The sequence below is a fragment of the Ruminococcus flavefaciens AE3010 genome (assembly GCF_000526795.1).
GTDB classification, from domain to species: Bacteria; Bacillota; Clostridia; order Oscillospirales; family Ruminococcaceae; genus Ruminococcus; species Ruminococcus flavefaciens_D.
This window is the reverse complement of the sequence record NZ_JAGT01000001.1, coordinates 2,830,172-3,615,639: the sequence shown is the minus strand read 5'-3', so window position 1 is coordinate 3,615,639 and position 785,468 is coordinate 2,830,172. Positions and strand designations below refer to the sequence as shown.

Sequence of the window (785,468 nt, the reverse complement as noted above, 5' to 3'; positions counted from 1 at the left end):
GGGATTTATCATCTCCGTCACAGGCAAGGGCTATTTCGTTGCACCAAGCAACAATGAGCTCCTCCGTGAGCGTATGCTGTGCGAAATGGAGGAGGGCTTCGAGAAAAGCCGTACTTAACGGCAGAAATGCGGGACTTTCCGATGACGAGATCATCGCCGCCCTAAAAAAATTTCTGGAGGAATGATTTATGGAGAACATTCTTGAGATAAGCGGACTTAACAAGTCTTACGACAGCCTTCGCGCTGAAGGACGTCACCTTTTCCCTGCCAAAAGGGTATATCATGGGCTTCGTAGGCGAAAACGGCTCGGGCAAGACCACTACTATCCGCTCCCATACTCAATATGGCAAATATAGACAGCGGAAAGATAAGCGTCTTCGGTTCTTGACAGCGTTAAAGACACTATCACCATAAAGGAAAAGCTGGGCGTGGTGTTTTGACAGCCTTTACCTTGCAGACCACCTCACCGCTAAACAGATAGAAAAGCAGCTGAAACCCTTCTATAAGGACTGGGACAGCAAGGAATTCGCAGGCAGGCTCAGAGCCTTCGGGCTTCCCGATAACAAGCGTGTGGGAGAATTCTCAAAGGGCATGAAAATGAAATTCATGATAGCTATCGCACTGTCCCACAAGGCTGACTTCATGATACTTGACGAGCCTACCAGCGGACTTGACCCTGTTGCCCGGGATGAGCTCCTTGATATACTTGCGGAGTACATCGAGAACGAAAACAGAAGCGTCCTTTTCTCCACACATATCACATCTGATGTGGAGCGTATCGCCGACTACGTTACCATACTCCACAACGGCAGAGTGTGGGTTCACGGGAACAAAGGACGAGCTCAGCGAAAAATACGTTATCCTCAGAGGCGCCGAGGAGGACATCTCCTCTGCCCTGCGCGAAAAATGCATAGGCTTCCACGGCTACAGAAAACGGCTTCGACGCACTTCTAAGTACTGAGTATCCTCGGGCGAGGTATCCAGACGGGCCCTTGAGACCGAAAAGGCTAATATCGACGGAGATAACTGGTCTATGTTGCCAAAGGAGGACAGACATGAACGACATAATGAAAAATGATAAGGTTTGACCTTATCTCTGTCAGCAGGCTCACTGTTCCTTTATGTAGCTGTATTTGGCATTGTAAGTATCATTGCGGGCCACTGTTCAGTCTAACCTATCGGTATCCTTGTGTTGGTAAGCTTTGTAATGATAATCGCCCCCGTGCAGGGTATCAACAATTCAAGCTGCAAGAAGCTCTACGGTATACTGCCTGTCAGCAGAAGCGCCTGCTAATAAAGGCACTTTTCACGGAAATATTTGTTACTATGTTCATAGGAGAACTGCTGTCTTTTCTGTGTCTGCTAATAGTAAAGTGCTCCTCTCTGTTATGAGATACTCCCCGAAAAGCTTTTCCCATTTCGCAGAGAGATTCCCTACAATGCCCGATTACAAATTTGAAAAAATTATATTTGCTCGGCCCGCTGCGGCATTTGCTTTCATAACAATAGTTCTCTGCTATGCCCAGATGCGCTCGGAGCGTAAAGAACATGGAGACAGCCATTCGTGAGCTTATGATAATTAGTTGCTGTATTTGGCAGCCCGTCACAGCATTCATATCGGTTATGATGTACAACGGAAAAGCTCCGGCGCCTTTAAGGATATAAATTATGCCGCCAACTTCGGCAGGCCCAAATGGCTGTCCATTGCTATACTCAATGGCCAATTACCTTAGCTGCGGCCATACCTTTTCTGCACGGTCACTATTTAAAAAAGGCGTCCGCAAAAGAGCTGTAAGGAGGGACAATATGAAAAAGAAGGATGATCGGACCTTATGCGAGTGGACCTCATATCGGCAAAGGGCAGAAAACAAGGCAAGAATTCTTCGTTATGCTCCTGCTTACCGCAATGTTTGTGGTCATGGGACTGCTCACGGAAGCCATATTCATGGTATTCAGCATAGTTGTACTGGGAGTCATGCTCGTGCCGTTTATCACAATGGCAGAAAAGACTCACAATGCAGGAAAAATATTCTCAGTCATCCCCACCGACAGAAAAAGCATTGTCATTTCACGCTTTGCTCTCACAAACGGGATTATATACCGTATTTTCGGCAATTATTTTTATCCTGTACCTCATAATGGAAAAATTCAGTGAGCTTCATGGAATAACCATTTCCAAGGACGTAAGAGATGTATACGAAGTATCACACGGTTTCGGCACAGGTGTACAGATGAAGGCTCTGGAAAACTCAATGTTCTGGCTTGTTTTTTCGCTGTTACCCTTATAGTCATGGCCAGGACAGCACAGAAGATATTTCAAAAAGGGCATTTCAAGCAAGAGCAACTCCCTGCTGATAAGCTTCCTTAAAATCTTAGGCGGAATTGCTCTGTTCTATGCCATAGCCTGCTGTCATTATCTTTGATAATTCAATGTAGATATACTCAAGCCTGTACTTATAGTACTTTTTAAATATGATAATGGCGCTGGCAGCTCCCATGAACGGACTGCTGCTCAGCAGTATCGTACTTATCTTTATCGGCTTCGGCTTCACACCTCTATTTCAGCTTGTATGCTCGGTAGTGGACTATGAAAGCCCGTGAGCTTTGAGGAGGTGGATATACATGAAAGGATTTTCTGCGCAGCACTGCCGCTTTTTATTGCTGCGGCAGTGGCTTACAGTCTGCACTCAGCCATTCAGCGCTTTTGCAGAAAATGAAGACGAGCCGAAATGTCCATCGGGAATAACCGTCAGTAAAACTTATAAGCAGTCAGAAAAAAATTAAACGCACATCCCACCAATATCAAAAAACAGCAAGACTGACAGCGCCTCATGTGGAGCTTGTTTTTCCACGGGGACGAGATACTTTATACACGCTACTACGGCTGCACTAATATTGGAGGAGCACACCCCTGCCGACGAGAACAGCGTATTTGAATGGGGGAAGCATAAGCAAGACCTTTACATGGGTCCAGCATCATGCAGCTTCTGGGAACAGGAAAAGATAGACCTTGAAAGCGGATATCCGCACATATCTCCCAGATGACTTCTTCCGCCGCCTTAAAATATGACGATCCAATTACACTCATGGGACATCATGAACCACAAGGGCGGCTGGTGCGAGAAGTTCTACGACTCCACCTCAGAGGATATGGCTGAAATGCCCTCACTTGAAGAAGCTCTCAAAAATGTGGAGGCCCGCCCAGACCTACCGTCCCCGGTGAAGTAGCTTCCTACTCAAAACTGGGCTGCTTCACTTGCAGGACTTATCGTTCAGCGGGTAAGCGGCATGGACTACGTTGACTACATTCACAAGAACATCTTCGAGCCACTCGGTATGGAGCACACCGCAGTAGCTCCTAACCTTACAGATAACCCATGGGTAAGAGAGCAGCGTCTGAAAAACTATCTGCTATGATTTATCTACCCATGGCGGGTATAAAGAAAACGAAGACGGAGTAATAGAGGAAGGAATTATTGAAGAATTCAAGTCCAAGGGCACCTGCCTTTTCAACGACCAGCTCTACCCCTGCGGCTCAATAACGGGTACTATCGGCGACCTTGCCACCTTCGCACAGGCTTTGGTCAACGACGACCACCCCTGTTCAAAAATGCCAAAACTCAGGAGAAGCTCTTTCTCAGGCTCCTCATTCTACGGAAACACTGATATCCCCAGCTTCAGCTATGGCTTTGACGTCCATGAATACAACAACGTCCGCTCCTTCGGACATACAGGAGGTACCTTTGGCTGTGTTTCTAATATGGAATTCGATCCCGTATCAAAGTTCGGAGTCGTAGGTCTTTCAAACTGCGCGATGATTTTCCAAACTATTTGTGCTCATTTGTTTTCGGAAGCTTGAAGACCAAGAACTATATCGGAGAAAAACTTCGAGAAAGCAGATCTGACGCCCTACAGCGGCTACTATTTCCGACACCCGCACACATGCGGCAGGAATGGGAAGATTCATACTGTATATGGACGCATTCTCAATTGACAATATAGACGCTGTAAAGGTAGCTGACGATGTATTTCTTGAATATCATTCCGAAGATTATTATGATGATGCTATATTACGGCATAGTCGAACACTCTGACGGCAGACGGGGCTTTTTTTAACAGCTGCTCGGAATACCTTGAAATAAAGCATTACATACCCAAGCTCTGTCTCCTTGCAGGCTTTTATGCTCTGCGGCGTTGCGTCACTGTTCATACTCCTTGCAAAGCGGAAGCTAAACAAGGCACACAAGGCTGCTTCCCCTGTCCTTTGCCCATATCATCACCGCAGGACAGTTTGCAAAGATAGTATTCCCTTGCTGCAATGATATCCATTGTAGTCGTTCGTATACAGGGTGACAACGACGGTCTCACCAAGACACAGGGCATGGTCATAGGCATTACACAGCTCCTATGCCTTGGAGTCTGCGTACTTGCACTTCTTGCTGCCGCTTACTCACTCATAGCAAAAAAGAAGCTCCCCTACAAAAAAAATACGCAGCATATCATGCTTTGCGGGAAACCTTATCACCGTATCCGCAATGATATTCTTTGAGATGTACAACTTTCTGGGGCTGCTGATACAGCCAATTGAAGCATATGAACATTGCAGACAGATATAATGTGAAAGTCCTTTTTTCTCAATATTTTTTTATAATACTGACACTTGCGATTCATCTGCGGATCAGGATGTATCGCTTTCTTTTTTTCTGCCACCTGACGGTGATCATTAATTTTACATTGATCGTGTCACACTTTACAATATCATTTTGAGTATATATTATGAAAGCGGAAATGCGCATTACAACTTTTCAAATAAATGGAGGTATCAGTCATGACGGACAAGGAATACCGAATACTTTTCACCAGATCTCCGCAGGAAGCTCAGAGCAAGCTGTTTGACGAATATTTCAACTATGTTTTACACTATCGTTTTCAACAAGCTCAGAAGCTGCGCTGTCAAAGAGGATATGGAAGAATGTGTCAGCGATGTCTTTGCAGACGTATTTGAATACCTTGACAAAACATCTGTACAGAACGCTGATGTAAAAGGCTTTATCAGCACCGTGGCGATAAGAAAAGCTATCAATATGTTCCACAGCCTTAATTCAAAAAGCGGAAGGACAGTTTCACTTGAAGAAAGTGACGCAGACAGCATTTCAGACAGTACGGATATTGCCGATAACGCTGAACGCGGAGAGCTCCGCAGCACGCTTCTCCGTCTTGTGGAAGAGCTTGGAGAACCCGATTCAATCATCATCATACAAAAATACTACTACGGCATGAGTTCAAAAAGAAATAGCAGATTCTGTTTCACTTGAGCCTGCCAACGTCAGGACAAGATGCTCCCGAGCCATAAAAAAAACTGAAAGATAAGCTGAGTAATATTGGTATATCTTTAAAGGAGGCAGAACTATGACGAACAAGAAAGAAGTTGATTTCGGCATTATGGAAAACGCTGAGATAAATGAGTTGGAGTCCCTTTTCCGAAAAAGTCCCTGCAGCAGGCAATGAAGAAAAAAACCAGGATACTTGAAATGAGCAGAAGAAAGTATAATATGAGAAAAAATGGCATTGCAGCCGCTGACGAGGAATCTGTAAGCGGCTCGGAGCCTTACCGTCCCCGCACTCTCCGAAAAGTGATCTCCTCAGCCGCTGCATGTACGATCCTTGTAGGCGGTATCGCAGGCGGCGTGTATCTGATGAAGAACAAGCACACATTCAAAACCGACAGCTCTGGATCTGCTGTGACCGAGCCTGCCACTGAACCGACCACCGAAGCTGCCGATCCCAATGCCGATAAGGCATACTCAGCTGATGAAGTTGACCTTGACGAATATGACATGAGCTCAGAAAAAAGCTGTTATCGGCAGAATGCTCAATGACTTCCATTTCATGGATAAGATAAGCGGCGAAGTCATCGGCTCGGACTGCATAACATCATTCTGGTTCGATCTTGCAAATGATACAGGCTTATGGAGTGCAGAGAGCGTCAGCATCGATGTGATATCAAACGATATCATGGAAGAAAACTGGTACAGAATCGGCGATCCCGTACTTACATCAAACGGTTACCGTATGAACTACAATTATTTCTTTGAAGGCAGAACTATGTACATGAATACCGACGGTGCACTTTTTGGCGAGGAATTCCGTGGCAATCCCAACTTCCCAAAGTACTGTGACCTGAAAAACGACCGTAAATCCTTCTTTTTGGATGCCGATGATTATATCACTTACAACCGCGATAAAACAGCTCTTTCCTATGATGATTTTTATGAAAAGTATGAAGATACAAAGCAGTATTACACATTCGACGGAAGCATTGACCTTACAAGCTCGTCCTCCTGTGCATACACTGCATCTCCGATCAGTACATTGGCGAAGCTGAACACAATAGATATTTCATCTGTTGAGATCGAATACGGCAAAAAATATATGGGTAGAGAATGTCTGCTTCTGAAAGCAGATATGATGACAATTAATGGCATACCTACAGGCTTTACAGACGGCTCTTATTCAGAAAACAGCGGTTTCCCGATAGCTGAAAATGTAAGTAAGATAAAATACGCAGAAATGCTCGTAGATAAAGAAACAGGTACTATCATGAAACAGCTCTTCAAAAATGAAAACGGTGAAGCTATTTACGGAACGGGGTATTCCAAGGTAGCCTTCAACGAAAATGCAGAGCCTCTTCCTGATATAGCAATGAACCACCCTTACTGATGCATAACATGATATAGTAAAATACAGGATATAACCACCGCATGACGGTGGTTATATCTTTGAGTATACCTGTAGGACAAAATGACTTTGCTATTGAAAAATAATGTATTATGATGTATAATAAAAAATGGTGTGCAAACGTATATATATGCACCGCTGTGCCCTGAACACAGCATGATCCAATAATTTCAAGGAGGATATAATGGAAATACTGAAAGCAGAAAAACTCGTAAAATCATTCACTATAAGTGAAAAACAACGCAAAGCTCTCGGGATCACAGAAAAGAAAAAGGTCGCCGTAAACGGTATCAGCTTTACCGCAAGATCAGGCGAGGTCTTCGGACTTATCGGACCTAACGGCGCAGGCAAGACAACTACCATGCGTATGCTGGCTACACTTCTCGCTCCCGACAGCGGCGACGCGCTCTACAATGACGTCAGCGCCGTAAAGTCGCCCGAGGAGATACGCTCACAGCTGGCATTTCTCACTACTGATCTGAAACCCGACATGAAGTCCACACCCAACATCATGTTCGACTTCTTTGCAGAACTCTACCACATACCAAAGGACGCTGCGCAAAAGCGAAAAAAGCTCCTCTTTGACGAGTTCGGCATAAACAAATTCGCAGATACCACTATTGCAAAGCTCTCTCAGGGACAGAGACAAAAGGTATCGCTGGTAATATCCGTTATCCACGATCCGAAGTTCGTTATCCTTGACGAACCCACAAACGGACTGGACATCATCGCTGCCCGTGAAGTCCGCGAGTTCATACTCAACATGAAAAAAACAGGCAAGTGCGTAATAATCTCCACTCACCTTTTTGACCTTGTAGAAAAGGTCTGTGACAGAGCTGCCATGATAATGGACGGCAGGATAGTTGCGGACGATACACTGGAAAACCTCATGCAGGGACGCTCCCTTGAGGACGCTTTCTACGATATTTATACAAGCCTTAACGGCGGAAATGATGAGGTGTGACCATGAGAGATATAATTACAATCGCAAAAAAAGAGCTTAAAGCATTTTTCAGCGATAAGGCAATACTGCTCCAGATGTTCGTACTGCCATTCATTTTTGTTTTCGGTTATTGTATGCTTATGTCGTCCATATCAAACGCTCAGAGAGAATCCTCTGAGGACCTCGAAAAGCCCGTTGTTGCTTACAGCATAAACGCTCCCGAGGAATTCAGTGACGCACTTAATGAGCTGAAAATAATACCTGCTCCCGATAATGACATTGAAAAATACCAGAACCAGATCAAGAACAAGGAGACCGATCTTCTCATGGTATTCCCCGACGGCTTCAAAATGGCAGAGCCCGGCGCAGCTGATCTTTCAAATATCGACATATATTACAACTCACAGAAGAACAATTCAATGGAGCTGTATTCAAAGACCACATTTGTTTTCACAACAATGCAGCCCCGTATATTTACATTCAACGAATCAGACAATAACTACGACCTTTTTGACAGCGACGCAATGTTCAGAAAGCTCCTCGGAGGAATAATCCCTCTCATGGTATTCATGGCAGTATACCTTGTTTGTATGAACCTTGCCGCTAACTCTATCGCAGGCGACAAGGAAAAGGGCTTCCTCAACACGCTGCTCATCACGCCTATCAAGCGCGGAAGCCTTGCAATAGGAAAATCCCTTTCCATACTTGCGGTAGCCATAGCGGCAAGCTGCTCCGCATTCATAGGAATGGCGATCTCGCTGCCCAGGCTCTCAAAGGCTATGGCGATGTCAGAGGGCGTAAGCTACAGCGTTTTAGAGTATCTATTACTGTTCTGTGCCGTAGTCACAGGCTCATTCGTGCTTGTGGCATTACTGCTGATATTCTCCACTATTGCCAAGGACGTAAAGCAGGCAACAACACTTTCCCCGATACTTATATTCGTGATCATGGTACCCTCGCTGCTCAACTCCACCGAGAGCTTCTCAGAGAGCGTAGAAAAGCTTGGCAACACAAATTATTTCATCCCCGTATGGAACTCTGTAAAGCTTCTTCAGGACGTTATCAGAGTTGAATACAACATTTCCGACGCACTTATAACCTTTGCAGTAAATATAGCCGCAGCTGCCCTCGGCGTTTTCGTTGTAGGCAGACTCTTCAACAAGGAAAAGATCGTAAACGGCTGATGTATAACAGAAACACCCGACCTATCAGGTCGGGTGTTTTTTCATTCGTTTTCAAGGTATTTTACAGCCCAGTCAAGCTCATGATCCTCTTTGTCACGAAATATCCTCATAGCCGCGTCATAGTCAAGAGGTATGCGCACCTCCACAGGATCACGGCTTATGCGGTCGGCACGGGTGTCGATATCGGGCTCGTCATTTTCGTTGAGAGTAAGTCCGATAGGGTAATTCACGCTGACTATGCCGCCAGAGAGCACACAGCAGCCTCCCGTGATCTGACCGCTGCCGTTGGGATCGGTTATACCTGCCAGCGTTACATTGGGAAGTCTCGACAGACAAAGTGCTGTACTGTCCCCTGCGCTGATGCATTGACAATTTGTCAGGACCACCACTTTCAGATCAGCAAACTCCCCGTCAGAACGTATCATCTGAGTTGTCAGGCGCTTATAGCCGCCGTTTTTGCGAACTCCCAGCCCCATAGCATAAATATCCTTGTCGCTGAGCAGTGAACACAGCTCATAGCCGATAGGACCGCAGCCGCCCACATTATTGCGCATATCAACCACAAGATACTCCATTCCCTGCTCTCTCAGGTCACGTAGCCTCTCGCGGAACAGCTCCCTTGCCCACTTGCTCTTACCCGTATAAAAGCTGATATCATCACGGATACTGCTGCCCGTTGTCTCAGCGCTGAGCACAAGATATCCGCATTTATCGTCCAGCATTTTCGCACTGAAATTAGAATTGATAAGCTCCCGCATATCCTCGGGACAATGCAGGAACGCATTGAGAGCATCATCATATGTATGCTCATTTTCAAGAGCAATCAACTCTGCGGTCTGTTCTCTGCCTGTACTGTCAATGAACGATACCTTTACCGTATCTCCGCCTGTTCCCGCAAGCTCAGCCAGTATCTCTATTTCGTCGTTTGACTTTACAGGCTGACCGCAGTCCCCTATTTTTTCGGCAGCCTGCAAAACAGGCTCACCGTCCCATTTAGTTATGACCGTGCCGTCGTTTATGCCGAGCTCGTTCACCGCAGCATCAGTGCATACGGCAATGACCTCGCCGCTGTCCAGCTGCACCATGGAGAATCCGTAGTCCCGCAGCATAAATGAAGAACTGTACTTTTCAAAGTCATAATCCGCACCCACTCTTACATGGTTGTCGTGGAGCTCATTGCAGAACATCGTCACAGCATCTGCAAGCTTAGCAGGATCTTTTTCCTGCTCCGCTTCCTCCACCAGCGGCATATACTTATCCTCAAGAGCGTAAAAGTCGATATCCTTCCACTCCTTGAGGACGTAGCTCCTGTCCATTTCCCTGACCATTGCGTGAAAGGACTTGGTATAGCTTTTCCGCGTAAAATTATGTGGCTTCGTAGACGAGGTAAAGAAATATGCAGCAAAAACGACCGACAATGCTCCTGTTATGACTGACACAGCTTTGCAGCTCTTTTTCAATCCCGCACACATCGCAGGCAATAAAGCTAAAAGCGCCGTAAGGTACATTGGAGTATAACGCCGCAGAAAGCTGTCAACTCCCCAGACATATACAAAATAGTGAACTGTTGTTATCAGCAGCGGTATAAGGCACAGCTTTTTCCACAGCTTCATTTCCCTTTCGTAATGCTTCAAGCGGTGGTGAAGCACTGCCAGTATCAGCATTGTAAGCAGAACAGCCCCATACCATATTATCTGTATTTTATCGGTATTTGCCAGCATAAAGCCTAATGCTCCGAAGAATTTATCCATATCCCTGCTCCTGTCTCATATCCTTTCTGTTAAATTATATCACAGCAGTCCTCCGCTGTCAACGAATGAGCTTATCCCCTTTCAGCTTGGACAGGCTTTTTTCAGCTTATTTTAATCTTTTATCACAGTTTTGGCTGAATATCGGGACATAAAAACGAATTTTTCGTACTAAAGCTATAATATTGATACGGTTTGAGCTGCGAGTATTGCTATTTCCGAAAAAATGTGCTATAATCATCTTGAAAAAAATCGTTAAAGAAAGGATATCAAAGCTATGAATATGAACTTCAAATGCAAGCTTCCCATACCTGCCGAGGTAAAGAGCGAATATCCCGTTTCAGAAGAGCTCGCCAAGGTCATCTCCGAGAGAAACAAGCTCATCGCTGATATCATCAAGGGCGAAAATGACAGGATACTCCTTATCATCGGACCATGCTCCGCAGACAACGAGGACAGCGTTCTCGACTATATCAACCGTCTGAGAGAGGTACAGGAAAAGGTCAATGACAAAATACTCATCGTTCCCCGTATCTATACAAACAAGCCCCGTACAACAGGCAAGGGCTACAAGGGCATGCTCCACCAGCCCGACCCGAGCCAGAAGCCCGATATGTACAAGGGTATCGTTGCAATAAGAAAGACCCACCTCAGAGCTATTCAGGAAACAGGCTTCACCTGTGCTGACGAAATGCTCTACCCCGAGAACCACCGCTACGTAAACGACCTCTTGGGCTACGTAGCTGTTGGCGCACGTTCTGTTGAGAACCAGCAGCACAGACTCACAGCCAGCGGTCTCAATGTTCCTGTTGGTATGAAGAACCCCGTAAGCGGCAGCATGCCTGTTCTTATGAACTCTATCGAAGCTGCTCAGTCGGGACACACCTTCCTCTACAGAGGCTGGGAGGTAGTTACCGAGGGCAATCCTCTCGCTCACGCTATCCTCAGAGGCTACGAGAACCACCACAGCCAGAGCATGCCCAACTATCACTATGAGCATCTCCAGCTCCTCAACGAGTTCTACGAGAAAAAGGGATTCAGCAATCCTGCCTGCATTATCGACACAAACCACTGCAACTCCGGCAAGCAGTACTTAGAGCAGCCCCGTATCGTCAAGGAAGTTCTCAGCAGCCGCAAGTACAACGACAGTATCCGCAAGCTGGTTAAGGGCTTCATGATAGAGAGCTACATCGAGGACGGCAACCAGAAGGTAGAGGAGCATATCTACGGAAAGTCCATTACCGATCCGTGCATCGGCTGGGAAAAGACCGAGAAGATGATCTTCGATATCGCAGAAAGAGCATAAGCGAATACGCAAACATAAAAGCTTCGTCTTACATAAACGTAAAACGAAGCTTTTTACATTTTCATATAACTGTTTTTCCCTCGATAAGCTTTATGAACTCAGCTTTCGGAAGCGGCTTTGAGAAGTAATAGCCCTGTAAATACTCGCAGCCAAGCTCCCTGAGTATATTTATCTGCTCTTCTGTCTCAACACCCTCCATAAGAGCCTTTTTCTCCATCTTATGCACCATATCGATAGAGGTTTTCAGCAGCGTCATGCCAAGATCGCTTTTTTCGGCGTTCCAGAGTATGCTCTTGTCTATCTTTATGATATCAGCGCCAAGAGAGAACAGCGAGGTCATATTTGAATAGCCTGTTCCGTAATCGTCGATAGAGAACTGGAAGCCCTCCTGCTTCAGCTGCTCGATAACGTCGGCAAGGTGGGTATAGTCCTTTGCGGCAACGGACTCGGTTATCTCAAAGTTTATCATCTTCTTGCGTATTCCCTCCGACTCGACGACACCGCTGATATATTCAGCAAAGCCCTCCTTCATGCACTCCAGAACGGAGAGATTGACGTTTATGCAGTCCATTCCGCATTTCTGAGGGATACCCGTGAATATGAACTTGCACACCTCTTTCAGCACGAACTCGTCAATAACATCTATAATACCAAGCTGCTCGGCGATAGGAATGAACTCGTCGGGGTAAATTATTCCCATATCCTTGTCGTTCATGCGCAGAAGCGCTTCTGCACCGTGGAGGGTCTTGTCCATATTGTATGTAGGCTGATAGTAGACCTCGAAGCAGCCGTCCTCAAGACCGCGTGTGACTGTTTTTTCCACAGCCGCACGGCGTATTATCCAGTCAAGTGACTTGCCCTCGATTATACGCTCCTGCACCTGCTCGGGTATTGGGCACTCGGCTATGTAGTTGACTTCCTCTGCATTTTTCGCACCGTCGGGGACGCTGACAAGCATTATCCTTGAAGTAAGGATAATATCACTTCCGTTAACCAGCCACGGCTCATCAAATCGCCTGCTGACCTTTTCCGCAAGCGCATGGGCTTCTTCGGCGGTATGATCGTACAGTGTTACCACAAATCTTCCGTAGCCCACAGAGTAGATAAAGTAGCGCTGCACAACAGTTCCGAGATAATCCGAAACCTGCTTTATTATAAGGTCGCGGTTCATCTTTCCGAAAACAACGGTATTTGCTGTCTTATCGAAGCGTATATTGCGGAGTATGAGTATCCTTACAGGTATGCGGTTTTTAAGAGTTGCAGCAAGGTCAAGGGAGAAAGCTGCGGAATTATAAGTGTCAAGCTCAACATTCTTGCGGTCGTCCTCATTTTCAATGAAGAGCAGCACCCCCGAGAAGCCTATTGCCTCCATGAGTATCTCCACTCTCATCTGAGGCACCATGAGCTGCACACAGATACCCACCGCTGCAAGCAGAAAGCATATGGCGATAGAGCGCTTGCGTCCCTTTGACAGGATATTCCACGACCTCATGCACATGATAAAAGCGGCAGCTATCCACAGGAACGAAAAGGTATAGAGAAAGACATATTCTCCCCAGCCTCTGTGAAATATCCTGCTGTCTGTGTAATACCAGCACCAGTGAGTCAGCGGATTAAGTGCGATAGCAAGCTCGGAAATGATAACCACTGTCCACGGGATAATTATACGCAGCTTCTCCTTCAGCAGAGTCCTGCTCCCGAACCGAAAGCCTGTCCCCACGGAGCGTCCGATGACAAATGAAAGGTAGTAGTACAGCACAGGCGCTATGAGGGCATGGCTGAGAAAATACACATATTTTGCCGACCGTGTTGTCATAAAAGCAACATCAGAGCTCATGTCAAATGCTCCGATGCGTACATTTATCATCTCACAGACAGCGTTGACGGCAAGCAGCATCAGAAGCGACATATAAACGCGGTTCTGAGGCTTTCGTGTATGACCGTCCAGTATAGTGAACGTGAGATTTCCAAGACATATCAATAAAGCGGAAAGTGCCACACCAAAACAGAAATCCGTATATCTGATCATCTCTGTCCCCCCCCTTGGATAAAAATGATGTTTACAGAAAAAATGAATTGAAGTGCTTCGGCTTTAAACTATGATAAAAGCAGCATTTATAATGATTTGATACAAAAATTACGTAAACATAACATATATTTATATTATTATACCACAAAATTATGAACATATCAACATTCGGGGGAAGAATTATCCGAATATTATTATTTTAGTACCTGCAAGTACTAAAAGTCCCACATAACCAACTGTATGTGATAAAGTCAATAGTACCAAAAGGTTCTAAAACTGCTCATTCAAGAGGTGATAATGTGCATTTTCAAAGACTAAGAGACCTGCGTGAGGACATGGATATGTCCCAGACTAAAATAGCTCAGCTCCTGCACACGAGCCAGACAGTGTATTCGCGCTACGAAAGAGGATTCCAGACTATCCCCGTGGAGCATCTGCTGATACTTGCGGACTTTTACGGCGTTTCCGTGGACTATATCCTCGGCAGAACAAATATCAAGGAGCTCAGCAAGCCTAAACAGCCCTGAGCATACTTAAAAGGGGGATAAATATGAACGAAAGGAACTCTCACGCAGGACACAGGAGCCGCATGAGGCAGCGCTTTCTTGCCTCTGGACAGGACGGGCTCTTCGAGCATGAACTTCTGGAGCTGATACTGTTTTACGCCCGTCCAGTGGTGAACACCAACGGTATTGCCCATGACCTTATAAACGAATTCGGCAGCCTCAGCAAGGTGCTCTCAGCCGACGCGGAAAAGCTCCGCAGCGTAAAGGGCGTGGGCGCAGGAGGAGCCGCATTTCTGAAGCTCATAAACGACTTCGGTATCAGCTATATGCGCAGCTCACACAGCAGCGAGACTCTCACCGACTGCAAGCAGCTCTGCGACTGCCTGTCCCTGCAATTCAAGGGCATTACCGCTAAAATATGCAATATACTCTGCCTTTCAACGCGCTCCGAGCTCATGCGCACCATAACTCTGCCCATAGACGAGCTTCTCAGCGGCAGCATAACTCCCAAGGAGCTGGCAGCTATGATACTGAAAAGCGAAGCCGCCGCGTTATGCATAGGCATAAACCACGGCGAAGAGCTCCCCATACCAACAGATAACGACTACCGCATCGCCCGAATATTCGGAGAGCTGCTGTCCGCAATAGGCATAAGCTTCACCGACCTCATCATATCGGGCGGCGGCAAGTGCTTCTCAATGCGCAGCAGCGGCGCATTCACATTCTGACCATGGCTGACATAAACAAAAAGCTGCGCAGGGAGCAGCTTCTCGAAAAATATCATAAGAACGGCTTTGATGGGCTCTCGGAGCATGAGAAGCTGGAGCTCCTGCTCACATACGCTCAGGCAGACGAGCCTGCCATATCAGCGGCGGAGCTTCTCAGCGAATACGGCAGCGTAAATGCCCTTGCCGACGCGGACACCGCCCTGCTTATGAAGTCTCCCCATGTCAACGAGCAGACCGCCGTGCTTCTGCGGCTTATCCCATGTATAAGCCGTAAGCTTTACACCGAGCGCTTTACTATACGTACTCTCAGCAGCTCAAAGGCGGCAAAGGAGTTCTTTTCAAGCCATTTTATCGGAGCCGTGGGCGAAAAGCTCATAATGACGTCGGTCAGCAGCCGTTTCCGAATATACGAAACAAAGATTCTGGCATTCGGCACAGCCTCGCGGCTTACGGCTTCATACCGCGATATCGCAGGCATGGCAGTCAGGAGCGACTGCGATATATTCTTTGTGGCGCACAATCATCCGCACGGCGAAGCTTCGCCCTCGGACAGCGATGTGCTTTTCACGCGGAACGTCATAAATACCCTCTCAAAGCTGGGAGCAGTCCTCGCCGACCACATTATCGTAGGCGCCGAGGGAGCGTTCTCCATGCGTGAGAGCGGGCTTCTGCCCGAAATGGCTCCCGACGGCGTTAAGGGATATAAGTGCGGGAAATAGCGAAAAGCCGCCTGTCTGGGACAGGCGGCGGATTACTAAACCAAACATACAACTGCAATTATAACCTCAATTGTAAATGTTAGATAATCAATAACATTTATAAAAGTTAATTCCTTAGTAAACAAATCTCTTAAAAAACAAAAAGGCGTAAAAATAATACCAAGTATTTCTTCAGCAATATGCGCAAACATTATAACAAATATGTTATCTGACATAAAAGATATTCCTATTCCTTCATCTGAATACTTTGTTGAAAATGCTGATATAATAGCAATTACAAGAAATATTACAGCTGTCCAGAAAAGAATTCTTGCTGACATAGTACCTTTCATATAACAGTTAATAGCGCATAAAAAGCTATCTCATGCAGTTTTCCGATAAACGACATACTATCCCCTCACGTTTACTATTTGCCTTTGTTTTTCTTATTTTCTTTTCTAATAGTTCCAATAAGCTTATCAGCTCTTGTATCACGTCCGTTTTTATTACGAATAGTTCCAGCAGGCAAACCATGTTTCTTTTCAAACGTCCCCACTGTACAATCACTTCGGGTTTTTCTGAATGCCATTTTATCACCTCCATTTATTCTTTAGGCAGATTTGAATTATCAGTAAGTTTTGCCCTCAAAGTAAGTCCAATTATCGCTATAATAGCATCATCAATTGGACCGGGCACAGGATCCGGTGCTACAAAATAAAACAAAACAAAGATCAAAACAAGAAATTTCATAGATTCTTTCATAACGCCACGCTCCTTTTAAAAGCACTAATTCGTGTTTTTATACTCATATTATAACACATATTTTCACAATTGTCAACACAAAATTGTGCTATATGATAAAATTATCATAACACAAATTTGGGAGTTGATAAAATGAATTACGGAAGAGTCCGCGACCTGCGCGAGGACGCTGATATGACGCAGAAACAGGCTGCCGAAAAGCTTTTTCTACACCTTACACAGTACAGGCGCTACGAATGCGGCGAAAGCGAGATACCGCTTCACATAGCCATAAACATTGCAAAACTCTATAATGTGTCATTAGACTACATCGCAGGACTCACCGACGACAAGCGCGGACTTACACGCTCAGCCCTCACGGAGAACGAAACTCAGCTCATAAACGGTTTCCGCAAGCTCGACAGCATAGCACAGGGACGTGTGCTGGAAAGAGTGGAAATGCTGAAAATTTCTAAATAAAACAAAAAAGCCCGAAGTCAGCCGACTTCGGGCAATATTTATATCTGATTACTTGAGGGCAGCCATGAGAGCGTCAACTCTGTCTGTCTTTTCCCATGCAACGCCCAGATCCTCACGACCCATGTGACCGTAAGCTGCAAGCTGTCTGTACTGGGGCTTGCGGAGATCGAGCATATTGATGATAGCTGTAGGACGCAGGTCGAATACCTTTGCAACAGCCTCTGAGAGCTTCTCCTCGTCTACCTTGCCAGTGCCGAATGTATCAACAAGGATAGAGATAGGCTTTGCAACGCCGATAGCGTATGAGAGCTGAACCTCGCACTTGTCAGCAAGACCTGCTGCAACGATGTTCTTAGCGATATAACGTGAAGCATAAGCAGCACTTCTGTCGACCTTTGTCGGGTCCTTACCGCTGAAAGCTCCGCCGCCGTGACGTGAATATCCGCCGTATGTATCAACGATGATCTTACGTCCTGTAAGACCGCTGTCGCCCTGAGGTCCGCCTACTACGAAACGTCCTGTAGGATTGATGAATATCTTTGTGTTCTTGTCCATAAGGTCAGCAGGGATAACTGCCTTGATAACGTACTCCTCAATGTCCTTGCGGAGCTGCTTGAGTGAGATATCAGCAGAGTGCTGTGAAGAAACAACAACTGCGTCAACTCTTACGGGCTTGCCGTCGTCGTACTCAACTGTTACCTGTGACTTACCGTCGGGACGGAGGTAACGGAGAGTGCCGTCCTTGCGTACCTCTGTGAGCTTCAGTGAGAGCTTGTGTGCAAGTGAGATAGGAAGGGGCATGAGCTCAGGAGTTTCATTACAAGCAAAACCGAACATGATACCCTGATCGCCTGCACCGTTGGAAAGTCCGTCGGACTCGCCGTTCTCTTCTCTGTACTCGAAAGCCTCGTTAACGCCCATAGCGATGTCGGGAGACTGCTCGTCTATAGAAGTAAGGATAGCGCAGGTATGGCCGTCAAAGCCGTACTTAGCTCTGTCGTAGCCGATGTCGATGATGACCTGACGTGCTATCTTGGGGATATCTATATCAGCCGAAGTAGTGATCTCGCCCATACAGAGCACCATACCTGTTGTAACGCAGGTCTCGCAGGCAACTCTGCCCATTTTATCCTGCTCAAGGATAGCGTCGAGAACAGCGTCCGAGATCTGGTCGCAGATCTTATCGGGATGTCCCTCAGTTACTGATTCAGATGTGAAAAAGCATTTACTCATTAAAATGACCTCCTGAAAAAATAAAAAATGACTTCTCATCCGAAGAGAAGTCATAGTTACCTAATGTCCTCATCTTTCGGATAAACCGCAGGAATTAGCACCTTCGACTCATTACGTTCGGGTTGCTGCGGCTTCACAGGTCCTGTACCTCCGCCGCTCTTGATAAGGTTACGTGAGTTATTATACACTATTGTCGGAAATTTGTCAATAGGATATTTCCCTGATGCAACAAATTTTTTTCCGCAAAACAAATGAGCCTCCGTTTAAGGAAGCTCATCTGCCATGATATAGGGATTATTGGGGATTTAATAATTTAATGTTGGGGTAAACATTAAACTACCATGAAAATCAGCTTCGGGATCTTCTCCCTCAGCAACTATATTATAGCATATTTTTATGTATTTTGTGTGAAAAACTTTAATCAGCAGTATAGAAAATTTTCAACATCAGACCTGTTAGCATAGTTTGTATTGCACAATACATCTTTTCTGAATCCACCTGTTTTATACCTGTCGTACAGAATTGTAACCGAATTAGTCCCAGTTATTACATATTGTGTCGAATCCAACCTTATGACAGGTTCAAAGGAACGGAAATCATTTCTTCACATCGCTTATCTTGAACCAGAACGTCGAGCCCTTGCCAAGTGTACTGCGCACGCCGTAGTCATAGTTGTGCATTTTCAGCACAGCCTTGACGATAGAAAGACCCAGACCTGTACCCACTACCTCGCGCTTATGGTTCTCGGAGCGGTAATACTTATCGAAGATAAGCTTGATCTTGTCCTCCTCGATACCGTCGCCCGTATCCTCCACCTCAACAATGACGCCGCTGTCGGTGTTGATCTGGCGGACGAATACCTGCTTGTCCTTGCCAGTGTAGTTTATGGCATTATTAATAAGGTTGTAGATGACCTGCTCGATCTTAATGGAATCGCAGTACACAGTGCGCTCCTCGTCGGGAGTAAAATGTATCTGGTAGCCGTTTTTCTCGGACAGTCCCTTGAAGCGGTCCATTATCTCGCTGAGCTTAGCACTTATACCGAATTCCGTAGGATTCAGCTTCTGCTTGCCGCTCTCCAGCTTTGAGAGATCAAGCATATCATTTACAAGAAGTGCCAGACGGTCGGTCTCGCTGATGATAATTTCAAGGTGCTCGTTGCGCTTAACTGGATTGTCTCCCGAAAGGTCCCGTATCATTTCCGCATAGGCTTTCAGCATTGTCAGCGGAGTTCTCAGGTCATGGGACACATTTGCGATAAGGTCTCTCTGCATGGTGTCCACCTTGGATAGCTCCTTTTCCGCATATGTAAGGGTATCCGCCAGCTTTTTAGCCTCAAGGTAGCCTCTTCCGTCGAACTTGGTGTTGAAATCGCCCTTTGCCAGTATCTCCGCAGACTTTGTTATCCTGTCGATAGGTGCGGATATCCTCTTTGCAAGGTAAAGGGAAATTATAAACGCAAGTATAATAAGTATCACGGTTATGGTCATGAGCTGACGCTTAATTATCATTACGGTAGCTTCTACGGGTACGATAGTCGCATTTATAAGCAAATAGCCGTCAGGCTCGGACATGCTGCCCAGTTTACAGCCATATACCAGCATATCGCTCCCGCTTCTCGGGTGCTTCATCTTTAATTTGATAATGCCGTCGTCAGCTTCGTCTATCCCGTTCAGCAGCCACAGAACGCTGCCGCCCTTGTCGTGTATGATGCACTCGCCCATTACATGCTTCTTCATTACCTCGCGCCCGTACTTGTCCAGTATTTCCACGCAAAGATCCTCGGAATCGCCTGTTTCGTAAACTATATTATATAGCTTTTCTTTTATTTCGTCATCGGACGTTATCTTCATAGCATTATCATAATGCTTTTCCTTGTCGCAGCTGCTGTAGACCTCGGCTATGGACTCCATGCTTTTTGCCGCGGAGTGTATCCTCATACGCTCATAGAATTTTTCAAAGAAGAATATCTGGAACACCCATATAAGGGCAAATACTGCTACGGTAAAGATGACGAAGTACAGCCATACAGTGAATTTAAGCGGTATCCTGCTCTCTGCCCTTTTGAAATGCTTAATCGGCTTCAAACTTGTATCCCATTCCTCTCAGTGTAACGATGAATTTACGGTACTCTCCGAGGCTGTTGCGGAGCATTTTTATGTGGGTATCAACTGTTCGGTCATCGCCGAAGAAGTCGTAGCCCCATACCTCTTCAAGGAGCTTGTCTCTTGAAAGGGCGATATTCTTGTTCTTTACAAGATAAAAGAGCAGGTCGTACTCCTTTGGAGTCATGGAAGCCTTCTGACCGTTTACGTAGACCTCACGTCCCGCAATGTCAACTTCAAGTCCCTCAAAGGAGAATTTGTCGGGGAGCACAGTCTCTTCCTGACGGGTATTTCTCTTGAGGACCACCTTTACTCTCGCCATGAGCTCCTTTGGTGAGAACGGCTTTACAACATAGTCATCAACGCCTATCTCAAAGCCGAAGAGCTTGTCGTACTCCTCGCCTCTTGCGGACAGCATGATAACAGGGATATTCTTGGTCTTATGTATCTCCTTGCAGGCAGAATAGCCGTCAAGTCTGGGCATCATAACATCCATGATGATAAGGTCGTAATCATTATCATGGCAGAGCGTTACAGCTTCCATGCCGTTCTCGGCTTCTGTTACCTCATAGCCCTCAAATTCAGCATATTCACGCACTACCTTTCTTATGTTCACCTCGTCGTCAACAATTAAAATATGTGCCATATTTCTACCTCCGCGTATTTGTATTTAACCAATATGTCTAAAACATACAACGAACAGCTTTTCGCTGTCTTACGTTTATATTATAACATTATATCAGATAAAAGTGTAGACTACGTGAAATATTTATGTGAATTTCCGTCATTTTTATCAAATTTGTTAGAGTCCGTAAATTTGTAATTGACATTTTCAGTAATTTTTGCTATAATGTACTTGGATAATTGTAAATGAAGGGAGGCGGTGCCTATGAATAACAAGAAACACCCCACCACAAAAAGCAACACACGTACCAGAAGCTTCAATCCGCTCGCAGCCGCACTCATAATCGTCATTGCCAGTGCAATTGTTATAGGCTACTGCATTAATTGCCCCGAAAACGCCAGGATGGCACTTATCATTTACGTATGCACAATGGTATGCGCAACTCTTATTCTCGCGATCTCGGGCTGGATATATAAGAACAGGAAGACCTCTGTTGACGAAAAGGAGATCATCAAGATAACCGAAAACCTCAACACGGAAATGATAATCTGGTCGGACGACTTTGAATATGTATATATCAACAAGAAGCTTCGCGACCTGCTGGGCATAACCGCGGATTACTCGGACAAAAAGGAGGGCGTCTGGACAGCCTTCGGCATAAACACTCCCGACCCCACTGCTCTCAACAAGATAGTCGACAGTAACTCCTACGAGTCAACGTTCCGCAATCCAAGCGGCGCATTCGTTTCTATCGCATGGAGCACTTCACAGGTCAAGAGATACAGAAGACGCTCAGTCTACCTGAGTACAGGCTTCAACCTCACAGAGCTGAAAAAAATGCGAGTAAATCTCGCCAATGCCAACGATTTCTTCCACTCGGCTATGGAGCTTGCAGAAATAGGTCTCGTTATGAGCACCGACAAGAAGGTGTTCCGTGTATCACCTGAAATGGTCAATATGCTGGGACTAAAGAGCGGTACCGTCAATATCAACGAATACCGCGCTCTGATACACCCCAACGACAGGATACAGTTTGACGGAGCTGTCCGCAGCCGCGACATCTCCGACATCAAGAATATCGAGATAAGGCTCAGGACTGCCGACGGGGCTTACCGCTGGTTCTCACACCGCTTCAAGTCAATTACGGGTACAGGCAACAGCCTGCCCCTTTTCGGCGGAGCTGTTCTCGATGTGACCGAGGAGCACGAAAAGGATATCCTCATCGAGCGTCTTGCGTACATGGACGAGGTAACGGAGATAGCCAACCGCAACAAGCTTGTGGTAACAGGACAGGAGATATACGACTCCTGCAAGGTACTGGACTATTCATTCTGGATAATCGTTCTCGACATTGACCGCTTCCATATCATAAATGATACCTGCGGCTATTCAAACGGTAACTACATTCTGAAAAATTTTGCTCATATACTGTATAAATTCGTTACTCCCGGTGGTCTTGCAGCCAGAATAAGCGGCGATAACTTCGCACTTCTGCTGAGAGACTACGGCGACGACGAAATGCCCACAAGAACTGTGAAGTCCATACAGGACGAGTTCGCAAAGCTTGCAGTTGACGAGCTGGCTTCCATAAGCCTTACCTGCTCGGCAGGCTACTCCAAAATGCCCGAGGACGGCAGATCCTTCCTTGAGGTAATGGAGCATGCTGAGTTCGCGCTCAAATCCAACGACAGCAATCAGGGCAGCATCTGCGGCTATGAACCCAGTATGCACGACTCCATCATAGGCGATACCGAGCTTGAAAAGGCTCTTGCACTTGCTATCGACAACAACGAGCTCCAGCTCTACTATCAGCCTAAGATAGACCTTGCATCAGGCAGGATAATGGGCGTTGAAGCGCTTATCCGCTGGATAAAGCCCGACGGCACCATAGTTACTCCCGATGCATTCGTGCCTATCGCAGAGAGCTCTCACCTTATCGGAAAGATAAGCGAGTTCGTACTGAACGAGGGCTGCCGCCAGAACAAGCTCTGGCAGAAAATGGGCTATCCGCCTATAGTTATGTCCATAAACTTCGCGTCATCTGACTTCTATCAGACCGACCTTAAAGACAAGGTCTACGAAGCCCTTGCACGTTCGGCTCTGCCGCCTCAGTGGCTGGAGGTCGAGCTCACCGAGACTCTTGCGCTGAAGGACATAGACTTTGCGGTCGACCAGATGAACCGTCTCCGCGAGCTTGGCGTAAAGCTTGCCATGGACGACTTCGGCACAGGCTATTCCTCACTGAAATATCTCCAGATACTCCCAATTACTCTGCTGAAGCTGGACCGATCATTCATTATCGATATCGAGCACGAAAAGATCTCATTCGAGATAGTTTCAGCCGTAATACGCATAGCAAAATCCAAAGGCATAGAAACTATCGCAGAGGGCATCGAAAACAAGGAACAGGAGTCTATCCTGCGCATGGCAGGCTGTGACTACGGACAGGGCTATCTCTACGGAAAGCCCATGCCCCCCGAGAAAATACAGGATTTCTTTGAGCAGAACGTAAGGCGTGAGATCAATACCAAGAGATAACACTTTGTACTAATATAGCAGACCATACGATCAGGAGAGTTTGCTATTTGCCTGTCCGCAGGCAATTGTGCGGGCATAAAAACATTTTAACGGTCACGGAGGTCATCATTATGAAAAGACGTATCGGAATTCTCACAAGCGGCGGCGACTGCCCGGGTCTCAACGCTACTATACGCGGCGTGGCAAAGGCTTGCTATGAGCGCTTCGGCGAGGACAATGTTGAGATAGTAGGCATCTCCAACGGCTACTACGGACTTATCAACAATCTCTGCAAGGAGATGTCCCCCTCCTCATTCTCAGGCATACTCACACAGGGCGGAACGATCTTCGGAACAAAGCGTCAGCCCTTCAAGATGATGCAGGTCATCGGTGAGGACAACATAGACAAGGTCAAGAATATGAAGGAGACCTACAAGAAGCAGAAGCTGGACTGTCTCCTCACTCTCGGCGGAAACGGTACTCACAAGACCTCAAAGCTCCTGTCTGACGAGGGTCTGAACGTTATTGGACTTCCAAAGACTATCGACAACGATATCTACGGTACAGACGTTACATTCGGCTTCCATACCGCAGTTGACATTGCCACTGATGTCCTTGACAGACTTCATACCACTGCCGCAAGCCACTCACGAGTACTTCTCTGCGAGATAATGGGCAATAAGGCAGGCTGGCTCACACTTAACGCAGGTATCGCAGGCGGTGCGGACGTTATCATTATCCCCGAGATACCCTACGATATCGACAAGATATGCGACGCAGTAATGGCAAGAAGTGCAAGCGGCAAGACATTCTCAATAGTCGCAGTTGCTGAGGGCGCATTCGATATCAACGAGGCTCAGATGAAGAAAAAGGAGCGTGCAAAGAAGCGTGCAGAGGCAGGCATACTCACAGCCACAAACCGCATTGCAGCTCAGATACAGCATAATACAGGCCTTGAAGCCCGTGTATGCGTTCCCGGACATATGCTCAGAGGCGGCGCACCGAGCGCTTATGACCGCGTACTCTCCACACAGTTCGGAGTACACGCAGCCTACCTCATAGCCAAGGAGCGCTACGGCAGAACAGTAGCTAAAATAGGCAATAAGATCACCTCCAACAAGCTGGAGGACATAGCAGGAAAGACAAAATTCGTCGATACAGAGAATCATCTGGTCATCGCAGCACGCGATATCGGCGTATCTTTCGGCGATTGACCCACATTCGGCAGTCCGCGGACAGTACCAGCAGACTGCCGTTTTTGCCCTGTTTTTAGTATACAAGTAGTAATATATACATTTAAAAATACTAATATTAAAAATCGATATATCACTTGTGCGTTCCCTGTTTTTCGCATTATAACAGCGTTTATGAACTGATTAAATCATAAATATTTGGAATTTTTTGAAAAAAGCTATTCCCAAAGCTGTCAGAATGTGCTATAATAATTATATATCTGTTCAGGAGGTATTATAATGTCAGAATTGGAACTTTACAGCCTTTGGTGTGAAAACGCCAAGGAGGATCCCGACTTAAAGACTGAGCTCGAGGGAATCAAGGGCGACAGCGAAGCGATAAACGACAGATTTTACCGTGATCTCGAATTCGGAACGGGCGGTCTGAGAGGCGTTATCGGCGCTGGAACCAATCGAATGAATATATACACTGTAAGACGCGCTACACAGGGCTTTGCGGACTACCTCAACCAGGAGTACAAGAACCCAAGCGTGGCTATCTCATATGACAGCCGTATCAAGAGCGACGTGTTCTCAAAGGCTGCCGCAGAGGTACTGGCAGCAAACGGCATCAAGGTACATATCTATAAGCAGCTTATGCCTACACCATGCCTTTCATGGGCTGTCCGCGCACTGAAGTGCCAGGGCGGTATCATGGTTACAGCAAGCCATAACCCTGCCAAGTACAACGGCTACAAGGTCTACGGTGAGGACGGCTGCCAGATCACTCTCAGAGGTGCAGAGATAATCCTTGAGAAGATCAACTCACTTGATATATTCAGCGGCGTAAAGCATTCCGATTTCAGCGAAGAGCTGAAAAAAGGCAATATCTCATATATCGATGACAGCGTTATCGAGGAATTCTACAAGAGAGTCCTTGCAGAGGGCATCAACACAGACCTCTGCGCTTCAAGCGGACTCAAAGTCGTATACACTCCTCTCAACGGCACAGGCAACAAGCCCGTCCGCGAGATATTAAAACGTATCGGCATCACAGATGTTACTGTAGTAAAAGAGCAGGAAGAGCCCGACGGCAACTTCACTACCTGCCCATATCCGAATCCCGAGATACGCGAGGCATTACAGGTAGGTCTCAGCTACTGCGATAAAGTAAAGCCAGACCTTCTCCTTGCTACCGATCCCGACTGCGACCGTGTAGGTATAGCAGTTCCCGACGGACAGGGCGGCTACGCTCTCTTCTCAGGCAATGAGGTAGGAGCTATGCTCCTTGAGTATATCTGCTCACAGCGCAAGGCAAAGGGCACAATGCCAAAGAACCCTATTACTGTAAAGACTATCGTTACTACCGATATAGTAAACCTCATCGCCAAGGAATACGGCGTAGAGGTAATAGACGTTCTCACAGGCTTCAAGTTCATCGGCGAGCAGATCGGCTTCCTTGAAGCTAAGGGTGAGGAGAACCGCTATGTATTCGGCTTTGAAGAGAGCTATGGCTACCTCTCGGGCGGCTACGTAAGAGACAAGGACGCAGTTGACGCTTCAATGCTTATCTGCGAAATGGCTGCATACTACCGCACACAGGGCATTACTCTCATGCAGGCTCGCGAGAATATGTACAAGAAGTACGGAATGTTCCTCCAGACACTCTACAGCTTTGAGTTCGAGGGTGAGAGCGGCATGAAGCACATGGAAGATATCATGACAGGTCTCCGAAACGATCACCCGACCGCTATCGGCGGCTTAAAGGTAGAGCGCTTCGAGGACTACAAGGCAAGCATCTCCAAGAATATCGCTACAGGCGAGGTCAAGGAGCTTACACTTCCAAAGTCCAACGTTCTCGCATTCTACCTTGAAGGCGGCTGCAAGGCTATCGTTCGTCCTTCGGGTACAGAGCCCAAGATCAAGACATATATCACTGCAAAGGCTCCTACAAAGGCAGAAGCCGAGGCTATCGAGCAGAAGATATACGCAGACTTTACACAGAGCATGAAATAAGAAATAAGGCGAACTTCGGTTCGCCTTTTTCGCAGAAAGGCACAGGATATGACAAAAGACGAAATAAAAGCTCTTATAGACCGTTCCCTCTTTGCTTCTTTGGGCTATACCGACGAAAACGGCAGACAGAATATCCGCCGCGTTTTCTGTGTATGGCACAAGGGCTTAGGCAAGCACCTCATCTCCACCAATACAAGCTCCTCACACGTTCAAAGCCTGCTGAAAAACGGCAGCGCCTGCCTTTACTTCGCCGACGATACCACATTTGAAGCTGTCTGTCTCTGCGGAAAGGCAAATATCAGCTTTGACAGAAAGTATAAGGAGCTCCTCTGGAACGAGGGCGACGAGAAGTACTACTCCAAGGGCATTGACGACGAGGACTACTGCATAATAGAGTTCATCGCCGAAAGCGGCAGATACTACCGCTTTGACGGCAAAGCCGATATCACAGCCCATGATATATCGACCTTCGACGAGAAATGTGTGCTTGAAAACGGATTCTCAAAAACTCACAGCTAAATACAAAACAGGAGAAACAAAATGACAAAAAACAAAACCGCTCCTCTTACCTTTCTTATAGGAGCTATCCTCGGAGCAATTGTCTTTATCCAGTTTTTTGGCTTAAAGACAATTGATCCCACCGGCACTGACTGGATATACAACAATATGGGCGATGTCACTCAGCATCACTTAGGCTGGGTGTATTTCAGAAATACCCCGTGGACATTCCCCATAGGTCTTACAGACGGCATATCCTCGGGAAGCATGGTATCATGCATGTACACCGATTCCCTGCCGCTGTTTGCAGTTTTCTTCAAGCTCCTCTCCCCCCTGCTCCCTGATACCTTCCAGTATTTCGGACTATGGGGCGTGATATGCTTCGCACTTAACGGCGGCTTCGGAGCCTTACTTCTCAGACGCGTAAAAGACAACCTGTTTTTCACATCTGTGGGCTCCATATTCTATTCGGGCTTCTTCCCGTCCATACAGCGCATCCCTCAGCACAATACCCTGGGAGCCATATGGCTGGTAATGGCGGCGCTGATACTCACTCTTGACTACAAGCGCCAGTACAAGCACAAATTCACCCCCGTTGTACTGTGGACAGTCTTATGTTCACTTGCCGCATTGATACACATATATTTCCTGCCCATGATATATATGGTCATGCTGGGATATATGATACTCCTTGTATACATCGGCAAGAAAAAGCGTCTTGCTGCCTGCACCTTTGCTTCCTCCACATTCTTCACCGTGATCACCATGTGGATCATAGGCGCATTCTACGGCAACGGCAGCTATGTTGACGGCGGATTCGGCGCATTCTCCGCAAATCTCAATACATTCTTCAACAGCATGGGACATTCAAAGTATATCCGTATGCTGAGCACCACCAGAGATCAGGGCGAGGGCTACGGCTATCTCGGAATGGGCATGCTGGTATGCTGCTTTCTCGGTATTATCATAGCCCTGAGCCGTCTGGAGCGCAGAGAGGGCAAGGCGCTAAAGAATATCAGGGAATACTACAAAAGTCACCGCGTACAGATAAACGCTTTCCTCATAGTATTCATTATCAGCTTTATGTGGGCTGTCAGCACCACCGTTGTTGTTAACCAGACCGTCCTCATAGATATAAAGCTTCCACGTCCCATACTTGGAGTATTCTCCATATTCCGCGCATCGGGTAGATTCATATGGCTGCCCTGCATCATGGTCATGACCACTGCCCTGTGGCTGGTAACTAAGCTGGACAAACATTCGGCAGCTGCCGCAGTAGCTATATGCGCATGGCTCAACTACATGGATCTGCGCAACTACCACGACGAAATGCACAAGCAGTACGCTGAAACTCCTGCATATGTCTCGGAGATCGACCCTGTGGAATGGGAAAAGGCTTCGGAGGGCATCAATGAGATAATCTACCTGCCCCTGCCCGATACCTACAAGACCTATATGCAGCTCTATTTTACCACTGCACAGCTTGCCTCCGAAAAGAATATAAAGCTCAGCAGCTTCTACCTTGCACGTTCCGATTACGGCGTTCTTGCTGAATATGCCGATGAGCAGTATAAGCTCCTCACATCGGGAAAAGGCAGAAATGACGCCCTGTATGTATTCTTCACGGAAGATGACATACCCAAGGACACAAGCGGCATGACATTCTATAAACTGGGAGAATACACTGCTGTAAGAGTTAAAAAATAAAATAAAGTCAAAAAGGGCTTGACACACACGGCACAGTGTGATATAATATATTACTGTAATGTATATTCGGCACTACTGTCTAAAGGAACTGATGGGCTGCACGATCTACAAATTAATATAAAGGAGTGAAAATCGTGAAAGAGGGAATCCATCCTGAGTTCAAGAAGACCACAATTACCTGCCACTGCGGTAACGTGATCGAGACTATGTCTACAAAGGAAAACATCAAGGTTGAAATCTGCTCAAAGTGCCATCCTTTCTATACCGGTAAGCAGAAGCTTGTTGATACAGGCGGACGTGTTGACAGATTCAAGAAGCGTTTCAATATGGACAAGTAATCCACAAGCCCCGTCAATGACGGGGCTTTTCGTACATAGGTAAGTATTATGAACTATCTGACAATTTCCGAAAATGCCAAGGCTTCGTTCATAGAAAAACGCTCGGAGTTCATCGGCTATATCTCCCCTGTTAAGACAAACGACGAGGCGGTAGCCTTTATAAATTCCATAAAAGCCGAGCACCGCAAGGCCAAGCACAACGTTTACGCATATATTCTCCGCGAGGACAATATTTCCCGATATTCAGACGACGGAGAACCACAGGGCACTGCGGGAGTTCCCGTACTGGACGTGCTGAAAAAACGCGGTCTCACCGATGTATGCGTGGTAGTTACAAGATATTTCGGCGGCATACTTCTCGGCGGCGGCGGACTTGTGAGAGCCTATTCCCATGCAGCTTCACTTGCCTGCGATGCAGCTCACATCATGGATATGTGCCTGTGTCACCGTCTGAAAATAACCGCAGACTACGGTATGTACGGCAAGATCTCCTATCTTCTGCCCAATTACGAGACTATCACCGTTAATTCCGACTTTGGAAGCGATGTAGTTCTGGAAATACTGGCGCTGTCGGAAAAGCTTGAAACTCTCACAAAGGAGCTCACCGAGGTCACCAACGGAACTGCCGAAATTGTGGATATGGGAGAGCTTTTTGAGGATTTCTCCTCTGTGAAAAAAATTTCACAATAAAAATAAAGGGTTTTTTGTCCCGTTTTAGTATAAGTATTATGTAGGCATTTTTCAGCGGAATATTATCCGCTAAATTTTTTCTGCAGCAAGGGGGATATTTGTATGACAGTACGCGAACAGATCGAGATAAGCGAAGCAGGTATGCTCAGCAAATACGCCTGCGCCAGCGTAGACGAGGTCGGCACCAAGCGTGAACGCTATGAGGACAAGTGCCCCTACCGCACCGAGTTCCAGCGAGACCGCGACCGTATTCTCCACTGCAACTCATTCCGCAGACTAAAGCGTAAGACTCAGGTCTTTCTGTCCCCTGTGGGAGACCACTACAGAACACGGCTTACACATACCCTTGAGGTATCACAGATAGCAAGAACTATTTCCAGAGGTATGCGCCTTAACGAGGACCTCACTGAGGCTATAGCTCTCGGACACGACTTAGGACACTCCCCTTTCGGTCACTGCGGTGAGCGCACTCTCAACGAGATATGCCCTCACGGCTTCAAGCACTACGAGCAGAGCGTGCGCGTGGTGGAAGTCCTTGAAAAAAAGGGCAAGGGGCTCAACCTTACCCACGCCGTAAGAAACGGCATACTCTGCCACACAAACATGGTGGCTGATACCAAAGAGGGCAATATTGTCCGACTTGCGGACACTATCGCCTACATAAACCACGATATCGAGGACTCTATCCGCGCAGGCATACTCTCACCAAACGACCTGCCGAGAAGCTGCGTTATAGCCCTCGGAAATACCAAGACCAAGAGAATAACTACTCTCATAGCCTCCGTTATCGGGCACGGAGCTGTGGATATAGATTTTGCGCCCGATATACGAAAGGCTCACGACGAGCTCAAGCGCTTCATGTTCGAGAAGGTCTACACCAATCCCTCTGCCAAGCAGGAGGAGGGCAAGGCTGAACAGCTGGTGCGCAAGCTCTACGCTTACTTCATCGAGCACACGGACAAGCTCCCCGAGGAATACCGCAATATAATCAAAATTGCCGACCCCGACAGAGCCGTCTGCGACTACATATCGGGAATGAGCGACGAGTACGCCGTTGACCTTTACACCGAGCTTTTCGTGCCGAAATTCTGGAAGTGAGGTAGGATATGCCTCAGAACGACGAATTTCTCTATAATCTGCGAAATGCCAACCCTATCGAGACAGTCATGGGCGGCTACGTCAACGTCATAAGACGAGGGCGCAACTACGTCTGCTCATGCCCTTTTCATTCGGAAAAGACGCCCTCCTGCACCATTTTCACCGATACACAGAACTTCTACTGCTTCGGCTGCGGCGCAGGCGGCGACGTTATCACCTTCATAATGAAGATCGAGAACCTGACCTTCCCCGAGGCTGTCAAGCTTTTAGCCCAGAGGGCAGGCATGGAAGTCCCTGCCTACGGCAGCAAGGACAGCGGCTACGCAAAGCGCAAGACCCGTATCTATGAGATGAACCGCATTGCCGCCAATTACTACTTCACCAACCTTTTCAAGGGCAAGGACAAGACAGGGCTGCAATATTTCGCAAACCGCAAGCTAACTCCACAGACCATAAAGAAGTACGGTCTCGGCTACGCTTCCGACTCATGGAACGAGCTGACAGACCTGCTGCGCTCAAAGGGCTACTCCGACGAGGAAATGGCTGATGCATGGCTTGCAGGCATGAAAAACGGACGCACCTTCGATATGTTCCGCAAAAGGGTCATGTTCCCAATCGTTGACCTGCGGGGCAATATAATAGGCTTCGGCGGACGAGTCCTTGACGACTCCCAGCCAAAATACCTGAACACGGGCAAAACTCCCGTATTCGACAAGGGCTCTAACCTGTTCTCCATGAACTTCGCAAAGAACTCCAACGCCAAGCGTCTGATACTCTGTGAGGGATATATGGACGTTATAGCCGTCAATCAGGCAGGCTTCGAGAACGTGGTCGCCACCCTCGGAACTGCTATAACTCCCGATCAGGCGCGGCTCATAAGCCACTACGCCGAGGAAGTAATAGTCGCCTACGACAGCGACGGCGCAGGACAAAAGGCTACACAAAAGGCTATCAACCACTTTGCAGACGTTGGTCTTCGCACCAAGATACTCCACATGGAGGGCGCAAAGGATCCCGACGAGTACATCAAGAAGTTCGGCAGAGACCGCTTCCGTATGCTCATTGACAGCTCCAACGACGCCAACGATTTCATGCTGGATAAGTGTGAGGACGGTCTTGACCTGACCACTGAGATAGGTCGTGTGGAGCTCCTCAAACGCACAGCAAAGGTACTTGCAGGCATAGAATCGCCCCTTGAACGGGAGGTGTACATCTCCAGAACGTCCAAGAAGTGCGATATTCCCGTACAGGTGCTTAAAACTCACATTGACACCATGCTGCAAAAGAACAGCAAGAGTGCCAAGAAGAACGAGTGGCGCGCCATTAAGGCGCAGACCTCGTACATACGCGACGATATCAACCCCGACGCAGTTTCAAACAAGAGAGAAGCCCGCGCCGAGGAGACTATAATCAGCTACCTGCTCACCCGCCCTCAGGAATATGAGGACGTTCAGCAGCTGGCGCCCCCCGAGTGCTTCGTGACCGCATTCAATAAAAAGGTCTACAGAGCGCTTCTGGAGCGAATGAAAAATTCCGACAAATTCTCCCTTTCACTTCTCTCCGATGAATTTTCCACGGAGGAAATGGGAAGAATAAGCGGAATAGCAGCTAAAAAGCGCGAAGTCGCCGTAACACGTGACGTTGTCGCAGACTGTGCGCAGGTACTGAAAAGCAGCACACCCAAGGCAGAGGGAGAGCTCAGCAACGACGAGCTGCTGAAGCTTTTCCGCTCCAAAAACAAATAGGAGGATATAAAATATGGAAAAAAAGAACACCATCGAAGCCCTTATTGAACAGGGCAAGACTAACGGAAAGCTCACCACAAAGGAGATAACCGACGCTCTGGAGGAGCTTGACTTTGACGTCGACCAGATAAATACCTTCTATGACAACTGCGAAAACCTCAATATCGAGATCGTCGAGGATATGAACCTTGACGCCGACCTGAAGATTGGTCTCGATTCAAATATGACAGACGACCTTGAAATGGCTCTCTCCACAGAGGGTATCGCCATTGATGACCCTGTAAAGATCTACCTCAAGGAGATCGGTCGTGTACCGCTCCTTACAACAGAGGAAGAGATCGAGCTTGCTCAGAGAATGGCAAAGGGCGACCCCTACGCAAAGAAGAGACTGTCCGAAGCAAATCTCCGTCTCGTTGTTTCTATCGCCAAGAAGTACGTGGGCAGAGGCATGCAGTTCCTGGACCTCATTCAGGAGGGAAATCTTGGTCTTATCAAGGCCGTTGAAAAGTTCGACTACACCAAGGGCTTCAAGTTCTCCACATACGCAACATGGTGGATAAGACAGGCTATAACCCGTGCTATTGCCGATCAGGCAAGAACTATCCGTATCCCCGTTCATATGGTAGAGACTATCACCAAGGTAAAGAAGGTCTCCAGCCAGCTTCTCCATGAGAACGGTCATGACCCGAGCCCCGAGGAGATAGCAGACAAGCTCAATATGCCTGTGGACAAGGTTCGTGAGATCATGCGTGTGGCTCAGGACCCTGTATCCCTTGAAACTCCTATCGGTGAGGAGGAGGACAGCCACCTCGGCGACTTTATCCCCGATGATGACGCTCCCGCACCTGCTGAGGCAGCTTCACATACTCTTCTCAAAGAGCAGCTCAACGAGGTGCTTGCTACACTTACAGACCGCGAGGCTAAGGTATTGAAGCTCCGCTTCGGTCTTGAAGACGGCAAGTCCCGTACCCTCGAAGAGGTCGGACAGCGCTTTGACGTAACCCGTGAGCGTATCCGCCAGATAGAGGCAAAGGCGCTGAGAAAGCTCCGTCACCCAAGCAGAAGCAAAAAGGTCAAGGACTTCCTTGACTGATACATATATCAGTATTTCCGAAAGCCGCCTGAAATGGCGGCTTTTTTGTGCTCAATAACGCAGAAAATTTACATTATTGTTTTCACCGCGAGTCTTGCTATTTTAAAAAATATGTGGTATAATAAAAGAGTATAAAATGTACGTTATCACGGTCGCCTGTTCACCGTCAGAAGTCAGGCACGCTGCGGAAATATCCTTTGTATCCGCAAGCAAAAAGGAGTGAGTATGAGTATTTTTGATTTTAGCCAGACTCCGCCCGTGTTAAGCCATGATTGGCAGGTATTCCAGCAGTTTGTCGGTAATATTGGTGCGTTTACATACATCGCAAAGGACAAGGCTGCATATCTTGATTCATCCGCCTGTCATATGCTCGGCTGCCCGAGTGAAAAGATCAACGAATTCGAGTTCTTCAATCTTCTTGAAAAGATCTCAAAATGCCCTTTAGAGGGGCAGAAGCATATTTACAAGTTTACTGACGGAAATACAACTCGTTATATAAAAATGAACATCTATGAGAGCAGCGACGAATGGCTGGGCTTTATTCAGGACTTCACCCGCCAGATCACAGAGCTCAGCGACAAAAAAGCCTTTGTGGAGTACGATCCCATTACAAGACTGCCCTCATTCCCGTCGTTCTCACAGAAAATAAAGCAGATACTCACCGATATACAGCACGGCTGCCTTGCCACTATCTACATAAACGGCATAGACAAGCTGGGCTCATATCTAACTGTTGACAACACCAACAGCTGTATCACATCAGTTGCGGAAGCGCTGAAAGGCTTTGCCAGCGATACTCTCATAATCGGCTCAAAATCCAACTATGAGATATGCGTTTTCTTCTGCGACAGCGACAAGATGAGCATATACAATATCCTCAACAGCATGGACGAGGCTGTGCAGAACTGTATCCTCACTGACGATTTCGGCGAGATAATCGACATCTCCGACAAGAGCAGGATAAGTCTGTCCATAGGCTGCGCTTCCTATCCCGAGGAAGCCTCGGACTTCAATATGCTGGTGAATTATTCGGAATTTGCTCTCTTTGAAGCCAAGACCGCAAAACGAGCCGTTATCAACTGGTTCTCGGAGGAAAACTACGTCCACGAAAAGGACTCCTACCGCAATGCACAGACCTTTTCACGTATCGTGCAGGAGAATCTCCTCACCTATCACCTACAGCCTATCGTTGAGACCCAGAAGGGCGAGATAGTGGGCTATGAGGCTCTCATGAGAACCATCGGCGATATAAAGATGACTCCCAATCAGATACTGAAAATAGCTGCCGCTCAGAATGACCTGTATGCTATCGAGAAGCTGACCTTCTTCAACACCATGAAGCTCCTCAGCGATAATCAGCAGGTATTTGAAAACCGCAAGCTCTTTATAAACTGCCTTTCAAACAATCTCCTCAGCGACGAGGACTTCAACGAGCTGTACCTTACATACGGCGAGCTCCTTGAAAAGACAGTCATCGAGATAGTGGAGGAATCTGCGGCTACAGCCGAGAGCATAGAGCTGCTCAAAAAGCGCTGCGGCTTCGCACATACCACGCTTGCTATCGACGACTACGGCACAGGCTATTCCAACTCGTCCAATCTGCTGCACTATTCACCGGATTACATCAAGATAGACCGTTCACTCATAAGCGATATCCAGAACGATCTGAAAAAGCAGCAGCTGGTAACATCTGTTATCGAGTTCTGCCACGAGAATCAGCTCAAATCCCTTGCTGAGGGCGTTGAGACAGTGCAGGAGCTGAAAACCGTTATCCGTCTCGGAGTTGACCTTGTGCAGGGCTATTACACATCGAAGCCAAAGCCCCTGCTCCTCAACAGCATTTCCGCAGATATAAAGGACGAGATAATCAAGACCAATCTCGAAACACGTCCCGGCGGCGTAAAGAAGATATACGCAGCCCAGAACGACACGGAGATCGATCTGCTGAAGCTGGCGCTGGAAAAATACACCGATATCCACGTTTATCAGAGCAAGCTCACTATAGTCGGCGATCCCGACAAGCCCGTGAAGATGAATATCTCCATCATGGACAATCACAGCTGCGAGCTGACCCTGAAGAACTGCAACATCATAAGCGGCAACAGCAAGCCAACTATCACCGTGGGCGAGTACGCACGCCTGGAGCTCAATGTTGTCAAGACCAACAAGCTGAGCTACTCGGGCATCTATGTACCTATGGGCTCCCAGTTCGTACTGGGCGGCAAGGGCGACCTGACTATCGACTGCTATGCCTCTGAGGGAATCGGTATCGGCAACGACTACGACCACGGCTACGGCGATATAATCATTGATTTCAGCGGAAATCTGGAGATAATCTCCAACAGCGTCGAGTCCATGTGCATAGGCGGCGGCCATAACGATGACGACTCGGATATCGACCTGCGCTCGGGCAATATAAAGATATTCATGTACTCACATAACGGTCTTGCTGTCGGCAGCTTCAACGGCGACGCCAATATCGACATCGGCGAGGACTGCAAGCTGGATATCACTATCTCGGGTATCAAGGTAACAGGTATCGGAAGCTGCAAGGGCATTGCTACCATAAGCTCGGGAGCTGACATCACCATGTCCTGCACAGGCGCTCAGGCAGTAGGCATCGGCGTTCTCGAAGACGGCGAGGGCAGCATCTACATCAAGCAGGGCAAGATCAATATGAAAATGCGTTCCGCCAAGCACTCCTGTATCGGTGCTATGAAAGGCAGTGTGAACACTAAGATAAAGAATGCAGAGATTACTATTGACTCCGAGGGCGACGAGGTAACAGGCATCGGCGACGCAGCAGGTGCTGGAAATCTCACTATCATCGACTCAAAGGTGTCCATGACTGTCAACGCAGGAAATCCAAAGGATATCGGCACAAACAGCGGCGATGTCCAGATACAGAACTCCACCGTAAGCTCACTTGTAAACAACAAGCGCATAACTTACGCAAGCAATTAAGAATTATTTCCCCGCCTTTACGGCGGGGATACATATGATAAAGTATATGATTAAGAAAGGTAAGAAATAAATATGAAACTTGGTATGGTCGGTCTGCCCAACGTGGGCAAAAGCACACTTTTCAACGCACTCACAAACGCAGGTGCAGAATCTGCAAACTACCCGTTCTGTACTATCGAAAAGAACGTAGGTATAGTATCAGTTCCCGATGAGAGACTGGACAAGCTGGCAGAAATGTACGAGCCTGATAAGTTCACTCCCGCAACTCTGGAATTCGTTGATATCGCAGGTCTGGTAAAGGGAGCTTCAAAGGGCGAGGGTCTCGGAAACAAGTTCCTTGCGGATATTCGTGAGGTGGACGCTATCGTTCACGTTGTACGCTGCTTTGAGGACCCCAACATCATTCACGTTGACGGAAGCATAAATCCTCTCCGCGACATCGAAACTATCAATCTGGAGCTCATATTCTCCGATATCGAAATGGTTGAAAGACGTATCGACCGCGCTAAAAAGGCTGCAAAGGGCGATAAAAAGTACCTTGCGGAGGCTGAGTTCCTTGAAAGATTAAAGGCTCACCTTGAAAACGGCAAGTCCGCAAGAGGCTTTGACTTCACAGACGAGGAGCGCGAGCTCATTAAGTCAACTCCCCTGCTGTCCGCAAAGCCCGTTATCTATGCGGCTAACCTCAGCGAGGACGACTTCACAAACAATATAGACACAAATGAGAATTACAAGGCTGTATGCGCTCTTGCAGCTGAGGAGCACTCCGCTGTGCTTCCTATCTGCGCACAGATAGAGGCTGAGATATCGGATATGGGCGACGAGGACAAGGCAATGTTCCTCAGTGAGCTTGGTCTGGAAGTATCAGGTCTCAATCGTATCATCAAGGAGGGCTATGCGCTTCTGGGACTTATCTCCTACCTCACAGCAGGCAAGCAGGAGGTCCGCGCATGGACTATCACCAAGGGCACTAAGGCTCCCCAGGCAGCAGGTAAGATACATACCGACTTTGAAAAGGGCTTTATCCGTGCCGAGGTCATCTCCTACGACGACCTTATGGCTTGCGGAAGCATGGCTGCCGCAAAGGAAAAGGGACTTGTCCGCCTTGAGGGCAAGGAGTACGTTATGCAGGACGGAGATATAGTTCTGTTCAGATTCAATGTCTGATATGAAAGAACGTATCGAACGCATAAAAGCGATACAAGACAACTGGATGAAGTCTGAATTTGCTTCTCCTGCATCTGATTCCCAGATAGAGACTTTTGAAAAGGCTGCCAATGTCGTTATTCCCGAGTCTTACAAGGACTTTCTGAGGCTGTCAAACGGCGCTGTGTTATTCGGCGGTGACTGTGAATTATTCAGCGTCGATCTGAATGATTAATTCAGAATAAACTTTGATTATTCAGATGGCAGTGTCCCTGATGAATTGCTGATACTTGGCTACTATAATTCAAAACATATATGCTTTGATAAAAGATATGATTCCTTTATTTTCTATGAATATGAAAATTATGATGATATAAAAGAAGAATGTCTGGCGTTTTCTGATTTTTATGAGGTAATGGATTACATTATCGACATAGCAGTTTCATGACCTACGGAGAAACAATAAATGATAGAGCAGATTTTTGATAAAGACGCAAAAAGGACAATAGCACGAAAAGTCCTTGAAGCACTCAGGGAATGGTTCGAGGTTGACGAGAGCCGCGAACAGTATATCCGCGAAAGTGCTGACCAGATATTTATCGCAGCTAAAGAGAATGACGAATACGTGGGCTTCCTGTGTCTGAAAGAAACAGGAAATGCTACCGTTGAACTGGCTGTAATGGGTGTGCTGAAGGACTATCACCGCAGCGGAATCGGTCGGCAGCTCTTTGAGAATGCTAAGGCTATCGCTGTTGAAAAAGGCTATTCCTTCATGCAGGTTAAAACAGTTCAGATGGGCAAATACGAGGACTACGACAAGACCAATATGTTCTATATAAGCTGCGGCTTCAAGGAATTCGAGGTATTCCCCACACTCTGGGACGAGGATAACCCCTGCCAGATATATGTTATGGCATTAAAATAAATCAAGGGCATAGGTGAAATTTTGCCATATAACTTTACAAATCCTTGTTAATAAAAAGCATATTTATATTACGATAAGTAATTAAACTAATTAGTGAGGTATTATTATGGCTGATTTTTTATCAAATTCTTTCACTTTAATTATATGTATAATAATAATCCTACCTATACTGCCTTTAATAATAAGTTTATTACGTGATATTTTTCAAAAAAATACCAATGTCGATAATACTACACCCTCTACGTATGAAAATATAAATGAGCCTGAACATATACACGTATACATAAATGGCAAATGCACAAAATGTGGTAAAACTGATCCAACTCACAAACATTCTTACTATAATTATAGATGTACCGTTTGTGATCAAATTGATCCTTCACATAAACATAGTTACCAAAACGGAAGATGTAAAATATGTAATATTAGATGCAAGCATATTTATAAAGACGGAAAATGTACTATTTGCAATATCGAATGTATGCATATAAAGTATGTGGATTCAAAGTGTACTATTTGTGGGATTATTGATCCTGATCATAGGCATAACTTTATAAATGGAGTATGCTCTATATGTAATATGCAATGCAAACATATATATAAGAATGACAAATGCCTTATATGTGGTAAAAACTGTGACGACTATGATGATAATAATGTTTTTGAAAAAGAATACAAGAACCAAAGGGTAATTCATAGATTTGATCTGAATGATGAAATGGATAAACCTGTTTTGAAGTGTCCTGGCTTAAATTGCAGTAATTGCAACAGGACTAAATGCCTTAATGAAAAATAAAACTATTCTATTGTTATACAATAGACATGGGGGTATATAAATGAGCTTTTCTCCTAAAGAGATACTGAAATTCGTTGAAGAGAACGACGTAAAATTTATAAGACTTACTTTCTGTGATATGTTCGGCAATCTCAAAAACGTGGCTATCATGCCAAACGAGCTGCCGAGAGCATTTGAGTACGGCATACCTTTCGATGCTTCATGCATCGCCGAGGGCTGCTCCGATCTGCTCCTTGTGCCCGATATATCAACGCTTTCCGTTCTCCCGTGGAGACCTAAGTCGGGACGCGTTGTCCGCTTCTTCTGCTCGCTGAAAAACACCGACGGAAGCGACTACGTGGGCGATATGCGTACCGAGCTCACCAGCTACATCAATCAGCTACGACTGGACGGATATTCCTGCGAAATGGGCACAAAGTGCGAGTTTTACCTCTTTGAGCTTGACGAGCGGGGCGAGCCTACAAAGATACCCCACGACAAGGGCGGCTATCTTGACGTTGCTCCCCTTGACAAGTGCGAGAACGCAAGACGTGAGATATGTCTCTCCCTGGAGGAAATGGGCATGAGCCCGAAGAGCTCCTGCCACAAGCACGGTCCCGCACAGAACGAGATAGAGTTCCGCGAGAGCGAGCCAATAACCGCTGCCGACAATATGGTACATTACAAGACCGTAGTTAAGTCCATTGCCGCACAGAACGGTCTTTTCGCATCGTTCATGCCGAAGCCGCTCCCCGACGAGCACGGAAGCGCTCTCAGCATATCCATAAGCGTGAAAAAGGGCGGCGAGAACATCATCGGCAATGATACCGAGAATATGCCCTTTGAGGGCAAGTGCTTCATATCGGGTATTCTTGGCAGAATGAGGGAGATAACCGCTTTTCTCAACAGCACCACAAACTCCTACAAGCGCTTCGGCATAGGCTTTGCGCCTAAATACATCAACTGGTCGTCGGAAAACTGCGCTCAGCTTATCCGCGTACCAAAACCCGTGGGAATAACTCCCCGTATCGAGCTGCGTTCCGCAGACGCCTGCTGTAACCCTTATATCACCTTCAAGCTCATTCTTGCCGCAGGTATAGAGGGTATCCGCGCAGGCGACTCCTCACTTTTCGAGAGTGCAATGCACAGCGGCGAAAACTGCGACCTGTTCCAGAAGCTCCCCTCAACTCTTGAGGAGGCTGCCGCTATCGCAAAGGAAAGCGACTTCGTAAAGCGTACTCTTTCTCCCGAGATAAGGAGCAGCATTTTCGCTCAGCTGGACAGACAGCTCCGCGACTATGAGCTTGCAGCAGACAAGGATAAATTTGAGGAAGAGTCCTATTTCAAATTCGTGTGAGGTAATCAATGGACAGAGCGCTCATTGTATCAGCAAGAGCTGAGATATCGGAGCTTGCCGAGCAGCTCCTGCGCATAGAGGGCTGCGGCAGGACAGCAGTAGCCGTAAGCGGAAGCGAAGCCCGCAGACTTGTCAAAAACGAAAGCGAGCCCGAGCTGGTCATAATAAACACTCCCCTGCCCGACGAATTCGGACAGGAGCTTGCGGAAATGATAGCCGAGACTACCTCGGCAGGCATAATACTCATATGCGGCGGCGACGTTGCCGACGAAGTGGCAGACCGTGTTTCAGACAGCGGTATAAACGTCATTTCCAGACCGTATACCCGTGAGATATTACAGCGTACTATCAGGCTCGTCCTCTCGGCTCGTGCCCGTATGGCAGGCGTAAAAAAGGAAAGCGCGGATATACTCAGCCGTATCGAGGAGATGCGCACTATCAACCGCGCCAAGACCACTCTTATGAAGTATCTGAAGTTCACAGAGCCACAGGCTCATAAATACATCGAAAAACAGGCAATGAACAACCGCCAGACCCGTCTTGAGGTGGCGCAGCGTATCCTTGCCCAGTATGAATGATATACCATGAAGATAGAACATATTGCAATGTACGTCCGCGACCTTGAAGCCGCAAGAGCCTTCTTTTTGAAGTATCTGGGAGCTTCTTCTAACAGCGGCTACCATAACAAGACTACCGATTTCCGCTCATATTTCCTCAGCTTTGACGGCGGTGCAAGACTGGAGATAATGACACGTCCTCAGCTTGCGGACTCCGACAATGCTATTGCTCGAATGGGCTTTGTCCACATTGCGTTCAGTCTCGGCAGCAGGGAAAAAGTAGATGAGCTGACCGCGCGTCTGAAAGCTGACGGATACGAGGTGCTCAGCGGTCCGAGAACTACGGGTGACGGCTATTATGAGAGCTGTATCGTGGGTATAGAGGGCAATCAGATAGAGCTTACAGTATAAAACATCATGCCATAATACTTCTCCCCAGGAAGCATTATGGCATTTTTATTTACACATGGACTTTTGTGTGCTATAATGCATATTAAGATTTTACCATTTAACACATATCTTGCCTGATCGGAGAAAAAAATGAAACTATCAATGCGGCATAACAGATTTTACAGCGGACTTTTAGGCGTTCTTTTGCTTGTCTGCGGCACAGCGGCATGCGGAAATAATCCAGCTGCGCCAAGCAGTTCGGAAGATACTGCTGCACAAAGCAGCTCAGAAAATACTGCTTCAACAAGCAGTACGGAAACGACTGCCGAAAGCGCTGTTACTACTCAGCCCGAAACCGAGGAATATGACCCAAATGTCCTGTCAAAGGAAGAAGTAAGGGCGATATTTGCGGAAGATCCCGAAGACAAACACGCTACTTACTATCCCTGTCCCCCACAAGCAGTCAGGAGTTTAACTGGACAAGCTGCTATTTATTAGATCCGCAGGGCTTAAAAGACGAGATTTCAGAGCTGAAATGGGTCAAAGCAGAAAAAAAGATTTACAATAAAAATATTACAGGCGAGTTCAAATGCGACTGTAAAAAAAGAATAACACATACTACAGGCGAGGGAATATACAAACGCAAAGAGTCATCGTTTGATCTTTTTTCCAAGAACGAAAAATCAGTATATACGATACTTGACAAGGAAACAGGCGAAGAAAAAACAGATAAACTTAATGACAAATTTTTATATTTTTCATATAATGCACCCGGCTTTGAATATTTCTCCGTTTATCAGGATCTGAGATATGATCTTAACAAAGCCTCATTTACTGCTTACAATAATTCATATGACGAAAAGAAGTGTTCCTTTAAAAGCAGCAAGGTAAAAGACGGTACAAAGTATAAATACAGCATCACTTATAAATTAGGCAATGTAGGGGAGTATACCATATACTACACAGTTGTGCTGAATGAAAACGGGAATCTGCTCTCATATGAAAAATCCTATTCAGACGGACGGAATTTTTTATATAAGCTTGATGATTATGAATTCGATTCCAAGGACTTTGAAATGGAGGATTTTACTTCAAATTATGAGTACCTGACTGCCTCAAACGAAAGGTAAGCTGACCGAATTATCATAATTTACAGCAAAAGCGCGGGAGAATTGAACTCCCGCGCTTTTCTTAATGTAATAGCCTGAATACAATATCCGAGAACCGCTGCTTTGAGCGTACCCACGGCACAGCTGCGTGTGTAAGCGCAGCAAAAAGGAAACACCCCGCCCATTATTACGGACGGGGGTGTGAAGTTATACAGCTATAGATTTGCTCACGTGGTTGAGCGAATGTCTTATCTTCTGCCATTCCTTATTGTCGAACTCACCGCTTATCACAAATTCATAGACCCTGTCATCGTGAATGACCTTTACTGTGGAAAGGTCGCTGCAGCCTGCAAAGGCATGCTGACCGATCTCCTGTAAAGTAGAGGGAATGGTGAGATCAGCAAGGCGATGGCATCCACGGAATGCATACCAACCAAGCCTGATAGTGCTTTCAGGAAGATTGATAGATCTGAGGTTCTCGCAGCCGCTGAACGCTGTATCCGAAATGACCTGCACTGTCTCGGGTACCAGTATCCTCACAAGATTCGTACAGCCACTGAAAGCGCCCTCATCGATAATTCCGACATTATCGGGAATGAAGATCTCGGTAACGCCTTTTTCGTCTTTGTACTTTTTAAGTACACCTCTTCTGATCTTGTAATTCATTCAGTTTTCTCCTTATCGAAAAACATCGATACAATCCCCAGAGCCCCACATTGGCTCAACCATAGTATAACATAAAACTACCAAAATGTCAATCAGGAGCAAAATATATAGTTTATATTCAGATACTTGCACAAAAAGTCACATGCCATTTTGAATGAGCTGTGAATTTCACTGCCGAATTTAAGTTACTCGATTGATTTAAGTGATTCAGCCATATTTATGCGCTCCAGTTTGAACACCATGAACAGGTCAACGATGAAATTGAACAGGAATGTGAGCAGTGCGCTCCAAAGAAAGCTTTTCGGCAATATACGGACGCTGAAGTCCACAAGGTCCACCCGTATCTGAGCCATAACAAAGGCATGGAGCAGTACTCCCGCACCAAGTCCGACTACAGTGCCAAAGGCTGTAAGAGCGAGATTCTCGCGGAGCACATAAGCCGAGGTCTCATGCCTGAAAAAGCCCAGAACCTTGATAGTGGCTATCTCGCGGACACGCTCGGTTATGTTTATGTTTGTAAGGCTGTAAAGTACGATAAAGGCAAGTCCTGCGGCGCATATGATAACAATGAGCACGATATAGTCAAGGCTGCTCATCATCTTGCCCAGTCTTTCCTTTAAGTCGTCAAATATCATTACTGCGGTGATATTGCCGTTTTTGGACAGTGCAGCAGTAGTCTTGTAGTTGTCCGCTCCCTCCTTGAAGTTGAGAAAAGCGTAGTTCACGGACACGGGCTCTCCAAGCTGCTGCTCCATGGTGCTTTTGCTCAGAAATACCACATTATAAACGTGGTTCTCGAAAACACCCGTTACCTTTACGTTAAGCTCACGCATATTCTCGTCGCGGAGCTTCATCATGCTGCCCTTTTTTATACCGTAGCGCTCGGCAATGCTGTGGCTGACTATGGCTTCTCCCTCAGCAGGAGGAGCTAATTTTTCGCCCTTTACGCTGTGCAGGTCGAAATACTTTTCCATGCCGTCAAAGGAATCCGCAGCATTCACGGTAACGCTTTTGACCTTTTTCCCGTAGAGCAGGTCCCACGCTCCCGTGTAAAGCAGAGTGTAGTTCTGAGTATTCTCGCTGAGAACGTCTGCAAGCCCCTCGGGGAACTCTGTCCCGATATTTCTCAGGTTAGCCGAGGCGTCAGCCACCTGTATCTCGTCGTACTGCATATCCGCAAAGCCTGCAATAGAATCCTTTATGCCGAAGCCCGTAACGAGCAGGGCTGTACAGCCGCCGATACCAAGTATCATCATAAAAAGGCGCTTTTTGTAGCGGAATATGTTGCGTATGGATACCTTGTGCAGGAATTTCAGCCTTTTCCACACCGGAGTAACGTATTCAAGAAGAACGCGCTTGCCTGCCTTGGGAGCTTTTGGTCTCATAAGGCTTGCTGCTGTTTCGGAGAGCTCCACGCGGCAGCTGAACCATGTAACTCCAACAGAGCATATCAGCGATACCGCCAGTGCAATGAGGGCAAGCCTGCTGTCAAACATATAGTCTATAGGCAGTTCAAGATACATGAGGGTATAGGTCTTCCAGATAATCTTGGGGAAGATATATGTGCCAAGACTGTAGCCCAGCACGCAGCCTATCATAGCTGCCAGTCCCGAATAAAATATGAACTTGCCCATAACAGTGCCCTCGGAGTAGCCCAGCGCCTTTAAAACGCCGATCTGTGTACGCTGCTCCTCGACCATTCGGCTCATGATAGTCATACACACAAGAGCTGCCACAAGGATAAAGAATATTGGGAAAACACGAGCGACCTGCGCGACTATATCAGAATCGCTCTCAAAGCAGGCGTAGCCGATATTGGCATTGCGGTCAAGGACGTAAATATCGGGCTTTTTCAGCGCTGCAAGGTCGTTCTCGCCCTTTTTGAGCTCCGCCTCAGCGTCGGATATCTGCTTGTCGAAGTCAGCCTTGGAGCTCTCATAGTCCGCCAGACCCTTTTCGTAATCCGCATAAGCAGCGTTGTACTGCTCCATACCTGCGGAATACTGCTGAGGAGCTACGTCCCGTATCTGTTCAAGCTGTGCAAGCTGCTCGTCAAGCTGAGCCTTGCCGCTGTCAAGGTCGGTCTTAGCCTTATCAAGCTTCTCCTGACCGTCGGCGCGGTTCTTTTCAAGCTCTTCCCTGCCGTCGCTGAGCTTGTCCTCAGCTTCACTGTAAAGCCTGTCAAAGCGGATATCAGTACGTTCACGGGCAAAGCCCTCCCACTGCTTGTCCCTGCCGTCCATAAATGTGTCGTACTCGTCGGAGTATATCTCATAGTCCTGATCGAAGCGCACATAGACCTCGGTATAGACCTCAAGGTCGAAAGCCTCCTTGGGAAGATAGACAAATGCGGATACCTCGCCGTTTCCCACGGAGGTAGTTCCGCGCTCGAAATTGATATACATAGACGAATCCGCAGAACCAACTATGGTAAATGTATGGCTTTTCAGTGCGTTTTTCACGGTGTCGGAATTATCCTCGGCAAGAGCGATAGTGCCGCCGATAGTGAATTTTCCGTCCTCGATTATGCACTCGTTCTCATTCTGCGGCATTCTTCCTGCGGTCAGGCGTATACCGTTTATATTGTCGGTAAGGGAATGAGCTCTCAGAACATATTCGCTGGAGCCTGCCGTCAGTATATCAAGGGTATATGAGCCCTCTGCATAGCGTACCTCGGGACGGCTCCTGAAGTCGTCAACGTCGTCCTCTTCCCAGCCTATGGACGAGAGCAGCCTGTAGTCGTAAAGCTGATTGTCGTCAAGGAACTTGTCCACCGTTTTCACCATAGCGGGAGTAACTATCCTTACCCCCGTAAAGAAGCCCACTCCCAGAGCTATGATAGCCATTATTGCAAAAAATCTTCCGAACGTGCCCCGTATCTCACGGAGTGTGTTCTTTCTTACAGCAGAACCCATGGCGTCACCATTCGATGTCGGCAATATCCACGATATTGTCGTTCATTCGCACGCTTGAAATGGTACCGCTGCTGACGGTTATGATACGGTCAGCCATAGGCGTGAGAGCCTGATTGTGGGTGATGACCACTACCGTCATGCCGTTCTTTCGGCAGGTATCCTGCAGGAGCTGCAAAACCTGCTTTCCTGTGGCATAATCCAGAGCACCCGTAGGCTCATCGCACAGGAGAAGCTTTGGATTTTTGGCAAGGGCTCTGGCGATAGCAACTCGCTGCTGTTCGCCGCCCGACAGCTGCGCAGGGAAATTCTTTGTACGCTCGGCAAGTCCCACCTGTTCGAGTATCTTAGCTGCGTCAAGTGGCTCGCGGCATATCTGTGAAGCAAGCTCCACGTTTTCAAGGGCGGTCAGGTTCTGCACAAGATTGTAGAACTGGAACACAAAGCCCACATCATAGCGCCTGTAGGCGGTCAGCTTCTTCTTGCTGAGGGCGGATATCTCCATACCGTCAAGAAAAACGCTGCCCTCGGTGAGAGTGTCCATACCTCCAAGTATATTGAGGATTGTGGTCTTTCCCGCACCCGAAGCTCCAACAATAACGCAGAACTCCCCTTTATTTATCTCAAAGTTTACGTCGTTAAGGGCGTGTACCTCTATCTCGCCCGTCTTATAGGTCTTTTTCACATTTTTAAACTCAACGTAAGCGCTCATAGTTTTCCTTTCTCAAAGCTTGTATTTATTGCAGTATCGCAGCATTGAAGCCGTGCAGGGACGCCTGCGTCCGACGGTTTCGCTGCCGAATACAAAGTGTTCATTTTTTATAATGCGCGAAACCGTCAGGCGGAGCGGAGCTCCGCCTCTGCACGGCGACGGCACTGCAATTTTGATTATAGCATATAAATCCCCAAATAGCAACAAGCACAGCAAAAAAACTATATCATCAATTTATCTCAGTGCCTAAAAGCAGTACAGGCACCTTGCTTATAACATAAAACCAAATAGAACAGCTGCCACGGCAGCAAACTATGCTATAGGCTGAGAGCGTCATAATTGACATAACATATTGTGCATAATATATATTATTTATGCTGTATTAGAAAAATTATATCATATAATTCTCAATTATTGCGGTTTTTTATTTACTTTTTCCAAATGTTGCGGTATAATATATATAGGATTTGTATCCGCGGACGGAAATTTAAAATAAAGGAGAATTGGGAAATGAAAATTTTACGCAAGATATGTTCGGCTGCTGCGGCAATCGCAGTCCTGACATCTATGACTTCTGCTCTGCCTGCATTTGAAGCGAGTGCAGCAACTAACATCAGCCTTTCCCCTTACGACGTTTACGACATAAACGGCGGTAAGTTCGAAGGCTGGGGCACATCTCTGTGCTGGTGGGCGAACCGTGTAGGCTATTCGGACACCCTCGCTCAGAAAGCAGCAGACACATTTTACGGTGACGACGGTCTCCGTCTGAACATCGCACGATTCAATATAGGCGGAGGAGACGATCCTACTCACGACCACATAACCCGTACCGACTCCAATATGCCGGGCTATACCAAGTACAACAACGGCGCAGTCACCTACGACTGGAACGCTGACGCCAATCAGCGAAACGTGCTCCGCAAATGTATCGAAGCCGCAGGCGACGACATGATAGTGGAGATGTTCTCAAACTCTCCGCCCTACTACATGACGCAGAGCGGCTGCAGCTCAGGAAATAAGAACTCGGGAAAGAATAATCTCCGCGACGATAAATATACAGATTTTGCGGAGTACCTCGCGGAAGTAACTGCCCACTACGAAAACGACTGGGGCATTCACGTTCAGAGTATCACTCCCATGAACGAGCCCTACACCAACTACTGGGGCGCATACAGCGCAAAACAGGAGGGCTGCCACTTCGACCAGGGCGCTTCAATGGACAAGATATATCAGGAGCTTGCAAAATCCCTCAAAAAACGCAATCTCAACGATATCATCATCAGCGCCAACGACGAGTCTATCATCGACACTCAGATAAGCTCTTGGAACAAGATGTCCGATACCACAAAGGCTCTTATCGGACGTATCGACACACATACATACGGCGGAAGTCAGCGTACACAGCTGAAAAATACTGCCATTAACGCAGGCAGGAATCTCTGGATGAGCGAGGTGGACGGCAACGGCACAGCAGGTCAGAATGCAGGTGCTATGGCTCCCGGACTCTGGCTTTCGGAGCGTATCACCACTGACTGCAACGGACTTAATTCGTCAGCGTGGATACTCTGGCAGGTAATCGACAAGCACGTAAGCTCAACGGGCTACAACGGCAAAAAGGACTCGGGCATGGTGGACATGACCAAGGGCTTCTGGGGAACCGCTGTTGCAGACCACGACAAGAACGAGATAGTTCTCTCCAAGAAGTACTACTGCTTCGGTCAGTACACAAGATATATCCGTCCCGGTATGACAATGCTGAAAACCTCGGGAAATACGCTGGCTGCATTTGACGAGAAAAACGGACAGCTGGTTATCGTATCATATAATACATCAGCTAACAAGTCGGATATGGTCTATGACCTTTCACAGTTCAGCCAGTGCGGTACAAGCGCAAAGGTGATACGCACAAGCAGCTCAGAAAACTGGGCTGACGCAGGTACTATAGACATCAGCGGCGGAGCCCTCAAGACTTCCCTTGCAGGCAATTCCGTTACAACTTTCATAATCGACGGAGTCAAGGGCGGAACAACTCTCACCGATAAAATCGACATCACATCGGGCATGATAAGCGGCTCGGACTCATGGAAGAGTGACGCTTCAACAGGCTACGCCAAAGCTTTCGACGGCAGCACAGGCACCTACTTCGACGGCGTTGCAGACGGCTGGGTACAGGTAGACTTAGGCGAGCTCTACGACCTGTCCGCTATCGGCTATGCTCCAAGAGGCGGCTATGAATACCGCATGATAGACGGAATGTTCAAGGCTTCCGCAGACGGCACCAACTGGACTACACTTTATACCGTAAAAGGCAAACCATCTTCGGGTATGCACTTTGTAACTGCTCTTTCAGGGGATACGACAGTAAGGTATATACGGTATGAGGTGCCCACAGGTGCTCCGAAGAACAGCGACAATCCCGACAGCGCGTACTGCGCGAACATAGCGGAGATAGCTCTCTACGGAACCAAGGCTTCCCAGAGCACACGTCCAAAGTACGACAAGCTGGTACCTGTTTCCGCTGAGGGAAGCAAGTCATGGAAGGACACAGCTTCCGTGAGCTACGAAAAGGCTTACGACGGCGATCTGGGCACATACTTCGACGGTCTTGAGGGCGGCTACGTACAGCTTGATCTCGGCAGCGTATGCAGTATCGGCAATATCGGCTTCTGTCCCCGTGAGGGCTATGAGTACCGAATGATAGACGGCTTCATAAGCGTATCCACTGACGGTCAGAACTGGACAAAGATCTACACCGTTGAGAACAAGCCTGCTTACAAGATGAACTACACCGAGGAATTTGAGAACCTCAAAGCCCGCTATGTGCGCTATGAAGTCCCTACGGGAGCTTCCACAAGTCCTCTCAGCAAGGACGACGTTTACCTCTGCAATATTGCGGAGATAGCGGTATTCGGCTCACAGGGCGCAGACGTAACAGGCGATGTGAACGGCGACGGCTCGGTTGCTGTGGCAGACCTTGTAATGCTGCAGAAGTACATTCTCGGCGCAGGAAAGCTGACAGCTCCCGACAATGCAGATGTCAACGGCGACGGCAATATCGACGTATTTGACCTTGTGACACTGAGAAAGCTGCTCATAAAGAGCGCATAAACAAACGAAAGCCCACTCATAACGAGTGGGCTTTTTTTATAGTATTATTAGAATATGAAAGGGATTCCAAAGGGTTCACAACCCTTTTGTCAGGTCAAGGGCTGACAGCCCTTGCAGGGTTCGGGGCGGCGCCCCAAAAATACGTAAGGCGCCTCGCAAGGATGAATTTCAAAAACAGTCCAGTGGACTGTTTTTGAAAGAGGGTGACTCCCCACGGGGTGGGGAGATGTCGCAACGCGACAGAGGGGACGGACCCAATTAGGGGGCCTTGCAAGTGAAGGCGTCCCTTAACTGGCGGATAATATCCGCCCCTACATCGGGACGTCGAGGACGCCGTCTCCTACAGATCATATCAGCGGGACGCCGGGGGCGGCGTTCCCTACAAAAAAGCTCCCGAGAGCAATACGCTCTCGGGAGCTTTTTTTCATCATGTTGCAGCAAGCTTGCCGTTTGCGTCAAGGTCGATATCAATGACGTCACCTGCTGCCAGATTACCGCCTATGATGCGCTTTGCCGCCAAAGTCTCCACATTGCGCTGTATGAACCTTCTCAGCGGTCTTGCACCGAAATTGGGATCATAACCGCAGTCAACGATATAGTTCTTAGCCGCTTCGCTTACATTTATGCGGATATGCTTGTCGTCAAGACGCTTCTGTAAATCAGCCAGCATAAGATCAACTATCTTGATTATCTCAGTCTTAGCCAGCGGCTTGTAGAAGATAATCTCGTCAAGACGGTTGAGGAACTCAGGTCTGAACTGTGTTTTCAGCAGTCCCTCCACCTGTGCGCGGGCTTCGTCGGTTATCTCGCCGTTTTCGTCAATACCATCAAGGATATACGGCGAACCCAGGTTTGATGTGAGTATGATTATAGTGTTCTTGAAGTCCACTGTTCTGCCCTGTGAATCGGTGATACGACCGTCGTCAAGGACTTGCAGCAGTATATTGAACACATCAGGGTGTGCCTTTTCGATCTCGTCAAAGAGTACAACTGAGTACGGCTTTCTGCGTACTGCTTCTGTGAGCTGACCGCCCTCGTCGTAGCCAACATATCCGGGAGGAGCTCCGATAAGACGGCTTACGCTGAATTTCTCCATGTATTCGCTCATGTCGATACGGATAATATTGCGCTCGTCATCGAAAAGTATCTCCGAGAGAGCCTTTGCAAGTTCTGTTTTACCAACACCTGTAGGTCCGAGGAATAGGAAAGAGCCGATAGGTCTGTCGGGTGCCTGTATGCCTGCACGTGAACGGAGTATAGCCTCGCTGACCTTGGTTACAGCCTCGTCCTGACCTATAACTCTCTTGTGGAGCAGTCCTTCCAGACCCAGTATCTTCTCCTTTTCGCCCTCCATGAGCTTTGAAACGGGGATACCTGTCCAGCGGCATACAATCTTGGCAATTTCGTCCTCAGTGACCTTGTCACGGAGCAGTCTGCCGTTTTCAACATCGTGCTCTGCCTGCTTTTCAAGCTCCTCCAGCTCTTTTTGCAGCTGCGGCAGCTTGCCGTATTTAAGCTCGGCAGCCTTGTTCAGGTCGTACTCGCGCTCTGCCTTTTCTATTTCGCCGCCTGTACGCTCTATCTCCTCACGGAGCTTCTGCACAGCGGATATGTCGTTCTTTTCGTTCTCCCACTTAGCTTTCATGCCCTTGAACTTCTCGCGGAGCTCCGCAAGCTCCTTCTGAATTTCTTCAAGGTGCTCCTGTGAGATATTGTCGCTCTCCTTTTTAAGGGCAGCTTCTTCAATTTCAAGCTGAACTATCTTACGGGAGATAACGTCCAGCTCAGTTGGCATGGAGTCCATTTCTGTACGGATAGTTGCGCAGGCTTCGTCTATGAGGTCGATAGCCTTGTCGGGGAGGAAACGATCCGTGATGTACCTGTTTGACAGCACAGCCGCAGATATAAGGGCATTGTCGCTTATCTTAACGCCGTGGAATACCTCGTAGCGCTCTTTCAGGCCACGGAGTATTGATATAGTGTCCTCAACGCTTGGCTCGTCCACCATAACAGGCTGAAAACGTCTTTCAAGAGCGGGGTCTTTCTCGATATACTGGCGGTACTCGTTGAGGGTCGTAGCGCCGATGCAGTGGAGCTCGCCCCTTGCCAGCATTGGCTTTAAGAGGTTGCCTGCGTCCATAGCGCCGTCAGTCTTGCCTGCACCAACAATAGTATGCAGCTCATCAATAAAGAGAAGTATCTGACCGTTGCTGTTCTTTATCTCATTGAGGACAGCTTTCAGACGCTCCTCGAACTCGCCGCGGTACTTGGCTCCTGCCACGAGAGCTCCCATATCAAGGGAGAATACCTTGCGGTCTTTAAGGCTGTCGGGAACGTCTCCCGCCACGATACGAAGGGCAAGTCCCTCTGCAATGGCAGTTTTTCCGACGCCCGGCTCACCAATGAGGACAGGGTTGTTTTTCGTTTTTCTTGAGAGGATACGGATAACGTTTCGTATCTCGCTGTCACGTCCGATAACAGGGTCAAGCTTGTTCCTGCGGGCAAGTCCCACAAGCTCCTGACCGTACTTTGTGAGGACATCGTAGGTGTCCTCGGGATTTTCCGTGGTAACTCTGGTGCTTCCTCTGACGGACATAAGAGCTCCGAGAAAGGAATCCTTAGTGATATTAAAGGTGCCGAGAAGCTGCGAAACGTCCCTGTCCTTGCTGTCGATAAGGGCAAGCATAAGGTGCTCCACGGAAACGTACTCGTCCTTCATATTTGAAGCGATACCCTCAGCATTTGTGAGCACGCGGTCACACTCCGCAGAGATACCGATATTGCTGCTTCTGCCGCTTCCAGTTACCTTGGGAAGTCCGTTTATCTTCTTCTCAACCTCGCTGTCGAAGATATCCTCGTCTATGTTCATTTTTTTCAGAAGCTGGGGTATAAGACCGTTCTCCTGCCGAACAAGTCCCGCAAGGAGATGTATGGGCTCGATAACGGAATTTGACTGCATAACAGCAATGCTCTGAGCCTTTCTTACGGCATCAATGGACTTCTGAGTTAATTTTTCAGCATTCATATTTATTCTCCTTTCAAATTTTACTTTGAGACTTTCCTTTTATACTAAATAATGTACTTTTCAAGCAAAGCGCGGTAATTCTTCTCCAATAGGGGCGCATTGTCTCCGAACTCTGCAGGCGCTGCAAAATAGGTCTTTACCGCACGGTCAAGGTCCTTGATGTACTCGCCTATGGCCGCCCCTACCTGTTCCTCACTGAGAATACGGGTGTTTATAAGCTTTCGTGAGAAGCTTCCCTCACCTATCTCGCAGCTGTAGCTGTCCACGCCCAGCCTTGACAGGTAGGCTTTTTCCAGCTTTGCCCTGTAGGCGAAGAAGCTGTGGAACATATCTATGAGCGCCGTGCTCTGGGTGCGTATATTCACTCGGAGCGTTCCGAGATACTCCGCGGGAGCACGTTCAAGCTCCACCTTATAATTTATAGTAGGACGATACTTGTATTCCAGAGCCGTCCGCACTGTCATAAGCGACGGTGAGCGCTGCTCCTGTACGCGGAAGCTGCTGCTGACCAGCTCAGCCACCTGTTCAAATATCTCCCTCATGCGCATTTCGGGAGTAACGCAGGACAGATGCTCTGCAAGTATCTGGTTTATGAGGTTTGAGCGGCTTGTCCCCAGTCGGTACGCCTGCTTATCCACGGCTTTTATGACATCGTCCATGAGGACGAGGCTGTAAACGCTTTTTTTCACGGGCACATCACTTCCCTTCTGTTGTTATATAGATAATAGCACAGATTATAGAATTTGTCAAGCAGATTATATAATCTTTCACGCAAATTTCACAGAGTAAAAAAAGTCCGCTCACGAAGAGCGGAGAATTCGACCCAAACGATTTTCATCGCTTAGCACTGTAGGTCGAGCCATAGATTAATAAGTTAAAAAAAGTTATTGAGAATAGAAAACATGAAAAAATTACAAATGAAAGGGGTTAGTTTTATTACTTGACAAAACTATTTCTATGGCGTGCAAGTGAACTAATACACAATATCAAGCACATGAGAGGGGAGGGTACTTGATATCGAATACCAATAATCTTCATTTGCTGATATTATTATATTGCAAATCTGCGTAGTTTACAATAAACAAAAGTACCCCAAAATATAATTTAGTGTACTTTTGCTCTTTTTTTATATATTTTTGCAGTTAATTTTTTATTAATATGTTTTATGATTATACATATTTATATTTAATATATAAAATAACTTTTTTTACTTCAAGGAGAAGGAATTCTCTTTGCCCGAAACCGTGAATTCCCTGCTTTCACCGTTTACGGAAATACCAAAGCTGCTGCCGCTTGACACCTCAGGAGAAAGCATCATTACACAGCGGAAATCATTGTGAGGATTCATAGTTATCACGCTGTTTCCGTTAAGGAAGAGCTCCACAGAGCTTCCTGCCCCCACTGTCTCACCGATATCGGCTACTATGTAAGGAATATCAGTGTGTGTCGGTACTGACACCTTATTGCCTGCGGCATAGAGATATCCGCCTGTGTAGCTGAATGTGCTTCCCGAATAGAGAGAGCTCTTCTCCTCCTTTGTGCCGCCCGAAACGACCGTGTAGCCGCCGTTTATATTGATAGTCCCCTTGGACTTGATACCGTTTGTACCGCCCTTGACGTTAAGACTGCCGTCATTTATGGTAACATCATCGTTAGCAATGATGCCCGACTTTCTTGAATCGATATTGTATGTACCACTCTCAATGATAACATCATCGTCCGCGTTTATGCCGTGGGAAGCTGTAGCTGTGATATTCAGCTCGCCGTTGCCCTTGAGCCTTATGGTATCATTTGAGAATATGGTACCTGTATCCTGTACGCCCTTTTTCTCCACGTCGCTGCTGACGTAGTTCACAGAGCCATCCTTAGGCTTTATGGTACAGCGCTTGGCTTCCTCTATGAATATAGCAGGAGCCCCCGAATTAGTGATATTTACGCCGTTGAGAACTACAGTTACCTTCTCCTCGGAAGCACCTGTGTTTACACGTATCTGACCGTTGTCAACACTGCCTGTAAAGAGATAGTCTCCTCCTGAAGTTATTGTAACAACAGAGCCGCTGACAGTTACACCGCTGCCGTTTACCTTTGGTGAACCGCCGAGGGTGATCTCTGCGGTGTATTCCTTTGCCTCTTCGCCTGAGCCTCCCTCATTTCCCGAACCGCCCTGTGGGGAGTTATTATTGGAGGAGCTGCCGCCTGAGGAATTGCTGCTTTTTGCGGTAGTAGTCGTATCAGACTTCTTCTCCCCTGCCTTTGTGGTGGTAGTAGTCTTGCTGTCGGACTTTCCGTCAGCCTTGGTTGTAGTAGTCTTGCTGTCGGACTTTCCGTCAGCCTTGGTTGTAGTAGTCTTGTCATCGTCATCTTTTTTGTCAGTGTCAGACGAATCCGACTTCTTGGGATCATCATTCTTTGTCGTAGTCTCGTCAGCTTCAGTTACGGCACTGTCAGTCACGTCCGAGGACGTCATCTCGTCCTTTCCGCATGAATAGCCGCTGAACATCATCATTACCGCAGCCGCAGCTGCCCAGAGTCTTGCATACTTCATAATTTTTTCTCCTTTTCCCCTTATAGAGCTTCGCTCTCCTATATAAAATTTGCCAGACTCAATAAGCGTATTATTAAGTCTGGCAAACGTTGGAGAGGATTTTCTATAGTATTGATCTATCAGTTTTCATAGATCTTGTCATCATACTTGAAGAAGACAAGATTGATAGTCATGTTGCCGTTGAGGGCACGAAGCTCGTCAACGAATTTCTTCTGGTCGATGTTATCAAGAACATCAACGCTGTAGATGAGCTCGAAAAGTGTACCGAAGTTGGTTGTCTTAACTCTTCTGAGCTTGTGGAATGTTGTATATCTTGCAAGTACAGGCTCGAAAACGCCCTGATAGTCCAGATTCTCGGGGATAGCTATCTTGAGAGTCATGTGTCTCTTCTTGCAGCCGCCGAAATCTGTCTCGCTGAGTACGAAAAGGATAGCAGCGAGTGCCATGAAGAATATAAGTGCAAATCCGATATATCCGACTCCGCAGACAACACCGATTCCCATCGCGAAGAAGATATAAGCCATATCCTTAGGATCGCCTGCAACGCTTCGGAATCTTACAAGAGTAAGTGTACCCGCAAGAGTAAGAGCACCTGCAGTGGTATTTATAATGAGAAGTATAGCCGCAACTATAGTAGGAAGCATTATCATTGTAAGAACATAACTCTGTGAGTAGCCTTCCTTCCTGTGTGTGACCATATAGATAAGACTTATAAGAAATCCTATCACTATCGCAGCGCCTACGCAGAGGAAGAACTCTCCGGGCTTAATAGTGCTGAGTGCCAATGTGCTGCTGTTGATAACAGAGTCAGACTCATAGTACTTTGAAAGTACATTTCCAAAAAAACCGTGTTCAAACATAAATTAAACGCTCCTGTTCATCAAAATATTATTATTTACCATAGAGATACCCGATATGTAAATACGTCTGCGACCACCGGTCTGCTGAGCGTCCTCAAGCTGACTCTTTACAAAATTCTGGTATGCTCTGCCGTACTTTGAGAAACTTGTCTTGTAGATCTGAAGCTCCGAAAGCTTCTTAACAAGCCAATCAGGAATCGCATTTGAGACCTTGACTTCCATAAGTCTCTGGTCAGCGCCTATTATGTAATTGCCGTAGCTTTCGTAGTTGAGACCGAGGTCATAGCGGCGCTCGGTGATCTTTCTGTCAAAGGTAAGGCGGAAATCGTGATCATCCTTACCGAAGAATGCTTCTCTCTGATAGCTGATGTACTGCTTTGGAGCTATCGGGTAGTTGTCAAGGAACACATCGAGCTCTCTGAAGACCTGCTCTGTGATATACTTAGTGAACTCAGGCTTTGAGCGGTCCTTAAAATATGCATCGGACTCCTCAAGAGTCATGGAAACTCTTCTCTTTGTAACGATGCCGCCGATCTTCTTCTTGATCTCAAGGAAGACCGTATCGTCAGGTGCAGCAGGTGAATAGTAGCTGCGAAGTCTTATCTTTTCCTTATAGTAAGGCTTGGAGAGTGACTCTCTGATGAGGTAATCGTCGGGTGTATCGTAGTAAATATTGTAAATGCCGTATTCCTTGCCGCCAATACAGAACTTATCAGGATTCATGTATTCATTGATGACCTCCATAAGTCCGTGATACTGATCCATATTAAGGAGGAACTTGATCTCTTTACGAGCGAATGTATTAATAGCCATAATCGCTTCCGCAGCAGCGCCTAACTGCCCGGAGTCTCACACTCCTTTCGTATCGTTTGATTACATTATAGTAGTCTTTTCTTAAAATAGTCTTAATTTTCCTTAGAAATAACCATTTTTGAAATCATCACTAAATCAAATGTTTAAACTTCTTAAAAAGGCTATATTACGTTGTTTTACTGCTTAGTAGTGTAACTATCTCAAAAAAATATGCACAAAATCGAGTGTGGAATGATCATGAATTTTCGTTCACTTGTCTATCACAGAACATTTTAATGTTACAGAAATATTAATTTTCCATTAAAAAAGCTTAAATTGCGCAATAATTGAATAGTGCAAGCAATAATTGGGGATAATCCGCTGATTATCCCTGTTTTCTGTATCTGGTAGGAGTAACTCCCACCATCTTTTTGAACTGGCGCATGAAATGCTCCTCATTATCATAGCCGCACATTGCAGCTACCTGCGAAACAGTACAGCCCGTCTCGCTGAGTATTTCCTTTGCCTTTTCTATCTTGCCGCTTATGACATCGGCGATGCATGAAACGCCGAAGGTCTCGCGGTAGAGGTGCTGGAAATATGAGCGTGACATATTCACATATGCCGCCATTGCGTCCACATTCCACTTCATCTGCGGATTGCGGTATATCTTCTCGCGCAGCTCCACCAACAGCCCGTAATGCGGCTCGGCAGCCTGCACAGGCGCTTCCCTGTTCACCGTGGTCTCTCCCACCTTTACAAGAAGTATGCGCATGAGGCTGTCCAGCATTTTGAGTCTTCTCGACTCAAGCGAATAGAACTCATTGGCAACATTTCTTATAAGCTGGGAAACAAACTCCGTATCCACAGCGCTCAGAGGGCGGTTGTACATAAGATCCAGCGAATCCATAAACTCCTGCTCGTCCTCAGCGTCGAAGCATACCCAGTCGCATACGAGAGGGCTCTCCTCGGCGGAGTACACCACAGGGTATCTTCCGTCCAGTACAATAAGTGTGTCAGCAGGCGTCCTCATAGTCAGCCCGTTAATGTCAAATCTACAGCGGCTGTGCATAAGAAGCAGCATATACTCCTTAGCTGCGGCTCTGCGGAATACAGAGCTGCTGTCATAAATAGAATTACAGCCTATACAGCGAATGTTCACAGTATCAACTCCCCGTCGTCTATAAACCGCCACTCTATATCTTTCCAGTACTCTCCCGCGTAATCAATGCCTACACGCGGAGCAGTCTTTATTCTGGGGCGGTATCCGTCGTCCTCGAACCATATTTCCTCATTGTCTTTGAGATAAATGCCGTTAAAGCTTCCGTCGATCTTCAGATTTTTTGTCAGTTTGGCAGGTCCGTTATATTTTTTCCCTGCCCGAATAAGTAATCCCTGCGGCTGGTCATTTTCGCCTGTAATGACATTCATCAGCCAGTGCATACCGTAACACAGGTATACATAGATAACACCGCTCTCTCCGTAGAGGAGCTCGGTGCGTTTTGTTCTGCCCTTTGCCGCGTGGCAGCCCTTGTCCTCCTCGCCTCTGTAGGCTTCGGTCTCTGCGATGCGCTCGCGGAGCTCTGTGCCGTCGGAAAGCTTATGGACAAGTATCTTTCCCACAAGGTCGGGAGCTGCCTCCAGCACGTCCCTGTGGAAGAATTCCGCGTCAAGCCGCCTGTTCATATCACACCCTCAGTTTTTGTTCAAGCTCAGTGTCAGGCTTGACAAAAATGGTCTTGTAGTTTGTGAATATGACTTTGCCGGGCTTAGCGCCAGTGGGTTTCTTTACGTACCTTGCAAGGCAATGATCCACGGGCACAAGTCCCGAATCTCTGCCTCTGCTGTTCACAGCCGCTATGACAGCCGCCTCTTCTATGGTTTTTTCAGGCGGCGTCTCGCCGTTTGTGAGTATCAGCACGTGAGAACCCGTAATGAGCTGAGTATGAAGCCATATATCTGTTTTTTCGGCAAATTTCAGACTCAGCTGGTCGTTCTGCTTGTTGTTCCTGCCCACCAGTATGGAATAGCCGTCGCTTGACTTGTACTCCATAGGCGGAAGTGCCTTGGGCGGTTTAGCCTTGCCGCCTGCATAGCGGACATAGCCCTGTTCTTTAAGCTCTAAGCGAAGCTGAATGATATCGTTCTCGGAGGAAGCTCTTGTCAGCGCATCGAATACGCTTTCAAGGTATTGCAGCTCCTCTTCGCCCTTTTGTATCTGCTCTGTCAGCTTTTCCTCTGCGGTAACGGACTTCTTGTACTCGCTGTAGTAGTGCTGCGCATTCTGTGCAGGAGTCTTTCTCACGTCCAGAGAAATAGTCACCTGCGGACAGGCTTCATCGTAGAAGTTCTCCACCACAGCCACACTGTCGCCTTTCTGAATACGGTACATATTAGCCGAGATAAGGTCTCCGCAGAGCTTTGCGTGCTCCTTGTCGGCACAGGCTGCCAGCTCGTCCCGCTGTGCAGCAATACGTCTTGAAGTACGGTCTGTGAGATTCATCAGCAGCTTGAACAGGTCGTTGGCACGCTGTTTTGTACGTGCTGCGCGGTCACGCTCGGAGTAGAAATAGTCCAGAAGCTCCGAAGCGCTGCCAAGCTCCTTTGTGTACATGAGAGTACCGAACTGGGACAGTCTTATAAAAGAGAAGTCTTTAAGCTGCCCCTCCTTGTCACTGACCGCCGAGAAACAACACTCACTGCTCTCCAGCTGCTGACGTGTGCGTTTAACAGCAAAGAGAAGTCTGTCCAGCTGGTCACCGCTTATGGTATCGCTCTCGATGTGGACTCCTCTGCCTGCAAAAAACGCCCATTCTCTTGCAAGTATAGGAGATATTCCCTCGAAAATGCGTATCAGAGCCTTTGAGAGCTCCTTTGGCTCGGTGCCCTGCAGTCTTGAAACTATGTCCTCGGGCTCAGCTATCAGGAAATTCAGTCTGTCGTCACGGGGCGGAAGTGTGTACTTCATGCCCGGGAGCACCAGTCGCTCACGGGACATATCCTCGTCAACACGCTTGATGCTGTCGATGACCTTGCCTTCGCTGCTGATAATGATAAGGTTCGAGCAGCGTCCCATTATCTCGCAGGCAAGAGTTATGGTCACTATATCGCCCAGCTCATTGACGCATTCAAAGTCCAGAAAGAGTATACGCTCCAGACCGTCCTGCCTTATGTCTATGAGCTTTCCGCTGCCAAGTCTTTTTCGCAGCAGCATGCAGAACATAGGCGGCGTCTGAGGGTTATCCACACTGTTTTCGGTAATGTGAACTCTCGCACTGCCTGCATTTGCCGAGATATAAAGCTTTTTGCTGCCGCCTCTGGTGCGTATGGAGATGATGACCTCCTCACGGGAGGGCTGATGTATCTTCTCAACGCGTCCGCCTATGAGCGGCATAAGCTCGCTTTTAACGGCATACAAGAAAGCTCCGTCCAGAGCCATAGAATCATTCCTTTACACAAAAATAAACGCAGGAGCCGCTTAAAGGCTGCTGCGTTCTTAGCTCCGCCAAAAAGCTTTACATAAAATATAATTAATCTGATGCGCAGATCCGTTAGCCTATAAAGGAACTGCGCTCCCACGAACAGTGTTCGCAGGAATAACCGCCTTACAGCGGTTATTGTCTACACATTAATTATAGCTTTTTGCGAGTACTTTTGCTAATCAAAATTTGCGGTATACAAGGAGCTCAAAATCAGCTGTTGTGGTGAGCTGTCCCAGTGCAGCCAGCCGCTCCTGCTGTTCCCTGCCCGTCCTGTAATAATAAGGTGTCATTGAGAAGAGGGCGTCGATGTCCTCCTGCTGTTCAAGCTTCATCTCATAGGTAATGCGCTTCCTGTCAACAAGCCCGAAGCCCTCTAACTCATAGGGCTTCACCTCGTTTTTATAGGGAGTGTCATATATAGCTTTTTTAAGCTCCCACAGGTGATTTTCTGATGGTATCACCATTATCATTATACCATTTTTGCGCAGTACTCTTTGGAACTCCTCGCCGCAGTAGGGTGCAAAAAGCGTTACCAGCATGTCGCAGGAGCCCTCCGAAACAGGGATGTGGAACACGCTTGCCACCGCAAGCTCTGCGGACTTGCAGCGCTTTGCCGAGTACTCCACAGCAGTCTTGGAAATATCTATGCCGTACACCTCGGCAGCCTTGTTTTCACTTTGAAGCTTACCAATTATTGCGGTGGTATAATAGCCCTCTCCGCAGCCCGCGTCAAGAATTGTATTACCTTTTATGTTGGCGCTGACCGCTTCGCACAGAGCATCACACAGCGGAGAGTAGTAGCCCTTGTCAAGAAAGCTTCTCCTCGCCTGCACCATGAGCTTGTTGTCGCCGTGAACAGTCTTGCCCATATGCTTCGACAGCAGCAGGTTCACATAGCCGCTCTTTGCCCTGTCAAAGCTGTGACGTTTAGGACAGATGTATGTATTTCCCGTTATATCCAGCTTTTCGCCGCAAACAGGACAGGTGAATATACTCATGGTCCCACCTCAGACATATTCGCAGGGGTCGACTGAGCACTCAGCTATCTCGATATCAAGCTGTGGGAATCTCTCTTCCAGCACACGGCGGAGCTCCCACAGCACAATGTTCTCGGTGTGGAAGTGACCGCAGTCAAGGAGTGCCATGCCGCGGTTATTGGCGTCTATCCAGACGTCGTGCTTCACGTCGCCCGTGATAAGAGCGTCGCAGCCCTTTTCAGCCGCAAGTCCCAGCATAGAGCCGCCCGAACCCGAGCAGAACGCTATCCTTGATATTTCCATATCGGTGCAGTGCGAAGTTCTTACCACGCCGCAGCCGAGTATTCCCTTGCAAAGCTCTGCAAGAGCTTTTCCTGAGATGCTGTCTTTCAGCTCTATTATCCAGCCCAGCCCCTTCTCGCCGCCGAGCTCCTCAAAGGGTACAGGCTCGCCTGCAAGCTCCAGCTTCTCACCGAGCTTACGCAGTATAACACCGTTTGTGCCGCCATTGGCTATATCAAGATTCGTATGGAGACAGATAGCACCTATGCAGTCCGCAATGAGCCTGTAAACAGGGTCGTTTTTCATAATGCGCTTTCGGGGCTCAAATATGACAGGGTGGTGGGAAACCACAAGGTCTGCCTGTTTTTTTATGGCTTCATCAACCACTTCGTTTGTTATGTCAAGCGCCAGAAGTATCCTTCTGCATTCGTCAATGGGGCACTCAACCAGATATCCCGAATTGTCCCATTTCTCCTGTAAACCGAAAGGATACAGACTGTCGAGGTATTCCGCAATATGGTTTACGTTTTCGCTTACTACGCCGTTTTTCAGCTTCGCCGCAAGAGCTTCATAGTGCTGAGCTTCCGCCGCTTTGCCTGCTTTTTTAAGGCTTTCGCTGACTTTTGAGCAGCGCTCGGCTTCACGGCTGTAGTACTTCTGTGTCAGAGCCTCTTCATCGTCCAGATATCCCATTATGCTCTCCGCTTCCGTAAGGTCGCAGAGATAATTGGGGTCGTAATCAGCTGTCATAATGTTGTACAGCTTGTCCCCCTCCTCCACGATCAGATCATTTTTAAGGGCGAATCCGCAATCGTACATTCCCTTTCTCAGCACCTCGGGCTTGGTCATGGGCTGCAGTATCCACTTCACACCCTCGGCAGCTCTGCCGTCTCTGCTGACTCTTGCCATTATTTCAAGGATAGTCTCTCCGCCCATACCTGCAATAACGATATCGGTCACGCCTGTCAGGTCAACAGCGTCCAGACCGTCGGAGAGCACAAGATCCACCTTATCCTGTATGCCGTATTTTTCCACGGTATTCCTTGCAGCTTCAAGGGGTCCCTCCTTCACGTCGGAGGCTATTACCCTGCTGCATTTCCCGCTGTTTATGAGCTCCGCTGCCAGATAGGCGTGGTCGGTGCCCACATCGGCAGCAGCACCCTCTCCGCTTACAAGCTCTGCAATTTTTTTAAGTCTGTTATCAAGCATTATTGTACCTCATTCATTAAAATAGCGCACCGCCCCGCAGTACGCATAAACAAAACCAAGCACAGCCGTTTCCGACTGTGCTTTCGGTCTCATTAATTATGCCTCGTTCATCTTGGCAAAGCAATCGCTGCAATATACAGCTCTACCTTCCTTTGGCTCAAAAGGAACCTTTGCTTCGCCGCCGCATGAAGCGCAAACTGCTGTGTACATTACGCGCTCAGCCTTGCCTGCGTTCTTTCTTGCATCACGACATGATTTGCATCTCTGGGGCTCGTTAACGAAGCCTTTCTCTGCGTAAAATTCCTGTTCGCCTGCGGAGAAAATAAACTCGTTTCCGCACTCCTTGCAAACTAATGTCTTGTCTTCGTACATAGTACAATACCTCGCTTAATTATTTTCGACCACGGTTGGATTTACACCCACATCTTTGTAAAACAACGCTCTTCTGGGTTGAGCTACACGGTCATATTTCAATTTGTATCATGCATGAGCGCACGTATTTTCCGTCTTGCACGCTGCATTGCATTATCAACAGATTTCTCTGTCATCTCAAGCTTTTCAGCGGCGTCCCTGTAGCTCATTCCCTGAACGCAGAGAGTAAGCACATTGAGCTCCGTAAGAGAAAGCACCGAGCATATGTCCTTCCACAGCTCGGAAAAGAATTCCTTGTAAAAATAAATGCTCTCGGGAGTTTCCTCATCTGACAGCACATCGGCGGCTTCTTCGTCGTCTACTCTTTCGGCAAAGGAAAGGTCTCTGACCGATTTCTTAGACACGGTCCTCATACGGTTGTCGATACATACCTCGGCAAAGGTTGAGAACTTCACGCCTTTTCTGGGATCGAAGGCTTCGATAGCTTTCAGCAGGCTTATCATACCCTCTTGATACAGGTCATCGCTGTCGGTCTCTGAGTTTGCATAAATTTCCGATTTAATAAAAATAAGCTTAGAAAAGCGTGAGATGAGGACAGCTGAAGCTGATTTATCGGTCTTACCCAGTACAGCCAGCTCTTCATCCGGTTTGCTGTTCAATTCATTCAAATTGAAATCCAAATCAAGCAAGTTATCCACCCAACAATCTGCATTTCCCATACAATTCGATATTATACCCGCCCCTCGGGAAATACCCGAGGGGAACAGGTACGAATGATTATTGTTTATTCTGAATCCTTAGCAGCCTCTTCCTCGGCAGCCTTGAGGAGCTCAGCCATATCAAAATTAAAGTTTGCGCTCTTATTTCCCTGAGGAGGCTTGTTCTGCTGATTCTGGTTATTGTTCAGGTTATTGTTGTTCTGTGGCTTGTTGTTCTGATTATTGTTGTTGAAGCTGTTATTGTTATTAGTGTTATTGTTCTTATTGAAGTTGCCTACGCCTGCAAAGGGATCGGGAGTCTTTATCTCGGCAGCAGCCTTTGCGTAGCCCTCAGCGTCAGCCTTAGGAGCCTTTGAAGGTGTGAACTCAGCCTTCGGAGGATCCATCTTCTTTACAGCGGGCTCATTCTTGTGAACATCGATAGCCTTGCGAGCTTCGCCGATGATGTTCTGAGCATCGTTCATTCTGCCTGAGCACTGGTTTGTAAGGTTATTGAGAACAGAAGCGATATCTGTGAACTTGCTGTTGATGCTCTCGATCTCTGTAAGGAGCATCTCACGAACTGTCTTGGACATTTCGTTTACCTTATCAGCGTGAGCGTTAGCCTCGTTTACAGTATTGCGAGCCTGATCGTTAGCTTCCTTGATGCATGTCTCAGCAGCACGGTTAGCGTTTGCAACAGCCTTTTCAGCCTCTGCATTAGCGTCCTTGACTACCTGAGCAGCCTTATCGTTAGCTTCCTTGGTAACCTTAGCAGCGTTGTCGTTTGCTTCCTTAGTAACAAGTGCAGCCTTTTCGTCAGCTTCCCTGGTTACCTGAGCAGCCTTGTCGTTTGCTTCCTTGGTAACAGCCTCTGCCTCCTGCTTAGCCTTGTTCTGGATCTGAACAACGTTCTTCTGAGCCTCTGTGAAGAGTGCACCCATATCGAATGTAGGAGCTGCGTTCTCCTTGAGGTCTGTGATCTCATCGTTGAGCTTGGAGATCTCGTTATTCTTTTCAGCAACTTCCTTGGTCTTAGCTTCGAGCTTAGCATTGATGTCAGCTATCTGCTTTGTCTTGAGAGCAAGCTCCTCGGATATCTTAGCGATCTCCTGCTTAGCCTTTGCAAGCTCTGCGTCAGCAGCTCCGCCTGCAGCAGGTGCAGCAGCGCCCTGTGCAGCCTTCTGCTCTGCAGCTCTGAGTCTGTTTCTGAGATCCTCGATCTCTTTCTTGGCAGCTTCAAGTGCAGCAGTTGTCTGTGCATTAGCCTGCGGATTAGCAGCGCCCTGTGCAGCCTTCTGCTCAGCAGCCTTGAGCTGTTCCTTGAGTGTATCTATTTCCTTCTTAGCAGCCTCTAAAGCAGCAGTAGCCTGTGCATTTCCTGCACCGCCGCCCTGTGCCTTGAGCTGTGTGATAGTCTTCTGGAGCTCTTCATTTTCCTTCTTAGCAGCTCTGAGAGCGTTGTTGGAGGTATTGAGCTTCTCCTGAAGGTTCTCAACTTGATTTTTATACTTAGCTATCTCCTCGGGGTCAGCAGAAGAACTGCTTTCCTTAGACGCTTTAAGCTCGTCCTCAAGGGCAACTATCTTAGAATTAAGCTCATCGAGGTATGTAATAACGTCCTCTTTAATAAATCCCTTCTGACCGATCTTGGTTTCTCTTAATACGGTTGGTGTTGGTTCGCTCATGGTACTCTCCATTCCCCTCGGTGGGACCGAGGTAAAAAATTAAGGAATAAGAACCCATACTCAGCTCCTATGAAGGCATGTTTTAGTGATATTGCATATAAAAAAGCCTTCACAGTCCATGAATACAGGTTCTGATGATTTTGCCTTACATAAATTATATCATATTAATTATATTATTTCAACTATTGAAATGTAGAAAATTTGGATTGATTTTAGTGCAATTTACTATAAAAACGCAACAAAATATACTATGTGTTAAATTTAAAGTCAACTCCTTTAGCTTAATACGTAAATATAAATTAAATAGTTACAAATTGTAAACATAAAAGCATAACGAAATACACATTTGTACATTTTCACAAAAAAGTCCAAGGATCTCAAAGCATCCTCGGAATGCAAACAAAAAAAGCGGTCCATATCGGACCGCTTTATTTTTCTATTAGTTGCCCAGCATCTTGAAGATGTCGTCAAGATCGTAATCCTGATTTGAAGCCGCAGGCTTAGGTGCGCTTGGTGCACCGAAACCAAGACCGTCGATAAGAGGATTGTCGATCGGGATTATCTCGTCCTCCGGATTCTCAACAGAAGCTCCCTCAACTGCTGCATCGTTAGCAGCGTCCATATCGTCGAAGCCTGCTGCGATAACTGTGATAGTCATCTCGTCCTGCATGTCTTCCTTGAATGCTGTACCGAAGATGAACTCAACACCGTCAGCAGCTGTATCTGTGATCATCTTTGTAGCTGCATCAACATCGGAAGAAAGAATATCCTCTGACATTGCGATATTGATAAGGAGTCTCTTAGCACCCGAGATAGATGTTTCGAGAAGCGGGCTGGAGATAACAGCGTTTGCAGCATCTCTTGCCTTGTCCTTGCCTGTACCGTGACCGATAGCCATGTGAGCATAGCCTGCGTTTCTCATGATAGTTGAAACGTCTGCGAAGTCGAGGTTTATGTAACCCTCTTCAACGATAAGATCGGAAATGCTCTTTACACCTGTCTTGAGCACGTCGTCAGAGAGTGCAAAGGACTGGAGCATTGTAAGGGGCTTATCGAGACCAACGAGAAGTCTCTCGTTAGGGATAACGATAAGAGAATCAACATACTTTCTGAGCTCTGCGATACCTCTTTCAGCCTGTGCCATTTTCTGCTCTCTCTCGAAGAGGAAGGGCTTTGTAACGACAGCAACTGTAAGGATATCCATTTCCTTGGCGATCTTAGCAACTACAGGAGCAGCTCCTGTTCCTGTACCGCCGCCCATACCAGCAGTGATAAAGATCATATCAGCACCCTTGAGGTGAGTCTCAATCTCGTCGCGGTTCTCCTCAGCGCTGCGCTGACCGATCTCAGGCTTGTTGCCTGCGCCTCTGCCCTTTGTGAGCTTAGCACCGATCGGTATCCTTGTAGTAGCCTTGGACTTGTTGAGTGCCTTGGCATCTGTGTTTATTGCGATATATTCTATATTACTTACACCCGAATCCACCATGCAGTTAACAGCGTTTCCGCCGCCGCCGCCGACACCGATGACCTTTATATTAACATCGGGTTCGAGTGTTTCCTCATAATTGAAATCTGACATTTGAACTCCTCCTACTATTTAATTATCCTTAATTTATCAAATTTATATATTAACCTATAAATACACTTTATATTTTAGCATAATGCCATGATTTTTTCAAGTCCTAAAAAAACATTTTTTATTTTCAGCGAAATAAACAATAACGAGCAGTAAATATCCGTCATTTTCTACACATCGTTAATCAATTCACCACTGATTTTCCGAATTATTGTCATAATTGGCAGTTCCGCCGCTGTTGTCGGACCACTGTGTAGTCGTGTCTGTCCAGCTGTTGTCGCCGCTCCACTGGTTATCGTCGGCATTCCACTGGCTGTTGTCTGCGCTCCACTGGTTATCCTGCTGATCCCAGCTGTTATCGTCCCAGTTGCTTCCGCTGTCATAGCCGCCGTTGTCAGTCCACTGCTGAGCGGCTGTAGTGGGCTCGGTGGTATTCCTGTTGTTGTTGAACTCATTGAGCATCTCTTCCTGCTTGGGATCGTGCTCGCTCTGTATGATGGGATAGCCGTATTCATCGGTCATAGGCTCTGTTGTAGGCTCAGCCTCTCCCGGGACTATAACAGGTCCGTCGCTGGTCCTGAAGCTGCACTGCTTCGTGCCGATCATGGTCAGATAGCCCTTTTTGCCCTTGACCGTCTCATCATTCATTACGGTTTCTGCAAGATTCAGCTTATACTCAACATCGTTCCAGTTGCCCATTTTGAATATCATGCCGTTTTTATAGTTCACTATGATAGCGTGCTCGTCACTCATATCCACAGTCATGATGCCGTTGTCCTCCTTGGCAGCCATACTGCTTATGAGCTCAAAAAAAGCATCGTTCTTGTGTTCGTTTTCCGAGGAAGCAGGCTTTCCGGGAGTATGATCCGCAGGGTCAAAGCCGTATATAATAGGAAGTCCGTCGGTGATGAAGCCGTTATCAGCCAGTATCTTTCCCTTTTTGCTCACAAGGAGAGTGCCGTCGCCGTAATTCACATTGAAAGCAGGTATGCACTTGGTTACGGTTATATCCAGTGAGGACGGGAAGTCTCTGTCCACCTTGGCAGTCTCCACATAGAGAAGCTTGTCGAGGATGCGCTGCTCGCTCTTGGCACAGTCAAGTCTCAGAAGATTGTCTCCCTTTTTTATGCCCGAAGCCTCAACTATCTCCTCGGCAGAATACATATCCGACTGACCTGCCACACGTATCTCGTTTATATTAAAGAGAAAGGTATAGCTTATGGTTATACCCGCGGTCAGCACCAGCAGAAGCACTACAAGTCCGTAAACATTCATCATGCGTTTACGGCGTCTGATACGCTTGCGGCTGTTCTGCCTATCGACATTTGTTTTTTCGACGTCTTTCATATTCTCTCCTGATCCTTCCGCCTCAGACGCGGCGCATATCTCCGCCGAGAAGTCTTACGGCTTCTTCCATTTTTTCATACCCTCTGTCAATGTGGCAGATACGGCTTATCTCTGAGCTGCCCTCCGCACAGAGAGCCGCTATGACCATAGCTGCACCGCCCCGCAGGTCCGTAGCCTCCACATTGGCACCGTGAAGCCCTTCCCTGCCCTTTATTACAGCGACCTTGCCAAGCACCTGTATATCCGCTCCCATTTTCACAAGAGCGTCGGTGTGACGGTAACGACAATCGAAGATATTCTCCTCGAAAACGCTGGTCCCGTCGGCAACACAAAGCGCAGCCATTAGCACAGCCTGTGCGTCAGTGGGAAATCCCGGATGAGGCATGGTCCTTATCCTGTCTCTGACGGCTTTCAGCCGCGAACCGCTGCGAAGATATATTTTCTTTTCAGATGTATAAATACCGCACCCCGTCTGTTCAAGCACCGTAAAAAAGGGCTCTGTCTCGGGAACACAGGCATTAGTAAGTATAAGCTCGCCCTTTGTGGCAGCCACCATTGAAAGGTATGTGGCAGCAACTATCCTGTCGGGCATAATTGTATATTCACAGCCGTGAAGCTGTTTTTTTCCGTGGATAATGATACTGCTTTCTCCGTCGCCGACGATATCCGCACCGCAGCTTCGCAGAAAGCCGCAGAGGTCGCATATCTCGGGCTCGCGGGCGGCATTGTTTATGACAGTCTCGCCGTCTGCCGTCACCGCGCAGAGAATGATATTTTCAGTAGCTCCCACCGACGGGAAAGCAAGGGATATCTTAGCCCCCTTTGCTCTGCCTGCGGAAGCCCTGCAGACTATGCTGCCGCCGCTTTCGCGGATATCCACTCCCATTTTCCTGAGAGCGGCAAGGTGCATATCTATGGGACGCGGTCCAAGCTCGCAGCCTCCGGGGACGCTGACTGTACATTCGCCTGCTCTTCCCAGCATGGCTCCCATAAAGATTATAGAGGAACGCATCTCACGCATAAGCTCCTCGGATATTTCGGTACTGCCGAGAATATTGGAGTTTATGACTGCGGTATTTCCCTCAAAGCTGCATTTGCAGCCCACGCAGTTGAGTATCCTTGCGGCTGCGTAAACGTCGGTGAGCTTGGGACAGCTGTGCAGCGTACAATCGCCGCAGCACAGGAGCGCCGCCGCCATTATTGGCAGGGAGCTGTTTTTGCTGCCCTGTAAGGCGAGCTCACCGCAAAGGCGTCTGCCGCCTGTTATTACAAATTTCTGCATCATACCACCTCACAGCATTTTTATGTATTGTATGCCTGAGGTGGAAAGTATGTTACTTAGCGCCTAAATTGTGCGCTTCAAGAAATCTTATAAATGTATCCGACATCTCATCGGGGATAAATGCGTACATCATATGACCTTTATCGGACAGGTGAACCTCTCCGCCGCATTTTTCTGCGTAGTCGATACCCACCTGTCTCCATGAGACCTTTTTTGTCATGGTCTTCATATCGCTTATGTAAAAGCAGCACGGACATTTCAGTATCCCCGTGTTTTCTGCTTTCTGCGCATTTTCCGTCATGTTCAGGGCTTCGTCGGTAAATTCGGGGTTAGCGATGTTTTTATAAAACATTTCCCTGTACATCTTCTTTTCTTCGCCGCTCAGCTCACTGCCGTCAAGAAGTCCCGAAACATTTTCAAGTTTGTTTCTGAAAAGCTTCGTCAGAAATCCGCCTTTTGCCACTTTTTGCAGCAGCTTCTGCTGCTTTTTTACCATGCCGCAGCGTTTTTCCTCGCTTACTTCCTTAGCCTGCAATACAGCCATAGTTGGGATACCCATATCCATACTTAGAACAGCCTTTATCTCATCAGGATAGCTATTCGCCCAGTAAACAGCCTCAAATCCCGAATAGGAATGAGCTGCAAGAACATAGGGCGGCTCGATGCCTGCCTTACGGAGCGCTTCTCTGTCCTCGGAAACGAGATTTTCAATAGTTCTGGGAGTTTTCGCATGGTCACTGAAGCCATACCCTGCTTTTTCAATTACGGCTATACGGTACTTTACGGACATTCTCCTGTATACAGGCTTGTATTCAAGCACAGGGCAGGTCACGCCGTTGCCTGCCATAAATACTATGGTAACATCGCCGCTGCCCTCACTGTACACATTGAGCTTTGTGCCGTTTACTTCGACTTTTTCACCTGTGTTCATTTCTTACTCTTTTCAATTAGCTTATCTATGACAGCAAGTATCCTGTCGTTTGTATCTGTAAGGTGGAGCTTCGCCGCACTTTCTGACATGGACTTTACCTTTACCGAGTCGCCGTAGAGCTTTTCTATCTCGGCTATCATCTTCTCGTTGGTGACGTCCTTCTGCTCGATGACCACTGCCGCACCTGCATTGCCCAACACCATTGCATTGTGGTACTGGTGATTTCCCGCAACTATAGGCGACGGGATAAGTATTGAAGCTTTTCCTGCGGCTTCAAGCTCCGCAAGTGTAGAAGCTCCCGAGCGGCAGATAACAAGGTCTGCTGCTGCGAGACAAACGTCCATATCGTTTATGTACTCCGTAATTCGGAGCCTGTCGGATTTGAGAGGTATACCTGCGGCTTTCATAGCCTGTGGGAAGGTCTCCTTACCCATGCCGCCGTAGCCGTGGATATGATTTATGGCAAGCTTCTTGCCTGTGTGCCATTTGATGACCTCGGTCATGGTGTCATTGATACAGCCTGCACCGAGACTGCCGCCGAATGAAAGTATAGTGAAGCTGTCGTCGAAGCCCAGCTTCTTACGTGCCTCCTCGCGGCTCATGGTATTTATATTGCTTCTTACGGGAAGTCCCGTAACGCTGTGCTCGAACTTGCTCTCGTCCATGAATTTGAGAGCTTCCTTGACGGTGAGCATAACGTAGTCCACCTCTTTTGAGAGGAGCTTGTTTGTCACGCCCGGGTAGGCATTCTGCTCATGGATAGCAGTGGGTATGCCCATTCTTGCGGCTTTTCTGATAACAGGACCTGCCGCATAGCCGCCTGTACCGATAGCGATATCGGGCTTGAAGCCCTCTATGATCTGCTTTGCTCTCTTTCCCGAGGTAACAAGATAGGCAAGAGCCTTGGCGTTCCTGCCGATATTTTCAAGGGATATCTTTCTCTGGAAGCCTGCCACCTTGATGGTTTCAAGCTTATACCCTGCCTTGGGGACAAGCTTTGACTCCATACCCTTTGGAGTGCCTGCAAAGAGGAACTCCGCATCGGGATACTTGCTCTTGATGATATCAGCAATGGCAAGACCCGGATTTATATGACCGCCTGTGCCTCCGCAGGCAATGAGAACTCTCATACTTATGCTCCTTTTGGCTCGGCTTTACTTCTGCTCTGAGCCGTTTTCTTTGTCTTTTTCTGCTTGGGCTTTTCGTCGGGATAGTACCTGTGCTGTGATATATTCAGCATGATACCCATTTCCGCAAGCTGCATTATAAGCGCCGTACCGCCGTAGCTGAAAAAGGGCAGACTGATACCTGTATTGGGTATGAGGTTGCTTACAACGGCGAGGTTAAGGACTGTCTGTATGCCTATCTGAGTGGTGATACCGACTGCTATGAGCATACCGAAGCGGTCCTTGCAGCGTACTGCTATAGAATAGCCCTCTATAACAAGAAGGAAAAAAACAATGATTATGGCAAGAGCTCCCACGAAGCCGAGCTCCTCACAGACAATGGGGAAAACGAAGTCGTTCTTCGTCTCGGGGAGGTAGAGGTACTTCTGACGGGAGTTACCCAGTCCCAGACCGAAAAGTCCGCCGGAACCGATAGCGATAAGGGAGTTGGCTGTCTGCCATGTATCTCCAAGCTTGTCGGCAAAGGGATTCTGCCATGATTTTATACGTACAGCAACATAACTGCCGGGCACCTGTGCCTGCCATGAGATATAGGCTATAGCCAGACCAAGCGCAGCTGCACCAAGACCAATGAAGTGCTTCCTGTTCACACCGCCGCAGAGTATCATTGCAACGGCAATAGTGCCGAGGAGTATGATACCCGAAATGTGCTTTTCAAGTCCGATGAGCAGCACGTACAGTCCGAGTATCATGGCATATTTGATTATACCTGTCTTAAAGGTGTTCATCTTGTCCCCGTCACGCTCCATGCTGTAGGCAAAGAAGATGATGAGTGCCAGCTTCGCCACCTCCGAGGGCTGGAGATTTATAGGTCCGATGTCTATCCAGCGTCGTGCGCCCATGGTACCGCCCTCATCGTTACCGATAAGAAGAACGGCTACCAGAAGTACCGCACCCAGAATATACATCAGACTTGCTATATTCAGTTTTTTAAGTATGGGGAGCTTTAAGTTCTTGAAGTTATGGTAATCCATCTTCATAAAAAAAATCATAGCGATAAAGCCGATAACAGCATTTTTCGCCTGATTTTTCGCATAATACAGACCGTCGCCGCCGTGCTCGCTGTATGCCCACGCATAGCTTGCAGAGGACATCATTACGATGCCGACTACAAGAAGTATCATAACATAAGCGAAGAACGAAAGGCTCAGGTCACCGCGCTTGCCGCCTGAAAAGGGATTATACTTGGCAAAGCGATTTTTTGTCTGTGAATTGCTTGACGCCATTTTTTCTCCTTAAATATATGGATTTAGAAAACTAACAGTGTAATTATGCCCAGAACTCCGAAAATAATGCCGCAGAGCGAAAAAGTTATGACTATCTTGTACTCGCTGAAGCCGCTCATCTCGAAGTGGTGGTGGATAGGAGTCATCTTGAATATACGCCTGCCCTCTCCGTACTTTTTCTTTGTGTACTTGAAGTAGCTTACCTGTAAAACAACGGAAAGCGCCTCGATGATGTACACAAGTGCAACGAGAAGAAGCAGCAGGTGCTTGTGGAGTATAAGTCCCACGCCTGTAACGGCTGCACCCAGAAACATTGAGCCTGTATCGCCCATGAAGCACTTTGCGGGGTTAAGGTTCCAAAGGAGGAATCCGAGACAGCCGCCTGCAAGCGCCATTGTGAAGCAGGTCATCTCATTCTGTCTGAGTATTGAGCAGCATACGGTGAATATAAGCATAGCCACAAATGTTACCGAGCCGCAGAGACCGTCTACTCCGTCTGTGAGGTTTACCGCATTTGTCAGGTAAATTATCACAGCCATCATTAATATATAATAGAATATTCCCAGTGAGGGGCTTCTCCAGAAGCCGAGGTCGATGCGTGTCGCACCGTCGCCGAAGAAGTGTACAGCAGCAAGAAAGCCTACGGATACCACAAGCTGTATGGCTATCTTCTGCATGGGAGAAAGTCCGTCGTTGTTCTTTCTGGCAACCTTGGTATAGTCGTCGATAAAACCGATAACGCCGAATGCAGCTGAGAAAAGCACCACGCTCAGCAGCAGATAAAAGGGCTTGAAGCTCGCCTTATCCGTTGCATCGAGACCTGTTTTCCACCTGTATATCCAGTAGCTCGCAATGGCAGTTATGACTGTGGATATAATGAACATGAAACCGCCCATGGTGGGAGTTCCCTGCTTTTTGGCGTGCCACTTGGGTCCGTCCTCAGTCTTTATCGGCTGACCGAATTTGATCTTATGGAGAAAGGGCACAAGAAATATGCCCGAAACTCCTGCAATAACGAATGATAAAAGTGCAGTTACAAGATTTATTACCCAGAAAGACATTTAAAATAACAACTCCAGTTTTATTTATTCAGAAGCTTTAAGCCTTCGGCGACTATCTCACGCTCGTCGAAGTGTATGTGCTCCATGCCCGCAAGTATCTGATAATCCTCATGTCCCTTGCCGGCAAGTACTATTATATCACCTTTCTCAGCAATTTTCAAGGCATGAAAAATCGCTTCTTTTCTGTCAACTACAACATCATAGTTCACATCTGCGCCCTCAAGACCTGCAAGGATATCCTTGATAATAGCCTCGGGCTCTTCATTTCGGGGATTATCAGAGGTAACTATTAGCTTATCGGCATATTTTGCCGCAGCCTTAGCCATTTTCGGGCGTTTTGCCGCATCTCGGTTGCCTCCGCAGCCGAAAAGGCAGATAAGGTCGTTTTCCGTGTATTCCTTAACGCTTTTGAGGATATTCTCCACAGCGTCGGGAGTATGTGCGTAATCGCAGATAACTGTGAAATCCAGACCTGTGGGAATGACCTCGCAGCGTCCCTTGACACCGTTATATTCCTCAACAGCAGGGATTATGTTCTCGATAGTGAGCCCTGCCTCGAGACAGGCAGCAATAGCTGCCGTAATATTCGATACATTGAACTGTCCCGGCATTCTTGACTTGATAAGGTGCGATTTATCGCCGTTGCAGAACCAGAAGCTGGAGCCTGTTGCCTTTATCTTTATGCCGTCGGCATAGAAGTCCGCATTTTCCTTTACGCTGAAGCTGAGTCTCTTGCAGCTCACCTCGCCGAAAAGTCTCCTGCCGTAGTCGTCGTCCGCATTGATAACAGCGCAGTCGCATATATCAAAGAGCATTTTCTTTGCCTGATAGTAATCCTCCATATCCTTGTGGTAGTCCAGATGATCCTGAGTGAGGTTCGTGAACACAGCCACATCGAAATGTGAAGAGCCTATCCTGTACTGACACAGACCGAAGGAGGAGACCTCCATGACAACATACTCACAGCCCGCATCTGCCATCTTTGCCAGCAGCCCCATGAAATCATACGCCATCGGAGTAGTGTTGTCGGTGTGGAGTATCTCATCTCCTATTTCGTTCTGTATCGTACCCACGAGCCCTGTTTTGTGCCCGTTCTTCATAAGGATATGCTTTATAACGTTGGTAATGGTAGTTTTACCGTTAGTACCCGTAACGCCGATAAGCTTCATTTTGCGCTCGGGGTGCCCGAACCATGCAGAGCATATCTGTCCGTAGAGCTTTCGTGAGTTATCGGTGATTATCTGTCTGTCTCCCAGACCCAGATCACGCTCACAGACTACAGCCGCCGCGCCCTTTTCAAGCATTTCCTTAGCCGCCGTGTGTCCGTCGAAGCTGCCGCCCTTAACGCAGACAAAGAGGCTTCCCTCGGTGACCTTGCGTGTGTCGTCGGTAACAGAGCTTATTTCGGTATCGCCGATAGCAGTAACAGCGTTGTTTTCAATAAGTTCGCATAATTTCATTGTGTCTGCCTCCTGTCCTTCTCTTGTTCAATAATTATTTTTATCTGTTTTATCTTTTTTGCCTTGAATAATACAGTTTTCTGAGGTATGTATGTACTCAGTCGCTTATCTCATTCACCATGAATTCAAGCTCTATGGTAGTACCTCTCGGCACCATTTTGCCCTCCTGTATGGACTGGCTGTTTACCGTAGCGCCTTCACGCTCGATAGAAGCGCCCTTCGATGTATAGTTCAGACCGCTGTCATTGATGATCTGATTTGCAACGCTTGGGCTGCAGCCGTAGAGATAGGGCACCATTACAAGTGTATCCGCGTAATTCACCTTTTCTGTGTACAGGTATACACAGCCGTCCTTGGCAATGGATTTTCCTGTCATGGGAGACTGGTCAACGACCTCGATGCCGTTGCCTATCTTCTCATATCTTACGCCCATACCGTCAAGAGTCTTTATAGCGTCATCTATGCTTGCGCCCTTGAGGAGTGGCACCTTTATGTCAAGGTTTTTGAGCTCCTGCTCGTTGTACTCGGGGCTCTTGCCAAGATACGGGAGCACCTCTGTGAGAATATCTCTTGCAGTAGGCACCGCGCACTTGCTTCCGTAGTAGCCGTCGTTCTCTTTATCAGGCATATCAGCCATTACAAAGAGTATGAGCTCGGGATCGTCCGCAGGTGTAAAGCACACATAGGAAGCGCCGTATTCCTGAATGGCGTCGTTTTCCTTCTCCTTGATGGACTCATAGCGTGAAGTCTCGCTGAGTCGCTGAGAGGTACCCGACTTGCCGCCGATAGCGTAGCCCTTGATGTTAACGTTTCCCGCACCGTTGCCTGTTACGACCTGATACAGTGCATTTCTCATCTTAGCCGAGGTATCCTCGGATATTACCTGACGTCTTACAGTTCTCTCGTTTTTGAGAACTACATTTCCGTCACCGTCAACTACCTTATCAACCACATAGGGCTGGAGCAGATAGCCGCCGTTTATGGAAGCACAGCAGGCGGTTATCATCTCCATGGGAGTGATAGTTTCGCACTGTCCGAATGAGCTTACGGCAAGATCAACAAGCTCCATCTCTTCGAGGGTCTTGTTATTGCCGCTTACCTCAGCGGGAAGATCGATGCCTGTAGGCTCTCTGAAGCCGAATGCATCGAAGTAATAGCAGAATTTCTCATCGCCCAGCTTCATACCGATATCCATGAAAGCAGGGTTGCAGGAATTTGTGAGAGCCTCCTGGAAGGACTGCATTCCGTGACCCGGAGCTCTTTTCCAGCATTCGATATTGGCTATATGACCGGTTATCTTTTTATAGCCCTCGCAGTAGAAGCTGTCATGCTCTATGTCAATAACGTTTTCTTCAATTGCCGCCGAGCTGGTTATGACCTTGTATACAGAACCGGGCTCGTAGGTCTCGGTTATGCACTTGTTCTTCCACATTCGCTCTCTTGCTTCGGGAGTATAGTCCTTGAAGTCCTTACCCGTGGGCTCGGTGATATTCTTTTCAGCGAATATCTTTTCAAATATAGTCTGATCCGATACCTTGAAGGGCTCGTTGAGATCAAAGCTGGGGTATGTCGCCATACCGTATACAGCGCCTGTCTTCGGATCCATAAGGATAGCGCAGGCACGGTTCTTGACTTTATGATCCTGCACCATTTTCTGGAGATTCTTTTCAAGTATGTACTGTATCTCTCTGTCTATGGTGAGATACACATCGTCGCCCTCCTTAGCCTCATAGGTCTTGGAGTACTTATAAGGGAGAGCGTTTCCGTTGGAGTCCACAGCCGAGATAGTTCTGCCGTCAACTCCCGAGAGATATTCGTTGTAAGAGGACTCGATACCGTAGGAGATATTGCCTGTAGTAAATCCGATAACGGAAGCGGCAAGGTCCTTCTGAGGATAATAGCGCTTGGTGTCCTCCTCATTTCTTACCGAGACAAAGCCATACTCGTTGAAAAAATCGTCGATCTCGTCTGCAATGGGCTTCTCTACCTGTTCCTGCAAAACGATATACTGGCTGTCCTGCTCGATGGCTTGCAGGACCTCTTCTGCTGTGATACCGAGCTTGATCGCAAGGAAATTCACCGCATCTGTCTTGAATTCGTCAATTGAAGCAGGAAGCTGTTTCTTGTCAACTCCGTTTTCATCAAGAGCAGGAGTATATGTACCGTTGGCAATATCAAGAGCACGCTTTTTTATAAGCTTATCAAGGGTTTCAAGGTCCTCCTTGAAGCTCTTTGGGTCAATGAATATCTTGTATACGGTAGCACTTTTGGCAAGAGCAACGCCCTTTGAGTCGTATATAGAGCCTCTGTGAGCGGATATGCTTACTGAGCCGAAGTGCTGATCGTTAGCCATATTCTGGTATTTCTTGTTGTTTAATACTGATATCTTAAAGAAATTGCCTGCTACAGCCGCAAAAAGCACACTGAAAGCGGCAGTCATCACTATTTTCGATCTGAACCTCATTGCATTTGAGGGATTTGGATTTATCACTGAAATCTTCCTTTCCGTGATCTATAATAAAAAAGGCAGGGTTGTCATGTGCCCCGCCTCTGAACATCTTATTTATCTTTTCAGGATGTCCTTTTGTTTTGATACGACGAAGGATTTATCGCTATTCAAGCGTGGACTGCCGTCCCCGGGCACTATTTCGCCCAGAGCCCGGGAACTGCACATCCGGTATTCCGATCACCCGCTGTATCTCCGTGTTCTACATATAACCTCGGCATTTATATATTTTTTCGTTGCCGATAGTGTTCATTAATTATACGGGCAGCCCTTTTGTTATATATATATTGGTACTACCCTCTGAAATATTCCACGCATTTATCGAAAAAGGACTTTATTTTCGCTATAATGCCTTTTTCCTGCTCCGGAATAGTAACGACGTCGCCTGTCTGAATCTGGATATATTTTATCTGTGTGGAATCGATCTTCTCCATTCCAAGCGACTTGGCATATTCTTCTATGCTCTTAGCCGACATTTTTCCGTCAAGTTCAGACTGGAGTCTTACGTTTTCGGCTGCGGCGCTATCAAGCTTCTCCTGAAGAGTGGAAACCTTATTGTAGGCTGTATTCCGCTTATCAAGTGAATAGATGACCGAGCCGAGCAGCGCGGCAGCCATCAGCGATACAATAATTATCTTGAATACCGAACCGCTTCGGGCTTCGGTCTTGCTCATTTGTATCTCGGGCTTATGCTCAGAGTCATTCTGCATAGCGTCACCTGTTTCGGTCGTCTCGTCCGAATCGGCATCGTCATAGCTTTCGTCCATATAATAGCGTACAGTGTTTTCAGCCATTGCTTTCCGCACTCCTTTCTATTATTCTGAGCTTTGCGCTTCTGCTTCTGTTGTTTCTTTCGAGTTCCTGTTCCTTAGCCTCTAATGGCTTTCTGTTTACAAGTTTTCCCTGCGGCTTGTGTCCGCATACACACTGGGGGAAATCCGGTGGACATATACATCCCCTGCACCATTCCGCAAATTTCTGTTTAACGAGTCTGTCCTCAAGGGAATGGAAAGTAATAACTGCAAGGCGTCCGCCTGCCCTCAGACTGTAGAACGCGTCCTCGAGACCTTTTTCAAGGTGCTCAAATTCTCCGTTGACTGCTATTCTTATTGCCTGAAAGGTCTTTTTGCACGGGTTCTTTTCGCGTCTCGCTTTCTGAGGAACGCTTTCTCTTATGATATCTGCAAGCTGCATAGTAGTCATTATTGGCGAGCTTTCTCTTGCACGGATAATATTTGAAGCTATTCTTCTGGAGAACTTTTCTTCTCCGTACTCAAAGATTATCCTTGCCAGTTCCTGCTCGGAATAAGTATTGACCACATCGGCTGCACTCATTCCCTCCTTGCTCATTCTCATATCAAGAGGAGCGTCGGAGTGATATGAGAAGCCTCTGCTTCCCTCATCGAGCTGAAATGACGAAACGCCAAGGTCCATAAGGATACCATCGGCATAGTCTATATCAAGTTCATTGAGGACCGCTCTTATCTCGGAATAGTTCCTGTGAACTACCGTCGCATTTTTGTAGACTGAGAGGCGCTCTGTCGCAGCTGCGACTGCGTCGGGGTCTCTGTCAAGAGCGATGAGCCTTCCATTTTCATTCAAACGTGAGGCAATTGCAGAGGAGTGACCTGCACCGCCTGCGGTACCGTCAACATAGATACCGTCGGGACGAATGTTTAGTCCATCGATACATTCCTCAAGCATAACAGGTATATGGCTGAATTCCATCAAACAAAACTCTCCTTATTCCGATATTGATCGGCAACAAAGATAAAAACGTCTGTATCAGATAACAAGACCTGCAAGAATGTCGTTGATCTTGTCCTGAGTGATACTGTTGTTGACTTCCTCCCACTTGGACTTATTCCAGATCTCAGCTCTTTTATCAGCGCCGATAACTACGACTTCGTCAGTAATACCTGCGTGGTCTCTGAGCTGCTGTGTGATAAAGATACGTCCCTGCTTATCGGGGATCTGCTTATCAGCACCTGCGAGGAGCTTACGTCTTGCGAGAGCTCCGTCACGTCCCGGGATATTGCCAAGCACATCACAGTATGCCTGAAATGCTTCCGGCGAGTAAACGGCGATATAGGAGTCATCATGTCCCTGGCAAAGGTAGAATTCGGGTCCGAGTATCTCTCGGAGCTTGGTCGGGAAGCTCATACGGCCTTTCTGATCTATACTTGGGTAGTAGGTACCGCATAACAGATCTGCCATAGAACTTCGCCTCACTTTCTTTCTAACCTTTAGGATTGATTCACCCTAATTTGGAAAATTTCACATCCAATCACCTTTTTTCACCCTAAACATATTTTACCATTATTCAGTGTGAAAATCAATATGGAGTTTCCGACAATATTATCCCCAAAAATCGGCGATTTTTTGTGGATTTTGTTTAATGTTTAACCATTGGTTAGAAAGAAACGAAACAAACGTTTTTATCTTTGTTAAATTTTTTACGTTGTTTTCACCTTTTATCACCTTTTGGGATCATTTTCAGGTTTTTTTCACCTCTCGGCTTCACCTTTCATCACCCAAAAGGAGAAATAAGCCTTCGGATATAATGAGACTGTGTCCCACACATCCAAAGACTTATTCCTTTTGTTCCATGTATCCTTTGGCTTTGAGCCATATCAATCATATGTATATTTCAGATTGAATTTTGATGATTTAAGTCCCATCATCATTGAGAACGGATAACCCTTAGCGGTTGTCTGTCCGTCTATGTTTACAGAGATGACGTAGCCTGTCTCCTCTGAGTAAACGGGCTGTATCCAGTTTGCGGGATCGTCCGAAAGAGTGATGTGGTAAGCTGTTTCAAGCTTTTTCTTCACTGCCTCGGCAGTCATATATGTAACTGTTCCCCAGTGCGGGTCGTAAGCGGCATCATAGTCGCTGGGCACGCTTCTGAGGTACGGATAATCCGCATAGAATACGTCACGGCAGTTTGCCGAGCAGCCGCCGCTTGAAGCGGAGAATACTGTCAGCGCGTAACTGTTGTCGTAGTAAAGTGCCTCGCCCAGTACTTCCTGACAAGCGTCAATGACTACCTGGGGCGGGTCAGCCTTACCTCTCAGGTCCTTTGAATCGTCGCCGTTATACTTTATATAAGTATAAACCGCAACTGCCTGAGCCTTGATAGCTTCGTAAGAGAAGCTTCCGCCGACCTCACGGTTGACTATCTCAGATACGACCTTGAGGGTATCGCCAGCAGGCTCATGAGCTATGGTAAGCTCCTCCTCGTCAGTCATTCCTGTATTCATAAGCTCTGTTCCGGGGTAATAGTGGAACAGGATATCCTGATATGTCCAGCCTGCGCAGCTTGCATAGAAGTTTGCGCCGTTCTGGCTCATACCGACGCCGTGTCCCCAGCCGTAGGTAACGAATGCGAATTCGCCGGGCTTGGCTTCCACATCCGGATCCGACTGTGACTGCGGTATATCACCTACCGACGCGCCGGAGGTCTTGAGCTCCACCGCTGTAGGTGCTATGCTGCGGCTCTTTGCCGCATTCTTTGATAAAGTAGGCGTTGCTTTTTTCAACGCGCTCTTTTTCTTTGCAATCTCTTCCTCACGAGCCTTACGCTCTTCTTCCGAAAGTCCTGCATATGGATCAACAGCTTCGCCCACCTTCGCCATTTCAGGCGTTGCGAGCTCATAGCTTATAAGAGTGAGGCTGGAATCATAATCGCTGACATCAGCTTTCTCCCAATCCTCTGGCATCTTTGACTCTTCCTCCGCACTTTCCGAAGCTTTCTCGGAAGTGTTTTCGGTTTCCGCAGCTGTTTCGCTTACCTCCGCAGTGGTTTCCGCAGCCGCAGTTTCCTCGGCTGAAGTTGAGCTGTCCGCGGTGTTCATGCTAACAGTTGCCGAGAGCACAAGTACTCCCGAAGCCACAGCTGCCGCTCGTTTAAGCATTGTCTGTACCTTCATAACGCTCTCCTTTATTGAAAAAATATAAGAGTTCGCTTACTGCTGGGGCTGTTCCTCAGCAGCCTGTTCGGCTTCCTGCTTTTTTGCCTGTAACCAGGCTTCAGTACGCTGGATAGAATTTGTATCCCCTGCGACCTCGCCGTCCCTGAGTCTTCTTCCCACTACGAGGAAGCGTGAATTATCCACGTCCGAATAGCAGGTAGACAGGGTAATGAGCTTGTCGCCGTACTTTACATCGACTCCCGTGTCATAGAGCCAGCGGCTCTTGCACTTGTCGATATAGAAATTGAAATCTTCTTCCGAAGAAAGGTCTTCCATATCCCAGTAGTGGAAGTCCGTTTCGTCATAGGTTCCGCTTGTAACAAGGATAGCGAAAATAACGTAATCGTAATCCTTGTAATTGGAGCTGACATGTATGAACGGATTATTCCAGTAGAAATCGGGATTCAGTCTGTACTCTCTTGTGCAGCCCAGCATCTCGCCGTTCCACCACGCATGACCGTATATGACCTGATTGGTGGACTGTTCGCTTTCAATGCTGCCGAAATTATCACGGTAGTCAAGGAACAGGCTGCCCTTTTCGTCGTACTGTCTGTAAAGATCGTTATCCAGATAAAAGAAGTTGGGGTAGTAATCCCTGCCGCCGTAAAAAGCCTGATCCGAATGTATCTCACCCGGATCCCTGACGATAGGGTAATCGATCTGGAGACCGTCTACCTTTATCCAGCCGATGACGTCCTTATTGACGTGCAGCAGCGACTTTGCCCTGTCTGTCATACCGAGCTGTGACGGTACGAATCCGTACTTTTCGGCAAGATCATCGGGAAGCTCCTTGGTAGTTACTTCCACAGGAACTGTAGTTTCGATCACATCGCTGTATATGGGGACTGCTTTTTTGTCCTTGTTTATCATTACAGCCAGCACACCAAGTCCCAATGCCGCCGCGCAGGTAGCACAGGCGGTGATTATCTTTGCAGGTTTGTTCATTGCTTCTTATTCGCCTCCGTCGGTCCGTACGGCTCAAATGGAGCGTTGGGATCATACCTTTCGTCCGAATGGTTCTCATAATAGAAATTCGGCCACTTTATATTGGGGTTGCGCACGCTGTCCTGAGTTCCCTCTATCGGGTCCTCGCCGTCGCGCACACGTCTTGCCATTATTATGATACGGCCTCTGTCTTCATCTGCGAGAGTAGTATTGCAGGTCGAAAGGGTGAGAAGCGGATCGCCGTACTTAACGTCAACATTGTTAAGGCGGATAGTTCTTCTCTTGGCTTCATTGACAAAGTTGTAGAAGTCATCTTCATTGTCAAAGTCAAGCTTGTTCCAGCACTCGAACTTGGTATCCGTTTCGTCCTTGGAGTCAATAATAAAGAATGCGAATATCTTATATTTGTAGTTTTCGTAATTTGATCTGAGATCTATTACAGGGTGAAGTCCGTAATAATCGTCTCTCCAGTTATAATACTTGAGACAGCCAAACATCTGGTCGTCGTACATATTATGACCGTATATGACAAGGTTATCCGAGTTCTTGCACTTTAAGTAACCGTCCTCGCCGACCTCGTCGAAATGGTTTCTGTAATCAAGGAAAAGCTCTCCTGCTATGTTTTCAGTCAGGTCAAACTTCCTGTTCAGATATTTTTCATTGTCCTCTGCCTGCATGACAGGGTTATTTATAGGGGTATTGGGAACAGAGATGACGCCGACGATATCGTGGTTCTGCTCCCAGAGCTTGCGTGCACCCGGCAGCATATCGAGATATCTGACACGGTCATCGGCAGGCTCCTCTTCCTTGGGAGCTTCCTGATCTCCGTATACCTCATAAATTTCCATAAGGTTCTTTGTCTTGCGCTTGCTTGTCCACAGGTCATAGTAGTAGTCACCCACTATGTATCCGCAGACAACGATAGCCACAACAGAACCCAGGAAAACGATTTTTCTTATGCGCTCACCGAGCCTGTCTCCCTTTTTGGGAAACAGGTCCAGCAAACGCTGTTTAAATGATTTCTTCTTTTTTTTCTTCTTCTTTTTGGAAGGCTTCTTCACTTCCTCAGAGGTCGTCTCCGCAGCCGCCCGAATAATTGGCTCAGGAGCTTTGTCCTCATGTACAGCTCTGTGTACAGGGCGAATCGGCTCTTCCTTTGGTTCGGCAGTATGGCTCACAGGAGTAAAGACCATGGTCTCATCGTCCTTCTCCTCAATCACACTTTCAGCCTCTGCCGCATGTGCATACGCTGTGCTTATTGACTGCGTCTGGGTTTCAGCCTCTGCCTCCGCCTCGGTAAAGTCCTCCGTATATCCCGTGATATCACCGCTGACCTCTGTGAAGTCCTCGGCTACTTCCTCCGCCAGCTCCTGGAGTTCCTCATGTGCGGGAGTTTCCAGTGCAGGGAGTATATCAGAGATATCGGGAGAAGCATTTTCCTTAGCCTTTGCGTCAGCTTCCGCCTTATCGGCAGCAATTCTTTCTGCGTCTGCCTTTTCTCTTGCTATTGCCTTGTCGAGCTCTTCAAGTATATCCGCCGCTGTTGCATTGCGTTTTTCCTTGACCTTTGCAATGCGGTCGGCTATGCTCTCCGAGCGTTCGCTTTCTGATTTATTTTCATAAGTCATCGGAGCGACTTCCGCTTCACTGCGGATAGACCTTCTGATAGCCTTTATCTTCTCAGCTCTGCGCTGAGCTTCTGAGCTTCCGTCGGTTATTTTTTCGCTCATCAGTCTTTACTCGCCTCCATCAGTATTTTTTCAATCGTGCCAAACGCATAAGCAGCCGCACATCGTCTGATATTCGTTCTGCTCATATCGCTCAGCTTCCAAAGCTCGGGCAGCCTTACAAACTGACTGCCGCAAATATCGAAACCGATATACACCGTTCCCACAGGAGTCTCTGCAGTTCCGCCCGATGGACCTGCAATGCCCGTTATGGAAACGCACACATCTGCTCCCGAGCGTATTTTAAGTCCCTTGACCATGCTCAGTGCTGTTTCCTCGCTCACCACGCCGTGATCCTGTATGACCTCGGTGGGGACACCCAGAAACTCTGTCTTTATCCGCTGAGAATATGTGCATATCCCAAGCTCAAAGACCGCAGACGCGCCCGATACTGATGTTATAAGCTCCGAAAGAAGTCCTCCCGTACAGCTCTCCGCTGTAGCTATGGTAAACCTCTTCCGTTCTAATAATTTTACAACATTTTCAACGGTCTTGTCAAGTTTTTCGGTGTCACATTCAGAAAATTTACTGCTTACCACTAAATCCCCACCCTTTCTTTAGTCCACATTTCACAAAAATAAAGTGATTGATTTGTAAAAAACTTAAAAAATCATTCACCAAAATTAAAGGTTTTCATCTCGGTATTTTCAACAGCCTTCTGTATGAGGGGTTCAAAGTCGAAGCTGTTCTGTGCTTTTTCGATGTCAGCAAGCTGAGGTCTTACCTTTGGGTGACGTGGGGTAAATACTGTACAGCAGTCCTCGTAGGGCTGTACGGATATATCAAATGTGTCTATTTTACGTGCGATCTCAATTATCTCGGTCTTGTCCATGCCGACGCAGGGACGGAACACGGGTATGCGGCATACTGCGGCTGTGCATACCATAGCCGCCATTGTCTGGCTTGCCACCTGTCCCACGCTCTCGCCTGTGATAAGGGCAAGGCAGTTGTCCTTTGCGGCAATGCGCTGAGCTATCTCCATCATGAGTCTTCTCATTATAATAGTAAAGAACTCCTCTGGGCAGTGGTCCTTGATAGCCTCCTGCAACTCTGTGAACGGCACGCAGTAGAAAGCGATACCGCCGCAGTAGTCAGTCAGCTTCCGGCAGAGCTCCTCGACCTTGAGCTGTGCGCGGTCTGAGGTGTAGGGAGGGCTCACATAGTGGATAGCGGCGATGTGGATACCGCGCTTTGCCATCATATAGCCTGCAACAGGGCTGTCTATACCGCCTGAGAGGAGAAGCATAGCCTTGCCGCTGCTTCCCACGGGAAGTCCGCCTGCTCCCTTGATATTCTCTGCGTGAACGAATGCGTTCTCGTCGCGTATCTCAACAGTAACAGTTACCTCGGGGTTCTTGACGTCAACAGAAAGGTGCGGGAACTTCTCCAGCAGCTTTCCGCCCAGCTCCATGCAGATCTCGGGAGACTTCATGGGGAATGCCTTGTCCGAGCGCTTTGCGTTGACCTTGAAGGTCTTTGCGCAGCTCAGTACATCTTCAAGGTACTCATAGCTCTTATTGCAGATGTCCTCGAAGTCCTTTTCGCATACGCAGGCACGGCAGTATGTGGCGATACCGAAAATCTTGCCCACTCTGTCAGCCACCTCGTTAAGGTCGATGTCCTCGTCAAGAGGAGTTATGTATGTTGTGGACTGAGCGCTGGTCATCTGAAAGTGACCGAGAGGCTTCAGTCTGCGCTTTATGTTCTTTATGAGCATATCCTCAAAGGTCTTTTTATTGAGACCTTTCAGTGCCATTTCACCGTATTTTACAAGTATTAACTCTTTCATTCAAATTCTCCTATACTATTATAAATAATATTATCTTCTTACTTATTTTGGGCAAATTCCCGAAGAGCAAAGCACATATTCCAATAAAAAATCTGCCCAATGATCCATGTTACGGCATAAAAAATCCGACACGCAGATAATTTAGGTGACTTTCCCTCTTTTTTTGCTTTTTTGATCCTCGCACTTGCCGACGCATAGTAACAAGCTATCCATATCAGCGTCCAAATTACCGAAAAAGCAATAAGACCAAACCAATCCATAAATTCAGCCTCTTACCTTTTCCATGCCCTCGCTGAGAGCCTCGCAGAACATATCAAGCTCCGCTTCTATAGTCTCAGCAGTCATGCTTATGCGAAGAGCACTGTCCGCACGCTTGTCCCTTATGCCGAACTGCCCCAGAACTCCGCTCTGCTGTCCCTTTGAACAAGCCGAGCCGCTTGACACGTATATACCCTTGCTTTCAAGGAAGTGGAGCATTATCTCCGAGCGCTTGCCAACTGCCGAGATATTCACCACATATGGTGAGCCGTCCTCAGGAGAATTTACCGTAACGTTCTCCATATCCCTCAGCTTGCTCAGCAGATACGCTTTAAGCCCGCTGACCTTATCCCAGCGCTCCGAAACAGTGGGAGAAAGCTTCTTTACCGCAGCTCCGAAAGCCGCTATCATGGGAACGCTCTCAGTACCCGAGCGTATGCCCTTTTCCTGCTTACCGCCTGTAACTACGGGCAGCACACGTACTCCCTTTTTGATGTAAAGAGCTCCAACACCCTTGCCGCCGTGTATCTTGTGACCGCTGAGGGAGATAAGGTCTGCGCAGAGTGTGCCTGCCTTTATGGGAAGCTTCATGTAAGCCTGCACGCAGTCCGTATGGGTGATTATGTGGGGATAACGGCGTTTCACAGCCGAAAAGGTCTCCTTGACGGGGAGTATGTAGCCTGTCTCATTGTTGACGTACATCATGCTGATAAGGCAGGTGCTGTCATCGCAGGCATTTACGAAGTCCGCTGCATAATAGCGCCCGTCCTCACGGGGAGAAACTCTCACCACCTCAAATCCCTTTTTTTCAAGGTCAGCGGCAGTCTCCTCAACGGAGGCGTGTTCCACTGCGGATATTACTATCTTCTTATTTTTTCTTCCGTAAGCCGCAGAAGCTCCGCGGAGAGCGAGGTTGTTGCTCTCGGTAGCTCCCGAGGTGAAGTATATACAGTCCCTGTCCCCGCCGATGCTGTCGGCAATGGCTTTTCTTGCGCCGTCCACCACAAGCTGTGCGTTTAGTCCTGCTCTGTGGAGGGAGGAGGGATTTCCGTAATTCTCGGTCATGGCTGCCACAGCCGCCTCAACTGCTTCTGGGCAGGGCTTTGTTGTCGCCGCGTTATCAAGGTAAACTTCCATTTTATGTTCCCTTCGTTTGTTGATTTAGTAACGTAACTTATATTATAACATATAATTACAGAAATAGCAACACTCGCGGACGTAAACTGCCGCATTTTCAATTCTTTAACGCGAACACGGCGGCGCGGGCTCCGCGCTTATAACATATTTTATAAGATAAAGCAACCGCACGGAAATAGAAAATATATTCGATTTTTGTTGCTTTTTTCCTGACGGTGTGCTATAATGAATTTGTATATCTAATTTTACGGAGGAAAATACAGTGAAAAAGAGCTGCGGCAATATATGCTCTTACAAGGAAAAATACCTGTCTGCGTTCCTCATAGGCTTCTTCACCCTGCTGGTGACCACACTGCCGATGATGCTGACCGAACGCGGATATTTCATATACTTCGGCGATTTCAATGCACAGCAGATACCATTCTACAGTCTTGCAAATGACACTGTACGCAGCGGCAGCTTCGGCTGGAACTGGTTTACCGATCTGGGCTCGGACTTCATGACGTCCTATTCGTTCTACCTCTTCGGAAGCCCCTTTTTCTGGCTGTCCACCCTGCTCCCGCGGGGACTGGTGCTCTATTCCCTGCCCTTTCTGCTGGCTATAAAGCACGGTATGGCTTCCCTGACAGCCTACGTCTATATACGAAGATTCGTCCGCGGCAAGAACGCCGCTCTCACAGGAGCTCTGCTCTACGCATTTTCGGGCTTTCAGGTCTACAATATATTCTTCAATCACTTTCAGGACGTTACCGCTTTTTTCCCTCTTATGCTCATCGCTATGGAGGAGAACATCAACTGCCGGCGCAAGGGCGTTTTCGCACTTTCAGTTGCGCTCATGGCATGCATAAACTACTATTTCTTTGCAGGTCAGGCGGTATTTCTAGTGCTGTACTATCTATTCAGAATGAGGTGTGCGGACTTCCACACATCATGGAAAAAGTTCTTTCTGCTCATTCTCGAAGCGATCATCGGTACGCTTATGGCAGCCTTTATCATACTGCCCTCGGCTATGGCGCTCATGGGAAACTACAGGATAAGCGAGCACGCCTACGGTGCGGATATGGTCGCTTATAATGATAAGACCCTTATCCCGAGAATAATCCAGAGCTTCTTTATGCCGTCGGATCCGCCCGCATATCCCAATCTGCTCAAATCAGACTTTGAAAAATGGGCTTCTATCGGCGGATATCTGCCACTTTTCTCCATGGTGGGAGTTCTCACTTTCCTGCGTATGCACAAGAAGCACTGGGCGGCAAGGCTTCTCGCATGCTGCGGCATATTCGCAGTTATCCCCGTTCTGAACAGTCTTTTTCAGGCTGCTAATTCCTACTACTACGCACGGTGGTTCTACATGCCCATACTCATTATGGCTATGATGACAGCTCATACCCTTGACGACGAGAACTGCGACTGCAAGTTCGGACTGCGGTTCTGCGCCGTTATGCTGGCAGCACTGGCAGTTATAGGAGTTTTCCCCGCAAAGCCCGAGGACGGCAAAAAGGCAAGGCTCTTCTCAATGCCCGATGACCCGCTGTACTTCTGGCTGACCATATGCGTGGCAGTGGTATTCCTCATATGTACGTTTTTCGTGCTCCGCCGAAAGAAAAAAGGCACTCTCAGCACAAGATTCATGGTGTTCGCCACAGCTGCCGCTTCCGTTATATGTATCCTGACCACCTCACTCTACGGAGCAAACACCATAGGCGACGCCCGCAAATACATCAGCTCCGCCATTGAGGGCGGCGACGGCGTCTGCGAACAGGTCACAAGCGATAATTTCTTCCGCATAGATATTTCCGAGGACTGCGACAACTACCCCATGATATGGGGACTGCCAACAATGAGGGCTTTCCAGAGCGTTGTATGCACCTCTATCATGGATTTTTACAGCTTCATCGGTATACAGCGCGACGTGGCTTCACGTCCCGAGCTGAGCAACTACCCTCTCCGCGGACTTTTCTCCGTGAAGTACTACTACAAGGAAAAGACCGAGGGGTGCAGCTATGATGAACTGGTGTCATCAAGCATGGACAGCTCCTCTGCCTCATCTGCGTCCTCAAAGAATTCGGCTAAGGACGATGAGGACACCAGCAGGGTCATAATTCCCGACGAGCTTCCGAACTTCAAGTATATCGGCGAAAACGAACACTTTGAGATATACGAGAACGAGCTGTTCATACCTATGGGCTTCGGCTACGACAAATACGTGAAGAAGTCCGACGCCGAAAACAAGTCAAAGCTCCAGCGCCAGAACGTCATGCTGAAAGCACTTGTGCTCAGCGACGAGCAGGCTGAAAAATACAGTGATATCCTCACGGAGTACGATATGGGAAATGCTTCAACATTATCGCGGAATACCTACTCTGTATTCTGCAATGAGAAGCGCAAGTGCTGCTCAAAGAGCTTCACCTTTGATTCCCATGGCTTCACCTCGGTCATCGACCTTGCAAAGCCTCAGCTGGTATTTTTCAGCGTACCCTACAGTGAGGGCTGGACAGCCACAGTGAACGGCGCTCCTGCCGATGTTGAGCGTGTGGACGAGGGCTTCATGGCTGTAAGAGCCGACTCAGGCGAGAACATTATCGTTTTCAGCTACGAAACGCCCTACCTGCGCATAGGTATAATAATAAGCCTTTGTGCCGCAGCTGTACTTGCGGTATATGTGCTTCTGCCGGGACGTAAGCGCAAGGGCGATATCATTGATATAAAGCATTACTACGATTACACATCATGTGAAAAAATAAAGGCAGCTCAGGACTACTGCGACAGCCTTTTCAAAAAGGAGAGAAAATAATGCATTTACAGGAAAAAACCATCACAAGCGACTCAATATATGAGGGACCTATCTTCACTATAACTCACGACACAGCGGAGCTTGAAAACGGCAAGACCGCTGTCCGCGACGTTCTCCACCACCACGGCGGAGTATGCGTCATACCTATAACAGAGAACAACGAGATATTTCTCGTAAAGCAGTTCCGCTATCCGTTCCAGACAGTTACCCGCGAAGTTCCCGCAGGAAAGCTTGAAAAGGGCGAGGACCACGCTGTTTGCGGCAGACGTGAGCTCCTTGAGGAAACAGGCTATACCTGCTCGGAGTACGTATATCTGGGCGAAATGCTGCCAACTCCCGCATACAACAGCGAGGTAACATACATGTACCTTGCAAAGGGACTTACATTCAGCAGCCAGAACCTTGACCCCGACGAATTCCTCGACGTGGAACGTATCCCACTTGCAGAGGCTGTAAAACAGGTCATGGACGGCACTATACGCGACGGAAAAACTCAGGTGACTATCCTCAAAGCCGCACGTATCCTCGGCATATAAAAAAAGACCTGCCTTTCGGCAGGTCGCGGAAATCTTCTGTTTTATTCGTCAGCTCCGGCAGTAGCATTCTCTGCTTCCTCGGTTTCCATGACAGCAAGCTGTCTCTCATAAGTGTCGAGGATAGTCTCCTCAAAGAGCTTCCTTGCTGATGGTGAAATGGGGTGAACGATATCGCGGAAAACTCCGTTTTCGTCCTTGCGGCTGGGCATTGCCACGAAAAGTCTTTCGTCGCCCTGAACCACCTTGATGTCATGGACTGCAAGCAATTCGTCGATAGTAAGTGATACTACCGCGCGAAGCCTGCCCTCGGACATGATCTTCCTGATCTTTACATCTGTAATTTCCATAAGCTATTCTCCTTGTTTGTATTATCTTTATGTTCGATAAAAATGTCGGAATTGAACGTCAATAAGTTTATTGTTATGACAATAAACTCGAACTGTAAGTAAACCTATAAACTATTATAACTCGTTTTTTGTAAAAATGCAAGCTGTTTTGCAACTTTAAAGGCAGGAATTAAATATTTATATGTGTATATGCGATAAAAATCGCATACTCTATCCTCAGCGTCAACATTCGGAAGCCCTTTCGCTCCCGTCAGTATATCATTTATTTAAGAAAGGTGATCATTTTGGATATCAATATCTTAAACGGCAAAAAGCACATTCACTTCATCGGCATAGGCGGCTCGGGCATGTACCCCCTCGCTCAGATACTCCACTCTCAGGGCTACTACCTGACAGGCTCGGACAACAACGAGACTGAAACTCTCGACGCAGTAAGAAAAATGGGTATCCCCGTTTTCATCGGTCAGAGAGCTGAAAATATCGAGGGCGCAGACCTTATCGTACACACTGCCGCTATCATGGCTGACAATCCTGAGCTTGTTGCTGCAAGAGCCAGCGGAGTTCCCGTCCTTGAACGTGCAGACCTTCTCGGTATCGTTACCAGCTGGTACGACAACGCTATCTGCGTTTCGGGCACTCACGGCAAGACCTCCACTACCTCAATGATCACTCAGATACTCTTTACCGCAGGCGTTGACCTGTCCGCATATATCGGCGGAAAGCTCCCCTGCATAGGCGGAAGCGGCGTTGCAGGCAAAAGCGATATAATGGTATGCGAGTCCTGCGAATTTGAGGATCACTTCCTTAAATTCTTCCCCGATATATCCGTTATTCTCAATATCGACGCCGATCACCTTGACTACTTCGGTACACTTGAAAATATCATCAAGTCCTTCCATAAATTCAATGAGAACACCTCAAAGTGCATTATCGTCAACGGCTCTGACGCAAACTCCATGAAGTCACTGGAAGGCATCACAGGCAAGGAGATAATCACCTTCGGCAGGGACAGCTCCTGCGACTACTACCCCGAGAACGTAAAGCACGAGAACGGTCTCCTTACCACATATGACGCTATGTACAAGGGCGAGAAGCTTGGAACCATAACTCTCCATGTGGCAGGCATACACAACGTGCTCAATTCACTGGCTGCCGTTGCTGCTGCACGTTACGTTGGCGTGGACTTCAAGTTCATTCAGAAAGGGCTGGAGGACTTCCGCGGAGCTAAGCGCCGCTTCGAGAAGCTGGGCTTTGAAAAGGGCATAACCGTCGTGGACGACTACGCTCACCACCCCACAGAGCTTGAAGCTACTCTCAACGCGGCTATGGAAATGAACTTCAAACATGTATGGGCTGTGTTCCAGCCATTCACATTCTCCCGTACAAAGCTGCTGCTGGACGACTTTGCAAGAGTATTACAGATACCCGACCACGCTGTTCTCACTGATATCATGGGAAGCCGCGAAAAGAACACCTACGGTATCTTCACACGCCACCTTGCCGAGAAGATACCCGACTGTATCTGGTTCCCACAGGACGAGTCCGCAGAGTGGACGGACGAGCGCAAGTACGCTAACTTTGAGCAGATATGCGACTATATCTGCGAGAACGCACAGGAGGGCGACCTGGTTATCACTCTCGGCTGCGGTGACGCCTACAAAATAGCAAAAATGGTACTGAAAAAGCTTTCGGAGGAGAAATAATATGCTCAAGGATAAGGAAATAGCAGTATTCAACTATATAAAATCCCGTCTCAGCGACGGTATGTCTCCCTCTGTCAGGGAGATTATGGACGCTATGGGCTTCAAGTCCACGTCCACTGCTCACCGCTACATAGAAACTCTCGTCCGCGAGGGACTTATCGAGAAAACAGGCAACCTCAACCGCACCCTGCGTCTGCCAAACAGCGGCACTACATCAGTTCCCGTAATGGGTACAGTTACCGCAGGACAGCCTATCACAGCCGTTGAGGACATCACAGGCTACATCGGCTTTGAAGCCCCGGGCATTGACCCTCAGGAGCTCTTTGCCCTGAAAATACGCGGCGAGAGCATGATAGACGCAGGTATCCTTGACGGGGATATTGTCATCGTCAAGCGTGTGAACTACGCTGAAAACGGCGATATAGTCGTTGCTTTCATTGACCGCGAGGAGGCTACCGTAAAGCGCTTCTTCAAGGAAAAGGGACACTACCGTCTCCAGCCCGAGAATCCCACTATGGAGCCTATCATCGTGGACGAGGTGGAAGTCCTCGGCAAGGTCATCGGCTTGAAACGCTACTATTGAGCCATTAGCCTTTAGCCGTTAGCTTGTAGGGGCGGATAATATCCGCCCGTAAATAACAGACATTGCTGAGATAAATCGGAATTTATCAAGCTATCTGCTAAAGAAAGGATGAGGCAGTGACTATGATTGAGATTTCCTATCTACAGATGTTTATTTTTATAACTCTCATTTGGATAATTGTGCGATTCATAATTGCGATCAGATTCAAGAAGTTTTCGGTAAAACGAGAACTACAGATGCTTCTTGTATACATATGTCTTGTAGTTATTGCAAGATTTGTATACTTCCCGTTACATTTTGTTGATGGAAAAATAGGTACACTAACGATTGGATTTTCAGAGACACCGTCTGACATGATAAGTTTAATCCCGTTCTTTTTTCTCTTTGACAGATATGATGGATGGCTTATCAATATTATAGGGAACATAGCAATGTTTATACCAGTAGGAATAGTATGGCCTATCTGTTTTCGCAAGCTTGATAATATCAAAAAAACAGTGTTCGCAGGGATTTGTTTTATTATCTTTATTGAGCTGTCCCAACTGCTATGTCCCGAAAGGCATACAGATATTGATGACATAATATTAAATACGAGCGGTGTTATGATTGGGGCGTGTGTCATATTTGCTATACGAAAAGCCACAAATTCTGATTTATCTCAGCAACAATAACTCTCAACTCGCAACTCTTGGGACGTCGAGGCGGCGTTCCCTACACCTCGGGCGGATAATCTCCCAACAGGAGCCGCGACCCTCTGTCAGCTTTGCTGACATCTCCCTGTACTACAGGGAGTCACCGCCCCTACACTGATCACCGGCAACTAACCACTAAAAATAAATATTTTTCAAAAAACACTTCCCTTTTTGCGAAAAATAGTGTATAATGTAAGTTGGTTCAAAATATACCACGGAAAGGACGATACAAATGCTTAATGAAGTAAAAGTAATCATCTGCGGTAAGGAGTACAAGATCAAGACCGCAGAAGCTCCTAACTACGTTTTTGCTCTTGCAAGAGCACTTGAGACCAAGATCAATGAGATCACCGCAGCAAGCGGCTCTTCGCCATATGCTGCTTCCATAATGGTGTCGCTGGCTCTCCTCGACGACCTCAACAAGGCTAACCAGCGCCTTGATAATATCCGCGACCAGACAAAGGAGTACGTTGACGAGGCTGGCAGGACACGCATCGAGCGCGACGCTGCTCAGAAGGAGATTGAGGTGCTCAAATCCAAGATAATCCAGCTTGAGAATATGGTCAAGCTCAAGCAGCTCAGCGACAGCATTTAATGAATCAAACCGAGATACTTGCTCCAGCAGGCAGCATGGAAACTCTCCGTGCGGCTCTCAGAGCAGGCGCACAGGCTGTATACATAGGCGGAAAGCGCTTTTCGGCGCGAAGCAGTGCCGCTAACTTCTCTATCGAGGAGATAGATGAGGCTGCTAAACTATGCCATAAATACGGCGCTAAACTGGACTTAGCCGTGAATACAATAATCTCAGACGATGAGGCACAGGACTTCTGCGAGTACATAAAGGCTGCCGCAAAATGCGGTGTTGACGCCTTTATAGTGCAGGACTGGGGCTGTGCGGAGCTTATACGCCGCTGTGTTCCCGACGCTGTGCTCCACGGCTCTACCCAGATGTCAGTGCATACTGCCGCAGGTGCTGCTATGCTCAAAGGTCTGGGCTACGCAAGAGTTGTTCCCGCCCGTGAGCTTGACAGGGAGACTATTTCCCATATCTGCGGTGTGGGTATAGAAACAGAGATCTTTGTACACGGTGCGCTGTGTATGTCCGTTTCGGGACAGTGCTATATGTCGGCGATGATAGGCTCGCGCTCCGCTAACCGCGGCGGCTGCGGACAGGCTTGCAGACTGCCCTTTTCTGCTGTTGGCAATAAGGAAAAGGCTGCATTATCGCTGAAAGACCTTTCCCTGCTCCCCTATGCACGGGAGCTTGCGGACATGGGCGTTGACTCCTTCAAAATTGAGGGACGCATGAAGCGCCCCGAGTATGTGGCTTCCGCAGTACATGAGCTGAAAGCTGCTCTTGAGGGCGAATCTCCCGATATGAAGCTCCTACGCGGCGTATTCTCCCGCGGTGGCTTTACAGACGGCTATTTCACGGAAAAAAGGCAGGATATGTTCGGAGTCCGTGAAAAGGACGACGTTATCTCCGCCCATGAGCTTATCCCGAAGATACATGAGCTCTACCGCTTCGAGGGCAAGGCATATACAGTCGATTTTCACGCTGTCATAAAAGAGGGACAGCCTGTGGTCATAACCGCTGTATGCGGCGGTGTTTCGGCTTCTGCTCAGGGAGCTATCCCCGAAAAGGCGCTTAACCGCCCCACTGACTGTGACACTCTCGCCAAGCAGCTCTCAAAGCTTGGGGATACGGTGTTCAGCTTCGGAAAGCTGACCGCTGATATGGACGATGGACTTATTGTCCCCGCAGGAAAGCTCAACGAGCTCCGCAGAACTGTTACCGAAAAGCTCACGGAGCTGATTATCAAAAAGAATACCCCGAAATATACTATTTCCGACTATGTTCCAAAGCTTGCGGCAGCGGCACTCTCTGAAAAAGAGAAGCTGCCCCTGAGGACCTACTGCCGTACCCGTCAGCAGGCGCTTGTCGCTGGGGATATGTCGGAGTTCATAATAGTGCCCGAAAATATCATCAATGAGGAAATGCTCGGCAGCGTGGATAGTGACAAGATAATCATCGCGCCGCCACGCTTCATGACTGACGAGGACGGGCTGAAAGACAGACTGACACAGCTGAAAACCATGGGAATAAGCAGGCTTTACTGCCACACTCCCGACTGTATCGCTATTGGAAAGGAGCTGGGATTCAAGCTCCACGGCAGCTTTACTCTCAATGTTTTCAACTCCTTCAGTGCGGAATATCTCCGCGGTCTCGGACTTGAGGACTGCATTTTCTCGGTGGAGGCTACTCTCCCGCAGATATCCGCTGTTCGTACCGAACTGCCGCTGGGAGCTGTAGTTTACGGCAGACTTCCCCTTATGCTCACAAGGAACTGCCCAATAAAAAATGAAGTAGGCTGCGGAAAATGTACAAAAAAGCTCATTGACCGCACAGGCAGAGAGCTCCCCGTTGTCTGTACAAAGGACTACGCAGAGGTGCTCAACGCAGATAAGCTCTGCATGACCGACAGGTCTGACGAGCTTCGCAATATAAGCTTCGGCGTCGTTTATCTTTCGGACGAGACCGACGACGAGATACGCGCCGCACTCAGCGGACGCAAGCCGCAGGGAACTATCACCCGCGGACTATACTACAGAGGTATACAATAATGAAACTTACCTTCAAAAAGCTTGACCCAAAGGCTGTTATCCCATCTCGGGCAACAAGCGGCAGTGCAGGTCTTGACCTTTGCGCCTGTCTGGACGCTCCCGTGACTATCGAAGCAGGAGAGATAAAAATGATCCCCCTCGGTATCACCGCAGAGCCCGACCGTGAGGACATTGCCCTGCTTATCTACCCGCGCTCGGGACTTTCGTCAAAATACGGCGTTTCCCTTGCAAACTGCGTGGGCGTGGTGGACAGCGACTACCGCGGAGCATGGTTCGTGCCCCTCATAAACCACGGGAAAGAGCCATTTACAGTCGAGCACGGTATGCGTATCGCTCAGCTGATACCAACAAGTATATTGATGCCTGAGATCGAAGTCAGCGACCAGCTCTCGGAAACAGAGCGCGGTGCAGGCGGCTTCGGCTCGTCAGGCATTTGAATATGAATAACAAAAGAATGGAGATATTATTATGAAAAAGACACTCTACTTTTTGCTTCTTCTCATCTGCGCCTGTGTTCTCGGCGGAGTCCTCGGCAATGTTGCCTCAGGCTCATTCGCATGGCTGGGCTATTCAAGAAGCTTCGCACTCAACCTTGACAAGTTCATCGACACCGATATCCTTGTACTCACATTCGGCGTATCAATGAGCATCAGCGTTGCACAGGTCATCTTCATAGCTATAGCTATCTATGCTTATATCAAAACTGCTCCAAAGGTAGTCCCGGATAAATAATCGCTGTTTATCGTCCTTTTCGACAGTTTTTTATCACCTCGTCCCGCTTATGTTTCCGTATTACACTAAAAACGGCGAATTCGGGGATTTACAGACAAAAAAATCTTGTACATATTTCCCGTTGGTGATATAATATACTTTGAATGTAAATAAGTGTATTAAAGAAATAATGCAAAAGATTAAGGAGCTGCAAAATGTTTACAAAAGATATTGGCATTGATCTCGGCACTGCTAATACCCTCGTATATATGAGGGGAAAGGGTATAATAATAAGAGAGCCCTCAGTAGTTGCAGTAAATACCAGAACAGATAAATGCCGCTATGTAGGTAAAGAGGCAAAGGACGTCATCGGTCGTACCCCGGGCTCTATAGTTGCCGTAAGACCGCTGAAGGACGGCGTTATAGCCGATTTTGACATTGCCACCACAATGCTTCAGGAATTCATAAGAAAAGCTCTGAAGGGTACTTTTCTTACCAAGGCAAATGTCATTATATGCATACCGTCGGGCGTTACTGCCGTTGAAAGACGTGCTGTACGCGAATCCTGCAAAAAGGCAGGCGCAAACAACGTCCTCATTATAGAAGAGCCTATGGCTGCCGCTATCGGCGCAGGTCTCCCCACAAACGATCCCGCAGGCAGCATGATAGTTGACATCGGCGGCGGTACCAGTGAAGTAGCCGTTATATCTATGGGCGGCATCGTTGCTTCACGCTCGGTAAGATGTGCAGGCGACGAATTCGACGCTGCTATCATCAATTATATCAAGAAAAAGTACAACCTCCTTATAGGAGAGCGCACTGCCGAAAATATCAAGCTTGATATCGGCTCTGCTTTCCCAAGCGAAAAGGAGGAGTCTCAGGAGATAAAGGGAAGAAATCTTCTCAACGGTCTCCCCGAGAATATAACCGTTACCTCTGCGGAGATACGCGACGCTCTCGTTGAGCCTCTTTCAAGAGTAATCGACGCCATAAAGTCCACTCTTGAGGAAACTCCTCCCGAGCTTTCCGCAGACATCATCGACCACGGCATAACTCTTGCAGGCGGCGGCGCTCTGCTCCGCGGTCTTGACAAGCTCATAAACCGCGAAACAGGTATGCCTGTGTATATCGCGGAATATCCCCTCGACTGCGTTGCCGAGGGCACGGGCAAGATACTGGAGAATATCAGCGATTATCAGGACGCTCTCACTGAAAACGTCAAGTACTATTAAGGAGAGGCTCCATGCGTGATTTTTTGAAAAGCACCAGATTTAAGGTCATGCTCGGGCTTCTTGCGTTTCTTGTGGGCATGATGATATATGCCGTCACAAGAGGCGGCTATTCCGTTTCGGGAGCTTCTTTCATCAATACACTGACAAAGCCATTCCGCGCAGCCTCCAACAGCATTAGCCGTAAAATGGAGCATACCGTGGATAAGCTTGCCAATGCGGATAAGTACCTTGAAGAAAACGAAAGGCTCAAAAAGCAGATAGGCGAACTCAATGCCCAGCTCACCGAATACGACGCCATAAAGGCAGAAGTGGAGGAGCTCCGCAAGTTCGTTTCCATAAAGGAAGAGCATGAGGACTATATGCTCTCTCAGCCCTGCAAGGTACTGGGCTATGTGACCAACGACCCCTTCAAGTCCTTCACTATCGACAAGGGCTCCAAGGACGGCATACTTGTGAACTGTCCCGTTGTTACCTCCGAGGGACTCGTGGGTATCACAGTTGAGGTCTCCGACCACGTATCCACCGTGAGGACCATACTCTCCCCCGACCTTTCCGTAGCCGCTGTGGCTTCCTCGTCAAATGCCGATCAGGGCATAATCGAGGGAAATGTGCTCTCCTCCGAGAGCGGACAGACCAAGCTCATTCACGTCCCCAAGAAGAACAAGCTCAAACGGGGCGACCTTATGATAACCGCAGGAAACAGCGGTCTCTTCCCAAAGGATTACCCCATAGGCACTATCCTCGAAATAGGCTTTGATTCAAACGGCCTCTCCGTATGTGCCGATATACAGCCATGTGTGGACGTTAACCGTCTTACCTCTGTCATCGTTATCACCGATTTCAGCGGCAAGAAGGAGGACGACGATAATGAGGATTAGAACTACCCGTGAGCAGCATATCCTGCGCTTCAAGACCACTCTGCGCTGGATACTGTACTATCTGCTCATTTTTGTAAGCTTCATCATCATGACCTCGGGTACTCTGTATAAGCCCATAATACTCGTTCCCCTGAGTATAGGCATTGCCGTCAACAACAATATGTACGGCTCGGCTGTCACGGGAGCTGTATGCGGCTTTCTTACCGACATATGCTGCGGAAAGCTCTTCGGCTACAACGCCGTGGTGCTCACATTCTTCTGTATCGTTGCAAATCTGCTCTTTGAACTCTATCTAAAGGACAGATTCATCAATTACATGATAATCACTACCGCAGTGTCATACATACAGTGCTGGCTGGACTATAAATTCTACTACCAGATATGGGAGTACGAAAACGTGGGACGCATCTTTGTGAGAGTTTCGCTGAGAGTCTGGGTATACACTGTAATATCAGCGGTCTTTGTGTATCTTGTGCTGAAGCTTGTGAACCGCTTCCTCATGCCGAGGGAACATCTCACTATCGAAGAAGCCATAAACACCAATATTCAGTCAGAAAACAGACAATGACCTTACCGACCGCACCCGAAAAGTGCGGTCATAATATTAAAGGAGGCAGTCTTTTTGAAAGGATTTGCAGAAAACCTGAAATCTATCATTATCATTCTGCTGGTAGTGCTTTTAGCTCTGCTCAGCTCGTTAAGACTTATGAAGATACAGGTAGTCGGCGATAAGGATATAGGCACTCCGCAGCTCTATGAGCCCGGTACCCTCACATACAAAAAGGGCATCAAGGCTACCCGCGGAGAAATAATCGACTACGACGACAACGTTATCGTCACCAATGATTCACGTACAGACCTTGTGCTCCAGATGGCTTTCTTCCCCACTGACTTGCAGGAGGGAAACAAAGCTCTGCTGGGCATATACAGAGAGCTTGAAAAGCACGGGTACAAATTCAAGGAGAGTATCCCCGTATCGTTCAGCAAGCCCTACAGCTTCATATCAAACGATACCTCTGAGCTCATCTCCGACCTTAACCTCAATGTGTACGCTACTGCTGAAAACTGCATAGACAAGCTCATCTCGGACTATGAGATAGACGAGAAGTATACCGACGAGGAAAAGCGTATCATCGCAGGTATGCGCTATCAGATGATAGACAAGGACTTCTCATACAGCAATGACCTGCTCCTTGCAAAGGGCGTTGACGAGCAGACCGTCATCGACATGAAGGAGCTTGGCAACTTCTACCGCGGCATCGAGGCTGTTGACGCCTCAGAAAGAAAAATAGTCCGCGGCGATATACTCCCCCATGAGATAGGCACGGTAGGTCCTATATATGCGGAGGAGTACGACGAGCTGAAATCCAAGGGCTACAGCTACAACGACATCCTCGGAAAAAGCGGTATCGAAGCCGCTATGGAAACTCCCCTCCGCGGTGTCAACGGTGAGGAGCAGATAGCCGTCAAGGACGGCGTTGTCCGCGACGTAAAGACTATCACCGAGGCTACCTCGGGCGAAACTGTTAAGCTCACCGTCAACGGCGCTTACCAGATAAAGCTCCAGAATATACTCGACAACTTCCTCAACTACACCTTCCCCGGAATAAATCCAAACCCAGGTGTGCTAAAGGGAAACTGCGGCGCTATATGCGTTCTTGATGCTAAAACAGGCGCTGTAAAGGGTATGGCTACAGCCCCCACCTATAACCTCAAGGACTACGTTGAGAACTACGAATACTTCCTTGAAGCAAAGGATACTCCCCTTGTAAACCGCTGCTCATACGGTCTTTACAGACCGGGCTCCACATTCAAGACCATTACCGCTACGGCAGGTCTCAACGAGGGCGTTGTAACAGGCGGCACTCCCCTTGTCTGCAACATGGGCTACGAATTCTACGGCACGCATTACTCCTGTACGGGACTTCACGGCAATATCACCGTAAGACACGCTATCGAGGTATCATGTAACTCATACTTCTATGAGCTGTCCCGTATGCTGGGTATCGACAAGATAACCGAGTACTCCAAGATGTACGGTCTGGGCTCTCATACAGGCATCGAAACAGGCGACGCAGAGGGATACCTCTGTAACCCCGAGACCTTCAAGGAGCACGGTCAGGAATGGTATATCGGTTATGTTATACAGGCAGGTATCGGTAACCAGGACTGCGGCATGACTCCCCTGCAAATGGCGGTAGTTGCCAATACTATCGGCAACCGCGGCGTAAGATACCAGCCCTACCTTGTTGACAGCTACTACTCCTACGGCTCGGGAAGCCTTATCAAAAAGACCGAGCCCGTTATCGCAAACAAGATAGAGATAAAAACTCCCGACCTCTACGACTATATCGTAGGCGGTATGATAGACGCTTCAAGAAATATGCCTGCCAGATACTCTCTCAGCGACCTTGGCTTTGATGTGGCTATCAAGACAGGTACTCCTCAGACAGGACGCAACCTTAACGAGCAGAACTCCTTCTTCATCGGCTTTGCTCCCGCAAATGACCCCGAGATAGCCTTTGCAGGCGTTATCGAGAGCGGTGAATACTCCAAATATATGATACGCGACCTTATACTCGCTTATCAGGAGTGCTACGGACTTAACGGCGTTAAGCCCACCAAGCAGAAGCTCCCCGAGGAATACCGCCCCGAGCTCACCACAACAGCTACAACAACAACGACCACAACAACTACTACTGTATCCACAGTGACAATGGCAGAGAACGTCACAGAGCCATATACCGAGCCAGTAACAGAAGCTCCCTATGAGCCGTGGACTCAGCCCACAGAGCCGTGGACGGATTATTCTGCCGTAATACCCACAGAGCCTGCTACTCCCCCGTTTGACCCCAATGCATACGCTACGGAGCCGCAGCAGGAGCCTGTGACATACTGAATATTTAAAGGGACATAAAAATGTCCCTTTATTTTTTGCAGACTCTCCTGCACTGATAATTGAAAAAAATGTATATTTTCCGTTTGCCTGTCAATAATATGGTCGGAGGTGTTAGTGTTGAAAAAAAACGAACTGACCGACAAGCATTACGGAAAAGGCTCTAAAGGCTTTTATGCAGCTCTCGGCATAAGTGCCGTCATGGTAGCTGCCGCCTGCCTTTTCGCCCATAAGCAGGGTGACGCTATACCCAATGTCAAAACATCTGCCGTCAAAACTCCCATAGCTGCGGAGACTCCCGTGGGCAGGCGCGTCACCGACATACCAAAGGCAACTTCCCCCGCCTACAGCATAACCTCGGCTATCGTGACAGCTCCGCCCATTATGGAGACTATCCCTGCCGCGGAGATAACCGTTGACGCTCCATTCGAGGTGGCGGACAGCTTCACGGAAAAGGTACAGCCTGCGGCGGCTGCAAAGGGACTGGACAACGCCTGCGCTCCGCTGAGCGATATATCGGGTGTAATTGAGCCCTTCAGCAGCGGTGAGCTTGTGAAAAACGCCACCACAGGCACATGGCAGACCCATAACGGCACGGATATCGCAGCTGAGGTCGGGAGCGACGTCATGGCAGTTGAAAATGGAGAGATTTCCTCTGTGACCAACGATCCCCTGTGGGGCGTGACAGTAGTCCTCGACCACAAAAACGGCTTCTTCACCAGATACTGCGGTCTTGGAGCCGACCTCGCCGTACAGCAGGGCGATACAGTAAGCCGCGGAGATATCATCGGAGCTGTAGGACAGACTGCCGATATCGAAAGCGCGGAAGCTCCTCATCTGCATATAGAGATAACTCACAACGGAGCCTTTGTCGATCCAATGACAGTTTTCAAATGATATTATACTCTGACAACACTTCCGATCAGCTGCGGAAGTGTTTTTTTGCGCGGAGCCGCGCCGCCTTTATGGCGGCTGAGATAATAATCACGGTAAATTATTTCCGTTAGTGTTGCTATTTTCCCTCTTTTATGATATAATATAGTATATATATTTGTTTACGGTTTCTATTTTTCTTGTAAAGGAGACTTAAAATGGCTATTACAGAAGCAGTTGAAAATTACCTTGAAACTATACTTATCCTCTCACAGAAACAGCCCGATGTCCATGCTATAGATATCTGCTCTTATCTGGGATATTCCCGTCCTACTGTGTCTATAATACTTAAAAAGATGAAGGACGAGGGACTTGTCACAGTTGACGACGATAACCACATTCGTCTCACCGACGCAGGCAGACATGTTGCAGAACGCATCTACGACAGACATAATGTTCTCACCGAGCTGTTCATTCTTCTCGGCGTAAGCCGCGATGTTGCTTCCGAGGACGCCTGCAAGGTGGAGCACGACATATCCGACGAGACCTTTGCTATGCTCAAATCACATTACAGAAAGCTTTCAGAGAAAAAATAATACAGAAGCTACGGAGATGAACTATGGGTAAATATGAAGAATACCGAGAGAAATACCCCTCTTTCGTATATAAAGCATATCATGTGAATGAAACAAAAAACACTGTTGAGATCGGCTACGAGTTTTCCATTACGGATCTGGCGGAGTTCCGCCCCAGCTGGAGCTTCCGCAAGCCCGAGAACTTCTCCGTAAAGGGAGATCTCACCTTTGAGAGACTTGCTTTCTCACTGGGTATGGCTGAGGCTGTAAGCTACTGGAAAGCCACCTGCTCTCCCCAGTTCCGCGCAGAGTGCGGCGAGCTAAATGAGGAGCAGAAGCAATGGTGGAAGAAGCTGTGGTTCATGGGACTGGGCGAGCTCTTTTTCGTAAACGGCATATCAGCCGATCCCGATACCTTTGTGAATATAGTTTCGGCAGGCAGCTACAACAGCTCCCTAACGGAGACAGCACGTCAGCCAAGAGGCTGTCTTGTGCCTATAGGCGGCGGAAAGGACTCGGCACTTACGCTGGAGACACTGGTAAAATCAGGCATGAAGTGCCTGTGCTACTCCATAAACAAGCGCCGTTCCATAACCGAGACCGTCAGAAAGGCAGGTCTTGACGACGATGCCCTTATCATAGCTCAGCGCCACTTTGACCGCTCGCTGGTGGCTCTCAACGACAAGGGCTTTATCAACGGCCATACGCCCTTTTCGGCTATAGTTGCTTTCTCAGCAGAGATAACAGCCTACCTCAACGAGCTGAAATACATCGTTCTCTCCAACGAATCCAGTGCCAATGAGAGCACTGTTGTCGGTCAGGACGTCAATCATCAGTACTCCAAGAGCTTCGAGTTTGAGCAGGACTTCCATGATTATGAGGAGAAATACCTCCGCACGGGTCAGTACTATTTCAGCTTCCTGCGCCCTCTTGCAGAGTTCCAGATAGCAAAGATGTTCGTATCCCACCGCAAGTATCTTCCCGTATTCAGGAGCTGTAACCTGGGCAGCAAGGTATCTCCCGATATATGGTGCGGCGAATGCCCCAAGTGCCTGTTCGTGTGCCTGATACTCTCCCCATTCCTCACTATGGAGGAGCTCATAAAGATATTCGGCAGGGATATGCTCAATGACAGCAAAATGATGGAGTACTTCATCGAGCTCATAGGACAGTCCGAGCACAAGCCATTTGAGTGCGTGGGCAGTATCGACGAAGTGAATCTGGCTGTATCTCTGGCTATAAGAAGGCTTGAGCAGAACGGTGAGGAGCTCCCTCTCCTGTTCAGAGAATACAAGGAACGCGGACTTTACTATCCCGAATCTATCGACGCCCTCAACAATGAGTGCTGCAGCTCGTTCAACGAGCAGAATCTGCTTCCCGACGAATTCAAAGCCATACTCAGAAAAGAAATGGAGAACCTTTTATGATGTCATTCGGTGAATATTTAAAAACATACACTGAAAACAAGACTGTATGCATTCTCGGCTTCGGCAGAGAGGGCAAGTCCACATATAAAATGCTGCAAAAGTACTGCTCGCCAAAGGCTGTAGCCATTGCTGACCTCAATCCCGTTGACCGTAAAGCAAACGAGCTTCCCGAAAATGTTGAGCTTATCTGCGGAAAGGACTATCAGGACTGCCTTGACCGATTCGATATGGTGTTCAAGAGTCCCGGCATCGTTCTTGAAAAGCCCGCTTCTGAGCTGAAATGCATGATAACCTGCGAAACTCAGGTGTTCTTTGAGTGCTTCCGCGAGCAGATTATCGGTATCACGGGTACAAAGGGCAAAAGCACAGTCACTTCCCTTATTTACCATGTTCTCAGCGAAAGCGGCGTGGACTGCCGTATCGCAGGCAATATCGGTATCCCTGTTTTCGATATCGCCGACGACATGAAAGAGGAGACTATCGTGGTCTGCGAGCTCTCCTGCCACCAGCTTGAATATATGACCGTATCTCCCAAATACGCTGTATTCCTCAATCTCTACGAGGAGCACCTGGACCACTACGGCACTATGGAGAACTACTACAACGCCAAGAAGAACATTTACCTCCACCAGCAGGAGAACGATGTTCTGCTGATAAATTCGGATATCGCTCCCGGTGAGCCTATCTCATGGAACACTTATACTATCTCGGATAAGGACTGCGACGCCGACGTTTATGTCAGCAATGGCACGGTGCACTGCGTCGAGCCCTACGTTATCCCCACCGATAAGGTAAAGCTCCTGGGCGTTCACAACCACTACAACATCGCTGTGGCTTACTATATCACCACCCTCTTCATTCGTGAGGAGGACTTCACAAAGGCGCTGTGTACATTCTCTCCGCTGGCTCACAGACTGGAATATGTGGACACGGTACGGGGTATACGCTGGTATGACGACTCTATCTCAACCGCCTGCGCTACGGCTATTTCAGCTGTGCAGAGCGTTCCCGATGCAGGTACTGTCCTCATCGGCGGTATGGACAGAGGTATAGACTATGCTCCCCTTGTTGACTTCCTTGCAGGCTTCGATATCCGCGTCATATGCATGGAAGCTTCGGGCAAGAGGGTCTACGATATGATACTTGCCAGTGACGGCTTCAAGAAAAAGGAGCGCGTTCACTACGCTGACCACCTTGAAGGAGCTGTCAAGCTTGCTGCGGACATAACTCCCGAGGGTATGAGCTGCGTTATGTCCCCTGCGGCAGCAAGCTACGGTATCTTCAAGAACTTTGAGGAGCGCGGCGACGCCTTCAAGAAGCTGGTTGCCGAGCTTAGAACTAAGAACTAAGAGCTAAGAACTAAGTAGGGGCGGATACTATCCGCCCTTTTCAATAACTGCACAACTTCCTTTTTCAGCATTTATCCAACTATACTATTACTAATAACATCGGAGGTACTATTTATGTTTAAAAATGCAGGAGAAAAAATAAAGATCACAGCAAAAGCACTTTTCTGGGTCATAGCTGTGTTCGGCACCATCAATGGCATTTATATCGCTTCTCAATCAAATGCATATGGTTTATTGATGATACCCATTGCAATAGTTTCGGCTTGGGTCACAAGCTTAGTGTTGTACGCCTTTGGAGACCTGTGTGAGAATATTGATCTGCTGCGTTCAAATATGTACACAGTAACCACCGTGATGGAAAAACGCTTTCCTGACTTGGCTGAGGAAGACCCAGGTGATAAAGCTGATGACGACACTGACAACAAAGAAACAAATCCTATTGAAGAATAATGATCAATTTACGGGCGGATAATATCCGCCCCTACGTTTTGTTTCATGTTAGTTGTATTGTAAGGCGCGGAACGGCGAGGGCGCCGTTCCCTACACTACTCACTCGCGGGACGTCGAGGACGCCGTCCCCTACAGTGTGTCATTTGAAATTCATTCATAAGATGCGGGCGGCGGGACGCCGCCACTACAAGCTGACGGCTAAGGGCTCGCGGGCGGATAAAATCCGCCCGCTCTGGGCTTTTATTGCTAAATTTTAAGGAAACTCTTGCAATTCACAGCAAGCTATGATATAATATTAACGATGGGGTCAAGATCCCCGTAAATGAATTCTCAGGAGGAATTATTTTTATGTTAACTTCAGCTACAGAAATGCTCCAGAAAGCAAGAGCAGGCAAATACGCAGTAGGTCAGTTCAATATCAACAACCTTGAGTGGACTAAGGCTATCCTTCAGACAGCTCAGGAGTGCAATTCTCCTGTTATCCTCGGTGTTTCTGAGGGCGCAGGCAAGTATATGTGCGGTTTCGAGACTGTTGCAGCTATGGTTGCAGCTATGGACAAGTCTCTCGGCATCACAGTTCCTGTTGCACTTCACCTCGACCACGGCTCATACGGTGCTTGCTACAAGTGCATCAAGGCCGGTTTCACATCTATTATGTTTGACGGTTCACACTTCCCCATCGACGAGAACGTTGCTAAGACAACTGAGCTCGTAAACGCTGCTCACAATCTTGGTCTCTCAATCGAGGCTGAAGTAGGCGCTATCGGCGGTGAAGAGGACGGCGTTATCGGTAAGGGCGAGTGCGCTGATCCTGCTGAGTGCAAGATGATCGCTGATCTCGGCGTTGACTTCCTTGCAGCAGGTATCGGTAACATCCACGGCGTATATCCTGCAAACTGGGAAGGTCTCAGCTTTGAGACTCTCGAGGCTATCAACAAGACTGTTGGCGATATGCCTCTCGTTCTCCACGGCGGTACAGGTATCCCTGATGATATGATCACAAAGGCTATCTCTCTCGGCGTTGCTAAGATCAACGTAAATACTGAGTGCCAGCTCGTATTTGCTGAGGCAACAAGAGGCTACGTTGAAGCAGGTAAGGACAAGCAGGGCAAGGGCTTCGACCCAAGAAAGCTTCTCGCTCCCGGTGTTGATGCTATCAAGGCTAAGGTCAAGGAGAAGATGGAGCTCTTCGGAAGCGTAAACAAGGCTTGATCTAAAGAGGAATACTATTATGTCATGGGGTAGATTTGAACAAAATTACGTTTACAACTACGATATAAACGCCTGCCTCGACGCTGTTATGCGTACAGGTGCGCAGTTAAAGCTTAACGTCAAAGCCGCAGACAGAAATGCCTACAGAGTTATTTTCAGCAACGGCATATCACTGACTACATGGGGCGAAAAGATACATATCGCTCTGGGTGTGCTCCCTGACGGCAGAACAGGCATCAATATTGCAAGTGTTTCAAATCTTGGCACGGAAATTACCGCAAAGTCAAGAAACCAGAAAAACGTGTATAAATTCATAGAGACCCTGAATACATTTCTCCCACAAAGATAAAAAAATTGCCCGAGGATTCATTTCCTTGGGCTTTTTATTTTTGTGCAGAAGTCCTTGAGTTCATTCATATGCGGCTCAAGGGCTTCTTTGTATTCAATGGAGCACAGTCCGAGACTGCCGCAGCACTCTATTTCAAGATGTCCGTAGAAATGCTCGATGCTGCCGATGATACGCTGACACTCCCCCATGCTTGGACCTGTCCGCAAAGCTATGGCGTAGCCTTTCTTGCCGCTGCTCAGGCTGGCGTGAGGCTCATGAGTATTGCACCATGGAGTGCACCTGTCGATGAAGGCTTTGAACTGCCCCGGGATATCCGCCCAGTATGAGGGCGCAACACAGACAATAACGTCTGCCCGTTCAAACTCGTCCATAATAAGGTCTATATCGTCATGCTGAACACATTTTGCAGTGGCATGGCAGCTTCGACAGCCCCTGCAAAAGCTGAAATTATAGTCGTCAATGCAGACAGACTTCACAGTAAAGCTATCCGAAAGCTGCTCAGCTACAATGTGAACTATCTCCGCAGTAGCGCCGTTTCTCACGGGACTGCAATTTACCACAAGCACATTCATATCAAAACCTCCGATGTAATAATAAGCACCATTATAGCACATCAGGCAGGTCATGTCAAGTACTAAATCAGTGGGTGTCGGCGAAAGTCGTATGAGGTCTCGAAGCTGTCCCAGTCCTCACGGCAGATGTCCGTATTCTCTTTTATTAGGAGCTCATATTCCTCGGTATCGTGGGGAAATTCAGGCACAGGCAGGCGTGCAAGATCACCCGGGTTCATGTTCATGGTGGGGTTCAGAACTCTCGCAAACGCCTCGGCAGCCTTGCTGTTCAACAGCCCCAGAAGCAGTGTGAGCAGCCGCTCGTCCTGCGGAAATGCGCTTGTGCCTGCAACGTTGAACATGAAGTTTTCGTCGAAATACCGTACCGAAAGGGCGCCGCTGGTTATCTGGGACCAGCTTACCGACGGACGAAAATTATAGGCAAGTCCCTGTGGGCGGGAGCGAAGCTTCCCCTTTTCGTCGCGGAAGCTTTTTATCTCGGCGCCGTCGTTCTCCCAGTTGATGACGAACTCACGGTTGCCGTACCACTTGCGGTAGTCGCCGCCCTTGTTGAGCAGGTACCACTTACGCTTATGGCTGACCGAAAATACTGTTTTGTCAGCTGAAACTTCATACCACCGCCGCAGGAATCGGTCATTATCTCCCGTTATCACTCCCTCACGCACAGGCACCAGCTCTCCGAGAGTTACACCGTCAAACGCCTGAAACATAGCCTCTCCCAGCCAGTACGCCACAGGAGCAGAGGGTATTCTGCCAAAATCAGCCGCGGAGGCTCTATATAGGTAGGAGCAGTTCTTGTCTGCAAGCGCTTCCCTTACCTTTTGCCTCTGATAGTCCATATCTCCCTTAAAATCGGTAAGCCTGATATAGACTCCCTTTTCTTTTTCTTGTCCGCGCTGCATTGTAAAGGCGCACAGAGGTACTGTGGCGTCCTCAAAGGCGGAGTACTCAAAATGTATCAGGGTTTGAAGATCACACTCACTGTAGATGCGCCGTCTCAGCTTTTCATAGGACTGAAGAAACAGCCACGTAGTTGGCGTAAGGAAGCCAAGATAGCCGTTATCGTCCGCCATGTCCAGACACCGTGCCACAAACACTGAAAACAGGTCAGCGCTGTAATCTGCAAAGCGCTCCAGCACAAATCCCGATAATTCTGTGTTCATAGCTGCTTTGCCAAGATAGGGAGGATTTGTAACAATAATGGTATACTTCTTCTCTAAAAGCTGACCGATTTTTGCTGTCCTTGGTTCTGCCGCATCAAGCTCAGAACCATTTATAAGTGATCCTGCAACTTCGTTGACTCCCGAAAAATCATAGACCTGCGGCTTAACAAGGGCGCCGTATTTTGCGGCTTTCAGCCGCAGGGCGGTCTCCGCCGCAGCACAGGCGCGTTCATCAAGCTCCAAACCGTACAGATTATGGCGGAGTATCTTCTCCGCTGCAATATGGTCCGAAAAGCCAAGACTGCGGTAAAACTCCATGAACATATCAAAAGCATAGAGCAGCACATTTCCGCTGCCCATACATGGGTCGATAAATGTTATCTCCTCGGGAGCAATATCCTGCGTGCCTGCCTTTATTTCAGCAAATTCAAGCTCTCCTTTATCAAGCTTGAAGCCATGCTCGCGGAGATATCTGCCGAGGGTGTTCTGCACCATGTACTTAACCACCCACCATGGGGTGAAGAGCTGAGTTGCTGCCGCAATTTTGTCCGAATCAAGACGTTTGCTCCGCTTCAAGCCCACCGCTATCTCACTTCTGTAGGGCTCGTTGAAGTACTGGTGCATACGTCCGAGAATATCAGGCTCACTCCATATCTCACGCGGCAGCCCTCGGAGCGCCCCTGCAGTTCCGCCCTCAGCGAAAAGCTGCGGCGGAACGGGCAGCTCGGCATGGAGACTGAATATACCGCCATATCTTGCCGCGAGCTGCCTGCACTTTTCCTTGAAAAGTGCGCAGGGGCGCTCCGAGGGCTTTGACACCATATCTGCAATGCTGTCATAGTCGGCAGCAAACGCTGCACACAGCCGCATAAAGCCGAAGTACGCCGTTTCCTCGTCGTTGTCGGCAAGCAGCAGCTCTCGCTGTCTTGCGGCATATTTTTTCAGCTGTGAATTCTCCAAATCCTCACCCCACAATTTCCAAAGGCGGACATACGTCCGCCCTTAGCTATTCAATATGAAGTCTTACGTAGACGGCTTCAAAAAACTCGCTGCCGTCAAACCGCGAATACTGACCTGTATGCTCAATTACAAAGCCGCATTTTTCAAGAACTCTGCCCGAAGCACCGTTATCCTTGGCATAAAATGCCGTAAAATCATGTACTCCAAGTTCCCTGCGAGCCCAGTCAAGAAGTCCGCGAACAGCTTCTGTGGCATAGCCATTGCGCCAGAAGCTGCGGTTTATATTGTACCCTATCTCGTGGGCATTGTCCTCCTCGGACCATTCAAGAGTGATATCGCCGATGACTTTGCCGTTCTCTTTCAGCTCTATAGCATACTTGTCATTATCCGCTATCCATTCCTCTAACCTCTGCCGAACCTCCCCGACGCTTTCATCGCAGGGGTAAGGCATGAATTTGTTCACCTCCGCATCGGAGCGCCATTCAAAAACGTCCTCAGCGTCGGTCAGCAAAAATGGTCGGATAATCAGTCTTTTAGTATCTATCACAGTGTTGCAAGCTTTGCGTACTGAGCCTTCAGTGCAGGATAGATCTCCCTGTAGAGCTGGTAGTACTTCTCATACTCTGGAACGTTCTCAGCCTTTGGAGCCTGTACCTTGTCGGTCTTGATGATAGCGCCGCAAGCCTCGGATACACTGCTGTAGATGCCAGCGCCTACGCTTGCAAGGATAGCAACGCCAAGTGCGGGACCTTCCTTGGAAGCAACAGTCTTAACGTTGCAGTTGTAGAGGTCAGCAAGCATGCTTCTCCAAAGCGGTGAAGAACCGCCGCCGCCGCAAGCCATCATGTCGCTTACGTTTACGTTCATCTCACGGAATACCTCAACGCAGTCGCGGAGAGAATATGTAACGCCCTCCATAACAGCGCGGAGCATATCCTTTCTGGTGTGGATAGCCGAAAGTCCGAAGAATACGCCTCTTGCATCAGGGTCAAGGTGAGGAGTTCTCTCGCCCATGAGGTATGGGAGATAGAGAAGTCTGTTTGCGCCTACGGGAACAGTCTCAGCCTGCTTGTCCATGAGGTAGTACTCGTCAACGCCCATGAGCTTTGCAGTTTCCTTCTCAGTCATGCAGAAGTTGTCTCTGAACCACTTCAATGAAAGACCTGCGCCCTGTGTAACGCCCATTACGTGCCATGTATTCGGAACAGCAGCACAGCAGGTGTGAACTCTGCCCTTCTTGTCGATAGAAATATTAGATGTGTGAGCGAATACAACGCCCGATGTACCGATAGTTGTGAAAGCCTTGCCGTCCTCAACAACGCCTGTACCAACAGCAGCTGCTGCGTTGTCGCCTGCGCCGCCCACAACGATAGTACCCTCGCAGAGACCAAGTGTCTCAGCCATTTTCTTTGTGAGAGTACCTGTTACCTCACAGCTCTCGTGAACCTTGCCCAGCCAGCTCTTGTCTATCTCAAATGCGCTGAGGAGCTCGTCAGACCACTTGCGGTTTGGAACATCAAGGAGCTGCATACCCGAAGCGTCGGATACCTCTGTTGCGTACTCGCCTGTGAGGATAAGTCTCAGGTAGTCCTTGGGAAGCAGGATATGAGCAACCTTTGAGTATACGTCAGGCTCGTTGTTCTTGACCCAGAGTATCTTTGCAGCTGTCCAGCCTGTAAGTGCAGGGTTAGCTGTTATCTCAACAAGCTTGTCTCTGCCCACGATGCGGTTCATTTCCTCTACCTCGGCAGCTGTTCTCTGGTCGCACCAGATGATAGAACGGCGAAGCACGTTGTTGTCCTTGTCCAGCATTACCAGACCGTGCATCTGTCCCGAGATACCGATACCCTTTACGTCCTCTTTCTTGACGCCGCTCTTAGCCATTACAGCCTTGATAGTCTCTATCATTGCATTTGCCCAGTCAGCGGGCTCCTGCTCTGCATAGCCGTTCTTGGGCTGATACATTGGATATTCGATTGTTTTTGAAGCGATAACGCTCCCCTTTTCGTCAAAAAGAACTGTCTTTGTACCGCTTGTACCACAGTCCACGCCTATTAAATATGCCATAATTTACAACTCCTTTTTATTATATTGCAGGTTCCTTACCTGTAATTGTTATTCTGTATTTTTATAATATCTTAATTCAGCAATTTTTGCAAGACCTTTTTTGCTCATTTTTTTACATACTGCGCTTCTTTTGCGGACTTGTGCATATCAATATAAAAAGAACGGCACTGAGAGCTATCAATATACGAATGACCGCTCACAGCGCCCTTATATCATTTTCAGTTCAGAAGATCAAGTGACAGACGTCTTGAATCAACGTCGTAGTAGTCCTCAAGCTCCGCAACATAGTAGCGGAACACCACCTTATTATCGGAAGTGACTATTTCCTCAGTAGCCTCTGCGTCCTCCTTGTCCTTATCCTCTTCGGGAACTACCATTTGTGAAGCGGAAAGGATCATTACATCACCGCTGTCAGACACTCCCAGATCAGCAAGCTGTGCGTCCGTAAGAGTATTCAGCAGAACTGTATGGCTCTTTGCGACCTTGAAGTAGGTTATGCCCGTAGGCGGGTCAACGTTCAGGCTGTTATAGAGCTTCAGTGCCTTGGGCTTAATCTCGTCAAAGTATATTCTTGCTCCGGGCTCGCTGCCGTTCTTCTCAACGACCGAAGGATCGGGATCAAGGATATAGTATCTGCCGTCGGGCTCCTTGCCGATGCCGAAGAAGTCCAGCTGTTCGGGAGTAAGGGTGTCTATCGGAACAGGATCAACGTCTGACGCTGTAAGGCCTAAAGCAAACTTACGGCTTGCAGAGAGAGTTGTGAGCATGAGCTTATTATCATAGGTATAGCCCAGAGCTTTCAGCTCTGCGTCTGTCAGTGTCACCTCTATCTCATCGGATATGGAATTGAGATAATCGGTTATCTCCTGTCTTGTCTTGGTATCCCACTTTATCTCTACCTTGCTCTGAACAGGACGCTCCATGTATACTACGTGCTCCTGATTTTTCAGGGTGAATACTGCGAAATCGTTCTTAACATCGGCGTAGTTGGGCTCCACGTAAACAGCTGTGCTTCCGTTGGAGGTGTCCTCGGTATTGACTACCCTGTAGCGGTATGTACCCGAGGGAGAAACGCCCGTTTCTACCACCTGTTCCTTAACTGCCGATACGAAGAACGTAGTGAACAGGAAGTAGCCAAGTGCTCCGAATATATACAAAAGGAGTATTATAGTCGCAAGAGCTGTCTTTACGCCCTCTCCTGCGCCCGAGAGCAGAAGTATGACGATACCCACTACTATTATCGGTATTATAAGTCCCCACTCGCCGAAATACAGCAGTACAACGGGCAGCATGGCGGGAAGAATGATAAAGCTGGCTATTCGCGTCAGTATCTGACGGCGTGTATAGAGCATGACTATCAACGCTGCGAGGGATACTCCCGAAACCGCAAGGCATGTGGAAACGCGGTCATTTATCTGCATATCGTAGAATATTGAAAAATAGCAGAGCCTGCATACAAACAGCATATAGACGATGCTGAGCAAGGCTACTACTCGCTTTGTCCAGACATTTGCAAAAAATTTACTCATTGTTGCCTCCGAAATATGATCTATATATAAAGTGTGCAAAAGTCGCACACAGTATATTATAGCATTTCCATTCCGATTTTACAAGGTTTTTTTGAAATTTTTTCCGAAAAAACTTATGCTTTACAAAAGTCCGCAAAAAATGTATAATATTATAGTAAAGCAAGATCTGAAAGGATAGTAAAAATGGCAAAAAAACTCCCAAAGCTCAACAGGATACAGATACTGTTCCTGATACTCACACTGGCGCTGATGTGTACGATCTTTTGTCTTTCAAATGAGAACAGAAACGAATCAGGTCAGACAAGCAGCTTCCTCACAACGCTGGCTATGAAGATATTCCACAGCAATTACAAAAACGAGTTCCCTGAGATACAGCAGGAATTATGGGAAAAGACTGAATTCATAGTGAGGAAGATCGCACATTTCACCATTTATTCTGCTCTTGGCTTCTGCGCGTCGCTCACCGTGGGAAAGCGCAGGCTCTTTACGCTGAAAAGTCTGGGCGTTATTATCTTCGGCTTTTGTTATGCCATGTCCGACGAGATCCACCAGAGCTTCGTCCCGGGGCGCTCCTGCGAGTTCAGAGATATGATGATAGATACCTGCGGAGTCACTTGTGGTATAGTAATATCGCTGGCACTTATTGGCATAATAGCTCATATCGTCCGCAAGCGGTCGAATAAGCAGAGAGTAGTGAGTAGAAAGTAGTAAGGACGCCCATTGGGCGTCCGTTTTTTTTCTGGCGGATAGTATCCGTCCCTACAAGCTAACGGCTAATGGCTAACGACTCGGACTGCCAAAGGCAGCCCCTACAGTGCATTCATGATATTTATTGCGCTATTGACGGGGCGATGTGGGCATCCCCCCTACTACTCTCTACTTTCTACTCTCTGCTCACTAATAACTAAGAAGCCCGTAAGAAGCTAAGCTTCTTACGGGCTTTGATTTACTGCATACCGCCTCTTACATAGAAGTTATCCTGTATGATAAGAGCACAGCCGCCAAGGAAATTGTTCTTTCCGTCAAGTCTGCTGAGTACTACTCTGTCAGCGATCTCCTCGCTTACAAGGCGTATCATCTCACGCTTGCAGTAGTCGAACTGCTTCTCGTTGAGCTTGAAATTATGCAGAACTATCTTCTTTGCGAAGTGGCTTATAGCCAGATTGTTTATGAGCACTGTGTACTTGGCGATGATATCGTCAACTACGTTCTTAACTGCCTCCTCACCTCTCATAAGAGCCATGAATACATTATCTGTGTTGATAGCATTCTTGTCGCCCTCTGTGAGCTCGTAGAGCACAGGTGTCTTGTCCTTGGAATATATCTCGTAGAAGGCATTGAGCATAGCTGTTCTTGAGAGCTCAGCCTTTACGGAGCCGTTGGGATAGCCCTCATAGGACTTTCCGTTAGGACAAACGATGTATCTCTCGATAGTGGAGGTATAGGATACATAATCGGCAGAAAGCTCATTCTTGTTGATGATAGCAAGATTTACCTGATTGCCGTTATGGATAAATGCCTGATTGGTCTGATAGCCGTTAAGGGTCCTGAAATCATTGCTTGCAAGCGCCATAAGTCCAATGGCATTTCCGCAGTGTATCTCAAAATTAAGTCCGCCCGACAGCTTATCTATGAAGTTTGTAAAATCAAGGATTCCGTCCTTATAGAATATTTTCAGCTTGCCCCACATTGAAGGCACAACGCCAACGCCCAGACCCAGTATCTTATCCTTGGTAAGTGCGCTGTTCTCAACCATTTCATTGCTGGTCTTGATGATATAGTTGATGATATCCTTGCTGGTAGTTCTGTCGTCGATCACCATGCTTGCCTTGTCGAGAACTTCGGAATTGAGGTTCGTAAGACCGATGCTTACTTCCTTTTCATCAACTGTTGCACCAAGAGCAAAACGGCTGTTTACGTTGATATCGATGAGAATTTTTCTTCTGCCTTTCTGGAGCTTTTCGGTATTTACAGGAGCCTCACCTATCTCAACGAGAACGCCCTCTTCAATCATTTCGTTTGTGATTATAGTAACAGCTGCTCTTGTTATCTCGAGAGCACTTGCCACATCAACACGGGAAATAGGGCCTGATTCTCTGATGACTCTGAGTATCTGCATCCTGTTGCGTCTTTTCAGGTCAAGTTTACTGATTCCTCTTTTTTCCATACAACAACAACTCCATTTCTTCAAAATTTCAGTGTTTGGAACGAAGTCCACTATGTACAAACTGCATATCCCCGCAGGTATTTTGGGCGTTGAAATTTATTATAACTGCCCGTATAATTTTTTCTTTTTATTGTAAAGTCAATCTCTTTTAACGTAATTATATTATAACACACTATTATTAAATTTCAAACATTTTAGGGCAAAATTTTATAAAATCAGCGTTTTTGCCAAAGTACTTATAGTATTTTTGTTAAATATTCCGTAGCTTTAACTACAAGGGGTAAAGTGACAACAGAGAGTATAGTTCCTGCCGTAAAAATCTCGGAAGCGTACACAGAATTTCGTCCGTATCTGATGCTGAGGAGGGTACACATTGCCGCAGGAGGAGCTGCCGATGCGATGAGGATAGTCATGCGCACCTTTTCGTCTATGCCGCCCATAAGCACCAGCGGGACCGCTATAAGCACGGGTATCACCAGCAGCTTCAGCAGACATACGTAGTATATCCTGAAGTTTTTCAGCATTTTCGGGATATTTGTGCCTGCTATGGTGACTCCCGATACTATCATCGCCATAGGGGTATTTATCTCCTTGATGAAGCCGAGTGAGTCCGCTAATACCACAGGCAGCTTTATTTGCAGGAAAAAGGTCACAAGTCCGAGGAGTATGGCTATGATAGTCGGCGAATAGAACACCTTTACCACCTGCCTGAAGTCCTTTTTGCCCGATATAAGGATAACTCCGTGAGTCCAGACTATCAGGTTGAACACAGTTATAAAGGCTGTCAGGTAGAAAACGCCCTCCTCATGGTAGATGGCGTCCACAAGTGGGATACCCATGAATCCGCAGTTGGAATACACTGATGAAAACCGCTCTATCTCCGTTTCCCTGCCCTGCTTTTTCCGAACCAAGCCGTAGGACAGCAGTATCACCGCTCCAAGGACTGCAGCAGATATAACAAAGGTCAGCAGCAGATTTTTCACCAGCTCCACGCGGTATTCCGTCTGATAGGACATGAATATTACAGCAGGATTCACCACCTGCAACACGAATTTCGACAGGTCCTTGTTGGAAGCCTCGCTTATAAGCTTTGTTTTGGCACATATTACGCCCGCTCCGATAAGAATGAGCATTATCACCGTTTTATACAATATTGTTGATGCCATTATCTCTCTCCGCTTTCAAAATGCATGATCTCTCGGCTGCTGCCATTGCAGTAACCAAATCATTTTACCATATATCGCGGAAATAGTCAATAAAAAATCCGAAGCCTTTTACTTCGGATTTTCAGTAATATTATCCAAGAGCATCTGCACCCATAGGGATTATCTTCCGCCCCTCGCCTTTTACATTTACAACGCATACCGTTATCTTTTCGTGCTTATAGTCGCCGTACTCGTCCTTTTTCTTTGTCCTGAACCTTACCTCAGTACCCCTTGACACCTTGATCTCAGGACTCTCTGCGCCGTACTTTTCGGCTATTTTCTCAAGATAATCCTCAGCATTTCTGAGATCGACGTTCTTGAGCTTTTTTTCTCTCAGGATCTTATCGAACTTCGGAACGGTCTCCTTTTTCTCCATATCCTTGATCATATCCTTGATCATGTCATTGTATGCGTCCACCTTGTCGTCGTACTTATCCATGTCCTTCAGCGCCTTTATAGCTTCATCAGGCATAGTGAGGGAGTAGAATTCCTTTCCGCCCTTTTTGTTTGAAGCTGCCTTGACGTACTTTTTGACGGTGCCCTTAGTGCCAAAGCCTGCAAGATTCAATCCAAGTATCAGACCGATAATAAAGAACACCAGAAAGACGATAAGAGCAAATCCGCGCTTTAAGCCATTATTTGCAGTCTTTTCAGTGACTGTGCAGTCACACTTTTTAAAAAGCGGTACCTTTTTGCCGCAGTTCTTACAATATGACATTATATGACCTCCAAAACATAATACAATACACTCATTTTAGCACATAAATGTCTTTTAGTCAACAAAAAAAGATCCGAAGCATTTCTGCTTCGGATCCTGATCATCAATCAAAAAGATCGCTGAAATCGATAGTGTCGTCGCTCTTGCTCTTGAAGAAGCTTGAGCCCAGTATGCTGCGCAGCAGGCTTGAAGATGATGATATGCTGTCTGCGGGTGCAGGGATGACCTTCCAGCCGTCGCCCTTTACCTTGACAACGCAGATGGTATCCTTGTCGTGCTGTACATCGCCGTCCTCGTCCTTGCTTCTTGTCTTGACCTTGAGCTCATAGCCCTGAGTGATCTTTATATCGTCATCGTCTGCGTCAAACAATTCGCAGATGCTCTCAAAGTAGTCCTCTGCCTTGTTGATCTCGGACTTCTTCATCTTTTCCTTGCGTGTGATCTTCTCAAACTTAGGCACAGTAGCCTTTCCGTCCAGATCGTCTATAAGATCTTCGATCTTGTCGTTGTAGTCATCTACAAGATCATCAAACTCATCCTCGTCCTTGAGCTCCTTGATAGCAGCCTTCGGAAGCATGAGTGAATAGAAGGTCTTTCCGCCATTCTTACTATAAGTATTATTGATGTATTTCTTTGCTGTGCCCTTTGCACCGCCGCCAAGTGAACATACGCAAACGATAAGCAAAAGAAGAAGAGCGGCACATGCACATGCTGCTACGTAAACAAGGCTCTTGTTCTTCTTTACGTTCTCGGGCAGCTTTTCATTGATGCTGTTTGTGATACCCTCTACCTTCTTGGCGATGTCAGCTCCGCTGAGCTGCTTGAAGCCGCCGCTTGCCTGCTGTGCTGCATTTTCAGCGCCCTGCTGAACGTTCTGTGCAGCCTCTGCTGCGTCGCTTCTTGCTTCGTTAACGACCTGCTCAGCCTTCTGCTCAGCCTTTTCAACTGTCTCGGAAGCCTTCTCTTCCACCTTTTCTACAGCCTTTGCTGCTTCTTCCTTGACTGTTTCAACAGCATTTGCAGCCTCTTCCTTTACAGTCTCAGCTGCATTCTCAGTCTTTTCGGCAGTCTCGGCAGCTTTCTTGGATGCTTCGCAGTCACAGGCTCCGCCATCAGGGAGCTGCTTTCCGCAGAATTTACAAAATGCCATAAAAAAACCTCCATAACAAATAATATTACAGATAATATTTTAACACATATTTCCTTTTTATGTCAAGCAAAACTATTGATTTTAGTCTAATATGCACATTTTTCAGCGGTTTGCATAAAAAACGTCACTGACGAAAAAGCTCTATTGCACTTCATCAGACGGCTATAAAAATCGGCAGAGGGAAGTCCCCTCCGCCGAGATCGCAGTATAAAATTACCGAGCCCATAATTCAGGCTCGGTAATCCATTTTTCGTTAATGAAAGCTGACTAAGCTCTGCCGCATGATGTATTATTTTGCCCTTACTCCCGGGACTTCCGTAGCCTTATGACAGGCTGAGTCGCCCTGCTCTGCAAGACTTACCTGAAAAGCATTTATGGTCATAATAAGCTCAGAACCATAGCGGGCGTCCTTATAATCGCGGATAACTCTGTCATAAGCACCGCTGCGTCTGAGGAGGTCGGCTACAAGGAGCTTTATATCCGCATTGTCCTTGAACGCTGCGCCGTGGGTATCGTATATCCTGACGGCTGCTCTGCGGCACTCCACAGCTCTTTCACCGTCGCCCTCGTCGTCGCATGCCCATGCGGCGTACATACAGCTTTTGAGGGCTTCCTCAAACTCCTTGTTCTTCTCGCAGGCAAGGGACTTCTTCATGAACCTGCCTGCAAGGTCGTCCCCCGACTTGTTGTAATTGTCGCTGTCAAGGTACTCCTTAGTGAACTTCACGGGTATTGCTATGGAAGAATTGCAGTATCCGCAGTTGGGGCATTTGCTTACCCAGTACTTTATGCCCGAGCGCACAGGCTCGTCAGGTCTCATGTCAAGGTCGGGAGCTCCTGTGGGTCTCTCCTGCTCGGCTATGACCTCATGGACAGATGTCTCGCCGCATACTGCGCACTTGAACTCTTTTTCCTCAGTTCTGAATATCATTGTCTACTCCTTATTTCTGCTTTATACGGAAGCTGCTGTTGTGGAGCTGTGATGCGTCAAAGCCCTTGGGCTTGCGCTCCTCGCGCTTTCTGTTGTTATTGTTTGGTCTGCGCTCGGACCTCTGCTGCTTCTTCTCTTCCTCGTCGTTAAGGCGCATTGTAAGGGATATACGGTTTCTCTTCAGGTCAACGTCAAGAACTCTTACCTTTACGACCTCACCCACCTTTACGGCTTCGAGAGGGTGCTTGATGTATTTGCTGCATATCTGGGAGATATGAACAAGTCCGTCCTCGTGAACACCGATATCAACGAAGCAGCCGAAGTCGATGATGTTGCGGACTGTACCCACAAGCTCCATGCCCGGCTTCAAGTCCTTTATCTCCATAACGTCACCGCTTCTGAGAAGAGGTGCGGGGAGCTCGTCACGGAGGTCGCGTCCCGGCTTTTTAAGCTCGCCGATGATGTCGGTGAGAGTGGGAACGCCTATGCCGAGAGACTTGCTTATGTTCTCCAGACCTATGCTGTCTGCCTTTTCGGTGATGCCCTCAGCTCCGCTGCCTGCAATATCGGCAATGGTGAAGCCGCACTCACTGAGAAGTGAGGAAGCTGCCTCATAGCTCTCGGGGTGAACTGCTGTATTGTCAAGAGGATTCTTGCCGTCACGGACTCTCAGGAAGCCTGCGCACTGCTCGAAAGCCTTTTTGCCCAGCTTCGGCACCTTGAGAAGCTCCTTGCGGTCGTTGAATCTGCCGTTTTCCTCACGATAGGTAACGATATTCTTTGCAACTGTGGCGTTTATGCCTGCGATATATGAGAGAAGTGAATGTGATGCTGTATTAAGGTCAACACCGACAGAGTTAACACAGTCCTCAACAACGCCGCCCAGAGCTTCACTCATACGTGCCTGAGGCATATCATGCTGATACTGTCCAACGCCGATAGCCTTGGGGTCTATCTTTACAAGCTCTGCAAGGGGATCCTGCAAACGGCGCGCAATGGAGATAGCTCCTCTGATAGATACGTCGTACTCGGGGAACTCCTCTGCTGCAACCTTTGAAGCCGAGTATACGGAAGCTCCTGCTTCGCTGACTACCATGTAGCTTACGTCCTGGGGCACTTCCTTGGTAATCTCGGCAGCAAAGCTCTCAGTCTCACGGGAAGCTGTGCCGTTTCCGATAGATATTACATTTACGTTGTATTTCTGGATAAACTCCTTGACCTTGCGCTTTGCAGCTTCAACTGCTCCTGCAGAGCCAACGGGGTAAATGATAGCTGTGTCAAGCACCTTGCCTGTGCCGTCGATAACAGCAGTCTTGCAGCCGTGTGCGTATCCGGGGTCAAGTCCGAGGATAACGCTGCTTTTGAGCGGGGGCTGGAGAAGCATCTGGCGGAGATTTGCTGCGAATACCTTTATGGACTCCTCAGCAGCCTTTGCGCTCATCTCGGAGCGTATCTCACGCTCGATAGAGGGGAATATAAGTCTCTTGTAGCTGTCAGCCGCAGCTGCTCTCACAAGCTCGCCGCAGGCATTGTTAGCCTTGATGTACTTGCCGAAGATAACGTCTGTAGCCATGGTCTCGTCGAGAGTTACAGCCACTTTGAGGAAGCCCTCCTTCTCGCCTCTGTCAAGGGCGAGAACACGGTGGTTGGCAACCTTTGGGATAGCCTCTGAGTACTCATAGTAGTTCATGTATACGCTCTCAGCCTCGGGGTCTGAAGCCTTGGATACAAGCTCGCCCTTTTCGCCTGCAAGGGTACGGAGCTTCTTTCTGATATCCGCGTCGTCGGAGATATCCTCCGCGATGATATCCATAGCGCCCTGCAATGCAGTCTGAGCGTCGGTGATCTTTTTCTCCTCGTCGATGAAAGCCTCTGCTTCCTTTTCGGGGTCTGTGGAGTTCTCCTGAGCCATGAGCATGACTGCAAGGGGCTCGAGACCGTTCTCACGGGCAATGCTTGCACGGGTACGGCGCTTTGGCTTGAAGGGACGGTAGATGTCCTCTACCTCAACGAGAGTAACAGCGGCGCTGATAGCAGCCTCTATCTCGGGAGTCATCTTCTCCTGCTCTGTAATAGCGGCAGTTACCTCCTCCTTGCGCTTTTCAAGGTTGCGGAGATACATGAGCCTGTCGTAGAGCTCACGGAGTATCTGGTCGTCGAGGGAGCCTGTGAGCTCCTTACGGTAACGGGCGATAAAAGGGATAGTCTTGTCGTCGTCGATAAGAGCTACGGTATTATCCACCTGTTCCTGTTTAAGTCCGAATTCTTTTGCAAGTTCCTTGTTGATATCCATAGTATTTCCTTTCATTAAACGATACAGAGAGCGTAGACTATGCCGCGCTCCCGTTCGCTGTATATAATGTAATTATTCCTCAGTTTCGGCTGTTTCTGCCGCTGTTTCAGCCGCTGCGGGCTCGGCAGGCATTTCCTCCGCACGTTTGTCGTTCCAGCGGTCGAGCCACGAAAACAGGGTCTTGGCAATGTCCTTATATACGTTTACGGAGCCCTTTTCCATGAGAACGTCATGGCGCATGCCCTCGAAAAGTCGGTGGGATATGCTCTCATAGCCCAGCTTTTCCAGCTTTTTCACGGAGCGCATGAAGCGCTTCTCCGAGACCATAGCCGAGTCCTCCTTGCCCGAAACGAATCTTATGGGCAGTGAGGGCTGAGTCACCTTCCAGCCCCGTCCCGATTCGGACTGCCTTACCAGCCATACAAGCTCCATATAGCCGTTGAGGGTGAGCTTGAAGTTGCACAGCGGATCCTCGTTGTACGCAAGAACTGTGTCCTCGTCGCTGCAACGCCATGAGTTTATGGGAGACTCGAAGAATTTTCCAAAGCTGTCGTCTATAGTTTCGAATATCTTCTCGCTTCTGAAACGGCTGCCGGGGCGCTTTGAAGCCACAGAGCTTATTGCCCTTGCCCCGGGCGAGAACGGACAGTGGCATATAGTACCGAGAAGAACAAGTCCGTTTATATCGCCGTCGTGTTCTTTCAGGAAGCACCTTGCGCCTGCTGCTCCCAGACCGCTTGCCGCCATAAATATGGGCACATTTGGATAAGCAGCTCTTATCTTTGCGTTGAGCTGAGCTATATCGCTTATGAAGCCCTCTCCGCCCTTTCTGAACATATAGCCAAGGTCGTCGGGCTCAACGATACTTTTTCCGTGTCCGCGGTTATCGTGGATAACGGTGATGAAGCCCTGCTCCGCAAGATAATCCATAAACGGGTAGTACCGTTCCTTGTGCTCGTTCATGCCGTGAACTATCTGTACAATGCCGTTAATGTCGCCCGAGGGCACTGCCAGCACAGCCGAGATCACAAGCTCGTCAAAATCAGAAGCAAATTGGAATTCCTTCAGATCAGCATTAAGCATAAAGTTCCTCCTGTCAAAATATCGGGGAAATATCAAGTGTAATATTTATTATAGCATATTTTCAAGTAAAATGCAAATGAGCAGTTTTTACAGCTAGCGGCTAAAGGCTAACGGCGAACAGCTTTACCGCTCTGTCCTGCCAACTCATAGCTCATATCAAGGAGAGACATTACCTGAGCATCGTCCACGGAGCCGTCCAGCAGCACTGATACCCAGTTCTCCTTATTCATGTGATAAGCGGGAACTATCCCTTTCATCGCAAGCAGCGAGCCCGTCATCAGCGGACTGCACTTTATATTGACGATATCGTATATTACGCCCTTTTCACGTCCTATTTTCGAGCCGTCCACCAGCATTATCACCGCGAACCACTTCTCATTGTCCCTGCGGCGGAGCACTCCGTGCTGAGGTGTCCTTTCCCACAGATACTCTGGCTGAGCTCCGTAGCGCTCGGCGGCGTACTCAAACAGCTTTTCACGCATGGTCTTTGGTGCCATATCAGCTCTCCGCGTCCTGTCTGCGCATCTCATCGCGGAGACACTTGTAGCAGGCGTTGCATATCTCGCAGTCCTTTTCCGCACGGTGAGCTCCCGTTATGGAAATGCCGTAGTGGTCGGCAACGGAGGTCTGCTTGCGGTCGGGCATAAGGGGGAGCACCTTCCGCGCAAAGCGCAGCACGTCCACAAAATCGTTTTCAAGGTAGATACCGTGACAGCGCAGCAGATTATCGTAAAGGAAATTGATATCGAAGTTTACGTTGTAGCCCATGAGCATATCGTTTCCCGCGAATTTATAGAACTCCATTACAGCTTGGGAAATATCAGGTGCGTCAGCCACCATTTCATTGGTTATGCCCGTAAGCTCGGTGATAAAGGGACTTATAGCCCTGTCGGGCTTGATAAGCGTGGTGAAAACGTCTGATTTCTCGCCGTTTCTGTAGCGTACAGCCGCTATTTCGATTATCTCGCACTCCTCGGGGGAAAGTCCCGTAGTTTCAATATCCACCACACAGTAGTCCTCGGGAAAGGCTATCCTGCTCTTGCCCTTTCTGCGTATCGTGCTGCTCATTGTAAGCTCCTTTCCGAAAAACTCATATCCAGTACATTATAATATATACAGTGAAAAATGTCAAATCAGAGGGCGATAATACTATCAGTATTGATTTGTGCTTTGACAGCTTTTGCTCAGTATACAACATAAACAATGACCCCTTAGTTTCATTGTGAAATTAGCTTATTTTTTATTTAATTTGCATATAATTATTGATTTTATACAATAAAAAGTGTATAATATAATCGTGGAAGTATTATCCTTTTCGTTCACATTCTATACTGAAAGGAGTATCTCTATGAAAAAGATCATATCCATTGCTGCGGCAATGGCGACTGTCCTGAGCAGTACCGCTGTATCCGCAGGAGCAATGTTTGAAAATATCCCGTCTACACGAATATGGGATGAGGAATTCGAGATCTTCGACGCCATGGACAGCGGCTCTGCCGTGACCGATATCGACGGAGACGGCAGCTTCACCCTCACGGACTGCTATACACTGTACGGCTATACACACGGATTTGAAACCGATAAGTCTTTTGCAGCTTACGCCGATTCGGCAGCCGACTACAACGGCAGCGGTACTGTTGATGAAAAGGACGCTGAGCACCTTATCAGGTACTATATCGTCAATAACCGCCTGTCCCGCAGCACTACCAAGCTTGCATACTACAGCAGCGTCAACAAGCTGTATTCCTCAAATGCAGGCGGCAGCGGAGCTCTGTCGGGCTACTCCTACGACCTGTCTCACGCCAGGGCATTCACAGATGAGCTCCTGCGTCAGACGGATTACCTCATGGCAGGCTACCCCGTTTTCCTCGATATGCTTGAAAGCGGTGAGGTGAATTACGATATCGACGGCGACGGCAAGGTGTTCTTCGACGATGTAAACTACATGTGGGTATACAACAAAAACAAGAACAACTGCCAGTACATGGACTTTACCATGGCAGAAGCCGCATATCCTCCGGGGAATGCCTACTATCCCTGCCAGCTGATATACGAACAGCTCCACGACGACTTGGGCATGACGTGGATATGGGAGTACGCTCTTATGTACTGCTTCGAGAATTACGAGGTCAAGCCCGAATACTTCACCAATGAGTATTACGAGAACATCTTCCCGGGCTCGGGAAAGTACAAATTCGGACAGTACGCTCAGCAGTGCTATGAGGAATGGCTCAACAAGAACGAGTACCTGAGCTTCAACGGTGCCCTCTTCAACAGGCAGTACCTCAGATTTGTAAAGGAAAAGGAAGACGATGCGTCGTATCTCCCCGACACCAACGGTGACGGAGTCCTCGATATCTGCGACACCTTCAATATATGCATCTATCTGGAGGACCTCCATTCGGGAGCAGATGCCGAGACTACAGTACTTCCCGAAGATGTATGGACATTCTTTGCGGAGGACTGCGACATCAACGAAAACGGTCTCAGCGGAGACGCCCACGACCTCAGTATACTTGACCTCTTCATCATCGACAGAATGGAAGATGAGGAGCTAATGGATATGTACGACAACTACAGCGAAAAGCTGAAGACCTACATCGGCAGGCTTTCAAATGAAAGAGGTATACCTGCCGTGAAGTACAGTCCCGAGAAGTACTCCTCTCCCGTTGCTCTCAGCAATGATATCGAGCGCACAGGCGATTCAAATGCAGACGGCAGCAGGGATATGGCTGATGTGGTATTCATAATGCAGGCAATGGCCAATCCCAACAAGTATAAGCTGTCCGCTATCGGAAGATTCAACGCCGATATCCACGATACAGGCGACGGAATAACACTCATGGACGCACAGGCTATGCAGAACAGACTGCTTGGAATAGAATAAAGCCTTTTCAGGGGAATAAAAACAGCCCGAAAGCTCAAAGCTTTCGGGCTTGTTTCTTTTATTAAGAACTAATGGCTGTTAATCAGCCTTTCCGAAGAACTTGTCCTCCAGCATAAGGCACCAGCAGTGATACACGGGCAGATGGAGCTCCTGTATCATGTAGGTCTCCGACGAGGGAACTCTTACAGCTACGTCTGCCACCTGTGCAAGCTCGCCGCCCTTTTCTCCTGTAAGTCCTATGACCTTTATGCCGAGAGCTCTTGCAACTACTGTTGCGGACATGACGTTGCGGCTGTTTCCCGATGTGGATATACCGAGGAACACATCGCCCTCTCTTCCGAAGCCGTAGAGCTGCTGAGCAAATACTCCCAGACCGTCCACGTCGTTGATATAGGCTGTGGTAAGGGCTTCGTGGGCTACCAGCGGTATCGCCATAAGTCCGCGCTCAAGGTTCTCCGCAAGATTCTTACCGCGGACAGGGTCTACGCTTTTCAGCTTTTCAGCGAACTCCGCAGGAACTGTACGGGCTATCTTGAAGCGCTTCATGAGCTCGCCCGCGATGTGCTCGCTGTCGGCAGCTGAACCGCCGTTTCCTGCTATCATCAGCTTACCGTCGCGGAGATAGCACTCCTCCATGACAAGATAAGCCTTAATGATATCCTCTCTGCACTTTTCAAGCACAGGATATCTCTCGATCAAAAAATCAACGTGTTTTTCAAGCCGAGGCTCTAACATTAATATTCCCCTTTTCTTACTGCTTCATTATGAGCTTTACCGCTTCGCTTAAAGTATCAGCGGTAATGTCCTGTCCGAAGCTTTCGTTTCCTATGAGGGCAGTCCTGCACCCTGCCGCTTTTCCTGCAAGGATATCGTTCTCGCCGTCGCCTATCATCCATGACTGTGACAGGTCTATGTTGAAGTCCTCGGCGGCTTTGAAGAGCATTCCTGCCTTGGGCTTGCGGCATTCGCAGTCGAATTTAAGCTCGGGCACCTCTCCCTCATAGCCCTTGTGAGGGTGGTGAGGACAGAAGTATATGCCGTCAAGGTAGGCTCCCTCATGACCGAGGAGAGTCTCCATTTTGTTGTGTATCTCGGCAAGTTCATCGAATGTGACCTCGCCTCTTGCGATAACGGGCTGATTTGTGGCAACTATGGCAAGGCAGCCCGATGCGTTTATGAGCTTAACAGACTCTGCCGCATCGTCTGCAAGCTCGAATTCGTCTATATTGCGCAGAAATCCCACATATTTATTGAGTGTGCCGTCCCTGTCGAGGAAAATGGCTCTCTGCCTGCTGCGGAGATTTTTCGCCTGAACTACGCCGTTTGCAAAATCTGCGCACACCGCCTCGTATCTGTCGGGAGTTCCCATGTCCTTTACGTATTCGGGACTGTCGTAGCAGAACATCTTTCCCGTACCGCAAAGAGGCTTCAGTATCTGTCGGTCAAGATCGACCTTTACAGTTTTACCGTCACGCTCAGCACCTATGATATCAGCATCGATCCCGCACATATCAAGTGCTTTAGGCGATATTACGTGAAGTCCTGCATTGACTCTGTTCCTGTACCACTGAGGACGGTCGTCCTCCTTGGCAAGCCATTTCTCCACCGTGCCGTCACTGCCTGCAATGAGCAGACCGCTGTCGTAGGGGTGGCTGTTGGGATGAGTGAACAGTGTGACCAGTCCGCCCTTTTGCCTGTGGTAGTCCACAAAGCGGTTGAAGTCGATATCGAATACCGCGTCTGCATTGAGCAGCAGAAAGTCCTCGGTGAGCTTGTCACGGAGCTTAAAAAGGGCACCCGCATTGCCAAGGGGCTGCTCCTCAACGAAATACTCGATATTTACGCCGAGACGGCTGCCGTCACCGAAATAGTCCATTATCTGCTCTGACATATGAGACACGGTCAGTATCATATCGGTGAAGCCCTGCTCCCTGAGACAGCATATCTCCCTTTCAAGGACGGGGACGCCCTCTATTTTTATCATTGGCTTTGGTATGTCGGAAGCCACAGAGGATATCCTCGTGCCCTTTCCGCCTGCCATTATAACTGTTTTCATCTTACTCCTCTTCCTTTGGCACGTATATCTCGGGAGTATAGTGTATCACCTGTGTACCGCCGTTTTCAAACTCAAATGGAATGTACATAAGGTCTTTCATAGCCTTTCTGACGCTCTCCTGCTTTTCGGGCTGAACGTAGAACACAAGGAATCCGCCGCCGCCTGCTCCGAGAAGCTTTCCGCCGAGAGCTCCCGCGTCAAGACCTTTCTGATATAGGGCGTCTATGCTGTTGGTGCTGACTGCTGCGCCCACCTGTCTTTTCAGTCTCCATGTGTGGTCAAGAAGCCTGCCGAACTCGTCAAGGTCAATAGTCTTATCCGTGAGAACACGCTCCGCATCGTCCACAAGGCTGTACATTTCCTTGAGCTGAGCCTTTTTCCCAGCCGCATCCAGCTTGTTTGCCTGCTGCACCTCAGCAGAGAAACGGGTAAAGCCCGTGAAGAACATCATCAGGTTATTGTTTAGCTGATGCTTTCTCTCAGGACTTATGATAACAGGGAGCACCTCAAAGCCGTCGTCACTAAAGTTTATGCGGTTGAAACCGCCGTATGAAGCCGCTATCTGATCCTGCCAGCCCCCTGCCTCATTGCAGAGCACTCTTTCAAGGTGGATAGCCTCCTCGGCAAGGCGCTTCTTGTCGGCGTATTTGCCCTTTAATGCGTAGAATGCGTTCAGCAGACCTACCGCAAATGAGGAGCTTGTGCCAAGTCCCGAGCGGGCAGGCAGATCAGCCTCGTAGGTAAGCCTTATCTCATGCATATCCAGCATTTTCATGGCATTGCGGATAAGGGGGTGCATTATATCTTCAACATTGTTCACGCGCTCCGTCTTTGAGTAGGAAAGCTCCGTGGTATAGTCGAAAAATCGGGGCAGATGTCTCACATTCACATAGCAGTACTTGTCAAAGGTGGTTGACAGGACTGCTCCGCCGTTTTCGCTGAAAAAGCTTTCCATATCAGTTCCGCCGCCGAAAAACGACATACGGAACGGTGTTTTTGTAATTATCATGTATGTTTTCTCCTTTAATTGACCATATATGAGCCTGTCATATAATCAGAGTGCAGAGGCTCATACAGACTTATTATATACTATTTTCAAGCACATTGTCAATATTTACAGCCCATAGGGCAGCGAAAAGCCCCGAAACGGCACAATATATGCCGTTTCGGGACAGCTTTACAGTATTTATTCCATATCCGACTCTCTGCCTATGAGCTTCTCGATCATAAAAACATAGATGATACAGCCTATGCAGGCACCCATGGTGTTGTGGATGATATCGTCCACCTCGAACAGTCCCCTGCCCGTGTAATACTGAGAAAACTCAATGAACAGCGAGAACACAAGACCTGCCGCGGCAGCCGCCTTTATATTTCCGAATCTGTCGGACATTATGGGCAGAAGAAATCCCAGGGGCAGCAGCATTATGAGGTTGCCGCCTATCTGTCCCGACCAGTAGCTGTAATCGCCGCTTTGCAGCATGGTACTAAGCTCCCACATAGGTCTCAGCACATGGCGGCGCATACCTGCGGTCCTGTCGATAAGAGTAATGCTGAGAACACAGTACACATATATGAGAATTGCGAACAGGCACAGCCCCTTGATGACAAGTTCTCTGCGGCTGAGCCCTTTTATTTTGTTTATAAGTTTTAACATCGTTGCTCAGCCCCCCGCTTTCGTAATTTATAAGTAGTATACCACATTTTATGAAAAAAAGCAAGGAAAGATCACCTTTTGATTTGTTAATTATATGTAAACATATGCAGGTTTAGTATTGAAATAATCAGACTTCTATGTTATAATTAAACAAAAATATTTTGATATCAACATAAAGTTTTATTATCATATTATTGATCCCAATCAAAGGAGCTGAAGATATGAGAACGAATGACAAGTCTCCTATATCATTTGCAAGCCTTGCTCTTGCCCTTGCCAACGATTATCTCAGCATCTATGTCATAGATGCCGAGACCGACAGCTATGTGGAATATTCTCCCAACGGAGCCGATAAGGAGCTCATACAGGTATCCAGCGGCGAAAGATTCTTTGAGGACGTCCCGCAGAACGTGCGCGAGCTGGTCTGGGAGGAGGATCAGGAGTTTTTCCTCAACGCCTTCAAGAAAAGCACTTTCACACAGGCTCTTGAAAACGGGCGCTCGTTTTCTCTGACCTACCGACTTGATTTCAACGGTGAGCCGCGGTATTATTTCCTGAAGTCCATACGCTCCGACGACCGCAGCATCATCATCGGCGTCCGCGATATACATGAGGAAAAGATCAAGGAGCTGGAAGCTGAAAAGAACAGCATCGCCTACTCCGAGATAGCCAAGTCACTGGCAAGCCTTTTCGAGATAATCTATCATATAGATATTGAAACAAGCGCATATACGGAGTACAGTTCCAGTGAGATATTCTCTAAGCTGGGCTTCGGCAGAAACGGTGATGACTTCTTCTCACGTGCAATAGCAGACACAAAGCGAGTGCTCCACCCTGATGACCGCGAAAGGATAATCCACGAGCTGGAGCGGGATACTCTGTTAGATAATCTCCATAAGACGGGTACTGTCTCACTGACATACAGACAGCTTGTAGACGACGAATACCAGTACATGAACCTGCTTGCTTTCATACAGAGCTCCGACAAGGAGCACCTCGTTGTGGGCGTCCGCAATATCGACGCGGAAAAGAAGCGTGAATCCGAAAGCCGTACATTCAGCGACATCTCTCTGGCTCTGGCAAAGCGCTACGAGGTAATTTACCATGTCAATATCGTTACCAACGAGTATGCCGAGTACAGTGCAAGCGACAAGTATACCCGCCTGAAAGTAGGTACTACGGGAGAGGACTTCTTCGCAGAGACGCAGGAGAACATGAAGCGGGATATCTACCCTGATGATCTTCCCATGATGGCTCTTTCCATGAAAAAGGAAAACCTGCTGAACAATCTCTCCACATACGGAAAGGTCATGCTCACCTACAGGCTCATACTTGACGGCATACCGCAGTATGTAGCCCTGTACGCTGTACGTCCCCAGGAGGACTCCGAGCATATCATCGTTGCCGTGGCAAATATCGACGCCGTAAAGCGCATGGAGCTGGACTATAACGACGCTCTTGACAGAGCAAAGAACGCCGCTGCTATGGCTACCCGTGACGAGCTCACAGGCGTAAAGAATAAGCGTGCATACGTTCAGGCAGAGGCTGAGCTGGACGATCTTATCTCAAAAAACGAACAGTTTGATTTTGCCATAGTTGTATGCGATCTGAACGGTCTTAAACTGGTAAACGATACACAGGGTCACAAGGCAGGAGATGAATATATAAAGGATTCCTGCTCCATAATATGCAATATCTTCAAGCGCAGTCCGGTTTTTCGCATCGGCGGCGATGAATTCGCTGTTATACTGAAAGGCTGGGACTACGTCAGACGCCAATATCTCCTGAAGGAGCTGTATGAGCTCCTTGAAGAGAATAAACATAACGGAATGGTGGTTATGGCGGCAGGAATGTCCGAGTACGAGCCAGATACGGATATGCGTGTACAGGACGTTTTTGAACGCGCCGACAATCTTATGTACGATAATAAAAAGCAATGCAAGGTCATGCGTGAAAGCTGATACGAAAATACTTGATCATTCTTAAACGAGAGGCGGTGAGGCTGTGAGAAATATTTTTTCTGTTATATTTGCTGTGCTCATTATTGCGCTGATGATATGTACCTACATTGCAAGGCGTACTCAGAAGCCAATGGGCAGGACAGTAGCACTGTTTGAAGCAGCCTTTATCCCCCCTGTTCTGGGAAATCTGCTCATTATTAGCTCAGTCAGCAGAACTGTGTCATTCATTGGCTGTTATCTGTTTTTCCTCGGCTTCGATATGGTAATGTTCGCACTCATCAATTTTACCATGAAGTACTGCAAGGGCGTAGGAAAAGGTCAGAAGCCGCCTAAGTTCATATATGCACTGCTTGTCATAGACGCGGTACAGCTGCTGCTCAATCCCCTCTTCGGTCACGCCTTCAAGCTTGAAAGGATAATGGTCGATGGTATGGATTACTACCGCTTTATCCCGCTTATCGGACAGAGCTTCCACCGCATAGTGGACTACGGCATTTTCGGGGCAGTTCTTCTCATATTCATTCTGGCGATCAAAAACACTCCCCGTATCTATTCCGAAAAGTACCTGATAATACTGCTCTCTCTCATAGGTGAGGGCATATGGCAGACATTCTACATCATGTCCAGAACTCCTATAGACACTTCAATGCTGGGCTTCGGAGTTTTAGGCATACTCTTTTTCTACTTCTCACTGTACTACAGACCGATGAAGCTTCTCGACCGCATGCTTTCGGGCCTCGTCTCGGAAATATCAGACGCGGTATTCATGTTCGACGCCTCGGGAAGCTGTATATGGGCAAACAAGAACGGCTATGCCCTTGTAGGTAATGATACTTTAAAGCTTGATGATATAACAGACAAGCTCAAAGCAATGTTCGGAAATCCCGATTCCTATGTAGAATCAGGCAGCAATCAGCGCGTCATAGGCAGCGGTCTCGATGCAAGATACTATACCCTCGAGGAACGCCGTGCCATTGACAATCAGAAGCTTTCCGGAACATACCTGATAGTACGCGATAATACCGAGGAACAGCAGAGACTGAAGCGTGAGATGTATGACGCCACTCACGATCTTATGACGGGGCTCTATACCCGCGAATACCTGTATCAGCGCATTTACGAGACTATGTCCGCAAATCCCGACACAGAATACTACATAATCTACGTTGACGTGAAGAACTTCAAGGTGGTCAATGAGATCTTCGGAACAAAATTCGGCGACGATGCTATAATGTACATAGCCAACTGGATACGCAAAAACGTCACTGCTTACTGCTGCTACGGCAGACTTGCAGGTGACACCTTCGGCGTTTGTATGCCCAAATCCCAGTTCAACGCCGAGTTTCTCGAGGACAAGCTCTCCCACTTCACCATAAAGAGCGAGCTTGCCGAGAACGGCTATCATCTGCTGATACACCTTGGCGTTTACGCCACAGATACGGACGATACCAAAGACATATCAGTGATGTTCGACCGCGCACACCTTGCACTGTCAAATATCCGCGACGAATACAACACCCATATCGCTTACTACGATAACGAGATACGCGAAAAGCTCCTGTGGAACCAGGAGATATCCTCACAGGTCTACAACGCTATATCAACAGATCAGCTCCGCCCATATCTCCAGCCCATAGCTGACAAATCGGGCAGGATAGTGGGTGCCGAGGCGCTGGTAAGGTGGATACACCCCGACAAGGGCTTCCTCTCGCCTATCTCCTTTATCCCTGTTTTCGAGAAAAACGGCATGATAGTGGAGGTAGACAAGCATATGTGGCGCTGCGCCTGCGAGATACTTTCACGCTGGCAGAAAGAAAACATCGACCTTTTCATCTCGGTGAACATCTCCCCCAAGGACTTCTACTTCGTAGATGTTGTGGCTGAGATAAAGAAGCTGGTGGAGGAATACAGTCTGGAGCCGTCAAAGCTCCGCATCGAGATAACCGAAACAGTCATGATGAACGACGCCGAGAACCGCATGAAGCTTCTGGACGAATTCAGGAAATCAGGCTTCATCGTTGAGATGGACGACTTCGGAAGCGGCTATTCATCGCTGAATATGCTGAAGGACATGCCTGTTGACGTGGTAAAGATAGACATGAAATTCCTGGGCAAGACCAGTGAAAAGCAAAAGGCAAGGACCATCGTCAAGAATATCATCAACCTCACAAAGGAGCTGGGCATAATCTCACTGACAGAGGGCGTTGAGACTCAGGAACAGTACGAAGTACTTGAGCAGATGGGCTGCAACCTGTTCCAGGGTTACTACTTCGCAAAGCCCATGCCAGTCAGCGACTTTGAGGACTTTTACGATAAGCTTGCCGATAACAGAACAAAATAAACATATCCGATACGGGCTGCCTCGGCAGCCCGTTTTCCACAGTAATATCATTATTTTGCATAAAAATGCAGAATTTTACATTTTATCTATTGCTTTTCATTCCATTTTAGTGTATAGTATAATTGTATAATAATGTAAATATGCACTTTTTATTTCATTCTTTCAATACATCATGAATATTTCCGAAAAATATAGGGGGAATATTAATTGAAAAGCAAAAATGATAAAAAAAATATCCAGAAAACTCTGGACAGTCTCCTTTCGGCTCAGAAGCATTCCAAGGTCGGGTTTGCTGCGCTGCTTCTGCTTTATATAGTCGTTTCTATAATTGCACGTCATATATCTCTCAAAGCCGACCTGCCGCCCATAATGCTGTCAGGACATGCTATCCCATGGGGCACATTTACGGGAGCTCTGACGTCGCTGGCAAATATCTGTATAATCATGCTGGTGGTATTTTTCGGGAAGCCCGGATTCTTCACTTCCCTGTTCATACTGCTGCTCCAGTTTCCGCTGGTGCTGTCGGCTATCATAAAGCATCACGCATTCACCAATATCCCGGGTGTTTTCGGCAATATCCTCATAATCATCGCCATTATCATCATCTACTTCAAGAACACCAAGGTGAACGAATACCAGACGCGAATGCGCGATCAGGCTGTTACGGACAGACTTACGGGACTTCCCAACAGATTCGCCTGCTCCGAGCTTATCAACGAGCTCATCAGGCGGGGCGAGAAGTTTGCTCTTGTCCATGCGGATATCAACGGCTTCAAGGGCTTCAACAGCACCATGGGCTACGAAACAGGCAATCAGGTGCTCATTGAGATAGCCCAGCGCTTCAAGAATATTGCCGATACGGGAAGCTCGGGCACTCTTGACTTCGCTGCCCGCATCAGCGGTGATGAATTTGTCCTTATTATCCGCGGTTACCACTCCAAGACCGAGATAGCAAAGACCATCTCCAAATACGATTCCGCACTGGCTGACCGCCTGACTATCGACGGCTGCGATCTGTTCATAACAGCAAGCTTCGGATATGCGGAATACCCCTCTGACGCAAAGAGCGCAGACTCACTGTTCTCCTATGCGGACGCTGCCATGAACGAGGTAAAGCGCCTGAAGAACAGCAACCATATCATGCATTTCACTCCCGAGCTGCTCAGTATCGACCGTATCATCGAGATAGAGAGCAAGATCAGGGACGCTCTTGAAAAAGATACTATCTTCTTCTATCTGCAGCCACAGTTCAATATGTCCCATAAGCTCCGCGGCTTTGAGGCTCTGGCACGTATGAGGGACGCCGACGGCGAGATGATCTACCCGTCAGATTTCATTCCCGTTGCCGAAAAGGTGGGTCTTATCGACAAGGTTGACGGCGCTGTTTTCAGAAAAGCCGCCAATTTCTTCGGCGAGCTCCGCAAAAAGACCGGCACGGATATCATACTCAGCATGAACGCTTCCGTGAGGCATCTGATGAAAAACGACTTCATCAGCGAGGTCTGTGATATACTGCAAAAAAGCGGTCTCCCCGCCGAGCAGCTGGAGATCGAGATTACCGAGTCCATTATGATCGATTCGCCCGAAAAAGCCATCCAGTGCATAAAGGAACTGCGCAGCATGGGCGTAAAACTGGCTATCGACGACTTCGGCACAGGCTATTCGTCTCTGAGCTACCTGAGCAGCTTCCCCGCTAATCTGCTGAAAATAGACAAATCCTTTATCGACAAGATAAATTCGGGTACCTCCTCAAAGCAGTACGTTGAGGGTATCATTTCCCTCGGACATATCATCGGCTTTGAGGTCATCTCCGAGGGAGTCGAAGATCCCGAACAGCTGGAAGCACTCAATGATATCGGCTGTGACTTCATTCAGGGCTACATATGGGGACGCCCCATGCTTCCCGAGGACGCAGAGGATTTAGTAATGGCAGAACTGAACGCTTAAAAAACAAATGCGCCTGAACAGCTTTACTCAGACACGTAAAATAAAGCTGTTCAGGCATTTTTTGTCAATAAGCTTGTGTTTTTACAGAATTTACAATTTTCCTCTTGAAATATAGTCCAAAAAATAGTATAATATTTATAACTATAGAATTCATATGTTTATTACGACAGATTGGAGGTAGCTGTAAATGAATAATGAGCTTGAGCTTAGATTCTATCATTTGTATTCACAGCTTTCTTCTCTGACACAGACCGTCACCCAGAAACCTGCTACCGAGCAGATAGAAGCAATCCTTAATGAAATAGCAGCAATGTTTCGCCTTTCAAAAGGCGTTACCCGTTTTTTCCGCAGTCCCGCAGATGAACAGCTGGACCGCGGCGAAATCATGTGCAGCTATGACACGGGCAAGGAGGGCAAGCCTGTACATACGGTGCGCTTCGTAACAAGGCTCATGTCCATAACTACTATGACCGTTTATATGTCAGAGGACGAAGAGCCCCTGACAGATGACGAGATGTTCAAGGTAGACCTTACCATGAGGACTGCCGTAGCCTTTATAAGCCGAAACCGTCTCCAGTACATAGCTGAAGAGCTGGCTTTCTTCGATGATATGGGCTTCCGCAATATCCGCAGCTTCTTCAAGTACATGATGTGGGGAAATACTCCCGGCAAATTCAACGGCAAGGCTGCCTTAAACTACAATCTCCGCCACTTCTCCCTCATCAATGAGAAATTCGGCAGAAAATGCGGCGATACAGCCCTTACCAACCACTACAGATATATCGAGAACCTCATAGGCGAGAACGGCATGGTGGCACGTCTCGGCGGAGACGCTTTTGTGTGCATATGCGACCAGCGGGATCTCCCCGATCTTCTGGACTACCTCAATGAAGCCATCGTCGTCATAGACGATGAGGGCAGGACTGCAAGGCTTTCATCATATGCAGGCGTATTCTATATCCCCGACGGATACGAGATAAGAGTTCCCAATGATATTATGGGAAAGATAATGCACGCATATCAGATAGCAAGAGCCAATAAACAGGGAAATATCGTGTTTTTCTCGGAAACGCTCATGTCGGACAAGGAGCGTTCAAGCCGTATCCTCAATATGTTTCCAATAGCTCTCAGCAAAAACGAATTTAAGGTGTTCTACCAGCCCAAGGTCAACATCGTCACAGGAGAGATATGCGGCGCAGAGGCGCTCTGCCGCTGGTTCCACAAGGGTCAGATAATGCCGCCCATCGAGTTTATCCCCGTCCTTGAGGAGACAAGCGAGATATGCAAGCTGGATTTCTATATGCTCACCCGCGTCTGCGAGCATATCCGCAAGTGGATGGACGAGGGCAGGAATGTTGTCCGCGTGTCAGTAAACCTTTCAAGGCGTCATATGACAAATCCCGAGCTTCTTGAAACTATCATCGGCATCATAGACAAGTACCGGATCCCACATGAGTACATAGAGATAGAGCTTACAGAGACCACCACCGACGTTGAGTTCAGAGATCTCCGCCGTGTTGTTGAAGGACTTCAGCAGCAGAAGATATGCACATCTGTTGACGACTTCGGCATGGGCTACTCCTCACTTAACCTCATCAGAGTCGTTCCGTGGAACGTTCTTAAAGTTGACAAGATCTTCCTGCCTCTGGACGGTGAGTCCACAGAGAGCACAAGAAGCGTCATGTTCAAGTATGTTGTGGCAATGGCAAAGGAGCTGGGTCTCGAATGTATCGTGGAGGGCGTTGAAACTCCCGCACAGCTTGAGCTTCTCCGCAGCAACAACTGCGAGCTGGCACAGGGCTATCTCTTCGACAAGCCCCTGCCTCTGGATGAATTTGAAAAAAGACTGGACGCAAAAAAATATCCTATATGATCTGCCTCAGATACGGCAGTACATAGTATACAGACTGACAAAGGTCACGGGAACAAAAACTCCCGCGGCCTTGTTTTTTTATATCTGCTCAGCTGCTGAGCATACGTAAAAAAATGCATAAACACGGCATATTATTAATGTCAAGAATTAAAACATCACACAAATTTCAGGAAAAACATTCCATTTTTCGGGTAAATATTATATAATGTATATTGGTATAAAACCACAAATATTACAGGACGGTGGAAAATCGATGAAGAAAAAAGCAACAAGATTTCTGGCTTCACTTACAGCCGCAGCAGCTATAAGCGCTGTGTGCTGCACTCCCCTTGCAAATATGGGAGTAAGTCTTCCAATAAATGTAATGGAAGCAAGTGCTGCCGACACTCTCGTAAGCGGCGATTATCAGTACTGCACAGATGATAAAGGCGCTGTTATCAAGAAATACACAGGAACCGCAGCAGAGGTCAAAGTCCCTGCCGAGCTGGACGGAAACAAGGTATATGCCATCAGTGAGTATGCTTTTCAGAAGAACGACAGCATAATCTCCGTAACATTCCCCGACAGCCTCAAAAAGATCGGAGACAGTGCTTTCAACAGCTGCAAGGCTCTTAAAAGCGTTACCTTCAACGAGGGACTCGAATCAATGGGAAGCTACGCTTTCTCGGGCACAGCCCTTACAGAAGTTAGTCTCCCCACGACCCTCACCGATACAGTTTATCCGTTCAACGGCTGCGGTATCACCAAGGCTTCCTTTGAAGAGGGAACTGTAAGGGTACCGAACTGGATATTCAGAAACTGCTCCAAGCTGACAGATGTAACTCTGCCCGAAACAGTCACAAATATCGGAAGCTATGCTTTCAACGGCTGTTCTTCGCTTAAAGAGTTCACATTCCATGAGGGTCTCACCACTCTCGGAAACTATTCTTTCTCGGGCACAGCCCTTACAGAGGTAAGTCTCCCCACAACTCTCAGCGATACCGTTTACCCTTTCAACGGCTGCGGTATTACAAAGGCTTCTTTCGCGGAGGGCACCGAAAAGGTACCGAGCTGGATATTCAGGAACTGCCCCAAGCTGACAGACGTAACTCTGCCCAAGACAGTCACAAATATAGGAAGCCACGCTTTCAACAGCTGCTCGTCACTTAAAGAGTTCACATTCCATGAGGGTCTCACCACTCTCGGAAACTACGCTTTCTCTGGCACAGCTCTCACAGAAGTAGCTCTCCCTACCACTCTTAATGACGCTGTATACCCCTTCAACGGCTGCGGCATTACAAAGGCTTCTTTTGCGGAGGGCGCCGTAAAAGTACCTACATGGATATTCAAGAACTGCAACAGCCTTACTGATGTAACTCTGCCAAAGACTATAAAGAACATCGGTATCCACGCTTTCAATGACTGTAAGTCACTGGAAAAGATAAGCTTCAGCGAGGGACTTGAAACTATCGGCAGCAACGCCTTTTCGGGTACAGCCATCACCGAGATAACTCTCCCCTCGACTTTGAAGACAGCAAGCTTTGCTTTCACAGGCTGCAAGCTGGAAAAGGTAACATTTACCAACGGAATAACGGCTATCCCGTCCAACGCCCTCACAAACTGCAGCATGCTCAAAGAAGTCGTACTGCCCGACTCATTAAAGGCGATAAACTCATCTGCATTTGAAAACTGCACAAGTCTCACTTCGATCGAGCTGCCATCATCTGTCGAAAAGCTTGAGGGCTCCTGCTTCAAGAACTCGGGTATCACCGGCATTGTTATCCCCGACAGCGTAAAGAACCTCTCATCAAGTATTTTTTCAAACTGCAAAAATCTGAAAACCGTTACTTTAGGTTCTGGAATATCGACTATCTACACAAGTACCTTTTCAAACTGTACTTCACTTGAAAAGGTAACTTTTACCTCTCCCAAGCTCAAACTGCTTGCAAATGCTTTTCTGAACTGCCGCAGTCTCAAAGAGGTGGACTACTCAAATACAGACCTCACCTTTGACAGGCTTTCATTTTCAAAATGCTACGCCCTGAAGGATATGGACCTGATATACCTTGACCGTCCGACATCCACCATGACTATCACAACCGAGAATACTGCTGTAAGCGGTATCGTTGATCTCACAGTGGACTTTGAAGCTCTCTCGGGACACTACAACGAGGACAGCAGCTTTACCATTGCCCTTACGGTCCCCGACGGCGTGACACTTATCCCCGATTCGTTCAAAACAGCGGACGGTCCTGTTTCAGCTGAGGAAGCCGAAACGAAAAAGATCACTTTCTCGGCACCAAAGGGCAAACTCACATTCTCTGCTATGGCGACCGAGTCAGGTACATTTGATATTGACGCAGACCTTATTTTCAAGAACGAAAGGGTCGAAAGAGTTGAGCCGATACACTCAGTAAGATTCACAGCAGATGTGCTCAGTCTTTCCGTTCCGAGTACAACAAACAGCACTAAGATAACCGTAAACGGTACAGGTCCCAAGGGAAAAGCCATTGAGGTATACCTCGATGACAAGCTCATCGGAAGTCCTGTTGCCGACGCTGTAACAGGCAGATACACCTTACCGGCAGAGCTGCCTGACGGAGCAGACGGTTCAAAGTATGTGCTCAAAGCAAAGTTCAGCGATACAGTTACCTCAGACTTCACTGTTTTATACTCAAAGGAGCAGCCTGCCGTAAACAGCATAAAGCTTGGCATCAACGGCAAGGACGCCGATACGGACATTACCGATGTATTCACCATGTGCAAATCTCCTGTAATGTACTATATCCCCAGCAAAGCCGTAACATTCACAGCTGATATAAGCAACAGCGACCTTGTTGAAAAGGTCTGCTTCACAAGCACAAAGCAGGATAAGACCGCAATGCTTGAAGCTGAATACAACAAGGACACAGGCTTATGGACAGCTAAGGGCTATTTCGACAACAGCAAGAGCTATACTCCGGGCGAACTCAACGTTGTTGTGGTGACAAAGTCCGAATATGAGAAAATACAGGCTGCCAAGGCTGAGGTCGACTTTACCAAGGGATACTTCTCACGTTCGGGAAATATCAGATTCACTCTTGCACCCACAGGTCGCGTATATGAGGGAGCTCCGTCTAACGCTGTCAGCGGCGCTGAGATGACTCTTTACCATATGGGTGAGGACGGCAAGGCTGCCGCATGGGACAGCAAGAACTCTGACCAGCAGAATCCGCTCTATACAGATGATCTCGGAGCTTACACATGGGATATCCCCGAGGGCAACTGGAAGATCCTCTGCAAGGCTGAGGGCTATGACGTTATGGAGAGTGAATGGATAACATTCCCCTCCTCGGAAACCAGCATCGACTTCTCGCTCGTCAGCAGCGGAGCTCCAAAGATTACGGATATTTCCTACAACGGAACTGATATAGTCCTCAAGTTCAGCAAGTATATGCTCCCCGATACTATCAACCTGATTACAGTATCCCTCGACTCGGGCAATGACATCAAGATAATACCTGTTCTCCACGAGACAAACGAAGATGTCACCGATACCTTCTATATGAGCGGTGACTTTAATGCAGATACCGACGTCAAAGTCGAAGTCAGAAACGGCTGTTTAAGCTATGCAGGCACTGAAGCCGAGCCCACAAGCAAGTCAGTGCATATAGATGCCGCCGCAACGACTACCACCACCACATCTTCAACTACCACCACTACTCACCTTACTGCCACGACTACTGCAAATCCAGCTACTACATCAACTACTACACAGCCCGCAACTACCTCGACTACCACAAAACCTGTATCTACTTCAACTACCACAAAACCTGCAACTACCTCGACTACCACAAAGCCCGCAACTACCTCGACTACCACAAAACCTGTATCTACTTCAACTACCACAAATCCCGCAACTACCTCGACTACCACAAAGCCCGCAACTACCTCGACTACCACAAAACCTGTTACCACTTCAACTACTACAAATCCTGCAACTACCTCGACTACCACAAAGCCAGTAACTACTTCAACTTCCACGACCTCTGCTGTAACTACTTCAACTACTACAAAGCCCGTAACTACTTCAACTACTACAAAGCCTGTTACCACTTCAACTACTACAAATCCTGCAACTACCTCGACTACCACAAAGCCAGTAACTACTTCAACTTCCACGACCTCTGCTGTAACTACTACAACTGTTACAACGACTGCACCAATAACCACCACAACACAGCCGCCTGAGCCAAAGAAAACATTCGGCGATTACAACGGCGACGGAGCTGTAAATGCTGTTGATGCCTCCTACATACTTGCTGCTTATGCTGAGAACTCCACTAACCACAAGGAAGCAACTGCCGAGCAGATAAAGCTGGGAGACATAAACAAGGACGGCAAAATGAACGCCGTAGACGCTTCGTATATCCTTTCATACTATGCATACTGGTCTACCAAGGAGAAAATAAGCTTAGAGGAATACCTCGGCAAAGCTCTCTGATATGAGCATATTTTATCCCCGAACTTCAACAGTTCGGGGATTTTTTCTCGGAAAGCGCTTAAAATATGCAAACCCATGTTTGTCAAAAGTAGTCAATACGCTGAATTTTCTGATGTTACCGATTTGTAGTTGAAATGGCTACGTGATTGTGCTATATTATAACAGGTCAGGCAACAGGCTCTGACCGCTCAGATATACCTATCACAGGAGAGATAAACATGAAAAGAAAAATGATAGCTGCACTGGCTTTTACTATGCTTCTCTGCGGCTGCGGGGAAACTTCTGACGAGCAGAAGGCTGATACAGTTTCCGAAAAGACTACCACAGCCGTTACCACATCAGCTGAAAGCACCACTACCGAAACGGCTTCCGCCGAGCCTGCGACAACAACTGCTTCAGCTGCAAATACAGAAGATGAAAATGCAGCAGCTACAACTGTAACTGCCACTTACGAGGATACATCCGTTACAGTCATCGAAAGCCTGACAGACGCTGTATACAATGACCTCTTCGCAGGCTATTACCTTGATGAGAACAGCAGTGCTGCCCTTTCAATAGACTGCACAAACGATAAGCTCTATAAGATAAGCGTTTCGCGCAAAATATCTGACACTGAGACCGAGGAGTGGTACTTCACAGGCGAATTCAACGGCAGACAGGTGCTTAGCTATGATAGCTGCATCAAGAGCCTGATGACTGTGGCTGAGGACGGCTCTGTTTCAAGCGAGCAGGAATACTCCGACGGCACAGGCTATGTCCGTATATCGGAAGAGGGCACCAAAACAGGTCTCGTCTGGTCTGACGACAAGGAGGACGCAGGCAGCAGCTTCTTGTTTATCAAACAGTAATATATGCATATGACCGCCTTTGGCGGTCTTTATGTTTCGTTAACATTGACTTTATTCACGGAATATGTTACAATGTATTTGATTTATTTCGCTTTTATCAAAGCATGACATTTTATCTCGGCAAATTCTCCATTTGAACAAGATAGATACGATAAGGAGAAGTTATTATGGGAATGATGGATTTTCTAAAAGTCAGCAAAGGTATCGCAAACAATATCCACTTCGTCAGCAAAAGTCTCGGCGAGGGCACTTACTCGGGGCATGTGGATTCGTCAAGGAAGCCCAACGGCCATGGAGTGTTCGTCAACAGCCTTGATATAGAATATGAGGGCGAATGGGCTAAGGGCAGGCTCTGCGGCTTCGGCAAGAAATACGCCAAGGGCTACTATGATTTCGTCCGCGGCGGCGACGATGACGAGGCAAGCAAATCCCTTGTTTATGCGGGAAATTTCTGGAATGACAAGTTTCACGGCAAGGGCAAGGAATACAGTCAGACAGGCAAGATAATCTACGACGGCGACTGGCTTGAGGGCTGGAAGTGCGGCGAAGGCATAGAATACTACGAAAACGGCAGGGAAAAGTTCAGAGGTACATGGAACAGAAGCAGATACCACGGAAAAGGAGTCTTTCTCTGCAAGAACGGCAGTATAATCGAGGGTGAATGGATAGACGGCAGACTTGAGGGAGAAGCTACCCTCACCGACCGCGACAACTGCGTATACAAGCGCACCTACAAGGAGGGCGACATGATAAGCGAAAAGCTTATCAGCGGAACTCCCAAGCCATCTCCCGACGCCACAAGAACACTGAAATTCGATACGGGCATTTACAAGGGCGAGGTAGACTTTACGGGCAAAATGCACGGCAAGGGCGTATTCACCTACACCAACGGCAATAAGTACGAGGGTCACTTCAAGGAGGGCGTCAAGGACGGCAGCGGTGTTTTCACATGGGCTAACGGCGACGTTTACGACGGTGAATTTGAAAACGACCTGCGCAACGGCTACGGTGTGTACACCAGCCAGAACGGCAACAAGTACGACGGCGAGTGGAAGGACAACCTGAAAAACGGCCACGGCATTTTCTATTACAGCAGCGGCGACCGCTTCGAGGGAGAATTCCTCGGCAGCTTAAAGAACGGTCACGGCGTGTTCTACTCCAAAAGCGGCGACGTTTTCGAGGGCGAATGGCTGAACGATATGCGCTGCGGAACCGGCATTGTCACTCTTGCCGACGGACGCAGGGTGCGTCAGAAATGGGATAACGAAAAGCTCATAAGCGAGGAGCTTATCTGATCCTCCCGAATATGTATAAAAAGACCGTCCTTCGGGGCGGTCTTAACTATGAAAACATGGAGATAAAAATGAAAAACAATGACTTCACAAGCGGTGCCATACTTCCTAAGCTGCTGAAATTCATGCTGCCTGTTCTGCTGGCAATGTTTTTGCAGGCGATGTACGGCGCGGTAGACTTGCTGGTGGTGGGACAGTTCGGCACAACCGCCGATGTTTCGGCAGTATCAACAGGCTCCCAGATAATAATGACTCTCACCAATATACTGGTTAGCTTCTCAATGGGCATAACAGTTGCCGTGGGACAGCGTATCGGTCAGAAGCGTCCCGACGAAGCCGCACAGACCATAGGCACGGGACTTATTATCTTCGGCATTATCGGCGCTGCTCTGACGCTCATATGCTTTGCAGGCTCTGTTCACCTTGCACGGATAATGCAGGCTCCCAAATCAGCCTTTTATCTTACCTCCAACTACATAAAGATATGCGGCGGCGGATTTCTCGTTATCACGGCATATAACCTGCTTGGCAGCATATTCCGCGGACTGGGCGACTCAAAAACTCCCCTCATCGCAGTGGGTATCGCCTGTCTGTTCAATATAATCGGCGACCTTTTATTCGTTGCGGTCTTCCACCTTGGAGCTTCGGGAGCAGCTCTTGCCACAGTCATGGCGCAGCTTATCAGCGTTGTCATATCATTTATTATGATACGCCGCGCAAAGCTGCCCTTTGAGTTCCACAGAAGCAATATGAAGCTGAAAAAGAATTATGCCGCCATTATCCTGCGTATAGGAACTCCAATTGGCTTGCAGGACTTCCTTGTGGGACTGTCCTTCCTTATCATCATGGCTATCGTGAACCGTCTCGGCGTTACTGCTTCCGCAGGCGTGGGAGTTGCTGAAAAGGTATGCGTGTTCATAATGCTGGTACCGCTGGCGTTCATGCAGTCCATGACTGCCTTTGTGGCTCAGAACTACGGCGCAGGACAGCTGCAAAGAGCACAGAAGGCTCTCAAAACAGGCATTGCGGTATCCTTTGCCTTTGGCGTTGCAATGTTCCTGCTGACCTTCTTCCGCGGCGATCTGCTGGCGGGAGTATTCTCAAACGACGCAGACACCGTGAAAGCAGCGTGGGACTACCTTAAAGCCTACGCCATAGACTGTCTGAACACCTGCTTCCTGTTCTGCTTCATCGGCTATTACAACGGCATTGAAAAGACCAAATTCGTCATGCTCCAGGGCATATGCGGAGCCTTCCTCGTAAGGATTCCCGTTGCATTCCTTATGCAGAAAATAGGCGGCGGCTCCCTGTTCCTCATAGGAATGTCCATTCCCTGCTCCACAGTATTGCAGATAATCATGTGCTTTGCCGCTTATTATTACTTCAATAAAAAATACAGTCAGGACAATGTACAGACAAGAAACGAGGTGTGATATGAAATTTTATTTGCCAACAAAAATATACAGCGAAAACAACTGCGTACAGGATCACGGTTCCGAGCTTGCGGCTCTCGGCTCTCACGCGCTTATCGTCACAGGAAGAAGCTCCTCAAAGGCTAACGGTGCTCTCGATGACGTTATAACAGCATTGAAACAGCACCTCACCGCATATACGATCTTCGATGAGGTGGAAGAAAATCCCTCCGTGGAAACAGTAATGGCTGCAAGAGAGCTCGGCGTCAGCCGCAATGCGGACTTCGTTATCGGTATTGGCGGCGGTTCTGCACTGGACGCTGCAAAGGCGGCTGCACTGATGATAAAGAACTCTGACTCCTCATGGGATCTGATGTATATGCTCCAACCTGAATCAGCACTTCCTGTTGCCGCTGTTCCCACAACCTGCGGCACAGGCTCGGAGGTAACGGGAGTTGCCGTCCTCACCCGACACGACCTCAAGACCAAGGTCTCAATGAAGCACAAGGTGTTCCCTGCTATTGCCCTTATCGACGGAAAATACCTTATGACAGCTCCCCGAAAGATAATCGTCAATACCGCCGTGGACGCCCTTGCACATCTTATCGAGAGCGGTGCCAATAATATCAGAGATACATACTGCGATATGAGCATCTTTGCAGGCCTCAGAGAATGGGCAGAATGCCGTCCTTACATCGATGGGAATGAAGAGCTTGACGTAAATGCTGCTCAAAAGCTGATGAACGCCTCAACTCTTGCAGGTATTTCCATTGCTCAGACAGGTACCACTATCCCCCATGCCCTAAGCTATATGCTCACTTATGAAGCAGGTATCCCTCACGGCGCAGCTGTGGGAGCATTCCAGAGCAGATACCTGAAATATACGGATCTGAAAAGACAAGCCGCCATACTCGGCGCTCTTGGCTTCAGGAACACAGAGGAGCTGGGCGAATACATAGCGGAGCTTGCTCCTGTATACGTACCGCGTGAGCTTCTGGAAAGGTCAGCCAAGGCGGTCCTGAGCAATAAAGCAAAGATAGCACAGTGTCCGTATCCAATCGACGAAAGCGTTATGGAAGACATCATAAGCCTCTGAATCGTCAAAGCTCCCCTGAGTGAGCAGACTCAGCCATAGATAAGAATTGTATAATACTGCAAATCCTCAACAACCTTCCCCATAATGTTTTGTCTGAATTCGGGATTTTGAAGCGGATAACAGCCTTAACCCTTGACAAATAAGTTAGTATGTACTAAAATTATATACGGAATGAGGGAGTAGCAAGCTCTTTTGAGTAACAAGCCAACATACCGACCTTAGGGTCTGGCTTGTTTTAATTTGCGAGACTCATGTGTAACTTTTACGGCAAATTATAGCCTGAAGCTATGCATGGAGTCTGATAATGCGACTTTTACGGACATAGCTTCTGGCTGTGTCCGTTTTGTTTTTGCCGAAAAGCTATATCCGTATTAAAAAAAGAGAGGTATCTGAATATGAGCGAAGCAGAGAAAAAATTCTTAGAGGTACACGGCCTGAAAAAGAGCTTCGGAAGCGGCGATACAAAGCAGGACGTACTTCGGGGACTGGACCTTACGGTCAGCAAGGGTGAGTTCTGTGTGCTGCTGGGACCGTCGGGCTCGGGCAAATCCACACTTCTGAACATACTCGGCGGCATTGACAGCGCAGACGAGGGAGAGATACTCATAAACGGCGACAAGCTGGAGGACATGAACGAGAAAAATCTCACACGCTACCGCCGCAAGCATCTGGGATATGTGTTCCAGTCCTACAACCTTATACCCAATCTAAATGTCAAGGAGAACATCGAATCAGGGGCATATCTTTCGGATGACCCGCTGGATATTGACGAGCTGCTGAAAATACTCGGCCTGTTTGACCACCGCTATAAGCTGCCGAATCAGCTTTCGGGCGGTCAGCAGCAGCGTGTGTCCATAGGACGCGCCATAGTCAAGAATCCCGATATCCTGCTCTGTGACGAGCCGACGGGAGCACTTGATTACACCACATCGAAAGAGATATTGCAGCTCATCGAGGAGGTCAATCAGAAGTACGGGAATACAGTCATTATGGTCACCCACAACGAGGCTATCAAGCGCATGGCAGACCATGTGATAAAGCTCCGCGACGGCAAGATACGTCACGACGACCGCAACACTGAGAAGATCACAGCCGCAGAGCTGGAATGGTAAGGGGGGCGGCATAATGCAGAACATCAAGTCAGGAAAGCGCCCGAAAAATCCCCTGCGCAGACGTGTGCTGCGTGATCTGTTCCGCGACTGGAAGCGCTATCTCATGATATTTGCGATGCTTGTGGTGACTATCGGCTTTGTGTCGGGAATGTACGTAGCCAACCACAGCATGATGACCTCGCTGGAGGGCAATGCGGAAAAGTTTCACCGCGAGGACGGACACTTTGAGCTGTCCCGTATAGCTGAGCCCGAGATAATATCGGCTATCGAAAGCGGTGAGAAGGCTGATATGAAAAGCATCTTCCGTGACCGCGCATACAAGGAAGCAGAGCCCGAGATAGAAAAAGCGGTGCGTGAAGCTATCCCCGAAGAAATATGGGATTCCGATATATATAAAAATGCGCTGAGCGAAGCCGAGGATAAAGCCCACAAGGAAATTGACGACAAGATCGACGATGAATATACAGACATTGCAGAGCGCTATGAGCTGGATCAGACCTTTGACCCTGTGCCTGTGAATGTTTACGAACTGTTCTTCAAGAATACCGATGAGTGCATCATCAAAAACGCAGGATACAGCGGAAAAATTCGTGTTTACAGTGAAAGGAACGAGGTCGATCTGTATGATATCCTATCAGGCAGAGCTCCGCAGAATGAGAATGAGATAGTCATTGACCGCATGCACGCTGACAACGCCGAAATAAAGCTCGGCGACATGATAAAAGCAGACGGCGCTGAATTTGAAGTGGTGGGACTTGTGTCCTTTACGGATTATATCACGCTGTACGAGAACAACAACGATACCATGTTCGACGCCCTGACCTTTGACGTGGGCATGGTGACAGATGAGGGCTTTGAACGCATAAGCGCTCCCCTCCACGCAAATTATGCCTTTACATATAAAAACGCTCCCTCCGACCTGTACGAAGAAAAAACGCTGTCGGATCACTTCCTGAAAGCGCTTATCACACAGACCGCCGTTTCTGAAAACGAGGTGGAGATCAGGGACTACGTGCCTGCCTACGCAAATCACGCAATCACCTTCGCTGCGGAGGATATGGGCTCGGATATGTCCATGGGCGGAGTGCTGCTGTATGTCCTTACAGTAGTTCTGGCGTTTATTTTCGCAGTCAGCATAAGCAGTATGCTCGAAAAGGAAGCCTCCGTCATAGGCACTCTCCGTGCATCGGGATATACCAAGGGCGAACTGCTGCGATACTATATGAGTGCACCGCTGGTGGTGGTGATACTTGCTGCCATAGTCGGAAATCTTCTGGGATACACCCTGTTCAAGAACGTGGTGGTGGATATGTATTACAACTCATACAGTCTCCCCACGTATGAGACTCTCTGGACTCCCGAGGCATTTATCCGCACTACCGCAATACCCTTTGTGCTGATGCTGATAATCAATTTTATCGTCATAGTTCGCATGCTGAGGCTCTCTCCCCTGCGTTTCCTGAGACACGACCTGAAACGCACACGCCGCAGCAAAGCCATACGCCTGCCCCGCTGGAGCTTTTTCCGACGCTTCCGTCTTCGTGTGCTGCTCCAGAATATCCCCAATTACCTTATGCTGTTTGTGGGTGTAACCTTTGTCATGCTGCTGCTTTCCATGGCAGTGGGCATGCCCTCCACTCTCGAATACTATCAGGAGAAGATGCCCGACATGATGTTTGCAAAGGAACAGGTCATTCTGACCGACTGCAAGGACGAGGACGGCAATGACATCATTACGGATACAGAGGGTGCAGAGCCCTTTTCCATCGGCGCACTGGAGTACAGGACCGACAAATACAACGAGGAGATCTCCGTTTTCGGCATTGTTGAAAACAGCTCATATGTAGATATTGCCCCCACGAAAAATGCCGACAGCATGTGGATATCAACTGCTTTTGCAGACAAGTATCACCTCAATACGGGCGACAGCTTTACCATGCATGAGAAATACGAAAACAAGCAGTATACATGGACAGTCGCAGGAATTTACGGATATGATGCAGCTCTTGCCGTGTTCATGCCAAATGACAGGTTCAATCAGGTGTTTGAGCGTGACGCGGACTCATTCAGCGGTTATCTTTCCGACAAAACGATCACCGACATTCCCGAAAAGCAGATCGTCAAGCGCATCACCTCAGACGACATGATAAAGATCGCCAATCAGCTCGATCACTCAATGGGCAGCTATATGGTCTATTTCCAGTACGTCTGCATGATCATTGCGGCAATTATCCTGTATCTGCTCACAAAGATCATCATCGAAAAGAACGAGCGCCCTATTGCAATGGTGAAGATACTGGGCTATGAGGACGGCGAGATCGCAAGGCTGTATCTCATATCAACTGCGTTCATTGTCATAGTTACGGAGCTTGCAGGGATCGTACTGGGCTATCTGGCAATGAAGATAATGTGGGAGATAATGCTGCAGACTCTCGGCGGATATTTCGCATTCATAATGAAGCCAAGCGGCTTTGTCAAGGAGTTTGTGCTTGTTACAGCTGCATATCTTGTCATAACAGTGCTGGATTTCATACGCATACGCAGGATACCAAAGGTGCTTGCACTTAAAAATGCAGAATAAAAAAAGAGCCATAAACGGCTCTTTTTTTTCAGTATCAAGTTGTCTGTTCCACAATGCCGGTTACAAGCTTTTCGGCATCATCTGCGGACATGGGACGTCCCCAGATATAGCCCTGAACATAATCGCAGCCAATACTGCGGAGCGCATCAAGCTGCGCGTCTTCCTCAACACCCTCTGAGATAACGTCAAGTCCCATAATATGCCCCATGGAGATTATGGCGGCAACATACTGCTTTGACGACTCGTTCACATTTATCTTGTCAATAAAGGACTTGTCTATTTTCAGGAGATTTGCAGGTATCCTGTTAAGGTAGCTGAGTGAGGAATATCCTGTACCGAAATCGTCTATGGCAAATTTGACGCCCATAGCTCTCAGCTCATTTATGCACTGCAGCGCCTTGTCTGCCGAATCTATCAGGATAGACTCTGTGATCTCGATCTCAAACTGCTCGGGAGCAATACCGCTGCTTTCAATAAGTGAGCGCATCTCTTCAACAAAATCATTTTTCATCAGATGTCTTGCCGAAACATTGAGGCTAAGGGTAAGGTCAAGCCCTGTTTTTTGATGAGACGGCTGAAAAAAGCAGTTGCTTTTTTGAAGACCGTACTGTCCACCTTGTCAATAAGACCTACCTTTTCCGCAATAGGTATAAAGTCAGCGGGAGAAACGAAGTTCCCCTCGGGATCCTTCATACGGGCAAGGGCTTCAAAGCCGCGGAGCTTATGCTCCATATCATACTGAGGCTGGAGATTGAAGTATATGGTATCCTTTTTCAGAGCCTTTCTCACTATGTTCTCGATCTCCAGCTTATGCTCGTTTTTGAGGAGATTGGGTGTAAATTTCAGGATATGATCGCTGCTCCTTGCCTTTTTTATCTCATTCATCGCCAGATTGGCATAGGATATAAGTGAATCTCCCGTGGCTGCGTCCGCTGGAAACTCGGCATATCCGAAGCTTGCCGTTATGTACAGGTCGCAGCCGTCCACAGTAAGACTGTCCGCAAGTACGTCCACATATGACGCAATAATGCTCCTGAACTCCTCATCGGTTTCGTAGCCGTAGATGATAAGCAAAAACTCATCGCCGTTTATACGTGTGATATAAGCCTTTGAGCCTGAGCACTGACCGTCGGAAACAGCCCTCCAGCGCCTTGCTATCTCAATAAGCACCTGATTTCCCGCCTTGAAGCCAAGAGCATCGTTTACACTCTTGAAGTTGTTGAGGTCGATGGATACAGCTGTAAACTTCTCATTGCGCTTAATGAGATCGGCAAGATAATCAGAGCTTGCAAAACGGTTGGGCAGCTTTGTCAGTGCGTCGGTATAGCTCATGTACCTGAGATGTTCGATCATTTTGTAGCTGTAGAGCTCGGACGCAAGGATAAACGATGTAAGCTCAAGGGTCTCCTTAATGGTAAGGGCTTTGTCATCGCTGAAATTTATCGCCCACATAAAGCCCAGCAGCTCGTCCTTGAACTCCAGCGGAAAGAGCACGATAGTCTTGCCGCCTGCACTTGTAATGGAATCATGCCATATGGGATTGCGCTCCTTTATCAGTTCCATATCCTGCTCGTTCTTTACTATAAGGCAGTTGCTTCCGCCTATGGTATCCAGCCACGAATAGGCAATATCGTAAAAAGCGTCGTCCACATATTTATCCATGGGAAGAAGCTTCGTATCCTTGGAAAAAGCCTCACAAAGCACCGAGCATTTGCGTTTTTCGGTATCCATAAGCAGGATACAGCAGTGCTCCGAATCACAAAGGTCGCGGACGTCCGCGCAGACCTCCTTCATGGCTTCCTTAAAGTCATCGGGATTCTGGAGCTTGATACAGGTCTCGAGAACATACGACGCTATGTCAGCCGACACCGTGGAAAGCCTTTTGGCATCAGCCTTCAGGGTGACCTCGACTATATACAGACAGTAGCATAAATTATCCTTTTCATGGGACAGCGGTATGAACGACATATTGAACCACACATCAAATCTTGCGGGCTCTGCTTTCGCTCACTGTGCAAACCTTACAAGCGTAAGCTTCAACGAGGGATTTGAATATCTCGGCAGCTATGCATTCTCAGGCACAGGCATTACTGAGGTAACTCTCCCAACAACTCTTAGAGAAGCTGTTTATCCCTTTGAGAACAGCAGTGTTGAAAAGGCATCCTTTGCAGACGGCGCAAAGAATATACCAAGCTGGCTGTTCAACAAGTGTTCAACTGAAAACTGAACTTGCTGAGCTCTCTGATCAGCTTGACACTGTAAGTTTACAGGAGAAGTACGTGCTTGACTTCATTGAAAAGGCGAAGGCTAACATCGAACTGAAAGAGGTTACTCCCGAACTTCTCAGGGCTTTCATATCTCGCATTGAAGTCTATGAGAAGCCTGAGAAATATTCGCGGACTTGCGGTAACACCATACTGATACGCTACACCTTCCAGACAATTCATGAGCCTGCGCCGATTCTAAAGCCGTCCGAAAACAAGACATTTGCACAGGCAGCTTGCTAAAATAAAGAAACCCGAGGACGTTAAGAACGGTACGCATAAAGAAGTTTTACGCCATAGTATTTCTGATGTAAGGTCAGAAGTACTATGGCGTTTCTATTGACAGTACAGAGATGATGTGCTATAATTGTTACTGACAAAAATCGGAATTTACAGGAGAAATGAACATGAAAGTGAAATCAAAGAAGAAAATCATAATATGCTGTTGTATTTCTTTGATACTGCTGGTGTTGCTGGCGGCTGTCTGTTTTTTTCAATTTACGGATTTAGGCTATCGAATGTCAGTTCCGTACCGCAGTTCCTTTGAAAAAGCAGCAGATCATATCTATGTGAATAAAAACTATTCCGGTAATATCAAAGATGCGATTCTGCTCACGGAAGAAGCATTGGAACGGGACAGAGCATTTTTCGGAGAATTACAATGCACCGAAACAAATACAACGATCATAATTATCTGCGATGATGATAAGCTCCTTTCAAAGCTCGGCGGAGATCATGATACGAAAACCTCAATATTTGATCCGAAGAAAAACTACATTTCTGTTTCAGATGAATACCTTAATATTGACATTTTAGCACATGAACTCACTCATGCGGAGCTGCATACCCGCCTGAATACAAATACTCTGAAAGGGATTCCCACATGGTTTGATGAGGGACTTGCCACGCAAAATGATTATCGTGAGCAATATGGGCTGGATGCATGGATTGAACAGACTGATAACGGAAAAAAACGCGCTACCTCTTGAAGATATGGATACAGGTCCTGAATTCTATGCAGGAACGGTTTAGGACAGGCGTTTCCGTTATCTGAATGCGAAACATGAAGTCAGCGAATGGATGGAGATTCATGGTCAGAAAGGATTGCTTGAATTACTGGATAAGCTGAACAACGGCGAGGAGTTTGATACCGCTTATTTCAAATAAATTCTGATTTAGCTTAGCAACATAAATATGCACAATGCCCCTGAGTGCTTTGTAACACTCAGGGGCAAAACTTCTGTATAGGTATCTGTCTTATGCCCTCGGGTTACATATGAATTTAATAAAGTTCCGTTAAGGATAGCACGCAATCTGAGGGCGTTTTTTATACTGTTTTTTCATTCGCTGTCTGTACGCTTCTGTCTGCGTCTGTCCTTTTCGGGGTGCGTCATGTAGTATTCCTGCTTGTCCCTGTACATACGCCCGTCAGCCGTATGCATCGCCTGTCGGATATCATATTCACCTGTGACATGGACAGCACCAACTGCAAAGCTCACATCAGGCGTACTGTCGGCAAGTGTACGGAGCTGTTTCACCTGCTGAGCCAGTTCCTCCTCGGAAACATCAGGACAGAAGATAAAGAACTCATCGCCGCCTGCACGGTATATCTCATAGTCGCCGAAAGCAAGCTTCAGAAGAGCCGCTGCTCTCATCAGCAGCTTGTCGCCTGCATCATGTCCCTCATCATCATTAACAGTTTTCAGTCCGTTCAGATCAGCCAGAACTACTCCCATTTCCTTTGGCTTATCTGACGTATCGGATACAAGCTTATCAACACGTTCATTCATTGAATTGCGGTTGAACAGCTGTGTCAGTCCGTCGATAGTACTTTTCAGTTCAAGCTGTGAGACCAGATGATGATTGCGGATTACAGCCGCAAGCAGGAACGATGACAGCTCCAGTATCTTTTTGATGTGCATCATTTTTGACGAGTCATAATTGGCAGCCCATATAAAGCCTACCAGAGTCTGCTTGAATCGTATCTCATAAAGGACGATATTCCTTATCTGATGCTTGCAGAGAGAGCTGTACCACACAGGGTCGCGCTCCCTAATGATATCAAGGTCTTCAAGGAGAAGGCAATCGCTCATAGCAAGGATATTCTCCCAGCGCATAGCTACTTCAAAAGGAGTACACTGCATCTCGTCGGCAAGATACTCCAGTGCCTTGTCCTGAACGCCGTCACTGTTTATAAAGGCACATTTCTGAGTGATCATATTGACGGGATATATAGAACATAATTCCGCACTGCATACACTCTGTATCTCAGCAGCAGCTGCTGCCATTGCCTGATAAAAATCCTGCACTTCATGAAGCTTTATGCTCAGATTTGTGACCGCATCCGCAACATCGGCAGAATGCTGTAACAAGGACTCGGTCTCGAGGTCGTCGGCATATTCGAGTATGTAGAGACAGTAAACGGTTTTGGTACCGTTCTCTGCGGGAGCTTCGTCAGGATTTGCGATTGGGATATAAAAGCCCTTGAGCCAGTAGCCTCGGGCGTTCACATATGAATACAGCGACTTTCTTTCACTTCCGCTCCTGTAAAGGAAGCTTTCAAAATTCAGATCCATCCAGTAATTGCGGTAAGGGATACCGGGATAGAATTCAGGCGTATCGGGACGAAAGTGAAGCATACCTTCGTTTTGTTTATTTACACCCATGAGCCTTATCTCGCTGAAGCTTCCGTCAGGGAGAATATCAAAGGAATATAAGCTTGCAAGTCCGTCTACCCCTTCAAGCCAAGATCGAAGATCCATAAGAATACCTCCTTTTATGTAAAATGATCGGGCATTGATATATGCCGATACAATATTGCATAGATAATCCACTTTATACTATAATATAATTTTACTACATTTGCACAGCTTATTCAACAAAAATTATAAAAATTCACAAAATCTTATTAAATTATCAGCATTTCATACAAAGAACAAAAGCGTAATTTGTACGTTAAGACAATCGGAGCTCACAACTGTACCCTTTTGTCAAACGGAAAAAATTTGGCAGTTTTGCGAAAATATGATAAAATATAGTAAATGCGTCCTCAGCACACGCAGATATGCAGAGGCGAAAAATTTTTTCTCATTTCTTGCAGCACTTTCCGCACCTGATGCGAATGTTGTTTATGAAAGGTCGATCTTATCACACAGATCAAAGGGGGAATGAACATGACAAGCAGCGAGCTGAGAACGCTTTACAGCACCTCGGTATCAGACTGCCACAGGGCTCTGATAAAGGAATACGGCAGATACGTTTATTCTATCATTTTCAATAAGCTCCGGCTCTGCGGTACTAAAGAAGATATCGAGGAGTGTTTCAGCGACGTTTTTGCCGATATATTCATAAAGCTTGACGAAGATAAGCTGTTAGAGACCGATATAAAAGCTCTGATAGGCACAGTTGCAAAGCGAACAGCCATTGACAGATTCAGAAGGCTTTGTGCAGCTCAGAAGCACATTGAAAATACAGATGAGAATGACATGGCGCTTATCCCCGCGGATATAAGCGTTGAAGCTCACGCTGAAAGTTCGGAACTCCGCAGGCTGCTTATCAGTAAGATCAAAGAGCTTGGCGAGCCCGATTCCACTATTCTCATACAGAAATACTATTATAACCGAAAATCGGAGGAAATAGCAAAAAATGTTTCCATGACAGCCTCATCGGTGAGATCGAGATGTACGAGAGCTATGGAAAAGCTCCGCACAAAGCTTGCCGAGATAGGTATTACAGAGTAAAGGGGGAAGCAGCTGTGAAAGAGAGAAATATATTGGATATTCTCGGAAATGCAGAGGAGGATACTATGGAATTCCTTACCGAAAAATGTCCCGAGATAACAGACGCAGAGCTTGACGCGCTCATTGATGCAACAGAAAAGAAATATAAAACGAAAAAGAAAGCTAAAGACGGAACTGAGAAAGATAACAATATAAATATGACAGAAAATGAGGTCAGCGGAGTCGAGCACAGCAGACGTCCTGCATGGCTCGCTCCTCTGCTGACAGCGGCTTCAATAGTTCTTACGGCAGGAGTCGTGCTGGGCAGCGTCATGCTCCTGAACAGGCACGGTCACAACGGCGGCGGCATCGAGCAGCCTGCGGTAACTGCGACCACCACTTCCGTAACTGCTGCGGTTTCAACAATTGCAACATCTGCGGGTACAGCAACAGGTACTGCCGCGATGAGCACTGCCACCACTCAGACTGTGACCGCTGCGGAAACCACTGCCGAGACTACAGTGTACACGACTGTACCCTTTGTAGCTCCTGCGGCTGAGAAGCTTTACGTGGATAACGAGCTTGGCAGTATAGCTCTTGAATTATTCAAGAAAGATGATGAGGTCCGCTATTATCCAATGGGAGGAGGTATTGAATGCGATATTCATGACGGCATCAAATTTGCAGCCGATCCCGAGCTTGACATATGGTGCTTTGATTACAGCGTTGAGGGCGACAGTTATCCTGCTGTACACGATATAGCATATTACTGCCATGTTACCGACAGCAAATTCAGCAGTCTGGAAGAGATAAAGAACTATGCAAGACGCACTATGTCAGAAAACCGATATGAACAGTTCTTTGGCGGCAAAATGGCAAAGGATATCGACGATCTGGAATATATGGATACTATAGATAAGGAGCATACAAAATTCTGGATAGAATACAGAGGAAAGCTATATGAGCTCGCCTATGTAGGAGGCTGGGGAAAACTTCCGTCCGTATTTTCGGATTTTTATCCCGTTATTATTGCAGATAAGACAGATACATCGTATACTGCTTATATACCTTTGTGGTATATTCAGGTCGAAGATATCAATAACTGCATTTGTGTAGAATTAAAGCTTATCCTTGATCCCGAGTTCAACGACTGGAGAGTGGATAATGTGGAGCAATTCGACGGCAAACACTATGAAGAGCTTTATAATATGCTGAAAGGCTGACAAAAGCTCTATGTCGGGAAAAACATCATCAAAGACAGCGGGGCTCACTGAGCCCCGTTTGTCATTTTAAAGCTGCACTTGATTATATCGTAAAAGTATAGTATAATTACTTCATAACGAAAATGGAGGATAAATATGAGCATACTTAATGTTGAACACGTTACCCACGGATTTGGTGCGAGGCAGATACTTAACGACGCCTCTTTCCGCCTGCTGAAAGGTGAACACGTGGGACTTGTGGGCGCCAACGGAGAGGGCAAATCCACGTTCCTGAATATAATCATGGGCAAGCTCCAGCCCGATGAGGGAAAGATAGAATGGTGCAGGCATATCACCGTAGGTTATCTGGATCAGTACAGCACCCTTGCAAAGGGAAAGACTATCCGTGACGTTCTGCGCGAGGCTTTTGATCACCTCAGCGAGCTTGAAGCTGAAATGCTCTCCCTTTATGACAAGATGTCCGACTGCTCCGATGAGGAGATGAACGAGCTCATGGAGGAGGTCGGCGAGATACAGGGGATACTGGATTACAGCGGCTATTATACTATCGACGCGAAAATATCCGAATACGCCAACGGTCTCGGACTTAACGAGATAGGTCTTGACAGGGACGTTGCGGAGCTTTCGGGGGGGCAGAGAGCAAAGGTGCTTCTTGCAAAGGTACTGCTGGAAAATCCCATGATACTCATTCTCGATGAGCCTACCAATTTCCTTGACGAGAACCACATCAGGTGGCTGACCAATTTCCTGCAGAACTACGAAAATGCGTTCATTCTTGTATCTCACGATGTACCCTTCATGAACAGCGTCATAAACGTGGTGTATCACGTTGAGAATGCCGTTATGACGCGATATACAGGCGATTACGACAACTTCGTCCGCATGTATGAGCTGAAAAAGAAACAGATCGAACAGGCTTACGAAAAGCAGCAGAAGGAGATCGCAGACCTTGAGGACTTCATCGCCCGCAACAAGGCTCGCGTTGCCACCACCAACATGGCTAAATCTCGCCAGAAGAAGCTGGACAAAATGGACAAGATAACTCTTATGCGCGAAAAGCCCAAGCCCACATTCTCGTTCCGCAAGGCGCGTACTCCGGGACGTGTGGTCATCGACTGCAAGGACGTTGTTCTCGGCTATGACGAGCCCCTTACAAAGCCCATATCAATAAAGGTGGAGAACGGTCAGAAAATAGCTATCCGCGGTGTGAACGGCATAGGCAAGTCCACTCTTCTGAAAACCCTTCTGAAGATAATACCGCCTATATCGGGCTATGTTGAGCACGATCAGTTCGTTGAATACGGCTATTTCGAGCAGGAGGAGGAAAGCACCTCCAAGACCGCTCTCGACGTAATATGGGAGGAATATCCCTCCATGACAAATGCGGAGGTGCGTGCGGCACTTGCTCAGTGCGGACTGACTACCGAGCATATCACCTCACAGATGCGAGTGCTCTCGGGCGGCGAGAATGCAAAGGTGAGGATATGCCGCATAATGCTGCGTGAGGTCAATCTGCTTGTACTCGACGAGCCCACCAATCACCTTGACGTTGACGCTAAGGAGTCCCTGAAAAAAGCCATAAAGGACTACAAGGGAACGGTTCTTATCGTCAGCCACGAACCCGAGTTCTATATGGACATTGCCGATAACATCTGGAATATCGAGGAATGGTCCACAAAGATAATCTGACAGGAACAGCTTTGCAGTTGCTGAGCTCCACAGGGCAGCCTTTAATAGGCTGCCTTTTTATTATACAAAACCAAAGTATAAAAGCAACATATTTACTGTTTTTTATTAATTCATTAACGAATTGTAAAATTTGCGGCTCCCTCTTGTATTATCATGGTCGATAATATATAATATCCTTATCATGATATAAGGAGGTATCACTATGATGATCAAAAAAATCTTAGCCGCAGTGTCAGCTGTGGCAATTATGGGGACTTCCGCGGCTTATAACGGGGTTCAGTTCAGCTTATTCCGTTCTTATGCCGCAGGAACAGAGGAACAGGTCACAGAAGGGGGCGTGATGATCTCTGTTATCGCGCCCGGCTGCAAGCTTCCCGAGGGGTTGAACGCAAAGCTTGTGGAAGTCAGAGGCGAGGAAAAGACAGTTTTATCCGAGTGGGACCCTGCATCAACAGATATACAGACCATTTCCAAGCTGAGCCTGAGCGACGATGTCAGCTATAAGCTTATCATCGGGAATATCCCGAAGAATTACTACCTGCCCGAGGAGACAGATATTATCCTTGAAAACAGCGAGCATACCGACAAAATAGTAATATGCGGCTTTGATATTTCAACGTATCCGGGGACAGGTTCAAGCTTCGTAAAAACAAAGGAACCTCAGTTTACAAGACGCCTTTTAAGCTTTGGAAGCAATTCCAAATCTCTGTCAAGTGCCTTTGACAAGGACCTCATAGAGGAAGCGTATATAAAAGACGACAAGGGCTTCAGGTACATAAATGCCTTTTCAGACTCCAAATCTTCACTGGTGCTGCCTGACGGCCATTATACCGCTTACGTAAAGCCCGCCAACGGCTACCGCTTTGTGAAGCATAATTCCGAAGGTGAATTAGCTGTTATCAGCCTTTCTTCTATGACGTCTGACTGGTACGCCGATCATGCAGCAGATTATTTCGATCACGATTTTTCCAAGGGAATAGGATTCAATGTAAAGGACGGCGAGTCAGACAGAAGAACCGAGTTCTACATTGAGAAGGTTCCTACTGCCGAAAACAGCTGCTCCGCAGCCATATCCGTCATTGACGAGGACACGGGAAAGCCTCTTGAGGGCTGCGTTATCAGACTGAAGGACGATTCCCTTTCATCTCCGTCCTTAACATGGATAACAGGAGAGCAGCCAATGGAATTCGACGATCTCCGCAGCCTTGACAAGACCTATGAGGTAGATGTGAAATATCTCCCCGCCTACTATAAATCCGAAACAGATCATTCCCTCAGCTTCTCCGAATTCGGAGAGCATAAGGATATTGTCATAAAGGCAAAGCGCACTGTGTCCGAGGAGGAAGCGGCAAAGCTGAAAAAGGCAGAGCTTCCCAAGGAAGACCCTGTGCCCGTTGACAGTAAGCACTGCGCCGTTACCATAGCAGCCTATGACCTTAACACATTCCTGCCGCCCAAAAAGCTTACGGCACTTCTCATAAAGCGTGCAAATGACGAAAGCAAGACCAAGACCGAGCTTGCAAGCTGGAATGTCGGCGAAGAGCCCGTAAAGACATTCACTGATATAGAATTCGATCCCAATGCAACATATTATTTGAGCTTCCCCATGGAAATGAATTCCTACAATAATGACGGCAGTATAGAGCTTGACTTCAAAAAGGGCGGCGACACAGATAAAATAGCTGTCCCTCTTTATGAGTCATATATGTACGGCAATGTTGACGCTGACTGCTGTATCTGCACTCAGAAGGACAGCGCCACAAGCTACGGAAGCGTATACAACTACAGCAGCAAGGACTTCCCTCTTGCATCTTACGGCATCTATGACGATAACGGCTACAGATACTGCTACGCTTCGGGATTGGCATCATATCAGCTGGGCTTAGGAGCCCTGCCCGACGGCGAGTATACTTTCAGGGTAACTCCCAAAGACGGCTACAGGATACTTCAAAAGGGCAGCGAGTACATGTGCGTTTCATCACTGCGCGAAAAATTCTCGCTTGAAGCCCTTGAACAAAACTACGAAAAGAGCGTTAACGGTATCAGGTTCAAGGTAGAGAACGGCTTGCTCAAAGAAAAGGTCATTATCCTTATTGAAGAAGCTCCCACTGCGGAGACAGCCTGCTCTGCCAATATATCAGTAGTTGACGAAGCAAGCGGAGAACCCGTAAACGATGTAAAGCTCAAATTTGTGTGCTCCAAAAACAGCAGCTACTCCTATTCGTGGAACACCACCGACGTACCCGTTATGAAGTACGATAATCTTCTGTATCTCAACAGCAAGTACAAGGTATCTGTAAAAGGCGCTCCCGAGGGCTATGAATACTCCGACCAGAGCTATGAGTTCTCATTCACGGAATACGGACAGAATGAAGACCTTGTTATAAAGCTGAAAAAGAACGATCCCCTCGGAGATGTGAACAGCGACGGCAGGATAAATGCTGTGGACGCTTCTACAGTCCTCACATATTACGCAAACGTCTCCACCAACAAGGAGGGCGGCTTTACCGATGCACAGGTAAAGGCTGCGGATATAGATAAGAATGACACCATCAACGCAGTCGATGCCTCCCATATCCTTTCGTACTACGCATATACTTCCACCGCAAAGGAAGATATCATGCCCATAGAGGACTACCTTAAAAATTATTAAAATCAAAGGACGGTGCAAAGCCGTCCTTTGATAATTGTGTATTTGTAATATCCGAGGATGAACTCCTCGGAGAACATAATACAGAGCTATCATGTCTGTATTTCAACTGCCAGGGCTATTGTTACCCTAAGTAGTCTCTGATATTAAAGCTTTCTTCCGTGCGCTGTTCCTCATCTATTATTCCGGGGACAAGCTCGGTAACATAGGTCTCTCCTGAGATCGGATCGATATAATAGCGTATTTGTGCGGCAGTATAAGATCTGAACAGAACAACTATTTCATTGGCATCATTCACGGAAGCATTCCAATAGATAGTGTATTCATCCGAATCCACCATGTTTTTCAGATTGGGATTTTTAGTGAAGCAATAGTTTTTTACAGCCTCCAGTGCCTGCGCCTCTGTAACAGCATCTGAGCTGCCCTCACTCTGATCGGCTGATGTGACATCTGTTTTATCCGACTGAGGAGCTTCTGTCTTTTCAGGCAGAGCAGTCTCGGTCTGAGTTGTTTCAGCTTCTGTTTTATCATCAGCAGTCGTCGCTGCTGCCAAAGCGCTCCCCGATACTTCCGAAGCAGTTGTTACAGCAGCAGAAGAGCTGTTGTTCCTGTTGTCATTTTTGGACTCTGAGCTGTCTTTTCCGCAGCCGGTCAGTGTGCATACAGCAAGCATAAAAGCCAGTGTTAATTTCAATGTTGATCTTTTCATTTTTTAGTTCCTTTCCGAAATAGCTTAACGGCTGATAATACTGTTTCAGCCTCTATATATCTAAACGTTCAAAGTAACACAACTGTGACAGATATTCAAAAAAATCTTTCACGGAGTTAAATCTGAATTTACAGCGGAGGACCTTATCACCACAGCAATAGCAGTGCAAAGGGAAATTATGACGGCTTCGATCTGCCTATTGCTGTTTTTGTAATTATGTGGTATAATACTAAAAAATGACTTTGGAGGAATAGTATGAAACTCAATCCGAAATTCTTGACACACGAAACTAAGGGTGAGCATATCACCGTATCAACAACAGGAACAGACTTCAACGGTCTCATTAGGAGCAATCCCACAGCCGCTTTTATTATTGAAGCTCTGAAAACAGATACTACCGAAAGCGCTATCGTTGACAAGCTCCTTGCAAAGTACGATGTAGACCGTACCACAGCCGAAAAGGACGTTGCCGATATCATTGGCAAGCTCCGCGATATTGGAGCTGTGATAAATGAATAATACAGCAAAAGACGTCATATACCTCCTCGCCTGTGCCGTGAACGGTATTTCTCCCGATAAGGAGAGAGTCCTGGCTATGGACATGGAGAAGCTCTATGAGTTCTGCAAGTGGCATACTCTCAGAGCTGCAGTGCATACAGCCTTAAAGTCGGCAGGCGTGACCGATCATGAATTTGAACAGGCATACAATAAGGCTGTCCGCAAGAATATCATGCTGGACGTGGAGCGAACAGCGATATCAGAGGAACTTGAGAAGAACGGCATATGGTATATGCCGCTGAAAGGCTCCATACTGAAAGACCTCTATCCCGAAAACGGTATGCGCGAAATGGCGGATAATGACGTCCTCTATGACAGCACAAAGCAGCAGAAGGTCAAGGAGCTCATGCTCAGTATGGGCTATACTGCGGAGAGTGTCGGCAAGCATCACCATGATACATATATGAAGCCGCCTGTGCTGAACTTTGAACTTCACACTGTTCTGTTCGGAGCTAATATTGAGCATCTGCACGACTATTACCGTGAACCTCAAAGGCTCATGATACAGGATGAGGGTAAGAAGTTCGGCTATCATATGTCTGACGAGGACTTCTACGTGTATGTGACCGCCCATGAATACAAGCATTTTTCAAGCGGCGGTACAGGCATAAGGAACCTGCTCGACTGCTATGTTTATGTGAAAAGCAAGGGTGATTCCCTTGACTGGAAGTACATCACAGAGCAGTGCAGACAGATGAAGATAGATGATTTCGAGAGTTCCCGCCGTGCGCTTGCCATTAAGGTGTTTTTATCTTCAGAGCTGCCCGTCCTTAACGACGCAGAGCAGGCTCTGCTGGAGGAATACATTAAGTACGGAACATATGGCACTGTTGAAAACCATATGGCTCATTTTGCGCCTCACAGATCGAAAACGAAGAATATACTGCGCAATATGTTCCCGTCAATGAACTACATGAAGACTTCCGTCAAGTTTGTCGGCAAATGCCCTTTCCTCTATCCGTTAGGCGTGGTATACCGCTGGGGACGTGTACTTCTGATACGCCGTAAGTATCTCTCTACAATTTTGAAAGTGATGAAGAAAAATGCCAAAGAGAAAGTATAAGATAGCCGATAAGGTCATTGAGGTAAGCTCCATACATGAGCTTGTCCACGAATACTGCAAGGAATACATAACTGATGAAGCTCCCGATTTTTCGGTAACTATAACTCCCGAAGATATTGCTTTGGAGAAGCAGAAGTCCGACTCTGAGTATGCTTATGAGGGACTTCCGCTGCCGAACTTCTCTGATGAGCTCCTTGAAGAAACGGCGGTATACCGCAAGATAGCAGAGATAATGCCCGACTATGATACGTTCGTATTTCACGGTTCTGTTATCGCAGTTGACGGTGAGGGCTACCTGTTCACAGCAAAAAGCGGCACGGGAAAGTCCACGCATACAAGGCTTTGGCGCGAGTATTTCGGCGAAAGAGCTGTTATGGTCAATGACGATAAGCCAATGCTGAAAGTGACCGAGAATGGAGTTATTGCCTACGGTACGCCATATAACGGCAAGCACGGCTTAGGCACAAATATAGCCGTTCCGCTGAAAGCAATATGTATCCTGACAAGAGCTGCCGAAAATCATATCGAACCTATCACAAGAGAGCAAGCCTATTCTATGCTATTGCAGCAGTCATATCGTCCTGCAAACGGCGAAAAACTGATGAAAACGCTCGACCTTGCGGACAGAATGGCTGAGGGCGTGAAACTATATAGGCTCGGCTGTAATATGGATATTGAAGCGGCGAAGGTCGCATTTGAGGGTATGCAATGACTAAATTTGAAGATATTATCGAGCGTGACGGACGGCTGATCTATACCAATGTGGGTGACAGTATGCGTCCGCTGATACGGCAGGACAAGGACTTGATGATCATAGAAAAGCCGCAGGGACGGCTGAAAAAGTACGACGTTCCGCTTTATAAAAGGGATAGCGGTCAGTATGTGCTTCACCGTATACTAAAAGTCCGCGATAATGATTATGTTATCTGCGGCGATAACCGTTACTGCAAAGAGTACGGAATAACGGACAAGCATATTATCGGCGTACTGACGGCAGTTGTCCGTGACGGCAAGGAAGTTCTCATAACAGACTGTAAGTACCGTATTTACGTTCACCTGTGGTGCGACCTCTTCCCCATAAGAGCCTTCATACTGCGAATAAAAACGATACCAAAACGGCTGAAAAGAAAACTGAAACGATGAAGAATAATGCAATAAAATGGCTATACGCCGTACCTGAAAAGAAAAAGCTGTACATACTTGCTCTGATGATAGTACAGGCTCTGCACGGAGCAAGCGGTGTGCTGTATGCCTTGCTGTTGCGGAATATCGTGGATAACGCGACTGCACACGACAGAAGCGGCTTCTGGTTTTATGTGCTGCTAACGGTTTTGCTTGTACTTTCGCAGATAGGAATGAGAGCTATAATTCGCTGGCTGAACGAGTTATCGAGAGCGACTTTCGAGAACATCTTCAAGGCTCGGCTCATGCGGAATATCCTGCGTAAAGATTTTGCAAGCGTGAACGCCGTCCATTCGGGCGAATGGCTCAACAGGCTGACAAATGATACAGTCGTAGTTGCCGAAAGCTATGTGGACATACTTCCCGGACTGGTGGGAATGGTGGTAAAGCTGATAAGTGCGGTCATTATGATGATCGTCCTTGACTGGCGGTTCGCCTGCGTACTGCTCCCCTGCGGCGTTCTGCTGATACTGCTGACCTATGCCTTCCGCAAGGTGCTGAAAAAGCTCCATAAGAACGTGCAGGAGCGCGACGGTAAGCTCCGTATATTCCTGCAGGAGCACATCGGCAGCATGATGATAATTCGCTCCTTTGCAGCAGAACAGCAAACGGAAGATGAAGCCGTTACCAAAATGCATGCGCATAAGAGTTCCCGAATGAAGAGAAACCGCTTCTCCAACTTCTGTAACATCGGCTTCGGTATTGCTATGAACGGAATGTACCTGTTCGGCGTGTGCTACTGCGGATATGGGATACTGCTCGGTACTATCTCCTATGGTACGCTGACCGCTATCACACAGCTCATATCGCAGATACAAGCTCCGTTTGCCAATATCACGGGCTATCTGCCGAGATTTTATGCTATGACCGCAAGTGCTGAGCGCCTTATGGAGATTGAAAGCTTCTCTGATGACTGCGAAAAAACTGCACTTGACATTGATACAGTCAAGGCATATTATTCCGATAAGCTGGGAGCTTTCGGCTTGAAAAATGCCGATTTCACCTATTATCCTGCAGTTGACAGCATCAAGGACTTGTCAAAAGATGATCAGCCCATAGTGCTGAAAAACATCAGTATTGAAATAAAAAAAGGCGAATATGTGGCGTTTACAGGTCACAGCGGCTGCGGAAAATCGACGGTTTTGAAACTGTTGATGAGCATTTATAAGCTGGACAGCGGAGAGCGCTATCTGACCGATACAGACGGTGAAAAGCCGTTATCCGCAGAATGGCACAGGCTGTTCGCCTACGTTCCGCAGGGCAATCAGCTCATGAGCGGAACGATACGCGATGTGGTATGCTTTGCGGATAAAAGCGGACTGCATGATGAAGAGCGCATTAATAATGCCCTGAAAATAGCCTGTGCTTATGAGTTCGTAAGCGAGCTTGAAAGCGGCATTGATACTCTCCTCGGTGAGCGCGGAACAGGTCTCTCCGAGGGACAGATGCAGCGTATCGCAATAGCAAGGGCGATATTCAGTGATAGCCCGATACTGCTCCTTGATGAAGCCACGTCTGCACTTGACGAGCATACGGAAAAACTGCTGCTGCAAAATCTACGGAGTATGACGGATAAAACGGTAGTCATTGTCACGCATCGTCCTGCGGCACTGGAGATATGCGACAGGGTCATTGACTTCACAGACTTGCAGAGTAACAATTGATATATAAAGACTCGGGACGGCTGCACGCCGTCCTTTTTTGCTGTGGTATCATAATATAAAAAAACAGCAGATGTTCCCTAAAGATACATCTGCTGTTCTGTTTCACAGTCTGTTACAGGTCTTTATCCGACAGCTTCGGACAGACCTGCATAGCATTAATAATCGTTTGTTTCAGGAGTACCTGATGCAGGACTTGTTGTGATAACGTCCTCGTTGTCAAATTTGATTATCTCCATTTCGGGAGCTGTATACTTTTCCTTCATTTTTCTATCTCCTTTCAATTGCCTGCGTAATCTGTTGCAGCAATAAAGTATTCATAAAGCGCATTAGCCATTGCTACGTCCTTTTTGGGAGCGCCCTCCTTGCTCAGTACACGGTAAGCCCATGCCATAGGAGTAAATAAGTAATCAGTACCCTGATAGTTTACATTGAATGTAGTACCGAGCTGTGTAGGCTTAATACCCGGGATCTCAAAGCAGTACTTTCCGTTTGACCCCTGGAATACCTCAATTACAGAAAACGGTGAGATCACAAGCTTATTGTTTTCGTCATATGTCCACATATCATATGCAGCTATATTGTGGTGTGTATCCTCATACTTAGCTGTATACAGACGAACAGCAAGCTTTGAGTTCAGAACCAGTGAGATACTTGCTACACTTGAATCGAACATCGGTGCATACTTGCTGAAGCTGAATTTGCCGAAAGAAACTGTTGCATTGACGATATCATCAGTGTGATCCTTTACAGCAGGGATATCACCTTTTCCAAAATATGCGGAAGCAGCCTGTCCGTACTGCTTTGCTGCATCTACAAGAGCCTTGAACTTTGCATCTGATGATGTGTCAACAGTATCAAGGTAATCATTTGCTGAGAATGAAAGAGTATCAACAGGTGTTTCACTGCCGCCGTAATAGAGCTCGGCTGTGATAACGCTGTCCATATTGTTAGCAGCAACATTTGCTGTTGCGCAGTATACGTCCTGTCCGTTGATATTTCTGACATAGAGGCTCTGTGTGCCTTCATCTTCGCAGTTGCCCGATATCTTTACCTTGATATCAGCAGCATTGCCCTCATTGATCGTATCAACGATGAAGTTAAGACCGATACCGTCGCTGAGAGTGAGATTCTTTCCGCAGAACTTGGGAGCAGAAAGTCCGATAATGAAAGGATCATTCTGTGTGCCCTTGCCGCCTGTTATATAGAAGCCCTCAGCATCAGCTTCAGGATCTTCACGGGTAATATAAAAGCCGTTATGTACTTCCGTAAACATAGTCTCGCCTGTTTTCCATACATACTGGTTATATTTGTCAGAGCTCTCATATTCTGTTATTTTAAGATCACTGTCGATCTTTACAACAGGATAACCCGAATGAGGATCATCATCGATCTTGAACCATGTATCGCCTGTTACAGCGATAGTATCGCCTTCTCTGTAGAATGTACCCAGTGCAGGTGTCTTTGCTTCTGCAGGTGTCTTTTCTTCTTCTGCTGCATTAGCAACGATAGCACTGCCTGACTTGAAAAAGCCTCCTGCGTTTACAGGCAGTGCACCTGCTGCAAGAGCCATTGACATTATGAGTGCCGCTGTTTTCTTCAAACCATGCTGTTTTTTCATTGTTATGTCCTCCTGATCATTTTAACATAGAATCTAATTAAAAGCAGTTGCGTTTTCTGCTAATAAACGTAATAACATTGTCAATACTGCAATTATTGCATATCGGTATCAAAAAACCAAAATAAAAGGCGTTACAGGCTCAGTTACTGCATTACGTTTTGAGATTGAATATCAGATCTATGAGAAAATAATTTACGGAGTGTATTTATTTAGCCAATAACAACCCTAAGTATTCCAAATTATATCACAGAAAAATCTAAATGTCAATACTTAATTTGTCTTTTCTCAAATTATTTATAAAAAACAGCAATATTTGGAGCTGAAAGAGCAATAAATAGGAAAAACCGCATTCCACATGCAAAAATATCCCGTCCTGAAAAACGTCTGTCCGCAATGCATAATCAAACCAGACACGGAAATACTAACCTCACAAAATCACTATGATTTTTGGAGGTTTTATTATGAAAGCAACAGGCATTGTCAGACGTATCGATGACCTCGGACGTGTGGTCATTCCCAAGGAGATACGCCGCACCATGCGCATACGTGAGGGCGACCCCCTCGAAATATACACAAACAGCGACGGCGAGGTCATATTCAAGAAGTATTCCGCAGTCAGCGAAATGAGCGAGAACGCTGTCTATGTAGCTGATATCATGCATAAGATAGCAGGCTGTCCCGTTATCATATTCGATAAGGACCATGTGGTAGCCTCTGCGGGAGTTCCCCGCAAGGAGTTTGCCGAGCGCCGTGTCACAGTTCAGCTTGAAGAGCTCATGGAGAACCGCGGGCAGTTCTTCTGTCCCGACGGCAGCACAAACAACTTCTTCCCTGCGGAGGGCGTGGACAGAACAGCCATAGCAGCCCTGCCTATCATTACAGCAGGCGATGTTTCGGGAGCTGTAGCCTTTCTCACAAGCGAGAAGTGCACAGAGGTCACAGACCTGCAAAAGAGCCTGATAAACGCCGCCGCCCAGTTCCTTGCCCGTCAGATAGAGGGGTAAAAAAACTCCCACGCTTGTGGGAGTTTTTTTAATTCGGAATGCGGAATTAGAAATTCGGAATTGTAGGGGCGGCGTTCCGCCGCCCGTTGACAGAAAATAAATGAACATTGCCACATATATTTATCCGTGATAATTGCATTAAGACTTGCGGGCGCCCAAAGGGCGCCCCTACAAATAATTTCGGCATAATTGCATTGTCAGGCATACACGGGCGGATAATATCCGCCCCTACAAGCTAACGGCTAAAGGCTAACGGCTTGGGCGAACACAGTTCGCCCCACTTGACAACAGTCCGAACTTATGCTATGATATAAGGGCAAAGACCGTGAACGAATAAAACCTGTGCAGTGCCTGATACAGAGAGTTCCCGTATGGTGTGAGGGAATGAGGGCGCACAGTGACCTACATTCGGGAGTTGCCGCATTGAAACCAAGTAAATGCGGACGGGTATGCCCGTTACAGCTTGACGAGTTCCGCATAAACGGATAAATCGGGGTGGTACCGCGAGTAACTTCGCCCCCGAACAGTAAGACGCTGTTCGGGGGCTTTTATATTTTCCATGCAAGGGGGAAGAATATGAAAAGAGTCATTGCCTATCTCAGCCTTTCCGCGGCTGTGTTCCTTATATCGCTGATGTTTATGCACATCGGCTTCACAAGCCCTGCCAATAACGAGGCGGACTCCCCTTTCATACGAATGATAATATGCACCCTGCTGTGCATAGTGATAATCGGCTTCTCCACACGGTATGTACACCTTATAACTGGACTTGCGGGACTGGACAGCGCTCACCTGAATCTGGGCTTTACTATAGCCATTCTCCTTGCCCTGTTCGTGGAGTTCGTCAGCTTCGGCAATACTACTCTGGAGCCCTACTACGAAGCCCTCGCTGACAGATACAAGGGCGATACAGGCGAGTACTTCTACAGATACTGCAAATACGTTTTCATGGGCGGACAGGCTCTCATTGCAGTCCGCACATTCATACACTCGGCATTTCTTGGTCTCATAAAGACCATTATCAAGCACTGTGACTGATCTTCAAAAGGAGTTTTTATGACCGATAAGATAATTATCAAGGGCGCAAGAGCCAACAACCTAAAGAATATCAATCTGGAGCTCCCCCGTGACCGACTTATCGTCATGACGGGACTTTCGGGCTCGGGCAAGTCCTCACTTGCCTTCGATACCATTTACGCCGACGGTCAGCGCCGCTACGTGGAGAGCCTTTCCTCCTACGCGAGAATGTTTCTCGGACAAATGGAAAAGCCCGATGTGGACAGCATTGAGGGACTTTCCCCTGCTATCTCCATTGACCAGAAGACCACCTCCAAGAACCCCCGTTCCACCGTGGGAACTGTCACCGAGATATACGACTATCTCCGTCTGCTCTACGCAAGGATAGGCGTTCCCCACTGTCCTGTCTGCGGCAGGGTCATCTCCCAGCAGACCATTGACCAGATGGTGGATACCCTTATGGAGCTTCCCGCGGGCACTAAATTACAGCTTCTTGCTCCCATAGTCCGCAACAGAAAGGGACAGTACGCAAAGGAGCTTGAAAGCGCAAGAAAATCGGGCTTTGTCCGTGCAAGAGTTGACGGCATCATGTACGAGCTCAGCGAGGAGATAAAGCTTGACAAGAACAAGAAGCACAACATCGAGATAATCGTTGACCGTATAGTCATAAAAGAGGGCATCGAGTCCCGAATCACCGACAGCCTTGAAACTGTGTTCAATCTCTCGGGGGGACTTGCCATTGCGGACGTCATTGACGGTGAGGAGATTCTTTTCTCCCAGAATTACGCCTGTCCCGAGCACAATATCAGCATCGGGGAGCTTGAACCAGTCATGTTCTCGTTCAATAACCCCGTGGGAGCCTGCCCCAAGTGTACGGGTCTGGGTGTGTTCAGGCACATCGACCCCGATCTCATTATCCCCAACAAAGACCTGTCTATCGAGGAGGGAGCCATAAACGCCTCGGGCTGGAACAGCCTCGACGAGACATCTATCGCTATGATGTACTACCGCGCTATCTCAAAGAAGTACGGCGTGCCCATTGATGTTCCCGTAAGCAAACTGAAAAAGGAACAGCTTGACCTTTTCCTCTACGGCACAGGCGACGAGACCTTGGAGCTGAAACGTCCTGCTTCACTGGGGGGCGGAAGCTACAACTCCCCATTTGAGGGCGTGGTCAATAACCTTGAACGCCGCTACAGGGAGACTTCAAGCGAGTGGTCAAAGAACGAGATAGAGGAGTATATGAGCGAGGTGGAGTGCCCCGTCTGCAAGGGCAAGCGTCTCCGCGACGAGTACCTTGCCGTAACCGTTGGTGACAAGAACATCAGCGACCTCACAGACCTTTCCGTAAAGGACGGGCTGAAATTCTTCGGCGGCTTGAAGCTCTCGGAGCATGACAGCTTCGTGGGTGAGCGCATAATCAAGGAGATAAATGAGCGCCTGGGCTTCCTGAGAAGCGTGGGACTTGAATACCTTACCCTGTCCCGTGCGGCAGGAACTCTCTCAGGCGGCGAAAGCCAGCGCATACGCCTTGCCACACAGATAGGCTCCTCACTGGTGGGAGTTCTCTATATCCTTGACGAGCCAAGCATAGGACTTCATCAGCGTGACAACGACAAGCTCATAGCTACCCTGAAAAGGCTCCGCGATTTAGGCAATACGCTCATAGTGGTGGAGCACGACGACGATACAATGCTTGCCGCTGATTACATCGTGGACATCGGCCCCGGTGCAGGTATCCACGGCGGCGAGGTAGTTTTCGCAGGCACAGTGGACAAGCTCCTCAAATGCAAGACCTCCATAACAGGTCAGTACCTCAGCGGCAAAAAGAAAATAGAGATACCAAAGAAGCGCCGAAGCGGCAATGGCAAATTCCTCACAGTCCGCGGAGCTTCCGAGCATAATCTGCAAAATATAGACGTTTCCATTCCCCTCGGGGAGCTTGTATGCGTTACGGGAGTGTCGGGCTCTGGCAAGTCCTCGCTGGTGAACGAGATAATCTACAAGCATCTTGCGGCAAAGCTTAACCGCGCAAAGACAAGGTGGGGACAGTTCACCGAGATGGAGGGGCTTGAAAATCTGGACAAGGTCATCTGCATAGACCAGTCCCCTATAGGACGCACTCCACGTTCAAACCCTGCGACTTATACGGGCGTATTCGGCGATATACGCGAGCTCTTCGCAAAAACTCCCGACGCAAAGGCTCACGGCTATTCAAGCGGACGGTTCTCCTTCAACGTAAAGGGCGGACGCTGCGAAGCCTGCGAGGGCGACGGCATAATCAAGATAGAGATGCACTTCCTGCCAGATATCTACGTGCCCTGCGAGGTCTGCAAGGGTAAGCGCTATAACCGCGAAACTCTGGATATCCACTACAAGGGCAAGTCCATTTACGACGTCCTTGAAATGACCGTGGACGAGGGCGTGGAGTTCTTCGAGCATATCCCCAAGATAGCCAAGAAGCTGAAAACCTTACAGGAGGTGGGGCTGGGCTACATCAAGATAGGTCAGCCTGCAACAACGCTCTCGGGCGGCGAGGCTCAGCGAGTGAAGCTGTCCACGGAGCTGTCAAAGCGCTCCACGGGCAATACTATTTATATATTAGACGAGCCCACAACGGGTCTCCATACAGCCGATGTACACAAGCTCATTGACGTGCTGCAAAGGCTGACAGACCAAGGAAATACAGTTCTCGTCATCGAGCACAACCTCAACGTCATCAAGGTCGCCGACCACATCATAGACTTAGGTCCCGAGGGCGGCGACGGCGGAGGAACTGTGGTGGCACAGGGTACTCCCGAGGAAGTGGCTCAGTGCGAAAAGTCCTACACGGGACAGTACCTGAAACCGTACCTCAAGTAAACCAGAAGCACCGAAAGGTCGTGATATACATGAAAACGCCCGACGTTTTCATTGCTTATCAATACAGCGTTCACTGAACGCCGATACAAGTTTAATAATGATAAATTATAAAGGAGAAATAAATTATGACTACTTTTGAAGAACTCAAGCGCAGAGGACTCCTCGCGCAGCTAACAGACGAAAAGGAAATTGAGGAGCTTGTCAACGCAGGCAAGGCTACCTTCTACATCGGCTTTGACCCAACTGCCGATTCACTCCACGTTGGTCACTTCATGGCACTCTGCCTTATGAAGCGTCTCCAGATGGCAGGCAACAAGCCTATCGTACTCATCGGCGGCGGTACAGCCATGATAGGCGACCCCTCGGGCAAGACCGACATGCGCAAGATGATGACTCCCGAGACTATCCAGCACAACGTTGACTGCTTCAAGAAGCAGATGAGCCGCTTCATCGACTTCTCCGAGGACAAGGCTATCGTAGTCAACAATGCTGACTGGCTCATGAACCTGAACTACATAGAGGTGCTCCGCGAAGTAGGCGCTCATTTCAGTGTAAACCGCATGCTCACAGCCGAGTGCTACAAGCAGAGACTTGAGCGCGGACTCTCATTCCTTGAATTCAACTACATGATAATGCAGAGCTACGACTTCTACCAGCTCTTCCGGAAGTACGGCTGCAATATGCAGTTCGGCGGCGACGACCAGTGGAGCAACATGCTGGGCGGTACTGAGCTCATCAGAAGAAAGCTTGGCAAGGACGCTTACGCTATGACTATCACTCTGCTCCTCAACTCAGAGGGCAAGAAAATGGGCAAGACCGAAAAGGGCGCAGTATGGCTCGACCCCGAGAAGACCTCACCTTACGACTTCTTCCAGTACTGGAGAAACGTGGACGACGCAGACGTTATCAAGTGCCTGAAAATGCTCACATTCGTTCCCGTTGAGCAGATAGAGGAAATGGAAAAGACCATGGAGGGTGCTCAGTTCAACGCTGCCAAGGAGCTTCTTGCTTACGAGCTCACAAAGCTTGTCCACGGCGAGGAAGAGGCTGAAAAGGCTAAGGCAGCTGCAAAGGCACTCTTCGGCGGCAGCGGCTCAAACGAGAATATGCCTGTGGCTGAGATAGACTCCGCAGACCTTACAGACGGCGCTATCGGACTTCTCACACTTCTGGTAAAGGCTGAGCTGGCTCCCTCAGTGTCCGAGGCACGACGTCTTGTACAGCAGGGCGGCATCACAGTCAACGACGAAAAGAAGACCGACCCCAAGGAAATGATAGTCCTCAGTGGAGAGACGATCGTCCGCAAGGGAAAGAAAGCATTCAAGAAAATTGTTATAAAATAAGTGCTTTTTACGACAAGTATAAATTAATCAAAAAAAATAATTATTTAGATATTTTTTCTTTACGAAACTATTGACAAACTAAAAAAAACAACGTATAATATAGGAAAATCTTAGTTTTCTTCATCATGATAAAGGGGGGCTTTTTTATGAAAAGAAACAGAAAACAAGGTTTTACCTTGATAGAGCTTATAGTTGTTATCGCCATCATCGGCGTACTGTCAGCTATACTCATTCCGTCCATCATCGGATATGTTAAGAAGTCCAAGCGCACCGCCGATATATCCACGGCACATACCATTTATGAGGGTGTACTTGCAGTTCTGGCAGACGATGAGGACATTCAGGACGCTTTTATAAAGAATAATACCAATAAGGGTCAGGTAACTATTTCAAGTGCAGGTTCAAACACCACCTATGATCTCTATGTGGTATGTTCCAAGGACGGTGCCGCAAATGCAGGCGGAAACCATGCTGTATGGTCAAACGGAAGCGCTGACGCCCTGCCGTTTGAAGACGCTCTTAACAATCTGATGGGTTCCGGAAAGTGTCCTGTAAAATACACTAAGTCTGATAAGGGAAAACCACTCAACCGCTGGTTTATCTGTACTCGCAACAACGGTATTGAGGACGCTGAGATCTGGGTAGGAAACGGAAGCAACGATACTCCTATGTACAGACTCTGGCCCAATACACAAAGCGATTATAATTAACGACCGACGTAAGACCAAAGATATTAACTAAGATTTTGAGCCCTGCTGAAAAGGCAGGGCTCTATTTATTGTTCAGTGGTTAGTAGGGGCGGATATTATCCGCCCGTCAATTCATAATGCATAATTATTGTGGGCGAGTAAAACAAGCGTCAACGTGGCAAGGCGGCGCGGGCTCCGCGCTGTAGGTGCTACTTTTGGCAGTACGCTGGCGACAATGAAATGAACATTGCAGCATATATCCGCCCGTGATAATTGCATTATGTCTTGCGGACGCCCAAAGGGCGCCCCTACACTCTCAACTCTCAATTCTAAACTCTCAACTTTTTAATTTTGGGGACTTGAAATTTGACGAGGATTGGTATATAATAAATTATTATAGTGTTAACGGGAGGAAGAAAAAATGAGTTTCAAAATTGGATTTGACAACGAAAAATACCTTAAAATGCAGTCTGAGCATATCAGGCAGCGTATCGCAGAGTTCGGCGACAAGCTCTATCTGGAGTTCGGTGGAAAGCTGTTTGACGACTTTCACGCTTCGAGAGTGCTCCCGGGATTCAAGCCCGACAGTAAGCTCCAGATGTTATTGCAGCTCAAGGACGAGGCGGAGATAGTAATTGTCATCAATTCCGACGATATCGAGAAGAACAAGGTAAGAGGCGACCTTGGCATCACATATGACGTGGACGTTATCCGTCTGCTCAATGTCTTCACCAAGATAGGTCTCTATGTCAGCAGCGTTGTCCTCACAAGATACGACAATCAGCCCACAGCCGACGCTTTCCAGAAGCGCCTTGAAGCTCTCGGCGTAAAGGTCTACCACCACTACAGCATAAAGGGCTATCCTTCCAACCTTAAATACATCATCAGCGATGAGGGCTACGGCAAGAACGACTACATCGAGACCTCACGCAAGCTCGTTGTCATTACCGCTCCGGGACCCGGAAGCGGCAAAATGGCTACCTGCCTCTCGCAGCTCTACCATGAGCACAAGAGGGGACTTAACGCAGGCTACGCCAAGTTCGAGACCTTTCCCATATGGAACCTTGCTCTCCGTCACCCCGTTAATATCGCCTATGAGGCTGCTACTTCCGACCTCAACGACGTTAATATGATAGACCCCTTCCACCTTGAAGCCTACGGCAAGACTACCGTTAACTACAACCGTGATGTGGAGATATTCCCCGTGCTCAACGCTATGTTCGAGACTATTCTCGGCGAATCTCCCTACAAGTCTCCTACGGATATGGGCGTTAATATGGCAGGCAACTGCATAATCGACGACGAGGCAGTCTGTGAGGCTGCAAAGCAGGAGATAATCCGCCGCTACTACACAGGCATGTGCGAGTACAGAAAGGGCCTTATCTCAGAAGACGAGGTAATGAAGCTGGAGCTCCTCATGAAGCAGGCAAGCGTTACAGTTGAGGACAGAAAGGTAGTATCCGCAGCTCTCGCAAAGGAAAAGGCTACTGAGGGACCTGCCGCTGCTATGGAGCTTCCCGACGGAACTGTCATCACAGGACGCACATCGAATCTTCTGGGCGCAGTATCGGCTCTGCTGCTGAATGCGCTGAAGCACTTTGCAGATATCGACGACGATATACTGCTCATGTCTCCTCACGTTATCGAGCCTATCATGGCGCTTAAAGTAAATCACCTTGGCAACAGCAACCCGAGAATGCATACGGACGAAACTCTCATCGCTCTGTCTATCTGTGCAAACACCGACGAGAACGCCAAAAAGGCTATGGAGCAGATATCCAAGCTCCGCGGCTGCGAGGTCCATTCTACAGTTATCCTCTCGGCAGTTGACGAGCGTATCTTCAAGAGACTGGGCATCAATCTCACCTGCGAGCCTAAGTACGAGGCATAGTAGTGATTAGTTATTAGTGCATAGTGATTAGTAGTGGGCGCACAATGTGCGCCCTTTTCTTGTGTTGAAATTTACATGATTATCAGGCATACAAGTGCGGTCGGGGACGCCCGTCCATACAGAACAAAAAGGCTCCTCAGATGAGGAGCTCTTTTCATTGATAGTTGTAAAAGGCAATAAACTTCTCAGAGCTGTATCCGCAGTCCGAAAAGCGCTTTTTTGCCTCATCGGCTGAGACCGCGTCGCGGATAAGTCCCGCAAGCTTTGAATATGTATGCTTTTCGGTGTCTTTAAGCTCGGAAACATCACCGCTTATCAACATCATATTAAAGTTCATTTTCAGGTCCGCAAGACCGTCTGCTGCTATGTATTCTCCGAAATGTGACCGGATATAGTAATAATCAACGCCGTCGCTGCTGCATATGAGCATTACCTGAGACGGTACGTAGGAATCGCAGCCTGTATAGGCTCCGCCCTCAAAATCGCTGATCTTGTGCTTTTCCTTGAACACCTTTACTCTGGTGATATTATCGGGATAATTTGTCTGTTCGCAGTAATTCACCAGATACTTCTCGCCGAGCCCGTTGCTCAGCTCGTAGGTGTACGTAGGATAGTCCTGCAGCCCGCAGCTGAACAGGAACAGTGCCATAAACGGCATTATCAGCAGCAGTGCCTTTCTGAGCTTCAAGCCGTATCCCCCCTGTTTACGCATTAATATATGCTTTTCGCGGACGTCCGCTATTCCCCTTATGCAGTCGGAACGCCTGCTTTCCGCAGTTTTTACCACAGACAAAGCGTGCTGAAATCGTTTATGGTAGTCAGCATATTGAAGATAAAATAAAACGACATTATCAGGACCATACCGATACCGTACTTTATCAGTATGATAAAAACCATATTCATGGGCTTTACGCCGCCCACGGACTTTATGCGGGTGCTTCCCGCTCCGTTATGCTTCAGCTTTTTCACAGACCGCATGGCGAACCTGAAATACAGCCAGTTGGCAAAGAGACAGCACAGAGCCCTCACGCCCATATCGGCTATCATAAAGACATCGTTCATGGTCTTGATAAGATTCTTGTTATCATTTATGAACAGTGCTATATCACTGGGATACTCCTCGATATACATAAGCAGATTTGCGGGAAGATTGAAGATTATCCCAAGAATGGCAGCAAGTATCGCCCAGCCCCACATCTTCCTGTTTGCGAAGAACAGCGACGGGAAGATAAGACTGAACAGATTGAATGAGGGTCTTGCTCCGCTCTCCTTCATCTGCTTGAACTTAGGCACGTAATATATAGTGCTGGGACCTATGAAATCGGAAACGTCCTTTAAAGACGCTCCGCCCATATCCTCATCGGGATCGTAGCCGAGATATTTCAGAGGATCGAAAAGTTCCTCCTGAGTGTATGATGAAAAAGGGTCATGGTGCTGTTCGCCGCTCCCGCCTGCTTTCTCAAAGGGATCGCTGGTAGCCTCGGCAAGGTCGCTGCCGCAGCGCTGGCACTTCTCGTCCGTAGCTCTGTTGGGAAATCTGCATATGGGGCAAACCTTGTACATCTTTTCCTGATGCACACTGCGTTTCCACTTCTCTCCTGTCCCGTGAAGAGCGATATTCGCGCAATGGTTCTCTATTTTATAGCATTCTCTGTGATGAGGCGTGCCGCATTCGGGACACACAACTATATCGTCATCAGCAGTAAAGCTCTTGCTGCAAACGGGACATATCTCTCCGATATAATCCATTTCTAAGCCCCCTTTATTGGAATTACAAATCTTAAATTATATTATACCACTTTTCCACTGTAAAAATCAAGCTTTTTCTGTAATATAAAACACCGAGCCGCAAAAATTCAAAAAAATTCAAAAATACTATGGTAATTTATTCTCATCTGTGATATAATAAATTATATGTGCAGAACTGTCAAAAGTACCTGCAGCAGTATTATGATCGGAGAACAAGTTTTATGATATATAAAAGGTCAGAGCTTGGCGAGGGTATCGGATTTACGTCCATAGTTGACGAAAAATTCAAATCTGACGTGCTTGTGGTATATTTCCTTACCGAGTCAGACGAAAAGACTGCCGCTCTCAATAATCTCGGCACAGGTGTACTTGCGGTATCAAACAGAAAATACCCCACCTATGCTTCACTGAGCGAAAAGCTCTCTGAGCTCTACGGCGCGGGAGTTGGCTCTATCGCCAAGAAAAAGGGCGACGCACAGGTGCTGGGACTCAGCGCCTCATGGCTGGACGACAAATACGCTATCGACGGAGAGGATATCAGCGGTGAAATGGTGTCTGTGGTACACGACTGCCTGTTTGCTCCCAATATTGCCGACGGAGCATTTGACGCCGAATCCTTTGCAATGGTAAAGAAAGACCTTCTTGACAATATAAGCGCAGAGTTCAACCAGAAGCGCGGCTACGCCTTTACAAGAGCCGTTCAGACAGCCTACCGCGGCGAGCCTGCGGCAATAATGGAATACGGCTCACGGGAAGCAGTTCTCTCCTCTACCGCTGAGGAAGCCTATCAGGCGTATCAGGAGCTGCTGAGGACAGCCAAAATAGAGATATATCTCGTCTCACCTCAGGAGGACAGCAAGTTCGCGGATATGTTCCGTGAGAGCTTCGCAAAGCTTGAAAGAGCTCCCAAGGAGGTCAGCATACGCAACCACAGCCCTTTGAAAGCTCAGGTGGAGACAGTTTCCGAGGAATACGACGTGAACCAGTGCAAGGCTGTGCTGAACTTCAAGACCGATTCCGACGACAAGTACGCCCTGAAAATGGTCAGCATCATACTGGGAGAGCTCCCCTTTTCAAAGCTCTTCCTCAATGTGCGCGAAAAGCTTAGCCTGTGCTATTACTGCACCAGCCGCTCTGTGTCCATTAAGGGCTCATTCTTCATCGACTGCGGCGTAGAGAAGAAAAACATAGAAAAGGCAAAGGCTGAGATACTGGCTCAGCTTGAAGAGATAAAGAAGGGCAATATCTCCGAAATGGAGATACAGGGTACCCTTATGGCGCTTGACAACGCCATATTGCAGGTGGGCGACACTCCTGCCTCTTATATCAACTGGTATGCGGACTGCTTCTTCGACAACGACTACTACACCCCCGAGGAACACTACCGCAGATACTGCGATGTGACCAAGGAAAGAATGGTGGAAGCCGCAAAGTCGCTGAAGCTTGACAGCATCTACCTCATGCTCAACAAGGAGGTACAGGAATAATGGAAAAGGAGATCCTTACCGGCGCCCGTACAGGCGACAGCTGTATCCGCGTAAAGCACAGCAGCGGACTTGATATCTACATCTGCGAAATGCCCGGATTCAGTGGTATCGAAGCCCTCTTCGGCACAAAGTACGGCTCTGTGAACACCATGTTCAAGATAGCCGCCGACAGCGAATATACCACTGTTCCCGAGGGTATCGCCCATTTTCTGGAGCACAAGCTCTTTGAGAACGAGGACTGCGGAGTTTTCCAGCTCTACGCAAAAACAGGCGCTTCATGCAACGCCTATACCTCCTTCGACAAGACCTGCTACCTGTTCAACTGCTCGCGGAACTATGAGGAGAATCTGGAAATACTGCTGGATTTCGTCCAGAAGCCATACTTCACAAAGGAAAATGTGGACAAGGAAATGGGCATCATCGGTCAGGAGATACAAATGACCAACGATAACCCAGAATGGCGGGTATTCTTCAATATGCTCAGGGCTATGTACCACGCCCACCCAGTAAAGACCGACATCGCAGGCACTGTGGAGAGCATAGCAAAGATAGACGCAGACCTGCTGTACAAGTGCTACGATACATTCTATAATCTCAATAACATGGTGCTTTCCATTGCGGGAAACATCAGTGCGGACAAGGTCCTGGAGATATGCGACAAGCACCTGAAGCCCTGCAGCGACAAGGGGCTTGAATCCGTATTCCCACCCGAGCCTGCCGAAATTGTCGAGCCCGAGGTACATGAGGTACAGCCCATAGGCACTTCTATCTTCCACCTGGGCTACAAGTGCGCTCCCAAAAGCGGCACCGACCGTCTGAAAGCCGTTTCTGCGGCTTCAATAGTCTCGTCACTGCTCACCGACCCTGCACTTCCCATGTGCAAGCGCCTGCTGAAAGACGAGATAATCAATTCCACCTTCAACTGCGAGGTATTCTACGGCGACGGCTACTTCACCCTGATATTCTCGGGAGAAGCCGACAGCCCCCGGCTTATCCGCGAGGCTGTATTTGCCGAGATAGACCGCCTTATCGCCGACGGCATTAATGAAAAGGACTTCCAGCGCGTAAAGAAGTCTGCCTACGGCGCTATGGTGCGGGAGCTCAACAACGTTGAGGCTGTTGCAAGCCTTATGCTCAACGCTTATATGGAGGGTGTCTCGCCATATGACTCCATAAGCATAATGTCAGAGCTCACCTGCGGAGATGTAATTGAATTTATGCGCACAGAGCTGCGCCGTGACAGATGCGTTCTGTCCGTAATAGAAACGGAGGCTTAATCAATGTCCACAGAAACACTTTTAGAACCACACGAAATACAATTCCCCCACCTTGGCTGGAAATTCAGCATCGATCCTACTGCATTCTCTCTATTCGGCTTTGATATACAGTGGTACGGAATAATCATCACTCTCGGTCTTATCCTTGCACTTATCTACGTTCTTCCCAGAATGAAACGCTTCGGTCTTGACTCCGACAGGGCTATCGACGCCGTTATAGGCGGAGTTATCGGCGGTATCATAGGTGCTCGTATATACTACGTGCTCATGCGCTGGGACGAGTATAAGGGTGACTGGAAGTCCATAATCAACACCCGTCAGGGCGGTCTTGCAATTTACGGCGGTATCATAGGAGCCCTTTTAGTGGGACTGCTCATATGCAAGATACGCAAGGTCAAAAAGCTCCCCATGCTGGATATCACCGCACTGGGCTTGCTCATAGGTCAGGGCATAGGACGCTGGGGCAACTTCTTCAATCAGGAAGCCTTCGGCACTAACACCGATTCATTCCTGGGCATGACAGGCGGCACTATACAGCGCACTATCAGCGACGGTATGCAGATGGGCGGAGACATGTACAACAACGGTCTCAATATGCTGTGGGAAAAGCCCGTACACCCCTGCTTCTTCTATGAATCCGTATGGTGTCTGCTGGGCTTTGTCATACTGGCATTCTGGTCAAAGCGCAGAAAGTACGACGGTCAGATATTCCTCATGTACCTTGCATGGTACGGCGCCGAGCGCTTCATCGTTGAGGGGCTCCGCACAGACAGCCTAATGCTGGGCAATATCCGCATCTCACAGGCTCTGTCAGCAGTTATCTTCGTAGCTTCCGTGATACTCCAGATAGTGCTCTTCTCCAAAAAGAAGCGCGACCCCGAGTGTATGCCCCTGTACGTTAATACAGAGGAATCACACCACCTCATCGAAGAGTCACGCCGCAAGAAAATGGGTATCTCCCATGAGGACGCCAAGATAGACGGCATTGACGACGACGAGCTGGATATACTTAACGATGATGACGATGATTTCGACGAGTCTGAGCTTGACGCTCTCAGCGACGATGACGACGACGACTTCGATGACGACGATGATGATGAAGCTCCCGCAAAGCCTGCGGAGGCTTCTGAAAATAAAGATGATGACACAGAGGACGAAAAGTCCGATGAAAACAAGGAGGATAAATAACCATGGCACAGCTAATCGACGGAAAAGCAGTTTCAGCAGCAGTAAAAAATGAGGTAGCAGAGGAAACAGCAAAGCTCAGGGAAGAAAAAGGACTCAAGGTAGGTCTTGCAGTTGTTATCGTAGGCAACAATCCCGCTTCAAGAGTATACGTAAACAACAAGAAAAAAGCCTGCGAGGCTGTAGGCTTCCAGTCATATGAGTACGCTCTCGACGAGTCCACAACTCAGGAGCAGCTCCTCGACCTCGTTAATGTACTCAACCGCGACGACAGAGTAAACGGCATACTGGTACAGCTCCCGCTGCCAAAGCATATTGACGAAAAGGCAGTTATCAACGCTATCTCTCCCGACAAGGATGTTGACGCATTCCACCCTATCAACGTGGGCAAGATAATGATAGGCGAATACTCATTCCTGCCCTGTACTCCGGCAGGCGTTATGCGCCTTATCGAGAGCACAGGCACAGATATCACAGGCAAGCAATGCGTAGTTATCGGCAGAAGCAATATCGTGGGCAAGCCTCAGGCTATGCTGCTTCTCCAAAAGAACGGCACAGTTACTATCTGCCACTCCAAGACCAAGAACCTCAAGGAAGTATGCCTCGGCGCTGATATCCTCGTTGTTGCCATTGGTAAGGCTAACTTCGTAACAGGCGACATGATAAAGGAGGGCGCTGTTGTTATCGACGTAGGCATGAACCGCCTCGACAACGGCAAGCTCTGCGGTGACGTTGAGTTCGAGTCCGCCGAGAAGAAGGCTTCATTCATCACTCCCGTCCCCGGCGGCGTAGGTCCTATGACTATCGCTATGCTCATGAAGAACACCCTCACAGCTGCTAAACAGCAGGCGGGGATTGAATGAGCCGTTAACCATTAGCCGTTAACTTGTAGGGGCTGCCTTTGGCAGTCCGCAAGTCTCAAAAAGACCTCAAATGACCATTTGTAGGGGACGGCGTCCTCGACGTCCCGTTAATTACGTTGCAAATAACGTGAAATCATTGTAGGGGCGGATATTATCCGCCCGAAAAATAAAAGCGCAGCAGGTATTATCCTTGCTGCGCTGTATTTTTATTATGTCATGGAGTCCATGTCATATTCACACCAATAATTGTCCAATCATTTTTGTTATCAAAGCTAAAAACGATGCTTCTTTCCTCGTCGGTGAAAACAGTTGATGTTTCTGTATAATTAAATATATTTTCAGATTCTTTGAAAGTCGGTTCGCCGCTGTTTGCGACCAGTTCATCAGCTGTAAGATTATAAGGGAAAGAAAATTCAAAATTATTACTATAAGCCCCTTTTTCTTTATCAGTTTCGTTTTCACCATAGTTTACGTAACAAAGAACACAATCTTTCATAGGGGTTCCTTCCTCTTTAAGATTGCAGAAATACAAATCTACTCCTCCAAACAATACTTTTCCACTTATATTATATTTAATTGCACAGCCAGCCACGTGCGGATCACCGTAAAAGCTTTCTTTCCACACCTTATCGTAATTGTCCTTTGGTTCTAAGCCTGCGTCAAGGAAATCCTGTAATGTAGATACGCCGAGCGTCATCAAATGACCGTTATACTTAAAACTCATGTTATTAAAGTCAACGTATTTGTCGCTGAGCTCTTTTGGAACAGCCGCCTCTGTTGCTGCTTCTGTGGTTATTTCTTCCGCTGCTTCTGTGGTTATTTCTTCCGCTGCTTCTGTTGTTACTTCGGCTGATTTTGTTGCTTCTGTCGCCTTTTCCGAAGTCTTTTCGCTTGTTTTAGCCTCGCCGCAGGCTGTAAGTCCCAGCATTGCCACGACTGCTGCTGCGATAAACTGTTTTTTCATGTAAATTTCTCCTTTTTCGCCTGTTATCAGGCTTTATTCATTGTCAATTATAGCACCGACCGCAGAAGCCGTCAACAAAAAAAAAAATTAACCATTAAATCATGCGTTTGATTAAATTTCAGAAATATCAACAGCAATATATTAGTTATAACGCTCACCGTATGTTGCTGTACGTCAATTATTGCGGCGCAGAGCCTTTGACCTATGCAACACATAAAAATGATCCAATTTGTAGGGGAGCCCGAGGGCGGGCTCTCCTACAAGCTAACGGCTCGGGAGAGCACTGTTCGCACCTACTAACCACTAATCACTAATAACTGATAACTAAAAAGCGGCAGTTTACTGCAAATTGCTACATTATTCCAAAGGTATTGACATTTAATTGACAAACGTGTAAAATAGTAATGTATGAGTTTTTATAACGCTATTTTCCGCAGATTATTCAGACAGCTCATATCTGCGTTTTTATAATAAATGAATTAATTAAAGGGTGGTATATTTGGTATTCAGCAGCCTGAAATTTATTTTCATATTCCTGCCTGTTTTTATGATAGCTTATTCGCTGCCGGCCATTGGTCTGAAAGACGATCCCAAAACAGCGACACAGTACAGAAACTTCGTTATATTCGCGGGAAGTGTGCTTTTCTACAGCTTCGGCGTAAAAAAGCCCGTATATATCCTGCTGTTCCTGCTGACCGTTATGCTGAACTTCATAGTCGCGCAGTTCATCGAAAACAGCCGCTACCTGAGAAAGCTGTGGCTCACATTCGGTGTCCTGTTCAACTTCTGGTGGCTTATCTTCTTCAAGTACTGGTCATTCGGCACTGAGAACATCAATCACTTCTTCCATCAGAGCTTTACCGTAAAGGATATAATCCTCCCCATAGGTATAAGCTTTTATACATTCCAGAACGTCTCCTACATCATTGACGTTTACCGCAAAAAGGCAAAAGCCGAGAAGAACCTCGTCAATTACGGCGCTTACATAAGCATGTTCCCCCAGCTCATTGCAGGTCCTATCGTTACCTTCGACCACGTTGCAAAGGAGCTCAGAAGCCGCACACACACCATTCAGAAGGTGGAGGACGGTCTCAAGACCTTCACTATCGGTCTGGGCTACAAGGTTCTCATTGCCAATCAGATAGGCGGACTCTGGAGCGATATTTCCGCCATAGGCTATGAGAGCATATCCTCAAAGCTTGCGTGGCTGGGTATATTCGCTTACTCATTCCAGCTCTATTTCGACTTCTGCGGCTATTCCCTCATGGCAATAGGTCTCGGCAGGATAATGGGCTTTGAGCTCCCGAGAAACTTCGATCATCCCTATATGTCACTGACAATGACCGAGTTCTGGCGCCGCTGGCACATGACTCTGGGCTCATGGTTCAAGGACTACATCTATATCCCTCTGGGCGGCAACCGCAAGGGTGACGGACGCATGGTGTTCAATATGCTGATTGTCTGGCTCTTCACAGGTCTGTGGCACGGCGCAAGCTGGAACTTCGTACTGTGGGGACTGGTGCTCTTCCTTATCATCATGTCCGAAAAGTTCTGGACAGGCAAGGTGCTGAACAAGGTCAAGCCTCTCGGTCACCTGTATATGCTCCTGATAATACCGCTGACATGGCTGCTGTTCGCCATTACGGACTTCCATGAGCTGGGTATATACTTCAAGAGACTTATCCCGTTCCTGCCCCAGAAGACCTACGCGGTAATGGAGAACGACTATGTGGAATACTGGACTAAATACTGGAAATACTTCGCACTGGGCCTCCTTTTCTCCACAAGGATACCCGAGTTCATCTACAAGAAAATGAAAAATTCCATTATCACAGCCCTCGCTCTCTTAGCAGTATTCTGGATGGCTGTATACTGTATGGTCAAGGGTCTGGACGACCCGTTCATGTATTTCAGATTTTAAGGAGAAGATAAAGTGAACAAGTTCAAACAATTCGTATACACGCTGCTGCTGCTTTTCACATGCTTTGTGGCTTCGCCCTATATTTACAAGCAGATATGGAAGAGCAGCAAGGTGGTAGACTCCCCCAAGGCTTCCGCAAAGGAGACTGACACCGAAGCTCAGCAGACAGAAGAAAAGGCAACTGACGCTCCTGCGGACAGTACCACAGAGCCTCAGCCCACATCAGAGGGCGAAACAGCTGCTCCTGTTGAGGACGAGCCTACAGAGCCCACTACCTCACCTGTTGACTGGGTACAGAGCGACGCTTCATACTTCAATGACGCCCTGTTCATAGGCGATTCCCGTACAGTGGGCATACGTGATTACGGTACTCTGAAAAACGCCCAGTACTACTGCGATAAGGGTCTTTCATCATATCAGATAGACAAATCCTACGTTGACGGCAAGACCATATGGGACTTCCTCAGCGGTAAGAAGTTCGGCAAGATATACGTTATGCTGGGCATAAACGAGGTTGGCAACGACATAGAGTACACCACCTCCGCTTACAGGAAGCTCATTGACGGTCTCCGCGAAAAACAGCCCGACGCTATCATATACCTTGAGGGCAACCTCCATGTTGCCACATACGCTCAGACCTCTGCTATCACAAATGAGCGCATAGATATTCTCAACAGCAATATACAGGGGCTTGCAGACAACAAAAAAGACCTTCTATATCAATGTTAACGGCATCTTCGACGACGGCACGGGAGCTCTCCCTGCCGAGGACACCAGCGACGGCATTCACGTTTATGCAAAGCATTACGCTACATGGTGCGACTGGCTCTGTCAAAACACCGTTGCACCTGCTGCCCCGGCAGCAACAGAGGCTGCCAAGGCAGATACTACAGAATCTGCCACATATACCTCTGAGCCTGCAACAACGGCTCGTCCCCAGAACGAAAGCTTCTCAAATCAGTGATATCCATACCGAAAGGAGTAAAACATGGCAGAACTAAAAGTAGGATATAAAGGCAAAACTGTATATAATTCAACATTTACCATTCTGGAATTCCTCGGCGGCGGCGGACAGGGAAATGTCTACAGAGTCGAGTGCGGCGGCAAGGAAATGGCGCTGAAATGGTATCACAAGTCCACTATCGACAAAATGAAGAATCCCCAGGAATTCTACGAAAACCTGAAAGCCAACATAAAAAAGGGTGCTCCCACTGCCGCTTTTCTCTGGCCTGAGGAGCTCTCCAACTGGATAGACGGCAGCTTCGGCTATATCATGCCCCTCCGTCCCAATGGCTATGAGGAGCTGACACGCTTCCTGCTGTGGGACCCCAAGACACGCCGCATGAAGGCAAGCTTCGCCAATATCACAGCACGCTGCAATGCCGCTATCAATATCATTGAGGGCTTCCGCGCTCTCCACAATGACGGCTACAGCTATCAGGACCTGAACAACGGCAACTTTTTCATAAATCCTCAGAACGGCGATGTGCTCATCTGCGACAACGACAATGTTTCCGAGCGCGGTGTTAACTTCGGCATAGCAGGCAAACAGCGCTATATGGCTCCCGAGGTTGTTCTCGGCGGAGCTCCCGACAAGCGCTCAGACCGCTTCTCGCTGGCAGTTATCCTCTTCCGTATGCTGTTCATCGAGCACCCGCTGGAGGGCAAGTACTCCACTCCCCCATGCATGACGCCTGAGCTGGAGAAGAAGTTCTACGGCACCGACCCTGTATTTGTTCTCGACCCCGAGGACGACCGCAATGCCGCAAACAATCAGCTCAACACCAACACTCTCCGCTTCTGGAAGATTTATCCCGACTATATCCGCGACCTCTTCGTGCAGTCCTTCGGAAAGAGCTCCGTTAAGCCGCCCTATGACCGAGTTATCGAGCTCACATGGCTCGACGCCTTTGTAAAGCTGAGAAGCGAGACTGTTCCCTGCCCTCACTGCGGCAAGGAGACATTCATCGCTCCCAAATACTCCGTGAACTGTATGTACTGCGGCGGTCAGCTCACCTGCACCGAGAGCATCAAATTCAAGCGCTTTGAGCTGCCCTCATTCGGCGGAGCTAAGCTCTACGAGGGCATGACAGGCGATACCGACGGGGACTTCCACAAGGTCATCGGCGAGGTAGTCCGCAACAAGAAGGACCCCAGCAAGCATGCCCTGCGCAATCTTACCAACGACACATGGAGCGTAAAGCTCCCCGACAATACGGTCAAGACCGTAGACCCCAACGGCATTATGCCAATAAACAAGGGCTTTGTCCTCACTATCGGCAGAAGCGAGGGTACTGTAGAATAAACAAAAAACCGAAACAGGTCTACTGTTTCGGTTTTTTTGTAGGGGACGCCGCCCTCGGCGTCCCGCGTCTTTCCGTTAAATTTGTCGGGCTGATGCGGGCATCAGCCCCCTACGATTTATGATACATTTCACTACTCCAATGATAATGAGTATGGGAGCTGCTATTATCAGCAGCAAGCCCGCTTTTTCGATTATACTCATATCCTTGAAGATGCTTTCAGAGATGAATATCGCAGTGGGAGCGTCTGCGCCGCCGATAATGCCTATGCTTTCGGTTTTATAAGAAGTGAGCATACTTATTATCCCACATATCACACGTATATTAACGAGCAGTCCAACTGCAAGGAATATGACACCCATTAATAAAAAAATATTTCCTTTATTCTTCTTCATTATTTATTGTGTGTTTTGATATAAATTCTCATGATAGCCTTTGTCTATCAACGCTTTCTTTATTATGTCTAAGTTTCCATTTGTCCTTACAACTGTATACCCAACTGTTAATAATGCATTATTAACAAAGCTATCTCGTTCTTTTCTATCTTCTTTATTATGACTATTATCGTCGAGTTCCAAAAGCATAATAACTTTCATATTATCGACAATTGCAAAATCAATGTGTTTTGATTTAATTTTACCGAAATACTTCATAAATTCTTTTCCCGCTTTATTTGTATCAACCTCAATTAAATCTGCAAGCCTTATCTTTGCAAGTATTTGTAAATTTAAAGGAGCAATAATTTCTTTTAGATTATTGTAAAAATAGTATTCATTTTTTGTGAGTATATATTTTTTCTTGTATGGAAAAAAATTATCTGGTGTTTCCTCATCATTTTGCATATCCTCTTTTTTTTGAATTTCCTCATTGTTTTTTGTTTTTTCAATTTCTTCCTGTTTTTTTACTGGAGTATCAAATGTCTTTGGTCGTCTCGAAAGTATTAAAACAATTATTCCTATGATAATTACTGTTAAAAGTGTTTTATCCATTTTGGTATCCCCCTTTTATAAAAAATATCTAATGGATTATCATCTTATTAATATCTATATTATTCTTCTTCCTCGTCTTCTTCATCGTCATCGTCGGTGGGAAGAACTTCGATTATTACCTTTTCAACGTTCTGCTCATTGACCTCGGCAGCCGTTATGCGGAAGATACCGCTCTCGGCAGTCTCGCCTGCTTCGGGGATATGCTCCATAACATCAGTCACCCAACCGCCTACAGAGGTATAGTCCGTGGTTATCATGTCCTCGTCAAGGTCAAGCATTTCCAGCATATCGCTTATGCTCATATCGCCTGCCACCTCGTATTTATCGGGAGCAAGCATCATTATATTGGTCTCGATCTCGTCGTCCTCGTCGTATATCTCGCCAACCAGCTCCTCGATGATATCCTCAAGGGTAACGATACCCTTAGTGCCGCCGTACTGGTCGATGACTACGGCAAGATGTACCTTTGAGCGCTGCATATCCCGCATAGCCTCGCTTATGAGCTTGGTATCGGCAATGTGGGGTACCTCCTGTATTATGGAGTTCACATCGGTACCGCCCTCAACAAGCATTTTGAAGAAGGCTTTATTTGTAATGATTCCCACGATATTGTCAAGACTCTTCTCATAGACGGGCAGACGGGAGTACATCTCGGTGCTGAAAAGCTCCTTTATCTCGTCGATAGTAGAGCCAAGCTCAACGCCTATGACCTTTACACGGGGGATAAGTATCTCGTTTATGGTTATCTCATCAAATTCAAGAGCACTTTTCACAAGCTCGCTCTCCTGCTCCTCGATAACGCCCTGCTCCTCTATCTCGTCTATCATGTATTTCAGCTCGTCTTCGGTCACGCTGGGAGCTTCATCGCCCTTGGATACAAGGGACGAAAGCTTGTTGAGCAGCCACACAAATGGCTTGAACACCGCAACGAGAAACGACAGGGGCGCTGCAAATGCAAGTGCCAGTTTCTCGGCGTTTTTCTTGGCGTAGGACTTTGGGAGCACCTCGCAGAATATGAGCACCAGCACTGTTATCACTATCGTTGAAAGCGCAGGACCCTTAGCGCCCACAAGCTTGATGAATATAAGAGTGCTTACAGATGAAGTTGCTATATTGACGATATTATTGCCGATAAGAACTGCCGTGAGCACCTCATCAAAGCGGTTTGCAAGTCTGAGAGCCTTTTTGGCTTTTTTGCTGCCCTGAGCTTCATAATTTTTCAGACGGAGCTTGTTCACGCTTGAATAGGCGGTCTCGGTACCCGAAAACAGTGCTGAAAACACCATCATGGCAATGACAAGAACTATCTTCCATATATCTGAACTGTCCATAGAATTCCTTTCCTTAATATATATAATGTTTTTATTATATCATATATGTGGGAATAATGCAAGTAGTTATTAGTGAGTAGTGAGTAGAAAGTAGTGTAGGGGCGGATATTATCCGCCCGCGCCTGATAATGCAATCAACATGATACGCTTTGTAGGGGCTGGCGTCCTCGACAGCCCGTGTTCATATCATCAAAGTTTACGGGCGGCGAAACGGCGCCCCTACAATTTATTACGCATTACGAATTACGCATTACGCATTGAAATGGCTTTTCAGTTTCAACACATAAGCTCCCGAATTGTGATAGAATTTACACATAAAATTCTCAAAAACATTACATTTGCCGCAAATTAATATCACAAAGGGTGAATATAATATAATCACAGGCTGAGGGAGGACCTCAGATAAAGAAATAAATGTAAAGGAACGTGGAACATATGAGTGATTACAATTACAATTATAATAATCAGCAGGACCCCAACAATAACAACAACGGGGCAAATTATACAGGCTTCAGCACAGACAGCACTGAGGCTCCCAAGAAGCAGAAGAAGCACACAGTTCTGAAGACTGCCGCTTTCATTATGGCTATGGCATTGGTCTCAGCAGGCTCTATCGGTGCATACCGCTACTTCGCAGGTGAAAGCTTTACAGGCGGCTCACTCGTTGAGGAGCTTGAAGACGACGCTGAAAGCTCAACCAAGGAAGCTACAAAGAAGCTCCTCGCTTCAAAGGCTGTAAGCCTTATCAAGACAGAAGATGTGGGCGGCAATGTTCTCTCCAATGAGGAGATCGTTGAAAAGGTGCTCCCCTCTGTAGTCGGGATCGAGTCCTCATTTACCACTGAGCAGACTATCGGCAATGATTTCAGCGACTTCGAGGACTTCTTTGACTTCGGCTTTGGTTTCGGAAACGGCTTCGGCGGCGGCAGCGGCAGAAACAGCGAGCCTGTTACCAGAGAATACAAGGGCACAGGTACAGGCGTTATCATATCGGACAACGGCTACATCGTAACAAACGCTCACGTTATCTACGACAGCGAGTACGGCGGCGGCGAGGCTTCAAGCGTTTCTGTAGTTCTTGACAACGACAAGACATATGACGCTGAGGTGATCGGCTACGATACAGACTGCGACCTTGCAGTCCTCAAAATTGACGAAACAGGTCTCACAGCTGCCGAATTCGGCAACAGCGACGAGCTGAAACTGGGCGAATCCGTTATCGCTATCGGAAATCCTCTGGGCTTTGAGCTCATGGACACCGTTACAGGCGGTATGATCTCGGGTCTTAACAGAAATATCACCATCAACAACAAGGCTATGAACCTTATCCAGACCGATGCCGCTATCAACTCAGGCAACTCGGGCGGTCCCCTTATCAACAAATACGGTCAGGTCATCGGTATAAACTCTTCAAAGATGTCATCATCTTATTCTTCATCGGGAGCTTCCATTGAGGGTATCGGCTTCGCTATCCCCTCAAACGAGACAGCTTCTATCATTGACGACCTTATGAAGTACGGCTACGTTACAGGCAAGCCCCAGCTTGGTATCAGCGCTCAGAACGTATCTGAGGCAACAGCAAAGATGTACGACTGGCCTGTTGGTATCTACATCTATTCCGTAAACAAGGACAGTGCTGCTGAAAAGGCAGGTCTCAGAAAGGGCGATATCATCGTTAAGGTAGACGATAAGAAGGTCACCACGTCTGATGAACTGGTTGCACAGCTGAATACTCATTCTGCAGGCGATGAGATCGAGATCACATTCGTAAGAGACGAAGAGGAAAAGTCTGTCAAGGTAACTCTCGACGAAAAGGTAGTTGAGGAGCAGTCAAAGGAAGAAGAGACCACAAAGAGCAAGCCTAAGAAGGACAGCAAGGCTGAGGAAGAAAACGACGAACAGGACGACGCTGAGGAAGAAATCGACGAACAGGACGACGCTAAGGAAGAAGAGGACGAGAAGCAGTCCGCTAAGAAGTCCAAGGCAGACAAGGCTGAAAAAGCCGAAAAGAACGACAAGGCTGACAAGTCCGACGAGTCTGAGGGCGAGGAATAAGCCAGCTCAACAACAAAAATCACTTTCATTACTCCTTCATATAAAATAATAACGGCAAAAAGCTCCCCGATATGGGGAGCTTTGCTGTTTTGTCATATTAGTGAGTAGAAAATAGAATTGCAGGGACGACCATTGGTCGTCCCTGTTGTAATTGACATTTGTGTTTGCGGACGCGCAATGCGCGTCCCTACACATGGATTCATCATATTTGCATCGTTACCTGCGGGCGGCGGAACGCTGCCCCTACAATGTATTCATTTTATTTATTGCGTAATTGGCGGGACGTCGAGGACGCCGTCCCCTACAAAAAATGAGGGCGCACAATGTGCGCCCTTAAAATTACTTTCTGAATGCTGCGATAGACTGCTCTATTTTTGCCATTTTCTCCTCAGCCTTTGCAAGCTTTGCCTTTTCAGCATCTATGAGCTGTGCTGGAGCCTTTGCGATAAAGCCCTGATTATTAAGCTTTCCGCTGAGGAAGTCTATATCCTTCTGAACCTTTGCTTTTTCCTTTTCGAGACGTGCTATCTCCTTTTCCTTGTCAACAAGCTCGTCCATAGGAATGAAGATACGTGCGGAATCTGTAACTGCATTGGCAGAATCGGGGATATCGAACTTGTCCCCTGTCTCAACTGCGGAAGCGGAAGCAAGCTTCTCAAAGAATACTGCGCAGGAATTGAAGAGCTCCTTGTCGGCTGTCTCGATAAAGAGCTTAGCCTTTACCGACGGAGGTACGTTCATTTCTGTACGTGTATTTCTTACAGCCTTGATAGCTGAGATTATCTTCTCGAATGCCTTCTCCTCGGCTGTGAAGTCGATAGAAGCGTCGTATGTGGGATAAGTCTCAAGGATGATCATGGACTTCTCGTTATTGAGTACCTGCCATATCTCCTCAGTGATGAACGGCATGAATGGGTGGAGGAGCTTCAGCATGCCCTGCATAGCCCATACAAGAACTGCCTGAGCCTTTGCCATTGTTTCGCCGCCTGCCTGTATACGGGGCTTTGTGAGCTCGATATACCAGTCGCAGAATACGTCCCAGATAAAGTCGTATATCTTCTGTGAAGCAACGCCAAGCTCGTACTTGTCCAGATTCTCGCCAACTTCCTTAGCAAGCTGATTGAACTTGTTTACCAGCCACTTGTCCTCTAATTCAAGCTCTGTGGGAAGTCCTTTGAACTCAAAGCCCTCGGGGAGATTCATCATGATGAAACGTGAAGCGTTCCAGAGCTTGTTTGCGAAGTTACGGGCAGCCTTTACCTTGTCGTCGATATAACGCATATCGTTTCCGGGTGAGTTACCTGTAGCAAGCATGAAGCGGAGAGCGTCAGCGCCGTACTCGTTGATGACTTCAAGGGGGTCGATGCCGTTGCCCAGAGACTTGGACATCTTGCGTCCCTGTGCGTCACGTACAAGTCCGTGGATAAGAACTGTATCGAAAGGTACCTTGCCCATGTTCTCCAGACCGCTGAACATCATTCTGATTACCCAGAAGAAGATGATATCATAGCCTGTTACAAGGGTATTTGTGGGGTAGAAGTACTTTAAGTCCTCTGTGTTCTCAGGCCAGCCCAGTGTTGAGAAAGGCCAGAGTGCAGAGCTGAACCATGTATCGAGAGTATCGGGGTCCTGTCTCATGGGCTTGCCGCACTTAGGACAAACTGCGCTGCTCTCCTTGGTTACCACCATTTCGCCGCAGGCGTCGCAGTAGAATGCAGGTATCTGATGTCCCCACCAGATCTGACGGGAGATGCACCAGTCCTTGATGTTTTCAAGCCAGTGGAAGTATATCTTGTCGAAACGCTCGGGTACGAACTTTGTATCGCCGTTCTTAACAGCAGCAATTGCAGGCTCTGCAAGGGGCTTCATCTTAACGAACCACTGTGTTGATACCTTTGGCTCAACTGTAGTGCCGCAGCGGTAGCAGGTACCTACGTTATGGCTGTAGTCCTCTATCTTAACGAGAGCGCCCTCAGCTTCAAGGTCTTCAACTATCTTCTTGCGAGCCTCGTAGCGGTCCATGCCTGCGTATGCAGGGTAATCGTCAACGATAGTGGCGTCGTCGTTCATTACATTGATAACGGGAAGATTATGGCGGAGACCTACCTCGAAGTCGTTAGGGTCGTGCGCAGGAGTGATCTTAACTACGCCTGTACCGAAGTCCATTTCAACGTAATCGTCAGCAACTATCGGTATCTCTCTGTGAACGAGCGGAAGTATTACTGTCTTGCCAACAAGGTCTGTGTAGCGCTCGTCCTTTGGATTTACTGCAACAGCTGTATCGCCGAGAAGTGTCTCTGGACGTGTGGTAGCAAGCTCAAGATAGCCGTCACTGTCCTTTATCTTATAGCGAAGGTGCCAGAAATGACCTGCCTGATCCTCATAAGTTACCTCAGCGTCTGAAAGTGAGGTGCGGCACTTGGGGCACCAGTTGATTATACGCTCGCCTCTGTAGATAAGGCCTTTTTCGTAGTACTTTATAAATACTTCCTTTACAGCCTTTGAGCAGCCCTCGTCCATAGTAAAGCGCTCGCGTGACCAGTCGCAGGAAGAGCCCAGCTTTTTCAGCTGCTCAACGATACGTCCGCCGTACTGCTTTTTCCACTCCCATGCACGCTTCATGAAGCCCTCTCTGCCCAGGTCTTCCTTGGTAACGCCTTCCTTGCGCATAGCCTCAACTATCTTAGCCTCAGTTGCGATAGCTGCGTGGTCTGTACCCGGGAGCCACAGTGCGCTGTAGCCGCTCATACGCTTCCAGCGGATAAGGATATCCTGTAATGTCTCATCGAGGGCGTGTCCCATGTGGAGCTGTCCTGTGATGTTCGGAGGTGGGATAACTATAGTGTAGGGCGTTTTCTTCGGGTCAGCCTCTGCACGGAAGCAGCCCTTGTCGTTCCATGCGGCATAGATACGGTCCTCGAAGTCCTTTGGATCGTAAGCCTTTGCAAGTTCCTTTGCCATCGTGATCAATTCTCCTTTAGAAATCATTTTTTCGATCATGAGTTGAGAGTTGAAAGTGGAGAGTTGAAAGTTATTGTATCTGCTTACGCAGATCTATTTAAATACTCCGTCTTTGACGGTACCATAACTCTCAATTCTCAACTCTGAACTCTCAACTTACAATAAATAAAAAAGTCCGCCAAAGCCGTCTATTCGGCTCAGGGCGAACTAATGTCCGTGTTACCACCTGAATTCGGGAGCTTTCTCCCGCACTCTGCGAGGTCACAAAACCTCCTCCCCTGTAACGTGAGGAACACGCCGCATACTACTGAGCCTAAGCCGTTGGCACGCGAAGCTCCGAAGCTACTTCCGCAGGTCCGTCATACTGCCTTTCACCGTGCGGCAGCTCTCTGAAAATCGGGGATCCTGAGTACTCCTCTTCATCATCGCCTTTGATACTTTATTATTATACATGATAAATCCGCATTTGTCAAGCCCCCAAAAACCTTTAGCCATGAGCCTTTAGCCGTTAGCTTGTAGGGGCTGCCTTTGGCAGCCCGCAAGCCACAATGAGATCAGCGCGGGCGGATAGATCCGCCCCTACTTAGTTCTTAGCTCTTAGTTCTTAACTGCTAAAGGCTTAAAAATGCCCGTAAAAAAAATCGAATTTCCCCTTGCGTTTCGTCCCAAACTATGATATAATGTATGTATCTATGTTTGAAAGGATTTGAAACTATGATAATACTTGACGAACTCAGAGTCGAAATGACAGGCTACCGCAAGGAAATGGCGGAGCTTGCAGACGTTCTGAATATAGAAAACGCCAAAAAGCGCGTTGAGGAGCTTGGCGAGGAAACTGCAAAGGAGGGCTTCTGGGACGACCTTGAAAACTCACAGAAGGTCCTGAAAGAGCAGAAGGCTCTTGAAAGAAAGATCGAACACTACAACAAGCTCAATGCAAACCTCGAGGATATCATCACTCTTATCGAGCTCTCTATCGAGGCTGACGACGAGAGCGACATCGAGGAGATAAAAAAGGAGTCCGACGCTTTCAAGACCAAGCTTGAGGACGAAAAGCTGGCTACTCTCCTTACAGGCGAGTACGACAACTCAAACGCTATCCTCACATTCCACGCAGGTGCAGGCGGCACAGAGGCTCAGGACTGGGCAGAGATGCTCTACCGTATGTACAACCGCTGGGCTGAGCGCCACGAGTTCAAGGTGGAGCTCCTTGACTACCTTGACGGCGATGAAGCAGGCATGAAGTCCGCTTCTATCCTCATTGAGGGCGAAAACGCATACGGCTATATGAAGTCCGAGTCAGGCGTTCACAGACTTGTCCGCGTATCTCCATTTGACGCACAGGGACGCAGACACACATCATTTGCAGCTCTTGAAGTTATGCCCGAACTTGACGACTCTATCGAAGTTGATATCCGTCCCGAGGACATCGAAATGGAAGTTTACCGTTCAAGCGGTGCAGGCGGTCAGAAGGTAAACAAGACCAGCTCCGCTGTACGTCTTATCCATAAGCCCACAGGTATCGTTGTTTCCTGTCAGACTCAGCGAAGCCAGTACCAGAACAAGGACTACGCCATGAAGATGCTCCGTTCAAAGCTCATTGAGATCAAGGAGCGCGAGCACCTTGAAAAGATCGAGGATATCAAGGGCGTTCAGAACCAGATCGCATGGGGCTCACAGATACGTTCTTATGTATTCATGCCCTATACTCTCGTTAAGGACACACGTACAGGCTTTGAAAACGGCAATATACAGGCTGTTATGGACGGTGACATAGACGGCTTCATAAATGCATACCTGAAGTCGCTCTCACACGGAACACTGGAAAAGTAAGCTGACGGCTTTGCTGATACTTTTAGGGGATATATATGAAAAAGTTTCTGAAGGTCTTTTCCGTTATTGCAGTCATCGCAGTCGCTTTGGCCTGCTCCACATATTTCTTTCTGCCATCGGTCTTCTATGGCTACGTCTATCCGTTCAGCCGTATAAAGGGAAACATAACGCTTATTATAGACGGCAGGGACGTGCCCCTCTCAGACTGTGAGATCATCTGCGAACACAGTCAGGAATCCGAACATGTTCGTGTGAAAGGGAACAGTATAAAAAGCCGCGCAGGCAAGTACGGCGGATACAACTACACGCTCCAATACGAAGATACAGAAGTACGTTTCTATGTCTATCAGGCGAATTGCTGGAACTGCGCCGATTTTGACCTGAACTTCAATGTTCTTACATCAAAGAATGTGGTGACCTGCACAGGCACCTGCACATACCTGAGCGAAAACGGCTACGCTCCTGCCTCCCACAAAACACATAGTATCGACCAGACCGCCACTCTTGACTACAAAGAGAGTCCATATGGATTCTGTATTTTATCGGTATAAATATTTAAGGGACAGATACACTGCGTTCTGTCCCTTTTTATTGTCACTGCAGACGACACCACAACTCTCAACTCAGAACACACTTGTAAGAAGCGGCGTTTCGCCGCTTTTCAGCATTTCAAGCATATCGCGGAGCTCTGCAAGCTCCGCCGCCATTTCGTCCTCCTCGTTCTCCGCAAGGTGAACTATCCGCGAGCACAGGCGGTCTATCTCAATGAGCCTGTCGTATTTCAGCAGCACGGAGGCTCCCTCACGGAAGCTCTCCCAGTCAGCGTTAAGCTCCCGAGCCATATGGGTAACGCTCTCGGTATCGCCCATTTCCGCAAGCTCATGTATCAGGTCTACCTCTGAAAGCATGGCGTTACAGCGGCGGTTCACCCAAAAGCTTGAAAATATGCTTATCCCTATAAGCAGCAGCAGAATGGCTGCGCTTATCTTAACTCTTGTCATTTTTATCACCTATAGTCAGTATTTTCGGCGGTGTTCCCTGCTTATCGGCTATATAGCAGCTCCCGCTGCTGTCGGCAGTCATAATGAACACGTCATCTGCCGCAATACCGCAGCCTTTCAGCACTGTCTCCACACAGCTCCTGCTGAGCTTCAAGGACTCCATAGCCTGCGGAATGAACCTGCCGTCGGATATTATAAGCACGGGCGGGTCGCTGCACTCCGCCGAGAGCTTCAAATCGCGCCTTGTGGGATTATCCAGCAGCTGCTTCTTCATTACGGAAACGCTGCCCGTGGTCTCCACTATAGCGCACTGCACCTCGCTCAGGTCAAATATCTCCTGTCCTCTCAGCGCCATGAGCAGGTCGTCCACCGAGAAGCGCAGCTCCCGCATAATATCACGCTCTATACAGCCGTTTCGTATGATTATCTTGGGACTTCCCGATATGAGCCGCCTGAGCTTTGGAAAGCGCAGATTTATCCACGACACCATGACCTCAAAGCAGACCAGCGCAAGTATGGGCGTGACACCCACTATTACGGGGATATTCACGTCCTCGATCGGCAGAGTGGCGATATTTGAGACAAGTATGGTTATGACAAGCTCAGAGGGCTGGAGCTCTCCGAGCTGCCGCTTGCCCATAAGTCTCACGGCAAATATGACCAGAACGTAGAGTATAATGGAACGTATAAGTATAACACACATAAAAACAGCTCCTTTGCAGCTATTGTGCCGCAAAGGAGCATTTATATACATTATTTCATCAATAGCATTGGTCAGTCCGCAAAACGGCTGTTGTACTCCTGATAAGCCTTGACTATGATATCCGCGCAGAGCTCATCCCCAAGCTCGGCACTGTTAAGGCAAAGGGAATACTGTTCCTTGTCCTGCCAGCCCTTTCCTGTATTCACATTATAAAAAGTCTCGCGGCGCTTATCTGCCTTTTTCAGTACAGACTCAGCCTTGTTTTCTTCAACGCCGTATTCCTTTATGGCTCGCTTGATGCGGTAATCGTGGTCCGCATAGATATAGACGCTGAAGCAGCCCTTGTCCTCTAAGATATAGTTGCCGCATCTGCCAACAAGCACGAAGCTCTTTTCACTGTCTGCTATCTCATTTATGATACGGCTCTCCATGATGAAGACCTTATCTGAGAGAGGGAGATTCTCCTCCATAGTTCTTGCGGGATTAGCCGAAAGCAGCAGCGAATAAAGGAAGCTGGTAGGAACGTTTTCCTCGGCGCTTTCAAGATTTTTCATGGCAATACCGCATCTCTCGGCTGTCATTTTCAGTATCTGACGATTATAGCAGTTGATACCAAGCTTTTCAGCAACAAGATTACCGATGACGCTTCCGCCGCTTCCGTATTGTCGTTCAATTGTTATGATAGTTTTTTTCATCGGTGTTTCCTCCAAATACATAAAATATTATTTAAACTTTGATAAAACAAGCACAATAATATTATATCACATTTTGCACATATTTCAAGCAATAGCGGAATAACAATTGTCTAAAAACGATATTTCTATGTTTTCAACAATTTGACTCAGCCTGATTTGTGCATTATATTATACAAATCCGGCAGGGCAATAAAAAAATCTCCCGCTGATAAGTCAACGGGAGATCGTATTACTTTACTGTTTGAACTGTGTCAGTCTGAGATCAAACGCAGCCCTGAGCCTTCATAGCCTCAGCAACCTTGAGGAAGCCTGCAATGTTAGCGCCTGCCATGTAGTTGCCAGCCATGCCGTACTCCTTAGCAGCCTCATCGCAAGCCTTGAAGATAGACTTCATGATGCCGTGGAGCTTCTCGTCAACCTCTTCAAATGTCCAGCTGAGTCTCTCGCTGTTCTGGCTCATTTCGAGACCTGATGTAGCAACACCGCCTGCGTTTGCAGCCTTAGCAGGACCATAGAGAACGCCGTTTGAAAGGTATGTCTCGATAGCCTCAGGAGTTGAAGGCATGTTAGCGCCTTCAGCTACAGCGTAACCGCCGTTAGCAACGATAGCCTTAGCACCGTCACCGTTGATCTCGTTCTGTGTAGCGCAAGGAAGTGCGATGTCAAGCTTGATATCACCTGCGTTGCACTTGAGTGTCCAAACGCTGCCCTCGTGATACTCAGCATTCTTGTGTGAAGATCTGCCAACATATTCCTTGATACGTCCGCGCTCAACCTCCTTGATCTGCTTAACGAGATCAAGATCGATTCCGTCGGGATCGTAGATATAACCGTTAGAGTCTGAAACTGTAACTACCTTAGCGCCGTACTGAGTAGCCTTCTCTGTAGCGTAGATAGCAACGTTACCTGAACCTGAGATAACAACTGTCTGACCCTTGAAGCTCTTGCCGTTAGCAGCGAGCATCTCGTTTGTGAAGTAGCAGAGACCGTAGCCTGTTGCCTCTGTTCTTGCGAGTGAACCGCCGTATGTAAGGCCCTTACCTGTGAGAACGCCAACGAACTCGTTGCGGATCCTCTTGTACTGACCGAACATGAAGCCGATCTCTCTTGCGCCTGTTCCGATATCACCTGCAGGAACGTCGCAGTCAGCGCCGATGTGCTTGCAGAGCTCTGTCATGAAGCTCTGGCAGAAACGCATGATCTCTCCGTCGCTCTTGCCCTTGGGGTCGAAGTCGGAACCGCCCTTACCGCCGCCCATAGGCAGTGTTGTAAGGCTGTTCTTGAATACCTGCTCGAAACCGAGGAACTTGATGATTCCGAGATATACTGATGGGTGAAGTCTGATACCGCCCTTGTAAGGTCCGATAGCAGAGTTGAACTGGATTCTGAAGCCTCTGTTTACCTGTACCTTGCCGTTGTCGTCAACCCAAGGAACACGGAACATGATCTGTCTCTCAGGCTCAACGATTCTATCGAAAACGCCTGCATCGATAAGGTCCTGTCTCTTCTCAGCAACGGGCTGGAGAGTCTCAAGAACCTCTGTAACAGCCTGGATAAACTCAGGCTCGCCGGGATTTCTCTTCTTAACTGTTTCTAAAAGATCGATAAGATACTGATTTTTTAACGCCATTGTTAAAAAACCTCCTTTACAAAATTCTGCGTCACGCGCAGTTCACGATTAATTATAGCACTACATTCTGCATTTTGCAATACCCTAAAGCGTTGAAATTTTATTTTTTCTTTAATTTGTGCCTGCTGCACAAATCAGGCAGTCGCTTTTTATCTATATTTTCCATATTTTTGTAGGACTTCATAATTATTCTGTACTGCTTTTGTGAGATATGGTTTACTGTTAAGAACTTAGAACTTAGAGCTAAGAGCTAAGAATTCGGGCAATATAACCGTACAAAATCAAATAACCTTGTGTAGAGGCGCCGTTTCGGCGCCCGTTGGCAGCGATAAAATGAACATTGTCACATATATTTTTCATGATAATTGTATTGTCAGTCATACACTGACGGCGGAACGGCGGGGCGTCGTTCCCTACAAACTAATGTCTAACGGCTGACGGGAGCCCGAGGGCGGGCTCCCCTACAGGCTAACGGCTCGGGCGGATAATATCCGCCCCTACTCACTGATATCGTCAGTTATAGACTGAGTCTATAACATATAATAGCTTCTTTTTATTAGATTTCTACATTTTCTGTATTGATTTTATCAGGAAAATAAGATATAATATATTATACTGCAAAATCAATTTGTCAGGAGGGGATCTAATGCTAAAGGCAATATGCTCCTCGAAGGAGCTCACCGCCAACAGCTACTACGACTGCGTAAAAGATATAATCGGCTGTGAACAGGTGCAGGAGCTCAGGTCTATCACCCACCATATATCCACAACGAGATTCCAGCACTGTGTGAACGTTTCCTACTATACTTATGTGGTATGCAGGAAATTCAGGCTAAACGCCCGTTCCGCCGCAAGAGCAGGACTTCTCCACGACCTCTTCTACTACGACCGCAAGGAGTACAACGCAGAAAAGCAGAAAGGTCAGGCTTCCCACAGCGAGAACCACGCTATGCTCGCCTGCGCAAATGCCAGAGAGATAACAAAGATCTCGGGGCTTGAAAGAGACATGATCGAAAAGCATATGTGGCCCGTGACCAGACCCATGCCGAAATACAAAGAAACATACATAATCACAATTATCGACAAATACTGTGCCCTGCTGGAATTCTGTGTGCCGAAGGTTCAGCGCATAATCCGCAGAAAAGTGCAGTAATATATATAACGGAGGTATCCTACAATGAAGATCGAAACCAAATGCCTGCACGCAGGCTACACACCAAAGAATACTGAGCCAAGAGTTGTCCCCATCGTCCAGAGCACTACTTACGTTTACGACTCAACAGACGATGTTGCCGCAGTATTCGATGATCCCACCAAGAGCCTTATATATTCGCGCTTTGAGAACCCCACAGTCATGGCTGTCGAGGACAAGATAGCCGCACTTGAGGGCGGTATCGGCGCTATGTGTACCTCCAGCGGTCAGGCAGCTTCCCTGCTCTCCCTGCTCAACATCTTAAAGGCAGGCGACAGCTTCATTTCAGCTGCTACTATCTACGGCGGTACAGTCAATCTTTTCGCTTACACGCTGAAAAAGCTCGGAATCGAATGTATTTTTGTTGACGCAGACGCTCCCGAATCGGAGATAAGAGCTGCTTTCAAGCCTAACACAAAGGCAGTTTTCGGCGAAACTCTCGCTAATCCCGCACTCACTGTATTCGATATCGAGAAGTTCGCCAAGATAGCTCACGAAAACGGCGTTCCACTCATCATCGACAACACCTTCCCCACCCCTATCCTTTGCAGACCTTTCGAGTTCGGCGCGGATATCGTTATCCACTCCACAACAAAGTACATGGACGGTCATGCGGTTCAGGGCGGCGGAGTTATCGTTGATTCAGGCAACTTCGACTGGACAAACGGCAAGTTCCCAGAGTTCACAGAGCCCGACGAGAGCTACCACGGAACTATATACACAAAGACCTACGGCAAGGCTGCTTACATAATCAAGGCAAGAATGCAGCTCATGAGAGACTTCGGCTGCTATCCTTCCGCACAGTCCGCATTCTACCTCAATCTCGGTCTGGAGACTCTCCATATCCGTATGAAGGAGTACTGCGCAAATGCTATGAAGGTAGCTGAATACCTCGAAGCAAACGAGCACGTTGAGTCCGTAAACTACCCCGGTCTTGCAAGCAACAAGTACCACGAGCTTGCAAAGAAGTACCTCCCCGACGGTACAAGCGGCGTTATCTCATTCATCATCAAGGGCGGCAGGAACACAGCTGTCAAGTTCATGGATTCGCTGAAGCTTGCTTCCAACGAGGTTCACGTTGCCGATATCCGTACATGTGTACTTCACCCCGCAAGCGCTACTCACCGTCAGCTCTCTGATGAACAGCTCATCGCAGCAGGCATCAACGGCGGTCTCGTAAGACTCTCCGTAGGACTCGAAAATGTTGAGGATATCCTCGACGACCTCAAACAGGCATTTGCAGCTCTCGATTAAGCACTACATCCCAGCACTGTACCTACAATTATACATTCAACGAGCCACAAAAAGAGGTAATAATCATGAGAACTATAATAGTATATTCATCACAGACAGGCTTCACTAAAAAATACGCAGAATGGCTGGCAGAAAAGCTGGGCGCCGAGATAATGACATTCAAGGACGCTCACAAAAAGGACGATAAGTACTTCGACCAATATGACGCCATAATCTATGGCGGCTGGGTCGCTGTTGAAAAGATACACAAGGCTGACTGGTTCACCAGCAGGATAGACAAATGGCACGGCAAAAAGCTTGCCATGTTCTGCGTAGGCGCAAGCCCTGCGAGATATTCGGGAGTTGACAATCTCCTGAATAAGTCCCTTACCGACGAGCAGAAAAAGTTCGCAAAGGTATTCTACTGCGAGGGCGGGCTCAATTACGAAAAGATGTCCCTCAGCTCAAAAATGCTCATGAAGACCTTTGCTGCAATGCTCAACGGCAAAAAAGACAAGACACCCGATGAGATCGCAATGGCAGAGCACGTTTCAAAGTCAGGCGACTACACCGACAAGAAGTTCATCGAGCCCATAGCGGCTTACATAACACAGTAACAAAAAATCCCACACCTTTACGGTGTGGGATTTTTATTCAGTCTTTTCTGAAAAGCTCTCTGAGAACCATTGCTCCGCCTGCGGCAGTCAAGCCGAACATTACAATGAATGTAAATGCGCTGGAGCTGATCCAGTGGAGATGTGTGGTCATCATTACACTGAGCAGAACTATTATGATGCCTATTGAAAGCACTACCCAGCCGAATATCTTCTTCTCCATGAGGAATAACATTCCTATACCTATGATTATCGGCAGCATTATAAGTCCGTTGGGAAGTCCGAAGCCGCCTATCCTGAAAAACGAGCCGCCGTAGCCCCATGAGCTGGTGACCTCGATATTCTGGAATATCATAAACAGTCCGCCGCCCAGAAGAAGAAGTCCTATGAAGAATGACAGCAGTCTGTTTCCCTCGCTCTTGTTTGAAGCACGGGCGCTGTCCCTTGTTTCAAGGAGCTCCTTGTACATTCTATCAAGCTCTTTGTCTTTGTTGTTTTTTGGCATAATACCGCCCCCCTATATCAATATTACGAATTTATTATACATTAAACAGCAGTAATTGTCAAGTATATCACCCCAAATATCATCTCATTTTCATTTTTTCAAAATACCCCTTGACAAACCATAAAACATGGTATATAATAAATCGAAAATGATTATCAAATTCAAATATGAGAGGTTGTTCAAATGTTTTCCGTACGCAGACTTTTTTCGATTACAATCACCGCAGCTCTTGCGGCTTTTATATTCACAGGCTGCGCAGACAGCAATGCTGCCAGAAAGGACGGCAAGCTCAGTATAGTCTGCACCACTTTCTCGGAGTACGACTGGACAAAGAATATAATAGGCGATACCGACAGCGCTGAGATAACATATCTCCTCGGCAGCGGTATAGACCTCCACAACTATCAGCCCACTGCACAGGATATACTGACCATTTCCAACTGCGACCTGCTCATGTACGTAGGCGGCGAGTCCGAGAGCTGGGTCACCGATACTCTTCAGGACGCCCGGAATAAGGATATGAAGATACTCAGGCTCTTCGACGTTCTCGGTCAGAGCGTCAAGGAAGAGGAGCTGAAGGAGGGCATGGAGCCCGAGGAAGAGGAAGAAGAGGGCGAAGAGGAAGGTCCCGAGTACGACGAGCACGTATGGCTGTCAGTAAAGAATGCAGAGGTCATCTGCAGGGCTATCTGCGACTCACTCTGTGAGAAAGACCCCGACAATGCGGCTAAGTACCGCGCTAATCTGGATTCCTACGAGGCAGAGCTGAAAGCTCTCGATACGGGCTTTGCTGAAATGGCTGCTGCTGCTAAAACAAGGACAGTGCTTTTCGGGGACAGATTCCCCTTCCGCTATCTGGTTGACGACTACGGCATCGACTATTACGCAGCATTCGTGGGCTGCTCAGCAGAAACTGCCGCAAGCTTCGAGACTATCGCAAAGCTTTCCGAAAAGGTGAACGAGCTCGGCCTTGATACAGTTTTCATCATCGAAAACTCAGACGATTCCATTGCAAAGTCCATAATCGCCAATTCAAAGAAAAAGGACATATCGATCGAAAAGCTCAATTCGCTCCAGTCCGTAACAGCAAAGGACATAAACAGCGGAGCCGCATATATTTCCCTTATGAACGAAAATCTTGAAACTTTGAAGAGGGTGCTTGATAAATGAGTGCACTGCTTAAATGCGAGAATGTCTCTCTCGGCTATGAGGGCGACGTTATCGCCAAAAATCTGAACTTCACCGTCAGCAGCGGCGATTACCTATGTATCGTCGGTGAGAACGGCTCGGGAAAGAGCACGCTGATAAAGGCTCTTCTCGGACTGAAGCCTCCCGTCAGCGGCAGCATCGAGCTCTGCGGCGGCATGGGCAAAAATGAGATAGGATACCTTCCGCAGCAGACTATGGTGCAGAGGGACTTCCCCGCCTCCGTGCGCGAGATAGTCCTCTCAGGCTGTATGAACCGCTGCGGACTTCGTCCGTTTTACAGCAAAGAGGAAAAAAAGCTTGCCCACGACATGATGCGCAGGCTTGAGATAGAGCCCCTCACCAAGCGCTGCTACAGGGAGCTCTCGGGCGGTCAGCAGCAGCGTGTGCTCCTTGCAAGAGCCCTCTGCGCCGCAAGGAAGATGATACTCCTTGACGAGCCCGTAACAGGTCTCGACCCAAAGGCTACCAACGAGATGTACGAGCTCATAGCGGGTCTCAACAAAAAGGACAACATAACCGTTATCATGGTCTCACACGATATGAACGCCGCTGTGAGATATGCGTCACATATACTCCATATCGGCGGAAAACAGCTGTTCTTCGGCACGAAAGAGGACTACATGACCAGCAAGATAGGTCAGGCTTTCCTCTCTGTTATGGGAGGTGAGGAGGATGAGTGATATGTTCTCGGAGCTTGGCAGATACTTCGCAATGCCCACCGTGCGGTATGCTCTTATAGTGGGACTTCTTATCGCACTGTGCTCCTCGCTTTTGGGCGTAACACTGGTAATGAAGCGCTTCTCATTCATCGGCGACGGACTCTCACACGTAGCCTTCGGCGCTATGGCTGTAGCTACTATTACGGGAGTCACAAACAATATGCTCATCATCATGCCCGTTACTGTATGCTCTGCGGTGCTCCTGCTGAGAACCGGCAGCAATACCAAGATAAAGGGCGACGCCGCTATCGCCATGATATCCGTGGGAGCTCTGGCACTGGGCTATATGCTCATGAACATTGCCGCTCAGAGCGGCAGCGGACGCACCTCGGGCAATGTCACCGCCGATGTGTGCAGTACCCTCTTCGGCTCAACGGCAATACTTACCCTGACTCTTTCAGATGTGTGGATATGCGTGGGAATGTCGGTAATAGTTATCGCAGTGTTCCTCATATTCTACAATAAGATATTCGCCGTCACCTTTGACGAGAGCTTCGCAAAGGCTACGGGCATACGCTCGGACCTTTACAATCTGCTCATCGCAGTTGTCATAGCCATGATAATCGTCATTGCTATGAACTTCGTGGGCTCACTGCTCATATCCGCGCTGATAATCTTCCCTGCACTGTCGGCCATGCGCGTTTTCAAGAGCTTCCGCAGCGTTATCATCTGCTCGGTGATAATATCTGTGCTCTGCGCATTCTTCGGCATCATAATCTCCATACTTGCAGGTACTCCTGTGGGCTCTACTATCGTTTCGGCAGATATAATCGTATTTTTCATATTCTGTCTCACTTCATTCATATTAAGGAGAGGAAAATAAATGAAAAAAATTGCAGTAGCCGTTATTTTATGCTTATGCACAGCCCTTTTCTTCGGCTGCGGCAATAGTCAGCAGAGCTCGGGCAGCAGCTCCGAGAGCACGAAAAACAGCTCCTCGGACGAGTTTGACATCGACCTTACAAAAATGAGCAGTACCATGGTCTACAGCACTGTTTACAGCATGATGATGGCTCCCGACGACTATGTGGGAAAGACCGTCAAGGTAACAGGCAACTTCAACGAGTATAAGGACGAATCCACCGGCAAGACCTATTATTCGGTGCTCATCTCCGACGCCACCGCCTGCTGTCAGCAGGGAATGGAATTCGATATGGGCAGCGGCTACAGCGACTATCCTCCCGAAAACGCCCTTATTACCGTTACGGGTACATTTGAGACCTACATGGAGGGAAAGGCAAAATACTGCCAGCTTGCAAAAGCTACCCTCAAACGTGAATGAGCAAAAAGCACAAAACACTTCCCCTTTGTGGAAGTGTTTTTTTTGCCAAAATTTCCTTACATCTTGACAAGCTGTTCCAAAATGTGCTATCATTAAATTTGTACAGTCTAATGTATTAATATAAATAAAGAGGAGGTTGCGCTATGGAAACCATTAACGAGATCGCAGCACGTATCCGTGAGCTGCGTGAGGTGTGCGACTACACACAGGAAAAGCTTGCAGAGGAGCTTGGTCTATCAGTCCAGCAGTATGCAGGCTATGAAGAAAACGGTGACTTTCCTATAAGCGTCATCTATGAGATTGCAAACAAATTCGGAGTCGATTTCAATGAGCTCGTCACAGGCGAACCCAGCCGTATCGACACTTTCCAGGTCGTCCGCCGCGGTAAGGGCAGAAGCATAAGCCGCTATCCCGGCTACCGCTTCAAGGATCTCGCTTTCCGCTATGCCGATAAGGTGATGCAGCCGCTTCTTGTTACACTTGAACCCTCAGACGAGCCCGCAAAGCTGGTCAGCCACTCGGGACAGGAGTTCAACCTTGTGCTCAAGGGCAGTATAGCTGTTACATTTGAAGATCAGGAGATAATCCTCAACGAGGGCGATTCCATATACTTCAACCCCACATATCTCCACGGACAGCGCTGCGTAGGTGACAGCAAGGCAAGATTCCTCACAATGATCGCTGAATAAAAGCCGCTTTTGGGCAAATAAAAAGGAGTTCTTATAATCATGCTTTTAGACCGATATCTTCCCCGTATAGAGTTTGACTCATATGAGGATTTCAAGGAAAATTACCGTGTAAACGTTCCCGAGGATTTCAACTTCGGCTGGGACATCGTTGACGAATGGGCAAAGCAGGAGCCCGAGAAAAAGGCTCTTGTATGGCTCAGTCACGACAAGCAGGAGAAAACGTTCACATTTACCGATATTTCTAAGCTTTCAAACAAGACCTGCCACTATTTCCGCAGTCTGGGTCTCAAAAAGGGCGATGTAGTACTTCTCATACTCCGCCGCCGCTGGGAGTACTGGGTAATAGCTACCGCTCTTCACAAGCTGGGCATTATACTTATCCCCGGAAACCTGCTTTTCACCACACATGATATCGCTTACCGCGGCAATATGGCTGAGATATCCGCTATCATTGCCTGCGACGACGAATACATACGCGGACAGATAGACGCAGCTGCTCCCGAGATAAAGACTCTCCGCAAGAAGATAGCAGTTGCAGAGCCCCGCGAGGGCTGGGACTACTTCGAGGACGAGATCGCAAAGTATCCCGATACCTTTGAGCGTCCCACAGGTGCAGAGGCTACAAAGGCTACCGACACCATGCTCATATACTTCACATCGGGCTCAACAGGTATGCCCAAGATGGTATGTCATAACTTCGCACACCCATTAGGTCACATAGTTACCGCTAAATACTGGCATCAGGTACAGGAGAACAAGCTCCACATGTCCATATCCGACTCAGGCTGGGCTAAGTTCGGCTGGGGCAAGATATACGGACAGTGGATATGCGGCGCTATCCAGTTTGCATACGACTTCACAGGCAGATTCAACGCCAAGGATATCCTTGAGGTAATCAGCCACTACAAACTGACCACATTCTGCGCTCCGCCTACAATGTACAGATTCATGCTTCAGGAGGATATGACCAAGTACGACCTCTCCTCCATACAGAACTTCTGCAACGCAGGCGAGCCCCTCAACCCCGAGGTATTCAACCGTATCTACGAGCTCACAGGCAAGAAGATGCGCGAGGGCTTCGGTCAGACAGAGGGTACAGTACTTATTGCAAACTTCCCGTGGATAGACCCTAAGCCCGGCTCAACAGGAAAGCCTTCACCTCTTTACAATATCCACCTCCTCCGCGCTGACGGCTCAGAGGCTGATGACGGTGAAGAGGGCAGCATCATGGTATGCGGCATAGACAAGGAACACCCAACAGGTCTGTTCTGCGGCTATTACAAGAACCCCGAGCTGACAGAGGCAGTTCTCGGCGGCAAGAATTACGACACAGGCGACGTTGCATGGCGCGATTCCAAGGGCTATTACTGGTTCGTAGGAAGAAACGACGACGTTATCAAGTGCTCGGGCTACCGTATAGGACCATTCGAGGTAGAGAGCGCTCTCCTCACCCACCCTGCCGTAGTTGAGTCCGCTATCACAGGCGCTCCCGACCCCATAAGAGGTCAGGTAGTAAAGGCTACAGTAGTTCTTGCTGAGGGCTATACTCCCTCGCCAGAGCTCACAAAGGAGCTTCAGGATCACGTTAAGCGTGAAACTGCTCCCTACAAGTATCCCCGTGTTATCGAGTACGTCAAGGAGCTTCCGAAAACTCTCGGCGGCAAGATAAAGCGTGCCCAGATACGTCATCAGGACGAGGAAAACTCAGCAAAATAATCAGAAATCTATCACAGCCATAAAGAAGCCCCCGCATCTTTATGGCTTTTTCTGAATCAATGCAGTGAGTAGAAAGTAGAGAGTAGTTTGTAGGGGCGAACAGCGTTCGCCCGCCAATAATCCGTAAAAATTCAAATGACACATTGTAGGGACGCGCATTGCGCGTCCGCAAATATACTTCCTAAAGCACAACACGGACGACCAATGGCCGTCCCTACAAGCTAGCGGCTAAGGGCTAATGGCTAACGGCTGAAATTTTTTCAGCAGATACCCCGTTCTCATAACATTTTGTGCGTATACTATTATTACATTGGGGGTGGCACATATGAATTCTGATGCGCATCAAATCATATCCCAGGTCTATAAGGCTAAAAAAGACAGCCACGCGGCAGATGAGCTCATCGAAGCTTATATGCCATTTATCAAGTCCGAAACAGCCAAATTTCTCAACCGTCCGCCAGATAAGAGCGATGACGAGCTGAGTATAGCTATGTTCGCTTTTTACGAATCTATCCGCAACTATTCCAAGCTCCGCGGTTCCTTCCTCAAATTTGCAGCCTTGCAGATAAAGAACCGCCTGATAGATAACTATAGAAAAGAAAGAAGAAATAAGGGACAGATATCACTGGACGTTTCCGACGACGACAAGCCGGACCTGAAAGATACAATACGCGACGAACACGATAAGTACCAAGAAAACGAACTAAGAGAAGCAACACAACAGGAAATCAACGAGCTTTCAGCTCAGATGCAGGACTTCGGTGTTTCAATGACCGACGTTGCGGAGAATTCTCCCAGACAGCGCCGTACTCTTGAAATATGCCAGAAGGCTGTTCAGTATGCAAGAAACAATCCCGAAATACTGGAGGACTTTCTCAGAACAAAGCGCGTTCCGCTGGCAAAGATTGCCGACGGCGCAAATGTGGAGAGAAAGTCTCTTGAAAGACACAGACGCTATCTTGTGGCGGTGCTTCTCATATGCACAAACGGCTACGAGATAATGCGCGGTCACATAATGCAGGTACTAAAAGGTGGTGAAAACAAATGAAATATATGGTCATGGAATGTCACGAGGGCTATGCAGTCCTTATGGACGAGGAATCACGCTTCGTACAGGCGGCAAACCTCCGCTACAAGGTGGGACAGACTGTCACAGATCCCGTTCTGATGAACGCCGAGACAGAAGCCCGCAGCAGGATAAGCATGCATATTTCTAAATTTGTTGCAGCCGCTGCCTGTCTCACTGTAGCAGTGTCCGCAGGAGCTTTCTATTACTCGGGCAATTACAAGGCTCACTCCACCGTACTTATCTCGTCAGAGGCTAATGTACGAATGGAGCTCAACAAAAAGGGCAAGGTGCTCAGCATCAGCACCGATAATGCCGAGAGCGACGAAATACTTACAAACTACGACGGCAAAGGCAAGGATATGCTCACCGCCGCAAACGATATCATTGATATCGAAAAGGACAAAGGCTATATAGAAAGCGGAGACACCGTTGATATCTATATCAAGGCAGATAATTCCGCTGATTACTACTCCTATAAATCAGACCTCATCACGGGTATCCCCGATGTAAAGGTCAAGGTACAGGAGCTTGACGGCAGCAAGCCTCATGAAAAGGAAGCTCCCGAGCCTCCAAAGGCTGATCCCGCAAAGGATACCCAAAAGCCCGATCCGCCAAAGCCTCCTCAGGACACAGCAGCTCCCGAGCCGCCAAAGCCTGCGGAAGCCGATCAGCCCGCACCTGCAGCTCCGCCTGCGGCAAACAATAACACGGCTCCACAGGTAACTCCCGCAGCTCCGCCTGCACCTCCTGCACAGCCAAATGCTCCCGAGCCGCCTAAGCCTGATGAGGGCGCAGCAGCTCCCAAGCCTGACGAAAAGGCAGAACCGCCTAAGCCCGATGAGGGTGTTGCAGCTCCGCCTGCACCTGCCGCTCCGGAAGAAAAGCTCAAACAGGAAAAGGCAGCTTTAGATGCGATCAAATTCTCAGATATAACACCATACAAAGCTCTTGCTCCTCTTCCCGAGCCCCCTGCTCCCGAAGAGGATAAGAATACAGGACCTGCTCGCGAAGCACTGAACGAAGCAGAAAAAGTCCCTACCCCTCCACTTCCTGTTCCCCTTCCCAAACCTCAAGAAAAATAGAAAGCATGAGATCCTTCATAGAACCGTCTGACCTCACATTCCTCTTTAACGGTCGTTCAGACGGGGAAAGAGCACTGCACAGCACAAGCAGTGCTCTTTTTATTTGTCCCGAAAATACAGTATTTTCCGAAGCAAAAAAATTTTTTTGAAAAAATTTTCAGCATACCCCGCTTTTTTATTTCATGCTCCGTAAACTGTTAACATAAGGCGAACAAGTAAAAAGGTTCGCACTAAGTCAAATGCTCCATTCGGAGTAAAATAAAAGGACGCTTCCGTCCGTAAAAAAGGAGTAATTACAATGAGAAGCAAAAAGCGCATTTTTGCTGCACTGGCTGCAATGTCAATGATGGCATCAGCAGGAAGCTTCAACGCTTTCGCAGCAGAAACAACAGAAGAAGCAGCTACAACAGCTGCAGCAGTTGAAGAAGAAGTAACAGAAGCAGAAGAGTCTGAGGCTCCTGTACTCGAAGATGGCGAGAAGCCTGAGCCGCCTGTAGCTCCCGCTGAGCTTGAAGACGGTGAGAAGCCTGAGCCACCCGCTCCTCCTGTTATCCTTGATGTTACAGATCTTATCGACCAGATTCGTACATTTATCGAGGACAACAACATCGAGATCCTCAACGATACGATCATCGAGAACTGGGATCTTATCGAGAAGGTTGACGTTCACTTCCACGAGAACGAGAAGCCCACAGCTCCCGTTGTTGAGGCTGAGGACGCTGAGGCTGTAACAGAGGCTGAGGCTGAGGAAGTTAAGGACGATGCTGAGAAGCCTGCAAAGCCTCTCGGACCTGTTCACCTCGAGCTCACAGATCTCTTCATGCAGTTCAAGGATTCTATTGATATAAGCAAGATCGATTTCATCGACGATGCTACTAAGGAAAAGATCATGAAAGCTAAGGACGTTCACGCTGACGTACACTTCCAGCACGTTAAGCCTGAGGCTCCTGTAGCTCCCGTTATCGACGAGAACGCTGAGAAGCCGGAGCCGCCTGCACCTCCTGTAGCTCCTGAGGACGGCGAGAAGCCAGAGCCACCTGCACCTCCTGTAGCTCCTGAGGACGGCGAGAAGCCAGTTCCTCCTACACCTCCTACACCTCCTGTTGCTCCTGAGGCTCCTAAGGGACCTGCTGAGCACGAGAAGCCACTTGGACCTAAGGAGAGAGAGGCTCTCAAGGCTGCTGAGGCTGCTGCAGCTGAGGCAACAACAGAGGCTGCTACAGAAGCAGCTGCTGAAACAGTTGAGGAATGATCAGTCTCTGACTGTTCAACATAAACTTGTCTTTGCCTGAAAAGGTATTCCCCAAAAAGACAGGTCACTTCGATCCAATCCCAATCCCCTTTATCCTCTTTTACCCTTGTATCTGCACGCTCGGTAAAAGTGCGGATAACAATGATGTAAGGAAAGCGCCGCAAAGCACATTTTTGCGGCGCTCTTTTTCGAGCTGAGCCAGCTCGACCGCTTGCCACGTTGACGCTTGTAAACTCGCTCACTCTTAACAACGCCGATAATCGTACTTCGCTTACGGCACTAACATCAAAATAACCATTGTAGGGCCGCCTTTGGCGGCCCGTCTTAATTTCATAGAAACCTGCGGACGCCCAAAGGCAGCCCCTACAGAATGCCATTTGTAGTTTTACGGTTATTGGCGGGGCGGCGGGACGCCGTCCTCTACACTTCGGGCGGATAATATCCGCCCCTACTACTCTCTACTTTCTACTCACTAAACTGCGCAAATCTTGCTGTTTTTCTCTCATTGGTTGATTTTAAGCAGAATCTGTGTTATAATACAATTATAATTTCTGCGCAGTGCGCTTTTAGGAGGATGACCATGAAGGTAAGATTTCACCTGCCTGATTTTGCAAGAATGTTCAAATTCAACGTTGTATTTCTCACTATGCTGGAAAACAGTCCCGAGCTCTTCCGCGAGGGCGTTGAGATAGCTTCGATATACGGCGTGTTCCCACCGTCCTTATGGAACGGCGGACGTGTAGTCCACGGTATGTGCCAGAAGGACTTCGTAAAGGGCGTTACAGGCTACTTCAACAAAAAGGGCATACCCCTCCGCTTTACCTTTACCAATCCTATGATAGAGAAAAAGCACCTCAGCGACGAGTTCTGCAACATGGTAATGCATATAGCCGACAACGGCTTGAACGAGTGCATAGTCATGTCCCCCGTTCTTGAGGACTACATACGCAAGACCTACCCAAACTATAAGCTGACAAGCTCCACCTGCAAGCGCATAACAGATCCCGATACTCTCTACAGCGAGGTGGAAAAGGACTACCACATAGTTGTGCTGGACTACGACCTCAACAATAAATTCGATGTTCTCGAAAAGATACCCAACAAGGACAAGTGCGAGATACTGGTGAATGCCTGCTGCAATCCTGTCTGTCCCAACCGTTCGCTCCACTATCAGATGATAGGTCTGGAGCAGATAGCCTACGCAAATCACGTAAGGAAGTACCCGAATGCGCCATTTGATTCTGCAAAGTTCGCAGCTTCTCACCCCGAGGCAAAGGCTGTATTCGAGTGCAAGTGCGAGCACAGGAGCCTTTTCGACGTAAAGGGGCTTGCAAATCATATTACTCCCGACGATATCTGGAACAAGTACGTGCCTATGGGCTTCAGCCAGTTCAAGATAGAGGGACGCACATTCGATATGTTCAACCTTATGGAGCACTACCTCTACTACATGGTAAAGCCCGAATGTATCGACAAGGCTCGTCTCATATTCCTGAGAAATCTCAGCCTCAACGGAGCTATAATAGTTCCCGATCAGGCTGTATAATAACATTTACGCTCTCCACTCGGAGAGCGTTTTTTGTAAAAAGAAAAAAATATTTGAAATATGTGAGAAATCCCACTGAAAAATGGTACTAATAAATTGAAAGGGATAAAAAGACCGCCTTGCATAGTAAAAAGGAGTTGATATTATGAAAAAAGCTAAAAGAATAATCGCCGCTTTGATGTCGGCGGTAATGACCGCAGCGCTGTCCGTAAGTCTCACAGCAAATGCTATTCTTACCATTACACCTGAGGAACAGTTCGCAGAATTACTTGAGGGCAACGGCTATCCTTATTCAAAGGTAGAAGACCCAAGCGCAATTGAAGTTCAGGAATATTCAATAAGATCAGGCAGTGTCTACTATGTAAACGAATTGGGCAGAGTAATAGCAGTAAAACATATAGCACCTTATATCGTTATTTCGGTGTTTGGCACAGAAGGCGAGTCAAAGGTATATGAAGCAGTAAAAACTATCTGTCCCGAAGCCCAAGCTGTATGTACTTCAAACCTCAATAATATTAACCAAGTAAAGAATATCCATGTCATAAAGAATACAGGCGAGGCTATACCTTTAGAAAAGGCTCAGGAATTATATGCCGCTGTCAAAGATGATATTATCGGTTTCGATTACCACGAGGCATATTACACAATGGGCTATCCTCAGTACAGCTGGAGAGAAGGCGCTAACGGCAAAAGGCGTCAGCATTTTACAACATATAGGAGAGTCAATGATAAAAAAGCTGAAATACAGGCAGCTATCGACGAAAACGATCTCCCCTGTCACATAGAAGAAATTGATGACGAGACTTTAGCTGTTGTTATGGATACAGAAATGACATTCCTCGAAGAAATTGCTGTGGCAAGCAAAATAACCAATGCTGCAGGAGTAAAATGTATGTGGTGTATGGCAGAATCAGCTGACGTACAGATGACAGGTTCGGAAATAGACCTGTATGGCTCCGTATCAGGCGACGCAAACTGCGACAAGCAGACGGATATGTCAGATGTAGTACTCATCATGCAGTCTCTGGCAAATCCCGATAAGTATAAGCTCTCGGCACAGGGCTGCTACAACGCCGACATGAACGGCGACGGCATAACAGTGGGCGACGCTCAGGCGATACAGAACCAGCTCCTCGGCATAAACTGAATATACAGCAAAAAGCTCCGCAGAAGCGGAGCTTTTATCTTTCTGTTCATATTTTGCAGATCATCTCAGAGCTCTTATCATATCCGAATAATCTGCTCCGTTGTTTTTCTGCTGAGCCACGTCTATGAGCTTCATGGACACAGCCTTGTACATGCTCTTGTCGGTATCACTTTCCATGCATTCGATATGCTTTCTTATAGTACCCACGTCGTTGCGCTCCACGGGACCTGACAATGCTTCCACAGGACCTACTGCAAGGATACGCTTGATATGGCTCATGACCAGAGGCTGAAAAGCTTTCAGCGCTTCCGTCTGTGAGAAGCCGCACTTCTCCATAAGCGAAAGGCTCTCTGCTGCAAGTGCACAGACAAGATTGCTTGAAATAGCACAGGCTGCATTGTACTGCGCCTTATTTTCGCTTGAGATCATCTTGGTACCGTTGCCCATTTTGCGCAGCAGTTCGTCCCAGACGCCGATAAACTCGTCGCTGCCCTCAATGCAGAAAAACGCCTTGCCCAGCTCCTTGAAGGAGTCATACTTACTGCTTATTGGGAAAAGCGGGTGTATTGAGAAGCCGCTGGCGCCGTATCTTGCAATATCGGGAAAAGCATCGGAAACGGACATAGCTCCGCTGCAATGGCATATCTGCTTGCCGCTTATGCCAAAAGCCTTTACCTGATCGTACACCTCTTTTATGGCGTCGTCAGGCACCGTAAGGAAAATGACATCACTGTCAGTCACGAGCTCTGCCATACTGTCGTAAGCACGGCTCTTCGTAAATCTTGCAGCCTCAGTCGCAGACTGCAGCACTCTGCTGAAGTATCCTGTGATAAAGATACCGTTCTCAGCAAAGTACCTGCCGAGGGAAAAGCCTACTTTCCCTGCACCTATAAATCCAATTTTCATTTTAATATCCTCCTGTAACCCCAAATTTGGTTACCTTTTCTACATTATATCACAGCCTTTTGAAATATACAAGCACTTTTTGAATATTTTTGGCATTATTTTGATATAAAAAACTGAGAAAAACATCTTTTATTCATAAAGCAAAATATTCTCATAGCAAAATCCTTGCTTTTTACCCATTGAGGTGTACAAAACGAATATATATTGTGACTTTAGCATTACATTAATATTAACAAGCCGAGAACAAAGCGTTGCTTTTATTTTTGAAATATGTTATCATGGTCACAGTTCTTCTTTCTTTTGCGAGTATACACTACAGAGCGTGACAAATGCATTTGAAAGCTTCATCAGCAATTCATCATAAACGGAGGGATACAATGACCGACCAGCAGGCAAGGGAGCTCCTGAAAAGCTCTCCGCAAAAAGCTCACAGGCTTATTTTCGACGAATACTACAATTACGTCTACACAATAGTTTTCAATCGTCTGAGAAGCTCGGCTTCGCGGGAGGATATTGACGAATGCGTCAGCGATGTTTTCAGCGACGTATTCCTGCACTACAGCACCGATAATAAGTACAGCGGTGATATCAAAGGCTTTATAGCCGCTATAGCAAGGAACAGGGCTGTGGATATGTTCCGCAGGATACGTGCAAGGTCGGTGGATACGGTCCCTATGGACGGCGAGGAGGCTGTACAGCTGTCCTCTCCTGAAAATGTCAGCGAGCTTGCCGAAAAAGCCGAGACCTGCCACGCGCTTCTTGACGCGGTGAAGTCTCTCGGCGAGCCCGACAGCTCCATAATAATGCAGAAATATTATTACGGAAGAAAATCCGCAGAAATTGCCGATACAGTAGGCATTAAGCCCGAAGCGGTGAGGAAAAGGCTCAGCCGCGCTATGGATAAGCTGAGAAAGATACTTACGGATATCGGCGAGGGAAGGTGATGTTATGAACGAAAAAAACGAATTCGATATTCTCGAAAACACCGATCAGAGCGTCATAGACAGACTTTCAGCGGAATTTCCGCCAAGTGACGCAGAAGAAAAAGAAAAGGTGTTCAGAATGAGCGAAAGAAAATTCAATATTGCAAATACCCCATCAGTAAAATTCACAGAGACCGACGAGCAGACCGTAAGCGGTGTTGACGTCTACAGGCGCCCCATGTGGAAAAAATGCCTCAGTACTGCCGCAGCCGCAGCTATACTCATAGGCGGTGCAGCAGGCGGTATCAAGACATACAGGCATTTCACCAATGCGCCCGCAGTTACAGAAGAGCCGCAGTTGGAGCGCAAAATTGCTCCCTTCGGAGATCTTTCCGAGCTTGACTATAAGCTGTGCGACTTTGATGCAGATACCATGCAAAAGGTCATCATCAGGGATACTCCCGAAGAATACAGCTATTTTGAGCTGTTCAGCGGCTCTGACATAGCATTGGAAAAGCGTGAGAAGCTTGCCGAGTTCTTCAACAATTACGATTACGGCGAATCACTTACAGAAGCAGAGCAGCTGCAGGCAGTTATAAACAAATCGCTGAAAGATATTGATGAAGAAAATGAAGCTGTCAGCGAAGACTCTGTTTCAAGCGATACAGATCACTTTATAAGTGACACAGCGGAAGTACCTGTTATACCCGAGAATTCCGATAACACAGCCGATGATGGCGTCCCCTATTTCATTTATAACAGCGGCAGCGAGGTCAGAGCAGTAAAGATATACGATGTGGGAGAGTTCGGCGTACTCAATTATACCCATTTCAGCTACTCCGAAGATAACGGCGAACTTGTTATGACCGACGATGAAATTTCCACCGACGCATGGAAGATAGACTACGACCTGTTCAAGTCAACTATAACCTATATACTTGGCAGTGAAGAAGATAAAACAGAACCTGCACCTGAGGACAGCGTAAAATTCCCCGTTGACTTCACTGCACACGATTTCTTTACCTACGATCCCGACTCAAAAACCGATATTGAGGTCAAAATCGGCAAGTCCTCAGATGAAGGCGGCGACGGTGAGATCGGCTTCTGGTTTAAGACCGGTAATATTATTCCCCTTGAAAAGCGTCAGCAGCTTAATGATCTCTTCAACAGCTATGACTGGGAGGAAGTCGAAGAACACAACGAAACGCCCGATTTCCTGTATACCAATGAAAGATTCGGCTTATACAACTTATCGGACAATAATTTTACATGGTGCTTATTTGACAGAGACAACAATACTCTGACTATCTCAAGCTTTGAGATAGAGCTTGAATCTGACGATCATTACGCCACAACAGATGACCCTAACGCAATTGAAAGATATATCACTTACAAATGCACCGACGATTCACTTACGGAAGAGGATGTGACCAAAGCATATAAAATAGACTACGACCTCTTAAAGAGTAAGATAGCCGAGATACTGGGGGACAGCTTCAACAAACCCGCTGCTGATGTCTGGAGCTTCTTCAGTCAGAACTGGTATATGAAGACAAGTGAAAGTACCGAAAGCAAGGAACTCTCAGATATAGACGATCAGTATCTCTATGATACGCTGAGAAGCTGTAAATGGACGCTCGACTCCGTTGACTCGGAAAAAATATCCACGGAAGAAGAAGCAATAAAGCTGTACGAGGACTCTCCTATCCCCGCCGACAGCTCTGACTATATCATTCTTTCATGTAATTGTCTCGATGTTTACCACTATGTGATATGCATTGATTCAACACCCGAAAAAACAATTATCCGCTGCAATAAATACTGTAAAATGGACTCAGACATTCTGGGCTATGAATATCAAAATAGTATATACACCTATTCCTGTGACGACACATCATTAGTCCGCAAAATAAAAGAATACTCAGGCAGCTGATGCCGCAGCCGCTCTCCCAACGGAGGGCGGCTTTCTTTTGCCTTGACAAATCCCGTTTTTAGCGATATACTATACTCCGAAACGGATTTAAGGATTATTTAATAATTCCCATGCTAATATATAATCACAGAAAGCGAGGGATCAATATGTATCTGAGAATACTGAAAAAAGACCTTAAACGAAAAAAGACCATGAACATCATACTTCTGCTGTTCGTGATACTTGCCACCATGTTCGCGGCAAGCAGCGTAAACAACATCATCACCGTCATGGGCGGTCTCGATTATTTCTTCGAGAAAGCCAATATTACCGAACACTTTATTATCACTTCCTTGGGTAATGACGGCACAGAGACAGAGGAATTTCTTACAAAGAACTCCAACGTCAAGGAATACCGCAGAGAGGAGCTGATGTTCCTAAATGACAAGGCTCTTACGCAAAACGGCAAAAAGCTTGCGGAAATAGGCAACAGCATTATCGTCCTTGACATTGAAAACGCTCAGCTCAATTACTTTGACAAGGACAACGAGGTAATAACAGACGTCCCCGAGGGACAGGTCTACTTCACGGGAAGTCTCGTTACGAAATCAGATATTGAGATAGGTGACAAAGTTAAGGCAAAGATCGAGGATACCGAGCTCACATTTACTTATGCGGGATTAGGCAAGGACGCCTTCCTCGGCTCGGAAATGTTCAACAATCCACGTATGATAATAAGCCATGCAGACTATGAAAAATTCATGGCTGACGAAAAGGCTGCGAAAAACGATATATCCGTTATCTTCTACATCAACGGCTATGACAGTAAAACTCTTGAATCCGACCTTTCAGACGCTCCAAACACTATTTTCAATAAGCCCCTTAGTCTTATAAGGACAAGCTATTTCATGAACAGCCTCGTAGCAGCGCTCCTCCTCATAGTAAGCGTATGTCTCATACTTGTTTCATTCGTTGTACTGAGATTTACCATAAGCTTCACTATCAACGAGGAATTCCGCGAGATAGGCGTCATGAAGGCTCTGGGACTGAAAAACAGCTCCGTCCGCGGACTTTACCTTGTGAAATATCTTGGTATCTCGATCATCGGAGCAGTTATCGGCTTTATCCTCAGTATCCCTTTCGGAAATGCCCTTTTAAAGTCTGTAAGCGAAAATATGGTGCTTGGAAACGACAATATGATACTGATAAATGTACTGTGCAGCATATCCGTAGTCCTCATCATCATGCTCTTCTGCCATAGATGTACACGCAGGATAAAGAAGCTCTCCCCCATCGACGCAGTAAGAAGCGGTCAGACAGGTGAGAGATTCAAGAAAAAAGGGCTTATGCATCTCGGAAAAAGCAAGCTGGGTGCAACAGGCTTCCTTGCATTCAATGATATTTTCAGCAGTCCCAGGCAGTTCGGCATTATGACAGTTATCTTCTCGGTATGTCTGCTGCTTATAATAAGCCTTGCAAATACAGCAAACACACTTTCCAGTGAAAAACTCCTTCCCCTGTTATGCGCTACAAAGAGCGACGCCTACATCACAGATGTTGATATGATAACCAAGGTAGAGACAGGCGAAGAGACCTACAAGGAAGTAAACGCAGATATTGAGAAAAAGCTGGCTGAAAACGGTATGTCGGGCAAGGTATACTCTGAGGCTCTGCTGTTCCCCACAATTGAAGCAAACGGCAAAAAGGCTTCGCCTATATTCAATTACTGCAGGGACACAAAGGCTTCGGATTATACCTACAGCGAGGGCTATGCACCGAAATACGCAAACGAAGTAGCTCTCACCATACAGGTCGCTGAAAAGCTTGGGGTAGGCGTTGGCGACAAGGTAAAGCTCACTCTCGGAAACAAGACCGATTATTACATAGTTTCGGCACTTTTCCAGAGCATGATGCAGATGGGCGAATCGGGAAGATTTAGTGAAGCAACTGACATACCAGATGAGCTTATAAAACAGGTAATGGGATTTCAGATAGATTTCGATGACTCTCCCGAGCAGTCTGTTATTGAGGAGCGTATCGAAAAAATGAAAGACATCTTCAACACCAAGCACGTTGAGGACACCGACGGCTATGTAATGACTTGTATCGGTGAAGGCATAAAGGACACTATCAACGGCGTAAAGCTTATGGTGCTGCTCATCACGGCAGTGATAGTCATTATGATATCAGTACTTATGGAGCGCTCGTTCATATCAAAGGAAAAGTCTGAGATAGCCCTGATGAAGGCTATGGGCTTCAAGACAGGCTCAGTCATCGCTCAGCACACTCTGCGCTTTGCAATAGTTGCGGTCATAGCTTCCGTAATAGCCATTGCACTTGGCACACCTTTCACAAAGCTCTGCATCGATCCCGTTTTCGGCATCACAGGTGCTATCAACGGCGTTGACTACAACATCAAGCCCATTGAGGTATGCGTTATATACCCAATAGTAGTTATAGCCGCTACAGTGCTGGGAGCAGCACTTACAGCTCTCTACATGAAAAAGATAAAGGCTTCCGACACAGCCGATATAGGATAAAGGAGAATGGATATGAGTACAAATACAATTCTTGAGGTAAATGACCTCTGCAAGACATATATCATAAACAAAAGACAGAACAACGTGCTCCGCAACGTGAACTTCAGAGTGAACGAGGGAGAAATGGTAGCCATCATGGGTCCCTCGGGCTCAGGCAAGTCAACTCTGCTGTATACAGTCTCGGGCATGGACAAAATGACCGCAGGCGATGTGAAGTTCTGCGGAAAGGAGCTCTCAAAGCTCAAGGAAAACGAGCTTGCAAAAATGCGACTTGACGATATGGGCTTTATCTTCCAGCAGATGTACATGATGAAGAATCTGTCCGTACTGGACAATATCATACTCCCCGCTGTCAAATCAGACAAGGTAAAGGAGTCAAGAAGCGAGACAATGAAGCGGGGTCAGGACCTTATGCGCAAGCTGGGTATCATCGACATTTCCGACAACGATATCAACGAGGTGTCAGGGGGACAGCTCCAGCGTGCATGCATTTGCAGAAGCATGATAAACAAGCCCCGTATGATATTCGCCGACGAGCCCACAGGCGCTCTCAACCGCACCTCCTCTGACGAGGTAATGGAGGAGCTCACAAAGCTCAACGACGAGGGCACAACAGTTATGCTGGTAACTCACGACGCAAAGGTAGCCGCAAAATGCTCCCGCGTACTCTTTATAGTTGACGGAAATATAAATGGAGAGTATAATATTAACAGAAAGCTTCCCCTCCGCGACCGCGAACGCGGACTGAATAACTGGCTTCTGGAAATGGGTTGGTAATATGACTGATATACTTATCGTTGAAGATAACGCGGAGCTCAGAGGACTCCTCTGTGATTTTCTCCGCTCTGAAAGCTATACGGTAAGCGTTGCCGAAACTGCTGAAAAAGCCTTGTCCCTGTATGAAAAATACGGGGCAAGGCTTGTCCTGCTTGATATAAACCTGCCCGGGCTTGACGGCTTTGCGGTATGCAAAAGGATACGTGAGCAGGACAATATCCCTATCATTATCCTTACCGCAAGAGTTGACAAGGAGGACAAGCTCAACGGCATACTCCTCGGAGCTGACGACTACATAGAAAAGCCCTACGACATAGATATCCTCATTGCCAAGATAAAGGGCATATTCAAGCGCAGGCTTGCTCTTGACGTCCTCACCGACGGCGATATCACACTGAACTTAGCTGAAGAGACCGTATCCAAAAACAGAGAGCCCGTCGCCATAACCGCAAAGGAGTTCGAGCTGCTCCGTCTCCTTATCGAAAACAAGGGGCAGACTTTAGGCAAGGACTTCATATTCAACAGGATATGGGGCTCTGACAGCGAGTCCGAGCAGCAGACCCTCACGGTGCATATCAAATGGCTGAGACAAAAAATAGAGGACGACCCGAAAAATCCCGCAAGGATACTGACCGTGTGGGGCAAGGGCTACCGCTGGGAGAGCTGATATGCAGAGATTCGACAAGCTTATCGCAGGGATAATAATAGCCATGGCTGCTGTTATCGTCGCCTTGAACCTGATAATGACGAAAGCTCCCGAACAGACTCAGCCCCTTTACAAGGTGGAGCTGAACCGTATCGAGCATGAGCTGGCTGACGGAAAAAAGGTCACCGCAGCCGACTATCCAAATATACTCGGCATTTACGAATACGACGGCAGCGAGGACTTCTGGCTCAGCGGCAATGAGTACGTCATACGCAGCATTAACGGTACTTCATACCGTATAGAATACAGTGACCTCAAAGTGGTAAACAACTCAGCGCTGCCCATAGCAGTCAACGTCTGTACAATAGGGCTCTGCCTTTTCCTTATAGGCGTGCTGCTTTATATCCGCCGCAATATCGTAAAGCCCTTCACCAAGGTCAGCGACCTGCCCTATGAGCTTGCAAAGGGTAAGCTGGCAGCTCCCGTAAAGGAGAACAAGGGCAAGTACTTCGGTAAGCTCACATGGGGACTTGATATGCTCAGAGAGGAGCTTGAACAGGCACGGCAGAAAGACCTTGAACGCGCCAAAAAGGAAAAAACTCTCCTGCTGTCCCTGTCCCATGATATAAAAACTCCACTGTCGGCGGTGAAGCTCTACTCAAAGGCACTGTCCAAAGGGCTGTACCCCGATGCGGGAAAACAGCGTGAAGCCGCCGAAAGTATCAACTCCAAGGCCGACGAGATAGAGGGCTATGTGGCAGAGATGATAGGCGAGCTCAACAGCGACGTCCTCACATTTGAGTTCAACAACACCGACTTCTATCTTTCAGACGTTATCGGTAATATCTCCGACTACTACAGGGACAAGCTCTCGGTGCTGAAGACTGAATTCACCGTTGAAGAATACAGCAACTGCCTTTTATCGGGAGACCCCGACCGTCTTGAAGAGGTGCTCCAGAATATCATCGAAAACGCCATAAAGTACGGCGACGGCAGGAGCATCTCCATAAGCTTCTCCGACGAGGAGAACTGCCGCCTTATAACCGTTTCAAACAGCGGCTGCACCCTTGCGGATACGGAGCTTCCACATATATTCGACAGCTTCTGGCGGGGCTCCAATACAGGCTCTCAGCAGGGCAGCGGTCTGGGACTTTATATCTGCCGTAAGCTTATGAACGGCATGAACGGCGATATATTCGCAGATACAGAAAACGGCTTCATGAAAGTGACTGCCGTATGTCCAAAGCTATAAAAATAATGGCTGCCACAGGCAGCCATTTATATTTACAACTGTTCCGAATAATACTCATGGACAAGGCTTCTGAGTCCTAAGCGCTGTATATCCTCATACCTGACATTGAAGCGCTGCTTGGTGCGTTTGCCGCTGACAAGATACCGCACGCAGTCCTGTGCATAATGGTCTATGACTTTCAGGCTTACGTCCGTGTTTATCACGGAGAAAAACCACTTGCTCCACGTAAGGTCGCTGTCCTCCGTACACTCAAAAAGCTTCCTGTTGAAGACACGTATGAAAGCCGCCGCAGCCTTTTCGCCGCCCATTTCGTTTCTCTGCTTCCAGCGCTGCAGGGCACGGGTCTTGCGGCGCATTTTCTGCTTCATCTTCTCCACGGAAGCAGGAGCGATGTCGATAGTACCGCCCTTGAATACGAAGCCGAGAAATGTCCAGCCCTCATGGGGAGCGCCGAAGCACTCCTTGTCGGGATTCAGGGACAAGCCCTGCTCAGCAAGAAAGCTGCGGATATGCTCTGCATATCCCATGCACTCCTCTTTTGTAGGGGCAAACAGTATGATATCGTCGGAATATCTTCCGTATGGGATATTTCTCTCGGCGAACCGGCTGTCCAGCACACGGAGGTAGAGGTTCGCGTAAAATGCCGACAGCGGAGTGCCTGCCATTATGCCCTTTTCCTCGGTGATGACCTTATCAGCCTCAAGCACATGGGGCTCTGTGAGCAGGCTGCTTAAAAACTCATACAGCCTGCTGTCGTCTGCCAGAGCTTCTTGCAGCATGGGCAGGAGCTTCTCAACGGGAACTGAATTGAAGTAGTTGCTTATATCCGCCTTGTAGGAGTACATCTCGCTGATACGTGGAGTCCCCGTCAGACGGCGAACTGCGTCCTTTGCTGTCCTGTTGGGACGGAATGAGTAAAGCCCTGCGCTGAAAAGCCCGTCGTATTTCCTCAGCAGCAGATAGGTCAGCAGCTTCATCACCATATTTTCGGCCTGCGGATAGGTGTAAACAACACGCTTTTTTGTCGTGTCCAGCTTGCTTATGACCGAGCGCCGCGGCAGCGGAAAGTCTTTCCCGCTGTATATAGCTTCACATACCGGTATATACCCGCCGCTGTCGATAAAGCTGCGGAGCTCTCGGCAGAAAGCGAAGCTGCCGGTAAGCGACGCCTTGTATTTATAAAAGCTCTCCCAGCAGTCACGCTGCGAGAGCCTGTCAAGCATTGACATATCCCCCACCCTTTCAAAAAGAAAAACAGAAAGAGAAAACGTTAAAGCCAAGAAAATTCTTGGAAGTACCAGACCGTACACAGCTCGGCTGCCTGCGAAGCCCTATGCTGAGCTGTGCCTGATCCGCCGCAGGCGCATGGCGTTCTCTTTCTGTTTTTTCAGTTTTATCAGCCCTCAAGGGCTTTTCTTGTACGCTGCTTGACGTACTCTCTGGTGTTCCACCAGCCCTCATAATCGTAGTAATAACGCAGATACGGGATACCCTGCTTTGCACAGTCGCTGCGGAGCTTGTATGCGGAGCTCTTCCTTGACAGGAGCTCTACCATAAGCGCCGTTCTGCCGCTGTCCGTGAAAGTGAATACGGTAGTCCTTCCGCCGTTTGTCTGCTCAAAGCTTATACTGTAGGACGGGAACTCACGTTCAAATACGTCATTGAAATACTCGATATACGAGCCGTTGTAGTTATACTGGTTTTCCTCATGGGGCATAAAGGGTCCCCACGAAAAGCCCGATGGGCCGATCTCAGTCTCGGGTTCAGGCTGAGCAGCAGCTTCTGCCGCATCATAGGTGGTCTCGGCAGTTTCTTTTTCGCTCTCATGCAGATTTACAGATTCCTGCTTGATGGCATTGGCTACGTCCTTGATAAGCCCGCCCAGCTCTGAATTTTCGCCGAGAAGCTTTGAAAACAATCCCATATTCTAACCTCCCGTGCAGATCAGCCTCTGCTTGCACGCTCACGCTGCATCATGCGTCTCTGACGCTCCTGCTCTGCAAGCTGAGCCTGTCTCTCCTCCGAGCGTCTGAGCTGCTCGCTGAAGTACAGGTCGTCTGTCTGTTTTTTCTTCTTCGTAATAACAAAAGTAAGTGCAGTGATGACAATTACAGCTGCAATGACAGCAATAATAAGTGGAAGTGGCATCGGTATCCCTCCTTTGCTTAAAAACTTTTCAAAATTAACGCTAATTTAATTTTAACACAAGAGCGGATACGGTTCAATCTGCAATTATGCCGAAATTGAACGCCTGTCCTTGTCTGTTTTGCACAAAAAGAAGCTATATTGCCAAAAAGCTCCTCTTACGAGGAGCTTTTTATTATTTTCTCTTTCTGTCGGGGAACAGTGCATAATAGCGTTCCTTGTCCTTGTACATACGCTCGTCGGCAGCACGCATGGCTTTGCGTATGTCGCCCTCTCCGCTGTCGAAGTAGCAGCCAAGTGCAAAGCTGATATTCTCGGGATCCTCAGAATCTCTCCGCAGCTTTTCCACACGGGCTTCAAGGTCGGATTCTTCTGCCTCGCAGTCGATTATCATGAACTCGTCTCCGCCTGCACGGTATATCTCGCCGTCATAGAACACGTCCTCAAGGACGGCAGCCGCTGCTTTCAGAAGCCTGTCCCCTGCTCCGTGTCCCTCGTTGTCGTTCTTCTGCTTCAGACCGTTGAGGTCTGCAAATATAATACCGAAGGTCTCGGGCTTTTTATCGCTGCTCCGTACGAACCAGTCAACGCGGTTATTCATGGCATTACGGTTATAGACTCCCGTGAGCATATCCACAGTGCCCATTATCCTGAGCCTGTCCACAAGCTGATAATTGGCTATTTCGGAGGCTATCAGATGTGTGGTGAGCTCAAGCACCTCTTTTATGTTGGTGGCGTTCTCGGTATTGAAGTTAACTGCCCATATATAGCCCAGTATCTCGTCATTATACTCCAGCGGGAACAGGACGAGACTGTCAACATCGGCTTTTTTAAGAGAAGTATGCCAAAGAGGATTGCGCTCCTTCAGCACGTTCATGTCGCTTTCATTCTTTATGATAAGGCAGGTGCTGCCTGCAATAGTGCCCTGCCATGTATCCACAACATCGAAGAAGTCGTCAAAATCATTGGCGATATGCTCCTCCATAGGTATTATATCAAGCTCGGGAGCAATACTCTGACAGAGCACGGAGCATTTTCTCTCCTTATAGTCCGTAAGCAGGATACAGCAGCGGTCAGCGCTGCATATCTCACGTATATCCGAGAGCACCTCGTCCATAGTATTGGCGAAATCCTTTGCGCCTTTCAGCTTTAGACTGGTCTTTAACACCGCAGATGATATATCCGCCGAGATATTTGACATGCGCTCGCTGTTCTTCTCCATGGTGAACTCCTGAGTGTATGTGCAGTAGCCCACATTGGGGTCAGGTGACGCAAGGGGCATCATATACATATCTATCCAGAAGCTGTACCTCTCGGGGTGTATATAGGTATGGAAAGGCTTCTTCATTAAGGCGCAGCTGTAGATAGCCGCTTCAAAGTTCAGATCCTTGGGAATATAGTTTTCATAAGGAGAATTCGGTACGAACTTGTTATTCAGCATCTGATTTGAAGAAACATTGTCAGGATTCTCTATAGAATCAACATACGCCTTATTGCCTGCCACAAGGCGAATATTGCCATAACTGCCGTCCGAGAACTTTTCCACGGATATTACACATGTCATTGGTTCGATATGATCCACAAATTCCTGATAATCCATAATTTCTCCTTTCAGCCGAACAGGCAGTTTTTTAGGTGCAAGGATACTCTATTGATATCCTATACTAATTATATCACATAAGTTTTTATATGTCCAGTTAAATTTATGTGAATATTGCAAAAGCTACTTGCCGAGCACTCCACGTCCCTTGCTCTTGAAAAGCTTCATCATCTCATTGGTAAGGCTGTGGTCGTAGGGCTGGAGCACTATCTCCTCCCTGCCGAGCCATTCTGCGTATTTCAGCTCGTTTTCGTCCATATGTATGGTACTGTCACCGTCAGCCTCACAGAAAAAGCCTGCAAGGATATTGGCGGCAATGCCCCACGGCTGAGACTTGTAATAGCGGATATTCTTTACTTTTATGCCTGTTTCCTCCATGACCTCACGGGAGACCGTTGCTTCAAAGGACTCTCCTATCTCCGTAAAGCCTGCCACCAGCGCATTGTGGGCAAAGCCTGTTCTGTAGCGGGTTATGAGCAGCTTATCGCCGCTGACCACTCCCACTATCACCGCAGGGTCAATCCTCGGGTAGAACTTTTTGCCGCATTTCGGGCAGACCATGGCTCTCTCGCTGCTGTCGTGACTATTTTCCGCGCCGCAGCGTCCGCAGAAACGGCTGCCGATATACCACTCCGCAAGATGATGTGCAGTAACTGCCGCAAACAGATACTTCTGCGGCTGCGGGTCGGTGCTGCGTATCTTCCTGATACTGCCGAATGTGTACTTTTCGGGGAGCTCAGGACCTTCACCGCTGTCTGTCAGCAGCAGAAAGAAGGCTTCTCCCTCCACCTCAAAAAGATATATCAGCTTTTCCGCATACGTCTCGGGGAGCTCCCTAACCTGCGGAAAGGCAATGGCATTGTTTTCAACACTGCACGCCATTTCGCCTTCCCTGTATACTATTACCCTGTCGGAAGCCGCAGGCTCCCTGCGCAGCGCAAATTCGTTCCTGAAAACGTTTTCTCCTATATCCTGTATCATATGGTACCTCTTTTCCTGTTATATTCTATTATACTAACATATATTGCCGCAAAAATCAATGCCAAATGCTTAATATCCGACAACAGGCTTTGCCGCAGTATGCTTCTCGTTAAATATGTACTTTAATCTAAAAAGAATTTTCAAACTATCTGTGCAAAACTTCAAAATTCACTTGAATTAGCTGTTGATTTATGTTATAATGTATTTAATAATAGGGGAATCCATACGTAAAATGGAGAGATTGTTATGACTAATGAAAGAGCTTTTGAATTTTATAGATTGTTTGAAGAGCTGATAAGCAACATGACCAAGGGTGCAGTCTACAACGAAGACGAAATAATAGCGTCTGTTGCCAAGCTATGCGTATTCTTCAAACTGACTAAGGTCACATCGGAGTTTTACCTCAATGGAGATGACGAGAAAAAAGGCATCGGCGATATCAAGGTAGGCTATGATAACGGCAAAAAAGGCGTATTGTACCGAACCGAGCGTGTAGTTGCAAAGTCAGCGGTAGTCATCAATACATCTGCTTACAGAGAGCCCGATGAAGATCCTCTTGACACCGAAGAAGAAGAAAAGCTCAGTACGGCAATGAGAGCTGTCCTCAGCTTTATCAGCCGTCACAGAATGGAAGGCGTAGTCGAGAAATTCATATTCTTTGACAATGTGGGCTATCCAAACGTCCGTTCATTCATGCGGTATATCGAGATGCTCAATAAAAAGAACGCTCTTGGCGGCAATGCAGCCGTATATTTCAATCTCCGCCATCTGACCCTCATTAACCGCGATATTGGCAGAGAAGCAGGAGATGTGGCTATTTACAACTTTATCAGGATACTAAAGGAGATCGTCGGCGAAAAGGGCATTATATGCCGAATAGGCGGAGATAATTTCACAGGTATCTTCGATGACTGTCTCCTTGACGAGATCTTAAGTGTTCTCAAAGGTACTCCTGTCATTTATGATAACAGTACGGGCAAGCGCATCCTGCTGTCAGCCAGCGTAGGCGTTTTCCGCATACCTAACGGTTTCAGATGCGACGCCCCGGGCGATATTATGGACAGAATACTTCCCGCCTGTCAGACTGCAAAGCTGGGCGGCAAGGACAGCATTATTTTCTTTGATGACAAAATGGAAGTCGGCAGAGAAAAGCGCATGCATATCCAGAAGCTCTTCCCACAGGCGCTGAAACGCAAGGAATTCAAGGTATTCTATCAGCCCAAGATCGATATCGCCACAGGCAAGCTGGTGGGTGCAGAGGCTCTTTGCCGCTGGATAAAGGACGGCAGTATCGTTCCGCCCTTAGATTTCATACCAATACTGGAGCAGAATACCGACATCTGTCAGCTGGACTTCTATATGCTGGAGACAGTGTGCAGTGATATACGCCGCTGGCTGGACGAGGGCAGCAATGTTGTGCGTATCTCTGTTAACTTCTCACGAAAGCACATGATGGACATTGACCTCCTCGAACACATTATCGGGATCATAAACAATTACAATGTACCTCATGAATATATCGAAATAGAGCTTACGGAAACCACCACCGACGTGGAGTTCCGTGACTTGAAGCGTGTAGTAAGCGGTCTTAAAAAGGAGGGCATATTCACCTCTATCGACGATTTCGGAATGGGCTTCTCTTCACTCAATCTTCTCAGAGACATTCCGTGGAGCGTCCTGAAGGTAGACAAGAGCTTCCTCCCTGTTGACGACGATACGAGCACCACAAGAGCTGTGACCTTCAAGCACGTTGTTGCCATGGCAAATGACCTGGGTCTTGAATGTGTTGCAGAGGGTGTCGAGACCCAGAATCAGGTCAAGGTGCTCAGGGATAACCGATGTATGTACGCTCAGGGCTTCCTGTTCGACAAGCCGCTCCCACTGGAGGATTTTGAAGAGCGATTAAGAAACGGTCATTACGATGTAGAGGCTTAAACATAAAAAAGCGGAGCTTATTGCTCCGCTTTTCTTATGCCGACGCAGGTCGGCTTTTTTCTTTTTATTATAAGGAAAACTATAAACACTGCCATTATCAGAAAGCACAGTATCTGGTTCAGGGACACGAGCTTGCCGATATGGGACTCTCGCGTAAAATCAAGAAGTCCTTTTGCTGCCGCAGAAGCTATGAAGACCATATTCACAGCATATCTGCTGCCCTTTGCGAACATCAGCATGCCTGCTGCAAATATCAGGAAGAATACCACTGTCTCGGAGAGCTGAACAGGAAAAACGCTGCCTGTCTCAGTTACCTTGCCTGTATATTCCACGCAGAACGGTCCGCTGTAGGGTACGCCGTGACAGCAGCCCGCCAGAAAACAGCCCACCTTGGATACGCTGTACATCAGCGGCAGTACCAGCGTGCAGTTCTCAAACATTACCACCGACTTCTCCCTGTCGCCGATTATCAGCGCAAGAGTGAGCACACTGCCGTACATGCCTGCAAGTCCGCCCATAGACGATAAGCCGAACTCCTTGCCTCCTGACGCTGCGTAGGTGAGCAGAAGTCCGAAAAACAGGCTCATGAATGGCGAGAGCAGCGCAACAAAGCCTGCTGTTCTCTTTTCAATGCCCCGCTTTGTATTCATTATGTACTGCATAGCTATGCCAAGTGCGCAGGACAGAACTATCATTACCACATAGGGCGGTATGAGCTTATAGCTCGTATCTATATGTATAGTCACGCTTCATCAGCTCCTTATCATCAGCCGGGGATACTATGACAGCAGGATTCGCAGTCGTTCATCATCTGGTTGCATATAATGGCAATAAGCACCATGACCGCTATAGTAAGAAGTATCACCAGTATGGACAGAACTATATAAACTATGCAGAGTACCTTTCCGAACTGGCTGTACGGATACTTCACCCTTACAATTATCATCAGGATAATAGCCGCTATGAAGAAAGCTCCGCCCACAAGCACAGTCGCCAGCAGCGTGGCAGGCACTGCGGAAGCCATAAGTCCTATGGACACAAAACAAAGTACATTTGCCGTATTGTCCCCGTAATACTTCTGATTATAGGGTGAAGCCGCATTAAAATTCATAATGTACCCTGCATTTGCATCATTGATGGCAACATCTCCGAACTGTGCAGAGTATGATATAAAATTGTACTCCGCCATATTCACAGGTCTGAACCAGCGCCCCTCCTTGTTCCTCCTGAAGCCCCGCTTCATAAGGGTATCATCGTCGGTATCAGCAGGCGCAAAGAGTACGGGATCGCCTTTATAGCCTTCAAATGTACAGTTTCTGACTTCATAAAAATGAACTACCATATATCTCACTCCCCTTAGAGTTTAATTCCGTGATTATATTATATGACATTTTCCGACTGATTTCAAGATGACATTTATAACTTTTCGGGTGACAATTGTCACTGAAATAAAAAACAGACAGCCATAAGCTGTCTGTTTCCCAAGTGATCATTATGATTATTATGAAAGCTTGCTGATTATATTGAGCAGATATCTCTGTATTTCAAGAGCGTCTGCTGTTGTCATGCCGTTGCCTCTTTCGCTGACATCTGCATTTACAGTGCCCTGCTCGGTGATACGGTGCTCGTCGGTACCGTTGATATCGAACTTGTTCGGATTTGCAAGAGCCTGCATGATGAGGACTACGTCTGACATATCAACTGCGCCGTCGCAGTTTGCATCGCCTGCAAGAGTTACGGTCTTGTCAGACTGAGTTGTAGTCGTTGTGCTCTCTGTAGTCACAGCTGTTGTAGTAGAAGTTGCTGTTGTCTCGGAAGATGTAGCTGTGCTTGTTGCAGTTGTGGTAGTATCAGTTGCAGTTGTAGTTGTAGTAGTTGTTGTTGTAGAAGTTGTGGTAGTTGTTGTCACATCGGGCTGTGAGCTCTCTGTCTTTTCTGTGAGAGAAAGGAGATATGTAAGAGGAGAATTCCAGTAGATAGTTATCTCGTTTGTGGAATAGCTCTCGGAGTTGTCAACGTAGCGCTTTGCGCTGGGCTGATCCTGACAGTAAGCCTTTGCTGCGCTGTCCTCAAGGCTCTGGTCAACACCGCCGACCAGCATGCCCTTCATAGCCTTGCCCGCTGCCATTGACGGACGGTGGTGCGGGTGCTCGGGAGATACTGTGCCGTAGCCTGTTACGAAGCAGGTAGCCACAGGGTTTGTGCCCAGGAGGTAGTCAAGCTGTGCGTTTGCGCCGTCGGTATAGCTGCTGTCGCCTGTGAGCTTGCTTGCAAGTGCCATGATTATGCCTTTGTTTGCGATAGTCATGTTGCTGCCCCAGTCGTACTTTGTGATAGCAACGCCGTAAGGTGATGACTTGGATGTGCTGAGAAGGCTCTTTGCCTGTGATGTTACAGCGTCGGCAGCCTTCTGATATGCTGTAGAGCTCTTGTCTGCGTTCTTCATGGTAAGGAGGGCAATATTGCCGTAGTCTCCCACAACAGACCAGTCAAGACCTGTCTTTACGGAGCTGACAGCGCTAAGATACTTCTCGTCCCCTGTTGCGCGGTACATCTGAGCAGCAGCCCAGTAGCGCTCATCGGAGTCGTCCTTGGTGAAGTCAGCGTAATCGCCTGTAACGATGTCCTCGGGATTTACGAGAACGTAATTTTTGTTCTTTTCAAGCCATGCCCATGACTTCTCTGCTGCGTCCATGCACTTCTTGGCGAAGTCCTTGTCGTACTTCTCGTAGAACTCGGCTGCGAGAGCCATTGAAGCACAGAAATCAGCTGTAGCTGTGGAGCTAACGGGAGTTACGAAGAGCTCTCCTGTCTCCTTGGTAGGAGCTACATATCCGGGGAAGGTCTTGCAGGAGACCTTGTGGTAAGCGCCGCCGTCAGCAGCCTGCATCTTCATCATCCATTCAAGCTCGAAGCGAGCCTCGTCCAGTATATCGGGAGTACCGTTGCCGCTCTCGGGGATACCGATGTTGTCGCCGAAGAGCTCGGGAGCTGTATCGTAAGCGTAGATAAGGTCTGCAACAGCCTTTGCAGCGGGAACTACGTATCTGCCGTAGTCGCCTGCGTCGTGCCAGCCGCCGCTTACATCTATCTTTTCGTTTGTGCCGTAGATTGTTGCCATTGATGTGTGGCATGCATCGTGACCGAAGTCCTTGTCCTCTACCTTGACGCCGCAGCGCTGTAAATAAAGCATTCTAACGCTGTCGTCGATGAGGTTTGAGTAGACCTTGTCGCCTATCTCGAATGTATAGGAGTTGTCCAGACCCTCGCAGGTGATGTAGTACTTGCCTGCTTCCTTTACGGAGCTGAAATCGCCTGTCCAGTTCGTCTCGTCTGCGCTCTTGTTGTCGGTCTTGTTTTCAAGCTTGCCTGTGTAAACAGCTTCCTTTGTGGCAGCGTTCACTACCTTGAACTCTGTCTGGCTTGTAACATCGCGGAATACAGCTACCTTTCTACTGTCAGGTCTGTAGCCCACCTGATCGATGTTTATAGACGGAGCATAGGGACGGCTGGAAGCGTAGTCCACCTTGCTGTCGTCAACAAGTTCAAGTGATACGTTATCGATATATATAGTATGCTCGGGAAGAGCCCCCTCGTACTTCTCCTGTATACCGCAGTTGAATACAAGCTTAGCCATGATATCTGTATCGTCTTCCATGGTGAACTCATAATCAACCGACTGAGGTGTGGAGGTGAGCTTTAAGCCCTTCCATGTGTATGCTCTGTAGTCACCGCCGTTCATCTGTATCATGCCCTCGATAAAACGGTCTGTGGAACATGAAATGTCGTACTTCAAGCGGTAAACGCCGTTCTTGTAGAGCGGTACAACGTCGTAGTATACCTGTACGGCGTAGTTTACCTCGCCCACATTTGATACTGTAAGAGCAAGCTGGCCATTCTTTGTGCCGAGAGAGCACTTTCCGCCGCTCTCCTTGTAGGTGCCCCAGCCCGAAACGCCCGACTCAAATGTGGAATTGCTTATAAGATTTCCCGCAGCCATAGCAGGTGCGCTGACAGCAGGTGCGGATGCTGCCATAACGGTGCAGGCTGCAAGAACAGCCGCACAGCGCTTGATAGAATTTTTCTTCATGATATGATTCCCTCTCATTTTGTGTTGACGCCGAATAACATAATGTGCTGACGATAACGATCATTACAGTGCAGATACGGCATTGAAATGCCGTTATATGATCATTATATGCCGCTATATTATGCGGTTTCGGCTTTGCGGTTTCTTTTTTACAACTATATTTTAGCAGAACGTACAGAAGTATGCAATAACATTTCGCGCTTGTTATATAACGTTTTGTGCAAATATGAGCAGTACCGTTTCAGCAGCCTTTGCATGCCCTGTATTTCACATCAGCAACTGCTGCTGATCGTCCGCAGAACGCTTCACCGAAATCTTTTCAATAAAACGCCGTACATTGTCGAAAAATTAATATATATTGACGATTGACGTCATTATTATTATTTGATATAATATTAAAGGATTTAAAAATCCGTATTTATGGAGGTATGAGAAATGAAGAAAAGCATTATGAAAGCAATGGCTGTTCTGCCACTTGCCGCTGTTCTGGTAAGCTGCGGAAGAGCTACCATCGACCCTAACGATTACCTTGAAGTAAAGTACGACGGTCTGGATACCGCTGCAAGAGCAAGCTTCACAGTTGACTATGAGCAGATGGTAAAGGACAATCTCAAGGCATTCGGCATCAAGGACGAGGACGACGATCACGATATCGAAAGAGCCGCATCAAAGCTCCAGAAGTACCTCGGCGGTGAACTTGACAAGACCAAACAGCTCTCAAACGGCGATACCATTACATTTGAGTGGGACGACGACAAGGTGGAGAAGCTTGAAAAGAAATACAAGATCAAGCTCAAGGTCGAGGATAAGTCAATTATCGTAAAAGATCTTGAAGAAGCTAAGGAGTTCGACCCGTTTGAGTACATAACTCTTGAATATTCGGGTGTAGGTCCCGATGCATACGCTAAGATAAAGGTGGACAGCGACTTCCCTGTAAGCTATAATTACTTCAAGGTGACTCCGTCATCAGGTCTCAGCAACGGAGACAAGGTAAAGGTAACATTCGGAAGCAGCAGCAGTGACACTGATTACATCAAGGAAGAGTGCTTTGAGGAGGGCTACCTGCCGACTTTATTTGAAAAGGAATTCAAGGTAGACGGCGTTCAGTCCTACATCTCAAAGATAGACGACGTGGAGAAGGCTTCCTACGACAGAATGGACAAGTACGCACGCAGCGAGTTCGACAAGCTCGTTAAGACATGGGAGAAGAAAAAGCTCCAGGATATCGAGCTGGTAGGCGTTAACCTCTACACTCCAAAGGATAAGAACGCTTACTGGGGCAAGAACGCGCTCTGCTTTGTATATAAGGTAACTACCAACAAGCCCGAGGGCTTCAAGGACGACAAGGAAGAGGAAAAGGCTACTGAGGCAGCTACCGAGGCTGAAACAGAGGCCGCTACAGAAGCAGCTGCCGAGGCTGAGACTACCGCTGCAAAGGCAGAGGAAGCTGCCAAGGCTGAGGACGCAAAGACAACAACTACCACAGCAAAGGACGACAAGAAGTCCGAGACTACAACAACTACCGCAAAGGCTGACGACAAGAAGGACGACAAAAAGACTGACAAGGATACCTATGAGTACTACTACTTCACTTCTTTCGTAAACGTTCTTACTCCCGATAACAAGGATAAGGATTATCCTGCAAGCAATGTCCAGAAGCCCGAGTACTTCAATTTCTTCGGAGTTTCAGGCGACGCATTCGTTAAGGGCAACGTTCTCTTCGAGGGCTTTGAGACTCTCGACGACCTCAACAAGGCTATGGAGAGCAAGTATCCAAGCAGCAAGTGCGAGACAAATATAAAGAAGAAATAAACTGTAAAAGCTCCGTCTATACGGAGCTTTTTTGTTCAAAATGCAGAACTTAGCGTTTTTGCGGTGTTCTTATTGACAGCCGATTTGATGATATGTTAGAATTGATTTGAGTAAACTAACAAATGGATAAAGGTGAGATCATGTCAACGTTAAGAGAAGCTAAGATCGGTCAGACCGTCAAGGTCGTTAAGCTGGGCGGCGACGGAGCGCTCCGTCAGCATTTTCTGGATATGGGTATAATCCCCGAAACAGAACTGACCCTTGTTAAATACGCCCCTATGGGCGACCCTTTGGAGCTGAGGCTCCACGGCTATGAGCTTACGCTGCGGCTTGCAGACGCAGAGCAGATCGTAGTGACCGCAGTGGACAGCAAAAGCGACGTCAGCGTCAAAAAGAATGAGAAGAAAAAGATAGCCCACCCGGGCCTCGGTGAGGGCGGCAAGTTCCACGCCAAGGGAGACGGCGATCCCCTCCCAGAGGGTACGAAGCTGAGATTCGCTCTTGTAGGCAATCAGAACTGCGGAAAGACTACCCTGTTCAACAGGCTCACAGGCTCAAAGCAGCACGTTGGAAACTTCCCCGGTGTTACCGTGGACAGAAAGGACGGAGCTATCAAGGAGCACCCCGACACCATAATCACAGACCTTCCCGGTATCTACTCAATGTCGCCATACACAAGCGAGGAGATCGTTTCCAGAAATTTCGTCCTCGAAGAAAAGCCCCACGCTATAATCAATATCGTTGACGTTACAAATATCGAGCGAAATCTCTACCTCACCATGCAGCTCATCGAAATGAATATCCCCATGGTCGTTGCCCTGAATATGATGGACGAGCTTTCCTCAAACGGCGGCGGTATCGACGTAAACCGCATGGAGCACCTCCTCGGCGTTCCTGTAGTTCCTATTTCGGCTGCTAAAAATGAGGGTATCGAGGAGCTTGTGGAGCACGCCGTTCACGTTGCCAAGTATCAGGAGCGCCCCGTGGAGACAGACTTCTGCGGAAAAACCAAGAACGGCGGTGCAGTTCACCGCTGTATTCACGGTATATGCCACCTCATAGAGGACCACGTAGAAACAGCGGGACTGCCGCTGCGCTTTGCAGCCTGCAAGGTAATCGAGAACGACAGCCTTATCATTTCTCAGCTTTCCCTTGACAAGAACGAGGAGGAAATGCTTGACCACATCGTTATGCAGCTTGAAAAGGAGCGGGGTCTGGACAGAAGTGCGGCTATTGCCGATATGCGTTTCTCGTTCATACAGAAGCTGGTCGAGGAAGCCGTCACAAAGCCTACGGAGAGCAAGGAGCATATCCGCAGCCGCCGCATTGACAGCGTTCTCACTGGAAAATACACGGCTATCCCCGCCTTTGTCCTTATCATGGGTCTGGTCTTCTGGCTCACCTTCAACGTCATAGGCGCATGGATGCAGGGACTTATGGAAAGCGGCATAGACAAACTCACAGAGGTCACGGACAAGGCTCTCATACACGCTCACGTAAATGATACTATCCACAGCCTTATCATTGACGGCATATTCGCAGGTGTGGGAAGCGTTCTCAGCTTCCTGCCCATAATCGTAACCCTGTTCTTCTTCCTGTCAATGCTTGAAGACAGCGGCTACATCGCAAGAGTTGCGTTCTTCATGGACAAGCTCCTGCGTAAGATAGGTCTTTCGGGACGAAGCATAGTGCCTATGCTCATAGGCTTCGGCTGCTCGGTACCTGCGGTCATGGCAACAAGAACTCTCCCCAGTGAGCGTGACCGAAAGATGACCATACTCCTGACGCCGTTCATGAGCTGTACCGCGAAGCTTCCCATTTATGCATTCTTCGTAAACGCTTTCTTCCCGAAAAAAGGCGGTCTCATAATGGTGGGACTGTATCTTCTCGGTATAATAATAGGCATACTTGCCGCATATTTCTACAAAACTTTCCTTTTCCGCGGCGAAGCTGTCCCCTTTGTTATGGAGCTTCCAAATTACCGTCTCCCGGGAGCAAGAAATGTAGCTCAGCTCCTGTGGGAAAAGGCAAAGGACTTCTTACAGAGAGCATTTACGGTTATACTTATCGCCACCATATGCGTATGGTTCCTGCAAAACTTCGACCTGAAGCTGAATATCGTCAGCGACGCTGAGGACAGTATCCTTGCCAAGATAGCAAGCCTGTTCACTCCCGTAATGAAGCCCGTAGGGCTGGGAGACTGGCGTGTGATAGTTTCTCTGGTAAGCGGCTTCATGGCTAAGGAGAGCGTGGTATCCACTCTGGAGATACTCTACAGCAGCGGCGTATCAGCTTCCATGTCATCACTTTCTGCTGCTTCCCTGCTGGTATTCTCACTGCTGTATACACCCTGCGTTGCAGCAATAGCCGCAGTCAAAAGAGAGCTGGGCAAAAAATGGGCGCTTACAGTAGTGGTATGGCAGTGCGTTATCGCATGGGCTGCCGCACTTATAGTCAGACTTATATGTATTGCGTTAGGAGTGGGCTGATGAATACAATAGATATTATCCTTATTGCAGTTATAGCAGCCGCATTCATTGCCGCTGTGGCAGTCTGCATACGGAACAAGAAACAGGGCAAGGGCTGCGGGGGCTGCTGCGGAGACTGCTCAGCCTGCTGCAGGGATATGCAGCAAAAATAAAATGAAAGCAAGCGTAATATTTACGGGAGCGCTTCTTGCTGCGGCTGTACTCACGGGCTGTTCCGACAACAACAGCTATGAGGTCAGCTCCGCGGAAACGACTGCCATAATAACCACAGAAGCAACAACCGCCGTGGAGACTACGGCAGCTCCCACAACAGAAGCAGTAACAGAGCCGACGACCGTATCAGAATCGCTGCTGAGCTCAGCTGAGGATATAGGGCTCCGCGACGTTGACGGAAACGGGCAGAATTATGAATTCACATACGACGAAAGGCAGTTCAGTGCTCTCTATGAGCCTGACAACTGGCACATCAACGACTCATATCTTATCGAGGACAGAGCCGACCTTTTCATAATATGTCAGGCGCTCATTGATGTTCACCCTGTTCACAGCGCCGATATGACGGGCTGGCGGACTGCAGAGGATATGGCTCACGAATGGGAGAAGCACAATCAGGCGTATTACCTGCTGCCTGACAGCTCCGAGTGGAAGAGCAGCGCCAAGAACGTTGACCTCGACTCAAAGGACGAGGGCAAAAGCGCCTTTGACCTTTTCATGGACAGGATAAGAGAATAAAAGCGAGGGCGTGGTAAAACCACGCCCTTTAAAAATTACGAAATAACTTGCTGAACATATGAACGGGATTCCAAAGGGACTGTGTTCCTTTGGCAGAGTCCAGAGGCGGCGCCTCTGGTCGCTGTTCACAGCTTTCAGAGAACAGCGAAATATTCCGAAGGCGCTCCGCAAGGGTGAATTAAAAAAACAGTCCAGTGGACTGTTTTTTTAAGAGGGACGCCCTGCAAGAGAGGGCGTCCCTTAATGGGACGTCGAGGACGCCGTCCCCTACATATTGTGTTTTTACGGGACGCCGAGAGCGGCGTCCCCTACACAATTGCATTGATACATCATCATAATTTTGTAACACGTCATACACGGGCGGCGGAACGCCGCCCCTACACATGTTTTTGTCATAACCGAATTGTCAGGCATACACGGGCGCTCGAAAAGCGCCCCTACAGAGCTAACGGCTAATGGCTAAGGGCTAACAGCTTTCGGGCGGATAATATCCGCCCCTACTACTCTCTACTTTCTACTCACTACTAACTACTCACTGATCAAGGTCTGTTATCCATGAGCTGCTCAAAGGTTATGCCGTACTTATAGGCTATCTCATGGGCATAGCTCTTGCCGTCGGGAGCCTTGTAGCTTATCTTGTAGGACCGCTTGCCGCCCTCGTTTTCCATGACAACGCTGACAGCCTTGCATATTGCTCCCTCTGCCTTGCTGAATTTGTCCGTATCCTCGGCAAGCTCGTGCATATGGGTATTGAAGAACGTCCTCGCTCCTATACAGCACAGATACCTCAGAACGTCCTCGGCTATATACACGGACTCGCTGTGGCTGGTAGTTGCAAAGGACTCATTGAACAGCAGCAGACTGCTGCCTGTTGCCACTTTGCATATCTCGTTGAATCGCTCCGCTTCCTCCCCAAGACGTCCCAGAGACACGGTGCGCTCCTCCTCAACCGGGAAATGAGTGTATATGCCGTCACAGATACGTATCCTTGCAGAAGCGGCAGGCACAAAAACTCCGCTCTGATACAGGAAAAATGCCAGTCCCACGCCCTGAGTGAATATGGTCTTTCCGCCTCGGTTGGGACCTGTGAGTATATTGACCGTCTTTTCCCTCGTGAATTCAAGGTCGTTGCAGACTATCTCCTCTTCAACAGTTCCGTTTCCGCGGCAAATGGCAAGCTTCACGTTGTAGAAGTCCCTGAGTACAGTATCACCGTCAGAGCTCTCTCCCATGCAGCAGGGTACTCCCGAGGCTGTAAGCTGCTTTTCAAGCTCGATGAAGCGGAGATAAAACAGCAGCTCGTCCGCAAGTCCTGCAAGAGCATAGCCGCTCACGTCAACATATTTGTGGAGGACGCGCCTGAGCTTTGCAGTCGTAGAGGGCAGCATGCGCTCGATAATGCTGTTGAGGTTGTTCATAAGAGGATTCGCAGAGGGCTGTCTTGCAGCTCCGCGGTATTTCCTCTCAAACTTATTGAGACTTTCGTTCATATTGTCCTCCGGCATTTCCATTGAAAAAGCCATAAGGTCCTCGTCGTTCACATGATCCTTCCTGTGGTATTTCAGGAAGCGCTTCAGCATGCTCTGCTCCTCGAACCAGAACCTGTTGAGAGCGATTATGCCTGTCTCGGCAGGGTAGAAATTCTCATCAAGGTTCACGCCGATAGTTATGCTCCTCACATGGCGGACGTCCTCGCTTATCAGTTCGATATCCTTTGCAAGCTCCTCAAAGCCGCTGTTATTGTAGATATCCCCCACGAATGCCGCGAATTTCTTCATTCCCTCCGAGGTGAACTCCCGCCCCTCAATGGCATTATTCAGTTCAATGACGGAGCTGATATAATTCTCAAGATATTTCAGCTTTGAGATGAGCTCCCAGATAGTCGCGCCCTTTTCCAAGCGCTTCTGACCGTCCTGAGTAAAAAAGCGCATACCCTCAAATATATCGTAAAGCTTTTCGCAGAGCTCCGTATCGTCTCTGAGCTCCCTGTAGACCTCCCTGCGGTATCTGATCGTCTTCTCATCTGTGGGCATATCAAGAAGTAGCCTGCTTATGACCTGCTTCTCAGTGGAATTGCGCGAAATGCTTTCAACAATGAAATCTACGGACAGGTCGTTGGCTGTATCATCGCTGAGCCTGTGATAGCTGCCGCTTTTATCGGGAGCAAGAAGGCTGAATCCGCTTAGTTCGTTAGCTGTATGCTCGGACATGATCTTCTCCTTTCGTTTTACTTATAACGCAACAAATTATATCTCAAATTATAACATAAAAACAATATTTTTGCAAGTTTTGCCTAATAACTAAGCAAAAACTTACTTGTAAGAGCTGTCCGTTTATGGTATAATTATCATGACATTAAAACTGTTTCGCAAAACTATACTATCTATACGGGAGGTAAACAATGGATAATTTCAACTTTTACAGTCCTACCGAATTTGTTTTCGGCAGAGACAGGGAAAACGAATGTGGAGAATACGTGAAAAAATACGGCGGAAGCAAGGTGCTTCTCCACTACGGCGGCGGCTCAGCCGAAAGGTCGGGGCTTCTGGGCAGAGTAAGAGATTCTCTTAACAGGAGCGGCGTTAGCTTCGTTGAGCTGGGCGGCGTTCAGCCCAATCCAAGGGATACTCTGGTATACAAGGGCATCGACCTCTGCCGCAGCGAGGGTGTGGACTTCATACTCGCAGTAGGCGGCGGCTCGTCTATCGACTCAGCCAAGGCTATTGCCGCAGGTGTGCCCTATGACGGCGATTTCTGGGACTTCTACAGCGGCAGTCATATCGAAAAGGCTCTGCCCGTAGGCGTTGTCCTCACTATCGCAGCCGCAGGCAGCGAGGGCTCGGGAGACTCCGTTATAACCAAAGAGGACGGCATGCTGAAAAGAGGTGCAGGCTCTGACGCACTGAGACCAAGATTCTCCGTGCTCAATCCCGCACTCACACAGACTCTTCCTGCATATCAGACAGCCTGCGGTGCTACGGACATCATGGCGCACGTTTTTGAAAGATACTTCACCAACACCAAGGAAGTGGAGATAACCGACCGTCTCTGCGAGGCTGTGCTGCTGACAATGGTCAAGGAAACTCCCCGTGTTATCGCAGCCCCCGATAACTATGAGGCAAGAGCCAATATAATGTGGGCAGGAATGGTGGCTCACAATAATATCGTCGGCGTGGGACGTCAGCAGGACTGGAACAGCCACGGCATCGAGCATGAGCTCTCCGCGCTGTATGACTGCGCTCACGGTGCTGGTCTTGCAGTTATCATGCCATCGTGGATGGAGTTCGTATACAAGCACAATGTTATGCGCTTCTGTCAGATGGCGACAAGAGTATTTGGCTGTCAGATGGATTACGAAAATCCCGAAGCAACTGCTCTCGAGGGTATACGCCGTTTCAGAAGCTTCCTCCACAGTATCGGTATGCCTATAAACTTTGCAGAGCTGGGCGCTAAGGAAGAGGATATCCCTGCTCTCGTTGATAAGTTCGGTATCGGCAGCGGCAGAACAGGCGGCTTTGTGGCACTGTCCGCTGAGGACGTCACCGAGATATATAAGATAGCCGCAAGGGCAAGTCTCTGAGGTAGCTGCTATGAAAATACTATTCATAGGCGGAACGGGCACTATCAGCATGGCGATAACACGTCTCCTTGCTCAGCAGGGACATGAGCTCTGGCTGCTGAACCGCGGAAACAGGAACTCCGACCTGCCTGAAAATGTCCGTACTATCATCGCCGATATCTCTGACGAGGAGGAGACCGCAAAGAAACTGGAGGGTATGTCCTTTGACTGCGTCGGCGAGTTCATAGGCTTCGTGCCGTCGCAGCTGGAGCGGGACTTCCGCCTGTTCAGCGGCAAGACCAAGCAGTTCATATACATCAGCTCCGCTTCTGCATATCAGAAGCCACCGACAGGCTATGTCATAACCGAGGATACTCCCCTTGACAATCCCTACTGGGAGTACTCCCGCAACAAAAAAGCCTGCGAGGAATACCTCATGGAGCGTTACAAAAAAGACGGCTTCCCTGTTACTATTGTTCGTCCAAGTCATACCTACGACGAGAGAAGCGTACCGCTCGGAGTTCACGGCAAGGGCGGCAGCTGGCAGGTGGTCAAGCGCATAAAGGAGGGCAAGCCCGTCATTATCCACGGCGACGGAAGCTCCCTGTGGACTATCACCCACAACAGCGACTTCGCAAAGGCTTATGTGGGACTTATTGGCAATCCCAAGGCTATCGGCGAGGCATTCCACATAACCTCCGACGAAAGCGTCAGCTGGAACGAGATATACAAGGCTATCGCAGACGCTCTCGGTACCGAGCTGAAGCCCTGCTATGTTTCGTCACGCACTCTTGCGGATATGAGCGATTATGACTTCGTGGGAAGTCTTATCGGCGACAAGGCTAATTCCGTGGTGTTCGACAACTCCAAGGTAAAGGCGCTGGTGCCTGATTTCAAGGCAGAGGTCTCCGTAAAAGAGGGTATCCGCCGCACTGTGGAGTACATACTAGCTCACCCCGAATATCAGAATGACGACGAGGAGTTCGACCTGTGGTGCGACAAGGTCATTGCCGCTGTAGAAAAAATGGAAAAGGATTTCTGATAAAAAATATAAGGCTGCATAACACCCTGTTATGCAGCCTTTTCTCATTCATCCCAGTCATCTTTCTGATGCTTGGGCTTGCGCTTGTACACCTTTTTGCTTTCGGGAACCACCTTTGTGACAGGGTCTATGCCGTTCCAGTCACGGCGCTTTTCGCCGTTTATCTTCTTCTGTTCCTTTTTGCTCATTTTGTCGTATGGCACGAATTTATCCATTGTTATCTCTCCTTTCACACGATATGACCAGCAGCTGTTCAGTCTCGCCATATATGGTCTCATAGTCCCCCATGGAGACAAAGCCGAATTTCTCATACAGCCCCTTTTCGCCGCTCATGATGTATACCTTGTTATATCCGATGCTTTTGGCATATCCAAGGGCTGCTTCTATCAGCTTCTGCGATATTCTTTTGCCGCGGTGAGCTTCGTCAACGAATACAAATCCTATCAGCGGCGTATACGGATATTTCGGCAAAAGCTGGTCCTTTTCGGTGAGTGTGCAGAATCCTACAGGGCTTCCGTCCTCAAAGGCTGCAAAGACCCGCTCCCGGTCCGCAAAGGCGTCACCGCCCATGAGCCTTGCAAGCTCTTTTCCTGCCCTCCATGAGCAGTTTTCCGCAAACTCCGCCGCAGCTTCCCATTTCTCATGTTCAGCTGTCATTATACTTATTTCCATTTTTTTCCTTTCCGCCTGCAACAAAAAAGCGCTCCCGCAGAACGCAGGAGCGCATAATATCCACCGTTATTCAAAATGCTCGGTAAAGCTTTATACGGCTGTGCAGGCAAACTCCATGCTTTGTTTATTCGTTTTTTCCATTGAACTGTAATATGCTTTTTTCATTGAGTTCACCTTCCTTCCGGTTAATATGTGCCTATTATACATTGATTTTTTTCATTTGTCAAGCACTTTTTTGATTCAAATGTAAAAACTCATCAGACTGCTCATATAATATTTTATCTGAAATAGCGTCATTTTTTTCCACAATGTGTGTATAATCAGAAGCATATCACCGAAGTAAAAAAACGCCCTTGACAAATTAAAAATTGTAATGTATAATGTTTTCATATTAACTGAAAGGAAGGTGAACTTCATGAGAACAACTTATACACGACCTTATCACAGATCATATTACAACAAAATATCACATAGCAAGGAGTTTGCCTGCATAGCCGTATAAGAGCTTTTTTCAGCATTATATAACGGTGTACGTTCTGCACTCCTGCATTCGGTAGGAGTGCTTTTTTTATTGCAGGCAAAAAGAAAAGGGAGGTAAATATGTCAGCTATTATCGAGATCAAAAATGTCAGCAAGGAGTTCAAAGTGCTCAATCGGCGAGAGGGACTCAAGGGCAGTCTGAAAGATCTGTTTTCGCGGGACTACAAGACTGTACGCGCTGTTGACAATATATCAATGAACATTCAGCAGGGCGAGATCGTGGGATATCTCGGTCCTAACGGCGCCGGAAAATCCACTACTATCAAAATGATGACAGGCGTTCTGGAACCCACATCGGGAGAGATACTTGTAGGCGGCAATGTCCCCTATAAAAACCGAACCAAAAACGCTCAGGAAATAGGCGTAGTATTCGGTCAGCGCTCACAGCTGTGGTGGGCTCTGCCCCTTGTGGAGTCCTTCAAGATACTTAAAGATATCTACCAGATACCCGACGAGAAGTACGAGAGCATAATAAAGCTTTACCGCTCACTGGTGGACATCGAGCCCCTGCTCCACAAGCCTGTCCGTCAGATGTCTCTGGGACAGCGTACTCTCAGCGATATCCTCGCAGCATTTCTCCACGACCCTAAGATAGTCTTCCTTGACGAGCCTACTATCGGTCTTGATGTTGCCATGAAATCAAGGATTCGTACTCTTATCCACGCTCTCAACAAGGAGAGGAACACAACTGTTATCCTGACCACTCACGATATGGGCGACGTTGACGCGCTCTGCAAGAGGATAGTCATTATCGACAAGGGCAAGATGCTCTACGACAACGATATCGAGCACCTCAAGGGCTTTTTCGGCTCATACCGCACATTGAAGCTGCGTATGGACGGTGACCTGAAAGAGCAGGCAAAGCTGGTGCAAAAGGAGCTGCCTGAGTTTTCCGTATCAGCCGACGATGAGTGGATATCAGTTCTCGTTGACGAGGAAAAAGCCAAGATCATGGACGTTCTCGGCAAGCTCCAGCACTCCTATAACATAAAGGATATGCAGCTTGAAGAAATATCCACCGAGGAGGTCATCAAGAAGATATACGAGGAGGGTGTGCAATGAAGCTGAAAAAATATCTCACTCTCACTCGTGCAGGAATTATTGAGGCATTGCAGTTCCGACTGTCATTCGTGGTAATGGTCATCGGCAATATGCTTTACCTCATAGTGGTGTACTTTCTCTGGAAAGCCATATACGCTTCCGCAGGAACAGACGTGGTAAACGGCATGACCTTTACTGACACCCTCATATACCTTGTACTGGCAACTGCACTGTTCAATTTTATGGAGATGTATACCGTCTGGGAGATAGGACGAAATATCCAGTCAGGCAAGATAGTCCTTGACCTGCTGAAGCCAATGGAGTACCGAAAGTACCTGTTCTGGTCGTACTCGGGCTCATTCGTCACACAGTTCTTCCTGACGTTCCTGCCCACATTCATAGCCGTGGCTGTCGTTACTCACGGAGCCATACCAATGGGCATAAATCTGCTGTACTTCGTTATTTCCGTAGTTATGGCGGTATCCATCAACTACAGCATAGACTTCATCGTGGGTACTATATGTCTCTACACCGAGTCGATATGGGGCATAAACATCATGAAGCAGGTGGTAGTACTCCTGCTTTCGGGTGCGACAATTCCTATTGCATTCTTCCCCGATACCCTCAGAACTGTGGTGAGCTACCTGCCCTTCCAGTCAATATACAACGCACCGCTGTCACTTCTGCTGAACGGTTCTCCCGATGCCGAGACTGTTATCAAAGCTCTCGGAACTCAGCTCATATGGTGCATAGTAATGATGACCATCAGCAAGGTGTTCTGGAAAACGTCCCTGCGGCAGATAACTGTGAACGGAGGCTGATGACATATGAAAAGAAAAGGTTTAGGCTTCTACGCCAAGATATACTGCAAGATACTTGCTCAGGACCTGAAAAGCAAAATGAGCTACCGCGCAGACTTCATCATCTCCACTATCGGAATGATATGCACCAATATCGCAGGCTTTATCAGCTTCTGGATACTGTTCAGGAATTTCCCGTCAATTAACGGCTGGGGCTACTACGAGATGCTGTTCCTTTACGGCTTCTCGCTGATATCCCTTACTCCCGTACAGTGCTTCTTCGACAACAACTGGAGCCTCCGACAGAACGTTTACACAGGCGATTTCATAAAATACTGCTTCCGCCCAATCAATACTTTCTTCTATTATCAGTCGGAGGTATTCGACATAAAGGGTCTGGGACAGCTGGCATTCGGTCTGGTGATGCTTATCTATTCATGGGTAAAGATAGGTCTGGGCTTCACACCGCTCATGCTGTTGAAAACCATAGTGTTCCTTATAACGGCTTCACTTATAATGATAGCCCTGCAAAACGCTGCTGCAGCTACCTGCTTCTGGATACAGAACTCATTCTATGTTCTCGACCTTGCGTTCCGCTTCAAGGATTACGCAAAATATCCTATCACCATATTCAGTCCCGTATTCAGATTCATCTTCACATTCCTCATGCCTATCGCATTTATCGCATACTACCCCAGTCTTGTGATACTGCGTCCCGACAAGGTACCCATACTGTCATGGCTCTCACCTGTTATCGGCATCGCATTCTTCTGGCTCAGCTACAGGATATGGATGCACGGTGCAAAGAATTACAGCGGCACAGGTTCATAAACATCAAAACGGATATCCGTCATCAGGTACGGGTATCCGTTTTCGTTTATATAGGTGGTTTTCCTTGACATTTCATATAAGCAGTGATATAATAAGGTGTCAAATTTTTCAGACATAAAGGAGAGATCATATGAAGGATCAAAGCGTTAAAAAGAAAAAGAAATGGCCAAAGGTGCTGCTGATAATATTTCTGCTGATAGCAGCTCTTGCAGGCTTCGTCGCATTCAATGCTTCACAGAACATGAAGGTGATGAACTCGACATACAACTCAGGCATGAAAACTCTGTCTGACTGTGCAGGGATAGCTCCTGTTGATGCAGGGGAATTCTCACAGATAAAGATGTACGGATTTATGAAGTTCGATGTTTCGCAGTACGAAATAAATGACACGGGAAATCTTTCGGTCATGAAGGTGAATATGGGCTTCATGCAGATGATATCATTCGTTATCACGCCCTACGATAAGAATATGCCGCTGATGTCCATGGATTTCATGTATATCATGGGCAAGCGCAAGGCTTATGTGGAATTCTACGACCTTGCTGCCGACAAGACTTCTGACGATTATATCAGCGTCCTCGACAAGATCAGAGAGTTTGAAAGAAAGTACAGCAGCCTTGAAGATATATCCACCGATCCCGCATGGTACGACGACCTGATGACAATTGCCCTCCACAAGGCAGGCAAGCGTCCCGACGACGATGAGCAGATAGAGGAAATGTTCTGCGACGCTATACGCTGCTATATGGAAAAAGCAAATGAGCTTGATAAGCTCTCCGACGAGGAAAAGGCTGTAAAGCGCGAGATCACTCAGAAGTACTCCGACAACCTTATCTCAAAGGGCGGAGTTTCCACAGACGTGTTCAAAAAGGCTCTGGGCGAGGACAAGACAAAGGAATTCTTTGACAAGGTATTCTTCGGAACAGAAAGCTATAAATAACTAAAAGCCACAAAAAAAGAATGTCGAATAAAGGTTTATGATAACTTATAAGGCTGCGTAACTGAAGTTACGCAGCCTTTTTCTTTTTACGCTGAAAGCAATGATAAGAGCTCGCAGCAGATGCTGACTGTATATTAATCACGGTGCATACATCTGCCCTGTATGCTTCATTTGCCAAGGGGACAGTTTTTCACAGCACAGCCGTTTTCAAGTCTGACGATATGGTCGCAGCATGAAAGGATAAATTCATTATCGTGGGTAACAACAATGGCTGTCCTGCCCATATCCTTCAGCTTTTTCAGCTGATCTGCCACCTGCTCCATATGGGCAAGGTCGAGCCCGCTTGTAGGTTCGTCCAGAATGATAACAGGCTTGCTTGATGCGATACCAGATGCTATGGCAGTGCGCTGCTTCTGTCCTCCCGAAAGTGCCATAGGGTGCCTATCGGCGTACTCCGCAAGGTCAAGCTGCAGAAGTATTTCATCAGCCCTCTTTCTCTTCTGCTCATCGGTAAGGGACTTGTCCGTCATACTCAGAATTACCTCTTCGTGGACGCTCTCCGTAAAAAGCTGGTGGTTCACGTCCTGCATTATCATATAGCAGGTATGCAGGCGGTCTTTTGCTTTCAGCCTTTTGCCGCTGAGTTTCATGACGCCCTTGCACCTGCGTTCAAGTCCGCATATATTTCTTATAAGTGTGCTTTTGCCTGCACCGTTCTGACCTGTTATCGCAATGATACTATTCATCGGCAATTCCAGCCGCTGTATATTGATACCGTGTTTGCCGTCCTTATAGGTAAAAATAAAATCTTCAAGTATCAGCACATCGCCCTGCGCAGCTGCATTATCCTCAGAATACCCTATATCGGGGAGAGTCATCGGACGTATGCCCATTCTTTCCGTATCGGCATTTGTGAGTTTTTTTATCTTTTCGGAAGCCAGTTCCTTTATGATCTTTCCGTTTTCAAGTATCACCATTCTGTCTGCCAGCTCACGCAGAAAATACAGCCGATGCTCGGCTATCACTATGGTTTTGCCCTGTGATTTCCAAGCTGCAATGATGTCTCGCAGCTCGTCGATAGCCTCAAGGTCGAGGTTCGATGTAGGCTCATCAAGCACGATCAGCTCAGGCTGCATTGCTGAAACCCCCGCACAGGCGATCTTCTGCTTTTCGCCGCCTGACAGATTGAATATACTGCGGTTTTGCAATTTTTCAATGCGCATATCTGTGACAGTATTTTCTATGCGCTTTTGTATTTCTGTTTCGGAAAGTCCCATGTTCTCACAGCCGAATGCAATTTCCGCTGTCGTGTCCACACAGAAGAACTGACTGCGGGGATTCTGGAATACACTGCCGACTGTGCCTGCAAGGTCTTCTATTGACGTATCACGGATATTTCTGCCGAGTACTGTGATGTCCCCCTGCAAATCACCTTCATAATAATGAGGGATAAGTCCGTTCAGCAAACGGGTTATCGTGGTCTTTCCGCAGCCCGATGCGCCGCAGAGCAGTACACATTCGCCCTTTTTGATTTTCATATTCAGACTATGCAATGCACCCTCATCAGAGTTCCCGTAGCGGAATGAAACATTATTCAGTTCAGCCGCAAATTCTTTCATTTTATCACTCCGATCATTCCGAGGACCCACAGCACATAAAGTGAAGCTGCAAGAAAAATTACCGCCGTATCCTGTAAATAGAATCCTATCTTACATATATTTGTGCGTTTCACGCTGACTCCAAGACCTCTTGTAAGAGCTGCCGCTGAAAGCTCACTGCCGATATTGACCGAGCATACCATTAAGGGAACGAGCCTGTATTCAAAGAGCTTTCCTGCATTATTGCCGCCGATACGGATATCCCGCATTTTCATGGCAGTATTGATCGCAGCAAATTCCTCCAGAACTGTCGGGAAGAAACGGAACATGACCGAAAGCGGTATGGTCATCTGCTGCGGAACGTGCATACGGTGCATTGCGGCTATGAATTCACTTACCGTCGTGGAGGAGAGCATATATGCTCCCATAATAAGCGACGGCATAAGACGAACAAAGATCATACAGCAAAGTCCCAGGATACTGAGTGCGGCACCTGTCAGGTTTGGTATCAGCAGAAGCTCGGCAGCCTTTAAAACAGCATAGAGCAAACCAAACAGAACTGCCTTTTTCCATTGCTTCGCTGTGAAAAGCAAAACTATCGGCAGCATACTTATTATGATCGTCCCGATCTGAACTGCCTGTATATCGCTGCCTGTTCCCCCAAGTGCAAAAACTACCAGTGTCAGCATAAGGGCAAGCTTCGTTCGCGGGTCAAGTACAAGTCCTCTGTTTTCAATATCAGCTGTAAACATCAGAGCCTCCAAGAAGCCGCTTCACGTCGGCTTTCCACAAATGTACGGTAGATGCCGTCCTGTGTCATAAGCGAATCGTGGGTACCCTGCTGTGCGATCCTGCCGTTTTCGATAACAAGTATCTGATCGGCATGACGGACGGTTTTAAGTCTGTGTGCTATCATAATAATAGTCTTTTCCTTTGTGAGGGCTTCAATGGCTTTCATCAGCTCCGCTTCGTTTTCGGGATCCACATTTGCTGTTGCCTCGTCAAGAACGATCACAGGTGAGTCATTCATAATTGCACGGGCTATGGAAATACGCTGTTTCTCACCGCCCGAAAGACTTGCACCGCCCTCACCGATGACTGTATCATAACCGTCGGGCAGCTGCATGATAAAATCATGACAGCAAGCCTTTTTCGCAGCTTCAATGACCTTTTCCATAGGTGCATCGGGCTGACCGAACCGAATGTTATTTGCTATGGTATCCGCAAACAGGTACACGCTCTGGAACACGAAGCTGAAATTCCGCATAAGTGAATCCATGCTGTATTCGCGGACACCTCTGCCGTCAAGAGTGACCTTTCCCTCGTCAACGTCCCAGAAACGGGAGATAAGAGAGGTCAGCGTGGTCTTTCCGCCCCCTGAGGGTCCTACAAGGGCAGTTGTTGTGTGTTCGGGAATACTCAGCGAAATGCCGTCGATTATTCTTTTCTGCTCATAGGCAAAGCTGATATTTTCAGCCGAGATATCGCAGTGCTCGGGAACGATATCCTCTCCCGAAATATCCATTTGCGGTGTACTGAAAACATCCTGTGCCTGCCCCACGCAAACATCTACCGTTCTGAGCAGCGCCGAATACTTGCCCGCATTGTCAAGCTGTGCATATATCAGGTATGAGCTGATTATCATGATTATGAATGTTACGGGACACATCCATGTCGGCATAAGCTTTGTCACGGTGTCGATATAGTCCTGACCGTAATTCTGACGGCTCGACCAGTATGTATCAGCTGCAAAGAACAGCGGCAGGAAGTTCGCTGCCACCCACAGACTGAATACTCCATTTGTGATAACCGCCTTTGCCGCACTTTTATAATTGCCGCTTTTGTATACAAGCTCCGCAAGCAGTCCGCTGAAAACCGACACAACAAGGGGCGGCCAGCTCATACCTGTGAGCAGCATCATAATTCCCATGATGATGCTCATTATCCAGATCATGCCGAATTTTTTGACTCTGGTCAGAAACAGCATGAACGGTATCCCCGCGATCATGGGGACCAGAACTGCCAGTAATGGCAGGAATATCGGTATCATTCCGAGCATCGCAATGATAAACACAATAACAAAATAAATAGCCGAAAAAATACCGATGTTGATGAGATCTTTGCCTTTCATAATAGCCTCCATTAGGTTAGATTATACTAACCACGATTCAAAATAATAAGTTCCTTTTCGGAACCGTTTTGTATTATATCATAAAAGCGAAGCGTTATGATATAATCGTCCGATTGCAGGGAGCAAATCTCTGATTTGCGTATCTGCAAGGACATTAAAATAAAATTTGATGAATGCAGCGCATTCATTATATCATATATTCAAGCGGATTTCTACTCCGTTTTGTTCTGAGTGCTCCATTATGGATTTTATTTTCATTATTGACAGACCAAGCGAAAAGAATCGCCTGCCTTACGCTTATATATGAAAACAGCCCGATACTCGATAATAGGTATCGGACTGTTCTATCCGGCGATGCCGCCTTATCATCTTACCTCAAAGCTGTAGTCTCCGTGAACGGGAACTCTTTCCGATTCAATGCGCTCAACGCTGCCCCACGAGTGGTTTTCAAGGGCTTCCACAAGGTCGGAGATATCACGCTCTGTTCCCTCGGCTTCCATTTCCACGGAGCCGTCGTCCAGATTGCGCACCCAGCCGCTGAGTCCCAGCCGCCTTGCGGTATTCTTTGCCTTCCAGCGGAAGCCTACGCCCTGCACATAGCCGTAAAATACAATATGTCTGCGTACCCTGTCCATGCTATTTCTCCTTTTTCTTTCTGATCAACAGCGCCAGTCCCACAACTGCAAGGAGGGCGATACCTGCTATGATGCCGGCTATAGCTATCCTGCCCTCAGATGAGAGCTTTCTGTCCCCGTACTCCGTTGTGGTATAGGTGAAGCCCGTACTGCGGAACGCCGCGTCCACGTCCTTGGCTATGAGCTCATGTCCCTGCGCATTGGGGTGAATGTCAAAAGCGGCAATATTGGTGAGGCTGCCCGCCCTGCCCTTGAAATCAGCCGCAACGTCTATGACCTTGTAGCCGCAGGAGGAATTCTCCGTGATCATCTCGTTTAGCCTGCCTATCTTTTCACTTGAAAACTCCGTGACGCGCTTGAATTTTGTGTAGTACTCCAGCGGGTCGTAAAGGGTCTGTATGTATATAGTGCCCTCGGTTCTTCCAGACAGCTCCGCAACTATGGTCTTTATATTCAACTCAAACTGTTCGAGAGCCTTGTTTGCGTCCCCGTCTATGCTTAGCAAAAGAGCTGCCGCACTGAAAAAGTCTATATTCCCCGAATCAAACGAGCCGCTTTCGCTTATGCCCATGCTGCCCAACAGGTCAAGCATTATGCCGAGCAGGTCGTTTCCGCCGATAGACACCACTATTGCGTCGCAGTCCGCAAGGTCGCCGTCCAGCTCGCCGCTGCGGAGCTGCTCTATCAGGTCGTTTGAGGTAGCTCCCGAGACCGCCTTGTTCACCATGGTATGACCGCATTTGCCGCGGAGCTCCTCCGCGTATTCATCTTTCAGTATATTGGAGTAGGAACGGCAGTGATAATTATCCGTATCGGTGTAGCCCTCAAGTCCGTAGCCTGCCGCAATGGAGTCGCCGAGAAACAGCATTTTCGGCGGTACTTCTGTACTGTATACGACTTCTTTAGCGGTCTTTTCCGTCATTGAACATGAAACAAGGCTCACCGATAATATAGCAGCAGATACTGCCGCAGCGATTCTTCTGAACATAGGCGCTCCTTTCGGTCAGTTTTTTCTTAAATGAATGCTTGCTTTCATTATATCATAGATACTATTGTTTTTCAAGAATCAATAGTATCAAATACGTCCGCTAAGCGGACACATTCATTCTCAATTCTACATTCTCAATTTCAAAAATTGACTCTCATATCATAATATGCTAAAATAGTTATAATAAAGTCTAAGGCAGGTGATGATATGCTATACTATATGTTCAATAAACCACAGGGCTGCGTGACCGCACGCACAGATGCTGTGCACAGAACGGTCATGGACTTCTTTCCGCCTGAGCTTGCAGCAAAGCTCCACCCTGTCGGCAGACTGGACAAGGACACCTGCGGACTGCTGATACTCACCGACGACGGCGACCTCGATTTCAAAATAATGCAGCCCGACAGGCATATCAGCAAGACCTACTTTTTCTATGCTATCGGCACTATGACCGAGGAGAAGAAGCAGCTCCTTGAAAAAGGTATACCTATGGCAGGCTTCACCACAAAGGACGCTGTATTCCGTTTCGGCAGGGAGTACCGTATCGGTGAGCTTGAAGACTTCATGCCCCAAGAGCGCCGTGAGCGCTATATGAAAAATCCCCGCGGAGCTGCGTTTTCCGCTTCTATCACAATATGCGAGGGCAAGAAGCATCAGGTCAAGCGCATGCTTGAAGCCGCAGGCTGCCGAATATTCTACCTGCGCCGCGACAGGATAGGAGCGCTGTCCCTCGACAGCAGTCTCCCTCAGGGAGAATACCGTCCCCTGACCGCCGAGGAGCTGCTCCTGCTTCAAGTTGACACGTCAGACAGAATATGATAATATTATACTGTTAAAGTTTGATTAAGGAGAAGTCTCTGTGATACTATTAACTGCTCAGAATATTTCTAAAACCTATATGGAACGCAAGGTGCTGGACGACGTTTCGTTCTTTCTCAACGAGGGCGATAAAGTCGGCATTATCGGCATAAACGGCACGGGTAAGTCCACACTGCTGAAAATACTTGCAGGAGCTGAGGAAGCCGACGGCGGCGACATAATCAGGACTAACGGCATAAGGATATCCTACCTTCCACAGATACCGGAATTCGGCGACAGCGGCAGCGTTCTTGAACAGGTGCTGCTGCATCTGCCTAAGGACCTGCGTCAGGCTAAGGAGTACGAAGCAAAGTCCATACTTGAAAAGCTTGGCATCTCCGACCAGCAGCGTGATATAAGCACTCTTTCGGGCGGCGAGAAGCGCCGTGCAGGCATAGCTGCCGCACTGATACAGCCCAGTGATGTTCTCCTGCTGGACGAGCCCACCAACCATATCGACAACGAGACCGCACAGCTCCTTGAAGACCTGCTCATGAAATACCGCGGAGCTATCGTCATGGTGACTCACGACCGATACTTCCTCAACAAGATATGCAGCAAGATAGTTGAGATAGACCGCGGCAAGCTCTACACCTGTGAGGGCAGCTACAGCGACTACCTCATGCAGAAAGCACAGCGCGAAGCCGACGAGGCTGCTGCCGAGCGAAAGAACCGCAGCCTTTACCGCCGTGAGCTTGAATGGATAAGCCGCGGTGCAAGAGCAAGAGGCACAAAGTCCAAGGACAGGATAGAGCGCTTTGAGGCGCTGAAAAACCGAGAGGTACCTGTGGCAGCGGAAAAGGTGCAGCTTCAGTCCGTGTCCACAAGACTTGGCAGGAAGACCATAGAGATAGAGAATATCAGCAAGTCCATTGACGGAAAGCCACTTATTACGGATTTCTCATACATAATCTCCCGAGACGCAAGGATAGGCATCGTGGGACGAAACGGCGAGGGCAAGAGCACATTCCTGAAAATGCTCCACGGCGATATTGCTCCCGATTCGGGAAACATCATCATCGGCGACACAGTCAATATCGGCTATTTTTCTCAGAAATGTGAGTCCATGGACCCGTCAGTCCGCGTCATCGAATACATCAGAGAGACCGCTGACATCGTCCGTACTCCCGACGGAACAGTTACCGCCTCACAGATGCTGGAACGCTTCCTGTTCAACTCAGAGCTCCAGTGGAACCGCATTGAAAAGCTGTCGGGCGGCGAGCGCAAAAGGCTGTACCTGCTGAAAATACTTATGACTGCGCCAAACATTCTCCTGCTGGACGAGCCTACCAATGACCTTGATATAACCACCCTGACTATACTTGAGGACTATCTTGAAAGCTTCAGCGGAGCTGTGATAGCAGTCTCCCACGACAGATACTTCCTTGACAAGACCGCGAACGAGATATTCGAGTTCAGAAACGGAGTCTGCACAAGATTCAACGGCAATTACTCCGACTATGCGGAGAAAGCAAAGGAAATGTACGCAGACGATGCTCCCAAGCCCAAAAAGGAAAACGCCAAAAAGGAGCGAGTTTTCACAGGCAAGAAGAAGCTGCGGTTCTCATTCAAGGAGCAGCGTGAGTTCGACACTATCGACGACGATATCGCATCCCTTGAAGAGCAGATAGCCGCTGCCGAAAAGGACATCGCAGCCAACTCCTCTGACTACGTAAAGCTGCAGGAGCTTTCAGACAAAAAAGAAGCGCTTGAAAATGAGCTGGCTGAAAAAATGGATCGCTGGGTGTACCTCAACGACTTAGCCGAGCGCATAGAGCGCGGAGAAACAGAATGACAGCAGCCCGAAAACATTATACTGTTTTCGGGGGTATTAAAATGGATATTTTCAAAAAGACCGCAGCTGCTTTTACAGCTGCCGCAGTTTTAGCGGTTGGCTCTGCCATGCCTGCTGCAGCTGCAACTACAGGCGACCTTAACAGCGACGGCGTTATCGACTCATTCGACCTTGTACTGTGCCGAAAGAACCTGATAACCATGTTTTCGGGCGGACAGGCTGATATGCTGGGCGATATCGACGGAAACGGCTCCATACAGATAAATGACCTTGTGCTCCTGCAAAGGTATGTGCTGGGCTCAGTAAAGGAGCTGCCGCAGACTACTGCAACAACGGTCACAACTACGACAGCTACCACAACTACTTCCGCACCCATAGTCACCACAACAACTGTTTCCCAGAACGGTGACAGCTACATAAAAAAAATGGCAGCGGATATACATACTCATGAGGAGCCCTCTGTCACTGAGAAAAAGGGCGGCGTGAACTACGGAACCATTGAGAAAAAGACCTACTTCTCCAAGGACGCTCAGCGCGAGAAGAACCTCAATATCCTGCTGCCGCCCGGGTACGACACCGGTCAGAAATATCCTGTGATGTATGTTTTCCACGGCATTTTCGGCTCTGAGGACTCCATGACAGACGACAGCATGAAGATACAGACCATGCTGGGCAATCTTATCGCTTCGGGAGAGGCTGAGAAAATGATAATCGTGTTCCCGCAGATGTTCACCACAAAGGAGGATATCTTCCCCGCATTCACAAACGAGTCCTCACGGGCTTACGACGCTATTCGTGAGGACCTTGAAAACAGCATAATGCCTTTCATGGAGGAGAACTACTCCATCAAGACAGGCAGGGAGAATACCGCTGTAACAGGCTTCTCAATGGGTGGCAGAGAGGCTCTCTATGTGGGAGTCACAAGACCTCAGCTCTACGGGTATGTTGGCGGAGTATGCCCTGCTCCGGGAATATTCCCCACTGTTGACGGCAATATGACCCATGAGGGCTGTATGTCGCCCGACGAGTTCTGCTTCGGTTCAGCTCCAAGCCCTTATGTTCTGATGATAACCTGCACCAGATTTGACGGAACAGTGGGTGACGCTCCCGAAAGCTACCATAACGCACTCACTCAGAACGGTGTGGGGCACATCTGGCATGAGCTCACCGACGGCGACCACGGAGCTATTTCAGTAAGAGCTCATATGTACAATTTCCTCAGATACGCATTCAAGGCATAATAAAAAGAGAAACCGCTCGCTGACGCGAGCGGTATTTTTTATTCGGTTTTGCCCTTGTCGAGGAATGATAATTCCTTGAGATCAACATGTCCCCATACCTGCTCTGCACTGAATTTACATCTGATCTCGCTTGGCTTGTAATCTTCCAGGCCATAATATTTCAGTATCTCTGCGAAGTACACTTCCCCTTCAAAGCTGCATGCGCCGTCGCATACAATGCTGTTTTCCTTGGGATACAGCCAGTAAACAGGATCAAACAGCTCGCTGTCCATATTTGCCTTATCGACGTAATACTCTTTGCCGCCGATAGTCACGCACTCCATATCATCGGAGTTTGCCAGCCACCTGAGCCTTTCATTATCATCTGCACCGTCTGTAAAGAACACATTGACAGGTCTGCCGTCTTTTCTGAACTCTGCCATTATGCTGACAGTAAGATGGCTGGATTTATATATTATCGACTTGGGATCAATTACTGCCTCGCCCGAATACTTGACGCTCAGCTGGTCATAGTCATCAAGTCCCTGTGAAATTAATGCCTCATAAAGGTCGACATTGTTCCATTCTGCCATAAATGTACCGTTTTCACGGAGCGCTGTCTTTATAGTATCGGCGTTTTCTCCGGAAGCGGTTATGGTATAGTACTGATCATTTTCTTCCTTATGGAAATCTCCCATATAGAATTCCGTCCTGAGCTCGGGCTCGGGGATAGCATCAGCCTGACCGAGGACAAAACGGCTGAGAAGCACCAGATCGCTTATATCCAGCTTGCAGTCGCCGTTGATGTCGTGGACAGCGTCGATGGAGAAGTCTCCCGCATCAATGAGCTCTCTCCTCAGAGCTATCACGTCAAACATGTCTGCGACCTTATCACGGTTTATATCACCGCGTATGATCGCGTTTTCCGAGTTGAGGAAATCATTGTACTCCCCTTTATCATAGATGTACAGATCGTCAACGTAGAAGTCCACAGGCTCAAGCGCCGATATTTCAACATAATATCTTGTAAATCTGTCCAAGTTGACAGGGAAAGGTATAAGCTCCATAGAAGCCCAGTGGTCGGGAGCAACTGTCTTGCTGTACTTTGAATACTCATATTCATTGCCGTCCTGCGGGGCGCGGACGATCTTGAAGGTAAATTTCACATCATCGTCCGAATCATGGTACAGTCTGACTCCGCCCAGCATGTCCTTGCCCTTGAAGTCATAGGGATCTATCTCATAGACAAATGTGCGCTGATCATTATTCTCGGCTGAGATGAGCATTGAGCGCTCACCGCAGAAGGAGTGGTCGGTACTGTAGGAAGCCTGACATTTTTCATCTGCTGCCCCGACCTTTTCGTTATCAGTTTCAAAGTCTATAAATACCGTTCTTCCCTCTTCGTCAGGTTCAAGGGGATCATGCTTTTCATTTGCGAATTTCGGACCGTAATTGGTCTGTTCTGTGATCTCCTTGGTGATGTCAAGGGATTTCAGATCAACACTTCCGCTGCTTCTGTAGCTTTCGGCGCTGAATACGATATCATACAGATATCCCAGCTCAAGACCTGCCTCTGATCATGCCTTAAAATGATCGGCAACATTGACAGTATTTTTGATATTGCAGGTGCCGTCAATCTTTTCGGCTTGATTATCTCTTGCAACACTGTAATAAATATACCTGATCGGGGTGCCGTCACCAAAACAGCTCATCTGAGATATGATGCTCCTGTAAATGTCATACGTAACGCCGTTTGATTCAAATGAGCCGTAATCCTTACCATCATATCCGTTCCCCTGAGGGCGCCAGCTTCCCCAGCTGTCTACTATATAAAACTCCGCCATGAAGTCAGGTTTTTCCATCCAGCCGTAAACACTGCAGAAATTGTTCTGACCCATATAGTCGATATCCGCATCATATGTCACATTGTACTCTTTAAGCTGTGACGCAAATGTCTTATTTCTTTCAAAGGACTCACCCTTCATAGCTAAGGTGTTCTCAATATTTTTCCAGCTGGCGGAAAAGCCGTTGTTCTCGGTATTTTCGTAATTGATCTCTCCGACGCAATTCTGCTGCCATACCTCGTAATAGTAACCGTCTACATTTCCTTTTTCCTGAAAATCAGCAGCATATACCGTTGATGCGGAAATGACCGACGGCAGGTTCACTGCTCCCAGCAGGCAGAGTCCCGCTGTCAGAGCCGATGCTGCTCTTGCAAACAATTTTGGCATAATAATTCCTCCTCACTGAAAAAACAAATCAAATACGGATATAGCATATCCTGCCCTTATGCTATCATTTTTACAGGGCAATGTCAAAGTATTTCTTGCGATTTTTTGCACGGGACCGATTATTATCTGACATCATAGTAAAACCTGTCCGCAGCCTTTCTGTCTTTGCCTGTGAAGATAGCCTTTGTCAGCTTTCTGTTCTTCAGCAGATACCAGTCCCCGAACTCGTCAAATTTACGGCTTGAGGTTATGACGCGGGACTTTCTCAGGGTGCCGTATTTCTTTCCGCAGGTATCTCCCAGGGCTTTCAGGCGCCTTGCAAAGTCCATATCCTCAAGGCTCACAAGGCTCTCGTCGAAGCCGCCGATCCTGTCGAAATCCTTTCGCATGCACCAGAACATTGTTCCCGAAAGCATACCGCCGCTCTTTATCATCACAGGAATGAGATTCAGCGCCACATATGCTGATGAGACCGCAATGCCAAGGGACATGCGGTCAAACTTGGGCATGGCTCCGCCGCCGATATATCTGCCCGAGCCAAGCATGGACTTTATCTCTGCAAGTGAGCAGGGAGACATACGGCTGTCCGCATCGATAGTGACGATCATCCTGCCGCCGGAAGCTCTTACCCCTGCATTTCTGATACTGCTTATACACCTGTCGCTGTTATCGACAACAATTGCTCCGTAATGCCTTGCAATGGCGGCAGTCCTGTCGGTACAGCGGTTTGCAACCACCACTGTCTCCACCTTATCGGGGACTTTTTCCGCCGCACGTTTTATGGAGCGCAGGCACTTCCCTATGTATTTTTCCTCGTTATGCGCAGGTATTATGACCGAAAAAAGCGTACCCATATTATCCCTCCGTTTATATCATTCGCCAAGCTTTTCCAGCGTTTCGCTGAGTATCTCTTTTCTCAGCGACGTGAGCCACTGTGAAAACTCCACCGTATCGAATGCGTAGACCTTATTCAGCTCGCGCTCGTTCTCCGACCACGTATCGATGGGCGATTCGTTATGCTGTATCAGCGCTTCAAGCTTATCAAGCGCCTTGTACAGCTTTGCTTCCGCTGTTTTCTGCTCGTTCATCTCTCTGAACAGGGACGTTAACCTCTCCGAGATACCGTCAGGGAGAGAGCTCAGCCACTCACCGAGGAGCTCATCTTCCCTGCTGCGGTCTGCGTCTGTCTTGTCAAAGGTGGGGATATCTCCCGTGAAGCACTCCCCCAAGTCATGTATCACGCACATTTCCATGACCCTGTCCATATCCGTCCGGGGAAATTCCTCTTTCAGCAGCAAAGCCATAAGCGCCATTCGCCAGCTGTGCTCCGCTACGCTCTCAGTTCTTCTCTTTGATGTGGTGCAGTGCCGCAGCGTGTCCTTTAATCGCTCTGCCACATGAAGTATATCAAGATAATCCTTAGCGTTCATGCAATGCCTCCTGTTTTTATGCTTATTATAGCATAATATTAAACAAAAATCAATCAATAAGCTGCGTAAACTCCAGGTATACGATAGAAATGCAGGTCATACGAAGAAATATACAAATAGTATAAATAAGCAAAAAGCGACAAAAACGTATAACATAATAGCAAAAAAATACTTGTTTACAACATACGAAATGCTATAATAAAAGCATAAAGATATATATTTGGGGGGACTGCTAATATCGTTCTTAATTTTATTTTTTTCCCGCTGCGGTGAAAGTCTGCGGCAATCTCAAAGGAGTGATGTTTTTAGTGAAAACGTCCAAAATCAAAAAGGTCATCGACTGCGCCGTTTCTGCACTGATGATCGCTTCAAGCATCCCGACAGCCGCAATTGCTGCCGACCAGCAGACAAGAGGCAACATTGGCGGCTACGACTACGAGATGTGGAATCAGAACGGACAGGGTCAGGCTTCGATGAACCCGTCAGCAGGTTCTTTCACCTGCTCATGGAGCAACATTGAGAACTTCCTTGCACGTATGGGCAAAAACTACGACAGTCAGAAGGTCAATTACAAAACGCTGGGAGAAATCACCCTCACATACGATGTTGAATACACACCAAGAGGCAACTCCTATATGTGCGTTTACGGCTGGACAAGAAACCCTCTCATGGAATACTACATCGTTGAAGGCTGGGGCGACTGGCGTCCACCCGGAGACGGTGCTGAAAGAAAGGGCACAGTGACCCTCAACGGAAACACATACGACATCGCAAAGACAATGCGTTACAACCAGCCCTCCCTGGACGGCACAGCTACTTTCCCTCAGTACTGGAGCATTCGTCAGACAAGCGGTTCACGTAACAATACCCAGAACAATATGACGGGCACTATCAGTGTATCCCAACACTTTGACGCATGGTCTAAGGCAGGTCTCGATATGTCAGGTACTCTCTATGAAGTTTCCCTTAACATAGAGGGCTACAGATCAAACGGTTCTGCAAATGTAAAGAAAGTTACCGTTACTACAGGCGGCGATCCCGTACCTGATACAGGTAATACAGGCAATACCAACACTAATGTTGGTGACAACGGCGAACAGCAGGGCGGTTTCGACATGAGCCAGTTCGGCGGTCAGCAGGGCGGCTTCGACTGGAGCCAGTTCGGCGGACAGCAGGGAGGCTTTGATATGAGCCAGTTCGGCGGACAGCAGGGCGGCTTCGACTGGAGCCAGTTCGGCGGACAGCAGGGAGGCTTTGATATGAGCCAGTTCGGCGGACAGCAGGGCGGCTTCGATATGAGCCAGTTTGGCGGACAGCAGGGCGGCTTCGACTGGAGCCAGTTCCAGGGCGGCGGCGATAACGGCAACAATAATAATAACAACAATAATAATACAAATAACAACGAAAATACTCAGCAGCAGACAAACAACGGCGGCGCTGCACAGACAAATAAAGTCATAAAGATAATGCCCGCAGGCGACTCTATCACCAACGGTGACGGCGAGCAGGGCGGCTACAGAAAGTACCTCTACGACGCTCTCACCAAGAAGGGCTACAAGATAGACATGGTCGGTCCTAACGGTAAGGACAATGCTTCTGCCAACGGTATCTCATACGACGATAACCACGCAGGCTTCAGCGGCTACCAGATCAAGGAAGTTCCAAGCTGGGGACAGCAGCAGGGCGGCAAGGGCAGCTTATACAACGAGCTCAAGAACAATAATGCCGTAAAGAAAGCAAATCCCGATATCATACTCCTTATGATCGGTACAAACGATCTTACAGCTAACCGTTCCATGGACGCCTGTGCATCAGATCTCCGCGCTATGCTGGACTATATGCTGGCAGATATGCCCTCTGACGGCGTTATCTTCCTCTGCACAGTTCCAGAGCATACAGCTTACGGCGGAAATACCCAGAAGATAGGCAACTACAACAATACTGTAAAGAGCGTTGCCGAGGAGTACGCAAGCAAGGGCAAGAACGTTAAGTTTGCCGATGTTCACGGCTGTCTCGACGGCATGAACGATATCAGCGGCGACCAGCTCCACCCCAACGGCGGCGGCTACAAGAAGATAGGAAACTTCTTTGCTGATACAATCGACAGCTACCTCAAGGCTTCAGCTCCCGAGATCACAACAACTACTACGACAACAACAACTACTACAACCACTACTACAACTGCTGCAACAACTACTACAACTGCTGCCACCACAACAACTGCAACAACTACCGAGCCCACAGTAACAACATCTATCGGCGGCGGCGGTCAGGATACACCTGCCCTCACAGTAACAAAGGCAGGCGACGCAAACTGCGACGGCTTACTTGATATGTCGGATATAGTTCTTGTAATGCAGGCTCTTGCCAATCCGAACAGATACGGTGTAGGCGGCACAAGCGAAAACGCTATCACAAGACAGGGCGAGGTCAACGCAGACGTTGACAAGGCTTCTGAGGGACTCACACCAAGCGACGCATTAACTATCCAGAAGTTCCTGCTTGGACTTATAAAAAGCTTTTAAGACATAATTTACCATTTACCGAAACAGAGCCATGACGAGATGTCATGGCTCTGCTTCTTTTTATTCTGTTCGCTCCAGCAATTCCGTCAGCGCCCTCTCAAACTCCGCATCCTGCTGGGCAGTACGCTTGGAAAGTCCCTTTGTGCGTCCGCCGCTTCGGCGTATTTTTGCGGAGACTGCGCGGAATTCAAGGAGTCCCGAGATGTTCTCTTCGGTATAGCGCCTGCCGTCCTGATTCAGTACGACTGCCCGCTTGCTGAGGCACATAGCCGCAAGTCCGTAGTCCTGAGTTATGGCGATATCGCCCTCACTCACAAGGTTAACAAGGCGGAAATCAGCGCTGTCAGCGCCCTTGTCCACTATAATGGTCTCTGCGCCCTCGCGGTGTATGGAATGAGCTGTATCGCATATTATGGTACATTCTATGCCGTGCCTGACTGCCGCACGAACTGCGGCATCAACGACGGGACAGCCGTCGGCGTCTATAAATATCCTCATATCTGTCTGTTATGAACTCCTTATCAGTTTTCGGTATCAGTCAAAGAAAAAGCTCCTTAGCTATAAGGAGCTTTATGTATATCACTTGGACGATGAAGCGGAAAGCTTTTCAAGGAAAAGTATATCGTTGCGGTTGGCAGCTTTGCCCTCTGCAAGTGCAGCGACCTTTGCAGCAGTGATACCGCCTGCTCTTTTCACAAGAGCTTCCAGTCCCCTGAGAGACTCGCCTGTTTTTACCATGTTGTCTACAAGGAGCACACGCTTGCCTTTCAGTGCTTCAAGATCATCATCGCTGAGATAGAATCTCTGCTCTGTGCCTGTATTGGAAGCAGCTTCATTATTATCGTTCATGTAATGCTTTGCATATCTTCTTGCAACAATATAATTCTTGCGGCTCTGCTTGGACATCTCATACGCAAGAGGTATGCCCTTTGATTCCACAGTAAGAATAATATCGAAAGCGGGAGACTTATAAAGAAGTCTGCTCGCGCTTTCCTCAGTTGCCTCAACATTGCCGAAGCGGACAAATACCGATGCGTCGTTCTTAACGATATTGGTATAGTTCTCGGCATTTCTCTGTAGTCCCTCAAACTTCAGATTGAAGAACTCTGTCTTATCTGCATTCTTTATAGCAAGATTATTTCTGCGTATCGCCTTTGTGTCTCTCATTGGCTTTGGCTCCTGAACCAGGAACTCATAGCCGTTCTCCTCAACGAGAGCCTTGATATCGTACTCCATTTTCAGCGGGATACCAAGCTCCAGACACTTGTCGATGATATCCTTTATCCATTCAAACTCTATGGGCTGAACATCGGCACCGATCTCGCTGCCAACAACTACCCATGTATTGTCCTTGCCGAAGGTCTTTACAAGCTCGTCCAGATGAACAGGCTCGATGTATTCAAGGACAGGCTGGTATACGACACAGGCAGTAATGCGGTGAGCCTTTGTTTTTTCGATGAGCTGCGGGATACGGTCGGTGCAGTCGTTCTTATCTACTGTGCAGGAGATAACCACGTTCTTCAGGTCTGTATCCACAGGGATAGTGCTCAGGTCTATGCCGTTGGGACGCTTGGTAACGAGCTGGAAGGTATCACAGCACTTGCCGCTTCTGCGCTTCACTCCATTGGCAGCGATTATCTGTTCAAGGATATTTGCCTGCCACTCGGGCTTCCAGCAGCCGAAATCCGACATATAAGTCAGGAACCAGTCGATAGGATTGTCGCTCTCAATGTTGAACAGCTCAGGTATGCTGTTGCCGTCGGCGTCCTTTGTTATCTTGTAGGGACCGCGGAAAACAGGCTTTCTGTAGCTGTCTGTGATAGCGAAATGCTCTACCACCTTCCTGCTGAAGCAGTAAGAACAGTTTATGGGGCAGCCCACAACAGGGCTGTACACCTTGGTATTAAGGTGTGTATCATGGTTGATGTCATTGAGGACACGCTTGAGTGCAATAAGGTGTCCGTCATAGTAAGCGCGTACCCTCTGTATCTGATTGAGGATAGCAGCACTGAGATCTTTATACTCTTCAAGTTCCTCTCTCACCGGGTATATCTCTACACGCATCTTGTTGTAGTCATACCCCTTGAAGTTGATATAAAAGATGTTCATAAGCCTGTTTATTACCTCAGGCTTTTCTATCATTGTAATAATGCCCGCAGACGGAGCATCTGTGTAATAATCTTCTATTCTCAGCATAAAACACCTTGCCTTTCACATTCTTCTTTTTCTTTTTTCACATTATGTCTGATGACGGCTTATGAAATACAAGTGTTTCTGCTTTTATTTTTGTAATTATATCTGAAACTATTGAAAAATCCACTTTAAGCCCCCCGTTTGATCTGATCTTCTTTCAGTTCTCTTTTATACTTATAGTAAGTATTGTTAGAAAGTCCGATCAGCTTCATACACTCTTTGTCAGAGAGTGCTCCCTCAAAATCCTTGCTCAGCTTTATTATAAGTGGTTTGACAGCCTTGCTTTTTTTGGTCTCGTGAACAGTCCCCTTTACAGTACCGATCTGTTTGCCGTTTATGCGTGCAGTTTCGATCCCCTCACTGGTACGCTGGCTCAGATCCCTGACTTCCTTTTCCGACTGTTCAAAGGCTTTGTAAATATCCTGCTCGATCTTATTCATAATGAAATGATCGACAGCTGTCATAACTCCCTTTAGAAGGTTATTTGTTGCCTCATCTTCCGATGAAACAGAGAGACAAATAACACCGTTCATAGCCTCTCGGTAGGACTCGGTGTCAATATGCCGCTCATTCAGGAAAACGAGCTTTATGTTTTTGTAAACGAGCTCCTTATACAAGGCGAAGCTCTCACCGGCGTTTCTGCTCATTCTGCTGATGCTGGAAAAGACTATGACATCGTTTTCTTTAAGCTTTTGCAGAAGCCTGTCCCATTGGGGACGCTTCACAGATGTTCCCGAATAAGCCTCCTCAACAATGACTGCTTCCGGGAATGCCGCCTTAATATTTCGTTTCTGTCTCTCGATCGACTGCCTCTTGGTGCTTATGCTACAGTATCCATATACCATAATTTTACCTTTCCTCGAGTGGCGGTGCAACAAGAAATACCACGATTCTTCAATATTTCTGACGTAATTGGTTACATAACAAATAGTAATTTTATGCTTATCGATGTAAAAACTTACAGGAGCATATGAGCTCCGAACTATATCATTCGATAATAGATATAAGTATTATACCATAATTCAACAAAAAAGTCAACGATTTTGATAGAATCTGCGATACGTTATTTTTAATATAAAACACTCCATAATCAGGCGTATAATCATACACATTTTATAATTATTTTTTCACAGATCATTTACAATCCACAGTAAAAATGCTATAATATGTGTGCAGAACTCATTTTGCCCAAAGGCAAAACAATATCCCTTTCACAGATAATCAGGAGATAAAAATGAAGATCGTAATCGCTATAGATTCCTTCAAGGGCAGCCTTTCCTCCATGGAGGCAGGAAATGCCGCAGCAGAGGGAATAAAACGCGTTTTTTCCGACGCAGATACTGTTGTAAGTCCTGTCGCAGACGGCGGCGAGGGCACTGTTGAAGCCCTTGTATCGGGACTTAACGGACACTTTATCGAGGCTGAGGTCACCGATCCCCGCGGAAAGCCTATCAAGGCAAGCTACGGCATACTTCCCGACAATACTGCTGTCATCGAAATGGCTGCCGCTTCGGGACTTACTATGCGTACTTTCTATATAGACGCTCCCATGTATAACACTTCCTACGGTACAGGCGAGCTTATACTTGACGCCGTCAAGCGCGGCTGCCGAAACTTTATCATCGGTATAGGCGGAAGCGCCACCAACGACGGGGGTATCGGCTGCCTGCAGGCTCTCGGCTTTGGTATGCTGGACAAAAACGGACAGCAGGTGGAATACGGTGCAAGGGGGCTTTCGCAGCTCGTCAGCATCACCGATAACAATGTCCCGCCTGAGCTCAGACAGTGCCGTTTTAACGTCGCCTGTGACGTTACCAACCCGCTCTGCGGCGATAATGGGTGCAGCGCAGTATTTGCTCCTCAAAAGGGAGCCTGCGGAACGTCCACAGTTATTATGGATATATGGATGCGCGAATATGCCGAGCTGACAAAAAGCTATAATTCAGCCGCTTCTCCCGATACGGCAGGTGCGGGAGCAGCAGGCGGCATGGGCTTTGCCCTGATGTATTACCTGAACGCCGAGCTCCAGTCGGGAGCAGACCTTATCACGAGACAGACAAGGCTGGAGGAATACATACAGACCGCAGATATGGTCATTACAGGCGAGGGCTGTCTCGACAGCCAGACCGCTATGGGAAAAGCTCCCTCAGCAATTGCAAGGACAGCCAAGAAATACGGCAAGCCCGTTATTGCATTCTGCGGCTCGGTGCGCAAGGGTGCGGAGCTGTGCAACACCAGCGGCATCGACGCTTACTTCCCTGTGCTGCGCAGCGTTTGTACACTTGAGCAAGCTATGGACAAGTCCGCTGCATGCAAGAACCTTGCCGACACTGCGGAACAGGTTTTCAGAGCAATAAAGCTGTTCAAATAAGGCATAAATATCAATGGCGGTATTCCCCATACGGGAACACCGCCATTTTCATTTTCGGTTTTCAGCATTATCACATCAGGTAAAGATGAGCGCTCCGCTGCTCTCCATCATTCCGAGGAGGAAATACCGCGCTTCCTCGCGGAGCTCGGGCTTAGCCATGTAATACATATAGGTCTCCACCTTATTCAGTGTGCTGGCAGTCCTGCCCTCTATCTTGAACTGCTCAAAGCCCATGGGAACGTACTTCTCCCATATAGCCTCGGGAGAGATATGTGTTTTCAGTTCCTTGATATCGAAGATGCTGCGCTTGGAATAGGGACAGGCTGTGAAATGGTTGGGGTCGTATTTTTCAAGGTCAAATGGCACGTTGGGGTACTTCTTTATGTGATTGCAGAAGGCTATCTGCTGTCGGCTGATGTCCTTGTAGTGCTGTAATCTGCCCTTACATTCGGGCTGACAGCAGGCGTTCACAAGGAGCTCTATATCCTTTTTCCGCGGAAGCGTTTCAAGGATATCGAACTTATTGTTCAGGTCGTAATCCGCAACCACAACATGATAATCCTTTTCAAGCTCTGCAAGGAGAGCTTCCTTTGAGTCAAGGCGCTTGCAGGTGGAGCTGGTCAGCTTGTACTGCGGATACTCCCTGCGGATATAGTCCTCCAGTATGGATGACGCAACTATCACCTCGTTCATGCCGCTGCCTGCAAGGTGGAGCATCATGTTGCAGCGCTCATCGCTGAGATGCTTCTTTTCAAGCATTATATTCGTAAATGTAAAACGCAGTGGGATACCGCGGTCATTGAACTCCTTTATGACCGCCTTCATGTAGTTCTTATCGGTATTGCCGCCCTGAGACCTGCCGCCGTTCCAGAGACAGGGCGGAAAGACTCCGTATACGGAAGCTATCTCAACGCCCTCGCGGAAGAAGTCGGGACGGTTTTTAAGCATTTCCGCAAAGAGCAGATTGAGCTTGAAGCTCCCCGAAAAATCGGGAAGATGAAAACGTACTCTCATAATTATTCTCCTATTGTAATATCCGAAGCAAATTGATATATACATTATATCATTAAAAAGCGAAAATAGCAACAGACGCAGAAAAAAACTGCCGAAACCGATTCCTTGACAAAATCGGAGATATATAGTATCATTTTTCTGAAAAACGTGACACTCGGGCGTCCTCTCTTGAATGTTTACAGTGAAAGCACGTTTTCCATGGAACACTTTCAGAAAGGAGGAGATCTATGACGGGCAAGGAATACTCAAAACTATATCAGGAATCCCGTGACAAAGCCTACGACGCGATCTTTGAAGAATACTGCAATTACGTTTATGCTATAGTTTACAACAGACTACGGGGAGTTGCTTCACGGGAGGATATAGAGGAATGTGTAAGTGATATCTTTGCAGATGTTTTCTTCGGATATTCTCCGCAGTCAGCTGTCAAAGAGGATATGAAAGGCTATATAGGCACAGTCGCAAAGCGCCGCGCCATAAACGCTTTTCACAGCCTTACCGCAAGGCAGAAGCATTTTTCGGAGAATAACGAGGACGAGCTTATCAGTATAAGCTCTGATAAGGATATCGAAGCCGATTCCGACAGGACAGAGACCAGAAGCGTTTTGCTGAGCAAGATAAACGAGCTGGGCGAACCCGATTCAACGATCATACTCCAGAAATACTATTACGACCGCTCCTCGGCAGAGATAGCAGAAATGCTCTCCATGAAAGCCTCAGCCGTTAGAATGAGGGCGGCAAGAGCCCTTGAAAAGCTGAGAAAACAACTTGCAAAAAACGGTATCACACTGTAAGGAGATGAGTAATATGAAAGAAATGCGTGGTTTTGATATGCTGGATAATGCAGACGACAGAACAGTTGACCTCCTTTCCGAGGTACCTGTTCTCACGAAAGAAGAAAAAGAGAGGATGCTGGCTATGAGTAAGAAAAAGCTGGACAAAATGAACAGAGAAAGCAATATAAACATAATCAGTGACGAATTTGAAGTAAGCGGCGTTGAGCGCTACAAGCGCCCGAAATGGCGCATATTCACTACGGCAGCAGCCTGCCTGCTCCTTGTGGGCGGAATCGGCGGTACTGTTTTCGCCATGAGCAGAAACAGCGGCGCTCCATCACAGCAGCTTGCCGAGGTGGATGATACTACCGCAGAGCCATGGACGGAGCAGGACCTGCTAACCACAGAGGCACTGCCCGAGGTCAGTGATGAGGAACGGGATATTGCAAAGCAGCTCCTTGCCGATCTGGAAACACTGGACACCCTTGCAAGCGGGATACCTGTTGGTTTTGATTTCAAGACCACCGAGCCCTGTGCCATCATTATAGACGATGACAATGACACAAGCTACAAGCAGATAGAGGGCATTGACTCCCTTGACGGCATAAGAGAGCTTATGGATTCCACCCTTGCAGAGCCTGTTATCCTTGAATATGAGTATAAGCTCTTTGACGGAGACAGACCTGTGTTTATCGAAAAGGACGGCAATATCCTCTTCACCGATAAGCATACAGATCACCGCTTCTATTTTGAGGGTGAGCCTGAGGTCACAAAAAGCGATGACGGCAGCGGACTTGTCATAGATACCGATAACAGAAGCGACAAGGGCAGAGAGCACGTTACCTTCAAGGCAGTCAATGTGGACGGCAAGTACAAGATAAACAACTATTCCACATCTATGGGCTATGCAGCCTCAGACGAAAACCTCAACGAGGAAGCCGATCCTATGGCTATTGCATATCAGGCAAAAATAGCTCTCAATGATGTGTTTAAAGTTTGCGCTCGCATTGATGTCGAAGTTGACCCAAACGACTGTATGGCTGACGAATCTCTTGAAAACATCTTTGATGCAGATGATGAAAACGCTCAGGAGCTCTTTGATGATTGGAAAACATACTATGTGGATTATTACAGAGTTACAGACTCACGTTTCAGTTCAATGGACGATGTAGTTGACTATGTCTCAGACCGAGTATGCGGAAAATTCAAAGAGGCTATGATAAACGACATAAAGGGCGGCTACTGTACAAAAGGAGATCAGCTCTACTGCCTGCAAAATGGCACTATCGACGACATTAAGCCCTTTGACTTCACCTCAAAGACTGAGATAGCCGACAAAACAGACTCGTCAATGACTGTTGAGACCTCCTTTATTGTAAACGGCGAAGAAGCTCCATTCTATATAGACCTTTATCTCGTTGAAGGCAAGTGGAAGATAGCAGATTACCGCTTCTGACATTATAACACAAAAAGCTTCCGAAAGTATCATCTTTCGGAAGCTTTTTTATTATTCATGCTGTTTCAGAGGGGATCAGTCCTCTTTTCTGCGTGCCATAAGCATTGCGGCTCCGCCTGCTGCTATAAGTACAACTGCGCAGGCAACGGCTGTTTTAGCCGAGTTGTTACCTGTCTGTGGGAGATCTCCGCTGTTTACAGTTGTTGTGCTGTCTGATACAGAAGTTGTTGATGAAGCTGCTGTAGTTGATGTGCTTGCTGCTGATGTAGTGGTCGTTGTAGTATTTGAAGTTGTAGTTGTAGTAGTTGTTGTGGTGGTAGTTGTAGTTGTTGAAGATGCAGGATCGTTCTCGGTCTTCTTGCCGTAGAACTCACTGAAAAGCGCACTGAGTCTGCTGAAATTGTAGACCTCGGAGAAGTCCTTTGTACCGTCAGCATTTAACTTTACAAGATCATAATCAGGCTTTATGCCTGCGTCAATGGAATTGCCGTCCTTGTCAGCAAACTTGAGACCTGACGAGATAGTGAAGAACATACCGTCAGCTGTTGCACGGTGGCTTATTGCACAAGTACCGCCGCCGCTCTTTTCACCTACAAGCATTATGCCTGTATCCTTTGCCAGTGACGGCATAAGGTTAGCACACGAGAATGAAGCATTGGAAGTGATAAGTCCGAATCTGAGATCGGTACTGAAAGCCTTGTCCTTATCGTCATAGGCTTTGTCAAGGTTCTTGTCGGCAGTATATTTTATCTTGTAAGCAGGAGAGCTTGGTCCCATGTAGACAGTTACACTGTCAAGGTCATTTATAAGGCTCATCATATACTCTGCAACACCAAGTGAACCGCCGGGATTCGTACCGAGATCGATAACAAAATTCTTTATTGCAGGATCGGCATCTGCCTTTGAAACACAGGTATAGAATTCGGAGATAAGATCCTGGGGCAGCTCTCCGTTATGGTAATAATATGCATTCCATTTGTCGGAAGCATCTTCAAACATTTCAAAAGAGAATACAGCAGTATCGCCCTTTGAGAAATAAGTGGATTTTGTATACTTTTCAACTGTATCCGCTGTTTTTTTCATTTCTTCTCTTGCTGCCTCAGCACACTTCGAGCTCATATCATCGTTGGCATATTCTGCCTCCCATCTCATGGCGTCCTCGGGCAGACCCACTTCATTCAGCTTCTCCACAACTTTAGCAGTGAATTCGGTTTTAGGCTGTAACATTATCTCTGTGAAGAAGGTATGTCCGCCGTCCCATAAATAATCGTTCAGAAGCTCAAAACCTGCACAGTATTCATATACATCCTCGGAAAGGAGCAGCTCCCTTATTTTCCTTGTACCGTCACTGGCATTTGAGAGCATTGCGTCAAAGCCGCTCTCGGCAAGAAGATCGTTGTACTTGAATCTTCCCGGATAGCCGTAGTTATAGTCGATAGCAAAGCATAATTCATTGTAATTGTACTCTGCAAGATCCTTTGGACGTCCGTTTTTGTACTTCTCGGTGAAATTCGCAATATGCTGCGGAGTATATATAACTGCACTTCTTGAATAGCCAGACATGAGATGACCGCAGAAATAAAGCTCGTCATCAACGATCTCAGCCTCATTGAAAGAATACTCATAGAAATCGCACAGGGTCTGTACAGGCCACCATATATCATTGTCACCGCTGCGGAGGTCTATTTTATAATCCGCAAGCTCAAAAGTCATCTCTTTGTTCTCGTCCTCTTCATCAGAAGAAGCGTTCAGTGCGATGTGTTCTGTCTCCGTGATATATGTAAATATTTCAGAGCTTTCACTTTCCACCGCATATTGAGGTGCAAGGAATCTTGCCATATCATCTGACGATACGGTATCCTTGGTCACGTCGATAGTACCAGTAGCGCCTACAGGCACCTTTACTTCATAAGTCCCGTCGTTCTTATCGGTTATCACAAGCTCCTGATCAAGCCAGCAGCTGTAATAGTCTGAGAGCTTTATGTAGGGGACATTGGGCATATCATTGTAGTATCGGCATTCGAGTTCCCTGAGATCTTCGTCCGAATATAGATGTGCTGTTATTTTTCCTGTTGTGAAGTCACTTGCTTCTTCCGCAAAGGCGTTCATTGCTGTGAATGCGCCTGAGCTTATAAGTACGGAAAGTGCAGATAGTCCTGCGATCGTTTTTTTTGTGTTCATTATCATTCTCCTTGATAGTTTTTTAACAGCCCTCTGCTTAAAAACAAAGCTGCTTCTTTTTATAAAGCCGCTTTCATTCAAAGCTGAACAGCTGCCTTTTCATTATATCATATAATCAATAAAATATCAAGCTCCGCGGAAAACTTATCTTTTTTTGCTTCACAACAAAAAAGCAGCCGTTTTTCACCGTCTGCTTTACTGTGTATATTTTGCCTCTTCGGGCTTTTTTCTTCCGTGGAATATTTCTTTCTGAATATAAAGCTGCTCATCTGCCTGCGCTATAAGCTGTGTCGCGGTCACTGCTCCCGAGCGGCACTCCGCAGAGCCCGTACATACCGATATGGTCGGCACAAGATCGGCACATCTTGCCCTCATCGTGTTGACCTCATTCTGTATAGCCTCCTGCACCTGTGCTTCGTCATTGGTTATCAGCACGAATTCATCGCCGCCATACCTTGCGCAGAAGCCGTGTAGCCTGTCCGAAACATTGTGAAGAGCGTCCGCCACAAGCTGGAGCGTCCTGTCGCCAACAATATGACCGAATTTATCATTGACCTGCTTGAAGTCGTTGACATCTATCATATATATCCTGAATGGCTTATCCTCGGAGGCATTGTGTATCATGTCCTGTAAGAATATCTCCATGCGTCTGCGGTTGTTGAGCCCTGTGAGAGCATCGGAGTATATCTCACTGTTCTGTATCTCAAGAAATGCATAGTGTATGGGCAGGAATATTCCCAGTGAAACGATCGGCGTAAGGGGCAGCATGCCCTCAAGTATCGCTGTTGCCGACGGTATTATGATAAACAGCAGGGGCAGCCTGTATTCCTTTCTGACCTTGACCTGCTTGTTTTTGAAGCTCTGTGCAAAGGAGTATATGCCGCTGCCGAAAAGCTGTAAAAAGGTAAAGAGGATATGGACGATGTACCCGTCAGCGAACTGAAAAATGCCTTTTTCATCAATATAGAAATAAAAGCCTGTAAAAACAGATATTATGACGAGCAGAGCGTCAGCAGCCGCCACAGCATAATGTATCCACATCAGCAGCTTCATGTTCTTCGATTTATTCTGGTCAATACGGTAAATAACGAATATGCACCAGCCCAGCGTCAGAAGCGTTACTGCCACCAGTCCCACAGCATTTGCCGCCTTATTGAGAGCGTCGTTGAATGGTATAAGTCCGCCCTGTCCCAGCGCCCAGAATACGTCACTTAAAAGGTATATTATGAAAAACATTGCCATTCCTCTGAAATGGCGCATCTGGAGCTGTGTACCAACGTTTTTGTTGGCTTTGATGATAATGCCTATGGAAAATAAAATGCAGAATATCTCGGTTATTGCATATGAAATATAAAGCGCAGAATTCTCCATACGATCACCTTCTTCATATAAATCCCTGAAATATTTTATACACGGTGTCTATGAATATATGATAGCATATATTTTTTCGCAGTTATTGCATTTTTTGTAAATTGTTTTCAGCTCCCCGCATCTTTGTAACATCACACAATTAAGAGGGCTGCACTTTGTAGGAAACATCAATGGGAAGAATATAAAAAGCAGTTCGGAACGAACTGCTTTTTTACGTTATTTTATGGTTCCCGCCTTGTATGCGTCAAGGAGCTGCCGCAGATCGGCGATCTTGTCAAGTATCTCCTCGCCCTTGTCCGTATCGGAGATATTCGCACGGCGATCAAGCTTCTCCACAAGATGTATTGTGGGAGTGTTACCGCTCTCCCCTGCCACAAAGGGCTTGTGCTCGGCAAGATTGAGACTGTGGGAGTCGTATATGAGGGTATAGCCCGCAATACCTGTTGTGGACTGATAAGCCTTGGAGATGCCGCCGTCGATGACAAATAGCTTGCCCCCTGCCTTTACAGGGCTTTCGCCGTTCTTGATCTTAACGGGAACATGTCCGTTTATGATATGTCCCTTTTGCGGGTCAAGTCCGAACTGCTCCAGCAGCGACATACAGACCTCAGCGCTTTCCGAGAATGTATAGTAGGAGTTGTAGTTCTCGGTATGCAGGGAGTTGTCAGCAAGAAGCCCCCGCTCAAAGAACGCCATTTTGTCCTTGCCGTAAAGGGGCGACTTAGGTCCGCACCAGAGATACCACATGAAGTCTCCTGCGTATTCCTTTTCCGCACCGCTTCCGAAATATGCCTGATTTACCAGCTCTCCCAGCTTGTCCAGAAGCGCCTTTCCCGAATACTGCTTACCGCCGATATTCACGCTCTGGAGCTGTCCGCTTTCGTCCATGGGGATACAGCCGTGGAACAGCAGATTATTGTTGCAGGTCTTGTACATGGCTCCCTTTGCGTATATGAAGCGGATATGCCTTTGCAGCTTTTCACTGTGTCTGAAAGATGCCTTCAGCACATTCATAAGCTCTGCCTCGCCCTCCGAGAGAGTGAGGGGCGACTTGGGATCCACTGTGGGGAAGCTCCTGTCAAGGAGCTCATGCTCCCTGCCTTCTATGGTCACAGTACCCTTTGCAAAATCCGTTCTGCCAAAGATATCGCGGTCTGTCATTTCCCACTCGGGGTGCTTGGCTATGAGCTGTCCCTCCAGCTTCATCTGTATAACGGTTATTGCCTTGTGCATTTTAGCGGCAAGCTTCAGGTCAACAGGGTCGTAGATATTGTCGTCGAGAGCATTGGGCATATAGAGACTGCAATCGTCATTCTCGTAGGTCTCTGCGGCAAATACCGCAAGTGCGCGGAGATTGAGTCCGTAGCCGTCCTCAAGGACGTCAAAATTATTGTATCTCATGGCTATGCGGATAACATTGGCTATGAGAGCAGGATTACCTGCGGCAGCTCCCATCCATGAGATATCGTGGTTGCCCCACTGTATATCAACGTCGTGCATTTTCATAAGCTCGTCCATTATAACATCGGCACGGGGACCTCTGTCGAAGATATCACCTATGATATGAAGTCTGTCTATGCAGACCGACTGTATGAGCTTGCACAGGGATATGATGAAGGTCTCCGCAATGCCTGTGCTGATTATGGCGCTGATTATCTCATCATAGTAGTAGTCTTTGTTTACGTCGTCGGTGACGTTGAGGAGCTCGTCCAGTATGTACACCATATCCTCGGGGATACGCTTGCGTATGCGTGAGCGTGTGTACTTGGCGGATACAGTCTCACATACAAGTATAAGGCGGTAGATGCTGAGCCTCTTCCACTCGTCGGAAAGCTCCCCGCTGTTGGTGAGCCGCGCTATCTCCTTTTCGGGGTAGTATATGAGCTCCGCAAGCTTTTCGCGGTCAGCCGCGGAAACGGTCTTGCCGAGGACAAGGTCTGTCTTTATCTTTATCATACCCGAAGCGCTCCTGAGCATATGCAGAAAGGCTTCATACTCCCCGTGGATATCGCTGAAAAAGTATTCCGTGCCCTTGGGAAGGCTTCGTATCGCCGAAAGGTTGATTATCTCACTTGCGGCGCTCTCTATGGTAGGGTACTCCTTTGCAAGAAGTCTGAGGTATTTTATATCCATATCATCACTCCGTTCAGAGCTGTTTGCAGCCCATGGAAATATATTACTATTATAACAAAAAAAATCACAAATAGCAAGAAGTACATATATAAACCATAGCAGCCGTTTTTGCAGGCAGACCACTTGACTTTTTATCCGTTATGATATAAAATATATGCATTATACTATGATGCAGGGGGGGGAACAGGATCATGCCACATTCATCCGGAGGAGGCTCTCATGGAGGCGGCTCTCACGGAGGACACCACGGAGGCAGTCATTACAGCGGTTACCGCAGCAATTCATACAGTCACCGAAGTGCAACAAGCCGCCGCAGGACCTCTTATCACACGCGCAGATATGTCTATTACCACAGGAATACACCGAATTATGTTTACGCAGGCTCTGATTTCAAGCCCGGATTCACTGTGTTCAAGGTGCTTTTTATTATTATTATCCTTGCCGCAGGCTTTTTCCTGCTGAGAAGGGCTATACCTCACGTACCTAAGTACAGCGATCACAAAATTGTTATAAAGGACGAGGTAAACGTTATCGGCAATAAAGATGACATCATGCCCGAGCTGGAAGCGTTCCAGAAAAAAACGGGGATAACTCCGTCGATAATTACTATACCGAACGAGAAATGGATGAGCGGCTATGCCTCACTTGAGGATTACGCCTATGACAGGTACCTTTCAGAATTCAGCGACGAAATGCACTGGCTCATCGTTTATTCGCAGCCCGATATAAAGCAGAGCAAGCGCATGTACTGGTACTGGGAGGGCATGCAGGGAGATAATACCGACAATGTACTTACTTCGTCATACACAAAGCATTTCAACAGTCTCTTTCAGGCATATTTAAGCGATAACGAAAGCTTCGACACCTCAGTTGCAAGGTCTTTCAATTATCTCACTAATAATATTTCAATGGCACCTGATCCTGTTGATCTTATCGCACCTATACTTCTGTTTCTGTTTGCCGTGATATTGCTTATCCGTATGACGTACCATGCTGTCAAGTACAGAAAGATCGCTCCTGCTCCGCCGGGATCCGATACGGACGAATATACAAGCATCTTACAGGACGGCAATGAAAGCTTTCCTGCCTATGATCCAAATAAATACTTGAATACCTACAGCGGCGGCGCAGCAGATTCCATGCCGTCCTTGGACGGTCTTGCTCCGACAGCAGACACCAGCAATTCGGAACGATTGGTGAACTGTCAGTACTGCGGCTGTTCATTTACAGCAAAGCAAGACAGATGTCCTTTCTGCAACGCAAAACGTTAATATATACAGTTCAAAGGCGGGTATGATACCCGCCTTTTTTACTGCACGGGGTTCTTTTGGGCGGCACACTTCAGTCATATTGCACACATCAACAGTTGCACCGCGCCATCTAATTGTATTATCTTACAATTCGTTGCTTTATGTATTGACATATCTGTTTTAACTGTGTATACTGTGTATATACAGTAAAGACTGCATGAACAGTTCTGCTTCAAGAGGTGATGTTTTGAATATATTCATTGATAATAAAAACGGCGCTCCCATTTATGACCAGATCTACAATCAGATAAAAAGCAGTATCATAAACGGAGAGCTTAAAGAAAACGATCCGCTGCCGTCCATACGAAATCTTGCAAAGGACCTGCGCATAAGCGTGATAACTACAAAACGAGCGTATGACGAGCTGGAACGGGAGGGCTTCATATACACGCTGCCTGCCAAGGGCTGCTTTGTAGCTCCGAAGAACACCGAGCTCCTGCGTGAGGAGAACCTCAAAAGGATAGAGGAGCTCCTGACGGAAGTCCGACAGCGCGCTGCCTCATGCAGCCTTTCCACAGACGATATAATCGATATGTACAAATACCTCAGCGAAAACTAAAGGAGATGTTTTTATGAACGCTTTAAGCATCAATAATCTTACAAAAAAATACAACGGCTTTACACTTGACAATGTTTCGTTTTCACTTCCCCAGGGCTGTATCCTCGGACTCATCGGTGAGAACGGCGCAGGAAAAAGTACAACTATACGTTCTATCCTCGGTTCCATAAAGTACGACGGCAGCATAGAAGTCCTCGGGCAGCCTATCTCCGCGGAGCTGAAAAACCGCATCGGCGTAGTTCTTGATGAGGTGGGATTCCCCGATAAGCTCAACGCCTACGACATCAACAAGATAATGAAGAATATGTTCACCAACTGGGACGAAAAGGTATACCGTGAATATATAAGCAAGTTCAGCCTGCCCGAGAACAAGGCTTTCTCGGATTTCTCAAAAGGCATGAAAATGAAGCTTGGCATCGCAGTTGCCCTTTCGCATCACGCTGAACTGCTCATACTCGACGAGCCCACAAGCGGACTTGATCCCCTTGTAAGAGACGAGATAATCGATATTCTCAATGACTTTACCCGTGAGGAGAACCACTCAATACTTATCTCGTCACATATCGTGAGCGACCTTGAAAAGCTCTGCGACTATATCGCCTTTATGCACAAGGGCAAGCTTATGCTATGCGAAGAAAAGGACAATCTGCTTGAGCAGTATGTATTTATCAATACCACCGAAGAACAGCTTGCAGAGCTGGACGAAAACGCTGTCAAGGGCAAACGCTCCAACAAATGGAGCACAGAGGCTATCGTTGACAAAAACATGATACCTGCTTCTTTCACTACAAAACCCGTTTCAATAGAGGATCTGTTCGTATTTATGGCTAAGGAGGAAAACTAAAATGATGAAAGGTTTAATTACAAAGGAAATCATTGTACTAATAAAGAACAACAAAATGCAGTTTTTATGCCTGCTCATGTTTGTGGTGCTGGGAGTATTCATGAAGAGCCCCGCATATATCATGTTCATACCCTTCCTTTTCCCCATGCTGGTAAAGCAGGGACTTACCGTTGACGAAATGAGCAAGTGGGACAAATACTCAGAATGCTTCCCCGTTGACAGAAAGAAGATCGTTTCTTCAAAGTATATAGTTGTGCTTTTTGCAGCTGTGATATCATCAGTAATGGCACTGGCATCATTTCTTCTCATAAACATCATAAACAAGGATAAGGTACTGAGCCTTAATGATATAACTGTATATCTTACTGCGGCATCTTCAATTTCCATTATTCTCCCTGCATTTATGTATCCCTTTGATTTCAAATACGGCACAGCCAAGGGCAGAATCGTTTATTTTATTCTGACAGGTATTGCCGTTGCAGGTTTATCTTCAGCATTTATGGGAGCTGATATTGCCTCATACGTATCTAAGCTGACTCAGCCCATACTTATTGCAGCTATCTTTGCAGCTGCTCTGATACTGTTCACGGTGTCATGGTTCATTTCCGCAAAGATCTACGAAACAAGAGAGATATGACCTGCGGCTCCCTGTTCCGAAAAGGACAGGGAGCTTTTTTATGCCCCCCTGCTCCGCCAATAAACAGCAATATCCGCTTCACACTATCAAATCTCAACAATTATTAGCTTGCTTTGTTACAATATATGATGTAAAATTATTATAATGGGTAATTATATCATGTTTTTTTATTTTTTCTTTAGGGGTGTTTTTATGACATTCAGGATATTTAAACGCACTGTATCCGCGGCAGCTGCCGCCATGTGCTTTATGGCTGCTGTACCCGCTGTACCGCTCAGTGCAAGTGCCGAATCACACAAGCTCATTTCCTATGAGGGCTATGACTATGAATACTGGGCGGACTCTGATGAAAGCACGGTCACCTTTGATATTGATAAAAAAGGCGGCTTTGATGCCTCATGGAATGCATACGGAAACTGCTTCATGTCAAAGGGTCTCATAGAGCAGGCGCCTGCTTCCAATAACTACAAGATAGACTATGACCTGTCCATAAACTTCGGACCTGTGCAGAATGCGACGGCAGAAAACGCCTGCACATATGTATGCGCTTACGGCTTTTTGAAGCAGCCTACGGCGGAGTTCTTCTTTACGGACTACGATTCGGACATTTCACGCTATGAGAATACCGAATACTTTACCCCGATGGGCAGCGTCGACATTGACGGCAAGACCTATGATCTATACAGCCAGAAAGTAAGCATGCATACTATCAACGGCGCTGTTTCATACACCAGATATTTCAGTGTACGCAGGGGCGGAGAGATGAAAGACCGCTACGAGCTGGGTCAGAGCTGGGGCTCCGAGACCGAGTACAGCGACTATTCGGGTGAGATAGATATTGGTGCACAATTCGACGCTCTTGAAAAGCTGGGCGAAAAAATAGGCGACCTTGACAGGGTATCCCTCAATGTGGAGTCCTACAGAAGCAGCGGAGAGGTCAAGCTCAAAAGCTGTGACTTTACGGAATATACTCCCGCCAATAGCGGTATACAGACAAAGGGCACCTTTGAAAAGAACGGCGGCACCTATACCTACACATCATCGTGCAGACCCAGCAAGGTGGATATGAAGATCAATACCGTCACCGACGACAAGGAATTCGACTACAAATGGCAGGGCGGCTCAAACACTATCACCAAGACGTTTTTCAACGAGCCTGTAAAGATCGGAGCCAATGACCTCATACTTTTCAAGGAGGACTACTCTTTTGAACTGAACGGAGATGACAGCTCCGACAACAGCTTCAGCGGTATCCTCGAAATGGAGCTGAACGACTCCCAGAAACTCTGTCTCGTCGATACGGGAACGGATATCAGTCAGGAGAAGATCAGTTCATATTACAAGGAAAAGGGTATAGTTCCCACAGTGAAAAATACAGCATCCCCTGCTCAGACAATAACTCTTTCGGGAGCATTATACGACACCGAAAAACAGGTAATGAGCGTTTATCCCTTCACCTATATGTTTAAGGACGGAAATAAGGAATACACTGACTACTGGTTGACGATCTATCCCAATGATATTTATTCATACAATGAAAACAAGCGCGAATTCAGCGGAAACAAGATACTCCCAGACCACTCCTACCGCAGCTATAATATCATTAAGATAGCAGATCTGCTGAAAGACCTGAGGGAGTACGGACTTGATGCAGATACCGTATATTCAGCTTCTTATACTTTAAGCTCCGAGAACTACAGCGGTTCACTTTCAGTAAATGCGCTGAAACTGGATATTTCCCGCTTCAACAGCGGCGGATATGATTTTTCTCCCGAATACTACGGTGAAAATAACTTTGACATAGACAGCAATAAAAACGGTCTGTTTGATTTCAGCTGGAACAACACAAAGTACGGAGCTTGTACTGCTATGGCAGAAAAGCACTTTGACGGCAGCGGTCTTGACCTTTCAAAGGTAAAGAGCATTGTTGCTGATTACAGCGTAACTGTGGATTCGGTGCAGGTATACGGGGTCAAAAACGATAATACAGCTGTTTATTTACGCGGAAAGCTCCCCCTGTCAGACGGTGCAAGAAGCGAATTCTATATCGACCTTGCATACCTCGGAAACAACGCTGACCTTAAAAAGCAGGTCAAGCTTATCCCGTCCGCATTTTCGCTCAAGGATAACGACAAAGAATATGAGCTTTACTTCAACCCAAATGATTATCCCAGCGGCTTCTGCGTTTCGGGATTTGTCAGCGATATAAATGAACTTGTTCATCAGTACTGGAGCCTTGAACACGAGCCTCCTGTAAACGGTGAAGCCCCCGCATCATTCAGCGGCTCTGTAGACATCACCAAGCATATCGCCAAATACAAAGCAACAGGAGACCGTGATGCCTTCGGTATTATCAGCGACCTTGCTTTATGCGCTGAGGCTTACCGCTCTGTGGGTACTGTTTCGGTCGACAAGTTCGATATAACCGTTACTTACAACGACGGAACTGTTATGAAGTATACTCCCAGCGGAGCCGCAGCTCCTGAAAAAGATTTTCTGAAGGGCGATATAAACGGCGACGATGTATTCAGTATATCAGACGTGGTAACACTTCAGCAGTGGCTTATCGGCTCACGCAATGTATGGGTGAAAAATCTTGAAGCCGCCGATCTCAACAGCGACGGCAGCATCGATATATTCGATCTCTGCGAGATGAGAAAGGCTGTGCTCCAAAAGATCACATTTCCTGTTGCCGTATCTATCAACGTAAGAGGCGGATACGCAGGAGTAGACAGAGAATGGAAGGTCTATCGGGAAGACGATAAGTTCATTCTGTATTTCAAGAATATAAAAAACAGCACGGACGCGCCCTTTACGGCAGAGATCACCGAAGAGGAATACCGTCAGATCATGTCTCAGGACTACGAAGTGAATATCGCTCCGCCTTTGGTTATGGACGGCTTCTACTATGATTCCGTTATCACCTATAAGGACGGCACGGAAAAAAAACACACAGTCAGATATGTCCGAGGCAGTCTGGATAATGGATAAGCTGCTGTCGAAATATAAATACAACGAAAATCTATAAAGTCAGATTGAAATTTTTCAAAAAGGTCTTGACAAACCGATCTTCATGTGATATAATCTGAACATAAGCTATGAGGAAGCCAAGCAGAGAATTGCCAATGTCTTCAGAGAGCCGACGGTGGGTGTGAGTCGGTGTTATGCAATGCTATGTATCCCTTCTGAGCCGGAGTGCTGAAAGTTATCAGTAAGCGTTCCCGTGATTCTGCGTTAATGAATAGGACTTGCTGGAGTCTGAAGTGGTGTTACGCAATAGCGGCACAATTTGAGTGGTACCGCGGGTGATCAAGTAATGATAACTCGTCTCAAAGAACATCTTTGAGACGAGTTTTTTGTTTTTACGGCATATTAAAGGAGCATCGGCACGTTCCAGCAGCAGCCGCTCTCCCCAATCTACTATATCTGAAAAGGAGCGATTATTATGAGCGAAATGACAAATCTACAGAACGCAGAAGTTAAGATCAAAGAGGTCGCTGAGCGTATTATCCGCCTGCGTGAAGATCTGGGCATATCCGCAGAGGAAATGGCTGCTGTGACCGACAATACCGTCGAGGACTACAAGAAGCTTGAAGCAGGCGAGCTTGACTTCAGCTTTACATTCATCTATAAGTGCGCAAACAGATTCAACGTTGAGATCACCGATCTCATGGAAGGAAGCAGCCCTGAGCTCAGCGGCTACACCGTTACAAGAAAGGGCGAGGGAGTGCCTATCGTCCGCAGAAAGGGCTTTGCCTACAACCGCCTTGCTTCCAAGTTCAAGAACAAGACTGTGGAGCCTTTCCACGTTGTTATCCCCTACTCAGAGGAAGCTCTCTCCGAGCCCATGCATATGGCAAGCCATGCAGGTCAGGAAATGGATATCGTTCTCAAGGGCACACTTCGTATGACAGTAGGCTCCCACACAGAGATACTCCATGAGGGCGACTGTATCTACTACGACAGCTCCATGCCCCATGACGAGATCGCTCTCGGCGGCGAGGACTGCGAGATATACGCATTTGTAATGGCTCCCCACGGCACATCGGGCATGTCCGAATACAAGGAGCACGTTGCAGAGCATCACCTCACAAATGTTGACAAGGCAGGTCTGCTCCACCCCGTTGCAGAAAAGTTCGTAAAGTGCGAGACCAATGAGGAGGGCATACTCAGCGCCGTTCACTTTGAAAATCAGGATAAGTTCAACTTTGCTTACGATATCGTTGACGCTATGGCTGAGAAATGCCCCGACAAGACCGCTATGATCTATGTTGACGTCAACAAGCAGGAGCGCCGCTTCACATTCAAGGATATCAAGAAGTACTCCTGCCAGGCTGCCAATTACTTCAAGTCACTGGGCATCAAGAAGGGCGACCGCGTAATGCTGGTTCTGAAGCGCCACTACCAGTTCTGGTTCTCTATCATCGCTCTCCACCGCATCGGAGCTCTTGTTATCCCTGCTTCAAATATGCTCAAGGAGCACGACTTTGAGTACCGCTTCAACTCCGCAGAGGTATCCGCTATCGTCTGCTCGGCTGACGGCGAGATCACTAATGAAGTTGATAAGGCATGCGCTGTTACAAACACAATAAAGACCAAGATCATCGTAAACGGTCAGCGTGAGGGCTGGCATGACTTCAATGAGGAGCTCCCCGCATACAGCACTCATTTCGAGCGCACAGCCGAGACTCCCTGCGGCACAGACCCCATGCTCATCTTCTTCAGCTCGGGTACATCGGGCAATCCCAAGCTTGTCCTTCACAGCTATCAGTACCCTCTCGGTCACTACGTAACTGCACGCTACTGGCAGAACGCAGACCCTAACGGTCTCCACTTCACTATCTCAGATACAGGCTGGGGCAAGGCTCTCTGGGGCAAGCTCTACGGTCAGTGGATGTGCGAGGCAGCCGTATTCGTATACGACTTCGACCGTTTCCACGCAGACAGCATACTTCCTATGTTCAAGAAGTACAATATCACATCCTTCTGCGCACCTCCTACAATGTACCGCTTCTTCATCAAGGAGGATCTTGCTAAGTACGACCTTTCATCACTGAAATATGCCTGCATCGCAGGTGAAGCCCTCAACCCCGAGGTGTTCCACCAGTTCTACAAGGCAACAGGCATCAAGCTCATGGAGGGCTTCGGTCAGACCGAGACTACCCTTTCTATCGCAAACGTTGTGGGTATGGAGCCCAAGCCCGGAAGCATGGGCAAGCCCAATCCACAGTATGACGTTCAGGTGCTTCTCCCAGACGGTACTCCCGCAGGCGTGGGTGAAACAGGCGAGATATGCATAAAGCTCAAGGAAGAGGGCGTTCCCGGACTTGCACTGTGCTACTACGGCGACGAGGAGAATACTGCCGAGACATGGCGCGAGGGCTACTACCACACAGGCGATACCGCTTGGGTGGACGAGGACGGCTACTTCTGGTACGTTGGCCGTGTTGACGACGTTATCAAGTCCTCGGGATACCGTATCGGACCATTCGAGATCGAAAGCGTTCTCATGGAGCTGCCATATGTGCTTGAATGTGCGGTAACAGGCGTTCCCGACGAGATAAGAGGTCAGGTTGTAAAGGCAACTATCGTTCTCACAAAGGATAAGGAGCCGTCTGAATCCCTTGTACATGAGATAAAGGACTACGTAAAGGAGCGTACAGCACCTTACAAGTACCCCCGTGTAGTCGAGTTCGTTCCCGAGCTGCCAAAGACAGTGGGAAGCGGCAAGATAAGACGTGCTGCAATCCGTGAAATGGATAAGGCTAAGTATCAGAAATGATAATATATGGTATACAAAAGCCCCGTTCTCAATATGAGAGCGGGGCTTTATTTTAATAAAGAATTTGCACATAACATCATATACGTTCAGTTATTTGGGCGAGGATACAAAATAAAGTTGTATTGTGACATCTTTAGATTTCGCAAGTAATGAATGCTGCCTGATAGGTGCAATTATACAAAATAATTATTAAATCATGGCAATTACATTGACTTCTGCTCCATGCATTGTTATAATTTTCTTGGCAGGATCATTACACGCTCTTATTATTAATAAGAAAGACAACACCAAAAAGGAGGTCTTTGAAATGTGGAAAAATGAACACACAAAAATCAAAAAAAGAGTTTTGTCTGCACTTGCTGCTTCTGCCGTAGCAGGCAGTCAGGTACTCGCTGCAATGCCGCTTAACACCATCGCAGCAGAAGCTGACGCTCAGACTGAGCTCTCAACAAGCGTCGAAGGCACAGCGTCAGTTAATTACGGTGACGTAAACGGTGACGGAAACATTAACGCTGTTGATGCAAATTATGTACTCATGTATGTAACAGAAGGCGATGATTCTTCTTTCGACCATGACGCAGCAGACGTTGACCTTGACGGAAATCTGACTCTTCGTGACTACGAAATAATTTTAAGGCACTATGCAGAGTCAGTATCAAATCTAAAGGTTGAAACATACAAGCTGCCATACAAGGGCGAGATCGACAAATACCCATTTCCCAATCCTGCAAATTACGAGGTAATCAATGAGAGCATGACATGGGAGGAGGCTGAGGCTTACTGCGAAAGCAAAGGCGGTCACCTTGCTGTTATCACCTCTGATTATGAACAGTATCAGATCGCGGCTCTTATCCGTGCTCAGTCCGAGATCAAGAATAATTACTGGATCGGTCTGAAAAAGGACGATAACGGTGAATTCGGCTGGGTGACCGGTGAAGAATTCGAGTACGAAAACTGGAACAAAAATCAGCCCGACAATTATTATAATGACAACAGGGCTGCCATTTCTGCAAATCCCGAGCTGGGATTCTTCAAAAATGGCTGGCATGATATCAATGAAAGCGGCAATACCAAGGAATCCAATTCTGCTGCAAGTTACTACGGCACAGAAAACTTCGGCTTTATCCTTGAAAAGGACGGCAAGACCGTTAACTCAGCAGCAGCTACTACCACTGCAACATCAACAACTACAACAACCTCTACAACTGCCACTACAACTACTACAGCTGCTTCAAAGATAATCGAAGAAGAAGTCCAGGCCGGTCCTGCGGCAGGTCAGAAATACGATACACAGGGACTTGACCCCACACAGGCAACTGTAAAGCCTACACTTTCACTCAGCGCATTAAGAGTTCCCGTCAGTGAAGCTACAAAGAAGCCTATTAAGGTAGAGCTCAAGGTCTCGGGCGCTGATGGAAAGTATGCTCCCACAGGTATCCACGTTCAGTGGGATTCAAGACTTTCACTGGTGGAGAATAACGATGAACTCGTTGAATTCGGCGATGCAGCCAAGTCTTTATCACAGGAATACGAGAGAAACGGCTCCAACGGCTTGTTTGTTGCTACAGCATGCGCTACAGACAAAGGTAAAGACGGCACATTCATTACATTTGAACTGAACGTTCCTTCTGATACAAAGCCGGGAGACTTCTTCCCCATTGAGATAGCTTATAAAGAGAAGGATATCGCTAAGGACCTGTTTACAAATGCTGACAAGACTCCCGAAGGACAGCTCATGGAAGCATGGGTATTCACTCACGGTATCAAGCAGGGCTATATCAAGATCGTTGATGATGATTCAGCTGTAACTACTACAACTACTGCTGCTCCTACTACTACAACCACATCAACAACTTCTACCACAACTACATCAACTTCTACTACAACTACTACCACAGCAACTACCACCACAACTACTACAACTACACTCGGTCCGCTTCCCGACATCAGAAAGTACGAAGTCATCAAGGAGACCATGTCATGGGCTGATGCTGAGGCTTACTGCAGAAGCGTAAACGGACATCTGGCTGTGATCACTTCACCCGAGGAACAGGCTCAGATAAACAACGTTATCAAAGATGCTAACGCAGGCGAATGCTGGATAGGCGGTACCCGCGATGAAAACGGCGAATTCTGCTGGCTCAACGGCGAACCTATCAGATACTCCAACTGGAACAGCGGTGAGCCAAATAACCTTGGCGGTCATGAGAACTGCATACACACATACAGCTCAGGCACATGGAATGACCTTCCCGAGGGCTACAGCAAGTGGTTCATCTGCGAGTGGGAGAACGTTTCCGACAAGCCCGCTGATCTGGATACCTCAAAGCCCACCCGTCTCAATATCGACGGTGAGCTCAAGGTAACTCCTATGACAAAGCAGGAGGTCATCGACGCAGGCATCGATATCTCAGGCGACGACAACTTCAACAGCTTCAAGTACACTATCGAGGCTGATTTCGACGCAGCAGGCGTTGTTATCGACAAGGTAGTTTCCTACAATGTAGGAGGCACTCCTGTACGTGATCATGTAGTTATCAATGTTGCAGGCAACGCAGGAGTTGTTATCAACTCAAACACACCTACATACGTTCCCGGACTTGGCGCTTATGTTGTACGCACCGAGACAGTTGAGGAAGAGATGTACATGATCATTTACGGCAAGTGCAAATGGCTCAAGGAATTCTATGATGTACAGCTCATCGTCGTAAATAACGACACTCAGACACTTTCCGACTGTACAGCTACACTTAATATCCCCGAGGGGCTTACACTCTGCAAGGGCGATGAGACACAGGAATTCGGCGACCTCAAGCCAAAGGAAGTAAAGACTGCCGACTGGTATCTCCGCGGTGACAAGGAGGGCGACTACGACCTCACAGCAGTATTCAGCGGTCAGAACAGAGGCGAGCAGTTCGATTATGAGTTCAAGTCAAAGGATACTCTCCACGTTTATTCAGCATCAGCACTGAAAATGATCGTTGAGCTCCCGAGATATTCATACTACAACGAGATGTATCCAATAAAGATCAAGCTTGAAAACGTTTCAGACAAGCCTATTTACGACCTTGAAAACATTATCACAAGGATCGAGCAGGGCTCAGACGCTACACTTTACCGTTCATACAGAAACGGCGAGTTCAAGCCTATAGCTGACAAGCATATGGACATTTTCAGCAAGGACGACGTAACAAGCATAAGCGTTGAGGAGCTTGCTCCCGGCGAATCAGCTGTTATCGAGCTGAATGTAAAGGATCTCTGGAAGTCTGTATACGAGCAGTACATCGGAAGAGAGGGCAGAAACGCACACACATACAATACTCTTTTAGCCTCTTCAAGAAACCCCGACCTCATCGGCTATTACTGGTTCAACAGTATTTATGAAGCTGCTCTCGGCGAACTCCCTGTAGAGCATATCCTTAAATGCGTATCAGTAAACTTCGCAGGCTCTGAAATGACAGTTCCCTACGAAATAAAGATCATTGAGAACGGTACAGCATCAACAGGCGGTCTGCACGTTTTAGCCACAAATTCAGCATACACAACTCTCCGTCAGGCATTCTTCAAGGACAAGACAGATCCCCGCGCAACATATACCTACTACAGAAACAACTTTATCATAACACCTTACCAGCAGCTCCTTAATGGAGGAAGCCATCACGCAGGCACATATTACACAAACTACGGTGAATACCTTGACAACGTACTTGGACGCCACAGCGGCCATGCATTATACATTCCGTGTGATACATTATTCACAGTATCACCATCACCTGAGGTAACAGCAACAGTCTATGTTGAGGAGATCGACGGTTCAAGAAGACAGCCTGCTCCTTCCGAGACAGCCGAGGCTGCAAAGGCAGACAGCAAGGCATTCGAGCTTGTTGAAATGGACGGCGTTGAGCCTGACGCAGACGGCAAGATCACTGTAACAGGTGAGACAGTATTCAGACTTACTTCCAAGGAAGCAGGCAGAAGCGCTATTATCCACGTTGAGTATTCCGACGGCACAAAGGAAGAGCAGAAGGTAGTCAGCGTTGAGGAGCATGAGTGCAGCTCTACAGGCGGATTCGTACTTGTTGACGCTCCTAAGGGCGGTCAGACAGGTCTGGCTATAAAGGTATGCGATATCTGCGGCAGTGTAGTTAACAGCATCAACATCAACGCTCAGGCAACAGCAATGCTCAGCAACGGCAAGACCTATGCAGACATGAGAGTTGCAGTTGAGGACGCAGTAAAGGCAGGCGAAAAGACCGAGCTTTCACTCTTCGGCAATATCACAGTTGCAGCAGACATCACTATCCCCGATTATGTTGACGTGCTTATCGCTCCCGATACAGTAATTACTGTAAAGGACGGCTTCAAGCTCGTTGCAAAGGGCACAGTAAAGGATTTCAGCGGCTTTGATTACGATCTCAGCGGCAACGGTCCTATAGTTACAACAACTACTACAACCACTACCACAACTACTACAACTACAACCACTACTACAACATCTGCTTCAACATCAGCTTCAACAACTCCTGCATCACCCGCTTCAACAACTACAACATCAAGCAGCACAAACGGAGACTCTTCAATGCCTAAGACAGGTTATCCTGTATCATTCAGCATGTTAGCAGGTCTCGCTGCTCTTATGACAGCTGCAGGTGCGGCACTGGTTATCAGAAACAAAAAAGAAAATGAATAATTAACAACAATGAGCGCCGCTTTCTGCGGCGCTCACGTTTAGGAACGATGGTATGAAAAGAAAGATCCTGAGAATTATCGGTATAATAATGATAGTATGCGGAATTGGCATATTACTGCTGTTCGGATACCGAAAAGTGAGCAGAGAGCTTTATCTCCGCAAATTACTGAAAGAGAACATCAATTTTGAGATCCCCTGCCTTGATATAAAGGTCCCTGTCCTTGAGGGAACGGACCAGAAGTCCCTGCAGGTATCCGCAGGCCACTTTGAAAACACGGGTGCACCCGGCAAGGGCAATTACTGTATTGCAGGTCACAACAGCACCATATATGCCGAGATATTCAACGACCTCGACAAGATAAAAACAGGTGATGAGATGTATCTCGTCGATAACGACAAGGATCATACCAGATACAAATACGTTGTTACAGAATACAGGATAGTCGAATCCGACGAAGTATGGGTACTGAACGATTTCGGCGATGACAGATTAACTGTCATATCCTGTACCGATGACGGCAAGCAGAGACAGGTCGTTGTCGGAACATACCAGAAGCAATAAAAAAGCTGCGGCTCACCATGATGAGCCGCTTTTTTCAGCTTATGATTCAGTTCTTATCGCCCTTGATGAGGAGCTTTCTGAGCTCTACCACATCAAAGATGTCCACAGCGCCGTCTCCGTTCATATCAGAAGTTTCCCTGCTTATGACGGAAGTGCTCTTTTTGCCGAGGATAAAGCTGCTGAGAGTAACAAGGTCGGCAGTATTCACAGCTCCGTCGCCGTTGCTGTCACCAACTGCTGCGGCAGCTGCCTTGCCTGTGAAGATATATGTGTTCTTGCCGCTGTTGGCGATAACTGCGAATTCACCGCTTCCGCTGACAGTCACATCGGGAGCCTTTTTGTTTGCCCAGCCGCCGTTTCGCAGTCTCATATCCGCAGTTATACCGCTGAACTTTTCACCGAGAGTCAGAGTTTTGAGACTATCGCATCTTGCTAACATATAGCTGTTTCCCTTTGAAGCAGAGTTATCGAAGCTGCTGATGTCAATGATCTCCGCCGAAGTACAGGCACTGAACATAGCTCCCATGCTCTCCACCTTTGAGGTATTGAAATGAGAAAGGTCGATGGTTTTCAGATTCTCACAGTTGCAGAACATAGAATACATATCGGTAACGTTTGAAGTGTCGAAGCTGCTGATATCAAGGTTTGCAAGCCTCTTGCAGGTGCAGAACATTGCGTTCATGCTCTTTACCTTTGAAGTATCAAAGTTACCGAGACAGAGGCTTGTTATCTCATGGTCGTTATAGAACATAGAGCTCATATCCTCTACCTTTGAGGTATCAAAGCTGCTAAGGTCAACAGAGGTGATAGCGGAGCTTCTTGCCAGCATGTAGCTCATGTCGGTAACATTTGAGGTATCGAAATTTCTCAGGTCAAGGTCAAAGAAGCTCCAGCAGCCGTCCAGCATATGAGACATATTGGTAACGCTTGAGGTATTTAGCTTCTCAACGCATGAAGCGTCAAGCTTTGTGCAGTATTCAAACATGCTGCTCATATCCGTTGCCTTTGAGGTGTCGATATTATCCATTTTGATAGTACTTACCAGCTCACAGCCCTTGAACATGGCACTCATATTTGTGGGAGCGCCCGTGGCCTTGGACAGGTCTATGGACAGGCAGGCTTTATAGAGCTTGAACAGCTCGCTGCAGTCATCGGGAAGCACAGTCCCCTCCTCCGCATTGACATAGAGTATGGATTTTTTGAAAATAAGTCCGCTTATCTGTTCTCTGTCCACCTTTCCGCGGAGAGTAAGAGTTCTTGAAGTAGTATCAAAGGTATAGCACAGCTTATCCTCGGGAGTTTTGTTATAGGTATAGGTATTTACGCCTGTGTTTTTGATAACGGCAAATTCTCCGTCGCCGCTGACCTTTACATCGGGAGCTTTTTCGTTTACCCAGCCGAAATTCAAAAGTCCCATGGCTGCTGTTATGTCTCCCGATCTTTCTCCCAGCTTTATGGAGCTGATACTGTAGCAGTCCTCAAAAGCATATCCCTTGTAGGCAGCATTTGAAAGATCAAGACCGCTGAGGTCAAGAGTCTCGAGAGCACCGCACTGAGAAAACATAGCGTCAATGCTTTTCAGGCTCTTGGTGTCTATACTGCCGAACTTTACGGTTTTAAGGGACGAGCATTTCAGGAACATAGCCTTCATGGTCTCCACACTGCTTGTGTCAAAGCCTGATATATCCAGGGTTTCAATAGAAGAACAGCCGCTGAACATATAGGACATATTCGTAACATTGCTTGTATCAAAATTACCCAAGTCAAGCTCTGTAAGGGACTCACAGCCCGAGAACATTGACTGTACCACCTTTAAGTTTGAAGTATCAGCCTTTGAGAAGTCCATTTTCTTACACTTCTTGCAGAAATAGAACATGTTGTTGCAGTTTTCGGGGAATACCGCGTCCTCAGCCGCAACAATGCTGACCACCTTTGAGACATATTTGAAGCCTCTTACCTCCGCACTGGTAAACTCGCCGTGGAGAGTGAGGACTCCTGTTTCTGCGTCGTACACAAGGTGCTCCTGACTGTCGGAGGCTGTACCCGATACCTTTGTTGTGGCAGTCGCAGCGGTGGTTTTGGCTGTAGTTGCTGCTATTGTAGTCTTAGCAGTTGTTGCTGCTGTAGTTGTAACAGCTGCTGTCTTTGTCGTGGACGCAGTCTGTGCAGCCGCCGCAGTAGTTGTGGTCACTGCTTCTGCCGCAGCTGTGTCAAATGCAGGCACTGTGCTGCATATCATTGAAAAAGCTGCCAATACGGCTGTTATCTTACTTGATATCATACATCATCCTCCAATTATTACAGATCAAATATATGTTTATTATATCACACTATAAAACAGATTTCTATAAAAAAATTGTGAATTTATATACTGTGCTTCACAGGGAGCGTTCACATGAGCGAAAAAACATTTACAAGCCTGCTGAAAAATGCTATAATTGATATGGAATAAAAATGCAGACCTGATACTTTGATCTCAATTTGCGAACGGAGGATAACAGCATGGATACAGATATGAACAGAATTTCCGACCTGAATATTTACCTGACAAGAATGCAGCGCTCGATACTGGATAAGATGTTCTTCATGGACAAGGTCTTTGAGCCCTTTAAGTATGTCCTTGATTTCGGCTGCGCAAACGGCGAGCTCATCAAAGCTATGAAGCCCATGTTCCCTGATTACGAGTATGCAGGCTATGACATAAGCCGCGAGATGATAGAAGCCGCACGCCAAAATGTTCCCGACTCAAAATTCTACGACGACTGGGACAGGATAGATATCCCCTTTGAGGACAGCCTTATCAACATTTCAAGCACCATACATGAGGTCTACTCCTACTGTGACGAAAAGGACATAGACATATTCTGGGACAGAGTTTTCGGCAGCGGTTTCAAGTATGTCACTATACGTGATATGTCATATGCTCAGGCAGATGATATCCCTGTAAGACAGGAACAGCTCCGAGTCATAAGAAACAGCAGCTGCGCAGAATGGCTGGAGAGCTTTGAGCAGGTCTGGGGCAGGGTCGAAACTCAGCGTCAGCTTGTACATTTCCTGCTGAAATATAAATACACACAGAACTGGGACAGAGAAGTGCACGAAAACTACTTCCCTTTTTTCACCGAGGAACTCATAAAAAGAATCCCCGATTCCTACATACCTGTGTACAAGGACGTGTTCACACTTCCCTATACTTCATGGCAGATACGAAAGGATTTCGGCTTTGAGCTCAAAGACCATACTCATATCAAGCTTATACTCGAAAGGAAAGACTGACGAGAAGCTGTTTATGTATAAAACGAATCCAAAAAAGCAAGCGCAGCTCAGTGAGCTGCGCTTAATGCTTATATGAGCTGCCATCATAGCCGAATGGCATTATTATTTATATCCGTCAGGATTGTTCTTCTGCCAGTTCCATGAGTCGCGGCACATGTCCTCAAGTGTCTTCTCAGTCTTCCAGCCGAGGACTTTCAGAGCCTTATCAGCGTTTGCATAGCACTCTGCAAGGTCACCTGCACGTCTTGGTCCGTAAACATGGTTTACCTTTATGCCGTTTACCTTCTCAAAGGTGTCAACGATCTCTGTTACGCTGTAGGGTGTTCCTGTACCGAGATTGAATATCTCAACGCAATTGTTAGCAAGGATATAGTCAATAGCCTTTACGTGTCCCTTGGCAAGGTCTACAACGTGAATGTAGTCACGGGTGCAGGTACCGTCAGCAGTCGGATAGTCGTTGCCAAAAATAGTCAGGCACTCGCGCTTGCCAACTGCCACCTGTGATACATAAGGCATAAGATTGTTTGGGATACCCTGAGGGTCCTCGCCTATCATTCCGCTTTCATGAGCTCCGATAGGATTGAAGTAACGGAGAAGTATTACAGAGAGCTCCTTATCAGCCTTTGCTGCGTCCTCAAATATCTGCTCCATCATGGACTTGGTCCAGCCGTATGGATTTGTGCAGGCTCCACGGGGCATCGTCTCAAAATACGGAACAGGATTAGCTTCTCCGTATACAGTTGCCGAGGAACTGAAAATGATGTTCTTAACGCCGAACTGCTCCATTGTCTCGAGCAGAGCCAGTGTTGTGTCAATGTTGTTGCGGTAGTACATTACAGGCTTCTGTACGGATTCGCCGACAGCTTTGAGTCCTGCGAAGTGAATGACCGCATCGATCCTGTTCTCCTTGAAGACCTCTGCAAGCTTTGCATTATCCTTGATGTCAAGCTCATAAAGCTTAACGGACTTGCCTGTTATCTTCTCAACGCGCTTAATAGACTCAGGGCTGCTGTTTGAGTAGTTGTCCGCAACTACTACATCATAGCCTGCATTTAAAAGCTCAACTGCTGTGTGGGAGCCGATGTAGCCTGCTCCGCCTGCGAGTAAAATTGCTGCCATTTAAACATCTCCTGTTAATAGTATTATTATAAATACAGCCTCTGAAAAGAGGCTGTGATAAATCAGAATTTAAAAGTGTTTTCCAGTGTCTCCCACTTCTTATCCTTATCAGAAAGATTGAGGGGGGTACCATCTTCAAGTGTATATCCCTCGCTGTCGGCAGAGCCCTTGTACTCACCAACAAGCTCAGGCCACTTTATACCGATAGCAGGATCGTTCCACGCAAGACCGCCTTCATCATTTGCATGATAGAAGTCGTCACACTTGTAGCAGAACTCTGCCACATCAGTAAGCACAAGGAAACCATGTGCAAAGCCCTTAGGGATAAGGAACTGCTTCTTGTTCTCCTCTGTGAGCTCTACACCGTACCACTTTCCGTAAGTAGCACTTCCGCTTCTGAGGTCAACTGCTACGTCGAATACTCTTCCCTTGATAGCACGAACAAGCTTTGTCTGCGGGAACTGCTTCTGGAAATGAAGTCCGCGAAGAACTCCCTTTGTCGAGCAGGACTGGTTGTCCTGTACGAATACGATATTTATGCCTGCTTCTTCCATGTCGCGCTGGCTGTATGTCTCCATGAAATAGCCGCGGTTATCACCGTGAACTGCGGGAGTAATTACGCAAAGTCCCTCGATGCCGCCGACATTTTTCTCTACTGTTATCTGTCCCATATTACTGAATCTCCTTTAAATATCTTGATAATGCGTCCTGCCATGTAGGAAGCGGCTTGAAACCGTTTTGGACGAGCTTTGACTTATCAAGTCTGCTGTTGAAAGGTCTTGCAGCCTTGGAAAGTCCGTACTCGGCAGTTGTGACAGGTGTTACCTTTGTAGACATTCCTGCCTGCTTGTATATCTCAACTGTAAAGTCGTACCATGAGATATAGCCGCCCTCATTTGTAGCATGATAGTAGCCGTACTTCTCAGTCTCCGCCATATCAACAAGAAGTCTTGCAAGGTCGAACGTATAAGTCGGAGTTCCTATCTGGTCCGAAACTACGCGAACCTCGTCGTGAGTCTTGCCTACATTTATCATAGTCTTTATGAAGTTCTTGCCGTTCACTCCGAATACCCATGCGATACGTACAATGAAGTACTTGTCGAGAGTATTGGATACTGCAAGCTCGCCGTCAAGCTTTGACTGTCCGTAAACATTCTGGGGAGCATAGTCCTTGCAGTCAGGCTGCCAAGGCTCAGTTCCCTGACCGTTGAAAATATAGTCAGTGGAAATATATATCATCTTGCAGTCAAGCTTTTTGCAGACGCTTGCGATATTCTGAGTTCCGTCAACATTGATAGCCTTTACCTTGGTCTGATTCTCCTCGTCCTCGGCAGCATCAACAGCAGTCCAAGCTGCACAGTGGATAACCACATCGGGCTTTACCTCCGAGATAGTCTTTTCAACTGCGTTTGCATCGGTTATATCCAGCTTGATATACTCGCAATCAGCGGCAGTCTCATCAAGAATATCGCTTCCTATCGCAGTATATCCGCGTTTCTTCAGTTCATTGACAACATCGTAGCCGAGCTGTCCGCCCACACCTGTAACGAATGCTTTCATGTCTCTTTAACACCTCTTTTTTTCAACTTTGCGATCATGACCTTTAAATAGCTCATTACTATTTCTTCTCTCAACACGATCAATGATACAGCATATGACAAGCCTCCTGCTGCAACCTGAATTATCAGCTTGATCCAGCCAGTTTCCAATAACTCACAAGCCCAAAGTGCAGCGCTCATTACTATGCCCGCAGCAATGATCCTGATAATAGTTGGGATAACATTTTCCAGCTTGAAATACTTTTTGCCTAAACATATATATATTACCATAACAACAACTTCACTTGTAAGCGATGCTATTGTTGCACCATATTCATACAGTTGAGGTATCAATATCCAGTTGCCGATCAGATTTACCAATGCACCGATACCAACGCTTATCAGCATCTTCTTCTCATTGCCGGTCACCAGTAATACTCTTGAGCCTAACAAATAGCCAATGGGAGAAACTAAAAGAAGACCGACAAAAAGCTTCAGGATATATGATGAAACGATATACTCACTGCCATACAGCTTTACCATAAGAAAATCTGCTGTAAAGAAAGTACCGATTATCATTGGAACAGCAAAAAGGAAGATCAGCTTGAATCCCTTTGAGATCAGCCTGTTGAACTCGGATATTTTGTTTTCCTTATAATAAGCCGAAATACGCGGTATCAATACGATGGTAAATGTATTAACGACCTGAAGAAGCATTAATTCTACAGCATGTCCATACTTATAAAATGTAATACTGTCTTTTTTACATACAAAATTCATCATCGTAATATCCATTAATGAATATATCTCAATAGCAAGATTTACTGCTACTAAGTAAATGATGGAGCTCATATGTCTTTTTAAATTCAGACCACTTACACTGAATTTAACATATTTCTTTGTACACAGCATATTGACTATGTAGTTTCCTGCTGTTCCGACAACTGTTACTAAAGCAAACCAGAGATAGTCATTTTTTGATCTTACAAATATAACAAGGAAAACAAATGATATTATCTTAAAGATCAGATTACGTATAGAAATAAACTGAAAATCTTCCATGCCTTCAAAGAGCCATGAAATATTGAAAAAGTTTAATGCTATTGAAATTCCTGTTATTAAATATAAAACCAGGTTTTCCCGATATGTTGGTACAATTAGTATTAATCCGACATAGACCAACAGAAAAATCGTAGTCGAAATGGAATTAATTACAAATAATTCAGAATAGACCTTACTTCGCTCATCTTTATTATTTCTATACTTGGCAATTTCTCTTATACCATATGTAGGTATTCCAAGAAATGAAAAAATAACAAAATAGTTCGCTAAGTTTTGCGCAGCTGCAACTGTACCTATTGTATCAGGCAGCAATACATGCGTAACGTATATTCCTGTAATTAACGGAAATGCAAGATTAAGCACCTGATACATCAGGTAAAATAAACCGCCTTTTGAGAGCGATTTAGTCTTTTCACTCATAGATACACCTGTTTTTATAAAATAATATTAGACCTCTGCACGATTGCCGTACATTTTCTCATAGTAGTTCTGGTACTCGCCGCTGATGATAGTCTCCCACCACTCGCGGTTTTCAAGATACCACTTGATAGTCTTCTTGATGCCGTCCTCGAACTTTGTCTCGGGCAGCCAGCCGAGTTCGTTGTGGATCTTTGTAGGATCGATAGCATAGCGCATATCATGTCCCTTTCTGTCCTCAACGTGTGTGATAAGGCTCTCGGGCTTGCCGAGCTCCTTGCAGATAAGCTTAACGATGTCGATGTTCTTCATCTCGTTGTGACCGCCAACGTTGTAGACCTCACCTACTCTGCCCTTATGGATAATAAGGTCGATAGCACGGCAGTGATCCTCAACATAGAGCCAGTCTCTTACGTTAAGTCCTTCACCGTATACAGGGAGAGGCTTGTCTGCGAGAGCGTTAGCTATCATGAGAGGAATGAGCTTCTCGGGGAAGTGATAAGGACCATAGTTATTTGAACAACGTGAAATTGTTACAGGAAGTCCGTATGTGCGATTGTATGCCATTACGAGCAGATCTGCTCCTGCCTTTGATGAGCTGTAGGGACTGCTTGTATGGATAGGTGTAGTCTCTGTAAAGAAAAGGTCGGGACGATCAAGAGGAAGATCTCCGTAAACCTCGTCTGTGGATACCTGATGATATCTCTGGATACCGTACTTGCGGCAAGCGTCCATAAGGACCTGTGTGCCGAGGATATTGGTCTGGAGGAATATCTCGGGGTTCTCGATAGAGCGGTCAACGTGTGACTCTGCTGCGAAGTTTACTACGATATCAGGCTTCTCTTCCTCGAAGAGCTTGTAGATAGCCTCTCTGTCGCAGATATCTATCTTCACGAAACGGAAGTTAGGATTCTTCATAACAGGCTCCAGTGTTGAGAGATTGCCTGCATATGTAAGCTTGTCCAGACATACGATACGGTAGTCAGGATATGTTTCAAGCATGTGGAATACGAAATTTGAGCCTATGAAGCCGGCTCCGCCTGTAACAAAAATTGTCATTATCTTTTCTCCTTAATACTTTATTTTACCTTCTGCAACTTTTTTAAGATGAGCACCGTAAGGCGACTTGCCATACTTTTCAGCAGACTTCATAAGTCCTGCATTGTCGATCCAGCCATTGATAAATGCTATCTCCTCGGGAGCCGAGATCTCAATTCCCTGACGATTCTGAACCATCTGTACGAAGTTTGTAGCTTCTGCAAGGCTGTCCATCGTACCTGTGTCGAGCCAAGCAAAACCGCGTCCGAGAAGCTGAACATCGAGGAGATTATCATGGAGATACATCTCATTGAGGGTCGTGATCTCAAGCTCTCCACGAGCAGAGGGCTTTACCTGATTTGCACGAGCACTTACGCCTGCGGGATAGAAGTAAAGACCTGTTACTGCATAATTGCTCTTTGGATTTGCAGGCTTCTCTTCAATTGAGAGAGCGTGTCCGTCTTTGTCGAAATCAACTACTCCAAAGCGCTCGGGATCGGGAACATAATAGCCGAATACTGTTGCACGGGCATTCTCTTCTGCATTCTTCTTGGCGTCACGAAGGATAGTACCGAATCCGTTGCCGTAGAAGATATTGTCGCCGAGAACCATTGCACAAGCGTCATCGCCAATGAACTCTTCACCAAGAATGAATGCCTGAGCAAGTCCGTCAGGACTGGGCTGTACCTTGTAGCTTAGGTTGATACCGTACTGAGAACCGTCTCCGAGAAGTCTCTCAAAATTAGGAAGGTCAGTAGGTGTTGAGATAATAAGAATATCCTTGATGCCTGCCAGCATTAGTGTTGACAGAGGATAGTATACCATTGGCTTGTCATATACAGGAAGCAGCTGCTTCGATGTTACCATTGTCAATGGGTAAAGTCTTGTGCCGGAGCCTCCGGCAAGAATTATACCTTTCATCGCACTAACTCCTTATTTCTTCATTTTATTCTTTAATTCTGTGGTCGAAACACCTTTTGTATATGGGAGATATTCAATTTTTGCACCAACAGTCTCAAACTGCTTTTCAGTTCTTAAGTAACGCTCTGAGCCTTTCCAGTCATCTCCTGAGAATAAAACATCAAAGTGGAAACGCTCATAAGCAAGCATCTTATCATCTGTGGTTGCAATATCAACAAGCTCTGCTTTATCCACACATTTTAAAGCATTCAAAATTCTGACACGATCGGTATCCGGGATCATAGGCTCCTTATTCTTTATATCATGAACATAATCATCATCACAGACGCCGACTATGAGAATATCGCACATCTCTTTACATCTTTCAAGAAGATTCAAATGTCCGACATGGAATAAATCAAAGACACCGCAGGTATAACCTACGTGATATTTTTTTTCACTCATAAAAAACACCTCTTTTAAAAATTTAGTTTACTTTTCTATAAGCAGAATAATCATGATGCGGAACTCTCTTATCTTCCGGAGGAAGCTTCATATAATCGCCGTAAGCCATTCTGAGTATGGAATCATAGTTTTTGGGGATCCATACCTCTGTATCTTCAAATGGCGCACGAATCGCCTCGTCGAAATCTTCCTTTTTAAAAATATCTCTGATCCAGCAAGGGGTTCCTATATACTCACTCTCTTCCCAAGAAAAGCGCTTATGCTTATTGAATCTGTTTATAAAGAATTGTTTACCGACCAAACGCGCGAACTATTCCACAAATTTCTTGTAATCTTTTGCCTTTATAGCATGATACTTCCTTATCATCTAAAATAATTAATCAGAAATATTATTTTCAAGATTATCTCTAACTTGAATTCGATAATTATGATATGGGTGACGATCTTCTTCTTTTGGCAGCTGCATATAATCTCCATAACCTTTTTTTAGCATATAATCATATGCTGCCGGAATATTAAACTCATAATCCTCAAATTTATGGCGAACTGTCTTTAATCCCTGTAATTTACTTTTATCATATTGCCATATTTTTGATGCCCATAACACAACTCCGATATATTTGTCATCTTCAGAAGTATTATTTAAAATATACTTTTCAATTCTTTTATCGATTTCATTTTTATAGTCTTTTTTATATTTAATATGCATAAGACAATGCATTGTTTTTCTAACCAATGTCCGAATGAATGAGACTTTAGATATTGTATTAACATACCAATCAAATTCACGATTCATTTGGCGACATTTTTTAAAAAGTCTTTCTGCATCTTCTCTATTATTGCCAAAATTATCCAGTGGATAAATATCAATAAATACTCCTATGTCAAAGCCTTTTTCATAATTATCTATTACAGTATACTGATATTTCATATCAGAAAATCTTGGGATTCCATAGTAATAGTTCTCGGTATTACGTCTGTTATGCAATTTTAAAGGATAAAGTTCCTTTTTATGCTTCTCAGCATATGCAATGAATCTGTTAAAATCTTTTCTTGGCATCATAACATCAATATCATCATCCCAAGGAATAAAGCCATTATGACGTATCGCGCCAATCAAGGTACCATATGCCAAAAAATACTTAAAACCATTCTTCTGGCATATTTCATCAAATCTTTTCAACACGGTCAAAGACAATGCTTGAATATCCTTTAAATCTTTTATTTCCTTACCCATTCCTTTTTACCGAATAAATCGGCGCTCCTTTCATAATCTAATAATAAAAATGTCAATTTAACAAATAAAGCTATAAAAATTTGTTGATGTTATTATATCAGTAATTTTAAACAGATTTAGTTCTAATTTCGCCACGTACTCTCTTTTTATAATCTTTATATCCCATTTTCATGTATTTAATACGTTCCTTTCTGTCATTCAGAAAAAGTAAATGAAGTAGTGAACGTAAAGTTAAAATCAAATGAAAACGAATTCGATATTTTGTCGGGATATAATCTTTTTCAAGAAGATACTGACAATCTCTTATCTGATAATATTCCCTAAACGGTTTTCCAATACGCAGAGAAAAAAACAACAATTTCTTTTCGCCTTCACCTAATGAATGTTCAAGGACTACAGCTTTAGTCATAACACACTTATAATTGTATTTCATTAACCTCCAGCATAAATCCCAGTCTGCCATATCAAGGAATATCTCTTCATTCCAAAAACCTATTTTCTTAAGTATTCCATATGTAGTCAACATAGAAGATGTAATTATACTGCTGACAATCATATCCTCATTATTCAAATCATTTTTTATTTTTGGAATTTCAACTGTATTATTACTGGTGTTATAATATACGGGGCCTATGCAGCCAACATTAACCCCCTTGGATCTTACATAATTGAACTTATCAATTAAACATTTAACATGATTAGGCTTTATCTTTGAGTCCTGATCAAAAAACAGAACAAAATCGTCTTCATTCCATTCGTATTTTTTTTCTTTAAGCACTTTATTAAAAGCCATTGATAATCCTAAATTTTTCAAATTTGCAATATATTTAACATTAGATAATGAACCAATTAATTCACTATTATTTTTATTAGAGTTATCAACAAGAATAGTTAAATCCGATTGTTCAGAAACACGTCTTACATTTTCAATTACTGTTTCCCCGGGATTGAATAAAGTTATAATTGAAATAATTCTCATTTATTAGCAACCCTTTCCATACAAAATATTGTGAATAAGATATGATGCTTTATTACTGTTAGTCATATTCATAATCAAGACAATAGCCATCATTTCAGTAGTATCAAAACAATATGGATTCCAGAAAGTGTATGTAAGATAAATCAAAAACAGTATCAAGCATTCTTTTCTTTTTTTATTAAATCGCAGGAACATACATAAAAAAAACAATACAATTCCAACTAATCCAATTTGAAAAAAAACATACAGCGTTTGTAATTCAAAATAAATATCGCCCGTATAATCTCTAAATTTTCCAACATAATCTACGCTGCTGCCTAAACCATTTCCAATAATCCAGTTTCCAGAAATCAGCGCTTGCATCTGCTCGATTCTGATTGCATTTGATTCACCTGATTTTAATGAGATCTGGTTTCTGACATAATAAGCAACAAAGAAAACAGCAAATGGTAAAGCCGCCACTATCAAGCATTTAGTATACTGAAGCCATTTTCTTTTACTATTACTTTTAAACAGCTTGTACATGATATACAAGCCGAAAAATAATATTCCTAAATAAAAGGCAAAATTTCCTGCCAATAATATACCTGCCAGCAAAATGGCGCTCATTACTTTCGAGTAGCTCTCATTGCTATTTAAACAACTTAACATAAAAGCTATCGGTAATATTCCATTACCCTGTATCTGGATCTTAGGAATACCAGATGCAACATATACATCGCCAAATCCGCTTTCAATAAAATGAAACCGCATATTCCAATAGCTTCCTATTCCAAAATGATAGGCCATTACAATCTTAACAGCTAAATATATTATAAAAAAAGACTTCATACATGCAATTATCAAAAAAATTCTCTGAAAGCTTTTCTTGTCTTTCATTTCTATCAATGAAAAAAGTGGAATCATAGAAATTATCAAAGTAAATCGAATAATTTTTGCTAATGCAACGCCATGTGTCATTGAAATAACTATAGAAAACAAAATATATATCATCAAAAGAACAAATACCGCATCTATCTTTTGAATTTTTAAGTTCCTGTTAACAATACTTAACATCATAAATAAACCTAACAAAGGAACAATCAATGAAGCCAAAAAAGAAAATGGAACTTGAAAGAAATAGGTTATCAATGCTAAAGCCCAAACAACAAGCATAATTCTTTCAATTTTTATACGAATAATAACCGATTCCTCCTTTTGTAATGATTAAAAGGTAAGATAGCCTTTATTCTCTTGCCTAAAACGCTTACAAATATTTAGTCATTTTCTTAAAAACTTTTTGTTAATAATTTTCGTAATACCTGTAGGAGTAATAAAAAGAGCAAGCTGTCCAAAAGTAACATATAACAAATCAATTAATCCACAGTATCCTTTTCGATAGAAACCAAACATAATCTGAATATATTCCGAACAATTCCGCCAAGTTTTTCTTCGTTTCAAATTATCTTCATTTGACCTGTAAAGCAATAATGCCTCATTTAGATTGATAGCTTTACACCCGTTATTTACCATCCTGATGAACAAATCCAGGTCTTCTTTTCTTCCCGACGTCTGATAACCTTTCAAGCGTAAAAGATCAGATTTTCTGTACATTACTGTAGGATGATTAAAAGGGCTTCTGCGTCTTGCAAATCTGATTATGCCATCATTATCAGTCGGAACAATTCTGGATGAAACAACATTATCAGGATTATCTATAAATTCGTCAATCTGAGTTCCTACTATGGATAATTCCGGATCCGCCTTAAAAGCTTCAAGTTGCTTTTCGCATCTTTCCGGAAGTGATATATCATCAGAATCCATTCTTGCGATCAATTCATTTCTGCTTGCTTTTATTCCGACGTTAAGAGCATGCCCCAATCCTCCGTTCTTTTTCAGCTTAATAATATTAAAAATTCCTGTATTTTGATTTAAATACCTATTTATAACTTCATTAAGCTCATTGGTAAGCGGGCCGTCTTCAACAATAATAAATTCATCCGGTTTAATAGTCTGACATAATATGCTCTTTATACTTAAATCCAGATATTCAGGTTTTTCTTTATAATATACGGACATCAAGACACTATACTTTTCCATTTACTTCTCCGTCCTCACAATACTTTCTCTAAGACTATATATCTGATAATTCTCTTTATAAGAACTCATATTCTTATCATAAGCCAGATTACCAAAAGCCTTGTTGACCACACCTGTAAAATGGCTCATAATTTTAAGAGCCCAGGTGAATCCTTTTATAAGCACAATGTTTTTATCATGTGCTTTTGCTATTCCCTTTACAAGTGTACTTGTGTTGGAATACTGCGGATTCTGCGGCCAGAATGTACCTGTTTCCTCATTTTCTATCATTAATCTTACAAACTCCATAAGATTACCGATATACAGCATTGAACGGCAATTCTTAACATAAGGGAATACAGGAAGCTTCTGAGCGAACTTAGCCATTACGGGATAATTTCCCTTACTGTCTTTACCATAGATCATAGGAGGTCTGAGGATAACGACCTTGAAGCTGTCATCTTCAAGCTTCTTTATACCGTTTTCTGCCTGCACCTTACTATCTCCATAACAGTTTGCAGGCTTTACCGGCGTATCCTTTGTTATCATTTTCATCTTTCCGATAGGAGCACTGTCACCGTAAACGATCGCGCTGCTCATAAAGATAAACTGCTTAACGCCGGCTTCTTTAGCCTTTTTTGCTGTTTCAACAGTAAGATCGGTATTAACACTGTAATAGAGCTTAGCTTTTTCTTCACTTATCTTTCCCGAATCAGAATGTGCAATACCTGCAACATGATAAACGACATCATACTCGGAAAAATCCTTATCTCTCCATGTACCGTCTATCATATCGACTGTATCAACAGCATACTTATCAGGCCATTTTTTTAAGTATTCTTCAAAGGAAGTTCCTATATAACTTCCAGCACCCGTTATAAGAATCCTCTTCATTATTCAGATACCTTATCCTTGTTTTTTTTCATTTCGCCCGTACCGCCCTCAACAACGCCGTCGTGTTTAAGAACGGAAGTAATAGTGCCAAAGAAGCACTTCATATCAAATGCAAATGCAGCAAGTCCGCCTTTATTGAGCTTCTTTGTATAAAGGCCGTCAAGCTTTGCCTTATCTTCAATCTCAATAGCATCGCGGCCATTGATCTGAGCCCAGCCTGTAAGTCCGGGCTTAACATCATTCGCACCGTACTTATCACGTTCAGCAATGAGATCATCCTGATTCCAGAGAGCAGGACGGGGACCTATGATCGACATCTTGCCTGAAAAGATATTGAATATCTGAGGAAGCTCGTCAAGGCTATACTTACGCAGGAAGCCGCCCACTTTGGTTATGTACTGCTCCGGATTTGAAAGCAAATGTGTAGGCATATCATGAGGTGTACTCATTTTCATACTGCGGAATTTATAAAGCTTAAAATTCTTTTTATGAAGCCCGACTCTTTTTTGTGTAAAGAAGATCGGACCCGGATCATCTATAAAAATAAGGACCGAAAGGATCAGCATCGGAATTGCAAGAACAATAATCCCTATACCTGAAAGCATGAAATCGATAAATCTCTTGATACATTTGTTATACACGTTAATACTCTCCTTATATCTATCAATTTGAGTCAGCGACCTGTCCGTATTCGACTTTTGTATAATCCTTGATCACTGCATTTGACCTGACTGTTGCATGGCAATCAATGTGGCAGCTTTTGCCTACGATAGAATTATGGTTTACTACAGCACCTGCTGAAATAAAACAGCATTCATTTATAGTAGCCCTGGCATTCACTACTGCCATAGCTTCAATTATACTGCCTGCACTGATCACTGCCGACTTGCTGACATATGCAAGAGGACTAATGACCGTAGCGATGGAATAACCGGCATTTTGCAGTTTTTTTGTCAATTCAAGGCGAAACGGCGAATCTCCGATAGCAACGATCGCATACTTATACTCATCAACAAATTCTTCGTACTGTGAGATCTTTCCGATAGATATTGGATTTTTATCATCAAGGAAATCTATCTGCTCAAAGCAGTTCATGGATTCTGCGGTCTCTTTTGTTACCATTCCATATTGTCCTGCTCCGATAATAAGCAATTTCTTATCAAAAGAACCCCTCGTCAACTAATTCTCCTCCTGTCATCCAAGCATTTGATACACATTTTTCTTTCTTTAACAAATAACGTCCTATAAGACATTTTCAAGCTCATGTTATAAGGCAGATATTTCTTTTTCTGTGCCATAAAAGCATGAGCGATATATCACATTATTGACTGCTATAAAAGTCTTTTGTTTAAAATTATAAAAATAAATGTTTTCTACAATATATAGTCATAGCAGTACACGATATAATTATACAATCAGACTAAAAAAAAAGCAAGTGTAAAAAATGGTATAAATACTTAAAGCAGATTATTTTGGCATTTTTCACAAAATTATGCCACCTTTTGCTGTTAAAGTAGCATATAAAAATATACATTATGGAAATTGCATTGTGGTATTTATTTTTTGTATATCCCGTAATAAACAAGTCATATTTACATAAACTCCTCTATCTTACGCCATAAGCAAAATATTACCATATAACATTTTACAAATGGTATATAATCGGTGATCCAACTGCTCATTTTAGTTTTTTCACTTGCTTGAAAAGTGTTATCTTCTTTTGTTAGCCGACGTTTATTTCATAATAATTATACAAGCAGCTTTTATAATCATTCTTTTATTGTAATGGGAATCAATAAAAATCACATTAAGCTATTGACGATAAGCTGTTTTAGTGATATAATGAACATTACGGCGTGTTATGCCATAATTTAAGGACTGAACAATAAAACGGAGGGTAAAATGGCTAAAAATAACGAACGTAACCTTAATGTTACGATCAAGAATCAGGATGATAATAAAGACGAAGTTATTATTTCTATTTCTGCAATAATGAAAAAACTCAAAAAATTCCTTGCAGTATGGATAGTAATTGCTGTTATTGCAGGTCTGCTTACATTCTGCTATTCAGCATATAAAACTTTTTCAACTCAATATCCTACCAAGGCACTGGTAAGCTTTACATACTCGGGAATTGAAAAGGGACTTGACCCCAAAGGACAAGATTTCGAGATCGAAAGTATGAAGAATCCCAAAGTCATTGAAAAGGCTCTTACAGAAATGGGACTTGATCTGAGCAGGATCGAAGGTATCAGATCCAGTCTGAGCTTTGATTATAAGATACCACAGGAAGCTTACGATCAGCTCACAGCTTATCAGAGCGTATTGGATAAAGCCACAAGCGGAAGCATTTCCGCTGCACAGGCAATGCTTGACACAAAATACTATCCCTCACAGTTTACTGTAAAATTCGATCTGGCTCAGGCAGGCTTTGACAGACAGACAGGCGTTGATTTCCTCAACACTCTGCTCAGATGCTACGGCGAATACTTCTATGAGGAGTATGGCTACAATAAGCCACTCGGTACAGCCGTGAACGCTCTTGAATACGAAAGCTATGATTACGCTCAGCAGGTAGATCTTTTCAGAAGTTCACTGAGAATCGTAAGAAATTACCTTGCCGATCTTAACAAAGACGATAACACATCTTTCCGTTCAAGCGTTACAGGTTACACATTCAACGACTTATCTGATTACGCAAAAACTATAACAAGTATTGATCTTGACAGAATATCCTCATATATCTCTGTAAACAATGTAACCAAGGATAAGGATTCAGCCCTTGCTTACTACAATTACATGATCGAAAACCTCAACCGTGATAAGAGCGAGTATTCAGAGCGCCTTGCAGCTCTCGATGCTTCCATCACAAAATATCAGAAGGATACTATCCAGGTATTCGGAAACGGTACCAAGGATACAAATCCCGAATCCACACTTCATTCCGAGCAGTACGACTTACTGTTCCAGCAGAAAGTAACTGTTGAAGCAAGTCTTGCACAGGCAAAGCAGGATATAAACTTCTATACTTCCAGACGCGATGCCCTTCAAAACAACAAGAACAGTTCAAAGGCTAACGTTGAAAAGGTAGAGGCTGACATTGCAGAGCTCAGCAAGAAAGTCAAGAACCTTGTTGATCTTACTGAAAAGACTGCAAGCGACTACTACGAGAACGTTCAGTTCGCAAACGCTTACAATATCCTTGTTCCCGCAACAAGATCAGAAAGTGCAAGTCTTGGTCAGGCTGCAAGTGCTTCAACAAAGACTATCGTTATTGTTGAGCTTCTTATATTTGTTATCTATTTTGCTGTTGCATTTATCAGCTCGCTCATTTCCGAGAACAGCAAGAAGACTGCAAAGGCTGCTGCTGACGATGATGATGGCGATTCCGAGGACGTTGACCTTGAAGAGTTAGTTGACATACTCGAAGATGAAGCTGAGAAAGCTGAAAACACCAAGAAGAAAAACTAAAATTACAGGGACTGCCGACGGCAGTCCCTTATTTTTTTATATTCAGAGGTGCATATCAGTTTATGCGCCTCAGCTTGAATACAGACCTAATAAGCCTGTTATCTCCCTTTCGATGTCTATGGCTTCCTGCTCGTTCTGAGTATCATGGGGAATAACGACCATGATCTTTTCAGTGTCCCATTCAAGATCATTATCTCTCAGGAATTTCTTGGCTTTGCCCTTGAACTTCTCACTCTTGGCAAAACAGATATCTGTACGATAATAATCCGTTATCTTGGTCTTTCCTGCTACAAGAGCATAGGAAGCATCGTTTTGCTTATAGAATTTGATGTATGCAAAATACCTGAGTCCGCTGTCTTTCAGAGCAGTTGTGAACTCCATGCGTCTGCTCCAGCGTTTAGCTCCCATTTTGAACCTTGTATCGAACATTTCAGTCTTATACCCGCAGCAGCCAAGAATAAATTCTGTATCTTCCACTGTCAGTCTGCGTTCTTTTCTTGTGTTTGTAATAAGATCATAAAAACGATTTTTCATATAATAAAGCCGCTCCTGTTTGTGTATTTTGGTTTTATCGGCTGTTGCTTTGTATCTCGGCGAGCAGCTTTGAAATATGCTCCCCTACGTTTTCGATCGTGCTGTGGCTTCCGTGAACTCTGATGACCTGCTCCGACAGCTTTTCGCAGTTTGGATAGTTGTCGGGAAGAACAGTATCACCGTCACTGCACAGAGTATAAGCCAACTCATTCTTATCATGAACAGACATGACACGGTACTGCTCCGAAAAATCCGCAGGTATTCCCGAAGCGGCTATAAGCTCCAGCTCATGGGGAAAATGGCAGGGATTTGTGAGTATGCAGGGACGCTTGAACTTCCTGCTGAGCTTATCCGCATACCAGCCGCCCAGACTCTGTCCCACGAATGCAAAATCATCGGCATCGACGTATGCAGAAAGCTGCTCAAGGAGCTCCGACGGTGATATCTCCATGTATTTAAGCTGCGGAGATATTATATCCTCGGGCGAGATCAGCCCCCGCAGCGCCTTGTAATTCTTGTTATCGGCTTCGCCCATGAAGCCGTGCAGATTCAGTATCTTCATATCAATTCCCCCTGTATTCCAAAAATCCTTTCGGCAAGAAACTCCGCCGCAACTGCCGGACGATCTGTCATAGGATCACCTGCTCTTTTTAATGCTATACAAATTATAGCATAATGAAAAGCTATTTACAATACCCAAAGAAAAGGACGGCTTACGCCGTCCTTTACGTTAGTTGGTACTGTTTGCAGCCACTGACGCAGCAACGATAGCAGCCGTCATTGCAGCCTCCTGTGCTGCGATAACAGCAAGTGCAGAAGCAGATACAGCTGCCTGAGCGTTATCGTTATCCTCATACAGGTCAGCTGCCAGCATAGCAGCGTGCATAAGTCTTGTCTTCTTGTCAAGGCTCAGTGCGCCGTAGCCTTTCTGACCGCTGAGCATTTCGTCTATTTCGATAACAGTGTCAATAAGCTCCTTTTCGTCGGCTTCGATAACGGATATAGCCGCAAGCATGGGAAGCTCATAGTGCTTGCCGTATTTTCTTCCTGCTGCAGCGAACATATCGAACATTCCGAACAGTCTGCCCACCTTTGCCTCGGGAGTTCCGTCCGTCATTGCAAGTATATGGGATACTGTCTGAACAGCGTTCTTGTCTGAGAACTTCTTTTTCAGCAGGTCATAGCACTTCTCGGCATCATCAATGAGCTGAGCGTCGCTCTTTTCCGAAAATGCCATAAAGCCTGCCATTACGTTGTCCTCACTTGAAGTGAGTATAGGGTGCTCTTTCTTCATCATATCGTAGAGAGCACGTCCTCTTGCGGCTATCCTGTCAGCCTCCTCTGCTGTGGTCCTCTCGGCAAGGAGAGTTGCAAGCAGAGCAAGATACTCGGATCTCCTGAAGTGGTTTTTGAGTATGCCGTACATAGCCATTACCTTTTCAAACTGAGCCTCAGGGTCAGCAGCCACACAGAGCTTAGCTGTAAAGGGTGCTATTACAACGCCCTTGAGATAGGACGCAAAGCCTGCATTCTTCTTGATGATCTTCTTGCACTCTGCAAGCTTGTCCCCGTCAGCCTTAACATCTGCGGCGCAGAATATATTTGCTGCAACGGGATAGATGTATGAGCTTTCAAACTTGAAAGTCTTCTTGATAGTGTCTCTGTTCTCGATAAAGTCCATTGTGAGCTGTTTTGTATTCTCTTTCATTGTAAAAACTCCTTTTGTGTTATTAGTAAGCTGTTTGCTTCTGTGATCATAGTATATCATATAACAGTGCTGTTGTCCGTCTTTTAATATTACCGTATATTACAATTCTGAAATATTTATCCCGTCAGAGCTCACCGGAACTTCTTCCCTGCGCTTCTGGCGGCAGCTACGCTGTCCCCCACCTTTCTGTAGCATTTTGTGGCTGTGTCATATATAACAAGTCCCGCCTTGCTGTAGTCCACCTTGCCGTCGGTGAGCACATTCTCGTCGGCTTTAAGTCCCACTACCTCTGCGACTACTCTGGTCTCGCCGAACTCCTCCTGTATATCTATTACCCTGCACTCGATAGTTACAGGCAGCTGATCTATGACAGGAGCGTTGACCTTGTCGGACTTTGTAACGGTAAATCCGCACTTTTCCAGCTTGTTCTCCTCATTGTTTCCCGATACGATGCCCACATAGTCGCAGGCTTCTATCTGCTCTGCCGCAGCATAAGCCACTGTGAACTCTCTGCTGCGTTTGATATTTTCAGTGGTCTTGTGGGAAGCTGAAAGGCTCAGGGATATCTGGCTCATACCCACCTGACCGCCCCATGCTGCATTCATGGCATTGGGAGTGCCGTTTGCGTTGTACGTACCGATGATAAGCACAGGAAGGGGTGCGAAAAAGCCTTTTTCAAATGATAATTTCATAGTATATTACCTCCGAAGCAGTATTTTGTATTTATATATATCAATTATACATCACATGAGCAGAAAAAGCAACAGCAGGATCACTTATGCCGAGAGAAATATGTTCACAGAAAGTTTACGATTTCAGCCGCACATCATGCCCGCCTTATCCGTTAATATGTATAAGGAAATTTATTCCGAAAAAAGCATTTTCTGTCTTGCTTTTACAAAAAAAATCATTATATAATGAAAGCAAACAGCAAATGCTGTAAATTCTGAGAGGGCGGGTGACATTATATGTTAAAGAAACTGGCAGCTGCCGTTATAGCAGCTTCAACAGCAATCATTCCTTTTTCCGCAGATAACGTGAACGTTTTTTCACCAACGAATGTATACGCGGAAGAAAAAGGCGCAGCAGTATCGCTTCCCGAATGGGTACCAACAGACCCTGAGTCTGCACTTGAATTCCGAAATACATACGGAGCTGTGCATATCCAGAATGGTCTGATCTGCATCGTTTATCCAAATCGTGCAGAAAAAGGAAAAAGCAGCGACACTTATGGCTATGAACTGCGTACTGATGGGAACAGCAGACAGATATTAAAGCATGACATTTACCTGAGCGATAATACCGAGACCTGTTTTGAAGTGTTCGTATATCAGCCCCAGGTACAGGGCGACCTCACACTGAAGCTTGTTGATCCTCATGTACAGGTGAAGCCATCGGAAAAGGAAACAGGTGACAACTGGGAACCTCCCACCGTTGCAGAATACACATTTACCGTCGATAAGGAGCTCAATATCACCGAGACCGATATCTACAGCTGGCTGCCTGACTGCGAAAAGGAATACTGGGATTATGCAGAGAAAAACTCCCATTTATCCGTAAAGGATAATTATGTTGTGTTCTGCCTGTCTCATAACGCAGGCACTGCCTATGACTGGACTCAGAAAGATAAGGGGACGGAATGCTTCAAGCTTGAAACCACAAGCAGCTGTACTCCCCTGACTTCTGTTCCTCTTGACGGCGGGCAGGTCAACACTATCTATGTATACAAGGCTGTCAAGGACGGCTATGACAAGATTTCTTACTATTTCGGAGAAGTTTTTTCCGATGATTACGAAGATAAAAAGCCTCTTGTTGCTGACTGCGCAGTTATAAACGGCGGACAGAACATACTGCTTTCGGGAGATATGCGTGTCACCCTTGCCGACTATGACACAGGGGAGCTCCTAACCCTTGAAGACGGTGCAATGCCCACCATATGGACAGATATAAGCCAAAGCACTCCCGACGGCGAGGTATTCCTTAATATGCAGCCAAGCGGCTTCAAACAGAATCCTGCTGTTGTACGTTTAGGCAGCTTCTTTGAGGGCTACAATTTCTCATTCGGATTAAGCAGCAGCGACCTGCCTTTGGGATATTCCCTGCCCGATACAGAAGACGGAAAAGCAGGCTTCCACAACGGAACTATCGTCCCCGAGGACTATATGACCGTAAAAAAATACGATAATGGCACCGCTGACGTTGTGTTCAGGCTGAAAAAGAACAGCAACTCCAAGAAATCAACCAAGATAACCTTTTACGACGCAGATACAGGAGAGCTGACAGACATTCCCGAGGACAATACATACCTTCTGAAATGCACCTCAGGAACACCTTCCACAAGCGAGATATTTGATATCAGTTCTAACCCCTGCACATTGAAGTCGGCTTATGTATACGAAAAGTCATGCAGCTATTCTTTCCACACAGACAGCAGATCAGGCGGGTATGACTCCCTTACGTTTGAAGTAATATCCGAAAGCTCAAACAGCGTTGAACTAGCTTGCAGAATGAAGTGGAATCCCAGCGGTGACGCCAACGGGGACGGTTCTGTCAGTGTGGCAGATATTGTCACCATGCAGAAGTGGCTGCTGGGTTCAGCCTCAGTGAAGCTCTCTGACTTGAAAGCTGTGGACTTCTGCCGCGACAACAAACTCGACATATTTGACCTTGTCCTTATGAGAAAGGCACTTCTGAGATCAATAAATCTGCCTGTTGAGGTCAGCATCCAAGAATCAGGCGGCGTTGTAGGAGCAATGCTCATATATAAAGTGTACAGTGAAGGCGAAAATTATTTTCTGTCTTATCAGGATCTGACATATGATCAGGAACCTAAGTCTAAAAGCATCCAGATTTCGGAACAGGAATATCGTGAGATCATGTCTGAAGCTTATAACAACTACCTTGAAGTTGAAACAGCACCACCCAGACCAAGTGAAATAGATTTCAAGGTGACACTTAACAATGCAGACGGCTCTCAGAAACAGGCATCCTCTGACAGATTTCCAAGTGTACTAACAAAGCTGAGAGAGATGCTGGATAAAGGCAATAATAGTTCTTATGTCGAGCCCGATGAGCTTTTTGAGTTCGGCACTCCATTCTTTGTTAAGGAGAACAGTCTGAAGCTTTATTCAGGGCCTGATGAAAGCTATGAAGTCCTCGCTACCATTCCTGCGGATACGCGTCTTATCGAAAAAGGCACTCAGGACAACAACAATGATTGGCTGTTTACGGAATACAACGGTCAATATGGCTGGATAAAGGTATTCACAGATGACGGCAAAACCTCAACGATCTATTTTGAACTTGTTGCAAAAAAGCCTGTGATCTACCTCTATCCCGAAGAGGAGACCGATGTCCATGTGGAGCTGGAGCTCACAGAAGCCGACCTATCAACGACATATCCGAGGTATAACAACGGCTGGAACGTTACAGCTTCTCCCGACGGCTCACTTCTCAACAAGGCTGACGGTACACATCACAAGTACCTGTTCTGGGACGCTGTGAACTGCCGTACAAGATTCGACTTCACTCAGGGCTTCTGCGTTGCAGGAAAAGACACCGAGAGCTTCCTAAAGGAAAAGCTCACATATATGGGACTTACCGAGGAAGAAATGAATGAGTTCATCGTGTACTGGCTGCCGCTGATGGAGCATAATGCGTATAATCTCATTTCGTTCCAGGGCGATGTGTATACAGATTCCGCAAAGCTTAACATCACTCCGAACCCTGACAGCCTGCTCCGCGTATTCATGGCATATGTTCCACTTGAAGAAGCCGTGGATATCCAGCCGCAGCAGCTTGAGACCTTTGAGAGAAAGGGCTTCACAGTCGTTGAATGGGGCGGCAGCGAGATCAAAGCACAAAGCATTTCCAAAAGCTGAATACATTAAAAAATCCGCTCGTATGAGCGGATTTTTATTATGAGCCGTTGATAATGCTGCATCTTCTTCGCACCTCGGCTGTCAGGGCGTCAAAGTATATCTGCGGCTCGACCGCGTTGTATGCAGTATTGTACTCCTCCCACGACTTCTCGAAATCATTGCTCATTACCAGAAGCGGCATATAGTTGAGCTTTATTTCGTTGATCTTCTTTGAGACCTTGCCATACTCTGTTGCATCGGTGGCGGCTCCCTCAAATGACCACATAGGATACCATGCAGGGTTCTCCGCGGGAGTATTCAGGAAGTCTCTGTATGTCTGCTTGCCGTAAGCGTCAAAGCACTTCTTGATCGAAGGTGCCAGATGATCGTGGAATATATTAGGCTGGTTTTCGGCTGTGTACGCATTGACTCCGTCGGGAGCCATTCCGCCGTAATGAGGCATATAGCTGTACATGCACTTATGCTTGAGGGAATAGTCATCGTCGCGCCAGTTGTTGTACTGCTCCTCGGTCTGGTCAAAATATCCGTCATCATTGATGAAATAGTCTACGCCCTCAACTCCCCAGAAACGGAGATTTAGTATCTCGGGTTCGATGAGCTTGCTCATGAACTCCACTGCGCCGTCGGGGTCGGAACAGCTTACGCTTACTCCCACGCCTGTTGAAGCGTTGAATGCAGGATTGTCACGGTAATGCTCCACTGTATCTTCATCGATAGTGATACCTATGGGGATATACGTACACTCTGCGGGCAGCTGACGCTCCGAGCTTCCGAAGTTCCAGTGCTGATCTACCATGCCAAGAACTCTGCCTGTTGCCAGCTTATCATAGTATGCGGCGTCGTCCATAACAAAGCACTCCTGATCTATAATGCCCTTGTGATACTCCTCATTCAGCTTCTTGAACCACTTCTTTGCTGTAGGCAGAAGATTGTAGTCCTTTGCTTCAAGGGTGTCGGGATCAACGTAACAGCAGCCGTCGTTGGGATAGCCGTCAAGGAACATGGGCGGATTGTCCAGAGCAAACATACGGACCTCTGTAGCCTCTATCTCATAGCCTATATACGGCTCTCCGTTCTCGTCAACAGGATTGGCAGCAATATAATCCTCAATAAGGTCAAAGTAGTCATCAAGAGTTTTCAGCTCTGGGTAATTTGCCCACTCGAGGACCTTTACCTGTATCCAGAACGCCTCGCCGTCATGGACGTTGCCTGTGACCTGCTGATTGACAGCTGAAAACAGCGGTATAAAATAAATATGACCGTCCTCAGCACGTAAGGTATCCCACTGAGCGTCTGAATAAAGCGCTTTCAGATTTGGGTACTTGTCCCAGTAATTGTCAAGAGGGATAAAAGCCTTCTGCCTGATAAGGCGCTGACAGTTGGGCCCGTCAGGGGAAATAAAATCAGGATACTTTCCCGATATCATCATGTCGCTGATTATCTTGTCGATATCAGCCTGATCCCGGAGCCACTCCTCGTAAAGTATGTATCCTGTTTTCTCGGCTATGATCTGTCTGATCTCGTTGTCCTCTTCAAGGTTTGTACTCTTTCGTGCGCAGTAAAAGCCTGTGAACTTCTGTATCTCCTGCCCCTTGTTTTTCTTTCCCGGCAATGAACAGCCCACAGAGGATAACAGCATTGCTGCTGCGGATATTGCTGAGAGCAGCTGCTTTTTTTTCATACTTCTTTCCTCCCCCGTTTTAAGGTGAATTTCTAACAGCATTATTTTTATTAATTCATGGTATATTCTGTATCCCCGTTACTATACTCTCATAATGTTCTGAACGCTCTCGACTTTTCGGGAGTGTTCACTGCGTTTTTTCACTTATTTATTACATTCATGATGTATAATTAGGTGCAGGATTGGGGTAAACACGGTATGCAGGGCCGTTTTCAGCCTTATAACCGTCCCCTGCCCATATCTCTACCTGAGACGGATCATCAAGACGATAACATATGAGCCAGCGTACCAGCGGCAGGCTTCCGCCGTCCTCGCGCTTGGTGTAAGGCATTTTCACCTGGAAATCATTGCCTTTCTGCACTCCAAGTTTCATATCAAGGTCAGCACACATTTCCTTTACGAATCTCTCATATCTCTTGTCTGAGTAGTTCCATGTTACGAAAACATGAGTAATATCTCTTGGATTGCTCCAGTTGCTTCCTGTCTCGTGGTTATGACCGTCAACTCGTGCAACTACAGTGAAACGATAATTGCCTTCCTGAGCAAGAGGGCGCTTCAGGTTTGTTATTTTTTCGGAATAGGTACTTGATACGCCGTTGTATTCGGTAGTAGTGTTCAGAACACAGCCGTCAGAAGTTGATTCATAAGCTGTCCATGTGCTCTGAGGAGTATAAAACGACTCAAAAGCATCTTCGTCTTCAAGTGCAAGCATTGCTGACATATATATAGTTCTTGCATTTGCGACTGTAGCCTTTTTCCTTGCAAGGTTTATATAACCATATGCGGAAGGCAGCAGCATAGCTCCAAGTATTCCGATTATTGCAAGAACTACTATCAGTTCTATCAGGGTAAAGCCTTTTTTTCTCATCATACTTGTCACCGCCTTTATGAAATAATGAGCCTATTACTTCTTGGTTATATAATACCACAAAATTCAACAAATTTGATGTACAATTTATAAACATCGTACCAAAATAGCCTGATTTTGTAGTCTTGAACAATTATTCGCATTACCAATTGTATATATTTGCTATTGAGAAGAAGCACATTATATACAGTTTGAAATAAGATTTCTCCTATAAAAATAATGTATAATATGCTCCCATGACCGGCTTTGTCTTTTCGGCAGCCACCTTGTCAATGCGCGAACCGCATTTCTGTATTACAGAAATAAATTATTGATTTTTCGATAATTTTATATTGACAAATAATATTTCGTTTGGTATAATGAAGCCCCTTGAATGGCTGTTCATCTTATTCCTTTACACATTTGACACTCACCCCGAAAACCGTATTGCCGTTCAGTATTCTGACTATAAGAAAAAGATGTAGAAGCGTTTGCTCCTACATCTTTTATTTATGTATTGACTTTTTGCCAAAAACGCAGAGCATACAGCGCCGTCAGCGGACTATCGCAATGTATCCATGCTTCTCCGCGCATTGCAGCTTGGACATCGCGTGAACTTGGACGAGTATGTGATGCCGCAGTATGGACATTCGATCTTTTCATTGAATGAGCCTTTCTGCTCCATTTGCTTTGCAGTTTTAAACAGGTCCTCCATATCGTTTTTATCCATGCGTTTGGTCGGAGTCTGACTGTAAGGCTGAGAATAGCTGCTTTTTCCGTAGTCGTATGCGATAGGCTGGTTCGCAGGAGCTGTGCCCGAATAAGTCTGTGTGCCGGAAGTTTCGGGCGCAGGGACTGCATTTCTGTATTTTATCAGGTTAAGTCCCAGCGTGAAATATGCGTGGAAGCTGATAAAACCAAGGATGAAGATGGCAGTGAAAAGATCCTCCACGTTTATCGAACGTGAAAAATTATCGGTAAGATCCCGAAAAGCCATCTCTGCGGAAATTCCAAAGTTATTGCCTTCACACAGTAGGGACTGCAGTTTTGAATTGAACCTGCTTGTATTTTCAGTAGTCAGAACAGGATCGGTATAATCCCCCTGCATTCCCTCCCAGTACCAGTCGTTGAAGATCGGATCAGGCTCGGCAGGCTCCGAATAAACTATCAGCCAGTGCATCTCGTCACTGAATTCCTGAAGATACCTGTCATAGGCATAGCGCTCAAGATCATAATAATTATCGCTCCATGTCTCGTTATGTACCGTTACTACCGAGGGAGCTATACCTGTCTTGTCCATAAAAAGCTTCAGCTCCTTATAGAGCGTGTCCCTGTTGTTTATGACCCCCGCTTCGTCTTCAATGATAATGCTGTGGTCGTAATTCTTCGGAAGTATATGCAGAGCATCCTTCAGCATCATAAAGGCAAAGAACAGGAACGGCAGGTACACGACCGCTAACAGCAGTCTCAGCGGCTTGAACTTGGGATCAAATTTATTGTCGGCATAGAAGTAGCGCTGCTGACCGTGTCTGTTGTGGTAGGAAAAACGTCTTGCGCCTGCAAAGTGCGACCTGCTTATCCTCGGACCGCTTGCACCTCCATGACCTCCATGGCCTCCGTGACCTCCGTGTGAACCCCCTCCGTGGGAGCCTCCCCCAGATGAATGCGGCATATTATCCCCCCATATATCAAAATATTATTGATATTATATACCAAGGAAACGCTTTTGTCAATATACTAAGTATTAACAAAATTCATATCATGAAAAAAAGTCGTGCAGCAGAAAAAGGGCAATAAGGCAAGTCTTATTGCCCTTTTATTATAAAATTCGGTCAGCATAGGTTCAGAAGCCTTTTCTGAACTGTCAGAGCGTCCATATTGGTAATGCCGTCATTGGTATTGTTTACGTCAGCATTGAATTCGCCTCTTATGGACAGACCGTACTTATTTGGATTGCAGAGGGACTGCATTATCAGGACTACGTCGCCCATATTCACTTCACCGTCAGCTGTAGCGTCGCCTGTTCTGTAGGGAGCTGCTTTCGGAGCCTTCGGCTCCTGATTATTAGCCTTATCCATATCAAACAGAAGATCGCCCAGTGATACTATGTAATCGTAGTATACTCCGTATGGCATATCGCGGAAGAAGCCCGAATCACGGTCGTAATATCTCCAGTCTCTGTTCTCGAACTGAGTGTAAAGCTCTGATGCAAAGAATTCATTGTACAGGTCAAAATCAACGCTGCCGTACTTGGAGATGTATATTCCCGCAAACAGAACATCATAATCATCGCAGGCAATGCCGTTTTCGTTGCAGTCAAGGGCATAGATGGCGTTTCCGTCGGGCTTCCAGTCGGGTCTGTTCATGTTCTCATTGTATCTGCCGTTATTTGCTCTGGAGAACATCATCGGATCATACCATCTCTTTACAACATTTACGATCTGGTCTATATTGTACTCCTTGACAGTGATGACCCTGTAGCAGGCTGAAAGAATCTCCATATCCATGTCATCGAGCTTGCCGTCATCGTTCATATCAGGTGCAGAGATCCTGCCCTCCTGAACAGCCTTTTCGTAATCGGGATAGGTAGCTGCCATATAATTCTGGTTATTGCTGTGCCAGCTGAGTATATCGCAGTAGTCCTCATACTTTACAAGACCTGCTTCGATAGCGTCAACTCTTGCCTCGCCCATATAGTCATACTCATACTTCTCTCTTGAGAAGAACTCACCCTTTGAATTGGTAAAGGTTTCATCATGTCCCGAAATACAAGCCACGCACTCTCTGAAGCGTATATCATCAAGATATTTTTCATCGGCATTTGAGATGAGGTACTCATAGCATTTATCGGGATCGAGCCATTCCTCGGTGAAATCATAGTTGTTTATGATCTCCTTGGTGACAATGACTGAGCCTGCGTCGAAATCATGACCGATGTATCTGTGCTCTCTGAAATACTGAGCGCAGTTTTTCAGTGTGGACTCCTTCATGGGGAAATCCTGATAGAACATATCGGAAGACATGCAGAAGCCAATATCCTCGGACACCGTTCCAAGTATGGAATCAAGTCTGTGTTCTATCGCCCAGCCTCTGTTCTGTGGATCAACGCCGTATTTCTCAGCGAATTCATCTCTTATGTCAAAGTCAAGGTTCCATACAACATAACCTACCAGATATTCATCGAATACCCAGTAATCAAGGCAGTCCTTGTAATCCACAACGCCGTCCTCATTGAAGTCGAGGCTGATGTTATTCTCGCGGTCATATTTTACGGCATAATCGTATTTTAAATTCGGCTGCGGCTTACTTGCGCACCAATCAATAAAGCGCCATGATTCATCTGATACCCTGCCGTTCTCGTCCTTATACTTATAAGCATCGAAATCCTCGGGAATGATACCGTTATTGAGCAGATAATAATTGTATATGGTGTCCATCTCAGGACTTACTGCAGCATATGCGTCACGGGCATCAAATATATCGAATTTTCCGTCGCCGTTAAAGTCGGGATCAAGCTCGCCAGATTCGATCTGGGAGTAATGATTTAAATTGGAATACATATAATCCTCTTTCGCATCAAAGCGAACTATAGGCGAAGCATTTGCAATTATAGGATTTGCCATTGTTGAAGACGCTGCCAAAGCAATTAAAAACTTCCTCATAGTAATGTTCCTTTCATAAAAAGCATTCGGTTCATCGTGGTCCACATCAATATCAGTTGTAACGATCTTATCAGGCTTTTGTGTGAAAGCTGAGGTGCCCGCCCAAGTCGTCTGCTGTGCAGAAACAGAAACTGTGGTCTGAGTACTTAGGGGAGATGTTGTTTTTTTTCGCAGAAACAGCCGTGACGGTATCACTGCTTGGCTGTGTGCCCGCAGCTATACTGCTGACTGTGGGAGCTGAGGTGACTTCAAGCTGTTCGCTGCTGACTGATGTGGGTTCATCGAACTCATTTGTCGGCTTTGAACGTTCGGGAGCAAATTTCCATGCGCCTATGCCTGCTGTGACCGCAGCACAAAGGCACACAGCAGAAAGCGCTGTCCTTTTTACAATGCGCATCTTTGCTTTTTTCAGAGCGATCTTCTCATCTCTTCGTCTGAGCAGATCACGAGTGATCTCATCCCATTCCCGCATACTCTATCCCCTCCTTTTCCAGCTCATCACGGAGAGCTTTTTTTGCCTGATATAGTAAATTTGTCATCTGCCGGCTGCTCTTATGCATTATAGACGCTGCTTCCGAATTGCTGAAGCCCTCGATATATGTAAGGCATATCGCCTGACTGTACTGGCTCCGCAGTTTTTTCAGCGCCCTGTGTATCATCAGCTTCTGTTCCTCTTTAATATAGTTTTCCTCGATATCCTGCCCCGAAGCGAGCTCTGAGCACTCGTCAAGGGAGGTATCTCCTTTTTTCTTCATGCGCCTTAGATAGTCTATAGCAAGATTCCTTCCTATTGAGTACACCCATGTCTTAAAGGAGCTTTTCCCGGAGTATTTCGGCTTTTTGTAAGCCAGCTTGAAAAAGGTCTCCTCCATGAGCTCCTCGGCATCATGTATATTATTGGTAAAACTATTCAGATAGATGGTGAGACCGTCCTTGTATTCACGGACAATGTCTCCCAGCGCTGAATCATCTCCGGCAAGATAACGGCTGTAGCTACTTGCACCATTATCCATTGAACGGCTCCTTTCCGGAAAGACTATAGCAAACGTCAAAATTCTTTAGCGTTTGCTATCTGCCGATACGCACGCAGCAAACTTTAAGCTTGCGTATGTACGAGACACTATTAATAATTGCCTTTCACTTATTAGACGAGTTTTTATAAGCAAATGTCTTAGAATATCAGAAAATTTTCTTTGTTTTTATTATACCACGCACCGTTTTTCCTTTCAACTTTATTGCAAGCTGTTTTTAGCCCGTTCTGACTTGATGAATTGGAAGGATTATGGTATAATAAAAAGACACGAAAATGAGCGAGATATGATTCTTCAGGAGGCGTTTTATGAAAGACTTTCCGCTATTTATGAAAAACCAATTGAACCATATTGATAGTAGTCAGCAAAACACACCTGATATTGACGGATATTATTATGAAGGAAAAGATGGCAGTCAGATTTGCTTCTGGACTTATTATTCAGATAGAGAATCCAAAGAAAACATACATGAATTTGATGAATATGTGTTCTGTGTGTCAGGTGAATATGTAGAGATATTTAATGACGAAGAGCATATTCTTCATTCAGGCGATGAATTATTGATTCCGAAAGGTACTCCGCATCACGGTCGGGTTACTAAGGGAACGCGTACTATTCACGCCTTTGGAGGAAAGAGAATAATTTAAATTAACTGATTTTATGTATAGAAATCGGCTCGAAATCCTTAGTAGTAAAACACCCTGTGTTTACTACCATTTTTACTACTAACGATGTCCGCAATTTGCTAAAACTTGCCGCGTTTTGTAGTTTTCGCCCCGTTCTGCCAAATTGGCAGTAGGAAAAATAAGCCGCGATTTACCGCGCAAAATACGGCAATACTGAGCAAATCAGAGAGGAAAAAAACGTATGATAAAAGTTATGTTTGTTTGCCACGGCAATATCTGCCGCTCGCCAATGGCTGAATTTGTAATGAAAAAGCTGGTATCAGACGCAGGCTATGCCGACGAGTTTTACATTGCTTCCAGCGCCACCAGCACGGAGGAGCTGGGCAATCCCGTGTATCCGCCTGCACGCTCCGAGCTTGCAAAGCACGGTATCGGCTGTAGCGGCAAGACTGCTGTCCAGCTGAGGAAGTCCGATTACGAAAAGTACGACTATTTCATCGGAACGGACACTGCCAATATCCGCAATATGAACCGCATTTTCGGCAGCGACAAGGACGGGAAGATATACAAGCTCCTCACCTTTGCAGGTCGGGGCGACGACGTTTCCGACCCGTGGTACAGCCGTGATTTTGGCAAAGCCTACGCCGACATTGAGGAGGGCTGCAAGGGACTTCTCAATTACCTTATGGAGCAATTATGACGGAAACAGTGATAATTGACAACGGCTTCACGCTCGCAGGCTTCACCTCAGGCAATGAAGGCATATGGTCGAGAAACGCGCCTCTTGATCCGCCCACAAGCGACTACGTGCGCCTGAGCGAAAAGCTTGGGATACAGCTGTCACGCTTTCTCCGTCCATATCAGGCAGGCGGTGACAGGGTGGAAACAGTCACCTCGGAACAGGTCGGCTCGGGAGTTATAAAGGACAGCGACTTCAAAAAGGTTGACGGACTTGTCACTGCTGAAAAAGGCATTGTCCTGAGCATTATCGCTGCCGACTGCGTACCTGTATATCTTATTGATAACAGGGCGGAGGTCGCGGGACTTCTTCACTGCGGTCGGAAGTCTGCGGCAGGAGTTCTCCTACATAACGCAATAGAGCGTATGAAAGAGCTTGGGGCAGTACCGTCCGAAATACAGGTAACGATAGGTCCGCATATCTGCGCGGACTGCTATGAAGTCGGCGAGGAAGTCCGTGCTGAGTACGCCAAAGCCTTTGCTCCAAAGGAGCTTGAAAGCATATTTGAGCTGCAAGGTGAAAGTCTGCATCTCAGCCTGCGGTCGGCTATACGCCTGAAAGCGGCAGCAGAGGGAATAAGCTCCCAAAACATAACTGCTATTAACTGCTGCACCTGCTGCCATAAGGAATATTATTCCTACAGGCGCGGCGACAGAGGAAAGCAGAATCTTGCGTATATTATGATGAAGTCACTGTAAAAGTTAAGAAAAACCAATGGTTTGATGCCGTATTATTATAAGATAGTTTACTGTGTATAGTTTTCGTTTTCTTCAAAAGTGTTTGAACTGTGAAGAAAGCACTTGCAAGACCACATCATTTATTCACAAAGCTTTTATGAATGTGAAAAAAGCAACACTTAAATTCCCATAATATTCTATATTAACTGCATATTTATTTCACACAGAGGAAATATAATATAATCACAGCAGCGGGAAAGGCTCCCGAAAGAAAGCGAAAATAAACATCCCGAAAGGAATAGTGAATATTATGAGAAACGAGTACAAATACACAGTAAACGGCAGAAACGAAAACAATGAGACAAACGGCACGGATAACAAGTACAGTGAATACACCTGTTTTTCAACAGACAGCAATGTGTCCAATAAAATAAAAAGACGCATGAGTGCTAAGATAGCAGCGTCGATCATGGCAATGGTCCTTGTATCAGGAGGTTCAATCGGTATCTACCATTACGAATTCGGAACAGACAACGGCATATCAACAGTTGATATCGATACATCAGAATCAGCTGAAACAGCTTCCGAAACTTCTGTTACAGCCAAGAACGTGAGCTATATCGCTCCCGCAGACTCTAACAGCGGCGAGCTTACCACAGAGGAAGTAGTTGAAAAGGTGCTCCCCTCAGTTGTCGGTATCGAGTCCACATTCACAATGACCTCACAGAGCAGCGGCGGCGGTTACTTTAACTTCGGCGGATTCGGTCAGGCTCAGCAGCCTCAGACCTCTTCGGCAACTGCTACAGGCACAGGCGTTGTCATAACAACTGACGGCTATATAGTAACAAATGCCCATGTTATCTATGATACAGAGTATAATGCAGGTCTGGCAAACAACATATCAGTCATCGTAAATGAAGAGGACCGCTATGATGCAGAGGTCATCGGATATGACACAGACTATGACCTTGCAGTACTTAAAATAAACGCCAAGGATCTTGTTGCAGCCGAATTCGGCAACAGCGATGAGCTCAGCCTCGGTCAGAACGTTATCGCAATAGGCAATCCTCTCGGTTTCGACCTTATGAACACTGTAACAAGCGGTATCGTATCGGGACTTAACCGCCAGATCACCATAAACGAAAAGTCAATGACTCTTATCCAGACTGACGCAGCCATAAACTCAGGCAACTCAGGCGGACCTCTCATCAACAAGTACGGTCAGGTGATAGGTATCAACTCCTCAAAGATGTCAGCATCATATTCCGAGGCAAGCATTGAGGGAATCGGCTTTGCTATCCCTTCAAACGAAGCGTCAAGGATAGTTGAGGATATAATGGAATACGGCTACGTAACAGGCAAGCCGCAGCTGGGTATCAGCTGTCAGGATATTACCGAGAATATCTCAAGAATGTATGATATCCCTGTGGGCGTATACGTTACAGCAGTAGCAGAAGACAGCGCAGCTGAAAAAGCAGGCTTACAGGCGGGCGATATCATTACCAAGATCAATGACGAGGACGTTGCCTCATTTGAAGAGCTTACCGCTAAGAAGAATGAGCATAAGGCTGGCGAGACTATCGAGCTCACCTATGTCAGAAACGGCGCAGAAGACAAGGTCACAGTAACACTTGACGAGGCTGCAGCCCCACAGAATTAAGTTTACCTCACCCCTCTCTATATATAATGCCGCAGACTTGTGCTGCGGCATTTTTGTTTAACCTTGTTCGTTTTTCCAAAGCAGTTCATACTGCCGCATCAAGCGTTCTTTCGCCTGCTCACGCAGCTTCTCGGGACCGAGTATCTCTATGACAGGTCCGAAGCTGAGCAGCATTATGAGCACCTCTGTCTCGTCCTGTTCGTCGTACCAAAGCTCAACGGTATATTGCCCTGTTTCAAGGTCGCGGACAGTATGCTTCTCGTAGGGAGCAAATTCCAGCATGAAGCGCTCCACGCCGTTTCTCTCGTTAGTCACCCTTATGACCGCAGGAGTGCTGCACTTTCGGCTGCTGAAATAATCGTCCATAGACACAGGAGTACGGAACACTCGCCCCGTATCGGTTATCGTATCTATCCTGCCGATATTTATAAGACCGCTGTTCTTTATCTTATCATTGCCGAGCCGATAGCAGTACGCTCGGAACTTTCCGTTCTTGGGCGAAAACTCAATTTTAAGCATTACAAACCTGCCGCTGACATGCTTTCCGTGAGCTGATGTGAAAGATATATCCACTATTTTACGCTTCTTCACAGCGTCAAGAGCTGTACGGAAAATTGCGATATATTTCTCGTCGGAATAGTCGTCATGGTCTGCATGTCTGTCCGTGAGCCTGAAATGCTCATGACGGTACAGGGGCTTTACATCTGCAAGCTCCTCCATTAAGCCCTCTATGACATCGTCCTCAAGGAAAAGCCTTATCCTCGGGTCGGAGAGCTTGGCTTTCAGCCACATTTTTTGCAGCTTTGTCAGCACCTTCACAGGTGATTTTTTTGTTATGCGCCTGAGCATATTATCGACGCCCCGTCTGAATAGTCCACAGTCCTCTCCGCTGGGTATGAGCTTCTGAGGCAGGAACAGCACAGAATCGCGGAAGCCATCACGCATTACAATTTCACGGACTGTCTTTTCGTCCGTGACCTCATTTTCAAGAAGCCTCGCAGCTATACGGAAATATGTGCCATATATCTCACTGAATATGTTCATCTTCAATACCTCCGTACATTCGGTACATTCTGCGGATATCGCTGTAGAAACGCCTGCGTATCTTCTCTGTTCCGCCCTCTATGGAAACTATCCGCCCGATAAAGGTCTTTGCCCAGTGCATCAGCTCGTTGGGGTCAAATACATCGGCAGTCAGAGTATAGAGCCCCTCCCCTGTCTTTTCAAGAACGGCACAGCGCTTCTCACGCTCTAAACGGTCTATGATGAAGCTTTCGTTCCTCTCGTCAACAGTAAAGGTTATCTTAATGGCGCTTACTGCGCCCACTTCATGACGGTCTCCGAATGAAACTCCGAAGCAGCGCTGTATATTCACGTCATAGCGCTCTCTGAGCCTGTCATAGTCAGCGCAGACGGACTCCCTCTTTATCTGTTTTATCCTGTCAAGCCTGAAAGTGACGAACCTGCGCCGTCTCGGCACATATGCCGCTATATAGCGCCTGCCCGTCTGCACGGAAACGAGTATCTGCATGGGGATTATCTCCTCTTCGGAAAACTCGTCGTCTTTCTTCCATGAGAATTTCTTCACAGTGATACTGCACTTATCATCGATAGCCGCCAGTATATCGGGGACGAGTATGTCCTCAAGGGAGTGTATCATGTAATTATGCTTTATGTGGAACAGGTCATTTTTGATGCCGACAGCTTTCATTATGCTGTTGCCGATAACTCCCAGATCGGGAGCTTCCGAAAAGAACTTCAAAGCGTCATCAAGTCCCCTGTACATCTTTATGAGATCATCTGCACATAAAGCGGCAAGGGAGTAATACATGGTCTTGCCCTGCTTTTCGGCTGCAACTATCCCCTCATCGGTATATTCCTTTAGCTTGTTTCTCACAGTCTGGTCATCAAACAGCTGCTCGTATTCGCTGTTCAGAGTATCGGTCAGCTCCCTGAGAGTGCGGCTCCTGCCGTCCTGCAATATATCAATAAGAAGAAAATGCAGCTTTATATCGTTATCGGTGAAGCTCTTGGAGTAATATGCGTTATACAGCGGATTTTCGGAAATATGACCGCTGTCAACGGAAATGGATACATGACGTCCCTTTGCAGAATCATCATAGCGCATATAGTCCTGCATCCAGCTCTCTACACGCCTCTTCTCGTCGTCGTAGGTGCGGACGCTCTTTTTGTCGAAATCGCTTCTGACCTTGCAGCCGTAAATGAAGAAATCACGAACATATTCTCTTGTTTTATCGAAATTCTTTATAAGCTCCGAAAAACCTGCCATTTGAGCCACTCCCCTTTCCTTATTTATATATTAACAGAAAAATATGTCATTTTCAAGTGACGAAGGAGTGTGCGCAGATTTTTTTATATGATTATTTCCAATTCCTGTGGTATACTAAAGTCAAGCTAAAGGAAAGAGAAGTGAAGAAAATGTTCGTACATTACAACAAGAACGAAAATATGCTCCCCATAAAGATATGGCAGACAGATATGGAAGCTGTCGGCGAGAAGTGTATCGAACAGGCGGAGCACCTTGCGAAGTTACCATTCGCACACAAGTGGATAGCACTAATGCCCGATACTCATGCAGGAAAGGGTATGCCCATAGGCGGAGTCATCGCCTGCGAGGACGTTGTTATCCCAAATGCGGTAGGAGTTGATATAGGCTGCGGCATGGCTTATGTCCAGACCGATATCCCCGTATCGCTTCTCCGTGAAACAGTAACAGGCAGCGGCAACCTTGTGCAGACTATCTGCGGCGATATCCTGAGAAATATCCCCACAGGCTTCGCGCATTACAAGACAGCTCAGGCATCTGAGGTACTCGACCGTGCAAAGGCTGAAATGGGACAGTACGAGGCTGACAAGGAGCTTATCCCTCAGATAGAGGAGGGCTACTTTCAGGCAGGTACTCTCGGCGGCGGAAACCACTTCATCGAGCTCCAGCAGGACGATGACGGAATGTGCGGTATCATGCTCCATTCGGGCAGCCGTCACTTCGGCAATATCGTGGGACAGTACTTCAATAAGATAGCTCACGGGCTCAACGACAAGTGGTTCTCACAGGTGCCCAATGAATGGAATTTACCGTTCCTGCCTGTGGATACAGACGAGGGCAAGCGCTATCTTGCGTGGATGCAGCTCTGTATGGATTTCGCCTATGAGAACCGTGCTATCATGCTCGGCAAGATAAAGGATATATTCACAAAGCACATTGAGAAGCACACAGGCATAGCTCCTGTATTCTCGGATGAGATAAACTGCCACCACAACTATGCAGCCCTTGAAAATCACTTTGGCAAGAATGTATGGGTACACAGAAAGGGTGCTATCCGTGCAGGCGAGGGTGAAATGGGCATTATCCCGGGCGCTATGGGCTCCTACAGCTACATAGTACGCGGCAAGGGCGATCCCGACAGCTTCATGTCATCTTCTCACGGCGCAGGCAGAGCTTACTCAAGAACCGCAGCAAAGGACACATTCTCCGTAGAGTCCGTAATGGTAGACCTGAAGGAAAAGAATGTAGTTCTTGCCAAGAACAATAAGAATGATGTAGCTGAGGAAGCTCGCTTTGCATACAAGGACATCAACGATGTAATGGCTAATCAGCAGGATCTTACAGAGCCTGTGAAGAAGCTCTTCACCGTCGGAGTAGTAAAGGGTTAATTTATTTCGCCGCCTCCAGCAATATTGGCAGTTCGTTCAGAACGGGTTCGACTCCCACGGCGACGAGTTTTAAGACAGCGCGGAGCCCGCGCCGCCTTCCACGTTGGGGCTCGTAAACTCGCTCACTATCATCAAAAATGCAGCTTGCATTTCGCTTACAGCACTTTTTTAAGACACTTACAGCAGATTTTTAATGAAAATGGATTATTCATACGGTGTCTTGATATTATATTTTTATTGATCAAAGGCACAAACAGCAATCATCATTATCCTGTCACGATAACAAAGTGCCTTGCATTTCATTAAGGTGCATACAGCAGAACTCATGACTATGCTGTTAACGTAGTATCATAAAAGCACCTTGTTAAGACGCACACAGCAATTCGTTTGGAATTTTATGAATTGATAAATTGTAATACGGCGTCTTGTATTCAAAATCTTAATATCGGCTCTGACAGCATTATTGTCTTAACGCAGGAGGCTGCCCCTACGGAGGTAAGCACTGTGACACAAAAAGAGCCGCGGCGCGGAGCCCGCGCTGGCAAGCCACGTTGACGCTTGCTCCGCGCGCTAACAATTATTTGAAGACTTAGTCTGCTTTCTCTCATTGCAACAGCAGAAAAGTACTCAGAAGCAATAAGTCAGCAACAGCATAAGGAATTGGTCATTACAGGTTCAAATCCTGTCCTGCGGAAACGTATGGTAAAAAACGCTGTCTTGAAACTACCGTTTGATTTTACTTTCCGTAAGCGAAAGCAGACTTTGGAGCAAACAAGACGTGAGCGAGCTTGCGAGCGTCAACGTGGACACCCGCGGGGGTTCCCCGCTGAAAGGAGAGAGAAACTATGCTTAACTACTTAAAGAACGAGTCCAACATGACATATACCGAAAACGGCGGTACTGCTTACCGTTCAACCGAGTCATTCTGCCTTGATATGTTCTTCAAGGCAGGTGCGATGAGAAATTTCACAGCCCAGGAGATAGCTGACGTGGTAACACGCGCTTACGCCGAGGATCCCGACAAGACCATGAAGATAATCTTCTTCGCCCGTGACGCAAGAGGCGGTCTGGGTGAGAGACGTTTCTTCCGCTGTGCAGTTTCCGCACTGGTAAAGACAGCTCCCAAGGCTGTTGAGAAGAATATCCCTCTGTTCGCTGAGTACGGCCGTTTCGACGACCTGTGCGTACTTCTGGATACTCCTCTGGAGAACGCAGCAGCCAAGGAGATAAAGTCTCAGCTGGATAAGGATATGGCAGCTATGAATGCAAAGGGGCAGGCTTCCCTGCTTGCAAAGTGGCTGCCCTCAGTCAATGCGTCCTCAAAGGATACACGAAACAAGGGCAGACGTATGGCAGCACTGCTTGGCATGACCGAGCCTGCATACAGACGTACTCTGTCCGCTCTGAGAGCATACACAGACATACTGGAGAACCGTCTCCGCGAGCGTGACTACACATTCGACTATGAGGTACAGCCCTCATGCGCTATGTTCAAGTACCGCCGCGCTTTTATCAGAAATGATAATGAGCGTTATACGGGCTACCTGAATAACGTACACAACGGCACAGCAAAGCTCAATGCCGACAGACTGTTCCCCTACGACATAGTGAGAGCCGCACTGACAGGCAATATATCGGCAGCAGAGAGAAAGTCACTGGACGCCGCATGGAAGTCCCTGCCCGACCTGACAGCTTCAAGACGTGAGAATGCTATAGCTGTTATAGACGGCTCAGGCTCTATGACCTGCGGCTGCGGAGGAATACGTCCTATAGACGCAGCGCTGTCTCTGGGAATATACTTCGCAGAGCACAATAGAGGCGAGTTTGCGAACCACTTCATCACTTTCTCCGAGAAGCCCCGTCTCGTAGAGATAAAGGGCAAGGACATAGTGGAGAAGGTTCGTTACTGCGACACCTTCAACGAGGTGGCAAATACAAACCTTGAGGCTGTGTTCATGCTGATACTCCGTACAGCTGTAAAGAACAAGGTCTCAGCAGCAGATATGCCCTCGAAGCTCTACATAATCTCGGATATGCAGTTCGACTACTGCGTTGTGGGCGGCAATGACGATGTACTGTTCAAGGCAATGAGAAAGCTCTACAACCAGTACGGCTACGACCTGCCTGAGATAGTATTCTGGAACGTAAATGCAAGATGTGACGCGATGCCTGTAACACGCTCCGAAACAGGAGCTGCACTGGTATCGGGCTACACACCATCAGTATTCGATATGGTCATGGGCGGTGAAATATCCCCCGAGGCTGTAATGGATAAGATACTTGCATCCAAGAGATATGCGCCTATAACGGCGGCGTAAGAATGATATTTGCCCCACCCGATATCGGGTGGGGCTGATTTTATTTCATCTCAGGCACCTTGCCAATAAGCTCCAATTATGCATTCGCACCTCAAAGGCATTTACAATACCGGGCAAAAATGATATAATATGGAAAGAACGAAAATACTGTGAACTATATTTTTAAGTGAGGTAACAGCAATGCAGTCATACAGAATAACCGCTGATGAAGCCCAAAACAGGCTCATCGCAGGCAATAAGATATACATAAGCTCCAGGGAACTCACCAGCGATGTCTCGTCTGAGAATCTGCTGCGATTCAGTCAGAACGGTCAGCAGCCCTATGCCATAATCATTGCATGTTCAGATTCGAGAGTTGTTCCCGAGCTCATATTCTCCGCAGGGATAGGCGACCTTTTCGTTATCAGAGTTGCGGGAAACGTTATCGATTCCCACCAGCTTGGCAGCATCGAGTACGCGGCGGAGCACCTCGGCACTGGACTCATCGTTGTCCTCGGTCACGACCACTGCGGCGCTGTTGACGCTGCCATGAACCACGAACCCGACGGCTATATCAAGTACATCACGGACGAGATAGTGAAAGCTATCGGCGATGAAAAGGACGAGGTCAGGGCTTGCTGTCTCAACGTGAAGCACAGCTGCCAGATCATTGAACACAGCCTGCAGATACAAAAGGACGAGCGTGAATACGGACTTAAAGTCCTCGGTGCGATCTATCACCTTGAAAGCGGAGAGGTGGAGTTTCTATGAAAATGAGGATACCCGAAAGCTGCGCAGAATGTCTGTACGAACGCCAGAAGAATAAAACGAATAACGCAGAGTATCTCGCTGAGATAAAAAGGCTTCTCGATAACCGAAAAGAAACCGATACAAGTCCGTATATGGTATATCTTTTCAACAAGGTACACCTGAAATACTTCGGTGAAAGCGCTGATTACAGCGCCATAAAGAAGCAGTACAATGATCTTGTGCTGTCTATGGAGGACCGTCTTCGCCGCGAGATAAATTCCGCCGAAGACCCTCTTGCAAAGGCAATGATAATGTCGCGTATAGGCAATTATATCGACTTCGGAGCTATGAACAGCATTGACAGTGACGAGTTCCTTGGGCTGTTCAGCAATACAAAAATGCGCAAAGATGACGTCAGAACTTACGAAGCATTTCTCCGAGAGTGCAGAAATGCCAAAACATTCCTTCTGATATGTGACAACTGCGGAGAAATAGTCCTTGACAAGCTCATGCTTGAGCAGCTCAAAAAGAGATTTCCGCAGCTTACTGTTACGGCTATGGTGCGCGGCGGAGACGTTCTTAACGACGCAGCTGCCGAAGACGCCCGATATGTGGGGCTTGATGCTGTTGCCGAGATAGTTTCCAACGGCACAGCCATCGCAGGAACTATCTGTGAAATGCTGCCCGACAATGCCAAAAAAGTCCTTGATGATTCCGACGTGATACTCGCCAAAGGTCAGGGCAATTATGAATCCATGTCTGGACAGGGCAGGCATATATTCTATGAATTTCTCTGCAAGTGCGAGCTTTTCACCACACGTTTCAATGTCCCCAAGCTTACAGGAATGTTCATTGAAGAAAACTAAGAAAAAGGCAGCCAAGGGCGCTTCCGTTAGCGGAAAAACACCAAACCAAACCGAATAGGAATAAAGCCGATACATTACGTATCGGCTTTAATTATAATACCAATATTTATAATTATCTTTAAATATAAATCCGATAATTATCGTATTACATTGGCGGATTATGCGCACTATGAAAAATCCCGCAATGGCATTGTCATCATATATTCCCAGTATTTCGATTTTATCAGCCGTATCGGAAGCATACATATCATCAAGGGAATTCCTTTCACATTCGGGAAATGCCTCTTCATTTATGGCGTCTGCTGTCAGTTTATCCTCTGAGTTTTGCGGAAGTAATTTCAGCTGCATTTTTATTCTACTCATTCATTGCAACACATCATTCAGCCAACGATTTTCTGTCTTTGGAGCTCAGCTTCATAACAGCAGGCCATATCACGATAATGAAAGACATCATTATGAAGTTCCTGATAAATGCTCCCCGGTGTATACCGAATACGGCTTCCAGAGGAGAACCGCCGAATGTTATTATCAGCATGACCATAACAGCTCCGACACCACCAAGAACAGCTGTTTTCAGGGATAGTGACGGACTGTACCTCACCCATTTTTTCTCGGCATACCTTGAAAAGCAAAGTGCAGTAAACCTGCCTATACACCCGAATCCGTCCTTCATCATTATATCAGGATCAGCGATAAGCTCTCCGTTCACCATATCCCTCGGGTACGGCTTTACGAATATATATATCAGTGCCAATATTCCAAAAGCTATTCCGCCTACCAAAAACATGTCTTCCTTTTCCGTATGGCAGGACAGGTACTCAAACAGCTTTGACATACCGAATACAACAGCAGCTCCGAGCAGTATAGCTGCGAGAACATCCTGCGGAGTATGTACGCCCAGATAGTTTCTGGAAAAAGCAGTGAGAAATATCATGAACAGACAAACGAACGATATCCATCTATGCTTTTTCGGTGACCTCAGAGCTAAACACCCGTAAATGGAGGCTGCATTTGAAGTATGACCGCTGGGGAATGAATAGCCCGTTGCCGATCTCACTGCATTTTCGGCAGGAATGATACGGCTGTCCCTTATCCACGGCCGATAGACGCAGGCAGTCAGTTTTATGACAACAGTAAGCACTGAACTCAACGCATATGATGAAAGTGCATACAGTCCCACGCGCTTATCCGTACACCAGTATATGAAAGCAGGTATAACGATCAGAAATGAAATAGCAAATAATGATACGAGCTCCATAAACGGCGTCAGTACATCATTTATCCTTTCTCTGAAACGCTGCAGCATCAACAGATAATCAATATCCATTTGCATTGCTCCTTAGTTTTATATGCTTATGCAGCGATCCCACGGCTTCGGATCATTTAATATCAATAACGACCCAGTCGTGATCTTCATGCAGATACTCACTGTTACAGTAGGGACAAGCTTTTACTCTGTGGGCGTCAAAGCTTGCGCCGCATGAGGGACAGTTCACGGCAGAGAAAGAGAAGCCGAGCTCAGTGGGGTTCTTGATACGCTTCCTCACATGAATTCTGTACTTGTCCGACTTGCTTTTGACTTTTCCGTCTTTGTAATGGAGACAATCCAGAAACAGCGTGACCTTTGCATCGCATACCATGTTTTTTATTTTGCAGCTGTTTATGCTGAAATTGTAAAGCTGCGCTTCAATGATATCGGCTGCCCTTTCGGGACACTGACATTTGCAGCAGGCAAGCTCCGAGGCATCTTTGCTGTAAACAGCCATTCTGAACAGTGATATCATCTTATCGCGGAAGTATTCCGACGAAAACTCGGGATCGTAACATTTTATCGTATATGCACGAAGCACCGTAGGGAGCGCATGTCCTCCGCCACGAAGCCCCTTGCCGATGAGTCCGAAGGTCTCAAACAGCTTTTTGAACACAAAGATAATGCCGCCGAGCATAGCTCCGCCAAAGACTCCTGCAAAGAGAGCAATGAAGATATTCATGATCATACTGGGAGTCTGCCCTGAGAACAGGTTGATAATTATCTCTGCTATTGTGATCGGTATGGCGCACGCCGCTATCAGGATCGTCAGATCACGTTTGTTTTTGAGCCTTGTCCTTTCGGTGTTATAGCGTTCATTGATCATATAGTTCATGACCTTCGGATACAGCTCGCTCATAATGAATTTCGTACCGCAGAATTTACAGCCGTCCTGCAGCATACCGATAGTTGAAGGCGCACCGCATTTGGGACAGCATAGTGCCATATTGTCACTTGGGTTAGCTCCGTCCTTCAGCTCCTGTATCATGGCAAACAGACTTATATCGGAAGTGTTTTTGCTCAGCTGCTCCTGCGAGCTGCCAACGCTTCTTGTCATATCCATATATCCGCCCATTACGGTGTTTTTAAATATCCTGTCGCTTAAAGAAACGCCCGAGACATTCCTCGAACCTGTATTCCGGAGCTCGTACTTCAAATCAAGTCCGAGGGATTGCAGCTTCTGTTTTTGCAGCTCTAAAACAAAGCGCAGATCCTGACTTGCAAGTTCGGGAATTTCCCCTCCGTTATACCAGTTTGACATCTGCCTTACAAATGTTTTGTACGCCTCCCTGAGATCAGAGTGCTCTGTGTTATTATTGCCCATTTCGTTCATATGTCATTCCCCTTTTCGATAAACAGGCTGAGTGCCTGCTGTTGCTTCTCTATTATATCACTCAAACGCAAAAAACACAATATCATTTCAGAAAGATAAATTTATGCCCCACATGATGATATTAAAGGGCTTGGGTATAAGATGCTTGGATATAACGCAAACAACAGCAAATCTGTATCAGTAATATCAGCTCTTATTTATAGCTTCCTTTCTGCGTATGTACCTTGCGATACTTGTTATGAGCAGGAAAATTATCAGCACATCAAGCAGCAGACACATTACTACCGCTGACTGACCGCCCCATGTCCATACCTGCCGATAGCCGAATCCGGGATAGCCCAGTGCTGCACCTAAGACATACGGTATCATAATCGACACGCATAGAAAAATGAACAGCGGGATTATTCTTGCATATAATAAATGCCTTTCTTTTTTGGCTGTACTTGTTTTTGCGGCAAGTCTCTTTTTTTGTGTCAGGAACATAACAGCAGTAAAGAGGATGATCCCAACTATTATAAGGGATAATACAGACGCAATGATATCAATTATGAACATATCACATCGCACAATATCTATATATCTCCTGTTACCGGTAAGCTCCCTGTAGCAGCTGTTCATTGCATACCATTGAGTATTTGCAGTTGAATTACAATCGGTAAAAACAGCTGTTCCTCTATTTGGGTCTATTATTACCTGAGCCTTAAAGGTCGGATTCCAGCCTCCGTGTTCAAGCACTCCGCCGTCGGTGATATACCATCCGTTGAAATAGCTGCAGTCATCTGCGTCACACCTTATCCCGTCCTTGGGGTAATGGGCTTCGATTATTTCGTGAGATGCAGCAATTGCCTTTTCCAGCTTTTCTGGAAGTTCGGCTTGTCCCATCTGTGCTTTCAGCCACAGAGCCATATCCGAAGCAGTCGTTACTGCAAAGCCTTCTCCCTCGATACCTTTCGCATGGGGAGCATTGTAGGCTTTAGGTCTGCCCCAGAAATAAATATACCCCTGTGCAACAGGCAGGTCATATCCGCTGTGAGTCATGCCTATGGGCTGCATTATCTCCTTTACAACATATTCATCAAAGGGCATACCGCTGACAGTTTCGGTAAGATATGCAAGAATACAGTAACCAAGATTACAGTATTCAAATTTTTCACCGGGTGCAGATACGAGTTCAAGATCTTCGGCAATACGTGCGATTTTCTCTTCGTCCGCGTCTGCTTCTGAGGGATACTTTGCCATGGTTGCCGCATTAGGGATACCTGAGCAATGATTCAGGAGCTGCCATATCTTTATATCCGCATCACGTCCGTTGTATGTAACATGCCACCATGGAATGTAGTCGGAAATACTGTCCTCTATGGAGAGCTTTCCTTCCTCCTGTAAAAGCAGGACGGACAGCGCAGTGAAAGCTTTTGAACATGAACCTATATGTACGGGAGTATCTTCCGTCATCGGCGTTTCTTCTTTTATATCTGCATATCCCCAATTCTTAAAGCCCACATCTGAACCTTTTACTGCCGCAACTGCAAGTCCAGGAGTTTTGTCGAGCTCCATGGACTGTTCAACATAATCGTTCCACACAGGAGCATTCAAGACCGAATCCACGTCCGCAGCATAAGCTGTAAATGGTATTAAAACTACTATTGTCAATACTGTCATGATTATCATTGCCAATAACTTTTTCATAGTCCCCACCTTATGTAAATAATATGTATTTATTATACACCCTGCACGCTTCAAAATCAACTGCTGACAGGCATAGCACAAAAAAGATATCCGCCTGCGGGCGGATATCTATATACATGATCATTTTTATGAGCCTTTATTTATCATGATATTGAATGAGGGCATCAGCCGTTAATCATTTACTATTTTTATACTCAGCCAGTGCCTTTTTACTTTAGAGCTGTATTTCAGTTCATAATCAGGAATACCCTTTGCAAGCGCATTTTGTATTTCTCTGATCTCTTTTGAAATGCTTTCATTATCTGCATACCAGCCTAAAAGAGTTGTGGGCTCTCCCGAAGCAGGATTACCTCCGCTGCTAACTCCCATCAAAAAATATTTAGGTGAGCCTGCACCGCCTTTCATTTTTTGTGAAGAACATACTTTACAGCAGGTAGCGATAACATTTTCATTAGGAGAGGTTATTATTATATTTCCTGTCACATTATCATTTTCCGATCGTTTCTCCTGTAAATTTTCGTTTCCCATAAGGCTGTCAAGAGATATATTCAGCTTGTCGGATAATAACAACAGCTTTTCAACCTCGGGATAGCCTGCTCCCTGCTCCCATTTTGATACAGCCTGTCTGCTCACATCAAGCAATTCAGCCAGATCCTCCTGAGATAGTTTTCTGTCTTTTCTGATCTGTTTTAATTGTTCTGCAAAATTCATATGCATACCTCACTTTCGGTTTTTTCTATTCTATCACAGGTCATCCTAAAAAATCTACCAACCTGGATTTGCATTTGCGCAACTTGAAGTAGCATTTTGTAAAATGGCGATCTGAAGCGGATTTATCCCATGCCGTTACAATGATGGCAGCGATTCATCATCTTTTATCCGAAGTCTTTTTGAAGTATCCATGATCCCGCCTCCTATGTAATGAATTATAACATACTATCCGATTTATTGCAACAACGCTTTTCCAATATGAATATGTAATCCTAAAAATAGAGCAGCTGATGTTGTCTTTACCCATGTATTGAAACTTATATTTATAATCATTATATAAAGAACATTTCTCTGTGCAGTAACAATTCTTGAATCATAACGTCAACGGTAGATCAATAATCGACACCAGAAGTCTTTTAGTCTACCTTAAGGATGATCTTAAAACAGGCGGCGGCAAATATGTCGCCAGCCTGGGCATTATCACAGACAACTATCAGGATTCACACTTATATATCTGTGTATCGCAATGTATTAGTAATATAATTTAATATTAAATTCAAAAGTTACATTCTCTGGTTACAAAACTGCTCCCTGTGTTTATTACACAGGGAGCTCTTTCATTTATATATAATATTAATTCACACGAAGCAAATTAATCAATATATTTAATATGGCAATCATAGTCCTTTAATTCTTTAACACTGAAATTAATTCATTATGATCAGATACTACTTCAACGCCGCTTCCAAACGAAACGTAGGTCTGTGCTTTTCAATGTACAAATAATTGAGTGCTTAACTATGATTTAATTAAGAAAAGCAAGATCAGATTCATCGACTGGTTCGATAATATAGTCCTCTTCGTTTTCGACACATACACGTTTAACACAGTCATTAAGTGCAGCTTGTTTGAATTCTTCCTTTGACATAGGTAGTTGTTTTGCATCATCTTCTAAAGCTATATCGGTAATTATGAATGTATAATGCGCGGAACCATAATTTTTTTCTTTAATGTCACTCTTCATCCATATACCTGTTTCATAATCAATCATAATTGTAAATTCACACGTGCATATATCAAAATTTTCTTCTTCCTCAGAAATACTTTCATATGGGATCTTAATATCTGATGTTCCGTTTATAACTGCACATTTTCTTCCAAGATACTCTTCAAAACCTGTAATATCCCAGTTATCAAGATTTTCAAGGAGATTCTTTCCATCAACTTTAAAATCACAGATTTTAAAGTTCAGTTCTTCATTTTGGAAGGTATAGAATTCTTTTTTGTTGCCTAATTCATTGGTATCAGGCTCGCTAATCCCAGCCGCATCATTATAATGGAAATATTCGATATAATTACTATTGTACACTACACTGCCATCGCCACGATAATATCCGCCATTTACTTTTCGTATTGCTGTATCCTGAGTATTATCGACGTAAACTTCGTTGTTTTCCTCCATATGATAACCGGTTTCATAATAAGATCGATATTCATAAGAATATGATATTTTATCGAAATTTTTTGTATTGCCGTTTTCACATATTGAGAATATCAGCTCCTTGGTTACATCAGACTGATCAATACTCTGTTCAGCATTGGTTTCATCGATTACACTATTCGCCGTAATTTCATTGTCATTTATGGTAGTTGTTTCTTCGGTTATTTCAGTAGATGTTTCTTCAGATACTTCAGATGACGGCATTGTACTTTTGTTATTTTTAAGCATAATTGCGCTGCCACTGATAGCTCCGCCTACAAGAGCTATACTCATCACAGCCGCAGGGATTTTCTTCCACAGATGACGGCGTGTGTATCTTTCAACGCCGCTTACTTCATCGGTGAATACATTGTCATTACTGTTCATTCGTTCTTTGACTTTTTCGTACATTTTATCCTTCTGGCTTTGTTCTGCCTGAGGATATTCTGAAGACAGTCTTTCCAGAGTCTTTTCATCAGGATTCCTTAGCATATTTATTATTCTCCTTTTGTCTTTCATACTTATTCACTCCTATCAACAAAAGTCTGCGAGGACCTTTTTTAGTTTTTTCATTGCACGGCTTATTCTGGCACGTACCGCAGTTGACGAAAGCCCCACTATCTTTGCTATCTCTGACGACTTTCTGTCGTAGAAGTATTTTTGTATTATGATTATGGAGTCAGGTTCGCCGAGTGCCTTTATTGCGTTAATTAAAGCTTCGGAAACATTATTATTTTCAGCAGTCTGCTCTACATCCGTGCCGGAAACGAGCTCACCGAAATCATCGCTGTCAATGGAAATGGTATTGTTGGATTTCCTGTTTGATTTTCTTAGCATATTTATGGAATTTCTTTTGGCAACCGTTCCTATATAAGCTTTTAGTGAGCCGCTTTTGTCAGGATCATAGTTCAGCATAATATCTGCAAATGTGTCGATGACACATTCTTCTATATCACTCATGGATACATTTCCGCGAAGAATACGCAATGTGATCGCATATACATAGTTGTAGTAATGATCAAATAAAGCACGATGGCCATCATCAGGCGAATGCTTAAGCTTGTCATTTACTTCGCTTTCGCTCATTCCTTAACTCCTTTCATATTAATTTGAGACTGTTCAGCATGATAGTTTTTCATACCGGCATTCTCCAAACAGATCTGCTTTCACTTAATACATACAATTCAAGTACTGATATTGTGACACGGTTTTAAATATTTTTTATCAGCGAGAACTTCACGTCAGAATCACGGATACTATGCTGACCTACACATACATAAGATTTTTCGTAAAAGAAGAAAACTTGGAGGAGTAAGATAAGTGTTAGCTAATTCATGCCTCAAAATCATTTATATATAAAGAAGTTCTCTGTAAGATTGTACACATGTCACGCACTCAAATAAAAAAGGGCAGCATATAAAAGCCGTCCTTTTCTATCCGTTAGTAATATTTGCAGCTTTTGACGCAGCAACAATTTCAATTTCTTTTCCAAAAGAGCTGTCGTTATTCATTGACATAACGTCTTTTGACGTTGAATAGAACAGTTCATCGCCGAAAAAGCAGACATTATTTGATTCTTTAAGAATATATGGTGTCCTTACAACTGAATAATCCCTTTTTGCGCTGCATGAAACAAAAGATAAAGCCACAGTAATAATAAATGAAAACAAAAATCCTTTTTTTGTCACTTATATCACTCCTTAGAATATGTAATATTCAGAACAGATCCAGCATGCTGTCGAGATAGATCTCTTCACGGACATTAAGCTGATATTCCGGCTTTGTGAGATAATAAAGCAGAAATTCGAGATTGACAGCACTTCCCAGCCCTCTGCCTTCTATTTTGAAATTAGAAAAACCGAGGGGCAGATAGGTGCTTATTATGTCGTCTGTACTGATAAATCCGGGATTTTTCATTGCCTTTGAAAAACGGTATCCGTCTTTGCCATCAGGTGCGGTACAGATATGCTCGGGACAGTTCTCTCCGAGATTTTTCAGGCTGACATTTTCATAGCACGCTTTTCTGTCTTTACAGTAAAACGAGCAGCATTCATTGCACAGAAATTCGACTTTATCTTTCTGGATCTGCGAGAGAGTATCAAGTTTACTGAACATCTTATTCAGCCTGAAATCAGGAACAACATATTTAAAATCACTTCGTTCTGTTTCCTTTAAAAACTGATCAAATTCAGTCTGGACCTTTGTAGTCGAGGAAACAAAATAAAGACTGGGATAATTATTTTTTATATGTTCAAGCAGAAGATCCGAGTAGATTATCACACCGTTCTGTACACCGTTGCTTTCTGCGAAAATCTCACATAGGGCATTGCATTTCCTGTCGGTGAGATGTTCGGGTTTTAAAAGCGAATTGCTGAAAGTAAGCCTTGAAGAAAGACCGTATTCATTCATAAGTGCGAGTACATCTTCAGCTTCACATTCGCCGAATCCGACACGCCCGCCGCTCCAGATACAGTCGGCAGGAGCACCATAGACAGATGCTATTTCGCACCAGTCGTAGAAATATTCCCTATGCTCTTGGTACAGCGGCAGAAACACACTATACAGGTCATAGAACTCAAACAGCCCCGGAAGATGAAAATAAGCTTTATCAGTCATTATTTTTCTTCACGCACTTATTCATGGTTTCATTAGCTTCTTCATCCCAGACCGTTCTCTCGGGACCGAGTGTGCCATACATCGTGTTCTCAAAAGAGTATATACTATTGCCTGTTTTGATAAGTCTCTCGTTGTCGACATCATCACTGAATGTACCGAGACGGGCATAAATATCCTGAGTGATCTCATAATCATACTGCTCACGCCCCTCACGGCTGGTGTACATTATTTCCGCAAAGTATCGCTTCGTATCATTATCATAGTAAGCTGTCCAGTTATTGCCTTGTTTTTTGTTTTTCATATTTTCTCCCCCTAAACGTAAACTATTATTTGGTATAAACCCTGTCACAAATATACTTCACAGGTACTTCGTCGGTACCTCATTAGCGTTAATACAGCTCGTCCAAAGTGAGAAGTCGAACTTCTCCACGCTTTTCGCACTCCAGAAGCTCCTTAGTGAAACCGCCGAGTGAGAAAATATAGTAATGGTATTTGCTGCCTTTACCGAATACAGAGGCATAGTGCTTAATGAGTTCCAGCTCGTCAACGCCGATCTTTTCATTGCGATATTTGCAGGAACCAATGATATATTCATTATTATCAGCTGATTTGCCGACTATATCTATCTGCACTTCTTTACGAGCAGTTTTATCCGAGCCCCACCACTGACCAATATCTGATAATGTTATCGGCAGGTCATCGGCATAATAAAGCAAGTATTCCTTGCATATCTCCTCAAAGGTAAGTCCCATATGCTCATGCAAATGTTCCTTTACCGCTTTATCATATACCTTTATAATTCTGCCTGATGTGATAGCAGTCATATTCCGAGGTATAAAACGATACCAGAATCTGAAAAATTGGTCTTTGATCGCATAAATCGTTTTTCTTCCTGGCTTTTCAGTAAGAGGTGTTCCTTTCTGAAGTATGCCAAGATCAAGTAATACCTGAATATACTTAGCGCATTTACTGCTTTCGATACCTACTTTTGTAGATATATCGTTTGAACGTGAAGCTCCGCCTGCTATTGCGGTAATAATTGAATTATACAAGGCAGGCTCACGGAGTTCCTGTTTCAGCAGGTTCTCAGGCTCTTCAAACAGATATGCAGAAGTGTCGAATAAGTTCTCAATTAAAGCAGTATCAATATCATTCTTGACCGCAAGTTTGTTGATATAGTGAGGGATACCACCTGTTATACCGTATACGAGTGAAAGCTGTTCAGGTTTAAGCTTTGGAAGAAAAGCTGCGATCTCACGGTATTTAAGTGCTTCTATTTTGAACTGAGCTGTTCTTCTGCCATATAGCGGGCTTTCATATCCAAGCACCTGATACTCCATGAAGCTCATGGAAGAGCCGCAGAGGATAAGGAATAGCTGACTGTTCTGCCAAACATGGTCGATGATATGCTGAAGTCGTGAAGATATGGACTTCTCAGCTTTGGCAAGATATGGATATTCGTCTATTACGAATATGAGACGGTTTTGTTTTGAAAGTTCGGTTATCTCCTGAAAAGCTGCGTCATAGCTGGGATATATCGGAGCGTCACCGCCGGCAAGATCAGGATTCTTATATTCATATATAGCTCTTGACAGATTTTCAAGGTTTTCCTGAGAAGTAGCATTAAGGGCTGAAAAGAATATAACCGGCTTGTTTTTGCAGAATTCTTTTATCAATGCGGTCTTTCCAACTCGTCTTCTACCGTAGATAACAACGCATTCAAACTTGTTGTCATCATAGCGGTTATTCAGTTTACCAAGTTCATTTTCACGACAATAAAACATAAGAGCCTCCAATTAAGTGAATTATGAGTTAGTAACTTACGAGTATATTATATATCATTCACGCTAAAATGTCAAGTATTATCTGAGGACATATTCCAATACAAGGTCTAACGATGCGTTTTCCGCCATTCAGCAGCTTCCTCTTTTGAGAAAACGCCGTCATTCGAATAATATTCAGTCATATCCTCAAGTCGTATGCAGCCTAGCTGACCGCCGGAATTAGGGAAACCGCAGCCGCAGTCTATATCAAGCATCCTCTTACCGTGAAATATATGCATCGTTTTATGAAACTGCAGTGTCGGAGTATGACCGAATATGACGTTTTTTCTCGCAGGCATCTGGGAAAATGGCGTCAAACGGTGCCATACCATAAACTCTTTCAGGTGATAGAGCCTCATATTTTCGGTTTCATAAAGCTCCTGTGGCGCAGCATGTACCAATATGAATTTTCGCCTATTAACAGTTATCTCCAATTGTAAAGGAAGTGTCTCCAGATAGCAAAGCAGCTCTTCCTGCTCCTTTTCTGTAAGTTTGAAAAACTTATCAAAAGTTATTAGGCTTCTGTTATTCCTCTACACATATTTATAGTGCATGTTTTCGGGATACCGCAGGGCATTCACCATCATATACTCATGATTTCCCAGCAGCAATGTACAATTTTCCATTGCACGTATCTGCTGCAGCAGTTCAATGCCATAATCTCCGCGATCTTTAACATCTCCGAGGAGAGTTGCTTGGACTTCCGTGGAAAAATGTCCACTTCGATTTCAACGGAACAAGCTACATCAAAATTGATCAGACTATCTCACGTATCAGAAACCCTGATAAAAGTAGTCCTCAAAAAACGCTCCTTATATTCAGCACTCCCAAGACAAGCTATTCTGTCAGGACGATACCTCTGCTGCCTGAGATAGCTCAAAAGCTTTATGCTCAGGAAAATTCTGTATTGCTATACCCATTGCAAGTGCAAAGGCAGTTCCTGCGGTTATGTCTGCCGAGCCCGAAAGATAGCCTGCATATATAGCTCCCACAGCCATTCCCTCAGGAATATTGTGAAGCGTTACTGCAAGTACAAGCATCGCTGTTTTTGAAAGCTTGCCTGAGCTTATGTCGGCTTTGGCAGCATTGTTGTTTAATCGCGGAATGATATGGTCAAGCAGCATAAGGAACAATATTCCGCCCCAGAATCCTGCCACAACAGGAATGAACGACAATCTCCCCATTTGCTCTGATTGTTCTATGGCCGGAATAATGAGGCTCCATACTGATGCCGCCACCATTACACCGCCTGCAAAGCCAAGAAGGGCTCGCTGTACTCCCCTTCCCAGCTCATGCTTCGTAAAAAACACACAGGCAGCACCTAATGCTGTACCAATAAACGGGACAAGTATCCCTATAACTGCATTTCTTATCATGTATATGTTTCCTTTCCCACCAATTGCAGTAAAACCGGCTGTAAAACAACCACCTGTTTCATAGTATTGCATTGATATGAAAAAGGTTCATGGACATAATATCGCAGCTGCGCTGTTGTCTGCTCTGCTCTGACTTTTTTGCACACTAAGCCGTCGTAAACGGCGGATCATGAGATTTTCAGAAATTATTTTTTTAAATTCAGAAATTTATGTCACATTTCATTTTTTCGCTCCGATTAGTATTTATGAACGTTCAATTTAGTTTTGAAACCTATACATATAAAGGAGTAACAATTATGAAAAAGTCAATTATTATCACACTTGCAGTCACACTTTGCGCACTCACATCATGCGGAAAGGACAATGTCTCTTTCCCCGAAGCTGCTACTTCACCAGCCGATAAACCAAACGCAGTAGCTATTTCTGCAGAAATAACAACAGAACTCACCTCTGCTAAACCGTCAGAAACTACTGTCACAAGTGTAACAAATGATACCACTATTGTCTCTGCTGAGACAAATAACAAAGAAGCTCAGGTAACAGACACAAATACTGCTCAGCTTGAAAACGAAACTGCTGAGAATAATGCATTTTCCGCAGGAATATCCAACGGAAACGTCTATACCTCAGAATTTGCAGGCATAAAGATTACTATACCCGAAAATGTTCATTTCCTGAACAGTGACGATCTTAATACTCACTATATCATGCCCACAAGATTCATGAGCGAAGCAGAAAAAGAGACCTACTTCACAGGCACACTGGACGCTTCTGCCTGCTATGGCGAGGATATGGAAAATGTAAAGTATGTCGATGTATGGTTCTTTAACACAAAACTCAGATACCCAGATGCCCCCGATATTACCGCAGCAGAATTCATGCAGCGCAATGAGCTGAGCTTCTCGCCTGATATTGAGGCAACTGATATAAGTGCTCCCGAAACTGTTGAACTCTGCGGCAAGAGCTACATCAAAGCAAGCTACACCGTTTTTGATCAGAATCACATAAACTATGTCAGAAGAATTAATGATGATTACATAATGTCGATCAGAGTATCAGGCTTTACCCCTGAAGATTTTGAAAGCAGACTTGAAGCTGCAAACTGATAACTTCAGTTTTTTACAACACTCCAAATAACTGCAATAAATACTGTAAAAGCAAATAAAACAAGCTCACATAAAATATGAAGGCGGCTCTAAAGCCGCCTTCATTCTATTTCACTAAATTATTTTATTCTGGTGAGCCTGCCTTTTTTTTACTATAAATACCCTGTCGGAAATTTCCATAAGTGCCTTGTCATTATAGGAATCGGTGTAGAAGCATTCTATTCGGTTATCCCCATATAATGCCTTATACCCTTTGACCTTGTTTTCACCGAAATTGAGATATCTGACCTTCATTTTTTCAGAGTCTATCCTGCTGCTGATAATATGGTCAGTGTTGATAATACCGCGTATCCCGTTTATCAGAAAATCAGGTCCGGCAGTAATAATAACATCATCATGACTGATTTTTGCAAGCATTTTTCTGTCCAGCTTATGACTGTTTTTCTCCCAGAATCCCTCTACTGCATCATATATCTCATTTTTATCACGAAGGACATTTCTCATAAAGTCATTGATAGCGCGGACCATTTTCTCTTTCCTGACAATGCAAAGCTTGTACTTTATGAGATTTATGAATATCTTAGGCAGATACAATATGATCCTCCTGTTATTTTTTATCATAAACAAAGCAAGGTCTACCGCACTCTCTCCGTGATATAGTGTGTTATCAAAATCAAATACCTTCAAGTTTACCTCCACGTGTGGATAAAGAATTTGCGCTCCAGCGAACGAAGTTCTGAGCAATGGCCGCCATAAGGCGATTAGAACAAATATATTATAGCACACATATTCCTATTTGCCAATATGTTTTTTAATTCAGCCTGTCAGATTATGTTGATCAAATACATTATCTTCTTAATTGATATTATCCACCCAATGTGTATTAATTAAATTAAGTGCACTGATAGCCAGTCTTTTTTCAGAAGCTACGAGCAGTTAAGAAATAAATATAACTATACCCAATCTGACCCGAAAATGATATTGTTAGCACGATTTGAATATGGATTTTTTGTTACGAATCCAGCTCGTGCAGTAACAATTTTGATATATTTTTGCATATAACATCAATATATTACCTTTTTATCACCAATTATTGCTGTTTGTTGACCAAAATTTGCTCTTTTGTTCACAAACTCTTTACAATTCGCGGTTGATTAGTGTATATTGTTGTCAAAGGCGATTCACAATTATGTTATATTTTGTATAATAAAATTATGCATTCTGCCTTGATAGAAACAAAAGGCGGGGAAACAAAAAGCACACATTCATTTAATTAATTTTATTTGGGAGGTACTTATGAAAAAGCACTTTATTGTCGGGGAAACAATAAAACGTTTTCTCAGAATCGGCACATCTCTTGCACTTTCGATTTCTACACTAAGCCTGCTTCCCTCTGCACCGAGGCAGAGTTCAGCAGCCGACACCATCAAGATCATGCCTCTGGGCGATTCTATCACATACGGTATGGCTGACGAGGGCGGCTACAGAAAGTATCTCAGCTACTTTCTGCAGCAAAAGGGCTACACAAATGTTGATCTCGTAGGACCTGAGGGAAAGGACAGCGCTTCCTTCAATTACAACGGTCAGAGTGTCAAGTACGACGACAATCACGCAGGATACAGCGGCTATACCATAACCAACCTGCCGGGCGGCTGGTTCGGTCAGCTCAACGGTATCCTTGAGACAATGCAGGGCGGAGATTATATAAAAAAGTACTCTCCCGATATAATACTTCTTCAGATAGGTACAAACGATGTTTCAAACGGTCATCTTGACGGCTCAGAGGAACGTCTGCACAAGCTTCTTGACTATCTGAGAGAAAATATGCCATCAAACGGAAAGGTTTTCCTTACTACTATCCCAGACCTGGGCAATTCAGGCTGGGGCGGCAATTCAAACGGCGATATTGCAAAATACAATGAGCTCATAAAAAAGGTTGCAAATGACTACAGCAGCAAAAACGTTATTTACGCCGATATCCACAGCGTAATAGATGCTTCAAAGGACCTTGCGGACGGAGTTCACCCCAACGCAGGCGGCTATGAGAAGATGGGAAAATACTGGCTCGAACAGATCGAGGGCTATTTAAAAGCCTCTGATGATCAGCAGCAGACACAGCCAACTCAGCCTGCAACACAGGGTAACAGCAGTCCAGAGTTTATTTACGGAGACCTCGACGGCGATAAGATGATATCTTCCTTTGATGAAGTTATCATGCGAAAGGGACTCATAAACGGCTTCCAGGATAATAACATAAAGAAAGCCGCTGACATAGATCAGAATGGCAAGGCAGAGGTAGCAGACCTTGTTCAGCTCCGGAGCTTTATAATCGGTAAGATAAAAGAGTTCACCGTGGCCGAAAAAACTGTCACAGAAAAGCCTGTTTTTGAAAAGAGCTACAACTTCCCTGCTGTAAATCAGCTGAAGAGCTCAAAGGATATTCCCGATCCTTTCATATTTATGGACGGTTCAAAGGTAGAATCCACCGACGACTGGTGGAAGCGTCAGAGCGAGATCAGCTGTATGTATGAGTATTATATGTACGGCAAATGGATAGACGGCTCCGATGATGAAACTACCTACAGCATTAGCGGCAACAGCATGACTGTCAATGTAAAGCGCAAGAGCACAGGCAAGACAGCTTCATTCAAGGCAGTTATAAATCTTCCTAAGAATGTCCGCCATGAGGGCGGAGCTCCTGTTATCCTTGGTATGCACAAGGGTATTTCTGAAAGCACCGCTACTTCAAACGGCTATGCTGTTATAACCTACGACAGTGACGGAATGTTCAGCGCTCCGGGAACTGCACAGGATAACAACCAGCACAAGGGTGCTTTCTATGATCTCTATCCTTACGGTAACAGCTGGGATCAGCAGACAGGCGATCTTATGGCATGGTCATGGGGAATCAGCAGAATACTCGACGCTCTTTACAATGGAGCAGCAAAGGAGCTGAACATCAATCCTGACAGCTCTATCGTTACAGGAGTTTCAAGATACGGCAAGGCAGCTTCTGTATGCGGAGCATTCGATACACGTATCAAGATGTGTGCTCCCTCATGCTCGGGTGCAGGCGGTCTGGCACTGTATCGCTACAGCTCAGTGGGAAAGACCTATGACTTCTCCAGCAAGGGCGGTTCTTCATCTTATACATATAAGGAAAACGAGCCTCTCGGAAGCCTACAGGCTTCGGGCGAGCAGGGTTGGTTCAACGGAAGATTCATGGAGTTCAAAAACGCCGAGCAGTTCCCGATGGATCAGCATATGCTGGGCTCTCTCTGCTGTGATCCTGACAGGTATCTGTTTATAATCGGCTCATGCGAAAGCGAGGACTGGGTAAATGCTCCGTCAGTATGGATGGCTTACCTCGGTATGAAGCACGTGTGGGATTATGTTGGGCTCAGCGATCATCTTGCTATAAATATCCATAAATCAGGTCACGCAGTCATAGCAGAAGACGTCGAGAAAATGGTACAGTATTTCGACTATCATGTATACGGAATACAGCCGAAAATGAACCTTGAAGAGCTTCAGACCTCTGTATTTGCTCTTCCAAAGAATAAAGACTCATTTGCAGATACATTTGCTTCAAAGTGGCTTTACTGATCCATACACATCAATAGCTGATGTTATAATTCTTTTCCGATGTTGATCTGTGCAGTGCATCTGCACATAGCACTGCACAGATTGATATAATTTCTAAAATAAATTGTAAGGGACAAATCAGAACAGAAAAAACGTATTTTAGCATTACAACAAGGCAGTCCGTTGGATTGCCTTATTCTATGCATATATTCTTCCAAGAAAGGTATTGACACATTGCAGAAATTATGATAATCTGTTATTACTGAATTGCTGTGTAACAGGAGGTCAATTATGAAAAATAGACTTTTGACTCGCATTATATCATTAATAACAAGTCTTGCACTGGTCTTATCGCTTTATTATTGCTTTCCCGACAGCATCATAAAAGCAAATTCAACAGATCTCACCGAAGCAGAAAGTGTCGCTGATACGTCTGATACGATATCAGATAATCCCTTTGACAAACAGGACGACATGGAAGTCCCCTACGACAGAACTCGCTGGGTACAGCCGAAGGATTGGAATACTCCGAAGATAAATCCCAGGGATTATGATGGCGGCATTATGCTCTATTTCGATAAGATAGGACTCGACCCCGAATATGCAAAGGGCAAGGTCCAGCGAGTTTATTTCAGTATTACAGGCGCAACGGAACCGGTCAGCTACATCAAGTTCCACGTTTTTTATGACACTCGTCTGACTGTCAAAGAAAACTCAGCAGGTAAGTTCATAACACCAGGCAAAGGATTAAACGGCTTCACTACAGGCTCGGCAAAGATCGAAGACGGACAGCTGGCATTCTATGCATATGCCGAGGATACTCTGCTGAATCACAGCTGTTTATTCACCATTGATTTTATAGTTCCCGAAAATGCTGAGCAGGGTGAAGTCTATCCCATAGGCTTGGCGTATACAGACGACGGCATAGTAGCTGATACCTTTATAAACAGTCATAAGGACGAGGCAGGAAAACTTCAGATGACCTATGTATTCACTAAGGGTATATACAACGGCTACATCAGAATACTCGGCGAGAAAAAAACTACGACAACAACGACAACCACTACAACTACTGTCACAACAAAGGCTAACCCTGATGAAACTACTGAGTATAAGCTTGGCGACGTAAACGATGACGGTATGGTAAATGCTGTTGACGCTTCTGAGGTCCTGACATACTACGCCATGACCTCCACCAATAAGAACGGCGACCTCGATGCGAATCAGAAGCTTGCCGCAGACGTTGACCGCAACGGCAGTATCAATGCTGTGGACGCTTCAAATATTCTGTCCTATTATGCCTATACCTCAACTGAAAAGGAAGGAATAATATCTATGGAAGAATTTATGGAAAAACAGGCTCATAATTCTCCATAGGAACAGATGTAATATTGAGAAGACGCTCACACACTGGAGTCAATCCCAAATTCTGTGTAAACGGCAAATAGTGCAATAAAAGAGTATATGATGAGACCGATTGTTGACACAGTCGGTCTTATCTGCATATTAGCACATGATTATTTTAATATAAAAAACAACTCAATCACGGCTCAGAATACTGCAGAATTTGAAAAACACTGCTCTGAACTTAACAAGCAATATATGGAAAAGAAATCAGAATATGATAAACTCCTTGCTCAAAAGAATTCACGCCTCAACAAAATAAAGGAACTCAAACAATTCGTAAACGAACTTAGTAAATCAGATACCCCATTGACTGAATTCAATGATGACCTTTGGCGAAACATGATTGAAAAAGTTACAATATATCAGGATAAAAAAATGATGTTCCGCTTTTTAGACGGAACAGACATTGAAGTTAAATAAAATATTAGTTTTCATTGCAGGCCTCCATTACTTCAAAGTAATGGAGGCTTTTTTAGGTTGCATTATCAAATTCAATGACGGAGCTTTATGTCATGACACGTTATCTCCGTCCAGACTTACTTGAAGATTGTGGCTGTGCTCGCTTCGATGATTGGGCTGCTACATTCGGAATGATAAAGACACAAAACAAGAAAACAGCAACAGGAGAACTCAAATTAAAGACTTGTTTTGCAGGCTTTGAGTCTATCCTAAAATTTGTGTAAACCTCTGAAGTAGTGTATAATAGAAGAGACACTACTTCGGAGGTTTTAATTATGAGCAGAAGACGAAGAAATGAAACAGAAGAGCAGCGTGCAAGAAGAGAGCTGATAAGCGATTTTCTGTCGGCAGCGAATATCCAGAGCATGGATGATATTCAGGAACTGTTCAAGGAAGCACTTGCTGGATTTATGGAAGGGAGCCTTGAATCAGAGCTTGATTCTGAGCTCGGTTACGAGCCGTATGACGTTAAGAACAAGGAAACTGATAATAGCCGTAACGGTCACAGCAAGAAGACTCTTCGCACCAGTGTGGGCAAGGTGGATATCGAAGTGCCTCGTGACAGAAACGGCGAATTTGAACCAAAGATACTGCCTAAGAATCAGACAAGCATATCTCAGGATATGGAGAACAAGATAATTTCCATGTACGCCAAGGGTATGTCCACGTCCGATATCGAAGATCATATCCGTGATATTTACGGTCTGGAAATATCCGATACTACCGTCAGCCGTATCACAGATAAAGTGCTCCCTGTAGCCAAAGAATGGCAGCAGAGACCGCTTGAAAACGTATACGCAGTTGTATTTCTCGACGCTATACACTATCATGTCCGCAGCGAGGGACAGATCATCAAGAAGGCTGTATACATAGCCATAGGTGTTAATATGGACGGCAGGAAGGACGTTCTCGGTATGTGGGTAGGTGAAAATGAGAGCGCCAAGTTCTGGGCAGGCGTACTTAATAGCCTGCGTAACAGAGGCGTTGATGATATTCTTATCGCCTGCACCGATAACCTGACAGGCTTCTCTCAGGCCATAGAGGCTGTATTTCCGAAAACTGATATCCAGAACTGCATAATTCATCAGCTCAGAAATTCGAGCAAATATGTCTCTTACAAGGATATCAAGGCTCTTATGGCAGATCTGAAAAAGGTCTATACTGCAGTTGACGAGGAAGCTGCTCTGGATGCTCTTGATTCCTTTGCAGCTGCCTGGGACAGCAAATATCCAAAGATCTCAAAGTCCTGGTATGAAAACTGGCCTAATCTCAGTACATATTTCAAGTTCCCTCAGGAACTCAGAAAGCTGATCTATACGACCAACACCATAGAAGGGTTCAACCGTCAGCTGAAGAAAGTGACTAAGGCCAAGTCCGTATTTCCGACAGATGACAGCCTTTTCAAGATGCTGTATCTGGCTATGAAGGACATCACAAAAAAATGGACAGGCCGCCGTCAGGACTGGAGCCAGATCTATGCTCAGCTTGTGATCTATTACGGCGACAGGATCCCGGAATAACACTTTTATCTTGACAATCAAATAATCATGTGCTAATATGCAGATAAGACCGAATGCTTTCACAATCGGTCTCATCATACACCATTCTATTGCACTATTTTGCGTTTACACAGAATTTGGGATTGACTCCAGGCTTTACCCAAAATCAAGTTACAATTCAATTTTGGTCATCGTTTCATCAATCAATAAAGGATCATGTGTCACCATTATAACAGTTTTTCCGTTTTTTACGAAAGATTTCAATATTTCTATCACATGTATTGCATTCTCACGGTCAAGAGAACCTGTTGGTTCATCAGCAAGAATAACATCACACTTTTTCATCATTAAACGAGCAAGTGCAACTCTTTGTTGCTCTCCGCCTGACAAAGAATAAACTTTTTGTTTTTCTTTTCCTGCCATCCCCACTTTTTTCAATGCTTCTTCCATTGAAATATCACTTCTGGCATTATTACGAACCATATTAAGATTCTTTTCAATACTCTTCCTTTCTACAAGAGCAAAATTTTGGAAAAGAAACCCTACTGTTTTTAAAAAGTAATCCTTCATTTTTTTTTGATTTGTAACGCAAAAATTTGAAACAACAATCTTCCCTTTGTCAACAGGCTCTATTCCACCTATCATATTTAACAAAGTAGTTTTTCCACAGCCAGACGCTCCTGTAATAACTACGAATTCATTATCCTTTACCTCAAGAGAAAAATCCTCAAAAATTATATGCCCTTCAATAGATTTATAAATATTTTCTATTTTTATCATAATGCACCACCCTTCAAGATATTTGAGATTTTTTTTCTTTCGATCTTAAATATAAACCAATAAATAATAATGCAATTAATAAAAAAAGTAATAAATGGACAAAGAAAAATAACATACTTCATATTTAAAATGACATTATTTATAATAATAGCAATTATCAGTTCAATTGCAAACACAATAGATGCACCTATAAAATGCTTTTTATTTTTTTGTATTATTGTATATCCAAGCGTTTTTTTAATAGCAAGTTCTACTGAATTCACCTTATAATCAAGTTCGAGAGCAGTTTTCAAAACAGATATATATAATATAAAAACAAGTATAGTCATAGCAATTGATGTTACAAAAAAATATACTTGAACATAAAAATCGTTTTTAAACTTATCAAATGCATTTGTAATTTTCAGTTCAAAAGGATACTCATCTGTTATTTTGGCTATAACATCCTTGTCTTTAATATCAAATATCATGCCAGTTTGTAAAAAAACATGATTAATATTAAGCTTATCAACATTTTTCTTTTTGAAGGTATCAGATGCAACCAAAATAATTGCATTGTCGTAAAACTTTATTTTCTTATTGTCCGAAGAAAAGCTCATTATAGCTTTTCCACTTTTATATTTTATAATCTGTAAATTTGAATCATCAGGCAAATATCCTTCATATGAATTGAAATAACCAAGCAATAATTCAGAAATGCTTTCTAACTCCTTTGTATCATAAGAATCTGGAAACATAATTGAAACATCATTTTTATCCACATCTATATTTTTAGCTTCTGGAATATTACTTTTTAAATAATCAATAGCACGATTATTACAATATATTGCATTAAGTTTTCCTTTGTAGTCGACTATTTGTGCTTCAAGATCATTTATGCATATTGTACTGAGCGAATTTTCATATTCTTTAAAAAAAATTTTTATATGAATCCAAAATATACTTATTAGCTTTATCGTTGCCAGCAAATATTTTATTCTCATAATATGGATCAACTACAAAATTAATAAAACAATAATTTTTGTGATCACGGAAAAATTCTATCGTCGGATAATATTGACTTATATTTGATGCTGTTAAGACAGAATAAAAAACTGTCAAAAAACATACAAATGCCGTTGCATTACCAAATACAAACATTATCTTCAAGATAAAAGAAGATAACTGATGTCCATATAACATTTCTTTTGGTTCAATATGCAATATATGAATATTTATAATCCATATAGCTATAATAAAAAACACAAAAATATAATATACTTTCCTGTTCCCTTTAGGAATCTGAGTGAATTTTGTCTGAAAAAATATACACATAAATATAATAAAAGAAAAAATGGCCGTATCTTTTAACGAACAAATCACATAATGATATATCGATGAATCACCATTCAAAACCCTGATTGCAATTTCTTTTTTTTCAAATGAGGCATCTATATAACAATATATTAACATAATAATGCAAGCGACTAAAAATATTATGTAAATAATAATATCCTCTATACCAACAGAATCAGGCATATATATAATAGAGATATCATATTCATCTTGAGCATCTTTTATAAAACTTCTGCAGTTCTCATCCTTTCCTATAACAAATCCTTCATGCACACGCAATTTCAATTTTGAATTAAGATCAATCGTTTTTAATACACTGCTTTTTAAATATATTTTATTGCCAAGTATATCGCGAAGTATCCCCTTATTGAGTCCAAGATGTTCTTTCAATATTTTTTCTTTATTATCAACATTCATATAAAAAGTATACTTTGTTTTATTTACAGAAAGAGAATCCATGTCCATAAAATAAATCAATACATTATGTTCATCTGCAAGCTTACCTAATTTTGTAAAATTAACGTTTTTCTGAATTTTCCAACATGAACCTATTTTGGCCATGAAGTCTGTTTGGAAAATTACCAATGCTTATTATAACAAGAAAAATAGTAGATATGCCAAAAAGAATAAATGCCGTTATATATTTTGATACTTTCATTTTACAATCTCCAAAAAAGGGGGTATCATATGATACCCCCTTTTATTATTACCAATAAATATTTCCCCAGAATTTAACAGGGCAACCATTACCTATTTCCATATAATCTGTACGTGCATTTCTTACCCAGTTTGTCGCATATCTTGTTTCACTATAATATGTCGATCCATATGTATCATTTACAAAGCCATCCATATAAAAACCGGTATATCCGTTATAAGTACCAGTCCACTCTTGTGCACTTTCATCGCCCCACATTTCCGGATTATAGCAACAAATAAGCTGTGCAACCTGTGTACCATTTTTGTAAAGTGGGTACTTAGCGTAACTTTCGCCCCAACCGCCATTGTTATAAAAATAATTATGAGCGTTTGAAAAAGTTTTATTTGCGTAATTACGATTATTATGATAGTTATCATTATAATCATAATATGCAGAAGTTGATGCTACAGAACTACCACATATAGTAAGTATAGTTGCAGAAATTAAAGAAATAATTTTTTTGTTCATCATTAAATCTCCTTGTAAATTTTTTTGAATATCTAATAAAACACCTGTGCACAAAATGTTTAATTACATTACAAATTCAGTAGTATGAATAATGCAGAATATTACTAATATTATTAAAAATCAAATTGTTCTTTCATAAGATCGATTATCTCTAATACTTCAGGAAGGGAATCATTATATAAAGCTATTTCTTTCTTGCTATAATTGTCCATGTTTTGTAATTTGCCATTAATATCCAATTCAAAATATGCGCTTTCAGCATATTTTTCATCGTTTGGCATAGGTTGTATATCACATATTATTTTTTGGGCTTTTCCAGACATAGAAATAGGCATAATGATTGAAAAAATAAATTTTGATCCTGAGATTGGAGTGGGAATTATTTCTTTCTCACCATCATCGTTTATAACAAAATTATTCTCATCAAAATTTATTCCCGAAGTATATGAACAAACACAATGAAAATTACCATACCATGGAACAGAGAAAGTAAATTGTCTGTATTTTTCATCATCAGGAGTGCTATAATATGTATGCCTTGATTTACTGTCTTTATCAATCTTCAATCCTACAACATCTGTGGGAATATGTGGCTTCCATACAATATGATAGCAGAAAAGCCATACGCTTGAAAACAGCAAAAAAAACGCAGTTATAATCGAAAGTAGTATAATAAATATTTTTTTCTTATTCATCGTATTCTCCAAGCAACTGCTCATTAATTGTTATGTTTATATTATACCATTCAAAAATTGCTATGTCAATTATTTGCATTATTCGCCTAACATTTGCATTATTTGCTTTATTCCTTCCGCCTAATCCGTCACTTAAAGTATTTTCTGCTACCATACACATGGGCGAAATTAAAAACGGTACCCCTAATATTCATCTCGACTTTCTTACTGTGACTAAGAGTAGCCGCAGTCTGACTGTAAAGGTCAGTATGGACGGAGCTATGAAAAAGCTCGAATATGAACGTAAAGCAAAGGTTAAAGACAGAGAAAATGATAGTTATAAGGGAACGCCTTACCGGAAATGGTTATCACAGCAGCGTGAACGTGTAGAATCCTTGCTAATGTTGCTGCAATAAGATGTTTTGTGATTATTCTCATAATAATATCCTACTGAATATATAATATTTTTTATATCATCCATCATGCTGATTGTCAATATAATTGTGCAATTCAGTTTTACTTTTTACTAATTGAAGCAACAAATTACAACTATTTTTCTATGCTACAACGAAGTGAACATTATAAAAAGAGCCTACCACAAAGGTAAGCTCTATAATATTATTTCGTAAGCTTCTGATACATCTTCATTAATGCAGCGACAATCTCATTTTCGGGCATATCTTTATCGAAGCCGTAAGCTTCCATTACTGCCTTATCATTAGCCTTGTGAGCTTTGCGTAATTCAATAGGCATAGTCAGCTCATCGTAGAGGTCAGCAAGTGAACTAACTAACTGCTCAATATCAGGACTGTATATGCCGACACCAAAACCGCAGCTGCACGGACTTAGAACCGCACTTTAACGGTTACAAAACCGCACTCTGCCGTTGACTGCCCACGGACAATGCCCAACAGAAAAGGAGCCCGCCTGAAATCAGACAGGCTCACTGTTAGATCTGATTAGATTTCCGGATATTCAATGTCATTTTTAACAAGAATATCTTTGAGTTTATCGATGTAAACCTGCAGACGCTGTATCTCTATCCAGTTTCCATGACATAGATTATCCGCTTCTTCCAGTTCATGACGGGTAAGCTTGTAATCCTCCCATTTCAGGCACTTATGATCCTGGCTGAAAGCACAAAAATCATCCATCACGGCTCAGCTCCTTCCGGAAGTCCATGGCGTTTTCTCATGGAGACTTCACCATCGATCATAATATCATAAGCGTTGTTGACTATTCTGTCAATTATCGCATCTGAAATTGGACTGTCATTCTCAGGATCAGAATTAATACGGTCATACCATCCTTCGGAGTGGTACTGTGTACAGAAGATCATCGATTTTTCAATTCTCGCTTCAATGATCTCCAATAGATTGAAAGCGTCATTCGGTGTCAGCTTGCGTATCAGCCATTCGTCAAGGATAAGCAGATCAACTTTCTTGTATGCCTTGATGACTTTTCTAAACTCATTGTTCGCTCTTGCAATCGTAAGCTCATCAAGAAGATCGGGCAGCCTTATGTAGCGCACAGTTTTGAACTTGCGACAGGCGGCATTTCCAAGAGCACAGGCGATGTATGTCTTGCCGTTTCCTGATGCACCTTTCAGAATGATATGTCTGCCTTCGTCAACATAGTTGCAGGTTGAAAGACGTAGCATTCTGCCCTTGTCAAGGTGCCTGTCTTCGATATACTCAATACCTTCAATAGTTGCATTTGCGTCTGAGAAATGAGCATTCCTGATGTATCGGATCAGCTTGTTGTTCTGTCTGCGATTCCATTCTGCGTCAACCAGAAGCGTTAATCTGTCTTCAAATCCAAGCTGTTTGTAGTTTTCAGCATCTTCGGTCTGACGCTCTAACTCAGATGCCAGGGCGTTCATTTTCATTGCTCTCAAACGTTCTATCGTGCTGTTGATCATTTGCTCTCACCGCCCTTCTTCCAATAGGCGGCGCCTCTGGTAATACCGTATTTATTACTGTCATCACTTGCCACAGCAGGCTTGTTCGGCTCGCTGCTGTTTTTCAGTAGTGTGGTTATTGTGCGTATTGAGGGTGTAGATGAGAATGTCAGCATACGTTCACATGCATCTTCAAGCTTTTTCTTTCCGTAGCGCTTACTGAGCTTTGTGAGACTCACACAAGCTTTGTAGCCCTGTTCGGGAACACCACCGGAAATCAGGAAATACTTTACGACTTTCTCTGTTGATCCACCAACATTTTCTGCCCACCTCCTGAACTCATCAGAATTGTAATTCAGATACTCTCGATGGTTATCAGGCATATGCTCGGGTTTAACAATGGGCTGAATGCTGTAGTTTTCAAGGCGCTTATGCGACGTAATACGGCTGCCCTTGAAGTATATTTCAACAAGCTCCTTTGTCAGCCTTATTTGCACCTGTTCACCGATGAGGTCAAATGGTACAGAATACTTGTTGAGACCGTCGCTTATGAGATAATCGTTTCCGACAGTCTGCTGTTTCCACACAGACGGCTCATATGGACACTTGGGCAGTGGCAGCATAAACTCCTTTTCTTCGGAAATATATGCTTCTCTGCGGCTGCCGGGGCGCTTCTGAAATGGCTTGGTGTTGATTACTTCAAGTCCTTCGGCAACAGCATCTCTTACCTCAGCAAATGAGAAGAACTTTCGCTCACGCAAAGCAGCAGTTATCCATGTTGTCGAAAAGTTCACAGAGCGTTCTACCAGTCCTTTATCCTGCGGCTTACGCACACGTGCCGGAACTATAGCTGTCCCATAATACTCAGCAAGCTCACGATAACTCTCGTTCAATTGAGTTGTCCAATGCGAAAAATCCATTACAGATTATAGGAAATCACTATATACTATTCAAGCATAAGTGCCAGGAAACAGGTAAGAAAATGAGCTTTGATATTGGTGTTTAGCGAGAAAATGTAACTGCCTATATTACGTCATTTCAAGAATAAAGGCGAACTAAGTTTAAGTTGGTGCGCCATGCCTGCGTCAATTATCACAATGGTTGTTTCCTTTCACATTTGCAGGAACAGATGTTGACTGTTGTTTTTTTGTATGTTATAATTCTGATAAAGGAAAAGAGACGTTTTTTCATGTGTAACTAGTAATTTAGTTGAATAATAATTATGTTAGCCTTTTATCTTTCATAACTTATAAATTTAAGTAACAGGGAGGGTTTCATATGCATAAAAAAGCAAGTAAGCTTGCCGTAGTGATCATGTCGCTGGCTATGGTAGCGTCATCAACAGTTTCAGCAGCTGAGCCGATGAACGAAAGAGCTGTCTCCGTTATCGGTGAGAGCACATTTGAGAAAAAGTCTCTGCCTTGGCGTACCTGTGCGGCATACCCTGCAAAGCAGGCCTTTGATCTTGATGACGGAGCTTTTCACATTACTATATATATGCCTCAGGGCGCTGACCATGAAAAGTGGGATCTTCAGTTCAAACATAAAAATCTGAATTTCAAAGCAGGTCATGAGTATAGGGTAAGCTTTAAAGCTAAGAGCAACAGGAATGGTCTTGAACTTTGCTCACAGATCGGCGACAGCCGGAACGGCAATGTATATTTCACGCTTGACGGTCAGACAAAAGATATGCACATGGGACCTCATATGGGCGGGGAATGGTCTGGGGCTGCCGTAAAGCTCTCGAATGAATGGCAGACATTTGAAGGAATATTCAAGCCTACAGAGGATCTCGAAGGTGTCGAATGGGCATTTGATTACGCACAAGGTACCCATTATCAGGGCAATGCGAGCAGCGGAGACGAGATATGGTTTGATGATATAGTAGTGGAATGTCTTACCTGTGAGGAGTCTGATGACCCTGTCTGTGAATGGAGCTGCCCGGAAGGTCTGGGTTATGTGATTCCAAGAAGTGATGTACGCCTTAATCAGGTGGGCTATTATCCCGATTCGGTTAAGGTTGCAACTTATGAAACGGATTCCGACAAGGGAGCTATGGATTTCAGAGTGCTCAACGAAAAGGGCGAAGAGGTCTATAAAGGCGGGACAAAGCCTGTAGGCATGGACGATGAAGCCGGCTTGGGTTACTTCCATAAGCTTGATTTTTCGGCTGTTAAAAAGCCGGGTAGATACACAATTGTCATCGATGATGAGGGAAATGTTTATACCGATCCGTATACCGGCGAGGTTTATAAGCAGTATATAAGTCATGAATTTACGGTCGGAGATAAGATTTACAGTGACATATTCAGAGATGCGATGAATTTCTTCTATTTGCAGCATTCTGATATTGATCTAGACGAGAAAAAGATCGTTTCCGAGCCTTCTGAAGAGAACAGAGCTAAGCTGGCACATGAAGCTTTTCATGCAAAGGACGAGGCATATGTCAGTTCAGACTGGAACGTGATCACAGAAAAAAAGATCTTTAAGGACGCTGCCGGCGGTTGGTATACCGACGATAATTGCAGTAAAAATGTTATTGCAGGAGCAAATGCAGTATGGCTTTTGCAGAATATGTATGAGCTTTCCTATAAGAACGGATATAAAGCAGCAAACGGGAATTTGGCAGATATTCTTGATGAAGCAAGATACGAGCTCGAATTTATGCTTAATATGGTGGTTGATCCCGAAAAGGACAGCATATGGGGCGAGGATTTTGCCGACATGGTATATCACGGAGTTAGATATACGAATAGCTATAATCCCGTTGATCTGGGACTCATTACTGATAAAGAAAAGTTGAAAAGGGTAGTTAATCCTCCGACTTATGCTGCAACATTTGATATGATAGCGTGTGCGGCACAGGCTGCGCGTCTCTGGGAGAAAAAAGATCCCGATTTTGCTGCTGAGTGTCTGAAACAGGCGGAAGCATCATGGAACGCAGTAAAGAGACATGAAAAAGAGTGGACAAATAGGTCCATAAGAGATAAAAACTTTGCTTCGCATCTGGGCATTGATTGCTTTGATTTTTATGATCATGACCTTGGTGATTTCAATTTAAGTGATGAGGCATACTGGGCTGCCTGCGAGCTTTTTGCGACTACAGGCGATAAGGAGTATTATGATTATCTTACTTCTTTCAACTCCGACCTGAGCCTTACAGAATGCATCCCCGATTCCTGTGATGTTATATTCATGCCATATCCTGAAGACAGCTTCAAGGCGTTCTGCGAGACCAATACATACGATTTCGGGACATTATCACTGTATCTGAGCGATAAGATATCAGAACAGGACAGAAAGCTGATAAACGTAAATATCGGTAAAGCAGCCGATAATTTCGTGGCTGCCGCTGCAAATGATGTAAAGGATAACATATACGCCAATGCTATGGATACACCATACAGAAAGGTATCATGTGGTTTCGGATTGGATGAGTACACTTACCCTGCGGACAGATGGGATACTTATGAATTCGGCTCGAACTCCTCAATTGTCAATAATGCTGTAATTATGGCATATGCCTATGAGGCGACAGGCGATGTGAAGTACAAGGAATACGCAGGTTATGCGCTTGATTATATTTTCGGCAGGAATGGTCTCGGTATATCATATGTAACAGGTTACGGCACATATCATACCAATAAGCCGAGCAGCAGTTTCTGGCTGAATGAGGTAGACAGCAGATTTCCCACAGCTCCGAATGGTATAATGGTAGGCGGGCCTACCGGATTAGCAGGAAGTCCTGATGGTATAAGTGACAGCTTCGTCAAGGGTATTGGTTTGAAGATAGGCGAGGTGCCCGATCAGCAGCTATATGCAGATTCAGCCGAAGCGTGGACATGCAATTCAGTCACACCTCAGTGGCAGGCAGCGCTTGCGTGGATGCTTTCGTTCTTTGAGAATAATATGGGCAATGATGACGAAGTTCCAACTACGACCACCGCAGCTTCAACAACAACCACGATTACAACTACAACAACTTCTGAGTCCAATGTGATAATGGCGGGCGATACGAACTGCGATGGACAGGTCGATATGGCAGACGCAGTACTTATCATGCAGGCTCTTGCAAATCCCAATAAATACGGATTAAACGGTACAGCCGGGAATCACATTACCGAACAGGGCAAACTCAACGGTGATATGAACGGTGACGGACTGACAGTAGGCGACGCACTGGCGATACAGTATAGACTGCTTGGCATCAAGGAAGAAAAAAGTGAAGCTAAGACTGAATTGAGCGATATCGTATCAATTAAGACCAAATATAATCCTGTAATGAGCGACTGGTCGGGACTTGGCATACTGCTTGAAATTGCTTCTCCCGGATATCCTGTTACACTGACAGCTAATGCCGGTTACTTTGCAGACTGTTATCTCAACAGTGACAGTGAAGCTGTTATTTTTTCCGGAAATACCTGCGATGTAAAAAACGGCGGCTATGTATTATGGTCGCCCAATGATGAGTGTTATCAGAACGACTGTTATATCGAGATATTGGTTGAGGGAGCAGATGGTGACAAGTCTGTTCAGCTTGGAAAAATATACATTTATGAGACAGCAGGACTTGGTTTTACTGCTACGCTTGAAAAGGGAGCACTTTGATCTGTATAATAATGAAAAAGGAGGACTTCGGTCCTCCTTTCAGCTTGCCCATGAAGGGCGGTAATCATATTAGGAAATTTCTTAATTCTTTTTAATGAATTCTTCCATTGACATAGGAGTTTCTTTTGTAGTCGATACATATGCGTAGTACGAAAGAATATTGGAAGCGTCTACGGCATTAATTAATCCATCATGATTAACATCTGCTGCAAGCTTCTGCTCCTCATCATATCCGCCATCCTGATTTGTTGAGATCATAGCATAATATGCAAGAACTGATGAAGCATCAACAGCATTGATCTGTTTATCATTGTTCACATCTCCAAGCTGAGCTAATGTTTTGAATGTATAGTTATACTTCTGAGCATATTTCTCAGCCGTAGAACCTTTATATCCCTTAATTACTCCACTGAACTTATCGTTTTCATTGGTAAAGGTATTGGCTCTGTCATATATTTTTGCGTCAGGATTCAGGATAAACACCTCAGAAAGAGCAGTACACTTGATAAAAGCCTGCATACCGATACTCTCCACTGAGCTTGGTATAGTTACAGATTTCAATTGCTCACACCCATTGAATGCATTATGACCTATCTCGGTCACGGTTTCGGGAATGGTCAGCGAGGTTATCTCTGAACAGCCCCATGCTGCCTGATCGCATATTTTATTCACGGTCGATGGGATAACAACGTCTCCCGAAAGCTTATAGAACACATTAATGAGCAAACCGTTTATTATTACGAACGGAGTATCAATGCTTCTCTGAGCTTCAAACCATGGCGTCCCAGAAAACGCTAGTGCACTTATATTCGTCACGGATGCGGGTATAGTAACATTGCTAAGCTTTTTACAGCTCGAAAAAGCACTCGTACCAATATTGGTTACTCCGTTCGGAATGACTACTGATTCAAGAGATTTGCAGCTCGAAAACGAATATGCGCTAATAGTCTTCAGCGTATCCGGAAGCGATAATGAGGTAAAGTTATTGCAGTTATCAAACATACCCATACCTATACTTGTAACTCCATTGCCGATAATAACATTCTTTATCTCGTCACTGTATTCCTTCCATGGACACGGATTTGAATCTAAATCTTCATTCATATCTCCTGTACCGCTTACGGTCAGAGTACCGCTGCTGTCAAGCTTCCATGTTAAATTCTTTCCGCAAGTTCCGCTGTCAACTACTGATGCTGCCTCTGCTGATAAGACAGCAGGCGCACCAACCGGACTAATGGCTATTCCAAATGGAATCACAGCACATAGCAGAGTTGCTATTATTCTTTTACATTGCATGATATACCCCCTATTCAACATCCAAGAATTTCTCTATAACGACCATAATCTCTTCAAGACGCTTACCACCGATACCTTTGATTTTTCTCAGTTCTGTCTCAAGAGCCGGAAGATCTATTGTTTTGCCCTGTTCACCGAGCAGCTCATCTCCGTAATGGAGAATGAACTTCGTAAACTCCTCTCGGTTCATTTTCTTGATTTTTCGGTAAGTGTCCCCGTCGATGATCTCTTTCTGTCCCATATATAGCTCCTTTTTCGTTTCTTGTAACATATTATACCATATCACCGATGCAATGTAAATATGTAAAACAGAAATGCTCAATTAGCGGTATTCTATATATGTAACCTTGACTTTGGGCTACTGTGCAGTGTATAATATGGATGGTAAGCAGGTTGCTACGATAATCAAAGTTTATGGGGGTAGATTAGCAATGACGTGTCCATATTGCAATAATGAGATGGAACAGGGAATCATCCAGAGTCCTCATGAGTTGTCCTGGAAAAGAGGAACCAAAAGACCAGTACTGGGGAGGGCGGAATTTCACGAAGGATCGGTTGTCCTTTCCAAACTATCATTTATGAAAGGCTCTGCTGTAGTGGCATACCTATGCCGGGAATGTAAAAAAGTGATTATTGATTATTCCGATGAGAAAGCCGACTTAAATCAACGATAAATTCTGATTTAGCTTAGTTCCGTGATAGATCAAAGCTTATGAAAAATGATACAGAGCCCCCCTGCAAGCGTGGGGACTTCGTTTTGGTAATTTCATATTGTGAGACAATGGCTCATTGAAAACAAGTCACATCAATAGTCGTATGCAATGAAGGTTGCTTATAATAATCTTCACACGGTGACTTAAGGAATAGAATAGAATAGAATAGAAAAAGGGCGCCGGACAACCGGCGCTCCTTTCATAAATCATTATTTCACTTGAACATAGCCTCATATTCATCTACTGGCTTGATGCCGCTGATACAGATAATACAAATCAGCTTGTCATCGAGTCTTCTTGCGTAGTTGTACATGACTTGGGATTCCCCTTCATCATCATGAAACCTTTGTGTAGAACGTACATACTCTTCTCCGCCCAGCTTGACTATTTTTCTGTCATCAAAGGTAACACTGGCATCCGGCATATCTTCCATAGAGCGTATTGTAAGATCATCATCAGCATCCAGATATTCATCGGCGGTGCAGTCATGGTGATCAGGCATACCAAGTTCCGTATTCACGAATCCGATACTGATATAATCTGTATCTCCCTGTTTACCGAATTCTTTCATAAAATCTGCATCCCACAATGTTGCCTCAATACGCTTCTGATCTTCATCAGTCATATAATCAGGTGTTGACATTGTGTAATCCTCTGCAGACTCTTTTGTGAGACCATCAGGAATGCTTATCTTAAGATTGGCATATTCGTTTGTGTAAATACTATCCTTATAGAGACCTCTCGTGTAGTTCGTTCCGTCCATGATTGCGTCCTTATCAATAACTCTAGCCTCGTCAGCAAGTGACTCTGGTCCCTTGCGTGGCTTGAAGTTTTCACCATAGCTTTCACCATATCCACGCTTGAGGAAGCATTTATCTGTTCCTATCTGATCAAGCGAACCATACCAGTCGGATGGAAGCTTTCCTGTAAAATCAACGCAACCGCAGAGCACATCTGAGACACCCTTGCCCTCTGAACCTAGGAGATAACACATAACAACGCTGTCCCAACCTTCGTAGTCCTTTTCGTCAAGGATAACGTTTCTACCTGCAATTATGCAGGTAACTGTGGGTTTACCAAGCTTCTTAGCTTCTTTTATAGCGTCAGCATTTCCTTTAAGTCCCAATGAGCCACAAAGCTCTAAATCCTCGGTATCGCCGTTCCACTCGGCGTAAGCCTGCTCACCTACGCAGAGGAGAACTACATCTGCATCAGCAGCCTTATTGTCATCGGTTATGACTTCTATTCCATAATCCTCTGCATATCTCTCAAAGGCTTCAAGTATCGTAGTTACACCGGGAACTTCCTTTGTGCTTGCACCGTTCCAGTCCAGAGTCCAACCACCACATTGTACCTGTCCGTTGTCTGAAGCAGGGCCTGTGATGTATATCTTTGTTCCTTCCTTGAATGGGAGTACCTCTTTATCGTTTTTAAGAAGGACAAGGCTTTTTTCTACCAGTTGCTCAGCAACGGCTCTGTATTTAAGTGAGCCTGTTTCCTGCTGTTCTGTCTTAATGTTTTCAAGCAGCGGATCGTCAAACAGTCCTGCATCCTTCTTAACCTTGATTATACGTGTAACAGCGTCATCAACACGCTCCTGACTTATATCCCCGCTTTCAACTGCATCGATGATGATATCCTGTGCCTCCTCAAAGCGGTCAGTCTCCATGAGCATATCAATACCAGCGTTAACGCTTTTTATCACCTGCTCCTCGTAGGATGAACCTGAGATATTTCCAACAGAACCCCAGTCGCTTACTATGAAGCCCTCAAATCCCATCTCGTCTTTGAGTTTCATGATATACTCTTTGTTTTCGTGCATCTTAACGCCGTTAAGGGAGGAATGACTTATCATGATCGTCTGCACTCCGGCATCTATCTGCGCTTGGTATACCTTCAGAAGCTCCTCTATCTCATCATCAGAAAGCTGAGCGTCGCCGCGGTCAATAAGCATATCTATATCGCCATGCTCACCGGTTCCGTATACAACGTTGCCATCAGCAAAGAAGTGCTTGGAGCATGCAACTAGGCCACCGTCAATCAGTCCCTTTGTGTAGGCTGTACTGAGCTTTGTAATGGTTTCAAGATCAGAACCGTAAGATTCGTATGTACGTCCCCAACGCGGATCAACAGACTGTGCAACACAGGGTGAGAAGTTCCAAAGCATATGGCATAGCTTTGCTTCGTCAGCTGTTATAAGTCCCACCTGATAGGCAAGAGCCTCGTCGTTAGCTGCGCCCTGTCCGATATTATGTGGGAAGTATACTGCATCTCTGCAATAATTAACGCCGTGAACGTCGTCCTGTCCATAGATGTAAGGTATACCGGATTCTGATTCGATAGCTGCCTTCTGGAATCCGTCAACAGTCTCCCGCCATTCAGCAGCACCGATACTGCCCATGGTCGAAAGGATACTGCCATAGTCGTTTTTCTTCATATCTTTTACTGATACATTGTAAACGGCAGGCTGTACCATCTGAGCAGTCTTCTGCTCAAGTGTCATCTCAGCGACTATTTCCTCCGGAGACATGGAAGAGTACTGTTGATATTTGTATACCTCTCCATTCTCATCAGTTGCTGATTCTAATGCAGGTTTGCTGTTTTCGGGCTTTTCAGAGCAGGCTGTCACAGATGCCAGCATAGCCAGGGAAATGATTAATGCAATCGATTTTTTCATTGTGTGCCCCCTTTCAGGATATTGGTAGTGGTGTTGAACGTTCATTTGCGCATACGATAATGCGTTATAGGTATTTCTTATAGTACCATACTTTTGTACCAAATGCAAGGATTGTTTCTGTATTGTAATCAGATATGAACTGGGCTGTAATATGTCAATATACAATAAGGTAACTAATGAACCGCCCTTACGGGCGGCATAGCTTTACGATATTTTTTGTAAAACATATTACAATATGATAATATAGAGCGATAGCGACCTGTATACTCATGGACTCACTTGAGGAGATATTAGGTATTCATGTATGTAACAATGTTGTGTTGTGTATGGATTGGTCTGGTCTAGGTTGGGTTGGATTGTTCACTCCACTCTGTACCATTCGACGTCACTAAACCTGCATCATCACTGCATATACTTCATCAAACCTTCTTTGTGTTCCCTACGAAGTATCTACACTTTCCCACGGACTGTTCCTGTACATTTGATCATTCACACAACTACAGGGATCATTCCGATTTGTCTATACTCTCCTTGATTGGCCATTGATTAAATTAAATATATCGTTTTATCCACCTGTGTATCACTTTTTTAAGTTGACATTACGGTTGAAAAAATATTACAATATTTACAGTTCCATAAATTACGGGGATATTATTTATGGAATGAATAAACAGATTTGGAGGAATTACTTAATGAGTATTCAAAGCAAACTCAAAACTGCTGTTTCGGCAGTTATGGCGGGAGCAATGCTGATAGGCACAGCGTCCTCTTTCCCGTCGCCTGCACCTATGGTAGCTGACGCTGCCAGCGCGTGCAACATCAACACCAACAAAGAATATCAGACTATCCGCGGCTTCGGCGGCATGAACCACCCTGAGTGGCAGAGCTACAACGCTCAGAACGGAGCCCCCGGAGATATGACGGAAGCTCAGGTCCAGACAGCCTTCGGAAACGGCGATAATGAGCTTGGTCTTACAATTCTTCGTATTTTTGTCAGCGATGACAAGAATGCATGGAAGAACGCTATTCCAACAGCTCAGAGAGCTCAGAAGCTCGGCGCTACAGTATTTGCTACACCTTGGAATCCGCCAGCTTCAATGAGAACAAACGGCACAGGCGGTCCTACAGGCGGTCAGTACGTCCTCAAACAGGGTGCAGAAGCTCAGTACGCTCAGCACCTCAATGACTTCATCAAGTACTGCAACAATCAAGGCGTTCAGCTCAATTCTATCTCTGTTCAGAACGAGCCTGACTGGTCAGGCGAGTGGACTGCATGGAGTGCAGACCGTGCGGCAAACTTCATTGCTAACTACGGCAAGTCCGTTACAGCAGGCACAACAACAAAGCTCATGTCCCCTGAGAGCTTCAGCTACAATAAGAGCTTCTACAACGCTATCCTGAACAACTCAAAGGCTATGGCAAACTGCGATATGTTCGGCACTCATTTCTACGGAACACAGCGCAACGCTATGGACTTCCCTGCCCTTGAAAACTGCGGCAAGGAAATATGGATGACCGAGGTTTACGTTCCAAACAGCGATAACAACTCCGCAGACCGCTGGCCTGAGGGCGTAAAGGTAGCTGAGAATATCCACAATGCTCTCGTTGTTGGTAATATGAACGCTTACGTTTGGTGGTATATCCGCCGTCAGTACAGCCCGATGTGGGATACTGGTAAGATATCCAAGCGTGGTTACGCTATGGCACAGTTCTCCAAGTGGGTACGTCCGGGAGATGTCCGTATCGACGCTACAGAGCAGCCTGACAGCAATATCCTGATTTCTGCATACAAGCACAGCGACACACAGGCAACAGTAGTTGCTATCAATAAGGGCAGCAATGCTCCTGTACAGCAGTTCAACTTCAGCGGAAGGACAATTACAGACGTAACACGTTACAGAACATCTGCTAATGAGAATATTACAAAGACTTCAAGCCCTGATTTCAGCGGCTCATCATTCAGCGCACAGCTTCCTGCAAACAGCGTTTCCACATTCGTTGTAAGTCTCGTAAGCGACGGCAAGGGCTTTGAGGGCGGCAAGGATCCCGTACCACCGGAGCCGATAGAGCCCGATTCAAACGGTTACTACTACCACGATACATTCGAAAATGACAATGGCAGCTGGGAAGGCAGAGGCGGAGCTTCTGTAAATACCGGCGGAACAGCATACAAGGGCAGCAAGGCGCTGACAGTAGCTGACAGAGGCAGTGCATGGCACGGTGCAGCAAAGACACTTGATTCGCTCACATTCAAGGGTGGAAACGAGTACAGCTTCAGCGTAGTGGCAAAGGGCTCAGGCAACATGATGCTGTCACTTGAGTACAAGGATTCATCAGGCGAGACAGCTTACGCACATATCGCTGACGGAGTTTCCAACGGCGAGTATGTACAGCTTGCAAACACAAACTACAAGCTTCCCGAGGGCTCGGGCTATATCCTCTACGTTGAGACAGAAGAAGGCACAAGCGATTTCAGCATCGACGAGGTCGTAGTCGCTAAGGCAGGCGTAAAGGTCGACGGACCTGCCGCTGTAACAACAACGACGACAACAACAGCGCCTGTTACAACTGCACCTCCTGTAACACTTGACCCCAAGGCTTCATTCGAGGCAAAGGTCTCCAAGTGGGGTGACGCCAACAACGACAGCGAGGTCGATATGAGCGACGTTGTTCTTATCATGCAGTCACTTGCTAACCCCAACAAGTTCGTTCTCAAGGAACCCGGTCTTTACAATGCAGACGTTTATGAAGCAGGCAGCGGTATCACTTCAAACGACGCACTTTCGATCCAGAAGTACCTGTTGAACACTATCTCAAAGCTTCCCGAAAGCTGGTCGGACAATCTCCCTGTCGTAACTGTTACACAGCCAACAACTCAGGCAACAACAACTACTACCACAACTACAACTGCAAAACCTGTCCAGCAGATCGATTTTTCTGCAATGGCGCAGAAATTCGGCAGCGTGAACCCTGCAAAATCATATAAGAACGACAACGAGCACAATCCGCTGATATCTCAGTATTTCGGCGCTGACCCCGGTGTTATGGAATACAACGGCAGAGTATATATCTACATGACAGATGACCACCTGCTCTATAACAACGGTCAGGTAACAAAGGAGACCTACAGCACTATCAATTGCCTGCGCTGCATCTCCTCAGATGACCTCGTAAACTGGACAGACCACGGTCTTATCAATGTTGCAGGTCAGAACGGTATTGCAAAATGGGCAGGCAACTCATGGGCTCCTACAGCCTGCCACAAGAAGATCAACGGCAAGGAGAAGTTCTTCCTCTACTTTGCAAACAACGCAAACGGCATCGGCGTGCTGACTTCCGACAGTCCTATCGGTCCCTGGTCCGATCCTAACGGCCGTGCAATGATAGACCGCAAGACCAACGGCGTCACAAATGTTCCGTGGGTATTCGATCCTGCGGTACTCGTTGACGATGACGGCAAGGGCTATCTCTACTTCGGCGGCGGTACAGACAATCTGCCGAAGGATCATCCGAAATCTGCCCGCTGCGTCGCTCTCAGCGATAATATGACCTCCATCGTCGGTACACCAGCTGTCATTGACGCACCTTATATGTTTGAGGACAGCGGTATCCACAAGTACAACGGCAAATATTACTACAGCTACTGCACCAACTGGAGCACAGGCGGCAACCAGTACGGTCTTACGACTGCCGCTATCGACTACATGGTCAGCGACAGTCCTCTCGGACCATTCACCCATAAAGGCGAGGTGTTCAAGAACATCGGCAACTTCTTCGGTACAACAGGAAACAACCACCACACTATCATGGAGTTCAAGGGACAGTGGTACCTCTTCTACCATGCACAGTATCTCCAGGACGTTATGAATCTGAAGGATATGGGCTACAGAAGCACCCACATCGACAAGATCACCATGAATTCCGACGGAACTATGCAGCAGGTCAAGGGTACAAAGACAGGCGTTTCACAGATCAAGTCATTTGATCCGTATACAACTTCACGTGCTGCTACATTTTCTCATCAGGGCGGTATCACTATAAGCGGCAGCGGTAATTCCACTGTAAATGCAGAAAAAGGCAGTTGGTATCGTGTATCTAAGGCAGACTGCGGAAACGGTGCTGCAAGCCTGACGATAAAGGTTTCTTCCAAGAACGGCTGTATCGTAAAGGTATGCAAGGGCAGCGCTTCCGGTACTGCTGTTGCATATGCAGAGATACCCGCAGGAAACTCTATGCAGGAAATAACTGTTCCTGTTCAGGGACTCAGCGGCGAACAGGACCTCTGTTTCGTATTCAACAATTCAGCTTCAATTGACAGCTGGAAGCTCAACAAATAAAAAATCGCGCCTGCGGCATTAACCGCGATACTCATATAGAAACTTATAGCTAATTATGGGGGAAACCTTTCTGGAGAAAGGCTTTCCCCCATACCCCTTTCCAAAGACTTTTTTAGCTGATTTTTTCTCATATAGGGCTCGCCCAAAATAAAAAAAGCCTGTAATAAACCAGAGCGAGCCCTATATGAGAAAAAATAAAACTGAAAGTTTTAGGGAGAGAGTTTGAGAGTGACTCCCCGCAGTGCGGGGAGATGTCACGCAGTGACAGAGGGGACGTCCTCCGTCAGAGGGTCCCTTTTTCAAAAGGGGTTCTCTCAATATTAAGCATAAAACTTCTATATGGGTATCATGGTTATGCTACAGGCATATTTATTGTCTTTTGCTCTCAGTTTTACATTATCTTAATTTTAGCATTGGGAACGTCCCGCGAATACAGACAACTCCTTGTGATAGCAGTCTGAGTGTTATTTTGTTAATCAGGCGAGATCAATCATAAAGCTTTACCGTTTTAAGGAAATCCTTGATAAGCTCTTTATAACCAATGCTTGTACTGTATTCACAGAACTGTCGTCATATCTCCGACACTGGCATACGAAAGTATATGTTGCTTTAGGTATACAATTGACACACTCATCTTGATGTGATATACTTGATTTCGGGTGATTATATTTGAATAAAAAACTTGATCTGTTCCTAACGTTTATGAAAATAGGAGCATTTACATTCGGCGGCGGTTACGCAATGATACCGCTTATACAGCGTGAGGTCTGTACAAACAAAAAGTGGATGGAAGAAAAGGATATACTTGAGATAGTTGCCATTGCGGAGTCCACTCCGGGACCTATCGCAATAAACGCTGCAACTTTTGTCGGCTACCGTACAGCAGGCTTTATCGGAGCCTGCCTTGCAACTCTCGGAGTAGTCCTGCCGTCTTTCCTGATAATCTCTCTGATATCACTGGTGCTTCATCATTTTCAGGAATTCAGAGCTGTGAAATACGCATTCATGGGCATTAGAGCCGCTGTTCTTGCATTGATACTGAAAGCGCTGTGGTCGATGTTCAAAACCGCTAAAAAGGGCGCATTTGCGTATTTCATTATGGCTGCGACATTTTTTCTGACCGCCTTTGCAAAGATAGATGCAGTATTCGTTCTTATAGGCTGTGCAGTTTTCGGCATTATATGGTCGGCTATACGCAGAAAGGAGCAAGCGCATGATACTCCTTAAACTTTTTCTATCGTTCTTTAAAATAGGCGCTTTTACTTTCGGCGGAGGCTATGCAATGATAGCCATGATACAAGCCGAAGCAGAGCATCAGGGGTGGCTCACAAAGGAAGAGTTAGTTGACTTTGTAGCAATGAATGAGAGTACTCCGGGACCGCTGGCTGTGAATATGGCAACATTTGTCGGCAGCAGAACAAGCGGAGTCCTCGGAGGGATATGTGCAACTCTCGGTGTTGTTCTGCCGTCATTTATAATAATACTTATTGTTGCCAAATGCTATGAAAAGTTCAAAAGCAGCAAGGCTGTCAACGGAGCAATGAGCGGATTGAAGCCTGCTGTCATCGGAATGATAGCAACTGCTTTTTCTTTTATCTATCATACTTGATGATATGTTTTATTATAATATCAACACCGCCTTGAGAACTCAACTTCTTGCCGAGTTCAGTCGCTTTTCTTCGCAGCATCTCAGAAGCTATAACTTTATCAGCCTTACTGCGAATGATATCAGCTTTGAACTGCCTGTGCGAAATAATGATACCTGCTTTGTTTTTCGCAATCGAAACCGCATTGTATCTTCGTTCAAAGACCTTACCTGGAACTATCATCTGCGAAACTCCGTGAAGCATACCATCGACTACACTGTTCTGACCGCCGTGGTTTATATACAAAACTGCTTCGTCAAGAAGCTCATTGAAGTCCCAGCGTGGAGCTATATGAATATTGCCTTTATTCTTCGCTTTCAGATACTTTGAAGCTATATATACTTCATACTCAGAATCGATGAAAGCCTTACTTATCTCTTTCTCAGTCATTGATGCGGAAACTGTTCCGTTCCCCATATATACGACTATCTTGTTCCTGAGATGTTCAGATGTACTTACCTTTTTCAGCGCCCCACAGAAAGCAACGTTTTCTTTTTTTATCGGTTCAAGCTCATGTATACTCGGACAAAAGCCCTCATCAGCCCAGTCAAAGAGCTCCAGTACAGAATTGACCTGCGGCAGACCTTTCTCCTGCAAATACCTGTTCACGCCCCTTGCAAGCTTCGGAGCATTGGCATATTCAGGCTGAGTAGGATAGCTGACCGTTGTAAACAGCTTCTTCTTTTCAAGCTTAGCTGCTATTATAGCAGGTATACTGAATTCAGAATAAACTATATCAGGTTTGAAATTCCTTATGGCTCCGCGAACACTTGCAATGCTTTTCACAAGATAACTGTAAACTGAATTTCCCGTAAACCAGAGAACTTCATCAAAACTCTTTACTGTTTTTCTTGAAGTTATCCCGAATTTCTGCGCTACAGGGAACACCTTTGAAGCAATAATTTCTGGCATTCCAAACGGAGAAGGAACGTCAAGGAAATAATTCTTTATTCCGTTGATTTCTGAATAATTTACATCTTTTGCTATACAGGTCGCAGCATCTATACCTGCCGCAGCTGCACTTTCAGCAAGCAGCCTGCATCGCGAGAACGGTCCTGATGTTTCTGCCATAGCTGCCATTGGTACTATAAGTAGTCTCATAATTTTACTCTTTCTTCACTTATGTTCTTTTCCGATAAGCTTTATTATCTCAGCTTTATCTGCATCAGGATATAGCTTCTGTACTCGCTCCACTATACGTTTCCAGGACTCATGAGGTGATTCATTGTATGCTGAAGTAACCGCATCATATCCCCATACAGCTTCGGGCGGCAGCAAAACCGATACAGCCATTCCGTACTCTGAGCCTTTCTTGTTTCTGCGCCTGTGGAAGTCTGCTGTAACGAGATATGTTTTCATCATAAGGTCTGTCGTGATACCTTGAAAGTTCTTCTCGCCACCTTTTCCGAAGCCTGCCAGCTGTTTAAGCTCAGTTGACAGTATCTGCTTATCTGTCCAGATAATATCGCCGTCGCTGTCTGTCTCTGTAAGAACGTCCATTATAAGCTTCTCACGGCGATTGACCTTACTATCCTCCCATGCGGAGTCAAAGTCGTAGCCATCACGCCTGTAATTTGCAAAATACGGCAGCCATTCCATACTTATGAAACCAGCCTTCTTATCGAAGAACTTACCATATGCGACTACATGTCCTGCCGCTATTATTTCACGCCATTCCCACGGATCCTGCTCCCTGTTACCAGTCCACCAGTAGTCAGGTGAAACGTGCTCTTCTACAGAGAAACCTTTGACTCCATTTCCGAAAAGCGGCAGAAACCCAACCTCATTTATCCAATTCACAAGCTCTTTCGGACTACGTATCCTGTATGGATCGTCCCACGCAAGTCCGTGTATTATCCATTCACCGTTCTCTACTATCATAACCTGCTCCTGCTTTTTTCTTTATTATATCATACCTAAAAGGCATTTACAACTCATCTGAAAAATGTTATAATTGAAACATTAGCTACATGACAAGTCATTGTTTTTTAATTAGATCCCAAGGAGGATTTCTCATGAATTACTTTTCTAATGTTATATCACGTATTGCCGCTGCTGTGACAGCCTTTGTTTTAATTGCAGTATCAGCATCCTGTGCAGATAATAACGGAAGAAATATCAAGCTCAAAAGCCAGCCGCACTACATGAGCCATGCCAAGGATTACAAAGAGTTATATAAAATATTAAAAGAATCTGCTAAAAAGCAGGAGTTCGAACGTATAAGAACTACAACAGATGATGACGATGATGATATAGACATTGTATACGAAGCCGAATACTCAGATTTATCATATGAGGAAGATGAAGGATATGAAGAATACAGTTATATATCTGGCGCCAGCTACGATTCACCAAGGGGTGTCCCTTTCACTGACGGCATACTTCCATTGAATCCCGCTAAAAAGACAGATCCGGGTAACAACTATCAGGAAAATGATGTTTACAGTTACGATAGAATCAAAACAAACGGTAAACACATCTACTATCTGAATAATTACTATGATGAAAAGAATAAAAATCATCCCTTTCTGCGCGTGATCGACGTTGAAGACGGAAAATTTCTCGGATATAGAGAAGTAGACTTAAAAAAGGATATCTGCTATGATGATGACAATAAAAATATCGATGCTTGGCAAATGTTCATATACAATAATATGATAGCTGTAATTGGTTCAGTCTCTATTGGAAATTCTTACATTAATGATGAACACTTCTCTTTTGTTGCTTTTTATACCACCGATGATACTCCCAAGCTGATAGATGTATACAAACAGGCCGGATATAGCGGCTATCCAAGAATAACTACCGATGGACATATGATCATTCCGACACAATATTCAAGCAAGAAATTCACTGACATTAAAAGTAGTAAGGACATCGTGAACTATATCCCGTGCTATGGTCTTAATGATGATTACTCCCCTGTCCACCCGGAGGATATACTTCTTCCGGAAGAGATAACCGCAAGCGACGAATTAGAGTATTGGATCATTGGCAGCATTGACCTAAACACGGCAGGCGCACCGAAAATATGTGATATTAAAGCTCTTGCAGGCTGTTCATGGTGTGATTACATTTCCGAAGAAAACATCTATGCCAAATCATACAGCTGGGATAAAGGCGGTAAAACAGATCTGACGCGCATATCCTTCAAAAACGGCATTATTTCACCTTCAGCTGGCTGCACCATAGACGGCTCAATAAATAACTCAGACTTCTTTTACGAAAAAAAACGGATATTTATGTATTGCAGCAAACTATAAGGAGTTCGAAGAGACCTTCCACAAATACAGCGACAATGAAGAGATAAACGAATATTCATACGACAGGGTAGTAGGAAGCGGCGACAATGGTTACTACACCTATAAAGCAAAAAATGAATCCGCCAGATTCCATATTCTCGACATGGATATGAACATAGTCGGAAGCATTGACAATATTGAAAATGAGGAAAGCGTATATAACGTAGATTTCTTTGATGATATAGCTTTAGTCTATCCTTCATACAGGCAGGATAAGATCTATGCAATTGACCTTAGTTCTCCGGAAAAACCTTCTGTGCTTGACAATTATAGAATCAAAGGCTACAGCTCATATATGCAGTCATGGGACGAAAACTCAATAATTTGTCTCGGTGAAAGTATAAACGAAGACAATTACGTTATAGGTGTAAGGATTACATTGTTCGACAGCTCTGATCCAAATGAACTAAAAGTTGCAGATATATGCAAATGGGATGACAAGAGAGTTGACGCTTCGACCTGGGATCCGAATAAAGAAAACCCGGAGGAGATCTACTCATCTTCTTTCTTCTCTCCTCTTATTATAGCTCCCGAAAAGAACATCATATGCATACCTCTTAATCATAAATACTATCTTTCCACTAAAAACTGTGTCTCTTTTAAATCCGAAGTGAATGAATATGTATTTTATGGAGTTGAAAACGGCAAATTAGTACTGAAAGGCGAAATGAAGTCACCCGATGAAAAAACGATGGACTTAAGGAATAATTCCAGATATGACTTTGCCTTATATATCGGCGATTATATCTATATGCTCTCTACACAAAAAATAATTGCCGCAGATATAAACACGATAGATATAACAGACGAACTCAATTTCTGATATAAACACCAAGCCCCACAAATGTGGGGCTTTCAATTCATTTTCTGTACAGTTTAAGTATATGGTCAGGGAATATTGAACTGAGATACTCTGTAAATCGTTCAAAGCCCTCTTTATCAAAAACAAGTTCGGAGCAGGCTATGGTAAATTCAGTGTCTAAATATAGTATTCGTAATTCTCACACTTCTTGTTTGAATTATCTTTTTTAAGAAAAAAACGGACAATTGGACACACTAAGAAATATAACCATTCATAAGGCACAAAAAGCACCTGTCTGTTTGGACAAGTGCTTTATGAGTATTCTGTTAGACATCCTTTTTGTCATTATACATTTAGAAACGATTCACTGCTTTTTCAAGGGAATACAGATATAGCTGACTGTATCGGCAGGATTCTTTGCCGGCGGCATATACACCTCGGCAGAGTAATTCCCGGCAAGCTCGTAGCCTTTCAGCGACGGGAGCCATTCCGACCATATCTGCGTGTTCACTTTCTGCAAAGCCTCCGGAAGCGTACCCTTGCAGACGAACTCCGCCCACAGGCTTGCCGGTATCGTGTAAGTCTCACACTCCTCCGGAATGTCTTTCCACGGCTCATAAAGATCGGCTATCCAGTAGTCGAAATCCTTTCCGCAGACATCAAGGCAGAATCCGAACATACCTTTCAGTCCCTTCATGTCATTAGCCCACTCGTTCCAGAACTTCGGTACCTCCTGATAGCTCGTGTCGGCATTGAACCTTCTTTTAATTCCCACGATAGTAAACGATGCCTTTTCCACGATTTTGTAATCCAACATATTTCCGCCCTCCAATGATATTTTAATATGCAGCGGAGCAAATGAACGTAACTGTGCTCCCGACTCTCTTGCCTGTGTCGGAGTAATACCGTGAAAGCGCTGAAATGCTTTCGCAAAACTGTCAGGTGAATCATAGCCGTACTTTGCAGCAATATCAATCACCTTATGTTCAGAGCAAGATAATTCCTGTGCTGCCGTCGTCATACGGCGGGCACGGATGTATTCTCCGACTGTCATACCGCACAGAGCACCAAATATACGCTGATAGTAGAATGAAGATAAGCTCGCCTTCTTTGCGATTTCTTCGATATTCAGTTCCTCTGGCAGATTTTGCTCAATGTAATCAATGGACTCTTGAAATCCTTCGATCCAGCCTTCCATTACAATCACTTCCTTCCGTTGCAATTTCAGTATATCATATCAAGCAGCTTTTGTCCCGACTTTTTCTGCTCTCTTTGTCAGGTGTCTCCTGTAACGCTCGCCCTTCACGGGCGAGTATTTTCGGATTGAACGCAATCAGCCGTTAATCATTTACTATTTTAATACTCAACCAGTGCCTTTTCACTTTAGCACTATATTTCAATTCATAAGCAGGAATACCGTTTGCAAGAGCATTTTGTATTTCTCTGATTTCTTTTGAAATGCTATCTTTATCTGCATATGTGTGATAGATGGACGATAATAAGGAAGAGGCAAAGTAACAAGAAGCTCCTTCTCCACAAAGACAGATACCCATATAGAAGTTTTGCTCCTGAGTGTTACAAAACGCTCAGGGGCATTGTGTTTTTTATGTTGCTAAGATAAATCAAAATTTACCGCTGGTTGAAATCAGAATTTTCGTCCGAATATTCTATAATTACTTTCTTGCATTCTCTACAGAGGAAAGCTGTAACAGCAGCCCCCTTCAGAAAGGATAGTTCTGAAAGAATCACAGAACCTTCATGAAACTGTGCCCGACCCAAGAGCGGTCTTTTGTCGCCTTTCTTCCATGAGATCTCCTGCGGGCTTTGAATAAATCCCAATTCCATTTCTTTTTTACAATATGGGCATTTCATATGGATCCTCCTCTGCAAATTCCAATTTATAATAGTAACTTATGTACTATTCATATTATACACTGCACTGTCTCCCAAAGTCAAGAATACATATTGAACGAAGAAGTCCCCTCACGGGTAATGTCATTAAGCTAAGGAAAAGTAAAATAATCACAGGAATCAAAGATCCTGTGATTATTTTTTATGTATATAATGTAAATTTTTGCAAAAAGGTATTGACAAAAAGCCAAAAATGTGCGGCGCAGCTAATCAGATATACACATCTGATTGGAGGTTTTACCGTGCAAAAATACTGTAATATCGTCAAAAACAAGCTTAATACTCTTATCAGCAACATGGAGAAAAATAACTCTGATTTCGTAGTTGATCCTAAGAGAGATTTTGTTCGTAAAAGTGAGCTATCTTTCTCAAAAACATTGAGATTCATTCTCGGAATGGGCAGCCAGACACTTGGCAAGGAGCTTGTAGAATTCTATGATTATGATTCAAAAATGGTATCTGTGTCTGCTATCGTTCAGAGAAGAGCTAAAATACTTCCTGCTGCTTTTCAGTATCTGTTCCATAAATTCAATGAAACATTTTCTCAAACCAATTTCTTTCACGGCTACAGGCTTTATGCTGTGGACGGTTCTGATATACATATTCCTACTGATCCTGATGATAAGGATACTTTTTATCGTGCAAATAATGATGTAAAAGGCTATAACCTCATGCATCTGAATGCTTTGTATGACATTATGAACCGTAGATATATCGATGCTGTATTACAGGACAGTCGCAATGAAAATGAGCATTCTGCTCTCATAAGTATGCTTGAAAATATCGGACATGAGTCCATTATCGTTGCGGATAGAGGATATGAATCCTACAACACGATCGCTCATCTTGAAAATAACGGCTTGAAATATGTGATGCGCATCAAGACAAGCGGTGGAATTGCTCATAAATTCAACATTCCCCATAATGAGGAAGCTGATTTTGCTGCAAATATTATTATTACAAGAAGACAAACTAATGAAGTTAAGGCTAATCCTGAACTTTATCGTTATCTTCCGCACTCTTCAAATTTCGACTTCCTTCCGAAAGAATCGAAAGATACATATCCTCTTAAATTCAGGATAATAAGGCTCAAGATATCTGAAGATAACTATGAAACCATTGTTACCAATCTCTGTGATGATGAGTTCTCTGCCGAAGATATAAAGATGATATACAAAATGCGCTGGGGGATCGAGACTTCATTCAGAGAACTGAAGTACCAGGTTGGTCTTATTGCTTTCCATTCAAAGAAAAAGGACTGCGTGATACAGGAAATCTTTGCAAGTCTTATCATGTATAACTTATCTATGCTGATTACCGAAAATATCACCATAGATGACGATAAGCATAATGATTACCGCTATAAAATCAATTATGCTTTTGCTATACATATCTGCATCAAATTCTTTCGCTCTGCACACGCAAATCCTTTTCTTTTGGAAGAGCTGATAGCAAGAAACAAGTGCCCTGTCAGACCTGATCGTATTGCTGATAGGAAAACTCGATATCATTCTGCTATTCCCTTCAACTACAGACTATCATAATTCTTCGATTATGTCAATCTTTTTTCAGGCAGATCTCGGATCTGTCTTTTCGTCATGCATTTTTTGCGAATGTAACAGCAGGAGTATGTCTGGTCATATTCCAAACATACTCCTGTTCTTTTTCGTATTTGATTAGCTTAATGACATTACCCTCACGGGGACTCTCTGTATCATTTTTCATTAGTTTGGGTTTTATCATGGAAATATCATACATTGAAGCTTAGAATTGCCTGTTTATTGCGGACAAATCTACATAGAAATACAACACACAAGTTTTATCGTTAAATATTAATCATGGCATTCGTAAATTAGAATTTTAATGAAAACGTATTGATTTTTCGGTAAATGTATAGTATTATTAAGGTGACAAAGTGTACGTGCAAATAATTACGAAAAAGGTGAGAAGCAAGAATATTAATGCCTTCAAATACTTAAGAGACCAACAACACCTTTCATTCCATAAAAACGAGGAGTTGATATTATGAAAAAGAAAGTTTTAGTAGCTTTTATTGCTGCTGTGAGCTGTGTAGGAACATTCCCTGTTTCAAGTATTCCGCTTACAAGTATAGCTGAGAAAGCTACTGTAGAACAGTCAGTAGAAACTGAAAGTCCGCTTAAAGATTATGCAGACACCATAAATGAATACCTACGTTCAAACAGCGTTTTAGGCTATGCGTATATTCAGGATTTTGATGCCACTGAAAAACTGCTTATTACTTATGTCAGTGACTTAGAAAAAATAAAAGCTTATATCACCGACTTAGGCATTGATGAAAACATAGTTCTTTATTCACAGAGCCATGATGATTATTCAGTTTCGAAATTATCAGGTAAAATTGTATCACTACCTGACAAGCTAGAATACAAGATTGGTGAACAAATAGACTTGACTGGCATAAGAATAGAAGCAGCAAAGGGGAATGAAAAAGCTGTTGTTTATACATATCCGGATGTGGCTTTTGATTATCAGTCCAACATACCTAAACCTGCGACACTCCTTCTCTCCACTGATTTTCGCAGTGATAAGACCGGTACTTATACAGTTAAGGCCATAGACATGGATAACGTAAGGTTTGATGTTAATGTCGTTGATGATTCTATACTGCCAGACGCAACAGTAACTATTCCTAGAACAATGGCTCCCGAGACTGAAACAGCTGTTGATTCATCCGCATCTGACGCCAAATTTGACGAAGACGAGTTCTTTGTAGTAGTAGGTACTTACAAAGGATCAACACAGCTCAGGTCTCTCAAACGCAGATCTGACGGTTCATATGCGGCTGAAAAGATAGTATGGGAAGCTGCTCCACAGGGACTCAGTTACGGCGATGTTCTAACGGCTGAGGGAAAGGTCATTATGGAGCAGGTCAGACCAGCGTCCGATCCTGTCTACGCTATGGCTTATTACTACAAACTCGACGACTCAGCCAAGCTTACAAAGGTTGGCAGTTGCGCTCAGCTTATGGAGAAAAAAGACCTTACTGTCGAAAGAGTAACTTATGACGGCTCGGCGCACTGGAGCATTGATTATACGGATGAGAACGGAGAAAAATACTATTACGGTCTAAGCACATATGGTTCCTCCCTGGGCGTTAACCCTACCGGCGGCAAGGAAGGAGATATTTATACCTTTGCTGCGATTGACGGAAATATAGTAGTTCCGCTTGCAAAAAAAGACGTTGAAAGCGATATCAATAAAGAGCCTGAATACAAGATAGTCAAGCTTCCCGACAAGGTGGAATACAAGCTTGGCGAAACGATAGATCTTACTGGTCTGGAAATAGAAGTTACAAAAGCTAATGAAGAGCCTGTGGTCTATACATATCCTGATATTGCTTTTGCGCATGATTCCACTACTCCAAAACCTGCAACAGTTCTTCTCTTTTCTGATGATTTCCGCAGTGATAAGGCGGGAACTTATAAAGTAGAGGTAGTTGGCGCGGATGACGTAAGCTTTGATGTTAAGGTCGTTGATGATTCATCAATTAAGGATCTTGAGGAAGGTAAAACGATGACGCTTGATGATGTCATTGAACTTTCAAAAAAGGGCGATGATCTGACGTGGTCGGACTTCGAGCCATATAAGGCTCTTGACGCAAGTACCTGTATCCGCAACTGGCAATACGAACTAGGAAACGGCTACATACTTGATGTTGGTGGTCAGCCTGATGAAAAGCCGGATTTTATCCTTTTAGGGTATTACAGCTTCCAGAACTGTGATGTTAGAAAAGAAAATGTTCCGGGATTTATAGATTATATTACGGAAACATATATTTTCGTAAAGGGCGACGCGAACTTCGACCGACATGTGGATATGTCCGATGCTGTGCTTGTTATGCAGGCTCTGGCAAATCCAAATAAGTACGGCTTAAACGGTACAGACGAGAAGCACCTCACTGAGCAGGGCTTGGCAAATGCCGACATAGACGGCAATGGTCTTACCGTTGCGGACGCACTGGCAATACAGAGAAAGCTGCTGCATCTGAGTGGTATTGATGAATATCCCATAGGCGGAAAGACCTTTGTATATGAAAAAGAGGGCTTTGGAAGTGACTTCATTATCAATTTTTATGCAGGCGGAGCCTACGAATACTATGAGGGTGTTTTAAGCAGCTACATAGGTGCAGGAAGATGGGAAATAAAAGATGATACTGTTGTAATGACAGAAAATATTTCCAAAAAAGTCAATCATCTGAAAATAAATGGCAACGACCTTGTCTACATTGCAGACGGATCGGATAATTTTTACTATCTCAAAGTAAATGACGGCGAGAAATTTTCAGTACAGCCCTCGTTGACACAGATTGAAAAAATAAAGCAATAGCTGTCCGACTTCTTTAATGAAGAAAAGGTTGACTATACAGTTATCCCAAAAGATAAAATCAATAATCTCTATAATTCGCACTATATTGCTATATACCATTACTTGTTGCGCTAAGTTAACATCACCTTTTAAAAGGCATTCAAAAGGATTTGTTTTATTTTTTTATTAAGGTACATTTGGTGTACATTTCGAATTTTAGACATATAATCAAAAAATATAACTGCTCGCAAGATGATACAAAATCAGTCTTGCGAGCAGTTCTTTATTCTCAATCTAAGCCTATATTTAGGTAAAATTAAAAGGCACTATATTTTGCAATATAGTGCCAATTCTTTGTGCATCATTGACGGAAATATTGATATACGATAAATCGCTATTTCTCGCAATTTGTGTAAATATCACTTCTCCTAAATGCGTATAAAACCTGTCTATTACTTCATTATTGTAACATATTTCGATTAATTTGTCAATAGAAAAATAGAAATTATGCTTTCAGCTCTATGTATTACTTATTTGACGCTATGAGATTGGATGTGTACTATGTTTACTTGAAACTCCCCGAAGTGATTTGACAGTATTGGTGATAAATTAAAGTTTCGGAAGATTATCTAATTCGTATGACGGAATACATAACACATACTCCGAATTTACAGTGCGTATGACAGAATATGAATATGGTATCAAGTAGTGATCCAATATAAAACTACCTATAAAAGGTATCAGAGAAAAAAGGCTGCTTTTCTTCTTAACTCCGGCTTTGGAATACGATGACGGAGGTACGCTACGTATCCAATGGCGAATTTTAGCCTTGTTATCCGACTCTGTCCATGGGCTCATAAGTGAGTATGGTATCCTTACTGTTCCGGTAACATCAACAAAATATAAAGCCTCATTGTCAGTGTAAGTGAGGTACATACCATTCGTAAACGGATGATCCTTTTTCCGGTAGAAATCATCCTGTAATGGCTTTGGAAATAACAGTTCTATTTCGTCACTGTCATCGGGAATATTCATTTCGGATACAGCCTTTGTACACATTTCTTCTGAACGTCGCTTTACAGACGGCCTACTGATCCATATCGCGCATATTGCCCAGATAAGCGGAAATCCGAATATTGTAAGCAATCCGAATAACAGGATTAAGCCTGAATTCCAACCTGCAAGATCGCCACCGATCCAAAGAATTGCCATGAAGACGACAAAGGCAATAGCGATCCACTTTGTATTTTTTTCTATCTTTTCGATCTTCTGATTATGTCTTGTGATTTGTTCAAAAAGCTCTGAATTTGGACGGCACACAATTAGTTCATCAGAGTCGAATACATTTTTCAACATAATGAGGTTTCCTCCAGTAAATCTAAGTATAAATCTGACATTAAGGAATTAGTCTTTTGCTTTTTCAGGAATTCTTATGATTTTTGAAAAAACCATAATTGAAGTTAATAAAAACCCTGCGACGAATCCAAATGTATGTGTCAGAAACGAACTCTGGTTATCGTTTGCAAGAATGAAAAAAATCAAAACTCCCCATAGATCCGGTCTGAACCACTTTAATCTGAATATATCAGGGAACCTCAAACAACATACAAAGAATGCAGCTATCAGAGCAAATATTCCACCCGATGAACCACCGCCGTAATCTGGAGCTCCGGAATGAACTATCAGTGAGAATGGAATTTCAGCAAGAGCTCCGCCTAAAACAAAAATAATAAGCGTTTTTATTTTTCCTATAAACGGACTCAGTAACGAACCTACACATATCAGAGCGACAGAATTGAAGAAAATATGAGAAAAGTTATAATGGTAAAAAATGCAAGTGATGAAGTATACTGTGAAGTGCCGTTCTGCCATAAGGTCGAAAATAATGGTACATATACTATCTGGAACGGTGTTATTGATCTGCTCTATAAGAAAGACGGTAAATGGCGAATAGTAGATTATAAGACCAATGCTGAAGCTGGAGGACTTGATTACAAGTATTCTGACCAACTTAATGCTTATAAAAACGCATTCTTATCCATGACAGGTGAAAGTGCTGAAGCATACATCTATCATATCGATATTTAAAGAAGACTGGACAGTTCATTTTGTCTTTTTATCAATTTTGGAATACCAAGAATATTGATTTTTATAAGTATAATTAAATTTGGAAAAAGACATTTCTGCTCTAAGACTTTGAAAAGTAATACAACCAAATTTTATTGTAGGTTTGACTAATTAGTATTGCTTCAAATTAGTCAATACTGCCTAAATATGTTTCTAAAAAAGAATTATAAACAAGAAATATTGTGAGGAGGTATATGTTATGACAGTTTTTGAAGAAAAATTGAGAGCATGTGATCCGAATTGGCAAGAAAAAGTATATAATGCTCTTGGAATTATCGTATCATGTGATAAGTATGGATTGGATTTTTACTCTCCATGTTGTAGTAGATGGAACGATACTTTTGCTGATACGGAAATTAATGAAAACTCCATAAAAACCATTGATGATTTGATAGCAGAGATAGCTGCATCAAATGGATTTAAAAATGTCTTAGAAGAAATGAATATTGGATGCTTTACCAAAAACGAATTGTTTACAAACCTGATTTATAATTTTCAGATTCCAACAGTAAAAGCTTCTCATGAAAAGTTCGGTAATGATTCAGAACACATCCACTTTTATAGCATTGAATATTTTAATACGCATGAATTCGGTAATAATAATTCTCCTATTATTGTTGTCTTTTTTGCTTTTGTGGAATGCGATGAGTCTTACATTGAAATCGAACTTCCCATTTCCATGTCATTACATGAAACCCTCGAATATATAAAGAAAGAAATTGATGAAACCATAGAAAGTTGTAATTTAAATATTGTCACTAAGTTGGAAGAAAAAAAAGTATGTATTCCGAGATCTTACGATGAATTATTAAACTTCTTAAAGTTGATTAATAAATGGTCATTATGTTGGAAGGATGAATTACCAGAATAAAATCATTTTCCATACTGATTATTTGCAAAAGAATAAATCATAAAAAACAACTGTTAGATTCGTCATACAGGAATGAACATGAGGCGGAATTTATTCTTTATGATGCCTCGGAAAGAAATATTAAAAAGCAGTTCAGCGGAGGCAAGCTTCCACTTATAAAGGAACTCAGAGCTGAACAAAAAAGGCTCAAGGCTGAAGTTGAGAAACTAAAAAATGAGATTCGTAATGAGGCCCCACAACTTGAAGAACTTAAGAATATGAGGCGTAATATAGAAATATTCCTTAATAAAGATATTCGACAAAATCAGAAAAAGATATATGAATTGGAATAAAATAATATGGGTAATAGATGTATAACTAGTTCACATACTATTCTCATTAAAAGTCATTTGTTAGCATACGTGTTTGGCAGAAGCTCAGCTCCGCCATACTTTTTTACTCCGCCCACTGCTTTTTTATTATAGTCCAGAATAGAATCAGATTAAGTGATAAATATAAAAAACCGAAAATATTTCGGGATAAAGCAAAAAGACTAAGCCGAAGCTTAGTCTTTTTTTGTTTCCGTCCCCGTGAGGGGTGTGAGTTGCAACTGAAAAAGAAGGTAAGAATAAAAGAAGTGCATATGTTTCCGTCCCCGTGAGGGGTGTGAGTTGCAACGCCATACTGCGCCATAGGGGGACGTACTGCCGTGAGTTTCCGTCCCCGTGAGGGGTATGAGTTGCAACCATAACAAATCCTCATCGTATATGAGGTAGAAGGGTTTCCGTCCCCGTGAGGGGGGTGAGTTGCAACACGGCAAGACAATTCATCTCGAAACTAAAAGAGAGTTTCCGTCCCCGTGAGGGGTGTGAGTTGCGCTACAGGTTCGCACCTTTATGATAGCACATTTAAATAAAAATGTCAAGCGATTTGCAAATAATTTGTTTGATACGTCTTTGCAGGCAGTTGTTGCGGTCAGGAGCTCCTGCCTGCGTTTTGAGCTCCTGACCATGCGGAATGTGTCGGATCACTTGTGCTTTTTCCAGATGTCCTTTACTGTGTCAACGGGGATATTGTACTTTGCTGATGCTTTCCTGAATGCTTCTGATTCTGTTTTGCCTAAAAGGATAAGATTAAGTATAAAGAATACGACCTCGAGTGCTATAGTTACAAGGATAAGAGAAGTTGATGTTGTTGGGTAAGGATAAGGATTAGGATATATAATTCTATTTGCCATAAGAATTCCTCCTTGAAAAAATGAGTGTGTTACCAACTTGCGTATGTTTGGCAGGAGCCCGCAAACCTCCTTCCTGACGAGCTCCTGTAAAAGTTTGTCTTGTACTTGTTTTCCTTACTTGTTGTCGTTGGATGAATTGATTATGTCTATTGCTGTCTCGATGATCTTAACTGTTGCTGAAAGGATCTTAACCAGTATGTTCTTATTCATGTGAATTCCTCCTTAAAGGTGACAGAGGGGATTAGTGAGCAGTGCAGGAGCTTTGTCCCCCTCTTTTACTGTGAGCTCCTACACTGCTGAATCTTGGTGGTGTCGTATCAGGTGGTGTTTCTTACTTTTTCACGGCCTTAATGAGTTTGACTGTAGCTTCTGCGATGGTTCCGACTGTTGTGATGACCGTGATTATTGCTTTAACATTCATGTGAATTCCTCCTTAGAAATGAGAGTGTGTTTACCGACTTGCGTATGCAGGACGGGAGCTCTTTGACCTCCTTTCGGACGAGCTCCCTGCCCTTCTGTTATATAATAGATTTGGTAAACAACGAATTAAGTGATATCTCAAAATTATTTCTTATAACGTGCTTCGTATATTTCCGAGTCGAATGTAAGTTTGCTGATTCCGTCTGAGAATGGAGTGTCTGCGCAGTTTATAACACGAACATAGTTTGAATTTTTAGTATCGTCTACAAGGTATCCGCCTGCGTCTATCATGATGTATGTGCCATTGAGGTTGCTTTCGCATACGATCTCCATACCTGCGTCTGTGTTGTAGAGTACCTTTTCTGAGATAGTGTTGATTCCGAAAGCTGAGAGATTTCTTGTTATGTATTCTGTGTATTCTTCGTCTGTAACTGTTATATCCTTGTTGCTGAAGCGGTCGTTTTCAAACGGGGACATTCTGAGTATTTTCCAGCGGTCAACGGGGAGATCGTGCTTTCTGATAAGTTCGCCCGGGGTTTCGTCTTTATTGATAGCTGATACAACAGTGTTTACCTTGATTTTTATGCTGGGATTGTATTTCTTTATAAGTGTGAATATTTCCTTTATCCTGTCAAGATCGAGAACTCTGCCATTTGTGTCACAACGTCCGATTTTTCTAAGCGTATCCGGGAAGAAGCTGTCTAATGAGAAACCGATAGTAGTAAAAAGTGATACGTTATTCTTTATCCATTCTTCGTCTATACATGAGCCGTTTGTTATGACGCTGCATTTACAGCCGAGGCTGTTTGCGTATTCTGCGAGAGAAGTCAGATGAGGGTAAAGGAGCGGTTCGCCGCCTGCGAAATTAAAAGAAGTTACCATGCCTGATGCTACTGCGTTATCTATTATGTTTATCCATGTTTCAGGTGTGAGTACATTATGTTTGTCAAAGTGTGCGAAACAATGGCGGCATCTGTAATTGCAGGCTTCGATAAGGTGAAGATTAACTTTAAGCTTTTTCATAATACTACCTCCTTGCAGGTGTCGGGTGTTTGTACGTTCACTATATAATAGACCGGTCAGAAGTGAAATTAAGTGATAAATAAAAAAATCCCGAAAAAAATTTTTCGGGATAAAGAAAAAAGACTAAGCCGAAGCTTAGTCTTTTTGTTTTGTTCCGTCCCCGTGAGGGGTGTGAGTTGCAACTTGGTAGTATCGCAGTTATAGGTTGTTCAATCGGTGCGTTTCCGTCCCCGTGAGGGGTGTGAGTTGCACCATAGGTTTGCACCTTTATGATAGCACATTCAAACATAAATGTCAAGCTTTTATCCAAAAAACCGTTTCATTTGTCCCCAAACCAGCTTTTTCAATCAGTCACCAGAGGACGACGGCGAGCTGGAATGCTGTCGATAAGTCTGTCATACAGCGCCTTGATGTTGTATTTATGCTCTGCCGAATAATATACGGGCTTGTTTATCCACACTCCTGTTGCTTCGTGAATCCTTTCTCTGATCGAATCTGCCTTTGCTTCAAGGAATTGCCTGAGTTCTTCATCGGGAGTATTGCTGTATTCGTTCCAGTGTCTGCCCTTCATTGCCATATCTGCCTGATTTATTGCAACTATAATGCGCTCCTTCTGGAAATTAGGGATAATGATATTATTGATAAGCTTAAACACTGTTCCCATATCCCTGACCGTACCGTCTATCAGTATAAGAACTATATCAATAAATCCGTATTTGTGACCGTTCAGACTGTAGGTTTTATAGAGCATATCAACAAGTTTTCTTGAGTGTTCTTCGTCTCTTTTCACTCCGTCGCCCAGCCCAGGAGTATCCCATAATCTTACATGATCGTTCAGAGAATAATCGTCTATCTCCATTGTTTCGGGGTCAGTTCCTGTTCCGACTTTAGCCGAGCTGCCGTTGAGGATAGCGTTCAATGTAGTAGATTTGCCTGCGCCTGTTGCACCTACCACCAGTATATCAAGTGGTCTGAAGCCTGCAATGTTTAGTCTTGTCTCGATGTCGTCTTTTCTGTAATTCTTAAGGTTTGTCATATTACTTCACTCCTTTCTGTGCTCCGCCCCCGAAAGAACGGAGCACATTTATTATTTGTCAATATTAAGAAAACAGACCTCTGAAAATACTTACAACAACTCCTACTGCACCGCCAACAACTGTTCCTACTACTCTGCCTGCTACTCTGCCTACTGTTCCGAAATTACTGCCTATATCCTCGCCTATATTACCGCCTGTCTCTGCAAATTCCGATATTGTTTCCATGTAGCTGTTTTTGATTTCCTTTGAATAGTCCCTGAGCTCGTCGTTATCCTTCCATACATTCGGATCCTTGTTGATATTGTCGCAGTAAGCAAGTCTTTTTTCCTTTGGAGTCATTTTGAGTATGTAACTGTAAAGCTTGGAAAGGTTATAGGGGTTCTGCTTTGACGTTCCGTCTGTGTATCCTGCACTGTAATATATAGGTTCGACTTTGACTCCTGTTGCTGCGTATATACGGTTTTTGATGGATTCTGCTTTGGCGTCAAGGAATGCGGTGAGTTCTGCGTTTGGTCTGTTGCTTTCCGTTTCCCAGTTTCTGCCCTTCATCGCCATGTCTGCCTGATTGATTGCCACAAGTATTCTGCCTTCTCTGTTTTGGCCAAGGTTCGGGATTATAACATTATTGATAAGTTCATATGAAGTTCCGAGGTCTCTGCTGCTGCCGTCGAGTATTACAAGTACAAGGTCAATGAGTGCGTTTCCGTTTTCGTCTTTTTCGGTAAGCTTTTTTATGATGTTTTTTGCGTGTTTGTTGTCTGCTTCCTTGCCGTCTCCGAGTCCCGGGCTGTCCCACAGTATCATATTGCCTAAAGAATATTTTTCGATTTCCATGGTTTCGGGGTCTACGCCTATTCCAACTTTAGCCACCTCCTCTCCGAACATTGCGTTTATTGTTGAACTTTTGCCGCTGCCCGTACCGCCTGTAATGAGTATATTGAGTTTTTCGTTTCTGAGTTTGGTAAGTGCCAGCATAAGTTTTGCCTTGGTTTCTTCGTTAAGGGCTTCGCTGTTGATGATCTCCTCGATCTCACTGTAAATATTCTTTTCCATTCTTTTTTACCTCCTGTTTTTCACTTGTTGTTATTCTCGTCTGATGCCTGGATAATGGTTATTGCTGCCTCGATAAGGGTTATTGCCGCTGAGATAATGCCGATGATAACTTTTTTATTCATTTTTATATCCTCCTTTTTCATGCGGGCTTGTTGTTGTCGTCGGATGTGTTGATTATGTCTATTGCTGTCTCGATGATCTTAACTGTTGCTGAAAGGATCTTAACCAGTATGTTCTTGTTCATGTAAATTCCTCCTTAAAGGTCGCAGGTTGATATATGTGTGCGGCATGGGAGCTCTTTGACCTCCTTTCTGTGAGCTCCGTGCCTTTCTGTTATATAATAGACTGTAATTGCATTGGATTAAGTGATAAGCGAAAAAATTTTTTCGGAGCATTTTTCATGTGTTTCATGCCCTTCTGTTATATAATAGATCGGAGAAATAAAGAATTAAGTGATAAATAAAAAATTCCCAAAAAAAATTTCGGGATAAAGAAAAAAGACTAAGCCGAAGCTTAGTCTTTTTTTGTTTCCGTCCCCGTGAGGGGTATGAGTTGCAACTTATATTTTTGGAGGGATATGCTATGTGCCAATCGTTTCCGTCCCCGTGAGGGGTATGAGTTGCAACTTTATATTTTTATCTGAGAAACATACTCTATAGTGAGTTTCCGTCCCCGTGAGGGGTATGAGTTGCAACTTCAAAAAGATCGAACCAATGCCGTTATGGACTGAGTTTCCGTCCCCGTGAGGGGTGTGAGTTGCAACTTCATTCCTTTTACGTAGAAAACATCGGTACGAACGTTTCCGTCCCCGTGAGGGGTGTAAGTTGCAACACCAAGAAATTACTGCTTTTGTACAAAACAGTTCATTATCTTACTGTTGCATTAATAATTCAAGCTCAAAAATCGCATTTTTGTTCATAGCTTATTCATAAACAGCCGTTTTTGAGGTGCGAACCTCCTTTTTTTGAGGTTGTTTTGCAACTCACTTTTCATAGGTTCGCACTATTATAATATCATGTTTTTGATAAAATGTCAAGTGATTTTGTGAAATGTGTACACTTAACTTGATTTTTAGCAAAGGATATGCTAAAATCATAATATACTTAAAAAAGTGAGGGATAGATTTGCTTTGTAAAATAATACTGCCATTTGAAAGTCAGAAGGGCCTACGTTATAACTTTTATGCTTCATCACTTATGCAGGGGATAATGATGGAGACTATCCCTGCGTTTTATGCCAAAAAAATGCACAGCCTTTCGCTCCGCCCTTACAGTCAGTATTCATGCTGTCTGAACGGACAAAACGTATGGACTGTTTCAACTCTCAGCCGCGAAGCTTACGATAATATCATTACTCCTCTTCTTTCACTCAAAAGCGCTTGCGTAAAGCATAAAGACGATATTATCACGTTTGGCTGTGCTGATACTGAGATATTGTCATATCAGCAGTTGCTGTCTGAAAACGCCGTCTCCTCAGACGCAAGCGATATACTGACACTGGAGTTTACCACTCCCACCGCCTTTAAAAGCAACGGCAGCTATATCATACTTCCCACCCTCAGACTGATATTTCAGAGCCTCGCAAAACGCTTTGACGCCTTTTTCGGCATTGATGATAATAACTATGATGACCTTTTCAATGATATAGACAAATACATTAAAGTTACTGATTATGAGCTGTCAAGTGCTTCATTCTCACTTGAGGGCGTGAAGATTCCCTCCTTCAAGGGCAGTATTACCATGCGTGTAAAAGCTCCGACTGAGTTCAGGAGCTATATCCGTATGCTTTGCCGCTTTTCTGAATTCTCGGGCATAGGTATCAAAACTGCGATAGGAATGGGAAGCGTTCGTTATCATAGCATATAAAGAGTCAGACCTGATCGGCATTCGCCTTTCAGGTCTGTTTTTTATTATCACTTTTTTTGTGATGAGCGTTTTTTATTGCCTTGGTAGCTGTTGCAGATCAGCGTTTGATCTTCATCTGTAAGTTTCGGCAGCTTATCAATATATTTGAGAGGTTCTCCGATTTTTTTCAGCGTTGGCCGATTATTAGCAAACCACTTGAATACTCCATTGCCATCAGTACTATATGGATAGCTTATGTATTTGCCGTTTACAGTATTGATATTCGTGACTTTCAATACATTATCCACATTTGTCTGATTTTCAAATACGTTTTGCAGGTCGGGATTGATAATATCGGTCATGTCCTTTTCGATGTATTCGGGATATTCAAACTTCCTGACAGTTATCCTGTCACAAACTATCTTTGCTGAGCCAAGACCAAGCGGCTTTCCGTGACCTATCTTGTGGCACTGCTTTGAATCGCTCCTGTTATCGCCGAGAGTAAGGGTAAACGCCAGCTTTCTGAGTTGCTCCCCGGTAATTTTGTCAAAATAGACCGTGAAACGAAATTCGCTACCTTTCTTGACAAGCTGGACTTTACGTTTTAAATTCTCCTTAACTACGGCGTCTTTACATATCGGGTGCGATGCAATATACCGATTGTGCCAGTAGTATTTTCTTCCGGCTATTTCAACTCCCGGAGTATCGGCTGTATAACTTTTATCTTTACCTTTATACTTGAGATAGAACTCAAACGAAGAAAGTCTCGGTGCGCCAAGAATGTCAAGGATATAGCTTTCATCAAGGCAGTCGGGAGTAACGCAAACCGCATCGCCGAACCTCACCCTTGACGACAGCGCAAAGCCGTCATCGTTTACTGTTCCGAAAAGAGCGCAGGCGTCGCAAATATTATTAATATCGGCGCATTTTTCAAGGCGTTTATTTCTGAGCAAGTCTATCGGCTTGTTATAAAAAACCGCTCTTGACATCTGCGACGGTGCAAAATAGTAATGCCCGTCTAAATAGCAATACCATACGGGTAGCATCGCTTTTTCATTTCTTTGTATTTCCTCAAATTGGTTGTTATATGCTACCAGTTTTTGAAGCTTATCCTTATCCTTTTCTAATGCTTTTAAGCTTTTTTTGATGTTTACTTCAAATCTATTTATGTAATAAGGGCGTATGTTTATTCCTGTGTCGCTAACCTTTTCAAATACACTGTCAAGGTTTTGCCTCCCTTGCGACAGAATACGATTGACCTTGTGGACATAGCCTTTTTTCTCAGAATCGGGGGAATTCACATCTCTGAAATAAAATATCTCTTCATGTACTTTTTTATTATTGTCCTGTGCTTCATCATTTTTTTTCTTTTCGGAGGTATAAGAATTGAATGTGACCAGCGTTCCCTCAGGGATATTCCTGACCCATTTATTTGACTCATCCTTATATCTTTTGGCTTCATAGAGTACATACTTGCCATTCTCCATGCAAAGCAGTCCGCACTTATTCTTGTTGAGCCTTGAACTGAAATAATCTTCATCAGTATCATTAGTCGACGAAAAACAGGAATCCGTAAGAGCTTCGTACAAGCTTCTGATAGTTCCTCTCAGGCTGCTTCCGGGTATAACTGGTTTGCCGTTGACGTTGAAAAAATCAAATAATCCTTCAGACACCTCGTCGCATAATGCTATCTGTGAACGAGTAAACAGCGTGCATTCAATCTTTCCGCTGATAAGATCGGCGCTGCTGTTATAGTACTCGCGGAGACTCTTCTTATTGCCGTCGTTGACTGGGATAAAAGTATATGGATTAATAAAGCCGCCCATTATTCGTCCCCCTTTTCAAGATAACGCACGCACCTAAAATCAGTTATCTGAGCTATATTCTGCTCATCATATGAAACATAGTTGCGTATCTGTATTCTTTCTGCATTTTCGACAGGAAGCTGGTATTTTCCGCCGCCTGTAGAAATATAACTTGTCCCGTATGATAAGCCGGGGTTAATATCAAGATAGTGTTCTTGAGGAAAATAGTCCTTTTTTTCGACGAGTCCTGAATCTTCAATATATCTGAAGCTGAATGCATCTGCAATGGTTGGTCTCATTATCTTGAGCTCAGACTGTAAATTGAATATACGTGCTTCAAGCAGATGCTCGGTGTCTTCAATATCACGCTGTTCACAGCAGATGAACCTGTCGGTATACAAAAGTATCATGCTTCCGCCAGTGATCAACCTTCCAACCAGACTGTTTATATCTGATACAGCACCACACTCTTTAACATAGGTTTTAAAACTGTTACTCACTGACTTCATCTCCCATCATTCCGGATAAATCACACTTTTCAAGTGCTTCTGTAACATCTCTTCCATTGAGTTTCATTTCGGTTATTTCAAATATACCCCGTCCGACAGATGCCAGTCCGCCTATTGAAAGATATCCGTTGCTAAGATCGCATAATACAGCGGCAATTATTATCCTGCATTTTTCGGTTTCTTCTACGTCTTTCAGAAGTGTAATATCAAGATCACAGCAACTGTCATAACAGGTTATTTCGCTGTACAGCGCACCGTCCTTAACGCCGGCAGAAAAACGGTCGATAGCGTTTCGTGTTATCATTTTGGATATTCCGTTTTTTAATCTGCTCTCTGAAAAATATATTCTTGATTTCTGCTGTTCGTTATTTTCGGTATCTACGAAGCCAAACAGCTTGTCCGTAAGAACAGGATCAGCTGAAAGCTCCTTGAAACGGCTTCGGAACGCACCAGCCCAGCTTGTGCCGGGAATAACAGGAACGCCGTCATTTGTGGAAAGCTGAGTATAGTCCGCAGAGGATATATCTTTGACCGTATATGAACGGATGGATATCGCACCCTTCTGCTTTAGTTTCAATGATATGGTATCTGCAAAATCTGTTACGGAGAATTCCTTCAGTTTCGGGGTTATTTCAGAATAGCATTCTTCATTTCCCTGATTAAACTGATCGAAGTCAAGCCATCTTTTTCGGTCCTGAGGAAGCGTGAATTCTGATATTCCGAGCCATGAGATGCTGATCTGACCGTATCCTCTTGATGTCTTTGATCCTATCCTGAGTACGCCGCAATCAAAAGCCGCAAGCGTTTTTATTATGTCTGATTTTTCCTTTTCGGAAGCGTTAAGGAGCTCAATAAGAGCGGAAAATTCTGCATTTGTCTCTACAGCTTCCATATCGAATTTCGCACCATCTACTGCTATCTTGTTATATGGCATTTCATTTTCCAGGAGCTCAGAAGGCAGTTTGCTACTCAGAGCTACTCCGTCTCTGAATGTAATGAAATGATCTGATCCTAAAACCGCATCATAGAAACGTATTCTGCTTGAAATTGCTTTGCCGTCAGAGCTATTTCCGATAGTTCCCCAGAAACTGTCATCAAGATTACCGTATGCAGCAAGAAAATGGCGTATGGCACCGGCTAAAGCAGTAGCAGGGATAACCGGATCATCAGCGCTGTCAAGTATAACGTCACTGTCGGTTACTGAATCATTGCCCGATCCGATAGCAAGAGGAGATGCAAGGCTGAATTTAAGTTTGAGGTATGTTATTGCATTTCCCATTATCATTCTCCTCTCTTTGCATATTTTATAAGTCTGAGTATGAGCAGAAGATACTCTGGCCAACTGTCTCCGCTGTATTCCTCAGCTCCGGCTTTGACAACTATTTCTTTGAAGTTATCAATTTTACCTGAGTTGACTACTTTTAGCAGTTCCTCGTAACTGTCTGACTGTTTAACGATCATCATCCACCTGCCGACCTGTGAAGGAGTAACCTCCTTCTTTGAATAAAGGCCGATGTTATTCTCAACAAATCTTATCGCTTTCATTCTTATGGATTCTGACTTCTTATTTTTTTCTATCAGCTCTGTCAGGCTTCCTGAATTGCTGCTTTCTGAAAGCTCAGAGGAAATACTGCTGCATGAGCGCTTTCTGAATCTGTCAGCGGCAATTATCATCACCTTTCCGAAGCCTTCGTTTTGCTTTGCTCCGATATACATTACTTCCGAAAGAGACATCTCTTTTTCAGCCTTGAATACTAAAGTTGATCCAGCAGCTATCGCTCTTGCGTTGGGCTTTTTCAGATTCCACATAGTATTGTATCCGGCGATAGTTCTGTATCGTAGAGCCGAACACTTTCTTTTGCAGTCTTTATCAAGCTTTAAGCTCTCTAAACCTAGAGACTTTTTGAAAGCATCAACAGAGATATTGTATCCGCCTTCTCCATCAGGTAGAAGAATATCAGAAGCTGCGATAACAATAAACGTTTTGTCGGGATTGATCACAAACTCATTGCGCTTTGCCTCATTCAGGCTTATATCATGGAGCGAGCATGATGAATACTGAGCGGACTTGCTTCTTCCGATATGAATACTGCCGGAAACCAGCAAAGGATATAGTTTATGAATGAATTCAGCTTTTCCGCTTATCGAACCTCGGAAATATTGATCTGAACAAAGGCATGTCTGCGTATAAAGCGTACCTTCTTTGCCTGTACTGTGATGATAAATCGTTTCTGTAAGCGGAGAAACAACGCTCAGATCAGTGCTGCAATATCCTTTTTTGAGAGGTTTTATGATTCGTTCCTCTTCATTCCCTGATTCGAGAATATTGAAATAACCGCTCTCACCTTTAATTTTGCCGACAATAGTCGGAACAGGAAAGTATTCAGTACCAGCGCGGTCTGAGATAATGAGATTAGAAAAACGAACATTATTTTTAAGGAATATCTCCTCAAATTCACTGTCAGCCGGATACAATTTCAGATACTCTCCGGCGAGGAAACCAAGCATTGCTGTTCCCAGAATATGATCTGAGGTCTCATCAGAGGTCTGTCCAGGGATCATCAGATTTGAATCGAGACGAAGCGTATATCTTATCTCCAATTCATCTTTGGATACGCTTTCAAAAGCTGTTGCAGCTTTCCCAGTTCCATGAACATATTCGCATTTAACCGCACCATATCCTCGGTTACGTTTATATCCGATATTTCTTAGTGCCTTGCAAATATCAGAAAACTCTGGCTCATAATCCTTGTTAATCTCTACATTAGCACAGAATACAAGTTCGTTGCCGTCGAAAGGAGAATAATGCTTGATAACTCTTGTAAAACGAAGAGAATTGTATTTTGCGGTATCATTTTCAATCGCTGTTGATGCGCGTATATAAGTGAAAAGCCCAAGAACATTTTCTGAATCAAGGCACTTTGCTTCAGCATGTAGTTCCTCAATGTCAGGCAATCTTGCATCTGATATAAACAAAGAACCGCGGTTAGAGGAGCCACTTTTACCGAATATCTCATCTATATAAGGAGAACCAATAAGTTCGGCAGCAGCTCGCAGGCAGCCCTTCAGCCTTCTGCCTCCTATATATGGGAAACCATACTTATCATAGCATACATCTGTATCTATAATTGAAGAAAAACCGTCGCCGCTTGCTGAACAAAGATCTGATTTCAAGGTGATAAAGATTTTGCCCAATTCATTCACCTTCCTTCATAAACCAAAGATCGTATACAATAGAAATATCATAAAGCATTTTCATAATTTCACTTCCGCCGTTGATAATAGTCTTTTTGAACTCCTCTGATTTCTGACGAGAAGCGATACGTTTGAGTTCTTCCTGATAGTATGAATTACCTTCTGTCATTGCACGACTAAGCTCCTTAAGATTGGAACGATCAAGCTTCATTTCTTCTTCTGCAATACGAATTCCAAGCTGTTGGAACTCTTTCCACGAAGTCGAGTACTCATATGGACGATTTGTATAAGCGGCTTCCTGACGTTCACGAATAGCATCGAGAGAATTGATAATTCCAGAATGGCAATAGTGAAAATCAATAAAGTTCTTGTTTTGCGATTGTTCCTTATGGGCTTTTCTCTTTCCGCTTTCACAGCATTGCTCTGCTATCTCATAAACATCAGAAAAAGGAGCGTGGCTATGGAAAATAGCTACTCCCGCACAGGCGGTATTTTCGCCGCTCTGTTTCAGCGTATCAAAATATGTTTCAAGAATGAGTGGAACAGCTCTTGCGTTGCAAACGAGCGTTATCTCATCTCCGCCACTGATAATGGGACGATATAGAAATCTGTTCCTAATAGGGCTTTCTATATTCTCTTTATATTTTGAATAGAGCTTGTTTTGGATAGCGTTTATCGGCGATATAACGAAATCCTCGTTGGTCTTCTTTGAGAATTCTCTGAGCGCGTTAATACCTGAGGCATAAGAATCGGCGCCACGAGTCATATTCTTGAGCTTTTCGCCCATACTGTTGCCGTCGATATAGATAATGGCAAGAAGGCTTTCATTACCTTTATCAACCATTTTATCAAATTCGGTCTCGATCACAGCTTCGGTTTCAATCGCTTTTTTGCTAGTATCATAAAGCTCTTCATATTTTTTCATTTTAAGTTTACTTTCGGCAGTATACTGATTTTCACCTTTTTTACAAATGATAGGCTGATGTGTCAGACGGTCTGTAAGAGTGAACGGTAGTACATTGCAAGCTGAGTAATAAGAGCCAAGATTTTTTTTGATAGAGTTTTCAATATACAAGTTTTCCCTGTCTTTAACAAAACTGTATTTATCGTCTATTTTTTCAATTTTAACGGCAGATGCGACAAGACCGACAGAATAGGTAGATTTAAGAACGTGAAGCGACAAAGCTTTGTTCACATCTTGATGTTTTTTTTCGTCTCGGAAAATAACGCAGAGATTGCCCCCGCCCTCGTATACTATCTCGCCGTCGCATCCGGAGTTTCGGAAATACTCAAAATAATCGTCGGGCGCGATCATATTCTCCCAATCGTAGTTAAATTTGAATCCGTGCTCCGTTGACCTGAAAAAGCTCTTGAACAGATCAGTAAGCAGAGCAGAAGCTCCTGCTATTTCCTTAACTTTGTTCGTGCGATAGATATATTCCTGCTTGCTGCGGCAGTCATATAGTGCTAAGACTTCACTCATGTATGTTCACCTCTTTGACATATTATATTAAGTCATTACTTTACTTGATATCACTCATTATCCAACTCAACTGCTTTTTATAAAAACCTTTTTGCTGTGAGACAGCTTCCTTTGATACTGGCTTTTTCTTTTTATCAAGTCCGCTGCGAAATCTGTATTCACTTATGACTTTTTCTTCGCACGGAACTTTCAGTTCTTTATCATTACCGGAATAGTTCTCGAAAACGTCTGAATACTTTTTGTATCTTAATGAGAGTATATCCTCCAATTTATCATATTTAGAATAAGATATGAATTTGACGTAGTTTTTGTCGGAGCATTCATAGGTCTCACTCTTGTTAAAATACTTCGTATGTCCTGATTCTGATATAAGCGTTATAATATCCTCGGTAAAAAAGATTCTGTAATAACTTAATCTTTTTTCATTTGCGGCTTTACCTATATTGTGCTTATAGAAATTTATGATAACAGACGGCAACCGAGTACGGACAATGTACATAATCTCAAAATTGGCATAAGAGTCATCAGTATCTTCGTAATTATCTGTATCAAAGCCTTTTATATCATCTCCAAATTCTTCTCTTTTCTTCCATTTTTTTTCGTTTCCTTCATTTGTGACTTCTTCTGAATTATAAGTTTTTTTCTCTTGAGAGGCTTTGGCGTTTATTTTTTTGTATTGCTTTTTGAATTTATTCTTCAAATAGAAATCCATGTAGGTGCAGCAATATGCTACGAAGTCTTTATTCTTTTCAAAATCATATTTCAGGACATACTCCATAAAGAAATCTGAAAGTTCGTCATCACCATGGTTTAGTTTATCTTGGGACGCATTCAGCTGTTTGCAAAGTTTTTTGTGCAATACTGTGGGCGCATACAGAAAATTGTACAGCTGAACCATATAGTTTTTTTCGAGATTCTTATCACCGACTTTTTTTGCTTCAGAGTATTTCCTTGCAATTTCGTTTATCTCATCTTCTGATAAATTCCTGTTCTTTTCATCATTAATCATAACTAATCCTCCCAATTAAGAAAGGCTTTTATTTTCTTTTCCGGATCGCTGACCTTGTTATCAGCCAGTATTTTTACGATCTCATTGAGATAGATCAGGGAAGTTATATCGTAAATTATTGGAATTTTCTTAACGAAATCGTATTCTCCGTAAACCATGCAGCCTATTGTGACATCATTGTGGATAGTGTAACCATAATTGATGGCCATAGTAAGCACCTGATTCATAACTTTTGTTCCGTAGGTTATATCACAGAAAAGCATATCGTTATCATTTGTAAAAGATATAAGCTCGGAAAAGATTTTGAACTGGATTTCAAGACTGCTGTTAAACGGTACGTCTATAGTCCGCTCAACTATTTTCAGATTTTTCTCTTCAGAAATACAATCTATTTCTTTTTTCATGGGAACATAATTTATTTTAGCATTTTCGTGATTGCAGAAAATATTGATTAACTCTATCTCCTCGCCATTCTCAGTATAGGCGTTTATGGTTGGAATAATGGGAAATCTTGTTTCCTTGTCATATCCGAGACTGGGATTGTTAGCCGGAGTATAGATCACAGATTTTAGATAATCGGGATTCTGGAAAGGTGTAACACAAATAAATTTTTTCATACAAATTCTCCTTTTAATATGTGATTTTTATTATAAGGTCTACGGCTTTTCGTAAAAAAGGCTCTATTTCCGTGACAGATAGTTCAGCAGAGACATTATATCCCATCCCTCTGAAGTATTCATCATATTCATCTGTTACGTGTCTTTCCTCGCTTGCATGGTTTAAAGCATTCCTGACGTATCGCTTGACATAAATAAGATGCCTTAGTAACTCTTTAATGTAATTGTAGTCGATTTCAGAGCTAAATGAATACATATCCTTGTTCTCGCTCAAAACACGTTCCAGATGTTCAACCACGTTTATATCTGCGGCAGTCCATACTCTTGGGGCATAAGGCGTGAATTCTCCTTGTAACAAGCGTATATACTCTTTCTCTTTTAGCAGTACATTGACAAATGCTTCAGTGGTGGTAGCCATAATCTCAAAGATATCAGTGTCCGCAAAATCCCGCAGCTTGGTATTCTGCTTTTTACTCTCAATATCATCCACTGTTCGCCTGACATTTGGTTCTGAGAATATAGCATTCTTAACACGGATCAGGTTTAAGATTCCTCTTCGTTCGTCCTGAGTCAGCTGATTCTTTATACTCAGGTCGTTTATGTTATTTACAGTGCATATTTCACGATAAACAGTAGAATTATCCCTTTTCAATCTTAAAAGCAGATTTCCAACAGGGTATTGCGAAAAAGTTATACTGCTTGTAAGTCTCAATAATCCGTTATAAAGTAAATTGTAGTATATATCAAAATTCTTTTGAAAAGAGCCCGTGTTAATATTTTTAGGATCATATGACAGCACTTTCGTGCTAAATAGATATTCCGGCATCTTTTCAACATAAATTGTAACAGCTTGTTGTATCAGGCGGTTATCAAGACACCATTTCACAACGTCTGGATACTCAATCTTATTATTACAGCCGAATTTATTCCTTATTTTCTCCGAAAGACTTTTCAGCAGTATCACATCTTTGGAATCGGTATGGAGTTCTGAAAGCTCATTTAACCGATCATTAAGTGTTTTCAGAACAGTATCAAGTTTAGAAGTGCGGCAAAGAGAGATCTCATCGGAAAAGCTGTTCATTGCAGCTATAGTCTGTTTAACCACTTCGTTATCCTGATTGGCGAAGTAACTTTCAAGTTCACGGGAATTACCCATTATTGAGAAGGTGTTTACTGCATTGATAAGATCGAACATTCTGTAAGTATCGGTTATGTCGATGATTTTTCTTTCATCATGAAATTTGGCATAGATTGCTTTTGTAAGTCCGATACCTGCATATTCAAGGAATCTTACAACTGCCATGAGAAGATAGCTTGAGTTTCTGAAACCTCCCGTCGTATCTATCAGAACCTTGTCGTTTTCATTTACATGGCTGATTATCGCATCAATAGTTTTTTCAAGTTCGGTTTCGGAAGTATCGATCGGGATCATTTCAGGTCTGGAAGAGGATATTTCATCAGCATAAGCCCTGACTGCCTCTTCAAAAAGGGTATATGCTGAATTAGCTTCCGCCGTTCTGACTGCTATGATGATATCAGCTTTTTCTCTCTTATTGTTCAGGTATGACATAAGGTATTTTATCGGAGCTTCATTGGTATATTTTCCTGTAAATTCTCCTATGTCAGACGTATACGAATTGATTTGAGGTTCTTTTTGAGGGAGTGCGCTTATGTTTGTAATAATAATATTTCTCATAGTTCACAGCCTTTCTGTTTCGAGTTCGCATTTTTTTATAAGCTGCCAGTAAAGATGCTTGTAAACATATTCGTTTTCGTATTTGCCTGTTGCGCCGTTGATGATACGTCTGTCGGTCTTTACACGTCCTGAGACAGGCTGGATTATATCGGCAGCCGTATTTCTTTTGAGCAAGGCAATGAGATCAATGGGCAGTACTACGGCATAAACATCAACGTCATATTCAAGCAGCGGAGTAATATCGTTAAGTGTCTCGTCATGCTGGATAAGTTCAACAGCGCCGTATATCCTTTCAAGGTCTGCTTTTTGTTCAGAAGTCATCGAATGGCGTGATACCCATAATATCTTTTTTATAATTATCCCTCCGATCATTTATTATTTTACCATATTTAACATTAATTGTCAATATAATACATATATTTTGTTATATTTGCCTATGTGCTTCCTCCTTTCACTATATAATAGACTGGTCAGGAGTAAAATTAAGTGATAAATAAAAAAATCCCCAAAAATTTTCGGGATAAAGAAAAAAGACTAAGCCGAAGCTTAGTCTTTTTGTTTTGTTCAGTCCCCATGAGGGGGGGAGTTGCAACATTTTAATATCGCACCAAATCCGTATTTCGAGATGTTTCCGTCCCCGTTAGGGGTGTGAGTTGCAACATCATACATTCCAACGATATTTGATGGAGATTCGCACGGGTTTCCGTCCCCGTTAGGGGTGTGAGTTGCAACTGCAAGAAATTACTGTTTTTGTACAAAGCAGTTCATTATCTTACTGTTGCATTAATAATTCAAGCTCAAAAACCGCAGTTTTGTTCACGGTTTGTTCATAAACAGTCGTTTTTGAGGTGCGAACCTCCTTTTTTTAATGCCGTTTTGCAGCTCACTTTTCATAGGTTCGCACCTTTATGATATCACATATTCACAAAAATGTCAAGCGGTTTGCAGAGAAATTGTTCGATTTAATATAGAGATGCCGCATTCTTTTTCGATATAGCTTATATTGGCAGGAAGTCTTTTTATTACATTCATTATTGCCTGATCGCGATGTGCCTTTTTGTAGCTGAGTGCCTCGTCAAGTATCAATCCGTCTTTATAGTGCATGAATGTGCTTTTGCGGTATTTCTGACTGAAGAGATATATGCTTTCCTTACCTGTTTTTACATAGAAGTCTATCATGCCCCTGGTATTGCTGTCACAGCAGAAGATCACGCTTTTTTTCATGTTTTTACCTCCGTTTGCAGGCGATAGTTTCGGACAGGAGCTCATGCCTGCGTTATTTGAGCTCCTGTCCATGCTGAGTGTGTCATCTTACTTGTGGTTTTTCCAGATGTCCTTGACTTTGCTGACGGGGATATTGTGCTTTACTGATGCTGTCCTGATTGCTTCTGTTTCTGATTTGCCTGAAAGTATAAGGTTTAAGATGTAAATTACGACTTTGATGACAAATATAACAGCGTTGGATGAGGACTTGGATGAATCAGGCTTCTCGGTGGTGGTTGAAACTAACTTGCTCATGGCATTTCCTCCTTAAAGGTTGTAGGTTGATGTATGTGTGCGGCAGAGAGCTTTTAAGCATCCTTTCGGGTGAGCTCCGTGCCCTTCTGTTATATAATAGAACGGAAAAACACAGAATTAAGTGATAAATAAAAAAATCCCGAAAAAATTTTTCGGGATAAAGAAAAAAGACTAAGCCGAAGCTTAGTCTTTTTGTTTTGTTCAGTCCCCGTGAGGGGTGTGAGTTGCAACATTATGAAAATCTGGAAATGGAACGTAGGACTCAAGGGGTTTCCGTCCCCGTGAGGGGTGTGAGTTGCAACTACACAACAGAGGATGCTCTTACAGACTGGAGACTTGTTTCCGTCCCCGTGAGGGGTGTGAGTTGCAACGAAGAAATGTCTTTAGACGAGTTTGCAGCAATAAAAATGTTTCCGTCCCCGTGAGGGGTGTGAGTTGCAACAGGGACAACCTGAGCAGCGTCTTCAATCCCGTCGTTGATGTTTCCGTCCCCGTGAGGGGTGTGAGTTGCAACCAACTATACGAGTCATAGCAACTGTTGTATTACCACCCGTGTTTCCGTCCCCGTGAGGGGTGTGAGTTGCAACTTCAGGAGCAAGAAAACTTGCCAAAACTGAAGAGCGAAGTTTCCGTCCCCGTGAGGGGTGTGAGTTGCAACGGGTAGAAAGGAAAAGTTTATGAAAATCACAATGGAAAAGTTTCCGTCCCCGTGAGGGGTGTGAGTTGCAACTAGCCAATATAAATGATACAGTAATGGCTTCCGATGAAGTTTCCGTCCCCGTGAGGGGTGTGAGTTGCAACTGCAAGAAATTACTGCTTTTGTGCAAAACAGTTCATTATCTTACTGTTGCATTAATAAATTCAAGCTCAAAAATCGCAGTCTTGTTCACAACTTATTCATAAACAGCCGCTTTTGAGGTGCGAACCTCCTTTTTTTAATGCCATTTTGCAGCTCACTTTTCATAGGTTCGCACCTTTATGATAGCATATATTCACAAAATTGTCAAGTGGTTTGCTAATAATTTGTCCAATTTATCTTTCGCAGGCGGTTGCTATGGTCAGGAGCTCCTGCCTGCGTTTTTGAGCTCCTGACCATGTAAATCGTGTTGAGAAGATTATTTTATAATAATTTGCAGTATGATTTCGATGATTTTTTCTACAAGAGATGATGGGCCAGGCAGCTGGGGATTTGGGACCATGATTGATGTTTTCATTTGAATTCCTCCTTTTTAATAGCCGTGAAGTTGCACACGAATGTAAGAGTCAGAGCTCTTTGCCTCCCTTTCGGGTGAGCTCTATCCCCTTCTGTTATTTAATAGAACGAGAAAACACAGAATTAAGTGATAAATAAAAAATCCCGAAAATTTTTTCGGGACTTTTATAATTAATTTTTTGGAAGGAACCAATTGCAATTATCTGATGTACCTGAATTCCCATACTTTCATAAATAGATTCTGTGCCCTTTTTCTGCCGCCATTATTAAATTGAAGCATAGTCTTGAATTCAGCCAGAAGATAAAACTCCAGTTCGTTCAACGTCAGCTCTTTAGCCTCGGAAAAATACGGAACGTTTTTGATCTGTTTCTCGACTACGGGCAGTCCGTTTTCTCCGACATGCGCAACGTAATATGCAGCAGGCCAGTCTCTGATAAGAAGCATATAGTCTTTGTACTTTGCTTCACATTCGATAGCATCAAATATTCTGAACCAATTCTTATTGATGGACATAGCAGCCAGAACAGCGTGAAATATGGGGCAAGTGCCTGATATATGCCTGAACGTGATAGTTTTCTCCTGTTTGTTAACGATGAGCTGACCGTGACACTTCTGATCGCCCATATACTCATACTCATCAGGATCATACGGTGCGACCTCAAAGTCGCTGACAATAATGTTTCTGCCTGTGATTGCGTTTTTGTTATCCATAAAACTTCTCCTATCTCCCTCTGTAATGTGAGGGTACAGCTGTACGGAATGATATTCCTTATTTCCGATACTTATGATAAGCAGCATCTCTTTGCGCTCCGCAGACCTGAGTGGAAAAGTCTCAGATATAACAAAAAGCGGCTGCCTGAGTCGAATGGACATAGTACGCCCCTAAAAAACGTACCAATATTCATTCAAACTCAGACAGCCACTCCCTTCATTTTATGTTAACAACATTCTATCATACAGTAACGAAGAAGTCAAGCCTTTGAAAATATAATCCATTTTTAACACAGGCAGCTAAATATCTCAAAAATACTATTTATAAAATATGCAGGACATGCTCCCCTCATATCACCATCATATACAAATTAATCCTCAAAATATTAATCATATAAAAAGTCGAAATCATCGGCATCATTACTTTAATCATCATATGAGCAGAATAACGGTATGTATGCAGATATACTGTCTGAGCTTAGATCAGATGATCGCTGATACGAGGCTTTATGTATTCGGCTATATTCCGTTGTTTTCTGCTTTTTATCGGAATACATTTCTTTTAGTTTTGCATCACTTTCCGCATTCTTAACAAATTATTATTCGTGTGACAGTCCGTGTGATTTTCTTAGAAATACTTGTGTTTTTACTACCTTTCTGAGTGCAAATATGGAATTTATAAATGCAATCAGAATACAAGAAAACCGCTTGAAATCGGGGTTTTCTCGAATTCAAGCGGTTTATAATTTGGTTGCGGCGGCTGGATTTGAACCAACGACCTTCGGGTTATTAGCTATACTCTGAGTATATTATAGAATATCATTAAATGCCATCCAGTCCAAATATAGCTATTTTTGTCACTATACGATACGTAATATCACTTGGTAAAACATCAAAATTGATGTATAAATTGATGTACAGCTATTAAATTCAGCGCATTTTCTCATCACTCTATACCAAGTATATTAAAGCATGAATAGTATACCATAAAGCCATCCAAAATGCAAGTATAAAATCAATCAACACATCAGGGCGTAACGCCCTGATGTATTTATATTAATTGCCATCTTCCACACATTCAAGATATATCTTAGCTTTAAAACTGCCCCTCTTTTCAGCCTTTTTTTTACGAGTAGTTTCAAGTTCAGATACAGACCATCCCCTTGCTTCGGTAATAGCGTATATAACTTCGATCATATCTGCAAGCTCCTCAATACTCTTGTCTGCCTGATATTCGGCAAATTCCTCATTCAGCTTGCTTTCAAGTTCTAAATAAAACTCTTCATCGGAAAGAATATGCGTTACAGGCTTTTTGCCTGCCCGTTCTATTATATCTGGTATCTTATCGCGAACAAGTTTATTGTGTACAATCATATTTTTACTCCTTTAAACTATTTTGTTTTTTCTTCCATTTTCGGTATTCTTCCTTCATACATATACCACATGGACGATATCCAGCAGCGATAGCGGTTTCTTCATCGGCAAAAAACACCCTATATTTAACATATTCTCCTTTGGTAATATGTCTAAGAGCAGATGGACAATCAAGTCTGCCATATATCTTCAATTTTCTATGTCCACCAATTGTTCCTGGGCTATCAGCAGAATATTCTTTTCCATCTACACCTATTAATTTATAATGCTTCATATTTGTATCAATTAAAATAGTCCTCATCTATCTTATAGATTGATATTTGTTCAGTAACTGTTGCTCCAGCTCCATAGACAAGCATTAAATCTGTCAGCTTGTCCCCATCAATCAATATTATGTTTTTTGAAGAGCTGCTCGCCTTTTTAATTGCGCTGTCAGTAAAGGAAGATGTTGTAATAAATACTCCCTTATTACGTTCGCCAATCGCACCAATTCTTTTTCGTTTTATGTAAATGAAAATGGGAAATATATAAAATGCTATGACCTATCAAATGTATCAGAAGAGGAGCTTTCTGTTTCATTTGAGAAGATTAATACAACTATATCAATAGAACGCAAAAAGATAAAAAATGAGCTTTGGTCAAATATGACCATGGTAGTATCAAAGGAAGGTAAGATGCACGTAGATTATGATTATACAAACCTGTCTGAAGGTACTTATCAGTTTAAAAAGAATTGGAAGAAAAAATACTTAATTTAACATACTTTAACGCTACATAAAAAGCGTAGAAGATAAGTTTACAATATCACTTTATGAGGCTGTAGCCGCTCCGGATTAAGTTAACTATCCCTCTAAATATAAATTCCGCAGCTTATGCTGCGGCGTTTTTTTGCACCTATCTCATTCTAATCTATTGAAGCAAGTAAAAAGAAAGTACCGCCGTTGGGCGGTACAGCTTACATCTAATATCAAAATAGTATATTATAATAATACCTATTATTGTTTATTATCACATATATGGATATTTTCCTTTTTAAGGAAATAACGATATGCAAGATAAGATACTACCGTATCAAAAGCATTTCCAAATCCGAACATCAGAGCAATACCAATACAATGTATCATGGCTATGAACCAGTTAAAGCTACCAGTGCAACTATGACAGCGGTTGATGAATTGCTAGCAAAATATGGAAACACGCCTATGTCAGAAGTGGAAAGAATAATGCCCGTCCTCACTCCTGATTTTATTGATAAGATGAATAGAATACTACCATATTTGGTCATTCCTGAAACAGGAGCCAAATCCATTGAACAATATAGAGACATAGTACATGAAATCATAGCGGATATCGGTGCTATTGCACATTGTGACGCTCATGACGATTTTTGGTATAATACTGGAAGATTCTCAGACGAGGAAATATTAGACGAAGTATTAAAAGAATTTATACGCAATCCAATATACACAGCCTTAAAGGATAAAACCAAAATAGAATCAGCTGTAGAATACACATTAAACAACGTTGCATATGACAATGAATGTCCATTCTGCCAAAAAGCTAACGATGAATAAATAACCAAGACAGCATACAATGAACTGGAGAAGGAAAAATACTATACAGAGTCTTTTGGGCTCAGATGATGTTCAAATAACTCAAAAAAATACAAACTGAAAGGCAGCCTGTGGCTAATGTCATTAAGCTAAGGAAAAGTAAAATAATCACAGGAATCAAAGATCCTGTGATTATTTTTTATGTATATAATGTAAATTTTTGCAAAAAGGTATTGACAAAAAGCCAAAAATGTGCGGCGCAGCTAATCAGATATACACATCTGATTGGAGGTTTTACCGTGCAAAAATACTGTAATATCGTCAAAAACAAGCTTAATACTCTTATCAGCAACATGGAGAAAAATAACTCTGATTTCGTAGTTGATCCTAAGAGAGATTTTGTTCGTAAAAGTGAGCTATCTTTCTCAAAAACATTGAGATTCATTCTCGGAATGGGCAGCCAGACACTTGGCAAGGAGCTTGTAGAATTCTATGATTATGATTCAAAAATGGTATCTGTGTCTGCTATCGTTCAGAGAAGAGCTAAAATACTTCCTGCTGCTTTTCAGTATCTGTTCCATAAATTCAATGAAACATTTTCTCAAACCAATTTCTTTCACGGCTACAGGCTTTATGCTGTGGACGGTTCTGATATACATATTCCTACTGATCCTGATGATAAGGATACTTTTTATCGTGCAAATAATGATGTAAAAGGCTATAACCTCATGCATCTGAATGCTTTGTATGACATTATGAACCGTAGATATATCGATGCTGTATTACAGGACAGTCGCAATGAAAATGAGCATTCTGCTCTCATAAGTATGCTTGAAAATATCGGACATGAGTCCATTATCGTTGCGGATAGAGGATATGAATCCTACAACACGATCGCTCATCTTGAAAATAACGGCTTGAAATATGTGATGCGCATCAAGACAAGCGGTGGAATTGCTCATAAATTCAACATTCCCCATAATGAGGAAGCTGATTTTGCTGCAAATATTATTATTACAAGAAGACAAACTAATGAAGTTAAGGCTAATCCTGAACTTTATCGTTATCTTCCGCACTCTTCAAATTTCGACTTCCTTCCGAAAGAATCGAAAGATACATATCCTCTTAAATTCAGGATAATAAGGCTCAAGATATCTGAAGATAACTATGAAACCATTGTTACCAATCTCTGTGATGATGAGTTCTCTGCCGAAGATATAAAGATGATATACAAAATGCGCTGGGGGATCGAGACTTCATTCAGAGAACTGAAGTACCAGGTTGGTCTTATTGCTTTCCATTCAAAGAAAAAGGACTGCGTGATACAGGAAATCTTTGCAAGTCTTATCATGTATAACTTATCTATGCTGATTACCGAAAATATCACCATAGATGACGATAAGCATAATGATTACCGCTATAAAATCAATTATGCTTTTGCTATACATATCTGCATCAAATTCTTTCGCTCTGCACACGCAAATCCTTTTCTTTTGGAAGAGCTGATAGCAAGAAACAAGTGCCCTGTCAGACCTGATCGTATTGCTGATAGGAAAACTCGATATCATTCTGCTATTCCCTTCAACTACAGACTATCATAATTCTTCGATTATGTCAATCTTTTTTCAGGCAGATCTCGGATCTGTCTTTTCGTCATGCATTTTTTGCGAATGTAACAGCAGGAGTATGTCTGGTCATATTCCAAACATACTCCTGTTCTTTTTCGTATTTGATTAGCTTAATGACATTAAGCCTGTGGCTGCCTCATTTTTTTTATATTTTATTATTAATTACAAATATCATATTTCTACATATATCTTGCAAAATCGAGTGCCTATATGATATAATATAAGTATATTTTAATTAAGTACTAAGTGCCAGCGAAAAATATGCAACGGGAGAAAGTAAACTTATGAAGATAGATATAATAATAGATATATTATGTGGCTACGGTTCAGAAAAGGGATTTGATTCTGTAATCTCTAAAGTTCGCGAATTATCTCAAAAAAGGATACTAAAAGAACACATCGATGAACTAATAAGAAAAGAACTATCTGTTTTTGAAAATACAGGTAAAAATGGCGAATATGACTTCCAAGGGCTAATTGATCTTTTAAAAGAATTCGACAATGAAAGTTTCATCGAATCATATATATACGCATATTTTGAACATGATAGTCTTGAAAACAAAAAAGAGCTTATTCGCAAGGAATGTATACGCGACACGAATGCTAATACGCAAGAATCAGAGGAAAGTGTAAGGCGTATCATCGATAGATGTTTTAGTATAGTTGAAACCAACATTGAGTCCCTTTTATCAAAAGAGCAAAGAATTCAAGTTGGCATATTAATAAAAGCGTATAAAGAAGTGTCAAATCAAAATGCTGACAGCATAAAAAAAGAATTACAAGATTTGAAAAATGAACTTAATGAGTCATTTGCCTCATTAGCTTCTCCTACTATACAACCTGAATGTGATTCACCCAATAACGATAATCAAGCCTACCTAGATGCTTTTTCAAATCCTCTTTTCCTTGAAGATGAAGAGAAAGACAAGAATGTCATATCGCTCGCTGATATGTATATCTCGCCAAGCATAAAAAATAATGATGTAAAAGCTTCTGATTGTATCATCAAATGGTATAGAGATTCAAAGACAAAACCTTGTATGCTGTTATATGGTAATGCAGGTGTGGGAAAATCCAGCTTTGTATCTAAAATTCTTGCAGATGCTAACGGAGGAAACGAAAAAATCAAAGTAGAATTTAATATCGATAGCAGCAAAGTTATGGCTGTTGCTCTGCGAAATCACACTGGTAAGATAAATAACCAACTAAAACCAGAAGAAATTCTAAAAACGCTGTTTAACTGTGACGACGTTATGAAACTACAGGACAAGCTTATCATCCTAGACGGGCTTGACGAGCTTTGTGTGTTGAAGCGTGGGTTTGAGGGAAAAAAATTTATAGAAAAACTCTCGAAACTCGAATATGGTTTTCATGTGCTTGTAACATCGCGTGAATCTGAAGGTTATTTTACAGAACCGGATGATAAAGCAGGATTAAAAACAGAGCGTTTAGTCTGGGAAGAAAAACAGATAAAAAACTGGCTCGATCTTTACAAAGCAAAGAAGCCGGATAAAGAGAATTGGTGCGATAATTTTTTTAAAAAGTTCAGTTCACTTGAAGATGACGATGAACGACGTGAAGTTTTTGCCGTACCTATAATACTGTATATCTGCGGCACAAGCGAAACCGATATTGAAGATCATAACAGTATTGGTTCAATCTATCGAGATGCGTTCACTAAAATACTTCTGAGAAAGCATTTAAGAGGTCAATCTAATATATCCGAATTTAAAGAAGCAGACAAAGAAGCAAATTTGACAGCATGGCAGTTCGCCAAAGAGCTTGCGTATCAGATGTTTTTGCTTACTACACTTGATCTTGTTGATGACAATATTTCAAACGACTGGCGAGCTATCGGTTTTCGCAATGCAAAAAAACGTACTAAGGATATTCTCAAAGAAGAATATAAAATCGAAACACCAAATCTTGAATTGAAAAGAGAACTTGCCGTTTGCCCCTTTGCAAAGGAAAATGAAAAAGGCGGCATAACATTCGCACACAAGACCGTATATGAGTATTTTACGGCGGTCAAGCTTTATGAAGATTATTTTGCAAAGTTCACCAAAGATTATTTTGAAAATCATCAAAAGGAAGCACCATCAGAGGTTATAAAAGCCTCCATCGAAGCATTCCGCTATAAGGCAATCCCTGAGGCTGTTTTCCGTTTCCTATATACAATGGACTATGCTACTTTTAATGGAGTTTCCGAAAAAACTACTCAAAGCTTTGATTCTGAAGGTTTTATACTGGGATATATTGAAGGTATGAAGCAGCATTTGTTTGCAAAAATCGGAATAGAACCTGCTATTGAAGAATACATATATCCTCCACAAATCCATAATCCCAATTGTAAGGGATTTGACAATCCATGGATGCTGAATTCACTAAATGTGCAAATTAGCCGCTCATATGCCAATTTAACTTGGTTCTTGACAGGACACGGCTTTACGAACAATCAGAATGCACTCGAAAGTGTGGAAGTCGGAAAATTATTGAGTAGTGCAGATAATCCTGCAAATTTCCACAAGTGGAAATTTACTTCTGCGAATTTATTTGAAGCGGAATTAACTGGTTCAAACATGAGAAGCGTGCATTTAGATAATACTAATCTGGAAGGAGCTAAATTATTACATACTAATCTTTCCCATTCATCAATTAAAAACTCTAATTTTATAAATGCAGATCTAATGGACGCACGACTAAATTATGCTACAATTGCTAATTCAGATTTTAGAGGTGCAAATTTACATAACGCAAATCTGTATTACACTTCTTTCGAAGGTTCTTGTTTTTTCTATGCTTCATTATCAGGAACTGATTTAATTGCTACTAATTTAAGTACAGTTGAATACTTGGAAGATGCTGATCTCACAGATGCAAGATATTGCTCGCAAATGTTCTTCACCACATTATTCCCCCACGATTTTGATCCTAAAGAACATGGTATGACAGAGATTGATATAGACGATTATCCCATTTAAGATAAATAAAACATTTTACCGCAGCCATAAGGCTGAGGTATTTGGCTAATTTACGTTGCTTTTTAAGAATTGTTAACCAAGGTTAACAAAGGATTCTATAATACTGAAAAACACACCTTGATATTAGGCGGTAGAATAGGGAAAAAATAACACAATTGATGTATAATTGATGTATAAAACCATTTTTTGACATATAATCAAAAAATAAAACTGCTCACAAGATGATACAAAATCAATCCTACGAGCAGTTCTTTATAATCAATATAAGCCTATATTCAGGCAAAATTAAAAGGCACTATATTTTGCAATATAGTGCCAAAAGTCTGGTTGCGGCGGCTGGATTTGAACCAACGACCTTCGGGTTATGAGCAGCTCTATTGAAACTGCCAAAACAACGTAATATCAATAAAAAGTATCACTCATAAACCGCATTCGCCGACGAGGTGACGACGTAGCAACCGACGAATACATTTTTAGGGAGTCAATCCCAAATTCTGTGTAAACGCAAAATAGTGCAATAGAATGGTGTATGATGAGACCGATTGTGAAAGCATTCGGTCTTATCTGCATATTAGCACATGATTATTTGATTGTCAAGATAAAAGTGTTATTCCGGGATCCTGTCGCCGTAATAGATCACAAGCTGAGCATAGATCTGGCTCCAGTCCTGACGGCGGCCTGTCCATTTTTTTGTGATGTCCTTCATAGCCAGATACAGCATCTTGAAAAGGCTGTCATCTGTCGGAAATACGGACTTGGCCTTAGTCACTTTCTTCAGCTGACGGTTGAACCCTTCTATGGTGTTGGTCGTATAGATCAGCTTTCTGAGTTCCTGAGGGAACTTGAAATATGTACTGAGATTAGGCCAGTTTTCATACCAGGACTTTGAGATCTTTGGATATTTGCTGTCCCAGGCAGCTGCAAAGGAATCAAGAGCATCCAGAGCAGCTTCCTCGTCAACTGCAGTATAGACCTTTTTCAGATCTGCCATAAGAGCCTTGATATCCTTGTAAGAGACATATTTGCTCGAATTTCTGAGCTGATGAATTATGCAGTTCTGGATATCAGTTTTCGGAAATACAGCCTCTATGGCCTGAGAGAAGCCTGTCAGGTTATCGGTGCAGGCGATAAGAATATCATCAACGCCTCTGTTACGCAGGCTATTAAGTACGCCTGCCCAGAACTTGGCGCTCTCATTTTCACCTACCCACATACCGAGAACGTCCTTCCTGCCGTCCATATTAACACCTATGGCTATGTATACAGCCTTCTTGATGATCTGTCCCTCGCTGCGGACATGATAGTGTATAGCGTCGAGAAATACAACTGCGTATACGTTTTCAAGCGGTCTCTGCTGCCATTCTTTGGCTACAGGGAGCACTTTATCTGTGATACGGCTGACGGTAGTATCGGATATTTCCAGACCGTAAATATCACGGATATGATCTTCGATATCGGACGTGGACATACCCTTGGCGTACATGGAAATTATCTTGTTCTCCATATCCTGAGATATGCTTGTCTGATTCTTAGGCAGTATCTTTGGTTCAAATTCGCCGTTTCTGTCACGAGGCACTTCGATATCCACCTTGCCCACACTGGTGCGAAGAGTCTTCTTGCTGTGACCGTTACGGCTATTATCAGTTTCCTTGTTCTTAACGTCATACGGCTCGTAACCGAGCTCAGAATCAAGCTCTGATTCAAGGCTCCCTTCCATAAATCCAGCAAGTGCTTCCTTGAACAGTTCCTGAATATCATCCATGCTCTGGATATTCGCTGCCGACAGAAAATCGCTTATCAGCTCTCTTCTTGCACGCTGCTCTTCTGTTTCATTTCTTCGTCTTCTGCTCATAATTAAAACCTCCGAAGTAGTGTCTCTTCTATTATACACTACTTCAGAGGTTTACACAAATTTTAGGATAGACTCTTTTTAGGAAAGATTCTTCACAAAAAAAGCTCTGTTAAGTGTGATATTAGTGGTATGCATTTTACAAATCCTTTTCACCTTTTTGAGTGATAAAGGTGATGTGCTTTTACAATAATACTCCTTTGGATTTTTTTGATGGCATCGGTGATATTTTTAAAGATTTATATGTCGACAATTTCGACGGAAACGTCGGTATTGTCGACATTTTTTATTTTGCAGTGATTATCTTTCTTTTTTATCATCAAGATTTGAGATTATAGCATTACTCAGCAACCTTTTTAAAGCTTTTATTTCTTTAGGTGGCATCATACAGAAGTTCAGTCTCATTCCGTTACATTGCTCATTTAGATAGCAGGAGTCACAAATAATATAATCAACATTCTGAACAGCAAGTTCTTTATCTGAGGGCAATCGATATGATTCTATTTTCTTAATATTTGTAGGTTTTTTCAATCCGTATTCCAACAATTTGCCATTTCCTTTTTTTATGTACCTGTAAACATCTGCTTCAAAACAAACACAATCACCAACATTATAATTTTCAAAACCTTCTTTGGGAATCCATACATGATCTTCTTTTCCGTCAAAAAAAGAGCAATCATCTAAGTACATTCCTGTGACAAATATTCTTTTAAAACAGATAAACTTATCGTTTAATTTTTCGATACATCCTTTAAACTCACTCGGGGAATTAAGGTAACAACTAAGAAAAGATTTTCTTTTACTATGATTCTGAAACTGTATATGAAGGTATTCGTCGTATGACATATTCTCGGTACCTTCAACTTTTTTCATATCATCAGGTGAGAAATAAATAACACCATCTTCACAGTAAAAAACTGTATCCTGCTTATAATGCTTAGCAATTACATTTTTTATATATTCTTTATCTTCTTTATAATACTTCAAATATTTGCTCAGCCAGGATGACGCAAATTGTTTTAGGCTCTTTTCTTTTTCCTTTTCCTCAGATTCTATCCTTCTTTTTTCTGCTACCTTTTGTTTTTCGATATATTTGATCTCGCTCTCAGCAATAAGAGGTTTTAGATATTCTTTATTCTCATAATCGTACTTACCGGAAATAAGATTCTTTTTAAACCGTTTTAGTGCATTTCTTATCATCTCAGGAGACAAATACTTCGCTTCTCTTATCGCACAGTGATAAAAACACCCAATACTATTAAGCTTTCCACCAAAAAGTATAGTTTTTTCCCAAGGGCAGCGATAATGCTCCTTTTTTATGTAATATCCATGAGATATCAGTCCTTTTTCAAACTCAGGATAAATATCAGGATTACCACACCCTTCAAAGTCATCAGTCCAGAACCCAGATACACCATTATCAGCATGCTCAATCATTACATCCACAAAATTTAATGTTTCTTCAATTTGTTTTTTCTTATCCATAGTTTAAACCTCCATTAATAAGTGCTGTGTTAACAGCCTGACATATTAATACAAAGAAAAAACATATCAGAAATTAAATTTCATTATTGATACTACTATTATAGCACATGGATTCAAAAAGTCAACATAATCTTAGTTTTATTATAATTAGAGAAATTTAAAATACCAATACCACTATTAATACAAGTCAGTATTTTATAAGCTCATTAAAAGCTGAAATCGCATATCTGTCGGTCATACCAGAAATGAAATCTATAATAGCTTGCACATATACTATTTCATTTCCTATATCATAGTATATTTTATTATTGATATGTCTGGTGTATCTTTTCTGATCTTTACTTCTTATCATCTCTAAATGAATATACTGATTTATATGATTCAGAAAATCCCCTACAATTGTTGGATAAGTCTTTTTCAGCTTATACAAATTTTCAATAGTTTTCTCCTTACTGTAAGCATTAAACAGTACATCAAATATACTTCTTATTATCAATGCTGTATAGTTTCTGTATACTTCAAAACGCTTATTTAGATAGATGTATTTGTAGTTAAAGTCCTTGATTTCTTTAAGCATTTTATTATGCTGTTCACTTAACCGAATACCACATTCAGGTGAACTATTCTCACATATACTTATTATGAAATTATGCATTATTACAGTTGTATTAATAACCTTTTCATTGTACTTTTTAGAAATATTAGCGAGTTTTAAGAGTTCCTTTCGACTTAAGAACTTCATTCGAATTGCATCCTCGATGTCTCTTCCAAGATAAGCTATCTTATCAGCAATTTTAACCACACATCCTTCCCATGTGTACGCTTGATACTGACCTGGACTTTTAAAATCTGTCAGATCAATAGTTTCTTCTCTCGGAAAAATACCGTTTTCATCCACTTCGCCACAGTGTGAGATTATTCCATCTCTTACAGCATATGTAAGGTTAAGATTTCTTGAGCAATAATTATTATCTTCCAAAAGTTCTATATCATCTACCATATGAAGTCCGTTCTGTTCATGCCAGAATTTTCCTAAAGAGAATTGTTTCCTAATATTTGTAAGTTCAACCTCTCCTTCGTGCCCAAACGGGGCATGACCTAAATCATGCCCCATAGCAATTGCGCGGGTTAACTCTGTATTCAGCCCTAAATATGATGCTATCGTTGAGCTAACCGATTCAACATGCTGAACATGCTCCATTCTTGTACAGATATGATCGTTGTCTATATTGAAGAAAACCTGTGTTTTATGTTTAAGTCTTCTATAAGCAAGAGAGTGAAGTATACGCGTGTAATCTCTCTCATATTCAGTACGAATATCATTTTCTCTTTGATATAGTTCCTGTTGACGTTCAATATGCTTATCCCAGTTTGGATTACCTGGATAAGAAGCAATGCCTTTAAATTTTCCTTCAATCATATGCTATTCACTCCTCTTCATTGAGATTACTTATTCGAATGATTCTTATTATTGCTTATAAGTGTTTGAATAAACTCATCAGTATTAGTCAAAGATTGGAATTCTGCTTTGCCAATCATAATGTTTATCAACTCATACAGAGATATAATATAGAAAAAATAGTCAACAGAATTTATAACTGTAAATTCTTTGTATAATTCAATTATACCGTGCATAAAGTTATTTCTTATTTTTTTATACTCATCAACAAATAAAGCGGTATACTTAGTTTTGGAAAAATAATCATCTATCAGTTCGTCAGGTACTTTCCCTTTTATATCTATGCCAAAATAATTAAACAATTGATTCAATTGAGATGCAATCCAATTTGAATCAATTTCCTTTCCAGAATTATCTTTAAAGAGCATATTAATTGCTGCACATATTTTTAAAATTCGTTCATTAGAATAGATCTCATTGTTTATACAATACAGAATTTCTAATGCTTTTAATATTTTATTTCCGTATTCACAGTCCTGAGAATAAAAGCTATCCATTTTTGAATCAATTACTTTTATACTACTTGAAAATAAATCAGTCTGGTCATCGTTGTTAAAACAGAGTGTCTTCGAAATGTCAGAATAGTTATTTAGTAATCTTTCAGTTTTGTAGATAACAAGCCCTTCATCTAATTCGTGTTTACCAATATTACTAATAACTATTCTTCTGCTATAATCGCATCTATTCTTCGAATTATAAAATGCAAGGTATAAAGCGCCGATACTTTGCTTAGTCAATTGTAATGCTATCGAATAATTATCACAGGCACTTTCCCATTTTTCTGAAACATCTACAATCGTTTTAGCTATGCATGATATATGAGATGTCATTAATTGAGGAAAGTTAATTGTCTCTTTAAGCATTGAAACTGGAATTATTTCACATTTACCTATTTTTAACGGTTGTGAAATATCTATGCCCGTTAAAGGAAAGTAAAACTCTCTATCTTGCGAAGGATTATGAGCATATAAATATCTTTTTTTCGGTAGATAGAACGGAAACATACAAACAATCTCCTTTTATGTATAGTTTTAAGTAAGGATCAGTTTCTTCACTTCATCGCAGTTTAAATTGTCCCACCTATTACAGCAAATTAACGTTAAGATACCACTTGTAATAACTATCATCTTCAAACTCTCTTTCAAAAATAACAGTCTTCAAATCATTTCTATCATAAAACTTCATAACCTAACTCTGACGTAATAAAATCAGTCTTAGAATTAAAAAGATACTGTTTTGAGATTTCTCGCAATAACGAAGCTGAATGTGGAAATTCAAAATCAATATCCTCAGCTACACTATTTATAGTATCATATATTCTTTTCTGATCAGATCCGTCTTCAACTGTTCTAACAAGATTCAACGAATCATATCCCAAAACAAACCCTGTATCAATATTTCTATTACTATGGTTATCTATATATTTGAAAATAGTATTATTCTTTGTAGTAACGCCTTCATCTAACGCTCTTGACAGTATTTTTCCAATCAGCTCATAGGCTAAAGATTTGCAATCATCATTAACGTTATCAATTATAAACTGAATGAATGATCTTAAATCCTCATAGCTATCAAACGCGCATACAGGTAATTCATAGTATCTTTCGAATTCATAATCTTCAAAATACTCGTCTGATCTTTCATTAATAATTTGACATATATTCTCTGGATAATCGTAGTAGTATTTCTTTACACATTCAAATATTCTATTATTATAATTATACTTTGATAACCTAAGGCATATGATCGCATATTCTACAGAATAAAAAGAATAATTATCCAGTTCAGTAAAAAACTTTTTTATCAAATCTTGTTCTTCTAAAACAAGTTTTCCATTATTCTTATTCAATTCAATTATCGCAGATAGTATATTGAAAATAGTATCCTTGTTTTCAATTGCATTTCTTCTTTCAACACATATATAATACCATAACAATCCTTCAGGATTATATTTCATTAACTGCTCAAATTCATAATCAGAATAATCTCTCATAACCTTACCTGACCAATAAAATGATTCTAACTCTTCATCTTCTAATAATAAAGCTATTTCTTTATTATGCATATTTGATAAGATTGTTTTTTTCACTTTCTTAGACAATCCTTTTATTTTGCTATATGCTATTTGTGGCTCAATATTATCAAGAAATCCGCTTAACAAACAGTATTTTTCATTCTCAATTGCACTTCGAATTACAATTTCATAGCTATTCTTATAATTTGATTCTGCTATAAGATTCCCCCATATAGGTTCATTTGCCATTAGCTGAATCGCTGTATTTATCCTTTCTCCTTTATCTTTAGGATACATTGTATTTAAGGCAGTAATTCTATATTTGTAGTTATACTCTTCTCTTTCACGGTATTTAATATCATCATTCAGATATGGCGACTCAAGTATGGGACAATCATAATGATGCTCGTAGTACAAATACATCTTATCTTCATCCCATTTTCTTCTTTCGCTTTCTTCAATAAACTCTTCGTATAGTTTAATATAATCAGCATACTCATTTTTTTTGAGTTTTCTAAACATATATATTTTGTATCTGATGGCATAGAGTATTTTTAATTTATCAATAAATTCATATTCAGCATTTATAACTTCATTAAGAATCATCTGTATTGCCTCAATTGGGAAATAAAAAGAGCAACTTATAGTTTTTATAATATAATCAATATCCTTCTTTACTACTATTTTTCTTACTAAAGCTGAAGAAATCGCATGAACGGCTTCGTAATACTCTTTAATATTTATATCCTGTGTTTGTACTTTTGGGCTTCCAATTCTTATATGTCTAATCGAGTCTCTCTTTTTTAAAAGCTCAAAGGCTAACTCAATCCCAATGTTCTCGTCTTCAAGATACTTTAAAGTTAGTCTTTTCTTTTCGCTCAAGGTAAGATAGCCTTCATTATTCAGCAGCCAAAGCGCATCTAAAAGTGATTCCATAGGCTTACTGTTCCAAAAGTAATCAGTCTTTATCTTACATAGTTCAAACAAAAGGTTGCACGCCCTTATTCGACATTTTTTTGATGATACAAGAATATTTATAGCACTTAAAATATGAATATAATTACTTCCGTATCCAGTATAGCTGAAAATCCTTTTAATGTGGCTATTCTCAGATTTATAATCTTCCTCAAGTATATTCAAAACTAATTCTGGTTCCGCCTCAGCATATATCCTTAAAAACGATAACAATTCATCTGTATCCCAGATTTTTTTAAGAATACTATCAATGTAACCTTTAAGCGTATCACTATCTGAATAAGAATATGAATAATACAGGTAATTTAGCGATATGTTATAAATATACTTTTTCGCACTATACTTCATTTGAAATTCGTCATTATCCTTACCAGAACAGATATCTGTAATTTTTAACAAGATCTCTGTAAGTTTCTTTATTTCATTACCATAAACATCAGGCGATAACACATTCCATGTTTCTTCATAACTCACAATAGAATATATATTTTCAATTTTTTTGATTGGTGAATCGTCAAGCTTATAAAAATCGCCATATTTTGAAAGAATCCTCTCAAATTTTTCACCACTTAACAGTTCACATAAGTGTTTATCTACTTCGCTTCTAATATCGATATTTCTTAGAAATAATAATGGATAAAGGAGTTTTACATCTATATCGCTGCTCCATTTCGGAGCATATTGATTGCTTAATCCTGGAATTTTTCTAACAAGAGCAAATAATTCACCATGTGTATGATAATAATAATCTTCTAACTCATTTTCATTAATCTTCATATCTTTCAGGGCAGAAAGATACTCTTTTATCTTTAAAGGCGCTAATAATACATCTGGTTCAATACTTGTTGCCATGTTATTATAGCACATAATAGTTTTATTGCCTTCGATAAAACTCTCAATCTCCATAGGCTTTAAAAGAATAATCTTATTTTTACAAACTTCGCTCACTTTCTTATAGGAATTAACATCATTAACAACAATCACGCTATTTTTCAGATCATCTGATGCCATTATACTTGCAAGACAAAATCCAAATGAATCCATACTGGTTTTACTTTTCACTTTAATAATCTCGTTCTCACATAGAAGCTGATAAAAATCTCTCTTTTTATTATCTCTGCCATTTGTAAACAGGCTTTTAGAAAATGGAGGTTCTGTTTTTCTGGAAAATATTTCCCATGCCTTACTTACTGTAGTAAAATCTAAGCTTTCTCCTTCATATAATTTCTCAAAAAGCCAAGCTAATACTGTTGGACTTTTATTGATCCATTCACATAATACTATTGCATCATAGACTTTTACTTCTTTCCAATCATTCTTATCTGCTTTCCATTGCGTAATGGAGCACTTTTGATTATCAAATGCCCATATTTTAGGTATAACTGCGTAGTAATTAGTCTCTTTTTTGTCAAGTCCTAAAGAATTCTTTGTACGTTTCTCATAGTCAGAATTAACTTTGGATAAAGAATCACCGACGTTTCCAAATTCCCAAATACTTTTCCCAGCGTTAACATATAAAGAACCTTGCTTACATTCGACTATTCCATCAAACCCAGGAGTCCAAATATCATCGCATCCAGGAATCCTTATATATGACAAATCCGATACACTATCGATTATAAGTCTCTTAACCAATTCAGGAAGTAATCCCTGAAACTTTCGTTTTTGTTCAACGCTCAAACTTTCTAATTTGCTTGCTGTTATTACTTCCATCATTCTTCTCCCAAAATAGTATTTATAAATTAGTTTCCCTATATACTGCTATACAAAATAATTATAAGCACTCAATCTAATAACTTGGTCATCGTTAACTTGACTACTAATTGCTTATACAAATCTCTTTGCTCATATTATATATCATATTCAAATCAATTTCAATACTCCGAAAGAAATATCGCCAATTTTTGCAACGCACCATCTATGTTAAATATAATATATTAATCATATCATTTAAAATGTCCTTGCTTTTTCATATACAACAGCGTATAATATATATATGATTATAGTCATTTATTCACATAGATGATGTTATTTAATAATATCAAACTATAATACAATATCTAAATAGTAGATGGGAGAAAAAAATGATAGACAAGATCAAAAAAATCTTAGAAGAACACGTTGGAAAAAAGAACGCAATATCATCCGCTAAAATTGCTGACATTATCGGTGTTTCTGAAGACGATACTCATGTTTTTACACGTGATTTATTGTTACAAGCAGCTGAAACATATGGATTACCTTTAGCCGCCAGCAATCGAGGATATTATTTAATATCCAATGATACTGAATATGAAGAGTATATGACTTCGTTAGACAAGCGCATTGAAGGGATTAATAAAAGGAAAGATATAATCACCCAAAACTATAAGGGAGATAAAAAATGATTATTAATATAAAGAACGAAGAGCTCTTAGCGTTAAATGGAGCTGACTCTCCTGAATTTCCAAAATATACTTCTCAGTTAATAAACTGGGCAAATCAAAACGCCCAGGGTACTCGTCCTAAAGTTGTAGGTAAATTATCCGACCTATTTCCAGAGTTTGAAAACGGAACCGACGAAGTAACAATTGAAAAATGGGAAGAATGGTATTTATCAAAATATCCTAATGCTGTAAATGATGCCACCGATAAGATTTGGAAACAAATTGAAAACCTCAAGAATGCCATAGTACTTATTGATAAAGATATGGTAAAGAATTGGGTGGAGGATTTGGTTATCACCAAAACGTACAACGGGTTATACTTCCAACAAGCAATTCTTGAACGACTTTCCACAATACTTGGACTTCCTTATCGTCTTGCAACGGCAGAAGAAGAATCTAAAGGTATAGATGGATTTGTCGGAGATACTGCCTATTCTGTAAAGCCAGATACTTTTAAATCAACAAATGCACGTAGTATATCTGATGACATAAATGTGAAAATGATCTATTATACCAAAAAGAAAACAGAGTCTATCCTAAAATTTGTGTAAACCTCTGAAGTAGTGTATAATAGAAGAGACACTACTTCGGAGGTTTTAATTATGAGCAGAAGACGAAGAAATGAAACAGAAGAGCAGCGTGCAAGAAGAGAGCTGATAAGCGATTTTCTGTCGGCAGCGAATATCCAGAGCATGGATGATATTCAGGAACTGTTCAAGGAAGCACTTGCTGGATTTATGGAAGGGAGCCTTGAATCAGAGCTTGATTCTGAGCTCGGTTACGAGCCGTATGACGTTAAGAACAAGGAAACTGATAATAGCCGTAACGGTCACAGCAAGAAGACTCTTCGCACCAGTGTGGGCAAGGTGGATATCGAAGTGCCTCGTGACAGAAACGGCGAATTTGAACCAAAGATACTGCCTAAGAATCAGACAAGCATATCTCAGGATATGGAGAACAAGATAATTTCCATGTACGCCAAGGGTATGTCCACGTCCGATATCGAAGATCATATCCGTGATATTTACGGTCTGGAAATATCCGATACTACCGTCAGCCGTATCACAGATAAAGTGCTCCCTGTAGCCAAAGAATGGCAGCAGAGACCGCTTGAAAACGTATACGCAGTTGTATTTCTCGACGCTATACACTATCATGTCCGCAGCGAGGGACAGATCATCAAGAAGGCTGTATACATAGCCATAGGTGTTAATATGGACGGCAGGAAGGACGTTCTCGGTATGTGGGTAGGTGAAAATGAGAGCGCCAAGTTCTGGGCAGGCGTACTTAATAGCCTGCGTAACAGAGGCGTTGATGATATTCTTATCGCCTGCACCGATAACCTGACAGGCTTCTCTCAGGCCATAGAGGCTGTATTTCCGAAAACTGATATCCAGAACTGCATAATTCATCAGCTCAGAAATTCGAGCAAATATGTCTCTTACAAGGATATCAAGGCTCTTATGGCAGATCTGAAAAAGGTCTATACTGCAGTTGACGAGGAAGCTGCTCTGGATGCTCTTGATTCCTTTGCAGCTGCCTGGGACAGCAAATATCCAAAGATCTCAAAGTCCTGGTATGAAAACTGGCCTAATCTCAGTACATATTTCAAGTTCCCTCAGGAACTCAGAAAGCTGATCTATACGACCAACACCATAGAAGGGTTCAACCGTCAGCTGAAGAAAGTGACTAAGGCCAAGTCCGTATTTCCGACAGATGACAGCCTTTTCAAGATGCTGTATCTGGCTATGAAGGACATCACAAAAAAATGGACAGGCCGCCGTCAGGACTGGAGCCAGATCTATGCTCAGCTTGTGATCTATTACGGCGACAGGATCCCGGAATAACACTTTTATCTTGACAATCAAATAATCATGTGCTAATATGCAGATAAGACCGAATGCTTTCACAATCGGTCTCATCATACACCATTCTATTGCACTATTTTGCGTTTACACAGAATTTGGGATTGACTCAGAAAACAGGTATTACAGTCGAAATTGAAGAATAAAAGTGGACTGCTATTCTATACGAGTAGCAGTCCATTCTTATTATATGTATTCACAAGTAACTAAATCATCGCTATATACCAGATTTGAAACAGTTGAAATGTATATTGCGGTTTCTTGTTTTGTTTTAACTGGGAATCTATGTAACTCATTATGATAACACTTCTCTTTCTTTTCTTCAGGAAGAGAAGCAATAAAACTCAAGTGTGCCGAAATACGGTTATTTATGATCTTGTTAAGCTCGGTTGCAGAAATATTCAACCTTTCACGAGCCATTTTTGCGATCTCCTCGTCAATTTCTACACCTATGCTATTTCGGTGAGCAGCCATGCAAGCAAGATTAGTTGTACCAAGACCGCAAAACGGATCTAAAACTGTATCGTTTTCAGCAGAGTACATATTGACAAGTCTATATGGTATTTCAAAAGGAAAAGAAGCATTTCTGTTCCGAGCAGTTGAACTGTTCAAAACTTGTGAAGTTCCTTTTACTTCCCAAAGATCAGAGAACCAAACATTTCGTTCTTCCCAAAAGTAAGCACTTTTTTGTCTGTACTCCTTTTCTTTACCCTTAAAAGTGCGTTTTCCACCTTTACGGAATATCAAAATATATTCGTGTTCGTAAGTTACATATGCACCTGCAGGATACATTCCAGACCCCATAAATTTATTAGGTGAGTTAGATGGCTTTCTCCACAGAATATCGGGCATAACACTGTATCCAAGTGAAGAAAAGAATTCTATGATTTTTGAATGATTGGAGTAAAGCTGGAATTCTCCGCCTAAAGTTCTTGTAGCATCACCTATATTAATACATATAAAACCGTGATCGGCAAGTACCCTGTCACACTCTTTCCATGTTTCATTTAAAAGAGCGTGCATCTTAAGAAAAGAAGAATATCCATTACCTTCTTCAAAATCCTTTTTGATTGTACTGTCCTGACTAATAAACAAGTCATCCCACATTTCAATCATAGGATACGGAGGAGATGTAACTATCAAATTCACACTTCCACTGTCTATAAAATCCAACCTATTACTATTTGAGGTAATTATCTGGTGTTTAGTCATTATTATCACCTATCACTATATTATTACTATTTTATTATACTGTAAAGAACGCAAGGTGTCAACAGTCTATATTATTATTAAATAATTTATATTCCCATTAATCAATACGATATGATTAATGGGAATATCCTTTAAGCCGATGGTTTCTCAAACAAAGCTTCATCCAGTTTCTCAGCAGCTTCCTTCTCAACTTTTTTCAGTACATGGCTGTAGATATCCATAGTGACCTGATAACTTGAGTGTCCTAAACGCTCCTGTGCAACTTTCGGAGAAATGCCTAAAGATAGCATAATTGTAGCGTTAATATGACGCAGATCATGGAATCTCAGATGCTTTAAACCCTGAGTTTCAAGGAAACGGCGGAACTTTTGTGTAAAGGAGTCGCTTTTGTATGGAGAACCATCCTTCTGGCATATAATATAGTCATTACCATTAGCTTTTCTTTCTGCCTTGGTATCCTTTAGCAGAGCAAGAAGCGTAGCAGGTATCTGTATAGACCTCTTACCACTCTGAGTCTTTGGAGCTTTTGTGATTCTCTCGTTATTCACAGTAACAAGGTTCTCTTCAACTGAGAGATAGCCATTTTCAAAGTCAATATGCTTCCATTTCAGAGCAAGCAGTTCGCCACGGCGCAGTCCTATACATATCTCTATCATAAGCGGAAGATACATACTTGTACCTTTAGCGCAGTCCAACATATGCTCAACCTCCTCTATACTGTATACATCAGGATGAAATCTTTCAAGCTTCGGCATAGTAATATTGTCGCAAGGATTCTTAGGTATTAGCTCCAACATTACTGCCTTCTTCATAGCTGCTGATAAATTCAGGAATATATTCTTTATAGTCTTCGGAGCCATCGGGTTACCAGTAAGTGGAGACTTCTTCTGCAAAGAGAATACCCACTTCTGAACATCAATGTTCTTAACCTGCTGCAAATACATATCACCAAATACCGGAATAATATAGTTCTCAGTCTGGACAACATAATGCTGAACAGTAGTAGGAGAAAGCTGATCTTTAATATACAGTTCAATCCATTGATGAATAAAATCCTTTACGGTAATTTTACTATCCTTGGTAAAGGTACGATTTTCAAGCTCGTTAATGAAGTTATGCATAGCTTTCTCAGCTTCCTTCTTACTGCCTTTAACCGTCCTGTAAAAGCGCTTGCGTTTTCCTGTAGAGTACCCTGCTTCTTCCTCTGCTACTATCTGATATGTAGTAATACCAGACTTTGCTTCTCTCTTTCTTAAATGTGCTGTAAATGGCATAATATAGCCTCCTTTATAATAATCTATAACATAATGTTCGGCGTGCCATTATAAAAAAATTCGGGAACAAAATTTACTGTTCCCGAATCATTTTTTCATCAGTATTCCTCAGCTAAAAGCATGGTGGCGATGTGCTTATCCTCGTCCTCAAAGTAATCATCAATAACATAAATTTTGGCAGTTATTGGTCTTTCGACGACGGTAAGAACGTAGGTTTTGTCATACTCAGGCTGCTCAGAATAATGATGTATCACCTGCATACTGTTTTCTATTTTCAAATCAAAGACCTGGAAATAATCTTTAGGAGCAGGCATATTTGTGACAGCCTCCCAGATGAACAATTGCAGCTCTGTAGGAATGCTTTCATGTACGCCTCTGGTCATATACTTGTCTCCTTCAAACATCACAGACACCTCTTTTCTATAGCAGCCTTTGCATCGTCACTATAAGGTATGTATATATCCTCACTGTAGCCGTCGGAAGCCGCCCATACTGTATGAATCCATATTGCATTATCAAGTAATATTTCTTCAAAGAATTCAAGATACTTTTCGTTAAAGTAATCATATTCACTCTCAGAAAGAAGTCTTACAGAAAACACATCACTAAAATCACCAAGACTATATTCTTTGATAATATTAGTAACTTTCTCTGTAAGATAATCTTTAAGATTTGTCGATATTTCAATGTTTTTAAGTGCATCCAATGAATCTATCCTGACCATTTTACCTCCTCCTTTTAAACAGTGCGAGAATATCCATTGCACATGAAACGCCTCTTAGAAACAGATCAATTGCAGCATTCATATAGTTCTCGCTCTCCCATTATAGTATTCAAGTGCTATTGCAACTCCTCCGACAACAAGTGTCATAATAAGTCCTGCAACAAAGTATTCCATAATATTTTCCTCCTTTATTTTAACGCTGATACAGCGTCTTGATCTCTTCCATAGCCTGTTCAAACAGGTCATGATCCATTAACATTTCTTCGACTTCATCACTGCTGTAACCAAACTCAAAGAGTAATTCAACATCTTCTCCGTCTACGCCATAGCATCCGCAAATCATGAGAAGATCATTCTCATACTCCTTGTCAGTTTTTTCAATGCCGTACAAATCATACCAATCATAAAGACGATAACTGCCGAAGTTGTAATGTAGCTGAATATGCTCAAAGGTACTTACAGAAAGCTTGCCGTCGCTGTCGATGCGGATAATGTCACCGTCATTAACCGGCACTTCCTCACATACTCCTGCAAACTTTACAGCTTTCATAGCGGCGTTGAGTATCGCTGTTGTTGACGCATATACATACAGTCCGTACTCAGGGAAGTGAAGCAGTGTTATTGGATTATCGCCCTTGACGAGAAAAAGAGTGTTATCGTCCCGAAGTATCGTAAAGACAAAGCTGCCTGTTACTGACTCTGCCATAGCTTTTATGCTGTTACAGTCAACGATGTTTTCCTTTTCGAGAAGCTGAACGGCGATATATGTATCTGTCTCAATCTTTGTTTCCGGCAAGGCTCTTTCCCTGCGAAGCTCCCTGTCGTTATACAGAACGCCGTTATGAGCAAGTGCAAATGTGTGGTCAGTCGTTGTACCCTCAAAAGGATGATTGTTGTAGTTATTCTTTTCGCTGCCCTGTGTGGTGAATCTCGTATGACCTATGACTGCCGTTGTGTCCTTCGGAAAGTACAGTTTGACCTTATGTGCAGGCTTGGCTTTCTTGAATGTAACAATGTTTCCGTTGTTGACATAGCTTATACCTGTTGCATCCATCCCTCTGCTTTCTGCTGCTACCGACAATGCCCTGAGAAGTCTTTTCAGAGTGCCTGCTGATACTTTCTTTCCGTAGTCCAAAAATCCGAAAATTGCACACATTTCACTCAGTCTCCTTTCCAATAACCTCAAAGCTGTCTGCATCAGGACAGATACCGAGACTTCTTCCATTGTCCCATTTCATATGCAGTGTTCCCATATCGTCAACGTAAGCAACTGTTCCAGTCATTCCATCAGGCACGGGAGAATATGGATCGTCCATATGTATCAGGCGGATTTGTGTACCGACAGGGTAAGCCTTCTTGTAGTATTCAACTTTGTTCATATCACATATCCTCCTCTGCATTAACTTCATCATTGATGTACAGTCTACGCTCTTTAAGGTACTGTATCAGTTCGGGATATGTAATGTTACTTACAAGTTCCGACCATGACAGTTCTTCTAACTCGACTTGGGACATAGAAAGAGCCACATCACAGATCGTATCGACAAACTGTAATGTGGCTATAAATGTGTTGTATTTTAATGTACCTCTGAATAGGCGAAACTCAATTGTACTGTAATTGCAAAGGTTGACTGCGCTGTATCTGCCGTGATCGCTGCACTTAGCCTTTTTCAGAATCTCCTGTCCTGTCTTTTCGTAGCCGTATCTTGCCGACCAACGATTCATGTTGTAGGAGCTGCGGCGTGAGAATGTGAATATCTCATTCCAGTGCTTTTCAATCAAGAACAGTATCTTTCCGATGACTTCTTCCTGCTCAGACTGATTATCTCCGAAAGCGTTTCTGTTAACGTGTATATGCAGACCGCAGGTAGATGTCTGGTGTGAACGATAGCCCATTTTGATAGCTTCATGCATAACAGACTCCCAGTCCATATCATTCATATGATATTCAAGAGTCATAGGATGCGACACTATCTCAAAGCCGTCGTCAAGGCTTCCATCGCTCTTGATATATATATGCCCATGTCTTGTGTTTGCAGTTTCCTTGATAGTCTCAGCATTATTGTCGTCTTTACCGCCGCAGTCAACTTCAAGCTCTACTCCAAGATAGCGTTTACCGTCACCATAGAATATAGGCTCAGGCTTATAGCTGTACTCTTCTATCTCGTCATTGAATTCATCGTAACAACTATCACAGTAAGGATAGTCACCATGCCAATTTGTGTTATTGTCGTGAATGATTCTTCCACAGCATTCACAGCGGTGATAGTGATCATCATAACAAGTTGGACAAAGGGTAATATCATCGTCCTGCACTGTATCGGATATCCAGATAGTTTCATCACAGTGGTCGCAGGTAGTACAATGCTCGTCCACGCATTCCTGACATAGAAACTGATCATCTACCCATGTACCATCCTCCTCTTTGATCTCTCGTCCGCAAATGTCGCAGACTCTTACATTTTCTTCCATTTCAAAACCTCCAGTATATGTAATTTTCAATAAAGCAGGAAGTCGCTCTATCAGAATAATAATACATATCTGAAAGTTACGATTGGTACGGCTACATTTTTTACGACAATAATAGCGACGATATTGACGACAGTAAATTCCTAATTCCAAATTGATTTTTCAACATCGTCGCAATCATCAGTAATAACACTAAAAATTATAGCATTAATTTCTTCTTTGACAATAAATCTTGCAATATTTTTGACGTCATTTTTTCTAAAATTACCGTCGTTACTGTCGTCGCATCTGAAATCATTAGGTTGAATATACGAAAAATCTGGCGACAGTAATTCAAATTTACCGTCGTATCACCGACGATATCGACGGTATTCCATATTGTGTCACAAAAAAACCGGAACTTCCATAATCAGGAAGTTCCGGTTCTTTTCGCAGTATGCCTTCAGAAAAATTAACCCATCAATTCAATTAGCACAGAAATTCATACTGCAGATTCAATCGTCAGCAAGCAACTCCTCAAGCGTAGGTGAAGAAAGTTTTTCAACCTCCTTGGTTAGTTTAATATACCTATCACTTCCTCTGCCTCTCTCAAATGATATACCAGCTGCCGTTAAACTTGTGTACATAGAGTTCAATTTCCTTGATAGCGTATTTGATGTAAACTTGCCTATATACAGACGTTTACTCTCTGCAAAAGCTTGAAGTTCCTTAAGTAGCTCCTCAGCTCCACTACACCAGTATCCGCTATTTGAATTAAGGAATCGTTTAATCAATACTACAAAATCGTCTAATTCTGCACGATCACTAAGCATTTCGTTAGTGCTGTGCATATACTGGGATAGGAACTCATTATAATTCTGTCCCATAGCCTTGATCATTGCAGCACCATATACTGCGAAATCAGCCATTCGAGGCAATTCATCTATTGTATCAATCATTTCATCGACGTAAGACAAGCCGATCTTTATAGTATTTAAGATGGATCCCAATAGTTTCGGCTTTATTAATTCGAAATTATTCCATACTTGCTTATCTGTTAGGCGATGTCTTATGCGCTCAAGGTAGATAGTATTGCATCTCTCCGCCAGATCAGTCTTTTTAACAATATCATTATCAATTCCGTTGAGGATCACGTTTGTATGTAGTGAGACTTCAACTAGGTCATTATCTGTAAAAAGGCGACGTTTTGTAGCCACACCACCTGTAACTGCAATACATAATATGTCTGAAAAAGAATTTGAGATTTCCGCTATATTGTCATATGCTATGAGGTATCCGCTTGAGAGAGAAGCATACAAATCCGACTCTTTCTCCGGCATACTCATAACATCTGTGTGAGTTGGATCTACAAGCGATTTGATTTTCTTAGCTGTTGTACTCTTGCTTGTTCCTTGACCACCGGATAGCAAAAGGATAGGACTATTTACATTAGGCATGTATAAAGTACAGAGATGTGCCAAGAAGCATAGTAGATATTCATCACTTATATTAAAGCACTGCTTTACCAAATCCGGTAGTGCTGATGCAGGCGATGTAAGGTCAGGTACGGTCTGATCTACATAATTCTCACCGTAATAGAACAGAACGTCTTCACCATTATATTTTTCAATCTTCTCTGTGGAAATTGAAATAATATTTTCTCTGCTAATAGCATAGTATAGGTTTTTATCCCTATATGCTATACGACGTGAAACAGGTCTACGGATAGAGTATTTACCGTAGTTGCTTCTAAAGTTGCCTTTAAGTGTTGTAACAGCAGTATTTGAGATAATTAGGCCTTGCTGCTGAGCCTTTTGAATAATAAGGTTATCAAAGTCCATACCATCGAAAGCGAGGACTTCCTTTGTCTTATTATTTAGAACGTATTTTCTGTTGTCGTTGGAGAGGATTAAGCTTATCTCACTTGCTACACTATTGTAGATTTTTATCTTATCGTTCTCGCCGAGTATAAGGGGTAACTGCTCAATTAACGGATATTTAGCAAGCATATCATGAATTGTATGTCCGCTACAGCTATTATGAAAGCAGTGGAATGCCGTCTTACCACTTGACTCCCAGAAAACAGCGGAGCAATAACTGTTATCATGCTCAGCAAAAGGACAATCTTCAAGCTCATACTTGTAAATGGTCTTTCCGTCATTTTCAAATTCGGACTCTCTGTATACGAGGTCATAGCTATCGAGCCATGCCTTAACATCAACTATCATTGCTGTCTTCTGCTGCTCGGCAGCCTCTCTTGCCTTTATAGCCTTCTTAGACTCTTTTTTAGGTGCAAGTTCATCAATTACAGCCTGGAATTGTTCAGCAGATACTTCTCCTACTTCGTTAGGTACGCTTAGTAACTCACTCATACGATACGGACGCTCCGGTGTATTCTCACCCTTGCAAGAAGGACAGCCTATCAGCTTCGTGATACGAGCTGGATTACATACCGATGTATCAATCTCAGCGTCGACGGTGCTATATTTCTTGCTAAGTGCCTTTAGGAAGCGACTTATCAACTGCTTATGCTCTGTATCAGCAGGCATATCGATTTTATAATATATAGCACGTCCATTGCCTGTGAATGCGTAAACTGGCTTAGGGAAACCTTTGCCGCTAAGATACTTCATGACCTGTTCAGCGACTGCCTCAGCGTGCGACATTTCTTCATCTGTTGCCTGCGTTCCAGAAGGATGGTTAGGATCAGTATCAATGTACAGCCACTGATAATGATCAATATCTGCATCCTTAACACAGCTCTTGTTTGGAATTACCTTGCCGTAGTTGTGAAGGCACTGAGCATCCTGCTGAACCGCCTGTAACGTCATATATAACGGTGACTTATCCAATCCCTTAGCTGCCAATCCGCTAAAAGCAGCATCAAGACCTTCCGGCGTGTTCATTACGCATACACGCCAGCTTGGATCACCTGACTTCGGAAGGCTTCTTATCTCAAATAAGTTTCCCTTTGGAATCATAGCAGCAACAAACTTACGTACCTCTTCCCAGTTACAGGTGAGTTCTACAGGAACAGGCATTGCTACCTGTTCCTCCATGTTACTTGCTGCAAGAGCAGCATTTAACTCAGCCATTGATACTCCCGAAAGAGCGTCCATCTCATAATTATTAAATTCATTCATTTTCTTTTTCCTCCTGTGTAATATCTGATTTGTTATAGCCAGCAAAATCAACAGCATTTGCTACGATTTTTTCTGAATACTGCATATTGCCGTTCTTGTCCTTGTAGTGGTTGTTAATAAGGGTGCCGTTGATCATTATGAGTTGACCAACTTTGAAGTTTTTACCGATGAATTCTGCGGTATTGCCGAAAGCAGTCACGCTGAAAGTGTCTGTCGTTGCTTCTCCGCCGCAATAGCGGTTGTTTACAACAGTGAAGTTAATAACTTTTGAGCCCGTACTTAATTCAGTAATTGCGTTCATAGCAACTATACGGACCAGAGCATTTATTATTATCATATATATTTCCTTTCCCTCTCATCTTACTTGCAGTACTGCAGACTTTGCAAGCAAGATGAGAGAATTAATTATTATTATCGTATCGGTACCGAAGAGTTGTCTTTCAACTCTACATAGATTCTACCATATTAAACTGCATAAAAAAATGGTATTTGAAAACAATTCAAATACCTGTTAGCATAAAAAACAAAAAGCCGGAATTCTTTTCAGAATTCCGGAAAAATAATATCATCCTTTGTCATCATCTTTATTCTCAAAAGAGTATGAAAAACAAGACTTTTTTACATATTCATATAGACCATCCAGGTACTTCTCACCGCAAGATCTCTTTATGCTCTTGTAAACATTTTCGCCTTTATCATTTAATTCATCAAAACATTTTAAAATTATCTTAAAAATATCTGCTTTTTCATTAAATAAATCCCTATATATTTTTTCACGAACAAACTTCTTCATAGTAATCGTTGCATCTATTATCTTTTTAGAAAAATCATTAACCATATCACGATATAAACAAATCATAGTATGAACATCAACTTCATTTGTTCCTTTCGGAATGTCAATAGGTCTCAACGCATCAAATATATCATCTGCTTGACTTCTATCGTTTCTTTCTGTAATATGTTCCTTTAGAAAGCCATTTACCAATTCTGAAACATCGTCAATGAGTTCTTCTTGTTGCGCTTTTATGTTTGCATACATAACAAGTTCATTGAATTTGTCGGAGTTATAATCATAGCAATAATTTGTAAATGAATTTACATTATAATTATCATGATCTACTTCTTTGTACACAGAAGATAGCTTTCTAATTTTTTTTTCAACATTCACGATATAGTAATCATCAGACAAGTCAAGATTGCTATAACAGTATTTTGCTGATAATATAAGTATTCTTGAGACATCACTTGCTTTATCTAAAAAAGCCAGCAATTGATTTCCGGTTATATCTTTGAATTCACCATTCATCACCTTCATAGGAAACGAGTCTTTCGTTCTCGGCGGAAATAGAAAGTACGCAATTAATATCGCAGCCGTATCTAATTGGTAACATTTTTTTCCATTAAGCGTTATACAAATACTATCGTTACTTAAGCCTATCGATTTTAAAAATCTTTTCTTTTTCTTGTTAACATTTGTTATATGATCAGAAAAACCAGCAGAGTCGCCTTGAGTTGTAATATTGCTACAGAGGGATATTATTATTTTATTTAGCATTGAATTGCTGATATATATATCTTCAATCTTAATATGGAGTTTTGAATTAATTTCATTTATCATGTATACTTTTCTGCCATTAATATCTATATCTAATCTCTTTATTGGCACTTCGTCTTCATCAACTATTTGTGTGTTTTTAACTTTGTCTTCAACTAATTCAACTATACATGTCCTACCTAACAATTTTTCCAGATCAGGTTCCAGCTTGCCAATTTCGTTATATTGAAATGCTCCAGAACCGATAATAAAATCTCGAAACTCGTTTATACCTTTGGTATGATCACGTCGCTCAAATGTGATTATATCCTTTATAAATTCATCATCCTTTTCAATAAGTACCTCTATGATCACTGAATATGAATAATCAAAACATTGAGATTCAGCTTTTATAAACCTTTTCCTTCTAGTAATTACATCTGAAATGACACCCACATATTCTTTAGCTTTTTTTTCTTTTCCAATGTTCTCTTCGCCTTCTTTTGAAGAAGCTGCTTTGTTTTCATCCATATTTTTCCTCTCCTTTTTGGGAAGCTTATTTTCGATTCAATAAGTGAAAATCATCTTATTCAGTCCAATAATGTCTAAATATATCACACTTTTTTATGTTGATCTATTAGGTCAAATGGTTCTATTACTACATATAATTATAGCTTTCCTAAAAAGAATAGTCAATTCTAAAAAAGCAATATAGAAATTTTATAATAGTTCATCACTTTTACCACAACTCAAAGAAAGATTACTTTACACAAAATATGCCATTCCCCCCACCGCAATGAATCACCGTCGTCAATGTCGTCGGCAGGAAGACTCCTTCCACAAGTCGATATTACACATAGAAAAAGAAAAAGCATACCACAAATGCCACCATATAAATTGATGACTGTGATATGCTTCATTTTTTTGATTTCAGTTTGTTTACCGAGGAAACAAGATCTTTTGTCTGTTTTGTGGAAAAGCGGCTTCAAACTATTAACCTAAGTAAACAGAATTGGTAAGGAATCTTAGGGTTCTGCACCCAAAAACTTTCTGACGACAGCAAAAAAATCTTGGCATTCTGTTCTTTTCTCGAAAAATAGCCAAATATCCAAGTCGAATCTGACGACTTACCGACGACGTATAGCAGCAAAACTATACTTGCCGACGGATTCGCCGACGAACAACCGCCAATGTGAACCTAAAGATTTCCGTGTGACAAAATGAGTGATTTTTGGCTATATACAAATAAATAACCCCAATGCTCAAGCAAGCATTGGGGTGTTTTCTGGTTGCGGCGGCTGGATTTGAACCAACGACCTTCGGGTTATGAGCCCGACGAGCTACCTAGCTGCTCCACACCGCGATATATAGTATCACATCATCTGCGACTATATTATTATATCACAGCCAGTCACAAAAGTCAACCAAAGCTGATATATTTTTTTGTTTTAACAATACCGCTGGTCACATCATAAAAGATGTCAGATATCCAGCGCCATTTCTATGCATTTCCAGTGCTCGCCAAGAACATCAAAGAATTCATCAGCACCTGCGCATTCCATAAATCCTGCTGCCTTATAGCAATTCATCGCGGCAGTATTATTCTCAAATACTCCGAGCGAAACTCGTTTTACACGCAGAACATTCGCAGCATACTCCTTTGCAAGTCCCAGCATTTCCCTGCCTATGCCCTGTCCGCGAAGGGAACTGTCAACGATAACAAATCCAAACCTCGCCTCTGCTTTCGTGCTGTCGGTATAGCAAATTATCATATGTCCGACCACACTTCCCGAATCATCGGCAGCAGAAAACGGAAAGAAAAGCCCCGTTTTTTCGCAGTTGTCATAGTGAACAGCAAGCTCATCGGGAGTTATGGGATAGTCCTCGAATCGATCGGCGCTCCACATTCTGAACTCTCTTTCGTTTTTTATCCAGCTGAGGATAGCAGATCCGTCAGCTGCTTCAAATTTTCTCAGTATCATGGACTCCTCCTCACAGCCATTGGATAAACGCAGTTTTATCGCTGCTGTTATAGCCTGCTTTTTCGTAAAAATCAAGAACTCCACTGTCCTTTGAGCCTGTCATCAGCATCATTTTATAGCAGTTCTCTTTCCGCGCCAGCTCACGAGCGTAATCAAGGCAAGCAGTAGCCAGCCCATTTCTACGATACTTAGCAGACGTGACCACATTCTCGATAAAGGCATAAGGACGCTGTCCGCGGGTAAGATTGGGGATTATTACGCAGACACATGAAGCCGCTATGCGTCCGTCCACCTCGGCAACTATGATATGGTGATCTTTATCCGAGACTATTCGCTCCCATATGGACATTACCCTATCGTCCTTTTCGGGGAACAGATTGTCGTGGAGCTCCATATACAGGCGCATGAGTCCCTCGAAATCCTTATCTGTTATCTCACGTACAACCGTCCCCGCATCAAGCTCTTTCATCATAAACACATCAGCCTTTTCATTGTCGTTGTATCTTTCAATTGGTCTGAACCCCAGATTTTCATATAATCTCAGGGCTTTTTCATAAGTCGATACTGTATCAAGAACCATTTTCTCAAAGCCCTTCTCCCTTGCGAAGCTCATGGCAGTTTCCGCAAGTCTGCGTCCCAGCCCCTGTCCTTGGTACTCCCTGTACAGGTACATGCATTTGAGCTCACAGACCTTATCGCCGAGCTTTTTCACTGCCGCAGTCCCGATTATCCTGTTATCGTCCAGCAGGCACCAGAAGCCCATAAAATTCTGCTTTATATCTGCATAAGCAGAGTGCCTGCCACCCAGCTCGAAGCTCTTCCCCGACTCTGGGAAAACCTCAGTCAGGAAACGGACTGCCGCTTCCTGCATATCAGCACTGAATTCTTTTATAACTATCATAGCTAATTCCTTACTGCATTATATTGTAAGGGCGGATAATATCCGCCCCTGTATTACTGTTTTTCAGCTATTGATCACGATCTCTCATGTACTCGACTACCATGCGTTTAAGCACACAAAGGTCAAATGTATCCAGCCTGTCGTCCTCAACTACATTGCCCAGCTGCCAGTCTGTAAGGTCGTCCGAAGCTCCGATCACCCATCTCTGGAGCATTACCACGTCTGCCACATTGAGATCACCGTCGCCGTTCACATCACCCGGCAGGATATCGTTGTACACCTTATACGTGAGCAAGCCGCTGTTCACAGGTACCTCAGCCTTGGTATCCCTTGAATTGTAGAGGTATTTAAACTCCTTGGTATTGCCGAGGTATGAGCGGTCAACATAAACTATCTGCTCAAAATTGCCCACAACAAACATGAGCTTGCTGCTTCCCGAATCATTCAGCCAGAACTCAGTAATAGAAAGACCGCTTCCGCCGTTGTAGTCGGGATATTTGCAGATATCCATGACCTTTTTCATAATTTCTCTAAAGCTTCCGCATTCTTCAATGATATTCTCGGCTTCTTCAAGAGTTATCCTGGGTGTATCAGCATCAAGCTCCCCCAGCAGTACCTTCTCCTGTCGGGTGTACTCACCCACCATTCTTTCGCCCTTTTCTCTGAGCTTCTGAAGCTCCTTTTCGTTATCGGTCACAGCAGTAGTTGTAGTAACAGCAGTCGCTTCCGCAGGCAATGTCCCCGTATACTCCTCAGTCACGGAGCTCTCCTCAGTCTCCACAGCACCTGCATTCACAGTCACAGCGGCGAAGCTGAGTCCCAGTCCTGCGCACAATGCCGCAGCAATAACAGTTTTGATATTTTTCATAGTAACACTCCTTTCGTATATGACAGGGATATCCCTTTTCTATATACACATACGGAGCTCATACCCAAAGTGTTGCAATGATCAAAATACAAGATACTCTATGACCGAATTTGACATGAGAAAGCCCTTTGGCGTCAGCCATATCCTCTCACCGTCTGTTTCTGCGTAACCGTCATTTATAAGGGGCGGCAGCTTCCTCAGTATATCCGCCTTATGCTCCTCTACATCATCAAGGAGCAGTCCCTCTTTCAGCCTTAAACGGAGCATTGAGAACTCCTCAAAGCCGCAGGGAGCTTCGTCAGTAACAGTGACCTGCTGAACATCATCTGCAATAAATGCCGCGATATCACGCTCCACTGCAAAGCGCTTCCCCTCATAGCAGGAGTGGGCCGCAGGTCCTATACCGAGGTAGTCCATGCACTTCCAGTAGCGGCAGTTATGCCTGCTCTCAAAGCCCTTTTTTGCGAAGTTTGACACCTCATACTGCATGAAGCCCCGCTTCTCCAGAAGCTCCACCATTCCAAGATACAGCTCCGCAGTATCGTCCTCGTCGGGGAGCCTGTCCCGTATCTCCGCACAATCAAAGGGAGTGCCGTTCTCGGTGTTGAGGATATAGGCGGAGATATGCTGTATTGGCAGAGCAGCCAGCTTCTCTGCGGAATACCGCATACTTTCTGTTTTCTGGTCGGGCAGAGCTATCATAAGGTCGCAGGAGATATTCTCAAAGCCTGCTTCTGCCGCTTCAAGCACAGCCTGCTCCGCACGTCGGGCAGTATGAAGCCGCCCCAGCATTTTCAGCTCCTCGTCTATCATGGACTGAACCCCTATGGACAGGCGGTTCACGCCTATACTGCGGAGCTCTTTCAGCTTCACGGCGTTAAGGGTGCAGGGATTGGCTTCAAGAGTTATCTCCGCATTGCTGTCAAGGTCAAAGCAGCTTCGTATCTCTGAGATGATACTGCCTGTCTGCTCTGCAGTAAGCAGCGACGGAGTACCGCCGCCGAAATATACCGTATCAACAGTCCGCGCCGTATCGCTGTAATGGCGTATATTACGCAGAACAGCCGCGGTGTAGTCCACGGCTGCCGAGCTTGACCAGTTCACGGAATAGAAATCGCAGTAATCGCACTTCCTGCCGCAGAACGGTACATGTATATAGATACCCAGTGTATTCATGAGTTTAAATCAATACGGATAGAGGGCATCATCTTGAAGAAAAACGCATTTGCTATCATCGGAACGATAAACATTGAAAGTATAAGTCCTATTACCATAGGAGCTTCGTGGAAAAACATCCACTCGGTGTCAATACCGTGAACAAAGATATATACTACAAAAATAAATGCTATAAGGCAGTATATGGCGCTGAATATGGTAGCACCCTTTCCGTTTACGCAGAGCTTTCCGCACTTGGGACAGGGCTTGCCCTTGGACTTCATAGTTCCCGACATCGCCTTGCTTATTGGGTTGAAGCTCTTTTCTCCGCAGTGCGGACACTTATATATACTCATATTATTCCTTTCCTTCCTCGTTATCAGCCTGCACCTGCACAGGTTCAAGCTCCTTTGCAAGCTTTGCCATTGGCACCTCTCCCGCAAGACGTGGAGTAAGTCCCAGACGTACTGCTTTCTTTTTCTTTCTGCGGTGTCTGAAAACACTGAGGAAGTCCTCGGGGTGGAGAACTATCAGCGTCAGCAGCATTATGGCAAGGGCAGCCAGAAGCTTTGTCTTTTCATCGTCTCCTGCCGCAAGTCCGAAAATAAGTATGACCGCAGCAGATACGCAGAAGCTTGTACGCGACTTCTCCCGGAGCCTTATCCTTACTGCGCGGAAAACACGTCCCGCATCTGTATTTTTCGGCACAAAGGGCTCGGCGCCCACTGTTATTATGCTTGCAAGGCAGACTGCCGCAAGCACTGTGAGAATGATATAATTTATCATAGTATTCTCCTGTTCTCAGCTGTCAAGCTTCAGAACGCTCATGAACGCCTCCTGAGGAACCTCTACAGTACCCAGCTGGCGCATACGCTTCTTACCTTCCTTCTGCTTTTCAAGCAGCTTCTTCTTACGTGAGATATCACCGCCGTAGCACTTTGCAAGAACGTCCTTGCGCATTGCCTTGACAGTCTCACGGGCAATTATCTTTCCTCCGATAGCCGCCTGTATCGGTACCTCAAACATCTGGCGCGGAATGTTATCCTTGAGCTTTTCGGCTATCTTACGGGCTCTGCCGTAAGCCTTGTCCGTATGGATAATAAAGCTGAGAGCGTCCACCACGTCGCCGTTGAGGAGTATATCCAGCTTAACAAGCTTGCTGGGAACGTAGCCCAGCATCTCATAATCGAATGAAGCATAGCCCTTTGTACGGGATTTCAGTACGTCGAAGAAGTCGTACACTATCTCGTTCAGCGGCAGCTCATAGTGGAGCTCCACACGGGTATCGTCAAGGTACTTCATATCCTTGAATACTCCGCGTCTGTCCTGACAAAGCTCCATGATATTGCCAACGTACTCCGATGGCGAAAGGATACTTGCCTTTACCATAGGCTCCTCTGCCACCTGTATGAGAGCAGGGTCGGGGTAGTTGGTAGGATTGTCGATATACTGCACCTCGCCGTTGGTAAGTGTTACCTTATAAATAACAGAGGGCGCGGTGGTTATGAGGTCAAGATTGTATTCGCGTTCAAGACGCTCCTGAATTATCTCCATGTGGAGAAGTCCAAGGAATCCGCAGCGGAATCCGAAGCCTAAAGCGATAGAGGTCTCCGGCTCAAATGACAGTGAAGCGTCGTTGAGCTGAAGCTTTTCAAGGGCGTCGCGGAGGTCGCCGTACTTGGCTCCGTCAGCAGGATAGATACCCGAGAAAACCATTGGGTTTACCTTGCGGTATCCGGGGAGGGGCTCGTCGCAGGGGTCATCGTCATTAGTGACGGTATCGCCCACCTGAGTATCGCCGATGCTCTTGATAGAAGCGGCAATGTAGCCTACCTCGCCTGCTTCAAGGCTGCCGTTGTTCACAAGGTTGGAAGCGTCCATGAAGCCTGCCTCAACAACGTTGAAAACAGCTCCCGTAGCCATAAGGCGGATATTGTCCCCTACCTTGACCTTGCCCTCTTTTACGCGGACGTATATGATAACGCCCTTGTAGGAGTCATAATAGCTGTCGAAGATAAGGGCTTTAAGGGGCTTCTCCGTATCGCCCTTGGGTGCAGGGATATCGGTGACTATCCTTTCGAGGACTTCCTCGATGTTTGTACCCATTTTCGCAGAGATACGGGGGGCGTCCATAGCGGGGATACCGATGACGCTTTCCACCTCGTTGCAGACTCTCTCGGGGTCTGCCGAGGGCAGGTCTATCTTGTTGACAACGGGAACTACTTCAAGGTCGTGCTCGATAGCAAGATAGGTGTTTGCAAGGGTCTGTGCCTCTATTCCCTGTGAAGCGTCCACCACAAGGATAGCTCCCTCACAGGCTGCAAGAGAACGTGATACCTCATAGTTGAAGTCAACGTGACCCGGAGTATCAATGAGGTTGAAGATGTAGTCCTCGCCGTCCTGAGCGGTATATTTCAGACGTACCGCACGGGCTTTTATGGTTATGCCGCGCTCACGCTCGATGTCCATATTATCGAGGAGCTGATCCTCCATGTCGCGGATAGCAACAGTCTCGGTCTTTTCGAGGATACGGTCGGCAAGTGTGGACTTGCCGTGATCTATATGCGCAATGATACAGAAATTTCTGATCTTATCGTTAGCCAATGTTTTACCTCTTTTCAAAACATAATTACTCATGATAATTATAGCAGAAAAAGCATAGCTTGTAAAGAGTTTTTTACGGCAAAAAAACGAACTCCCTGTGCTGCCGCAGAGAGTCCGTACTATTACCAGCAAAGGTCATATAAGGGCTGGAACTGATATGCGTCCTCCAGATCAAAGACATAGCAGATATTGCCGTCTGCAATACCCATATACGCCATATCCTCCGAAAACAGCAGTCTTGACGGTATATCGCCTCCGCCGTTTATCTTAACGGCAAAGAGGAACGAATCCATTGTGAAATCATCGGGAGTATCCGCTTCTTTCAGAGTATGGCTCGCAAGATAGTCCCAGACTATCTGTTTGCAGTTGTCATCGAGCTCGGTACCCCATTTAAGGTTGCTGTCTCCGCCCTCATTGCTTTTAAGGAAGATTATATCCCCTGTACTTCCGCCGCTGAGTATTTTATCAAAATATTCCTGAGATGTAGCACGGGGCGGCTCTGTTGGCGGAGCAGTTGTCACCTGCACAGTTGTAGTAGTCTCGGCAGTGGTAGTAACTGTTGTGGTCGTCGTTGTCGAAGTCGTTGTTGCTTCGGCAGTTGTAGTCACAGTTTCAGCAGCTGTTGTGGGCTCAGAGACCTCTGAGCTCTTCTTATCGCCCTTTTCGGCGCAGGCAGTAAGAGCTGCCGCGCAGAGCAATGCTATAAATATCCTATGTTTCATATAAAATCCTTCTTTCATTTTATGGGACAAGGTCATACAGGAATTGAAGCTCCTCGGGAGCTGCTGTTTTATACGTATAAAAGTGCCCGCTCGTACCTTGCCTTATGGCAAAATATTGTTTGTCATAAGAGAAGATGATTTCAAGACAGTCCCCGAGATGAGGTGTATGTCCGCTTTCGAGCCACTCCTTTTTATCCGTCATGGGAAGCCATATCAGGCTTTTTTCGGGTGTCTTGTCATGAGGCAGACCACAATCCCACAAATAATGGACTTCATTATAGTCCACTTCTTCAAATTCATGACCGATAAAATAATCATAAAGCATTTGCTTGTGCTCGTCTGTCAGCTCACCTTCAAGCGTATCATAAAACGGAGAGTTTGAAGAATTTCTTTCTTCCTCGGTAGTACTGTCATAAGTGCGTCCGTTGTAGTATTCAAGGGTATTAAATTCAAACTCATCAAACATATGTGTGGTGATTTGTCCAAGCTCAGGTCCAATTTTTTTGTCAGCCGAATTTACCGTTGTGGTCGTTGTAACTGTAGTTGCAGTTGTTGCAGTGGTAGTTTTAGCAGTTGTTGTTGTCGCCTTGACAGCTGTTGTTACAGCTTCTGTAGTTACAATAGTCGTTATCTCGGTTGTCGGTTCTGTTTCGTGAGCGTTGTCGGTTTTCTTCTCTGCACAGGCAGTAAGAGCTGCGGCACAAAGTATAGCGAGAAGCAGTGTTTTTTTCATAATATCGCCTTTCAGTAAGATTTTTTATAAAAATTATTATACCAGAAACGCCGCAGTTTGTAAAGAGTTTTTTAAACACGCCGAAAATAAAAAAGCACTTCTGCAAAACAGAAGTGCTTTTAATTTGATCATACTCTTAATTATACGTATTTTAATGCTGTAATTGTTTCTACGCCGGCATATCCATCAACCTTCAGTCCATACCAAGCCTGGAACTGTCTGATTGCCTTTTCAGTATTCGGACCATAATAGCCGTCAACTGTGATTGCAGGGAAAGCATACTTCTGAACATAATAGCTCTGAGAAGCTCTTGCCTTCATATACTTATCCTGGATCCAAAGTACATCTTCATACCTTGTCCACTGGTCATTGTTTTTGCAATAATAAGATCTGCCATTATTTAAGTTATAAACATTAGGTGTCTTATATGCTGCTGATGCTGTGATAGAATTGCTGCTGAAGAATGTGCCCTTATCTGCAATTGATGATGCAAGAGGAAGTGCACACATTACTGCTGCTGATGCAACAACAAATGTTCTTTTAATAATATTCATTAGTAAAACCTCTTTTTTGATAATTGTTTGATTATTTTTAACTGATTATTTTTAACATATCTTGTAAAATTTAGTGCACCAATTTACAGTGTTATTATAACACAGCTGTTGCCGCTTGTCAAGTGTTTTTTTGAAATTGCATAAAAAAATGAGCATAAATCAACAAGAATGTACAAAAATCGGCACGGTAAAGACCGTGCCGATAATATCATCTGTTCAGCCTGTTATGAAACAGGACCCAGATCAGTCACCTTTCCGAGGAGGAAGAGCTGTATCTGTAAAGCGTCCTCTGTAGTAACACTGCCGTTTCTCTTTATAACGGAAGCATTCAGAAGTCCATTGCTTGTTATATGGTTCTTGTCAGTACCGCTGAGACCGTACTTATTCGGGTTCGCAAGGCTCTGCATTATAAGTACCACGTCCGACATATCAACGCTGCCGTCGTCGTTAGCGTCGCCCCATACTGTATTGTCCTTAGTACCGGGGACAAGTGGGTAAGTTGTTGTGACTGTAGTCGTTGTCTCCTGCTTCGGAGCTGTAGTTGTTGCAGTAGTTGTTGTAGTGGTATCCTTCTTCGGAGCAGTAGTGGTCGCAGTAGTAGTTGTAGTTGTAACGTCCTTTGTGGTCGTTGTAGTAGTTGTTACCTTTGTAGTTGTAGCTGTTGTAGTTCTTGGTGTAGGATTGGTATTACCCGAATAGTAATCGCTGAGTGAGATACCGTTGCCTGCCTGTCCCAGCGGGATAGAGTGGTCGAGACCGATGAACTTGCCGCCGTCTGTCTGCCAGAGTGAAGGCTTTACGAATTCGTACTTCTCCTCGTCCCACTTGCCGAAGTCGTCGTATACAAGTCCGCCTGTATCGCCCGAGTTCTCATTGAAGCACCAGAAGGTATGGTTGATGTGCTTGTCGATCATATAGTCGCGGAGCTCCTGCATCCAGTGCTTGTTCTCGCCTGTAGGATCGTGCTCCTTGTCGATGAAGCCGCCCCACTCGCCAATGAGAAGCGGATACTTCTGCTCCTCAACCAGATAAGCCCATGTATCGTACCAGTAATCATCAAGGAGAGACTGGCGGTCAAAGGTCTTGGAGTCGTCGTCCATATAGAACCAGCTCTGCTTCCATACCAGCGGACCGTAATCGTGAGGTGAGTAAACTATCTGCTTGTTGTACTCGCCGATATCAACGGGGTGATCCTTTACGCCGCGGAGGTTTCCGCCCCACCATGCGCCGAATATCAGTGAAGGCTCGTCGTAATGAGCGTAGTCAACAGCAGGAGTGTTCCAGTCTGCGCCCTTTTCAAAGTCAGGGTAGCACTCTGTACCCTCGATCATGATAAGCAGATTGGGGTTGTGCTTGAGACAAGCCATTGCGCCCTTTTCTGCTGCATACTTCCAGTTGTTAGCGTCCTTGGAGTCGTCCCACTTTGCAAATGTACCCTCCTCGGGCTTGCCGTGGGGCTCGTTCTTCAGGTCGATAGCGATGATGGTATCATCGTCCTTGTAATACTCGGTGAACCATTCAAGAGCCTCCAGCCAGTCGTCCTCCGAGAAGTTGTCATCGTACCAGAGCGGCTTCTGATGGCCCATTGAAGCTGAGGTAGCGCTGTGAATGTCGATCATGATCTTCATACCGTTTTCCTTGCACCACTCAACAGCCTTGTTCCAGATGTCGAAGCTGTACATAAGAGTGTACTGACCTTCGCCGCTTACGCCGCCCTCAAGAGTCAGCTCTGGGTTCTCGTAAGCGTTGACCATCATGTTGACCTCGCCAACGCCATTGCCCTTATCCGAGCCCTTATTCTTCCACTGGAGAATGATCTGTGTGGACATAGGCACACGGAGAAGATTGAAGCCGTGGTCTGCGATCTGGTTGAGCATGCTGTGCATATTCTTGGACCATACGCCGTCGAATACCTGACGTCCTGCATTGTAGCCGAACCAGTTTACGCCTGTGAGCCATACCTCTTTGCCGTCCTTGTCAACGATCTGTGCTTTATCGTTAACGTGGAGCCAGTCATCGTGGCAGTCGTCGGCAGCAGCCACCGCAGTGCTTTTTTCGGGCAGCGGCTCTGAAGCAGGCACGAGCACTACTGCCGCAGCTGAAACAGCGGCGAGCAGCTTTTTGAAAAATGATGTTGCCATAGTGTTTTTCCCTCTCTTTTCTCAAAAATATTGGTAAGTCCATTATAATCCTTTTTTTCGGAAATGTCAACGATATTTGCCTGTTTCCGCATTTTTTGATCTTTAAAATATCATTTCACGATAGAGGGAAAAAGTAAAAACCAAAAGCAGACTTCGCCCCATGTCCAAAAGCTGATATTTCCGAATATGCACAATCTTAAAGTTGATATTTCACAGTTTTTGTTGATTCACCTTGCATTTTTTGTTATCTTATGCTATAATTTTATCCAAGGGGCTGTTTTAGTTACAGATAAAGCAGTAAACAAAAGGAGGACTTTCTATGAAAACAAAAAAAATCATCTCAGCACTTTCAGCAGCAGCTGTTCTGGTATCGGCTATGCCCGCTGCAGCTCATGTCACGGCAGACAGCGTTGATCCCTCTGCCTTTGATTCATGGCAGGCAGCCTACAAGCATCTGCTCGAAGACGGCTTTGCCGTTAATCCCGACTTTGATTTCGGCAGCAAGGAGGGGCTTGAATCAAAATTTGAGCTCTACGACGTGGACAAGGACGGCACTCCCGAGCTTTTCATGTCAAAGGGCGGTATCCGCCCCGACACCTGTCTGGTGTACAGCTTCTTCAACAATAAGCTCTCAGACCCGCTGGAGGTGGGCACCTACGGCAATGCCTTCTGCGATCCAAACGCACACTATGTAGTTCACTATGATACCCACATGGGCGACCTGAGTCTTGCATACTACAAGCTGGATAAGGGCGTATTCACACTGGAAAGGTCATTCTTCTCCAACTTTCTAAATGAAGATGCCACACCACACTTCTATAAAATGGACGGAAAAGAGGTCTCGGAGACGGAATTCACCTCAGAAAAGGAAAAATACGACCACTTTGAGCTCCTCGCTCACGGCAGAGCCAACGGCATATCCAATGTCAATGACATAACCGAGGCCATAAACAGATATATCACCCCTGTCTACGGAACATGGCAGGAGGCTTACAGTGCGCAGCTGCGCTCCCTTGAAAGCACAGGCAAATACAGCTTCAACCTCAAGGAAGACGGTTCAAGATATGAGCTTTACGACGTTGACGGCAACGGTGTCCCCGAGCTGTTCGTATCCCAGAGCGACGCCCGTCCCTACGGCTGTAAGATATTCACATACAACGGCTCCTGCAATGAGATACTTGAAACAGGCGCTTACGGTTATGTGGATATAGCTGAGGGAGCTCCCTATATCGTTTACTACGACACCCATATGGGCTATACCTATGAAAAGTACTACCGCTTTGACGGAACCGGCGCCACCCTTGAAAACACCTTTGAAGACAACTCTGCCAACTCCGATATCGAGGAGGTCTACTACAAGGTCAACGATATTGAAGTCTCAAAGGAGACCTATGAGCTTGCCCATGAGCAGTACAGCGGCTTCAAGCTGAAGATACTCGGCAGAAAAACCGCTGTCAACGGGCTTACCTATTCGGATATGGGAGCTGTTTACAGATACGCCATGGATCACTATACACTGACAGGCGTTGAGAAGGATACCAAAACTCTGCATATCCCCGACGAGATAAACGATCTTCCCGTGACCACCATAGGCGTGGAAGCTCTCAGGGACTGCGGCCTTGAAGAGATCACATTCGGCAAGAATATCACAACAGTTGCTGCCGACGCATTCAGAGGAGCAAAAAGCCTTAAAACCGTGGACATCGGTCCAAGTCTGCAAACCATAGGCAGCAAGGCGTTCATAAACTGCCCGTCTCTAACCTCCTTTATCTCCCCCAATAACACTGCATCATTATTCTGCAATGACGGCATAATCTACAGTGATTTCATGGGAACTCTCGTTAAGTACCCCACAGGCAAGACTGACAAGAAGGTCGTTATCAGCAAGAATGTTGACACCGTATTGGCACAAGCCTTTGCATACAACGAAAACATCGAGGAGATAGTATTCCCCGAAAATGTTGACTGCATCTACAACGGCGCGGCAGCACTCTGTCCCAGCCTAAAGTCCGTTACTATCCTTGATCCCGAAGCCATTATCGACAATCCTGCTTATTTCGGCTCGTCATACACCATCTCCAACAGCTTTGACGGCACGACTCAGGAATACGTCTACAGCGGAGTCATCAAGGGCTACAAGGGCTCAACTGCCGAGGCGTATGCCGCAAAGTACCATCTGCAATTCGAGGCTCTCAGCGACGAACCGGGTCTGCCCACGGGAGATGTTGACAACAACGGCGCAGTAAACGCAGTCGATGCATCAATGATACTCGCCGAGTACGCTCTTGTATCCACCAACAAGGCTCCGCAGTTCAATGCAGCTCAGACCAAGGCTGGCGACATTGACAAGAACGGCGCGGTAAACGCTGTTGACGCATCAATGGTGCTCACCTACTATGCTTATAAAGCTACAAATCCCGACAGCGACCTCTCTCTGGACGAAATGCTGAGAATGGCGCTGTAATTACTATCTCAGAAGCTCCTCCCTCATATAGGTGAGGAGCTTTTTTTCGCGCCGTGAAACCTGTACCTGCGTCATTCCAAGAGCTCTTGCGGTCTTTGACTGGGTGAGCCCCTTGAAATAGCGGAGCTCCAGCAGCGCTCGGTCGTTGGAGTCAAGCTGCGCCATTATCTGCCGCAGGGCGAGAAGGTCTGTTATGCTCTCGTCGGGAGACTCCGTGGGGATATCTGTCTGTCCCTCGTCATCATCTCCCGAGGTAAGCGACAGCAGGGGCTGACTTACGCAAAGTGCCTCGGAAACGTCGGCTTCGCTCTCTCCCGAGAGCAGGGACAGCTCAGCAATAGTAGGCTCTCTCATCTCACGCTGTCGGAAGTCCTCGCACAGCCTTTGCAGACGCATGGACAGCTCTTTCAGGCTGCGGCTCACTCTTATAGCTCCCCCGTCGCGGAAAAGCCGCTTAATCTCACCAAGTATGACAGGCACGGCGTAAGTGGAAAACTTCACTCCCCTGCCGCTGTCAAAGGCTTTCACGGCTTTGAGGAGCCCGATACAGCCTGCGGAGTAAAGGTCGTCGTACTCGATGCCCCGCCCGCGGAAACGGTTGGCGCAGAGATGCACCAGTCCCAGATTATCCTCTGCGGCAGGCTTCTTTACCTCAGTTTCCATGAGCAGAGAGCCTCTTTCTCATGGTAACGGTAGTGCCCTTGTCGGGAGCGCTTTTCACCTTCAGCTTGTCCATAAAGGACTGCATAACGGAAAAGCCCAGACCCGAGCGCTCCTCCTCGGGAGCCGTAGTGAACAACGGCTCCATAGCCTGCTCCACGTCGGCAATTCCGCAGCCCTTGTCCTTGACACGTATGTATATGACCCTGTCGGGCAGCAGTCTCACCGTCAGCTCGATATTGCCCTTTTTGTGCCTGTAGCCGTGTACCACGGCATTGGTGACAGCCTCGGATACCGCCGTGCGTATGTCGGACAGCTCCTCCACGGTGGGGTCAGCCTGTATGAGAAATGAGGACACCACCGCTCTTGCCGCCCCCTCGTTCACCGACAGGGACGGCATTGTGAATTTTATCTCGTTGAGTATTTCCATTTTTCTTCTCCTTTATCTTATTTTGACGATGCGCTCCATACCTGCCAGCCGCAGTACACGCCTGATATAGGGCTGTGGGTTCAGCACCTCCAGCCTGCCGCCGCACTCCTTCATAAGCTTGCTCCTGCCCATTATGAGCCCGATGCCCGAGCTGTCCATAAAGGTTATGCCGCCGAGGTCTATTGCCAGCTCGCGGGGCTGCACCGTAACTATAAAGCGGTCTATCTCTGCGCGGAGCTCTTTGGCGTTATGGTGGTCAATTTCACCGCTGAGCCTTGCAACAGCCGCTCCGTTGTCGTTTTTTATGTCTATTTTCATTGCTTTGCCTCCTTTTTGCTGCCACTGACAGCCTTTTCATGGAATATTATACCACTGACATGAGTAATATATTGTCGAAACAGCCCGTTTGCTTAAAATTTCCATTGCGCTTTTCAATTCTAAATTCAAAAAAATATTGAAAAGTTCATATATTAATGATATAATTAATTATATACAGAACATTTCGCAGCAGCATAGGAGGAGTTTATTATGAATTTTGACAGCACAGAACAGTGGAAAAGCAAAATAAAGCGCGTTATCATCTCAGAGGAGCAGATACGCGAAGAAATAAAAAAAGCGGGAGCCATGATAAACTCCATATACGACGGCTCTCCCATACTGCTGGTCAGCATACTCAAAGGCTCCTTTGTGTTCATGGCTGATATATGCCGTGAAGTGACGGTCCCATGTGAGATAGCATTCATGGCGGCAAAGAGCTACTTCGAGGGTACGGTGTCCACAGGTCACGTTGAGATAACCATGGACCTCAAGCACGACATCAGCAAGTATCACATAGTCATAATCGAGGACATCATCGACACTGGACGCACACTCAATGAGATAATCAAGATACTCAACGTCCGCAATCCCCTGTCCCTGAGAGTGATAACCCTCCTCGACAAGCCCGACCGCCGCGTGGTAGACCTTAAAGCGGACTACTCACTGTTCACCATACCCGACTACTTCGTTATCGGCTATGGCCTGGACTACGGCGAGTTCTACCGCAATCTGCCTTACATAGCGGAATTTGAAGAGTGAGGCGGGGCAGATGCTTGAAAAGCTGTTCAAACTTAAAGAGCGCGGCACCAACACCAAGACTGAGATAGCCGCAGGTATAACCACATTTATGACAATGGCGTATATCCTCGCCGTAAACCCCAACGTCCTGTCAAAGACAGGCATGGACCCCACAGCGGTGCTCCTTGCCACATGTATCGCTTCGTTCATAGGAACTGTGTGCATGGCTTTCATGGCAAATCTGCCCTTTGCTCTTTCGGCAGGCATGGGACTCAACGCCTACATGGCGTACACGGTCTGCGGTAATCTGGGCTATCCGTGGCAGGTGGCTCTCCTTGCGGTGTTCATCGAGGGTATCATATTTATCGTCCTGTCTCTCACCAAAGTCAGAGAAGCCATATTCGACGCCATACCCCTTTCGCTGAAACGGGCGGTATCCGTGGGTATCGGTCTGTTCATCGCATTCATCGGACTCCAGAACTCAGGTCTTGCAGTTGACTCCGCAACTCTTGTACAGCTGAGGGACTTCCGCGAGGATTTCCATACCGCAGGCATATGCGCACTCCTTGCACTTATAGGACTGCTCATCATGTCCGTGCTTTACATCAAAAGAGTAAAGGGCGCTATCCTCATAGGCATAATAGCCACATGGATACTGGGCATCATCTGCGAGGTCACGGGAATATATACTCCCGCCCCTGAGCTTGAAGCATTCTCACTTATCCCCTCATTCACCATGACCGACTTCACAAAGCTGGGCGACACATTCGGACAGTGCTTCAGCGTGGACTTCGACGCTGTGGGAATATTCAACTTCATCGTTGTTATATTCTCATTCCTCTTCGTTGACCTCTTCGACACACTTGGCACTCTCATAGGCGTCAGCACAAAGGCAGGGCTCCTCGACAAAGAGGGCAAACTTCCTGCAATACGTCCCGCCCTCATGGCAGATGCCGTGGCTACTACCGCAGGCGCTGTGCTCGGTACATCTACCACCACCACCTTTGTTGAGTCCTCCGCAGGCGTTGCAGCAGGCGGAAGAACAGGTCTCACAGCCCTGACTACGGCTGTACTGTTCCTGCTGTCAATGTTCCTTGCACCTATATTCATTGCTATACCCGCATTTGCAACAGCCCCAGCCCTTATTCTGGTAGGCTTCCTCATGTTCTGCACGGTATCGGAGATAAAAGTTGACGAGAAAAACTACGCCTCGGCTATCCCCGCTTACCTCTGCGTCATAGCAATGCCGCTGTTCTACAGCATATCCGAGGGTATCGCCATCGGCGTTATCTCCTACGTGGTGATAAATCTCATCTGCGGCAAGCGCAGGGAGATAAATCCTATCATGTATGTACTCGCAGTACTCTTTGTACTCAAATATATTTTCCTGTGATCCTCGGCGCCATGCGCCATAAGCAAATACTATCTTAGGGGGAGTTTTATGATCCTTTACTATTCAGCTACGGGCAACACAAAGTTCATTGCCACGGAGCTTGCAAAAAAACTTGACGACCAGTGTATAGACCTTCTTGGCAGGATAAGAAAAAACGACTATTCGGAGCTCCACTCCGACAAGCCGTTCATCGTCTGTGCACCTGTTTATATGAGCGAAATGCCGCGGTTCGTATACGACTATCTGAAAAACACAAGCTTCACAGGCAGCAGAGCTGTATACTTCATCGCCGACAACGCAGGCTATGCAGGCATAACCGCATGGCAGGCAAAAAAGCTTTTCAAGAAAAAGGATATGGAGTTCATGGGCTGCGCAGAGCCTGTAATGCCCAATAACTACTATATCAGCCATTACAAGGGACAGACAGACGACGAGATAAAGGATCGTCTGTTCAAAGCCTTTGACAAGATCGACGAGATATCCAACAGCATACAGAACTGCGAAAAGCTCAAGACAAGACATGTACTCCTTGTCGAGAAGCTCATAACACTTCCTATCAACTCCTACTTCTGCAAGCACAAGATAAACGCCAAGGACTTTTCCGTTCTTGACAAGTGCATAGGCTGCGGAAAATGTGAGGAGGTCTGTCCCCTCAGCAACATCACTCTCAGAGAGGATAAGCCCTCATGGGGAGACAGCTGCTCACACTGCATGGCGTGCATAGGCAACTGCCCCACCAACGCCATAGAGTACGGCACAGTCACCCGTGAAAAGGGCAAGTACAACTTCGAGGAATACAGGCATTTCCTCAATGAGATAAGATAAAGCTTCGGGGCTGCACAGCAGCCCCATTCCCATGAAAAGGAGAAAATATGGCAAAACAATTCTGGAAGGGCAGCACTCTGCTGGCTCCCGTACCTGCCGCCCTTGTCACATGCGGCACCATTGAGCAGCCCAACGTGCTCACTATCGGCTGGACAGGCATAGTCTGCACCCGTCCGCCCATGACATACATATCCGTTCGCCCCGAGCGCTACTCCCACGACATCATCAAGGCATCGGGAGAGTTCGTCATAAACCTTACCACCTCGGCTATGTGCCGCGAGACTGACTTCTGCGGCGTAAAAAGCGGAAAGAACACGGACAAGTTCAGCGCCTGCGGCTTCCATACAGTGCCCGCGCAAAAGGTAGCTCCGCCCCTTATCGAGGAGTGTCCCCTGAGCCTTGAGTGTAGGGTAGTGGACGAAAAGCTTCTCGGCTCCCACACCATGTTCCTTGCGGAGATAGTCGGCATAGACGCCGACGAGAAGTACATCGACAGCAAGGGCAAGCTGAATCTCCAGCAGTGCGGGCTCATGGCTTTCGCCCACGGAGAGTACTTCACCCTCGGCAGAAAGCTGGGCGATTTCGGCTTCTCTGTCCGAAAAAAGAAAAAGCACAGACCCAAGCAGGGCTCACGATGAGATATCCTCGATATACTGCCGAAGAGTGCTCTCAGAAGTAAAATATATCCCCTCCGCAAGCTGCGCCCTGTCGCAGTCCGACAGCAGAGCCGTGTCGATGTCTATGAGCAGATAGGGCTTATCCTCGCCGCTGCGGAAAACCACTGCACGTCCGCCGCTTTCCCTTACCGTGAAAAGCGGCGTTTCTTCATGCTCTGTGGCAGCTGCCGCAAGCCGCGTCTCCAGCTTTTTCCTGCGGACAGCCTGACCCAGCGTACAGACCGTAAGAAAGCCCGATACAGTCACCGCCGCTATGAGGGTAAAATAGATTTTTTTTGCGTTTTTCAGCGTCATTTTATCACTCCCTTGCCGAAATATCCGTAAATATTATCGCCCGATTTTTCTATATTATACAAATCGCCGATTTTTTCGGAAAAGTCTTAACATTTCACGCTCAAAGTGATATAATATATGATGTATATTTATACGTAAAAATATATTTGAAAGGAGCTTACCGCTAAAAAAGCGGTCCATTCTGACAAAATGAACGATAAAAAAAGAAAGGCTTCCGCACAGCTCGTCCCTGCCGACGACGAACTGCGCAGAAATCCGCCCAAGAAGAAAAAGAAAAAAACACAGTAAAGGCTTTATCATCTTCAAAAAGATAATGACCGTCATCGCTACCACACTTCTTTCGCTGCTTCTGGTCATAATCATCACGGGTACTATCGTAAGTACCGCGCTGACCGTTTACGTCCTCAACTTCATGGACGACGCCACCAGCGTGACCCTTCAGCAGCTTGAATCGGGAAGCGATACCTACTTCTACCACGAGATAATGAACGATGAAGGCGAGTCTGAGCTCAAAGTCATGCACCGTGTACAGAACGACTTCCAGCGTATCCCTGTCAGCATAGACAAGATACCTCAGCATGTCCGCAACTGCTTCGTTTATACCGAGGACGAGCGTTTCTACGTACACGACGGTGTTGACTACAAGCGTACATTCTCCGCTTTCCTCAACATGTTCCTGCACTTCTATGATACCAAGCAGGGTGGTTCCACTATCACTCAGCAGCTTATCAAGAACCTGTCAGGCGACGACAGACAAACTCCCCAGCGTAAGATACGTGAGATCTTCGCAGCTATGCAGCTGGAAAAGAGCTACTCCAAGGACGAGATACTGGAGGAGTACCTGAACTATATCGCTTTCGGCGGCGCTTATAACGGTATCCAGCTCGCTTCCCTCAAATACTTCGGCAAGGACGTGGACAAGCTCACTGTCCCCGAGGCAGCTGTACTTGCAGCTATCCCCAAGAGCCCTGAGGATTACGGTCCCTTTGCTTACTACCATCAGGACGACGACCTCACCAAGCCCCTTGTCAGTGACGGACGCGCAAACAACAAGCCCCGTCAGGAATACGTTCTCTATAAGCTTTACGAGAACGGTGCTATAACCTACGATGAGTATCAGGAGTACATCAAGACTCCCCTTATATACACAGACGATCCCGAGTACCTTGCAGCTCACCCCGAGCTCACTGCCGAGGAAGAGATCGAAAAGCAGAAGCAGAACACATGGATACTTGACGCAGCTTACTTCGAGGCTATGCGCATAATCCAGGAGAAGTACAACCTTGTTGACGAGTGGGACGCTCTCGAAAAGATCAACAAGGGCGGCTTCAAGATCTATACTACCTACGATGAAAAGATGCAGGAGTACGTTGAAAACAGGCTCCTTGACATCAATAATATGGTCGGCGAATCCTATGTCAAAAAATGGGCTGATATAGACGGCGACGGACAGGCTGAGGAATACCTCCCACATATCGCATTCGTGGCTATGAACTACGACGGCGAGATACTCTGCGCCGTAGGCGATATCGGACCAAAGGTAGGTTCACTTGGTACAAACTATGCTGTCCGCGACAAGAGACAGATCGGTTCTACTGTAAAGCCTATCACAGCATACGGCTACGGTATCGAGTCAGGTCAGGTACACTGGGGCTCCACCATATACGATTCAAAGCTTCCCACAACTGAGATCACAGGTGATAACGGACAGCCATGGCCTAACAACTACGAGGGCTCAGGCGGTAACGGTCAGCCTCTCAAGCTGTACTATGCACTCCAGCAGTCATACAATACTGCCCCCGCACAGCTCATTTATAAATTCGGTCTGGAAGAAGTATTCAAGTTCTCCACTGAAAAGCTGGGAGTAGACTTCCGTGCATACGATAAGAACTACTCTCCTATGACACTGGGAGCTCTTGACGTTGGTATCACCCTTGAAAATCTTGTAAACGCATATATCCCATACGGCAATCAGGGCATCTACAACGAGGCTCACATCATCACAAGGATAGAGGACAGCAGCCAGCAGATAATCTATGAGAACAACGGCAACCCGAGACAAGCTGTATCAGACGAGACTGCATGGGTAATGAACAGACTTCTCAAAAACGTTATCGACAACGGTACAGGTACTGCCGCCAAGCTTTACAATAAGGAAGTATGCGGTAAGACAGGTACTACTCAGGACTGGCACGACGAAGTATTCGTCGGACTTACTCCCGATTTTGTCAGCGGTATGACCATGGGTTATAAGTACAATAACGATAACCTCTACCTTAAAGGAATCGTATCCGCTCAGATATGGAAAAATATCATCGGTGACTACATTACTACAGAGTATGCCGATACGTCTCCTTACTTTGAGAAGGTAAGCTCCGTTATCGAAGCTCCTATGTGTTCATCTACAGGCGGCATCGCAGGACCTAACTGCGGCAGAGGCGTAACAGGCTACTGGAAGTCGGAGACTACAGAAGACTACTCACCTCCGTACTGTAACGGTGCTCACGGCGGTTCATCTTCATCTACACAGACAACAACACAGGCTTCCGATAACTCGGGCGCAGCTGGCGGCGGTGCAGCAGCAGGCGGCGGTAATGTAAGCGGCGGCGGTACAGCAGGCGGCGGCGACGTAAGCGGCGGCGGTGCAGCAGGCGGCGGCGATGTAAGCGGCGGCGGTGCAGCAGGCGGCGGTGACGTAAGCGGCGGCGGTGATGCAGGCGCAGGCGGCGGCGACGCAGGTATAGCTGCAGGCGGAGCCCTCGAATACTAATATCAGGTGATAATTTGAGCAGTAATATAAGATTATGCTGTCCATGCCACTTTGGTCTGGAAAGCGTACTGAAATACGAAATACAAAAAATAGGCGGCACTGACCTTAAAGTCAGCGACGGTAAGATAAGCTTCACGGGCGACGAGAATATTCTCGCCCGTGCTAATCTTTGCCTGTCCACAGCCGAGAGAGTACTTATCGAGCTCATCGAGTTCAGGGCTACTACCTTTGAGGAGCTCTTTCAGGGCGTAAGAGCCGTGGAGCTGGAACGCTATATAGCTCCCACAGACGCATTCCCCGTCAAGGGCTCGTCGCTCAACTCGGCACTCCACAGCGTTCCCGACTGTCAGTCCATAATCAAAAAGGCTGCGGTGGAACGCCTTAAATCCAAGTACAACATAAACTGGTTCGACGAGACAGGTCCCACAGTACAGATAAAGTTCAATATCCTCAAGGACGTTGTTTCCCTTTACCTTGACACCAGCGGCGTTGGGCTCCACAAGCGCGGCTACAGGCGCAATTCCAATGCAGCTCCTATCAAGGAGACCCTTGCGGCAGGAATAGTCGATCTCGCAAGAGTTCGTCCCGATACAGTTGTATGCGACCCATTCTGCGGAAGCGGTACTCTCCTTATCGAAGCTGCTCTGAAAGCGCTGAAAATAGCTCCGGGTATCAACAGGCGCTTTGCCGCCGAGAAATGGAGCTCATTTGACTCCCGTATCTGGCAGGAGGAGCGCAAAAGAGCTATCGACAGCGTTGACCGCAGCGCTGAGTTTCACGGCATAGGCGCTGATATCGACGACGCAGCCGTTGCACTGACGCTGGATAATGCTCACAAGGCAGGGATAAAGTCCAGACTCACTATTGAACAGGCGGATATAACCAAGTTCGTCCAGCCCGAAAATTCTATCGTTATCTGCAATCCTCCCTACGGCGAGAGACTTCTTGAGCTGAGAGAGGCTGAGGACATCTACCGCAAAATGGGCAGAGTTCTCGGAAAGGGCGGCAGCAGACAGAGCTACATCATCTCCCCCCATGAGGAGTTTGAGAAGTTCTTCGGTGCAGAAGCCCACAAACGCAGAAAGCTCTACAACGGCATGATAAAATGCCAGCTGTATATGTATTTCTGATAAGTTAAGCAGCAATAAACCAACAAAGGGATTCCAAAGGGTTCACAACCCTTTGGTCAGGTCAAGGGTTACTCCCCACAGGGTGGGGAGATGTCGCAATGCGACAGAGGGGACGGACCCGATTAGGGGGACAGCCCTTGCAGGGTTCGGGGCAGCGCCCCGAATTCGTCAGGCGCTCCGCAAGGGTGAATTTCAAAAACAGTCCGGTGGACTGTTTTTGAAAGAGGGACGCCCTGCAAGGGAGGGCGTCCCTGATAAAACATAAAACAAAAGCTCCGTTTATGCGGAGCTTTAAATTTAGGTGATAATATGAGATATACTTTGAAAAGGCGGATCCTGCACCTTTTCTTTCCTACACGATGTCCCGTCTGCGGCGAACTCATAGGCGCTATGGAGCGCTTCTGCGCGGAATGTACAGCCAAGCTCGGCGTTTACAGCGGCAGCTTCAAAATAGACGGCGCAGACAGCTTCACGGCTGCTTTCAACTACAACGAGAACGTCAAGCCTGCCGTATTCCTGCTGAAAAACGGAACGGACGGCAATGCCTCCTATGCACTGGGCGGAGCTCTTGCAGACAGGCTCAAAGCCGACGGTATCACCTCAAAGGTCGATGTGATAATACCTGCTCCCATGCATAAAAAGGATATACTCAGGCGCGGCTTCAATCAGTCAGTGCTTATCGCCAGTGAAGTCGGCAGGGTCCTCGGACTGCCTGTTGATACAAAGTCCGTGGTGAAGTCCCGTCACACTCACTCCCAAAAGGAGCTGAGCCGCGTGAGCAGAGCCGTCAACCTGAAAAGCGCCTTTACAGCTTCACCCGAAATCAAGGGGAAGAATGTGCTGCTCATTGACGATATCTGCACAACAGGCAGCACTCTCCGCGAGATAACCGCGGCACTGAAACAGGCAGGAGCAGCTTCTGTACACTGTGCATGCTGCTGCAAAACTCTGTCACGCAAATACGAATCAGAAATATGAAATACCCCTATAAAGGGAAATGCGCCGCAGTATTTGGGATACTGTGGCGCTTTTTGAGAAAAGGATCAGAATGATCCGGAAGCCGGCTTATAGCAATACTTTCTTTGCCGTAAGACGGCATTTCTCATATTGCCCCGTTATTGGATAGCAGTACCGCCTGACAGCGTACCGCCGTATGCAGCGAGCTGTGTCTGGTCAAGCTGCTGGAAGTATGTCGAACCGCTGAGAGTTCCGCCTGTGTAGAAGGAAGCTCCCGATGTATTTGTGCCGCCTGCTTTAAGAACGCTGACAGCCTTGTCCACGATGAAGGAAACTATTACCTTTCCGTCGCTGCCTACAAGTGAAAGTCTTGTATTAGCGCTTACGTTTGAGCTCTTGGATACGGAAGCAGTCATTTCGCTGCCGCCCATGCTCATACCGCCTGACGGACAATCGGATACCCATACGCCGCCCTTTACTATGATAGAGCTGCCGCCGTCACCGCAGTCAAACGGTTCATTGCCGTTTGAGATGATGTAGCCGCCGTTTATCTCGATGTTACCGTTGGAGTCGTAACCGTCATGGTCGCCGTTAGTCGCATTGACTATTGCTAAGCCGCCGTTGAACTGGAGGAGATAGTTTCCTGAGTTGCCGCCGCCGAAGCCGCCGCCTCCGAAACCGCCGCCGCCCTGTCCCCAAGGCATACCTGTGTTACCCATACCCGAACCGTCGCTGCCGCCTGCTGCATTGTAGCCGTCGTCAGTGGAGTCCACGATAACAGAACCGCTGTTCTGGTAAATTTTCTGTGCTTCGATACCCTCATAGCACTTCTCTACAGCGATAACGATATCATCGTAGCTGCCGCTGTCCTTAGTGCCTATGGTGAGGTCGTGGTCTGCGTGAGCACCGTCATCAGCTGAAGCGAGCTTTATCTCGCCGCCGATGAGCTGCATGCTGCCGCCGCAGTGGATACAGTCGTCGGAGGCGTCGATATTGATACTGCCGCCGTTGATAGTGATGTCACCTACGCTCTGCCATGTAGTGCCTGCCTCGTCATAAAGACCTACTGCCTTTATGCCCTTTGCGGATATGTCGGTCTTGTTGGAGTTTCCGTCCATCATGCCGCCCATTCCGCCTCCGCCGCCGGGTCTGCCGCCGCCACCGGGATTGAAACCGCCGTTACCGCCCTGAGTATTGCCCGAGCCTGTATAGGAGCTTCCCTGGAAGGTCTTGATAGTCAGGTCTCCGCCGTTCATGGTGAAGAACTGCTCGGCTGAGATGCCGTCTGCGTAGGAGTCAATATTTATAGTACCGCCGTTGATAGTAACAAGTCCAACCTGCTTTGCTGTTGAAGAAACATCAGTAGATGTAGCCTTGATACCGTCGCCTGCTTTTGTTTTTACTGTTACGGAGAGATTTGCGTATTGATCCTCTGCTCCGTCTGTTGGCTCATTGCCGATAGTAACGCTGTCCTTACCGCGGATACCGTCGTCAGCAGCGTTTACTACCAGTGTGCCGTTGTAGATCTTGATATCGTCCTTGCCTACGATAGCGTCAGCAGCGTTGCCGTTTACGGTAAGCTTGCCCTTGCCCTTGAACTTTATATCGTCCTTGGAGTAGATAGCTCCCGTATCATTATCAGCGTTGGTGTACTCAGTACCGTCAGAGATAGTATTCTCTGTGCCGTTCTTGGAAACGATAACTACCTCGTCAGCGATAGACGCTACGTATATAGGAGAAGTTTTTGTATTTGTAAGGCTCATGCCGCTGAGGTCAAGCTCAACGACGCCGTCGGGATAAGCAGTCTTGTCAACGTCGATGACGATCTGTCCGCCTGTCATCTCGCCGGTTACTGTAAAAACACCGGGCTGAGAGATAGTACATACGTTGTTCTCAATCTTAGCTTCGGAAGAAGCATTTGTGGTCATGCCTGCGTCTGAAAGAGTAATGGTAAGACCGTCTGTAGTTACAGCAGGATCAGGAGTTACAGGATCGGTAGTTGTACTGCCGCTGCTTACTCCTGCGGGATCAACATTATTGAATACAGTTACAAGGCTGAGCTGGAACTGTGTCTGCTTGCCGTCTGTATGAGTTACCGCATTGCCTGTTGCAAGGTTCTTGAAGCCGCATGACTTAGCTCCGTTGATGGACTTGTCACTGATAAGAACATACTTGAACTTCTTGGTGAACTTAACATCGAGGCTGTCAGTAACTATGGAATTATCCTTCTTCCATGTACCGTCCTTTTCATTTGAGGGATCATCAATACAATTGAGAAGTGCTGTGGTCTGTGTAGTACCGCCCATAAGCTTCTCATCGGCCTGATTATCGGTCGCAGTAGCAATTACTGTACCGCCGGTGATGTTGATGCCTGTAACTGCGGTAAGTCCGCGGTCACCGCCTGCAATGAGTCTGCCGTCGCTGATGTCGATAGAGGTCTCAGCCTGTACAGCGTCATTGCCGGCCTTTATCCTGGTAATACCGCCTGCAAAAGCAACAGCGTCCTTGCTGGACTTGATACCGTCGCCTGTAGCGTCTATATCGAGTGTACCGTCCTTTACGGTAACGGACTGCTTAGCCTTGATACCGTCGGTCTTGGTCTCGGAATTGTTGGTAGTAATATTTATAGTACCGCCGTTTACCTTGATGTCATTGTTACAGGAAACAGCGTCCTGAGTGTTGGCGGTGATATTGAGGATACCGTCGCCCTTTTCGCCGCCCTTGATAGTAAGGTCGTCCTTGGCTTCGATAACCGCAGCCTTGGCGAAATCGCCTGCATAAGCAGTATCGCCGTCTGTGATGGTATTCTCTGTACCGTCAACTATATTGATAGATGTGTTCTCTGCATTTGTAACAAGAATTGCAGGAGCACTCTTGCCTGTGATATTTGCTCCGTTGAGGAATATCTTCACAGTCTCTGCGTCAGCAGCCTCGTCAGCGATATTTACGTTGATCTGACCGTCGTCAAGAGTACCGTCGATATAAAACTCACCTGAATGAGTGATAGTAACAGTAGTCCCCTCTACTGTTGCATTTTCGCCCTCAACTGTGATAGATGTGTTCTTGAGGTGGATCTTTGTTGCTTCAGAAACAGGAGGCGCGTCGGTCTGTCCGCTGCTGAGCTCGCCCTTGCCGAGAAGGTAAAGCTGTATAGCGAGAGCGTCATCGGTGGAAACTCCATCAGCCTTGCCGTTGCAGTCTGCGTTTTTCCAGCCCTGCTCCGTGAAAGCGCTTTTGTCTGTTCCGCCCATACCGTACTTGTTTGGGTTTGCCAGTGCCTGCATGATAAGAACTACGTCGGACATATCTACTGCGCCGTCGCAGTTTGCATCGCCTACTACCGCCTTTGCAGCTTCATCAGCTGTCTCGGCAGCAAAGCTCATAACAGGCATTGCAGCCGCAGCAACGCAGGCTGCCGAAAGCCCTGCAAAGAGCTTCTTGAAGCCGTTGTTTCTCATAAATTATCAAACTCCTTAATTTTAATATCACCTTATTTTTCATAACCAACCCAATACAATTTATCATCTGAGTTCATTATATCGGCACCACCTTAAAATAATCTTAAATTACCCTTAATTTTTCTTTAAGATCAACATTTTGTACCTGATAAGGTCACATAAATTATAACAAATATTATAACAGGCTTCAATCTTTTGAAGTGAATTTATAAAATATTCAAACAATTCTCGTAATACCGCTGTTATCTCAGCTTTATGTCAAAGCGCTCCAGCCAGTAGTTCAGCTGAATGAAAAAGGCTATAGTCTGCGGCAGATTCATGAGCTGACCGTACCACTGTACCTGCTCCTCATGGCGCAGGAGCTTTTCAAGCTCCTCACGCTTCACCAGCTGTGTGAGCCGCTCCCCGCCCTCGTCCAGTATGGTTCGGAGCTTCGCCGTAACCCCCTCAAGGAATGCGGGATTGTGAGTTTTCGGGTAGGGGCTTTTCCTGCGCCACAGCACCTTATCGGGGAGCCATTCCCTCATAGCTTCGCGGAGCAGTCCCTTTTCCCTGCCCATGTAGTCCTTATACTCCCACGACACATTATAGAGATACTCCGCAATGCGGTAGTCGCAGAATGGCACGCGGACTTCAAGTCCACTGTACATGGACATTCTGTCCTTGCGGTCAAGGAGGGTCTGCATGAACCACTTGAAGTTCAGCTCCGTCATCTCACGCATACGGGCTTCGAGCGGACTGTCGCTGCTGAGCTTTTCGGCGCTGTCGGCAGTATTTCTGTAGGCGGAGTAAACATAGTCCTCGGCGTTTATCCTCGCTGTGTAATCGTCACAGAGGAAACGCCTGCGGTAGGCAGTGCTCTGCGCCCACGGGAAGCCGTCTGTCATGCGGATATCCTTATCCCTGTACCAGGGATACCCCCCGAATATCTCGTCGGCACACTCTCCCGAAAGAGCTACCGTGCCGTATTTCTTTATCTCGCGGCAGAACAGCAGCAGAGATGCGTCCACGTCCGCCATTCCCGGAAGCCCCCTTGCTTCCGTGGCTTCGTCAAGAGCCGCAATGAGCTCGGGAGTATCAACCACCGTCCAATGGTGGTCTGTACCCAGATACTCCACCATACAGGTGATGTACTCAGGGTCGCTGTTTGGCTGAAAACGGCTCTTCTGAAAGTACTTGTCGTTGTCGCGGTAGTCCACGGAAAAGGTGCTGAGCTGTCTGCCCTGCTTTTTCAGCTCCGACGCCGCCACAGAGGATATGAGGCTGGAATCAAGTCCGCCCGACAGGAATGTACACACAGGCACATCGGACACAAGCTGCCGCCTTATGGCGTCGAGGACGAGTTCGCGGACGTGCTCGGCGGTCTGCTCAAAGCTCTCGTTGAGCTCATATGCTTTCAGCCGCCAGTATTCGTGGAGCTTCAAGCCCTCTGCCGAGTAATAGCCGCACCATGCGGGACGGACTTCCTCAACGCCGCGTATTACTCCGCAGCCCATAGTCCGCCCGGGCGCCATGAGAAGAAGCTCAGCCGCACCGCGCTCGTCTACCTCATGAGGAACGTCGGGGTGTTCCAGAAGGGCTGGGAGCTCCGAAGCGAAAATGAGCTTTTTCCCCGTATCATAGTAAAACAGTGGCTTCACGCCTATCCTGTCACGGGCAAGAAATACGCGATGCTCCTGCTCGTCATAGACCGCAAAGGCGAAAATGCCGTTGAAGCGCTCCGCGCAGGAGCTCCCCCATTTTATGTAGCTTTTCAGCACCACCTCAGTATCGGAATGGGTATCAAAATCAAATTCGCCTGCCAGCTCGCCGCGGAGCTCCTCAGTGTTATATAGCTCCCCATTATATATAATAGTGTATCTCCCGAAGCTCATGGGCTGCCGACCGCCGTCAATGTCAATGACCGCAAGACGGGTATGGATAAGGGCAGCCTCACGGCTCAGGAACACGCCCCGCTGGTCGGGCCCCCGCCGCAGCAGAGCACGCTGCATATTCTCGTAAATTTTCATGTCCTCGCGCATATCTTCAATAAAGCTTATAGCTCCTGCAATTCCGCACATGATCCTCTCCACCGCTTTTCAGCATACGGCACGCTGGGATAAATCATAATTCAGCTTTGCTGAATTATGATTTGAGTGAGTAGTGAGTAGGAAGTAGAGAGTAGTATGGGGCTATGCACACATCGCCCCGTTTCGGCTGCACTGCATAATACTACTTACTACTCTCTACTCTCTACTCACTAATAATATGAAAAAGACCTCTGATGTGTGTCAGAGGTCTGAAAAATATTAAAGTCTGTCAAATATCGGAACTGCAATTCTACTCACTACTCACTAACTATGCTTGTGAAGTCCCGATTTTATGCCGTCGATTATGGTATTACGCGCTTTTATGGCTTCTTCCTTTGTCAAAGGCGGCGTGTCTCCCAGAGGATACTCCAGCCCTAACTCCGCGTACTTTGGCTTTGCCATGTCGTGATAGGGCAGAACGTCCAGTGCTTTCAGATTGGTCAGTGTGGAGAGGTATTCCCCCAGAGCAAAGAGCTCCTCGTACTTGTCCGTGATGTTCGGAACTACCACATGGCGTATCCACACGGGTATGCCAAGGTCGCGGATATGCTCAGCAAAGGCAAGTATATTGCGGTTTCCCATGCCTGTCAGCTCCTTGTGGCAGTCATTGTCGATGTGCTTTATGTCAAGCATTACAAGGTCGGTGTATTTCAGCACCTCGTCTATCTTATCATGACTTTCGGGAGAGTAAACTCCCGCCGATGTATCAAGGCAGGTATGCACGCCCTTTTCCTTGGCAAGGCGGAACAGCTCCGCAAGAAACTCGGGCTGTGCCAGCGGCTCGCCGCCCGTAGCGGTTATGCCACCCGACCTCAGGAACTCCTTATAGGAGTCGTACTCCTTCATAAGGTCCTCGGCAGTACGCTCAGTACCGCCCGAAAAGTCCCATGTATCGGGGTTGTGGCAGTATTTGCACCTCATGGGGCAGCCCTGAAAAAACACCACGAACCTTACTCCCGGGCCGTCCACCGTCCCGAAGCTCTCTGTGGAATGTATGCGTCCTTTCATTTTCTGCACCTCTGTTCTGCGTATTTCAGCAGCTCGTCCCTGCTGTTGGGGAGCTGCTCTTCAATTACAAGCCCCAGCATTTCCTTCTGTATCTCGCCTATCTCAGCGCCTTTAAGTCCAAGCTGTACAAGCTCAGAGCCCGTAACAGCAAGTCCGCGAATGCTTCTGCACTCGTCATTTGCGATCACCTCACGCCCAAGCTCCTTCAGCCTGTCGAACAGGCTGATCTCCTCAAGGACGAACTCGTTTTTCGCGGAATTATCACATTTTTTCATCTCCATGAGCTCAAAGAAGAGCTCGTCGCCTATCCTGAACATCATTTTCTTCACGTCAGCTTTACTGCGGAGCTTCTTGCTGTGATTGGCTATAAGCGCCGTAGTATAGGCAATTGTCTTGTTATCATAGTGGAGCCGCTTCATTATAGCCGCTGCCATTTCCGCGCCCACGCGGTCGTGCTGCTTGAAGTGCCCCCTGCCCGTCTCGTCAAGCTTCATGCAGGCAGGCTTGCCGATATCATGGTAAAGTAGCGCCCTGCGGAGCTTCATATTCTCCTTGGGAGCAGTCCCCAAAGCGCGGACAGTGTGCTCCCAGACGCTGTACCTGTGGTAGGGAGAGCGCTGATCAAGCCCGATACTCGACTCAAATTCGGGGATAACAGCCGTAATGACGTCGCTGTACTCCAGAAGCACATTTACAGCATTCTCGCCGCAGATAAGCTTGTCCAGCTCGTCGCGGACACGCTCACGGGAGATATCCGCCAGCTGCTCCCTCATGCCGTGAACAGCGTCGGCAGTAGCCTTATCTACGGCAAATCCAAGCTGTGACGAAAAGCGGACAGCTCTCAGTATGCGGAGGGCGTCCTCGGAGAAGCGTTCCTGCGGGACCCCCACACAGCGGATAATGCCTGCGTCCATGTCGGCTCTGCCGCCGAACGGATCGACAATATTGCCGTGCCTGTCCATAGCCACGGCATTCACCGTAAAATCGCGGCGTCCAAGGTCGTCGGCTATATCAGCGGTGAACCGCACCTCGTCTGGACGGCGGTGGTCGGTGTACTCCCCGTCGATGCGGTATGTAGTTATCTCAAAGGACTCGCCGCCGCACAAAACAGTCACCGTGCCGTGCTTTATGCCCGTGGGAATGACCTTGTAGCCGCTGAATACCGCTAACATCTGCTCGGGCAGGGCATTGGTGGTAATGTCGACGTCATTGCAGAGTCTGCCCAGTATGCTGTCGCGGACGCAGCCGCCCACCATATATGCTTCAAAGCCGTGATCTTCAAGCTCTGTCAGTATTTTTTCCGTATTAGCACCTATTGTCAAGGCAGCCTCTCCTTTCATAAATTCCAATTTACGTTTGTAGGGGACGCCGCCCTCCCCTACAAATGGGTTCATGTTATTTATTGTGTAAGGCGCGGGACGTCGAGGACGCCGTCCCCTACTTTCTACTCACTACTTTCTGAACTCAAAATTTAGCAAAGCTAAATTTTGAGTTCGTATCCGCCTACAGGGCGTATGGTCAGCACATAGCAGCTCCCCGCGCCGAATATTCGCTCCATTTTCGCGGCATAATCCGCTGCAAGATAAGTCGGCACGAACGCCTGTATGGTTCCTGCAAAGCCGCCGCCATGAACTCTCACCGCGCCGTTTCCGCCGAGGAACCGCTTGCTCAGCATTATCGCCAGCGGTATCTGCTGGGACTGGGGAGCTTTGTTTGAATACAGATTTTGCAGCAGCTCCGCCGAGGACGTCCCCGACTCGTTCACTAATTGGAAAAAGCGCTCAGTATCGCCGTCCGCAAGAGCCTCAGCTTCTTCGGCAGCCCTTGTGTTCTCAGCAAAGAAATGGGCCGCACGCAGCAGCTCCCTGTCGGTACAGCTTTCACGAAGCTGTGGCAGCTTCTCATAAAATTCATCTTCATCTGCTTCACGTAGGAACTCACAGCCAAGAGCCTTGGCGACCTGCTTCATCTCGGAAGCTACCGCGCTGTACTCATCGGAGAGGTCGGCGTGACTGCCCTTTGTATCGGTAATGCAGACCGAGTAGCCTGCACGTTCAAAGTCAAAGTCCACATTGGTTATCTGCGGCTCATGGGGATCGGCAAAATCTATGGCGACGAAGCCTCCTGCGGCGCAGACCGTCTGATCCATAAGTCCGCTGGCCTTGCCGAAGTAGACGTTTTCCGCGAACTGGCTTATCTTGGCAAGCTCCGCCGCTTCGGTCTGTCCGCCGTTGTACTGCTCATTTATAATAGTGGCGATAAGTATCTCAAACGCCGCCGATGAGGAAAGACCGCTGCCGCTGAGGACATCCGAGGTCATATAGGCGTCAAAGCCGCCTGTCTCCACGCCCATTTCCGTGAATTTTTCAGCAATGCCGCGGATAAGCGCCGACGAAGTCCCTTTTTCGGCTTCAACAGGAGCAAGCTCGGAAAGCTCAACCTCGAACTGCGGATAGCCCTCGGAGGTCACACGGATAACGCCCTCCTCATGGAAAGCGACTATTGCTATCATATCAAGGCTCACAGCCGCCGCAAGCACGCAGCCGTGCTGGTGGTCGGTGTGGTTGCCGCCAATCTCAGTCCGTCCCGAAGCCGAGTAAACGTGTATATCGCCGCACTCGGGGTGAAGCCGCGAAAAGCTCTCCGCAGCACTGAGATAACGTGCTCTTGCACGAAGCACAGCCTTTTCCCCTGCACCGTAGAGCATATGGAGCTGTTCATCGAATGCTCCGTTTGATATTCCGTTTATAAGGTCATATAAATTCATACAGACAGCTCCTTTTTAAGTATGATTTAAGGCAGTCATATATGCCCTTGATACACATATCAATTGCACTTTCTTCTATTATACACCAACTCAGCGGCACAATCTACATTTTTATATTAATTTTAAGCTGTAGAATAACGCGCGGCATAATAGTGCATTTTCACGAATTTACTTAAATATTGCAATACCTATTGACTTAATTGCAACTCCACGCTATAATTTAATTAATCCATAGTTTGGGATTAATTAAAGGAGTTTGTTATGGCGGATATTAAAATCATTGGAACAGACCTGCCCTCCATTCCGTGGCAGGATAAGCCGCAAGGCTGTACATCTCCCCTCTGGAGATACACCGCGAACCCCATAATAGGCAGAAATCCACTGCCCGATGTGGCAAGGATATTCAACAGCGCAGTCATGCCCTACGACGGCGGATATATAGGCGTATTCCGCGGAGAACAGCGCAACGGTATCCCTCACATCTATCTTGGCAGGAGCAAGGACGCTCTGCACTGGGAGTTCGACAAAGAGAAGATACCCTTCACCGATAAAAGCGGCAAGCCCTTCATGCCGCCCTATGCCTACGACCCGAGGCTTGTAAAGGTGGACGATACATATTACATCATGTGGTGTCAGGACGCATACGGACCCACTATCGGCATTGCAAAAACTGCTGATTTCAAGCGCTTTGAGCGCGTCGAGAACCCCTATCTCCCATATAACAGGAACGCCGTGCTTTTCCCTCGTAAGATAAACGGCAATTTCGTTATGCTGTCGCGCCCCTGCGACAACGGTCACACTGCTTTCGGCGACATCTTCCTCTCGGAAAGTCCCGATATGGAGTTCTGGGGACGTCACCGCCATGTCATGGGACGTTCAGGGAACTGGTGGGAAAGCCTTAAAATAGGGGGCGGAGCAGCTCCGATCGAGACCGATAAGGGCTGGCTCATATTCTATCATGGCGTGGTGAATACCTGCAACGGCTATGTTTACAGCATAGGCGGAGCTATACTTGATATAGACGAGCCCTCAAAGGTGCTCCACCGCTGCGAGAATTACCTGCTCACTCCCGAGGAGGAATACGAAGAGCGGGGCTTTGTACCCAATGTCTGCTTCCCCTGTGCAGCCCTTACCGACGCAAATACAGGACGCATTGCATTATACTACGGCTGCGCGGACAGCTATGTGGGTGTAGCTTTCACTACAGCAATCGAGGTGTACGACTACATTATCGCCCACGACAAGCTTCAGCCCGAGGACGATTCCCTCGGCATAAGATAATGTGCTTTTCGAGCCTTTGGACATGATCCGTCCAAAGGCTCGCTGTTTTATCAATAATAATAGTCAGGGTCTCTTCTGTTGATGTGGACTATCCAGAAAATAACTGTCAGCACCACCGCACAGATAACGGTATACAGTAAAACGCCGCCGATATAGCTGAAATGTACGACGCATACCATAGCGCCGCCGTCTATGCTCTCCACATGCTTTGAAGTAACAGAGCCAAAGCCGTAGCTTCTCTTTGTCCAATAATGCTCGCCCTGTGAGAAATCAGCCTTTTTCATAAGCTCTCTGGCTGTCTTTGTGACCTTGAGCTCGCCCTTATAAGCATCATTCATTTTCTTGTACAGGCAGACAGAAGAATTGCGCCTGTCGTCCTCTTTTTCTGTTTCTTCGTAGATGTAGTAATCCGAGCCCTTTATGATCTCCCCGTCACAGGGAAATTCAAGGTGCAGGAGCTCGCTTCCCGCAGAGTCAAGCACTGTCAGCTCCGCAGGGTGGACTATGTAGCTTTCATCGACGGAAAAGGCGTCCAGCCTTACTGTCTCGCCAATACATTTTCCGAGACAGTCATAAAGCTCCTTGGCGCCGTCAAGCTTACAGAATTCATTGATATCGATAACGCCCTCTGCATTTTTGATATATTCCGAAGTTGTGCCGCCGACGTCCTTGTAGGCAACGGCAAAGATGCCCTCGGAAAGAGGCGTTGTGCCGTTCTCGTCAAAAAATATCTTTTTCTCCTCTATGATCTGATTGGAAAATAAAAAATTACCTCTGAAGTTCAGATCAGTGTAAAGACGGCTGTCACTGAGTATAGTACGAATGGCAAGCCTTGCAAGTCCGTTGGTTTTTCCCGAATTGCCGCTTTCGTCCTTATGAGGACGTATCATTTCGGTACTGCGCTGTGAATACCCGATCACCGAGCCCTCCATAAGCTTTACAGCGGTCATCTGAGTCAAAGCAGCTCCTGCTGCGTTTATTATGACTTCCAGCACCAGCATAATGGCAAGCCAGAGCACGATCCTTTTTACTTTATTCATGGTATACTCCCTTCTGTAAATCCCTTACATCACATAGCTGATTATATATTATTTTTACACAAAAGTCAAGCCGACGCCGCGGCTGCTCCGAAAGCGCAAAAAATGGCCGATCCGATTTTGGACTTGGTTTTTGCTTCGTCAAATTTACTAAGGGGTATTCCGTCAAATTGATGAAATACCCACAATTTCATTGTAATTGTGCACAATAAACGGTGTTAAAAATTGTCCGCAATATACTATCCTTGCGAATTTCACTGTGCTATTCTTCATTTCCGCAAAAAATACTTGCAGTTTTTTGTGAAATATGATAAAATATAGTGATACTTGAAAATGACAATAAAAAATAAAGTGTACTATATATAAAGGAGAAACATATGGCAAAGATCAAAGCGGCTGTGATCTTCGGCGGCACTGCCCGGGAACACGCCCTTTCACTGGCCTCTGCCGCAGAGGTCATAAAGAACATACCACGAGACACCTATGAGGTCATCTGCATCGGCATCACCCGCAAGGGACGCTGGCTGTTCTTCCCCGGCTCGCCCGAGGAGATAGCTGACGGAACATGGGAACAGAATACCGACTGCACCTCGGCTTTCATTTCGCCCGATCCTCTCCACAGAGGCATCATAACCATTGAAAACGGCGAGACCTCAGTTAAAAGGATAGACGTCGTGCTCCCCATACTCATGGGCAAAAAGGGCGGCGACGGTACTATACAGGGACTTCTTGACCTGTCGGGCATACCCTACGTCGGCAGCGGCGTGCTCGCCTGCGGTTCATGCATGGATAAGTCCCATACACACATGATAATGGACGATCACAACATAAAGACTCCCGAATGGGCGCTCATCACTCAGCGTGAGCTGAGCGAGCTGGACAAGAAATGCACCGAGATCGCCGATAGGTTCGGCTGCGATCTGGTGGTAAAGCCTGCAAAGAGCGGCAGCAATCAGGGCATCAGCTTCGTAAAGGACATGGAGGGCTTTCTGACCGCTGTCAAGGTGGCTTTTTCCAACGACAACAAGGTCATAGTCGAAAAATACGTACATGCACGCAAGCTTGAAGTGGCAGTTATCGGCTACGATAACCTCATATGCTCACCTGTGGGAGAGATAATCGCCTCCGATAAAATATATGACCCAAGCGACTTCAACGTAAGCTCGGGCGACGATCTCACTATCCCTGCCAATATAACTCCCGAGACTGCAAAAAAGGCAAAGGAGATAGCAACTACAGCCTTCAAGGCTCTGGGCTGCAAGGGCATGGCAAGAGTTGACCTCTTCCTCACCGATGACGGAGAGCTGCTCCTGAACAAGATCGGCACTATGCCCGGACTTAAAAGCACCAGCGTTTTCCCGAAGCTTATGGAACAGCTGGGCTACGACCATGAGGACCTCATAGACATGCTCCTCGAGCAGGCTGTGGAGAACTCGGACAGAAATTACTGAGAAAGACACTAAGGAGATAACTTTGAAAAATAACGTATTGATCTCTCTTACGAGCATACAGTGGCAGGAGAACGAAAAGAGCGAGACCGAGCTGCTCACCAAGGCAAGCCTCACCCGCGAGAACGGCTGGGACATAATCTCCTATGAGGACACCTCGGCTACAGGCTTTGAGGGCTCCGTCACTACTATAAAGGTGGACGACAGCAAGAATGCTTCGATCACCCGTGAGGGAACAGCAAATTCAGTGCTCTCGCTGGAGATAGGACGCAAGCACTTCTGCCAGTACGGTACTCCCTACGGCAATTTGCAGATAGGCGTCTACACCCACGCTATAGAGAACACTCTTGCCGAAAATGGCAGGCTGTATATGAAATATACCCTTGATCTTAATTCCTCGTATCTTTCAGATAACGAGATAATCATGACAGTACAGGCTCAGAACTGAGCCCGAAAGAAAGGATAGATAAAATGTCAGACCTTATCAATTCCGCTTCCCTCCGTCTCCGTGAGATAATCATGGACGCTCTGGGAGTTCTGGTATCAGAGGAAGCTATCCCCGCAGTTCCCCTGCCCAGCTTCAACATCGAGATACCTGCGGACAAATCCCACGGCGATTTTGCTGCGAATACTGCAATGGTATGCGCAAAGGCACTGAAAATGCCACCCCGCAAGATAGCAGAGCTCATATGCGAGAAGCTCAGCCTTGAGGGCACTATCTTCGAAAAGGCAGAGGTGGCTGGTCCAGGATTCCTCAATTTCTTCCTTGGAAGAAGCTGGTTCTCAGACGTAGTCCGCAGCGTTCTTGAAGAGGGCGGCGACTACGGAAAGACCGAGCTTGGCAAGGGCAAGAAGGTCCTCGTTGAGTTCGTTTCCGCCAACCCCACAGGTCCTATGCATATCGGTAATGCAAGAGGCGGCGCTATCGGCGACTGTCTCGCAAGCGTGCTCCAGTGGGCAGGCTATCACGCAGAGCGCGAGTTCTACGTAAACGACGCAGGCAACCAGATAGAGAAGTTCGGCAAATCACTTGAGCTCAGATACTTACAGCTCTGCTCACCAAAGGGTCAGGAGCTCATTGCTCAGTACAAGGACGACACCGACAAGCTCTGCTCCGTAATATATGAGGGCAGCGGCGAGGGCGGAGAGTTCCAGATGCCCGAGGACGTTTACCTCGGTACAGACATCATCGAGCACGCCAAGAACTTCTACGATATAAACGGCAAGGCTATGGAGAGCGTATCCGAGGAGGAACGCCGCAAGGCTCTCGTTGACTACGCGCTTCCTATTAATATAGCAGGTCTGGAACGCGACCTTAAAAAGTACCGTATCGTTTACGATAACTGGTTCAGAGAGAGCACAGTCCACGAAAAGAACGAGACAAAGCTGGTCGTTGACAAGCTCATGGAAGCAGGTAAGGCTTACGAGCAGGACGGTGCGATATGGTTCAAGGCTACGGAATACGGAATGGACAAGGACTTCGTATTAAAGAGAAGCAACGGTCTTTACACATATATCGTTCCCGATATCGCTTACCACTACAACAAGCTGGTAACACGAGGCTTCGACAAGGCTATAAACGTCCTCGGCGCAGACCACCACGGATACGTACCGAGACTTAAAGCCGCTCTCAACGCTCTCGGCGTTGACGAGACAAAGCTTGATGTAGTTCTCATGCAGATGGTAAGACTTGTCCGCAACGGCGAGACAGTAAAGCTCTCAAAGAGAAGCGGCAAGGCTATCACGCTGGTAACTCTCCTTGATGAGATACCAATAGACGCCGCAAGATTCTTCTTCAATCTCCGTGAGGCTAATTCACAGTTTGAGTTCGACCTCGGTCTGGCAATCGAAAAGACCTCACAGAACCCTGTGTACTATGTTCAGTACGCACACGCAAGAATTTGCAGTATGCTCAGAACTCTGGCAGACGAGGGCATAAATGTTCCCGAATCAGCAGACTTTGACCTGCTTTCTGACCCTAGAGAGATAGAGCTTATCCGCCACCTTGCTTCGCTTCCCCGCGAGATAGATATGGCGGCTAAGGCCTACGATCCCGCAAAGATCACAAAGTACGCTATCGACCTTGCTACTCTGTTCCACCGCTTCTACGACGCATGCAGCGTAAAGAACGCAGAGACTCAGCAGCTCAGGGACGCACGTATCCTCCTCAGCGTTGCAGTACGTCAGGTACTGAGAAATACACTGGAGATACTCAATATTGACCGTCCAGAGAAGATGTAAAAATTACAGCTTGGTTACAAAGAAGCAACTGCCCTTTGGCAGTATTTAACAAAAATCAACATATAATTAAGTCATGTTTGTGAGCCTTCAGACGAATGTTAACACTTTGTTAACAAATTAGAGCCAAAAATGTGTTACAATTTGTAATATGTTGAGGAGTAAAATGCTCCCCGACTCTCCTTGAAGGTCCGCTCAAAATAAGATCTTATTAAGAGAAAGGATGTAAATCATGTCCAACAGATTATTTCAGGGTTTAGTTCATCAGATGCGCGATTCTATCGACGCTACTATCGGTGTTGTTGACGAGACAGCTACGATCATTGCCTGCAGCGACCTTACTCGCGTGGGAACAACTAATGAGTTCGTATCTCTGGACCTCAGCGATTCACACGATATCTTTATCCGCGACGGCTTCACATACAAGCCCTTCGGTTCAAGAGTAAAGCCCGACTACGCTGTTTTCGTTGAAGGCGTAGACGACGCTGCTGCTAAATATGCAAGCATTCTTGCTATCGCACTTTCAAATATCAAGCAGTACTACGATGAGAAGTATGACAGAAACAACTTCATCAAGAATGTTATCCTCGATAACGTTCTCCCAGGAGACATCGTTATCAAGGCAAGAGAGCTCCACTTCAATGCCGAGATCAGCCGTGCTGTATTCCTTATCAGAATAATCTCAGCTAACGACATCTCTGCATATGATGTAATACAGAACCTCTTCCCTGACAAGAACAAGGACTTTGTCTTCAATATAACCGAGACTGATATCGTTCTCGTCAAGGAGCTCAAGAGCGCTGTTGACTCAAAGGACCTCGAAAAGCTGGCTCGCTCTATCGCTGATACACTCAGCAGCGAGTTCTATACAAGAGTAAACGTTGGTATCGGTACAGCCGTTGTCGGCGTTAAAGATCTTGCACGTTCATTCAAGGAAGCTCAGATGGCTCTTGAGGTCGGCAAGGTATTCGATACAGACAAGGTGATCGTTAGCTACGACAACCTTGGTATCGCTCGTCTTATCTACCACCTTCCCACAACTCTCTGCGAGACATTCCTCCACGAGGTATTCAAGGTGGGCAGCATCGAGTCTCTCGACCACGAAACACTCTTTACTATCCAGAAGTTCTTCGAGAACAACCTCAACGTTTCAGAAACATCAAGAAAGCTCTTCGTACACAGAAATACTCTCGTATACAGACTCGAAAAGATCAAGAAGCTCACAGGTCTCGATCTCCGCGAGTTCGATCACGCTATCATATTCAAGATCGCTCTCATGGTAAAGAAGTACCTGTCCGCTAATCCTGTAAAGTTCTGATCATTTATCAAGGGGTATATGAGGACTTTTTGAGGGCGGTTCTCCGCCCTTGACAGATTAAGGTAGGTGTAACCCATTGGTAGAACTTAAAAACGTATCCGTGACCTACTCCAGCGGCGTTGACGCTTTGAACAACGTCAGTCTGAAGATAAACGACGGCGACTTCGCTTTCGTTGTAGGTTCATCAGGTGCGGGAAAAAGTACTATGATAAAACTGCTTCTGAAGGAGATAGACGCTACCAGCGGTGTAGTTACCGTAAACGGCTATAACCTCAACAAGCTCAAAAAACGCAAGATACCTGAATTCCGCCGTACTCTCGGCTTCGTATTTCAGGATTTCCGCTTGATACCGTCAATGACAGTCTATGAGAACATCGCTTTCGTTCTCAGAGTTATCGACGCTCCCATCAAGTACATACGCAAGAGAGTCCCATACGTTATCAGTCTTGTAGGACTCCATGCAAAGACAAATTCTTACCCCGACGAGCTGTCGGGCGGTGAAAAGCAGCGTGTGGCTATTGCCCGTGCGCTGGTAAACGACCCCCAGCTCATAATCGCCGACGAGCCTACGGGTAATATCGACCCGGAGCTCTCCTACGAGATAGTTGAGCTCCTCAAGGGCATAAACGATCAGGGTACTACCATACTCATGGTAACTCATGAGCATGATCTTGTCCGTCACTTCGGCGGACGTATCATCAATATCACCGAGGGCGAAATAGTCTTCGATGAGGTCATCACAGGTACGGGTGACGAGCTTATACCCGATATTGACAGCGAGATAACTCCCGAGGCTATGGCTGTCGCTATCAGCGAAGCCGAGGCTGCCGAGGATACAGAGTCCGCGGATATGGTCAATACCGAGGAGGCTATCGACCTCCCTATCGAAAATATGACCGCCGATGATATAATATCAGCTATAGGCGGTATCCCCGATGCTGCCCCAAAGGCTGAAAAGGAAGATATGCAGAAGCTGGCAGACAATATCGACGTCGATCTGTCGCCAAAGCCCAAATCAGCCGAGCCAACTCCCCAGGAGATGCTCGCCGCACTCACAGAAAAGACTGAAGGGGGTGCGGAATGAAATTAAGCGGTATCAGATACCTCGCCGATCAGGGCGTGGAGAATATCTGGAAAAATAAAATGATGGCATTCGCTACCTTCTGCGTTCTGCTCATATCACTTCTCCTTGTTGGAATAGCAGGTCTGTTCTATATCAACCTCAATTCCATGATAAAGGGTCTGGGAAGCCAGAACGAGGTAGTCGTCCTAATGAACGTGGGCACTACCGAGGAACAGAACTCCGCAGCCGAGGCTGCTATAAAGGAGCTCCCCAATATCGACAAGGTGGAATTCATTTCCAAGGAGGACGCCCTTGCAAGACAGAAGGCAAGCCTCCCCAATGCTGAGAAAATTTTCGACGAGTATATCGGCAGCGACGCAAGCTTTATGCCTGACGGCTTCAGCGTTACCGTCAAGAACACCGATAAGATAACAGAGACTACACAGGAGATAAGCGCTATCGCAAATATCCAGAGCGCTTCTGCTTCACCCCAGGTCGCTGAGTTTCTCAGAGAGCTCAGAAAGGTGGTCTCTATAATCGCAGGCGCTATAATCATAGCTCTTGCCGTCGTTTCAATGATAATCATCTCCAATACCACAAAGGCAAGCGTTTTTGCACGCCGTGAGGAGATACAGATCATGAAGTACGTCGGCGCTACAAACGCCTTTATCAGACTCCCCTTCTTCGTTGAGGGTATGGTTACGGGCTTCTTCGCAGGCGCAGGTGCTTACTTCATAACATGGGCTATATACAGTTCAGCCTATAACATGATAAAGGAACAGGGAATGCTGATGAACACCTTCGGTGTGAGCAGTCTTATCCCATTCGATAAGATACAGTTCTACGTTATCATCGCATACCTTGTTTCAGGTGCTCTCATCGGCGCTCTCGGAAGCGTTGTCAGCACAAGAAAACATATCGACGTTTAATTACCGAAAATATGAAATCCAATTACGAAAGGAGTGTGCATTCGGACAGCAAACACCTGTCCGTTTAGCAGCTTATTATGGAAAAGCTACATATGTTTAAGAAGGTCATCTCATTTGTAACAGGAGCAGCTCTTTCACTTGCTCTTGTATCCTATTATCCATCTGCTACAGGCAAAAACAGTGCATCAGCAATGACTATCGCCGAGATGCAGGAGGAAATAAAAGCAAATAAAGAGACTATCAGTGAGCTCCAGTCTCAGCTGGACGCCCTTGCAGGCAATAAGGCTGAGGAGCAGAAGTATCAGGACACTCTCAACGAGCAGATAGCCGTTATCCAGGAGAATATCACTCTCCTTAATGCTCAGATAGAAAGCCTGAACTCAGATATCGACACAGCCAAGAACAATATCGCAGATCTCGACCAGTCCATCATCGACCAGCAGAACGAGATCGATGCAAATATAGAGCTCTTCAAGCAGCGCCTCTGCGCTATGTACGTTACAGGAAACGACAACCTTGCTACTGTTGTAGTAGGCACATCAAGCTTCTACGATATGCTTTCAAGAGTTGAAATGGTAAACCGCATCGCTTCCTACGACGAGCAGCTCATAAACGATATCCTTGCCGACATCGACAAAATGGAGACCTCCAAAAAGGAACTTGAAACAGAAAAGCTCAACCTCCAGATGAAAGTTGAAGAACAGGAAAAGCGTAAGGAAGAAAAGGATTCCGAGCTTGCTGTCCTAAACGACCAGTACTCAAAGACTCAGGCTGAGATAGCACGTATAGCTCAGGAAGAGGCTTATACCTCAGACCAGCTGGCAGAGCTGGAAGCTATGAACGCTGAATTCGACGCCGAGATATCCGCTGAGATAGCCCGTCAGGCAGCAGCTGCACAGGCAGCTTATGAGGCTGAACAGGCAAGACTCGCAGCAGAAAGAGCAGCAGCCGCTCAGGCATCAGCTCAGAGCAGCGGTTCATCATATACCGTTGATTATCAGCAGCCTGCTTATATCCCCGCACCTTCTGCTTCGGGATTTGCATGGCCTGCACCGGGATTCTGCTACATCTCAAGCTACTACGGACCCAGATGGGGTTCATTCCACGGCGGTATCGACGTCGGTGACGCAGGTATCCACGGCGGCGCAGCTTGTGCTTCAAAGTCGGGTACTGTTATCGCTGTATGCAACTCATGCACACATGACTACGCCAAGAACGGAAGCTGCGGCTGCGGCGGCGGCTACGGCAACTACGTCATAATCTCCCACGACGGCACATATTCTACCGTATACGGTCATCTTGCTTCGGCAGCCGTATCTGTAGGTCAGTACGTAAATCAGGGCGAGGTAATCGGCTATATCGGCTCTACAGGCTGGTCAACAGGCGCTCACCTCCACTTTGAGGTACGTGTCAACGGAAACCGTGTAGACCCGCTTGGCTACGTTAGTCCGTAAAATATAATATCAACGATTCTGGGCAGTTCTATCAACTGCCCGAATTTTTGTCAGAAAGCGATGATAATATGAATAAGAAAATCAGTCTCGGTCTGGCGCTGAGCCTTATCGCTATCGCTTCTGCGGTAACGTTTATACTGACTTCCTTTTTCTCGCTGCAAAGCTTCAACACCAAGGTAGTTGACGTAAACGAAAAGGCAAAGAAGTACAACTCGCTCCAGAGCCTCGACTCATACGTCCGCGAGAACTTCCTCGGCAATATCGACGAGAACAAGCTCAGCGACGGTATCCTCAAAGGCTATATCTCGGGACTTGACGATAAGTACTCAAAGTTTCTCTCCGAGGAGGAGTACCTTGAAGAGCAGAGTGAGGACGAGGGACAGCTTGTGGGTCTCGGTCTTACGCTCGATGCCGACGAGAGCGGCTATATCCGCATCGCCAATATAATGAGCGAGTCACCCGTACAGGAGGCAGGTCTCCGCGTAGGTGATATAATCACTATCATCGACGGCGTTGACGTACTGAATGCAGGCTTTGACGAATCCGTAGAGGCCATGCGCGGCATAGAGGGCTCGGAAATAAAGCTCACTGTCCGAAGAGACGGCATCGACAAGGACTATACCTTTACCCGCCGCTCTATGGAGGTCACTACCGTCAGCGGAAAAATGCTCAGCGAGACTATCGGTTATATTGAAATATCGAACTTCAAGAAGAATACTCCCCAGCAGTTCGTGGAAACTCTTGAAAGACTTACCTCAAACGGCGCAAAGGCAATAATATTCGACGTCCGCAACAACAGCGGCGGCATGGTGGATATGCTTTCGGACTGCCTTGACCCGCTTCTTCCCGAGGGTGTTATCGCTACTGCCGAATACAAGGACGGTCACAGCGAGACTCTCATTTACTCCGACGATACAAAGCTTGATATCCCAATGGCTGTTCTGGTAAACAAGAACACAGCCAGTGCGGCGGAGCTCTTTGCGGCTTCACTCCGCGATTTCGGCGGAGCAAAGCTTGTGGGCGAAAAGACCTACGGCAAGGGCGTTATGCAGAAGACCACCGAGTTTGGCAACAACGGCGCGGTAGTTCTCACCGTTGCAAAATACAGAACGACCGTGTCGGAATGCTATGACGGCGTGGGACTTGTCCCCGATGTGGCTGCCGAAAACGACGAAAATGCCGACTTTGATATGCAGCTTCAGGCTGCTGTCGATACCATAAGCCAAGAAATACTTTATTAATGCATAATTGCAGGGGCGTCCTTCGGGGCGTCCTTTTCAGTTGAGAGTTGAGAATGTAGGTGCGGATATTATCCGCACGCCAATAAACGTAAAACCATAAATTCTACACTGTAGAGGACGATGCCTACATCGCCCCGTGTGTTTCCGTTAAATTTGTCGGGCTGATGTGGGTGACTCCCTGTAGTACAGGGAGATGTCCGAAGGACAGAGGGTACGGGTGCCTGTTAGGCATCAGCCCCTACAGATGGTCATTTGATTTTTAACGTGTCACACGGGCGTACACTGTGCGCCCCTACTACTTTCTACTCTCTACTCACTACATTCTACTCACTGGCGGAACGCCCTTGGCGTTCCGCGGGGCTTGACTTTTTCGGCGTAATATAGTATAATATTATGTAATGCTATTTATTATCAAATATAAAGGAGTGCATTGATATGGCTACAAAGAAGATGTCCAGAGAAAGCTACGAAAAGCTCGTCGCTGAGCTCGATGACCTCAAGATCAATAAACGTAAGGAAGTCGCTGAAAGACTTAAAGTTGCCCGTTCCTACGGAGACCTCTCCGAGAACGCCGAGTACGATGAGGCTAAAAACGAACAGGCTATCCTCGAAGCTCACATTCAGGAACTCCAGTATACTATCGACAACGCTGAGATCGTTGACGACGAGAGCATTTCCGTTGACGAGATCGGTATGAGCTCCAAGATAACCATCAAGCGCGTTGACACAGGCAAGATCGAGACCTTCACTATCGTTGGTACAAACCACGCTAATGTCCGCGAGGGTCTTATCTCTGACGAATCACCTATCGGCAAGGCTGCTATGAAAAAGAGAGTGGGCGATATCTTCATCGTTGAAGCTCCCGCAGGCGAGCTCAAGTTCGAGGTCGTAGAGATCTCAAAGTAACAGCGAAAGGACGCATAAAATGAGCGAAAATCAGGTAAATTCACCTGTTCAGGCCGAGGAAGAGCCTGCTCAGGATATAAATGTATTAAAGAAGGACAGACTCGACAAGCTGGCTGACCTCCGCGAGCTGGGTCACGACCCCTTTGTTATCACCAAGTTCGATGTAACAGGTCACGCTGCCGACTACAAGAAGGAGTATGAGGCTAAGGAAGCCGAGATACTTGCTGCTGTCGGCGATGACGAGGAGAAGAAGAATGCCGAGCTTGAAAAGCTCAATGAGAATATTATCCGTATCGCAGGCCGTATCATGAGCTGGAGAGATATGGGTAAGGCTAACTTCATCGATGTCCGCGACAAGACCGACCGTATACAGGTATACGTTCGTTCAAACGACGTTGGCGCAGACCTGTTCAAGGAATTCAAGAAGAAATGGGATATCGGCGATATCATCGGCGTTGAGGGCTATGTGTTCAGAACACGCAAGGGCGAGATATCTATCCACGCAAAGAATATCACCCTTCTTACAAAGTCTCTGCTCCCTCTCCCCGAGAAGTGGCACGGACTGAAGGACACAGATACAAGATACCGTCAGCGCTATCTCGACCTGGTTATCAATCCCGAGGTAAAAGACACATTCATCAAGCGCTCAATGATAATCTCATCTATCAGACGCTACCTTGATAATCAGGGCTTCATGGAAGTTGAGACACCTATGCTTGTCTCCAACGCAGGCGGCGCAGCTGCAAGACCATTCGAGACACACTACAATGCTCTCGATGAAGATGTTAAGCTCCGTATCAGCCTTGAGCTCTACTTAAAGAGACTTATCGTAGGCGGTCTTGAGAGAGTTTACGAAATAGGCAGAGTTTTCAGAAACGAGGGCGTTGACACCCGTCACAACCCCGAGTTCACACTTATGGAGCTCTATCAGGCATATACAGACTACTATGGCATGATGGACCTTACCGAGAATATGTTCCGTCACGTTGCTCAGGAGGTTTGCGGTACAACCTGCGTTCCCTACGGCGAGCACATGATCGACCTTGGCAAGCCTTTCGAGCGCCTTACAATGATAAACGCTGTAAAGAAGTACTCAGGCGTTGACTTCAACGAGATAAAGACTCTTGAAGAAGCACGCAAGATAGCTGACGAAAAGGGCGTAGAGTACGAAGACCGCCACAAGCGCGGCGATATCCTCAACCTCTTCTTTGAGGCTTATGTTGAGGAGCACCTCATTCAGCCTACATTCATCATGGATCACCCCATTGAGATATCACCTCTCACAAAGAAAAAGCCCGATGCTCCCGAGTATGTTGAGCGTTTCGAGCTGTTCATCACAGGTCGTGAGATGTGCAACGCTTACTCCGAGCTGAACGATCCTATCGACCAGCGTGAGCGCTTCAAGGCTCAGGAAGAGGCTCTCAGTCAGGGCGACGAGGAAGCAAACCGCACAGATGAGGACTTCCTCAATGCACTTGAAATTGGTATGCCTCCTACGGGCGGTATCGGCTACGGCATTGACCGTCTGGTAATGCTGCTCACAAACAGCCCGTCTATCAGAGATGTACTTCTCTTCCCCACACTTAAAAGTCTTGACAAGTAATCCCTTTCATTCCGCAAAGGAGCAATGATATGAAAAAATTACACCCTGTTGCCGCAGCATGGCTCTCTGTTTTGATAATGATGATCGGAGTTGGCATCGGAATGCTCGGAATGGCACTATTAAACCATAAGGTGCTGAGTGTTCTGGCTGCTATTCTGGGCATTGCCGTCTTTATAGCAGGTGTTGTTTTCAACCTCATAAAGGTGCGCTGTCCTCACTGCGATACTTACCTTGGCAGGACATCAGGTCCCAAATGCCCTTTCTGCGGAAATGATCTGAACAAGTAAAAACACATTCGGGCGGCTCATGCCGCCCGTTATCGTAAGGAACATACTATGAAAGAAAAAGATAATAGCAATGAAAATACTGCTCCCGAAAAAGACGAAAAGATCGAGATCAATAAAAGCGTGTTCAAGGTAAACAAGGAGCTCCGCAAGCAGCGCGAGGAAGAGCAGGCTAAAAAAGAGCAGGAGATCGCCGAGAAGTACGCACAGCGCGAAAAAGAGAAGAAAGAAGCCTATGAGAAGAAGCTCCACGACGAAAGAATAGAGCTCATGCGCCTAAAGCAGGGCGTACTCGATGAATCGGAAGCCACTATCCACGAGGAAAAGGAAGAGGAAGTACAGCTGAGCTTCGGCAAAAAGATAGCCAACTTCTTCTATCACAACAAGTGGTGGGTAGGTCTGGGCGTGTTCTTCATTGCTCTGGGCGGATACCTTGTGTACGATCTGCTGTCAAAGCCCAATCCCGATATGGTCATACTCATGATCTGCGATAACAATCCCGTGGGTACTTCCACATTCCTTGAGGAGTACTTCGAGGAGTACGCCGAGGACTCCAACGGCAACGGCAAGGTGCTTGTGAATGTGTACTATATCCCCTACGGCGACGACGATTACCAGAACTACGTAAACGGCGTACAGACCAAGATAACCACATTCCTGAACAATGCTGACGGCGTAATGGTCATCGGAAACAAGAAGACTGTGGACGATCTGCTCCCTGCCGAGGAGAGCTTCGTTGACCTGAGCAGCATCTATCCCGACGATCCACATGTGGACGGTTACTTCTACTACATCAAGGATACGAAGTTTGCCGAGCATATCGGCGTAACTCCCGACTCAATAACCGAGGATATGTTCTTTGCACTGCGCAAGCCCAAGGACGTTCTCAACGACAGCAAGGAGAAAATGCAGGAGACCTACGATAAGGACTTCCCCACATTTGACCGTGTAGTAAAGGCATTGTCCAGTGAAGAATAACTGTAGGGACGACCATTGGTCGTCCGCTCAATTCATAATTTATAATGCATAATTCATAATTATTGTGTCCGCTTGCGCGGACAAATTATAAATGACAATGTGTAGGGGCTGCCTTTGGCAGCCCGTCTTTATTTCATAGAAAACTGCGGACGCCCAAAGGGCGCCCCTACATTCTCAATTCTCCATTCTCAATTGGCGGACGCGCAATACGCGTCCCTACAATATTCTTTATCATAAATAACAAGAAAAGGCTTCACATATAATGATGTGAAGCCTTTGATATTTGTCTTATTGATCAGACACCGTACTTAGCTGTAGCAACGGGAACACCAGGGCCCATTGTTGAAGTAACTGTGCAGCTCTTGAGGTAAGTACCCTTAGCAGCAGCAGGCTTTGCCTTAACAACAGCTTCCATAAGTGTGTTGAAGTTCTCTTCAAGCTTTGCAGCGCCGAAAGAAGCCTTTCCGATAGGACAGTGAATGATATTTGTCTTGTCGAGACGATACTCGATCTTACCAGCCTTAGCCTCTGTAACAGCCTTTGCAACATCGGGTGTTACTGTACCGGCCTTGGGGTTTGGCATAAGACCACGAGGTCCGAGGACCTTACCGAGACGACCAACGAGACCCATCATATCAGGTGAAGCGATAACTACGTCGAAGTCCATCCAGTTTTCCTTCATGATCTTGTCAACGAGATCCTGACCGCCAACGAACTCTGCGCCAGCGCCCTGAGCAGCCTCGTACTTGTCTTCCTTACAGAATACGCATACTCTTACAGTCTTACCTGTACCGTTAGGAAGTACAACTGCACCTCTAACCTGCTGGTCAGCGTGTCTTGAGTCAACGCCGAGACGGATGTGAGCCTCTATTGTCTCATCAAACTTAGCCTTTGCGTTCTTGCAAACGAGGTCAAGAGCCTCTGTGGAATCATACTGCTTAGCATAATCAACAGCCTTTGCGCTGTCAACATATTTTTTGCCGTGTTTCATTATATTTCCTCCTATTTAAGTGGTAATACCGAGAAGCTTATAGCTTACCCGATTAGCGGAATCTTCCTCCCACCAATAGAACTCTGAACGGGGATATCCCCACTTCATCATTCATTAAATTGATTAGTCAACAACTACAACGCCCATTGAACGAGCTGTACCAGCGATCATGCTCATAGCTGCCTCGATAGAACCTGCATTGAGATCCTGCATCTTAGTCTCAGCTATCTTCTTGACCTGCTCCTTAGTGATGTTTGCGACCTTTGTCTTATTGGGGACTCCCGAACCGCTGTTGATGTTACAAGCCTTCTTGATAAGAACTGCTGCGGGTGGAGTCTTTGTGATGAACGAGAATGAACGGTCTGCGTAAACAGTAATAACAACAGGGATGATCATACCGATGTCGTTCTTTGTTCTCTCGTTGAATTCCTTTGTGAATGCCATGATATTAACACCGTGCTGACCGAGTGCCGGACCAACAGGTGGTGCAGGAGTAGCCTTTCCTGCTGCGATCTGAAGCTTAATGTAGCCAACTACTTTCTGTGCCATGTAATTCGCACCTCCATAAATGTGGTAAATGGCGAGGCAAGAATTATTTTACCTCTCCCACTGAATCCATACTGCGGATTCTTTTTGACCTGAATTAGTCCTCCACCTTAACTACCTGATTGATAGGCAGAGTTGTGGGGGTTTCACGACCGAACATTGAGACAAGAAGGTCTACGGTGCGGTCGTCGATATTGATGTTCTGAACAACGCCGATAAATCCGTCCATAGCAGTACCCGAGATGCGCACGCTGTCGCCGACTTTGAAGTTGACGGTAACGGTTGCGACTTCGAGACCGAAGAGCTTCTGGACTTCCTCTTCCGAAAGCGGAGTAGGCTCTGAAGCAGGACCTACGAAGCCTGTACAGCCTCTGGTATTTCTAACGACGTACCATGAATCGTCGTTCATGATCATCTTGACGAGAACGTAGCCTGGATAGGTCTTACGCTCTACTTCTTTGGTTTTGCCGTCTGTGATCTCAGTAGCCTTTTCGGTAGGAACTCTTACCTCTTGGATAAGTTCATGAAGCTTGCGGTTTTCTACGACCTTTTCAATATTCTGAGCTACCTTATTCTCATAGCCCGAATATGTGTGTATAACGTACCACTTAGCTGCTTCTGACATAATATTCCTCCTAATAAGAATTAACCTGCGTTATAGATGAGACGCAGTAAACCGAGAAATCCCTGATCGATCAGTCCAACAAGGATAGCTGAGCCGACGATAACGCCGAGAACGACTGATGTATTGTTGATAACTGTCTTTTTGGTTGGCCAAACCACTTTTTTGAATTCTACTTTGAGGTCCTTGAACCACTTGCGGATCTTTCCGCCTTCTTTTTTCTCGGACTTCTTTTCCGAAGTTGTATTCTTAGCCATAAAAATACTCCTTCCGATTACTTTGTTTCCTTGTGAAGAGTATGCTTTCTGCAGAATTTACAATGCTTCATCATTTCAATTCTGTCCGGGTCATTCTTCTTGTTTTTCTTGGAAACATAGTTGCGCTGCTTGCACTCTGTACAAGCTAAAGTAACCTTTACTCTCATATCGGCACCTCCTGAATTAGTACTTCCTTTGTTACCAAAGGTAGGTTGTTTGCCTCCCTCGCACGGGGACAAAAAAATAAACCCCCAACGAGGTACTAATATTATAACACATATAAATGGGAATGTCAAGCCTTTTTTTGAAGTTTTTAGCAGGGGCGGATATTATCCGCCCCTGCTGTTATCCATTAGCTTGTAGGGGACGGTTACTCCCTACAGTGTAGGGAGATGTCCGAAGGACAGAGTGTCGCGGCTTCTGTTGGAAGTCCTCGACGTCCCGCGCCTTACAATGAAATGAACATGAACGTATTGTAGGGGCGCACATTGTGCGCCCGTGTATCCCGTTAAAAATCAAATGTCTCCTGTGTAGGGGCGGCGGAACGCCGCCCCTACAATTATGAATTATGCATTATGAATTATGAATTAAATCCGCGCTGTTGACATTCCCCGCCCTACATATTATAATATATATAACAATAGCCAAAGGAGCTGATAGTATGTCCCATGATATCAAGGTCTCGGTAATAGTCCCCGCCCATAACGAGGAAAAGTACGTTGTCCGCTGCATTGACTCCGTAAAGGCGGCAGCTGCCCGTGTGAGATGCGGCGTTGAGGTTATCATAGTCTGCAACAGATGCACCGACCGCACTGCAGAGCTTGCAGAAGCTCACGGGGCTCGCGTAGTCACCGACGAGAGCCGTTGTATCGCTAAAGTCCGCAACGCAGGCATAAAAGCTGCCCGCGGCAAGGTCATAATGACTATTGACTGCGACAACCGCATGACTGAGGGTACTATCCGCGAGGTGCTGGGCATGCTGAACAGCGGAGAATATATCGGCGGCGGAGCTCCCCTGCGCTTTGAGCGCTGCTCCTTCCCCTTATGGCTCAACGATATGATGTGCAGGGCAGGCTTTAAGCTCACAGGGCTGTACTGCGGTATATTCTGGGCTGAGAAGTCCACATTCGACGCTATAGGCGGCTTTGCCGACAAAAAGGCAGGCGAAGACATAGCAACTGCTAAGAATATGCGTGCCTACGGCAAAAAGCATGGCAAGCAATACGGCTGTCTCCGCAGGAACTATCTTATCAACTCCACGCGGAAATACGACGATATGGGAGACTGGCTGTATTTCAAGCTCATATTCAAAAACGCAGGCGCTATGATAAAGGCTGCTCTCGGCGACCGCACCGACTACGACAAGCTCATGGACGAGCTCTTTTACGACTATAACGGCTGATAAGGCGTTTAGCTGTAATTCTTGGCGACACGGTAGTCCACAGAGCCTGTGAACGGGTCGTAGATTATATCCTCATTGTCCTTTTTGGCAACGATGTATGAGCTCTTGTAAAACAGCGGTATGAAGCCGTACTGCTCAAGGAGAGCCCTCTCCGCAGCGGCATAGCTGTCCACAAGCTTATTCACTGACGGGCACTGCATTATGCTCTCAGTGCTTTTCAAGCCGCCCTCAGCGCTTTTCAGGCACTCGTTTTCGCCGAACTCATCAAATACTGCAAGTCCGCTGTTGAAATCGGCTTTCAGCGGATACAGTGCGATACTGTAATCGCCGTTTTCTATCCTCTCATTGAACTCCTTGGAGGTAAGGTCCTCGATACCTATATAAATACCGAGGATATCCTGCCAGCTCTGTGAGAACAGGTGCAGGTATCTCGAATCAACGGTACCGGAGTCAACTATAATTTTTACACTTTCCACGGAGCTGATCTTCAGCTCCTCTTTTGCTTTTGCAAGGGACTCCACAGCCTTTTCCCTGTCGAACATATCGAACTGCTTATCGGAAGCAAGGTCGCGGTAGCTTCTTCCGAGAATATCCACAGCAGGCGGTATGACGCCATAAGCTACCTGCAAGTCGCTGTCAAGCTCCCCTTTCAGGGACCCCCTGTCAGCCGCATAGGCTACAGCCTTGCAGAGCTCCTTATTTGAATAGAGCTTATCCTTTGGATTGAAGATAAGTCCGAGGGTAGTGGCTTTTTGTCCGATAATGCTGTACTTCTTGGGATTGTAGCCGCCCACCTTCATGGCAGTGAAGCATTCCGCCTCGTCCTCCTTGAAAGCCTGCTTTACTCCTGCCTCATTGTCCTGTATGGAGAAGCTGACAAAGGTCGGCAGCACCTCGTAGTCGTCGCGCTCGTTGGCGGTATTCTTTCGCATATAGAGTATATTGTTATTTCCGTAGGGGTCGTAGAACCACTGGCGGACATAAAAGGGCCCGTTGGACATTACAGACCTGTCGTCGAGACCGTATCTGCCCTTGGTGGAGATGAAGAACTCCTCATTGCAGGGAAAAGCCGCAGGCGTGGTAAGAAGTCCGAGAAACTCCGCGCAGGGGTATTCAAGGGTTATCTGAAGCTTATAGTCGTCCAGCGCTTCCACACCCAGAGCCGTTGTGGCATAGCCGCCCTCGGAAACGCGCTGGCTGTTCTTGATGCACTTAAAATCCGCTGCATAGGGAGAATGCATCTTCGGGTCGAGGAGTCTCCTGAACGCAAAAACGTAATCATTGGCAGTAACAGGGAACTTCTCATCGTCGTCGATGGCGTCATCTTCGTTTGTATCAAAAAACCAATAGTTATCGTCTCTCAGGTCAAAGGTATAAACGCAGCCGTCCTCTGACACGGAATATTCCTTTGCATTGCAGCATACGATACTTCCGCTGCTGTCTTTCACAACAAGGCCGCTGTACAGGTTTTTTATCACCGTAGCCGATGATGGGTCGCCTGCGAACTGTGGGTCGAGGCTCTGGGGATTGCTTGCCAGTGCAGCACCGTACATATGTCCCGCACCGCTTCCGCGCTTATCCTCATCATTGCCGCCGCAGGCTGTTATTCCGCCTACAGCAATAGCCGCGCAGGCAGTAAGTGCCAATATCTTTCTCTTTTTCACATTCTTCTCCAATCTTTCCATAAACCATAATTTTGCGCATAAGCGCAAAGATGAGAGTTGAGAATTGAGAGTTGAAAGTTGCGGTATCGCCTTCGGCGATATCATTTAAATAATGTGAGCGCAACGAACACATTATCTCTCAACTCTAAACTAAATCAAAATAGTCCCCCGATAACGGGGGACATTTTTGCTTTAATTCATGCTGACTGCTACTATAAATCCGTCAATGTTGTTTCCCGAAACAGTATATGTCTTGTTCGAGGGAACAGGAACCTCTGTATCTCCTGTGGAATTTGCAGGAGCATAGTACATCTGATAAAGCTTCTTATCGACCGTCACCTCAAGCGGGCTATCCTTAGTATGCTCCTTGATCTTGTCGATATACTCCTCAAGGCAGAGAGAATTCTGCTTCATATACATAGCATGAGGAACTCCCACGTATCTGTATGTATAATCTCTTGCACGCTCGTGGGTGTAGTTCTCCTTACCCTCGGGGAAGCGGATCACGAAGCCGTACTCTGCGGCATGCTCGTCGATATAGCTGTAAACGCCTGTAGGCGAATAGTAACCCGAGCTTGAACCGTCTGACGGTACGATAGCAAGATCCAGAGATCTGCCTGTATGGTAATCGGAACAGCCGCCCTGGAACTGGGAATTGCCGCTGTAGTAAGCGTCATTCTGCTCGTCCATTGTACGGTAGCCGCCGATAACATAGATATCGGAATTCTTATTCTCGTTGTAGAAAGCCTGCATAAGAGCCTTGAGCTGATCAAGAGTCTCCTTATGGAGAGATGTTACCATATCGCGTGTATGGAAAACCGAGTCGTCGATATTTCCGTAAAGCACGGTCTCCTCCACATCTCCCTCCGCGAATTTATATTCGTGGTCGGAGTTTACAAGCAGAAGATTGCCTGTATTAATATCAGCTGCCTTATGTACTTCTGTAGTATACTGTGATTCGGACGGCTTCTGACCGTCGGTAGAACCTGTGATTATCGATCTTGTCTCATTGCTTGACTCGAGGTTATCCACAATTGATGACTGCTGAGTGTTATCAACGTTTGTTGTCTGTGCCTGTGTAGCGGAGTTTTTGTTCTTTCCCTTGCTTGAGCAGCTCTTAACGCATGACGAAAGCACAACGATAAGTACTACCAGAACAAGGATAACCGCAACAAGTCTGTCGTATCTTACTTTATATCTCTTTGATACCCTGTCTCTTTTGCGGTTTCTTCGCTTATCTCCGTTAGTCATAAAACGAAATCGCTCCTTAAAGAATATTCGGTTTTATCGGCAGTGCACGATGACTGCCTGTGATGTATATATGTTGCACATAACAGTGCGGAAGAAGTCATATTTCTCTTACATTGAGTATTATATCACAATTTTTTGTACTTGTAAAGTGTTTTTTTTATTTTTTGCACTAATTTTTTATAGAAAAATGCAACATAGTGCACGAAGCAGCTCCGAATGTCCACAAAAAGCCGTGGTCAATCCTCATTTTTCGCCCTTCTTCTGTACTCGGTAGGGGTGCAGCCCTTATGCTGTTTGAACTGCCGCATAAAATAGGACTCATTGTCATAGCCGCAGGTCTCGGATATGGCAGTTACCGAAAGGTCGGTGTTTTTCAGCAGCTCAGACGCATGGATAAGGCGGCTCTCGATTATGTCCTGCTTAAAGGAAACGCCGAAGGCTTCAAGATATATGCGGTGGAAATAGGTCCTGCTTATCTGAAGATCCTCGCAGGTCTCCTCAACAGACCAGTCGGCAGTAGGATCCTCATATATCGCTTCACGGACCTTTCTCAGGTCGGCGTAACGGGGGATCTTCTCTTTGGGGTCGATTTCGGGAGCATCGGTGATATCGCTCAGAGCGATGAATATGATACGCATGGAGAGCTCCATAAATTCGCTGAAATGTCTTCCGCGGTGCATGGACTGTGACTTCATGGAGCGCAGAGCGCTTGCGATAACAAAGTCGTCCTCCAACTCCACGGGTATATCCTGAGTAAGGTTCATGGAGCTGATGTACTGCCTGTCCGCGGCAGAGGTCTTGAAGCTGACGATATCATAGCGCATGGACTTGCCATTCAAAGGGCGGAAGCTCTGCTTGTAGCCGCTGGTGAGCAGTGCCGCCGACGGCTTTGAGGTCTGCTTCCACGCTCCCCCGTCCATATATGCAACGGGACTTCTGAAAAACAGCAGCACGGGGTCGGCGCCCATTTCGCCTCCAAGGGCGGTATTGCGCCTGCAATTGAGCAATATGCGGTTTATCTTCACAGTGCCTCCCCCTCTCTGCTTCAATACAAATCAAAGGGAATATCTATCAGGATATTCCCTCTTTTATCATTCTGCGCTTTCTGCCATACGTACAGCTTTCATCATGATAGCACATTCAAGGCGCTTCTTTTCCAGCTGACATGATATATTATGAGCAGTTCTTATATCGCCCATATACTGATAATTATTTGCATTGCAGCCGCCGCTGCAATAGAACTTAGCCCAGCACTCGCGGCAGTCGGGCTTTGAGTAAACGTGGGCCTTGGCGAAGTCAGCTTTCATCTCCTGATCGAAAGTACCCTCGTCTATGTTGCCCATTTTGTACTCGTCGATGCCTACGAACTGGTGACACGGGAAGATATCACCGTCGGGAGTTATAGCCACATAGTCGTTTCCGCAGCCGCAGCCTCTCAGGCGCTTGATAGCGCAGGGACCCTGATCAAGGTCAAGCATGAAGTGGAAGAAGTTGAACTTCTTACCCTTCTTCTCGTTTTCGAGAAGTCTCTGTGCAAGCTTTTCGTACTCCGCAAAAACTGTGGGCAGGTCTTTCTCGGTGAGTGCGTAAACGTCGTCGTCTCCCACAACGGGCTCAACGGATATCTGGTCGAAGCCTGCCTCGTTAAGAGCGAATACGTCGTTGGAGAAGTCAAGGTTCTTGTTAGTGAATGTACCTCTTACATAGTATTCCTTATCGCCTCTGCCTGCAACAAGCTTCTTGTACTTGGGCATGATGATGTCATAGCAGCCCTGTCCGTTGGGAAGAACGCGGAAGTAGTCGTTTACTTCCTTGCGTCCGTCGATAGAGAGGACAACGTTCGACATCTCGCGGTTTATGAAGTCTATCTTCTCATCGTCAAGGAGAAGTCCGTTTGTGGTGATAGTGAAGCGGAACTTCTTGTTGTACTCTTTTTCACGGCTTCTTGCGTACTCCACCACCTGCTTCACAACATTGAAGTTCATAAGGGGCTCGCCGCCGAAGAAGTCAAGCTCCAGATTGGGACGGTCGCCCGAATTTTCCAGCAGGAAGTCGATAGCATGCTTTCCTGTCTCAAAGGACATAAGCTTTCTGCCCTTGCCGAAGTCGCCTGTGGAAGCAAAGCAGTACTTGCATCTGAGTTGGCAGTCATGGGCGATATTAAGGCACATAGCCTTAACTGGAGAAGCTACGGAGTACTGAGCGTACTTCTCGTAATCGTCCTCGGAGAAAAGTATCTTATCGTTATAAAGCTCAACTATCTCGCTGTAGCACTCGCGGATATCCTCGGGAGCGTAGGACTTTGACAGCTTGTCCACCACGCTCTGAGGACATTCATCCTCGAATGGAGGCTCAACATTGTCGAGCAGGTCGTATGTGAGCTCGTCCACCAGATGAACTCCGCCGCTGTTTACATCAAGGACTATATTCAGTCCGTTAAGCTTATATTTATGTATCATTTCAGGTACCTCTATTCAAAAAATATGAGGCAGCATTTGCATACTGCCCCGACTTATCTTAGCCTTTAGCTTATCTCTCGCACTTCTGGTTTGCAACTGTGCAAGAAGTCTTGCAAGCAGACTGGCATGAAGCCTGACACTTGCCGCAGCCGCCCTTCTTAGCGGACTCTTTGAGATTAGCCTTATTGATAGTCTTGATATGTTTCATTTTTATGACCTCCATAGGTTTTAACGGTATTCACCGCAGAATACTTTATAATATTATACCATACATCGGTACACAATGCAATAGTAATTTCAAATAATTTATTCTTTTACCGATATCACTCTTCAGGTAAGAAGATACTGTCGTAAACAAAATTGTAGATATCGATATATGTGTTCGATGTGTAGTGGAGACCGTCAGTTGTGCCGTAGCCGTTCCACATAAGGTAGGTATATGAATCGAGGAATGTTATCCTGCTGTCCAGTCCGTCACGCATTGCATTGTTGAATGCTTCTATCCTGCTGTTGAGGTAGCTGTATCCGCAGTCACACGGATTTACCGACAGGAAGATGACCTTGTTGTTGTCAAGGAACTCATCGGGCAGACTGTTGTAAAGTCTGAGGTAAGCGCCGCTGTCAAGATCGTTGACTCCGAGATTGATGATAACTGTCTTGTTGCGTATCTGGCATATCTGGTCATAGTTGTTCCTAAAGAGACCGATACCCGCACCGACTTTGGCTACGTTATCAATGGCTACATATCGCGAGAGTCCCACTGTACGTGAATCTCCCACCCAGAACCACTCTTCGTACTCGCTGTCGATACGCGGAAGAGTATACTCGAAATCTGATGCTTCTACTGCCTGCTGTACCTCAGTAGGCTGAGACTGAGGAGCTTCGCCCGTATTCTGAGCTGTTTCTCCAACTGTTTTTCTCTGCTCGAGACCGTTTTGTTCAAGGAAGTCAGAAAAAATTGCTTTTTCATCACTTACCAATGCCCATGCATAATAAGAAAGTATCATGGAAGCATCGGTAGCATCAAGCTTTCCGTCACCGTTGACGTCGCCTGCTGATTCCTCATACGAATAAAGTGGACTTTCATGTCCGGAAGAAACTGACGCATATGCATCAAGAACGCAGGAAGCGTCCAATGAGTCGACCAAACCGTCGCAGTTCACGTCGCCGATCATAAACAGACCTGCTTCTCCGTGAGCGGTAAGACCTGCTGTATTCACAGCAAGCACCGCAGCTGCGGTAAGGCTCATAAGCGTTTTTCTTGTCATAGATTTACTCCTTTTCACTGGTCAAGCTCAATCAGAAGCTCGAAATCCGCATCGATCCTCTGTTTAAGCTCTTCGATCTCGGCGCATTTACGATTCATAAGCTCGTAATCGCTGTAGACCTCTTCTCTGCCGATCTCCTCGGTGAGGGAGTCTATCTGTGCCTGCAGATCGTCGATTTCCTTTTCAAGGCGTCTCATTTCGTTTTTTCTCGCAGCGTCAGCACTTCTCTGCTGCTTACTGCGATACGTCTTTGCAGATCTTTCCTTGGCTGCTTCCGCAGCCTTCTGCATTTTTTCGGCTTCGAGAGCTTTTCTCTCCGCCGCCTGCTCCTCGCGGAGCACATCGAGATACTTATTGAAGCCATAGTTATGAAGTCTATAGCTTCCGTCGGTGAGCTCGATAAGTCTGTCAGCGATCTTGCTTAAAAGGTAGCGGTCATGGCTGACAAATACGACCGTACCCGTATATTCAGCCAACGCCTCCTCGATAGCCTCTTTTGAGCTGAGGTCGAGATGGTTGGTAGGCTCGTCGAGAATAAGTACGTTGCCGTGCTCCTGCATCATTATAGCGAAGCAGAGCTTGGCGCGTTCGCCGCCGCTGATGACTCCTGTCTCCTTGAACACGTTCTCGCCTACAAGGCGGACCTGTGCAAGCAGGCTGCGGACCTCCAAGTCCGACAGCAGCGGGTAGCGGCTGTGGAGCTCCTCCATAACTGTGAGCTCTTTATTAAGGTTGGTGCTCTCCTGCTCAAAGTAGGAGATCTTTATATTGCTGTTCCAGCGGACAATGCCTTTATGCGGGAGCTGCTCCTGTATTATGCGAAGCAGCGTGGATTTGCCGATGCCGTTATCGCCGATGATACCGACTTTTTCGCCTCTGCGGACTTCAAAATCAAGAGTATCCACAAGGGTTTTACGTGCTGTACCCTCTCCTACGGAGATGTCCACGCCCTTGACCTTGAGCACGTCTATAGGCGGCTCAACGGCGTATGTGAAGCGTATCTTCGCGTGTTTTGTATCGTGGACGGGACGTTCCACACGTTCTATCTTTTCAAGCTGTTTTCTTCGGCTCTGAGCCATTTTCGTAGTGGACGCACGGACGAGGTTCTTGGCAACGTATTCCTCCATATGAGCTATCTGCTTCTGCTGTATCTCATATTCCTTTTCGCGGCGTGCGTCGTTTTCCTCGCGCTGACGGACAAAGGCGGTATAGTTGCCTCTGTAGCGGGTAAGGACTCCCCTCTCTATCTCGCAGATAGAGGTGCAGAGCCTGTCGAGGAAGTATCGGTCATGGGACACTATGAGCACCGCGCCCTTGTAGGAGCGGAGGTAGTCCTCAAGCCACATTATCGTCTTGAAATCAAGGTGGTTGGTAGGCTCGTCCAGAATGAGCAGATTGGGCTCTTCAAGAAGGAGCCTTGCAATGCAGAGACGGGTCTTTTCGCCGCCGCTGAAGCCGGACACGGTACGCTCCAGCTCCTCGCCCGAGAAGCCCATACCGTTCAGTACCATGCGTATCTTCACATCGGTGTTGTAGCCGTCGTTGGCTTCCACCCATGAGGAGAGCTGCTGGTACTCGTCCGCAGCGGAATTATCGCCCATTTCTATTTCAAGCTCTATTTCGCGCAGTCTGTCGATAGCGCGGTGGATAGGAGCAAATACGCTTCTCATCTCGCCGATGACGGTATTCTCGGTATTGAGTCCGCCCATCTGCTCGAGATAGCCCACCGTGGTCTTGGCAGCCATAGAAATGACGCCGTCCTTTTCAGTGAAGCGGTCGGGCTCCACAGAGCCTGTGAGTATTTTCAGAAGCGTGGACTTACCGCAGCCGTTGTTGCCAACAAGGCCGATCTTGTCGCTCTCGTCAATGGAGAGGGACACGTTTTTCAGCACCTGATTTCCGTTATAGAACTTGTTTACATTCGTTAAGCTTGCAAGCATTGTGAATTTCCTTTTTATAGATGATATGCACAAGCAAAGCTTTTCATTCTTGTGCATACTGCAAATACAAATGCAGCTGTACCGTTGATATTCAACAGATAACCCAGCATACATATACTAACATGATACCATTTTTAGGCTGAAATGTCAATGGTTACGGTAAATATAATTGACATGGCTATTTTTCGGAGTTTTATGCAAATTACATCAAAAACAGCTGTTTTTCGGACATTTCCGCCTGAAATAGAAAAAGTCTCCCGAGAGGAGACCTTTTCTGAGGATTAAAAGATATAAAGGATTGAGGGTATTAAGTTTGTCCTGTATTCGGCTTCAAAAGCCGAGAATCATCGCAGCGGAGCGCCTATTCTCCGAAGCGGATATAATAACCCCTGAAAGGCATAATCAGCGTCCTGTTTATACCTTCTCATATATTATACATTATTTATTTACAAATACAATGAAAAATACTATCCTTTTAAGAAGATTATTTGAAAGAACAACTATAATTATATAAAATCATCTTGCAATTAGCGCTGATTTATGATACAATAGTACATATAAAACATAATTTTGCTTCACAAAATTATGCTTTGAGCCGTTAGCCTGTAGGACTGCCTTTGGCAGCCCTTGATAATCCAATTATAAATATGCGGACGCCCAAAGGGCGCCCCTACAAAAGCTAAAGGCTAAGGGCTAATGGCTAAAGGCTTCAAACGAAAGGAGAGACATTATGAGCCGCAGGATACTTATCGGCGTCGTTATCGCCGACTGCCATATAGACTTCCAGAGCGAGATACTGCGCGGCATAATAACGCAGGCTTTCAAGAGCAACTGCGACATCGCCGTAATATCCCCACTCCATGACTTCTCCGTCCGCTCCGTACACAAGGACGCGGAAAAGTCTATCCTCGACCTTATCCTCTCCGACAGCATCGACGGTATCATCTACGACAGGAACACCTTCCATGACGAGGATATCTGCCACCATATAGACAACCTCTGCAAGCGCTCGGAAAAGCCCGTCATGCTCCTTGACTACAACGACCATAAGAGCTTCGAGACCACTTCCGTGGACGACCGCGAAGCCTTTGAGACTATAACAGACCACCTCATCAACGTTCACGGCTTCAAAAAAATATACTGCCTTACGGGGCCCAAGAACACATTCAGCGGCGAGGAGCGTCTTGCAGGCTACAGGAGCTCCATGAAAAAGCACGGCATCACCATAGATAAGGACTGGTGCGAGTACGGCGATTTCTGGACGGAGGCTCCAAAGCGCTACGCAAAGCGCATATTCAGCGGTGAGCTTGAAGCTCCCGAGGCTATCGTATGCGGCAACGACGTAATGGCAATAACTCTCACCAAGCTGTTCATGGACGCAGGTATCAGAGTCCCCGAGGACATCGCCATAACAGGCTACGACGCCTCCATTGAGGGCTACCAGTCCTCACCGTCTATCACAAGCTACAGCCGTCCCAATTTCCAGCTGGGTGCGGAAGCCCTCAGGCGGCTCTACCGCATAATCACGGGAAAGATAACAAGCAAGGTGCCCAATGAGAACGGCGAGCTCCGTCTCGGCGAGAGCTGCGGCTGCGCGGAAAATCCGGGACTTCGCCACAGCATACTGCGTAATATAAGCATAAACAGCCGCTTCGAGTCACAGCTCCTCTACGGCGATATGCTCTTCGATATAACCAATGCGGATAATATCCATACCTTTGTCGACAGGCTGGATAATTACACCTACTTCCTGCATAAAATGAGAAGGGTGAGGATATGTCTCACCAAGAGCTACGTTGACGCCACCGTGGACAAAAACGCCGAGGAGCTCACCTTCCGCACAGGCGACCGTATGAAAGTCGTCCTTGCGAAATCGGCTATATGGCGTGAATCTGAGCAGGACACCTTTTTCAGCTCGTCGGATATACTCCCCGATTACAGCGAGGAGCGCAGCTATCCCTCCGCATTTTTCATCTCTCCTCTACACTACAATAACAACTTCTTCGGCTACTGCGCCGTTTCATTCGGTAAGGAGCCCCGCTCATTCAGCTCCCTGTACATGAAATGGATAAACTACGTGAACGTAGCCCTTGAACAGGTGCGCATAAAGGCTATAATGAACCGCACTATCCTCAACACCAGCAAGGCTCTACTATACGACCATATAACGGGACTTCTCAACAGAAGCGGCATCGAGCAGGAGTTCGGCACAAAGCTGTCGGCTGCTTCGGGCAACCGCTTCATCGAGTGCATGACCTTTGAGCTGGGCGGACTGAAAAAAGCCTACTACCAAAGCGGCGAGGAAAAGTCCAACAGCATTATGGCTGCCTTTGCAAAGAAGCTCCGCTCCTGCATACACGGACGGGAGATATGCGGCGCATGGGCTTCACAGACCCTATGCGTCATAAGTCCCGAAAGCGGCAGAGCTCCTGCCATATACGAGCAGCTCTGCGGCAAGATAAAAGAGACGCAGTTCAGCAGCGAGGAAAACTGCAATATCGACTTTACCGTAGGCGTTTTCAGCCTTGAGCTCAGCAGCTCCTCAGACCTGTCGGAAGCCATGTACAAGGCAACGGTGAACCGCGTATACACCTACACCATTTCCGAGCCCACCTCAAATCCACAGTTCGAGAAGCTCTGCCTGCTCCGCAACAGGATAATGAAAAATCCCGAGCTGCCGTGGAAGATAAGCGAAATAGCGGAAAGCCTCTACCTCAGCAAGAGCTACCTGCAAAAGATATACAAGTCCTACTTCGGCAGGAGCATTATCGAGGAAATGATACAGTTCCGCATAGACAACGCAAAAACTCTGCTGGCTCAGACGGATATGACCGTTACGGAAATATCCCGCGAGTGCGGCTACTCATCGTATAACTACTTCGTCCGTCAGTTCAGAATGTGCGAGGGCTGCTCGCCGTCGGACTACCGCGACGAACAGAAAAGAAAGGCTGTTGAACATGAAAACTGAAACAAAAGCGGAAGTAATTCTCATGAAATGCCCCGAAGTACAGAAGATATACGGAGTCAGAGTCGAGGAATGGCAGGGAGACTGGTTCAGAACATGGGCTTTTCCCGTAGACGTAAAAAAAGCCTCTCACGAGGGCTTCGATAAAAATAAAATAAAGGGCAATCTCTACCCTGCCAATGAGTACAACGGCTGTCCCTACTGCAAATCGGTGCAGTTCGTCCAGTGCAGCCGCTGCGGCAAGCTGAGCTGCTGGAACAACGAGGAGCGTATCACCTGCGGCTGGTGCGGTCTCACAGGCGATGTTTCGGTGACAGAGGACGAAATAAACGTCAAGGGCGGAGATTACTGAATCATTCTGTTGTTATGTTATTTAAGGGAGCGCCTTCACTTGCAAGGCGGCACTAATCGTGCCCGTCCCCTCTGTCGCTGCGCGACATCTCCCCACACCGTGGGGAGTAACCCTTGACCTGACCAAAGGAACACAGTCCCTTTGGAATCCCTTTATTATAATCAATTTTTCTTAAGATTATATACTTTTTTCAAGGAGGCTATCCTCAATGAACAGAGATAAGGTCATTGTCAGAACCAGTCTCATAGGTATTCTGGCAAATATATTCTTAGCATCATTCAAAGCAGCTGTCGGCATACTCAGCTCGTCTATCGCTATCATACTGGATGCCGTCAACAATCTCAGCGACGTCATGTCATCGGTAATAACCATTATCGGCACTAAGCTGGCGCGAAAGCGTCCCGACAAGAAGCACCCCTACGGCTACGGCAGAGTTGAGAACCTCAGTACCACCCTCATAGCGGTAATAGTCCTCTACGCAGGCGTTACCTCCCTTGTGGAGTCCATAAAGAAGATAATCCACCCGCCTGTCCCCGACTATTCCGCAGCTGCCATAATCATCGTGGCTTCGGCAGTCATCGTAAAGATACTTCTGGGACTATACGTCCGCAAAAAGGGCGAGAGCGTAAAGTCCGACTCCCTTATAGCTTCGGGCAAGGACGCCCTGCTGGACTCGGTCATCTCGGCAGCTACTCTCCTTGCGGCGATAATATACCTCGTATTCAATATCCGTACCGAAGCATGGCTTGGTGCGGTAATATCCCTTGTTATCATCAAATCAGGTCTGGAGATACTTGGCGAAAGCCTTTCAAATATCATCGGCAAGCGCATCAGCAGTGAGCTTTCCAAGGAGATAAAGGCTACCGTCACTTCCTTCCCCGAGGTAGAGGGCGCATACGACCTGATTCTCCACAGCTACGGTCCCGACCTGCTTATAGGCTCGGTGCATATAGAAGTCCACGATACCATGTCAGTTGCAGAGCTCGACAAGCTTGAGCACCGCATTACGGAAAAGGTGTTCGTAGAGCATCAGGCAATTCTTGCAGGCATAAGCGTTTACGCCGTAAATACTCAGAACGACCACGCTTCACAGGTATACAGCGATATCCGCAGGAACGTTATGTCCCATGAGTATGTATTGCAGATACACGGCTTCTACCTTGACGATAAGCGCATGACCATTCACTTTGATATTATCATAGACTTCGCCGCTCCCGACAGCAAGGAGCTCTATGAGCATATCCTCACCGAAACTCAGGCGGCTTACCCCGATTACAACGTAAGCATTACCCTTGATACCGATATCAGTGACTGATTAATAGTGAGTAGTTAGCAGAAAGTAGATAGTAGTGTAGGGGCGGCGTTTCGCCGCCCACTTCATATTTCACATTTGTAGGGACGACCATTGGTCGTCCGTTTTTATATCTACCCATAAATACTCCCATAAATGTGTAGGGGCTGCCTTTGGCAGTCCGCACTTGTTTGTATTATTAAGGGGCGCCCTCTCTTGCAGGGTCCCCTAATCGGGTCCGTCCCCTCTGTCGCACTGCGACATCTCCCCACCACGTGAGGAGTCACCCTCTCCCGAAAACAATTCACTGGATTGTTTTCGGGATTCACCCTTGCGGAACGCCTTCGGAATATTTCGCTGTTCTCTGAAAACTGGGAACAGCGACCAGAGGTGACTCCCCATAAAATGGGGAGATGTCAGCGAAGCTGACAGAGGGGACGGGCTGGTTAAGCCTGCCTCTGGACTCCGCCAAAGGAACACAGTCCCTTTGGAATCCCGTTCATATACTCAACAAGTATATTTAATGCAGCCGCTACTACTTTCTACTCTCTACTTTCTACTCTCTGAAAAAGGTCAGGCAATGCCTGACCTTTTCTTATTTCACCTCTGCAATTGTAACGCCGTCCTCGCCCTCGCCGAACAGTCCAAGCCTGTATGACTTTATGGACGGGTGGTGCTTCAGACGGTTCTGGACAGCTTGTCTCAGAAGTCCCGTACCCTTGCCGTGTATGATAGTCACGGTGGAGATATTGGACATTACTGCCTGATCTATGAATGCGTCAAGCTGTACCAGTCCGTCGTCGCAGGTGCAGCCGCGTATATCAAGCTCCATTTTGCCTCTGCGCTCAGCCTTTACGCCCACCTTGTTCATCTTGCGGTTTGGACGTATGGACTTATTGCCCACTGTGACCTTTTCGGGCTCTTCAAGGCGCAGACGGGATATGTTCATCTTGGTCTTCATAACGCCCATCTGCACGAATACGAAGTCACTGCCGTCGGGCTCGCCTGAGATTATGCCCTTGCGCTGCAGGTCCACAACGTATACCGTATCGCCGCGGCGGAGCTTTCTCGGCAGCACGTAGCCCTCATTTGGGTCGCGCTTCTCCACAGGATTTGCCGTGTCGTACATCTTATTGAAGCTCTGCTTCGTTCTGGACTTCATGCCCGAAACATTTGCGCTGAAATCCTTCTTGTCCTTTTCTTTGCGGAGCTTGTCCAGCTCATCAAGGAGCTCGTTGGACTCCGCCTTTGTCTGCTCGATTATGGTCATAGCGCGGAGCCTTGCCTTTTCAAGCTCATCAGCCTTTGCAGCTTCAAGAGCCTCACGCTCCTTGCGGATAGTCTCCTCGTGCTGAGCAGTTTCGGCTCTCAGACGGGATATCTCCTCTTTCTGCTTTTCAAGCTCCATGCGTGTGGCTTCAAGCTTGCCGATGACCTCTTCAAGACGGGTGTTGGCTTCGCTTACTCTTGATCGTGCGTCCGCGATTATATCCGACGGCATGCCGAGGCTCTCGGATATAGCGAAAGCATTGGACTTACCGGGCGAGCCCACGATAAGCTTATACGTTGGGCGGAGAGTCTCTATATCGAACTCGCAGGAGGCGTTTTCCACTCCCTCGCTGTCAATGGCGAACACTTTCAGTTCCTGATAATGAGTTGTCACCATTACCTTTGCGCCGCTCTCCATAAGTCGGCGGATAATAGATATTGCCAGTGCCGCACCCTCAACAGGGTCTGTGCCCGAGCCCAGCTCGTCAAGGAGAACAAGTGACTGCTGGTCGGCAGTTTTCAGTATCTCGATGACCTTGTTTGTATGGGACGAGAATGTGGACAGGTTCTGCTCAATGCTCTGGCTGTCGCCGATGTCTGCAAGGATATGGTCGTACACGGAAATTCTGCTGCCGTCTGCAACGGGTATAAGAAGTCCGCACATAGTCATAGCCGCAAGAAGTCCCGCAGTTTTAAGGGATACAGTCTTACCGCCTGTGTTGGGACCTGTGATTATCAGCGCCTGATAGTCCTCGCCAAGGCTTATCTCCACGGGAACAGCCTTGTTCCTGTCGATAAGGGGGTGACGAGCCTTTTTCAGATGCATGGTGCCGTCGTCGGTTATCTCGGGCAGGGAGCAGTTAAGCTTCGCAGCCAGATTTGACTTGGCAAAGTACAGGTTCAGCTCGGTGCACACCTTGTAGTTCTCCGCAAGTATGTCAGCGTAGTCGCCGCAGTCGCGGCAGAGCTGACGGACAATGCGCTCTATCTCCTCCTGCTCCTTGGCTTCAAGGAGACGGATATCGTTATTGGCTTCGACTATCGCCATAGGCTCGATGAATATGGTCTGACCTGTGGCTGAGGTATCGTGTATAAGACCGCTGACCTGTCCGCGGTACTCCGATTTTACTGGGAGAACGAAGCGTCCGTCACGGATAGTGACATTTGCTTCCTGCAGATACTGCTGAGTGGTCTTGTTCTTTATCATCTTGTCCAGCGTCTCGCGGAGCTGCATACCTGCGCGGTTTATCTTGCGTCGTATTGCAGCCAGCTCGGGACTTGCAGCGTCGGCTATCTCATTTTCGGAGATTATTGAGCGCTCCAGCTTCTCCAGCAGCCAGTCGTTTGGCTGCAATCTTGAAAACAGATAGCTCAGCTCAGTCTCCATGTTCTCGCAGTGGGCGTACCAGTCTGCAAGAGCCTTTATCTGGCGGAGCATAGCCCCGATGTCCATAAGGTCGCGGAGTGATATGACAGCTCCCTGCTTTGCTCTTGCAGCTACGGAGCTTATATCCTTGAAATTGCTGAAGGGCGGAGTGCCGAACTGCACCGACAGCGAAAGAGCCTGTGAAGTTTTAAGACATTCGTAGCGTACCCTCTCCAGGTCGTTGTCGGGACGGACTGCCAAAGCCATGCGGCGGGTCTCCTCATTTGAGGTGAGCTCCGCAAGCATCTCCAGTATTTTGTCCAGTTCCAGTGTTTTTAAGTATTTATCCATATATTATCCTTTACTTGAAAAATGCGCCTCTGCCGTTCTGGGCTATTTTCTTGAAGGCTGTCTTCATAACAGCCTGCTGCTCGGGTCTGAGGTTGGAAATAGCCTTTATTATGGACGGGTAGGACTTTAGCTTTGCGATCTCCTTGAGAGTTTCCTTATCGGGAGCGCGGAGTATCTCGAAGAGAGCGTCCGCGAATATCTGACGCTCGGTGTCGCTGAGGTCCTCCAGCATGCCTGAGATAGCTCTGTTTATGACGTCTCCTGACTTTTTCAGCCTTTCGGCGAGCAGGAAACGATTGCGTTTGAGCTCCCAGTTATAGGCATAATGCTGCTTGATACCGATAGCGGAGTTCTTGACTATGGTGGGGTCGGAGCCGCTGCCCAGCAACATTCCCACGATAGAAGCCTCGGGTATGAAGCTCCTTATTCTCGGCAGCATTTCCTTGTATATTTCAGAATTCAGCACCTCATCGCGGAATCCGGGACCGTCGAATGAGTATATATTCGTTATGCGTCTGCGGATAGGCTCGTCGCAGAAAAGAGAGCTGTATATAGCGGAATTTCCGCCCTTTGAGTGTCCGCCCAGCCTTATGGGACATTCCCCGTCGGCAAAGGCATTGTTGAGATAGCTGATAGCTCTCTCCTGCCCCGAGGTCATCTGCATATAGCTGAGAGTGAAGTCCTCTTTCCAGCCGATGACCGAGCCGTCAGTACCGCGGAAAGCGATGAAGCCGCTGCCGTCACCCAGTCTGTAGGTCAGGGCTGCGAACTGCATATCCTCTGCGTGCTGCTTCTCACTGACGTAGCCTCTCAGCATAGTGCCGCGAAAGCGCCGTGATTCAGCCAGTTTTCTGAACAGCAGGTTGTCCTGTTCAAAGGTAAGTATAGTCGATTTAGGGTCAATGAGGTCGGGTCTGTATCGGCGGAAAGCGTCGGGAATAGAGACCTCCTCATCGAAGCTGTCGGAAACTGCGCCGTCGAGATTTACGTAGCACAGCTGAGACAGGATAAGTCCGTCTATTTCATTGAATGGATCGGCAGAAAACGGGACATCGCCGCGCCAGTCAAGATAATCAAGAATATTTGCCAGAATACCATCCCCCGTCTGAAAATAGGCAGCGCTGACATTGCGCTTGCCTTTTATTATAGCACGAATTTTTAAACTTTTCAAGTGGGAGCACATTGTTTTCCTTTTGCGAAAGCAGAGTTGACTTTTAAGAATAATTACAACGTGGAATGGGATTCCAAAGGGAGTATACTCCCTTTGGCAGAGTGACTCCCCATAAGATGGGGAGATGTCGCGTAGCGACAGAGGGGACGGGCACGATTAGTGCCGCCTTGCAAGTGAAGGCGTCCCCTTGTATGAATACCGTATATATTCGCCTGCGGAGTTACCTCCGCACGCATAGTTATAAAAAATAAGAAGCGGTGCCGAAACACCGCTTCATTATTATTCAAGTAATTAATTACTTAGTAGGATCCAGTGAAGAAACCTTCTTGAGGAGGTACTCCTGGATACGGAGAGCATCGCCAGCTGTTACGCCGTCACCGTGCTCAGCAACGTCAGCATTAGCAAGACCCTTAGCTGTGATAGCCTTGGAATCTGAACCATTGAGGCCATACTTGTTGGGGTTAGCAAGGCTCTGCATGATAAGTACAACGTCAGACATATCTACGTCCTTATCGCAGTTAGCATCGCCCCAAACGTCAGCCTTTTCACCGCTGCCGCTTACAGTTGTAGTTGTTGTTGGGTTAGGAGTTGTTGCAGTTGTAGTAGTTGTTGTGCCGGGATCAGGTGTAGATGAAGGATCAACATATGTGTACTTCTCGTCCTTATCCTGGAGGAACTCAACGATCCAAGCAAGAGGAGCATTCCAGTTGATTGTAACCTCGTTTGTAGACCAAGCCTCGATTGAGTCAACGAAGCATCTCTGTGACGGGTTGTCATCAGCACCGGGAACGAATCCGAGAGCACGAACGTATGGATCCTGGAGACCTGCGTTAGGACCGCCTGAGAGAACTCCGTCAGGAGCCATAGGCAGAGTCTTATCGAGCTCGTAAGACCAATATCTGTGGTGAGGATTCTTTTCCTTGTATGTACCGTAACCTGTTACATATGAGAATGAAAGCGGGTTACAGCCGAGGAGGTAGTTCATACCTGTAAGAACACCGTTCATGTACTTAGCATCGCCTGTTACATCGTAAGCGTAAGACATAGCCATGAGGTTGTTGATAACCATTGAGTTTGAACCCCACTCATAGCCCTTGATGATGATATCAGGTGAGAGGTTGTTCTCGTCAGTGTATCCGGGTCCGTCATACTTGTATGGGATACCGTAGCCCTGTGACTCTTCCTCTGCGATATATGCATCAGCAGTATCAGTGAGTGACTTGATCAGTGTATCCTTCTGAGTATCTGTGAGATACTGGTTGTTAAGGAGAAGTGAGATAGAACCAGCTGAAGCTGTATTACCCCAGTTAAGAACTGAGAATGTACCTGTCTGGTTCTCACCACCTGTGATTCTCTCAGGAATCTTGAAAGCGTTTGTATATTCGGAAAGCTTGCTGAGGTATGTATCAGCGTCGCCGTCCTCGAGAGCCTTACAAGATGTGAAGATCTCGCAAGCTGCCCAGTACATATCGTCCTTTACTTCGTTATCACCGTAAGGACCACCGCCCTTAGCCTGGTTGAACGGAGCATAGAGAGAAGTCTTGTTCTTCTCTTCATCCTTTGCAGCCTCATACCAGTTCTTTTCAGCTGCAGCATAAGCGTCCTTAGCTTCCTGGAGATAGAAATCAGCCTTAGAAGCATCGTATGGCTTGATAAGTCTTGCCATCTGAGCTGCACAAGCAGAGTAGTTCAGTGTAGCAGCAAGCGTTGGAGGCTTAACGATACGCTCTGTATTCCAGCCCTTGTCACCGTTCTCGAGCTTCTCGCCTGAGTAGTCCCAAGGTCTTGTAGCAAGTCCTGTCCACTTGTGGTCGTGGAGCTTGTGGTAAACCATGCCTGCGCACTTGCTGCCCCATGTAGGCTCGGACTTGTCAACCTTCATAGCTGTCATGAACTCGAGCTCGTAGAGACACTCGTCGATGATATCAGGGATCTTCTTTGAATCGCCGCTCTCAGGGATATTAACTGTGCCTGAACCGTCAGCGAACTTATCCTTTGCATTGCTGTTGAATGTAGCTCTCTCATACATGTTAAGGAGAGTCCATACTGAGATACCGCCGTTAACAACGTACTTACCGTGGTCACCTGCGTCGTACCAGCCCTTGTTAGCTGTGATCTTGGATGAAGCGTATGTGCTTGTAGCTTCGTCGTTGCTGAGGTACTCATTGTGCCACTCAGTCTGAACGTAAGCTGTATCAGTCTTATGACCACCCTCATGAGCAAGAGTCTTCTTATCGCCTGAAGTGATGTACTTCTCTTCGATATCGAGACCTGAACGGTTCTGATAGAAGTAGTTCAGAGCGTTCTTGAGCATATCGTGTGACTTATCTGTGTAGATATCGTCGCCGATATTGAATTCCATAGATCTCCAGTCCTCGCCCTTGATGCGGAGGTAGTATCTGCCTGGCTTGTTAGCCTTTGAGAAATCGATCTTGCAGACAGTATCAGCTGAATCAGCATCCTTCTTAGCTGTTGTTGTCTCGCCTGTCTCAACTACGTCGCCTGACTTAGCGTCAACGAGCTCCCAAGTGTAAGAACCTGAAAGGTTGATAGTTGTAGCGCCGTAGAGGATATCACCCTTGTTATCACCGAGTGTAGCCACCTTAGCGAAGTCTGTGAAATAACCAACCTGGTTTACAGAAATAAAGTTAACTGTCTTGCCGCCCTTCTTGAGGTTCTCATCAGTATTAGCACTGTAGTCACGGTTTGTTGCGCCGTAGCCCTCGTTAGGATCAGCATTGCAGCAGCCCTCGCCGGGTGCCTTGTCACCACAGGTTACACAGTCGATCACGAGGTCATCGAACCAGATCTCGTCGCCTTCCTTAGCATTACCCTGATACTTAGTACCCTTTGCATAGTGGAAGCACCACTCACAAGCCTCGAGGTCCTGAGTAGGCTTGAATGTACCCTCGAATGTCTGCCAGTCTGTTGTGAGCTTAACAGCAGCCTGTGGCCACTGACCGCCCATATCAGGTCCCATGTGCATATCCTTTGAACCGCCGTCGAGTTCAAAATACTCTTCTGTACCGGCGATATTACCGATCTTTGAGCAAAGCTCCATACCGTCTCTGCTGCCCTTTACCTTCATGCTTACCTTATACTCGTGGCCAGCCTTGAAGTTAAGGTTTCTGTGTCTAACCTGAAGATCCCACTTTTCCTTATCTGCGCCCTCTGGAACGAGAACCTTGACGTGGAATGCGCCGTCCTCAAGATTAAAGTCCTGCTTAGCAGGTGATGATTCACAAGTGTGCCAAGGCAGAGCCTTGTGAGTGAATTCGCTCTCACCAACGACCAGACCGGCTGATGCATTCATAGGAGCTACCATTGTAGCAGCAGTAGGAATGATCATAGCCATGGACATAACGCTGGCAATTAACTTCTTTGCATTCTTGTGCATTTGAATACCCTCCCTGAAAATTTTGAATATAACTTATAACGCAGTGTCAGTGCAAACGCTGCGGTTATATCGTGAATTTCGCGGAAAACAGAGCCTCCGAAAGGAGATTGCACCGACCTCTGTTTACCAATCATATTATATTATATCGCAAAAAAAAAGTAAATAGTTTTCTGGAATTTCGTTTATTTCCCTAATGGGATTGTGAAAATTTTGTGTACAATGCCAAAAAGGTAAAAGAAAAAAGAGGGAAGCAAGTCCCTCTTATTTCTTAATTATGAATTTGTTAATCGTTTTCTGAAAATCCGTTTTTCAGCTAAAAATAAGCTTACTTCTTGTAGCTCTCGGGGAGCTCGGTGATAGCCTTGAGGAGATATTTCTGTATGGACTGAGCGTCGGAAGAAGTGATGCCCGAGCCGTTCTCGTAAACGTCTCCGTTTGCTGCACCGATCTCGGTGAGGTGGTGGCTGTCAGAACCGTTAAGACCGAACTTGTTGGGATTTGCCAGTGACTGCATGATAAGAACTATATCAGACATATCCACGCCGTTATCGCAGTTAGCGTCGCCCCACTTTGTGACCTTGTCGCCGCCTACAGGCTTAGTTACTGTAGTTGTAGCGGAAGTCGGCTGAGGAGATGTCGTGTTTGTTGCAGAAGTTGTTGCGCTGCTTGTTGAACTGCTTGTTGTGGTTGTGGCTGTTGTTGTAGTGGTTGTTGTGGGCTTTGGAGGTGTTGTTGTGGTCGTTCCTGTACTTGGCTCACTACTCGCACTTTTTGTGCAGGGCTTGGCTACGAACTTAGTGCCGTCAGGCTCCTCGCCCCATGCGATCTCGCCGTCAACATACATAGGCATATGCTCATTGAGCGAATTTGACTTCTTCAGGTCTGTTGCCTTATCGAGTCCGCCGAGATATGACCAGTCGTTTGAAGTATCCCATGCACCTGCTGTGGACTTGCCGTCTACTGCGTCGGGGATAGAGATCCTGAACTGTACCTCGTCTCTGTGCTCGCTCTGACCTGTAGGCTGGATAGCTCTGCCGTCGTCGAACTTGATGCTTGCATAGTATGTATTGCCTGTAGGATCACCCTCGTACTTGTAAGGACCCGAAACAGTTGCGTGTCCCTGTCCGCTCTCGTACTGCTGTGACTTGCCCTCTACCTTGATATCGTCTACAGAGAGACCGTTCTCGATCACTTCTGATACATCGAAGAAGTATCTGTACTCAACGTCCTTTGCAACTCTTGCAGGCCAAGCTGTGTGGTTCATAGCCCATGCCTTTATCTCGGTATAAGTAGTACCTGCTGTACCGTTTACAACAGCTGCTACCTCCCACTCAGCCCACTTGGGCATCTCAGCAGGCGGGAAGTCTGCAAGAGGAGTTCCGCCGTAATCGTCTATCATAGCGCAGAGACAAGCTGTGTAGCCTGCATTGTAGTCGATAGCTACCTCTGTGTACTGGTAGTCAGCTACCTTGTAGTCGCCGTAGTTTCCCTTGCTGTCAGGACCGCCGATAAGTGCGCCGTAAAGAGTATGAGCATACTCAGTCTGCCAGCCCTCGTCGCCGCCTGACTTCTGACCAAGATCATTCCAGTGGTCATCGTGAACACCGGAAGTTGTTCTGTGGTGGATAGCTGTAGGGCTCTTCTCGCCCATACCGAGAACATAGCTGAGTCCCATTTCGTTGTCGCCGAAGCAGTAGTTCATCTGTGAGTCGCCCCATGTGTCGAACTTGCTCTCGTTTGCAGAGCCCTTGAATATAGTATCAGAGCCTAGCTTTGCGAGGAACGCAGTTGTTGTTGCATGACGGAGGCAGCCCCACTGGAACAGCCATGAAAGTCCCTTAGGTGTTATGGACTGGAGCTTCTTCTCGTCCTCGCCCATCCAGTATTTGATATGGCGAGCGCAGTGGTCGATCCACTCCTGATCCTGTGTTATCTGAGCATAGAGGAACGCAGCGCCCTGTGAAGTATCGTCCCAGCAGAGACCCCATGTATACTTTCTTGCAGTAGACTGCTCCTCAAGTGGGAAGTTGGGGATATAGTCCTTTTCGACCTTGTCAAGATAAGTCTTGTCGCCTGTAGCCTTGTAGAGCCACAGAGCTGCGAACATACAGTCATCTATCCATGATTCTGTCTTGTACATTCCGCTCATGCCGCCGATGTCCTTGCAGGCTCTGATCTTGTCAGCTCCCTCAAAGAGATCCTTTGCGTGCTTGAGATACTGGGCAGCCTTGTCAGGATCGCTGTCCTTGAATATGATATAGCCCTCTGCAAGTGCTGCTGATGCAAGACCTGCTACGGAAGCATTCTTGATAACATCATAAGGACGCTCCCAGTCGCCGTTGTTGAGATGATGCTTGCGGAGATATACCTCAGCGCTGCACCAGATGTTATGGTCGGTAGAGCCGCCTGTGAAGTCGCCGATAGTTCCTACTACGCTTCCGCCGCCCTTGTCGCAGCCCATAACGTAGTCAAGTCCCCACTGGAGGTTCTGACGGTAGAGCTCGTCAAGACCTGCATTTTTAACAGCGTCCTGATACTCGATGTAGCCCCAGCCCAGCATAGAAGCTGAATAAGCATTGGTAAGGCAGAACTTGAAGTGGTCGCCTGCGTCGAACCAGCCGCCGGGAACAGCATCTGTCTCTTTGCCGTCCTCGTCCACCATTGAGTCTGCACGCCACGGTACCATGTTCCACTCAGGGAGCTTGCCTGACTGCTGTACTTCATAGAAGAACATTGACTTCTGGAGAGCTTCGCCATAGTTGTATTTTGAAGCTGCGTTTGCGGTTGACACAGCGTCCTGCTGACCTGCCTTGGGAGCGTATGAAAGCATACCCACAGACATTGCCAGTGCAGAAACTGCTGCCGTTAATTTTTTGATTATCATTTTTAATACCCCTCTCGTATTAAATATTTTTCAGATGCGGTATCGCTCCGCACCTATACAACTTAAATATACAATAAAACCGCGGATTTGTCAAGCCAAAAACTACATTTTTCACAATAAGTCAGCCTTTAGCCGTTAGCCTTTAGCCATTAGCTGTTGTAGGGGCGCCGTTTCGGCGCCCGTGTGTCCCGTACCCGTTATATATGTCAGAACAATGTGCAGGGGGGGCGATGCCTACATCTCCCCGTTCAGGTTCCAATTCATTTGCAGGACGGTCGAGGACGCCCGCCCCTACAGTGGGTTCATGTTAATATCAATGTAAGGCGCAGGCTGCCAAAGGCAGCCCCTACACATTGTTTCAGCATAATTGCATTGTAAGGCGCGGGACGTCGAGGACTTCCAACAGAAGCCGCGACCCTCTGTCCTTCGGACATCTCCCTACACTGTAGGGAGTAACCGTCCCCTACAAGCTAATGGATAACAGCTCGGGCGGATAATATCCGCCCCTACAAACCGCTTGACTTTTAAAAAGCAAAAGTATATAATAATAATGTATACGCTCATGAAGCCTGCACAAAATAGCTTCGGAGGTGTATGCATTGACAGACAAAAACAAAAATGCCGATTCTCCTGCCGAGGAGCTGCTTGAGGAAGCCGAGCTCGCCCGTGAAAACGGTCGGACAGTCTCAAAAAACTCCAAGCACCTTATCCACTGTCTCTCCGTCATCGGACAGATAGAGGGACACTATGTCCTGGCAGAGCAGAACAAGACCACTAAATATGAGCATATTATCCCCGCTCTCGTGGCTATCGAGCAGGACAGGAGCGTGGAGGGACTTCTCATCATCCTCAACACCGTAGGCGGCGACGTGGAGGCGGGACTTGCCCTCGCAGAGCTTATCTCGGGCATGAAAACTCCCACCGTATCGCTGGTCGTGGGCGGCGGACACTCCATAGGAGTCCCACTTGCCGTCAGCGCAAAGCGCTCGTTCATAGTCCCCACGGCTTCCATGACTATCCACCCAGTCCGCATGAACGGCACCGTTCTCGGAGTGCCCCAGACTCTCTCTTATTTCGACAAGATGCAGGACAGGATAGTGAGGTTCGTCACGAAAAACAGCAATATCACGGAGGAGAACTTCCGCACCCTGCTGATGAACACTGAGGAGCTGGTCCTCGACGTGGGAAGCGTTGTTGAGGGAGAAAAGGCAGTAGAGCTTGGACTAATCGACAGTCTCGGAAGTCTCGGCGACGCAATGGACTGTCTTTACGATATGATCGAAAATACAGAGAAAAGATACGCGGACTGAGCCGCGCTGTGCCGATATATCGGCGCAGATACATACAGAACAAAACGGAGGCAAATATGGCAGAAGCAAAGAAAACCACAAAGGGAGCTCCAAAGAAAAAGGCAGAAGCTCCCAAAAGAGAGCCTGTCAAGAGCAATACCAAGACGGCTCCCCAGAATGAAAACAACCAGCTGTGGTCAATACTCCTTTTCGCACTGGGAGTACTTACAGCGCTCATGGTGCTTGTCAAGGGCACAAAGGGCTGGTTGGCTCTGCACAATCTTTTACTTGGAACATTCGGTATAGCGGCGTTTCTCATACCCGTCATACTCATATACACAGCCGTGAAGCTTGGCACGGAGCAGACCAAGAAAGACCTCAGCGGCAGGAACGTGTGGTGCATCGCCATGATATTCCTTGCCAGCGCCGCATTCCAGATATTTGTTGTAGGACGTATCCCCGGCGGCACTATGGGCGGTCACTTCAAGTACCTCTATGAGGACGGCGCAAAGCTGAAAAGCGGCGGCGTGGCAAGTCTGCTGTTTGCAGGTCCTCTGCTGAAATTCTTCGGCAAGCTTGGCGCAAGGCTCATATCACTGGTGCTGTTCTTTGTATTCGGTATGCTCCTTTCGGGGCGGGGACTTGTGGACTTCCTCAAGCTCCTTGCAACTCCCTTTGTATTCATCGGCAAATGCTTCAACGGCATACAGAATATGTTCATAGGCGGCGATTTCGTGGACGCCTTTGAGGACGACGACAACGACGACGACAAGGAAAAGCGCGACTTTGACGCTGACCTTGAAGCCATAAACATTGCAAATTCACGGAAGTCATCTCAGAAGCCCTCCGAGAAAAAGGCTCAGAACAAAAAGGCTGTGGAGGCGCTCCCCGACGACTTTTTCCTTGATATCCCCCTGCCTACCGACCACCTCATCGTTCACGACAGCGCTGAGCCCGAGGACGACGGCAGCTCCATAGACGTGGATATAACAGAGCCCGCAGCTGCTCCTGCACCTACTCTTCCGCCTTTGAAGAAGGTAAAGGCTCCGCAGGTCGTACCCGAGGAAGCTCCCGAGGAGGAAAAGGCTGCGCCTGACGAGGGACTTGAACAGCTTATCAGCAAGGCAGCCGACAAGAAGCCTGCTCCCGACGAGGAGGAGTTCATTGAGGAGGAAGAGCCCGAGGAGGAAAAGCCCGTTTACATACTCCCGCCTATCGATATCCTTACACGTCCCGAGGTCCGCTCAAACCGTGCGGAAGCCGTTGAGGAAATGCGCGAAAAGGCTGAGGTCATCAAGAACACCCTCAAGAGCTTCGGCGTTGAGGTCAAGATAAAGGACATCTTCCGCGGACCGTCTATCACACGTTACGAGATACAGCCGGGCCCCGGTATCAAGGTCTCAAAGATAAAGGGACTTGAAGACGATATCGCTCTCAGCCTTGCAGCTCAGGGCGTCCGTATAGAAGCTCCCGTCCCCGGAAAGGCGGCTGTTGGTATCGAGATACCCAACACCACCAAGGACATGGTAACTCTCCGCGAGATAATCTCCTCACCCGAGTTCAGGGATTCAAAGAGCAAGCTCACATTTGCCGTGGGCAAGGACATCACGGGAAATATCATTCTCGGCGATATCGCAAAAATGCCCCACGTTATCATCGCAGGTACAACGGGTTCGGGTAAATCCGTCTGCACCCGTTCTATTATAATGAGTATCCTATACAATGCAACTCCCGACGAGGTAAAGCTCATACTCATCGACCCCAAGATAGTTGAATTCAAAATATTCGAGAATATCCCCCACCTGCTCATACCTATCGTTACAGACTGTAAACGTGCCGCAGGCGCTCTGTGCTGGGCGGTCAACGAAATGATGCGCCGCTACAACATCTTCGCAGAGGCAGGCGCCAACGACTTGAAGTCCTACAACGAGCTGGCTGAGGTAGACGGCGACCTTGCAAAAATGCCCCAGGTAGTCATCTTCATCGACGAGCTTGCAGATATGATGCTTGTTGCGGGAAAGGAAGTGGAGGACTTCATCTGCCGTCTGGCACAAATGGGACGTGCCGCAGGCATGCACCTTGTAGTCGCTACACAGCGTCCTACTACAGACGTTATCACAGGTCTTATCAAGGCCAATATCCCAAGCCGTATCGCTCTCTCGGTAAAGTCGCAGGTCGACTCCCGTACTATCATCGATATGGCAGGAGCCGACAAGCTCCTCGGAAACGGCGATATGCTGTATATGCCCATAGGCGCAGGAAAGCCTGTCCGTGTGCAGGGCTGCTTCTCGTCAAATGACGATATCGCAGAGACAGTCCGCTACATCAAGGCTCAGGCTGAGGTATCCTACGATCCAAGTATCACCGGTGCTGTCGAAGGCTACTCCCCACAGTCCCAGGGCGGCTCGGGAGCTGCTGACAGCGGAGCTGCAGCGGGCGGCGGAAGCGACGAGGATATTGTGGAGGCTGCTATCAAGGTGGCAGTGGACGCAGGACAGCTCTCCACCTCAATGCTCCAGAGAAAGCTGAAGCTGGGCTACGCAAGGGCTGCACGCATCATGGACGAGCTTGAAGAGCGGGGCGTTATCGGACAGAGCGAGGGTGCAAAGCCCCGAAAGGTGCTCATGTCGAAAATGCAGTACGACGAGTGGAGACTTCGCAGAATGGACGAATGACCTCAGCAATACAAACCATATACTTTTGGAGGTATCTATGAAGCTTAAAAGGCTTATATCCGCGGCAGCTGCCGCAGCTCTCACCGCAGGAGCACTTCCTGCTCCCACGGGAACAATGGCAGAAAACAAGGCTGCTGTAAGCGGGTATACTATTTATAAAGAGAACAGAGTCGGCGCCCCTGCTGTGACTACCACAAAGGCGGCAGCTGCCACCACGGCTGCAAAGACTTCTGTGACCACAACAAAGACAACGACTGCCCCAAAGACCACTTCAGCGACTAAGGCGGCAACGACCACCGCAAAGACTACTACCACCACATCGACTGCCACAACTACGACTACTACATATAAGCCTGCGGTTCAGGGACAGCCTGTTTTTCATATCACAAACACCGAGGTCTGCCAGACCGAGGCAAGGAACAAGCAGCAGTCTGTGTCCCTTATAGTTGACGGCGCAAACGGTCTGTACAGCGACACGGTCATATATGTCTACTACGACAGCCGCATGACAGCAGGAGAAGCCCTTCCCGGAAAGGCGATAGAAAAGCTTTCAACAGGTCAGGCTATGGGCGACACCAAGGACTTCATGGTGCTCACCACGGCAGGCAGTGCTGACCTTGGCGCCGACGGCGTCATGTGGGAGCTGAGCTTCACTCTCCCCTCAGACTGCAAGGCAGGCGACATTTTTGACGTCAGCGTAGGTACTTCAAAGTACGGCAAGATACAGCCCCTGTTCACGAACTTCGCCTACGACGCCAAGGGCGACGCCCTGACGAAGTACATATTCACAAACGGTCTCGACACAGGCGGTATAACCGTAATCGATGATCCGCCCTACAAGCTTGGCGACCTTAACAATGACCAATACGTAAACGCCGTTGACGCCTCCGCAGTTCTCACGGAGTACGCTTCCGTGTCCAGCGGCAAAGCCACTACATTCACTGACGAGCGCCAGACCTTAGCGGCAGACGCGGATAAAAACGGCTACATAAACGCTGTTGACGCATCGTATATACTTGCATATTACGCCTATATCTCAACTACCTCGGGCAGCAGCGAAAACTTCGAGGACTACATGGCAAAGACTGTAAAATAAGGACTATACCTATTATAAAGGAGTTATATCTATGAAAACAGTAAATATCGCGATAGACGGACCTGCAGGTGCAGGCAAGAGCACTATCGCAAAAATGGTGTCCAAGGAGCTTGGCTACATCTATGTTGACACAGGAGCTCTCTACCGCACTATCGCTCTCTATATCACAGAGAACAACATCGCAGACGGGGATATCGAAGCTTCGCTCCCCGACGCCGATGTTCAGCTCAGGTTCATCGACGGCGCTCAGCGCGTTTTCCTTGGCGACAGAGACGTTTCCGACCTTATAAGAACTCCCGAGATATCAATGGCGGCTTCACGCACTTCGGCTATTCCTGCCGTAAGAGCATATCTCTTCGAGACTCAGCAGAAAATAGCCCGTGAGAATAACGTCCTCATGGACGGACGCGATATCGGCACAGTTGTGCTCCCCAACGCAGACGTGAAGATATTCCTGACAGCTTCCGCTGAGGAGAGAGCAAACCGCCGCTACAAGGAGCTGGCTGAAAAGCCCAACTGCCCCACATATCAGGAGATACTCGACGATATCATCAAGCGCGACTATCAGGATATGCACCGCGAGACAGCTCCGCTGAAACAGGCTGAGGACGCAGTCCTTGTGGACACAACAAAGCTGAACTTAGAGGAGTCCGCAGCTGCTATCGTAAAGGTCATCAAGGATAAGATAGGATAATGGACATATCCTACAGACAAGCTGACCGCGATAATATACCTGCCATTGAAGAGCTTTTCACGGCAATGCTGCAAAGCGTGAACAGCAGTGACGAAGCAGAGGGCTACGAGGCAGGCTATCTCGACAAGTTCTTTTCGGGCAGCAACGATATTATCTATACCGCTGTGGTTTATGGCAGAGTTATCGGCTATATTTCCGTTGAAGCCTACCCCGACCATGTCTATCTCGATGACCTGTCGGTGTCCGAAGAATACCGCGGCTGTGGCGTAGGCACAAGGCTAATAGAGCTTGCCGAAAAACACGGCACTGCCATTTCTGCAAAGCTTTCAGTGCTTCACGTTGAAAAATCCAACGAAAAAGCCTACAGGCTTTACTCAAGACTGGGCTACAACGTTTCTGCCGAAGAGGGCAGCCGTTACAGAATGGCAAAGCAATTACAGAGGTGAAACAATATGTATTACATAGTTAAGTTTCTGGTCCGTTTATACTTCCGCATAATGTACAAGCTGCGCTATGAGGGCAGGGACAATATCCCAAAGGATACAACTGTCATATACGCCTGCAATCATCGCTCCTACGCAGACCCTCCCCTGCTCGGCACGGGAGCAAGAGGCAAATTCGCCTTTATGGCTAAGGAGGAGCTCTTTCAGAACAAGCTCTTTGCGTGGCTCATTCGCTCTCTCGGAGCTTTCCCCGTTGCCCGCGGCAAGGGCGATACGGGAGTTATAGATACTGCCGTTGAAAGGCTCAATAACGGCAGGAGCCTTATGATATTCCCCGAGGGTACACGCTCCAAGGACGGCAAGGTGGGCAAAAAGGGACACACGGGTGCTGCTCTTATCTCAGCACGCTCGGGCAAGCCCATTATCCCCGTTGGCATATGCTACGGAGAAAAGCTGAAATTCCGCACTCCTCTCACCGTAAAATACGGCAATCCCATTGACCCTGCGGAGTACTGCGAGATATGCGATGCTCCCAATCCACGTCAGCTTGTAAAGCTCAAGAACCGCTATATGGCTGATATAAAGTTCCTCGTTGAGGGCGAGCAGACAGCTGCCGACGACGAGAAAAAGGAGGAAGCTTCTGATGAATAAGGTCACTGTGGCAAAGTCCGCAGGCTTCTGCTTCGGCGTTGACAGAGCCGTGAAAATGGTCTACGGCGAGCTTGAAAAGAACACTAATGTGGCAACGCTGGGTCCTATTATCCACAATCAGGACGTGGTAAACGACATGCAGGCAAAGGGCGCAAGGATAATCGATTCCGTTGACGAGCTGAAGCCCGACGAGACCGTAGTTATCCGCTCCCACGGCGTAGGCAGGGAGATATACGAGCAGATAAAGGCAAAGGGCAACCGTATGCTGGACGCCACATGTCCTTTCGTGTCCCGTATCCATAAAATAGTAGCAGAAAAAACTGCCGAGGGATACTTTATCCTTATCGCAGGAGACCGTAACCACCCCGAAGTGCAGGGTATAGTTGGTCATTGTGACGAAAATTACCTCGTTTTTAAGGACAACTTTGAGCTAAAAGCCTTTTTTGAAAAAAATTATAAAAATTTGCGAAAAAAGCTTGCAATTGTGGCGCAAACGACGTATAATATAGTAGTATGGGGTGAGTGTTTAAACGTGATCCCGAAGGACGATCCCGACATCGTCATATATGATACCATATGCAATGCTACAGATACGCGTCAGTCAGACGCAGCCGAGCTTGCAAAAAACTCTGACATAATGCTTGTGGTCGGCGGCAGACACAGTTCAAATACTGTCAAGCTTTATGAGGTCTGCAGCCGCTATTGTAAAACGTATCATATCGAAAATTCGGACGAGCTTCGGACCTTAAAGCTTCCAAATGCCGAGAAGATCGGCATCACCGCAGGCGCTTCGACCCCCGCCTATATAATCAAGGAGGTACAAACCAAAATGGCAGAAAATGAAATTCTTGCAGCTAATCAGAATGAGGATATCGACTTCGCACAGATGATCGATGAATCATTCAAAAAAATACATACAGGAGAGAAAGTTAAAGGCATTGTTATGGCCGTAAACAATACAGAGGTAATCGTTGACCTCGGTACAAAGCATACAGGCTATGTAGCTCTTGATGATCTTACAGACGATCCTTCAAAGAAGCCTTCTGACATCGTCAGCGTTGGCGACGAGATCGATCTTGTTGTAATTAAGGTAAACGACGCAGAGGGTACAGCTACTCTCTCAAAGAGAAAGGTGGACGAGCAGGCAGGTTACGAGAAGATCGTAAAGGCTCAGCAGGAAGGCACAGTTCTCGAGGGCGTTGTTCAGAGCGTAGTAAATAAGGGCGTTACACTTACAGTTCTTGGCGTAAGAGTATTTATCCCTGCTTCACTCACAGGTCTCCCAAGAGGCGCAGAGCTCGACCAGCTCCTCAAGAAGAAGGTAGAGTTCATCGTTATCGAGGTTTCCGAGGGCGGCAGAAAGAGAGCTGTTGGTTCTATCAAGGCTGTTCAGAACGCTAAGAAGGAAGAAGCTAAGGCTAAGTTCTGGGAGACAGCTGAGGTAGGCAAGACATACACAGGTAAGGTCAAGTCACTCACAAGCTTCGGTGCATTCGTTGATCTCGGCGGCATCGACGGCATGGTTCATATCTCAGAGCTCTCATGGAAGAGGATCAAGCACCCAAGTGAAGTTGTAAACGTTGGCGATACTCTTGAAGTATACATCAAGGACCTCGACAGAGAGGCAAACAGGATCTCTCTCGGCTTCAAGAAGGCTGAGGACAATCCTTGGGAGATCTTCAAGTCACAGTATCAGGTAGGCGACGTAGTTAAGGCTACTATCGTTTCTATCACAAGCTTCGGCGCATTCGCTCAGATCATCGACGGCGTTGACGGTCTTATCCACATCTCACAGATCGCTGACCAGAAGGTCGAAAATGTCAAGGACGTTCTTAACGTAGGCGACGTAGTTGATGTTAAGATCATTGATATCGACGAAGAGTCAAAGAGAATCAGCATCTCTATGCGTGCTCTCCTTGAGAATGCAGAGGACGACGCTGAAGAAGCTCCTGTTGAGGACGCTGAATAATCAGTAAAATTTTAAGGGCTATGCAAATGCATAGCCCTTTTTGTGTAATATAAAGCATAATTTATTAAAGGGACGCCTTCACTTGCAAGGCGTCCCCTCTTGTAAAACAGTCCCTTTGGAATCCATTTCATGGGGGAAGCCACTTTTCCGAGAAGCTAAAAGCCCGAGTTTTAAACTCGGGCTTTATTATTTAGTCTATCGGAAGTGTTGTTATAAGGTGGAGCAGATAGCGCTGTATCGCAAGGGCGTCATTGGAGGTGATTCCGTTTCTGCCCTCAACATCGCCGTTTGCGGAGCCCTGCTCTGTAAGATGATTTGCATCTGTGCCTTCAAGTCCGTATTTGTTGGGATTTGCCAGCGACTGCATTATCAGAACTATATCCGACATATCAACATTACCGTCGCAGTTTGCGTCGCCTGCCTTTCCCTGTGCAGGAGGCTGAGTTGTGGTAGTCGTAGTCTCTGTTACGGTAGTTGTAGTCGTTGTGGTGGTGGTAGTTGTAGTTGTAGTGGTCGTTGTAGTTGTTGTAACCACGGGAGTCTCCTTGACGAATGCGATGTAGTTCATACATGCACCGCTCATGCCGTTTGTACCGAGGGTAAGAGTCTCCCCTGCCTTTATCTCCTTGGCGTATACATCGAAAGGCCTTACAGCTTCGCTGTCGTTGACCTCGACTATCTCGCCGTTCTTGTTGAAGCTGCCCAGCCATGAGGGTATAGATGTTACTCTCTCGTCCATGCAGACAAATACCGTGATATCCTTTGCAGCTGTGAGAACTGCAAGGTCAGAGTCTGTATTCTTGGAGTTGCAGGCTGTGATTATCTGCTCGCCGCCGCTTATGCTGCTTGGTACGGAAGCGATGACGTGTTCACGGTCACCGAATGCCTTGTCGCCAACTGAGAATGTCTCAGCGATAGACCACTGTGCACCGTAGCTTGCGTCCTTGACCTCAAACTTGGAGATAAGCTTGCTCTTTAATGCAGGCTCGTCGATAACGACTGTACCGCTGCCGTCGGTAACTGTTCCTGCGTTGTATGCCTTGTTCTGCATTCTGCCTGCATAAGCCATTACCTCTGCCTTTGCAGCGTCTGCGGACTGAACCTTATAGCTGCTGTATATCTTGGAGGAATCGGTATCAAAATTGTCGTAGCCGTCGCCGCCGCTCTTCAGATTGTTGATGTAAGCCTTATCGTTTCGAGAGTTCACTATCTGATAAGCCAGACCGCTGCCCATATTGCAGCTTACGAACTTGTCACCGTAGGACTTGATAGTTCCCGAATATGGGTCACTGCCCATATTTACAGCGTCAAGAGGAAGATTTGAATTCTCAAAGTAGTTATTCTCTGAGAATATCTTTGAATTGTGTGAAGCAGCTATTGCATACTGCTTGTTGTTGTAGAAGTAGTTATTGTAGCTGTGGATGTGTGCAACTCTTGCACGGGGGTTACGGGACTCGGTATTGTTGAACCAGTTGTGGTGGTAGGTTATCCAGTCCTGCTCGTGGCTTGTGCCGCCGCCTACAAGAGAGGTCTTGTGAGCGTCCTTGATAACGTTATATGAAACAGTTACGTTTTCAGACCACTTGATATCGAGAGAGCCGTCGCCGTCTGCCTTGTCGTCATCAACTATGCCGTTGCCTGCATAAGCGTTGTAGCCCTTTTCGATAGTGTTGTTGTGTACCCATATGTGGTAGGACTTGGAAGAGCTTCCGCCCGACATTGAGATACCGTCGTCGGGGTACTGTCCCAGCCAGAGGTTTCTTACCTCGCAGTATGTGGAGTGCTTCATATCAAAGCCCCACTTATTGAGGTTGCAGTCATATCCGATACCCTCTACGGTAACGTTCTTGCCGCCGTTCATGTAGAGCATATTGGAGCCGTCGTTCTGCTGACCGTCGTTAGCCTTTGCTCCCGAGGGAACGTCGATAGTGCCGATAAGTCGGAAGCAGACATTGCTGGGACCTGCATTGAAGATATTGTAGAGACCTGTCTTGCCGCCCCATGTTACAGTATCCTTGGTGGAGTTTGTAACATAGATGACTGTAACGCCCGATTTCAGCGTACCGTCATTATTGTAAGCTCCCACTGCCTCTGCTGCGTTCCAGTGAGCATAGCCGCTGCGGTCAAAGGACATAGTCTTGATATTGCAGCTTGCAGAGCCGTTGGAGCCCTGGACTACGATGTTATACTCTGTATCGCCTTTAAGTCCCGGGATATCAACTCTTGTGCTTCTTATGAGCTGTGAGTCAACAGCTGTATAAGATGAGCTTCCTGCGGGAGCATAGCTTACCTTGACATTGGAGCCCAGCTTTGAGCCGTCCCACTCAACGAAGGCTTCCTCATACCAGCCGCCGCAGGTCTTGATAGCTCCCTCAATATTTGAGGAGGGCCGGTCGTTATTGCCGCTGCTTGTATTGCCCTCGCCGTTGAGGAATGAGGGAGTCCAGTTGTTCATATAGCTGGAGATATTGATGCTTGCAGCGTCGTTGTCGGATACGATATGACCCTTTCTCTGAGAAAGGTCAACGCGCTGACCGTTTGCAAGCTTAGTGCCGTTCTCCTTGAAGCCGTCAACGCTCTCGGGCTGTACGCCGCTCATGGAAGTCCAGCCTGCTGCTGTTATCATATTTCCGTTCTGGAGAGTAGTATTCACAAAGAGCACCTTTGCGGTCTGTCCCCATGGTCTGCCCAGATAGCCTGCTGTTACTGTGAGACCGCTGTTTGCAGTTACCTTACAGTCCTTGAAGAGATATCCTGTATAAGGACTTCCCTGTTCTCTTGCTGCTGTAATGTAGCCGCCCACTGAACCGCTGCTGTAGCCCTTCCAGCGGAGCTCGCAGCTGTCGAATACAGCGTTGCTGCCGCCGAAGATATAGTCTGTCTGACCCTCGATAAGGCAGTTCTTGTAGTACTGAGGTGAGCCGCCTGTGTAGAGAGTATCCTGACTTGACAGGAACTGGCAGTTGAGGAACTCCGCATACCCTGTGTCAACGGAGAGAGCTGCCGCACGCTCGGTATAAGCCTTGGACTTTACGTCAACGCCGTTGGTACGCTGCACCTTTAAGGTCTCGTTGGTACACTCAACGCCGTCCGCAAGCTCCTCCTGTGTGAGGTAGCGGTTGAAGGAATTCTCAAAGACGATGTTCTTAGCCTTGAAGTTGGTAGCCTTTGGCCAGAGCTGCACTGTAGCGTCCCAGCGGTAGTTGGACACGTTCTTGCCGCTCTTTGAGTTGGCAAGATTTGCGTCGTAATAGCCCTTGGAGTTGGCGCTGTAGTACTTATAGCCTATGCCGTAGTACCATGTGAGGATAGCGTCGCCCTTCTGGGGCTCGTCGTTTACAAAGGTAATGTAGGGCGTCTGGACGATGACCTGCTGACGGTATGTACCGGGAGCTATGTGTATCGTCACACGGTTTGCCTCAGATGAGGGATTGAGGCTTGCAGCCTTGTCAACAGCCGCCTGTACTGTTGAGAAGTTGTTGTTTTTGCCTGAGTATCCTACGTACAGGTCTGTACCTGCCGCATGAACGCTGACGGGCGGTACTGCCGCAAACGCAGCCAGCATCATAACAATGGATACTGCAAATGCAAAAAGCTGCAAAGCCAGCTTTCTTGACTTTGTGATCATAATTTTTACTCCTTTTCTAACGATGACCTCCGCTGCCTAAAGCGGAGCTGTCACAAATCGGCGTTTATTCGGAGCTTCCACAGGGAAATCGAAGCTTCGGAATATACACCTATACATCATAATTATAGCACAGGTAGTAACAGTTGTAAATAAAATCATAAAAAGTTAAATCAGCTTTGTTGATTTGTACAATATCTTCTTCCGCTATTTGGCAGTTTTACACGTAAAAAAGGCTGTAAATCGGTAAATAAAGCTCCTGTATAGGGACGTCGAGGACGCCGTCCCCTACAAAAGCTGCTGCCGAAACAGCAAAATGTAGGAGCTGGCGTCCTCGACAGCCCGTTTTATATTGTAATTACTTAGCTCTTAGTCCTAAGATCTTAGTTCTCAATCAAAAGGCTTATCTACTATGAGCAGTTCCTCTTTTTCAACCAGCTCTCTGCCCTCAAAGCCAAGCCTGATTATGTATGGCATATAGTTGATGATGCGCAGAAAGCCCTCAACGCCGAAGCTGTTGTCGAAGTAGTGGAGTATGGTACTCAGAGCCGTTCCGTGAGTTCCCACCATTACGTTCTCGCCATTGTGCTTGTCAAGGATATCATTCAGCGCCGCCATATTTCTGTCCATTACGGACTGCAGGCACTCGCCGTCAGGCTCACAGAAGCTCAGGTCAGCCCAGCGTCTGCGGAACATTTCCTTGTTATTGCTGTCCTTGCCGCTGATACGCTCATGAAGACGGTCATCGATATCGATCTTCAGCCCGTGGTCGTCGGCAGTCTCCTTTATGGTATCGTAGCTGCGCTTGTATGGACTTGAAATAGCATAGTCAAGATGTATGTTCTTCATTGTGCGGACTACCTCTGCAGTATCCCTCTCACCCTCGGGAGTAAGGGGGCGCAGGGCTGCGTCCCTGCATGTATAATCAGGCAGCGCATGGCGCACAAAGTAAATATTCGTCATCACAGTCTCTCCTTGAAGTCGTCGTAGCCGAAGCTGCGCAGAGTCTCGAAGCTGCCGTCCTTTTTGAGGAGCAGTATCTCAGGCAGGGGCATACCGTTGAAGGTATTGTTCTTCACCATTGAGTATATCGCCATATCGCCGAATACCAGCCTGTCCCCGATGCGGAGCGGCTCGTCGAAGGAATACTCACCTATGACGTCACCTGCAAGGCAGGTCTGGGAGCCGAGGCGGTAGCTGTACTTCTTTTCGCCCTTTTCTCCCGAGCCCACAAGAGGCGGACGGTAGGGCATTTCCAGTACATCAGGCATATGACAGGCAGCCGAGGTATCGAGGATAGCTATGGGCATATCGTTTTCCGTAAGGTCAAGGACCTCTGTCACCAGCCAGCCTGCATTCAGAGCAATAGCCTCTCCCGGTTCGAGAAAGACCTCCAGCCCGTACTTCTCCTGCATATGGCGTATACAGCGTTCAAGCCGCGGTATATCGTAGTCCTCGCGGGTTATATGGTGACCGCCGCCAAAGTTTATCCACTCCATTTTCGGCAGTATGTCCCCGAATTTTTCCTCAATTGCGTCAAGGGTAGTCTCCAGATCGTCGGAGTTCTGCTCGCATAGAGTATGGAAGTGAAGTCCCGTAACGCCTGCAAGGTCGTCAGCGCGAAAGCTCTTCCGTGTGATACCCAGTCTCGACTTCGGGGAGCACGGGTCGTATATCTCATGTCCCTCCTGAGTAGAATGTTCGGGATTTATGCGCAGTCCTATCTTCTTACCTGCCGCAAGCACACGGTCACGGTACCTGTCAAGCTGAGAGAATGAGTTGAAGATGATATGTCCGCAGTAAGATATTATCTCGTCTATCTCGCTTTCGCGGTAAGCTGCGGAAAAAACGTGGTTTTCCTTTCCCATTTCCTCAAAGCCAAGCCTTGCCTCGAAAAGTCCGCTGCAAGCCGTACCCGCAAGGTACACCCCTATCATTGGATAGAGGTGATAGCAGGAAAACGCTTTCTGTGCAAGGAGTATCTTCGCGCCTGTTCTCTCTGAAACGCCGCGAAGTATCTCCAGATTACGGATAAGCGCCGGCTCGTCCACTATGTAGCAGGGAGTCGGCACTTTCTTTGGGTCAAAGTTATATTTCATCATTTCTGGATAAAGTCATTCATGGTGATCTTTACTCTTGGAGAGCCGTTCTCGTCGGGGTCGATCATCTCCACCTTCTCCATTCTGATAGGAGTTTTCGGTACTGCCATTTCGCCCATTGAGTTGAGATCGCGGTCTACCTTCATGAAGTCGTCAACTACCTCCATGCCCTCGGTAACGTTTGCAAATGCAGCATACTGTCCGTCAAGTGAGGAAGCGTAATTGCCTGTGTAGCAGATAAAGAACTGGCTTGAAGCACTGTCATAATCCATGCTGCGAGCCATTGAAACTACGCCGCGCTGATGTGAAATGGGGTTGTCAACGCCGTTTGCAGCAAATTCTCCCTTGATAGTATCAGGGCTGCCGCCTGTGCCGTCGCCGCTGGGGTCTCCGCCCTGAGCCATGAACTCGTCAACTACACGGTGGAATGTAAGACCGTTGTAGAAGCCCTCGTTTACCAGCTTTTCAAAGTTCTCGCAGGTGATAGGAGCCTCGTTGGGGTGAAGCGTAAGAATGATAGTATTTCCCGACTGGTTTGAATTTGTAGTGGGAGGAGTATCATTTACGTCCGAGGTCTGTAAGCTCTTTCCGCAGCCTGTGAGCATAAGCATTGTTGTTGCAGCAGCAACTGCCATTATCCTTTTGATGTTCTTGAAACCTGACATTTCTATTCTATTCTCCTTTTTTTAAGCTGACGTCGATAAACATCAGCCTTTTTACTGTATTTAAGATCAATCGACCAGTGTTGGGTCAAAGTCCTCTTCCCATGGGAGTCCCCACTTGTTGAGAGCTTCCATGAACGGATCGGGATCGAACTCCTCTATGTTGTAAACGCCTGCCTTCTTCCATGTGCCTGTCATTATCATCATAGCACCTATCATAGCAGGAACGCCTGTGGTGTAGGAGATAGCCTGTGAGCCCACTTCCTTGTAGCACTCCTGATGATCGCAGATATTGTAGAGGTAGTAGTTCTTGTCCTTGCCGTCCTTCTTTCCGCGGAAGATACAGCCGATATTGGTCTTGCCCACTGTTCTCGGACCCAGTGAAGCAGGGTCGGGCAGTACAGCCTTGAGGAACTGGAGAGGTACTATCTCCTTGCCCTCGTACATGATAGGCTCGATAGAGGTCATGCCAACGTTTTCGAGACACTTGAGATGTGTGAGGTAGCTCTGACCGAATGTCATGAAGAAGCGGATACGCTTGATGCCCTTGATATTGAGAGCGAGGGATTCAAGCTCCTCGTGGTGGAGGAGGTACATATCCTTTTCGCCTACGCCCTTGAAGTTGTAAACTCGCTTTATCTCCATAGGCTCTGTCTCTACCCACTTGCCGTCTTCGATATAGCTTCCCTTGGCGGAAACCTCGCGGATATTTATCTCGGGGTTGAAGTTTGTAGCAAAGGGATAGCCGTGGTCGCCGCCGTTGCAGTCGAGAATGTCGATATAGTTTATCTCGTCGAACTCATGCTTCATAGCGTAAGCGGAGAATACTCCCGTAACGCCCGGGTCGAAGCCGCTTCCGAGAAGAGCTGTGATGCCTGCCTGTTCAAATCTCTCGCGGTAAGCCCACTGCCACTTGTACTCGAACTTTGCAGTATCAAGGGGCTCATAGTTTGCTGTGTCAACATAGTGAGTCTTTGTAGCGAGACAAGCGTCCATGATAGTGAGGTCCTGATAAGGGAGGGCAAGGTTCAGCACAACATCGGGCTTGTAGCTGTTGATAAGAGCAACCAGCTCATCAACGTTGTCAGCGTTTACCTGTGCAGTCTCGATAACAGTCTTTGTTGTGGGCTGGAGCTTTTCCTTCAGCGCGTCGCACTTTGACTTGGTGCGGCTTGCAATCATAATGCCCTCAAATACCTCGCTGTTCTGGCAGCACTTGTGGATAGCTACGGACGCAACGCCGCCGCAGCCGATGATCATACATTTTCCCATTTTTATTACTCCTTTGCGTTTATTTTCTTATTTTAAGTTTCATAGGTGTAAAGTGAGACTTTTCCACCTCAAATCCCATCTGCTTGTAGAGCTGATAGCCGTCCTCTGAGGCTTTGAGCTCTATATAGTCAAGCTCCATTACCTTTGCGTCGGATATGAGAAGCTCCATGAGAGCAGTAGCTATGCCCTGTCGGCGGTGGCTCGCCTCGGTGTAAACGTTCAGCACAGTGCCCACACGTCCGTTGGGGAAGTTGGGATTCGGGGGAAGCTCCCTGACTGCAAGAAAAGCCGAGCCGATCATCTTACCGCCGTCCTCGGCAAGATATGCGAACAGGTCGCAGTTGAGGTGATCCGAGTAATACCGCGGAAGCTTGGCTTTTATCTGGGCTGCCTGTGCAGTGGTCATATCAGGAAAGTCCTCGCGGAGATACTTCATGCGTATCTCGGCAAGTCCCGAAACGTTCTGTGCTCTGAATATATTCATGTCATATCCTGCCTTTCATATTGCGTTATCCTCTGTAGTCGTCGTTCGGATCGCTGTATTCATGCTGAGCCGAGCTGTCACTGTTACAGCTGCTCTGAGCTCTGCTTTTTCGCAGTGCTATGATAATTATGGCTGCAATAACAACGGCAAGGATAATGGGTACGATGAGCATTACCGCAAACATAGCGGAAAAGCCGCGCTGCACCTTATTGAATGAATTCCTGAAGCTCAGCTGCGGATCATACATCATGCCGGGGCGGTCAGCGGAGATCTGCACCTCTGCCCTGTCACCCACCTCATATTTCTTTTCGCTGGAGCTTACGCCGCCTGTAACACTGTACTTTTTGCCGTTGTACTCATATTCATACACAGGGGTATACATCTTTACCTTGCCGCCGTTGCCGTCATCACTGTCGGGATCGGTCTTAACAAGGACCTCGGTGATCTCAGCAGTCACCGTAACGTTATAAGATGATATATCAGTATTTACTGCGCTGTTAAAAAGATCTCTTGCTGCCATGAACGGCAGTACTCCAATAAAGCAGAAGCCTACAAGCACAACTGCAATAACGCAGCATACTGCGATGATAATTGCCCTGCTGTTCTTATTGCCGTTTGTCTGTCCGTTGTCCATATTCTCACCACGTATCGAAAAAGCCTTATTATGTTTTGGGTATATAGGTGTATCGAATTTGCATTACGAAAGAGCAAGAAGCATCTCTCTGATTATCTTGCAGGCAACTGCTGTAGATACTCCGCTCTGGTCGTAAACGGGGCTCAGCTCGTTGACGTCGCAGCCTACTATATTGAGCCTGCTGCAAACCAGTGTCACAGCCTTTCTCAGTTCATCGAATGTGACTCCGCCAGCCTCGGGAGTGCCCGTGCCGGGGAATATTGAGGGGTCGAGAACGTCAAGGTCAAGGGTGAAATAGACGTTTCTGCCCCTGAGCTTTTCAACCACATCTTCAAGACCGTCAAAGCTGAATTTATGCATTTCCGTGTGCTCGTCTGCGAAGTAAAACTCCTCGCGGTCTCCGCTGCGGATACCAAACTGGAAGATATGACCGTCTCCCACAAGCTCATGGCAGCGCCTTAATACGCAGGCGTGGGACAGCTTCTGTCCGAGATAGTCGTCGCGGAGGTCTGCGTGAGCGTCAAAGTGAACGATACAAAGGTCGTCGTACTTAGCGTTCACAGCCTTGACCGTTCCGAGGGTGACAAGGTGCTCGCCGCCTATCATAAAGGGCAGCTTGCCATCGGCAAGTATCATATCCGCACGGGAAATGATATCAGCTATGGCGCTTTCGGTGCTTCCGAACGGGAGCTCCAAGTCTCCGCTGTCAAAATAGCTGTAGTCTGTCATGTCCTTGTTCTGGTAAGGACTGTATGTCTCGATACCGAAGCTCTCATTGCGGATAGCCGAGGGAGCAAATCTTGTTCCCGGGCGAAAGCTTGTGGTACCGTCGAAGCCTGCGCCGAAAAGGACTATCTTTGCGTCCTCATATTCGCTGTCGCAGGCGATGAATGTCTGTATATTCTTATTCAACATCTCTGAGAAGCTCCTCTACATAGCATGGGAGGGCGAAAGCTCCCGTATGAAGTCTTGGGTTGTAGTAGCGGGTCTTTATACCAAGCATGCTCCATTTTGTGCCGTTATAGTCATTGGTGGGGTGGTACTTCTTGGAAGCAAAGCCGAAGAGCCAGTGTCCCGAAGGATAGGTGGGGATATGAGCCTGATAGACCTTGCTTATGGGGAAGCTCTCTACTATACGCTTGTGGGAGCGCTGCATGGCTGCGGCGTCCTCGTCATAGAACGGGCTCTCATGCTGATTGACCATGATGCCGTCGTCACGGAGCGCCTTGAAGCAGCTTCCGTAGAACTCCTTGGTAAAGAGTCCCTCACCCGGACCGAATGGGTCGGTGGAATCGACGATGATAACGTCATACTGATCTGTGCAGCGGCGAATGAACTTTACGCCGTCCTCGTAGTATACATGGACTCTCGGGTCGTCAAAGCGGCAGGCAGTAGTGGGAAGATACTTCTTGCATACCTCAACTACCAGCTCGTCTATCTCAACGAGGTCAATGCTCTCAACAGAGGCGTAGCGTGTGAGCTCGCGGACAACGCCGCCGTCGCCTGCGCCGATAACAAGTATATTTTTAGGGTTCGGGTGGACTGCCATAGGCACATGAGTTATCATCTCATGGTATATGAACTCGTCCTTCTCTGTCAGCATCATATAGCCGTCAAGAGTAAGGAAGCGCCCGAACTCCTTTGAGTCGAAAACGTCGATACGCTGGAACTCGCTGTTGCCGCTGTAGAGCTGATGATCGACTTTTATTGAAAATTTAACGTTGGGAGTGTGTCTCTCCGTGAACCATAATTCCATACTATACCTCCGTTCAAATTGTGAAGCTTTTAGCCTTTAGCCCTTAGTCATTAGGGAGCGGCTTCGCCGCTTGCAGGGGCGAACATTGTTCGCCAGCACGCTTAATATACGGGCGCACACTGTGCGCCCCTACAATAAGCTAACGGCTCAGATCATATTTTGCTGCGCAAAATTATGATCAGTCAACAGGCGGCTTTCCTGCGGGTGGGTTCACGCCTGCAAGCTTCATTGAAAGCTTGAGATAAATAGGTGTAACAATAAGTATGATGACATATGCAACGATAAGGCTGATGATGAGAGACTTCACGAACATCAAACCGAAAGGCGGCAGCTGTGCGTGACCGTTGCTCATCTTCATTGCCATTTTGCGGGCAAGAATTATCATTGCAAGTGTAATAACAGGTGTGTAGATAAGGTCAGATACAAGTGCAGATACAAGCTTGGCAGGGAGACTGTGTTCCTTGAGCTTCAGAGCACTGACAGCTCCGCCCTCAAGCTTCCTCATGGGAACTATGATTCCGATAAGGATACTGATAACGGTGCTTACTGCAAAGCTGATGAGAAAGGGCATAAGCTGAAAGCCCTCACCCGATGTGAGATTGCCTGTAAGCGACAGGCAGAAGCTCATGGTAACTCCCATAAGTAAGCTCATAATGATTCCGACTTTTTTCATATTCTTTTTCCTTCCTTAAAACACAATAATCTATATAAAACGTCCGCCGCCGAAGCAGCTCTGCGTTTCATATCATTTACATGTCGAGGACGTTGAGTCTCTCGATATTTATATCCTCGGTGCCTGTCATCTGACAGCCCTTTTCCTTGGCGTACCTGATGTACTCGATTATCTCGGGAGTGATAAGCTCTCCCGGAGCAAGTATCGGTATACCGGGAGGATAGCACATAACGAACTCGCTGCAAACATGTCCTGCCGACTCTTCAAGAGGCAGGGAGCGCTTTGCCGCATAGAACGCCTTTCGGGGAGTTTCCGCAATAACGGGACTGATATACTCCTGAGTGAGCATGTGGGCGCTGCTTTTTCCGAAGCGGCGCTTTATCTCCGCAAGAGCACTGATAAGGCGCTCGATATCCCGCTTTCTGTCGCCTACGGAGATGTAGGCAAGGACGTTTCCGATATCACCGAATTCTATCTGTATGTCGTACTCGTCGCGGAGAAGGTCATAGACCTCGATGCCTGCAAGTCCGATAGGCAGAGTGTAGATGCTCAGCTTTGAAACGTCAAAGTCAAAGATACTGTCGCCGTTTATGAGCTCCTTTGAATAGGCGTAATAGCCGCCTATCTCGTTTATCTCGGAGCGTGCGTACTCAGCCATTTCAACTGTCTGTGCAAATATCTCCCTGCCGCCGAGAGCAAGTCTCTTTCGGGAGATATCCAGACTTGAAAGCAGCAGATACGAAGCGCTGGTGGTCTGGGTGAGATTTATTACCTGACGCATATAGTCGGCGTTAACGTTCTTTCCGAGAAGCAGGAAAGAGCTCTGTGTGAGGCTTCCTCCCGACTTGTGCATACTTACGGAGGCGCAGTCCGCACCTGCCGCCATAGCGGTCACGGGGAAGCTGTCACCGAAGTAGAAGTGAGTGCCGTGAGCCTCGTCAACGAGCACCAGCATACCGTGAGCATGAGCAAGCTCCGTTATCCTTTTCAGGTCTGAGCATATGCCGTAGTATGTGGGATTATTTACCATTATAGCCTTGGCGTCGGGATTCTCGCGGATAGCCTGCTCCACCTGTGAAACAGACATACCCAGTGCAATACCCAGCTGGTGATTGACATCGGGATTTACATAAACGGGAACTGCTCCCGTAAGGATAATTGCGTTGATAGCACTTCTGTGTACATTTCGGGGCATGATTATCTTGTCGCCCTCCTTGCAGGCGTACATTATCATGCTCTGCACCGCAGAGGTAGTTCCGCCCACCATGAAGAAGGCGTTTGCCGCGCCGAAGGCTTCTGCCGCCAGCATTTCCGCGTCCTTTATAACGGATACGGGGTGGCAGAGATTGTCCAGGGGCTTCATGGAGTTGACGTCCACGTTCATGCAGTCCTCGCCGAGAAACTCGGTGAGCTCCATATTTCCTCTTCCGCGCTTGTGTCCGGGGACATCAAAGGGCACTACTCTCATGCGTCGGAATTTTCTCAGCGCCTCGTATATGGGCGCATTTGTCTGGGAAAGCTCAGCCATTTCCGAACACGTTCCTTCCGCTGAAAATTTCTATCATCTCCCGCTGGAGCGCGTCTGTTATCTCAAGTCTGCGCCTTGGCGGAAGCTCGTTCACATCTGTATTGAACAGGTAATTCTGAAGGTCAAGCTCCTTTATGAGCATTTTTGTGTGGAACATATTCGCCTGATAGACGTTTATATCCACAGCGTCGTATTTATCAAGTATCTTGGAGTCGATATAGTTCTGGATAGAGGTGATATTGTGGTCGATGAAAAGCTTTTCGCCGTCAAGATTGCGGGTAAAGCCTCTTACTCTGTAGTCCATGGTGATGATATCCGAATCGAAGCTTCCTATGAGGTAATCAAGAGCTGTCAGCGGAGTTATCTTGCCGCAGGTAGCAACGTCGATATCCACGCGGAATGTGGCTATAGAGGTATCGGGGTGGAATTCGGGATAGGTATGGACTGTAACGTGGCTCTTGTCAAGGTGAGCAATAGTCTCGCTGCCGCCTGCGGGTATCATCGTATCGTCGGCGATAAGGAAGGTAGCGGAAGCGCCCTGAGGATCGTAGTCCTGACGGGAAACACTGAGCACCTGTGCTCCTATCATCTCGGTAAGATGAGTCATGATATCCGTTATACGCTCGGAGTTGTACTGCTCGTCAACATAGGCGATATACTCCTGCTGTGAGCGTGCAGTCTTGGCATAACAGACGTCATATATATTAAAGCTCAAGGACTTCGTCAGATTATTGAATCCGTAAAGTTTCAGTTTATTCTCCATAATACCACACCTTCAAACAAAAAATGCACACAAAAGACCTTATCAGCCATTGTGTGCATGAAATATTATGCGGTAAACGCAGAAACTTCATTAACGGTTTCAGAGTCTATACAAGCAAGTACTACCTTTTACTACTCTTATTGACCTTTCACAAGCTGATGAGAACTTATAAAAACTTTATCGACGCGCAGTCGAATCAATAAGGCAACAGAAAGTTGCCAGCCGATATTTCGGCATTCGGCATTTGACCCGGCTGTCCGTATGGCCTCGACTCCGAAAGGAGTGGTCAATAGTCTTGCGCTGAAACCGAAGCTTCTTTTGCAATTCAGTTTATTTTATCATATTTCAGCGTTTTTGTCAATAGCAATACGCCATTTTAAGTGAATTGAAAATTGAGAATTGAGAATTGAAAATGAATGTGTCCGCTTCGCGGACATATTTAAAAATTGCAGCATAAGCGATACAATAATTCTCCATTCTCAATTCTACATTCTCAATTCAAAAAATGAAGCTGCCATATTCAGTCAGCCTCCCTTAACAGAAAAAGTGGGTCACCGAGCCTGAAAGTACGGACTCGATATTTTATGCCACGATTTCGCCAGAGGGGGCTCCCCTCATACAGCAGCCTCAGTCCTCGCGGAACTTTTTGCGCTTCACTTTGTTTTCGTACATCAGGGTATCGGCTATTTTTAGATACTTGTCAAGGGGCTCGTTCTCATCGGGCACCTCGCAGAAGCAGCCGAGGCTGACTCCCACATTGTAGCCTTTTTTCGCTGATGCATTGTATCTTGTCAGGTAGTCGTAGATGTACCTGTAGTGCTTTTCTATCTTTTCGGGAGTATAGTCTCCGCAGCCGATAATGGCAAACTCGTCGCCGCCTGTACGTGCGCAGACCTCATTCATCTCACAGGACATATTCAGAGCATTCGCCACAGCTGTAATGGCGTTGTCGCCCTCGATATGACCGTAGTTATCGTTTATCATCTTCAGCCTGTCAAGGTCGGCAATGATGATGAAGAGCTGCTTTTTCTCCTGACACGCCTTGCGGAAGATACCCTCCGCCATACGGTTGAAGCCGTGGCGGTTGTAGATACCTGTAAGGGTATCACGTATAGAGCTCATAAACGTGCGCTGATTCATGCTGAGCAGCTTTGTGCGCACACGGAGGAACTCCAGAGCAACGCTGATATTCTTGTTCCACTGAGCGAAAACATTGCTTGCCGCACAGCGTATATCTCTGAATTTGAATATGGAATAGCCGAAGCATCTGTCCATAAAGTGAACGGGCAGCAGGAAGAACATGGACGGTTCTTCGCAGTACTCGCTGATAAAATGGGGCAGGATATCGTTTGAACGGAAGCTTCTGCTGCCGAAATCGGTCTTTTTCGTGGTATATACCATTCTCGCTTCCATTATGGAAGCATAGCCCTCGCGGACATAATCCTCCTCATCGCCCTCGATGTTGTCCCAGTTTTTGTTGAGACAGAGCATATATGTATCAAGTCCGTTGACAGCGTAAACAAAGCCGTTTACCTTGTGGAGAAGTCCGTCAAGATTATCCTCTTCCATAAGGCTTTCCAGCATGCCGCTCTTGTTGTAGTAGCTCTCGTATCTCTCCACACGGTTGTGGTACTCCTCACGGGTATCAACGCTGTGCTTTGTAGCGCTTCCGCAGCCGCAGGAGCGTGCAAACAGGAGCTTGCCGTGTTCAAGAGTTTCCACAGGCTCTTCGCTTATGCCGCTTATCTTCTCATGGAGTATACAGATAGCCCTTGCGCCCATTCTTTCATTTTCGGGCAGCACTGTGGATATGGACGGGATATTCATAACGGCGTCGTTAGTGCCGTCATAGCCTGATATCCTTATATCCTCGGGGATATTGAAGCCGCCCTTGACAAGAGCGTTGGCAAGATATCTTGCCATGGTGTCGTTGGCGCAGACAACAGCGTCGGGGACTTCTCTCCTGCCGTCTATAAAATCCTTTGCAAGCCTCTGTGAGACTATCTTCCAGAAGTCGCCGTAGACTATATCGCCGTCACGTATTTCCAGACCGTGCTTCTCCATGGACTGCCTGTAGCCCTTCAGTCTCGTTTCCGCAGGTCTGCTTCCCTCTGGACCTGTAAGGCACATGATACGGCTGCAGCCGTGTACGTCGATGAAGTGGTCTGTCATCTGCTCGAAAAGCTGTATATCATCGGCGTAAATGCTTTCGCAGAAATCAAATTCATAGTCGAGAGCCACAACGGGTATCCCCCACTTTGAAAAGACCTTCACGAACTTGTCTATGAGGTTCTGGCTGGCGAGATTTCCCGCCATGAGCACAACGCCGTCTATAATGTTCTTTTTTACGAGGGTGAAGATATTCTCCTCGCCCTGCTGTATGAGGTTGCCGCTGTCCAGATTGAAAGCCATGAGGAAGGTTATAACATCATAGCCCAGCACCTTGCACTGCTCGGAAATGCCTACAAATATACGGTTCATGTAGTCATTGAACACATCAGCAGCTATTACAGCTATAGTTTTTCTCTTCTTCACAGTGCACACCTCCCCATCAGAGCATACTTTAACATTATAATTATACAGCAAAAGTCAGAATTTTGCAACAGTTTTTTCTATATTTCCACTAAATATCATATTGTGATGCTTTTTCAGAGAAGTGATTTGTAAAAATCCAGCGTCCCGAAGCTCCTTTCAAGATGTGTCAGCGCATAGGACTCCGCCAGTGCTGACAGTCTCTGCTGAGCGCTCTCGGACACGCGGAAGCTGAAAAGCCTGCCCATATCCGCAAGGACAATATGGCGCACCGCACTGAGCACAGGCAGCTTTATCTTCATAAAGTCATCGGTGCTCTCGCTGTCAAAACAGTCGGCGCAGAAAAAGCCTCCGTCACGGATACAAAAAAAGAGCTCCTCGGGCTCAAAAACGCCGCAGCCTCTGCAAGCCACGATATCGGGCATATAGCCTGTCTCGGACATGAGCCGCAGCTCGAACACCGCTTTCAGGAAGCTCTCGTCCCTTTCGCCGTTTTCAAGGTAATGGAGACAGTTCAGCATGAGCCGCAGGATATCCCCGTTCTGAGTCTCGGGTCTTATGCAGAAGCGGAGCACCTCCGCAAAATAAGAGGCAAGGGATATCTTTGTCAGCGAATCGCGCAGCCCGTAAAAAATATGTATCGGTTCCGCACTGTTGAGGTACAGATAGCTGCCCCTCTTGTCTATGCAGAACCGAGAGTATGCCAGAAGCTGAGTGGAGCTCCCCGATTTTCCGTTTATTTTCCTTGCGCCTTTTACGGAAACCTCAAGAACGCCGCTCTCTTTGGTCAGTATATCGATGAATTTGTCCTGTTCACCAACAGAACGCTCTTTAAGGACGATGCCTTCAACAGTTGTCATTATCTTTTTCCCTGTTAGCCGAATAGCGCAGATAGTCCTCTATGCTGCCGCTTTCGGTGAATTTATCCCATAGTATATCTTCGTTCAAAACAGACCCTCCGCAAAAAAATGAGAATGGAGAATGAATGTATCGCTGACGCGATATTTTTTTCTGTCCGCAAAGCGGACTCTTTAATTCTCAATTCTCAATTCATCATATACTATTTTTGTCAGAAGGTCTGTGATTATTTGCGGTAATTATTTCTCGGACAGTCCGAAGCTCCTGATGAGGTTCTCCCTGTTGCGCCAATCCTCCTTGACCTTTACCCAGCATTTGAGGTTGACCTTTATCTGGAAGAAGTCCTCCAGCTCCATTCTTGCGGCGGTGGAAGCCTTTTTCAGCATAGCTCCTCCCTTGCCGATGATTATGCCCTTGTGGGACTCCTTTTCGCAGTAGATAACGGCGGATATGTCAAGGATATCCTTGTCGTCGCGCTCGCTCATCTGCTCTACGCCAACAGCTATACCATGTGGTACTTCATCGCTGAGGAGCATAAGGAGCTTCTCGCGTATCATCTCTGCCGCCAGTACCTTTTCGGGCTGGTCGGTTATCATATCCTCGGGGAAGAAGTGAACGGACTCCTCCGCCAGAGCGATTATCTCGTCAATAACTATATCAACGCCGCTGTTTTCGGTGACGCTGACAGGAACTACCGCCTGAAACTTCACCTTCGATGTGAGCTCCGCGATAACGGGAGCAAGCTCGTCCTTGCTCTTCAGCAGGTCTATCTTGTTAAGCACAAGGATAACGGGCATTTTCGAGCTGTTCATGGACTTCAGCAGGTTCAGCTCCTGCTCGTTTATCTTCTTGGTACAGTCCATGACAAAAACTACCGCGTCGATGTCGCTTACGGACTCCTTAACGGTATTGAGCATATGCTCGCTGAGCTTGTTCACGGGCTTGTGAAGTCCCGGAGTATCGAAGAACACCAGCTGGACGTCGTCTATATTGCGGATACCCGTGATACGGGTACGTGTAGTCTGGGGCTTATTGCTGACGGAGGCTATCTTCTCGCCCACGATAGCGTTGAGGAGAGAGGATTTTCCCGCATTTGTACGTCCTGCAATGGTAACGAAAGCGGTCCTCGGCATCAGTTGTTTTCTCCGTTCACGATGAAAGTAGCGTCTCTGGAGATACCAAGCTTTTCAAGGACAGACTCTTCCTTTTCGCGCATGATACGCTGGTCGAGCTGGCTCTTTTCGTGGTCGTAGCCAAGCAGGTGGAGCATTGAATGTACAGTAAGGAAGCCCACCTCTCTCTCCAGTGAATGACCGAAGTTCTGAGCCTGCTTTACGGCAGTCTCCAGTGAGATAACAACGTCACCCAGCTGAACAGCGCCTGTCTCGGGATTGATCTCGGTAGTGCCGTCCTCGCTTGTGAGCGGGAATGAGAGAACGTCTGTAACTGCGTCCTTGTTTCTGTATATCTTATTGAGATTCTTTATCTCGCTGTTGCTTACGAATGAAACGCTTACCTCAGCGTCCTTTCCGAATCCCTCTGTAGTAAGTACTGCCTGACAGCATCTTCTGATAAGAAGTCTGATACCTACAGGGACCTTCACCTCTGTCTGATTGTTCTTAACATAAACCTTTAATTTAGCCATTTTAATTCTTTCTCCCTTCATTGTATTTTTCATAAGCCTTGATAATGTCCTGTACCAGTCTGTGTCGTACAACGTCTTTCTCGGTAAAGCGGTGTATCTCGATATCATCTATGCCTCTGAGGACTTTAATGGCTTCAACAAGTCCCGATTTTTTGGTATCGGGCAGGTCGATCTGCGTGATATCGCCTGTGATGACCATTCTGCTCTCATTTCCCAGACGGGTGAGGAACATCTTGATCTGCTCGGAGGTGGTATTCTGAGCCTCATCGAGGATAATGAACGCCTCGTCGAGGGTGCGTCCGCGCATATAAGCCAGCGGAGCTACCTCGATTATCCCCTTTTCCATGTACCGTGCGAAGCTCTCGGCTCCGAACATATCGAAAAGCGCATCGTAGAGCGGACGAAGATAGGGATCCACCTTATCCTGAAGATCTCCGGGCAGGAAGCCCAGCTTCTCACCTGCTTCAACGGCAGGACGGGTAAGGATTATCTTCTTTATCTTGTGCTCGCGGAAGGCTTTTACAGCCATAGCCACTGCAAGATAGGTCTTGCCTGTGCCTGCAGGTCCTATTCCCAGTACTATGGTATTGTTTTTTATTGCGTCGGTATAGCGTTTCTGACCGACGGTGCGCGGACGGAGTATCTTTCCCGAAGCGGTGACGCATATGCCGTCGCCGCCGAGCTCTTTAAGCTCCTGCTCAACGCCGTCTGCCACCATGGAGGTGACATAGCGTACAGTCTGCTCATTGACAGAGTTGCCGTCCCCTGCCATTTTCATAAGAGCCCTCAGCGCCTTTTCAGCGCCCTCGGTATCGCCGTCGCCGATTATTTTAATGCCCCCGTCCCTGCTTACGACGGTGACATTGAAATCCTTCTGGATACTGCTGACATTGCCGTCGAGCTGACCGAATAAAGCGGAAAGCTGTTCGGGGCTGTCAGCGGGTACAAATTTTTCCGACATTGAATCTATTCTCCAATCTGCTGTTCGGGAAATGCTCCTGCTTTGGCAAGAGCCGCATTGGAGTAGCGATGGTCATCGGATACTTCCTTTATGACCCTGATCTTATCGGGGAAAGCTATAGTCTGATCGGGCGAAGCCAGCTCAAGCTCCATGATAGCCAGCTTATCCGAAAAGGGATACTTATCCATTTCAAAAAGCTGACCTCGGTAATCGAAGCAGTAGCGGACCTTTTCCACAGGCGGACAGTCGCTGCGGTGTTCATCAAGTAGCTGACGGTATTTCTCGCCGCTTATCTCAAACTCGTTTTCCTCTCTTGTGACAGGAGTAAGAAATATCTTCTCCGTGTAGGTATATTTCACACTGCCGTTCTCGTCCACAGACCTGACCCTACGCTGAGAGCCGTTGCTGCCGCTGACAAGATAGGTCTGAACAATGGCTATCCTGCGCTTTACATCCAGCAGTGAAACATCAGGGAATTCAACGAGGAATTTCCTCTCGATCTCATAATTCTTTCCCATAAAAGCACTCCAAAACGATGAATTTTTCGCTGAGATCTTTCAACATTTTTATTATACAACTTTTTTTGAATAATGTCAACAAAATTTTCAGCATATTCTGTCTAATATGCTAAGTTTTACAAGATTATCACATTTCTGCCACACAGGGCTTCACATATTGCTCAGCATAATGGCGAACGGATCGAAGAAGTCACTTTCCCTCTCCGCCGACGGAGCTTCCGTCAAAACGCTGATCTTGCCGTCGGGAAGCGGAATTTCAACTGTGAGCTCACTGTCGGAAAGCTTTGCGGAAGCACCTATCCGCTCAGCAAAACCCATACAGACTTCACGGTAATATGAATCAAAAACGTCGGGCTGTCCCGCACGGGCTTCGTCCACAAATGTCCTCAAAGCCCTCACTGAAATGTTTAAAGTTTTCAACTTTTCTCCGCAGGACACCTCAAAGGCGTTCTTTCCGCCCTCACCCCCTGCCGTCAGTCTCCTCACAAATCCCAGCAGCAAAAAGCGCAGGAGCTCCCTGTCGGTCCGTATATATGAAACAGAGGTCTCTACCACCCTGACGGTGCACCTGCCCCCCGAAGCCGCTTCACAGCCTGCGGCAAAATCTCTCAGGAAGGTGTCCGTCCTCACGGTGCTCATGTCCTCGTCGGTGAGCTTCTCAGCCGCCAGTGCCTTGCTGAGCTCGGCGCTCCGCATAAGCTCGCAGCACATCTGCATAATGCCGTCAATAAGCTGTTTATCGTGCTTTGAGCCCTTTTTGTCCGCAGACTCCCGCAGTATCTCGCAGGCTGCGGAGATACCCGTCACCGAGCGCCTTATGACGTTATCCGTGCAGTTTATATAATCCAGCGCAAAAGGATCACCGAAGAATTTCCCGAACCCTTTTTTCTCGTCCATGACCTCTCCTTTCTCTCTGCCGAGAGGCAAAGATATTATGTTATGTATATTCTTACATATATTATACAACATTTTCATCAAAAAAGGAATAGCAAACAGGCTTATTATATGCAGTAAAATGCTGACAAAATTTTTCGTTTCAACAGCTGCGTATTTATTCAATATGTACTTTTACAAAAAAATCTGTTATTTTTTTGTCGAACCTCTTGAAAAAATTTCCGAGTTGGAGTATAATTAAACCATACAAATTTTTAGGAGGTATATCCAATGTCAGTTAAAGTTGCTATTAACGGTTTCGGCCGTATCGGTCGTCTTGCATTCAGACAGATGTTTGATGCTCCAGGTTATGAGGTAGTTGCTATCAACGACCTTACAAAGCCTTCAATGCTCGCTCAGCTTCTCAAGTATGATACAGCTCAGGGCGGTTACTGCGGAAAGATCGGTGAGAATCTTCACACTGTTTCTGCAGACGATGAGAAGGGCACAATCACTGTAGACGGCAAGACACTTACAATCTATGCAAAGGCTAACGCTGCAGAGCTCCCTTGGGGCGAGATCGGCGTTGACGTAGTTCTCGAGTGCACAGGTTTCTACTGCTCAAAGGACAAGTCACAGGCTCATATCGATGCAGGTGCTAAGAAGGTTGTTATCTCTGCTCCTGCAGGCAACGATCTTCCTACAATCGTTTACAGCGTAAACGAGAAGACTCTCACAAAGGATGACAAGATCATCTCAGCTGCTTCATGCACAACAAACTGCCTCGCTCCTATGGCTAAGGCTCTTAACGATTATGCTCCTATCCAGAGCGGTATCATGAGCACAATCCACGCTTACACAGGCGATCAGATGATCCTTGACGGTCCTCACAGAAAGGGCGACTTCAGAAGAGCAAGAGCAGGTGCTGCAAACATCGTTCCTAACAGCACAGGTGCTGCTAAGGCAATTGGTCTTGTAATTCCTGAGCTCAACGGCAAGCTCATCGGTTCTGCACAGAGAGTTCCTGTTCCAACAGGTTCTACAACAATCCTTACAGCTGTTGTTAAGGGCAGCAACGTAACTAAGGAAGGCATCAACGCTGCTATGAAGGCTGCTGCTTCCGAGTCATTTGGTTACAACGAGGATCAGATCGTTTCTTCTGACGTTATCGGCATGAGATTCGGTTCACTCTTCGATGCTACACAGACAATGGTTGCTGAGATCGGTGACGGTCTCTACGAGGTACAGGTTGTATCTTGGTACGACAACGAGAATTCTTACACATCACAGATGGTAAGAACAATCAAGTACTTTGCAGAGCTCGGCTAATATCTGAAACTAATGCAATATCAAGGGCGTTCATAATGAACGCCCTTTTTGTTATGCTCTTATGATTGACATTACAGCGCCGAAACGTTATAATTATTATAAATCATAATTTACGTTTGTAGGGGCGGTGACTCCCTGTACTACAGGGAGATGTCAGCGTAGCTGACAGAGGGTCGCGGCTCCTGTTGGGAGATTATCCGCCCGAAATGTGGTGGACGGCGTCTCGACGTCCCGTTTGGTAGGGACGTTTTCCGAAAAACATTAAGGGACGCCCTCTCTTGCAGGGCCCCCTAATCGGGTCCGTCCCCTCTGTCGCGCTGCGACATCTCCCCACCCCGTGGGGAGTCACCCTCTCCCGAAAACAATTCACTGGATTGTTTTCGGGATTCACCCTTGCGGTGACTCCCTATAGTATAGGGAGATGCCCGAAGGGCAGAGGGTCGTCGCTCCTGTTAGGAGCGCCTTCGTAAAGTTTCGCTGTTCTTTAAAAGCTGGGAACAGCGACCAGAGGCGCTGCCTTTGGAATCCCGTTCATATCCTCAGGAAGTTATTACGTTAAATTTTGATTTATTAAAGGGGGCTAAAAATGCAGAATAAATGGAACAAGGCTGCCGCAGAGATGAAACGGCTCGCGGACAGCTACACGGCAGACAAGCTTCTGCCGCCTACAGAGATACATCAGGAAATACTCCTGCGCGCACTGAAGCTCCTCGGCGAAGTCTCTCCCGACGCAGAAGCACTCATACGTCCGAACTTGGAGATAATGCTCCCCTACACCGTAATAGCCGACGAAAAAGGCGACCGCGAAAACGGCGCAGGCAGGCATTACTACTGCGGCTGCTCCACAAGAGGCATTATGCAGAAGCCAGTCCGCGGCTATCTGAAAAACGGCAAGGACCTCTTCGCAAAGAGCGCCCGAACCATGTTCGAGGAGGACTACACCATGGCGCTGACAATGCACTGCGGCGGCTTCGTAAAAGAGGGCGCGGTGTATCTTGCCCGTGCCGTCCATATGCTGTCGGATATGTGCTGTCTCCCACACGCGGCGAAAATGACTTATTTTTCAAGCAAGCGCAGTATCCACATAAGCTATGAGGAGCTCGCACGTGCCATGTATCCCGAGTTTATCCCCCAGCAGCACATCAGATACGAGCAGCTCCGCCGCTTTGCCAAGCGAAGCAGCTTCTCATCGGCTCTCAATCTCAATGCTGCGGCTATTTGCAGGGAGATACCTGAGCTATTCACCGATCCCGAAGCAGAGATAACCCGCCGCATTTACGATACGGAAGCCGCAGTCGCAGCGCTGCTCTACCGCTTTTACCGCGACACAAGGGTGGACGCTCTCCACGGTCACTACGCCGCCGACGGTATGATATGCAGTCCCTTTGCGGACTTCCCGCCACTTGAAATAAAGATAACCGAGCAGGGTATCACCTTTGAGCTTGAGGGCACTCCCGTAAATACCCGTATAGGCAGCGTTTTCCGCGCCGCTCACCGCCGTGACGGACACTTCACTCTCACGCCTGTGGACTGTACAAGCGGACTTGTGCTGTCGAAAAAGAGCAGCAAGCTTGTGAGCTTCGACCCCCGCGACAGAGAGCAGATGTTTACTATACTATAAATAAAAGCAGCCCATAAGGCTGCTTTTTCATATTCACTATATCGACCATAGGGCGCTTCAAAGCTCGTCCATGCTGCCCGAGGAGGTCTTCTGCCTTTCCTCCATTTTCCGAGCATATGGGTCCTTTGTATCCCGCTGAGCCTTGTTCGTGTCGTACTCTTTCAGCTTAGGCTCAAACTGCGGAAAGCCGTCCTGCTGTTCGAGCCACCTGTATTTCTTTATATTCATAAAGTTTCTGGCAGCAAACCACCCGAATACGCCTATCTCCAAAATTCCCAAGAGCGAAATACCATCAGAAAAGAACAGAGCTGATATCTCCGCAAAGAGAAGCACTCCTGCTGCTATGGCAAGAGCTGAATCCTTCCTGTATACGCTGAGAAAGCCGACCACCGAAGCAGCCAGCCCAAGCACTGCGGTCAGGAGCGCTGCCTTGTTAAACGTTAGTACAAACGCCACCAGCATCCACAGCGACATAGCTACATTCGCCGCAAATACTATAAGTATCTCTGTGTCTTCTTTTTTTATCTTTTTCATCTGCGTTCTTTTCTGCTTATATTCCTCTTCAAAGTCCACGATATGAGCCTCCCATGTTATTTTGTTGAATAAATAATATCATTTTACCGCCCGTTTGTCAACACGCCGCCGTTTTTTTATTGTCTGCTTTTCCTCTTATTTCTTAGCTCTCAGCTCTTAGTTCTCGGTTCTGTTACTGAATTTCACGAAAACTCTTGACTATTTCCGCATTTTAGTTTATTATAATAGAGTATGACTTTTGGCTCGGCACTCCCTCTCGGAGTCATTTTGAGCCCCGAAAGGTGCTGCTGACTGTATGAATACCTTAAAACGAAAGATCCTGTGCTCTATAGTGGGAACTTCACTCCTTGCAGCTACAGCGCTGAGCAGTATGGTTGTCTCAAAAGCTGAAGTAAACAGGAATAAATATCCCGTTTTCGGAGTTGACGTCTCCAACTATCAGGGCGACATCAACTGGCAGGAGCTTGAAGCACAGAACGTTTCCTTCGCCTTTATAAAGGCTACCGAGGGCAGCGGTCACACCGACGAGTCCGTAAGGCGCAACCTTGACAGAGCCGCAGGCACGGGCATAAAGGTGTCGGCGTATCACTTTTTCAGCTTCGACAGCGCAGGCGAAACTCAGGCTGACAACTTCATTGCTGCCGTGAGCAGGGACGAGATAGATATGCCGCCTGTAGTGGACATCGAGTACTACGGCGACAAGCGAAAGAACAAGCCCTCACAGGCAGAGGCCGAAAGCATACTGAGACCGCTTCTCAGCCGACTTGAAGCCTATTACGGCGTCAAGCCCATAATATACACAACTCTCCCCGTCTATTTCCGATACGTAAAGGGCAGCTTCTCCGACTATCCCCTGTGGATAAGAAGCGTCACCTTCGAGCCCGACCTTATGGACTGGAAATTCTGGCAGTACAGCGACAAGGGTACTCTCACAGGCTACGACGGCGACGAGGAGCACATCGACCTGAATGTGTACAACGGCTCGGAAGAGGATTTTGAAAGAGAATTTTCAAAAAGCACCAAAAAAGCGGATAATACCGCTGTTTCTACAAGAAAGGCAGCAACGTGAGACCATTTTTTCTGAAAGCACCTATCAAGGATTATATATGGGGCGGTACAAAGCTCCGCACCCTTTTCGGCAAGGAAAGCGACTATGAACGCCTCGCCGAGAGCTGGGAGCTGAGCTGTCACCCCGACGGCGAGTGTACAATATGCGGCGGCGAGTTCGACGGCATGAAGCTCAGCGGCTTCATAAGTCAGCACCCCGAGGCTGTGGGTACAGGCTTTAAAAGCGGCGACAGATTCCCCGTGCTGGTAAAGCTCATCGACGCAGAAAAGGACCTGTCCGTGCAGGTACACCCCGACAACGATTACGCACGCAAACATGAAAACGACAGCGGCAAGACCGAGATGTGGTACGTTATCTCCGCAGAGCTTGGCTCGGAGCTTATCTACGGCTTCAGGGAAGAGCTCACCAAGGAGGAGTTCCGCAGAGCTGTCGAGGATAACTCCCTCATGGACAAGGTGAACCGCGTCCCCGTCCGTCAGGGCGACGTTTTCTTCATAAAGCCCGGAACGCTCCACGCTATCGGCAAGGGAATAATCATAGCCGAGATACAGCAGAGCTCCAATGTCACCTACCGTGTATATGACTACGGCAGGCTTGGTACTGACGGCAAGCCCCGTCAGCTCCACATTGAAAAGGCTCTGGACGTTACGGATACAAAGCCTGCTCCGCCGAAAAGTCCCGTATACGGTCTGGAGCTTGACGGCGTTGTGACTCAGCTTCTTGCGGACTGCGAGTACTTCAACGTCAACCGCCACAGAATAATCAAGGAACTGGAGCTGTTCGCAGACAAGAGCTCCTTTGCACACGTCCTGATGATAGGCGGAAGCGGCGGCGAGCTTACCGCCGATAATTACACTTTACCACTCACTATGGGCTCAAGCGTATTTGTTCCAGCAGGAACAGGCGCATTTGCTATAAAAGGAAATTGTGATATCATCGTCACAACTATAAATAAGGAGGATATACTATGAAATATTATGTAGGAATCGACCTCGGCGGCACTAACATCGTTGCAGGTGTCGTTGACGAGGAATACAACATCATCGCAAAGGCAAGCACAAAGACCAACTGTCCCCGTCCCGAAAAGGAGATCGCAGACGATATGGCAAGAATGGCTCTTGAGGCTGTAAAGAATGCAAACCTCACTATCGACCAGATCGAGTGGATAGGCGTAGGTACTCCCGGTATCGCAAACAGCGAGACAGGTATCATCGAGTACTCAAACAATCTGGGCTTCAAGAACACTCCCATGGTTAAGTACATACAGGAGACTATCGACAAGCCCGTATTCATCGAGAACGACGCTAACGCTGCTGCTTACGGCGAGTTCGTTGCAGGTGCTGCAAAGGGCGCAACAAACGCTGTATGCATCACTCTCGGTACAGGCGTCGGCGGCGGAATCATCATCGACGGCAAGATCTACTCAGGCTCCAACTTTGCAGGTGCTGAGATCGGCCACACAGTTATCGAGGTTGACGGTGCTCAGTGCTCATGCGGCAGAAAGGGCTGCTTCGAGGCTTATTCCTCAGCTACAGGTCTTATCCGCATGACAAAGGAAGCTATCGCAGAGCACCCTGACTGCATCATGGCTCAGTCCGAAAAGGAAAAGGGCAAGGTAACAGCTCGTACATCATTCGACTGCATGAGAGCAGGCGACAAGTACGCAAAGGCTGTAGTTGACAAGTACATCAAGTACCTTGCAGCAGGTATCACAAACACTATCAATATCTTCCAGCCCGATATCCTCTGTATCGGCGGCGGCGTATGCAACGAGGGCGATCCTCTTCTCCTCCCCATGAAGGAGCTTGTTGCAAAGGAAGTATATACACGCAACTCACCCAAGAACACTGAGATCGTTATTGCAAAGCTTGGCAACGACGCAGGCATCATCGGTGCTGCATTCCTCGGCAAGGCTAAGTAAGAGAACTAAGAGCTAAGAGCTAAGAACTAAGTAGGGGCGGATATTATCCGCCTGCTAAATACGAAGTAAGCAACATGAACCTATGTAGGGGGGCGATGCCCACATCGCCCCGAATAATTTGCGCTATTTAACTGGCTGATGTGGACATCAGCCCCTACACATATTAATGATACGAAACCCCAAAAGCCCGAAAGCATTAAGCTTTCGGGCTTTAGCGTTTTTATTTGACGGGCGGATAATATCCGCCCCTACAAGCTAAAGGCTAATGGCTCGGGACGTCGAGGACGCCGTCCCCTACAAAGTTTTCGTGATTTGCGGGGCGCACACTGTGCGCCCCTACTACTCTCTACTTTCTACTCTCTTTTATTTAGCCATGTTGCGGTACTGATTGGGTGTTACGCCTACCGTTGCAAGGAACTGGCGCAGGAAATACTTGCTGTCCACATAGCCGCACTGCTCCGCTATCTCAGCCATACTCAGGGGTGTCACCGTCAGGCAGTAGGTAGCCTTTGCCATTCGTGCGTTTATGCAGTCCTTATGTATGCTGACGCCGAAGCACTTCTTGTATACCTCGCGGAGATGTCCTGCACTGTATGGGTATAGCTTCTGGAGCTTCTCCGACTCAAAGCTGTCCTGTGGGTTGCTGTAGATATAGCTGCGTATGCTGAGCATATCGTCGTAGTGGGGACGCATACGCATCTCCATTTTCTCACGCTGGCGCTCCGCAAGTATATCTGAGCATATGCCCGTTATGCGTGTATAGGACTTCTCGGTGCATTTTACCGCCGCACATACAAACGAATCAAGTCCGTACTGATCAATGTACACGCCGTGCTGGAGCATTATGGAGTTGAGTCTGTTTTCAAGGAGCTCCTTATCGTTCTCGCCGCTGATTATGCAGGCGAAGGTATTATCGTTGACCCTGCCGCAGATATCGTTGCTGCCGCAGAACTGCTTCACAGCCTCGGCTGCGTCCATGATAGCGGGTATCTTGCCGCTGAGCTCATAGAAGCCCGCATTGGAGATACCGATACGCATCATCACAAGGCAGTGCTCCTGATTGTCAAAGTCTATGGTATGGTATGCCTTTCTCATGCCTGTCTCGTTGTACATTCCTGTGAGAGTGTCGCGCAGGTCTGAGAGGTTCTGGCACTGTGTAAGGTACTGGATATCGTTCTTCATTCGCAGGAACTCAAGTCCGTTCGACACCGATTTCAGCCAGTTTCTGTAGATATCGTCATAGGTATCGGGGTCATGGAATTTGAGTATCAGGTGACCAAAAAGGCGGTCATTGAAAAACAGCGGATTGAAGTAATACACCGCAGGCTCATAATTCTGAGCAAGAAGTGCAGAAAAATTGTACTTCTGCATATCAAAGGGAGTCTTGTCGTCCCAATCCACCATACACTGGCATGAGAGTATGTCGCTGAGCTCCGCGTCGGTGTCATACCAGTTCTTGTAGAGACACAGGTAAAAGCTCTGTATGCCGCGGACCTGCCAGTGGAACTGACCGCATATGTCCACGAACTCGTTGAGAGTACGGCACTCCGTCAGCTTCTGGTCGAGAGGATTGAAAAGGTTCCAGTTGTCGTATTCCCTTTTCTGTCTCGCGTTTTTCAGCTCTGTGGTGTATATTTTGCGGTCGATGCCGCAGGTACAGCTGCTGCCGCATATGAGCTCGCCCTGGGGCGGAGCAAAGAGGAATTCCCTCTTTTTTATGCGGCTGTAGACCATATTGGCAGCGTCCTCGCCTATGGTCTCGCGGTTGCGCTTATAAGTGGTCAGCAGCGGTGTATGCATAAAGCGGTCGCCTATGTACTCATAGCCCACCACCGTAACGTCCTCGGGTATCTTTATGCCCAGCTCGTCGAACTTGTCGATAAGTCCGTAAGCCATATAGTCGTTGGCACAGATGATAGCCTGAGGCAGCTTCAGCTCGCCGTTGTGATAGCGCTCGGCAAGCTCCTCACCCGAATTCATCCAGTAGTTTCCGAAGTGGACACGGCTCTCGTCGAACTCTATGCCGTGCTTTTCAAGGGACTTCCTGTAGCCGTTCACGCGGAGGCTGGAAGCCTTGATGAAGTCATAGCCCGTGAGGATATCTATTTCCGTAAAGCCGTGCTTATCCACAAGATGATCGGTAATATCTTCAAGATCGTTCTCGTCGCTGGTATTGATAAAGGTACAGTTGGGGAGATCAAGCTCCGGGATATAAGTACCAACCACCACGATAGGTATATTCTTGCGTGAGATAAGATCTGCAATGAGCTTTTTCAGGTCCTCATTTACAAAGGATTCCGAAAGCAGTATCAAACCGTCGATCTCGTCGGAAAGGATAAGGTCATATATCCTGTTTTCGCAGAAAAGCTCTTTTTCCTTGACGTTGGGATTATAATTGTTGGAAAAGACGATAGTGTCAACTCCGATACACTGATCGAATCTTGCTATTCCCTTGATGACCTGTCTTTGTTCGATACTGTTGGCTTCACCAGCCACAATACCGAAGATCATTCTTTTTTTTCTTACCAATGTTCCCACCCCGTTTGTTTTTGTCAGGGACGCACAAATATTACAGGTAGATTTTGTGCGGTATTTCCTTTACTTTCATAACAAAATAATGTATAATTTCAGATATGGAGCAACATTTATCATAAACATTACCGTTAATTGAAATAAGGAAGAAAAACTTTGTAATAAAGCCATTAGCCGTTAGCCGAAAGAGTTCGCTTGCGCTCACAACATTTAAATTATTCGCCGAAGGCGATACATTGGCTAATAGCTAAGGGCTAAAGGCTAAAGGCTGAATTCTACGATAAGTGAGAATAAAGGTGATACTTCCCTAATTCAATCATTATTATACATGATTTATTAAGAAATGTCAATGAAGTTTTCTGCGTTTTTTCCACCAAAAGCGCATTTTTGTGGGTTGAAAATTTATATATCGTCATACTGTACAATCGAGTACAGTATTTTTTGTGCAAAGAGTAAATTCTGTAGCTCCCTTGCAGCAAATCGCACCTGCTGCAACACTTATGTTATGAATTCGAATTCAAAGGAGGGATTCGCATGAACGACTTTTCTAATGACGTCGATCTCGCCCGACAGGGCAACACCGAAGCTTTCGCAAGACTCTACTCCACTGTATACGAGGATCTCTACCATATCGCACTATACAGCCTGCGAAGCTCCCATGACGCTGCCGATGCGGTAAGCGATACTGTTCTGGACGCTTTTTGCTCAATTAAGAAGCTCCGCAGTCCCGAAAGCTTCAAAAGCTGGATCATGTCTATCCTCGCTGCTAAGATAAAACGTAAACAGCGCTCGTATTTCGAGCCTGCCGACGAGCTCAGCGATGACTCTCCCCTTTCGGAGGGCTTCAGTTTCGAGTCGGTGGAGCTCCGCGACGCTGTGGACAAGCTGGACGACGAATCAAGGCTGCTGCTTTCCATGTCCGTGCTGGGCGGCTATACCAGTGAAGAAATATCGCAGATGTGCGGTATCAGATCGGGTACGGTGCGCTCAAAGCTGACGCGCATAAAGCAGAAGCTGCGCCTTGAACTGACTCCCGAATTATGATCGTGAAAGGAGAATCAACATGAATAACGATGATAAGCTCAGAGAGCAGATGAAGTCAGAGCCCGTTCCCGAAAGGCTGAAGCCTGAGAATATAAAAATAATGCTTGATAATGAAGCACCCAAGAAAAAGAGAAGCGGCATCTCCATGGCAGGACGTGTTGCAGCTGCTGCGGCTGCTTGTACTGTTATCGGCGGAACTGCCGCATATACAATGAACAACAGAAATTTTGATAAAAGTACGACAAGCTATAAGGAACCTCTTTATGAGAATACCGCTGCCGACACAGTTCCTGCCGCAGAGCCCACAGCAACCAAGCAGACAAACTATATGAGCGGCGCAAAGGACTACGAACAGGTATACACCATGTTCAAGGCAGCCGCAGGCAAATACAAGGAAGAGATAAAAAAAGAAAAACGCAATCTTGTCAAGACAGAGGAAACTGTATCGGGTATCGAAGAGTACGATATGGGTGACGCTGCTGCCGAAAGCTTTGACGAAAGCTATCTGGGCAGCGGCAAGGGCGGCGGACTTGATACCTATACCAATGAGCCCGAGGTGCCAATTATTGACGGTCAGCTCCCCACAGAGCCTGATACCGAGCCTGTGACCGAGCCCACGACGGAAGCTTCTACAGAGGACTCCACCGAGTCGACTACAGAGCCCACCACTGAGACGCCCTCCACAGAGAAAGATCCCGAGCACTCCGAGACCTACTATCAGGAACAGGACGTTCTCGAAGCCGATATCGTCAAGACCGACGGCAAGCGCATCTATTACGTTTGCATGACCAAGAACGATAAGCCCGTTCTGCAAACAGCCGATGTAAAGGACGGAAAGTTCACAGGTAACTCCACTGTATATATATCAGACGCTGTTTTAGAGGACGATGAGGACTCATATGTCAACGTCAGCGATATGTATGTCTACAATGATATGATAGTCATTCTCGGAAGATATTCCAAATACACAGATTATTATACCGACTACACATTCGTCGCATTCTATACCACAGGTGATGACCCCGAACTGATAGATGTATACAAGCAGACAGGCTACTATAACGACGTAAGGATATCTCCCGAGGGCTATATGCTCCTTACATCGACCTATTCAAGCTGCGGGTTCGACGAGCTCGACGGCAGCGACGATATAGAGCGTTATATCCCATGCTTCGGACTCACTAAGGAGTACGGCGCTGTTGCAGCAGAGGATATACTCCTCCCCAATGAATTCGACACATCGAACTGGCTCAGCTATACTGTTGTGGGCAGCATCGACCTCAGCAAAACAGGCGCTCCCGCAGTCCGCGATATAAAGACTATGGCAGGCTATTCGGGAAGCATTTACTGCTCAGCAGATAATCTCTATATAGCTTCCTACAACTGGAACGTCACAACGGCCAACACAAATATCACACGTATCTCCGTCAAGGGCGGCAATATCGAGCCGCAGGCAGGCTGCACCATAAACGGACACGTAAACGATCAGTTCTCAATGAGCGAGTATAACGGCTACCTGCGCGTGGCTGCCTCCTACACCGAGTACAAGGAGATCTTCCACGAATACTCAGGCGATGAAGGCTTCATCGACGGCTTGTGGAACAGGATAAAGGGAGAAGAAAACGGCTATTACACCTACGAGACCGTAACGAAAGACAACAGAGTTTACGTCCTCGACATGGATCTGAATATGGTGGGCAGCATAGACGGTCTCGGCATCGACGAAGAGGTCAAGTCCGCAAGCTTCAGCGGAAATATGGCTTACATCGTAACATTCCGCCAGACAGACCCGCTGTACGCAGTAGACCTCAGCGATCCGACAAATCCTGTAGTCCTTGACGAGCTCAAGCTGAACGGCTTCAGCACATATATGCAGTCATGGAACGAAAACCTGCTCCTCGGCTTCGGCGAGAACGCTGATGACAACGGCAGGGTAACAGGCATTAAGCTGACGCTGTTCGATAACTCCGATCCCAACGATCTCAAGGTGGCAGACTCCTATACATGGGATATGTCTCAGTATGATGATGACTTCTGGTCAGACCCGTCAGGTCAGACCTATGAATATATCAGCTCGGTTGCTGTATGGGAAAGAAAGGCTCTGCTCATAGCTCCCGAAAAGAACCTCATAGGAGTGCCCCTGAGCCGCGATAAGACTCAGTACGGCGAGGATTACTACGACTGTGAGAACTCTATAACATACCAGTATGTGTTCTTCAGCGTTGAGGACGGAAAGCTTGTGGAAAAAGGCATTATCGATAACACAGTAGACCTCAATGAAGGCTATTATAACAGAAGCTTCTTCAACAGAGCTATATATATAGGCGACTATGTATATGCCCTTTCAGCAAGAAAGATCGTCGCAGCCTCTATCGACACCCTTGAAATTTCAGATGAATTAGAATTCTGACAAAAAAGCTCCCGCGGAATGACCGTGGGAGCTGATCTTATTTCATATGGACAAAGGGTATCAACGCAAACATCATCGGGAAAAGGAAGGTACAGCCGAAAAGGAATATCATCGACGCTGCGCCAAGGATAATATAGAGCTTGCCGCTTTTTGGGTGTCCGCCCGATATGTTTATGACGCCGAGTATTATACCTAAAAGAGGTATCATAAGAGATATGACAATAAACATCGCCTGAGGCTCATCGGGTCCCTGTACGCAAAAGCCCTGCCTGTTCTGAGGATAGCCGTTATTATAGCTGCTGTTTCTTGCAGGGTGGTCTATGTAGGAATCGCAGTACGGGCATTTTTCTTCGTTTTCGGATATTGAAGCTCCGCAGTGTTTACAGGTCATAATATCTCCCCCTTTATCTCATGAATATATATGTTGTGTAGCCTGCATAGATCGCAAGCATAAGTCCGCCGTGCCAGCGTACAAGCTTCTTTTTAGGTGCACACAGCAGAAGCACGAACAGGCTCATGGCAATGAGGACTGCCGTATCTATGGTGTTCTGCACCGTAAAGGCAATTGGCGAGATAGTCGCCGCTATTCCCAGAACGAACAGGATATTGAATATGTTTGAGCCGACTACGTTTCCCAGAGCCATGTCAACCTCGCCCTTGCGAGCTGCAACGATAGATGTAACAAGCTCGGGGAGGCTGGTTCCGAGAGCCACGATAGTCATGCCGATAAGGTTGTCCGACATGCCGAAAGCCCGTGCGATATCAGAAGCGCCCTCAACTACCATTTTGCCGCCCACAGCTATGGCAGCTCCGCCGCCGACTATGCACAGCAGGCACTTCCACACAGGCATTATCTTGTATTCGTCCTCTTCCGTAAGCTCTCCCTTATCGCGGGCTTTTTTTGCTGAGCTTATCATCATGTAAAGGAAGAACACAAACAGCGCAAGGAGCACAGCTCCGCCCCACCGCATGACCGTGCCCGTAAATGCCCCAAGTCCGAGGAGAACTCCTGCCGCCAGAACAGAAAAGGGCAGGTCCTTTTTTATGGTGTCCTTTCCAACCGCCATTGGACAAAGCAGGGCACAGACTCCGCATACCACCATAAGGTTGAATATATTGGAGCCTACAGCGTTGCTTATGGCAAGGTCGTTCTTGCCCAGTACCGAGGCGCTTACGCTGACTGAGGTCTCGGGCAGACTGGTACCCATGGCAACTATGGTCATTCCTATGATAAGAGCAGGCACCTTCAGCCTCTTGGCAACAGCCGAGCTTCCGTCAACAAAAAAGTCCGCGCCCTTGATAAGAAGCACAAATCCGCCTACCAGCAAAATATACTTGAGCATTTATCCATTCTCTCCCATTCAGTCTGCAATTATAAGTTCTTTTGAACCCGTTACAAGTTCTATAGCCTTTTGACTGCATATATTATTATAACACATATCTGCGGAAATAGCAAGTATCTGCACAAAAAAATCTTTTAAACGGGCAAAGACACTCTGACCAAAAAATATCTCTTTTTTCGTCAAATTCCAACAACTTCCCCAAAATTTCATTTAAGCCTAAAAAAAACAATAATTGTATTGAATTGGAGCCTTATTTGTGCTATAATTCGGAATGGTGTATTTTTACCTATTTAATAGGTGATTTAATTCTGCGGTGCAATATCCGCAAATTTGGAGGTTTTTATGTCAGCAGCACAGATCTTTGCCGTCATTATCTTCGTGGGAATGTTCATAATGATAGTTCTCGACAAGATAGAGAGGCACTACGTCACACTCGGCAGCGGTATCCTCACCCTTGCCGTTGTATTCGGTATCTGTATGCACAGCGGAAGTGCAATAATGGATACCCTCGCAATAAAGAGCTTCGCTACCAAGGATTTCTGGTATCAGGTCACTGAGAGCGAAAGCAAGGGCATCAACTGGGCAACTATCATCTTCATCGCAGGCATGATGGTAATGGTGGAAGGCATGGCTAAGGCAGGCTTCTTCCGCTGGCTCTGCATGAAGATAGCCTATCTGGTAAAATGCAAAACAATACCTATCTTCATCACATTCATGATAATGGCAGCAGTTCTCTCAATGTTCATTGACAGTATCACCGTTATCATGTTCCTTGCAGCAGTTACCATAGAATTATCCTCACTGCTCAAATTCAATCCCGTACCTATGATACTCTCGGAGATATTCTGCGCCAACTTAGGCGGCTCGGCAACAATGTGCGGAGATCCGCCCAACATCATCATCGGTACTTCGCTGGGCTTCTCCTTCTTCGACTTCCTCACAAACACGGGTCTCTGCGCAGGCATATCACTGGCAGTTTCCGTTGTGTTCCTGTACTTTGCTTTCCGCAAGGAGTTCACAGACACCAAGGAAAAGGTGGATATGAGCAAGTTCCCCAAGCCCTCAGAGGCTATCACCAACAAGAAGGACTTCATCATCAGCAGTATCATCTTCGGACTTGCAGTTCTTCTCCTTGTTACTCACGCTACAACACATCTCACCGTAGCCACTATCGGTCTCTTCATTGCAGCTATTACCCTTATCGCCTTTGGCAAGCACGCAATGGAGCTTATCAAAAAGTTGGACTACAAGACTCTCCTCTTCTTCATCGGTCTGTTCGTAGTGGTAAGCGGACTTGAAGAAACAGGCATACTCAAGCTTATCGCCAACTTCATCGGCGATATCAGCGGCGGCAACGTAATGCTCATGCTGGCTATCATACTCTGGGTATCCGCTATCGCCAGCGCATTCGTGGACAATATCCCATTTGCAGCTACAATGGTACCTATTATCCAGAGCCTTGCAGAGACCTCGGGCGTACCGATCTCAACTCTCGCATGGGGACTTGCTATGGGTACAGATATCGGCGGCAGCGCTACTCCTATCGGAGCTTCCGCAAACGTTGTGGGAACCTCCGTTGCACAGAAAAACGGCTATCCTATCGGCTGGGGCAGATACTGCAAGAAGCTGGCTCCTGCCACAGTAATAGTTCTTGCGATATCAACAGTCTATTTATTTGTTCGTTATTTATAATTCAATAAGGGGGAATATATATGTCACAGGTAATCATTTCAGTAGGTCGTGAGTTTGGAAGCGGCGGCAAGGCTATTGCCGAGCAGCTTGCAAAGCGCTTTAATATCCCGATATACGACCGCCATCTCATCACCGAGATCGCAGACAAAACAGGTCTTACTCCCGATGAGATCGAGAAGTACAACGAAAAGCCAAAGAATTCTTTCCTTTCACGCAGAGTAAACGGCTACAGCAACTCCATTGAGGACAATATCGCCGAAATGCAGTTCACATTCCTCAGAGAAAAGGCAGCCAGCGGCGAGTCCTTCGTTGTAGTGGGACGCTGCTCGGAGACAAAGCTCCGCGATTTCAAGTGCCTTGTGTCACTGTTCATACTGGGTGATATGAGCGAGAAGATCAAGCGCGTCATGAACGTCTACAACCTCACAGAGGACAAGGCTAAGGCGTTCATCGACAAGAAGGACCGCAAGAGAAAGCGCTACCACAACTATCACTGCGACGGTCACTGGGGCGACTCACGTCTTTACGACCTGAGCATAAACAGCTCACGTCTTGGACTTGACAAAACAGTTGACCTGCTTGAAGAGTATATCAAGTCCAGAATGGGTGAGGACTTATAAGCACTTAACCATTATAGCAAGGACGCCCGTTGGGCGTCCTTTTTATTTGCATTAATGTATCTCTTTTAGGGACGCCGTTTCGGCGCCCGTCCAATTACACATAGACTTTAAGTGACCAACTGTAGGGAACGGCGCCCCCGCCGTTCCGCAAAACATGTTACGTAACAAATGGAACGCCGAGGGCGGCGTTCCCTACACATAGTTTCGACATAATCGGACTGTGACCCGCGGGCGGCGAAACGCCGCCCCTACAATAATCGTCCGCGCATGCAGACACATTAATTATGCATTATGAATTACGCATTAAAAAAGCTGCACAGATGTGCAGCTTTTTTCGTTATGATTTACTTTTCTGTCGGATAAAGGCTGTCTATCTTCTTGAGGAGATATTCCTGTATCCTGAGAGCGTCATTTGCTGTTATTCCCTCGCTGGAGCGGTCTACGTCGCCTAAATTCCAGCCTGTCTCTGTGATATGGCTCTTTTCTGTGCCTTCAAGTCCGTACTTGTTGGGATTTGCAAGCGCCTGCATGATAAGCACAACGTCACTCATGTCAACTGTCTTATCATCGTTTGCATCGCCCCATACGGGTTCAAGTGCGCCGCCCATGAGGTAGTGTACTTCGCAGCTGTCTATGGTGTAGGGCTGGTCGATAGCCTTTTCTGTAGCAGCGTTCCATACATTTGACCACCATACCTGGACCTCACAGCTTGTGAATGTATCGGGCATTTCTTTAAGGTCAACATGGACTGTGAGCTTGCCGTCCTTGTCGGCATTGCCCTTCCACTCTATGTTCTGCCAGTCGTCAGCTGTTGTACCGAAGCCGACAGCACCGCCGATAGAAGCATTAGGTGCGCCTGTAAGGTCTATCTGCATCTCCTTGCCAACTGCAAGCTTTGGCTTCTCGGGGATAGTTACAGTCTTCTTCTGGATAGCGAACTTATAAGCAGTTGTAGTTGTGGTAGCATTTGGGTCTGCTGTAGTAGTCGCTGTAGTTGTGGAGGTAGTTGTCTTTGAAGGATCGGGAGGAGTTACGCCGTTCTTCTTGTAGAGGTCCTTGGGAAGCTCGTCAAGAGTTATGCAGTACTCGCTCTGATACATTGCGATAGTATCTTCCTTGGTGTTGAATGTGGGATTTGACAGGAAGTCTGTAGTGTCAGAGCCGCCGTCATACCATGTACAGAAGTACAGCCAGCCTGCCTTTTCCTCCTGAAGCTTATCGGGAGTCGAGAAGCTGTCGTTCTCTGCCATTGATACCATCTTTGCACTGTCGTACTTCTCCATGATACCGTAGAATGTGGACGAGAACGGGCTGTCGTTGTGGTAGTATCTTGCGCTGCCTGTTGTCCAGTCGGTGCAGCTGTACTTATCGTAGCCGATTATGTCAACATAAGCGTCGCCCGGGTACCAGTCCTTGGAAGTACCGAAGTTGTAGCTGTTCCACTCCCAGATAAGGTTGTGGCAGTTCAGCTCGTTGGTAAGAGTCTCATAGGTGTATATCCAAAGCTTCTTATATGCTGCGGAGCCCTCTCTGCCCCACCAGAACCATGAGCCTGTCTCACCGCCGCCGCCCTCGGCTTCGTGGAGAGGTCTCCAGATAACTGGGATACCCTCGGCTTCAAGCTTGTTGAACTCCTTGGCGAGAGTTTTGAGAGTTGAGAGGTAGTATTCGTTTTCCTTTGTGCCTGCCGTAGCAGCCTTTGAGGGTGAAAAATCAGTGTCCTTAGCGGTATATGTAGACTGTGCCCAGTCCATTTTTGTGCCTATCTTATAGCTTGCGAAATCCTTTGGCACGTTGATGTGGTAGGAAGCGGTAGCGATACCGCCCTTGTTCTTTACCCAGTCGATGATGCGGTCTGTTGAGCCGTCGTCACTGCCGTAGAGAGGACAGCAGAAGTTGCCGTAGTCAAAGCCGCGGATAGCAGGATAGTGACCTGTAGTGTCCTTGAGGTACTTGAACTCTGTTTCAAGTCCGTGAGGACCGCCGCTGTATATCTCCTGCTGACCTGAGATTATATGCTTGCCGTAGTTCTCAGCAAGGTAAGCCATAAGGCTCTGTGTCTCAACTGTTGCCAGCTGGTCACAGGGAGTTGTCTGCTTTGCTTCTATCTTGGCGCCTGACATAGGCTCGGCTGTGAGGTAGTCGAACTGTGACCAGCCCCATGACTTCTCGATAACAATGGTGTTCTCGCCTGCTTTGAGAGGGATAGCAGTGAGCTCCACGGGCTGATACTCAGTGCCCTGAGGGATACCGATAGCGCCCTGTGAGGAGCCGTTTACAGTAAGATTCTGCTGCTTATCGGTACCTATACCGAAAGCATAGAATGTGAGCTTGTAGGGACCGCCCTCCTCAACGGTGAGCTTTACGGTGATAGTTCCGTCCTCTGTCATTTTGAGGACAGAGCCGCCGCTGGCAGATGAGTCCTTTTCCACTGTGATAGTCCCTGTTATCTCAGCGTCCTCGAACTCAAACTTTATGGGCTCATCAGCAGCAGTCACAAAGGCTGTGCTGCAGAGCGCACTGTTCAGCAGCATTGCTGCAGACATGAGCGCTGCGCCCGATTTTTTGAAAAGTTTCATTCCCATGTTTAATATCCTCCTGTTTTGATATTTTTTGCACTTTAATTATACCATTATTTCAGTAAAAATCAAGAACAGGAACAAATTGTTTAAATCCCCGTAAAAATTTTCGTATACCCGCACAATCGGGGATAATCCTATTTGTCATTTAGTTCAAATTTAACTTAAATCTTGCTTAAATTATACTTTAGTTAAATCAAAGCAAAATCGCCTTGCATTTTCTCACATTCTGTTGACATTTTCGCTAAAAAGGTGTATAATTTCATTATAGTTTCATCAACTTTGTCTATGAGGAGAGTGAGTAAATGACCGAATATCTTACAAACTACATGAAATACATTCAGGAGCGCCTTGAAAAATGCCAAAGCGAACAGGAGCTCAGCGAGATAATGGCTGAGCATAAAGACAAGATCGCCTTTATGCAGCATGAAAGGATAGTCCATTTTCTGGTGACTATGCTGTTCGCATTCATTCTGACTGTATTCTTCGCTGTACTCATCTTCAACGTCAATCTTGCAGTTCTCTCCCTTGTGACAATAGTTCTTGTGCTTCTGCTGTTCTACATCAAGCACTACTACTTCCTCGAAAACACGGTGCAGAAGATGTACAAGGTCTACGACAGTATCCTTGAAAAACAGAAAAAACTGAAGGAGACTGCCAAATGACGAAAAAAGAGATAGCAAAATTAGCCGTTGAGGAGCTTGAAAAGCTCTACCCCGACGCGACCTGCTCACTGAACTATTCAAAGCCTTATGAGCTTATGTTTGCGGCGCGGCTGGCTGCCCAGTGTACCGACGCCCGCGTGAATATAGTCACGGAGACGCTTTTCAAGAAATACCCTACCCTTGAAGCCTTTGCAAATGCCGAAATCTCCGAGCTTGAACAGGACGTGAAGCCCTGCGGCTTCTACAGGAACAAGGCAAAGAGCCTCAAGGAAATGGCTTCGCAGCTCATAAACGACTTCGGCGGAGAGGTGCCCGACACTATGGAGGAGCTTCTCACCCTGTCGGGTATCGGCAGAAAGACCGCAAACCTTATGCTTGGGGACGTTTTCGGTAAGCCTGCCATGGTGACCGATACCCACTGCATACGCATAACAGGGAGATTGGGACTGACTAAAAATAAAGAGCCTGCAAAGGTGGAAAAGGATCTTGTGAAGCTGATCCCCCCCGAGGTATCCTCGGACTTCTGCCACAGAACAGTGGAATTCGGACGGGATATATGTAATGCCCGAAAGCCGCGGTGTGAGGAATGTCCGCTGAATTATTTCTGCAAATACTACAATGATAAATCATAATTTACGTTTGTAGGGGCGGATATTATCCGCCCGAAATGTAGGGGACGGCGTCTCGACGTCCCGTTTGGTAGGGACGTTTTCCGAAAAACATTAAGGGACGCCCTCTCTTGCAGGGCGTCCCTCTCCCGAAAACAATTCACTGGATTGTTTTCGGGATTCACCCTTGCGGAGCGCCTTCGTAAAGTTTCGCTGTTCTTTAAAAGCTGGGAACAGCGACCAGAGGCGCTGCCTCTGGACTCTGCCAAAGGAACACAGTCCCTTTGGAATCCCGTTCATATCCTCAGGAAGTTATTACGTTAAATTATGATTTACGAAAGGAGTTATAATAAATGTTATTCAATTTCAAGCTTAGTACTCCCGCTGAGGGACTTGTCGATATCACACGCGAGGTAACAGAAGCCGTTAAGGAAAGCGGCGTTCTCGAGGGCATATGCATCATATACTGCCCACACACCACAGCCGCTATCACCATTAACGAAAACGCCGACCCCGATGTGCAGACCGACTTCATCAAGGGTATGGATAAATTCTTCCCCGACCTTCAGAGCTTTAGGCACGCTGAGGGCAACTCCGACGCTCATATCAAGTCCTCTGCCGTAGGCGCAAGCGAGACCGTTATCATCACAGGCGGAAAGCTCCTGCTCGGCACATGGCAGGATATCTACTTCTGCGAATTTGACGGTCCGAGAACAAGAAAATTCTTCGTAAAGGTCATGGGGGACTGAGCTATGGACAATATAGAAAAGCTGGCAAAAATCGTTGACGAGTCCAAAAACATCGTTTTTTTCGGCGGCGCAGGAGTCTCCACGGAAAGCGGTATCCCCGATTTCCGCAGCGTTGACGGTCTCTACAGTCAGCAGTGGGACTACCCTCCCGAGACTATCCTCAGCCACACGTTCTTTATGAAAAAGACCGAGGAGTTCTACCGCTTCTACAGGGCGAAGATGCTCTGCCTTGACGCAAAGCCCAATGCGGCTCATATCAAGCTTGCCGAGCTTGAAAAAGAGGGCAAGCTCACCGCCGTTGTAACTCAGAACATAGACGGTCTGCATCAGGCAGCAGGCAGCAAAACTGTCTATGAGCTCCACGGCAGCGTTCTGCGCAATTACTGCACAAAATGCGGTAAATTCCACGATGTTCACTTTATCATGGACTCTGAGGGAGTTCCAAAATGCGAATGCGGCGGCGTTGTCAAGCCCGATGTTGTCCTCTATGAGGAGTCCCTTGACGACAACACCGTAAACGGAGCAGTCCGCTCCATAAGCAGCGCCGATACCCTCATAATCGGCGGTACCTCCCTTAATGTATATCCTGCCGCCGGACTGATACGCTACTTCCGCGGCAATAACCTCGTTATAATCAATATGTCTCCCACTCAGATGGACAGCAATGCAGACCTGCTCATCTGCGACAGGATAGGAGATGTTTTCTCGCATATTTAGGAGGATATCCCATGAAACGACTTACAGCAGCCGCTTTATCAGCGATATTGCTTGCAGGCTGCGGTTCGGGAAAAACAGTCAGCGCCGATGAACGGTCAGCTGCTGCTCCCATGCCAAAAGCCGCAGACCTGTCATCTTCCAGAGGAAGCGCCGATCCAAGCTCCGCCGAAAGCCGTATCATTTATCGTGAAAGACTATACAATACCGATTCCAGTACAAAATCCAACCTCATAGTCCAGTCGGACGGGACGGTCTGGTGTGGCTTCTATTCAAAGGAAGAGGGCACTATCGACCGCTTTAACCGCCTGTGGACAAGCGAAACGGACTATGAGAATTTCTTTGAGCTTGACGACGACAGATGGCTGAAAGCCATTCTCACCGAGACAAAGGACGACGATTTCCTGCTGTTCAAGGACACCGAAGGCTTTGAAGCTCTCAGCGGTGAAAGTCTTGAAAAGCTTAACAGCCTCGTTGAAAGCTCCGACCCTTTCAGTGCCTGCAATGTCAAAACAGCCTCAGAAGCTGAGGCTGCGCCTGCGGTCTTGGAGACTGAGTACAGCTTTGTAGACCTCATATGCAGCGGCGAGATATACCGCGTTTATGAGTACACCCAAAGCACCGAGAAGATCGTTCAGGACGACAGCGCTTCGGAAGCTGTGGAGCTCGTTCACAGCTGCGCGTTTTACAACGAATGGAAAGAGCTGTGCAGAGAAAAGCTGGTATAAACATATAAAGCCCGAAAGCGAAATGCTTTCGGGCTTTGTTAATTAATATCGTCTTTCTACAAATCGGGCGGATAATATCCGCCCCTACAATAGTTTCATGTTATTTTTTATGAAAGGCATACACGGGCTGATGTGGGCATAAGCCCCTACATTTTGTCATTTAGAGTTCGTGTGTAATTTGACGGGCGCCGAAACGGCGCCCCTACAAGCTAACGGCTAATGGCTAACGGCTTATAATAAGCCGTTCTCTTTCTTGAAGTCGATGAACTCCTCATATGTTCCCTGTCTGTCAAGACAGCCGTCGGGAGTTATCTCGATTATACGATTAGCTGTGGTCTGCATTATCTCATGATCGTGAGAAGCAAGAAGCACTACGCCCTTGAAGTTGATAAGGCTGTTGTTTACAGCGGTTATGCTTTCAAGGTCGAGGTGGTTGGTAGGACGGTCAAGCACCAGCACGTTTGAGCCGAAAAGCATCATGCGTGAGAACATGCATCTCACCTTTTCGCCTCCCGAGAGAACGTTGACAGGCTTGTACACGTCGTCTCCCGAGAAGAGCATACGTCCCAGAAAACCTCGGAGATAGGTCTCGGTCTCGTCCTTTACGGAGTACTGGCGTATCCAGTCAAGTATGGACAGCTCGCAGCCGTTGAAGTACTCGGAGTTATCCACGGGCATATAAGATGTGGTAACAGATACGCCCCACTTGAAGCTTCCCGAGTCGGGCTGCTCCTCCTCCATGAGTATCTTGAACAGCATGGTGATAGCCTGCTCGCTCTCGCCCACGAAAGCCACTTTATCTGTTCTGCCGAGGGTGAAGCTTACGTTGTTGAGCAGCTTCACGCCGTCAACGGTCTTGGTAAGTCCCTCCACCTGCAATATGTCCTTGCCCAGCTCTCTGTCCATATCGAAGCCGATGAACGGATATCTTCTGCTGGACGCAGGGAGCTCCTCAACGGTGAGCTTTTCAATGAGCTTACGGCGTGAGGTAGCCTGATTGGACTTTGATTTATTAGCGGAGAATCGGGCGATGAAGTCTTTCAGCTCCTTTATTTTCTCCTCGTTCTTCTTGTTCTGCTGCTTTATCATGCGCTGTATGAGCTGGCTGGACTCGTACCAGAACTCATAGTTGCCGACGTACATCTTTATCTTGTTGTAGTCGATATCAACGATGTGGGTGCAGACGTTATTGAGAAAGTGACGGTCATGGGATACCACGATGACAGTACCGAAGTACTCTGAGAGGAACTCCTCCAGCCAGCGCACAGCGTCGATATCAAGGTGGTTGGTAGGCTCGTCAAGGAGTATGATGTCGGGATTGCCGAAAAGAGCCTGTGCAAGGAGCACCTTTACCTTTTCGTTACCCGAAAGTCCTGCCATCTGCGAGTAGAGTATATCCTCGGAGAGACCAAGCCCCTGTATGAGCTTTGAAGCGTCTGACTCTGCCTCCCAGCCGTTGAGCTCTGCGAATTCGCCCTCCAGCTCAGAAGCCTTGACGCCATCCTCCTCGGAGAAGTCCTCCTTGGCGTAGAGGGCGTCCTTTTCCTGCATTATCTCGTAAAGACGGGCATTGCCCATAATAACTGTATCGAGGACTGTGTATTCGTCGTATGCGAAGTGGTCCTGTTTGAGGACGCTGAGGCGCTCCTCCTTTGGCATAGTCACCTCGCCCGATGCAGGTTCAAGCTCGCCGCAGAGAACGCGGAGGAATGTGGACTTGCCTGCTCCGTTGGCGCCGATAACGCCGTAGCAGTTGCCGTTTGTGAATTTAAGGTTTACGTTTTTGAAAAGTGTTGAGCCGCCGAACTGCACGCTCACATTACTTACTGTTATCATATTTTCTCCCTTCGTAAATCATAATTTAACGTAATAACTTCCTGAGGATATGAACGGGATTCCAAAGGGACTGTGTTCCTTTGGCAGAGTGACTCCCCATAAGATGGGGAGATGTCGCGTAGCGACAGAGGGGACGTACCAGTAAGGTCAGAGGCAGCGCCTCTGGTCGCTGTTCCCAGCTTTTAAAGAACAGCGAAACTTTACGAAGGCGCTCCTAACAGGAGCGACGACCCTCTGCCCTTCGGGCATCTCCCTATACTATAGGGAGTCACCGCAAGGGTGAATCCCGAAAACAATCCAGTGAATTGTTTTCGGGAGAGGGTGACTCCCCACGGGGTGGGGAGATGTCGCAGCGCGACAGAGGGGACGGACCCGATTAGGGGGCCCTGCAAGAGAGGGCGTCCCTTAATGTTTTTCGGAAAACGTCCCTACCAAACGGGATGTCGAGACGCCGTCCCCTACATTTCGGGCGGATAATATCCGCCCCTACAAACGTAAATTTGGATTTACCGCACAACAGTTTACATTATATCATATTTCCGCAAGGTTGTAAAGACAAAAAAATCCCGACACCGAAGAACACTGAAACTTCGGTATCGGTTCAATGAGGATGATTTTCAAAAAGCCCTCGCAGGCTTACAGATATGCATCTCTGCTATCTGCATGAGAATTGGAACTTCAAGGACCATTCTCTGTGTATTATATTATCACTTAAAGCATACAATAACAACTCATTTTTCGCAGATTAGGTGGACAAAACGAAGTTATTTGCACATTCTGATACAAATCCCCTCAAACAGTGCCAAAAAAAGCCATAGGGAAGCGTTTTGCTCCCTATGGCTTTTTGATATATCAAGCTTTCTTTGATTCTATTTCTTTCTCTATAGCCTCAGCTCTCTTCAGAGCTGTATCGATGTGGTCGCAGAAGTTCTTCCTGCCCACCTTTTCAACAAAGCCTGCCTTCTTCATTACCTTCATGGGCTGCTCGTTGACGTGGGAGAATACCACCTTTACGTTGTGGCGCTCGCAGCGCTTTACGATACGCATGAGAGCTTCAACGCCTGTAGCGTCGATAGCAGGTACATTTCTCATTCTTATACAGAGCACGTCTATATCCTTGTCACTGAGAACGTACTTGTACTTATCTGTAGCCGCAAAGAACATAGGTCCGTTTATCTCGAATACACGGGTATTCTTCGGTATCTTCTTGAGGAGGATATTGTCGGGGTCGGTGTCCTCGTCGTCCACATCTACCCATGCATGAGCCTCGGTAACGTCTGCCATACGCTTCATGAAGAGAAGTGCAGCCATTACCATACCTACACCGATAGCAACAACAAGGTCGAATACCACTGTGAGTATGAGCGTTACGAAAAGAACTGCGATATCGCTCTTGGGAGCTGTCTTTACAGTGTTTCTGATGTTTCTCCAGCCGCACATATTATAAGCTACGATGAAGAGTATAGCTGCGATAGTTGGCATTGGGATAAGCGAAGCATAGGGCATGAGGAGCACCAGTATAACTACCAGAACTACAGAATGTACCATGCCTGCGATAGGTGTACGTCCGCCGTTCTTTACGTTGGCAGCAGTACGTGCGATAGCGCCTGTAGCAGGGATACCGCCGAAGAATGCAGAACCGATGTTTGCTGCGCCCTGTGCAACAAGCTCCATGTTTGAGCGGTGCTTTGAACCTACCATACCGTCTGCAACAACGCAGGACAGCAGGGACTCAACAGCTGCAAGGACTGCGATAGTGAATGCGTTAGGTATAAGAGTTCTTACCCTTGCGAATGTTACCTCGGGCACTGTGAGCTTTGGAAGTGAGTTGGATATCTGATAAAGGTCGCCGATAGTGTTTACCTTCATGCCGCTGAGCTTTACGATAGCGGAACAGACTATGACCGCAATGAGCGAAGCAGGTATTTTTTCCAGCTTCTTTGGCCAGAGTATGAGTATTGCCAGAGCGATAAGACCGATAATCAGCGCCTGCCAGTTGATAGTATCGATGCAGGTCACTATCTCCTTGACCTTGTCAACGGTCTCGATAGGCTTGTTCTTGAATGTGAGCCCGAGGAAGTCCTTGACCTGTCCGAGAAGAATGGTCACGGCGATACCGAATGTAAAGCCTGTGGTGATAGTTCCGGGTATGTACTTGATGAGAGCTCCGAAGCGGCAGAAGCCCATGACGATGAGTATGATACCTGCCATTATAGCGGATATGGCAAGTCCGTCCATGCCCTCGACCGCAACTATGCCCGCGACTGTAGTTGCAAAGGCTGCCGTAGGACCTGCTATCTGCACGCGGCTTCCGCCCAAGAATGAAACGATAAAGCCTGCGATGATAGCGGTGTAAAGACCCTGCTCGGGACCTACTCCCGAAGCAAGAGCCAGCGCAATGGACAGGGGCAGCGCTATGATAGCGACGATTATACCCGAAATAATGTCCTTTACGAATTGCTCCTTGGTGTAGTTCTTCATTACCGAGAAAAGCTTTGGTTTGAGCTTTTCCTCCGTTGGTTTTAACGCTTTTTCAGCCATTTTTCTAACCTCTTTTTCCATAATCTCTATGTAAAGACACGCAACGATAACTATTATACTACTAAAAATAGCGGTTTTCAAGAGATTTCAAACAGGGAGAAAAATTTTGTCGGTTTATATATATTCCTGTCTGCAATGGAGAAATGATTGAGCAGAATTTAGTAATATATACACAAAAGCGACAGGTCAGTTTTGTGCATTGCTACAAAGCTGAAAAATATTTTTTTATTTTCAACGTTTTTCCATTGAATTTCAGCCCTTATATAGAAAGGGCTCAATATTGTTATCGGGCGGATAATCTCCCAACAGGAGCCGCGACCCTCTGTCCTGCGGACATCTCCCTGTACCACAGGGAGTCACCGCCCCTACAGCAAAACAGCTCCCCTTGCGGAGAGCTGTTTCAACTATATCATGAAAAGCTTACTTTTGTTCTTTTACTATTGCCTTGCTGCCGAGGAATGTCAGCAGGAAGTATCCGCCGTATATCAGCACTATGATAGCTGCGGTGAAGAGTACGGGCTTGATGTAATCTCCTACTATCAGCAGATCAAGACCGTATCTGCCAAGTCTCATGCCCACGTAGGCGTGGAGACAAGCCAGCAGCAGCGGCAGCAGGAAGAATATTCCCGACTGGCTGAATATGGACTTTGATATGTCTTTTTCCTCTGCACCGAGCTTGCGGAGCATGGTGTATCTGGGCATACTGTCAGCACTTTCTGAGAGCTCCTTGAGAGCAAGTATAGCGCCGCAGGATACGAGGAAGATAAAGCCGATGTAAAGTCCCAGGAATGTAACGATAGCGCCTATGCCTATGGCTGCGTTTGCAGCTTCTATCCTTGATGCCGAACCATTCATAGAAGAGCCTTCCTTATTCCAGCGCATTACATTTGTCCATTTATCCTTGACTATTTTCTCGGTTTCTTCGATACCATTTTTGTCGGAAGCCTTGTAGTTGCCTGCAAAATAATCCCAGCCGCGTCCCTCTTCGGATACAGCATCATCGGGTACTATGAAAACGCCTCCGTTGAGCGGCTGTATATTGGGTTCAAGGAAAGAAACGATACATTTTTTTGAATGAGGCTTTAATGTATTGCCGAAAATGGTTATCTCGGGCTCATCTTTAAGGAGCCAATCATATGCCTCTGGCATTCCCGACGCATTTGCAGATATGGCATATTCACCCTCTGCAAGGTCTATCTGCTTAAAGCCGTAGAGCTTCATCAGAGCATTGTAATCGCTGAGCTTTACAATAGTCTCGTCAAAGTCTATGGAAGCAAAGAGTGTCTTGTTCTCGTTTCTGAATTCCTCTTCCTTATCGCCTATGAAGCTGTAAAGTGTAAATCCTTCAGAATTATAATCGTGAAAGTGTACGTATTCTCCGAATTCGTCATATATGCTCTCGCCCTGCTCTGCATATACCTCGTCTATATCGCCGCCCATGTAGAGATATGGCTTTTCGGGGTCTTTTGCATCAAGGGCATAATGACCGTAAAAATCAACAGGGAAATTTTCCCTTACACTGTTATTCATGGAATTCCTGATAGTGAATGCGGTTGAAAGAGTGCATATAGTCACGAAGAGCATGAGACAGATAACTGTCATGGAAGCAACAGTGGTATTTACCTTGCTGCTGAGCTGACGGAATGTGAAGCTGTTGAGACCGTGGTGGTAAAGTCCTTTTGCGGACATCATAACTCTCAGGAGCATTCCTGCTACTGACCAGAAGATGAAGAATGTAGAAACACAGCCCACAAGTATAGCCAAGCCTAATATTCTGAGGCTTATATTCTCTGCATTCCAGCCCACTGAGTAGTATGCCCAGCCAAGAGCTGCTGCGGAGATAAGGAATACTATCACGCAGAGCCATGGATTCTTCATGGTTATCTTCTCGGAGCGTCTGCCCGAGTTCATAAGTGTGATAAGACGGCATTTACTGATAACAAAGCCGCTTCTCAGCATTACAACTAAATACATAATGCCGAAGTAAAGGATAGTTTTTGTGATAGCCGAGCCTGATACGGTGAATTTATAGTCGTTCATGTCGGCTTCAAAGAGGTTTGCAACAACGGCGCTCATGACCTGTGAAAGTCCTACGCCTATGAGAAGTCCCACAAAAAGGGAGCCGATACCGATGATGATAGTCTCACAGAGGAGAATTGCGGATATTTTCCACTTGCTCATGCCAAGCATCATGTACAGTGCGAACTCCTTGTTGCGGCGCTTCATAAGGAAGCGGCTGGCGTATACGATAAGAAGTCCGAGAACTACTGCAATGAATACGCTTACGGCGGAAATAGCTGTGGTGAGTATCTTTATCATCTCGCGCTTATCCTCGCTGACTTTGAGGAAAGCCGACTGAGTCTCTATGGAATTGAACACGTAGAATACCGCAACTCCCAGTACAAGGGTAAAGAAGTACACAGCGTAGTCCTTTATGCTTTTGCGGATATTGCTGAGGGATATCTTAAAGAGCATCGCTGACGTCACCTCCAAGCAGTGTAACTACATTGATTATCTTGTCGAAGAACTGCTTGCGGCTGTCTCCGCCGCGGTTTATCTCGTTGAACACCTTGCCGTCCTTGATGAAGAGAACTCTTGAAGCATAGCTTGCGGTAAAGGAGTCGTGTGTTACCATTATTATAGTAGCATCATGCTCATGATTGAGGTAGTTGAAGCGTTCAAGGAGCATCTTTGCGGACTTTGAGTCCAGTGCTCCCGTTGGCTCGTCGGCAAGGACAAGCTTAGGAGAAGTAACGATAGCTCTTGCGGAAGCCACTCTCTGCTTCTGTCCGCCCGACATCTCATAGGGGTACTTGTTAAGGACCTCAGTAATGCCAAGCTGCTCGGCTACGGTCTTTACTGCCTTGTCGATATCCTTTGCGGAGCGCTTCTGAATGGAAAGCGCAAGGGCGATGTTCTCGTAGGCTGTCAGTGTGTCCATAAGGTTGAAGTCCTGAAAGATGAAGCCAAGCTTGTCGCGGCGGAACTTGTTCAGCTCCTTGCCCTTGAGCTTTGTGATGTCCTGATCCTCAAGCATGATGTGACCTGCGGTAACGCGGTCGATAGTGGATATGCAGTTGAGAAGCGTGGTCTTGCCGCTTCCCGAAGCTCCCATGATAGCGGTGAACTCGCCCTTCTCCACATTGAAGGAGATATCGTCAACTGCCTTTGTAAGGCTTGAACGGCTTCCGTAATATTTTTCAACGTTCTGTAATCTGAGTAATGACATAATTTTATCTCCTTATAATGTATCAATTGTGTTCTTGTGTTTTCTTACATACCAGTTGCAGAGGTGGAAAACTGCAAATGTGCTCCAGAAAAGAGCTTCTACAACGCTTCTGCGCGGATCATAGGCTGCTCTTACAACAAATATCTCATATAATTCCGCAGTACCGAATACGACCATTAAAATGCTGCTGATATGGTAGAGAATCCTGATAATTTTTGAAGTATGCTTTTTCATAAGATCATTTCCTTTCGGTGTCTTTATTTTCGGGAGCCTTTCTCCCTTTCCATGATCTTATTATACTACGCCTTAACATTACAGTCGTGTTTTTAACATTACGCAACCTTACATTTTTGTAATGTTGGCAAATGCAGGGGGCGATGCCTGCATCGCCCCTATTTTTTCAGATATTCACGAAGCCTTTCAAGCTCGTTTTTTGCGTCGTTATAGCCCATATTGTAAACATGTCCCAGCTTTTCCATGTCGCCCTCAAGACGGCTGACACTGACGGCTTCCGACGGAGTGATAAGGAATATCCGTCCCTCGGCGGCAAGCCTTTCAAGCTCGTCGCACTGGCGGTTGTAGTCCTCGCTGCTGTTTATGAGAGTCCTTGCAAACTGCGGATAATTACGGTACACCACGTTCTCTGCACGGAGCTTCCTTTCGCTGACAGGCTTGCGGAACTCCGCATATCTGGTCTTGATAACGATTATCTTCTCAAAGCCCTTGTCAATGGCGAACTGATAGGGTATCTTGCAGCTGCACCCACCGTCATGGTAGGGCTTGCCGTTTATGATGACAGGCTTTGATACAAAGGGCATGGAAGCCGAAGCGCGTACTGCGCGGAGCGGCGGTATACCCGAGTTTTTCTCCAGATACTCGGGCTTTCCCGTTTTAAGATTTGTGACCACAGCGTAGAACTGCCTTGACTTGTCCATGAAGCGCTTCTTGTCAAGTGGCGGCACCTTTGCCATATCTCCGAACACAAAATCAAAGCCGATAATGCCCTTGTTGCGGCGGAGCGCCTTGGGTCCCACGTAGCGGCTGTCGTGACGGTAACGGAGATTTATCCTGCCCGAGCGTCCTATCTGTCCCGAGACGTAGTTGACGCCGTTGAGAGCTCCTGCGGAAACACCCACGGTACAGCGCATATTTATATCCTCTTCCATGAGAGCGTCGAGGACTCCCGAGGTATAGACACCGCGGAAGGCTCCGCCCTCAAGAACCATACAGCCCTCTGTGATATTATCTGAAGCGCGTCCCCTCGGAAGCGTTTCTATGCCCGAATACACCTGCATTTTCTTCATAGATATTTCTCTCCATTATATAATAATTTGCTGAAACCATTAATGGGATTCCAAAGGGACAGTGTTCCTTTGGCGGAGTCCAGAGGCAGGCTTAACCAGCCCGTCCCCTACATTTCGGGCGGATAATCTCCCAACAGGAGCCGCGACCCTCTGTCAGCTACGCTGACATCTCCCTGTACTACAGGGAGTCACCGCCCCTACAAAGGGCTAACGGCTAATGGCTAATAGCTAATGGCTCAAATCAAAATTAAGCTTCGCTTAATTTTGATTCAGATACTCGCTTGCAAGATAAAGCGAGCCGCATATTACTGCCACGCCGTTGTTCTCACAGGCAAGTGCTTTTGCCTTTTCCGCGCACTCCGCAAGGGTACCGAACTCCGCTTCCGTGCGGAACGAAGCTATATCCGCGATAGTCTCCGCAGACACCGCATTGGGTGCAAATCCGTCCACCGCAAAGAGCTTGTCCGACAACCCCGATATGGTCTTTACGCAGTCCACATAGTCCTTGGAGTCCACCATGCCCATGACTGTGTATATCTTCTTCCCTCTCGTGCTGAGATACATGAGCATAAGGGACAGCATATTCACTCCCGAGGGATTGTGTCCGCCGTCCACGATAACAGGAGGCTCCCCGTCTATGTACTGCACTCTCGCCTTGACCTGTGTGGTCTCCACAGCCTCTATTATAGCACCGTCACTTACGGAGAAGCCCTTTGTGCGGAGATAAATGCAGGCGGTTATGGCAGTCTGTGCGTTGTACTTCTGGTGTATACCTGCCATTGCAGGAGTGAGCTTTATGCCCCTGTATATGAACGGCGAGAAAAGTCCGCCGTCTGCCGCCGGCTTGCAGTCCTCAAGGGGTATGAGCTCCGCGCCGACTCTTTCCGCAGTCTCGCGGACGAGCTCCTTAACGCTGTCGGGGTTGTCCTCGGAGAGAACAACCGCAGAGCCGCTCTTGATTATGCCTGCCTTGTGTGAAGCTATCTCCTCCACTGTATCACCGAGAAGCACCGTGTGGTCGAGAGATATGGAGGTTATCACAGAAAGCAGGGGCGGCGGTATCACGTTTGTGGAGTCCAGTGTTCCGCCTATGCCCGTTTCAAGCACAACGATGTCGCAATTCTCGCGCTCAAACCACAGCATAGCTATCGCCATTGTTATCTCGAACTGGGAATAAGCCCTGTCGTCCACACGCTCCTTTACGAACTGCGCTATATCACAGAGGGACTTCTCGTCTATCTCGTCGTCGTTTATGCGTATTCTGTCGGTGTAGCGCAGAACGAAGGGCGAGGTGAACTTTCCCGTCTTGTAGCCCGAGAGCTGCAATGCTCTGCCGATATATTCAAGGGTAGAGCCCTTACCGTTGGTGCCTGCGATATGGACGAATTTAAGCCGCTCCTGCGGGTCGCCCACACGCTTCATAAGCTCCCTTGCGCGGGAGAGGTCGGTTATACGTCCTCCCGATTTGGTATAGGAGTTTATAAAGCTCATACATTCTTCGATGTTCATGGTGTCTCCTTAAAAAAGTAATACTATTCTAAAAATGGGATTCCAAAGGGAGTATATTCCCTTTGGCAGAGTGACTCCCCATAAGATGGGGAGATGTCAGCAAAAGCTGACAGAGGTGACGTACCGGTAAGGTCAGAGGCAGCGCCTCTGGCGGGTTTGGGCAGAGCCCAAAAAACGCAAGGCGCTTCGCAAAGTTTGAATTCAAAAACAGTCCAGTGGACTGTTTTTGAAGAGGGAACGCCTTGCAAGTGAAGGCGTTCCCTAATATTTTAATACACCCCTGCCTGCTTTTCGGCCTTGGCAACGGCTTCTTCGAGAGTCATGCCCGTGAACTCCTGTGCCGAGAAGATACGTCCGCATTTCTTGTCGTCGATGAAAGCTCCCACCAGTATTCCCGGGAGAGCGCTCTCGGGAGAATTGGGAGCCTTGGGTCCGCCGAGATCAGTCCTGCACCAACCGGGGTCCGTAAGACTGAGCGTAACGTCAGTTCCCTCATAGTTCTTGCCGAGATCGCGCGTCACCTTATTGAGGGCTGCCTTTGCTGCGGAGTAGCCTGCCTGCTCGGGTTCAAGATCGATACCGCTGGTGGTATTGACTATGCGTCCGAAGCCACGCTCCTTCATCTGCGGAAGAAAATGATAGCATATCATCATAGGAGCTGTAGTATTTATCTTAAAGCTTATGTCGTAATCCGATGCGGGAGTTGTCAGATATTCTGTTCTGTATGCTATCTGGAGTCCTGCGTTGTTGAGGATAATGTCGAGCTTTGTGCCCTTTTCGTCAATAGTGCGGCACATTCTGTCTACCTGTTCCATGTCTGAGAGCTCTGCTGTCACAATGTAAGCGTCAACGCCCAGTGCCTTTACTTCGCTGAGGACCTTTGCACAGTGCTCCTCTGTTCTGCTGTGGAGAACGAGGTTGCAGCCCTGCTTAGCCATGAATATGGCTGAAAGGTATCCCAGTCCGCGGCTCGCACCTGTAATGAGCGCCCATTTGCCTTTTACGTTTACCATGTTTTCTTCCTCCTATATTTATACATGTATATATGCAATTCTCCCGCCGTGGGACGGGAGAATAAACATCAGTATTCATAGTCGATACAAGCTCTGTCTGTCTTTACGCTGCCGATGAACTTGCCGAACTCAAGGTGTGCAGGGTGAACCTGATACGCGTTAAGGTCGTCGATAGTCTCAAAATCGCAGAGAAGTGAGATAGTGTAGTTGCTCTCGGGAGCGTCCTTGGAGTTGATGACTACCTCGCCTTTTTTCAGCTCCTTGACATTTGCGATAACGTTGTCGAAGCGCTTCTGAGCTTCGAGAGCGTTTTCGTACTCGCTCCTGCCGTCAGCTTCTTTAAGTTTGAACATTACGATATGCTTTATCATAAAATTACCTGCTTTCCTGTAAGTTATTAGTTTCAAAGCTCAAAAATCTTGGCTTTGAAAGTTTTCTTTCCATCGTAGCTCGAATACTCGCCATAGCCCACAAAGTGCAGTCCGCACTTTTCAATCACATGAGCAGAGGCTGTATTCTCCACGGCGCACTCAGACCTGAGACGGATATCTCCGTACTTGCTGCGGACATATTCTATCATAGCCCTTGAAGCCTCTGTAGCATAGCCCTGTCCCCAGCAGTCATAGCAGAGATTGTAGCCGAACTCCCAGAAGCCGTCCTCAAGCAGTCTTATACCGCCTGAGCCTATGAGCTTATTATCACTTTTTCGGACAAAGCCGAAAACATTCTCAGAGGGCTTGATACTTCTCAGCCACTCTTTTGTGGTCTCCACGCTCTCGTGGGTGGAGTATATCATATATTTCGCCACACGCTCGTCCCCTGTCCACTCAAAGGCGGCTTCCGCATCGTCAACAGTCAGCGGACGAAGTATAAGGCGGTCAGTCGTTATCGTCGTCATCATCATTTACAGGAGCTGTCACTTTTTCAAGGGGCTCCTTTCTCTCAAAGAGAATAAGGGGAATAAGAAGAATTGCAGCTGCAAATATCAGGCTTCTTATACCTTCGTATTTTATGGTGGGGTTCACATAATTCAGATAATCAAGTAAACCACCGTCAGCAGGAATACTCTGAACTTTATCAGTATAAAAATCAAAGAATATATCGGATACCGCAGCGGCAAGAGCTCCTGCCCAGCCTATAACAGCATTGCTGTCGCTCTTTTCCTGCAATTCGTAAATAAGACACGTCATCATGACAAGCTCCGCGTAGTAAATGTTATGTATCCTGAAAGCCAACGCTCCAAGAGCCATGATACCTGTCATTATATAAGCATAAATGATAAGTGATTTTCGGCTTTTCCATTTTATCTTTCCGAACATCGCAAGAAAAAGTATCACGCCTGCTGCTATGACGAGAAGGAACAGAAATGTTCCGAACAGATACTCTAAAAGAAGTGATGGGCTATAGCTGTATGCTCTGATACAGCTGCCTATATTTTTCAGATAGCGGAAATTATTGTCCGTGCAGAAATTTGCTGCAAGGGAGGTTATCACCAGCAGTTTCGCCCATGTTCGGTAGTATTTACGTGTTATTATGACAATTGCGAGAGCAACTGAAGCCAAAAGCATAGGAAATGCTAATTTAAGTATCGACCTTATTATTTCTGCGTCATGATAAGAGAAAATCTGTGATAATAATAAAGCAGGTCTTATCATGAGTAATGCCGTGATTATTTCAAGTATTCTTGTGCGTTTTTTTACTGTCATGTTATTTACCTATTCTTTCGACCTTCATAAGATTCGTAGTACCCGATACACCGAGAGGTACGCCTGCGGTGATAGCCACAAGGTCGCCGTCCTCAACAAGTCTGTGAGACTCGGCAGCTTCAACTGCTGCGGCAAAGAGGTCGTCGGTGTTGGTCTTTTCATCTATTATAAATGGTATAACGCCCCAGCTCATATTCATCTGGCGGCAAACCACCTCGCTCATGGTGCAGCTGATAATAGGACAGCTGGGACGGTACTTGGAGATAAGTCTCGCTGTCTGTCCGCCCAGAGATACGGTGATGATAGCCTTTGCGTTAAGGTCGTGTGCGGTAGTAACAGTAGCGTGAGCGATAGCCTCGGCAACACTGCCGTTCTGCTCGGAGCTTCTTGACGCAAAGCGAGCCTTGTAGTTGATGTTGTTCTCGGTGGTCTCGGCAATGAGAGCCATAGTCTTTACAGCTTCAACAGGGAAAGCACCTGCGGCAGTCTCGCCTGAGAGCATGATAGCGCTTGTGCCGTCGTAGAGAGCATTTGCAACGTCGGTTATCTCCGCACGGGTAGGACGGGGGTTGGTTATCATGGACTCCAGCATCTGTGTTGCGGTTATTACCTGCTTGCCTGCGTTGTAGCCATTTTTGATAAGGGACTTCTGTATAGCGGGTATCTGCTCGAATGGTATCTCAACGCCCATATCTCCGCGGGCTACCATAATACCGTCGGCAGCTTCAAGTATCTCGTCGATGTTCTCAACGCCGTCGGTGTTCTCTATCTTTGCGATAATTCTGACATCGAACCAGCCGAGACTCTGGGTGAACTTTCTCAGGTAGTTGATATCCGCAGCTGTGCGGACAAAGCTTGCAGCAATGAAGTCAAAGCCCATTTTCGAGCCGAATTCAAGGTCGTCCATGTCCCTTTCGCTGAGGTATGGCATGGAGAGCTTTACTCCGGGGACGTTGATGCCCTTGTTGTTGGAGAGAATACCGCCGTGAACTACGCGGCAGACTATCTCGTTGGTAGTCACCTTTTCCGCAAGAAGCTCGATAACGCCGTCATTTATAAGTATCCTTGTGCCCATGCTGACATCACGGGGCAGCTTCTTAAAGCTTATGCTTCCCACCTTGTCGTCGCAGAGCACGTCCTCGGTCGTGAGGGTATATGTATCGCCGTCGTGTATCTCAACGGGCTTGTCGTCCACGAATTTTCCCAGTCTTATCTCGGGGCCCTTGGTGTCAAGAAGCGTGGCAACAGGCAGGTCAAGCTCCTTTCTGAGCCTTTCGATAACACGGAAGCGCTTCTCGTGGGTCTCGTAATCTCCGTGGGAGAAGTTGAAGCGTGCAACGTTCATGCCAGCCAGCATGAGCTCGCGCATGATGTTTTCGTCGTCAGTTGCAGGACCTATGGTACATACTATCTTAGTCTTTCTCATTGTATTTTTCCTCTTTTCCTAAAGAGCTTATCAGAGCTTTTTAAGCTTTGCGTAGTTTGCCATTATCTTCTTTGTACCTACCTTGTCAAAGGCTATCTCCAGCATTGAATCGTTTGCCATAGGCTTTACCGATACGATAACGCCCTCGCCGAATATGCTGTGAGATACTTTTTCACCTGCCGTATACGCAACAGCCTCCTTTGGAGCAGCCCCTGCAGTCTTTTTGCTTCTTGCAAGCTGCTGCTGCAATGTTGCAGAGCGCACCTCGGTAACAGACTTATCGTTCTCTTCAAGCTGCTGCTTCATGGCTGCGGCATTGTCGTGCTTCTCCACAAGCTCGCTGCCTATCTCCTTCATAAAGCGTGATGTGACATTGTGCTGGGTCTGTCCGAAGAGCATGCGCTGTCTTGCATTGGTGAGGTAAAGGCGCTTCTTTGCACGGGTTATGGCAACGTATGCAAGTCGTCTTTCCTCCTCCATGTCGTCCTCGCTGTCGAATGAGCGGGCGCTGGGGAAGATGCCGTCGTCCATGCCGATAACGAAGATATTCTCGTATTCCAGTCCCTTTGCTGAGTGGACAGTCATGAGAGTTACCTTGTCGCCGCTGCCGTCGTCGCGGTCAGCCTCGGTATAGAGGGCAACTTCTTCAAGGAAGCCGCTGAGTGAGGGCTCCTCTGCCTGCTCCATGTACTGTACCATGGAGGTGCGGAGCTCCTGTACGTTCTCTATTTTGGTATCTGCATTTTCAAGAGTTTTAAGGCTGTCCAGATAGCCTGTCTTGTCGAGGAGCACATCGAGGAATTCGTCCAGCGGGAGCTCCTCAGACTTCTCGGTAAGGAATTCAAACATCTGATATGCATTTTTCAGGGCTGTTACCTTCTTGGACAGCGGAGCGTACTCGTCGCAGTTTTTCAGCACGTCAAAAGGCGATATTTTAAGGTCGCGGCTGATGTCCTCGATTACAGTCAGGGTAGAATCGCCGATACCGCGCTTTGGCTCGTTGATTATGCGTCTGAAGCGGAGCATATCATTGTGGTTGTTTATAAAGCTGAGATAAGAGGTAACGTCCTTTATCTCCTTACGGTCGTAGAATCGCATGCCGCCGTAAACTCTGTAGGGTATGCCGCATTTTACCAGCATACGCTCAATGGAGTTGGACTGTGCGTTCATTCTGTAGAGCACGGCGCTGTCGGAGTAGCGCCCTGTCTCCTTGTACTTTTCAAGTATGGTATCTGCTACGAATTTAGCCTCGTCGGTCTCGTCCACCGCCTTGTACCAGTAGACCTTGTCGCCCTTTTCACCCGAAGTCCACAGAGTCTTTGGCTTGCGGCTGTTATTGTTGCTGATAACGGAGTTTGCCGCGTCGAGTATAGTCTGTGTGGAGCGGTAATTCTGCTCAAGGCGTATTACCTTTGCGCCCTCGAACTGCTCCTCAAAGCCGAGGATATTCTCGATATTGGCGCCGCGGAACTTATATATGCTCTGGTCGTCGTCGCCTACAACACAGAGGTTCTTGTGTCCCTCCGAAAGCAGGGATACCAGTCTGAACTGCACATGGTTGGTGTCCTGATACTCGTCCACCATGATGTACTTAAAGCGCTGTCTGTACTTCTCCAGCACCTCGGGGAACTGCTCGAAGAGCTCCACTGTCAGCACAAGTATATCGTCGAAATCAAGGGCATTTGCAGCTCTCATGCGTTCCTGATAGAGGGCATAGAGCTTAGCCACCATTTTCTTGCGGTAGTCCTGACCTGCGTCGGCGCGGAGCTCAGCAGGTGTTATCATCTTGTCCTTTGCAAAGCTTATATCGCTGAGGACAGCCTTAGGCGCAAGCTGCTTCTCTGAAATGTCAAGCTCGCCCATTACGTTCTTTATCATACGCTGACTGTCGTCGGAATCATATATGGTAAAATCACGACCATATCCGAGAGCCTCTATCTCGCTTCTGAGTATCCTTACGCAGGCTGAATGGAAGGTGGAGGCGTGTATATTCATAGCCTCATCGCCCAGCATAGCCGCAAGTCTCTCCTTGAGCTCTCCTGCCGCCTTGTTTGTAAATGTTATAGCCAGTATGTTCCACGGACGTATGGGGTCAACGGCAACGGTATCCCTGAGAGTATCGAAATCGTCGGTCTTACCCTCTGCATAGTCCTTCAGAAAGGCGATATCCTCGGCACTTCCCTCACGGGTGGTGTCAAAGTAGGCGTTTCCGAAATTTATCATGTTAGCAATGCGGTTTACGATAACAGTGGTCTTTCCGCTTCCTGCTCCCGCAAGCACGAGCACAGGACCGTTCACCGTAAATACAGCTTCCTGCTGCATCTCGTTCATACGGCTGAAATATCTTTTAAGTGCCGCCTGTTTTGCCGAATCATAATTTTTAATATCCATAACACGATCTCCATTTATGCTGATTTAAAAGTATACCCCTGATATACTTTAATGTTTCAAACTCTATAATATCAATAAGTATATTAATATCTGCTCAATGACCGCCTGTCTGCGGTTATTGTATACATATTATATTATATCACATTTGTCAATACTTGAAAAGACCTGATGTGAAATTTTTTCATTTTTTATTCATTTCTGCAAGAAAGCTGTAAGAATGTCAATAATTTGTAAGAAAATGAAACCCGATATTAAAAAAATATACTTCAAATCGTCTTTAAAATGGCATTTTTCTGTTGTTGTAATCGGCTCGTTTCCGAGCTATAATAAGAGCATAGAAAAGAGCTGCGGAAGTCACCGCAGAACGTACAAAATATTGTCCCCAGGGACATCAGGGAGGTTTATTTATGAATACCAGGCTATCAAGATACGCAGCAATGGCTGCCGCTTGTACAGTAATGATGAGTGCATTTTGCAGCTGCGGAGACGGCACAGCAAACAGCTTCAACGGCGGTACTTACAAGAAAGACGAGCACGCAAACAACAATTCAATAGTTGACTATGCAGAGTCTCCCGCATATGATGACAGTGCATGCTACGGCATCGACTCATACAGCTATGAGAGCCCCACCCGTCCGTCACGCAACGAAAGCTACAAGGAATACACAGAAGCAGGCTTCAAGGATCCGAAATATGAGCCTCTCTCAACATTCTCGGTGGATGTGGACACAGCTTCTTATTCAAATGTACGCAGACTTATCGAGGACGGCAATTATGTCCCCGAGGACGCTGTCCGCGCAGAGGAATTCATCAACTACTTTGATTACAATTATCCCGATCCCGAAGAGGGACGCACCTTCGGCGACTACGTTGAGCTTGCAGACTGTCCGTGGAACCCCGAAAACAAGCTCATGATGATCGGTATACAGGGAAAGCGTCTCCCCAAGGCTGAGACTCCCTCCTCAAATATCGTTTTCCTTATAGATTCATCAGGCTCTATGGATTCCTACGACAAGCTTCCTCTGGTGCAGACAGCCTTCTCGATGCTGGCTGAACAGCTTACAGAAAACGACCGCATATCCATAGTTACCTACGCCGGCAGCGCTGATACCCGTATAGAAGGCGCAAGCGGCAGAGACAAGGACGATATCCTCGAAGCTCTCTACTCCATTACCGCTTCGGGCGGCACAAACGGCGAGGGCGGCATAAATAAGGCTTACAAGCTGGCTGAAAAATACTTCATCGAGGGCGGGAACAACCGCGTTATCCTCGCTACAGACGGCGACCTCAACATCGGTGCAAGCTCCGAGGACGAGCTGGTAAAGCTTATCAAGTCCAAGCGCGATAAGGGCATATATCTGTCAGTTTTGGGCTTCGGCACAGGCAATTACAAGGACGACAGGCTGGAGGCTGTGGCTGATAACGGCAACGGCAATTACAGCTATATCGACTCCGTTGACGAGGCTCACAGAGTTCTCGTACAGGAAATGGAAGGCACCCTCTATACAATTGCTAAGGACGTTAAGATACAGGTGGAGTTCAATCCCTCACAGATCAAGAGCTACAGACTTATCGGCTACGATAACAGGCTCATGAATGCCGAGGACTTCTACGATACCACAAAGGACGCAGGCGAAGTGGGCGCAGGTCACAGCGTTACAGCTCTCTATGAGGTCGAGCTGACTCAGACAGGCGATACCTACCGCGGCGTTCAGCTGGAATTCGGCTCAGAGCATACAACAGAGCCTGCTGACGATAACGGCAGAAGCGAGCTCTGCAAGCTCTCAGTTACATACAAACCCGCAGACGATGACAATGACATCTATGAGTCCCAGCTCTTTGGCATGGAAAAATATAACGCTGAGCCCTCCGAGTCCATAAGACTTGCCTCAGCTGCTGCCGAGTTCGCAATGCTTCTCAGAAATTCCGAATATATGGGCGATTCAAGCTATGAATATGTTGCCAGAACAGCAGCCTCCCTGTCATACGGCGAAAAGACAGACAAGCTGGCTTCTCTCGCAAAACAGGCTGAGAGACTTTATAATTAAGGTAGTTCAAAAGAAAGATTGAAAAATGTGATAACTATGCAGAAGCCCTCTGATCGCACAGGGGGCTTCTGCACGCACGATTTATAGTTAAATGATAAATTTTTATATTTCCTATTGACATCAGTCGTTATCAGTGATATAATAATAAAGCTGAATAATTCAGTCCACATATTGGGGTGTCGCCAAGTGGTAAGGCAGCGGACTCTGACTCCGTTATTTCGAGGGTTCAAATCCTTCCACCCCAACCAAAGCAGTAATAAGCTGCACAGTAATGTGCAGCTTATTCTATTATCTGCAATATCTTGGGATTTGACAGCTGTTGTTTGTCCTCGAATAGGTGTCACCGAGCTGTTATGGTACTGTCCATCTATTCGCTTTCTACACTTTATATGGCTCGTGATACTTTTTGCGTTGTTACTTGTAGCAACGGTTGAAAAGAATACTGCCTTGTCTTGACAAACTCAAGAGTTTATTTAGTTCTACTAAACAGGCTCACATCATGGCTCATTAATGTAAAGTGTGAAAAAAGCATATTAAACTGCTACTAACTATATGCTTATCTTCGCTTCAAATCTATATATTTAATTGTCAAGTTACCAGTCACGAGGTAATATATAAAAACAAACCTTTCAGTTCGATGCTGGAAACATACACTGAAAGGCTTGACAATACTATATTCAACGTGATATAATTATACACGCAAAATAGCCATCTTGCTAAGTCAGTAGATGCTCGAACATCTGTCTGATTATCGGGAGTGTCAGAACGCCAATTCTGATGCTCCCTGCGAGGTGCTTTTTAATATATTACTGAAATTATTATATCATATTTAGATGTGAGTGTCAATAGGTTTATATAAAAATTTTTAATCCCGATTTTATCCGTAAAATCGGGATTTTCTTTTTGAAGTGTCTAAATAAATAGTTCCTATTTATTCATATTATTTTAATTGACAATAATAAAACTCTATGTTATAATTTATTATAAGAAATTGTATAAATTACACTTAATTAAATGTAAATAACGGCACAATTTATACATGATGTATGTGTTTAAGATTGGTTTTATACAGATAGTGTTGCAATTCAAGGGGGAATTAAAATGAAACGAAACATTTTAATATTTACATTGTTAACTGTTACTATTCTTTTTTTTACAGGCTGTCAAAATGCTAAAGGAAGTTCTGATAAAGTTACAACTTCACAGAACTTAGCTGAAAGTAATCAAAGTATAACGCTTGAAAAAACAAGTACAATCCAGAAATATACGCCTCCAGTTTCATATTATGAGATGAATGGAGAAGCTTCTTTTTCTATTTCTGATGAATATAAAACCGATAAACTCAGTTATGGTGATAATACACTTGGTTCTTTTTACATAGTTGGTGGAGAGGATAGCCTATCGAAGAATAATGGCTATAGCGTATATTCTTCTTCAAACGATATTAAGCTCACATATAACTATGAAAATACTTATCATACAAAAAATGAAGATAATTGGAATTTAGTTAAATCAGGCGAGGATAAAGTGGCAGGAGTTACATTAAAAAATGATGTTGATTACGGTGCTATTATAGTTCAGTGTTCAAGTAACGGAAATGATAACTGGAAAACACTGTCCAAAAAGACTAACACATTTGATAATAAAACAGATAGAACTAAATTATTAGAGTTCTATACTATTAGCGAACAAAATGCACGCGAAGAAAAATATTATCGTATTATCGTATGCTATGAAATGAAACGCCGAACTAAAGAACACTGGTATGGAGATACATTTAAAACTATCCGATGTGTTGAATTATATCAGTTTTATTTGAGTTATAGTTCTAACCCTGTATCGCTGTTAGATATATACAGTGGTGCAGATGTTTCAAATAGCAAAAGTGTTAAAGATGGTTTTATTATAGATAAAGGTGGTTCTGAATTTAGTGTTTCTTTAAGAAAAGGAAGTCAACAACCTTATGAAGTTCAAGATAGAACTACTGTTTGCGATCCCGGTGAATATACAGTTTTAATCAACTCAAAAACGAATAATAGTTATCAGTATAATATTACAATAACAGGCGGACTTGATGTATGTTCAGTTAATCCACTTTTATATGAAGGCGGCAAGAAAGGCGAATACAAAGAGAAAGGAACTGTTACTGAAAATAGTTCATTCGGAGATACAAGCTTGACAAAAATAAAACTTTGCCAAAACTACGGAAAACGTATAAAAAATAAAAAAGTTGGCGATGTTGATAAATATGGTTTTGTAAGTGATTCGGTTGGTATTCTCCTTTCACTTAATAAACCAAGCAATAGTAATTATAAGTTTTATGCAGACGATTATGGAAAAAAAGACAAACAGAAAGTTAATGGTGTTTATGTTGGCACAGTTAATACGGGAGCTTTAATAATACAAAAATCTCCGAATGGAAGTGATTGGGAAACAATTGATCAAGGCGCATATACAAATGGAATATATACTACTAATTATGCCAATTACTATGCCGATAAGGGCGATATTTTGATTTATACTCCAGATGGACAGGAACTAATAAATGGATTATACCTCAAGATCACCTTTGCATATAATCTGGAAAACACTAAAACAGAAGATAGAACCAGATGTATAGAAGTGTATAATATGTACCTTTGCAGCAATAATTTAGATGCAATCACATTCAATAACCTCTCAGCAGAAGAAACAATAAGAAAAATGATAGGTGACGACGAAGAAGTTGATGCAGCAATATATAAAAATACTGAGACTCTGCTGACAGGATCAGAAACAGTTACTGGCTTTAAGATTAATACTTCACTTAATCCAACAGTAAAATATACTGTAAAGAGGAATGGTCAAGAAATTGATTCATCTGGTGATACATTCCAATCACCGGGAAAGTATGAAATAACTTTAAAAAGCGTGTTTGATGATAAAAGAGAGGTAACTATATTTGTAGATAATCAAACTTCTGAGCAAGCATTAAAAACATACTTCAAAAATGGATTTTTGGATGGAAAACGTATATTTTCTGAAGGACAATATCCTGTTTATGAAGGCGGATTGACAAAATATCAGATTTCAGAATTGGACAGTAAATACCCTTCATTAAGTGGTACTATCAAAAACAAAACAACAGGAAATGAAATTACTGTTAACTCTTCTTATTCTGAAAGAAGCGGAGTAATTAAAGAAGCTGGACATTATATAGCTGAATTATCAACAAGACCAAAAGATAAAGCTTCTGATTTTCCGGGGGATTATCGTATATTCACTTTTGAATTTGAAGTTATTCAGGAAGGCACAGCCCCAGGTCCGGTTTATAATCAAAATAAATTAAACGACTATTCTATCACAAATATTAGTGATTCATACCCAATGTATTATGGTTTGACGTATCCGAGTGCTTCTAAAGGAAAAATAACATTAGCTTTCTCTTCAAAAGAAGCCGCTAAAGAATATGCATATAATTACGAAAAAGGGACTGTTGAAGAACAAAGCGATGGAACATTTACCTATAATGGTTCTTTTATTCCAGCAAAAAAAGACAAGTACAATGATACATGGGGGTTGACACAGGCAACCAATTATTTTGCAGAACAATTAGTACAAACAGGGTATTTTGATTTATCAGATCAATCTAATTACATTACATTGTCTGAAGATGATCTCAAAAAAAATAATAACCTTCGCGCCTTAGAACTTGATAGAAGTATAACTATATTTGCTGATGGCGAGAAAGAAAAACTTTGTTCTAATGATGTCCTTCCTATTTTAAGTCCCAAGCCTTATTCTTACCTGTCACTTGAAGAAAAAGATAAGGTTGAATCAGGATATTATGATTTTAAATTTGTAAAAGATAAATACGAATGCGATTCATCACATGTTGTAATAACTGATATAAACGGTACTGAATACAATATTGAATATGGAAAAGGTGTTGGAAAACAGTTACAGGATTATAATTGTCCGAGTGGCAAAGTCACAATTCACGAAAAGAATATTTATGATGATGAAACCTCATACGAAGCTGTTTTCATTGCCGAAGGCGATAATACTGCATCAATTACAATAATGTGCTATCAAGATGGAAAGCAAATCAAAAAGACACTTAATCATGATAATGCCGACGAAAATATTGAAGTGCAAGCTTTTGAAATTGAAGAATTGACAGATGATTTAGATCCGTTTTCATTAGTATCAGTTTCAGCTAATACAGATAACGGTACGAATTGGCAAAAATACTACGTTGCCGATCAGGATTCATTGGGTTCTTTTACAGACAATGGCAAGTATGAAATAAAGGTAGTAAACCGCCTTGGATACGCTTTTTCGTTTTATGTTAATGTTAGTGGTTCAACTTATGCTACACTGTCGTTTACTGGAGAAAACGCAGATGATACTCCATCTATATTTACTTCATACGGAACGAAAAATGTCGAATTACCCAAACTTATAAAGTATGGATATGAACTTGTTGGCTTTAGTGATGATGATAATATTCTTTATTCCAATAAAATAGATGAAATACAGTTTTGTGGAACCAAGGTATTGGAAGCTGAGTGGAAAGCCAAGGAGTTTCAATTAACACTTCTTGATGATAACGGAAAAGAAATCGATAAAAAGACCATCAAATTTGGAGAGAAAACAGAACTTAATGAGCCTCAAAAAGACGATGGTAAAGAATTTGATTATTGGAGCTGTGATGGAGAAAAAATAAAGGATCTTAGCTTTACATTAGACAAAGAGGCAGATATTACTCTGGTTGCAAATTATAAAAAGCAAATACTGCCTACAAACGACATTGACAATAAACCCGATGAAGTTGATAAAACTGATAAAAGATCCGCTAAACCATTCTTTATTATTATTTTAATATCTTCACTGTCGTTTGGATGTATTGTTCTTACGAAACGGTATAAAAATAAAGCCAAAGATGATGATGAAGAAAATTAGTAGAAAAGGAGTGATTATAATGAATGAAATAAAACGAATAATCGCTTTATTGACATCATTTGCCTTATTCATTCCATTCTTAACAAGTTGTTCTAAAAAGGATTCCTCAAAATCAGTTATTGAAAAAGAAACTTCTGTTGTTACAACAAAAGAAATTGCCGAAGCTATAACAGAGAGCATCCATGAGCAAACAAATGATTATACCCTTACGCCAGTTACTATTTCGTATAATTGGGAAGACTATGCAGGAAACCTTGATGCTTTTGTTTATGGTTTATTAATGAATGAATATGAGTTGTACTACACTGTTTTTAATGCAGCATTAGAATTGCCCGACGGTTCACTTATTTATGGAATCGGATATACTGAATTTGATGATTATTTTGAAGATGATGAAAAAACAGGTTATTTTCCAGCCGGATTTATCTCTTTAATTGGTGAGCCGGAGATTCCTGATGAATTGGTTGAAACAGGTCTCAAAATAATCGACCTTGATTATGAAAAATCTGATTATGCTTTTGTATATGCATATGAACCATCAGGACATATGGAACACTGCGTAGTATGGGGACAGTATTTAAAGTACGGAATAACTGATAAAGGTCAAATTACATATGAAGCAAGTAAATATGAACGTGGAAAGTGCGATGAGTCACTCGGAGCTTTGTATTCATATGACGAAAGTAGATATGTATTTGATCCTGATGTAGGTGATTTCACTCCTATAAACGGTGTTTCATTAAGTGAGGAAATTGATTTTGATGCTCTTGAAGAAGAAATAAATCGCATATTAGAAACACAAGATATGAACTTTTCTCAAGAAGGGATAGAATCATCAGTATATTTTGCCCATGAAGCATTAAATCAATATCTTCTGTCAATTCAGGATGAAACCTTTATGGGATATAAAGTTTCTGAGCTTCTTAGTATTTCTCAAGAACTAAATCCTATGGAGTGTATTCGAATCACACCGAATGGAATCGTAACAGTAGATGTAACAAAGGATATTCCTCAAAAACCTGACGCACTAACAAAATGGTTAGTTGGTATAACATGTGGTATTACAATTGTTGCATGTGTAGCCGCTGATCTCTTTATTCCTGCATTGGTGCCAGTTACAGGCGCTATATCTGGTGCAGCAATTGAGGTGTTCATTCAGGTCGTAATAGATAATCAGACGGTAGATAATATTAACTGGAAGAAAGTTGCTATAGTATCAGCTGAAAGTGCATTATTAGCATGGGCTTGTCCTGCTTTGGGCGCTGGTGCTGCAAAAGGCATGGTAAAAATACTTGGAGATACAGCAAAAACAAAATTAATTGCAAATATTACAGGATTAGCAACAAAAGTTATATCAAGTTCTTTAGTTGCCGGAACATCCAGTGCTTCAATGGCAATGATTGATGGAAAAACTTCTGAAGAGGTATTTGATGCTTTTAAAACAGGTGCAATAATTGGCGCCAGCTTTGCGATTGGTACAGAAGCTTTAGGACAGACAATTAAAAGAATTGGACCTAAAGCAGCTCAAGCGCTTCAAAAAGTTACTCCTAATAAATGGCTGAATAAAATAAGAACACTTACAGAAAAAACAACAGCTTTTATTGCAGATCACCAAATACACTTAAAAAACACCACCCTTGAAGAAATTCTTGCACCTAAATCTGTATTTCAAGCTACAAACAGTGCATTAAATGAAATACGAATTGATAAAATCGAACGTTCGATTATCTCAGAGCTACCGTCAGATGCTAATAAAAACTTTATAAAGCTTGATTCTAATGGAAATATCATTTCAAAATATGAATTAAAGCAAAATGGTGGTAGCTGTATTATCAAACTATCAGATGGATGTGATCCAGAATTAAAAAGAGCTTTTGCCGATTGGGGAATAAGCGAATTACCTGTCAATGAATACTCAGTTGACTTCACAGGTGTTTGCTCATATGAATTCACTCCAATAGATGGTATATCATCAAACAGAGAAAAAAATATGAATAATTACTACGAACAATTGGCTAATGATTGGAATAGTAACCCAGATTTAATACCTTCAAAAATAAGAGAAGTATTGTCTGATGATCAAATTAGTAACTTAAATGCTACTAATGTTAAGAAAGCGCTTTCAACCGCAAAATTGACGCCGCATGAAGGAACAGATGGGAAAGTATATCTTGTTGATTCTTTTATTCATAGCAAAGTTAGCCATTCTGGAGGTGTATCTTGGGCAAAATCAGTAGCAATGCTTGAAGTATTACCTTCAAAGATTAAAGAATTATCACAATCTTCGATAATAGAGGTTAAGGGAACTTTATTACCTAAAGTCTCATAAAAAAAACGGAAAGGATATTTGTCCTTTCCGTTTTTAGTTAATCTATTCAATACCAAGAGCCTTTATTACAGCATCTTCTGGACTATTATAAAATGAAACTTGAAATTTAGAAAAGAGCTCCATTGGAACATTAGGAATATCAACAGCACTACTCATTGGAATGAGAATTCTTTTGGCACCTGCATCAAAAGCAACTTGTAAGGTTGAAGCAAGTTCTTCTATTTTTGCAATAGTACTTCCAATGCTCATAGAACCAAGAATACAAAGCTGTGGCATTACGCTTTTATCTAATGCAACGCTACAATATGATATTAACATCGCCAAAGATAAGCTACTATTCAATCCAATACCTTGAATATCCTGTACATGAGTCAAATAGTCTTTTGTTTCTAATGAAATCGACGCACTTATTTGTTTAGCATTTGCTTTAAAATAATTTTGAGCAGTTTTAACTGATTCTTTAGTTTCTTTTGCGGTTTGAAGTCCTGTAACATCAAATTTTCCAGAACCATTTGTAATAGTTGATTCTATTTTTATTAGTCCCATCATACCATTTGCTCCATTACAAACGGTATATACGTGTCCCGGTTTGCCAATTCCTTCTGGAATAAGTGAGCCTGCACCTTGTTCCAAAACAGGAACTGATATTTCCTCCATATCGGAATTGCGGATATAACTAAATTGAACATCATAGAACTCCATTCCACCAATTTTCTTTAACTGCTCTTTAACTCTTCTTCGACCTTCAATTGCATAGCGAAGAATTTCTTCAATTTCCTCCTCTGTATACTTTGAATTGGGATAAATTAGCTTTGTTAAACCAGATACTATCTTCCTTACAGCTATAGTATCCCTTTGATTTAAACACCTTCCCAATTTGAAGTATTTATCAAAAGCATCAGTTTGTGGAATCTTACGCATTTCTCTGAAGAATTCCGCAAGGTAATCGGAAATAAATCCATAATTATCAGTGAAGAATTCAGGACGCATTTTAGGTATTTCCCAGCCTGGAATATAACAGTGCATACGATCAAAAAAAGCACTATCAATCATAGCTGAAGGAAAAGGATCAAATAAATGAGATGTTTTTAAAAGGTAATCAACACTTTGATTAATATTTCCAACGAATACCATTGATGCATTAGCCTGTATAGCATCCTTTCCTCTTGCAAACGAACCAGAAGCCATGTAATCCTTCATTATTTGCACGCCGTCTTTATCCTTAAAGTTAATGCCGGCAACCTCGTCAAAAGCAACAACATCCCATATTCCAACAAGCCCAACCTGTTTTCTACTCATATTATAGAATAGATTTGCGACTGTTGTCTGTCCTCCAGAAACAAGAATTGAATTAGGTGATAATTCTTTATAAATATGGGATTTTCCTGTTCCTCTCGGTCCGAGTTCACATATATTAACATTATTTTCTACAAGCGGTATCAATCTTGCAAGTAAATGCCACTTTGTCCTATATTCAAACTGTGTTGGCTCCATACCACATGAACGAAGTAAAAAGTCAATCCATTCGTCTTTAGAAAAACTTTCTCTTGCTTCAATGATCTCATTTTTATCAAGATTTGGCATTTGAATTGGCGTTATATCACTGATAACAAACGGACTCTTATTCTTTTCATCTTCATCATAAAAGTAAACCAAATCAACAATGCACCAAATGCCACCAGCAAGTAATTTCTCATAATCTCGAATATATTTTGGATGAACATATACATTTTTTATACCAAGAAATAAGAATTCAGCTTCGTATTGGTCACTACGTTCATTAAGATGTACGCTTATTTTATCTATTACGGTATGACTACCTTTTTCTTTTATTTTAGATTTCACTTGTTCAGCTTCATCAGGGCGAACATAATTATCATAGAGAATGTTCTTTACCTGTTCTATTCCATTTTCTATTTCTTCTGCATCATCTGAGGTACAATAGTTTCCAAGTAAGTATTCAAGAACATAAGTTGGGACATTAGCACTACCTTTTATTTTTTTTGTCGCTCCTTTTGGAACAACACGACCTGAAAAAACTTGAAATACCTTTTCATCTAAGCTATCCATTAAATGCAATTCCTTTCATTATAGGATTTTTAAATTAAGAATATCTATGATGAAGTTTTCCCTTTGAATATACTCGTCTGGTTTATCAGCATTTTTTAGTATTAGATAATACCTTTGATTTCGATCAAAAGGAATGTTCATCAGGTTAAATCGTATTTTTGTTACTCTCTGTGTTATATCTTCACTATCAGAGGCAGCAGCAAACTTATATTCGCCTGAAACTTTATTACCCTCTTCATCCACAAGATAAGTTTCACAGGTTATTGCTTGCTTTCTGTCTTGAACGCGTTCATATTGCTCAAATTCAAGCACAAAACTTCTATTTGTGATTTTTCTTGTAATACTTTTTAACCGAACTCCTACAGGAGTAACATCTTCTTTAGAATTAGCGGAACTTAATGCACCAATATGTATTATTGGAACAATAGTTTCTTGTAGTGATGCGCCGCCATGAAAGTATTGATATCCCGAACCAGGTGCCTTAAACACGTCATAACCGAAAGGAAGTATTACTTGATAATCTTCGTTATTAAGGTTATCTAAAGGGAATTGCAAAGTATATGAAATCGATAAGTTAGGATCTTTACTTATTACATAACGTCTGTTAGTTTCAGTAGAATGTAATGAAAAAATATCACTATATTTATTATTTTCGCTAACAGAGTTACGGCGATATATAAAACCGTGATCTGCAGTTATATAATAATTGGAGATCTGTAAACCGCTATAAAGCTTTTTTATAAGTTTCAGAATATCATCAATAGCACGAGGGACTACAGAAAATACGTTGTTTTCATCTGATTCACCTGTATTATCAATAACATTATGATATACATACACAAGGGATTTATCACTCATATAGCTTCGAAGCTTGTCTCTTTCCTTTGTCATGTTTAATAAATCATCAAATCGTATTGCTGCATATGATGAATCATACGATTTTAATACTGCATCTCTTGCAACTACAGAATTGGTGGGGTTGTTATCTACAAAGACATCATTATTAATATATTGTATTTCTTTATGAGGCAAAAAAGCTGCCATACCAAAGCGAGTTTCAGATGGAAGAGGAGAAATAGCATAATTTAATTCATCTGTTCCTTTAAGACTGTTGTCTGTCCGGATCTTATCAAGCAATTCCTTTGCAATTTCATATCTTAAACCATCTGATATAATAACAAAACATTTTTTGTAGTTATTACGTTGTAACTTCTGGTAAAAATCAAATGTACTATCTACTCCAGAAAAGCTCCAAGTGCTTTGGTCGTTTAACGCTTGGCTATATTCTTTTCCAAGTACATCAAGATACTTAGTCTGATAGAATAATTCAATTCTATCCATTAATCCTTCCATTTCAATAGTTGGATTGTCAATTTCCGTAAAGCTTGTACATGCCCTACGATAATAAGAATCAATAAGATAATAGTTTTCTGTATAGTTTTGAATATAAAAAACAGAGGATAATCCTTTTTCAATTGGTATATCAAGCTGACGGAATAGATTAATCGAGATTGAAAGGAAATCGTACTCTGCTTTATGAATAGAATACCAATGAGAGTTAATGCGCTTTTTAATAATACTCTCAAAATTATCATAATCTAAACTACCGTTGTACAAACTTTCAGCGATTTTCTTAATTATATGAATATCAATGCACTCGAAGATATCAGCAGTTTCAACACATGAAATGTCTCTTGGGATTAATAAGGATTCAATTTTCAAATCAACTGCAAGACTTAGTTGCAAATCATAAAATCGTTTATCAATCTTAAGTTTGTCTATGAAAAAGCGAGCATCATTTTTTCCTTTTTTACCTATTAAATATTGAGAATAAAAGGATGAAGGTTCACCAAAATCGGCTTTTTGTCCAATAAGAGCTGTAAACATAAACCGTTTTATAAGAACTTCTATTCTCTGATCGCCCTCATAATTGAAGTGTGTAGCAATGATATCCCAGAGCTTATCTTCAAACCCGAACCTAATAATATCCTTATATTTTGAACCAGAGTCAAATACCAACTCTGTAAGAATATCTTCTATTGAAGGAGAATGAGCCTTAACAATTACACTCATCATTGCAATACATAGTTCTTCTGGAGTGAGTTTATCTGTAATATCAACGTAATTTGAAAGCCTTTTCTGACGATCTTCAGCATCAAAAAATTTAATATGAGCTTCTATGACATGGCGTAGATCCGTATTACTTAAATTAAGTCGCCGCATCGTCAATGCCACGGTATCAGCATAGTATTCTTCGCTATAAAGAAGAATATCTAAAAGCCAATTATCATTATCAGCTGGCTTTTCATAAGGAAAATAGAGAAGAAAATTTGATGTACAATCGTCTTTTTCTATCATCTTTTTAACTGCAAATTCATTATTTTCGCATATTATTAAACGACAGAAGTCAAATTTATCTGCTATAATATCGTCTTTAAAAGCAACTGGAGCATCATACCAAAAAATAATATGTCTGCCAAAGTCTGCATGAGAAGAAAAAATCTTTTCTATTTCTTTTCTTGCTTCGTTATAGTCTATACTTGCCATAAATTGTCCTCATTTCAACGGAATAAGAAGGTCTTTTCTAACCTTTGTACCGTTATCTGTTGTTATCTCAATATTCTGGAATTTTTCATAATTAACCTTTACTCCGTCATCAAGGTCAATAGAAATATATTTATTAGCCATATAATCAAGTATCTGACCATATTCAAGAGCTTCGTTGTATCTTGCTGCTAATATCTGACGTTTCTTTTCAAGAGCTATTTTATCTTTACCAGAAGCAGTAGTCAATGCAACAAGAGTTTCATCAAGCTCATTTTTCAAACGAGTGGAATCAGGCAGATAATACATAGTATTAGTTCTTGCAAGTGTATCCTCGTTGTATCGATGCATATAAATTAAGCATTTGAATCCACCTTCCGAACCGCTCGACATCATCCAATATATAGGGCATTTTTTGTAATGTTTTAGATGATCGGTATAGAAATCATTATTTAGATATCGGTTAAGCGTTTCTTCAGCACTTTCAGTATTCTTTTTACCAAGTGCTTGTGCAATATATTCCATATTGGTGCGATAACAATCTTCCCCGAAGATTTGCTTTACAAGGTTGCAAATCTGAGCTGTTAAACCAATTTCCATGCCTACAAACGGGTAGATAGGCACTATACCATCATCATCAGGAATGTAACTCTTATATCTGCTGTCATCCCATTCACCACCGGCATAAGCAATACCTTCGTAATCGAGAGAATATCTTCCCATTATTATACCAACAAGGTAGGAAATAAAGCTTTTCATATCATCTTGGAGATTAGCTGAATAGACGGTTACATCTTTATCGATTACTTCTGGTGTTAATTCTTCTTGTAAGCCATAAATACCAATAAAAATACGGTTTAGCTCTTCCTCATTTGCTTTGAGCTTGTTAAAGCGATCATTACATTCGCCTTGCCAAAGCATATAGCAGAGCTCCAAAGGGCAACACACTTCAATATGCTCATTATAATAGTGCATCATTGTTGCACCAATGGAAGTGGCATCCCATAATTCCTTAGACCACTTAACAAATGGATGTTCTTTAAAGTCCCAACTCATTTCAAAGTTATCCCAATCTATTTTGCAAATATCTATGTTTTCTGCAACAAGACAATCAATATCATTCTTGTATTTATTTGAATACATTAATGGTAATGCCATGATATTTCCAACTAAATAATGCATAGTAGAGTTAACATTCAAATATAATTGAGCAACACATGAATTTAAAAAACCAAGAACATAATATTCATTATCTTCCTTAATAAAATATGTTGGTGCTTCAACATTGAAAAGGAACCCCAAAGGTAAATACCTTGCTCCAAAAACATTTGATGTTGTATGTGACCATGTTAATCCCTCTATAAAAAACAAGTCATCATTTCCCATTGCATTTAATCTACATCCACTACAGTTTCTAATTTCGTAACCGTCATTTTCCCAATTAACTACATAGTCAAAATTTCCATACCATTTCCGATATTTACCGCCTTTAATCTGTGGAACCCATTTTTTGTGTGAACTTAGGTAATCTTGTTTACTTTTCATTTTAAAGGCTATTTTTTCATATGATACTTCTTGCCAAAATTTCAAATATAAATCATTATTACCAGTTTGTAGTCCACTTTTAGCTTTACCTATTTCTCCTAACGGTTTAAAATCATATGCTTTATAAAATGATTCACTGCCCCAGTAAACAATTGGAACTCCAGGAATTCTAAAGAAGTTTTCTTGTTTGATAAAATAACGATTATTCAAATTAAAAAATTCTTTTTCTTTTTCTCTACGTCGTGAATAACAATAATCTACCAGCTTAATAGCAATAACTCTTTTTAATGGAGTGGCTTTTTTTTAATACCCATGAAACAATAGGATTATGTCCAACTTTTCCATCAAATAGTTCTGTTCCATAATCTACAATAGATTCTATTTGATAGTTCATTATAATATATTTTCTAAGCTTTTCAAAACTTGAAAGCGAAAACCACGAGGATGTTGTAATAAAAGCAATATAGCCATTTTGAGCAGAAAGACTATCAACACAATGTCTAAACATCACCATTGATAAATCTGATTTTTCATCATTAAAGTGTTTTTTTGTATAATCAGCTAATGTAGCATTGAATCTATTGCTCCCAAGATATGGAGGATTAGTACATATAACTTCATATTTCTGTGTCAGAATTTGATATAACTTGTAATAATGCTTTTCATGCTCGTCATCGAAATCAATTGTCGGCACATAGCTTTCTAAATAATCTTCCAAGCCTTCTTGAGCAGTTATTTTAATTATGGAACCATAAGTATCAGCGTTTTTAAATTGCTCAATCAGTGATTGAATAGGTTTGTCAAGGAAGTTAACATTTTCAATATGTAAATTCTGAAAATGAGAAAGATTTAGTGATAATTCTTCATTTTCAAGTGTACGAAGAAAACGCTTGTCATATTTCTGAGCTCGCATTATAACAGCAAAACAAGCAAGCTGATATGCTCTTTTATCAATGTCAAGACCATATAGGTTATTAATTATAATCGAGCGAACAGCATCTTTGTCGGAATATCCGCAAAAACGATATATCTGCATGAAGACATCAAAAGCATAAACAAGTATATGTCCACTTCCCATACATGGATCGATAAACTTAACTTCTTCAATGCTCATACTATGAGTTTTTTCTTGTTTTGATGTTGTATCCTCAAGATAGTATCTCCAATTTGATTTGGTATCAAAATCAGGTAACATTTGTGATAATAGTTTACCGAGAGAATTCTCAACCATATATTTTACAGACCAATCAGGAGTATAAATAGTGGTAGCCGCAGGAATAAGTTCTTTTGGTATTTTTTCTTTTGAAAGCTTGCCATTATAAACAAGCTTATTCTGTTCAGTATTATAATACTGATACAGCCAACCAATTACCTCAACATCATCAAGGAAGTTTTCTTCTGGTATCTCAAGAAGTTTGGTAAGTACAGATTCACCTGTAATAAGCGTATTGGGTAATAAAAGCTCATAAGCATCGGTATTTTCTGAAAACAGCATAGGGATAGTTTTACTGAGAACCTGACACTGTTTTAAAAGAACATGGCGGAAAAGTTCCTCTATTCTGTTATCACTTTTGAGCTTGTCACAATAATCCATGTCGAGTGAGAGATCAAACTTAACAAGGTTAAGGTTCTTCAGTATTTCTGGTTCAACACTATTATTCGGATTTGAAAGAATACGAAATCCATGAGAAAGGTAGCCGTGTAATTCCATAAAACGTAAAGCAATTAGTCTGTTGAACCATGTATACGCCGTTTCACTGATTACAGTACTGTATCCATCGGTTTCTACCATTCTTACAACGGATTTTCTTTTGTTAGCAAAATCCAATGTATAAGAGGTCTGATCACCGTCTATAGTTGCAATATCTCCACTGATATGCATTTTTTTAATATCAGTGTCACTATGTATTCCAATTTTGTTTAATGAAACCTCAACTTGTTGTTCAAGATTCTTTTTTGCCCATATAGCATAGGATTCCAACATCTTCTTGTCCATTTTTATTCTCCTTAATCAAGATTAAGCTCCTCGTTATCCTTTAAGGCATCAAGCAGACTATTTCGGATTGCTGCAACTACTTTCTCAACATCATCACTTGTGGTTATTGTTTTGTTTGCAACAGGAATACAGTTAATAATGCGAATTCTCTTGGAGCGTACAGTTGGTTTATCTTCATTTATAGTAATAGCTATGAAGTTACGGAAACTATTAAGTGAATTATCACTTGAAGTAATAAAAGCATCCATATTTGTTGTGTCTTCATTAAGAGCATCTAACCATGAATTATACTGCTTAAAAATAGCATCAGCTTTATCTTTAATTTTGTCTTTGCTGCCCTCAGGTATGTCTTTTTCTAATACTTCATTAAGCTCATTTGTTACAGAAATTTGGTCATTTTCAAGTCGTTCCTTTACGGAGTTCAGCTTCTCTTTAATTATTTTTTGTTTAATCTCGTTAGCTTGGAAAACATAAGATGAAAGTTGATTCATTTCTGAAAAAGGAAGATCCATAGCAAGAATATTGCTTATCTTATCAACTACATCACCAAATTCAGTTAAATCTGATAATAAAGCATTTTTGCTATACCACTCAACTATTGCCTGAGCATCCCTATAATTTTTCTGTTGACTGCTTCCATTTTTATAGAATGTTTCAAGTTGTTCTAAAATAGATGCATGTTTCTCCAAGTTATCTTGCTTGGCTATTATGGTATTAAAAATAGCCGATGCATCACGGTTACGAAGTATTTCGCTAAATTCATTGTATATTTCAGCACTAATAGTTGAGCCAGCATATGAATTGCCATATTTTTTCTTTAGATCTTCTATAAATGCTTTTTTCCTTTCAAAAAATCCAATGACACCATTTTTTAGCTTATCCTCATCTAAAGGAAGGTTTTCTGTATATACATCGCTCATGATTCTTTTTACTTGATATAGTACTTCCTCAGCAATTTTTTCTTTTTGCGTAATAACCATTGTGTCCAAGCCAACTTTATGAGATAAATCAGCTTTGAATTTGCCATCGGTATCATCGACATAATTATCATGTATATATATTTGGATTAAATTGTATTTCCACAAATAACCGATAATACCAATGATGTCAGTATCACGCCATCCATAGGGCTGTTTTGTAAACTTATCAACAATAGTTTTTACGGTTGTAGTTTTTATAAGCCTCTTATCATCTTTTATTAATTCGAATATTTCAAGATATGCTTGATAATTTGCATCATTAGTTATATCAACTTCTATTAAATCCGTTTTTTCTTCATTTAACATAATAGCAATTGATTTTTGATCTGGAAAATAATAATTTACAAGAGGCAATTTATAATACTGTTGCTTAATTAGTTCTTTCAATGCATCATTGATTCGTTCTTTCCCATCTTTTTGTTTAATATCAAGAACATTGCCACATAAATATATTGGAGCAGTTCTTAACGATTCTCTTATCAAATCTTCAGCACGTTTTCTTCTTTCGGATATTTCGGATGTTTTCTTACTCATTATTTCAGTCATAGCTACAGACATTGCTGAACTATTATTGCGTTTAAAAGTTTCGATTTTATTAGCGTGAATTAATTCTTCAATAAACAAACCATTTGTAAGATCAATAACTATTGTATTATTAATTGAATCTGTACAAAAATCAGTTTCAGATTTAGGCTTGGAGAAAAAAGAAAATACTTTAATGGTAAGACCTTCTTTACTTGAACCTCCATGTAATTCATTGTCTACATACCTATTTAATGAAAAATCATATTTCCCATCATATCTATATTTATTATTATCAAATATACGGTCAAATATTATTTCGTGAATGGTTCTCTGTATTTCTCCTTCGTTATATGAAGCTTTAATTATCTGTTTATTCACATCTTGTTCCGCATTAGTCAGGAAGTCATATTCATCTCCATTTTTTTGGATAAGAGTTTCTTCTTCTAATCTAATTAAAGCCTCCTGGATTTTAGTTTTTAAATCAGCTTTAATATCATTAATGTTTTCAACCATCATAGAAGCAAGACGATCTACTGTTTTAGGCATTTCCTTGACGTGTTTAATCATAAACAGCAGTCTAAGCACGCGCAATGAAAAAGAATCTAATCCAGCTCGGCGTTCTGCATTTGCAAACACAGTTTTTATGTCATAGTCAATAAATTCTTCTATTGTCGAATAAAAGCTATCAAAAGGAATAAGAACACTTGTATCTTTGTCAGCATATTCTTTACATGAATTCTGAAAGGCACTGAGTAAAGATCTTTCATTCTGTGATAAATGCTTACCCTCACTCATTCCATTTTCTCTAATTGCTTCAAATACTTTCTGTAATAGTTCAAACTGATATGAAACGAAAGGATACACCATACGAAATTGTGCTGCATCCGAATAACCTGTCCAAGTAGGTTTTGTTGGAAAATTAATGAGTTGTCCTAATTTGCTTTGATATGTCTCATAAAGCGATTCAAGAGGAGTATATGCAGTTTTCTTTTTTTCAAGAATACGCCTTTTGATTACCTCATCAGCATTTGCACCGCTAAGTAGAAGGCGTGTATCAAATCTGCCTTGAATTTTGGAAAAATCATGCTGCTTCTCTTTAGTGCTATCAAGCATTGCTTTTAGTTCTTGTTGAGATGTAACAACAACCCAAGTTTTACCATGACAATATTTTCCAAGATCTTCAACACATGTTTGCAAATCTAACATGAGTTGTGTATTGTCACCAATAAACTGTCCAACTTCGTCCATCAAGAATATAACTCTTGTTTTCTCTTTAATACAGTAGTTATTAACTATTTCAGCAAAATCCTCAGGAGAGGTTGTGTAATTATTAATTTGATCGTCTATATACTTCTTAGCACTTTCTTCTGTCATATTTCTTACATCCACAAGTGCTTTTATAATGCTATCACGATGTAAAAGAGCTTTACCACGCGTTGTTTTCCAATCTCGAGAAGAAAGCTTCTCAAATTTATTAATAAAACTAATAAGTGTTCCTTCAGAATCTAATGATCTTTCAAGATCAGCAACCCAAGGGTTAGAGCCACAGTAACCAATTGCGCCATTAAAAGCGCGTAACATAATATCTGTAATAGCCGTATTTTTGTTCTTAGCATTAGAATTAGCTTTGCTGGGAATAGTAAATATTACAACTTTATTCTTAATATTTGAACTTTTGTCAATATCGGCAAGAATCATTTTATCGTCTATCTTATCTTCAAAATACTTATATGGTAATTTATTAGCGATTTCTTTGTTTTCAAGTATATATCCTAATATTTTCAAGAAATGCGATTTACCAGAGCCAAAGAAGCCAGTAATCCATACACCCATTTTTCCTGTAGGAGTTGATATAGATTCACGGTATTTGCGAAAAAAGACTCTAAAACACTTTGTGATTTCATCGGTACATACATATTCCTCAAGTTCTTGTAACTTTTGTTCCTCGGTTTCGTTTCCTATAGTAACTACGCCTTCAATAGAACGCTCAATATCTTTTTCAAATAGATCTCTAATTATCATATGTCTTTTCTCCTTTCAACCAACGGAAATGCTCTGTAATAATTATCATCATCTAATCTTTCGAAAAGACTTAGTGTCATTTGATGTTTTATTTCATATCTTCCGGGATACATCATTACAACAGGATTATTCTTAAAAATACTTTGAAGATTATTAAGAAGTATATGGCTTCTAATAATAGGAAAAGCTTTTCCAACTCCAGTTATAAGAACTATTGATTTTCCGTCATCCACAGTTGTGCCTTTGAAATAATTTAACAGATCATTATCGTCTTCCTCAACTGAAATGAGAGGTTGAAAGATTTCTTTTAGTAATAACTCCTTTGAGTAGTCTTTCTCCATGTTAAGAATATCATCCATATATCCGTTATCGTTAATAATATTCAAAATCATTTCAAACAAGTCAAATTCAATTATGGCAGAGTTCCTTGATTTTATTTTTTTTATTTCTTGTCTGACAATCAACTCGTCTTTGGGATCGTAATCGAATATATAGAATTTAAAGTCGTTTGCAGTTCCAAACTGAGTCAATGCATCTACACTTATCATTCTATCTTCTAATACTACAAATCTTTCATTTAAACTTCTTTCAGTCATAATGAACTACCTCCGAGAGTTGCTTCCAAAAATGCAGCGTCACCAATAGAACAAATATGTTCAGCAATGTCTGGGTGAATAATCATTTTCTTAGTTTCTATTCTGCGACCTTCACGAATACCCATTCCTGATTCTACAAGGATATTTCTATAACCTTTAATTAGGCATTCTATGGTGTGTTGTCCCCATTTTGCAACATCACAGTTGCTTTCTTTTTTTCCTTGAACAAAAGAATCAAAATCATCGGGGGACAAATAGTTCCTTTCAGAAACTAATGATTCACGGTACTTTTCAAACAAGAATTCAAAAAATAGTAAATCAGTCTTAGAAATTGCATATACAAGTATAAATTTTGAAGTGGTAATATCTCCATTACAGAGATAATCCAGAAGGATATTATCCAAAGAACATAGTCTTTTATATGCTACATTTATAACTTCTCTACGTCGTTGTTCTGAATCAATCGAAACAGCATTGTTTATAAAGCATTCTAAATTAATTTCCTTCCAGGATTTACCTTCAAGCATCATTTTCGCTATTATCCTGGATACAGCATATTTAAAAGGCGTTTTCTTTATGGCAGAAGTGTATTTTTTCATATTCATCATTATACCTCTATCTTGAAAATAATAATAATTATATTATACCATAAAAAACTAAAATTCGCAACAAAAGCGTTCCTTTTGACATGCAAAAACGCAAGCCAAGATATTGTGCACTATGCACAATATCTAAGCTTAATATTGCAATATATCATATAAATCAAAGCTGATCACTTTTTTTAGAATTGCATGATGGACACAAGACTTGTCCATTCTCAATTTTGGTTTCTCCGCCCTTACTCCATGGTATTATATGATCTGCCTCCCAGTTATTCCATTCACAATGGGTACCACATATTTTACATATACCGTTTCCTCGTCTATAGATTACTTGACGTTGCGCTTCGTCAAAGTTTCTTTTAGGATCCTTTTGCGGAAGATTAGGAACTGTGGCTAATAAGTTTTCCTTTAAGAAATTATGCCTATATACTAATGAATCTTCTGCATCGGATGAATGCGATACACGTTCATGATATAACACAAGGCGTGTATCCTGATCTTCTGGAGCTTTCTGTTCATCTTCATTTCTTGTAGCTTCAAAATCAATGAACCATTTGGCTATATCTGCTTCTCGTCCTGCTATATTATAATTAGGCATTAAATCCATAATTAGTAGAAACAGTGAGATGACACTGTATCTTTTCAGTTCAGGCGATTCAGCAGGAAACATTTTATTTAGATAATCTAAAATACGAATTATTTTTTTTGCATCGGCAGATTGAGAATCAAAATTCTTGTATTTTTCATACATTCCATTGAGATCCTTGTCTTTTATATTACAAATTCGCTTACTTAAAGCCAGATGAGTCATTTGTGCAGCAATTAAATCATATGTAAATCTTGTATTTTTGAACTGAACTTTAGTAAAGAATTCATGCTTAGTTAATTCTCTTATAAAATCTCTCATTCGACCAGGCATAGCATTTCTTTTTTCTTGAGCTTTGAGTGTGGTTCCATTTTGTAATCTAAGGAACATCTCTCTTATTTCATCCTCGTCCTTATTATCTAAAATAACAAAGTCAAGACTATATCCGTCAATAATATCTGATATTTCTATATCAAGCTCAGAGTATTTTTTGTTTGCAATATCAATTCCTTTTATTGGTTCAGCGTCTTTTGGAAGAGAAAACTCGTTATCGTAAAACGACCAAATTGCACGTATTCTCTGCTGACCATCAATGACATCATATTTATCCTCTCCTTTTGCATGCAAATATATTTTTGGAATATCATAATCCCTAAGAATTGAGTCTATTAGTAATTGTTTCTGTGCTTTTGTCCAAACAGCTGGTCGCTGGTAATCAGGATTAGTATCTATTTTATTTCTCTTTTTTGAAAGAGTATATAATGCCCATGTTGCTTTTTTTAACATATGTGATTCCTCCTGCGATATTCTACTACTCTGTGTCAGATTTTTCATCTAAGCTATCTTTTAGCTTCATTCTTTGGTTTTGTGTTATGGTTTTTATTACTTTTTCTCTTCGGACATTCCTATCTCGAAGGAACTGTTAAACTTGTTCATACTCTTCATGGCAATTTTCATGGCATGAACAGCTTCTTCTGTGTTTTTGATTTCTTCTTTCATGCGCTTTTTCTCATCTTTATCAGCAACATCTGCTTTAAGTCGCAGTTCTACAAGATCTTTTTCAATATCCGCTATGTTGCGCACATATTGTTCATATACACTGTTTGAATACTCAATATCATGCTCATCATTGAGAAAAATCTCCCGAACAGATACCATAAGTTTGGCTGATTGGAGAATAGTTCCTTTTTTACCCATAACACTGACGGCTCCTATAGTACCTCCAACTCCAGCACCAACACCTAAACCGAGCAATGTACCACCGCCAACTATTGCCATTGTTCCACCTAACATTCCAGCACCACCAGCAGCAATTGCTCCACCGCCAATGTAAGCAAGACAGGCGCTTGTCAATGCAGCTCCGCTAAGACCGGCGAAGTTGGAACCTACCAAAGCGACAGCAATCGGACCTGCAAACATCCCTGCAGTTGCAACAAATGAAACAGTAATCACAGCAGCTATTGATACAGTTTTTAATGCGCTCTTCAGAACTTCATTTAGTTCACGAATGATTTTATTGTAGCTCTTGCGTAAGCGTTTTATATATCCTGTCTTATAATAGTTTTCAGAAAAGAAGGTATCAAGGAATTTATCTCCATTGGATTCACTATAACCAACAAGTGGTATATTGAGTTCCTTATACTTTTTGCTCGGAACTTCGTCACCCTTCTTATCTTTTTCAGTACTGAGAGGGAAATATGGTTCAAAAAGCATAGCTTCGAGAAGTACCAATCTGAACCAAGTCCCTTCAGGACTGTTTTCTTTAACTTTACTAATAAGTTCATCCTTGCTATACCAATGTAGTTCAGCACCTTCGATGCCGGTAAAATCTGCAAAACCGATACTCATATAATGTTTCCATTCTTCGAGCCAATCGGATTTAAGGTTTCGCTTTGTTGAAGAAGCATTAATATCATTAATGGTTTTGTACATTTCAAGGTTATAGAGGATTTCTGTTTGTTCCAATGTCAAACCAAACTTTTCAATATCCATACCTTCACCTAACCTTTTATAGATGTTATTGTCAGTCTGAGAATAAGTATTTCGCTGTATATCCTCATACATCTGCTTAATTTTCTTGACATCACGAATTTTTAGGAAATTAATCATTTCACTTCCAATAGCAATTGCAAATCTCCCTATTCCAATATAATTAACAGAAACAAAGTATTTCTGGGAAATCACGGCTTCAGCAATATCAACTGTAGTGAAAACTCCAGTTGCAACGGTCAACATTCTTGTCAGTGTAGGATTATCATATGGCTTGACTTTGTCAAAATCGATTTTGATAAGATCAGTAATGGAAGAAGCGTTTATATTTTTTATCTCAATAGCCAGTCGTCTTATAAAATAGAATGCTCTGACAAGGCTTTCGTTTGCAATTACAGGAAGAGCTTGCTTTCCTAATTCAATTGCAGCTCCTAATTCTCCTCTAAAATCAAACCAGAGGTCAGTTCCCTTGATTATCTTTCCATTCTCATCATGCTGAGCAAGGAGTGTACCGTTAAACAGCTTTGAAAGGAATAATGATAAGCGTGTATCTCCAACTTTTATATTCTTAAACACTGGCAACGCAGATAATTCCTTTGCCAATGACAGTATCGGTCCAGGTATACCTGTTCCACCTGATAATCCTGCAGTGCTGCTTGAACCAGCAATATCGCTAACAAGATGGAAAAACCATACTATAGTTCCTTTAATTATTTTGTCTGGAATGTTTTTACCAATGAACTTTTTGCTATTATCTGGAACTTTGAAAGTTTTAAAATTACCGTTAGTATCTGTTCCAAATGAGTATCCTGTAAACTGTGTAAGCAAAGAAAAAATTAAGCCGACAATTGTTGGATGATGTGCGAAATCACGCAGATGATGTTGAAGTCCGCCACCCAATTTAGAAGTATTACCGTCACTTGCAAGGGGAAACTTCTTCTCTAAAAATGAAACAGCTTCTTTTAGATTATCGCCCTTATATCCAAAAAGGTTCGCAGTCTTGGTAACAAATCCACTTATTTTTTCGTCTGCTATGTTGCGCCCTGAAGCCAGATTAAAATCGCCAACCCATAATATATCAAGCATTCCACAAATTACACCCGATGAAGCTGCAACAATATAATCAAGTAAATCTGCATGACTTGATAACAAATCAATCTCAGCATCAAGATCGTAAATTGCTTTCTCAAAGTCAGTATTTGCAATTATTTCGACATTTGGGACTACCTCTATCTTGAGTTTATCATCAAATAACAGACTCATATTATTCCCCCCCATTATATAAATAAAATACTTTCATATGTTTGGTGATAGACATTCTATTACATGTATATTTTTATACATTATAATTATATATCATTTATAGAGGTTTAACAATTATTGCTATTTAGAATTCATACTTCTGAAATAATTTTAGACGTAATAGCCAAATAAGCGTATGATCAATTAGTGAAACTCACAACGCAGTGTGAATAAAAATGGCTCTCCAATGGAGAGCCTGAATAAGATATATTGATATTATTACTCTGGAATTATATTATTGTCTATGACATCAATAAAAATTAAATCATTTTCATCAATGTCAAGAGCAATACCTTTCCAATACTCTTTTTTGCGATTACGCCTATCTATTATCTCTTTCCTTATCAATCGGGATTCTTTTATAATCATAACAATTGCATAGACTAATATCATATATATGACTATTAAAATAATACTGGCACTTATACGTTTTTGTAAAATAGTAGTTTTATCATTAAACGCGAAAATAAAGCAAAACACATTATAAATTTTGCTTATTGCTGGAATATGACCAAAAAGATACTCTTTTTTATTTAATAGAATATTTAGAGTAACATAAGGAAGAATAGATATAGCATAAAAAATCATTGTATAAATTGCTTTTTCTCTATCTCTTACTTGTTCAAAAAAAGGCTCGTCAAATGTAACTTTATCTTTATATTGCTTTTGTTCTAAATGCTGCTTAATATTGAGTTTTGTTCTATACCATCGAGGATTAAATGAAAGATTTATATAAACAACATTGAAAAAGAAACCTAATATGACAGTATTCATTACCGAATTATCAAAAATTGAATATGATAAAATAAGTGCAGTTACCAATAGTACAGCTTTCCATTCCTTTAAACAAGAAATTATGGCATATACCCCTATTACAAGTATGGATAATATCGCAAATAACTTTGGGAATAATAATACGCCAATTAGCCAAATAATAAGAGCTGTGATAAATGCACGTTTTTTTCTTAATCTAAGTTTTGGATGTTTCATGATACAATTATACTCCTTTAATACTATATTCCTAACTTCTTTACTATTTGATAGAATCGATTACGTTTAATATCAAGTTTTTTCATAGTTGCAACCGCGGTCTGTTCACCGTTGCGCCACTTCTTACACTCAGCTCTGAACTTATCTTCATTGAAAGGAATAGGTTTACGTCCTTTGTATTTTCCTTGCTGCTTCGCAATAGCGATTCCCTCACGCTGCCTTTGCAAGATAGTTTCTCTTTCAAGCTCTGCCAGAGCTGCAAAGATTGTAAGCATAAATCTTCCTTGCGGAGTTTCGGTATCTACGCTTTCCTTCAGGCTTATAAGACCAACACCTTTATCGGTCAGCTCCTGAACGATCTGCAACATATCTCTTGTACTTCTCGCAAGTCGGGAGAAGTCTGATACAACAACCACATCACCCTCACGAACATAATTAAGCATAGCTTGCAGTTGAGGTCGATTTGTGTCTTTACCGCTCATTTTATCAATGAAAACTTTCTTTATTTTGTCAGTATAACCTTCAAAGGAATGAAGCTGCCGTGCTTCATTTTGTTCTTCAGTTGAAACACGGGCATAACCAATATATGTTTTATCCATATAGTAAAACTCCTTTCTGTCCTGATAGAGCATACCCTAACAGGAATGCAATAGAGTGTCCTATTAAGATGTACTTCCTTATTTATAAACGTCCTAAAATAACAGACCACCTTAAAAGGACTATTTTTCTTATTATACCACAAGATAATAGCCAAAGCAACTGCTTTGGCGTAAACGCCAACCAATATATAGACCATCGATAATGAAAGCAGCCAATATCACAAACGATATTGGCTGTTAACTTTTTAGGCATGGAAGAGTGCGCTTACACTCTTCCTTTATCCTGAATCATTATTATCCTGTAAGAGCAGATATCAAGTATGGAATGTGGATCTCTATAGATAGGAATACATATATGAAAAACGGCTCCGAGCGTGCAACTCGGAGCCGTTTTTTTCTCAGAAGTTATCGATCACATCGGTTATCTTCCATTTTCCATCTTCCTTAACAACTTCGACCACTACTGTATCCTCAGCACCGTAATCGTTGTTTTTTATCTTTATAGAGTAACCGTTGCCGTTATCAACTACAACAGGATCCTCATCCTCAAATGAATATCTGCCGCCAATAGGACGATATTCGATGTAAAGCTCTCCGTTAACATCTATGCACTTAGGATGCTCTGTTCCGAAGAGGAAACCATATTCGTTATCAAGGAATTGTTCTGTCATATGTATCCTGAGATAATTGCGAACATCATCTGTTGTTTTATAATAACCATCAATGGACTTATGATATACTGTTCCATCATCAGTTTTGTATTCAGCATTCATATCTGTATTCACACCGGTGCCGCACATAAGACGATCGGCAAAAGCAAGTGTATCTCTTATATCTTTCGCTTCGGGAACATTCGGAGGGAAGTCTTTACCGGAAATGTTTCTGCAGAAAGTCATACCGCCCTCATCTTCAGAGTATATCTCATTAAAAGGCTTTTCAGGGCAAACAAATCCCGTCCATAATGTATTATCAGGCTCATAGAATGAATACCAGTAAGTTTTACTGCCGTCAGGATGTTCCTCAGCATCTATTTTTATAGTACCAAAACGTGTGCCGCCATATATGTATTTTAAAGAGAAAGAACCGTCATCATTGACTGTCAGGATATTGCCTGTATCATTCTGCACCCATTCTCCGACAAGATCGCTTACCGAATAATCCGATCCCGAGACATCATCTGATGATGTTGCCTGAGCAGTTGTTGTTTCTGAGCTTCCAGCATTAGCAGTTACTGTTGTTGAAGTGCTTTCTGAAGTAGTGGTTGCAGCGGTGTTGTTCTTCTTGTCGCTATTTTGCTGATCTGAATTGGTCTTTCCACAGCTTGCCAGAGTACATACTGCAAGCATAAAAGTCAAAGCGATTTTTAATTTCATTCTTTTCATTATCTATAATTCCTTTCTGATATAGCTTTGCCGTAAAAATATTATATCATGTTACGTTAAATAAATCAACTGCGATACAATATTCGTTTTATACAGCCTTTCATAAACTAAGAGTTACGCAAAAGAACGGTTCAATATGAACCGCTCTTCTTTTTATATGAAAAATCCTCCATGTGCCGATACTTTGCCTTTCGGATGTAAGCGCAGCACTTTTTCGTGCCATTTCTTGTATGTGCACTACCGACTTTGCTGTGGGAATCTAATTATCCCTTAAAACAACAAAAAACACTGATGAACATTACATCCCCAAAAATTGTTATGATTTTGACGGTTCAAGAGTATTTACTCTGTGAAGCAGGAATTCCTGAATCAATAATGCATCGTTTGATGTTAGGCCTTTACTTGCTATATCTACATCACCATTTGTTTGCCCCTGTACTGTTATAGCATTAGGAGCTGTACCGCCAAGTCCGTACTTATTCGGATGTTCTTCTTTATCGAAACAATTGACTGTTAATCCAATTATTTCAGACTCTCTTAACCCTGTTAAAAGCGCAAATACAAATATATCCCTCTTTTCGTGATATTTAATCCTTTCAAAGAATTTTATAATTTGTGCATCCGTTAAGGGAGTAGGTGGTGTCCTTTCGATATTAGGTAACACAGTTCCCTGAGCAGCATTAAATGGCACGCATCCCTGTGTAACTGCTACACTTAACGCTTTATGTAAAACACCATGAATGTTTTTTATTGTTTTGGCATTTAACGGCTCTGGTATCTGATAGCCTATAATTAAACTATTGATAAATAACTGTACATCATCGGCTGTCAGATCTTCAAGCCTCATATCTTTAAAAACTCGCTTAAAATGGTTGTTTATTACGTATTCATATGAACTACGTGTTGAGTCCTTTAAATTGTTGGCTCTCGTTGACAACCAGTATTCACACCACTCAATTAATGTCGTCTTCATGGGTTCATATCTGGGAATATTGCTGATGCTTCGCATATACTCCAGTACATCTTGCTCTTTATTTGCCTTCTTTTTCATAGCGTACCTCCAAAATCTCATTTATTCGGGGAATACCCCTTGAAAATTATAGCATATAATAAAAAAGCCTGATATTGACTAAACACTTAAAGTTTCAGCAAATATCAGACTTTTTCAAAAAAGTACTTGATTTAATTTGGTGAATATGATATAATTAAATCATATATTATTAGGCGTTTTAAACAATAATTTTGGCTGGGATCGTTTGAAGAGGGGGTGGCTACCCTCCCTTCAAATCCTTCCACCCCAACTCATATTAAAAGCTCACGCAGTTGCGTGAGCTTTTTGTTTACATTAGGCTGCAAACGCCCCGAAGCAAGACTTCGGGGCGCTGTTTTTATATAGTCTTCAGCTGCTTCAACAGCTCGTATATAAGTTCCTTTTTGGCAAGTCCCTCTGAAAAAGCCGTGGCACCGCCGCAGGCTGTTCCCAGCTTCAATGCGTAGTCAAGGTCATTCTCGGCAGAGCCTGCCACAAAGCCTGCCAGCATGGAATCACCTGCTCCAACGGAATTCTTTACCGTACCCATACAGGCTCCGCACTTTATGAGCCTCCCGTTTTCCGAAAGGAGTATAGCTCCGCTGCCCGCCATGGACACCAGAACATTACGAGCTCCCATAGCCTGTAATTTCACGGCATATTCCACAACTCCGTCATATGTTGAGATGTTGACGCCGAATATCTCTCCCAGCTCGTGGTCGTTGGGCTTTATGAGAAAAGGCTTGTACTTCAGCACGTTAAGCAGAAGCTCCCCTGCCGCATCGACTACCGTGCGTATATCGCGGTCGGACAGCATTTCAAGTATCCTTTCATACACATTTGACGGCAGACTGTTTGGGATACTTCCTGCAAGTATGAGGGTATCGCCGTCTCTGAGCTTATTCAGCTTTTTGAAGAGCTCCTCAAGAGCTTCGTCATCTATGTGAGGACCCTGCCCGTTGATCTCTGTCTCCTCAGCAGCCCTTATCTTTACATTTATACGGGAGTTGCCCGATTTGAGCCTTACGAAGTCCGCATCTATTCCCATTGCTTCAACGCCCTGCTCGATAGCCTCTCCCGTGAAGCCCGCCGTAAAGCCCAGCGCCTTTGAGCGCACTCCAAGCTCCGCAAGCACAACAGATACGTTTATGCCCTTGCCGCCGTAGAATATCTTCTCCGAATCGGAGCGGTTCACGCTGCCGAGGGCAAGCTCCTGCATCTGCACAACATAGTCTATTGCAGGATTGAATGTTACAGTATATATCATGTTCATCTACCCCTTGTTCTGAGATATGGCAAAAGAAAAAGCGTTTACTCATGGTAAACGCTTCCTTGGTGCGAGTAATGGGACTTGAACCCATACGTCTCTCGACACACGCCCCTCAAACGTGCCTGTCTGCCTATTCCAGCACACTCGCATTGCAGTGTTTCGTGACTGCTTTAATATTATATCAGAAAAAACATGGCTTGTCAAGCGTTTTTTCAAAAAAAATTTCAGATTTTTTAGTTAACATAAAAAATAATATTTCGCAGTATTGACTTTCACTCCTCTTTGGTGTATAATATTATCTGTTGATGCTGATGTGGCACAGTCGGTAGCGCAACGCCTTGGTAAGGCGTAGGTCGTCGGTTCAAGTCCGATCATCAGCTCCACGCAAACAGCGTGAAATAGGCGTTTCTTCTATGTGAGGAAACGCCTATTATTTTAATTAAATGCAAAAATGTCATTAATCTGTCATTGTTACTATAAGAAGCCATGAGAAGATGTCACAGAATACAGCACATAACAAAAGATAAATATTTTATGTTCAGACAATGACTATACTCAAAAATAACCTCCACTAATTGTGGAGGTTATTCTAGTTAGTTATTTATTTAATCCTTAGACTCTAAACTAAATGCCGTTTTATTCATAATCATATTTTGCTGTTATAATAAGCTCTTATTTCGTTTATCAGAGTAGTAGCTTAACATAAAAACAAACATAGCTGTATTCAAACATTTGCTACCCAACCTGAATAATTATCCCAGCTTCCGTTTGGGGCATCTACTGAAATAATATGATACCATATATAACCATTTTCAGTAACAGACTGATCATATGTTACAACACTGCTTTTAGCAAGTGCACCTATCTGAGTTCCTGAAATACTTGCACTATTACGAACCTTTGCGCCATTTGAAGATTTAATTATATATATTGAGGAATCGCCTGAATATTTATATATGATCTGCACACATACTGCACGAGTTGCTATATCATTTGGAGCAAGCTTATTATTGCCTTTACCTGATAATATGCCCTGTGAAATAGCCCATATCATTGGAGTAAGTGCCCAACTGCTCACATTTTTTCTGTCATCGAATTTATCCAAAGCATTGCTTGGAGCATTGAACGGACGCTTCTTAAATTTCATCTCATAGTTATACAGCATGGTTACAAACTGTTCCCTTGTGATTTTATCGCCAACGCCGAATTCACTTCCGTATCCATTGGCGATTCCCCAATGATAAGCGCGCATTATAGGTGTTGTATACCATTTATATTTTTCAACATCAGTATAGCAATTATCATAAATATTATAATACTTTTATGGATCATCTGTCATGTTAAAAAGGACTGTGATAAACCGCTCTCTGGTCAATTCATTATTTGGACTAAAAGTATTTGCAGAAATTCCAGTCATAATTTATTACATTGCTTCGACTTATACAGGTTTAAGGCATTACCAATAATATTGAATATACTAAATAAAAGAAAAACATAAATGTTTTTATTTGATGCCAAAATAGCCGATTATATACTCCTGAAATTCTGTTGTATCCCACTAGTCTTAGTCGTGAAACTCAAACCGTCCCTTTACATAGCTTTTTCCATTTCCAGTATTACCAATCCCGTGATATTTGGGGTCAGAATTGAAATATGCATTTATGCCAATTGAATACAAAAATATAAAAACAGCCGCACAGCGAATCAGAACAATTATAGTCTGAAGTTACTATGCGGATTGAAAATAATATCAAACTTGGAAATAATAATACTTTTACTCATCATTATTTCTCTTCTTTATCATTAATCCTATAATTAGGAGCAAGATACCACTTGCAGATAGTATTATAACAGCCATCCAAGGCTGACCTGTCTGTGCAAGAGGTGGAAGAGAAGTAACGGATGTCTGCGGAACAGTCATAGTTGTTTTTGCTGAAGTATTAATCAGATACGTTGTCGAAAAGTCGATAGAAGTAGCAGTTGTTATATCTGTTACGATTGACGAAGTTTCTATGGAAGTATAGCAGTTTTTTATAATATACTGTGTGCTATTGAAATCGATCAGGACAGTATAGTTTACAGGGATATTACGTTCAACAACATACCATTTGTTTGAATTATCAAGGTCTGTCCAGTGATGCTCCCATTCATTATCTGTATTCAGTATTACAGTATCATAAAGCTCACCGTTTTTGAAAAGATCAACGGTTACATTGGGTGGATATGCAACACTTTCGGAAGTATCATTTATCCATACCTTTCTGACTGTATATGACATTTGTTCACTGCTGAGAGCGGCGTACTTGAATTTTGGAAAAGCGTCGTAGCTAAATGATACATCGCTGTCTCTTACTTCAAGAATAAGAGAAGAAGCAACATAGCAGGTGTAATCTATTTTCAGGTTTTTACCGACAGCAAGGTATACGCCTCTGCTTAAACTGTCGAAAGACAGCTCACCTGCTCCGTCGGTCACACCGCTCATTACGGGTGATATATCATCGGCAACTGCGTAGCTTTCAAGAGTTTTTGCTATCTGTTCAACATTTTCTTCAGACAGATCTGACATATCGACTGGATAATCTGAAAAGGCTCCACTAAGAACGATTTTATCAATATGACGTTCACCGATTCTGTAAAGATTCCATTCCATCCCTGTAAGTATTATGTCATCATTATGACATATCAGCTTTATTGAATGAAGCTGCTCGCTTTCGCCGATACATTGATTTGGAATGCAAAAAGCGAAACAAAGAAGCAATGACATTATAACTGTCCCCAAATGTGAAAATACGCTTTTTTTGATTAACATCAGATCACCTCTTTTATAGGCATGGGGTATCATTATGATATATACATAATGTATATAAAAACAACTGTAATACAAACGCTTAATTATATAGCACTCTTTTTGATAATTTACTTAATTTTATAGAGACGATAGGCAGAAACTTTCATACATTCATTATACTTTCAAAATAAGCTGCAAATCAATCAGATAATATTAATAATCATTAAATAAGCAGAATTTCAGCGATAAGTACAATCAAATTCACTGTGCTTTGGTAAAAGCTTACAACTCGTATGGATTTGTATTCAGTAATAAGTCGATAGAATCCTTATGGTAAAAAATGTCATGTATATTGGAATTTGTATATTATAGTCGTTTGTTACGTTGTTGATTTTGACAAACTCCAGCACATTCTATTAGCTGATTTCAACAAATATTTTTTCTCATATGTTAATAATATATTAGAATTGTTGACATTGTTTTAAAACAAATGGTATAATACAGATGTTAAACATGTAATGAAATGCTATATTTAATGGAGTAACTAATTATGACTGATAAGGAATTCAAACATTTAAAAAGAAGCGATCTGATATATATAATATATGAATATCAGAAGAAACAAGAGGAGCTTCTGAAAGAAAATGAAGCTCTCATCCAAAAGCTTAAAGATAAAGAATATAAAATGAGCAATGCAGGTTCTCTTGCAGAGATTTCGGCTAAGCTCAACGGACTTTTTGAAGCTGCACAGCAGACCGCCGATGACTACATAAACCAACTTGAGGGTACTTCACTGGAAGAGGCAAAAAAGAAAGCTGATGCCATTATAAGGGAAGCTGAGGAAAAGGCAAAGCAGATCATTTCCGAAGCAAAGAAAAGCTCCGTAAACAATGATAATAAATATTAAGGGAACGATTATTATGCGGGCAAAGATAAAAATAACAGAGTCTATGCCATCTGTTGAGCAGGTGGAGAACGAACTGAAAAATATAAGATACAGAAAAAAATTTAGGAGCACGCTTTTCAGCACAGTATCTATTCTTATTGTTGTTGCAGCATTTGCAGTGCTTGTATCAACTTTATTTTTTCCTGTTGTACAGGTTGCGGGAAGCAGCATGGAGCCGACTTTAAAAGAGGGGGATGTCCTCATACTGATAAAGTCGGATAATGTATCGTATGGTCAGATGTGCTGCGTTTCGTGGCAAAACAAGTCTCTTCTTAAACGCGTTGTCGGACTTTCAGGGGATGTAATAGACATGGACAGCGACGGAAATGTCTATGTCAACGGAGAGCTTCTTGATGAACCATATGTGGAAAAAAAGGAGCTCGGAAGATGTGAGATCGAATTTCCGTATCAGGTACCCGAGGACAAGATATTCATACTCGGCGATCAGCGCGAATCTTCTGTGGACAGCAGAAGCTCCGCCATAGGCTGTATTGGAAAGGATCAGATTGTCGGCAAGGTACTCTTTAAGGTTTGGACCAAAGAATAATTCAGAAAGGGGACGCTGAAATAGATGAAAAACTATTTCGACAGTTTTTATGAGTTAATTCATAAAAACAATGTTAAGCGACGGCGAATGGTATCGTTGCTGCTTGTGCTATCAGTATTCGTTTCTACAGGCGTCCTCTGGGAACTGCGTGATACAGTAATCACCATGGTAAATGAGCCCATCTGTGGCATTGAGGAGCATGAGCACAGCGACGAATGCTATGAAAGAGTCCTTGTTTGTGGACTTGAAGAAAACGCTGAGCATATTCATACGGATGATTGTTATGAAAAGGTGCTTGTATGCGGTCATGATGAGCATTTGCACACAACTCTCTGCTATACCGATGAGGAACTCACTGAAGAGGCATCAGAACCTGAGGATAATGTTGTCAGACTTAATTCCGAGGAATTAGCTGAAAGTGAAGAAACAGACTCCGAAGAAATGCTGCTTTCCGAATTTAGTGATGACAGTATGAACCTTATGCTTGACAACGATTCATTTAAAGCGCTGGAGGGCGAGACGCTTGATCCTGCAAATCCGGTACCTCTGACAAATACCATAGATAATATCGCAAAAGGTATCAAGTTCACGCTGTTCGATTACGGTGATGCCGATCTTGAAGCAGCGCAGAACAATTATAATATATCATGGGATTCAAAAAACAACCAATGGGTACATAATAACGTCAAAAAGGTAGGAATAAACACTGGAAGAGATTCTGGCTCAGATATCATGTTCTTTGCTTATGGTACACCTGCTTTTACAGGAACCTTAAGAGATGATGATGATACTAATAATCCACAGAATGTATATACAAGAGTTGATCCTGATAAGAATAACTATTCTGGTGATTACAATACTTTTGGAACGACGTACCCTTCTCCTATGTCCGGAAACAGACCTGTTCAGGGCATAGTCAATGATACACTTGATGCTAATGGTTATCCCACGATAAAAGGTTCAAATAACAGTCTTGCATACTTATTCAGCCCGACTGTTACAGATTCTGATAAGGCGTATAAGTCTGTTTACACAGATGTCAACCATCTTCTGCAGCAGGACACACAGGGACATCTTTATTATAACAGTAACATGAACTATGCTTACTATAATAAGGACACCCATGATTTTACTGTTTATGATCGAACATTTGATATCGTAAACGGAAATCACCATTTAGGTACTGACATAGACGTTACTACCGGCGAGACCTATGCAAGCGCCGTGGAGGGTGGAGACCAGAATTCAAAACTTGGTGACAAGGATCCGGGATTTAAAATAGGATTCTTCCCTTTCGATGATTATGATTACAGCAAAAAGGATCCTAATTTTGATACAAAATCCGGCGGTACTTATAATCACCACTTCGGCATGACTATGGAAGCCACATTTATCAATCCGGAGCCTACATCCGCAAACGGTATATCAAATGATCCTGTTGTATTCAAGTACAGCGGTGATGATGATATGTGGGTATTTGTAGATAATAGACTTGTTCTTGATATCGGCGGTATACATGAGCCTACAGGCGGTATGATCGATTTCACAAACGGAATTGTGTGGGTACAGGATAACGCTGAAGGAAAGCCGTTAACCTCTGATGATGTGACCGTTGAAACCATTGAAAAACAGTTAACGGCAAAAGGTTATGATTTTTCAAAACTTCCTATGCCGACTATCATTGACAATAATACCGCAAGTACCACTATCAGCAGTGAATCAAAATGGATAGTTAAATCTTTGGGTGATTATTTTGATGGCGTAGAAGATTGGGTGTATACTGGTGGAGAAAGCTGGAGCCGATACGGTCGTCATGATATAAAGATGTTCTATCTTGAGCGAGGCGGCTGTTATTCAAACCTTGCAATGGAGATCAACCTTCCGACAGTAAAGCCTCTTGCGGTAACAAAGACCGTTGATTATAAGGGCCATTTCTCAAATGATTATGACAATAAGGAATACAGCTTTACTGTATACGAAATGGTAAACGGAGTTCCTCAGCCGGCTGATTTAGGATATGGAAACGACAATCCATTTACACTGAAAAGCGGTCAGCGTAAGGATATCTATAGCTTTAACGAAACCAAAGAACTTTTTGTTGTCGAAACAGGTGTTGATCCGAATATATTCTCCCGTGTCGATGTAAACGGAGACGAAAAGCCCATAACCGACGAGGGCATTTCCAGCGGTGATGTCACAGCACTGAGTGTGAACAATCAGTACGACTTCAAGAATACAATCAAAGACGAAAGAACAAATTTTGAAGTTCAGAAAGTCTGGGATGATGTTGAGAATTCTAATCTAACGCACACAGCTGTATACTTCAAGCTTTACCAGACCGATTCGGCATCGCCTGATCAACGTAAGCCTGTCGAGTTCAACGGCAATATGACATTTGCTCTCAATGCTGATAATTCATGGAAGTATCAGTTTAATAATCTTCCGTCAATATACGGAAGCCATGTATATACATACAGTGTTGAGGAAGTTGAAGTTCCTTCAGGTTATGAAGTTGCTTATTCAACAGATTCCGACGGCAATCTGTTAATAACAAACAGAGATACAAGGAAATCAAAACTTTACCTTAAAAAAGAGTGGATAAACGCAACAAGCGAAGAAATGAAGCCTGTTGAAATCACACTGAAGCGTAAGAAAAAGCTTATTACCAGCAAGTCTGCCACGATAACCGTCAATCTGCGTGATCCCGGAAACAATCTTATCAAGTCATCAGGTGAAATACCTGTATATCCTGGCGGTAGTGCTGAATTCAAGCTGAGCGTTCCCGGTAATGTACAGTATTATGAAGCTAATGCAGATGGATACAACAATCATTATTACAAGCTTTCTTCAACGGATATGAATTTTGAAGATCTTGGAAATAATATTTTCAAGGTTTCAGATTTACAGTCAGGAGCAAATACGGTAGATATTAAAGTGTATACCGAAGAAGCTGATGACAGCCTGTTGCTTTTGCATCATTCTTTTACAAGAACTACTGACGGTTGGGAGCCTCAGGGAGATGTTTTGGTAGAAACAAGCGGTGTTGATGCATTTGCAAAAAAAGATGGTCTGCTTGTAAAAGAACGAACACGTCCTTCGCAGGGCGCAAGGCTGTTCCTTGATCCTAAGATATTCAAGGCAGGAAAGACTTATACATTCAGTCTGGGAGTTTTTTATAATGACAGATGGATAAGTACTGAAGATGGAAATGAATCAAATCCTTCTGAAGCGATGTTTGTCATGACATTGAATGACGGACTTGAAAAGGAGGACTTTAAGAGCTATCACCGAGTATCAGCGAAAACTGTTCAAAAAGGTCAATGGGATAAGCTGACAGGTACGATCACTTTGCCTGAGAATGTCAACCCTTACGGTATGTATCTCCTGATAGAAACAGAGGCAATAAACAAAACATTTCCAGCGTCATTCAGAATGGACGAGTTTATAGCCATAGAGGGATATAAAAACATTGAGGTTGAAGCAGGCACAGGTGTTGTTACTGTTCAGAATAGTGTCATTTATAATGCGGATTTTAATGTTGATACGCAGAATTGGACTAAATTTGCAAATGATGATCTGAGCCTATCAATTAGTAATGCTAACAATAGTACCGATTACCATTTGCTTGTAGAAGGAAGAGAAGAAACATTTCAGGGCGCTAAGTTAAATCTGTCATTTTTAGAACCAGGTAAAAAGTATGATATTCATGCGGTAGTATCAGGAAATAGTAACTCAGGTAATCATACGTATAAAATTACGTTTAATGATGGAAACGGAAAAAATAGGCCTGTCTGTACTTCAGATGTGGTTACAGGGTATAATTGGGCGTTTATGGATAATCATTCATTTTTAATTCCGTCCAATGCTAATCGAAACGAAATGTTTATGTATGTTGAGTCAAATGACATTACTCCGTATAGAATATATCAGTTCAGAATTACGGAAGAACCTTTAACTCAGGATAAACCTGGTTATACTCTTACAGACGGTGTCTACACCTCAAACAATAACCTTTATACAATTACCTTGCAGGAAGGCTCGGTAGCAATGAAGGATTTTGAGGAAGACGCTGGCTGGTCAAAGACCATATCACTTGGCGGAACAGATCCATGGAACTGGAACAGCACCAAATCCCAGCTTAAAGAAGATGAACATTATCGTTACATCTACTATGTAGGTGGTGAAACAGTTAACGGTGCAACTCTCAACGAAGACTACATTCTTCTCCCTGTGGAGAACCAGTATGTAGCTTCAAACGATGAAACGACACCGATACTTGTGAAAAACAAGAGTATTCGCTTTAAGCTGCCGTCAACAGGCGGAAGCGGACCGGGAAGGATATACTTCCTCGGAGGCATATTCACAGTAATTGGAATTTTAAGCGGATCCGCTTTGTACAGGCGCAAAAGGAGGCGATCGTGAGATGGCTTCTGTAAAATGATACGGCGGATTAAAAAATACTTTTAAAACGGAGGTAAAAATATGAAAAAACATAAGAAATATGTAGCTATGCTTACAGCAGGTCTGTTAGCGATAACTCCTTTAGCTGCAACAGGAATGACAGTCTTTGCAGCTGATACAAATTCGATATCTATAACTGCTAAAAATGCAGGAACGCATAATTATAATGCATATCAGATATTCAAGGGTAATCTTAGCGGAAGCGGAACAACAGCTGATCCTTATGTGCTCACAGATATTCAGTGGGGCGATAATGTATCAGGTGCGACCTTCCTTTCAGCTCTTAAAGCAGCTGATGAATTCAAAATTGATCATGATAACGATGCCGAGACTGATAAAGTAAGTGTTTTTGCATCAGCAACTGATGCAGCAGGTGTTGCTGCGGTTCTTGAACAGTATGCTGATAACAGTGATTTTGCGGTTGAATTTGCAAAATTTGCAGGTACTCATCTGACAGGAAACGCCTTGAAATCCGATAATACACCTGATAATACAACAAAAAAATATGAGCTTACCGAACTTGCCGCAGGTTATTACCTTGTTAAGGACGAAGCAGATATTACTCAAAATAATCCGCGCACTCTTAATCTTTTAAAGGTAGCAGGTAATGTCGATTTAACGACTAAGGAAGACCTTCCTACGCTGGACAAAAAGATAGTTGAAAATTCTGCCAAGACTGATCATAATGAAGCAAGCATCGGTGATACAATAAATTATGAGCTTACATCAGTGGTTCCTTCTATGATAGGATATGACAAGTATTTCTTTGTTATCAACGATAAGATGTCAACTGGTCTTACATTCGATAATAGCAGCGTTAAGGTTTATATCAATAACGTACTAATTGATAATTCATATTACAGAGTCGATGAAGGCAACGCTGCTAAAGTTGGAGATGTGCAGTATACATTCCAGATAGTAATGAAGGATTTCATTCAGCATAAGGCAAAAGCAGGACAGGAGATAAGGGTGACATATTCGGCAAAGCTGAATGAGAATGCTGATATTACAAGTACAGGTAACCCCAATAAGGTATTCCTGACATATTCAAATAATCCTAATGTGGATGCGGTCGGTGAAAGTGACACCAATCCTGATGAGCCTAAGCCGGGAACACCTCCGAGTCCTGATACTCCTGATGAGCCGAATGATGATTATACTGATCCTGTAGGTGTTACTCCATGGTCTGATGTTAATACTTTTACTACCGCTATCAAGATCATAAAGGTCGATAATTCCACACCTCCAAAGCCACTCAAGGGCGCTGAGTTTACATTAACAGGAACCGATATGAACATAGTTCTTGTATCTGAGGATCAGTTTACAGAAAATGCAAGCGGAACATATTGGAAGCTGAATGACGGTACATATACGACCGTAGATCCTGGTACGAGTGGTGTTGATCAAACAAAATATGATAACACAACGAAAAAGTATATAAGAACTACTGTATTCACACAGAAAGGTAATCTTCCAACTCATGTAGATGTAAAGGGTTATGTCGATGATGATGGTTATATCATATTCAAAGGTCTGGGGGCAGGTACATATACACTTTCTGAGACCAAAGTACCATCAGGATATAATAAAATTGATGATATTACGATAACAATCAGCAATGATAAGGCAGCAAATGCTTTTACAAAAACTGATCCAAACTGGAAAGTTACAAAGCAGGTCGGTTCAGAAACTGCGGTAGAGCTGACAGATAGTGATAGCGATAATATTTATGAATTGCAGGTTATAAATGCTAAGGGCAATACCCTTCCTTCAACTGGTGGTATGGGTACAAAGCTGTTTTATATCATAGGAAGTCTTCTGGTGGCAGGTTCAATAGTTCTTTTAGTAACAAAGAAGAGAATGTCTAAAGAAAACTGAGCAAATCAAAAAACACAGCAATAATGTGAACTTTTCGTGCAGCAGAGTTTCAACTGCTGCACGAAAACTTAATACAAGGAGCTTTTGATGAAGCGTATCATAATAAAGTCGCTGCCTTTTGTGGCATTGATCATAGGTTTAGTTCTTATATTGTATCCTACGGTAAGCGAGCATATAAATGCTTTGCATCAATCAAAGGCTATACAGGTTTATAACGATATATCTGATTCTATGAGCAATGAACAGCACGACCAGATAATTGAAGCAGCAAATGAATACAATAGAAAACTGTTATCTGCTGAAAGTCCTATACTGGAACCTGATATAATACCTGGATATAGAAATACTCTTGATATTACAGGTACAGGTACAATGGGATATATTACGATAGAAAAGATAAAGGTGGAACTGCCAATATATCACAGCGTAGATGACGATGTTTTACAGGTCGCAGCAGGACATCTTCCGGGAACAAGTCTTCCTGTGGGTGGCAAAGGAACACATTCCGTCCTTTCGGGACATCGCGGACTTCCCAGTGCAAGGCTGTTCACCGATCTTGACAAAATGGAACAAGGTGACATTTTTCGTATTACAGTAATGTCCGAAGTTTTAACGTATCAGGTGGATCAGATAAAGGTAGTTAAGCCGTATGAGATCGATGACCTTGCAATTGATCCAAATAAGGACTATTGTACGCTATTTACATGTACTCCATATGGCGTGAATTCACACAGGCTTCTCGTCAGAGGTGTCAGAGTTGAGACTAAAGAGGAATACAAAACTTATATTGCAAACGATGTATTTATTGTATCGCCGCTTATTGTAGCTCCTGTAATCGCTGCACCGATATTACTTGTCCTTTTGATCCTGCTTATGGTCAAAGGTGGCAGAAAAAATGATACAGCCGACAAATTTAAAATATGATACTGCTGTATGTGGCCGTATCCTTGGGCCATAACCAAACCTCATATTCTGCTAAAAAATATAGAAGTTCCACATGTATAATAAAGGCGACTATCACCATAAGATAGTCGCCTGTTTTCTTTATTTATTCTGCCACGCCTTTATTCTATCACGATAAAATGCAATTTGCTGTTTTGGGGTACAACTTGAACACTCCATATCTAATTGTATCTCTTCAAGATACCTATACAAAGTCATTCGTGATATGTCATGCTGCTTTGCAAACTGTGTATGATTAAGAGCACCGCCAAACATTTTGAGTTCCTTTAAAATAGCAATTCTAAGCTCATAGCTTTTTATTGTTACGAACTTTTGCCCTGTTCTTGCTGCTCTGATCTTGTCACCTGCTCCCTTTGCTGCCATTCCCTGTGCTGTCCTCTTTCGCAGGTCATCAACTTCCTTTTGCGCCTGCTCAAAAGCGAGCTCTATCTGTTTTATCGCTAAATCCCTTTGATAATCCTCTAATGCAGCAATAATAGAATTTATAAATTTATCTGTTGCTTTATCGCCTGTGTCCGAGACTGATGCTATTTGTTTCTCCAAAGTCGCCTTGAATACTGATGTATCAATGTATCTCTCATTCAAAAACACAAGCTCCACGCCTTTATTATACCACGCAAAATACTGTTCGATTCCCTCAGCTGCGTTACGGCTCATTCGTGATACACTATCAAATACGATTGTAACATTGTCGCCCTTGGCTATATCCTTATCCACTGCCTTTAAAAGCTTTTCAAACTCCGGACGGCTCAATGTAGTTCCTGTGTATTTATCCTCAAACTGAATCGAACTCTCACCTTTAAGATATGCCATGATATTATCAATCTGCCTTTGTACATTCTGCTTTTGTGTGCTTACTCTCACATAACTATACACTCTATTAGCCATAACGACATCTCCTCTATTATATATTCGTAACTTTTAAACATTCGTTTATATGTTGCAATTATATAATAGCACTACTATTCATGGAAGTCAACGGTATTTAAGGAAATTCGGAAATCTACATAATGAGCATCACTTCTCGTTGTTACATTTTGATAGTACCTCTAAATGTTACATTTACTTATAGTTATACTCTCCGTCCTATAAAATTACACTACTCTCAAACCTGTTCGATGTTCTGGGCTCTGGTCTTACGTTTTACTACCCTATAAAATTACACTACTCTCAAACGAAGCTGTGATTTCGCCACCATTTAAGATGGTTTTACTACCCTATAAAATTACACTACTCTCAAACACCTCTTGCTGTGTTTTAGCATTACGTGCAGTTTTACTACCCTATAAAATTACACTACTCTCAAACACTGAAGGATTTTGAATACAGTGTCAATGGTTTTACTACCCTATAAAATTACACTACTCTCAAACCCGCCAGCCGCGATCTATAGTCAGCAGTAGTTTTACTACCCTATAAAATTACACTACTCTCAAACACTTGTAACGAAGTTGGAAAGGTAATACTAGTCTTACTACCCTATAAAATTACACTACTCTCAAACAATATCAATGTAATTTGTGCTGAGTGTTTTGTTTTACTACCCTATAAAATTACACTACTCTCAAACGGGCACGGATTGGCTATTTTAAGACCGTCCGTTTTACTACCCTATAAAATTACACTACTCTCAAACTTGATAATCACCGTTGCAATGGTTGCAACGGTTTTACTACCCTATAAAATTACACTACTCTCAAACCTTAATTATTCTTTTCAAGCAAACGACAGGGTTTTACTACCCTATAAAATTACACTACTCTCAAACCAAAATTATAGATGTTAGCCAGTGGCAAGGTTTTACTACCCTATAAAATTACACTACTCTCAAACACCTCAGATGCACAAGCAGGAAAGAACCTGGTTTTACTACCCTATAAAATTACACTACTCTCAAACGGACTTCATAATAAATCCCACACATTCAGCGTTTTACTACCCTATAAAATTACACTACTCTCAAACTGCCCTTTTTTGACGTTCTTTTATTCAGCGGTTTTACTACTCTATAAAAATTACACTACTCTCAAACATCTTATATACGGCAAGCGCTCCAACGGAAGTTTTACTACCCTATCCCATTTTATTAGTTTTCTAAGTTTTGCAGATGTATCGTGACTTCCGTACAAAGAAACAAGTTCACAGGTTGGATCGCGCTTTTCATTGCAGAATATAACTTTGACTTTTTTATCAGTAAGAGCAGAAATAAGGCAACCAGTAATTGATATTGCTGTGTTCTCGATTATGAGAACGGATATCTCGTCAAGGTTTATTCTATATGTATCATCTTCACTCCTTACTACGAGATATCCCATTTTCATATCGAGTTTTGCCCTTTTGGATATAACTACTGTACGCAAGCTCATAACTCAAATAGGTTCACTGACTTCTTTTCATAAAGTCCTGTAGGAGATTGGTCGATGATTCTAATTATTTTCTTTCCTTTAATCTTTGAAAGATCAGAATTCATAGTTATTACACCTGCTTGACCACTTTCATTTACAGCCTTAAGATCACAACCTGTTGATCTTCCTGTTTTCATTAACATCATTATATTATAAAGAGCGATAGTTTGTTTCGTAACATCAAGTCCGATAAATGTCTCACGTTGTTTTGAAATCTTTTCTCCAATCTTTTGCAAAATATTATTAAATGGTTTGCTTAACATTTTTCTGACCAAAAGATCAAATAGCTCAATATTCGAATCGGAATTGATACCAGAATAGCTATTAACGCCGTATTTCTTTCCTTTTTCACTTTTTTCAAGAAATGAACATATCTTTTTTATGTAGTTATAGCTTTCTGGTGGCACAATAAGAGATTCTGAAGAAGCGATGACAAGAGTTCGTCCTTTATTAGATTTCTGTACTATATTACATCTAAACCCATCTATCTCTAAAAGTGTATTTATTTTTAATGCTCTGTTTTTCATTGGCATTGATACCATATCAGCAGTAATCACCTCCGAAAGAATACTCGACAAAGTATCAGCTGCATAATTCATAGCAAAATCAATATCAATTTCAAAACGTTTTGCATACATTGTTTCGATTGGAATTATAACAATAGAGTTTTTATTATATTTTACAATTGAAAAGTATGAAGCGGTTGTATTGTTATATCCACCATATTTTGAAGTATCAAGTCCAATTTTGCGTGGAACAAGTCCTTCCTTTTTGCGTTCGGGCATCTGATTGAAAAGACCACCCTTGCGTTTATAGGTATACTTCACATACCTGATACTGTTTTTGGCCATCATATCCCGCACTGTCTTAAACGAAACGGCTGGATCCCATGCGATTGTATCACCACGTTGGACCTTTCCTGTAAGCAGACCGCTTTCCTTACCATTTTGATCTTTCTTAAAAAGCTTCATAGAATAACGTTCGCCGCTTTGTACGAAGTTCAGCGGAGATTTTGTGAACTTGGTGTCATAAACATTACCCATAACTATATTGAGATAAGCGTCCTTGGCGTGGTGAAGATCATTTATTTCGCGGCATTTCAGCATATCCATTTCATGTCTGAATTCAGAAACAAGTCCTGCTTTAACATATACGATATCTGTATCAGGGAAAAGCTCCTTCAGTAATGTGGCAACGGCTTTAGTGGACTGTCTTGTTTCTACTAGCTGTCTAGCAATAAAACCCGATAGTTCTTCTTCTGAAAACGGGGTGTTTCGGATAAGGCGAGAAAACTTCTTTTCGCTCATAAGCCCCTTTTTGTGCAGGCTATGCCAGAATCCCTGCATTTTCTCACGGATATCCGAGCTGATAGGATAGCTATCACCTTTAGCGCCATTAGTATTTGTGTCAACAAGCACTTTGTTATCGAGGCTGTCGTCCTTTATTTTAGCCTGGGGCCAAATATGGTCGATATTCCATTTATGGTTATCTTCAAGATCTTCAAAACTAATAGCTTTTCCAGTATATGCACACTTACCCAGCTGCATAAAATACAGATAATACTTTTCACTGCGAAGCTTTCCATCATCTATACTGTCAAGCTTATTTTTTAGCTCAGGAATATTATCCGCATCTGCATCATCAAGAATTTGGGATATAAGATCACGGCGCGACTGAGCACGCTTTCCTTTGGGTGTTTCTCCCTCTCCCCTTGCCATTTCGATGAATATCTTGTCTGGAGCTTTTTTTAGTATTGTTTTCAGTTCTTTGACAATATCGATAGTTCGTGTAACAGAACGTCTTACCGCGGTGGGGATATACATATCCTTTAGCTGTTCACTTATGCTTTTTTGATTCTCAGGTAAAGCATAATAATACTTATTAGATACTTCAACTGCCTTAGAATAGCCATAATTGGAACTTAATAGTTCCATAAGATTATTGTTTGACTCCCAAAGCATAGATATTATATTCTTCTCGTCGAGTACTTCTGCTGTTTTATCATCAATTGGCAGTATTTCTTCAAGAAAACGTCTCGAAAGTCTGCCGTAGTCTTTATATTTCAACTTTGAAATATACTTTATATCTTCATTGGAAATATGTTTGAAGTTCTCTTCAAGCCAGTTTTTCAAACGTTTTGTATCTGTTGTAACAGTTATGCGTTCAATAATTCTTTCAACATCGTTTTCACTGAGCACACCATTCTCTAATAGCTGTTTGAAATCATGATAGGACTTCAACGATGATTTAATATTATCATCAACACCGCTTATTTCAATTTCACCTTTGTATACACCAATAGACTTGAAGTATTCAGCTATACGCTTTTTAGTTAGTTTCCTATTTGAAGAAACAAACATATCTTGATACAGCTTCTGTTTCTGTTCAACCGTTATAGGCACTCCATTGACTTTGATGTTATTTATCTCGTTCAGAACTGTGTATTTACTGTAAAGCAATGAATACTTCGGTAGCACTTCTTCTCCCGCGAGATATGTGCATTTACAGGTCATACGACGTATAAATTCGTTTTCAGAGGCATCTTCATCTATTATTTGCTTAAAATTCCATGGATATATCTTTCCTTCAGCCTTACGCACTATCCATGCATTTTTGCTTTTGTCACTTACTACTAATGGTCCTGTATAGTATGGAATTCTAAACTCCATTATACTTAGTATCTTATCAGCAACAGTACCGTATTCGTCCTTTTCATTGAGAAACGGCAAGTAATTGCAAGCATTATCTAAAATTTTTTTTAGTTCTGCGTAATATAGTTGATATGGAATAACACGGTTATCGGTAGTGACCTGTTTAGGACATAATTCTCCGTTTTGACACTTTTTCAGTAACTCTTCAAAGCGTTCATTATCTTCATATACAGGCTTTATACTTTCAAGATATGTTTTCAAGAACTTGCAAAAATCCTCCTGTGAGCATTTCTTATACTTGTTTCTTTCATTTTCCGATGGAGCATTATAGACATAGCTCACATAATTTGATTTATCGGATATTTCACGGAATATCGCATCATATTCTTTTTTTGTAAGATAAGTGCGGACAAAGTATTTTAGCTCCTGCAGGTCTGATTTGTGCCTATCAAAAATCTCAACTTTTGATATTGAAATCATCTTATTTCCAGCGAGGATCTCAACTAACAGTGACCAGTCATACATTGCCTTTATACTCGCAATAAGGCATAAATGCAGCTCATCTACCTGTCCTGTGAGCATATCAAGAGTATCGGAAAAATCGGCATTTTTAACACATACAGAGTTCTTTTCAAGCTCCTTGTAGTCCTCATTGCAGAACAAATCCGACATCTTAACGGTACCACCACTTATTATCTTTGTCAGTTGATCATATTTAATTACAATATTAGATTCGTCTTCTGCTTTAGGAACCTTTCCACCAAAAAGCAGTTCTTTAAGTTCTTTGTCTTTGTTAGTTACTGAAATATGCTTTTTTAATATTTCAGCCATGCCGTCTGCATTTTCATCGAAAGGAGCAGTCTCTACAATATCGATTAAAGCGTTATAAAAATTAGTATATATCGGCTTGAATTCAGTAATCCGATCAATTTTATCTTTGTTTACATTAAAAAGAAAATGGCCTCTATGAGCAAGCAAATAAGCGCAGGCGTAATAAACCAGCCTTACATCATGTGGTTCATTGCTATCCATCAGTTCGCAGATAAGATGGTGAATTGTTGGGTATTCCTTATAGTATTCTTTATCACCATAGTTTTTATCATCAAAAAATGTATTTTTCTTTCTGTTCTCCGAGTCCTCAGGAAGTAAGGAGCTTTCCTTCAATCTATGGAAGAATTTCTCATCTTTTTTCAGTATTTCAGCCGCAAAAAAGTCCTGTAGAAGCTTTATGCGCTGCTGACGTCTGTCAAGTCTGCGGCGAGCCGTTCTGAATGACCTTCTTTCAGCTGATTGCTGCGCTTCATCAAAGAGATGTACTCCCCACATAAGGTTATTCCTGAATTTTTTTAGCTTGTATTCTCCATCTGTTACTGCCCAGCCTACTGAATCTGTACCTATATCCAGTCCTAAATATGTTTTATCATTTGCCACTTGACAAACCTCCTTTTTTATGGTAATATAAAAATATAGGAATTACTACCCTATAAAATTACACTACGAGTTCAAATAAAAATTTTTTCAAATCGTTCGGTTTTACCGTTCGCACAAGTGTTGTGCTTCAATCCTTGCTTATGAGCAAGGATTTTTGTTTTATATACGTTAGTAGAATTATAACATATATTTTTCTAATTATAGCACAATTTCTATCTAAATTCATTACAATAATGTTAATATTTGTTGCATTGCTTTTATCGAGCCTATAAACTGGTTCGCGAACAAACATTAAAATGTACTAATAAAATCTGAGCCACCATTCGAATAAAGACTGGTATTATATCGTTAAGCACTCTCACACAGTTGGTAATATAAATTAAGCTAAGAAAACCGCAAGAGGTAATTAATAATGCCTCTTGCGGTTTTTTATGCATACTAAGGTAATCATTTTATATGACCATTAAAGCCAAGAAATCTATATCTTTATTATCTCAAAAAAAGAGTATAGGTGAATAGACTCACTAAAACAGTTTTTTACTAATGAAAGGTTTATTATTTTTATTAACTCTACCAGCCGTAATATCTTCAAATTCTTTTTTATAATCATGTTTTGTAGTAATTATATTATATGCAATCATGATATCTTCATCAGAAAAATTTTTTCTATCTTCTAAATAGGAATTATCGAGTGGCATATTAAAAATCAGTTCCTTTAGCATTTTATCAAACTTAAAGCTACTTTGAGCTGAATCGATTCCATAATTATCAAGAGCTTCATTTACGATCTTTTCTAATGTGAATCTATCTTGAGGTGATAGATTATAAATTGATGAAATATTTTTAAGTTTATTTTCTTTGCAATAGATCTCTAATAATTTATAACTTATACGTTCTTTTTCATATTCATCACTGCGATAATCAAAAAAAGCCTCTATAAAATCGGGAGTAATTCTTTTTATTATTTCGGATACAACATCTTTCATAGCTTTTAATTCGTCACTTTTCGACCAGAACAGAAGTGCTTGTATGGTTTCTTTACTTAAACCGATATATTCACAAGCGTTTCGTTCTTCAATGCTTAATGTGTTATAGTCAGTCAGACCGAGTAAATAATCAGTAGAAACGTTAAAATAATTAGCTAGCCTTGAGAGTATCTCTATATCCGGTCGCCTATCTCCATGTTCATAACGCCTCAAAGTCTGCTGATCTGTTCCAATTGCTTCCGCAACTTCACGCTGCGTTTTATTTCTTTCCTTCCGTAAACCTCTGATTTTTTCACTAAAGCTATCCATCTGAAATCTTTCCTTTCAATTAAATAACGGATTTGCGTAGATTTGGTGTAACCTATTGACAGGGTGAAATGATGATGATATACTAATCTCACCGGCGAATCCGATCGGTAATGTGATATTAAGCTATGATACCGATCGTCATCATCACTGCCATTATACCACAAGCGCCGCAATTTGTCAAGCCCTTAATAAATTGAAAGGAAGTGAAAACAATGGCTAATAAAGAAATTCGCGATTACGCTAAAGAACACGGCATTTTTCTGTGGCAGATTGCCACTGCATTAGAAAAATCAGAATCAAGCCTCACTCGAATGCTTCGCGTTGAATTGCCCTTAGCCGAGAAGCAACGGATTTTACACATCATTGATGTACTATCCGGCTCCAATTAATAAAAAACCTGACCACGGGATATGGTCAGGTATAATTAAGTATAATCTAAAGCCAATAGACTTTATACTTAGTACAAGCACAAGGAGGGATGAAGGATGGAGAAAACTATATATTCTCCGAAAGACCAATTAGAACAAGCTCATATTCCCGAAATGCTTACTGTCAGACAGACTGCTACAAAATTCGGGATAGCACAGCATCATGCACGCCAGCTTGCCCTTACAGGTAAAGTACGAGCTGTTCGTGCAGGCAGAAAAATACTGATCAACGCACAGAGCGTTGTTGATTATTTTAACAAATCAACTTTGATCAGTTCAGACACATACGCCACCCACAACATCTTCAAATTATAAAGGAGGATTTATATGCATTACATACCAAATGAAATGAAGGAATATCCAAATTGGGTATGTTGGGAAGGAAAGCCTGACGTGAATACCCATTCAGGCATCAAAAAGTTACCTATTAACCCCAAAACAGGAAGATATGCTAAGTCAAATGATCCACAGACATGGAGCGATTATGATACCGCCTTAAAAGCAGCTTCAAAGTATAATGGTGTCGGTTTCGAGTTTGAACGAAGTCCATTTTTCGGCGTTGATATCGATGAATGCCCTGAGGCACTCAAAGATTACCTTCGCGGCGGAACTAATAACATTGTATATGAGTTCGTCAATCAACTGAAATCATATGCCGAAATATCCCAGTCAGGCAACGGAATTCATATTATCTGCAAAGGTAATCTGCCACCGTATGGCCGACGAAGAGGAAAGGTTGAGATGTATGAATGCGGTCGATTTTTCGTGATGACAGGTTATATATGCTCTGATTATACTGAGATTGCAGAGTGCAGCTCAACCATATTAGCACTTCATCGGAAATACATACTCGGCATAGTCTGAAGATAAATATTTCCGTAAAGGGGGTGGTTCCATTGGATGATTTATTTAGTCCGCTCACGGCCATAGAAGGGTGAGCGGGGCGATTTGATGCGCTAATCATAGCTTTAAGATTAATAATTCTTAATCTGAGAAAAATCAAAACGAAAGGCGATGGTTGCCTGTGATGAAGCATCAAAGAACCAGAAATTCGGAATACTACGGCATGCTCGAAGTTTTTGATAATCTGTATGGTAGGAGTAAAAGAGGCACAGTCTTTAAAGATCTTATGAGCCTCATTACTAGCCGGAGAAACATCTTGTTAGCCTACAGAAATACCAAGACCAACGATGGCAGCATATGTAGTGGAATTGACGGTTTAGATATTGAATATATCAAACGTCTTCCAGCCGAAAAAACTGGTTAAGTACATTCAAAATAGATTTATGCTTTACAAGCCGCAAATTATCAGACGCTGTTTTATACCTAAGCCCGATGGGTCAAATCGACCTTTAGGCATTCCAACTATTTTCGATAGATTTGCGCAGCAATGCATTCTTCAAGTCTTAGAGCCAATATGCGAAGCTAAATTTCAGGAATACAGCTATGGCTTTAGAATTAACCGCTCTGCTGAACATGCTATAGCACAATGCTATAACGCAATACAGAACGATAATCTCATGTATGCAGTAGATGTTGATTTGAAATCATTCTTTGATAACGTCAGTCACTCGAAGTTAATACGTCAGTTATGGCGGTTAGGCATCAGGGATAAAAAGCTTTTGTCTGTTATCAAGGCAATTCTTAAAGCTCCTGTCTTATTGCCAAATGGTGAAGTCATACATCCTTCAAAGGGAACTCCCCAAGGAGGTATTCTTTCTCCACTTCTTGCAAACGTCGTACTTAACGATCTTGATCTGATGTTTGCTCAGCATATCAGTACACATGATACTGTAGAATGTCATGAGGAAACGAATGATAGTTCCGCCTGTCGAAAATTCCATGAAATGGTTCCCAAAGGAATATGTTATATTCGCTACGCAGATGACTTTAAGGTGCTGTGCAGAAGCCGCAGTGAAGCTGAGTCTATTTATAAAGCTGTTACAACATGGTTGGCTAAAGTTCTTAAACTAGAGGTAAACCTACAGAAGTCTAAGATAACTAATCTTAAAAGACATTATTCTGAATTTCTCGGGTTTAAGATAAAGGCTGTTAAGAAATCAGATGTATATGTGGTTGAGTCCAATATGTCTGATAAAGCACTTCATAATATATCAGCAAAACTGATAGAGCAAATACATAATATACATAGAAGCAAGGATTCGGAGCAGGCTAATCAAATCAATATATTCAATTCCATGGTACGTGGCATACATGGTTACTTTGATATCGCAACTGATATTCAGAGCAATTGTATGTCTATTCAAGTTCAGATTGATAATCTGATGAATAAGTATTTTACAGGATTGAGATGCAATGGTGAGATTAGTAATGCAAGCATTGCAAAAGCATATGGAGAAAGTAGCATGCTAAGGTTCTTCAAAGGGATTCCAATTTGCCCTATAGGATACATTAGCTACCGTGCTCCTATTAAGCATGATTCTGATGCTTGTCCGTATACATCCCAAGGCAGAAAGTCTTTTCATAATAGCCTGCGGTTTAGTGAGAACACTTTGAAAGTACTTCATGATCTTGCCGAGGCAAGAATACCTAATGCAAGTACTGAATATTACGATAACCGATTAGCAATCTATGCTATGCAGCATGGTAAATGTTATGTCACAAAGCAATTCCTTAGCACTGACGAAGTATACTTCCATCATATAATTCCTATTAACAAAGGAGGCACAGACAGATATAAAAATCTTGTTCTCGTTAGCCAAGAAGTACACGATCTACTCCATGCTGAAAGCGAAGATGAAATATTGGAGTCTTTGCCGAAGCTTATTCAAAACAAGTCACAACTTAAACGCTTTTTTAAGCTTAGAGCTGCTATGGAATTTCCTATTGAATAGCTTTCATAGAATGATTGTAATAGCATATGTAAGCTTTGTGCATAGGACTAGCAATCTTTTGGTCAATTGATTTGACCATCTTCCAAGGGGATACTAGGGATTATCTCGCACAGAATACGTAGTATTTTAATATTTATGCGCGCGCAAAGTACTGTGTATTATTACATGCGATAGAATAATCCCTTACTTCCCTCCTTAATCATCTATAGTCTGATACGTAATATCATCAACTCGCAAAACGATGTTTCCATCTCTTTTGAGCCTAAAATTCAACCTACATTTCTTAAGCTGTTTAACTTGCTGAAGAAGTTCTCTAACCTTATCAATAGAAACTGTTTCGCTACTTTCAGCAGTCGAATCATTGTCGATGGATGTTGTAGCCAAAACATTTCTTCTAATTAATCTCATCATAACCCAAACCTCCAATATTAGTAAATATGAGCATTATACCTAAGTCAGATATTGAAAATTGAGCATATAGTCCTAAAGTTTAAGAGTATATGATTCGCATCTCATATTTTGCTCTGCTAATATATAAGGTTTTTTTTACATTTTTTATTGTTGAAAACTCCCTCATATGTTGAAAACTTTTTCGAAGATGTTTTTAGCAATACATTTCGTTATTTATTAGCATCTCGGAAGCATTCAACCACGTGCATAACCGCAGTTATCTGCTCATCAGTAAGGCCTGTCACCGAAATAGTAGAAGTTATGTTTCTACCGAGAATATAATCAGTGGATACATTGAATATCTTTGAAAGTTCGATAATATATTGTGGCGTCGGAATAGATAGTCCCATTTCCCAAGAGTTAATTGCCGAACGAGAAAGTGCCAGTTTTCTTGCAAGCTCGGCTTGAGTTAAGTCAGCTCCTTCTCGCATTTGTTTAATCCGATCCGCCAACATTAATAATTCTTTTGACATATAAATCACCTCTGTATATGATATTATCATAATCATAAAGATTAGTATTTATCATAATGATGTCGCTACTTGACACAGCATCATTAATAGTATATAATAATAGAGAAACATTTGTAAATATACATACTGGTATATTATATTAATTGAAAGGAGCTTGGATATGGCTAATATAACAGAAAATCGTAATATTGATGGCCGTCTAATATCTTTCCGTATTCGAGTTAGTGACGGATATGATTTATATGGAAAGCAACGGTTTAAAAGTATGACATGGAAAGTTCCTGAATGCATGTCAGAAAAGAGAGCTATAAAAGAAGTTCAAACTATAGCAATTGAATTTGAGGAACAGGTTAAGAAAGGACTTGCTGGTTCGCAAAGATGTTTGAAACTTTGTGATTTTATACCGACGTATCTTCAAGTAAAAAAAGGTTCATTATCTCCAAGAATTCACGCGGAATACGAGCGCTCTATTAATGATTTTATCTTACCTGCTTTAGGACACTTTAAGCTTTTGGAACTTCGTCCAACTCATATTCAAGAGTTCGTAAATCAGCTCCAGAATGTTCCGAAGCGCAAACGAAATGGTGAAATTGACGGTAATAAAAAATTAGCCCCTGCAACAATCCGCCGCAGATTAACGATACTTCAAAGTATACTAGCAACTGCTGTAAAACTTGATATAATAGCTGATAATCCCGCTGATTCTAAAAGACTATCATTGCCCAAAGTGCCAACTCCTAAAATAGAAATATTCAACAAACAGGAAATGGAAACGATGCTTTCTTGTCTCGACGAAGAAAGTTTACAGTTTCAAGTGCTTATATGGATTGCAGTATGTAGTGGTTGCAGAGCTGGTGAGATCACAGGTTTAAAGTTTTCAGACTTTGACTATAGTACTTGTCAAATGACTGTTGAACGCTCCATATATAAACTGAAAGGACAGCCAATAGCGATAAAACCGCCGAAAGACTACGAAACACGAACGATTACGCTTCCTAGAGAAGTTATTGAACTTGTACGATTATTACAAGCAGAGAAACACTTGGAAGAAACATCCCTTGGGACAGCGTGGAATGGAGCAGGTTGGTTATTCACCCAAATCGATGGCTCAGTAATGCACCCACATACTGCAGGAGCACAATTCAATAAATTTCTAAAGAAGCACAATCTGCCTCATAAAAAATTCCATAGTCTCAGGCATAGTTCTGCAACATTTCTTTTATTTGGTGGCTTAGATATTAAGGCAGTGCAAAGCAGACTTGGTCATGCTGATATTTCAACCACACAAAAGTATCTGCACGTTGTACAGGAAGCAGATCAAGAAGCAGCAAATATCCTGCAAGGAATGTTTATAACTCAGAAAAATAATAAATCTGAGCAGATTGATATACATACCACAAAGCATACAGGATAATATTAATAATTACAACGATATATAAGCTTGTTATTGAAAAAACTTCAATTACAGCTTTTATATAAACATCATAATCTTTGTGTATAGTCGTGGTTTGGTACGGTTCATAGTGTTGAGATAATAAAGATTACACTTTTGATTTGATGAATAATAAAACAGGAGTGATATTCAATGATCCGTATCGTTTATAATGAATTAAAAAATGAAATTCATTCACAAGGATTAACAATCGAGTTGGTTGCAGCTTACATGCACATTTCTCCTTCAACATTTAGATATAGGTTCAATAAGGGAGAAGTTGACTCAGATGACGTACAACATCTTTGGGATTGCGTAAAAATGGCTCTTGAAGATAAGCGCATTTGGGGCTAATAATATTTAAGATATCAAAAATATCTCAACACCAAGAAGAGGCAAAGGAGATTTCACTTTGCCTCTTTTATCATTTCATCCCCAACTAAAAAAGTGTCATTAATCTGTCATTGTTGATATAAAAAGAAGTCAAAAATCGCAAAAATCCGCTCAAAACCCGATTCTATTTTTTCGCTATATATAGCCATATATGAAAGATTATAAAAAATCGTAAAAAGCTACTTCTGCCATTGGTAAGGCGTAGGTCGTCGGTTCAAGTCCGATCATCAGCTCTTATAGCGGTTCACTTTTGTGAGCCGCTATTTTGTTTTTACAGCGCAGTTGACAAAATCCGCAGATACGCTATAATTATAGTATACTACCAAAAAGGGGGAACTCATTATGCTAAAGAGGATAGCTGCCGCATTTCTTTCGGCTGGCGCACTTCTGGGAAGCGCACTGTGCGTAAACGCCGCAGGAATCTACACCAATGGCAAAGTCAAATTCGCATTAGATCTTGGGGACGCCGACAACAACGGCGCAGTAAACGCCGTGGACGCTTCAATAATTCTCTCCAATTATGCAAGGTACTCCACATCGACCGACAAGCCCAGCGACTACGAGCTTATCACTCAGGACGTGAACGATGACGGACTTGTAAACGCGGTAGACGCTTCCATAGTACTGAGCTATTATGCGTATAGATCTATCGGCGGTTATTTCAATCTTTCTGAATATATAAAGAACCCCAATGAAGCCCCCACAGAATCTGTCACAGCAACGACAACAGCAGCAGCCGCGACAACCACCACAACAACGCAGACAACAACAGAGCCCACAACCTATGAATACACATTGGAAAACATTACACAAAGTGCTGAAGTATTCAATTACTTTGCCAAAGAACTAAATGATTGTGTATTTAGAGGTAGAGGAGTATCGACAACAGGTTGGAATGGAGAAGATATTTATTTAAATGGAGAAAAAGGATCAAAAGTTGCAATACTTTTATTAAATGAAAATCTAAACTATAAAGATGGAGTATTAAGTGAAATATTTGCTGGATATAATGACGCAGATATACGAGATGGCATACAATATTTCTACGATATTTCTTTAGTAGAAAAAGTATGTAATTCCGATGTTGATTTCAACGAATTCACATTTAATAGGGATATTGGAGATTTCATGAATATGCTAGAAAATGCCAAAAAGAATGGCGACGCAACAGGAGACTATTCGGAATTAAATAATATAATGGAAGACATCCTATTTAATGGTCAATATGATTTTGCTGCAAATAATGTAGCTTCTTTATATTATACATTAGGAGTAGGTAGATATTGCTCTGGAAGTAACTATAAAGGAGATTGTGGCGCATTTGCCAGTGAGGGAGACTTTGATGGAATACAAGTCGAAACAGAAAACAGAATAAAATCCCTGATAAAATAACTGCTATATAGCCCCAAAGCTCGGGGCTATTTTTTTTGCCGTAATCATTGCTATTTCTGCGATTATATGCTACAATAACCTTATATGAATAACATATAAGGAGATTTGAGATGGAATACAAATATAAAGCTTTTATCAGCTACCGCCATATCGAGCCCGATATGCAGGCGGCAGAGAGATTACAGAAGCTTCTTGAAGCCTACAAGCCGCCAAAGTCCCTTGGCGTTAAAAAAGAAAACTGGCGTATCTTCCGCGATGTTTCGGAGCTCCAGTCCAGCAGCGACCTCAGCGAGATAATCAAGAACGCTATCGAGTCGTCGGAGTACCTCATCGTTATCTGCTCCCCCCAGTATAAAGAATCCAAGTGGTGCTTACAGGAGCTTACCCGTTTCCGCGAGCTCCACGACAACAAGAACACCAACATTATCACCCTGCTGGTAAACGGCGATCCCCGCGAGTCCTTCCCCGAGGAGCTCACCTACGCCGAGGTGACCACCACCAACGAAAAGGGCGAGGAGGTCACGGTCAAGGTTGACGTTGAGCCCCTTGCTGCCAATATAGTTGCAGACAACCTGAAGGACTCCATGAAGAAGCTGAACACGGAATACCTGCGTATCGCTGCTCCCCTGCTGGGCTGCGACTTCAACGATCTCTTCCAGCGCGAGAAGCGCCGCGAGGCTGCAAAGAGAAGACGTATCTTCGGCGGCGTGTCGGGAATACTCTCCCTCATATCCATTATCAGCGTTGCTTCGGCTGTGACTATCAGCGGCAAGAACAAGCAGATACAGAAGCAGAACGACCAGATACTTGAACAGAATCAGGAAATTGAGAACAAGAACAGCGAGCTCCTCGTTGAGAACGCAGGTCACCTTGCTGTGGAGTCCGAAAACCTCTTCAAGGAGAGCAGTCTTATCCCCGCCATAAAAAAAGCCGTTGCAGCTCTGCCCTCGGCAGGCGAGGAAAAGCCAATACTTCCCGAAGCGGAGTATGCTCTTTCCCGTGAACTGGGCATGTTCGATCACACTCAGCTGGCACCTCAGCTCTCATTGAAGCATGACTGCGCCGTGGAGCAGCTGTCGTTCATGGGCGGCGGCAAAACCGTAGTCTCAAAGGACGCCACGGGAGTTTACTTCTGGGACGCCGAGACAGGCAAGCTCATAAAGAAAATATCAGCTTCCGACAGCGAGTTCGCGTCAAAGTCGGGAAGCTCCAACGAGCTGACGGCTTACTTCGATGTAAGTCCCGACAAGACAGGTACATACTTCACCAATACAAGCTCCCCAAGCAGTGTCACCTACGAAAACAGCTCCGTATTCAATAAGATATACACCTACTTCGTTCACTCAGTCGAAGAGGACGAGCCCGGCACAGGCGGCGACGTGTACATATACAACTCTGACAGAGACCTTTGGCGTATCGACGGCGCAACAGGCGAGATAAAGTGGAGCGTTCCAAGGTCTGAGAACGCATTCGCCTACCATGATATCATCATGGACGAGCAGTACATTCTGCGTATGTATCAGGAGAAAAAAGAGCTCACAAGCGGCACAGCTATCATGGGAGACTATTTCTACCTTGAGATAATCGACCGCGAAACAGGCAAGATAACCGACACAGTAAAGCTCAACTTCAACGAAAAGTCTATGGGTCTGTACCTCGGCTTTGAAATAAAGGGTGTACGCGACGGCATAGTTTACACCTGCAGCGACGACAACAAGCTGAAAGCCTTTGAGATAAAGGATCATGCTCTCAGTCTCAAAAACGAAGCAGAGATAAAGTTCCCCGTTGCCGCAGGCGTCAACAACTGCTATTTGCAGTTTTTCAGCGACGAGCCTGTTACGGCTGCATGCAGCGTCATGGCGTTCAATCTTACCACCGAGTTCACACGCTATGACAAGGACATGAAGGAGAAAAAGTGGAGCACCGCTGTTCCCGTGAACTATCAGAACAAGGGAAAGATGTTCATCATGCCTGCAGGCAACACCAAATATGAGCACGACGTTCTGGCTGTGACCACCAACCGCACTGTCTCCTTTGTGGACTACGAAAACGGCAAGCTTATAAAGAATATCACTGTTGACGGCGAAATGGTAGACGTTTCGTTCAGTAAGAACGGTCTGGTGATGTTCACTCTTGACAGCGGCGCGGAATTTGCAGTAAGCCTCAACAGCTACATAACAGGCGATGAAGCCGACAATGCCGCTTACAGAGTGCAGACCATGGATACAAAGGTCTCCCTTTGCAGCTACAGTCTCGGCAAGTATGTCACTGCCGAAAATTACTCCAATACAGCCTATATCCAGTACCCCAAGCAGAACTCCTCCTACACCGATATTGACATGGGAGAGTTCATGTACGACCGCGATGTACTTGCAGTATCCGACGACGGCACAAAGGCAGCTGTTGTCTCCACATTCTATCCCAACGGCGAGTACAGATCGGACAGCAAGCTCACCTATCACCTGTTCATATACGATGTTGTCGCAGGCTCATGCACCGAGGTATCAGCACTTGAAGACCTAAAGGTAAACTGCGCTGCATTTGTGGGCAGTAAGCTCATAGTGAACGTCAACGAAAAGACCTCGGGCGGTACTTACAGCATTGATGACAAGACCATGTGCATAGATACGGCTGACGGAAAAGCCGCGACCGTTAAGGACGCACCCTCAGCTCTGCGCTCAACTGTGAAGCTCATACCCGTCTCTGACGGCGCTTACTATTCAGCCAACGGCGAAAAGGATCTGGTCCTTGTATCTCCCGACGGAAGCTTCAAGACATGGGCTGTAAAGAATGAGGACTCATTTACTGCGGACAGGGAAATAATAAACAACATGTATGCCGTTTCGGGCAGCAAGGCTGCTATATATGCTAAGTTCAGCGGTGAGGACGGCAAGTCTGCTCTTATCGTTCACGATTTCTCAGTGGGTCAGCACATAGAGCTGGACTACAATGTAAACGATGACTCACGTCCCGAGGTACAGCGCATATTCTGGCAGAACGCCGACACAGTGGGAGTACTTTTCAGCGACCGCACCGTGGTACTCTTTGACGTTGATACAGGCAAGCTGAAAAACAAGGTCTCACTCAGCGGTACAAGTCAGGAGCCTGTCTCCGCTGCCGCAGTCACCGACGATACATTCGCCGTGCTCTGCCGTGACTCATGCCTTTACGAGATGAACTCCGAGGGCTTCACGGGCAGAAGCTGCCGACTTGACTTCGCCAACGATTACATTAACGACATATACGAATCAAACAGCGAAAATGCAGTGCTCTTTGAAACAAAGCCCTCTGCTGATAAGAGCCGCGTATACGCCGTATGGGACAAGTCTCAGGCATGGCTCCTTGACACAGCAAGATTCACTGTTCGCTACAGGATAGACGATTTTGCAGCAGCTCCTGCCGCAGCCGACAAGGTATTCATCAGCGACGAGGGCAGGAACAAGACAGGTCTGTTCCCCATATACACCACACAGCAGCTCCTCGACGCCGCAAAGGCTTATCTTTCGGCGCTGGGCGAAGCCTGAAAGGACATGACAGATGAGCAATAACAAAGGTCGTAAGAATACGACAAGGCTGATATTCCTGCTGGCAGTGCTGTCATTCCTGATAGCAACTGCACAGGGTATCATATACTATAAGAATTATGATTCCTTCTTCAAGGTGCTGCTGGTGCTGCAAAACAGCATCAACGCATTCGGCTTCAAGGCTTCGGTAACTATCAAGGACACCGTCGCCTTTATGAAGGACAATCCCTCGGTTCTCAACAAGTGCATAGGCTACGCCTACTGTATCGCGGTATTCACCGCGCCCTACTGCACTATCTCGTTCATATACAAGTTTCTGGAGCGCCTGCTCCGCTTCATCATATTCTTCCGCAGAGACAAGAACTGCCGACACATTGTGGTATTCGGCTATAACAGCGATGTAAAGTCAATGCTGAAGAACAACAAGTCCGACCCGAAGAAAAACTGTATCCACATCGTTACTACGGAGTCTATCGACAACGAGGAGATATACCGCCTCAACAAGGCAGGCTATGTAGTCCACTACGCCGACGTACTCAAAGCGGCTGAGTCGGAGCTCCAGTCACTGCTTTCAAAGACCCGCTTGGAGATAGCGACCAACATCATTCTCTTTGAAAGCTCGTCCATAAGGAACTTCTCCCTTTTGCAGCTCTTTCGACTGAATGAAAAGGACTCCTCCGAGAGGATAAAGCTTGCACAGGGAGCTAAGATATCATGCAGGTGCGAGGAAGAGGGCATCGGCAGGCTTATCGCCGAGTACTACAACAGTGCCGCAGGCACGGAAGCTTTCTTCGACCTTGAACTGGTGGGACTTCCCGAGATGCAGATACACAAGATGTACTCCGACCACCCGCTCCATACCGTATACAAGGACACTGACACTCCCCTGAAAGACTGGACCGCTCACCTGCTGGTGGCAGGCTTCGGTCAGCTTGGTCAGCAGGCGGTATTGCAGGCAATGAATCTGGGCGTGGTACACGAGAGCAACCGCATAATCATCGACGTTTTTGACAGCAACATCAAGGCTAAAAAGGCTGTGTTCCTCAATCAGCTCAGCCGCGATACCTTCGATATGACCGACAGCAAAGTCACCATGAAAAGTGACGCCGCAGACGGACTTCTGGAAATAAACTTCCACGAGCTGAACATCTCACACCTCAGCTTCTACGACACCATACGCAGCAAGCTTGACACCGAGCCATACACCTATGCTGTCATAGCTCTTGAAAATATCGACCTTTCCGTGCACTGTGCCATACAGCTTGAGGAGCTCTTTGACGAGCGCGGTCTTAAACTGCCTATCCTCATGCGCATGGACACCGACAGACGTCTTGCAGGCTATATCTCCGCCGAGAACAGCTCCCTTGCAGATGTAAGCCTTATCGACGACAGAAGCATAGTCATCACCCTCGACATGATAATCAACCGCGAGGTAGACCGCCGCGCCAAGGATTACAACCACTTCTACAACAATATCAAGCTCATAACCGCTGACGAAACAGGCACTGCTGACAACTCCGACGAGGACCCCGAGCAGGAGTGGAACAGGCTTCGTCTTTTCCGCCGCTCCTCAAGCAAGGCTGCCGCATATCACGACGAAGTAAAGAACGATATCATTCCCAAGCTTGCCGCTGAAAACGGCGCAGAGCTTGCCAAAAAGCTTGAAGAGCTCCTTGGCAGGGACGGCTCCCTTATGAGGTATACAGGCTCTGCATGGCAGATGAACGGCTCTGAGGAAGAGGTGCTGGAAAAGCTGAAAAAGGACAGCTTCGCCTACGGACTTGCTGCTCTGGAGCACCGCCGCTGGTGCTGCTATATGGCTTCCATAGGCTGGCGCTCGGGAGAGCGCAGCGACAAGTTCCGCAGGAACCCCTGCCTTGTTACTCAGCAGAGACTTATGGAGACCAAGCCCGAAATGTGCAAATACGACCTTATGTCACTTATGGCGAGATATAAAGCCCATATTTAGCAAAGCTAAATATGGGCTTTAGCCTATTGTAGGGGCGGATATTATCCGCCCAAGCTATCAGCCGTTAGCCATTAGCCGTTAGCTTGTAGGGGCGGCGTTCCGCCGCCCGTTAAGGGACGCCCTCTCTTGCATTACGGGACGCCGAAGGCGGCGTCCCCTACAAAAAACAAAACCGCAAGTTATGCGTTGACATTTGCGGCGATATGCGGTAAAATTAAGTTATGACAATATTCACTCGGCATTCAGCCTTACAGCTAAAGGCTAACGGCTAAAGGCTACAAATCAGAAAGGACTGAGTTTATGAAAATATTCAAGCGCCTGTTCGCTTTTACAGCTGCGGCAGTGACTGCTGTTTCGGCTTCTGCGGCGGCTCTCCCTGCATTCGCAAAGGCTACGCCCGATGTAGTGGACTATACGGAGACAGAGAACAACTGGGCTAAGCTCTTACAGTACACCCTGTACTTCTACGACGCCAATATGTGCGGTACGGGAGTTGCCGAAAACAACCGCCTTTCATGGCGCGGAAACTGCCACGTATACGACGCAAAGGTGCCTATGCACTCTATTGATGACGACCACTTCGGCACTAATCTCCCTGAGGATTTCATGACCAAGTACAAGGATATCCTCGACCCCGACGGCGACGGCTTCATCGACGTTGCAGGCGGCTTCCACGACGCAGGCGACCACGTAAAGTTCGGACTTCCCGAGGCTTATGCCGCTTCTGTTGTTTCATGGGGCTATTATGAGTTCCGCGACGCCTACAAGGAGACAGGTCAGGACGCCCACGCCGAGACTATCTGCCGCTACTTCTGCGACTACTTCATGAAGAGCACATTCCGCGACAAGAACGGCGACGTCCTTGCGTTCTGCTATCAGGTGGGCGACGGAAGCGTTGACCATTCCTACTGGCAGTCTCCCGAGATAGACGCTATGGGACGCCCTGCATTCTTTGCCACCTCCGAGCTCCCTACCACAGATGATGTTTCCGAAAGCGCGGCGGCTTTAGCTATCAACTACTACAACTTCAAGGACACCGACCCCGAGTACGCCGAGAAGTGTCTCGACTATGCAAAGGCGCTCTTTGACTTCGCAAACAAGAACGAGAAGAAGGTCGGCGCAGGCGGCGACGGTCCTATGAGCTTCTACACCTCCAACAAGTGGGAGGACGACTTCTGCTTTGCGGCAGGCTGGCTCTACCTTATCACACAGGACCATGACTACCTTGAAGCCTGTGAGCAGTACATCGACTACTACGCTCCTCCCGGATATGTTCTCTGCTGGAACGATATGTGGAACGGCGTGGGTATAATCTTCGGACGCATACAGGATATGTACCCCGAGGTCTGCGAGGAGACCCGTGTGGCTATCGGCAGAGGTCAGTATGAAGTCCTCGACTTCTGGGAAATGGAAGCCAAGGCTATCAACACCGTAATGGAGGGCAAAAAGGGTAAGATAACTCCTGCGGGCTACTTCTACCTTGATACATGGGGCAGTGCAAGATACAACACCGCAGTTCAGTTCACGGCTCTCGTTTATGATAAATACAACAAGGGCAAGGACAAGTACAACGACAAGAACCCCGACTATGCATTCTCCAACTGGGCTCTTGGACAGATGGAATACATCATCGGTGATAACCCGCTGGGCAGAAGCTACGTTGTTGGCTACGGCGAGAACTCCGTAAAATATCCACACCACCGTGCGGCTTCGGGACTTACAATGGCTGAGGACCCTGCCGAGCACAAGCACGTACTCTACGGCGCTCTTGCAGGCGGTCCCGACGGTAACGACCAGCACAACGACGTTACCAGCGACTGGATATACAACGAGGTAACTATCGACTACAATGCGGCTATCGTAGGCGCGGCGGCAGGTCTTTACCTCTTCAAGGGCGATGAGACCATGAAGCCCGAGGAGAACTTCCCGCCTGCTGAAAAGGTCGATGATACACAGCTCTTCTCAGGTGATGATTTCTGGGTATCGGGCTACTGCTCGGAGGCTCCCGAGACTACAGGCTCAGGCGTTACAAAGCTCACATTCTTCGTGAACACTGACTGCCTTGAACCCCATACCGACCTGTCTGTACGCTACTATTTCAGCATTGAGGAATTCGAGAACAAGACTATCCCGGGAAGCTTCGTGCTCCAAAAGACCTACGACCAGGTGGAGACCGAGGTAACTGACAAGTCCGCTGTGCTCTCACAGCCAAAGCAGTACAAGGACGATATCTACTACATCGAGATATCGTGGCCTGACTACGCTGTTGCAAACTCCAACAAGAAGTATCAGCTTATTATCGGCAACTACTTCGGCGAGAAGTGGGACTCCTCCAACGACTGGAGCAGAAAGGGCATGATAGACCTTGATGAAGAGGGCGAGGACTACGACAACATCGTAAGCGGCGTTGAGCTTGCAAAGTGCTGTGACAACGTATGCGTTTACGCAGACGGAAAGCTTGTAGGCGGTATTGAGCCCGACGGCACAAAGCCTGCAAAGGTATACAAGGTAGCTCAGCTGGTAAGGCTCCGCAAGATGATACTTGGCGTATCACCTTTCAGCAGCAAGGAAGCCGCAGACCAGTTCGACTTCAACGGCGATAAGAATATAGACCTGTACGACGAGATAGAGCTGAGAAAGCTCCTCTTAAAGCAGGGCTGATATAACGAAAAAGGACTTCCCGAGGGAAGCCCTTTTTCTTTTCTCTTTTTCTCTATATTTATCATGTTTTCTTTCATTCTGCAATGGTCTGAGGAATTGCAAAACATACAAGTTCCTCGTCGATGTTCATGAACTTCATATAGTTCTTCATCTGTTCAATGACCTTTTCCTGCTCTTTGATATCAAATGTGCCCAGATATACATAAACCTGCTTGTCACCCTGACTGATTGATGTAATCATGGAAACAGGGAGCTTGTGCTCTGTCTCATAGGCAATCAGAAGAGCGTTTACGTCGTTAAGGTCGGTTATCTTTTTCTCACCGAGAGGGAGCTTCACGCTTTTCAGCGACTTTGCAAGCTTCATAAGCTCTGCTTCTGAGCCGAAACATCTTACCTTGCAGTAATGTCCGTCGTCTAAAGCGAAAATCACGCTGATATCGTTCTGACCGTCCTTGCTGCTGTCGAAGATAAAGTATTTATCGTCGATGACCTTTGTTACATTAAAGCCAAAGCGGTTCTTGATATAACCAGCCATAGACTGACCTGCGTAATCATTGCCTCTGTTGAAGTAGTATAACTGATAGTTCATGTCATATGCCTTTACATGATAGAGAATGCCTATATCCTCAAAATTCGCATAAGGACCGAGCCAGACAGGCGGATTTACATAGTCGTCGCGGAGCTTTACTGCGTCATCGCCTGTGACTTCGGCAAAGCGATAGATAAAGCCGTCCTTTTTGAAGCTCTCGAACATCTGCTTCATGGTCTCGCGGGCGTTTACATTGTAGTCGTTAAGGTCATAGCTTCTGATAAGCTTTATTGCTTCGTCTGTTGTATCAACGCCTACAGCCTGTGCTAAAGGAGTTAAAGGCTCGCTGTCATCATCGAGACCGAGAAGCTTCAGCTGTATCTTCTGTGCGTCGCCTACTGTAACGCCGTCGCCGTTAAGGTCTGCATTATCCTTGCCGCATGTTGAAAGCTTATACTTATCGGGATTTGCAAGGCTCTGCATTACGTATACAACGTCTGCCATATCTGTGCCGTTGTCGCAGTTTGCGTCGCCCTTGAGCTTGCTTGCGGATACTACCTTTATAGTCACAGTGGGATCAAATGCACAGCCCCTTGCATGGACAGATATACTTGCTTCGCCCTCCTTGAGCGCCTTTACCTCAAAGCTGTTGGTCCCTTTTTCATAGCTTACCTCGATCAGCTCAGATGATGAGTATACTGAACCGCCCTCTGTCTCGCCATTGGGGTGACCGAATTTGATTTTTCTTACCTCACCTACATTCAAAGGCGTATTGTCAAATTCCACCTTTGTCATATAGTCGATATGAACTGTAGAAGTAGTCAGCTGTGTTGTAGTCATAGTCACAGCAGTTGTCGTTGTATCAGCATCCTTAACTGTGAAAGCAACATGACCAACGAAAGGACAGCCGTTATCTGTTATCTCCATACTTACGGAGCCTGCCTTAACAGCCGTTACACTGAAATGACCGTCTTTTTCCAATGTTACAAGCACATTGTCCGAAGCCTTTATATTGCCGCCTGTGGATCTTCCTGAGACAGGATTGTAAAAGCGTCCCTCTCTTGTTTCTCCCACTTTCATATCAGAGTTATCGAACTCGACTGTAGGTGCAAAGTCGGGAAGCACCTCATCATCTACGACATCAAAGTATACATAGTTTGTGAACGCGCAGCCCTTTGTCCAGCAGCCAAGCTTTGCCTCGCCTGCTTCGAGAGCCCTTACCGTGAAGATATCGCTTCCCTCGGTATACTCAACAGAGATATTGTCTGTTCCTGCTTCTACCCAGCCGCCTTCATTCTTTTTGGTCTCGGGATTGTAGAAGCGTCCCTCTCTTACCTCACCCACCTTCATGGCGGACTTGTCAAACTCAACTGTAGGAGCATAGTCATAGATAACAGTGGAAGTTGTGACATGAGTCGCAGTCGCAGTAGTAGTGACTGTTGTGGTATTCGTCAATGCCGTTGATGTAAGAGCAGGCGGTATCTCTATTATGGCAACCCTGACGGAAGCTTTCTTTCCGTCGGGAGTCTCTGCACGAAGCACGGTCACTCCCATGGATACGCCCTTGATATTTACAAGCTTGCCCTGCACCTGAGTTACCTTTGCAACGCTCTCATCATCAACAGTGAACTTTATGGGAGATTCTCCCACCTCATACTGCTTGCCGTCATCATATCCTGAAATGGACACTGCGGTATTCAAGCCCAATTCCACAGAAATGCAGTCGTTTTTCACATTGAAGTGTATACCGCTGTTTTCCTCGGACACAGCTGCTGCGGTATCGCTCTCCGCAACAGCGTAAGCAGGAGTGAACGCCATAGATGTCATACTCATTGTCAGCGCTGTTAAAAGCGTCAGTATTTTCCTTTTGTTCATAGTAGACCCTCCTTTTATTAAAGCATGACAGCTCGCTGCGCAGCAGCCACTCGGGGCACGAACTGCCTGTTTTATAGCTTTCACTTATTAGTCGTATGAAAAACGAAAAACTCTCACTCTTTTTCAAAAAATCTTTTCTGCAAAGCAAAAAAGCTGTACCGCAAGGGTACAGCTTTTGTTTTATGATATTCTTACGCAGTTTCTTCCGCTTGATTTTGCTTCATACAGTGCATTATCCATACGTCTGTAGGCTTTCTCAAAATCATCTCCGTCAATAACAGTGGTAACGCCGACGCTGCAGGTGATATTTCCTACATTTGCGAATGTCTCGAAAGATACCTTCTGACGTATCTCCTCAGCCATTTCCAGAGCTCTTTCGCGGCCGGCTCCGCAGCATACAGCCACGAACTCCTCACCGCCCCAGCGTCCGACTACTCCGTTGTTGTCATCGAAATAATCAGTTACGATATTTGCGAATCGTTTGAGAGTAAGGTCTCCCACGGCATGACCGTAGTTATCGTTTACGTGCTTGAAGAAGTCGATATCCATTATCATCAGCGAAACAGGGATATGTTCCTCAACAAATTTATTTATGGCGTTTTTGATCTCTGTTTCCATTCTGCCGTGATTGTAGATCTGAGTAAGAGGATCCTTTGAAGCAAGGTCCTCATATCTGTTCATTGTTTCTATAAGATCAAGGGTAGTTTCGTTGATATCCTGGACCATGTATACAAAACGGTAGTCATCGGGGATAGTGGTCTGGACACGGCTGAATATGAGCTTTACCCAGATCTCCTTGCCTTCAAGATTCATCATAAGGCAGTCAAAGGAAGCTGTCTTGCCGGGTGCAAAATTATTTTTCAGATACTCAGGCTCGGTCCATTCCATGAACTGTGCCTGATAATCCGTATTTATGGCATTTACTATCATTAATCGCCACTGAGAGAATTTCAGCTCCTGATTGATTATATCGTCAGACAGCTCTGTAACGCTGATACTGTTGATAGAATCCTTTTCCAGGTCTATGTACATTGAGAACAGGTAGGTATTCTGGAAAGACTTTACCTTTTCGGTAGTCAGCGACTCGTCAACGGACTGTCTGTCATCAAGCTCGTCAAGTACAAAAAGATATTTTTCATCTCCGTTGAGCGGATAGATCGAGACCTGTATAACACAGAGTGTCTCTTCTATCTTAACACTTACCCTTCTTGCATATTTGCCTGAAAAATGTCCCGAGGTCGGGATAAAGACCTTGTACTTCTCCGACACGTTATCAGAGGATTTGCTTAAATGATACCAAAGCTTTTCAATAAGCTCATTATACTCACCTGTTGGCTTTAGCAGCTTATTAAAAATACCTTTTCTGATAATAGACTTATACTTATTGACCTTACCGTCAACAAGCACAAGCGCGTCCACGTTGTCCTTGAAGAAGTCTATAGCATCTTCCAATGTCATGTTATCAATATTATGACTGTCCATAAAATGTCCCCCTAAAAAGATTTTTCAATAATCCGTAAAGCATCGGACCGGTCTGAAACACATTCAGAGCATATCCTCTTATCAACAGCTTATTACAGCTGTTTAAAACATGATCTATATATAAAAATAATACCACATTTTGCTGTTATAATTGTGAATTTTTTGTGAACAAACTTATAAAGCCATTTTTATTTGTAGAATTGAACAATGAAGAGCAGGAGTCTTTAGGGGAATTGACAAAAAAAGCTCCCATGAAAAACATGGAAGCCTTAATATCACATTATTCAAATTCGTACTCGCCGTCGTAATTCTTCTTGAATTCCTCGAACACCTTGCCAAGAAGCTCGTCATCATTAACGGAAACAAAGTCGTCCTCTTCCGGTGTCTCCCCGGGGATGACCTCGAGTATGACGACCTCATCGTCCTCATCGTCAAAGGGCAGGAGAACTGCGTAAAGGTGGTCGCTGTACTCAACAGTACCGATTATCTCAAAGGATACCTCGTTGCCGTCGTCATCTGTGAGAGTGATGTAATTCTCTATTTCATCTTCTTCCTCGAGCTCGTCAAGGTCTTTTTCGTTCATATCGCTCATGGTATTACCTCCCAATCAATAATATAATTAATTCTAACACATATACTCGGAAATTGCAATAGTCCGCGCTAATTTTTCACCACAAGAACGGTTTTTATGCCGTATGCACGGAACAGCCCTATGCAGTCCCTGTCGATGATCTCTCCGCTGACAGCTATGGGTATGGCAGGTGGACATGGAACCTTTACCGACGCGCATATCCTGCCCTCTGCTTCCTCCACAGGAATTTCCTCGGCGTCCGCAAAGGCGGCTTCGCGGATGGCTAAAGCCATCTGCGGGAGCTTCGGCTGAAAAATAAAGGACTTCTTTGCTGTACGGGAAGCTCCCGCCACCGCGCTCTCAAGCGCGGCGCGAAGCCGCCTGTAGTCCTCGGCAGGCGAAAAAGGCGACATGAGAAGCACCACAAGCTCGGCGTCGGCATACTCACATTCAACTCCCCTTTCACGGAGAAGCTCCGCAAGCTCGGTGCCGCAGAATCCGCTTTCAGCGGCTTTTACCGTAATGTGGAATGGCTCGCTGTCTGCGAATATGAGCCTGTCGGCCAGGGCGGCGCGAAGCGCCGACAGCAGCGGCAAAGCCGCGGCAATATCTCCACGTATATTATCTGCAATATAACGATTGCACAGGTCAAGTGAAGCCATTATAAGATAGGACGGACTCGTAGAGCCGAAAAGACTCATTGCCTGTTTCAGCTTCGGGACGTACTCATCACAGGAGGTATGAAGCACCGCTGCTCCCGTAAGAGCAGGCAGCATCTTATGCGCCGAGTCGCAGCACAGGTCAGCTCCCAGAGCTATAGGGTGCAGATTCTCCTCAAAAAAGGCAAGGTGCGCACCGTGGGCGTTGTCCACAAGTAGCTTCGCTCCATAGCGGCGGCAGAGCTTCGCCAGTGCGGCGGTATCCGCCAGCCTGCCCGTATAATCAGGCGACGTCACATATACACAGGCCGGCGTGTGGTCGGCGGCTAAAGCCGCCTCCATGCGGGCGAGCTGAAGCTCCCCCGACAGGATACCGCCGCTGTAGCATGGCATTATCCACTGAACGTCAATATCAAGAAGCGCCGCTGCATTGAGAAAAGCGCGGTGAACGTTCCTTGACGCGATAACGCGGCGGCGCTCCTGCTTCATAAGAGCCAGCATAGCCTGTATGCAAAGAGTAGAGCCCCCTGCCGAGAATACGGAAACCCTGCTGCCATAGAGCTCCGCGGTATTCCGCTCACTCTCGGCTATAATGCCGTCAGCTTCAAAGAGGCTGTCCGCACCCTTTATCTCGGTGATGTCAAGCTTGAAGAGCTCCCCCAGCTCAGCCGCGGGAGCATTCCCCTTATGCCCCGGCATATGAGCTCGCAGAACGCCAGAAGCGGCGTAATTCCGCAAAAAATCATATATAGGAGTATTCATTTTCTTCTCCTCAGATGTAATATTGAAGTATACTGTAAATTTTCTTTTTGGCGCGTGACATAGCCGCATAGACCGCCTGCTGAGACACTCCCAGCCTTTCGCTTATGCAAGCCACATCTGCACCCTTAAAATAGTATAGCATAATTATTTCCTTTTGTCTCGGTGTCAGCTCATTATTAATAACTTTTAACAGAATACTGCGGAGCCTCGATGCGTTCCCGTCCTTATTCCCATAGCCAAGAATACGCTTTATGCCGAGGTCCTCCCTGCCCCCTATCTTGTCGGAATAATTGATATCACATCTTGCCAAAGCTCTCCCGCCTCCTGTTATACGAAGTCAGATGAGAGATTATCTCCTGCATCTCGCCGTGCTCCTCATAGAGCAGACGGATACGGCGGTCTAAATCGAGCTCTATGACCCTTGCGGAGTCCCCCTTTTTCATGAGAGAGCTCCGCAGCTCAGAAAGCTCGGTGATACGCTGTTTGACGAGATCGCGGCTGTTGGTGTAGTTTTGGATAAGTTGTGTCATGATTTGCCCCCTTATTAAGAAAAAGAAGCACGAGCAGCAAATGCTGCACCCTTGTAACGTCTGAAAGATAGCTCTGCGAACTTACGTTCTATTCCTTGTGATTATATTATAGAACATCTGTTCTGATTTGTCAAGAGCTTTTTTACAAAAATTTATTTCCGACAAAAGACGACAAAAAAAGGAACTGCAATTGCAGTTCCTTTTTCAGGATCACATATATCCAAGACGGATCATTAATATGGCTTATATCCAATATAGCGCTCTAAGAGTGAGTTGATCTGTATAGTGGCTGTATTCGTTGTCCCTACTACTTCTCCTTTACAATTCAAAGAGCTAACCTGACAGCGATAATCATTATACAGCATATGCTGCATCCAATATCGATTTCCGCCAATGTATTCATCATAATAACGGCTTTCATGATCTTTAACCTCATCTTTTCTTACAGTTAAAGTAGCTGAATGCCAGTCCATATCTACCCATTTGTCGCCTACTAATCTCTGCCAGTTATATTTATACTTACCTGTACCGCCACCTTTCACTTCAACAGTAACATCTATAGTCGCATCATTTTTATCAGATTGCTCAAAATCAAAATCATAAACCCAACCATTAATTATTCCATAATTTAATATCATTTCACTGTATTCAACATATATTGGTCCGCTTGCAACTTTTCTGCCTTTGCTGTCTCTTACTTCACACTTATAGGTTCCTACAGATGCTACAGAAAGCTTCTGCGTGTTTCCGACCCAATTGCCATTCGCATCTGTCCATGTATAATAATAGGTTCCAGAACCGCCTGTTGGATTCACATAGAGCTGTGTATTATATTTGAGATCTTGACAATATGACTGCGACTTGATCGTTAATTCAGGTACTGTCTTTACCGTAGCTTCGCCTGTCGTAAACTTTTTAACACTTGATATCTTCATAGATTCAGCAGTCGTTGTTACAGGTGTTAAACGCTGACCAATATCTATTGTTTGCTTCTGCATTGCTGCTGTTGTTGTTCTTGTTCCCACTGGTCTGAGCCCTATTGATTTAGTAGTCGTCGTTGTTGTTGCTATTTCCATAGTCTGAAACTCCCTGTCACGCTCAGTTATCTCACAGTAATACTTTCCGGCTTCTGTAGCAGGATATGCGCTTAGTGTAGCTCCCTTTATAGCTTTTCCGTCCTTGTACCACTGATACTCTGCTACCTTGCCAAAAGGGAGACTTCTATCGGTCTTTGCTTCGATTATTGCTGTCTCTGATGGTGTTATCTCAAAGTTGTAGCTATTGAGATAATAGCCCAAACAAAGCGGTTTTCTTCCTACGTCAACTATCAGTTCAGGCAGATTCAGCTCAGGTCTGAATGTAGGGTCTTTTGCGTTTGCAGGGATAGCGCTTGCTCCGCACAACATAATAGCGCTTGAAATAATACATAATGTCTTTTTTAATAATGCCTTCATTTTTTCAACCTCCGTATTTGATATTAGTTTTTGTTTATTAAAACAAGTTTGGCGCCTGCTTGTTTTTCACGTTTAGTATAACTTGATTATATCACGTTCATCAGAGCTTGAAAAGGTGTCATTTGTCACTTTCAGAGTGACATTTGTCACTGTTTTTACTAAATTGGCGCAACCAATGTCAAAAAATGTACATATATTATGTACGGGCAGCAAAAAAGGGCGGATATTATCCGCCCTTGATATCATTCTTCATTTACAGGATCACTGTCAGTTTCTTCCGTCCCAGCACATTCTTCATTCTCAATTCTCAATTCTCCATTTTCAACATCTGAGATGACCTGCTGAGAGGTCTCGTCGTCGTACTCCATATTCTCGGGAACAGCTTCCTCAGCAATGGCTGCTGCCTCCGCAAGGTCCTCCCGTATGCCGTCCGAGCAGGCGCTGAGCTTGGGCATATTGATTATACCCGAGCAGGTAACGTCGTCGCCGCTGCCCTTTTTAGTCATTGCAGGCAGGAACTCTGCAAGCTGAGCTATGCCGTCCTCCATGCCGTTTTCAACTATAGTAAGAGCAAGTCCGCGGAAGAAGCTGAAAAGCTGCTCCTCGTTCCAGTAGGAGTTCTCCACACCGTCAGTACACAGGAATACTGCCGCAGGCATAAAGCCCTTTGGCAGATAGAAGAATCTTGCCGAAAGTGCCGCGTCGTCCTGACACATTGATGTGGTAACGTTCTCATAGCAGCGGGGATCCTCGGGGATAGGCGCAAAAACATTGCTGTCGCCGTCTATCACCACGCATTTTCCGTCGCCTATCTGAGCTCCGAAAGCATAGTCGTCGGTGACTACCGCAAATACCAGCGTGGTCCCGTAGGCGCCGATGTACTCGCCGTTCTCGTAGCGCTTTTTGTAGTAGGCGTACTTCTCGGGGATACGGCTGTACTCCTCCTCGGTAAAGGGCTCGTTCTTGAAGTCCTGCTCCGTCTTGTCGTGCCAGCGGGCGATGATGCTGCGCCAGAGCTGATTGAATAGCTCCTCACGCTGACGCTGATCCGCAAGCATTTCCGCCGCGTTTTCGATGCCGTCAAGGAACTCGCTCACGCACTCCGCCGCACATTCCACAGCATACTTCGAGCCTCTTTCGGTGCGGAGATAGCATGGGCTGCCGTGACCGTCAGCCGCCGCAGCAAATGAGTATTTCTCATAGTCCGCCGCAAGGGAGCTGTCCTGACAAATAATATCTCTGCTGAGATGTGAAGCACCTATGCTTGTCTGAGCAAAGGAAAGTGTTTTTGCCATACCCTCACCTTACCAGTCCGATTCGTCCCAATCGGCGGTATTGGCGTCGCTGAGAGCCTCTGATGTCTGAGTCTGAACGTCCTCAGCCAGCTTCTTTGATATCTCGACAGGATCTGTGTCGCTGTCAACTGTGCTTGAATGGCTTGCGAATACACTGGTGATAACGCTTGCCTTTTCGATCATAAGGCGGAGCTGATCCTTGTTCTTGACATCGAGAACTGTCTCTGAGCTTCCCGAGAAGCGTGCAAGAACGTCTCTGTCAGCGTCGTCGCCGATAGCGAAGGCTATCTTGATAGAGCGCTTGTACCAGTTATTCTTTTTGAGAGCGTCCAGGCCGCTCTCCCAGTTATCTGTAGGACCGCCGTCACTGAAAAGGAGTATTACAGGCGGATAAGCGCCTGCGGCAGTCTGTAGGAATTCATTTCGTGAGAGCTTTTTGTCAAGCTCCTTGCAGGCAGCGCCAAGGTCGGTAACGCCGCAGGCTTCAAAGGTCTTGAAGCGGTATCCCTCGGGTGAAACAGGCTCGGGAGTCACCCATGAAGCGCCTGTGGAGAATTCAAGAACTGCGATCTTGATCTCAGCGTCATCGCTCTCGTCGCTTATTTCCTGTAATGTCTGCATAACTTCTTCAAGTGCTGATTCTACTTGTCCTATTTTGCTGCCCTGCATACTTCCCGAAGTATCGATGACATAGAAAAGTGTCATGACCTTTCTGACAGCAGGTGCGTAATCGTCTAAACCGGGCATATTTCTTACCTCCATATCTTTGTATGTCAAATACATATAATTATCTGATTATATTATTATATCACGAAATCAGGCGCAGGTCAAGTGCCGAAGCATAAAGCCTTTAGCCGTTAGCCATTAGCTTTAGGAGAATCCTGTTTTACTGAACCCATGAACGGGATTCCAAAGGGACTGTGTTCCTTTGGTCAGGTCAAGGGTTACTCCCCACAGGGTGGGGAGATGTCGCAATGCGACAGAGGGGACGGACCCGATCAGGGGGACAGCCCTTGCGGGGGTTGGGGCAGCGCCCCAAATACGTCAGGCGCCTCGCAAGGGGTGAATCAAAAAGCAGTCCGGTGGACTGTTTTTTGAGAGGGGACGCCTTGTAAGAGAAGGCGTCCCCTTGTATGAACAGATATTTATTTGCCTGCGGAGTTATCTCCGCACGAAAAAGTAATCCATATACCATAATATTAAACAGCTCGTAAATGTTCACACAAAGTTAACAATTAATATCGTGACATCAGCACATATATAATGTATAATAAATGTGTAATCAATAACCGCCGACAGGCGGTTATTGCCCTGAACTTTGTTCAGGGCGCGCAAATTCTTAATAAAACATAGAATTTGCGCAACACATTTCTTTATGTGCAGCTCATTTTGCCCTAAAGTGCAAAACAAGTTGCAAGAAAAAGTGGGGTATTGTTATTTTTTCTTGCAGCTTGACAACTAAAAATCGGCTTTATTTCAAGCTTTGAAGCCAATTTCTATTTGTTGAGCAGCCATTAATAAAAGCATGATATAAGATTGGAGGGTTCGCCGTTTGATCGGCTGACTATGAACAAAAACGAAATAAAAAAATATATCTTTATCGCAGGTCTGGCTGTTGCCGTGTGCGTAATAAGCCAGAATTTCTCTGTGCTGGCAAGCTTTGTACTCTTGGTGCTCGGAGCTCTGAAGCCCCTTGTTATGGGCTTTATGATAGCCTATATCTTCAATATCATCATGAACTTCTTCGAGAAGCACTACTTCCCAAAAAGCAATTCAAAAGCAGCAGCCATAACGCGAAGACCTGTGTGTCTGTTATGCTCATTCGCCATCGCCATAGCGATAATAATACTCGTGATGTATATAATCGTCCCGGAGATAGCCTCCGCATTCGGAGTTCTCTACGCCGAGATACCTCCCGCCTTTACCACGGCAAAGGATTTCGTCATCGGCAAGCTCAATGAATACCCAGAGATACAGGAGCAGATAAGCTCGCTGGAATTCGACTGGGCAAACATTGCAGAAAAGGGTTCAAAGCTTCTCACATCGGGACTTGCAGGCATACTCAGCTCCGCTGTGGGCATAATAGGAGGGCTGACCTCCGCAGTCACAAACCTTGTGCTGGGACTGATATTCGCTGTATACCTGCTGCTGCGCAAGGATAAGCTCTTCCGCGACGGCAACCGCATAAGACACGCATATTTCAGCGAGGAGTTCAACGCTAAGTGCTCCCGCGTTTTCCATACAGCAAATGAGACCTTTCAGAGCTTCTTTGTGGGACAGTTCGTGGAGGCTATTATCCTCGGCTCACTGTGCTTCATCGGCATGAAGATACTGAAGCTCCCCTACGCCGCAATGTCGGGAACTCTCGTTGGAGTTACCGCCTTTATCCCTATCGTGGGAGCTTTCATCGGCGCAGGCATAAGCGCGTTCATTATCCTCACCGAGAGCCCCATGCAGGCGCTTATATTCATCATATTCCTTGTCATACTCCAGCAGTTCGAGGGCAATATCATCTACCCAAAGGTAGTGGGCGGCACTGTGGGACTGCCAAGCATATGGACTCTTGCCGCTGTCACACTGGGCGGCGGGCTGTTCGGTATCTTTGGTATGATACTGGGAGTACCTCTTGCAGGTACGCTGTATAAGCTGAGCTTCCATGTTCTTGAGAAAAAGGAGTCTGAGCTGGGAATAAAGTCTCCCGACGACAGCAAACCGCAGAAGCCCCAAAAACCTGCCAATCCAAAGAAGCCTGTTCAGTCAAAGCAAAAGCCTGCTAAAGCTCAAAAAAAGTAACCGTGTAGGGGCGCCCTTTTGGGCGTCCGTATAAGCCGACAAAATGTCTCGGGCGCCCAAAGGGCGCCCCTACAGAGCAAAATCTGTCAATTGCACAAATAAGCCAAACAAGTTCACACATTTTTGATATCCGTCAATTCGGCATGAGCCGAAAGCTCCAATTCTCCGAAGTGAGATATAAGCTGCCTCAGGGGACAGCTGCCAATTTGTAATCTGATAAAACGAAAAAAGGCGTTTTTTAGTTACCTGACGTTAATAGGCAGATTGACAAAATTTAAACAATGTGGTAATATTATCTTAGATCATTGTAAAGGAGTAATGTGTTATGATCAATACATGGCAAAAGGAATGGGACGGCTTTACCGAGGGACGCTGGAGCACTACCTCAGTAAACGTCAGAGATTTCATCAAGAAGAATTACACTCCTTATGAGGGCGACGAAAGCTTCCTCGCACCCCCTACGGAAGCGACAAAAAAGCTCTGGGACAAGGTCATGGACCTCTCCCGACAGGAGCGCGAAGCAGGCGGCGTTCTCGACATGGACACCAAGATCATATCAACAATAACTTCACACGGCGCAGGCTACATCGACAAGGAGCTGGAGCAGATAGTTGGTCTCCAGACGGACAAGCCCTTCAAGCGTGCATTGCAGCCCTTCGGCGGTATCCGTATGGCTCAGCAGGCCTGCAAGGAGTACGGCTATGAAGTTGATCCCGAGGTAGTGGAGATCTTCACAAAGTACAGAAAAACTCACAATCAGGGCGTATTCGACGCATACACTCCCGAAATGAGACTTGCACGTCACTCGGCTATCCTCACAGGTCTCCCCGACGCTTACGGCAGAGGCCGTATCATCGGCGACTACAGACGTGTAGCACTCTACGGTGTTGATCTCCTTATCGAGGACAAAAAGCACCAGATAGATACCTCACTTGTGAGAATGACTTCAAAGAATATACGTCTCCGTGAGGAGCTTGCAGAGCAGGTCCGCGCTTTGCAGGACCTCAAGGAGCTGGGCGAGATATACGGCTTTGATATCTCAAAGCCTGCGGCTAACGCAAAGGAAGCCGTTCAGTGGCTTTACTTCGGCTATCTTGCAGCTGTCAAGGAGCAGAACGGTGCGGCTATGTCACTGGGAAGAACTTCCACATTTCTCGATATATTCATTCAGCGTGACCTTGATAAGGGCATACTCACCGAGGAACAGGCGCAGGAGCTCATCGACCACTTCATCATGAAGCTCCGTATCGTAAAGTTCGCACGTACTCCCGAGTACAACGAGCTCTTCTCGGGCGACCCAACTTGGATAACAGAGTCTATCGGCGGCGTTGACGTTGACGGTCACCACCTCGTTACAAAGAACAGTTTCAGATACCTCCACACACTGGAGAACCTTGGCACAGCTCCCGAGCCCAATATGACTATTCTCTGGTCAACAAAGCTCCCGAGAAAGTTCAAGGAGTACTGCGCTAAGATGTCTATCAAGACCTCATCTATCCAGTACGAGAACGACGATATGATGAGAGTTGTCCACGGCGACGACTACGCTATTGCCTGCTGTGTATCCTCAATGGTAGTGGGCAAGGAAATGCAGTTCTTCGGCGCAAGAGCAAACCTTGCAAAGTGCCTGCTTTACGCTATAAACGGCGGTGTGGACGAGCGTCTCGGCTTACAGGTAGGTCCTAAGTACAGACCTGTGGACAGCGAGTATCTCGACTTCGACGATGTTTGGGAGAAGTACATGGATATGATGGAGTGGCTGGCTGGACTTTATGTAAACACCCTCAACGTTATCCACTATATGCACGACAAGTACAGCTATGAGAGACTGCAAATGGCTCTCCACGACAGGGACGTAAAGCGCTATTTTGCTACAGGTATCGCAGGACTTTCAGTTGTTGCGGATTCACTGTCGGCTATCAAGTACGCTAAGGTAAAGCCTGTCCGCAAGGATATCGAAATAAAGGACAAGGCAGGCAACATAACAAGCGTTGCAAAGAATGTAGTCGTTGACTATGAGATAGAGGGAGATTTCCCGAAGTACGGCAACAACGACGACAGAGTTGACCAGCTTGCAGTTGAGGTAGTACGCCGCTTTATGGACTGCGTAAGAAAACATCACACCTACCGTGACAGTGTGCCTACAATGTCCATACTCACTATTACTTCAAACGTTGTATACGGCAAAAAGACAGGAAACACTCCCGACGGCAGAAAGCAGGGAGTTCCACTTGCTCCCGGAGCTAACCCGATGCACGGCAGAGACACTCACGGCGCTGTAGCTTCGCTCTCGTCCGTTGCAAAGCTGCCGTTCAGACACGCACAGGACGGTATCTCCAATACCTTCTCCATAGTGCCTAACGCTCTCGGCAAGGACATGGAGGTATTCGCAGGAGATCTTGATCTTGACAAGCTCAGAGGAGAATGATATGACAGCTCCCGAAGAAAAAAACTCCCCTGCGGAGCTTGCCGATCTCATCGATCAGCTCATGGCACAGGGAAGCGGTCATGTGAATATAATCGGAAACGGTTCGGAGCTGAAAGTGGATACCGTGAAAAGTACAGATATATGCGGCACAAAGGGTGCATGCTGTCAGCCCACCGAGAACGCCATTGACAAAGACGACGAACTATAAATAATTGAGAATGTAGAATTGAAAATTGAGAATTATTAATTCGTGAGCGAAAGCGAACACATTCATTCTACATTCTCAATTCTCAATTAAATAAAAGGAGGATTTTTATGGATAACCAGAAACAGGTCGATAACCTCATTGAATTGCTTGACGGCTACGTTGAAAAAGGTGGTCATCACCTCAACGTAAACGTTTTTACACGTGAAACTCTCCTTGACGCTCAGGCTCACCCTGAGAAGTACCCCCAGCTCACTGTAAGAGTTTCGGGCTACGCAGTTAACTTCGTAAAGCTGACAAAAGAGCAGCAGGACGACGTTATATCAAGAACATTCCACTCAAGTCTCTGACGCGAGCTGAGCCAGCTTTTAAAGATTGAAATTTTCGCAAAAGTCTCTGATAAACAACGAAAAGGGCTGTACCGATCCGGTACAGCCTTTTTCGTTTTATTTAGTGGCATTTTTGGCATATATACCGAGGATCATAGATGCATCAACTGCATCGACCCTGTTGTTTCCGTTCAGGTCTGCGGCAGTTACCTGACTTGCAGAAAAACGCGAGCCGCGTCCTGCGGAAACGCTTGCGTACTCTGTGAGAACCTCGGAAGCATCGATAGAGTTTACAGCCTTATCGCCGTTTATATCGCCTTTTTCCAGTTTTACCTCGTTCTGGATAACTTTAATTGCAGGAAAATCGGTATAACTTTCGGAAGAATCCAAAAACAGCTGGACCCAATAGGGACAACCGTTGTCAACGTAGTAACCTACACCGATGTACTTGCAGTTTGCTTTCAGGATATTGTTTCTGTGACCTTCAGAGTTCATCCAGTCCTTCATAACCTCCTGGGGATTAGGCTGTCCTGCTGCGATATTCTCGCCTATCCACCACCAGCTAAGACCTGCATCCTCAATAGCGGTCAAACCACTTCTTCCGTCGGGACGCACATGGTCGAAATAAGCAGCTATCTCCTTGGCACGGATATTTGCAGCCTTATTCATTGATATGAGTGCCTTGACAGGCTGAAGACCTCTTTTTGTTCTTTCTTCGTTTACGAGCTTAACTACCTGCTCAGCATATGAGTCGGCATTTACCGATGAAGCCATTACAATACTGTCACCGAGCTCAAGCGCAGTATCAGGGGCAGCAAAACTCGTCATCGGCATCATAGCCGATAATGTCAGAGCTAATGAAATTACAGACGCCAAAAGCTTTTTCATAAAACCACTCCGTTTCTGCATATTTCCCCCAAAACCATGCACTTCGTTTTTATCTTTTCAAGCCGTTATCAACACAGCGGAGTCGGAAATATTATACATAATGTTTTACCAACTCTACAATTATTATATCATAGTTCCTCCGCCAAGTCAACAGATATTGCAAGATTCCCCACTTTACACAGTGGGAATGACTTCTGATACAGCACAATAAACAAAGGGAGCTGTACCAAATAGTACAACTCCCTGTATAGTATACAATCCGTATAAATTACTTGATCTCGATTGTAGCGCCAGCCTCTTCAAACTTAGCCTTGAGCTCGTTAGCCTCAGCCTCAGAAACGCCTTCCTTGATAGCCTTAGGAGCAGCCTCAACTATCTCCTTAGCCTCCTTAAGGCCAAGACCGAGAACTTCCTTAGCAACCTTGATAACGCCCATCTTAGCATCACCGAATGAAGCAAGGATTACGTCAAACTCTGTCTTAGCAGCAGCAGCGCCGCCTGCAGCAGCACCAGCAGCAGGAGCAGCAGCGATAGCAGCTGTTACACCGAATTCCTCCTGGATAGCGTCTACGAGCTCAGAAAGCTCAAGAACGGAAAGAGTCTTGATATCTTCAACAAATTTTGTGATCTTCTCAGAAGCCATGATAATAATCTCCTTTTTAATAGTATTTGCCCTTATGGACTATGATTTTAAGCTGCGGAGCTTGTCCCCGCAAATGTGTGATGAGGGTTCAAGCGGCAATTAAGCAGCTTCTTCCTCCTTCTTCTTGTCTGCAACTGCATTGAGTGTAGCAGCCAGCTTCTGGAGCGGGCCCTGGAGAGAGCCAACGAGCTGTGCAAGAAGAGTGTCCTTTGAAGGGATCTTGGACAGAGCAACAACGCCTGCCTGATCGTAAACTTCGCCTTCAACGTAACCGGCCTTGAGATTGAACTTCTCATCGCCAGCCTTCTCTGCGAACTTACCGAGGATTCTTGCGGGAGCAGTCTGATCGTCGTTGGAAACAGCGAGAGCAGTTGTGCCGTTGAGAGCCTCTTCAAAGCCCTCGATACCGCATTCCTTGAAAGCGCGGAGAAGCATTGTGTTCTTCTCTACAAAGTAGTGAACTCCGGCCTCACGAAGCTCCTTTCTGAGCTTGGTATCCTCTTCAACAGTGATACCCTTGTAGTCAACGAGAACGCCTGAAACGGAGTTCTTGATGATCTCGGTGAGCTTCTCGACCTTTGCCTTCTTTGCTTCGAGTACTGCATTGCTTGGCATAGTGTGTATTCACCTCCGAATGAATTTTCATCGTATTCAGAGAGCAATAAAAAAGCCCATTCCGACAGCGCAGAATGGACAATGATAATTCTATCAATTGCTATTCCTCGGCGGGACTTACTGAGCTTTCGCTCTGCCAGCTGTCTTTAGAATACGATACTGTTTTTCACAGCTTTATAATTATAGCAGATAATTTCCCGTTTGTCAAGCATTTTTTGAAAAAAGTTGTCAGTGAATAGTTTTTAGTGAGTAGTGAGTAGAAAGTAGAGAGTAGTGTAGAGGACGGCGCAGCTAACAGCTGCACGTACCCTCTGTCCTACGGACATCTCCCTGCACAGCAGGGAGTCACTCGACGTTCCATTGATTACATAACATGTTTGGCGGAACGGCAAGGGTGCCTCCTCACAGTGTGGGGAGATGTCGCAAAGTGACAAAGGGGCGCGGCGCCTGTTGGGCGCCGTTCCCTACGGTGTGTCATTTGAAATATTACGGGGATTGGCGGGCGGCGGAACGCCGCCCCTACAAATCAATTCCAAATTAGAAAGGGCGGATAATATCCGCCCCTACACATTACTTATTAAGTGCCTTCTTTACTGTCTTAACGATGTTCTCAGCTGAGAGACCGAACTCCTTGAGAAGGTCTACAGCAGGACCTGAGTGACCGAACTCGTCGTTCACGCCGATCTTGATAACGGGAACAGGACAGCACTCTGTAACAGCCTCTGCAACAGCAGAACCAAGTCCGCCGATAATGCTGTGCTCCTCAGCAGTAACGATAACGCCTGTCTCCTTTGCACACTTGCAGATGAGCTCCTTATCGAGAGGCTTGATAGTGTGGATATTTACCACTCTTGCGGAGATACCCTCAGCCTCGAGAGTCTTTGCAGCCTCTACTGCCTCGTTTACCATAAGACCTGTAGCAACGATAGTAACGTCCTTACCGTCCTTCATGACAACGCCCTTGCCAAGCTCGAACTTGTAGCTTGCTGCGTCGTTGATCACGGGTACTGCAAGTCTGCCGAAACGCATATAAACAGGACCGTTGAAGTCGAGAGCAGCCTTTACGGCAGCCTTTGCCTCAACATCGTCACAGGGATTGATGATAGTCATGCCGGGGATAGTTCTCATAAGAGCGATATCCTCGTTGCACTGATGTGTAGCGCCGTCCTCACCAACGGAGATACCTGCGTGTGTAGCGCCGATCTTTACGTTGAGGTGTGGGTAGCCGATAGAGTTTCTTACTATTTCAAAAGCTCTGCCTGCTGCGAACATTGCGAATGTGCTTGCGAAAGGTATCTTGCCGCATGCTGCAAGACCGGCTGCAACGCCCATCATGTTAGCCTCAGCGATACCGCAGTCAAAGAAACGGTCGGGGTAAGCCTTCTTGAAAATGCCTGTCTTTGTTGCAGCAGCAAGGTCTGCATCGAGAACTACTAAATCCTTATATTCCTCGGCATACTCCTTGAGAGCCTCACCGTAGCTTTCTCTGGTAGCCTTTTTGATTACATCTGCCATGATAATTAGTCCTCCAATTCCTTTAACTGCGCGTTGAGCTCTGACATAGCCTGATCGTACTGTTCCTTGTTTGGAGCTGTACCGTGCCAGCCTACCTGATTTTCCATGAATGAAACGCCCTTGCCCTTTGTGGACTTCTGGATAATAGCCACAGGCTTGTCCTTTACGGAATCAGCCTCTGTGAAGGCTCTGTCGATGTCGTCGAAGTCGTGAGCGTCCATAGTGATAACGTGCCAGCCGAATGCTGCGAACTTGTCTGTGATAGGCTCTGGTGAGCATACCTCGCTGATAGGACCGTCTATCTGGAGGCCGTTGTTATCTACGATAGCAACGAGATTTGTCAGCTTCTTGTGAGCTGCGAACATAGCAGCCTCCCATACCTGACCCTCTTCGATCTCGCCGTCGCCGAGGACAGTGTATACCTTGTATGACTTGCCGTCGAGCTTTCCTGCAAGAGCCATGCCGCATGCTGCGGAGATGCCCTGTCCGAGTGAACCGCTGGACATATCAACGCCGGGGATATGGATACATGGGTGTCCCTGTAAGAGAGCGCCGATGTGACGAAGAGACTTGAGCTCCTCTACCGAGAAGTAGCCCTTCTGAGCCAGTACCGAGTAAAGAGCAGGAGCTGTATGTCCCTTTGAAAGAACGAATCTGTCTCTGTCGGGAGCGTCGGGATTCTTAGGATCGTTGTTCATCTTGTTGAAGTAGAGGTAAGTGAGTGTATCGCTTATCGAGAGGGATCCGCCGGGGTGGCCGGACTTGGCATTGTAAGTGCCTTCGATAACGCCCATTCTTACCTTGCAGGCTGTTTTCTGCAATTCTTTTTTAAGCTTTGCGTCCATAGTGACCTCCAAAAATTTAACGGCATAAGCCGCTTTTTACATGATTATTATTTTTTGACAGCAGTGGGCGGGTGACTCGGTCGCCCCCTAATAATAAATTATTCAGACAGCCGCCCGCCCCTGCAACATTAGCTACACACTTATTATACCGCAAAAAATGGCTGAATGCAACACATTTTTTGCGATAAATGTAAAATTATTATGTCCATCATCTGAAAGCTATCATTATAAGTACGATGATATAAAAAATTGAGAACCCTGTGCATGCTACCGCAGGAAGCGATATAAGCATCTTATTCTGTCTTTCGTGGAGAGTCCCCCTTAGTCTCAGTGCCTTCATCAGGCAAAATGACGCTATCCACATGGGTATTGCGAATACTGCAAGTGCCAGTGTGACAACATCGCTGAGAGTAAAGCTTGCAGCGGAGTCTGAGCTTCCGCCGCTGACGCTGCTGTATATGAGCAGCCCCAGAAGTCCCAGTACTATGAGTACTGCGACTATGTATACCGTTATTGCCGCCTTCTTTTTCATTGTTCTACTATTTGCACCTTTCGATTATGTAGTCTATAAGCTCTGCTACAGCGCCCTCGTCGTTGGTGCGTGAGAGTACAAGATCCGCCTTTGCTTTTACTGAATCCTCCGCGTTGGCGGGACAAGCTCCCACATCGGCTTCGACTATCATCTCTATATCGTTGTCGAAGTCGCCTATGGACACGAAGGTACAGCCCTCCATGCCGCCGAGCCTGCGATACTGTGCAAGAGCCGAGCCCTTGCTTACTCCCTTGGGGAGCATTTCAAGGAATATCTCCGAGGACTTTACGAAATCCACGCCCTCAAAGCGCAGCTTTTTCACAAGGAGCTCCATATAGTCTACGTCCTCGGGTGACAGTGAAAACAGGACTTTAAGCCAGCCGCCGTCCTCAATGTCGCTGAGCTCCGCGTAATTTGGCACTATACCGCACAGCTTCGTATGGAGCTGCTGGTAGTCTGTATTGCTGAAAACGTAAGTGCCCTCTGTTTTCAGCACCTCTCCACCTGCCTGCGGCATGAGCTCTAAAAGCTCCGCCGTGTAAGCCTTTGCTTCAAGTGGAAGCGGGTGGGTGTAGAGCGTTTTACCAAGCTCATAGTCGTGGATAGCCGCTCCGTTGTACATGATTATGGGGTATTTCATTCCCAGCACCGTGCGGAACTGGTCAAAGGACTGGATAGTACGTCCCGTTGCAACGGTAAAGCGTCCGCCCATAGCCGTGAACCGTTCAATGGCAGCTCTGTCCGTGTCGGTTATCTCCTTTTTGGTGTTGAGAAGAGTGCCGTCCATGTCGCTGAGCAGGACAACTTTCGATATATCTTCAAACAAGGATATGCCTCCTACATCTTTTCAAGCTTTGCAAGTATGGATACAAAGTAGTCGGGCAGGTCGCTTACGAACTCCATATACTCCCCTGTTGCGGGATGTATAAAGCCTATTTTTCGAGCGTGGAGGCACTGTCCCTCTATGCCCTTGTATGGCTTTCCGTAAACATCGTCCCCGAGGACGGGGTGCCCGATATAGCTGAGGTGAACACGTATCTGGTGAGTGCGTCCCGTTTCAAGGCGAAGTCTCACATGGGCGTAGCCGCCATACTGCTTTATGACGCTGTAATGAGTAACAGCATTTCGGGAGTTCTCAGTGGTCACGCACATTTTCTTGCGGTCGGTCTTATGCCGTCCGATAGGAGCGTCCACAGTGCCCTCGGTATCCTTGAAATAGCCGCAGGCTACTGCTTCGTACTCACGGGTGAAGCTGTGCTCCTTTATCTGCTCCGCAAGCTTTAAATGAGAAGCGTCGTTCTTTGCAACTATGAGAAGTCCGCTGGTATTCTTGTCGATACGGTGTACTATTCCCGGACGGATAACGCCGTTAATGCCCGAAAGACTGTCTCCGCAGTGATGCAGGAGCGCGTTTACAAGGGTACCCGTATAATTCCCATGAGCAGGGTGTACGACCATGCCCTTGGGCTTGTTGACTACCAGCAGGTCGTCGTCCTCATAGACGATATCCAGCGGTATAGCCTCGGGTACAGCGTCCATTGGCTCGGGCTCGGGTATCTCTACAGATATCTCCTCGCCGCCTCTGAGCTTGTAGTTCTTGCTTACAGCCTTTCCTTCCGCAAGGACAAGTCCCTTTTCTATAAGCCCCTGTACCGCAGAGCGTGTCAGCTCAGCAATATTGTCCGAAATATACTTATCGATACGGCTCCCCTTGTCATCGGCAGAAGCTGTCAGGATAACCTGCTCATTCATTTTCGTCCGCCTTTTCCTGCTCTGCTTTTTCCGCTTTTTTAGCCTTTTCGATCTTGGGTTCGATGAAAAGTGCATACCATATGAGCATAATGAAAGCAAAGGTCACGCAGATATCAGCCACGTTGAAAATAGCAAATCTGAAAGGCTTGAACTCAAACATATCCACCACATAGGCAAAACGGAAACGGTCTATAAGGTTGCCGATACCGCCTGCAATGAACAGTGTTATTGCAGTAGCAAGGAACTTGGAACGGCGATATGCCTTAAAAAGGAAGACTATGCCGCCCAGCACCACAAGGCTTGTGAAGCCTATGAGGAACCAGCGCTGTCCCGACATACTGCCGAAGATAGCACCGTCATTTTCAAGATAGGTCAGGTCGAATATCTTGAAGCCGCCGATATGGATAAAGTCCATAGTGCCCACGGGTTTGAGCTCATGTATCGCCCAGTATTTCACGAGCTGGTCAGCTCCTACAAAAACAGCCGCCAGCAAAGCAAGTATTATCAACAAGTGTGTATCCTTTCAATAAGACTGCCTGCCGACCCAAAAAGCCGACAGGCAATATCAATATAGTACAGATTACAGCAAACGACAAAAACTTTTGGCATTTGCTATTTGCCGATCAGCACGGAGCAAACTTTAGTTTGCGTATGTGCGAGGCACTTTAAATCATTAAGCTTCAACAGCGATGGCGCATCTCTCACAGAGTGTGGGGTGATCGTGGTTTGTGCCCACGTATTTGCTGAAGCACCAGCAGCGCTCGCACTTTTCACCCTCTGCCTTAGCTACCTCGAATGTAGTCTCGGCACCGCTCTTTTCAACCTCAACGCCTGATACGATGAGGATATCCTTGAGCTGGTCTGCAAGGGAAACATATCTGTCATAGTCGGCGTCGCTGCTCTTGATGATGATCTTAGCCTCCAGCGACTTACCGATAGTCTTTTCGTTTCTTGCGTCCTCAAGAGCCTTGTTAGCTCCGAGACGTGTATTGTAGATGAAACCCCACTTGTCCTTGAAGTCTGCGGTGAACTCTATGCCGCTCTTCTCGGGCATCTGATTGAGGAATACGCTCTCTCTGTCGTCGCCTGCGGAGTGGGGCATGAACTGCCATATCTCCTCGGCTGTGAATGAAATGATAGGTGCGGCAAGTCTTGTCATCGCACTGATTATGCGGTACATTGCCGTCTGAGCTGCGCGGCGGAGAACTGAATCCTCCTTCTCGCAGTAAAGTCTGTCCTTGATTATGTCAAGATAGAAGTTGGACATATCTATTACACAGAAGTTGTGGAGTGCGTGCAGTGCGATATGGAAATCGAATGCGTCGTAGCCCTCCTTCATCTTTGCGATGAGGTCGTCAAGCTTCATAAGAGCCCACTTGTCAAGCTCTGTGAGCTGGTCGTCGGATACGCAGTCCTTATCGGGATCGAAGCCTGCGCCGTTGCCGAGATTACCCAGTATGAAACGAGCTGTGTTTCTTATCTTCTTGTAAGCATCTGAAAGCTGTCCGAGGATTGGCTTTGAGATACGGATATCGCTGTGATAGTCAGAAGAAGCTGCCCAAAGACGTAGAATATCGGCACCGTACTGCTCTGTTATCTCGCTTGGGTCGATACCGTTGCCGAGAGACTTGTGCATTGCCTTGCCCTCGCCGTCAACTACCCAGCCGTGTGTGCAGACTGCCTTGTAAGGAGACTGTCCCTTGTATACAACGGAAGTAAGGAGTGATGACTGGAACCAGCCTCTGTACTGGTCAGCGCCCTCAAGATAGAGGTCGGCAGGCCATGTAAGGCTCGGGAAGTCCTTGCCCTCCATTACAGATGTGTGTGATACACCGCTGTCGAACCATACGTCCATGATGTCATATTCCTTGGTGAATTCGCCGCAGCCGCATTCGCACTTGACGCTTGCGGGAATGAACTCGCTTGTATCCTTAGTCCACCATGAATCGCTGCCCTCCTTGCGGAAGAGCTCGGAGATAGCCTTGATAGTCTCGTCATTGCATATTGGCTTGCCGCATTCCTTACAGTAAACAACAGGTATGGGAACGCCCCATGTTCTCTGACGGGAGATACACCAGTCGCTTCTGTCGCGGACCATGCCCTTGATGCGGTCCTCGCCCCACTCAGGTATCCACTGTACAGACTCGATAGCCTTGATAGCCTCGTCCTTGAAGCCGTTTACGGAGCAGAACCACTGCTCTGTAGCTCTGTATATGATAGGACTGTTACATCTCCAGCAGTGCGGGTACTGGTGGACGATCTTCTGTGTAGCCAGCATAGCGCCAAGCTCTGTGAGCTTTGCAGCGATAGCCTTGTTAGCCTCGTCAGTGTCCATGCCCTCGAACTCGCCAGCCTCAGCAGTCTGCTTGCCCTTTGAGTCAACACATACGATGATACCGATATCGTCGTAGTTCTTGCATACCTCAAAGTCCTCGACACCGTAGCCGGGAGCTGTATGTACGCAGCCTGTACCGCTTTCGAGAGTAACGTGGTCGCCTACGATGACAGGTGACAGACGGTCGTAAAGTGGGTGCTTTGTCTTCATGCCCTCAAGCTCAGCGCCTGTGAAGATATGCTCTGTGGTATACTCAGTGATACCCGCAGTCTCCATAGTGGTCTTTACGAGCTCCTCAGCCATTACGTAATACTCGTCGCCTACGTGAACGAGAGTGTAGTTGTACTCGGGACCAAGGCATATAGCAAGGTTGCCCGGGATAGTCCATGTAGTAGTTGTCCAGATAACGAAATATATCTTTGAAAGGTCAAGTCCCAGTCCCTTGAAGATACCCTTATCATCAGTAACGTTGAACTTGACATAAATAGAATAGCATGGATCGTTGGAATACTCTATCTCAGCCTCTGCAAGAGCTGTATTACAGTCAGGGCACCAGTAAACAGGCTTTAAGCCCTTGTACATATAGCCCTTCTTTACCATTGAGCCGAATACCTCGACCTGCTTTGCCTCGTACTCGGGGCGAAGCGTGAGGTAAGGATAGTCATAGTCGCCCAGTGAGCCCAGTCTCTTGAAGCCCTTCATCTGGTTTGCGACCTGTGTCATAGCGTATTCACGGCAGTGCTTTCTCAGATCTACCGCAGGGATAGCGCCGTTCTCAACACCGATAGCCTTCATGGCTTTCAGCTCGATAGGAAGTCCGTGAGTGTCCCAGCCGGGAACGTAAGGAGCACAGAATCCGTTCATATTCTTGTACTTAACAATGAAATCCTTCAGGGACTTGTTAAGAGCATGACCAAGGTGGATCTCGCCGTTTGCATAGGGAGGTCCGTCATGGAGAATATAAGAGGGCTTGCCCTTGTTCTTCTCTACCATCTTGTAGTAGAGTCTTTCATCTTCCCATTTCTTGAGAGTTTCAGGCTCTCTCTTAGGCAGATTTCCGCGCATGGGAAATTCTGTCTGCGGTAAATTAAGAGTACTGTTATAATCCTGTGCCATACTATCCGATCCCCCTTTCAAAAGCTCAGAGGGATCCTCCTTTCGATCTTTTTAATTGTTGATTATTCCTCGACCTCTGCAGCTACAGCAGCAGCGATCTCCTCAGCTGTCTCAGCCTTCTCCTCTTCCTCGGCTTCCTCAGCCTCGTTATCGAATGTCTCAGGCATAGATGAGATGAGCTCAAGGTGGCTCTTATACATATCGAACAGGCTCTTCTTGAAGTCTGCTACCTGCTGCTGAGCCTCGATGAGAGCTTCCTTTTCCTTAGCGATCTCCTCGCGGTTCTTTTCCATAGCCTCAGCGTGCTGGCGTACAGCCTCGTCCTCGAGAGCAGCAGCCTTTTCCTTAGCCTCTGCGATTATCTGCTCAGCCTTTTCGTTAGCGTCGTTGAGCACCTGATGTCCCTGCTTCTGCGCGCCGAGAAGAGCGTCCTTGAGAGCGTCCTCGTCTCTCATATACTCTCTTACCTTATCTGCGAGCACCTGGATCTTGCTGTTAGCCTCTGAGCGCTCACGCTCCATTTCGTCAAGCTCTGCCTCCAGCTGTGAGAGGAATTCGTCGATCTCCTCCTGCTTGTAGCCGAAAGCTGCCTTTTCAAATCTCTTATTTCTGACGTCCTTTGAAGTTATCATTTCATTCACCTCTAAATATATTTTTTTAGATCAATGTGTATGCGTCCCTTTTTAGTAGAGCCGTTTATTTCTGAAAGTACAAATCTTCCGATTCCCCTAATTGACAATATATCTCCGCCCCTGAGTTCGTAGGAGACAGATGAAACAGGCAGATGATTGACCTCTGCCTTATCTGAACGGATAAGCGCAGCCGCCTTTTCGCGGCTCAGATGAGCGGCAAGTCCCACAACGCAGTCCAGCCGCAGCGAAGCCACCGTACCGCTTATGGTTTGGAATTTCTGAGCGTTTTCCAGCTCAAAGGGCTTGTCGTCGGCGATCTTCACGCCCACTCTGCCGATCTTTGAGACCGCAGAGGTTATGCTCCTTGCAGCCACCTCAGTCACAAAAGCCTGAGTGATGCCCTCCGAGACAACTATATCTCCGCATATCTCGCGTTTTAGCTGCAAAGCCATGAAGCTGCCGAGGAAATCCCTGTGGGTGAGCTTGTCCTCTCTGCGATAGGTAAAGGTGAGACACACAAAGGGGTACTCCTCCTCCACATAGTCCTCGCAGTAATCGGGATAGACCGCAAGCATTTTCCGTCTTGCGTCCTCGTAGCCGCCCCAGAGCCTGTACCTCAGACCGCCTGAATTCCTTGCGCACCACGCCTCAGCCTCGGCGCACTGTCTTTCGTCGAAAAACGCCGAAAATACAGCAGCTCCGTCCCTTTCGCACTGAGACACCATGTCCGCAAGCCTTGCGGTAAAGAGCTTATCCGACGGCTCGTTCATCAGATGAATACGCCGTTGTTCTCCAGCTCGCCTACTAAGTCTTCACCGATGAAGCCTACATTATAAGGAGTAATGATGTAGGTAAGGTTAGCTACGGGCTTGAGGCTTCCGCCGTTTGCATAGGCAACGCCTACGAGGAAGTCGATTATTCTTCTCTTGTTCTCGGGAGAAGCTGTCTCGAGATTGAGAACTACTGTTTTCTTGGCAATGAGGTGGTCGGCGATCTGCTTAGCGTCTGTAAAAGCAGAAGGCTTTACCAGTACCACCTGAAGCTGTGCGGTTGTCTGTATATTAACGACTTTGTTTCTTCTGCCGCCGCCAAGACCGCTGGGAGCACCCTCGTTCACGGGAGCATCTTCCTGGTCTGAAGGCTGGAAACCGCCGCGCTCACGCTCGTGACGAACGGGAACATCAGCTTCAAAGTCATCATCATCTGCAGCAAAGAAAAAATCCTTAATACCGTCAAAAAGTTTCATCTTAATACTCCTTCTCCGCATTATTTGTTTTTTTATATCTCTTCACAGGATCAATGCGGAGTATCCCGTGTTGATTCTCAGCATTCCGCTGCGAGTTACTTTGAATAGTCTCTTGCGCCGAAAAGCCCTGTGCCGATACGCACCAGTGTTGAGCCGTACTTTATGGCTTCAGCGTAATCGTGGGTCATGCCCATTGAGAGCGTGTCCATTCCCTGATACTCTGAGGAGATCTTTTCATAGAGCTCCTTCATTCGTCCGAGGAATACATCGCTGTCAGATGGCGGCGGGATAGTCATAAGTCCTCTTATACGTATGCCTTCGAGCTCCGAGAGCCCGTCCATAAGCTCTTTAAGTCCGCTTGGAGCGACTCCGCTCTTGGAGTCCTCGCCGCCTATATTTACCTCGCAGAGGATATCCATTACCTTACCGTTCTTAACGGCGAGACGGCTTATCTCCTGACCCAGCTTCAGGCTGTCAACGGATTGTATCATGCTTACGGAATTTATGATATATTTGACCTTGTTGGTCTGTAAATGTCCAATAAACTGCACCTCGGCAGACTTGTCATAGAAGTCGGCCTTTGAAAGGTACTCCTGCACCCTGTTTTCACCGAGAAGGTCTATCCCCAGCTCCACTGCATGATTTATAGCCTCGGGAGCAACGGTCTTTGTGACCGCCATTATGCGGATATTATCGTCGGAGCTTCGGAACCTGTCCTTTGCTTCGGCGCACCTCTCTCTTATTATGCGCAGGTTCTCGTCGATATAAGCGAGATCATTCTTCTTCGTCATCCTTATCGACTCCCTCTAACATAATATCATCGTAAAGCGCAAGGTACTCGCTTTCGGGATGTACTGCCGAGAGAACGTAATCGCTTCCCTCAAACTTTACATCTATCTTTTTGAAGAGCACCTGTTCGCCCTTACGGATATATACACCCTTTCTGGTAGTCACCTTTTCGTGCTCCGTTCCGTTATCGTCGGTATACTTCTCCTTGATATCGGCAAAGCGGATAGCCTCACGGGGAACTTTAAGCCCCTCGACCTCGTCCTTTATGAGCTCAACTATCTCGGCTCTGTGCTGAACAAGCTCGTAATTGAACTTGCTGCATGAGATGATGATAAGGCTCCTGTCGGACTTTTCGTCACGTATATCGTAAATAACAGCAGGGTAGCTCTCGGCAGAGGAATCAAATCTAAGCATTATCTCCTCACCGATCTCATACTCCTTTTTGGAGTTGTCAGCAACAACGGCAAGATACCAGCCGTAGCCGTCGATAAGCTTTCCGACGACATTTGGTGCTGTTGATTTCTTATCAGTGATCCCCTCGATCTCGTCGCAGGTGAGCTTTGCCAGTGATCTGCTGCTGAGCTCTTCCTCATAGCCGTCGATATAGCTTGCAAAATAAGCTGATCTCTGAGCTTTTATGGTCTCACCGGAAGCAAGCGTCTTTGCTTCGAGCTTGTCGATCTCTGATTTTATATCGGATATCTTCTGGCTGAAGCTCTGTACCTCTTCTGTCATTATCTGATAGGTACTGAGCTGCACAAGGAGATCGTCCTTTACTGTGTCAAGGCTTTCGTAATCCCCCATATCCCTGTAGTAGATAAGGCTCCTGTAGCTCTCGTCTATCTTCTCCGAGATGCTTGCAGGCTGAGCAGATTCCAGTGTACCCGGATTCTGGATTTTCTCCAGGATATTGAGTTCCTTCCGGAGCATAGCCTTCTGGCGCTTGATGCTGAGCTGTTCGTCTGAGGGATAGGCTTCTGCGATAACAGTACCGCTTCCCACCTTGCCTCCGTCCGAGACATTATAGCTGAGGACGCCGTTGCCGCTGTAGAGGATTATCTCTTCATCTCTGATGAAAACGCCCTTGTACTCCTTTGAGGACAGTGACGAAGCCATAAGAGCCGAGACGGTATTGCTCTCTCTGTTGCGGAAATTATAAACTATGCTGATAAAAACTATCAGAAGCAGCACAAGGACAACGTTTCTCAGAGCCTTGACCATGAAGCTGCCTTCCGACTTGGAAAATCTCATTCAGATCACCCTTAGTCGTTCTTTTCCGCAGCGTCGAGGATAGAAACTGCTCTTGCAGGGATAATAGTGGAAATAGCGTGCTTGTAGACCAGCTGCTGCTTACCGTCGCAGTCGAAGATAGCAACGTAGCTGTCAAAGCCTCTTACCATTCCCTTGAACTGGAAGCCGTTGGTCAGAATGATAGTAACCATGATCTTGTCTTTTCTGCACTGGTTAAGGAACACATCCTGCAAATTGATTGTTTTGTTCATACACATTCTCCTATCTGGTATATTTGTTTGTCTGCGTATTTTTGTGAGTAAAATATTTTGTCAAATAGAGCGCACAGAAATACACACAGTTCATTATAGCACATTTAAAAATAATTTGCTATAGTTTTTTTGCATTTTTCTAATATTTCATTATTTTTATTAAATCTGTCCAAAAAAAGCCATTCTATACGCCTGTTTTTCCGAAACCACGTCAGTTGCCGCTTGGCATAATGCCGCGTTTCCTGTTTAATTATGTCGATACAGCGGTCAAGCTCGGCTTCACCGTTGAAGTACGGGATAAGCTCCTTGTAGCCGATAGCGTTTGCGGCGGTCTTCATGCCGCTCTCCTGCCAGAGCTGACGTGCTTCTTCCACAAGCCCTGCCTTTACCATTTCGTCCACACGCAGGTCTATGCGGTCATAGAGGGTCTGCCTGTTCTCATAATTCAAGCCTAAAATAAGAGAGTTGTACGGGCTCTCCACCAGCTTGCTCTCACGTTTCAGGTCGCTGAACCTGCGTCCCGTAACGTGACAGACCTCCAGTGCGCGGACTACACGCACCAGATTATTGGGGTGTATGCCCTCTGCGGCTTCGGGGTCAAGCTCCGCAAGCCTTGCGTGGAGAGCTTCGTTGCCGTTTTCACGGGCAAAGTCGTAGAGCTCCTCACGGCAGGCTTCGTCGCTGCCGCCCTCTGAGAACTTCACATTCTCAAGGAGCGAGTCCACATAAAGCCCCGTACCGCCTACGATTATAGGCAGCTTCCCGCGGGAGAGCACCTCCCCTATCTTCTCGTTTGCCAGCTGAACATAGTCCGCGGCACTGAAGCTCACGTCCCTGTCAAGGATACCCATGAGGTGATGGGGGATACCCTGTTTTTCGGCTTCTGTGGGCTTTGCCGAGGCTATGTCCATGCCCTTGTATATCTGCATGGAATCGGCGGAGATGACCTCTCCGCCGTAAATCTTTGCAAGCTCAACGCCCAGCCATGTTTTGCCCGATGCGGTAGGTCCCACAACAGCAAGCACGAAGGGCTTGTTATTCTTTTCGTTCATTATCATCTTCTCCCGATCGTATGCGCTTTATCATTCTTTTCGTATTCGCTTTTTCTGTATATTTTATGATTCTTCTTAAAATTATTAAAATAATCAAAACGAGCAGAATAGTTATGATTATAACATCGGATATTCCCAAACGCAGCTCGGGAGCCTTGCTCACCGAGCTGCTAAGACTTTCGCCCTCAACATCAAAGCTGTAGACAGCATTTTTATGCGAGGCGTGTTTTACCTTCACAGCATCGGTAACTCCGAGAACATTACCGTCCTTGTCGCAGTATGCCACCTTAACTGTGCGATAACGATTATACAGCTTCTCCCTTATCAAGGAATAGAATATGTTTCCCTGTATGCTGTAATCAAACATCGCGCAGTTGTGACGCAGAAGCAGACTTGTATAACCGTCCTTGTCATATTTTGCAAGTCCGCAGTCTTTATCAACTCCGAGAGCTTCTCCATTCTCCTCGTTAAAATCGACTGCGTATTTATCGTGCCATTTATCCTTTATGAGTATGTCCGCAAAAGCCGTTCCCTCGGGAACTTTATCCTCATCAAATCGTATGAGCTGCCATGAATGGTCGATATCCCATGTGACCGCAAAGGCGTTTATACCGCCGAAAATGCACATAAACACCGCAAAACATACAGCAATAAGAGCTTTTGCCGTCCTTTTAATCCTGTTTTTCACTTTCATTATCAGCCTCTCCCGACTGTATTGGCATCCTCATTTTTGCGGACTGTCTTTCTGCAATTTTTTCTTTAATAATTATTACAGCCGCGCACACTGCGAAGAGTACCACTGCCCAAAGAACAAGTGCAAGCAGATAATACTTCGGGGCCTTAAAAAATCTGCATCTGAGGTCATCACCGTCTGCTTTTATTTCGTATGTAAAATCATTCAGCGGCGTTTTTTTCACCTCGGTCTCCTTGGTGATACCGAGAATATTGCCGTCCTTATCGCAGTATGCTAACTTAATATAGCTAAATCGGCTGAGCGTATGGCTTCCTCCGCCCACTTCCATATACTTGTTTTCCGAATCGGGTGACAGGTCGCGCATTTCAAGGTCAACACCTCTATGCTTCAGGAACAGACTTGTATAGCCGTCCGCGTTATATTCTGCGATCTCACAGCTGCGGTCAACTTTGAGGACGTATCCATTAGATACATTAAAATCCATCTCTGTATCTTCCGCTTTTCCTTTTACGAGTATATCCGCAAAGGCAGTACCCTCGGGCACTTCTCCGAAGTAAATATTCATATGGCCAAAATCAACGTGCCCTGACAATGCCAGACATACAAAGGTATAAATAAGTACTGCAAAATATACTGCGATGAATAATACTTTTACTGCTCGTTTCATAGCCTCTCCTTACGTTCTCTCGAATCAGTATACATAACACAGGACTACTGTTCGCATTCTGCCTTTTTCGCTTTGGATCTCTTTATTAATATTCTCACCAATACAAAACCCAAAATCAACAGTGCTATGGGCACACAGATAATAAGAATATCAGACCACGGCTGATACTGGTTCACCCCTCCGAATTTGAATGACAGTCTTTCTCCGTCTCCGCTGAACCAATACATAACAGGATATGTAAAACTATTATATGGCACTTTTATTTCATCGGTAACTTTGATAACATTGCCGTCCCTGTCACAGTAAGCGAGCCTGACATATCGGTGCTGATTGAAAATGTCACGTGTTTTCATTTTCATATGATCGTATGATGCCTCATCGGAATATGTATCATAGAACACAACAAAATTATGCCTGAGAGTCATACTTGTATAGCCGTCTTCATTATACTTTGCAAGTCCGCATCCCCTTTTCAAGCTGACACGGTCTTCGCCAAGTCCAAGCATATATTTTTCGTATTCCTCATTGTAATCCACAGCGGTACTGTCATTTCCATTATCCTTTAAGAGAAGATCAACATACGCAGTGCCCTCGGGAGCGTTCTGAAACTTGACTCCCATCCAAGTTTCGTCGTGATCCCACGCAAAGGCAGTCATACAGCCGTAGATACACATAAAAGCTGCAAAAAACAGCGCAATAAAAGTTTTAACTGCTCGTTTCATAATTTCTCCTTACGTTCTTCCGAACTGATGCGAGATATTACTCTTGGTCATGGTGAACATAACAGGTCTGCCGTGGGGACAATGGCGTATCCTCTCGTCAAAGTAGACCTGCTCCGCAAGGGACTGGAGCTCCGCGATATCGTTCTTGTCATTGCCCTTTATTGCCGATTTGCAGGCAACTGTGTGGAGCATATCGTCCAGCACATGAGACTGTGGGTCATGATTGTACATACGGAGATTGTTTGCTATCTCGGAGATAATATCCTCCATATCAAGCTCCATTATGAATGTGGGAACAGCCGTCGCCACTGCGCAGGGCTTCTCGGAGAAGTCAAATGTAAAGCCCAAGTCCGCAAGGAGCTCCTGATTTGTTTCAAGAGCGCTGAACTCGTCCCCTGTGAGGAGCACTTTCACTCCTGTGAGGAGCTGCTGGCTGTACTGCTTGCAGTTGCGGCTTTTAAGGCGCTCGAAGATTATGCGCTCATGAGCGGCATGCTTGTCTATCATTATCATGGTGTCGTCGCCAACCTCGGCAACGATATAAAGCCCGAAAGCTTCGCCGATAACGCGTATCTTGGGCTTTTCAGTCCATACGGACTCCTTTGGAGCTTCGGGCTCCGCAGGCTTCTGCACGGGGGCTGCCGCAAAGGACTGCTGTGTGATAAAGCTGAATCCCTCCACAGCCTTTGGGGGCTCGGGCTCTTTCTCAGGCTCGGGCGCTTGTACGGGCTCGGGAGCAGCAGCTGCTGCGGGAGCTGTCTCCGCAGGACGCTCATATACGGGAGCCGCAGTCTGTACAGGATCAGGTCTGTCATAGGCAGGGCTTGGAGTTATATCCGCAGTAACAGGCGGTTCCTCCTCCGCAGGCTTTGGCGCTTCATACACAGGTGCAGGAGCTTCTGCTATCTTCTGCTCGGTCTCCTCTATCTTTTCAACGGGAGTAAAAATGAACTCCTGCTGCTTCATCTCCTCCTGCTGAGGAGCAGCCTTTGTCCAGTCTGCGTGGGGCTTCAGCTCGAATTCGTATATAAGACCGTCCTTCATCATGGCGTTCTTCACAGCGAAGTACACCGCGTCGGACACGGATTTCTCGTTGGTGAAGCGCACCTCTGCCTTTGTGGGGTGGATATTGACGTCCATAGTGCTTGGGGGCAGGTCTATGAGCAGCACGCAGGCAGGGAACTTTCCCGTCATTATCATATTTGTGTAGGCGTTTTCCAGAGCCGCTGAGCAGAGCCTTGAACGGACGTATCTGCCGTTTACGAAGAAGTTCTGGAAAGCGCGGTTGTTCTTGGAATAGAGTGGCTTGATGACAAATCCCCCAACGTGTACGCCCTCGTAGTCGTAGTCAACGGGCATGAGGTCACGGGCGAAGTCCCGTCCGTAGACCGCATATATGGCTGAGAACAGCTCTCCGTCGCCGCTGGAGTTGAACTCAGTGCGGTTGTCGCGGATAAATCTGAAAGCGATATCGGGGTGAGACATGGCTATCTTCTGGAGTATAGTACTCACCGCATTGCCCTCGGTAACGTCCTTTTTCATGAACTTGCGGCGTGCAGGCACGTTGTAGAACAGGTCGCGGATAATAACTGTGGTACCGTCGGGACAGCCGCTCTCCTCATGGGACTTCTCCACGCTGCCCTCTATAGCATAGAGAGTACCGTAGAGCCCTTCCTTCTGCTTGGTCATTATCTCCACACGGGCAACTGCCGCAACGGAAGCCAGAGCTTCACCGCGAAAGCCCAGAGTGAGGATATTGTCAAGGTCCTCCTTGGCGCTTATCTTGCTTGTGGCATGACGAAGAAAGGCTTTGGGTACGTCTTCAAATGACATTCCGCAGCCGTCGTCGGTAACGCGCATATATGTAGTTCCGCCGTTTTTTATCTCCACGGTTATGTGAGAAGCGCCCGAGTCAATGGAGTTCTCCACCAGCTCCTTGATAACTGATGAGGGGCGCTCGATGACCTCGCCTGCGGCGATAAGCTCTGATATTTCCTTGCTGAGGACATTAATGGGGGGCATGATTTACTTCCTTTCTTATCTCGCGCAGCTCAGACCAGCTTTATATCCTTTGGTATGAGGATAACTCCGCCGTATTCGATATGCTCGGCAGTATAATTTGCTGTGTCCATGCGTCCGAACTGCTTTTCGGATACTATGGCAAATGGACAGGCAGCAGGAGCTGCGCCCTCCTTTATATCCATTTCGTTTACTATGCCCTCGCTGAGCTCCAGCTGTGTCTGGATAGTTCTTGTCTTGGGCAGTATCCACAGCTTTGAAGCCATAGCCTTTATCTTGTCAACGGCTTCCTTTTTGTAGGTCTTGGCGTCGATAACAACTTCCTCCTCGGGTATGAGGATAGAAAATATGTACTCACCGCGGACAGGCTCTTCGTTCATTATGAAGCCGCGGACCTCTGAAAAGCCGCCGTAGCTGAGATCCATCTGCTTGTAGTCGTTCTCGCAGTTCTCATCATAGCCGAGAACGAAGTCCTCTTCAAGCTTTTTCTGGTTCCAGTCAGCTATCTCATCAAGAGACATACCCTCGGCATGCCAAGCGCCGCCCTTGAATTCGAGCCCTGCGTGCTTGATATAAGCGTTGAGCTCCTTCATATTGTCAAAATCCAGCTCTGCACGGCTGAATTCCATTATCATCGAAAAATATGCAGGCATAATTGTCACCTCAGATTTAATTCATAATTCATAACGCATAATGCATAATGCATAATTACATTTTCTTTATAACAAAGAAATTAAAAAACAGGCGGCTTTACAGGCAGCTCTGAAAAAACAAGCTTGCAGGTCTCACAGTACCACGCTTCATTTTCCTCTGAAAGCTTAGCTTCATTACGTTTCATTTTTCCAATATCCTTTTCGTCAGTCCATACAAGGTCTGACGCAGCAATTGGATTAAGCAGGCTCGCCTTAGACCTTATCCTGCCTTTTTGCATCTTGTTTCCACAATATCTGCACTCCATGCCGTTCCCTCTTTCTTACGGGCGGATAGTATCCGCCCCTACTGTATTGCAGTAAGCATATCTTTGAGCAGCTCACGGCATTCGCTGTCGGTCAGCTCGTCGATATTGGTCTTTTCAAGCATATCCAGTGCCGCCTCGCGTCCCAGACTGCCAAAGCTTATCTGTCCCGACTCCTCACGTACTGCCGCAGGACGCTCCGCCGCATGCTGGCGCTCCATTTCTTCAAGGAGCTCCTTTGCTCTTGCGACTACCTTTGCAGGAAGTCCTGCAAGCTTTGCAACATCCACGCCGTAGCTCTCGTCCACGCCGCCGCGGACTATCTTACGCAGAAAGCGTATAGTGCCGCCGTGCTTGTTTACGGCAATGCTGTAGTTCTTAACGCCCTCCAGCTCGTTTTCAAGTCCTATAAGCTCATGGTAGTGAGTAGCGAACAGGGTCTTGCAGCCCAGCTTCTTGGAATTGCAGATGAACTCCGCAACTGCACGGGCAATGCTGACGCCGTCAAAGGTGGACGTACCGCGTCCCACCTCGTCAAGTATAACAAGGCTGTCCTTGGTGGCGTTTTTCAGTATATCCGACACCTCGCTCATTTCCACCATGAATGTGGACTGTCCCGCGGTAAGGTCGTCGGAAGCACCAACACGGGTGAATATCTTGTCCACCACGGATATCTTTGCCGAATCAGCAGGCACGAAGCAGCCTATCTGCGCCATGAGGACTATGAGAGCAGCCTGACGCATATATGTGGATTTACCCGACATATTAGGTCCCGTGATTATGGACATGCGGTCAGCCTTTGTGTCGATGTACAGGTCATTCGGCACGAACATCTCGTCAGTGAGCATGAGCTCCACAACGGGGTGGCGTCCTGCCTTTATGTCGATAGAGCCGTCAATGGCAATATCGGGCTTTATGTACTGATTTCGGAGAGCCACGTCCGCAAAGGAGCAGAGCACGTCCACAGCCGCAACTGCGGAGGCTGTTTTCTGAACGGCTTCAAGCTTTGTGGCAAGGAAGTCACGTACCTCTGCGAATATATCGGCTTCGAGAGAGAGAGCCTTGTCCTTTGCACCGAGAATGGAGTTCTCGGCATTTTTAAGCTCCTCTGTGATGAAGCGCTCGGCGTTGGCAAGGGTCTGCTTGCGTATCCAGCCCTCGGGGATAAGGTCATAGTAGGAGCGTGTGACCTCAAGATAGTAGCCGAACACGCGGTTGAAGCCTATTTTCAGGTTCTTGATGCCTGTCTTTTCCTTTTCCCGCTGCTCTATCTCGTCGATTATGCTCCTGCCGTTGTTCATTATATGGCGGAGCTCGTCAAGCTCCTTGTTGAAGCCCTCCTTGATAACGCCGCCGTCCTTTACGGATATAGGCGGCTCGTCCATAATGGCGTTCTCAACGAGGTTCACAAGCTCGTCAAGAGTTGATATCTCGTCGTTGTATCGTGCAAGGAGCTTTGAATCGCTGAGCTTTGTCAGCTCCTGTTTTATGAGGGGCAGCTGCATAGCCGTAGCGGAAAGTGATTTCAGGTCGCGGGGATTGGCGCTCTTGTACATTACCTTTGTCATAAGACGTTCAAGGTCGTAAACTCTGTCCAGCAGGTCTGTCATATCCGCAAGGACAACGCTCTTGCGGTAGAGCGCTTCAACTGCGTCAAGGCGCTCGATTATCCTTGCAGGGCTTTTCAGGGGCTGCTCTATCCAGTTTCTGAGCAGTCTGCGTCCCATTGAGGTCTTTGTGGAGTCCAGCACCCACATGAGTGAGCCCTTTTTCTCCTTGCTGCGGAGAGTTTCCGTCAGCTCAAGGTTGCGCCTTGCGTTGAGGTCAAGCCCCATGAACTGCTCCCCGTTGAGGAGCTCGATAGCGGTAAATCTTGATACCGAGGTCTTCTGGGTATCGTTTATGTAGTCGAAAAGTCCGCAGACCGCCGCGCAGTCTGCTCCGTCCTCGCTTATGCCAAGCTCGGTGACGGACTTAACGCCGAATACTGCCGCAGCCATGTCTCTGCGTGCAGAGGGAGTAAAGCATATGGTATCGCGGAGAGTTACCGCACAGGAGAGCCTTACCTTTACGAATTCCGCCGCCGCTTTCAGCGACAGGAAGTTCTGAGGGAAGATTATCTCCGCAGGCTTGCAGCGTGAAAGCTCATTGATGACACCTGCCTCCAGGTCCTTGCCCTCAAAATAGCTGAGAGCCGCTTCACCTGTGGAAAGGTCGGCAGAAGCCACGCCGCAGGTCTTGTTCTCCTCGTCGTAGAATATACTGCAAATGTAGTTGTTGCTGCCGTCGTCAAGCATACTGCTCTCGGTAAGGGTACCGGGAGTAACTACCCTGATAACGTCGCGTACAACTATGCCCTTGGTCTCGGCAGGGTCGGTGAGCTGCTCGCAGACAGCCACCTTGAAGCCCATATCTATCAGCCTCTTTATGTACATATCCGCCGCATGATAGGGTACTCCGCACATGGGAGCTCTCTCCTCAAGTCCGCAGTCCCTGCCTGTCAGTGTAAGCTCCAGAGCCTTTGATACCACTACAGCGTCGTCAAAAAACATCTCATAGAAGTCACCGAGACGGAAGAACAGTATGCAGTCCTTGTACTTGTCCTTGACCTCGAAGTACTGCTGCATCATAGGGGATATCTTACTTCTGTCGATTTCCATTGGTTTAGCTCCTTTTATCTCATTTTTCCGATTTGCGCATCAGTGCGGCAACAGTCACATTCTTTTCATATAGAATATCAGAAATGCTATGACAAAACATATCAGCATGACAAACAACACCAGTGCATACTGCTTCTTTTCAATGGTCTTTGCACTTGCATCGGAATCATCGTTTATCTGTATATTATGCTGCTTTGCCCACCTTATAAGGTCGCCGCAGCCGTCACAGCTCTTGTTGACGATAAGCACCCTCTGACCGCCTGCCATCAGCTTCAGATTGTTCAGCGAAGTCTTGCTTATCTCGGTTATCTCAGAATAGCTGTAGCTCCTGTCCTTTACGGTTATCCTGTCGCCCTCTATTTTGGCTATGACTTTTTTCTCTATGCACCAAGCGTTTATAAAGCTGAATATGGCGCATAGTACTGCCATTGCATAGCCTGATTTTTTCAGAAAAGTCATATTGAGCAGGGACTGCATAAACATAAGTCCTCCGCAAGCCAGTGCGCTCCAGGCAGCTTGCCTGTTGACCTTTACGACCTCGGCGCTGTTTCTGAGTTCAAAGCTGTACGGCGGCGCACTTCCGTCATAAAACCTTATGAGGTAATTGACCGACGCTACTTTATCATATACTGCTTTGTTATTGTTGTTCATAGTTTTTATCAGTGACAGCCCGCGCAGGAAGCACAGCTTCCCGTACAGCCTGCCTCGGGTATCTGGCAGGTCTCGGGATCCTCGCCGTTAGCGCACATGCTGATTATCTGCTGCATATTTGATACCAGCTTTTCAAGAGCCTGCTGTGCTCCCGAGAAAACTATCATTCTTGGATTCTTCATGATCTTGTTGTATACGGATTTCAGCTCTGTATCGAGAGCCTTGATGTTGTCGGAATCAGGCTCCTCTGCACTCATAGCGCTGCCAAGGTTCATTCGGAGATCCTCAAAATGAGCAATGTCCTCCTGAAGCTCCTTGTCGTCGTCGTTAGCCTTCTTAGCCAGCATGTAAGCTGTATATCTGTCGTCCTGCTGAAGAGCCTTTCCCAGCTCTCTTGTCATTTCCATAATATCCATTTTTATATTCTCCTTAAAAATATTTTTTGCTGTTGATATAATTATCAGCCGATGTTATCAAGGTAAAGTCCGTCTTTGCCTTCAAAAAGTCCGCTTTCGGGATCAATTATATATGATTTTGTCCCTCCATCGTTATACGCATGTACCGAAGCAAGCTGTATCACGTTCATTTTTTTCAATGAATCATAATAATTTCCTTCCTCATCAAGCGGAAGCTCGCTGCTTTCGTATTCGTTCAAAAGACCATCTTTCACCTTATAACGGCCTGCATACACTTTATTATCTTTATTGTTCAACAACACAAGCTCTCCATTATCCTTATCATAGGCGAAAAAAGTTCGTTTTTCCACCTCTCCCAGCAATTGTAGTTTCCCGCCTGTGTCGCAGGTATAAATAAAAGTCTTTATATCCTCATCACAAGTACCATACTCCAGTAAAAGCTCTGGCACACTGTTTGAATCAATATCTTGACAGGCATATTCTATATACACCGCGCCGTTGTTTTCCGAAGCAGTTTTGTCAAATGCTCGGCGTATCTCACTCTTATATATATCGGGATACACTTTCGTACGCTCCTCTGAGGAATAACTTGTGTCTGACTCGATTGAAAACGCGGTCTCAGAAGATCTATCAGCAGAGCTTCCCTGCTCTGTCTTTCCACAGCCTGCAATAATAACAGCTGTCAAACACATGAGTGCCACTGCTTTTTTAATTACTGTTATTTCCTTATTTTTCGGTATTATACTAAGTATCACTTATCTCATCCTATGTTATCAAGGTAAAGTCCGTCTTTTTCCTCATAGCTGCCGTTTCCGTCAGAGATATACGACTTTATTTCGCCGTTCTTGTCATACTGATGAGCTGATACATAAGGGATATATCTTATGCCCTTTTCATTGAGTACAACATCGTAGGATGGTGTCTGCTCGTCTATATTGAAGCTGTAGCTGTCGTCTGACTTTAATGTTCCGTTCTCCCATACAAAATATTCGATGCTGCAGGCTCCCATATGTCCCCATACGATAACGAAATTGCCTGTATTCTCGTCATAGGCAAAGGCAGTATGTCCGCCGCCGAACAGACCAAGGTCCTTGACCTCGCCCTCACTGTCCAGCTTATAGATATGTATCTGGAAGTCAGCCTCACAGGTGCCGTATTTCAGAATGAGCTCGGGTATGCCGTCTGCATCAAGGTCGCGGAATGCGTATTCGATACTTGCCGTGCCGTCATGTTCATTGACAGTCTCGTCAAACATACCGCGGATAAAGCTCTGATAGATAGCGGGATACATATCCATTATACCGCCTGCGGATACATTTGCTTCATGAGTGGTGGTCTCTGCCTCAGCTTCTGTTGTTGCTGCTGTAGTATCGGCAGCGGTGGTAGTTGTCTCTGCTGTTTCCGTAGTCTCCTCAGCAGCAGTGGTAACTGCGCTTGCAGGCTCTGTTGCAGCCGCAGTGCTCTCGGAGGAGCTGTCCTTCTGTGTCTTTCCGCAGCCTGCCAGAAGCAGTGCTGCAAAGCATGATAATGCGATGATCTTTTTCATTTTATATCTGTCCTTTCTTTATATGTCCTGATACAGCCCAGTTCATGGCGTCGGTTATCTCCACGTCAACGAACTGACCTATAAGGGAGCTGTCTCCCTCAAACTCAACTATTATGAACTCGCTGCTCTTTCCCGTCAGCCAGCCCTCTTTCTTCTTTGAAGCCCCCTCTGCAAGGACTCTCATAGTCCTGCCGATGAAGCGCTTGTAGTGCTCCGTGGACACCTCCCGCTGTACTTCAAGAAGCTCTCTCATGCGCCTGCCCTTTTCCTCGTCGGAAATACCGTCGGGCAGATCAGCCGCCTTTGTTCCCGAGCGCTTGGAGTAGATGAACGAGTAGATATTGTCGTACTTCACCTTTTTCACAAGGTCAAGCGTAGCGCGGAACTCCTCGTCAGTCTCATCGGGAAAGCCCACTATAAGGTCGGTAGTCAGTGAAAAATCAGGATCGCGGCTGCGTATCTCGTCCACTATGCCGAGGTACTTTTCCACGGTATAGCGGCGGTTCATTCGTTCAAGCACCGCGCTGCTGCCGCTCTGTACGGGCAGGTGCAGGTGCTTTGCCACCTTTTTGCATTCGAATATGGCGTCAATAAGCTCCTTTGAAGCGTCCTTGGGGTGGGAGGACATGAAGCGTATCCAGAAGTCGCCCTCTATCTTGTCCAGCTCACGAAGGAGCTGTGGAAAGCTCATCTCTCCTCCAAGGTCATTGCCGTAGGAGTTGACATTCTGTCCGAGGAGCATTATCTCCTTGTAGCCCTCGTTCACAAGCTGCCTTACCTCGGCGATTATATCCTCGGGACGGCGGCTGCGCTCACGTCCGCGGACATAGGGCACTATGCAGTAGGTGCAGAAGTTGTTGCAGCCGAACATTATTGGCACAGAAGCCTTGAAGCTGCTGTCGCGCACCTGCTCCGCAACCTCGGAGAAGTCATCGTACTCGCTTATATCCGCCGAGAACCTTACTCCCCTCAGCGCTTCCAGAAGCAGCCTCGGCAGGGCGCTTATGGCGGACGTTCCCAGTACGAAGTCCACCTGCGGATAGGACCTGCGTATCTTCTCGGCAATATGGCCCTGAGCCGTCATGCAGCCCGCAATGCCCATAATAAGGGACGGTTTGAGCTCCTTGAGCTTTTTCATGCTGCCCACTATGCCGAAAACTCTGTCCTCGGCGCTCTCGCGCACCGCACAGGTGTTGAGTATGATAAGGTCAGCCTCGTGCTCGTCCTCGGTGAAGCCGTAGCCCATTTTTTTCAGCAGTCCCTTTATCTTTTCGCCGTCGGACACATTCAGCTGACAGCCGAAGCTCCTGACATAGGCTTTTCGCGTATTATCGCCAAGCAGGGCGTTTATCTCACTTATTTCCGCGGTATTGTCCTTCAATTGGCAGAACCTCGCCTTCCTTGAAAATCCTGTAATAAATAATTATACCATATAATACATTATAATGCAAGCAGAGATTTGCCATGGTTTACATTCCGAGCCTGTAGGGGCGGATATTATCCGCCCGAGCATTTAGCCGTTAGCTTGTAGGGGCGATTTCCGAGCGCCCGTCAAGGGACGCCCTCTCTTACAGGGCGTCCCTCTTCTAAAAACAGTCCACTGGACTGTTTTTAGAATTCACCCTTGCGGAGCGCCTGACGAATTCGGGGCTCTGCCCCGAACCCTGCAAGGGCTGTCCCCCTAATCGGGTCCGTCCCCTCTGTCGCATTGCGACATCTCCCCACCCTGTGGGGAGTAACCCTTGACCTGACCAAAGGGAGTATACTCCCTTTGGAATCCCATTCATATTGCTCAATTTAAAAATCAAAAGCTATTGACAAATCTGCCTGTCTGAGTTAAGATTATTTTAAGTCTGAAATGATAAAGTATAAATTGTAAAAGTGTATCTGCACTTCAGAAAGGGGAAATAAATATGCTTAATATAAAGAAGACCGCAGCTCTGCTGCTTTCATCGGTTTTAGCCGCTTCATCACTGTTTGCCTGCAATGAGAAGCAGTCAGGCGGCAAAGCGAATGCCAGTGACCTTAAAGTGACCTTTTTCGACGTGGGAAAGGCTGATGCCATGGTGCTCCAGTCGGAGACAGCCACTGTAGTCATCGACTGCGGCGAAAAGGGCGACGGCAAGAATATCTCCAATCTGCTCAAAGACAGCGACACCACCGTTATCGACTACCTTATCATAACCCATTTCGATAAAGACCACGTCGGCGGAGCTTCAAAGGTGCTGAAATCATTCGAGGTCAAGAACGTTCTCACTCCCGACTATGAGGGAAATGTGGAGGAATACGAGAAGTTTGAGGAGACTCTTACAGGCGTCAGCACCAATGTCATGAAGTTGAAAGAGGACGTCTCATTTACCCTCGACGACGTGGACTATACCGTATACGCGCCGAAAAAGGACTTCTACGGCGACGGCGACAGCGCCGAGAACAACTTCTCGCTGGTCACAAAGGCAGTTCACCACGACAATACCCTGCTGTTCACAGGCGACGCCATGGAGGAGAGGCTTGACGAGATAATGGATATCGGCAAATGCACGCTTCTCAAAGTCCCGTACCACGGCAGAAAGCTGGATAATCTGGACGATTTTCTCAAAGCTACAGAGCCGAAATGCGCTGTGGTATGCACTTCGAGCAGCGAATTCTCGGGCAAGATGCAGGACCTGCTGAAAAAGAGAGGCATAACCACTTATGCTACCTGCTTCAACGGTGACATAACCGCAGTCAGTGACGGCAGTCAGATAAAGATCGACGCTGAAAAGGGCTCTTCTTTGTAATATCTCACAAAAAAAAGCGGCACTGTCGCTTTTTTTTGTTATCTTTGGTTGACAACCCCTATAACAAAATGATATAATCATCATATAGAGTTATTATTTAATATATATTATTTATTGTTTTTTTGGGGGGAATCATTATGGGCAACAACGAAAACAGAATACGCTCAAGCAAACGCAACTTCATTTTAGCTCTCATTTTGCTGATGCTGACAAATACGCTTATGGCTTTTACTCTTTCCGCACTTGCGAAAAAGAACCTGCGCGAACAAATAAATCAGCGTATGCTTGATGTCTCAAACACTGCGGCATATATGCTCAACGGCGACGAGCTTGAAGAATTAAAAGCCGAGGATAAAGGCACGGAAAGCTACAATAAAGCCCTCGGTATCCTCAGATCTTTTCAGGAAAACATAGAACTTGACTATATTTACGGTATAAGACAGGAGGCTGACGGGTCATTCTCCTTCACCATTGACCCTGCCGAAGAAGACCCCGGTGAATTCGGCGCTCCCATTGTCTCAACCGAAGCGCTCAGAAACGCCGCCAATGGTATAGCCGACGTAGATAAAAAAGCATACTCCGATGAATGGGGACGCTTCTATTCGGCATACAGCCCTGTTTTCAACTCTGAGGGCAAGGTGGCAGGCATAGTCGGAGTGGATTTCAACGCGGACTGGTACGACGGTAAGCTGAACAATAATAGGGTCATATCCCTTGTTATCCTCATGATGGCTCTGTCGGTAGGTATCGTCCTTTCGTTCATTATCCTTTCTCAGAACAGAAAGCGCTTTTCCGCAATGTTCAAGGAGCTCGACCAGCTCAACGACGCTGCCGAAAGGATAAACGCCACCCTGTTGCAGACCTCAATAAAAAAGCTGGATTTTCTGCCCGAAAGTGAAAGAGCTCTGCTCAAAACGCTTGCAAACGGTGAGGAAAACAAGCAGGTTGTTCACGATGAGTATGCCGAAATGACATCAAATCTGCAATCCGTTTATCAGAAGCTGGATAAATACTCAAAATACATAGAGAATAACGTCTACAAGGACGAGCTCACACACACCTTTAACAAGGCGGCTTATAAAAACGCTATCAGAGAACTTGACGAGGATATAAAAAACGGTGAACCCAAATTCTCAGTCGCCTTTTTCGACCTGAACGGTCTGGATCACATAAATGCGCACTTCGGTTTTGAAGCAGGCGACGAGCTTATGTTCCATTCCGCAAGACTTCTGAAAAAGGTATTCGGAAAAGACAATATCTACCGTGTCATCGGTGATGAGTTCATCGCTATCATGCGTGACAAGGGCACCATTGATATGGATGAGCTTTTCCAGAGCTTTGACTACGAACTGAGAGAATTCAACAACAGCAAAAAGAGCGTTCATGAACTGGGCATCGCTAAGGGAACCTGCTCATACAAACCTGATAAATATGATAATTACCGCCATGTCTTTATTACAGCAAGAGAGCGTATGTTCAAGGACAAGGAAAGATACTATCGTAACAAACAAAAATGATAAAATCGGCGTGACGGCTCGGCTCTGTCGCGCCGATTTTTGCTCCATGACCACTAATAACTTGTTTCTACAGCAATTATCGCCTGCAATTCAGCAATATTTACTGTTGCATTTTCTATAATAGTATGTTATAATGTATTGTAAGCGTGCATTTTTGGCAGATAAGGCTCTGCCTGCACAAATTTTAATATTATGAAAAGAGGAAAACAAATGCCTGCAAATATTGTAGTCGGAACTCAATGGGGAGACGAAGGAAAGGGCAAGATCATCGATATCCTTGCTTCCCGCGCAGACGTTGTAGTACGCTCACAGGGCGGCAACAACGCAGGTCACACTGTTGTAAATAACGGTGAGGTATACAAGCTTCACCTTGTACCATCGGGTATTCTCTACCCCAACGCCCTCAACCTCATCGGCGCAGGTGTAGTTCTTGATCCTAAGGACTTTATCGGCGAGCTTGACAGCCTTGAATCAAGAGGCATCAAGACTCAGGGACACCTTAAAGTAGACCCCCGTGCTCAGATCGTTATGCCTTGGCATATCGCTCTCGACGGTCTTTCAGAGGCTTTCCGCGGCGGCAAGGACATCGGTACTACCAAGAGAGGCATTGGTCCTACATATATGGATAAATACGAGCGCTGCGGCATTCGTATGTACGATCTCGTTCACCCCGAGGTACTGGCTGAGAAGATACAGTCCACAGGCAAGCTGAAGAACGAGATAATCACAAAGGTATACGGCGGTGAGGCTTTCGACCTTGACGCTGTTACAAAGGAATACACAGAGTACGGCAAGAGACTTCTCCCCTACATGGACGATGTTTCCGTACTCACATTCGAGGCTCACAAGGCAGGCAAGACCATCATGTTCGAGGGCGCTCAGGCTACTCTCCTTGATATCGACTTCGGTACATACCCTTACGTTACATCTTCGCACCCCCTCTCAGCAGGCGTTTGCGTAGGTACAGGCGTAGGTCCCAAGGTCATCACAAACATCATCGGTGTTGCCAAGGCTTATACTACCCGTGTAGGCAAGGGACCCTTCCCAACAGAGCTTGACGACGCTATCGGCGATCAGATCAGAAACGTTGGCGGCGAGTTCGGTACTACCACAGGCAGACCAAGAAGAACAGGCTGGTTCGATGCAGTTATCGTCCGCCACTCAGTAAGAGTAAACGGCCTTGACAGCCTTGCTATCAACAAGCTTGATACTCTCGCCAATATAGATACACTCAAAATGTGCGTAGCTTACAAGAAGCCCGACGGCAGCATAATCAAGGAGTTCCCGCCCACACTGGAAGAGCTTGAGGGCTGCCAGCCTATCTACGAGGAGTTCCCCGGCTTTACCGAGGACATCTCAAAGTGCACAAGCTTCGACGAGCTCCCTGCTAACTGCAAGAGCTATATCGCACGCCTTGAAGAGCTGGTAGGCTGCCATGTAAGCATGGTAGGTATCGGTCCTGACAGAGCACAGATACTGGAAAGATAAACATTAAACGTCAGCCGCTTCGGCGGCTGTTCGCTTATCAGCCCGCTTTTTCATGAAAGGAGGCTTTGTATGAAATTCTCCGCAAAAAAACTTGCGATCGTCTCAGCACTCGTTGTTCTCAGCGCATTCTCTGCGCCATGCAGAGCTTTTGCCGCACAGACGTCCGTACCTCAGATATCACAGAACTGCGTATTCAGCTCCACTGACGACGCTGCTCAGCAGATGAGAGCGTACCTTAAAGAGCACAGCTCTGATTTTGAAATAGAAATAAGCGCAAACGTGGCTCCAAAAGAAACTGTGGGACAGATCATGATATACAAAGCCTTTGATGAAACAGGCAATGGCTCAGAGGGCGATTATCTCCGCTTCGGAGTAAAAAAGCTGAACTGCAAGATATACCTGAAGAATGATTCCTACAGGCTCGTCTATCATATCGATTACTATACCACTGCCGAGGAGGAGGAAAAGCTCACTCAGAAGACCGATGAGCTTTTAGCTTCTTTCCATACCGACGGGCTTTCGGACTACAACAAAGCCCTGCTTATCTACAGATATGTCACATCAAAGGTCACATATTCCTCCGACATATCCGACAAATACGCCTATACAGCGTACAGCGCAATGGAAAACGGCAATGCCGTATGTCAGGGAGTTGCACAGCTTCTCTACAGACTTTATAACGATTCGGGGATACCCTGCCGTATCATCGCAGGTGTCGCCCGTGACTCCGACGGAGTCCGCGAGGACAGCTACCACGTATGGCTGCTGACAAAAATAGACGGTAAGTACTACCTCTCCGACCCCACATGGGATCTGAGCGCGGTAAATGACAACTTCCGCTATTTCCTCAAGGGCAGCGATGAATTCGACAATGTTTCCAATATGAAGCATATCCCTCAGAACGATAACGGTCTGACCTTTCCCGAATATAACTCCGACGAATTCCAAAGCGCCTACCCCGTAACTGCCGCAAACGCTCCTCAGCCCGGATGCAGCAGCGGAGACATAGACGGCAGCGGCAGCATAAATGCTCTGGACGCTTCTTTCATACTCAGCGACTATTCGCGCTTTTCAACCTGCGGCATGAGCGCACTGACTATCTCGCAGAAAAGCTTCGCCGACGTAAACAATGACAACAGCGTCAATGCTGTGGACGCTTCCTGCGTCCTTGCTTATTACGCTTACAGCTCCTGCGGCGGCAAGGACTCCATAGATGATTATATTAAAAACGAGGTGTTGAATGATGTACGACGAAAATAATCCGATCGGCGCAATGCCCGAGGAGATAAACTACGACCCCAATGTCCCCAGAAAGGACGCTCCTACAGGAGTGACTGCTCCCGTACTGGACGACTTTGGATACGCTGCTCCAACAGCTAAAAAGGACGGCCCTACAGGCGTTTCCGCTCCTGTACTTGATGATATGGCTTCATTCGGCTCAGGCGCAGAAAAAAAAGGTGCTCCCACAGGAGTATCCGCACCTGTGCTTGACGATAACATACCGTACTACGGCGAGAAAAAGGGGGCTCCCACAGGTGTGTCCGCTCCCGTGCTCGATGACGACTCAGCACCGTATACCCGTGAAAAGCTCGTGCTCTCAGACGATGACATAATAAACGGACTTACCCCCGACCTCAGAGCAAAATTTGACGCTCTCCCTGCTGACAAGCAGCAGCAGATAATCGACATGAGAAGAACTCAGCTGGGCGCAGTTGCTCCTCCTGCACAGGTATCAGCACCTGTACTGGACGAGGATAACTACACTCCTCCTCCGAAAAAGGAAGAGCCCAAGCAGCCCGAAGCTCCCGTTTCAGCTCCCATACTGGACGACGAGCCCGAGCCCCCGAAGTATCAGCCCAAATACGTTGACGAGGACCTTGAAAGAGCAAAGGCTGAGGCTTCCAAAAAGGCTGTCTCATCACAGCTGGTATCAGACCAGAAGGACTCAAAGGCAAGCCTGCAAATGATGCTCCAGCTCAAGGAAGAGGCTCGTCAGAGAGAAGCCGAAAAGGGCTTCAAGCTGTGCATAGTACTTGCAGTGGTAGGTGTTATCACAGCAGTAGTATTCCTGCTGCTCTATTCGGGAGAATTCTTTGGTCTGGGATACAAAAACGGACTTGACGGCATCAATAAGACACTTCAGAACTCCTCGCTCTATATTGCGGGGATCGTAGGAATATGCACCCTTTCTCTCATAGCAGGCATAAAGGGCTTGAAGTCACTCTGCTCAGTGGTTCTCCTTTTATTCGGCATAGTGCAGATATTCCCCGGACTCCCCATGATACCCCAACATAAAGGCAGCATGGTGCTTGTACTTGTGCTGTATGCACTGTCACTGGCAGGAACCGTATTTACATTCTTTATGCTCTCGGGCAGTGAGGCTGTAGGACTTTACTTTACAAGAAACGACAAGCCCCGCAACAGACACGAAGACGAATATTGATAAAAAACGGCGTGATAGATAATATCACGCCGTTTGTTTTAATTATTGTTCTTCCTTTTTTATACCGAATATGGCTCTTAGTATGCCCGATATGAACTTCGGGCTCCTTATGACCACTATCTTCAATATGTATCCCCCCTTTGCAGGATATACCTCATTATATTCAGCAAAGGGGCATTTTGTTCATCAGAACTTGGGAGTGATTATGACAAGTGCAAGACCGTCCTTTATGCGCAGAACAGCCTCATCTCCCTCTATCTCGTTGCTCACGCCTATAGGGAAGGACTGCACCATGCGGTAGTCCTCAAGAGGATACTTGACCCCTCTGAGGTACTCAACGCCAACGCTCTCGGTCAGTGCGAATACAGAGAGATACACTCCCCCGTTCATATTCTTATAGGTGACCGCGCCCTCGTCGGCTTCCTGCACCAGCAGGTGGCTCTCGCCCATTATTTCAAGGTGACAGCCCTGCTGAAGAGCGTATATCATCGCCTGTATATTTGCAAAGCTGTGCTCAAAGCGCTTTCCGCCAAGAGCTCCGTACAGGTCTATATGGCTGTAGCCAAGCTCTATAGCCTTTTTTATTGCCATAAGGGTATCGGTGTCGTCCTTTTCGGGGACGCTTCTGAGCTCCTCGACACCCTTGGGAAGCTCCTCGCCGTAGGAATCGAAATCCCCCACTATGACATCGGGGATTATCCCCAGCCTTACAGCATGTCTGTAGCCGCAGTCGGCACAGATAAAGCAATTGTATTTCTCCCAGTATGACGCCTTTTTGTACTGATCCATGTCAGGCATATCTCCGCCTGCAAATATTGCGCATCTTCTCATTTGAGCTCCCACTCCTTTATCTGCTTTGCTTCTTCATACATGGTCTTATAGCTTTCATGGCGGCTTCGGGAGATATCTCCCTTTTCAACTGCTTCAACTACCGCACAGCCCTTTTCGCATAGGTGTGCGCAGTCTCTGAAACGGCACTTGTCCGTAAGTCCGCCGAACTCACGGAAGCAGCCAGCCAGCTCCTCCTTGCGGATAATGTCATAGCGGTTGGTCTCAAAGGTGGAAAAACCGGGGGTATCGGCAATATAACCTCCGCCGCTGAGCTTATAGAGCTCCGCATGACGGGTGGTATGTCTGCCTCTGCCAAGCTTTCGGCTTATCTCACCTGTGGCTATATTCAGTGTGGGGTCAACAGCGTTGAGCAGCGTGGACTTGCCTGCTCCCGAATTGCCCGTAAAGGCGCTTATCTTACCGCTTAGCAGCTGACTCACTCTCTCCACCGAGGCTTCATCGTCATAGCTTATCTCAGCCACATCTATGCCGATGCCGGCGTAAATCTCATGTATGGGACGGCTGTCCCCAAGGTCTGTTTTGGTTATGACCACTACAGGGGTAATGCCCTTGTACTCCGCAATGGCTATGAACTTGTCCAGAATAAGATAATTCGGGGCAGGCTCACAGGTGGACACTATGAATATGAGCTGGTCGAGATTTGCAAGAGGAGGTCTTATGATACAGTTTTTTCGCGGAGCTATCTCCGTGATGACGCCGTCCTCCACGTCAACGCGGTCCCCCACGCAGGGACTTATCCCTCTGTTGCGGAAAACTCCCCTCGCCTTGCACTCATATATACCGTCAGGGGACTCTACACTGTAGAGTCCCCCTAAGCATTTAATAATTATTCCGCTGAACTTATCGCTCATCAATTAAACCATTTCCAGACAGTCTGACCGTCTTCCTGAGTTTCCCAGTTTCCGTTTATACCTGCCTGATAGTCTTCCCAGCCATCTGGAGTATTAGGACGATTCCATTCACCGTTGACACCGGGAACACGGTCATCGTTCTGTGTCGGTTGTTCCTGCTGCTGTTGTGTAGTAGCCGGTGGCGGAGCCTCTGTTGTAGGCTCTTCCTTCTTGAATGCGCCTACCTGCTCAAATGCGTTCCATGCATTTTCGCTGTCTGTTGTATATGTGCCCTTAGCAAAGTTCAGTGTATAGCTTCCGTAGTTTGCCTTTGCACCTGTTGAGAGGTTTGAAAGGATAGCAGTAGCTCTTACGCTCTGTCCCGAACCCTCGATAGGCAGTGAGTAGCCTGACATCTCAGGACAAACAAGAGTACCTGTTGATACAGCCTTTGTCTTGTTCTTCTCATCTGTGAGGATAAAGTCGATGCTGAATCTTCCGTTTGCCTCACCGGGGAAGCTGAGGTCTATTTCTACCTTGCCGTTGGGGATAGTACCGTCGCTGACATAGAGAGTGATCTCTGAACCTGCCTCGATCTTTGTGCCCTTCTTAGGCTCCTGATCTACAACGATACCCTCCTTCTCATATGAAGGTGTAGGCTCTGTCTTAACATTGAGGTTTTTATAGCCTGCAAGGATAGCAGCGTCCTCTGCTGTCTTGCCGATATAGTCCTCCATAGTGATCTGCTCTGCGTTAGCACCCATGCTGACGTAGAGTACGACTGTTGTGCCCTTGTGGACCTCTGTGCCCTCCTCAGGCTCTGACTTTATAACGTAATTGGGCTTTATCTCAGCATCGGAGGTCTTCTGCACAGTGAATTGCAGTCCGCGTTCCTTGAGCTGAGTCTTTACAAGCTCAACATTTACATCTCGTACATGAGGTACTTCGACGGTCTCCATACCCTTACTGATAACAACCTTGCAGACATCGCCCTTGTTGAATACAGCGCCCTTTTCGATGCTCTGCTTGATGATAGTACCCTCGTCTGCTTCGTTGTATTCCTGACTCTCGATCTCAAACTTGATATCGCCGCTGTAGGCTGCATAAGCCTGATTATAATCCCAGCCGTAGAGGTCGGGCATTGTCTTGCCGTTCTTGTTAGCGCTGTTTCTGAGAAGTCCGCTGAGCATAGTTGCAACGAAGATCACCGCAACTATGATAACTACTACGACTACAGCCGTGAGTACGGGGACTACCAGTGAAGAACGTTCTTCCTCCTCGTCGTCATCGTCCTCGTCGTCATCATATCCGTCATCGTAATTGTCGGTATAAGCGTCGTTGTATCTCTGTGATACAGAGCCGCCCGAAGAATATCCCGAGCCTGCACCTGCTGCGGCAGCTGCTGCCACAGGAGCCTTAGCCTTTGCTGCATAAGCATTGGCAACTTCCTGTCTGCTCTCGGACTGTACCTCGGTGCCTGCATTTGAGTCAAGGAGCTCCTCTTCCTCATCGCCCTCTTCTGTATAGTAACCGAAGGATATGCTGGGATCAGCCTTGAAGGCTTCGATATCGCTTATCATCTCGGCAGTTGTCTGGTATCTGTCCTCGGGAGCCTTTTCCATAGCTCTGAGAACTATTTCCTCAAGGCCGTCAGGGATATCGGGATTGATAGCTCTGGGGCGCTCGGGAATATCATGCATATGCATTACTGCGATAGCAACGGGGTTATCGCTGTCAAAGGGCTTCTTGCCTGTGAGCATCTCGTACATCATAGCGCCCACGGAGTAGATATCGCTCTTTGCGTCGGTAACGTTTCCGCTTGCCTGCTCGGGGCTGATATAGTGAACGCTTCCGATAGCCTGATCGGTAGCGGTCTTGCCCTCCTCACGGGCGAACTTTGCGATGCCGAAATCCATGACCTTGATAGTGCCGTCAGTGAACATCATAATGTTCTGGGGCTTGATATCACGGTGAACTATGCCCTTGTCGTGAGCGTGCTGGAGAGCACGGAGTATCTGTATAACAAAGTGTACGGTGTCCTTCCATGTGAGCACCTTTTCCTCTTCGATATACTCCTTGAGAGTGATACCGTCGATGTACTCCATAACGATATACTGTATCTTCTCGGAGAAGCCAACGTCGTATATCTTTACGATATTGGGATGCGAGAGAACCGCGATAGCCTTTGACTCATTGCGGAAGCGGCGGAGAAACTCCTCGTTCTCTGCGAATTCCTTTTTGAGTATCTTAATGGCAACAGTCTTGTTGTCGATAACATCGACGCCCTTGTAGACCTCAGCCATACCTCCCACGCCGATAAGCTCGGTTATCTCGTATCTTCCGTCGAGCTTCTTGCCAATATTCTTGTCCATTTCCTTTCCTCCTGCGTTAGTCAGAAATTACCGCAACAGTTACATTATCGCGGCCGCCCTTGGTGAGAGCTAATTTTATAAGTTGATCTGCGGCGTCATCAAAATCTGAATTTAGAATAACGCCGTATATTTCATCATCACTGCAATATCCCGAAAGGCCGTCCGAGCACAGCAGCAGACTTATCTTATCCTCATAGTCGAGCATGAACGTGTCGGTGAGCACCGTTTTATCCACGCCTACCGCTCGTACAAGCATATGCTTCTGAGGGTGGACCTCCATTTCCTCCTCGGTTATCTTGCCCTGTTCAAAGAGCACCGAGGCTACGTTGTGGTCAGTTGTTATTCTTACAAGACCCGTGTCGGTGATGAGATAGGCTCTGCTGTCGCCGACGTTGGCAATGAAGGCTGTTTTCTTTGTGACAAAGGCAGCTACACAGGTAGTCCCCATGCCGAAGTTCTTGAAATCGAACCTCGCCCGTGTATATATCACGGAATTTGCTGCCGACATTGAGGAGATAAGGAGCTTGCGGATGTCCTCATCGCTGAGACTTTCCTTATAATCAGCCGAAAAACGCTGGAAGAATTCTTCTATGGCGAGTTCGCTGGCTTCCTTGCCAGCTCTTTCGCCGCCCATACCGTCGCACACGACGGCGAGCACATTATGGCCGAAATATTCGCATCTGACCGCGTCCTGGTTTTCCTCGCGCTTCAGACCGATATCCGTGCCGTAGCGAAACCTCAAGTATCCGCACCCCCATTCTGTTGACTTTGCGCAGCAGCGTCACGTCTGAGCTGTCCGCACGCCGCTTCTATATCGCTGCCGAGAGTTCTTCTCACGGTAGCGTTTATTCCCCGCCTGCCCAGCTGCTTTGCGAATTCCGCAACGCCCGAGCGGGCTGTATGATAATTTCTTTCCCTTACCTTATTAACGGGAATAAGGTTCACATGGCAGTTCATGCCCCGCAGCAGCTTTGCCAGCTTGTCGGCGTCCGCCGCGGAATTGTTCACATCGTCGATGACGGCGTACTCAAAGGTTACGCGGCGCCCCGTTTTGTCGATGTAATATCTGCAAGCCTCGATAAGGCTTGGAAGCTCGTATTTTTTGTTCACGGGCATTATCTCGCTTCTGCCCTCGTTGTCTGCACAGTGGAGGGACACCGAAAGCGTGAGCTGCAGCTTCTTATCAGCCAGCTCATAGATACGCGGTACGATACCGCAGGTAGACAGCGACACATGACGAAGGCTCATATCGTTGCCGTCCTTGTGGGAGAGCAAGCTGAGAAACTTCATAACGTTGTCAAAGTTGTCAAGGGGCTCGCCGATGCCCATGAGTACCACCCCAGAGACCTTTTTGCCCGAGTCCCTCTCAGCCTCATATATCTGCATGAGTATCTCCGAGGGAGCAAGGCTTCTCACGTAGCCTGCTATTGCAGACGCGCAAAAACGGCAGCCCATTTTGCACCCCACCTGAGTGGACACACAGATACTGTATCCGTAGCTGTATTCCATCAGAACGGTCTCCACAAAATTGCCGTCAGAAAGCCTATAAAGATATTTTACCGTATTATCTATAGCAGATTCAAGCTTTTTCTGTATAAATAGTCCATTTATACAAAATTTTTCTTTTAAAGTACTGCGCAATTGGATAGATATATCAGACATTTTGTCGAAATCAAGGACTCTTTTTACGTGAAGCCACTGGAATATCTGCTTTGCGCGGAATTTCTTCTCTCCCAGAGCAGTAAGAGCTTCCGTAAGTTCGTCCAGATCAAGACTGAGAATATCTACTTTTTCCAATTTATCACCTTACTTTTTTCTGAATTTTGCTATGAAGAAGCCGCTTCCGAATTTCGGCGGCATAAGTGTAGCCATTGTGCCGAAGTCTGCTCCCATTAGCTTCGGCAGCTCAACTGCTTCCAGCTCGGGGTGTTCGCGGAGAAGTCTTTCGCAGACCTCCTCGTTCTCAGCCTTTCTCACCGTGCAGGTGGAGTACACGAGAGTACCGCCCTCCGCAAGGTAGTTCAGCGCATTGCACACTATTTTATATTGTATATCGGGGAGCCCCGCAAAGTCTGAGATATCCTTGTACTTTATCTCGGGCTTGCTGCCGATGACTCCCAGTCCCGAGCACGGGACATCGCAGAGTATCTTTGTGAACTTTGGCAGCTCGGAGTTGAACACAGTTGCGTCACCTGCCGCCGCCTTTATATTTTTGAGACCGAGTCTCTCGGCGCCCTTGCGTATAAGCTCCGCCCTCTTTTCGTGAAGGTCGAAGGCGTATATCTGCCCTTTTCCATTCATGAGCTCCGCCATGGTGAAGGTCTTTCCGCCGGGAGCTGCGCATATATCAAGGACAGTGTCCTCCTCCGTGGGTGCAAGGCACATGCAGCACAGCTGTGAGGCAAGTCCCTGAACGTGGAAGAAGCCCTTTCTGAAAGCCTCCGTCGCCGTAACATCGCCGCTTTTCACTGCATAGCAGCAGTCAAAGAGCTTTTCGGCTTCGATACCGCCCAGTGCTGCAAGAAATTCTTCCTCACTACATATATTCGGATTGAGACGCAAAAATGTAACAGATTTTTCAAGAGAAGCTGCCAAAAAGTTCTCCGCCGCTTCTCCGCCGTAGTCGTCGGCGAGACTTTTCACCAGCTCAACGGGAGCGGAGTACTTCACGGAAGCTGCCTTGACAGCGTCCTTGGGGAACTTCAGCTCCTTGCCGCTGCGGATAAAATTCCTGAGCACCGCATTGACCATGCCCGAAGCACTGGTCTTGCGGAACTTCTTGGCAAGAGCCACGCTCTCGTTTACCGCCGCGTTGTCGGGTACGCTGTCCATGTACATTATCTGGTACACGCCGCAGCGCAGTATATTCAGTATTATGCCGTCAAGCTTCCCTATGGGACGTGAGCTGAGGCCGCCGATGATATGATCGAGGGTCAGCTTCCGCTCGATGACTCCGTAGTATATGGCGGAGCAGAGCTTTCTGTCGCGGTCGTCAAGGTCAGAGCCTTTCAGTCCGCTGTCAAGCTGCAGATTTGAGTAGCTGCCGCTTGAAAAGGTCTTGTCAAGAAGCTTTACAGCAAGGTATCGCGAATCTGTCATTATCTTCTTCTGACTGAAAGGAGAAGTCTGAGCAGCTGGAGTATAGATGAGAGAAGTCCTGCTACATAAGTGAGAGCTGCTGCTTTGAGTACCTTGCTCGCATGTGGAACTTCACTTGGTTCAAGTATACCGTCATTTGCAAGAGTTTTGAGAGCTCTGTTGCTTGCGTCGAACTCTACGGGGAGAGTAACTGTCTGGAATATGACTACTGCCGCAAACATTGCGATAGAAAGATAAATAAGACCTGTTCCGATAGTGAGGCTGCTGAGAATACAACCGATTATGAGAACGATATACCAGAGATGTGAACAGATATTGGTAACAGGTACCAGCTTGCTTCTGAGAAGTATAGGACCGTAGTTCTCGGCGTGCTGACATACGTGACCGCACTCATGTGCAGCAACGCCGATAGCCGCTACTGAACGCTGTCCGTAGGTAGAATCGGAAAGTCTTACCACATTTGCCTTTGGGTCGTAGTGATCGCTGAGCTTGCCCTTTACATGCTCGATACGCACATATTGCAGACCGTTTGAATCAAGTATCATTCTTGCCACCTGATCGGCGGTAAGACCTCTTGAATTGGCGATCTTGCTGTACTTATTGAATGTGGACTTTACGTTTATCTGCGCAATGAGCGGGATAATAAGAACAGCGATATAAAGTACGATGTAGATGCCGATATGGTCTCCTGCACCGCGTGTGCCGTAATAGCCATAGTGATAATATCTTGCCAGTGCCATGAACATATTGATATACATAACGTTCTCCTTATCCGAGGATATCGCCCTTTGCGAGCTTCTTTCCTCTTAAAAAGTCCTCTGTTTTCATGCGTTTTTTGCCCTCGGGCTGTACCTCGCGGAATACAACGGCTTTTCCGTCGCCGCACTTCACCGCAAAGCTTGCTGTATCGACTATCGCACCGTTCTCGGCACCGTCGAAGCTGCCCTGAGCTATCTCCGAGCGGAACACCTTCAGGCGCTTGCCCTCCAGCATTGCAAAGCCAGTGACACCGCGTATGGTATTGTGTACCTCAGCGGCGGACTTGCTGAAATCGAGAGCGCTCATCTCCTTGCGTATCATAGGAGAATAGCAGCTGAGACTGTCGTCCTGTACCTCGGGCTTTAACGAGCCTTTTTCGACAGCTTCTATAGTCTCCGCAAGGACTTCGCCGCCCATTGCGGAAAGTCGCGCGTAGAGCTCCTCATAGGTCTCGTTTTCGCCTATGGCTGTGGCTCTCTTTATGAGCATATCACCTGTGTCAAGTCCCTCGCCCATCTGCATTGAGGTAACGCCTGTCTCCTTTTCACCGTTGAGGAGCACCCAGTTTATGGGAGCTGCTCCCCTGTACTTCGGCAGGAGGGATGCGTGGATATTGATACAGCCGTACTTCGGCAGCTCCAGTATCTCCTTGGGGAGTATCTGTCCGTAAGCCGTTACGACTATGAGCTCGGGAGCTATATCGCGGAGTATCCTCATGGACTCCTCTGCGTCGTCGCCTTTTCTCAGTGAAATGGGCTGATAAACGGGTATCCCGTATTCCTCAGCCGCAGCCTTTACGGGAGTGGGGATAAGCTTGTATCCTCTGCCCTTTGGCTTGTCGGGCTGTGTGAACACCGCCGCTACCTCATGGCTGCTCTCTGCAAGAGTGCGCAGGCATGGTACGGCAAAATCGGGAGTTCCCATAAAAACTATTTTCATTGCTTAGTCTCCTCGGGTACGAAGAATTCTTCAACTATCTCGGTGAATACATGGCCGTCAAGGTGGTCGTTCTCATGGCAGGTGCACTGTGCGCCAAGCTCTGTGAAATCGCGCTCGAACCAGTTGCCGTTCCTGTCCTGAGCCTTTAAGTGGCAGCTCATGGGCCTTGTGACATAGCCCCACACATTCGGGCAGGAAAGGCAGCCCTCCTGCACTCTCTGCTTGCCCTCTTTCTTTGTGACCTCGGGGTTGATAGCCTCGATGCTGTCGTTCTCGTCAAGATGCATGATGAATATCCTGCGGCATATGCCTATCTGTGGAGCCGCAAGACCTACGCCCTCAGCCTTGTTGAGAGTCTCGTGCATATCGTCAAGGAGCTGTGCCAGCTTCTCGTCAAACTTCTCCACAGGCTTGCAAACCTTATGGAGCATCTCGTCCTTATCTGTTAAAATCCTTCTGAGTGCCATTTTATCAATCCTTTTCTATTATACGCCCACATCGCCGTTCATATCAGCATAAAGGGCGACGCCTTTCATTTCCTTTAGTTTAGCCGACTCTGTGAGCACCTCACTTATGAAGCCTCTCATTTCGGCACTGTTCTTGCATTTCATTATTATCCTGTAGCGGTACTTGCCGTTTATCCTGCCGTATGAGCAGCGGACCGGCCCCAGTACTCTCACGGGAGTTTTGGGCTGCAAGGCCTTCAGTTTCCCGTTCATCAGCCCCAGTACCGCCTCCGCACCGAGTCTCACGGATATGTCCTCATTTCCCGAAAAGCAGAAAATGCACATATCGCAAAGGGGCGGAAATATCATTGCGCGGCGGATAGCTATCTCCTCATTGTAGAAGCCCTTGTAGTCCTGAGCGGCTGCAAGGTTCATGATGTAGTGCTCGGGGATAAAGGTCTGTAGTACAGCACGTCCCTTGCGCTCACCGCGTCCGCCTCGTCCCACCACCTGAGTGATAAGGGAAAAGGTGCGCTCATAGCTTCGGAAATCTCCCGCGTACAGAGCCTTGTCAACGGAGAGAACTCCCACCAGCGTAACGTTGGGGAAGTCAAGTCCCTTGCCTATCATCTGAGTACCTATCATTATGTCATATTTCCCGTCGCGGAAGTCCGTGAAGTTCTTCTCATAGGAATACCGCGAAAAGGTGGTATCCGCGTCCATGCGGAGTATCCGCGCGGACGGGAAGAATGTGGAAAGCTCCTCCTCCAGCTTCTGTGTGCCGAAGCCCATATTTTTCAGGTGCTTCGAGCCGCAGGACGGGCAGGTATCCACAGGCGGACTTACATATCCGCAGTAGTGACACATGAGCTTGTCGTTTTTCTTGTGGTATGTCAGCGGCACGGAGCAGTTGGGACAGTACACAGGCTGATAGCAGTCGCAGCAGCTTATAATGGTATGATAGCCCCGCCTGTTCAGCAGCAGTATTGACTGCTCGCCGTTTTTCAGGTTAAGGCTTATCTCCTCGGCTAATTTGCGGCTGAATTCCGTGCGGTTGCCCGCCTCTCGCTCAAGGTTCATATCAATGATACTCACCTCGGGCAGGGGTGCATTGCCGTACCTTTCCTTCATTTCCAGAAGCTTATACGCTCCCCTTTCGGCGAGATAATAGCTCTCGATAGAGGGAGTTGCCGAAGCCAGCAGAAGTGCGGAACCATGATATGCACAGCGCTGCTTGGCTATGTCATGTGTGGTATATCTCGGGGAGCTGTCCGACTTGTAGGAGCGCTCGCCCTCCTCATCTATAATAATGAGCCCTATATTGCTCAGCGGAGCAAACACGGCACTTCTTGTACCTATTACTATGTCCGCGTCACCGCGCTTTATGCGCTTGTACTCGTCAAGTCTCTGACCGAGAGAGAGACCGCTGTGGATAACGGCAACTCTTTCGCCGAAAAGCGAGCGGAAGCGTTTCAGTATCTGGGGAGTAAGACCTATTTCGGGAATGAGCAGCATTGCCTGCCGTCCCATTTTCACCGTATCGTCTATGAGCTTCTCAAAGACCGAGGTCTTGCCGCTTCCCGTAACGCCGTGGAGCAGAAATACCGCAGGCTTGCGCTCTCTGAGCTGTGCCAGCACTGCGTCGTGAGCTCTCTGCTGTTCAGCTGAAAGGACTATATCCTCGGGACGTCTTTCCTCGTCCGCGTCGCCCTCAACTCTTCTCAGCACCTCGGCTTCATATTCCTCGGCTGCGCCGCCTGCGCAGAGCCGCTTCACTACGGATTCCGTAACGCCGCACATGTATGCAGCCTCACGTACTGCCGCAGAGCCGTACTCGCTGAGGAACTCAGCCACCTGCTTCTGCTTGGGCGTAAGGTCAAAGCTCTCGGGAGCGCTCATGTACTTGTCGGAAAGCCGCACCATTCTCACAGCCGCGTCGCCCACCGCCTGTCTGAACACGTTGTCCGAGTCCATGGCGCCTGCGTCGCAGAGCTCGTCGGGGAGCCGCCTGCCGTTTTCCATGATATGCTCGTCTATGAGCTGATTCAGCTCCTTATTGTCCGAAGCACATACAAGCCTTTCAAGAAGCTCCGCCGCCGCTGGGGTCAGGGAGTCCCTGCCCGTGAAATTCTTAACAAGCCTGAACGTTTCTTTTGTGCTGACGCTCATTGCAGGGGGAAGCATAGCCTTTACCGCGTCATAGTAGGTACAGAAGGTCTGCTCCCTGAGATAGAGAGCAAGCCGCAGAAGCTCCTCGGAGACAACGGGTTCCTCGTCAACAAGGGACACAAGGGGCTTCAGACGGGCTGTATCGCCCTCTGTGAGGCCCATGACCACGCCTATCCTGCGCTTATTTCCTTTTCCGAAGGGTACCAGCACCCGACAGCCGCAGGCAGTTTTAGCCGCCAGCTTATCGGGTACAGCGTAGCTGAACAGCATATCAAATGAATAGGCTGTTCCGCTGACTGCGACCTCCGCTTTAAGGGGCATTATTCAGTAACTGCGGGAGCTGTGCTCACTATCTTGCACTTGCCGCTTGCAAGCTCCTCAACTGCTGTCTTGACAGGCTTCTCCTCAAGAGTCTCGCCCTTTTCGTAGAGCTCCTCGGAGATCTGTCTTGCACGCTTTGCAACTGCGATAACGAGAGAATAACAGCTCTCATTCTTTGTGATGATCTGGTTTACTGCTGGTCTAAGCATTTTTCAACACCTCATTTATAATATCTCCCGAGTAGTCCACTTTAAGCTTTTCCGCGCGGATGACCGTGAAGAAGTCGCTTATAGCGTCCTCAAGGGCGTCATTGACAATAACGTAATCGTACTTTTCAGCCTGGGATACCTCCCATGTCGCCTTTGATACGCGCTCCTCGATGACCTCGTCGGTCTCGGTGCCGCGCTTTTTCAGTCTGCGGCGGAGCTCGTTAATTGACGGCGGTACAACGAATATAAACACCGCGTCGGGACGCTTCTCGCGTATCTTCATAGCGCCCTGAGGCTCTATTTCAAGGATAACGTTGAGTCCCTGTTCAAGTCTGCCGTCCACCTCGCTGACAAGAGTGCCGTAGAGGTTCTGGCAGTACTCTGCGTGCTCGATAAATTTGCCGTCAGCGATACGCTGCTCGAAGTCCTCGCGGGTAAGGAAGTGGTAATTCACACCGTCCTTTTCGCCCTCACGGGGAGCTCTTGTAGTAGCCGAAACAGATAACGCAAAGCTCTTGTCTTTGAGAATCTCCTCCAGCATAGTACCCTTACCGCAGCCCGACGGCGCGGAAAAAACTATAAGTCTGCCTTTATTCATCTTCGTCGGAACCTCCCGAACCGTTTATTCTTGCCGCAAGAGTGTCCGTGATAAGCGAGGACAGGATAATGTGACCGCTGTCCATTATCATGACGGCTCTTGTTTTGCGTCCGTAAGTTGCGTCAACGGCTCTGCCGTCGTCGCGTGCCTCCTGAACGAGGCGCTTTATGGGAGCAGACTCGGGACTTACAATAGTAACTATCCTGTCTGCCGACACCATATTTCCGTAACCAATATTTATCAGCTTCATAGTCTTATTCGATGTTCTGTATCTGCTCGCGTATCTTCTCGATCTCAGCCTTCATATCAACAACTACCTTTGTGACGTTGAGATCCTGAGCTTTTGAGCCGATGGTATTTACCTCGCGGTTCATTTCCTGCACGATGAAGTCCAGCTTTCTGCCCACAGCCTCGTCACTTGCCAGCATAGTTTCCAGCTGAGCGATATGGCTCCTGAGACGTACAGTCTCCTCGTCGACTGCTATCTTCTCAGCGAATACAGCTGCTTCGGTAACGACTCTCTGGTCGTCGATATCCTTGCCCTCAAGTACCTCGCTGAGCTTCTTGTACAGCCTGTTCCTGTAATTTTCAACTGTCTTGGGAGAGAGCTCCTCCACCTTTGATACCATAGCGAGGATACCCTCAGCCTTTTCGGTAACATCGGCTTTAAGGCGTTCGCCCTCCACCTGTCTCATTTCAACGAAGCGGCGGATAGCCTCGGAGGCAACTGCGGAAACGTCCTCCCACACCTGCTCCTCATCGTCGGGAGTTTTCTGTATATTGAAGATATCAGGGAGCTTCATAAGCTTTGAGAGTGTGATGTCATCCTCAACGCCCAGCTCGTCAGCGATGCTTCTGAGGGCGTCCACATAGCCCTGAGCTGCGCCCTTGTTTACAGCGATCTCAGTATCCTTACCCTCAATGTTGTTGATAGTGACCGAGATCTCAACCTTGCCGCGTGAAATGCCTGTTTTAAGCAAAGCCTTCAGTTTTTCATCTATATAACTGTAAGTTCTGGGAACTCTTGACGAATATTCATAATATCTATGGTTCACGGAGCGAATCTCCACGAGAATATCCCGTCCGTTAAGTATTTGCTGCGCTCTTCCGTAGCCTGTCATACTTCTAAGCACCTTATCGCCTGCTTTCCTGCATATATTTTTTCGCATAGATATGCTATTCTAATATTATAACATTATTCCCGTTAAAATGCAAGCATTTTTCTGAAAATATTGGGAGCTATAAGCCTGCGGTGACATAAAAAAGCTGCACAGCATAAGCCGTGCAGCTTTAATGGTTTTATATACTAATTACTTAGTAGGATCAAGTGAAGCAACCTTCTTGAGGAGGTACTCCTGGATGCGGAGTGCGTCACCTGCAGTTACACCGTCACCGTGCTCAGCAACGTCTGCGTTAGCAAGACCCTGAGCTGTGATAGCCTTAGCATCTGTACCGTCGAGACCGTACTTGTTGGGGTTAGCAAGGCTCTGCATGATAAGAACAACGTCAGACATATCTACGTCGTTATCGCAGTTAGCATCGCCCCATACGCCTGCAGCAGGTGTATTCTTAGTTGTAGTTGTAGGATCGGGAGTTGTTGCTGTTGTTGTAGTTGTTGTAGTTGTAGGAGGTGCTGTTGTAGTTGTTGTAGTTGTTGTCTCACCAGGAGTTGGATCTACTGGCTTAACCTCAGGATAGAGAAGTGCCATAGTACCGTAAGCAACGATAGCGTCACCAGCGTGCCAGAATCTGTGATACTGGAACTGATAGTCCTTGATATCAACCTTTCCGTCGCCGTTGTTGTCATCGCCAACGCCCTCGTCGTACTTCTTAGCAGCCTGCCACATATCGTCCTTCTCGTAGCTCTTACGGATAGATGAGAATGTAGCGCCCGGCTCAAGCTTAGAACCATCAGGCATTGTTCCGCTGTATCCTGTAGGAATATAAACTTCCTCGTGGAATACTCTTGAAAGGCTTCCGTTTGTATCGGTAAATGTAAGACCGATCTCGTCACGTCCCTCGTTGTACTGAGCAGAGAGGAGTCTGTTTGCAAGGTAGAGACCCTTTTCAGCAACAGATGTGCCTTCTTCAGTAGCGAACTTAGGATCTACGCCCTTAGCCTTAGCGTAGTAGATAAGTGTATTACAGAGTGAGGATACGCATCCAACGTCTCCCTGTCCGTAACCGCCGATTGTACATGTGAGCTTCTGGTTAGCAGTCTCACTGTATGTACCTGTCCATGTATCAGGTGTGCAAGTATAGTCTGTGTCGCTGCTGCCCCAGTCAAGAGTTGCAGGGATACAGTATGAATACTTGTGACCTTCCTTATCTGTGTAGTTGAAGTGTGTATTCTCTTCGAACCAGCCGATCCATCTCTCAAGGAGCTTATCAAGAGCCTCATCAAGAGCGAGACCGCCGTACTTCTGACCGCTCTTATCGCCGTTCTTTGTTACATAGTAATAGAGCTCGCAGAGACGCTGTGTTGACCATACCTGGTTACCGATCCAGTGGTTTGAACCAGGATCTGCGTATACAGGATGTGGAACGTAAGCCATATCATAGAATGTAGCGTGGCCTGAAGGATACTCCTCGTAACGACCTCTCCAGCTGTTTGTACAACCGCCTGCGAAAGGACCGTCCTTAGACTGGAGCCACTGATACATTTCGATCTGACGCTTGAGAGACTCCTTATAGTCTGTGTCAGCGTCCTTAGCCTTCATACCGCTGTTGATGCCCTCATCATAGAGAAGAGCGTAAGCAGCGAGAGGATTCTGATAGAACTGATGTGAGTGTGAGCAGCCGATCTGCCAAGCCCAGTCGTAGTTGCCGAGAGCTCCGCCCCAAGCAGTATACCATGACATGAGGTAGTGCTTGGAATCCATACCTGCTGACTCAGATGTGAGCTTTGTATCCTTAGCGATAGCCTTGTAGTACTTATCGAACATATCGTTACGGCACTGGTCACCCATCTTACCTGCAAGACCTGAGATCTCGCCGCAGTCTACGCCGTTCTGATTAGCGAAGTAGATAGCCTGGATAGCACGGTCCTCAGCGTCAGGAGCGTTTGTGAATGAGTACTGCTTTGGTACCTTGCCGATACCGTTGAAGATAGCCTTGATACCGTTTCCGTTATCGCCGCTGCTCTCCATACCGAACTTGAGCTCTTCGAGACAAGGAGCCGGAACAGTCTCGAAACAAGACTCCTGCTCACCTCTCTGGAAGGTATTGATGAATGTGAACTTGCCGCTTCCGCCGAAACCATACCAGTCATCAACGTCAGCCAGCCAGTTCATAAGGTAGTAGCCCTTATCGCTGCTGTATGCAGACTTGAATGCATCGAACATCGGGTTGATAGCATCAACGTTAGGCTGCTTTGTAGGATAATCTGTAGGAAGGTCACCCTCTTCAGCTGTATCAGCCTTGAGTCTTGACTGCTTCCAGATAGAATCATACTTAACGTCTGTTCTGCCTGAAGCTGTTGACCAGCCGGGGATCATAGCCTCCATTGTGTTCCAAGCCTTCTTGATGTCAGAAGCTGTGCCTGAACCCTCGAGAACATCGTGCATAGCTGCCATCCATACGATGTATGACATAGCCTCAGAAGTTGTCTCATGACCGTAGTCAGGAGCCTCAACGATGAATGTCTCTACTGAATGGTAAGGGATTCCGAAGCCCGAACCGTTAGTCTGCTTGCTGAGATAGCCGTTGGACTGACCGTTTGTGATAACGTCTTCATAGAGTGAATCGAACATCTCTTTGTAAGAGCCGTTAGACTTAGCAGCCTCTGTTGTAGCAGCAGCTGATGCCATAGCCGGAACAACAGCGGAAGCAGACATTGCAGCAGCAAGAATGCCTGCTGCGAGAGCCTTATTCTTTTTGCTTATCATTGTTTTTTACCCCTCTCTGTAGTATAGGTTTAAAAATGGTTAATTGCCCCCAGAAAGGCGTACTTTCGGGGAGCGCATACGAAAATACTTCGTACACTGTGTGTATTTTCACGCAGACTACACACAATTCTCAAACTATTTTCAAGAATTATTATATCCCACGTTTTAATTTGTGTCAACAGTTTAGGGTGTTTTACCATTTAGGCAAAGTCATTTTTGTTGCAATGCACACAATAGCAAATCCATTTTTGTACATTTTGTCCACTCGAAAAATCCAAGGTTTTCCTGATATATTAACGAGATATTAACAAATTTCGCACACAAACTAAAAGCCAAAAACATTCATCTCAAACTCAATAATCTCTCACCAAATCCACACACTTCGGCGATAATATATACTTGCTGCTATTTGTCCGTACAGCATCGGATCCTCAGCCAACGCTGTTGGAATTAACATTTTATTCATATTTTGTTAATCTCACGTTAATATTATTCTGCAATAATATAGCAGTATGCTATAATAGGCAATAGTACACTATTTTATATTAAATATTTGATTTTTAAGATCAGAAAGGAGCGCCTCATGGTCACTATTGAAAATCTTACCAAGTATTACGGCAGCAACCGCGCTGTCAATCATATAAGCTTTACAATAAACGATAATGAGATCCTCGGTTTCCTCGGTCCCAACGGAGCGGGCAAATCGACTACCATGAACATGATAGCAGGCTATCTGCCCATGTCCGACGGAACTGTCAGCATCTTCGGCGCAGACATAACAAAGGAGCCCGTCAAGGCAAAGAAGAATATCGGCTATCTCCCCGAGATACCTCCCGTGTATCCCGATATGAAAGTCAAGGAATACCTCTCATTCTGCGCAGGACTAAAGCAGGTCCCAAGAGGCAAAAGAAAAGACGAGATGGAACGCGTTATGAAGCTTCTGAAAATAAAGGACGTTGAGGGCAAGCTCATACGCAACCTCTCAAAAGGCTACAAGCAGCGCGTCGGTTTTGCTCAGGCGCTTCTGGGCAATCCCAAGTTCCTTATCCTCGATGAGCCTACTGTCGGTCTCGACCCCAATCAGGTAGCAGAGGTCCGCGCTATCATCAAGGACCTGAAAAAGGAGCACTCCGTAATATTCAGCTCCCATATCCTCAGCGAGGTAAGCGCTGTATGCGACCGCGTTGTCATAATCAACAAGGGCGACATCAGAGCTATCGACACCATTGAGAATCTGGAGAAGTCCTTTGCCACATCGCTCACTCTCCATATGAAGATCAAGGGCGACAGGTCAAAGGCAGCCTCCGTTATCGAGCTCACAAAGGGCGTAAAGGAAATCACTGCCATCGATGACGAGGGCAGCAGTATCTACGCCTTTACAGTTCAGCTGGAGGGCGACTTTGACTCAGTCAGGGATTCCATTATGGCTGAATGCCTCAAAAACGGCATAAGCATTCTTGAGATATATGCGGACAAGCCAAACCTCGAAAGCGTATTCATCGAGCTCATAAACCGCCCCGTAAAGAAGTCGGGACTTGAGGAACTCCTTGAAGAGACTCCCGACGAGTCGGGCAGTGAGGGCGCCGAGGACGAGTCCCGCGAAAACGAAGCAGAAAAGGAGGAAGAATAATCATGTTTCCTATTTATAAGAAGGAGCTGCAATCTTTCTTCTACACTCCTTTCGCTTACGCTATAGCAGCACTTTTCCTGCTGCTCTTTGCACTTCCTATGGCAAACCTCATCAGTGACCTTGGCAAAGAGGGCTCAGTCAGTGCAGACACCGTGCCATTCTCATTTACCGAGATGTTCTACTCGGTAATACTCTACTTCATATTCCTGCTGCCTATCCTCACCATGAGGACATTCGCAGACGAGCGCAAGAACGGCACAGAGGTGCTTCTCATGACCTCTCCCGTCAGCGTGGCAAAAATAGTCATTGCCAAGTTCCTTGCAAACGTCACCGTATACCTCTTCATGCTGGCAGGAACACTTTCATTCCCCATCATCACGGCAATGAAGGGCGAGGTCGTAATGAGCCAGCTCATATGCGCCTACATAGGCATCTTCTGCTGGGGACTCATGTACATTGCACTGGGCATGCTCATTTCCGCACTTACCGAGAACTCCATACTGGCAGCTATCATCGGTGAAGTAGTAATGTTCATACTCCTCTTCATCGACGACTTTGCAAACTCGGGCTTCATGTCCCAGTTCCCCAAGGCACAGTCTGTGCTCTACGCATTTGCGGCTCAGCCAAGATTCGCATATTTTTCAGAGGGCTTCATCAGACTTTCTGATCTTACCTTCTTCGCATCGGCAGTAATAGTACTTCTCATATGGACATACATAGCCATTGAGAAAAGACGCTGGAACAGGGGGTAAGCTGCAATGAAAAAGAAAAAACTCAATCTTTCGGGCACTGTGGCTTTCATCACAGCGCTCCTTGTACTGGTGATATTCATCCCCATAAATCTTATCGTAAGCTATTACGACAAGGGCTTTGATATGACGCCCTCGGGCAAATACACACTCAACGAAAAGACAGTGCAGCTCCTTGACGAGACTGCCGACCAGCATATCGACATCTACGGTCTCTACGAGCTTGAAGAATTCAAGCGCTCCGAGAACTCCGAGTACCTGCCTCTTTATCACACACTGACCCAGCTGGAACAGCGCGACAATATCACTCTCACCTGCTTCCAGCCTGACGAGAACGCAGCTCTCTCAAAGGAGCTCGACCCCGAAGGCTATCTGGGCATCGAAAAGGGCGATACCTTCGTCAAGTGCAACGGCGTTATCAAAAAGATAAGCCGCAAAAAGGTGTTCCAGACAGGCGCCGACGACTCAAAGCAGTACGCTGGTGAGGAGCTCCTCGCAGCAGCCATTAAGACCTGCTCAAGCGGTTCACTCCCCACGGTCTACTTCCTCACGGGACACGGCGACAAGACTATCGGCACTAACTTCCCCGAGTTTGCTGCTATCCTCAAGACCAACAACTACGATGTTCAGGAGCTCGACCTTGACGAAGCGGGAGCAGTTCCCGACAACGCAAAGATAATCTACCTTGCAGGTCCCACCGAGGACATCACAGCCAAGGAAAAGGACCTTCTCCTTGAATATGCCGATAACGGCGGCGCAATGTCATTCCTCATCGACCCCTGTGACACAGAGGGACGCTTCTACAACATAGAAGCTGTCATGGAGGAATTCGGACTTGTCCTCGACTACAACATCGTTACCGAGACAACTCCCGCAAATATGCTTGACGATCCAGACCAGAACCAGAGCGAGAATTATCTCCGCGTAGAGTATCCCGCAGGCTCACAGGTCAACAGCGAATTCACACAGGATCTCACCACAGACCTGAACACTCTCATAAGCAACTCCGTCCCTATCAACGGCTATACGCTTATTTCAGGTATCTCCTACCCCAGAAGCCTTACCGAGATACCCGAGGATTCATTCCCTGCCGCTTCCTATATAGAGCGTGCATCCATAATCAAAAACACCACAGGTCTTGACGGCTCATATACCACTGTCAGCAAGGCAATGGGCGGCGACGAGATAACCGCAAAGGAAGCTGATGAAAAGCTCAGCGGCATAGATCTCGACTTCGGCTACTACTCATACAACAAAAAGACAGGCGCAAAGCTTGTGGTAATAGGAACAACAGCTCCTATCGACACACCAAGATGTACTCCTACAGTGGAGATACCAAAGAGCAAGCAGAAGGCTCTCAGCTCCAGCGGTACAAGAATGCTGACAGTATTCAGCAACACATGGCTCTACGACAGCGAGATAGAGTTCGGCGTGGGCAACAAGATAAACGCATATGACTATATGAAGTTCAGCGACAGCAGCGACGCTACAAAGACCATTGTCGCCCTGTTCATCACACCTGTTGTCATTGTGCTCTTCGGTCTTGCAGTATGGCTTAAAAGGAGAAATTCCTGATGAAAAAACCTATAATCGCACTGATCGTTCTTGTTTTGGCAGCAGCAGGCTCTATAGGAGCTTTCCTCGCTGTCAAGAACAAAAATGATAAAGAAAATCAGCAGAAAAAGGAAGCTTTAGCCGCCAATGTGCTTTTCAGCTTTGATTCCGACAGTCCTACAAAGCTGACATTTTCAAAGGACGGCGAGACATATGTCTGCGAGAACAAGGACGGCATATGGACTCTGAGCACAGGAGAGTTTCCTGTTGACCAGACCTACTGTCAGCTTATATGCACCTATACCTCAAACCTTGAAGCCGTTGAAAACTACGGCGAGATAACAGACGAAAAGCTTGCAATGTACGGACTTGACTCCCCTGACACCGTAGAGATAACAGAGCCCAAGGGCACTCACGTTATACACATCGGAGATCAGAGCCCGACGAGAAATTACTACTACGTTACCGTTGAGGGCAGGAACGACGTCTATGCTGTCGAAGCAATGCAGGGCAGCGTGCTGAAGCTTGACAAGCTCCTTATCAAAAACAAGGAGCTCCTGCCGTACACGCTTTACGACCTGAAGGAGGTCACCACCTACAAGGACGGCAAAGTCCTCTGCGATCTCACCTATGATGAAGAAAGCCAGACATGGTCACTTCCCAAGGAGTATGACCAGCTCGATCTTGACCAGACTCAGGTAACGGCAGAGTTCAACAACATAGTCCGCCTTGAAGCTGAGGATATGATGGACGAAAAGCTTGACGACCTTTCAAAGTACGGCTTCGACAAGCCCTACGGCGAGGCTGTTGTAAAGGGTATCGACGGCACAGAGCGAAAGCTCCTTATAAGCGTAGATGAGACCGAGCCCACTTACTGCTATGTCCTTGTGGACGGCGAACAGGTTGAGAAGTACTACACACAGGATATGCACTTCACACAACTCCTGCCATATGATTATATCTCGCAGGACTATATCGCAGCACAGAGCTATAATGTAAGCAGCTTCAAGCTGAAATACAACAATATAGACATCAGTGCAGAGCTCGATCTTGATAACAGCAAATGCACCGTAAACGGAAAGGAAGTTGACCTCAATACCAACGAGAACTACGTTGCATTCGACAACTTCTTCAATTCCATGTCCATATTCAAATTCAAAGGCACAGACGTTAATGCAAAGCCCGAGCTGAAGGATGCCGAATTCACAGCAGAGTTCACGCTCAAAGAGGGCGGCACAAGAAAGATGGAGCTTGTCAAGGGCGAGGATACATACTATTATGTATTCCGCGACGGCAAATACACAGGCGCCTATATCGAAGAATCAATGCTCACGGGAAGAAATTCACTGAGCGAATTCTTCATCAAGTTCCGGAAGCTGGCAGGCATTGAGTAACACAAAAGCAGCACCCAAGGGTGCTGCTTTTTATTTATATTTTCTTTTGCGGTATGAGATCTCCGCATACTTCCTCTTGGTGGCAAGACCGCCGCGGATATGACGTTCCTGCTTGTTTATTTCAAGTATATCCTTCACACGCGCATACAGCTCGGGATCTTCGGTACGGAGCCGTTCGCTGACGTCCTTATGTACGGTGCTTTTTGAGATGCCGAAATAATTGGCTGCGGCACGGACCGTGGTCTTGTTTTCGGTAATATATCTTCCGAGCATGACCGCCCGTCCCTCTTGCTGGATCTTCAAGCTCATCACCTCTTTTCATAACATTTATTAATGTATATGTCACGAAAAAAGTGATTATTATCGAACCTGTATGTATCGGCGGATATTATCCGCCTGTGCTAACGGCTCATGAAATAGTATATCAGTCCGTATACCGCAGCTGCCGAACAGCCGAAGAGTATAACAGGTCCTGCTATGGTGAATATCTTTGCTCCCACGCCGAGAACAAGTCCCTCTGAACGAGCTTCGATAGCCGCCGAGCTTATGGCATTTGAGAAGCCCGTTATGGGTACGAGCGTTCCTGCTCCTGCGTGCTTTGCAAGCTTTGAATACCAGCCGAAGCCCGTACATACCGCGCTTATGCCCACAAGTATTATGGAAGTCCATGTGCCTGCCTCTGTTCGGTCAAAGCCGTATGCTTCAAGGACAGAAAGTATTATCTGCCCCAATGCGCAGATAGCTCCGCCCACTAAAAAAGCCGCCGTGATATTGACCCTGTAGTTTGACTTGGGAGAAGCCTGCCGCGTCATATCGCCGTAAAGCTCTGGTGTGATCTTCATATTATCAGCTCCTTTTACGGTAGTATCTGCGGCTTTACGGATATTATTCAAAAAAGCAAGGGCGGATAATATCCGCCCCTACAGTATGTCATTTTCAGTTTTATCGTATGGCTTGGGACGTCGAGGACGCCGTACCCTACAATGTTTTTCATCATAAGTGCCGTAAGCGATGTACAAGTAAGGGCGTTTGTAAGAGTAAGCGAGCTTGCAAGCGTCAACGTGGTCAGGCAGCGCGGGCTCCGCGCCGAGCGTCAACGCGGCAAGGGTGCAGCGTCACGCTGCAAAAAAAAAATGCAGGGCATAATGCCCTGCTTGTCTTAGATAAACAGATAAAAATAAATATGTGTAGAACAAAAGAAAGGAGACAACAAAACGAGTGTTAATAATTAAAGATTATTTAACACTGTAGTTATTATACCTTATTTCTGACTTTCCGTCAAGTAAAATCACCAACTTTTGTCAAAGTGCACAACTTTATCGCCTCTTTATACGTCACATTTCATAAGAATACATCTCAAAATCCTGACAGCTGTATATCTTTTACGGCTCCCCGAACTCATCATGCCGATCATTTCCCATAATATAGGCAAATTGCCAAAAAGAAGCCTGATAATTTTGTAACAACTCAGCAAAAAAAGTGTTTACAAAAATCTCGATCTGTGGTATAATATTTCACAGTAGTTATATATGGTTAACGTTATCACCCGCTGACCATTTCTATAACCCAATTAATCTTTCAGGAGGTATATTCCTATGGCAATCAAAAGAAAAATGAAAACAATGGACGGTAATAATGCCGCTGCATATGTTTCTTACGCCTTCACGGAAGTTGCCGGTATCTATCCGATCACACCTTCCAGCCCGATGGCAGACTATGTTGATCAGTGGTCCGCTCAGGGTGTCAAGAACATTTTCGGCACAACCGTTAAGGTTGAGGAGATGCAGTCTGAGGCAGGTGCAGCAGGTACTGTTCACGGTTCTCTGAACGCAGGTGCTCTTACCACAACCTATACTGCTTCTCAGGGTCTGCTCCTCATGATCCCGAATATGTACAAGATCGCCGGTGAGCTGCTCCCATGCGTATTCCACGTTTCTGCTCGCTGCGTTGCTTCTCACGCACTGAACATTTTCGGTGACCACTCCGACGTTTACGCTTGCCGTCAGACAGGTTTTGCAATGCTCGCTGAGACAAATCCGCAGGAAGTAATGGATCTTGCTGCTGTTGCTCATCTTGCATCTATCAAGAGCCGCGTTCCTTTCATCAACTTCTTCGACGGTTTCCGTACATCTCACGAGATCCAGAAGATCGAGACATGGGATTACGAGGATCTGAAGGAAATGTGCGATATGGATGCTGTAAAGGCATTCCGCGACCGTGCTCTTAATCCTGAAAAACCAACAATGCGCGGTTCTCACGAAAACGGAGATATCTTCTTCCAGCACCGTGAGGCTTGCAACTCCTACTACAATGCTGTTCCCGGTATCGTTGAGGAGTACATGGGCAAGGTTAACGAAAAGCTCGGCACTGACTATAAGCTCTTTAATTACTACGGTGCAGCTGACGCAGAGCGCGTAATCGTTGCAATGGGCTCTATCTGTGACGTTGCTGAGGAAGTTATCGACTACCTGAACAAGAAGGGTGAGAAGGTCGGTATCGTTAAGGTTCGTCTGTTCCGTCCTTTCTCAGCTGAAAAGCTCGTTGAGGCTATCCCTGCAACAACAAAGACAATCGCTGTACTCGACAGAACCAAGGAGCCGGGCTCTCTCGGTGAGCCTCTCTACCTCGATGTAGTTGCAGCTCTCAATGCTACAGGCAGAAACGGTATCAAGGTTATCGGCGGCCGTTACGGTCTCGGTTCCAAGGATACTCCTCCTGCATCTGTATTTGCTGTTTATGCAGAGCTGGCAAAGGCTGATCCTAAGCCGCAGTTCACACTGGGTATCGTTGACGATGTTACAAACCTCTCTCTCGCTGAGGAGGATGCTCCCAACACAGCAGCAGAGGGCACTATCGAGTGCAAGTTCTGGGGTCTCGGCGGCGACGGTACTGTTGGCGCAAACAAGGACTCTATCAAGATCATCGGCGACCACACTGACAAGTACGTTCAGGCTTACTTCCAGTATGACTCAAAGAAGACAGGCGGTATCACTATCTCACATCTGCGTTTCGGTGATAAGCCTATCAAGAGCCCTTACTACATCAACAAGGCTGACTTTGTTGCCTGTCACAACCCATCATACATACTCAAGGGCTACAAGATGGTCAACGACGTAAAGCCCGGCGGTGTATTCCTTATCAACTGCCAGTGGAAGCCCGAGGAGCTCGAGCAGCACCTTACAGCTGACACAAAGCAGTATATCGCAAAGAACAATATCCAGCTCTATCTGGTTAACGCAATCGACCTTGCTCAGGAGATCGGTCTTGGCAAGCGTACAAATACAATTCTCCAGTCTGCATTCTTCTCACTTTCAAAGGTTCTCCCAGAGGCTGAGGCAATCGGCTACATGAAGGAGAAGGCTCAGAAGTTCATGAAGAAGGGTATCGAGATCGTTCAGATGAACGAGAAGGCTATCGACGCAGGCGCAAACGCTTATGTCAAGGTAGATGTTCCTGCTGAGTGGGCAAATGCTGTTGATAACTCCAAGCCTGCTAAGCTCGAGGGCGCAGAGAAGCTCGTCAAGATGGTTGAAGGCATCATGAACCCTGTAGGCAAGATGCTCGGCGATACACTTCCTGTTTCTGCATTCTCAGATCACGTTGACGGTACATTCGAGCAGGGTGCTTCCGCATACGAGAAGCGCGGCGTTGCTGTTATGGTTCCCGAGTGGAATCAGGATACATGCGCAAAGTGTAACAAGTGTTCATTTGTTTGCCCTCACGCAACTATCCGTCCTTTCGCTCTGACAGAAGCTGAGGCAGCTGCTGCTCCTGAAAACATCAAGATCGCTCCTAAGCCGATCGTAAAGAGCGACTACAAGTATACACTTGCTATTTCCGCTATGGACTGCATGGGCTGCGGCGTATGTATCGGTGTCTGCCCGACTAAGTCTCTCAAGATGGTTCCAAGAGAGTCTCAGGAGCCACAGCAGGCAGTATTCGATTACTGTGTTGCAAAGGTTACAGAGAAGACAGATGTAGCAACAGATGCTAACGTTATTTCCAGCCAGTTCAAGAAGCCTCTTCTTGAATTCTCAGGTTCATGCGCAGGCTGTGCTGAGACTTCATATGCAAGACTCATCACTCAGCTCTTCGGTTCAAGAATGTATATTTCCAACGCAACAGGATGTTCTTCGATCTGGGGCGGTCCTGCTGCAACTTCACCATATACTGTTGATGCAAACGGTCACGGTCCTGCATGGGCTAACTCACTGTTCGAGGACAACGCTGAGCACGGTCTCGGTATGTATCTCGGTCAGAAGGCTATCCGTGAGAGACTCATCGAAGAAGTCAAGGAGATCGCTGCAAGCGACAAGGCAACTGCTGAGGTAAAGGCTGCTGCTGACGAGTACCTTGCAACAGTTAACGACGGCGCAAAGAATACAGCTGCAACAGCTGCACTCGTTGCTGAGCTCGAAAAGTGTGACTGCAAGTGCGATAAGAAGACAGATATCCTTGAAAACAAGAACTACCTCTCCAAGAAGTCCGTATGGATCTTCGGCGGTGACGGCTGGGCTTATGATATCGGTTTCGGTGGTCTTGACCACGTTCTCGCTACAGGCGAAGATGTAAACATCATGGTATTCGATACCGAGGTTTACTCAAATACAGGCGGACAGGCTTCCAAGTCATCCAACATCGGTCAGGTCGCACAGTTCGCAGCAGCAGGTAAGGCAATCGCTAAGAAGCGTCTTGCTGATATCGCTATGAGCTACGGCTACATCTATGTTGCACAGATCGCTATGGGTGCTGATATGAACCAGACACTCAAGGCAATCAAGGAAGCTGAGTCTTATCCGGGCCCATCACTCATCATCGGCTATGCACCTTGTGAGATGCACTCTATCAAGGGCGGTATGACTAACTGTCAGGCTGAGATGGAGAAGGCTGTTAAGTGCGGCTATTGGAACAACTTCCGTTATGATCCTCGTCTGGCTGCTGAGGGCAAGAACCCATTCCAGCTGGATTCCAAGGCTCCTACAGAGTCTTATCAGGACTTCATCATGAACGAGGCTCGTTACAGCGCACTCACACGTTCATTCCCAGACCGTGCTAAGGAGCTCTTTGCTAAGGCTGAGGAGACTGCAACAAACCGTTACGCTTACCTCACAAAGCTCGCTGAGAAGTAATTAAAGCAGCGTGACGGCGCGGTGTCCGCGCTGCCTTGCCACGTTGACGCTCGCAAGCTCGCTTACTCTCTGCAAAACGGAAAGTCTGCTTTCGCTTACGGCAGTTTAACGTGTACTATGTACAAACGAATATAAAATTACTCCCCGATACGAACAGGTATCGGGGAGTTTCTTCTTATCACATAAACTCAGCTAAACTTATGAAAGGGATTCCAAAGGGTTAACAACCCTTTGGCAGAGTCCAGAGGCAGCGCCTCTGGCAGGGTTTGGGGCAGAGCCCCAAATACGGCAGGCGCTCCGCAAGAGGTGAATTCAAAAACAGTCCGGTGGACTGTTTTTGAAGAGGAGACGCCCTGCAAGTGAGGGCGTCTCCTGAAATACTATCTCCCCGATACGAACAGGTATCGGGGAGTTTTATTTTACATCTTCTTATTAAAATAAGCAAGCGAACCAAGATAAATAAGGACATATATCCCTGAAGCAGCGGCAAGCGTATAGGCAACGGTATCGTTAATATATGAAGCTGCCATCATACCTATACAGAACAGAAATATCGTAAACAGCGCCGTGAAGTTGGCAGCCTTGAGCTGTATGGAGATAACACGCTCATCGGTATTGCGGATATACCATTCTTTTAAGGCTTTTTCGTCCCTGAACGCTTTTTTCATACGCATTATATTCATGACCAATACTATTATACCTGTGGAAAAGAAGCCGATATTCGTATCTCCGTGAAGGACTTTCCTGTGCTCCAGTATCTTTAGAACAATAAATATGATCAACAATACGACTATCAATATCCTGCACAGCATTATCTTTGTTTTAAGTTTGCTTCTGAATTCTTCCATGATTAGCCTCCTTATCCCGCCTTACATCTTCTTATTGTAATATGCAAACACAAGAACCGTTATCAATGAACTTGCAGTCAATTCAATAAAAAGAGCAGTGCTCACTGTTTGGCTGAAAAAACCTGTTACCAGAATAGCCAGTCCCGTACCCACAAGATTTATGATTGAAGCTGTACGCATGGTCTCCTTGGAAATCTCGATGTTTCGCTCGTCGGTGTTCTTTATGTACTCTGCTTTCAGCTTGCTCTCGCTGCGGAGCAGTATCAGATACTTTATCATCAAAAATACCGCAATAACTATAATGCCCGTATAAACACCAGATATCATACCCCGCGAATAGGCAGGAACATCCTTGATAAGGTAACTCAGCAGCCAGTATATTGCAGAACCCGAACCGCATAGCATAAGGCATAAATAAAATCTTCTCTGTATCTTTTTCTTGAAATTCTCCATAATGTTTCTCCTTTATAAGTTCTCCTCGCCCTCGAATATGAACAGCTCCTCGATAGTAACGCCGAAGAACTGCGCCGCCTTGTGAGCCAGCGTGAGTGACGCATTGTATTTTCCGTTTTCAAGTGATATTATAGTCTGCCGCGTGACGCTGAGGACGTCCGCAAGCTCCTGCTGCGTGACCTTTCGGGCTTTCCGCAGCTCCTGTATCTTATTTTTCAAACCATCACCCTCTCTTACAAGAAGTAAAGTTAACTTTACAATATTAGTATAGCACGCTTTACATTTCTTGTCAAGCTCACTTTACATATTTTTATTTTTTAACATAAAATCTCCCCGATACTTGTTTGTATCGGGGAGTTTCATTTTATTGTATGGGACGGCGTCCTCGACGTCCCATTGGTTATATAATGTGTTTTGCGGAACGGCGAGGGCTCCGTTCCCTGCTAAGCGCAGCTGCATTCATGATGTCCGGGTCCCATACAGCTTTCAAATATAGCATGCAATATACCTTCTAATATAGCATCACCTATTTTAGGAATTATCTCCGCCATAATAACACTAAAAACCAGACACAAAACAATCAATCCACAAATAACAAATATTGTTTTTGCTGAAACTGTCACATTTTCAGTGCTTTTTTTCAGCTTTTCTACTCGTTTTTTGTATTCATCTGTTCGGGATCTTTTATCATTTTTCTCGCTGCCATAGAATATAATAATTATTGCAACTATAATAACAAAAAGTATTTCCAGCGTTAAAGACGGCATATTCAGCCCTTCTTTCTGTACTGTATCCTCTTGACGATATAGAGTATCTGCCAGAATATCATCAGCGGAAAAACAGGGATAAGCGCTCCGAATATAATAACTCCGTACCATACTAAATATTCATAGAAGGCTTCTCCGCCATAGGTCGTAGAATACATGAACGTAAAGCCGTCCGTCATACCGTAAAAGGAATATATCAACAGCAGCACAAAGGGCAGGAACGACAGCAGAAAGCTGCACTTATACAGCTTTGATATAGGCTTCTCCCCTGCCTCTGCACGTTTTCTCAGTCTCCATGAGACCAGAACAGCAGCTACACCGAATAACGACAGGAATATACCCCAGAATGACACCACCATTGTCTCATCATCAAGCTCACCGAGTCCTTTTTCCAATTCAATCCACGAATACAGGAAAAATGATACAGCAAGAACTCCGCAGCTGCCGAATATGCCCAATAAATACTTTTCATACTTTTTCATAAGCTCATCTCCTTATTCTGAACGCTTGCTGTCATTGCAGTCTTTTTAGCCTTGTGACGCGTTACCAGATATATTACCTGCCATATGATACAAAGGGGCAGAACAGGGATTATAAATATGCCGCCGAAAACAACTGCTAACAAAAATCCGTCCAGTCCGTAGTTTCTCGACCACAGAAAATCAATACCGAAAAACGCACCGTACATTCCGTAAAGCATGACAAGTGAGAACGGCACAAATGATATCACGAACCATATCTTGTCAGCCTTTGTAATGCCAACCGCTTTTCTTTTTTTCCTTTTTAAGATAGCGTGAACGATAAAAACTGTTATCAGACCTATCACTGATAATGCAAGAATCAATCCGTATTCAGAGAATATCGGATAAGTAAAATAACTTAAAAATCCTCCGCTGAAGCCATAGATCATTCCTCTTTTGATACAATGGGCAAGATATACGAATATACCCAGACCAAATAAACCTATAAGAACCTTTTCCACCTTATTCATAAGCTCAGCTCCTTTCAGAAATACGCAGCTTTCACAGTCTTTTTTATGTCCTTGCTTTTATTTGCTAAATATCAAAAATGTTCCTAAAAAACAGCAGGCTGATATGATCAGCATTGCGATCATCGTGTTTCTTGCTCCGTTGCTTATATCCACGTCGCGGTGCCAGCTGCATCCGTGTGCGATCTTTACATATGTATACAAATGTATTATCACGCACATTATCACAGGAATGAGCATCGTAGGAATACATACTATCACAAAAATACAGTCGCCAAGCGCTTCTTTAAAGCCTGCCCAACCCGTAGCAGGCGCCGTATCAAATAAAACATCTAAAAGATCCTTATGCCCGCTTACAGCTCCTTCAATGCAATAATGCAGAACAATTACCAGAGGATAAAACGATAAGAAAAATACGGCTTTCAGCCATGTGGGAAGATATTTCATATCCTCGCCCCCTTTCCTTTTCTGATATTATCATACCATATAAGGGGAGCTTTGATAAGATGTCATTTGTCACTTTCGCAGTGACAAATGTAACTAAAAAGTCCGCACCTGTGAATACTCACAAATGCGGACTGATTTTTTGTATAAAGCGTATGTCTGGAATATCCGTCCCTACACGGAACTAATGGCTAACGGCTAATAGCTAAGGGCTTATATCCCCCAGATATTCTCGGCATAGTCGGCAATAGTTCTGTCGGAGCTGAACTTGCCTGCATTGCACATATTCAGCCACTGCTTACGGGCAAAGCCAAGCCTGTCATTGCTGTAGTCGTAAATGCAGCGGAGCTTTGTCTCCACGTAGTCCCTTATATCTCCGAGGAGATAATAATGGTCGGGAGCATGCCAGCTTGCGCCGTCAAGGAGAGCCATATACAGCTCGCGGAAATCGCCGCTGCCGCCGTCGGAAACAGTGCCGTCGATAAGTGAGGAGACCACCCTGCGTATCATAGCGTCGTTTGCGAAAACGCTGCGGCTGTCGTACTCTGGAACTATCTTCTCCAGGTCTTCAACACGAGCACCGAAGATGTAGTTGTTCTCCTCTCCTGCCTCCTGCACTATCTCGATATTTGCACCGTCATAGGTTCCGAGAGTTACAGCGCCATTGAGCATGAGCTTCATATTGCCCGTGCCGCTGGCTTCAGTGCCTGCGGTAGATATCTGCTCGGAAACATCAGCAGCTGCCACAAGCTTTTCGGCGTAGGAAACATTGTAGTTCTGCACGAACACAACCTTGATGAGGTCCCGTGTATCCTTGTCTTCCGAGACTACCCTGCCCACCTCGTTGATGAACTTGATGATAGCCTTTGCACGGCGGTATCCGGGAGCGGATTTAGCTCCGAAGATAAAGGTTGTGGGCGGGAAGTTCTGTATGCTGCCGTCCTTTATGCCGTAGTAAATCCACAGGATAGAAAAGGCGTTAAGCAGCTGTCTCTTGTACTCATGGAGACGCTTTATCTGGATATCAAAAACGGAGTTCTCGTCAATTTCAATGCCGTCGTGAGCCTTGATAAAGTTCGCCAGCTGATTCTTCTTGCCCTGCTTGATGTCGATGAAGCGGCGGAGAACATTTTCATCGTCGGCATATTTTGCAAGCTCTTTCAGCCTGTCAAGGTCATTTATCCAGTCATCATTGCCGAGAAGCTCGCTGATATATGTGGACAGCTCCCTGTTGCAAAGGGCTATCCAGCGGCGCTGAGTAATGCCGTTGGTCTCATTGCGGAAGCGCTCGGGATAAAGGCTGAACCAGTCGGAGAGCACACTGTCCTTGAGTATCTGTGTGTGTATCTCAGCAACACCGTTGATATGGCTGGAAGCATAGCAAGCCATATCCGCCATGTGGATAAGATCGCCCTTGATTATCTTGATACGGTCAGTTTTAGCGCGTTCAACTCCCATAGCGTACATATCGGCGATAAGTGCCTCGTTTATCTGGATAATTATTGCATAGATACGTGGCAGCAGCTCCTCCACAAGGTCTGTGCGCCACTTTTCCAGAGCCTCCTGCATTACGGTATGGTTAGTGTAGTTGAATATTTTCTTAGCCATTTCAAGAGCGCTCTCAAAGGTGAAGCCCTCATTGTCCACAAGCTGTCTGATAAGCTCGGGAATAGAGATAACAGGGTGGGTATCATTGAGCTGTACGGAAATATAGTCCGCAAGGTTATCGAGAGTTCCGTATCTCGCCTTGTGCTTCTTTATGATATCGGTGAGTGAAGCACAGCTGAAGAAGTACTGCTGCTTCAGGCGGAGCTTCTTGCCCTCGTCTGTGTCATCGTTGGGATAGAGTACACGGGATATGTCCTCGGCGTATATCTTCTCCTTTGAAGCTTCAAGGTAGTCCTGCTTGTTGAACACGTCGAAGTCGAACTCCTTCACAGGCTCAGCCTGCCAGAGACGAAGCGTTCCAACGTTCTCGGTGCGGAAGCCGAATATTGGCATATCATAGGGCACAGCCTTTACGGTCTGACCGCTGTACTCAATGAGGACTGTGTCCTCGTCGCAGCGAACCGACCACGGGTCGCCGTATTTTGTCCAGTCGTCGATATCCTCACGCTGGAAGCCGTCAACTATGGATTGTTTGAAAAGTCCGTACTTATAGCGTATGCCGTAGCCGTCAAGTGGAAGTCCCAGAGTTGCGGCACTGTCAAGGAAGCAGGCAGCAAGTCTGCCCAGACCGCCGTTGCCGAGAGCGGCGTCTTCTATTTCCTCAAGGTCTGCAAGGTCAATGCCAAGCTCCCTGAAAGCCGCGTCCACCTCGTCGTAGATACCGAGTACGAGCAGATCGTTGTACACTGCACGTCCCACAAGGAACTCCATAGACAGGTAGGCTGCACGGCGCTTTGAAAGGTGCTCCTGACGGGCGCTGCTCCACCTGTCGGCAAACATCTCCATAACAGTTTTGCCGAGAGCGTCGTGAAGCTGCTGCGGTGTTGCGCTCTTTATGTCTTTTGGAAGTCTTCCTGTGAATTTCTCAATAAACAATTTCTTATCCATATTATCCTCCTTTATTCATTTGCGCCTTTCATATGATCACGGTTGATATATATATCGCCGTACATCACATCTTCAAGTCTGTCATAATCACGCTGCGGCAGATAGTATACTCCGAGAACGATGCGGCATCCGAAGTCATCAAGATATATGTTGTTCAAATTGTCAAAGGCAGTCAGTTCCTCAGGCAATTCAGTCCCTTCGGAAAGGAGTAAGTTTGCGGAAACTTTGCCTTCCTGCTTACAGAAATAAGAAAAGAACTCGTCATACGTCAGTTCAGCAGGTGCTTCAAAGGGCATCATTTCATTAGTGGCATACATCATCCACAGCTTGCCCGCCTGAGTATAGCTGCGAATATAGTCCTTCGCATGATCTAAAAGCTCATCCTCAAATAAAGGGAAAGCATAGTTATCGCCGCTTATCTCGTCGCTGTCCTCCGTTCCGTAAGCCAAAAACCTTCTGCCCTCCTCATCTTCAAGCGTATAGTACGTGGGTTTCTTTTCGGGTATCGGTTTATTGATGAACTCCCATTGAACATCTCTGCATATGAAAGTAAAATCCTTGCCGTACTTTTCACGCAGTTTGTCGAGAGCCTCTTGTTCCTCCTGCGGTACATTCTCTATGTGCGAAGTATGCAGTTCATCCTCATATTCTTCACTGATAGTTGTCGGCTCATCGTCAGTTTCGGTAACTGACGCAGCAGTAGTTGTCGTTTCAGCGGCTGTAGTTTCTGTTGATGTCTCTGTTTCGTTGACCATCACAGTTGTCTCTGCCAATGTTGTGTCAGGTGCGCTGTCTTTTGCTGTTTCAGTTCCTGTTTTCACATTGCCGCAGCCGGTAAGCATTGCCGCTATTGTCAGTATAATAGTAAGTTTTTTCATTTGAGCTTTCTGCTCCTTTAAATTGTTTATCTGTTGTACATCTTGTTCAGCTTCTTAATTTTCTTGGCAAGGTCGGGTGTGAAGTCCGACTTCTTTGTGCGGAACTGCCAGTTGCCGCCCAGCGTTGAGGGAGTATTCATTCTGCCCTCCTTGGGACTGTCAAGGAAGTCCTGTATCTGTGCCGCAGCAACCTCTGCAACGCTTCCCCATGCCGCACGGATTACCGCCATGGGTATGTCCTTTTTCTTCTTAACGTTAAGGTACTTCATGGTGAATTTCAGGGACTTCTTGTCCAAGGTATCCACCCAGCCGTTGAGGGTCTCGTTGTCGTGAGTGCCCGTGTATGCAAAGTAGTTGGTACTGCTGTAGTTATGGGGCAGGTACTCGTTCTTGCCGTCTGAGAAGCCGAATTGCAGCACCTTCATGCCGGGATAGCCGCACTTGTCCAGCATTTCCCTTACCTCGGGAGTTATAAAGCCCAGGTCCTCGGCGATGATATTCAGCCTGCCCAGCTTTTCCTCAGCAAGCTTGAAAAGCTCATAGTTTGGACCTTTCTTCCACTCGCCTACGGTAGCGTCCTCGTTGCCGTAGGGAATGGTGTAGTAGCTCTCGAAGCCGCGGAAATGGTCGATACGTACTATGTCATAAAGCTCAGTGGCGGCTCTGATACGGTCTATCCACCATTCGTAGCCCGTCTTTTTATGATAAGCCCAGTTATACAGGGGATTGCCCCAGAGCTGTCCCAGCGGCGAGAAATCATCGGGAGGACAGCCTGCCACAGCTGTGGGGCGGCGCTTCCTGTCAAACTGGAAAAGTCTCGGTGCCGACCAAGCCTCAACGCTGTCCAGAGCGCAGTATATGGGGATATCTCCTATTATCTCGATGCCGTTGTCGTTGGCGTACTTTTTAAGCTCCGACCACTGACGGCTGAACTCGAACTGTATGAATTTATGGAAGCCGATATCCTTTTTCAGCTCCTTTTTTGCTGCGGAAACAGCCTTTGCACTGTGCATGGACAGCTCCTCGTCCCACTCATACCACGGCTTGCCCTCGTTTCTGAATTTCAGTGCCATGAACAGAGCATACTCGTCCAGCCACTTCTTGTTCTCCTCGCAGAACTGCTTATACTCTGGGAATTTCGCAGGCTTAAAGCGTCCGTAGGCTATTTTCAGGACCTCATTGCAGTGCTGATACAGCAGGCTGTAGTCCACGGTCTTGGGGTCTCTGCCCCAGTCAAAGGAAGCAAACTCATGGTGCTCCAGAAGCCCGTCCCCCTCCAGCACCTCAAAGTCGATAAAGTATGGATTCCCTGCCTTTACCGAAAAGGACTGATAGGGCGAATCGCCGTAGCTTGTGGGCGAAAGGGGCAGTATCTGCCAGCATTTCACCTCTGCTGACTTGAGAAAGTCTACAAATTCAAAGGCGGCACGCCCCATCTGACCTATGCCGTATTCCGACGGCAGGCTTGATATGTGCATAAGTATACAGCTTTTTCGCATATTTATTCAACTACCTTTCCTGTATAATCATAATAAAAATGGCAATAATCAGGAATATGACATTATTCCGAGGTGATACCATGAAGCTTTCACAGCTGTTGTTTTCTTTCCTTATGGGATACTTCTGCTACAGCCTTGTAGAGATCGTCCTGCGGGGCTACACCCACTGGACAATGTGCCTGACAGGCGGCTTTGCAATGGCTGTACTCTACGCCATAAACAGCCGCAGGACTATGACTCTTATCAGGAGCTGCGCACTGGGCTCGCTCCTCATAACAGCCATAGAGCTGACTGTGGGCATATTCGATAACATTATTATGCACTGGAACGTCTGGGATTACTCCAATATGCCCTTCAATTTTCTGGGACAGATATGCATACCCTTTTCGGCATTCTGGTTCGTGCTGTGTATCCCCGCAAGGCTCATCTGCAAGCTGATAAGCAGACGGCTTTGTAATAAAAAGGCTGTTCCGATAGCCTCAGAACAGCCTATGTGATCAATAGTTCTTGTTAGAATCAGCATTGAAGAAATTATTGCTGCTTTCTGTGTAATAATCATTTGCTTCGAGGGACATAAAGTCCTCGTCCTCGATATCGGGAAGTCTTGCGCCGCAGCGTCCGCAGAACTGGAATCTCTCATTTACCTCAGCATCACACTTGGGACATACCTTGTAGCCCCTGATGCCATTGAGCTCAAATCTCATTTTCTTGATCCTTCTGCGTCTTGTATCTATATCGTCGCACAGTACCTTCAGAGCCGCAGGATCCTCTCCCGGGTTTTTATAGTATCTCTTTCCGATATCTGTGAATATCTCAACGATTCTTTCTTCCTCATAAAGGATCTTCCTTTTGAGGTTATTAGCTTCTGAGATACTCTTTGCCTTTTCAGACATACCCCTGCTTGCGTCATTGAATTTATCGAGAATACCCATTTTCCATCACTCCTGTCGAATATTTTCTCGTTAAATATCGTATTCTAATTATACAACATCAACGGGAATTATGTCAAGCGTTTTTAATTTTTTTTCAAAACAGGTTCTCTTTTTGTGCAAAGTTCACATTTCAGCAATATCATTTTCGGTAAGCTGAATAATACCGCCCCTGTTAAGTGCCTCAGACGCCTGTGCATTGTCATCAACGCGGATAACAAATGATACAGCTCTGTCTGAAGTTCCGAGGAACGAATACATATACTCAACGTTAACATTGTCCTGACCGAGCACGTCCAGCACGCGGCTGAGCTGACCGGGAGTATCGGGTATGGATATTGCCAGTACCTCTGTAACATTTACAGCATATGAAGCCGCTCTCAGTATATCCACTGTCTTTTCAGTATCATTTGCAATAAGTCTTATTATACCGAAATCAGCAGTATCAGCAAGGCTGAGAGCTCTCAGATTGATACCGCTCTCCTTGATTATCCTCATGACGCCTGCCGCCTGATTCGGCTGATTGTCAACAAAAACCGAGATCTGTCTTACGTTTGACATACGACGGTCCTCCTTTGCGTATTATCTTACCTCAGCCAATTGTAAAACCTCATAAAGCATCGTGTTTTCAAGCAGTTTGACATTTCCAGCTTCAAATCCCATACCTTTTTAGGTTTAAAAAACAGTTCGCAGGTCTCTTTCCCCGCCTGCGGCGGGGAAAGAGACTCCCGTCTTTAACAATCGTCTGATATTATGCTTCTGCTAAAGCAGGATTTACTTCTTTGGGAGATCCTCATACATAACGAGAACAGAGTGCTCGTCAACGTACTCGTTAACGTGAGTCTGTGCGTCATGGCAAAGACCTGCTGCTGTGCTGTACTTGATGTCTATGACTTTTACCCCCTGAATAAACTGGTTCAGTTCATTCTCAAAAGCCGCAAATCTCTGATACTTCTCCTGCTCAGGCATATAATTTGTGGAAAATAATTTGATTTTCATAAATGAAACCTCCTTAAAAGTAATAAAAGATATTTTAGAACAGACTGCCTTAGTCAGCTACCCTTAACGGAAAAAGCGGGTCACCGGGTCTATACGTATGAACTCGGTAATTTTATGCCGCGAGTTCGGCAAAGGGTGCTCCCCTTGCGGTCTGCTTTAAACTTTAGTCATGAAGCTTGCGCTTGTCGATAACTCTTACAGCCTTGCCCTCGCTTCTTGCAATAGACTTAGGCGACACAAGATGCACCTTCGGATTGATGCCCAGCATGTCCTTCATAGCACCTGCAAGGGCTCTCTCCTCCTTCTGCACGTCCTTGACCTTATCCGAGAACTTGTCGGGGTTCATCTCAATGCTTACATCGAGAGTATCCGTGTTGTTTACGCGGTCTACTTCAATGAGGTAGTTAGGTGAATAGCCCTGCTCGATAAGAACGGTCTCGATCTGTGACGGGAATACGTTTACTCCGCGGATTATGAGCATATCATCGCTTCTGCCCTTGGGCTTAGCCATTTTTATGAGAGTACGTCCGCATGAGCACTTCTTTCTGCTGAGAACGCAGAGGTCACGGGTACGGTAACGAAGAAGCGGGAATGCTTCCTTGGTTATGCTTGTGAATACAAGCTCGCCAACCTCGCCCTCGGGAAGCACCTCTCCTGTATCGGGATCGATGATCTCAGGGATAAAGTTGTCCTCGTTGATGTGCATGCCGCTCTGCTCGCAGCACTCAAATGCAACGCCGGGACCGCTGGACTCTGTAAGTCCGTAGATGTCGAATGCCTTGATGCCCAGTGATTCCTCAATACTGTGGCGCATTTCCTCAGTCCACGGCTCAGCTCCGAAGATACCTGCCTTGAGCTTGATATCATCGGGAGTAAGTCCCATATCGTGAAGAGCTTCACCCAGATAAGCAGCATATGAGGGAGTGCAGCAAAGAATTGTAGCGCCCAGATCCTGCATGAACTGTATCTGACGCTCGGTATTTCCCGAGCTCATGGGAAGTGTAAGGCAGCCTACCTTGTGTGAACCGCCGTGAACGCCCATACCGCCTGTAAACAGACCGTAGCCGTATGCTACCTGAACAACGTCCTCATTGGTACCGCCTGCGGCAGTGATAGCTCTTGCGCAGCATTCCTCCCACATGTCAACGTCGTTCTGAGTATAGAAAGCAACGACGCGCTTGCCTGTGGTACCGCTGGTGGAGTGTATCCTTACACATTCGCTGAGGGGCTTTGCAAGCAGTCCGTAGGGATAGCCCTCGCGGAGATCAGCCTTGCTGAGGAACGGCAGCTTATGAAGATCGTCAGTGCCCTTGATGTCCTCAGGCTTAACGCCCTTTTTGTCCATGAGATCGCGGTAGTACTTCACGTTTTCGTAAACGTGCTTTACCTGTGCCACGAGGCGCGCGTCCTGGAGCTTTTTCATATCCTCACGGGACATACACTCGATCTCTTTGTTCCAATATCTTTCCATTGGACTTCGACTCCTTATTTATGGATTTTTATGTAAAGTTTATTATGCTTTTGCTGTAGGGGCAGATATTATCCGCCCGAATGAGGGACGTTGAGTGACTCCCTACAGTGTAGGAAGATGTCAGCATTGCTGACAGAGGGTACGTGCAGCAGTTAGCTGCGGCGTCCCCTACTCTTAACTCTTAGTTCTTAGCTCTAATTACTTAGCATTCTTTCCAAGCTCAAAAGCCTTCTTGTTGAGGTCAAGGAACTTTGGCGGTACGCACTGCTCCAGAGCCTTCTGCCACAGCTCGTCGGGATAGTCCATACGTGAAGCAAGCACGCCCATGAGAACTACGTTTGAAGCCTTTGCTGTACCTGCCTGCTCAGCCAGTGAAAGCGCGTCTACCGCAACCAGCTCCGCACCTGCTGCTTTAAGCTTATCCACAAGATTCTCGGGATACTTTGCAGCACCTGTGATAACAGGCATGGGGTCTATCTGCTGAGTTGAAGTGATGAGCTTGCCGCCCTTTTTCAGATAAGGGAGACATCTTGCAGCTTCAAGCAGCTCGAATGAGATAACAGCGTCAGCCTCGCCCTTTTCAATAACAGGCGAGTATACCTTATCGCCGTACTTTACGTATGTAACAACAGATCCGCCGCGCTGTGACATTCCGTGGACCTCGCTGACCTTTACGTCATAGCCCTGCGCAAGAAGCACATTTCCCAGAAGTCTTGAAGCGAGCAGCGAACCCTGTCCGCCGACGCCGACTATCATAATTGATTTAGTTTCCATTTTATATTACTCCTTAATGATAATTGATTATTAATAATAGCTTTTCCTGCCGAACTTAAAGAACAGCCATACAGCACCTGCGGCACAGAAAATATAATTCTCTATAAGGGAAGCTATGAACAGACCTTTGCTGCCCATAAGCGTAAGCAGCTTTCCGAAGCAATCCGAGCAGTTTGAATATGTCGGCTTGTCATATCCCAGCACCAGCCGTGATGCGCCGTCAAGCGTTCCCGAATAGCTTCCCGAAGCAGACCTGCTTTCTCCCAGAAGCGCCGATGTCAAGCTCTTCATTTTCAGGAGCGAATCCCTCATTTCATATACCCATGAGGAACGCACCGCAAAGAATATAGCCACAAGCATTACCACTATACATATGATGCCGCCTTTTCTCAGGTCAAAGCCGTTTCTGCGCGTACCTACGTAATACCCGAAGAATGTACCCGCAGCCAGCACTGTTCCGCATATGGAAGCGATAATGCCGAACCTTGCAAGGGTCATTATGAAGAAAAATCCGGGTATTGCTCCGATAATAGCACCCAATCCGCCCTTGACCAGCGTTACGAACTCAGTATCCGAGCTTTCGTGCTTGTCATACATAGCATAGAAATCAGGTGTAGGTCTGTATTCCTGAGAGGTATCTCTGTAGCCTGCGGTCTGCTGAGCTGTCCTTACAGCGTCGTTATGCATCTGCGCAGCAGTATTATGAGCCTGCAAAGCCTGATCCTGAGCAGTCTGAGCTGCCTGCCGCGCAATGTCATTCATATGACTGACATCATTTGCGCCGCCGATACCTGTCATAAAATCGTCCATTTTTCATATACTCCCAAAACATTCACGAAATGATATCAAGGTCGCCGTCCACAAATCCGATGGCAACGCCCTTGGCTTCCGTGAGAACGCCCGAATACTTGCCGTTCCTGAGGTAATCCTCTGCCATTTCCTTTATGAGCTCCTGTGCGTGGGTACGACCTGTGTCGTCCTCGTCGGAGGTATCCACCGTGAAGATATTCTCTCCGCAGCTCCACACCTCATCACAAGCCCATTCGCCCTCCTTGTCCTCGGGATCGAATGAATCTGCGGCGATTATCTGTACGCCGTAGATATGCTCCTCATCGGACTCCTCATAGAGGTTGAAGCAGAACGCCTTGGTCTCGGCAGGCATTTCATTGTTTTCGAGGATATCGTCCAGCCAGTGGGCGAACTCCTCGTATATACTCATCTGTAGCATGATTATTTCCTTTTCGGGACGTCGGGGATGCCGTCCCCTACATTTTTTCACGGGCGGCGGAACGCCGCCCCTACTTAGTTTTTAGTGATTAGTGCATAGTGCTTAGTTCTAAGCTCTACTCACTACTTTCTACTCTCTACTCACTAATTATTCGATTGCGCCTACCTTACACTGCTCCTGACATATGCCGCAGCCTACGCAGAGTGTGTGGTCAACTACTGCCTTGCCGTCGCGCATTGAGATAGCGGGACATCCCAGCTTCATGCACATCTTGCAGCCTACGCACTTGTCTGTGTTTACCTTTACAGGCGGATTGTGCTTAACATACTTGAGCAGAGCACATGGACGGCGTGAGATGATAACGGAAGCCTCGTCCGCAGCAAGCTCCTCCTTGATAGCAGCCTCTGTCTCGGCAAGCTTGTAAGGGTCTGTAACTCTTACTCTCTTGATACCAATAGCCTTGCAGAGCTCTTCAAGATTAACAGCCGCAGCAGGATCGCCCTTGAGGTTCTTGCCTGTTGTTGGGTTCTGCTGATGACCTGTCATGCCTGTGATAGAGTTATCCAGAATGATAACTGTGGAATTTGAATTATTGTAAGCGATATTCACAAGACCTGTCATGCCGCTGTGCATGAAGGTGGAATCGCCGATAACTGCAACGCTCTTGTGCTCGGACTCTGCTCCTCTTGCCTTGTTGAAGCCGTGGAGTCCTGAGATAGATGCTCCCATGCAGATAGTTGTATCGATTGCGTTGAGAGGTGCAGCAGCTCCGAGAGTGTAGCAGCCGATATCACCCGATACTGTTACGCCCAGCTTCTTCAGGCAGTAGAACAGACCTCTGTGTGGACATCCTGCACACATTACAGGAGGACGTACAGGGATATCGTCTTCAAGAGCCACGAACTCCTTCTTCTCGCCCAGAAGCTTCTCTGCGATAACGGACTGTGGGAGCTCTCCTATGTAGCCGAATATCTCCTTGCCCTTAACGTTGTTTACGCCGATGTTGCGGCAGTGCTCCTCGATAATGCCGTCAAGCTCCTCGATAACGTATACCTGCTCATACTTAGCAGCAAAGTCCTGAATGAGCTTTACAGGGAGAGGATTTACCATACCCAGTTTGAGTACGGAAGCCTTGTCGCCCAGAGCTTCCTTGACGTACTGATAAGCAGCGCCGTTTGTGATAACGCCGAACTCTGCCTTATCGGATATCTCAACTCTGTTGAGGGGAGTAGTCTCTGCGTACTCGATAAGCTTCTTTGTGCGCTCCTCAACGAATACGTGTCTGCCCTTTGCGTAAGCAGGCATCATAACGAACTTGCTTGGTGTCTTTTCGTAGTCCTTGAGAGGAAGATCGTTTCTGTCCTCCATTTCAACGATGCTCTGTGAGTGAGCAACTCTTGTGGACATTCTTACTATGAATGGTGCGTCAAACTGCTCTGAAAGCTCGAAAGCCAGCTTGACGAACTCCTTACATTCTGTGGAATCAGAGGGTTCAAGCATTGGAACCTTAGAAGCGATAGCGTGGTGGCGGCTGTCCTGCTCATTCTGAGAGGAATGCATGCCCTGATCGTCGGCAACTGCGATGACCATACCTGCATTTACGCCTGTGTATCCTGCTGTATAAAGTGGGTCTGCTGCAACGTTGAGACCAACGTGCTTCATGCCGCAGAAGCTTCTTGCGCCTGCGATAGAAGCTCCGAGAGCTGTCTCCATAGCGACTTTCTCGTTGGGAGCCCACTCTGCGTAGACCTCATCATATTTTGCAACTTCCTCTGTTATCTCAGTTGAGGGAGTACCCGGGTAGCTTGATACTACACGGCAGCCTGCTTCATATAAGCCTCTTGCGAAGGCTTCGTTTCCAAGCATTAATTTCTTCATCTTATATATTTTCCTTTCATGTTAAAGATTATCATATTTATCCAGCCATTAGCCTTTAGCTTTTAGCCATTAGGAAGCGGCTTCGCCGCTTATATAGGCGAACATTGTTCGCCGCCGTGCTGATTTTCATATTCGGGCGGATAATATCCGCCCCTACAAAAGGCTAACGGCTAATTTCATCATACAGCCACTTTGCAACGCCGTCCTCGGTATTTGTACCGATAACATAGTCCGCGGCAGCCTTTACCTCGTCCCTTGCGTTGCCTACAGCGACTTTTATATCAGCCTCTGCAAACAGGGGCAGGTCGTTGAGGTTATCGCCGAATGCCACCACCTCGTCAAAGCCGTACTCCTCGCGGAGATACCGCAGTCCGTTTGACTTTGAAGCCTTATGGGAGAAAAACTCCAGATACCACGAATCGTCGTATACATCAAGATAAAAGGCGTGATCTATGCCCTCTAACTTTTCGGCTTCCAGCTTAACGGGCAGAAGCTCCTCATACTTACCTCTTGTGGTAAAGTAAACGGTATACTCGTCCGCATAGTCTTCAAGGCGGCACTGTACAAAGGGCTTTTTGTACTCGTTCTTCCTGACCTCCGCAAAGCTCTGCATCACTCTGCTGGTGAGCTTTTCGTAATAGCAGGTCAGCGCACCGCTGTCTATGCGGTACATGAAGCATTCCACGCCGTGCCGCTTATATATGCGAAGAAGCTCCGCAGATACGGTCGGTTCGATGAATTCGCTTTTTATGTATCGTTCATGCTTTATATCGTAAATACTCACGCCGTTCATAAGGATACAGGGGACATTTATATCAAGCGCCGAGGTTATTGGTACTGCCGAATATATAGATCTTGCAGTCGCAAATGTAAAGTTCATTCCCTTTGCTGTCAGGGAATTGATGACCTCTGCTGTATGTGCCGTTATTTCGGGCTTGGGATCAAGCAAAGTACCGTCCAGATCGCTTATATAAAGCCTTTTCAAATTTAAAGGTCACCCCCATGAGCATTGCGTGGATATTCATAATAGTATTATAACATATTTAGCGAGAAAAGTGAAGATATTATTTTTTCTCAAAGATAGATTTGTACATTCCGACGGAATTCACCCCTTTTGCATGTTAATCCTGCATAAACGCCGCCCTCGGCGTTCCGTGTAGGGGCGGATATTATCCGCCCGAAATGTAGGGGACGACGTCCCTACTAATCACTAAAAATAGAGCCACGAAGAGTTATGGCTCTTCATGGCTCAGAATGTGTGTTATTTAGGCTTGCCGCTTACTTTATCTCAAGACGCTTGGCAACAGGAGCTTCGGGAGATTTTTTCGGGAGCTCAATAGTCAGGATACCGTTCTTGTACTCGGCACTGATGCCCTCTGTATCGATATCGCCGATGTCGAAGCTTCTCTTATACGAGCCGAAAGTACGCTCGCGGCGGATATAATTGCCCTTGTCGTCCTTTTCGTCGCTGTTTGTGCTGTGCTCAGCCGCAATGGTGAGCTGTGTTCCGCTGAGATCAAGCTTGATGTCCTCTTTCTCAAAGCCCGGGAGCTCCGATTCGAGAACGTACTTGTCGCCGTCATCACGGATATCGGTTTTGCAGTTGTTCAGCGGCATCTTACCGCCGAAGAAATTATTGTCAAAATCGTTGAATGCGTCCCACAGACCAAAGCCTGTGCCGCCGAAAGGTGTAAGTCCATACATAAATCATACCTCCAATTGATGATTTCATATTTATCCTATGCAGTTTTCCTCACAATATGCACTTTCCATCGGTATCGCTTCCTTTCGTTTCATTGTCTATATGATACAGCGGTTATTTGAAAGGAATATCAAGGTTTTGTGACAGCAAAATGAAAATTAGCACTCTCGGTGTGAGAGTGCTAATCACGCTTTTTTCTCTTTTTCTTTCCTCTGCCGCAGCCTGCATAGCAGCCTATGAGCAGAACTATGGCTGAAACAGCCGCCAAAGCTTCTTCCATAATAAATCCCCCTTATTACATATGAAAATGCCCGTACAAAAAATAGTATCTACTTATATAGTGTGTTCAGAAAGGCGTTTTGTTGCACTTTCGGAAAAACTTTGTATGAATAGCCAAAACATATGCCGCCGATTAGTGCATAACGCCTATAGTTTCTATCAGATGTATGCCTGCTTCTTCAGTATAGCTGAAATGACTCTGCCGATAATGGCGAAATAGTTCATGTCCGCCACAGACCACTTCTTGAAGCGCCCGATGTAGCAGAATGATATCATGCCCTTTATCATGCCGTCCTCGGTTATGAGGTACTGCACTGCGCCGCCGATATTCTGCGCCACCAGCTGTGCAAAGGCGTTATCGTCGCGCCCCTCCAGCTCATTGACATTATCGATAACAAAAACTCCGTCACCGCTGAACCTGTCAGTGTAGCCGTTTTCAAGGAGATACGCCGCGTTCTTTGAAGCCGCATTTCCGCAGCTGAGCATAAGTCCCATATCGCTGCCCGAGAAAACGCATATATCATCGAGCCCGAACTGAACTCTCACCTGCTCCAGCAGTACGGATATATCGGGTATCCTGCCAAGCACAAGGCTTTCCGCAAGTCCCCCCACAAAGCCCAGCTTCTCGGAAGCCTCACCTTTTCCGCTGAGGAAAGCTATCCTGTTGCTCATGTCCTTTTCAACGGGACCGTGCTTTACAACATCATAGATAACGTAGCGGTTCTGTCCCTTTTCCTGAGCGATATACAGAGCTTTATCCGCCTGCATGAACAGCTCGTCGTAGCTCCTGCTGTCAATGGGATAGGCGGAAACTCCCATAGAACAGGTAAGGCGGAACTTCTCAAACCTGTCTGCAAAGGAGAACTCGATATTTGTGCGTATGGCACGGAGGATACTGCGCAGGTCCTCCTCGTCCCTGACCTCTTCAAGAACTATAAGGAAACCGCCGCCGCTTATTCTGCCCGCAATACCGCGGGAGCCTATCTCGGTCTTGATTATACGCGCCACGGTGTATATGACCTCGTCGCCGAAAAGGTGTCCGTAGCCGTTGTTTATGTCGGTAAAATCGTCAATATCAAGGATAACAAGATGCACGCTGTGATGTGGCTCCGCAGCAAGTATCTCCTGCGCAAAGGAAGTTATGGCACGCTTGTTGAGAAGTCCCGAAAGTGAGTCCTTGTTGGCTTCAAGGGCGAGATTGACCTCCTTGCCCCTGCTTCGTGAGCCCACAACTGATATTATACCCGTCACCTTTCGGTTGTCGGGATCGTCGTAACGTGTAAGTCCGCGGAAAAGGCACATTTCCTTGGTCTTTCCCTCGGTCAGCACAGAGGTCTCCAGCTCATGGTCGAAGCGATATGCTCCGCTGTGGATATCCCTGCACAGAGCGTTGAAGGTCTCGATGTACCTTGTGAGGACATAGCCCTGATCTATGGCATTTTTTCTCCACTGCTCCAGCTCCTCGTCCACAAGGACTATCTCGCGGAAGCAGTCGAACATATATATACGTATCTTTTTCGTCTCAAAGCTGTACTCAAAAGCAAGGTCCGACACGAGGCTCAGCACATGGCGGTACTCCGAAAGCCTGCGCTGACGGCTGTAGGCAAGGGACTCCAGAGAGAATACGTCACTGAAATTCATACTGTACAGCGGCTCTCTGCCCTCGGACAGTACAAGTCTTACCGATACCAGTATCCAGCGGAAGTCGCCGCTGACGCCTTTCATGCGTATCACTGTCCTGCGGACGCAGCCCACGGAGGCGTTCTCCATGCAGTCAAGTATGCGGGAATAGTCCTCGTCGCTTATGGTACGCCTTATGGAGTATGTAACATCATTGCCGAAAAAAGCAAAAAAAGCTTCGTTGCCGCTCTGGGTGTGAAAGCTCCTGTCCACAACAGCTCTGCCAACGCTGTAAAGCTTTTCACTTAAAAAATCGCCGTTCATATTGCCGTCACCCTCTCTGACAGTTTTATACAGCTGTTTGTTACAGGATAATATCCTCGAATTTTCCGCGTATAGCCTTTACAAGCTCCTGCGGAGAAAGATGTATCTGTGTGCCTATGCGTCCGCCGCTTATGTAGAACATGGGGAGCTCCGCCGCGGTATTGTGTATCACCGTCATGAACTGCTTCTTCATGCCGATAGGAGTACAGCCGCCGCGGACATAGCCTGTTATCTTTGTGATATCCTTTACGTGGATAAGCTCCACGGACTTCTCCCCTACGCTTTTGGCAGCCTTTTTCATGTCAAGCTCCAGCGCAACGGGAATAAGGAAACAGTAATAGCTGCCGCTCCTGCCCTGCGCCACTAAGGTCTTGAAGGTCTCCTCCAATGGCTGTCCAAGCTTTTCGGCGGTGTGGATACCGTCGATGAACTCGTCACACTCGTAGGTCTGCACGGTGTACTCTATTTTGCTTTTATCAAGAAAACGCATAGCGTTGGTTTTAAGTTCCTTGCCCATTATTTCACCTTTTTCAACCCTTAGCCGTTAGCAAAAGGGCTTGTTTATAACATCGTACTTACGAAATTAAAACAGAAGCCGATAAATAATAACAGTAATATCAGCCATATACCAATAAAACTCAGATTTAGCCATTTCAGCTCGGTTTTTATTCCTTTTTCCTCTGCTTTTCTGATTTTTGCCTTGCGGCAGAGAAAAAATATCCCGAACCATATTATTGAGCAGCCGATAAAAAATATTATTAGTCTGATATAAGTATTATCCATCATTTCACCATATATTTACGGGCGGATATTATCCGCCCCTACACGGGACGTCGAGGACGCCGTCCCCTACACGGCTAACGGCTGACGGCTTTCTTGCTAAAAACGCAGCCGCAGTAGTTCTGCCTGTACAAATTATACTGCCTTGACAGCTCTATGGAATGCTTATAGCCCTCGTGCTTCTTGAAGTCCGAGAACAGATAGGGCACTCCCACCTCGCTATGCAGGCTGCCGCCGAACTCGTTGATGAATGTGCAGTCCTTATGAGGACTTATGGTAAGGGTAGTGGTGAAATAATCACAGCCCAACTCCCTCGCCTTTTCTCCTGCTTTCCGCAGACGGTAGCCTATGCACTTTTTGCAGCGCTCTCCGCGCTCGGGAAGGTCTTCAAGTCCCTTTGCCAGCTCATAAAAGGGCGCAGGGTCGTAGGCTTCCTCGATTACGGTGATGTCAAGTCCCATTTCGCGGACAAGTCGTTTCAGCTCGTTCAGTCGGAAGATATACTCCTCCTCGGGAGCGATATTGGGATTGCAGAAATACAAGGTGATACGGAAATACTTATCCAGTACCGTCAGGGTATGGCTACTGCACGGCGCACAGCAGGCATGGAGCAGCAGAGTTGGTCTCTCGCCGCTCTTATCGAGCTCCGCCAGCTTCTTATCCAGAAGCAAGCCATAGTTGGTCTTAGGCTTGCCGTCCATTATTTGTCCTCAAGCTCCTTGAGAGCCTTGAGCTCCTCGCGGTTCACTCTTATCTCGGCGTCCTTGAGAAGCTTTACCTCGCTTCTGTCGAGAGTTACAGGCACCTCGGACTTATCGGTCTTGACGCGGAGCTTGCCTGTAATGAGGTTAACGTCCTCGACACGACCCTTGTCGCCGTCGGGAGTTACAACTGTAGCACCTATCTTAGGTGTTATTTTCAGCAGAGCCTCATATGCGTTCTGCTCGTTTTTGAGACAGCACATAAGTCTGCCGCAGGTACCCGATATCTTAGTAGGATTCAGGGAGAGTCCCTGCTCCTTTGCCATTTTTATGGATACTGGCTGGAAGTCGCCCATGTAGCTCTTACAGCAGAACTCTCTGCCGCAGATTCCAAGTCCGCCCAGTATCTTAGCCTCGTCGCGGACACCTATCTGTCTCAGCTCTATTCTTGTTCTGAATACAGCCGCAAGGTCCTTTACAAGCTCGCGGAAGTCCACGCGGTTCTCGGCTGTGAAGTAGAAGAGCAGCTTGTTGTTGTCAAAGGTACACTCAACGTCCACAAGCTTCATGTTCAGCTTGCGGTAGGCTATCTTCTCCTCGCATATCCTGAATGCGTCCTTTTCGCGCTGCTTGTTCTTCTCTACTGTTTTAAGGTCGTTCTCGTCTGCAAGCCTGATTATGGGCTTGAGGGGCGAGTTTATCTCCTCGTCCGCTATCTGGCGGTTTGCGATGACTACCTCTCCGCATTCAACTCCGCGGACAGTCTCGACTATGGCGCGGTCGCCCACCTGAGCCTTTATACCTCCCGGTGAAAAGTAGTATATTTTTCCTACGCTCTTGAAGCGTACTCCGACTATTTCCTTCATAGAAACTCCTATCTAAAGCCGTTTATCCGACTATTTCCATTATCTCCGCACCCAGCGCCGTAAGCGCCAGCGGTATGCTGACATTGCTCTCCACCGCGCTCCACGCCTTTTCGATACGGGAGTGCATCCTTGCAGACTGATAAGCTGTAAGCGAGCGTGAAAGGGCTCTTGCTCCCTCACGGAAGCAGCCTATGGTCTGAGCTGTCTCGTCCTTGCCGAGGACAGCTGCGTCACGGACAAGCTTGTCAAGCATTGACAGCACCTCTCTCACGTCGTCTCGCTCACGTCCGAGGGAGAACATACCAACGCTGAGAGCGTACTCGTCTTTCCTTATTATACTATCGGCGAGGGATTTTGTCAAATCCACACGCCTGCGAAGCTCCTCATCGTTGATATAGCTCTCGCACATGCCGATATTCCCGTGGAAGCAGCTGACAGCTGCCTGTATATCCTGCGAAGCATAGCCGCTGTCAGCAAGGGACTCCGCCGCTTCCTCCTCGGTGCAGGGAGCTGTACTGAAGCACACGCATCGGGAGATGATAGTTGGCAGGAACTCCGACTTGGAGCCGCAGGTGAATATAAAGTAGGCGTACTCGGGGGGCTCCTCGATAAGCTTCAGCAGGGCGTTCTGCGTTCTCGGGTCAACGTTGTGGCAGTCCGCAAAGATGTACACCTTGCAGCCGCTGCTGTTGTTGGGCTTCACGTATGCGTCCGCAATGATGTCACGGGCAGTCTCTACGCTGAATTTTCCAAGCTTTCCCGACTTCTCGGGATATATCACGTCGGGGTGGATATCCTTTTCCACGTTTTTGCAGGCGCTGCATACTCCGCAGGGCTTGCCGTTTACGGGAGCCTCGCACATCAGCGCCTGTGTGTAGTATTTAGCGATAAGCTTCCTGCCGCTGCCCTTTTCACCGCATATGAGCAGCGAATGAGCGGTCCTGCCGCTGGCTCTCATGCCTGCAAGGGCTTCAAGAAGCTGTTTATTTCCGTATATCTTCTTCATGTTTCTCACTTCTCAAAGGGCAGGCGGCTCTTGCCGCGAACCATGAACGGTACTGCCTTTTTGTGGCAGCATATATGATTGACAACTTCCTCGCCGCCGTACTCACCGTCCCTTGTCCACGAAAACGGCTTGTCGGAAAGGTTGGTTATAGTCACATCGCTGGTGCGGAAGAAAACTATATTCTTGTCCGTCATGTCGTTTTTCAGCAGGGCAAGGGCAGTCTTTCCCAGCTCTGCGGCGTTCTTTGGCTTCCTGATGAGAGTTACCTCGAAGATGCCGTCGTCAAGGAGAAAGTTCTTCATATTTATCATGCCAGCCACGGAAGCAGTATTGGTCACCATGCCGTAGACGAACTCCCCCTCAATGGTCTTGCCGTCATACTCTATGCGCATGGGCTTTGCCTTTATGCTGTTAAGGTGGGCAGCTCCACCTGCGATATAAGCCGCATGGCCGAAAACGTTCTTGACCTTCTGGGAGGTCTCGTAGGTAATATTGGTAAAGGCTCCGAAAGCCGCAACATAGGAGAAATACCCGTCATTGAAGCCGCCTACATCACAGAGCACAGGCTTGCCGTGGGTGATGAACCTTGCAGCCCGTATCTGGTCTGAGGGTATGCCGAGACTCTTGGAGAAATCATTGGTAGAGCCCGCAGGCACATAGCCTATGGGTATGCGCTTTTCGCAGCCCATGACTCCCTGTAAGCACTGGCTGAGAGTACCGTCCCCTCCTGCTACCACAAGCAGGTCATAGCTGTTTTCACAGGCATATACAGCCTGCTCCACAGCGTCGCCGCCGCTCTGGGTAGTATGGACAGTTACCTCATAGCCCTCTTTTACGAACTCGTCTATTATTTTTCCCAGTTTTTTATTTATTACTGCCTTTCCCGCAACGAGATTGACGACAAAATACAACTTTTTCATAACTTTCTCCCTATACAATCAGCGGACAGTGATTAGCTGTCCGCTGTGATATATGCTGTCTTAATATTATGCTGCGGTCAGCTCTTTGTCGCCGCTTGAAGTACTGATATTGAAATACTCCTCAAGTGACTTTCTGCCGCCTGTTGAATAATATGCATAGTAGGTAAGGACATAGGAAGCGTCAACAGCATTGATCTTTTTGTCCTTGTTTACGTCTGCTGCAAGCTTCTGAGTCTCGGTGAAATCAGACTTCTGATTTGTTGAGGTCTTTGCATAATCCGTAAGGATATATGAAGCGTCGATAGCGTTTATTGTCTTGTTGTTGTCCACATCGCCCAGAGCATACTTAGGAGCTGTAGTTGTTGTGGCAGCAGTAGTTGTTATCTGCTTTGTAGTAGTCACTGTTGAAGTTGTAGTTGTGGTAGTGGGTTTCTTGGTAGTTGTTGTAGTCGATGTTGTGGTCGTAGTTGTGGGCTTTGCAGTTGTGGTCGTAGTTGTTGTAGTTGTGGTAGTCGTTGTAGGCTTTGTGGTTGTAGCTATTGCCTCATCACCTGCTACCTTATTGAAAACCTCCAGTGCAACAGCAGGATAATTCGCCTTGTCGCTGAGACCGTTGAATGTCTTGCGGAGAAGTCCGTTATCGTTGTGGAGCTTGTTTATATTGCTGAGGATAGCTGTTGCTATAGCGATGTGACCCTTCTGGTTGGGGTGAACGTCTGCTGTACCGAGCTTGCCTGTCTGAATATCCACAAAGTAGTGAGCATTGCCGGGAGCGTCCTTGGAAGGAGTACCTGATGTGAAGAGAGTCTTTACGTCGACCACCTCTATGCCGTCCACAAGGCGGAGCTGCTCATCAAAGGTCCCCATAACTTCTTCAAGTCTTGCTCTTACGGTATTGAGTACCAAGGGATAATTTGAATTGCTGCCGTAGGTCTTTGTGACATAGGCGGGATCAAGCTGAACGGGCTGATAGATGTTCTGCACCATGATCTTTGCATTGGGTGAGATAGCCTTGAGCTTGTCCGCAGCAGTTTTTATATTGGGCATGATAACGTTCTGCATATAGCCCTCGTGACCGTTTTCGGCATAGCGCAGGTCTGTTGCAACGTTCATCAGCTGAGCGTTTATCTCAGCCGCATTGCTGTAATTCTTTGAAGCGAACTCCATAAGACTGCCCTCGCCCTTGAACTTTATGATATCCATCATTTCATTGATAGAAGGCTCCTCGGGGATATTCTCTGCTGTATAGCCGTCGTTGAGGAAGTTCTTTTTTACAGCGTAATTTACAAGCTTCTTTGCTGCATATTTCATTATATCGTTGCCGCCCACAGAGATAACGATATACTCAGCGTCCGCAACGTTCTGCTTCTGCTCTGCTGTGAGCTTGTCGATATCGTCGATAAGGTCTTTTGTGGTATGTCCCGAAACAGCGTAGTTGCTCACCTTGCAGCCGAGATAGTCTCCACATATCTCTCCGTAGTTATGCTCGACCTTGCCGTTTCTTGTAACGCCCGCAGCGATACTGTCGCCCATAAGCACCATGCCGCCCTTATCGGCAGCAGCAGCTTTCTTTTCATAGCCTCCCACAGAAACGGAAGTAAGTGCTGTGAGTCCTATGGCTGCCGAAAGCAGCATTGAAACAAATTTCTTCATATGTATTTTTCTCCTTTGCTTTACTGCATCAGCTGCCCGCAAAAGCAAACGTCCTGCGAGCAGCTATGTGTAGTATATAATATATTGTTTTTTATGTCAAGTGGAAAATTATGCCTCATATGTCATAGCCTATGCTGCGGAGATACTCCTCATATGCCTTTCTCAGCCGCCTTTCATAGACTGCTCCCCGTACAGCTCCCCTAAAGGAGAACGCTGAATGTACGGGAGCTATATGGTTTTCTGCACACCATTTCCGCTCAAACTCTTCCGGTGAAAGCTTTTCGGCTGTGCCGCACTCACGGCGAACCGCAGAAAGCTCATAATCGCTCACTCTGCTGACAGCCTCGTCCACTTCCTCGGCAACATCGGCAAAGACGTTTTCATAAAGAGTATAGCCGCATTTGCCGCATACCTCTTCGCCGTCTGTTTTTGCTCCACAGTTCGGACATCTCTGCTTCATTACTTAGCACCCTCCATAATTGCCTTGAGGATATCACCGTCCCATTTGAGCTCATTTCTGTTGAACACGCCGAAGCTCGAATCGCCGCTGAACTTACTGTTGTCCCATACGAAGCACTTGATGCCCTGCTTCTTTGCGGCGCTTATATAGTAGGTGTAGTACCTGCTTCTTGTAGCCTCGTCAGCTCCGTGAACGCAGCCGAATTCGCATATGAGAACAGGTATGCCCTTGTCAATGAACTTCTGTCTGAGCTCTGTGAACTTGCCCTCCAGCTCGCTCTCGCCGCTGGGAGTAAAGGCTGTCTCGGTTCCCTCGGCAAATCTCCACGGTGCGTAGTAATGCACTGAAAGAACGATGTTCTTGCCGCTTGGGACTGACATATCGTTAAGAGCCACACTGTCGGCAGAAGCCGCATATGTTGTGACTATAAGGGTTCTGTTGGCATTGTTGCCGCCGCTTGCACGGACCGTATCAACGAAGGTCTTTGCGTACTTGCTGACTGTGCTGCGTTCTTCCTTTGTGCCGCCCATCCATTCCATAGATGAGCCCACTGTTCGGGGCTCGTTCATGCCCTCGAATATAAGCTTGTCGTCATAGTCTGCAAAGCGCTTGCTCACCTGTTCCCATATCTTTGCAAGACGAGCACTGTCATCATTGAAGGAGCTCGGCTGCGGGTCGAACCAGATATAGTCGTCGTGATGCATATTGATTATGACGAACATGCCCTCGCTGTAAGCGTAATCAACGACCTCCTGAACTCTGTCAAGCCATTCTGCCTGTATGTTCGTGCCGTCCATATGCTCCGACCACGTTACGGGAATTCTTACGGCGTTGAAGCCTGCTGCCTTTACGGACTTTATCATATCCTTGGTGGTCTTGGGGTTCTCCCAGCCTGTCTCGGTATCAAGTCCCGATCTTCCTGTATTGTAGCTTTCAAGGGTGTTGCCAAGATTCCAGCCCACCTTTATCTGTGAAACTATCTCTGCGGCGCTTCTGAATCCCTTTACGCCCGAAGCCGCCTCTGTGGTAGGCTCCATGGTAGCGACCTCCACCTTTGTAGGTGAGGGATAATCTCCGCTGCTTACGCTGTATTTCACTTCCACCGTATCAACGGTCACTGTAGGCTGATCGCTCCACCAGTAGCCCAGCTGGAGCTCGTTGTTCTCTGCTATGCAGCCCTTTGCCTTATCGGGCACGAACCATGTGAGCTGAAGCTCTGAGCTGTCTGTGAATACCGACACATCTCCCGACTGGAACTCGCCCTCGGAAGATTTTATACCGTAGGCACCTGTAAACTTTCCGAAGCTTCCCGTGGTGCTAAGGTTGAAGTTTACCACCTCGGGTACCATGCCCTCGGGGATAAAGTCGAGAGGGATATGTATCCTGTTGTCCTCGTCGGAATAGCTTGCCGACTTTCCGACTTTTGCCATAGCCATGCCGTCAACGGGCACATCTCTTGTCCTGTCGTACTTACATACAACGTTCTCTATCCTCAGGCTGTCGCAGTTTCCCCACCAGTAGCCGAAGAGCACCTCTCCGCCCTCGTGGATATAGTCCTTCAGCTCCTCGGGGACGTTCCATGTTATCTCGCCGTAGCTTCCCTGTGTGGGAGCAGTGAAATCCCCTGACTGATACCAGCCTTTATTTGTTGCAGCTGGGCATTTTTCGTCTACGGATATACCGCAGCCGCCCTTGAACTCGCCAATATTTCCTCCGTCACCCGAATATACGGTAAATGTGAACGAAGTTACTCTGTCGCCCTCCTCAATAAGGTCGGCAAGCGGGAACTTGATCGTATTGCTGCCCTCTGCCCGTCCGATAGTCCTGTTTACGGTTATCTGAGAGCCGAGAGTAGCTGAAACGGTCTCAACTGGGCTTATATGCTCGGTCGCCATCTCTGTAGTTTCCTCCTCGGTAACAGCGGTCGTCTTTTGCGCGTCTGTATTTATTTCTGTCTCAGACACTGTAGAAGAACCGCCTTTCTTCGCGCATGACATACCTGTAAACAGCATTGCAGCGGCTGTCAGCAGCGCTATTGCAGATCTCTTCATCGCCAAATGTCCTTTCCTCATTGTTTATAATCTCAATCAAGAAAAATCGTCGATCCCTTTTCCGTTACGGAAATTTATAAACACTTATTTACATTATATCATGTCAAAACACTATTTGCAATACATGATTTTTACTAATATGTGCCATTATACCGTCATTTTTTCACTATTCTGCCAATAAAACGCCTGTTTTACGCTGATGCAACATGACAAAACGGTGAAATAAAAGTGGTAAGAATGTGACCCTTTGTCAAAGAATTGATTACAATTCTGTCTTTGGCTTGACAAATTATTGCTGCTTGTGTATAATAAAATTAAGCTGAACGAAGTGCACTGCTTCGTATTAGAAAACAAAACCCCTTTACAATGAAAGGACGCAAAACTATGACTGATATAAGAAAAAAAGCTATTGCGCTGGCAGCAGTTGCCTGCGTTGCGATTACATCTGCCGCTTCATGTTCAAAGAAGGGCGCAAGCAGCTCAAATAACGGCACATCAGCAGGAAGCAATTCCTCATCACAGTCCTCCGCAAATGACGGACCTACTCTCGAGAACATCGAGAATGCAAGCGGAGCTGTAGTTATCACACCGTTCCAGACAGGTTCTCCTGCGGATCTCGCAAACACAGGTCTTACTCCTCCCGACACGGATATCGACCTTGATTCCGACGATCCTCAGACAAAAACAACTACTCAGCCTGCTACAGAGATCGTTGAGGTAACAGAGGCTAACGGCGAAAAGGCTACAGACGCAAACGGCGCCGTAGTTACTCAGGTCGTAACAAAGCCCACCGAAGCTTCAAGCGATTACAAGAGCAAGACAGACAGCAGATACTGTATGTGGATAGACATCTCAAAGGATTCCGACTATGTATTCAACGGCGACTTCATCGAGGTCGTATTCAAGCTCAAGGACAATATCCCCAATAAGGATTATCCCGTAAGATTCAACCCTGATTTCTCCACTATCTCAGGAAAGTCCGTTTCTCCCGATTCGGTTATACAGGGTAATATCAGGGTCGGCGGCACTATCGACGATCAGGACGTTTCTTCCGAGACAGGCTTCGTGGCATACGGCGATAACGTTTCCGCAAAGGCCGGCGACGAGGTAACATACCACATCAACCTCAAGAACAACCCGGGTCTCGCAGCTATGCTGGTATGGGTATACTATGATTCAAACGCTATGGAGGTCGAGGGTATCTACCCATCAGGTGAATTTGCTAAGTTCGCAAGAACTCAGACAGGCTCAAAGCCCAACTAAAAAAGCTCAAAAGCTTCCGTTTTTCGGAAGCTTTTTTGTTTTTTCAAAAAAGGCTTGACAAATGTAAGTTTAGCTGTTATAATATAAACATACCAAACATATAGGAGATATAGAAGAGAAAATCCAAGAGGTGCTATATCATGAAAAAATCGGTTTTCAAACGATGTTGACGTCTGACATTTTTTCATTCGCTGACACGTATTCTATTAATTGAAAAGGAGTTCATAATCATGAAAACTTATAAGAAGATCACAGACCTTATCGGCGGTACTCCGCTTCTGGAGCTTGCAAACCTTGAAAATGTACATGAGCTGGGAGCTACTATCCTCGCTAAGCTGGAGTACTTCAACCCCGCAGGAAGCGTTAAGGACAGAATAGCAAAGGCTATGATAGATGACGCAGAGGCTAAGGGACTTCTCAAGGAGGGCAGCGTTATCATTGAGCCCACCAGCGGCAATACAGGTATCGGTCTTGCTTCCGTAGCAGCTTCAAGAGGCTACAGACTCATTATCACAATGCCCGAGACCATGAGCATCGAGCGCCGCAACCTTATGAAGGCTTACGGTGCAGAGCTGGTCCTCACAGACGGCACAAAGGGCATGAAGGGCGCTATCGCCAAGGCTGACGAGCTGGCTCAGGAGATCAAGGGCAGCTTTATCCCGTCACAGTTCACAAATCCCGCTAACCCTGCTATCCACGAAAAGACCACAGGCGTCGAGATCTGGGACGACACAGACGGTAAAGTCGATATCTTCGTTGCAGGCGTAGGCACAGGCGGTACTATCAGCGGTACAGGCGCTTACCTCAAGTCCAAGAACCCCAATGTCAAGGTAGTAGCAGTAGAGCCAAAGAGCTCACCTGTACTCTCCGAGGGCACAGCAGGTCCTCACAAGATACAGGGTATCGGAGCAGGCTTCGTTCCCGAGACTCTCAACACTGATATATACGACGAGATAATCCCCGTTTCCAACGAAGACGCACTGGAGACAGGCAGATCTATCGCAAGAACAGAGGGCGTGCTTGTGGGTATATCCTCAGGTGCAGCAGTATGGGCTGCTATACAGCTTGCAAAGCGTCCCGAGAACAAGGGTAAGACTATCGTTGCTCTTCTCCCCGACACAGGCGAGCGCTACCTCTCCACACCTATGTTTGAATGATCCTGTAATATGCCATTTACATCAGAAAGCCGCTGCAAATGCAGCGGCTTTCTTGTAAAAACAAGCCCGAAGCATTGCTTCGGGCTATGTAATATTTACTTCAGCATTTCGGCAGCAGGAGCATGTATATCTCCGCTTGTTATGTCGTACTTGATAACAGTGCCCTTTGCTCTCGGATTGTCACCTGTGGGGAAAAAGCAAAGCTTGAAATCGCTTGCATCACCGCTGACTGCAATACCGCCGATCACTCCGCTGAACTGTCCGTTTGAGGGGATATCAAAGGGGTCGGCATAATACTTGCTCTCATTGAAGTTCTGCTTCGCATAGAGCTGTGTGCGCACATCAGACTCCGCCTTGCTTCCGTCGGGAAGCTCGATATAGAAGTTATTGAGAGTACTCAGTGTGTACTGCTTATCGGTATTGTTCCTGAGAGTGATGTCCATGTATATGAACTGCTCGCCTGTTTCGCTGTTCTTGGCACTTATAACGGAATTGAGAGTAAAGCCCGTATCATTTTCCGTTATCTCTTTTCCCATCTCGCCGTCCACAACATTTGAACCTATAGCTTCAATAGATGTGGGTATGTTCGACGACTGACGCACTCTCGAAGATGAGCTGCTGTTTTTATCTAAACAGCCCGCAAAAGAAGCTGTTGTAAGCGCTGTTGCAAGAAGTACTGCAAATAATCCTGTTTTCTTCATTATTCTATCCTCCGAATCATAAAAAGCCGTTCTGCGGCTTGAAATATATCTCCCGCGTCAGTGCATATGCAGGAGTAATACTTGATATTCAGTATATTATAGTATAGCACAAATATCAGCAGAATGTCAAGCCATAGCCCTCGGGCAGACTGCAAAAAAGCGGAATATTTTTTGCACACAGCACTTGAAAACATACTAAACCTATGGTATAATAATACTTATCGAACTACCCGAAAGGACGTGTATCAATGAAAATATCAACAAAAGGCAGATATGCTATGCGAATGCTCTACGACCTTGCGCTCCACCATGAAGAGGGGTATGTATCGCTTAAAGATATTGCTGACAGACAGGGCATATCCAAGAAATATCTCGAACAGATAGTTCCCCTGCTCAATAAAACAGGCCTCCTGAGAACTAACCGCGGCAACAAGGGCGGTTATATGCTTGCGGGAAGTCCCGACGATATAACCGTAGGTGATGTGCTGAAAGCTACCGAGGGCAGTCTTGCTCCCGTAGCCTGTCTTGATTTTGAGCCTAATGAATGTCCGCGAGCAGGAGAATGCTCCACTCTTTTCATATGGGAGGGACTTTTCAAGTCCATCACCGACTACCTTGACAGCATAACCCTCAGGGACATCATAGAGCACAGCAGCAACGGCGGAGATTACTGTATCTGAATCAACAACTTTATAAGGGGACACCTTCACTTGCAATGCGTCCCCTCTAAAAAAACAGTCCACTGGACTGTTTTTTTATTCACCCCTTGCGAAGCGCTTTGTAACTGCGGGGCTTTGCCCCACACCCCACAAGGGCTGTCCCCCTAATCGGGTCCGTCCCCTCTGTCGCGTTGCGACATCTCCCCACCCTGTGGGGAGTCACCCTTGACCTGACCAAAGGGAGTATACTCCCTTTGGAATCCCGTTCATAGTTAAACCATACTTTTTACTGCTGATTTTTTGTTCTGCCGATAAGGGCAAATATAAGCCCTATGTATACAGCGCCTCCCACTGCTCCCGAAATCCCCAGAACCGCAATGTTGGGAGCTTCTCTGCGCCGCAGGGCTTCTGCCGTAAGAAGAGCCGCTCCCCCGCACATGGCTCCTGCGTACAGCACCTTGCCAAAGGGTGCGGCACTTGGTGAAACTCCCGAAGCCTTTATGTACACCCGCAGAGCCGCTGCAAGTATCACCCCGTAGCATACAGTCGTTGACAGCGCCGCCCCGTCAACTCCCATAACAGGTATGAGCAGCAGATTTCCCGCAAGCTTTATGGCCGTGCCCACAAGCATTATTTTCAGCGGAGCGGCAGGCTTACCCACCGCTTGCAGCATACTGAACAGCGGAAACGACACGCACAGGCACACCATTCCTGCCGTAAGATACCGCAGAGAGCTTATACACACTGCCGCTTCATCGGACTGCCGCGGATAAAGGAAGCTCAGCGCCTCGGGAGCAAGAACTCCCAAGCCTGCCGCAGCCGGGACTGCTATGACAGCTGCCGAGAGAAGCGCCTGTACCGTCCCCCTCTCCAGTGCGGAGCGGTCGCCGCTGCCCCGAGCCGCCGCAATGCAGGTAAGAGCTCCCTTGCCCAGCATATTTGTCACCGATGGCACAAGATTGAACACCGTCAGGGCTATCCCTGCAAAGGAGCCGTACACAAACCGGGGCAGCTCCTCTTTCGGGACTCCCTCGGGCATTGCCGCAGAGCAGCCAAAACGAGAGATGCAGCCTATGACCGTCCACATATCTATCAGTGCAGTCAGGTTGGTCACCACGGAGCTCACTCCTACAGGGAGAGCCGTGGCTGCAAGCTCCCACGCAATGGTGCTCCTGCTCATCACATGGGACTCGCCGCCCTTGGGAGCTCTCGCAAATAGTCTCATCACCGCAAAAAACAGCGCTGCTCCCACTGTTGAAAGGGTGACGCCCAGTATGCCTGCGGCGGCAGCTGCCGCCCGTATATCCGTCACAAAGGGAAATAGCCTCATTACTGTCCGAGGGTGCTCCGTGACGAAGCCGCACAGCCATAGTCCCGCCGCAGCCTTGACCATACCCTCTGCCAGCTGCGAAAGTGCCGTGGGATACATATTGCTCATGCCCTCGTAGTAGCCCCGCTCCACGGCGGTGATACAGCCGAAAAATACAGCAGGAGCTATCATGGCTACTGCTGCCGATGCCTCGGGAAGCCCGATGAAATATATACTGAAAGGCTTTGCAAGGAGCAGTATGAGCAGACTTCCTGCCAGCCCCACCGCCGAAAACAGTCCAAGGGCAGTCCGCCTTACCTTTGCGGCATTTCTGTACATACCCAGTGCCGCGCTCTCGGCAGTCATCTTAGCCACTGCGGAGCTGAGTCCCGTAACTGTCAGGGCATACACAGGCATGAAAAGGCTGTAGGCGCAGCTGAAATAGCTCATGCCCACGCCGCCGAGGATATTGGTAAGGGGTATCTTGAACACCGCACCGAGGAGCTTTGCAGCTGCTGCCGAGACCATAAGTATGATAGAACCCTTTATGAAGTTTTGTTTTTTCAGTAATAACCGCCTCCGATTTGAGGAAAAAATCCCTTTTTCACAAAAATATATGTTGCAACATTCAAAAATATGTGTTATAATGTATAGGATAGGCTGATAATATATTCTAAAATGTCCCTATAAAGACGTGACGGGGCAAGACAAAGCAAAGTATCAACATACAGACGAAAGGCTGGTTTTTATCATGGATTATAAATTCTCAGAAAAGGTTAGCAAGCTCCACGCTTCCGCTATCAGAGAAATACTGAAATTCACTGCTGATCCCAATGTTATTTCCTTCGCAGCAGGCAATCCTGCTCCCGAAGCCTTCCCCAAGGAGCGTATCGCTGAAATATCGGCAGAGCTTCTCAGAGATGACCCTATCCTTGCTTTGCAGTACAGCGTTACCGAGGGCTACACTCCCCTCCGCGACTACCTCAAAGGCTGGATGACGGAAAAGGGCTGTTTCCACAAGGAATTCGATGACCTTATCATCACCTCGGGCGGACAGCAGGCTAACGAGCTCTCATGTAAGGTGCTCCTCAATGAGGGAGAAACTCTCCTCTGCGAGTCCCCATGCTTCATCGGTTCGCTCAACGCTTTCCGCTCATACAACGTCAACCTCAAGGGTGTCGATATGGACGACGACGGCATAAACCTTGAAAAGCTGGAGAACGCTGTCAAGACCGAAAAGAACGTAAAGCTCCTTTACGTTATCCCCAACTTCCAGAACCCAACAGGCAAGACCATGTCCCTTGCAAAGCGCAAGGCTGTATACGAGCTTGCCTGCAAATACGACTTCATTATTCTTGAGGACGACCCATACGGCGAGCTCCGCTTTGAGGGCGAGAACCTCCCCTGCATCAAGAGCTTCGACACCGAGGGCAGAGTTATCTACTCCAGCACATTCTCCAAGATAATCTCATCAGGCTTCAGAACAGGCTACTGCTCGGCTCCCTCACCAATTATCCAGAAAATGGTAGTGTGCAAGCAGGTATCCGACGTTCACTCCAATATGTGGGCACAGGTAGTTTCCCACAGATTTATGTCAACTGTTGACAGAGAAGCCCATTTCAAGAAGCTCCGCGCTATATACAAGGAAAAATGCGACCTTATGTGCGGATACATCGACAACGATTTCTCAAAGAAGATAAACTACATCAAGCCACAGGGCGGACTTTTCGTGTGGTGTACTCTCCCCGACAGCTGCAACATGAACGATTTCTGCCGAAAGGCTGTACAGGAGTACAAGATAGCTGTAGTTCCCGGCAACTCGTTCAGCATTGAAGAAGGCGAGGTAAGCCACTCATTCAGACTCAATTACTCAACACCTACAAACGAGCAGATAAACAAGGGCATGGAGATACTTGCCCGCATGACAAGAGAAATGCTCGATTGAGAATAAAATAAGAAAAAACACTTTGAAAGGATAATCCATTATGCCAAACAGAATGACCGACAGATATAATGTCACACAGAAATACCTTATGACAAGAGGACAGGCAATAAACTTCCCTGCCCAGTACTTCGACAACTTCGCCAAGATGAAGAGAAACGACGCATTCGGAGTAGTCATCGACATTCCTATGTCATCAGACGTGCTCACAACTATGGTATGCTTCATCAACGGAGCTGCAAACATCTACTTCAACAACGGCGGCGAGTACACAGGAGCTTCACAGAAGTACAGAAACCTTGTACAGGCTGCTCACGCTCTCGTTGTAAACGCAGGTCAGCTCCTGCCAAAATGTCAGAAGACAAAGCAGTATGACCTCCCCAAGGGCAGAACTAACAACATCTTCGTCCTCACAAAGGGCGGCGTTTACAAGACCGAGATAAAGGCCGGTCTTATCCCCGAGGAGGAGCAGGAGCTCCGCACATTCTACGTTCTCTATCAGCGCGTTCTCAGCGAGATCAGAAGCTGTCAGCTCAAGGACGATGCCGAAGCAAGAAAAGCTGCACAGAAGTAAGGAGCATCTCAAATGGACGATAAAAAGCTGATATTCAGCGGTATACAGCCTACAGGAACCTTTACTCTCGGGAACTATATCGGTGCTGTCAGAAACTGGGGAGTTCTCCAGGAGCAGTACAACTGTATCTACTGCGTTGTTGATATGCACGCTATAACCGTCAGACAGGACCCTGCAAAGCTGCGTCAGAATACACTTAATTCATATGCACTTCTCATGGCCTGCGGAGTTGATCCCGAAAGATCAATACTCTTTATACAGAGCCATGCTCCCACACACGCAGAGCTCAACTGGATACTGGGCTGTAATACTCAGTTCGGTGAGCTTTCACGTATGACTCAGTTCAAGGACAAGAGCCAGAAGCACCCCGACGATATAAACGCAGGTCTCTTTACATATCCCACCCTTATGGCTGCGGATATCCTTGCGTACAACGCAGACCTTGTACCTGTGGGTGTTGACCAGAAACAGCATCTGGAGCTGGCAAGAAACATCGCTCAGCGCTTCAACCAGCGCTACGGCGACTTCTTTACCCTGCCCGAGCCATATATCCCCGAGGTAGGCGCAAAGATAATGTCCTTGCAGGAGCCTACAAAGAAGATGTCCAAGTCCGACGAGAATCCCAACGCATGCATACTTATCCTCGACGACAAGGATACAATCATACGCAAGTTCAAGAGAGCTGTCACCGACAGCGAGGCTGAGGTATGCTGCCGCGAGGGCAAGGACGGAATCAATAACCTTATGACCATATACTCCTGCGTAACAGGCAAGGACTTCAAGTCTATCGAGTCTGAGTTCGCAGGCAAGGGCTACGGCGACTTCAAGCTTGCTGTAGGCGAGGCTGTTGCCGATCACCTTGAACCTGTCCGCACAGAGTTCGCAAGACTCAGCGCCGACAAGGCTTTCCTCAAGCAGTGCTACACCGAGGGCGCACAGAAGGCTCTCAGGTACTCAGGCAGGATAGTTTCCAAGGTCTACCACAAGGTCGGATTCGTGGACAAATAATAACAGCAATGTGGCTTTTTGGCTCTTTGTTTATATAACAGAGAGTAATTATATGTCAAAAATATACAAACCGCGACTAAGCAAATGTTATTATTCTACGAAATTAACAAAAATGTAAAAAATAGGTTGCAATTTAGAAAAAATTAGGGTATTATATAACATAGCCCGTCTTTAAGGGAGTGTTTTCCTATGGTTGAATACCAGCAGAAAGACCATTATTCAATAAACGATCTGCTCGACATCGTCAGACTTCTCAGAAGCGAGGGCGGCTGCCCCTGGGACAGAGAACAGACTCATCAGTCCATCAGAAGCGATCTCATCGAAGAGACCTGCGAAGTCATCGAGGCTATTGACCTTGAGGACTCTGAGCTTCTCCGCGAAGAGCTGGGCGATGTTCTTCTGCAAGTCGTTTTTCATTGCAGGATCGAGGAGGAGAAGAGCTCTTTCAGATTCGATGATGTGTGCGACGAGGTCTGCAAAAAGCTCATTATCCGTCACCCCCATGTTTTCGGTGACGTCACAGCCAATACCACCGAACAGGTGCTGAAAAACTGGGACGCCATAAAAATGGAGACCAAGGGACAGGAGCGTTATACGGACACCCTCACAAGCGTTGCCAAGTCACTTCCCGCTCTTATGAGAGCACAGAAGGTCGGCAAGAGAGCAATGCGTGCAGGCATGGATTTCCGCTGTGCCGAGGACGCCGTAGCCTGTATAAACGACGAGACATCTGAGCTGGAGACTGCTATCATCAGCGGCAATAAAGCTGACATCGAAGAAGAACTGGGCGATCTGCTGTTTTCATGCGTCAACGCTGCAAGACACTTGGGCATTGATGCGGAACTGGCACTCAAATCCGCTACGGAGAAATTTATCAAGCGCTTTTCCGTTACAGAGGATCTTGTTTCCGAGGAGAAGCTTGATATGAAAAATCTTCCTATTGAAGAGCTCGACATTTATTGGGACAAGGCAAAATCAATTATTAGTAAAATGGAGGAACAGAAAAATGACTAAGACTGAACTTATCAACTCTATCGCAGATAAGGCAAGCTGCACTAAGAAGGACGCTGCTTCTGCTCTTGAGGCTACACTCACAGCTATCCAGGGCGCTCTTGAAAGCGGCGAGAAGGTTTCTATCACAGGCTTCGGTACTTTTGAAGTACGCGAGAGAGGCGAAAAGACCTGCATCAATCCTAAGACAAAGGCAAAGATGGTCTGCCCTCCCTGCAAGGCACCTGCATTCAAGGCCGGCAGAGGTCTCAAGGAAGCTGTAAACAAGTAATAGCAAAGGGGACAGTCCGCTGTCCCCTTTTTTATATAAGCTGTCAGAGAAAGGGAGATATTATGAGACTTGACAAATACCTCAAGGTAACGCGCCTTATAAAGCGCCGCACCGTTGCAAACGAAGCCTGCGACGCCGAGAAGATAGTCGTGAACGGCAAGGCTGCAAGAGCCTCCTATGACGTGAAGGTTGGCGATATAATCGAGATAAATATGGGCACACGTCCGCTGAAGGTTAAAGTGCTCAGCGTCACCGAGCATGCCACAAAGGAAAATGCTGCGGATAATTACACCGTGATAGAATAAAAATCAATTCGGAATTGTAGGGGCGGATAATATCCGCCCATTAAGGGGGACGCCCTGCAAGAGAGGGCGTCCCTTACTATTCACTAAATTTAACGGGCTGTCGAGGACGCCAGCCCCTACACATTGGTCATTTGTGTTTTTACGGTTATTGGCGGGCGGATAATATCCGCCCCTACAAGCTAACGACTCGGGCGAACAGTGTTCGCCCCTACATTACGCAATAAAAAAGGACGGATAATATCCGTCCTTTTTATTTGGTATTATGAATGTCCCAGCGGAATGTAACAAGCTTTGATGCCTTTGTCTTATCCAGCATGTTGTTGTTCTCAAGCCTTGAAAGGTCAAGATAGCGGTAATTCTGCTTCTCTTCCTTGCTTGCACCGAAGATGCCCTTCAGCTTGCCGATAGCGCCTGTTGGCTGCTTCTGCATAACAGCTCCCAGACGGTGATTAGTCCTCATAAAAGTGATAATATCAGCCGCAGTAGTGAGCTCCTTGTCTGCCACGTTGTAAATGCCTGCATAGGTGTGGTTATCTGCGTTCTTGATGAAGCACAGTATAAAGTCCACAAGGTTGTGCACGCAGCAAAGCTGGAAGCCGTACTGCCCCTGACCGAACACGAAGTTTGAACCGTCCTTGGGGTCTGTGATCTTGGATATAAGATTATCCGTAAAATTGAAGGTATAGACCGCAGGAAAACGAACTATACAGCAGAGCAGGTCTTCCTTGTTATGATGCTTCAGCTCGCTCACTATAGCCTTTTCCGCAGCATACTTCATAGCAGCATAATTGGTGGAAGGCTTCAGATCGTTATCCTCGCGGATAGGCTCACGGGACTTGGGGAACTGATATACCTGATCTGTGCTGAGAAGAACGAACTTCTTAACAGTTGAAGTCATGGCATAGCGATAGATGAACTTATCCACCGCAGCCGAATCCTTTACCTGCTTATCAGTAACTACAGGACCCATGTCGTTGTCCACTGTACACGATGCGTGTACAACTGCATAAAAATCATGCTTTTCAAAGAGCTCCGCAATAGCGTTCTTATCTGTTGGTTCACACTGTACCGATGTGTAATGAGGTTTTCCGTCGTTATACCCGTTTTCTTCTCTGTCAACAGCTATGACCTCATAGCCCTTTTTCAGAAGTCCGGAGCAAATGTGCTGACCGATAAGTCCGCATCCTCCTGTAACAAGTACTTTCTCCATGATCATAGCCTCCTTTCTGAAACTAAAAAACTATCAAAATTATGTCTTATATATATATTGATTATATCATATTTATTACATTTTCGCAATATCAAATTTCGCAGCAACTCCGAGAAAGCTATTTAAAGCAAGCCTTATTTTGCTTCGGAGTTGATATTTTCAAGATACTTATCCACTGTTGCATAAATGGCTTCGTAGGTCTCATTCCACGGAGTACCTCTTGCGGTAAGTCTGAGACTGTTGTCCAGAAGCTCTCCGCAGTCCTCTGATACGCCGTTTGATATATCTATAACAGGGTTAGCCTCAGCCAGCTCCTGCATACTGTTCTTCATGTCTATCATTTCCTGAGTCCAGCCGTAGTCTTCCATGAACTGCTTATCCGCAACCGCCTTGGTATCCTCATCGAGATGAGTGAACCTCTTGCAGTCCAGATACTTTGCAACGCCCTCGGGGTTTGAACCGCCCTTGACGAACATGTACGACTCAAAGCCTGTAGGTATATAGTACTCATCAGCCTTAGGGTCCTTGGGCATTGGTACGAAGAATACGTCCGCACCGTAGGTTGACGACCACTGAGACTTCTCCTTGTAGAACTCATAGAGGCCCACGGGATAGAAGAGCTCCTTGCCCTCGCCGATATATGCAGGCTTGCTTTCCCAGCCTAAGTCCTCGCCGCCAATGGCGATATAGCCCTTTTGACCCAGATCGTATATCCAGTTCTGAACGCGCTCCATAGACGGATCGCTGAGGTTGCTTACCAGCTTGCCGTTTTCGATGCTGACAGGAGCTACGCCGATGGTATTCATCAGTCCGAACTCAAACCACCAGCCGTCGATACCGTACTTCTGATTGCTGTTGTCAACGTATTTCTCAAGCATATTCTCAAATGCGTCCCAGTCCCATTCGCCTCTTGCGAACAGCTCTGCGGGGTCCTCAAGACCTGCCTCGGCAACTGTCTTTCTGTTGTAGACAACAGCTGTCTTGTCGCCTGTAGCCTGTATGCCTGCCATATAATGCTTGCCGTTCCATACGAACTGGTCGTTTATATCCTTAACGTCCTCCCACAGCGGAGAATCGAAGTCGATATAATCGTCAACGGGAGCAAACATATCCTTGATAGCGCCCTTGGGGAAAGCGTCAAGATTTCCTCCATAGAAGAAGTCTATGCCCTCGCCCGAAGCGATATACTTACTCAGCATTTCATAGCGCTCTTCGTATTTACATCTGTAATACTTTATCTCGCCGCCATAGCGCTCCTGGAACACCGCAAGATCGGTGGGGACGTTCTTTCCCGTACCGTCGGGGTTTATATCCCAGTCAGAAAGCCACTTTATAACTCCGTTCTCAAGCTTATCGCCTGTGAGGAGCTCGGACTTGACGGCATTCTGGCGGATCTCATCTCTTACGGAGGAATCCAGCTCCTTGCTGTATTTGGAACTCTCATCTTTTTTACTGCTGCACGCAAGAAGAGACATCGAGATCGCTGTCAACAGCAATGCCGAAACAAAATATCTTGCTTTTTTCATTTTATGACTCCTTTAATATCGCCCAGCGAACTTATCCGTATCGGAAATACTCTGCACAAATGACCGATAACAATATGGAGATAAGTTTCCCAATAATACATTTTGCTTATTCTATACATAATTATAACACTTTCACCGTGTTCATGTCAATGTCAATATTCCATAGAATTTGTGGGCTTTTATAGTTAGTTTATCACATATGAACTATTTATGTACCGTGTAAAACGGTTATATAGATTAATTTTATTTACTTACAAACTCTGCCTGTGCGTCTGTACTCACAGTTATCTTTCATGGAGCATACTGCGCAGCCTTTTCTGCCCCGCTCCACAGGAGTATCCGACACACCGATTATGGCTGTCACGGATTTTGAGGGTATTAGCAGGGAACTGTCCGTAACTGTGAGCCCTATGCGCCTCTGAGCGTTAAGAGCAAGTATAAATCCCCTTTGCAGCGTTATAGGCAGATCACCGTAGCCTGCACTGAAACGCCACGTCCTGTATGGTGCAGGGTGCTGTGAGAATATCTCCTCCTCTGCACGGTCGCAGACCTGCTCGATAGCAGCGCTGCATATACAGTCTATAGCAAGGGATTCCGCCATATTCGTCACAGCCGCCTGCCGTATGAGCTTGTCGGCTTCCTGAGACAGCGTAGCCGCCAGCATAACTGCTCCGGTACAGCCCTTCAGGTGACGTTTTATGTCCTCTCCTGTCAGCGACTCGGTCATTGCTCCGAGAACTACTCCCTCATCTGTAAAGCTTACGTCTGTTTCAAGGTATACGTACTTGGGGCGCACCTTTTCACGCACAAGGCGCTCCGCACGGTCAAGGAGCTCCGCGACGGCTTCGTCAGGCTCTCCCTTTACGCCCATGTACCGCGCAGCCTCGGATTTGGATATAGGCAACAGCTCCATTACGCACCTATTATGCCCGATACAGCCTCGCATATCTTGCGTGCCACGTAGGGCTTGTTCATGGTGTAGAGGTGTATGCCGTCAACTCCGCTTGCCACAAGGTCAACTATCTGGTTTACCGCGTAGGCTATTCCTGCGTCGCGGAGAGCCTCGGGACTGTGCTCGTACTTGGTCATTATGCGCACGAACTTGGCAGGGAGACTGGCACCGCAGGTAGTTACCATGCGCTCTATCTGGTTCTTGTTGACAACAGGCATGATACCTGCTTCGATAGGTACGTTTATGCCTGCGATAGCAGCCTTTTCACGGAATGCGTAGAAGCTTTCGTTATCGAAGAAAAGCTGCGAGATAAGGTGGTCTGCACCTGCGTCCACCTTGGCTTTCAGGTTCTTGATGTCCTCTATCATGTCCGCTGCATCGGGGTGGCACTCGGGATAGCATGCGCCCGCAATATCGAAATCGCCCTTGGACTTTATGTAAGTTATCAGGTCACTGGCATAGTGGAAGTCGTCCACAGGCGGTATATCGGGATTGATGTCACCTCTGAGGGCGAGTATATTCTCTATGCCCCGCTGCTGAGCTTCACCGAGAGCTGCGTCTATCTCAGCCTTTGTGAAGTTGATACAAGGCAGGTGGAGCATTGGGATAGTGCCGCTCTCCTTTATTTTGGAGGCTATCTCCAGAGCGTACTTGCTGTTTCCGCTTCCGCCTGCGCCGAATGTAACGCTGATGAAGTCGGGAGCAAGCCCCTGAAGCTCCTCAAGGGTATCATATATGACCTCAACGGGACTTGTTTTCTTTGGGGGGAAGACCTCAAATGAGAATACGGTCTTTTTGCCGAAAAGTTCCTTTATATGCATGTTTGCCTCCGTTAATCTATTGACCAGTCGATCTCTCCCAAGCCGTGTGCGCGGAGAAACTCGTTTGCCTTTGAGAAGTGCCTGCACCCGAAAAATCCGTTGTACGCCGACAGCGGGCTTGGGTGTGCAGCCTTTAGTATCAAATGATTCCTGTTGGTGATGAACTGCTGCTTAGCCTTGGCGTCGCCGCCCCACAGCATGAATACCATTGGTTTTTCACGCTTGTTGAGGAGCTGTATAACGTCCGTGGTGAAGTTCTCCCAGCCCAGACCTCTGTGGCTTCTTGCCTGATCTGCGCGGACTGTAAGGACAGAGTTCAGCAGGAGCACGCCCTCCTGCGCCCATTTGGTCAGCTCACCGTGCTTGCCGAGGTTGTCAACTCCCACATCGTCGCGTATCTCCTTGAAAATATTCACCAGCGACGGCGGCGGAGCAACTCCCTTTCGGACGGAAAAGCTGAGCCCGTGAGCCTGTCCCTCGCCGTGGTAGGGATCCTGACCTATGATAACGCATCTTACATCGTCGTATGAAGTGAGCTTCATAGCGTTGAAGATGTCGTACATATTTGGGTATATCCTCTGTGTTCGGTATTCATTTATAAGAGTCTGTCGGAGCTTCACATAGTAGTCCTTGTCGAATTCACCTTTAAGAAGCCCGTCCCAGTCGTTGTTGAAGTTTACCATTTTTACACGTCCATTCATGTATACAAATATGGGACGACCTGAGCCGCCCCATGATGTCAGTTGAATACAGTATCCTCGTAGTACTTGAACTTTACAAGGGTATTGCGTTTGTATGTAAGGGAGCCCTGCTGATTGAAGGGCACCTTCTCATAAGCTTCTGCGGAACACTCTATCTTGAGCTTCTGTCCCTTCCTTGTCACAAAAATAAGCTCATAATACTCGTCCACGAGCCTTACCTGCCCCGTGCTCTCTATAACTCTGAGTCGGTCATCGCTTTTTCTCACCAGTGTAGCCATTTCGACTATAGGCTCTGAGGTTCGCTTCTGGGGAGCCTCCTCCACTGCTGCTCTTCTGCGCTGAGTAGGTGTAAGCTGCTTGGCAGGTACAGCTTCCTCTTCCCTACCGCCGCCCTCATAGTCCTCACGTTCTTCGAGAAAGAGCGAGAGCAGTCGTCTGAAATGGCTCTTGCCGCTGAAAAGCAATATTATAAGAATAAGTACGACAACTATCGCCGCCAGTAAAATGAGCAGATTTTTCAGTTGTTCTGTCATTGTCTTAAAGGCGCAAATGCGCCGCTCCTTTCTGTATTGCTGTATCGGGGATCACTCCCGAAAATGTACCATATTTATTATTATAATATATTTTTTCCTACTTTGCAAGATATATTTGCAAATTTCAGTAAAAAAGCTGTCTGCCTTTATCCTTTGTAGGGAACGCCGCCCTCGGCGTTCCATTATAGGGACGCCCTCTCTTGCGGAGCGCCTTCGGATTGTTTCGCTGTTCTCTGAAAGCTGGGAACAGCGACCAGAGGTGACTCCCCATAAAATGGGGAGATGTCAGCGAAGCTGACAGAGGGGACGGGCTGATCAAGCCTGCCTCTGGACTCCGCCAAAGGAACACAGTCCCTTTGGAATCCCATTCTTGGGCTCGGCAAAGCTAACGGCTAATTGCTAAAGGCTTCGGGCGGATAATATCCGCCCCTACTGTATTGCTTTTTTGCCGACAATGTGCTATAATCAAGAAAAATGCTTTGGAGATGTAATAATGCAGAAAATTCTCGGATATATGCGAAAAGCCATACAAAACTACGGGCTCATTTCCGACGGTGACCATATCCTCGTTGGAGTCTCGGGCGGCAAGGACAGCCTTGTACTGCTGGACGGTCTTGTGCTGCTGCGGCGCTTTATCGGTATCGACTACGATGTAGTTGCAGTCACTCTCGATATGGGCTTCACCAACGATAAAATGGACTTCACGCCTATCGTTGAACACTGTGAGAAGCTCGGTGTGGAGTACCACGTCATAAAAACCCAGATAGCCGAGATAGTATTCGACGTCCGCAAGGAGCCCTCCCCTTGCAGTCTTTGCGCACGTATGCGCCGCGGAGCTCTTCACGATGCGGCTAATGACTTAGGCTGCAACAAGGTTGCACTGGGACACAACTACGACGACGCCGTTGAGACCTTCGTTATGAATCTCTTTACCGAGGGACGCATCGGCTGTTTTGCTCCAAGCACATATCTCACTCACAAAAAAGTAACAGTCATTCGCCCTCTTGTACTTGCTCCCGAAAAGGAGATTCGCAGGGCAGCAAGAAAGAACGAGCTCCCCGTTGTGAAGTCCGTCTGTCCTGCGGACGGTCACACCAATCGTCAGAGGACCAAGGACTTCCTTGCTGATATGGAGCACAGTGACCACGGCTTCAAGGACAGGCTTTTCGGAGCTATGCAGCGTGCAAACGTTGACGGCTGGGGCGGTATCAACTGGACGCCGCCTGCCAAAAAAGATTAAAAAAAGGCTCTCCAAACGGAGAGCCTTTAGTTATTCCATTAAGATGGGACTAATTAATTAGTCTTCCTTCTTTCTGAGAACGAATGCAGTACCGATTGCAACAGCAAGACCTGCTACAGCGATGCCAGCGCCTGGAACACCTGTCTTAGGTGAATCAGTCTTCTTAGCAGTTGTAGTTACCTTCTTAGTTGTTGTAGTAGCCTTAGTTGTTGTAGCGCTTGACTGACGAGCAGTTGTTGTAGTTGTTGTAGTTGTAGATGTAGATGTTGAAGTAGATGTAGATGTAGATGTTGTAGTTGTAGTAGCAGTTGTAGTAGCTGTTGTACCACCCTCGATAGCGATATAGCCCTGTGTTACGTGTGTGAAAGCGTAGTCACGGAGAGCATCTGTTGTATCGCTGCCCTTGAGGTCGAAGAGGTCACCGTCTGTGTATGTGATCTGGATTGGGTACTTCTTGCCTTGCTCAGGATTCTTAACCTTGAGCTGGAAAGACCAAATAGCGGAACCTGTAGCCTTAGCTGTCTTAGGAGATGTGTTAGCGAATGTGAGGAACAGGCCGTTGCCGTCTTCCTTAACTTCGCTTGCACCGTAGTTCTGCTTCGGAACAGCAAGAACTTCTTCTTCCATGTATTCGCTCTTTACAAGCTCAAGACCCTCGTCAAACTGAACGTGGATACCTGTTGAGTCGTACTGAGTACCGTCACCCTTAACTGTGAGTGTGATCTCCTGTGCATTCTTAGCCTCATCAAGAGTGATTGTTTTCTGTGTGAGCTCAAGTGAAGCACCTGTGAAGCCTGCAGCCTTACCTGTTGAGGTATAGCCTACAGCTGTTTCAGCAGAAGCATTGATAGCAGTTGCTGAGAGTGCTACAGCTGAAACTGCAAGTGCAGCGAAAGCACGCTTAATAGTGTTCGTCTTCATTGTTATTATTTCCTTTCAGATTTTTTATATATGTTTTTCCGTCGATTTAACGGCGGCTAACATCAAAATATTAAATTGTTTATCTGCCGCCGCGTTAACGGCGGCAGATAATGTAGGTTTTAATCAAGCCTCTGTATTGGCCTTATTGTTTGTACCGTTATCAACGATCTCCCAGAGCTGAGCGTCTGTCTTGCCGTTGTTCTCCTTAACCTGTCTCATTGAGTAGAACTGGAGGATTGCAGTAGCATCGATAGCGTTGACAGTCTTGTTTCTTGTGCCCTTCTTTGTGAGGTTGTCGAATGTTACATCGTGCTGAACATCACAGAGGTAAGCAGCGAACTCATCGTAAATGCTTCTTGGTGAAGTTACGAGCTTGCTTGTTGAAAGCTTTGTGCTGTAAGGAGTTCCGTTTGTTGAAAGTGTAGCGTAGTATGAAAGAACTGTAGAAGCGTCAACTGCGTTTGCAGTGCTGTTGAGATCAGCATCGCCTCTTACGCCGATGTATGCATCAACTGTAACGTCTGCGCCTGTTGAATCAACGAGCTTCTCGCCCTTTACGTAAACCTGTACAGCATACTTGAAGTCTGCTGTATCCTTCTTGTATGTGTTAGAAGGTGTTGCTGTGCCGAATGTAATATCGCTTTCAGCAATTGTGCTCTCTTCAGTAGAGCCGTCTGTGTACTCAACTACGAGTGTGATGTCAGAGATCTGACCCTTATTGAACTGCTCCTCTGTATTGAGGTAGAATGCAGCTGTTGTTGTGTAACCGGCCTTAGCATAGGTTCTCTTGATCTGCTTTACAGGAGTTGTGCCTGTGCTTGTGCCTGTTGCTGTGCCTGTACCTGTACCTGTTGCAGTACCTGTACCTGTTGCAGTACCAGTGCCTGTTGCAGTACCAGTGCCTGTTGCTGTACCTGTACCTGTTGCAGTACCAGTGCCTGTTGCTGTACCAGTGCCTGTTGCTGTACCTGTACCTGTTGCTGTACCTGTACCTGTTGCTGTACCTGTAGGTGTAGTGCTTGTAGCAGTTGTTACAACTGTATCAGTTACAAGAACTCTCTGGAGGTCGAGCTTGAGGCTTGCCTTGCCGTCCTTAGCCTGGATCTGGCTGAAGTCAACCTTAGCATAAGCCTTCTTGTATGAACCAACGAGAACCTTGCCTTCCTTGTCAAGCTTATCCTTGAGAACTGCAACCTCATCAGCGTCATCGTCAAATGCAACTGTGAGTTCGCCAATGCCGTTTGCAAGCTTAGCAATGAGATCATCGGAAACTACTACAGTGCCGTCCTTGGAAATGCTTCTGCCGCCTGCGTTGTCAGCTAACTTGCCGAGGTCAGCAGCATTGATGTCTGCCTTGCCGTTTGTAGCAGCAGCAAGTCTTGCAAATGCAGCAGCAACCCTTGAATCAGCAGCGATATCTGTCGCTGTAGGTGGAAGCTGCTTGTTTACGCCCAATGACTTGATCTTAGCATTGAGCTTTGTGATAGCCTTTTCAGCGTTGTCCTTCTCGGATGATGTTGTGTAATCCCAACCAGCATTGAGAGCCTTTGTTAAGCCGTTGTCTGCCTTTGTAGCAGCCTTGATGAGCTTGTCGATAACCTTATCGAACTCATCCTGTACAAGGTAGTTGTACTTAGGATCGATCTGAGACTGGATCTCTTCGTCAGCTGTTGTCTTGATCTCAGTAAACTTCTGCTTGAATACAGCAGGGAGTTCACCAATATTGTATGTCTTGCCGTCGTTGCAAACATACTTAAACTCAGCAGTTACTGTCTGAGTACCGCTGATATCTGAGAAATCAACTGTAAGCTCGAACTTACCGCCGATCTGGATAGCTGAAAGCTTCTTGCTGTCGAAAGCCTTTTCAACCTGTACAGCAACGTAGCCCTGTGCTACATCAACGATCTGCTCATTAGTAAGATCAGCAATTGTCTTTTCACCTGTCTTGAGTCCCTCTACTACGTCAGCAGCAGGTCTCTTCTCCTCAGGGATTGTCTTGATAACTTCATCAATGAAGCCCGGGTTCTTCTTCTCGAACTCAGCAACATCAATGCTCTTGAGCTTTTCTACATCATATCCGTCAGGAATGAATGCAAGGTATTCCTCAGGGATCTCGATATCGTTTGAAGCAGGAGCCATGTAACGACCGGGAGCCTTCTTAGGAGCCTTGGTAGATACAGAACCATTGCCGATACCGGCCTTGATTATCTCATTGTAGTCAGGCTCATTAATTGTGCCCTTTACAACAAGCTTAGAGCCGTCGAAATCGTAAGTAACCTTCTTGCCATCTATAAGCTCAGCGCACTTCTCAGCAACATCCTTGTAGCTGCCTGCATTTGCAACTGCCTTGTCAATATAAGGAGTAAGGTCAAATGCCTCGTCTTTCTTTGTAGCGATGTTATCGAGCAGAGCAGCAACTGTTGCTTCCCATGTGGACTTCTGGTAGTTTACGCCACCATTTGTGGTGTTACCTTTGCCCTGAGCGCTGGATAATGTAAAATCTGCATCTCCGGGAACAGCAAGGATAGCCTTGAGTGTGTTGTTCTGGCTCTGTGTCTGAACACTTGCAGTGGTTGCTGGAGCGTCGTTGTCTACAGCGTTAGCGTATGTAAGACACTGTGTAAGAGCAAGCGGAACAGCTGCGGCTGCTGCGATAGCTCTTTTGAATAATGAATTCTTCATTGTTCTATACCTCTCTAACATGTTTATTCCCCTTTTGCGGAACGTGATCTTATGTCAACACGTTCATGCATTAGGCTAAATTTCGGAGTAGTTATATACGTATATATATACTCCGCCCCAAAATTCATAACTACATTTTATCACACATAGTACAATAAGTCAAGCAGAACAGCGCATTTTTTCAAAAAATTATTGCCGATTAATAAACCCGTTTTTTGTGCTTATTTCACAATCTAAGCCTATATGAAACGTAATATTTTCATTCAAATGAACTTTTAGTATTATTTCATTTGCTATTTCGGCTTAATTTCTCTTACAATTGACATTATATCATTATATCAACGGCTTTGTCAAGCGGTATATAATGTAAAAAAGCAGGTCGAAAGACCTGCTTTTTTAGCGTATTTTACTGTTTTGCTGAATTACTTCCTGTTAAGAACCTTATCCCAGATCTCTGCCGGCTTCTGGCTCGAAGTCTGTGACTCAGCATAGTATGAAAGGATGTAAGAAGCGTCAACAGCGTTAACTGTTCTGTCGCCCTTCATCTTGCTCCAGTTATTCGGATCATACTCATCCTGATCTACGTCAGCAAGGAATGCTGCGAAATGATCAAGAATATCATCAGCTGATGTTACCTTGAGGCCTGCTAAGTCGGTCTGAGCCTGAATCTTGTTCTTGCCCTCGGTAACGTCTACTGTACCACTTGCATTCTTGTATGTCTGACAAGCTGCATAGTACGAAAGAACTGCTGATGCGTCTACAGCGTTTACAATATTGCTGAGAGTGATATCACCCTTAACGCCAATGTAAACCGGGATTGTAAGTGACTCGCCGTCCTCATTTACGAGAGGCATATCACCGTACATTACGGGAACCTCATACTTGAAGTCGTCGATAGTTACAGCTGTATTCTTCTTGTGTGAATCAGGATCACCGTATACTATTGCAGGAGAAGCCATACCGAAGTTGATCCAGCTTCTGTCGATAGCAGAGTCAGGTCTAACCTTGGTTGTACCGTCCTCGAATACATCAGTGATGCTGATCTTTGTTACCTGATCAGGGCTGAAGCCTCTCTTGCCGCCCAGAGCGCGGATATCGTCGTCGTGGCTGAAGTAGAATCCAGCCTTTGTCTCGATAGTTGCGATAGCGTAGAGCCAGCCTGCCTCAGTTGTTGTTGTATAAGTACCACCGCCAATTACAGGATACTTAGTTGTTGTTGAAAATGTACCCGGTCTTACAGCACCTGTAGCAGTTGTTGTTGCTGTACCTGTGCCTGTACCAGTACCTGTGCCTGTAGCAGTTGCAGTTGCTGTACCTGTTGCAGTACCTGTAGCTGTTCCTGTTGCAGTTGCAGTACCTGTAGCTGTACCTGTAGCAGTTGCTGTACCTGTTGCAGTACCTGTAGCTGTAGCAGTTGCTGTTGCTGTACCTGTTGCAGTACCTGTAGCTGTAGCTGTACCTGTTGCAGTACCTGTAGCTGTAGCAGTTGCTGTAGCTGTACCTGTTGCAGTACCTGTAGCTGTTCCTGTTGCAGTAGCAGTTGCTGTACCTGTTGCTGTACCTGTACCTGTTACGATACCTGTACCTGTTCCTGTAGGTGTAGAAATTGGGTTAGGATCAACAATGATCTTACCGTTTACACCGATTACATTCTTAGTAATATCAGCTGCCTTGCCGTTTGTAACTGAGAGACCGCTGATAACAAGATCGATGTCTGTTCCTGGAACAGCATTCTCGCCAACCTTGTAGCTGAACTCAACAACTACTGTGCCGTCAGCTGCAACGTGATCGCTCTTGTCTGCGAAGAAGAATCTGAAGTCATTGTCCTTACCCGGGATAACATCTGAACCGTAACCGGACTTTTCGCCAACGCCTGCAAGAACAGCACCTGTATCGCCTGCGATAGAAGGCTTAACAGTGAACTGAGCTCCTGCAACGCCGAGATTTACTGCGTTAGGATCTCTTACGTACATATTTACCTTGACTGTTGAGCCGGGTGTAGCATGTACTGTATCGATCTCCCAAAGGATTGCTCCCGTAGGAACAGTTGTTGTTGTACCTGTAGTTGTAGCTGTTACAGTATTTGTAGCTGTAGCAGTACCTGTACCTGTTGCTGTACCTGTTTCAGTACCTGTAGCTGTAGCTGTTGCTGTTACAGTACCTGTAGCTGTTGCTGTTGCTGTTGCTGTATTTGTAGCAGTAGCAGTAGCTGTCGCTGTATTTGTAGCTGTAGCAG

Annotated in this window: 671 protein-coding genes, 4 tRNA genes, 5 pseudogenes, 3 CRISPR repeat arrays, 1 riboswitch and 3 other annotated features (1 of these 687 cut by a window edge); of the genes and pseudogenes, 281 read left to right on the top strand and 399 right to left on the bottom strand. The window is 45.8% G+C overall.

Annotation, left to right across the window (positions count from 1 at the left end):
* Window positions 1-282 precede the first annotated feature (282 nt).
* The 17 genes and pseudogenes from N774_RS19885 to N774_RS0115885 form a co-directional block, all read left to right on the top strand.
* A pseudogene (locus tag N774_RS19885) lies at window positions 283-606 on the top strand (ATP-binding cassette domain-containing protein); the annotation flags it as partial.
* Window positions 592-954: an AAA family ATPase gene (locus N774_RS18555; protein ID WP_024862198.1), complete on the top strand. Its 363-nt coding sequence runs from the start codon at window positions 592-594 to the stop codon at window positions 952-954. The pseudogene N774_RS19885 and the gene N774_RS18555, both read left to right, overlap by 15 nt.
* Window positions 955-1,888: 934 nt before the next feature.
* Window positions 1,889-2,155, top strand: a complete 267-nt coding sequence (locus tag N774_RS0115955; protein WP_155250428.1) for a hypothetical protein — start codon at window positions 1,889-1,891, stop codon at window positions 2,153-2,155.
* Window positions 2,139-2,288, top strand: a complete 150-nt coding sequence (locus tag N774_RS19325) for a hypothetical protein (protein ID WP_155250427.1) — start codon at window positions 2,139-2,141, stop codon at window positions 2,286-2,288. The genes N774_RS0115955 and N774_RS19325 overlap by 17 nt, the downstream gene beginning before the upstream one ends.
* Before the next feature lie 184 nt (window positions 2,289-2,472).
* Window positions 2,473-2,601 (top strand): hypothetical protein, encoded by a 129-nt coding sequence (locus N774_RS20040; RefSeq protein WP_278245167.1) that lies wholly within the window; start codon window positions 2,473-2,475, stop codon window positions 2,599-2,601.
* Window positions 2,602-2,622: 21 nt separating this feature from the next.
* Entirely contained in the window at window positions 2,623-2,784 is a 162-nt protein-coding gene (locus N774_RS19320; RefSeq protein WP_155250426.1) for a hypothetical protein, read from the top strand.
* 111 nt (window positions 2,785-2,895) lie between these two features.
* Window positions 2,896-3,045, top strand: coding sequence for a hypothetical protein (locus N774_RS19315; RefSeq protein ID WP_155250425.1), 150 nt, complete (start codon window positions 2,896-2,898; stop codon window positions 3,043-3,045).
* 21 nt (window positions 3,046-3,066) lie between these two features.
* On the top strand, window positions 3,067-3,228 hold the full coding sequence (locus N774_RS19310) for a hypothetical protein (RefSeq protein ID WP_155250424.1): 162 nt from the start codon (window positions 3,067-3,069) through the stop codon (window positions 3,226-3,228).
* A 24-nt stretch (window positions 3,229-3,252) separates the two neighbouring features.
* Window positions 3,253-3,417 (top strand): annotated as a pseudogene (locus N774_RS20035) (serine hydrolase); the annotation flags it as partial.
* Window positions 3,407-3,859: a serine hydrolase gene (locus N774_RS19305; RefSeq protein WP_155250423.1), complete on the top strand. Its 453-nt coding sequence runs from the start codon at window positions 3,407-3,409 to the stop codon at window positions 3,857-3,859. The pseudogene N774_RS20035 and the gene N774_RS19305, both read left to right, overlap by 11 nt.
* Before the next feature lie 94 nt (window positions 3,860-3,953).
* Window positions 3,954-4,094 carry a hypothetical protein gene (locus tag N774_RS19300; RefSeq protein ID WP_155250422.1) on the top strand — a complete coding sequence of 47 codons (141 nt, stop codon included), beginning with the start codon at window positions 3,954-3,956 and terminating at the stop codon, window positions 4,092-4,094.
* Window positions 4,095-4,318: 224 nt separating this feature from the next.
* On the top strand, window positions 4,319-4,549 hold the full coding sequence (locus N774_RS0115915) for a hypothetical protein (protein WP_024862195.1): 231 nt from the start codon (window positions 4,319-4,321) through the stop codon (window positions 4,547-4,549).
* A 361-nt stretch (window positions 4,550-4,910) separates the two neighbouring features.
* Window positions 4,911-5,315 carry a hypothetical protein gene (locus N774_RS17745; protein ID WP_051463416.1) on the top strand — a complete coding sequence of 135 codons (405 nt, stop codon included), beginning with the start codon at window positions 4,911-4,913 and terminating at the stop codon, window positions 5,313-5,315.
* Between the two features lie 189 nt (window positions 5,316-5,504).
* A complete protein-coding gene (locus N774_RS0115900; RefSeq protein ID WP_024862194.1) occupies window positions 5,505-5,879 on the top strand; it encodes a hypothetical protein in 375 nt (124 codons plus the stop codon).
* Between the two features lie 10 nt (window positions 5,880-5,889).
* The gene (locus N774_RS0115895) at window positions 5,890-6,720 is read left to right on the top strand and encodes a hypothetical protein (RefSeq protein WP_196231568.1); all 831 of its coding nucleotides are present in this window, start codon (window positions 5,890-5,892) and stop codon (window positions 6,718-6,720) included.
* A 202-nt stretch (window positions 6,721-6,922) separates the two neighbouring features.
* Window positions 6,923-7,702 carry an ABC transporter ATP-binding protein gene (locus N774_RS0115890; protein WP_037280356.1) on the top strand — a complete coding sequence of 260 codons (780 nt, stop codon included), beginning with the start codon at window positions 6,923-6,925 and terminating at the stop codon, window positions 7,700-7,702.
* A 2-nt stretch (window positions 7,703-7,704) separates the two neighbouring features.
* The gene (locus tag N774_RS0115885) at window positions 7,705-8,865 is read left to right on the top strand and encodes an ABC transporter permease (protein ID WP_024862191.1); all 1,161 of its coding nucleotides are present in this window, start codon (window positions 7,705-7,707) and stop codon (window positions 8,863-8,865) included.
* A 41-nt stretch (window positions 8,866-8,906) separates the two neighbouring features.
* Here N774_RS0115885 and N774_RS0115880 read toward each other — a convergent pair whose 3' ends face one another.
* Window positions 8,907-10,616, bottom strand: coding sequence for a S41 family peptidase (locus N774_RS0115880; protein WP_024862190.1), 1,710 nt, complete (start codon window positions 10,614-10,616; stop codon window positions 8,907-8,909).
* A 274-nt stretch (window positions 10,617-10,890) separates the two neighbouring features.
* Here N774_RS0115880 and N774_RS0115875 point away from each other — a divergent pair, with 274 nt between their 5' ends.
* Window positions 10,891-11,919 (top strand): 3-deoxy-7-phosphoheptulonate synthase, encoded by a 1,029-nt coding sequence (locus N774_RS0115875; RefSeq protein ID WP_024862189.1) that lies wholly within the window; start codon window positions 10,891-10,893, stop codon window positions 11,917-11,919.
* Between the two features lie 61 nt (window positions 11,920-11,980).
* On the opposite strand, the gene N774_RS0115870 is transcribed toward N774_RS0115875, so the two are convergent.
* Entirely contained in the window at window positions 11,981-13,948 is a 1,968-nt protein-coding gene (locus N774_RS0115870) for an EAL domain-containing protein (protein ID WP_024862188.1), read from the bottom strand.
* A 299-nt stretch (window positions 13,949-14,247) separates the two neighbouring features.
* Here N774_RS0115870 and N774_RS0115865 point away from each other — a divergent pair, with 299 nt between their 5' ends.
* The 3 genes from N774_RS0115865 to N774_RS0115855 are packed head-to-tail and all read left to right on the top strand — an operon-like array spanning window position 14,248 to window position 15,901.
* On the top strand, window positions 14,248-14,475 hold the full coding sequence (locus tag N774_RS0115865; RefSeq protein ID WP_024862187.1) for a helix-turn-helix domain-containing protein: 228 nt from the start codon (window positions 14,248-14,250) through the stop codon (window positions 14,473-14,475).
* Between the two features lie 23 nt (window positions 14,476-14,498).
* Window positions 14,499-15,182 (top strand): JAB domain-containing protein, encoded by a 684-nt coding sequence (locus N774_RS18550; protein ID WP_024862186.1) that lies wholly within the window; start codon window positions 14,499-14,501, stop codon window positions 15,180-15,182.
* A gap of 2 nt (window positions 15,183-15,184) precedes the next feature.
* The gene (locus N774_RS0115855; RefSeq protein ID WP_024862185.1) at window positions 15,185-15,901 is read left to right on the top strand and encodes a JAB domain-containing protein; all 717 of its coding nucleotides are present in this window, start codon (window positions 15,185-15,187) and stop codon (window positions 15,899-15,901) included.
* Window positions 15,902-15,936: 35 nt separating this feature from the next.
* Here the strand turns inward: N774_RS0115855 and N774_RS0115850 are convergent, their stop codons facing one another.
* The 3 genes from N774_RS0115850 to N774_RS19535 all read right to left on the bottom strand — a co-directional run bounded on the left by N774_RS0115850 (window position 15,937) and on the right by N774_RS19535 (window position 16,642).
* Window positions 15,937-16,221, bottom strand: coding sequence for a hypothetical protein (locus tag N774_RS0115850; protein WP_155250421.1), 285 nt, complete (start codon window positions 16,219-16,221; stop codon window positions 15,937-15,939).
* A gap of 86 nt (window positions 16,222-16,307) precedes the next feature.
* On the bottom strand, window positions 16,308-16,469 hold the full coding sequence (locus N774_RS19540; RefSeq protein ID WP_196231567.1) for a hypothetical protein: 162 nt from the start codon (window positions 16,467-16,469) through the stop codon (window positions 16,308-16,310).
* 14 nt (window positions 16,470-16,483) lie between these two features.
* Window positions 16,484-16,642 carry a hypothetical protein gene (locus N774_RS19535; RefSeq protein WP_196231566.1) on the bottom strand — a complete coding sequence of 53 codons (159 nt, stop codon included), beginning with the start codon at window positions 16,640-16,642 and terminating at the stop codon, window positions 16,484-16,486.
* 132 nt (window positions 16,643-16,774) lie between these two features.
* Here N774_RS19535 and N774_RS19015 point away from each other — a divergent pair, with 132 nt between their 5' ends.
* The gene (locus N774_RS19015) at window positions 16,775-17,101 is read left to right on the top strand and encodes a helix-turn-helix domain-containing protein (RefSeq protein ID WP_024862183.1); all 327 of its coding nucleotides are present in this window, start codon (window positions 16,775-16,777) and stop codon (window positions 17,099-17,101) included.
* Window positions 17,102-17,149: 48 nt separating this feature from the next.
* On the opposite strand, the gene metK is transcribed toward N774_RS19015, so the two are convergent.
* The 3 genes from metK to N774_RS0115815 form a co-directional block, all read right to left on the bottom strand.
* Window positions 17,150-18,334, bottom strand: a complete 1,185-nt coding sequence (gene metK / locus N774_RS0115830; RefSeq protein ID WP_024862182.1) for a methionine adenosyltransferase — start codon at window positions 18,332-18,334, stop codon at window positions 17,150-17,152.
* A gap of 66 nt (window positions 18,335-18,400) precedes the next feature.
* Window positions 18,401-18,503: riboswitch (SAM riboswitch) on the bottom strand.
* A gap of 427 nt (window positions 18,504-18,930) precedes the next feature.
* A complete protein-coding gene (locus N774_RS0115820) occupies window positions 18,931-20,421 on the bottom strand; it encodes a sensor histidine kinase (protein ID WP_024862180.1) in 1,491 nt (496 codons plus the stop codon).
* The gene (locus tag N774_RS0115815; RefSeq protein ID WP_024862179.1) at window positions 20,408-21,085 is read right to left on the bottom strand and encodes a response regulator transcription factor; all 678 of its coding nucleotides are present in this window, start codon (window positions 21,083-21,085) and stop codon (window positions 20,408-20,410) included. Before N774_RS0115815 ends, N774_RS0115820 begins: the two co-directional genes overlap by 14 nt.
* Window positions 21,086-21,328: 243 nt before the next feature.
* Here N774_RS0115815 and N774_RS18545 point away from each other — a divergent pair, with 243 nt between their 5' ends.
* The 19 genes from N774_RS18545 to N774_RS19295 all read left to right on the top strand — a co-directional run bounded on the left by N774_RS18545 (window position 21,329) and on the right by N774_RS19295 (window position 43,182).
* Window positions 21,329-23,602 (top strand): sensor domain-containing protein, encoded by a 2,274-nt coding sequence (locus N774_RS18545; RefSeq protein WP_024862178.1) that lies wholly within the window; start codon window positions 21,329-21,331, stop codon window positions 23,600-23,602.
* A gap of 110 nt (window positions 23,603-23,712) precedes the next feature.
* Window positions 23,713-24,795 carry a 6-phosphofructokinase gene (locus N774_RS0115805; RefSeq protein WP_024862177.1) on the top strand — a complete coding sequence of 361 codons (1,083 nt, stop codon included), beginning with the start codon at window positions 23,713-23,715 and terminating at the stop codon, window positions 24,793-24,795.
* 258 nt (window positions 24,796-25,053) lie between these two features.
* Window positions 25,054-26,769 carry a phospho-sugar mutase gene (locus N774_RS0115800; protein WP_037280354.1) on the top strand — a complete coding sequence of 572 codons (1,716 nt, stop codon included), beginning with the start codon at window positions 25,054-25,056 and terminating at the stop codon, window positions 26,767-26,769.
* Window positions 26,770-26,817: 48 nt separating this feature from the next.
* A complete protein-coding gene (locus N774_RS17725; RefSeq protein ID WP_024862175.1) occupies window positions 26,818-27,288 on the top strand; it encodes a pyridoxamine 5'-phosphate oxidase family protein in 471 nt (156 codons plus the stop codon).
* A 21-nt stretch (window positions 27,289-27,309) separates the two neighbouring features.
* Window positions 27,310-28,974 carry a DUF6311 domain-containing protein gene (locus N774_RS0115790; RefSeq protein WP_024862174.1) on the top strand — a complete coding sequence of 555 codons (1,665 nt, stop codon included), beginning with the start codon at window positions 27,310-27,312 and terminating at the stop codon, window positions 28,972-28,974.
* Window positions 28,975-29,108: 134 nt separating this feature from the next.
* Window positions 29,109-29,312, top strand: coding sequence for a 50S ribosomal protein L31 (gene rpmE / locus N774_RS0115785; protein ID WP_019678077.1), 204 nt, complete (start codon window positions 29,109-29,111; stop codon window positions 29,310-29,312).
* Between the two features lie 48 nt (window positions 29,313-29,360).
* Entirely contained in the window at window positions 29,361-30,002 is a 642-nt protein-coding gene (locus N774_RS0115780; RefSeq protein ID WP_024862173.1) for a YigZ family protein, read from the top strand.
* 102 nt (window positions 30,003-30,104) lie between these two features.
* A complete protein-coding gene (locus tag N774_RS0115775; RefSeq protein WP_024862172.1) occupies window positions 30,105-31,100 on the top strand; it encodes a deoxyguanosinetriphosphate triphosphohydrolase in 996 nt (331 codons plus the stop codon).
* Window positions 31,101-31,108: 8 nt separating this feature from the next.
* Complete coding sequence (dnaG, locus tag N774_RS0115770) at window positions 31,109-32,845, top strand: DNA primase (RefSeq protein WP_024862171.1); 1,737 nt, start codon at window positions 31,109-31,111, stop codon at window positions 32,843-32,845.
* Between the two features lie 13 nt (window positions 32,846-32,858).
* Complete coding sequence (gene rpoD / locus N774_RS0115765; protein WP_024862170.1) at window positions 32,859-33,938, top strand: RNA polymerase sigma factor RpoD; 1,080 nt, start codon at window positions 32,859-32,861, stop codon at window positions 33,936-33,938.
* A 225-nt stretch (window positions 33,939-34,163) separates the two neighbouring features.
* Window positions 34,164-36,902, top strand: a complete 2,739-nt coding sequence (locus N774_RS0115760; RefSeq protein ID WP_024862169.1) for a bifunctional diguanylate cyclase/phosphodiesterase — start codon at window positions 34,164-34,166, stop codon at window positions 36,900-36,902.
* Between the two features lie 72 nt (window positions 36,903-36,974).
* On the top strand, window positions 36,975-38,069 hold the full coding sequence (gene ychF / locus N774_RS0115755; RefSeq protein WP_024862168.1) for a redox-regulated ATPase YchF: 1,095 nt from the start codon (window positions 36,975-36,977) through the stop codon (window positions 38,067-38,069).
* Window position 38,070: 1 nt separating this feature from the next.
* Window positions 38,071-38,283, top strand: coding sequence for an SMI1/KNR4 family protein (locus N774_RS0115750; RefSeq protein WP_196231565.1), 213 nt, complete (start codon window positions 38,071-38,073; stop codon window positions 38,281-38,283).
* Window positions 38,284-38,514: 231 nt separating this feature from the next.
* Window positions 38,515-38,973, top strand: coding sequence for a GNAT family N-acetyltransferase (locus N774_RS0115740; RefSeq protein WP_024862166.1), 459 nt, complete (start codon window positions 38,515-38,517; stop codon window positions 38,971-38,973).
* Window positions 38,974-39,809: 836 nt separating this feature from the next.
* A complete protein-coding gene (locus tag N774_RS0115730; protein WP_024862164.1) occupies window positions 39,810-41,105 on the top strand; it encodes a glutamine synthetase family protein in 1,296 nt (431 codons plus the stop codon).
* An 8-nt stretch (window positions 41,106-41,113) separates the two neighbouring features.
* A complete protein-coding gene (locus N774_RS0115725; protein WP_024862163.1) occupies window positions 41,114-41,683 on the top strand; it encodes an ANTAR domain-containing response regulator in 570 nt (189 codons plus the stop codon).
* A 6-nt stretch (window positions 41,684-41,689) separates the two neighbouring features.
* Window positions 41,690-42,073: a VOC family protein gene (locus N774_RS0115720; RefSeq protein ID WP_024862162.1), complete on the top strand. Its 384-nt coding sequence runs from the start codon at window positions 41,690-41,692 to the stop codon at window positions 42,071-42,073.
* A gap of 129 nt (window positions 42,074-42,202) precedes the next feature.
* On the top strand, window positions 42,203-42,550 hold the full coding sequence (locus N774_RS0115715) for a hypothetical protein (protein WP_024862161.1): 348 nt from the start codon (window positions 42,203-42,205) through the stop codon (window positions 42,548-42,550).
* A gap of 470 nt (window positions 42,551-43,020) precedes the next feature.
* Complete coding sequence (locus tag N774_RS19295) at window positions 43,021-43,182, top strand: hypothetical protein (RefSeq protein WP_155250420.1); 162 nt, start codon at window positions 43,021-43,023, stop codon at window positions 43,180-43,182.
* 186 nt (window positions 43,183-43,368) lie between these two features.
* Here N774_RS19295 and N774_RS0115705 read toward each other — a convergent pair whose 3' ends face one another.
* From N774_RS0115705 to N774_RS0115695, 3 genes are all read right to left on the bottom strand, one after another.
* A complete protein-coding gene (locus N774_RS0115705; RefSeq protein WP_024862160.1) occupies window positions 43,369-43,827 on the bottom strand; it encodes a leucine-rich repeat domain-containing protein in 459 nt (152 codons plus the stop codon).
* Window positions 43,828-44,012: 185 nt separating this feature from the next.
* Complete coding sequence (locus N774_RS0115700; RefSeq protein WP_242836647.1) at window positions 44,013-46,766, bottom strand: FtsX-like permease family protein; 2,754 nt, start codon at window positions 46,764-46,766, stop codon at window positions 44,013-44,015.
* Entirely contained in the window at window positions 46,747-47,451 is a 705-nt protein-coding gene (locus N774_RS0115695) for an ABC transporter ATP-binding protein (protein WP_024862158.1), read from the bottom strand. Before N774_RS0115695 ends, N774_RS0115700 begins: the two co-directional genes overlap by 20 nt.
* Window positions 47,452-47,961: 510 nt before the next feature.
* On the opposite strand from N774_RS0115695, the gene N774_RS0115690 reads away from it, so the two are divergent.
* Window positions 47,962-50,559, top strand: a complete 2,598-nt coding sequence (locus tag N774_RS0115690; protein ID WP_024862157.1) for a discoidin domain-containing protein — start codon at window positions 47,962-47,964, stop codon at window positions 50,557-50,559.
* Between the two features lie 427 nt (window positions 50,560-50,986).
* On the opposite strand, the gene clpB is transcribed toward N774_RS0115690, so the two are convergent.
* The 31 genes from clpB to N774_RS0115530 form a co-directional block, all read right to left on the bottom strand.
* A complete protein-coding gene (clpB, locus tag N774_RS0115685) occupies window positions 50,987-53,584 on the bottom strand; it encodes an ATP-dependent chaperone ClpB (RefSeq protein WP_024862156.1) in 2,598 nt (865 codons plus the stop codon).
* A gap of 44 nt (window positions 53,585-53,628) precedes the next feature.
* Window positions 53,629-54,279 carry a hypothetical protein gene (locus tag N774_RS0115680; protein ID WP_155250419.1) on the bottom strand — a complete coding sequence of 217 codons (651 nt, stop codon included), beginning with the start codon at window positions 54,277-54,279 and terminating at the stop codon, window positions 53,629-53,631.
* Window positions 54,280-54,791: 512 nt separating this feature from the next.
* The gene (locus tag N774_RS18540) at window positions 54,792-56,129 is read right to left on the bottom strand and encodes a carbohydrate-binding domain-containing protein (protein ID WP_024862154.1); all 1,338 of its coding nucleotides are present in this window, start codon (window positions 56,127-56,129) and stop codon (window positions 54,792-54,794) included.
* Between the two features lie 119 nt (window positions 56,130-56,248).
* Entirely contained in the window at window positions 56,249-56,989 is a 741-nt protein-coding gene (locus N774_RS0115670; RefSeq protein ID WP_024862153.1) for a DUF4956 domain-containing protein, read from the bottom strand.
* Window positions 56,990-56,992: 3 nt separating this feature from the next.
* Window positions 56,993-57,802, bottom strand: coding sequence for a polyphosphate polymerase domain-containing protein (locus N774_RS0115665; protein WP_024862152.1), 810 nt, complete (start codon window positions 57,800-57,802; stop codon window positions 56,993-56,995).
* A gap of 364 nt (window positions 57,803-58,166) precedes the next feature.
* Window positions 58,167-58,943, bottom strand: a complete 777-nt coding sequence (locus tag N774_RS0115660) for a helix-turn-helix domain-containing protein (RefSeq protein WP_024862151.1) — start codon at window positions 58,941-58,943, stop codon at window positions 58,167-58,169.
* On the bottom strand, window positions 58,940-59,467 hold the full coding sequence (locus N774_RS0115655; protein ID WP_024862150.1) for a DNA-3-methyladenine glycosylase: 528 nt from the start codon (window positions 59,465-59,467) through the stop codon (window positions 58,940-58,942). The genes N774_RS0115660 and N774_RS0115655 overlap by 4 nt, the downstream gene beginning before the upstream one ends.
* A 1-nt stretch (window position 59,468) precedes the next feature.
* Window positions 59,469-61,220 carry an Rqc2 family fibronectin-binding protein gene (locus N774_RS0115650; protein ID WP_024862149.1) on the bottom strand — a complete coding sequence of 584 codons (1,752 nt, stop codon included), beginning with the start codon at window positions 61,218-61,220 and terminating at the stop codon, window positions 59,469-59,471.
* Window positions 61,221-61,442: 222 nt separating this feature from the next.
* Window positions 61,443-62,261, bottom strand: a complete 819-nt coding sequence (locus N774_RS0115645) for a methyltransferase domain-containing protein (RefSeq protein WP_024862148.1) — start codon at window positions 62,259-62,261, stop codon at window positions 61,443-61,445.
* Between the two features lie 9 nt (window positions 62,262-62,270).
* Window positions 62,271-63,731 carry a Nif3-like dinuclear metal center hexameric protein gene (locus tag N774_RS18535; RefSeq protein WP_024862147.1) on the bottom strand — a complete coding sequence of 487 codons (1,461 nt, stop codon included), beginning with the start codon at window positions 63,729-63,731 and terminating at the stop codon, window positions 62,271-62,273.
* A 96-nt stretch (window positions 63,732-63,827) separates the two neighbouring features.
* Complete coding sequence (locus N774_RS0115635; RefSeq protein WP_024862146.1) at window positions 63,828-64,103, bottom strand: zinc-ribbon domain containing protein; 276 nt, start codon at window positions 64,101-64,103, stop codon at window positions 63,828-63,830.
* A gap of 98 nt (window positions 64,104-64,201) precedes the next feature.
* Complete coding sequence (locus N774_RS0115630; protein ID WP_242836646.1) at window positions 64,202-64,762, bottom strand: sigma-70 family RNA polymerase sigma factor; 561 nt, start codon at window positions 64,760-64,762, stop codon at window positions 64,202-64,204.
* Window positions 64,763-64,887: 125 nt separating this feature from the next.
* On the bottom strand, window positions 64,888-66,489 hold the full coding sequence (locus N774_RS0115625) for a hypothetical protein (RefSeq protein WP_024862144.1): 1,602 nt from the start codon (window positions 66,487-66,489) through the stop codon (window positions 64,888-64,890).
* A gap of 439 nt (window positions 66,490-66,928) precedes the next feature.
* On the bottom strand, window positions 66,929-68,068 hold the full coding sequence (ftsZ, locus tag N774_RS0115620; protein WP_024862143.1) for a cell division protein FtsZ: 1,140 nt from the start codon (window positions 68,066-68,068) through the stop codon (window positions 66,929-66,931).
* Window positions 68,069-68,254: 186 nt separating this feature from the next.
* Window positions 68,255-69,412, bottom strand: a complete 1,158-nt coding sequence (locus tag N774_RS0115615) for a cell division protein FtsQ/DivIB (RefSeq protein ID WP_024862142.1) — start codon at window positions 69,410-69,412, stop codon at window positions 68,255-68,257.
* Between the two features lie 22 nt (window positions 69,413-69,434).
* The gene (murA, locus tag N774_RS0115610; RefSeq protein ID WP_024862141.1) at window positions 69,435-70,694 is read right to left on the bottom strand and encodes a UDP-N-acetylglucosamine 1-carboxyvinyltransferase; all 1,260 of its coding nucleotides are present in this window, start codon (window positions 70,692-70,694) and stop codon (window positions 69,435-69,437) included.
* 52 nt (window positions 70,695-70,746) lie between these two features.
* Entirely contained in the window at window positions 70,747-71,625 is an 879-nt protein-coding gene (locus tag N774_RS0115605) for an alpha/beta hydrolase (RefSeq protein WP_024862140.1), read from the bottom strand.
* The gene (gene murG, locus N774_RS0115600) at window positions 71,622-72,755 is read right to left on the bottom strand and encodes an undecaprenyldiphospho-muramoylpentapeptide beta-N-acetylglucosaminyltransferase (RefSeq protein ID WP_024862139.1); all 1,134 of its coding nucleotides are present in this window, start codon (window positions 72,753-72,755) and stop codon (window positions 71,622-71,624) included. The genes N774_RS0115605 and murG overlap by 4 nt, the downstream gene beginning before the upstream one ends.
* 2 nt (window positions 72,756-72,757) lie before the next feature.
* Entirely contained in the window at window positions 72,758-74,038 is a 1,281-nt protein-coding gene (locus N774_RS0115595) for an FtsW/RodA/SpoVE family cell cycle protein (protein WP_024862138.1), read from the bottom strand.
* A 23-nt stretch (window positions 74,039-74,061) separates the two neighbouring features.
* Window positions 74,062-75,099 carry a phospho-N-acetylmuramoyl-pentapeptide-transferase gene (gene mraY / locus N774_RS0115590; RefSeq protein ID WP_024862137.1) on the bottom strand — a complete coding sequence of 346 codons (1,038 nt, stop codon included), beginning with the start codon at window positions 75,097-75,099 and terminating at the stop codon, window positions 74,062-74,064.
* Between the two features lie 20 nt (window positions 75,100-75,119).
* A complete protein-coding gene (locus N774_RS0115585) occupies window positions 75,120-76,559 on the bottom strand; it encodes a UDP-N-acetylmuramoyl-L-alanyl-D-glutamate--2,6-diaminopimelate ligase (RefSeq protein WP_024862136.1) in 1,440 nt (479 codons plus the stop codon).
* Window positions 76,560-76,656: 97 nt separating this feature from the next.
* Entirely contained in the window at window positions 76,657-79,050 is a 2,394-nt protein-coding gene (locus tag N774_RS0115580) for a penicillin-binding transpeptidase domain-containing protein (protein WP_024862135.1), read from the bottom strand.
* Between the two features lie 308 nt (window positions 79,051-79,358).
* The gene (locus N774_RS0115575; protein WP_024862134.1) at window positions 79,359-79,859 is read right to left on the bottom strand and encodes a hypothetical protein; all 501 of its coding nucleotides are present in this window, start codon (window positions 79,857-79,859) and stop codon (window positions 79,359-79,361) included.
* Complete coding sequence (gene rsmH, locus N774_RS0115570; RefSeq protein WP_024862133.1) at window positions 79,852-80,793, bottom strand: 16S rRNA (cytosine(1402)-N(4))-methyltransferase RsmH; 942 nt, start codon at window positions 80,791-80,793, stop codon at window positions 79,852-79,854. Before rsmH ends, N774_RS0115575 begins: the two co-directional genes overlap by 8 nt.
* A 57-nt stretch (window positions 80,794-80,850) precedes the next feature.
* Window positions 80,851-81,282, bottom strand: a complete 432-nt coding sequence (locus N774_RS17710) for a division/cell wall cluster transcriptional repressor MraZ (RefSeq protein ID WP_024862132.1) — start codon at window positions 81,280-81,282, stop codon at window positions 80,851-80,853.
* Between the two features lie 416 nt (window positions 81,283-81,698).
* On the bottom strand, window positions 81,699-82,997 hold the full coding sequence (locus tag N774_RS0115560) for a SpoIID/LytB domain-containing protein (RefSeq protein ID WP_024862131.1): 1,299 nt from the start codon (window positions 82,995-82,997) through the stop codon (window positions 81,699-81,701).
* A 36-nt stretch (window positions 82,998-83,033) separates the two neighbouring features.
* On the bottom strand, window positions 83,034-83,984 hold the full coding sequence (locus N774_RS0115555) for a class B sortase (protein WP_024862130.1): 951 nt from the start codon (window positions 83,982-83,984) through the stop codon (window positions 83,034-83,036).
* Window positions 83,981-85,714, bottom strand: coding sequence for a class B sortase (locus N774_RS0115550; protein WP_024862129.1), 1,734 nt, complete (start codon window positions 85,712-85,714; stop codon window positions 83,981-83,983). Before N774_RS0115550 ends, N774_RS0115555 begins: the two co-directional genes overlap by 4 nt.
* Window positions 85,714-86,250, bottom strand: coding sequence for a CinA family protein (locus N774_RS0115545; protein ID WP_024862128.1), 537 nt, complete (start codon window positions 86,248-86,250; stop codon window positions 85,714-85,716). The genes N774_RS0115550 and N774_RS0115545 overlap by 1 nt, the downstream gene beginning before the upstream one ends.
* A 71-nt stretch (window positions 86,251-86,321) precedes the next feature.
* On the bottom strand, window positions 86,322-87,500 hold the full coding sequence (thiI, locus tag N774_RS0115540) for a tRNA uracil 4-sulfurtransferase ThiI (protein ID WP_024862127.1): 1,179 nt from the start codon (window positions 87,498-87,500) through the stop codon (window positions 86,322-86,324).
* A 264-nt stretch (window positions 87,501-87,764) separates the two neighbouring features.
* Complete coding sequence (locus N774_RS0115530; RefSeq protein ID WP_024862125.1) at window positions 87,765-88,895, bottom strand: cysteine desulfurase family protein; 1,131 nt, start codon at window positions 88,893-88,895, stop codon at window positions 87,765-87,767.
* A 262-nt stretch (window positions 88,896-89,157) separates the two neighbouring features.
* Between N774_RS0115530 and N774_RS0115525 the strand changes: the two genes are divergently transcribed.
* Window positions 89,158-91,689 (top strand): YfhO family protein, encoded by a 2,532-nt coding sequence (locus N774_RS0115525; RefSeq protein WP_024862124.1) that lies wholly within the window; start codon window positions 89,158-89,160, stop codon window positions 91,687-91,689.
* Entirely contained in the window at window positions 91,689-92,225 is a 537-nt protein-coding gene (locus tag N774_RS0115520) for an NUDIX domain-containing protein (protein ID WP_024862123.1), read from the top strand. Before N774_RS0115525 ends, N774_RS0115520 begins: the two co-directional genes overlap by 1 nt.
* Window positions 92,226-92,266: 41 nt before the next feature.
* Here N774_RS0115520 and spoVG read toward each other — a convergent pair whose 3' ends face one another.
* Window positions 92,267-92,572, bottom strand: coding sequence for a septation regulator SpoVG (spoVG, locus tag N774_RS0115515; protein WP_024862122.1), 306 nt, complete (start codon window positions 92,570-92,572; stop codon window positions 92,267-92,269).
* 284 nt (window positions 92,573-92,856) lie between these two features.
* On the opposite strand from spoVG, the gene murC reads away from it, so the two are divergent.
* The 18 genes from murC (at window position 92,857) to N774_RS0115425 (ending at window position 110,127) form a co-directional block, all read left to right on the top strand.
* Window positions 92,857-94,275, top strand: a complete 1,419-nt coding sequence (gene murC, locus N774_RS0115510) for a UDP-N-acetylmuramate--L-alanine ligase (RefSeq protein ID WP_024862121.1) — start codon at window positions 92,857-92,859, stop codon at window positions 94,273-94,275.
* Window position 94,276: 1 nt separating this feature from the next.
* Window positions 94,277-94,858, top strand: a complete 582-nt coding sequence (lexA, locus tag N774_RS0115505) for a transcriptional repressor LexA (protein WP_024862120.1) — start codon at window positions 94,277-94,279, stop codon at window positions 94,856-94,858.
* 122 nt (window positions 94,859-94,980) lie between these two features.
* Window positions 94,981-95,529 carry a VanZ family protein gene (locus N774_RS0115500; RefSeq protein ID WP_024862119.1) on the top strand — a complete coding sequence of 183 codons (549 nt, stop codon included), beginning with the start codon at window positions 94,981-94,983 and terminating at the stop codon, window positions 95,527-95,529.
* A 253-nt stretch (window positions 95,530-95,782) separates the two neighbouring features.
* Window positions 95,783-96,145, top strand: a complete 363-nt coding sequence (locus N774_RS0115495; RefSeq protein WP_024862118.1) for a cell division protein ZapA — start codon at window positions 95,783-95,785, stop codon at window positions 96,143-96,145.
* Window positions 96,145-98,175: a U32 family peptidase gene (locus tag N774_RS0115490; protein ID WP_024862117.1), complete on the top strand. Its 2,031-nt coding sequence runs from the start codon at window positions 96,145-96,147 to the stop codon at window positions 98,173-98,175. Before N774_RS0115495 ends, N774_RS0115490 begins: the two co-directional genes overlap by 1 nt.
* The gene (gene dut, locus N774_RS0115485; RefSeq protein ID WP_024862116.1) at window positions 98,175-98,612 is read left to right on the top strand and encodes a dUTP diphosphatase; all 438 of its coding nucleotides are present in this window, start codon (window positions 98,175-98,177) and stop codon (window positions 98,610-98,612) included. The genes N774_RS0115490 and dut overlap by 1 nt, the downstream gene beginning before the upstream one ends.
* Window positions 98,613-98,643: 31 nt before the next feature.
* Window positions 98,644-98,907 carry a DUF4321 domain-containing protein gene (locus N774_RS0115480; protein ID WP_037280346.1) on the top strand — a complete coding sequence of 88 codons (264 nt, stop codon included), beginning with the start codon at window positions 98,644-98,646 and terminating at the stop codon, window positions 98,905-98,907.
* Between the two features lie 194 nt (window positions 98,908-99,101).
* Window positions 99,102-100,118 carry a rod shape-determining protein gene (locus N774_RS0115475; protein ID WP_024862114.1) on the top strand — a complete coding sequence of 339 codons (1,017 nt, stop codon included), beginning with the start codon at window positions 99,102-99,104 and terminating at the stop codon, window positions 100,116-100,118.
* Window positions 100,119-100,129: 11 nt separating this feature from the next.
* Entirely contained in the window at window positions 100,130-100,996 is an 867-nt protein-coding gene (mreC, locus tag N774_RS0115470) for a rod shape-determining protein MreC (protein ID WP_024862113.1), read from the top strand.
* Window positions 100,986-101,564 (top strand): rod shape-determining protein MreD, encoded by a 579-nt coding sequence (gene mreD / locus N774_RS0115465; RefSeq protein ID WP_024862112.1) that lies wholly within the window; start codon window positions 100,986-100,988, stop codon window positions 101,562-101,564. The genes mreC and mreD overlap by 11 nt, the downstream gene beginning before the upstream one ends.
* Before the next feature lie 54 nt (window positions 101,565-101,618).
* A complete protein-coding gene (locus tag N774_RS0115460; protein ID WP_024862111.1) occupies window positions 101,619-103,895 on the top strand; it encodes a penicillin-binding transpeptidase domain-containing protein in 2,277 nt (758 codons plus the stop codon).
* Between the two features lie 114 nt (window positions 103,896-104,009).
* Complete coding sequence (locus tag N774_RS0115455; RefSeq protein WP_242836644.1) at window positions 104,010-104,789, top strand: M23 family metallopeptidase; 780 nt, start codon at window positions 104,010-104,012, stop codon at window positions 104,787-104,789.
* 194 nt (window positions 104,790-104,983) lie between these two features.
* The gene (locus N774_RS0115450) at window positions 104,984-105,361 is read left to right on the top strand and encodes a metal-dependent transcriptional regulator (RefSeq protein WP_024862109.1); all 378 of its coding nucleotides are present in this window, start codon (window positions 104,984-104,986) and stop codon (window positions 105,359-105,361) included.
* An 83-nt stretch (window positions 105,362-105,444) separates the two neighbouring features.
* Window positions 105,445-106,767 (top strand): hypothetical protein, encoded by a 1,323-nt coding sequence (locus N774_RS0115445; RefSeq protein ID WP_347496226.1) that lies wholly within the window; start codon window positions 105,445-105,447, stop codon window positions 106,765-106,767.
* Window positions 106,764-108,116, top strand: coding sequence for a UDP-N-acetylmuramoyl-L-alanine--D-glutamate ligase (gene murD / locus N774_RS0115440; RefSeq protein ID WP_051463414.1), 1,353 nt, complete (start codon window positions 106,764-106,766; stop codon window positions 108,114-108,116). Before N774_RS0115445 ends, murD begins: the two co-directional genes overlap by 4 nt.
* A 114-nt stretch (window positions 108,117-108,230) precedes the next feature.
* The gene (locus N774_RS0115435) at window positions 108,231-108,566 is read left to right on the top strand and encodes a hypothetical protein (RefSeq protein ID WP_024862106.1); all 336 of its coding nucleotides are present in this window, start codon (window positions 108,231-108,233) and stop codon (window positions 108,564-108,566) included.
* A 348-nt stretch (window positions 108,567-108,914) separates the two neighbouring features.
* Complete coding sequence (gene fba, locus N774_RS0115430) at window positions 108,915-109,778, top strand: class II fructose-1,6-bisphosphate aldolase (protein ID WP_024862105.1); 864 nt, start codon at window positions 108,915-108,917, stop codon at window positions 109,776-109,778.
* Between the two features lie 19 nt (window positions 109,779-109,797).
* On the top strand, window positions 109,798-110,127 hold the full coding sequence (locus tag N774_RS0115425; protein ID WP_024862104.1) for a hypothetical protein: 330 nt from the start codon (window positions 109,798-109,800) through the stop codon (window positions 110,125-110,127).
* Between the two features lie 17 nt (window positions 110,128-110,144).
* Here N774_RS0115425 and N774_RS0115420 read toward each other — a convergent pair whose 3' ends face one another.
* The 5 genes from N774_RS0115420 to N774_RS0115400 all read right to left on the bottom strand — a co-directional run bounded on the left by N774_RS0115420 (window position 110,145) and on the right by N774_RS0115400 (window position 116,418).
* A complete protein-coding gene (locus N774_RS0115420; protein ID WP_024862103.1) occupies window positions 110,145-110,699 on the bottom strand; it encodes a flavodoxin family protein in 555 nt (184 codons plus the stop codon).
* 62 nt (window positions 110,700-110,761) lie between these two features.
* Window positions 110,762-112,822, bottom strand: a complete 2,061-nt coding sequence (locus N774_RS0115415) for an Eco57I restriction-modification methylase domain-containing protein (RefSeq protein ID WP_024862102.1) — start codon at window positions 112,820-112,822, stop codon at window positions 110,762-110,764.
* Window positions 112,823-112,868: 46 nt separating this feature from the next.
* Window positions 112,869-113,369 (bottom strand): GNAT family N-acetyltransferase, encoded by a 501-nt coding sequence (locus N774_RS0115410; RefSeq protein WP_024862101.1) that lies wholly within the window; start codon window positions 113,367-113,369, stop codon window positions 112,869-112,871.
* Window positions 113,366-114,889: a xylulokinase gene (gene xylB, locus N774_RS0115405; RefSeq protein WP_024862100.1), complete on the bottom strand. Its 1,524-nt coding sequence runs from the start codon at window positions 114,887-114,889 to the stop codon at window positions 113,366-113,368. Before xylB ends, N774_RS0115410 begins: the two co-directional genes overlap by 4 nt.
* Before the next feature lie 218 nt (window positions 114,890-115,107).
* The gene (locus N774_RS0115400; protein ID WP_024862099.1) at window positions 115,108-116,418 is read right to left on the bottom strand and encodes a hypothetical protein; all 1,311 of its coding nucleotides are present in this window, start codon (window positions 116,416-116,418) and stop codon (window positions 115,108-115,110) included.
* A gap of 183 nt (window positions 116,419-116,601) precedes the next feature.
* Between N774_RS0115400 and N774_RS18530 the strand changes: the two genes are divergently transcribed.
* Window positions 116,602-117,126 (top strand): VanZ family protein, encoded by a 525-nt coding sequence (locus N774_RS18530; RefSeq protein WP_024862098.1) that lies wholly within the window; start codon window positions 116,602-116,604, stop codon window positions 117,124-117,126.
* Window positions 117,127-117,364: 238 nt separating this feature from the next.
* Here the strand turns inward: N774_RS18530 and N774_RS0115390 are convergent, their stop codons facing one another.
* From N774_RS0115390 to N774_RS0115350, 9 genes are all read right to left on the bottom strand, one after another.
* Complete coding sequence (locus N774_RS0115390) at window positions 117,365-118,585, bottom strand: MarR family transcriptional regulator (RefSeq protein ID WP_024862097.1); 1,221 nt, start codon at window positions 118,583-118,585, stop codon at window positions 117,365-117,367.
* Between the two features lie 236 nt (window positions 118,586-118,821).
* Entirely contained in the window at window positions 118,822-119,751 is a 930-nt protein-coding gene (locus tag N774_RS0115385) for an AEC family transporter (protein ID WP_024862096.1), read from the bottom strand.
* A 130-nt stretch (window positions 119,752-119,881) separates the two neighbouring features.
* Entirely contained in the window at window positions 119,882-120,508 is a 627-nt protein-coding gene (locus N774_RS0115380; RefSeq protein ID WP_024862095.1) for a hypothetical protein, read from the bottom strand.
* A 103-nt stretch (window positions 120,509-120,611) separates the two neighbouring features.
* Window positions 120,612-121,658 (bottom strand): hypothetical protein, encoded by a 1,047-nt coding sequence (locus tag N774_RS18525; RefSeq protein WP_024862094.1) that lies wholly within the window; start codon window positions 121,656-121,658, stop codon window positions 120,612-120,614.
* A gap of 289 nt (window positions 121,659-121,947) precedes the next feature.
* Window positions 121,948-122,589, bottom strand: coding sequence for a hypothetical protein (locus N774_RS0115370; RefSeq protein ID WP_024862093.1), 642 nt, complete (start codon window positions 122,587-122,589; stop codon window positions 121,948-121,950).
* A 10-nt stretch (window positions 122,590-122,599) separates the two neighbouring features.
* Window positions 122,600-124,882, bottom strand: coding sequence for a Tex family protein (locus tag N774_RS0115365; protein ID WP_024862092.1), 2,283 nt, complete (start codon window positions 124,880-124,882; stop codon window positions 122,600-122,602).
* A gap of 72 nt (window positions 124,883-124,954) precedes the next feature.
* Complete coding sequence (locus N774_RS0115360) at window positions 124,955-125,965, bottom strand: alpha/beta fold hydrolase (protein WP_024862091.1); 1,011 nt, start codon at window positions 125,963-125,965, stop codon at window positions 124,955-124,957.
* Between the two features lie 107 nt (window positions 125,966-126,072).
* Complete coding sequence (locus tag N774_RS0115355) at window positions 126,073-126,462, bottom strand: MmcQ/YjbR family DNA-binding protein (RefSeq protein WP_024862090.1); 390 nt, start codon at window positions 126,460-126,462, stop codon at window positions 126,073-126,075.
* Between the two features lies 1 nt (window position 126,463).
* The gene (locus N774_RS0115350; protein WP_037280343.1) at window positions 126,464-127,033 is read right to left on the bottom strand and encodes a 3'-5' exonuclease; all 570 of its coding nucleotides are present in this window, start codon (window positions 127,031-127,033) and stop codon (window positions 126,464-126,466) included.
* A gap of 280 nt (window positions 127,034-127,313) precedes the next feature.
* Here N774_RS0115350 and N774_RS0115345 point away from each other — a divergent pair, with 280 nt between their 5' ends.
* Window positions 127,314-128,852 (top strand): dockerin type I domain-containing protein, encoded by a 1,539-nt coding sequence (locus N774_RS0115345; RefSeq protein ID WP_024862088.1) that lies wholly within the window; start codon window positions 127,314-127,316, stop codon window positions 128,850-128,852.
* A gap of 78 nt (window positions 128,853-128,930) precedes the next feature.
* On the opposite strand, the gene N774_RS0115340 is transcribed toward N774_RS0115345, so the two are convergent.
* The 4 genes from N774_RS0115340 to N774_RS18520 all read right to left on the bottom strand — a co-directional run bounded on the left by N774_RS0115340 (window position 128,931) and on the right by N774_RS18520 (window position 132,565).
* Window positions 128,931-129,587, bottom strand: coding sequence for a D-sedoheptulose-7-phosphate isomerase (locus tag N774_RS0115340; protein ID WP_024862087.1), 657 nt, complete (start codon window positions 129,585-129,587; stop codon window positions 128,931-128,933).
* A 16-nt stretch (window positions 129,588-129,603) separates the two neighbouring features.
* On the bottom strand, window positions 129,604-130,908 hold the full coding sequence (locus N774_RS0115335) for an HAD-IIIA family hydrolase (RefSeq protein WP_024862086.1): 1,305 nt from the start codon (window positions 130,906-130,908) through the stop codon (window positions 129,604-129,606).
* A 1-nt stretch (window position 130,909) separates the two neighbouring features.
* Window positions 130,910-131,917: a kinase gene (locus N774_RS0115330; RefSeq protein ID WP_024862085.1), complete on the bottom strand. Its 1,008-nt coding sequence runs from the start codon at window positions 131,915-131,917 to the stop codon at window positions 130,910-130,912.
* Between the two features lie 177 nt (window positions 131,918-132,094).
* Window positions 132,095-132,565, bottom strand: a complete 471-nt coding sequence (locus tag N774_RS18520; protein ID WP_024862084.1) for a VanZ family protein — start codon at window positions 132,563-132,565, stop codon at window positions 132,095-132,097.
* Between the two features lie 221 nt (window positions 132,566-132,786).
* Here N774_RS18520 and N774_RS0115320 point away from each other — a divergent pair, with 221 nt between their 5' ends.
* The 11 genes from N774_RS0115320 (at window position 132,787) to N774_RS0115270 (ending at window position 153,490) form a co-directional block, all read left to right on the top strand.
* Entirely contained in the window at window positions 132,787-134,526 is a 1,740-nt protein-coding gene (locus N774_RS0115320) for a sensor domain-containing diguanylate cyclase (protein ID WP_024862083.1), read from the top strand.
* Between the two features lie 43 nt (window positions 134,527-134,569).
* On the top strand, window positions 134,570-136,867 hold the full coding sequence (locus N774_RS18515) for an EAL domain-containing protein (protein ID WP_024862082.1): 2,298 nt from the start codon (window positions 134,570-134,572) through the stop codon (window positions 136,865-136,867).
* Between the two features lie 207 nt (window positions 136,868-137,074).
* The gene (locus N774_RS0115310; protein ID WP_024862081.1) at window positions 137,075-138,814 is read left to right on the top strand and encodes an EAL domain-containing protein; all 1,740 of its coding nucleotides are present in this window, start codon (window positions 137,075-137,077) and stop codon (window positions 138,812-138,814) included.
* A gap of 187 nt (window positions 138,815-139,001) precedes the next feature.
* Window positions 139,002-140,687, top strand: a complete 1,686-nt coding sequence (locus tag N774_RS17685; RefSeq protein WP_024862080.1) for a bifunctional diguanylate cyclase/phosphodiesterase — start codon at window positions 139,002-139,004, stop codon at window positions 140,685-140,687.
* Window positions 140,688-140,940: 253 nt separating this feature from the next.
* On the top strand, window positions 140,941-145,149 hold the full coding sequence (locus N774_RS0115300; RefSeq protein ID WP_024862079.1) for a leucine-rich repeat protein: 4,209 nt from the start codon (window positions 140,941-140,943) through the stop codon (window positions 145,147-145,149).
* Window positions 145,150-145,367: 218 nt separating this feature from the next.
* The gene (locus tag N774_RS0115295; RefSeq protein WP_024862078.1) at window positions 145,368-145,997 is read left to right on the top strand and encodes a hypothetical protein; all 630 of its coding nucleotides are present in this window, start codon (window positions 145,368-145,370) and stop codon (window positions 145,995-145,997) included.
* Between the two features lie 167 nt (window positions 145,998-146,164).
* Window positions 146,165-147,292 (top strand): MORN repeat-containing protein, encoded by a 1,128-nt coding sequence (locus N774_RS0115290; protein WP_024862077.1) that lies wholly within the window; start codon window positions 146,165-146,167, stop codon window positions 147,290-147,292.
* A gap of 68 nt (window positions 147,293-147,360) precedes the next feature.
* Complete coding sequence (locus tag N774_RS0115285) at window positions 147,361-148,722, top strand: MATE family efflux transporter (RefSeq protein WP_024862076.1); 1,362 nt, start codon at window positions 147,361-147,363, stop codon at window positions 148,720-148,722.
* A gap of 1 nt (window position 148,723) precedes the next feature.
* A complete protein-coding gene (locus tag N774_RS0115280; RefSeq protein ID WP_024862075.1) occupies window positions 148,724-149,797 on the top strand; it encodes an iron-containing alcohol dehydrogenase family protein in 1,074 nt (357 codons plus the stop codon).
* A 395-nt stretch (window positions 149,798-150,192) separates the two neighbouring features.
* The gene (locus N774_RS0115275) at window positions 150,193-150,909 is read left to right on the top strand and encodes an ABC transporter ATP-binding protein (RefSeq protein ID WP_024862074.1); all 717 of its coding nucleotides are present in this window, start codon (window positions 150,193-150,195) and stop codon (window positions 150,907-150,909) included.
* Window positions 150,910-150,922: 13 nt separating this feature from the next.
* The gene (locus tag N774_RS0115270) at window positions 150,923-153,490 is read left to right on the top strand and encodes an FtsX-like permease family protein (RefSeq protein WP_037280340.1); all 2,568 of its coding nucleotides are present in this window, start codon (window positions 150,923-150,925) and stop codon (window positions 153,488-153,490) included.
* Window positions 153,491-153,524: 34 nt separating this feature from the next.
* Here N774_RS0115270 and N774_RS20030 read toward each other — a convergent pair whose 3' ends face one another.
* Together N774_RS20030 and N774_RS20025 are read right to left on the bottom strand one after the other, a co-directional pair.
* Window positions 153,525-154,001: an EAL domain-containing protein gene (locus N774_RS20030; protein WP_024862072.1), complete on the bottom strand. Its 477-nt coding sequence runs from the start codon at window positions 153,999-154,001 to the stop codon at window positions 153,525-153,527.
* Window positions 154,001-155,470: a GGDEF and EAL domain-containing protein gene (locus tag N774_RS20025; protein WP_024862071.1), complete on the bottom strand. Its 1,470-nt coding sequence runs from the start codon at window positions 155,468-155,470 to the stop codon at window positions 154,001-154,003. Before N774_RS20025 ends, N774_RS20030 begins: the two co-directional genes overlap by 1 nt.
* On the opposite strand from N774_RS20025, the gene N774_RS18505 reads away from it, so the two are divergent.
* The 3 genes from N774_RS18505 to N774_RS17675 all read left to right on the top strand — a co-directional run bounded on the left by N774_RS18505 (window position 155,448) and on the right by N774_RS17675 (window position 156,743).
* Window positions 155,448-155,717, top strand: coding sequence for a leucine-rich repeat protein (locus N774_RS18505; RefSeq protein ID WP_080770525.1), 270 nt, complete (start codon window positions 155,448-155,450; stop codon window positions 155,715-155,717). The genes N774_RS20025 and N774_RS18505 overlap by 23 nt on opposite strands.
* Complete coding sequence (locus N774_RS20020) at window positions 155,638-155,997, top strand: DUF4368 domain-containing protein (protein ID WP_024862070.1); 360 nt, start codon at window positions 155,638-155,640, stop codon at window positions 155,995-155,997. The genes N774_RS18505 and N774_RS20020 overlap by 80 nt, the downstream gene beginning before the upstream one ends.
* A gap of 164 nt (window positions 155,998-156,161) precedes the next feature.
* Window positions 156,162-156,743: a hypothetical protein gene (locus N774_RS17675; RefSeq protein ID WP_242836642.1), complete on the top strand. Its 582-nt coding sequence runs from the start codon at window positions 156,162-156,164 to the stop codon at window positions 156,741-156,743.
* Window positions 156,744-157,094: 351 nt separating this feature from the next.
* On the opposite strand, the gene N774_RS0115245 is transcribed toward N774_RS17675, so the two are convergent.
* A complete protein-coding gene (locus tag N774_RS0115245) occupies window positions 157,095-158,516 on the bottom strand; it encodes a GGDEF domain-containing protein (protein ID WP_024862069.1) in 1,422 nt (473 codons plus the stop codon).
* Between the two features lie 411 nt (window positions 158,517-158,927).
* On the opposite strand from N774_RS0115245, the gene N774_RS0115240 reads away from it, so the two are divergent.
* The 4 genes from N774_RS0115240 (at window position 158,928) to N774_RS19875 (ending at window position 165,038) form a co-directional block, all read left to right on the top strand.
* Window positions 158,928-159,494: an RNA polymerase sigma factor gene (locus tag N774_RS0115240; RefSeq protein WP_024862068.1), complete on the top strand. Its 567-nt coding sequence runs from the start codon at window positions 158,928-158,930 to the stop codon at window positions 159,492-159,494.
* A 14-nt stretch (window positions 159,495-159,508) separates the two neighbouring features.
* On the top strand, window positions 159,509-160,696 hold the full coding sequence (locus N774_RS0115235; RefSeq protein ID WP_024862067.1) for a hypothetical protein: 1,188 nt from the start codon (window positions 159,509-159,511) through the stop codon (window positions 160,694-160,696).
* A 135-nt stretch (window positions 160,697-160,831) separates the two neighbouring features.
* Complete coding sequence (locus tag N774_RS0115230) at window positions 160,832-162,385, top strand: ABC-F family ATP-binding cassette domain-containing protein (protein ID WP_024862066.1); 1,554 nt, start codon at window positions 160,832-160,834, stop codon at window positions 162,383-162,385.
* A 202-nt stretch (window positions 162,386-162,587) separates the two neighbouring features.
* Window positions 162,588-165,038, top strand: coding sequence for a dockerin type I domain-containing protein (locus N774_RS19875; RefSeq protein ID WP_024862065.1), 2,451 nt, complete (start codon window positions 162,588-162,590; stop codon window positions 165,036-165,038).
* Window positions 165,039-165,159: 121 nt separating this feature from the next.
* Here the strand turns inward: N774_RS19875 and N774_RS0115220 are convergent, their stop codons facing one another.
* Window positions 165,160-165,744, bottom strand: coding sequence for a hypothetical protein (locus N774_RS0115220; RefSeq protein ID WP_024862064.1), 585 nt, complete (start codon window positions 165,742-165,744; stop codon window positions 165,160-165,162).
* A 255-nt stretch (window positions 165,745-165,999) separates the two neighbouring features.
* Here N774_RS0115220 and N774_RS0115215 point away from each other — a divergent pair, with 255 nt between their 5' ends.
* From N774_RS0115215 to N774_RS0115195, 5 genes are read left to right on the top strand one after another with little or no spacing between them, the layout of a single operon-like run.
* Window positions 166,000-166,263: a PqqD family protein gene (locus N774_RS0115215; RefSeq protein WP_024862063.1), complete on the top strand. Its 264-nt coding sequence runs from the start codon at window positions 166,000-166,002 to the stop codon at window positions 166,261-166,263.
* Window positions 166,256-167,365, top strand: a complete 1,110-nt coding sequence (locus tag N774_RS0115210) for a nucleotidyltransferase domain-containing protein (protein WP_024862062.1) — start codon at window positions 166,256-166,258, stop codon at window positions 167,363-167,365. The genes N774_RS0115215 and N774_RS0115210 overlap by 8 nt, the downstream gene beginning before the upstream one ends.
* A complete protein-coding gene (locus N774_RS0115205) occupies window positions 167,346-168,077 on the top strand; it encodes a hypothetical protein (protein ID WP_024862061.1) in 732 nt (243 codons plus the stop codon). Before N774_RS0115210 ends, N774_RS0115205 begins: the two co-directional genes overlap by 20 nt.
* Window positions 168,074-168,508 (top strand): S24/S26 family peptidase, encoded by a 435-nt coding sequence (locus tag N774_RS0115200; RefSeq protein WP_024862060.1) that lies wholly within the window; start codon window positions 168,074-168,076, stop codon window positions 168,506-168,508. Before N774_RS0115205 ends, N774_RS0115200 begins: the two co-directional genes overlap by 4 nt.
* The gene (locus tag N774_RS0115195; RefSeq protein WP_024862059.1) at window positions 168,505-170,211 is read left to right on the top strand and encodes an ABC transporter ATP-binding protein; all 1,707 of its coding nucleotides are present in this window, start codon (window positions 168,505-168,507) and stop codon (window positions 170,209-170,211) included. The genes N774_RS0115200 and N774_RS0115195 overlap by 4 nt, the downstream gene beginning before the upstream one ends.
* Window positions 170,212-170,488: 277 nt before the next feature.
* On the opposite strand, the gene N774_RS0115185 is transcribed toward N774_RS0115195, so the two are convergent.
* Window positions 170,489-171,829: a hypothetical protein gene (locus N774_RS0115185; protein ID WP_024862058.1), complete on the bottom strand. Its 1,341-nt coding sequence runs from the start codon at window positions 171,827-171,829 to the stop codon at window positions 170,489-170,491.
* A gap of 461 nt (window positions 171,830-172,290) precedes the next feature.
* Between N774_RS0115185 and N774_RS0115180 the strand changes: the two genes are divergently transcribed.
* The 6 genes from N774_RS0115180 (at window position 172,291) to N774_RS0115155 (ending at window position 180,635) form a co-directional block, all read left to right on the top strand.
* On the top strand, window positions 172,291-172,833 hold the full coding sequence (locus N774_RS0115180; RefSeq protein ID WP_024862057.1) for a stage V sporulation T C-terminal domain-containing protein: 543 nt from the start codon (window positions 172,291-172,293) through the stop codon (window positions 172,831-172,833).
* Window positions 172,834-173,149: 316 nt separating this feature from the next.
* Window positions 173,150-173,357: a binding site (T-box leader), on the top strand.
* Between the two features lie 52 nt (window positions 173,358-173,409).
* Window positions 173,410-173,871: a hypothetical protein gene (locus tag N774_RS0115175; RefSeq protein WP_024862056.1), complete on the top strand. Its 462-nt coding sequence runs from the start codon at window positions 173,410-173,412 to the stop codon at window positions 173,869-173,871.
* 18 nt (window positions 173,872-173,889) lie between these two features.
* The gene (gene uvrA / locus N774_RS0115170) at window positions 173,890-176,712 is read left to right on the top strand and encodes an excinuclease ABC subunit UvrA (RefSeq protein ID WP_024862055.1); all 2,823 of its coding nucleotides are present in this window, start codon (window positions 173,890-173,892) and stop codon (window positions 176,710-176,712) included.
* Between the two features lie 125 nt (window positions 176,713-176,837).
* Window positions 176,838-178,055 (top strand): tyrosine--tRNA ligase, encoded by a 1,218-nt coding sequence (gene tyrS, locus N774_RS0115165; RefSeq protein WP_024862054.1) that lies wholly within the window; start codon window positions 176,838-176,840, stop codon window positions 178,053-178,055.
* A 146-nt stretch (window positions 178,056-178,201) separates the two neighbouring features.
* Window positions 178,202-178,765 (top strand): type II secretion system protein, encoded by a 564-nt coding sequence (locus N774_RS18495; protein ID WP_024862053.1) that lies wholly within the window; start codon window positions 178,202-178,204, stop codon window positions 178,763-178,765.
* 400 nt (window positions 178,766-179,165) lie between these two features.
* Window positions 179,166-180,635 carry a DUF1846 domain-containing protein gene (locus N774_RS0115155; protein WP_024862052.1) on the top strand — a complete coding sequence of 490 codons (1,470 nt, stop codon included), beginning with the start codon at window positions 179,166-179,168 and terminating at the stop codon, window positions 180,633-180,635.
* Window positions 180,636-180,789: 154 nt separating this feature from the next.
* On the opposite strand, the gene N774_RS0115150 is transcribed toward N774_RS0115155, so the two are convergent.
* Window positions 180,790-181,323: a hypothetical protein gene (locus N774_RS0115150; RefSeq protein WP_024862051.1), complete on the bottom strand. Its 534-nt coding sequence runs from the start codon at window positions 181,321-181,323 to the stop codon at window positions 180,790-180,792.
* Between the two features lie 92 nt (window positions 181,324-181,415).
* Window positions 181,416-182,384, bottom strand: a complete 969-nt coding sequence (locus tag N774_RS0115145) for an RING finger protein (protein WP_024862050.1) — start codon at window positions 182,382-182,384, stop codon at window positions 181,416-181,418.
* Between the two features lie 221 nt (window positions 182,385-182,605).
* Here N774_RS0115145 and yfmF point away from each other — a divergent pair, with 221 nt between their 5' ends.
* From yfmF to folD, 4 genes are read left to right on the top strand one after another with little or no spacing between them, the layout of a single operon-like run.
* The gene (yfmF, locus tag N774_RS0115140) at window positions 182,606-183,871 is read left to right on the top strand and encodes an EF-P 5-aminopentanol modification-associated protein YfmF (protein ID WP_024862049.1); all 1,266 of its coding nucleotides are present in this window, start codon (window positions 182,606-182,608) and stop codon (window positions 183,869-183,871) included.
* Window positions 183,871-185,148, top strand: a complete 1,278-nt coding sequence (gene yfmH, locus N774_RS0115135) for an EF-P 5-aminopentanol modification-associated protein YfmH (protein ID WP_024862048.1) — start codon at window positions 183,871-183,873, stop codon at window positions 185,146-185,148. Before yfmF ends, yfmH begins: the two co-directional genes overlap by 1 nt.
* 3 nt (window positions 185,149-185,151) lie before the next feature.
* Window positions 185,152-186,336, top strand: coding sequence for a prolipoprotein diacylglyceryl transferase (lgt, locus tag N774_RS0115130; protein WP_024862047.1), 1,185 nt, complete (start codon window positions 185,152-185,154; stop codon window positions 186,334-186,336).
* Between the two features lie 2 nt (window positions 186,337-186,338).
* Window positions 186,339-187,196, top strand: coding sequence for a bifunctional methylenetetrahydrofolate dehydrogenase/methenyltetrahydrofolate cyclohydrolase FolD (gene folD, locus N774_RS0115125; RefSeq protein WP_024862046.1), 858 nt, complete (start codon window positions 186,339-186,341; stop codon window positions 187,194-187,196).
* A 214-nt stretch (window positions 187,197-187,410) separates the two neighbouring features.
* Here folD and N774_RS18490 read toward each other — a convergent pair whose 3' ends face one another.
* Window positions 187,411-188,160 (bottom strand): hypothetical protein, encoded by a 750-nt coding sequence (locus tag N774_RS18490; RefSeq protein WP_024862045.1) that lies wholly within the window; start codon window positions 188,158-188,160, stop codon window positions 187,411-187,413.
* Window positions 188,161-188,659: 499 nt separating this feature from the next.
* On the opposite strand from N774_RS18490, the gene N774_RS0115115 reads away from it, so the two are divergent.
* Genes N774_RS0115115 through N774_RS0115105 form a run of 4 tightly spaced genes read left to right on the top strand, consistent with a single transcriptional unit; the run spans window position 188,660 to window position 192,386 of the window.
* Window positions 188,660-190,081 carry an MBOAT family O-acyltransferase gene (locus tag N774_RS0115115; protein WP_024862044.1) on the top strand — a complete coding sequence of 474 codons (1,422 nt, stop codon included), beginning with the start codon at window positions 188,660-188,662 and terminating at the stop codon, window positions 190,079-190,081.
* A 12-nt stretch (window positions 190,082-190,093) separates the two neighbouring features.
* The gene (locus N774_RS18485; RefSeq protein ID WP_051463409.1) at window positions 190,094-190,810 is read left to right on the top strand and encodes a GDSL-type esterase/lipase family protein; all 717 of its coding nucleotides are present in this window, start codon (window positions 190,094-190,096) and stop codon (window positions 190,808-190,810) included.
* The gene (locus N774_RS18480; RefSeq protein WP_051463408.1) at window positions 190,773-191,045 is read left to right on the top strand and encodes a hypothetical protein; all 273 of its coding nucleotides are present in this window, start codon (window positions 190,773-190,775) and stop codon (window positions 191,043-191,045) included. The genes N774_RS18485 and N774_RS18480 overlap by 38 nt, the downstream gene beginning before the upstream one ends.
* Window positions 191,046-191,069: 24 nt before the next feature.
* Window positions 191,070-192,386: a protein kinase domain-containing protein gene (locus N774_RS0115105; protein WP_024862043.1), complete on the top strand. Its 1,317-nt coding sequence runs from the start codon at window positions 191,070-191,072 to the stop codon at window positions 192,384-192,386.
* 75 nt (window positions 192,387-192,461) lie between these two features.
* Here the strand turns inward: N774_RS0115105 and N774_RS0115100 are convergent, their stop codons facing one another.
* Genes N774_RS0115100 through N774_RS0115090 form a run of 3 tightly spaced genes read right to left on the bottom strand, consistent with a single transcriptional unit; the run spans window position 192,462 to window position 194,704 of the window.
* On the bottom strand, window positions 192,462-192,746 hold the full coding sequence (locus N774_RS0115100) for a hypothetical protein (protein ID WP_024862042.1): 285 nt from the start codon (window positions 192,744-192,746) through the stop codon (window positions 192,462-192,464).
* Window positions 192,747-192,782: 36 nt separating this feature from the next.
* Complete coding sequence (locus tag N774_RS18475) at window positions 192,783-193,373, bottom strand: DUF2726 domain-containing protein (protein WP_024862041.1); 591 nt, start codon at window positions 193,371-193,373, stop codon at window positions 192,783-192,785.
* A 59-nt stretch (window positions 193,374-193,432) separates the two neighbouring features.
* On the bottom strand, window positions 193,433-194,704 hold the full coding sequence (locus tag N774_RS0115090; RefSeq protein ID WP_024862040.1) for a hemolysin family protein: 1,272 nt from the start codon (window positions 194,702-194,704) through the stop codon (window positions 193,433-193,435).
* Window positions 194,705-195,139: 435 nt separating this feature from the next.
* Here N774_RS0115090 and N774_RS0115085 point away from each other — a divergent pair, with 435 nt between their 5' ends.
* Entirely contained in the window at window positions 195,140-196,759 is a 1,620-nt protein-coding gene (locus tag N774_RS0115085; protein WP_024862039.1) for a S1C family serine protease, read from the top strand.
* A 339-nt stretch (window positions 196,760-197,098) separates the two neighbouring features.
* Here N774_RS0115085 and N774_RS0115080 read toward each other — a convergent pair whose 3' ends face one another.
* Entirely contained in the window at window positions 197,099-199,720 is a 2,622-nt protein-coding gene (locus N774_RS0115080; RefSeq protein ID WP_024862038.1) for a valine--tRNA ligase, read from the bottom strand.
* 195 nt (window positions 199,721-199,915) lie between these two features.
* Window positions 199,916-200,155: a binding site (T-box leader), on the bottom strand.
* A gap of 279 nt (window positions 200,156-200,434) precedes the next feature.
* Here N774_RS0115080 and prfB point away from each other — a divergent pair.
* Both prfB and N774_RS0115070 read left to right on the top strand, forming a co-directional pair.
* A complete protein-coding gene (gene prfB, locus N774_RS0115075) occupies window positions 200,435-201,553 on the top strand; it encodes a peptide chain release factor 2 (protein ID WP_024862037.1) in 1,119 nt (372 codons plus the stop codon).
* Window positions 201,554-201,588: 35 nt separating this feature from the next.
* Window positions 201,589-202,104, top strand: coding sequence for a hypothetical protein (locus N774_RS0115070; RefSeq protein WP_024862036.1), 516 nt, complete (start codon window positions 201,589-201,591; stop codon window positions 202,102-202,104).
* A gap of 72 nt (window positions 202,105-202,176) precedes the next feature.
* Here the strand turns inward: N774_RS0115070 and N774_RS0115065 are convergent, their stop codons facing one another.
* The 4 genes from N774_RS0115065 to gdhA all read right to left on the bottom strand — a co-directional run bounded on the left by N774_RS0115065 (window position 202,177) and on the right by gdhA (window position 205,582).
* Entirely contained in the window at window positions 202,177-202,554 is a 378-nt protein-coding gene (locus N774_RS0115065; protein ID WP_024862035.1) for a DUF4363 family protein, read from the bottom strand.
* Entirely contained in the window at window positions 202,541-203,257 is a 717-nt protein-coding gene (locus N774_RS0115060; RefSeq protein WP_024862034.1) for a DUF421 domain-containing protein, read from the bottom strand. Before N774_RS0115060 ends, N774_RS0115065 begins: the two co-directional genes overlap by 14 nt.
* Before the next feature lie 71 nt (window positions 203,258-203,328).
* Window positions 203,329-203,952: an AAA family ATPase gene (locus tag N774_RS0115055; RefSeq protein WP_024862033.1), complete on the bottom strand. Its 624-nt coding sequence runs from the start codon at window positions 203,950-203,952 to the stop codon at window positions 203,329-203,331.
* A gap of 262 nt (window positions 203,953-204,214) precedes the next feature.
* A complete protein-coding gene (gdhA, locus tag N774_RS0115050) occupies window positions 204,215-205,582 on the bottom strand; it encodes an NADP-specific glutamate dehydrogenase (RefSeq protein WP_024862032.1) in 1,368 nt (455 codons plus the stop codon).
* Between the two features lie 646 nt (window positions 205,583-206,228).
* Here gdhA and N774_RS0115045 point away from each other — a divergent pair.
* The 3 genes from N774_RS0115045 to N774_RS0115035 all read left to right on the top strand — a co-directional run bounded on the left by N774_RS0115045 (window position 206,229) and on the right by N774_RS0115035 (window position 208,624).
* On the top strand, window positions 206,229-206,735 hold the full coding sequence (locus N774_RS0115045; protein WP_024862031.1) for an HD domain-containing protein: 507 nt from the start codon (window positions 206,229-206,231) through the stop codon (window positions 206,733-206,735).
* A 24-nt stretch (window positions 206,736-206,759) separates the two neighbouring features.
* Window positions 206,760-208,028 carry an O-acetylhomoserine aminocarboxypropyltransferase/cysteine synthase family protein gene (locus N774_RS0115040; protein WP_024862030.1) on the top strand — a complete coding sequence of 423 codons (1,269 nt, stop codon included), beginning with the start codon at window positions 206,760-206,762 and terminating at the stop codon, window positions 208,026-208,028.
* Window positions 208,029-208,093: 65 nt separating this feature from the next.
* Window positions 208,094-208,624: a flavodoxin domain-containing protein gene (locus tag N774_RS0115035; protein WP_024862029.1), complete on the top strand. Its 531-nt coding sequence runs from the start codon at window positions 208,094-208,096 to the stop codon at window positions 208,622-208,624.
* A gap of 37 nt (window positions 208,625-208,661) precedes the next feature.
* On the opposite strand, the gene N774_RS0115030 is transcribed toward N774_RS0115035, so the two are convergent.
* A complete protein-coding gene (locus N774_RS0115030; RefSeq protein WP_024862028.1) occupies window positions 208,662-209,126 on the bottom strand; it encodes a hypothetical protein in 465 nt (154 codons plus the stop codon).
* 183 nt (window positions 209,127-209,309) lie between these two features.
* On the opposite strand from N774_RS0115030, the gene N774_RS0115025 reads away from it, so the two are divergent.
* From N774_RS0115025 to N774_RS0114975, 11 genes are all read left to right on the top strand, one after another.
* Entirely contained in the window at window positions 209,310-210,296 is a 987-nt protein-coding gene (locus N774_RS0115025) for a metal ABC transporter substrate-binding protein (RefSeq protein WP_024862027.1), read from the top strand.
* Window positions 210,293-211,015 carry a metal ABC transporter ATP-binding protein gene (locus N774_RS0115020; RefSeq protein ID WP_024862026.1) on the top strand — a complete coding sequence of 241 codons (723 nt, stop codon included), beginning with the start codon at window positions 210,293-210,295 and terminating at the stop codon, window positions 211,013-211,015. Before N774_RS0115025 ends, N774_RS0115020 begins: the two co-directional genes overlap by 4 nt.
* Window positions 211,008-211,877, top strand: a complete 870-nt coding sequence (locus N774_RS0115015) for a metal ABC transporter permease (RefSeq protein WP_024862025.1) — start codon at window positions 211,008-211,010, stop codon at window positions 211,875-211,877. Before N774_RS0115020 ends, N774_RS0115015 begins: the two co-directional genes overlap by 8 nt.
* Window positions 211,878-212,336 carry a hypothetical protein gene (locus N774_RS0115010; RefSeq protein WP_024862024.1) on the top strand — a complete coding sequence of 153 codons (459 nt, stop codon included), beginning with the start codon at window positions 211,878-211,880 and terminating at the stop codon, window positions 212,334-212,336. It abuts the gene before it with no gap.
* Window positions 212,337-212,479: 143 nt separating this feature from the next.
* On the top strand, window positions 212,480-213,025 hold the full coding sequence (locus N774_RS0115005) for a helix-turn-helix domain-containing protein (RefSeq protein WP_024862023.1): 546 nt from the start codon (window positions 212,480-212,482) through the stop codon (window positions 213,023-213,025).
* A gap of 39 nt (window positions 213,026-213,064) precedes the next feature.
* Window positions 213,065-214,741: an AMP-binding protein gene (locus tag N774_RS0115000; RefSeq protein ID WP_037280336.1), complete on the top strand. Its 1,677-nt coding sequence runs from the start codon at window positions 213,065-213,067 to the stop codon at window positions 214,739-214,741.
* A 325-nt stretch (window positions 214,742-215,066) separates the two neighbouring features.
* Window positions 215,067-215,789, top strand: a complete 723-nt coding sequence (locus tag N774_RS0114995) for a sigma-70 family RNA polymerase sigma factor (protein ID WP_024862021.1) — start codon at window positions 215,067-215,069, stop codon at window positions 215,787-215,789.
* Window positions 215,786-216,892 (top strand): anti-sigma-I factor RsgI family protein, encoded by a 1,107-nt coding sequence (locus N774_RS0114990; protein ID WP_024862020.1) that lies wholly within the window; start codon window positions 215,786-215,788, stop codon window positions 216,890-216,892. Before N774_RS0114995 ends, N774_RS0114990 begins: the two co-directional genes overlap by 4 nt.
* 298 nt (window positions 216,893-217,190) lie before the next feature.
* Window positions 217,191-218,144, top strand: coding sequence for a hypothetical protein (locus tag N774_RS0114985; protein WP_024862019.1), 954 nt, complete (start codon window positions 217,191-217,193; stop codon window positions 218,142-218,144).
* A 580-nt stretch (window positions 218,145-218,724) separates the two neighbouring features.
* Complete coding sequence (locus tag N774_RS0114980; RefSeq protein WP_024862018.1) at window positions 218,725-219,690, top strand: hypothetical protein; 966 nt, start codon at window positions 218,725-218,727, stop codon at window positions 219,688-219,690.
* 145 nt (window positions 219,691-219,835) lie between these two features.
* Window positions 219,836-220,837, top strand: a complete 1,002-nt coding sequence (locus tag N774_RS0114975) for a dockerin type I repeat-containing protein (RefSeq protein ID WP_024862017.1) — start codon at window positions 219,836-219,838, stop codon at window positions 220,835-220,837.
* Window positions 220,838-220,897: 60 nt separating this feature from the next.
* Here the strand turns inward: N774_RS0114975 and N774_RS0114970 are convergent, their stop codons facing one another.
* The gene (locus tag N774_RS0114970; RefSeq protein ID WP_024862016.1) at window positions 220,898-221,743 is read right to left on the bottom strand and encodes a Rossmann-like and DUF2520 domain-containing protein; all 846 of its coding nucleotides are present in this window, start codon (window positions 221,741-221,743) and stop codon (window positions 220,898-220,900) included.
* A gap of 377 nt (window positions 221,744-222,120) precedes the next feature.
* Between N774_RS0114970 and N774_RS0114965 the strand changes: the two genes are divergently transcribed.
* The 6 genes from N774_RS0114965 (at window position 222,121) to N774_RS0114940 (ending at window position 229,793) form a co-directional block, all read left to right on the top strand.
* A complete protein-coding gene (locus tag N774_RS0114965; protein ID WP_024862015.1) occupies window positions 222,121-222,687 on the top strand; it encodes an RNA polymerase sigma factor in 567 nt (188 codons plus the stop codon).
* A gap of 4 nt (window positions 222,688-222,691) precedes the next feature.
* The gene (locus N774_RS0114960) at window positions 222,692-224,599 is read left to right on the top strand and encodes a hypothetical protein (protein WP_024862014.1); all 1,908 of its coding nucleotides are present in this window, start codon (window positions 222,692-222,694) and stop codon (window positions 224,597-224,599) included.
* 146 nt (window positions 224,600-224,745) lie between these two features.
* Window positions 224,746-227,118 (top strand): ABC transporter permease, encoded by a 2,373-nt coding sequence (locus N774_RS0114955; protein ID WP_024862013.1) that lies wholly within the window; start codon window positions 224,746-224,748, stop codon window positions 227,116-227,118.
* A gap of 12 nt (window positions 227,119-227,130) precedes the next feature.
* Entirely contained in the window at window positions 227,131-227,895 is a 765-nt protein-coding gene (locus N774_RS0114950) for an ABC transporter ATP-binding protein (RefSeq protein ID WP_024862012.1), read from the top strand.
* A 1-nt stretch (window position 227,896) separates the two neighbouring features.
* Window positions 227,897-228,562, top strand: coding sequence for a response regulator transcription factor (locus N774_RS0114945; protein ID WP_024862011.1), 666 nt, complete (start codon window positions 227,897-227,899; stop codon window positions 228,560-228,562).
* A gap of 1 nt (window position 228,563) precedes the next feature.
* Complete coding sequence (locus N774_RS0114940) at window positions 228,564-229,793, top strand: sensor histidine kinase (protein WP_024862010.1); 1,230 nt, start codon at window positions 228,564-228,566, stop codon at window positions 229,791-229,793.
* Window positions 229,794-229,825: 32 nt separating this feature from the next.
* Here the strand turns inward: N774_RS0114940 and N774_RS0114935 are convergent, their stop codons facing one another.
* The 5 genes from N774_RS0114935 to nudC all read right to left on the bottom strand — a co-directional run bounded on the left by N774_RS0114935 (window position 229,826) and on the right by nudC (window position 234,519).
* Window positions 229,826-231,022, bottom strand: a complete 1,197-nt coding sequence (locus N774_RS0114935; RefSeq protein WP_080770521.1) for a reverse transcriptase/maturase family protein — start codon at window positions 231,020-231,022, stop codon at window positions 229,826-229,828.
* Window positions 231,023-231,189: 167 nt separating this feature from the next.
* The gene (locus tag N774_RS0114930; RefSeq protein WP_024862008.1) at window positions 231,190-231,717 is read right to left on the bottom strand and encodes a hypothetical protein; all 528 of its coding nucleotides are present in this window, start codon (window positions 231,715-231,717) and stop codon (window positions 231,190-231,192) included.
* A 20-nt stretch (window positions 231,718-231,737) separates the two neighbouring features.
* Window positions 231,738-231,941 (bottom strand): hypothetical protein, encoded by a 204-nt coding sequence (locus tag N774_RS0114925; protein ID WP_024862007.1) that lies wholly within the window; start codon window positions 231,939-231,941, stop codon window positions 231,738-231,740.
* 172 nt (window positions 231,942-232,113) lie between these two features.
* Entirely contained in the window at window positions 232,114-233,538 is a 1,425-nt protein-coding gene (locus N774_RS0114920) for a sensor domain-containing diguanylate cyclase (RefSeq protein ID WP_024862006.1), read from the bottom strand.
* A 123-nt stretch (window positions 233,539-233,661) separates the two neighbouring features.
* Window positions 233,662-234,519 (bottom strand): NAD(+) diphosphatase, encoded by an 858-nt coding sequence (gene nudC, locus N774_RS0114915; RefSeq protein WP_024862005.1) that lies wholly within the window; start codon window positions 234,517-234,519, stop codon window positions 233,662-233,664.
* 246 nt (window positions 234,520-234,765) lie between these two features.
* Here nudC and N774_RS17650 point away from each other — a divergent pair, with 246 nt between their 5' ends.
* Complete coding sequence (locus N774_RS17650) at window positions 234,766-236,454, top strand: putative bifunctional diguanylate cyclase/phosphodiesterase (protein WP_024862004.1); 1,689 nt, start codon at window positions 234,766-234,768, stop codon at window positions 236,452-236,454.
* Between the two features lie 17 nt (window positions 236,455-236,471).
* On the opposite strand, the gene N774_RS0114905 is transcribed toward N774_RS17650, so the two are convergent.
* The 3 genes from N774_RS0114905 to N774_RS0114895 form a co-directional block, all read right to left on the bottom strand.
* A complete protein-coding gene (locus N774_RS0114905) occupies window positions 236,472-237,200 on the bottom strand; it encodes a prolipoprotein diacylglyceryl transferase family protein (protein WP_024862003.1) in 729 nt (242 codons plus the stop codon).
* 20 nt (window positions 237,201-237,220) lie between these two features.
* The gene (locus N774_RS0114900) at window positions 237,221-237,796 is read right to left on the bottom strand and encodes a hypothetical protein (RefSeq protein ID WP_024862002.1); all 576 of its coding nucleotides are present in this window, start codon (window positions 237,794-237,796) and stop codon (window positions 237,221-237,223) included.
* A 159-nt stretch (window positions 237,797-237,955) separates the two neighbouring features.
* Complete coding sequence (locus N774_RS0114895; protein ID WP_024862001.1) at window positions 237,956-240,544, bottom strand: glycoside hydrolase family 9 protein; 2,589 nt, start codon at window positions 240,542-240,544, stop codon at window positions 237,956-237,958.
* A 435-nt stretch (window positions 240,545-240,979) separates the two neighbouring features.
* On the opposite strand from N774_RS0114895, the gene N774_RS0114890 reads away from it, so the two are divergent.
* The 4 genes from N774_RS0114890 (at window position 240,980) to N774_RS0114875 (ending at window position 245,577) form a co-directional block, all read left to right on the top strand.
* Window positions 240,980-242,356 carry a hypothetical protein gene (locus tag N774_RS0114890; protein WP_024862000.1) on the top strand — a complete coding sequence of 459 codons (1,377 nt, stop codon included), beginning with the start codon at window positions 240,980-240,982 and terminating at the stop codon, window positions 242,354-242,356.
* 140 nt (window positions 242,357-242,496) lie between these two features.
* Window positions 242,497-244,845 (top strand): ferrous iron transport protein B, encoded by a 2,349-nt coding sequence (gene feoB / locus N774_RS0114885; RefSeq protein ID WP_024861999.1) that lies wholly within the window; start codon window positions 242,497-242,499, stop codon window positions 244,843-244,845.
* The gene (locus N774_RS19290) at window positions 244,845-244,997 is read left to right on the top strand and encodes a FeoB-associated Cys-rich membrane protein (RefSeq protein WP_155250417.1); all 153 of its coding nucleotides are present in this window, start codon (window positions 244,845-244,847) and stop codon (window positions 244,995-244,997) included. The genes feoB and N774_RS19290 overlap by 1 nt, the downstream gene beginning before the upstream one ends.
* 1 nt (window position 244,998) lies before the next feature.
* Window positions 244,999-245,577: a hypothetical protein gene (locus tag N774_RS0114875; RefSeq protein WP_024861998.1), complete on the top strand. Its 579-nt coding sequence runs from the start codon at window positions 244,999-245,001 to the stop codon at window positions 245,575-245,577.
* A 539-nt stretch (window positions 245,578-246,116) separates the two neighbouring features.
* Here N774_RS0114875 and N774_RS0114870 read toward each other — a convergent pair.
* A complete protein-coding gene (locus tag N774_RS0114870) occupies window positions 246,117-247,787 on the bottom strand; it encodes a MutS-related protein (RefSeq protein ID WP_024861997.1) in 1,671 nt (556 codons plus the stop codon).
* A gap of 191 nt (window positions 247,788-247,978) precedes the next feature.
* Between N774_RS0114870 and N774_RS0114865 the strand changes: the two genes are divergently transcribed.
* Window positions 247,979-249,157, top strand: a complete 1,179-nt coding sequence (locus tag N774_RS0114865; RefSeq protein WP_024861996.1) for an iron-containing alcohol dehydrogenase — start codon at window positions 247,979-247,981, stop codon at window positions 249,155-249,157.
* Window positions 249,158-249,167: 10 nt separating this feature from the next.
* On the top strand, window positions 249,168-250,178 hold the full coding sequence (locus N774_RS0114860) for an SDR family oxidoreductase (RefSeq protein ID WP_024861995.1): 1,011 nt from the start codon (window positions 249,168-249,170) through the stop codon (window positions 250,176-250,178).
* Between the two features lie 44 nt (window positions 250,179-250,222).
* On the opposite strand, the gene N774_RS19525 is transcribed toward N774_RS0114860, so the two are convergent.
* A complete protein-coding gene (locus N774_RS19525; protein ID WP_196231564.1) occupies window positions 250,223-250,393 on the bottom strand; it encodes a hypothetical protein in 171 nt (56 codons plus the stop codon).
* Window positions 250,386-250,850: a GNAT family N-acetyltransferase gene (locus N774_RS0114850; RefSeq protein WP_024861994.1), complete on the bottom strand. Its 465-nt coding sequence runs from the start codon at window positions 250,848-250,850 to the stop codon at window positions 250,386-250,388. Before N774_RS0114850 ends, N774_RS19525 begins: the two co-directional genes overlap by 8 nt.
* A 600-nt stretch (window positions 250,851-251,450) precedes the next feature.
* Between N774_RS0114850 and N774_RS0114845 the strand changes: the two genes are divergently transcribed.
* The 4 genes from N774_RS0114845 (at window position 251,451) to N774_RS0114830 (ending at window position 255,002) form a co-directional block, all read left to right on the top strand.
* Window positions 251,451-252,452 carry an ABC transporter ATP-binding protein gene (locus tag N774_RS0114845; protein WP_051463406.1) on the top strand — a complete coding sequence of 334 codons (1,002 nt, stop codon included), beginning with the start codon at window positions 251,451-251,453 and terminating at the stop codon, window positions 252,450-252,452.
* The gene (locus N774_RS0114840) at window positions 252,449-253,252 is read left to right on the top strand and encodes an ABC transporter permease (RefSeq protein WP_024861992.1); all 804 of its coding nucleotides are present in this window, start codon (window positions 252,449-252,451) and stop codon (window positions 253,250-253,252) included. Before N774_RS0114845 ends, N774_RS0114840 begins: the two co-directional genes overlap by 4 nt.
* A gap of 6 nt (window positions 253,253-253,258) precedes the next feature.
* Window positions 253,259-254,062: an ABC transporter permease gene (locus N774_RS0114835; protein ID WP_024861991.1), complete on the top strand. Its 804-nt coding sequence runs from the start codon at window positions 253,259-253,261 to the stop codon at window positions 254,060-254,062.
* A gap of 130 nt (window positions 254,063-254,192) precedes the next feature.
* Entirely contained in the window at window positions 254,193-255,002 is an 810-nt protein-coding gene (locus N774_RS0114830) for a hypothetical protein (RefSeq protein ID WP_024861990.1), read from the top strand.
* Window positions 255,003-255,169: 167 nt separating this feature from the next.
* Here N774_RS0114830 and N774_RS0114825 read toward each other — a convergent pair whose 3' ends face one another.
* From N774_RS0114825 to N774_RS0114805, 5 genes are all read right to left on the bottom strand, one after another.
* Window positions 255,170-256,621: an ABC transporter ATP-binding protein gene (locus N774_RS0114825; protein ID WP_024861989.1), complete on the bottom strand. Its 1,452-nt coding sequence runs from the start codon at window positions 256,619-256,621 to the stop codon at window positions 255,170-255,172.
* Window positions 256,618-257,352 carry an energy-coupling factor transporter transmembrane component T gene (locus N774_RS0114820; RefSeq protein ID WP_037280335.1) on the bottom strand — a complete coding sequence of 245 codons (735 nt, stop codon included), beginning with the start codon at window positions 257,350-257,352 and terminating at the stop codon, window positions 256,618-256,620. Before N774_RS0114820 ends, N774_RS0114825 begins: the two co-directional genes overlap by 4 nt.
* Window positions 257,352-258,731: an MptD family putative ECF transporter S component gene (locus tag N774_RS19005; RefSeq protein ID WP_024861987.1), complete on the bottom strand. Its 1,380-nt coding sequence runs from the start codon at window positions 258,729-258,731 to the stop codon at window positions 257,352-257,354. Before N774_RS19005 ends, N774_RS0114820 begins: the two co-directional genes overlap by 1 nt.
* A 365-nt stretch (window positions 258,732-259,096) precedes the next feature.
* Entirely contained in the window at window positions 259,097-259,366 is a 270-nt protein-coding gene (locus tag N774_RS0114810) for an acylphosphatase (RefSeq protein ID WP_024861986.1), read from the bottom strand.
* 1 nt (window position 259,367) lies between these two features.
* Window positions 259,368-260,354: an SGNH/GDSL hydrolase family protein gene (locus tag N774_RS0114805; RefSeq protein ID WP_024861985.1), complete on the bottom strand. Its 987-nt coding sequence runs from the start codon at window positions 260,352-260,354 to the stop codon at window positions 259,368-259,370.
* A gap of 207 nt (window positions 260,355-260,561) precedes the next feature.
* Here N774_RS0114805 and N774_RS0114800 point away from each other — a divergent pair, with 207 nt between their 5' ends.
* From N774_RS0114800 to N774_RS0114790, 3 genes are read left to right on the top strand one after another with little or no spacing between them, the layout of a single operon-like run.
* Entirely contained in the window at window positions 260,562-261,173 is a 612-nt protein-coding gene (locus N774_RS0114800) for a pseudouridine synthase (RefSeq protein WP_024861984.1), read from the top strand.
* A gap of 40 nt (window positions 261,174-261,213) precedes the next feature.
* A complete protein-coding gene (locus tag N774_RS0114795) occupies window positions 261,214-263,007 on the top strand; it encodes an ABC-F family ATP-binding cassette domain-containing protein (protein WP_024861983.1) in 1,794 nt (597 codons plus the stop codon).
* Window positions 263,008-263,048: 41 nt separating this feature from the next.
* Window positions 263,049-264,248, top strand: coding sequence for an alpha/beta hydrolase-fold protein (locus tag N774_RS0114790; protein ID WP_196231563.1), 1,200 nt, complete (start codon window positions 263,049-263,051; stop codon window positions 264,246-264,248).
* Window positions 264,249-264,286: 38 nt separating this feature from the next.
* On the opposite strand, the gene N774_RS0114785 is transcribed toward N774_RS0114790, so the two are convergent.
* The gene (locus N774_RS0114785; protein ID WP_024861981.1) at window positions 264,287-265,513 is read right to left on the bottom strand and encodes a hypothetical protein; all 1,227 of its coding nucleotides are present in this window, start codon (window positions 265,511-265,513) and stop codon (window positions 264,287-264,289) included.
* A 21-nt stretch (window positions 265,514-265,534) separates the two neighbouring features.
* Between N774_RS0114785 and N774_RS19655 the strand changes: the two genes are divergently transcribed.
* Window positions 265,535-265,804 carry a hypothetical protein gene (locus tag N774_RS19655; protein ID WP_024861980.1) on the top strand — a complete coding sequence of 90 codons (270 nt, stop codon included), beginning with the start codon at window positions 265,535-265,537 and terminating at the stop codon, window positions 265,802-265,804.
* Here N774_RS19655 and N774_RS0114775 read toward each other — a convergent pair whose 3' ends face one another.
* From N774_RS0114775 to N774_RS0114765, 3 genes are all read right to left on the bottom strand, one after another.
* On the bottom strand, window positions 265,805-266,458 hold the full coding sequence (locus N774_RS0114775) for a glycoside hydrolase family 11 protein (protein WP_024861979.1): 654 nt from the start codon (window positions 266,456-266,458) through the stop codon (window positions 265,805-265,807).
* A 122-nt stretch (window positions 266,459-266,580) separates the two neighbouring features.
* Window positions 266,581-267,312 carry a glycosyltransferase gene (locus N774_RS0114770; RefSeq protein WP_024861978.1) on the bottom strand — a complete coding sequence of 244 codons (732 nt, stop codon included), beginning with the start codon at window positions 267,310-267,312 and terminating at the stop codon, window positions 266,581-266,583.
* Window positions 267,313-267,330: 18 nt separating this feature from the next.
* Entirely contained in the window at window positions 267,331-267,888 is a 558-nt protein-coding gene (locus tag N774_RS0114765; RefSeq protein ID WP_024861977.1) for an HD domain-containing protein, read from the bottom strand.
* 308 nt (window positions 267,889-268,196) lie between these two features.
* On the opposite strand from N774_RS0114765, the gene N774_RS18470 reads away from it, so the two are divergent.
* On the top strand, window positions 268,197-270,413 hold the full coding sequence (locus N774_RS18470; protein ID WP_024861976.1) for a glycoside hydrolase family 11 protein: 2,217 nt from the start codon (window positions 268,197-268,199) through the stop codon (window positions 270,411-270,413).
* 60 nt (window positions 270,414-270,473) lie between these two features.
* Here the strand turns inward: N774_RS18470 and N774_RS0114755 are convergent, their stop codons facing one another.
* The 3 genes from N774_RS0114755 to N774_RS0114745 form a co-directional block, all read right to left on the bottom strand.
* Complete coding sequence (locus tag N774_RS0114755) at window positions 270,474-270,911, bottom strand: YaiI/YqxD family protein (RefSeq protein ID WP_024861975.1); 438 nt, start codon at window positions 270,909-270,911, stop codon at window positions 270,474-270,476.
* 81 nt (window positions 270,912-270,992) lie between these two features.
* A complete protein-coding gene (locus N774_RS18465; protein ID WP_024861974.1) occupies window positions 270,993-272,609 on the bottom strand; it encodes a DUF5131 family protein in 1,617 nt (538 codons plus the stop codon).
* Between the two features lie 125 nt (window positions 272,610-272,734).
* Window positions 272,735-273,451, bottom strand: coding sequence for a recombinase family protein (locus N774_RS0114745; protein WP_024861973.1), 717 nt, complete (start codon window positions 273,449-273,451; stop codon window positions 272,735-272,737).
* Window positions 273,452-273,840: 389 nt separating this feature from the next.
* Here N774_RS0114745 and N774_RS0114740 point away from each other — a divergent pair, with 389 nt between their 5' ends.
* The gene (locus N774_RS0114740; RefSeq protein ID WP_024861972.1) at window positions 273,841-274,977 is read left to right on the top strand and encodes a glycerate kinase family protein; all 1,137 of its coding nucleotides are present in this window, start codon (window positions 273,841-273,843) and stop codon (window positions 274,975-274,977) included.
* Between the two features lie 75 nt (window positions 274,978-275,052).
* Here the strand turns inward: N774_RS0114740 and N774_RS0114735 are convergent, their stop codons facing one another.
* Window positions 275,053-275,991: a hypothetical protein gene (locus N774_RS0114735; RefSeq protein WP_024861971.1), complete on the bottom strand. Its 939-nt coding sequence runs from the start codon at window positions 275,989-275,991 to the stop codon at window positions 275,053-275,055.
* A 227-nt stretch (window positions 275,992-276,218) separates the two neighbouring features.
* On the opposite strand from N774_RS0114735, the gene N774_RS0114730 reads away from it, so the two are divergent.
* The gene (locus N774_RS0114730; protein WP_024861970.1) at window positions 276,219-276,785 is read left to right on the top strand and encodes an RNA polymerase sigma factor; all 567 of its coding nucleotides are present in this window, start codon (window positions 276,219-276,221) and stop codon (window positions 276,783-276,785) included.
* Window positions 276,786-276,798: 13 nt separating this feature from the next.
* Window positions 276,799-278,223: a hypothetical protein gene (locus N774_RS0114725; protein WP_024861969.1), complete on the top strand. Its 1,425-nt coding sequence runs from the start codon at window positions 276,799-276,801 to the stop codon at window positions 278,221-278,223.
* Between the two features lie 75 nt (window positions 278,224-278,298).
* Here N774_RS0114725 and N774_RS0114720 read toward each other — a convergent pair whose 3' ends face one another.
* The 3 genes from N774_RS0114720 to N774_RS0114710 form a co-directional block, all read right to left on the bottom strand.
* Window positions 278,299-280,404, bottom strand: a complete 2,106-nt coding sequence (locus tag N774_RS0114720) for a S41 family peptidase (RefSeq protein WP_024861968.1) — start codon at window positions 280,402-280,404, stop codon at window positions 278,299-278,301.
* A gap of 195 nt (window positions 280,405-280,599) precedes the next feature.
* Window positions 280,600-281,775 (bottom strand): GGDEF domain-containing protein, encoded by a 1,176-nt coding sequence (locus tag N774_RS0114715; RefSeq protein ID WP_024861967.1) that lies wholly within the window; start codon window positions 281,773-281,775, stop codon window positions 280,600-280,602.
* Between the two features lie 216 nt (window positions 281,776-281,991).
* Window positions 281,992-283,908 carry a fructose-bisphosphatase class III gene (locus N774_RS0114710; protein ID WP_024861966.1) on the bottom strand — a complete coding sequence of 639 codons (1,917 nt, stop codon included), beginning with the start codon at window positions 283,906-283,908 and terminating at the stop codon, window positions 281,992-281,994.
* A gap of 191 nt (window positions 283,909-284,099) precedes the next feature.
* On the opposite strand from N774_RS0114710, the gene N774_RS0114705 reads away from it, so the two are divergent.
* From N774_RS0114705 to N774_RS17630, 8 genes are all read left to right on the top strand, one after another.
* A complete protein-coding gene (locus N774_RS0114705) occupies window positions 284,100-285,179 on the top strand; it encodes a hypothetical protein (RefSeq protein ID WP_024861965.1) in 1,080 nt (359 codons plus the stop codon).
* Window positions 285,180-285,405: 226 nt separating this feature from the next.
* Window positions 285,406-285,777 (top strand): GntR family transcriptional regulator, encoded by a 372-nt coding sequence (locus N774_RS0114700; RefSeq protein WP_024861964.1) that lies wholly within the window; start codon window positions 285,406-285,408, stop codon window positions 285,775-285,777.
* Window positions 285,778-285,790: 13 nt separating this feature from the next.
* Window positions 285,791-286,621 (top strand): ABC transporter ATP-binding protein, encoded by an 831-nt coding sequence (locus N774_RS0114695; RefSeq protein ID WP_024861963.1) that lies wholly within the window; start codon window positions 285,791-285,793, stop codon window positions 286,619-286,621.
* Between the two features lies 1 nt (window position 286,622).
* Window positions 286,623-287,258, top strand: coding sequence for an ABC-2 transporter permease (locus tag N774_RS0114690; RefSeq protein WP_024861962.1), 636 nt, complete (start codon window positions 286,623-286,625; stop codon window positions 287,256-287,258).
* 192 nt (window positions 287,259-287,450) lie between these two features.
* Entirely contained in the window at window positions 287,451-290,249 is a 2,799-nt protein-coding gene (locus N774_RS0114685; RefSeq protein ID WP_024861961.1) for a dockerin type I repeat-containing protein, read from the top strand.
* A gap of 98 nt (window positions 290,250-290,347) precedes the next feature.
* Window positions 290,348-290,593: a binding site (T-box leader), on the top strand.
* 110 nt (window positions 290,594-290,703) lie between these two features.
* The gene (locus N774_RS0114680; RefSeq protein WP_024861960.1) at window positions 290,704-293,040 is read left to right on the top strand and encodes an AMP-binding protein; all 2,337 of its coding nucleotides are present in this window, start codon (window positions 290,704-290,706) and stop codon (window positions 293,038-293,040) included.
* Between the two features lie 307 nt (window positions 293,041-293,347).
* Complete coding sequence (locus N774_RS19520) at window positions 293,348-297,730, top strand: lectin-like protein (protein WP_024861959.1); 4,383 nt, start codon at window positions 293,348-293,350, stop codon at window positions 297,728-297,730.
* A gap of 52 nt (window positions 297,731-297,782) precedes the next feature.
* A complete protein-coding gene (locus N774_RS17630; RefSeq protein ID WP_024861958.1) occupies window positions 297,783-298,292 on the top strand; it encodes a class D sortase in 510 nt (169 codons plus the stop codon).
* 46 nt (window positions 298,293-298,338) lie between these two features.
* Here the strand turns inward: N774_RS17630 and N774_RS18460 are convergent, their stop codons facing one another.
* A complete protein-coding gene (locus N774_RS18460; RefSeq protein ID WP_024861957.1) occupies window positions 298,339-300,573 on the bottom strand; it encodes a BspA family leucine-rich repeat surface protein in 2,235 nt (744 codons plus the stop codon).
* A gap of 221 nt (window positions 300,574-300,794) precedes the next feature.
* On the opposite strand from N774_RS18460, the gene N774_RS0114660 reads away from it, so the two are divergent.
* On the top strand, window positions 300,795-301,568 hold the full coding sequence (locus N774_RS0114660) for a class I SAM-dependent methyltransferase (RefSeq protein ID WP_024861956.1): 774 nt from the start codon (window positions 300,795-300,797) through the stop codon (window positions 301,566-301,568).
* Between the two features lie 102 nt (window positions 301,569-301,670).
* On the opposite strand, the gene galE is transcribed toward N774_RS0114660, so the two are convergent.
* The 15 genes from galE to N774_RS0114585 all read right to left on the bottom strand — a co-directional run bounded on the left by galE (window position 301,671) and on the right by N774_RS0114585 (window position 314,427).
* Entirely contained in the window at window positions 301,671-302,687 is a 1,017-nt protein-coding gene (galE, locus tag N774_RS0114655; protein WP_024861955.1) for a UDP-glucose 4-epimerase GalE, read from the bottom strand.
* Window positions 302,688-302,749: 62 nt separating this feature from the next.
* Window positions 302,750-303,358: a dTDP-4-dehydrorhamnose 3,5-epimerase gene (gene rfbC, locus N774_RS0114650; RefSeq protein WP_024861954.1), complete on the bottom strand. Its 609-nt coding sequence runs from the start codon at window positions 303,356-303,358 to the stop codon at window positions 302,750-302,752.
* Window position 303,359: 1 nt separating this feature from the next.
* Window positions 303,360-304,247, bottom strand: a complete 888-nt coding sequence (gene rfbD, locus N774_RS0114645) for a dTDP-4-dehydrorhamnose reductase (protein WP_024861953.1) — start codon at window positions 304,245-304,247, stop codon at window positions 303,360-303,362.
* The gene (locus tag N774_RS0114640) at window positions 304,244-305,707 is read right to left on the bottom strand and encodes a flippase (RefSeq protein WP_024861952.1); all 1,464 of its coding nucleotides are present in this window, start codon (window positions 305,705-305,707) and stop codon (window positions 304,244-304,246) included. Before N774_RS0114640 ends, rfbD begins: the two co-directional genes overlap by 4 nt.
* 27 nt (window positions 305,708-305,734) lie before the next feature.
* Window positions 305,735-306,763: a dTDP-glucose 4,6-dehydratase gene (rfbB, locus tag N774_RS0114635; protein WP_024861951.1), complete on the bottom strand. Its 1,029-nt coding sequence runs from the start codon at window positions 306,761-306,763 to the stop codon at window positions 305,735-305,737.
* 12 nt (window positions 306,764-306,775) lie between these two features.
* Complete coding sequence (rfbA, locus tag N774_RS0114630) at window positions 306,776-307,663, bottom strand: glucose-1-phosphate thymidylyltransferase RfbA (RefSeq protein WP_024861950.1); 888 nt, start codon at window positions 307,661-307,663, stop codon at window positions 306,776-306,778.
* A 12-nt stretch (window positions 307,664-307,675) separates the two neighbouring features.
* Window positions 307,676-308,107, bottom strand: coding sequence for an adenylyltransferase/cytidyltransferase family protein (locus N774_RS0114625; protein ID WP_024861949.1), 432 nt, complete (start codon window positions 308,105-308,107; stop codon window positions 307,676-307,678).
* Window positions 308,108-308,129: 22 nt separating this feature from the next.
* Window positions 308,130-308,408, bottom strand: a complete 279-nt coding sequence (locus tag N774_RS18980) for a LicD family protein (RefSeq protein WP_080770516.1) — start codon at window positions 308,406-308,408, stop codon at window positions 308,130-308,132.
* Window positions 308,409-308,483: 75 nt separating this feature from the next.
* Window positions 308,484-309,344 (bottom strand): LicD family protein, encoded by an 861-nt coding sequence (locus N774_RS0114615; RefSeq protein WP_024861947.1) that lies wholly within the window; start codon window positions 309,342-309,344, stop codon window positions 308,484-308,486.
* Between the two features lie 106 nt (window positions 309,345-309,450).
* Entirely contained in the window at window positions 309,451-310,323 is an 873-nt protein-coding gene (locus tag N774_RS0114610; protein WP_024861946.1) for a glycosyltransferase, read from the bottom strand.
* A gap of 3 nt (window positions 310,324-310,326) precedes the next feature.
* Window positions 310,327-311,478 carry a hypothetical protein gene (locus N774_RS0114605; protein ID WP_024861945.1) on the bottom strand — a complete coding sequence of 384 codons (1,152 nt, stop codon included), beginning with the start codon at window positions 311,476-311,478 and terminating at the stop codon, window positions 310,327-310,329.
* 105 nt (window positions 311,479-311,583) lie between these two features.
* Window positions 311,584-312,402, bottom strand: coding sequence for a glycosyltransferase (locus N774_RS0114600; protein WP_024861944.1), 819 nt, complete (start codon window positions 312,400-312,402; stop codon window positions 311,584-311,586).
* Complete coding sequence (locus N774_RS0114595; RefSeq protein ID WP_024861943.1) at window positions 312,403-313,275, bottom strand: NAD-dependent epimerase/dehydratase family protein; 873 nt, start codon at window positions 313,273-313,275, stop codon at window positions 312,403-312,405.
* Complete coding sequence (locus N774_RS0114590; protein WP_024861942.1) at window positions 313,275-313,916, bottom strand: sugar transferase; 642 nt, start codon at window positions 313,914-313,916, stop codon at window positions 313,275-313,277. Before N774_RS0114590 ends, N774_RS0114595 begins: the two co-directional genes overlap by 1 nt.
* Window positions 313,917-313,938: 22 nt before the next feature.
* Entirely contained in the window at window positions 313,939-314,427 is a 489-nt protein-coding gene (locus tag N774_RS0114585) for a hypothetical protein (RefSeq protein WP_278245177.1), read from the bottom strand.
* A 750-nt stretch (window positions 314,428-315,177) separates the two neighbouring features.
* Here N774_RS0114585 and N774_RS0114580 point away from each other — a divergent pair.
* A complete protein-coding gene (locus N774_RS0114580; RefSeq protein ID WP_024861940.1) occupies window positions 315,178-316,746 on the top strand; it encodes a hypothetical protein in 1,569 nt (522 codons plus the stop codon).
* A gap of 69 nt (window positions 316,747-316,815) precedes the next feature.
* On the opposite strand, the gene N774_RS18455 is transcribed toward N774_RS0114580, so the two are convergent.
* From N774_RS18455 to N774_RS0114560, 4 genes are all read right to left on the bottom strand, one after another.
* On the bottom strand, window positions 316,816-317,280 hold the full coding sequence (locus N774_RS18455; protein WP_024861939.1) for a hypothetical protein: 465 nt from the start codon (window positions 317,278-317,280) through the stop codon (window positions 316,816-316,818).
* A gap of 34 nt (window positions 317,281-317,314) precedes the next feature.
* Window positions 317,315-317,842, bottom strand: a complete 528-nt coding sequence (locus N774_RS18450) for a YqiA/YcfP family alpha/beta fold hydrolase (protein WP_024861938.1) — start codon at window positions 317,840-317,842, stop codon at window positions 317,315-317,317.
* A 168-nt stretch (window positions 317,843-318,010) separates the two neighbouring features.
* Complete coding sequence (locus N774_RS0114565; RefSeq protein ID WP_024861937.1) at window positions 318,011-318,988, bottom strand: DUF4003 family protein; 978 nt, start codon at window positions 318,986-318,988, stop codon at window positions 318,011-318,013.
* 131 nt (window positions 318,989-319,119) lie between these two features.
* Entirely contained in the window at window positions 319,120-319,680 is a 561-nt protein-coding gene (locus tag N774_RS0114560) for a flavin reductase family protein (protein ID WP_024861936.1), read from the bottom strand.
* A 276-nt stretch (window positions 319,681-319,956) separates the two neighbouring features.
* Between N774_RS0114560 and N774_RS18975 the strand changes: the two genes are divergently transcribed.
* Window positions 319,957-322,869 (top strand): dockerin type I domain-containing protein, encoded by a 2,913-nt coding sequence (locus N774_RS18975; protein WP_024861935.1) that lies wholly within the window; start codon window positions 319,957-319,959, stop codon window positions 322,867-322,869.
* Between the two features lie 37 nt (window positions 322,870-322,906).
* Here the strand turns inward: N774_RS18975 and N774_RS0114550 are convergent, their stop codons facing one another.
* Both N774_RS0114550 and N774_RS18445 read right to left on the bottom strand, forming a co-directional pair.
* On the bottom strand, window positions 322,907-324,550 hold the full coding sequence (locus N774_RS0114550) for a sugar ABC transporter substrate-binding protein (protein WP_024861934.1): 1,644 nt from the start codon (window positions 324,548-324,550) through the stop codon (window positions 322,907-322,909).
* A gap of 157 nt (window positions 324,551-324,707) precedes the next feature.
* Window positions 324,708-325,421 carry a prepilin-type N-terminal cleavage/methylation domain-containing protein gene (locus N774_RS18445; protein WP_051463405.1) on the bottom strand — a complete coding sequence of 238 codons (714 nt, stop codon included), beginning with the start codon at window positions 325,419-325,421 and terminating at the stop codon, window positions 324,708-324,710.
* 329 nt (window positions 325,422-325,750) lie between these two features.
* Between N774_RS18445 and N774_RS20015 the strand changes: the two genes are divergently transcribed.
* Window positions 325,751-325,882 (top strand): DUF6688 family protein, encoded by a 132-nt coding sequence (locus tag N774_RS20015; protein ID WP_278245161.1) that lies wholly within the window; start codon window positions 325,751-325,753, stop codon window positions 325,880-325,882.
* Window positions 325,883-325,959: 77 nt separating this feature from the next.
* Here the strand turns inward: N774_RS20015 and N774_RS17600 are convergent, their stop codons facing one another.
* The 4 genes from N774_RS17600 to N774_RS0114525 all read right to left on the bottom strand — a co-directional run bounded on the left by N774_RS17600 (window position 325,960) and on the right by N774_RS0114525 (window position 330,072).
* Window positions 325,960-327,069: a hypothetical protein gene (locus N774_RS17600; protein ID WP_024861932.1), complete on the bottom strand. Its 1,110-nt coding sequence runs from the start codon at window positions 327,067-327,069 to the stop codon at window positions 325,960-325,962.
* Window positions 327,070-327,229: 160 nt separating this feature from the next.
* Complete coding sequence (locus tag N774_RS0114535; RefSeq protein ID WP_155250413.1) at window positions 327,230-329,059, bottom strand: hypothetical protein; 1,830 nt, start codon at window positions 329,057-329,059, stop codon at window positions 327,230-327,232.
* A 70-nt stretch (window positions 329,060-329,129) separates the two neighbouring features.
* Window positions 329,130-329,531, bottom strand: coding sequence for a hypothetical protein (locus tag N774_RS0114530; protein WP_024861930.1), 402 nt, complete (start codon window positions 329,529-329,531; stop codon window positions 329,130-329,132).
* Entirely contained in the window at window positions 329,515-330,072 is a 558-nt protein-coding gene (locus tag N774_RS0114525; protein ID WP_024861929.1) for an RNA polymerase sigma factor, read from the bottom strand. The genes N774_RS0114530 and N774_RS0114525 overlap by 17 nt, the downstream gene beginning before the upstream one ends.
* Window positions 330,073-330,398: 326 nt before the next feature.
* Here N774_RS0114525 and N774_RS0114520 point away from each other — a divergent pair, with 326 nt between their 5' ends.
* The 4 genes from N774_RS0114520 (at window position 330,399) to N774_RS0114505 (ending at window position 333,792) form a co-directional block, all read left to right on the top strand.
* Window positions 330,399-330,737, top strand: coding sequence for a cupin domain-containing protein (locus N774_RS0114520; RefSeq protein ID WP_024861928.1), 339 nt, complete (start codon window positions 330,399-330,401; stop codon window positions 330,735-330,737).
* Between the two features lie 220 nt (window positions 330,738-330,957).
* Complete coding sequence (locus tag N774_RS0114515) at window positions 330,958-331,416, top strand: low molecular weight protein-tyrosine-phosphatase (protein WP_024861927.1); 459 nt, start codon at window positions 330,958-330,960, stop codon at window positions 331,414-331,416.
* Complete coding sequence (locus N774_RS0114510; protein WP_024861926.1) at window positions 331,413-332,153, top strand: polyphenol oxidase family protein; 741 nt, start codon at window positions 331,413-331,415, stop codon at window positions 332,151-332,153. Before N774_RS0114515 ends, N774_RS0114510 begins: the two co-directional genes overlap by 4 nt.
* A 289-nt stretch (window positions 332,154-332,442) precedes the next feature.
* Entirely contained in the window at window positions 332,443-333,792 is a 1,350-nt protein-coding gene (locus N774_RS0114505; protein ID WP_024861925.1) for a S1C family serine protease, read from the top strand.
* A 57-nt stretch (window positions 333,793-333,849) separates the two neighbouring features.
* Here N774_RS0114505 and N774_RS0114500 read toward each other — a convergent pair whose 3' ends face one another.
* A complete protein-coding gene (locus tag N774_RS0114500) occupies window positions 333,850-334,836 on the bottom strand; it encodes a WYL domain-containing protein (RefSeq protein ID WP_024861924.1) in 987 nt (328 codons plus the stop codon).
* Window positions 334,820-336,082, bottom strand: a complete 1,263-nt coding sequence (locus N774_RS0114495; RefSeq protein ID WP_024861923.1) for a helix-turn-helix transcriptional regulator — start codon at window positions 336,080-336,082, stop codon at window positions 334,820-334,822. Before N774_RS0114495 ends, N774_RS0114500 begins: the two co-directional genes overlap by 17 nt.
* A 149-nt stretch (window positions 336,083-336,231) precedes the next feature.
* On the opposite strand from N774_RS0114495, the gene N774_RS0114490 reads away from it, so the two are divergent.
* The 4 genes from N774_RS0114490 (at window position 336,232) to N774_RS0114475 (ending at window position 341,380) form a co-directional block, all read left to right on the top strand.
* Window positions 336,232-337,467 carry an RtcB family protein gene (locus tag N774_RS0114490; protein ID WP_024861922.1) on the top strand — a complete coding sequence of 412 codons (1,236 nt, stop codon included), beginning with the start codon at window positions 336,232-336,234 and terminating at the stop codon, window positions 337,465-337,467.
* An 845-nt stretch (window positions 337,468-338,312) separates the two neighbouring features.
* The gene (locus N774_RS0114485; RefSeq protein WP_024861921.1) at window positions 338,313-339,785 is read left to right on the top strand and encodes a DUF2828 family protein; all 1,473 of its coding nucleotides are present in this window, start codon (window positions 338,313-338,315) and stop codon (window positions 339,783-339,785) included.
* 180 nt (window positions 339,786-339,965) lie between these two features.
* Window positions 339,966-340,535, top strand: coding sequence for a carbonic anhydrase (locus N774_RS0114480; protein ID WP_024861920.1), 570 nt, complete (start codon window positions 339,966-339,968; stop codon window positions 340,533-340,535).
* Window positions 340,532-341,380, top strand: a complete 849-nt coding sequence (locus N774_RS0114475) for a damage-control phosphatase ARMT1 family protein (protein WP_024861919.1) — start codon at window positions 340,532-340,534, stop codon at window positions 341,378-341,380. Before N774_RS0114480 ends, N774_RS0114475 begins: the two co-directional genes overlap by 4 nt.
* Window positions 341,381-341,467: 87 nt before the next feature.
* Here the strand turns inward: N774_RS0114475 and N774_RS0114470 are convergent, their stop codons facing one another.
* From N774_RS0114470 to N774_RS17595, 13 genes are all read right to left on the bottom strand, one after another.
* On the bottom strand, window positions 341,468-341,743 hold the full coding sequence (locus N774_RS0114470; RefSeq protein WP_155250412.1) for a hypothetical protein: 276 nt from the start codon (window positions 341,741-341,743) through the stop codon (window positions 341,468-341,470).
* Window positions 341,744-341,756: 13 nt separating this feature from the next.
* A complete protein-coding gene (locus tag N774_RS0114465; RefSeq protein ID WP_024861917.1) occupies window positions 341,757-342,707 on the bottom strand; it encodes a phosphatase PAP2 family protein in 951 nt (316 codons plus the stop codon).
* A gap of 52 nt (window positions 342,708-342,759) precedes the next feature.
* Window positions 342,760-344,022, bottom strand: a complete 1,263-nt coding sequence (locus N774_RS0114460) for a hypothetical protein (protein ID WP_024861916.1) — start codon at window positions 344,020-344,022, stop codon at window positions 342,760-342,762.
* Between the two features lie 186 nt (window positions 344,023-344,208).
* Window positions 344,209-345,708 carry a serine hydrolase domain-containing protein gene (locus N774_RS0114455; RefSeq protein ID WP_024861915.1) on the bottom strand — a complete coding sequence of 500 codons (1,500 nt, stop codon included), beginning with the start codon at window positions 345,706-345,708 and terminating at the stop codon, window positions 344,209-344,211.
* Window positions 345,709-345,879: 171 nt separating this feature from the next.
* The gene (locus N774_RS0114450; RefSeq protein ID WP_024861914.1) at window positions 345,880-346,419 is read right to left on the bottom strand and encodes a helix-turn-helix domain-containing protein; all 540 of its coding nucleotides are present in this window, start codon (window positions 346,417-346,419) and stop codon (window positions 345,880-345,882) included.
* Window positions 346,420-347,224: 805 nt separating this feature from the next.
* On the bottom strand, window positions 347,225-348,418 hold the full coding sequence (locus tag N774_RS0114445) for a hypothetical protein (protein WP_024861913.1): 1,194 nt from the start codon (window positions 348,416-348,418) through the stop codon (window positions 347,225-347,227).
* Between the two features lie 15 nt (window positions 348,419-348,433).
* The gene (locus N774_RS0114440; protein ID WP_024861912.1) at window positions 348,434-348,985 is read right to left on the bottom strand and encodes an RNA polymerase sigma factor; all 552 of its coding nucleotides are present in this window, start codon (window positions 348,983-348,985) and stop codon (window positions 348,434-348,436) included.
* A 347-nt stretch (window positions 348,986-349,332) separates the two neighbouring features.
* Window positions 349,333-349,587 carry a hypothetical protein gene (locus tag N774_RS0114435; protein ID WP_024861911.1) on the bottom strand — a complete coding sequence of 85 codons (255 nt, stop codon included), beginning with the start codon at window positions 349,585-349,587 and terminating at the stop codon, window positions 349,333-349,335.
* Between the two features lie 28 nt (window positions 349,588-349,615).
* Entirely contained in the window at window positions 349,616-350,515 is a 900-nt protein-coding gene (locus tag N774_RS0114430; RefSeq protein ID WP_024861910.1) for a hypothetical protein, read from the bottom strand.
* Complete coding sequence (locus N774_RS0114425) at window positions 350,508-350,816, bottom strand: hypothetical protein (RefSeq protein ID WP_024861909.1); 309 nt, start codon at window positions 350,814-350,816, stop codon at window positions 350,508-350,510. Before N774_RS0114425 ends, N774_RS0114430 begins: the two co-directional genes overlap by 8 nt.
* 88 nt (window positions 350,817-350,904) lie before the next feature.
* On the bottom strand, window positions 350,905-352,299 hold the full coding sequence (locus N774_RS0114420; RefSeq protein ID WP_024861908.1) for an ATP-binding protein: 1,395 nt from the start codon (window positions 352,297-352,299) through the stop codon (window positions 350,905-350,907).
* Between the two features lie 572 nt (window positions 352,300-352,871).
* Window positions 352,872-352,973, bottom strand: coding sequence for a hypothetical protein (locus N774_RS20165; RefSeq protein ID WP_431767940.1), 102 nt, complete (start codon window positions 352,971-352,973; stop codon window positions 352,872-352,874).
* A 210-nt stretch (window positions 352,974-353,183) separates the two neighbouring features.
* Entirely contained in the window at window positions 353,184-353,714 is a 531-nt protein-coding gene (locus N774_RS17595; protein WP_196231562.1) for a hypothetical protein, read from the bottom strand.
* A gap of 296 nt (window positions 353,715-354,010) precedes the next feature.
* Between N774_RS17595 and N774_RS0114405 the strand changes: the two genes are divergently transcribed.
* The gene (locus N774_RS0114405) at window positions 354,011-354,820 is read left to right on the top strand and encodes a hypothetical protein (protein ID WP_024861906.1); all 810 of its coding nucleotides are present in this window, start codon (window positions 354,011-354,013) and stop codon (window positions 354,818-354,820) included.
* A 114-nt stretch (window positions 354,821-354,934) separates the two neighbouring features.
* Here N774_RS0114405 and N774_RS0114400 read toward each other — a convergent pair whose 3' ends face one another.
* On the bottom strand, window positions 354,935-355,441 hold the full coding sequence (locus tag N774_RS0114400) for a phosphoserine phosphatase (protein ID WP_242836639.1): 507 nt from the start codon (window positions 355,439-355,441) through the stop codon (window positions 354,935-354,937).
* Between the two features lie 675 nt (window positions 355,442-356,116).
* On the opposite strand from N774_RS0114400, the gene N774_RS0114395 reads away from it, so the two are divergent.
* The 4 genes from N774_RS0114395 to N774_RS0114375 all read left to right on the top strand — a co-directional run bounded on the left by N774_RS0114395 (window position 356,117) and on the right by N774_RS0114375 (window position 361,791).
* On the top strand, window positions 356,117-358,426 hold the full coding sequence (locus tag N774_RS0114395) for an SGNH/GDSL hydrolase family protein (protein WP_024861904.1): 2,310 nt from the start codon (window positions 356,117-356,119) through the stop codon (window positions 358,424-358,426).
* Window positions 358,427-358,696: 270 nt separating this feature from the next.
* Window positions 358,697-359,782, top strand: coding sequence for a dockerin type I domain-containing protein (locus tag N774_RS0114390; RefSeq protein ID WP_024861903.1), 1,086 nt, complete (start codon window positions 358,697-358,699; stop codon window positions 359,780-359,782).
* Between the two features lie 87 nt (window positions 359,783-359,869).
* Window positions 359,870-360,232, top strand: coding sequence for a hypothetical protein (locus N774_RS19275; RefSeq protein ID WP_155250411.1), 363 nt, complete (start codon window positions 359,870-359,872; stop codon window positions 360,230-360,232).
* Window positions 360,233-360,546: 314 nt separating this feature from the next.
* The gene (locus N774_RS0114375) at window positions 360,547-361,791 is read left to right on the top strand and encodes an IS256 family transposase (RefSeq protein ID WP_024861852.1); all 1,245 of its coding nucleotides are present in this window, start codon (window positions 360,547-360,549) and stop codon (window positions 361,789-361,791) included.
* A 150-nt stretch (window positions 361,792-361,941) separates the two neighbouring features.
* Here N774_RS0114375 and N774_RS0114370 read toward each other — a convergent pair whose 3' ends face one another.
* The 6 genes from N774_RS0114370 to N774_RS19270 form a co-directional block, all read right to left on the bottom strand.
* Complete coding sequence (locus tag N774_RS0114370; RefSeq protein ID WP_024861901.1) at window positions 361,942-362,550, bottom strand: ATP-binding cassette domain-containing protein; 609 nt, start codon at window positions 362,548-362,550, stop codon at window positions 361,942-361,944.
* Window positions 362,547-363,518, bottom strand: a complete 972-nt coding sequence (locus tag N774_RS0114365; RefSeq protein WP_024861900.1) for a hypothetical protein — start codon at window positions 363,516-363,518, stop codon at window positions 362,547-362,549. The genes N774_RS0114370 and N774_RS0114365 overlap by 4 nt, the downstream gene beginning before the upstream one ends.
* The gene (locus tag N774_RS0114360) at window positions 363,460-364,350 is read right to left on the bottom strand and encodes a hypothetical protein (protein WP_196231561.1); all 891 of its coding nucleotides are present in this window, start codon (window positions 364,348-364,350) and stop codon (window positions 363,460-363,462) included. Before N774_RS0114360 ends, N774_RS0114365 begins: the two co-directional genes overlap by 59 nt.
* A 241-nt stretch (window positions 364,351-364,591) precedes the next feature.
* Window positions 364,592-365,056, bottom strand: coding sequence for a hypothetical protein (locus N774_RS0114355; RefSeq protein WP_155250410.1), 465 nt, complete (start codon window positions 365,054-365,056; stop codon window positions 364,592-364,594).
* 110 nt (window positions 365,057-365,166) lie between these two features.
* Window positions 365,167-365,748 (bottom strand): hypothetical protein, encoded by a 582-nt coding sequence (locus N774_RS0114350; RefSeq protein WP_024861897.1) that lies wholly within the window; start codon window positions 365,746-365,748, stop codon window positions 365,167-365,169.
* Window positions 365,741-365,902, bottom strand: coding sequence for a hypothetical protein (locus N774_RS19270; RefSeq protein WP_155250409.1), 162 nt, complete (start codon window positions 365,900-365,902; stop codon window positions 365,741-365,743). The genes N774_RS0114350 and N774_RS19270 overlap by 8 nt, the downstream gene beginning before the upstream one ends.
* Window positions 365,903-366,008: 106 nt before the next feature.
* On the opposite strand from N774_RS19270, the gene N774_RS20010 reads away from it, so the two are divergent.
* Window positions 366,009-366,143, top strand: coding sequence for a hypothetical protein (locus N774_RS20010; protein WP_278245160.1), 135 nt, complete (start codon window positions 366,009-366,011; stop codon window positions 366,141-366,143).
* 202 nt (window positions 366,144-366,345) lie between these two features.
* On the opposite strand, the pseudogene N774_RS19650 reads toward N774_RS20010, so the two are convergent.
* The 4 genes and pseudogenes from N774_RS19650 to N774_RS0114320 form a co-directional block, all read right to left on the bottom strand.
* Window positions 366,346-366,510, bottom strand: a pseudogene (locus N774_RS19650) (type IIL restriction-modification enzyme MmeI); the annotation flags it as partial.
* Between the two features lie 176 nt (window positions 366,511-366,686).
* Window positions 366,687-366,881, bottom strand: coding sequence for a mobility-associated LCxxNW protein (locus N774_RS0114330; RefSeq protein ID WP_037280326.1), 195 nt, complete (start codon window positions 366,879-366,881; stop codon window positions 366,687-366,689).
* A complete protein-coding gene (locus N774_RS0114325; protein WP_024861894.1) occupies window positions 366,881-367,648 on the bottom strand; it encodes an ATP-binding protein in 768 nt (255 codons plus the stop codon). Before N774_RS0114325 ends, N774_RS0114330 begins: the two co-directional genes overlap by 1 nt.
* A complete protein-coding gene (locus N774_RS0114320) occupies window positions 367,645-368,520 on the bottom strand; it encodes a Mu transposase domain-containing protein (protein WP_051463404.1) in 876 nt (291 codons plus the stop codon). Before N774_RS0114320 ends, N774_RS0114325 begins: the two co-directional genes overlap by 4 nt.
* Before the next feature lie 385 nt (window positions 368,521-368,905).
* Between N774_RS0114320 and N774_RS0114315 the strand changes: the two genes are divergently transcribed.
* A complete protein-coding gene (locus tag N774_RS0114315) occupies window positions 368,906-372,235 on the top strand; it encodes a glycoside hydrolase family 9 protein (RefSeq protein ID WP_024861892.1) in 3,330 nt (1,109 codons plus the stop codon).
* Window positions 372,236-372,316: 81 nt separating this feature from the next.
* Here the strand turns inward: N774_RS0114315 and N774_RS18440 are convergent, their stop codons facing one another.
* Complete coding sequence (locus tag N774_RS18440; RefSeq protein WP_024861891.1) at window positions 372,317-373,531, bottom strand: leucine-rich repeat protein; 1,215 nt, start codon at window positions 373,529-373,531, stop codon at window positions 372,317-372,319.
* A 10-nt stretch (window positions 373,532-373,541) separates the two neighbouring features.
* On the bottom strand, window positions 373,542-373,772 hold the full coding sequence (locus N774_RS0114305) for a hypothetical protein (protein ID WP_024861890.1): 231 nt from the start codon (window positions 373,770-373,772) through the stop codon (window positions 373,542-373,544).
* A gap of 136 nt (window positions 373,773-373,908) precedes the next feature.
* On the opposite strand from N774_RS0114305, the gene N774_RS0114300 reads away from it, so the two are divergent.
* Complete coding sequence (locus N774_RS0114300) at window positions 373,909-374,205, top strand: PF20097 family protein (protein WP_051463403.1); 297 nt, start codon at window positions 373,909-373,911, stop codon at window positions 374,203-374,205.
* Between the two features lie 253 nt (window positions 374,206-374,458).
* On the opposite strand, the gene N774_RS17580 is transcribed toward N774_RS0114300, so the two are convergent.
* Complete coding sequence (locus tag N774_RS17580; RefSeq protein ID WP_024861888.1) at window positions 374,459-376,921, bottom strand: glycoside hydrolase family 3 protein; 2,463 nt, start codon at window positions 376,919-376,921, stop codon at window positions 374,459-374,461.
* Between the two features lie 692 nt (window positions 376,922-377,613).
* On the opposite strand from N774_RS17580, the gene N774_RS18960 reads away from it, so the two are divergent.
* The 3 genes from N774_RS18960 (at window position 377,614) to N774_RS17570 (ending at window position 382,867) form a co-directional block, all read left to right on the top strand.
* Window positions 377,614-381,258, top strand: coding sequence for a family 43 glycosylhydrolase (locus tag N774_RS18960; protein WP_024861887.1), 3,645 nt, complete (start codon window positions 377,614-377,616; stop codon window positions 381,256-381,258).
* Window positions 381,259-381,927: 669 nt separating this feature from the next.
* Window positions 381,928-382,485, top strand: a complete 558-nt coding sequence (locus tag N774_RS0114285; protein WP_024861886.1) for a chromate transporter — start codon at window positions 381,928-381,930, stop codon at window positions 382,483-382,485.
* The gene (locus tag N774_RS17570; RefSeq protein ID WP_037281047.1) at window positions 382,472-382,867 is read left to right on the top strand and encodes a chromate transporter; all 396 of its coding nucleotides are present in this window, start codon (window positions 382,472-382,474) and stop codon (window positions 382,865-382,867) included. The genes N774_RS0114285 and N774_RS17570 overlap by 14 nt, the downstream gene beginning before the upstream one ends.
* On the opposite strand, the gene N774_RS0114275 is transcribed toward N774_RS17570, so the two are convergent.
* Window positions 382,851-384,005, bottom strand: coding sequence for a glycosyltransferase (locus tag N774_RS0114275; RefSeq protein WP_024861885.1), 1,155 nt, complete (start codon window positions 384,003-384,005; stop codon window positions 382,851-382,853). The two genes, N774_RS17570 and N774_RS0114275, sit on opposite strands and share 17 nt — an antisense overlap.
* A 15-nt stretch (window positions 384,006-384,020) precedes the next feature.
* Window positions 384,021-384,785 (bottom strand): AlkZ-related protein, encoded by a 765-nt coding sequence (locus tag N774_RS0114270; protein ID WP_024861884.1) that lies wholly within the window; start codon window positions 384,783-384,785, stop codon window positions 384,021-384,023.
* A 134-nt stretch (window positions 384,786-384,919) separates the two neighbouring features.
* Between N774_RS0114270 and N774_RS20005 the strand changes: the two genes are divergently transcribed.
* Together N774_RS20005 and N774_RS20000 are read left to right on the top strand one after the other, a co-directional pair.
* Entirely contained in the window at window positions 384,920-386,167 is a 1,248-nt protein-coding gene (locus N774_RS20005; RefSeq protein ID WP_024861883.1) for a beta-propeller domain-containing protein, read from the top strand.
* On the top strand, window positions 386,109-387,029 hold the full coding sequence (locus N774_RS20000) for a beta-propeller domain-containing protein (RefSeq protein WP_080770509.1): 921 nt from the start codon (window positions 386,109-386,111) through the stop codon (window positions 387,027-387,029). Before N774_RS20005 ends, N774_RS20000 begins: the two co-directional genes overlap by 59 nt.
* A 343-nt stretch (window positions 387,030-387,372) precedes the next feature.
* On the opposite strand, the gene N774_RS0114255 is transcribed toward N774_RS20000, so the two are convergent.
* The 3 genes from N774_RS0114255 to N774_RS0114245 form a co-directional block, all read right to left on the bottom strand.
* Window positions 387,373-388,206 carry a helix-turn-helix domain-containing protein gene (locus N774_RS0114255; protein WP_024861881.1) on the bottom strand — a complete coding sequence of 278 codons (834 nt, stop codon included), beginning with the start codon at window positions 388,204-388,206 and terminating at the stop codon, window positions 387,373-387,375.
* Between the two features lie 142 nt (window positions 388,207-388,348).
* The gene (locus tag N774_RS0114250; protein ID WP_024861880.1) at window positions 388,349-388,561 is read right to left on the bottom strand and encodes a hypothetical protein; all 213 of its coding nucleotides are present in this window, start codon (window positions 388,559-388,561) and stop codon (window positions 388,349-388,351) included.
* Window positions 388,562-388,637: 76 nt separating this feature from the next.
* Entirely contained in the window at window positions 388,638-388,880 is a 243-nt protein-coding gene (locus tag N774_RS0114245) for a PF20097 family protein (protein ID WP_024861879.1), read from the bottom strand.
* A 335-nt stretch (window positions 388,881-389,215) separates the two neighbouring features.
* On the opposite strand from N774_RS0114245, the gene N774_RS0114240 reads away from it, so the two are divergent.
* Window positions 389,216-390,463, top strand: coding sequence for an IS4 family transposase (locus tag N774_RS0114240; RefSeq protein ID WP_155250330.1), 1,248 nt, complete (start codon window positions 389,216-389,218; stop codon window positions 390,461-390,463).
* A 481-nt stretch (window positions 390,464-390,944) separates the two neighbouring features.
* Complete coding sequence (locus tag N774_RS0114230) at window positions 390,945-393,287, top strand: dockerin type I repeat-containing protein (protein ID WP_024861878.1); 2,343 nt, start codon at window positions 390,945-390,947, stop codon at window positions 393,285-393,287.
* A 588-nt stretch (window positions 393,288-393,875) separates the two neighbouring features.
* Here N774_RS0114230 and N774_RS0114225 read toward each other — a convergent pair.
* A complete protein-coding gene (locus tag N774_RS0114225; RefSeq protein ID WP_024861877.1) occupies window positions 393,876-394,622 on the bottom strand; it encodes a hypothetical protein in 747 nt (248 codons plus the stop codon).
* Between the two features lie 48 nt (window positions 394,623-394,670).
* Window positions 394,671-395,138 carry a rhomboid family intramembrane serine protease gene (locus tag N774_RS18955; protein ID WP_080770571.1) on the bottom strand — a complete coding sequence of 156 codons (468 nt, stop codon included), beginning with the start codon at window positions 395,136-395,138 and terminating at the stop codon, window positions 394,671-394,673.
* Here N774_RS18955 and N774_RS0114215 point away from each other — a divergent pair.
* Both N774_RS0114215 and N774_RS0114210 read left to right on the top strand, forming a co-directional pair.
* Window positions 395,124-395,354: a PD-(D/E)XK nuclease family protein gene (locus N774_RS0114215; protein ID WP_196231560.1), complete on the top strand. Its 231-nt coding sequence runs from the start codon at window positions 395,124-395,126 to the stop codon at window positions 395,352-395,354. The genes N774_RS18955 and N774_RS0114215 overlap by 15 nt on opposite strands.
* Before the next feature lie 238 nt (window positions 395,355-395,592).
* Window positions 395,593-396,264, top strand: coding sequence for a hypothetical protein (locus N774_RS0114210; RefSeq protein ID WP_024861874.1), 672 nt, complete (start codon window positions 395,593-395,595; stop codon window positions 396,262-396,264).
* Between the two features lie 1,006 nt (window positions 396,265-397,270).
* Here the strand turns inward: N774_RS0114210 and N774_RS0114205 are convergent.
* The 4 genes from N774_RS0114205 to N774_RS0114180 all read right to left on the bottom strand — a co-directional run bounded on the left by N774_RS0114205 (window position 397,271) and on the right by N774_RS0114180 (window position 401,013).
* Window positions 397,271-397,480, bottom strand: a complete 210-nt coding sequence (locus N774_RS0114205) for a hypothetical protein (RefSeq protein ID WP_024861873.1) — start codon at window positions 397,478-397,480, stop codon at window positions 397,271-397,273.
* Between the two features lie 564 nt (window positions 397,481-398,044).
* A complete protein-coding gene (locus N774_RS0114190; RefSeq protein ID WP_024861872.1) occupies window positions 398,045-398,923 on the bottom strand; it encodes a viperin family antiviral radical SAM protein in 879 nt (292 codons plus the stop codon).
* A gap of 343 nt (window positions 398,924-399,266) precedes the next feature.
* Window positions 399,267-399,959, bottom strand: coding sequence for a GTPase family protein (locus N774_RS0114185; RefSeq protein ID WP_024861871.1), 693 nt, complete (start codon window positions 399,957-399,959; stop codon window positions 399,267-399,269).
* 64 nt (window positions 399,960-400,023) lie between these two features.
* Window positions 400,024-401,013 carry a GTPase family protein gene (locus N774_RS0114180; protein ID WP_024861870.1) on the bottom strand — a complete coding sequence of 330 codons (990 nt, stop codon included), beginning with the start codon at window positions 401,011-401,013 and terminating at the stop codon, window positions 400,024-400,026.
* Window positions 401,014-401,539: 526 nt separating this feature from the next.
* Window positions 401,540-401,846: direct repeats of the CRISPR family, unit length 35 nt; unit sequence GTTTCCGTCCCCGTGAGGGGTATGAGTTGCAACTT.
* 291 nt (window positions 401,847-402,137) lie between these two features.
* Between N774_RS0114180 and cas6 the strand changes: the two genes are divergently transcribed.
* Window positions 402,138-402,878, top strand: coding sequence for a CRISPR-associated endoribonuclease Cas6 (cas6, locus tag N774_RS0114165; RefSeq protein ID WP_155250407.1), 741 nt, complete (start codon window positions 402,138-402,140; stop codon window positions 402,876-402,878).
* A gap of 47 nt (window positions 402,879-402,925) precedes the next feature.
* Here the strand turns inward: cas6 and N774_RS0114160 are convergent, their stop codons facing one another.
* From N774_RS0114160 to N774_RS20160, 15 genes are all read right to left on the bottom strand, one after another.
* A complete protein-coding gene (locus N774_RS0114160) occupies window positions 402,926-404,683 on the bottom strand; it encodes a TIGR03986 family type III CRISPR-associated RAMP protein (RefSeq protein ID WP_024861868.1) in 1,758 nt (585 codons plus the stop codon).
* On the bottom strand, window positions 404,683-405,162 hold the full coding sequence (gene csx19 / locus N774_RS17565; RefSeq protein WP_155250406.1) for a type III-D CRISPR-associated protein Csx19: 480 nt from the start codon (window positions 405,160-405,162) through the stop codon (window positions 404,683-404,685). Before csx19 ends, N774_RS0114160 begins: the two co-directional genes overlap by 1 nt.
* Window positions 405,155-406,450, bottom strand: a complete 1,296-nt coding sequence (locus N774_RS0114150; protein ID WP_024861866.1) for an RAMP superfamily CRISPR-associated protein — start codon at window positions 406,448-406,450, stop codon at window positions 405,155-405,157. Before N774_RS0114150 ends, csx19 begins: the two co-directional genes overlap by 8 nt.
* Window positions 406,451-406,452: 2 nt before the next feature.
* Entirely contained in the window at window positions 406,453-408,366 is a 1,914-nt protein-coding gene (locus N774_RS0114145; RefSeq protein ID WP_024861865.1) for an RAMP superfamily CRISPR-associated protein, read from the bottom strand.
* 1 nt (window position 408,367) lies between these two features.
* Complete coding sequence (locus N774_RS0114140) at window positions 408,368-409,849, bottom strand: Cas10/Cmr2 second palm domain-containing protein (RefSeq protein ID WP_024861864.1); 1,482 nt, start codon at window positions 409,847-409,849, stop codon at window positions 408,368-408,370.
* A 40-nt stretch (window positions 409,850-409,889) separates the two neighbouring features.
* Window positions 409,890-410,858, bottom strand: a complete 969-nt coding sequence (locus N774_RS0114135) for a hypothetical protein (protein WP_024861863.1) — start codon at window positions 410,856-410,858, stop codon at window positions 409,890-409,892.
* A 2-nt stretch (window positions 410,859-410,860) separates the two neighbouring features.
* The gene (locus N774_RS0114130; RefSeq protein ID WP_024861862.1) at window positions 410,861-411,475 is read right to left on the bottom strand and encodes a TM1812 family CRISPR-associated protein; all 615 of its coding nucleotides are present in this window, start codon (window positions 411,473-411,475) and stop codon (window positions 410,861-410,863) included.
* Window positions 411,476-411,488: 13 nt separating this feature from the next.
* Window positions 411,489-413,171, bottom strand: a complete 1,683-nt coding sequence (locus N774_RS0114125) for a TM1812 family CRISPR-associated protein (RefSeq protein ID WP_024861861.1) — start codon at window positions 413,169-413,171, stop codon at window positions 411,489-411,491.
* A gap of 3 nt (window positions 413,172-413,174) precedes the next feature.
* Window positions 413,175-413,492 carry a hypothetical protein gene (locus tag N774_RS0114120; RefSeq protein ID WP_024861860.1) on the bottom strand — a complete coding sequence of 106 codons (318 nt, stop codon included), beginning with the start codon at window positions 413,490-413,492 and terminating at the stop codon, window positions 413,175-413,177.
* A 612-nt stretch (window positions 413,493-414,104) separates the two neighbouring features.
* Window positions 414,105-414,395: a hypothetical protein gene (locus N774_RS0114115; protein WP_024861859.1), complete on the bottom strand. Its 291-nt coding sequence runs from the start codon at window positions 414,393-414,395 to the stop codon at window positions 414,105-414,107.
* Between the two features lie 87 nt (window positions 414,396-414,482).
* Window positions 414,483-414,689: a hypothetical protein gene (locus N774_RS0114110; RefSeq protein ID WP_024861858.1), complete on the bottom strand. Its 207-nt coding sequence runs from the start codon at window positions 414,687-414,689 to the stop codon at window positions 414,483-414,485.
* 196 nt (window positions 414,690-414,885) lie between these two features.
* Window positions 414,886-415,490: direct repeats of the CRISPR family, unit length 34 nt; unit sequence TGTTTCCGTCCCCGTGAGGGGTGTGAGTTGCAAC.
* A 611-nt stretch (window positions 415,491-416,101) separates the two neighbouring features.
* Complete coding sequence (locus N774_RS0114100) at window positions 416,102-416,614, bottom strand: hypothetical protein (protein WP_155250405.1); 513 nt, start codon at window positions 416,612-416,614, stop codon at window positions 416,102-416,104.
* 1,056 nt (window positions 416,615-417,670) lie between these two features.
* The gene (locus N774_RS0114095; protein ID WP_024861856.1) at window positions 417,671-417,988 is read right to left on the bottom strand and encodes a nucleoside triphosphate pyrophosphohydrolase; all 318 of its coding nucleotides are present in this window, start codon (window positions 417,986-417,988) and stop codon (window positions 417,671-417,673) included.
* A 4-nt stretch (window positions 417,989-417,992) separates the two neighbouring features.
* Window positions 417,993-418,262 (bottom strand): Ada metal-binding domain-containing protein, encoded by a 270-nt coding sequence (locus N774_RS0114090; RefSeq protein WP_024861855.1) that lies wholly within the window; start codon window positions 418,260-418,262, stop codon window positions 417,993-417,995.
* 7 nt (window positions 418,263-418,269) lie between these two features.
* On the bottom strand, window positions 418,270-418,470 hold the full coding sequence (locus N774_RS20160; protein WP_431767939.1) for a restriction endonuclease: 201 nt from the start codon (window positions 418,468-418,470) through the stop codon (window positions 418,270-418,272).
* Here N774_RS20160 and N774_RS20155 point away from each other — a divergent pair.
* From N774_RS20155 to N774_RS18430, 4 genes are all read left to right on the top strand, one after another.
* A complete protein-coding gene (locus N774_RS20155; RefSeq protein WP_080770502.1) occupies window positions 418,456-418,746 on the top strand; it encodes an immunity protein YezG family protein in 291 nt (96 codons plus the stop codon). The genes N774_RS20160 and N774_RS20155 overlap by 15 nt on opposite strands.
* 399 nt (window positions 418,747-419,145) lie before the next feature.
* Entirely contained in the window at window positions 419,146-419,562 is a 417-nt protein-coding gene (locus tag N774_RS0114085; RefSeq protein ID WP_207640557.1) for a hypothetical protein, read from the top strand.
* A gap of 332 nt (window positions 419,563-419,894) precedes the next feature.
* Window positions 419,895-421,142, top strand: a complete 1,248-nt coding sequence (locus N774_RS0114080; protein WP_155250330.1) for an IS4 family transposase — start codon at window positions 419,895-419,897, stop codon at window positions 421,140-421,142.
* A gap of 311 nt (window positions 421,143-421,453) precedes the next feature.
* Window positions 421,454-424,150 (top strand): pentapeptide repeat-containing protein, encoded by a 2,697-nt coding sequence (locus N774_RS18430; protein WP_024861853.1) that lies wholly within the window; start codon window positions 421,454-421,456, stop codon window positions 424,148-424,150.
* A 607-nt stretch (window positions 424,151-424,757) separates the two neighbouring features.
* On the opposite strand, the gene N774_RS0114070 is transcribed toward N774_RS18430, so the two are convergent.
* The 5 genes from N774_RS0114070 to N774_RS0114050 all read right to left on the bottom strand — a co-directional run bounded on the left by N774_RS0114070 (window position 424,758) and on the right by N774_RS0114050 (window position 433,645).
* Complete coding sequence (locus N774_RS0114070) at window positions 424,758-426,002, bottom strand: IS256 family transposase (protein ID WP_024861852.1); 1,245 nt, start codon at window positions 426,000-426,002, stop codon at window positions 424,758-424,760.
* A 297-nt stretch (window positions 426,003-426,299) separates the two neighbouring features.
* Entirely contained in the window at window positions 426,300-427,484 is a 1,185-nt protein-coding gene (locus tag N774_RS18425; RefSeq protein WP_024861851.1) for a hypothetical protein, read from the bottom strand.
* Between the two features lie 187 nt (window positions 427,485-427,671).
* Complete coding sequence (locus N774_RS0114060; protein ID WP_024861850.1) at window positions 427,672-428,904, bottom strand: deoxyguanosinetriphosphate triphosphohydrolase family protein; 1,233 nt, start codon at window positions 428,902-428,904, stop codon at window positions 427,672-427,674.
* A 26-nt stretch (window positions 428,905-428,930) separates the two neighbouring features.
* The gene (locus N774_RS0114055; protein ID WP_024861849.1) at window positions 428,931-429,947 is read right to left on the bottom strand and encodes a hypothetical protein; all 1,017 of its coding nucleotides are present in this window, start codon (window positions 429,945-429,947) and stop codon (window positions 428,931-428,933) included.
* 167 nt (window positions 429,948-430,114) lie between these two features.
* Window positions 430,115-433,645 carry a hypothetical protein gene (locus N774_RS0114050; protein WP_024861848.1) on the bottom strand — a complete coding sequence of 1,177 codons (3,531 nt, stop codon included), beginning with the start codon at window positions 433,643-433,645 and terminating at the stop codon, window positions 430,115-430,117.
* 371 nt (window positions 433,646-434,016) lie between these two features.
* On the opposite strand from N774_RS0114050, the gene N774_RS0114045 reads away from it, so the two are divergent.
* The 3 genes from N774_RS0114045 to N774_RS0114035 are packed head-to-tail and all read left to right on the top strand — an operon-like array spanning window position 434,017 to window position 436,205.
* Entirely contained in the window at window positions 434,017-434,319 is a 303-nt protein-coding gene (locus tag N774_RS0114045) for a hypothetical protein (RefSeq protein WP_024861847.1), read from the top strand.
* Window positions 434,316-434,909 (top strand): MjaI family restriction endonuclease, encoded by a 594-nt coding sequence (locus N774_RS17550; protein WP_037280316.1) that lies wholly within the window; start codon window positions 434,316-434,318, stop codon window positions 434,907-434,909. The genes N774_RS0114045 and N774_RS17550 overlap by 4 nt, the downstream gene beginning before the upstream one ends.
* 51 nt (window positions 434,910-434,960) lie before the next feature.
* Window positions 434,961-436,205: an IS256 family transposase gene (locus N774_RS0114035; protein ID WP_024861852.1), complete on the top strand. Its 1,245-nt coding sequence runs from the start codon at window positions 434,961-434,963 to the stop codon at window positions 436,203-436,205.
* 204 nt (window positions 436,206-436,409) lie between these two features.
* On the opposite strand, the gene N774_RS0114030 is transcribed toward N774_RS0114035, so the two are convergent.
* The 23 genes and pseudogenes from N774_RS0114030 to N774_RS0113920 all read right to left on the bottom strand — a co-directional run bounded on the left by N774_RS0114030 (window position 436,410) and on the right by N774_RS0113920 (window position 458,218).
* Window positions 436,410-437,435: a DNA-methyltransferase gene (locus tag N774_RS0114030; RefSeq protein WP_037280314.1), complete on the bottom strand. Its 1,026-nt coding sequence runs from the start codon at window positions 437,433-437,435 to the stop codon at window positions 436,410-436,412.
* 131 nt (window positions 437,436-437,566) lie between these two features.
* Window positions 437,567-438,709, bottom strand: coding sequence for a tyrosine-type recombinase/integrase (locus tag N774_RS0114025; RefSeq protein ID WP_024861845.1), 1,143 nt, complete (start codon window positions 438,707-438,709; stop codon window positions 437,567-437,569).
* Between the two features lie 98 nt (window positions 438,710-438,807).
* Window positions 438,808-439,092, bottom strand: a complete 285-nt coding sequence (locus N774_RS0114020) for a DUF960 family protein (RefSeq protein ID WP_242836637.1) — start codon at window positions 439,090-439,092, stop codon at window positions 438,808-438,810.
* Window positions 439,093-439,112: 20 nt separating this feature from the next.
* The gene (locus N774_RS0114015) at window positions 439,113-439,433 is read right to left on the bottom strand and encodes a hypothetical protein (RefSeq protein WP_024861843.1); all 321 of its coding nucleotides are present in this window, start codon (window positions 439,431-439,433) and stop codon (window positions 439,113-439,115) included.
* Window positions 439,434-439,626: 193 nt separating this feature from the next.
* The gene (locus N774_RS0114005; protein ID WP_024861842.1) at window positions 439,627-440,589 is read right to left on the bottom strand and encodes a class II glutamine amidotransferase; all 963 of its coding nucleotides are present in this window, start codon (window positions 440,587-440,589) and stop codon (window positions 439,627-439,629) included.
* A 1-nt stretch (window position 440,590) separates the two neighbouring features.
* Window positions 440,591-440,812, bottom strand: a complete 222-nt coding sequence (locus tag N774_RS0114000) for a DUF4314 domain-containing protein (RefSeq protein ID WP_024861841.1) — start codon at window positions 440,810-440,812, stop codon at window positions 440,591-440,593.
* A 1-nt stretch (window position 440,813) separates the two neighbouring features.
* Complete coding sequence (locus N774_RS0113995; protein ID WP_024861840.1) at window positions 440,814-441,905, bottom strand: amidoligase family protein; 1,092 nt, start codon at window positions 441,903-441,905, stop codon at window positions 440,814-440,816.
* A gap of 491 nt (window positions 441,906-442,396) precedes the next feature.
* The gene (locus tag N774_RS0113990) at window positions 442,397-445,024 is read right to left on the bottom strand and encodes a hypothetical protein (RefSeq protein ID WP_024861839.1); all 2,628 of its coding nucleotides are present in this window, start codon (window positions 445,022-445,024) and stop codon (window positions 442,397-442,399) included.
* On the bottom strand, window positions 445,017-445,361 hold the full coding sequence (locus N774_RS0113985; RefSeq protein WP_024861838.1) for a single-stranded DNA-binding protein: 345 nt from the start codon (window positions 445,359-445,361) through the stop codon (window positions 445,017-445,019). The genes N774_RS0113990 and N774_RS0113985 overlap by 8 nt, the downstream gene beginning before the upstream one ends.
* Before the next feature lie 228 nt (window positions 445,362-445,589).
* Entirely contained in the window at window positions 445,590-447,089 is a 1,500-nt protein-coding gene (locus tag N774_RS0113980; RefSeq protein WP_024861837.1) for a hypothetical protein, read from the bottom strand.
* 755 nt (window positions 447,090-447,844) lie between these two features.
* A tRNA-Met gene (locus N774_RS0113975) sits at window positions 447,845-447,921 on the bottom strand.
* A 118-nt stretch (window positions 447,922-448,039) separates the two neighbouring features.
* Complete coding sequence (locus N774_RS0113970; RefSeq protein WP_024861836.1) at window positions 448,040-448,540, bottom strand: GNAT family N-acetyltransferase; 501 nt, start codon at window positions 448,538-448,540, stop codon at window positions 448,040-448,042.
* A gap of 10 nt (window positions 448,541-448,550) precedes the next feature.
* A complete protein-coding gene (locus tag N774_RS19265) occupies window positions 448,551-449,009 on the bottom strand; it encodes a GNAT family N-acetyltransferase (protein ID WP_037281040.1) in 459 nt (152 codons plus the stop codon).
* Between the two features lie 30 nt (window positions 449,010-449,039).
* Window positions 449,040-449,411, bottom strand: a pseudogene (locus N774_RS19995) (GNAT family N-acetyltransferase); the annotation flags it as partial.
* 97 nt (window positions 449,412-449,508) lie between these two features.
* Entirely contained in the window at window positions 449,509-450,309 is an 801-nt protein-coding gene (locus tag N774_RS0113960) for a dockerin type I repeat-containing protein (protein WP_024861834.1), read from the bottom strand.
* 81 nt (window positions 450,310-450,390) lie between these two features.
* On the bottom strand, window positions 450,391-451,485 hold the full coding sequence (gene hemW, locus N774_RS0113955) for a radical SAM family heme chaperone HemW (RefSeq protein WP_024861833.1): 1,095 nt from the start codon (window positions 451,483-451,485) through the stop codon (window positions 450,391-450,393).
* Complete coding sequence (locus N774_RS0113950) at window positions 451,482-451,820, bottom strand: hypothetical protein (protein WP_024861832.1); 339 nt, start codon at window positions 451,818-451,820, stop codon at window positions 451,482-451,484. Before N774_RS0113950 ends, hemW begins: the two co-directional genes overlap by 4 nt.
* Before the next feature lies 1 nt (window position 451,821).
* Window positions 451,822-452,250: a hypothetical protein gene (locus N774_RS0113945; protein WP_024861831.1), complete on the bottom strand. Its 429-nt coding sequence runs from the start codon at window positions 452,248-452,250 to the stop codon at window positions 451,822-451,824.
* A 15-nt stretch (window positions 452,251-452,265) separates the two neighbouring features.
* Entirely contained in the window at window positions 452,266-454,101 is a 1,836-nt protein-coding gene (gene lepA, locus N774_RS0113940) for a translation elongation factor 4 (protein ID WP_051463442.1), read from the bottom strand.
* Between the two features lie 89 nt (window positions 454,102-454,190).
* Window positions 454,191-454,790, bottom strand: coding sequence for a hypothetical protein (locus tag N774_RS0113935; RefSeq protein ID WP_155250403.1), 600 nt, complete (start codon window positions 454,788-454,790; stop codon window positions 454,191-454,193).
* Window positions 454,791-454,809: 19 nt separating this feature from the next.
* Window positions 454,810-455,523, bottom strand: a complete 714-nt coding sequence (locus N774_RS0113930; RefSeq protein ID WP_024861828.1) for a hypothetical protein — start codon at window positions 455,521-455,523, stop codon at window positions 454,810-454,812.
* 140 nt (window positions 455,524-455,663) lie between these two features.
* Window positions 455,664-456,077: a peptidoglycan-binding domain-containing protein gene (locus N774_RS19860; RefSeq protein ID WP_024861827.1), complete on the bottom strand. Its 414-nt coding sequence runs from the start codon at window positions 456,075-456,077 to the stop codon at window positions 455,664-455,666.
* 224 nt (window positions 456,078-456,301) lie between these two features.
* Complete coding sequence (locus N774_RS0113920) at window positions 456,302-458,218, bottom strand: cellulase family glycosylhydrolase (protein ID WP_024861826.1); 1,917 nt, start codon at window positions 458,216-458,218, stop codon at window positions 456,302-456,304.
* Between the two features lie 319 nt (window positions 458,219-458,537).
* Between N774_RS0113920 and N774_RS0113915 the strand changes: the two genes are divergently transcribed.
* Entirely contained in the window at window positions 458,538-460,682 is a 2,145-nt protein-coding gene (locus N774_RS0113915; RefSeq protein WP_024861825.1) for a leucine-rich repeat protein, read from the top strand.
* A gap of 3 nt (window positions 460,683-460,685) precedes the next feature.
* Here N774_RS0113915 and N774_RS0113910 read toward each other — a convergent pair whose 3' ends face one another.
* The 3 genes from N774_RS0113910 to N774_RS0113900 are packed head-to-tail and all read right to left on the bottom strand — an operon-like array spanning window position 460,686 to window position 462,090.
* Window positions 460,686-461,345: a sigma-70 family RNA polymerase sigma factor gene (locus N774_RS0113910; RefSeq protein WP_024861824.1), complete on the bottom strand. Its 660-nt coding sequence runs from the start codon at window positions 461,343-461,345 to the stop codon at window positions 460,686-460,688.
* Window positions 461,335-461,772: an anti-sigma F factor gene (spoIIAB, locus tag N774_RS0113905; protein ID WP_024861823.1), complete on the bottom strand. Its 438-nt coding sequence runs from the start codon at window positions 461,770-461,772 to the stop codon at window positions 461,335-461,337. Before spoIIAB ends, N774_RS0113910 begins: the two co-directional genes overlap by 11 nt.
* A 12-nt stretch (window positions 461,773-461,784) precedes the next feature.
* Entirely contained in the window at window positions 461,785-462,090 is a 306-nt protein-coding gene (locus N774_RS0113900) for an STAS domain-containing protein (protein ID WP_024861822.1), read from the bottom strand.
* Between the two features lie 210 nt (window positions 462,091-462,300).
* Here N774_RS0113900 and hpt point away from each other — a divergent pair, with 210 nt between their 5' ends.
* The 4 genes from hpt to N774_RS0113880 are packed head-to-tail and all read left to right on the top strand — an operon-like array spanning window position 462,301 to window position 465,684.
* Window positions 462,301-462,849 (top strand): hypoxanthine phosphoribosyltransferase, encoded by a 549-nt coding sequence (hpt, locus tag N774_RS0113895; RefSeq protein ID WP_024861821.1) that lies wholly within the window; start codon window positions 462,301-462,303, stop codon window positions 462,847-462,849.
* A 10-nt stretch (window positions 462,850-462,859) separates the two neighbouring features.
* Entirely contained in the window at window positions 462,860-464,221 is a 1,362-nt protein-coding gene (locus N774_RS0113890; protein ID WP_024861820.1) for an NCS2 family permease, read from the top strand.
* Window positions 464,222-464,269: 48 nt separating this feature from the next.
* Window positions 464,270-465,046 (top strand): EFR1 family ferrodoxin, encoded by a 777-nt coding sequence (locus N774_RS0113885; RefSeq protein ID WP_024861819.1) that lies wholly within the window; start codon window positions 464,270-464,272, stop codon window positions 465,044-465,046.
* Between the two features lie 47 nt (window positions 465,047-465,093).
* Window positions 465,094-465,684 carry a flavin reductase family protein gene (locus N774_RS0113880; protein ID WP_024861818.1) on the top strand — a complete coding sequence of 197 codons (591 nt, stop codon included), beginning with the start codon at window positions 465,094-465,096 and terminating at the stop codon, window positions 465,682-465,684.
* On the opposite strand, the gene N774_RS0113875 is transcribed toward N774_RS0113880, so the two are convergent.
* Window positions 465,676-466,017 carry a hypothetical protein gene (locus tag N774_RS0113875; protein WP_024861817.1) on the bottom strand — a complete coding sequence of 114 codons (342 nt, stop codon included), beginning with the start codon at window positions 466,015-466,017 and terminating at the stop codon, window positions 465,676-465,678. The genes N774_RS0113880 and N774_RS0113875 overlap by 9 nt on opposite strands.
* 313 nt (window positions 466,018-466,330) lie before the next feature.
* On the opposite strand from N774_RS0113875, the gene N774_RS0113865 reads away from it, so the two are divergent.
* The 3 genes from N774_RS0113865 to N774_RS0113855 all read left to right on the top strand — a co-directional run bounded on the left by N774_RS0113865 (window position 466,331) and on the right by N774_RS0113855 (window position 470,895).
* Entirely contained in the window at window positions 466,331-468,787 is a 2,457-nt protein-coding gene (locus N774_RS0113865; protein ID WP_024861816.1) for a transglycosylase domain-containing protein, read from the top strand.
* Window positions 468,788-468,801: 14 nt separating this feature from the next.
* Complete coding sequence (locus N774_RS0113860; RefSeq protein WP_242836635.1) at window positions 468,802-469,917, top strand: THUMP domain-containing class I SAM-dependent RNA methyltransferase; 1,116 nt, start codon at window positions 468,802-468,804, stop codon at window positions 469,915-469,917.
* Window positions 469,918-470,238: 321 nt separating this feature from the next.
* Complete coding sequence (locus N774_RS0113855) at window positions 470,239-470,895, top strand: ComF family protein (protein WP_242836633.1); 657 nt, start codon at window positions 470,239-470,241, stop codon at window positions 470,893-470,895.
* A 137-nt stretch (window positions 470,896-471,032) separates the two neighbouring features.
* Here N774_RS0113855 and N774_RS18420 read toward each other — a convergent pair whose 3' ends face one another.
* The 5 genes from N774_RS18420 to N774_RS0113830 form a co-directional block, all read right to left on the bottom strand.
* Entirely contained in the window at window positions 471,033-474,332 is a 3,300-nt protein-coding gene (locus N774_RS18420) for a carbohydrate-binding domain-containing protein (RefSeq protein ID WP_024861813.1), read from the bottom strand.
* 242 nt (window positions 474,333-474,574) lie between these two features.
* Window positions 474,575-476,392 (bottom strand): asparagine synthase (glutamine-hydrolyzing), encoded by a 1,818-nt coding sequence (gene asnB / locus N774_RS0113845; protein ID WP_024861812.1) that lies wholly within the window; start codon window positions 476,390-476,392, stop codon window positions 474,575-474,577.
* A gap of 273 nt (window positions 476,393-476,665) precedes the next feature.
* Window positions 476,666-477,409 (bottom strand): pyruvate formate-lyase-activating protein, encoded by a 744-nt coding sequence (gene pflA / locus N774_RS0113840; protein WP_024861811.1) that lies wholly within the window; start codon window positions 477,407-477,409, stop codon window positions 476,666-476,668.
* Complete coding sequence (locus tag N774_RS0113835) at window positions 477,406-478,731, bottom strand: CCA tRNA nucleotidyltransferase (protein ID WP_024861810.1); 1,326 nt, start codon at window positions 478,729-478,731, stop codon at window positions 477,406-477,408. The genes pflA and N774_RS0113835 overlap by 4 nt, the downstream gene beginning before the upstream one ends.
* A gap of 158 nt (window positions 478,732-478,889) precedes the next feature.
* Window positions 478,890-480,176 carry a galactokinase gene (locus N774_RS0113830; RefSeq protein WP_024861809.1) on the bottom strand — a complete coding sequence of 429 codons (1,287 nt, stop codon included), beginning with the start codon at window positions 480,174-480,176 and terminating at the stop codon, window positions 478,890-478,892.
* A gap of 261 nt (window positions 480,177-480,437) precedes the next feature.
* Here N774_RS0113830 and N774_RS0113825 point away from each other — a divergent pair, with 261 nt between their 5' ends.
* Window positions 480,438-481,457, top strand: coding sequence for a glycoside hydrolase family 130 protein (locus tag N774_RS0113825; protein ID WP_024861808.1), 1,020 nt, complete (start codon window positions 480,438-480,440; stop codon window positions 481,455-481,457).
* Window positions 481,458-481,507: 50 nt separating this feature from the next.
* Here the strand turns inward: N774_RS0113825 and N774_RS0113820 are convergent, their stop codons facing one another.
* Entirely contained in the window at window positions 481,508-482,497 is a 990-nt protein-coding gene (locus N774_RS0113820) for a hypothetical protein (RefSeq protein ID WP_024861807.1), read from the bottom strand.
* Between the two features lie 374 nt (window positions 482,498-482,871).
* Here N774_RS0113820 and N774_RS0113815 point away from each other — a divergent pair, with 374 nt between their 5' ends.
* From N774_RS0113815 to N774_RS0113760, 12 genes are all read left to right on the top strand, one after another.
* Window positions 482,872-483,945 carry a D-alanine--D-alanine ligase family protein gene (locus tag N774_RS0113815; RefSeq protein WP_024861806.1) on the top strand — a complete coding sequence of 358 codons (1,074 nt, stop codon included), beginning with the start codon at window positions 482,872-482,874 and terminating at the stop codon, window positions 483,943-483,945.
* Window positions 483,946-483,967: 22 nt separating this feature from the next.
* Window positions 483,968-484,390 carry a DUF1934 domain-containing protein gene (locus tag N774_RS0113810; RefSeq protein WP_024861805.1) on the top strand — a complete coding sequence of 141 codons (423 nt, stop codon included), beginning with the start codon at window positions 483,968-483,970 and terminating at the stop codon, window positions 484,388-484,390.
* Between the two features lie 23 nt (window positions 484,391-484,413).
* Window positions 484,414-486,183, top strand: coding sequence for an arginine--tRNA ligase (gene argS / locus N774_RS0113805; RefSeq protein ID WP_024861804.1), 1,770 nt, complete (start codon window positions 484,414-484,416; stop codon window positions 486,181-486,183).
* Window positions 486,184-486,412: 229 nt separating this feature from the next.
* Entirely contained in the window at window positions 486,413-487,498 is a 1,086-nt protein-coding gene (locus N774_RS0113800) for a helix-turn-helix domain-containing protein (RefSeq protein ID WP_019680782.1), read from the top strand.
* A gap of 76 nt (window positions 487,499-487,574) precedes the next feature.
* Window positions 487,575-488,582: a cell division ATP-binding protein FtsE gene (gene ftsE / locus N774_RS0113795; protein WP_024861803.1), complete on the top strand. Its 1,008-nt coding sequence runs from the start codon at window positions 487,575-487,577 to the stop codon at window positions 488,580-488,582.
* On the top strand, window positions 488,579-489,490 hold the full coding sequence (gene ftsX, locus N774_RS0113790) for a permease-like cell division protein FtsX (RefSeq protein ID WP_024861802.1): 912 nt from the start codon (window positions 488,579-488,581) through the stop codon (window positions 489,488-489,490). Before ftsE ends, ftsX begins: the two co-directional genes overlap by 4 nt.
* A 77-nt stretch (window positions 489,491-489,567) precedes the next feature.
* A complete protein-coding gene (locus tag N774_RS18415; protein ID WP_080770501.1) occupies window positions 489,568-490,944 on the top strand; it encodes a murein hydrolase activator EnvC family protein in 1,377 nt (458 codons plus the stop codon).
* 68 nt (window positions 490,945-491,012) lie between these two features.
* Window positions 491,013-492,185, top strand: a complete 1,173-nt coding sequence (locus tag N774_RS0113780; protein ID WP_024861800.1) for a S41 family peptidase — start codon at window positions 491,013-491,015, stop codon at window positions 492,183-492,185.
* A gap of 435 nt (window positions 492,186-492,620) precedes the next feature.
* Complete coding sequence (gene greA / locus N774_RS0113775) at window positions 492,621-493,091, top strand: transcription elongation factor GreA (protein ID WP_024861799.1); 471 nt, start codon at window positions 492,621-492,623, stop codon at window positions 493,089-493,091.
* A gap of 19 nt (window positions 493,092-493,110) precedes the next feature.
* Window positions 493,111-494,694, top strand: coding sequence for a lysine--tRNA ligase (gene lysS, locus N774_RS0113770; RefSeq protein WP_024861798.1), 1,584 nt, complete (start codon window positions 493,111-493,113; stop codon window positions 494,692-494,694).
* A 29-nt stretch (window positions 494,695-494,723) separates the two neighbouring features.
* Window positions 494,724-494,981: a hypothetical protein gene (locus N774_RS0113765; protein ID WP_024861797.1), complete on the top strand. Its 258-nt coding sequence runs from the start codon at window positions 494,724-494,726 to the stop codon at window positions 494,979-494,981.
* Window positions 494,982-495,029: 48 nt separating this feature from the next.
* Window positions 495,030-495,956 carry a hypothetical protein gene (locus N774_RS0113760; protein WP_024861796.1) on the top strand — a complete coding sequence of 309 codons (927 nt, stop codon included), beginning with the start codon at window positions 495,030-495,032 and terminating at the stop codon, window positions 495,954-495,956.
* A 295-nt stretch (window positions 495,957-496,251) separates the two neighbouring features.
* Here N774_RS0113760 and rplA read toward each other — a convergent pair whose 3' ends face one another.
* The 5 genes from rplA to rpmG form a co-directional block, all read right to left on the bottom strand.
* Complete coding sequence (gene rplA / locus N774_RS0113755; protein WP_024861795.1) at window positions 496,252-496,947, bottom strand: 50S ribosomal protein L1; 696 nt, start codon at window positions 496,945-496,947, stop codon at window positions 496,252-496,254.
* A gap of 123 nt (window positions 496,948-497,070) precedes the next feature.
* Window positions 497,071-497,496: a 50S ribosomal protein L11 gene (gene rplK, locus N774_RS0113750; RefSeq protein WP_024861794.1), complete on the bottom strand. Its 426-nt coding sequence runs from the start codon at window positions 497,494-497,496 to the stop codon at window positions 497,071-497,073.
* A gap of 94 nt (window positions 497,497-497,590) precedes the next feature.
* Window positions 497,591-498,118, bottom strand: a complete 528-nt coding sequence (gene nusG / locus N774_RS0113745) for a transcription termination/antitermination protein NusG (protein WP_024861793.1) — start codon at window positions 498,116-498,118, stop codon at window positions 497,591-497,593.
* Window positions 498,119-498,138: 20 nt separating this feature from the next.
* A complete protein-coding gene (gene secE / locus N774_RS0113740; protein ID WP_024861792.1) occupies window positions 498,139-498,372 on the bottom strand; it encodes a preprotein translocase subunit SecE in 234 nt (77 codons plus the stop codon).
* A 17-nt stretch (window positions 498,373-498,389) separates the two neighbouring features.
* Window positions 498,390-498,539 carry a 50S ribosomal protein L33 gene (gene rpmG, locus N774_RS0113735; protein ID WP_009984160.1) on the bottom strand — a complete coding sequence of 50 codons (150 nt, stop codon included), beginning with the start codon at window positions 498,537-498,539 and terminating at the stop codon, window positions 498,390-498,392.
* A gap of 494 nt (window positions 498,540-499,033) precedes the next feature.
* Here rpmG and N774_RS0113730 point away from each other — a divergent pair, with 494 nt between their 5' ends.
* Window positions 499,034-499,774 carry a glycosyltransferase gene (locus N774_RS0113730; protein ID WP_024861791.1) on the top strand — a complete coding sequence of 247 codons (741 nt, stop codon included), beginning with the start codon at window positions 499,034-499,036 and terminating at the stop codon, window positions 499,772-499,774.
* A gap of 8 nt (window positions 499,775-499,782) precedes the next feature.
* On the opposite strand, the gene N774_RS0113725 is transcribed toward N774_RS0113730, so the two are convergent.
* The 7 genes from N774_RS0113725 to N774_RS0113695 all read right to left on the bottom strand — a co-directional run bounded on the left by N774_RS0113725 (window position 499,783) and on the right by N774_RS0113695 (window position 508,356).
* Complete coding sequence (locus N774_RS0113725; protein WP_037280306.1) at window positions 499,783-501,459, bottom strand: peptide ABC transporter substrate-binding protein; 1,677 nt, start codon at window positions 501,457-501,459, stop codon at window positions 499,783-499,785.
* Window positions 501,460-501,630: 171 nt separating this feature from the next.
* Complete coding sequence (locus N774_RS0113720) at window positions 501,631-502,689, bottom strand: M15 family metallopeptidase (protein WP_024861789.1); 1,059 nt, start codon at window positions 502,687-502,689, stop codon at window positions 501,631-501,633.
* A gap of 236 nt (window positions 502,690-502,925) precedes the next feature.
* Window positions 502,926-503,714 carry a helix-turn-helix transcriptional regulator gene (locus N774_RS0113715; protein WP_024861788.1) on the bottom strand — a complete coding sequence of 263 codons (789 nt, stop codon included), beginning with the start codon at window positions 503,712-503,714 and terminating at the stop codon, window positions 502,926-502,928.
* A gap of 66 nt (window positions 503,715-503,780) precedes the next feature.
* Window positions 503,781-505,148, bottom strand: a complete 1,368-nt coding sequence (gene scfB, locus N774_RS0113710; protein ID WP_024861787.1) for a thioether cross-link-forming SCIFF peptide maturase — start codon at window positions 505,146-505,148, stop codon at window positions 503,781-503,783.
* 70 nt (window positions 505,149-505,218) lie between these two features.
* Window positions 505,219-505,356: a six-cysteine ranthipeptide SCIFF gene (gene scfA / locus N774_RS18935; protein ID WP_009985845.1), complete on the bottom strand. Its 138-nt coding sequence runs from the start codon at window positions 505,354-505,356 to the stop codon at window positions 505,219-505,221.
* A gap of 115 nt (window positions 505,357-505,471) precedes the next feature.
* On the bottom strand, window positions 505,472-506,416 hold the full coding sequence (locus N774_RS0113700) for a dockerin type I domain-containing protein (RefSeq protein ID WP_024861786.1): 945 nt from the start codon (window positions 506,414-506,416) through the stop codon (window positions 505,472-505,474).
* A gap of 14 nt (window positions 506,417-506,430) precedes the next feature.
* Window positions 506,431-508,356 carry an ATP-binding cassette domain-containing protein gene (locus N774_RS0113695; protein WP_024861785.1) on the bottom strand — a complete coding sequence of 642 codons (1,926 nt, stop codon included), beginning with the start codon at window positions 508,354-508,356 and terminating at the stop codon, window positions 506,431-506,433.
* 730 nt (window positions 508,357-509,086) lie between these two features.
* Here N774_RS0113695 and N774_RS0113690 point away from each other — a divergent pair.
* From N774_RS0113690 to N774_RS0113680, 3 genes are all read left to right on the top strand, one after another.
* A complete protein-coding gene (locus N774_RS0113690) occupies window positions 509,087-511,324 on the top strand; it encodes a substrate-binding domain-containing protein (protein WP_024861784.1) in 2,238 nt (745 codons plus the stop codon).
* Window positions 511,314-511,673, top strand: coding sequence for a TerY-C metal binding domain-containing protein (locus tag N774_RS0113685; protein ID WP_024861783.1), 360 nt, complete (start codon window positions 511,314-511,316; stop codon window positions 511,671-511,673). Before N774_RS0113690 ends, N774_RS0113685 begins: the two co-directional genes overlap by 11 nt.
* Before the next feature lie 208 nt (window positions 511,674-511,881).
* On the top strand, window positions 511,882-512,988 hold the full coding sequence (locus N774_RS0113680) for a cation diffusion facilitator family transporter (protein WP_024861782.1): 1,107 nt from the start codon (window positions 511,882-511,884) through the stop codon (window positions 512,986-512,988).
* A gap of 571 nt (window positions 512,989-513,559) precedes the next feature.
* On the opposite strand, the gene N774_RS0113675 is transcribed toward N774_RS0113680, so the two are convergent.
* The 4 genes from N774_RS0113675 to N774_RS0113660 form a co-directional block, all read right to left on the bottom strand.
* Window positions 513,560-515,950 carry an endonuclease MutS2 gene (locus tag N774_RS0113675; RefSeq protein WP_024861781.1) on the bottom strand — a complete coding sequence of 797 codons (2,391 nt, stop codon included), beginning with the start codon at window positions 515,948-515,950 and terminating at the stop codon, window positions 513,560-513,562.
* Window positions 515,951-515,960: 10 nt separating this feature from the next.
* Window positions 515,961-517,121, bottom strand: coding sequence for an Mbeg1-like protein (locus N774_RS0113670; RefSeq protein WP_196231559.1), 1,161 nt, complete (start codon window positions 517,119-517,121; stop codon window positions 515,961-515,963).
* Between the two features lie 295 nt (window positions 517,122-517,416).
* Entirely contained in the window at window positions 517,417-520,518 is a 3,102-nt protein-coding gene (locus N774_RS0113665; protein WP_024861779.1) for a glycoside hydrolase family 9 protein, read from the bottom strand.
* 325 nt (window positions 520,519-520,843) lie between these two features.
* Entirely contained in the window at window positions 520,844-523,402 is a 2,559-nt protein-coding gene (locus N774_RS0113660; RefSeq protein WP_024861778.1) for a glycoside hydrolase family 9 protein, read from the bottom strand.
* Window positions 523,403-524,001: 599 nt separating this feature from the next.
* Between N774_RS0113660 and N774_RS0113655 the strand changes: the two genes are divergently transcribed.
* Genes N774_RS0113655 through N774_RS0113625 form a run of 7 tightly spaced genes read left to right on the top strand, consistent with a single transcriptional unit; the run spans window position 524,002 to window position 532,219 of the window.
* The gene (locus tag N774_RS0113655) at window positions 524,002-524,712 is read left to right on the top strand and encodes a ClpP family protease (RefSeq protein WP_024861777.1); all 711 of its coding nucleotides are present in this window, start codon (window positions 524,002-524,004) and stop codon (window positions 524,710-524,712) included.
* Window positions 524,713-524,768: 56 nt separating this feature from the next.
* Window positions 524,769-527,366: an FtsK/SpoIIIE family DNA translocase gene (locus N774_RS0113650; RefSeq protein ID WP_024861776.1), complete on the top strand. Its 2,598-nt coding sequence runs from the start codon at window positions 524,769-524,771 to the stop codon at window positions 527,364-527,366.
* 37 nt (window positions 527,367-527,403) lie between these two features.
* Window positions 527,404-528,462 carry a dockerin type I domain-containing protein gene (locus tag N774_RS18410; RefSeq protein WP_024861775.1) on the top strand — a complete coding sequence of 353 codons (1,059 nt, stop codon included), beginning with the start codon at window positions 527,404-527,406 and terminating at the stop codon, window positions 528,460-528,462.
* Between the two features lie 31 nt (window positions 528,463-528,493).
* Window positions 528,494-529,156, top strand: a complete 663-nt coding sequence (gene cmk / locus N774_RS0113640; protein ID WP_024861774.1) for a (d)CMP kinase — start codon at window positions 528,494-528,496, stop codon at window positions 529,154-529,156.
* Complete coding sequence (locus N774_RS0113635; RefSeq protein WP_024861773.1) at window positions 529,156-529,602, top strand: GNAT family N-acetyltransferase; 447 nt, start codon at window positions 529,156-529,158, stop codon at window positions 529,600-529,602. The genes cmk and N774_RS0113635 overlap by 1 nt, the downstream gene beginning before the upstream one ends.
* A gap of 6 nt (window positions 529,603-529,608) precedes the next feature.
* Window positions 529,609-530,250 (top strand): lysophospholipid acyltransferase family protein, encoded by a 642-nt coding sequence (locus N774_RS0113630; RefSeq protein WP_024861772.1) that lies wholly within the window; start codon window positions 529,609-529,611, stop codon window positions 530,248-530,250.
* On the top strand, window positions 530,243-532,219 hold the full coding sequence (locus tag N774_RS0113625) for a bifunctional 4-hydroxy-3-methylbut-2-enyl diphosphate reductase/30S ribosomal protein S1 (RefSeq protein ID WP_024861771.1): 1,977 nt from the start codon (window positions 530,243-530,245) through the stop codon (window positions 532,217-532,219). Before N774_RS0113630 ends, N774_RS0113625 begins: the two co-directional genes overlap by 8 nt.
* A gap of 190 nt (window positions 532,220-532,409) precedes the next feature.
* On the opposite strand, the gene N774_RS19515 is transcribed toward N774_RS0113625, so the two are convergent.
* The 19 genes from N774_RS19515 to N774_RS0113525 all read right to left on the bottom strand — a co-directional run bounded on the left by N774_RS19515 (window position 532,410) and on the right by N774_RS0113525 (window position 553,126).
* Window positions 532,410-535,847 carry a pectinesterase family protein gene (locus tag N774_RS19515; protein WP_024861770.1) on the bottom strand — a complete coding sequence of 1,146 codons (3,438 nt, stop codon included), beginning with the start codon at window positions 535,845-535,847 and terminating at the stop codon, window positions 532,410-532,412.
* Window positions 535,848-536,234: 387 nt separating this feature from the next.
* Window positions 536,235-536,807, bottom strand: a complete 573-nt coding sequence (locus N774_RS0113615) for a histidine phosphatase family protein (protein WP_024861769.1) — start codon at window positions 536,805-536,807, stop codon at window positions 536,235-536,237.
* Complete coding sequence (gene nspC / locus N774_RS0113610; protein WP_024861768.1) at window positions 536,807-537,943, bottom strand: carboxynorspermidine decarboxylase; 1,137 nt, start codon at window positions 537,941-537,943, stop codon at window positions 536,807-536,809. Before nspC ends, N774_RS0113615 begins: the two co-directional genes overlap by 1 nt.
* Window positions 537,943-538,608, bottom strand: coding sequence for a peptidylprolyl isomerase (locus N774_RS0113605; RefSeq protein WP_024861767.1), 666 nt, complete (start codon window positions 538,606-538,608; stop codon window positions 537,943-537,945). The genes nspC and N774_RS0113605 overlap by 1 nt, the downstream gene beginning before the upstream one ends.
* Window positions 538,609-538,674: 66 nt before the next feature.
* Window positions 538,675-539,877, bottom strand: a complete 1,203-nt coding sequence (locus tag N774_RS0113600) for a saccharopine dehydrogenase family protein (RefSeq protein ID WP_024861766.1) — start codon at window positions 539,875-539,877, stop codon at window positions 538,675-538,677.
* Between the two features lie 19 nt (window positions 539,878-539,896).
* Entirely contained in the window at window positions 539,897-540,361 is a 465-nt protein-coding gene (locus tag N774_RS0113595) for a GNAT family N-acetyltransferase (protein ID WP_024861765.1), read from the bottom strand.
* 25 nt (window positions 540,362-540,386) lie between these two features.
* Window positions 540,387-540,995, bottom strand: coding sequence for a DUF3592 domain-containing protein (locus N774_RS0113590; protein ID WP_024861764.1), 609 nt, complete (start codon window positions 540,993-540,995; stop codon window positions 540,387-540,389).
* A gap of 63 nt (window positions 540,996-541,058) precedes the next feature.
* On the bottom strand, window positions 541,059-541,910 hold the full coding sequence (gene speB / locus N774_RS0113585; protein WP_024861763.1) for an agmatinase: 852 nt from the start codon (window positions 541,908-541,910) through the stop codon (window positions 541,059-541,061).
* On the bottom strand, window positions 541,900-542,751 hold the full coding sequence (gene speE, locus N774_RS0113580; protein ID WP_024862200.1) for a polyamine aminopropyltransferase: 852 nt from the start codon (window positions 542,749-542,751) through the stop codon (window positions 541,900-541,902). Before speE ends, speB begins: the two co-directional genes overlap by 11 nt.
* A 178-nt stretch (window positions 542,752-542,929) precedes the next feature.
* Window positions 542,930-543,424, bottom strand: a complete 495-nt coding sequence (locus N774_RS0113575; RefSeq protein ID WP_024861762.1) for a hypothetical protein — start codon at window positions 543,422-543,424, stop codon at window positions 542,930-542,932.
* Window positions 543,425-543,500: 76 nt separating this feature from the next.
* Complete coding sequence (locus N774_RS0113570) at window positions 543,501-544,952, bottom strand: aminotransferase class I/II-fold pyridoxal phosphate-dependent enzyme (protein ID WP_024861761.1); 1,452 nt, start codon at window positions 544,950-544,952, stop codon at window positions 543,501-543,503.
* On the bottom strand, window positions 544,945-545,715 hold the full coding sequence (gene speD / locus N774_RS0113565; RefSeq protein ID WP_024861760.1) for an adenosylmethionine decarboxylase: 771 nt from the start codon (window positions 545,713-545,715) through the stop codon (window positions 544,945-544,947). The genes N774_RS0113570 and speD overlap by 8 nt, the downstream gene beginning before the upstream one ends.
* 627 nt (window positions 545,716-546,342) lie before the next feature.
* Window positions 546,343-548,250 carry a diguanylate cyclase gene (locus N774_RS0113560; protein ID WP_024861759.1) on the bottom strand — a complete coding sequence of 636 codons (1,908 nt, stop codon included), beginning with the start codon at window positions 548,248-548,250 and terminating at the stop codon, window positions 546,343-546,345.
* Between the two features lie 113 nt (window positions 548,251-548,363).
* Window positions 548,364-549,107 carry a DNA repair protein RecO gene (recO, locus tag N774_RS0113555; RefSeq protein WP_024861758.1) on the bottom strand — a complete coding sequence of 248 codons (744 nt, stop codon included), beginning with the start codon at window positions 549,105-549,107 and terminating at the stop codon, window positions 548,364-548,366.
* Between the two features lie 237 nt (window positions 549,108-549,344).
* A complete protein-coding gene (gene era, locus N774_RS0113545; RefSeq protein WP_024861757.1) occupies window positions 549,345-550,238 on the bottom strand; it encodes a GTPase Era in 894 nt (297 codons plus the stop codon).
* A complete protein-coding gene (gene ybeY, locus N774_RS0113540) occupies window positions 550,238-550,750 on the bottom strand; it encodes an rRNA maturation RNase YbeY (protein WP_024861756.1) in 513 nt (170 codons plus the stop codon). Before ybeY ends, era begins: the two co-directional genes overlap by 1 nt.
* A 1-nt stretch (window position 550,751) precedes the next feature.
* The gene (locus tag N774_RS0113535; RefSeq protein WP_024861755.1) at window positions 550,752-551,711 is read right to left on the bottom strand and encodes a PhoH family protein; all 960 of its coding nucleotides are present in this window, start codon (window positions 551,709-551,711) and stop codon (window positions 550,752-550,754) included.
* Between the two features lie 5 nt (window positions 551,712-551,716).
* Complete coding sequence (locus N774_RS0113530; protein ID WP_024861754.1) at window positions 551,717-552,229, bottom strand: CYTH domain-containing protein; 513 nt, start codon at window positions 552,227-552,229, stop codon at window positions 551,717-551,719.
* A 150-nt stretch (window positions 552,230-552,379) separates the two neighbouring features.
* On the bottom strand, window positions 552,380-553,126 hold the full coding sequence (locus tag N774_RS0113525; RefSeq protein WP_024861753.1) for a hypothetical protein: 747 nt from the start codon (window positions 553,124-553,126) through the stop codon (window positions 552,380-552,382).
* A gap of 267 nt (window positions 553,127-553,393) precedes the next feature.
* On the opposite strand from N774_RS0113525, the gene gap reads away from it, so the two are divergent.
* Together gap and N774_RS0113510 are read left to right on the top strand one after the other, a co-directional pair.
* Entirely contained in the window at window positions 553,394-554,431 is a 1,038-nt protein-coding gene (gene gap, locus N774_RS0113515) for a type I glyceraldehyde-3-phosphate dehydrogenase (protein WP_024861751.1), read from the top strand.
* 586 nt (window positions 554,432-555,017) lie between these two features.
* Window positions 555,018-556,052, top strand: coding sequence for a hypothetical protein (locus N774_RS0113510; RefSeq protein WP_024861750.1), 1,035 nt, complete (start codon window positions 555,018-555,020; stop codon window positions 556,050-556,052).
* Between the two features lie 57 nt (window positions 556,053-556,109).
* Here N774_RS0113510 and N774_RS0113505 read toward each other — a convergent pair whose 3' ends face one another.
* Window positions 556,110-556,625 (bottom strand): hypothetical protein, encoded by a 516-nt coding sequence (locus tag N774_RS0113505; RefSeq protein ID WP_024861749.1) that lies wholly within the window; start codon window positions 556,623-556,625, stop codon window positions 556,110-556,112.
* Window positions 556,626-556,881: 256 nt separating this feature from the next.
* Between N774_RS0113505 and N774_RS0113500 the strand changes: the two genes are divergently transcribed.
* From N774_RS0113500 to N774_RS0113490, 3 genes are read left to right on the top strand one after another with little or no spacing between them, the layout of a single operon-like run.
* Window positions 556,882-557,655, top strand: a complete 774-nt coding sequence (locus N774_RS0113500; protein ID WP_024861748.1) for a GH25 family lysozyme — start codon at window positions 556,882-556,884, stop codon at window positions 557,653-557,655.
* Window positions 557,652-558,626, top strand: a complete 975-nt coding sequence (locus N774_RS0113495) for a type I phosphomannose isomerase catalytic subunit (protein ID WP_024861747.1) — start codon at window positions 557,652-557,654, stop codon at window positions 558,624-558,626. Before N774_RS0113500 ends, N774_RS0113495 begins: the two co-directional genes overlap by 4 nt.
* Window positions 558,623-559,576, top strand: coding sequence for an ROK family protein (locus tag N774_RS0113490; protein ID WP_024861746.1), 954 nt, complete (start codon window positions 558,623-558,625; stop codon window positions 559,574-559,576). The genes N774_RS0113495 and N774_RS0113490 overlap by 4 nt, the downstream gene beginning before the upstream one ends.
* Window positions 559,577-559,939: 363 nt before the next feature.
* Here the strand turns inward: N774_RS0113490 and N774_RS0113485 are convergent, their stop codons facing one another.
* A complete protein-coding gene (locus N774_RS0113485) occupies window positions 559,940-562,114 on the bottom strand; it encodes a substrate-binding domain-containing protein (RefSeq protein WP_242836632.1) in 2,175 nt (724 codons plus the stop codon).
* 528 nt (window positions 562,115-562,642) lie between these two features.
* Here N774_RS0113485 and N774_RS0113480 point away from each other — a divergent pair.
* Window positions 562,643-563,152: an RNA polymerase sigma factor gene (locus tag N774_RS0113480; RefSeq protein ID WP_024861744.1), complete on the top strand. Its 510-nt coding sequence runs from the start codon at window positions 562,643-562,645 to the stop codon at window positions 563,150-563,152.
* 19 nt (window positions 563,153-563,171) lie between these two features.
* Window positions 563,172-565,562 (top strand): beta-propeller domain-containing protein, encoded by a 2,391-nt coding sequence (locus tag N774_RS0113475; protein ID WP_024861743.1) that lies wholly within the window; start codon window positions 563,172-563,174, stop codon window positions 565,560-565,562.
* 37 nt (window positions 565,563-565,599) lie between these two features.
* Here the strand turns inward: N774_RS0113475 and N774_RS0113470 are convergent, their stop codons facing one another.
* Genes N774_RS0113470 through N774_RS19240 form a run of 3 tightly spaced genes read right to left on the bottom strand, consistent with a single transcriptional unit; the run spans window position 565,600 to window position 567,088 of the window.
* Complete coding sequence (locus tag N774_RS0113470) at window positions 565,600-565,953, bottom strand: hypothetical protein (protein WP_024861742.1); 354 nt, start codon at window positions 565,951-565,953, stop codon at window positions 565,600-565,602.
* 13 nt (window positions 565,954-565,966) lie between these two features.
* Window positions 565,967-566,905 (bottom strand): calcium/sodium antiporter, encoded by a 939-nt coding sequence (locus N774_RS0113465; RefSeq protein WP_024861741.1) that lies wholly within the window; start codon window positions 566,903-566,905, stop codon window positions 565,967-565,969.
* A gap of 18 nt (window positions 566,906-566,923) precedes the next feature.
* On the bottom strand, window positions 566,924-567,088 hold the full coding sequence (locus N774_RS19240) for a hypothetical protein (RefSeq protein WP_155250401.1): 165 nt from the start codon (window positions 567,086-567,088) through the stop codon (window positions 566,924-566,926).
* Between the two features lie 159 nt (window positions 567,089-567,247).
* On the opposite strand from N774_RS19240, the gene N774_RS0113455 reads away from it, so the two are divergent.
* The gene (locus tag N774_RS0113455; protein ID WP_024861740.1) at window positions 567,248-568,597 is read left to right on the top strand and encodes an SLC13 family permease; all 1,350 of its coding nucleotides are present in this window, start codon (window positions 567,248-567,250) and stop codon (window positions 568,595-568,597) included.
* Window positions 568,598-568,617: 20 nt separating this feature from the next.
* Entirely contained in the window at window positions 568,618-569,217 is a 600-nt protein-coding gene (locus N774_RS0113450) for an AAA family ATPase (protein WP_024861739.1), read from the top strand.
* 344 nt (window positions 569,218-569,561) lie between these two features.
* Here N774_RS0113450 and N774_RS0113445 read toward each other — a convergent pair whose 3' ends face one another.
* On the bottom strand, window positions 569,562-571,802 hold the full coding sequence (locus N774_RS0113445; protein ID WP_024861738.1) for a glycosyl hydrolase: 2,241 nt from the start codon (window positions 571,800-571,802) through the stop codon (window positions 569,562-569,564).
* Window positions 571,803-572,101: 299 nt separating this feature from the next.
* Here N774_RS0113445 and N774_RS0113440 point away from each other — a divergent pair, with 299 nt between their 5' ends.
* The 5 genes from N774_RS0113440 (at window position 572,102) to N774_RS0113420 (ending at window position 575,260) form a co-directional block, all read left to right on the top strand.
* Entirely contained in the window at window positions 572,102-572,461 is a 360-nt protein-coding gene (locus N774_RS0113440; protein WP_024861737.1) for a hypothetical protein, read from the top strand.
* Window positions 572,458-573,093, top strand: a complete 636-nt coding sequence (gene nth, locus N774_RS0113435) for an endonuclease III (RefSeq protein ID WP_024861736.1) — start codon at window positions 572,458-572,460, stop codon at window positions 573,091-573,093. The genes N774_RS0113440 and nth overlap by 4 nt, the downstream gene beginning before the upstream one ends.
* 329 nt (window positions 573,094-573,422) lie before the next feature.
* Entirely contained in the window at window positions 573,423-573,818 is a 396-nt protein-coding gene (locus N774_RS0113430) for a secondary thiamine-phosphate synthase enzyme YjbQ (RefSeq protein ID WP_024861735.1), read from the top strand.
* A gap of 3 nt (window positions 573,819-573,821) precedes the next feature.
* The gene (locus N774_RS0113425) at window positions 573,822-574,535 is read left to right on the top strand and encodes an NAD-dependent protein deacylase (protein ID WP_024861734.1); all 714 of its coding nucleotides are present in this window, start codon (window positions 573,822-573,824) and stop codon (window positions 574,533-574,535) included.
* A gap of 11 nt (window positions 574,536-574,546) precedes the next feature.
* Window positions 574,547-575,260, top strand: coding sequence for a hypothetical protein (locus N774_RS0113420; RefSeq protein WP_024861733.1), 714 nt, complete (start codon window positions 574,547-574,549; stop codon window positions 575,258-575,260).
* Window positions 575,261-575,491: 231 nt separating this feature from the next.
* Here N774_RS0113420 and N774_RS0113415 read toward each other — a convergent pair whose 3' ends face one another.
* From N774_RS0113415 to N774_RS0113355, 13 genes are all read right to left on the bottom strand, one after another.
* Window positions 575,492-577,096 (bottom strand): ABC-F family ATP-binding cassette domain-containing protein, encoded by a 1,605-nt coding sequence (locus N774_RS0113415; RefSeq protein ID WP_024861732.1) that lies wholly within the window; start codon window positions 577,094-577,096, stop codon window positions 575,492-575,494.
* Between the two features lie 852 nt (window positions 577,097-577,948).
* Window positions 577,949-579,637, bottom strand: a complete 1,689-nt coding sequence (locus N774_RS0113410) for a SulP family inorganic anion transporter (protein WP_024861731.1) — start codon at window positions 579,635-579,637, stop codon at window positions 577,949-577,951.
* A 420-nt stretch (window positions 579,638-580,057) separates the two neighbouring features.
* The gene (locus N774_RS0113405) at window positions 580,058-582,112 is read right to left on the bottom strand and encodes an FtsX-like permease family protein (protein WP_024861730.1); all 2,055 of its coding nucleotides are present in this window, start codon (window positions 582,110-582,112) and stop codon (window positions 580,058-580,060) included.
* A complete protein-coding gene (locus N774_RS0113400; protein ID WP_196231558.1) occupies window positions 582,102-582,866 on the bottom strand; it encodes an ABC transporter ATP-binding protein in 765 nt (254 codons plus the stop codon). Before N774_RS0113400 ends, N774_RS0113405 begins: the two co-directional genes overlap by 11 nt.
* A gap of 12 nt (window positions 582,867-582,878) precedes the next feature.
* On the bottom strand, window positions 582,879-583,100 hold the full coding sequence (locus tag N774_RS0113395; RefSeq protein ID WP_024861728.1) for a hypothetical protein: 222 nt from the start codon (window positions 583,098-583,100) through the stop codon (window positions 582,879-582,881).
* Window positions 583,101-583,258: 158 nt separating this feature from the next.
* On the bottom strand, window positions 583,259-584,170 hold the full coding sequence (locus N774_RS0113390) for a patatin-like phospholipase family protein (protein ID WP_024861727.1): 912 nt from the start codon (window positions 584,168-584,170) through the stop codon (window positions 583,259-583,261).
* Between the two features lie 258 nt (window positions 584,171-584,428).
* Window positions 584,429-585,679: a bifunctional folylpolyglutamate synthase/dihydrofolate synthase gene (locus N774_RS0113385; RefSeq protein WP_024861726.1), complete on the bottom strand. Its 1,251-nt coding sequence runs from the start codon at window positions 585,677-585,679 to the stop codon at window positions 584,429-584,431.
* 269 nt (window positions 585,680-585,948) lie between these two features.
* Window positions 585,949-586,692: an SDR family NAD(P)-dependent oxidoreductase gene (locus tag N774_RS0113380; protein WP_024861725.1), complete on the bottom strand. Its 744-nt coding sequence runs from the start codon at window positions 586,690-586,692 to the stop codon at window positions 585,949-585,951.
* A 68-nt stretch (window positions 586,693-586,760) separates the two neighbouring features.
* Window positions 586,761-587,063, bottom strand: a complete 303-nt coding sequence (locus tag N774_RS0113375) for a Dabb family protein (protein ID WP_024861724.1) — start codon at window positions 587,061-587,063, stop codon at window positions 586,761-586,763.
* Between the two features lie 32 nt (window positions 587,064-587,095).
* Window positions 587,096-587,596, bottom strand: a complete 501-nt coding sequence (locus N774_RS0113370) for a GNAT family N-acetyltransferase (RefSeq protein ID WP_080770500.1) — start codon at window positions 587,594-587,596, stop codon at window positions 587,096-587,098.
* On the bottom strand, window positions 587,571-588,260 hold the full coding sequence (locus N774_RS0113365) for a hypothetical protein (protein ID WP_155250400.1): 690 nt from the start codon (window positions 588,258-588,260) through the stop codon (window positions 587,571-587,573). Before N774_RS0113365 ends, N774_RS0113370 begins: the two co-directional genes overlap by 26 nt.
* A gap of 139 nt (window positions 588,261-588,399) precedes the next feature.
* Entirely contained in the window at window positions 588,400-589,824 is a 1,425-nt protein-coding gene (gene pyk / locus N774_RS0113360) for a pyruvate kinase (protein WP_024861721.1), read from the bottom strand.
* 30 nt (window positions 589,825-589,854) lie between these two features.
* Window positions 589,855-592,215: an ATP-dependent helicase gene (locus N774_RS0113355; RefSeq protein ID WP_037280298.1), complete on the bottom strand. Its 2,361-nt coding sequence runs from the start codon at window positions 592,213-592,215 to the stop codon at window positions 589,855-589,857.
* A 407-nt stretch (window positions 592,216-592,622) separates the two neighbouring features.
* On the opposite strand from N774_RS0113355, the gene N774_RS0113350 reads away from it, so the two are divergent.
* From N774_RS0113350 to N774_RS0113335, 4 genes are all read left to right on the top strand, one after another.
* Window positions 592,623-594,263, top strand: a complete 1,641-nt coding sequence (locus N774_RS0113350) for a vWA domain-containing protein (RefSeq protein ID WP_024861719.1) — start codon at window positions 592,623-592,625, stop codon at window positions 594,261-594,263.
* Between the two features lie 172 nt (window positions 594,264-594,435).
* A tRNA-Gln gene (locus tag N774_RS0113345) sits at window positions 594,436-594,511 on the top strand.
* 853 nt (window positions 594,512-595,364) lie between these two features.
* Entirely contained in the window at window positions 595,365-599,207 is a 3,843-nt protein-coding gene (locus tag N774_RS0113340; protein WP_024861718.1) for a hypothetical protein, read from the top strand.
* Window positions 599,208-599,226: 19 nt separating this feature from the next.
* Window positions 599,227-601,536, top strand: coding sequence for a hypothetical protein (locus N774_RS0113335; protein ID WP_024861717.1), 2,310 nt, complete (start codon window positions 599,227-599,229; stop codon window positions 601,534-601,536).
* Window positions 601,537-601,578: 42 nt separating this feature from the next.
* Here the strand turns inward: N774_RS0113335 and brxL are convergent, their stop codons facing one another.
* The 15 genes from brxL to N774_RS0113260 all read right to left on the bottom strand — a co-directional run bounded on the left by brxL (window position 601,579) and on the right by N774_RS0113260 (window position 623,712).
* Window positions 601,579-603,606 (bottom strand): protease Lon-related BREX system protein BrxL, encoded by a 2,028-nt coding sequence (gene brxL, locus N774_RS0113330; RefSeq protein ID WP_024861716.1) that lies wholly within the window; start codon window positions 603,604-603,606, stop codon window positions 601,579-601,581.
* 18 nt (window positions 603,607-603,624) lie between these two features.
* Complete coding sequence (gene pglZ, locus N774_RS0113325) at window positions 603,625-606,153, bottom strand: BREX-1 system phosphatase PglZ type A (RefSeq protein WP_024861715.1); 2,529 nt, start codon at window positions 606,151-606,153, stop codon at window positions 603,625-603,627.
* Window positions 606,154-606,162: 9 nt separating this feature from the next.
* Window positions 606,163-607,959: a BREX-1 system adenine-specific DNA-methyltransferase PglX gene (pglX, locus tag N774_RS19990; RefSeq protein WP_278245174.1), complete on the bottom strand. Its 1,797-nt coding sequence runs from the start codon at window positions 607,957-607,959 to the stop codon at window positions 606,163-606,165.
* A gap of 1 nt (window position 607,960) precedes the next feature.
* The gene (gene pglX, locus N774_RS19985) at window positions 607,961-609,691 is read right to left on the bottom strand and encodes a BREX-1 system adenine-specific DNA-methyltransferase PglX (RefSeq protein ID WP_024861713.1); all 1,731 of its coding nucleotides are present in this window, start codon (window positions 609,689-609,691) and stop codon (window positions 607,961-607,963) included.
* Window positions 609,692-609,702: 11 nt separating this feature from the next.
* Window positions 609,703-613,218 (bottom strand): BREX system P-loop protein BrxC, encoded by a 3,516-nt coding sequence (brxC, locus tag N774_RS0113310; protein WP_024861712.1) that lies wholly within the window; start codon window positions 613,216-613,218, stop codon window positions 609,703-609,705.
* Window positions 613,215-613,814, bottom strand: a complete 600-nt coding sequence (locus tag N774_RS0113305; protein WP_024861711.1) for a DUF1788 domain-containing protein — start codon at window positions 613,812-613,814, stop codon at window positions 613,215-613,217. Before N774_RS0113305 ends, brxC begins: the two co-directional genes overlap by 4 nt.
* Window positions 613,811-614,413: a DUF1819 family protein gene (locus N774_RS0113300; RefSeq protein ID WP_196231557.1), complete on the bottom strand. Its 603-nt coding sequence runs from the start codon at window positions 614,411-614,413 to the stop codon at window positions 613,811-613,813. Before N774_RS0113300 ends, N774_RS0113305 begins: the two co-directional genes overlap by 4 nt.
* Before the next feature lie 163 nt (window positions 614,414-614,576).
* The gene (locus N774_RS18405) at window positions 614,577-615,788 is read right to left on the bottom strand and encodes a GmrSD restriction endonuclease domain-containing protein (RefSeq protein ID WP_024861709.1); all 1,212 of its coding nucleotides are present in this window, start codon (window positions 615,786-615,788) and stop codon (window positions 614,577-614,579) included.
* A 96-nt stretch (window positions 615,789-615,884) separates the two neighbouring features.
* Window positions 615,885-618,254 carry a hypothetical protein gene (locus N774_RS0113290; protein ID WP_024861708.1) on the bottom strand — a complete coding sequence of 790 codons (2,370 nt, stop codon included), beginning with the start codon at window positions 618,252-618,254 and terminating at the stop codon, window positions 615,885-615,887.
* Between the two features lie 258 nt (window positions 618,255-618,512).
* Complete coding sequence (locus N774_RS0113285; RefSeq protein WP_024861707.1) at window positions 618,513-619,283, bottom strand: hypothetical protein; 771 nt, start codon at window positions 619,281-619,283, stop codon at window positions 618,513-618,515.
* Window positions 619,284-619,306: 23 nt separating this feature from the next.
* On the bottom strand, window positions 619,307-619,882 hold the full coding sequence (locus tag N774_RS0113280) for a recombinase family protein (RefSeq protein ID WP_024861706.1): 576 nt from the start codon (window positions 619,880-619,882) through the stop codon (window positions 619,307-619,309).
* A 398-nt stretch (window positions 619,883-620,280) separates the two neighbouring features.
* Window positions 620,281-621,255: a hypothetical protein gene (locus tag N774_RS0113275; protein WP_207640556.1), complete on the bottom strand. Its 975-nt coding sequence runs from the start codon at window positions 621,253-621,255 to the stop codon at window positions 620,281-620,283.
* 325 nt (window positions 621,256-621,580) lie between these two features.
* The gene (locus N774_RS0113270) at window positions 621,581-622,315 is read right to left on the bottom strand and encodes a tyrosine-type recombinase/integrase (protein ID WP_024861704.1); all 735 of its coding nucleotides are present in this window, start codon (window positions 622,313-622,315) and stop codon (window positions 621,581-621,583) included.
* Window positions 622,316-622,652: 337 nt separating this feature from the next.
* Window positions 622,653-623,561: a 1-phosphofructokinase gene (gene pfkB, locus N774_RS0113265; protein WP_024861703.1), complete on the bottom strand. Its 909-nt coding sequence runs from the start codon at window positions 623,559-623,561 to the stop codon at window positions 622,653-622,655.
* 66 nt (window positions 623,562-623,627) lie between these two features.
* Window positions 623,628-623,712, bottom strand: a tRNA-Leu gene (locus tag N774_RS0113260).
* Between the two features lie 159 nt (window positions 623,713-623,871).
* On the opposite strand from N774_RS0113260, the gene N774_RS0113255 reads away from it, so the two are divergent.
* Window positions 623,872-623,947, top strand: a tRNA-Thr gene (locus N774_RS0113255).
* Window positions 623,948-624,288: 341 nt separating this feature from the next.
* Here N774_RS0113255 and N774_RS0113250 read toward each other — a convergent pair.
* The 3 genes and pseudogenes from N774_RS0113250 to N774_RS0113245 all read right to left on the bottom strand — a co-directional run bounded on the left by N774_RS0113250 (window position 624,289) and on the right by N774_RS0113245 (window position 626,214).
* Window positions 624,289-624,729 (bottom strand): S-layer homology domain-containing protein, encoded by a 441-nt coding sequence (locus tag N774_RS0113250; protein ID WP_024861702.1) that lies wholly within the window; start codon window positions 624,727-624,729, stop codon window positions 624,289-624,291.
* Window positions 624,730-624,747: 18 nt separating this feature from the next.
* A pseudogene (locus N774_RS20150) lies at window positions 624,748-624,873 on the bottom strand (S-layer homology domain-containing protein); the annotation flags it as partial.
* Between the two features lie 465 nt (window positions 624,874-625,338).
* Complete coding sequence (locus N774_RS0113245) at window positions 625,339-626,214, bottom strand: Cna B-type domain-containing protein (protein ID WP_196231555.1); 876 nt, start codon at window positions 626,212-626,214, stop codon at window positions 625,339-625,341.
* 688 nt (window positions 626,215-626,902) lie between these two features.
* Between N774_RS0113245 and N774_RS0113240 the strand changes: the two genes are divergently transcribed.
* From N774_RS0113240 to N774_RS0113220, 5 genes are all read left to right on the top strand, one after another.
* The gene (locus tag N774_RS0113240; RefSeq protein ID WP_024861700.1) at window positions 626,903-627,259 is read left to right on the top strand and encodes a DivIVA domain-containing protein; all 357 of its coding nucleotides are present in this window, start codon (window positions 626,903-626,905) and stop codon (window positions 627,257-627,259) included.
* 43 nt (window positions 627,260-627,302) lie between these two features.
* A complete protein-coding gene (gene lepB / locus N774_RS0113235; RefSeq protein ID WP_242836630.1) occupies window positions 627,303-627,845 on the top strand; it encodes a signal peptidase I in 543 nt (180 codons plus the stop codon).
* A gap of 24 nt (window positions 627,846-627,869) precedes the next feature.
* A complete protein-coding gene (locus tag N774_RS0113230) occupies window positions 627,870-632,267 on the top strand; it encodes a carbohydrate binding domain-containing protein (RefSeq protein ID WP_080770495.1) in 4,398 nt (1,465 codons plus the stop codon).
* A 60-nt stretch (window positions 632,268-632,327) separates the two neighbouring features.
* Window positions 632,328-634,184, top strand: coding sequence for an isopeptide-forming domain-containing fimbrial protein (locus N774_RS0113225; protein WP_024861697.1), 1,857 nt, complete (start codon window positions 632,328-632,330; stop codon window positions 634,182-634,184).
* 87 nt (window positions 634,185-634,271) lie between these two features.
* A complete protein-coding gene (locus N774_RS0113220) occupies window positions 634,272-635,108 on the top strand; it encodes a class C sortase (RefSeq protein WP_024861696.1) in 837 nt (278 codons plus the stop codon).
* A gap of 120 nt (window positions 635,109-635,228) precedes the next feature.
* Here N774_RS0113220 and N774_RS0113210 read toward each other — a convergent pair whose 3' ends face one another.
* From N774_RS0113210 to N774_RS18400, 4 genes are all read right to left on the bottom strand, one after another.
* Window positions 635,229-636,035 carry a recombinase family protein gene (locus N774_RS0113210; protein ID WP_024861695.1) on the bottom strand — a complete coding sequence of 269 codons (807 nt, stop codon included), beginning with the start codon at window positions 636,033-636,035 and terminating at the stop codon, window positions 635,229-635,231.
* A gap of 252 nt (window positions 636,036-636,287) precedes the next feature.
* Window positions 636,288-637,112: a CRISPR direct-repeat array (repeat unit 36 nt; unit sequence GTTTTACTACCCTATAAAATTACACTACTCTCAAAC).
* Between the two features lie 50 nt (window positions 637,113-637,162).
* Window positions 637,163-637,507, bottom strand: coding sequence for a CRISPR-associated endonuclease Cas1 (locus N774_RS20145; protein WP_431767936.1), 345 nt, complete (start codon window positions 637,505-637,507; stop codon window positions 637,163-637,165).
* Window positions 637,508-637,509: 2 nt separating this feature from the next.
* Entirely contained in the window at window positions 637,510-641,634 is a 4,125-nt protein-coding gene (gene cas9, locus N774_RS0113205; RefSeq protein ID WP_024861694.1) for a type II CRISPR RNA-guided endonuclease Cas9, read from the bottom strand.
* 524 nt (window positions 641,635-642,158) lie between these two features.
* Window positions 642,159-642,929 carry a helix-turn-helix domain-containing protein gene (locus N774_RS18400; protein WP_024861693.1) on the bottom strand — a complete coding sequence of 257 codons (771 nt, stop codon included), beginning with the start codon at window positions 642,927-642,929 and terminating at the stop codon, window positions 642,159-642,161.
* A 212-nt stretch (window positions 642,930-643,141) separates the two neighbouring features.
* Between N774_RS18400 and N774_RS19505 the strand changes: the two genes are divergently transcribed.
* From N774_RS19505 to ltrA, 5 genes are all read left to right on the top strand, one after another.
* Window positions 643,142-643,318 (top strand): hypothetical protein, encoded by a 177-nt coding sequence (locus N774_RS19505; RefSeq protein ID WP_196231554.1) that lies wholly within the window; start codon window positions 643,142-643,144, stop codon window positions 643,316-643,318.
* Window positions 643,319-643,414: 96 nt separating this feature from the next.
* Window positions 643,415-643,672, top strand: a complete 258-nt coding sequence (locus tag N774_RS0113190) for a helix-turn-helix domain-containing protein (protein ID WP_024861692.1) — start codon at window positions 643,415-643,417, stop codon at window positions 643,670-643,672.
* 12 nt (window positions 643,673-643,684) lie between these two features.
* Window positions 643,685-644,221, top strand: coding sequence for a hypothetical protein (locus tag N774_RS0113185; RefSeq protein WP_024861691.1), 537 nt, complete (start codon window positions 643,685-643,687; stop codon window positions 644,219-644,221).
* 163 nt (window positions 644,222-644,384) lie between these two features.
* Window positions 644,385-644,624: a hypothetical protein gene (locus tag N774_RS19230; RefSeq protein WP_155250396.1), complete on the top strand. Its 240-nt coding sequence runs from the start codon at window positions 644,385-644,387 to the stop codon at window positions 644,622-644,624.
* A 19-nt stretch (window positions 644,625-644,643) separates the two neighbouring features.
* Entirely contained in the window at window positions 644,644-646,212 is a 1,569-nt protein-coding gene (ltrA, locus tag N774_RS17510) for a group II intron reverse transcriptase/maturase (protein ID WP_155250395.1), read from the top strand.
* Window positions 646,213-646,407: 195 nt separating this feature from the next.
* On the opposite strand, the gene N774_RS0113175 is transcribed toward ltrA, so the two are convergent.
* Window positions 646,408-646,623, bottom strand: coding sequence for a hypothetical protein (locus tag N774_RS0113175; RefSeq protein ID WP_024861690.1), 216 nt, complete (start codon window positions 646,621-646,623; stop codon window positions 646,408-646,410).
* Between the two features lie 209 nt (window positions 646,624-646,832).
* Window positions 646,833-647,135 (bottom strand): helix-turn-helix domain-containing protein, encoded by a 303-nt coding sequence (locus N774_RS0113170; RefSeq protein ID WP_242836628.1) that lies wholly within the window; start codon window positions 647,133-647,135, stop codon window positions 646,833-646,835.
* Between the two features lie 160 nt (window positions 647,136-647,295).
* On the opposite strand from N774_RS0113170, the gene N774_RS0113165 reads away from it, so the two are divergent.
* The 6 genes from N774_RS0113165 to N774_RS0113140 all read left to right on the top strand — a co-directional run bounded on the left by N774_RS0113165 (window position 647,296) and on the right by N774_RS0113140 (window position 658,506).
* Window positions 647,296-648,549 (top strand): tyrosine-type recombinase/integrase, encoded by a 1,254-nt coding sequence (locus N774_RS0113165; protein WP_024861688.1) that lies wholly within the window; start codon window positions 647,296-647,298, stop codon window positions 648,547-648,549.
* A gap of 171 nt (window positions 648,550-648,720) precedes the next feature.
* Window positions 648,721-648,921, top strand: coding sequence for a helix-turn-helix transcriptional regulator (locus N774_RS0113160; protein ID WP_024861687.1), 201 nt, complete (start codon window positions 648,721-648,723; stop codon window positions 648,919-648,921).
* Window positions 648,922-649,302: 381 nt separating this feature from the next.
* On the top strand, window positions 649,303-650,352 hold the full coding sequence (locus N774_RS0113155; protein ID WP_024861686.1) for a dockerin type I domain-containing protein: 1,050 nt from the start codon (window positions 649,303-649,305) through the stop codon (window positions 650,350-650,352).
* 110 nt (window positions 650,353-650,462) lie between these two features.
* Entirely contained in the window at window positions 650,463-653,876 is a 3,414-nt protein-coding gene (locus N774_RS0113150) for a TIR domain-containing protein (protein WP_024861685.1), read from the top strand.
* A 13-nt stretch (window positions 653,877-653,889) separates the two neighbouring features.
* A complete protein-coding gene (locus N774_RS0113145; protein WP_024861684.1) occupies window positions 653,890-655,845 on the top strand; it encodes a hypothetical protein in 1,956 nt (651 codons plus the stop codon).
* A gap of 300 nt (window positions 655,846-656,145) precedes the next feature.
* Window positions 656,146-658,506, top strand: a complete 2,361-nt coding sequence (locus tag N774_RS0113140; RefSeq protein ID WP_024861683.1) for a glycoside hydrolase family 9 protein — start codon at window positions 656,146-656,148, stop codon at window positions 658,504-658,506.
* 73 nt (window positions 658,507-658,579) lie between these two features.
* Here the strand turns inward: N774_RS0113140 and N774_RS0113135 are convergent, their stop codons facing one another.
* The 9 genes from N774_RS0113135 to N774_RS0113095 all read right to left on the bottom strand — a co-directional run bounded on the left by N774_RS0113135 (window position 658,580) and on the right by N774_RS0113095 (window position 668,410).
* Window positions 658,580-660,910, bottom strand: a complete 2,331-nt coding sequence (locus N774_RS0113135) for a dockerin type I repeat-containing protein (protein WP_024861682.1) — start codon at window positions 660,908-660,910, stop codon at window positions 658,580-658,582.
* 180 nt (window positions 660,911-661,090) lie between these two features.
* Window positions 661,091-662,392, bottom strand: coding sequence for a GGDEF domain-containing protein (locus N774_RS0113130; RefSeq protein WP_024861681.1), 1,302 nt, complete (start codon window positions 662,390-662,392; stop codon window positions 661,091-661,093).
* 280 nt (window positions 662,393-662,672) lie between these two features.
* Complete coding sequence (locus tag N774_RS0113125; protein WP_024861680.1) at window positions 662,673-662,984, bottom strand: DUF1292 domain-containing protein; 312 nt, start codon at window positions 662,982-662,984, stop codon at window positions 662,673-662,675.
* 68 nt (window positions 662,985-663,052) lie between these two features.
* The gene (locus tag N774_RS0113120; protein WP_024861679.1) at window positions 663,053-664,384 is read right to left on the bottom strand and encodes an aminotransferase class I/II-fold pyridoxal phosphate-dependent enzyme; all 1,332 of its coding nucleotides are present in this window, start codon (window positions 664,382-664,384) and stop codon (window positions 663,053-663,055) included.
* A 10-nt stretch (window positions 664,385-664,394) separates the two neighbouring features.
* Window positions 664,395-664,694, bottom strand: coding sequence for an RNA polymerase sigma factor (locus N774_RS0113115; RefSeq protein ID WP_024861678.1), 300 nt, complete (start codon window positions 664,692-664,694; stop codon window positions 664,395-664,397).
* Window positions 664,681-664,914 (bottom strand): hypothetical protein, encoded by a 234-nt coding sequence (locus N774_RS0113110; protein ID WP_024861677.1) that lies wholly within the window; start codon window positions 664,912-664,914, stop codon window positions 664,681-664,683. The genes N774_RS0113115 and N774_RS0113110 overlap by 14 nt, the downstream gene beginning before the upstream one ends.
* A gap of 233 nt (window positions 664,915-665,147) precedes the next feature.
* The gene (locus N774_RS0113105; RefSeq protein ID WP_024861676.1) at window positions 665,148-666,368 is read right to left on the bottom strand and encodes a hypothetical protein; all 1,221 of its coding nucleotides are present in this window, start codon (window positions 666,366-666,368) and stop codon (window positions 665,148-665,150) included.
* Window positions 666,369-666,610: 242 nt separating this feature from the next.
* Window positions 666,611-667,663, bottom strand: coding sequence for a PP2C family serine/threonine-protein phosphatase (locus N774_RS0113100; RefSeq protein ID WP_024861675.1), 1,053 nt, complete (start codon window positions 667,661-667,663; stop codon window positions 666,611-666,613).
* Between the two features lie 9 nt (window positions 667,664-667,672).
* Window positions 667,673-668,410, bottom strand: coding sequence for a vWA domain-containing protein (locus N774_RS0113095; RefSeq protein ID WP_024861674.1), 738 nt, complete (start codon window positions 668,408-668,410; stop codon window positions 667,673-667,675).
* 819 nt (window positions 668,411-669,229) lie between these two features.
* Here N774_RS0113095 and N774_RS0113085 point away from each other — a divergent pair.
* The 4 genes from N774_RS0113085 to grcA3 all read left to right on the top strand — a co-directional run bounded on the left by N774_RS0113085 (window position 669,230) and on the right by grcA3 (window position 673,439).
* Window positions 669,230-670,456, top strand: a complete 1,227-nt coding sequence (locus N774_RS0113085) for an AI-2E family transporter (protein WP_051463401.1) — start codon at window positions 669,230-669,232, stop codon at window positions 670,454-670,456.
* Window positions 670,457-670,781: 325 nt separating this feature from the next.
* Window positions 670,782-672,884 (top strand): formate C-acetyltransferase, encoded by a 2,103-nt coding sequence (gene pflB, locus N774_RS0113080; RefSeq protein WP_024861671.1) that lies wholly within the window; start codon window positions 670,782-670,784, stop codon window positions 672,882-672,884.
* On the top strand, window positions 672,862-673,092 hold the full coding sequence (locus N774_RS0113075) for a hypothetical protein (RefSeq protein ID WP_242836624.1): 231 nt from the start codon (window positions 672,862-672,864) through the stop codon (window positions 673,090-673,092). Before pflB ends, N774_RS0113075 begins: the two co-directional genes overlap by 23 nt.
* 71 nt (window positions 673,093-673,163) lie before the next feature.
* Window positions 673,164-673,439, top strand: a complete 276-nt coding sequence (grcA3, locus tag N774_RS0113070) for an autonomous glycyl radical cofactor GrcA3 (protein WP_278245173.1) — start codon at window positions 673,164-673,166, stop codon at window positions 673,437-673,439.
* Window positions 673,440-673,535: 96 nt separating this feature from the next.
* Here the strand turns inward: grcA3 and N774_RS18395 are convergent, their stop codons facing one another.
* The 29 genes from N774_RS18395 to miaB form a co-directional block, all read right to left on the bottom strand.
* The gene (locus N774_RS18395; protein WP_024861669.1) at window positions 673,536-674,306 is read right to left on the bottom strand and encodes a CAP domain-containing protein; all 771 of its coding nucleotides are present in this window, start codon (window positions 674,304-674,306) and stop codon (window positions 673,536-673,538) included.
* 268 nt (window positions 674,307-674,574) lie between these two features.
* Complete coding sequence (rplL, locus tag N774_RS0113060; protein WP_024861668.1) at window positions 674,575-674,949, bottom strand: 50S ribosomal protein L7/L12; 375 nt, start codon at window positions 674,947-674,949, stop codon at window positions 674,575-674,577.
* A 99-nt stretch (window positions 674,950-675,048) separates the two neighbouring features.
* Window positions 675,049-675,564, bottom strand: a complete 516-nt coding sequence (gene rplJ / locus N774_RS0113055) for a 50S ribosomal protein L10 (RefSeq protein WP_024861667.1) — start codon at window positions 675,562-675,564, stop codon at window positions 675,049-675,051.
* A gap of 570 nt (window positions 675,565-676,134) precedes the next feature.
* Window positions 676,135-677,079, bottom strand: a complete 945-nt coding sequence (locus N774_RS0113050) for a transketolase family protein (protein WP_024861666.1) — start codon at window positions 677,077-677,079, stop codon at window positions 676,135-676,137.
* 5 nt (window positions 677,080-677,084) lie between these two features.
* Window positions 677,085-677,924, bottom strand: a complete 840-nt coding sequence (locus N774_RS0113045) for a transketolase (RefSeq protein WP_024861665.1) — start codon at window positions 677,922-677,924, stop codon at window positions 677,085-677,087.
* 208 nt (window positions 677,925-678,132) lie between these two features.
* Window positions 678,133-678,456 (bottom strand): hypothetical protein, encoded by a 324-nt coding sequence (locus N774_RS0113040; protein ID WP_024861664.1) that lies wholly within the window; start codon window positions 678,454-678,456, stop codon window positions 678,133-678,135.
* Between the two features lie 7 nt (window positions 678,457-678,463).
* Entirely contained in the window at window positions 678,464-679,282 is an 819-nt protein-coding gene (locus tag N774_RS0113035) for a Cof-type HAD-IIB family hydrolase (protein ID WP_024861663.1), read from the bottom strand.
* Window positions 679,283-679,293: 11 nt separating this feature from the next.
* Entirely contained in the window at window positions 679,294-680,208 is a 915-nt protein-coding gene (locus N774_RS0113030) for an RluA family pseudouridine synthase (protein WP_024861662.1), read from the bottom strand.
* Complete coding sequence (lspA, locus tag N774_RS0113025; RefSeq protein ID WP_024861661.1) at window positions 680,201-680,719, bottom strand: signal peptidase II; 519 nt, start codon at window positions 680,717-680,719, stop codon at window positions 680,201-680,203. Before lspA ends, N774_RS0113030 begins: the two co-directional genes overlap by 8 nt.
* Window positions 680,720-680,881: 162 nt before the next feature.
* A complete protein-coding gene (ileS, locus tag N774_RS0113020; protein WP_024861660.1) occupies window positions 680,882-683,659 on the bottom strand; it encodes an isoleucine--tRNA ligase in 2,778 nt (925 codons plus the stop codon).
* 62 nt (window positions 683,660-683,721) lie between these two features.
* Complete coding sequence (locus tag N774_RS0113015; RefSeq protein WP_024861659.1) at window positions 683,722-684,291, bottom strand: DivIVA domain-containing protein; 570 nt, start codon at window positions 684,289-684,291, stop codon at window positions 683,722-683,724.
* A gap of 11 nt (window positions 684,292-684,302) precedes the next feature.
* Entirely contained in the window at window positions 684,303-685,061 is a 759-nt protein-coding gene (locus tag N774_RS0113010) for an RNA-binding protein (RefSeq protein ID WP_024861658.1), read from the bottom strand.
* On the bottom strand, window positions 685,061-685,537 hold the full coding sequence (locus N774_RS0113005) for a cell division protein SepF (protein WP_024861657.1): 477 nt from the start codon (window positions 685,535-685,537) through the stop codon (window positions 685,061-685,063). The genes N774_RS0113010 and N774_RS0113005 overlap by 1 nt, the downstream gene beginning before the upstream one ends.
* Before the next feature lie 95 nt (window positions 685,538-685,632).
* Complete coding sequence (locus tag N774_RS0113000) at window positions 685,633-686,328, bottom strand: YggS family pyridoxal phosphate-dependent enzyme (RefSeq protein WP_024861656.1); 696 nt, start codon at window positions 686,326-686,328, stop codon at window positions 685,633-685,635.
* Window positions 686,312-687,577: an HlyD family efflux transporter periplasmic adaptor subunit gene (locus N774_RS0112995; protein WP_024861655.1), complete on the bottom strand. Its 1,266-nt coding sequence runs from the start codon at window positions 687,575-687,577 to the stop codon at window positions 686,312-686,314. Before N774_RS0112995 ends, N774_RS0113000 begins: the two co-directional genes overlap by 17 nt.
* Before the next feature lie 11 nt (window positions 687,578-687,588).
* On the bottom strand, window positions 687,589-687,828 hold the full coding sequence (hfq, locus tag N774_RS0112990; protein WP_024861654.1) for an RNA chaperone Hfq: 240 nt from the start codon (window positions 687,826-687,828) through the stop codon (window positions 687,589-687,591).
* Between the two features lie 104 nt (window positions 687,829-687,932).
* Window positions 687,933-688,880 (bottom strand): tRNA (adenosine(37)-N6)-dimethylallyltransferase MiaA, encoded by a 948-nt coding sequence (gene miaA, locus N774_RS0112985; protein WP_024861653.1) that lies wholly within the window; start codon window positions 688,878-688,880, stop codon window positions 687,933-687,935.
* Window positions 688,864-689,574: a hypothetical protein gene (locus tag N774_RS0112980; protein ID WP_024861652.1), complete on the bottom strand. Its 711-nt coding sequence runs from the start codon at window positions 689,572-689,574 to the stop codon at window positions 688,864-688,866. The genes miaA and N774_RS0112980 overlap by 17 nt, the downstream gene beginning before the upstream one ends.
* Window positions 689,552-690,241, bottom strand: a complete 690-nt coding sequence (locus tag N774_RS0112975) for a hypothetical protein (protein WP_024861651.1) — start codon at window positions 690,239-690,241, stop codon at window positions 689,552-689,554. Before N774_RS0112975 ends, N774_RS0112980 begins: the two co-directional genes overlap by 23 nt.
* A gap of 44 nt (window positions 690,242-690,285) precedes the next feature.
* Window positions 690,286-690,963, bottom strand: a complete 678-nt coding sequence (locus N774_RS0112970) for a hypothetical protein (RefSeq protein ID WP_024861650.1) — start codon at window positions 690,961-690,963, stop codon at window positions 690,286-690,288.
* 9 nt (window positions 690,964-690,972) lie between these two features.
* Entirely contained in the window at window positions 690,973-692,985 is a 2,013-nt protein-coding gene (gene mutL, locus N774_RS0112965; protein ID WP_024861649.1) for a DNA mismatch repair endonuclease MutL, read from the bottom strand.
* A gap of 29 nt (window positions 692,986-693,014) precedes the next feature.
* Window positions 693,015-693,635, bottom strand: coding sequence for a hypothetical protein (locus N774_RS0112960; protein WP_024861648.1), 621 nt, complete (start codon window positions 693,633-693,635; stop codon window positions 693,015-693,017).
* Window positions 693,636-693,715: 80 nt separating this feature from the next.
* Window positions 693,716-693,940: a PF20097 family protein gene (locus N774_RS0112955; protein WP_024861647.1), complete on the bottom strand. Its 225-nt coding sequence runs from the start codon at window positions 693,938-693,940 to the stop codon at window positions 693,716-693,718.
* A gap of 38 nt (window positions 693,941-693,978) precedes the next feature.
* Window positions 693,979-696,597, bottom strand: coding sequence for a DNA mismatch repair protein MutS (gene mutS, locus N774_RS0112950; RefSeq protein ID WP_024861646.1), 2,619 nt, complete (start codon window positions 696,595-696,597; stop codon window positions 693,979-693,981).
* Between the two features lie 54 nt (window positions 696,598-696,651).
* Window positions 696,652-697,248 carry a hypothetical protein gene (locus tag N774_RS0112945; RefSeq protein ID WP_024861645.1) on the bottom strand — a complete coding sequence of 199 codons (597 nt, stop codon included), beginning with the start codon at window positions 697,246-697,248 and terminating at the stop codon, window positions 696,652-696,654.
* Window positions 697,249-697,256: 8 nt separating this feature from the next.
* On the bottom strand, window positions 697,257-697,664 hold the full coding sequence (locus N774_RS0112940; protein ID WP_024861644.1) for a YlbF family regulator: 408 nt from the start codon (window positions 697,662-697,664) through the stop codon (window positions 697,257-697,259).
* Window positions 697,665-697,708: 44 nt separating this feature from the next.
* The gene (locus N774_RS19645) at window positions 697,709-698,113 is read right to left on the bottom strand and encodes a hypothetical protein (protein ID WP_207640555.1); all 405 of its coding nucleotides are present in this window, start codon (window positions 698,111-698,113) and stop codon (window positions 697,709-697,711) included.
* Between the two features lie 311 nt (window positions 698,114-698,424).
* Window positions 698,425-699,210, bottom strand: coding sequence for a hypothetical protein (locus N774_RS0112930; protein ID WP_024861642.1), 786 nt, complete (start codon window positions 699,208-699,210; stop codon window positions 698,425-698,427).
* Window position 699,211: 1 nt separating this feature from the next.
* On the bottom strand, window positions 699,212-700,591 hold the full coding sequence (gene miaB, locus N774_RS0112925) for a tRNA (N6-isopentenyl adenosine(37)-C2)-methylthiotransferase MiaB (RefSeq protein ID WP_024861641.1): 1,380 nt from the start codon (window positions 700,589-700,591) through the stop codon (window positions 699,212-699,214).
* Window positions 700,592-701,123: 532 nt separating this feature from the next.
* Here miaB and N774_RS18390 point away from each other — a divergent pair.
* The 5 genes from N774_RS18390 to N774_RS0112900 all read left to right on the top strand — a co-directional run bounded on the left by N774_RS18390 (window position 701,124) and on the right by N774_RS0112900 (window position 707,435).
* Window positions 701,124-701,987 carry a ComEC/Rec2 family competence protein gene (locus N774_RS18390; protein ID WP_024861640.1) on the top strand — a complete coding sequence of 288 codons (864 nt, stop codon included), beginning with the start codon at window positions 701,124-701,126 and terminating at the stop codon, window positions 701,985-701,987.
* A gap of 137 nt (window positions 701,988-702,124) precedes the next feature.
* Window positions 702,125-703,504 (top strand): diguanylate cyclase domain-containing protein, encoded by a 1,380-nt coding sequence (locus N774_RS0112915; protein ID WP_024861639.1) that lies wholly within the window; start codon window positions 702,125-702,127, stop codon window positions 703,502-703,504.
* A gap of 210 nt (window positions 703,505-703,714) precedes the next feature.
* Window positions 703,715-704,992 carry an adenylosuccinate synthase gene (locus N774_RS0112910; protein WP_024861638.1) on the top strand — a complete coding sequence of 426 codons (1,278 nt, stop codon included), beginning with the start codon at window positions 703,715-703,717 and terminating at the stop codon, window positions 704,990-704,992.
* Between the two features lie 69 nt (window positions 704,993-705,061).
* The gene (locus tag N774_RS0112905; protein ID WP_024861637.1) at window positions 705,062-706,252 is read left to right on the top strand and encodes a transglutaminase domain-containing protein; all 1,191 of its coding nucleotides are present in this window, start codon (window positions 705,062-705,064) and stop codon (window positions 706,250-706,252) included.
* Window positions 706,233-707,435 carry an ABC transporter permease gene (locus N774_RS0112900; RefSeq protein WP_242836623.1) on the top strand — a complete coding sequence of 401 codons (1,203 nt, stop codon included), beginning with the start codon at window positions 706,233-706,235 and terminating at the stop codon, window positions 707,433-707,435. The genes N774_RS0112905 and N774_RS0112900 overlap by 20 nt, the downstream gene beginning before the upstream one ends.
* A gap of 42 nt (window positions 707,436-707,477) precedes the next feature.
* On the opposite strand, the gene spoVM is transcribed toward N774_RS0112900, so the two are convergent.
* From spoVM to N774_RS19640, 16 genes are all read right to left on the bottom strand, one after another.
* Complete coding sequence (spoVM, locus tag N774_RS20140; protein WP_369695093.1) at window positions 707,478-707,552, bottom strand: stage V sporulation protein SpoVM; 75 nt, start codon at window positions 707,550-707,552, stop codon at window positions 707,478-707,480.
* A gap of 69 nt (window positions 707,553-707,621) precedes the next feature.
* On the bottom strand, window positions 707,622-708,266 hold the full coding sequence (locus N774_RS0112895) for a thiamine diphosphokinase (RefSeq protein ID WP_024861635.1): 645 nt from the start codon (window positions 708,264-708,266) through the stop codon (window positions 707,622-707,624).
* Window positions 708,263-709,138: a ribosome small subunit-dependent GTPase A gene (gene rsgA, locus N774_RS0112890; protein WP_024861634.1), complete on the bottom strand. Its 876-nt coding sequence runs from the start codon at window positions 709,136-709,138 to the stop codon at window positions 708,263-708,265. The genes N774_RS0112895 and rsgA overlap by 4 nt, the downstream gene beginning before the upstream one ends.
* Window positions 709,138-711,489: a Stk1 family PASTA domain-containing Ser/Thr kinase gene (pknB, locus tag N774_RS0112885; RefSeq protein ID WP_024861633.1), complete on the bottom strand. Its 2,352-nt coding sequence runs from the start codon at window positions 711,487-711,489 to the stop codon at window positions 709,138-709,140. The genes rsgA and pknB overlap by 1 nt, the downstream gene beginning before the upstream one ends.
* Before the next feature lie 16 nt (window positions 711,490-711,505).
* Window positions 711,506-712,231 (bottom strand): Stp1/IreP family PP2C-type Ser/Thr phosphatase, encoded by a 726-nt coding sequence (locus tag N774_RS0112880; RefSeq protein ID WP_024861632.1) that lies wholly within the window; start codon window positions 712,229-712,231, stop codon window positions 711,506-711,508.
* Window positions 712,228-713,286: a 23S rRNA (adenine(2503)-C(2))-methyltransferase RlmN gene (gene rlmN, locus N774_RS0112875; RefSeq protein WP_024861631.1), complete on the bottom strand. Its 1,059-nt coding sequence runs from the start codon at window positions 713,284-713,286 to the stop codon at window positions 712,228-712,230. The genes N774_RS0112880 and rlmN overlap by 4 nt, the downstream gene beginning before the upstream one ends.
* Window positions 713,287-713,295: 9 nt before the next feature.
* On the bottom strand, window positions 713,296-714,588 hold the full coding sequence (gene rsmB / locus N774_RS0112870) for a 16S rRNA (cytosine(967)-C(5))-methyltransferase RsmB (protein WP_024861630.1): 1,293 nt from the start codon (window positions 714,586-714,588) through the stop codon (window positions 713,296-713,298).
* Window positions 714,588-715,346, bottom strand: coding sequence for a zinc metallopeptidase (locus N774_RS0112865; protein WP_024861629.1), 759 nt, complete (start codon window positions 715,344-715,346; stop codon window positions 714,588-714,590). Before N774_RS0112865 ends, rsmB begins: the two co-directional genes overlap by 1 nt.
* Window positions 715,347-715,356: 10 nt before the next feature.
* Window positions 715,357-716,286 carry a methionyl-tRNA formyltransferase gene (fmt, locus tag N774_RS0112860; RefSeq protein ID WP_024861628.1) on the bottom strand — a complete coding sequence of 310 codons (930 nt, stop codon included), beginning with the start codon at window positions 716,284-716,286 and terminating at the stop codon, window positions 715,357-715,359.
* Window positions 716,283-716,753: a peptide deformylase gene (def, locus tag N774_RS0112855; RefSeq protein WP_024861627.1), complete on the bottom strand. Its 471-nt coding sequence runs from the start codon at window positions 716,751-716,753 to the stop codon at window positions 716,283-716,285. Before def ends, fmt begins: the two co-directional genes overlap by 4 nt.
* Window positions 716,754-716,771: 18 nt before the next feature.
* The gene (gene priA / locus N774_RS0112850) at window positions 716,772-719,222 is read right to left on the bottom strand and encodes a replication restart helicase PriA (protein WP_024861626.1); all 2,451 of its coding nucleotides are present in this window, start codon (window positions 719,220-719,222) and stop codon (window positions 716,772-716,774) included.
* Entirely contained in the window at window positions 719,222-719,431 is a 210-nt protein-coding gene (gene rpoZ / locus N774_RS0112845) for a DNA-directed RNA polymerase subunit omega (protein ID WP_024861625.1), read from the bottom strand. Before rpoZ ends, priA begins: the two co-directional genes overlap by 1 nt.
* Window positions 719,424-720,029 (bottom strand): guanylate kinase, encoded by a 606-nt coding sequence (gene gmk / locus N774_RS0112840; protein WP_024861624.1) that lies wholly within the window; start codon window positions 720,027-720,029, stop codon window positions 719,424-719,426. Before gmk ends, rpoZ begins: the two co-directional genes overlap by 8 nt.
* A complete protein-coding gene (locus N774_RS0112835; RefSeq protein ID WP_024861623.1) occupies window positions 720,022-720,279 on the bottom strand; it encodes a DUF370 domain-containing protein in 258 nt (85 codons plus the stop codon). Before N774_RS0112835 ends, gmk begins: the two co-directional genes overlap by 8 nt.
* Window positions 720,280-720,283: 4 nt before the next feature.
* Window positions 720,284-721,162, bottom strand: coding sequence for a YicC/YloC family endoribonuclease (locus tag N774_RS0112830; protein WP_024861622.1), 879 nt, complete (start codon window positions 721,160-721,162; stop codon window positions 720,284-720,286).
* A gap of 177 nt (window positions 721,163-721,339) precedes the next feature.
* Window positions 721,340-723,916, bottom strand: a complete 2,577-nt coding sequence (locus tag N774_RS19640; protein WP_024861621.1) for a glycoside hydrolase family 48 protein — start codon at window positions 723,914-723,916, stop codon at window positions 721,340-721,342.
* Window positions 723,917-724,499: 583 nt separating this feature from the next.
* Between N774_RS19640 and N774_RS0112820 the strand changes: the two genes are divergently transcribed.
* The 4 genes from N774_RS0112820 to N774_RS0112805 are packed head-to-tail and all read left to right on the top strand — an operon-like array spanning window position 724,500 to window position 729,243.
* The gene (locus tag N774_RS0112820; RefSeq protein WP_024861620.1) at window positions 724,500-725,546 is read left to right on the top strand and encodes an ABC transporter ATP-binding protein; all 1,047 of its coding nucleotides are present in this window, start codon (window positions 724,500-724,502) and stop codon (window positions 725,544-725,546) included.
* Between the two features lie 2 nt (window positions 725,547-725,548).
* A complete protein-coding gene (locus tag N774_RS0112815) occupies window positions 725,549-726,298 on the top strand; it encodes an ABC transporter permease (RefSeq protein WP_024861619.1) in 750 nt (249 codons plus the stop codon).
* A gap of 6 nt (window positions 726,299-726,304) precedes the next feature.
* A complete protein-coding gene (locus N774_RS0112810; RefSeq protein ID WP_024861618.1) occupies window positions 726,305-727,870 on the top strand; it encodes a Gldg family protein in 1,566 nt (521 codons plus the stop codon).
* The gene (locus tag N774_RS0112805) at window positions 727,870-729,243 is read left to right on the top strand and encodes a DUF4340 domain-containing protein (protein WP_024861617.1); all 1,374 of its coding nucleotides are present in this window, start codon (window positions 727,870-727,872) and stop codon (window positions 729,241-729,243) included. Before N774_RS0112810 ends, N774_RS0112805 begins: the two co-directional genes overlap by 1 nt.
* Before the next feature lie 30 nt (window positions 729,244-729,273).
* Here N774_RS0112805 and N774_RS0112800 read toward each other — a convergent pair whose 3' ends face one another.
* Together N774_RS0112800 and N774_RS0112795 are read right to left on the bottom strand one after the other, a co-directional pair.
* On the bottom strand, window positions 729,274-729,546 hold the full coding sequence (locus N774_RS0112800) for a sporulation transcriptional regulator SpoIIID (RefSeq protein WP_024861616.1): 273 nt from the start codon (window positions 729,544-729,546) through the stop codon (window positions 729,274-729,276).
* Between the two features lie 98 nt (window positions 729,547-729,644).
* On the bottom strand, window positions 729,645-730,085 hold the full coding sequence (locus tag N774_RS0112795) for a SpoVA/SpoVAEb family sporulation membrane protein (RefSeq protein ID WP_024861615.1): 441 nt from the start codon (window positions 730,083-730,085) through the stop codon (window positions 729,645-729,647).
* Between the two features lie 141 nt (window positions 730,086-730,226).
* On the opposite strand from N774_RS0112795, the gene N774_RS0112790 reads away from it, so the two are divergent.
* Together N774_RS0112790 and nifJ are read left to right on the top strand one after the other, a co-directional pair.
* On the top strand, window positions 730,227-730,406 hold the full coding sequence (locus tag N774_RS0112790) for a hypothetical protein (protein ID WP_024861614.1): 180 nt from the start codon (window positions 730,227-730,229) through the stop codon (window positions 730,404-730,406).
* A 438-nt stretch (window positions 730,407-730,844) separates the two neighbouring features.
* Window positions 730,845-734,372 (top strand): pyruvate:ferredoxin (flavodoxin) oxidoreductase, encoded by a 3,528-nt coding sequence (nifJ, locus tag N774_RS0112785; RefSeq protein WP_024861613.1) that lies wholly within the window; start codon window positions 730,845-730,847, stop codon window positions 734,370-734,372.
* A 419-nt stretch (window positions 734,373-734,791) separates the two neighbouring features.
* Here the strand turns inward: nifJ and N774_RS0112780 are convergent, their stop codons facing one another.
* The 10 genes from N774_RS0112780 to malQ all read right to left on the bottom strand — a co-directional run bounded on the left by N774_RS0112780 (window position 734,792) and on the right by malQ (window position 742,805).
* The gene (locus tag N774_RS0112780) at window positions 734,792-735,220 is read right to left on the bottom strand and encodes a hypothetical protein (RefSeq protein ID WP_024861612.1); all 429 of its coding nucleotides are present in this window, start codon (window positions 735,218-735,220) and stop codon (window positions 734,792-734,794) included.
* Between the two features lie 21 nt (window positions 735,221-735,241).
* Window positions 735,242-735,673, bottom strand: coding sequence for a hypothetical protein (locus tag N774_RS0112775; RefSeq protein WP_024861611.1), 432 nt, complete (start codon window positions 735,671-735,673; stop codon window positions 735,242-735,244).
* 12 nt (window positions 735,674-735,685) lie between these two features.
* Window positions 735,686-735,892, bottom strand: a complete 207-nt coding sequence (locus N774_RS0112770; RefSeq protein ID WP_024861610.1) for a helix-turn-helix transcriptional regulator — start codon at window positions 735,890-735,892, stop codon at window positions 735,686-735,688.
* Window positions 735,893-736,116: 224 nt separating this feature from the next.
* Window positions 736,117-736,440, bottom strand: coding sequence for a hypothetical protein (locus tag N774_RS0112760; RefSeq protein WP_024861609.1), 324 nt, complete (start codon window positions 736,438-736,440; stop codon window positions 736,117-736,119).
* Between the two features lie 2 nt (window positions 736,441-736,442).
* On the bottom strand, window positions 736,443-736,922 hold the full coding sequence (locus tag N774_RS0112755) for a hypothetical protein (protein ID WP_024861608.1): 480 nt from the start codon (window positions 736,920-736,922) through the stop codon (window positions 736,443-736,445).
* Window positions 736,919-737,431, bottom strand: a complete 513-nt coding sequence (locus tag N774_RS0112750; RefSeq protein ID WP_024861607.1) for a hypothetical protein — start codon at window positions 737,429-737,431, stop codon at window positions 736,919-736,921. The genes N774_RS0112755 and N774_RS0112750 overlap by 4 nt, the downstream gene beginning before the upstream one ends.
* A gap of 57 nt (window positions 737,432-737,488) precedes the next feature.
* Window positions 737,489-737,875: a hypothetical protein gene (locus N774_RS0112745; protein WP_024861606.1), complete on the bottom strand. Its 387-nt coding sequence runs from the start codon at window positions 737,873-737,875 to the stop codon at window positions 737,489-737,491.
* 210 nt (window positions 737,876-738,085) lie between these two features.
* Window positions 738,086-740,428, bottom strand: coding sequence for a glycogen/starch/alpha-glucan phosphorylase (locus N774_RS0112740; protein ID WP_080770493.1), 2,343 nt, complete (start codon window positions 740,426-740,428; stop codon window positions 738,086-738,088).
* A gap of 11 nt (window positions 740,429-740,439) precedes the next feature.
* The gene (locus N774_RS0112735; RefSeq protein WP_024861604.1) at window positions 740,440-741,306 is read right to left on the bottom strand and encodes a hypothetical protein; all 867 of its coding nucleotides are present in this window, start codon (window positions 741,304-741,306) and stop codon (window positions 740,440-740,442) included.
* 26 nt (window positions 741,307-741,332) lie between these two features.
* Window positions 741,333-742,805, bottom strand: coding sequence for a 4-alpha-glucanotransferase (gene malQ / locus N774_RS0112730; protein ID WP_024861603.1), 1,473 nt, complete (start codon window positions 742,803-742,805; stop codon window positions 741,333-741,335).
* Window positions 742,806-742,861: 56 nt separating this feature from the next.
* Here malQ and N774_RS17495 point away from each other — a divergent pair, with 56 nt between their 5' ends.
* Window positions 742,862-743,302 (top strand): putative ABC transporter permease, encoded by a 441-nt coding sequence (locus tag N774_RS17495; protein ID WP_242836621.1) that lies wholly within the window; start codon window positions 742,862-742,864, stop codon window positions 743,300-743,302.
* Here N774_RS17495 and N774_RS0112720 read toward each other — a convergent pair whose 3' ends face one another.
* From N774_RS0112720 to N774_RS18385, 19 genes are all read right to left on the bottom strand, one after another.
* Window positions 743,303-743,737, bottom strand: a complete 435-nt coding sequence (locus tag N774_RS0112720; RefSeq protein WP_024861601.1) for a zinc ribbon domain-containing protein — start codon at window positions 743,735-743,737, stop codon at window positions 743,303-743,305.
* A 123-nt stretch (window positions 743,738-743,860) separates the two neighbouring features.
* Complete coding sequence (locus N774_RS0112715; protein ID WP_024861600.1) at window positions 743,861-744,295, bottom strand: amino acid-binding protein; 435 nt, start codon at window positions 744,293-744,295, stop codon at window positions 743,861-743,863.
* A gap of 213 nt (window positions 744,296-744,508) precedes the next feature.
* Window positions 744,509-744,733, bottom strand: coding sequence for a hypothetical protein (locus N774_RS0112710; RefSeq protein ID WP_024861599.1), 225 nt, complete (start codon window positions 744,731-744,733; stop codon window positions 744,509-744,511).
* A 163-nt stretch (window positions 744,734-744,896) separates the two neighbouring features.
* The gene (locus N774_RS0112705) at window positions 744,897-746,204 is read right to left on the bottom strand and encodes a phenylacetate--CoA ligase family protein (RefSeq protein WP_024861598.1); all 1,308 of its coding nucleotides are present in this window, start codon (window positions 746,202-746,204) and stop codon (window positions 744,897-744,899) included.
* Between the two features lie 198 nt (window positions 746,205-746,402).
* A complete protein-coding gene (locus tag N774_RS0112700) occupies window positions 746,403-746,978 on the bottom strand; it encodes an indolepyruvate oxidoreductase subunit beta (protein ID WP_024861597.1) in 576 nt (191 codons plus the stop codon).
* A 30-nt stretch (window positions 746,979-747,008) separates the two neighbouring features.
* Entirely contained in the window at window positions 747,009-747,788 is a 780-nt protein-coding gene (locus N774_RS0112695) for a hypothetical protein (RefSeq protein ID WP_024861596.1), read from the bottom strand.
* Window positions 747,789-747,810: 22 nt separating this feature from the next.
* Window positions 747,811-748,197, bottom strand: coding sequence for a hypothetical protein (locus N774_RS0112690; RefSeq protein WP_242836619.1), 387 nt, complete (start codon window positions 748,195-748,197; stop codon window positions 747,811-747,813).
* 156 nt (window positions 748,198-748,353) lie between these two features.
* On the bottom strand, window positions 748,354-750,084 hold the full coding sequence (gene iorA, locus N774_RS0112685; protein ID WP_024861594.1) for an indolepyruvate ferredoxin oxidoreductase subunit alpha: 1,731 nt from the start codon (window positions 750,082-750,084) through the stop codon (window positions 748,354-748,356).
* A gap of 163 nt (window positions 750,085-750,247) precedes the next feature.
* Window positions 750,248-751,069 (bottom strand): HAD family hydrolase, encoded by an 822-nt coding sequence (locus tag N774_RS0112680; protein WP_024861593.1) that lies wholly within the window; start codon window positions 751,067-751,069, stop codon window positions 750,248-750,250.
* Window positions 751,070-751,362: 293 nt separating this feature from the next.
* Window positions 751,363-751,788 (bottom strand): Hsp20/alpha crystallin family protein, encoded by a 426-nt coding sequence (locus N774_RS0112675; RefSeq protein WP_024861592.1) that lies wholly within the window; start codon window positions 751,786-751,788, stop codon window positions 751,363-751,365.
* Window positions 751,789-752,224: 436 nt separating this feature from the next.
* Window positions 752,225-754,009: a GGDEF domain-containing protein gene (locus N774_RS0112665; RefSeq protein WP_024861591.1), complete on the bottom strand. Its 1,785-nt coding sequence runs from the start codon at window positions 754,007-754,009 to the stop codon at window positions 752,225-752,227.
* A gap of 40 nt (window positions 754,010-754,049) precedes the next feature.
* Window positions 754,050-754,526 carry a Cys-tRNA(Pro) deacylase gene (gene ybaK / locus N774_RS0112660; protein ID WP_024861590.1) on the bottom strand — a complete coding sequence of 159 codons (477 nt, stop codon included), beginning with the start codon at window positions 754,524-754,526 and terminating at the stop codon, window positions 754,050-754,052.
* A gap of 340 nt (window positions 754,527-754,866) precedes the next feature.
* Window positions 754,867-755,490, bottom strand: a complete 624-nt coding sequence (locus tag N774_RS0112650; protein ID WP_024861588.1) for an epoxyqueuosine reductase QueH — start codon at window positions 755,488-755,490, stop codon at window positions 754,867-754,869.
* Complete coding sequence (locus N774_RS0112645; protein ID WP_024861587.1) at window positions 755,490-756,356, bottom strand: PSP1 domain-containing protein; 867 nt, start codon at window positions 756,354-756,356, stop codon at window positions 755,490-755,492. The genes N774_RS0112650 and N774_RS0112645 overlap by 1 nt, the downstream gene beginning before the upstream one ends.
* 22 nt (window positions 756,357-756,378) lie before the next feature.
* The gene (locus N774_RS0112640; RefSeq protein WP_024861586.1) at window positions 756,379-757,362 is read right to left on the bottom strand and encodes an ATP-binding protein; all 984 of its coding nucleotides are present in this window, start codon (window positions 757,360-757,362) and stop codon (window positions 756,379-756,381) included.
* A 5-nt stretch (window positions 757,363-757,367) separates the two neighbouring features.
* Window positions 757,368-758,282 carry a diacylglycerol/lipid kinase family protein gene (locus N774_RS0112635; RefSeq protein WP_024861585.1) on the bottom strand — a complete coding sequence of 305 codons (915 nt, stop codon included), beginning with the start codon at window positions 758,280-758,282 and terminating at the stop codon, window positions 757,368-757,370.
* A 66-nt stretch (window positions 758,283-758,348) separates the two neighbouring features.
* A complete protein-coding gene (locus N774_RS19220) occupies window positions 758,349-759,935 on the bottom strand; it encodes a GDSL-type esterase/lipase family protein (protein ID WP_024861584.1) in 1,587 nt (528 codons plus the stop codon).
* Between the two features lie 115 nt (window positions 759,936-760,050).
* Window positions 760,051-760,395, bottom strand: coding sequence for a zinc ribbon domain-containing protein (locus N774_RS0112625; protein ID WP_024861583.1), 345 nt, complete (start codon window positions 760,393-760,395; stop codon window positions 760,051-760,053).
* Window positions 760,395-762,446: a cellulase family glycosylhydrolase gene (locus N774_RS18385; protein ID WP_024861582.1), complete on the bottom strand. Its 2,052-nt coding sequence runs from the start codon at window positions 762,444-762,446 to the stop codon at window positions 760,395-760,397. Before N774_RS18385 ends, N774_RS0112625 begins: the two co-directional genes overlap by 1 nt.
* A gap of 384 nt (window positions 762,447-762,830) precedes the next feature.
* Between N774_RS18385 and N774_RS0112615 the strand changes: the two genes are divergently transcribed.
* Window positions 762,831-763,709 (top strand): hypothetical protein, encoded by an 879-nt coding sequence (locus N774_RS0112615; RefSeq protein ID WP_024861581.1) that lies wholly within the window; start codon window positions 762,831-762,833, stop codon window positions 763,707-763,709.
* Window positions 763,710-763,939: 230 nt separating this feature from the next.
* Window positions 763,940-764,866 (top strand): cysteine synthase A, encoded by a 927-nt coding sequence (gene cysK / locus N774_RS0112610; protein ID WP_024861580.1) that lies wholly within the window; start codon window positions 763,940-763,942, stop codon window positions 764,864-764,866.
* Window positions 764,867-764,961: 95 nt separating this feature from the next.
* Here cysK and N774_RS0112605 read toward each other — a convergent pair whose 3' ends face one another.
* Complete coding sequence (locus N774_RS0112605) at window positions 764,962-765,567, bottom strand: DUF4352 domain-containing protein (protein WP_024861579.1); 606 nt, start codon at window positions 765,565-765,567, stop codon at window positions 764,962-764,964.
* A 248-nt stretch (window positions 765,568-765,815) separates the two neighbouring features.
* Between N774_RS0112605 and N774_RS0112600 the strand changes: the two genes are divergently transcribed.
* Window positions 765,816-766,247: an RrF2 family transcriptional regulator gene (locus N774_RS0112600; RefSeq protein ID WP_024861578.1), complete on the top strand. Its 432-nt coding sequence runs from the start codon at window positions 765,816-765,818 to the stop codon at window positions 766,245-766,247.
* 265 nt (window positions 766,248-766,512) lie between these two features.
* Here N774_RS0112600 and N774_RS0112595 read toward each other — a convergent pair whose 3' ends face one another.
* Window positions 766,513-768,084 carry a polysaccharide biosynthesis C-terminal domain-containing protein gene (locus N774_RS0112595; protein ID WP_278245172.1) on the bottom strand — a complete coding sequence of 524 codons (1,572 nt, stop codon included), beginning with the start codon at window positions 768,082-768,084 and terminating at the stop codon, window positions 766,513-766,515.
* A gap of 202 nt (window positions 768,085-768,286) precedes the next feature.
* Here N774_RS0112595 and N774_RS0112590 point away from each other — a divergent pair, with 202 nt between their 5' ends.
* The 6 genes from N774_RS0112590 (at window position 768,287) to N774_RS0112565 (ending at window position 772,646) form a co-directional block, all read left to right on the top strand.
* Window positions 768,287-769,480 carry a PLP-dependent aminotransferase family protein gene (locus N774_RS0112590; RefSeq protein WP_024861576.1) on the top strand — a complete coding sequence of 398 codons (1,194 nt, stop codon included), beginning with the start codon at window positions 768,287-768,289 and terminating at the stop codon, window positions 769,478-769,480.
* 40 nt (window positions 769,481-769,520) lie between these two features.
* Window positions 769,521-770,051 carry a hypothetical protein gene (locus N774_RS0112585; protein WP_024861575.1) on the top strand — a complete coding sequence of 177 codons (531 nt, stop codon included), beginning with the start codon at window positions 769,521-769,523 and terminating at the stop codon, window positions 770,049-770,051.
* Window positions 770,052-770,063: 12 nt separating this feature from the next.
* A complete protein-coding gene (gene trpS / locus N774_RS0112580) occupies window positions 770,064-771,059 on the top strand; it encodes a tryptophan--tRNA ligase (protein WP_024861574.1) in 996 nt (331 codons plus the stop codon).
* A 189-nt stretch (window positions 771,060-771,248) separates the two neighbouring features.
* Complete coding sequence (mazG, locus tag N774_RS0112575) at window positions 771,249-772,073, top strand: nucleoside triphosphate pyrophosphohydrolase (protein ID WP_024861573.1); 825 nt, start codon at window positions 771,249-771,251, stop codon at window positions 772,071-772,073.
* The gene (locus N774_RS0112570) at window positions 772,066-772,341 is read left to right on the top strand and encodes an HU family DNA-binding protein (RefSeq protein WP_024861572.1); all 276 of its coding nucleotides are present in this window, start codon (window positions 772,066-772,068) and stop codon (window positions 772,339-772,341) included. The genes mazG and N774_RS0112570 overlap by 8 nt, the downstream gene beginning before the upstream one ends.
* Before the next feature lie 62 nt (window positions 772,342-772,403).
* On the top strand, window positions 772,404-772,646 hold the full coding sequence (locus N774_RS0112565; protein WP_019678992.1) for an RNA-binding S4 domain-containing protein: 243 nt from the start codon (window positions 772,404-772,406) through the stop codon (window positions 772,644-772,646).
* 250 nt (window positions 772,647-772,896) lie between these two features.
* Here N774_RS0112565 and N774_RS0112560 read toward each other — a convergent pair whose 3' ends face one another.
* From N774_RS0112560 to N774_RS0112535, 6 genes are all read right to left on the bottom strand, one after another.
* Window positions 772,897-773,856, bottom strand: coding sequence for an NAD-dependent epimerase/dehydratase family protein (locus N774_RS0112560; protein ID WP_024861571.1), 960 nt, complete (start codon window positions 773,854-773,856; stop codon window positions 772,897-772,899).
* 134 nt (window positions 773,857-773,990) lie between these two features.
* A complete protein-coding gene (locus N774_RS0112555; RefSeq protein WP_024861570.1) occupies window positions 773,991-775,382 on the bottom strand; it encodes an ABC transporter substrate-binding protein in 1,392 nt (463 codons plus the stop codon).
* A gap of 247 nt (window positions 775,383-775,629) precedes the next feature.
* Window positions 775,630-776,295 (bottom strand): vitamin B12 dependent-methionine synthase activation domain-containing protein, encoded by a 666-nt coding sequence (locus N774_RS0112550; RefSeq protein ID WP_024861569.1) that lies wholly within the window; start codon window positions 776,293-776,295, stop codon window positions 775,630-775,632.
* Window positions 776,295-777,155 (bottom strand): methylenetetrahydrofolate reductase [NAD(P)H], encoded by an 861-nt coding sequence (gene metF, locus N774_RS0112545; RefSeq protein ID WP_024861568.1) that lies wholly within the window; start codon window positions 777,153-777,155, stop codon window positions 776,295-776,297. Before metF ends, N774_RS0112550 begins: the two co-directional genes overlap by 1 nt.
* An 11-nt stretch (window positions 777,156-777,166) precedes the next feature.
* Window positions 777,167-777,838: a uracil-DNA glycosylase gene (locus N774_RS0112540; protein WP_024861567.1), complete on the bottom strand. Its 672-nt coding sequence runs from the start codon at window positions 777,836-777,838 to the stop codon at window positions 777,167-777,169.
* Window positions 777,839-777,894: 56 nt separating this feature from the next.
* Window positions 777,895-778,389 carry a DUF2500 family protein gene (locus N774_RS0112535; protein ID WP_024861566.1) on the bottom strand — a complete coding sequence of 165 codons (495 nt, stop codon included), beginning with the start codon at window positions 778,387-778,389 and terminating at the stop codon, window positions 777,895-777,897.
* 493 nt (window positions 778,390-778,882) lie between these two features.
* Between N774_RS0112535 and N774_RS0112530 the strand changes: the two genes are divergently transcribed.
* Window positions 778,883-779,629: a tRNA 2-thiocytidine biosynthesis TtcA family protein gene (locus tag N774_RS0112530; RefSeq protein ID WP_024861565.1), complete on the top strand. Its 747-nt coding sequence runs from the start codon at window positions 778,883-778,885 to the stop codon at window positions 779,627-779,629.
* Between the two features lie 57 nt (window positions 779,630-779,686).
* On the opposite strand, the gene N774_RS0112525 is transcribed toward N774_RS0112530, so the two are convergent.
* The 3 genes from N774_RS0112525 to N774_RS18375 all read right to left on the bottom strand — a co-directional run.
* Complete coding sequence (locus tag N774_RS0112525) at window positions 779,687-780,550, bottom strand: NPXTG-anchored protein (RefSeq protein WP_024861564.1); 864 nt, start codon at window positions 780,548-780,550, stop codon at window positions 779,687-779,689.
* A gap of 123 nt (window positions 780,551-780,673) precedes the next feature.
* On the bottom strand, window positions 780,674-783,232 hold the full coding sequence (locus N774_RS19495; RefSeq protein WP_024861563.1) for a cellulose-binding protein CttA-related protein: 2,559 nt from the start codon (window positions 783,230-783,232) through the stop codon (window positions 780,674-780,676).
* A gap of 422 nt (window positions 783,233-783,654) precedes the next feature.
* Window positions 783,655-785,468, bottom strand: partial view of a cohesin domain-containing protein gene (locus N774_RS18375; protein ID WP_051463400.1) — the end only. The gene runs 2,530 nt beyond the window's last position; 1,814 of the gene's 4,344 nt are visible here — the last part of the coding sequence; its start codon lies off the right edge, out of view — the gene reads right to left on this strand; its stop codon occupies window positions 783,655-783,657.

Bases quoted from the DNA above. Each gene is read 5' to 3' on its own strand.
- N774_RS18555 (WP_024862198.1), top strand. From the start codon at position 592: ATGAAAATGAAATTCATGATAGCTATCGCACTGTCCCACAAGGCTGAC.
- N774_RS0115955 (WP_155250428.1), top strand. From the start codon at position 1,889: ATGCTCCTGCTTACCGCAATGTTTGTGGTCATGGGACTGCTCACGGAA.
- N774_RS19325 (WP_155250427.1), top strand. From the start codon at position 2,139: ATGGAAAAATTCAGTGAGCTTCATGGAATAACCATTTCCAAGGACGTA.
- N774_RS20040 (WP_278245167.1), top strand. From the start codon at position 2,473: ATGATAATGGCGCTGGCAGCTCCCATGAACGGACTGCTGCTCAGCAGT.
- N774_RS19320 (WP_155250426.1), top strand. From the start codon at position 2,623: ATGAAAGGATTTTCTGCGCAGCACTGCCGCTTTTTATTGCTGCGGCAG.
- N774_RS19310 (WP_155250424.1), top strand. From the start codon at position 3,067: ATGACGATCCAATTACACTCATGGGACATCATGAACCACAAGGGCGGC.
- N774_RS19300 (WP_155250422.1), top strand. From the start codon at position 3,954: ATGGGAAGATTCATACTGTATATGGACGCATTCTCAATTGACAATATA.
- N774_RS0115915 (WP_024862195.1), top strand. From the start codon at position 4,319: ATGATATCCATTGTAGTCGTTCGTATACAGGGTGACAACGACGGTCTC.
- N774_RS17745 (WP_051463416.1), top strand. From the start codon at position 4,911: ATGTTTTACACTATCGTTTTCAACAAGCTCAGAAGCTGCGCTGTCAAA.
- N774_RS0115900 (WP_024862194.1), top strand. From the start codon at position 5,505: ATGAAGAAAAAAACCAGGATACTTGAAATGAGCAGAAGAAAGTATAAT.
- N774_RS0115895 (WP_196231568.1), top strand. From the start codon at position 5,890: ATGGATAAGATAAGCGGCGAAGTCATCGGCTCGGACTGCATAACATCA.
- N774_RS0115890 (WP_037280356.1), top strand. From the start codon at position 6,923: ATGGAAATACTGAAAGCAGAAAAACTCGTAAAATCATTCACTATAAGT.
- N774_RS0115885 (WP_024862191.1), top strand. From the start codon at position 7,705: ATGAGAGATATAATTACAATCGCAAAAAAAGAGCTTAAAGCATTTTTC.
- N774_RS0115880 (WP_024862190.1), bottom strand. From the start codon at position 10,616: ATGGATAAATTCTTCGGAGCATTAGGCTTTATGCTGGCAAATACCGAT.
- N774_RS0115875 (WP_024862189.1), top strand. From the start codon at position 10,891: ATGAATATGAACTTCAAATGCAAGCTTCCCATACCTGCCGAGGTAAAG.
- N774_RS0115870 (WP_024862188.1), bottom strand. From the start codon at position 13,948: ATGATCAGATATACGGATTTCTGTTTTGGTGTGGCACTTTCCGCTTTA.
- N774_RS18550 (WP_024862186.1), top strand. From the start codon at position 14,499: ATGAACGAAAGGAACTCTCACGCAGGACACAGGAGCCGCATGAGGCAG.
- N774_RS0115855 (WP_024862185.1), top strand. From the start codon at position 15,185: ATGGCTGACATAAACAAAAAGCTGCGCAGGGAGCAGCTTCTCGAAAAA.
- N774_RS0115850 (WP_155250421.1), bottom strand. From the start codon at position 16,221: ATGTCAGCAAGAATTCTTTTCTGGACAGCTGTAATATTTCTTGTAATT.
- N774_RS19540 (WP_196231567.1), bottom strand. From the start codon at position 16,469: ATGGCATTCAGAAAAACCCGAAGTGATTGTACAGTGGGGACGTTTGAA.
- N774_RS19535 (WP_196231566.1), bottom strand. From the start codon at position 16,642: ATGAAAGAATCTATGAAATTTCTTGTTTTGATCTTTGTTTTGTTTTAT.
- N774_RS19015 (WP_024862183.1), top strand. From the start codon at position 16,775: ATGAATTACGGAAGAGTCCGCGACCTGCGCGAGGACGCTGATATGACG.
- metK (WP_024862182.1), bottom strand. From the start codon at position 18,334: ATGAGTAAATGCTTTTTCACATCTGAATCAGTAACTGAGGGACATCCC.
- N774_RS0115815 (WP_024862179.1), bottom strand. From the start codon at position 21,085: ATGGCACATATTTTAATTGTTGACGACGAGGTGAACATAAGAAAGGTA.
- N774_RS18545 (WP_024862178.1), top strand. From the start codon at position 21,329: ATGAATAACAAGAAACACCCCACCACAAAAAGCAACACACGTACCAGA.
- N774_RS0115805 (WP_024862177.1), top strand. From the start codon at position 23,713: ATGAAAAGACGTATCGGAATTCTCACAAGCGGCGGCGACTGCCCGGGT.
- N774_RS0115800 (WP_037280354.1), top strand. From the start codon at position 25,054: ATGTCAGAATTGGAACTTTACAGCCTTTGGTGTGAAAACGCCAAGGAG.
- N774_RS17725 (WP_024862175.1), top strand. From the start codon at position 26,818: ATGACAAAAGACGAAATAAAAGCTCTTATAGACCGTTCCCTCTTTGCT.
- N774_RS0115790 (WP_024862174.1), top strand. From the start codon at position 27,310: ATGACAAAAAACAAAACCGCTCCTCTTACCTTTCTTATAGGAGCTATC.
- N774_RS0115780 (WP_024862173.1), top strand. From the start codon at position 29,361: ATGAACTATCTGACAATTTCCGAAAATGCCAAGGCTTCGTTCATAGAA.
- N774_RS0115775 (WP_024862172.1), top strand. From the start codon at position 30,105: ATGACAGTACGCGAACAGATCGAGATAAGCGAAGCAGGTATGCTCAGC.
- dnaG (WP_024862171.1), top strand. From the start codon at position 31,109: ATGCCTCAGAACGACGAATTTCTCTATAATCTGCGAAATGCCAACCCT.
- rpoD (WP_024862170.1), top strand. From the start codon at position 32,859: ATGGAAAAAAAGAACACCATCGAAGCCCTTATTGAACAGGGCAAGACT.
- N774_RS0115760 (WP_024862169.1), top strand. From the start codon at position 34,164: ATGAGTATTTTTGATTTTAGCCAGACTCCGCCCGTGTTAAGCCATGAT.
- ychF (WP_024862168.1), top strand. From the start codon at position 36,975: ATGAAACTTGGTATGGTCGGTCTGCCCAACGTGGGCAAAAGCACACTT.
- N774_RS0115750 (WP_196231565.1), top strand. From the start codon at position 38,071: ATGAAAGAACGTATCGAACGCATAAAAGCGATACAAGACAACTGGATG.
- N774_RS0115740 (WP_024862166.1), top strand. From the start codon at position 38,515: ATGATAGAGCAGATTTTTGATAAAGACGCAAAAAGGACAATAGCACGA.
- N774_RS0115730 (WP_024862164.1), top strand. From the start codon at position 39,810: ATGAGCTTTTCTCCTAAAGAGATACTGAAATTCGTTGAAGAGAACGAC.
- N774_RS0115725 (WP_024862163.1), top strand. From the start codon at position 41,114: ATGGACAGAGCGCTCATTGTATCAGCAAGAGCTGAGATATCGGAGCTT.
- N774_RS0115720 (WP_024862162.1), top strand. From the start codon at position 41,690: ATGAAGATAGAACATATTGCAATGTACGTCCGCGACCTTGAAGCCGCA.
- N774_RS0115715 (WP_024862161.1), top strand. From the start codon at position 42,203: ATGAAACTATCAATGCGGCATAACAGATTTTACAGCGGACTTTTAGGC.
- N774_RS0115705 (WP_024862160.1), bottom strand. From the start codon at position 43,827: ATGAATTACAAGATCAGAAGAGGTGTACTTAAAAAGTACAAAGACGAA.
- N774_RS0115695 (WP_024862158.1), bottom strand. From the start codon at position 47,451: ATGAGCGCTTACGTTGAGTTTAAAAATGTGAAAAAGACCTATAAGACG.
- N774_RS0115690 (WP_024862157.1), top strand. From the start codon at position 47,962: ATGAAAATTTTACGCAAGATATGTTCGGCTGCTGCGGCAATCGCAGTC.
- clpB (WP_024862156.1), bottom strand. From the start codon at position 53,584: ATGAATGCTGAAAAATTAACTCAGAAGTCCATTGATGCCGTAAGAAAG.
- N774_RS18540 (WP_024862154.1), bottom strand. From the start codon at position 56,129: ATGAAGTATGCAAGACTCTGGGCAGCTGCGGCTGCGGTAATGATGATG.
- N774_RS0115670 (WP_024862153.1), bottom strand. From the start codon at position 56,989: ATGTTTGAACACGGTTTTTTTGGAAATGTACTTTCAAAGTACTATGAG.
- N774_RS0115665 (WP_024862152.1), bottom strand. From the start codon at position 57,802: ATGGCTATTAATACATTCGCTCGTAAAGAGATCAAGTTCCTCCTTAAT.
- N774_RS0115655 (WP_024862150.1), bottom strand. From the start codon at position 59,467: ATGAACAGGCGGCTTGACGCGGAATTCTTCCACAGGGACGTGCTGGAG.
- N774_RS0115650 (WP_024862149.1), bottom strand. From the start codon at position 61,220: ATGGCTCTGGACGGAGCTTTCTTGTATGCCGTTAAAAGCGAGCTTATG.
- N774_RS0115645 (WP_024862148.1), bottom strand. From the start codon at position 62,261: ATGAGTATATTCACCTGTCCTGTTTGCGGCGAAAAGCTGGATATAACG.
- N774_RS18535 (WP_024862147.1), bottom strand. From the start codon at position 63,731: ATGCTTGATAACAGACTTAAAAAAATTGCAGAGCTTGTAAGCGGAGAG.
- N774_RS0115635 (WP_024862146.1), bottom strand. From the start codon at position 64,103: ATGTACGAAGACAAGACATTAGTTTGCAAGGAGTGCGGAAACGAGTTT.
- N774_RS0115625 (WP_024862144.1), bottom strand. From the start codon at position 66,489: ATGAGCGAACCAACACCAACCGTATTAAGAGAAACCAAGATCGGTCAG.
- ftsZ (WP_024862143.1), bottom strand. From the start codon at position 68,068: ATGTCAGATTTCAATTATGAGGAAACACTCGAACCCGATGTTAATATA.
- N774_RS0115615 (WP_024862142.1), bottom strand. From the start codon at position 69,412: ATGAAAGACGTCGAAAAAACAAATGTCGATAGGCAGAACAGCCGCAAG.
- murA (WP_024862141.1), bottom strand. From the start codon at position 70,694: ATGCAGAAATTTGTAATAACAGGCGGCAGACGCCTTTGCGGTGAGCTC.
- N774_RS0115605 (WP_024862140.1), bottom strand. From the start codon at position 71,625: ATGAACACAGGTGAAAAAGTCGAAGTAAACGGCACAAAGCTCAATGTG.
- murG (WP_024862139.1), bottom strand. From the start codon at position 72,755: ATGAGAGTTCTCATTGCCTGCGGAGGCACAGGCGGTCATATAAATCCG.
- N774_RS0115595 (WP_024862138.1), bottom strand. From the start codon at position 74,038: ATGGCGTCAAGCAATTCACAGACAAAAAATCGCTTTGCCAAGTATAAT.
- mraY (WP_024862137.1), bottom strand. From the start codon at position 75,099: ATGTCTTTCTGGGTAATAAATCTTGTAACTGCACTTTTATCATTCGTT.
- N774_RS0115585 (WP_024862136.1), bottom strand. From the start codon at position 76,559: ATGAAATTATGCGAACTTATTGAAAACAACGCTGTTACTGCTATCGGC.
- N774_RS0115575 (WP_024862134.1), bottom strand. From the start codon at position 79,859: ATGGCTGAAAACACTGTACGCTATTATATGGACGAAAGCTATGACGAT.
- rsmH (WP_024862133.1), bottom strand. From the start codon at position 80,793: ATGGAATTCAGCCATATACCTGTTATGCTTGAGGAATGTATCGATGGA.
- N774_RS17710 (WP_024862132.1), bottom strand. From the start codon at position 81,282: ATGGCAGATCTGTTATGCGGTACCTACTACCCAAGTATAGATCAGAAA.
- N774_RS0115560 (WP_024862131.1), bottom strand. From the start codon at position 82,997: ATGAAGGTACAGACAATGCTTAAACGAGCGGCAGCTGTGGCTTCGGGA.
- N774_RS0115555 (WP_024862130.1), bottom strand. From the start codon at position 83,984: ATGAACAAACCTGCAAAGATAATCACCGCCTGTGCTACCTGCGCGGCG.
- N774_RS0115550 (WP_024862129.1), bottom strand. From the start codon at position 85,714: ATGAGCGAAAAAATAACCGACGGAAGCTCAGAAGCTCAGCGCAGAGCT.
- thiI (WP_024862127.1), bottom strand. From the start codon at position 87,500: ATGAAAGAGTTAATACTTGTAAAATACGGTGAAATGGCACTGAAAGGT.
- N774_RS0115530 (WP_024862125.1), bottom strand. From the start codon at position 88,895: ATGGAAGTTTACCTTGATAACGCGGCGACAACAAAGCCCTGCCCAGAA.
- N774_RS0115520 (WP_024862123.1), top strand. From the start codon at position 91,689: ATGCATTTACAGGAAAAAACCATCACAAGCGACTCAATATATGAGGGA.
- spoVG (WP_024862122.1), bottom strand. From the start codon at position 92,572: ATGGAAATTACAGATGTAAAGATCAGGAAGATCATGTCCGAGGGCAGG.
- lexA (WP_024862120.1), top strand. From the start codon at position 94,277: ATGCTCAAGGATAAGGAAATAGCAGTATTCAACTATATAAAATCCCGT.
- N774_RS0115500 (WP_024862119.1), top strand. From the start codon at position 94,981: ATGATTGAGATTTCCTATCTACAGATGTTTATTTTTATAACTCTCATT.
- N774_RS0115495 (WP_024862118.1), top strand. From the start codon at position 95,783: ATGCTTAATGAAGTAAAAGTAATCATCTGCGGTAAGGAGTACAAGATC.
- N774_RS0115490 (WP_024862117.1), top strand. From the start codon at position 96,145: ATGAATCAAACCGAGATACTTGCTCCAGCAGGCAGCATGGAAACTCTC.
- dut (WP_024862116.1), top strand. From the start codon at position 98,175: ATGAAACTTACCTTCAAAAAGCTTGACCCAAAGGCTGTTATCCCATCT.
- N774_RS0115480 (WP_037280346.1), top strand. From the start codon at position 98,644: ATGAAAAAGACACTCTACTTTTTGCTTCTTCTCATCTGCGCCTGTGTT.
- N774_RS0115475 (WP_024862114.1), top strand. From the start codon at position 99,102: ATGTTTACAAAAGATATTGGCATTGATCTCGGCACTGCTAATACCCTC.
- mreC (WP_024862113.1), top strand. From the start codon at position 100,130: ATGCGTGATTTTTTGAAAAGCACCAGATTTAAGGTCATGCTCGGGCTT.
- mreD (WP_024862112.1), top strand. From the start codon at position 100,986: ATGAGGATTAGAACTACCCGTGAGCAGCATATCCTGCGCTTCAAGACC.
- N774_RS0115450 (WP_024862109.1), top strand. From the start codon at position 104,984: ATGGCTATTACAGAAGCAGTTGAAAATTACCTTGAAACTATACTTATC.
- murD (WP_051463414.1), top strand. From the start codon at position 106,764: ATGATGTCATTCGGTGAATATTTAAAAACATACACTGAAAACAAGACT.
- N774_RS0115435 (WP_024862106.1), top strand. From the start codon at position 108,231: ATGTTTAAAAATGCAGGAGAAAAAATAAAGATCACAGCAAAAGCACTT.
- fba (WP_024862105.1), top strand. From the start codon at position 108,915: ATGTTAACTTCAGCTACAGAAATGCTCCAGAAAGCAAGAGCAGGCAAA.
- N774_RS0115425 (WP_024862104.1), top strand. From the start codon at position 109,798: ATGTCATGGGGTAGATTTGAACAAAATTACGTTTACAACTACGATATA.
- N774_RS0115420 (WP_024862103.1), bottom strand. From the start codon at position 110,699: ATGAATGTGCTTGTGGTAAATTGCAGTCCCGTGAGAAACGGCGCTACT.
- xylB (WP_024862100.1), bottom strand. From the start codon at position 114,889: ATGGCATATTTAATAGGCGTGGACTGTGGTACAAGCGGTACAAAGACA.
- N774_RS0115400 (WP_024862099.1), bottom strand. From the start codon at position 116,418: ATGAGTAAATTTTTTGCAAATGTCTGGACAAAGCGAGTAGTAGCCTTG.
- N774_RS18530 (WP_024862098.1), top strand. From the start codon at position 116,602: ATGGCAAAAAAACTCCCAAAGCTCAACAGGATACAGATACTGTTCCTG.
- N774_RS0115390 (WP_024862097.1), bottom strand. From the start codon at position 118,585: ATGGAAAAAAGAGGAATCAGTAAACTTGACCTGAAAAGACGCAACAGG.
- N774_RS0115385 (WP_024862096.1), bottom strand. From the start codon at position 119,751: ATGGCATCAACAATATTGTATAAAACGGTGATAATGCTCATTCTTATC.
- N774_RS0115380 (WP_024862095.1), bottom strand. From the start codon at position 120,508: ATGTCATATTGTAAGAACTGCGGCAAAAAGGTACCGCTTTTTAAAAAG.
- N774_RS18525 (WP_024862094.1), bottom strand. From the start codon at position 121,658: ATGGCATTTTGTAAATTCTGCGGAAAGCAGCTCCCTGATGGCGGAGCC.
- N774_RS0115370 (WP_024862093.1), bottom strand. From the start codon at position 122,589: ATGATATTCAGAACTGAGGAAAAAGAGTTCAAGTGCGCAGTATGCGGC.
- N774_RS0115365 (WP_024862092.1), bottom strand. From the start codon at position 124,882: ATGGATATCAACAAGGAACTTGCAAAAGAATTCGGACTTAAACAGGAA.
- N774_RS0115360 (WP_024862091.1), bottom strand. From the start codon at position 125,965: ATGCTTAATGCTGATCTGAAGGAATTCCAATTTGCTTCTGATTTTGAC.
- N774_RS0115355 (WP_024862090.1), bottom strand. From the start codon at position 126,462: ATGGCACCAAAGACCATGCGTGAAAAGCTGTTTGAGTACGCCGCCGAG.
- N774_RS0115350 (WP_037280343.1), bottom strand. From the start codon at position 127,033: ATGAGCAGCACGATACGCAGAAAGGGCAAGAGCAGGATAGCCTTTCCC.
- N774_RS0115345 (WP_024862088.1), top strand. From the start codon at position 127,314: ATGAAAAAGATCATATCCATTGCTGCGGCAATGGCGACTGTCCTGAGC.
- N774_RS0115340 (WP_024862087.1), bottom strand. From the start codon at position 129,587: ATGTTAGAGCCTCGGCTTGAAAAACACGTTGATTTTTTGATCGAGAGA.
- N774_RS0115335 (WP_024862086.1), bottom strand. From the start codon at position 130,908: ATGAAAACAGTTATAATGGCAGGCGGAAAGGGCACGAGGATATCCTCT.
- N774_RS0115330 (WP_024862085.1), bottom strand. From the start codon at position 131,917: ATGATAATTACAAAAACACCGTTCCGTATGTCGTTTTTCGGCGGCGGA.
- N774_RS18520 (WP_024862084.1), bottom strand. From the start codon at position 132,565: ATGTTAAAACTTATAAACAAAATAAAAGGGCTCAGCCGCAGAGAACTT.
- N774_RS0115320 (WP_024862083.1), top strand. From the start codon at position 132,787: ATGAGAACGAATGACAAGTCTCCTATATCATTTGCAAGCCTTGCTCTT.
- N774_RS17685 (WP_024862080.1), top strand. From the start codon at position 139,002: ATGAATAATGAGCTTGAGCTTAGATTCTATCATTTGTATTCACAGCTT.
- N774_RS0115300 (WP_024862079.1), top strand. From the start codon at position 140,941: ATGAAGAAAAAAGCAACAAGATTTCTGGCTTCACTTACAGCCGCAGCA.
- N774_RS0115295 (WP_024862078.1), top strand. From the start codon at position 145,368: ATGAAAAGAAAAATGATAGCTGCACTGGCTTTTACTATGCTTCTCTGC.
- N774_RS0115290 (WP_024862077.1), top strand. From the start codon at position 146,165: ATGGGAATGATGGATTTTCTAAAAGTCAGCAAAGGTATCGCAAACAAT.
- N774_RS0115285 (WP_024862076.1), top strand. From the start codon at position 147,361: ATGAAAAACAATGACTTCACAAGCGGTGCCATACTTCCTAAGCTGCTG.
- N774_RS0115280 (WP_024862075.1), top strand. From the start codon at position 148,724: ATGAAATTTTATTTGCCAACAAAAATATACAGCGAAAACAACTGCGTA.
- N774_RS0115275 (WP_024862074.1), top strand. From the start codon at position 150,193: ATGAGCGAAGCAGAGAAAAAATTCTTAGAGGTACACGGCCTGAAAAAG.
- N774_RS0115270 (WP_037280340.1), top strand. From the start codon at position 150,923: ATGCAGAACATCAAGTCAGGAAAGCGCCCGAAAAATCCCCTGCGCAGA.
- N774_RS20030 (WP_024862072.1), bottom strand. From the start codon at position 154,001: ATGAAAAATGATTTTGTTGAAGAGATGCGCTCACTTATTGAAAGCAGC.
- N774_RS18505 (WP_080770525.1), top strand. From the start codon at position 155,448: ATGAACGACATATTGAACCACACATCAAATCTTGCGGGCTCTGCTTTC.
- N774_RS17675 (WP_242836642.1), top strand. From the start codon at position 156,162: ATGAAAGTGAAATCAAAGAAGAAAATCATAATATGCTGTTGTATTTCT.
- N774_RS0115245 (WP_024862069.1), bottom strand. From the start codon at position 158,516: ATGGATCTTCGATCTTGGCTTGAAGGGGTAGACGGACTTGCAAGCTTA.
- N774_RS0115240 (WP_024862068.1), top strand. From the start codon at position 158,928: ATGACAAGCAGCGAGCTGAGAACGCTTTACAGCACCTCGGTATCAGAC.
- N774_RS0115230 (WP_024862066.1), top strand. From the start codon at position 160,832: ATGAGCATACTTAATGTTGAACACGTTACCCACGGATTTGGTGCGAGG.
- N774_RS19875 (WP_024862065.1), top strand. From the start codon at position 162,588: ATGATGATCAAAAAAATCTTAGCCGCAGTGTCAGCTGTGGCAATTATG.
- N774_RS0115220 (WP_024862064.1), bottom strand. From the start codon at position 165,744: ATGAAAAGATCAACATTGAAATTAACACTGGCTTTTATGCTTGCTGTA.
- N774_RS0115215 (WP_024862063.1), top strand. From the start codon at position 166,000: ATGAAACTCAATCCGAAATTCTTGACACACGAAACTAAGGGTGAGCAT.
- N774_RS0115210 (WP_024862062.1), top strand. From the start codon at position 166,256: ATGAATAATACAGCAAAAGACGTCATATACCTCCTCGCCTGTGCCGTG.
- N774_RS0115205 (WP_024862061.1), top strand. From the start codon at position 167,346: ATGCCAAAGAGAAAGTATAAGATAGCCGATAAGGTCATTGAGGTAAGC.
- N774_RS0115200 (WP_024862060.1), top strand. From the start codon at position 168,074: ATGACTAAATTTGAAGATATTATCGAGCGTGACGGACGGCTGATCTAT.
- N774_RS0115195 (WP_024862059.1), top strand. From the start codon at position 168,505: ATGAAGAATAATGCAATAAAATGGCTATACGCCGTACCTGAAAAGAAA.
- N774_RS0115185 (WP_024862058.1), bottom strand. From the start codon at position 171,829: ATGAAAAAACAGCATGGTTTGAAGAAAACAGCGGCACTCATAATGTCA.
- N774_RS0115180 (WP_024862057.1), top strand. From the start codon at position 172,291: ATGAAAGCAACAGGCATTGTCAGACGTATCGATGACCTCGGACGTGTG.
- N774_RS0115175 (WP_024862056.1), top strand. From the start codon at position 173,410: ATGAAAAGAGTCATTGCCTATCTCAGCCTTTCCGCGGCTGTGTTCCTT.
- uvrA (WP_024862055.1), top strand. From the start codon at position 173,890: ATGACCGATAAGATAATTATCAAGGGCGCAAGAGCCAACAACCTAAAG.
- tyrS (WP_024862054.1), top strand. From the start codon at position 176,838: ATGACTACTTTTGAAGAACTCAAGCGCAGAGGACTCCTCGCGCAGCTA.
- N774_RS18495 (WP_024862053.1), top strand. From the start codon at position 178,202: ATGAAAAGAAACAGAAAACAAGGTTTTACCTTGATAGAGCTTATAGTT.
- N774_RS0115155 (WP_024862052.1), top strand. From the start codon at position 179,166: ATGAGTTTCAAAATTGGATTTGACAACGAAAAATACCTTAAAATGCAG.
- N774_RS0115145 (WP_024862050.1), bottom strand. From the start codon at position 182,384: ATGGATTATATCGGAGAGATATGTCCCGTTTGCAGCAAGAGCTTTACT.
- yfmF (WP_024862049.1), top strand. From the start codon at position 182,606: ATGATATATAAAAGGTCAGAGCTTGGCGAGGGTATCGGATTTACGTCC.
- yfmH (WP_024862048.1), top strand. From the start codon at position 183,871: ATGGAAAAGGAGATCCTTACCGGCGCCCGTACAGGCGACAGCTGTATC.
- lgt (WP_024862047.1), top strand. From the start codon at position 185,152: ATGTCCACAGAAACACTTTTAGAACCACACGAAATACAATTCCCCCAC.
- folD (WP_024862046.1), top strand. From the start codon at position 186,339: ATGGCACAGCTAATCGACGGAAAAGCAGTTTCAGCAGCAGTAAAAAAT.
- N774_RS18490 (WP_024862045.1), bottom strand. From the start codon at position 188,160: ATGAAAAAACAGTTTATCGCAGCAGCAGTCGTGGCAATGCTGGGACTT.
- N774_RS0115105 (WP_024862043.1), top strand. From the start codon at position 191,070: ATGGCAGAACTAAAAGTAGGATATAAAGGCAAAACTGTATATAATTCA.
- N774_RS0115100 (WP_024862042.1), bottom strand. From the start codon at position 192,746: ATGGGTGTCATATTCCTTGCAGTTGGACTGCTCGTTAATATACGTGTG.
- N774_RS18475 (WP_024862041.1), bottom strand. From the start codon at position 193,373: ATGGATAAAACACTTTTAACAGTAATTATCATAGGAATAATTGTTTTA.
- N774_RS0115090 (WP_024862040.1), bottom strand. From the start codon at position 194,704: ATGGACAGTTCAGATATATGGAAGATAGTTCTTGTCATTGCCATGATG.
- N774_RS0115085 (WP_024862039.1), top strand. From the start codon at position 195,140: ATGAGTGATTACAATTACAATTATAATAATCAGCAGGACCCCAACAAT.
- N774_RS0115080 (WP_024862038.1), bottom strand. From the start codon at position 199,720: ATGGCAAAGGAACTTGCAAAGGCTTACGATCCAAAGGACTTCGAGGAC.
- prfB (WP_024862037.1), top strand. From the start codon at position 200,435: ATGATAATACTTGACGAACTCAGAGTCGAAATGACAGGCTACCGCAAG.
- N774_RS0115070 (WP_024862036.1), top strand. From the start codon at position 201,589: ATGAAAAAGTTTCTGAAGGTCTTTTCCGTTATTGCAGTCATCGCAGTC.
- N774_RS0115065 (WP_024862035.1), bottom strand. From the start codon at position 202,554: ATGACAAGAGTTAAGATAAGCGCAGCCATTCTGCTGCTGCTTATAGGG.
- N774_RS0115060 (WP_024862034.1), bottom strand. From the start codon at position 203,257: ATGTGTGTTATACTTATACGTTCCATTATACTCTACGTTCTGGTCATA.
- N774_RS0115055 (WP_024862033.1), bottom strand. From the start codon at position 203,952: ATGAAAAAAACTATCATAACAATTGAACGACAATACGGAAGCGGCGGA.
- gdhA (WP_024862032.1), bottom strand. From the start codon at position 205,582: ATGGCGTTAAAAAATCAGTATCTTATCGATCTTTTAGAAACAGTTAAG.
- N774_RS0115045 (WP_024862031.1), top strand. From the start codon at position 206,229: ATGCTAAAGGCAATATGCTCCTCGAAGGAGCTCACCGCCAACAGCTAC.
- N774_RS0115040 (WP_024862030.1), top strand. From the start codon at position 206,760: ATGAAGATCGAAACCAAATGCCTGCACGCAGGCTACACACCAAAGAAT.
- N774_RS0115035 (WP_024862029.1), top strand. From the start codon at position 208,094: ATGAGAACTATAATAGTATATTCATCACAGACAGGCTTCACTAAAAAA.
- N774_RS0115030 (WP_024862028.1), bottom strand. From the start codon at position 209,126: ATGCCAAAAAACAACAAAGACAAAGAGCTTGATAGAATGTACAAGGAG.
- N774_RS0115025 (WP_024862027.1), top strand. From the start codon at position 209,310: ATGTTTTCCGTACGCAGACTTTTTTCGATTACAATCACCGCAGCTCTT.
- N774_RS0115020 (WP_024862026.1), top strand. From the start codon at position 210,293: ATGAGTGCACTGCTTAAATGCGAGAATGTCTCTCTCGGCTATGAGGGC.
- N774_RS0115015 (WP_024862025.1), top strand. From the start codon at position 211,008: ATGAGTGATATGTTCTCGGAGCTTGGCAGATACTTCGCAATGCCCACC.
- N774_RS0115010 (WP_024862024.1), top strand. From the start codon at position 211,878: ATGAAAAAAATTGCAGTAGCCGTTATTTTATGCTTATGCACAGCCCTT.
- N774_RS0115005 (WP_024862023.1), top strand. From the start codon at position 212,480: ATGGAAACCATTAACGAGATCGCAGCACGTATCCGTGAGCTGCGTGAG.
- N774_RS0115000 (WP_037280336.1), top strand. From the start codon at position 213,065: ATGCTTTTAGACCGATATCTTCCCCGTATAGAGTTTGACTCATATGAG.
- N774_RS0114995 (WP_024862021.1), top strand. From the start codon at position 215,067: ATGAATTCTGATGCGCATCAAATCATATCCCAGGTCTATAAGGCTAAA.
- N774_RS0114990 (WP_024862020.1), top strand. From the start codon at position 215,786: ATGAAATATATGGTCATGGAATGTCACGAGGGCTATGCAGTCCTTATG.
- N774_RS0114985 (WP_024862019.1), top strand. From the start codon at position 217,191: ATGAGAAGCAAAAAGCGCATTTTTGCTGCACTGGCTGCAATGTCAATG.
- N774_RS0114980 (WP_024862018.1), top strand. From the start codon at position 218,725: ATGAAGGTAAGATTTCACCTGCCTGATTTTGCAAGAATGTTCAAATTC.
- N774_RS0114975 (WP_024862017.1), top strand. From the start codon at position 219,836: ATGAAAAAAGCTAAAAGAATAATCGCCGCTTTGATGTCGGCGGTAATG.
- N774_RS0114970 (WP_024862016.1), bottom strand. From the start codon at position 221,743: ATGAAAATTGGATTTATAGGTGCAGGGAAAGTAGGCTTTTCCCTCGGC.
- N774_RS0114965 (WP_024862015.1), top strand. From the start codon at position 222,121: ATGACCGACCAGCAGGCAAGGGAGCTCCTGAAAAGCTCTCCGCAAAAA.
- N774_RS0114960 (WP_024862014.1), top strand. From the start codon at position 222,692: ATGAACGAAAAAAACGAATTCGATATTCTCGAAAACACCGATCAGAGC.
- N774_RS0114955 (WP_024862013.1), top strand. From the start codon at position 224,746: ATGTATCTGAGAATACTGAAAAAAGACCTTAAACGAAAAAAGACCATG.
- N774_RS0114950 (WP_024862012.1), top strand. From the start codon at position 227,131: ATGAGTACAAATACAATTCTTGAGGTAAATGACCTCTGCAAGACATAT.
- N774_RS0114945 (WP_024862011.1), top strand. From the start codon at position 227,897: ATGACTGATATACTTATCGTTGAAGATAACGCGGAGCTCAGAGGACTC.
- N774_RS0114940 (WP_024862010.1), top strand. From the start codon at position 228,564: ATGCAGAGATTCGACAAGCTTATCGCAGGGATAATAATAGCCATGGCT.
- N774_RS0114935 (WP_080770521.1), bottom strand. From the start codon at position 231,022: ATGTCAATGCTTGACAGGCTCTCGCAGCGTGACTGCTGGGAGAGCTTT.
- N774_RS0114930 (WP_024862008.1), bottom strand. From the start codon at position 231,717: ATGGGATTGTTTTCAAAGCTTCTCGGCGAAAATTCAGAGCTGGGCGGG.
- N774_RS0114925 (WP_024862007.1), bottom strand. From the start codon at position 231,941: ATGCCACTTCCACTTATTATTGCTGTCATTGCAGCTGTAATTGTCATC.
- N774_RS0114920 (WP_024862006.1), bottom strand. From the start codon at position 233,538: ATGGATTATCAGGAATTTGTGGATCATATCGAACCAATGACATGTGTA.
- nudC (WP_024862005.1), bottom strand. From the start codon at position 234,519: ATGATACAGGATATAGGAGAAAACGTTTTCAGGAACGAATTTGCGCTG.
- N774_RS17650 (WP_024862004.1), top strand. From the start codon at position 234,766: ATGACTAATGAAAGAGCTTTTGAATTTTATAGATTGTTTGAAGAGCTG.
- N774_RS0114900 (WP_024862002.1), bottom strand. From the start codon at position 237,796: ATGGTAGTTCATTTTTATGAAGTCAGAAACTGTACATTTGAAGGCTAT.
- N774_RS0114895 (WP_024862001.1), bottom strand. From the start codon at position 240,544: ATGAAGAAAAATTCTATCAAGCGCTGTGCGGCTGTTCTTGCAGCCTGC.
- N774_RS0114890 (WP_024862000.1), top strand. From the start codon at position 240,980: ATGAAGAAAAGCATTATGAAAGCAATGGCTGTTCTGCCACTTGCCGCT.
- feoB (WP_024861999.1), top strand. From the start codon at position 242,497: ATGTCAACGTTAAGAGAAGCTAAGATCGGTCAGACCGTCAAGGTCGTT.
- N774_RS19290 (WP_155250417.1), top strand. From the start codon at position 244,845: ATGAATACAATAGATATTATCCTTATTGCAGTTATAGCAGCCGCATTC.
- N774_RS0114875 (WP_024861998.1), top strand. From the start codon at position 244,999: ATGAAAGCAAGCGTAATATTTACGGGAGCGCTTCTTGCTGCGGCTGTA.
- N774_RS0114870 (WP_024861997.1), bottom strand. From the start codon at position 247,787: ATGTCCGAGCATACAGCTAACGAACTAAGCGGATTCAGCCTTCTTGCT.
- N774_RS0114865 (WP_024861996.1), top strand. From the start codon at position 247,979: ATGGATAATTTCAACTTTTACAGTCCTACCGAATTTGTTTTCGGCAGA.
- N774_RS0114860 (WP_024861995.1), top strand. From the start codon at position 249,168: ATGAAAATACTATTCATAGGCGGAACGGGCACTATCAGCATGGCGATA.
- N774_RS19525 (WP_196231564.1), bottom strand. From the start codon at position 250,393: ATGGATAAATTCGTGCCATACGACAAAATGAGCAAAAAGGAACAGAAG.
- N774_RS0114850 (WP_024861994.1), bottom strand. From the start codon at position 250,850: ATGGAAATAAGTATAATGACAGCTGAACATGAGAAATGGGAAGCTGCG.
- N774_RS0114845 (WP_051463406.1), top strand. From the start codon at position 251,451: ATGTCAGCTATTATCGAGATCAAAAATGTCAGCAAGGAGTTCAAAGTG.
- N774_RS0114840 (WP_024861992.1), top strand. From the start codon at position 252,449: ATGAAGCTGAAAAAATATCTCACTCTCACTCGTGCAGGAATTATTGAG.
- N774_RS0114835 (WP_024861991.1), top strand. From the start codon at position 253,259: ATGAAAAGAAAAGGTTTAGGCTTCTACGCCAAGATATACTGCAAGATA.
- N774_RS0114830 (WP_024861990.1), top strand. From the start codon at position 254,193: ATGAAGGATCAAAGCGTTAAAAAGAAAAAGAAATGGCCAAAGGTGCTG.
- N774_RS0114825 (WP_024861989.1), bottom strand. From the start codon at position 256,621: ATGAAAGAATTTGCGGCTGAACTGAATAATGTTTCATTCCGCTACGGG.
- N774_RS0114820 (WP_037280335.1), bottom strand. From the start codon at position 257,352: ATGTTTACAGCTGATATTGAAAACAGAGGACTTGTACTTGACCCGCGA.
- N774_RS19005 (WP_024861987.1), bottom strand. From the start codon at position 258,731: ATGAAAGGCAAAGATCTCATCAACATCGGTATTTTTTCGGCTATTTAT.
- N774_RS0114810 (WP_024861986.1), bottom strand. From the start codon at position 259,366: ATGGACAGGGTACGCAGACATATTGTATTTTACGGCTATGTGCAGGGC.
- N774_RS0114805 (WP_024861985.1), bottom strand. From the start codon at position 260,354: ATGTTCAGAAGAATCGCTGCGGCAGTATCTGCTGCTATATTATCGGTG.
- N774_RS0114800 (WP_024861984.1), top strand. From the start codon at position 260,562: ATGCTATACTATATGTTCAATAAACCACAGGGCTGCGTGACCGCACGC.
- N774_RS0114790 (WP_196231563.1), top strand. From the start codon at position 263,049: ATGGATATTTTCAAAAAGACCGCAGCTGCTTTTACAGCTGCCGCAGTT.
- N774_RS0114785 (WP_024861981.1), bottom strand. From the start codon at position 265,513: ATGCTCATCTCAGCCGAGAATAATGATCAGCGCACATTTGTCTATGAG.
- N774_RS0114775 (WP_024861979.1), bottom strand. From the start codon at position 266,458: ATGCCAAAATTGTTTGCAAGAGCAGCATCGGCTCTGACAGCGGGACTC.
- N774_RS0114770 (WP_024861978.1), bottom strand. From the start codon at position 267,312: ATGGGTACGCTTTTTTCGGTCATAATACCTGCGCATAACGAGGAAAAA.
- N774_RS0114765 (WP_024861977.1), bottom strand. From the start codon at position 267,888: ATGAACGCTAAGGATTATCTTGATATACTTCATGTGGCAGAGCGATTA.
- N774_RS0114755 (WP_024861975.1), bottom strand. From the start codon at position 270,911: ATGAGGATATTTATAGACGCCGACGGCTGTCCCGTCGTTGATGCCGCA.
- N774_RS18465 (WP_024861974.1), bottom strand. From the start codon at position 272,609: ATGCTGAGAATAGAAGATTATTACACAGATGCTCCGTCTGCGGGCATT.
- N774_RS0114745 (WP_024861973.1), bottom strand. From the start codon at position 273,451: ATGGTATATGGATACTGTAGCATAAGCACCAAGAGGCAGTCGATCGAG.
- N774_RS0114740 (WP_024861972.1), top strand. From the start codon at position 273,841: ATGAAGATCGTAATCGCTATAGATTCCTTCAAGGGCAGCCTTTCCTCC.
- N774_RS0114735 (WP_024861971.1), bottom strand. From the start codon at position 275,991: ATGAGAGTACGTTTTCATCTTCCCGATTTTTCGGGGAGCTTCAAGCTC.
- N774_RS0114730 (WP_024861970.1), top strand. From the start codon at position 276,219: ATGACGGGCAAGGAATACTCAAAACTATATCAGGAATCCCGTGACAAA.
- N774_RS0114725 (WP_024861969.1), top strand. From the start codon at position 276,799: ATGAAAGAAATGCGTGGTTTTGATATGCTGGATAATGCAGACGACAGA.
- N774_RS0114720 (WP_024861968.1), bottom strand. From the start codon at position 280,404: ATGAACACAAAAAAAACGATCGCAGGACTATCTGCACTTTCCGTACTT.
- N774_RS0114715 (WP_024861967.1), bottom strand. From the start codon at position 281,775: ATGGAGAATTCTGCGCTTTATATTTCATATGCAATAACCGAGATATTC.
- N774_RS0114710 (WP_024861966.1), bottom strand. From the start codon at position 283,908: ATGGATATAAAATACCTCAGACTTCTTGCAAAGGAGTACCCTACCATA.
- N774_RS0114705 (WP_024861965.1), top strand. From the start codon at position 284,100: ATGCCACATTCATCCGGAGGAGGCTCTCATGGAGGCGGCTCTCACGGA.
- N774_RS0114695 (WP_024861963.1), top strand. From the start codon at position 285,791: ATGAACGCTTTAAGCATCAATAATCTTACAAAAAAATACAACGGCTTT.
- N774_RS0114690 (WP_024861962.1), top strand. From the start codon at position 286,623: ATGATGAAAGGTTTAATTACAAAGGAAATCATTGTACTAATAAAGAAC.
- N774_RS0114685 (WP_024861961.1), top strand. From the start codon at position 287,451: ATGACATTCAGGATATTTAAACGCACTGTATCCGCGGCAGCTGCCGCC.
- N774_RS0114680 (WP_024861960.1), top strand. From the start codon at position 290,704: ATGAGCGAAATGACAAATCTACAGAACGCAGAAGTTAAGATCAAAGAG.
- N774_RS19520 (WP_024861959.1), top strand. From the start codon at position 293,348: ATGTGGAAAAATGAACACACAAAAATCAAAAAAAGAGTTTTGTCTGCA.
- N774_RS17630 (WP_024861958.1), top strand. From the start codon at position 297,783: ATGAAAAGAAAGATCCTGAGAATTATCGGTATAATAATGATAGTATGC.
- N774_RS18460 (WP_024861957.1), bottom strand. From the start codon at position 300,573: ATGATATCAAGTAAGATAACAGCCGTATTGGCAGCTTTTTCAATGATA.
- N774_RS0114660 (WP_024861956.1), top strand. From the start codon at position 300,795: ATGGATACAGATATGAACAGAATTTCCGACCTGAATATTTACCTGACA.
- galE (WP_024861955.1), bottom strand. From the start codon at position 302,687: ATGGCAGCAATTTTACTCGCAGGCGGAGCAGGCTACATCGGCTCCCAC.
- rfbC (WP_024861954.1), bottom strand. From the start codon at position 303,358: ATGGGACAGATAACAGTAGAGAAAAATGTCGGCGGCATCGAGGGACTT.
- rfbD (WP_024861953.1), bottom strand. From the start codon at position 304,247: ATGAAAGCATTCGTTACAGGTGTGGGCGGACAGCTCGGCTACGATGTT.
- N774_RS0114640 (WP_024861952.1), bottom strand. From the start codon at position 305,707: ATGAGTGAAAAGACTAAATCGCTCTCAAAAGGCGGTTTATTTTACCTG.
- rfbB (WP_024861951.1), bottom strand. From the start codon at position 306,763: ATGACAATTTTTGTTACAGGCGGAGCCGGCTTCATAGGCTCAAATTTC.
- rfbA (WP_024861950.1), bottom strand. From the start codon at position 307,663: ATGAAAGGTATAATTCTTGCCGGAGGCTCCGGCACAAGACTTTACCCA.
- N774_RS0114625 (WP_024861949.1), bottom strand. From the start codon at position 308,107: ATGAGTGAAAAAAAATATCACGTAGGTTATACCTGCGGTGTCTTTGAT.
- N774_RS0114615 (WP_024861947.1), bottom strand. From the start codon at position 309,344: ATGGGTAAGGAAATAAAAGATTTAAAGGATATTCAAGCATTGTCTTTG.
- N774_RS0114610 (WP_024861946.1), bottom strand. From the start codon at position 310,323: ATGAGAATTATTTCAATTATAACTTTATTCAATCCCGGGGAAACAGTA.
- N774_RS0114605 (WP_024861945.1), bottom strand. From the start codon at position 311,478: ATGCTTGTTGTTTGGGCTTTAGCATTGATAACCTATTTCTTTCAAGTT.
- N774_RS0114600 (WP_024861944.1), bottom strand. From the start codon at position 312,402: ATGGAAAAGTATAGTGTCTTGATGTCCGTATATTATAAAGAAAAACCT.
- N774_RS0114595 (WP_024861943.1), bottom strand. From the start codon at position 313,275: ATGAAGAGGATTCTTATAACGGGTGCTGGAAGTTATATAGGAACTTCC.
- N774_RS0114580 (WP_024861940.1), top strand. From the start codon at position 315,178: ATGGCTAAAAATAACGAACGTAACCTTAATGTTACGATCAAGAATCAG.
- N774_RS18455 (WP_024861939.1), bottom strand. From the start codon at position 317,280: ATGAAAAATCGTTTTTATGATCTTATTACAAACACAAGAAAAGAACGC.
- N774_RS18450 (WP_024861938.1), bottom strand. From the start codon at position 317,842: ATGAAGATACTGAATCTGCACGGCTTCATGGGCGAAGCCGATAACAAG.
- N774_RS0114565 (WP_024861937.1), bottom strand. From the start codon at position 318,988: ATGAAAGAGAATACAAAACAGCTCACAATGGACTTTATCGAGAACAGA.
- N774_RS0114560 (WP_024861936.1), bottom strand. From the start codon at position 319,680: ATGAAATTATCATTTGAAAAAGGCTTTTTCGCACCCCTTCCTGTGCTT.
- N774_RS18975 (WP_024861935.1), top strand. From the start codon at position 319,957: ATGTTAAAGAAACTGGCAGCTGCCGTTATAGCAGCTTCAACAGCAATC.
- N774_RS0114550 (WP_024861934.1), bottom strand. From the start codon at position 324,550: ATGAAAAAAAAGCAGCTGCTCTCAGCAATATCCGCAGCAGCAATGCTG.
- N774_RS18445 (WP_051463405.1), bottom strand. From the start codon at position 325,421: ATGATGAGAAAAAAAGGCTTTACCCTGATAGAACTGATAGTAGTTCTT.
- N774_RS17600 (WP_024861932.1), bottom strand. From the start codon at position 327,069: ATGCCGCATTCATCTGGGGGAGGCTCCCACGGAGGGGGTTCACACGGA.
- N774_RS0114535 (WP_155250413.1), bottom strand. From the start codon at position 329,059: ATGAGGAAGTTTTTAATTGCTTTGGCAGCGTCTTCAACAATGGCAAAT.
- N774_RS0114530 (WP_024861930.1), bottom strand. From the start codon at position 329,531: ATGCGGGAATGGGATGAGATCACTCGTGATCTGCTCAGACGAAGAGAT.
- N774_RS0114525 (WP_024861929.1), bottom strand. From the start codon at position 330,072: ATGGATAATGGTGCAAGTAGCTACAGCCGTTATCTTGCCGGAGATGAT.
- N774_RS0114520 (WP_024861928.1), top strand. From the start codon at position 330,399: ATGAAAGACTTTCCGCTATTTATGAAAAACCAATTGAACCATATTGAT.
- N774_RS0114515 (WP_024861927.1), top strand. From the start codon at position 330,958: ATGATAAAAGTTATGTTTGTTTGCCACGGCAATATCTGCCGCTCGCCA.
- N774_RS0114510 (WP_024861926.1), top strand. From the start codon at position 331,413: ATGACGGAAACAGTGATAATTGACAACGGCTTCACGCTCGCAGGCTTC.
- N774_RS0114505 (WP_024861925.1), top strand. From the start codon at position 332,443: ATGAGAAACGAGTACAAATACACAGTAAACGGCAGAAACGAAAACAAT.
- N774_RS0114500 (WP_024861924.1), bottom strand. From the start codon at position 334,836: ATGAACATATTCAGTGAGATATATGGCACATATTTCCGTATAGCTGCG.
- N774_RS0114495 (WP_024861923.1), bottom strand. From the start codon at position 336,082: ATGGCAGGTTTTTCGGAGCTTATAAAGAATTTCGATAAAACAAGAGAA.
- N774_RS0114490 (WP_024861922.1), top strand. From the start codon at position 336,232: ATGTTCGTACATTACAACAAGAACGAAAATATGCTCCCCATAAAGATA.
- N774_RS0114485 (WP_024861921.1), top strand. From the start codon at position 338,313: ATGCTTAACTACTTAAAGAACGAGTCCAACATGACATATACCGAAAAC.
- N774_RS0114480 (WP_024861920.1), top strand. From the start codon at position 339,966: ATGCAGTCATACAGAATAACCGCTGATGAAGCCCAAAACAGGCTCATC.
- N774_RS0114475 (WP_024861919.1), top strand. From the start codon at position 340,532: ATGAAAATGAGGATACCCGAAAGCTGCGCAGAATGTCTGTACGAACGC.
- N774_RS0114470 (WP_155250412.1), bottom strand. From the start codon at position 341,743: ATGAGTAGAATAAAAATGCAGCTGAAATTACTTCCGCAAAACTCAGAG.
- N774_RS0114465 (WP_024861917.1), bottom strand. From the start codon at position 342,707: ATGGATATTGATTATCTGTTGATGCTGCAGCGTTTCAGAGAAAGGATA.
- N774_RS0114460 (WP_024861916.1), bottom strand. From the start codon at position 344,022: ATGAACGAAATGGGCAATAATAACACAGAGCACTCTGATCTCAGGGAG.
- N774_RS0114455 (WP_024861915.1), bottom strand. From the start codon at position 345,708: ATGAAAAAGTTATTGGCAATGATAATCATGACAGTATTGACAATAGTA.
- N774_RS0114450 (WP_024861914.1), bottom strand. From the start codon at position 346,419: ATGAATTTTGCAGAACAATTAAAACAGATCAGAAAAGACAGAAAACTA.
- N774_RS0114445 (WP_024861913.1), bottom strand. From the start codon at position 348,418: ATGAAAGACAAAAGGAGAATAATAAATATGCTAAGGAATCCTGATGAA.
- N774_RS0114440 (WP_024861912.1), bottom strand. From the start codon at position 348,985: ATGAGCGAAAGCGAAGTAAATGACAAGCTTAAGCATTCGCCTGATGAT.
- N774_RS0114430 (WP_024861910.1), bottom strand. From the start codon at position 350,515: ATGACTGATAAAGCTTATTTTCATCTTCCGGGGCTGTTTGAGTTCTAT.
- N774_RS0114425 (WP_024861909.1), bottom strand. From the start codon at position 350,816: ATGAAAAACAAAAAACAAGGCAATAACTGGACAGCTTACTATGATAAT.
- N774_RS0114420 (WP_024861908.1), bottom strand. From the start codon at position 352,299: ATGTTTTATTGTCGTGAAAATGAACTTGGTAAACTGAATAACCGCTAT.
- N774_RS17595 (WP_196231562.1), bottom strand. From the start codon at position 353,714: ATGATAAGAAATGCAGTTATAGGGATACTTGTCCCGTTTATTGGTACA.
- N774_RS0114405 (WP_024861906.1), top strand. From the start codon at position 354,011: ATGAAAAAGTCAATTATTATCACACTTGCAGTCACACTTTGCGCACTC.
- N774_RS0114400 (WP_242836639.1), bottom strand. From the start codon at position 355,441: ATGATAAAAAATAACAGGAGGATCATATTGTATCTGCCTAAGATATTC.
- N774_RS0114395 (WP_024861904.1), top strand. From the start codon at position 356,117: ATGAAAAAGCACTTTATTGTCGGGGAAACAATAAAACGTTTTCTCAGA.
- N774_RS0114390 (WP_024861903.1), top strand. From the start codon at position 358,697: ATGAAAAATAGACTTTTGACTCGCATTATATCATTAATAACAAGTCTT.
- N774_RS19275 (WP_155250411.1), top strand. From the start codon at position 359,870: ATGATGAGACCGATTGTTGACACAGTCGGTCTTATCTGCATATTAGCA.
- N774_RS0114375 (WP_024861852.1), top strand. From the start codon at position 360,547: ATGAGCAGAAGACGAAGAAATGAAACAGAAGAGCAGCGTGCAAGAAGA.
- N774_RS0114370 (WP_024861901.1), bottom strand. From the start codon at position 362,550: ATGATAAAAATAGAAAATATTTATAAATCTATTGAAGGGCATATAATT.
- N774_RS0114360 (WP_196231561.1), bottom strand. From the start codon at position 364,350: ATGGACATGGATTCTCTTTCTGTAAATAAAACAAAGTATACTTTTTAT.
- N774_RS0114355 (WP_155250410.1), bottom strand. From the start codon at position 365,056: ATGATGAACAAAAAAATTATTTCTTTAATTTCTGCAACTATACTTACT.
- N774_RS0114350 (WP_024861897.1), bottom strand. From the start codon at position 365,748: ATGAATAAGAAAAAAATATTTATTATACTACTTTCGATTATAACTGCG.
- N774_RS19270 (WP_155250409.1), bottom strand. From the start codon at position 365,902: ATGGTAGCAGAAAATACTTTAAGTGACGGATTAGGCGGAAGGAATAAA.
- N774_RS20010 (WP_278245160.1), top strand. From the start codon at position 366,009: ATGAAAAAGCTCGAATATGAACGTAAAGCAAAGGTTAAAGACAGAGAA.
- N774_RS0114330 (WP_037280326.1), bottom strand. From the start codon at position 366,881: ATGGATGATTTTTGTGCTTTCAGCCAGGATCATAAGTGCCTGAAATGG.
- N774_RS0114325 (WP_024861894.1), bottom strand. From the start codon at position 367,648: ATGATCAACAGCACGATAGAACGTTTGAGAGCAATGAAAATGAACGCC.
- N774_RS0114315 (WP_024861892.1), top strand. From the start codon at position 368,906: ATGCATAAAAAAGCAAGTAAGCTTGCCGTAGTGATCATGTCGCTGGCT.
- N774_RS18440 (WP_024861891.1), bottom strand. From the start codon at position 373,531: ATGCAATGTAAAAGAATAATAGCAACTCTGCTATGTGCTGTGATTCCA.
- N774_RS0114305 (WP_024861890.1), bottom strand. From the start codon at position 373,772: ATGGGACAGAAAGAGATCATCGACGGGGACACTTACCGAAAAATCAAG.
- N774_RS0114300 (WP_051463403.1), top strand. From the start codon at position 373,909: ATGGATGGTAAGCAGGTTGCTACGATAATCAAAGTTTATGGGGGTAGA.
- N774_RS17580 (WP_024861888.1), bottom strand. From the start codon at position 376,921: ATGAAAAAATCGATTGCATTAATCATTTCCCTGGCTATGCTGGCATCT.
- N774_RS18960 (WP_024861887.1), top strand. From the start codon at position 377,614: ATGAGTATTCAAAGCAAACTCAAAACTGCTGTTTCGGCAGTTATGGCG.
- N774_RS17570 (WP_037281047.1), top strand. From the start codon at position 382,472: ATGATACTCCTTAAACTTTTTCTATCGTTCTTTAAAATAGGCGCTTTT.
- N774_RS0114275 (WP_024861885.1), bottom strand. From the start codon at position 384,005: ATGAGACTACTTATAGTACCAATGGCAGCTATGGCAGAAACATCAGGA.
- N774_RS0114270 (WP_024861884.1), bottom strand. From the start codon at position 384,785: ATGATAGTAGAGAACGGTGAATGGATAATACACGGACTTGCGTGGGAC.
- N774_RS20005 (WP_024861883.1), top strand. From the start codon at position 384,920: ATGAATTACTTTTCTAATGTTATATCACGTATTGCCGCTGCTGTGACA.
- N774_RS0114255 (WP_024861881.1), bottom strand. From the start codon at position 388,206: ATGGAAGGCTGGATCGAAGGATTTCAAGAGTCCATTGATTACATTGAG.
- N774_RS0114250 (WP_024861880.1), bottom strand. From the start codon at position 388,561: ATGGGTATCTGTCTTTGTGGAGAAGGAGCTTCTTGTTACTTTGCCTCT.
- N774_RS0114245 (WP_024861879.1), bottom strand. From the start codon at position 388,880: ATGAAATGCCCATATTGTAAAAAAGAAATGGAATTGGGATTTATTCAA.
- N774_RS0114240 (WP_155250330.1), top strand. From the start codon at position 389,216: ATGGAGAAAAATAACTCTGATTTCGTAGTTGATCCTAAGAGAGATTTT.
- N774_RS0114230 (WP_024861878.1), top strand. From the start codon at position 390,945: ATGAAAAAGAAAGTTTTAGTAGCTTTTATTGCTGCTGTGAGCTGTGTA.
- N774_RS0114225 (WP_024861877.1), bottom strand. From the start codon at position 394,622: ATGTTGAAAAATGTATTCGACTCTGATGAACTAATTGTGTGCCGTCCA.
- N774_RS18955 (WP_080770571.1), bottom strand. From the start codon at position 395,138: ATGGCAGAACGGCACTTCACAGTATACTTCATCACTTGCATTTTTTAC.
- N774_RS0114210 (WP_024861874.1), top strand. From the start codon at position 395,593: ATGACAGTTTTTGAAGAAAAATTGAGAGCATGTGATCCGAATTGGCAA.
- N774_RS0114205 (WP_024861873.1), bottom strand. From the start codon at position 397,480: ATGGCAAATAGAATTATATATCCTAATCCTTATCCTTACCCAACAACA.
- N774_RS0114190 (WP_024861872.1), bottom strand. From the start codon at position 398,923: ATGAAAAAGCTTAAAGTTAATCTTCACCTTATCGAAGCCTGCAATTAC.
- N774_RS0114185 (WP_024861871.1), bottom strand. From the start codon at position 399,959: ATGACAAACCTTAAGAATTACAGAAAAGACGACATCGAGACAAGACTA.
- N774_RS0114180 (WP_024861870.1), bottom strand. From the start codon at position 401,013: ATGGAAAAGAATATTTACAGTGAGATCGAGGAGATCATCAACAGCGAA.
- N774_RS0114160 (WP_024861868.1), bottom strand. From the start codon at position 404,683: ATGGGCGGCTTTATTAATCCATATACTTTTATCCCAGTCAACGACGGC.
- N774_RS0114150 (WP_024861866.1), bottom strand. From the start codon at position 406,450: ATGGGAAATGCAATAACATACCTCAAACTTAAATTCAGCCTTGCATCT.
- N774_RS0114140 (WP_024861864.1), bottom strand. From the start codon at position 409,849: ATGAGTGAAGTCTTAGCACTATATGACTGCCGCAGCAAGCAGGAATAT.
- N774_RS0114135 (WP_024861863.1), bottom strand. From the start codon at position 410,858: ATGATTAATGATGAAAAGAACAGGAATTTATCAGAAGATGAGATAAAC.
- N774_RS0114130 (WP_024861862.1), bottom strand. From the start codon at position 411,475: ATGAAAAAATTTATTTGTGTTACACCTTTCCAGAATCCCGATTATCTA.
- N774_RS0114125 (WP_024861861.1), bottom strand. From the start codon at position 413,171: ATGAGAAATATTATTATTACAAACATAAGCGCACTCCCTCAAAAAGAA.
- N774_RS0114120 (WP_024861860.1), bottom strand. From the start codon at position 413,492: ATGACTTCTGAACAAAAAGCAGACCTTGAAAGGATATACGGCGCTGTT.
- N774_RS0114115 (WP_024861859.1), bottom strand. From the start codon at position 414,395: ATGAAAAAAAGCGTGATCTTCTGCTGTGACAGCAATACCAGGGGCATG.
- N774_RS0114110 (WP_024861858.1), bottom strand. From the start codon at position 414,689: ATGAGCAAGTTAGTTTCAACCACCACCGAGAAGCCTGATTCATCCAAG.
- N774_RS0114100 (WP_155250405.1), bottom strand. From the start codon at position 416,614: ATGGATAACAAAAACGCAATCACAGGCAGAAACATTATTGTCAGCGAC.
- N774_RS0114095 (WP_024861856.1), bottom strand. From the start codon at position 417,988: ATGATTGTACACAATAAACTTGTTCGCGATAAGATACCAGATATAATA.
- N774_RS0114090 (WP_024861855.1), bottom strand. From the start codon at position 418,262: ATGAAGCATTATAAATTAATAGGTGTAGATGGAAAAGAATATTCTGCT.
- N774_RS0114085 (WP_207640557.1), top strand. From the start codon at position 419,146: ATGACAGCGGTTGATGAATTGCTAGCAAAATATGGAAACACGCCTATG.
- N774_RS0114080 (WP_155250330.1), top strand. From the start codon at position 419,895: ATGGAGAAAAATAACTCTGATTTCGTAGTTGATCCTAAGAGAGATTTT.
- N774_RS18430 (WP_024861853.1), top strand. From the start codon at position 421,454: ATGAAGATAGATATAATAATAGATATATTATGTGGCTACGGTTCAGAA.
- N774_RS0114070 (WP_024861852.1), bottom strand. From the start codon at position 426,002: ATGAGCAGAAGACGAAGAAATGAAACAGAAGAGCAGCGTGCAAGAAGA.
- N774_RS18425 (WP_024861851.1), bottom strand. From the start codon at position 427,484: ATGGATAAGAAAAAACAAATTGAAGAAACATTAAATTTTGTGGATGTA.
- N774_RS0114060 (WP_024861850.1), bottom strand. From the start codon at position 428,904: ATGATTGAAGGAAAATTTAAAGGCATTGCTTCTTATCCAGGTAATCCA.
- N774_RS0114055 (WP_024861849.1), bottom strand. From the start codon at position 429,947: ATGTTTCCGTTCTATCTACCGAAAAAAAGATATTTATATGCTCATAAT.
- N774_RS0114050 (WP_024861848.1), bottom strand. From the start codon at position 433,645: ATGGAAGTAATAACAGCAAGCAAATTAGAAAGTTTGAGCGTTGAACAA.
- N774_RS0114045 (WP_024861847.1), top strand. From the start codon at position 434,017: ATGATAGACAAGATCAAAAAAATCTTAGAAGAACACGTTGGAAAAAAG.
- N774_RS17550 (WP_037280316.1), top strand. From the start codon at position 434,316: ATGATTATTAATATAAAGAACGAAGAGCTCTTAGCGTTAAATGGAGCT.
- N774_RS0114035 (WP_024861852.1), top strand. From the start codon at position 434,961: ATGAGCAGAAGACGAAGAAATGAAACAGAAGAGCAGCGTGCAAGAAGA.
- N774_RS0114030 (WP_037280314.1), bottom strand. From the start codon at position 437,435: ATGACTAAACACCAGATAATTACCTCAAATAGTAATAGGTTGGATTTT.
- N774_RS0114025 (WP_024861845.1), bottom strand. From the start codon at position 438,709: ATGCCATTTACAGCACATTTAAGAAAGAGAGAAGCAAAGTCTGGTATT.
- N774_RS0114020 (WP_242836637.1), bottom strand. From the start codon at position 439,092: ATGACCAGAGGCGTACATGAAAGCATTCCTACAGAGCTGCAATTGTTC.
- N774_RS0114015 (WP_024861843.1), bottom strand. From the start codon at position 439,433: ATGGTCAGGATAGATTCATTGGATGCACTTAAAAACATTGAAATATCG.
- N774_RS0114005 (WP_024861842.1), bottom strand. From the start codon at position 440,589: ATGTGTGCAATTTTCGGATTTTTGGACTACGGAAAGAAAGTATCAGCA.
- N774_RS0114000 (WP_024861841.1), bottom strand. From the start codon at position 440,812: ATGAACAAAGTTGAATACTACAAGAAGGCTTACCCTGTCGGTACACAA.
- N774_RS0113995 (WP_024861840.1), bottom strand. From the start codon at position 441,905: ATGGAAGAAAATGTAAGAGTCTGCGACATTTGCGGACGAGAGATCAAA.
- N774_RS0113990 (WP_024861839.1), bottom strand. From the start codon at position 445,024: ATGAATGAATTTAATAATTATGAGATGGACGCTCTTTCGGGAGTATCA.
- N774_RS0113985 (WP_024861838.1), bottom strand. From the start codon at position 445,361: ATGATAATAATAAATGCTCTGGTCCGTATAGTTGCTATGAACGCAATT.
- N774_RS0113980 (WP_024861837.1), bottom strand. From the start codon at position 447,089: ATGGATGAAAACAAAGCAGCTTCTTCAAAAGAAGGCGAAGAGAACATT.
- N774_RS0113970 (WP_024861836.1), bottom strand. From the start codon at position 448,540: ATGATACTGAGAAAATTTGAAGCAGCTGACGGATCTGCTATCCTCAGC.
- N774_RS19265 (WP_037281040.1), bottom strand. From the start codon at position 449,009: ATGAAAGAGCTTGATGCGGGGACGGTTGTACGTGAGATAACAGATAAG.
- N774_RS0113960 (WP_024861834.1), bottom strand. From the start codon at position 450,309: ATGAAAAATATCAAAACTGTTATTGCTGCGGCATTGTGCGCAGGACTG.
- hemW (WP_024861833.1), bottom strand. From the start codon at position 451,485: ATGAATACACTGGGTATCTATATACATGTACCGTTCTGCGGCAGGAAG.
- N774_RS0113950 (WP_024861832.1), bottom strand. From the start codon at position 451,820: ATGAGTATATATAAGTGTCCGCACTGCGGAGAAAAGAGCTTCAACCCA.
- N774_RS0113945 (WP_024861831.1), bottom strand. From the start codon at position 452,250: ATGATAAATTATATCATTCTCACAGTGCTTGCGGCAGTCTGCCTTGCA.
- lepA (WP_051463442.1), bottom strand. From the start codon at position 454,101: ATGAGTAATTATGTTTTGAAAAGAGGTAAAACATTGGCTAACGATAAG.
- N774_RS0113935 (WP_155250403.1), bottom strand. From the start codon at position 454,790: ATGAAACATAGGATATTTATAGCATTGCTCTGCGCGGCAGCTCTTACT.
- N774_RS0113930 (WP_024861828.1), bottom strand. From the start codon at position 455,523: ATGAAAAAAACACTGCTTCTCGCTATACTTTGTGCCGCAGCTCTTACT.
- N774_RS19860 (WP_024861827.1), bottom strand. From the start codon at position 456,077: ATGAATATTATTAAAAGAACATTTGTTGTTGCATCAGCAGCAGTAATG.
- N774_RS0113920 (WP_024861826.1), bottom strand. From the start codon at position 458,218: ATGGCAACATCATTTTTCAAAAAGCTGCTCGCCGCTGTTTCAGCTGCG.
- N774_RS0113915 (WP_024861825.1), top strand. From the start codon at position 458,538: ATGAAAACAAAAAAAATCATCTCAGCACTTTCAGCAGCAGCTGTTCTG.
- N774_RS0113910 (WP_024861824.1), bottom strand. From the start codon at position 461,345: ATGGAAACTGAGGTAAAGAAGCCTGCCGCAGAGGATAATCTGGGACTG.
- spoIIAB (WP_024861823.1), bottom strand. From the start codon at position 461,772: ATGGAAATACTCAACGAGATAAAATTCACAATGCCGTCCCTGTCGGTG.
- N774_RS0113900 (WP_024861822.1), bottom strand. From the start codon at position 462,090: ATGAAAATAGACATAAAAAACGACAACGGAGCGGCTGTTGCAAGGCTC.
- hpt (WP_024861821.1), top strand. From the start codon at position 462,301: ATGAATTTTGACAGCACAGAACAGTGGAAAAGCAAAATAAAGCGCGTT.
- N774_RS0113890 (WP_024861820.1), top strand. From the start codon at position 462,860: ATGCTTGAAAAGCTGTTCAAACTTAAAGAGCGCGGCACCAACACCAAG.
- N774_RS0113885 (WP_024861819.1), top strand. From the start codon at position 464,270: ATGATCCTTTACTATTCAGCTACGGGCAACACAAAGTTCATTGCCACG.
- N774_RS0113880 (WP_024861818.1), top strand. From the start codon at position 465,094: ATGGCAAAACAATTCTGGAAGGGCAGCACTCTGCTGGCTCCCGTACCT.
- N774_RS0113875 (WP_024861817.1), bottom strand. From the start codon at position 466,017: ATGACGCTGAAAAACGCAAAAAAAATCTATTTTACCCTCATAGCGGCG.
- N774_RS0113865 (WP_024861816.1), top strand. From the start codon at position 466,331: ATGACCGTCATCGCTACCACACTTCTTTCGCTGCTTCTGGTCATAATC.
- N774_RS18420 (WP_024861813.1), bottom strand. From the start codon at position 474,332: ATGAGAAACAACGGCTTCAAGAAGCTCTTTGCAGGGCTTTCGGCAGCC.
- asnB (WP_024861812.1), bottom strand. From the start codon at position 476,392: ATGTGCGGAATTGCAGGAGCTATAAGCTTTATTGAAGATATGCGCGAG.
- pflA (WP_024861811.1), bottom strand. From the start codon at position 477,409: ATGAAAGGACGCATACATTCCACAGAGAGCTTCGGGACGGTGGACGGC.
- N774_RS0113830 (WP_024861809.1), bottom strand. From the start codon at position 480,176: ATGAATTTATATGACCTTATAAACGGAATATCAAACGGAGCATTCGAT.
- N774_RS0113825 (WP_024861808.1), top strand. From the start codon at position 480,438: ATGGCGGATATTAAAATCATTGGAACAGACCTGCCCTCCATTCCGTGG.
- N774_RS0113820 (WP_024861807.1), bottom strand. From the start codon at position 482,497: ATGAATAAAGTAAAAAGGATCGTGCTCTGGCTTGCCATTATGCTGGTG.
- N774_RS0113815 (WP_024861806.1), top strand. From the start codon at position 482,872: ATGGCAAAGATCAAAGCGGCTGTGATCTTCGGCGGCACTGCCCGGGAA.
- argS (WP_024861804.1), top strand. From the start codon at position 484,414: ATGTCAGACCTTATCAATTCCGCTTCCCTCCGTCTCCGTGAGATAATC.
- N774_RS0113800 (WP_019680782.1), top strand. From the start codon at position 486,413: ATGTCCAACAGATTATTTCAGGGTTTAGTTCATCAGATGCGCGATTCT.
- ftsX (WP_024861802.1), top strand. From the start codon at position 488,579: ATGAAATTAAGCGGTATCAGATACCTCGCCGATCAGGGCGTGGAGAAT.
- N774_RS18415 (WP_080770501.1), top strand. From the start codon at position 489,568: ATGGAAAAGCTACATATGTTTAAGAAGGTCATCTCATTTGTAACAGGA.
- N774_RS0113780 (WP_024861800.1), top strand. From the start codon at position 491,013: ATGAATAAGAAAATCAGTCTCGGTCTGGCGCTGAGCCTTATCGCTATC.
- greA (WP_024861799.1), top strand. From the start codon at position 492,621: ATGGCTACAAAGAAGATGTCCAGAGAAAGCTACGAAAAGCTCGTCGCT.
- lysS (WP_024861798.1), top strand. From the start codon at position 493,111: ATGAGCGAAAATCAGGTAAATTCACCTGTTCAGGCCGAGGAAGAGCCT.
- N774_RS0113765 (WP_024861797.1), top strand. From the start codon at position 494,724: ATGAAAAAATTACACCCTGTTGCCGCAGCATGGCTCTCTGTTTTGATA.
- N774_RS0113760 (WP_024861796.1), top strand. From the start codon at position 495,030: ATGAAAGAAAAAGATAATAGCAATGAAAATACTGCTCCCGAAAAAGAC.
- rplA (WP_024861795.1), bottom strand. From the start codon at position 496,947: ATGAAACACGGCAAAAAATATGTTGACAGCGCAAAGGCTGTTGATTAT.
- rplK (WP_024861794.1), bottom strand. From the start codon at position 497,496: ATGGCACAGAAAGTAGTTGGCTACATTAAGCTTCAGATCGCAGCAGGA.
- nusG (WP_024861793.1), bottom strand. From the start codon at position 498,118: ATGTCAGAAGCAGCTAAGTGGTACGTTATACACACATATTCGGGCTAT.
- secE (WP_024861792.1), bottom strand. From the start codon at position 498,372: ATGGCTAAGAATACAACTTCGGAAAAGAAGTCCGAGAAAAAAGAAGGC.
- rpmG (WP_009984160.1), bottom strand. From the start codon at position 498,539: ATGAGAGTAAAGGTTACTTTAGCTTGTACAGAGTGCAAGCAGCGCAAC.
- N774_RS0113730 (WP_024861791.1), top strand. From the start codon at position 499,034: ATGTCCCATGATATCAAGGTCTCGGTAATAGTCCCCGCCCATAACGAG.
- N774_RS0113725 (WP_037280306.1), bottom strand. From the start codon at position 501,459: ATGGAAAGATTGGAGAAGAATGTGAAAAAGAGAAAGATATTGGCACTT.
- N774_RS0113720 (WP_024861789.1), bottom strand. From the start codon at position 502,689: ATGACTAACGGAGATAAGCGAAGAAACCGCAAAAGAGACAGGGTATCA.
- scfB (WP_024861787.1), bottom strand. From the start codon at position 505,148: ATGATACATAAATATAAGCTTAACGGACTGAATATAGTCCTTGATGTA.
- scfA (WP_009985845.1), bottom strand. From the start codon at position 505,356: ATGAAACATATCAAGACTATCAATAAGGCTAATCTCAAAGAGTCCGCT.
- N774_RS0113700 (WP_024861786.1), bottom strand. From the start codon at position 506,416: ATGACAAGAAAAACGCTTATGAGCCTTACCGCAGCTGCGGTGCTTGCT.
- N774_RS0113695 (WP_024861785.1), bottom strand. From the start codon at position 508,356: ATGCTTGCAAGCTTAACGAATGTAAACAAGTTCTATAACGGAAATCAG.
- N774_RS0113690 (WP_024861784.1), top strand. From the start codon at position 509,087: ATGAGCCGCAGGATACTTATCGGCGTCGTTATCGCCGACTGCCATATA.
- N774_RS0113685 (WP_024861783.1), top strand. From the start codon at position 511,314: ATGAAAACTGAAACAAAAGCGGAAGTAATTCTCATGAAATGCCCCGAA.
- N774_RS0113680 (WP_024861782.1), top strand. From the start codon at position 511,882: ATGAACAGAGATAAGGTCATTGTCAGAACCAGTCTCATAGGTATTCTG.
- N774_RS0113675 (WP_024861781.1), bottom strand. From the start codon at position 515,950: ATGGATAAATACTTAAAAACACTGGAACTGGACAAAATACTGGAGATG.
- N774_RS0113665 (WP_024861779.1), bottom strand. From the start codon at position 520,518: ATGCACAAGAATGCAAAGAAGTTAATTGCCAGCGTTATGTCCATGGCT.
- N774_RS0113660 (WP_024861778.1), bottom strand. From the start codon at position 523,402: ATGATAATCAAAAAATTAACGGCAGCAGTTTCTGCACTGGCAATGTCT.
- N774_RS0113650 (WP_024861776.1), top strand. From the start codon at position 524,769: ATGGCAGAAGCAAAGAAAACCACAAAGGGAGCTCCAAAGAAAAAGGCA.
- N774_RS18410 (WP_024861775.1), top strand. From the start codon at position 527,404: ATGAAGCTTAAAAGGCTTATATCCGCGGCAGCTGCCGCAGCTCTCACC.
- cmk (WP_024861774.1), top strand. From the start codon at position 528,494: ATGAAAACAGTAAATATCGCGATAGACGGACCTGCAGGTGCAGGCAAG.
- N774_RS0113635 (WP_024861773.1), top strand. From the start codon at position 529,156: ATGGACATATCCTACAGACAAGCTGACCGCGATAATATACCTGCCATT.
- N774_RS0113630 (WP_024861772.1), top strand. From the start codon at position 529,609: ATGTATTACATAGTTAAGTTTCTGGTCCGTTTATACTTCCGCATAATG.
- N774_RS0113625 (WP_024861771.1), top strand. From the start codon at position 530,243: ATGAATAAGGTCACTGTGGCAAAGTCCGCAGGCTTCTGCTTCGGCGTT.
- N774_RS19515 (WP_024861770.1), bottom strand. From the start codon at position 535,847: ATGATCACAAAGTCAAGAAAGCTGGCTTTGCAGCTTTTTGCATTTGCA.
- N774_RS0113615 (WP_024861769.1), bottom strand. From the start codon at position 536,807: ATGACGAATATTTACTTTGTGCGCCATGCGCTGCCTGATTATACATGC.
- nspC (WP_024861768.1), bottom strand. From the start codon at position 537,943: ATGAAATATAACTTTGACCCAAAGAAAGTGCCGACTCCCTGCTACATA.
- N774_RS0113605 (WP_024861767.1), bottom strand. From the start codon at position 538,608: ATGTCAGGTTTCAAGAACATCAAAAGGATAATGGCAGTTGCTGCTGCA.
- N774_RS0113600 (WP_024861766.1), bottom strand. From the start codon at position 539,877: ATGGGAAAATGTATGATCATCGGCTGCGGCGGCGTTGCGTCCGTAGCT.
- N774_RS0113595 (WP_024861765.1), bottom strand. From the start codon at position 540,361: ATGAATATATTCAGAGCACAGAACGTTTCGGGACTTGCCGAGATACGC.
- N774_RS0113590 (WP_024861764.1), bottom strand. From the start codon at position 540,995: ATGGACAACGGACAGACAAACGGCAATAAGAACAGCAGGGCAATTATC.
- speB (WP_024861763.1), bottom strand. From the start codon at position 541,910: ATGTTGAATAAGAATATACAGACATTCATCGCCTGCGACAGCGAATAT.
- speE (WP_024862200.1), bottom strand. From the start codon at position 542,751: ATGGAATTATGGTTCACGGAGAGACACACTCCCAACGTTAAATTTTCA.
- N774_RS0113575 (WP_024861762.1), bottom strand. From the start codon at position 543,424: ATGAAAAAAGTCGGAATCATTATGAGCTTACTTATGGGAGTTACCATG.
- N774_RS0113570 (WP_024861761.1), bottom strand. From the start codon at position 544,952: ATGGCTGAGCTTTCCCAGACAAATGCGCCCATATACGAGGCGCTGAGA.
- speD (WP_024861760.1), bottom strand. From the start codon at position 545,715: ATGGAGAATAAACTGAAACTTTACGGATTCAATAATCTGACGAAGTCC.
- recO (WP_024861758.1), bottom strand. From the start codon at position 549,107: ATGACAACTGTTGAAGGCATCGTCCTTAAAGAGCGTTCTGTTGGTGAA.
- era (WP_024861757.1), bottom strand. From the start codon at position 550,238: ATGCCGAGGACCGCTTTCGTTACCATTGCAGGACGTACAAATGCGGGA.
- ybeY (WP_024861756.1), bottom strand. From the start codon at position 550,750: ATGGCTAAATTAAAGGTTTATGTTAAGAACAATCAGACAGAGGTGAAG.
- N774_RS0113535 (WP_024861755.1), bottom strand. From the start codon at position 551,711: ATGTCGGAAAAATTTGTACCCGCTGACAGCCCCGAACAGCTTTCCGCT.
- N774_RS0113530 (WP_024861754.1), bottom strand. From the start codon at position 552,229: ATGGGAAAGAATTATGAGATCGAGAGGAAATTCCTCGTTGAATTCCCT.
- N774_RS0113525 (WP_024861753.1), bottom strand. From the start codon at position 553,126: ATGGACGAGAAAAAAGGGTTCGGGAAATTCTTCGGTGATCCTTTTGCG.
- gap (WP_024861751.1), top strand. From the start codon at position 553,394: ATGTCAGTTAAAGTTGCTATTAACGGTTTCGGCCGTATCGGTCGTCTT.
- N774_RS0113510 (WP_024861750.1), top strand. From the start codon at position 555,018: ATGCAGAATAAATGGAACAAGGCTGCCGCAGAGATGAAACGGCTCGCG.
- N774_RS0113500 (WP_024861748.1), top strand. From the start codon at position 556,882: ATGAATACCTTAAAACGAAAGATCCTGTGCTCTATAGTGGGAACTTCA.
- N774_RS0113490 (WP_024861746.1), top strand. From the start codon at position 558,623: ATGAAATATTATGTAGGAATCGACCTCGGCGGCACTAACATCGTTGCA.
- N774_RS0113480 (WP_024861744.1), top strand. From the start codon at position 562,643: ATGAACGACTTTTCTAATGACGTCGATCTCGCCCGACAGGGCAACACC.
- N774_RS0113475 (WP_024861743.1), top strand. From the start codon at position 563,172: ATGAATAACGATGATAAGCTCAGAGAGCAGATGAAGTCAGAGCCCGTT.
- N774_RS0113470 (WP_024861742.1), bottom strand. From the start codon at position 565,953: ATGACCTGTAAACACTGCGGAGCTTCAATATCCGAAAACGAAGAAAAA.
- N774_RS0113465 (WP_024861741.1), bottom strand. From the start codon at position 566,905: ATGCTCAAGTATATTTTGCTGGTAGGCGGATTTGTGCTTCTTATCAAG.
- N774_RS0113455 (WP_024861740.1), top strand. From the start codon at position 567,248: ATGTCAGCAGCACAGATCTTTGCCGTCATTATCTTCGTGGGAATGTTC.
- N774_RS0113450 (WP_024861739.1), top strand. From the start codon at position 568,618: ATGTCACAGGTAATCATTTCAGTAGGTCGTGAGTTTGGAAGCGGCGGC.
- N774_RS0113445 (WP_024861738.1), bottom strand. From the start codon at position 571,802: ATGGGAATGAAACTTTTCAAAAAATCGGGCGCAGCGCTCATGTCTGCA.
- N774_RS0113440 (WP_024861737.1), top strand. From the start codon at position 572,102: ATGACCGAATATCTTACAAACTACATGAAATACATTCAGGAGCGCCTT.
- nth (WP_024861736.1), top strand. From the start codon at position 572,458: ATGACGAAAAAAGAGATAGCAAAATTAGCCGTTGAGGAGCTTGAAAAG.
- N774_RS0113430 (WP_024861735.1), top strand. From the start codon at position 573,423: ATGTTATTCAATTTCAAGCTTAGTACTCCCGCTGAGGGACTTGTCGAT.
- N774_RS0113425 (WP_024861734.1), top strand. From the start codon at position 573,822: ATGGACAATATAGAAAAGCTGGCAAAAATCGTTGACGAGTCCAAAAAC.
- N774_RS0113420 (WP_024861733.1), top strand. From the start codon at position 574,547: ATGAAACGACTTACAGCAGCCGCTTTATCAGCGATATTGCTTGCAGGC.
- N774_RS0113415 (WP_024861732.1), bottom strand. From the start codon at position 577,096: ATGATAACAGTAAGTAATGTGAGCGTGCAGTTCGGCGGCTCAACACTT.
- N774_RS0113410 (WP_024861731.1), bottom strand. From the start codon at position 579,637: ATGGCTGAAAAAGCGTTAAAACCAACGGAGGAAAAGCTCAAACCAAAG.
- N774_RS0113405 (WP_024861730.1), bottom strand. From the start codon at position 582,112: ATGCTCTTTAAGATATCCCTCAGCAATATCCGCAAAAGCATAAAGGAC.
- N774_RS0113400 (WP_196231558.1), bottom strand. From the start codon at position 582,866: ATGTCATTACTCAGATTACAGAACGTTGAAAAATATTACGGAAGCCGT.
- N774_RS0113395 (WP_024861728.1), bottom strand. From the start codon at position 583,100: ATGAAAAAGCATACTTCAAAAATTATCAGGATTCTCTACCATATCAGC.
- N774_RS0113390 (WP_024861727.1), bottom strand. From the start codon at position 584,170: ATGAAGAAAATGCAGGTGTATTCGGGCATAGAAACGCTTCCGAGGGGA.
- N774_RS0113385 (WP_024861726.1), bottom strand. From the start codon at position 585,679: ATGAACATCGAAGAATGTATGAGCTTTATAAACTCCTATACCAAATCG.
- N774_RS0113380 (WP_024861725.1), bottom strand. From the start codon at position 586,692: ATGGTAAACGTAAAAGGCAAATGGGCGCTCATTACAGGTGCGAGCCGC.
- N774_RS0113375 (WP_024861724.1), bottom strand. From the start codon at position 587,063: ATGATAAAGCATATCGTAATGTTCAAACTTAAAGAAGCTGACGGCAGG.
- N774_RS0113370 (WP_080770500.1), bottom strand. From the start codon at position 587,596: ATGATGATGACGACGATAACGACTGACCGCCTTATACTTCGTCCGCTG.
- N774_RS0113365 (WP_155250400.1), bottom strand. From the start codon at position 588,260: ATGCTTTTGGCTTCAGTTGCTCTCGCAATTGTCATAATAACACGTAAA.
- pyk (WP_024861721.1), bottom strand. From the start codon at position 589,824: ATGAGAAAGACTAAGATAGTATGTACCATAGGTCCTGCAACTGACGAC.
- N774_RS0113355 (WP_037280298.1), bottom strand. From the start codon at position 592,215: ATGGATATTAAAAATTATGATTCGGCAAAACAGGCGGCACTTAAAAGA.
- N774_RS0113350 (WP_024861719.1), top strand. From the start codon at position 592,623: ATGAATACCAGGCTATCAAGATACGCAGCAATGGCTGCCGCTTGTACA.
- N774_RS0113340 (WP_024861718.1), top strand. From the start codon at position 595,365: ATGAAACGAAACATTTTAATATTTACATTGTTAACTGTTACTATTCTT.
- N774_RS0113335 (WP_024861717.1), top strand. From the start codon at position 599,227: ATGAATGAAATAAAACGAATAATCGCTTTATTGACATCATTTGCCTTA.
- brxL (WP_024861716.1), bottom strand. From the start codon at position 603,606: ATGGATAGCTTAGATGAAAAGGTATTTCAAGTTTTTTCAGGTCGTGTT.
- pglZ (WP_024861715.1), bottom strand. From the start codon at position 606,153: ATGGCAAGTATAGACTATAACGAAGCAAGAAAAGAAATAGAAAAGATT.
- pglX (WP_024861713.1), bottom strand. From the start codon at position 609,691: ATGGACAAGAAGATGTTGGAATCCTATGCTATATGGGCAAAAAAGAAT.
- brxC (WP_024861712.1), bottom strand. From the start codon at position 613,218: ATGATAATTAGAGATCTATTTGAAAAAGATATTGAGCGTTCTATTGAA.
- N774_RS0113305 (WP_024861711.1), bottom strand. From the start codon at position 613,814: ATGACTGAAAGAAGTTTAAATGAAAGATTTGTAGTATTAGAAGATAGA.
- N774_RS0113300 (WP_196231557.1), bottom strand. From the start codon at position 614,413: ATGAAAAAATACACTTCTGCCATAAAGAAAACGCCTTTTAAATATGCT.
- N774_RS18405 (WP_024861709.1), bottom strand. From the start codon at position 615,788: ATGTTAAAAAAAGCAACATGGGCATTATATACTCTTTCAAAAAAGAGA.
- N774_RS0113290 (WP_024861708.1), bottom strand. From the start codon at position 618,254: ATGAGTCTGTTATTTGATGATAAACTCAAGATAGAGGTAGTCCCAAAT.
- N774_RS0113285 (WP_024861707.1), bottom strand. From the start codon at position 619,283: ATGAAACATCCAAAACTTAGATTAAGAAAAAAACGTGCATTTATCACA.
- N774_RS0113280 (WP_024861706.1), bottom strand. From the start codon at position 619,882: ATGGATAAAACATATATTGGTTATGCCCGTGTTTCAACTGAAGAACAA.
- N774_RS0113275 (WP_207640556.1), bottom strand. From the start codon at position 621,255: ATGAAATTAAAAATCGCTTTGACTTTTATGCTTGCAGTATGTACTCTG.
- N774_RS0113270 (WP_024861704.1), bottom strand. From the start codon at position 622,315: ATGAAAAAGAAGGCAAATAAAGAGCAAGATGTACTGGAGTATATGCGA.
- pfkB (WP_024861703.1), bottom strand. From the start codon at position 623,561: ATGATATATACTGTAACATTCAATCCTGCAATAGACTATGTTGTGCAG.
- N774_RS0113250 (WP_024861702.1), bottom strand. From the start codon at position 624,729: ATGCTGTATAACTATGAGATGAAATTTAAGAAGCGTCCGTTCAATGCT.
- N774_RS0113245 (WP_196231555.1), bottom strand. From the start codon at position 626,214: ATGGAATGGAATCTTTACAGAATCGGTGAACGTCATATTGATAAAATC.
- N774_RS0113240 (WP_024861700.1), top strand. From the start codon at position 626,903: ATGACTGATAAGGAATTCAAACATTTAAAAAGAAGCGATCTGATATAT.
- lepB (WP_242836630.1), top strand. From the start codon at position 627,303: ATGCCATCTGTTGAGCAGGTGGAGAACGAACTGAAAAATATAAGATAC.
- N774_RS0113230 (WP_080770495.1), top strand. From the start codon at position 627,870: ATGAAAAACTATTTCGACAGTTTTTATGAGTTAATTCATAAAAACAAT.
- N774_RS0113225 (WP_024861697.1), top strand. From the start codon at position 632,328: ATGAAAAAACATAAGAAATATGTAGCTATGCTTACAGCAGGTCTGTTA.
- N774_RS0113220 (WP_024861696.1), top strand. From the start codon at position 634,272: ATGAAGCGTATCATAATAAAGTCGCTGCCTTTTGTGGCATTGATCATA.
- N774_RS0113210 (WP_024861695.1), bottom strand. From the start codon at position 636,035: ATGGCTAATAGAGTGTATAGTTATGTGAGAGTAAGCACACAAAAGCAG.
- N774_RS18400 (WP_024861693.1), bottom strand. From the start codon at position 642,929: ATGGATAGCTTTAGTGAAAAAATCAGAGGTTTACGGAAGGAAAGAAAT.
- N774_RS19505 (WP_196231554.1), top strand. From the start codon at position 643,142: ATGGCTAATAAAGAAATTCGCGATTACGCTAAAGAACACGGCATTTTT.
- N774_RS0113190 (WP_024861692.1), top strand. From the start codon at position 643,415: ATGGAGAAAACTATATATTCTCCGAAAGACCAATTAGAACAAGCTCAT.
- N774_RS0113185 (WP_024861691.1), top strand. From the start codon at position 643,685: ATGCATTACATACCAAATGAAATGAAGGAATATCCAAATTGGGTATGT.
- N774_RS19230 (WP_155250396.1), top strand. From the start codon at position 644,385: ATGAAGCATCAAAGAACCAGAAATTCGGAATACTACGGCATGCTCGAA.
- ltrA (WP_155250395.1), top strand. From the start codon at position 644,644: ATGCTTTACAAGCCGCAAATTATCAGACGCTGTTTTATACCTAAGCCC.
- N774_RS0113175 (WP_024861690.1), bottom strand. From the start codon at position 646,623: ATGATGAGATTAATTAGAAGAAATGTTTTGGCTACAACATCCATCGAC.
- N774_RS0113170 (WP_242836628.1), bottom strand. From the start codon at position 647,135: ATGTCAAAAGAATTATTAATGTTGGCGGATCGGATTAAACAAATGCGA.
- N774_RS0113165 (WP_024861688.1), top strand. From the start codon at position 647,296: ATGGCTAATATAACAGAAAATCGTAATATTGATGGCCGTCTAATATCT.
- N774_RS0113160 (WP_024861687.1), top strand. From the start codon at position 648,721: ATGATCCGTATCGTTTATAATGAATTAAAAAATGAAATTCATTCACAA.
- N774_RS0113155 (WP_024861686.1), top strand. From the start codon at position 649,303: ATGCTAAAGAGGATAGCTGCCGCATTTCTTTCGGCTGGCGCACTTCTG.
- N774_RS0113150 (WP_024861685.1), top strand. From the start codon at position 650,463: ATGGAATACAAATATAAAGCTTTTATCAGCTACCGCCATATCGAGCCC.
- N774_RS0113145 (WP_024861684.1), top strand. From the start codon at position 653,890: ATGAGCAATAACAAAGGTCGTAAGAATACGACAAGGCTGATATTCCTG.
- N774_RS0113140 (WP_024861683.1), top strand. From the start codon at position 656,146: ATGAAAATATTCAAGCGCCTGTTCGCTTTTACAGCTGCGGCAGTGACT.
- N774_RS0113135 (WP_024861682.1), bottom strand. From the start codon at position 660,910: ATGAACAAAAGGAAAATACTGACGCTTTTAACAGCGCTGACAATGAGT.
- N774_RS0113130 (WP_024861681.1), bottom strand. From the start codon at position 662,392: ATGGACAGTCATAATATTGATAACATGACATTGGAAGATGCTATAGAC.
- N774_RS0113125 (WP_024861680.1), bottom strand. From the start codon at position 662,984: ATGAGCGATATGAACGAAAAAGACCTTGACGAGCTCGAGGAAGAAGAT.
- N774_RS0113120 (WP_024861679.1), bottom strand. From the start codon at position 664,384: ATGAATACTCCTATATATGATTTTTTGCGGAATTACGCCGCTTCTGGC.
- N774_RS0113110 (WP_024861677.1), bottom strand. From the start codon at position 664,914: ATGACACAACTTATCCAAAACTACACCAACAGCCGCGATCTCGTCAAA.
- N774_RS0113105 (WP_024861676.1), bottom strand. From the start codon at position 666,368: ATGAAGGCATTATTAAAAAAGACATTATGTATTATTTCAAGCGCTATT.
- N774_RS0113100 (WP_024861675.1), bottom strand. From the start codon at position 667,663: ATGGCAAAAACACTTTCCTTTGCTCAGACAAGCATAGGTGCTTCACAT.
- N774_RS0113095 (WP_024861674.1), bottom strand. From the start codon at position 668,410: ATGCCCGGTTTAGACGATTACGCACCTGCTGTCAGAAAGGTCATGACA.
- N774_RS0113085 (WP_051463401.1), top strand. From the start codon at position 669,230: ATGAACAAAAACGAAATAAAAAAATATATCTTTATCGCAGGTCTGGCT.
- pflB (WP_024861671.1), top strand. From the start codon at position 670,782: ATGATCAATACATGGCAAAAGGAATGGGACGGCTTTACCGAGGGACGC.
- N774_RS18395 (WP_024861669.1), bottom strand. From the start codon at position 674,306: ATGAAAAAGCTTTTGGCGTCTGTAATTTCATTAGCTCTGACATTATCG.
- rplL (WP_024861668.1), bottom strand. From the start codon at position 674,949: ATGGCTTCTGAGAAGATCACAAAATTTGTTGAAGATATCAAGACTCTT.
- rplJ (WP_024861667.1), bottom strand. From the start codon at position 675,564: ATGCCAAGCAATGCAGTACTCGAAGCAAAGAAGGCAAAGGTCGAGAAG.
- N774_RS0113050 (WP_024861666.1), bottom strand. From the start codon at position 677,079: ATGGCAGATGTAATCAAAAAGGCTACCAGAGAAAGCTACGGTGAGGCT.
- N774_RS0113045 (WP_024861665.1), bottom strand. From the start codon at position 677,924: ATGGACGCAAAGCTTAAAAAAGAATTGCAGAAAACAGCCTGCAAGGTA.
- N774_RS0113040 (WP_024861664.1), bottom strand. From the start codon at position 678,456: ATGAAAAAGAAGGCGGCAATAACGGTATACATAGTCGCAGTACTCATA.
- N774_RS0113030 (WP_024861662.1), bottom strand. From the start codon at position 680,208: ATGAATGAGCAGGTTATCCTGACAGCTTCTGCCGATGACAAGGGGAGC.
- ileS (WP_024861660.1), bottom strand. From the start codon at position 683,659: ATGGCACAGGATTATAACAGTACTCTTAATTTACCGCAGACAGAATTT.
- N774_RS0113015 (WP_024861659.1), bottom strand. From the start codon at position 684,291: ATGATAACTTCAAAGGACGTCAGAAATAAGAGATTTGAAAAGGCAGCT.
- N774_RS0113010 (WP_024861658.1), bottom strand. From the start codon at position 685,061: ATGAACGAGCCGTCGGATAAGCTCTTTACCGCAAGGCTTGCGGACATG.
- N774_RS0113005 (WP_024861657.1), bottom strand. From the start codon at position 685,537: ATGAAACTTTTTGACGGTATTAAGGATTTTTTCTTTGCTGCAGATGAT.
- N774_RS0113000 (WP_024861656.1), bottom strand. From the start codon at position 686,328: ATGACGAAGAAGAATGATCTCGCTTATATCGACGAGAACCTGCGCATA.
- N774_RS0112995 (WP_024861655.1), bottom strand. From the start codon at position 687,577: ATGAGATTTTCCAAGTCGGAAGGCAGCTTCATGGTCAAGGCTCTGAGA.
- hfq (WP_024861654.1), bottom strand. From the start codon at position 687,828: ATGAACAAAACAATCAATTTGCAGGATGTGTTCCTTAACCAGTGCAGA.
- miaA (WP_024861653.1), bottom strand. From the start codon at position 688,880: ATGAACGAAAAGAATAACAAGCCCTTCGTGCTTGCTGTTGTGGGACCT.
- N774_RS0112980 (WP_024861652.1), bottom strand. From the start codon at position 689,574: ATGAAAGTGAAAAACAGGATTAAAAGGACGGCAAAAGCTCTTATTGCT.
- N774_RS0112975 (WP_024861651.1), bottom strand. From the start codon at position 690,241: ATGAAACGAGCAGTAAAAGTATTATTCATCGCAGTATATTTTGCAGTA.
- N774_RS0112970 (WP_024861650.1), bottom strand. From the start codon at position 690,963: ATGAAACGAGCAGTTAAAACTTTTATTGCGCTGTTTTTTGCAGCTTTT.
- mutL (WP_024861649.1), bottom strand. From the start codon at position 692,985: ATGCCCCCCATTAATGTCCTCAGCAAGGAAATATCAGAGCTTATCGCC.
- N774_RS0112960 (WP_024861648.1), bottom strand. From the start codon at position 693,635: ATGCCTGCATATTTTTCGATGATAATGGAATTCAGCCGTGCAGAGCTG.
- N774_RS0112955 (WP_024861647.1), bottom strand. From the start codon at position 693,940: ATGGAGTGCAGATATTGTGGAAACAAGATGCAAAAAGGCAGGATAAGG.
- mutS (WP_024861646.1), bottom strand. From the start codon at position 696,597: ATGGAAATCGACAGAAGTAAGATATCCCCTATGATGCAGCAGTACTTC.
- N774_RS0112945 (WP_024861645.1), bottom strand. From the start codon at position 697,248: ATGAACAACAATAACAAAGCAGTATATGATAAAGTAGCGTCGGTCAAT.
- N774_RS0112940 (WP_024861644.1), bottom strand. From the start codon at position 697,664: ATGGATATTATGGAAATGACAAGAGAGCTGGGAAAGGCTCTTCAGCAG.
- N774_RS0112930 (WP_024861642.1), bottom strand. From the start codon at position 699,210: ATGAAAAAGATCATCGCATTATCATGCTTTGCAGCACTGCTTCTGGCA.
- N774_RS18390 (WP_024861640.1), top strand. From the start codon at position 701,124: ATGCTTAATATAAAGAAGACCGCAGCTCTGCTGCTTTCATCGGTTTTA.
- N774_RS0112915 (WP_024861639.1), top strand. From the start codon at position 702,125: ATGGGCAACAACGAAAACAGAATACGCTCAAGCAAACGCAACTTCATT.
- N774_RS0112910 (WP_024861638.1), top strand. From the start codon at position 703,715: ATGCCTGCAAATATTGTAGTCGGAACTCAATGGGGAGACGAAGGAAAG.
- N774_RS0112905 (WP_024861637.1), top strand. From the start codon at position 705,062: ATGAAATTCTCCGCAAAAAAACTTGCGATCGTCTCAGCACTCGTTGTT.
- N774_RS0112900 (WP_242836623.1), top strand. From the start codon at position 706,233: ATGATGTACGACGAAAATAATCCGATCGGCGCAATGCCCGAGGAGATA.
- N774_RS0112895 (WP_024861635.1), bottom strand. From the start codon at position 708,266: ATGAGAAGATGCGCAATATTTGCAGGCGGAGATATGCCTGACATGGAT.
- rsgA (WP_024861634.1), bottom strand. From the start codon at position 709,138: ATGAGCGATAAGTTCAGCGGAATAATTATTAAATGCTTAGGGGGACTC.
- pknB (WP_024861633.1), bottom strand. From the start codon at position 711,489: ATGGACAAGAATATTGGCAAGAAGCTCGACGGAAGATACGAGATAACC.
- rsmB (WP_024861630.1), bottom strand. From the start codon at position 714,588: ATGACAGATTCGCGATACCTTGCTGTAAAGCTTCTTGACAAGACCTTT.
- N774_RS0112865 (WP_024861629.1), bottom strand. From the start codon at position 715,346: ATGTATATCAATATGTTCATGGCACTGGCAAGATATTATCACTATGGC.
- fmt (WP_024861628.1), bottom strand. From the start codon at position 716,286: ATGAAAATAGTTTTTATGGGAACTCCCGATTTTGCCGTACCATGCCTG.
- def (WP_024861627.1), bottom strand. From the start codon at position 716,753: ATGGCACTCAGAAGGATTTTAACAGATAAGGACGAGATGCTCCATAAG.
- priA (WP_024861626.1), bottom strand. From the start codon at position 719,222: ATGCCCCTTAAAGCGGAGGTCGCAGTCAGCGGAACAGCCTATTCATTT.
- rpoZ (WP_024861625.1), bottom strand. From the start codon at position 719,431: ATGCTTAGACCAGCAGTAAACCAGATCATCACAAAGAATGAGAGCTGT.
- gmk (WP_024861624.1), bottom strand. From the start codon at position 720,029: ATGAATAAAGGCAGACTTATAGTTTTTTCCGCGCCGTCGGGCTGCGGT.
- N774_RS0112835 (WP_024861623.1), bottom strand. From the start codon at position 720,279: ATGAAGCTGATAAATATTGGTTACGGAAATATGGTGTCGGCAGACAGG.
- N774_RS19640 (WP_024861621.1), bottom strand. From the start codon at position 723,916: ATGATAAGCAAAAAGAATAAGGCTCTCGCAGCAGGCATTCTTGCTGCT.
- N774_RS0112820 (WP_024861620.1), top strand. From the start codon at position 724,500: ATGGTCACTATTGAAAATCTTACCAAGTATTACGGCAGCAACCGCGCT.
- N774_RS0112815 (WP_024861619.1), top strand. From the start codon at position 725,549: ATGTTTCCTATTTATAAGAAGGAGCTGCAATCTTTCTTCTACACTCCT.
- N774_RS0112810 (WP_024861618.1), top strand. From the start codon at position 726,305: ATGAAAAAGAAAAAACTCAATCTTTCGGGCACTGTGGCTTTCATCACA.
- N774_RS0112805 (WP_024861617.1), top strand. From the start codon at position 727,870: ATGAAAAAACCTATAATCGCACTGATCGTTCTTGTTTTGGCAGCAGCA.
- N774_RS0112795 (WP_024861615.1), bottom strand. From the start codon at position 730,085: ATGAAGATCACACCAGAGCTTTACGGCGATATGACGCGGCAGGCTTCT.
- N774_RS0112790 (WP_024861614.1), top strand. From the start codon at position 730,227: ATGTTTTTCATCATAAGTGCCGTAAGCGATGTACAAGTAAGGGCGTTT.
- N774_RS0112780 (WP_024861612.1), bottom strand. From the start codon at position 735,220: ATGGAAGAATTCAGAAGCAAACTTAAAACAAAGATAATGCTGTGCAGG.
- N774_RS0112775 (WP_024861611.1), bottom strand. From the start codon at position 735,673: ATGGAGAATTTCAAGAAAAAGATACAGAGAAGATTTTATTTATGCCTT.
- N774_RS0112760 (WP_024861609.1), bottom strand. From the start codon at position 736,440: ATGCCGTCTTTAACGCTGGAAATACTTTTTGTTATTATAGTTGCAATA.
- N774_RS0112755 (WP_024861608.1), bottom strand. From the start codon at position 736,922: ATGAAAAAGTATGAAAAGTATTTATTGGGCATATTCGGCAGCTGCGGA.
- N774_RS0112750 (WP_024861607.1), bottom strand. From the start codon at position 737,431: ATGAATAAGGTGGAAAAGGTTCTTATAGGTTTATTTGGTCTGGGTATA.
- N774_RS0112745 (WP_024861606.1), bottom strand. From the start codon at position 737,875: ATGAAATATCTTCCCACATGGCTGAAAGCCGTATTTTTCTTATCGTTT.
- N774_RS0112740 (WP_080770493.1), bottom strand. From the start codon at position 740,428: ATGGATAAGAAATTGTTTATTGAGAAATTCACAGGAAGACTTCCAAAA.
- N774_RS0112735 (WP_024861604.1), bottom strand. From the start codon at position 741,306: ATGAAAAAACTTACTATTATACTGACAATAGCGGCAATGCTTACCGGC.
- malQ (WP_024861603.1), bottom strand. From the start codon at position 742,805: ATGCGAAAAAGCTGTATACTTATGCACATATCAAGCCTGCCGTCGGAA.
- N774_RS17495 (WP_242836621.1), top strand. From the start codon at position 742,862: ATGACATTATTCCGAGGTGATACCATGAAGCTTTCACAGCTGTTGTTT.
- N774_RS0112720 (WP_024861601.1), bottom strand. From the start codon at position 743,737: ATGGGTATTCTCGATAAATTCAATGACGCAAGCAGGGGTATGTCTGAA.
- N774_RS0112715 (WP_024861600.1), bottom strand. From the start codon at position 744,295: ATGTCAAACGTAAGACAGATCTCGGTTTTTGTTGACAATCAGCCGAAT.
- N774_RS0112710 (WP_024861599.1), bottom strand. From the start codon at position 744,733: ATGAAAATCAAATTATTTTCCACAAATTATATGCCTGAGCAGGAGAAG.
- N774_RS0112705 (WP_024861598.1), bottom strand. From the start codon at position 746,204: ATGGAAAGATATTGGAACAAAGAGATCGAGTGTATGTCCCGTGAGGAT.
- N774_RS0112700 (WP_024861597.1), bottom strand. From the start codon at position 746,978: ATGGAAACTAAATCAATTATGATAGTCGGCGTCGGCGGACAGGGTTCG.
- N774_RS0112695 (WP_024861596.1), bottom strand. From the start codon at position 747,788: ATGGACGATTTTATGACAGGTATCGGCGGCGCAAATGATGTCAGTCAT.
- N774_RS0112690 (WP_242836619.1), bottom strand. From the start codon at position 748,197: ATGAGTATATACGAGGAGTTCGCCCACTGGCTGGACGATATCCTCGAA.
- iorA (WP_024861594.1), bottom strand. From the start codon at position 750,084: ATGAAGAAATTAATGCTTGGAAACGAAGCCTTCGCAAGAGGCTTATAT.
- N774_RS0112675 (WP_024861592.1), bottom strand. From the start codon at position 751,788: ATGTATGGACTTACACCTTTCGGCGGCACAGGCTTTGGTCTGTGGGAC.
- N774_RS0112665 (WP_024861591.1), bottom strand. From the start codon at position 754,009: ATGAACGGCGATTTTTTAAGTGAAAAGCTTTACAGCGTTGGCAGAGCT.
- ybaK (WP_024861590.1), bottom strand. From the start codon at position 754,526: ATGGGCAAGGAACTTAAAACCAACGCTATGCGTTTTCTTGATAAAAGC.
- N774_RS0112650 (WP_024861588.1), bottom strand. From the start codon at position 755,490: ATGGACGGCAAGCCTAAGACCAACTATGGCTTGCTTCTGGATAAGAAG.
- N774_RS0112645 (WP_024861587.1), bottom strand. From the start codon at position 756,356: ATGAAGGAAATAGTCGGAGTACGCTTCAAGAGCGTAGGAAAAATATAC.
- N774_RS0112640 (WP_024861586.1), bottom strand. From the start codon at position 757,362: ATGAAGAAGATATACGGAAATAAACAGCTTCTTGAAGCCCTTGCAGGC.
- N774_RS0112635 (WP_024861585.1), bottom strand. From the start codon at position 758,282: ATGAAAAAGTTGTATTTTGTCGTCAATCTCGTTGCGGGAAAGGCAGTA.
- N774_RS19220 (WP_024861584.1), bottom strand. From the start codon at position 759,935: ATGAAGAAATTTGTTTCAATGCTGCTTTCGGCAGCCATAGGACTCACA.
- N774_RS0112625 (WP_024861583.1), bottom strand. From the start codon at position 760,395: ATGAAGCAGAGATGTCCGAACTGTGGAGCAAAAACAGACGGCGAAGAG.
- N774_RS18385 (WP_024861582.1), bottom strand. From the start codon at position 762,446: ATGAAGAGATCTGCAATAGCGCTGCTGACAGCCGCTGCAATGCTGTTT.
- N774_RS0112615 (WP_024861581.1), top strand. From the start codon at position 762,831: ATGACTGATATAAGAAAAAAAGCTATTGCGCTGGCAGCAGTTGCCTGC.
- cysK (WP_024861580.1), top strand. From the start codon at position 763,940: ATGAAAACTTATAAGAAGATCACAGACCTTATCGGCGGTACTCCGCTT.
- N774_RS0112605 (WP_024861579.1), bottom strand. From the start codon at position 765,567: ATGAAGAAAACAGGATTATTTGCAGTACTTCTTGCAACAGCGCTTACA.
- N774_RS0112600 (WP_024861578.1), top strand. From the start codon at position 765,816: ATGAAAATATCAACAAAAGGCAGATATGCTATGCGAATGCTCTACGAC.
- N774_RS0112590 (WP_024861576.1), top strand. From the start codon at position 768,287: ATGGATTATAAATTCTCAGAAAAGGTTAGCAAGCTCCACGCTTCCGCT.
- N774_RS0112585 (WP_024861575.1), top strand. From the start codon at position 769,521: ATGCCAAACAGAATGACCGACAGATATAATGTCACACAGAAATACCTT.
- trpS (WP_024861574.1), top strand. From the start codon at position 770,064: ATGGACGATAAAAAGCTGATATTCAGCGGTATACAGCCTACAGGAACC.
- mazG (WP_024861573.1), top strand. From the start codon at position 771,249: ATGGTTGAATACCAGCAGAAAGACCATTATTCAATAAACGATCTGCTC.
- N774_RS0112570 (WP_024861572.1), top strand. From the start codon at position 772,066: ATGACTAAGACTGAACTTATCAACTCTATCGCAGATAAGGCAAGCTGC.
- N774_RS0112565 (WP_019678992.1), top strand. From the start codon at position 772,404: ATGAGACTTGACAAATACCTCAAGGTAACGCGCCTTATAAAGCGCCGC.
- N774_RS0112560 (WP_024861571.1), bottom strand. From the start codon at position 773,856: ATGGAGAAAGTACTTGTTACAGGAGGATGCGGACTTATCGGTCAGCAC.
- N774_RS0112555 (WP_024861570.1), bottom strand. From the start codon at position 775,382: ATGAAAAAAGCAAGATATTTTGTTTCGGCATTGCTGTTGACAGCGATC.
- N774_RS0112550 (WP_024861569.1), bottom strand. From the start codon at position 776,295: ATGGAGCTGTTGCCTATATCCAAATCCGAGGCTGCGCGGTACATGGGC.
- metF (WP_024861568.1), bottom strand. From the start codon at position 777,155: ATGCATATAAAGGAACTTTTCGGCAAAAAGACCGTATTCTCATTTGAG.
- N774_RS0112540 (WP_024861567.1), bottom strand. From the start codon at position 777,838: ATGGTAAACTTCAACAACGACTGGGACGGGCTTCTTAAAGGTGAATTC.
- N774_RS0112535 (WP_024861566.1), bottom strand. From the start codon at position 778,389: ATGACAGAACAACTGAAAAATCTGCTCATTTTACTGGCGGCGATAGTT.
- N774_RS0112530 (WP_024861565.1), top strand. From the start codon at position 778,883: ATGCAGAAAATTCTCGGATATATGCGAAAAGCCATACAAAACTACGGG.
- N774_RS0112525 (WP_024861564.1), bottom strand. From the start codon at position 780,550: ATGAAGACGAACACTATTAAGCGTGCTTTCGCTGCACTTGCAGTTTCA.
- N774_RS19495 (WP_024861563.1), bottom strand. From the start codon at position 783,232: ATGAAGAATTCATTATTCAAAAGAGCTATCGCAGCAGCCGCAGCTGTT.